At 70.4% G+C, this 676,190-nt stretch carries 573 protein-coding genes, 1 tRNA gene, 1 other RNA gene and 2 pseudogenes (1 of these 577 running past the window's edge); 268 read left to right on the top strand and 309 right to left on the bottom strand.

Annotation, left to right across the window (positions count from 1 at the left end; all coding sequences use genetic code 11):
* From IPJ78_03410 to IPJ78_03420, 3 genes are all read left to right on the top strand, one after another.
* Nucleotides 1-298, top strand: the end of a protein-coding gene (locus tag IPJ78_03410) for a HAMP domain-containing histidine kinase (GenBank protein MBK7905590.1). 824 nt of this gene lie to the left of the window's left edge; only the last 298 of its 1,122 coding nucleotides appear in the window; its start codon lies beyond the left edge, outside the window; it ends in the stop codon at nt 296-298.
* A 160-nt stretch (nt 299-458) separates the two neighbouring features.
* On the top strand, nt 459-1,175 hold the full coding sequence (locus IPJ78_03415; protein ID MBK7905591.1) for a sugar transferase: 717 nt from the start codon (nt 459-461) through the stop codon (nt 1,173-1,175).
* 92 nt (nt 1,176-1,267) lie between these two features.
* Complete coding sequence (locus IPJ78_03420; protein MBK7905592.1) at nt 1,268-2,452, top strand: DegT/DnrJ/EryC1/StrS family aminotransferase; 1,185 nt, start codon at nt 1,268-1,270, stop codon at nt 2,450-2,452.
* Between the two features lie 18 nt (nt 2,453-2,470).
* On the opposite strand, the gene IPJ78_03425 is transcribed toward IPJ78_03420, so the two are convergent.
* The gene (locus tag IPJ78_03425) at nt 2,471-3,085 is read right to left on the bottom strand and encodes a hypothetical protein (GenBank protein MBK7905593.1); all 615 of its coding nucleotides are present in this window, start codon (nt 3,083-3,085) and stop codon (nt 2,471-2,473) included.
* A 73-nt stretch (nt 3,086-3,158) separates the two neighbouring features.
* Between IPJ78_03425 and IPJ78_03430 the strand changes: the two genes are divergently transcribed.
* The 15 genes from IPJ78_03430 to IPJ78_03500 all read left to right on the top strand — a co-directional run bounded on the left by IPJ78_03430 (nt 3,159) and on the right by IPJ78_03500 (nt 18,607).
* Entirely contained in the window at nt 3,159-3,695 is a 537-nt protein-coding gene (locus IPJ78_03430) for a hypothetical protein (GenBank protein MBK7905594.1), read from the top strand.
* Between the two features lie 388 nt (nt 3,696-4,083).
* Entirely contained in the window at nt 4,084-5,649 is a 1,566-nt protein-coding gene (locus IPJ78_03435) for an amino acid adenylation domain-containing protein (GenBank protein MBK7905595.1), read from the top strand.
* Nucleotides 5,650-6,795, top strand: a complete 1,146-nt coding sequence (locus tag IPJ78_03440) for an acyl-CoA dehydrogenase family protein (protein ID MBK7905596.1) — start codon at nt 5,650-5,652, stop codon at nt 6,793-6,795.
* 3 nt (nt 6,796-6,798) lie between these two features.
* Nucleotides 6,799-9,603: a hypothetical protein gene (locus IPJ78_03445; protein ID MBK7905597.1), complete on the top strand. Its 2,805-nt coding sequence runs from the start codon at nt 6,799-6,801 to the stop codon at nt 9,601-9,603.
* Between the two features lie 31 nt (nt 9,604-9,634).
* Complete coding sequence (locus IPJ78_03450; GenBank protein MBK7905598.1) at nt 9,635-9,811, top strand: acyl carrier protein; 177 nt, start codon at nt 9,635-9,637, stop codon at nt 9,809-9,811.
* A gap of 31 nt (nt 9,812-9,842) precedes the next feature.
* The gene (locus tag IPJ78_03455; GenBank protein ID MBK7905599.1) at nt 9,843-10,448 is read left to right on the top strand and encodes a hypothetical protein; all 606 of its coding nucleotides are present in this window, start codon (nt 9,843-9,845) and stop codon (nt 10,446-10,448) included.
* Nucleotides 10,421-10,861 (top strand): GNAT family N-acetyltransferase, encoded by a 441-nt coding sequence (locus IPJ78_03460; protein MBK7905600.1) that lies wholly within the window; start codon nt 10,421-10,423, stop codon nt 10,859-10,861. The genes IPJ78_03455 and IPJ78_03460 overlap by 28 nt, the downstream gene beginning before the upstream one ends.
* A 337-nt stretch (nt 10,862-11,198) precedes the next feature.
* Nucleotides 11,199-11,453, top strand: a complete 255-nt coding sequence (locus IPJ78_03465; GenBank protein ID MBK7905601.1) for a hypothetical protein — start codon at nt 11,199-11,201, stop codon at nt 11,451-11,453.
* Nucleotides 11,454-11,621: 168 nt separating this feature from the next.
* On the top strand, nt 11,622-12,251 hold the full coding sequence (locus IPJ78_03470; protein ID MBK7905602.1) for an O-antigen ligase family protein: 630 nt from the start codon (nt 11,622-11,624) through the stop codon (nt 12,249-12,251).
* Nucleotides 12,252-12,276: 25 nt separating this feature from the next.
* Nucleotides 12,277-13,422, top strand: a complete 1,146-nt coding sequence (locus IPJ78_03475) for a glycosyltransferase family 4 protein (GenBank protein MBK7905603.1) — start codon at nt 12,277-12,279, stop codon at nt 13,420-13,422.
* Nucleotides 13,423-13,473: 51 nt separating this feature from the next.
* A complete protein-coding gene (locus IPJ78_03480) occupies nt 13,474-14,856 on the top strand; it encodes an MBOAT family protein (GenBank protein ID MBK7905604.1) in 1,383 nt (460 codons plus the stop codon).
* 55 nt (nt 14,857-14,911) lie between these two features.
* Nucleotides 14,912-15,646 (top strand): hypothetical protein, encoded by a 735-nt coding sequence (locus tag IPJ78_03485; protein ID MBK7905605.1) that lies wholly within the window; start codon nt 14,912-14,914, stop codon nt 15,644-15,646.
* Nucleotides 15,647-16,779: 1,133 nt separating this feature from the next.
* Nucleotides 16,780-17,310 carry a hypothetical protein gene (locus tag IPJ78_03490; protein MBK7905606.1) on the top strand — a complete coding sequence of 177 codons (531 nt, stop codon included), beginning with the start codon at nt 16,780-16,782 and terminating at the stop codon, nt 17,308-17,310.
* Between the two features lie 548 nt (nt 17,311-17,858).
* Nucleotides 17,859-18,326, top strand: coding sequence for a hypothetical protein (locus IPJ78_03495; GenBank protein ID MBK7905607.1), 468 nt, complete (start codon nt 17,859-17,861; stop codon nt 18,324-18,326).
* Nucleotides 18,323-18,607, top strand: a complete 285-nt coding sequence (locus IPJ78_03500; protein ID MBK7905608.1) for a hypothetical protein — start codon at nt 18,323-18,325, stop codon at nt 18,605-18,607. The genes IPJ78_03495 and IPJ78_03500 overlap by 4 nt, the downstream gene beginning before the upstream one ends.
* A gap of 251 nt (nt 18,608-18,858) precedes the next feature.
* Here the strand turns inward: IPJ78_03500 and IPJ78_03505 are convergent, their stop codons facing one another.
* From IPJ78_03505 to IPJ78_03565, 13 genes are all read right to left on the bottom strand, one after another.
* A complete protein-coding gene (locus IPJ78_03505; GenBank protein MBK7905609.1) occupies nt 18,859-19,314 on the bottom strand; it encodes a glycosyltransferase in 456 nt (151 codons plus the stop codon).
* 324 nt (nt 19,315-19,638) lie between these two features.
* Nucleotides 19,639-19,857 (bottom strand): hypothetical protein, encoded by a 219-nt coding sequence (locus tag IPJ78_03510; GenBank protein MBK7905610.1) that lies wholly within the window; start codon nt 19,855-19,857, stop codon nt 19,639-19,641.
* Nucleotides 19,854-20,651 carry a polysaccharide deacetylase family protein gene (locus IPJ78_03515; GenBank protein ID MBK7905611.1) on the bottom strand — a complete coding sequence of 266 codons (798 nt, stop codon included), beginning with the start codon at nt 20,649-20,651 and terminating at the stop codon, nt 19,854-19,856. Before IPJ78_03515 ends, IPJ78_03510 begins: the two co-directional genes overlap by 4 nt.
* Nucleotides 20,648-21,856, bottom strand: coding sequence for a glycosyltransferase (locus tag IPJ78_03520; GenBank protein ID MBK7905612.1), 1,209 nt, complete (start codon nt 21,854-21,856; stop codon nt 20,648-20,650). The genes IPJ78_03515 and IPJ78_03520 overlap by 4 nt, the downstream gene beginning before the upstream one ends.
* Nucleotides 21,853-22,110 carry a hypothetical protein gene (locus IPJ78_03525; protein ID MBK7905613.1) on the bottom strand — a complete coding sequence of 86 codons (258 nt, stop codon included), beginning with the start codon at nt 22,108-22,110 and terminating at the stop codon, nt 21,853-21,855. The genes IPJ78_03520 and IPJ78_03525 overlap by 4 nt, the downstream gene beginning before the upstream one ends.
* Nucleotides 22,107-22,610: a hypothetical protein gene (locus IPJ78_03530; protein MBK7905614.1), complete on the bottom strand. Its 504-nt coding sequence runs from the start codon at nt 22,608-22,610 to the stop codon at nt 22,107-22,109. The genes IPJ78_03525 and IPJ78_03530 overlap by 4 nt, the downstream gene beginning before the upstream one ends.
* Nucleotides 22,564-23,373 (bottom strand): hypothetical protein, encoded by an 810-nt coding sequence (locus IPJ78_03535; protein MBK7905615.1) that lies wholly within the window; start codon nt 23,371-23,373, stop codon nt 22,564-22,566. Before IPJ78_03535 ends, IPJ78_03530 begins: the two co-directional genes overlap by 47 nt.
* Nucleotides 23,374-23,595: 222 nt before the next feature.
* On the bottom strand, nt 23,596-24,765 hold the full coding sequence (locus IPJ78_03540; protein ID MBK7905616.1) for an SGNH/GDSL hydrolase family protein: 1,170 nt from the start codon (nt 24,763-24,765) through the stop codon (nt 23,596-23,598).
* Nucleotides 24,762-26,678 (bottom strand): asparagine synthase (glutamine-hydrolyzing), encoded by a 1,917-nt coding sequence (gene asnB, locus IPJ78_03545; GenBank protein ID MBK7905617.1) that lies wholly within the window; start codon nt 26,676-26,678, stop codon nt 24,762-24,764. The genes IPJ78_03540 and asnB (IPJ78_03545) overlap by 4 nt, the downstream gene beginning before the upstream one ends.
* A 2-nt stretch (nt 26,679-26,680) precedes the next feature.
* On the bottom strand, nt 26,681-28,225 hold the full coding sequence (locus IPJ78_03550) for an oligosaccharide flippase family protein (GenBank protein ID MBK7905618.1): 1,545 nt from the start codon (nt 28,223-28,225) through the stop codon (nt 26,681-26,683).
* A gap of 30 nt (nt 28,226-28,255) precedes the next feature.
* Nucleotides 28,256-28,417, bottom strand: coding sequence for a hypothetical protein (locus tag IPJ78_03555; GenBank protein MBK7905619.1), 162 nt, complete (start codon nt 28,415-28,417; stop codon nt 28,256-28,258).
* A gap of 48 nt (nt 28,418-28,465) precedes the next feature.
* On the bottom strand, nt 28,466-28,846 hold the full coding sequence (locus IPJ78_03560) for a hypothetical protein (GenBank protein MBK7905620.1): 381 nt from the start codon (nt 28,844-28,846) through the stop codon (nt 28,466-28,468).
* On the bottom strand, nt 28,843-30,693 hold the full coding sequence (locus tag IPJ78_03565) for a carbamoyltransferase (protein MBK7905621.1): 1,851 nt from the start codon (nt 30,691-30,693) through the stop codon (nt 28,843-28,845). Before IPJ78_03565 ends, IPJ78_03560 begins: the two co-directional genes overlap by 4 nt.
* 1,015 nt (nt 30,694-31,708) lie before the next feature.
* Between IPJ78_03565 and IPJ78_03570 the strand changes: the two genes are divergently transcribed.
* Complete coding sequence (locus IPJ78_03570; GenBank protein MBK7905622.1) at nt 31,709-32,959, top strand: VanZ family protein; 1,251 nt, start codon at nt 31,709-31,711, stop codon at nt 32,957-32,959.
* Between the two features lie 62 nt (nt 32,960-33,021).
* Nucleotides 33,022-33,189: a Trm112 family protein gene (locus IPJ78_03575; GenBank protein MBK7905623.1), complete on the top strand. Its 168-nt coding sequence runs from the start codon at nt 33,022-33,024 to the stop codon at nt 33,187-33,189.
* 68 nt (nt 33,190-33,257) lie between these two features.
* On the opposite strand, the gene IPJ78_03580 is transcribed toward IPJ78_03575, so the two are convergent.
* The 5 genes from IPJ78_03580 to IPJ78_03600 form a co-directional block, all read right to left on the bottom strand.
* Nucleotides 33,258-33,962, bottom strand: coding sequence for a class I SAM-dependent methyltransferase (locus IPJ78_03580; GenBank protein MBK7905624.1), 705 nt, complete (start codon nt 33,960-33,962; stop codon nt 33,258-33,260).
* A 79-nt stretch (nt 33,963-34,041) separates the two neighbouring features.
* Complete coding sequence (locus tag IPJ78_03585) at nt 34,042-34,917, bottom strand: DUF3473 domain-containing protein (protein ID MBK7905625.1); 876 nt, start codon at nt 34,915-34,917, stop codon at nt 34,042-34,044.
* Nucleotides 34,917-35,900, bottom strand: coding sequence for a carboxypeptidase regulatory-like domain-containing protein (locus IPJ78_03590; protein ID MBK7905626.1), 984 nt, complete (start codon nt 35,898-35,900; stop codon nt 34,917-34,919). Before IPJ78_03590 ends, IPJ78_03585 begins: the two co-directional genes overlap by 1 nt.
* Nucleotides 35,897-38,809 (bottom strand): TonB-dependent receptor, encoded by a 2,913-nt coding sequence (locus IPJ78_03595; protein MBK7905627.1) that lies wholly within the window; start codon nt 38,807-38,809, stop codon nt 35,897-35,899. Before IPJ78_03595 ends, IPJ78_03590 begins: the two co-directional genes overlap by 4 nt.
* A 113-nt stretch (nt 38,810-38,922) precedes the next feature.
* A complete protein-coding gene (locus IPJ78_03600) occupies nt 38,923-40,512 on the bottom strand; it encodes a PQQ-dependent sugar dehydrogenase (GenBank protein ID MBK7905628.1) in 1,590 nt (529 codons plus the stop codon).
* 287 nt (nt 40,513-40,799) lie between these two features.
* On the opposite strand from IPJ78_03600, the gene IPJ78_03605 reads away from it, so the two are divergent.
* The 4 genes from IPJ78_03605 (at nt 40,800) to IPJ78_03620 (ending at nt 46,651) form a co-directional block, all read left to right on the top strand.
* Nucleotides 40,800-43,595 carry an Ig-like domain-containing protein gene (locus IPJ78_03605; protein ID MBK7905629.1) on the top strand — a complete coding sequence of 932 codons (2,796 nt, stop codon included), beginning with the start codon at nt 40,800-40,802 and terminating at the stop codon, nt 43,593-43,595.
* Between the two features lie 80 nt (nt 43,596-43,675).
* Entirely contained in the window at nt 43,676-44,827 is a 1,152-nt protein-coding gene (locus tag IPJ78_03610) for a hypothetical protein (GenBank protein ID MBK7905630.1), read from the top strand.
* Complete coding sequence (locus tag IPJ78_03615; protein MBK7905631.1) at nt 44,824-45,690, top strand: alpha/beta hydrolase; 867 nt, start codon at nt 44,824-44,826, stop codon at nt 45,688-45,690. The genes IPJ78_03610 and IPJ78_03615 overlap by 4 nt, the downstream gene beginning before the upstream one ends.
* Nucleotides 45,683-46,651, top strand: a complete 969-nt coding sequence (locus IPJ78_03620) for an alpha/beta fold hydrolase (protein ID MBK7905632.1) — start codon at nt 45,683-45,685, stop codon at nt 46,649-46,651. Before IPJ78_03615 ends, IPJ78_03620 begins: the two co-directional genes overlap by 8 nt.
* A 12-nt stretch (nt 46,652-46,663) precedes the next feature.
* On the opposite strand, the gene IPJ78_03625 is transcribed toward IPJ78_03620, so the two are convergent.
* The 3 genes from IPJ78_03625 to nadE form a co-directional block, all read right to left on the bottom strand.
* Nucleotides 46,664-46,858: an acyl carrier protein gene (locus tag IPJ78_03625; GenBank protein MBK7905633.1), complete on the bottom strand. Its 195-nt coding sequence runs from the start codon at nt 46,856-46,858 to the stop codon at nt 46,664-46,666.
* 90 nt (nt 46,859-46,948) lie between these two features.
* A complete protein-coding gene (gene asnB, locus IPJ78_03630) occupies nt 46,949-48,901 on the bottom strand; it encodes an asparagine synthase (glutamine-hydrolyzing) (protein MBK7905634.1) in 1,953 nt (650 codons plus the stop codon).
* A gap of 8 nt (nt 48,902-48,909) precedes the next feature.
* Complete coding sequence (gene nadE, locus IPJ78_03635) at nt 48,910-49,914, bottom strand: NAD(+) synthase (GenBank protein ID MBK7905635.1); 1,005 nt, start codon at nt 49,912-49,914, stop codon at nt 48,910-48,912.
* A gap of 169 nt (nt 49,915-50,083) precedes the next feature.
* Here nadE and IPJ78_03640 point away from each other — a divergent pair, with 169 nt between their 5' ends.
* The 10 genes from IPJ78_03640 (at nt 50,084) to IPJ78_03685 (ending at nt 59,576) form a co-directional block, all read left to right on the top strand.
* A complete protein-coding gene (locus IPJ78_03640; protein ID MBK7905636.1) occupies nt 50,084-50,905 on the top strand; it encodes an SGNH/GDSL hydrolase family protein in 822 nt (273 codons plus the stop codon).
* A 28-nt stretch (nt 50,906-50,933) separates the two neighbouring features.
* Nucleotides 50,934-52,424, top strand: a complete 1,491-nt coding sequence (locus IPJ78_03645) for an AMP-binding protein (protein ID MBK7905637.1) — start codon at nt 50,934-50,936, stop codon at nt 52,422-52,424.
* 274 nt (nt 52,425-52,698) lie between these two features.
* The gene (locus tag IPJ78_03650; GenBank protein ID MBK7905638.1) at nt 52,699-52,902 is read left to right on the top strand and encodes a lasso RiPP family leader peptide-containing protein; all 204 of its coding nucleotides are present in this window, start codon (nt 52,699-52,701) and stop codon (nt 52,900-52,902) included.
* 125 nt (nt 52,903-53,027) lie between these two features.
* Complete coding sequence (locus tag IPJ78_03655) at nt 53,028-53,330, top strand: PqqD family protein (GenBank protein MBK7905639.1); 303 nt, start codon at nt 53,028-53,030, stop codon at nt 53,328-53,330.
* A complete protein-coding gene (locus tag IPJ78_03660; protein ID MBK7905640.1) occupies nt 53,311-53,751 on the top strand; it encodes a lasso peptide biosynthesis B2 protein in 441 nt (146 codons plus the stop codon). The genes IPJ78_03655 and IPJ78_03660 overlap by 20 nt, the downstream gene beginning before the upstream one ends.
* Nucleotides 53,748-55,664: a hypothetical protein gene (locus tag IPJ78_03665; protein ID MBK7905641.1), complete on the top strand. Its 1,917-nt coding sequence runs from the start codon at nt 53,748-53,750 to the stop codon at nt 55,662-55,664. Before IPJ78_03660 ends, IPJ78_03665 begins: the two co-directional genes overlap by 4 nt.
* On the top strand, nt 55,661-56,596 hold the full coding sequence (locus IPJ78_03670; GenBank protein ID MBK7905642.1) for a hypothetical protein: 936 nt from the start codon (nt 55,661-55,663) through the stop codon (nt 56,594-56,596). Before IPJ78_03665 ends, IPJ78_03670 begins: the two co-directional genes overlap by 4 nt.
* A complete protein-coding gene (locus tag IPJ78_03675; GenBank protein MBK7905643.1) occupies nt 56,593-57,591 on the top strand; it encodes an ABC transporter ATP-binding protein in 999 nt (332 codons plus the stop codon). The genes IPJ78_03670 and IPJ78_03675 overlap by 4 nt, the downstream gene beginning before the upstream one ends.
* Entirely contained in the window at nt 57,591-58,391 is an 801-nt protein-coding gene (locus tag IPJ78_03680; GenBank protein MBK7905644.1) for an ABC transporter permease, read from the top strand. Before IPJ78_03675 ends, IPJ78_03680 begins: the two co-directional genes overlap by 1 nt.
* Nucleotides 58,392-58,394: 3 nt before the next feature.
* A complete protein-coding gene (locus IPJ78_03685) occupies nt 58,395-59,576 on the top strand; it encodes a nucleotidyltransferase family protein (GenBank protein ID MBK7905645.1) in 1,182 nt (393 codons plus the stop codon).
* Between the two features lie 43 nt (nt 59,577-59,619).
* Here IPJ78_03685 and IPJ78_03690 read toward each other — a convergent pair whose 3' ends face one another.
* Nucleotides 59,620-60,039 (bottom strand): DUF423 domain-containing protein, encoded by a 420-nt coding sequence (locus IPJ78_03690; GenBank protein ID MBK7905646.1) that lies wholly within the window; start codon nt 60,037-60,039, stop codon nt 59,620-59,622.
* Between the two features lie 151 nt (nt 60,040-60,190).
* Between IPJ78_03690 and IPJ78_03695 the strand changes: the two genes are divergently transcribed.
* From IPJ78_03695 to IPJ78_03715, 5 genes are read left to right on the top strand one after another with little or no spacing between them, the layout of a single operon-like run.
* Nucleotides 60,191-60,934 (top strand): hypothetical protein, encoded by a 744-nt coding sequence (locus IPJ78_03695; GenBank protein MBK7905647.1) that lies wholly within the window; start codon nt 60,191-60,193, stop codon nt 60,932-60,934.
* Nucleotides 60,864-62,429, top strand: coding sequence for a hypothetical protein (locus IPJ78_03700; protein ID MBK7905648.1), 1,566 nt, complete (start codon nt 60,864-60,866; stop codon nt 62,427-62,429). Before IPJ78_03695 ends, IPJ78_03700 begins: the two co-directional genes overlap by 71 nt.
* Nucleotides 62,422-62,658 carry a hypothetical protein gene (locus IPJ78_03705; protein MBK7905649.1) on the top strand — a complete coding sequence of 79 codons (237 nt, stop codon included), beginning with the start codon at nt 62,422-62,424 and terminating at the stop codon, nt 62,656-62,658. Before IPJ78_03700 ends, IPJ78_03705 begins: the two co-directional genes overlap by 8 nt.
* The gene (locus IPJ78_03710) at nt 62,655-66,449 is read left to right on the top strand and encodes a PHP domain-containing protein (GenBank protein ID MBK7905650.1); all 3,795 of its coding nucleotides are present in this window, start codon (nt 62,655-62,657) and stop codon (nt 66,447-66,449) included. The genes IPJ78_03705 and IPJ78_03710 overlap by 4 nt, the downstream gene beginning before the upstream one ends.
* 8 nt (nt 66,450-66,457) lie before the next feature.
* On the top strand, nt 66,458-67,081 hold the full coding sequence (locus IPJ78_03715; protein MBK7905651.1) for an SDR family oxidoreductase: 624 nt from the start codon (nt 66,458-66,460) through the stop codon (nt 67,079-67,081).
* Nucleotides 67,082-67,094: 13 nt separating this feature from the next.
* Here the strand turns inward: IPJ78_03715 and IPJ78_03720 are convergent, their stop codons facing one another.
* A complete protein-coding gene (locus IPJ78_03720; GenBank protein MBK7905652.1) occupies nt 67,095-67,961 on the bottom strand; it encodes a hydroxymethylglutaryl-CoA lyase in 867 nt (288 codons plus the stop codon).
* Nucleotides 67,962-68,045: 84 nt separating this feature from the next.
* On the opposite strand from IPJ78_03720, the gene IPJ78_03725 reads away from it, so the two are divergent.
* From IPJ78_03725 to IPJ78_03745, 5 genes are all read left to right on the top strand, one after another.
* Complete coding sequence (locus IPJ78_03725; GenBank protein ID MBK7905653.1) at nt 68,046-68,654, top strand: DUF3365 domain-containing protein; 609 nt, start codon at nt 68,046-68,048, stop codon at nt 68,652-68,654.
* Entirely contained in the window at nt 68,651-69,571 is a 921-nt protein-coding gene (locus IPJ78_03730) for a tRNA glutamyl-Q(34) synthetase GluQRS (protein ID MBK7905654.1), read from the top strand. Before IPJ78_03725 ends, IPJ78_03730 begins: the two co-directional genes overlap by 4 nt.
* Before the next feature lie 67 nt (nt 69,572-69,638).
* Nucleotides 69,639-70,826 (top strand): divalent metal cation transporter, encoded by a 1,188-nt coding sequence (locus IPJ78_03735; protein MBK7905655.1) that lies wholly within the window; start codon nt 69,639-69,641, stop codon nt 70,824-70,826.
* A gap of 100 nt (nt 70,827-70,926) precedes the next feature.
* On the top strand, nt 70,927-72,057 hold the full coding sequence (locus tag IPJ78_03740) for an FAD-binding oxidoreductase (GenBank protein ID MBK7905656.1): 1,131 nt from the start codon (nt 70,927-70,929) through the stop codon (nt 72,055-72,057).
* Between the two features lie 3 nt (nt 72,058-72,060).
* The gene (locus tag IPJ78_03745) at nt 72,061-72,645 is read left to right on the top strand and encodes a nucleoside deaminase (protein ID MBK7905657.1); all 585 of its coding nucleotides are present in this window, start codon (nt 72,061-72,063) and stop codon (nt 72,643-72,645) included.
* A 24-nt stretch (nt 72,646-72,669) separates the two neighbouring features.
* Here IPJ78_03745 and IPJ78_03750 read toward each other — a convergent pair whose 3' ends face one another.
* Entirely contained in the window at nt 72,670-74,244 is a 1,575-nt protein-coding gene (locus IPJ78_03750) for a mechanosensitive ion channel family protein (protein ID MBK7905658.1), read from the bottom strand.
* Nucleotides 74,245-74,335: 91 nt separating this feature from the next.
* On the opposite strand from IPJ78_03750, the gene IPJ78_03755 reads away from it, so the two are divergent.
* From IPJ78_03755 to IPJ78_03765, 3 genes are read left to right on the top strand one after another with little or no spacing between them, the layout of a single operon-like run.
* Nucleotides 74,336-76,111, top strand: coding sequence for an acyl-CoA dehydrogenase family protein (locus IPJ78_03755; protein MBK7905659.1), 1,776 nt, complete (start codon nt 74,336-74,338; stop codon nt 76,109-76,111).
* Nucleotides 76,112-76,170: 59 nt separating this feature from the next.
* Entirely contained in the window at nt 76,171-77,211 is a 1,041-nt protein-coding gene (locus IPJ78_03760; GenBank protein ID MBK7905660.1) for an acyltransferase, read from the top strand.
* Nucleotides 77,212-77,215: 4 nt separating this feature from the next.
* Complete coding sequence (locus tag IPJ78_03765) at nt 77,216-79,150, top strand: ABC-F family ATP-binding cassette domain-containing protein (protein MBK7905661.1); 1,935 nt, start codon at nt 77,216-77,218, stop codon at nt 79,148-79,150.
* Between the two features lie 51 nt (nt 79,151-79,201).
* On the opposite strand, the gene IPJ78_03770 is transcribed toward IPJ78_03765, so the two are convergent.
* From IPJ78_03770 to IPJ78_03800, 7 genes are all read right to left on the bottom strand, one after another.
* The gene (locus IPJ78_03770) at nt 79,202-79,672 is read right to left on the bottom strand and encodes a hypothetical protein (GenBank protein ID MBK7905662.1); all 471 of its coding nucleotides are present in this window, start codon (nt 79,670-79,672) and stop codon (nt 79,202-79,204) included.
* Nucleotides 79,673-79,741: 69 nt separating this feature from the next.
* On the bottom strand, nt 79,742-80,512 hold the full coding sequence (locus IPJ78_03775; GenBank protein ID MBK7905663.1) for a class I SAM-dependent methyltransferase: 771 nt from the start codon (nt 80,510-80,512) through the stop codon (nt 79,742-79,744).
* Nucleotides 80,509-81,381 (bottom strand): PD40 domain-containing protein, encoded by an 873-nt coding sequence (locus tag IPJ78_03780; GenBank protein ID MBK7905664.1) that lies wholly within the window; start codon nt 81,379-81,381, stop codon nt 80,509-80,511. The genes IPJ78_03775 and IPJ78_03780 overlap by 4 nt, the downstream gene beginning before the upstream one ends.
* Nucleotides 81,378-82,697, bottom strand: a complete 1,320-nt coding sequence (gene fahA / locus IPJ78_03785; GenBank protein MBK7905665.1) for a fumarylacetoacetase — start codon at nt 82,695-82,697, stop codon at nt 81,378-81,380. The genes IPJ78_03780 and fahA overlap by 4 nt, the downstream gene beginning before the upstream one ends.
* Nucleotides 82,694-83,632, bottom strand: a complete 939-nt coding sequence (locus IPJ78_03790) for a hypothetical protein (GenBank protein ID MBK7905666.1) — start codon at nt 83,630-83,632, stop codon at nt 82,694-82,696. Before IPJ78_03790 ends, fahA begins: the two co-directional genes overlap by 4 nt.
* Nucleotides 83,629-84,600: a hypothetical protein gene (locus IPJ78_03795; GenBank protein MBK7905667.1), complete on the bottom strand. Its 972-nt coding sequence runs from the start codon at nt 84,598-84,600 to the stop codon at nt 83,629-83,631. Before IPJ78_03795 ends, IPJ78_03790 begins: the two co-directional genes overlap by 4 nt.
* 34 nt (nt 84,601-84,634) lie before the next feature.
* Nucleotides 84,635-85,849: a 4-hydroxy-3-methylbut-2-enyl diphosphate reductase gene (locus tag IPJ78_03800; GenBank protein ID MBK7905668.1), complete on the bottom strand. Its 1,215-nt coding sequence runs from the start codon at nt 85,847-85,849 to the stop codon at nt 84,635-84,637.
* 143 nt (nt 85,850-85,992) lie between these two features.
* On the opposite strand from IPJ78_03800, the gene sthA reads away from it, so the two are divergent.
* Nucleotides 85,993-87,468: a Si-specific NAD(P)(+) transhydrogenase gene (sthA, locus tag IPJ78_03805; protein MBK7905669.1), complete on the top strand. Its 1,476-nt coding sequence runs from the start codon at nt 85,993-85,995 to the stop codon at nt 87,466-87,468.
* On the opposite strand, the gene IPJ78_03810 is transcribed toward sthA, so the two are convergent.
* A complete protein-coding gene (locus IPJ78_03810) occupies nt 87,437-87,898 on the bottom strand; it encodes an acyl-CoA thioesterase (protein ID MBK7905670.1) in 462 nt (153 codons plus the stop codon). The genes sthA and IPJ78_03810 overlap by 32 nt on opposite strands.
* 98 nt (nt 87,899-87,996) lie before the next feature.
* Between IPJ78_03810 and IPJ78_03815 the strand changes: the two genes are divergently transcribed.
* Nucleotides 87,997-88,917, top strand: a complete 921-nt coding sequence (locus tag IPJ78_03815; GenBank protein MBK7905671.1) for a universal stress protein — start codon at nt 87,997-87,999, stop codon at nt 88,915-88,917.
* 45 nt (nt 88,918-88,962) lie between these two features.
* Here the strand turns inward: IPJ78_03815 and yjjX are convergent, their stop codons facing one another.
* Nucleotides 88,963-89,502, bottom strand: coding sequence for an inosine/xanthosine triphosphatase (gene yjjX, locus IPJ78_03820; GenBank protein ID MBK7905672.1), 540 nt, complete (start codon nt 89,500-89,502; stop codon nt 88,963-88,965).
* Between the two features lie 50 nt (nt 89,503-89,552).
* Between yjjX and IPJ78_03825 the strand changes: the two genes are divergently transcribed.
* Entirely contained in the window at nt 89,553-90,179 is a 627-nt protein-coding gene (locus IPJ78_03825) for a CGNR zinc finger domain-containing protein (protein MBK7905673.1), read from the top strand.
* On the opposite strand, the gene IPJ78_03830 is transcribed toward IPJ78_03825, so the two are convergent.
* The 7 genes from IPJ78_03830 to IPJ78_03860 form a co-directional block, all read right to left on the bottom strand.
* Nucleotides 90,148-90,762 (bottom strand): sigma-70 family RNA polymerase sigma factor, encoded by a 615-nt coding sequence (locus IPJ78_03830; GenBank protein ID MBK7905674.1) that lies wholly within the window; start codon nt 90,760-90,762, stop codon nt 90,148-90,150. The two genes, IPJ78_03825 and IPJ78_03830, sit on opposite strands and share 32 nt — an antisense overlap.
* 16 nt (nt 90,763-90,778) lie before the next feature.
* On the bottom strand, nt 90,779-91,375 hold the full coding sequence (locus tag IPJ78_03835; GenBank protein ID MBK7905675.1) for a TetR/AcrR family transcriptional regulator: 597 nt from the start codon (nt 91,373-91,375) through the stop codon (nt 90,779-90,781).
* Between the two features lie 162 nt (nt 91,376-91,537).
* Entirely contained in the window at nt 91,538-94,033 is a 2,496-nt protein-coding gene (locus tag IPJ78_03840) for a DEAD/DEAH box helicase (GenBank protein MBK7905676.1), read from the bottom strand.
* 234 nt (nt 94,034-94,267) lie between these two features.
* Nucleotides 94,268-94,906, bottom strand: coding sequence for a hypothetical protein (locus IPJ78_03845; GenBank protein MBK7905677.1), 639 nt, complete (start codon nt 94,904-94,906; stop codon nt 94,268-94,270).
* A 48-nt stretch (nt 94,907-94,954) separates the two neighbouring features.
* Nucleotides 94,955-96,034: an ATP-dependent 6-phosphofructokinase gene (locus tag IPJ78_03850; protein MBK7905678.1), complete on the bottom strand. Its 1,080-nt coding sequence runs from the start codon at nt 96,032-96,034 to the stop codon at nt 94,955-94,957.
* A gap of 60 nt (nt 96,035-96,094) precedes the next feature.
* Complete coding sequence (locus tag IPJ78_03855) at nt 96,095-96,265, bottom strand: Rdx family protein (protein MBK7905679.1); 171 nt, start codon at nt 96,263-96,265, stop codon at nt 96,095-96,097.
* Nucleotides 96,266-96,412: 147 nt separating this feature from the next.
* Nucleotides 96,413-96,658 (bottom strand): hypothetical protein, encoded by a 246-nt coding sequence (locus tag IPJ78_03860; GenBank protein ID MBK7905680.1) that lies wholly within the window; start codon nt 96,656-96,658, stop codon nt 96,413-96,415.
* A gap of 96 nt (nt 96,659-96,754) precedes the next feature.
* Here IPJ78_03860 and IPJ78_03865 point away from each other — a divergent pair, with 96 nt between their 5' ends.
* Nucleotides 96,755-97,180 carry a GspH/FimT family pseudopilin gene (locus IPJ78_03865; GenBank protein MBK7905681.1) on the top strand — a complete coding sequence of 142 codons (426 nt, stop codon included), beginning with the start codon at nt 96,755-96,757 and terminating at the stop codon, nt 97,178-97,180.
* 2 nt (nt 97,181-97,182) lie between these two features.
* Here the strand turns inward: IPJ78_03865 and IPJ78_03870 are convergent, their stop codons facing one another.
* From IPJ78_03870 to IPJ78_03880, 3 genes are all read right to left on the bottom strand, one after another.
* Nucleotides 97,183-98,310 (bottom strand): DEAD/DEAH box helicase, encoded by a 1,128-nt coding sequence (locus IPJ78_03870; GenBank protein ID MBK7905682.1) that lies wholly within the window; start codon nt 98,308-98,310, stop codon nt 97,183-97,185.
* Between the two features lie 164 nt (nt 98,311-98,474).
* Nucleotides 98,475-99,437, bottom strand: coding sequence for an alpha/beta fold hydrolase (locus IPJ78_03875; protein ID MBK7905683.1), 963 nt, complete (start codon nt 99,435-99,437; stop codon nt 98,475-98,477).
* Entirely contained in the window at nt 99,368-100,213 is an 846-nt protein-coding gene (locus IPJ78_03880; GenBank protein ID MBK7905684.1) for a hypothetical protein, read from the bottom strand. Before IPJ78_03880 ends, IPJ78_03875 begins: the two co-directional genes overlap by 70 nt.
* A gap of 414 nt (nt 100,214-100,627) precedes the next feature.
* Here IPJ78_03880 and IPJ78_03885 point away from each other — a divergent pair, with 414 nt between their 5' ends.
* Nucleotides 100,628-101,446: an alpha/beta fold hydrolase gene (locus IPJ78_03885; GenBank protein MBK7905685.1), complete on the top strand. Its 819-nt coding sequence runs from the start codon at nt 100,628-100,630 to the stop codon at nt 101,444-101,446.
* 11 nt (nt 101,447-101,457) lie between these two features.
* Here the strand turns inward: IPJ78_03885 and IPJ78_03890 are convergent, their stop codons facing one another.
* A complete protein-coding gene (locus IPJ78_03890; GenBank protein ID MBK7905686.1) occupies nt 101,458-103,470 on the bottom strand; it encodes a protein kinase in 2,013 nt (670 codons plus the stop codon).
* Nucleotides 103,463-105,370 (bottom strand): serine/threonine protein kinase, encoded by a 1,908-nt coding sequence (locus IPJ78_03895; protein MBK7905687.1) that lies wholly within the window; start codon nt 105,368-105,370, stop codon nt 103,463-103,465. The genes IPJ78_03890 and IPJ78_03895 overlap by 8 nt, the downstream gene beginning before the upstream one ends.
* A gap of 251 nt (nt 105,371-105,621) precedes the next feature.
* On the opposite strand from IPJ78_03895, the pseudogene lon reads away from it, so the two are divergent.
* Together lon and IPJ78_03905 are read left to right on the top strand one after the other, a co-directional pair.
* A pseudogene (lon, locus tag IPJ78_03900) lies at nt 105,622-108,184 on the top strand (endopeptidase La).
* Nucleotides 108,185-108,247: 63 nt separating this feature from the next.
* Nucleotides 108,248-109,039, top strand: coding sequence for a carboxypeptidase regulatory-like domain-containing protein (locus IPJ78_03905; GenBank protein MBK7905688.1), 792 nt, complete (start codon nt 108,248-108,250; stop codon nt 109,037-109,039).
* A gap of 111 nt (nt 109,040-109,150) precedes the next feature.
* Here IPJ78_03905 and IPJ78_03910 read toward each other — a convergent pair whose 3' ends face one another.
* The 4 genes from IPJ78_03910 to IPJ78_03925 form a co-directional block, all read right to left on the bottom strand.
* On the bottom strand, nt 109,151-111,136 hold the full coding sequence (locus tag IPJ78_03910; GenBank protein MBK7905689.1) for an Ig-like domain-containing protein: 1,986 nt from the start codon (nt 111,134-111,136) through the stop codon (nt 109,151-109,153).
* Between the two features lie 203 nt (nt 111,137-111,339).
* A complete protein-coding gene (locus IPJ78_03915) occupies nt 111,340-114,153 on the bottom strand; it encodes a protein kinase (GenBank protein MBK7905690.1) in 2,814 nt (937 codons plus the stop codon).
* 59 nt (nt 114,154-114,212) lie between these two features.
* Nucleotides 114,213-116,399 carry an Ig-like domain-containing protein gene (locus tag IPJ78_03920; protein ID MBK7905691.1) on the bottom strand — a complete coding sequence of 729 codons (2,187 nt, stop codon included), beginning with the start codon at nt 116,397-116,399 and terminating at the stop codon, nt 114,213-114,215.
* Nucleotides 116,400-116,882: 483 nt separating this feature from the next.
* A complete protein-coding gene (locus IPJ78_03925; protein ID MBK7905692.1) occupies nt 116,883-118,898 on the bottom strand; it encodes a PBP1A family penicillin-binding protein in 2,016 nt (671 codons plus the stop codon).
* A 92-nt stretch (nt 118,899-118,990) separates the two neighbouring features.
* Between IPJ78_03925 and IPJ78_03930 the strand changes: the two genes are divergently transcribed.
* Both IPJ78_03930 and IPJ78_03935 read left to right on the top strand, forming a co-directional pair.
* Nucleotides 118,991-120,847, top strand: a complete 1,857-nt coding sequence (locus IPJ78_03930; GenBank protein ID MBK7905693.1) for an NAD+ synthase — start codon at nt 118,991-118,993, stop codon at nt 120,845-120,847.
* Between the two features lie 143 nt (nt 120,848-120,990).
* Nucleotides 120,991-121,968 (top strand): bifunctional helix-turn-helix domain-containing protein/methylated-DNA--[protein]-cysteine S-methyltransferase, encoded by a 978-nt coding sequence (locus IPJ78_03935; GenBank protein MBK7905694.1) that lies wholly within the window; start codon nt 120,991-120,993, stop codon nt 121,966-121,968.
* Here IPJ78_03935 and IPJ78_03940 read toward each other — a convergent pair.
* The 4 genes from IPJ78_03940 to IPJ78_03955 all read right to left on the bottom strand — a co-directional run bounded on the left by IPJ78_03940 (nt 121,883) and on the right by IPJ78_03955 (nt 124,125).
* Complete coding sequence (locus IPJ78_03940) at nt 121,883-122,287, bottom strand: HNH endonuclease (protein ID MBK7905695.1); 405 nt, start codon at nt 122,285-122,287, stop codon at nt 121,883-121,885. The genes IPJ78_03935 and IPJ78_03940 overlap by 86 nt on opposite strands.
* Before the next feature lie 281 nt (nt 122,288-122,568).
* Nucleotides 122,569-122,940 carry a hypothetical protein gene (locus IPJ78_03945; protein MBK7905696.1) on the bottom strand — a complete coding sequence of 124 codons (372 nt, stop codon included), beginning with the start codon at nt 122,938-122,940 and terminating at the stop codon, nt 122,569-122,571.
* On the bottom strand, nt 122,937-123,440 hold the full coding sequence (locus IPJ78_03950; protein ID MBK7905697.1) for a hypothetical protein: 504 nt from the start codon (nt 123,438-123,440) through the stop codon (nt 122,937-122,939). Before IPJ78_03950 ends, IPJ78_03945 begins: the two co-directional genes overlap by 4 nt.
* Nucleotides 123,441-123,444: 4 nt before the next feature.
* Nucleotides 123,445-124,125: a hypothetical protein gene (locus IPJ78_03955; GenBank protein ID MBK7905698.1), complete on the bottom strand. Its 681-nt coding sequence runs from the start codon at nt 124,123-124,125 to the stop codon at nt 123,445-123,447.
* Nucleotides 124,126-124,294: 169 nt separating this feature from the next.
* Here IPJ78_03955 and IPJ78_03960 point away from each other — a divergent pair, with 169 nt between their 5' ends.
* The 4 genes from IPJ78_03960 (at nt 124,295) to IPJ78_03975 (ending at nt 130,108) form a co-directional block, all read left to right on the top strand.
* Nucleotides 124,295-126,403: a dehydrogenase E1 component subunit alpha/beta gene (locus IPJ78_03960; GenBank protein ID MBK7905699.1), complete on the top strand. Its 2,109-nt coding sequence runs from the start codon at nt 124,295-124,297 to the stop codon at nt 126,401-126,403.
* Between the two features lie 23 nt (nt 126,404-126,426).
* Nucleotides 126,427-127,134 (top strand): hypothetical protein, encoded by a 708-nt coding sequence (locus IPJ78_03965; protein ID MBK7905700.1) that lies wholly within the window; start codon nt 126,427-126,429, stop codon nt 127,132-127,134.
* Between the two features lie 115 nt (nt 127,135-127,249).
* Nucleotides 127,250-128,566: a PQQ-binding-like beta-propeller repeat protein gene (locus IPJ78_03970; protein ID MBK7905701.1), complete on the top strand. Its 1,317-nt coding sequence runs from the start codon at nt 127,250-127,252 to the stop codon at nt 128,564-128,566.
* Between the two features lie 132 nt (nt 128,567-128,698).
* Complete coding sequence (locus IPJ78_03975) at nt 128,699-130,108, top strand: tyrosine phenol-lyase (GenBank protein MBK7905702.1); 1,410 nt, start codon at nt 128,699-128,701, stop codon at nt 130,106-130,108.
* Here IPJ78_03975 and IPJ78_03980 read toward each other — a convergent pair whose 3' ends face one another.
* Both IPJ78_03980 and IPJ78_03985 read right to left on the bottom strand, forming a co-directional pair.
* Nucleotides 130,109-131,698, bottom strand: coding sequence for an amidohydrolase (locus IPJ78_03980; GenBank protein ID MBK7905703.1), 1,590 nt, complete (start codon nt 131,696-131,698; stop codon nt 130,109-130,111).
* A 37-nt stretch (nt 131,699-131,735) separates the two neighbouring features.
* A complete protein-coding gene (locus IPJ78_03985) occupies nt 131,736-131,915 on the bottom strand; it encodes a hypothetical protein (GenBank protein MBK7905704.1) in 180 nt (59 codons plus the stop codon).
* A gap of 240 nt (nt 131,916-132,155) precedes the next feature.
* Between IPJ78_03985 and IPJ78_03990 the strand changes: the two genes are divergently transcribed.
* The 3 genes from IPJ78_03990 (at nt 132,156) to IPJ78_04000 (ending at nt 135,198) form a co-directional block, all read left to right on the top strand.
* The gene (locus tag IPJ78_03990; GenBank protein MBK7905705.1) at nt 132,156-133,640 is read left to right on the top strand and encodes an alpha/beta fold hydrolase; all 1,485 of its coding nucleotides are present in this window, start codon (nt 132,156-132,158) and stop codon (nt 133,638-133,640) included.
* A gap of 119 nt (nt 133,641-133,759) precedes the next feature.
* Complete coding sequence (locus IPJ78_03995) at nt 133,760-134,221, top strand: hypothetical protein (GenBank protein ID MBK7905706.1); 462 nt, start codon at nt 133,760-133,762, stop codon at nt 134,219-134,221.
* A 137-nt stretch (nt 134,222-134,358) separates the two neighbouring features.
* Nucleotides 134,359-135,198, top strand: a complete 840-nt coding sequence (locus tag IPJ78_04000; protein MBK7905707.1) for a zinc metalloprotease HtpX — start codon at nt 134,359-134,361, stop codon at nt 135,196-135,198.
* 51 nt (nt 135,199-135,249) lie between these two features.
* On the opposite strand, the gene IPJ78_04005 is transcribed toward IPJ78_04000, so the two are convergent.
* Nucleotides 135,250-135,603 carry a (2Fe-2S) ferredoxin domain-containing protein gene (locus IPJ78_04005; GenBank protein ID MBK7905708.1) on the bottom strand — a complete coding sequence of 118 codons (354 nt, stop codon included), beginning with the start codon at nt 135,601-135,603 and terminating at the stop codon, nt 135,250-135,252.
* A complete protein-coding gene (locus tag IPJ78_04010) occupies nt 135,603-135,932 on the bottom strand; it encodes a (2Fe-2S) ferredoxin domain-containing protein (protein MBK7905709.1) in 330 nt (109 codons plus the stop codon). Before IPJ78_04010 ends, IPJ78_04005 begins: the two co-directional genes overlap by 1 nt.
* A 171-nt stretch (nt 135,933-136,103) precedes the next feature.
* Between IPJ78_04010 and IPJ78_04015 the strand changes: the two genes are divergently transcribed.
* Genes IPJ78_04015 through IPJ78_04025 form a run of 3 tightly spaced genes read left to right on the top strand, consistent with a single transcriptional unit; the run spans nt 136,104 to nt 138,676 of the window.
* On the top strand, nt 136,104-137,357 hold the full coding sequence (locus IPJ78_04015; protein MBK7905710.1) for an amidohydrolase family protein: 1,254 nt from the start codon (nt 136,104-136,106) through the stop codon (nt 137,355-137,357).
* Between the two features lie 9 nt (nt 137,358-137,366).
* The gene (locus tag IPJ78_04020) at nt 137,367-138,254 is read left to right on the top strand and encodes a sulfurtransferase (GenBank protein MBK7905711.1); all 888 of its coding nucleotides are present in this window, start codon (nt 137,367-137,369) and stop codon (nt 138,252-138,254) included.
* The gene (locus IPJ78_04025; protein MBK7905712.1) at nt 138,251-138,676 is read left to right on the top strand and encodes an OsmC family protein; all 426 of its coding nucleotides are present in this window, start codon (nt 138,251-138,253) and stop codon (nt 138,674-138,676) included. The genes IPJ78_04020 and IPJ78_04025 overlap by 4 nt, the downstream gene beginning before the upstream one ends.
* Nucleotides 138,677-138,820: 144 nt before the next feature.
* Here the strand turns inward: IPJ78_04025 and IPJ78_04030 are convergent, their stop codons facing one another.
* Nucleotides 138,821-139,633 carry a carboxypeptidase-like regulatory domain-containing protein gene (locus IPJ78_04030; GenBank protein ID MBK7905713.1) on the bottom strand — a complete coding sequence of 271 codons (813 nt, stop codon included), beginning with the start codon at nt 139,631-139,633 and terminating at the stop codon, nt 138,821-138,823.
* Between the two features lie 251 nt (nt 139,634-139,884).
* On the opposite strand from IPJ78_04030, the gene IPJ78_04035 reads away from it, so the two are divergent.
* The gene (locus IPJ78_04035) at nt 139,885-142,935 is read left to right on the top strand and encodes a SusC/RagA family TonB-linked outer membrane protein (protein MBK7905714.1); all 3,051 of its coding nucleotides are present in this window, start codon (nt 139,885-139,887) and stop codon (nt 142,933-142,935) included.
* A gap of 15 nt (nt 142,936-142,950) precedes the next feature.
* On the top strand, nt 142,951-144,357 hold the full coding sequence (locus IPJ78_04040) for a RagB/SusD family nutrient uptake outer membrane protein (GenBank protein ID MBK7905715.1): 1,407 nt from the start codon (nt 142,951-142,953) through the stop codon (nt 144,355-144,357).
* A gap of 107 nt (nt 144,358-144,464) precedes the next feature.
* On the opposite strand, the gene IPJ78_04045 is transcribed toward IPJ78_04040, so the two are convergent.
* From IPJ78_04045 to IPJ78_04055, 3 genes are read right to left on the bottom strand one after another with little or no spacing between them, the layout of a single operon-like run.
* Nucleotides 144,465-144,932: a MogA/MoaB family molybdenum cofactor biosynthesis protein gene (locus IPJ78_04045; GenBank protein MBK7905716.1), complete on the bottom strand. Its 468-nt coding sequence runs from the start codon at nt 144,930-144,932 to the stop codon at nt 144,465-144,467.
* 53 nt (nt 144,933-144,985) lie between these two features.
* Complete coding sequence (locus IPJ78_04050; protein ID MBK7905717.1) at nt 144,986-145,258, bottom strand: zf-HC2 domain-containing protein; 273 nt, start codon at nt 145,256-145,258, stop codon at nt 144,986-144,988.
* Nucleotides 145,255-145,854, bottom strand: a complete 600-nt coding sequence (locus tag IPJ78_04055; GenBank protein ID MBK7905718.1) for a sigma-70 family RNA polymerase sigma factor — start codon at nt 145,852-145,854, stop codon at nt 145,255-145,257. The genes IPJ78_04050 and IPJ78_04055 overlap by 4 nt, the downstream gene beginning before the upstream one ends.
* 119 nt (nt 145,855-145,973) lie before the next feature.
* Between IPJ78_04055 and pdxH the strand changes: the two genes are divergently transcribed.
* The gene (pdxH, locus tag IPJ78_04060; GenBank protein ID MBK7905719.1) at nt 145,974-146,612 is read left to right on the top strand and encodes a pyridoxamine 5'-phosphate oxidase; all 639 of its coding nucleotides are present in this window, start codon (nt 145,974-145,976) and stop codon (nt 146,610-146,612) included.
* Between the two features lie 74 nt (nt 146,613-146,686).
* On the opposite strand, the gene IPJ78_04065 is transcribed toward pdxH, so the two are convergent.
* From IPJ78_04065 to fadI, 6 genes are read right to left on the bottom strand one after another with little or no spacing between them, the layout of a single operon-like run.
* Nucleotides 146,687-147,601 carry a tetratricopeptide repeat protein gene (locus IPJ78_04065; GenBank protein ID MBK7905720.1) on the bottom strand — a complete coding sequence of 305 codons (915 nt, stop codon included), beginning with the start codon at nt 147,599-147,601 and terminating at the stop codon, nt 146,687-146,689.
* Complete coding sequence (rsgA, locus tag IPJ78_04070; protein MBK7905721.1) at nt 147,598-148,542, bottom strand: ribosome small subunit-dependent GTPase A; 945 nt, start codon at nt 148,540-148,542, stop codon at nt 147,598-147,600. Before rsgA ends, IPJ78_04065 begins: the two co-directional genes overlap by 4 nt.
* Nucleotides 148,539-148,889, bottom strand: a complete 351-nt coding sequence (locus IPJ78_04075; protein ID MBK7905722.1) for a hypothetical protein — start codon at nt 148,887-148,889, stop codon at nt 148,539-148,541. The genes rsgA and IPJ78_04075 overlap by 4 nt, the downstream gene beginning before the upstream one ends.
* A 25-nt stretch (nt 148,890-148,914) precedes the next feature.
* The gene (locus IPJ78_04080; protein MBK7905723.1) at nt 148,915-150,561 is read right to left on the bottom strand and encodes a hypothetical protein; all 1,647 of its coding nucleotides are present in this window, start codon (nt 150,559-150,561) and stop codon (nt 148,915-148,917) included.
* Between the two features lie 35 nt (nt 150,562-150,596).
* Nucleotides 150,597-152,759, bottom strand: coding sequence for a fatty acid oxidation complex subunit alpha FadJ (fadJ, locus tag IPJ78_04085; GenBank protein MBK7905724.1), 2,163 nt, complete (start codon nt 152,757-152,759; stop codon nt 150,597-150,599).
* Nucleotides 152,756-154,051 carry an acetyl-CoA C-acyltransferase FadI gene (gene fadI, locus IPJ78_04090; GenBank protein ID MBK7905725.1) on the bottom strand — a complete coding sequence of 432 codons (1,296 nt, stop codon included), beginning with the start codon at nt 154,049-154,051 and terminating at the stop codon, nt 152,756-152,758. The genes fadJ and fadI overlap by 4 nt, the downstream gene beginning before the upstream one ends.
* A gap of 97 nt (nt 154,052-154,148) precedes the next feature.
* Here fadI and IPJ78_04095 point away from each other — a divergent pair, with 97 nt between their 5' ends.
* The 4 genes from IPJ78_04095 to IPJ78_04110 all read left to right on the top strand — a co-directional run bounded on the left by IPJ78_04095 (nt 154,149) and on the right by IPJ78_04110 (nt 158,222).
* Nucleotides 154,149-155,672 (top strand): glycerol-3-phosphate dehydrogenase/oxidase, encoded by a 1,524-nt coding sequence (locus IPJ78_04095; protein ID MBK7905726.1) that lies wholly within the window; start codon nt 154,149-154,151, stop codon nt 155,670-155,672.
* An 86-nt stretch (nt 155,673-155,758) separates the two neighbouring features.
* Entirely contained in the window at nt 155,759-157,012 is a 1,254-nt protein-coding gene (locus IPJ78_04100) for an exo-alpha-sialidase (GenBank protein MBK7905727.1), read from the top strand.
* Nucleotides 157,009-157,584 carry a TlpA family protein disulfide reductase gene (locus IPJ78_04105; GenBank protein MBK7905728.1) on the top strand — a complete coding sequence of 192 codons (576 nt, stop codon included), beginning with the start codon at nt 157,009-157,011 and terminating at the stop codon, nt 157,582-157,584. Before IPJ78_04100 ends, IPJ78_04105 begins: the two co-directional genes overlap by 4 nt.
* On the top strand, nt 157,581-158,222 hold the full coding sequence (locus IPJ78_04110) for a DUF2238 domain-containing protein (GenBank protein MBK7905729.1): 642 nt from the start codon (nt 157,581-157,583) through the stop codon (nt 158,220-158,222). Before IPJ78_04105 ends, IPJ78_04110 begins: the two co-directional genes overlap by 4 nt.
* 12 nt (nt 158,223-158,234) lie before the next feature.
* Here IPJ78_04110 and IPJ78_04115 read toward each other — a convergent pair whose 3' ends face one another.
* On the bottom strand, nt 158,235-158,717 hold the full coding sequence (locus IPJ78_04115; protein ID MBK7905730.1) for a GreA/GreB family elongation factor: 483 nt from the start codon (nt 158,715-158,717) through the stop codon (nt 158,235-158,237).
* A gap of 209 nt (nt 158,718-158,926) precedes the next feature.
* Between IPJ78_04115 and IPJ78_04120 the strand changes: the two genes are divergently transcribed.
* From IPJ78_04120 to IPJ78_04160, 9 genes are all read left to right on the top strand, one after another.
* On the top strand, nt 158,927-159,457 hold the full coding sequence (locus tag IPJ78_04120; protein MBK7905731.1) for a DUF3299 domain-containing protein: 531 nt from the start codon (nt 158,927-158,929) through the stop codon (nt 159,455-159,457).
* A complete protein-coding gene (locus IPJ78_04125; protein ID MBK7905732.1) occupies nt 159,454-160,188 on the top strand; it encodes an ATP-binding cassette domain-containing protein in 735 nt (244 codons plus the stop codon). Before IPJ78_04120 ends, IPJ78_04125 begins: the two co-directional genes overlap by 4 nt.
* Entirely contained in the window at nt 160,185-161,435 is a 1,251-nt protein-coding gene (locus IPJ78_04130; GenBank protein ID MBK7905733.1) for an ABC transporter permease, read from the top strand. Before IPJ78_04125 ends, IPJ78_04130 begins: the two co-directional genes overlap by 4 nt.
* A 37-nt stretch (nt 161,436-161,472) precedes the next feature.
* The gene (locus tag IPJ78_04135) at nt 161,473-163,122 is read left to right on the top strand and encodes a M20/M25/M40 family metallo-hydrolase (protein ID MBK7905734.1); all 1,650 of its coding nucleotides are present in this window, start codon (nt 161,473-161,475) and stop codon (nt 163,120-163,122) included.
* A 104-nt stretch (nt 163,123-163,226) separates the two neighbouring features.
* A complete protein-coding gene (locus IPJ78_04140; protein ID MBK7905735.1) occupies nt 163,227-167,345 on the top strand; it encodes a PAS domain S-box protein in 4,119 nt (1,372 codons plus the stop codon).
* An 89-nt stretch (nt 167,346-167,434) separates the two neighbouring features.
* The gene (locus IPJ78_04145; protein ID MBK7905736.1) at nt 167,435-173,662 is read left to right on the top strand and encodes an Ig-like domain-containing protein; all 6,228 of its coding nucleotides are present in this window, start codon (nt 167,435-167,437) and stop codon (nt 173,660-173,662) included.
* On the top strand, nt 173,662-174,045 hold the full coding sequence (locus IPJ78_04150) for a hypothetical protein (GenBank protein MBK7905737.1): 384 nt from the start codon (nt 173,662-173,664) through the stop codon (nt 174,043-174,045). The genes IPJ78_04145 and IPJ78_04150 overlap by 1 nt, the downstream gene beginning before the upstream one ends.
* Nucleotides 174,046-174,135: 90 nt before the next feature.
* Entirely contained in the window at nt 174,136-174,705 is a 570-nt protein-coding gene (locus IPJ78_04155) for a VTT domain-containing protein (GenBank protein MBK7905738.1), read from the top strand.
* 10 nt (nt 174,706-174,715) lie between these two features.
* Nucleotides 174,716-175,273 carry a methyltransferase domain-containing protein gene (locus IPJ78_04160; protein MBK7905739.1) on the top strand — a complete coding sequence of 186 codons (558 nt, stop codon included), beginning with the start codon at nt 174,716-174,718 and terminating at the stop codon, nt 175,271-175,273.
* Between the two features lie 46 nt (nt 175,274-175,319).
* Here IPJ78_04160 and IPJ78_04165 read toward each other — a convergent pair whose 3' ends face one another.
* The 3 genes from IPJ78_04165 to IPJ78_04175 form a co-directional block, all read right to left on the bottom strand.
* Nucleotides 175,320-176,726 carry a hypothetical protein gene (locus IPJ78_04165; GenBank protein MBK7905740.1) on the bottom strand — a complete coding sequence of 469 codons (1,407 nt, stop codon included), beginning with the start codon at nt 176,724-176,726 and terminating at the stop codon, nt 175,320-175,322.
* 215 nt (nt 176,727-176,941) lie between these two features.
* Nucleotides 176,942-178,183, bottom strand: coding sequence for a deoxyhypusine synthase (locus IPJ78_04170; protein ID MBK7905741.1), 1,242 nt, complete (start codon nt 178,181-178,183; stop codon nt 176,942-176,944).
* A 1-nt stretch (nt 178,184) separates the two neighbouring features.
* Nucleotides 178,185-178,904 (bottom strand): TIGR00730 family Rossman fold protein, encoded by a 720-nt coding sequence (locus IPJ78_04175; protein MBK7905742.1) that lies wholly within the window; start codon nt 178,902-178,904, stop codon nt 178,185-178,187.
* Between the two features lie 234 nt (nt 178,905-179,138).
* Here IPJ78_04175 and IPJ78_04180 point away from each other — a divergent pair, with 234 nt between their 5' ends.
* Nucleotides 179,139-180,539: an alkaline phosphatase family protein gene (locus IPJ78_04180; protein ID MBK7905743.1), complete on the top strand. Its 1,401-nt coding sequence runs from the start codon at nt 179,139-179,141 to the stop codon at nt 180,537-180,539.
* Here IPJ78_04180 and IPJ78_04185 read toward each other — a convergent pair.
* Genes IPJ78_04185 through IPJ78_04220 form a run of 8 tightly spaced genes read right to left on the bottom strand, consistent with a single transcriptional unit; the run spans nt 180,512 to nt 188,763 of the window.
* Nucleotides 180,512-181,837, bottom strand: a complete 1,326-nt coding sequence (locus IPJ78_04185; protein MBK7905744.1) for a 1-acyl-sn-glycerol-3-phosphate acyltransferase — start codon at nt 181,835-181,837, stop codon at nt 180,512-180,514. The two genes, IPJ78_04180 and IPJ78_04185, sit on opposite strands and share 28 nt — an antisense overlap.
* Nucleotides 181,838-181,858: 21 nt before the next feature.
* A complete protein-coding gene (locus tag IPJ78_04190; protein MBK7905745.1) occupies nt 181,859-183,010 on the bottom strand; it encodes an ABC transporter permease in 1,152 nt (383 codons plus the stop codon).
* Complete coding sequence (locus IPJ78_04195) at nt 183,010-184,131, bottom strand: ABC transporter permease (GenBank protein ID MBK7905746.1); 1,122 nt, start codon at nt 184,129-184,131, stop codon at nt 183,010-183,012. The genes IPJ78_04190 and IPJ78_04195 overlap by 1 nt, the downstream gene beginning before the upstream one ends.
* Before the next feature lies 1 nt (nt 184,132).
* Nucleotides 184,133-184,873, bottom strand: a complete 741-nt coding sequence (locus IPJ78_04200; protein MBK7905747.1) for an ABC transporter ATP-binding protein — start codon at nt 184,871-184,873, stop codon at nt 184,133-184,135.
* The gene (locus IPJ78_04205) at nt 184,870-185,790 is read right to left on the bottom strand and encodes an ABC transporter ATP-binding protein (GenBank protein ID MBK7905748.1); all 921 of its coding nucleotides are present in this window, start codon (nt 185,788-185,790) and stop codon (nt 184,870-184,872) included. Before IPJ78_04205 ends, IPJ78_04200 begins: the two co-directional genes overlap by 4 nt.
* Nucleotides 185,791-185,813: 23 nt before the next feature.
* Complete coding sequence (locus IPJ78_04210) at nt 185,814-186,728, bottom strand: efflux RND transporter periplasmic adaptor subunit (GenBank protein ID MBK7905749.1); 915 nt, start codon at nt 186,726-186,728, stop codon at nt 185,814-185,816.
* Nucleotides 186,728-188,020 (bottom strand): TolC family protein, encoded by a 1,293-nt coding sequence (locus tag IPJ78_04215; GenBank protein ID MBK7905750.1) that lies wholly within the window; start codon nt 188,018-188,020, stop codon nt 186,728-186,730. Before IPJ78_04215 ends, IPJ78_04210 begins: the two co-directional genes overlap by 1 nt.
* A complete protein-coding gene (locus IPJ78_04220) occupies nt 188,017-188,763 on the bottom strand; it encodes a TetR/AcrR family transcriptional regulator (protein MBK7905751.1) in 747 nt (248 codons plus the stop codon). Before IPJ78_04220 ends, IPJ78_04215 begins: the two co-directional genes overlap by 4 nt.
* Before the next feature lie 97 nt (nt 188,764-188,860).
* Between IPJ78_04220 and IPJ78_04225 the strand changes: the two genes are divergently transcribed.
* Together IPJ78_04225 and queG are read left to right on the top strand one after the other, a co-directional pair.
* Nucleotides 188,861-189,103, top strand: a complete 243-nt coding sequence (locus IPJ78_04225) for a hypothetical protein (protein MBK7905752.1) — start codon at nt 188,861-188,863, stop codon at nt 189,101-189,103.
* Nucleotides 189,100-190,101, top strand: a complete 1,002-nt coding sequence (gene queG / locus IPJ78_04230; GenBank protein ID MBK7905753.1) for a tRNA epoxyqueuosine(34) reductase QueG — start codon at nt 189,100-189,102, stop codon at nt 190,099-190,101. Before IPJ78_04225 ends, queG begins: the two co-directional genes overlap by 4 nt.
* Here queG and IPJ78_04235 read toward each other — a convergent pair.
* Together IPJ78_04235 and IPJ78_04240 are read right to left on the bottom strand one after the other, a co-directional pair.
* Nucleotides 190,029-190,739: an aquaporin family protein gene (locus tag IPJ78_04235; protein MBK7905754.1), complete on the bottom strand. Its 711-nt coding sequence runs from the start codon at nt 190,737-190,739 to the stop codon at nt 190,029-190,031. The two genes, queG and IPJ78_04235, sit on opposite strands and share 73 nt — an antisense overlap.
* Entirely contained in the window at nt 190,736-191,503 is a 768-nt protein-coding gene (locus tag IPJ78_04240; protein MBK7905755.1) for a metallophosphoesterase family protein, read from the bottom strand. The genes IPJ78_04235 and IPJ78_04240 overlap by 4 nt, the downstream gene beginning before the upstream one ends.
* A 78-nt stretch (nt 191,504-191,581) precedes the next feature.
* On the opposite strand from IPJ78_04240, the gene IPJ78_04245 reads away from it, so the two are divergent.
* A complete protein-coding gene (locus IPJ78_04245; GenBank protein MBK7905756.1) occupies nt 191,582-193,162 on the top strand; it encodes an alpha-amylase family protein in 1,581 nt (526 codons plus the stop codon).
* Nucleotides 193,163-193,210: 48 nt separating this feature from the next.
* On the opposite strand, the gene IPJ78_04250 is transcribed toward IPJ78_04245, so the two are convergent.
* Nucleotides 193,211-194,155, bottom strand: coding sequence for a VOC family protein (locus tag IPJ78_04250; protein MBK7905757.1), 945 nt, complete (start codon nt 194,153-194,155; stop codon nt 193,211-193,213).
* 80 nt (nt 194,156-194,235) lie between these two features.
* A complete protein-coding gene (locus IPJ78_04255) occupies nt 194,236-194,784 on the bottom strand; it encodes a hypothetical protein (GenBank protein MBK7905758.1) in 549 nt (182 codons plus the stop codon).
* 73 nt (nt 194,785-194,857) lie between these two features.
* On the opposite strand from IPJ78_04255, the gene IPJ78_04260 reads away from it, so the two are divergent.
* Together IPJ78_04260 and IPJ78_04265 are read left to right on the top strand one after the other, a co-directional pair.
* Nucleotides 194,858-196,456 (top strand): GMC family oxidoreductase, encoded by a 1,599-nt coding sequence (locus IPJ78_04260; GenBank protein MBK7905759.1) that lies wholly within the window; start codon nt 194,858-194,860, stop codon nt 196,454-196,456.
* A gap of 23 nt (nt 196,457-196,479) precedes the next feature.
* A complete protein-coding gene (locus IPJ78_04265) occupies nt 196,480-198,447 on the top strand; it encodes a multicopper oxidase domain-containing protein (GenBank protein ID MBK7905760.1) in 1,968 nt (655 codons plus the stop codon).
* A gap of 435 nt (nt 198,448-198,882) precedes the next feature.
* Here the strand turns inward: IPJ78_04265 and IPJ78_04270 are convergent, their stop codons facing one another.
* Genes IPJ78_04270 through IPJ78_04280 form a run of 3 tightly spaced genes read right to left on the bottom strand, consistent with a single transcriptional unit; the run spans nt 198,883 to nt 203,949 of the window.
* A complete protein-coding gene (locus IPJ78_04270) occupies nt 198,883-200,616 on the bottom strand; it encodes an STAS domain-containing protein (GenBank protein MBK7905761.1) in 1,734 nt (577 codons plus the stop codon).
* 19 nt (nt 200,617-200,635) lie between these two features.
* Nucleotides 200,636-201,700 carry an LLM class flavin-dependent oxidoreductase gene (locus IPJ78_04275; protein ID MBK7905762.1) on the bottom strand — a complete coding sequence of 355 codons (1,065 nt, stop codon included), beginning with the start codon at nt 201,698-201,700 and terminating at the stop codon, nt 200,636-200,638.
* An 8-nt stretch (nt 201,701-201,708) separates the two neighbouring features.
* Complete coding sequence (locus IPJ78_04280) at nt 201,709-203,949, bottom strand: copper-translocating P-type ATPase (protein MBK7905763.1); 2,241 nt, start codon at nt 203,947-203,949, stop codon at nt 201,709-201,711.
* Between the two features lie 130 nt (nt 203,950-204,079).
* On the opposite strand from IPJ78_04280, the gene IPJ78_04285 reads away from it, so the two are divergent.
* Together IPJ78_04285 and IPJ78_04290 are read left to right on the top strand one after the other, a co-directional pair.
* Complete coding sequence (locus IPJ78_04285; protein ID MBK7905764.1) at nt 204,080-205,006, top strand: alpha/beta fold hydrolase; 927 nt, start codon at nt 204,080-204,082, stop codon at nt 205,004-205,006.
* On the top strand, nt 205,003-205,797 hold the full coding sequence (locus IPJ78_04290) for a matrixin family metalloprotease (protein MBK7905765.1): 795 nt from the start codon (nt 205,003-205,005) through the stop codon (nt 205,795-205,797). The genes IPJ78_04285 and IPJ78_04290 overlap by 4 nt, the downstream gene beginning before the upstream one ends.
* A 1-nt stretch (nt 205,798) precedes the next feature.
* On the opposite strand, the gene IPJ78_04295 is transcribed toward IPJ78_04290, so the two are convergent.
* Genes IPJ78_04295 through IPJ78_04305 form a run of 3 tightly spaced genes read right to left on the bottom strand, consistent with a single transcriptional unit; the run spans nt 205,799 to nt 208,249 of the window.
* Complete coding sequence (locus tag IPJ78_04295) at nt 205,799-206,917, bottom strand: PDZ domain-containing protein (protein MBK7905766.1); 1,119 nt, start codon at nt 206,915-206,917, stop codon at nt 205,799-205,801.
* Entirely contained in the window at nt 206,917-207,693 is a 777-nt protein-coding gene (locus IPJ78_04300; protein MBK7905767.1) for a hypothetical protein, read from the bottom strand. The genes IPJ78_04295 and IPJ78_04300 overlap by 1 nt, the downstream gene beginning before the upstream one ends.
* A complete protein-coding gene (locus tag IPJ78_04305) occupies nt 207,674-208,249 on the bottom strand; it encodes a sigma-70 family RNA polymerase sigma factor (GenBank protein MBK7905768.1) in 576 nt (191 codons plus the stop codon). Before IPJ78_04305 ends, IPJ78_04300 begins: the two co-directional genes overlap by 20 nt.
* A gap of 362 nt (nt 208,250-208,611) precedes the next feature.
* On the opposite strand from IPJ78_04305, the gene IPJ78_04310 reads away from it, so the two are divergent.
* Nucleotides 208,612-209,793, top strand: a complete 1,182-nt coding sequence (locus tag IPJ78_04310; GenBank protein MBK7905769.1) for a serine hydrolase — start codon at nt 208,612-208,614, stop codon at nt 209,791-209,793.
* Nucleotides 209,790-210,131 (top strand): metal-sulfur cluster assembly factor, encoded by a 342-nt coding sequence (locus IPJ78_04315; GenBank protein MBK7905770.1) that lies wholly within the window; start codon nt 209,790-209,792, stop codon nt 210,129-210,131. Before IPJ78_04310 ends, IPJ78_04315 begins: the two co-directional genes overlap by 4 nt.
* Nucleotides 210,132-210,216: 85 nt before the next feature.
* On the opposite strand, the gene IPJ78_04320 is transcribed toward IPJ78_04315, so the two are convergent.
* Entirely contained in the window at nt 210,217-211,398 is a 1,182-nt protein-coding gene (locus IPJ78_04320; GenBank protein MBK7905771.1) for a ribonuclease D, read from the bottom strand.
* 97 nt (nt 211,399-211,495) lie between these two features.
* On the opposite strand from IPJ78_04320, the gene IPJ78_04325 reads away from it, so the two are divergent.
* From IPJ78_04325 to IPJ78_04340, 4 genes are all read left to right on the top strand, one after another.
* Nucleotides 211,496-211,717: a hypothetical protein gene (locus tag IPJ78_04325; protein ID MBK7905772.1), complete on the top strand. Its 222-nt coding sequence runs from the start codon at nt 211,496-211,498 to the stop codon at nt 211,715-211,717.
* Nucleotides 211,714-212,721, top strand: coding sequence for an AI-2E family transporter (locus IPJ78_04330; GenBank protein ID MBK7905773.1), 1,008 nt, complete (start codon nt 211,714-211,716; stop codon nt 212,719-212,721). The genes IPJ78_04325 and IPJ78_04330 overlap by 4 nt, the downstream gene beginning before the upstream one ends.
* Nucleotides 212,722-212,725: 4 nt before the next feature.
* Complete coding sequence (locus tag IPJ78_04335) at nt 212,726-213,529, top strand: alpha/beta fold hydrolase (protein MBK7905774.1); 804 nt, start codon at nt 212,726-212,728, stop codon at nt 213,527-213,529.
* Nucleotides 213,530-213,612: 83 nt separating this feature from the next.
* Nucleotides 213,613-214,179, top strand: a complete 567-nt coding sequence (locus IPJ78_04340) for an isoprenylcysteine carboxylmethyltransferase family protein (GenBank protein ID MBK7905775.1) — start codon at nt 213,613-213,615, stop codon at nt 214,177-214,179.
* Between the two features lie 102 nt (nt 214,180-214,281).
* Here IPJ78_04340 and IPJ78_04345 read toward each other — a convergent pair whose 3' ends face one another.
* The gene (locus tag IPJ78_04345) at nt 214,282-214,545 is read right to left on the bottom strand and encodes a ferredoxin family protein (GenBank protein ID MBK7905776.1); all 264 of its coding nucleotides are present in this window, start codon (nt 214,543-214,545) and stop codon (nt 214,282-214,284) included.
* Nucleotides 214,546-214,670: 125 nt separating this feature from the next.
* Between IPJ78_04345 and IPJ78_04350 the strand changes: the two genes are divergently transcribed.
* Nucleotides 214,671-215,147, top strand: a complete 477-nt coding sequence (locus IPJ78_04350; GenBank protein MBK7905777.1) for a (2Fe-2S)-binding protein — start codon at nt 214,671-214,673, stop codon at nt 215,145-215,147.
* A complete protein-coding gene (locus IPJ78_04355) occupies nt 215,144-217,423 on the top strand; it encodes a xanthine dehydrogenase family protein molybdopterin-binding subunit (GenBank protein MBK7905778.1) in 2,280 nt (759 codons plus the stop codon). Before IPJ78_04350 ends, IPJ78_04355 begins: the two co-directional genes overlap by 4 nt.
* Before the next feature lie 39 nt (nt 217,424-217,462).
* On the opposite strand, the gene IPJ78_04360 is transcribed toward IPJ78_04355, so the two are convergent.
* Both IPJ78_04360 and IPJ78_04365 read right to left on the bottom strand, forming a co-directional pair.
* Complete coding sequence (locus IPJ78_04360; GenBank protein ID MBK7905779.1) at nt 217,463-217,771, bottom strand: YhbY family RNA-binding protein; 309 nt, start codon at nt 217,769-217,771, stop codon at nt 217,463-217,465.
* Nucleotides 217,768-218,316 carry a M23 family metallopeptidase gene (locus IPJ78_04365; GenBank protein ID MBK7905780.1) on the bottom strand — a complete coding sequence of 183 codons (549 nt, stop codon included), beginning with the start codon at nt 218,314-218,316 and terminating at the stop codon, nt 217,768-217,770. Before IPJ78_04365 ends, IPJ78_04360 begins: the two co-directional genes overlap by 4 nt.
* Nucleotides 218,317-218,452: 136 nt before the next feature.
* Between IPJ78_04365 and IPJ78_04370 the strand changes: the two genes are divergently transcribed.
* The gene (locus IPJ78_04370; protein ID MBK7905781.1) at nt 218,453-219,073 is read left to right on the top strand and encodes a thioredoxin family protein; all 621 of its coding nucleotides are present in this window, start codon (nt 218,453-218,455) and stop codon (nt 219,071-219,073) included.
* On the opposite strand, the gene IPJ78_04375 is transcribed toward IPJ78_04370, so the two are convergent.
* Nucleotides 219,022-219,930 (bottom strand): hypothetical protein, encoded by a 909-nt coding sequence (locus IPJ78_04375; protein MBK7905782.1) that lies wholly within the window; start codon nt 219,928-219,930, stop codon nt 219,022-219,024. The genes IPJ78_04370 and IPJ78_04375 overlap by 52 nt on opposite strands.
* Before the next feature lie 166 nt (nt 219,931-220,096).
* Between IPJ78_04375 and IPJ78_04380 the strand changes: the two genes are divergently transcribed.
* Nucleotides 220,097-220,984, top strand: a complete 888-nt coding sequence (locus IPJ78_04380) for a ChaN family lipoprotein (GenBank protein MBK7905783.1) — start codon at nt 220,097-220,099, stop codon at nt 220,982-220,984.
* A 16-nt stretch (nt 220,985-221,000) separates the two neighbouring features.
* Here the strand turns inward: IPJ78_04380 and IPJ78_04385 are convergent, their stop codons facing one another.
* Complete coding sequence (locus IPJ78_04385) at nt 221,001-222,071, bottom strand: hypothetical protein (protein MBK7905784.1); 1,071 nt, start codon at nt 222,069-222,071, stop codon at nt 221,001-221,003.
* A 12-nt stretch (nt 222,072-222,083) separates the two neighbouring features.
* Here IPJ78_04385 and IPJ78_04390 point away from each other — a divergent pair, with 12 nt between their 5' ends.
* From IPJ78_04390 to IPJ78_04400, 3 genes are all read left to right on the top strand, one after another.
* Nucleotides 222,084-223,055, top strand: a complete 972-nt coding sequence (locus IPJ78_04390; GenBank protein MBK7905785.1) for an FAD binding domain-containing protein — start codon at nt 222,084-222,086, stop codon at nt 223,053-223,055.
* 137 nt (nt 223,056-223,192) lie between these two features.
* On the top strand, nt 223,193-224,365 hold the full coding sequence (locus tag IPJ78_04395; protein ID MBK7905786.1) for a hypothetical protein: 1,173 nt from the start codon (nt 223,193-223,195) through the stop codon (nt 224,363-224,365).
* Between the two features lie 194 nt (nt 224,366-224,559).
* The gene (locus IPJ78_04400; protein MBK7905787.1) at nt 224,560-225,639 is read left to right on the top strand and encodes a lyase; all 1,080 of its coding nucleotides are present in this window, start codon (nt 224,560-224,562) and stop codon (nt 225,637-225,639) included.
* A 132-nt stretch (nt 225,640-225,771) separates the two neighbouring features.
* Here the strand turns inward: IPJ78_04400 and IPJ78_04405 are convergent, their stop codons facing one another.
* Complete coding sequence (locus IPJ78_04405) at nt 225,772-226,329, bottom strand: hypothetical protein (protein MBK7905788.1); 558 nt, start codon at nt 226,327-226,329, stop codon at nt 225,772-225,774.
* 80 nt (nt 226,330-226,409) lie between these two features.
* On the opposite strand from IPJ78_04405, the gene IPJ78_04410 reads away from it, so the two are divergent.
* The 9 genes from IPJ78_04410 (at nt 226,410) to IPJ78_04450 (ending at nt 236,542) form a co-directional block, all read left to right on the top strand.
* Nucleotides 226,410-227,615: a diguanylate cyclase gene (locus tag IPJ78_04410; GenBank protein MBK7905789.1), complete on the top strand. Its 1,206-nt coding sequence runs from the start codon at nt 226,410-226,412 to the stop codon at nt 227,613-227,615.
* A 219-nt stretch (nt 227,616-227,834) separates the two neighbouring features.
* Nucleotides 227,835-229,268, top strand: a complete 1,434-nt coding sequence (gene sufB / locus IPJ78_04415) for a Fe-S cluster assembly protein SufB (protein ID MBK7905790.1) — start codon at nt 227,835-227,837, stop codon at nt 229,266-229,268.
* A gap of 126 nt (nt 229,269-229,394) precedes the next feature.
* Nucleotides 229,395-230,147 (top strand): Fe-S cluster assembly ATPase SufC, encoded by a 753-nt coding sequence (gene sufC / locus IPJ78_04420; protein ID MBK7905791.1) that lies wholly within the window; start codon nt 229,395-229,397, stop codon nt 230,145-230,147.
* Nucleotides 230,148-230,149: 2 nt separating this feature from the next.
* Entirely contained in the window at nt 230,150-231,463 is a 1,314-nt protein-coding gene (gene sufD / locus IPJ78_04425) for a Fe-S cluster assembly protein SufD (GenBank protein ID MBK7905792.1), read from the top strand.
* A gap of 9 nt (nt 231,464-231,472) precedes the next feature.
* On the top strand, nt 231,473-231,952 hold the full coding sequence (locus IPJ78_04430; protein MBK7905793.1) for an SUF system NifU family Fe-S cluster assembly protein: 480 nt from the start codon (nt 231,473-231,475) through the stop codon (nt 231,950-231,952).
* Nucleotides 231,949-232,302, top strand: a complete 354-nt coding sequence (locus IPJ78_04435; GenBank protein MBK7905794.1) for a Rieske 2Fe-2S domain-containing protein — start codon at nt 231,949-231,951, stop codon at nt 232,300-232,302. Before IPJ78_04430 ends, IPJ78_04435 begins: the two co-directional genes overlap by 4 nt.
* 34 nt (nt 232,303-232,336) lie before the next feature.
* The gene (locus IPJ78_04440) at nt 232,337-233,632 is read left to right on the top strand and encodes a cysteine desulfurase (protein ID MBK7905795.1); all 1,296 of its coding nucleotides are present in this window, start codon (nt 232,337-232,339) and stop codon (nt 233,630-233,632) included.
* A 49-nt stretch (nt 233,633-233,681) separates the two neighbouring features.
* A complete protein-coding gene (locus IPJ78_04445) occupies nt 233,682-235,562 on the top strand; it encodes a gamma-glutamyltransferase (protein MBK7905796.1) in 1,881 nt (626 codons plus the stop codon).
* Entirely contained in the window at nt 235,559-236,542 is a 984-nt protein-coding gene (locus IPJ78_04450) for a glycosyltransferase family 2 protein (GenBank protein ID MBK7905797.1), read from the top strand. The genes IPJ78_04445 and IPJ78_04450 overlap by 4 nt, the downstream gene beginning before the upstream one ends.
* An 18-nt stretch (nt 236,543-236,560) precedes the next feature.
* Here IPJ78_04450 and IPJ78_04455 read toward each other — a convergent pair whose 3' ends face one another.
* From IPJ78_04455 to IPJ78_04470, 4 genes and pseudogenes are all read right to left on the bottom strand, one after another.
* Complete coding sequence (locus IPJ78_04455) at nt 236,561-236,977, bottom strand: hypothetical protein (GenBank protein ID MBK7905798.1); 417 nt, start codon at nt 236,975-236,977, stop codon at nt 236,561-236,563.
* Nucleotides 236,978-236,987: 10 nt separating this feature from the next.
* On the bottom strand, nt 236,988-237,434 hold the full coding sequence (locus IPJ78_04460; protein ID MBK7905799.1) for a hypothetical protein: 447 nt from the start codon (nt 237,432-237,434) through the stop codon (nt 236,988-236,990).
* A gap of 201 nt (nt 237,435-237,635) precedes the next feature.
* Nucleotides 237,636-237,954 (bottom strand): annotated as a pseudogene (locus tag IPJ78_04465) (BrnT family toxin).
* Nucleotides 237,955-238,130: 176 nt separating this feature from the next.
* Nucleotides 238,131-238,589, bottom strand: coding sequence for a nuclear transport factor 2 family protein (locus IPJ78_04470; GenBank protein ID MBK7905800.1), 459 nt, complete (start codon nt 238,587-238,589; stop codon nt 238,131-238,133).
* 105 nt (nt 238,590-238,694) lie between these two features.
* Between IPJ78_04470 and IPJ78_04475 the strand changes: the two genes are divergently transcribed.
* Complete coding sequence (locus IPJ78_04475) at nt 238,695-239,525, top strand: xylose isomerase (protein ID MBK7905801.1); 831 nt, start codon at nt 238,695-238,697, stop codon at nt 239,523-239,525.
* Here IPJ78_04475 and IPJ78_04480 read toward each other — a convergent pair.
* Nucleotides 239,476-240,369, bottom strand: a complete 894-nt coding sequence (locus IPJ78_04480) for an AraC family transcriptional regulator (GenBank protein ID MBK7905802.1) — start codon at nt 240,367-240,369, stop codon at nt 239,476-239,478. The two genes, IPJ78_04475 and IPJ78_04480, sit on opposite strands and share 50 nt — an antisense overlap.
* Before the next feature lie 90 nt (nt 240,370-240,459).
* Between IPJ78_04480 and IPJ78_04485 the strand changes: the two genes are divergently transcribed.
* The 3 genes from IPJ78_04485 to IPJ78_04495 all read left to right on the top strand — a co-directional run bounded on the left by IPJ78_04485 (nt 240,460) and on the right by IPJ78_04495 (nt 245,098).
* Entirely contained in the window at nt 240,460-242,361 is a 1,902-nt protein-coding gene (locus tag IPJ78_04485; protein ID MBK7905803.1) for a glycoside hydrolase family 127 protein, read from the top strand.
* Entirely contained in the window at nt 242,358-243,956 is a 1,599-nt protein-coding gene (locus IPJ78_04490; GenBank protein MBK7905804.1) for an alpha-glucosidase C-terminal domain-containing protein, read from the top strand. The genes IPJ78_04485 and IPJ78_04490 overlap by 4 nt, the downstream gene beginning before the upstream one ends.
* Before the next feature lie 83 nt (nt 243,957-244,039).
* On the top strand, nt 244,040-245,098 hold the full coding sequence (locus tag IPJ78_04495; GenBank protein ID MBK7905805.1) for a cytochrome P450: 1,059 nt from the start codon (nt 244,040-244,042) through the stop codon (nt 245,096-245,098).
* Nucleotides 245,099-245,407: 309 nt separating this feature from the next.
* On the opposite strand, the gene IPJ78_04500 is transcribed toward IPJ78_04495, so the two are convergent.
* The 3 genes from IPJ78_04500 to IPJ78_04510 all read right to left on the bottom strand — a co-directional run bounded on the left by IPJ78_04500 (nt 245,408) and on the right by IPJ78_04510 (nt 251,301).
* Complete coding sequence (locus IPJ78_04500; GenBank protein ID MBK7905806.1) at nt 245,408-245,977, bottom strand: hypothetical protein; 570 nt, start codon at nt 245,975-245,977, stop codon at nt 245,408-245,410.
* Nucleotides 245,978-246,800: 823 nt separating this feature from the next.
* Nucleotides 246,801-250,397: a hypothetical protein gene (locus IPJ78_04505; protein MBK7905807.1), complete on the bottom strand. Its 3,597-nt coding sequence runs from the start codon at nt 250,395-250,397 to the stop codon at nt 246,801-246,803.
* A 1-nt stretch (nt 250,398) separates the two neighbouring features.
* On the bottom strand, nt 250,399-251,301 hold the full coding sequence (locus IPJ78_04510; GenBank protein ID MBK7905808.1) for an ABC transporter ATP-binding protein: 903 nt from the start codon (nt 251,299-251,301) through the stop codon (nt 250,399-250,401).
* Nucleotides 251,302-251,424: 123 nt separating this feature from the next.
* On the opposite strand from IPJ78_04510, the gene IPJ78_04515 reads away from it, so the two are divergent.
* Nucleotides 251,425-252,330, top strand: a complete 906-nt coding sequence (locus tag IPJ78_04515) for a LysR family transcriptional regulator (protein MBK7905809.1) — start codon at nt 251,425-251,427, stop codon at nt 252,328-252,330.
* Nucleotides 252,331-252,402: 72 nt separating this feature from the next.
* Here IPJ78_04515 and IPJ78_04520 read toward each other — a convergent pair whose 3' ends face one another.
* Complete coding sequence (locus IPJ78_04520) at nt 252,403-252,567, bottom strand: hypothetical protein (protein MBK7905810.1); 165 nt, start codon at nt 252,565-252,567, stop codon at nt 252,403-252,405.
* A gap of 146 nt (nt 252,568-252,713) precedes the next feature.
* Nucleotides 252,714-253,643 carry a flippase-like domain-containing protein gene (locus IPJ78_04525; protein MBK7905811.1) on the bottom strand — a complete coding sequence of 310 codons (930 nt, stop codon included), beginning with the start codon at nt 253,641-253,643 and terminating at the stop codon, nt 252,714-252,716.
* 231 nt (nt 253,644-253,874) lie between these two features.
* Here IPJ78_04525 and IPJ78_04530 point away from each other — a divergent pair, with 231 nt between their 5' ends.
* Nucleotides 253,875-254,918, top strand: coding sequence for an NAD-dependent epimerase/dehydratase family protein (locus tag IPJ78_04530; protein MBK7905812.1), 1,044 nt, complete (start codon nt 253,875-253,877; stop codon nt 254,916-254,918).
* A 25-nt stretch (nt 254,919-254,943) separates the two neighbouring features.
* Here IPJ78_04530 and IPJ78_04535 read toward each other — a convergent pair whose 3' ends face one another.
* The 7 genes from IPJ78_04535 to IPJ78_04565 all read right to left on the bottom strand — a co-directional run bounded on the left by IPJ78_04535 (nt 254,944) and on the right by IPJ78_04565 (nt 262,255).
* Nucleotides 254,944-255,150, bottom strand: a complete 207-nt coding sequence (locus IPJ78_04535; protein MBK7905813.1) for a DUF2283 domain-containing protein — start codon at nt 255,148-255,150, stop codon at nt 254,944-254,946.
* Nucleotides 255,151-255,522: 372 nt separating this feature from the next.
* On the bottom strand, nt 255,523-257,478 hold the full coding sequence (locus IPJ78_04540) for a hypothetical protein (GenBank protein MBK7905814.1): 1,956 nt from the start codon (nt 257,476-257,478) through the stop codon (nt 255,523-255,525).
* A complete protein-coding gene (locus IPJ78_04545) occupies nt 257,478-258,338 on the bottom strand; it encodes a class I SAM-dependent methyltransferase (GenBank protein MBK7905815.1) in 861 nt (286 codons plus the stop codon). The genes IPJ78_04540 and IPJ78_04545 overlap by 1 nt, the downstream gene beginning before the upstream one ends.
* Nucleotides 258,335-259,456 (bottom strand): glycosyltransferase, encoded by a 1,122-nt coding sequence (locus IPJ78_04550; protein MBK7905816.1) that lies wholly within the window; start codon nt 259,454-259,456, stop codon nt 258,335-258,337. The genes IPJ78_04545 and IPJ78_04550 overlap by 4 nt, the downstream gene beginning before the upstream one ends.
* The gene (locus IPJ78_04555; GenBank protein MBK7905817.1) at nt 259,450-260,529 is read right to left on the bottom strand and encodes an ABC transporter ATP-binding protein; all 1,080 of its coding nucleotides are present in this window, start codon (nt 260,527-260,529) and stop codon (nt 259,450-259,452) included. The genes IPJ78_04550 and IPJ78_04555 overlap by 7 nt, the downstream gene beginning before the upstream one ends.
* On the bottom strand, nt 260,526-261,323 hold the full coding sequence (locus tag IPJ78_04560; protein MBK7905818.1) for an ABC transporter permease: 798 nt from the start codon (nt 261,321-261,323) through the stop codon (nt 260,526-260,528). The genes IPJ78_04555 and IPJ78_04560 overlap by 4 nt, the downstream gene beginning before the upstream one ends.
* Nucleotides 261,320-262,255, bottom strand: a complete 936-nt coding sequence (locus IPJ78_04565; GenBank protein ID MBK7905819.1) for an extracellular solute-binding protein — start codon at nt 262,253-262,255, stop codon at nt 261,320-261,322. The genes IPJ78_04560 and IPJ78_04565 overlap by 4 nt, the downstream gene beginning before the upstream one ends.
* Nucleotides 262,256-262,333: 78 nt before the next feature.
* On the opposite strand from IPJ78_04565, the gene IPJ78_04570 reads away from it, so the two are divergent.
* From IPJ78_04570 to IPJ78_04590, 5 genes are read left to right on the top strand one after another with little or no spacing between them, the layout of a single operon-like run.
* Nucleotides 262,334-263,299, top strand: a complete 966-nt coding sequence (locus tag IPJ78_04570) for an ATP-binding cassette domain-containing protein (GenBank protein ID MBK7905820.1) — start codon at nt 262,334-262,336, stop codon at nt 263,297-263,299.
* Nucleotides 263,292-264,590 carry an ABC transporter permease gene (locus IPJ78_04575; protein ID MBK7905821.1) on the top strand — a complete coding sequence of 433 codons (1,299 nt, stop codon included), beginning with the start codon at nt 263,292-263,294 and terminating at the stop codon, nt 264,588-264,590. Before IPJ78_04570 ends, IPJ78_04575 begins: the two co-directional genes overlap by 8 nt.
* A gap of 58 nt (nt 264,591-264,648) precedes the next feature.
* Nucleotides 264,649-265,218: a sigma-70 family RNA polymerase sigma factor gene (locus tag IPJ78_04580; protein ID MBK7905822.1), complete on the top strand. Its 570-nt coding sequence runs from the start codon at nt 264,649-264,651 to the stop codon at nt 265,216-265,218.
* Complete coding sequence (locus tag IPJ78_04585; protein MBK7905823.1) at nt 265,215-265,853, top strand: hypothetical protein; 639 nt, start codon at nt 265,215-265,217, stop codon at nt 265,851-265,853. The genes IPJ78_04580 and IPJ78_04585 overlap by 4 nt, the downstream gene beginning before the upstream one ends.
* Complete coding sequence (locus IPJ78_04590; GenBank protein MBK7905824.1) at nt 265,850-266,740, top strand: hypothetical protein; 891 nt, start codon at nt 265,850-265,852, stop codon at nt 266,738-266,740. Before IPJ78_04585 ends, IPJ78_04590 begins: the two co-directional genes overlap by 4 nt.
* A gap of 38 nt (nt 266,741-266,778) precedes the next feature.
* Here IPJ78_04590 and IPJ78_04595 read toward each other — a convergent pair whose 3' ends face one another.
* The 10 genes from IPJ78_04595 to IPJ78_04640 form a co-directional block, all read right to left on the bottom strand.
* Entirely contained in the window at nt 266,779-267,213 is a 435-nt protein-coding gene (locus tag IPJ78_04595; GenBank protein MBK7905825.1) for a BrxA/BrxB family bacilliredoxin, read from the bottom strand.
* Between the two features lie 95 nt (nt 267,214-267,308).
* Nucleotides 267,309-267,668, bottom strand: a complete 360-nt coding sequence (locus IPJ78_04600; protein MBK7905826.1) for a co-chaperone GroES — start codon at nt 267,666-267,668, stop codon at nt 267,309-267,311.
* Nucleotides 267,669-267,689: 21 nt separating this feature from the next.
* Nucleotides 267,690-269,093 (bottom strand): aminopeptidase P family protein, encoded by a 1,404-nt coding sequence (locus IPJ78_04605; protein MBK7905827.1) that lies wholly within the window; start codon nt 269,091-269,093, stop codon nt 267,690-267,692.
* Nucleotides 269,090-269,623: a hypothetical protein gene (locus IPJ78_04610; GenBank protein MBK7905828.1), complete on the bottom strand. Its 534-nt coding sequence runs from the start codon at nt 269,621-269,623 to the stop codon at nt 269,090-269,092. The genes IPJ78_04605 and IPJ78_04610 overlap by 4 nt, the downstream gene beginning before the upstream one ends.
* 12 nt (nt 269,624-269,635) lie before the next feature.
* Nucleotides 269,636-270,157: a RidA family protein gene (locus tag IPJ78_04615; GenBank protein ID MBK7905829.1), complete on the bottom strand. Its 522-nt coding sequence runs from the start codon at nt 270,155-270,157 to the stop codon at nt 269,636-269,638.
* The gene (lepB, locus tag IPJ78_04620; GenBank protein MBK7905830.1) at nt 270,154-270,945 is read right to left on the bottom strand and encodes a signal peptidase I; all 792 of its coding nucleotides are present in this window, start codon (nt 270,943-270,945) and stop codon (nt 270,154-270,156) included. The genes IPJ78_04615 and lepB overlap by 4 nt, the downstream gene beginning before the upstream one ends.
* Before the next feature lie 143 nt (nt 270,946-271,088).
* Entirely contained in the window at nt 271,089-271,421 is a 333-nt protein-coding gene (locus IPJ78_04625) for a hypothetical protein (GenBank protein ID MBK7905831.1), read from the bottom strand.
* Nucleotides 271,422-271,693: 272 nt separating this feature from the next.
* Nucleotides 271,694-272,608: a deoxyribonuclease IV gene (locus tag IPJ78_04630; protein ID MBK7905832.1), complete on the bottom strand. Its 915-nt coding sequence runs from the start codon at nt 272,606-272,608 to the stop codon at nt 271,694-271,696.
* On the bottom strand, nt 272,605-273,285 hold the full coding sequence (locus tag IPJ78_04635) for a response regulator (GenBank protein ID MBK7905833.1): 681 nt from the start codon (nt 273,283-273,285) through the stop codon (nt 272,605-272,607). The genes IPJ78_04630 and IPJ78_04635 overlap by 4 nt, the downstream gene beginning before the upstream one ends.
* Nucleotides 273,286-273,295: 10 nt before the next feature.
* Complete coding sequence (locus IPJ78_04640; GenBank protein MBK7905834.1) at nt 273,296-274,090, bottom strand: exo-alpha-sialidase; 795 nt, start codon at nt 274,088-274,090, stop codon at nt 273,296-273,298.
* 60 nt (nt 274,091-274,150) lie between these two features.
* Between IPJ78_04640 and pruA the strand changes: the two genes are divergently transcribed.
* Together pruA and IPJ78_04650 are read left to right on the top strand one after the other, a co-directional pair.
* Nucleotides 274,151-275,785 (top strand): L-glutamate gamma-semialdehyde dehydrogenase, encoded by a 1,635-nt coding sequence (gene pruA, locus IPJ78_04645; GenBank protein ID MBK7905835.1) that lies wholly within the window; start codon nt 274,151-274,153, stop codon nt 275,783-275,785.
* 95 nt (nt 275,786-275,880) lie between these two features.
* The gene (locus IPJ78_04650; protein ID MBK7905836.1) at nt 275,881-276,783 is read left to right on the top strand and encodes a PhzF family phenazine biosynthesis protein; all 903 of its coding nucleotides are present in this window, start codon (nt 275,881-275,883) and stop codon (nt 276,781-276,783) included.
* A 7-nt stretch (nt 276,784-276,790) separates the two neighbouring features.
* Here the strand turns inward: IPJ78_04650 and IPJ78_04655 are convergent, their stop codons facing one another.
* From IPJ78_04655 to IPJ78_04665, 3 genes are all read right to left on the bottom strand, one after another.
* Entirely contained in the window at nt 276,791-278,170 is a 1,380-nt protein-coding gene (locus tag IPJ78_04655) for a diguanylate cyclase (protein MBK7905837.1), read from the bottom strand.
* Between the two features lie 45 nt (nt 278,171-278,215).
* A complete protein-coding gene (locus tag IPJ78_04660; protein ID MBK7905838.1) occupies nt 278,216-280,588 on the bottom strand; it encodes a hypothetical protein in 2,373 nt (790 codons plus the stop codon).
* Between the two features lie 78 nt (nt 280,589-280,666).
* Nucleotides 280,667-281,926 carry a hypothetical protein gene (locus IPJ78_04665; GenBank protein ID MBK7905839.1) on the bottom strand — a complete coding sequence of 420 codons (1,260 nt, stop codon included), beginning with the start codon at nt 281,924-281,926 and terminating at the stop codon, nt 280,667-280,669.
* Between the two features lie 79 nt (nt 281,927-282,005).
* Between IPJ78_04665 and IPJ78_04670 the strand changes: the two genes are divergently transcribed.
* Both IPJ78_04670 and IPJ78_04675 read left to right on the top strand, forming a co-directional pair.
* On the top strand, nt 282,006-283,466 hold the full coding sequence (locus IPJ78_04670; GenBank protein ID MBK7905840.1) for an amino acid decarboxylase: 1,461 nt from the start codon (nt 282,006-282,008) through the stop codon (nt 283,464-283,466).
* Nucleotides 283,467-283,606: 140 nt separating this feature from the next.
* Nucleotides 283,607-284,146 carry a hypothetical protein gene (locus IPJ78_04675; protein ID MBK7905841.1) on the top strand — a complete coding sequence of 180 codons (540 nt, stop codon included), beginning with the start codon at nt 283,607-283,609 and terminating at the stop codon, nt 284,144-284,146.
* Between the two features lie 167 nt (nt 284,147-284,313).
* Here the strand turns inward: IPJ78_04675 and IPJ78_04680 are convergent, their stop codons facing one another.
* From IPJ78_04680 to IPJ78_04690, 3 genes are read right to left on the bottom strand one after another with little or no spacing between them, the layout of a single operon-like run.
* The gene (locus IPJ78_04680; GenBank protein ID MBK7905842.1) at nt 284,314-287,466 is read right to left on the bottom strand and encodes an efflux RND transporter permease subunit; all 3,153 of its coding nucleotides are present in this window, start codon (nt 287,464-287,466) and stop codon (nt 284,314-284,316) included.
* 40 nt (nt 287,467-287,506) lie between these two features.
* Nucleotides 287,507-288,619, bottom strand: coding sequence for an efflux RND transporter periplasmic adaptor subunit (locus IPJ78_04685; protein MBK7905843.1), 1,113 nt, complete (start codon nt 288,617-288,619; stop codon nt 287,507-287,509).
* Nucleotides 288,620-288,657: 38 nt separating this feature from the next.
* A complete protein-coding gene (locus IPJ78_04690; protein ID MBK7905844.1) occupies nt 288,658-290,643 on the bottom strand; it encodes a TolC family protein in 1,986 nt (661 codons plus the stop codon).
* 250 nt (nt 290,644-290,893) lie between these two features.
* Here IPJ78_04690 and msrB point away from each other — a divergent pair, with 250 nt between their 5' ends.
* The 6 genes from msrB to IPJ78_04720 all read left to right on the top strand — a co-directional run bounded on the left by msrB (nt 290,894) and on the right by IPJ78_04720 (nt 298,588).
* Nucleotides 290,894-291,367 carry a peptide-methionine (R)-S-oxide reductase MsrB gene (msrB, locus tag IPJ78_04695; GenBank protein ID MBK7905845.1) on the top strand — a complete coding sequence of 158 codons (474 nt, stop codon included), beginning with the start codon at nt 290,894-290,896 and terminating at the stop codon, nt 291,365-291,367.
* On the top strand, nt 291,364-291,903 hold the full coding sequence (gene msrA, locus IPJ78_04700) for a peptide-methionine (S)-S-oxide reductase MsrA (protein ID MBK7905846.1): 540 nt from the start codon (nt 291,364-291,366) through the stop codon (nt 291,901-291,903). The genes msrB and msrA overlap by 4 nt, the downstream gene beginning before the upstream one ends.
* A gap of 71 nt (nt 291,904-291,974) precedes the next feature.
* Entirely contained in the window at nt 291,975-292,763 is a 789-nt protein-coding gene (locus IPJ78_04705; protein ID MBK7905847.1) for a carboxypeptidase regulatory-like domain-containing protein, read from the top strand.
* A 25-nt stretch (nt 292,764-292,788) separates the two neighbouring features.
* A complete protein-coding gene (locus tag IPJ78_04710; protein ID MBK7905848.1) occupies nt 292,789-294,372 on the top strand; it encodes a M28 family peptidase in 1,584 nt (527 codons plus the stop codon).
* Between the two features lie 4 nt (nt 294,373-294,376).
* Complete coding sequence (locus IPJ78_04715) at nt 294,377-295,447, top strand: hypothetical protein (protein MBK7905849.1); 1,071 nt, start codon at nt 294,377-294,379, stop codon at nt 295,445-295,447.
* A 9-nt stretch (nt 295,448-295,456) separates the two neighbouring features.
* The gene (locus IPJ78_04720) at nt 295,457-298,588 is read left to right on the top strand and encodes a fused MFS/spermidine synthase (GenBank protein MBK7905850.1); all 3,132 of its coding nucleotides are present in this window, start codon (nt 295,457-295,459) and stop codon (nt 298,586-298,588) included.
* On the opposite strand, the gene IPJ78_04725 is transcribed toward IPJ78_04720, so the two are convergent.
* The 4 genes from IPJ78_04725 to IPJ78_04740 are packed head-to-tail and all read right to left on the bottom strand — an operon-like array spanning nt 298,585 to nt 314,886.
* Nucleotides 298,585-301,362 (bottom strand): Ig-like domain-containing protein, encoded by a 2,778-nt coding sequence (locus IPJ78_04725; protein MBK7905851.1) that lies wholly within the window; start codon nt 301,360-301,362, stop codon nt 298,585-298,587. The two genes, IPJ78_04720 and IPJ78_04725, sit on opposite strands and share 4 nt — an antisense overlap.
* Nucleotides 301,362-303,035, bottom strand: a complete 1,674-nt coding sequence (locus IPJ78_04730; GenBank protein MBK7905852.1) for a hypothetical protein — start codon at nt 303,033-303,035, stop codon at nt 301,362-301,364. Before IPJ78_04730 ends, IPJ78_04725 begins: the two co-directional genes overlap by 1 nt.
* The gene (locus tag IPJ78_04735; protein ID MBK7905853.1) at nt 303,032-305,008 is read right to left on the bottom strand and encodes a hypothetical protein; all 1,977 of its coding nucleotides are present in this window, start codon (nt 305,006-305,008) and stop codon (nt 303,032-303,034) included. Before IPJ78_04735 ends, IPJ78_04730 begins: the two co-directional genes overlap by 4 nt.
* Nucleotides 305,005-314,886 (bottom strand): hypothetical protein, encoded by a 9,882-nt coding sequence (locus IPJ78_04740; GenBank protein MBK7905854.1) that lies wholly within the window; start codon nt 314,884-314,886, stop codon nt 305,005-305,007. Before IPJ78_04740 ends, IPJ78_04735 begins: the two co-directional genes overlap by 4 nt.
* 137 nt (nt 314,887-315,023) lie before the next feature.
* On the opposite strand from IPJ78_04740, the gene IPJ78_04745 reads away from it, so the two are divergent.
* The 3 genes from IPJ78_04745 to IPJ78_04755 all read left to right on the top strand — a co-directional run bounded on the left by IPJ78_04745 (nt 315,024) and on the right by IPJ78_04755 (nt 323,641).
* Complete coding sequence (locus tag IPJ78_04745) at nt 315,024-318,728, top strand: AAA family ATPase (protein ID MBK7905855.1); 3,705 nt, start codon at nt 315,024-315,026, stop codon at nt 318,726-318,728.
* A 125-nt stretch (nt 318,729-318,853) separates the two neighbouring features.
* The gene (locus IPJ78_04750; protein MBK7905856.1) at nt 318,854-321,307 is read left to right on the top strand and encodes a S9 family peptidase; all 2,454 of its coding nucleotides are present in this window, start codon (nt 318,854-318,856) and stop codon (nt 321,305-321,307) included.
* Between the two features lie 18 nt (nt 321,308-321,325).
* On the top strand, nt 321,326-323,641 hold the full coding sequence (locus tag IPJ78_04755) for a TonB-dependent receptor (protein ID MBK7905857.1): 2,316 nt from the start codon (nt 321,326-321,328) through the stop codon (nt 323,639-323,641).
* 444 nt (nt 323,642-324,085) lie between these two features.
* Here the strand turns inward: IPJ78_04755 and IPJ78_04760 are convergent, their stop codons facing one another.
* The 4 genes from IPJ78_04760 to IPJ78_04775 form a co-directional block, all read right to left on the bottom strand.
* Nucleotides 324,086-325,675, bottom strand: a complete 1,590-nt coding sequence (locus IPJ78_04760) for a D-aminoacylase (GenBank protein ID MBK7905858.1) — start codon at nt 325,673-325,675, stop codon at nt 324,086-324,088.
* A 1-nt stretch (nt 325,676) separates the two neighbouring features.
* Nucleotides 325,677-326,603: a hypothetical protein gene (locus IPJ78_04765; protein ID MBK7905859.1), complete on the bottom strand. Its 927-nt coding sequence runs from the start codon at nt 326,601-326,603 to the stop codon at nt 325,677-325,679.
* Nucleotides 326,604-326,630: 27 nt separating this feature from the next.
* Complete coding sequence (locus IPJ78_04770; protein MBK7905860.1) at nt 326,631-327,896, bottom strand: serine hydrolase; 1,266 nt, start codon at nt 327,894-327,896, stop codon at nt 326,631-326,633.
* 73 nt (nt 327,897-327,969) lie between these two features.
* Nucleotides 327,970-328,491 (bottom strand): PepSY domain-containing protein, encoded by a 522-nt coding sequence (locus IPJ78_04775; protein MBK7905861.1) that lies wholly within the window; start codon nt 328,489-328,491, stop codon nt 327,970-327,972.
* Between the two features lie 123 nt (nt 328,492-328,614).
* Between IPJ78_04775 and IPJ78_04780 the strand changes: the two genes are divergently transcribed.
* Genes IPJ78_04780 through IPJ78_04790 form a run of 3 tightly spaced genes read left to right on the top strand, consistent with a single transcriptional unit; the run spans nt 328,615 to nt 331,025 of the window.
* Nucleotides 328,615-330,273: a peptidase dimerization domain-containing protein gene (locus tag IPJ78_04780; GenBank protein ID MBK7905862.1), complete on the top strand. Its 1,659-nt coding sequence runs from the start codon at nt 328,615-328,617 to the stop codon at nt 330,271-330,273.
* A 1-nt stretch (nt 330,274) separates the two neighbouring features.
* Nucleotides 330,275-330,538 (top strand): metal-binding protein, encoded by a 264-nt coding sequence (locus IPJ78_04785; GenBank protein ID MBK7905863.1) that lies wholly within the window; start codon nt 330,275-330,277, stop codon nt 330,536-330,538.
* A gap of 31 nt (nt 330,539-330,569) precedes the next feature.
* Nucleotides 330,570-331,025, top strand: a complete 456-nt coding sequence (locus tag IPJ78_04790; GenBank protein MBK7905864.1) for an MOSC domain-containing protein — start codon at nt 330,570-330,572, stop codon at nt 331,023-331,025.
* 10 nt (nt 331,026-331,035) lie between these two features.
* Here IPJ78_04790 and IPJ78_04795 read toward each other — a convergent pair whose 3' ends face one another.
* A complete protein-coding gene (locus IPJ78_04795; GenBank protein MBK7905865.1) occupies nt 331,036-332,094 on the bottom strand; it encodes a hypothetical protein in 1,059 nt (352 codons plus the stop codon).
* Between the two features lie 157 nt (nt 332,095-332,251).
* On the opposite strand from IPJ78_04795, the gene IPJ78_04800 reads away from it, so the two are divergent.
* Genes IPJ78_04800 through IPJ78_04815 form a run of 4 tightly spaced genes read left to right on the top strand, consistent with a single transcriptional unit; the run spans nt 332,252 to nt 334,308 of the window.
* Nucleotides 332,252-332,647 (top strand): cytochrome c, encoded by a 396-nt coding sequence (locus IPJ78_04800; protein MBK7905866.1) that lies wholly within the window; start codon nt 332,252-332,254, stop codon nt 332,645-332,647.
* Nucleotides 332,648-332,657: 10 nt separating this feature from the next.
* Nucleotides 332,658-333,077 (top strand): hypothetical protein, encoded by a 420-nt coding sequence (locus tag IPJ78_04805; protein ID MBK7905867.1) that lies wholly within the window; start codon nt 332,658-332,660, stop codon nt 333,075-333,077.
* A 24-nt stretch (nt 333,078-333,101) separates the two neighbouring features.
* Nucleotides 333,102-333,884: a tetratricopeptide repeat protein gene (locus IPJ78_04810; GenBank protein ID MBK7905868.1), complete on the top strand. Its 783-nt coding sequence runs from the start codon at nt 333,102-333,104 to the stop codon at nt 333,882-333,884.
* 55 nt (nt 333,885-333,939) lie between these two features.
* Nucleotides 333,940-334,308 carry a hypothetical protein gene (locus tag IPJ78_04815; protein MBK7905869.1) on the top strand — a complete coding sequence of 123 codons (369 nt, stop codon included), beginning with the start codon at nt 333,940-333,942 and terminating at the stop codon, nt 334,306-334,308.
* Nucleotides 334,309-334,334: 26 nt separating this feature from the next.
* Here the strand turns inward: IPJ78_04815 and IPJ78_04820 are convergent, their stop codons facing one another.
* Nucleotides 334,335-335,186 carry a serine/threonine-protein phosphatase gene (locus IPJ78_04820; protein MBK7905870.1) on the bottom strand — a complete coding sequence of 284 codons (852 nt, stop codon included), beginning with the start codon at nt 335,184-335,186 and terminating at the stop codon, nt 334,335-334,337.
* Between the two features lie 119 nt (nt 335,187-335,305).
* Here IPJ78_04820 and IPJ78_04825 point away from each other — a divergent pair, with 119 nt between their 5' ends.
* From IPJ78_04825 to IPJ78_04835, 3 genes are all read left to right on the top strand, one after another.
* A complete protein-coding gene (locus IPJ78_04825; GenBank protein MBK7905871.1) occupies nt 335,306-335,482 on the top strand; it encodes a hypothetical protein in 177 nt (58 codons plus the stop codon).
* Between the two features lie 35 nt (nt 335,483-335,517).
* Nucleotides 335,518-336,771 carry a sigma-70 family RNA polymerase sigma factor gene (locus IPJ78_04830; GenBank protein MBK7905872.1) on the top strand — a complete coding sequence of 418 codons (1,254 nt, stop codon included), beginning with the start codon at nt 335,518-335,520 and terminating at the stop codon, nt 336,769-336,771.
* Between the two features lie 63 nt (nt 336,772-336,834).
* The gene (locus IPJ78_04835) at nt 336,835-337,188 is read left to right on the top strand and encodes a transcription initiation protein (GenBank protein ID MBK7905873.1); all 354 of its coding nucleotides are present in this window, start codon (nt 336,835-336,837) and stop codon (nt 337,186-337,188) included.
* 1 nt (nt 337,189) lies between these two features.
* On the opposite strand, the gene IPJ78_04840 is transcribed toward IPJ78_04835, so the two are convergent.
* Both IPJ78_04840 and IPJ78_04845 read right to left on the bottom strand, forming a co-directional pair.
* Nucleotides 337,190-338,470, bottom strand: coding sequence for an alkaline phosphatase family protein (locus tag IPJ78_04840; GenBank protein MBK7905874.1), 1,281 nt, complete (start codon nt 338,468-338,470; stop codon nt 337,190-337,192).
* Nucleotides 338,467-340,167 (bottom strand): AMP-binding protein, encoded by a 1,701-nt coding sequence (locus IPJ78_04845; GenBank protein ID MBK7905875.1) that lies wholly within the window; start codon nt 340,165-340,167, stop codon nt 338,467-338,469. The genes IPJ78_04840 and IPJ78_04845 overlap by 4 nt, the downstream gene beginning before the upstream one ends.
* A gap of 26 nt (nt 340,168-340,193) precedes the next feature.
* Here IPJ78_04845 and IPJ78_04850 point away from each other — a divergent pair, with 26 nt between their 5' ends.
* Nucleotides 340,194-341,474 carry a M20/M25/M40 family metallo-hydrolase gene (locus IPJ78_04850; protein MBK7905876.1) on the top strand — a complete coding sequence of 427 codons (1,281 nt, stop codon included), beginning with the start codon at nt 340,194-340,196 and terminating at the stop codon, nt 341,472-341,474.
* An 11-nt stretch (nt 341,475-341,485) separates the two neighbouring features.
* Complete coding sequence (locus tag IPJ78_04855; protein ID MBK7905877.1) at nt 341,486-341,980, top strand: DUF411 domain-containing protein; 495 nt, start codon at nt 341,486-341,488, stop codon at nt 341,978-341,980.
* A gap of 95 nt (nt 341,981-342,075) precedes the next feature.
* Here the strand turns inward: IPJ78_04855 and IPJ78_04860 are convergent, their stop codons facing one another.
* From IPJ78_04860 to IPJ78_04875, 4 genes are read right to left on the bottom strand one after another with little or no spacing between them, the layout of a single operon-like run.
* Complete coding sequence (locus tag IPJ78_04860) at nt 342,076-343,260, bottom strand: HEAT repeat domain-containing protein (GenBank protein MBK7905878.1); 1,185 nt, start codon at nt 343,258-343,260, stop codon at nt 342,076-342,078.
* Nucleotides 343,257-345,080: a HEAT repeat domain-containing protein gene (locus IPJ78_04865; GenBank protein MBK7905879.1), complete on the bottom strand. Its 1,824-nt coding sequence runs from the start codon at nt 345,078-345,080 to the stop codon at nt 343,257-343,259. The genes IPJ78_04860 and IPJ78_04865 overlap by 4 nt, the downstream gene beginning before the upstream one ends.
* A gap of 7 nt (nt 345,081-345,087) precedes the next feature.
* Nucleotides 345,088-345,780, bottom strand: a complete 693-nt coding sequence (locus tag IPJ78_04870; GenBank protein MBK7905880.1) for a hypothetical protein — start codon at nt 345,778-345,780, stop codon at nt 345,088-345,090.
* Nucleotides 345,781-345,800: 20 nt separating this feature from the next.
* Nucleotides 345,801-346,373, bottom strand: a complete 573-nt coding sequence (locus IPJ78_04875; GenBank protein MBK7905881.1) for a sigma-70 family RNA polymerase sigma factor — start codon at nt 346,371-346,373, stop codon at nt 345,801-345,803.
* 91 nt (nt 346,374-346,464) lie between these two features.
* On the opposite strand from IPJ78_04875, the gene IPJ78_04880 reads away from it, so the two are divergent.
* Nucleotides 346,465-346,989 (top strand): hypothetical protein, encoded by a 525-nt coding sequence (locus tag IPJ78_04880; protein MBK7905882.1) that lies wholly within the window; start codon nt 346,465-346,467, stop codon nt 346,987-346,989.
* Nucleotides 346,990-347,048: 59 nt separating this feature from the next.
* Here IPJ78_04880 and IPJ78_04885 read toward each other — a convergent pair whose 3' ends face one another.
* From IPJ78_04885 to IPJ78_04930, 10 genes are all read right to left on the bottom strand, one after another.
* The gene (locus tag IPJ78_04885; protein ID MBK7905883.1) at nt 347,049-348,752 is read right to left on the bottom strand and encodes a DEAD/DEAH box helicase; all 1,704 of its coding nucleotides are present in this window, start codon (nt 348,750-348,752) and stop codon (nt 347,049-347,051) included.
* 58 nt (nt 348,753-348,810) lie between these two features.
* Complete coding sequence (locus IPJ78_04890) at nt 348,811-349,686, bottom strand: hypothetical protein (protein MBK7905884.1); 876 nt, start codon at nt 349,684-349,686, stop codon at nt 348,811-348,813.
* Nucleotides 349,683-350,216 (bottom strand): DUF4287 domain-containing protein, encoded by a 534-nt coding sequence (locus IPJ78_04895; protein MBK7905885.1) that lies wholly within the window; start codon nt 350,214-350,216, stop codon nt 349,683-349,685. Before IPJ78_04895 ends, IPJ78_04890 begins: the two co-directional genes overlap by 4 nt.
* Before the next feature lie 39 nt (nt 350,217-350,255).
* Nucleotides 350,256-350,621 (bottom strand): hypothetical protein, encoded by a 366-nt coding sequence (locus IPJ78_04900; protein MBK7905886.1) that lies wholly within the window; start codon nt 350,619-350,621, stop codon nt 350,256-350,258.
* A gap of 82 nt (nt 350,622-350,703) precedes the next feature.
* Nucleotides 350,704-351,702 carry a serine/threonine protein kinase gene (locus IPJ78_04905; GenBank protein ID MBK7905887.1) on the bottom strand — a complete coding sequence of 333 codons (999 nt, stop codon included), beginning with the start codon at nt 351,700-351,702 and terminating at the stop codon, nt 350,704-350,706.
* Complete coding sequence (locus IPJ78_04910) at nt 351,699-352,403, bottom strand: sigma-70 family RNA polymerase sigma factor (protein MBK7905888.1); 705 nt, start codon at nt 352,401-352,403, stop codon at nt 351,699-351,701. Before IPJ78_04910 ends, IPJ78_04905 begins: the two co-directional genes overlap by 4 nt.
* A complete protein-coding gene (locus IPJ78_04915; GenBank protein MBK7905889.1) occupies nt 352,400-353,455 on the bottom strand; it encodes a fatty acid desaturase in 1,056 nt (351 codons plus the stop codon). The genes IPJ78_04910 and IPJ78_04915 overlap by 4 nt, the downstream gene beginning before the upstream one ends.
* 68 nt (nt 353,456-353,523) lie before the next feature.
* Nucleotides 353,524-353,982, bottom strand: coding sequence for an FKBP-type peptidyl-prolyl cis-trans isomerase (locus IPJ78_04920; GenBank protein MBK7905890.1), 459 nt, complete (start codon nt 353,980-353,982; stop codon nt 353,524-353,526).
* Between the two features lie 90 nt (nt 353,983-354,072).
* Entirely contained in the window at nt 354,073-356,253 is a 2,181-nt protein-coding gene (locus tag IPJ78_04925; protein MBK7905891.1) for a right-handed parallel beta-helix repeat-containing protein, read from the bottom strand.
* A complete protein-coding gene (locus tag IPJ78_04930) occupies nt 356,250-357,518 on the bottom strand; it encodes a threonine/serine exporter family protein (protein ID MBK7905892.1) in 1,269 nt (422 codons plus the stop codon). Before IPJ78_04930 ends, IPJ78_04925 begins: the two co-directional genes overlap by 4 nt.
* A 62-nt stretch (nt 357,519-357,580) precedes the next feature.
* Here IPJ78_04930 and IPJ78_04935 point away from each other — a divergent pair, with 62 nt between their 5' ends.
* Nucleotides 357,581-358,414: a hypothetical protein gene (locus IPJ78_04935; protein ID MBK7905893.1), complete on the top strand. Its 834-nt coding sequence runs from the start codon at nt 357,581-357,583 to the stop codon at nt 358,412-358,414.
* Between the two features lie 9 nt (nt 358,415-358,423).
* On the opposite strand, the gene IPJ78_04940 is transcribed toward IPJ78_04935, so the two are convergent.
* From IPJ78_04940 to IPJ78_04970, 7 genes are all read right to left on the bottom strand, one after another.
* A complete protein-coding gene (locus tag IPJ78_04940) occupies nt 358,424-358,894 on the bottom strand; it encodes an OsmC family protein (GenBank protein ID MBK7905894.1) in 471 nt (156 codons plus the stop codon).
* Nucleotides 358,895-359,019: 125 nt separating this feature from the next.
* The gene (locus IPJ78_04945; protein ID MBK7905895.1) at nt 359,020-359,229 is read right to left on the bottom strand and encodes a DUF2892 domain-containing protein; all 210 of its coding nucleotides are present in this window, start codon (nt 359,227-359,229) and stop codon (nt 359,020-359,022) included.
* A gap of 12 nt (nt 359,230-359,241) precedes the next feature.
* On the bottom strand, nt 359,242-359,526 hold the full coding sequence (locus tag IPJ78_04950; GenBank protein ID MBK7905896.1) for a hypothetical protein: 285 nt from the start codon (nt 359,524-359,526) through the stop codon (nt 359,242-359,244).
* Between the two features lie 8 nt (nt 359,527-359,534).
* A complete protein-coding gene (locus IPJ78_04955) occupies nt 359,535-362,720 on the bottom strand; it encodes an efflux RND transporter permease subunit (protein ID MBK7905897.1) in 3,186 nt (1,061 codons plus the stop codon).
* Entirely contained in the window at nt 362,720-363,778 is a 1,059-nt protein-coding gene (locus IPJ78_04960; protein ID MBK7905898.1) for an efflux RND transporter periplasmic adaptor subunit, read from the bottom strand. Before IPJ78_04960 ends, IPJ78_04955 begins: the two co-directional genes overlap by 1 nt.
* Nucleotides 363,779-363,788: 10 nt before the next feature.
* Complete coding sequence (locus IPJ78_04965) at nt 363,789-365,180, bottom strand: TolC family protein (protein ID MBK7905899.1); 1,392 nt, start codon at nt 365,178-365,180, stop codon at nt 363,789-363,791.
* A gap of 236 nt (nt 365,181-365,416) precedes the next feature.
* On the bottom strand, nt 365,417-366,004 hold the full coding sequence (locus IPJ78_04970; GenBank protein ID MBK7905900.1) for a TlpA family protein disulfide reductase: 588 nt from the start codon (nt 366,002-366,004) through the stop codon (nt 365,417-365,419).
* 106 nt (nt 366,005-366,110) lie between these two features.
* Here IPJ78_04970 and IPJ78_04975 point away from each other — a divergent pair, with 106 nt between their 5' ends.
* Nucleotides 366,111-366,743: a hypothetical protein gene (locus tag IPJ78_04975; protein ID MBK7905901.1), complete on the top strand. Its 633-nt coding sequence runs from the start codon at nt 366,111-366,113 to the stop codon at nt 366,741-366,743.
* A gap of 34 nt (nt 366,744-366,777) precedes the next feature.
* Here the strand turns inward: IPJ78_04975 and IPJ78_04980 are convergent, their stop codons facing one another.
* From IPJ78_04980 to IPJ78_04995, 4 genes are read right to left on the bottom strand one after another with little or no spacing between them, the layout of a single operon-like run.
* A complete protein-coding gene (locus IPJ78_04980) occupies nt 366,778-367,281 on the bottom strand; it encodes a glutathione peroxidase (protein MBK7905902.1) in 504 nt (167 codons plus the stop codon).
* Complete coding sequence (locus IPJ78_04985; protein ID MBK7905903.1) at nt 367,278-368,066, bottom strand: SGNH/GDSL hydrolase family protein; 789 nt, start codon at nt 368,064-368,066, stop codon at nt 367,278-367,280. Before IPJ78_04985 ends, IPJ78_04980 begins: the two co-directional genes overlap by 4 nt.
* A gap of 13 nt (nt 368,067-368,079) precedes the next feature.
* Nucleotides 368,080-368,304, bottom strand: a complete 225-nt coding sequence (locus IPJ78_04990; GenBank protein ID MBK7905904.1) for a hypothetical protein — start codon at nt 368,302-368,304, stop codon at nt 368,080-368,082.
* A gap of 37 nt (nt 368,305-368,341) precedes the next feature.
* On the bottom strand, nt 368,342-369,532 hold the full coding sequence (locus IPJ78_04995) for an ATP-binding protein (protein ID MBK7905905.1): 1,191 nt from the start codon (nt 369,530-369,532) through the stop codon (nt 368,342-368,344).
* Nucleotides 369,533-369,792: 260 nt separating this feature from the next.
* Here IPJ78_04995 and IPJ78_05000 point away from each other — a divergent pair, with 260 nt between their 5' ends.
* Nucleotides 369,793-370,371 carry a hypothetical protein gene (locus IPJ78_05000; GenBank protein MBK7905906.1) on the top strand — a complete coding sequence of 193 codons (579 nt, stop codon included), beginning with the start codon at nt 369,793-369,795 and terminating at the stop codon, nt 370,369-370,371.
* A gap of 38 nt (nt 370,372-370,409) precedes the next feature.
* On the opposite strand, the gene IPJ78_05005 is transcribed toward IPJ78_05000, so the two are convergent.
* Nucleotides 370,410-371,408: a multicopper oxidase domain-containing protein gene (locus tag IPJ78_05005; protein ID MBK7905907.1), complete on the bottom strand. Its 999-nt coding sequence runs from the start codon at nt 371,406-371,408 to the stop codon at nt 370,410-370,412.
* Nucleotides 371,409-371,412: 4 nt separating this feature from the next.
* Nucleotides 371,413-373,332: a right-handed parallel beta-helix repeat-containing protein gene (locus IPJ78_05010; GenBank protein ID MBK7905908.1), complete on the bottom strand. Its 1,920-nt coding sequence runs from the start codon at nt 373,330-373,332 to the stop codon at nt 371,413-371,415.
* A gap of 143 nt (nt 373,333-373,475) precedes the next feature.
* Here IPJ78_05010 and IPJ78_05015 point away from each other — a divergent pair, with 143 nt between their 5' ends.
* From IPJ78_05015 to IPJ78_05030, 4 genes are all read left to right on the top strand, one after another.
* Nucleotides 373,476-373,943 (top strand): hypothetical protein, encoded by a 468-nt coding sequence (locus tag IPJ78_05015; protein ID MBK7905909.1) that lies wholly within the window; start codon nt 373,476-373,478, stop codon nt 373,941-373,943.
* Between the two features lie 95 nt (nt 373,944-374,038).
* Nucleotides 374,039-376,405, top strand: a complete 2,367-nt coding sequence (locus IPJ78_05020) for a DPP IV N-terminal domain-containing protein (GenBank protein MBK7905910.1) — start codon at nt 374,039-374,041, stop codon at nt 376,403-376,405.
* 13 nt (nt 376,406-376,418) lie between these two features.
* The gene (locus IPJ78_05025) at nt 376,419-377,207 is read left to right on the top strand and encodes a DUF2490 domain-containing protein (protein ID MBK7905911.1); all 789 of its coding nucleotides are present in this window, start codon (nt 376,419-376,421) and stop codon (nt 377,205-377,207) included.
* Nucleotides 377,204-378,013, top strand: a complete 810-nt coding sequence (locus tag IPJ78_05030; GenBank protein ID MBK7905912.1) for a class I SAM-dependent methyltransferase — start codon at nt 377,204-377,206, stop codon at nt 378,011-378,013. The genes IPJ78_05025 and IPJ78_05030 overlap by 4 nt, the downstream gene beginning before the upstream one ends.
* A gap of 43 nt (nt 378,014-378,056) precedes the next feature.
* Here the strand turns inward: IPJ78_05030 and IPJ78_05035 are convergent, their stop codons facing one another.
* On the bottom strand, nt 378,057-378,875 hold the full coding sequence (locus IPJ78_05035) for an MBL fold metallo-hydrolase (GenBank protein ID MBK7905913.1): 819 nt from the start codon (nt 378,873-378,875) through the stop codon (nt 378,057-378,059).
* A gap of 89 nt (nt 378,876-378,964) precedes the next feature.
* The gene (locus tag IPJ78_05040) at nt 378,965-381,151 is read right to left on the bottom strand and encodes a S9 family peptidase (GenBank protein ID MBK7905914.1); all 2,187 of its coding nucleotides are present in this window, start codon (nt 381,149-381,151) and stop codon (nt 378,965-378,967) included.
* A 132-nt stretch (nt 381,152-381,283) separates the two neighbouring features.
* On the opposite strand from IPJ78_05040, the gene IPJ78_05045 reads away from it, so the two are divergent.
* Both IPJ78_05045 and IPJ78_05050 read left to right on the top strand, forming a co-directional pair.
* Nucleotides 381,284-381,871 (top strand): hypothetical protein, encoded by a 588-nt coding sequence (locus tag IPJ78_05045; GenBank protein MBK7905915.1) that lies wholly within the window; start codon nt 381,284-381,286, stop codon nt 381,869-381,871.
* A 49-nt stretch (nt 381,872-381,920) separates the two neighbouring features.
* A complete protein-coding gene (locus IPJ78_05050) occupies nt 381,921-385,097 on the top strand; it encodes a protein kinase (GenBank protein MBK7905916.1) in 3,177 nt (1,058 codons plus the stop codon).
* Nucleotides 385,098-385,191: 94 nt separating this feature from the next.
* On the opposite strand, the gene IPJ78_05055 is transcribed toward IPJ78_05050, so the two are convergent.
* Nucleotides 385,192-386,586 (bottom strand): carboxypeptidase regulatory-like domain-containing protein, encoded by a 1,395-nt coding sequence (locus IPJ78_05055; protein ID MBK7905917.1) that lies wholly within the window; start codon nt 386,584-386,586, stop codon nt 385,192-385,194.
* 124 nt (nt 386,587-386,710) lie between these two features.
* Between IPJ78_05055 and IPJ78_05060 the strand changes: the two genes are divergently transcribed.
* Nucleotides 386,711-387,553 (top strand): hypothetical protein, encoded by an 843-nt coding sequence (locus IPJ78_05060; protein ID MBK7905918.1) that lies wholly within the window; start codon nt 386,711-386,713, stop codon nt 387,551-387,553.
* Between the two features lie 62 nt (nt 387,554-387,615).
* Here IPJ78_05060 and ettA read toward each other — a convergent pair whose 3' ends face one another.
* Entirely contained in the window at nt 387,616-389,289 is a 1,674-nt protein-coding gene (ettA, locus tag IPJ78_05065) for an energy-dependent translational throttle protein EttA (GenBank protein MBK7905919.1), read from the bottom strand.
* Between the two features lie 536 nt (nt 389,290-389,825).
* On the opposite strand from ettA, the gene IPJ78_05070 reads away from it, so the two are divergent.
* From IPJ78_05070 to IPJ78_05080, 3 genes are read left to right on the top strand one after another with little or no spacing between them, the layout of a single operon-like run.
* Entirely contained in the window at nt 389,826-390,542 is a 717-nt protein-coding gene (locus IPJ78_05070; GenBank protein MBK7905920.1) for a sulfite exporter TauE/SafE family protein, read from the top strand.
* A complete protein-coding gene (locus tag IPJ78_05075) occupies nt 390,539-391,045 on the top strand; it encodes a TlpA family protein disulfide reductase (protein MBK7905921.1) in 507 nt (168 codons plus the stop codon). The genes IPJ78_05070 and IPJ78_05075 overlap by 4 nt, the downstream gene beginning before the upstream one ends.
* Nucleotides 391,042-391,962: an alpha/beta hydrolase gene (locus tag IPJ78_05080; GenBank protein ID MBK7905922.1), complete on the top strand. Its 921-nt coding sequence runs from the start codon at nt 391,042-391,044 to the stop codon at nt 391,960-391,962. The genes IPJ78_05075 and IPJ78_05080 overlap by 4 nt, the downstream gene beginning before the upstream one ends.
* Before the next feature lie 21 nt (nt 391,963-391,983).
* Here IPJ78_05080 and IPJ78_05085 read toward each other — a convergent pair whose 3' ends face one another.
* From IPJ78_05085 to IPJ78_05095, 3 genes are all read right to left on the bottom strand, one after another.
* Entirely contained in the window at nt 391,984-392,805 is an 822-nt protein-coding gene (locus IPJ78_05085) for an alpha/beta hydrolase (protein ID MBK7905923.1), read from the bottom strand.
* Nucleotides 392,806-392,891: 86 nt separating this feature from the next.
* Complete coding sequence (locus IPJ78_05090; GenBank protein MBK7905924.1) at nt 392,892-393,428, bottom strand: 2'-5' RNA ligase family protein; 537 nt, start codon at nt 393,426-393,428, stop codon at nt 392,892-392,894.
* A complete protein-coding gene (locus IPJ78_05095) occupies nt 393,419-394,267 on the bottom strand; it encodes a phosphatase PAP2 family protein (GenBank protein ID MBK7905925.1) in 849 nt (282 codons plus the stop codon). Before IPJ78_05095 ends, IPJ78_05090 begins: the two co-directional genes overlap by 10 nt.
* 89 nt (nt 394,268-394,356) lie before the next feature.
* Between IPJ78_05095 and IPJ78_05100 the strand changes: the two genes are divergently transcribed.
* From IPJ78_05100 to IPJ78_05115, 4 genes are read left to right on the top strand one after another with little or no spacing between them, the layout of a single operon-like run.
* Nucleotides 394,357-395,130, top strand: a complete 774-nt coding sequence (locus IPJ78_05100; protein MBK7905926.1) for a hypothetical protein — start codon at nt 394,357-394,359, stop codon at nt 395,128-395,130.
* 23 nt (nt 395,131-395,153) lie between these two features.
* The gene (gene menC / locus IPJ78_05105) at nt 395,154-396,278 is read left to right on the top strand and encodes an o-succinylbenzoate synthase (GenBank protein ID MBK7905927.1); all 1,125 of its coding nucleotides are present in this window, start codon (nt 395,154-395,156) and stop codon (nt 396,276-396,278) included.
* Nucleotides 396,275-397,468, top strand: a complete 1,194-nt coding sequence (locus IPJ78_05110; protein ID MBK7905928.1) for an amidohydrolase — start codon at nt 396,275-396,277, stop codon at nt 397,466-397,468. The genes menC and IPJ78_05110 overlap by 4 nt, the downstream gene beginning before the upstream one ends.
* Nucleotides 397,469-397,516: 48 nt before the next feature.
* A complete protein-coding gene (locus IPJ78_05115; GenBank protein MBK7905929.1) occupies nt 397,517-398,539 on the top strand; it encodes a threonylcarbamoyl-AMP synthase in 1,023 nt (340 codons plus the stop codon).
* 18 nt (nt 398,540-398,557) lie between these two features.
* Here IPJ78_05115 and queD read toward each other — a convergent pair whose 3' ends face one another.
* The 4 genes from queD to IPJ78_05135 form a co-directional block, all read right to left on the bottom strand.
* Nucleotides 398,558-398,920 (bottom strand): 6-carboxytetrahydropterin synthase QueD, encoded by a 363-nt coding sequence (gene queD, locus IPJ78_05120; GenBank protein ID MBK7905930.1) that lies wholly within the window; start codon nt 398,918-398,920, stop codon nt 398,558-398,560.
* Nucleotides 398,921-399,030: 110 nt separating this feature from the next.
* Nucleotides 399,031-399,804 (bottom strand): DUF4397 domain-containing protein, encoded by a 774-nt coding sequence (locus IPJ78_05125; protein ID MBK7905931.1) that lies wholly within the window; start codon nt 399,802-399,804, stop codon nt 399,031-399,033.
* A gap of 8 nt (nt 399,805-399,812) precedes the next feature.
* Nucleotides 399,813-401,399 carry a SusD/RagB family nutrient-binding outer membrane lipoprotein gene (locus IPJ78_05130; protein ID MBK7905932.1) on the bottom strand — a complete coding sequence of 529 codons (1,587 nt, stop codon included), beginning with the start codon at nt 401,397-401,399 and terminating at the stop codon, nt 399,813-399,815.
* Between the two features lie 2 nt (nt 401,400-401,401).
* Nucleotides 401,402-404,476: a SusC/RagA family TonB-linked outer membrane protein gene (locus tag IPJ78_05135; protein MBK7905933.1), complete on the bottom strand. Its 3,075-nt coding sequence runs from the start codon at nt 404,474-404,476 to the stop codon at nt 401,402-401,404.
* A 232-nt stretch (nt 404,477-404,708) separates the two neighbouring features.
* Between IPJ78_05135 and IPJ78_05140 the strand changes: the two genes are divergently transcribed.
* Entirely contained in the window at nt 404,709-405,617 is a 909-nt protein-coding gene (locus tag IPJ78_05140) for an enoyl-[acyl-carrier-protein] reductase (protein ID MBK7905934.1), read from the top strand.
* Nucleotides 405,618-405,691: 74 nt separating this feature from the next.
* Here the strand turns inward: IPJ78_05140 and IPJ78_05145 are convergent, their stop codons facing one another.
* Both IPJ78_05145 and IPJ78_05150 read right to left on the bottom strand, forming a co-directional pair.
* A complete protein-coding gene (locus tag IPJ78_05145) occupies nt 405,692-406,150 on the bottom strand; it encodes a GNAT family N-acetyltransferase (GenBank protein ID MBK7905935.1) in 459 nt (152 codons plus the stop codon).
* 102 nt (nt 406,151-406,252) lie between these two features.
* Nucleotides 406,253-409,474: a glycosyl hydrolase gene (locus tag IPJ78_05150; protein MBK7905936.1), complete on the bottom strand. Its 3,222-nt coding sequence runs from the start codon at nt 409,472-409,474 to the stop codon at nt 406,253-406,255.
* A 155-nt stretch (nt 409,475-409,629) separates the two neighbouring features.
* On the opposite strand from IPJ78_05150, the gene IPJ78_05155 reads away from it, so the two are divergent.
* From IPJ78_05155 to IPJ78_05170, 4 genes are read left to right on the top strand one after another with little or no spacing between them, the layout of a single operon-like run.
* Nucleotides 409,630-410,598, top strand: coding sequence for an SMP-30/gluconolactonase/LRE family protein (locus IPJ78_05155; GenBank protein MBK7905937.1), 969 nt, complete (start codon nt 409,630-409,632; stop codon nt 410,596-410,598).
* On the top strand, nt 410,598-411,014 hold the full coding sequence (locus IPJ78_05160) for a Fis family transcriptional regulator (GenBank protein MBK7905938.1): 417 nt from the start codon (nt 410,598-410,600) through the stop codon (nt 411,012-411,014). The genes IPJ78_05155 and IPJ78_05160 overlap by 1 nt, the downstream gene beginning before the upstream one ends.
* Before the next feature lie 2 nt (nt 411,015-411,016).
* Nucleotides 411,017-411,886 carry a ribonucleotide-diphosphate reductase subunit beta gene (locus IPJ78_05165; GenBank protein ID MBK7905939.1) on the top strand — a complete coding sequence of 290 codons (870 nt, stop codon included), beginning with the start codon at nt 411,017-411,019 and terminating at the stop codon, nt 411,884-411,886.
* A 3-nt stretch (nt 411,887-411,889) separates the two neighbouring features.
* Nucleotides 411,890-412,591 (top strand): site-2 protease family protein, encoded by a 702-nt coding sequence (locus IPJ78_05170; protein ID MBK7905940.1) that lies wholly within the window; start codon nt 411,890-411,892, stop codon nt 412,589-412,591.
* Between the two features lie 47 nt (nt 412,592-412,638).
* Here the strand turns inward: IPJ78_05170 and IPJ78_05175 are convergent, their stop codons facing one another.
* From IPJ78_05175 to IPJ78_05210, 8 genes are all read right to left on the bottom strand, one after another.
* Complete coding sequence (locus IPJ78_05175; protein ID MBK7905941.1) at nt 412,639-413,805, bottom strand: zf-HC2 domain-containing protein; 1,167 nt, start codon at nt 413,803-413,805, stop codon at nt 412,639-412,641.
* Nucleotides 413,792-414,307, bottom strand: a complete 516-nt coding sequence (locus tag IPJ78_05180) for a sigma-70 family RNA polymerase sigma factor (protein ID MBK7905942.1) — start codon at nt 414,305-414,307, stop codon at nt 413,792-413,794. Before IPJ78_05180 ends, IPJ78_05175 begins: the two co-directional genes overlap by 14 nt.
* A gap of 4 nt (nt 414,308-414,311) precedes the next feature.
* On the bottom strand, nt 414,312-416,624 hold the full coding sequence (locus IPJ78_05185; protein ID MBK7905943.1) for a VWA domain-containing protein: 2,313 nt from the start codon (nt 416,622-416,624) through the stop codon (nt 414,312-414,314).
* A 133-nt stretch (nt 416,625-416,757) separates the two neighbouring features.
* On the bottom strand, nt 416,758-416,961 hold the full coding sequence (locus IPJ78_05190; protein ID MBK7905944.1) for a hypothetical protein: 204 nt from the start codon (nt 416,959-416,961) through the stop codon (nt 416,758-416,760).
* Nucleotides 416,962-417,134: 173 nt separating this feature from the next.
* Nucleotides 417,135-417,860: a hypothetical protein gene (locus IPJ78_05195; protein ID MBK7905945.1), complete on the bottom strand. Its 726-nt coding sequence runs from the start codon at nt 417,858-417,860 to the stop codon at nt 417,135-417,137.
* Nucleotides 417,861-418,010: 150 nt separating this feature from the next.
* Nucleotides 418,011-418,892 (bottom strand): sensor domain-containing diguanylate cyclase, encoded by an 882-nt coding sequence (locus IPJ78_05200; GenBank protein MBK7905946.1) that lies wholly within the window; start codon nt 418,890-418,892, stop codon nt 418,011-418,013.
* Entirely contained in the window at nt 418,889-420,136 is a 1,248-nt protein-coding gene (locus tag IPJ78_05205) for an HD domain-containing protein (protein MBK7905947.1), read from the bottom strand. Before IPJ78_05205 ends, IPJ78_05200 begins: the two co-directional genes overlap by 4 nt.
* Nucleotides 420,133-422,232: a hypothetical protein gene (locus IPJ78_05210; GenBank protein MBK7905948.1), complete on the bottom strand. Its 2,100-nt coding sequence runs from the start codon at nt 422,230-422,232 to the stop codon at nt 420,133-420,135. The genes IPJ78_05205 and IPJ78_05210 overlap by 4 nt, the downstream gene beginning before the upstream one ends.
* A 90-nt stretch (nt 422,233-422,322) precedes the next feature.
* On the opposite strand from IPJ78_05210, the gene IPJ78_05215 reads away from it, so the two are divergent.
* On the top strand, nt 422,323-424,362 hold the full coding sequence (locus tag IPJ78_05215) for a GMC family oxidoreductase (GenBank protein MBK7905949.1): 2,040 nt from the start codon (nt 422,323-422,325) through the stop codon (nt 424,360-424,362).
* 165 nt (nt 424,363-424,527) lie between these two features.
* Nucleotides 424,528-426,471: a transketolase gene (gene tkt, locus IPJ78_05220; protein MBK7905950.1), complete on the top strand. Its 1,944-nt coding sequence runs from the start codon at nt 424,528-424,530 to the stop codon at nt 426,469-426,471.
* Nucleotides 426,472-426,481: 10 nt separating this feature from the next.
* Here the strand turns inward: tkt and IPJ78_05225 are convergent, their stop codons facing one another.
* The 4 genes from IPJ78_05225 to IPJ78_05240 form a co-directional block, all read right to left on the bottom strand.
* Nucleotides 426,482-427,198, bottom strand: coding sequence for a nucleotidyl transferase AbiEii/AbiGii toxin family protein (locus IPJ78_05225; GenBank protein MBK7905951.1), 717 nt, complete (start codon nt 427,196-427,198; stop codon nt 426,482-426,484).
* The gene (locus IPJ78_05230; GenBank protein MBK7905952.1) at nt 427,198-427,551 is read right to left on the bottom strand and encodes a hypothetical protein; all 354 of its coding nucleotides are present in this window, start codon (nt 427,549-427,551) and stop codon (nt 427,198-427,200) included. The genes IPJ78_05225 and IPJ78_05230 overlap by 1 nt, the downstream gene beginning before the upstream one ends.
* 269 nt (nt 427,552-427,820) lie before the next feature.
* Nucleotides 427,821-428,168: a hypothetical protein gene (locus tag IPJ78_05235; GenBank protein MBK7905953.1), complete on the bottom strand. Its 348-nt coding sequence runs from the start codon at nt 428,166-428,168 to the stop codon at nt 427,821-427,823.
* Entirely contained in the window at nt 428,165-428,842 is a 678-nt protein-coding gene (locus tag IPJ78_05240) for a sigma-70 family RNA polymerase sigma factor (GenBank protein MBK7905954.1), read from the bottom strand. Before IPJ78_05240 ends, IPJ78_05235 begins: the two co-directional genes overlap by 4 nt.
* 697 nt (nt 428,843-429,539) lie before the next feature.
* On the opposite strand from IPJ78_05240, the gene IPJ78_05245 reads away from it, so the two are divergent.
* On the top strand, nt 429,540-430,241 hold the full coding sequence (locus IPJ78_05245; protein ID MBK7905955.1) for a hypothetical protein: 702 nt from the start codon (nt 429,540-429,542) through the stop codon (nt 430,239-430,241).
* Between the two features lie 169 nt (nt 430,242-430,410).
* Here the strand turns inward: IPJ78_05245 and IPJ78_05250 are convergent, their stop codons facing one another.
* A complete protein-coding gene (locus IPJ78_05250) occupies nt 430,411-431,742 on the bottom strand; it encodes a hypothetical protein (protein MBK7905956.1) in 1,332 nt (443 codons plus the stop codon).
* Between IPJ78_05250 and IPJ78_05255 the strand changes: the two genes are divergently transcribed.
* Nucleotides 431,716-432,858 (top strand): putative sulfate exporter family transporter, encoded by a 1,143-nt coding sequence (locus tag IPJ78_05255; protein MBK7905957.1) that lies wholly within the window; start codon nt 431,716-431,718, stop codon nt 432,856-432,858. The genes IPJ78_05250 and IPJ78_05255 overlap by 27 nt on opposite strands.
* Nucleotides 432,859-432,889: 31 nt before the next feature.
* Here IPJ78_05255 and IPJ78_05260 read toward each other — a convergent pair whose 3' ends face one another.
* The gene (locus tag IPJ78_05260; GenBank protein ID MBK7905958.1) at nt 432,890-434,224 is read right to left on the bottom strand and encodes a hypothetical protein; all 1,335 of its coding nucleotides are present in this window, start codon (nt 434,222-434,224) and stop codon (nt 432,890-432,892) included.
* Between the two features lie 116 nt (nt 434,225-434,340).
* Nucleotides 434,341-434,712: an XRE family transcriptional regulator gene (locus IPJ78_05265; protein ID MBK7905959.1), complete on the bottom strand. Its 372-nt coding sequence runs from the start codon at nt 434,710-434,712 to the stop codon at nt 434,341-434,343.
* Nucleotides 434,713-434,992: 280 nt separating this feature from the next.
* Between IPJ78_05265 and IPJ78_05270 the strand changes: the two genes are divergently transcribed.
* From IPJ78_05270 to IPJ78_05290, 5 genes are all read left to right on the top strand, one after another.
* Nucleotides 434,993-436,618, top strand: a complete 1,626-nt coding sequence (locus IPJ78_05270; GenBank protein ID MBK7905960.1) for a TldD/PmbA family protein — start codon at nt 434,993-434,995, stop codon at nt 436,616-436,618.
* A gap of 71 nt (nt 436,619-436,689) precedes the next feature.
* Nucleotides 436,690-438,060 (top strand): TldD/PmbA family protein, encoded by a 1,371-nt coding sequence (locus IPJ78_05275; protein MBK7905961.1) that lies wholly within the window; start codon nt 436,690-436,692, stop codon nt 438,058-438,060.
* A 3-nt stretch (nt 438,061-438,063) separates the two neighbouring features.
* On the top strand, nt 438,064-439,092 hold the full coding sequence (locus IPJ78_05280) for a putative zinc-binding metallopeptidase (GenBank protein MBK7905962.1): 1,029 nt from the start codon (nt 438,064-438,066) through the stop codon (nt 439,090-439,092).
* Nucleotides 439,093-439,099: 7 nt separating this feature from the next.
* Nucleotides 439,100-440,110: a D-alanine--D-alanine ligase gene (locus IPJ78_05285; protein MBK7905963.1), complete on the top strand. Its 1,011-nt coding sequence runs from the start codon at nt 439,100-439,102 to the stop codon at nt 440,108-440,110.
* 53 nt (nt 440,111-440,163) lie between these two features.
* The gene (locus IPJ78_05290) at nt 440,164-441,450 is read left to right on the top strand and encodes a hypothetical protein (protein MBK7905964.1); all 1,287 of its coding nucleotides are present in this window, start codon (nt 440,164-440,166) and stop codon (nt 441,448-441,450) included.
* 12 nt (nt 441,451-441,462) lie between these two features.
* Here IPJ78_05290 and IPJ78_05295 read toward each other — a convergent pair whose 3' ends face one another.
* Entirely contained in the window at nt 441,463-441,849 is a 387-nt protein-coding gene (locus tag IPJ78_05295; protein ID MBK7905965.1) for a VOC family protein, read from the bottom strand.
* Nucleotides 441,850-441,891: 42 nt separating this feature from the next.
* Here IPJ78_05295 and IPJ78_05300 point away from each other — a divergent pair, with 42 nt between their 5' ends.
* Nucleotides 441,892-442,359, top strand: coding sequence for a vitamin K epoxide reductase family protein (locus IPJ78_05300; GenBank protein MBK7905966.1), 468 nt, complete (start codon nt 441,892-441,894; stop codon nt 442,357-442,359).
* Nucleotides 442,360-442,663: 304 nt separating this feature from the next.
* Nucleotides 442,664-443,839 (top strand): CoA-acylating methylmalonate-semialdehyde dehydrogenase, encoded by a 1,176-nt coding sequence (gene mmsA / locus IPJ78_05305; GenBank protein ID MBK7905967.1) that lies wholly within the window; start codon nt 442,664-442,666, stop codon nt 443,837-443,839.
* A gap of 152 nt (nt 443,840-443,991) precedes the next feature.
* On the opposite strand, the gene IPJ78_05310 is transcribed toward mmsA, so the two are convergent.
* The 3 genes from IPJ78_05310 to IPJ78_05320 form a co-directional block, all read right to left on the bottom strand.
* Nucleotides 443,992-445,230: a P1 family peptidase gene (locus IPJ78_05310; GenBank protein MBK7905968.1), complete on the bottom strand. Its 1,239-nt coding sequence runs from the start codon at nt 445,228-445,230 to the stop codon at nt 443,992-443,994.
* Nucleotides 445,230-446,579, bottom strand: a complete 1,350-nt coding sequence (locus IPJ78_05315) for an aspartate aminotransferase family protein (GenBank protein ID MBK7905969.1) — start codon at nt 446,577-446,579, stop codon at nt 445,230-445,232. The genes IPJ78_05310 and IPJ78_05315 overlap by 1 nt, the downstream gene beginning before the upstream one ends.
* Before the next feature lie 124 nt (nt 446,580-446,703).
* Nucleotides 446,704-446,776 (bottom strand) — tRNA-Phe (locus tag IPJ78_05320).
* Nucleotides 446,777-446,932: 156 nt separating this feature from the next.
* Between IPJ78_05320 and IPJ78_05325 the strand changes: the two genes are divergently transcribed.
* From IPJ78_05325 to IPJ78_05335, 3 genes are read left to right on the top strand one after another with little or no spacing between them, the layout of a single operon-like run.
* On the top strand, nt 446,933-448,288 hold the full coding sequence (locus IPJ78_05325; GenBank protein ID MBK7905970.1) for an insulinase family protein: 1,356 nt from the start codon (nt 446,933-446,935) through the stop codon (nt 448,286-448,288).
* Nucleotides 448,285-449,772, top strand: coding sequence for an insulinase family protein (locus IPJ78_05330; GenBank protein ID MBK7905971.1), 1,488 nt, complete (start codon nt 448,285-448,287; stop codon nt 449,770-449,772). Before IPJ78_05325 ends, IPJ78_05330 begins: the two co-directional genes overlap by 4 nt.
* Nucleotides 449,769-450,644, top strand: coding sequence for an ACT domain-containing protein (locus IPJ78_05335; protein ID MBK7905972.1), 876 nt, complete (start codon nt 449,769-449,771; stop codon nt 450,642-450,644). The genes IPJ78_05330 and IPJ78_05335 overlap by 4 nt, the downstream gene beginning before the upstream one ends.
* A gap of 30 nt (nt 450,645-450,674) precedes the next feature.
* On the opposite strand, the gene queF is transcribed toward IPJ78_05335, so the two are convergent.
* The 16 genes from queF to IPJ78_05415 form a co-directional block, all read right to left on the bottom strand.
* Complete coding sequence (gene queF / locus IPJ78_05340; GenBank protein ID MBK7905973.1) at nt 450,675-451,070, bottom strand: NADPH-dependent 7-cyano-7-deazaguanine reductase QueF; 396 nt, start codon at nt 451,068-451,070, stop codon at nt 450,675-450,677.
* A 43-nt stretch (nt 451,071-451,113) separates the two neighbouring features.
* Nucleotides 451,114-451,998: a rhomboid family intramembrane serine protease gene (locus IPJ78_05345; protein MBK7905974.1), complete on the bottom strand. Its 885-nt coding sequence runs from the start codon at nt 451,996-451,998 to the stop codon at nt 451,114-451,116.
* 51 nt (nt 451,999-452,049) lie between these two features.
* Nucleotides 452,050-452,715, bottom strand: a complete 666-nt coding sequence (locus IPJ78_05350; GenBank protein MBK7905975.1) for a hypothetical protein — start codon at nt 452,713-452,715, stop codon at nt 452,050-452,052.
* A gap of 13 nt (nt 452,716-452,728) precedes the next feature.
* Nucleotides 452,729-453,664 carry a D-alanine--D-alanine ligase gene (locus IPJ78_05355; GenBank protein ID MBK7905976.1) on the bottom strand — a complete coding sequence of 312 codons (936 nt, stop codon included), beginning with the start codon at nt 453,662-453,664 and terminating at the stop codon, nt 452,729-452,731.
* Nucleotide 453,665: 1 nt separating this feature from the next.
* Complete coding sequence (locus IPJ78_05360; protein ID MBK7905977.1) at nt 453,666-455,063, bottom strand: cystathionine beta-synthase; 1,398 nt, start codon at nt 455,061-455,063, stop codon at nt 453,666-453,668.
* Nucleotides 455,064-455,094: 31 nt separating this feature from the next.
* Nucleotides 455,095-457,704: a DNA mismatch repair protein MutS gene (gene mutS, locus IPJ78_05365; protein MBK7905978.1), complete on the bottom strand. Its 2,610-nt coding sequence runs from the start codon at nt 457,702-457,704 to the stop codon at nt 455,095-455,097.
* A 23-nt stretch (nt 457,705-457,727) separates the two neighbouring features.
* A complete protein-coding gene (locus IPJ78_05370) occupies nt 457,728-458,678 on the bottom strand; it encodes an SPOR domain-containing protein (GenBank protein ID MBK7905979.1) in 951 nt (316 codons plus the stop codon).
* Nucleotides 458,679-458,689: 11 nt separating this feature from the next.
* Complete coding sequence (gene holA / locus IPJ78_05375; protein MBK7905980.1) at nt 458,690-459,748, bottom strand: DNA polymerase III subunit delta; 1,059 nt, start codon at nt 459,746-459,748, stop codon at nt 458,690-458,692.
* Nucleotides 459,749-460,124: 376 nt separating this feature from the next.
* Nucleotides 460,125-460,676: a sigma-70 family RNA polymerase sigma factor gene (locus tag IPJ78_05380; protein ID MBK7905981.1), complete on the bottom strand. Its 552-nt coding sequence runs from the start codon at nt 460,674-460,676 to the stop codon at nt 460,125-460,127.
* A gap of 257 nt (nt 460,677-460,933) precedes the next feature.
* Complete coding sequence (locus IPJ78_05385; GenBank protein ID MBK7905982.1) at nt 460,934-461,488, bottom strand: NUDIX hydrolase; 555 nt, start codon at nt 461,486-461,488, stop codon at nt 460,934-460,936.
* The gene (locus IPJ78_05390) at nt 461,485-462,858 is read right to left on the bottom strand and encodes an insulinase family protein (GenBank protein ID MBK7905983.1); all 1,374 of its coding nucleotides are present in this window, start codon (nt 462,856-462,858) and stop codon (nt 461,485-461,487) included. The genes IPJ78_05385 and IPJ78_05390 overlap by 4 nt, the downstream gene beginning before the upstream one ends.
* A complete protein-coding gene (locus IPJ78_05395; GenBank protein MBK7905984.1) occupies nt 462,855-464,147 on the bottom strand; it encodes an insulinase family protein in 1,293 nt (430 codons plus the stop codon). Before IPJ78_05395 ends, IPJ78_05390 begins: the two co-directional genes overlap by 4 nt.
* Nucleotides 464,141-464,749 (bottom strand): YdcF family protein, encoded by a 609-nt coding sequence (locus tag IPJ78_05400; GenBank protein ID MBK7905985.1) that lies wholly within the window; start codon nt 464,747-464,749, stop codon nt 464,141-464,143. The genes IPJ78_05395 and IPJ78_05400 overlap by 7 nt, the downstream gene beginning before the upstream one ends.
* A gap of 38 nt (nt 464,750-464,787) precedes the next feature.
* The gene (locus IPJ78_05405) at nt 464,788-465,348 is read right to left on the bottom strand and encodes a helix-turn-helix transcriptional regulator (GenBank protein MBK7905986.1); all 561 of its coding nucleotides are present in this window, start codon (nt 465,346-465,348) and stop codon (nt 464,788-464,790) included.
* Complete coding sequence (locus IPJ78_05410) at nt 465,335-466,729, bottom strand: MBL fold metallo-hydrolase (protein ID MBK7905987.1); 1,395 nt, start codon at nt 466,727-466,729, stop codon at nt 465,335-465,337. Before IPJ78_05410 ends, IPJ78_05405 begins: the two co-directional genes overlap by 14 nt.
* 23 nt (nt 466,730-466,752) lie before the next feature.
* Complete coding sequence (locus tag IPJ78_05415) at nt 466,753-466,929, bottom strand: hypothetical protein (GenBank protein MBK7905988.1); 177 nt, start codon at nt 466,927-466,929, stop codon at nt 466,753-466,755.
* A 27-nt stretch (nt 466,930-466,956) separates the two neighbouring features.
* Between IPJ78_05415 and upp the strand changes: the two genes are divergently transcribed.
* Nucleotides 466,957-467,604: a uracil phosphoribosyltransferase gene (upp, locus tag IPJ78_05420; protein ID MBK7905989.1), complete on the top strand. Its 648-nt coding sequence runs from the start codon at nt 466,957-466,959 to the stop codon at nt 467,602-467,604.
* 187 nt (nt 467,605-467,791) lie between these two features.
* Nucleotides 467,792-468,730 (top strand): hypothetical protein, encoded by a 939-nt coding sequence (locus IPJ78_05425; GenBank protein MBK7905990.1) that lies wholly within the window; start codon nt 467,792-467,794, stop codon nt 468,728-468,730.
* Between the two features lie 117 nt (nt 468,731-468,847).
* Here the strand turns inward: IPJ78_05425 and mnmE are convergent, their stop codons facing one another.
* From mnmE to rpmH, 5 genes are read right to left on the bottom strand one after another with little or no spacing between them, the layout of a single operon-like run.
* On the bottom strand, nt 468,848-470,239 hold the full coding sequence (mnmE, locus tag IPJ78_05430) for a tRNA uridine-5-carboxymethylaminomethyl(34) synthesis GTPase MnmE (protein MBK7905991.1): 1,392 nt from the start codon (nt 470,237-470,239) through the stop codon (nt 468,848-468,850).
* Nucleotides 470,214-471,929 carry a membrane protein insertase YidC gene (gene yidC / locus IPJ78_05435; protein ID MBK7905992.1) on the bottom strand — a complete coding sequence of 572 codons (1,716 nt, stop codon included), beginning with the start codon at nt 471,927-471,929 and terminating at the stop codon, nt 470,214-470,216. Before yidC ends, mnmE begins: the two co-directional genes overlap by 26 nt.
* Entirely contained in the window at nt 471,922-472,161 is a 240-nt protein-coding gene (gene yidD, locus IPJ78_05440) for a membrane protein insertion efficiency factor YidD (GenBank protein ID MBK7905993.1), read from the bottom strand. The genes yidC and yidD overlap by 8 nt, the downstream gene beginning before the upstream one ends.
* Nucleotides 472,158-472,538, bottom strand: a complete 381-nt coding sequence (rnpA, locus tag IPJ78_05445; protein MBK7905994.1) for a ribonuclease P protein component — start codon at nt 472,536-472,538, stop codon at nt 472,158-472,160. Before rnpA ends, yidD begins: the two co-directional genes overlap by 4 nt.
* On the bottom strand, nt 472,528-472,692 hold the full coding sequence (gene rpmH, locus IPJ78_05450) for a 50S ribosomal protein L34 (protein ID MBK7905995.1): 165 nt from the start codon (nt 472,690-472,692) through the stop codon (nt 472,528-472,530). Before rpmH ends, rnpA begins: the two co-directional genes overlap by 11 nt.
* A gap of 184 nt (nt 472,693-472,876) precedes the next feature.
* Between rpmH and dnaA the strand changes: the two genes are divergently transcribed.
* Together dnaA and dnaN are read left to right on the top strand one after the other, a co-directional pair.
* On the top strand, nt 472,877-474,274 hold the full coding sequence (gene dnaA, locus IPJ78_05455) for a chromosomal replication initiator protein DnaA (protein MBK7905996.1): 1,398 nt from the start codon (nt 472,877-472,879) through the stop codon (nt 474,272-474,274).
* A gap of 235 nt (nt 474,275-474,509) precedes the next feature.
* A complete protein-coding gene (gene dnaN, locus IPJ78_05460; protein MBK7905997.1) occupies nt 474,510-475,616 on the top strand; it encodes a DNA polymerase III subunit beta in 1,107 nt (368 codons plus the stop codon).
* Between the two features lie 19 nt (nt 475,617-475,635).
* Here dnaN and IPJ78_05465 read toward each other — a convergent pair whose 3' ends face one another.
* Complete coding sequence (locus IPJ78_05465; protein MBK7905998.1) at nt 475,636-476,490, bottom strand: hypothetical protein; 855 nt, start codon at nt 476,488-476,490, stop codon at nt 475,636-475,638.
* A gap of 83 nt (nt 476,491-476,573) precedes the next feature.
* Nucleotides 476,574-476,944: RNase P RNA component class A (rnpB, locus tag IPJ78_05470), an RNA gene on the bottom strand.
* Between the two features lie 156 nt (nt 476,945-477,100).
* Here rnpB and IPJ78_05475 point away from each other — a divergent pair.
* A complete protein-coding gene (locus IPJ78_05475) occupies nt 477,101-478,009 on the top strand; it encodes a helix-turn-helix domain-containing protein (protein ID MBK7905999.1) in 909 nt (302 codons plus the stop codon).
* Between the two features lie 53 nt (nt 478,010-478,062).
* Here the strand turns inward: IPJ78_05475 and pyrE are convergent, their stop codons facing one another.
* Nucleotides 478,063-478,614: an orotate phosphoribosyltransferase gene (pyrE, locus tag IPJ78_05480; protein ID MBK7906000.1), complete on the bottom strand. Its 552-nt coding sequence runs from the start codon at nt 478,612-478,614 to the stop codon at nt 478,063-478,065.
* On the opposite strand from pyrE, the gene IPJ78_05485 reads away from it, so the two are divergent.
* On the top strand, nt 478,601-479,581 hold the full coding sequence (locus IPJ78_05485) for a HAMP domain-containing histidine kinase (GenBank protein ID MBK7906001.1): 981 nt from the start codon (nt 478,601-478,603) through the stop codon (nt 479,579-479,581). The genes pyrE and IPJ78_05485 overlap by 14 nt on opposite strands.
* On the opposite strand, the gene IPJ78_05490 is transcribed toward IPJ78_05485, so the two are convergent.
* Nucleotides 479,578-480,495 carry a serine/threonine protein kinase gene (locus tag IPJ78_05490; GenBank protein ID MBK7906002.1) on the bottom strand — a complete coding sequence of 306 codons (918 nt, stop codon included), beginning with the start codon at nt 480,493-480,495 and terminating at the stop codon, nt 479,578-479,580. The genes IPJ78_05485 and IPJ78_05490 overlap by 4 nt on opposite strands.
* A 118-nt stretch (nt 480,496-480,613) precedes the next feature.
* On the opposite strand from IPJ78_05490, the gene IPJ78_05495 reads away from it, so the two are divergent.
* From IPJ78_05495 to IPJ78_05520, 6 genes are all read left to right on the top strand, one after another.
* Nucleotides 480,614-482,005, top strand: a complete 1,392-nt coding sequence (locus IPJ78_05495; protein ID MBK7906003.1) for a GWxTD domain-containing protein — start codon at nt 480,614-480,616, stop codon at nt 482,003-482,005.
* Nucleotides 482,002-482,601: a hypothetical protein gene (locus IPJ78_05500; GenBank protein ID MBK7906004.1), complete on the top strand. Its 600-nt coding sequence runs from the start codon at nt 482,002-482,004 to the stop codon at nt 482,599-482,601. The genes IPJ78_05495 and IPJ78_05500 overlap by 4 nt, the downstream gene beginning before the upstream one ends.
* Before the next feature lie 9 nt (nt 482,602-482,610).
* A complete protein-coding gene (gene polA / locus IPJ78_05505; protein MBK7906005.1) occupies nt 482,611-485,601 on the top strand; it encodes a DNA polymerase I in 2,991 nt (996 codons plus the stop codon).
* Between the two features lie 263 nt (nt 485,602-485,864).
* The gene (locus IPJ78_05510; protein MBK7906006.1) at nt 485,865-486,245 is read left to right on the top strand and encodes a prepilin-type N-terminal cleavage/methylation domain-containing protein; all 381 of its coding nucleotides are present in this window, start codon (nt 485,865-485,867) and stop codon (nt 486,243-486,245) included.
* Nucleotides 486,246-486,343: 98 nt separating this feature from the next.
* A complete protein-coding gene (locus IPJ78_05515; protein ID MBK7906007.1) occupies nt 486,344-486,574 on the top strand; it encodes a hypothetical protein in 231 nt (76 codons plus the stop codon).
* Nucleotides 486,575-486,711: 137 nt separating this feature from the next.
* On the top strand, nt 486,712-487,317 hold the full coding sequence (locus IPJ78_05520) for a hypothetical protein (protein ID MBK7906008.1): 606 nt from the start codon (nt 486,712-486,714) through the stop codon (nt 487,315-487,317).
* Here the strand turns inward: IPJ78_05520 and IPJ78_05525 are convergent.
* The 12 genes from IPJ78_05525 to mnmG form a co-directional block, all read right to left on the bottom strand.
* Nucleotides 487,314-488,219 (bottom strand): ABC transporter permease, encoded by a 906-nt coding sequence (locus IPJ78_05525; GenBank protein MBK7906009.1) that lies wholly within the window; start codon nt 488,217-488,219, stop codon nt 487,314-487,316. The two genes, IPJ78_05520 and IPJ78_05525, sit on opposite strands and share 4 nt — an antisense overlap.
* Nucleotides 488,219-489,178: an ABC transporter permease gene (locus IPJ78_05530; GenBank protein MBK7906010.1), complete on the bottom strand. Its 960-nt coding sequence runs from the start codon at nt 489,176-489,178 to the stop codon at nt 488,219-488,221. Before IPJ78_05530 ends, IPJ78_05525 begins: the two co-directional genes overlap by 1 nt.
* Nucleotides 489,175-490,551, bottom strand: coding sequence for an ATP-binding cassette domain-containing protein (locus IPJ78_05535; protein MBK7906011.1), 1,377 nt, complete (start codon nt 490,549-490,551; stop codon nt 489,175-489,177). The genes IPJ78_05530 and IPJ78_05535 overlap by 4 nt, the downstream gene beginning before the upstream one ends.
* A gap of 80 nt (nt 490,552-490,631) precedes the next feature.
* Nucleotides 490,632-491,387 (bottom strand): Nif3-like dinuclear metal center hexameric protein, encoded by a 756-nt coding sequence (locus IPJ78_05540; GenBank protein MBK7906012.1) that lies wholly within the window; start codon nt 491,385-491,387, stop codon nt 490,632-490,634.
* 20 nt (nt 491,388-491,407) lie between these two features.
* A complete protein-coding gene (locus IPJ78_05545; GenBank protein MBK7906013.1) occupies nt 491,408-492,409 on the bottom strand; it encodes a BMP family protein in 1,002 nt (333 codons plus the stop codon).
* 118 nt (nt 492,410-492,527) lie between these two features.
* The gene (locus IPJ78_05550; protein MBK7906014.1) at nt 492,528-492,974 is read right to left on the bottom strand and encodes a polymer-forming cytoskeletal protein; all 447 of its coding nucleotides are present in this window, start codon (nt 492,972-492,974) and stop codon (nt 492,528-492,530) included.
* A 28-nt stretch (nt 492,975-493,002) separates the two neighbouring features.
* A complete protein-coding gene (locus tag IPJ78_05555) occupies nt 493,003-493,473 on the bottom strand; it encodes a hypothetical protein (GenBank protein ID MBK7906015.1) in 471 nt (156 codons plus the stop codon).
* 23 nt (nt 493,474-493,496) lie between these two features.
* On the bottom strand, nt 493,497-494,333 hold the full coding sequence (locus IPJ78_05560) for a ParB/RepB/Spo0J family partition protein (protein ID MBK7906016.1): 837 nt from the start codon (nt 494,331-494,333) through the stop codon (nt 493,497-493,499).
* Nucleotides 494,334-494,568: 235 nt separating this feature from the next.
* On the bottom strand, nt 494,569-495,384 hold the full coding sequence (locus tag IPJ78_05565; protein ID MBK7906017.1) for a ParA family protein: 816 nt from the start codon (nt 495,382-495,384) through the stop codon (nt 494,569-494,571).
* A gap of 153 nt (nt 495,385-495,537) precedes the next feature.
* Nucleotides 495,538-496,233, bottom strand: a complete 696-nt coding sequence (locus IPJ78_05570) for an SIMPL domain-containing protein (GenBank protein ID MBK7906018.1) — start codon at nt 496,231-496,233, stop codon at nt 495,538-495,540.
* A 217-nt stretch (nt 496,234-496,450) separates the two neighbouring features.
* Nucleotides 496,451-498,220, bottom strand: a complete 1,770-nt coding sequence (locus IPJ78_05575) for a hypothetical protein (GenBank protein ID MBK7906019.1) — start codon at nt 498,218-498,220, stop codon at nt 496,451-496,453.
* A 180-nt stretch (nt 498,221-498,400) separates the two neighbouring features.
* Entirely contained in the window at nt 498,401-500,308 is a 1,908-nt protein-coding gene (gene mnmG, locus IPJ78_05580; GenBank protein MBK7906020.1) for a tRNA uridine-5-carboxymethylaminomethyl(34) synthesis enzyme MnmG, read from the bottom strand.
* A 48-nt stretch (nt 500,309-500,356) separates the two neighbouring features.
* On the opposite strand from mnmG, the gene IPJ78_05585 reads away from it, so the two are divergent.
* Entirely contained in the window at nt 500,357-500,647 is a 291-nt protein-coding gene (locus tag IPJ78_05585) for a hypothetical protein (GenBank protein ID MBK7906021.1), read from the top strand.
* Nucleotides 500,648-500,725: 78 nt separating this feature from the next.
* Here IPJ78_05585 and IPJ78_05590 read toward each other — a convergent pair whose 3' ends face one another.
* The 3 genes from IPJ78_05590 to IPJ78_05600 all read right to left on the bottom strand — a co-directional run bounded on the left by IPJ78_05590 (nt 500,726) and on the right by IPJ78_05600 (nt 503,768).
* Entirely contained in the window at nt 500,726-501,658 is a 933-nt protein-coding gene (locus tag IPJ78_05590; protein ID MBK7906022.1) for a dienelactone hydrolase family protein, read from the bottom strand.
* A 103-nt stretch (nt 501,659-501,761) separates the two neighbouring features.
* Entirely contained in the window at nt 501,762-502,967 is a 1,206-nt protein-coding gene (locus IPJ78_05595; GenBank protein ID MBK7906023.1) for an acyl-CoA desaturase, read from the bottom strand.
* Nucleotides 502,968-503,000: 33 nt separating this feature from the next.
* On the bottom strand, nt 503,001-503,768 hold the full coding sequence (locus IPJ78_05600; GenBank protein ID MBK7906024.1) for an alpha/beta hydrolase: 768 nt from the start codon (nt 503,766-503,768) through the stop codon (nt 503,001-503,003).
* A 300-nt stretch (nt 503,769-504,068) separates the two neighbouring features.
* Between IPJ78_05600 and IPJ78_05605 the strand changes: the two genes are divergently transcribed.
* The 4 genes from IPJ78_05605 to IPJ78_05620 all read left to right on the top strand — a co-directional run bounded on the left by IPJ78_05605 (nt 504,069) and on the right by IPJ78_05620 (nt 506,895).
* Nucleotides 504,069-504,428: an arsenate reductase gene (locus tag IPJ78_05605; GenBank protein ID MBK7906025.1), complete on the top strand. Its 360-nt coding sequence runs from the start codon at nt 504,069-504,071 to the stop codon at nt 504,426-504,428.
* Complete coding sequence (locus tag IPJ78_05610) at nt 504,401-505,417, top strand: TerC family protein (protein ID MBK7906026.1); 1,017 nt, start codon at nt 504,401-504,403, stop codon at nt 505,415-505,417. Before IPJ78_05605 ends, IPJ78_05610 begins: the two co-directional genes overlap by 28 nt.
* A complete protein-coding gene (locus IPJ78_05615; GenBank protein ID MBK7906027.1) occupies nt 505,414-506,310 on the top strand; it encodes an endonuclease/exonuclease/phosphatase family protein in 897 nt (298 codons plus the stop codon). Before IPJ78_05610 ends, IPJ78_05615 begins: the two co-directional genes overlap by 4 nt.
* Nucleotides 506,311-506,598: 288 nt before the next feature.
* The gene (locus tag IPJ78_05620; protein ID MBK7906028.1) at nt 506,599-506,895 is read left to right on the top strand and encodes a hypothetical protein; all 297 of its coding nucleotides are present in this window, start codon (nt 506,599-506,601) and stop codon (nt 506,893-506,895) included.
* On the opposite strand, the gene IPJ78_05625 is transcribed toward IPJ78_05620, so the two are convergent.
* The 3 genes from IPJ78_05625 to IPJ78_05635 are packed head-to-tail and all read right to left on the bottom strand — an operon-like array spanning nt 506,849 to nt 509,528.
* On the bottom strand, nt 506,849-507,508 hold the full coding sequence (locus IPJ78_05625; protein ID MBK7906029.1) for a DNA-3-methyladenine glycosylase I: 660 nt from the start codon (nt 507,506-507,508) through the stop codon (nt 506,849-506,851). The two genes, IPJ78_05620 and IPJ78_05625, sit on opposite strands and share 47 nt — an antisense overlap.
* The gene (locus IPJ78_05630) at nt 507,508-508,026 is read right to left on the bottom strand and encodes a hypothetical protein (protein ID MBK7906030.1); all 519 of its coding nucleotides are present in this window, start codon (nt 508,024-508,026) and stop codon (nt 507,508-507,510) included. Before IPJ78_05630 ends, IPJ78_05625 begins: the two co-directional genes overlap by 1 nt.
* A gap of 29 nt (nt 508,027-508,055) precedes the next feature.
* Nucleotides 508,056-509,528, bottom strand: coding sequence for an SLC13/DASS family transporter (locus IPJ78_05635; GenBank protein ID MBK7906031.1), 1,473 nt, complete (start codon nt 509,526-509,528; stop codon nt 508,056-508,058).
* Between the two features lie 108 nt (nt 509,529-509,636).
* Here IPJ78_05635 and IPJ78_05640 point away from each other — a divergent pair, with 108 nt between their 5' ends.
* Complete coding sequence (locus IPJ78_05640; protein MBK7906032.1) at nt 509,637-511,802, top strand: hypothetical protein; 2,166 nt, start codon at nt 509,637-509,639, stop codon at nt 511,800-511,802.
* Entirely contained in the window at nt 511,799-512,431 is a 633-nt protein-coding gene (locus IPJ78_05645; protein ID MBK7906033.1) for a hypothetical protein, read from the top strand. Before IPJ78_05640 ends, IPJ78_05645 begins: the two co-directional genes overlap by 4 nt.
* On the opposite strand, the gene murB is transcribed toward IPJ78_05645, so the two are convergent.
* The gene (gene murB / locus IPJ78_05650; GenBank protein ID MBK7906034.1) at nt 512,356-513,360 is read right to left on the bottom strand and encodes a UDP-N-acetylmuramate dehydrogenase; all 1,005 of its coding nucleotides are present in this window, start codon (nt 513,358-513,360) and stop codon (nt 512,356-512,358) included. The genes IPJ78_05645 and murB overlap by 76 nt on opposite strands.
* A 3-nt stretch (nt 513,361-513,363) precedes the next feature.
* On the opposite strand from murB, the gene IPJ78_05655 reads away from it, so the two are divergent.
* Nucleotides 513,364-514,788 (top strand): insulinase family protein, encoded by a 1,425-nt coding sequence (locus tag IPJ78_05655; GenBank protein ID MBK7906035.1) that lies wholly within the window; start codon nt 513,364-513,366, stop codon nt 514,786-514,788.
* Nucleotides 514,785-516,173, top strand: a complete 1,389-nt coding sequence (locus IPJ78_05660) for an insulinase family protein (GenBank protein ID MBK7906036.1) — start codon at nt 514,785-514,787, stop codon at nt 516,171-516,173. The genes IPJ78_05655 and IPJ78_05660 overlap by 4 nt, the downstream gene beginning before the upstream one ends.
* Before the next feature lie 33 nt (nt 516,174-516,206).
* Here IPJ78_05660 and hisE read toward each other — a convergent pair whose 3' ends face one another.
* From hisE to IPJ78_05705, 9 genes are read right to left on the bottom strand one after another with little or no spacing between them, the layout of a single operon-like run.
* Complete coding sequence (gene hisE / locus IPJ78_05665; protein MBK7906037.1) at nt 516,207-516,794, bottom strand: phosphoribosyl-ATP diphosphatase; 588 nt, start codon at nt 516,792-516,794, stop codon at nt 516,207-516,209.
* Nucleotides 516,787-517,548 (bottom strand): histidinol phosphate phosphatase, encoded by a 762-nt coding sequence (locus tag IPJ78_05670; protein ID MBK7906038.1) that lies wholly within the window; start codon nt 517,546-517,548, stop codon nt 516,787-516,789. Before IPJ78_05670 ends, hisE begins: the two co-directional genes overlap by 8 nt.
* On the bottom strand, nt 517,545-518,312 hold the full coding sequence (hisF, locus tag IPJ78_05675; GenBank protein MBK7906039.1) for an imidazole glycerol phosphate synthase subunit HisF: 768 nt from the start codon (nt 518,310-518,312) through the stop codon (nt 517,545-517,547). The genes IPJ78_05670 and hisF overlap by 4 nt, the downstream gene beginning before the upstream one ends.
* Complete coding sequence (locus tag IPJ78_05680; GenBank protein MBK7906040.1) at nt 518,309-518,860, bottom strand: imidazoleglycerol-phosphate dehydratase; 552 nt, start codon at nt 518,858-518,860, stop codon at nt 518,309-518,311. Before IPJ78_05680 ends, hisF begins: the two co-directional genes overlap by 4 nt.
* Complete coding sequence (locus IPJ78_05685) at nt 518,857-519,570, bottom strand: 1-(5-phosphoribosyl)-5-[(5-phosphoribosylamino)methylideneamino] imidazole-4-carboxamide isomerase (protein ID MBK7906041.1); 714 nt, start codon at nt 519,568-519,570, stop codon at nt 518,857-518,859. Before IPJ78_05685 ends, IPJ78_05680 begins: the two co-directional genes overlap by 4 nt.
* Complete coding sequence (hisH, locus tag IPJ78_05690) at nt 519,570-520,163, bottom strand: imidazole glycerol phosphate synthase subunit HisH (protein ID MBK7906042.1); 594 nt, start codon at nt 520,161-520,163, stop codon at nt 519,570-519,572. Before hisH ends, IPJ78_05685 begins: the two co-directional genes overlap by 1 nt.
* Nucleotides 520,160-521,212, bottom strand: coding sequence for a histidinol-phosphate aminotransferase family protein (locus IPJ78_05695; protein MBK7906043.1), 1,053 nt, complete (start codon nt 521,210-521,212; stop codon nt 520,160-520,162). Before IPJ78_05695 ends, hisH begins: the two co-directional genes overlap by 4 nt.
* Nucleotides 521,209-522,516: a histidinol dehydrogenase gene (gene hisD, locus IPJ78_05700; GenBank protein ID MBK7906044.1), complete on the bottom strand. Its 1,308-nt coding sequence runs from the start codon at nt 522,514-522,516 to the stop codon at nt 521,209-521,211. The genes IPJ78_05695 and hisD overlap by 4 nt, the downstream gene beginning before the upstream one ends.
* Nucleotides 522,513-523,385 (bottom strand): ATP phosphoribosyltransferase, encoded by an 873-nt coding sequence (locus IPJ78_05705; GenBank protein ID MBK7906045.1) that lies wholly within the window; start codon nt 523,383-523,385, stop codon nt 522,513-522,515. The genes hisD and IPJ78_05705 overlap by 4 nt, the downstream gene beginning before the upstream one ends.
* A 356-nt stretch (nt 523,386-523,741) precedes the next feature.
* Between IPJ78_05705 and IPJ78_05710 the strand changes: the two genes are divergently transcribed.
* From IPJ78_05710 to IPJ78_05725, 4 genes are all read left to right on the top strand, one after another.
* Nucleotides 523,742-524,248 carry a hypothetical protein gene (locus IPJ78_05710; GenBank protein ID MBK7906046.1) on the top strand — a complete coding sequence of 169 codons (507 nt, stop codon included), beginning with the start codon at nt 523,742-523,744 and terminating at the stop codon, nt 524,246-524,248.
* Between the two features lie 249 nt (nt 524,249-524,497).
* Nucleotides 524,498-526,102: a hypothetical protein gene (locus IPJ78_05715; protein MBK7906047.1), complete on the top strand. Its 1,605-nt coding sequence runs from the start codon at nt 524,498-524,500 to the stop codon at nt 526,100-526,102.
* Nucleotides 526,103-526,143: 41 nt separating this feature from the next.
* Entirely contained in the window at nt 526,144-526,548 is a 405-nt protein-coding gene (locus IPJ78_05720; GenBank protein MBK7906048.1) for a hypothetical protein, read from the top strand.
* Between the two features lie 40 nt (nt 526,549-526,588).
* Nucleotides 526,589-527,185 (top strand): bifunctional (p)ppGpp synthetase/guanosine-3',5'-bis(diphosphate) 3'-pyrophosphohydrolase, encoded by a 597-nt coding sequence (locus IPJ78_05725; GenBank protein MBK7906049.1) that lies wholly within the window; start codon nt 526,589-526,591, stop codon nt 527,183-527,185.
* Nucleotides 527,186-527,200: 15 nt separating this feature from the next.
* Here the strand turns inward: IPJ78_05725 and ispG are convergent, their stop codons facing one another.
* Nucleotides 527,201-528,571, bottom strand: a complete 1,371-nt coding sequence (gene ispG, locus IPJ78_05730) for a flavodoxin-dependent (E)-4-hydroxy-3-methylbut-2-enyl-diphosphate synthase (protein ID MBK7906050.1) — start codon at nt 528,569-528,571, stop codon at nt 527,201-527,203.
* Between the two features lie 89 nt (nt 528,572-528,660).
* Between ispG and IPJ78_05735 the strand changes: the two genes are divergently transcribed.
* Nucleotides 528,661-529,020 carry a hypothetical protein gene (locus IPJ78_05735; protein MBK7906051.1) on the top strand — a complete coding sequence of 120 codons (360 nt, stop codon included), beginning with the start codon at nt 528,661-528,663 and terminating at the stop codon, nt 529,018-529,020.
* Nucleotides 529,021-529,252: 232 nt separating this feature from the next.
* Entirely contained in the window at nt 529,253-529,462 is a 210-nt protein-coding gene (locus tag IPJ78_05740) for a cold-shock protein (GenBank protein MBK7906052.1), read from the top strand.
* Nucleotides 529,463-530,180: 718 nt separating this feature from the next.
* On the opposite strand, the gene argH is transcribed toward IPJ78_05740, so the two are convergent.
* Both argH and argR read right to left on the bottom strand, forming a co-directional pair.
* Nucleotides 530,181-531,578 carry an argininosuccinate lyase gene (gene argH / locus IPJ78_05745; protein ID MBK7906053.1) on the bottom strand — a complete coding sequence of 466 codons (1,398 nt, stop codon included), beginning with the start codon at nt 531,576-531,578 and terminating at the stop codon, nt 530,181-530,183.
* Nucleotides 531,579-531,674: 96 nt separating this feature from the next.
* Complete coding sequence (gene argR / locus IPJ78_05750) at nt 531,675-532,145, bottom strand: arginine repressor (protein MBK7906054.1); 471 nt, start codon at nt 532,143-532,145, stop codon at nt 531,675-531,677.
* Between the two features lie 92 nt (nt 532,146-532,237).
* On the opposite strand from argR, the gene IPJ78_05755 reads away from it, so the two are divergent.
* The 3 genes from IPJ78_05755 to IPJ78_05765 are packed head-to-tail and all read left to right on the top strand — an operon-like array spanning nt 532,238 to nt 535,250.
* Nucleotides 532,238-533,203 carry an N-acetyl-gamma-glutamyl-phosphate reductase gene (locus IPJ78_05755; protein ID MBK7906055.1) on the top strand — a complete coding sequence of 322 codons (966 nt, stop codon included), beginning with the start codon at nt 532,238-532,240 and terminating at the stop codon, nt 533,201-533,203.
* Nucleotides 533,200-534,072 carry an acetylglutamate kinase gene (gene argB, locus IPJ78_05760; GenBank protein MBK7906056.1) on the top strand — a complete coding sequence of 291 codons (873 nt, stop codon included), beginning with the start codon at nt 533,200-533,202 and terminating at the stop codon, nt 534,070-534,072. The genes IPJ78_05755 and argB overlap by 4 nt, the downstream gene beginning before the upstream one ends.
* The gene (locus IPJ78_05765) at nt 534,069-535,250 is read left to right on the top strand and encodes an acetylornithine transaminase (GenBank protein ID MBK7906057.1); all 1,182 of its coding nucleotides are present in this window, start codon (nt 534,069-534,071) and stop codon (nt 535,248-535,250) included. The genes argB and IPJ78_05765 overlap by 4 nt, the downstream gene beginning before the upstream one ends.
* Nucleotides 535,251-535,331: 81 nt before the next feature.
* On the opposite strand, the gene IPJ78_05770 is transcribed toward IPJ78_05765, so the two are convergent.
* Nucleotides 535,332-538,487 (bottom strand): glycosyl hydrolase, encoded by a 3,156-nt coding sequence (locus IPJ78_05770; protein ID MBK7906058.1) that lies wholly within the window; start codon nt 538,485-538,487, stop codon nt 535,332-535,334.
* Nucleotides 538,488-538,649: 162 nt separating this feature from the next.
* Between IPJ78_05770 and IPJ78_05775 the strand changes: the two genes are divergently transcribed.
* The 5 genes from IPJ78_05775 (at nt 538,650) to IPJ78_05795 (ending at nt 545,494) form a co-directional block, all read left to right on the top strand.
* The gene (locus tag IPJ78_05775) at nt 538,650-540,251 is read left to right on the top strand and encodes an alkaline phosphatase family protein (GenBank protein MBK7906059.1); all 1,602 of its coding nucleotides are present in this window, start codon (nt 538,650-538,652) and stop codon (nt 540,249-540,251) included.
* 31 nt (nt 540,252-540,282) lie between these two features.
* Complete coding sequence (locus IPJ78_05780) at nt 540,283-541,176, top strand: aldo/keto reductase (GenBank protein MBK7906060.1); 894 nt, start codon at nt 540,283-540,285, stop codon at nt 541,174-541,176.
* Between the two features lie 41 nt (nt 541,177-541,217).
* Nucleotides 541,218-543,350, top strand: a complete 2,133-nt coding sequence (locus tag IPJ78_05785; GenBank protein ID MBK7906061.1) for a M20/M25/M40 family metallo-hydrolase — start codon at nt 541,218-541,220, stop codon at nt 543,348-543,350.
* Between the two features lie 124 nt (nt 543,351-543,474).
* Nucleotides 543,475-544,623, top strand: coding sequence for a molybdopterin-synthase adenylyltransferase MoeB (gene moeB / locus IPJ78_05790; GenBank protein MBK7906062.1), 1,149 nt, complete (start codon nt 543,475-543,477; stop codon nt 544,621-544,623).
* A 1-nt stretch (nt 544,624) separates the two neighbouring features.
* On the top strand, nt 544,625-545,494 hold the full coding sequence (locus IPJ78_05795) for an alpha/beta fold hydrolase (protein ID MBK7906063.1): 870 nt from the start codon (nt 544,625-544,627) through the stop codon (nt 545,492-545,494).
* On the opposite strand, the gene IPJ78_05800 is transcribed toward IPJ78_05795, so the two are convergent.
* Nucleotides 545,478-546,335: an MBL fold metallo-hydrolase gene (locus IPJ78_05800; GenBank protein MBK7906064.1), complete on the bottom strand. Its 858-nt coding sequence runs from the start codon at nt 546,333-546,335 to the stop codon at nt 545,478-545,480. The genes IPJ78_05795 and IPJ78_05800 overlap by 17 nt on opposite strands.
* Nucleotides 546,336-546,529: 194 nt before the next feature.
* Here IPJ78_05800 and IPJ78_05805 point away from each other — a divergent pair, with 194 nt between their 5' ends.
* The 3 genes from IPJ78_05805 (at nt 546,530) to IPJ78_05815 (ending at nt 548,032) form a co-directional block, all read left to right on the top strand.
* The gene (locus IPJ78_05805; GenBank protein ID MBK7906065.1) at nt 546,530-546,808 is read left to right on the top strand and encodes an oxidative damage protection protein; all 279 of its coding nucleotides are present in this window, start codon (nt 546,530-546,532) and stop codon (nt 546,806-546,808) included.
* 63 nt (nt 546,809-546,871) lie between these two features.
* Entirely contained in the window at nt 546,872-547,558 is a 687-nt protein-coding gene (locus IPJ78_05810; GenBank protein ID MBK7906066.1) for a hypothetical protein, read from the top strand.
* Between the two features lie 96 nt (nt 547,559-547,654).
* Entirely contained in the window at nt 547,655-548,032 is a 378-nt protein-coding gene (locus tag IPJ78_05815; GenBank protein ID MBK7906067.1) for a hypothetical protein, read from the top strand.
* 15 nt (nt 548,033-548,047) lie between these two features.
* Here IPJ78_05815 and IPJ78_05820 read toward each other — a convergent pair whose 3' ends face one another.
* The 19 genes from IPJ78_05820 to IPJ78_05910 form a co-directional block, all read right to left on the bottom strand.
* Complete coding sequence (locus IPJ78_05820; GenBank protein MBK7906068.1) at nt 548,048-549,970, bottom strand: serine hydrolase; 1,923 nt, start codon at nt 549,968-549,970, stop codon at nt 548,048-548,050.
* A 170-nt stretch (nt 549,971-550,140) separates the two neighbouring features.
* On the bottom strand, nt 550,141-550,347 hold the full coding sequence (locus IPJ78_05825; GenBank protein MBK7906069.1) for a cold-shock protein: 207 nt from the start codon (nt 550,345-550,347) through the stop codon (nt 550,141-550,143).
* Nucleotides 550,348-550,384: 37 nt separating this feature from the next.
* Nucleotides 550,385-550,594 (bottom strand): hypothetical protein, encoded by a 210-nt coding sequence (locus IPJ78_05830; GenBank protein ID MBK7906070.1) that lies wholly within the window; start codon nt 550,592-550,594, stop codon nt 550,385-550,387.
* 223 nt (nt 550,595-550,817) lie between these two features.
* The gene (locus tag IPJ78_05835; protein ID MBK7906071.1) at nt 550,818-551,312 is read right to left on the bottom strand and encodes a nuclear transport factor 2 family protein; all 495 of its coding nucleotides are present in this window, start codon (nt 551,310-551,312) and stop codon (nt 550,818-550,820) included.
* A gap of 28 nt (nt 551,313-551,340) precedes the next feature.
* On the bottom strand, nt 551,341-552,864 hold the full coding sequence (locus IPJ78_05840) for a fumarate hydratase (GenBank protein ID MBK7906072.1): 1,524 nt from the start codon (nt 552,862-552,864) through the stop codon (nt 551,341-551,343).
* 81 nt (nt 552,865-552,945) lie between these two features.
* A complete protein-coding gene (locus IPJ78_05845) occupies nt 552,946-553,920 on the bottom strand; it encodes an HD domain-containing protein (protein MBK7906073.1) in 975 nt (324 codons plus the stop codon).
* Nucleotides 553,921-553,928: 8 nt separating this feature from the next.
* Nucleotides 553,929-554,744, bottom strand: coding sequence for a hypothetical protein (locus IPJ78_05850; protein ID MBK7906074.1), 816 nt, complete (start codon nt 554,742-554,744; stop codon nt 553,929-553,931).
* 6 nt (nt 554,745-554,750) lie between these two features.
* Entirely contained in the window at nt 554,751-554,972 is a 222-nt protein-coding gene (locus tag IPJ78_05855) for a hypothetical protein (GenBank protein MBK7906075.1), read from the bottom strand.
* Nucleotides 554,972-556,003, bottom strand: coding sequence for an SPFH/Band 7/PHB domain protein (locus IPJ78_05860; GenBank protein ID MBK7906076.1), 1,032 nt, complete (start codon nt 556,001-556,003; stop codon nt 554,972-554,974). Before IPJ78_05860 ends, IPJ78_05855 begins: the two co-directional genes overlap by 1 nt.
* Before the next feature lie 95 nt (nt 556,004-556,098).
* Nucleotides 556,099-557,166, bottom strand: coding sequence for a PD40 domain-containing protein (locus IPJ78_05865; GenBank protein MBK7906077.1), 1,068 nt, complete (start codon nt 557,164-557,166; stop codon nt 556,099-556,101).
* Nucleotides 557,167-557,201: 35 nt separating this feature from the next.
* Entirely contained in the window at nt 557,202-558,794 is a 1,593-nt protein-coding gene (locus tag IPJ78_05870; protein MBK7906078.1) for a S41 family peptidase, read from the bottom strand.
* A 96-nt stretch (nt 558,795-558,890) separates the two neighbouring features.
* Nucleotides 558,891-559,727: a replication initiator protein A gene (locus IPJ78_05875; protein MBK7906079.1), complete on the bottom strand. Its 837-nt coding sequence runs from the start codon at nt 559,725-559,727 to the stop codon at nt 558,891-558,893.
* A gap of 119 nt (nt 559,728-559,846) precedes the next feature.
* The gene (locus tag IPJ78_05880) at nt 559,847-560,395 is read right to left on the bottom strand and encodes a MerR family transcriptional regulator (GenBank protein MBK7906080.1); all 549 of its coding nucleotides are present in this window, start codon (nt 560,393-560,395) and stop codon (nt 559,847-559,849) included.
* A gap of 150 nt (nt 560,396-560,545) precedes the next feature.
* On the bottom strand, nt 560,546-561,319 hold the full coding sequence (locus tag IPJ78_05885; protein MBK7906081.1) for a hypothetical protein: 774 nt from the start codon (nt 561,317-561,319) through the stop codon (nt 560,546-560,548).
* 69 nt (nt 561,320-561,388) lie between these two features.
* Nucleotides 561,389-564,580: an efflux RND transporter permease subunit gene (locus tag IPJ78_05890; protein ID MBK7906082.1), complete on the bottom strand. Its 3,192-nt coding sequence runs from the start codon at nt 564,578-564,580 to the stop codon at nt 561,389-561,391.
* Between the two features lie 24 nt (nt 564,581-564,604).
* Nucleotides 564,605-565,828 carry an efflux RND transporter periplasmic adaptor subunit gene (locus IPJ78_05895; GenBank protein ID MBK7906083.1) on the bottom strand — a complete coding sequence of 408 codons (1,224 nt, stop codon included), beginning with the start codon at nt 565,826-565,828 and terminating at the stop codon, nt 564,605-564,607.
* Entirely contained in the window at nt 565,825-567,240 is a 1,416-nt protein-coding gene (locus IPJ78_05900) for a TolC family protein (GenBank protein MBK7906084.1), read from the bottom strand. Before IPJ78_05900 ends, IPJ78_05895 begins: the two co-directional genes overlap by 4 nt.
* 120 nt (nt 567,241-567,360) lie before the next feature.
* Nucleotides 567,361-568,491, bottom strand: a complete 1,131-nt coding sequence (locus IPJ78_05905) for a response regulator (GenBank protein MBK7906085.1) — start codon at nt 568,489-568,491, stop codon at nt 567,361-567,363.
* A 235-nt stretch (nt 568,492-568,726) separates the two neighbouring features.
* Nucleotides 568,727-569,491 carry a zinc ribbon domain-containing protein gene (locus tag IPJ78_05910; GenBank protein ID MBK7906086.1) on the bottom strand — a complete coding sequence of 255 codons (765 nt, stop codon included), beginning with the start codon at nt 569,489-569,491 and terminating at the stop codon, nt 568,727-568,729.
* A 63-nt stretch (nt 569,492-569,554) separates the two neighbouring features.
* On the opposite strand from IPJ78_05910, the gene glnA reads away from it, so the two are divergent.
* The 5 genes from glnA to IPJ78_05935 all read left to right on the top strand — a co-directional run bounded on the left by glnA (nt 569,555) and on the right by IPJ78_05935 (nt 576,162).
* Nucleotides 569,555-570,916: a type I glutamate--ammonia ligase gene (gene glnA, locus IPJ78_05915; GenBank protein ID MBK7906087.1), complete on the top strand. Its 1,362-nt coding sequence runs from the start codon at nt 569,555-569,557 to the stop codon at nt 570,914-570,916.
* Between the two features lie 180 nt (nt 570,917-571,096).
* Nucleotides 571,097-573,664: a cation-translocating P-type ATPase gene (locus IPJ78_05920; GenBank protein ID MBK7906088.1), complete on the top strand. Its 2,568-nt coding sequence runs from the start codon at nt 571,097-571,099 to the stop codon at nt 573,662-573,664.
* A gap of 98 nt (nt 573,665-573,762) precedes the next feature.
* Nucleotides 573,763-574,677, top strand: coding sequence for a universal stress protein (locus IPJ78_05925; protein ID MBK7906089.1), 915 nt, complete (start codon nt 573,763-573,765; stop codon nt 574,675-574,677).
* The gene (locus tag IPJ78_05930; GenBank protein ID MBK7906090.1) at nt 574,674-575,225 is read left to right on the top strand and encodes an FKBP-type peptidyl-prolyl cis-trans isomerase; all 552 of its coding nucleotides are present in this window, start codon (nt 574,674-574,676) and stop codon (nt 575,223-575,225) included. The genes IPJ78_05925 and IPJ78_05930 overlap by 4 nt, the downstream gene beginning before the upstream one ends.
* Before the next feature lie 25 nt (nt 575,226-575,250).
* A complete protein-coding gene (locus tag IPJ78_05935) occupies nt 575,251-576,162 on the top strand; it encodes a hypothetical protein (GenBank protein MBK7906091.1) in 912 nt (303 codons plus the stop codon).
* A gap of 83 nt (nt 576,163-576,245) precedes the next feature.
* Here the strand turns inward: IPJ78_05935 and IPJ78_05940 are convergent, their stop codons facing one another.
* Entirely contained in the window at nt 576,246-576,638 is a 393-nt protein-coding gene (locus IPJ78_05940; GenBank protein MBK7906092.1) for a hypothetical protein, read from the bottom strand.
* Between the two features lie 82 nt (nt 576,639-576,720).
* Nucleotides 576,721-580,113: a hypothetical protein gene (locus tag IPJ78_05945; GenBank protein MBK7906093.1), complete on the bottom strand. Its 3,393-nt coding sequence runs from the start codon at nt 580,111-580,113 to the stop codon at nt 576,721-576,723.
* A gap of 111 nt (nt 580,114-580,224) precedes the next feature.
* Here IPJ78_05945 and IPJ78_05950 point away from each other — a divergent pair, with 111 nt between their 5' ends.
* The 4 genes from IPJ78_05950 (at nt 580,225) to IPJ78_05965 (ending at nt 588,047) form a co-directional block, all read left to right on the top strand.
* Nucleotides 580,225-582,552: a penicillin acylase family protein gene (locus IPJ78_05950; protein ID MBK7906094.1), complete on the top strand. Its 2,328-nt coding sequence runs from the start codon at nt 580,225-580,227 to the stop codon at nt 582,550-582,552.
* Nucleotides 582,553-582,616: 64 nt separating this feature from the next.
* Complete coding sequence (locus IPJ78_05955; GenBank protein MBK7906095.1) at nt 582,617-583,300, top strand: hypothetical protein; 684 nt, start codon at nt 582,617-582,619, stop codon at nt 583,298-583,300.
* A gap of 117 nt (nt 583,301-583,417) precedes the next feature.
* On the top strand, nt 583,418-587,011 hold the full coding sequence (nifJ, locus tag IPJ78_05960; GenBank protein MBK7906096.1) for a pyruvate:ferredoxin (flavodoxin) oxidoreductase: 3,594 nt from the start codon (nt 583,418-583,420) through the stop codon (nt 587,009-587,011).
* Nucleotides 587,004-588,047: a dihydroorotate dehydrogenase-like protein gene (locus IPJ78_05965; protein MBK7906097.1), complete on the top strand. Its 1,044-nt coding sequence runs from the start codon at nt 587,004-587,006 to the stop codon at nt 588,045-588,047. Before nifJ ends, IPJ78_05965 begins: the two co-directional genes overlap by 8 nt.
* A gap of 3 nt (nt 588,048-588,050) precedes the next feature.
* On the opposite strand, the gene IPJ78_05970 is transcribed toward IPJ78_05965, so the two are convergent.
* From IPJ78_05970 to IPJ78_05985, 4 genes are all read right to left on the bottom strand, one after another.
* Complete coding sequence (locus IPJ78_05970) at nt 588,051-589,097, bottom strand: hypothetical protein (GenBank protein ID MBK7906098.1); 1,047 nt, start codon at nt 589,095-589,097, stop codon at nt 588,051-588,053.
* Between the two features lie 86 nt (nt 589,098-589,183).
* Nucleotides 589,184-589,726: a Uma2 family endonuclease gene (locus IPJ78_05975; protein MBK7906099.1), complete on the bottom strand. Its 543-nt coding sequence runs from the start codon at nt 589,724-589,726 to the stop codon at nt 589,184-589,186.
* Between the two features lie 78 nt (nt 589,727-589,804).
* A complete protein-coding gene (locus tag IPJ78_05980) occupies nt 589,805-590,347 on the bottom strand; it encodes a Uma2 family endonuclease (GenBank protein ID MBK7906100.1) in 543 nt (180 codons plus the stop codon).
* Nucleotides 590,347-591,915, bottom strand: coding sequence for a multicopper oxidase domain-containing protein (locus IPJ78_05985; protein MBK7906101.1), 1,569 nt, complete (start codon nt 591,913-591,915; stop codon nt 590,347-590,349). The genes IPJ78_05980 and IPJ78_05985 overlap by 1 nt, the downstream gene beginning before the upstream one ends.
* Nucleotides 591,916-592,040: 125 nt before the next feature.
* On the opposite strand from IPJ78_05985, the gene IPJ78_05990 reads away from it, so the two are divergent.
* Nucleotides 592,041-593,354 carry a M20/M25/M40 family metallo-hydrolase gene (locus IPJ78_05990; protein ID MBK7906102.1) on the top strand — a complete coding sequence of 438 codons (1,314 nt, stop codon included), beginning with the start codon at nt 592,041-592,043 and terminating at the stop codon, nt 593,352-593,354.
* Nucleotides 593,355-593,397: 43 nt separating this feature from the next.
* Here IPJ78_05990 and IPJ78_05995 read toward each other — a convergent pair whose 3' ends face one another.
* The 11 genes from IPJ78_05995 to IPJ78_06045 form a co-directional block, all read right to left on the bottom strand.
* Nucleotides 593,398-593,937, bottom strand: coding sequence for a Uma2 family endonuclease (locus IPJ78_05995; GenBank protein MBK7906103.1), 540 nt, complete (start codon nt 593,935-593,937; stop codon nt 593,398-593,400).
* A gap of 96 nt (nt 593,938-594,033) precedes the next feature.
* Entirely contained in the window at nt 594,034-596,727 is a 2,694-nt protein-coding gene (locus tag IPJ78_06000) for a Uma2 family endonuclease (protein ID MBK7906104.1), read from the bottom strand.
* A 251-nt stretch (nt 596,728-596,978) separates the two neighbouring features.
* Nucleotides 596,979-597,209, bottom strand: coding sequence for an AbrB/MazE/SpoVT family DNA-binding domain-containing protein (locus tag IPJ78_06005; GenBank protein ID MBK7906105.1), 231 nt, complete (start codon nt 597,207-597,209; stop codon nt 596,979-596,981).
* Nucleotides 597,210-597,284: 75 nt separating this feature from the next.
* Nucleotides 597,285-598,037: a hypothetical protein gene (locus tag IPJ78_06010; protein MBK7906106.1), complete on the bottom strand. Its 753-nt coding sequence runs from the start codon at nt 598,035-598,037 to the stop codon at nt 597,285-597,287.
* Nucleotides 598,030-598,776 carry a hypothetical protein gene (locus IPJ78_06015; GenBank protein ID MBK7906107.1) on the bottom strand — a complete coding sequence of 249 codons (747 nt, stop codon included), beginning with the start codon at nt 598,774-598,776 and terminating at the stop codon, nt 598,030-598,032. The genes IPJ78_06010 and IPJ78_06015 overlap by 8 nt, the downstream gene beginning before the upstream one ends.
* A 77-nt stretch (nt 598,777-598,853) precedes the next feature.
* Nucleotides 598,854-602,315, bottom strand: a complete 3,462-nt coding sequence (locus tag IPJ78_06020; GenBank protein ID MBK7906108.1) for a PD40 domain-containing protein — start codon at nt 602,313-602,315, stop codon at nt 598,854-598,856.
* A gap of 130 nt (nt 602,316-602,445) precedes the next feature.
* A complete protein-coding gene (locus IPJ78_06025; protein ID MBK7906109.1) occupies nt 602,446-603,042 on the bottom strand; it encodes a mobile mystery protein B in 597 nt (198 codons plus the stop codon).
* A gap of 16 nt (nt 603,043-603,058) precedes the next feature.
* Complete coding sequence (locus IPJ78_06030; protein ID MBK7906110.1) at nt 603,059-603,496, bottom strand: mobile mystery protein A; 438 nt, start codon at nt 603,494-603,496, stop codon at nt 603,059-603,061.
* A gap of 317 nt (nt 603,497-603,813) precedes the next feature.
* Nucleotides 603,814-604,056, bottom strand: coding sequence for a hypothetical protein (locus IPJ78_06035; GenBank protein ID MBK7906111.1), 243 nt, complete (start codon nt 604,054-604,056; stop codon nt 603,814-603,816).
* Between the two features lie 40 nt (nt 604,057-604,096).
* Nucleotides 604,097-604,330 carry a DUF2188 domain-containing protein gene (locus IPJ78_06040; protein ID MBK7906112.1) on the bottom strand — a complete coding sequence of 78 codons (234 nt, stop codon included), beginning with the start codon at nt 604,328-604,330 and terminating at the stop codon, nt 604,097-604,099.
* A gap of 33 nt (nt 604,331-604,363) precedes the next feature.
* A complete protein-coding gene (locus tag IPJ78_06045) occupies nt 604,364-605,077 on the bottom strand; it encodes a hypothetical protein (protein ID MBK7906113.1) in 714 nt (237 codons plus the stop codon).
* Between the two features lie 848 nt (nt 605,078-605,925).
* On the opposite strand from IPJ78_06045, the gene IPJ78_06050 reads away from it, so the two are divergent.
* From IPJ78_06050 to IPJ78_06060, 3 genes are read left to right on the top strand one after another with little or no spacing between them, the layout of a single operon-like run.
* The gene (locus IPJ78_06050; GenBank protein MBK7906114.1) at nt 605,926-606,630 is read left to right on the top strand and encodes an RNA polymerase sigma factor; all 705 of its coding nucleotides are present in this window, start codon (nt 605,926-605,928) and stop codon (nt 606,628-606,630) included.
* On the top strand, nt 606,623-607,102 hold the full coding sequence (locus tag IPJ78_06055; protein ID MBK7906115.1) for a hypothetical protein: 480 nt from the start codon (nt 606,623-606,625) through the stop codon (nt 607,100-607,102). The genes IPJ78_06050 and IPJ78_06055 overlap by 8 nt, the downstream gene beginning before the upstream one ends.
* Nucleotides 607,103-607,115: 13 nt before the next feature.
* Complete coding sequence (locus tag IPJ78_06060) at nt 607,116-607,709, top strand: hypothetical protein (protein ID MBK7906116.1); 594 nt, start codon at nt 607,116-607,118, stop codon at nt 607,707-607,709.
* Nucleotides 607,710-607,895: 186 nt separating this feature from the next.
* Here the strand turns inward: IPJ78_06060 and IPJ78_06065 are convergent, their stop codons facing one another.
* Nucleotides 607,896-608,588 carry a hypothetical protein gene (locus tag IPJ78_06065; protein ID MBK7906117.1) on the bottom strand — a complete coding sequence of 231 codons (693 nt, stop codon included), beginning with the start codon at nt 608,586-608,588 and terminating at the stop codon, nt 607,896-607,898.
* 241 nt (nt 608,589-608,829) lie between these two features.
* Here IPJ78_06065 and dcm (IPJ78_06070) point away from each other — a divergent pair, with 241 nt between their 5' ends.
* From dcm (IPJ78_06070) to IPJ78_06080, 3 genes are all read left to right on the top strand, one after another.
* Complete coding sequence (gene dcm / locus IPJ78_06070) at nt 608,830-610,215, top strand: DNA (cytosine-5-)-methyltransferase (protein MBK7906118.1); 1,386 nt, start codon at nt 608,830-608,832, stop codon at nt 610,213-610,215.
* A gap of 320 nt (nt 610,216-610,535) precedes the next feature.
* Nucleotides 610,536-611,840, top strand: a complete 1,305-nt coding sequence (gene dcm, locus IPJ78_06075; GenBank protein MBK7906119.1) for a DNA (cytosine-5-)-methyltransferase — start codon at nt 610,536-610,538, stop codon at nt 611,838-611,840.
* Between the two features lie 65 nt (nt 611,841-611,905).
* Nucleotides 611,906-612,349 carry a very short patch repair endonuclease gene (locus IPJ78_06080; GenBank protein ID MBK7906120.1) on the top strand — a complete coding sequence of 148 codons (444 nt, stop codon included), beginning with the start codon at nt 611,906-611,908 and terminating at the stop codon, nt 612,347-612,349.
* Here the strand turns inward: IPJ78_06080 and IPJ78_06085 are convergent.
* From IPJ78_06085 to IPJ78_06105, 5 genes are all read right to left on the bottom strand, one after another.
* On the bottom strand, nt 612,258-613,649 hold the full coding sequence (locus tag IPJ78_06085) for a hypothetical protein (GenBank protein MBK7906121.1): 1,392 nt from the start codon (nt 613,647-613,649) through the stop codon (nt 612,258-612,260). The two genes, IPJ78_06080 and IPJ78_06085, sit on opposite strands and share 92 nt — an antisense overlap.
* Before the next feature lie 50 nt (nt 613,650-613,699).
* Nucleotides 613,700-614,506, bottom strand: coding sequence for a DUF3883 domain-containing protein (locus IPJ78_06090; protein ID MBK7906122.1), 807 nt, complete (start codon nt 614,504-614,506; stop codon nt 613,700-613,702).
* A 214-nt stretch (nt 614,507-614,720) separates the two neighbouring features.
* Nucleotides 614,721-615,401 carry a hypothetical protein gene (locus IPJ78_06095; GenBank protein ID MBK7906123.1) on the bottom strand — a complete coding sequence of 227 codons (681 nt, stop codon included), beginning with the start codon at nt 615,399-615,401 and terminating at the stop codon, nt 614,721-614,723.
* Nucleotides 615,398-616,087: a hypothetical protein gene (locus IPJ78_06100; protein MBK7906124.1), complete on the bottom strand. Its 690-nt coding sequence runs from the start codon at nt 616,085-616,087 to the stop codon at nt 615,398-615,400. Before IPJ78_06100 ends, IPJ78_06095 begins: the two co-directional genes overlap by 4 nt.
* Nucleotides 616,088-616,370: 283 nt before the next feature.
* Complete coding sequence (locus tag IPJ78_06105; protein ID MBK7906125.1) at nt 616,371-617,390, bottom strand: ADP-ribosylglycohydrolase family protein; 1,020 nt, start codon at nt 617,388-617,390, stop codon at nt 616,371-616,373.
* Between the two features lie 177 nt (nt 617,391-617,567).
* On the opposite strand from IPJ78_06105, the gene IPJ78_06110 reads away from it, so the two are divergent.
* The 3 genes from IPJ78_06110 to IPJ78_06120 are packed head-to-tail and all read left to right on the top strand — an operon-like array spanning nt 617,568 to nt 622,329.
* Nucleotides 617,568-620,219 (top strand): carbohydrate binding family 9 domain-containing protein, encoded by a 2,652-nt coding sequence (locus IPJ78_06110; protein MBK7906126.1) that lies wholly within the window; start codon nt 617,568-617,570, stop codon nt 620,217-620,219.
* A 56-nt stretch (nt 620,220-620,275) separates the two neighbouring features.
* On the top strand, nt 620,276-620,995 hold the full coding sequence (locus IPJ78_06115; protein ID MBK7906127.1) for a MerR family transcriptional regulator: 720 nt from the start codon (nt 620,276-620,278) through the stop codon (nt 620,993-620,995).
* Complete coding sequence (locus IPJ78_06120; GenBank protein ID MBK7906128.1) at nt 620,995-622,329, top strand: VWA domain-containing protein; 1,335 nt, start codon at nt 620,995-620,997, stop codon at nt 622,327-622,329. Before IPJ78_06115 ends, IPJ78_06120 begins: the two co-directional genes overlap by 1 nt.
* Before the next feature lie 24 nt (nt 622,330-622,353).
* Here the strand turns inward: IPJ78_06120 and IPJ78_06125 are convergent, their stop codons facing one another.
* Together IPJ78_06125 and IPJ78_06130 are read right to left on the bottom strand one after the other, a co-directional pair.
* Nucleotides 622,354-622,740: a PIN domain-containing protein gene (locus tag IPJ78_06125; GenBank protein ID MBK7906129.1), complete on the bottom strand. Its 387-nt coding sequence runs from the start codon at nt 622,738-622,740 to the stop codon at nt 622,354-622,356.
* A complete protein-coding gene (locus tag IPJ78_06130) occupies nt 622,737-623,030 on the bottom strand; it encodes a type II toxin-antitoxin system Phd/YefM family antitoxin (GenBank protein MBK7906130.1) in 294 nt (97 codons plus the stop codon). Before IPJ78_06130 ends, IPJ78_06125 begins: the two co-directional genes overlap by 4 nt.
* 223 nt (nt 623,031-623,253) lie before the next feature.
* On the opposite strand from IPJ78_06130, the gene IPJ78_06135 reads away from it, so the two are divergent.
* From IPJ78_06135 to IPJ78_06155, 5 genes are read left to right on the top strand one after another with little or no spacing between them, the layout of a single operon-like run.
* A complete protein-coding gene (locus IPJ78_06135) occupies nt 623,254-623,478 on the top strand; it encodes an AbrB/MazE/SpoVT family DNA-binding domain-containing protein (protein MBK7906131.1) in 225 nt (74 codons plus the stop codon).
* Complete coding sequence (locus IPJ78_06140) at nt 623,456-623,809, top strand: type II toxin-antitoxin system PemK/MazF family toxin (protein MBK7906132.1); 354 nt, start codon at nt 623,456-623,458, stop codon at nt 623,807-623,809. Before IPJ78_06135 ends, IPJ78_06140 begins: the two co-directional genes overlap by 23 nt.
* On the top strand, nt 623,809-625,161 hold the full coding sequence (locus tag IPJ78_06145) for an amino acid permease (protein MBK7906133.1): 1,353 nt from the start codon (nt 623,809-623,811) through the stop codon (nt 625,159-625,161). The genes IPJ78_06140 and IPJ78_06145 overlap by 1 nt, the downstream gene beginning before the upstream one ends.
* Before the next feature lie 10 nt (nt 625,162-625,171).
* Nucleotides 625,172-625,381 (top strand): hypothetical protein, encoded by a 210-nt coding sequence (locus IPJ78_06150; GenBank protein ID MBK7906134.1) that lies wholly within the window; start codon nt 625,172-625,174, stop codon nt 625,379-625,381.
* Entirely contained in the window at nt 625,381-625,953 is a 573-nt protein-coding gene (locus IPJ78_06155) for a nucleotidyl transferase AbiEii/AbiGii toxin family protein (protein ID MBK7906135.1), read from the top strand. The genes IPJ78_06150 and IPJ78_06155 overlap by 1 nt, the downstream gene beginning before the upstream one ends.
* A 4-nt stretch (nt 625,954-625,957) precedes the next feature.
* On the opposite strand, the gene IPJ78_06160 is transcribed toward IPJ78_06155, so the two are convergent.
* Nucleotides 625,958-628,252, bottom strand: a complete 2,295-nt coding sequence (locus tag IPJ78_06160; GenBank protein MBK7906136.1) for an RNA-binding transcriptional accessory protein — start codon at nt 628,250-628,252, stop codon at nt 625,958-625,960.
* 91 nt (nt 628,253-628,343) lie between these two features.
* Between IPJ78_06160 and IPJ78_06165 the strand changes: the two genes are divergently transcribed.
* The 7 genes from IPJ78_06165 (at nt 628,344) to IPJ78_06195 (ending at nt 637,517) form a co-directional block, all read left to right on the top strand.
* Nucleotides 628,344-629,438, top strand: coding sequence for a WYL domain-containing protein (locus IPJ78_06165; GenBank protein MBK7906137.1), 1,095 nt, complete (start codon nt 628,344-628,346; stop codon nt 629,436-629,438).
* Nucleotides 629,435-630,442 carry a WYL domain-containing protein gene (locus tag IPJ78_06170; protein ID MBK7906138.1) on the top strand — a complete coding sequence of 336 codons (1,008 nt, stop codon included), beginning with the start codon at nt 629,435-629,437 and terminating at the stop codon, nt 630,440-630,442. The genes IPJ78_06165 and IPJ78_06170 overlap by 4 nt, the downstream gene beginning before the upstream one ends.
* 109 nt (nt 630,443-630,551) lie before the next feature.
* Nucleotides 630,552-631,151, top strand: coding sequence for a nucleotidyltransferase domain-containing protein (locus IPJ78_06175; GenBank protein ID MBK7906139.1), 600 nt, complete (start codon nt 630,552-630,554; stop codon nt 631,149-631,151).
* Nucleotides 631,152-631,280: 129 nt separating this feature from the next.
* Nucleotides 631,281-631,718, top strand: coding sequence for a hypothetical protein (locus IPJ78_06180; GenBank protein MBK7906140.1), 438 nt, complete (start codon nt 631,281-631,283; stop codon nt 631,716-631,718).
* A gap of 80 nt (nt 631,719-631,798) precedes the next feature.
* Nucleotides 631,799-634,396, top strand: a complete 2,598-nt coding sequence (locus IPJ78_06185; GenBank protein MBK7906141.1) for a DPP IV N-terminal domain-containing protein — start codon at nt 631,799-631,801, stop codon at nt 634,394-634,396.
* Between the two features lie 149 nt (nt 634,397-634,545).
* Nucleotides 634,546-634,881, top strand: a complete 336-nt coding sequence (locus tag IPJ78_06190) for a PadR family transcriptional regulator (GenBank protein MBK7906142.1) — start codon at nt 634,546-634,548, stop codon at nt 634,879-634,881.
* Between the two features lie 2 nt (nt 634,882-634,883).
* Nucleotides 634,884-637,517: an ABC transporter permease gene (locus IPJ78_06195; protein MBK7906143.1), complete on the top strand. Its 2,634-nt coding sequence runs from the start codon at nt 634,884-634,886 to the stop codon at nt 637,515-637,517.
* Between the two features lie 24 nt (nt 637,518-637,541).
* On the opposite strand, the gene IPJ78_06200 is transcribed toward IPJ78_06195, so the two are convergent.
* Complete coding sequence (locus IPJ78_06200) at nt 637,542-638,669, bottom strand: cysteine synthase family protein (GenBank protein ID MBK7906144.1); 1,128 nt, start codon at nt 638,667-638,669, stop codon at nt 637,542-637,544.
* Between the two features lie 113 nt (nt 638,670-638,782).
* The gene (locus IPJ78_06205; GenBank protein ID MBK7906145.1) at nt 638,783-639,556 is read right to left on the bottom strand and encodes an endonuclease/exonuclease/phosphatase family protein; all 774 of its coding nucleotides are present in this window, start codon (nt 639,554-639,556) and stop codon (nt 638,783-638,785) included.
* A 48-nt stretch (nt 639,557-639,604) separates the two neighbouring features.
* Here IPJ78_06205 and IPJ78_06210 point away from each other — a divergent pair, with 48 nt between their 5' ends.
* From IPJ78_06210 to IPJ78_06250, 9 genes are all read left to right on the top strand, one after another.
* A complete protein-coding gene (locus IPJ78_06210) occupies nt 639,605-641,056 on the top strand; it encodes an aminotransferase class V-fold PLP-dependent enzyme (protein ID MBK7906146.1) in 1,452 nt (483 codons plus the stop codon).
* A 2-nt stretch (nt 641,057-641,058) separates the two neighbouring features.
* Nucleotides 641,059-642,345: an MFS transporter gene (locus IPJ78_06215; GenBank protein ID MBK7906147.1), complete on the top strand. Its 1,287-nt coding sequence runs from the start codon at nt 641,059-641,061 to the stop codon at nt 642,343-642,345.
* Between the two features lie 53 nt (nt 642,346-642,398).
* Nucleotides 642,399-643,820 (top strand): MATE family efflux transporter, encoded by a 1,422-nt coding sequence (locus IPJ78_06220; protein ID MBK7906148.1) that lies wholly within the window; start codon nt 642,399-642,401, stop codon nt 643,818-643,820.
* A 33-nt stretch (nt 643,821-643,853) separates the two neighbouring features.
* Complete coding sequence (locus tag IPJ78_06225; GenBank protein MBK7906149.1) at nt 643,854-646,010, top strand: molybdopterin-dependent oxidoreductase; 2,157 nt, start codon at nt 643,854-643,856, stop codon at nt 646,008-646,010.
* 32 nt (nt 646,011-646,042) lie between these two features.
* Nucleotides 646,043-649,204: a PD-(D/E)XK nuclease family protein gene (locus IPJ78_06230; GenBank protein ID MBK7906150.1), complete on the top strand. Its 3,162-nt coding sequence runs from the start codon at nt 646,043-646,045 to the stop codon at nt 649,202-649,204.
* On the top strand, nt 649,201-652,203 hold the full coding sequence (locus IPJ78_06235) for a UvrD-helicase domain-containing protein (protein MBK7906151.1): 3,003 nt from the start codon (nt 649,201-649,203) through the stop codon (nt 652,201-652,203). The genes IPJ78_06230 and IPJ78_06235 overlap by 4 nt, the downstream gene beginning before the upstream one ends.
* Nucleotides 652,204-652,220: 17 nt before the next feature.
* Entirely contained in the window at nt 652,221-653,201 is a 981-nt protein-coding gene (locus IPJ78_06240; GenBank protein MBK7906152.1) for a family 43 glycosylhydrolase, read from the top strand.
* A gap of 131 nt (nt 653,202-653,332) precedes the next feature.
* Entirely contained in the window at nt 653,333-653,776 is a 444-nt protein-coding gene (locus IPJ78_06245) for a hypothetical protein (protein MBK7906153.1), read from the top strand.
* A gap of 2 nt (nt 653,777-653,778) precedes the next feature.
* Nucleotides 653,779-654,945 carry a hypothetical protein gene (locus IPJ78_06250; protein MBK7906154.1) on the top strand — a complete coding sequence of 389 codons (1,167 nt, stop codon included), beginning with the start codon at nt 653,779-653,781 and terminating at the stop codon, nt 654,943-654,945.
* Here the strand turns inward: IPJ78_06250 and IPJ78_06255 are convergent.
* On the bottom strand, nt 654,881-656,620 hold the full coding sequence (locus tag IPJ78_06255; protein MBK7906155.1) for an amidohydrolase: 1,740 nt from the start codon (nt 656,618-656,620) through the stop codon (nt 654,881-654,883). The two genes, IPJ78_06250 and IPJ78_06255, sit on opposite strands and share 65 nt — an antisense overlap.
* Nucleotides 656,621-657,781: an aminotransferase class V-fold PLP-dependent enzyme gene (locus IPJ78_06260; GenBank protein ID MBK7906156.1), complete on the bottom strand. Its 1,161-nt coding sequence runs from the start codon at nt 657,779-657,781 to the stop codon at nt 656,621-656,623. It abuts the gene before it with no gap.
* Nucleotides 657,782-657,960: 179 nt separating this feature from the next.
* On the opposite strand from IPJ78_06260, the gene IPJ78_06265 reads away from it, so the two are divergent.
* Complete coding sequence (locus IPJ78_06265) at nt 657,961-659,247, top strand: hypothetical protein (protein MBK7906157.1); 1,287 nt, start codon at nt 657,961-657,963, stop codon at nt 659,245-659,247.
* Here IPJ78_06265 and IPJ78_06270 read toward each other — a convergent pair.
* On the bottom strand, nt 659,219-660,673 hold the full coding sequence (locus IPJ78_06270) for a carboxypeptidase regulatory-like domain-containing protein (protein ID MBK7906158.1): 1,455 nt from the start codon (nt 660,671-660,673) through the stop codon (nt 659,219-659,221). The two genes, IPJ78_06265 and IPJ78_06270, sit on opposite strands and share 29 nt — an antisense overlap.
* A 107-nt stretch (nt 660,674-660,780) precedes the next feature.
* Between IPJ78_06270 and IPJ78_06275 the strand changes: the two genes are divergently transcribed.
* The 4 genes from IPJ78_06275 to IPJ78_06290 form a co-directional block, all read left to right on the top strand.
* Nucleotides 660,781-661,380 carry a YdeI/OmpD-associated family protein gene (locus IPJ78_06275; protein ID MBK7906159.1) on the top strand — a complete coding sequence of 200 codons (600 nt, stop codon included), beginning with the start codon at nt 660,781-660,783 and terminating at the stop codon, nt 661,378-661,380.
* Nucleotides 661,377-662,504, top strand: coding sequence for an alkaline phosphatase family protein (locus IPJ78_06280; GenBank protein ID MBK7906160.1), 1,128 nt, complete (start codon nt 661,377-661,379; stop codon nt 662,502-662,504). Before IPJ78_06275 ends, IPJ78_06280 begins: the two co-directional genes overlap by 4 nt.
* A gap of 166 nt (nt 662,505-662,670) precedes the next feature.
* The gene (locus IPJ78_06285) at nt 662,671-673,980 is read left to right on the top strand and encodes an Ig-like domain-containing protein (GenBank protein MBK7906161.1); all 11,310 of its coding nucleotides are present in this window, start codon (nt 662,671-662,673) and stop codon (nt 673,978-673,980) included.
* A 95-nt stretch (nt 673,981-674,075) separates the two neighbouring features.
* Nucleotides 674,076-676,190, top strand: a 2,115-nt coding sequence (locus IPJ78_06290) for an Ig-like domain-containing protein (protein ID MBK7906162.1), incomplete at its 3' end; no start/stop codon positions are given.

Consider the following 676,190-nt stretch of genomic DNA (forward strand, 5'->3'; position numbering starts at 1 on the left):
CAGCGGCAGCGTGGAGGTCTCGACGCGGCCCACCAGTCTGACGCGGCTTGAGTTCTCCGTCAGGGACACGGGCCGCGGGATCCCCGAGGAGGCCCAGTCAGCCCTTTTCCAGCCCTTCCGGCGGAGTCAGGTGCGAGCCGGTCGCTCGGGGTTCTTCTTCTCCGGGACCGGGCTCGGGCTGGCGATGTGCCGGAAGCTGCTCGGGGTCATGGACTCCGAGCTCAAGTTCGAGACGAAGGCGGGTGACGGGACCCGATTCTATTTCGAGTTGGACCTCCCCCCGGTCACGAGGCTGTAATGCGCGGCGCCTACCTGTTGCGCACAGGCAACAACGCGACGGTCTGTCGCGTGCCATCCGCACGTGTAACGATTGCCAAGTCGATGCCATGAAAGAGCTTACGCGCACAGGCCAGCATTGGCGCCGACGGCACGCGTCCTGCGAAACCGTAGGAGTGACTATGACCACCTACGGCTTGCACACTGTCATTCCGCGGCTGAAGCGGGCTCCCGCCCGTGAGATCCCGGCCGACCATCCGCATCGGCAGGAAGGGGCGCGTCGCGCCCTCAATGTCGTCGTCGCGGCCGTCGGCCTCGTCGTCGCCGCGCCGGTGTTGGCGCTGATCGCGGTCGCGGTCAAGTTGACGTCGCCGGGACCGATCTTCTATCGCCAGACGCGGGTCGGGCTCTGCGTTCGCTCCACCCAGGGCGGGAACTTCCGCCGCAAGGTCGACCTCGGCGGGCGTCCGTTCACGATCTACAAGTTCCGTACGATGAAGGTGGCGAAGCCGGGCGAGGAGGCGCAGGTCTGGGCCTCGCAGAAGGACCCGCGCATCACCTCGATCGGCAACTTCCTCCGCAAGACGCGCCTCGACGAACTGCCGCAGCTCTTCAACGTGCTCACCGGCGACATGAACATCGTCGGCCCGCGTCCGGAGCAGCCGAAGATCTTCTCCGAGCTCCGCGAGCAGATCCCCAGCTACGCCGTCCGTCAGCAGGTCCGCCCCGGCATCACCGGCCAGGCGCAGATCACGCTGCACTACGACACGTGCATCGACGACGTGCGCAAGAAGGTGGCGGCCGACCTCGAGTACATCGAGAGCCAGTCGCTCGCGTCGGACCTCAAGATCATGCTCCTCACCGCGCCGGTCGTCATTTTCCGGAAGGGTGGCTGGTAGTAAGTTGACGGCGTGATCGCCCTCCACGTGTCGCATCCCGAACGCCTGCACGCCGGATTCCTCGGCGAGCGGGCGTTCCTGTTTCCGGCGCCGTGATTCTGCTTCCCCCGGCGCGCCAGCTGCCGGTCTACTCGCCACTGCCGGCGAGCGCGGTCGTCGCGGCCGTCGCGCCCGGCGATCCGCGCCCAGGCCTCGCCTACGACCTGCGGGACGCCTACGACGCCGACGAGGCCCTGCTGACCGCCAGCGGGACGGTCGCCCTCACGTTGGCGATGCTCGCAGCGGCCGCGCGACGCCCCGGCGCCCCGATCGCCATCCCGGGGTACGCGTGCTACGACATCGTGACCGCTGCCGTCGGTGCAGGGGCGCCGGTCGTGGTCTACGATGTCGATCCGGCGACCCTCACGCCCGACGAGACCTCGCTCGCGCGCGCCCTCGCGCACGGTGCGGCCGCGCTGGTGGTGGTGCACCTGTTCGGCTTGCCGGTGCCGATGGGGGCGATGCGGGAAGCGGCGGACCGCGCGGGGGCGCTCCTCATCGAGGATGCCGCCCAGGCGACCGGCGGCCGCTGGGCCGAGCGACCCCTGGGCGCTCACGGGGATCTCGGGGTCCTCAGCTTCGGGCGCGGGAAGGGAGAGACCGGAGGCGGTGGCGGTGCGCTCCTGCTGCGGCGCGGGACACCGCTGCCAGACGTCGTGCGAGCGCGGGTGAGCACCAGCGAAGGCGGTGGGCTCGGCTTCGTGGCCAGGCTCGCGGCCCAGTGGGCCCTCGGACGGCCGTCGCTCTACGCCGTTCCGGCGTCGATCCCGATGCTGCGGCTCGGTGAGACGATCTACAAGGACCCGCCGGCGCTCCGTGGCATGTCGGCTTTCTCCGCCCGCGTGCTCATGCGCACGCGACCGCTCGCCGCAGCCGAGGCGACGACGCGCCGCTCGCACGCCGCGGAACTCTTCGAGGTGCTTGGCGGACGGGCGAGGGACGTCGCGGTGCTGCCGATGGACGGTGGCATTCCCGGATGGCTGCGCTTCCCGCTCAGGCTGGCCGTCCCGGATGCGCTCGCCGAGCGCGGTCGCTTGCTCGGCTGGGCGACCGCCTACCCGCGGCCGCTCCTCGCGTTGCCGGCCCTCGCGCCGCTCGTCGTCCATCGACACGAGACGCCCGGCGCGGACCTGCTCGCGCGGACGCTTTCGACGCTTCCGACGCACAGCCTGCTCACCGCCGGCACGCGGGCACAGCTCGCCGTGTGGCTCCGCGACGCACTCACGACCCCCACCTGACGCATGTCCGATCCGGCCTCAACATCGCCGTCGCGCGCGCGAGCGTTCGCCATCGCGACCACCGCCCTCGTGCTCTTCGCCATCGCGATCGGGCTCGTTCTCACGGAGGTCGTGCTCCGCATCGCAGGCCCCCGCGAGACGCACTACTTCGTCCTTCGGCCCAACCTGCGGGTCGAGTTCGACCCGGATCCCCGCCTGACGCCGGGCATCGAGGGCCGCGCACGATTCTCGGTGAACTCGCTGGGTCTGCGCGGCGACGAGCTGCCGCCCGGCGACTCGGTGCGGCGCTTCTTGGTCGTCGGCGGCAGCACCACGGAGAACGTCTATCTCGACGACACCGAAACCTGGACACATGTCCTCCAGTCGGCGCTCGTGCGGGCAGGTGGTGCTCCGGTCTGGGTCGGCGCGGCAGGCAAAGGGGGAATGAACGCGCGCGACCATGTCGTCCAGATCGCGCAGCTCCTCGAGAGCATCCCGCGGCCGGATCGGCTCGTCGTGCTGGTCGGCGTGAATGACCTCACGGTCGCGCTGGCGCAGGGCGACACGTTCCGTCCGCCTCCGCCCCTCTCGGACGCGGAGGCACGCAAGGCGCAGGAACGACGAGCGTTCGCGGTGGTTCCCGGGGCGCTGCACGAGAATCTCAGCGCTGCGGCGGCGTCGGCGTGGTACAAGCGGACGGCCCTCTGGCAGGCGGGCGTCCGGGTCCGTGCCGGATTGGGCGCGCGCAGCGGGCGGCGCGACCTCCAGCAGGACACCCGGGCCCAGGCCGTCCAGCGTTGGCGCGAGGCGCGCGCGCGCGCCGAAGCGGCGCGACGACCTGCCCTCTCTCGATGGTGCCCTCGCGGAGTACCGGCGGAATCTCGAGACCATCGCTTCGCTGGCGGCCGCGAAGGGCGTCCCCGTCTCGTTCCTCACGCAACCCTCGCTCTGGCGCGCGGACCTCGATTCGACCGAAGCACGGCTGCTCTGGTTCGGCGGCCTGGGGGATTTCCAGAGCCGGCAGGTGGACGAGTACTACTCCCCGGCGGCGCTCGCGAAGGCCATGGCAGCGTTCAACGCGGAGTTGCTCTCCGTCTGCGCTGCGCATGCGCTCAGCTGTCTCGACCTCGCCGAGCGGATCCCACGGACCACGGCCTACTTCTTCGACGACGTGCACTTCACCGAACGCGGGGCGGCGGCTGTCGGCGAGGAGGTGGGCGCGTGGATGCCGCCGTCCGCAGCACCCCTCCCGCGCGGACGCTGATCCGGCTGCCGTCGAAGCTGACCGCGCACGAGAGGTGGTCAGGGGATGCCGTGTTCGCCCGATGATCCAGGCGATGTTGCGAAGCACTAACCCTTTTCCTGGAGAGGAGTTAGGTGCGGGCTTCTGCATGCGACATCCGACTGTGGTGTTCACGCGACATGGGCCGGCGGCGCACGCGCCGATCGGACACCAACCGACGTCGCTTCGGGACGGATCGCCGGGGTGGAAGCGGAACGATTGTTGCTTCCTCACGGAGTGATCTGTGAACGGGAGCCGGCACTCCGCTGGGTGTCAGGCCGGGAAGCCATCCGCGTAACCGAGCCCGTAGCTGAATAGTCTTACTTCGCACGAACCACCGGCGGCCTCGGCCGCGCCATTCGACCCACCAATGCACTCACATCCGTCACTCCACGCGCTGCTCGACACCGTCGCGGCCCGGAGGGGGACTGCCCCTGCCATCGAGGACCCGCCGACCGGGAGCCTCACCTACGCCGAACTCGCCCAGCTGTCGGACCGCGTCCGCGACCGGCTCGTCGCCCTCGGGGTCCGTCGCGGCGATCGCGTCGGGTTCTACCTGCACAAGTCGATCGACGCCGTCACGGGCTTCTTCGGCGCGATGAAGGCCGGTGCGGCGTACGTCCCGGTCGATCCGGGCGCGCCGGCGTGGCGATGCGCCTACATCCTCAACGACTGCTCGGTGAAGGCCGCGATCATCGAGCAGGAGTACGTGGCCGGCTTCACTGAGCAGGTGAAGGCGCTCGGCGGGACCGTCCCGCCGCTGATCGTGCTCGACGGCGCCGGTGGCGGCGGCCCGCTGCGGGCCGCCCTCGACCGGCTCGACGGGGAGCGACCGGCGCCGGCGACGGCCAGCGTCGCCTGTGGCGCGGACGACCTCGCGTACATCCTCTACACGTCGGGCTCGACGGGCAAGCCGAAGGGCGTGATGCTCACGCATGGCAATGCCCTCGCGTACGTCGACTGGTGCAGCACCGTGTTCGCCGTCTCGGAGACCGACCGGTTCAGTTCGCACGCACCGCTTCACTTCGACCTCTCGATCCTCGACCTCTACCTGTGCTTCAAGCACGGCGCGACGCTCGTGCTCATCGGATCGGAGGTGGGACGCGAGCCGCAGGGCCTGGCGCATCTCATCGCCGAGCGACGGATCAGCGTCTGGTACTCGGCGCCGTCGATCCTGTCGGCGCTCGCGCAGTTCGGCAAGCTCGACCGCCTCGACTTCAGCGCGCTGCGGATCGTCTTCTTCGCCGGCGAGGTCTTCCCGGTGAAGTTCCTGCGGCTCCTGAAGACCTTCTGGACGCGCCCGACGTACTACAACCTGTACGGGCCAACGGAGACGAACGTCTGCACCTGGCACGAGATCCCGCCGGTCGTGCCGGACGACCGGACCGAGCCGTATCCGATCGGGAAGGTCTGTGCGAACCTCGAGGGCAAGGTCGTGGACGAGGAGGGGCGCGACCTGCCGCCCCGCGCCGAGGGCGAGCTCTGCATCACCGGCACGAACGTCATGCAGGGATACTGGAACCTCTCGGACCAGACGCTGAAGGCCTTCCTCGTGGACGAGGCTGGACGGCGCTGGTACCGCACGGGCGACATCGTGGTCCTCGACGAGCGCGACGACTACGTTTACGTCGGGCGCCGCGACCGCATGGTGAAGCGTCGTGGGCATCGCGTGGAGCTCAACGAGATCGAGTCGGGGCTCTATCGCCACGCGGACATCAAGGAAGCGGCCGTCGTGGCGCTCAAGTCGGAGGACGGGGTGCGGATCCGCGCCTTCGTCGCGCCGAAGGACGGCGCGACGCTGGGGATCATCGGGCTGAAGCGGTTCAGCGCCGAGCACCTGCCGTCCTCGATGGTGCCCGACGATTTCGTGCTGTTGCCCGCGCTCCCCAAGACCTCGACCGACAAGGTCGACTACCAGCGACTCAAGGATCTGTAAGTGGACTTCACGCTGTCTCCCGAACAGAAGGCGCTGCGCGAGTCGATCCGCGCCTTCGCGAAGGCCGAGCTCAACGACGATCTCATCGCGCGCGACCGCGACCAGGTCTTCCGGCGCGACCTCTGGAAGAAGTGCGGCGACATGATGCTGCAGGGACTCCCCGTCCCCGAGGCGTACGGCGGCGCGGCGGCGGACGGCCTCACGACGGCGATCGCGCTCGAGGCCCTCGGCTACGGGTGCGAGGACTCCGGCCTCGTGTTCGCCATCTGCGCGCACCTGCTCTCCTGCGTCGTGCCCTTCTGGAAGCACGGGAGCGAGGAGCAGAAGCGGAAGTACCTGCCCGGCCTCTGCGACGGGACCCTGGTGGGCGTGCACGCGATGACCGAGCCCGACTCCGGCTCCGACGCGTACAACATGCGCACCACCGCGACGCCCGACGGCGACGGCTGGCGGATCAACGGGACCAAGACCTTCATCTCGAACGGCCCCGAGGCGGATGTCATCGTCGTCTTCGCGGTGACCGACAAGGCGAAGGGATTCCATGGCGGGATCACGACCTTCGTCCTCGAGAAGTCGACGCCGGGATTCAGCTCGCGCAAGATCGAGAAGATGGGCATCCGGACGGCGCCGTTCGGCGAGCTCTTCTTCGACAACGTCTACGTGGGCCCGGACGCGATCCTCGGCCAGCTCGGCGGTGGCGGGCAGTCGTTCATCCACACGATGGACTGGGAGCGCGTCTGCCTCTTCGCCGGCCATGTCGGCACGATGGAGCGGCTCGTCGAGACGGCCGTGAGCTACGCGCGCACCCGCCAGCAGTTCGGCCAGCCGATCGGCAAGTTCCAGGCGATCCAGCACAAGGTCGCCGACATGAAGATGCGGCTCGAGGCGTCGCGCCTGCTGGTGTACCGGGCCGCCTCGATGCTCGACAAGTCGAAGATGGTCGGGCTCGATGCGGCGATGGCGAAGGTCTTCGTGAGCGAGTCGCTGGTCCAGGTGGCGATGGACACGATGCAGATCCACGGCGGCTACGGCTACTGCACGGAGTACCAGGTCGAACGGCAGGTGCGCGACGCGCTCGGCAGCACGCTCTACTCCGGGACGTCGGAGATGCAGCGGCAGACGATCGCGCGCTGGATGGGGCTCTGAGCCTTGGCTGAGACGACGGCCGCCCCCCCGGCGGCGCAGGACCCGCAGCATCGATTCACCGTCGGCGCCCTGCTCGCGCTCGCTGTGGGCGGCACGCTCGTCGCGGCCGCGTCACTGGCGGACCTTCGCCCGGGGGCCGCGAACGCCTCCTTCGGGCTCGGGCAATCCGTGGAGTTCGTGCTCGGCCTCGCGATCGTGATGCTCGGGCTCGACCTTCGGCGAGGCGAGGGCGCGGCTTGGCGCGCGTCCCTCGGGGCGCTCGCGACGACGGACGGCGCGAAGCTGGTCGCCGTCGGCGCGCAGCTGGCGCTCATCGCGTTCATCGCGGGATGGTACCAGATCGAGAGTCCGGCGTTCGCGACGTCGGTGGTGCCGTTCATGGCGCTCACGTTCGTGATCCACCATCTCGTGCCCAAGGCGCGCCGCCTCACGCTCTTCGTCGCGATCTCGCTCGTGAGCTACGTGCTCGTGCTCGGCGCCGCGAATGCGGCCTGGATCACGGTGATCGTGCTCGCGTTCCTGGGGATCTGCCACCTCCCGGTATCGCTCAACGCGCGGCTCGCGCTCCTGCTGGCCGCGGCGTTCGCGCTGGCGTTCCTCCGCGTGTCGCCCGCGATGACGCCGTTCTCCGGCGCGATCTGGCCGATCCTCGGCTCGATCCTGATGTTCCGCCTGATCATGTACTGGTACGACCTGAAGCACGCGCGCAAGCCGATCCCGGCGACCTGGTCGCTCGCGTACTTCTTCATGGTCCCGAACGTCGCCTTCCCGCTCTTCCCGGTCGTCGACTTCTCGACGATGCAGCGCACGCATTACGACCAGGAGCCCTTCCGCATCTACCAGCGCGGGCTCGAATGGGTGATGCGCGGCCTCGTGCACCTCCTGCTCTACCGGCTCGTCTACCAGTACCTGATGATCGCGCCGGAGGAGGTCGCCGACGGCACGAAGCTCGTGCGGTACATGCTGGCGACCTTCCTGATGTACCTCCGGGTGTCCGGCACCTTCCACGTGATCGTCGGTGCCCTGCACCTGTACGGGTTCCGCCTGCCCGAGACGCACCGCCTGTTCTACCTCTCGACGAGCATCTCGGACTTCTGGCGGCGGATCAACATCTATTGGAAGGACTTCATGCAGAAGGTGGTCTTCCTCCCCGTGTACTTCCCGTTGCGGAAGCGGGGGGAGACCCTGGCGCTCGTGGTCGGTACCATCGTCGTGTTCTTCATCACGTGGGCGACGCACGCCTACCAGTGGTTCTGGCTCCGCGGCGAGGGGCTCTGGTCGGCGACCGATGCGCTCTTCTGGGCGATCCTCGGCGTGCTGCTGATCGGCAACTCGCTCTGGGAGGCGAAGCGCGGGCGCAAGCGCGTGCTGCCGGGCGCCAAGCGCAGCCTGCGCGACGCCCTGATCAACGGGGCGAGCGCCGCCGGCGTCTTCGCGCTCATCTGCACGCTCTGGACGATGTGGGGCAGCCCCACCTTCGGTGACTGGATCGACCTGATGCGGGTGCCGAGCTTCACGCTGCGCGATGGCCTGGCGGTGGCGGCCGTGCTCGGCACGGTGTTCGCCGTCGCCGTCATCGCGGACCTGACCGGACGGTCGGGCGGCGACCAGGAGACGAGCGCAAAGGCCCCGGCCCCGGCGTTCGCACCGCATGCCATGAAGACCATCGCCGCGCTCGGCGTGCTCGCGTTGACGGCCTCGCCATACGCGACCCGGCCGTTCGGCACGCGCGCGCAGGAGATCGCGCGGGAGATGCGGTTCCCGGAGTTGAACAAGCGCGACGCCAAGGCCCTGCAGCGCGGCTACTACGAAGGACTGCAGGGGGTGACCGACCAGAACCCGGAACTGCGCGAACTGATGGCCGATCGCCCGACCGACGGGCAGGACATCTGGCAGTCCGGCGTGCTCGTCGAGCGTCCCGACTTCCTCGGTCGCGAGATGCAGCCGATGTGGGGGACGTATCAGGGAGGCCAGTCGTTCCGGACCAACGAGTTCGGGATGCGTGACCGCGCCTATGCCCGCGTGAAGCCATCGAAGACCTTCCGGATCGCCCTGCTCGGGCAGTCGTACGTGGCCGGGGACGGCGTGAGCGACGGCGAGACCTTCGAGCAGCTCGTGGAGGACAGCCTTAACGCGTTGCAGCGCCCGGGCGCGCCGAAGGCCGAGTTCCTCAACTTCGGCGTCGGGTCGTTCAGCGCCGCGCAACAGCTGCTGCTGCTCGACGACCGCGTCCTCTCGTTCTCCCCGGACGTCGTGATCCGCGTGGCGCACCCGGGCGATGCCGAACGGCTCTCGATCCATACCGTCACGCAGGTGCGTCGCGGGGTGCAGCCGCCCTGGCCGGCGTTCGCGGCGATGCTGGCCGGCGCGCAGGTCACGAGCGACCTGCGTGAGACCGAGGCCCTGAGCCGGATGGTCGCGATCCAGGACAGCCTGCTCGGGCTCGTGGAGGCCGAGTTCGTGCGCGAGGTGCGGGCGGCGGGCGCGATCCCGGTCTGGATCTATCTCGACCTGCCCGAGCGCCAGCCCGACGCGGCGCACGTCGCCGCGATGGCGACGCGCGCCCGGAACGCCGGCTTCCGCGTCCTCGACTGGTCCGACGTGTACGATGGACGCGACATGGCGACCCTCCGCTCGTCGAAGTGGGACTTCCACCCGAACAAGGCCGGTCATCGACTGATCGGCGACCGTTTCCACCGCGACCTCGTCGCGGACACCGCCCTCGGCCTGCCGCGCGCCTTCCTGGAAACCACCGCGATGACCCTGAACGCCGACGCCGTCCGTGAGCACGTCGGACCTACATCCTGAAGGAGTTCCTCCCGGGCGTCGCCGCCTCGGATTGACCGACGACACGCCGCTCATCAGCGGCGGCATCCTCGACTCGCTCGCGACGGTGAAGCTCGTGGCCGTGCTCGAGGAGCACTACGGCATCGAGATCCACGCGCACGAGGCGAGCGTCACGCACCTGAACACGGTGCAGGACATCGCGGCGCTGATCCTCGAGAAGAAGTCCTGAGGCGGATGACGGCGCCCGGCCGAGTGCGCCCGTGACGCCGGCACTGACGGTCGCGCCCTTCGCGGGCGAGGCGGCCGAATGGGACGCGTTCGTCCGATCGCAGGCCGGGTGGACGCATTTCCACCTCTATGGGTGGCGTCGGGTGATCGAGACGGTCTTCGGGCACGAGTGCGTGTTCCTGGCGGCGCGCGACGCCGGTGGGCGGCTCGCCGGCGTCCTCCCGCTCGTGCGGGTGCGGTCGGCACTCTTCGGCCACTTCCTCGTGTCGATGCCATTCGTGAGCTACGGCGGACCGCTCGGCGATGCGTCGGCCGAGCGCGCGCTGATGGACGACGCGGAGTCCCGCGCCAGCGGGACGCAGGTCAAGCTCCTGCAGATCCGGGCACGCCGCGCCTTGGAGACGGCGCTCCCGGTGGGCCACCAGAAGCTCACCGTCGTGGTCGACATCCCCGAGGGCGGCCCAGAGGCGCTCTTCAAGCAGCTCGGCAACAAGATGCGCACGAAGATCCGCAAGCCGCAGAAGGAGGGCGTCGAGGTGCGCTGGGGCCGGGATCAACTTGAGCCGTTCCATCGGATCCTCGCGCGGAACATGCGGGACCTCGCACGCCGGTGCAATCACAGCGGTTCTACGAGGTGATCGCCGACACCTTCCCGGAGAGCACCTGGTTCGCCTGCGGCTACCTCAACGGCGAGCCGGTCTCCGGTGGTTGCGGCTTCATCTGGGACCGGGAGATGGAGATCACCTGGTCGAGTTCGCTCCGTCTCGCGAGCGGGATCCGGCCGGGCTACTTCCTGCACTGGTGCTTCCTCGAGCGCGCGGCGCAGGAGGGGTGCACGATCGCCAACTTCGGCCGCGCACGCCGAACAGCGGCACGCACGAGTACAAGCAGCAGTGGGGCGGCCGTGATGAGCCGCTCTGGTGGTACTATCGCTCGGCGGACGGGAAGGTATCGACGCCCAATCCGGACGACGGGGCGTATTCGATGGGGCCGAGGCTCTGGAAGAAGCTGCCGGTGCCGGTGGCGACGTGGCTGGGGCCGAAGATCGTGAAGTCGATTCCGTGACGGTAGGTCGATTGCCTTCGCGCCCCGCGCTCGCCGGCGGAGTGGTCCCCCCGGCCTCGGGGGCCACGGGGACCTCCGCGAGGACGCGGGAGGAGCGAACCGGCGGACCATGGAAGCTGTTGCTTGCCGTCTGGACGCTCGCGCTTTTCGACCCTCAATGGTGGCTCGCGAGTTTCGGGCTCCAGCCAGTGCTGCGCGTTACGACCTTGTTGTTCGGCGCACTGATCCTCGTCATCATGCTCGGTGTCCCCTCGAAGCCGGCGTGGTCTCGACGCTGGCAATGGTATCCGCCGTTCCTCTGTTTCGTGCTCTCAATCCTTCCGATGATCCCGTTCGCCGTCAACTCGGGATACGTCCGGACGGGGGCGAAGACGATGTTCTTCTGGTGGATCTTCATCACCGCGACGATCGCGATCGTGCCGTCCGTCCGTCGGGCGGAGACGCTCCTGAAGATGTACGGGATCCAGTTCCTCTGGTTCATGTTCTGGGGCCGTTGGGTAGGGGTGGTCCCGTGGCATCACTCACTGGAGAATCACGACGCATTCCAGGTGCCTTCTTGGTCGGCGGGTTCACGATGACGTTCTTCCTGGGCTTGGGCGCGCCGAAGGGGACCGGTTCGGAAGTTGATGTTCCTGACGTCGTTCCTGTTGCGTCATCGGCGTCGTCGCGAGCTATGCCCGAGGGCGCGTTCCTCGCGACAGTCGTGGGTGTTCTTCGTCATGTGGGCTCGCTCTCCGCGAAAAGGCATGACGTTGCTTGCGAGCATCGGTGTGGCCGTCGTCGTATTCGCCGCGGCCTCGTTGATCTTCCCCGCCGGCTTCTTCTACAACGAGATCATGTCCGCGTTCGTCGAAGGCACGAGTTCCGGCACGGGCGACGATCGGTGGCGGCTCTGGACAGCGGCGATGGAGGTGTTCCGTCGGAATCCGATCGTCGGTGCGGGGATGGGAAACGTCGGCGTACGCTTCCGGCATCTATCAGCCGGGCGAGCTCGGTGGTATGTATGCGGTCAATCCCATGTTTCTTTACGGAAGGCGCTGCACAACATCTTCTTGACCATCCTCAGTGAGCAGGGTGTTGTCGGGTTCGGCATCTTCGTTTGGCTTGTCGTGGATTTCTTCAGGCGGAACGCCTGGTTGCGACGAGCCGAAGCATCGGCGATCTGGGCGGCTCGCGGAGGATCGCTGGCGCTGCGGCCCACTGCGCTCGGCCTTGAAGTGGGGATGGTCGCCCTGTTGCTCACGGGCATGCTGTATCCGATGCTCAATATTCATTGGTTCTTCTCAATGCTGGCACTGAACCTGCTACTGTATCAGTTCACGCGACCCGCGGCGGGAGCGCGCATGACTCGCTCGCGATTCGACTCCCGTTCCTGACACCTTCAGCACCCCGATGGCAGCGATGAACATCTTCGCCGATCTGCGAAGGCGACGCGGAGAGTCCTCGCGCATTCTCTGCGCGACACTGAGCATCGTCAAGCAGTTCCGCCGACACGGCGACGTGCTATCGATCGGGGACGGCGATCTTCGTGGAATCCCGCGAGGACTCGCCGCAGCTGCGACATTCTCCCCTTCGAAGCCACGATGGGTGGCGAGATACCACCTGGGCGCGGTACCGTTCGCCTTGCGAAGCCGTGCAGCTAGCGCAGCCCTCGCCGCGCGCGGCGCGGACGCCGAACTCGTGCTGCAGTTCGGTGCAACGTTCTCGGCTCCGTCCGACAGGCCGTACTTCCTGTACTGTGACTCGAACATCCGCGTCGCGGAGCGGGGGCGAAGCACTGGTGTCTCGTGGGCTGCTGCTCTTTCGCCGGCCGAGGTCGAGGCGGTCTCCGTCCGCGAGGCGTCGGTATACCGGGGCGCGCGCGCGATCTTCACGATCAGTGAGCATCTGCGACAGTCCTTCATTGGCGACTTCGCGATCCCAGCGGACAGGGTCCATGCGGTACTCGCAAGGCCGAATTTCGACCAGACACACATTCAGCCGCGGACGACCGCACCATCAAGTCCGCCGACGATCCTGTTCGTCGGAGCGCATTTCGAGCGAAAGGGTGGCGATCTGCTTCTTCGCGCGTTCGCGCGCGTCCGGGAACGGATTCGCGACGCCCGACTGATCCTCATCGGCCCGCGGGACACCTCGCACGGCGGACCCGGCGTCACGAACCTCGGCTTTCTCCGGAAGGACGTTGCGAGCGAGCACGCGGCGATTCTCAAGGCATATCAGGAAGCCCACGTCTTCTGTCTCCCGACCCGGTTCGAGCCCTTCGGAATCGCGTATGTCGAGGCTGCCTTCATGGTCTTCCGTGTATCGGCCCGAACGCGTGGGCGATCCCTGGAACTGATCCTGCACGGTCAACGGGCTATCGGCGACTCAGAGGACGAGGACAGGTTGACCACCCGCATGTTGCGCCTACTTCCAGGATCCGGAGCTCGCGGCGCGGATGGGCCTGCCGGTCGCGCGCACGCGGCCGCGACGTTCAGTTGGGAGCGCACGGTGGATCGGATGCGCGCCGTCGGCCTCGCAGCGCTGACGTACGTCCCCTCAGGCTGATTCGCCCTCCTTTTCGACTCGCCGATCTACATCGTCTTCCTCGTTGTGGTCGTGGCGCTCTACTGGCGCCTCGCCCACCGAGGCCGGAACGTCCTCCTCCTCGGTGCGAGCTATCTGTTCTACGGCTGGTGGGACTGGCGCTTCCTTGGCCTGATCCTCGTCTCCACCGTTGTTGACTACGTCTGCGCACTCGCGATCGCCGGATCGGACGTCCCGCGCCGCCGCAAGTCGCTGCTCGCGTTCTCCCTCACCTTGAACCTCCTGTTCCTCGGGTTCTTCAAGTATTTCAATTTCTTCATCGACACACTGCACCCTGCGCTCGCGGCGCTCGGCCTGGACGTGCCGGAGGTCGCGCTTCGCATCCTGCTCCCACCCGGCATCTCCTTCTACACGTTCCAGGCCGTCGCGTACATCGTGGACGTGTACTTCGGGCGCATCCAGCCAGCACGGTCGATGGTGGACTATGCGCTGTTCATCTCGCTCTTCCCGCACCTCATCGCCGGACCGATCCAGCGTCCGTCCCACCTTCTCCCTCAGGTTCAGCTACCTCGCCGTTTCGATCCGGCGACGGTGTTCCGACGGACTGATGCTCATCGTCTCGGGCTGTTCCGGAAGTGCGTGGTCGCGAATAACTGCGCCCTGGTCGCCAATGCCGCGTTCAACGGCACGCTTGGTCCCCCGGGACTGGCGACGGTAGCCCTCGGAACGTACGCCTTCGCCTGGCAGATCTACGGGGATTTCAGCGGATACAGCGACATCGCCAGAGGGTCGGCGGAGCTGATGGGATTCCACGTCATGGTGAACTTCCAGCCACCGTACTTCTCGCGGAGTCTTCAGGATTTCTGGCGGCGCTGGCACATCAGCCTGAGCACGTGGCTGCGAGACTACGTCTATATCCCTTTGGGCGGGAACAGGCACGGGGAGGTCGCCACCAATCGCAACCTCGTTGCGACCATGCTGATCGGCGGGCTCTGGCACGGCGCCAACTGGACCTTCGTGCTGTGGGGCGCGATCCACGGATTCGGACTCGCCATCGAGCGCCAGGGCAGGAGGTTGCTCGGGCTCGATCGCGAGGAACCGGAGCGGACGATGAGCCACGGCGCACGCGCATGGGCGCAGCGGATCGCCATCTTCCACGTGGTCTGCATCGCGTGGATATTCTTCCGCGCACAGCACGTCTCCGATGCCTTCGCGATGATCGCGAGCATCCGGTCGCTCGATTGGCGCCCGGTCTACCTCACTGCGGCGACCTTCCTGGCGATCTTCATCGTCCCAATGGTCATGATCGACCTGCACATGGCGTCCCGGCGTGACGAGTACTTGCTCGCATCGGCGAGCCATCGCACGCGGATCGTCGCCGCGCTCGGGCTGCTCGGACTCATGATCCTCTTCTCGGCGAGTGATGCCAGTGCCTTCATCTACTTCCAGTTCTAGCGGTCGGTCGCCGGCGGCGAGCCCCAGGCGTGCGATCTTTCGCCTGCTCTGCGGCATGACGCTGTTGCTCGGCGCCGTGGAGCTGTTGAACCGCGCGATCGTCCTGCGCGTGAGTCGCATCGAGCGCCGTATCGACCGCGAGTATCAGGCCGCCCGGCGTCGGTCGGACCCGGCGCGCGTCGGGCTGCCGGTCGTGGGCAACTCGCTGCTTCTCGACGGAGTGGACGAGCCCTCGCTCAGCGCGATGATGCCGTCACCGTGGGAGCTCCGCCGCATCGTCATCGAGCAGACGCTGTTCCTGGACTGGAGCTATGGGCTCGAGCAGCTGCACGCCCGCGGCGGAAGCGCCAGCATCGAGGCCGTGATGCTCGACACGCGGCAGCTCGGGAGTGACGCGTTCCGCGGAGACTACACCGCGTTCCGGCTCATTGGACCCGCGCAGGTCATCCCGTTCGCGAGGGAGGCCGGGGCTGCATCCGACCGAGATGTCGCGCCTGGCCCTGTCCAGCATCAGCTCGTATTACGGCTTCCGCATCGAGTCGGAAGGTGCTTCTCGGCGCGCTCGTTCCGGGATGGCGTCGCCAGGCGCGACATTCATCCCGAATCCTGCGCCGTCGCCGTGGATGGCGGACTCCGGTGCTCATCGAGGGCCGGATCACATCCCGACTCGCGCGCTTGCGGGCCGAGAGCGGCCGTCGAGGCGCTCGCCCAATCGTTGTGTTGCCTCCGTCGATCGGAGACGGGACGTTCGAGCGAGCGGTCGCGCGCGCGGCGAGCAGGGCTGGCGTGACCGTACTCATCGCGTTCCAGCCCGGGTCCTACGCTCCCGCGCTGTTCAAGGATGGATTCCACCTGAATGCGGATGGTAGAGTGCGGTTCACGAGGGAGCTTGGCGAAGCGCTGACCGGCCTCCTCGCGGATCCAGGCGCCCCTCCGACGGTCCCGAACTAGCACCGTCGAGCTCCATTCGGGGTGCATTCGGGCGCACGCATCGCGAGTGTGACATCCGTCCCGCGTCGGTCGTTATTCTCCATGGCGGCCTCCTGTCCCCGCAGGTCCAGACTGCGGCGCGGGGTGTATCATCGCTGACCGCTGAGATGTCCCGGTTCCCGTCGTCGGCGCAAAGCACGGCGCGTCAATCGGCATGAGCATTCTACGTCAAGATCACGAGTCCCCGACTCCTGTTTCCAGGGTGCAAGATGAGTCAGAAGCGCCGCAGAAAGTCGTCGACACCGCGCGAACCCGTGCCTTCGATGACTGGAATGATCACATCGGCCGATGCGATCAGCCGACGGGAGTTCGTGAAGAAGGGAGGAGCGCTCCTGGTCGTGGGTGGAGTCGGCGTGTCCGCTTGCGGGAATCCGACGACTACGGAGGAGGAGGGGCCGAAAGGACCCCTGAACGTGGTCGTGTCGGGTATTACCGGCTCGCCCGCGAACGGCGGAAGCGCCATCGCACACCGCACGGATGCTGCCGGGACGCCGCGTGTGATCGCCATTGGCACGAACGGATTCGGGACCGACCCATTGGTCCCGCACGGCGTACACCATCGCGTATACCGCTCCGCCGGGTTCAACGTCACCGGCACGAATCCGGTCACCGGCGTCTCCGGTCGCGGCGGGCGTCGGAGCCTGCGCCTTCACCCGTCACCGATGGCGGCGGCGACGGGCACGGGTCGCGTGTCGTCGTCAACGGCCTTACGGGAGCGACGGCAGGGGCTCCGCGTCGGCACGTCTCACCAATGGCACCGGCGCACTATACCGTGACGCTGTCGGTTCCGGCAACCAGGGCGTGAGCCGGGGCGACATGGCCGACCTTCCACCGGGTCGTACAACGTGACCTACTCTCCGCCCGCGGGATTCCGCCGCGTGAACTCCGAGACGGCTCCGGTCGTCGTGTCCGTCACATCCGGCGCAACGACGAATGCGATCTTCGCCGCGGAAGCGATTCCCGCCGGAGGAAGCGCTTTGTTCTTTCTCGAACTGGGCCTCGGCCGCACTCGGCTCGGCGAACGCCTCGCGAAGCGACGGCGGGAAGTGGAATCTCCTCGGCGGCTTCGGTCAGGAGGTCTTGAGTGCCGCGGGTCTTGATTTCCCATCCGCGAAGGTCTGCAAGTTCGTCGCAAACCGGTCGAACAACGGCTTCGCGCTCAATCGACACACCGGACTTCCCATCCCAGCAGTCGGATCGACCAGCTACTATCGCTGGTATGTCCGAATGACGTTCCCGGACCCCCTGGTCGGCAATGGCGATCATCCCTGGCAGGACGGCAACGCCGTCGGCGATTGCCACTATATCGTCGGCGTGCACTATGGGTCGGATGTCGGTCCGGCGCGCAACGGTCAGTGGCAGCTCGGCGTGACCATCCTCATCAATAACAACGGTGCGTTCAACAACGGCCCCTGGCTGGCCAAGCACCAGACCTACCGGATCGAGACCGCGTTGGCGCGCTGACGGCGACGACGTACGGTTTCAGATTCGCGTCTACGACACGGCGAACGCGTTGTTGTTCACCGAGGCGGATTTCCCGGCTGACTTTGGCGGTGGCGCGCTCGGCTCCCGCGGTCCTGGACTTTCCGGAACGTGAATAATCTCGACGGGTTCAACTGCGGGACCAATGACTTCAGAGACCGCCGGCAACGACTGGTGGACGACGAGCTTCTACTATAGCTACCAGGAGTTGCTTCGCGATTCCGCGATGATCAGGGTTGGATCGGGGCGAAGCCGATCCCGGGCGAAAGTCTGACGTGACCGGGGAACGTGACCGCGGTGCCGCAATGGATCGCATGCACGCGTGTAGAGTCGGCCCTCGGTCGCGGAGTCTGGCATGAGGAAGTGGCTCGCTCCCGTCGGGGTCGTGCTTCTCGGTACCTGTGCTGGCCTCGTTGTCACGGAGCTGACGCTCAGAGCGTTCAGGCTCTATCCAGCCGAGGGTTGCCAACCGTTACCGTGGCGGAGTACGAACGTGTGCCGGGCTTGTTCAGCCCGGCCGAGAGGTACTGTTGCAGCGCGTCGGCAAGCCGGCGTTCCACGTCCGTATCAACTCTCTCGGGTATCGCGGCCCTGAGATCCCGCGAGAGAAGCCGCCCGGGGAGTACCGCGTCGTCATGATCGGCGACTCCTTCACCTTCGGGGACTACGTCGACGACCACGAGACGCTGCCGGCGAAGCTAGAGGAGGCCCTCCGCGCGGACTGCGCAGCCGTTCGCGCGATCAACGCAGGCGTGATGAACACGACGATCGACTCGCACGCGCAGATGGCGGAGCGCGCGCTGGCACTGGAGCCGGATCTCGTGGTGTTGACGTTCTACGAGAACGACGTCGATGACCTGAGGAATCCGATGTGGCGGCGCAGTTCGCGCGCAATCGCGAGGCGAAGTCGCGATTTCCGATGTCGGTGCTCTACCCCGTGCTCCGGAACACCGCTGTCTGGAATCTGGCGCTTGCCGTCCGCGCGCGAAGGAACATGAGCCGCGCATTCGGACAGGACGCATCGGGTCCGGACGACGCGCGCCGGCTTCTCGCGCAGCGCGATACGCTACGCGCGGCCTACGCCGACAGCCTCAAGCATCTGGCAGAGCGCCTGCGGGCGCGTCGCGTCCCCTTCGTGTTCGCGGCCTTCCCCGCCGTCAGCGAAATGGACGGAACCAACGAGGATCCCAACAGGCAGGTCATGCTGGGGAGGCATCCTCTCTGGGCATCGCGACCGTCGACCTCCGACCAGCGCTCGAAGCGACGGGACTCGGGGTGACCGGGATCTACCTTCTTCCGCTGGATGCGCACCCCCCAAGACCGATCGGACGCGACGGCGGCACGAGCGCTCTCGCCGGTGGGATCCGAGGACTCCCCAGCGGTCCGTGCCCGTCCTCGTTCGCGACGAATCAGCCGCGACAGGCCGCGCCGCGATAAGAGGGCCTCGTACGCGTCGGTCATCGCGCGAATGGTGAACTCGCGCTCGGCACAGCAAGGCCGCCGAGCCGGGCCGTGTCCGAAAGGTCCTCGTCACTCAGCGGTCGCCTCAGGGCCCCTGCGAGTTCCTCCACGCTTCCGGGAGTCACGAGCAAGGCATCGACCTCGTGAGAGGCGTCTCGAGATTCCCGACGATGCCGATGCGACGATGGCTCGCCTCGCGAACATCGCCTCGAGCACCGCAGTGGCATGCCTTCCCAGAGCGACGGCATGGCGGAAGACATCCGCGGCAGCCCGCAGATTCGCGCCGTCCAGGCGGTGACCGAGCAGATGCACGCGATCGGAGAGCCCCAGCTTCTCCGCCTGCGCCGTGAGGCTGCTCCGCTCCACGCCCTCCCCGGCGATCAGCAACCGCCACGGCGGCACCGATCGTTCGCCTTCTAGTCGCGCGAGCGCGTCGATGAGCACCGCGTGTCCCTTCCGGACGACGAGGCTGCCGATCGCGAGGATGATCAGCTCCTCGGCGGGATCCCCATCTCCGCCGCGCATCCGAGCCGCATCCCCTGTCCCGAGGGGATGCCGTTGGGAACGACCACCACCGCTCCGCAGGCGGTCGAGCCGCTCCTCTGGATGGGCGCCCGTGTGCTTCGAGACGGCCACCACCGCGTCACTGTTCCGGAACGCCCAGCGAAGCGCCACCGCTTGTGCCAGCGCGCCGTCATGTGCTGGTCCGCATGCAGCGTGATTACGTGAGGGCAACCCAGCCCTCGGGCGACGAGGTCCCGTAGTACGCCATCACGAACTCATGGCTGTGAATGGCATTGACTCCCCGTGCGCGAAGCGCCGCCGACAAGTTCCGGACCAACGCGCGATTCAGCATTCCTCGGCCCAGTATCTCACCGGATCGAACCCGGCGGACTCGAGCGCGCCCCCAGACCAGCCAGCCGGGCCGTGCGGGATCACCGGGTGCACCGCATGACCGCGCGAGCGCAGTTCTTCAGCGAGCTGAAGCACCACCATCTCCGCACCGCCGAGCCCGACCGATTCGATCATCATCGCGATCGAGAGCCGGGGAAAGTCAGATCTCGTCATGACCGGTCCACCAGATTGAGGAATCGACGGCGAACCCGCTCGTAGCGGCTGGCGCCCATGAAGCTCCGCAGGTTCCGCAGTACCGACTCGCGTGCGCGATTCGAGACTCCCAGCAACGGGTCGGCGTTGATGAACCGCTTCGCGTCCGCGACGCTGATGTTCCCTCGCACTGTGCACCGTCGCACGAACAGGCGCGGATCGGCGTCGTCCGCGTTCAGTCCCCAACGCGTGCCGACCGCCGTCGTGTACCCGCAGTCCCAGATCAGCGACCGTAGTCGCCGCTGAGGCGCGTCCCCGCCCGGGAAGGCGATCTCGTGCGTCTCCTTCCCGAGCTCGCGGTCGAGCCGCGCCTTCGATTCCGTCAACTCCTGCCGCAGGGCTTGCTCGCCAAGTTCGGACAAGAAGGGATGCGAGCGCGTGTGCGACTGGATCGACATGCCAGCATCGCGCGCCGCTCGCAGATCGTCCCAGCTCATGAACCCCGGACGACCGATCCACTCGGTGCACACGTATATCGTCGCCGACATGTCGCGAGCGCGCAGCGCCGGCACGGCCTGCTCATACTGCCCGCGGTTGGCGTCGTCGAACGTGATCGCGACGCGTCGCGTTCCGGGTCGCACTCGCGCCTCGGCGAGCGAGCAGCCACGGTAGCCCTGCTCGAGGATCGTGTCGAGCATCCGCTCGAACATCGCCGTCGGGGTCGAGAAGCGCGTCGGTCCTCCCCCCGCCGCTCGCGTCCGCGGCTCGACGTCGTGATAGCACAGCACGACGTACTGGTCGGCGCGGGACGTCATGCGACACCCCCGGATCCCGCGTGCGCCAGCTCGGACCAGCGGGCGACCAGTCGTTCGCCGAGCACCGTCGCTCCATGCCGAGCGTCCACTGCACGCCGCAGGGCGGCTCGGGCGCTCGCGTCGGGCGGTGCGGCGAGTCGGCGAACACACGCGTCCGCGAACGACGTGGGCTCGTCCGCGCGATCGAGCGCCGGGAGATCGTGCCCTTCGGCGCCGATGGTGGTCGCGACGACCGGGCAGCCGAGCGCGAGACTTTCCGGGATCTTGATCCGCACCCCGCCGCCCTGCAGCAGCGGTGCGAGCGTCACCCAGCTCGTCGCGAAGAGTTCGCGGGCGTCACCTCCATCCGGGAGGATATCGATCGCCGGGTGTCCGACGAGCCACGGCTGCTCCGCCGCACCGCGCGCGAGCACGACAAGCCGCGCGTCCGGTCTCCCAGCGAGCACGAGCGGCAGGCACTCCTGCACGAACCAGCGCAGTCCCACGAGGTTCGGCGCCCAGTCCAGTCCTCCCGCGAAGCCGATTGTTGGAGTCGAGGCGCGCGGATGCGACGAGAGCGCATCATAACGGTCGAGGAGCAAGGAGCACGGGAACAGCTCGGCCCGCGCCGCTCCTGCGTGCCGATGGATCCAGTCCAGATCGCCCTGCGAGATGCATAGCGTGAGATCGCACGCCTCCGCCGCCCTCGCCTCCGCTCGCGCCATGAAGCCCACGAGTACGCGGGCCAACGGTCCCTTCATCGCGAGCCTCCGCTCGAGCAGCAACGCCTCGTGATTGTGCGACCGATAGACCAGAGGGGCACGGAATGCGCGCGCGAGGGCGATCCCGATGTCAACGAGCGGAAGATGCTCCACATGCACGACGGTCGGGCGGAAGCCGCGAGCACGAGTCGTCTGCTCCACGAGTGCGGCGACTCGTGCGTTGTCGAACCGCAGCCGCATGGGTGTCGACCCCGTGGCCAGTGCCTTGGCGATGGACACCCATTTCGGCACGCCTTCGAGCCCGAGCTGGGTTCCCTCCAGACCCGCCGGTGCGTCCGAGCGGTAGCCGGTCGGCGGACGCCGCAGGAAGATCGGCAGGACGTCCGCCCCGCCGACGCGCGCGAGGCCATGCAGGAGATCGGCGGTGATCACACTGGCGCCGTTCTCGCGGCACCAGGGTTCGACCGGCGCCACGAAGAGGACGCGGGGACGATTGGGACTCATGGGAGAGCGTCGGACTTGAGGAAGTGCTTCCGCGCGAGCGCGAGGTCGAGCGCGAAGGTCAGCGTGTCGTAGTGATCGTGCGTTCCCGAGAAGTGCTCGCTGGCGAGCGCGTCGAGCGCTCGCGACTCGAACAGGCCCGAGTGACGGAGGTCGGCCGCGCCGAGGGAATCCATCGTGTAGTCGCGCAGCCGCTCGCGAAGCCACCGACGGGACTCGCGGAAGTCATGCAGCGCCGGCAGGCCGCTCCAGCTCAACGGGCGGCGCAGGACTCCCGCATCCAGGCCCTTCGCCCGGGCCGCCATCCCCGCGAACGTCGCCACACCCATCCCGAGCCCGACGACGGAGACGCCCCCGCGAGGCCGCCATCCCAGTTGATGGGCACCGATGCGGCCACTCCGCCGCGCGAGGAGATGAGCGAGCGTTGGAACGAGTGAATCTCGGGCTCACCGACGAAACGGTGCTTCAGGTCGCGCAGGCGCAGCCTGAACTTCGAGCGCGCCGGCGTGGCGTGAGTCTCCTCCGGCCGATGCGCCAACGTCTCGATGAGCGCGCGATCGGCATACGGACTCTGCTGCAGCGCGAAGTGGCTTCCGACCCCGAAGTTCGGCAGGAGCGTGAATGGCACCTCCTGCTGGAGGATGAACTCGATCGATTCGCGCGGTCCGCGCGCGAGCGCCGCGAGCAGCCAGTGATCGCGCGGCGGACCGTCACCTCGCAGCGCAGGCGCGAGCAGGTCGAGACGTGCACCACGCACCGAGACGCCCTCGGTCCCTCCGCGGCCGACCTGATTCGAGGTTGCCCGAGAGCCGGGAGGCGAATCCACCGCCGATCGTGCGGTAGAGGTACACCTCCGGCGCCTGGTTGAGCGACTCGAGGCCGCCCGAGAGGCGGCTGGCCGACTCGACGTGGGCCGGCAGATCCCGTTCGAACGGCTCGCCGAAGGTGACGTCCACGTGGCGCACCCCGTACGCCGCGCTCAGGCGTGCGGCGATTCGCGCGTCGAGCGACGGCCGCGTGCCCGTCATCGTTGCCGTGGGGATAAGGCGACCATGCGCAGCGAGCTCGGCGAAGACGGCGCGCGTGTCGAGTCCGGCGGTGAGGGAGAGGAAGCTTCTGGAGACGTCGATCCGCGAGAGTGCCGCGACGAAGGCGTCCCGCTGCGCCTCGATGAAGTCGGCCCACGACCAGGGCGCGCTGCTCGGCATGCTCCAGATGCGGCGCTCCACACAGGTACCCGCGGCGCCGAGCTCGAGCCGGGAACCGCCCGGCAGGAGCCGCACGTCCTTGAACAGCGTCCGGTGCCCGACAGGATGACCGAAAGTCGCATGTTCGACGACGCCGAGCGGATCGAAGTCGAGTCGCACCCCAGGAACCTTCACGAGGGCGTGGATCGACGACGCCACGACCGTGCGGCCACGCGAAGTGTGGCAATACACTGGCGGAAGCCCGACGATGCTCGTCGTGACCGCGAGCGCACGCGACGCGGCGTCGTGTCGCACGCTGACGGCATTCGCCATCGGCTGATCGGGATTCGCATCATCGAACGCCGCCGAGTCACCGAGAAAGAGCCGCGGTGCGGCATCGCCGGACAAAGGCCTCGGCGGGTGCCGCGTCGGGATCACGGGGCACCCATGCCATGGCCAGCGTTCCTCCGCGCCAGTGCCGCCAGCGTTCACTCGTGACCGCGGGAAACGGCGGTTCCCCCGGCTGCACCTGCCACGCGATGAAGTCGCGAACGTTCATGGACGGCCCAGCGCCTTGGTTGCGGCCGGTACGACCAGCGATGACAGCACGCGATGGCCCTCGGGACTCAGGTGTTGGTCAACGGTCCCGAAGAGCTTCGGCCCGACCGGACGCGCAGACCGGAATGCGGCCAACGCGTCGAGCACGTGCAGCGATTCCGCGGCGAAGGTGGTGGCGAGCTCGCGGGTCGGCTGGTCGAGGTCGACGAGCGACGAGTCAATGCCGAATCCTTCGAGGTACCGCTGGAAATCCTCCTCGTAGACCTGGATCCGCTCGGGGATGATGACGAACAGCGTCGGAGTGCCCAGCGCTCGCGCGGTATCGGCGAGAGCCCGCGAGACCTCAGCGGTGGTCCGCCAGCGGACCGAGGTCGCCTCCGATCGGCGGAACTCGAGCGGCAGGTAGTCGGCCGTCACACCAAGCCGCATCCGGAGTCCGGCGAACTGGTTCTTGAGGAGGATGAACAGGTGCGAGCGCTTCTCGAGGCCGTCATTGACGGGGGCGAGGAGCGCATCAATGACCTCGCGGGCTGCGAGCGAGCGCGGGAAGCGCAACGCGTGGGTGGCGACGGGCGTCCGAGGCGGGAAGTACTCGCGGCGCTGACTGATCGCGTCGTTTCCGGCGAAGATCGTCACGATCACGAGATCGACGCTATCGCGCCCGAGGAGCTGGCGCGCGCGGATCAGGTAGTTGTTCGGGCTCCAATCGGAGACTCCCGCATTCCGCACGACCACGTCGCGCCCGAGCGCCTCCGAGAGTCCCCGCTCGATGAGATGCGCGTACGACTGCTCATACTCCACCTGGATCGCCTCGGCGAACGAATCCCCGATCAGCAGCACCCGGACCGGCGCGTCCCGCCGCCCCGCCTCGCCGACGCGGAAGCCCTCGGCGTCGGTGTAGACATGCACCGTCCGCTCGCCCGTGTTGACCGTCGTCGAGACGTTCGGCCGCAGCCGGTGGCCGATTGTGTCCGCCGGCATCCAGAGGTCCTCCCGCAGGATGATCAGCTGCTGCGGCTTCACCAGCCGCACCGCCAGCTCGCCGACGCCGAGGGCGAAGACCCCGGAGACCGCCAGCACGAACAGGGGCGCGAGCAAGCGCACGAGCAAGCGCGGCTTGGGTGAGGGCTCGGCGGCGGACGATGGTGTCGCGTCGGGTCCGGTCATGCGCGTGTGGGGAAGTAGGTCTCCGAGGACGGCGGCGCCGTCTCCACCCAGCCTCTATGCCAGGTGCTGAAGCAGAGCAGCGCCCAGAGGACGCCCTCGTGATTCTGGCGATGCTCGGCGTGCTCACGCCGGAGGCGGTCCACCGCGTCCGGATCGAAGAACCCCAGGCGCCGCAGGCGATCCGGCGCGAGCTCGTCCGCGAGCACGTCCTTGAGTTCATGCCGCAACCACTGCGCCGTCGGCCCCACGAAGCCGCGCTTGGGCGCCGAGAAGTGCTCGGCCGGCAGTCGCGGCGCCAGGGCCTTTCGCAACAGCTGCTTCGGACGCATCAGGCCAACGCGGACGTGGTCGGGGAGCGTGAAGAGGTCCTCGACGAGTTCATGGTCGACGAACGGCACGCGCAACTCGAGCGAATGCGCCATCGACAGGCGGTCCGCCAGGTGCAGCAGGTCGTCCGGCAGATAGGTCTTGTAGTCGAGATAGAGCGCCGGGCGGATGAGACCGTCGGTCGGGGCGCTCGCGCCGTGTCGCTCGAAGGTCGCCGCCGTGAAGCTCGCGCCCATCTGATCCGCGATCCCGCGCGTGAAGAGCGCCGTCGCCCCGAGCTTGTCCTGCAGGCTCAGGTAGCGCGAGGCCAGCGACCCGCCTGACGACCGCAGGAAGCGCTTGATGCGCGCCGTCCCGAGGGCGCCGTCCCGTGGCTCCGGCATCCGGTCGCCGAGCGCGCTGGCGCCGCGACGCAGGGCGCCGGGCAGCTTCTGCCACATCCCCGCCGCGGCGAGCGCGAAGTGCCGACGGTAGCCGGCGAAGAGTTCGTCCCCGCCGGTGCCGACGAGGGCGACCTTGTAGTCCTTCGCCACGCGTTGACAGAGGAGCCAGGTCGGGACCGCCGACTCGTCCGCGTGCGGCTCATCGAGCGAATGGACGATCGGCTCCAGGATGTTCCGGATGTCGGGATCGACGTCGACGACGGTGAGCCTGAGGCCGTAGCGGTCCGTGAGGAGCTTCGCGAGACCGGACTCGTCGGCACGTTCGGCCCCGGTGCCCGTGTAGCGCACCGTGTAGGCGTGCGCCTTCTCCCCGGCGAGCGCCATGCTCGTGACCACGGCGGACGAATCGAGGCCGCCGCTCAGGAAGGCCGCGACGGGCACGTCGGCCTCGAGATGCGCCTTCACCGATTCATCGAACTTGACCCGCACCCGCTCCTCGGCCTGCGCGCGCGACCGCGCGTGCGTGGTCGGGACATCCCAGTACTTCCGGATGACCGGGTCATGCCCGGGCCGCCACGTGAGGCTGTGGCCCGGCTCGAGCTTGCGCACCGCCTTGAACGGCGTCCGCGGCGCGGGCACGTAGCCGACGCGGAAGAGCCCTTCGAGCGCCTCCCAGTCGAGCGGACCGCTGGCGAGACCGACGGCATGCAGCGCCTTGAGCTCGGACGCGAATGCGATCCCCCACGGGGCCTCGTGGAGGTACATCGGCTTGATGCCGAACCGGTCGCGGGCGATCAGGAGCGTGCCGCGCTTGGCGTCCCAGATGGCGAAGCCGAACATCCCGCGGAGCTTCTCGACGCAGCGCTCGCCCATCTCCTCGTAGAGATGGACGATCGTCTCCGTGTCGCTGTGCGTCCGCATCACATGCCCGCGCGCGATGAGACCGTCCCGCAACTCGCGGTAGTTGTAGATCTCGCCATTGAAGACGATGGCGACCGAGCCGTCCTCGTTGAACACCGGCTGGTGCCCACCCGAGAGGTCGATGATGCTCAGCCGGCGCATGCCGAGTCCGACGGGACCGTCGACGTGCACGCCCTCGTCGTCCGGCCCGCGGTGGCGGATCGCATCGCACATCCGGCGCACGGTGGCCGGATCTGCGGGACGCTGGCGGTCCCGGAACGCGAACCCGACGATGCCGCACATGGTCAGCCCCCTCGCACGGCGCGGAGCATGCCCCGGGGGTCCCGAACGGCCGCGAGGAGGAACTGCCGCTGCTCACGGTCGACGGCACCGGTGACCAGGAGCAGCGCCGTGAACGCGACGAATCCGCCGGCGTTGATCGCCAGGCTCAGCGGGACCGACGCGTCGAGCGGCAGGACGGCCCGTGTGCCGGCCCAGGCGACCACGCCGATCGCCAGGGGCAGGAGACCGACCTCGATCCGCAGCGGGTACTCGCGCATGGAGAACCATCGCATGATGAAGAACTCCGTGCCGAATCCCCCGAGCGTCGCCGCGGCGGCTCCCATGGCACCGAACCGGGGGATCAGGATCCAGTTGAGGAGTAGCACCGCGGCCGCGGCTACGGCGGTGCTTCGCGCGACCAGGCCCGGCTTCTCACGGATGATGACGCCGATCTGGGCCGTCTGCCGGTACCCGAAGAAGACCATGGCGAGGGCGAGCAGCGGGACGGGAGCGTACGCCCCATGGAATGCCTCGCCGGTGGCGAGGCGGATCGCGTCCCACGCGAAGAGCGCCATGCCGAACGCGATGCAGATGAGCAAGAGGTTGTAGTGCCGCTGGATGGCGGACAGGATCGGGATCGCCCCGACTCCCTCCCGCTTCTCGATCTCGAGCGCCTTCGGGAGCCAGATGCTCGAGAAGGGGCCGGTGATGAAGAACGGGATGACGATCGCGACCTTGTAGCTCAGGGAGTAGAGGCCGACCGTCTCGAGCGTGCTGTACGCATTGAGGAAGAAGCGGTCGGAGAAATGGAGGACGAAGCTCCCGAGCTCCCAGATGGCGAACGGCGCGCCGAAGGCCACGAGCGCGCGCGCCATCGCCGGCTGGAAGTGCAGCCCGGTGATGCGCAGGAGCCGACTGACTAGGTAGCCGCCCACCGCTCCACCCGAGATGATGGTCGACAACAACACGCCGAGGACCCCCATGCGGAGCCAGACGACGAAGACGAGGTTGAGCACGATGGCGAGCAGGAGGCGGATCGCACCCCAGAGCACGACCTGTTGCGACTCCTGCCGCGCGCGCATCACCGTCATCGGGACATCGATCGCCACCCCGAGGATGAGACTCACCATCGACAACCGGATGAACAGCGCCGGTTCCCCCGGCTTGAGCAGCAGCGAGGTGATCGGCTCCGCGAGGAAGAGCACCGGCACGGCGACCACCGCGAACAGCACGAACAGCAGCACGGCCGCCGTGCTCACCAGCGCATGCCGCTCCGCCTCCGTCTCGTACTTGTAGTAGTGCCGCGTCACCGCCGTGCTCACCCCGAGCCCCACGAGGAAGGTGAGCACGTCCGTCGTGTACGCCAGCATCTCCATCACGCCGTAGTCCCGGGGCGTGAGGACGCGCGTGTAGACGGGCAACATGATGAACCCGGCCACGCGCGAGAGCACGGTGCCGATCAGGTACACCGCGCCGTGCTTGAACGTGCTGCGGACGTACCCGCCCGCGGGCTGCCCCTCGGACGCGGGAACGGCCGCGGCGCCCGCAGGCGCCGCGGCGTCCGTCACGGACGGCCCCGCTGGTCCATCCCGCTCATCCTAGAAGATCGTGTAGATGAACGGCGCGAGCGCCGAGCCCTGCGCGAACACGAGGAGCGCGCCCACCATGACCATCACGATGATGATCGGGGCCAACCACCACTTCTTGCGCGCGCTCAGGAAATCCCAGAACTCGCTGACGATGCCCTTCGGCTTGGCCATATGACGATGCCGCCCAGGCGGCGGGTGCGGGTGTGAGGAGGACGCGGCTCAGAACTGCCGCGAGAGATCGCTGCGCCGCTCGCCTTCCGGGCGCGTGTGCCAGTACGTCGTCGCCTTCGGGTCGTTCCGCAACGGGCGCTTGCCGAGGAGCGTCATCAGCACGCTCACCGGCGTGATCACCACGTAGAACACGACGCCCATGAAGATCGGCGTCGTGACCTTGGAGATGAGATGGGCCAGGCCCATCCACGCCCGCTCCACCGGCCCCAGCGCCGTCGGCGCGACGAGCCCCGCGACGGCGAACGCGCCGCCGAGCGACGCGAACACCGTCATCATCGTCGGGTGCTGCCGCCACCAGGTGATCGCCGCGAAGACGAAGAACGCCCCGCCGACCGTGAAGGCGAACTTGCGGCCCTGGGCCGCGGTCAATCCAGCGCGAATTCGGTCCGCCAATCCTTGGTCTCCTTCCACTCGGGCTGCTCTTCCTTCGTCAGGAGGAACGAGCCGAGAACGAGGTTGTCGATGCTCGTCCGCATGAAGCACTGATAGGCGTCATGCGGCGACATCACGATGGGTTCGCCACGCACGTTGAACGAGGTGTTCACGAGCACTGCACAGCCGGTCTCCTTCTCGAATTCCGTGAGCACGGCGTGATAGTCCGGATTCACGTCCTTCGTCACCGTCTGCACGCGCGCCGAGTAGTCGATGTGCGTGATCGCGGGGATGTCCGACTTGGGGACGTTCAGCAGGTCGATGCCCCAGAGCTTCGACTGCTCCGCCGTCAGCGGGATGCGCCGCTTCTGCGCGACGGGCGCCACGAGCAGCATGTACGGCGAGTCGGTGTCGAGCTCGAAGTACTCGCTCACCTTCTCGCGCAGCACGCTCGGCGCGAACGGACGGAAGCTCTCGCGGAACTTGATCTTCACGTTCATGTCGTGCTGCATCTTCGGGCTGCGCGGGTCGCCGAGGATCGAGCGGCAGCCGAGCGAGCGCGGACCGAACTCCATGCGACCGTTGAGCCAGCCGAAGATCCGGCCGCTCGCGAGGAGCTTCGCCACCGTCGGCGCCTTCTCCTCCTTGGTCATCTTCTTGTACGGCGCCTTGATGCTCTTGAGGTACTCCTCGATCTCGGCGTCGCTGTACTCGGGGCCGAGGTACGACCCGTTCATCGAGTCCTTGCCCGGCACCACGGTGCGCGGCGCCTTGCACTCGCGGTGCCAGATCAGCTGCGCGACGCCGAGCGCGCCGCCGGCGTCGCCGGAGGCGGGCTGGATCCAGATCCGCTTGAACGGCCCGTCGCGCAGCAGCTTGCCGTTGCCGACGCAGTTGAGCGCCACGCCGCCGGCCATGCACAGGTTCTCGAGGCCGGTGTCCCGGTGCGCCGCGCGCGCCATGTGCATCATGATCTTCTCGCACGCGTCCTGCACCGAGCGCGCCAGATCCATCTCACGCTGCGTGAGCTGGGTCTCCGGCTTGCGCGGCGGCCCGCCGAAGAGCTCGTTGAACGCCTCGCTGGTCATCGTGAGACCGGCGAGATAGTTGAAGTACTTCTGGTCGAGCGTGAAGGACCCGTCGTCCTTCAGGTTCACGAGATGCTTGAAGATGAGGTCGACGTACTTGGGCTGGCCGTAGGGCGCGAGACCCATGACCTTGTACTCGCCCGAGTTGACCTTGAAGCCGGTGTAGTACGTGAAGGCGGAGTAGAGCAGGCCGAGGGAATCGGGCCAGCGCAGTTCCTTCACGATCTGCAGGTCGTTCCCCTTGCCGATGCCGATCGACGCGGTGGCCCATTCGCCTACACCGTCCATCGTCAGGACCGCCGCCTCCTCGAACGGGGACGGGAAGAACGCGCTCGCCGCATGCGACTCATGGTGCTCGGCGTACATGAGGTCGCCCTCATACCCGCCCAGCGCATCGCGCAGCGTCTTGTCCTGGTAGATCTTCTCCTTGATCCAGAGCGGTCCGGCCTTGAGGAACGACCCGAACCCCTTCGGCGCGGTGCCGAGGTAGGTCTCGAGGATCCGCTCGAACTTGAGCAGCGGCTTGTCGTAGAACCCGACGTACGCGAGGTCCTGCAAGCCGATCCCGCCCTGCTTCAGGCAGAAATCCACGGCGTTCTTCGGGAAGTCGGAATCGCCCTTCTTGCGCGTGAAGCGGTCCTCACTGGCCGCGGCGACGATCTCGCCGTTGCGGAGGAGCGCAGCTGCGCTGTCGTGATAGAACGCCGAGATCCCGAGGATCCAGGTGGTCTTACGGTCGGTCACATCGCCTCGCATAGAAGGTCACGTGCTGGCCCGGTCCACATGGGGGCCGACCCTGCTTTCGCAAGAGTCGGACACTCCCGTTGCTTTCGCCATTCGGTGGCGCAACTCATTGCAGCACAATATCGTATGCCACTGCGCCATTTCCAAGAAGCTCCGGGATGCTGACTTGGTGTTGCGCTGACGCATCAGACTGCGGAGGAATGGCGGTCAGCATGTCTCCCTGCGAGACGACCACGCGACTCGACGGCAACGTCGCCGGAGGTCACGGCTGGGGCCGGAGAGTGGGATAGTGGATGCCGGAGCGGCAGGAAATCACTGCCAGCACGGCATTCAGAGTGTTCTGCCCTCCGCGTTCGTTGTGACAGTAGAGGGATCAGGCAACAGGTCACGCGCGAACCCACCGCCGGTCGCACCGAGCCCGCCGCAACGGACCCGTGGCGCGCCGCCGACCGACGTGAACGCGCCGCCACGCTACGTGGCATCGCAGCGAGACGCCGTGGCATCGCAGCGAGACGCCGTGGCATCGCAGCGAGACGCCGTGGCATCGCGGCGAGACGCCGTGGCATCGCGGCGAGACGCCGTGGCATCGCGGCGAGACGACGTGGCATCGCAGCGAGACGACGTGGCATCGCAGCGAGACGACGTGGCATCGCAGCGAGACGACGTGGCATCGCAGCGAGACGACGTGGCAGCGCAGCGAGACGACGTGGCATCGCGGCGAGACGACGTGGCATCGCGGCGAGACGACGTGGCAGGGGGCATCGCGGCGAGACGACGTGGCATCGCGGCGAGACGACGTGGCATCGCGGCGAGACGACGTGGCATCGCGGCGAGACGACGTGGCATCGCGGCGAGACGACGTGGCATCGCAGCGAGACGACGTGTGTGGATGGCGAGGCGACTCGGTGGCGCCGGTCCTCGCGACGCCCTATCCTGAGGCACGCCAACGAAGCGCGCGGGCGGCGAATGCCGTGCCCTCCGCCGGATCGCAGCCGTCATGACGGCCATCACACCTCTCCCATACGTCTTGCGCGATAGCCCTGCCCGCGGACCGGTCGCTCGCCACCTCGGATTCGCGGCGGCGCTGTTGCTGATCGGCGCGGCCACACTCGTGCCGCAACCCGGCGCCCCTCGGGCAGACGTCGCGGTATTCTGCCTCCGCTGCGGGTCGCTCGGCGGGCCTGATCTCGCGCTGAACGTCGTCCTGTTCGTTCCGCTCGGCATCGCGCTGGCCGCATTCGGGGTCCGCCCGGTACGGGCGCTCGCGATCGGCGCCGGTATCAGCCTTGCGATAGAACTCGCACAGTCGCTCATCCCCGGCCGATTCCCGACGCTGCGGGACGTGCTCTGCAACGGCACCGGTGCCTGGCTCGGCGTGCTCGTCGCCGAGCGCATCGCCGCCTGGATCGCGCCGTCACGCGCGACACGCGTTCGACTCGCTGTGGCGACCGGCTTGGCGATCCTGCTCATCCGTCTGACCGGTGCGGCGTTCGAGTTCGCCCCGTCCGTCCCTCCCTACTTCGGCCACTGGTCCCCGGATCAGGAGCATCTCGAGCACTGGACCGGGCGCGTGACGGAGGCGCGTCTCGACGGCCTTCCCGTCCCGGACTGGCAGCTCGCGGACCCTGCGGCACTCGAGGCGGCGTTCGCCGACGGGTTCACGCTCGAGATCACCGGGGTCGGCGGCGCGCGGACGCGTGAGCTCGGAGGGATCGTGACCATATCCGACGGCCGGAAGGACGAACTCCTCTTGGTGGGCCCCGTCGGCGACGATCTCGTCGTGCGGACGCGTCGCCGGGCCGCGGACCTGCGCTTCGGTGGCCCAGAGCTCCGATTCGCCGGCCTGATGCGGGGCGCGACCGCCGGCGCCCCGTTCACGCTGCGCGTCGTGACGAGCCCGACCCGTACCTGCGCGACCCTGAACGGGGAGGAGCAATGCCTCGACCGCGCCGCGTTCGGCAGTGCCTGGATCCTGCTCTTCACCGACCGCGACGTCACGCCGACGGCCCGAATCCTGCTAGATACGGTGACGATCGTCCTGCTCGTGTTCCCGGTCGGCCTGCTGCTCGGCGGTGTGCCCCGGTCCCAGGCGATCACCGCGGTCCTGGCGTTGCTTGGCGGCATGCTTGGGGCCGCTTGGACCGGGGGGCTCGCGCTCCCCACCGCGGTCGAAGGGTCGGGCGCCGCCGCTGGGTTGGTGGCGGGCGTCCTGCTCAGTCGTCTCGTCAACAGGTCGGTCAGCCGAGCGGTGCCGCCCTCTGGCGCCGCCGGCCACTAGCTTTCACTCGTGCACGGGCCAGCGGCCCGCGTAGCCTCTCACACGTCCGAGGATTCCCACTGATGGCCCTGTCCGCGAAGCTCCTCTCCAAGCTCGTCTGCCCCAAGTGCAAGGGCGACCTCGACTACCGCCAGGCGGAGTCGGTCCTCGTCTGCGGCAAGTGCAAGCTCAAGTTCGAGGTGAAGGACGACATCCCCGTGATGCTGCTCGCGGAAGCCAAGCCGCTCTGAGCCGCCCGGATGACGAAGGGGGCGCGTCGCTTTCGCGACGCGCCCCCTTCGTCATCCCTGGACCCCGCTCAGGCGAGGTCGTACGAGGCGATCCACTTGTTCGCCTTGTAGCGCATCGGCAGGACACCGATGACGGCATAGGCGACGGTGCGGGCGAGCTTCGCGCCGGCGTCCTTGTCCTCCCAGGCGCGGTGCACGAAGTCGAACTTCCCGACCTTGAAGCCGATCTGCTCGAAGATCCGGTGCGTCTTGCCCGGCCAGATCGCGCGCTGGTTCTTCGTCGTGGAGCTGATGCCGAAGATCGGATTGATGATGTTGAACGCGATCCAGCTGAGCGGGTTGCCGGCGTTCGCCTCGAGGGCGACGACCGACTTCCGGGTGATGCGCTTGAGCTCGAGCGGGAGCTTGTCGAGCACCGGGAAGTGGTGCAGCAGGAGCGAGGTCCACGCGACGTCGAACGAGCGCTCGCGGAAGGGCAGGTTCTCGGCGTCGGCCACGACGACGTCGACCTCGAGACCCTTCTCGCGGAAGCGGTCGCGGGCCGCGACGACGCCGAACCAGGTGAGATCGCACGACGTCACGGTGAAGCCGCGCTCGGCCAGCTTGATCGAGTGCGCACCGGTCCCGCAGCCGAGGTCGAGGAGTTCGCCCGAGGCCTTCTTGGGGAAGACGATGTCGTAGATCTCCTCGTAGCCGTGCGTGATGTGCACGTTGCGGTTGTTCTTCTCGAAGAGGTCCTCGTAGAACTTCTTCTCTGCGACCTGGTCTTGCATCAGTGATTCCCTTGGATTCGTGTCAAAGTGCGACGGATGCGGAACCTGTATTGCGGGTTCCGTGCCAGACGGTGCCGCGTCAGGCCGCGAGGGGGGTCGGGCCGTCAGTCCCTTGGGAGAGGACGCTCGCGATGGACGTAAAGTCATACGCGGCAAGGAGCCGGTCCATCCGTCCCCAGACGCCCCCCTGCCCCGCGTAGTGGCGGATGCGCGTCAGCAACGGGACATCGAACCGCGGCTGGCCCGGGTCCCACTCCCAAGGATGGATGTAGAACGTGGCGGGCTGGCCTCGCTCCTCGGTCTCGCGGACCGCCATGTGCACCAGGGTCGGCGGGAGGATCCGGAAGTACGCCCCCCCAGCGGCGGGGAGGGTCCGTCCCGCGAGCCGAAGGGTCGCCGGCGGGAACTCGGCCAGTCGGCCGGCGGGACGTGCGATCCAGTGCGGATCGCGGGCGCCGCCCTCGTAGCCGTACCCGGCCCGCTTCACGGGGAAGAGGCTCGAGTCGTAGCGGTACCCCTCCTCGAGCAGGATGTCGAGCGCCCACTCCGTCCCGCGGACGATGGAGAAGCTCGGCGCGCGGAATCCGACCACCGCCGCGCCGGTCTGGTCCTCGATGAGGCGTTTCGTCCGTCGCACCGACTCGCGGAAGGCCTCGGGCGTCTGGTGGGTGATCCGGACATGGTCCCAGGTGTGGGACGCGACCTCATGCCCCGCCGCGACGATCGCCTTCATGAGGGCGGGCTCGCGCTCGGCGAGCCAGCCGACCGTGAAGAAGGTCCCGATGGCGTTGTGGCGCGCGAGCAACTCCAGGAGCCGCAGTGTGGCATCGGCGGCACGACGAGGATAGGACTCCCATCGGTCGCGTGGCGCGTAGGGCTCGAGCGCGACGACCTGGAAGTACTCCTCGACGTCGACGGTGAAGAAGTGGCGCACCGGCCGGGTGCGGTCCCGCACTAGCGGCGATTCAGGTCGAGTGGTCCCCGCGGCTTCAGACGCCACGTCCCGAGCCCCGTCGGTACGAGCACTCCCAGGACATCGAACCGATTCGGCGCGACATACTCGCCCGGCGGGAACGGCGCACGGAACCCGACGTCCGCCGCGCGGTCGAGGATCACGGTGACGGGACCGGTGCCGTCGTTCATCGTCATCGTCAGGTCGCCCCCGACGGTGGCGGTGTCGGTGACCTGCGCGTTCTGCAGCCTGACGAGTTGCGCGTCGCGCGTCGCGCCGTCACCGGTCGATGCCTGCAGGGTCGAGATCGTCGCCGCCGTCGGAATGAACGTCGGGTTCACGACGAACACCGAGACATCATCGAGGACGAGCTGGCCCGCGCGCGTCGCGACGCGTGCACGCAGGCGCACGCTATCGCCCGGGACGAAGGCCACCGTCGAGGGTCGCACGCGTGTGGCGCGGATCGCGCCGGTCACGTCCACGAGGTGGAGTGTCGTGTCGCTGAACGTGGTCCGCGCGTTGAGGGCCACACCGGTCACGAAGACCCGCGCGGCCCCGGGCGTCATAGCGCGCACCTGCGCGATGGTACGGATCGGGAAGCTGAGTGACCCGACCCACTCGACCGAGTCGCCCGGGGTCACCGTGATCGTACCGGTGGTCGGCACGACGATCGCGGAGTCGCCCCCGGTGGCGGAATCGATGACGACCTCGTACGACCCGACGGGAACACCCGCCACGCGGAAGGTGCCGGCGGCGTCGGTCGTCACGCGCAGCACGGTGTCGCGCGCGATGGGGGACAGGAGTCGGACGCGCGCGCCGGCGAACGGCACGTCGGTCGCGTCCGCGCTGCGGGAGCCGTTCGCATCGAAGTACACGGACCCACGGACGATGCCGGTGGCCGTGACACCGCTGACGCGATCGGCGCCGGCGTTGTCGCACGCGGCGGCGCCCAGCGCGACGAGCGCGACGAGAGTGAGACGCTTCATCGTCCGATCCTCAGGCCGACGCGCCAGAGCACGCCGGGTGAACGGTCGGCGACGAGCTCGCCGAACCGCGGATTCACCGACAGGGGCATCGTCGTGACACCGGTGAGCGCATTGGTCGTCACGGCGCCGGTCCGATCGATGTGATAGACCGCGGCGTCCGGCCGACCGGTCGCGACGCTCACGACGTCCATGGCGTCGAGCACGAGATGGATGCCGGCGCCTTGCGCGCCGGTGAGGCGGAAGGTCGCCCGCAGGTCGAGCCGCTGCTGCATCTCACCACGACACGAGTTGCGTCCGGCGAACGCGCCCGCCTGACGGCGGAGGCAGTCATTGGCGTCCAGCAACGCCGTCATCCCCGGGAGTGCCGCGTCGATGAATGCCGGGTCGTTGTTGGGATCACCGTCGCCATTCGCGTCCACCCCGGGTGCGAAGGATGGCGTGAACGGTGTGCCCGACCGGACGCGATAGAGCGCACCGAGCCGGAATGCGCCGCTGAGGGAGGGCGCCCATTCGAGCGCGACCAGGCCGCGATGCGGTACGCTCCGATCGGAACGACCCTCGGACCAGTCATCGCCGCCGAAACCCGGTGCGAAGGGGGCGATCCGTGCGAGTCCCTCCGTCGCGAGGTTGTCCTCGGTCGCGGCGTGGGTGTAGTTGATCGCGACGCTGAGGCCCTGATCCACCACGCGGTCGATGCCGACGGATGCGGCGGCGTAGTCGGAGAAGCCGGTGACATCGAGCGCATGCACCGCATCGAAGCCGGCGAAGCGACGGTTCGAGAACGGTTCCGCCACGAGCAGGGCCCCATGCTGCTGGAGGCGACCGTAGAGCGGGCGACCATACTGGTCGACGCCGGTCGAGGCCGCCGGGAGGTTGAGGTCGACGCGGCGGGTCATGAAGTCCGTGTGCCGGTAGACCCCACTGACGTACGCCGTCCAGCCACCGATGCCCCGCTGCAAGGAGAGCGCGAGTCGCTGCGTCCGCGGGGCCTCGAACTGCGGGCCGAGGAGGCTGACGGTCTGCCCCAGGTCCGTCGTGATGGAGGGCGCGGTCGGCCAGCTTCCGAGCGCCCCGGTCGCCCCGCGGACGGCGGCCCCTCGACCGAGCGAGAGCGCCTCAGCGAGGTCGCGCCGGTCCGGCACGTCGTTGAAGATACCGAGCCCACCCTGCATCACCCACTCGCGATCGGTGCCGAAAACCCACCGGAATCCGACGCGCGGCGCGACGCGTGACCGGGTCGATTCGAGCCCGCTGCCGTCGAGCCCGGACGCTGACGTCCACGCCGCGTTGCCGTTGAACCGGCCGCCAGGCAGGCGATACCCATCCATCCGGAAGCCCGCCGTCAGCGTGAGCGCGTCGTTGACCGCCCACGCGTCCTGCACGAAGAGGGCCGATTCGGTCAGCCGGAACGCGCTCGCATCGGCATCAGGCTCGACCTGGCGGAAACTCCCGGTGAGTGAGGCGAAGTCGATCGCATCGCCGAACGCGTAGCTCCCGGACGCCTGCCGTGTCAGTCGCGACTCGAAACGGTGGGACGCCACGGTGTACCCGACCTTGAGCCGATGGGCGCGAAGGTCCCAGTGCAGCATGCCGGTGACCCGCGGCGAGGTGCGGGAATCGGAGTAGGGTTCCTCCTCGGCGGCCCCCATGATCACGCCACGCGTCGAGACCGCCGTGGTCGGCAGGCGGCCACCGGCGGACGCACTCGCGTCGCCCACATCGCCCGAGAGCCGGAGTTCGAACGCGATCGCGCGCGTGACGCGCGAGATCAGGTCGAGCGAGATGTTCGCGGCGGTCGCATCCATCGTGGAGCCGAGTCCGGCCGCAGCGCCGCGGAACGTCGCGGGATCACTGAGCGCGGTCCGGCTGCCCGACGCGCGGAACGTCAGCGCGAATCGGTCCCCTTGGAGCCAGTCGAAGCGCGCGAAGCCGCTCCAGCGCTCCTCGAGTCGTTCCGACTCGTCGAGATACGGCGACAGGTCGGTCCCGTGCGTGTTCAACGCGATGTCCGCCAGTTGCAACCCGAGTGCGTCCGTGGCCGGATACCATGCCGGCGTCAGCACGGCGCTACGCTGGTAGTCCGCCCCCGCGATGGCATGCGCGGTGTCGCGCTGCACGGTGCCGCCCACGGCGAGCGCGGCGCCGATGCCGGAGGTGCCACCCTCGGCGACCGAACGCCAGGCCGTCGACTGTCCGCCGCGCGACGATGTCCCGACGAGCCCTGTCCCGGTACCACTCATCTCGACATCGAAGCCGACACCGCCGGCACTGGCCTGGGACAGCCCGCGCGATGGGATCGCCAACCCCACCGTCTCGCTCCCGGTCGTCGCCGGGTTTCCGACGCCGCCGATCCGCGAGCCGTCGACCACGACCTCGGCGTAGCGCCAGGGAAGGCCTTCGATGCCGTCCGCATCCGCGAAGGGCGAGAGCGCGGCGGCATCGATGATGGTCCGGCGCGATCCCGCGATGTCGCCGTACCCTCGCTCGACCAGCCACGCCAGCGGCGTTGCCGTCGCCGCACGCGCCCGGACGGTGTCGCGCGTGACGACGGGCGGCGCGGCCGGACGGAGCGTGATCGCCATGACATCCGCCGATCCCGATGCGACGTGCACGCCGATGTGGACCACCGGACGATAGCCGATCGCCTCGGCCGAGACGTCATAGAGTGCGACGCCCAGGAGCCCGAAGCGGAACCGGCCATCCCGCAGGGTCACGGTCGTCCGCTCGGCGCCGCTCGACTGGTCCACCAGACGGACCTCGGCATCGGCGATCGGCCTGCCGGACGGATCGGTCACCTGACCGGAGAGCGCGCCGAACGTGATGCTCTGGGCGGCCAGCGGCGCGACGGCGGTACAGGCGAGAAGCAGCCCGGCGAACGTCGCCGAGCGGAATGTGCGATGGAGTGGCACTCGGGGCACCGAGGGTCCGAGGTGGAGTCGCGATGGGTTCGGCATCTGCCCGAAGGACCGATGCCGCATAAGTATAGACGGCCGAGCCGACGCAACGGCACGGCCGCCGGGCGCTACCGGAGGGACTTCAGGTACGTGAGCAGGTCGGCGAGTTCCTGGTCCGTGTAGGCGGGCAATGCCGGCATGGTCGTTCCCGGCACCGCGGCGGCCGGATTCGCGATGTACTTCGCGAGGGCGTCGTCCGTCCACGCGCCTGGCGCTCGCTGGAGTGCGGCGGAGTAAGGATAGCCCGGCGAGGAGCCGATGTCGCGGCCCACGATCCGGTGGAGATTCGGACCGATGCCGTTCGCACCGCCAGCGGTCAACGTATGGCACCCCATGCACGTCGTCGCGAGCAACTGCCCGCGCTCCACGGGAGGGAGCGCCGCGGCGGCGGCCGAGCCGGTCGTCACGTTGGTCAGGTAGATGAGAAAGTCGTCGTCGGTCTTCACGACGATCTCCCCCCGGTTCGTCTCGATCAGGTCGCGTGCCCGGTGGTCGAGGCGCATCGGCTCGGCATAGATCGCCCGTCCGTCCTCGAGTCGGACGCGATACAGGTGCTCCATCGCCATCGACGCGACGATGACATCGCCCTGCCAATAGGGAAACCCGCCCTTCTGGAGCACCAACACCTGCGAGATGCCGACCGAGGGCATCCAGACGTACGACGGCCTGGCGAACCCTTCGTGCCGGCCTTGAGCGGGGTTCGACGCCCAGATCATCGCATCGTAGGTCGTCCCGTACGAGACCGACGGGTACCCGTAGTTCTGGCCCTCGGCGAGGAGGTTGAGCTCGTCTCCCCCGCGCGCCGCGTGCTCGGTCTCCCAGACCGTGCCCCCCTCGCTCACGAAGAGCCCTTGCGGGTTCCGATGCCCGACGGTGAACGGCCGGGACGCTCCGGTGTTCAGGTCGATCGCGATGACCTTCCCGTACGAGTTCTCCGGCGACCAGTACTCGGCCGCGGGGACCATCTCGTTCTCTCCGCGGAAGCCGCCGATGCTGACGAGCAGTTCCGTGGGACCGTGAAGCGAGACGCGACCGCCGGCCCCGAGCGTGGGATGGGGACTGCCGCCGCCGGGAAGCTGGGTCAACGGCATGCACGGCTTCGAATCGAAGAGCGTCCGCCAGTCGCCGCCGCCCGCGCCCTCGATCGCACCGGCGGCGCCCTGGAGCGCCGCGACCGTCGTCTCCAGTAGCGCGACCCGGAGCGTGTAACAGTTGCTCTCCGGGAACCAGAACGTGAACGACGCGAAGAGACGGACCGCGTCACCGCGCTCCTCGATGTAGATGTCCTTCACGCCGAACTGCTCGGGATGGATCAGACCGGCATTGTCGGGGTCCTCGAGCAGTGCCGCGACATTCACCGGCACCACGACCGGGGACGGGTGCAACACCCGGTCCTTGTCCACGAACCAAGCAGCTCCCTTCCGGTTCACGAGCAGGACGCCGTCCCGCAGCGCGGCGATGCCTCCGTCCCGTCCTTCGGCAGGGACGCTGACCTTCTGGACCGAGACGTTGTAGAGGTTGGTCGAGAGGATCCCGCCCGATTGCATGGAACTGAGCTTCCCGCGGATCTGCACGCGGTACTTGTGGACCATCACCCCGAGCACGAACGCACCGCCAGCCGAGCCGATCAGCAGGAGGCCGAACAGGATCGCGCGCAATCGAGACCGAACCGGCGCCGATCGAGGAATTTCCGTCATGTCTAGCGAAGGGCAGAGGGTGAGGCGGGCCCACGATCCGGGCAGGGCGGCACTCGGACCTGCGTGCGCACGTGCTGGGAAGGATGGAGCGCTTCAGGGATGACGCAAGTCTCCATCATGGCGAGAATCGTTCCATCCCTCTCGGCGGCTCCCCCGGATGGTGACCGGGATCACGCCGGAAGTTGCGTCAGACGGGCACGTTCGTTGCAACGAGGCAACAGGAGACGGACATATTGTACGCACCCCTCATGATGACCCCCGACTTGCGCCGCCCCATCCGCCTTGCCCTCCTCCTGCTCGCTCCGGCCATCGCCGCGACGGCGTGCGCCGATGGAGCGACAGAACCCCAGCAGGTCGCGTCGGTGGTCGTCTCGCCTGCGACCGCGACCTTGGCGAGTCGCGCACCCTTGCCGCTGACGGCGACGGCACGGACAGCACAGGGGCGGTCGATCTCCGGGACCTCGATCACCTGGGCGTCCTCCGATACCGGACTCGCACGGGTCAGCGGCACTGGCCTGGTCACGGCGGGCGTCGTTGTCGTGGGTACGCCACAGCCAGTGACGATCAGCGCGGTCGCCGACGGCATGACCGGGACGGCCGTGCTCGCCATCGCGCCCGTTCCGGTCGCGACGGTGACGCCGTCGCCGTCCGCCGTCTCGAGCCAGGTCGGGTCGACCCAGCCCTTCGCGGCCGACCTTCGGGATGATCATGCACTGGCCCTCGCCGGGCGCCGGATCGTCTGGAGTTCCTCCGACACCTCCATCGCGACCGTCGATTCGACCGGACTCGCGACGCTCCGGCCGTATGCTGGCGGGGCGACGCGCGTGGTCACGCTGACCGCCGCGAGCGAAGGGCGAGTCGGGACGGCCACGTTGACGGCGCTCCCCGAGCCCGTCGCGTCGATCGACCTCTCACCGGATTCCGTCGCGGTGGAGGACACGCGGCAACTCGTCGCGTCGGTGCTGAGCGCCGCCGGCATCTCGCTGACCGGGCGCGTCCTGACGTGGACATCGAGCGACACGACGGTCGCGACGGTGACACCGGCAGGGCTCGTCATCCCTCGTCCCCGATGGGACAACGTCGTTCGCGCGGTCACGATCACGGCGACGTCCGAGGGCGTCACCGATGCCGTTCCGGTCGCCATCATGCCCGCCCATGTCGCGACGATCAGCTTCTCCCCGACGGGAGGCCCGGTCCCGAGCGGCTCGGTGCTGACGATCTCCTCGGCTCCGCTGAGCCTCTCCGGCGTGCCGTTGACCGGACGACCGGTCGCGTGGGCCACCTCCGATCCCGCCGTCGCGACGGTCGACTCCGTTGGCAACGTGACGTTCACGACGAACACCACCGGCACCGCGCTCCCGGTCTCGATCACCGGCACGGCAGAGGGGCTCACGGGGAGTGCGGCATTCTCGGTGCTTCCGTCCCCAGCCACCTCGCTCAGGGTGCTTCCGGACAGCCTCACGCTCGCCCCGAATCTCTCGGCGAGCGTGACCGCCCGATTCACCAACGGGGCGGGGACGACGTTGTCCGGGCGCGCCGTGGCGTGGACCCCGGGTGACACCTCCATCATCACCGTCACGTCGGGCGGCGTGGTGACGGGGCGACCGTACGCCGGCACGGACCAGCGCAGCACCTACCTGGTGGCCAGCGGCGAAGGACTCTCGGACACCATCCCCGTCGTCGTCAATGCGTCGCAGGTGACGACGGTGCGGATGACACCCTCGACGTTGCTCGGCCCGGTCGGATTGACCGACCCGGTCTCCACGACGCTCCTCGACGCAGCGGGAATCCCGCTCCCGGGCCGCTCGGTCAGCTGGACGAGCTCCGATCCGTCCATCGCCACCGTCTCGAACGCCGGTCAGGTGACGGTGGTCGGCGTGGGGACCGCGACGATCACGGCCACGTCGGAGGGGGTCATCGGAACGACGGTCGTCACCGGCCTGCCGGCACCGCTGCTCCCCGCGTCATTCGTCGGTGGCGGCTATCACACCTGCGGCCTCACCGCGACCGGCGCCGCATACTGCTGGGGCATCAACACCTACGGCCAGCTCGGCAATGGCGTCATCACTCCGGTGAACGGAGCGGTCGCGGTCACCGGCGGGCACACCTTCCAGTCGCTCTCCGCCGGTGGACAACACACCTGCGGCCTGACGGTCGGTGGCGACCTCTACTGCTGGGGGTGGAACGCGAGTGGCCAGCTCGGCGACGGCACGGAGGGCTATCGGGCGACACCGACGCTCGTCGTGGGTGGGAACGCTTTCGCGCAGGTGGCCGCGGCATGGAACCACTCCTGCGCGTTGACGACGGCGGGAGAGGCGTATTGCTGGGGACAGAACAACATCGGCCAGGTCGGCGACAGCAGCACGACTCAGCGGAATGAGCCCACACGCGTGGTCGGTGGGCACACGTTCACCTTCGTGATCGCCCGATACGGGCACTCCTGCGGCCTGACGCCGAGCGGCGCCGCGTACTGCTGGGGACGTAACCAGTGGGGTGCGATCGGTGATGGGACGCAGACCTTCCGCACGGCTCCCGTTCCGATGCGCGGGGGACTGACGTTCACGTCGATGTCACTCGGCTGGGACCACAGCTGCGGGATTCGCGCTGACGGAACGGCGCACTGCCTGGGACGCAACCAGTACGGCCAGCTCGCTGACGGCACGGATCGCCAACATCTCGACTTCATCGAGCTTGGGGGCGGGCACACGTGGAACCGGATCTGGTCCGGCTTCTATCACCTTTGCGGCGTCACGCAGGGCGGCGTGGGATACTGTTGGGCGCGAAACCGCCTCGGGGAGATCGGCGACGGTACGTCGATCGACCGGCGTGTCCCGATCGACATCAGCGCCGGACGCAGCATCGCCGCCTTCGCGCTCGGATACTCGCACACATGCGCGCTGCTCACGTCGGGCGCCGTGCATTGCTGGGGCGTGGTCACCAACGGCTTGCTCGGGGACGCCGGACCGCCGGTGGATCAACGGGACCCTCGCCTGCGCGATGATGCGATGGCCCCCCGCCCCCGGCTCCGTGTGACCGGATCGTAGCGGGACGCCCCCCCGACCGTTGCGTCCTCCGATTTGCATAGATTGTCGTTCCGGCATCCGACGCGCCCTCCTTCCGCACGATGAATCCCACTGCCACCAGCGCAGGTGAAGTCCCTGACGCCGCGGGCGTCCCGCCGCGTCCCGCGCTGGGTCCGGCGAAGCTGGCCCTGTTCGCTCTGATACCGGTGACGGTGCTCGCGCTCGTCGCCGAGGTCCTCGCCGCCGTGACGATCGAGCGCACCACACGGATCGAGCTCGGCGAGGCGACCGGCGATCGCAGCTACCTGATGCGGATGGGAAACTGGCCATGGAGTCGCTCCGCGAGGACGCCGCTCAACTCGCTCGGATTCCCCGGCCCCGAGTTCCCTGACTCCGCGACCCCCAAGCGTTGCGTGCATGTGGTGTTCATCGGCGACTCGTTCGTCTTCGGCGACGGAGTGGACGGGGACAGCAGCTTCGTGTCGCTCGTCGGCCGGTCGCTCGCGACGACGGACGGAGAGCGATGCGTCCGCGTCTTCAACCTGGGTGAACGGGGCTCGACCATCCCGCGCCAGGCGCGACGGCTTCGCGAGGTCCGCTCGCTGCTCAAACCGGACCTCGTGATCCTCGCCCAGTACCAGAACGACCTCGCGGACCTCGATGCGCCGGAGCCCCGCGACCTGCGTCGGTCCGTGCCCGACCCCTCCGCCGCCGCGCCCCGCGCGCCGACATCCGAAGCCGCAGCCGCGACAGGCGCTGCCGACCGGTTCTCGTTCCTGAGCCCCAGGATCGTGCGCCTCCTGTCGTACCACGCCTTCGCGGCGCTCATCACGAGCGGAATCCATCGGGACGAACTGCGTCATTGGTCGGTCATCGCCGATACTGCGCGGCGCGCCGACGCGCGTCGGCTCATGGCAGCCTACACGACCTCGTTCGACTCGCTAGCGACCGGACTCGCGGCGGATTCCATCGCCTTCGGGACCATCATCCTCCCGAGCAAGTTCGACGTGATGGCGGGCCGATATCCCGAGGAGGATTTCTTCCTCCGGCTCGCGGCCACGCACGGGCTGCCGACCTTGCGCATCTTCCCGCTCCTCGATGCACGACGCTCTCCCTACGCCTTCCTGATGTACGACGGGCACCTCAACGAGCACGGCAACCGACTCGTGGCGACGGCGGTCGGCGATTGGATCGCGTCGCTGGATGCGGCACCGTTCCCCCGGCTTCGCGCGGCCAGCGGTAGCGCCCCGTGAGCGAGCGACCGTTCTTCTTCGCCCGCGCGTCAACGCGCCTGTTCGGTGTCCTGCACGAGCCGAGCGCGCCCAGCGCGCGGACCGGTTTCGTCCTCAGCCACCCGTTCGCCGAGGAGAAGCTCTGGAGTCATCGCGTGCTGGTGAGCTTCGCACGCGCACTCGCCGTGCGGGGACACCCCGTGCTCCGCTTCGACTACATGGGCGCCGGCGACAGCGACGGCACGACGGACCAGACCTCGCTCGAGACGCACCTGGCGGACCTCGAGACGGCGATCGCGATGCTCGTGCAGCGGATGCCGACCGTCGAGCGGGTAGGACTCGTCGGCCTCCGTCTCGGCGCGTCGATCGCGGCGCGCATCGCCGAGTCCGCCGGGGAACCCGTTGCGGAGGGCACCGCCCTCGCGCGCGTGCGCGGGGCTCCACTGGTCCTCTGGGATCCCGTGCTCGACGGCGCGGCCTACCTCCAGGAGGTCCTGCGCACGAACCTGAGTGCCCAGCTCGCCACGCACGGCAAGGTCGTGGAGACGCGTGAGGCGATGGTGCAGCGTATCCGCGACGGAGGCACGGTGAACGTCGACGGCTACGAGATCGGGCCTGCGCTCTTCGAATCCGTCTCGGACCCCGGGCTGGTCGGGACAGCCGCGAAGCGGCACGATGGCCCGACGCTCGTGGTGCCGGTCCTCCCGCCCGGGAAGCCGCGCAAGCCGCAGCCCGCGCTCGAGGCGCTGGCCGCCGCGTATGGCAGGGGCACACTCCTCCCTGTCGAGGAGCACCAGTTCTGGCGCGAGATCAAGCAGTTCTACGGTGCCGCGCCGCGACTGCAGGGTGCCACGCTCGACTGGCTCGGAGGACTCGATGGCTGAGCCACTGGCGGTGACCTTCCGCAATGCCGAAGGACGTCAGCTCTTCGGCACGCTCCATCTCCCCGATGCGCGTCGCGCCGACGCGCCCGCCGTGGTGCTGTTCTCCCCAGGCGCGAAGATGCGGATCGGCCCGGGGCGGCTCTACGTGCCGCTGACCGAGATGCTCAATGCGATGGGATACCTCGTGCTGCGCTTCGACTTCTTCGGCCTCGGCGACAGCGAAGGCGAGCTCGAGGAGTCGCTGCTGGTGGATGTGTACAGCAACATCCAGGTGGGACGCTACGTCACCGACGGGCAGATCGCGCTCGAGTGGCTCCGGCGCGAGCACGGGGCGACGCGCTTCATCGTCGGTGGCCTCTGCGGCGGGGCGCTCACCGGCCTGCTCGTCGCCGAACGGGAGCCGAGCATCGAGGCCCTGCTCTCCATCGGCATGACGGTGACGCTCGATAGCGACAGCGCCATGCCGTCGAAGTACCTCACGCAGTTCGAGCTGGCGCACCTCCGGCAGGGCTATCTCGCGAAGCTGCTGGACCCGCGTGCGTGGCTGCGCCTGCTCACGTTCCGCAGCGACTTCGGCGTCATCGTGCGGTCGATGCTCGCGGGACTCCTCAAGAAGCGACGCCCCGGCCCACCCGGCGCCGCATCGGACAGCGGCGCCGGGCTCGTGCCCGCGCTCCCCGCCGAGCAGCTCGCCAACGTCAACCCGCTGTTCCCGACGGCCTTCTTCGCCTTCCTCGGCCGCGGCGGGAGGGCGCTCATGGTCTTCAGCGAGAAGGACCGGATGCTCGGGGATTGGCGCGAGAAGTTCGTCGACCTCTATCCCGAGCAGATGCGGCGCTTCGCGCCGCAGGTCACGGAGCACGTCGTGCCCGGGGCGAATCACGTCCTGAGCGAGCGCGCCTGGCAGCAGGAGATGCACACCGCCGCCCGGACCTGGCTCGGGGCGCTCCCGCGCCCCTGAGCCCGCGCGCGGCTACTTGAGCCGCGCGTGCACGAACGCCCCGATCGCCTCGAGGCTCCCGAGGTTCGCCTCGGTGATCTCGTCGTCGGCGGGCGTCACGCCGAAGGTGTCGGTGAGGAACTGCATCACCTCGAGCACCCCCATCGAGTCGAGGACGCCCTTCTTCATCAGGCTGTCCGCGTCGGCGATGACGACGCCGGGACGCATGTAGAGGAACTCCTGCTCGATGAACCCGCGCACCTGCGCGCGGATCTGCTCTTGGGTCCAAGCGGTCACGTGGATCTCCGTCCAGGTTGGTCAGCGATGAGCGGGGGTCGGCTCGTGCATCACCACATCGGCCCCCGACGCGGGGAGCGCGCGCGGCGTGGTCCCCCGCAGGAACTGCTCGTGCCACAGCTGCGTCGAGAGCACGGCGACGATCGCCTGGTTCTCGCGGAAGCCGGTGGCCTGTCCCCGCCGCGCGCGCCGGGCGAGCCCGTCGACCGCGGCCGGTTCGAAGTACCCGTACTCGCGCACCCGCTCGGCGCTGAGCACGTCCTCCACCCACGCGGGCGCCCCGGGCCCGAAGAATGACGGGGCGTCGGGCGCACGGTAGGGCTGCTTGCCGCGCGTCCGGATGGACGGCGGCACGATCTCCTTCGCCCAGCGGCGCAGGATCTCCTTCTCCTTCAGGCCGAGCAGCTTGGAGCTCGTCGGCAGGCGCGCCGCGAACTCGTAGAGTCGATGGTCGAGGAACGGATAGCGCCCCTCGATCGCGTGGGCCATCCCCATCCGGTCACCCTGCGAGCTGAGCAGGTATGGCGACAGCAGCGTCTTCATCTCGAGGTAGGCGGCGCGATTGAGCGGCGACCAGGTGCCGAAGGCCGCCGGCAGTCCGTCGCGCAGCTCGACGAGCGGGTCGCGCGTGGCGCCCGCGCGCATCGACGCGCCGTAGAAATCCTTGATGCGCGACGTGAGCTGGAACCGCGGCAGGTGCGAGAAGAGCGGATCGTCGGGCGACCCGGCGTCGGTGAAGAACTTCTTCCAGAACTCGCCGCCGCTCGCGCCCGGCAGGTACTTGTAGATCCGGTCGAACAGCGCCGCGCGCGCCGTGCTCTCGGGATGCCGGCCGGCGAAGAGCCGCACCGACACCTCCTTGAAGAGGTCGTAGCCGAGGAAGAGCTCATCGGCGCCCTCCCCGGTGAGCACGACCTTGATCCCGCGCTCGCGCGTGAGCTTCGCGAGGTGGTACATCGGCACCGGCGCCGTGCGGACCAGCGGCGTCTCGGTGTGCCGGATGACGTCGGGGAAGGCGGCGGCGATCACGCCCTGCGAGATGTGCGTGACAGAGTGCTGGCTCCCGATCTCGCCGGCGAGCTGGTTCTGCCACTCGCTCTCGTCGAACCGCGGGTCCTCGAAGGCGACCGAGAAGGTCCGGAGCGCGAAGGGGGAGGCCTTCGCCGCGAGCGAGCAGGTGATGCTCGAATCGAGCCCGCCGCTGAGATAGCCACCCACCGGCACGTCCGCCCGGAGCCGCAGCGCGACACCCGTGCGCATCAGCTCGTCGAGCTCGTGGATCGCCCGCACCGACTCGTCGCGCGCCTCGGGGTAGTCGAGCGTGTACCACGGCTTCACCGTGAGCCGACCGTCCTTCCAGATGGCGTAGTGCCCCGGCGGCAGCTGCTGCACGCCCTTGAAGGGCGTCCGCGGCGGCAGGGTCGCCCAGTAGGTGAAGACCTCGTCGAGGCCTTCGGGATCGGCCTCGGGCGCGACCTCGCCGCTCGCGAAGAGCGCCTTCACCTCCGACCCGAAGATGAGGTCGCCATCACGGACGGCCCAGAACAACGGCCGCACGCCGAATCGATCGCGCGCGAGGATCACCTCGCCGGTCTTGCGGTCGTACAGCGCGAACGCGAACTGCCCGTTGAGGCGATCGAACATCCGCGGGCCCCACTCCTCCCACGCATGGACGAGCACCTCGGTGTCGCTCACGGTCCGGAAGCGATGGCCGAGGCCCTGGAGCTCGGTCGTGAGCTCCTTGTAGTTGTACGACTCGCCGTTGTAGGTGACGACGACGCGCCCCTCCTCGCTCTCGAGCGGCTGCGCGCCACCGGCGAGGTCGACGATGCTGAGGCGCACGTGCGCGAACCCGACCATCGGGCCGGTGAGGAAGCCGTAGCCGTCAGGGCCGCGATGATGGATCGCGGCCGCCATCCGGCCGAGCGTCTCGAGGTCGACACCGCGCGGCCGTGACCGCGCGATGCCCGCGATCCCGCACACTAGGTATGCGCTCCGTGATTCCAGCCCAGGTCGACCGACTCGACCAACTGCGGACCGAGGTGCAGGTACTTCGTCGTCAGACGCTTCTGCTCGACGTCACGCATGGCCCCCTTCACCTGCTCGGGGGTGAGCCCGATCTCGGCCGCTACCGCTTCGGGCGCGATCCCGTGCACGTACGCGTAGACCACCTTGTCGAGCGTCTTGGTGGGGAGGAGATAGTAGAACTCCTCCTGCGACTGCGGGAGCGAGAAGGTGTCGGTGGTGGGCGGGCGCGACGTGATCGACTTGGGGACGCCGAGGTAGTCGGCGATCTGGTAGACCTGGGTCTTGTAGAGATGCGCGATGGGCTTCATGTCGGCGAGCCCGTCGCCCCCCTTCACGAAGAACCCCTGGTCGTACTCGAGGCGGTTCGGCGTGCCCACCACCGCGTAATGCAGGCGGTCGGCGTGGAAGTACTCGAACATCGTGCGCGCGCGCTGCTTGAAGTTCGACGCGGCGACGATCTCGCGATACTCGGCCGCGGGCAGGCGCACGCGGCGCTGCTCACCGCCCGGCGGCTGCACGACGATGTAGGTCACGTTGATCGCGCCACTCTCGAGCCGGTCGCTCGGGAGGGAGAGCTTGCAACCCCAGTCATCACGGAACTCGGGGATCACGCGCCGGATGGCATCATTGCGGCGACGATAGGCGGCCACGCCCTCGAGCATCGGGGCGATGTCCTCGGTGGTGTGGTCGATGCCGAGCTGCTGGGCGAGCTCGGTCGCGAGCCGCAACGAGTTCGGATCGCTCTCATGCTCGGGCATGAAGATGCCGAAGACCTTCTTGGGGCCGACGGCGCGAACGGCCAGGGCGGCGCAGACCGAGCTGTCGACGCCGCTGCTCATCCCGACGACATAGCCCTTCCGCTTGAAGGACTCGGCGAGGTGTTGCCGCATGGAGGCCACGATGGCCTCGACGGCCTTCTCGACGTCGAGCTGGAGGGCGTTCGCGATGGTTCCGGACATGGAGGCGTTCTGAGGGGGTGAAGGCGGCGCAAGCTGGCTAGCCAGCATAACATAAGCAAGGCGCGTGCCGCGTCCGTTGCCCGGACTCGACGACTCGGGCAATTTCAGGACGGCGCGCGCCTTGCCAGAGAAGGACAGGCGACACCATCCGGACGCAACGAGGACCACCATGAACCGACTGACGATCCGGCCGACCGCCGCCCTGCTCCTGGCGCTGGTCGGCTGCGGAGGCGAGATGCGCAAGGCGAACACCGGGACCCCCCTCCCCGCCCTCGAGGAGGTCACTGCGGCAGAATGGCAGCGACTGGCCGAGCGGACTCTGTTCTTCGGGCACCAGTCGGTCGGTGCCAACGTGATGGAGGGGGTGGCCGAGGTGCTCCGCGCGCACCCGGAGATCCCGCTGCGCGTGATCGAGACAGCCGATCCGGCACGGATCACGGCTCCGGGGCTCTACCACGGCGCGGTGGGCCAGAACGGCGCACCTGACTCCAAACTCGCAGACTTCGGGCGCATCGCCGCCGCGGTGGGGGACTCGGGGACCGCGATGGTCAAGTTCTGCTACGTCGACGTGGATGCGTCCACGGACGCCGAGGCCCTGTTCGCTCGCTACCGCGCGACCGTGGATTCGCTCCGCGCCAGACAGCCGGGCCTGACGCTTGTGCATCTCACGTTGCCGTTGCAGGTCGATCCCGGCACGCTGTTCCACTGGCGGACCAAGCTGCGCGGAAAGCAGACCCCGTTCCGCACCCTGAACGCCATCCGTGCGCGGTACAACCAGCGGATGCGGGAGACCTACGGCGGGCGCGAGCCGCTCTTCGACCTCGCGCACTTCCAGTCGCTCTTCCCGGACGGCACCGTGGGCGTCGTCCGACAGGGCGGACAGGACGTCGAGTATCTGGCCCCGGAGCTGACTTCGGACGGCGGGCACCTGAACGCGCTCGGACGCCAGCGGATCGCGCAGGCTTTCCTTGTCGCACTCGCGAAGCTCTGACCAACGATCTCCTTCGGCGCCATCAGGCATGAACGTCGCGCGACTGCTCTGGGACACCGCGGATGCGGCTGGTGGTCGGCACGCCATCCGCGATGCTGATCGCGTGCTTGATTACGCAGCTCTCGTCGGGCGCGCGGCAGCGATCCGCGACGCGCTCGGCTCGAGCGGGACGCGCAAGGGAGACCGCGTCGCGATTCTCCTCCCGCACGGCGCCGACAGCGCGGCCGCCTTCTACGGCGCGACCGCCGCAGGCGCCGTCACGACGGTGATCAATTGGCTCTATCGACCGCGGCAGGTCGAGGCCGTGCTCGAGCACGCCGCGGTCAGCGTGCTCGTCACCACGCGCGAGTGGGCGGCGCTGCAGACCCGTCCCCTCGAGGGCGCGACCCGGCTGCTCTTCGTCGAGGACATCCCGGCGGTAGGCTCGGGGGGCCCCACCGACGCCGACGGGGCGTCACCCGCGCAGATCACGTACACCTCCGGGTCGTCCGGCGGTCCGAAGGGTGTCGTGATGAGCCACGACAACCTCATTGCCGGGATCCGCACCGTGGTCCGGTACCTCGGCATCACCGCCGAGGACCGCATCGCGAGTGTGCTGCCGTTCAGCTTCGTCTATGGGTTCAATCAGCTCAACTGCGCGATCGCGACCGCGGCCCGGCTCGACATCATGACGGCGACCATGGGCGGTGAGCTCGTGAAGTCGCTCGAGGCCGCCGGGACGACCGTGCTCGCGGGCGTACCCCCGATCTGGATGCAACTGCTCAAGACGCCGGCGTTCCAGACGCCGATCCCGTCCCTGCGCATCGCGACCTGCGCCGGCGGTCGGCTGAGTCCGGAGGCCGTGCGCGCGGTCCGCGTCGCGCAACCGCAGGCGCAGCTGTTCCTCATGTATGGGCTCACGGAGGTCTTCCGGAGCACCTTCCTCCCGCCGGACGAGGTCGACGCGCATCCGGATTCGATGGGACGCGCCGTACCGGGGTCCCGCGTGTACGTCGTGCGGGAGGACGACACCATCGCGGCCGACGGCGAGGTGGGGGAGCTGGTGCATGCCGGACCCACCGTGGCCGTCGGCTACTGGAACGATCCCGAGACCAGCGCCAAGGTCTTCCGCCGCAACCCGACGGCCGAGGTGGCCGACCCGTCGCTCGCACGCGCGGTCTACTCGGGCGACCTCGTACGGCGCGATCCGGAGGGGCGGCTCTATTACGTGGGGCGCCGTGATCGCATGATCAAGACTCTGGGTTTCCGCGTGAGCCCGGACGAGATCGCTGACGTGCTGTACGCCTCGAAGCAGGTGACCGAGGCGGTGGTGACGTCCGAGCCGGATGAGGTACGGGTGGAGCGCATCGTGGCGCACGTGGTGCTGGCGCCTGACGGAACGCTCGATCAGCTCCGTCGTTGGTGCGGGGTGGAGCTCCCGCGCCACATGCAGCCGGCGCGCTGGGATGTCCGGGACGCACTGCCGAGGAATGCGGCCGGAAAGTTCGACCTCGTGACGCTCGGCGGGGCGACGAAGTAGGCGTGGCGAGGGTCCCGCACCCAGGCGTGTGCGCGTCGTGGCGGGCGCGTTACACTGGAGAATCAGGCGTCTGCTCGCTGGGCACCGATTCGCGCAGAGTGTTCCACTCAAGCCTTTGGAAAGAAAGGAGTTACCGTATCTGACGTCGCTCGGACGATCCTCCTGCTCGACGGCATTTTTCTTGCGTGGTATAGCATTGTCGTTACATTTTCGTGGACCGCGCCGCGGTTCGGTCCATTGTTGGCACGGCAAGCCCACCCCACACCTCCGCTCCATGTATCAGAAGCCGACCCTCGAGAAGTTCGGTTCGTTCCGCGAACTCACGCAGTGGGGTTTCGCGAGCGCGTCAGACGGTGGATCGATCTTCGGGATCAGCAGCTCCGGCTGCTCTACCCGCATCCGTCGCCGCACGGTGAACATTGGGTGCCCCACCACGCAGGGCGACCCGTCGACCGGACCGGTCCGCACGACCTCCTGAGCCGCCTAGCCCGGTCGCACCTCGGTGCGGTCGGCTGGTCGGTCGAAGGATCGCAGCACCGAGATGCCCGCGTTGCGCAATGTGCGACGCGGGCATTTCATATCCTTCACCAACTCGCTCACCCCGTGAACCTCCCCTCGCCCAGCCCCACCGTCGTATTCCAGTCGCTCGAGGACGGTGCCATGCTCTTCTACCCCGAGTCCGAGACGTACTTCGGCCTCAACGCGGTGGGGGCCTTGGTCTGGTGCGCGCTGCCGCCTGCACACGGGACACTGGATGCACTCTGCGCGACGCTGGGCGAACGCTTCCCCGACGTCCCGCGGGACACGATCCGCACGGACGTGATCGAACTGCTCGATGCCCTCCTGCGCGAGGGGCTCGTGCAGCCGACGCCGACGGGCGACGGCGATGCTGCGCCGACTCCGTAACCTCGCGAGCCTCGGCCCACGCGGGTGGCGTGACCTGTGGCGCGCGCAGGCAGCGCTGCTGCGCGCCCAGCGTCGGTTGGATAACGAACCGATCGGCGCGCTCGCCATCCGAGAGCCGTTCGCGGCCGAGGCGGTGAGCGGTGACCCCGGCCGCGCGTATCTGCTGGCGATGGCGGTGCATCGCGCCGCGAGATTCGGCCTCATCCGACCCTTCTGCCTCGTACGCGCCATGGCACTCCGCGACCTGTTCGTGCAGGACGGGCTGCGGGGCGCGAGCATCCGCATCGGCGTGCGACGTGCCGACGGCGTATTCCAGGCCCACGCGTGGGTGCGATGGGGCGAGCGCATCGTCGGCGACGATCCCGACTATGTCGCGTCGTTCACCGAGGTCGATGACCTCGGCGTGATGCAGCGTCGATGAGCGCCATCGCGGCGATCGCGGCACCCGACGCCGCAGGGTCAGGCGCACCGGGCCGGCTCGCGCGGGCGATGCTGCGCGTGATGGTCCCGGGCGGCGTCACGACCAGCACCCCTGCCGAGACGGCATCGGCCGGGGTCGCCCTCGCCGCCGGCGCGACGAGCTGGGAGCGGGAACTCCGCGAGGGCGCGGGCGAGTGCGCCGCGCGCGGCCCACTGCTCGTGGCCGCCGACGCGACGCTCTATCATCGCGACGACCTCCGGCGGGCGCTCGCGTTGCGTGCCGACGACGCGCCCAACGACGCGGCGCTCATCCTCGCGGCCTACGCGGCCTGGGGTCGGGACGCGTTCGCGCGACTCGAGGGGGATTTCGCCGTGGTGGTGTGGGACGGCGCGAACGGCCGGTTGCATGCCGCGCGGGCATTCGCGGGCCACCGCACGCTCTTCCACGCCCGCGTCGGCGACGGCGTCCGCATCGCGACGCGGGTGACGGGCCTGCTCGAGGATCCGCAGGTGCCGCGCACGCTCGACCTCGCGGCGATCGCGACCGTCGCCGCGGGGATGTGGGGCCATGCGCCGGTCACCGCCTACCAGCAGGTCGAGGAGCTGGCGCCGGGACACCTGCTCACGTGGGAGCGCGGACGCGGGGTCCGCGTCGACCCGTTCTGGCATCCCCCGGAGGACATCCTCCTTGATCGGGCCCCGCTCGATCGCGGCGCCGAGGAGTTGCGCGCCCTGCTCGTGGCCGCCGTGCGCGAGCGCGTGGCGGGCACGGGGCCGACCGCGCTCTCCCTGAGCGGCGGGTGGGACTCCACCTCGGTCGGGGCGGCCGCGACGGTAGCACTCGGCACCGAGGTGTCCTCTCGACTCCGGCCGGTGAGCATCAGCTATCCCGAGGGCGACCCTGGGCGCGAGGACGAACTCATCCGCCAGACCGTCGACGCGTGGGGACTCCGGACCCGGTGGGTGCCGGTCGACGGCATCGCCCTGCTGCCGGATCCGACGCGCGATGCAGCGGCGCGCGACCTGCCCTTCGCGCACGCGTTCGAGCACTGGAACCGCGCGCTCTCCCGCCAGGCCCGCGCCGACGGGGCGCGCGTGATGTTCGATGGCGTGGGCGGCGACCAGCTCTTCCAGGTCTCGGACATCCTGCTCTCCGACCTGTTCGGCCGCGGTCGCTGGCTCGAGCTCGCGCGCCAATGGCGCCTCCGCGGCGGTCACGGCCTGGCGAACGCCTGGCGTTGGGCGGTGCGCCCCGCGCTCCCCCCGGCGATCCCGCGCTTCCTCGCGCGCCTGCGCGGCTTGCCGGCCCCGCCCCCGCATCTCCACCGCCAGGCCTCGTGGTGGATCACCGAGGCGATCCTCGAAGCGGGCGGCGCGCGCGCGCGCGAGGCTCGTGCACTTCCGATGCTCCCACGCACGAGTCGCGTCCTCGCCGAGACGCACGCGTATCTGCGCTTCCCGTTCTTCGGCCGAGTGGTGGGCGTGCTGCGCGCCTTCGCCCTCGAGGAAGGCGTGGAGCTCCGCTCACCGCTGCTCGACGACCGGGTGGTGCGCTTCGCCGTGCGGCGGCCGTGGAGCGAGCGCAGTGACGGGCTCGAGACGAAGATCCTGCTGCGGCGCGCGATGCGTGGCCTCATCCCGGAACCGGTGCTCGCCCCACGCCCCCATCGGACCGGCGTCACGTCAGCATATTTCCTCCGCCAGCTGCGCGGTCCTGCGCGGCCACATATCGAGGACGCCCTGCGCGACCCCATGCTCGCTTCCCTCGGCCTGATCGACGCCGCGCGCCTGCGCTCGGCGTGGGCGCATGTGCTCGACCACGATGACGACGACCTCGGCGCGCGCATCTTCTTCACCGTGCAGGCGGAGTGGTGGACACGCGCGCATGCCTCGGCGCCGGGGACGCCCGCGTGACGGCACTGCGGTTCTATTCCGTCTACGGCGAGCGCCTCGCGTCCGACCTGCCGTTGCCGGAGCTCGACGAGATCCCGGCGGGCCCGGCGCGCTGGACGGCATCGGTCGCCACGACGCTCCCGCCCATGGAGGGGGCCGTCGAACTCGGCGCGGAGTGCATCTACGGCGATGTTCATGCGCGGCTCATTCGGCATGCGCACGGGCACCGCATCGTCGTCGAGGACACCGGGACCTTCGACCTCTCCGAGGATCGGACGCGCATCACGATCGTCCCGCTCACCGGCGCGTGGGATGATTTCGTACGGGCGCACCTCATGGGTCGGGTGCTCGCGACGGCCCTCCACCTCGACGGACTCCTCCCGTTGCACGGCAGCGCCGTCGCGACCGCTGAGGGAGTGATCGGGTTCCTCGCGCCGAAGGGATACGGCAAGTCCTCGCTGGCGCTCGCGCTCACGACCGCCGGCGCCTGGCTCGTCAGTGACGACACCCTGGCGATCGACGTCGAGTCGGGACGGGCATGGCCGGGCGTGCACGGCCTGCGCGTGCGCGAGGATGCGCGCGAGGTCGTCGGCGTCCCGGAGGGCCCGTTCCGCACGCGCGAAGGCAAGCACCTCATCACCGAGTTCGGGCAGGAGCGCGTCTTCGCGCGCCCGATTGCGCTCGCCGCGCTCTATCTCCTCGTGCCGATCGACCCCGACGGCGAAGGCGTCGACCGCGCCCCCATGCCGCAGCTCCAGGGGGCGATCAGTCTCGTCGCGCACGTGAAGATCGGCGGCATGCTCGGCTCGGCGGCGGCGCCGGCCCTGCTCGCGAGAGCGGCGCGCCTCTCGGCCACGGTGCCGCTCTACCAACTGGCGATGCCGCGTGATCTCGATGCGCTGCCCGCGATGGCACGCACGATCCTCGAGTGGCATGGGATGCCGACGCCATGATGGTCGTCGCGGAGGGGCTCACCAAGCGCTTCGCGCGCCAGCGGTCGTGGCGCGAGGTCGCGCGCGCACCGCTCGCGGCGCCACGGCAGACGGTCGTCGATGGCGTCTCCTTCACGGTCGCCGAGGGGGAGATCTTCGGCCTGCTCGGCCAGAACGGCGCCGGGAAGACGACGATCTTCAAGATGCTCTCCACCTTGCTCCTCGCCGACGAGGGACGCGCCCTGGTGGGGGGGCTGGACGTCGCGGCATCGCCATTCGCGGTGCGGCAGCTCGTCGCCCCGGTGATCGCGAACGAGCGCACACTGTACTGGCGGCTCTCGGCGACGGAGAACCTGCGCCTCTACGCCACGCTGCAACGCCTCGACGGCGCGGCCGCGCGCGCCGAGGTGCAACGCGTTCTCGCGATCACGGGCCTGACCGATACCGGCGAGAAGATGGTCGGGTCGTTCTCGACCGGCATGCGGCAGCGGCTGCTCATCGCGCGCGCGCTGCTGGCGCGTCCGCGGGTGCTGCTGCTCGACGAGCCGACGCGGAGCCTCGATCCGATCTCGGCGCGGGACTTCCGTCGTTTCCTCCGCGAAACGGTCGTAGACGCCGAGGGATGCACCGTGCTCCTTGCGACGCACGACGCCGACGAGGTGTGGGACCTGTGCGACCGCGTGGGGGTGCTCGAGCGCGGACGCCTCCTCGCGGTGGAGGGGACCGCCCGGTTGCGACATCGGGCGGGTGGCGACCGGCATCGACTCTGGCTCCGCGCCGATGCCGCCGCAGGGGCCGCCGCCGCGCTCGGCGTGCCGCTCGAGGATGCCGGGGCGAGCGTCGAGGACGGCTGGCACGAGTTCGAGTGCATGCTGCCCGGGGGCGCCGACGGCGCGGCCGCGGCCCTCGCGCGTTTGAGTGCCGCCGGGCTCGCGGTCGCCCGCTTCGAGCGCACCGAACCCTCGCTCGCCGACCTGATCGAGCGCGTGCTCGCCGACCGCGAGGGCCCCGCCTGATGCGCGCGATCCTCGCCCTGCTCCGCGCCGCCTGGCTCTCGGCGACCAGCTACCGTGTGGCGACCGCCCTCTCGACGGTGAGCCTGCTCGCGTCGGTCGTGCCGGTGTGGTTCATCGCGCGCGCGGTGGAACCGATGGCACGCGAGTCGATCCGGCTCGAGAGCGGCGACTACTTCGGCTTCATCGTGCTCGGCATCGCGTCGACGTACATCATCCTCGCGGCGAGCGCGGCGTTGCCCGGGGCCCTCGCCGGGAGCATCGGGAGCGGAACGTTCGAGGCATTGCTCGTCACGCGGACGCCACTGCCCGTGCTGCTCGTCGGGATGTCGGCATACCCGGTGCTCCAGAGTCTCGTCAATGCGACGATCGTCGTGCTCGGGGCGGTCGTCCTCGGGGTGCGCCTCGATCCGCTCATGCTCCCCGCCGTGGCGGGGATCCTGCTGTTGCTCATCGCCGCGCACGCCGCGCTCGGGCTCGTGTCATCGGCGCTCGTGCTCGTCTTCCGGACGTCCGGGCCGCTCGTGACCGCCGTCGTCGGCGGCTCGAGCCTGCTCGGGGGCGTCTACTACTCGACGACCGCGATCCCCGGCTGGCTGCAGGCGCTCTCGGGGCTGTTCCCGCTCACGTACGGCCTCCGCGCCACGCGCCGCCTGCTGCTCGCCGATGCGCCGCTCGCGGCGGTCGCCGGCGATGTCGCGGTGCTCGCCGCGATCGCGGGCGGGGGCCTCGTCGTCGGCACCATCGCGTTCAGCGCGGCACTCCGGCACGCGCGGCGCGCCGGCACGCTCGCCCAGTTCTGACCGATGCCGCTCTCGCGCTCCCCCGAAGCCCAGCTGGTGTTCCGCAGCGCCGACGTGCGGTGCGGGAGCGCGGAGCTCGCGCCCCTCGCCGCCGTGATCGAGGATTGGGGGCGCGCGGTGCACCTCGCCGACGGCGAGCTCGCCACGCCGACGCTCTGGCGCGCGCTCCGCGAGGTGCGCGACCTCCCTGCACCCGTCGCGGAGGCGCTCCGCCGCGCCGCGATGTTCGGCGACTTCCGGATGCAGCAACTCGCCGGTCGGCTCCAGCAGACCATCGCGGCCTTCGCGGCCGCGCAGGTCCCCGTCGTCCTGCTCAAGGGGGCGGCCCTCGGCGCGATCGCGGATCCCTCGTTCCGTCTGCGTCCGATGACCGACCTCGACCTGCTCGTCGTGCCGGACGACGTCCCCCGCGCGCGCGCCGCGCTCGTCGCCGCCGGATGGCAGGAGACCGAGGACCCGACACTGCACGCGCTGCTCGACGAAGGGCACCATCACCTGCCACCGTACTTCGACCCGCAGTTGCCGGGGATGCGCGTCGAGTTGCACGTCGCGCTCTTCCCCGCCGACCACTCGTTCGCGTTCGACGAGACGCACCTGCGGCGCGAGGCGCGCCCGGCGGCGGCCCCGTTCGCCGGCGCGCTCGTCCCGAGTCCCGAGCACCTCGTGCTGCACGCGTGCATCCACTTCGCGTGGCAGCATGCGATGGAGTTCGGCGCGTGGCGCACGTTCCGGCTCGTGGGCGTGGCCAGCACCGCACCGGGCTTCTCGTGGGAGCGGCTGACCACGATCGCGCGTGAGGCACGCGCGGCGACGAGCTGCTACTGGACGCTCCGGCTCGGGCAGCGGATGGGGGCGCTCGAGGTGCCGCCCGCGGTGCTCGCCGCGCTCGCCCCCCCCACACCGGAGTTCGTGCGCGCGGCCCTCGAACGGCATTTCATCGCTGCGCTCGTGCCGGGTGAGGCGCCGCCGAGCCCGTCGATCGGGATGTCCCGGTTGCTCTGGCGGGCGGCGTTGCGGCCACGCTGGAGCGGGCACCGCGTCGCGAGTCGCCTCGATTCGGACCTGAAGTGGGCCGAGGAACTCCGGGGCACGGCACCGGAACCGGTGAGCGTACGGGTGCGCCATCACACCGCTCGCCTGCAGCACTGGTGGGACTTCGTCGCGGTGACGCTGCTCGGGCGTTAGGTCGGCCGGCGGCCCGCGCGGGGACGCCCGGGGACGCGAGCGCTCAGCGCGTGCGTGATGCGGCGAGCGCGAGGCTCGCCCACCCCGTGAGGAAGGCGACACCGCCCAGCGGCGTGATCGCACCGAGCACGCGAATGCCGGTGAAGGCCATCGCGTAGAGCGAGCCGGAGAAGAGCACCGTCCCGGCGATGAAGGCCCAGCCGGCGATGGTCGCGGCACGGGCAGCGCGCGGATCCGGCTGCTGCGGGTCGGCGACCCGATCGAGGAGCCAGGCGACCGCGAGCAGTGCGAGCGCGTGATACATCTGATAGCGGGCGCCGGTCTCGAAGACCTCGAGGAGGCGCGGCTCGATGCGTGCGCGGAGCGCGTGCGCCCCGAAGGCGCCGGCGGCGACGGCGAGACCGGCGGAGAGGGCGCCGATCCGGAAGAACTGCCGGGCTGCGGTGGGGGCGGTCGGGGGCATCGGCGGTGAGAAGAAGTCGGTCTTCGCGGGGCTGACGCGGGCCATCCCCATGCACCGCATGAAGATAGCCGTGTGAGCCGTTCACTCTTGCGATTTTCGGTGTTTATTCGGTAATTACAGCCCGTTCTGTTCGGTCCCCATTGGTATTGAAATGTCCCTCGCTGCCCTCCGCCAGCAACTCGCCGCCGTCGTCGCCGGGACGCCGAGCAGCACACCAGGCCTCCCCACCGGGGTGGCCACGCTCGATGCGATCCTGCCGGGCGGTGGGGTGCCGCGCGGTCGATTGACGGAACTGCTGGCGCCGGCGGGACTGGGGAAGACAACGCTCGCGCGGTCGCTGGTGGCGGCGACGATCCGCGGCGGTGGCGGCGTGGCCTGGATCGACGCGACCCGCACGCTCGATCCGCGTGACTGGGCCACCGAGTCGGCGGCGTACGACGCGCTCTGGGTGGTGCGGCCGGGGGACGCGGCGCGCGGCCCCTGGTGCGCCGACCTGTTGCTGCGGTCGGCGGCCTTCGCGCTCGTGGTGCTCGATGGCGCGCCGGTGCTGCCGCGGGCGGTGGCGGTGCGGCTCTCGCAACTCGCACGCGAATCCGATGCGGCGTTGCTGCTGCTCGGCGAAGGGACGAAGGCATCGGAGGTCGGCGGAGCGCTTCGGCTCCGTCTCGCGGGGTCGCGGTCACCGGGAGCCGCGACGCCACGGGTCACGGCCACGCTCGAGAAGGGCGGGCCTTATCAGCACATCCAACTGGAGGTGGGCCGTGGGCACGGCATCGCGCGTCGCCTGTGTACGCATCCCGAGATTCCCGATCGGCGCGGTGTGGGTGGATCGCGCCCCCGGGTCGGCACACGCGGGCGGCGCGCCGCGCAGCCCGAGTATCCTCGGCAACGCTGATCTGCACTGGGATGCCGAGCCGCTCGCGCTCATCGAGGGCACGCTCGTGCGCGCCGCGAGCGCGGCGGCGACGCACCTCGGCGTGCGCACGGGGATGACGCTCGCCCAGGCGCGGGCGAAGTGCGGCGCGCTCGTGCCCCTGCCGTGGGAGGCGCGCCTCATCGCGCGCGAGACGGCGCGGGTGAGCGCAGCCTTCCTCGCGGCGAGCCCGCAGGTGGCGCCGGAGCGCGGCGCGCCGGGCATCTGGTGGGTGGGGGCGGATGGGTTCGATGGCATCGGCGGTGAACGGATGCTGGCCGAATCGCTGCTGGCGATGGCGCGGGTCTGGCATCCGCGCGCGCGGGTGGCGGTGGCCGACGCGTGCATCACCGCGCATGCGGCGACGTGGAGCGCACGCGCCGCCGCATCGCCGCTGCACATCGCGCCGGGAGGCGATGGGGACTTCCTCGCGCGCGTGCCGATCGCGCTCGTCCCCATGGACGCCGAATTGCGCGAGACGCTCACGGCGCTCGGGCTGCGCACGGCAGGGGCATTCGCCCGGCTCGATCCGCTGGAGGTGGAGCGACGCTGGGGGAGCGACGGACTCGCGGCCTGGCGGCTCGCGCGCGGCGATGATGCGCGACGGGCGACGCTCGCACGGGCGGACGACCCGCGGGCCGTCACGCATGACCTCGCGACGAGTGCGTCCTCCATGGAGCCGGTGCTCTTCCTCGTGCGCGCGGCGCTCGACCGGCTGGTGCGGACGCTCGCGGCGGAGGGGCGCGCGGTGAGTGCCGTGGCGATCACGCTCACGCTCGAGGCGCCGGAGGAGGCTTCACTGGTCGGCACGGGCGCGCTGCCGACGACGATGGCGCCGGGCCGTCGCGTGACGCGCGAGGCGCGCCCTGCGCGGCCGATCGCGCGCGCGGCGCCGCTCTTCGAGCGGTGCCGCGCACTGCTCGACACCTGGGTGCTCGACGCGCCGGTGCGTGCAGTGGAGGTGCGCATCGCCGACTCGGCGCCGTCGATGGCCGAGCAGGGTGACCTGCTGGCGCCGGCCTGGCGCGACCCGGCGGCGGCAGAGGCCGCGCTCGCGCGACTGCGCGCGACGCTCGGCGCGGGATCGGTGGTGCGGCCGGTGCGGCGCGACTCGCATGCGCCCGAGCGGGCCGGGGCGTGGGAGGAGGTGGAGCAGGCGGAACTGCAGGTGCCGACGCTCGATGCGGTGGCGACGGGGATGGCCCCGGCCGCGACGGTCCCGGCGGCACGACTGCTCGAGTCACCGGAGCCGGTCACGATCACGACGGACAGGCGCGGCACGCCGCTCGTGATGTTCTGGCGTGGGCGGCGCCTCGCGCTCGAGCGCGCGCACGGCCCGGAGCGGCTCTCGGGCGAGTGGTGGCAGGCGGTGCCGTTCGCGCGCGACTACTGGCGATGCGAGAGCGATGAGTTGGGGCAGGACCTGCTGCTCTACCGTGACAGCGGGGGCTGGCGACTCCAGGGGTGGTATGACTGACCAGACGACGGATGGCGAGATGGCCGATGGCCAGCAAGGGCCGATGCGGGACGGGCGGGACGACCCACCGCGTGCGCGCCTGGCGGGGGCGGTGCCGCTGTACGGGGTGCGGCGCGGGTGGCATCCAGCGCCAGGGCTGGGCCGACGACCGCGCGCCGTCCCCGGGCCGCACGACACCCGCATGCCCGCCGGCGCGGACCACACCGACGCGTCGCGCGCGACGGCGTGAGCGGCTACGCCGAACTCCACTGCCATTCCACCTTCTCGCTCCTCGATGGCGCGTCGGATCCCGAGCGCCTCGTGGAACGGGCGGTGGCACTCGGGCTGCAGGCGCTCGCGCTCACCGACCATGACGACGTGGGCGGCGCGGTACGCTTCTCCACCGCGGCACGCACCGCCGGCCTCGCGGCGATCCAGGGGGCCGAGCTCACGGTCGATGTGCCGCTGCCGCCGGCCCTCGAGCGGACGGCGGGACGCGCCGCGCCGAGCCTCCTCCCCGCCCTGCCCGGCCTCGCGCTCGGCGAGGACGGCGTGCCGCGCCTGCGCACGCACGTGGTCGTGCTCGCCGAGTCGCGCACGGGATGGGGCAACCTCTGCACGCTGATCACCCGGGCGCGGCTCGACCATCCGCGCGGCGAGCCGCGCGTGACGCTCGACCAGCTCGTCGCGCATACCGAGGGATTGTTCGCGCTCACCGCCTGCCCGCGCGGCTGGGTGCCGCAACTGCTCGCGCTCGGCGAGGGGACGGCACGGACCGCCCCGCTCCTCGCGCATGCCGAGGCGGAACGGCTCGCGCGCGAGGCCCTCGGCACGCTCAGCGAGGCGTTCCAGCGGCGCCTCGCGGTGGAATGCTGGGACCACGCGTTGCCCGAGGAGCGCGCGCTCGTGGAGCGACTGCTGCCGCTCGCGAAGGCGCAGGACCTCCCCTGGGTCGTGACGAATGACGTGCACTACGCGCGCGCGAGCGGCCGCATCGCGCACGACGTGCTCGCGGCGCTGCGGCATGGCGCGACCCTCGACGAGATGGGGACGCGGCTCCGCCCCAACGGCGAATGGCATCTCAAGGGGCACGCGCAGCTGGCCGCCCGCTGGCGCGGCCGCGAGGAAGGGCTCGCGAACACGCTGGCGGTCGCCGAACGGTGCGCCTTCCGGCTCGAGACGCTCAAGCCGAGGCTCCCGCACTTCCCGCTGCCGGGCGGCGTGAGCGAGGACGAGTACCTCGAACGCCTGGTGGAGGCCGGCGCGCAGGAGCGCTGGGGATGGAAGCGCACGGCGCGGCACGACAAGCAGATCCAGCACGAGCTCACGCTCATCGCGAAGCTCGGGCTCTCGGGCTACTTCCTGATCGTGTGGGACATCGTGCGCTTCGCGCGGCGCGAGGGGATCCTCTGCCAGGGGCGCGGCTCGGCGGCGAACAGCGCGGTCTGCTACTGCCTCGGCATCACGTCGGTGGACCCGATCAAGCTCGAGCTGCTGTTCGAGCGCTTCCTGAGCGAGGAACGCGCCGAGGCGCCGGACATCGACATCGACTTCGCGCACCGCGAGCGGGAACGGGTGCTGCAGTACGTGTACGCGCGCTACGGCCGCGAGCATGCGGCGATGGTGTGCGAGCACATCACCTGGCGCGGGCGGAGCGCGGTGCGCGATGCGGCGCGCGTGCTCGGGTTCTCGCCGGACCAGGCGGGGGCGCTCGCGAGCTTCAGCGATCGCTACAGTGCGCGGAACACGGCAGCGGCGCTACGCGTCGGGACGCCGGGACAGGCGCTCGACGACGAGACGGCCGCCGCCGCACAGGAGTCGGATCCGTTCGCGCCGGAACGTGGCGATGCGATGGGCCCGGCGAACTACTCCAAGCGCGCGCTGCGCGATGCCCCGCAGGCGATCGAGGTGAAGGCGCAGAAGGCCGGCGCGCGCGCGGTGGCGGAGATGGGCAATGCCCGCGACGTGCAGACGCGCCGCAACGTGCTCCCGATGCGACCAGCGACACTGGTCGACGCGGTCGCGAGCGACCTGATCGTCGGCACGCACGCGAGCACGCTGATCAAGGAGGCGCGTGCCGAGCAGCGGACGGTCAAGGTCGTCGCGCGAGGGGAGAGCGGTTCAGCAGGAGGGTCCGCAGGAGGGGAGGGTCAGGGCTCCGTTCCCGCGATGCGGCCGCAGGGCCGCGCAACGGTCCGAGAGCATCGCGGGGGCGGAGTCCTGACCCGACCCGACGCGCACGAGAACGAACAGGCGGAACCCGACACCCTGCTCAAGCGCGCCAATCTCGATCCGCACGACCCGCGCGTGCAACGCCTCGCCGACATCGTCGAGCAGCTCGACTCGGCGCCGCGCCATCGCGGCATCCACGTCGGCGGCTTCGTGCTCACCGAGGAGCCCCTCCGCACGGTCGTCCCCATCGAGCCCGCGAGCATGGAGGACCGCACCGTCATCCAGTGGGAGAAGGACGACCTCGACCCCGTCGGGCTCGTGAAGATCGACCTCCTCGGGCTCGGCATGCTCACCGTGGTGCAGGACTGCCTCGCCTACGTGCGCCGCACGCGGGGGGTCGCGATCGACCTCGGCCAGCTCGACTGCGCCGACCAGGCCGTGTACGACGACCTCTGCCGCGCCGACACCGTGGGCGTCTTCCAGGTGGAGAGCCGCGCGCAGATGAACACACTGCCGCGCCTCAAGCCGCGCTGCTTCTACGACCTCGTCGTGGAGGTCGCGCTGATCCGCCCGGGGCCGATCCAGGGCGACATGGTGCACCCGTACCTCCGGCGGCGCGCCGGGGTCGAAGCGGTGACGTATCCGCATCCGTCGCTCGAGCCGATCCTCAAGCGCACGCTCGGCGTGCCGCTCTTCCAGGAGCAGGGGATGCAGGTGGCGATCGCCGCGGCAGGGTTCACGCCGGGCGAATCGGACCTGCTGCGCAAGGCGATGGGCCACAAGCGCAGCGCCGAGCGGATGGCGGACATCTGCCAGAAGATGCTGCGCGGGATGGAGGCGAACGGGATCGCACCCGACCTCGCGAAGCGGATCTACGACCAGATCAACGCCTTCGCCGACTACGGATTCCCCGAGAGCCATGCGGCGAGCTTCGCGCTCATCGTGTACGCGAGCGCCTACCTGCGGCACTACTACGCGCCCGAGTTCCTCTGCGCGATGCTCAACGCGCAGCCGATGGGCTTCTACTCGGCCGGGACGCTGATCGAGGATGCGAAGCGGCACGGCGTGAAGGTGGTGCCGGTGGACGTCACGCGGAGCGCGTGGGACCACACGCTCGAGCCGGGGGCGGGGCGGGGGGCACCGCCGATGGTGCGACTCGGGATCCGGTCGGTGCTCGGCCTGGGGGCGCATGCGCAGCGGAGGATCGAGGCGGCGCTCCCCCCGGGTCCCTTCACGAGCATCGCCGACTTCGTGGAGCGCACGAAGCTCGACCGCCGGAACCTGCGCGCCCTCGCCGAGGCCGGCGCGTTCGACGCCTTCGTGGCGGACGAGCCGGCCGCACGGCGACGGCGCGTGGCGCTCTGGCGCGTGCTCGACGCGGAGAAGGCACCGGCAGGACCGCTCGCGCTCTTCCCCGAGTCGCGCGTGCCGCCGCATCTCCCCGCCTTCGCCGCCCCCGAGCTCACCGAGGCCGACTACCGCCTCACCGGACTCTCGCTCAACGGCCATCCCATGCGGCATCTCCGCGCCCTGCTCGCGCCCAACGGCGTGCGGTCGTCACGCGAGATCCTCACGTTGCCGGACGGCACCGCCGTCGCGCATGCGGGACTCGTCATCTGCCGCCAGCGGCCCGGCACCGCAAAGGGATTCGTCTTCCTCACGCTCGAGGACGAGACCGGCACCATCAACGTCGTCATCACGCCACAGCGCTTCGAGCGGCAGGCGATGCTGATCTCGCGGACCCCTCTGCTCCTCGTGCGCGGCGTGCTGCAGGTGGAGAGCGGGGTCTACAACATCCGCGCGAAGTCGTTCGCACCGCTCCGGGCGGGCGCCGGAGAGGATGCGGTGAGGAGTCATGACTACCGATAGATTCCGTCATGCTCATCGCCCTCTTCGGTGCCACCGGTCGCGTCGGCGGCCGCTTCCTCGAGTACGCCCTCGCCGACGGCCACACCGTGCGTGCCCTCGTCCGTGATGCCGGAAAGCTCGAGCCGCGCCCCGGCCTCGAGGTCGTGCAGGGCGACGTCCTCGACGCGCCGACGGTCGACGCCGTGATCGCCGGCACCGATGCCGTCGTCTCCGGACTCGGCGGTGCGGGCATCGCTGACCCGGGCGAGGCGCAATCGCAAGGCATGCGCAACATCGTCGCCGGCATGGCGCGGCATGGGGTGCGCCGGGTCCTCGGCGTCGCGGGTGGCGGCATCCTCGACTCGGTCGAGGGCGGCCTGCGACACGACCAACCGTCCTTCCCCGCCGTCTTCAAGCTGGTGAGCGAGCGCCACAAGCAGGCCTGGCACGCGATGCGCGACAGCGGACTCGACTGGACGATGGTCGCCACCGGCGACATCGTGCCCGGCGAGCGCACCGGCGTCTATCGGACGCTCGAGGACTTCCTCCCCGAGGGCGGGCGCCGCATCTCGGTGGAGGACGTCGCCGACTTCCTCATCCGCTCGCTCCGCGAGGGCACGCACCTGCGGAAGCGCGTCGGCGCGGGCTACTGACGGCGGGCGGGATTCAGTCGGCCAGCCGCTCGCGGATCCAGCGACCCGCCTCGCGCACCGCGGCGAGGTCGATCCCCGTCGTGAAGCCTCGCGCCGCGAGCCGTTCAAGCACGAGCTCGGTCGCGACGTTCCCGGTCGCGCCCGGGGCGAACGGGCAACCCCCGAGCCCGGCCGCACTCGCATCGAAGGAGCGCAGGCCGAGGTCGAGACACGCATCGATGTTCGCGAGCGCGCGCCCGTAGGTGTCGTGGAAGTGCCCGTTCAGCCGCGCGACATCGGTCACCGCGAGGACCGCCTCCATCACACGGCGCGTCGCGTCCGGCGTCCCGATGCCGATCGTGTCGGCGATGCTCAGTTCGTCGCACCCCATCGCCAGGAGTTCCCCTGCGACGCGCGCCACGACGGCGGGTGCGATCTCCCCCTCGTACGGGCAGCCGAGCGCACACGAGACCGTGCCGCGTACCGCGATCCCGCGCGCGCGCGCGGCGGCGACCACCGGCCGGAACCGCTCGAGCGACTCCGCGATCGAGCAATTGATGTTGCGCTGCGAGAACGTCTCGCTCGCGGAGCCGAAGACGCAGATCGCATCCGCGCGCGCGGCGACGGCTGCCTCGAAGCCACGCAGATTCGGCGTGAGGACGCTGTACCGCACGCCGGGCACGCGGTGGATCGCGGCCATCACCTCGGCGGCATCCGCCATCTGCGGCACCGCCTTGGGTGACACGAACGACGTCACTTCGATCGCGCGGAACCCGGCCGCACTGAGGCGGTCGACGAGCCCGACCTTCACGGCCGCCGCGAGGATTCGCGGCTCGTTCTGCAGGCCGTCGCGCGGCGAGACTTCGACGAGGGTGACAAAGGGCGCGGCGGACTCGGACATGGCAACAATCTGCGGCGCGCGCGCCGCATTGTCAGTCCGGCGCAGGATCGGACAGATTGCGATATCACCTCACCGGGAGCCCGAATGCGCGTCCGCCGGCCATCTCTGATCGCCCTCCTGCTCGCCAACGGGGTCATGACGGGCACGGCCTGCGCGCGCACGGCGGTTCCGCCGGTGCCGGACGCCGCGACGATCGCGCGTGCGCAGGCCGCCGCCGACTCGCTCGGCCCGGACCTCATGGGGATGCTCCTCGGCGAGCTCGCGCGCGGAGGCCCGGAGTCCGCTGTGGCGGTCTGCGCCGATTCGGCGCAGGTACGCACCGCACGACACTCGCGCGACGGACTCGTGGTGCGCCGTGTCGGCACGCGCGTGCGCAATCCGTCCAACGCCCCCGACTCGGTCGAGCGGCGACTCCTCGCCCACTTCCAGACCGAGCAGGACGCCGGTCGCCCCATGCAGCAGGTCGCGGAGGTGACGCGCACCGCCGACGGCGCGGGATGGGAACTTCGGCTGGTGCGTCCCGTCGTCCTCCTCGACCGATGCACGACCTGTCACGGGAGCGCGGAAGAGATCCCTCCGGCCGCGCGGGCGCTCATCACCGCGAGGTACCCGGAGGACGAGGCCGTGGGATACCGCGCGGGCGACCTGCGCGGCGCGGTGAGCGTGCGTGTCGCGATGCCCGCGATGAGATGAGCGATGGCGTTCGCAGACCCGCGCTCGACCTCGCACCCGGCTTCACCACGCGATTCGCGCCGGCACCGACGGGCTATCTGCACCTCGGGCACGCGGTGAATGCGGTCTGGGTGTGGGGCATCGCACGCGCGTTCGGAGGGCGCGTGCTGCTGCGCATCGAGGACCACGACCGCGGTCGGTGTCACGCGAGATACGAACACGCACTGCTCGATGATCTCGATTGGCTCGGCCTCGAACCCGACGGCTTCGGCACGGACGCCTTCCGCACGGGTCCGCTCGCGCAGCGACAGAGCGACGGCCCCGAACGATACGCCGTGCACCTCTCGGCGCTCGAGGCGCGCGGGCTCGCCTACGCCTGTCGCTGCTCCAGGTCGGAGATCGCGCGGGCGACCGCCGAGAGCGGCGACACGCGCTACCCTGGCACCTGCCGCGCTGCGGCCGTCGCCCGGGACTCGACGCCGGCACGCCGGGTCGTGATGCGCGGGGGGGAGAGCGAGCGCTTCGACGATCTCCGACTCGGGCCGCAGTCCCAGGACCCCGACCTCCAATGCGGCGACGTCCTGGTGCGCGACCGCGCCGGCAACTGGACGTACCAGTTCGCGGTGGTCGTGGATGACCTGGACCAGGGCGTCGACGTCATCATCCGTGGCGAGGATCTCCTCGACTCGACGGGGCGGCAACTCCGGCTGGCGCGCCTGCTCGGACGCCGGGAGGCACCGCGTGTGCTGCATCACCCGCTCCTGCGTCACCCGGATGGACGCAAGTTGAGCAAGAGCGCGCGCGACACCGGATTGCGTGAGCTGCGCGCCGCCGGACGCACGCGCGCCGACATCCTCGGGCTCGCGGCGCACGTGAGCGGCCTCGCATCCCTGCCGACGCCGCTCGGCCCAGAGTCGCTCGCGGACCTGTTCCGTTGAGGCGGACGGTCCGATATTCCGCTCCGCCGCGCTCGCGCGGCTTCTCACTCACTCCTCAGGGAACCCGATGCGTGCCGGACTCAAGAGCGCACTGATCGGCGCCTCCTTCCTGATGGCCACCTCGGCCATCGGGCCGGGCTTCCTCACGCAGACCGCGGTCTTCACCGAGCAGCTCGGGCCGAGCTTCGGCTTCGCGATCCTTTTGAGCATCGTGATCGACCTGGTGGCGCAGCTCAACATCTGGCGCGTGATCACGGTGACCGGGCAGCGCGCGGGCGCCATCGCGGATGCGGTCGCGCCTGGGCTGGGCACGGTGCTCGCGCTCCTCGTCGCTCTCGGCGGACTCGCCTTCAACGTCGGCAACGTCGCCGGCGCCGGCCTCGGACTCAACGTGCTCGCCGGCGTGCCGGTCTGGCTCGGTGCGGTGCTGAGCGCGGCGCTCGCGATCACGCTCTTCCTCGTGAAGGAGGCCGGCCGCGCGATGGATCGTTTCACCGTCGCGCTCGGCTTCGTCCTCGTCGCGCTGACGGCGTACGTCGCGGTCGCCAGTGCGCCGCCCGTCGGCGAAGCGCTCCTGCGGAGCGTGGCGCCGGTGTCGCTCGACATCGTCTCCATCGTCACGATCGTCGGCGGCACCGTCGGCGGCTACATCACCTTCGCCGGTGCCCATCGCCTCGTCGATGCCGAGGTGCGCGGCGCGGAGCAGGTGCCGGCGGTCACTCGGAGCGCCGTGACGGCGATCGGCATAGCGTCCGTGATGCGGATCGTGCTGTTCCTCGCCGCGCTCGGGGTGGTGAGTCAGGGGCTGCGACTCGACCCGGCGAATCCGTCCGCCTCGGTGTTCCGCCACGCGACGGGGGAAATCGGCTATCGGCTCGCGGGACTCGTGATGTGGGCGGCGGCCATCACGTCGGTCGTCGGCGCGGCGTACACCTCGGTGAGCTTCCTCCGCGGACTCCACGCGGCGCTCGAGCGGCACTGGCCCCGCGTCGTCATCGGCTTCATCGCCGTCTCCACGCTCGTCTTCGTACTCGTCGGACAGCCGGTGAAGGTGCTGGTCCTCGTCGGCGCGCTCAACGGGCTCATCCTGCCGGTCGGACTGCTGACGATGATCATCGCGGCGCACCGGCGGGCGATCGTCGGGGCGTATCGCCACCCACCGCTGCTCTCCGTGTTGGGCGTCATCGTCGCGCTCGTGATGGCGGGTGCGGGCGCGTGGTGGATCCGGACCGCGTTGCCGAAGCTCCTCGGCTGACGCAGCGGTCCGACCGATCCTCGCGGCCGCACGGCGTGGGGACCAATTGGTGTGGGGGCGCGCCATGCCGCATCTTGGGAGGCCGCCCTCCCCTGCCAAGATGCCCCAGTCCCTCCCTGACCGTCCCCGATGGGACGACCACGACGACCTCCCCTTGCCGACGCTCCCGGGCGACGCTGAGGCGGAGCTGTGCGTCGTGGGCCTGGGGGGCACCGGCCTCTCCTGTCTCACGGAGGCGCTCTCCCTCGGCGCGACCTCGGTGATCGGCATCGACGCGGTCGGCGTCGCAGCGGGCGCCGCCGGACGGAACGGTGGACTCCTCCTATCCGGGACGTCGGAGTATCACCATGACCTCGTGCGGCAGATCGGACGGGAGCGCGCGGTCGCGATCACGCGGCTCACCAATGACGAGATCCAGCGGATCGCGGCCGAGGTCCCTGACGACGTTCGCTTCACGGGCTCGCTCCGCATCGCCGCGAGCGACGACGAGCTCGCCGATTGCGAGGCACAGCGCGACCGGATGCTCGTCGACGGATTCCCGTGCGACCGCTACGTCGGCCCCGAGGGACGCGGGCTCCTGATCCCGACCGATGCGGTGATGCACCCGATGCGCCGCTGTCGGCGCATCGCGGCGCGCGCGCTCGAACGGGGGGCGCGGCTCTTCGGCGGCACGCGCGCCTTCGAGCTCGACGCCGGGGTCGTGCGGACCGATCACGGCACCATCCGCGCGCGGCACGTCATCGTCTGCGTCGACGGACGGCTCGAGTCGCTCGTCCCGGCGCTGCAGGGGACGGTGCGCACGGCGCGGTTGCAGATGCTCGCCACCGCCCCCGCACGCGAGGTCGCGTTCCCGCGCCCGGTCTCGACGCGTCACGGATACGACTACTGGCAGCAGCTCCCCGATGGCTGTGTCCTCCTCGGTGGGGGACGCGATGTCGCCGCGGAGGAGGAGTGGACCACGGACTCGACCCCGAGCCCGACGATCCAGAACTACCTGACGACGCTGGTGCACGAACGACTGGGTGTGCACGCCGCGATCACCCATCGCTGGGGCGCGGCCGTCTCGTACTCGGATTCGATCATGCCGCTCTTCCGCGACCTCGGCGAGGGCGTCCGGGTCGTCGGGGCGTTCAACGGCACCGGCAATGTCGTCGGCGCGCTCCTCGGGCGTGCCGCCGCCCAGTGCGCGCGCCGCGGCCACTCCGCGATCGCCGACCCCTTCACCGACTGACCGATGCGCTGGGAACGCCCACCCCTGCACGAACTCGCCGTCACGCTCCCGTCGTGGGTGCACTCGAGCGTGAGCTACGGCCGCGAGTGCCGCAGCGACGAGGAACGCATGCGGCTCACCATCCGTCTCGCGCGCGAGAACATCGCGCATGGCACCGGCGGTCCCTTCGGCGCGGCGGTCTTCGAGCGGGAGTCGGGACGGCTGGTGGCGGTCGGCGTGAACGGGGTGGTCCGGCTCAACAACGCCACCGCGCACGCCGAGATGCTCGCGCTCCAGCTCGCGCAACGACGCATCGTCTCGTACTCGCTCGGGCGAGACGGGCAGGGCGCGCACGAACTCTTCACCTCCTGCGCGCCCTGTTCGATGTGCCTGGGCGCGGTGCTCTGGAGCGGCGTGTCGCGCGTGGTCTGCGGGGCCGAGCGCGCCGATGCCGAGCGGATCGCGCTCGAGGATGCCCCGGCCTTCGACGAGAGCTACGCGCACCTCCGCGCGCGCGGCGTCGAGATCGTGACCGGCCTGCTCCGCGACGAGGCGCGCGCGGTGCTGGAGGAGTACCGGGCGAAGGCCGGCCCCGTCCCGCACGGCTGACGCGCGGGCCGTCAGCGGGGGCCTTCAGCCGGGCCGCTGCAGCACCACCTGCGTGGGGTAGGCGAAGCGGGCGCCCGCCTGCTCGATGATCCGCATGATCCCGAGGTAGTGCGCCTCGCGGACCGCGCGGAACTCGTCGACATCGGCGGTCTGCACCCAGCAGAAGACCTCGAGGTCGATCGACGACGGCGAGAAGCGGTGGAACCGCACGACGACGCGTCCCGGCCAGGTCAGCGGATGCGCCCGAAGCATCGCCTCGATCCCATCGCGGACCTGCGCGACCTGCGTCGCGGTCGTCGCGTACTCGAGCCCGATCTCGGTCCGCATCCGAATACGGTCGCGCGGGCCGAAATTCTCGCTTCGCATGTCCGCCAGTCGCCCGTTGGGGATGCTCACCACGGTGCGTTCGAGCGTGCGGATCCGCGTCGAGCGCAGGCCGATCGCCTCCACTTCGCCTTCCACGCCATCGATGATCACCCAGTCACCCACGCGGAACGGCTGGTCGATCCCGATGGAGACCGACCCGAAGAAGTGCTCGAGCGTCTTCTGCGCGCCTAGCGCCACGGCAATGCCGCCGATCCCGAGCCCCGCGAGGATCGTCGCGATCGGGTACCCGAAGCTGGCGATGACCGTCAGCAGTCCAGCCACCAGCACGAGGAGCCGCGCGATCCGTCCGCCGAGTGGGATCAACGAGCGCAACGCCGGGTGCGAGGTCCCCCACTCCGTGGAGGGCAGGGCCAGCTGCAGCACGCCGATCACCCGGAGGAGGATCCAGAAGACGGCGACCACCGCGGTGGCGCGCTGCAGGTCACGGATGAGCGTCTCCGCGCCCACCGGCAACGCGATCCAGTACAGCAGCAGCGCCGACGTCGCGACGCCGATCAGCAGCACGATGGGGCCGTGCACCGAGGCGACGAGCACATCATCGAGCTCGGTCTCGGTCCGGCTCACGAGGCGCTTGAGCAGCGCCTGGATCGGCCCTGCGAGCAGGGACCCCACGAGCGCCGCGAGCGGGAGCAGCGTGAGGAGCGCGAGCCATTGCCACCACTGGAGGTCGAACGGACCGGTGCGGCGTAGCGCGGCCGGGAGGTGTTCGCGGATCCAGGCATCGGGAAGCGCGCCGAACAGCGCGTCGACCTGGCCCACCGTCGCCGCCGAGAAGACCCAGCGCGCCCCCCCATCCAGCGTGCGGCGCGTGAGCGCCACCGGGACCGCGCGTCCATCCGGCCCCGCGACCTCGCCGATCACCTCGCGGTCGCGTGCGAGCCCGTCGGCGGTGTCCCCCATCGCCACGGGCGAGACCTGGTCGGCATCGAGCCGGAGTCGCACGTCGAGCACGACCGCGAGCCGACGCGCCAACTCCGGGCCGCGCGCTCGCAGGGCATCATCCGCGAGATCGAGGCGCGCGGCGGCCCGGGCGAGATCGTTCGTCCGGACGGCCGCGAGGAGGTCCTGTACCGCGACGCGCGGCGAGGCCGAGTCCACCGTCACCGCGGCCCCGGCGACCTGCAGGGGAGTGCTGGAGGGACCGAAGAGCCCCTGCGCGGCCGCCGGCCGTGCGACGAGGGCGAGGAGGAGCGGAAGGACGCGGGCGCGCATCATCCCCCAACCTCGACGGTCACCCCGAGCGTCGCAAGCGGGTGCCCGCGGGGGGCCTTAACTTGCAGGTGTCCTCCACCCGAACGGACCCATGGCCGCCTCCGCGAACACGCCGCATCTCGCCGACCCCGACAAGAACCCGTCCTTCACGCGCGGCGTCTTCCAGGGCGAGATCCGCGAGGACCTCGTCTTCCCGTTCCCCGAGCCGAGCAGCGAGGACCGCGAGGCCCTGACGCAGATCCTCGACGCTTTCCGCAGCTGGGCGAAGGACACCCTCGACCCGCATCAGCTCGACCACGACGGCCGGTTCCCCGACGCCGTGCGGCAGGGGATGGCGGAGCTCGGGCTGATGGGCCTCAACATCCCCGAGGCGTACGGCGGCTTCGGCGCGTCGACGCTCGTCTTCTCGCGCGTCTTCGGCGAGATCGGCGCGCACGACGCGGCCCTCGCCGTGTACTTCGGCGCGCACCAGAGCATCGGCATCAAGGGCATCATCCTGTTCGGCACCGAGGCCCAGAAGCAGCAGTGGCTCCCGCGCTGCGCCAGCGGCGAGCTCATCGGGGCCTTCTGCCTCACCGAGGCCGGCTCCGGCTCCGACGCGCAGGCGATGCGCACCACGGCCGTCCCCTCGGCCGACGGGCGGACCTACACGCTCAACGGCACGAAGATCTGGATCTCCAATGCGGGCTATGCAGGCGTGTTCACCGTCTTCGCGAAGGTCCCGGTCACCGTCGACGGCAAGGAGAAGCAGCGAGTCACGGCCTTCATCGTCGACGCGCACGCTCCCGGCATCTCCCTGGGCAAGATCGAGGAGAAGATGGGGATCAAGGCGAGCGACACCCGCACGGTGACGTTCGAGAACGTGCAGGTGCCGGCCGAGAACCTGCTCGGCGAGATCGGTGGCGGTTTCAAGATCGCGCTCGAGATTCTCAACTCGGGGCGCCTCGGCCTCTCGGCCGGATCGTCTCGGGGCACGCGCGAGATGATGAAGCTCGCGATCGACTACGCCAAGCAGCGCGAGCAGTTCGGCAAGCCGATCGGGCAGTTCGAGATGATCCAGAAGAAGATCGCGCTCGCGGCCGCCGACTGTTATGCCGCCGACGCGGGGTGGATGCTCTGCGCCGGGATGGTCGATCGCGGTGGCGTCGACTTCTCGCTCGAGACCGCGGCCTGCAAGATCTACGCGTCGGAGCTCGCCTTCCGCACCGCGAGCGAGGCGATGCAGATCGCCGGCGGCCTCGGCTACTCCAAGGAGTACCCGTACGAGCGCGCGCTGCGCGATTCGCGCATCAACATGATCTTCGAGGGCACCAACGAGATCCTCCGGGCCCTCATCGCGCTCATGGGACTCCAGCAGCCGGGCGAGGAGCTCAAGGCGGTCGGCAAGGCCTTCAAGGACCCGCTCCACTCCATCGGCGCGATCTCGAGCTATCTCACCGGCCGCGTGAAGCGCACGCTCGTGAAGCCCGAGTTCTCGAAGGTGCACGCCCTCCTCGCCGACGAGGCGGACGCGGTGGCCGAGAACATCCACGGGCTCGCGCTCGCGGTGGAGAAGGCGCTCATCGAGCACGGCAAGGCCATCATCGAGCGGCAGATGCTGCAGGAGCGGATGGCGAACGCGGCGATCGACATCTACCTCGCCACGGCGGTGCTCTCGCGGTGCACGGCCGCGATCGCCAAGCACGGCGAGCAGGGGGCCGCGGCCGACCTCGACGCCGCCCGGCTCTTCATCCCGATGGCGATGCGTCGGACGCGGCGCGCCATCCGCGCGCTCGAGCGCAACGCCGACGAGGTCATGCGCGCGCTCGCGCAGCGCGCGCTCGAGACCGGCGACCTCACCGTGCCCACGCCCACCGACGTCGCGTGACGGGGGTCGGCGACCGAGCGGGGGCGCCTCCGGTCGGCCGCATCCCGTCGCTCGACGGCATGCGTGCCGTCTCGATCGTGCTGGTCTTGTTCAGCCATCTCCTCGGGACCCGCGGCTTCCCCGTCACCGCGACGCCGCTGCTCGACCTCGGCGACCTCGGCGTGCGCATCTTCTTCGTGCTCTCGGGCTTCCTCATCACGGGCCTTCTGCTCAAGGAGTGGGACAGGACCGCCAAGATCGACCTGCGCGCCTTCTACATCCGTCGCACGCTCCGGATATTCCCGGCGTTCTACGTCTATCTCGCGGTCCTCGCGCTCGCCGGCCCGATCAGCCTGCGTGACGGCGACCTCCTCCGCGCGGCGACCTACACGATCAACTACTCCACCACGCACGACTGGCTCGTCGGGCACGCCTGGTCGCTCGCGGTCGAGGAGCAGTTCTACCTCACCTGGCCGCTCCTGCTGCTCTGGCTCACACCGGTGCGCGCGCCGCGCGCCGCGGTCGCAGCGATCGTGCTCGCGCCCGTCATGCGTGTGCTGCTCATGGCGCTGCCCGATGGCACCATCGGCCTGCAGGCGTATGTCGGCGCGTCGTTCGAGACGATGGTCGACGCGATCGCGACCGGGGCGCTTCTGGCGCTCGTGCGCGACCGGCTCTGGACCTGGGCGCCGTACCGGCGCCTCGTCGGCTCGGGATGGGCACTACTGCTACCGGTGGTCGGACTCGCCGCCGGGAGCCTCCGGTGGTGGGGCCCCTGGGTCTCCCCGCGCGTCGAGTGGGTGCTCAGTGGCCTCTTTGCCGCCGTCGGGCTCACCCTGTTGAATCTCTGCATCGCGATGATTGTCGACCGCGTCGTCCGCCTGCACGACGGACCGCTCGGCCGTCTGCTCAATCAGCGACACGTCGCGTTCCTCGGAACGTTGAGCTACTCCGTGTACATTTGGCAGCAGCTCTTCCTCGACCGGCACACCGACGCGTGGTACGCGCGGTTCCCGCAGAACATCCTGTTCGTCCTCGCGGCAGCGCTGCTGTCGTATCACCTCGTCGAGCAGCCGGTCCTCCGGTGGCGCGACCGTCTCATGCGTCCCGCGCGAACCTGACCCCGTGACCCTGCTCTCCTGCTCCAACGTCGGCATCTCGTTCGGTGCGACGGAACTCCTCAAGAACATCACCTTCACCGTCGCCGAGGGCGAGCGGTGGGGCATCATCGGCCGAAATGGCGCCGGCAAGACCTCGATCTTCAAGGTCATCACCGGCGACCTGCCGCCGACGGTCGGGAGCGTGGCGCGCCGCCCCGGGCTGCGGCACGCGCTCCTCGACCAGCACCGCGCCTTCGAGGGCGCGACGACCGTCTGGCAGGCCGCGGCGGCCGCCTGGCGCGAGGTCATCGCGCTCGAGCAGCGCATCGCCGAGCAGGCCATCGAGCTCGGCGAGCTCGGCGAGAAGGTCACCGACGAGTTCCTCGAGCGCTTCGGGCACGACCAGGAGCGCTTCGCGGACCTCGGCGGCTATGTCTACCACGCGCGTGTCGACGCCGTGCTCCAAGGTCTCGGCTTCGATGCCGAGGAGTCGAAGTCGCGGCTCGTCTCGTCGCTCTCCGGCGGCGAGCGCGGACGTGTGGGTCTCGCCGCGCAGCTCATCGCTCCCGCCGACCTGCTCCTGCTTGACGAGCCGACGAACCATCTCGACCTCGACACGACCACCTGGCTCCAGGAGTGGCTCGCCGAGGCGAACGAGACGGTCATCGTCGTCTCGCATGATCGTGCCTTCCTCGACGCCATCTGCTCGCACATCCTGCACGTGGAGGCGCGCACGAGCGAGTGGTACAAGGGCAACTACAGCCAATTCGTCCCGCAGCGCGCCGAGCGCCGCCTCACCCGCGAGCGCGAGCTCGAGCGGCAGCGCGCGTACGTCAAGAAGGAGGAGGAGTACATCCGGCGGAACCTCGCGGGTGTCAACTCCTTCCAGGCCAAGGGCAAGCGCAAGCGCCTCGAGCGGCTGCCGCGCCTCGCGCCGCCGCCCGGCGACCCCGCCGCGATGAACCTCCGCTTCGAGCCCGCAGAGCGCGGAGGGGACCAGGTCGTCTCGGTGAAGGACCTTCGCGTCGAAGTCCCCGGTCGCGTCCTCGTCAATGACTTCACCGGCGTCATCCGCCGGAACGACTTCATCGCCCTCGTCGGCCCCAACGGCGCCGGCAAGTCCTCCTTCATCTCCACGCTGCTCGGCGATCGTGCGCCGGCGGCCGGGGAGACGAGGATCGGGGGCTCGATCACGCCCGCCTGGTTCCGTCAGGACCTCGCCGACCTCCCGCTCCGGAAGTCGCTGATGGACGCGATCCTCGACCAGCGACCACTCTGGAGCCGCGGATCGGTGCAGAACCACCTCGGCGCCTTCGGCTTCAGCGGGGACGAGGTCTTCCGAGAGATCAGCTCGCTGAGCGGCGGCGAGCGCGCGCGCATGGCCCTCGCGCTCATCACGCTCTCGCACGCGAACCTCCTCGTCCTCGACGAGCCCACGAATCACCTCGACGTCGAGAATATCGAGGCGCTCGAGGATGCCCTCGACGAGTACGAGGGCACCGTCCTCCTCGTGAGCCACGACCGCGCCTTCCTCCGCGAGGTCGCCACGCGCGTGTGGGCGTTCGACGGCACCCGCCTCGTCGATTTCGACGGCCCGTTCGTCGAGTGGGAGGAGGACCGGGCGCATCGCGCGGCGAGGGCGACCCGCGCCGACGCAGAAGCCGCCGAGGTGAAGCGCCAACAGGAGAAGGAGCGCGCGAAGAAGAACGCCGCATCACAGGAGGGGGATCACGCCGCGCGTCGCGCCCGCAAGCGCGCGGCGGACGATGCCGAAGCGGCGGTGCAGCGTCACGAGGCGCGCATCGCCGAGGTGGAGGCGCAACTTGGCGACGCGGACCTCTACGACGGCTCGCCCGAGGGTGCGAAGAAGGCCGCGCAGCTGGACAAGGAGCTGGCGCGCCTGCGTAAGGCACTCGACCAGGCGATGGCGGCATGGGCCGAGGCAACGGAACAGTCCTGAGGGGGGGCGCCGCCCGCGCTGACGCGGCGGTGCGCGGGTCCGGCCGCTGGTTCAGGCCGCGGCTTCGGGCCGCAGCTTCCCGTACGCGCCGAGCGCCTGCTTGAGTGCCAGCCGCGCCGACATCTCCAACTCGTACTCGACGCTGATCTCGTTGAACTGGGCCGCGCCGTGCTTCTTGAGTCGCGTCGCGATCGCGTCGCTCTGCGCGTGCCGACGGCAGTACTCGCGCGCCGCCATCCAGAGCCCGTTCGCCGCCTTCCAGAGCTCCTCGCTCTCCTTGCCGCGCCCCTCCTTCGCCGCCTCCTCGTAGCGGGTCGTCGCCTTCGCGAGCAGCGTGTCGCAGAGGTCCACGACCTCGGCCACTCCTTCGAGCTCCATGTCGTCGAGCTGGTGCCCCAGCACCTTCGTCAACCGCTGGTGCTGGTTGCAACTCTCGTCGGCCGCCCGATAGAGCGCGTCGGCGGCATCACGGAGCGGGTGCGACGACGGCTTGGACGGACGGGGCTGGGGCTTGGTCGGCATCTGCGATGGTCTGGGTGGAGGAGTGCGTGAACTCTGCCTCGGCGCAGGGCGACCGCGCAACGGGTCCGCCTAGCGGATCTCGCCCACCCGGAGGAACAGCGGCCAGGTGACCTGGCGTCGCGGCGTCTCCCCCCACGCGGACGCGAGTTCGCGCTCGAACGCGAGGATCGGTTCTTCCCCCCGCGCCGCGATCAGCCGCTGCGTGCCCGACCATGACCGCAGGAATCCGCGATACTGCGCCAGCGTCCAGTCCTCGTGCATCTCGAACGGCGGTGCCACCAGTTCGTCGATCGGCAGTGCGATGGTACGATACTCGTCGTGGATGAGCGCGTGCTCCGCCGGCCAGTAGTGCCCGAGGGTGACGTCGTGATGGTGCCGCACCAGCAGGTCGATGGCCGGCGTGACCTGGCTATGCGTGTAGGCGAACGCCGCGAGCACGCCCCCCGGCTGCAGTATGCGCCGCACCTCCCGGCAGAACGCCTCCGCGTCGAACCAGTGGAGCGCCTGGCCCACCGTGACCAACTGCGCCGAATGGTCGGCGATGCCGCTGTCGTACGCCGCGATCCGATAGGTGATGCGCGCATGCGCCTCGGCGTTCGCGATCTGCTCCGCGCTCGCGTCCGTGGCGACCACCTGCGCGAACCGGGTCACGAGTCCGGTCGCGACCTGGCCGTTCCCCGTCCCGGCATCCCAGGCGAGCGCGGTGCCGGGCGCCACGACCGCGAGCCAATGGAAGAGCGCGAGCGGATACCGAGGCCGATAGGCCGCGTACGTCCCCGCGTGCGCGGAGAAGTGGTCCTGGAACGCGCGCGTCGAGCGCGGCGTGGGCGGTCGGGTCACCTCGGGTCCTCCGCCACGAAGGCGATGCGGTCACCCCGTGGACTGAGCGCGAGCCGCGTGATCCCGCGGACGCCGAGCTCGGCGAAGTCCGCGAGCACGTCCCATCGATCGTCCACGCGCACCAGCAACTGCGTGCCCCGCGACACGAGGAGCCGGCCGTTCGGGGTCCACAGGTGATAGTCCGAGCGTGCCGGCGCGGGCGCGATGCGCCGGATCGCCTGCGTGCGCACGTCGACCTCGCTGATCCAGCTGGTGTCGCGACCGACCTGAAGGAACGTGAACGCATCGCGCCCGGGGACGCGCACCAGCGCCCGCCCGATGTCGCGGGCGAGCGTGTCGGCTCGCTCCGTGCGCGCATCCACGAGCACGAGCGCGTTCGGCGACCCCAGCACGAACGTTCCCAGGGTCACATCGCCCACCCACACGTGGTAGCCCACCGGGCGTAGCGCGCGCAGCACGAGTTCCGCCCCCGTGCCGTCCGACCGGAACCGCCACAACCGCTGCGTCGAGTCGGCCTCCACGCGGATCACCGAGAAGCCGTCGTCGCGCGGCAGGAGCGTGGCCGAGTACTCGCTCTCGGCCGTCCGGGTCACGCGCGTCGCGGGGCCGCCTTCGATGGACACGCGCCAGATGTCGGCCTGCCCGTCAGCGTGTGTGCTCGTGAACAGGATCGCCGTCCCGTCACGCGTGAATGCCGGCTGGTTGTCGTATCCCGGGCGTTGCGTGACGTTCACCGGACGCCCGATCGAGAGGCGCCCGGCGACATCGCTGAACGGAGCCACGAGGATGTCGGTGCCGCCCTGTCCGAGCGCACCCTGCGGCAGGACCGCGGCGCCGAGCACCGCGGAGAGGATGATGTGACGGATCATTCTGCCCCCTGGAGTGTCCCCGTGCACGCGCCGAACCCGATCCGCGCCGCGCCCGGCGCCTCGCACCAGCCGCGCAACGTGACTTCGTCGCCATCGGCAAGGAAGGCGCGCGTCTCGCCGGTGGAGAGCGTGACGGGCTCGCTGCCGCGCCACGCGAGCTCGAGCAGGCAACCGCGCCCGCTCCTCTCGGGCCCTGAGACGGTCCCGCTCGCGAGGAGATCGCCCGCCCGGAGGTTGCAGCCGTTGCTCGCGTGATGCGTGAGCATCTGCGCCAGCGTCCAGTACATCCGCGTGAACGAGCCCTGGCTCAGCCGCTCCGCCGGGCGCCCCTGCTCGCGCATCACGGCCGTGCGCAACCACACCTCGAGCGTGATCGCGAACCCGCCGCGCGCGCGATCGCCCTCGGCGAGCAGGTAGGGCAAGAGCGCAGGGTCGCCGGCGCCCCGCGGACGAGCCGGCACGCGGAACGGCGCGAGCGCGTCGAGCGAGACCACCCAGGGCGAGACCGTCGTGGCGAAATTCTTCGCGAGGAAGGGCCCGAGCGGCTGGTACTCCCACGTCTGCAGGTCGCGCGCCGACCAGTCGTTCACGAGCACCAGTCCCGCGAGGTGCGTCTCCGCATCGGCCAGCGCGATGCTCGTGCCCATGGCGTTCCCCCCGGCGATGAACGCGCCCACCTCGAGCTCGTAGTCCATGCGCGCGCTCGGCGCGAAGGACGGCGGCCCCTCGGGCTTCGCCGAGACCTGCCCGTGCGGTCTCACCACCGCGGTCCCGCTCGGCACCAGCGACGAGGCGCGTCCATGGTAGCCGATCGGCAGGTGCTTGTAGTTCGGCAGCAGCGGTTGGTCCGGCCGGAACATCGAGCCGACGTTCGTCGCGTGATCGATGCTCGCGTAGAAGTCGGTATAGTCGCCGACCTCGGCCGGCAGCCGCATCGTGACCTCGCGCGCCGGGAGGATCAGGGTGCCGTCCGCCTCCGCGCGCGCACCCTCGGGCGTATCCGCCCGCAGCATCGCGCTGACGCGCGCCCGGAGCGCCGAGAGCGCCGGGCGGCCTAGGGCGAAGAGCGCGTTCAGGGTCTCGGCCCCCGCCGCTTCGACGAGTCGTGCGTCGAGCCCGTCGAGGTGGCCCTGGTCGCGCGCCGCCCGAAGGTCAAGCACGTCGTCGCCGATCGCCACGCCGACCCGCGGCGCGAGCCCCGAGGTGAAGGCTCCCAGCGGGAGGTTCTGCAGAGGGAAGTCGGTGCCGTCCGCGTGCGCGGAGGCCACCCAGGATCGAAGCGTCGGGTCGAGTGTCGGGTCGGTCGGCATGCTCAGCGCAGTCGGAGCGAGGTGAGATCCTGCACCGGCTCCTCGAACGAGCAGGAGCCGAAGGAGCCCGCAAGACGGGCACGGGTCCGGGCGATCGCGTCGCCCGAGAGGAGATGCGTCCGCCAGCCGATCGACTCGGGGCGCACGACGATCGCCGACGCATCGCGCTCTTCGAGCAGCGGCGCGACCTGATCCGGCGCGAGACCCGATTCGAGGAAAGCCGCCGTGAGGAAGATGTTCAGGAAGCCGTACATCGTGCCCCGAGGCGCATCCGTCGCATACGTAAGCGCGTACTCGCCGCGCAGCGGGTGATGCAAGCCTGCGGTCGCCTTGAAGGGGACGCCGCCCCGCACGCACGAGACGAGGAATCGCAGCACCTCGGGCGGCGAGGGGAACGCATCTGCCGTCACACCGCCCGTGCGGACCTTCGCGCGGAGTCCGTGAGCGCCCAGCGCCTCGACGAGGGGTGCGGGATCCTCTCGGACCGGGATCTCGACGTACGTCGCGTAGGCACCGAGGACCGCGGCGATGGCGGTCATCGCAGCGACGGCGTCCGCACGCGTCTCGACGGTGTCGACCACCAGACGTCGCCGCTCCCGCGCGTTGAAGGCGGCGAGCGACGGCGCGTCATCCACCCCCGCGAGGACGCTCAGTCGCCAGGGAGCCCGGTCGGCCGGCGCGAGCGTTGGGGGGAGCGCGTCGACAGCCGCGGCGCACTCCTCCAGCCGCGCGAAGGGGACGACGAAGCGCCCGAGCAGCGCCCGGTCAGTCCCGCGCACGTACGTCGCATGGCGTGCCACCGCCTCGGGCATCGGCAACGCGGCGGGGGGGAACAGTCCGGCGTAGTCGACCAGGCCGTCGAGGAGTGCGCTGAGTGCGGTGCCGCGCCCCGACGGATGAGCGTCGCCATCACGCGGGTGATCGGCCGACGGTCCGCTCACGCGGGAGCCCCCGCGCGGAGCACCATCGTCCAGTGCCGCGGCTCCCCCGGCACGAGCCACGCGACGGACTGCCACTCCCCGAGGGCGTCCGCGTAGCGGTCCGGTGCACCGAGCGACGGCATGACCGCGAGCGACGGCGCGGCGCCGCGCGAGAAGGGGCCGCGACGTACACCCGTGCGCAGGCCGCCCCGGTCCAGCATCACGCCCACATGGGGCACGCCCTCGCCGTCCATCGCGATGGAGAGCGCCGCCTCGCCTTGCCGCACCTGCAGCGCCGAGCGGGACCCGGCGAGGTCGAGCCACCCGGTGACCATCGCGGCGCGGGGGAGCTGCCAGGGGTTCGCGAGGTCGTACACGCGCCCGCGGAGTGGCAAGCGCGGCCACTGTGGTGCGGCCGGCACCGGTGGATCGGCCTCCACCCCCGCGACCGTCTGCACGCGGAACCGCGTCGCCTCCGGCATCCTGAGCCGAGTCTGCGCATCGAGCGGGAGCAGCAGGCACGCGCTCCAGAGGAACGGCAACCGCTGGGTCCCCGTCGCGACCGCCTCGTAGCGCGCCTCGATGGCGCCGTCGGGCCGGACGAGGAGCGTGCGCGTGAGCGTCCACGGCAGGCGTTCTCCGCGCCAGGTGCAGCGGAGCGAGTGCCCATCGGTGCTCGTGCGCAGGTCGAGTTCGGGCACCTGGAGCCGTGCCTCGCCGCCCGCGGGAATCGGTCGGCCGCCGATACCCTTCACCCATTCGGGGACGGTGCCGGCACCGGCCGCGGGAGCGCACTCATCCCAGCCCGCACCGGCGAGGACCCCCAGCGCGCCCGACGGCGCAGCGCCGCCCTGCACCAACCACTCGCGCCCGCGCAAGCGCAACGAGCGGATCCGCCCCCCCATCGCCGGGACGACCTCCACGCGCGCATCGCCGCCCTCCAGGGCGATGAAGCCCGGCTCGGTGGCCGCGACGCGCGGCGCCGTCACGCGCGTGCTCCGCCCCGCACGTGCGGCCGAGCGCTCACGTGATCGACGCCAAGTCCACGCCGCGAGTCGCTAGCACGCGCGCGACGGTCTCGCCGATCTTGTTGTTCGGCGTGCTGGCGCCGGCCGTGAGGCCGACCCGCACCGGCCCTTCGGCCGCGAGCCAGTGTGCCGTCACGACTTCCTTTCCTGTCGTGAGGTCGCGGTGCCGCACCGTCCCGGCCGCGGGGTCGAGCCCGGCCGCGTCCTCGAGATGGAAGGTCGTCACGCGCTCGGCGCACAGCGCCGCGAGCGAGATCGTGTTGCTCGAGTTGTATCCCCCGACCACGAGCATCACGTCGAGCGGCTCGACGAGCAGCGCATTCACCGCGTCCTGGCGGTCCTGCGTCGCGCTGCAGATCGTGTCAAACGTGCGGAAGTGCTCGGCGCGATGCGCCTCGCCGTGCGCGCGGGCCATCGCCTGCCCCACCGCCTCGCCGATCGCGAGCGACTCGCGCGCGAGCATCGTCGTCTGGTTCGCGACGCCGATCCGCTGCAGGTGGAGATCCGGATCGAACTGCGGGCTCGCCGCGTGCGCGTACTTCGAGAGGAACACCTCACGGCCGCCCGCGAAGGTGCCCGCGATGTACGCCATCACGTCCTCCGCCTGCGCCATGTCGCGCACCACGAGGTACGTCCCGTTGGGGAATTTCTCCACCTGCGACGCCGTCGCCCGCGTCTCCTCGTGGTAGTACTTCCCGTGGATCAGCGAGGTGAAGCCGTCACGCGCGTAGACCTCGACCCGCTTCCAGACGTTGAGCACCGAGCCGCAGGTCGTGTCGACCATCACGCAGCCGCGCTCGCGCAGCGTCTGGAAATCGTGGATCGTCACGCCGAAGGCCGGCAGGATGACGACATCCTCCGGCTTCACGCCCGAGTAGTCGAACCCCTTGTCGCTGGGAGCGAGAAAGACGATCCCCATCTCCTTCAGCTTCGCGTTCACGTGCGGGTTGTGGATGATCTCGCCCGCGAGGTAGATGCGCCGGTCGGGGAACTTGGCGCGCGTCTGGTACGCGTATTCCACCGCGCGCTCCACGCCGTAGCAGAAGCCGAACTCCTTTGCGAGGCGGATCGTCACCGGACCGGCAACGAGGGTGTGGTCGCGTGCGCGGAGGAGATCAACCAACTGGCCGTCGTAGTCGGCGGTCAGGGTGTCCTGAACCTCGGTCTTGAGACCGAAGCCCTTGCGGAAGTAGGTGGACTCGGAGGACATCTTCGAAAGATAAGGTCGGAGCGGGGGGACCGCATGATGAACGACTGCCCGCTTCGCTCGGGTCCCGACCGACGGCCCCGACCGCGATCCCCGCAGGCGGCCCTGCCTCGCGCTCCGGCACCGTACGGGATAAGTTCGGCCCGATGAGCGAGCACTTCGATCTCTGCGTGATCGGGAGCGGACCGGCCGGCGAGAAGGGCGCCGCCCAGGCCGCCTACTTCGGCAAGAAGGTCTGCCTCGTCGAGCGCACCCCGCGGCCCGGCGGGGCGGCGGTGAACACCGGCACCATCCCCTCCAAGACGCTCCGCGAGACCGCGCTCTACTTCAGCGGCCTCCGCCAGCGCGGCATGTACGGCATCGAGTACCGCGTGAAGGCCGACCTCACCATCGGCGACTTCATGTACCGTGAGCGTGCGGTCGTCGACTCGGCCTGGCAGCACATCGAGCAGAACCTGGCGCGGCACGGCATCACTCGCGTCCAAGGCCGGGCCCGGTTCACCGATGCGGGCACGCTCGAGGTCACGCGCTTCAAGGAGGCTGTGCGCGTCGTCACCGCGGATGTCTTCCTCGTCGCGACCGGCGCGCAGCCCCAGCATCCGCCCGAGATCCCCTTCGATGGCCGAATCGTCGTCGACAGCGATGATGTCCTCTCGCTCATGGCCATCCCCCGCCGCCTCGTCGTCATCGGCGGCGGCGTGATCGGATGCGAGTACGCCGGCACCTTCGCCGCCCTCGGCGCCCGCGTGACGCTCGTCAACGCGAAGGAACGCCTGCTGATGCAGCTCGACGCCGACCTCTCCGACGCACTCCGTCAGGAGATGACGCGTCGCCTCGGCGTCCAGGTCATGCTCGACACGGGGGTCAGCGGCGTCCACGTCGAGAACGACGTCGCCACCGTCTCCCTCTCCGACGGCCGCACCGTCGACGCCGACTGTGTCCTCTACTGTGCCGGCCGCGAAGGCAACGTCGCCGGGCTCGGTCTCGAGGCCGCTGGCGTCCGCACCAACCCACGTGGCTTCGTGCAGGTCGATGCGCACTTCCGGACGCAGAACCCGCGCATCTTCGCCGCCGGCGATGTCATCGGCTTCCCCGCGCTCGCGTCGACCGCCATGGAGCAGGCGCGCGTGGCGATGTGCCACGCCTTCGACCTCAAGTACAAGACCGCGGTCTCCAACGTCCTGCCCTACGGGGTCTGGAGCGTGCCCGAGGTCGCCACCGTCGGGCTCGGTGAGGACGATGCGCGAGGCCAGGGGATCAACGTCGAGATCGGGAAGGCCTGGTTCCGCGACAATCCCCGCGGGCAGATCATCGGGGACACGGAGGGCTTCGTGAAGCTCGTGTTCCGCGTCAGTGACCAGCGGATCATCGGGGCCAGCGTCGTCGGCGAGGGGGCCTGCGAGCTCATCCACATCCCCGCGGCGGTCATCCAGCTCCAGGGGTCAATCGACTACTTCATCCAGTGCGTCTTCAACTACCCGACGCTCTCGGATGCCTTCAAGTACGCCGCGTACGATGGGCTGCAGCGCCTGCAGAAGCGCGTGAGCGCGGCGATGACCGCGCGGAGCCACACCCCGGCGGACGCGGGGCCTACGCTGCCGGCGGCACCCGGAACGGTCTGAGCGCGTCCTTCACGAACTCCGGCAGCGGCCGCTTGGTGATCGTCGCCTTGTCCACGCAGACCACCGTCAGCGTCGCCGACGCGCGATGCGCGAGGTCGCGCGCGCGATAGGCCTCGAAGCGCATCGTGAGCGATGACTCCCCGATGCGCGACACCCCGACGCGGATCTCGAGCAGTTCGTCCATCTCCGCTGGCGAGTGGAACTCCACCGCGAACGCCTTGCGCGGTAGCTGGACCTGCTTCTGCACGCGCATGACCTCGTACGGCAGTCCCGCCTGCCGGAACATCTCGTGCTCCGCCGACTCGAAGAAGCGCACGTAGGTGCCATAGTAGATGATGCCGAGGGGATCGCAGTCGCTCCAGCGCACGCGCTCCTGCACGGCGAAGGGGAAAGCGGGCGGGTTCAGTGTCACGAGTGGGTCACCTGACATCCGTTGAGGGGAACGCCGACGCGCGGACGCGTACCCAATGGTAACTTCGGCATGGGTGGTCGCGCCCGACACCCATCAGCCTCAACGCGGAGCCCCCCATGCTGCGCACCATCCTCGTCCCGCTCGACGGATCGGCCCTCGCCGAACGCGCACTCCCGATCGCCTGCGACATCGCCCGCCGCGCCGGTGGCGCCGTGCAGGTCGTCCGCGCCCATGTGCCCATCGCCGTGGTCGGCGCGACGGCCGAGGGCGCGATCTTCTCGCAGGACATGCTCGCCGCCGACGATGCGTTGCGGCAGCGGGCGCAGAAGTATGCCGACGAGGTCGCGACGAAGTACGCCGCCGAGTGGGGGCTCCGCGTGACGCCCGTGTGCGAGGACGGCAGTCCGGCGGGGCTCATCACCGACATCGCCGATCGCTCCGATGCCGACCTGATCGTGATGACCACGCACGGGGCCGGCGGCTTCACGCCCGACTGGCTCGGCTCGGTCGCCGATTCGGTCATCCGGCACTCGCATCGGCCCGTGCTCGCGCTGCCCGAGAACGATGCACGCCTGGGCGAACCCTTCACGCTCCGCCGCATCCTCGTCACGCTCGACGGCAGCGACCGCGCCAGCGCGATACTTCCGATCGCCCGCGACCTCGCGATCGCCTTCGGCGCGGCCGTCGACCTCATCCGTGTCGTCGCCCCGTACGTTCCCGGCGATGTCGTCGCGACGCTGGCCGCCGACCGTCCGGACCCGTTCGGCATCGACGCCGAGACGGTGCACGCCAAGAAGTCGCTCAGCGACGCCGGGGCCGAACTCGAGAAGGCCGGCCTGAAGGTCACGCACACCGTGCGCGTCGACCTCTCGCCAACGCGCTGCCTGCTGGAGCACGTCAAGGAGACCACGCCGGATTGCCTCGCGATCGCCACCCAGGGACGCGGAGTGTCGCGGATCTTCCTCGGCTCGGTCGCCGACAAGCTCATCCGGTCGGCCGGTCGGCCGGTCCTCGTGTTGCGGCCGCACAAGGGCTAGTCGGCCTCGCATACCGGGACATCACGCCGGAGTGCCACGCACGGATCAGCGCGCGTAGAGCTCCGGCGTGACGAACGGTGCGAGCGCATAGGTGACGAGCACCTCGTAGGCGCCCTGCCGGTCGATGCGGCCCGCGGTGAGGATCCCCACCGCCCCCTTGCCGTGCTTCGTCCCGACCTCGGCGACCAGCGCGTCCATCGCGTGACCGAGTTCGGCACCGCCGCGGATCATCCGTGCGACGGCGTCGGGGAGTGGCATCGCCAGCGATCCACCGATGCCCTCGCGCCCGTCACGATGCACCACCACGCACCAGGCGCACGAGCGCATCCCCTCGGGGGAATCGACCACGCCACCCTCGAGCCCCAGTCCGAGGTCGGCATCGAGCGCTTCGCGCGCCGCGCGTGCCCGGTTGCGCGCGCCGGTGATCGTCTCCTCGTCGCCAAAGGGCTGGTCGGGGACGCCGCTCGGCACGGTGACCGATTCGACGATCGCACCCGGCGCCGCCCAGGCGAGCACCGCGCGCGCGGCGGCGAGCTTGACGGGATTGGCGGAGCCGACGGCGACGGAGAGGAGGGTCGTATGCATGAGCCGGGAATCTAGGCGCGGCACGCCCGGGGGCGCGCTATCTTCGCCGCATGGCCTCGCGCCCTCCCTCCTCGCCGGGCACCGAGTTCGTCTTCGTCGGCGACCGGCTCTGGATCGACTTCGTCAACACCGACGACGCTCGGCTCGGCGTCCGCACCGACACCATCGCGAGCTTCGAGCGCTTCGTCGACTGGCTCGAGGCGGCGCGTGTCCTCGACGCCGAACGGGGCGAAACCCTCCGGCGCCGGGCCGCGCAGCAGCCGTCCGGTGCCGCCGCCGCCCTCGTCGAGGCACGGCGCGTGCGCGCCGCGCTCCGCTCGCTCGCCGAGCGCGGACGCACCGACCAGGGCGAGCGTGCCCGCGAGGTCGTCCTCGCCGAGATCAATCGCGTGCTCGGCCGTTCCGTGGGCACGCGCCGCGTGGAGGCCCTCCCCGACGGCGGCTACGCGCGCAGCTTCGTCCCGGTGGGCGACCTCTTCGGCGGTCTGGTGATCCCCGTGATCGAATCGGCGGTCGACTCACTCGTCCGCGGCGAACTGCTCCGCGTGCACAAGTGCGCCGACCGCCGCTGTCCCCGCCATTTCGTCGATCTCACGAAGTCCCGCACCCGCAAGTGGTGCGACATGCGCACCTGCGGCAATCGCGCTAAGGCGCAGCGCTGGCGGCGACGGGCTTGATGTAGCCCATCGTCTCCGCGTAGTCGCGCAGCTGCGCCTGCAGCAGCCGTCGCCCGCGGAAGAGCCGCGACTTGATCGTCCCCTCCGGGACACCGAGCGCCGTCGCGATCTCGGCGTACTTGAGCCCGTGCAGGTCGCTCATCACGACCGCGTCGCGATACTCGTCCGGCAGCGCGAGGATCGCCGTGACGATCTCCTCATCGAGGAACGAGTCGTAGTACTTCCCTTCGGGATCGGTCTCGCCGACCGCCTCGAAGATCTCGCGCCCCTCCTCGTCCTCGAGCGGCTGCACCTCGCGCGCGTCGATGCGCCGCTTGCGGCTCACGAAGGCGTGGTAGAGGATCGTGAAGAGCCAGGCGCGGATGTTCGTGCCGAGGTTGTACTGCTCCCATCGCTGGAAGGCGCGGAGCATCGTATCCGAGACGAGGTCCTCGGCGTCGTCGCGCGCGCGGGTGAGCTTGAGCGCGAAGGAGTAGAGCGCGTCGAGGTGGCGCACCGCCTCCTCGTCGAAACGGGCCCGTCGGTCGGCGCGCTCGCGCTCGCCTGCTCCGATCAGTCCGACACTGGCTGCCATCGTGGCCATGAGAGGGGCTCCCGGATCAGTAGGCGACGGGGCGACGCACATGCCCCGCCACGAAGCGCTTGAGGTCGGTGGCGACGCCGTGCATCACGCTCACGTCGCGCTTCATGCGGGCCATCGTCGTCGCGCCTTCGAGGGTCGCGACGATGAACCGCGACAGCCGCGTGGGATCGGCATCCTCCTCGAGGCGATCCTGCGCCTGCGTGAGCAGCGACGCGATCTCGCTCGTCCAGTTGCGGAAGACGCGCGCGATGCGGATGCGGAACCCCTCGTCCTTCTCCGCCATCTCCGTCGCCAGCGCGCCGAACGGCGAGCCGCCCTTCATCCCGCGCTCCGCCTGGATCGCGACGACCGAGTCGATGAAGACGTGCAGTCGCTCGATCGGATCCAACGTCGGCTCGCGCAGGATGGCGAGCCCGCGCTCGCCGAGCACGTCGAACTGGCGCGCGAGCACCTCGTGCCCGAGCTCTTCCTTCGACTTGAAGTAGTGGTAGAAGTGGCTCTTGCCACTCAAGCCGGCCCGCTCGATGACGTCGTCCACGGAGGTCTGGACGAAGCCCTTCTCGCCGATGAGATCGGCGGCGGCGTCGAGGATCTGGATGCGTCGAGTATTCACGGGGCGAAACATAGGACCGAAAGTCCTAATCGCCAAACTTTTCACTCGTCTTATTTCAAGTTGTTGCTATTAAACAGCTTACAATCTAGACAAGGTTTGACTGAAACACCCAATGGCCGGGGGGTTTGCACCCCGGTCCGAAATCGAGGTCGACGGCGACGCTCAGCGACGCTTGCCGCGCTTCGGTGCCCAAGGCGGTCGACCGCCTGCTCCCCCACGGTCGTCGCGTCCGCCACGCCCCCCGTCACGGCCACCGCGAATGCCGCGGTGCCCATGATCGGTGTCCCGCCCGCCGTGACGCGAGGAACGCGGCGTCTCATCCGCCGTCCACGGTCGCGACAGCTGCTCCTGCACCTCATGCAGGGAGTCCGCGCGCACGGTCCCGCGCGCACCCCGCGTCACGACGAACCGCAGCGGCCGATCGAGCACGGGCAGCTCCTCGGCGACCAGGTTCCGCGCGAGCTTCTCCGGCATCTGCAGCCGCGCCACACCGCGCGACGTGCCATCGGGGAGCTCCTCCACCTCGTAGTGGAGGCTCACGGTGCGATCGCGGATCTCCACCGCCCCCGGCAATGCCATCCAGCGCGCGCGCTCGGCCGCCGGCACGAAGGCGTCCGCAACGAAGCGGAGCGACGCCGTGCGGAAGCCGTGGAGGTCGTGCACCTCGGCGAGCTGCGCCTCGTACCAGGCCGTGAGTTCGGCGAGCCCCAGCTTCGGCGTGCGCCCACCGGACCGCCGCCAGACCTCCCGCACCTCGTCGATCGCCGGCCGGTTGCGCGGCACCGCTGGATGGCGCGCTTCGCTCCGCGCGAGCGCATCCGCGAGCGCGTGACGGGCCTCCGCGGCGTACTCCGGCGGGAACTCCGACAACGGCTCACGTTCATGCTCGAGTTCGAACCCGAAGTACGTCACCTTCGACTCGAGCGCGAAGGGGCGCTCCTTCCGCCCCGGATCGTACACCAGGCGCGGGACATGCCGCGTCGCATAGCGCCGCACCAGGTCCCCGGGGAGCTGCGTCCCCTCGATCGCCGCGCGCGGGATCCCGAACTTGTCGGCGAAGTAGCGCAGCGTCCCGGCGATCGCGCCCCAACTCCCGCAGACGCTCGTCTTGCTCACGCGCGCCTCGTCACCCGTCACCGTGCGCTCGTCGATCACCAGCTGGAAGGGCATGATGCGCGCCACGAGATCGATGAACCGCCGCTCCACCGCCGACGTCGTGCGCGGCATGCGCGTCGGCAGCGGCAACCCCACCGACCGGTAGATGCTCGCCATCGCGAGGGCGGCGTCCTCCACCGACTTCACCAGCACGCCGCGGCCCTCGGCCCACCGCTCGATGCTCTCGTCGAACATCTGCCGCGGCAGCCCGTACACCTCGCCAAGGTAGCCGCACTTCTCGAACGCCTCGGCGTACACGTTGTATGTCGAGAGATGGTCGCTCCCCGGTACGATGAGCCCGGTCAGCTCGCGGTCCTCGCGCGTCATGCGGTGCAGTGATTCCACGCTCGCCATCACCGCGACGTACGGCAACAACTCGTCGTCGCAATGCACGAGCAGCTCGGCCCACTGCCGGTCCACCGGCATCGCCTCGACCTTGGTGCCGTAGGGCGTCAGCTTGCCCGCGTCGATGATCCCGCGCGCCTCGAGGAACGCGAGCGCGTTGCGGTACGAGTGCTTGTCGAGCGGCACCGGCAGGTCGAGCTCGTCGGCGCGCACGCCGAGCGCGGCGCAGGTGAGCGCCACGCGCTCGGAATCCCCGGCCAGCTGGAACTCGGGCGCGGTCGGCTCGAGCTGGTCGAAGCGGATGTCTCGGTCGCTGAGGATGAACACCCGCCCGCCCGCCACGCGCCCATGCACGCGCCCCGCCATCTGCAGGATCTCGTTCGCGCCGAGGTGCAGCCGCGTGAGGACGTTGCGCCCCTGCTCGACGACGTTCGTGAAGCGCGTGTCGTCGATCACGACCGTGTCGAGCCCGCGCACGTTGAGGGCGCTCTGGCCCGCCGCCGTCATCGCCAGGAGGAACGGCTTCTCCACCTCACCCTCGAGGAAGGGCCGGATCACGCGGATGGGCTCGCCACCGTGATAGAACGCGACCTGCATGCGCGGGTACCGCGCGCCGACGTCGGCCGCGACCTCCTCCACGCCGGCGCGCGTCGGCAGGAAGACGCCGATGCCGCGCCGCTCCTTGATCGCCTTCTGGAGGAAGCGGTCGTCGAGGAAGTAGACCGGCTTCTTCCGCTCCACCTCGACCTTGGCGGCCTTCGCGGGGTCGAACGCCGTCGACTCGATCACATCGGCCGCGGCGAGATAGCGCCGGTAGAACGACGGATCGACCGTCGCCGAGAGCCAGATGAAGCGGCAGCCGGTCCGCTTCCCGAGCGCGAGACAGAGCTCGAGCTCGGCGCTCGTCTGGTGGATCTCGTCCACCACGAGCGTGTCGTGCGGCCGGATGTCCCCGTCCTGGAACCAGCGCCGCGCGATGCCGGTGGTGACGATCACCACGTTCCAGCTCGGCGTCTCCGGCGTCGCCTCGCGTTCGCGGTTCACCACGCCCACGCGGAGCGTGTCGGTCGCGAGCAGCGCCTTCGCGATTGGCTTCACGGCGAGCGTCTTGCCCGTGCCGGTCCCGGCGACGATGCCGAAGCCCTGGCGCGGCCGCACATCGGACGCGGCCAGCCGTTCGGCGAGGGCGGTCAGCTCGGGACCGCGCGTCCGCCACAGCAGCGTCTCGAGGTCGAGGCCGAAGCCGAGCTCGATCGTCTCGCACGCCGCACGGGTGGGGGCGATGACGATGATCCGTCCCCGCTCGCCCCCGGTGCGGACGAACGCCTCGCGATCCGGCGGCAGGTACGGATCGCGGACCGCGCGGAGACCGTCCTCAGGTGCGTGGACGATCTACTCCGGCTTGCGCTTGCTTTCGGGAGGGGACTTGGGCTCCGCGGTCTTCGTGCCCGCCGAACCACCGGTCCCTGCCGTGGAGTTCCCTGCGCCGGTCCTTGGGACCGCCGTGGTGCCGCGCGGTGCCGATGTCGTCGTGCCCCCGGCGCCGCCGCTGCGCCCCATGAGCGATGCCCGCTCGTTCGCCTCGCGGCGGTTCCGCTCGTCCCGCTCGCGCATCTCCTGGATCAGGCGCGCGCGTTCCGCCTGCTGCCGCTGGCGCTCGAGCGCCTGCTCCGCGGGCGACCCGTTCCGACGCTCGTCCGCCTGCTGTTCGCGCGACGACTTGGTCGTTCGCGCATCCTGTCCCACCTGCGGATCGAATCGCTCGGCGTCGGCATCACGCTGCGTCGGACCGTAGAGCAAGACGCCGTTCGCCGGCTTCTGGCGCAACGCGGTCGAACAATCGGTCGGTGCGGGCTGCTGCGCGGCCGGCACGCCCGCCATCCAGATGCGGCACTTCCCGGCCGGAGGAAGCATCGTCAGCGGCACCGTGTCCCGCGACGTCCGAGACTGCGCCACGCCTATCGCCGGGAAGGCGAGTAGCGCGGCCAGGGCCGGCCGAAGCAGTGAGGGTCGCACCGGGAGCATCAGCATGAGGACGAGGAAAGGTACCCCTTCGACACTGGGACGTTCAGTCCGGGGTCAGTCCCCGAAGCTGATCCCCACCGCCCGGGCGGTCCGCACCACGTCGTGGGTCGGGTCGACCCGCTTGGTGTCCCTCAGGGCTTCCTTGATGGGCACCGTCACGATGTTCGGGGTCTGGAGCGCGACCATGTGCCCCCACTTTCCCGCCGCCACCGCCTCCGTCGCCGCCCCACCGAAGCGGGTCGCGAGCAGCCGGTCATAGCCGGTCGGCATGCCGCCGCGTTGCAGGTGCCCGAGGACCATCGACCGGCACTCCTTGCCGGTCTTCTCCTGGATGATGTGCGCCAGCCGTTGGGCGATCCCACCCACGCGACGGGCCTGGCCCGGCATCGACTCACCGATGATCGAGGCCTCGCCGCTCTCGTCGTGCGCGCCCTCGGCCACGACGACGATCGCGAACTTCCGGCCTCGCTTGTCGCGCTCCATGATCGCTTCACAGACCTTCTCGACCTTCCACGGGATCTCGGGGATCAGCACGACATCCGCCGTCCCCGACACCCCCGAGTGAAGCGCGATGAAGCCCGCGTCACGCCCCATGACCTCGAGCACCATCACGCGGTCATGGCTCTCGGCCGTGGTGTGCAACTTGTCGATCGCCTCGATCGCCGTCGACACCGCGGTGTCGAATCCGAAGGTCGTGACCGTCCCGGACACGTCATTGTCGATCGTCTTCGGGACGCAGACGATGCGCATCCCCTTGTCGACGAGCTTCTGCGCGATGCTGAGCGACCCGTCCCCGCCGATCGAGATGATCGCCTGGATGCCGAGGTTGCGCGCGTTGTCGATGAGCTCGTCCGAGCGGTCGAAGTTCTTGTAGGTGCCGTCGGCCTGGAGGCGCGGGAACTCGAACGGATTGCCGCGGTTGGTGGTCCGCAGGATGGTGCCACCGAGGTGCGCGATGCCGCGCACCGACTCCGCGGTGAGCGGCACCACCTCGTCCTCGCCGAGCAGGCCGGCATAGCCCCGCTTGATGCCGAGGACGGTCCAGCCCTTCGCGATGGCGGAGAGCGTGGCGGCGCGGATGACCGCATTGAGGCCGGGGGCATCGCCGCCGCCGGTGGAGATCGCGAGACGCATGATGAGAGCAGAGGGGAGGGGGAATGACCGGACGGGAGATCCCGCGCTCCCGTCCGGGTCCTACAGCTTCGACCGGATCAGGCCGAGGATCTCACCGGGCTGTGCATGCCGCCCGAGTTGCTTCTTGGAGAAGAGGAGCGTGTCGTCGAGGGTCACCTCGAAGACCCCGCCGCCGGAGGGGATCAACCCCACCTCGGCCTCGGGGAACTCCTCCCGGAGCGCGGCCGCCAGACCGGCGGCCCGTGGCTCGTAGTTTCAGACCGTGCAGAATTCGATGGTCAGGCGCATGGTTCACGACGGAAGAACGGGAGTTCACGGCCCAATGCCGTGACTTCGCATGAAAACTACCATCCCGACCCGTGAGCGTCACCTCCCGGATCAGGGATAGGCGACACCGGCCAGATTGGCGAGCTTGCGCAGCGTGCTGTCCTGCCGCGCCACCACGCCGCGGAGGGAATCGGTGGCGAACTGCAGCTCCGTCGTCCGGTTCGCCAGGTCCTCCAATGTCGCCTGCAGGTCCAATGTCTCCTGCATCTGGTCGAGCTGCTCCTTGGGGTCGGTGTAGCAAGCGCCGGTGAGCGTGGCGACGACGACGAGCGTGAGCGCGACAGGGCGCAGGGGCATGGCGGCCATGGAACGGTCCCGGGGGCAAGAAGGGGATGACGGTCGATCGGCCGAATCTACGCATCCTCTCTGCGCCCCGTTCGGAGGAGTATCGGCATGCGTCGCGGTCTTACACTGGTCGAGGTGATCCTCGTCTGCACGTTCCTCGGGCTCGTCGCGGGGATCGCCCTCCCCCGCGTCGGCTCGGCGCTCGACGCGGTGCGCCTCGAGCAGGCCGCGCACGAGATCGCGGGCGCACTCACCCTGGCGCGCGCCGCGGCCATCCGGCGCGCCGCCTTCGCGGAACTGGTCATCGATGAGGTGAGGGGGACCGTGCGCGTGGAGAGCGGCGGTGACACCCTCCTCGCGCGCGCGATCCGCGCCGACCACCGGGTCAGCCTCCGCGCCTCGCGCGACACCATCACCTATGCCCCGACCGGGCTCGGCTACGGCGTCGCCAACAGCACCATCATCGTGGGGATCGGCCAGCGCGCGGAGACCGTGACCGTCAGCCGCCTGGGACGCATGCGCCGATCGTGGTGACCTCAGGTCCCGAAGTCGTATCCCGCCACCGAGATCCGCGGGATCTCCTGGCCGATGACTCGCTCCACGGTGCGCACCATCCCGATCTCGTCGGCGCACATGAAGGTGAAGGCGTCCCCTTCCTTCGCCGCGCGGCCGGTGCGCCCGATCCGGTGCACGTAGTCCTCCGCCTGCTGCGGCACGTCGTAGTTCACCACGTGCGAGATGCCGGAGATGTCGAGGCCGCGCTGCGCGATGTCGGTCGCGACGAGGATCTTCACGCGCCCCTCTTTGAACTTCGCCAGGGCCTGCTCGCGCTGCGCCTGAGTCTTGTCGGCGTGCAGCGCCTCGGCGGTGAAACCGTCCCCTTCGAGGTCGCGCACCACGCGATCCGCGCCATGCTTCGTTCGCGTGAACACGAGGATGGAATCGGTCGCGCCCATCTCCTTCAGGAGGTGACGGAGCAGCTCGGTCTTCTTGTGCTTGGGCACGGGATACACGAAGTGGCGCACCGTCGTCGCGGCCTGCGAGCGGCGCCCCACCTGCACCACCGTCGGGCGACGCAGGTACTTCCGCGCGAGCGCCTCGACCTCCGGCGGCATCGTGGCCGAGAAGAGCAGCGTCTGCCGGTACGGATGGATCTGCGCGACGATCCGGTTGATCTGCGGCGCGAAGCCCATGTCGAGCATCCGGTCGGCCTCGTCGAGCACGAGCACCTCGAGCTCATCGAAGACGACGTTCTGCTTCTCGAGATGGTCGATGAGGCGTCCCGGCGTCGCGACCACGACGTCGACGCCACCATGGAGCGCCTTCACCTGCGGTTCGTAGCCCACGCCGCCGTAGACCGAGATCACCTCGAGCCCGGTGCCCGTCCCGTACTTCCGGAAACTCTCCTCGACCTGCTGGCAGAGCTCGCGCGTCGGGGTGAGGATGAGCGCGCGAGTCCGCTTGGGCCCGTCCATCAACCGCTCGATGATGGGGATCGTGAACGCGGCAGTCTTCCCGGTGCCCGTCTGCGCGAGACCCATGAGGTCCTTGCCGCGGAGCGCGAGCGGCACCGCCTGCGCCTGGATCGGCGTCGGGCGGGTGTAGCCGGCGCCGCGGAGCGAGTCGAGCATCCGCTCGCTCAGGCCGAGATCGGCGAACGTGATCTCCGAAGTGCTCGCCTCCGCCTCGGCGAGCGTGAGCCCGGTCGGTTCGACGGTCGAGGGGTCGGGCAGCAGCGAGGGCGCGGCGGGGGCCGGCGTGGACTTCTTCGCGGCGCTCCCCTTCGGCCGCGGCGCTTTCGTCGTCTTGGTCATCGACCGCAATCTACTCAGGGCGCGCGGACCGCGCCGAGGAGGATCGCATTCACGCGCGCCGGGACCTCCTCCATCACCACGTGCCCGCCATCGTGGATCCAGGTCAGCCCCCCATCTCGCAACGCGGCGGTGAGCCCCTCCGCATGCACCGGACGCACCGTCCGGTCACGCGTCCCGAAGACCACCTGCGTCGGCACGCGGAGTGCGCCCACCGCCTCGAGCGACCAGGGCGCCCAGTCGAACTCCTTCAGCATCTGCAGCTGCGCGCGCACCACCTGCGGGAACTGTGTCGGTGCCCAGTATTCGTCCACGTCGCGCTCGGAGAACCAGCCGAGCTTGCCGTAGACGCGGCGTTGCACGAAGTCGACGACGCGCCGCGGCACGAGCTGCGACGGCACCGTGCCCGGGAGCAGCGGGATGATCGGCGCGAGGGCCTGCCACGGCGGGATGAGGCCGAATCCCACCGGGCCGAACAGCACGAGCGAGCGCACGCGCTCCGGGGCCTCGAGCGCGAGGCGCACCGCGACCTTGCCGGCCATCGACTGCGCGGCGATCACCGCGCGCGGCATCGCCAGTGCGTCCAGCGCCGCTGTGAGATGCTGCGTGAAACGGTCGAGCGTGTATGCCCCCGGCGTCTCGGGCGCATCGGAGAGTCCATGCCCGGGCAGGTCGATCGCGACCGCCCGATGCCCGGCATCACCGAGCGCGCGCAGGTTGTGCCGCCAGAGATAGCTCGACACGCCCCAACCGTGCAGCAGCACGATCGGCGCACCATCGGCCGCGCCGGCCTCGAGCACGCGGAGGCGCAGCCCGGTCCCGACGACCAGCGTCCGCGCGGTGATCCCGTCGACGCCCGCCGGGAACCACTCTGCGGGCGGGAGTCGGTCGAGGATGGTCGCGCCTCGTGCTAGATGAGGTCGATCGGCCGGCCGCCCAGCCGCGCGATGAGACCGATGCGGAACGTCACGTCGGCCCACCGCTCCTCCCCCCCGTGCGGCTGCTCGAGCGGGAACATCGGCCAGACGTACGGATTCGCGCTCTTCGGCATCGCCATCCCCTTGTGCGGATGCCAGACGCCCGTGCGGTCGGTGTCGTCGACGAACCGCTCGAACATCTTCGACCAGTTGTCGTTGCGACGGAGGAACCCGAGGCGCGCCATCAACTCGAGCCACGCGAGGGCGGCGGGCACGTCGTCCTCGACCGCGTTCCGGTGGGGGAGCAGGTCGCCGAGCACGAGATGCGGCATCGGCAGCATCTGGGTGCCGACCTGCTGGATCGACTCCTGCCGGGGCAGGGGTCGCGTGAGATACTCGTAGAGGAGCTCCATGGCGTCGTAGTGCTCGCTCTGGAAGAGCGGCATGTGCGCGAGGAGATGCAGCATGTGGATCGTCGGCGGGAACGCGTCGGGATGCAGCACCTGCTTGTTGCCGACGCGAATCCACGGCTTCTCGGCGAGGGGCGATCGAAGGAAGTCCGCGAGCCGGTCCACGGTGCGGCGCGCGAGGCCGCGCAAGCGCGGGTCGCCCTCGAAGCCCGCGCCCGCGAGGGCGGCGCCTGCCGCCTCTCGCAAGAGTTGGCGCTGCAGGAGGAGAGACTCCTCCTCGACCTTCGCCTTGGAGGGCGCGAGTTCGAAGAGCATCGAACGATCGGCAGCATCCTCGGCGAGCAAGCGGAAGAGGACGCGACGGGTGTGCAGGAGCGGCGGCGCATCCTTGTCCCATCCGTACTCGGTCAGTCGCCGAAAGGCTGGCACCGTGCCGATCCCCTCGAAGTGCTCGGCGCGTTGCGAGGGTAGTGACAGGATGGACCCGTTCCACACGCCGTCGACCGCGGCCTGCAGAGCGAGTTCTATCGCGGGCCGGTACGTGTATGGCAGATTGCCTACCTTCGGCGAAACGTGCGCACTGAGTCTCGCGACATCGATGATGGCGCGATACTGGATAGGTGCTGACGCGTTATCGAGCAGCCATTCAAGCGGAAACCCCACAGCCGGAAGAGGCGGCGGCGGAGGCGCGAAGATCGAAACGGGGATGACGGCGGGTGTGGTCAACGTGTAAGTCCGGCTCAAGGCGTTGCCAATCAACGGGATGAAGCCCTTCTGGCCTGTGTGCGACCAACCAAGCGCTAAGGATACCATTTTCACTCCAAAGCGCCAGATTGACCTCGCATGAGAGGCGAGTTCGTGGATATCGGCGGGCAGCGCATGTACTACTTCGCCGCCGGCACCCGCGGGGAGGGTGTACCCGTCATCCTCCTTCACGGGTTCCCCACCGCCTCCCGCCTCTGGCAGGGCGTCGTCCGGGATTTCCCTGCAGGCCATCGCCTCGTCGTGTGCGACCTCCCGGGGTTCGGTCGATCGGATCCCAGCCCGGGCGCCGCCGACTGCGCCGTCCACGCCGCGGCGGTCCTCCGACTGATGGACGACCTGCGGATCGCGCGCGCCTGTATCGTGGGGCACGGCCTCGGCGGAGGCGTCGCGCAGATCATCGCCACCCAAGCCCGCGATCGCGTGTCGCACCTCGCGCTCCTCGACACCGCCGCGTTCGGGGTGGCCCCCCGCCGGATGGCAAGACTCGCGCGCGCCCTGCTGCCACTCGCGGGGATGCTGCCGCCCGGATTGCTCGCTGGACTCGTCCAAGGATCGGTGCGCGCGGGCTTCATCGATCCGGACCGTAGTCGCCTCACGCTCGACACCTGCCTTCACCCCTTCACGACCCCGATCGGCCGCGACCACCTCGTCCAGCATCTGCGCGCGCTCGGACGGTGCGGGACGGCGGACCTCGCCGCGCCGCTCGCCGTGTCGGGCATCCCGACCGCGATCCTCTGGGGCGCGGACGACCCGTTCTATCCCGTCTCGCTCGCCCATCGAATGCACGCCGCCGTCCCGGGATCGACTCTAGAGATCGTGGAGGACGCGCGCCACTTCCTCCCCGAAGACGCCCCTGAGCGCGTTCTCGCCGCGCTGACCGCCCTGCTGCGGCGCTAGCCGCGGGCGCCTCAGTCGGCGCGTTGCGACTCGTCCACGGCCTCGGCCACCCGCTGCACGTCTCGCGCGAGGGCGCGCATCTCCTGCGTCACCGGGCCCTGGTCGGCGAGTCGCGCCTCGAGCCCGGAACTCCGCAGGCGCGTGAGATCGAGCTTCATCGTCTCAAGCACGAGTAGCGCGTGCTCCAGTTGCTGCGAGAGCGTCGTGCGCCGCTCGGCCAAGTCCGTGAGCGTCGTCAGCTGCCGCTGCAGCAACTCAAGGCGACGCGCGCGTTCCGGGGCCTCCTCCGGCAGTGCCTCCGCCTCGGCAATCCGGAGTTGCAGTCGCACGAGGGCGTCGGGCGAGGCATCGGTGTCGAGCGCATGGAGCGCCGCCGCGATCGTGCGCACCCGCTCGACGAGTGACTCGACCGTCGGCTGGATCTCGGGGAGCAGCGCACGCTCCGACTCAGGCAACCGCGCGAGCAGGGAGCGGATCTGCCCGCGAGCACCGTATGCGTCCTTCACCTTCGAGCCGTGCCGTCCGTCGAGGACCTCACGCGGCACGCTGTCGAGCACCGCCTCCGTCGCCGTGGCCGCCGCCGGCGCCGGGATGCTCGGCTCGAGGCGGCGCAACGGTTGCTCGTCCCCGCGCACCGCGGCGCGATCCGGTCGCCGGAACACGTCACGCACCGGGATGCCGTCGGCCCAGAGGTTCGAGAGGCTGCGGATCACGCCGAACGCCATGCCGATCGCCGGGAACAGCACCCAGGGGAATCCCGGCGTGAATACGGCATTGATCGTCGCGAGCATTGCCAGCGTCACTCCCGTCCCGGCGAGCCGACGACGCACGCTCGCGACGCGCTCTTCCGGCGAACGGCGCTGGAGTTCGTACTGTTGCAGCTCGAGCGCCGCCATCCGCATCGACGACCGCGGGGCATCCCGCCCGCGCACCTCCTCGCGCCAGCGCCGCTGCTCCTCGCGCCACTGCCGCAGGACCTCCTTGCCCTGCTCGCGCGTGTTCGCGTCGAACATCCAGTCGCGAGGCAGCGGCGGGAATGGCGGGGCCGGGAGCGGCGTGTGCTGCCGCAGGCGTTCGATCGCCGTCCCTGGTTCCTCCTCCAGGCGCCCCTGCACCGTCCCCACGGTCGCCGGGTGGCTCAGCCGCGGCGTCGAGCGGCGTGGCGCCGGCGCCGCTGCCGCATCCTCGGCGAGCGCGTCGGCGAAGGCCTGCGCGTCGCGCCACCGTTCGTCGCGCCCTTTGGCGAGCGCGCGGTCGATCGCCTGCACGAGGTTCTCCGGCAGGTCGGCGCGCACCTGTGAGAGCGGCCGCGGCCGCTCGCTGAGATGCTTCATGAGCATCGCCGGCGTGTTCGTCGCCTGGAACGGCAGCTCCCCCGCCAGCATCTGGTAGCCAACGACGCCGAGCGCGTAGAGGTCGGCGCGCCCATCGACCTCGCGCTCGCCCATCGCCTGCTCGGGACTCATGTACGCGGGGGTCCCGACCGCGATGCCAGTGACCGTGAGCCGCTGATCGCCCTCCGCCGCTCGCGCGATCCCGAAGTCGGTGACCAGCGCGCGTCCCGACGGCGCCTCGATGAGGATGTTGTCGGGCTTCACATCGCGGTGGACCACGCCCTGCTGATGCGCGTAGTGCAGCGCGCCGGCCACCTCGCGCAGCACGCGACGCACGAAGTCGAGCGGAGGGCGCGGCTCCCGGTGCAGACGTGCCGCCAGCGACTCGCCCTCGACCAACCCCATCGCGAAGTACACCAGCCCCTCCGCCTCGTCGACGGAGTAGATGGGGACGATGTGCGGGTGGGAGAGGCGCGCCGACATCTCCGCCTCGCGCAGGAAGCGGGTGCGGACCTCGGGACGGAACGCGAGCTCGGGCGGGAGGACCTTGAGCGCGACCTTCCGCTTCAGCCGCTCATCGAGGGCCCGATAGACAACGGCCATCCCGCCGCGTCCGATCTGCTCCTCGATCTCGTAGAGGCCGGCGACGGCGGTGGCGCAACGCTCGCGGAGGAGCGTGTCCTCAGCCACGGGGCTGGGAACGGCCGAGTCCGGCCATCGCGTCGCCGGCGTAGACCTGCGCATCGACCTCGCGCGCGAGCGCCATCGCCTGCTCGGCGACCGACGTGACGTGCTGCCACGTCTGGTTCCCGGTCTTGAGGCGCAGGATGTCGAGCTTCATATTCTGCAGCGCGATGGCGCAACTCTCGAGCCGCGCCGCCATCTCGACACGCTTCTTGCCGGCGTCGGCCGCCGCGCGGCGCATGCGCTTGAGCGTGGCGAGCCGCCGCACGCGCGACTCGCTCGCCGCGCGATCCAGGGGATTCGCCTGCGCCTCGAGGACGCCGATCTCCTTCTCGATGGCCTCGACGCCGGTCGTCCCCACTTCGCGATCGAGCGCCGTGAGTCCCGTCGCGAGCGCGATCACCTTGTCGGCGAGGCTGCGGGCGCTGGGGACCACCTCGGGAAGGCGTGCCTGATCGGCCTTGGGGACGTCGAGCATCATGCGCACGATCTCGTCGCGGTCGAGCATCGCCTGGCGCGCGGCGGAGGCGTAGGGTCCGTTGCCGAGCGCCGCCAGCCCCGCGGCGGACGCCGGCGCGCCCGCGGGGAATCCGCCGACCGGCGAGATGCCCTGGCTCAGGCGCCGCTTCCGGTCGCGTTCGCGGACCTCGGCGCGCTTCTGTGGATTGAAGATCGCCTTCGCATCGTCGATGGTCTCCGCCGCGACGTCGACGATCATCTTGTCCCGGGGCTGCTGGAAGACATCGCGCCAGTCGTAGCCGTCGCTCCAGAGCTTGGCGTACTTGTACGCGATGCTGATGCCCCAGAAGGCCGAAACGAACATCAGGTTCGGCCCGCCGATGAGATCGACGACGAAGAAGGTGCCGGTGACGAAGAGGAATGGCGCGATGCGGCGGCGGAAATCGACCACCTCCGGCGCGCTCCATCGCTGGATCTCGTCGGCGGTCGGCTCACCCTCGGCCGACGCCACGGTCATCGGCTGCCAGCTGGGGGCGGCCTGCGGATATGCGGTGCCGGCGCGCGCCGGGAGCTCAGGCACGCGCCCGGTCTCGAGCGCCTCGACGAAGGCCCTCGCATTGGGGAAGCGGTCGGCGGGGTTCTTCTCCAGGCAGAGCATGACCGCGCGCGCGAGGTCGGGCGGGACGTTGGCCCGCTGACCGATGGGCGTGGGCCGCTCGCTCAGGTGCTTCACCAGCAGCGCGGGCGTGCTCGTGGCGTTGAACGGCAGGTCCCCGCAGAGCATCTGGTAGGCCACGATGCCCAACGAGTAGAGGTCGGTGCGGCCGTCGATGTCGCGGTCGCCCGCCGACTGCTCCGGACTCATGAACGCCGGGGTCCCGATGGCGATCCCGGTGCCGGTGAGTTTCTGCTCCGCCCCCTCGCTCACGGCGCGCGCGATGCCGAAGTCGGTGACCATCGTGCGGCCGGTCTGGCCGTCGATGAGGATGTTGTCCGGCTTGATGTCGCGGTGGACGGTGTTCTGCGAGTGGGCATAGGCGAGGGCGTCGCCGACCTCACGCAGGATCCGGCGCGCCTCGTCGGGCGCGATCGGCCCCTGGCGCTGGATGCGCGTGCCCAGGTTCTCGCCTTCGACGAGCGCCATCACGAAGTAGACGAGCCCCTCGCGCTCGTCGACCGAGTAGATCGGGACGATGTGCGGGTGCGAGAGCTGCGCGGCCATCTCCGCCTCGCGCAGGAAGCGCTGGCGGATCTCCGAACGGAAGGCGAGCTCGGGGGGAAGGAGCTTGATGGCGACCGGCCGCTTGAGTCGCTTGTCGCGGCCCTTGTACACGATCCCCATCCCGCCGCGGCCGATCTCCTTCTCGACCTCGTACTGGGATTCGAGCACGCGCACGACGTGCGAGCGCAGCTCGGCGTCGGACTGGCTGATCTGGGGTTCGCTCACGGCGGGGGCTGGAAGTCGGAGGCGGAGATGGACAAGGATACCACTTGGCACACGACCACACCACGCGCGGACCCCTCGTTCGGTCACGCCGCGCGCGTCGTCCGCCTTCCGGTCGCCGCCATGGCAGGTCCTACGTCAGGAAGGCGGTGGAAAGTTGCATTCCCCGCCAACATGTCGTAAGTCAGGGCGGAACGACCCTTGCTCCTTGGGGGGACCATGACCTCCCTGACGACCCGATCGGATCCCACACGATGAGCGCGCGCCAGACCCTCCCGGTCCTCCCCCTCCGTGGGACCGTCATCTTCCCTGGCCTGACCGCTCCCATCGCGGCCGGGCGACCCGGCACCCTGCGCGCCATCGAGTCGGCGCTCAAGGGCGACCGCCTCGTGTTCGCCGTGGCGCAGAAGGACAACGCCGAGGAGCCGAGCCCGGACATCCTGTACTCGATGGGCGTGATCGCGCGCATCGGCCAGGTGCAGCGCGGTCTCGGTGGTGTCCAGCTCCTGCTCCATGGCGAGCAGCGCGCCACGTCGCTCCAATACACCACGACCGAGGGCTATCTCTCCGCCGTCGTGATGCCGGTGGAGGAGATGTCGCCGCCCGACGACCGTGACGCGGCCTTCTCGGCGCTCCACAAGGAGATCCGCGAGCGCGCCGCCGAGCTCGGCGAGCGCCGCGGCCTGCCCGAGGAGGTCGTCCACCAGGTGCTCGACTCGGTCACCGAGCCGGGCAAGTTCTCCGACCTCGTCGCCGGGTACATCGAGCTCTCCGTGCCGGAGAAGCAGGGGCTCCTCGAGACCCTCTCGGTGGAGGAGCGCCTGCGGAAGGTGCTCGTGCACGTGCAGCGCCAGATCTCGCTCCTCGAGGCGCAGGAGGAGATCAAGTCGCAGGTCCAGGAGGAGCTCGGCGAGCGCCAGCGCGAGATGTTCCTGCGCGAGCAGATGAAGGCGATCCAGAAGGAGCTCGGCGACGACGACCAGACGAAGGAGATCGAGGAGCTCCGCGAGAAGCTCATCAAGCTCACGCTCCCGAAGGAGGCACGCACCGAGGTCGAGCGCGAGCTCGGCCGGCTGGAACGCGCCGGGCGCGAGTCGATGGAAGCGCAGGTGATCCGCACCTATCTCGAGTGGATCGCCGAACTCCCGTGGGACAAGCGCTCCGACGACCAGCTCGAGCTCAAGCACGCCGTCACGGTGCTCGACGAGGACCACTACGGCCTCAAGGACGTGAAGGACCGCGTCGTCGAGTTCCTCGCGGTACGGCAGCTCCGTGCGCAGCAGCTCGCCGAGGAGATGGACCGCACCGGCGAGTTCCCCATCGCCAAGCTCCAGACGCCGAAGGAGGACGCGACCGCGACGGCTGCGCCCAAGAAGTCGAACGGCGAGGACAAGGACCGGCAGATCACCGACAAGCGCGAGGCGAAGGCCCGCGCGATGGCGAAGGGACCGATCCTGCTCTTCTCGGGCCCGCCGGGCGTCGGCAAGACTTCGATCGCCAAGTCGATCGCCCGTTCCCTCGGGCGCGAGTATGTGCGGGTGGCCCTCGGGGGCGCGCGCGACGAGGCCGACATCCGCGGCCACCGTCGCACGTACGTCGGGGCGATGCCCGGCCGCATCATCCAGGGGATGAAGCAGGCCGGTACGAAGAACCCCGTCTTCCTCCTCGACGAGGTCGACAAGCTCGGCGTCGTCCTTCCAGGGCGACCCGTCCAGCGCGTTGCTCGAGGTGCTCGACCCCGCGCAGAACGATTCCTTCACCGACCACTACCTCGGCGTGCCGTTCGACCTGAGCGAGGTGCTCTTCATCGCGACGGCGAACTTCATCCAGAACATCCCCGGTCCGCTCCTCGACCGCATGGAGATCGTGGAGTTCGGCGGCTACACCGAGAGAGAGAAGGCCGAGATCGCGAAGAAGTACCTCATCCCGCGCCAGCTCGAGGAGAACGGGCTCGCGGACAAGCCCGTCACGTTCGATGACGCGGCGATCGCTTCGCTGGTGAGCCAGTACACGCGCGAGAGCGGCGTGCGGCAGCTCGAGCGCGAGGTCGGGAAGGTGGCGCGCAAGATCGCGCGCCGGATCGCGACGAACACCGGGGAGGATCCCACCGCTGACGGCGTGATCACCGCCGAGGAGGTGCGCGAACTGCTCGGCCGGCCGCGCGTGCATCCGGAGAAGGCCAACGTCGCGCACGAGGTCGGCACCGCGACGGGCATGTACTACACGCCCATGGGCGGCGACATCATGTTCGTCGAGGCGTCGGTGCGGCCGCTGACGACCCCGGCGCCAGGCGACGGCAACGGGGGAGGCGCGCCGGTCGCGCTCATCCTCACCGGCCAGCTCGGGGACGTGATGAAGGAATCGGCGCGCGCCGCCTTCACGTACGTGACCAAGAATGCCGAGAAGCTGGGGATCCCGCGGAGCCGTCTCGGGACCGTGGAGACGCACATCCACGTACCGGCCGGCGCCATCCCGAAGGACGGACCGTCGGCGGGTGTCGCGATCTCGACGGCGCTCGCCAGTGAGATGAGCGGACGTCCGGTGCGGAAGGACCTCGCGATGACGGGGGAGATCTCCCTGCGCGGCCGCGTCCTTCCCATCGGCGGGGTGAAGGAGAAGGTGTTGGGGGCACTTCGGGCCGGGATCACCGACGTCATCCTTCCGAAGGACAACGAGGCCGACGTGGAGGACGTGCCGGACGAGGCCCGTGCCAAGCTGCGCTTCCACTTCGTGGGGTCGCTCGAGGAGGTGCTGGCGCTGGCCCTCCTGCCCGAACCCGAGAAGGGCGCCGGGGAACCCTTGGCGGTCGTCGCGTAGTATCATCATCGGGGTCGGCGGACGTGATTGGCCGGCCCCGATGACCTTTCACCCCTCCCTCCCGTGACCCGTCGGACCCTCTCGCTCCGCATCTTCGCTGCGGCCGCCCTCGCGCCCGCGCTCGCCGCCCAGGGCGATCGCGTGACCGTGCAGGTGACCGACGTGCGCGGCAACGCCATCCCCTTCGCCTACGTCCAGATCAACAATGGCGCGAGCCGCGTCGCGGACGACTCCGGACGGGTCGCATTCAACCTCAAGCCGGCGGACTCGCTCAACGTCACGGCGCGGCGGATCGGCTTCCAGCCGTTCGTCGGCTGGGCGAAGCGACCGGAGGGAAAGGAATACTTCCTCGCCGACCTCGTGCCCATGCCGAGGGCGCTCGACCCGGTGACGATCAGCGGGCGACGGGACACGCCGCTCGCCCGCACAGGCTTCTATGACCGCGTGGAGCGGATCCAGAAGGGCGCCTACGCGGCGCGGATGATCACACCGGAGGAACTCGAGTTCCGCAACCCGTTGCGCCTCTCGCAGGTGCTCGCGGGGGACAGCTACGTGAAGGTGACCCCGAACAATGGCAAGCAGGTGCTGATGGGGCGCGGGATCATGTGCGCGATGACCGTGCTCGTGGATGGCCAGCGCCTGATGGGCACCTACGAAGAGGCGGTCGGCAATCCGAACCCGCCGCCGATGAGTTCGCTCGCGGCGATCGACGACGTCATCAGTGCGCAGTCGATCGCGGCGATCGAGATCTACGGGAGCATCGCGGCGGTCCCGGTGGAGTTGCAACGCGTCGCGGGGTCACGCATCGCACAGGGGTGCGGGTTGATCGCGATCTGGACGGGCAGCCGTCGCTGAACGGCGCCCCGACCGCGCGGCGGCGCGGTCACGAATGCATGCACGAAGGGCCCCGGGCATCCGCCCGGGGCCCTTCGTGCATGGCAGAACTCGTCGGCGACCTACCCTCGATCAGGGCGCGGTGCCGGTCGCCGAAAAGAGAGAGGTGGCGAACGACCCCTCGTTCAAGCCAGCGCGCAGCTGGTTGGCGCCGAGGACGAGCGTCCACGGAGTCGAGGTGCGGCCGGTCGCATCGGTCGTGGTCTGCGCGATCCGGGTGGCGATCCCGCTGCTGATGCGATGCCACGTGACCGCCGCGCCCGCGACCGGATTGCCCCAGCGGTCATGGACGATGACCGTCGGATCGACCGGCGCGACCTGCCCCGCGACGCCGGTCTGTTCGTTCCCGGCGCTCGGCACGATCGCGTACGAGAGCCCCGCCGTCACCGTGAACGGCGAGCTCGCGAACGCCGACGTGAGCGGGAGGAAGTCCGCGGTCGCGAGGAGCGTGAAGTCGCCGACCTGCGTGCTCGGCAGCGCAGGGAAACTCGACACACCCTGCACCGCCTTCACGCGCACCTGCGTCACACCACCGAGGAAGGAACCTTCGCTGGGTCGAACGCTGACCTCGGCATTCGAGGCGAAGACACGTTCGCCGTTCTTGTCCACGACGGTCACGGCGGCCGGGAAGCCGATGCCCGCACGGACGGTCGAAGGCGGCTGCAGCGAGAACATCAGCCCGGCGGGCGGATTCGCGACGGCGTCGAAGGTGAACGAGGCGGGCGAGAAGACGACACCTTCGAGCGCGTCGCCGCCGAGCGTCGGGGTCGCGACGACCTGATTCGCTCCCACCGCGCCGAGCGTCCAGCAGATGCCCGCGCCACCATTGGGACCGGTGGTGGTCGGTGCGGTCGTGCCGAACGCGCCGCAGCTTCCGGTGTTCGCGGCGACACTGCCGCCGCCCTGGGTGACGTTCCAGTTCACCGGGACGCCGATGAACGGCGTGCCCTGACGGGTGCGCACGGTGATGCTCGGCCGGCACTCATCGCGGAGCGGCGAACCCTGCGCGCCTTCGATGGGCGAGGCGCAGGCCCCCATGAGGTTGAGCGTCTCGCTCAACAGCGCAGACTGGCCGAGGCCCATGCGGGTGAACTCGGTCACGGTGCCGCCGACGCCACCGCCGAACTCAAGCACTGGATCGACCGGCGCGAAGGGGCTGAACTCGGTGACGGTGCCACCGACGCCGCCGCCGAACTCCTGCTGGAAGGCATGCGCCTTCGACGGCATGAGCAGGTCGACGACGCGTCCCCAACCCGAGGGCGCGGGCGCCTCGCCGGTCTGGACCGGGCAGCTGATGAAGTTCGCCGGCGCGGGCGGGGTGATCTCGAAGCCCGCCGTCGCCTGATGTCCCAGCCGGAGCCGGGCCCGGACCTCGGGCGGGATGACACCGCTGGCGCAGACCGCGACGACGACCGGCTGCGCAAGCGGCGCGTCGGTCTCCGACGTCTTCGTGATGCGGATGTAGCCAGGGTACTGGTCGAGCTTGGTCGACAGCGGACCTTCGCCCGCCGGAAAGGTATTCGGGATCACCTCGATCGAGACGAGCGTCGGCTCGCTGACCGGGTTCGCCGGGAACGCGATGCCGGCCGTCCCTTCGACGTTCGTGATGACCTGGGGCTGGTCGGACGGAAGGATGAAGAAGCTGTTCGGCTCGACGACATCAACGTCGATGCCCGCGTAGCAGAGGACGGCGTTGGTGAATGCCTTGAGCTGCGCCTCGGTGCCGGCGAGCCGGCCCTGATTCCACTTCTTCAGGGTGAACGCGACGATCTCGGCGGCCTCCTCCTGCGCCTCCTCGATGTCGTTCTTCCGCACTTCCTTGTCGAGCTCCTTCAGCTTGCCCTTGACCGAGTTGATGTTCGGTGAGGAGCGAGCGGTGAAGATCACGGCCGCGAGCTGGTTGAGCTGCGCCAGCGTCGTGCAGGTGCCGGGGACGACCGAGGCGGACTGCTTGGTCACCCGAAGGGCCGCGTCGCCGGTGGCCGTCGGCGCCTCGCCGCAGGACGCCAGCACGAGCGCGAAAGTGAAGACAGCGAGGTAGCGGGCGAACCTGAGCATGCGGGACTCCGAGTGGGGTGGCGCACCGTCAGCTTGCGCCGTCCTGAACGGAACGGCGGGAGGCCGGGGTGGGACTGCGTCAGAAAGTGACAGCGCAAGACGGATGCCGCAAGCGAGCCTGCTGAACGGCGGCTGCGGACGCGGTATTTCGGGCTGTATTCGGATTTCAGGCGGGGTCGGGCCGCCTCAGTGTTGCGACCGTCCTACGGTCCAGCACCGACCAGCGAGCGCCAGCGCGGGTCGGACTCCAGAGGCCGGAACCACCAGGTGGGCTTGGTCCGCATGTCCTCCTTCCGAGACGCCGGGCTCACGGCGATGTAGTCGCCGAGGCGTCGATACACATCGTCACGGTCGTCGAGGATGACCGATGCGAAGGCCGAGAACATCTTTAGCTCGCCGGTGGGATCGATGATCGCGTCGCCCTCGGCACGCTCGAGTACCCGGCGCGCGCTGTCAGCGAGCCCCGCCGCCGCCGCCGGCATCCGGCTCGCGCGCGCCAGGACCGCGGCGGCGAAGATCTGCCCTACGCGTCGACCGATGACCGAGTCGCGTGGCGGATACGCCGCCTGCAAGGAATCGGCGAGCCGCCACGCCCGGGCGATATCGTAGACGGGGAGGTCCGGGATGGACTGCAGGTAGAGGCGGCACCGCACCGCGCGCACGTTCCCCGGATAGCGCCGCTCGAGGTCCGCGCAGGCGTCGTCGGCCTGCTTGAAGCTCCCGTTGTCGTAGGCGGCATTCACGAGCCGCCCGCGCGTGAGGATCCCATTCGCCTGGAACTCGTCGGCGGCGAGCGACATCTGCGCCGCAGTCGTGACCTCGCTGAGCGGCGACGCGGGGTCGGAGTAGTAGGCGGCCGACAGGGAGGCCCACGCACCAGCCTGGGCCCGGTTGATCGTCGTCGATTTCCGGAGATCGTCGATTGCCTTCTGCAGTTCGGCCGGCTTGTCCTGCTCCTCCGGAACACCCTGAAGGAACGAGAACACGCGCGTCGTGCCGCGCGCCTCGAGCGCGTCGGCGTCCTCGGCGTTGAGCGCGAGCGCGCGATCAGCATGCGTGATGCTCAGCGCGACCCACGGCTTGATGAGGAGGGTATTTCGCCCGAAGGTGCGTGACCGGGCGTAGGCGAGCGACGCCCGACGAACGATGGGCTCCCCCCAGCGCGGATCCTCCTTCTCCGCCGCGGCGAAGGCGGAATCGGCGCGATCGAAGAACGTGACGGCGGCCTCCGCGTCCCCGGCACCGAGGGCCGCGGCCGCGCGACGCTGCAGGGCGAGTCCGTCCTGCACGGCGAGCCAGGCGACGTTGCTGGAGGTCGCGGCCTGCTGCGCGTTGACCTGGATCTCCGCACCAAGGGCCTCGCGGATGAGGTCACCAACGCGGTGCGCGATGGAGTCCTGGACCTGCAACAGGCTGTCACGGGCGACCGGGATCGACCCGTCTCCGACCGAGCGCCCGTTCCGATTCTCGAGTCGGTAGCTGATGAGGACGTTCTTCCCCTCCGGGCGCAGCGAACCGCGCACGAGGAAGCCGACCCGTAGCGCGTCGACGATGCTGTCCGTGCTCGTCATGTTGCGCACGGATTCGGCGCCGTCCTTCGAGATCGTGGTGAGCTGACTCACGCGCGAGAGCGAACGGATCAGGCCTTCGGTGATGCCGTTCGCAGCCGGCCGCAGCGACGAGTCGGCGCTCGCGTCGTCGAAATAGAGGACCGCCACGCGTCGCAGGCTGCGGTCGACCTCGCCCGCCGCCTTGGGCTGCTGCATCGCGAAGTAGGTCGCAGCGCTCCCCAGCGCGACGACGAGCCCCGCGACAAGGAGCGTCGCCGGCCGCTTCCACCACGGCGGGAGCTCGACCAGCTCGCCCATCTCGTCGATCTTGAACACCGGCTGACCCGCGAGCGTGGGGCGCGGCATCATCTGCGAGCCGCGCACCGGGGTCATCATCGACGGGCGCGACATCATTTGCGAACTGCGCCCGGCGGAGGTCGGGCGCATGGCGCGACGCCCGCCGGAGGAGCGCCCGGTGTCGCCGAGCATCTCGGCGAAGGCCTGCGCCGTCTTCGGCCGGTCCACCGGCGCCTTGGCCAGCGCGTGGAAGATCGCCTCCTCCACCTCCATCGGCACCGTGTTCCGCACCACGCGCACGCTCGGCACCTGTTCCATCAGGTGCTTCGCCATGATGGCCATGGCGTTGGCGCCGGTGAACGGCGGCTCGCCGGCGAGCATCTCGTAGAGCATGCAGCCGAGCGAGTAGATGTCGGCGGTCGGCCCGACCTGGTCCCCCGTCGACTGCTCGGGCGCCATGTACACCGGCGTGCCCACGGCCATGCCGGTCTGGGTCAGCTTCTGCCCGGAGGCGTCGTTCGCCGCGCGCGCGATCCCGAAGTCGGCGACGAGCGAGTGCTCGCCCGAGAGGAGGATGTTCTCGGGCTTGATGTCGCGGTGGACGATTCCCTGCTCGTGCGCATAGTGGAGCGCACTGCAGACCTCGAGGGTGATGCGGAGCGCGTCCTCGACGGGGAGCATCCCTTCGCGGTCGAGCCGGTCGCGGAGCGCCTCGCCCCGCACGAAGGGCATCACGTAGTAGAGCAGCCCGTCGGCGTCGCCGGAGTCGTAGAGTCCGAGGATGTGCGGATGCTGCAGCTTGGCGGCGAGGCGGATCTCGCGCTCGAAGCGGTCGGCGCCGATCGACGCCGAGAGCTCGGGATGCAGCACCTTGATCGCGACCTCGCGATCGTGCTTGATGTCCCGCGCGAGGTAGACGGTCGCCATGCCGCCCTTGCCGAGCTCGCGCTCGATGGCGTAGCGGTCGCCGATGGCGGCGCGGAGGCGCAGGAATACCTCGGACGCGTCCTCGATCTGGTCGATCGGCGTGCCCTTGAACTCCTCGGTGAAATTGCGGCCGCACCGCGCGCAGAACGCGGCATCGTCCTCACGAGGTGCCCCACAATTCGGGCAGAAGCTGGGCAGTGCCGGATCCCCCAATGCGCGGTGGCGGACGCCGAAGGCGCCCATCGCGACAAAGTTGAGGGACGGCGGGGTCCGCGGCAACCCGCGGACCCCGTGCGCTCACATCATCTCAGGACTCGGCGGAGTCGGCCCGAGGGGTCGATCGCGTACTTGGGCTGGATCGGCTCGGCGAGCTGGATCTCCGCCTGGGCGATCGGGACGTCCCCCTCCATCCGCAGCATCGCCATGAGCGTCGGGGGGGGCACCGTGTAGGTGTCGGCCGCGAGCACGTTGACCGAATAGCCGAGGTCGGCGATCCCCTGGATGGTGATGCGGGAGAGCGGGTTGGACGCACCTGCATAGCCGGTCATCAGCTCGGTGCGGAAGGTGCTCTCCTTCCAATGCGAGTTGATGGTCCCCTGGCCACAGCTGGTCCCGGGGGCGAGGTCGAGGCAGTTCTCGGCCGGCACGGCGCCGGCACAGACCGACCCGCCACCGACGTCGACACAGGCTTGCGCGGCCAGTGCACCCGTCACGCGGACGGTCGCGAGGCCCGAGTCCGCCAGAAGGCCACGAGCACGCCAGTTGGTGCCGATGCCGACGATGTGCAGCATCTCGTGCGTGATGACGTCATTGAGTCGACCGGCGTTCGCGAGATTGATGAGGTCGTCCCGGTCGAACTTCATGATGCCGAGCGCCGCCATGCTCGTGGTGTTGCGGACAAGGCAGGGACCGGCCGAGCCGAGGACACGCCCGACACCGTCGATGGAGTCCACCGCGGCAAAGATCACGACATCATCGACCGTCTCGTTGATGGAACCCGTCACGCCGGAGACGCCGCAGTCGGCGACATTGAACGGTTGCGTGGCGCTGGTGAGCGACCGCACCACGATGTCGGGGATGTCGCCGGTGACCATCGCCATGATGCGGGCCTGCGCGTCGGCGAAGGCCTGCGCGACCGCGCCGGTTGGCGGCGTGCCGGAGAAGCGCACATCGACCGTGTAGGCGGTCTGGATGAAGGCGGGGAACTGCGCCGAGACGGCGTTGTGCGATGCCGTGAGCGCTTGGGTCCCGCCACGGCGGCCGAGCGTCCACGTGGGCGCATCGACGAAGCCGCTGGCGTCGGTGTTCACGGTCGGCGCGCCGCCGAGCGTGCCGCCGCCCGACGTGACCGTCCACGTCACCGGCAGACCGGCGAGCGGATTGGCGAACGCGTCGGTCACGCGCGCCCGTAATGTCGTGGTGACCGCCGCGCCGGCCAGCGCTGTCTGGTTCGAGCCGGCGACGACGAGCATCGCCGCGGCCGGTCCGGCCAGGCCGGTCACCGACCAGGTGCGAGCGGTCACGTGCGCGGCCCCCGGGATGGAGACCGAGACGGTGTTGGTCCCGACGGTCGTCCCGATGCGCCAGGTGCCGACGGTCGTGGTCCCCGCCGCCGAGACCGTTGGCGCGCTCGTGAGCGACCCATTGCCGGCCGTGAGCGTCACGGCCAACGGGATGCCCTGCAAGGCGTTCCCGCTCGAGTCGCGCACCGCGAAGCTTGGGGCCGGCGCGATGTCCGCGTTGACCGTCGCCGTCGCGGCGGGAGAACTCTCAACGGAGATCGTCGCGGGCGCGCGCTGGACCGACGCGGTGAATCGCGCGGTGAGACCACCCAGCGAGGCGACGACGGCCTGCTCGCCGGCGGCGATCGTGCCGAGCGTCCAGGCCGGCGCGGTCGCGATCCCGTTCGCGTCGGTCGCACTCGAGGTCGCACCGCCTGCCAGCGAGCCGCCCCCAGCATCGACCGCCCAGTTCACGGTCGCGCCCACGACGTTGTTGTTGAACTGATCCCGGACGCGCACGCGGAGCGGCGCGAAGGTCACGCTGTTCTGCGATCCGAACTGGTCGTCGCCGTCGAGCACCGCGAGCTGCGTCGCCGCGCCGGCGGCGGCCGGAAGGGTGAAGACCAGGGGCGTGAGTCCCGCGGCGGTGACCGTCACCGTCTGGTCGCCGGCCGTGTTGCCAAGCGTCCACTGCCCGATCGAGGTCGGCCCCGCAAGCGTCACGCTCGGCGCCCCGGTGAGTGAACCGCCGCCTCCCGTCACGGCGACGCTCACGGAGATGCCGGCGAGGGCTCGACCGTTGGAGGAGCGCACCTCGAAGGTCGGCGCGCTGGCGACGACCGATCCGACGACCGCGCTCGCGAGCGGGTTCGCGGTCACGGCGACGACACTGGCCGGGGTCGGCGCCTCGGTTCCTCCGCCGCCGCACGCGGCGGAGAGGGCGAAGAGGAGGAGCGCAGGAACGCGGAGCGAGGAGAGAGGCGTCACGGTGGGTGTGGCGTCGTGGGTCAGGGCTTCTTCTTGCCGATCGGCGTCACCTTGCCCGTCGAATCGACGGTGAAGGAGGGCCCGAAGGCCGAGTCGTAAAGAGGCGGTGTCGTCGGGACAGTGGCCGGGACCTTGGCTGGAGACTTGGCCGGCGCCGGCGCGGGTACCGGGGAAGACGAGTCGAGGGGGGTGGTGGGTACGACGGACCCGGGGTCGACGGGCGCGGGTGACGCGGCCGTCGCGTCGGCCGCACCTCCCTTCCCCGACGAGCCACGACCGCATCCGACGGCCAGTACGAGCACCATCGCGACCCCTCCGAACCCTCGCATCGGCACCTCGACCAGTTGCGCGTTCCAGCGATCCTCGGGGCCTGGACGGCCCGAGCTTCACCGCTCAAGTACCCCTCAAAGCTACGTTCGGTGGGCCCCGGGGCTACAGGACCTGCGTCACACCTGTCGTGTGCTGGTCACACCCTCGGCCAGATCAGAAGCCGACGATGGGCCCCGCGCGGAAGAGTCGGCGCGCATCGATCCGCAGCGCGGCCGGCTCGGTCCCGGCGACGAAGTACTCGAGGTAGCGGCGCTCCAGCGGCGTCTCCGGCTCCGCGAGCAGGCCCGTCTGCCGGTCGAGTTCGGCCGTGACGACACGACTCGGCGCCACCCAGGCGTCGGTGGTGAGACCGCTCCAGCGGGCGAGCATCTGTCCGAAGATCGGCGCGGCGAGCGTCCCCCCTGCGGCGCCGGGCGTGATCGGCCGCGGCCGGTCGAAGCCGAGCCAGACGCCGGCGACGATGTTCGACGTCATCCCCACGAACCAGACATCGGTGTTGTCGTCGGTGGTGCCGGTCTTGCCGGCCACCGCGACGCTCGCGGGGAGATAGCGGCGCACCGCCGTCGCGGTCCCGCTCTCCACTGCCTCGCGCATCATCTCGCGCACCACGAAGGCGACGCTCGAGTCCATCGCCGGCGCGCGGAAGCGGACCGCCTCGCCATGCACCGTGCGACCGGCCGGGTCCTCGACGCGCACGATGAAGCGCGGGTCGACGCCGACGCCGAGATTCGCGATCGCCGTGAAGGCGCTGACGAGTTCGATAGGCCGCACCACCGAGGCTCCGATCGCGCTCGACGGATAGGGCGCGATCGGGGCCGAGAGCCCCATGCGCTGCGCGAGCGCGATCACCGAGTCGGCCCCGAGCTGCTCCCAGAGCCGCACGGCGACGGGATTCCGCGAGCGGGCGAGCGCCTGCCGCAGTGTCAGCGGGCCGAGGAACTCGCCGTCGGCGTTCTTGGGGCGATACACCTGGCCGTCGTACGCGACCTCGAGCGGGTCGTCGGCGACGATCGCGTTGGGCGGCATCGAGTCGAGCACGGCGCGGGCATAGACGATCGGCTTGAAGGTCGATCCCGGCTGCCGCACGCCGTTGGTGGCCCGATTGAACTGCGACTCCTGGTAGTTGCGCCCTCCGACGAGCGCGCGCACGTCGCCCGACTGCGGGTCGATCGCCACCAGCGCGCCCTGCAGGTAGTCGGTGCTTCCGCGCGGCTTGTTGGCGAAGGTGCGATGGCGGTAGCCAGCGCGGGCCTCGACCGCCGCGGTCCCCTCGATGAGCGCGATCGTCGCCTGCCGCTGCAGTGCCGGGTCGAGCGTTGTCGTGATGACGTAGCCACCGTCGGTCACCGGGATCCCGGCGCGATCGAGACGCGCCTTCACGGCATCGACATAGTATGGCGCCGAGACAGACATGCCGAGATTCGGCGCGGTGCGCAGCGGTTCGGCCTTGGCCGCCGCGGCCTGCTCGGCGGTGATGAACCCCTGCTCCTCCATCAAGCCGAGGATCGCGTCGCGGCGGTTCCGGTTGCGGTCCGGGAACCGCACCGGGTCGTAGATCGCCGGACCCTTGGGCAGCGCGGCGAGCGAGGCGGCCTCGGCGATGCTCAACCGCGCCGCGGACTTGCCGAAGTAGTGCCGTGCCGCCGCCTCGACGCCGTAGAAGCCGCGGCCGAAGCTGATCTGGTTGAGATAGGCCTCGAGGATCTGCGCCTTGGTGTAGTGCTTCTCCATCTCGCGCGCCGCGGCCTGCTCCCGGACCTTGCGGCCGATCGAGCGGTCGGTGCGGTCGATGATCTCGGGATGCATGTTCCCGACGAGCTGCTGCGTGATGGTGCTCGCGCCGCGGCTGCCGCCCAGCAGGTTGTCCTTGATCGCCGCGGCGATGCCGAGCATGTCGACGCCGTCGTGCTGGTAGAAGCGGCGATCCTCGACGGCGATGAAGGCCTGCGGCACGTAACGCGGGAGCGTGCTGATGAGCACGCTCGTGCGCCACTCCCTGCCGATCTCGCCGATGAGCGAGCCGTCGCGCGCGAGTACGAGCGAACTCTGCGAGGGCCTGACGATGCGCCAAGGTTCCTCGGCGGGCGCGGGCGTCGGCTGCTGGGCCGCGAGAGGCACCACGCGGGGTACCGCGAGGGCGACGAGGAGGAGCAGCGCAGGGGGCTTCATCGGTGCTGAATTCTACACGGCGCGCGCTCGGGCGGATGCCGCGCGGACCGGGGACCGTACCCCTTTGGCCCTCGATGCCGCACCTTTCGGGCATGCTGACGCTCGCCATCCCGCAGTTCCGCCCGCGCAAGGGTGACCTGGAGGGGAATCTCGATCGCGTGGGGTCGCTGCTGGCGCAGGCCGCGGCGCTGTCCCCGCGCCCGCAGGTCGTGGTCTTCGCCGAGACGATCCTCTCCGGCTACTTCCTCGAGGGCGGCGTGCGCGATGTCGCGCTCACGCTCGACGGACTCCTCGCGGCGGTGGGCGCCCGTTTCGACTCGATGGTGCCGGCGGGCTCGCGGCTCGACGTCATCCTCGGTTTCTACGAGCAGCACGAGGGGCAGCTGCACAACAGCGCCGCATGCATCGCGCTGGGGGATGGTCCGGCTCGGCTGGTGCACGTGCACCGGAAGAACTTCCTTCCCACCTACTCGCTGTTCGACGAGGAGCGCTTCGTGGAGCGCGGCTACGGGATCCGCGCATTCGAGACGTCCTGGGGACGGGCGGCGATGCTCGTGTGCGAGGACGCGTGGCACTCGCTCTCCGGCACCATCGCCGCACTCGACGGGGCGCAGGTGGTGTTCGTGCTGGCCGCGGCCCCCGCGCGCGGCGCCGCCCCGCGCGGCGACGCGGTGCCGGGGCCCGGCAGCGTCGCGCGATGGGAGCGGCTGATCCGCGACATCGCCGAGGAGCACGGGGTGTACTGCGTGCTGGCGAACCTCGTCGGCAGCGAGGGCGGGAAGATGTTCCAGGGCGGCTCCCTCGTCGCCGGACCGCGCGGCGAGGTCCGCGTGCGCGCGCCGGTCTTCGACGAGGCGCTGGTCACCGCCTCCGTGGAACTGACCGATCTGGCGCGCGCGCGAGCGGACATGCCGTTGCTGTCGGATCTCAAGGCGGCGTTGCCGTTCCTGCGGACGGAGCTGGACCGCGCGATGCGGGGGACGGCCACCGCGATCACCGCAGAGGGCGCGGAGGTCAGCGAGAGTTCGGACCGGAGCGAGGTCGTGCCGGCGCCGGCACGTCGGGCACCAGTGCAGGACGCGGCCGCACACGCGCCGTTGCCCGTGGTCGCCGGCGGTGAGTCGGCCCGCGGCATGCCTCCATCACTCGAGATCGACGCGGCGCTCGTGGAGCGGTGGCTCGTCGCGTTCCTGCGCGATGAGTTCACGCGCCGTGGGTTCGGCACGGCGATCGTAGGGCTCTCCGGCGGCGTCGACTCCGCCGTCGTCGCCGCGCTCGCAGCGCGGGCGCTGGGACCGACGAACGTCATCGCGGTGCGGATGCCGTACCGGACGTCGAGCCCCGACTCGCTCGCGCATGCCCAGCTGGTGATCGACCAGCTGGGCCTCGCGTCGCGCACGCTCGAGATCACCGGCGCCGTGGACGGCTACCTCGCGCACGAACCCGACGCCGATGCGGCACGGCGCGGCAACGTGATGGCGCGGACGCGCATGATCACGCTGTTCGACCTCTCGGCGAAGCATCGCGCCCTGCCGCTCGGGACCGGCAACAAGAGCGAGCGGCTCCTCGGCTACTTCACCTGGCACGCCGACGACTCGCCGCCGGTGAACCCGATCGGCGACCTGTTCAAGACGCAGGTGTGGGCCCTCGCGCGCCACCTGGGCGTGCCACGCGAGATCATCGAGAAGCCGGCGAGCGCCGACCTCGTGCAGGGACAGACCGACGAAGGCGACTTCGGGGTGCGCTACGCGGTCGCGGACGAGATCCTCAACTGGATCCTGCATGGTTGGAACGCGAGCGAGCTCACCGCCCGCGGCATGGAGGCGGAGGCGATCCGGCTCGTGACGCGGCGGCTCGACTCGACGCACTGGAAGCGGAAGCTGCCGACGGTCGCGATGCTCTCGGGAGCAGCGATCGGGGAGTCGTACCTGCGGCCGGTGGACTACTGAGATGAAGGCGGAAGGGTGAAGGGGGCCTGCCGTGCGGCCGGCCCTGTACGGAATGGGCGCTCCCCGAGCGGTGGCGCAACTTTCGGATTGAGACGGTTCGAGCGGGTTCGTAGATACCGGGTGACCATTCAGCAGGAGCATCGATGTCCCCGGAACAGCTGAGCACCGACTACGCCCGAATCGAGAAGGCGATCCGCTTCCTCGATCGTGAGCATCCCGCCGCGCCGAGCCTCGTGGCCGTGGCCGAGCATGTGGGGTTGAGCGAGGCGCACTTCCAGCGGCTCTTCACGCGCTGGGCGGGGATCAGTCCCAAGCGCTTCCTGCAGCATCGTACCGCGGAGGTGGTGAAGCGGCTGCTGCGGGAGCGGCGACCTTTGCTCGACGTGACGTTCGAAGCCGGGCTCTCGGGACCGGGGCGGCTTCACGATCTCGTCGTGAATGCCGAGGCGGTGACGCCCGGCGAGTATCAGCGCGCGGGGGCAGGGCTCGTGATCCGCTACGGCTTCCATCCGACGCCGTTCGGCGACTGCCTCGTCGCGGTGACGTCGCGGGGTATCTGCCACCTCGCGTTCACACAGCCGGTGACCCGTGCCGAGGCGCTCGCGCGGTTGCGGCACGAGTGGGGCGGGGCGGAGATGGTGGCGGACCAGGCGGGGACGCGCGCCGCGGCCGCGAAGGCCTTCCCGCCGCCGGGGACCGCGCCGACGCCAGGGCTCGCGCTGCACGTGAAGGGCACCAACTTCCAGCTCAAGGTGTGGCGCGCCCTGCTGGAGATCCCGCCCGGGAGCGTCACGACCTACGGCGATCTCGCGACGGCGATCGGCGACCGGAAGGCCTCACGCGCGGTGGGCACCGCGGTGGGGAGCAACCCGGTGAGCTATCTCATCCCCTGCCACCGGGTGATCCGGTCCACCGGGGAACTGGGCGGCTATGCGTGGGGCCCGGACCGGAAGCGCACGATGCTGGCGTTGGAGGCGACGCGGATGGAGGCGGACCCGCCACCTCCATCCTCCGTCCTTCCGCCTTCGCCGGCCGCTACGCGGCCTGCGCGAACGCCAGCGACACCGCCCGTCGCGCGCCGCGCTTCAACTGCCGGTGCACGGCGCGCGCGAAGCGCATGAAGTTCTGGCCGGCGCTCGGATAGCGCGCGAAGAACTCCGTGGGAAGAAGTGCGCCCTTCATCTGGTTGCAGGGCTGGCAGGCGGAGACGAGGTTGCCCGGCAGGTGACTCCCGCCGCGCGAGACCGGGATCACGTGATCCAGGGTGGCGTTCTCGAGTCCGAGAGTGGCGCCGCAATAGACACATCGCCGTCCACAATCCCGAAAGGTCGCGCGCTTGACCTGACGCTTGTGCTGCTGGTGCTCCAGGCGGCGAGCGTGACGCGATAGCCCCCGAGGGGCACGAGCGAGCGCGACATGGTGGACGACCCGACGTGACATCGAACCTCGCCGGAAAAGACGACACCCCGCTGCGGGGCAGTGTGCCCGAGCGGGGTGTGGTCGATGAGGAGGAGGCGCCAGACCGCGGTCGCCGGGAGCGACCGAGGGAATCCGGGCTCGAATGCCTGTCCGAACGTGTCGGTCACGGGCCTCCCGAGTGAAGGGGGCGCGTGCGGGTGACCCCGAGACGCGCCGATCCTTTCCGAAAAGACGCCGCAATAGGTGCAACGTCACGTGAATCCGCGCAAGGGAAGTCCGAAAAGTCGCATCTTTGTGATGCGTCAGCCGCGACGGCCCGTCCACACGACGACGAGGCCGCAGGCATAGGGTGGCGCGTTGCGCAGCAACTCCGCCGGGACGCTGGCCATGGTGGCGTAGATCTCCACCGCCACGAGCCCGAGCGAGTTCACCATCTCGTCGATCGAGGTGCGCATGTTGAGGAACTCCTTCTCCGCGGCCTGCCTGAGGGCTGACGGTGGCAACCCCAGCCTCCCCTCCGGACCAGACCTCATCCTTCGGATGATGTCCTGGATCTCGTCCTCCCCCTCGCGGGTGTTGATCTCCTCGACCATGCCATGCACGCGCTGCCCGTCGACCAACACCCCCATCGGGCACGTGCCGCCACGGCCCGACAGGACAGGCTTGCCGCTCATCGGTCGGACGCGGACGATGGTCTCGCCTTCGAGGAGCACCGAGGTCCGGTGCGGGTTCCGCAGGTCGATCGCCTCGGGTGTCCAGAAGCGCGCGACGACCGCACTTTTGCGACACGTTCCATGCGATCGTAGAAGCCGGTCCGCGCGAGCGGGGTGTCCCGCTCGTAGATGGACACGCGCTCGAGGTTTTGCGGTAGCGGGATGAGCCGCACGACGAAGTCCCCCGCGGCGTCCGGCCGCACCCAGCCCTCCCAGGCCTGGAACCCGATCCGGCGCACGAGGAGCTTCAGGGAATCGGCGCGGGGCACGCTGAGGAGCACGACGCCGGAGTCGTTCGCGACGCGTGGGGTGCTCCCGCTCGACTGCACCGTCGCGTACGGGATCGACCGACCCACGGAGTCGCAGATCATGGCCCGCGGGGCCGGGGCTTGCTGCGCCTCAAGAACGCAACTCAGCGTCACGAGGGCCAACGCGATGACTACCCCGGCGAGGTGCCGCATTGGATCATCTCCGCTGGGGGAAAGGCGCCAGACGCCGCGTCACATCGAGGTTGGTGATATGCAAGTTCACGCCGCGCCCGATCCGAAAGCCGAACTGGCCGTCCACCTCCATCGTGGACCGGGCGAAGGCCGCGAGGCGCTCGCCGTTCACGACGAAACGAACGGAGTCAGGCTCCGCTCGCACGGCGATGACGTTCGTGACGGTGTTGCCCGAGGGCTTCGGCTTCACCGCCGCATGCATCGTCCATGGCATGAGCAACCGGGTCTCGGCACCGGACCGCTGCATCACCGCGGCACTTCCATCGGCTCGCACGAGGAAGGCGAACCAGTGCTGCGCCGCGCCGTCGAGTGCACGTCCGCCGACGAAGACCCCGTATTCGTTCCCCGACGCGTCGGGGAAGAGGATCAGTTCGCCCTGCACGGCGAAGCGTCCCTCGGCTCGCTCGCGCGGATCGAACAGCGTCGCGCCAGGCCCCATGGTGATGTGCCAGCCGGGTGCCATGTGGGCGAAGTCGAAGGTCGTGTCGGTCGGGGCGAAGCGGCCGCCGTTCACCAGCCGCGCCGGCGCGTCCAGCGACCACTGCCAGCCCGGCGGAGGCGCAGCGACGGTCGGTGCCTGCTGGGCGAGCGCGGCATCCGACGGGAGGGCGAGGACGGCGAGGACGATCAGGTGCTTCGGGTGCATGCGGTCTCCTGAAGAGGTCTGTGTCCCGGCCGGTTGCCGACGAACGTTGCACCGGGTCCATCGGGATCGGAAGCAAGTGGGCCCCCATTCCCCTTCTGCCCTTCCTGCTACCTTTCTTTGCAATGCCCCCCGGTGACCCGGGGCGACTCGAATCCCAGCCCCTCCGACCATGGCCACCTCCGCCAAGGCCCGCCGCGCGACCCACGGCCTCTCCAAGGCCCAGCTCGTCGCTGCCTATCGCACGATGCTTCTGTCGCGCCGGATCGACGACAAGGAGATCCAGCTCAAGCGGCAGAACAAGATCTTCTTCCAGATCTCCGGCGCCGGCCACGAGGCGGTGCTGACCGCCGCCGGCCTGGTCTTCAAGCCGTCGTACGACTGGTTCTACATGTACTACCGCGATCGCGCCCTGTGCCTGCAGCTCGGCATGACGCCCGCCGAGATGCTCTACTCAGCCGTCGGCGCCGCGATCGATCCGAACTCGGGCGGCCGCCAGATGCCGTCGCACTGGGGCCACAAGAAGCTCAATATCGTCTCGAGCTCGTCACCCACCGGCACGCAGTTCCTCCAGTCGGTCGGCTCGGCCGAAGCGGTCGTCCGCGCCAAGGCCCTCGGCATCACCGAGGGGTTCAATGCGGACGAGGTGGTCTTCGTCTCCACCGGCGACGGCACCACGTCGCAGGGCGAGTTCTGGGAGTCGATGAACACCGCCTGCAACCTCAAGCTCCCGGTCGTCTACCTCGTCGAGGATAACGGCTACGCGATCTCGGTTCCGGTCGAGGTGAACACCGCCGGTGGCTCGATCTCCAAGCTGCTCACCGGCTTCCCCGACCTCTACATCCAGCAGGTGGACGGGTGCGACCTGCTCGCCTCGTACGAGGCGATGCAGAAGGCCGTCTCCTACGCGCGCGAGCGGAAGGGCCCGGCCCTCGTGCACGCGAAGGTCATCCGCCCCTACTCGCACTCGCTCTCCGACGACGAAGTGATGTACCGCCCCGACGAGGAGCGGAACGCCGAGGCGGCGCGCGACCCGATCACGGTCTACCCGAAGTGGCTCGTGGACGAGGGCTACGCGAGCGAGGCGGAGATCAAGGCGATCCAGGAGTCGGTGGACGCGGAGGTGCTCGCCGCGACCGACGACGCGCTCGCGCAGCCGCAGCCTGCGCCCGAGACGGCGGCGTGGGCGCTCTTCTCGCCGTACGTCGACCCGACGAGCGAGCAGTTCGACACCGAGGACGACCCGCACTTCTCGGGCGAGCCGACGACGATGGTCGACCTGCTGAACGCCTGCATGCGCGACGAGATGCGGCGTGACCCGCGCATCGTGATGTTCGGCGAGGACGTCGCCGATGTCTCGCGCGAGGAGCACCTCGGCAAGGTCAAGGGCAAGGGCGGCGTCTTCAAGGTGACGTGGGGGTTGCAGAAGGAGTTCGGGGGGACGCGGGTGTACAACACGCCGCTCGCCGAGGCGAACATCATCGGCCGCGCGATCGGGCTCGCGGTGCGCGGCTTCAAGCCGGTGGTCGAGGTGCAGTTCTTCGACTACATCTGGACGGCGTACATGCAGCTGCGCGACGAGCTCGCGACGATGCGGTGGCGCTCGTCGAACGCCTTCGCGGCCCCGGTGGTCGTGCGCACGACCTACGGCGGCTACATCCGCGGGGCGATCTACCACTCGCAGACCGGCGCCTCGCTCTTCACGCACTGCCCCGGGCTCCGCGTGGTCTGCCCGAGCAACGCGCTCGACGCCAACGGCCTGCTGCGCACGGCGATCCGTTCGGAGGATCCGGTGATCTTCCTCGAACACAAGCACCTCTACCGGCAGACGTACAACAAGGGTGCGTATCCGGGCCCGAACTTCATGATCCCGTTCGGCAAGGCCCGCGTCGTGAAGGAAGGGACCGATGTGACCGTGGTCACCTACGGCGCAACGGTCCAGCGCGCGCTGGTCGCGGCGAAGCAGGTCGAGGACGAGCAGGGGCTCTCGGTCGAGGTGATCGACCTGCGCACCCTGTCGCCGTGGGACCAGGAAACGGTGTACGCGTCGGCCAAGAAGACCGGACGCGTGATCGTGGGGTATGAGGATTCGATCTCGTGGGGGTACGGGGCGGAGATCGCGGCGCGGATCGCCGACGACTGCTTCGCCTGGCTCGATGCCCCGGTGAAGCGCGTCGCGTCGATGGACACATGGGTGGGCTACGCGCCGAGCCTCGAGGACGAGATCCTGCCGCAGGTGGCCGATTTCGCCAAGGCGTACACGGAGCTCGCGAGGTTCTAGGGCCCTTACACGGAGTGACGAGCATGGCGCATCACCGGCGCAGCCGGATCCTGATCCCCGCGGCGCTCTCAGGCGCCATGCTCATCACGTCGGCCTGCGGCGAACTGGCACAGGAACCGCAGTTCCGATCGGCATCCGCGCCGCTCGCGCTGGCGCTCGCGTTGCCCACCACGGGCACCGCGTCCTCGGCCTGGGGCGCCGACCTCGACGCCGTCCGCGTGATCGTGTCGCGCCGGAACGAGTCAACGGCACTCGACACCACGATCGCGTGGTCGGCGGATGCCGACGGACTGCGTCTCGCCTTCGACATCCCGCTCGAACAGCGCGTGGAGACGCTCTTCGTCTCGGTCGACCTGCTCGCGGGGCAGGCCATTCACTTCTATGCGAACAACACCGTGGTGCTGCGTGCCGAGGTGGTGCCGAACATCCCGCCGCTCCCGCTGACGTACATCGGGCCGGGATCGGACGCGGTGTCGTTCTCGGTCACGCCCAGGAGTGCGTTCGTGCTCCCGCGCGGGACGCTCACCTTCGTCGCCAGTGCGTTCAACGGGCAGGGGCTCCCGGTAGCGGCGCCCGTGGCGTGGAGCGTGAGCGATGCGCGGATCGGCAGCATCAGCGCGTCGGGCGTGCTCACGGCGACGGCGCGCACCGGTTCGGTGTGGGTGCGAGCCGCGATCCCGACCGGGCTCGCGGACAGCGTGCAGGTGCTGGTCGCGACCCAGGCGCCGTAGGCGGGCCGGCGCGCGCGCCGTCCGACGGCAGGCGCGGTGAACCCTTCGTCCACCGGAGATGTCGAATGAGGGTGTCCGCACGAGCGCGGACACCCTCACGCCTTCCGGGTCGACGATGTCCTTCCGCCTTCCGCCGTTCGTGGCACGCGCGATCCTGGCGACGGTACCGTTCCCGACCGTGCTCGCCGGCCAAGCGGCGATGTTCCGTGGCGGTCCGTCGCACGCCGGCGTGTACGCCTCTCCCACGCCAACGCTCGCGACCGTCGCCTGGAAGTTCAGGACCGAGGGCCGCGTCATCTCCTCGCCCGCCGTGAGCGGCGGACTGGTCTACGTCGGCAGCACCGACCGGCACCTCTACGCCGTGGACCGCACGACCGGGGCGCAGCGATGGCGCTTCGCAACCGAAGGCGCAATCGCCTCATCGCCGGCCGTCGCGGACGGCCTCGTGTTCATCAGCAGCGCCGACGGCAACATCTACGCGGTTGACGCCGAGTCCGGCGCGGAGCGCTGGCGGTTCCGCACCCGCGGCGAGCGCCGCTTCACCGCGCCCGGGATCCATGGCGCCGTCCCGCGCACGGAACGGATGCCCGACCCGTTCGATGTCTTCCTCTCGTCACCGACCGTCGTGGGCGGCACGGTCTACATCGGGAGCGGCGACCAGCATGTCTACGCCCTCGACGCGCGCACGGGCGCCAAGCGCTGGGAGTTCGCGACCGGCGATGTAGTGCACGCGGCGCCGGCGGTGGTGGAGGGCGTGGTCTACATCGGCAGCTGGGACCGGAACCTCTACGCGCTCGATGCGGCGACCGGCCGCGAGCGCTGGCGCTACACGACCGGCAACGACACCACGATCTACAACCAGATCGGTCTCGCGAGCTCTCCCGCCGTGACGGACGGCCTGGTGCTCGTCGGAGGCCGCGATGGGCGCTTCCACGCCGTCGATGCCGCGACGGGCGCTCCCCGCTGGACACACGACAACCACGGCGGCTGGACGATCGGCTCGCCGGCCGGCCGGGACGGTGTGGTCTACTTCGCCACCTCCGATGGCCGCCGTTTCAAGGCGCTCGACGTCGCCAGCGGCGCGGTCCGTTTCGACCTCGAGAACAAGGCGATCTCCTTCTCGTCGCCCGCCATTGCCGGCGACGCGGTCTTCTACGGGACCTCCGACGGCTGGGTGCACGCGGTCGATCTCCGCACCGGCGCCTTCCGCGCGCACTTCCAGACCGACGGCTCCAAGACCAATGGCCCGCGCTGGACCGACTCGACCGGCGTGCTGCGCACCAACGGCATGTATCCCGACCGGACCCTCGACGGCATGATGATCGGGATGCGCACGATGATGACCGTCGGGTCGGTGCTCTCGTCCGGCGCGATCGTCGACGGCGTGCTCTATGTCGGGAGCACGGACGGCCAGCTCTACGCCATCAGGTAGCTCGTGATCCGGTAGCGGGGGCGGCGTCCGGAGAATCCCCTACACGAAATCGGGGACTCCTCCGCTCACCATGGCGCGGCGGTCGGCGAATCATCCATGGGCCTGACCCACCCCTCCGCCACGCCCCCGACGATGACCGACACCCCCCGCACCTTCGGCCAGCAGCTCGGCCGCCGCTCCTGGGCCGAGCCCTGGAAGATCAAGATGGTCGAGCCGCTCACGATGACCGAGCAGCCCGACCGGGTCCGCGCCCTCGCCGAAGCGGGGCACAACACGTTCCTTCTCCGCTCGCGCGACGTCTACATCGACCTGCTGACCGACAGCGGCACGAGCGCGATGAGCGACCGCCAATGGGCGGGCATGATGATGGGCGACGAGGCCTACGCCGGATCGGAGAACTTCTATCATCTCGAAGCGGCGATCCAGCGCTTCTACGGCTACAAGCACATCGTCCCCACGCACCAGGGGCGCGGCGCGGAGAACCTCATCTCGCGCAGTGCGATCACCCCCGGGCAGTTCGTGCCGGGGAACATGTACTTCACCACCACGCGCCTCCATCAGGAGATGGCCGGCGGCACCTTCGTCGACGTCATCGTCGACGAGGCCCACGACCCGCAGCATCGCGGCGACTTCAAGGGGAACGTCGATCTCGCCAAGCTCGATGCGCTCGTGGCGCGCGAGGGGGCCGCGCGGATCGCCTACATCTCGCTCGGCGCCACCGTGAACATGGCCGGCGGCCAGCCGGTGTCGATGGCGAACGTGAAGGCGCTCCGCGCCTGGTGCGACCGGCACGCCGTGAAGCTCTTCCTCGACGCGACGCGCGCGGTGGAGAACGCCTACTTCATCCAGGAACGCGAGGCGGGGTACGCCACGAAGCGGATCGCCGAGATCCTGCTCGAGTTCTGCTCCTACACCGACGGCGCGTGGATGAGCGCCAAGAAGGACTCGCTGGTGAACATCGGCGGGTGGGTGGCGGTGAACGACTTCCCGCTCTTCGAGGAGATGCGGAACCTCGTCGTGGTGTTCGAGGGACTGCACACCTACGGTGGGCTCGCCGGCCGCGACATGGAGGCGATGGCGATCGGCATCGCCGAGTCGGTCGAGGATGCGCACATCCGCTCGCGCATCGGGCAGGTGCGATACCTGGGGATGCTGCTCGAGGAGTGGGGCATCCCGATGATGGAGCCGGTGGGGGGCCATGCGATCTTCCTCGACGCCAAGCGCTTCTATCCGCACCTGGCGCAGGACCAGTTCCCGGCGCAGACGCTCGCGGCGGAACTCTATCTCGACTCGGGGATCCGCGCGATGGAACGCGGCATCGTGAGCGCGGGCCGCGACCCCAAGAGCGGCGACCACCACCGGCCGAAGCTCGAACTCACGCGACTCACGATCCCGCGACGCGTGTACACGCAGGCGCACATGGACGTGATCGCCGAGTCGGTGAAGGCGGTGTACGAGGGACGCGACAAGGTCCGCGGGCTTCGGATGACATACGAACCCCGGTACCTTCGGTTCTTCCAGGCGCGGTTCGAGGCGCTCTGATCAGCGCTCGAAGACGACCTTCCCGCCGACCATCGTGAGCAGCACCTTCGCCTCGCGGATCTCGGGCGCCGGGATCCGCGTGAGGTCGCGGTCGAGCATCACGAGGTCGGCGAGCATCCCCGCCCTGAGCACGCCGCGCTGCCCCTCGTCGAACCCGGCGTAGGCCGCGGTCGCCGTGTAGGCGCGCAACGCCTGCTCGACCGTGATCCGCTCGCCGGGCACCCAACCGTCGGGGTCGTGCGCACCGTCGAGCGTGCGACGCGTGACCGCGGCGTAGATCCCCTCCAGCGGCGTCGGCGGTGCGACGAACCAGTCCGACCCGAACGCGACCTTCGCGCCGGCGTCCAACAGCGACCGGAAGGCGTAGGTCCCCTTCGCGCGTTCCGAGCCGATCACGCGGTCGGCCCAGCGGCCGTCGTCGATCGCGTGATACGGCTGCATCGACGCGATCACGCCGAGCGGAGCGAAGCGCGCGATGTCGGCGGGGGCGATGTGCTGCGCGTGCTCGATGCGGAAGCGGCGGTCCCGCGCGCCGTTCTCCTCGGCGACGCGCCGGAAGATGTCGAGCTGCTCGCGGATGGCGCGGTCGCCGATCGCGTGCACGAACACCTGCAGTCCCGCCGCGTCGGCCCCCTTGATGGCGGCGTAGCGGTCCTCGTTGCTGGTGACGTAGAAGCCGCGATCGTTCGGCGCGTCGGTGAAGGGCTCGAGCATCGCCGCGGTGTGCGAGCCGAGCGAGCCGTCGACGAATCCCTTGAGCGCGCCGTAGTGGAACCAGCCGTCCCCGGTTCCACCATGGCGCTTCACGTACTCCGCGAGGCGTGCCCAGGTGGCGAGCGGGACCGCGGCGTAGATGCGCGTCCGGAGCAGCCCCGCGGCGTGCGCCCGCTCGAAGGTCGCGAGGTCGTCCCAGCTGCCCATGTTGTGCACCGCGGTCACGCCCTGTGCGGCGACGTACGACATGGCCGCCTCGAGCGCGCGGTCGTTCAGCTCCGCGCTCGGCGGCGGGATCACGCGTTCGACGAGGGAGGTCGCGTTGTCCTTGAACACGCCGGCTGGTTCACCCACGGCATCGCGCACGATCTCGCCGCCCGCGACATCGGCCGTGGCACGCGTCACGCCGGCGAGTCGCAACGCGAGCGAGTTCGCGACCGACATGTGCCCGTCGAGCCGCGTGACGAACACCGGATGCTCGGGGGTGATGGAATCGAGCCAGGCGCGCGTGGGGAGCTCGCCCCCCCAGTTCATGTGATCCCAGTCGCCGCCGAGGATCCAGGTGCCCTTCGGGACCGTCGCGGCGAAGGCCTTGATGCGCGCCACGAACTCCGCCGGCGTGCGGGCGTCGCGCAACTGCACCGAGGCGAGCCGGAACCCGCCGTCGATGAAGTGCACGTGCGTGTCGGTGAAGCCGGGGACGACCATCGCGCCATGCGCGTCGATCACGCGCGCGCCGGCAGCGAGCTTCATGATCTCGGCGCTCGAGCCGACGGCCTTGATGCGGTCCCCTTCGACGGCGACGGCGTCCGCCCACGGACGACGCGCGTCCCCGGTCCAGACCCTCGCGTTCACGATCACGACGTTGACGGCCATGGCGGCGACGGCGAGGGTCTTGAGCAGCATCGGCCGCTCAGCGCTTCTCGACGGCGTCCCGCACGTCGAGCAGGATCTCGAAGTAGAGCTGCTCGCGACGATAGGCGAAGTCGAGCGAGGCCATCTGCGCCTCGTCGCCGGATTCCTTCGCGCGCTTGAAGGCGTCGGTGTACATCTCCTCGAGGTTGGCAAGGATGCGGTCGCGCGAACGGGACATCTTGATCTTCTCCAGGGCGGCGAGGGTTAGGCGAGGCGGCTCGAAGGGCGCCGGCTCGGGCGACTTCGGGGCTTCGAGGATGAATTTCGTGGCAGCGCCGAGGAGGTCACGGCGGGCGTCGAATGGGTTGGTCACACGCGAACGCTAGCGGCGCCGCGGGCGGGCAGCAACGGCGCCGCTGGCCCGCGGCGGTGCCGCTCGGTATCCTCTTCGGCGGCACTCCTTCCTCAGCTCCCGACAATGGCGACCTCGGCCGGATGGCGACCGCGCGACCTCCAGGTCCTTCGCCTCCTCGGTGAAGGACTGAGCGACCGCGAGATCGCGTCGCGCCTGCGACTCAAGCCTGAGACCGTCCGCTGGTACAACAAGCGGATCTACGAGAGGCTCGGCGTCTCGTCGCGCATCCAGGCGGTGCGTGCCGCCATCGCGGCCGGACTCCTCGCGACCGAGGTCGCACCGCTCGCGGCGGCACCCGTCGCGCGAACTCCGGTGCGCTACGTCCGCCGCGACGGCGTCGCACTGGCGTACACCGTCATCGGTGACGGCCCGGTCAACCTCGTCTTCATCCCGAGCTTCACCTCGCATATCGAGGCGATGCTCTCGCTCCCCGAGTCGCTCGCCTTCTTCGAGCGACTGGGCCGCTTCGCGCGCGTCTTCCTCCCGGACCTGCGCGGCACGGGTCTCTCCGATCGTGTCGATTCGCCGCCGGCGCTGCACGAGACGGTCGAGGACCTTCGCGCCATGCTCGCGGCCGAGGGAGCGGAGAAGACCTTCATGCTCGGATCCTCTGCCGGCGGCGCGGTCTCGATCCTGCTCGCATCCTCGCATCCGGAGCTCGTCGAAGGTCTGATCCTGTTCGGAGCCATCGCGACGACGGTCCGCGATGGGGAAGAGCCGACGTGGGCGCGGACACGCGAGGCCTTCGAGGCGCGGAAGGAGCGTCTCGTCGCCGGCTGGGGCGGGACCGTCGCTGTCGAGATGTACGCACCCTCGCGCGAGGCCGACCCGGAGTTCCGCGACTGGTGGGGTCGCTATCTGCGCAGCGCCTCGAGCCCGGGAGACGTGCGTCGGCTGCTCAGCGCACTCGGCGAACTCGACGTCCGCCCCCTCCTGCCCCATGTCGGCGTCCGCACGCTGGTGATCCATCGCACCGAGGATGCCGTCGTACCGGTCGAGGCGGGCCGGTATCTCGCAGCAGAGATCCCGAATGCGCAGTGGCTGGAGCTCCCCGGAGCCGACCACCTCATCTGGGTCGATCACGAAACGATCGCCGAGGCGGTGCGCGACTTCATCGAGCGACCGGTGCGACCGACGGTCCCGGACGCGTGGGTCGCGGTCCTCCTCCATGGCGGCGGCCGCCGGCTCGACGCCGAGACGCGTCGCGTGCTCGACGGCGCGAGCGCGCAGCGCGTTCACGCCCTCCCCGAAGGGTGGCTCGCGGTGTTCGACTCCCCCGCGCGCGCCCTCCGCGCCGCGCGCGAGCTCCGCGCGCTGGGTCGGGGCCGCGTGGGTACGCTGGCGCTTCATGTGGGCGCCTGCGACCGACGCACCGACCTGCCGCTGCCCGCCTCGCTCGACGCATTGCTCGCCCTGGCGCACGGCGCACGCGTCGCCGACGTCCGCGTCTCGGCGACATTGCGCGACCTCATGCCCGATCCCGAGCAGCAGTTCGTGCCGGTCGAGGCGGACGCGGATACACCGCGCCACTGGCGACTGCGCGACTGAGCGTCGGACCGCGCACCACCCGTCCGCACCCCTCACGCGGGTGGTGCGGGCCACCGTCGACCCATGCGACCCTGAGGCCAAGCGCTGATGCGCCGCGGCACTCACCCTCAGGAGGCTCCATGCGCCGGACCACGACCCTGCTCGCCCTTCCCTTCCTGCTCGCCGCCACCGGCTGCGAGCTCTTCTCCAGCGACGAGGATACCTCCGTGCGAATCACCATCGAACAGTCTCTGACGGGCGAGACCACGTCCGAAGGCACCTTCACGCTCACGGGTGCGGTCGGCGACGCCGGCACGACGAATGAGACGCTCACGTTCGGAGGACCGCTCGACCAGCCCGTCGTCCCAGTGACGTTCGCACGCACGCTGACCGGCGCGCACGGTACGATCACGGTGACCGGCGACGCCACAATTACCTTCAGCAGCCCCACTGCCGGCACGCTGGCCGGGACGTGGACGGTGCAGTCAGGCACCGGACGCTACGCCAACATGACCGGCAATGGCCGCCTCTCTGGCGCAGCGAACTTCGGTGCACTGCCACCGACGGCCACGCTGGAGTACTCAGGCGAGGTGAGGCGCTAGCAAGCCGTTGCAGGACAAGGGGTTGGCTGCCGGTCCCGATCGACGGGGAACTGGCATCCGGGTTGCTTCATTCGGCTCCCAGATGCCGCGAGACCGCCACCGTGGCGGGCGTAGCCAACCCCTTGTCGGAGCGCGTGATGAGCAACGTGAAGGTCTTCGTCCTGATGGCGGGTCTCACCGCCCTCTTCGGAGCGCTCGGCGCCTCGTTCGGCGGCATGACCGGGCTCGTCATCGCGCTCGTACTGGGCGGCGGGATGAACCTGTTCATGTACTGGAACTCGGCCTCGATGGTCCTGCGCTCCTACGGCGCACAGGTCGTGGAACGGGCGCAGGCGCCCGAGCTGTACGAGATGGTGGACCGGCTGCGGCAGCGAGCCGGCCTGCCGATGCCGACCGTCGCCATCGCACCGCACGACCAGCCGAACGCGTTCGCGACCGGCCGCGACCCGGAGCACGCGGTGGTGTGCGTGACGCGCGGTCTCATGCGCGTCGTCGATCGCGTTGAACTCGAGGGCGTGATCGCGCACGAGCTCGCGCACATCAAGAACCGCGACATGCTGCTGCAGACGATCACCGCGACGATGGCGGGGGCGATCTCGAGCCTCGCGAGCATCGCGCAGTGGGGCATGATCCTCGGCGGGGGCCGGTCGTCCGACGAAGAGGGCGGGAACCCGCTCGCCGCGCTCGCGATGATCATCGTCGCGCCGATCGCGGCGATGCTGATCCAGTTCGCGATCAGCCGCCAGCGCGAGTTCAAGGCGGACGCGGTGGGGGCGGAGATCGCCGGCCGGCCGCAGGGACTCGCCGGCGCGCTGCAGAAGCTCGACGCGTATGCGAAGCGGATCCCGATGGACGTCGCACCGGCGATGGCGCCGCTCGCGATGGTGAACCCGCTGGCGGGCGCGGGGGGGTTCTCGAGTCTCTTCTCCACGCACCCCTCCACCGAGGAGCGCGTGGCGCGACTGATGGCGCGATGAACGTGGAAGGATGGAGGAGGCGAGGCCGTACGGCCTCGCCCCTTTCTTCCTTCAGCCTTCATCCTTCGCAAGCCGATGGAAGACGGCATCACGAACCTCCTGGCCGCCCTTCAGGTGCTCCACCACGATCCGCTCGAGCAGCTCCGGCGTGACGTGCGCGTACCAGGTGCCCTCGGGATAGACCACGACGATCGGTCCGCCGGCGCAGACCCCGAGGCAGGGCACCTCGGAGCGCTTCACGCGCTGCGGGCCGAAGAGCAGGTCCTCGCGCTGCAGCAGGCTCGCCAGTTGCGAATAGATCGCGCGGCCCTTGCGGTCGGTGGTGCAGTAGCCTCCGGTGCAGACGATCACATGGCGGGTGTACGGCTCCATGACGGCGGGAAGCAGCTCGGGGTGCGCGACCATCACGCGTCCGGCTTCGGGACCTTGTTCTCCCCCGGCGGCGCGACGTAGCGAAGCGACTCGACGGGCGCGCCCCCGAGGAGGTGCTCGTCGAGGATCCGCTGCGCAGCGTCCACATCGACGCCGTGGTACCACACATCCTCGGGGTAGACGACGACCATGGGCCCGTGACCGCACTGGCCCATGCAGCCCGAGTGGTTCACGCGTACCCGCTGGGCGACGCCGGCCACGCGGAGCCCCTCCTTCAGGAGCGCGAAGGTCGCCGCGGAATCCTGCGACGTGCAGGTCTTGCCGCCGGTGCAGACGAAGACGTGCTTCTCGAACTGGCCCATCGTGGATCCTTGCGCGTTGGGGGGATCGGTCGCGGCGCGATGCGCGAGCGACGCTGGTACATTCTACTCGGTCGCTCCCCGCGTCGGGCCAAGAGTCATAGTCGTGACCAGCGTCCGGCCTCGTGGGTCGCCGACCACCCGACGATACCGCCCCCCTCGCCGCCCTCCTCGATGCGCGCATCGCTCCGCTCCCCCGCCCTGCTCGTCGCGGCCAGTCTCCTTGCGTCACCGCTCGCGGCGCAGGCCGCCGCCGCACCCGCCCCCACGCTCGCGCTGACACATGCGAACGTCGTCGACGGCCGCACCGCGACCGTCGTCCGCGACGCGACGATCCTCATCGGCAACGGTCGCATCCGGAGCATCCGCGCCGGCGCCCAGGCCCCGGCCGACGCGATGGTGATCGACCTGCAGGGACGCTGGGTCGCGCCCGGGCTCATCGATGCGCATACGCACATCGCGACGCTCGCCAACGCGCGCCGCGCCCTCCACTCGGGCGTCACCACGGTGCGCTCGGCGAGTGTCCCGGCGTTCCAGGACGTCGCGATGCGCGACCAGGCACGCGCGGGCCAGATCGCCGCGCCGGACGTACTCGCCACTGGCGTCTTCGTCTCCCCGAACCTCGGGGAGACGGTGCTGGCGGACCCGCGACTTGGTGCGCTCGCCGGTGGCGTGAACACCCCCGAGCAGTTGCGCGCCCTGGTGCGCGTGAACCTCGACCGAGGCGTCGACTGGATCAAGACGCGCGGCACCGAGCGTGCGGGCCTGCCGGACACCGATCCGCGCAAGCAGGTCTACGACGAGGCGCAGCTGCGGGCGATCGTGGAAGAGGCCGCCACGCGCAACGTGCCGGTGATGGCGCACGCGCACGGCGACGAAGGCGCGTACGCGGCGGTCGCCGCCGGAGTGCGTAGCATCGAGCATGGCACGTATCTCTCCGACTCCACCCTGCGCCTGATGAAGGCGCAGGGGACCTGGTTCGTCCCAACGCTTTCGACGGTGGTGGACCTGACGCAGCCCGGCGGCGACTATGACGACCCGGTGCTCGTGCTCCGCGGCCAGCACATGGCGCCGCGCCTTGAGGAGACCATCCGTCGGGCGCATGCTCTGGGGATCCGCCTCGCGACCGGCGCCGACACCGACTACGGCCCGGAGAGCCTCACGCGCATCGCGCACGAAGTGATGCGATTCCATGGCCTCGGACTCACGCCGGTGGAGGCGCTCGCCGCCGCGACGAGCGGAGCGGCCGAGCTCCTCGGCATCGCTGACCGCACGGGCCGCGTGGCCGAGGGGTTGGAGGCGGACCTGATCGTGCTGGAGGCGAACCCGCTCGAGGACCCGGCGCGCCTCCAGGATGTGCTGATCGTGATCACCAACGGGCGGGTCGCGCTGAACCGGCTCCCCTTCGGCCGCAGTGCCATCCGCTAACTTCCGGGCATGACACCTGAGACCGAGGCCGCGATCGCGGCGAAGGGGTACGCCCACCCCGAGAAGCTCGTGAGCACCGACTGGCTCGCGGCGCACCTGGGCGATCCGTCGCTCCGGATCCTCGAGAGCGACGAGGACGTGCTGCTCTACGAGATGGGCCACATCCCCGGTGCGCAGAAGATCGACTGGCACGCCGACCTGAACGACCCGGTGGAGCGCGACTACATCGCGCCCGACGGCTTCACCGCGCTGCTGCGCGCGAAGGGGATCGACACGACCACGCCGGTGATCCTCTACGGGGACAAGAACAACTGGTGGGCGGCGTACGCGCTCTGGGTGTTCGAACTCTTCGGGTTCCGGAACGCGCGGCTCCTCGACGGCGGACGCGCGAAGTGGGAGGCGGAGGGTCGCGCGATGGTGACCGACGTGCCGCGCTTCCCCGCGACGACCTACGTGGCACCGCCGCGCGACGATTCGCGGATCCGCGCCTTCCTGCCCGAGGTGCTCAAGCACCAACTGGCCAACGGCGCGATGATCGACGTGCGCTCCACTCCCGAGTACACGGGCGAGCGGACCCACATGCCCGACTATCCGCAGGAGGGGACGCTCCGCGGCGGGCACATCCCGGGCGCGCGCAACGTGCCGTGGGCGCGCGCGGCCGATCCGGATGGGGCGTTCAAGGCCGCCGCCGAGCTTCGCGCGATCTACGAGGGCGAAGCGGGACTGTCGCCGACCCAGGAGATCGTGACGTACTGCCGGATCGGCGAGCGCTCGTCGCACACCTGGTTCGTGCTGCAGTACCTCTTGGGCTATCCGACGGTCCGCAACTACGACGGCAGCTGGACCGAGTGGGGGAATGCCGTCCGCACACCGATCAAGAAGGGGAACGCACCGTGAGCGAGGACGCACCGAAGAAGGTCAACAACGTCGTCGTGCGCTGGGACGGCGATCACCGGTTCGACGCTAGCCGGCTGGGGAGCGAGCGCGCGATCCGCATCGACGCGGACGCGCTCACCGGACCGGGCCCGGTCGATACGCTGCTCAGCGCGCTGGCGTCGTGCACGGGCGTGGACATCGTGGACATCCTCGAGAAGCGCCGCACGCCGGTGCAGGGGATGACGGTCGAGGTGCGCGGCGAGCGCGCGAACGCCGTGCCGGCGCGACTCGTGCGGATCCACCTGCAGTACCGCATCCGGGGCGCAGGCATCGAACGCGTGCACGCGGAGCGGGCGATCGAGCTCGCGGTGACGAAGTACTGTAGCGTGCGCGACAGCCTCGACCCGGCGTTGCCGGTGGAGTGGAGCCTCGAGCTGGCCTGAGGAGCGAGGGGCGCGGCGAAGGAACGGGCAGCGAGCGTGGCGGGCAGAGGGACGAAGACGCGGGCGGCACCCATTCCGGGAGCCGCCCGCGCATTGCATCTGCCGCCCCTGTTCTTATTTCCGCCTTATTCCCTCCTCCTCCTGCTACGGCCCATCCTTGGTCCAGATCAACACCATTCCGCAGCGGCGATCGAGTCCGTTGAACTGCGCGGGGACCGTGGCAGGGCCGCTGTAGACCTCGATTCCCGCGATCTCGCGCGGGTTGGGGAGGAGCTCGAGCGGGAAGCGCGGGGGCATGGGGACGTTGTCGACCACGATCTGGACCGCACAGGCACCGGCGCCATCCCCGTAGATCGATCCACCTTCGCGCTTGCTGATGGCGACGAGGTCCGGGTTGCCCGAGGCGTTGGGCGTGGGCGCGAGCGAGATGCTCGGCGCGAGACGCAGGTAGTCCGCCGAGACTGGGAGATTGCGCTTGGTGATCTGCTCTTCCGTGAGGAAGAAGCCCCACCCCTGCTCACGACGCTTCTCGAACTCGATCATGCGCAGCGACCGACGCTCCTCGGTGACGACGACGCGGTCCATCGTCTGGATGGCCGGCTCCATCGTGAAGGAGAGCCGGAGCGTATCGCGCACGCCCACCTGGATGATCGAGGAGATGGGCCGGAAGCCGATGCGACGGACGATGAGGAGGTACTGGCCCGCGGGCACGTCGTTGAAGCGGAAACGGCCCTGCGAATTTGTCTGGAGTTTGATCTCCGTCCTGAGGACGCTGACCTCGGCGAACGAGACGGGCCGTAGCGAGGTGTCCGAGACGACCCCGTCGATCACTCCGGTGGTGCGCGGCGGGGGCGCGGGGGCAGCCGCCCGATTCGGGTTCGCCCATTGGGCGTCGACCCGACCGGCGAGGAGGAATGCGGCGGCGAGGAGAATCGCGGACTTCATGCGGCGCGTCATTCGCGGATGGTACACCGGTCGTGCCTCAGGGTTCAACGCTGGCAGGGTCGAACGCGACATTCCGCTCCTGACCAATCGGTCAGGTCAATCATATATCCGATACTTGCGGACTTCGCCGAAATGGTGCCTTTTCCGTTCGGCACATTACCGGCCGGGCGAGCGCCCTGCCGATGTCACGGATCGACGACAGTGACATGCGTAGTGTGACGCAAGGTACAACGCGGTACACCCTTACCAATCTTGGAGGTCACGTGGGAACGAGGAAACTCGTCGCGGCGATCCTCGCACTTGCCCTGGCGTTCGGTGGATCGAACGTGCAGGCGCAGGGGACGCGAGAGGTCACCGGCAAGGTCACGCAGGTCGGCGGCGCACCACTCGCTGAGGCCAGCGTCACGGTATTGGGGCAGCCCATCGGGGCGCGCTCCAACGAGAGCGGTGAGTACCGCCTTCGCGTTCCGGCGGGCGAAGTCACGCTCCTGGTGCGCGCGATCGGCTTCAAGCGCATGTCGGTGAAGGTCGCGGCGAACGCGACCACGCAGGATTTCGCACTTGAGAAGGACGTCCTGCAGCTCGAGGGCGTGACGGTGACGGGTCAGGCGACGACGGTGGATCGCCGCAACGCGACGACCCCGGTCGCCGCGGTGAACGCCGAGGAGCTCAACCGCGTCCCGGCGCGCTCGATCGAGAATCAGCTCTCGGGCAAGATCCTCGGCGCGCGCATCTTCGAGAACAACGGCGCGCCGGGCGGTGGTGCCCAGGTGCAGATCCGTGGCGCGACGTCGATCCTCGGGCAGGGCGACCCGCTCTACGTCATCGACGGCGTCATCGTCTCGAACGCGTCGATCCCGAACGCGGCGAACTCGATCTCGCGCGCCGGCGGCGGCGTCGGCGGTGGCCAGGACAACGCGGTCAACCGTCTCGCCGACATCAACCCGTCGGACATCGAGTCGGTCGAAGTGCTCAAGTCGGCGGCGGCCTCGGCCATCTACGGCTCGCGCGCGACGAACGGCGTCGTGGTGATCACGACCAAGCGCGGCCGCTCCGGCGCGCCGAGCTGGAACCTGACGCAGCGCGTCGGGACCGCGGCGCTCTATCGCAAGATCGGATTCCGGCACTGGGACGACATCAACGCGCTCGTCCCGGGCGGCACCGACTTCACCTGGATCGGCAACGCGGCCGCGCTCGATGAGGCGCAGGCGGCGTGCAACCCGAACTGCTCCAACTACGACTACGAGCAGCAGCTCTTCGGCCGCACCGACCCGACGTTCGAGACGATCCTCTCGACGCGCGGTGGCGCGGGCAACACGAAGTACTTCGCGTCGGTGAGCGACAAGCAGGAGGCCGGCATCATGCTCCGCACAGGCGCGCGCCGCACCTCGGGCCGCATGAACATCGACCAGACGATCGGCACGAAGGTGACGATCTCCGCCGGCCTCGGCGTGACGCGCAACTTCAATCAGCGCGGCATCACGAACAACAACAATGCCGGCATCTCGCCGACCTATGATCTGGGGTACATCCCCCACGTCATGGATTTCCGCCGCCAGGCTGACGGCTCGTGGCCGGTGAACCCGTTCTACGCCGGCGGCACGTCGGTGTCGAACCCGTTCGCGAACGCCGAGTACATCAAGAACAACGAAGAGGTGTGGCGCCAGACGGGCAACGTCCGCTTCGCGTACCAGGCCTTCTCGAACGCGCAGCACAATGTCAACGTCTCGTACCAGGCCGGCCTCGACCGCTTCCACCAGGACGGCATCGGCTTCTCGCCACCGTTCCTCCAGTTCGAGCCGAACGACAACTTCGCCGGCACGAGCTCGGTCTCGACGTCGCAGGTGATGCAGATGAACCAGAGCGTCAACGTCGTCCACACCTGGACGCCGACGCTTCCCTGGATCAACAGCCTGACGACCTCCTTCGGCGGGACGGCGGAAGAGCAGCGCCTGAAGACCTACCGGACGCGCGGCCGCGGCCTTCTCCCGACGGTCGGCCTCTCGGCCGGTGCCGCCGAGACAGTGGTCGAGGACGGTCGCCAGGAGTTCCGGGACCAGTCGCTGTACCTGAACGAGCAGGCGCTCCTCCTCAACGAGGCGCTCTCGGTCGCGATCGGCTTCCGCATGGACCGCTCGTCGGCGAACGGCGACCAGGAGAAGTATTACCTGTTCCCGAAGTACTCGGCGGCGTATCGCTTCGAGAAGCCCTGGTGGGCCTCGCAGTACACCGATGAGATCAAGCTCCGCGCCTCGTGGGGCCAGTCGGGCAACCGGCCGCGCTATGCGGACCGCGACGTGCTCTTCGCGAATGCCGGCATCATCGACGGCCGCTCGGGCCTCGTCTCGGCCGGCACGCTCGGCAACCCGGCGATCACGCCGGAGACGATGAGCGAGACGGACATCGGCATCGATGCCTCGTTCCTCAACCAGCGCATCAACTTCGAGCTCACGAACTACAGCCGCGTCATCACGGACCTCCTCCTCACCTTCCCGCTGCCGCCGTCGTCGGGCCTGGCGCAGCAGATCGTGAACGGCGGCCAGATGTCGGTGAAGGGCTGGGAGTTCGGCATCACCGGCATCCCGGTGCAGCGCGGCCAGTTCACCTGGACGTCGCGCATCAACTACACGGCGAACGAGCAGACCGTGGACAACCTGCTCGTGAACGGCGCGGTCGTGCCGGACTTCGCGGTGCCGGGTTCCTTCGGCGCCACGTACGGCCGCAACCGCATCGCCTCGGGTCTTCGTTCGACGCTGGTGTGGGCGAACGCCCCGCTGCGCCCGAACGGCACGGGCGGCTTCTCGGTGGCCGACACGATCGTCGGCGATGCGAATCCGTACCACCAGACGCAGTTCACCAACGACTTCACGTACGGCCGCTGGACCATGTCGACGCTGTTCGACTGGCGCAACGGCGGTCTCGTGTCGAACATGACGAACAACCTCTGGGACGAGGGCGGCAACTCGCGCGACTTCGACGAGCCGTTCCGCGGCACGACCAAGGGCCTGTATCGGTACAATGACACGTTCGCGACCGGCGACAGTCGCGTCTACATCCAGCCCGGGACGTTCCTGAAGCTCCGCGAGATCACGGTCTCGTACCAGGCGCCGAACACGTTCGTGAACACCTGGCTGAAGGGCGCCAAGGACCTGCGCGTCTCGCTCAGCGGCCGCAACCTCTGGGTCAAGACCGATTACTGGTCGTACGATCCGGAGTTCAACAACTTCGGCAACACGAACTTCAACCGTTTCATCGACCTCGCGCCGTTCCCGACGAGCCGCCAGTTCTTCTTCAGCGTCGACATCGGGTACTGACCAATGAGGAACTCCATGAAGAAGGGACTCATCCTCGGACTGACCGGCGTGGCGTTCGTCGCCGCGGCCTGCAGCGCCGATCCACTCTCGATCCCCAACCCGAACTCGCCGACGGTGGCGGGAGCGTCGGCCGACCCGGGCGCGCTGCAGTTGCAGGCGACGGGCATCACGCGCCAGCTCCGCGGCGGATTGGGGGCGTACATCACCGCCACCGCCCGGTTCGGTCGCGAGGGCTACATCTACACCCCGAACGAGGGGCGCAACACCTCGCACTACCTGATCGGACTCTCTGGACAGAATCGCCTCGACCCGACCGGCTTCGCGGTGGGCGTGTGGGGCGGCAACTACGGGAACCTGCGCGACATCTTCAACTTCAAGAACGTCGTGAACGGGAGCACGACCCTGTCGGCCACGCAGCAGAGCGCGGCCCTCGGGTTCGCGCGGACCATCGAGGCGCTCGAGCTGTTGTACGTGATCGCGGGGCGTGACTCGCTCGGCGCCGTGGTGCAGATCAACCAGAACGCGTCGGATCTCGCGCCGTTCGTCTCGCGCGACTCCGTCTACCGCTACATCCTCGGCACGCTCGACGGCGCCGATACGGATCTCGGCGCAGGCGGTGCGGCGTTCCCGTTCGTGCTCCACTCGGGCTTCGCTGGATTCAACACGCCGACGACGTTCCGGCAGTTCAACCGTGCCATCCGCGCGCGCGCGTCGGTCTACTTCGCCACGCGTGGCGGTGGCAACGCGCTCTACACTCAGGCGCTGACGGCGCTCGCTGCGTCGTTCCTGAACGGCGCGGCAGCCAACGCGGCGGCGATGGACGCGGGCATCTACCACGTCTACTCCACCGCGACGGGTGACGCGACGAACGGCGTCGGCCAGAATGCCGACTACCTGACGCATCCGTCGTTCGCCACGGACATCGCGGTGGGAGACCTCCGCGCGTCGAAGTGGACGGTGCTCGCAACGGCGCGCAATGCGCCGCAGAGCCTTGGCATCGCGACCAATCTCGCGATGAACCGGTACGCGGCCAACAACACCCGTGTCCCGGTCATCCGCAACGAGGAGCTCATCCTCCTGCGCGCCGAGGCGCGGTGGTTCACGAACGACAAGGCGAACGCGATCGCCGACCTCAACACCGTCCGGTCGGTCTCGGGCGGACTCGGCGCGAGCACCGTCACGGTCGGCTCGACCGATGCGCAGTTCATCGATGCGCTGCTGTACGAGCGCCGGTTCTCCCTGCTCTCCGAGGGGCACCGCTGGGTCGATCACCGTCGGTTCGATCGTCTGGGCGACCTGCCCCGCGACATCACGACGGGCAACAACGCGCACTTCGTAGCGCGCGTGATGCCGATCCCGCAAGGCGAGTGCCTCGTCCGCGCCCGCGCGAACGATCCGGCGCTCGCCGGGCCGGGGTGCTAGCGCAAGATGTAGGCTGAAGGACGAAGGGATGGTGAAGCGGGCCCGGCGATCTCTCGCCGGGCCCGCTTTGCGTTCTACCTTCTTCCTTCGGCCTTCTGCCCTCTGCCTTAGCGCCTCAGTTCGCGCAACGCGTGCGCGCCTTCCGCCATGATGATCCGCTCCATCGCCAGCTGGCAGGCGGCCTTCGACCCGGGGAGTGAGACGAGCAGCTTTCCGCGCGCACTCCCGGCCGTCGCGCGACTCAGGATCGCGGCGGTCCCGACCTGCTCCTTGAAGCTCAGCATCCGGAACAGTTCGCCGAAGCCGGGCATCTCCTTGTCGAACAAAGGGCGCACGACCTCGATGGTGCGGTCGCGTGAGCCGAGACCGGTGCCACCGGTCACGATGATCAGGTCAAGCTCGTCGCGGCCGAGCCAGTCGACGAGGCGCGTCAGCACCTGCGCCTCGTCGTTCGGCAGCAGGTCGGACGCCTGGACCGTGTGACCCGCCGTTGAGAGCGCCTCGCGCAGGTACCGCCCCGACTCGTCCGTCTCGAGGGTGCGGGAGTCGCTCACGGTGAGCACGGCGGCGCGCAGCGCAGTGAACCTCCTGGCGTCCGCGCGGTGTGCCTTCGTCCCGTCAGGGACGGTCACGCCCCGAGCCCCTCGGTGCGCAGCGTGGCGAGGACGCGCTCGCGAACGACCTTCGGGCACTTCGCCTCGTCGCGCGCCCGGTGCACGACCTCGAGGAATCGCCGCTCGAAGTCGGCGGTCTCGAAGCAGTGCTTGCAGCCGGCGACATGCGCCTTGAGGCGCGCCTCGAGCGTGTCGTCCACCTCCCCGTCGAGGAAGTCGAAGAGCTTCTCCAGCGCCGCGTCGCAGTCGAGGGGCGCGTGATCGTGGTGATGCTGGTCGTGCGTCATGCAGGACTCCGGGAAGCGCGATCGGTGATGAGGCCGGCATCGCGGGCGTGCTGGGCGAGACTCTGCTGCAGGAGCTTCCGGCCGCGGAACAGGCGTGACCGGACCGTGCCGACCGGCACGCCGAGTACCTCGGCGGCGGCCTCGTACGGCTGGTCCTCGAGATCGACGAGCACGACGACGCTCTTGAACGCCTCGGGGAGCGCATCGAGCGCGGCGGTGATCGCCGGCCCGAGGTCGGCGCGATCGAGGATCGGGTCGAGCCCGCCGCGCACCCACGCCTCCTGCGCCTGACTCGCTTCGGCGGCGGCGGTGGCATCGTCGTCGAGCGTCACCTCACGCTGCGCGCGCTCCCGTGACCGCAGGAAGACGTTGCGCGCGATGGTGAAGAGCCAGCGCCGAATGTCGGTCCCGGGCTCGAACGTGTGCCAGGAGCGGAAGGCGCGCAGATACGTATCCTGCACGACGTCCTCGGCATCGCTCACGTCGCGCGTCAGCGATCGGGCGAACCGGTAGACGTCGTCCATGGCGCCAAGGGCGGCGTTGGAGAACTCGGGAGGGGCGGCCGGGCGTGCGCCGGACTCTGGGGTGTCGGTCATCATGGGAACGTCTCACAAATCCCGGCCGGATGCAAAGGTTCCGGGGTCAGGGAGCCCCTCGCAGGGCATCGGGGCCGCGCGGACTTGCCGTGGCGCCCCGCTCGGACGGAGCTTTCGGCATGAGCATCGCCCATCTCCGAGAGGAGTACCGCCGCGAGCAACTGGACGAGCGTGATGTCGCCGCCGATCCGCTCGCGCAGTTCCACCACTGGTTCGAGCAGGCGCGCGCCGCCGAGGTGCACGAGCCCAACGCGATGGCGCTCGCGAGCGCCGACGCGCAAGGGCGACCGAGCGTGCGCACCGTGCTCCTCAAGGAGGCCGACGCGCGCGGCTTCGTCTTCTTCACCGACTATCGGAGCCGGAAGGGGCAGGAGCTCGACCGGGACGGCGCGCGCGCGGCGATCTGCTTCTGGTGGGGTCCGCTCGAACGGCAGGTCCGGATCGAGGGCCGCGTGGAGCGGATCGCCGCCGCGGAGTCGGAAGCGTACTTCCGGCAGCGGCCGCGTGGGAGCCGACTGGGGGCGTGGGCCTCCGCGCAGAGTTCGGTGATCGTGAGTCGCGAGGGCCTTGAGGCGCGGCACGCGGAGCTGGACCGCCAGTACCCGGGCGAGGACGTCCCCCTTCCGCCCCATTGGGGCGGCTACCGCGTGGTGCCGGATGCGTTCGAGTTCTGGCAGGGTCGGCCGAGTCGACTGCACGACCGGTTGCGGTATGTGCCGCAACGTGGGGGATGGAGGCTGGAGCGGCTCAGCCCTTGAACGGCCGATGAAGGGTGAAGGATGAAAGAGGGGCGGCCGTGCGGCCGCCCCTTCTGCCTCCTGCCTTCTGCCAGCTATCGCAGCGCCGCCAGGGCGTCCTTCGCCACCTTGAGCTGCGGGTCGAGCACGATGGCGCGCTCATACTGGGCCTTCGCGTCGGGCCTCTTCGACTGCTTCTCGAGGATCATGCCGAGCCGGTAGTGCACGGCGGCGCGGCTCGGACGCGAGTTCTCGGGCGTCCAATCGGGCTCCGCGGCGAGGGCGCGCAGGACCTGCTCGCCGCGGGGCAGTTGCTGTCCGGTGGACGCGGCCAGGCGGCCGAGCTGGAATCGCAACGCGATATCGGCTGGCCGGGCCTTGAGCGCATCCTCGAGCGTGGCGAATGCGGCGGGGATGCGTCCCCACTGCTGCTGGCGCTGGGCGAGCGCGATCACGGCCCTCACGCTGTCCGGGGCGGCGGCGATGGCGGCACGGAGGGAACGCTCGACGCCGGCGGTGTCCTTCTGGAAGGCGGCGATGTTGGCCGCCGCGAGGTGGCCGCGGTACGGACTGCGACTCGCGATCTCGCGCTGCTGCTCGCGCGCCTTCGCCGGGCTGCCGCCCATGAAGCCCGGGGCCTGGAGGTAGAAGCCGACGAGCCCGTCGCGCGCATCGAGCAGTGCGGGATCGAGTTCGACCGCGCGCTCGAACTCGGCCTTGATCCGGCGCGCCATGAACGGCTGGCGCACGGTGCTGGCGTCAGAGACCTGCGACCCGATGGCGTTGCCCAGCCAGAGATGATAGAGGCCGTTGCGACCGTCCTGCTCGATGGCGCGTTCGAACTGCGACTCGGCCTGCGCGGGCTTGTTCTCCCGCATCAGCCGCATCCCTGCATCGAACGCGGCCTTCCCCGCCTGCGCTTCAAGCGGGAAGACGAGGGTCGCCACCAAGAGTGCGGCGCGCAGGACCCACCGACGCGCCGCGTCCATCATCGAGTCCGCCGCCGTCACCACTGATGGTCCTCCGAATCCGTGAGTTCGTCCCTCAGCTTCGCGTAGCTCTCGAAGCGGGTGGCCCTGATCGTTCCCGCCTGCACCGCCGCGATCACCGCGCAGCCGGGTTCGCTGTCGTGCTGGCAATCCTGGAACCGGCATTCGCCGAGGAACGGCTTGAATTCGGGGAAGCACTGGTCGAGCGACTCCGAGGGCAGGCCCCACATCCCCACCTCGCGCAGTCCCGGCGTGTCGACGAGATATCCGCCGTCACCATCGGGGAGCGGGATGAGCTTGGCGCCGACCGTGGTGTGCCGCCCCTTGTTGACCGACTCCGAGATCTCCTGCGTCCGAAGGCCGAGCTCAGGGTGCAACGCATTGAGGAGCGACGACTTCCCGACACCGCTCGGCCCCGTGAAGGCAGTGATGCGGCCGTGGAGCTCCTGCCGCATCTCTTCGAGGCCATCCCCGCGCTTGACGCTGGTCCGATGCACCGGATACCCCGCCGCGACATACGGTTCCACCAGCGCCTCCACGACGGCGGGATCGCCGAGTTCGACCTTGTTCACGACGAGATGCGCGTGGAGGTCGTTGGCCTCGCAGATGACGAGGAAGCGGTCGATCATCCGCACGTGCGGCTCGGGCTTCGCGACGGAGAAGACGACGAGCACCTGGTCGATGTTGGCCGCGAGCACGCGCTCGCCATGGCGGCCGCCGGGTTCGCGGCGCGCGAGGACGCCGCCCCGCGGCCCGATCGCGGTGATGCGCCAGCCGCTGTCGCGTTCGTCGGCCTCGATGGTGACATGGTCGCCGACGGCGAGCTTGAGATGCCCCTTCATCTCCTGCTTGAGCCGCCCGGCGAGGGAGGCATCGGTCTCGGTGCCATCGTCGCGACGGATGCGCCAGATACCGCCGGTCCCCTCGGTCACGATCCCATTCGTCACCGGCGCCTCGCTCACGCGGAGGCCTCGCGCGCGCGGATCAACGCATCGAGCACCCGCTGCACCTCCTCGACCGGCATCGCCCCGAGGGCGGCCTTGGCCGCGGCGGAATCGGCCCCGTGCGCGAGGAAGTCCGACTCGAGGTGCCCTTCGACCCCCTGCTCACCGAAGCGCTTCCACTGCACAAAGAGGAAGAAGGCACCATACGCGCCCACGTCGGCATCGACCCGATCGGAGAGGATCTCGACGCTGTAGCTCCAGCCGTCGCGCCCCTCGAAGGCGGCGGGACGCGCGTGGACCGCCGCGTACCCGCCGATGGTGCGCTCGTCGCCCTTGGAGTGGTCCGCAGGAAGGAAGCGGCTCATCGGCGAGACCGGCGGCGGCGCGGAATCAGCGCGCCCTCGCGAGCGGATCGAGCGCGCGCCGCACGGGATGCGCGCCCCCGACGGTGAGGCGGTCGTCGAGGAAGTTCCAGGTGGTGAGTCCGTCGTCACTCTGCGGTTCGAGCATCATGGCCGCGACGAGCGCCATCGCCTGCTTGCCGCTGACCACCCAGCTCCCGCGCGGGACGGTGACACGCTGCTCGGTCCAGCGCCCCTCGATCCGGACCTCGCTGTGACCCTGGAAGGGCCGTGCGCCCTTCACGATCGAATCGATGGTGAACGCCTCGGCGCGCCCGGTCCAGGGGCGGGTGAGTCGTCCGGCCTCGATGCCGTGCGCGAGGAGACGTTCGACGATCGGCGTCATCGACGAATCGAGGATCCATGCCTCGGGGAGCGCGCGAGTGAGCGTCGCCTCGAACCGGTCGTAGACCGGCATCGGCACCGGGGCGAAGACGCGGCCGCGCTTGAAGCCGCGGCGCACCCCGGCCTCGTGGCGCACCGTGTCGCCCATGGGGATCAGGGGCTCGACGAGCACCGGCGCGGTGAAGGGGCGGGTGGTCATCTGCGCACGGAGCGGGACCGGCGCGGCGACGCCGCGCGCGAGCGCCTGCGAGCCGATGCGCGTGCGTGCCGTGAGCGTCCGCCCCTGCTCGCCGACGAGGCTCAGCAGCTCGCCGACGAAGGCATACGTCGCCTTCACGCGGCGCTCGAACGGGTCGTGCGAGTACGCCTCGCTCAGCACGCTCACGCGATTGCGCAGGCCGTAGTAGTTGGTGCCGAAGCGCGGCTTGTGCTCATAGGTGAGCCAGCCACCCTTGGCGAGCGATGCCGGGTCCTCGCGGCCGTTACTGGGGCCGGAGAAGTTGCCGTAGTCGAATGTCTCGAAGCCGCGGCGGGTCCGCACGCGCTCGCGCAGCGCGGGCAACAACGTGTCGCGCGTCCAGGGGCCGGCGGGTGCGAGCGCGCCGTCCATCGCGGCCGGGTGCAACGACGGCGAGTAGGTGAGGGCATAGCCGTGGTACGATCCGTCGGTCGTGTGCAGGTCGACGAAGACGTCCGGATCCCACATGGCGAACATCGCGAGCGAGGCACGCGACTCGGGGGCCTCGTTCTTGATGTAGTCGCGATTCAGGTCCATCTGGGCACCGTTGGGCCGCTGGCCCACGGTGGGCGGGCCATCCTGCTCGCCGCGCTGCCGCTCCTGCGGACCCCATGCATCGTTGCCGTCGGCGTTGTAGATCGGCACGGCGATGAGGATGATGGAGTCGAGCGCGTTCGGACGCGGGTCGAGCATCAGGTCCCGGAGCAGGGCCTGCAGCGCCTCCTTCCCCTCGACCTCCCCGCCGTGGATGTTGCCCTGCACGTACACGATCGGCTTGCCGCTCGCGCGGGACTCGAGCGGCGTGCGCACCAGCGGGCGCGAGACCACGACATAGGGAAGCTTCTTCCCCTGCACCGTCGCGCCGATGTCGCCGCGGACCCAGGCGGTCGGCGCCTTGGCCTGGAGCGCATCAAGGAAGCCGACGACGTCCGCGTAGCTCGATGTGGCCGTGTAGTTCGATGCCTCGGCGCGCGTCTGCTGCGCCGTGATGGAGGCCGAAGGATGAAGGAAGAAGGTGAACGACGTCACCGCCATCATCCAGCGCCGGACCATCATTCCCCCGTCCACCTTCAGCCTTGATCGCGTGCTCATACCGGCTTCCCCGTCTTCGGATAGAATGTCCTGCCTTCCGTGGCCATCCGTTTCAGGATCGCCGCTGGTGTGAACCGTCCCGCGTGCTGCACGTCGAGCGACTCGAGCTGCTGCACGATCTCGGCGATGCCCACCGCGTCCGCGTGGCGGAACGGTCCGCCGCGGAAGGGGGGAAAGCCGATGCCGAACACGGCGCCGATGTCGCCGTCGCGCGCCGACTTCACGATGCCCTCCTCCAGGCACCGCGCCGCTTCGTTCACCATCGCGAGCGAGAGGCGACGCTGGATCTCCTCGCGCGGCACCTCGCGGCGCCGTGACCCGCCCGCATAGAGCTGATACACGCTCTCGTCGACGCCGGTGCGCTTCCCGTTCTCGTCGTACGCATAGAAGCCCTGCTTCCCCTTCCGCCCGAGACGGCCGGCGCCGAGGACCTTCACCAGCGCCTCGCTCGGCTGCATCCGGCCCCCGAACGCGTCGGCCATGATAGCGCCGGACTTGCCGGCGATGTCGAGCCCGACCTCGTCGATGAGATTGATCGGCCCGACGGGGAACCCGAACTTCGTCATCGCCGCATCGATGGCGTCGATCGCCGCGCCCTCGTCGAGGAGCTTCCCCGCCTCGTTCACGTACGGCGCGAGGATCCGGTTCACGAAGAAGCTCGGCGCATCGTTCACGATGATGACCGTCTTGCCGATGCGACGCCCGTACTCGACCACCGTGGCGGTGACCTCGGGTGCCGTCCGCGCGGTCACGATGACCTCGAGCAACGGCATCTTGTGCACGGGGGAGAAGAAGTGCATCCCGATCACGCGCTCGGGGCGCTTGCTCCCGTCGGCCACCTTGGTGATCGGGATGGTGCTCGTGTTGGTCGCGAAGATCGCGGTGGGCGCGAGGACCGCCTCGGTCTCCTTAAGGACCGCGTGCTTGACCTTGAGGTCCTCGAACACCGCCTCGATCACGAGCGGGACCCGACCGAAGCCCGTGTACTCGACGGTCCCGGAGACGAGCCCCACCTGGTCCTCATACTGCTGGCGCGTGATGCGGCGCTTGGTGAGCCCGTCCTTGATCACATCGCGCACCGCGGCCACGCCCTTCGCCACCCGGTTCGCGTCGGTGTCCTTGAAGCGGACCGGCACGCCCTGCATCACGCTCACCGCGGCGATGCCGGCGCCCATGAATCCCGTCCCGAGCACGGCGATGCGGTCCACGGGCATCGGCTTCACGTCAGCGGGGACGCCGCTGTCCTTCTTGAGGGCGGTCGTCGCGTAGAAGAGGAACATCAACTCGCGGCAGACGGGCGTCATCGCCATCTCGCCGAAGAGCCGGGCCTCCTCGGCGTAGCCGTGGGCCTCGGAGGAGGCCGAGTAGCCGGCGCTCACCGCCTCGATGGCGGCCATGAGGGCCGGGTAGTGCCCGCCCGACTTCTTGAGCGTCTGCTCCTTCGCCTGACGGAAGACGACGGCGCGGCCGATCATGTTGTCGTCGAGGAGAATCTCCTTCGCCCCATGCTGCCGGCTCTCGCGCTGGCGCGGGATGGTGCCGGCGGCGAGCTCCTTCGCGCGCTGGATCGCGATGGCGCGGAGGATGCTCGGATGCACCATCTCGTCCACCAGCCCGATCTGGAGCGCCTTCTTCGCGCGCACGTTCTTGCCGGTGAGGATCATGTCGAGCGCGGCCTGGAGACCCACGCGCTTGGGCAGGCGCTGCGTGCCGCCCGCGCCGGGGATGAGTCCGATCTTCACCTCCGGGAGCGCGAAGACGGTCTTGGGCGAGTCGGCGGCGATGCGATAGGCGCAGGCGAGCGCGAACTCGAGTCCGCCGCCCAGGCAGGCACCGTCGACGGCGACGACGACCGGGACGCGCCCCTTCTCGATGCGGTGGAACATCGCGTGCCCGAAGGCGCTCGCCTTGGCCGCGTCCGCCGCGACCTTGAACTCGAGGAACTGGTCGATGTCGGCGCCGGCGACGAAGTTGCCCTTCTTGCCGGAGATGAGTACCGCACCGACGATGCTGGTGTCCTTCTCGATCCGGTCGATGTGCGCCGTGAACTCGTCGATGACGGCCGGCGAGAACTTGTTGACCGACTCGCCGGGCAGGTCGAAGGTGAGGACGGCGATGCCGTCGACGACCTCGAGGGTGACGGCCTGTGAGGTGCTCATGCGCGCTCCACCACCATCGCGAAGCCGAGTCCACCGGCCGCGCAGACGGTCATGAGGCCGAACTGCCCGCCGCGGCGGGCGAGCTCGTTCACCAGCGTGGTCGTGATGCGCGCGCCGGTGGCGCCGAACGGATGGCCGATGGAGACCGAGCCGCCCATCACATTGAGCTTGCTGCGGTCCACGGTGCCCACCGGCGACGAGAATCCGGCGCGTTCGGCCCAGTGCTGGCTCTCGAAGCCACGGAGGTTGCTCAGCACCTGTGCCGCGAAGGCCTCGTGCATCTCGACGAGATCCATGTCCTTGAGGGTGAGGCCGGCGCGCTTGAGCGCCATCGGCGCCGCGAGGACCGGCGCCTGGAGGAGCTGCTCGCCCGGGTCGAGCGCGGCATAGGCATAGCCGCGGATGTACGCCTTGGGCTGGTAGCCGGCGGCCTTCGCGACATCCTCGCGCATGAGGAGCACCGCGGCGCCACCGTCCGTGAGCGGCGACGCATTGCCCGCGGTGACGCTGCCATAGCGTCGATCGAACACCGGCTTCAGCCCGGCGAGCGCCTCGGCGGTCGTGTCGGACCGGATGCCGTTGTCGCTCGTCATCGCCGTCTCGAACCGGGGCGGCACCATCACGGGCACGATCTCGGCGGTGAGGCGACCGTCGGCGGTGCCCTTGGCCGCGTTCAGGTGCGAGGCGAGCGCGAGCGCATCCTGCTCCTCGCGTGTCACGCCGTTGAGCTTCGCCATCTTCTCGGCCGACTGGCCCATCGTCTCGCCGGTGGTCGGTTCGGCGATGGCCGGCGTGATCGGGATGAAGTCCTTCGCGCGGATCTTGGCGAAGGCCTGGACGCGCTGGGTGAGCGTCTTGGCCTTGCTCGCGGCGACGAGGGCGTCGGAGAACCCGCGCGAATGGAGGATCGGCACGTTCGAGAGCGACTCGGCCCCGCCGGCGATGGCGACCGTGGCGTGCCCGAGCGCGATCTGGTCGGCGGCGTTGGTGATCGCCTGGTTCGCCGAGGCGCAGGCGCGCGAGACGCTGTACGCATCCAGCGCCTTCGGCAGCAACGGCATGAGGGCGATCTCGCGCGCGATGTTGGGCGCGAGGACCGACGGCAGGACGGTGCCGAAGGTGAGGAGGTCGACCGACTTGGGGTCGAGATCGGTCCGGTGCACCAGTTCGCTGACGGCGATCTTGCCGAGCTCGATCGCGCTGAGCGACTTCAACAGGGTGCCGGACTTGGCGAAGGGTGTGCGGACGCCCGCGATGATGGCGACGCGCCGACCCGGTTCGTAGATGGGCATGGGGGAAATCTAGGCGGAAGGCCGAAGGAGGAAGGGGGAACGCCGAGTCCGCCCGCGGCCGCTCGCGGCGGCGGCGTCCCGGCGGTAAGCTCCCCGCATGAGTTCCCCGGCGATGCCCCGGCGCGGTCAGCGGCTCTCCGAGTTGGGAGACCGCCGCTTCGACCTGCTGGTGATCGGCGGCGGGATCACCGGCGCGGGGATCGCGCGCGATGCAGCGCGCCGGGGGCTGGCGGTGGCGCTGGTCGAGCGGGAGGACTTCGCGTCGGGCACGTCCAGTCGGTCATCGCGACTCATCCACGGCGGGGTGCGCTACCTCGAGCACGGCTATCTCCACCTCGTGTTCGAGGCGAGCCGCGAGCGGCGCCGGCTCCTCGAGCTCGCGCCGCACCTCGTGCGCCCGCTCCAGTTCACCTGGCCCGTGTACCAGGGCGCGCGGGTCCCTCGCTGGCAGCTCGCGGCCGCGCTGACGCTCTACGACGCCCTCGCGCTCTTCCGGAACGTCGGGCGCCACCAGCGACTCGGGCGAGACGGCGTGCTCGAGGCGGAGCCGGCACTCGCCACCGAGGGCCTCAAGGGAGGCGCCGCCTACTGGGACGCCTCGACGGACGACGCGCGGCTCACGCTCGCCAACGTCCTCGACGCGGCGCACGCCAGCGCGACCGTGCTGAACCACGCGGTCGTCGAAGCGCTCACCTTCCCGTCCGCGCATGGGCCGGCGGACGGCGCGATCGTGCAGGACCTGATCGGCGGGACCTCGGTGCGCGTGCAGGCGCGGGTGGTGCTGAACGCGACGGGCCCGTGGACCGACGAGGTCGCCGCGATGGAGGAGACGACCCGTGGTCCGGCCGTGCGCGGCACGAAGGGCGTGCATATCGCGGTTCCGACGGCGCGGGTGGGGAACCGGGCCGCGGTGACGATGCTCTCCCCGGACGACGGGCGCGTGATGTTCACGCTCCCGTCGGGGACGCACACGATCATCGGCACGACCGACACGCCGACCCAGGAGCACCCACACCAGGTGCGCGCGACCCGCGCCGACGTGCGCTACCTGCTCAACGCCTGCAACCGGTTCTTCCCGGCGGCCGAACTCACCGAGGATGACGTGATCGCGGCGTGGGCGGGGATCCGGCCGCTCGTCGCCACCGCGAAGGACGGACCGCCCGCGTCGGCGAGTCGCGAACATGCGATCCGCACCTCGCCGCGCGGGGTGATCCAGGTGACCGGCGGGAAGCTCACGACGTATCGCGAGATGGCGGAGCAGTGCGTGGACGTGGTGATGCGGCACCTGGGCACCCGTGCGCGGAAGTGCGACACGATGCGGACGCCGCTGCCCGGCGAGCGCGCCGCGGCGACACTCGAGGACGTGCGCCTCGACGCGGCGCTGCCCTGGCGGGAGAGCGACGTGGTGCACGCCGTGCGGCACGAGTGCGCCGAGCGCATCGCCGACGTACTGGTGCGACGCACCACGCTGGCCTTTGAACGACGGGATCATGGTCGCGCTCTCGCCCCGCGAGTGGCCGCCCTCATGGGGTCGGCGCTCCGATGGACCGACGCCGGGGTCCGGCTGGCGCTCGAGGACTACGAGCGCGACGTGCAGCGGATCTTCGCGATCGAGCCCTGACGACGCACCGATCCGGCCCACTCTCGCGTTGACCCGCCCTCCGTGCGGGGGCACCTTACGTGCGTCCCCCCCCACCCCGACCGTCCATGCCGACCTTCCCGATCCGCCGCACGCTCGCGGCGACCCTGTTCACCCTCGCGGCCTGCGCGGGCGAGGCTGGCCCGGTGCCGCTCGTCGTCGAGTCGCTCCCGTCGCCCACGCAGGGCGACGCCGCCGAGCCCTTCGTGTCGCGCGCCGCGGACGGGACGCTCTATATGAGCTGGCTCGAGCGCCAAGCCGACTCGAGCGTGGCGTTGCGGCTCGCGCGGCGCGATGCGGCCGGCGCCTGGGGCGACCCGACGACGGTCGTGCAGCGCCGCGACCTCTTCGTGAATTGGGCGGACTTCCCGTCGGTGGTGCCGCTCGCCGACGGCCGTCTGCTCGCGCACTGGCTGCAGCGAAGCGGCGACGGGAAGTTCGCGTACGACGTGCGCGTCGCCGAATCGCGCGACGCGGGCGCGACCTGGACGGAGAGCGTCGTGCCGCACGCGCAGGGGGTGCCCGCCGAGCACGGCTTCGTTTCGATCCTCCCCGCGGCGGACGGCGGGGCGGCGATCATCATGCTCGACGGCACCGCTGGCGCGCTCGCCGCCGAGGCGGCGAAGCAGGGCGGCGGTCATGATGCGCACGGCGGCGGGATGCAGCTCGGGTACGCTGCGTGGAAGGACGGGGCGGTCATCGAGCAACGGATCCTCGACACGCGCACCTGCGATTGCTGCCAGACGACCGCGGCGATGACGTCGCGCGGCCCGGTGGTGGTGTACCGGGACCGGAGCGATGACGAGATGCGCGACATGGCGGTGACGCGCCTCGTCGATGGCGCGTGGACCGCGCCGGCGACGCTGCACGCCGATGGCTGGAAGATCGACTACTGCCCGGTGAACGGCCCCGCCGCCGGCGCCATCGGCGACACGGTCGCGGTGGCCTGGTTCACCGGTGCGCAGGACACGTCGCGCGTTCGCGTGGCCTTCTCGACCGATGCGGGCGCCACCTTCAGCGCGCCCGTGCGCGCCGACGATGGCCTCCCCGCGGGGCGCGTGGACCTCGAGATGCTGAGCGGCGACGCGGCGCTCGTGAGCTGGATCGAACGGCAGGCTGGCGACACCGCGCAGGTGCGGATGCGCGTCGTGCGCCGCGACGGCACGGTGGAGCCGGCCGTCATCGTCAGCCCGTCGAGCGGAGCGCGGTCGAGCGGCTTCCCGCGCATGGCCCGCGATGCCGAGGGCGTGACGATCGCCTTCACGCTCCCGGGCAAGCCCAACCAGGTGAAGGTGGCCCGCGTGCGGACGGGGACGCGATGAGCGCGCGGCGACTCCTCCCGGCGCTCTTGGCCGGTGCGGTCGCGGTCGCCTCGTGCAGCAGGTCGGGAGAGGCGGCGCGCGCACCCGTGGCCGTCGGCGCGCCCGCACCTGCATACGCGGCGCAACGACAGGATGGCACCTCGGTCTCGCTCGCGGACCACGCCGGCGACGTGGTGCTGGTGAACATCTGGGCGACCTGGTGCAAACCGTGCCGCGCGGAGATCCCCGCCCTCGACACGCTGCATCGCCGCTATCAGGCGCAGGGCCTGCGGATCGCCGGCGTGAGCATCGACGTGGACGACGACCGCGCGAAGGTCGCCGAGTTCGCCGCCTCGCTGGGCGCCTCGTATGCGATCTGGTATGACCCCGACGACAAGGTGAGCACCACCTTCCTCGCGCTCGGCGTGCCGGCGAGCTATCTGATCGGCCGCGACGGGACGTTGCGTTGGCGGCACGTGGGGCCGGTGACGGCGGACGACGGCCCCCTGAACGCGGCGCTCAAGGTCGCGCTCGCCGAGGCCGTCCCCGGCGCCGAGCCGCCGCCCGCACCGGGTCCCCCCCCGACCCCATGACCCGCGAGATGCGGTATCCCGCGCTGCTGCTGGCGATCCTCCTCGCCTGGACGGCCGCGCTCGGGATCGCCCCGCATTTCCGGCAGGACTGGCTCCTCGAGAACCTGCTCGTGCTCTTCTCGATCCCCGTGCTGGTGCTCACCTACCGGCGGCTGCGGTTCTCGAACGCGGCCTACACCTGTCTCTTCGCGTTCTTCATGTTGCACGAGGTGGGGGCGCATTACACCTACTCGCTCGTCCCCTACGACGCGTGGGGCAGCGCGCTCCTCGGCGTCTCGGTGGACGGCCTGCTCGGGTTCGAGCGCAACATGTTCGACCGCGCCGTGCACCTGCTGTACGGCGTGCTGGTGACGCCGGCGGCCGTGGAATTGTTCGCCGCGAAGGCGCCACCCGTCGGCATCTGGCGATTCCTGATGCCGCTCTTCTTCATGAACGCGCACGCGGTGATCTACGAGACCATCGAGTGGCTCGCGGCGGAGGCGTTCGGCGGGGAGCTGGGCGCGGCGTACCTGGGGACGCAGGGCGACGTCTTCGACGCGCAGAAGGACATGGCGCTGGCCTTCGCGGGCACGCTCGTGTCGCTGACGGTCGTGCTCTGGTGGCGCGCCCGACGCGGCACCCGCGGCAGCACCGGCTGAGGCGCGCCGCCGCTACGGCGCCACGTCGTCGTGGATCGTAACGAGCTTGGTGACCTTGAGCTTCCGGATGCCCGCCGGGAGCTTCAGCACGGCGATCTCGCCGACCTTCTTGCCGAGCAGGGCGCGCCCGATGGGCGAGGACATGGTGACCTGCCCGTCGTCGAAGTCCTCGGCGTCGCCGAAGATGAGGTGGTAGTCCTCCTTCACCTTCGTCCCCTGGTCCTCGACGGTGATCTTGGAGCCCATCCCGACGGCGTCGGTGGCGATCTGCGACTCGTCGATGGACGACAGCTTGGAGAGCCGCTGCGTGAGGTGCCCGAGGCGCGCCTGCACGAACTGCTGCCGTTCGAGGGCGGCCTTGTACTCCGAGTTCTCGCGAAGGTCGCCGAGCTCGACGGCCTTCCGGATCTCGTTGGGGAGCGTGACGTTGAGCTCGAACCGGAGCTTCTCCGCCTCGTCGGTCAACTTCTGCTTGAGGGCCTCGATCATGCTCATGCGGATCCCGTCTCTCGGGCGTAGAAAAATCCGACGCCCGGCCAGGGATGGCCGGGCGCCGGGGGCGTCCTGCGTCTGGGTCAAAGCTACGTCCGGGTCGTGCGGCCTTCAAGCAGGATCGACGGCCCCCAACGGTCGGGCGCTTCGCACAGTAATTTGACCGGGCGGCGGTCCTCCGTCGCCCGCTCCTCATTCGGGGTACCAACGGCATGACCAACGATCGTTCCACTCCAGCGTGCGTGACGCGCGCGCGCCGCATCGGCATCGTCACGTGCCTTGCCGCGTTGGCCTCGCTCGCGCCGATCGGCGCTCCGCTGGCCGCGCAGACGCGTCCCTCCGCCGTACCACCCTCGGCCACACCGGCCGGTGCCTTCACCAGCATCGACTGGCGCCTCCTCGCCGGCCTCGACTACGAGACAGGGAAGGCGTCGGACACGCTCAAGAAGCTCGATGGCCAGCATGTCCGCGTCCCCGGCTTCATCGTGCCGCTCGACGACGCCGATCAGGAGGGGGCCGAGTTCCTGCTCGTCCCGTACTATGGCGCGTGCGTGCACACGCCGCCGCCGCCGCCGAACCAGATGGCGTTCGTGCAAATGGCGGGACGCAAGTCGGTGAAGCTCGGACTCTTTGACGCCGTCTGGCTCGAGGGGACGCTCCGCATCACGAATTATGACTCGCCCTATGGTCAGGTCGGCTACCAGATCGAGGCGACGAGCATGAAGCCGTACACGGGTCGGTGAGTGGTCCGGCCGCCTCCGGCCCGGCCGTCGCGCTCCACGACGTCCGCTTCGCCTATCGTGGCGGCCGCGACGTGATCGACATCCCCGCGCTCGAAGTGGGGCGCGGCGAGCGGCTCTTCCTCCATGGTCCCAGCGGCAGCGGCAAGACGACGCTGCTCGGCCTCCTCGCCGGGGTGCTCGCGCCGCGGAGCGGCACCATCACCGTGCTCGGCACGGCGGTGAGCACCCTCTCGAGTGGCGCGCGCGACCGCTTCCGCGCCGAGCACCTCGGGTACGTGTTCCAGATGTTCAACCTCATCCCGTACCTCTCCGTGCGGGACAACATCACGCTGCCGTGCAAGCTGTCGGCGGCGCGGCGCGCACGGTTGCGCGGAACGGCCCCGGAGACGGAGGCGAACACCCTCGCAGCGCGCCTCGAGATCGCCGGACTGCTCGACGAGCCGGTGACGGCGCTCAGCGTCGGACAGCAGCAGCGCGTCGCGGTGGCGCGCGCGCTCATCGGCGCGCCCGAGGTCGTCGTCTGCGACGAACCGACGAGCGCGCTCGATGCGGACCGTCGCGATCGCTTCCTTGAGTTGCTCTTCGCACGCTGCGAGGAGGCGGGGAGCGCGTTGGTGTTCGTGAGCCACGATCTCGGCCTCGCCTCCCGCTTCGCGCGGACCGTCGAGTTGCGCGACGTCAACCGTGCCGCCGCGCCCGTCGTGAGCGGCGACCCCGAGGCCGCGCGATGAGCGTGCTCCTCGCGCTGGCCTGGCGCTCGCTGCGCAACCGGCGGCTGATCTCCACGCTCACCATCGCGAGCATCGCGCTCTCGGTCGCGCTGCTCGTCGGCATCGAGCATGTGCGCCTCGGTGTGCGCGAGAGCTTCCAGGGGACCATCCGCGGCACCGACCTGATCGTCGGCGCGCGCGGCGGCACCACGCAGGTGCTGCTCTCCACGGTCTTCGGCATGGCGACGCCGAGCGGCACCATCTCGTGGGCGACGTACGAGCGGTGGGCGGCGCATCCGGCGGTGAAGTGGACCATCCCCTTCGCCCTGGGCGACGCGCACAAGGGTCACCGGGTGATCGGCACGACGGCGGCGTTCTTCGAGCAGTATCGGTTCCGTGACCAACACGTGACCTTCGCCTCGGGCCACGCCCCGGCGACCGCGCACGAGATCGCGGTCGGGAGCGAGGTCGCGGAGCGGCTCGGCTACGCGGTCGGGGATTCGGTGGTGCTCGCGCACGGCGTGGCGGCGGTCTCGTTCGCCGAGCACACGGCGCACCCCTTCATCGTCAGCGGCGTGATCGCGCGGACGTTCACGCCGATCGACCGGGCGCTCTACACCACGCTCGACGGGCTCACCGAGATGCACGAGACGGAAGAGGCCGCGGGCGGCCTGATGATGGGGCCGCCGCCGGCCCCGGTCGCGCCCGGCGCCAAGCCGCCCATCACGTCGTTCCTCGTCGGGACGAAGAACCGGGTGGAGACCATCCAGCTGCAGTTCGAGATGAACCAGGACCGCACCGAGCCGCTCACGGCGATCATTCCCGGCGTGGCCCTCGCGCAGCTCTGGCAGACGATCGGCAGCGCCGAGGTGGGGCTGCGCGTGGTGGCGCTGTTCACGGTGCTGGTGGGGCTCATCGGGATGTGCGTCGCGCTCTATGCCTCGCTGGAGTCGCGACGGCGCGAGATGGCGATCCTGCGCGCGGTGGGCGCCGGTCCACGGGCGATCGTCTCCCTGCTGGTCTTCGAGTCGGCCCTCCTCGCGACGACGGGCGCGGCGACCGGGGTCCTACTCGTGTACAGCGTGATCGCAGCGGCGCGCTCGGCGGTCGAGGCGCGGTTCGGGCTCGCCCTCACGCTACACGCGCTCGGCGCGGTCGAGTGGAGCTACCTCGGCCTCGTCGTGGTCGCGGGGACGCTTGTCGGGGTTCTCCCGGCATGGCGCGCGTACCGGTCCTCATTGGCTGACGGGCTCTCGCCGAAGCTGTAAGTTCTCCGGACCACAATTCCCTTCTGAGGAGTCGCTCGTGTCCGTTCGCTCGCTGCTCGCCATCGTCCTGCTCGCCGGCACGGCCGCCGGTCCGCTCGTCGCACAGCCGGCTCGTCAGGCCGCGCCGATCAATCGCGATCGCTCTGCCGACCCGATCCCGAGCGCCGAGTGGCCCGCGTACATCCGGCGCGACGCCGCGACCAACGCCGGCGTGCTGCGAATCGTCGAGGAAGGGATGCGGCGCTCGCAGTCGCAGACGCTCGCGCAGGTGCTGCTCGACCGGCACGGCCAGCGTCTCACGGGGTCGCCGCAGTCCGATGCGGCGCAGGATTGGCTCGTGGCGACGTACGAGTCGTGGGGCGTGAACGCGCGGCGCGAACAGTACGGCACGTGGCTCGGCTGGGACCGCGGCGTCACGCACGTCGACCTGGTGAGCCCGCGGGTCCGTTCGCTCGAGGCGACGGCGATGGCGTGGAGCCCCGCGACGCCGGCGCCGGTGGAGGCCGAGGTGATCACCTATCCGTCGGGGATCTCGACCCCGGAGGCCTTCGATGCCTGGGTGCCGAATGTCCGCGGGAAGGTCTTCCTGATGAACGTCCCGCGTCTCTCGTGCCGCTCGCCGCAGCAGTGGCAGGAGTTCGGCACGAGCGAGGAGATCGCGCGCGTGAACGAGGCGCAGCAGCAGATCCAGCTCGAGTGGAACCAGCTCAACGTCGCGATGAGCGGGGGCAAGTCCGTCTGGCAGAAGCTCAAGGAGGCCGGCGCGGTCGCCGTGTTCACCTTCCAGTGGTCGAACTACCCGGGCATCAACAAGGTCTTCGGTTCGCCCAACCAGACGCTCCCGACGTTCGCGATCGGTTGCGAGGACTACGGGCTGCTGTTCCGGCTCGCGCGCAACGGGCAGGGCCCGAAGGTCCGCGCCTTCACCGACAGCCGGCTCCTTGGCGAGCGCCCGGTGCACAACGTGATCGCGGAGATGAAGGGGACGGAGAAGCCGAACGAGTACATCATCCTCTCGGCGCACTTCGATTCGTGGTCGGCGAGCTCTGGCGCGACCGACAACGGCACCGGCACCATCACGATGATGGAGGCGATGCGCATCCTGCGCGCGGTGTATCCCAACCCGAAGCGCACGATCATCGTCGGGCACTGGAACGGCGAGGAGCAGGGACTGAACGGCTCGCGCGCCTACAGCGAGGACCACCCCGAGGTGGTGAACGGTCTCCACGCGCTGTTCAACCAGGACAACGGCACCGGCCGCATCGTGAACCTCTCCGCCGGCCCGATCGCCGGCGCGGGTGACCGCCTCGCGGGGTACCTCCGCGAGATCCCGAACGAGTTCACGCGCTACATCCGCTTCCAGCCCGTGAGCGGCCAGGCGACCGGCGGCAGCGACAACGCGAGCTTCGCCTGCTACAAGGCGCCGGCCTATGGCACGGGCGCGCTCGGCTGGGACTACTCGTTCACCACCTGGCACACCGACCGCGACAGCTTCGACAAGGTCGTCGAGTCCGACCTGCGCCACAACGCGACGCTCCTCGCGATGCTGGTGTACCTCGCGAGCGAGGACCCGACGTTCCAGCCGCATCAGGTGATCGACCCGCTGCCCGCCGCCCCGAACGGACAGCCGGGCGTGTGGCGCGAGTGCGTGAAGGCACAGCGGCAGGTGCCGGCGGCAGTACGGTAGTCCGGAGAATGCCGCACACCGTCAGTCCGCCACTTCGATCGCGAATGACTCCGCCGCAGGTGTCCCGACCCCTGAGGTTGGCGGTCCTCGCGAGCGCACTCGTGATGTCCGCGCCCGCGGTCGCGGCGCAACAGGACATGTCGACGTTCGACTCGTGGCGGGTCACGCGTTTCGGAGACGAGACGCTGCCGTCGGGGATCATCACGTCGATCACCGCCGCGGCGTCCGGTCGCATCTGGGTCTCGACGTCGCGCGGGATCGCCTGGTTCGACGGGTGGCGCTTCGTGCAGGGGCGGACCACGCCGAACACACTCAACCGCGCGGCCAATGCGATCCTTCCGATGACCGGGGATTCGGTCGTCGTGCTGATGAATCGCATCATGTACGTGGGGGACACGGCCGGATTCGTCCAGCGGCCGGTCATCGTGAACGGCACGGAAGAACAGGTCTTGAGCGCCGTGCACACCCGGGACGGGTTGCTCCTCGTCGTGCCCTACGCCGCGACATCCGACTCCGTGCACCTGATGCGATGGACCCCGAGCGGCGCGGTGCATGTGGACGCACCGGCTCCCCTCGGGAGCCGGACCGTCGTCTCCCTGCATCCCGCGCCGGATGGCGGCGCGTGGCTCAACACGGGGTTCGCACTCTTCAGGTTGCGTGACGGCCGCTGGGAGTCGCACCTCGACGGCCGCGGACGCGTGCTGCGCGTCGAGCACCTGATCGAGACCACCGCAGGTGAGGTGGTGGCCAACATCCTCGGGGCCGAGGGTGGGAACGGGGTGTGGCGATGGACCGGTCGCGGACGACCGCGCCGGGAGACGGGCGAGGGGGAAGACGCCCTGCTCGATCTGACGCTGGATGCGCAGGGACACCCGCTGGCGGTGCACGGTGGCGGCTACATCCGGCGGCGCGTGACGAGCTGGACGCCCTACGCGCGTCGACCCGCGGATGTGGACGATGCGCGCACCGTGCACGAGGACGACGTTGGCGATGTGTGGATCGGGACGGGCGAGGGACTGCTGCTCCTGCGCGCCCTCGCACCGCTCTGGAGCGGGCAACCTCAGGGCTTCCCGAGCCGCCGCGACCGCGTCAACGCCCTCGCGCGCGCGCGCGATGGTGCCCTGTGGGCCGGCACGGGCGACGGAATCGACATCTTCGAGCCCACTGGCGCGATTCGCCATATCGGCGAGGCCGCAGGCGTTCCGCTGGGGGCCGTCACGACGCTGGCGCGGGACTCGTCCGGGAACATGTGGGTCGGCAGCGGAGCCAGCATCGAGGGTGCCTTGCGCTGGAACGGCCGCACCTGGCAGCACTTCACCGCGCGAGATGGCCTGCGGGCGCCGCGCGTGCACCGGATCGTCGTGAGCCGCAGTGGCACCGTCTGGTTCTTGGGGATCGGCCTACCGGACGGCGCGCCGGATGACGGACCGGGTGCGTTCAAGTTCCAGGACGGTCGCTTCACCGCTTTCGGAGTCGACTCGGGGCTTCCCTCGGGCCGGGTGTACGACTTCGCCGAGGCGAGCGATGCAACCCGTTGGTTCGGCACGATCCGCGGGCTCAGTCGCCTGCGTGCGGGCACCTGGACGCACTGGAGCACGCGGCGCGGCCGGACCGCGACGCGCGCGTTCCGGGACACGCCGTTCAGGGTGTTCTCGCTGGACGTCGATACCGCCGGGGTGCCGTGGTTCGGCGATTCGCAGGGCGATTTCCCGTACGGGCTTGGCACGGTCGAGGCCGACACGCTTCGCTTCATCGGCATCAACGACGGGCTGGTGAGCAACGCCGTGCAGAGCGTGCGCGCGGGCGACGACGGCACGGTATGGATCGGCACCACGAACGGCCTGTCGGCGATGAACGCTGGTGTCCTGTACCGTTTCGGAACGGACGGAGGGCTCGGCTTCCCGCACATCTGGCCCATCCTACCCGAGTCGCGTGTCGTGACGGTCGGCACGCTCGGGGGCGGCATTCGCCGCCTCGCGCTCGATGCCACTGACGTTCCCGCCCCTCGGGTGGTGATTCAGCCGCCCACCATCGGGACGAGTGCGGCCAACGTGGCATGGACCCCCCTCGCGTGGCGTGGGACGATCCCCTCCGAGCGCATCGAGACGCGCCACCGCATCGATGGCAAGGCGTGGAGCGGCTGGTCCGCCATCCATTCGGCCGTGTTGTCGCTCCCCGGTGGCCGACACACGCTCGAGGTGCAGGCGAAGGGGCTCTTCGCGCGCACGGACGGCCCCATCACCGCAGTCGAGTTCGACGTCCCCGGTCCGATCGTGACGCGCCCCGCGTTCCTCATCCCGGTCGGGGCGCTGCTGCTCCTCCTCATCGCCCTCTCGGTCGCCAGCGCACGGCGCCAGCGCCGCGACGCGGCGGTGCTGCGCGAGAGCGAGGGGCGCTTCCGCGCGCTCGCCGGTGCCACGACAGAAGGCATCGCGATCTCGGTGGGCGACCGCATCGTGGAGGCCAACGAGCAGCTCCACCGCATGCTGGGCCTGCCCGACGGCTCGCTGCGCGGGCGGGCGGTGCCGACGGTGCTCGGCCCCGCCGCGGCCCCGGCCGCGGACGATGCCGCGCGCGCGACGACGCTCCAGCGGGCCGATGGCGAGCGATTCCCGGCGGAGGTGCGCGAGCGCGTCGCGCCGTATCTCGGCGCCGAGGCGCGCATCGCCGCCGTGCAGGACCTGTCGGAACGCGTCGCGGCGCGGCGCGCCCTGCGCGAGTCCGAGGAACGCTTCGAGACGATCTTCCGCAAGAGCCCCACCGCGATCGTCCTGACCACGTGGCCCGAGGGCCGTTTCGTCGACGTGAGCGAGGGGTTCGAACTCGCATCCGGCTACTCGCGCGACGAGCTCGTGGGACGGTCGGCGACGGAACTGGACCTCTATCACCACACGGACGATCGGGACCGTCTCCGGGCGGCGCTCGAGCGCGACGCGAAGGCGGGCGGCGCCGAGGTGCTCATGCATCGGCGCGACGGGACGCTGCGGAGCCTCCTCGGCACGTTCGTGCGCCTCGAACTCGACGGCCGCCCGCACGTCCTCGGTGCGCTGACCGACATCACCGACCGGCGCACCCTCGAGGCACAGCTGCTGCAGTCGCAGAAGATGGAGGCCGTCGGGCGGCTCGCCGGCGGCGTCGCGCACGATTTCAACAACCTGCTGACGGTCATCCTCGGGCACGCCGACCTGCTGCGCAGCGCGGTCCACGAACCCACGGCGCTCGCCGACATCGGCGACATCCACGCGGCCGCGCAGCGGGCGGCCGACCTCACGCGCCAGCTGCTCACCTTCGCACGGAAGCAGCGCATCTCGCCGCGCATCGTCGAGCTCGGCGGGCTCGTGCAACGGACGCAGCGCATGCTCGCGCGGCTCCTCGGCGAGCGGATCGCCATCGAGGCGCGCATCGAGGCCGACCTGCCTCAGGTGATGGTGGACGCCGGGCAGATCGAGCAGGTGATCGTGAACCTCGCGGTGAACGCGCGCGACGCGATGCCGCAGGGCGGCCGCCTGACGATCGAGGCCACGACGGTGGAGCTCGACGAGGCCTACGCGCGTGACCATGCGCACATCACCGCCGGCCAGTACGCGCTGATCGCGATGAGCGACACCGGGATGGGCATCCCCGACGACGTGTTGCCGCGCATCTTCGAGCCGTTCTTCACGACCAAGGAGGTCGGCGAAGGAACGGGGCTCGGACTCTCCATCTGCTACGGCATCGTGCGCGAGGCGGGCGGCCACATCGCGGTATACAGCGAGGTCAACAAGGGGACGACGGTGCGGATCTATCTCCCGGCGCGCCCGCAGCTCGAGGAGGATGTCGCCGAGTCCGCCCCGCCCGCCATCGTCGGCGGAACGGAGGTCGTCCTCGTCGTCGAGGACGAGGCGTTGGTCCGCGCCCTCGTCGAGCGGACGCTCCGCTCGCTCGGGTACACCGTGGTGAGCGCGGGCAGTCTCGCCGACGCGCTCGCCGCGGTGGACCGGATGCCGATCCCGCCGCGCGTCCTCGTCACCGACGTGGTGCTCCCCGGGGCCGGCGGACCGGAGATCGCGCGGGCCCTCCGCGCGCGGCTCCCCGAGATCGCGGTGCTCTACATCTCCGGCTACACCGAGCGCGGCTCCTCGTCGACGACCGCCCTCGATGCGCCCCTGCTCTCCAAGCCCTTCACGGCGGCGGAGCTGGCGGCGGCGATCCGGCGACAACTGGACGACACAGCCTCCCCCTGACCGTCCAGCGGGTCGGTGCCCCACGGCGTGGCATCCCTGTGACCTGGGTCGTTGGTCGCCGGAGCTCCCACGGCGTAGGTTAGGGGGAGATGCCACCGTTTCGTCGGCTCCGCGCTCGCCCCCGCACGATCCTCGCCGCCCTCGGGCTCGCGGGATTGTCGTTGCTCTCCTGTGGCCGTGAGCTCACGGGCCCGGAGCGGGGACTGCGCGTCGCGAGCGGGCTCTCGTTCATCGGGCAGTATCCGGGGCCGCTCGCCTCGGTGGCCGAGGGAGCGGGGTCGGTCGTGCCCTTCGAGCGCGTGCGGATCGTGTTCCGGCGCAGCGACGGCAGCGCCGCGCTCGATACCGTCGTGAACTTCCCCTCGAATGCGGACTCGATCGCCCTCGACCTGCGCCTCGAGCTCGCGAGCGACGCGCCGCCACAGGGCGAGGCGCTCGCGCTCTCCCTCGCGTACATGAACTCGGCGGGGGACACCGTCTTCCGCGGCGGACCGATCCCGGTGGTGGCCCAAGTGCGCGCGCCGGGGGCGCCGCCGCCGGCCCCGGCGCCGGTCCCGCTCACCTACACCGGACCGGGCGCCAACGCGACGGCGGTCGTGATCGCCCCCGAGACGCTCACCGTCACGGCGGGTGACCCCTTCAGTTTCAGCGCGGTCGCGCGCGACGGCCAAGGCAACGCCGTCACCGGCACCCCGATCGTCTACACGACGCTCGATCCGGCGCGGGCGACGCTGACGTCGCAGAGCGCGGGCAGCGGCACGGCCACCGCCCTGCGCGGCATCGCGCGCATCGAGGCACAGCTGCCCACGGGCGCGGCGAGCGACACGGCCTACCTCGTCGTGCTGCCGCGCCCCGGCGCGCTCGCCGTCGTCAGCGGCGGTGCACAGTCGGGGCTCGCCGGCACCGCGCTCGGCCAGCCCGTCACCGTGCGTCTCACCGCGACCGACGGTCAGCCGCTCGCCGATCGCGCCGTCTCCCTCGCGGTGACGAGCGGCGGCGGCAGCGTGACAGCGCTCGACACACTCACCGACGCGACCGGACTCTTCCGCTTCTCCTGGACGCTGGGCACGGCCGGCGCGCAGAGCATCAGCGTGAGCAGCGCGGGGGTCACCACCATCACCGTCGGGGCGACCGCCGCGCCGAACGGCGCGGTGCGGATGGTGATCACCCAGGAGGTCGGCGCGACCTATCAGGCGGGCGACAGCATCCCGGCGCTCATCGCCGAGGCGCAGCTGGTCGATGGATCGCGCGACACGACCTTCGCCGACTCGGTGTTCCTCGGCTTCGCGATCAACCCGACCGGGGCGGCGCTCGTCGGCGTCACCCGGGTGCGCGCCGTGGCCGGTGTCGCGCGGTTCGAGGATTTCCGCCTCCAGCGCGCCGGCACCGGCTACCAGCTCCTCGTGGGGCGACCGGGTCTCATCGCCGACACCTCGACGGCAATCGCGATCACCGCCCGGCCCGCGAGCAGTCTGGACCTCGCGTCGGGCGGCGGTCAGACCGCCGCGCCGGGGTCCCCGCTGCCGTCACCGATCATCGTGCGCGTGACCGACCCGTACGCCAACCCGATCGCGGGGGTGATCGTCAGCTTCGCGACCACGAACGGAACGCTCGGCGCCGCGGCAGACACGACCGACGCCACTGGCGCGGCGAGCACCACGTGGACGCTCGGCGCCGTCGTCGGCACGCAGTCGATGACCGTGACGGCGAGCGGGCTCGCGGGCTCTCCGCTCACCGTGAACGCGAGCGGCAGCGCCGGCATCGCGACGACCACCCTCGCGCCGCAGCTCGACACCCTCACCGCGATCGGGGCGTCACGCCTGCTCGTGCCCACGTCGCGCGATGGCGCGAACAACGTCACGCCCGGCTCCTACACCTGGCTCTCGCGCGATCCCGCGTTCGTGAGCGTGAATGACAGTGGCCGCGTCGTCGCCGTCGCCAACGGCGCCGCCTGGGTCGTGGCCACCGAGGCGGGCGGCACGCGCGACTCGGCCCGCGTGGTGGTCGACCAGCGGCTCGCGACCATCCGCGTCTCGCCCGATCCCCGCACGATCTACCTCGGTGCCTCGTTCCAGTTCTCCGCGGTCGCGGTCGACGGGCTCGGTGTGGCGCTCACGAACCAGCCGACCTTCACCTGGACGACGGCGTCGGGATCGATCGCGTCGATCAGTGCGACCGGCAACGCGACCGGCGTCGGGCTCGGCGGGACGCAAGTGCGCGCGACCGCCGGAGCCGTCACCGGCGTGGCGAGCCTCACGGTGCTCACGCCGATCACGCGCATCGCCGTCGTGCGCGACTCGACCGGCTTCGCGGTGAGCGACACCTTCTCGCTGGCGGCGTTGGCGCGGACGCGAAGCTACCGCGCGGTCGCCTACGACACGCTCGACGTCGTGATGCCGGGCGTCACGTTCGCCTGGGCATCGTCGAACCCGTCGGTCGCGAGCCTCGACTCGGTGGGCACGGCGACGGCGCGTGCGCTCGCGGTGGCCAACGGCTTCACGGCGGTCCGCGCCACCGCGCAGGGCGTCGTGGGCACCGCGGCCCTGACCGTCGCGCAGGTGATGACCGCGGTCGAGCTCTCGCCGGCGAGCGTGAGCGTCGCACCGCAGGGCTCGGTGGTGCTCACGGCGCGCCGGCGTGACGCGAACGGGTTTTTCATCCCCGGCGGCACCTTCACGTACGCGTCGGCGGACGGCGCGATCGCGACGATCTCCGCGACGGGCGTGGTGACCGGTGTGGCGGTGGGCGGGGCGACCGTGACCGCGACGAGCGATGCCGTGACGTCGTCACCGACGACGGTGACGGTGACCAACAGCGTGCCGGCGATCATCTCGTTCGGACGCGACACGCTCGCGATCGGGCGCTCGGCGGTGAATGCGTCGATCCCGGTCTATCTCAGCCGCCCGAACGGCGCGCCGGTGACGGTGACCCTCGCCGTCGCCGACACCTTCGCCTTCTTCTCGACCGCGTCCGTCACGATCCCGGCCGGGCAGACCGCCGCGGCGGCGAACCTCAACGGGCGCAACGCGGGCACGACGCAGGTGTTCGCGACCGATGGCAGCGCGACAGGCTACGCCGGCGACACGGCGGTGCTCGCGGTGCAGGCGTCGGTCCGCTTCACGAACGCGAACTACTCACTGCTCGTGAACGACGAGCTCTCGACGCAGGTGCTGCTCACCGATCCCTCGCCGGCGGGCGGGACGTTCATCACATACACCTTCGGTACGCCAGGTCGCGCGACGGTGTCGCCGGACCCGGCGTTCATCCCGGCGGGCCAGCTCGCGGCGAACGTGGTGCTGCGGGCGACAGCGGCGGGCGGGACGACGGTGACCCCGGCGGCCACGGGGGTGACCGGGACCGCCTCGTCGATCAGCACGCTCGCGGCGGTGCTCACCCTCTCGCGCCCGTACACGAGCGTCGGCGTCGGGCAGTTCCGCAACGACTGGTACGTGTACACGCCGCAGAACGTGAACACGCCCGTCGCGGTCACGCTCACGAGTTCCGATTCCGCCGCGCTCCGCCTCGACCAGCCGGTTGTGACGATCCCCGCCGGCAGCAACTACGTGTACTTCACGACGCGCGGCGAGGCGCCGGGCGCGTCGACCATCACCGCGACGGCGCCCGGCTGGACCGTCGCGAGCCTGCCGATGACGGTGACGTCGCCGCAGCTCGGGTTGGCGGGCGGCGGGACGCTCAACACGACGAATCCCGAGGTCGGCCTGACGGTGTACGCCGAGGATTCGACGAACACCGCGCACTGGCGCTCCAACGCGCTCGCGATCACGGTGTCGTCGAGCGACACGACCGTGATGCGCGTCAACACGCCGAACGTCGTGATCGGTGCGGGGCAGTACTTCACGAGCACGCTGCGCGTGATCCCCGGCGGCACGCCGGGCACCGCGTGGATCCGCGTGACGGCGAGCGGTCATCGACCGGACTCGGTGCTGTACACGACGATCGGGCCGCGGCTCCGGAACCAGCTCGCGACCGCGCGCGTGGGCGCGGGGCAGAACCGGCCCGACCACTACGTCTACACGCCGAACAACGTGACGTCACCGCTGGTCGTGCGCCTCGCCTCGAGCAATCCGGCGGTCGCGACCGTCCCCGACTCCGTGGTCATCCCGACCAACACGAACTACGCCTACTACACGCTGCGCGGCATCACGCCCGGTACGGTGCAGATCGTCTCGACCGCGGTCGGCTACCAGCCGGACACGGTCGGGTTCCTGATCACGTCACCCAAGCTTTATGCCACGGGAGGCGGGACGCACAACAACTATGCGCCACCGGTCGGTTTCACCGTGTACTCGGCGGACACGTTGAACCAGGCGCACTACGCCACGGACACCATCCGGATGGCGTTCAGCTCGTCCGACACGACCGTGATCCGCGTGACGGAGGCGGACACCATCCTACCGGGCGAGTACTACACGTCGAACGGTCGCGTGAGCTTCGTCGGCGTCGGATCGGCGTGGGTGCGGGCGACCGCCCCCGGCATGCGCGCGGACTCGATCCTCTACACCGTGGTCCAGCCGCGCATCCTGTTCAGCTTCGAGACGTATCGAATCGGACGTCGCCAGTACCGACTGCCGACCGACTTCTACGTCTATACGCCGAATAACCCAGCCACCCCGCTCAACGCGACGATCACGCAGTCGAACGCGACGGCGGACTCGCTCACCGGCACGGCGCTCACCATCCCGACCAACCTGAACTACGCCTACTTCGGCTTGGCCGCGCGACAGACGGGGATCGACACGCTCGTCGTGACGGCGCCGGGCTACCTCCCCGACACGGCGTACGTGATCATCACCAGCCCCCGTCTCGTCGGCGGCGGGCTCTCGGCGAACGTGACGACGACCACACCGCCGCAGGCGACGACGATCTACGTCGCGGACTCGGTCGGCGGCTACCACTATTCGCTCGACACGCTCCTCTTCAGCGCGAGCTCCAGCAACGATGCCGTGGTGCAACCCGACAGCGTCGGATTCCGGCTTCCGCGCGGTGCGTACTACGTGCAGCCGCGCGTCCGCTTCGTCGGCCCGGGCACGGGGAGCATCACCTGGAGCGACTCGCTGGGGACCGGCTATGGCAGCGTCACGTCGAACACGGTCACCGTCACCGGCCCCTCGCTCAGCTTCGTGAACTCGTATCCGGTGCTCGGCATGCGGCAGTACCGGCTCGGCACCGGCGCCTACGTCTCCATCCCCAACGCGATCGGCGCGCCCCTCGTCGTGCGCCTCGTCTCGACCGATCCGGCCGTGGCGACGGTGCCCGACAGCGTGATCATCCCGCCGGGCCAGAACTACGCCTATGTCGACGTGCGCGCTCAGAGCAGCATCGGCACGGTCCAGTTGCAGGCGACGGCCCTCGGGTACGCCAGCGCGTCGACCACGCAGCAGGTCACCGCGCCGCGCTTCCTGATCTCGACCACGACGACGCTGCGCACGACGCAGCCCGCACCGAACCTCTCCGTCCAGGCCGCGGACGCGAACGGATCGGCGCACTACGTCTGGGAGCCGGTCACCGTCACGCTCACCTCGTCGTCGCCGACCACGGCGTCCATCGATAGCGCGTCGGTGGTGATCGCGGCGGGCAACTACATCAACAGCACGGCGCGCGTGCAGCCGTTGACACCCGGCACGACGCAACTCACGGCCAGTGACGCGCGGATCGAGAGCTACCGCTACAACGAGGCGAACGTCACGGTCTCCGTCGCGATCCCGACGCTCGGATGGAGCGCGGGCGCGTCCCCGCTCCGGGTGGGTCTCGGACAGTGGAAGGAGCCGTATCCCTCGACGCCGGACTACATCGCCGGTCCGCTGACGGTGACCATGAGCCATGCGACGGCGACGAGCACCACGGCGCCCAGCGCGATCATCCCGAACGGTGGCTACTACGTCTACACGCGCGTGACCGGCGCCGCGCCCGGCGCCGACACGATCACCTTCTCGGCGCCGGGGTACAACAACGTCCGCGGCGCGATCGACGTCGCACCCGGCCGGATCGACGCGCTCGGGAGCTGGCCGACGACGCTGGCGAGCGATTCGATCCAGGTGACGCTCTATGCGCGTGATCCCGATGGCAACGTGACGAACGTGGCCGCACCGACCAGCTTCGCCATCGCCGTCGCCGGGAGCGCGCTCGAAGCCCGGAACGGGGGCGTGGCGATCACCTCCGTGACGATCCCCACCGACGCCCAGTCGACGACCTTCTGGTTGCGGCGGCTCGCGAACGGCACGGCGGTCGTCACCATCACCAATGCGCACTACGTCACGCAGGTCGCCCCGACGGTGACCGTCACGGGAGCCCCATGATGACCCTGCTGCACCCATCTGCCGGGCGCGCGCTCCGTCTGCTCCTGGCCGCACTGCTGACGCCGCTCGCCTCGGTGGCGGCCCAGACACCGGCCCCGTTGCCCCCCGCGAGCCCGCCGCCGCCGGCCCCGGTCGTGCAGCCCGCCCCAGCGGCGGCTCCGATCCAGCGCGCGGCGCCGCCGCCGGCCCCGGTCGCACGGTCGAGCGAGGCGGCCCCTGCCACGCCGGCCAGCACGGCCGCCGCCCCCGCCGGCGCGACGATGCGCTGCAAGGACGGCCTCTGGCTCACGGGCGCCGCGGCCCCGAATCGGTGCGATCGGAACGGCGGCGTGGCGGTCATCCTCCCCGTCCGCACGCCCCCGCCTCCGCCTCGGGCGCCCTGACCCCCCGACAGGACTCGCGCGCGACCGCCGTCCAGTGACACGTTCCCCGAGTGCCGTGCGTATGGCCGACACTCCCCTGACCGGACCCTCGTGCGCTTCCGCCGTTTTCTGACCTGGTGCTGGGCCGCGCTCGTCCTTGGCGTCGGCCTCACCTACCTTCTCCATCCCGAGCTCTTCACGGCCGAGCAGTTCCAAGCCCTGCTCACCCGCTGGGGGCCGTGGGCGTTCCCGGGGTTCGTCGTCGCCTCCGTCCTCCGGGGCCCGCTGCTCATCCCCAGCACGCCGGTGGTCATCGCCGGAGGAGCCTTCTTCCCCGAAGCGCTCCCGGCAGTCCTCGTCGTCTCCATGCTCGGGATCGTCCTCTCCGCCACCCTGCTCTATCGCTTCCCCGGGTTCGCGGGATACGATACACTGCTGGCGGAGCGCTACCCGGAGAAGCTGGACCACCTCCGGACGCGCCTCGTCGGCCCGGGCGCCACCTGGTTCGTGGCGCTCTGGGCCTTCACTCCGGTGGTGCCGACCGACCTCATCTGCTACGCGGCCGGCCTCGTCCGGATGCCGTACCGGCGGATGATCGCGGGGATCATCATCGGGGAGCTTCCCTTGGTCACCGGGTACATCCTCCTGGGGACGAAGTTGCTGGACTTCCTCCCCATCTGAGGGGACGCGTTTGATCGAGCACATCAGGCACATCAAGACGTCGGGGACGATCGTGGGCAGCTCGCCGTTCCTGGTGAGCCGCATGCTCCGCGCGATCGATTTCGCGCGCGCGCGGACGATCGTCCAGCTCGGGGTCGGGACGGGGTGCATCACGCGCGGCCTGCTCCGCCGCATGCGGCCCGACGCGCGGCTCATCTCGCTCGAGCTCAACCAGGTGTTCGTCGAGGAGAACCGCGAGATCGACGATCCGCGGCTCACGCTTCTCCAGCGTTGCGCGAGCACCCTTCCCCGGCTCGCGGTGGAACTCGAGCTCGGGCCCATCGACTACATCGTCTCCAGCCTGCCGCTGGCGATCATGAACTCGGTGGTGGTCGAGCGGATCCTCCGCGACTCGGACCGTCTCCTCGCGCCGGACGGGATGTTCCTGCAGTACCAGTACTCGCTGTCGCAGCGCCGGGCGCTCGAGCGGCGGTTCGGGGATGTGCGCGTGGGGTTCACACTCGCCAACATCCCGCCGGCGTTCGTGTACGAGTGCTCGCCGCAGCTGGCGCAGGCAGCGGCGCTCTAGCCCGCCCGGCAGCCGTGAGGCGCGGGCGGGGCCTAGTGCCTTACCCTCACGGCGCCGGCGTGCGGATCGCGCGCACGTTCGCGACCCACTCCACCGCCAGGCCCCGGGCGCGCAACCGCGCGACGAGCGCGTCCTGGTCCGCCTTCACCTGCGGCGTGCCGAGGATCGCGAAGTAGAGCCAGCGATGCGTCGGCGAGTAGACGGCGAGCGCGCCGCTGAGATCCGGGAGCTCGAGCCGTTCGAGCCAGAGCGAGTCGCTCCCGACGCGCACCCAGCGGCTCGCCTCCACAGTCGACGCGCGCGCCGCGCGCGTGGCACCGAGCATCGCGCGGAGCATCGGGACCGCGCCCGGCGCCACGTGAAGGGGGAGGCGCTGCTCCGCGAACCAGCCGGCGCCGCCATTGCTCGTGCTCGGCATCGTCACGATCCCCGCACCGACCTTGGTACCCGTCGTGCGCTCGAGCCAGGCCGCCGTCTTCGCGGCCGCGCCCTTCGATTGTCCCGTCTCGATGAGCACCCAGCTGCCACCGACGCGCAGCGCCGCACTCGTGCCGATGAACGGCGGGAAGGCGACGAAGGCGCTGTCCGCGACCTGGGTGGCGTCGAGGGACGCGTCCCACATCGGACCGCGCTGGGTCGCCAGATACTGCGCGACGATCGAATCGGCGATGGCGAACGAGTCCGGCGGCGCGGGCGCATTGAGCACCGCAGAGATCGCCGTCATCCGCTTGTACGGGCGCCCGACGCGCCGGATGTCGCGCTGCATCGGGTACATCACGCCCGGCGGGAGACGCCGCCATCCGGAGAACCACACCTCCACCTCCTGCACACCGTAGGGCGCGAGGCCGAAGTCGGCATCCTCGTCGGCGGAGAAGCGGACCATCGCCAGCAGCCCATCGCGCTCGCGGATCGCCCAGGTCGCCGGGAACCCGTCGACGGTCGCGCTCATGCGCCGGTGCAGGGCGCCATCGATCGTCGTGTCCGCGACGCGGCGGAGGTCGCGGGCCTCCCGGGCGAGGAGCAGCGTGCGCTCGGGCGCGAAGGCGAAGAGCTCACGGCGCTCCTGCACGTACGCGCTGTTGAGCGCCATCGCCTGCGTCGCCCCGCCGGGACCGGCGAGGGTGCGGCCGGCGACGGTGTCGCGGACGATGTCGACCGCGGCCCCGGACGGGATGAACGCCCGTGAATTGCGCCATGAGGCCGTGGCGTAGTCGCGCAGGTCCTGGTGTCGCTCGTACGACGGTCCGTCCGCGAACGGGTGCGTGCCGAAGTGGAACCGTTGCCACTGCGTCATCACGTCGAGGCGCGCGGTGCGGATGGCGCGGAGCGCGGAATCGCCGCCCTGACGCGTGATCGCCTCGTCGAGGATCGCGACGGCCGCGACGCGCGCGGGCGGGGTGGCCTGCGCCGCGAGCGCGGCGGGCAGGAGGAGCAGGGCGGCGAGGAGGCGCATGGGTCCCGTGGAGGTGGTCGGGTGAGATGTCGACAATCGCCGTACGGGGGGCGAATACGAAGGGTGTCGGGGCGAGCCGTTCGCTCCGAGTGCCGAGCCGCGTGGCGACCCGGTCCTCGAACGGCACACGGCGCTCCTGTCGACTTCGCCGCACGGAGTGCAAGAGGGCAGGCCGAATGGCCTGCCCCCGTCACCCTCCAGCCTTCGGCCGCGCTTCAGCGATTCGCCTTCGCGAACTCGTCCCTGAGCGTCTGCATCATCTCCCCGCGCTTGTCGTAGAGCCGCTTCAGCTTGCGTGGCTTCCGCTTGGCCAGCGCGTAGCTCGTGAGGATCGGCAGCGCGATGGTCGAGTCGAGGTAGCAGACCACCGCATCCGGCAGCTTGTCCGGGTCGATCTTCCCCCAGCTCACCGCCTCGGCCGGCGTCGCGCCGCTCAACCCGCCCGTGTCCGGGCGCGCGTCGGTGATCTGCAGGAAGTAGTCGTGCCCCTTCTCGTCGATCCCGAGCACCTCCTGGATCTGCGGCTCGGTCTGGAGCATGAAGTTCTTCGGCGAGCCGCCACCGGCGATGAGCACCGCACTCTCGCCGCCGCTCCGCTTGGCGTGCAGCACGATGCTCGCCGTCTCGTTCACGTCCTGGTTGGGGTCGATCACGCACGTCCCGCCCTCGAGCTGGAGGGCGGCGATGTTCATGCCGATGCTCGAGTCGCCCGGCGAACTGGTGTAGATCGGCACGCCGCAGCGGTAGGCCGCGGCGAGGAGCGACTTCTGCGGGATGCCGAGCGCCTTCTCGCGCTCGACGAGGTACTTGCCGCAGAGGTGGTGGAACTCGGCGCTCGACATGGTGCGCTGGAACTCGGGCGCGCGGATGATCTTGCGGAAGAACGCATCCGTGGACAGCAGCACGTCATAGTCGAAGAAGACGTCGTAGATGCGGACGACGCCTTCCTCGCGCAGCTGGGTGTCGCTCGCCTGCGGGTTGCCGCGGTGCATCGACAGGCCGAGCCCGAAGTGCGTGTCGTGGTAGAGGTTGGCGCCGGTGGAGATGATCCAGTCGACGAAGCCGGCCTCCATGAGCGGGATGATGGTGCTCATCCCGAGGCCCGCCGGCGTCAGCGCGCCGGTGAGCGTCATGCCGACGGTCACGTTCTTCTCGAGCATGAGCTGCGTGAAGAGCTGGCACCCCTCGCGGAGGCGCCCCGAGTTGTAGCTCTGGAACGCGCCCTCGACGAGCTGCACGACCGTCTCGGTGCCGTCGAGCTTGCGCGGGTCGATCTTCTTGCCGCGCAGCAGCGGGCTCACCGCCTTGGTGCCGACCTTCGTGCTCTTCGCCTCGCGCTGCTCCGCGGCGCGCTTCTGCTCCGCCTTGTTGCCCGCGGCGCTGGCGCGTGTCGCCTTGCCGTCGCCGTGACGGGATGCCTTGAAGCCCCCGCGCGCGCGCTCCTCCTTCTTCGCCATGCTATCGGTTCTCCGCCCGCTTCCGGGCCGTCTTGAGCTGCAACTCGTAGGCCTGCTCCACCACCCGCGCCGCCTCGGCGGGATCGTCGGTCACCACCATCAGGTCCATGTCCCCGGGCGAGATCTTCCGCTCGGCGAGCACCCGGCTGTTGAGCCAGCGCACCAGCCCGGCCCAGTAGTGCGTCCCGAAGAGCACCACCGGGAACTGCGAGATCTTCCCCGTCTGGATCAGCGTGAGCGCCTCGAAGAGCTCGTCGAAGGTCCCGAAGCCGCCGGGGAAGATGATGAACGCGCTCGAGTACTTGATGAACATCGTCTTGCGGACCGCGAAATAGCGGAAGGCGACGTTCGTGTCGACGTAGGGATTCGTCCCCTGCTCGAACGGCAGCTCGATGTTGCAGCCGATGCTCGGCGCGCCCGCGAGGCGCGCGCCCTTGTTGGCCGCTTCCATGATCCCCGGGCCGGCGCCGGTGATGATCGAGAAGCCCTTCTCGCCGAGGAGCTTGCCGACCTCGACCGCGGCGAGGTACTGCGGGTCATCGGGATGCGTGCGCGCCGAGCCGAAGATGGAGACGCCCTTCTCGACCTTGGCGAGCTTGTCGAAGCCCTCGATGAACTCGCCCATGATGCGCATGACGCGCCAGGGGTCGGTGCTCCGGAAGTCGGCCTTGGGGCCGCCCGACTGCAGGAGCCGGGCGTCCTCGGTGAGCGCCCACGCCATGTCGCCGATGGCGTCGTCGGTGGCGGCACGCGGGACGATGCTCTCGTCGACGGTGGGGAAGACGCCGGAGGCGCGCCGCCCCTCGTCGATGCGCGCCTTCAGCGCGGCGACCGATTCGTTGCCGGCATCGGTGATGCGCGCGGGATCGACGCGGTTGCCCCCGGCGGAGCGGGGAGCGCGCGGGCTCGGCTTGGTGCGTTTGGGTGCCATGAGGGATGAAGTTTACCTTGCGGCGTGACCGCCGTCATCCTCGTCGCCGACGGAGTCCGCCCCGACACCCTCGCGGCGGCGATCGACGCGGGACAGCTCCCCGCCCTCGCAGCGCTCCGGCGCGATGGGGCGTCGCACGTGGTCACCTCCGTCTTCCCCTCGGTGACCGGACCGGCGTACGTGCCGTTCCTCATGGGACTGCATCCGGGCGAGGCGGGGATCCCCGGCATCCGCTGGTGGGACCGTGCGGGCACGCGCGCCTATGCGCATGGCAACGCGCGGAGCTACGTCGGGTTCGAGGCACTGCGGCAGGACGGCGACCTCACCATCGCACATCCGACCCTCTTCGAGCTCGCCGAACGGCCGCTCGCGGCGCTCACGCCCATCGGGCGCGGCCTGCGCGACGACGCACGACTCGGCGCGGGGATCGCGTCGTGGCCGCGAATGGCGTGGACGCACTTCCGCGGGGATACGCGTGGCTGGCTGCGCCTCGAGGCGGCGCTCGCCGACCGCGTCGCGGCGCGTGCCGCGACCGGTGCGCATGACCTCGTGCTCTTCGCGCACCAGTGCATCGACAAGTTCTCGCACCTCCGCGGGCACGACGCGCCGGAGGTGCTCGCCGCGATGCGCGGCGTCGACGATATGGTCGCCCGCCTTCGCGACGACGCGGCGCGCGCCGGACGTCCGCTCGACCTCCTCGTCGTGAGCGACCACGGGCACTCGCCGGTCCATGCGCACCTCGACCTCGCCGACCTCGTGCGCGCGCGCGGGCACGGCGTGCTCGCGCACCCGTGGACCTTCGCCGGTGGCGACGACGTCGCGGTGATGGTGAGCGGCAATGCGATGGCGCACCTCTACCTCGAGCTCGGCCGCCGCGAACGCCCCTGGTGGCCCGTCCTCGGTCGGCAGTGGGGATCGCTCGTGGCCGAGCTCGGGGCACACCCTGCGGTCGACCTGCTCCTCCTGCCCCACGGGCCCGACTCCTGCGAGGTGCGGTCGGCGACGCGCGGTGCGGCGTTCGTGCGGCGCACCCGGCGCGGCGGCCTGCGCTACGAGCCGACCGACGGCGATCCGCTCGAACTGGCGTCGGCGCTCGACGCCTCCGGCACGCTCGGCGGCGAGGCGGGGCTCGATGCCGACGCGGCGTACGACGCGTCGCGCGGGACGACCTATCCGGATGCTCTCACGCAGGTGCTCGCGCTGGCCGGATCGCAGCGCGCGGGAGAGATCATCGTCTCGGCGGCGCCGGGCTGGGACCTGCGATCCCGGTGGGAGCCGATCCCGCACCGCTCGACCCACGGTTCGCTGCGCCGCGAGCACCTCCTCGTCCCGCTACTGACCACGCTCGTGCCGGATCGCGTGCCGCGGCGGACAGCCGACGTCTTCCGGCTCGCCCGTCAGGCCATGGCAATGACGCGCGCGTAGAGCCGCTCGAGGCGATCCGCGAGCGCGCGCTGCTGCTCGCGCAGCACGTCGAGACGCGGCCGTTCGCGGCGACGCAGGAAGAAGCGCCGCGCGGCCTCGAAGGCCTGTTGCCGGCGCTCCCCCACCGCGAGCGCCGCGAACGCCCAGAAGGGCTGCGCGACGAGCGCGAACAGCGCCCACCCGAGCCCGAGCAGCGGCCAGACGGCGAAGGCGACGGCGAGGAACCAGAGGCCGAACACGACCGCGCCCACGAGCACGCGATACGTGACGAGCGTGTCCGGGCCCTCGGAGGCGGACATCTTCCCGGCGATGGCGGCCGTCACGGCGCGCGGGGGCCAGAAGACGACCGCGCCGACGAGCGACACGGGCAGCACGACCGCGAGCGGCACGCGCGCGACGGTCCACTCGACCGCCTCGCCGATGCGCACGTCGTCCTTGAGCTCGGCGGGGCTCAGCCCGAGCTGCCGCAGCTCGCGCAGATGCGCCTGCAGCTCGCCGGCCACCGCGCGCCAGTCGGCATCGCCGCCGCCGCGGAGCGCGAGAAGCGCCTCGCTCGTCATCCGCAGCCGCTCGACATGCGTCGCCGGATCGTGCGCGATCCCGCGCCGCTCCGCCGCCCACACCTGCTCGGCGCCGCGCACGAGCGGCTCATCCTCCCAGGCCTCGAGGTTGACCGTCACCGAACGCATCGCGGTCTCGATCCGCCGGGTGAGCTCTCGCACCGCCTCGCGGTCCTCGACGCCGGCCACGAGGAGGTCATCCCACCGGAAGGGATCGGTGATGATGATGTGGGCCTCGCTGCGGAACGCGTCGCGGTCGCGGAAGACGAGCCCCATCGCGATGATCGGGAAGTCGTGCCCGATGATCTGTCCCGCGCCGATCGCGATGCGCGCCGCCCCCGTCTTGAGCGGCGCGAGCTTGGACGACGAGTGGCTGATGCCCTCGGGGAAGATCCCGACGGCGTCGCCGGCGGCGAGCACCTTGTGCACGTCGCGGAACGAATCGAGGTTCTGCGCGAGCTTGGTCGGGTCGTCCTGCTGCCGGTACACCGGCACGGATCCCACTCCCTTCACGAGCCATCCGATGAGCGGATCGCGGAAGAGCGGTTCCTTCGCCATGAACCGCACCGTGCGGTCAGCGGCGACGACGACGAGCGCCGGATCGACGAGCGAGTTGTTGTGGTTGGCCACGAGGAGGACCGCGCTCTCGCTCGGCACACGTGCCCCCGCCACCGTGACCCGATAGTAGGCCCGGATGGCGAGGTTGGAGATGACGTTCATGGCCCAGGGGAACCGCATGGGCCGGAATGTACGGACTCGTCAGGCCGCGCGCTTGTGGTACTGCTGCACCGCGACCGTGAGCACGAGCGCTCCCGCGCCGGCGAGGAACACGAGGTCCCGCCAGACGTCCAGGAGCCCCGATCCCTTCAGCATCACCGCCCGCACCACCGTGATGAAATGCATCATGGGATTGGCCCGCGCGATCCACTGCGCCCAGTCCGGCATCGAGGCGACCGACGTGAAGAGGCCGCTCATGAGCAGGTAGACCATGAGCACGGAGAAGTTGACGAACATCGCCTGCTGCTGCGTCTCGGTGACCGTCGAGACCCAGAGGCCGATCCCGAGTGCGGCGACGAGGTAGAGCCCCGCCCCGGCGTAGATGAGCAGGTACGACCCGCGCATCGGCACGTCGAACACGACCCGCGCGACGGTGAGGCCGATGGTGAGCAGGAGGAGGCCGAGCACCCAGAGCGGGATCAGCTTCGCGGTGATGAACGCGGTGCGCGTGATCGGCGTGACGTTGAGCTGGTCGAGCGTCCCGATCTCCTTCTCGCGCACGATGTTCATCGCGGTGAGCAGCGTCCCCACGATGGTGAGCAGCTGCACGAGGATCCCCGGCACCATGAAGTGGCGGTAGTCGAGTTCGGCGTTGTACCAGCCGCGCCGCCGCACCTCCACCTGCGGGCGCCCGCGGACCGCGGGCCGCTCGTGCCGCGCGAGCGCCACCGCCGTCGCGGGCACGAGGCGCGCCCCGAGCTCGGCCCCATAGGCCCCGAGGATGTCGCGGGCGTACGCCTGCGTCAGTCCCGCGGTCTGCCCGTCCTCGGCGTTGAGGATGAACTGCACCGACGCTTGGCGGGTGCGCACGAGGTCGCGGTCGAAGCCCTCGGGGATGACCAGCACGAGCTCGACCTCGCGACGGATGAGGGCTTCGTCGCCGAGGGCGGTGCTTCCCGATGCCTGCTCCGCGACGAATCGGCCCGAGGCGGTGAGGCGGTCGATGACCCCGCGCGAGGCGCTCGAGTGGTCCTGGTCGACGATGTGCATCCGCGCACGCTTGAGCTCGAACGTCGCCGCATTCGACAGGATGATGAGCTGCACGATCGGCATCATGAAGAGCATCCGGACCAGCGCGGGGTCGCGGAAGATCTGCGTGAACTCCTTGCGGAGCAGGAAGCGGAGCATGCGCATCAGGCGAGCCTCGCCTTGAACGACCGGGTGGCGGCGACGAGCAGCACGAGCAGCATCGCGGTGAGGATCGCGAGCTCGTGCCAGACGTGGACCACGCCGGCGCCCTTGAGCATCACGCCCCGCACGACGACGATGAACCAGCGCGCCGGGATCACGTTGGAGACCACCTGCAGGGGCAGCGGCAGGCTCGCGATCGGGAAGATCAGCCCGCTGAGCAGCGTGCTCGGCAACATGGTGCCGAGGAGCGCCCCCATCATCGCCGTGAGCTGCGAACTCGTCCGTGCCGCCACGAAGACCCCGATCGCGAGGCAGACGAGCGCATACAGGGTGCTCGCCGCGAGCAGCAGCACGAGGCTGCCGCGGAAGGGGACGTCGAAGATCAGCCAGGCCGCGAGCAGCGCGGTCACCACGTTCGCGAACGCGAGCAGCAGGTAGGGCGCGACCTTCCCGACGATGATCTGCCAGGGCCGGAGCGGCGAGACGAGGAGGATCTCCATCGTCCCCCGCTCCTTCTCGCGCGAGAGCGAGATCGCGGTCATCATCGCCGAGACGAGCGTGAGGATGAGCGCGATCAGCCCCGGCACGAAGAGGTTCACGCTCTCGAGGGTGGGGTTGAAGCGCATCCGGACCTGCTGGTCGATGCGCACCGGCCGCGCCGTACCGGGAAGCGTGGCCTGCCAGCCCGCGAGCACGGCGGTCGCGTACGTGCCCATGGTCGCACCGGAGTTGGGGTTCGACGCGTCGACGATCAGCTGCAGCCGGGCCGGCGTCCCGTCGGCGAGATGGTCGGCGAGGCCCGGCTCGATCACCAGCGCGACGTCGATGGCGCCGCGACGGAAGAGCGCGTCGATCGCCGCGGTGCTCGGCGGGACGGGAACCAGCGTGAATCGGTCGCTGCCCTCGAACCGCGCGCGCAGCGCGTGCGTCGCCGCGTCGGCGACGGGGGCGACCATCGCCAGCCGGATCTCGCGGATGTCGGTGCGGATCGCGAAGCCGAACAGCACCACCTGCGAGAGCGGAAGCAGCAGCAGGATCGTCAACGTCTGCCGGTCGCGCAGGATGTGCCGCAGCTCCTTCACCACGAACGCGCGGAGCGTCCGCATCCGGTCGACGGCCTTCATCTCATGCCCCCGTGGCGGCCGCGGGCCGCGCCAGGCGAACGAAGACCTCGTCGAGGCTCGGCGCGCCGAACTGCGCCTTGAGCTCCCCCGGCGTCCCCATCGCCGCGATGCGCCCGTCCACCATCACCGACAGCCGGTCGCAGTACTCGGCCTCGTCCATGTAGTGCGTCGTCACGAAGACCGTCGTCCCCTCGGCGGCGGCACGGTAGATCATCTCCCAGAACTGCCGGCGCGTGACCGGGTCCACACCGCCCGTGGGCTCGTCGAGGAACACCACCGACGGCCGATGCAGCAACGCCACCGAGAAGGCGAGTTTCTGCTTCCAGCCGAGCGGGAGTCGCCCCACGCGCTCGCGCGCGGCCGCTCCGAGCCCGAGCACGCCCACCATCTCCGCGCCGCGCGCCGCGATCTCCGCGTCGGTGAGCCCGTAGATGCCGCCGTAGAGCGTGATGTTCTCCATCACGGTCAGGTCGTCGTAGAGCGAGAAGCGCTGGCTCATGTAGCCGATGTTCCGGCGCACGTCGTCCGATTGCGTGAGGATGTCGAAGCCTGCGACCCTGGCCAGGCCCGAGGTGGGCGCGAGCAGCCCGATGAGCATCTTGATCGCGGTCGTCTTCCCCGCCCCGTTGGCGCCGAGGAAGCCGAAGACCTCGCCCTGCCGCACGTCGACGCTGATCGCATCGACCGCGGTGAAGCTACCGAACCGCCGCGTGAGGTCGCGCGCTTCGATGGCGAGCGTCATGCGGCGGCCTCGCCCATCAGGGCCATGAACGCATCCTCGATCCCGGGCGCGATGGGGGCCGCCCAGGTCTCGGAGATCCCGCGCGTCGCCGTCCACGCGAGGAGCTCGTCGACGACCTGCTGCGGCGGGATCCCCGTCCGCGCGTCGCTGTAGTGCAGCACATCGCCGAACGGCTGGACCGACGCCTGATGCGGGAAGGCGCGCAGTGCCTCGATGAGCGCATGCCGCGGCGTCCCGTGCACGGCGAAGAGATCGCGCGGGAAGCGCGCGCCGATCGCGTCGGGCACGTCGATCGCCAGGATGCGTCCCTTCTGCACGAGCGCGACGCGGTCGCAGCGGCTCGCCTCGTCCATGTACGGCGTGGAGACCACGATCGTCAGCCCGGATGCCTGCAGGGCGTCGAGGAGGTCCCAGAACTCGCGGCGCGACACGGCGTCGACGCCGGTCGTCGGTTCGTCGAGCAGGAGCAGTTCCGGGCGGTGCACGAGCGCGCACGACAGGGCGAGCTTCTGCTTCATCCCGCCCGAGAGCGCACCGGCGCGCCGCTCCTTGAACGGCTCGATCTGCCGGTAGATGGGGGCGATGATGTCGTACCCGGCCTCAAGCGTCGTCCCGAAGACCGACGCGAAGAAGCGGAGGTTCTCCTCCACGCTCAGGTCGGGGTAGAGCGAGAAGCGCCCCGGCATGTAACCCACCCGCGAGCGGATCTCCCAGAGGTCGCGCACCACGTCTCGCCCCAGTACCGTCGCCGTCCCGGCGTCCGGCACGAGCAGGGTCGTGAGGATGCGGAAGAGCGTCGTCTTGCCGCCGCCGTCGGGACCGACGAGGCCGAACAGCTCGCCCGGGCGCACCTCGAACGAGACGTCCGCGAGCGCGGTGGTCGCGCCGAACGTCTTGCCGAGCCCGCGCACGATCACGGGCGAGGTCGCGTCGGGGGTGGTCACGGGACCTGCGAGGCGGTGAACGAGAGGTCGGCCGGCATGCCGATCTTCAGCACGCCGTTCGGATTGGGTACGCGCACCTTGATCGCGTACACGAGGTCGCTGCGCTCATCACGCGTCTGCACCGGCGTCGGCGTGAACTCGCTCTGGCTCGCGATCCAGCTGACCGTGCCTTGCAGCGTGGTGAGGCCGTCACCCTGCGTGATCCGCACATCGACCACCTGCCCGAGACGCACGCCCCCGAGCTGGTCGCCGGAGACATACGCGCGGAGTTCGAGCGTGTCGAGCGCCGCGACCTTGTACAGCGGCTGCCCCGGACCCACGACCTCACCCACGCGCGCATACACCGCGAGCACGGTCCCCGCGACCGGGTTCATGACGGTCGTGCGCGAGACGCGATCGCGCGCCTGCGCCACGCGCGCCTCGACCGCGGCCGTCTCGAGCGTGATGCTGCGGCGCTGCGCCCGCGCGGCCTCCAGCTGCGCGAGCACCGTCCGGTGCTCCCGCTCGGCCTGATCGACCTGCTGCGCCGTCGCCGCCTGCTGCGCGCTCAGGCGCATGACGCGGTCGTACGCGCGCGAAGCGATCTCGCGCTGCACCTCGAGCACCCCCAGTTGCTCGTCGAGCTCGGCGAGCCGCGCCGAGACCGCCGCGCGCTGGGCGCTCATCTGGCGCTGGTCGAGGGAGAGTGTCGTGGAGTCGAGCACTGCCGCGAGCGCGCCCGCGGCGATCTGCTGCCCCTCGACCACGAGGAAGCGCTCGATGGGTCCGCTCGTCTGGGCCGCGACGACCGTCTCGATCGCCTCGAAGTTGCCGTAGGCGTCGGCGCCGTCGTCGCGGCCACAGGCGACCGCCACGGCGGGAATCAGCAGGGCCGCGGCAGCGCGGCGCAGGGAACGATGGGCGGTCGACATCAGCGGACCTCGAGTCCGACGGTGGTGAGGAAGCGGGCGCGGGCCTGGGCGAGCTCCACGCGATGGGTCGCGCGCGCGAGGCGCGCGGTGTTCAGGTCGGTCTCGCGGTCGACGAACTCGCCGACCGTCACCACGCCCTCGCCGTAGCGGAGGCGGGTCTCCTGCAGCACACGTTCGCGCAGCGTGACGATCGCGTCGTCGGAGGCGACCGTGCGCTCGAGCCGGTCGATCGTCGCGAGGTCGGCTCGCACCGCGCGCTGGATCCGCTCGGCGAAGGCGCGCTCCTCCGTCACCAGCACTTGGCGCTGGATCGCGATCGCCTCGCGCTCGCGATCGATCGTGCCCCAGTCGAACGGCGTCCACTCGAGTTGCACGCCGGCGAGCCAATACGTGTCGAACTCGCGCGCGAGCATGTTCAGCCCGGGGCGGCCGTAGCCGGTGCGGCCGAAGGCCGAGAGCTTCGGCTTGTCGAGCGCGCGCACCGTGGCCTCACGGGCCGTCACCGCGTCGCGCCCGGCCGCGAACTGCGCGAACTCGGGGCGCGCTCGCAGCGAGTCGAGGGCCATCCGGGCGGCCCGCACCGGTCCCTCGATCGCCGGCGCCTCGAGGGACGCCTGCTCGGTCACGGAGGCCCCGGTGAGGTCGGCCAGCACCGCGAGCGCGACCGCGCGACCGCTCGCGGCCTCCTCCAGCGACTGCCGCCGCCGCAGCAGTTCCGCCTCGAGCATCGCCGCCTCGCTCGGGAGCGAGGCGCCCGCCGCGACCCGCTCGCGCGCGAGGCGCAGCTGAGTCTCCAGGTCGGTGATCGCGTCGGCGAGCACACCGCGTTGCGCGTCGAGGAGCAACGCCGAGAAGAAGGCGTCATTCACCGCCTGACGCTGCGCGAAGAGTGCCGCCTCGACGCGCGCTTCCGACTCCGCGAGCTGCGTGCGCTCGACCGCCGTGCGCGGCGCGCGCGACGGGTCGAGTAGGCGGAAGCGGAGGCCGGCGTTGGCGTCGTAGGTGTCCTTGTACGGCAGCACCGCGCCGGGAAAGGAGACGCTCGTCACGTCCGACTGATGCTGCGCCTGCGCCGCGACACCGAAGGTCGGGAACCGCTCGGCGCGGAGGTTGGCGAGGCGGAGCGACGACTGCTCGCGGAGCAGCGCCGCCTGTGCACTGCGCGGATCGCGTGCGAGGGCGGCGCGATGCAGGTCCGAGAGGCGGAGCGTGTCGACGGCCTGCGCGGCGGCGCGCGACGAGGCGAGCGCGAGCACCGCCATCGCGATGGCGCGCTGGAGCGGGCGATTCATGGACGGAGGGCGTTGAGGATGAAGCGGGGCAACTCGACGCGCCGGGCGTCGAGGAAGCGATCCCATGAATCGGTGTGGAAGCCGAGGAGCGCCGAGAGCATCGGACGGGCGGCGAAGGGGAAGACGCACATCGACGCGAGGTTCACGAGGAACTGGTCCGGTGCGATCGCCCGGATCTCGCCGGCCGCGGCGCGGCGGTCGAGTTCCTCCTGCAGCTTGGCGAGCATCAGCGCCGGTGTCCCGTCCGACGCGCCGGCGCGTTGCAGCTGCTCCCCGGCGAACGCGGTGATGCGCTCCGGGTGGAAGTTCAGCTCCGCGAGCACGTAGCCGGGCAGGAACGGATGCGCGCGCAGCGTGTCGATGTAGTGATGGACGACCTGCTCCACCCGCTGTTCGAGCGGCAGGTCGGAACCGAGGATGCGCACGATGCCGGGAAAGAGCTTCCCTGCCGCCTCACGGAAGACCGCGTAGCCGAGCTGGTCCTTGGTGCGGAAGTAGTAGTGCAGGAGCGCCTGGTTCACCCCGGCCTCCTCGGCGATCTCCTGCATGCGGGCACCCGCCGAGCCGCTCCGGATGAACACACGCCGAGCCGCCTCGAGGATCCGGCGCTCGGTGTCGCCGTCGTGCGAGACCGCGGTGCGCGGGCCACGATGCGCCGCCGCGGCCGCCGCGGCCGCCGCGGCACCGGCCCTCCCGCCGCGCGCGCCCTGCTCGCCCTTCCCGCTGCCCCGTCTGGTCGCCATGCGTTGATTGCTTGATTTAACTGTTCAGTTAACACCGAAGATAATCCGCCTCGGATGAGGCGCGCAAGGCCCCTCCCGTCGCCGCCTATATTCCGGCGTGCTCGCCCTCGTCCTGCGCCTCCTTCCCCGGGCCCTCCTCAGCCCGACCACCGCCCGCGCGCTGCTCGTCGTCGCCTGGCGGTTCCGGCGGAATCGGTGGTACGCGCGGTTCCCCTTCCTTCCGGTGCCGGCACGCGACTACGTCCGCTGGCGCATGTACACGGCGTACGGCGCACACGATGCCGTGCCCCCGGTGGAGGACGTGATCCGCTACGCGCGCTGGGCGGCGCGAATCGGGTGACGACGCCGGACGCCTTCGACGCGGCCCCGGTCGCGCCGGCGTCGTTCGAATCGCGGCTCAAGGCTCAGGCGCTCGGCCTCGGATTCGATCTAGCCGGCATCGCGACCCTCGGACCCGTCGCGTCCGCACCCTCCTTCGAGACGTGGCTCGCCGCGGGCCATCACGGCGAGATGGATTATCTCCGCCGCGGCGCCGACCTCCGCGCCGACACGCGGCGCCCGGAGCCCGGCATGCGCTCGGCCCTCGTCGTCGCGCTCGACTATGGCGGCAAGCAGCCGAACGGCCCCGTCGCGCGCTACGCCCGCGGCGACGACTACCATCGCGTGATGTGGGACAAGCTCGAGGCGGTGCTCGCCTGGGTCCGTGTCGAGCGCGGTGAGGTCGGCGGACGCGCGTACGTCGACACCGGCCCGATCCTCGAGCGCGACCTCGCGCGCCGCGCGGGGCTCGGCTGGTTCGGCAAGAACACGATGCTCATCCACCCCCGGATGGGGTCGTTCTTCTTCATCGGCGCGCTCTTTCTCGAGCTCGACCTCGCGCCCGACGCGCCCTTCACCGAGGAGCACTGCGGCACCTGCACGCGATGCCTCGACGCTTGCCCCACGCAGGCCTTCGTCGCGCCCGGCGTGATGGATGCGCGACGATGCCTGTCGTACCTCACCATCGAGAGCCGCACGGCGATCCCCGCGGAGTTCTCGAGCGCAATCGGCGAGCACCTATATGGGTGCGATGTGTGCCAGGACGTCTGCCCGTGGAACGTGCGCTTCGCCAAGCCGGAACCGAGCGACGCGGCGCTCGCGGCGCGCGCCTGGCTCGAGACCACCGATCCCGTCGCACTCGCACGCGAGCTGCTCGCGATGGACGAGGCGACCTACCGGGAGCGGTTCCGCGGCTCGGCGATGAAGCGTGCCAAGCTCACGGGGCTTCAGCGCAATGCGTCGGCGGTGCTGGCGTCCGTTGCGGCGTCCGCACCCGCGTCACCGCGCACGAGCGCATAAGCGCGCATGCCCGCGGCCATGCCGAGGATCGGCGCGACCCAGTAGAGCCAGTGCGCGGTCCACGCGCCGCCGGCGACCGCGGGGCCGAGCGTGCGGGCCGGGTTGAAGCTGCCCCCGGTCAACGGCCCGGTGACCAGCGCGCCGGCGAAGACCGTCGCACCGAGCACGAACGGCACGACCGATGTCGGCACGCGCGCGTGCGTCGTGACCCCGAGGATCACGAAGCCGAGCAAGGCGGTGTATCCCGCCTCGATCGCGAACGCGCGGGCGAGGCTCACGCTCGGCACGGTCGCGCCCATCCCGCCGACATCACCGAGGAGCCATCGCAACGTGAACGCCGCGGCGATCGCGCCGAGGCACTGGGCCATCACGTAGGGCAGCACATCGCGCGCCGGGAACCGTCCCATGCTCCAGAGCCCGACGCTCACGGCAGGATTCACATGCGCGCCGCTCACGGGTCCGAAGGTCGCGACGATGAGGGTCACCGCGAGGCCGAAGGCGAGTGCGACACCGGCATGCCCGAAGGCACCGGTGCTCGCGCTCACCATCGCCGCGCCGGGGCCGAGCGCGACGAGCACGAAGGTGCCGAGCAGCTCGGCGAGATAGCGGCGCGGATCCGCGGGGGGGCCGCCACTCATGCGGTCGCGACCGGCGTGGGCTTGCCCCCGGTCCGCAGGAACTCCGCGAACTCCTCCGGCAATCCCGCGGCGATCACGCCGCGCGCCGCCGACTCGACATCGTACGGCACGCGCACGAACTCCACCTGGGTCTCCTCCGTGCCGACATCGAGGAGCACGTAGCCGGCGCGCCAGTCCCCGTCCTTCGGACGCCCCACGCTCCCCGTGTTGATGAACCGGATCCCGTCGACGACGCGCGTCCACGGCTTGTGCGTGTGCCCGAACGCGAGCACGTCGCCTGCCTTCAGTCGGGCCGCCTCGGCCTGCTTGAGGAGGAAGGCGTCGGGCCGGTCCTCCGTGACGTACACCAGGTTGTTCACCGGCGTGGCGTGCACCAAGGTCACGGTAGGGCCGGCAACGTGTCCACCGCGCGGGCTGAGGTCCAGGCGATACGGCAGCGCCGCGAGCATCCGCTTGGAGGGTTCCGTCGTGTGGGCGCACGTCCAGGCGAAGGAGATGTGCGCGAGCTCCTCCTGCCTCGGGCTCTCGGAGCGGCAGCCGCAGTGCTTGTAGGCGAAGGCGACGGTCGAGTCGTAGTTCCCCGAGACTCCGGTGACGCCGCGTTCGGACAGTCGCGCGATCACTTCGTTCGGCCAGGGCGAGTAGCCGACGAGGTCACCGAGATGATGCGTGGCGGCAACTTCCGGCCGGGTCGCGATGTCGGCGAACACGGCGTCGAGGGCCGGCAGGTTGCCGTGGATGTCGGAGATGAGGGCGTAGCGCATGGGTGACCGGGTAATATTCCCGGAGTGGCCAGTCGAGCCAGTCCCCGGCATGTATCGATTCCGTTTCCGCGCCTCCCGATGACCTCGCGCCCCGTTCGCCGCGCCGCCCTGTTCGGCGCGCTCCTGCTCTCCGCCTGCACGTCGGACCCCTCGACCGGCGGCGGCACCAACGTCGTCCCCACGCGCCCGAGCCTGGACCCGACGTATCGGGCCAGCGGTCGCACCGCCGCCGGCGACGTCTTCGTCCATCTCTTCGAGTGGACCTGGCCCGACATCGCCGCCGAGTGCGAGACGGTCCTCGGCCCCGCGGGCTACAAGGCCGTGCAGGTCTCGCCGCCGCAGGAGCACAGCCTCGTCCCGTCGCGCGACTGGAGCCAGCGCTACCAGCCGGTGAGCTACTCGCTCGCCCGCAGCCGCTCCGGGACGCAGGCGCAGTTCGTGGACATGGTCACACGGTGCGCGAACGTCGGCGTCGGCATCTACGTCGATGCGGTGATCAACCACATGACCAACTTCCCGAGCCCTGGCGTGGGGAGCAACGGCACCGCGTACACCAAGTACAGCTACCCGGGCCTCTGGACCGCTGCCGATTTCCATGCGCCCTGCGCGGTGAACAACTTCTCGAGCGCGGCGAACGTGCAGGACTGCGAGCTGTTCACGCTCCCCGACCTCGACACCGGCTCACCGGCGGTGCGGCAGAAGCTCGCCGACTATCTCATCGCGCTCGCGCGGCTCGGGGTCGCCGGCTTCCGCGTCGATGCGGCGAAGCACATCCAGCAGGTCGAGCTCGACGACATCTTCGACCGCGTCAACACGACGCTCACCGCCGAGTCGCGGCCGCTGCCGTACGTCTTCCTCGAGGTGAGTGGCGGGAGCGGCGAGGCGGTGGGCGAGGCCGACTACTACGGCATCGGCTACGGCACCGGCGGCGCGACCGACATCACCGAGTTCACCGTCACCGGACTCGCCGACAAGTTCCGCAAGGTCGGCGGCCAGAAGCTCGCCGAGCTCGACCCGAACGGTCCCGCAGGCGCGCAGTTCTCCGAGGGCGCGTGGGGCCTCATGCCGTCGGACAAGGCGGTGATCTTCCTCCAGAACCACGACACGCAGCACAACTGCGGCATCAGCCCCGACGACGGCGACATCTACCGCCTCGCGCACGTCTTCATGCTCGCGCAGCCGTATGGCTATCCCTCGGTGATGTCGAGCTACTCGTTCACCTGTCCCTCGGGCAACTCCACCGGCCCGCGTTCGGATCCGGACGGCTGGACGCTCCCGGTGAGCTGCATCGCGGACTGGGCCACGGCGGTGGACGGCGACTGGATCTGCGAGCATCGCGACCCGTCCATCCGGAACATGGTGGGCTTCCGGCGCGTCGTCGCCGGCACGCCGTCGACCGGCTGGTGGGACAACGACGCCAACGCGATCGCCTTCTCGCGCGGGGACAAGGGATTCGTCGCGATCAACCGCGAGACGACGAGCGTGACGCAGACCGTGACGACGCCGCTCGCGCCGGGGAGCTATTGCGATCGGATCACCGGCGGGAAGGTCGGGGGCGCATGCGTCGGCACGACGCTGACGGTCGCGGGCGACGGCACCATCACGTTCACGCTGGCCTCCAACCGGGCGCTGGCGATCGACACGAGCACGCGGCTCTGAGCAGCGGGCGGCGGCGCCCACCCCGCGCCGCCCGCTACGCCGTGCGCTTCAGGCCCCGAGCGCGTGCAGGCGCACCTGCGTGCCCCACGGATCGCGCGCGACCGCGTCGTCCTCGTCGCGCATGAGCGCGAACCCGCCGCGCGCGATGTTCACCGCGGCCGAGTCGACGTCGGCGAGCGTCGGCAGCTCGATCGTCCACTCCACCAACCGCGCGTCGTCCTCGGCGGCCGACGGCGCGTCCGCGCCGGCCCAGACGTTCGTGCCGAGATGATGATGGTAGCCCCCGGCGGCAAGGAAGAGTGCCCCGGGGTAGCTCCAGACGATCCGGTCGAAGCCCACCGCGTCCGAGTAGAAGGCCGAGGCGCGCGCGATGTCGCCGACGTGCAGGTGGACATGCCCCATCGCCGTGCCGTTCGGCATGCCGACCCACTGCAATGGCCCGGCGACCGCGACGAGCCCGGCGATATCCACCGGATCGGTCGCCATCATGAGCTCGCGACCGACGCGCTGCCAGGTGTCGCGCGGCCGGTCCGCGTACACCTCGATCCCGAGCCCGTCAGGATCGTTCAGATAGAACGCCTCGCTCACGAGATGATCGCCCGCGCCGGCGCGCGCGCCGATCTCGCTCAGGTGGCGCACGAAGCGCGCGAGCGAGGGACGATCCGGCAGCAGGATCGCGAAGTGGAAGAGTCCGAGGCGCCCGCGGCCGCCGAGTGACTTCGCCCCCTTCCGTTCACGCAGCTCGATCAGGACTCGGTCACTCGCGTGCGCGGCGAGCTTGGCGGTCCCCTCGGCGTGGCTCAGGACGCGGAATCCGAGCACGTGCTCGTAGAAGCGCATCGAGCGCGTGAGGTCCGCGACCTGGAGCACCACGCGGCCGAGCCGCGTCGCCTCTGGCAGGCGATGGCCCTCGGGGGCCTCGCCGTAACTGCCGGGCGACGCCGGCTGAGCGCCCGCGTCCCCTCCGAAGATGTCCTGCGCCCCAACGCTCATGTGAAGCCTCCTCGCGCATCATCATCCGACCCGGGCACGGTGTCAACCGCGCCGACGGACCCACGCGAGGCCGTCGCGCGTCACCGCAGCCCGAGCGCCCGCAGCAACCGGTCCCCCGGCGCGTGCGCGATCACGCGCTGCCCGCGCAACGACTGGACCCAGCGCCCGAACCCGTACCGCACATAGCGCGGCAGGACATCGTCGTGGCGCGTCCGGAACGTCAGGAAGATCACCCGATGCTCGAACGGGTTCAGCGCCGCCGCCAGGTCCCAGAGCGGCGGAACGAGGATCGTCACCCGTCGCCCCACCCGCCGCAGCTCCGCGAACATCGCCGCCGGATCGTCCACATGTTCGAGCGTGTGACTGCAGAGCACCTGCGCGAACGCGCCGTTGCGGTGCGGGAGGACGTAGGGGTCGGTGACGAGCTCGAAGTTCGGGATCTCCCCGTACCGCACGATGTCGGCGTTGATCCCGCCGCCGTCGGTCTCGCCGCAGCAGATGTTGTAGTCCCAGCGCCGCTCGCGGAGCGTCCGGTCCTTGATCACCCGATACGAGAGGAAGTTGGCGCTCCAGAGCAGGGTGCTCAGGAGGATGAGCGCGGCGAGCGCGGAGAGGGCGGCGATGAGCATCCGCAACGGTCCCACTCCCGTGTCACCGTCGTGATGTCTTCAGGTAACGAACCGGTCCGTGTAGCTTGCGCCCATGTCCGCCCCCGCCTTCGACCACGACTGGCTCATCATCGGCTCCGGCTTCGGCGGCAGCGTCTCGGCGCTCCGCCTGAGCGAGAAGGGCTACCGGGTCGCCGTCGTCGAGGCCGGACGCCGCCGGGCCGACGACGAGTACGCCGAGTCCACCTGGGACCTCCGGAACTTCCTCTGGGCCCCGATGCTCGGCCTCCGCGGGATCCTCGAGCTCTCGCCCTTCAAGGACATCTTCATCGCCTCGGGGGCCGGCGTCGGCGGCGGCAGCACGGTCTACGCCAACACGCTCTACCGGGCCAAGCCGGCCTTCTTCACCAATCCGCAGTGGGCCGGCCTGCGCGACTGGGCGCGCGAGCTCGCGCCGCACTACGACACCGCCGAGCGCATGCTCGGTGCGGCCACGGTCCCCTATCCGAGCGCGGGCCAGTCCCTGCTGCAGGAGGTGGCGGCGGAGTTCGGCGTGGCGAGCACCTTCACGCGCACACCGGTCGGGATCTTCTTCGGCGATCCCAATCGCGAGGTCCCCGACCCGTACTTCGGCGGTGACGGGCCGCCCCGCACGGGCTGCACGCGGTGCGGCGCCTGCATGGTGGGCTGCCGCGTCGGCGCGAAGAACACGCTGCTCAAGAACTACCTCTGGTTCGCCGAGCGGAAGGGCGCGGTCGTGATCCCCGATCGCCGCGTGACCCGGATCGTCCCGCTCGGCGCGGGCGATGGACGCGACGGCTATCGCGTCACCACCGAGCGGCCGGGCGCATGGTTCGCGAAGGACCGCCGCACCGTCACGGCGCGCGGCGTCATCGTCTCGGCGGGCGCCCTCGGCACCAACCGGCTCCTGCTCGAGCAGAAGGCGCGCGGCGCGCTCCCGCGCCTGAGCGACCGCCTGGGCGAGCTCGTCCGCACCAACAGCGAGTCGATCCTCGCGATCTCCATGCCCGACGACCGCGGCAACCCGTGGTTCGACGTGGCGATCAGCGCGAGCATCCACCCGAGCGATGACACGCACATCGAGTTCTGCACCTACGGCCGCAAGGGCGACTTCATGTCGCTGCTCCTCGCGCCGCTCACCGGCAACGGTACGCGCCTCACGCGCCCGGTGATGCTGCTGCGCGCGATCCTGCGCCATCCACTGCGCGCCCTGCGCGGACTCTGGCCCGTGGGCTGGAGCCGTCGCTCCCTCATCCTCCTCGTCATGCAGACGAGCGACAACGCGATCGCCTTCCGTCCCGTGCGCCGCTGGCTGGGGGGGATCGGCCTGCGCACCGAGCAGGATCGCGCGAAGCCCAACCCGACGTTCATCCCGGTCGCCAACGCGGTGGCCGAGTGGCTCGAGCGGCGCACGGGCGGCACGGCGCATTCCAGTGTCTTCGAGGCGACGATGAACATCCCGACCACGGCCCACATCCTCGGCGGCGCGCCCATCGGCGCCGACGCGTCGACGGGCGTGGTGGACGCGAAGCTCCGCGCCTTCGGCTACGAGAACCTGATGATCGTGGACGGCTCGACGATGCCGGCGAACCCGGGCGTGAACCCGTCGCTCAGCATCACCGCGCTGGCCGAGTACGCGATGGCGCAGGTGCCGGCGCGAGGTGCCGCGTGATGGTGCGACGTGGGAGCTCGCGCATGCGGTCGCGCGCGCTCCTGCTCGCCGGTGCGCTCCCCGTCGCCGTCGCGTTGCTCGCGGCCCGCGCCCCGCACGCCGATGCGCCGGAGCCCGCGGCGCTCGCGGATGCCGTCGCGAACGACCATCGTACCCTCGCCGGTGCGTTGCGCGACGGCGAGTACGCGCTCGATCTCGAGATGCGGCGCACCAGCTGGCGACCCAACGCGCCTGACGGGCTGTCAGTGGACGTGCCCGCGTTCGCCGAGGCGGGGGCACCCGCGATGCTGCCGGGACCGCTCGTCCGCGTGCCCGCCGGCACGCGGATGCGGATCACCGTGCGGAACGCGCTCGCGCAGCCGGCCACCGTGCACGGCCTGCACGACCACCGCGGTCCGCGCGATTCCGTCGTGATCGCGCCCGGCGAGACGCGCACGGTGCGCTTCGATGCGACCGTGGCGGGCACCTTCGCCTACTTCGCGCGGACGAACGCGGCGCCGACGCTCTTCAGCCGGCGCGACGACTCCCAACTGATGGGCGCCTTCATCGTCGACCGGGCCGGCGCCGACCCGGTACGCGCCAATGCGCGCGAACGCATCCTCGTGATGACCGCGTGGGACGACTCGCTGCGCAATCCGGCGTCACCGTACGGACCGCGGCAGGTGTACGCCATCAACGGTCGTTCCTGGCCGTTCACCGAGCGGCTCACGTACGACGAGGGGGACAGCGTGCGCTGGCGCGTGCTGAACCTGAGTCAGCACTCGCATCCGATGCACCTGCACGGGACCTACTTCCGCGTGCTGGCCCGCGGCACGCCGTTCGCCGACACCGCGGTCGACGGCGCCGCGCGGCTCGCGGTCACGGAGTCCCTCGGCGCGGGCGCCACGATGTCCATCGCGTGGGCCGCAGAGCGGCCGGGCAACTGGCTCTTCCACTGCCACCTCATCAACCACATCGACGAGGCGCTGCGGCTGGGCGATGCCGTGGTCGATCCTGCGCACGCGGACCACGCGCGCGTCACGGACATGATGGCCGGACTCGTCTCCGCCATCACGGTGCGTCCCGCGTCCTCGCGCCCGCCCCGCCGGCCGACGATCCGCCGGCGCCTCCGCCTCGTGGTCACCGAACGGCCCGCCGCCGACGGGCGTGCGCCGTCGCGCGCGTACGTGCTGCAGCGCGACGCGCACGAGCCCGCCGCCGACTCCATCGAGCTCCCCGGGTCCACCCTCGACCTCCGCCAGGGCGAACCCACGGCGATCACGGTCGTGAACCGGGGCCGTGCGCCCACCGCCGTGCACTGGCACGGCATGGAACTCGAGAGCCTCTTCGATGGCGTCGCCGGTTGGAGCGGCAGCGGCACGACGGTCGCGCCGATCATCGCGCCGGGCGACTCGTTCGTCGTGCAGATGACACCGCCCCGCGCCGGCACCTTCATCTATCACACGCACGCCGGCGAGCGCGCGCAGCTCACCGCCGGGCTCTACGGCGCGCTCATCGTCCACCCGCGCGACGTACGGGCCGCATCGGACGAGCGGGTGATCGTCCTCGCGGACTCGACCGTGGATCCACGGCCCGGCGTCGTGCCGCCGTCGATGATCAACGGGCGCTCCGATCCGCTGCCGATCGAACTGGAAGCGGGCCGCGCGCATCGACTGCGGTTCATCGCCATCAGTGCAGTCACGCTCAGGAGCGTCCGGCTCCTCGCGGGCGATCGGACCGTGACGTGGACCCCCGTCGCCAAGGACGGCGCGGAGTTCGCGATCGCGGACCGTGTGCCCGCACCCGCGGACGTGAACCTCGCCGCGGGCGAGACCTTCGACGTGCTCTACACCCCGACGGCGGGCGACGCGCTGGTGCTCGAGGTGTCGGTCCGGGGGACGCCGGTCGTGACGCGCGTCCCGGTGCGCGTGCGCGCCGCGGCCGGCGTGGGCCGCCCCGACGACGAAGTGGTCGTGATCACCACCACACCGTTCGCGCCCTCGATCCCGTAGAGCCCCGATTCGGCGGGACGCAGGTACTTGAGCGTCGCGATCTGGTCGGGGTCGATCCCCACGAGCGTGCCGCCGGGTCCCGGCTGGAAGGGATTGCCGTTGAGCACGTAGAGCGGGCGCGTCGCCTCCTCGTTGTCGCTCGCGGCGCCGCGCACACGGACCGCGATCCACCCTTCGGACGTGCGCGTGACGATGAGGCCGGCCGCGCGCCGCTGGAGCGCGACCTCCGGCGGCACGCTCGCATCGCGCGCCGTGGCGTTCACGGGCGCCGGTCCGCCGGCGGCACCGCCGGTCGAGGCGCTCCCGCCGCAGCCGAGAAGGAGCAGAGGCACGAGCGACGGCACGAGCAACGGCACGAGCAACGGCACGAGGGAGCGAACGAAACCGGACGGTCGGACTCGCATCGGATCCTCCTGGGCCGCGGACGCCCGGCGGTCAGCGAGCGCGGCGATCGTGGGGCGGGACGACTCGGGTGGCGGGGTCTATCGTAGCCCCGGGACCAGTGTCGCGAAAGCCGCGCAGGCGCGTGAGCGCCTCGTCGAGCGTGTCGCTGATCGCGTCGGCCTCGAGGTGGTCGCCCACGCGCGAGCGCTCGATCACGCGACGCACCGGGTCGCGCACCTCGGTGAGCAGCACGCGGGTCCCCTCCTTCCGGCTCCGCTTCACGACGTCGAGCAATGCGCTGAGCCCGGTGGAGTCGATCACCGGCACGTCGCGCAGCCGCAGGACGAGCACCTTGGGACGGACGCCGACCTGCGCGAGCGTGTCCTTGAATCGGTCCGCCGCGCCGAAGAAGAAGGGACCGTTGATCGAGTAGACCTGCACCTCGTTTCCCAGCGTGCGGACCCGCGCATCCGCCGCGCCGCGCTCGCCATCGGTCACCTCGCCCTCGTCGAGCGCCTCGCGCCGGATCTCCGTGATCTCCGAGACCTCCGACATCCGCCGCATGAACAGGAAGGCCGCGAGCACCATCCCCACGCCGATCGCGACCGTGAGGTCCACGAGCACGGTGAGCAGGAAGGTCGTCACCAGCACGAGCACGTCGCTGCGCGGCCCGCGGAACTCGCCGACGAAGACGCGCCACTCGCTCATGTTGTACGCGACCACCACGAGGATCGCCGCGAGCGCCGCCATGGGGATCAGCGCCGCCCAACGCCCGAAGAAGAGCGTGATGAGCAGCAGCGTCACCGCGTGCATCATCCCCGCGACCGGGGTCCGCGCGCCGCTCTTCACGTTGGTCGCCGTGCGCGCGAGCGCGCCGGTCGCCGGGATGCCGCCCACCATCGCGCTCGCGATGTTCGCCACGCCCTGGCCGATCAGTTCCACGTTCGACCGGTGCCGCGCGCCGATCATCCCGTCGGAGACCACCGCGGAGAGCAACGACTCGATCCCGCCGAGCATCGCGATGGTGAATGCCGGCCCGACGAGCCCGCGCACCTGTGCCCAGCTCAGGTCGGGGAGCGTCGGCACCGGGATCGAGGCGCTGATCACGCCGAAGCGGCTGCCGATCGTCTCCACCTCGAGCCCGCCGAGCTGCACCACGAGCGTCGTGACGATGAGCGCCACGAACGGGCTCGGCACCTTCGTCGTCACGCGCGGCCAGAGGAGCACGATCGCGAGCCCGAGCAGCGCGACGAGCGCCGCGACCGGGTCGGCCGTGCCGATCGCCTCGCCGTACGCTCCCCACTTCTCGACGAACTCGGCCGGCACCGTGCCCATCGTGAGGCCGAGGAAGTCCTTGACCTGCGACGAGAAGATGATGAGCGCGATCCCGCTCGTGAACCCGATGATCACCGGGTGCGGGATGAACTTGATGGCGGCGCCGAACTTGAGGAGCCCCATCGCCACGAGGATCACGCCGGCCATGAGCGTCGCGACGATCAGTCCGTCGACGCCGTACTGCTGGACGATCCCGTAGACGATCACCACGAACGCGCCGGTGGGGCCGCCGATCTGCACGCGCGAACCGCCGAGCGCGCTGATCAGGAAGCCGGCGACGATCGCCGTCCAGAGTCCGCGGTCGGGCGTCACGCCGCTCGCGATCGCGAAGGCGATCGAGAGCGGCAGGGCCACGATGCCGACGATGACGCCGGCGGTCAGGTCGGCGCGGAAGTCCGCGCGCGTGTACCCCTTGAGCGTCGTGACCAGCTTCGGGACGAAGGTGCTCATGGGGTCACGCGGCGGCGTATCACGCGCCCGCTGCGGTGGCGCCGGGCGTCGCGGCGCCGAGCGCCTTCTTCACCGCCGGCGCGACCTTGGTGCCGTACAACTCGATCGCTCGCAGCATCTGCGCATGCGGCATGGTGCCCACGCTGAACTGGATGAGGAACCGCGTCATCCCGAACAGCTCGTGCTCCCAGAGGATCTTGTCGATCACGCGCTCGGGGTCGCCCACCAGGAGCGCGCCCTGCTTCGAGATCTCGGCGTCGAACTGTCGCCGGGTCGGCGGCGGCCAGCCACGCTCGCGCCCGATCTTCCCCATCTGGTGCATGTAGGGACCGAACGCCGACTCCTCCGCCTCCGCGTTGCTGTCGGCGAGGAAGCCGTGCGAGTTGATGCTCACCTGGAGCGTCGCGAGGTCGCGGCCCGCCTTCTCCCACGCCTCGCGGTAGAGCTCCACGAAGGGCACGAAGCGCTCCGGTCCGCCCCCGATGATCGCCAGCGCCATCGGGAGGCCGAGCATCGCCGCACGGATCACCGACTGCGGCGTCCCGCCCACCGCCACCCAGACCGGGATCGGCGACTGCACCGGACGCGGATAGACCGGCTGATCCTTCAGCGCCGCGCGATGCTTCCCGTCCCACGTGACGCGCTCCTCGGCGCGCAGCTGCAGCAGCAGCTCCAGCTTCTCCGAGAAGAGCGTGTCGTAGTCGTTGAGGTCGTAGCCGAAGAGCGGGAACGACTCGATGAACGAGCCGCGGCCCGCCATGATCTCGGCGCGTCCGTGGCTCAGCAGGTCGACCGTGGAGAACTCCTGGAAGACCCGGACCGGGTCGTCGGAGCTGAGCACGCTCACCGCGCTCGTGAGCCGGATGCGCTTGGTGCGCACGGCGGCCGCCGCGAGCACCACCGCCGGTGTGGAGACGACGTAGTCGGGGCGATGGTGCTCCCCGATGCCGAAGACGTCGAGCCCGACCTCGTCGGCCAGCGCCACCTCTTCCATGAGGTTCGCGAGCCGCTGTTCGGGGGAGATGAGCACGCCGGTCTTCGCGTCCGGCGTCGCTTCGACGAAGGTGTAGATGCCGAGTTCCATAGGTCCGCTCAAGCTAGCCGCGCTCGGCGCAGCCGCAAAGAATTCCCCACCACGCTCACCGAGCTGAACGCCATCGCGGCGCTGGCGAGCACCGGACTCAGGAGCAATCCGAAGGTGGGATAGAGGATTCCCGCCGCCACCGGGATGCCGATGACGTTGTAGACGAAGGCCCAGAAGAGGTTCTCCTTCATGGTCCGCATGGTGCGGCGCGAGAGGAGGATCGCCTGCGCCGCCGTGCGGAGGTCGCCGCGCATCAGCACGATGTCGCCCGCCTCCACCGCGATGTCGGTCCCGGTGCCCATCGCCATGCCCACATCGGCCTGCACCAGCGCCGGCGCATCGTTAATGCCGTCGCCCACCATCGCGACGACCTTTCCCTCGCCCTGCAGGCGCTTGATCTCGGCGACCTTCCCGTCGGGGAGGACGCCGGCGACGACTCGCACCACGCCCGCCTCCCGCGCGATCGCCTGCGCGGTGCGCGCGTGATCGCCGGTGAGCAGCACGACCTCGAGCCCCATCGCATGCAGGCGCGCGATCGCCTCGCGGGAGGTCGCCTTGATCGGGTCGGCCACGGCGATGAGTCCCGCGAGCGCGCCGTCCGCGGCGACGTACATCGCCGTACGGCCGGCATCCGCGAGGCGCGCGGCATCGGCGGCGAGCGGCGTGAGGTCGATCGCGTAGTCCTCCATGAGTGCCGCGTTTCCCACAGCGAGAGCCACGCCGTCGACGACGCCGGTCGCGCCCTGTCCCGTCACCGAGGAGAAGGCTTCCACGTCGCCGAGGACCAGCGACCGCGCGACCGCGTGCCGGACGATCGCGTCGGCGAGCGGGTGCTCCGAGCGCCGCTCGAGCGAGGCGACGAGTGCGAGGAGGCGTGATTCGTCGCGCGCGGCACCCGGCGCCACCAGCAGGTCAGTGACCGTCGGCTTCCCCTCGGTGACCGTGCCGGTCTTGTCGAGCACCACCGTAGTGATGTCGCCGGCGCGCTGCAGCGCCTCGCCGCCCTTGATGAGCACGCCGAGCTCGGCCCCCTTGCCCGTCGCGACCATCACTGCCGTCGGCACTGCGAGCCCCATGGCGCAGGGACAGGCGATGATGAGTACCGAGACCGCGGCCGCGAAGCCGCGTACCACCGGCGCGGTCTCCGCGAGGAAGTACCACGCGACGAAGGTGAGCACCGCGAGCCCCATCACCGTCGGCACGAAGACCGCCGAGATCCGGTCGGCGAGGTGCTGGATCGGCGCGCGTGTTCCCTGCGCATCGCGCATGAGCGTGACGATGCGCGCGAGCACCGAGTCGGAGCCGAGCGTCGTCGCCGCGAGCTGGAAGGCGCCGGTGCCGTTCATCGTGCCGCCGATCACGCGGTCGCCGGCGGCCTTCGCCACCGGCAGTGACTCGCCCGTGAGCATCGACTCGTCGATCGCGCTCGCGCCCTGCAGCACGGTGCCGTCCACCGGCACGCGCTCGCCCGGGCGCACGACGATGATCTCCCCCGGCATGACGTGCGCGATGTCGACGTCGCGCTCCACGCCGGCGCGCAACACCCGCGCGGTGCGCGGCTGCAGCTGCACGAGCGCGCGCAACGCCACCGCGGTGTTCCGCTTGGCCCGCGCCTCGAACGCGTTCCCCGTGAGGATGAAGGCGATGATGAGGATCACCGCCTCGTAGTAGACGTCGGCGGGCACGCCGCGGGACGTGAAGAAACCCGGCGCGACGGTGGCGATCACCGAGTAGAGCCAGGCCGCGCCCGTCCCCACCGCGATGAGCGTGTTCATGTCGGTCCCGCCGTGGCGGATGCCCGCCCACGCGCGCCGATAGAAGTGCGCACCCGCCGTGAGCATCACGCCGGTCGTGACGACGAGCAGCGCCCACGGCGCCCAGGCGTAGTGATGCATCCAGGGCATCGCCGCCATCGCCGCCGCCCCGATCAGGCCGCTCGTGATGGCCTTCGTGCGGAGTTCGCCGAACTCGCGCGCCGTCGCGACGTCGCGCGCCTCCTGCTCCTCGAAGGCGCTCTGCTCGACGGCCGGGATCTCCGCGCCGTACCCCGCCCCACGGATCGCCTCCACCAGCCGTTCGGCCGAGACCACCGCGGGATCGAACGAGATGGTGGCGTTCGCCATCATGAGGTTCACCGTCGCGTCGCTCACGCCGGACTGCTTCTGCAGCGTGCGCTGCACCCGCGCCTGGCAGGCGGCGCAGGTCATCCCGGTGACGGGGATGCGGGTGGTCTCGACGACGGGGCTCATGACGGTCCGGGGGTGGGATCGAGGGTTCGATCCTGTCGGAGGTTATATACCCCCTCCCCCTATGTCAACTCGACAGCTCGGCAGCGCGATTATCGTGCATCCGTATGGGCACCCAGCCGCTTTCCCGCACGTGACCGCGCCCGGCGCGAAGGAGCGCTACCTGGCCTGGCGGCGCGGGCGCCCGCGCACGCCGCCGCTCGAGCGGCGCACGGTCCGCGCGCGGGGACTCGACTTCGCCGTCTGGATGAGCCCGCCGGTGGAGGACGCCACGCCGCTCCTCGCCATCAACGGCGGCATGATCTACGGGCACGACCTCCTCTGGCCCACCCTCTCGCCGCTCGCCGCGGGCCGGCAACTCATCCTCTACGACCAGCGCGGACGCGGACAGACCCCGGCGCCACCGGGCGCGCGCGCGGCGCGCATCGAGCACGACGTCCTCGATGTCGTCGCCCTGCGCGACGCCCTCGGCATCGCGCGATGGGACCTCGCCGGTCACTCGTGGGGGGGCGGCATCGCGCTGCTCGCGGCCGCCGAGGACGTCGCGGGCGTGCGGCGCGTCCTCACCTTCGACGCCGTGGGCGCGACCTCCGGCTGGCTCGACCGCCTGCACGCGAGCGCCCTCGCGCACCTCGAGCATCGCGGCGCGACCGAGGCGCACACGCTCCTCGCGCTGCTCGATCCGCTGCTCCTGCACGAACCCGATCCCGAGCGACACGCCGAGTACAGCCGCACCATGTACGCCGCCTGGTTCCACGACCAGGGGATGCGCTCCTTCTCGCCGCCCGTGACGCACAGTCCCACCGGCGCGGCGGTGGCGGCCCGCCTGCGCCGCGAGGGGTTCGACTGGCGCGCGCGCTACGCCGCGGTGCGCGCGCCGGTGCTCCTCGTGCACGGCGTGGAGGATGCGTTGCCCATCGCCGAGGCGCGCGCGAGCGCGGCGCTCATCCCGCGCGCGCGCGTGGTCGCTATCCCCGAGGCGGGGCACATGCCGTTCTTCGAGAATCCCGAGCCGACCTTCGCCGCGGCGCTCGACTTCCTCGACGGGACCGAGACGTGAAGCGCCCCCTGCTGCTCGTGCTCGTGGGCGCGGTGCTCATCGGCCTGCGGGTCCGCACGGCGTCCGAGGCCCGGCGCGACGTCGAGCGGCAGCAGGCCGCCGCCGTGCGGGATGCGGCCGCCGACTCCGCCTTCGCCGACTCGGTGCTGCGCGCCGCCGAGGACATCGGCGCCGAGGTCGAGGTCGTCGGCTCCGCGCTCCCGGCCCCGGTGCGCGACGCGAACGAGATCCGCCTCGCGCTCGAGGCCTACGCCGCGGGCACCTACATCGGCGAGATGTTCGCCGAGCGTGACTCGATGAACTACCGCTGGCCCGAGCGCGTGAACGCGCCGCTCTACGTCTGGGTGCAGACCGCCACGCTCGAGCCCGAGGGCTCGGACTGGCCGCGCATCGTGCACGAGAGCTTCCACCCGTGGATCGAGACGGGCATCCCGGTGTCGTTCCTCCCCACGGAGGACTCGGCGCGCGCCGACGTGCGCGTCACCTGGGTGGAGCGCTACGAGAGTCGCACGACCGGGCGCACGCGGTGGGTGCGCGACCAGCACGGCTGGATCACCGCGGCCTCGATCGAGCTCGCGCGCACGCAGCCCGACGGGCGCCCGCTCGACGATGCGATCGTCGGCGCGATCGCGCGACACGAGGTGGGGCACCTGCTCGGCCTCACCCACACCGCCGACGAGACGAACATCATGTCGGCGCGGGTGCGGGTCCGGGAATTGAGCGAGGCGGACCGCGCCACGGTCCGCCTCGTCTACAAGCTGCCGCCGGGGAGCGTGCGCGCCGCCCAGTAGATCAGCGCCGGCCCCACTTGAAGCTGATCGTCTTCTTCTCCTTCATCCGGACGACGCTCAACGTCGCCTCGCGTTCGTCCATCGCGCCGAGCATCTGCACGAGCATCATCGGCGTGGCGACGGGAGCACGACCGACGGCCGTGACGACATCGCCGCTCTTGAGGCCGGAGAGCGAGGCCGGCGTGCCGCTGGCGACGGCGCTGACGATCACACCCTGGCGCACGCCGAGCACCTCGCCCCAATCGGCATCGAGCATCTTGAACTCGGCGCCGCCGAAGTACCCCACCGCCGTGAGGTTCTGCGCGCCGGGGCGGAAGATCTCGATGCGCACGTTGCCGACGTCCTCGCGCGGGTCGATCTCGTCACCGCGCAGGATGAGGCGCCGCGGTCCGGTGCCCGGCTCGTCGACGACGATCCGCCCCGGTCCGGCGATGCGCATCGGCACGAGGGCGCGCTCGAACTCGCCACACGAATCGCCGAACCCTTCGGGTCGGCGGGCGATCACCAGCGCGTACTCCTTCACTTGCCCGTTGCGATCGACCCGCACCGTCATGGAGCGCCCCGGCAGGAGCTGCGCCGACACGTCCGGCGTGCGCTCCGTCGCGTCGAGGCCGGCGAGCGCGAGGATCCGGTCGTTGCGCTGGATCCCGGCGCGTTCCGCCGGCGATCCGGGCTCCACGCTCGTCACCGTGGTGCCGAGGGACTTCGGCTCGTCGTTCTCGACCTTCCACATGTTCGTGAGGTTGAGCCCGAGATATCCGGGTGGCCGCGGGGCACCCTCCTCGATGCAGCGCGCCTGCACGGCGCTCATGATGGCGAAGCCGTCGCGGGCGTGGAGCGCGAGCTGCTCGTCGAGCCGACGGCGCCCGGCGACATCGTTCTCGGGAAGGGCGCGCAGCTCGCGGAGCAGCTGCGCCTCGCGCTCGCTCCAGGCGGTGACGGTGCGCTTCACCGACTCGACGTCGGCCACGAGGAGGCGCTCGACGAGCGAATCCGAGCGCAGCATGCGCCGTTCGGTCATACGGACGGTCTGCGTCTGCGCCTCGAGGGCCGCGCCGGAGACGAGCACGGCGCCGAGCGCGACGAGGGTGCACGTGGTGTGGCGCATGGTGGCGCGCATCAGTAACGCTCCAGCCGGCGCGTGTCGGGGGCGGACGCACCGATCTGGCGGAGCGTCGCCTCACGGGCGCCGAGCGTCGTGAGATAGTACTGGTTGAGCATCGGGTCCTGCGGCGAGCGATAGAGCGCCGAGCGCGCGGCGGCGGCGATCTCGTCGAGCGCGACGAGGCGCGCCTGGTACGAGTCCTCGTTCATGCCGATGAAGCGCGAGGTGGTGTCCTGCGACGCGAGGAACGACGCCGCCCGCTCGTACTGCTGCTGTGCGGTGGTGAGGACCATGAGCGCCTCGTCGGCGCTGCGGAAGCTCGGCGCGGCGGCCGCCGTGGCGATGGGACCGCCGGCGACGGGCCCGAGCGGGGACGGAACGCCGGCGGTCATCCGCCCGACGGCGGCGCCACCGACCACGAGCGCCAGGCCCGCGGCGGCTCGCATCGCCCACACCTGCAGCGCCGGCCGGCGTTCGGCGAGCGGCATCACCGGCGCACCCGCGAACGACGGCGTGCGCGCGGGGACACCCGCCACCGCGCCCGGCATGCCCGACCGTTCGAGCCGCGCCCGGTCGACGATGATCCCCTCGGCGCGGAGCTGCGGCGCCAGCGCCGACCAGGCGGTGAGCGGTTCGGTCGGGATGGGCGCCATCGCCGCCATCCGCGCGAGGCGGCGATAGGCGGCCACTTCGGCGCGGCAATCCCAGCAGCCCGCGAGGTGCGTGGCCTCGTCCGCGGTGGGCGTGTCGTCCGCGATCGCGGCGAGTCGGTCAGTCGAGAGATGTGACATCAGCCTGGTCCTTCGCCGGCGAGGAGACATCCACGAGATGCGCGAGCAGCCGGCGAAGCTTCGCGCGTGCCTTGAACAGTTGGGACTTCGAGCCCCCCGCGGTGATCCCCAGCTCCTGGGCGATCTCCTCGTGGGTATAGCCTTCCACGTCATGCAGCACGAACACCGTCCGGGCCCCCGGCGAGAGCCGCTGGACCGCCTCGTCGATGCTCTCGGCGAGGAAGCTGCGGTCCATGTCGTCCTCGATCGCGACGGTGTCGTCCTCCATCACCGTCTCGATCTTCGCGAGCCGCCGCACCGAGCGCAGCGCATTGAGCGTGCGATTCACCGCGATCCGGTGCGCCCACGTCGAGAACTGCGAATCCCCCCGCCAGCTCGGCAGCGCGCGGAAGATCTGGATCCAGACCTCCTGCGCGATGTCCGCCGCCTGATCGGGATCCCCGACCAACCGGCGCACGACCGCATCGATGCGAGGCGCATGCGCGACCCAAAGGGCGCGCAGCGCCGCCTCATCGCCATTGATGGCGCGGCGGATGGTGAGGGGGTCGGTGGCCATACCTGACGGTTGATGAGTCACGTGCGCCCACCGGAGGGTTGCCCGGAGGAGCGAAGAGCGAGGGGAAGGAGCGAGGATCGAGGGAGAGGGCGAGGAGGTCCGAGGGGGAGGGAGAGGGAGAAGGAACGCCGAGACTGTGATAGTACCCGGTTACCCCCCGCATCCCCCGGTCGTCGCGCGTAAAGGTTGCACTTCCCCGCATCCCGCCTCAATTCCGTACTCCGTACCGCCCGTACGATCCGCATCGCGCTTCCCCCCGCATCCCGCCTCGCCCTCCCGCAGTGTTCATCCCTCTCGTATCCCTCGCCGCCGTCCTGACGTTCGGGAAGGGCCTCCCCTCCGGAGCCCCCCGCACCGTCGGCATGTCCGCGGATCGCCTCACCACCGTTGACCGGGTCGTCCGCCGCGGCATCACCGCCGGCGCCTACCCCGGGGCATCCGTCGTGGTCGGGCGAAAGGGCTACGCCGTCTGGCAGAAGGGCTACGGCCGGCTCGGTTGGACCACCACCAGCCCCGCCGTCGTCCCGGAAGAGAGCATCTACGACCTCGCCTCCCTCACGAAGGTCATCGCCACCACCACCGCCGCGATGATCCTCTACGACGAGGGCAAGCTCGACCTCAAGGCCCCCGTCCAGCGCTACCTGCCCGAGTTCACCGGGGACATGAAGGACCAGGTGACCATCGAGCACCTCCTCACGCACCGCTCCGGCCTCGCGCCCGGGCGGCAGCTGTGGAAGACCGCCCGCACCCCCGCCGAGGCCAAGCAACAGGTCCTCGAGTCGCGCCTCCAGCAGCGCCCCGGAGCCCTCTACAACTATTCCGACCTCGGTCCTGACATCCTCGGCTGGGTCATCGAACGCATCAGCGGCCAGTCCCTCGACCAGTTCACCGAGTCGCGCATCTTCGCGCCGCTCGGGATGGACGACACCGGCTGGCGTCCGGCGCGCGCGCTCGTCCCGCGCATCGCCCCCACCGAGGTCACGCCCCCGCGCGGCTATCCCGTGCGCGGCGAGGTCGCCGACGAGTCGGCCTTCGCGCTCGGCGGCATCGCCGGACACGCCGGCCTCTTCGGCACCGCGACCGACCTGAGCGTCTTCGCGCAGATGATGATCAACGGCGGCGAGTACGAGGGCACCCGGATCGTGAAGGAGGAGACGGTGCGCCTCTTCACCACCGAGGTGCAGGACCATCGGGCCCTCGGCTGGGAGGTCGCCGCCGGGGAGCGTGGGGCCGGCGAGTACCTGAGCCACAATGCCTTCGGGCACACCGGCTACACCGGCACCTCGATCTGGATCGACCCCGACCGCGACCTCTTCGTGATCCTCCTGACCAACCGCGTGCACGCGGCGCGTGCGCGACGGCCGGGGATCATCATCGCCGACGTGCGGCATGACCTCGCCGACGCCGCGGCACTGGCCGTCACCGACGAACCGCTCCTGCGCCAGGTCGCGTGGCCGCGTACCTTCCGGGTGGATCAGGCCGCGGACTGGACGCGCGGCCGCCCTCTCCCCAAGCGTCCCACGACGAAGGCGAAGCGGAAGTGACCGACACAGCAGAACCGACGGGTGCGCTTGGCGCGCCGGGCGCCGTCTCCGAGGACCAGGTCAAGCTCGCGCTGCGCCGCGTGAAGGACCCCGAGCTCAACCTCAACATCCTCGACCTCGGCCTCATCTACGCCATCAAGGTCGAGGGGAACGACGTGAGCATCGACATGTCACTCACCTCGCCCGGCTGTCCGTCCGGCCCCGAGATCATGACCGAGGCCGAGGCGCAGCTGAAGGCGATGCCGGGCGTCGGCAACGTGGCGATGAACCTCGTCTGGTCGCCGCCCTGGACGCCGGACCGGATCGAGCCGCGGGTGAGGGCGTATCTAGGATTCTAGGCTAGGCTGAAGGATGAAGGATGAAAGCAAGAACGGCGATGCGGGATTTCCCCGCATCGCCGTTCGCACTTTCAACCTTCCACCTTCAACCTTCTTCCTCCCTGTACGGCGACTCCTTCTTCCGCCAGGGCCCCAGCGCCTTCACGAAGCCCGCACCGAGTTCCGCGATCTGCCATTTCCGGAACTCCGGGATCGCCTCCAGTGCCGCGACCTCGCTCGGCAGCAATCGCGCGACCTGCTCCATCCGGTCACGCGAACAGAGCACCCCGGGATCGAGGTCGAGCCGCGTCGCGGCCTCGTCGCGCACGGACTTGAGCGCGCCGACCTTGTGGTCGAACTCCGGATCGCGGTCCCAGCGCGCCGACTTGGGGAAGCGCGGCAGGTCCGCCTCGGCGACCTCCTGGCCGCGCGCGATCGCGGCGAGGATCTCGTCCGCGGCGCGCTCGAGGATCCCGCGCGGCATCCCCTTCAGCTTGCCGAGCGCGTCCTTCGTGGTCGGGAGCGCGCGGACCGCGTCGAACAGCACCTCGTTGCTCACCACGCGGAAGGTCGCGCGGTCGAGCTTGAGCGCCGTCGCATCGCGCCAGATCACGAGCTCCTTGAAGATCGCGAGCTCGCGGCGCGTGAGGTCGCGCGCGCCCTTCACCTTCAGGAACGCGTTCGACGGGTCGTCCGCGGCCCACCCGATCTGCTCGAGCCGGAGGAATTCCTCCTGCGCCCACGCGAGTCGGCCCTTCGCCTGCAGCTCGCCGTGCAGGATGTCGCGCAGGCCGAGGAGGTGCATCGTGTCCTGCGCCGCGTAGTCGAGCATGTCCGCGGTGAGCGGCCGCATCGACCAGTCGGCGCGCTGGTGCTTCTTGTCGAGCTTGAGCCCGAACGACCGCTCGAGCAGCGCCGCGAGCCCGAAGGCCTTGATGCCGAGCAGCTGCGCCGCGATGCGCGTGTCGAACACGTTGCGCACCTGCCAGCCGTAATCCTGCCGGAGCAGGCGCAGGTCGTAGTCGGCGTCGTGGAAGACGATCTCGACCTTCGGGTCCTCGACCATCTCGCCGAGCAGCGCGGGCGCTGTGATCGGCAGCGGATCGATGATCGCATGCTGGTCGCGGGTGCTCAACTGGACCAGGTAGACTCGGTCGATGAAGCGGTGGAAGCTCGCCCCTTCGGTATCGAGCGCGAGGATCGCGGACTTCCGAACGGACGCGAGCCAGCGCTCGACGGCGGCATCCGTGTCGAGGTAGGTCGCGGTGGGCGTGGCGGCGCGCGTCACGAGGTGGCGGGATTCGTCTGCATTCGTGCGGCGCAATCTAGCCCGTTGTCGCGCGTCGCGGGCCTTGCCTCGCTCGGCGCGGGTCGGCTGATTCCTCATGAGCCCCCACCCCACGCCCGTGTCCAGCGCCAACCCCGCCCCGATCCAGCCCGTCTCGCAGTCCGACCTGGTCCGCGCCGCCCTCGTGGTGGTCGCCACCCTCGTCGGTCTCCAGCTCCTCTGGGCCGCGCGCTTCCTCGTCCTCACGACCTTCCTCGGCGTCCTCTTCGGCCTCGCCGCCGGGCAGGCGGTCGACTGGATCCCGCCCGCATCCGCGTGAAGCGCGGCGTCGCGGCCTCCGGGGTCGTCTTCGGCACCGTTCTCCTCCTGCTCCTCATCGCCGCCTGGACGGGCCCGACCCTCGCGACGCAGTCGCGCGAGCTGAAGACCAAGCTTCCGGAGGCCGTCGCCACACTCGAGCGGTGGATGGCCGCGCGCCAGCCGGCGCTCCTCGATCTCGTCGCCCCGCCCGACACCGGAGTGGCGGCCGCGGTCGACGCTGCCGAGGCCGCGAGCTCCGCCGCCGCGCCAGAGGGCGGCCGACTCATCGGCGCGATGGCCGACCACGCCCCCGCCGTCTCCAAGCTCGCCTTCGGCGTGCTGCAGTCCACCATCGCCGTCCTCGGCGCCTCGGTCCTCGTCGTCTTCCTCGCCGTCTACATCGCCGCCGACCCCGATACCTACCGGCAGGGCCTGCTGCTGATGATCCCGCATGAGCGGCGCGACCGCTTCGGCGAGCTCCTCACCGCGCTCGGCGGCGCGCTCCGCACCTGGTTCGCCACGCAGCTCATCGCGATGGGCGTCATCGGCGTCGTCACGACCATCATCCTCGCCGTCATCGGCGTCCCGGCCGCGCTCCCGCTCGGCGTGCTCGCCGGACTCTTCGAGTTCATCCCCAACGTCGGCCCCACGCTCAGCGCGATCCCCGCGATCCTCATGGGCCTCACCGACTCGCCCCGCATGGCGCTCGTCGTCGTGGGCGTCTACTGGCTCATCCAGTTCCTCGAGAACAACCTCCTCATCCCGTACCTGATGAAGGAGCAGCTCGACCTGCCGCCGGCCCTCACGCTCGTGACGCAGGTGGTGATGGCCTACGTCTTCGGCTTCCTCGGCCTCTTCGTCGCCATCCCGCTCCTCGCGACGGTCTTCGTCGGCGTGCGGATGTTCTGGGTGGAGGACGACCTCCCGCCGCTCCCGACCGTCGAATGGCCCGCCGCGCGACGGACGCAGATGCTCGCCATGATGTCGGCGCTGCCCGACCTCGAGGAGCCCGACCAGAAGTGACCGCATGATCGTCCGGACCGCGTTCGGCCCCGTCGGCCACGACGAGGCGGGGGCCGGCGAGCCGGTGCTCTGGTTGCACGGCTATCCGCTCGATCGCGCGCTCTGGGCGCCGCAGCTTGCCGACCCCGCGCCCGGGTTCCGGTACCTCGCGCCCGACCATCCCGGATTCGGCGAGAGCGCGCGCATCGCGTCCACCACGCTCGACGCGTGGGCCGATTGGGCGGTCGCGTTCCTCGATGCCCTCGGGGTCGGCCGCGCAGTGGTCGGCGGCCTCTCCATGGGCGGGTATCTCGCGCTGGCGATCTGGCGCCGGCACCCTGATCGCGTCCGCGCGCTCCTCCTCGCCGACACGCGCGCCGGGGCCGACAGCGCCGAGGTGCGCGCCAAGCGCGACGAGATGAAGATGGTCCTGCTCTCGCAGGGCGTCGGCGCGGTCGCCGATCGCCTCATCACCGGCATGGTCGGCAAGACCACGCGCGCGCAGCGCCCCGAACTCGTCGACCAACTCGACGCGATGATGCGCCGCAGCAGCGTGGACGCCGTGAGCGACGCGCGCGAGGTCCTCCTCGGCCGCCCGGACGCCACGCCGACCCTGGGGACCATCAGCGTGCCGACGCTCATCGTCTGCGGGGACGAGGATGTGCTCACGCCGGTCGCCGAGTCGCGGGCGCTCCAGGCCGCGATCCCGGGGAGTCGGCTCGAGGTCATCGCCGGTGCCGGCCACGTGAGCAACTTCGAGGCGCCAGCGGTGTTCAACCGCTTGCTCAAAGCCTACTTGACGGCCACCATTCGGACTGGCCCAACCTGACCCCGGATCCCCTCCTGAAGAACAACGCCTCCTCCCCCGCCCCGAGCGCCGCCGAGCAGACCCCGGCCGCGCGCGTCGGCGCCGTGCTCTTCCGCAATCGCGGCTGGCTCCCGGTCCCGTTCCTGCTCATCCCGCTGCTCGCACCGGGCGCGATGTCGATGCAGATGACGGTCTCGGGCGCGATCCTCATGGTGCTCGGCGAGGCCTGGCGCATGTGGGGCGTCGCGACCGCCGGCACCGTGACCCGCCGCCGCTCGCGCGACGTGCAGAAGCTCGTGAACCACGGCCCCTTCGCCTGGAGCCGGAACCCGCTCTACGTCGGCAACTTCCTCATCTGGATGGGCGTGATCACCATCTCGGGCGTGCTCTGGTTCCTGCCGGTCGCGATCCTGCTCTTCGCGGTGGAGTACTTCTACATCGTGCGCTACGAGGAGGGCGTCCTCGAGAGCATCTTCGGGAAGGAGTACCTCGAGTACAAGCAGCGCACGCCGCGCTGGATCCCCACCCCGCCGTCCGGCGGGAGCGCCGGCGAGTTCTATTGGGCGGAGGCGTGGCGCTCGGAGATCTCGACCTTCGGGCAGTACGCGATCATCCTGGGGCTCTTCTGGGCGAAGATGCGGTACTTCCCCGGCGGAGTGATGCATCTCTGAGAGCAGGATGAAGGCTGAAGGATGAAGGGAGAAAGCAAAGGGCGCCGGACTCATCGTCTGGCGCCCTCTCTTTCATCCTTCATCCTTCCACCTTCATCCGCACTAGCGCGTCGGCCGCCCCGGCTTCGGATCCTTCTTGAACGCGTCGCGGTTGATCTGCACGTACTGCTTCATGTTCGCCGGCACGTCCTCCTCCGGGAAGATCGCCGTCACCGGGCACTCCGGCTCGCAGGCGCCGCAGTCGATGCACTCATCCGGCTGGATGTAGAGCATCTCGGGACCCTCGTAGATGCAGTCCACCGGGCAGACGTCCACGCAGGACTTGTCCTTGGTGTTGATGCAGGCTTCGGTGATCACGTACGGCATGGCATCCTCGGTGGAGTTGCGGTCGCGGGTCGCTACGCAGGCAAGATAACAGCCGAAGGACGTCCCGACACCCCGGTACGTCACCACCCGCCATGACGCTGGACAGTCCTTGCATCCTCCCATAAATCCCTGACGTGCACCTCACCGTCAACGGCCAGCCCGTCACCGCGGACCCGCCGGGTTCCGCGACCCTGCTCGACCTCCTCCGCGACACGCTCGCGCTCACCGGCACCAAGCGCGCCTGCGATCGCGGGGAATGCGGAGCGTGCACGGTGCTCGTGGACGGACGCCCCGTGTACGCCTGCCTCTCCCTCGCCCACGGGTGCGACGGGCAGGAGGTGCGCACCATCGAGGGGCTCGGCGCGCCCGACGCGCCGCATGCGCTGCAGGAGGCCTTCGTCGCCGAGGACGCGGCGCAGTGCGGCTTCTGCACGCCGGGCCAGCTCATGGCCGCCGCCGCGCTGCTCTCAACCAATCCCGATCCCACCGACGACGAGGTCGTCGCGGCGATGAGCGGGAACCTCTGCCGCTGCGGCACCTATCCGAAGATCGTGCGGGCGGTCCGGCGCGCCGCGGCCACCCTCCGCGGACCCGCCGCATGACCGAGCCCAAGCGCCGCTTCATCAAGACCACGGTCGAGGTCGAAGGCCGCACCGAGGAGCGCGTGGTGGAGGTCCCGGCCTTCGAACCCGAGCCGTGGGGACCGGATGCCCCGCTCACGCACGTCGGTGCGCGTGCCCGACGCGCCGATGGCATGCGCAAGGCGACCGGGAATCCCGGCTACACCACCGACCTGCGCCGGCCGCATCAGGCGTACGCCGCGATCGTCCGCGCCACCACGCCGCGCGGCAAGGTGACGGAGATCGACGTGAGCGCCGCCCGCGCGCACCCCGGCGTGCTCGACGTGATCGTCCACGCCGACGTGCCGCCGCGCACGCGCCTCTTCTTCCCCGACATCACGTATGTCGGACAGCCGATCGCCGCGGTCTGTGCCGAGTCGCAGGAGGCCGCGGACGCCGCCGCACGACTGGTGCGCGCCACCGTCGAGACCGCCGCGTTCGCCGTCACCGTCGAGCAGGCGCTCGCCGCCGGCCCCGTGCGTCCGCGCATCGAGAGCAACCTCGCCGGCGGCAAGCCCGAGATCTCCGAACGCGGCGATGTCACGGCGGCGCTCGCCGCGGCCGAGGTCGTGATCACGCGCGAGATCACCACGCCCTGCGCGCTGCACAGCGCGATGGAACCGCACGCCGCGGTCGCCGAGTGGGAGGGCGGGAAGCTCACCATCTGGGAGAGCACGCAGGGCATCTTCCGGGTGCGCGACAACGTCGCCAAGGCGCTCGGTGTGCCGCTCACCGACGTGCGCGTGATCTGCGAGGCGATGGGTGGCGGCTTCGGCGCCAAGAACTTCGCTGGCGCGCACACCTACATCGCGGCCGTGCTCGCGAGACGCCTCGGTCGCCCCGTCATGTGCGCGGTGGACCGCGAGGGCGAGCAGATCGACACCGGCAACCGCCCGAGCTCCTGGCAGAAGGTCACGCTGGGCGCCACGAAGGACGGCCGCCTCGTCGCCATCGACCTCGAGGCGCGCGTCCCGCTCGGCGTGGGCGGGATGGAGGGCGGCCCGAGCGGGATCTTCCGCGAACTCTACGCCTGCCCCAACGTGCGCACGCATGAGACGTTCACGTACGTGAACACCGCGGCGATGGCGGCCTTCCGCGCGCCGGGTCATGCGGAAGGCTCGGTCGCGCTCGAGCTCGCGATGAACGCGCTCGCGAAAGAGCTCGCGCTCGACCCGCTCCTGCTCCGTACGCGCAACCTGGCGACACGCGACCAGCGGAAGGATCGCCCCTACACCGGCAACCGGCTCGCCGAGTGCTACGCCGAAGGGGCGCGCCGCTTCGGGTGGGACGGGCGCGCCGCCCTCAAGCCGCGGGCGAAGCATCTCAAGCGCGGCTTCGGCGTCGCGGCGCAGGTGTGGGCCACCGGCGGGGGCCCGCCCTGCTACTGCACCGTGCGCTTCAACAACGACGGCACCGCCGACGTGATGGCGGGCTCGCAGGACCTCGGCACCGGCACGCGCACGATCCTCGCGCAGGTCGCCGCCGAGGCGCTCGGCCATCGGCTCGACGGGGTGCGCGCCGTCCTCGGCGACACCGAGAGCGCGCCGTACGCCGGCAACTCGTGGGGCTCGATGACGGTCGCCTCGCTGGCGCCGGCGGCACGCATGGCCGCCGAGGACGCGCGCCGCTCGCTGCTCGAGGCCGCCGCCGGGCTCCTCGGCGTCTCCCCCGCCGACCTCGAGACGAAGGACGGCCGCGTGATGGTGCGCGACACCGACCGCTCCATGAGCTTCGCGGAAGTGACGGGCAAGCTCGGCAACGTGATGATCCAGGGGCACGGCTCGCGCGGGCCCAACCCGCAGGACATGGCGATCGTCACCACCGGCGCGCAGTTCGCCGAGGTGGAGGTCGATGTCGAGACCGGCGTGGTGAAGGTCCTGCGCATCGTCGCCGTGCACGACGCGGGACGCATCGTGAATCCCACGCTCGCCGAGTCGCAGCTCGAGGGCGGGATCATCCAGGGGCTCGGCTTCGCGCTCTTCGAGGAGCGGCGGCTCGACGCGCGGTGGGGTCTCCCGCTCAACGTCGGCCTGCACGACTACAAGATCCCGACCCTCGCCGACATCCCGGCGATCGACGGGCACTTCCTCGACGGCGCCGATCCGCAGGCGAACCACGCGGGCGTCCGCGGCATCGCCGAGCCGGCGATCATCCCCACCGCGCCGGCGATCGCGGGCGCCGTCGCCGACGCGCTCGGCGTCGAAGTGCACGATCTCCCGCTCACGCCGTGGCGGGTACTCGGCGCGATCGTGCGCTGAGCGACAGCACGCGCGCCGCAGGTCGCGGCGCGCAACGGATCACTCGCGCCAGGGCGGGACGCCGGCCTTCCGCTTGAGTTGCGGGTTCATGCGATAGAAGGTCGCCGTCTTGCCGATGGTCTGGATCACCTCGGCCTTCACGCGCCCCGCGAGCTGGCGCGCCGCGTCCTTCGCCGACATGTCGGCGGTCTTGTTGAGCTGCACCTTCACGAGCTCGCGCGTGCGGAGCGCGTCGTCGAGCGCCTCCGTCACCGTGTTGGAGAGCCCCTCCGTCCCCACATGCACCGTGGGGCGCAGGCGATTGCACTCCGACCGCAGCGCGGCGCGTTCCTTCCCGGTCATCGTCATCGTTCTCGTCCCGTGCGTCGGAGGTAGGGGATGGGGTTGATCGGCTCGCCGCTCCAGTAGCGGCCGCCCGCGCCCATCCGCATGAGCTGGAAGTGCAGGTGCGGCGCGTTCGCGGGGGCGTTCCCCGTCGTGCCCACCGTCCCGAGGAGTTGGCCGCGGTGCACGCGCTGCCCTTCGGCGAGTCCGTACTTCCACTCGTCGAGGTGCGCGTAATAGTACACGAATCGCCGCGCCGGGTCGCTCAGGTAGATCACCTTGCCACCGAGCTCGTTGCGCGTGATCCGCAGGATGATCCCGTCATCGGCCGCGACGACGCGCGTCCCCTTGCGCGCCATGATGTCGAGCGCGAGATGCGCGCGCCCGCCGCTGCGTGGCGCACTGTAGGTGTCGCGGAGCGCGCCGCGCTTCACGCCATGCACCGGCACCATCAGGTCGCGCGAGCGGAGGTACTCGGCGTCCGTCAGCGGGCGCGGCCGTGCGTCGGCGCGCGCGCCGCTGCAGGCGGCCAACAGGGTGCACAAGCCGAGGATGAGGACTGAGCGCATCTCATCGGCTAAACGAGCGCCGCGCACGGCCCGTCACGACGTGTGCGCGCGACCCGCACGGGCGCGCCCCGCGGAACTCCGGCCGAGGGCCCCGGATAGGTCGGGTGTCACCCCACTCCGATTCAAGGTTCGCCCGATGCCCGCCTCATTCCGCCTGAGCGATGCTCCATCCATGGACGACACGCTCCTCGACACCTATCAGAACGGCTGGACGTTCGACGAGATGGTGGCCGCGGCCACGCAGAACGTCGACAACTATCGCATCACCCGCTCGCGCGCCGTCGCGGCCCCGGAGTACGCCACGCGCGTCGAGGCCACCGGCCGTGACTGGCACCTGCTGAGCGTCACCGAGGACTGGTGCGGTGACAGCCTCAACACGCTGCCCTGGGTCGATGCGCTCGCCGAGAGCTCGCCGCGGCTCTCCCACCGCCTCATCCGGCGCGACGAGCACCTGCCGCTCATGGATGCGCACCTCACGAATGGGCGCACCCGTTCCATCCCCATCGTGATCCTGCTCGACGACCAGTTCGTGGAGCGCGCCTGGTGGGGACCGCGTCCCGCCGAGATGCAGGCCTGGTTCGAAAGCGCCGAGGCGCAGGCGTTGTCGAAGGACGAGCGCTACAAGGTGCTGCGCACGCGCTATGCGCGGGACCGCGGCAAGGCGATCATGAACGAGCTCGTCGCGATGATCGAGACCGCCGCGAGTCAGACGGTCGTCGCGGACTCCGCCACGGTGCACGCCGCGCCCCAGGCGTAGACCCGGTCGCGCGCGCGGCCGGTCACCTCGCGCGCGACGCCGGCGGCCACGAGCCGGTCGAGCGCGTCGGCCGCCGCAGGGCGCGAGCAGTCGAGCGACTCGGCGAGCGCCGGCATCGTCGTCACGAATCGCACCCGCAACACGTCGAGCGCGCGTCGCGCGGTGATGGCGGCGCGCCCCAGCCCGTCCAGTCGCACCGTCTCGTCGGCCAGCCCGCCGATCAGCGACTCGATGCGCTGCCGCACCCCCCGCGCGCGCCTCGCCACCGCCGCGAGCCCGAGGCGCTCCCACGGCGCTGCATCGCCCGCGCGCCAGGACGCGAGCGCGACCTGCCGCTCGTCGGCCGGGACGTCGGCGAAGGGGAGCAGTCGCACGTGGTCAGCGCGACCGCCGGCGCAGAGCGCCAGCGCGGCGACCGCTTCGCCCAGCGCGGGATCGGGACTCCACGCCGCGGCATCGAGCGCACGCGCGAGCACGGGGCGTTCTGTCCCGACCTCACGCCAGATCGCTTCCAGCCGGGGCCGTTCGGTGTAGGTTGAAAGGGCGGGTGCGACGATCGCGAAGCGCTGCGACGCGAGTGGGGCACCACTTCGGACCCGGCGCTCCTCGGAGCGGATGAGATCGCGCCAATGCAGGACGGCTGCCGGAAGGTCGGCATCGTGCAGCGGATCCCCATCCGCCGCGGCGAGGGCGTGAAGCGGGACCGGACTCGCCCCATCGGAGGCGAGTCGGCCGAGTTGGGCGATCGCCCCGAGCCGGAGGGCTTGGGCGACGGCCGGCGGGGCATAGCCGGCAATGGCGTCGAGGCGGCCGAGCTCGTCCGCGGCCTCTTCGATTAGCCTCGTTGAACTTGCCATGACCAATGTTAGTGCTACAAAACTGTTTTAGATAGTGCAAATGCCGCGGTCCAGTGAGCGAAAGTCACTTTTCATACAATATTTAATGCGCTCAAAGCTGTTTTTCGTCATCTTCGTGGCCGCCTTCAACGGCGCGTCGGCTCAGACCGCCCCGGCGGCTCAGCCTGTGCCAGCCTCCCAAGCGACCGCGGGCTATGCCGCCCACCGCGTCTACGACACCAAGAAGAAGCGGTTCATCGACTTCGAGTCGATGGCCGCCTCCCTCGCCCGCGCCGACATCGTCTTCCTCGGCGAACAGCACGACGACCCGCGCACCCATCAGCTCCAGGCGGCGGCGCTCGACGCGATCGCGCGACGCCGCACCGGCCCGATCGTGCTCGCCCTCGAGATGTTCGAGCGCGACGCGCAGCCGAGCCTCGACGCGTACCTCGCGGGGACCCGCTCCGAGGCCGACTTCCTCGCCGCGGCGCGTCCCTGGCCGAACTACCAGGCCGACTACCGTCCGCTCGTCGAGTACGCCCGCGCCAAGGGCTGGCCGGTCGTCGGTGGCAACGTGCCGCGTCGCCTCGCCTCGGTCGTCGCGCGCCGCGGCCTCGCGGCGCTCGATTCGCTCCCGGCGACCGACCGCGCGTTCATTGCGAAGGACCTCAAGTGCCCTCGCGACGCCTATTGGGACCGCTTCAAGGCCACGATGGGCGACATGAGCGGCCACGGGATGCAGCTCTCGCCCGAGCAGGCGGACCAGATGGTGTGGCGCACCTACGAGGCGCAGTGCGTGAAGGACGAGACGATGGGCGAGGCCGTCGCGGCCGCTCATCTCGAGCGGCGCGCACTCGTCATCCACGCCAACGGATCCTTCCACTCGGACTACCGCTTCGGCACGGCCGAGCGGGCCAAGTGGCGCGCGCCGTCGGCGCGGATCGCGGTGGTGAGCTTCGTGCCGGTCCCCGACCTCGATACGGTCGATGCCCGCGCGCAGCGGAAGCTCGGCGACTACGTCGTCTTCACGCTCGCCACGCCGAAGCCGGCGCCGGCCGCGGCCTCGACGCCCTGAGGCGCCGCCCGGCGCCTCAGAGGTCTTCCCACACGAACCCGACGGCGAGGCGCACGAGCCGCTTCTTCTGCGCGTCGTAGCGCAGGAGCGTCGTCCCGCCGGCGCGGTGCGCGCGTCCCACCGCGGCCACGTCATCGAGCCCGTCGCCGTCGAGGTCCGCGGCGTGCAGCAGGTCGTGGACCTTGAAGCGCAGGTCCTCCACCGCGAGCGGCGTCGCCCGGCCGAGCGAGTCCACGAGCACCACGCGCTGCCGCGTCCACTCCGCGCCACCCGCACGGAGGCTCACCGCGAGCATCGCACGCCCCGCGCCGAAGCAGCCGCTCACGCGCGACGACGACGCCGTCACCCGCTTGGCGAGCCGCTCGTAGATCGGCGGGCCGAGCGCCCGGAGCGAGGCCTCGAGCGAGTCGCGCACGAACTTGAGGCGATCGGCGAACGCGCCCGCGATCGGGGCGCGCACGCAGGGCGCGACGCCCGCGTCGGTCATCGCGAGTGCGGGCGTCGGCGCCGGTGCCGGTGCCCCCGCCGGCGCTGACACCGCCGCACCGGTCGCGCCGAGCCGGAACGCCGAGGCCGCCACGGTCGCCTTCGCCTGGGCCGCGCTGTCCATCGTTGCGCTCCCCGCGAGCACGAGCACGATCCGTCCATTCCAGGTATCGACGCCGCTCGCGCGCACGCGCTCGGTCCCCCACGGCGCGCGGAGCGTGAACTCGGTGCCGACCTTGATCGGGGTCGCCGCCGCCACCGCCTCGCGATACGCGGCCGCGACGGCGCTGTCCTTCCGGACCTCGAGGTCCACGCGCCCGATGTCGAGCAGCATCCGCTTGCCGCGGCTCGCCGCGACGAACCAACTTTCGCCCGTCGGCGCGAAGACGAGGTAGGGGCGCACGCTGTCGGGGCGCACCGTGGCACCGCCCTGCGTCGGCGCCGTCGCGCTCGGGCCCGCTCCGGTGGCCGGCGCCGACGCCTGGGCGTTCGCGATCGTCGCCGTCGCGGTGAGCGCAGGCGCGAGCGCGACGATCGAAGCGATGGCGCCGAGCCCGAGTGTCCGCAGCACCCTGCCGTGTTCCCTGATCTGGTCTCTCATGACGCGCGAAATATGACGAGCTTCGCGTACCTCCGCGCCGCCACCCTCCCCGACGCCCTCGCCGCGCTCGGGGATCCGGGCACGCGCGCGATCGGCGGCGGGACCGACCTGCTCCCCTGCATCGACGAAGGGGTCGTGCGGCTCACGCGCGTGGTGGACGTCCGCGACCTCCCCGGCGCCGGCGACATCACCCTGCGCACCGACGGGTCAGCGCGGGTCGGGGCGGGGGTACGCCTCGCCGACCTCGCCGCGCACGCCGGAGTGCGCGCGCACTTCCCGCTCCTCGCCGATGCGGCGGCGGCGGTGGGGTCGCCCGCGCTCCGCAACATGGGCACGCTCGGCGGCAACCTCGGGCAGCGGATGCGCTGCTGGTACTTCCGGCGCGGCGTCGCCTGTTTCAAGAACGGCGGCGACCGCTGCGCCGCGTACGCCGGCGAGCATGAGTACCACGGCATCATCCCCGGCGGGAGCTGCCACGCGGTGCATCCGTCCGACCCGGCGGTCGCCCTCGAGGTGCTCGACGCGCAAGTGGAGATCGCCGGCCCCGGCGGGGCGACGCGGCGCTGCACCATCGCCGAGCTGTACGCCGGCGCGATGGATGACCCGCACGGCGAGATGACGCTCGGGGCGGGCGAACTCATCACCGCGGTCGAGCTGCCGGCCGCCGCGGCCGATGGCGTGCAGCACTGGGAGAAGATCATCCAGCGCGGCGCGTGGGACTTTTCGCTCATCGCCTGCGCAGCGGCGCGGCGCACCGACGGCTCGGTGCGCATGGCCCTCGGCGGCGTGGGGCTGGGACCCTGGCGCATCGCGCACTCGGTGGAGGAGGATGTCGCCTCGGGCGGTCTCGACGAGGACAGCATCGATGCGCTCGCCGAGCGCGCGATGTACGACACCGTGCCGCTCGCGCGGAACGGCTACAAGGTCTGGATGGCGCAGGCTGCGCTGCGGCGCGCGATGCGCGCGATCGGGGCGGCGAGCTAGCGCTCAAACCCTTCCGTGGGACGAACGGTCGAATCGGGATGACCAGATCGGCAGGGGCGCGAAACCGGGGGAACGGGACGCGCCGTAAGGCCTGCATCGACCGACCCTTCACCCGAGTCCTCCGGATGTCGCCCTTCATGTCGCTCCGTCATTCGCTCGTCGCCGCCGCCACGCTCGCGGCCGCGCTGCCCCTTGTCGCCATCGCGCAGCCGCGCGACGCGGACACGCGCTACGTGATCTCCATCGGCCATCATCCGCGCGTCGACGGCATCCGGATCAACTTCCGCGACCGCGAGTTCGACCTCGTGCGCGGCGCCAACATCACCCTCTGGACGCCGTATCGCGATGCGGAGCTCGGCGAGGTGCGCGGGCTCGCCCTCGGGCTCCCCGCGACCGGTGCGGGCGGGCTCACGGGCTTCGGCATCGCACCGGTCGGCCTCGCCATCGAGCATGACGCGCACGGCATCATGCTCGGCGGACTCGGCATCGGCGCGGGCGGCGAGCTGCGCGGCATCAGCATCGGCGGCATCGGCGCCGGAGCGGGCGGCGGCGTGCGCGGCCTCGCCATCGGCGGCATCGGCGTGGGATCGGGCGGCGACGTGCGCGGCATCGCGCTCGGCGGCATCGGCGCCGGGGTCGGCGGCAACGTGCGCGGGCTCGCGGCCGGCGGCATCGGCGTGGGGGCGGGCGGCAACATCCGCGGCATCGTGATCGGCGGCATCGGCGCGGCGGCGGGCGGCGACCTGCGCGGCGCGGCGATCGGCGGCATCGGCGTGGGGGCGGGCGGCGATGCGCGCGGCCTGCTCATCGGCGGCATCGGTGCCGGCGTGGGCGGCGACGTGCGCGGCATCGCGATCGGCGGCGTGGGCGTCGGCGCGGGCGGTGATGCGCGCGGCATCCTGATCGGCGGCGTGGGCGTCGGCGCGGGCGGCAGCGTGAACGGCATCGCGATCGGCGGCGTGGGCGTCGGGGCGGGTGACCGGATCCACGGCGCGGCGATCGGACTCGTGGGCGTGGGGTCGCCGCGCATCGAGGGCCTCGCGATCGGCGGCTACGTGCGCGCGGAGGAGGTGCGCGGGCTGATCATCGCGCCGGCGCTCTTCCGGTCGTTCGAGAGCGCGGACGTGCGCGGCGTGATGCTGTCGGGCGTGACGATCACGAACGGGCACCACAAGGGGCTCGCGATCGCGGTGGTGAACTACGCCGAGTCGCTCGACGGCGTGCAGCTCGGCGTGCTGAACATCGTGCGCGAGAACCCGGCGGGGCGGCGGTGGTTGCCGATCGTCAACTGGGGCAATGGGGGGCGGTGAGTTCCTTGATGAAGGCGGAAGGATGAAGGGGGGCCGGCCGTGCGGCCGGCCCTTCCTGCTTCCGGCGTCCGGCCATCCCGCGGCTGGCGTTTCCGGCGACGCGAGCGCAACGTGCGGAGGGGCTCCTGCGTTGCTGCGGGAGTCGGGGCGCGCCTCGGGTGACGCCCGTCATCATCCGATCCGGAGGTAAGGGCATGCGCGCTTCTTCGTTCACCTCGTTCACTTCGTTCGCTTTGTCGCGGAAGGTGCGGTCGCACGTGCGGTCGCTCTCGGTCGTCGCCGCGCTGCTGGTCCCCGCGATCACCCCGGCCCCGCTCGCGGCACAGGGGGCGCCGGTGCCGAACGCCGAGTGGGAGGTGCCGTGGGGAGCGGGGGGTCGCCCGCGCGATCCGTTCGTCGCGCCCGACGGGCAGGTCTGGTTCGTGGGGCAGGTGGAGAACTACATCGCGCGCCTCGATCCGCGCACCGGGGAGTTCAAGCGCTTCGAGATCGACGCGGGGACCAATCCGCACAACCTGATCATCGACCCGAGCGGGAACGTCTGGTACTCGGGGAACCGGAACGGGATGATCGGGAAGCTCGACCCGCGCACCGGCGAGATCACCCGCTTCCCGATGCCCGACCCGCGGGTGCGCGACCCGCACACGATGGTGTTCGACGCGAAGGGGGACATCTGGTGGACGGCGCAGCAGTCCGGCGCGGTGGGCCACCTGGAGACGCGCACCGGGAAGTACCGCATCGTCTTCACGGGCGAGGGGACCAAGCCGTACGGGATCGTGCTCAACTCCAAGGGCGTGCCGTGGTTCAATCTGTTCGGCACGAACAAGATCGCGCACATCGATCCGGCGACGATGGCCGTCACGACGATCACGCTCCCCGACGAGCGCGCGCGCGGCCGGCGCATCGCGGTCACGAGCGACGACGTGATCTGGTACACCGACTACACGCGCGGCTATCTCGGGCGCGTCGATCCGCGCACGAACGCGGTGACGGAGATCCCGATGCCGGCCGGCGCGGGCTCGCTGCCGTACGGGATGGCGTCGGATGACAAGGACCGCATCTGGGTGACCGAGGGCGTGCCGAACAAGGGCGCGCGGCTCCTCGGCTACGATCCTGCGACGCGGACCTGGTTCGCGAGCACGCCGGTGGGACGGCCGGAGAACAACGTCATCCGGCACATGTACTTCGACAAGAAGACGGGACTGCTCTGGTTCGGGACCGATCAGGGGACGATCGGGCGGGCGGAGGTGTCGAAGGTGAGGACGGCGATGTGAGATGGGATGAAGGCTGAAGGAGGAAGGGGGGCAGGCCGTGCGGCCTGCCCTTCGCGCATTCCAGAGCCTGTGTGATGGAAAGGCGAGGCCGAACGGCCTCGCCCCCTTCATCCTTCAGCCTTCATCTGAGTCTCACGGCCACAGCCACCCGAACATCCCGCCGGCGATCAGTGCATAGAGCAGCGAATCGAAGCACTGGATCGCGAAGCTCTTCCACGGCCGCGCGAACCAGACCGACTCGGCCATGTAGCCGAGGGCGTTGGCCATGAAGGTGGCGGTTCCGGTCACGCGGAAGACGGCGCGGTAGTCGCTCCCGGCGGGCAGGGTGTGCCAGGCGAGGTAGGCGACGAAGACCGAGACGACGATGGAGGAGAGGAGCGAGAGCCCCATGTTGCGCGCCATGTTCGGCATGCCGCGTGGGGCGATGGTGATGTAGGCGATGGGGCCGGCCTCGACCTTCGCGCGCCCTTCGGGGGTCTTGAGAATCTCCCCTTCGCCGAACCAGGGGATGACGTATCGCCCCGGGGGGACCCCCGCGGAGCGGATCGCGGCCATGACCGCATCCTCGGTGGGGAGCGCGCCGAACTCCGTCTTGTGGTTGGGCAGGACGGTCCAGACGAGCGCCGACATCACGAAGATGGCGAAGCCGCTGGCGAGGATCGGGACCCACAGGTCGGTCAGGAACTGCATGGAGCCTCCGGGGGGAAGGGGTCGTGCATCCCCCGAACGTCTGGCTCTTGGGCCGTCGCCGCAATACCATAGGGGTTCCCATGCGGTTCACCGTCCCCGACCCGTCCGAAGCGCTGCTGCGCGAGATCCGCGTCTCGCAGGCGGTGGCGCGCGTGCGCCAGTTGCCGACGGTCTTCGCGGCGAACCCGTTGCTGGCGACGTTCATCGCCGTGATCTACTGGGAGGAGGTGTTCCGCACGGTGCTCGTGGCGTTCGTCGCGCTGCAGTTCATGCTGTGGACGCCGGCGATCCTCAGCTGGCGACGCCTGCGGCACAAGGCGCGGCCGACGCGGGTGAGCATCGGGAACGAGTGGCGCGCGACCGTCTTCTCGGGCGCGGCGGGGGTGCTCTGGGCGGTCGCGGCGTTCGTGCTCTTCCCCGCCGGCGGGAGCGAGGAGCGTGCCACGCTCGTGATGATCATGTCCGGCCTCTGCGCCGGCTCCGTCTCGTTCTTCTCGTCGTCGCCCTACGCATCGATGGCGTTCTGGCTCCCGTTCATGCTCACGCTGCTGGGGCAGGCGCTGACGTTCATGGGGGCGTCACCGGTGCTCCCGGCGGCGATCGCGGTCTTCACCGCCTGCGCCTTCTGGTTCACCCGGACGAGCTGGGACCAGTTCGTCGAGAACGTGCGCGTGCTCGTGGAGCGCGACCGGCTGCTGCAGGAGGCGAAGGCGAGCGGGGTCCAGCTCGAGCTCATGCTCTCCCGGATGAGCGACCTGGCGATGGTGGACGAGCTGACCGGACTGAAGAACCGCCGCTCGTTCTTCGAGGACATCGAGCCGGTGATCGCCGGCAGCCGACGCCGCGGGAAGCCGGTGGCGATCGCGCTGCTGGATCTCGATCACTTCAAGGACGTGAACGACACGCATGGGCACGCGATCGGCGACGACGTGCTGCGGGCGGTGGCCAAGCGGATCGAGGAGACGCTGCGCCAGGAGCAGATCGTGGGGCGCATCGGCGGCGAGGAGTTCGTGGTGCTGCTCCCCGACACGAGTCCGCAGCAGGCGCTGGTGGCGATCGAGCGCGTGCGGAAGGCGGTGGGCGAGACCTCCATCCCGGTGAGCAACGATCTGGAAGTCTGGATGACCGTGAGCGGCGGGATCGCGCCGCTGGCGGACGGAATGACGGTCCCGGCGGCCGTGCAGCACGCCGACAAGGCGATGTACCGGGCCAAGGCCCTCGGACGGAACCGCGTCGAGGTCTACGGTGCCGTGGAGGAGCCGCTGCTTGGTGCTCCCGCGCGGTGAAATGACATAAGTCGTTGAATGTCATGCGGATAGACTCCACATGACATCGTTTGTTCCGCGAAGGATCGCCGCTGGTCCCCGTGATCCTGCCCGCCGTGCCGCGCCCAGGGATCGCCGCGGCTTCGCACCTTTTCCAACCCTGCTGCGTTCTTTGAACTCGGCGTCAAATCCGACTAGATTGCTAGTCTATCTCGCCCGACCCCTGAACCCGCTGCACCCATGAGCTCCTCGATCGAATCGCTGGTCAACAAGGAGTACGCGTACGGCTTCGTCACCGACGTCGAGTCGGACACGATCCCGCGCGGACTCACCGAAGAGACCGTCCGACTCATCTCGGCCAAGAAGAACGAGCCCGAGTGGCTCCTCGAGTGGCGCCTCAAGGCGTACCGCCGCTGGCTCACGATGACCGAGCCGCACTGGCCCAACGTCACCTACGAGCCCATCGACTACCAGGCGCAGACGTACTACTCCGCGCCGAAGTCGGTGAAGCCGCTCCAGTCCCTCGATGAGGTCGACCCGGAGCTCCTCAAGACCTACGAGAAGCTCGGCATCTCCCTCACCGAGCAGAAGCGCCTCTCCGGCGTCGCCGTGGACGCGATCTTCGACTCGGTCTCGGTCGGCACCACCATGAAGTCCGAACTCGCCGCGGTCGGCGTCGTCTTCTGCTCCTTCGGCGAGGCGGTGCACAACCACCCCGAGCTCGTGCAGAAGTACCTCGGCTCCGTCGTCCCCTATTCGGACAACTTCTTCGCCGCGCTCAACTCGGCCGTCTTCTCCGACGGCTCCTTCGTCTACATCCCGAAGGGCGTGAAGTGCCCGCTCGAGCTCTCGACGTACTTCCGCATCAACGCGGCCGACACCGGCCAGTTCGAGCGGACGCTGATCGTCGCCGACGAGGGCGCGTCGGTGAGCTACCTCGAGGGCTGCACCGCCCCCAAGCGCGCGACCAACCAGCTCCATGCCGCGGTCGTCGAGATCGTCGCGCTCGACCGCGCGTCCGTGAAGTACTCGACCGTGCAGAACTGGTACGCCGGCGACAAGGACGGCGTGGGCGGCATCTACAACTTCGTCACCAAGCGCGGCAAGGCGCTCACCGACGCCAAGATCTCGTGGACGCAGGTCGAGACCGGCTCGGCGATCACCTGGAAGTACCCCTCGGTGATCCTGCAGGGCGACAACGCCGTCGGCGAGTTCTACTCGGTGGCCGTGGTGAACAACAAGCAGCAGGCCGACACCGGCACCAAGATGATCCACATCGGCCGCAACACGCGTTCGACGATCATCTCCAAGGGCATCAGCGCGGGCCAGGGGCAGAACTCCTACCGCGGCCAGGTGAAGGTGCTCCCCAAGGCCGAGGGCGCGCGCAACTACACGCAGTGCGACTCGATGCTCATCGGCAACGCCTGCGGCGCGCACACCTTCCCGTACATCGAGGTCGCGAACAGCACCGCGACGCTCGAGCACGAGGCCTCGACCTCGAAGATCGGCGAGGACCAGATCTTCTATTGCAAGGCGCGCGGGCTCAACGCCGAGCACGCCATCTCGCTCATCGTGGCGGGGTTCTGCAAGGAAGTGTTCAAGGAGCTGCCGATGGAGTTCGCATTGGAAGCGCAACAGCTCCTGGGGATCTCGCTCGAAGGCAGCGTCGGGTGACGCTGGGATAAAGGCTGAAGGATGAAGGATGAAAGTGAACGACATCCTTCTCCCCGCCGCATCGCGCACCACCCCCGCATCGACGTTGCATTCAACTTTCATCATTCAGCCTTCATCCGCAGTCATATGCTCACGATCACCGACCTCCACGCCTCCGCCGGCTCCAAGGAGATCCTCAAGGGGATCTCCCTCCAGATCAACGCCGGAGAGGTGCACGCCATCATGGGCCCCAACGGCTCCGGCAAGTCCACGCTCGCGCAGGTCATCGCCGGCCACCCCGGCTATGAGGTGACCAGCGGCACGATCGAGTACGAGGGCCAGGACCTCCTCGACATGGACGCGGAGATCCGCGCGCAGGCCGGCGTCTTCCTCGCCTTCCAGTATCCGGTCGAGATCCCCGGCGTCACCAACGCCTACTTCCTCCGCGCCGCCTACAACGAGCTCCGCAAGGCGCGCGGCGAGGAGGAGGTCGATCCCATCGAGTTCCTCGACATCATGGAGGAGAAGCTCAAGGTCGTGGAGATGGACGCCACGATGATGCAGCGCTCCGTGAACGCCGGCTTCTCCGGCGGCGAGAAGAAGCGCAACGAGATCCTGCAGATGGCGGTCCTCGCCCCCAAGCTCGCGGTCCTCGACGAGACCGACTCCGGCCTCGACATCGACGCGCTCCGCATCGTCGCCGAGGGCGTGAACAAGCTCAAGAAGCCGACCACCGCCACCATCGTGGTCACGCACTACCAGCGCCTCCTCAACTACATCGTGCCCGACCACGTGCACGTGCTCGCCGGCGGCCGCATCATCAAGTCCGGCGGCAAGGAGCTCGCGCTCGAGCTCGAGGCCAAGGGCTACGACTGGCTCCTCGAGCCGGCGGGCGTCTGACCGTGACCGTCCCGACGTACGCCGACCAGTTCGCCGCCGCCGCGACGAACGGCGGGGGCGAGGGGCCGTCGTGGCTCCCCGCGCTGCGCCAGAAGGCCTTCGAGCGCTTCGCCGCGCTCGGCTTCCCCACCACGCGGGACGAGGACTGGCACTTCACCTCGGTCACGCCGATCGCCGAGCGCACCTTCAAGGCGATCAAGCCCGCGCCGACCACGCTCTCCCTCTCGGACCTCGAGCCCTGGCTCGTGGACGCCGAGTGGCATCGCCTCGTCTTCGTGAACGGCCGCCTCGAGCCGCAGCTCTCCAACTTCTCGGGCCTCCCCGCCGAGGTGCAGGTGAGCCCGCTCTCCGAGGCGCTGCGCGAGGAGCCGGCCTGGGTCGAGTCGCATCTCGGCTCGCTCGCCGGCTTCGACCGCGCGGCCTTCACGGCCCTCAACACCGCGTTCATGCAGGACGGTGTCGTCGTCCGCGTGCCCAAGGGTGAGGTCGTCGAGGTCCCGCTCCACATCCTGCACATCACCGACGCGCAGGCGGAGGGGGGGGCGATCCATCCGCGCCTCCTCGTCGTCGCCGAGCCGCTCGCGCAGCTCACGGTCATCGAGAGCTACGCCGCGATCGGCACGCCGGCCTACCTCGTCAACGCGGTCGCCGAGGTCTCGGTGGGCAACGGGGCGCGCGTGGACCACTACAAGATCCAGCGCGAGAGCATCGACGCCTTCCACGTGGGCACGGTGCAGGTGACGCAGGGCCGCGATTCGATCTACCACTCGTTCTCGTTCGCGGCGGGCGCGGCCCTCTCGCGCACGAACATCTACACCAAGCTCGCCGGCACCGGCGGCGAGGCGCGCCTCAACGGGCTCTACGTCCTCGACGGTCCGCAGCACGCCGACCACCAGACCTTCGTCGAGCACCTCGCCGAGGCCTGCGCGTCGCGCGAGCTCTACAAGGGCATCCTCGACGGCGAGTCGCACGGCGTCTTCAACGGCAAGGTCTACGTCGACCCCATCGCGCAGAAGACCGACGGCAAGCAGACCAACAAGGCGCTCCTGCTCTCCGAGAAGGCGCGCGTGGACACCAAGCCGCAGCTCGAGATCTTCGCCGACGACGTGAAGTGCACGCACGGCGCGACGATCGGGCGGCTGGACGAGCTCGCGCTCTTCTACCTGAAGAGCCGCGCGATCGGCGCCGAGAGCGCCCGCGCGCTCCTCACCTACGCCTTCGCGGCGGAGGTGCTGGAGACGATCGAGATCGACGCGCTCCGCGTCGCGCTCGAGCGCGATCTCTTCGAGCGCTTCACGCAGCTCAGGCTGGAGTAGATTCCCCTCGTGGCCGACGACGCTGCCCTCGACGCCCTGTACCAGGAGATCATCCTGGACCACTACCGGCGCCCGCGGAACTTCCGCGAGCTGCCGAACGCGTCGTGCACCGCCGACGGCAAGAACCCCAACTGCGGCGACGCGCTCACCGTCTGGCTCAAGTTCGACGGCGACACGGTGACCGACGTGACCTTCCAGGGCGTCGGCTGCGCCATCTCCAAGGCGTCGGCATCGCTCATGACGCAGGCGATCAAGGGGCGCACGCGGGCGCAGGCGGCCGAGGTCTTCGACACGGTGCACCGCCTCGTGACCGGCAACGAGAACGACCCGACGGTCATCAAGGAACTCGGCCAGCTCCGCGCGCTCGGCGGGGTCTCCAAGTTCCCCATGCGCGTGAAGTGCGCGTCGCTCGCCTGGCACGCGCTCAAGTCGGCGATGGACGGGCACGAGCCGCTCGTCGCCGTGCACACCGGCGACCCCACGACGTGACCGCGCCCGGGACGCCCGCCGCCGGCGAGGCCTTCGTCCCGGTCACCGGCGCCACGGCGGCCGACGTCGCCGAGGGGCAGGTGGTGCAGGCGAAGCACGCCAACGGCACCGCGCTCTGCGTCGGGCGGCACCAGGGCGCCCTCTTCGCGGTGAAGGACAGCTGCCCGCACGCCGAGTTCCCGCTCAGCGAAGGCTCGCTCTACGCCAACGGCGAACTCGAGTGCTGCTGGCACGGCGCGCGCTTCGACTGCCGGAGCGGCAAGGTGCTCCGCGGGCCGGCGGAGGAGGACCTCGTGCGGTTCGAGGTCGAGGAGCGCGACGGCGGCATCTGGGTGCGGCGCGCGCGATGACCAGCGTCGGCCGGCCTCCCCACAGGAGCGTACGATGAGCACGCACGGACTCGCCCACGGATCGCCGGTCGTCGGCCCGCTCGCCCCGCGCGCGGACTTCCCGCTGCTCGCCGCGCAGCCGGGGCTCGTGTATCTCGACTCGGCCGCCACGTCGCAGAAGCCGCGCGCGGTGCTCGACGCGATCACCGCGTACTACACCACGTCGAACGCGAACCCCCACCGCGGCGCCTACGCGCTCGCGGCGACGGCGACGCAGGCGTATCACGACGCCCGCGCGCGGATCGCGCGCTTCCTCGGCGTCGCCGATGCCGACACGCTGCTCTTCACGCGCGGCACCACCGAGTCGATGAACCTCGTCGCGACGGCGTGGGGCCGCGCGAACGTGAAGGCCGGCGACAACCTGGTCGTCACGCGGATGGAGCACCACGCGAACTTCGTCCCCTGGCAGCAGCTCGCGAGCGCGGTGGGCGCCGAGTTCCGGGTCTGCGAACTCGACGCCGCCGGCGGCGTGGACCTCACGATGCTCGCGCGGCTGGTCGATGCGCGGACCAAGGTCGTCGCCTTCGGGCAGGTGTCGAACGCGCTCGGCACGATCAATCCGGTGGCGGAGATCGTGCGCATCGCGCGGGAACGGAGCGCGGGTGGTGCGCCGCTCGCGAAGGGCGCGCCCTCGGGTGCGCTCCTGGTGTGCGACGGCGCGCAGGCGGTGCCGCATCTCCGCGTGCAGGTCGATGCGCTCGGCGTGGACGCCTACGCGTTCAGCGGGCACAAGATGGGCGGCCCCATGGGGAGCGGCGGGCTGGTGATGCGTCGCGCAGTGCTCGAGGCGATGCCGCCCTATCACTTCGGCGGCGACATGATCGAGTGGGTGCACGACGATCACACCACCTGGAACGTGGTGCCGCACAAGTTCGAGGCGGGGACGCCGAACGTCGAGGCCGCCGTGGGACTCGCGGCGGCGTGCGACTACCTCGAGGCGCTCGGCATGGACGCGGTGCGGTCGCATGAGGTCGCGCTCACGGCGCTCGCGATGGCCGCGCTCGCCGCGATCCCCGGGGTGACGGTGCATGGGACGCCGACGGCCGAGGGACGGAGCGGGGTCGTGAGCTTCAGCGTGGCGGATGCGCACCCGCACGACATCTCGACGACGCTCGACGTCGAGGGGGTCTGCGTCCGCGCCGGGCACCATTGCGCCCAACCGCTGATGCGGGCGCTCGGGGTGCACTCGACGGTGCGGGCGAGCTTCTGGGTGTATTCGACGGCCGACGATGTGGCGCGGCTCGTGAGCGCGGTGCGGTTGGCACAGGCGCGGTTCGCGGTGGCCGGATAGGGCGTCGCGGATGCATCTTCCCGGTGCCCCCTCACCCTCCGGGAACCAGATGCGTCCGCTCTTCCGTCGCGCGCTGTCGCTGGGTTGGTCCATCGCCGTCCTCGCGCTGCCCCTGGCCGCCCAGGTCCGCACCGAGAAGCCCCCGCTCCACGGCAAGCACTGGGTCGCCGTCACCGGCAAGCCCCTCGGCGCCACCGCCGGCGCGATGATCTTCCAGCGCGGCGGCAACGCCGTCGATGCCGCCGTCGGCATGCTCGCCGCGGTCTGCACCATGTGGGACACGCTCTCCTGCGGCGGCGAGACGCAGGCGCTCATCTATCACCCCGGCCTCAAGAAGGTCATCGGCATCAACGCCCTCGGCGTCGCGCCCACGGGGGCGACGGCGGAGTTCTATCGCAGCCGCGGGATGAACAACCCGCCCGAGTTCGGGCCGCTCGCGGCGGTGACGCCCGGGACGCCGGGCGGGATGCTGGTGATGCTCGCCGAGTACGGGACGCTCTCGCTGGAGCAGGTGCTCGCGCCGGCGCTGCAGATGGCGGAGGAGGGGTATCCCATCGAGGCGCAGCTCGCGAACACCATCAACGCGAACGCGGCGAAGCTCAAGGAATGGAAGTACTCGCCCGCCGTCTTCCTCCCGCACCGCGGCGAGGCGCGCGAGGCGCCGGTGGCGGGCGAGATCTTCGTGCAACGCGATCTCGCGGCCACCTTCCGCAAGCTGATCGAGGCCGAGCGCACCGCGCTCCGGGCGAAGAAGTCACGGAAGGACGCGATCATGGCCGCCTACGACCGCTTCTACAAGGGCGACATCGCGCAGGAGATCGTGCGGGCGGTGCGCGAGGAGGGCGGGCTCTTCACCATGGAGGACCTCGCCAACTACCGCGTGCACATCGAGGAGCCGGTCTCCACGACCTATCGCGGCACGACCGTCTACAAGCTCCCCTTCTGGCAGCAGGGGCCGGTGATGCTGCAGGCACTCAACATCCTCGAGCATGCCGACCTCAAGGGGATGGGCTACAACAGCGCGCAGTACATCCACACGATCTACCAGGCGATGAACCTCGCCTACGCCGACCGCGACTTCTACTACGGCGACCCGTACTTCGCCCCCGAGGAGCCAACGGCGGGACTGCTCAGCAAGTCGTACGCGAAGCTGCGCTGGGAGGAGATGAGCCAGGACCGCAACAACGCGGCGGTGCGGCCGGGCGATCCGTATCCGTTCCAGAACGGCACCAACCCGTTCACGCAGCTGCTCGCGCAGTGGTCCACCAACGGCCCGCGCACCGACACCACCCGCCGCGCGCGGGTGCCGGAGCCGCCGGATGACGCGGCCTTCTACGAGGCCTTCACGCGCGGCACCACGAGCATCCAGGCCGCCGACAAGAACGGCTGGATGGTGTCGATCACGCCGAGCGGCGGGTGGGTGCCGGCGGTGATCGCCGGGAACACCGGCATCGGACTCTCGCAGCGCGCGCAGTCGTTCGTCACGCTCGCCGAGGACGGCCCGTTCAACGTGATCGAACCGGGGAAGCGTCCGCGCGTGACGCTCACGCCCACGCTCGCGCTCCGCGACGGCGAGCCGTGGATGGCCTTCTCGGTTCAGGGCGGCGACACGCAGGACCAGGACCTGCTGCAGTTCTTCCTCGCGATGGTCGAGTTCAACCAGACCATCCAGCAGGCGGCGGAGCACCCCGGGTTCCACTCGTACCAGATGCGCTCGAGCTTCGGCGCGCACGAGGCGCGGCCGGGGCGCATCCAGCTGAACGAGCGGATCCCCGACTGGGTGCGCGCCGACCTCGGCCGCCGCGGGTACGCGATGGAGTTCGCGCGCAACACCTCGGGGCCGATCACCGCGATCATGTGGGACCGCCGCAATCGCTCCTTCTGGGGTGCGGCGAGCAACTTCGGCGAGGACTACGGGATCGCGTGGTGAGCCACCTCACGCCCACCGGCACCGCCGGCCGCACGCTCGTCATCCAGATCCCCTGCCACAACGAGGAGGAGGTGCTGCCGCGCGTGCTCGCCGACCTCCCCACGAGCATCCCGGGGGTCGCGCGGATCATCACGCTCGTCATCGACGACGGGAGCACCGACCGCACGGTGGAGATCGCGCGCGCGCATGGCGCGGAGGTGGTGCGACTCCCGGTGAACCGCGGCCTCGCGCGCGCCTTCCTCACCGGACTCGACCGCGCCGTGCAGCTCGGTGCCGACGTGGTGGTGAACACCGACGGCGACCATCAGTATCGCGGCGAGGACATCGCGAAGCTCGTCGCGCCGGTGCTCGACGGCCGTGCCGACCTGGTGGTGGGGACGCGTCCTGTGGCCGAGATCGCGAGCTTCTCGCCGGTGAAGAAGCTGCTGCAGAAGCTCGGCAGCTGGGCGACGCGTGTGGCGAGCGGGACGACGGTGGAGGATGCGCCGAGCGGCTTCCGCGCGATGAACCGCGAGGCGGCGATGCGGCTGCACGTGTTCAACCGCTACACCTACACGGTGGAGACGATCATCCAGGCGGGGCGGAAGGGGATGCGCGTGCTCTCGGTGCCGGTGGGCGTGAACGCGGTCACGCGGCCGTCGCGGCTGGTGAAGGGCTCGGGGTCGTACGTGATGCGGCAGCTGAACGTGATGGTGCGCGTCTTCATGACGTACAAGCCGTTCCGCTTCTTCGCCGTCCCCGGCGTGGTGAGCGGCGCGCTCGGCGCGACGCTGCTGGCGCGGTTCCTCTGGTTCTACGTGACCGACGGCGGGCGCGGGCACGTGCAGTCGGTGATCATCGGCGCGCTGCTCGCCGGGGCGGGGCTGTTCCTCGTGGTGATCGGGCTGCTGGCGGACCTGATCGCGGTGAACCGGCAACTGCTCGAGGACGTCGAGTGGCGGGTGCGGCGGATGGAGGATCGGGGGCGGGGGAACGGCTAAGCCCCGACGCGTCGAGGCTCAGCCTTCCGCGTGCCAGTCGAGGGCGCGGCGCGTCGCGCCGATCGCGATCACGCCGAGGAGCGCGACCGCGGCGAGATCGAAGAAGGCGCCGAGCAGCACCGGCATCTCCGCACGGACGATGCCGCTCGCGGCGATGTCGAGACCGTACGCGACGAGGAGCACCCAGGCGATGATCGCGACCACGAGGAACGTGCCCCGGTACCGGAGCAACGGCAGCTCGGGGGCGTAGCGACCGAGCAACCAGCGGGTCGATTGGACGCAGATGAGGAGCGCCATCGGGATGCCGCGGCGGAATCCAGAGGTGTCAGGGCCCCAGTCGGGTCGGGCGAGGAGGTAGTACGCAAGCGAGAGGAACCAGGCGTAGCCCAGCGTGAGGCCGATGATGCCGAGGAGGGCGCGGAGGAGTTGGCGCACCGGCGTGGCGCTACTTCTTGGCCGACTTGAAGACGAGCACGCCCTTCCCTTCGCGCGGCAGCGGGACCTTCGCGTGCGCGACGGTCGCGGCGATGAGGGCCTTCACGTCGGAATGGGCGAGGCGACTGGCCGATTCGAGGTCGATGTATCGCGTCGCCCGACCCGATCCGCGGAGCAGTCCCTTCGGGTCGGGCAGGAGCGGACCATTGTTGAAGTAGAGCGCGACACCGGTGGTGGATGCGCGGATGGAGAGGAGGCCGTCGATCCCCCGCTCCGCCGGCGCGTAGGCGATGACGACGGCCTTGCCGTAGTCGTAGGCGAGTTCGTTCGCGGTGGGGAAGCGCTTGCGCAGGGCGGTGCGGACGGCGCGGAGCAGCGTGCGCTGCTTGGGGGGGAGCGCGGCGAGGCACTTCGCGAGCTGCGCGGCGGGCGTCGGTGTGCCGTCGTTTCGTCTCATCGATCTGCCGCGGACCGGGAGCGTGCTGCACGCCGTGACGGCCGAACTCGCCGCGACGGCGCGATCGGAAGCAGCGATCGGAGCGCAGCGTTCACGGCGCGAGCGGTCGGGAAGGCCTCGGCGACGTCCGGCTCGAGCACGACGACATTGGAGCCGTGCGCGTACCGCTTCGCGTACTTGCCGCGCTCGCCGTCGCTGAAGTCATACTCTGCATGCATGGTGCTGCTTTCTCGCACCCGGCAAGGGGGCTTCTTCATAGGAGCGCCGTTCACGTCGGCTGGCAGGGCGAGCGCTGATGAGCCGGATCTCCGACTCCTTACGCTCGGCGTGGATCACGACGAGCACCCGTTGTCTCGCAGAGCGGCCTATCAAGAGGATAGCGCAGTTCTTCGTCCGAATGATACGGATCAGGGATGGTGACCGAAAGCGGGTCCGCGAACGCGGTGCTCGCCTCCTCGAACGCGACCCCGTGCTTTCGGAGGTTCGCGGCGGCCTTCTGCGGATCCCACACGAAGCGCAGTGCCATCTGCCGAGGCTAGGGCGACACCGCCTCTCTTGTGCCATCGGTGCGTTGTGCCGCCCATCCTTCCCTTGCCTTGCGCGCGCACCGATCTCGGCCGCCATTTCGTGTCACGCAGGGTGGATGCGACTGCGGACTTCACCTGCGTCAGGCCGATCCTGCGCTGCGGCATGGCGTCAGAACCGCGGGTGGGGATTCCGCGACTGCGCCGGCGGCCCGGCGACGACGTCCCAGTGCTCCACGATCCGCCCATCGCGCAGGCGGAACAGGTCGGCGATCGCGTACGGCGGCGCACCGGCGGCGGGGGTGAACCGCGCGTGGAGGAATACCAGGTCACCTTCGGCGACCGTGCGGAGCACCTCCCACCGAGCGTCCGGCAGTTCCTTGATGAGCGCATCGAGGAAGGCGGCCGTGGCCTCGCGCGTACCGGCATCCACATCCGGCTTGTGCTCGACGAAGTCGGCGGCCATGTAGCGCGCGAAGGCGCTGCTCGGCTGCTTGTCGGCGAGGGCCTCCCTATAGAAGGCCAGGACGACGGCGCGGTTCGCCTCGAGGTCCGGTCCCGGCGGCGCGGGGGCGGGAGCGGTGCAGCCGGCGAGGAGGGAGAGAGCGATCCCGACGAAGGCCTTGGTCATCGGGTGAATATGCGATCCGAGCCGTAGGGCGGTGAGGTCCCATCCCTCTCGCACCACCGCATGCTAGTTTCGTGGTCGCGCGGTCCCTCGCCTGCACCCCTCCCCATGCCGACGCTCCGCACCTTCGCGAATCTCTGGACCCTGTGGGACCATCCGGGCGCCGGCCCGGACGAGTGGACCGTATCCGAGAAGGTCGCGGCGGTGGCCGCGGCCGGGTTCGACGGCGTCATGGGCGACCCCGGCACCGGCCTCGGTGCGCTGGCGCGCGCGCACGGCCTCGCCTTCATCGCGTTCCTGCGCCTCGACGTGACCGACGACGTCACGAACGCGCTCGCGCGATGCGCCGCGGAGCAGGCGATCGGCGTGCAGGTGCATCTCGGGTGGCACGACACGGCGCCGGATGCGGCGCTCGCGGCGGCGCAGCGACTCCTCACGGCGGCGCGTGACCTCGCGCTCGACGTCGTGATCGAGACGCATCGCGACACCTGCACCGAGACGCCCGAGAAGACGGACGCGCTCTGCGCGCGGTACGAGGCGGCCACCGGCTCGCCGCTCCCGCTGCTGTTCGACTTCTCGCATCACGCCGTCGTGAAGCACCTGCAGCCGCCGTTCGCGCCGCGCCTGCTCGCGGACGCCGAGCGGGTGCGGCGAGCGCGCTGGTTCCACCTGCGTCCGTTCAACGGCCATCACGCGCAGATCCCGGTGCGACACGCCGACGGATCGCCGGCCCCGGAGATGGCCGACTGGCTGGCGTTCGTCGACGCGCTCTTCGCGCTGCTGCACACGGCACCGCAGGCGGAGTGCTGGGTGTGCCCCGAGATCGGCCCGGTGCGCGGCGGCTACGGCCTCGCCGCCTTCCCGCCGAGCTGGACGCAGGCGGTGGAGCTCAGGCGCGCACTCGTCTCGCGCTGGGACGCGCGCGCGCTTCGCCCCTGAAGCGGGCGCGGAAGGCGCTCGGCGTCATCTTCTTGAGCGCGCGGAAGCGGCGATTGAAGTTGGCGAGGGTGCCGAAGCCGCAGGCGTAGGCGATCTCGGCCACGCGCTCGTCGGTCTCGCTCAAGCGGCGGCAGGCGCGCGCGATGCGCCGCGCGGTGATGTGCTGCACGAGCGTGCCGCCCGTGTGCGCGCGGAAGAAGCGCGAGAACGCCGCGGCGCTGAGATGCACGGTGCGGGCGACGTCGCCGAGCGTGAGCGTGTCGTCCGCGAGGTGATCCTCGATGTACGCGAGCGCGCGCGCGAGCCGCGGCTGGACGCCCTGCCAATCCACCGGCACGTAGCCCTCGCTCGCGAGCGGCGTCGCCGCGCGATCGGCGCCGAGGCGCTGCAGGATGCCGGCGAGCGCGCTCCACGCGGTGAGCCCGCGCTGCGCGGGCAGCCGCACCAACGCCTCTGCGACGGCCGCGCTGGCGCGGGACGAGAAGGCGAGACCGCGATGCGCCCGCTGGAGGAGCGCCCGCACGCCCGCGAACTCCGGGGCGGCGAGGTCGAAGAGCTCGACCGGCAGGTGCACGACGATCGCGCGGTGCGAGCGTGCGCCGGCGGCGCGTCCCTCCGACGACCAGGTGTGCGGCAGATGGCCGCCGAGGAGCACGAGGTCGCCGGGCCCGAAGGGCGCGATGTGATCGCCGACGAAGCGCGTGCCCGCACCGGACTCGATCCAGGTGAGCTCGAGCTCCGGATGGTGATGCCACCAGAAGCGGAACGCCGCGGCCGTGTAGCGGAAGGCCGCGAACGACTGACCCTCGGGACGGGCACGACGGGGTTCGGCGACGGCGCGCATGGGGCGGGCTGTGGGAAGTGGTCAAATTAGTATCAGCTCGCGTCCGGCGCGTAGGAGCGCCCCGCGCGCGCGGGCGGTAGCCTGCATGGCATGTCCGCGCCGATCCCCGAGCAGTTCCGGTCGCTGCCGCTCGGCGCGGTGCTCCCCGCCGGCTGGCTGCGCACGCAGCTCGAGGAGAATCTCGCGGGCTTCACGGGCCACCTCGACGCGCTCGTCCCGGCGCTCGTCGTGCAGGACGACCTCTACGGTCGTGACCGGCTCACCCCCGCCGTGCGCGAGAAGGATGTCGGCGCCCAGGGCGTGCCGCCGCAGGATCGCGCGCAGTTCCTCTGGTGGAACAGCGAGACGCAGGGCAACTGGTGGGACGGCCTGCTCCGCACCGCCGTCCTGCTGCAGGACGCGGCGGCCCTCGCGCGCGCCGCGCGGCAGGTGGACGCGCTCCTCGCCACGCAGGATGCCAGCGGGTACCTCGGCATCTACGCACCCGCGCTCCGCTACCAGGTGATCGGCGAGCACGGCGAGCTGTGGGCCAAGACCACCGCCCTGCGCTACCTGTTGGGCTGGTACGAGCACACACGGCAGCCGCACGTGCTCGACGCGGTGCGGCGGTCGGTCGAGGACGTGATGACGCACTACCCGATCGGGGCGTCGCAGCCGTTCCGCACCGATCGCCCCGACACCTGCGGCCTCACGCACGGTCTCGCGTTCACCGACGTGCTGGAGCACCTGCATCGCCTCACCGGCGATCGCCGCTACGCCGACTACATCGCGTTCCTGTACGCCGACTTCAGCGCGCAGCCGCTCGCCGAGGACGCGCAGCCGGCGTCGCTGCTCGATCCCGCCCAGCCGTTGCGGGGGCACGGCGTGCACACGTACGAGCACCTGCGCTGCGTGGCCGCCGCGTACCACGCCACGGGAGCGCCGCGGCTCGGCGACGCCCTCGCAGCCTTCGAGCGCAAGGTGCGCGAGGTGGTCCTGCCGTCGGGCGGCCCGGTGGGCGACGAGTACATCGACGGACGAGGCAAGCACGGAGGGCCGCGCGGCTACGAGTACTGCTCGTTGCAGGAACTGCTGCACAGCCAGGTGAGCCTGCTGTGCAAGCGGGGCGATGCCGCGCTCGGCGACGCGATCGAGCGACTCTTCCTCAATGCCGCGCAGGGGGCGCGCCACCCCGACGGGCGCGGCATCGCCTATCTCGCGAGCGACAACGCCTTCGCCATGACGGGCGCGCTGGACGGGAATCCCCAAACGCCCACACAGACGCGGTACAAGTACTCGCCGGTGCATCAGGATGCCGCCGTCTGCTGCGTGCCCAACGCGGGTCGCATCGCGCCGACGTACGTGCAGCACATGTGGCTGCGGGACGGGGATGCCCTCGTCGCCGCGCTGCTCGGCCCCTGCACGCTGCGCACGCCGGTCGCCGGGCGGACGATCGAGATCGTGCAGGACACGACCTATCCGTCTGAGGATACCGTGCACTTCACCGTCATCGGCGCGCGGGACGGTCTTGCCCTGCGCGTGCGGCGTCCGGCATGGGCGACGCAGGTGCACGCCGACCTCCCCTTCGTCGAACGCGACGGCTTCCTCCGCTTCACGATCCCGCGTGGTGACGCCCCCGTCGCGTTCGGCGTGACGTTCGGATCGCGGCTCGTGCAGCATCGCGACGGGCGCGGCGACGCGTACTTCACCGACGGGCCCTGCGTCCTCGCGCGGGCCCTCCCGGCGTACGCCACCATCACGAAGCGCTACGACGTGCCCGAGTTCGCCGACCGGACGTTCACGACGCCGGACCCGGTGGCGTATCGCACTCCCGGTGCGGTGCAGGCGACGCGCGAGCGCGATGCCGTGCGTCGCTGGCGCGTCGCGTTGCACGATCCGCGCACATCGCAGCCCATGGACACCCTGCTCGAACCGATGGCCCACACGATCCTGCGGCAAGTCACGTTCGCGCCCGCCGACCGCCCCTCGTCCCCTGACCCGACCGATCGATGACGCTCATCCTGCGCACGCTCCGCGCCACCCTCACGCTCTCGCTCTGCCTCGGCGCCGCCCGCGCGCCGCTCGCCGCGCAGGCATCGGCTCAGGCCTCCGCGCCCGTCCGTGACGAGGTCTTCTACCAGATCTTCGTCCGCAGCTTCCGGGACAGCAACGGGGACCAGCAGGGCGACCTGCCGGGCATCACGTCGCAGCTCGACCATCTGGAGCGGCTCGGCGTGACGACGCTGCTGCTCACCCCCATCGGCCCGTCGCCGTTCTACCACAACTATTTCCTCGACGACTTCGCCGGGATCGATCCGGCGTTCGGCACGGAGCAGGACCTGCGAACGCTCGCCGGCGCGCTGCACCGTCGCGGGATGCGCATCTACCTCGACATGGAGCTGCAGTACGTGAGTGGGCGCCATCCCTGGTTCACCGACTCGTACCGCCGGCCGGGTTCGCGCTACGCGCCGTACCTGCTGTACGAGGACTCCGCCAACACCCGGTACCAGACGGGCTACTGGGACAAGGAGGAGGTGGGCACCTTCGACGGGCGCCGGGTGCGCATCGCGACGGTGAACATGCTCCATCCCGACATGCAGCGGATCCACGCCGAGGTGTTCACGCACTTCCTGCGGCCGAGCGCGCCGGGGCGTGACGACGGCGTGGATGGCTTCCGGCTCGATCACATGCAGGACCGCCTCGACGAGAAGCCGGCGCTGAGCGACCTCTTCGCGCGCTTCTGGACGCCGCTCTTCCGTGAACTGCGGCGCGTGGATCCGAAGGTCGGGCTGCTCGCCGAGCAGGCGGACTGGGGCTATGGCGAGGCGTGGCTCGAGCGGGGGGACGCGGATCTCGTCTTCGCCTTCCCGCTGCGCGGCGCGATCCTGTCATTCGACAAGGCGAAGCTGCGCACCGCCGTCGAGGAGACGCGCCGGCGCACGCCCGCCGGCAAGCGGCAGATCGTCTTCCTCGAGAACCACGATGTCGAACGGTTCGCCACCGCCGTCGGCGGCGACCTGCGCAAGGCGAAGCTCGGTGCCGCGCTCAATCTCACGCTGCAGGGCGTTCCGCTCCTGTACTACGGGCAGGAGCTGGGGATGACCGGGAAGCAGATCCGGGACCCGTCGTCGTCGGACGGCGGTGACATCCCGCTGCGCGAGGCGTATCCCTGGACGTCGCGCGTGGGTCCGGGCATGGCCGTGTGGTACCGCAACAGCGGTCCGTGGTGGGATCAGAGTCCGCTCAACACCGGGCGCGGCGTGTCGCTCGAGAGCCAGCGCGGCCAGCCCGACTCGCTGCTCGCGACGTATCAGCGGCTCCTCGCGTTGCGGCGCGCGCACCCGGCGCTCGTCTCCGGCGACCAGGAGATCGTCGAGACCGATCACGCGAGCGTGTTCGCCTTCCGCCGCAGCGCGGGCGCCGATCGACTGGTGGTGGTGGTGAACCTCGGCGACGCCGCCGCCGAGGTGCGGGTGACCGCCGCCGGGGCGCGCGGCGTGCTGCGCGACGTGTTCGACCGCACCGCGGTGTCGCTCGACGATCGCGGTGTGGCGACGCTGTCGCTCGCCCCCTACGGCGTGCGGATCCTCGCGGTGGGGACCCGCTAGTGTCGTTCCCCGCCGATCCCTAGCGCGCCGCGCGCACCGCGCACGGCGTCCTCCGGTGCCCGGTCCAGGGGGAAGCGTTGCCGATGCTGTTGCGGCACGAGGACGTGCGCGAGGCCGCACGCGACTGGGAGCGGTTCAGCTCCGACGCCCCGTTCCGCGTGCCGATCCCGAGCGAGGAGGCGATGCGCACCATGCGTCAGCTCCCGATCGAGACCGACCCGCCGACGCATGGCGAGTACCGCGAGATCATCGCGCCCTTCTTCAAGGCCGCGAAGGACGACGCGACGATCGCGTGGATGAACGCCCTCGTCGGCGGCATGGTGGCCGCGGCGATCGCGCGGGAGTCGATCGAGATCGTGCGCGAGTTCGCGCTCCCCATCCAATCGCGCGCGCTGACGCACCTGCTGCGCATGCCCGAGGCCGAGGCGGAGACGTGGATCGGCTGGGGGATCCACGTGTTCCACGACGGGAGCGACGCGTCGGCGAAGGGGTCCACTCTCGAGCGCTATCTCGAGGCGCAGCTCGACCGGGCGGCGGCCGCGCCGGGCGACGATTTCTTCAGTGCGCTCGTGCAGGCGCGCTTCCGCGGCCGGCCCCTCACGCGCGAGGAGATGCTCGGGTTCGCGAACCTGACGTTCGCCGGCGGACGCGACACGGTGATCCACACCATCTCGTCGGTGATCGCGCATCTCGCGCATGACCCTGCGACGCTCGACGCGTTGCGGCGCGACCCGAGGCTCGTGCCGCTCGCGGCCGAGGAGTTCTTTCGCATCGTGTCGCCTCTGACGGCGCTCGCGCGGGTGTGCCCGGTGGACACGACGGTGCTGGGCGAGTCGGTGCCGGCGGGCGGGCGCATCGGCCTCAACTGGGCGTCGGCGAACCGCGACGAGACCGTGTTCGAGGATCCGGACAGCGTGCGCCTGGACCGCCGTCCGAATCCGCATGTCGCGTTCGGCACGGGGACGCACTTCTGCCTTGGCGCGCCGCATGCGCGGCTGCTGCTGCGCACGCTGCTGGAGCAGTGCGCGGCGCAGGTGCGGGGGGTGGCGATCCTCGAGGCGGAGGAGAAGGTGGAGCGGACGGCGGTGTATGCGCGCCGGGTGGGGTTCGAAGTGCTGCAGGTGCGGGTGGTGGGGCGGTAGGGAGGTGACGCTACGGCCACGGGAACGCGTGGCGAGGTCGGCTGGAGTTCAGCGAGCGTCAGTGGACCGACCGACGGTCGGGTGAGCCGAAGCTCCTTCAGTCGTGCGGCGGTCGCCTTCATTAGACTGCGGTGGTCAGCAGCGCCGTACCGAAAGGTACGGGAAGGCGCGGCCGCCCACCTGCTCCCTTTGACTGCCGACGGTCTCCAACTGCTGACAGGCCGAGTGCGCGCGCACTCCGCTACGTCGCCGACACGGGTCGGATCGCTCCCGGGCGCGTTCAGCGCGCTGCGAGATGGAACCCGCGAGCTACGAGACGAGTCCAGCGAGCGGCGAGATGGGTGTAGCGCGCTGCGAGACGAGTTCAGCACGCAACGAGGCGCGCTTTGCGAGCAACGGGGCGAGTTTAGCGAGCGACGTGACGAGTCCAGCGACCAACGGGACGCGTTTAGCAAGCAACGGGACGAGTCCAGCACGCAACGGGACGAGTCCAGCAAGCAACGGGACGAGTCCAGCAAGCAACGGGACGCGTTTAGCAAACAACGAGACGAGTCCAGCAAGCAACGAGACGAGTTTTGCAAGCAACGAGACGAGTCCAGCAAGCAACGGGACGAGTCCAGCAAGCAACGGGACGCGTTTAGCAAACAACGAGACGAGTCCAGCAAGCAACGAGACGACTCCAGCAAGCAACGAGACGACTCCAGCAAGCAACGAGACGACTCCAGCAAGCAACGGGACGAGTTCAGCAAGCAACGGGACGCGTTTAGCAAACAACGAGACGAGTCCAGCAAGCAACGAGACGACTCCAGCAAGCAACGAGACGACTCCAGCAAGCAACGAGACGAGTCCAGCAAGCAACGAGATGAGTTCAGCAATCAACGAGCCGAGTTCAACGAGCTCCGGGGCGGTTCCAGCAGGCTCCCAGATGAGTTCATCGAGCTCCGAGACGATCTGAGAGGGCTCCGAGGCGACCGCTGTAGGCTCAGCGTGAACTTCGGCAGCCCCCACGGCGAGTGACGACTAGGTCTTCCCAGATCGGCTTAGCGTTTGGTTGTGCCGTGGCCGTTCAAAAAGATGCGGGACGGCGGCCACGCCGACCCGAGCCGTTCATCAAGGCGTGGCCGCCGCCCAGCGTCCTCAGCCGGCCATCGGTCACCAACCGTCTTTAGGCGACAATCAACAGCTTCGCACCGCGACGAAAGGACTGCATCACCAAATGACTGCGGCTACCCCCACTACGCCGCCGAAGCGCCGCGTTTCCTCGACGGCCCAAGCGAGGCAGATGCACCGGCGCTCGCGCGATGCGACACGCGATGAAACGGTGAAACGCCCGTTCTGTCAATCGCAGAACGTGACTCGGTCTGACCTGCATCGCAACGCGCCTAACCCCTCGTTCAACCACGTCCGCCCCAATACCGCCCTCGGACCGCGCTCTCGCGAACCAGTCGCCTCCACATCCTCCGTCCACAAGCGCAAGGAGCGGCACACGGATCACCCGAGTCATGCAGACCTGCGTAGCGCACCTCGAGGCAGCGACGCGACGCCCCGGGCTCAGCCGTGGCGAGGAACCCGAACATGCGGTCGTCTGACTGCGACGACGGCCTGCGACACGGCTGCCGCTGGCCGTCGTCCCTGCTATGCTCCTCGGTCTCGCCACTTCTGCCGCGCCATCTCCGGCGGCCCACTCGCGCTATGCGCCTCGTCACCGGTGACCGGTCTCGTGTGCCTGCCGAAGCACGACCCGCCGCACGTTGTTCGATCGCTCACGGTCGATACGGCGGATCCACGGATCGATCTCGACCGACCTCGCCATCCCAGACAGCGCCATGGAGAGACTCGCGCCGCGGCGGGTCGCCACCACGCTGCCCCGATGCAGGACCGAGTCTGCGCCATCGCGCACCGCTACGTCGAACCGCTGTCCTTCGGCGGGCTCGTCACGCTCGCCGCCATCCGTGAGCCGCACCCGCACGGCATGGAACTCCGCGCGAAGCAGATATCCGTCGGGACGTGGCTCCACCCATGCCGAGTCCACCCGCAGGTCGTATAGCACCCGTTCGGTGAACCACTCGTCCACCAGCGAGCGATCGCCCTCCGTGACCGCCTCTGACCGCAGCAGCGCGTGCAACTGCGGTGCCGTAGCTGCGCCTTGTGGTCCTCCCTCCGTAGCCAAGAGTGTGCGAAGCGCACGCTCGACGGCGGAGTCGCCCAGCGCACCGCGCAGCGCGTGCATAGCCACAGCACCCTTGCCGTAGTAGAGATAGTCCTGGTCAGACGATTCGACGAGCGCCGGCTCCGGTTCGGCGTCCCACACGCGACCGGAGAGGTAGCGGTCGTGGTCGTACGCGATGAGCTGCGGGAGTGCGGCGGCACCTCGTGTGTGCTCGACCGCCAACTGCTCCGAGTACTTGGCGAGCGTCTCCACGATCGTCGTGGCGCCCCGTACCTCGAGCGGGCTCACGGCGTAGCCCCACCATTGATGTGCCACCTCGTGAGCGACGCGCCGAGTGAGGAGGTCCACGTCGTCGACGCGGGCGTCGGTGAGCACGCCTCGGCCCTCGTTGAACATGATCATGCCGCTCAGGGCGAATCCGGCGAAGGGCCAGCGACCGGGGACCTCGATGAGTCGTAGGTTCTTGTGCGGGTACCGTCCGAAGCGGGCGCTGAAGATGCGCAGCGACGCAGTGGCCGCGTCCACGAAGCGTTCGGCATTGCGCCCGTGGTCCGGGTGGTGCCAGAACTCCACGAGCACGCCGTCCGCGCTGTCGCGCCGTACGGCATACTCTGCCGATGCGAACCCGAAGCGGGCCGGCATGCGGTCGTCCACTCGGTACTCGAAGTAGCTGCGGTCCGCTGCTTTCCACGACCGGACAAGCGCACCGGGACCGAGCGCGGTCTGCCCGGACGTGGTGGACAGCGTGGCCCGCAAGGTGAGCCACGCATCCGGCTGCGCCTCGGCACGAGCGACGCGCGTGAGAGAGTCGATGGCCACGTGGGGCGACAGACCCGCCGACGCGGGTGGGAGGCCGCGCCGGGCGCGCTCGCGCGACTCGCCCAATTCGTAAGAAGCGCGATAGCCGAACGACGGCATCGCCACGAGCATCGTGACGTAACTGCCGTTGGATGACACATCAGGGTTGTAGCCGTCGGCGCGAATACCGTCCGACGCGATGCTGAACGAGTACTCGATGGTCGTGCTGTCTCCCGGCTGCAGCGGCGACACGAACGCGAACGCCCGCACGCCGAAGCGCGGATCGTGATGCACCTGCGTTCCTTCGCGTACGGCGACGCGCACGTCGCGCGCTTCGCGTCGGATGGTGAGCCATACCGTGTCGATGGCCGATGACGTGCGGTTGCGCACCGAGAGCGCGCCGCGGATGTCAGCTCGCCGAGCCCTCGGGGTGAAGTCGACCGCGATATCCACGTGGGAGACCGAAGGCTGAGGCGTGCCGGACAACCGACGGTACGCACGCTCGTAGTCCACGCGCCACGCGACATGCGCGTCGCTGCTTTCCCAGACTTGCCGCACGTTGGTCTGATAGAAGACCGCGCCGCCTGTGGCCGCGGCGAGCCCGCCAGCCACGACCGTCATGCGCCGGACCGGCGCACCGCTGCGAAGAAGCGCGTCCATACGGCTACGTCCCGCCGGGCGCCGGCCTCGAGGCCATACCGCCCAGGCCATCGCGGTGAGCAGCAGCGCCACGGTCGTCCAGTACAGCATGAACACGGCGAAGCTCGTAGCCGCCGCCCCGTAGCCGTCGAACTCCGAGAACGACATCTCGGGTGCCGACGCGTAGCGCAGCAACGGGTGCTCCAATCCGACGAGCGGACCCGCCGACGCCAGTGCGATGAGCAGCACGGACAGCAGCATGCCGACCCACCGGTTCCCCGAGAGCACCTGCACGGCCACGACCAGAAGCGCCGTGAGTGCCAATGGGTACCCGACGAACCAGAACTGCGACACATACACCCAGGGATCGATCGGCAGGCCGTCGCCAACTAGCTGTACCGCCGCCGCCACGAGGAGCCCCAGAGCGAGGAGGGCCGTGGGCACGAGCACGAGTGCGAGCAACTTCGAGAGAACGAATGCGCCGTTCGAGGCAGGCGTGGCGTCCACGAGGCCATCCATGCGGACGGCTCGTTCCCGCCACACGAGCTCCGCGCCGAAGTACACCAGCGCGAGCAGCGCGAACAGCCGGAGTGGGATCGCGCCGACCATCTCTCCACTGCTGGCCAATGTCCGTGTGCCATACTCGGCGTTCAAGAGGCGCGTGTACGTCTCCACCGCCGTGATGAACACGAATAGCAACAGCAGTGCCTGGACGACGCGCGCCCCGAACAGCTGCTTGAGTTCCAGCCGGACGCTCGATCCAACGGCTCCAAGCAGGTGCGCGTGCGATGCGCCCGTGGGCATGACCGGTGAATACGGGATGGTCGGCGCAGCAGCGGCTGCCACCGGTGCGTCTGGTCGAGGGCGCTTGCGGCGCGAGCCCGCCCCGAGCACGAGGTGGCGCGTGGCCATCACGATAGTGAGCGCGGCGACCACCAGTACGATCAGTCGATTGTACAGATAGTGCCCGCTCAGGGACACAAGTCTCAGGTTGCGATCGTCGAGCGTCCAGTAGCGGGACTGCTCGAACACCGCTGACAGTCCGAACGGATCCATCAGCGCGGCGCGTCCGAGCCCTTGCGCGCTGACGGGGGCGCTGTTGGCCATGAGCGGCGAGTCGCCAAGCATCGCCGCGGTCATGTAGAGCGCGAAGATCGCCACGCCGCCGACGTACGTGGCGAGCGAGCTGCGCGTTCGCCACCCCACCGCACACAACAGCGCCGACACGAGCAGCAGGTTGGGCAGGATGAGTGTGAACAGCGCCTGTGCGTACGGAGCGACGCGGATCGCTCCGAGGGTGTCCGGCTCGAGCGGCAGCATGAGCGGTGCGAGGAACAGCACGCTGATGGCGAGCGACATGGCCAGCAGGCCGGCCAGCACGACGCCGAGATAGCGCGTGGCCACGTAGACCGCCCGGGACATCGGTCGCGAGAAGATCAGCTCGCGCATGTTGTACTCGTCGTCGCGCAGGACGCCGCTCGCCGCGAGGAGCGTCTGCGAGAAGAGCAGCCACAGCGATAACAACCCACTGGCGCGCATCACGGCGTATGGTGAGTTCACGTGCGCCGATTCGGCTCCGTAGCCCGTTTGCACCAGCATGAGTGCCATACCGCACACCGCCAGCGTGACCAGGGCGAACGGGACGCGCCGCGCGTGGTAGCGCAGCTCGAAGTTCAAGAGTTGCGTGAACATGTCAGGACGTCGCACCTGCGGCGGGACGCTCGGCGCTGGCCGACGTGAGCGCGCGGAAATACACATCTTCGAGCGTTGGTGACGTTGGCGTGAAGTCCGCCTCGGGCATCGAGTCGGACAGCACCCGGATGCGCGAACGACCTGCGTGCAGTTGCGACGAGAGCACGCGATGTCGGCGCGACTGATCGGCGAGCGCGTGGCGATCGATGGTGCGGGTCCACAGCTGTCCCTCGAGCCCGGCAGCGAGGTCGTCTGGCACTCCCTGGCACACCACGCGACCGTCGGCCATGATGGCCATGCGCGTGCAGATCTGACGCACGTCTTCCACGATGTGCGTGGAGAGGATCACGACCATCTCGTCACCGAGTTCGCTGAGCAAGTTGTAAAAGCGGCCGCGCTCGGCCGGATCGAGTCCCGCCGTCGGCTCATCGACGATGACCAGTTTCGGAGCCCCCAGCAGCGCCTGGGCGATGCCGAAGCGTTGCCGCATCCCGCCAGAGAATCCGCTGACCGCCCGCTTGCGATGATCCCAGAGATTGACCTGCACGAGCAGCGCGTCCACCTGCTCTCGCCTGTCGTGCCGGTCGGTCAGTCCCTTGAGCAGGGCCAGGTGGTCGAGCAGTTCGCGCGCGGACAGCCCGGGGTAGACGCCGAAGTCCTGCGGGAGGTAGCCCAATCGCCGGCGATGAGCAGCGACGTCATCGAAGATGGAAAGCCCGTCGAAGCGTACAGTGCCGACATCGGGACTCTGCAGCGTCGCGAGCGTGCGCATGAGAGTGGACTTGCCCGCGCCGTTCGGGCCCAGCAGACCGAACAGGCCGTTGCCGATAGTCAAGGTGACGCCCTGCAGGGCGCGCACGCCGTTGTCGTACTGAATTGAGACTGCTTCGATCTCGAGTTTCATGGCGAGGTCACTGTGCGATGGGACTGGACGAGGTGGCGGGACGATCGGTTCGGTGGCTCGTACGCCGATGGGCACATGTAGTTTCAGGTGACGATTGCTAATGTTTGCATTAAGCTGTACTTAATGCTCACATCATCTGACTTTCGATTCTTCCTCGTTCTGGCACGGTCCGAGTCGCTCGCGGCGGCCGCGCGCGAGCTCGACGTGACACCATCTGCGGTGACGCAGCGACTACAAGAGCTGGAGCATCGCGTGGGCGTGCGGTTGGTCGTGCGGAGTGGTCGCCGACTGCTGCTCACTGACGAAGGCGAGCTGCTGGCAGACCGCGGCCGAGGCATCACCGACGAGATCGCGGAGTTGAGCGAGACGCTGGTGGCCAGGCGCGGCGAGGTCGCCGGTCACCTGCGCGTCATCGCGCCGCTCGGCTTCGGACGTCGCTACGTGGCACCGGTGGCCGCGGCATTCTTGGCGGAGCATCCGGCCGTGACACTCGATCTGACGCTGTCCGATCGCCTCGGCTGGTTTGCCGACACGTCCTGGGATGTGGCCGTGCACATCGGCGAGACCCGGCCCGCCGGATTGGCCGCTCAGACGCTCGCACCGAACCGTCGTCTGCTGTGCGCGTCACCGGCATTCGTCGAGCGTTACGGATCTCCGGCGTCCCCGACGGCGCTCCGCGAGTTCCGCTGCATCGCACTGCGCGAGAACGACGAAGACGTGACGATGTGGCGGTTCACCAATGCCGCGGGCGAGACGTCGCATGTGCGCATCGATCCCGAGCTCGCGAGCAACGACGGCGACGTCGTGCGCGAATGGGCCATCGGGGGACACGGCGTGGTAGTTCGCTCGGAGTGGAGCGTCGCCGACGACGTGCGGGCAGGTAGACTCGTGCCTCTGCTGGAGGACTACGCACTCCCCTCGGCGGATGTGCTGGCGCTCATGGGACCGCGCAAAGGACGCTCGGCGCGGACATCGAAGCTGGTCGCGGTGTTACGCGACGCGCTCACGCCCACGCCCTGGCGTGCGTAGGCGGCCAGGCGAACGGTGAAGGAATCGTGTCCACACATAGGGGGATCTGCCGAAGAACACCAACTGCCTCGCTCACGGCGCCCCGAGTCCGCGCAGCCGGCGCGCGGTGGCGGTGTCGCCTGGTGCCAGTCGCGGCGCGTTCGACAGACTCGACCGCGCCGCCACGGTGTCGCTGGTGACGAGCAGCGCCGCACGGAGCTCGCGATGCGCGCGAGCCTGCTGGGGATACGAGCGCACGTTCAGAGAACTGGCCCCGGTTCTTCGGACAGCACGCTATGCACTTCGGTCCGGCCGGGACGTGATATATCGGTCGGTATATTCGGGGCCGCTGTGTTAGGTAGACCGATATAGCGCGGCGGAGTGCACCCGGCGGCACCCGCCGGTCACGACCGCCGCACGACCTGCCCGATCACCCATCCCCCCGTGATCGCCGCGTCCACCGCCAGCTGCACCAGCCGGCTCAGCGCCACGAACAGCAGCGCCTGCGGCGCCGTCAGGACCGGTGCCAGCAACACCAGCAGCAGCCCGTCCCGCACGCCGAGCCCGAGTGGCATCACGACCGCGAGGTAGCCGCCCGCCCACGCGAGCGCGACGGCGCCGGCGACCAGCGGAAGCGCCTCGAGTCCGACCGGGGCCACGGCACGCACCACCGCGACGTGCGCGAACGCGAAGAGCGCCCACCCCAGCAGGCTCGTGCCGATCGCCGGCGACAGGGACATCGGCTCGCGTACCGGACGCACGCCGCCGAAGCGCTCGAGCAAAGCGGCGCCCCGCGCCTGGCGCGCGAGCAGGCCGGCGGCGATCCAGGCGACGATGATGCCGACGATGAGCCCGAGCGCCGGCCGGGCGTGAGCGGCGCCGGCGAGGCGGAGGCCGACGAACGCCACCACCCCGCCCGACCCGAGCGCGACCAGCGTCTCCCAGAGCACCGCGCCGGCGCCAGCACCGACCCGCACGCCGGCGCGACGCGCGAGCCCCACGCGCACCGCGTTCGCCCACACCTTCCCGGGCACGTAGCGCGCGAGCAGCGACGGCGCGAACGAATCGATCGCCTCGCGCCAACTGAGCCGGTGCCCGATCGCCGCGAGGACCTGTCGCCAGATCACCATCGCACTCGTCGCGTGCAACAGCAGGAGACAGGCCGCGACCGCGAGCCATCCCCACGCGACGGGCGGCGCGGGGCCGTCGCCCATCACCGTGCGCCAACGCACCGCGAACCACCGCGCCGCGTACGCGAGCAGCGCGACGGCGAGCAGCGTGGGGAGCGCCGCGAGGAGGCGGCGATTCGAAGGGGCGGGGGTGGGATCGGGCATGCGAGGGCTGACCCAGCAGGGACCGCCGGCCGGCACCTTTGGCAACCGTTCGCACGCCCCCGCTCGCCGCCTGCATGCCGCCGCCACACCGCTGCCACGCTCATGCCACTCGGCTGCCACGCCGTGACGGCGCGATTTCGCCGCCGGGGGGTCGGTCGTCCTTGGTCAGGCAGGGCGCGCCCCGGTGCGGCCCCGCCCGACGTCAGGTCCCCTACCCCGGCTCCCGCCTCCATGCCCGCTCCCGTCTCGCTCGTCACCGGCGCCGCCGGCTTCATCGGCTCGCACGTCGCGGAACACCTGCTCGCGAAGGGCCACACGGTCGTCGCGATGGACGACCTCTCGGGCGGCTACGTGGAGAACGTCCCCAAGGGCTGCGAGTTCGTCGAAGGCACCACCAACGACGCCGACCTCGTGAACCGGCTCTTCAAGCAGCACCGGTTCGACTACGTCTATCATCTCGCCGCCTACGCGGCCGAGGGCTTGAGCCCGTTCATCCGGTCCTTCAACTACACCAACAACCTCCTCGGCTCCGTCACCCTCGTGAACGCGGCGGTGAACGCGGGGACGGTGAAGTGCTTCGTCTTCACGTCGTCGCTCGCCGTGTACGGATCGGGCCAGGTGCCGATGCGCGAGGAGATGGTCCCGATGCCGGAGGACCCGTACGGCATCGCGAAGTTCGCGGTGGAGCTGGACCTCGCACAGGCCTACGCGATGTGGAAGCTTCCGTACGTGATCTTCCGCCCGCACAACGTCTACGGCGAGCGGCAGAACATCGCCGACCGCTATCGCAACGTGATCGGCATCTTCATGAACCAGGCGATGCGCGGCGAGTCGATGAGCGTCTTCGGCGACGGCCTGCAGACGCGCGCCTTCAGCTACATCTCGGACGTGGCGCCCATCATCGCGGCGGCGCCGGAGCGGCCGGCGGCGTACCAGCAGGTCATCAACGTCGGCGCGGACCAGCCCTACACCATCCTGCAGATGGCGCAGACGGTCGCGAAGGCGATGGGGGTGGATCCGAACGTGAAGCACCTCGAGGCGCGGCACGAGGTGAAGCACGCCTGGACGTCGCACGACGTGTGCGAGAAGCTCTTCGGCGACCTGCGCACGAACGTCTCGCTCGAGGAAGGCATCGGGCGGATGGCGCGGTGGGCGAAGGAGGTCGGGAAGCGGGACCCGAGCCGGTTCGAGAAGATCGAGATCGAGCGCGGGCTCTACAGCTTCTGGCAGGCGGAGGCGGCGGCGGCGAAGCAGGCGGGGCGGATGGTCGGGTAGGCTCACCGCCAGCCGGCAGCCGCGGTCAGGCCGCGCTCGCCCCGATCTCCTCGAGACTCACCTGCGGCATTTGCGCCGCCGACGAGGCATGCTCGATCGTCATGCTGACGAGGTTGCCGTCCTTGTCGAGGTCGACGTAGACGTGCTCGGAGATCTCGCGGGTCTCCTCCACCAGCGCTTCGGAGAACTCGAGCAACGCCGTGTCGGTGTCCTTGAAGTATTTGACCTTCATGGGCGGAACCTGCGGTCGAAGAAGGCGTTGTGGACCGTAGCGCGATCGGCAAGGAGCACCACCCTCAGGTGCAGTCGCTCCTCCGGAATGTATACCCAGCGTCGTATCCGGCCATCCCCCTGCACCAGCTCGGCCAAAGGCGCCATGATGGCGCGAACGATCCATTCGTCCCGGATCCGCTGGCGGTCGGGGCGAGCGCGGGTGTGACGGAAATACTCCGTGGATTCGAAGATGCGAGGGCTCCGCGGGTCGACATGCGGTCGTCGAGTCGCCGGCATGCGGCCGGGTGCTGGAGCACCACGATGCTCGTGGCATCATCACCACCGATACCCACGGCACCGCGTCTGACATCGAAATCGCGCGCCCTCGGGCTCAGCGCAGCGCGAACAACTCCACCCCCGGCCCCACCGTCGTGTTCGGCCCCAGGCACCGATCCCGGAACCGGGCGAACCGGTCGAGCATGAACGCGCGTGGATCCGCGCCGCGGTTCACGTAGTACTCCACCGACCCCGCGCCGACGAGCAGGTGCGTGATCCCGGTCCCCTTGAGGCAGGTCTCCGCCGCGGGCGACTGCGCGACGTAAGTCCAGTTGGAGAGCATCACGTCCACGAGCACGTCGCGCTCGAAGGCGAGGCCGCGCGCCTCCCAGAGGAAGAGCACCTTCGATCCCGCGGGGACGAGCCGCTGCACGTTGGCGACGGTGGGCGCCAGCTCGCGTGAGGTGCCGTCAGGATGGCGGCGCCAGACCTCCTGCGCGCTCGCGGCGCCGACGGCGTGGCGCACCAGCACATAGTCGCCGCGCGTGAAGCGCTGGCGCAGCGCGCCGGAGAGCGGGAGGAGCGCACTCACGAGCGCGACCGCCCAGAGCGCGCGACGCATCCCGCCGCTCATGCGCGCGCCAAGGCGCGCGTTGGCCGACTCGAGCGCGGCGGCGACGGCCACCGCGAGCGCGGGGATGGCGGGCATGAGGTAGCGCATGTTGATCTGTCCGAACGGGACGATCACGAGCGCGGCGTACGTGAGCGCGACGGCGCCTGCACCGGCGGCGCGCTTGTGCGACCTGAGTGCGAGCAACACGAGCGGCAGCGCGAGCAGCAGCGGCGAGAGCGCGTAGAACGCCCCTTCGCCCTCGATGGTGAGCTTGCCGGGATCGAAGAACGCGTCGAGCAGGTCGAAGCTCGCGCGCGCCTCGGGAAGGGCGGAGAGGATGGACGCATCGACGGTCGGCGGACGCACCTGCGTTCCGTAGAGCTGCGCGATCCAGGGCTCGAACCAGCCGGGTGCGCCCTTGGGATACAGCGGGGCGCCGACGAGGAGCTGGTTCTTGAGGTACCAGGGCGCGCTCGCGAGCGCGGCGAGCGTGGCCGCGATCACCGCGGGCCGCACGCCGCGCGCGGCGATCCAGCCGAGCGGGACGAGCGCGAGCGCATACGCGCCGGCCTGCGGCTTGATCCCCATCGCGACGGCGACGAGCAGTGCGGCGACGAGCACGAGACGATGATCGGCCTCGTCCGTGGCGGTGAGCAGCGCGAGGTGCGCGGCGACCAGCGCGAGCACGAGCGTCACGTCCACGCGCGCGGTGATCGCGACGAGCATGAAGGCGGGCGAGCCGAGCACCATCGCCGCGGAGAGCCAGCCACCGGCGCGCGAGACGCCGGCGCGCTCGGCGAGTTGCCCGGTGCTCATGAGCGTGAGCACGAGCGCCGCCACCTGCATCACGGCAGGGCCGGAGCGCAGTCCGGCGGCCAACAGCGGGAGCGTGGCGAAGTGCGAGGCGCCGACGAGCGCGACATGGAACGAGTCGGCCGGCGTGGCGAGGCGACCCTGCCCGAGGAGTCCGAGCGGGATGCGCAGGTGGTACATCAACGAGTCCCACTCGGTGGGCGGCGCGATGGCGCCGGCGAGGAGCAGGACGACGAGGATGGCGAGCACCGCGCGCAGCAGCGGCGCGAGTCGCGCGACGAGCGCGTCACCGCCGGCGGTCGCGGTCATCTCACGCGCGGGCATCAATCGCGCGCCGAGCTCGCGCGCGGCAGCGATCCATTCACGGAACGACGCGGCGGCGAGCAGCGCGGTGATCGCGAGCACGCTCACCGGCTGGAGCGCGCCGGCGAGCCCGGCGCCGAGCAGCAGCAGGGCGAGGACGCCGGCGCCGAGCGTCGCGTCCACCGGCCAGCGCCAGGCGGCCGCCGCCGGACCGCGCGCGCCGAGGAGTGCCCGCACCCGTGCGCCGATGGCGACATGCGTGAGGAGCAGCAGCAGCGCGCCGCAGAGCGTGGCGAGGTGACTCAGCAGGAGCGGGAGGCCGGTCCGGATGTCGCTGTACATCAGGGTCTCACCGCGTCGAGGACGAAGCCGTTGCCGAGCTCGCTGCCCGTGAACCAGTGCTGCACGCCGAAGGCCGCGCGCATCGCGAGCCGGCCGGGGAGTGCGGTCATCAACGGATAGAGCCGCGTCTCGACCGTGCGCTTCACGCCGCTCTCGCCGCTGCGGGCATCACGCGCGGCGGCATCGTCACCGCCGGCCGGTGCGACGCCACCGCGCCTGGCCAGCGCGCGCGCATGCGCCCACGCGTTCAATGGCTCGATGACGTTGCTCAGCGGGAACCCGTAGTTGTCGCAACGCTCGACGCGCAGCCCCGCACGCTCGGCGAGCGCGACGAAGTCCTTGCGATCGTAGCGGCGCACATGGCCCGCCCAGGTGTCGGTCGCGGTCCAGCGATGCGCGTGCGCCGGCACCGAGAGCAGCGCGCGCCCGCCGGGCCGGAGGCACCTGAGCCACGACGCGAGCGCGCCGGTGTCGTCCTCGATGTGCTCGAGCACCTCGAACGAGAGCAGGTAGTCGAAGCGCCCGGCCCACTCGTCGCGCACGGCCTCGTGCACGGCGACCTGCGGGAAATCGGCGACCATCCGCTGCGCGAGCGCGCGCGCGGCGGGGGCGGTCTCGACCGCCGTGGGTTCGAAGCCGAGCGCCGCGAGGTCGGCGAGGAGACTGCCGGCACCGCACCCGATCTCGAGCACGCGACCGCGCGGGAGGGTGCGCATCCTTCGCAATACGGTGTCGCGTCGCAGGAGGAATCGCGGCGCGGGGACCCAGCCGAGCGCGACGGCGGCGCGGCCGAAGTCGCGGTCCTCGGTGATCGCGGGATCGCGCGGGGCGCGGAGCGGCGCAGGAGCCGGTGCGGTCACGCGAGACCGTCCACCACGCGCAGGAACGCTTCGCCCACCTCGCGCGCGCCGATCACGGGCATCGGCGGCGCGTCGGGCCACGCGCCGCGCGCCACGATCCCCGCGACGCACTCGGCGAGCGCCGCATCATCGCCGGGCGCGACGCGCAGCACCCACGGATGCCCGGGCGCGAAGGTCGCGAGCGCGGGGGTGTCGCCGGAGATGAGCGGCGTCTGCGTGGCGGCGATCTCGTACGCCTTGTTGGGGATCACGGTGGTCGCCTTCCCCGAGGTGCCGAAGATGCCGAGCCCCACATCGCAGGCGTGGATGCGGCCGGGGATCCCGGCCGCGTCGATCCAGCCGAGCTGCGTCACGGAGCGCGCGCCGAGCTCGGCGATGAGCGCGGTGATGCGTGGCTGTTCCTGTCCGGTGCCGGCGAGTTCCCACCGCACCGCGACGCCCGCCTCCTCGAGCCGCTTGGCGGCGCGCACGATGGTCTCGAGTCCATGGAGCGGAATGTACTGTCCATAGAAGAAGACCCGGAGCGGCGCGTGCACGGTGGGCCGGCCGGCGCGCGGCGGGAAGCGCGCGGGATCGGTGCCGAGCGGGACGTCGCCCACGGTCTGCGGCACGACACCCATGATCGCCTCGAACCGCCGCGCATGCGCCGGCGTGTCGATGAACGCGCGATCGGCGGCGCGCACGGCGACCCATTCGCAGGCGTAGAGGATCCACGCGAGCGGGTTCCAGCGCGAGAGCATCCGGCGGTCGTTCACCGCGGTGTCGTAGGGCGAGATGAAGACCTGCCACACCACCGGCGTGCCGCGGAAGCTCGTGAACGGCAGCAGCACCAGGAGATCGAAGAGCCCGAGATACGGCACGAGCACCATCGCGTGCGGCGGCGCGGCGAGATAGTCGCGCACGAGCCGCGGCATGACCGCGAGCCAGCGCCACGCGGCGCGCAACTGCTCGCCGCGGGTGAGCGTCCCCTTGTCGCGCACGCCGGCCCAGATGTCGGCGTGCACCTCGTGCAGCTCCACCCCGACCGCGCGGATGCCGGCGAGCAGCTGCCGCACGTTGGGCTTGGAGACGTCGTACGTCCCCCAGACGAGCAGCGGGCCGCGCGTCGGCGCTAGCACAGGTGGACCGCCATCGCCTTGAAGCTCGCGACCACGGCGAGACCGGGTTCGATGCGGAGCTCCTTCGCCGAGCGCGTGGTGAGCGCGGCGACGAGCGGCGTGCCCCGCACCTCGATCGTCACGCGCGTGAGCGCGCCGAGCGTCGCGACCTCCACCACGCGTCCGGCGAACCGATTACGCGCCGAGTCGTGCGTCTGGTCGCGCGCGATGGTGATCTCCTCGGCGCGGATCACGGCATGACCGGCCCCCGGCGCGAAGTCGCCGACGGCGTACAGCGTGAGTCCCTCCGACTCGAAGGCGAAGGCGCGATGCCCGTGCGCGTACTCGCTCGGCGCGCCGTCGATCCAGTCGGGCGCGGCCTCGCCGAGGTCGCGCGCCGTGCCGGCGAGGACGTTCTCGGCGCCGAGGAACTCGGCGACGTAGGGCGAGGCGGGGCGCCGGAAGACCTCGGCGGGCGGCCCCGACTGGAGCACGCGCCCCGCGTCGAGGAGGATCGCCTGGTCGCCGAGCATGCCGGCCTCGGCGAAGTCGTGCGTCACCTGCAGCGTGGTGAGCCCCCATGCGCGATGGAGTGCGCGCACCTCGCGGCGGATGAGCGCGCGACGGCGCGGGTCGAGCGCGCTGAAGGGCTCGTCGAGGAGGAGCAGCCGCGGGCGTCGTGCGAGGGCGCGGGCGAGCGCGACCATCTGGCGTTCGCCGCCGGAGAGGCCGCGCACCTCGCGCGCGAGGAGCGGCGTGACGCCCATGCGCTCGGTGGCCTCGTCGAAGGCGGCGGCGTCGCTGGAGCCGTAGGCGACGTTCTCGCGCACGGAGAGGTGCGGGAAGAGGAACGCATGCTGGTAGACGAGGCCGATGCCGCGCTCCTCGGGCGGGACGGCGCGCGCGTCGGCACCGCCGAGATGGACCGTGCCCGCGGTCGGCGCGAGGAGGCCCGCGATGACCTCGAGGAGCGTGGTCTTCCCCGAGCCGGCAGGACCGATCACGACGCCGAAGGCGCCGGCGTCGAGCGCGAAGGTGACGTCGCGCAGCGCGAAGCGGCCCTTCTTCGCGGAGAGTCCGTCGAGGCGGATCATCGCTCGCTCGCGCCGTCGGTGCGCAGCGCGCGGAGGAGCGTGAGCGGCACGAGCGCGAGGAGGGCGAGCGCGGCGGCGACGGGAAGCGCCTCGCGGAGGCCGTAGCTCGTGAAGCGGTCGTAGCTCAGCACGCTCACGACCTTGGGGTTGTACGTGAGGATGACGATCGCGCCGAACTCGCTCACCGCGCGCGCCCACATCACCACCGCGGCGGCAAGGAGGCCGCGGCCGGCGAGGGGGAGCGTGACGCGGCGGAAGGCGCGCCAGGGCGAGTCGCCGAGCGTGCGCGCGACGCCCTCGTAGCGGGGATCGACCTTGGCGAAGGCCTCGCGCGCGCCGCTCACGAAGAGCGGCGCCGAGACGAAGAGCATCGCGGCGATGATGCCGAGCGGCGTGCCGACGATGCGGAGGCCGAGCTCGAGCGCCGCGCCGCCGACGGCGCTCTCGCGGCCGAGGAGGAGCAGCAGCGCGATGCCGGCGACGGGATGCGGGATGAGCAGCGGCAGGTCAAGCAGCGCGGAGAGGATGGCGCGTCCGGGGAACTCGCGGCGCGCGAGCATGTAGGCGAGTGGCGTGGCGCAGGCGGCGCCGATGAGCATCGCCGTGGTGGCGCAGAGTGCCGTGAGGAGGAGCGAGTCGCGCAGCTCGGCGTCGCTGCCGAGCCGCCGCAGGCCTTCGGCGCCGCCGACGCCGACGAGCTCGACGATGGGGGCTGCGAGGAAGAGCAGCAGCGCCGAGCCGGCGAGCGCGGCGAGGACGCTGAGCAGGCGCGGGAGCGCGCGGGACCGGCTCACGGCAGCGGCATCCATGGCGCGACGAGCCCCTGCGGATTCGGCACATCGAGCGCGTCGAGTCCGGCGGCGCGGAGGATCGCGCGGCCGTCAGGGGAGAGGAGGAAGCGGGCGAAGCGCTCGGCGAGCGCCGGGTGCGGTGCTGCCTTGGGGATGGCGAAGGCGTACACTATGGGCCGGCCGACGAACGTGACCGAGTCGCCGGCGGTCGCGCCGCGGATCGTGACCTGCGCGGTGGCGTAGGTGGCGGCCGAGTCAGGGGAGGCGAGATCGATCGCGGCCGGAAGGGTCACGAAGCGCAGCCCGGTGGCGCGGGCGAGCGACTCGTAGGACCAGATGTAGTCGAGCTCGCCGGCCTGCAGGAGCCCGACGAGATCGGCCTCCTTGGGGCGGACGTTGCGCGCGGCGTGCGCGGCGGCGAGTCGGGCAGCGAGGCCCGGTTCGCGGTGGTGCCGTTCGGCGAGCTGCCAGACGAGGAGCGTCCGATAGCCGTTGGGGTCCAGGTTGGGGTCGGAGCGGCCCGTCTCGACGCCCGGGCGCAGGAGGATCCGCGACCAGTTCTCGCCGGTGATCTCGTCGGCGAAGCGCGACCGGTCGGTGTAGGCGAGCACCATGCGGTTGCGCGCGAACTCGACCCACGCGTTCACGTGGTCCGGCACGAGGTAGGTCGGGAAGACCTCGGCGTCGGCGAGGGCGATGAGGTCGGGGATCTTGCCGAGTTCGGTGAGCTTGCGCGCGGTCTCGAGGGACCCGGCGGATTCCTGTTCGACGACCACGCCCTCGCGGGCGGCGAAGGTGTCGAGCACGGCGCGGAGCGGGCGGGCGAGGCTGCCGGCGTTGTAGACGACGAGGCCCTCGCCGGCGGGGCGATCGGCGCCACGACACCCGGCGAGGAGGGTGGCGGCCACGAGGAGGAGGAACCCATTCAGGCGCATCGCCGTAGTGTCGCGAGCGCGGCTCACCCGCACCAGCCCCCGCGCGTATATTCCCTCGACCCTTCCCCTCGGGAACAGATGACAGAACTCGCCCTCGACATCCGGGGCGTCTCCAAGCGGTATGCGGCGCATGTCGCCGTCGCGGACCTCAGCCTCGCGGTCCCGCGCGGCGCGGTCTACGGTCTGCTCGGCCCCAACGGCGCCGGCAAGACGACCACGATCCGGATGATCCTCAACATCATCGCGCCCGACAGCGGCGCGATCACCGTCCTCGGCCGGCCCAACACCGACCAGTCCATCCTCGACCGCCTCGGGTACCTCCCCGAGGAGCGCGGCCTCTACAAGAAGATGGTCGTGCGCGACGTGCTGAAGTTCCTCGCCGAGCTGAAGGGCGTGGAGCGGAAGACGGCGGACGCCCGCATCGACGAGTGGCTCGACCGGCTCTCGCTCCGCACGGCGGAGAAGGACTGGGGGAAGCAGAAGGTGGAGGAGCTCTCGCGCGGCATGCAGCAGAAGGTGCAGTTCATCGGCACGCTGCTGCACGACCCGGAGCTGGTGATCCTCGACGAGCCGTTCAGCGGGCTCGACCCGATCAACGCGCAGGCGTTGAAGGACACGGTAGTGGAGCTCAAGCGCCGCGGGAAGACGGTGATCTTCTCCACGCACCTGATGGACAACGCCGAGCGGCTGTGCGACTCGGTGTGCATCATCGCCGGGGGCCGGAAGGTGCTCGACGGGACGGTGGCGGCGGTGAAGGCCGAGAACGCGGGGCGCACGGTGGCGCTCGCGGTGGAGGGCGGGGCCGACGCGTCGGTGATGGCGGTGCTCGGCGACCGCGCGCTGGTGGAGCGGGTGGACGACAACAATCGCTACTTCGAGGTGGAGCTCGCGGTGGGCGCCGACTCGCAGGTGCTGCTCCGCCGGGTGCTCGACGCCGGCGCGCGCATCTCGCGGTTCGAGCGCGTGCAGCCGTCGCTCCACCAGATCTTCCTGCAACGCGTCGGCGCCACGGGCGTCGAGGAGGGGATGAGCGGCCATGGGTAAGCTCTGGGCGGTCATCAAGCGCGAGTACCTCGAGCGCGTGCGCAACAAGTGGTTCATCATCGTCACGGTCTTCGGGCCGGTCTTCTTCGCGATGATCATGGTGCTGCCGGCGTACCTCTCGGTGCGGGGCATCCGCGACGCGAAGGTGGGCGGGATCCGGATCGTGGACGCCTCGGGCGTCGGGCTCGGGGCGCGCGTGGCCGAGCGGCTCGCGACGCCGGCGCTGCAGGGCGCGCCCGCGCCGGCGGCGGTGCCGGTGGACCTGGTCGACTCCACGTCGCTCGCCGCCGCGGAGTCGGTGCTGGTGGCGGACGTGGTGGCGAAGAAGCTCACCGGGTTCCTCGTGATCGAGCCGTCCACGATCAATGACGGTCGCGCGCGCTACGCGGGGCGGAACGCGTCGTCGATCGGCGAGAACGAGCAGGTGGAGGGCGCGCTGCGCGGCGCGCTCATGGGCTATCGCATGGAGACCGCGGGGCTCGACGCGAGCATGGCGCGCGAACTGGCGCGGCTCCGCGTGAACGTCTCCACCGAGCGGATCACCGACGAGGGCCGCGGCGGTTCCGGCGTGGCGGCGGCGATCTTCGGCTTCGCGATCGCGTTCCTGCTCTACATGACGATCATCCTCTACGGCCAGGCGATCCTGCGCGGCGTGCTGGAGGAGAAGACGACGCGCGTGGCCGAGGTGATCATCTCGAGCGTGAAGCCGGACACGCTGCTCGCCGGGAAGGTGATCGGCGTGGGTGCGGTGGGGCTCACGCAGTACGCCGTCTGGATCGGCAGCGGGTTCCTGCTCTGGGGCCAGCGCGCCCGGTTGCTCGGCGCGATGGGCGTGGACGGGATGCCGACGAGCATGCCGTTCCCGTCGATCGCCCCGGCGACGCTCGCGGCGCTCATCCTGTTCTTCCTGCTCGGCTACACGTTCTACGCGTCGATGTTCGCCGCGGTGGGCTCGATGGTGGGGAGCCAGGAGGAGGCGAACCAGGCCGCGCAGCCGGTGATGATGCTGCTCGTGTTCTCGATCATCTTCGTGCAGCCGGTGATGCTCAACCCGACCGGCCAGCTGGCGCAGGTCATGAGCTGGCTGCCGTTCTCGGCGCCGATCATCATGCCGTTGCGGATGACGGCGACACCGGTCGCGCCGCTGGAGATCGCGGCGGTGCTGCTAGGCCTGCTCGTCGCGTGCGTGGTGGTGATCTGGATCTCGGCCCGCATCTACCGGGTGGGGATGCTGATGTACGGCAAGCGTCCGTCGCTGCGCGAACTCGCGCGCTGGGTCCGGCAGAGCTGAACCGGCCGACGGACCGGCTGTAAACGCGCCCGGGGCGGGTGGCATCACAGGAGTGTCCGTGCCTCCCGCCCCTGCCCCGGAGCCGCGCGCCCTCGAGACCCCCGAGGCGCTCGAAGACGTCCGCGCCGCCCAGCGCGGCGACGCGGACGCGTTCGGGCGTCTCTATCGCCGCCATGTGGGGCGGGTGCACGCGCTGGCGCTCCGGCTCACCGCCGACCGCGGGCGCGCCGAGGAGCTGGTGCAGGATGCGTTCGTGCGGGCGTGGGAGAAGCTGGGGAGCTTCCGCGGCGAGAGCGCGTTCGGGACCTGGCTGCACCGGCTGACGGTGAACGTGTTCCTGGTGCAGGTGCGCAGCCACCAGCGGCGCGGGGCGCACGAGGAACTGCCGGGGGAGCTGCCCGAGCCGGCGCTCGACGTGGAGGGCGAGGGACTCGGGCGTGAGGGGCGGATGGACCTCGAGGCGGCGATCGCGCGGCTCAGTCCGGGCGCGCGGACGGCGTTCGTGCTGCACGAGCTCGAGGGCTACTCGCACGAGGAGATCGCGGCGATGTCGGGAGTGGCCGCGGCGACGATCCGCGCGCAGCTGTTCCGGGCGCGGAAACGACTGCTGGAGGTGCTGGAACGATGACGGACCGTGACGAGACGCCTGACCGCGCCGCCGACGGCGCGCACGAACTGGACGCTGCGGAGGCGGCGCGCCTGCGCGCGGCGCTCCAGCGGCTTCCTGCGGCCGTGGAGCCCGAACGCGACCTCTGGCCCTCCATCCGTGCGCGGATCGATCAGGGGCGGGTGCAGGCGCTGCCACGTGGCGGCGGAGCGGCCTCGCGCCCCGCAGGCGAGCGCTGGCCGTGGTACGCGCGGCCACAGCGCCTCGCGGCGGCGGCGGCGCTGCTCGTAGCAGCCACGGCGACCGCGACCTGGTGGACGATGCGCACCACGCCGACCAGCGATCTCGCGGATGTCACGGCACCGGCCGCTGCGGTCGATCCCGCCGCCGCGCTGGCCTCGTTCGCCTCGTATGAGCGCTCGGCGGCCGAGCTGACCGCCACGCTCGAGCGGCGCCGCGGCGCGCTCGATCCCAACACGCTGGCCGTGCTCGAGCGTACGCTCCGCACCATCGACGGCGCGATCGCCGAGGCGCGCGAGGCGCTCGCGACCGATCCGGGGAACGCGGCGGTGCAAGGGTTCGTCGCGACGGCGTACCGACAGAAGATCGACTTCCTGCGCCGGGCGAACGATGTCGCGGCGGAGCTCGGGTCATGAGACGCGTCGTCCTGCTCCTGGGACTCCTGCTCCTCGCGACGCCCGGCACGGCGCAGCAGGTCCCGATCGCGCGCGGCTGGCCGCTCGACCGCGACGGCCTCGTGAAGCTGTTCAATCCCAACGGGCGCATCCGCGTGATCGGCTGGGACCGCGACAGCATCGCCGTCACCGGCACGACGACGCGCGGCACGACGGTGTTCGGCGGCGGCTCGCGTCGCGCGGTGAAGTTCGGCACCGAGGGGCACGACATGACGGCGTGGGCCGACCTCACCGTGCGCGTGCCGGCCGGTGCGGTCGTCTGGGTGCGCGGCGCGGCGACCGACATCTCGGTGGAAGGGCTCACCGGCGGCGTGGACGTGGGCTGCGTGAGCGGCCTCGTCCGCATCACCGGCGACCCGCGCGACCTCACCGCCGAGGCGATGGACGGGAGTCTCGAGATCCTCGGCTCGCCGGGAACGTTGCGCGCGAAGACGGCGAGCGGGTCGCTGCTGTGGATGGGTCACGCGGAGGACGCGACGCTCGGGAGCGTGAGCGGGAGCATCCGCGCGGGGCGCGGGCCCTTCGGTCAGGTGCGGATCGAGACCATCTCCGGCGATGTCTCCGTCGACGCGGCGCTGCTCCCGACGGCCGACTTGGTGGTCGAGTCGCACAGCGGGTCGGTGACGCTGCGCCTGCCGTCCGCGGTCCCCGCGCGCCTCACCGTCGATGCCGCGCGGCTCACCGGCGTACCCGGCGCAGCCACCGGTCCCGCACCGCCGGGAAAGCGCGCCCCGCCGCGGACGGTGGCGTTGCACGGCGCATCGGCGACGGGGGCGGCCGCGTCGATCACGGTGCGGTCGTTCAAGGGCGAACTGACGCTCCTGCCCGCGACCGCGCCGCCCCGGTAGCGCGCGCCTGCGCGCGCGGACGATAGCGCACGCGGACGCTAGCTCGCGCTGCTGGCCGCCGCGCAGTGCGTGTCGAACGCCTTCGTGAGGTCGGCGGCGATGGACTCCACCGAGCGCCCCTCGATCTGCCACCGCTCCACCATGTGCACGAGCTTGCCGTCGCGCAGCAGCCCGATGCTCGGCGAGCTCGGCGCGTAGCCGGTGAAGTAGCCGCGCGCCTGGCGCGTGGCATCGGCGTCGTTGCCGGCGAAGACCGTGTAGAGATGCTCGGGCTTCACGCCATGCTGGAGCGCGACGGCGATGGCGGGGCGCAGGTTGCGCGCGGCGCAGCCGCAGACCGAGTTGACGACCACGAGCCGGGTGCCGGGCGCATCCTTGAGCGCCTCGTCCACGGCGGCGGCGGAGCGGAGCTCGCTGATGCCGAGGCGGGTGAGCTCCTCGCGCATGGGGGTCACGAATCTCTCGTCGTACATCATGGGGCGATGAAGGCTGAAGGATGAAGGGAGAAGGTGGTGGTTCGGGATGCGGGATGCGGGGGAACCTCCCCCCTTCATCCTTCAGCCTTCATCTACTCGCGCGACAGCGCGAGTACTGCGGCCTGCGGCACCACCAGGTATCGCTCGTTCTCGAACGTGATCTCCACCGCCGCCTTCCGGAAGAAGATCGCGTAGTCGCCGACCTGTGCCTGCATCGGCACGTGCTTGGCGCCCGACGTCGCGCCGATGCGCCAGGGCTCGTCCAGATGGTCGCTCACCTCGGGCAACGGCTGCCCCGGGCCGGTCGCGACGATCGTGCCGCCCTGCACCTGCTGGTTCTCGATCGCCGTCGCCGGGAGGTAGAGCCCGACCTTCGTGCGCTCCTCGCCCTCCTCGAGCTTGATGAGCACGCGGTCACCGACGACCAGGAGTTCCTTCTTGCCTTTGCGCATACGGGAACAAGTCTATCAGGTTCACTTCACGAGGAACAAGCGGTCCTGCCGCTTGATCGCCCAGCGCGCGACACCGTTCGGACCGATCACCGCGTCCTCCTCCTGCGCCATCCGCACGCGCTGGCCGCCCCACTCGGGGACCGGCGAGGTGGCCTGCAGCTCGATCGAGTACCACATGTTCGCGATCACCGTCGCGTCGCCGCGGCCGGGGACGCCGTCCTGGTAGTCCCAGAGACCGACGAGCGGGCCGGCGCCGTGGCCGTGCTTGCCGATCGGGTGCGAGTAGATCGTGCCGTCGATCCCCATCGCGCCCATCCGCTGCCGCGAGCGCGCGAGCACGGTGTTGCCGGTGCGGCCGGCGCGGAGCTCCTCCATCACGATGTCCTGCAGCTGGTTCGACCGCTTGAGCGCGGCGGTGAGTCCCGCCGGCGCCTCGGTCTCGCCCGGCAGGAGCACGTACGCCATGTGCTGCGTGTCGGTGTTGAGTCCGAGCGCGGTGATGCCGAGGTCCGAGTGCAGCACGTCGCCGCGCTGGATGATCGGGTCGTCGCCGAGCTGTGCGTCGGTCGCGCCCTTGCGCTGCACCTCGATGCTCGGCTGGAACCAGGTGCCGAGCCCGAGGTCGTTCACCTGCTGCCGCCACCACCAGACGAGGTCGCTCGTGCGCGTGACGCCGGGCTTCACCACCTCGGCGGAGAACATCCGCTCGGAGAGCTCCCACACGAGCGCCTGCAGCTTGGCGTAGAACTGCGCCTCCTCGGGGAGCCGCGTGGCGATCATCTCGAGGGCGAGCGCCTCGGCGGGCCGGAAGCGCGAGGCGAGCGCGGGGCCGAGCGCCTCGGTCATCCCGTCGCGCTCGCCGGCGGTGAGGCCGTCGGTGAAGGCGAAGGTGCGCGAGACGTCGATGGCGATGACCTTCGGCGCGCGCTCCTCGAGGACGGTCTTGAGCACCGACCACTGCTGGTCGCCCCAGAGCTCGGCCTGGCGGCCGCTGAGGTCGCCGGCGACGGCGGTCATGGCGCGACGCGCCTCGTAGAGCCCGCCCTGCGAGGTGCCGCCGAGGGCGATGCGTTCGACGCAGGAGCCGTCGCCCGGATCGGTGCGGCCGCTCGCGGCGCACTTGTCGAAGAAGACGTAGATGGTGCGGCGGCGCGCGGCGAAGGTCGTCGGCGAGACGAGCGAGGAGAAGACGGGGTCCTCGTTGTACTCGCGCATGGGGACGACCCAGGCATCGACACCGTGCTTGCGCATGAGCGCGGGGAGCACGGTGCGGAGGCGCACCGCGAGCCAGCCCTGCTGGATGTCGGCCTGTTCGCGCAGTGTGCCGAAGGGACGGCGCGGCGCGGCCTGCGCCTCGAGGTTCCCGGCGGCTGGGAGCGCGAGGAGGACGGCGAGGGCCGCGCGAGCGATCGAGTGACGGATCATGGGATCTCCGGTGGGACGACGGCGGTGGTCGTGCGCCGCTCCTTCTTCCGCGGCATGAGGACGAGGCGGACCATCGTGGAGACGAAGGCGAGCAGGAGCGCGAAGAGCGTGATGCCGGCGATGCGCACGACGGCGAGCTTGAAGGCCGAGCCTTGCCAGTCCTCGAGCGTCGCGGTGAGGCTCCCGATGCGCTCGAGGCCCGCGACGGTGAGCGCGAGGCTCACGCCGATCTCGGTGGCGGCCTCGAGCACGGCGAAGAGCGGCGCGCGCCAGAGCCAGGCGCGGACGGGATAGTTGCCGAGGTGGAGCGTGGCGAGGAGGAAGAGGATCGCGACGCCGCCGAGGAAGGTGCCGGCGATCCAGGTCCAGCTGTTGCTCCACCCGAACTGCAGGATGGCCGCGCGATAGAGGCGGAGGCTGGCGCCGGTGAGCAGCGCCATGGCGAGCACGTTGAGCGAGAACTTCCGGACGACCGTCGGCTCCTCGAGGTCGAGCTGCGTCAGCACCATCGTGGGGCGGAGGAGCGGCATCGTCGCGTCAGCTCAGGCGGTGGCGATGCATTCGATCTCGACGCGCGCGCCGAGCGCGAGGCCGTTGGCGCCGAGGGCGCTGCGCGCCGGCAGGCGTCCCGGCGTGAAGTAGGTGCGGTATACCGCGTTCATGCGGTCCCACTCCTTCATGTCGGCCATCATCACGGTGCACTTGATGACCTTGTCCATCGACGAGCCCACGGCGAGGAGCGTGGTGCGGATGTTCTCGAGCGTCGCGCGCGTCTCGGCCTCGATGCCGCCGGGCACGAGGGTGCTCGCGTTGGCCGAGGCATCGGCGGTGCCGATCTGTCCCGAGAGGTAGATGAGGTTCCCCACGCGCACGGCGGGGGAGAAGGGACGCGTGGGCGTGCCGAAGGGCGTGAGGTAGCGCGCCGTGTCGCCGACGCTCACGGCGGCGTCGCTGCCGTCGGAGACGCGATCGAGGCGCCGCTCGAGCCGTCGTTCGCGCGCGGCGCGGCAGCCGGTCGCGAGGAGCGCGACGGCGAGGAGGAGCAGGGCGGGACGCGGGCTCATCGGATCACCGTGCCGAGGCGGGACCAGCGGATGTCGGTGATCGCCGGGAGGGGGCGATCGGAGTCGTCCGCGTTGTAGGAGTAGTACACGAAGAGTGGCCGGCCGCGGATGTTCTTGCGCGGCACGAAACCGTAGAAGCGGCTGTCGATCGAGTTGTAGCGATTATCACCCATGAACCAGAAGTGCGCCTCGGGGATGATGAACGGCCCCCAGTCGTCGATGGTCGGCTCGGCGGGCGGCGCGCCGAAGCGCGTCGTCTTGATCTCGACCTCGTGCTGCCAGCGCAGGATGGGATCGGGATTGTCGCCCATGAGCTCGCCGGGGCGGCCCGAGGCGTAGCCCTGGCGCTGCGGCTCGCCGTTGATGTGCACCACGCCGCTGCGCGAGTGGATGGTGTCGCCCGGCATGCCGATGAGGCGCTTCACGACGGTCGGCGTGGGATCGTCGGGGTTGAACGCCTGGTAGGGCGAGACGAAGACGACGATGTCGCCGCGGCGCGGCTCGGCGTAGCCGGGGAGGTTCACCTTCGTGAACGGGATGTTGGGCCCGAAGCGGAGCTTGTTCACGAAGAGCCAATCGCCGACGAGCATCGTCGGGATCATCGAACCCGAGGGGATGCGATACGCCTCGACGAGGAAGGTGCGGAGGAGGAGGAAGATCGCGATGGTGCCGGCGAGCGACTTGAAGACCTCCCACGCCTTGGCCGGGGAGGAACCGCCCTTGCGGCCGCGCGCGGCGGCGACGGAGTTGGCGGGCTTGTCGGAGGTCTTGGACTTCTTCGCGGCCACGGCGGACGGGGCAAGGGGAACGGAGGGCACGAGGCCCGCGCCGCACGGCGGCGCACGAGGGGAATCTGCCGTGATTACCCCGCAAAGACGAGAGGGGCGCGCCTCGCGGCGCGCCCCCCCGTCCCAGCCGATCGATCAGTGCCTTACTTGAGGCACTTCGAGACGAGCTTGGTCATGTCGAACATCGACACCTGCGCCTTGCCACCGAAGACGAGCTTGAGCTTGTCGTCGGCGTTGATCATGCGGCGGTTCTTCTTGTCCTGGAGGCCGTTCTTCTTGATGTAGGCCCAGAGCTTCTTGGTGAGCTCGGTGCGCGGGAGCGGCGCGGCGCCGACGACGGCGGCGAGCTTCTCGTTCGGCGTCACCGGCTTCATGAACGCGGCGTTCGGCTTGCGCTTCGCGGCCTTCTTCTTCGGCGCGGCCTTCTTCGTCGCCTTCTTCGCGGCCTTCTTGGCGGTCTTCTTCTTCGCAGCCATTTCGAACATCTCCTCGAGAGGAAGTGAGGATCGCGCGGTGCTACGCCCGGTCGAGTCGTGCGCGATCTGTACTCGAAAGTAAGGCGGTTCCCCTCTGGCGCAATAGGCAATCCCCTCTGAGAACCGGGGAATCCCCCTCTGGGAACGGGGTGATCTCCCTCTGGGGCGGGCCCGCGGGGGCCCTCGCGCGGGGGTCTCCCCCCTCGGGGAATGGGCGATTCTCCCTCGGAGAACCCCCTTTCATCCTTCACCCTTCAGCCTTCATCCCCTCGTCAGCCGCGCAGGAATCCCTCGAGCAGTTCGATCATCCGCGCGTCGGCCGGATCGGCCGAGACGTCGTCCTCGACGACCGATTCCCGCTCTGACGGCGTCTCGAGGATGAGCGGGATCCCCTCGGAGATGGGCGCGCGCACGAGCCAGCGGAACGGCTCGGCGCCGATCATCCCCGCCCCGAGGAGCGCGTGGCGATCCTTGTTGCTCGCGAACGGATGCTGGCTGTCGTTCAGGTGGAAGAAGGCCGGCGGCTCGCCGATGGTGCGCACGAACGCCTCGAGGGTGCGCGCCTGCGCCTCGGGCGAGGAATGGATGTCGTGCCCTGCGGCGAAGAGGTGACAGGTGTCGAGCCCGTACCCGGTGCGATGGCGCAACGCCGGCGGCACCTGCGCGAGCATCGTCGCGATCTCCTCGGCGGTGCGTCCCATGGTGCGCCCTGCGCCGGCGGTGTTCTCGATGAGGACGCGCGAGCCGCTCCCCTCGGGGACGCTCGCGAGCGCGTGCGCGATGGCCTGCCCCACGCGCACCGCCGCATCGACCGGGTCGCTCTCCCCCGCCGAGCCGGGATGGAAGCAGCAGCCCCACGCGCCGAGCGCGCTCGTGCGCTCGTACTCCTTGGCGAGTCCGGCGCGCGCCTTGGCGGCCTTGGCCTCCTCGGGGGAGGCGGTGTTGAGCACATACGCCGCGTGCACGAGCACGTGCCGGCGCGCGATCCCCGCGGCGTCGAGCGCGGCGTGGACCTTCGCCGCCCTGTCCGGCTTGATCGTGACCTTCTCGTTGTAGTACGTCGGCGGCGCGGTGAAGACCTGGAGCGCGCGCGCGCCGGCGTTCGCCGCGCGCTGCACCGCGATGGGGAGTCCGCCGTCGTCGGCGGGATGCACGCCGAGGATGCGCGTCGCGGAGGGAGCGGTCATGCGGTCCCCTTGGGCTTGCCGAGGTCGACCATGCGCTGGCCGAGCGCGTACTCGACCGATTGCGGGTCGGTGAGGGCGTTGAGGCGCTTCACCACGTCGGCGATGCGGCGCGCCTGCTGGTCGATCACGCGCAGCGTCGCGGCCGACTCGTCGGCGGGGAGGATGCCGCCCGAGAGCAGCGCGCTGTTGGTGAGGAGCGCCGCGAGCGGATTGTTGATCTCGTGCTGCAGCGCGAGGGAGACCTCGCCGACGCCGGCGAGATAGCGCGCCTTGCGGAGTTCCGCCTCGGCGGCGCGGCGCGCGGTCCCGTTCTCCATCCGGCGCGCCGCGATGCGGAGGCGCGCGGCGATGTCCTCGGGGGTCACCGGCTTGGAGAGATAGTCGTCGGCGCCCGCGTCGAGCACCGCCTCGAGCGAGTTCATGCCACTGCGCGCGGTGATGACGAGCAGGTAGGTGTAGGCGCCGTCGGGGTGCGCGCGCACGCGGCGGCAGACCTCGAGCCCGTCGGCGCCGGGCATCTGCCAGTCGAGGACGACCATCTCGGCCGGTTCACGCGCGAAGGCCGACCAGACGGCGTCGCCATCGGCGAACATCTCGACCGTGTGCCCGTGCACCTCGAGCACCGCGGCGGTCAGCTCGCGCATCAGTTCGTCGTCGTCGGCCAGGAGCACGCGCATCAGGCTTGCCTCACCAGGTCAGGGTCCCTTCGCGCTGCACGGTACGCGGCCACCGGCCCCCGCGCTGTGACGTGGTCCACACGATGATCACGCGTCCGCCGCGCACCGCGACCTGCGGGCCCGTGGATTCGCCGTTGTCCTCGGAGACGGGCGGCCGCGACTCGAAGATGTGGCCCTGCGTCCGCGAGAGCGCCATCCCGATGCGGGGGAGGCGGCTGTTGGGGTCCTCGTACACCACGACGACGGTGTCGCCCCGCGAGGCGACCGCGGCGCGCGACGGACGGTCGCCGTAGACGATGGGGACCGGCTCATGCCAGCGCGCGCCGCGCTCCATGGAGTGCGTGAAGAAGAGCCCGGCCCCCTCGCGCGCGACGAGGAAGTACGCGAGATGCACCCACCCATTGAGTGCGTCCGCGGCGAGGAACGGCACCGGCCGGTCGCAGCCGGCGGTGCCGACGTCGGTGGAATCCGCGGTGACGGCCGGCTCCCAGACGTGGCCACCATCATCGGAACGCGCGATGCGCAGCCGCACGCTCGAGTCGGGGCGGATGGCGAGCCAGCTCGCATAGGCCGCACCGTCGCTCGCCTGCACCGCGCGCCGCGTCGCGCGGCAGGCAGCAGGCTCGTCCGGCCACGAGGGCGGCGTCCAGGCGGGGACGAGGCGCGCCTGCCCCGCCGAGTCGAGCGCGAGGCGCAGCGAGTCGGCGAGCCCGCCGTCGCCGATCGCGGCCGTCTCGCCCCATGCGACCGGCTGCGGGACGCACGCCGTGCCGGCGAGCAGGAGGAGCAGCAGGGAGAGGCGCACGGCTGAAGTATCACCCGGCATGAGTGTAGATTCCAAGCTCGACCCTCCACCCCGACGACCATGCCCGCCTTCTCGCCGAACGGCGTCCGCCAGCTCCCGCCGCACGCCAACGAGCCGATCAAGAGCTACGCCCCCGGTTCCCCCGAGCGCACCTCGTTGCAGGCGCGACTCAAGGCGATGGAGTCGGAGTGCCCGGAGATCCCGGTGGTCGTCGCGGGGAAGGAGATCCGCACCGGCGACCTCGGCAAGTCCGTCTCGCCGCACAAGCACGGGCACGTGACCGCGACCTACCACAAGGCGACGGCGCAGAACGTCCGCGACGCGATCACGAGCTCGGCCGCGGCGTGGAAGGAATGGAGCGAGTGGAGCTGGGAGGAACGCGCCGCCGTCTTCCTCAAGGCCGCCGACCTCCTCGCCGGCCCGTGGCGTGACACGCTCAACGCCGCGACGATGCTCGGGCAGTCGAAGACCGTGTTCCAGAGCGAGATCGACGCCGCGTGCGAGATGGTGGACTTCTTCCGCTTCAACGCCGCCTTCGCGCGCGACATCTACACCGAGCAGCCGGTGTCGGCGCCGGGGATGTGGAACCAGCTCGAGTACCGCGCGCTCGAAGGGTTCGTGTACGCCGTGTCGCCGTTCAACTTCACCGCGATCGGCGGCAACCTCGCCGGCTCGCCGGCGCTGATGGGCAACACCGTGCTCTGGAAGCCCGCTGCGACGGCGATGCTCTCCGGGTGGTACACGTACAAGCTCCTCGAGGAAGCCGGGCTGCCCCCGGGCGTGATCAACTTCCTCCCCGGCGACCCGGCGATGATCTCCGAGATCGCGCTCACGGACCCGGCGCTCGCCGGCGTGCACTTCACCGGCTCCACCGGCGTGTTCAACAACATGTGGGGCACGATCGGGAAGAACATGGGGCGCTATCGCTCCTATCCGCGGATCGTGGGCGAGACGGGCGGCAAGGACTTCATGATCGCGCATCCCTCGGCCGACGTCGCCGCCTTCGCGGTGGGCGTGGTGCGTGGCGCCTTCGAGTACCAGGGCCAGAAGTGCTCGGCCTGCTCGCGCATCTACGTGCCGAAGTCGATCTGGCCCGAGGTGAAGGAGCGGATGACCGCGATGATCCAGGACATCCGGATGGGCGACGTGAACGACTTCCGGAACTTCATGGGCGCGGTCATCGACCAGAAGGCGTTCGACCGGATCAGCGGCTACCTCGCCGACGCGAAGGCCAACGCGACCGTGGTCGCCGGCGGCGGCGTGAAGGGCGACGTGGGCTACTTCGTCGAGCCGACGCTCATCGAGACGAAGGACCCGTCGTACCGCCTGATGTGCGAGGAGATCTTCGGCCCCGTGGTGACGGCGTACGTGTACGACGACGACAAGTGGAGCGAGACGCTGGAACTCGTCGACCGGACGTCGCCGTACGCGCTCACCGGCGCGGTGTTCGCGCAGGACCGGAACGCGGTGCGCGAGGCGCACGCGAAGCTCCGGCATGCGGCGGGCAACTTCTACGTGAACGACAAGTGCACCGGCGCGGTGGTGGGGCAGCAGCCGTTCGGCGGCGCGCGCGCCTCGGGCACGAACGACAAGGCGGGGTCGAAGCTGAACCTGCTGCGCTGGGTGAGCGCGCGGACGATCAAGGAGACCTTCGTGCCACCGACGGATTATCGCTATCCGTTCATGGCCGAGTAGCGCATGGATGAATGCTGAAGGATGAAGGCTGAAAGTGAACGACAGCCCCGCATCCCCATCTTTCATCCTTCCTCATTCAGCCTGCATCCCACGCCATGCGATTCTTGACTCTCGATGTGTTCTCTCCCGTGGCGTTCGGCGGCAACCAGCTCGCCGTCTTCCCCGACGCGCGCGGGATCCCCGAGGGGCTGCTGCTGAAGCTCTGCCAGGAGTTCAACTTCTCCGAGGTGACCTTCTGCTATCCGCCCGAGGATCCCTCGCACACGCGGAAGGTCAGGATCTTCACGCCGGACAAGGAGATGCCGTTCGCCGGGCATCCGACGATCGGCACCGCGGCGGCGCTCGCGCTCTGCGAGGGGGCGCTCCCCGACGGGCATGGCCGCTTCACCTTCGAGATGGGCGTGGGCGTGGTGCCGGTGGATGTGCGCGTGGAGTCGCCGACCCGCGCCTGGGCGGAACTCTCGGTGGCGAAGCTCCCCGAGGTGGGCCCGCACGCGCCGACGATCAACACGCTCGCCGACATCCTCTCGCTCGAGCCCACCGACCTGATGGGCGGGGCGATGTCGCCGCAGGCGGTCTCGTGCGGCTACCCGTTCCTCATCGTGCCGCTCAAGTCGCTCAAGGCGCTCAAGGTGGCGCGCGTTCGCATGGACCCGTGGGAGCGCACGCTGCAGCGCTTCTGGGCCCCGGAGATCCTCGTCGTCGCGCGCGACCCCGAGCAGGGCGAGCATCACTGGCGCGCGCGGATGTTCGCGCCGGGCATCCGCGTCCCCGAGGATCCCGCCACCGGCTCGGCGATCGCCGCCTTCGGTGGATGGCTCGCGATGAAGGATCCCAAGGCCGATGGCGCGTTCGCCTGGTCGGTGGACCAGGGGATCGAGATGGGACGGCCGAGCCGGCTCGACGTGAGCGCGGACAAGGCGGGCGGTCAGGTGACGGCGGTGCGCGTCGCCGGACGCGCGGTGCTGGTCAGCGAAGGGACGCTACGGCTGCCCTGAGCGCGGTCTACTCGACCGCGCGGATCATCGACGGCGTGGAGTGGCGCGCGCGCCCATGCGCGGCGCCGTCGAACGCGCGCATCCCGGCGTGCCACACGACCGCGCGGTCACGGCCGTTGCGCTTGGCGACGTAGAGCGCCTCGTCGGCGCGGGCGAGCAGCGTCTTCGCCACCTCGTCGTCCCGCGCCGGCGCCGCCGCCACGCCCACGCTGGTGGTGATCCGCCGCTCCGGCGGGAGCGAGCGGAACTGGTGCTGGCGGAAGGCCTGCATCACGCGCTCGGCGAGGATGAGCGCCCCCTCGTCGTTCGAGTCGGGTGCGAGGATGGTGAACTCCTCGCCGCCGATGCGCGCCACCACGTCCACGTCGCGCGCCGTCTCCCGCAGCAGCGCACCCACCTCGCGGATCACCTCGTCGCCCGTGAGGTGCCCGTACTCGTCGTTGATGTGCTTGAAGTGGTCGACGTCGATCGCGAGCACCGCGATGTTCTTCTTGGCGCGCACCGCGCGCGAGACCTCGCGCTCGGCGAGCTGGTTGAGCCCGCGCCGGTTGAAGCAGCCCGAGAGCGGATCGGTGAGCACGATCGTCTCGAGGTGCGAGCGCATCTTGTTGTACGCGCGCCCGATCACCGTGACCGGGTCGGGCATCTGGTCGGCGCCTTCGTCATAGCGCGCCGAGAAGTCGCCGTCCTGCGCCTTGGTGAAGACCTGCACCAGGCTGCGCATCCGCTGCGCCACGTGTCCCTGCAGCCCGACGTAGACGAGCACGCCGATGGCGTAGAGCGCGAGGGTCCAGAGCTCCTCGGGCGGAGAGGTCGCGGCGCCGGCGTCCGCCGCGAGCGCGATGAGCCCCGTGTAGCCGATCCCGACGAAGAGCAGGTTCGCGACCGTCACCGTCCAGCCGAAGAAGAGCTGCGTGAGCTGGACGGTGAAGATCGAGACGATGAGCGCGCGGTCGTAGTGCTCGGGCGGCGTCATGAGCGCCACCGCCGTGAAGAGCGAGACCATGTCGCTCGCGATCGCCGCGACCGCCAGCCCGCGCGATGCCCGACCGGCGCGCCGCAGGTGCCAGACGAGCACGCGGTGCAGCAGCAGGTAGGCGACGATGAGCGCCAGCACCCAGAGCAGGGCCGGGCGCAACCCGATCCGCTCGACGAACACCGAGTCCGACGAGATCACGCCGAACCACTTCAGCGTGATGGTCGAGAAGCCGACGAGCGAGATGAAGACCGCGCGATAGCGCCCCTGCCAGAGCAGGATCTCGGCGTTCGCCTGTTCCTCGGCCTGATGCGCGGCGACGGGGTCTTGCAGGGCGAGCTCGGACGGTGGACGGGAGGTGGACGACGAGGGGGGCGCCTCTAATGAGACACCCCCCTGACAGATTGGCAAGAGCCTCTGTCCGCCCCCTGTGCGGTGTCGCGGAACTGGACGAAGCTAGAACCGCGCCTCGAGCGAGACGTCGAACCGCGTCTGCAATCGCGGATAGAGGCCGCGCGCCAGGTCCATGCGGATCATCCCATCGAGGAAGCTCGCCCCCACCCCCACGCCGCTCATCGGTCGCCCGGTCTGGCTCCAAGCGTCGCGCGAGCCGGCCCAACCGAGGTCGCCGAAGAGCACCGGACGCACGGCGGCGTTGTTGGTGCCGAGTTCGACGCGCGTGAGCCAGAAGGCGGTGCCGTAGCCCGTCCCCGCCGTCTGGCCGCGCACGCTCTGGAGCCCGCCGAGGAAGAAGTGGCGCTGCGCCGGCGCGTCGCCGACGATGTGGCCGGCCGCCCCCGTCACCGACGCGGCGAGCGGACCGAGCCCGCGCGAGACGGTGGTCTCGAGGAAGAGGCGTCCGTACTCGGTCGCGCCGTTCGCCGCCCAGGGATCGACGGCCGCGCCCTCGAGCCGCAGGTCGGCACTCAGGCGCCAGCCCTGTGGATCGAGCCCGCGGCTGCCGCGCCAGGTGAGGCCCGCTCCGAAGAGCGACCCGCGGTCAGCGGCGACGTTGCCGAGGAAGCGGTCGTCATGGGCGCCGCCGGTGAGCGAGAAGCGCGTCGCCACCGGCGCCTCCCACTGCTCCTCGGCAAAGACGCGCCAGACGAACCCGTTCCCGTTGGTCCGCTTTCCCGCGAGCTCCCCGCCCCAGGTGCGGTGGTAGAACCCCTCGTCGCGCCCGTAGACGAACGAGTTGAACGACGCCCCGAAGGAGAGCGGCGATCCGAAGTCGCCGCTCGAGACGAGACGACGATAGGCGGTCGCGCGGAGCTCGCGACGCCCGTTGCTGCGCGAGACCGAGAGCTCGCCATTGAGCTGCTTGTCGGCGATCGAGCCGCGGCCGGTGAGCGCCACGACGTATCCCCTGCCCAGTTGCGACGTCACGACGGCCCCGGTGCCGAGCCCTTCGACGCGATTGTAGCGCGTCTCGTTCAGGCCCCAGGCGATGGTCGGCGCACGCGGCGCCCAGGCCGGCTGCAACCCGAAGTCGAGCGCCTGCATCAGCTCGGCGCGATCGGCGGCACCGAAGAGCTCCTCGCCCTCGTCGTAGATCGACGGCGGCAGCTCGGACGACGACGCGAGGCGCTTGGGGTCGCAGGGGACCTCGATCGCGAGCGGCAGGGTCCCGTTGTAGCGCTGATGGTACTCGACGAAGCTCCCGCTCGTGTCGCACTGCCGCTTGCGCTCGGCGCGTTGCGCCGAGTCGCGCGAGGCGTAGAAGTGCTTCATCGCCTCGCTCCGCGCGGTGGAATCGACACCGGCGGTCTTGAGACTGTCCTCGAACTCGCTCCCGCGCTTCCACGCCGGGGGCGGGATCGCGACGAGCGAGTCGATCGCGTTCACGCTCTCGTAGCGGTAGCGCTCCTCGATCTTGAACGGCACGCGCATGAAGCTCACGCGCGCGTACCCCTCGGCGCCCTGCGTGCGGGGGAGCCAGAAGCGCTGGTTGAGCAGGCCGTACTCGATGGTGACCGCGGTGATCTCGGCCTTCATCGGCGAGAGGAATCCCCGCACGGCCCAGGGCACGTCGTCGCGCGCCGTGGAGTCCTCCTCCTCGACCGTCTCCCAGATGTCCATCGGCGCGGAGAAGCGCATGACCGCGCGCACCAGGTGCGCGTCGTCCGTCTCGAACCAGAACGACCCGACGACGAGGTTCCACCGCGCCTCGCGCGGCGTGACGAGGATCTCGCGCAGGGTGATCCGCTTCCCGTCGGGGAGCGTCATGACCACCGAGTCACCCGAGGAGAAGTGGAAGTACGCTTCGGACCCTTCGGCGACGGGATGGATGAGCATCGAGCGTCCCTCGTCCTCTGAGTCGGTGGTGCCGATCATCTCGAAGAGCCAGAGCTCGTCCTTCCCCGGGTAGTAAGGGATCGCCATCATGTCCGACGCCTCGTCCATCATGTCCTGCTCCATCTCCGCCTCGGCTTCCTTGAAGCCGGCGACGATGGGCACCGCGGAACGGGCGCCGAGGACCTCGACGCGGGCGCCCGTGGCGCGATGCCAGCGGACGTGGGAGGCGTTCTCGGAGCGGAAGATCAGGCGGTCGCGCGCCGTCTCGCGGAGGGCCATGCCGGCGGAGACGCGCTGGTAGCTCTTCACGTCGTACGAGAGGAGCGTCGAGTCCTGCTCGAGGCGGGCGGCGCGGGCGCGCAGGAGCAGTTCGCGCGCGGCGGCGTCCTTGAAGGCGGTGCGCCGGTGCTCATCGGTGACCTCGATCCGCATGCGCGGCGGCCGGACACCGACCGAGGCGGACCCGCCTGACCGGTTCACGTCGACGTTCACCTGCACCTGCAGCGCGACGGCCAGCATTCCCAGCACGATCATCGACCACTCCAGCGAGGACGGGACAACGAGCCGGCCCCCGACGCGGGACGCCGGGGCCGTTCAGGTGTGCTGCAGGTTCTACGGTTGGGGAGGGGGTGGGGTTTCCTTCGCGTCCTTCGCGGCGGCCGCGCGTGCCTCCTCCTCGCGGGCGGTCCGGATGGCCTCGGCCCGCGTCCGCCGCGCGAACCGCTCCCCGCTCCAGCGCGCGTCCGCGTTGCGGTCCGCGTCCTCGCGCACCGCCATGGGGATCATGAGCGCCGCCACCAGCGCCGGCGCGAGCAGCAACGCCGCGCCGCCCGGGAAGCGCGGCCGTCCGGTCCCGCCCACCACGCCGACTCGGGCCGCGAGCCGCTCGGCGTTCCGCTGTACCCAGACCGTCGCGACGATGACGGCGATGCCGAGCGCGGCGAGCACGATCGGGAAGGCCGGCGAGTCCCGGAAGACCGAGGCCGCGAGCCAGAAGACGTACCCCGTGAACCAGAGCATCCCGAGCACCACATGGACGAACCGGCGCATGAGGAGCGCGTACGCGAAGGCGACCACGGCGCCCGCCGGCAGGAGGTGCTTGTAGAACTCCTCCGAGCCGACCACCTGCAATGTCGCGGTGAGTGCGGCGACGACCGACACGAAATGCAGCCAGAAGGCGATGTCGAGGTCGTCCGACTGGCGCCGCTCCGCGGTGTACGCGGCGGCGGCGGTGAAGCTCGCGCCGATGGCCCACACCCATCCCTGCGTGCCGTAGCCCATGGGGCTCGCGCCGAGCGCATCCACGAGATGGAAGAGGAGACGCAGGGAGAGCGCGGCCACCGGCAGCACGAGCGGGGCGAAGCGCGTGCGCCGCAGCGCGAGGAGCGCCGCGGCGATGGTCACGAGCTCGACGAGGAGCTCCTCGCCGCGACAGGCGAGGAGGTCGAAGTCGCTCGTGTGGCAGCCGTCGAACGGCACCCGCGCGAAGAGCCCGAGCAGCTCGTTGAGGGCGATCGTGGCGACGGGGACGGTCCCGACCGCGAGGAGCATCGCGAGCCCAGACGCCGTCGTGAAGCCCTCGCGGGCGAGGCGCTGCGAGACGACGACGAGGATGACGCCATAGAGCACCGCGGTCGCGAGCGCCCCGCCGGGACCGAGCCACTCCCACCGGTCGGCGAGGAACCAGCCCATCGCGGCGACGACGGTGATGGCGCCGAGCACGTAGCCGATCGTCGCGGCGTCGATCGCGCGCGGCGGGCGTGGCGCGCGTTCGCCATGCGCGGGGGCGATCGCCCGGATCGCCTGGGCCTGCTGCTCGGTGATGATCCCGAGCGCGACGGCCGCCTCGAGTCGTCGGTCGTTCCGTTCCATGCGCCTCCGTACGGTGGTCCCGTGCCGCGCGTGTCGCGCCCCCATTGCCCCGCGCGCCCGGGGATCATCCATTTCCCGCATGTCGACGACCGCCCCCCACGAGCCCGGCGACCTCTCGCCCGAGGAGTTCGAACGCCACGCGACCCAGCTCGCCCGCTGGATCGCCGAGTACCTGCGCTCCCCTGAACGGTATCCCGTGCTCTCGCGGCTGGCACCGGGGGAGTTCCGCAAGGGAATCCCCGCCACGGCCCCCGCGCAGGGCGAGTCGCTCGACACCATCCTCGCGGATCTCGACCGGATCGTGATGCCGGGCGTCACGCACTGGAACCATCCCGCCTTCTTCGCCTACTTCGCGAACACCGCATCGGTCCCCGGGATCCTGGGCGAGCTCGTCATCGCGGCGCTCAACCAGGTGGGCATCCTCTGGCGCACCTCGCCGGCGCTGGCCGAGCTGGAGCAGGTCACCACCGACTGGCTGCGCGATGCGATGGGACTCCCCGGCGACTGGTTCGGGATGCTGACCGATACCGCCTCGGTCTCCACGTTGCAGGCGCTCGCGGCGGCGCGGGAGCGTGACCCGGCGCTCGAGATCCGCCACAAGGGGATGGCCGGCCGCCCCGAGCTGCCGCGGCTCCGCATCTATTGCTCGGAGCATGCGCACTCGAGCGTGGACAAGGCGGCGATCACGCTCGGATTCGGCGCGGAGAACGTGGTGCGGCTCCCGAGCGACGGCGCGTACCGGATGCGCGTGGACGCACTCGAGGCGGCGATCGCCGCGGACCGTGCGGCCGGGTATCGACCGCTCGCCGTGGTCGCGACGATCGGCACGACGTCCACGACGAGCGTCGACCCGGTGGAGGCGATCGCGACCGTCTGCGCGCGCGAGGGGATGTGGCTCCATGTCGATGCGGCGTACGCCGGCGTGCTCGCGATGGTCCCCGAGTACCGGCACCACTTCGGAGGACTCGACCGCGCGGACTCGCTGGTGGTGAACGCGCACAAGTGGCTCTTCACGCCGATGGATTGCTCGGTGCTCTGGACGCGGCATCCGGCGTTGCTCAAGCGGACCTTCAGTCTTACGCCGGCGTACCTGGAGACCGCGGAGCAGGAAGTGGCGCTCTCGCAGTCCGACTACTCCTTCCAGCTGGGGCGACGCTTCCGGGCGCTCAAGCTCTGGTTCGTGATCCGCGCGTTCGGGACGGACGGGCTCCAGGAGCGGCTGCGCTTCCATTGTGGTCTGGCCCGAACGCTGGCCGGCTGGATCGAGGGGGAGGCGGGGTGGGAGGTCGTGGCCCCGGTCCCGATGTCGGTCGTCTGCTTCCGGCACCGGCCGGCGGGGACGACCGACGAGGTGGCGCTGGAGCGGCACAACGCGTCGATCCTCGAGCGGGTCAACGCGAGCGGCACCGTCTTCCTCTCCCATACGAAGCTGGGGGGGCGGTACGTGCTCCGGATGGCGATCGGCAACATCCGTACGCGGGAGGCGCACGTGGCCGAGGCGTGGCGACTGCTTCGGGAGGCTGCCGGTGTCACCGCGTGACGGGCCCGGGCGGGCATTCTGGCCGTCGTCGGCTCGCCCCTTAACGTTCAATCGAGTCCGGCATCCAACCGGGTGAACCGCGGCGGCTCCCACCCTGCCACGCGACAACCGGCGTCACACGCCACAGAGGAGTCCACACGATGCTTCGGAAGTTCATCGCCCCCGCCTTGGTCGCCACCCTCGTCCTCGCTGCCTGCGATCAGGCGAGCACGGAGCCCGCGGCCACCCAGACCGATGAGGATTACGCGCTCGTGATGTTCGGCGAGGCCGGGTCCTCGCTCGAAGGCACGATGGGCAGCCAGCCGGCGACGCGGCCGTTCGATGGCCGCACGTTCCGGCGTCCCTTCCCCGACTCGATCGCGCTGAGCCAGACGCAGATCGACTCGATCGCCGCGTTGCGCGCGGCGTTCCGTGCGGCGCATGCCGCGCAGATCGATTCGCTGAAGGCGATCTTCGAGCAGGCGCGTGCGGCGAAGGAGGCCGGCGCGACGCGTGAGGAGATCCGGGCGATCCTCGCGACGGGCCGTCCGCTCGCGATCGCGCTCCGCGTGGACGTGGTCGACCTGCACTACGCCGTCTGGCAGGTCTACACGCCGGCCCAGAAGGCCTGGATCGTCTCGCACCGTCCGCGTCGCCCCCCTACGCCGATGGCGGGGCCGAACACGCCGGCGGGACCGTGATCCTGCGGGCCTCGGGGACTGAACGGATCACCCAGAAGCCACAGCGCTGACGGCGGTTCACGAGAGGCGGATGACAGAAGGGCGGAGAGCGCCAAGCGCCCTCCGCCCTTCTCTGTGTCCGCTGTGCCCTCTGTGGTGAAGCTGGTCCGCAGGAGCAGCGCCCCGGACTACTCGCGCGTGGGCACCGCGTACTCGCCGGTCTTGGGCCGCTCCGGGAAGCTGAAGAACCCGCTGACCCAGATCCGCATCTCGTCCATGATCTCGTAGACGGTCGGGATGACGAGGAGCGTGAGGAAGGTCGAGGTGATGGTGCCGCCGATGATCGCGCGGCCGAGCGGGGCTCGGAAGTCGGCACCCTCGCCGATACCGAGGGCGACGGGGATCATGCCGGCGATGAGCGCGAGCGTCGTCATCATGATCGGCCGCAGGCGCACGCGGCCGGCCTCGATGATCGCCGTCCGGCGGTCCATCCCCTGCTCCTGCCCCCACTTGGCGAAGTCGATGAGCAGGATCGCGTTCTTCGCGACGATGCCCATGAGCAGGATCACGCCGATCATCGACATGATGTTGAGCGTGTCGTTCGTGATCAGCAGCGCGAGCACCACGCCGATGAGCGAGAGCGGCAGCGAGATGAGGATCGCGATGGGTTCGAGGAACGAGCCGAACTGCATCACGAGGATGAGGTACATGAGGAGGAGCGCGATGCCGAGCGCGGCGAGGATGTCGCCGAAGACCTGCGCCTGGTCGCGCGCCTCGCCGCCGAACGACGAGCGCACCCCGGCCGGGAGGTTCAGCTTCTGCACCTCGGCGGTGAGCGCACTGGTGACCTCGCCGAGCGAGCGGCCCTCGACGTTGGCCTGCACGACGATGACGTTGTCGCGGTCCAGGTGCGAGATCTTCGCCGGGCCGATGCCCTGCGTGACCGTCGCGAGTTGCCCGAGGGGCAGCATCGTCATCCGCCCGCCGGGCTGACCGACGGCGATGGGGAGGCGCTCGATGTCGCCGACACGCGTGCGCGCGGACGGGGCGAGGCGGACGCGGACCTTCCGGTTCTCGCCCGACGGATCGATCCAGTCGCCCGCGTCGACGCCGGCGAAGGCGGGGCGCAGCGACTGCGCGATCTGCCCCACCGAGACGCCGAGCGACCCGGCGAGCGCACGGTTGAGCGCGATCTCGAGCTCCGGCTTCTGCCCCTTGGTGGAAAGCGAGACATCCACCGCGCCGGGGATCGCGCGGAGGCGCGCCATCACGGTGTCGGCGACGGCCTGCAGCTGCCGCGCGTCGTTGCCGCGCAGCTCGAGCTGGATCTGCTTGATGGCGCCGCCGAAGCCGTTGGTGAAGACGGCGACGGTCGCCCCGCCGATCTGCTTGACCTCCTGCCGGATGGTCCCGCCGAAGACCTCCTGCGAGATGCTCCGCGTCGCCTTGGGCGTCATGCGCACGTAGACCGTCGCGACGTCCACGGCGCCGAGCGCCTCGGACGGGTCCATGCCGCCGCCGGCGCCGATGGTCGTGAAGGTGTAGCGGACCTCGGGATGCGCCCGCGCGATCCGCGCCGCCTCCTCCGCCTTGAGCCGCGTGTAGTCGAGGTTCGAACCCGGCGGGGTCTCCACCTGGATCGTGAACTCGGAGTTGTCGGTGATCGGCACGAAGCCGAAGCCGCCGTAGTTCGCCTGCAGCCAGATCGCGCCGACCATGCTGAACGTCGCGAGCAGGACGACCGCGAGGCGGTTGTCGAGCGCCCAGCCGATGACCTTGGTGTAGCGCAGCGCCATCCGGTCGAACCAGGCGTTGAACGTCACGAGCTTGCGCGAGATCCAGCTGCGATGCTCGTGCGACTCGAGTTCCGGGTCCGGCCAGTACGCCGAGAGCATCGGGTCGAGCGAGAACGAGACGAAGAGCGAGACGAGCACCGCGCAGGCGATCGTGAGCGCGAAGGGCTTGAACCACTGCCCCGAGAGCCCGTACATGAATCCGATCGGCACGAAGACCGCGACGATCGAGAAGGTCGTCGCCGCGACGGCGAGCCCGATCTCGTCGGTGCCCTCGTGCGCGGCCTTGAAGTGGTCCTTCCCCATCTCGACGTGTCGCACGATGTTCTCGCGGACCACGATGGCGTCGTCGATCAGGATACCGATCGCGAGCGAGAGGCCGAGCAGCGACATCGTGTTGAGCGTGAAGCCGAAGCCCCACACCGCGACGAAGGCGGCGAGCACCGAGATGGGGAGCGCGAGGCCGGTGATGACGGTGGAGCGCCACGAGTTGAGGAACAGGAACACCACGAGCACGGTGAGGAGCGCGCCCTCGATGAGCGTGCTCTGCACGTTCGCCACCGACGCGGTCACGCGCTCGCCGCGGTCCTGGATCACGTCGATGGTCGTGCCGGCGGGCAGCGTGGGCCGGAGCTCCTCGACGCCCTCGAGCACGCGCGTGCTCACCTCGGTCGTCGAGTAGCCCTTCGCCTTCTTGATCATGATGCCGACGGCGTCCTTGCCGTTGTAGATCGCCGCCGTACGCATCTCGGCGGTGCCGTCGCGCGCGTCGGCGACCTCGCCGAGACGGATGGCGCGACCGCCGCGCTGCGCGACGACGAGACGCAGGAAGTCCTCCGGCGTCTCGAGCTTGCCCTTGAGCCGGATGGCGCGCTCGTCGATCGCGCCGTTGAGGCGCCCGACCGGGACGGCGAGGTTCTGCGACTGCAGCGCGCCCACCACCTCGGCGACGGTGATGCCGGCGGCCTCCATGGCGGCGGGACGGATCTCGACGGTGAGCTCACGTTCCACGCCGCCCACGACCACCGCCTCGGCCACGCCGGGGATGCCGCGCAGCACGCGCGTGAGTCCCGGGTCGGCGATGCGCGTGAGCGCGGCCGCGTCGAGGGTGCTCGAGTTGAGCGAGAGCTGCACGATCGGCTGGTCGGCCGGATCGAAGCGCGTGAGGATCGGCTCCTTCATCTCGACCGGGAGGTCGGAGCGGATGGAGGAGATCTTGTCACGGATGTCCTGCGACGCCTGCTGCAGGTCCTTCTCGAAGACGAAGAAGACGGTCACGTTGGCGAAGCCGTCCTGCGCGGCGCCCGAGATGCGGTCCACGCCGGAGATGCCGCTGACGGCCTCCTCGACGCGGTCCAGCACCTCGCGCTCCACGACGTCCGGCGACGCGCCCGGGTACGGGATCGCGACGTTGATGATCGGCTGCTGCACGTCGGGGAACTCGTCGGTCTCCAGCTGGAAGAGCGCGAAGAGCCCGAACACGACCAGCGCCACCATCGAGACGATGGTGATCAGCGGGCGCTTGATGGCGAAATCGGAGATGAACATGGGTCGGATGGCTTGAGGCGGAGGGCCGCAGCGGGGATCGCTACTGCCGCGGCTTCGAATCGGTCGGCGTCGTGATCTTGAGCGGCGTCCCCGGCGAGATGCCGAGGGCCGGGCCCACGAGCAGCGTGTCACCGGCGGTCACGCCGGCCGTGATCTCCACCCGTTCCTGTGCCTCGTCCTTCGCCCCGAGGGTGACCTCGATCTTCTCGGTACGACCGTTCTTGAGGCGGAGCACCGACGGCGTGAGGCCGCGGAGGTCCACCGCCAGCTCCGGCACGGTGAGCGCCTCGCGCGAGTCGCTCGCGACCCGCCCTTCGGCGAACAGCCCGGCCACCAGTTGGTTCCCGTTGTTCGGGATCCGCACGAAGAGCCGCACCTGACGCGTCTGCGGATCGGCGCTCGGGTTGATGCTCGAGATGCGGCCCTCGAACGTGCGGCCCGGATAGCCGGTCACCGAGAAGCGGACCGGCGCGCCGACGCGCACCTGCGAGAGCTGCTCGGCCGGCACCGCCGCCTCGAGCCGCATGGTCGCGGGGTCCACCACGTTCATGAGCGGCGAGCCCGGGGCGACCACGTCGCCCGGGTTCACGAAGCGCTCGCTCACCACGCCGGCGTACGGCGCGAGGACGTTGGTCGCGTCGAGGGACTTCTGCGCCGAGGAGAGGCGCGCCTTGGCGTCGTCGAGCATCGTGCGCGCCGCGAGGTCGCCCCGCCGCGCGTTCTCGAGGTCGCGGTCGCTGATCGCGCCCGCCTTGAGGAGCGCCTCCGCCCGCGCCAGCTCGCGCTGGGCGATGTCGGCCGCGGTCTGCGCCGCCGTGAGGCCGGAGCGCGCGGAGAGGTACGCATCGTTGATCGCCCGATCGTCGATCTTGGCGAGCGACGTCCCCGCCGCGACGCGCGTGCCGGGATCGGTGAAGACCTGGATGATCGAGCCCGGCAGCTCGGCGCGGATCTGCGCCGTGCGCTCGGCGACGAGCGAGCCGGAGAGGATGGGGCCGCTCGAGAGGACCGTCCTCGCGGCGATGGTCATCGCCTCGGGACCGACCTGGACCGTCACCTCGGACGGCGTCTCGGAAGCGCCGGCGTCCTTCTTGCCGCAGGCCGCGAGCGTGAGCGTGGCGAGGACGGCGAGGCCGAGGGCGCGACGGGACATCAGGGACTTCCTCAGGTTGTTGTGTGCGATGGGCATGGTCAGCGTCCCCCGGTGGTGAGGGGGAGGTCCTTCAGGAGCGCGAGCCGGAGCCGCGCGATCTCGAGGTCGCGCGCCGCGTTCACGCGCTGGAGCCGCGCCTGCTCGAGCTGGACGCGGACCTCGGTGAGTTCGAGCTGCGTGGAGATCCCTTCCTGGAAGCGCACCTCGGCGATGCGGTACGCCTGCGCCGCCTGGGCGTCGGTGCCGACCGACGCGAGGTACGACGCCTGCGCCTGCTCGAGCGCGGTAATCGCGAGCAGCGCGTCGAGCGACGCGCCCTCGCGGGTCTGCTGCAACCGCTGCTGCGCCTCGGTGAGGTTCGCCTCGGCCACCTGCCGCTCACCGCGGAGACGGCCGCCGGTGAGGACCGGGAAGGAGACGCCGAGGGTGACGTTCCAATTGGGGAAGTAGAGGTCGATCGCCGAGGGGAGGAACGTGCCCTCGGGCGGATAGGCGAAGCGCTGGTAGGTGCTCGAGAGCTGCACCGACGGGAGTCGCGAGAGACGCGCGGCGCGCAGCGCGTGCTCCGACGCGGTCACCTGCGCTTCGGCCTGCCGCACCGTCGCGCGCGAGGAGACGCTCGTGTCGGGCGTGAGCGACCGGTCGTCGGCCAGGCGGATGGGGCCGCTCGCCGTCTCGACCGTGCTGGCGTCGTCGCGGATGGGCGTGGTGAGCGTCACCTCGCCGCCGAGCGGGAGGTCGAGGAGCTGCTTCAGGCGGAGATACGCGGTGGTGCGCGCGCCGCGGGCCTGGATCACGAGCGGCTTCTGGTTGTCGCGGGCAACTCGGGCGCGGAGCAGGTCGAACTCCGAGGCCGAGCCGACCTCGCGCCCGAGCTGCGTCTGCGTGAGGGTGCGCTCGGTGAGCACGAGCGAGCTCTCGGCGATGGCGAGGAACTTGTCGGAGGCGACGGCATCGAAGTAGGCCTGCGCGGCATCGAGCGCGGCCTGCGCGCGCGCCGACGTGAGCCCGATCTCGGCGGCCGTGCGTCCGGCGGCGGCCCCCGCGCGCGCCGCGGGGACGCGGCCGGAGGTATAGAGGTTCTGTGTGGCGGCGAGCGTGAACGTGAAGGTGTTGGGCGCGGCGAAGATCTGCGAGATCGCGCCGAAGCCGCCGGCCCCGCCGCTCGTGGTGTCGTTGGGGTCGGCGAAGCGCTCGGTGATCGCCTGGAACTGGTTCTGGATCGCGCGCTGGTAGCCAGCGGTGCCGTTCACCTGCGGGAGGCGCTGCGCGTTGGCCTGCGCCTGCTGGCCGCGGGCACGGGTGACACCGGCGCCGGCGATCGCGACGCCCTCGCTCTTGCGCTCGGCGAGGCGGAGCGCGTCGGCGAGGGAGAGCGCGGCGCCTGCCGCGGGCGCGGCCTGCTGTGCCTGTGCCGAGAGCGGCAGCAGGAGCAGGAGGAGCGACGCCAGCGTGGCGCCGAGGGAGCGGAGGAAGAGTCGCACGTAGTTGGCGGGTATCTGTTCAGCGGGGAGGAGCATCTCGACGGGCATCATCTCGCGCCCCATGGCATCGGCGAAGAGGGACCCCTGGAGCATGGCCGCCGCGGCCTTCGCGTCCGCGGCTGAGGGGATGAAGCGGTGCTGCGCGAGCCGTTCGACGTACGAGCAGAGGTCGCGGTGGGTCTGCGCCGGCTGTTCGAGCGTGGCCCCAGCGCACTCGGGGCGTTCGTGCATCTCGGCGAGCGCGGTGCGGATCATGCCGCTGTTGGCGAGCATGAAGTCGTGATGCGAGCGCGCCCAGGCGGTGAGTTCGGCCTCGGGATCGACCGGGACATCGGGGAGCGGGGTCCGCGCGTGAGCCTGCGCGTGACACTGGACCGCCTCGGCGATGAGGGCGGCCTTGGAGCCGAAGGTGCGGAAGAGCGTCACTTCGTTGACACCCGCCTCATCGGCGATGCGTCGGGTGGTCGCGCCGCGGAATCCGACGTCGGAGTAGACGCGGACGGCGGCATCGATGATCTGCTGTCGGATTGGTTCGGTCATTTCGGGTTCGTGAAATCTTTCACAACGCAAGCGACTACTTGCTTACAACGCAAGCAACCGCTTGCAGGTTTCACGAGACCGTTGCAGTCAGTTGTATGACAGTATGTTCCTATATTTTCGGGATGTATTCGGTCTTGTCAAGGATTTTCCGATATCTGGCAGTGGTTGTACAGGTATTGGAAGCGCGGAACCATCGGCCGCGCGCCATGATTCTGATGTCCGACGTGCCACCCGTACCCCTTCAGGACCCATGACCAAGCAGAAGCCGACCGATCCCGCGCTCGCCGAGAAGCTCTCGCCGATGCAGTACCAGGTGACGCAGTGCAGCGCGACCGAGCCGCCGTTCCGGAACGAGTTCTGGGATCACCATGAGCCCGGGCTCTACGTGGACGTCGTCTCCGGCGAGCCGCTCTTCTCGTCGCTCGACAAGTTCGATTCGGGGACGGGGTGGCCGTCGTTCACCAAGCCGGTACTGCAGGAGCACGTCACGGAGCACCGCGACGTCTCGCACTTCATGGTCCGGACGGAGGTCCGGTCGAAGGAGGGTGACTCGCATCTCGGGCACCTGTTCGACGACGGCCCCGGCCCGCTGGGGCTCCGCTACTGCATCAACTCGGCGTCGCTGCGGTTCATCCCCGTGGCGCGGCTCGCGGCGGAGGGGTACGAGAAGTTCGTGCCGCTCTTCGAGGAACAGGCGCGCCGCAAGGCGGGGGAGTCGGCGTGAGCGGTGCTCTGGAACTCGCGACGCTCGGCGGCGGCTGCTTCTGGTGTCTCGAGGCGGTCTACCTGGAGCTGCGCGGCGTGCGGTCGGTGAAGAGCGGCTACGCCGGCGGCCATGTGCCGAACCCGACGTACGAGCAGGTGTGCGGCAAGCGGACGGGACACGCCGAGGTCATCCAGGTGGCGTACGATCCGACGGAGATCACCTATCGCGAGCTGCTCGAGGTGTTCTTCACCATCCACGACCCGACGACCATCGACCGTCAGGGGAACGACGTGGGGCCGCAGTACCGCTCGGCGATCTTCACGCACTCGCCGGAGCAGGAGACCGAGGCGCGGGCCGCACGGGCGTCAGCGCAGGCGCACTGGGACGATCCGATCGTGACGGAGGTGGAGCCGCTGGAGACGTTCTGGCCGGCGGAGACGTACCACGACAACTACTTCGCACGGAACCCGGGGAACCCGTACTGCGCGGTGGTGGTGGCGCCGAAGGTGTCGAAGGCGCGGAAGTTGTTCCTCGACAAGCTCGCGCGGCGCTGAGGGTCGGCACCGGGGATCGGGACGTCGGCGGCGAGGGACGCGACGCTCCGCGTGGTGTAGAATTCGCCACCATGGTCCCGTCCGCCGCCCGTCCGCCCCGCCTGACGCCGTTCGTCGCCGCATTGTTGCTGCTCCTGCCGTCCGTCCTGCGGGCGCAGCCCGGCACGCTCCGCGGCCTCGTCACCGACACGACCGGGCGCCCGCTCGAGAACGTCGAGGTCCTCTCGATCAACGCGAAGCGCAGCGTCCGTACCGGGAAGGACGGCCGCTTCCTCCTCACGCGGCTCCCGTTCGGTCAGCAGTTGATCATGGCACGCACGGTGGGGTACCAGCCGGCGGATCGCGCCGTGAACATGCTCGACACGGCGCAGGCCGAGATCTCGTTCCGGCTCCGGCGCGTGGTCCAGGCACTCGACACCGTGCGCATCGTCTCGCACGACGGCTGCGTCGCCTACGACTTCGCGGGGTTCGATTGCCGGCGGCGCGCGGGGATCGGCCAGTTCCGTGGCCCGGAGGAGCTGGCCGCGCTCCGTTCCTATTACTGGGCGGACATGTTCGAGGGCCTGCCCGGCCTGCGCCGCGAGGCCGTCCGTGATTCGCTCATCGGCCAGGATTGGCATGTCGCATCCGTCACGGGCTGGCGCTGCCTCTCCGAAGGATGGAACGGTCGCCACCGCACGGCCGACCTCGAGAACATCCGCCCCGACCAGATCGTCGCGATCGAGCACTACGAGACCTACGACAAGGTCCCCGCCGCGTACAAGCGCCTCGCGTGGCCCAACGGCCAGGACAAGCCGTGCGCGCTGGTGATGTACTGGACGCGCGGCTTCCTCGAGAACGAAGCGAAGCGGCGCCGCTGACGCGCCCCCTCCCCTGCCCCGCCCCATGACCACTCCGCGTTCGACCGCCCATTCCCTCGGCCGCGCGCTCGGTGCGGCCCTGCTGCTCCTCCCCGTCGCGCTGCGCGCGCAGGCCCCCGAGCGCGTCGATGCGGCGATCAACGCGCGCATCCGCGAGGAGGGCACGAGGCGCTCGCAGGTCCTGGCGACCGCGCGGCGACTCTCCGAGGGCTTCGGTCCGCGCCTCTCCGGTGCGCCCGGCTACACCGCCGCGGCGGAATGGGCGGTGAACGAGCTCCGACGCTTCGGCGCGACGCGCGCGGCGCTCGAACCGTGGGGCACGCGCGGCCCCGCGTGGGAGATGACGCGGCACTCGGCGGAGATGACGGCGCCCTTCTACCTGCGCCTCAACGCGCTCCCCAAGGCGTGGAGCCTCCCGATCGCGGGGACGCTCCGCGGGGCGCCGCTGCTCGTGCCGTCGGTGGCGAACGCGCTCGACCGCGAGCGGTGGACGGGGAAGCTGCGCGGCCGGATCGTGATGCTCGGGCGCGTGAACGAGACGGTGGATGCGGCGGCCCGCACCGTCCCGCCACTCACGCGCTGGACCGCGGCGGAACTCGACTCGATGTCACGCATCACCGAGCCGGGCTCGCCGCGGTCGTACTGGGAGGACTTCGATGAATGGGACGAGTACCTTCGCGAGCGGCAGGCGCAACTCGAGTGGATGCATCGCGAAGGGGTGGCCGCCGTGGTGGAGGCGAGCAGCCACGAGCTCACGATCCTCGCGACCAAGTACGTGAGCGGCGCCTCCGCGCGCGACGCCAATCTGCCGGCGTTCATCGTGGCGCGCGAGCAGTATCGGCGGCTGCAGTATTTGGTGGAGCAGGGCGCGCCGGTCACGCTCGAGCTCTCGCTCGCGACCCGCGTGAACACGGCCGACACGATCGGCGTGAACGTCATCGCCGAGATCGCGGGGAGCGACCCGCGCCTGAAAGACGAGGTGGTGATGCTGGGCGGCCACTTCGACAGCTGGCACGCCGCGGGCGGCGCGACCGACAACGCGGCCGGATCGGCAGTGGCGATGGAGGCGCTGCGGATCCTCATCGCGATCGGCGCGACGCCGCGGCGCACGATCCGCCTCGGGCTCTGGGACGGCGAGGAGCAGGAGGACTATCTCGGGGCGGCGGGCTACGTGCGGGCGCACTTCGGCGACCATGCGACGATGCGGCTCAAGCCGGAGCATGCGCGCATCTCCGCCTACTTCAACGTGGACCACGGCACGGGGCGCATCCGCGGCTTCTACCTGCAGGACAACGCCGCGGCGCGCCCGATCCTCGCGGCCTACATGGCGCCGTGGGCGGACCTCGGGCTGAGCATGCTCAACATCCGGAACCGCGGGACGACCGACCATATTGCGTTCACCGGCGTGGGGATCCCGGGGTTCAACGCGATCCAGGACGAGATGGACTACGAGTCGCGGACGCATCACACCGGGCTCGATGGCGCGGGGTTCCTCGTGGAGGAGGACCTGCAAGCGTCGTCGATGATCCTGGCGTCGATGGTCTATCATGTGGCGAACCGCGACGCGCTGATGCCGCGCACGCCGCTGCCGGCGCCGCGCCGGAAGTGAGCGCATGAGACGAGGCGTCGCGGTCGCGCTGGCGCTCTGCGCCTTCGCGTCGCGCGCTGGCGCGCAGGCCGCCCCGCGGAACCTGCTGGTGCGGGTGCAAACGGCGATCGAAGGCGCGCCGCTCGGCTACAGCGTGGTGGCGTTGCCCGCACTCGGGATCGAGCGCTTCACCGGGGCGAATGGCGCGGTCGCGGTCGCGGTGCCGACCGCGGGTCCGCAGCGGCTCGTGGTGAAGCGCTTGGGCTTCACGCCGAAGGACACGGTGATCATGGTCGGCGACGCGCCGTCACAGGTGGTGACGGTCCGGCTCGCGCGCGTCTCGTTCCGGCTCGATCCGGTGCGGGTGGTCGGGTGGCCGCCCTGCCGCCGCCCGGGACTGCGCGACGCGACGCGCGAGGTGCGCGGGATCGTCGACCAGCTACGGCAGAACGCCGAGCGGTATCGACTGCTCACGCGCACGTATCCGTTCCTCTACTTCATGGAGCGCGAGTTCGGGCGTCGCGAGATGGACGGGTCGTATGTCGCCGAGTCGCGAAACGTGGTCCCGGTGAGCGCGACGCCGGAGTGGACGTACCGTCCGGGCACGCTCGTGGCGCGCGAGCCCGGAACGAGCGAGTGGATCATGCGGATCCCGTCGATCGGCGACCTGGCCGAGCAGTCCTTCGTGGACAACCACTGCTTCCATGTGGCGGGGCTCGAGGAGAAGGCGGGGGCGCAGCTGCTGCGGATCGACATCGTCGCCGCGACGCGCCTGCGTGGCGTGGATGTGAACGTGGCGGTCTGGCTCGACCCCACCGACTTCCAGCTGCGGCACGCGACGTACACGCTCACCAAGGCGCCGCCACAGGTGCGCGGCCTGCTCTACTCGTCCAGCACGGCGCGGTATCGCGAGCTGCTGCCGTTCGTGCCGGTGCTGGAGGTGCTGGTGGCGGAGAACACCGTGCAGCAGGGCCGTGCGCGCACGGAGACCCGCGTCCTGATCGAGCGGCAGACGCTCCAGTCGGTGCAGTACACCGGCGCGCGGCCCGACTCGCTCGTGCGCGACTCGCTCCCGGCCGGTGCCGCCGCCCGGTAGATTCGGCGGGTGACCTTCCTCCTCACGCTGATCTTCGTCCTGTCGGGTGCGGCAGGACTCATGTACGAGTCGATCTGGAGCCGGTACCTCGGGCTCCTCGTCGGGCACAGCGCCTACGCCCAGGTGATCGTGCTCGTGATCTTCCTCGGCGGCATGTCCATCGGCGCGACGGTCGCCGCGCGGCGGTCGGAGCGGGTGCAGGAGCCGCTCCTCTGGTACGCCGGCGTCGAGCTCGCGGTCGGGCTCATCGGGCTCGTCTTCCACGACCTCTTCGGCGCGGTGAGCGCGCTGGCGTACGACGTGATCTTCCCGGCACTGGCCGGCGGCACGCTGCTCGTGGTGGTGAAGTGGACCATCGCGGCGCTGCTCATCCTGCCGCAGTCGGTGCTGCTCGGCGCGACCTTCCCGCTCATGAGCGCGGGCCTGCTGCGCCGCGTGGCGCGAGGGCGACCGGACGCGAACGCCGCGAGCGGGCGCGTGATCGGGGTGCTCTACTTCGCCAACTCGATCGGCGCGGCGGTGGGCGTGCTGGTGGCGGGGTTCTGGCTGATCGAGGCGTTGGGGCTCCCGGGCACGCTGCTGACGGCGGCGGTGATCAACGTCCTGGTCGCGGTGACGACCTATGTGGTGCTGCGCGGCGCGGAGGGCGAGGAGGACGACGAGATCGAAGCGCTGATGGAGTCGATGCTGCTCGGCGGAGGCGACTCCGGCGCGATGGACGAGACGCCGCCTCCCGCCGCGCTGGCGACGACGGAGCCGACCGACGGAGCGCTGCGCGACGACCGCGCACGCGTCTGGCAGCTGCTCCTCTGGGTGAGCTTCGGCACTGCCGTCGCGTCGTTCATCTACGAGATCGCGTGGATCCGGATGCTCTCGCTCGTGCTCGGGAGCGCGACGCATGCGTTCGAGCTGATGCTCTCGGCGTTCATCCTCGGCCTCGCGCTCGGCGCCTTCTGGATCCGCGGCCGGGCCGACCGCGTGCAGGACCCGATCCGCCTCCTCGGCATGGTGCAGCTCGCGATGGGCGCGCTCGCGATCGCGACGCTCGTCGTGTACGGCAGCGCGTTCGACTGGATGGCGGGGCTCACGCAGGCGGTGGACGAGAACGACCAGGGCTATCGGCTCTACAACCTGGCGCGCTACGGCATCGCGCTCGCGGTGATGCTGCCGCCGACCTTCTGCGCCGGCATCACGCTCCCGCTCATCACGCGGACGCTCCTCGGCGCGGGTCATGGCGAGCGCGCGATCGGCGCGGTGTACGCCTGGAACACGTTGGGGTCCATCCTTGGCGTCGCGCTCGCGTCGCTCTGGCTCATGCCGCTGCTCGGGCTCCGGGTGCTGCTCATCACGGGCGGCGCGGTGGACCTCGCGCTGGGGGCGTGGCTGCTCTGGCATCGCGTGCGTCGCGACCCGCTCGCCCGGCCGACGGCGTGGGCGGGGACCGGCGCGGCGCTGGCGGTGGTGATCGGCGCGCTCGCGGGGCGGCCGTTCGACGAGGGGATCCTCTCGAGCGGCGTGTTCCGCTACGGCACCGTGCCGGAGCGGGGCACGCGGACCATCCTCTTCTATGAGGACGGCCGCACGGCGAGCGTGAGCGTGCGGATGGGGAGCGACAGCGGCTACTCGCTCGCGACGAACGGCAAGCCGGACGCGTCGATCTCGGCCTACTGGTTCGCCGAGCCACCGACGGCCGATTCGCTGCGCCTGCCGCTGGGCGGCGACGAGTCGACGCAGATCCTCCTGCCGCTGGTGACGCTGGCCTATGCGCCGCAGGCGCGGCAGGCGGCGGTGATCGGGTTCGGGTCGGGGCTCTCGTCGCACATCCTGCTCGGCAGCGAGACGCTCGACGACCTGGTGACGATCGACATCGAGCCGCAGATGATCGAGGCGTCGAAGCTCTTCAAGCCGGTGAACCTCCGGGCGTACGACGACCCGCGATCGCACTTCGTGCACGACGACGCCAAGAGCTTCTTCGCGGCGAGCGACCGGAAGTTCGACCTGATCCTCTCGGAGCCGTCGAACCCGTGGGTGAGCGGCGTCTCGGGGCTCTTCACCGACGAGTTCTATGGTCGCGTGAGCGGGTATCTCACGCCGGACGGCGTGTTCGGGCAGTGGTTGCACCTGTACGAGATCGACGACCACCTCGTGCTCACCGTGCTCGCTGCGCTGCACCGGAACTTCAAGTCGTACGCGGTGCACCTGACCAACGACGTCGACATCCTCGTGGTGGCCTCCAACGCCGACCGGCTCCCGACGCCGGACTGGTCGGTGGCGACCTTCCCCGACATCGCGCTCGACCTCGCCCGGTTCGATCCGCTCACGCCCACCTCGCTCGACGCGACGTTGCTCCTCACGCGCGACGAGCTGCGCCCCCTGCTCGACTCGTTCCCCGGCGCGAACAGCGACTTCTACCCGGTGCTCGACCTCGGCGCGGAGCGCACGCGCTTCCTCAAGGAATCGGCGTTCGGGTTCCTCGGGCTCTCGAACGCGCGGTTCGACGTGGCGGCGGCGCTCGGCGGCCGTCGGGTGGCGCTCGCGCCGGCGACGCGCCCGTCGGTGCTGATCCCGCGCATCGAGGCGCAGGCGCTCAGCGCACGCGTACGGGGACCCGAGCGGCTCTACGCGACCGACTCGCTGATCGAGAACCGCGGCTTCCAACGCGCGCGCACGCATGAGGCGCAACTGGAGATGTGGATCGCGTCCGGCCGCGCGCCGACGGACTGGTATCTCTGGTTCACCGACATGATGACGGCCGAGGCGGACCGGCATGCGGGGACGATGGGGAGCGTGGACTCGGCCTGGTACGCGCGGGTGGAGCGCTACATGGTGGAGCAGCGCGGTCCGCGCGCGGGACTCTCGGCGCTGCGGTTCCAGCGCTCGGCGGCATCGTACGACTGGCCGATGGCGGCGCGGGAGCTCGACCTGCAGATCGCCGAGCGCGCGGCGGGGCGGCAGTGGCTGAACGTCGAGACGTTCTACGACATGGCGATCGTGACGGCGCTGCGCACGGGGCGCGTGGCGGTGGCGCGGTCACTGCTCGCGCGGATGCCCTCGGCGACGGACCGCTCGGCGGACGACCTGCGCGTGCAGTTGCTGGATGGGCACGTGAAGGCAGCCGAGCGGGCGTCGGTCCGACGCTAAGGGTCGACGATGCGGACGGGGACGCGTCGATCGATCGTCGTGCCGTCGCCCAGCCGGCCGTCGGTGTTCTGCCCCCAGCAGTAGAGCCCGGCCTCGTTGATCGCGAGACAGCCGTGCGCCCCGCCACTCGTGACGCGGTCGTGGTAGCCGGTGGCGAACGTCACGTTGACCGGCGTGCTGCGCGACGTGGTCGTGCCATCACCCAACTGTCCCTCGGTGTTGCGGCCCCAGCAGTACAGCTCGTTGGCGGAGATCACGCAGACGTGCTCGGCGCCGGCGCCTACCTGCGCCTTGCCGAAGGGGGTGAGCGGACTGCCACCGGCGAGTGGTTGCGGGAGGGGAGCGACGTCCGACGTCTTCAGGCAGGCGTACACGACCCCGAGGTTGCACACGTCGCGCACGACGGAAGCCGGCAGTCCCAGCTGGCCGGACGCGTCGCTTCCCCAGCAGGAGAGGCGCCCGGCCGTGGCGACGCTGAAGTACGGCGCGCCGCACACGAAGTCATCGCCCCCGGCGTGGAACGCATTCGCGGGTGCGGGACTCTGCGCGGAGTACTGGGGCATGTAGTTCGAACCGCTGGACCCGAAGCCGAACTCGCCGAAATCGTTGCGGCCCCAGCAGACGCGCGCGCCGGAGTAGACGGCGCAGGTGTTATCGCCGAACGCCGAGATATCGGAGATGTAGCCGAAAGGCGAGAGCAGCGTGTTGCGCAGTGGCGTCGGCGAGCTGGCGACCATCCCCGGATACTGTCCCAGCTGGCCGGCCCCGTTCCGGCCCCAGCAATGGACCTGCGGCAGGGGCGAGCCGTTGCTGAACTGGAAGTTGGCGCTGCACGCGTGCGCACGTCCGGCGCTGATGCGCGAGATCGGGATGCCGATCGAGACCGCCTGCGAGGAGCATGGTGCTGCGCCGCAGGTCTCGCTGCTGGCGCCACCCAGCTGTCCGAACTCGTTGTCACCCCAGCAGTAGCCTGAGCTCGCGCCGGCGGCGCAGGTGAAGCCGTCTCCCGCATCGAGCGACTGGAATCCCAGCGAATCGAACGGCACGCGGGTGGGCACGGACACGCTCGCGACCGAGAGCGGGAGGCCGAGCTGTCCCTTCGAATTGCTACCCCAACAGTAGACCTCGGTCCCGCCGCCGCCGTAGTCGGAGTACGAGATCCCGCAGGTGTGGTCGGCGCCGGCGGTGAGATCGAGCCAAGCGCGCGGCGCGACCTGACTGTAGACCAGCGTGTCCGCGAAGGCGCCCGAGCGTACCTCGAGTCGGATCTTCCGCCGCCCGGAGGTGCCGTAGTACGGCGGCGCGAAGCCGATCGAATCACCGCTCGGGACCAGCGGGACGAACTGGAAGTCGGTGCCGTTGCCGAGCTGCGTCCACTGGAACGTCACGTTCGTGACCGGATTGCCGAGCGCGTCGACCGCGCGCGCGTGGAGCACGAGCGTATCGCGGTACGGCGCGAACATCATCGCCGTGTCGGGCGAGGCGATCACCGCGGCGATCGGCCCGCTCGGCAGCGGCATGGCGACGAGCACCAAGACGGTGTCCTCGACCGTGTCGAAGGGTCGGTCGACGATCGCGCGGACCGTGGTCGTGCCGTTGGCGACGGGCGACGCGAGGCCGGTGGGCGAGACCGTCACGATCGTCGTGTCGTCGCTGACCCATCGGTACGGCGCGCCGGGGATGGGATACCCGTTCTGGTCACGCACGGTGGCGGTGAGCTGGACCGTGGAGTCCTGATGCGCGATCGATGCCGCTCCGGGCGCGGCCTCGACGGACGCGGGGAGCTGCGTGACCGTGACCTCCGCCGAGTCGATGACGCCGAAGACGCTCGCACGCACGTACGCGACGCCGACGGCGCGCGCGATGACGAGCCCGGTCGAATCGAGCGAGACGATGCTCGTGTCCGCGATCGACCAGGTGATGGGCAGGCCGGGCACGGCCGAGGCCATCGAGTCACGGCCGACCGCCGTGAACTGCATCGAGTCGCCGATGGCGTAGAACGCCGCGGCGGGCGGCGAGATGCTGATGCTCGTGATCGAGGCCCCGATGGTGATCGTCCGCGTGAGCGAGTCGGCGCGACCCCAGGCGTCGGTGACGCGGTGCGTGACGGTGTGGTTCCCGGGCGTTCCGAACGTGAAGGTGGGCGAGAGTCCGCTCGCCGTGCGTCCGTCGCCCAGTCGCCAGTCGCGCGCGGCGATCGAATCACCATCGGTGTCGGAGGCGAGCGAGGTGAATGTGACCGTGACGCCGACCAACGGCGTCGCGGGCGCCCAGTCGAAGGCGGGCAAGGGTGCGTGATTGGGGACGTCGCTCAGCAGGAGGTCGTACGGCAGGGAATCGCCCGGCGCGCCGCAGCAGAGTCGCACCGACGCGAGCAGCCGCCCCGAGGGCGGCATCCGCAGGTTGCCGTCGATCTCGCGCACGATCGGCGCGCCGGTGGAATCATCGAAGAGCCGCAGCTCGACGCTGTCGGCACTCGGTGCGTCGAGCCAGGCTCGATAGAGCGAGTCCGGCGCGCCGACGAGGCGGTAGAAGTCGCGATCCTCGATGCTGTCCGCGACGCGCCGACACGAGAGACCGCGCAACGTGCCGGGCTGGACCTGCAATGCCGCGCCGGGCGTGTCATTGTCCTCCAGCACGTCATCGGGCGCGCACTTGAGCGCCGCCTGATCCTCGATGGGCAGAGCGACGGGCAACTCGAGACAGGCGGTGACGCCGGCGAGCACCAGCGCAGCGACGAAGAGGAGGCGTGGACGAGGGACGTGGCGCCGCATCAGAAGCTCCGCATGATGCCGAGGGAGACCAGCGCTTCGCGGTAGGTCACGCTGCCGGAGAATCTTGCGATCCTGGCGCGCGCGACGGCGCTGCCGATCGCGCCGAGCTTGAGTCGCAGGTCACCCGCCACCTGGAGCTGGTCGCCGATGAGCGACTGTCCGCCGCTCACCGCGAGCGAGCCGCTGGCCCGCCCTTCGCGCGGCCGCCAACCGAGCGTCGCGCTGGCGGTGGTCAGACGCTCGAGTCGTGCGGTGTCGCTCGCGGTCACGAGCGCGGGCGAGACGGCGAGGGTGAGACCGTCCCGCACGAGCCACTCCCATTGCACCGCGGCATTGAACGAGCGCGCCCCGTAGGGCGCGAGGATACCGGCTTCGGTCTCATTCTCCTGCCACGACGCGCTCACGCCGACCGCGTGCGCGCTGCCGAGCGCTAGGCGCGGCGAGATGCTCATCGCGCGCGCGACGTTGACGAGGCCGAAGGTGTCGACGACGGCACGACGTTCGAGCTTGTTGAGCATCGCACTGAGGTTCACCGACCAGGGTCCGTCCGCGAAATTCAGCGCCGCGGTGCCGGTGCCGCGCCAGGTCTCGCCGGCGCCCGTCGCGAGCACGCCATCGGTGCGCACACCGCCGCCGACGAGCCCGTTCACGCGTCCGCGCGCGAGCGAGAAGCTCGTCGAGCCTTCCAGCTGCTGCCAGTCGGAAGGGAGGGTCGGCACGCCGAGCGAGACGTATCCCGGACCGATGCGCTCGGCCCGCAGTCGCACGGCGCCCCACGGCGCCGGTGCGGCGACCTCGGTATGCCAGGCGACATCACCGCGCGTTCCCGACCGCACGGTGAAGAGCTTGTCGAGGAGCGCGGCAATGCCGCCGAACTCCTCCTTGAAGCTGAAGGGCAGCGAGTCGTTGCGGGTATCGTAGTTGTGGAGCGAGGCACGCGCGCCGGCTTCGAGGCGCCAACCCGGGCGGAACTCGGTGAAGAGGTCGATGCCGCCGATGACGTTCGCCTGCGGTGCGGGCGCGACCGTGTCGCCCAGCGCCGGTTCGCGATCGGAGGCCCAGAGACCGGTGAAGGTGATCGAGTTCCGTGCCGAGCCGATGGTGAGCGCACCGGCACCGATCGCCCGATGCAGCGGCTTCACGCGCGGCGCGGCGAGGCGCGCGTCGACGGTGCCGAAGCCGAGCGGATCGACGAACGCGACGTCGTCGGCGCGTCCGCCATGGAGCCGCAGCGTGACGAGCCCCCGCTGGAGGCGCACCCCGGCGCCGCGGATGACGGTCCCTTCGAGCATGGTGGCGCCGAGGGAGGGTGCATGGTCGCCGACCCACGCTTCGCCCGTGGTCCAGCGCGGATTGAGCGCATACCGATTGAGCGAGCGCGCGGCGAACTGCGTCTCGGAGTCCCAGGTGAGGTTGGCGCCGATCTGGATGCCCCACAGATCGAACACGGGCGAGAGCGACATGCGGCCCACGGCGCCGGGCCGGCGCGCTTCGCGGCCGCTCACCGTGTAGCCCTCGGCGCTCACGTCGGCGGTGCCGCTCACGCGTTGCGCGTGCAACGTGCGCGGCAACGCGCTCGACAGCGTGCCCGCCAGTGCGCCCGTCAATGCGAGCGTCATGGCGATCGTCCTGGCGCGCGTGACGGCGTTGGAGGTGCGATGCGTGCGTGTCATCGTGGCGCGGCCTCCGCTGCGATGGAGCGCAGTCCGTCGCGCGCACCCGAGCCCACCGCGCGCACGCGGTACCAGGCGCCGGCCTTGCCTGTGCTGTCCACGAACGCGTTGGTCGTCGCCGCGCCGACCTCGGTGTACTCGCCGTTGCGCGCGGTGGCGCGTTCCACGCGATACCGCACGGCGCCGCTGAGCGCGTCCCAGCGGACTGCGACGCCGGTGCCGCGCAGGGTCGCGATCACATTCGCCGGCGCCGCGAGCATCGGGCCGGCGTCGACCGCCAGCGTGGCCGAGCGCGCGGGACTCGCGTTCCCCGCGCTGTCGCGCGCGACGATCGTGTACTGCCGCGCGCCAGGGCCGACGGTGAAGTCGTCGTACGACGCGCGCTCACTCGCCGCGAAGGTGACGAGGAGGGAGTCCGCCGTGCCGGTCCGGCGACGCAACTCGTAGCGAGCAACGTCGGCGCTCGCGCTGGCGCCCCAGGTGATCAGCGCGCGGCCGGCCAGGCGTTCGGCGCGCAGCGACGCGGGCGCGGCGGGCGGCACGCGGTCGGGGATCGCGACCTCGACGTCGAGCGGCGCGCTCGCGTTGCCGGTGGAGTCGAGCGCGACGAGATGATAGCGCAGGATTCGCACGCCGCGGAGTCCGCCGCCATCGGTGCCACGGTCGACGAGCACGGTGTCGAGCGCGAGCGGACGCGTGATCCGCGACCAGCCTTCGCCGGCGGCCTTGTCGCCGCGTTGACGGGTGACGATGTACTCGCGCAGGTCGGCCGCACGCGCCTTGGACCAGCGGAGTCGCACCGCGCTGTCGGCGAGGACCGTGGCGGTGAGCGTGCCCGGAAGCACGGGCCCGGTGCGGTCCGGCACCGTGATCGGCGCGGCGTTGCCGCGCACGCTCTCGTTGCCGGCGCTGTCGACGACACTGAGACGATACACCCACTGCCCCTTCTCGAGCGTCGAGGTGTCCTGCCAGACGAGCTGCTCGACCGGGAGCGGACGGCCGGTGACGCGCGCGCCGGAGTTCTTCTCGTCGCGGGCGCGATAGACGTGATAGCCCGCGGCGTCGGGCTCGGGCGCAGCCGACCAGCGCAGGTGCACGCGGTCGAGCGTGTCGAGCGAGGCGCGCGGATCGAGCACCGGGCGCGGCGGCGAACGGTCGAACGCCTCGTAGCGCACCACCGGCGAGAGCGGGCCCGGCACTCCGCCCACGCCGAGCGCGCGCACCGCCACCTGCCAGACGATACCCTCGTGCGCCAGCGGGAACGACGTGGCGATGGTGTCGGTCTCCTCGCTCTGCGCCACCGGCCGCACCGACAGCCGTCGCCAAGTGGTATCGGTACTGCTCCGCCCCTCGACCAGCCAGGCGATGGCGTCACTGGCGACGATGCGGAACGTCACGTTCACCGACGTCGGGACATGCGACACCTTGGCGATCGTCGGCGCGCGCAGGCGCTCCGGTTCCGACGGCGCCGGCACGTCGAACACCGCGCTCTCGCCGCCGACGACGCGCACGCGATGGCGCGCCGGTCCGGCGCCCACCCGCGGATCGCGGAGCGACCGGCCGAGCGCGGTCGCGAGGTCGCCATCGAAGAGCGAGGCGAGGCCCGCCGCGCCTGCGTCGGTGCGCAACCGCAGCCAGAGCAGCGCCTCGGTCTCCGCATTGAAGCGTCGCATCAGATCCGGCAGCTTGTCGCCGAGTCGTGTGACCAGTTCCTCACGAGTGCTCGCCGCGCGCACGGTGTCGCCGATCGCGCGCCACTCGGCACCGACCTGACGTTCGAGCAGCAGCGCGCGCCCGGCCGGGATCGGCGCCAGGAAGTAGACGGCGAGCGTGTCGCCGCGGCGCACGGCGTGTACCGACGGCCTTTCCTGTGCCCCGAGCGCGGTCGGCGAAGCCGCGCTCGCGGCCGCGCACGCCAACACGCCGGCGAGCGCCGATGCCGCACCGACGATGCGTCGCATGCGCGCGCTCATCTGACCTCCGGCGGCGTCACAGCGCGCGGGATGGTGGGCGAGTTCCGCACGCCGTTCGGCACCGCATTCGGCACCGTGGGCGCTCTGGTCGGCGCGGTCGGCGGCCGCACCGCCGGCGCGAGGATGGGCGAGAACGAAGGCCCGGGCGGCGTGTAGCCGGGAACGTTCGGTGCCGCCGCGGCGCCGGCGGCGATCCCGCTCAAGTCGGGCGGAGGCCGCACCGGGATCGAACGGATCGGCCCGCGGCCGCCCGCGTACGAGACGGCGCGAATATGCAGCCACGTCGTGTCACCGGGCGAGAGGTCGGCAGCGGGGATCCTCACCGTGTCCGAGCCCCACGGGGTCGGCGTGAAGGCGCCGAACACGGCCTCCGCATTCGGCGAACGCGAGATCACCCACTCAAACATTCGCAGGCCCGACGGCGCGTGCTCGACGGCCGTGAGCTGCACGAGCGCGCTCTGGTCGGGGCCGAACGCGTACGCGCGCAGCGTCGGCGGGACGGGCCCGCGCGCGTCCACGCGCAGCGCGTTCGGCAGCGTGTACTCGGGTGAGAGCAACCCGGACACGCCCCGCACGCGCACGCGGATCCAGTGGTCGACGTCCTGCGCGAGCGCGAGGCCGCGGAGCATCAGCACGGCGGTGTTCCCGCCCGTCCGCACATAGGGTGCGGCGCTGAAGGCGCGCACCTGCTCGCCAGTGCGCGTGGTGCCGATCGCCACTTCGATGGCGGCGAAGTAGCCGAAGCCGATCCCGTCGACGGTGATGTCCAGCGCGGTCGGGTCCGCCGTGAAATGGACGCGCACGTCGGCCGCGGCCGCCATCACATTCTCGAAGCGCGTCACGTTCTCGTTGCCGATCCGTCCGGCCGGCATTGCCAGCGGCAAGGGCTCAAGGAGGATGTAGTCGAGGCTCGCCGTCGGGCGCTGCGGGATCTGGTCCGGCGCCTGCGTGAGCGAGGGGGTCGATGCGAGGTTCTGGATGGGGTTCTGCGGCAGCGGCACGTCGAGCGTGGCGCGGCGATCGACCGAGGCGCCTGCGACGGAGTGCGCGCGCACCGCCACGCCATAGGAGCGCGCGGTCTCCTCGGCCGTCTCGCGTGCCGTGAGCGTGTTCACGCCCGCCGCGCGCCCGATGTACTGCGGGATCCGCGTCGCGTCGCGGCTCATCACCGCGTTGCTCCCGCCGAGTCCGTTGGGGTGCGTCGCGTCCCAGCGCAGCTCGCTGCGGGTCACGCCGTCGTGCGCCTGGCTCGTGACGCGGAGCGCCGAGAGCGCAGGCGGCTCGAGGTCGAGCATCAACTCGTCGCGCCGTACGAGCCACGCGGCCGGCGCGCCCGGACGCGCGCGCGCCTCGTCGTACAGCGCGGCCACGTGTCCCGTCATCTCGAGACGGGCCGCGTACAGCTCGGCCACCGCGTCGGTGAGCACCCGGCGGTAGCGGACCATGGTGTCGCGCTGCGCGATCATCACGGGCGCGAGGGCGCGCGCCTCGAGGGGTGCACCGGTCCGCACGGCGTTCAGTCCACGCTGCGGCAACGTGCGCCAGAGTTCTTCCCACGTGCTCGCGACGACGTCGAGGAAGCGATCGTCGCGCCCAGGGATCGTGTCGAGACGAATGAGCGCCTGGCGGAACGTGTTGTGGTCCTCCAGTGCCGTCTCACCCTGCATCTCCGGACTGAGCGCGGCGAGCGCGTACACAGTCAGACGGCGCCGCAGCGCGGCCCCGATCAGGGAGCTGTAGCTCATGCGACCGGCCGCGAGCTCCTGTCGCCAGCCCTCGCGGAGCTTGTCGCGCGCACCGATAGATCGCGTCGACATCCCGAGCGAGCGGTTGTTCGCCCAGAAACTCGCGCGGTCACCGACGGCGAGGCGCTCCGCCTGCCATTGCTCGAGCAGCTCGGCGGCGGCGGCGTAGAGGAGCGTCGTCGTTCGCAGTCCCCCGCCCTCGAGGGCCGCGTCGATGGAGTCGAGCGCGGCCTCCGCCTGCGCGAGCATCGCGGCGACATCGTCGAGTGAGAGTGCGGCGAGACGGCCGGCTGTCGCCGCGGATACGGTCGCGTCGTAGGCCGCCGCATCGAGCGTCAGTCGCAACGGGAGTCCCGGCGTGCGCGTGGCCGTGACCGGCGAACCGCCCACGACCTCGCCGATCACCACCTCGGAGGCGTCGTCGAGCACGATGGACAAGCGTTCGAGCACGGTCGCAGCCGCCGACCCGCTCAGATCCGCCACACCCTCGAAGGTGTCGCGACTGAGGTTCACGTCCGAGGCACGCGGCCGCCGCGGATCACCGATCACCGAATCGTGCACCCAGCGCCGGTACTCGCTCGGCGAGTTCGCGTTCCCGATTCGGGCATCGAGCGCGGCCGGCAGTGCGACCCGCTCCTCTGACGCGAGCACGTCGCGGAAGATGTCGTCGCGCTGGTCTTCCGAGAGATTGAGCAGCGCGAACGCCGCCGCGTTCAACGTCGCATCGTCGAGCAGGAAGGCCTCGAGTGCGAGTTCCTCGCGCAACGCGCTCGCGGCCGCGTCGGTCGCGCGCTTGAGGCGCCGCGACCCGCCGCGCATCTCCGCGATCTGCTTGTCGAGATTCTTGTCACGCCCGAAGCCGGCGTCGAAGTCACCATGGTCGAAGCTCGCATGCACGGCGGCGCGCTCCGTGATGCCCGCCACGCGCACCTTGCCCACGCCGCTGAAGCCGAGGTAGATGCCGTGGTCGAGGACGAGCGCACCCTTGAGCCGGGCGCTCGCCTCGACCGAGAGGATCTCCACGCTCGCCCGCACCTCGCCGTAGATGCCGAACTTGGGGCGCGAGGCGTCGAGGAACACACCGACCATCACCGAGGAGTTGATCTCGACCGGTCCGTACTCGAAGCCCGATCCGATGCCCACTTCGGCGAAGAAGCCGTCCTGCGACGCCATCAGATCACCGTAGGCGTTGAACGCCACCACGTCGAGCGCGGCGTGCGCGTCGATCGCCCAGGTGAAGCGCCCGTTCCTGCGGCTCAGCAGGAAGTCGAGGCTCGCGTTGCCATCGACGCCGGGGAAGTCCACGGTCGCCTCGCCGCGGCCGAGCACCGTCCAGCCGTCACCGTAGCGGACCTCCAGCATCACGCCCGCCGCGAGGTTGTCGTCCATCCCCAACAGCACGCCGCGCGCGTCGATGCGCGTGTACGCGGACGTCACCTGCAGGAACGCCTTGCCCTGGATCGCGTACGCGCCGCCCGCGCCGATCAGACCGGCGTCGGCGTAGAGGAAGGTCGCGAACCCGAGCGTGCGTCCCGGCCCCGGAAGTTCCGGCGGCTCGCCGACGAGGCGCAGGCCGATGCCCTCGACCACGTCGAGCACGAACTGGATGTCCTCGCCGGTGGGGTTGATGTAGAGGCCACCCCCGATGCCGGCGAGGCTGATGAGCGGCGGCAGCAGCGGGATGTTCGCCGCGGCCGCGACGAAGAGCCCCGCGCCGAGATCTCCGTCGCGATTGGAGAAGAAGCCCGCCGCGCCGAAGCCGGTGCTGCCGATGATCGTCGCCGATCCCCCGGCGCTGAGGCGCATGCCGTCGTTGCCGTTGACGTAGCGCATCGACAACTGCACGTCCGCCGAGCCGGCGAGCGACAGCGCGGCCCGGATCACGCCGATCGACTTGTCGCCGTTGGCGAGCCGGTAGATGAGCACTTCCTCGACGCTGCCCTCGAAGAACTCGAACCCGAGCGTCATGCCCGCATTGCGGATGCGGACGAACTCCGCCGCCTGCACCGTGGTGGTCTGCGAGTTCGCGCTCCCCGCTGCGCCCGCCGACGTGAGCGTGAGCGCAGTGTTGGTGCCGCTCTCGAACGCGCCGATCCGGAAGGTCGCGATGCCCTCGAGCAGCGAGAGCTCGTGCGGGCCGGCGCCGAGCCCGCCCGGCGTGACGCCGTCGAGTCCGATGCGCAGTCCCTCGAGCGCGAGCGTGCCGCTCACGCCAGGCACGTCGAGGGACGCCTGACCGGCGAACTCGAAGCCGAACGAGTTGCCGGCCGAGACACCGCCGAACCCGGTGAGCGCGTACCGGAACAGCCCGAGGTCGAGCGTCGGCAGGTCGCCCGCGAACGTGGCATTCCATTCGACCCCGTCGCCATCGATCCGCAGCCCGGGCGCCGTGGTCGGATGCGCCGGATCGCCGAAGACGATCGCGCGGTCGGTGTCGTTCATCAGGTAGAGCGCGGCTGCCGCGGTGATGCTCGCGTTCGCCGGTGCGCGCAGGTCGAGCGAGATCCCCAGCCCGAGCAGGTCGAAGGTCGCGACGTCGCCGAACTCGATCTCGGTGCTCGCGTTGTCGCCGATCCGCAGCCCGGTGCCGAAGGCCAGCGCGGGGAGCTCGAGCGTCGCGTTCCAGCCGGCGCCCTGTGGTCGCACGTCGATCGTGAACGCCGTCGCGCCCGCATTGAACGGGGCGGGCAACGTGAGCGACCCACCGATGTCGGCGCGCATGCGGCCGGCCTGCGCGCCGAATGCGAGCGACCCGAGCGAGAGCTTGCCCCCGAGCAGCGACGCCGGCCGCGCGAACGTCACCGAGCCGCCCTCGAGCGCGCCGGTCGAGCGGAACACGAGCCCGCTCACCGTGAGACCGGCCTCGCCCGCGAGCGTCATCCCGCCGTCCACCGTCACCGCGAGCGCACCCGATGCGTACGTCGCGACGACGCGCGAGGTGCGCAGCGTCACCAGGTCGTCGAAGAGTCCGATCGTCTGCGGCAGCGCGTTGCTCGCCGTCGCGCTGATGCCGTCGGTCGCGATGCGCAGCTGCTCGAGATCGATCGCGACGGCGTCACCGCTGAGCGCGGGGAAGCGCACCGCGCCCTTCACCACGAGCGCGAAGCTGCCCGCGGTCGCTCGCACCGTGAGGCCCTCGAGCAGATCGGGTGTGAGCACCGCACTGCCGAGCGTCATCTCGGGCAGCGCCTGCGCGGTGCCGGTCACGAGCCACGCGCCGCTGCCCACGTTCCAGGTCGCGGAGACGGGGATCGTCGTGGGCGTCGCGCCCGCACCGCCGAGCAGCGCGACCGCCTCGAGCCGCGCACAGAGCGTGCGCGCCGTGAGGTCGGCCTCGATGCCGAGCAGCTTCACCGTGAGCGCGCCGCTCGCATACGCCTGCGTCGCGATCGGTGCGCCGCCCGCCGCGCAGGTGCCGTTGCGGACCGTCCCGCTCAACCCGGACGCGGTGAGCGAGAGGTCGACGGCCGGCAGCGTGATCTCCGGCAGACCCGGCAGTTGGGGCGCGGACACGCTGGCACGCAGCCCGAACGCGCCGTTCACACGACCGAACGAGAGCCCGCGCAGCTGGAACGGCAACCGCGCTCCCGGGATCGCGACCGCGGCGGGCAAGGTCGCCGCCAGCGACCCGCCGCTCACCTGGCCCGCCTGATCGATCGTGAGCGAACCCTGCATCGCGACCGAGAGGCCGCCGAGCGCGGGCACGATCACGTCGATCGTGGCATTGCCGGTGTTGATGCTGAGCGCACCGTTCGCACCGGCCGACGTCGCGACGATCTGCTGTCCGTTCGCACGGAGCCGCACGTACGCGATGTCGAAGCTCGGCAGTGCGAGCGAGTCGGGCACCACCGCGACGGCACCGACGATGTTCACGCCGGTGGAGTCGATCCATGCGCGGCGCGCGGCGTTGGGCGCGGTCCCGTCGAACAGGTCCACGCGACCGCGGAGCACGCCGCCGGCGTCGGCATCGAACCGGAAATCGGCGCCCAGCCGCGCATCGAGTCCGGGCGCGTTGAGCGCCGGCATCGCGACCGCGGACTGACCGGCGACCGCGGCCGAGAGCCCGGTCGCGTCGAGCAGCGGATCGACCAGCGGGAGCGTCACGAGTCCGCTCGTTGCCACGCGCCAACCGGCGTTGTCGAGCGCGAGCGGCAACGTGCCGGTCACGCGCGCGCTGCCGCCGGTGACCGCGAGCGTCGCACCGCCGAGTCGCAGTTGGTCGAACAGGATCCGCGCCGGCGTGCCGACCACGGTGCCTTCGCCGCTGAACGTCGCACCATCGGCGTCGAAGACCGCCCGCGGCACGGTCACCGCGACGACGCCATTCCCGCTGGCGAGCCGCCAGGTGAAGGGCGTCGTGATCTCGAACCGCCCCGCCGAGAGCCGGCCGCGACCGAGGTCGTAGCTCGCGTCCGCACTCGCCGCAGGCGAGCCCGCCCCCGCGCTCGCGAGCCGCGCCTCGGCGCGGCCGGTCCAGCGCACGGTGTCGGGCGTCACGTCCACACGGCCGGCACCGAGCGTGAGTTGCAGCGCACCCGCCGCGGCCGTCGCACCGAGCGTGACGGTCTCGCCACCGGTGAGCAGTCCCGTCGCCGGCGCGAGCGCGAGCGGCGCGACCAGCGGCCACTCGGCCGCGCTCGCGCTGACCGGCGCGTTGCGCACGACCGCCGCCGTCACGCGCGCGCCGAACGCCGACGCGCCGCCATTGCATGCGGGCACCAGCGGCGCGACGGCCGTGAGGCTGAGCTCCGCGCCACCCTGCCGGTGCGTCACGGCGCGCGCGAGCGGACGCGCTTCGGCGGTGCCGCAGACGGTCGAGTCGGCGCGCCAGGTGATCCGTGCGCCGAACCACTCGGTAGCGAGTGCGGCGGTGCGTGCGAAGCGCAGTTGCAGGTCGCCGCTCACGCTCGCCGGCCGCGCGGTCGCGATCGCACTCCAGCTGGTCCGGAACGCCGGCAGGTCCCAGCTCGTCGCGCGCGCGCTCACGCCCTCGGTGAGCGTCGAGACCGCCGAGTCGGCACCGGTGCGCGTGGCGGCGAAGGCGACCTCGCGTTCGTCCAGCAGTGCGCTCGCGATCGGCACGCGCATCGCGCTCCCGTCGCGCAGCGGCAGCATCAGCTGGCCCGCACCGACGAATCGGAAGGCAAAGCCGTTCGCCGCGCTCCATACGAGCCGCGAGACCTGCAGCGAGTCGAGCCGCACCACGCCGGGCGCCGCGGCCGCTCCGGAGGGGACGGGGTCGGCGGCGAGCACCGTCGCCGCGCCTTCGCCCCCCGTCGGCATGCGCAACCGCAGACGATGCGCCAGGCCGAGTGCGCGCAGCTCGCCCGTGACGATCAGGTCGCGAGTCGACGGTCCGCCGGAGAGCGGGATGCGCACGGAGCCGGAGACGCGCGTGGCCTGCAGTGTGACCGCGCCACCCGCGACGAGTGCCTGCGGCGGAGCGGCGGCATCCGCCACGTCGAACGCCCCCGAGGCGATGCTCGACTCGTTCACCGCGAACGCGACCGACCCGCCCATCGGCCGGCCGTGGACGATCGGCGTGGCATGCAGCGTGCCCGCCGGCGCGAGCGGGTCACCGCGCACGACGAGCGAGTCGACCTCCGCCGGCAATGCGGCGAGCGGCACACGGCGGGCCGTGTCGCGGGCGACGAACGCGACGCGCAACGTGCCGGCCGAGAGCCGCTGACTGCGCGTGTCGTAGCGCACGCTGTCGGCGCGCGCTGTTCCCGTGACGCCACCGGCGAGCGTGAACGGCAGCGTGGCCGCGATCGGCGTGAAGGCGAGCGTCCGCTCGTCCACTCGACGCACCGTCACCAGCGCGCGGCCCGCGCCGTCGCGCAGTGCGACCGCGCCTCCGGGCACACGAATGGTGAACGGGATCTCGGGCGCGAGCGGAGCGCGCGCGGTGTCGGGGGCCGTGGCCGCCGTGAGCGTGCGCTCGATCGTCGAGACGCTGCCGGTCAATGCGATCGTGTCGGCCGCCATGACGCCGGTGACGGCGCCGCTCACGGCAACGATCGCCACCGTGCTGCCGTTCGGCTTGCGCACGACGCACTGACCGTCGACCCGCGCCGTGTCGAAAGGCCAGTCGAGACGCGTGGTGGTGAGCAGGCCTCGCGGCGCGGGGACCGTCACGCCTTGCACACAGGCGGAGGTACTGGCCACGGCACCGACGCCACCGAGGGTCGCGCGCCATGGCGCGCCGTCACCCCAGGCCAGCGTGGTCGCGGGCCAGCGCACCAGCGTCGGTCGCACGCGCGCACTGCCCGAGACGAGGGCCGCCATGCCCAGCACCGTCCCATCGCGCTCGATCGCCGGGAGTTCGAGCCCTGACGCGGTGATCATCACCGAATCGAGCGCCATCACCCGCAGGGCGACGCTGGGCAGCTCGACGTCGGCGCGCGCGGGCGCGCGGACGCTCCATCCCTCATTCGCGCGCCATCCGACCTGCGCGCGCGCGACCGTCCGCAGTCGCACGCGCAACGCGCCGAAGCGGAGCGACGGATCGCGACCCGTGAGCGCGGTGGTGAACGCGCTGAGGCCTTCGGCCCGCGTGAAACGGCCGGTCAGTTGCAGTTCCGCCAGGCCGCTCGTGAACGGCATCGTCTCGCGGAGGCCGAGCTGCAGATCCGCCTGGGTGATCGCGGTACCGCTCACGCGAAAGCGTCCGCGCGCGGACGTGAGCGCCACGGGAGCGCGCGAGGCGGGCGCGGAGCTGCAGAGCAGGTCGACCGTGGCGGTGGCCGAGTCGAGCGTGACCATCGGCGCGCACGGTGCCGGCTCGCCGAAGAGCTCCACCGCGCGCTCGTACTGCACGGTGGCACCGACCCGTGCGAGCGTCACCTTGCGGACGAGGACGGCGGCGGTGTCGTTGCCGATGCGCGCCAGCGCGGCGCCTGCCGGCGCGGTGGCGCCGAGCAACGGACCGTTGCGCGCCGTCGTGCCGGTCGCGGGGATGTCGATCCCGCCCACACGGATCACGCCGGCGAACTGCAGGCTCCCGTCCGGCGCGCGCCGCAGCCGACGGATGCGCGCGTCGCCCGCGACGGGAAGATCGACGGTCGCATCGAGCTCACCGCCGATCACGCGGGGGCTCGCGCCCGTGCGCGCGATCACGAGGTCCCGCGCCATCGCGGTGATCTCGCGAGGGGCGCCCGCGCCGATGGTGAGGCGGAGCGGGACCGGACCGCTCACGACCAACCGGTCCACGTCACCCCCGATCACGCGCACCCCGCGGAGCGACGCGATCTCCGCGATGCCGGCGACGACCTCGACGGCCCCGAGCGACGCCGCCGCCGCGGGATCGCGCGACACGAAGCGCTGGATCCGGCTCCGCCCGCCGTTCACGCCGTATGGCTTCCCATCCGCGTCGTACGCCGTCACCTGCCAGGCGTAGGTCATCCCGTCGCGCAGCGGGAGCGCCGAGAGCGGATAGACGTACTGGGCGCGCCCTTCGACCTCGGCCTCGTGCCACGCGAGTCCTCCGAGCGCCTCCGCCGGCAGGCGGCCGGCGGGAAGCTCCGCGATCCTGAGGCGATAGCGGAGCCGACTCGTCGCGTCGACCTGCGTCGCCGGTGTCCAGACGAAGGTCGGCATCGCGGTGGTGATCGTCGCGACATCCGATGGCAGGAGCAGCACCGGCGGCTGTGGGGCTTCGACGACCGTCGTGGCGCAGCGTTCGGCGGTGACCGCAGCGCCGTCGACGAAGACGGTGGCGCAGAAGCGATAGCGGTCGGGCGGGAGCGCGCCACCGCGTGTGGCGAGGAGCTCCCACGTCCGCGGCAGCACCAGCGTCGGGTCATCGACGAGTGCGCGCGTGGTGTTGGAGAAGATGTGCGTCCCGGGCCCGGTCGCCGCGCGGGGCACGCTGGAGGCGCTCGCGCTCAACCCGCCACTCGCGCTCAGCCGGGACCGCACCTCGAAGTTCGCGAGGCCGGTACCGGTGTAGGTGACGACCATCGTGAGATAGCCGGCCTGGGTCGCGAGCAGGTCGACGCGCGACGGCAGGGTCGGCGCGAGGACGAGCGAGAGGTCCCACGTTCCGGCCTGGGCCGGCGCGAGGGACGACGTGGCGGACAGGAGGCCCACGGCGGCAGCCCCGAGCCTGGCGATCCGTGACAGCACCCTCATCGGGCCCGCTTCAGGAAGACCTCCGACTCGCGTCGCGGAGCAGGTATCTGCATCATATTGAAGCGCCAAGATGGGCGGCGGTCGACACGGCGCCGTCACGACCCGCGTCAACCCGTTGCCCTACAAGCAGTTGACACATGGTCACCGCGACCCTCTTCGACGACCCGCGCATCCTCGTGAATGGCAAACGAGCCTCCCTCCGCCGGAAGGAGTTGGCGCTCGTCGCCTACCTCGCGCTTGACGGTTCGGGCTCCGTCTCGCGGGAGGCGCTCGCCACGCTCTTCTGGGGTGAGAAGGACGAGAGCGCCGCCCGGCATTCCCTGCGGCAAGCCCTGCTCGTCCTTCGTCGCGAGCTCGGGGACCACCTCGTCGAGTCGCCGACCGGCCTCCGCCTCGTCCCCGCCGCGGACTGCGATCTGCTGGACCTCGAGCGCGATGGGCTCCTGCGCGAGGGCGATCAGGCGCCCCTGCCGGATCGCCTCCTTCCGGGTTTCGACGACCTCGGGAGCGAACCCTTCTCCCAGTGGTTGGCCAGCCGGCGCGCAGCCTATCGCGCGCGCTTTCGCGGCGCTCTCTCCGCGCGGCGCGATGCGGCGATCGCCACGGCCCAGTGGCGCGACGCCGAACGGTGTGCGCGTGGCCTCGAGGCCGACCTCCCGCTGGACGCCGACAGCGTGTTGCAGCTGGTGCGCACGTTGCGCCGCGCCGGCGCGGAGGCCGATGCGGCCGCGGTCCTCGCCGCGGCGCTCCCGCGGTTCGAGTCCAACGGCCTCGATGCGAGCGCACTGCATGCGCTCGCGCGCGCGCGGCACACCCCGAGCACGCGCACGCCCGCGACCAAGGCCCGGGCGGACCTCGTGGGCCGCGACCGTGAACTCGCGGCACTGCGCGGCTGGTGGGACGAGGCGGTCGAGGGTGGCGCCGACACCGTCGGCGTGGGCGTCGTGCTCACCGGCATCGACGGCATCGGTCGAACGCGGCTCGTGGAGGATCTTGCGCGAGCGATCCCGGCGGCGGCGCGGCGTCTCGTCTGGATCCGCGCGAGCGAGGGCGGCGAGGCGATCGTCCAGCGCGTCACGCGGGCCTTGCTCGAGGCGCGCGGCGCCGCGGCGGCCGATCCCGCGGTGATCACCCGGACGCGCGACGCGATCGAGGATGGTCGTGCGGCCGCACCCGCGGACCTCGCCGCGGTGATCGCGGCGATCGCCGCCGAACGGCCGCTCCTGCTCGTGCTCGACGATGCGGACCTCTGGACCGCCGACGCCGAGCCGCTGCGGAACGCGCTCCTCGCGCCTCCCGGCCGGACGATGGTCATCGTGAGCAGTTGGCGCGCGCTCGCCGTGCCGCGCGGGGTCCATCGCCTCGCGCTCGCCGGGCTCGGGCGCGAGGCGATCGCGACGTTGCTTTCTTCGGTGCTGCCGCTGGAGCCGGAAGCGACGGCGGCGCTCGCGTCCCATTTCGCGGCCGCGACCGACGGGCATCCGGCGTGGATCCTCGCGCTCGTCGACCGCTATCGCACCGACGGTGTGCTCGTGCCCTCCGCGAACGGGGCCTGGGCTTTGCACTCCCTCCCGGACTCCGCCCCCGTTCCCGCCGACCTGCGCGACGCGATCAGCGAGCGCCTCGACGCGCTCCCACCCGACCAGCGCGCGGTGCTCGACCGGATCTCCGGGGCCCCGGAGGGCGTCGCGGGGGCGACCGTCGCCGCGCTCGGCCACGCCACCGGGCTCGGGCACGCCGCGCTGGTCGCGGCACTCGACGCGCTCGTCCGTGACGGGCTCCTCCGCGCTGCGACCGCGCCGGATGCGGCGTACACGATCGCGCACGTCGTGATCCAGCGCGTGGCGCGCGAGTCGTTGCACCCGGCCCGGCTCTGGTCGGAGGCGGAGTCGCGCCGCGGACGCGGATGGACCCGCTGGGCCCTTGCGGCGACCGCGCTCCTGTTCGTCGTGGGAGCGTGGCGGGGTCCGTGGCGCGCCCCCTCGCCCGTGGACGCGTCGCCGCCGCTGATCGCGCTCGAACCGCTCGCGATCGCCTCGACCCCCGATTCGAGCATGCGACCGATCGACGAGATGCTCGCGACCAACCTGGCGCGCATCGAAGGGATTGCGATCCTTCCGCCCGCGCCGCCGGGCCTGGCCCTCGACTCCACGCGGACCGCGCTGCGCGCCGGTGCGGCGTTGGTGATCTCCGGCTCGGTCTCGCGTCGCGGCGGGAGCGTGCGACTCGACCTGCGGTTGACGGAGCGCCGCGATGGCCGGATCCGTCATGGCATCGTCGTCGAGGCGGGCGACCTCTTCGCGGCGGTCGACCAGGCGACGGCGGAACTCGCCGAGGCGCTCGGGCGTCGCATGCCCTCGGCGCCACTCGCGCACGTGTCGACGGCCTCGCTCGCGGCGTTCGAATCGTACGAGCGGGGCGAGCGGTCGCGCGCGATGGGCGATCGGGTGCGCGCGATCGAGTGGCTCGTGGACGCCATCCGGGCCGACCCCTCGTTCGCGCTCGCGCGGCTGCGGCTCGCGCAGGCGATCGGCGAGTGGGACAAGGCGACGGCGACGGCACAGCTCGACACGGCGCTGCGGGCGGCGGACCGCCTGCCCGAGCGGGAGCGGCTGCTCGTGCGCGCCGAACGCGCGTTGCTCGAGGAGGATCCGGTGCGCGAGGTGCTCGCGGACTCGCTCGTGCGCCTCTGGCCGCTCGATCCCAACGGACATCTGCTCCTCGGCCAAGCGCTCGTCTGGCGCGGCGACTTCGCGATGGCGGCGCGCGCCTTCGAGCGCGCGATCATGCTCGACGCGCCGGGGCTCGAGCGCAGTGAGGTGTCGTGCCTCGCCTGCGATGCGTACGAGGGGCTGATCAACGCGCACCTGCTGGCCGATTCGCTCGCGGCGGCGACCCGCGTCGCGCGCGAGTGGCAGACGCGGCAGCCCGACGCGGGCCGCGCGGCCGCGGCGCGCTCGACCGTGGCACAGCACGCGAACGACCTCGTCGAGGCCGCGGCGGCCGCCCGTCGGGCCGTGGTGCTCAATCCGGCCGACCCGTACCAGCACGTGTACGAGGCCGTCTGGGCGATCCGCTCGGGGGAGGAGCAGCGGGCCGTGGCGCTGCTGGCCGAGGAACTCCGCCACCCCGATCCTGCGCGACGGCGGCACGCGGCCTGGTTCGCGGCGATCGCCGAGCGCAACGCGGGACGACCAGACCTCGCCGAACGCCGCCTTCGCGCACTCCTCGACTCGATCCCGGCGCACGAGCGCGCTGCCTGGTCGGTGCATCGGATGCAGCAGGCCCAAGCCCTCCTCGAAGCGGGGCGCCCCGTCGCGGCCGCGGCGCTCTTCGATTCCCTCGCGCAACAGAACGGGCCGGTGCACTCCCCCCACGCGGTGGCGCGATGGCGGGCGTGGATGGGCACGCTCGCGGCGGATGCGCTCGCGGCCTCGGGGGACACGCTCGCGCTCGCACGACGGGCACAGGAGATCGAGGCGTGGGGCGTGCAGAGCGCGTACGGCCGCGATCGCTTGCTGCACCATCACGTGCGCGGGCTGCTGCTGCGTGCGCGTGGCGATCTCGAGGGCGCGCGCCGCGCCTTCGAGGCCGCACGCTGGAGTCCCACCGGGTCGTATGCGCGCACGCAGCTCGCGCTCGCCGACGTGCTCCTCCTCCTCGAACGTCCGCGCGACGCGCTCGGCGTGCTGCATCAGGCTTCGCACGGGTCGCTCGAGAGCGTCCACCTGTACGGCACGCGCCGCGACCTGCACGAGCGCTTCGCGCGGGCCTTCAGCGCAGCGGGGTTCCCCGACTCGGCCGCGATCCATGTCCGGTGGGTGGAGCGCGCGAGCCGGTGAACCGGCCCCGCGCGCCGCAGCGGCTCGCGGCGTAGTTTCGGGACGGACCGCGTCCGGGCGGCCAACGCTCGACGGACGACACTCGTAGCCCAGCGGTCGTACTTACCTCCAGCGGAGTCCTTGCGATGTCCCTGTCGTCCTGCACCGGTGCGCGCCTGCGCCGCGTCGCGCGTGCCGCGCTCCTCCTCATGCTCGTCGGCGGGCTCGCCGGCGCACAGGATGCGTACCGCCAGCCCCCCGCCGCGATCCAGCGCATCCTCGACGCCCCGGCGACGCCGACGTCGATCGTCACGCCGGACCGCCAATGGATCCTCCTCCTCGAGCGGCCGGGCCTGCCGCCCATCAGCGAGATCGCCGCGCCCGAGTACCGCGTGGCGGGCATCCGCCTGGATCCCCGCACGAGCGGACCGTCGCGGCAGAATCCGGCGCGGGGGATGTCGATCATGCCGATCGGCGGCGGCGCGGCGACGCCCATCGCGATGACGCTGCCGGCTGGCGCGGGCGTGGGCGCGCCGAGCTGGTCGCCGAGCGGGAAGAGGTTCGCGTTCGTGGTGAGCACCGACGATGCGCTCACGCTCTGGGTGGGAGATGTCGCCGCGAAGAGCGCGCGGCAGCTCTCCGCACGCCGGTTGAACGCGGTGCTCGGCGCACCATGCGATTGGACGGGCGACGAGGCCCTCGTCTGCACCTTCGTGCCGCAGGATCGCGGCGCCGAACCGGTCGCGGCGCCGACGCCGGTGGGGCCGATCGTTCAGCAGACGCTGACGGGAAGCGCCGATCGCGCCGCGACCTATCAGGACCTGCTCAAGAGCCCGCACGACGAGGCGATCTTCGCGCACTACGCGACGAGCCAGCTGGCGCGCGTGACGCTCGACGGCGCGGTGACGCCGATCGGCGCGGCGGGGATCATCTCCGGCGCCACGGTGAGCCCCGACGGCCAGTGGCTCCTCGTGACGACGCTCTCGCGACCCTTCTCGTACTCGGTGCCGCTCAACTTCTTCCCGACGCGCATCGAGGTCTGGGCGATGGACGGGCGCGTCGCGCGCACGCTCGCGACCCGGCCGCTCATCGAACGCGTCGCGTGGGGCGGCGACGGGGCGCAGGTGGGCCCGCGCAATCCGTCGTGGCGCGCCGACGCGGCGGCGACGCTGGCGTGGACCGAGGCGCTCGATGGTGGCGATCCGACCAAGCAGGCCGCGAAGCGCGATCGCGTGCTGAGCCTCGCCGCGCCGTTCGCCGGTGAGCCCGCGACGGTGCTCGAGACCGAGTGGCGCGCCCGCGGGATCACCTGGGCGCGCGCCGACCTCGCGCTGGCGACCGAGTCGCACAGCCGCCAGCGGAAGACGCGCACCTGGGCGATCGACCCGAGCGGCAAGACCGCGCCGCGCCTGCTCTGGGAGCGTTCCACCGAGGACCGCTACGGCGATCCGGGCCAGTTCGTCACGCGCCGCGACGCGCGCGGCCAGCAGGTGCTGCATGTCACGGCCGACGGCAAGTCCGCCTTCCTCCGCGGCAGCGGCGCGAGCCCCGAGGGCGACCGGCCGTTCGTCGACCGGTATGAGCTTGCCACGGGCAAGACGGCGCGGCTCTTCCAGTCCACCGCGCCCTACTACGAGACCGTGACCGACCTGCTCGATGACAACGGCACGCGGCTCCTCACGCGACGGGAGTCCGTCTCCGAGCCGCCCAATCTCTGGCAGCGCGACCTCGTGCGCCGCATCGCGCCGCGACAGATCACCGAGTTCAAGGATCCGGCGCCGGAGTTCGCGGGCGTGCGCAGCGAGCGCGTGAGCTACACGCGCCGCGACGGCGTGAAGCTCCATGCGACCGTGTACCTCCCGCCCGGCTACGACAAGCAGCGCGACGGAGCGCTGCCGTTCTTGCTCTGGGCGTACCCGCTCGAGTTCGGTTCGGCGGACGCGGCGTCGCAGGTCACCGGCTCGCCCTACCGCTTCACGCGGCCCGGCGGCTCGTCGCACCTCTTCGCGTTGCTGCAGGGGTACGGCGTGATGGATGACCCGACGATGCCGATCATCGGGTTCGACGGGAAGGAGCCGAACGACACCTACGTGGAGCAACTCACCGCGAGCGCCGAGGCGGCGATCGACCAGATCGTCGGTATGGGGGTCGCCGACCGCGATCGGATCGCCGTGGGTGGCCATTCGTACGGCGCGTTCATGACCGCGAACCTGCTCGCGCACACCCGGCTGTTCCGCGCCGGCATCGCGCGTTCGGGAGCGTACAACCGGACGCTGACGCCGTTCGGATTCCAGGGCGAGGAACGGAGCTACTGGCAGGCACAGGACCTCTACGAGCGGATGTCGCCGTTCACGTATGCCGACAAGATCAAGACGCCGATCCTACTGGTGCACGGCATGGCGGACAACAACACCGGCACCTTCCCCATCCAGTCCGAGCGGATGTATGCCGCCCTCAAGGGGAACGGCGCGACGGTCCGCTACGTGCAGCTGCCGTCGGAGTCGCATGGCTACCAGGCGCGCGAGAGCGTGGGGCACACCCTCTTCGAGATGATGGCCTGGCTGGACCAGTTCGTGAAGCCGCCGAAACCGCGGATGTAGTTCGGGCGTTCACCGAGGATGCGACCAGTACTCCGCACCATCCTCGGCCTGCTCCTCCTCTCGTTCGGGACCATCAGGCCGGCCGTCGCCCAGGAGGCGGCGGCCGGTCTCATCTCCGGGACCGTCCTCGCCGCGGGGACCGACGCGCCGCTCGACGGGGCGCAGGTCCTCCTCGTGGGCACCGAACGCCGCGCGACCACCGATGCGCGCGGGCGATTCGTCATCACCGGCGTCGCGCCCGGCGTCTGGCGCGTGCAGGTGCGCGCGATCGGCTACGCACCGCTCATCGTCCCGGACCTCGTGGTCGGTTCGGCGAAGCCGGCGACCGTCGTCGTGCGACTCGCGCCCATCGCGACCGACCTCGGCGCGGTCGCCGTCACCGCCTCCTACTTCCTCCCCTCGCTCAGCGCCACGACCAGCACGCAGTCGTTCACGAGCGAGGCGATCCGCCGCGCCCCCGGCGTGCAGGAGGATGTCGTGCGGGCCGTCGCCCTCTTCCCCGGCGTGGGCGTGACGCAGCCGGGACGCAACGACCTCGTGGTCCGCGGCGGCGCGCCGTTCGAGAACCTCTTCCTCGTCGACGGGATCGAGGTGCCGAACATCAACCACTTCGGTTCGCAGGGCTCGACCGGCGGACCGCTCTCGCTGATCAACGTCGATGCCGTCGAGGGCGCGAGCTTCTCCACCGGCGGCTTCGCGCCCAAGTACGGCGACCGCACCGCGTCGGTCACGAGCATCACGCTCCGCGAGGGCAATCGCGAGCGGCTCGCCGGCGAGTTCACGCTCTCGGCCACCGGCGGGTTCGCCGTGGCCGAAGGACCGCTCGGCGAGAACGGCTCCTTCTACTTCAGTGCGCGACGGTCGTACCTCGACCTGCTCTTCAAGGCAGCGGGATTCGGGTTCGTCCCCGCGTACGTCGATGGCCAGCTGAAGGTCGTCGAGCGCCTGGGGGACCGGAGCACGCTCTCGTTCCTCGTCATCGGGGCCGACGGCACGGTCACCTTCTTCAACGACGAACCCGACCAGCGCTACGACAACTCGCGCGTCGTCGCGCCGTCGCAACGGCAGTACTTCTCGGGGCTCACCTGGCGCCGGCTCCTCGAGCGCGGCGTGCTCGACGTGACGCTCGGCCGCACGTGGACGCGCTTCACGACCATCCAGAACGACTCGCTCGACCCGCCGAACACGATCTTCCGCGCCTTCTCCACCGAGGGCGAGACCTCGCTGCGCGCCGACCTCTCCATCCAGGCGACGCCGCGGGTCGAGCTGTCCGGCGGCGCGCAGATGAAGTACGCGAGCACGCTCGACTACGACGTCCTGCTCCCGGGCGCGGCGCGACTCGACGCGGTCGGCCTCCCCAGGCCGCTCACGGTCGACACGTCGTTCACGGCGGACCGTCAGGCGCTCTACGGCCAGGTCGCGTGGCAGGCGACGGCGAAGCTGCGCACCACCACCGGCCTGCGCCTGGATCGCTACGGCTTCCTCGACGGGGCGCTGCGCGCGAGTCCCCGTCTGGGTGCCCGGTATGCGCTGACCGAACGCACGACGCTCACCGCGAGCCTTGGCAGCTACTGGCAGGCGCCGAGCTACATCTGGCTCATCGGCGACCCGTCGAACCGCACCCTGCCCCCCTTCCGTGCCGATCAGGGTGTGCTCGGCGTGGAGCACCTCCCGCGCCCCGACGTGAAGGTGCAGTTCGAGGCGTACGCCAAGCGCTACACCGGGTATCCCCGCCGCGTCTTCCGTCCGCAGGCGGTGCTCGCGCCCGCGGGCTTCGATGATGTGACGAGCGACATCCCGTTCGGCCTCGAACCGCTCGTCGCCGAGGCGACGGGGCGCTCGATGGGGGTGGAGGCGCTGGTGCAGAAGCAGCTCAGCGACATCCTGCTCTTCGGGCTCGCGAGCGTGAGCGTGAGTCGGACGACGTTCGACGGGGCCGACGGCGTGCGCCGCCCGGGCAGCTTCGACACGCGCTTCATCGGCAACGCCGTGCTCGGCTGGCGCCCGAATGCCAAGTGGGAGGTGAGCGGCAAGGTGCGCGTGGCGACGGGCCTGCCGCTCACGCCGATCATCACGACCGGTCCGCAGGCGGGGCGGCGGGATTTCACGCGGTGGAACGAAGGCGGGCGACTGCCACTCTTCCACGCGCTCGACCTGCGCGTGGACCGTCGGTGGTCGCTGCGGCGGCTGCAGTTGGTGGGCTATCTCGATGTGCAGAACGTGTACGGCCGAGAGAACATCACCAACGAGGAGTGGGATCCGCGGACGGCGGCGGTGGTGCGCAATGCGTCGCTCGGGTTGCTGCCGAGCATCGGGTTCAGCGTGGAGTGGTGAGCCGCGCGAACGCCTTACTTCAAAGCGCTGACGCGGACGTCAGCGTTCTCCCCATTGCGGCGATTCCGGGCGAGGTGAATACTCGTCCCGTGCGCATGAGGCGGTTGGAGCTCATGGGTGCACCCTTCTGACAGGACGCTGCCGGAAGGGATGTGTGGAGGCCGTTCGATCCTCCATGCCGATCACGGGGTCGCTGGCCGTGACCGACGCCAAGCGAAAGCGAGGCACCCGATGAGGGTCCGTCCATCATCGGGAAGGAGCAGGGACCTGGCCACTCCGGTGGCGACGAACCAGGCGCCCTTCCGCCGCCAGCGGGTTCGCGAGCCCTCGGGAGCGCTTAGGCGATCTCGAGGGTTTCGCACATCGAACGGCGAAGAAGGCTCAAGGAGGAGGGAGGCGCGGCCGTACGGCCGCGCCCCTTTCATCCTTCAGCCTTCATCCCGTTCAGTGCGGCCGCCGGATGGTCCTTCCTGGCCGCGCCGCCGTCATCGCACCACCATCCACCACCGGCACCCCGTTCACGATCACGTACGGGACCCCCGTCGCGTACTGATGCGGCTCGGTGAAGGTCGCGGGGCTGCCGACGGTGTTCGGGTCGAACAGGGTCACGTCGGCGAAGCAGCCCGCCGCGAGGCAGCCGCGCTGGCCCTGCAGGTTCAGGCGCTTGGCCGGCATGCCGGTCATCTTGTGGATCGCCTGCTCGAGCGTGAGCACATGCTGCACGCGCACGTACTCGCCGAGCACGCGCGGGAAGGTGCCGTAGCTCCGCGGATGCGGGACGCCCTGCCCTGGACGCGTGAGGGAACCGTCACTCGCGATCATCGTCTGCGGGTGCGCCATGATGCGGCGCACGTCACCCTCGTCGATGATGTGATAGACCATCCCCGCGCTGCCGTTGAGCTCGCCCTCGAGCACGAGCTTCGCTGCGGCCTCGAGCGAAGGCCCCACCCCGCGGCGCTCGGTCCAGTCGTACAGCGTCTTCCCCTCGAGCGTGCGATCCCACGCGACCGAACCGAACTGCACGCGTCGCGTGTCGCCACCGCCGCGATCGGTGCGGAGCAACTCGACGACGCCGCGCTCGATGGAGTCGCGGAGCACCGGATCAGCGAGGCGCTGCTTGAGCGCCGGCGTGCCGCCCGAGAGCGCCCAGGGTGGGATGAGCACCCCAAGCCCGGTCTGGCTCGCCGTGTACGGATACTGGTCGATCATGACATCGAGTCCCTGCACGCGCGCCGAATCGACCATGGCGAGCGTGACGACGCTCTTGCCCCACATCGGCTGACCGACGGCCTTGTGATGCGTGAGCACGACCGGGATGCGCGCATCGCGCGCGATCGTGATCGCCTCGCGCACGCCATCGATGAGGCCGAGCCCTTCCTCGCGGAGGTGCGACGTATAGATGCCGCCGGAGTCGGCGGCCGCTCGCGACAGCGCGACGACCTCGTCCGTCTTGGAGTAGTAGCCGGGCACGTAGCGCAGGCCGGTGCTCATGCCGAACGCCCCGTCACCCATGCCCTGCCGCACGAGCGCGATCATGCGCGCGAGCTCGGCCGGCGTGGGGGCGCGGTCCTCCGTGCCCATCACCTCGCGCCGGATGGCGTTGTGCCCGACGAGATAGGCGACGTTCATGCCGAGCCCGGCGGCCTGCGCGCGCACGAGATACGGCGCGAGCGGCAGTGGACCGCCGCCGTCCGGACCGCCGAGCGAGAGGGTGATGCCCTGCGTGACCGCGCTCTTGGCATCGGGCATGTTGAGCAGCGGCTCGATGTGCGCGTGCAGGTCGATGAACCCCGGCGCGACGACGAGACCCCGCGCGTCGATCGTGCGGGCGGCGCGCGCGGCATCGAGCGGCGTGCGCGAGACGAGGACGATGCGATCGTCCTTGATGGCGACGTCGGCGGCATAGCGGGCCGCGCCGGTGCCGTCGACAACGGTGCCGTTGCGGATCAGCAGCGTCCACTCGGGCTGCTGCGCGGTCAGGGCGAGCGGCGCGAGGCAGGCGACGAGCGCGGCGATCAGGGACCTGGGATGCATCTCATTCCTCCGTGATGATGCGAGCGCCGCACTGGGGACAGAGGCCGATCTCGGCGAGGTTCTTCTGCAGGCGCATGTTGGCGAAGGTCCCGAAGTAGGGCTGGTCACAGGCGGAGCAGACGAGGCCGTGCGTGGCGGCCACCTCGCGGCCGCGCCGCGTCGCGTTGCGAATCGTGAGGCCCAGCGCTCCCCAACTGCCGAAGAAGAGCGCGATCGCCGCGACCTCCGGCGGCTCGGCGCCGAAGACCCGCACATAGGGGAAGGCCAGCACCCCCATGAGCACACCGCACCCGATGAGCAGCCGCGTGAGCATCTTCCGGCCGTCCGGCGCCTGCTCGGTCTGCAACCGCTCGATGCGCGCCGCGAGTTCGGCGCGGCTCACAATGACCGGCGCGACCGCGTGCTCCCGCGCGAGATGGGCCCGCTCGGCGCGGCGCGCGCGCAGGCCCATCCACAGGAGCACGCCACCGAGGAACGCGCCCATCGCGGTGAAGCCGAGGGCGTCACCGCGCCACTCGCCCGTGACGATGGTCGTCGCCCCGATGAGCGCCGCGCCGCCGAGCGTCACGCCGCCCATGATGAGTGCCGGCGTGGCGGGCAGCATGTTCCCGGTGCGGCGGCCGAAGATCGTGATGATCGCGGGCCATGCACCGACGAACGCCGCGCGCGCGGGCGTGATGTCGCTCTCGCCCATCAGGCGCATCAGGGAGTACATCGTGACCGATCCGATCACCCAGCTCTTGGCAGCGCGCCAGAGGACGCGCGACCAGGGCTCAGGAGCGGTGAGCTGCGCTTCGAGCGTCGGGGACGGTGGCGCGGGCGTCGGACCGCCGGAGGGCGTGAGCGCCGCGCGCTCGGCCCCGGCGGCCGCCAGCGCGGCCTGGAGTTCCGACGCGCGTTCATCCGCCGCCCGCGTTCGCTCGCTCACCCTTGTCCCTTCATCCTTCAGCCTTCGTCATCGAATCGCCCCCAGCACCTTGCCGAGGAACTCGTCGATCGCGCCGTTCTCGATCCACCGCACGACGATGACGAGGTCCTGTTCCGGCGCGACGAAGACGAGATTCGTCCCGTTCCCCACATGCCCGAACGCGCTCGCCGGCGCACTCGGCATCCACTTCTTGTCGGTATTGAGGAACCAGTTCATGTAGCCGTACGTCGGCTGCGGTACCGTGGGCGTGAGGGAGAGCTTCACCCATTCCTCGGAGAGGATCCGCTGGTCCCCCCACACGCCGCGCCGCTGCGTGAGGAGGCCGAAGCGCGCCATGTCCCAGGCGTTGATGAAGAGCCCGCCGCCCCAGTGCCCGCCGCCGCTCACCACCTGCACCGGACGGCCGTCGAGCGTGATCCACGCGTTGTCGTAGCCGTACCAGCGCCAGGTCCGCGACGCGCCGATGGGGCCCATCAGGTGTTCCTGGATGACCTCGGGGAGCGGCCGACGCCAGAGGTTCGTCGCGGCGAGCGCGAGCACGTTCACGCGCACGTCGTTGTACTCGTAGGTCGTGCCCGGCGCCTTCCGCGCGCGCGTCGTCCACGTCGAAGCATCCTGCGCCGGCCGGTCCGCCCACTCCGGCTTCCCCCACAGCGTCCCTTCCCAGTCACTCGTCTGGCGCAGCAGGTCGTCCCACGTGATGGTCCGATTGTGCGGCGTGTCCCAGGGATCGAGGAACATCGGGTGCCCGAAGGTCGCGCCGGGCTCGCTCGGAGCACTCGTGCGGAGCGCGTAGGTCGGCGCCTGCGACTTCCAGACGGTGTCGCGCACGCTCCGGATGAGTCCACGGTCGAAGGCGAGGCCGAGCGTCGCCGAGACGAAGGACTTGGTGACCGAGTGCGTCATGTCCACGCGGTCGGGCTCGCCCCAGCTGGCGACCACGTAGCCGCCGCGGACGATCACGCCGGTGGGTTCGCCGCGCGGCTTGAACGGACCGATGCCCTGCCCGAATGGCTCGCGCCCGAAGGTGCGATAGTGATTCGCCTCCATGTCGCGCGGCGCCTTGGCCTCGCTGCGGATGGCGAAGGCGATGGCGTCGGCGAGCTTGGCGGAGTCGACGCCGGCCTGCGCGGCGGAACGATGCTCCCAGGTCGCGCCGGGGACGTACGGGACCGGCGTCGCGCGCGGCCGCTGCTGGGCGGATGCGGGATGCGCGAGGACGGCGAGCAGGATCGCGGCGAGGTGGCGGGTCACGTCAGCGCTCGGGGAACGGCGTGGTGAGTGGTGAGTCATGAGTCGTGAGTGAGGCGATGCGGTGGGGATGCGGGATGCGGGATGCGGGAACGCATCACTCACGGCTCATCACTCACGGCTTCTGCTGCAGTCTGGCCCGCTTGCGTTTCGTCAGCCAAGGCAAGACCCAGAGATACAGCCCGGTCAGCCAGAGCGCGAACAGCACGATGCCGCTCGGCAGGAAGATCCACAGCTTCGCCGCATCCCCGAAGAAGCTCCCGTCATGGAACTGCTCGATCAGGTCCGAACGCCGGTAGGCCACCTGCAGCAGCGCGCCGTCGGCGAGGGCGAGCTGTGCCTCCCAGCGGGAGTTCGTGATCACCTTCATGATCCCCTTCGACGGCCGGACGTCGACGCGCTCGATGTCCTCCCAGCCCTGCACCCCCGCCTCGGGCATCGCCTTGGCGGCGGCGAGGATCACGTCCCAGCCGACCGCGGGCGTGGAGACCGGCGTGCGTTCCTCGTGCGGCTGTACCCAGGGGAACTGCTTCTTGACCTGCAGCAGCAGGCCGGAGACGACCACGCAGAGGAGCGGGAGGCCGATGGCGATGGCGCCCCAGCGGTGGAGGCGGCGCGAGAGGAAGGAGAAGCTCATGTCCGAAGGTACGGGAGGGTCTGGTCGGGCGTTGCGCCCACGTCGGGAATCTGCTCCATTCCTCTCAACCTCGGAACGCCCACGCGCGTATCCGCGGTGCACCCCACCAGAGGAGCACTGTCGATGTCCCCTGTCGCCCGTCATGTGCGCACCGCCCTGCTCGCGGCCGCCGTGTCCTTCGCCGTCCCCGCCACGCTGCCGTCCGCGCTGGCCGCGCAGCAGCTCCCCGACTCCGCCAGACTCGAGGCGCTCAAGGCCGAGGCCCTCCAGAAGGTCGAGGGTCGCGCCAAGCAGGTGCAGGAGATCGTCGACATGCTCTTCTCGTTCTCCGAGCTCGGCATGCAGGAGTTCGAGACGCAGAAGTACCTCACCGGGATCCTCGAGCAGGCCGGCTTCAAGGTCGAGCGCGGGTATGCCGGGATGCCGTCCGCCTGGGTCGCCCGCTGGGTGAGCCCCGCCGGCGCGCGGCCCGTCGTCACGCTCGGCTCCGACGTTGACGGCATCCCGCAAGCGAACAACAAGCCCGCCTTCGCCTTCCATGAGGCGCAGGTCGAGGGCGCGCCCGGGCACGGCGAGGGCCACAACTCCGGCCAGGCGGTGAACATCGTCGGCGCGCTCGTGGCCAAGGAGATCATGACGCGCGAGCGGATCCCGGGCACGCTGGTGCTCTGGCCGGGCATCGCCGAGGAGCAGATGGCGGGCAAGGCGTTCCTCGTGCGCGCCGGGCTCTTCAAGGACGCGGACGTCGCGCTCTTCACGCACGTCGGCAACGACCTCGGCGTGCAGTGGGGCCAGAGCGGCTCGACGGCGCTGATCTCGGCGATCTTCAAGTTCCAGGGCACGAGCGCGCATGCCGCCGGCGCCCCGTGGCGCGGCCGTTCGGCGCTCGACGCCGCGATGCTGATGGGCCAGGGTTGGGAGTACCAGCGCGAGCACCTCGAGATCAACCAGCGCTCGCACTACGTCATCCGCGACGGTGGCGACCAACCGAACGTCGTGCCGAGCACGGCGAGCATCTGGTTCTACTTCCGCGAGCGCGACTACGCGCGCACGATGGCGCTGTTCGAGCAGGGCAAGCGGATCGCGCGTGGCGCGGCGATGATGGCGAACGTCGAGCTCGACACCGTGATGATGGTCGGCTCGGGGTGGAGCGCGCACTTCAACAGGACCATCGCCGAGGTGACGCACGCGAACATCGAGCGCGTCGGCATGCCACAGTGGGACGAGAACGACCAGGCGATGGCCCGCGCGGTGCAGAAGGAGATGGGCGTGCCGGAGCGCGGGCTCCAGCAGCGCGGCGTGTTCAACATCGGCCTGCCGACGCCCGAGAGCCAGCGGACGGGCGGCGGCTCGGACGACATCGGCGACGTCTCCTGGAACGTGCCGACGGTGACGCTGCGCTATCCGTCGAACATCCCGGGGCCGCCGGGGCACAACTGGGCGAACGCGATCGTCATGGCGACGCCGATCGCCCACAAGGGTGCGGTGGCCGGGGCGAAGGTGCAGGCGCTGACGATCCTGGACATCGTGTCGCGCCCGCAGGTGGTGGCCGATGCGTGGAAGTACTTCCGCGAGGTGCAGACGAAGGACGTGCAGTACACGCCGTTCATCGCGCCGACGGACCAGCCGCCGATCTGGCTGAACCAGGAGATCATGGCGCGCTTCAAGCCGCAGCTGCAGCAGTTCTACTACGACCCGAAGAAGTACAAGAGCTATCTCGAGCAGCTCGGGATCGCGTATCCCACGACGCGCGACATGGTGAAGCCGCGCATGGAGAATTGACCTGACGCTGTATCGGTTGGTCGCTGCCGACGGCAGCCTGGTATCGAGCGAGACCCCCGGCACCCTCGGGGGTCATCGCAAGAACCGCACGTACGGCCGCCTCGACTGCAAGGCGGCGCGGCGCGCGCTGGGCACGGGCACGTCCTATGCCCAGCAGCGCGTCTTCTTCAAGGACGAGGCGACCGCGCGCGCGGCGGGCTACCGTCCCTGCAAGACCTGCATGCCCGACGAGTACGCGGCATGGAAGGCGGGGCGCCTCAAGTGAGCGCGCTCCGTCGCGACGCGGGCCGCGCACGATGAGCGGACGCGTCGAGGCGCTCTGGACCAAGCGCGCGCACCGCGGCGTGATGGACCCCCATCGCGAGGTGGTGTGCGTCGCCGGGAAGGGGATCGAGGGGAGCACCGGCCGCTCGCGCACGCGGCAGGTGACGATCATCGCGCAGGAACAGTGGGCGGCGATGATGCGCGAGCTGGGCGGCGCGACCCCGGCGGCGCTCGATCCCGCCGCGCGCCGCGCGAACATCATGGTCAGCGGGATCGACCTCGCGAGGTCGCGCGGCAAGGTGCTGCGGTTGGGAGGCGTGCGCGTGCGGATCCTCGGGGAGACGCGGCCCTGCGAGCGGATGGATGAGGCGCTGCCGGGATTGCGTGCGGCGATGGATCCCGAGTGGCGCGGCGGGGCGTTCGGGGAGGTGCTGGATGACGGGCTGCTGGCGGTGGGAGACACCGCCGCGTGGGAGCGGAGCGAATAGGCGCAGGCGCTTAGAAGACCGCGACCACAGGGCAGTTCACCACCGCGCCGACCGCCGTCAGCCCTCCGAGGGCCTGATGCGCGACGCCAGCCCCCATCGGCTGGAGCAGGCCATCACGGACCCGCGCCTCGACCTCGGCGAAGCTCAGGAGGCGCTCGCGCGCCTCGTCTCGCACAGCGCGCGGAGACCAGACGGCGAGGTGGAGGTCCCAGACCGGTGTGTACGCCCGCGCTCCCGGCATCTCTTCGAGGATGTTCTGCGGATCTCCCTCGCCGCGGAGCGCGGAGCGGAGTCCATGTTGCTGCGTCGGCACTTCCGAACGGAGCGGACCGTTGATGATCGCCACGATGCCCAGCCGCACGCTGGCGAAGCGGGGATCCGCGGCGGCGGCGGAGAGCCCGGCGAGCGATGGCGCGTAGGTCGCTCCTTCCATCGCGGCGACCATCGGGTCACTCGCCTCCGTCGAGACGTACCATGCGGTGCGCCCACGCGCGTACCCGCGACTCACGCGGAACACGGCGAAGAGGAGTCCGCGATCGATCTGCACCGCGCGATCCACCACCTCGGTCCGTGTTGCGACGTGCGGTGCGTTCAGCACGATGCCGTTCGGGAACTCCACGAACGGCGAATAGCCCTCGCCGGCGCGGGAACCCGGAGTGGCGACCCGCGGCGGGAACGCCGAGTCAGGATTCGCGAGCACGCTGCGCGACGGCGAGAAGTCCACGCCGGCATCGACGACGAGCCGCGTCCCGTCCCACGTGCCACGTTGTACGAACGTCGTGCCGCGCAGGCGCGCGAGCTCTGGCGCCCAGTTCACCTTCCGTCGTTCCGCGTCCGCGGAGTCGCTCGACTCGGTCACGACGAACCAAGCGACTTCACCGGCCGCCCGTCCGATCGTCAGGGGTAGCACCGCGAGCCCGCGCGCGGTGTCGATAGCCTGCGCAGCACCCAACGTGGGGCGCAACATGCGCGACGGGTCGCCGGAGCGCGCAGCGCAACCGACGGTGACCGTGCTGGACCCGAGCAGGATCAGGGCCGAGAGCACCCGGACGGAAGGAATGAGAGGCATGGTCGTGCAACCCACTCCAGCAAACTTCGGTTCCCGCCAGGTCCTCGCACGGTGGCAGCGTCACGAAGGATCGAGGACGCCGGCGGCAGAGTTCCCTGACTGCGGACGCGGCCGATTCGCGCGAGTCTTCCTCAACGCCTCCACCGGACACCAGACCATGCGCCTCATGCTCATCCTGATCGCCCTCTTCGTAATTGTCACACCCGCCGACAGCCAAGCCCAGCTCCGCGGCGATCCCGTGGCCGGCAAGGTCGTCTATGAGGCGATCTGCGCGACCTGCCACACGCTCATGCCACCGCCCAAGCTTGCTCCGCCCATGGCGATGGTCTCGCGCCACTACCGAGAGGCGTTCGCCAACGACGCCGAGGGCGTGGACGCCCTGTTCCGCTTCATCAGCGTACCGGACACCCTCCGCATGACGATGCCCAAGCATGTCATCGCGCGCTTCGGCGTGATGCCGAAGTTCGCCCTCAGCGAGAAGCAGGTCCGCGACGTGTCGCGCTACGTGTGGAGCCTCAGCGCCCCGGAGGCGACCGCACCGTCCGGACGCTAGCTTCCCCCGCATGTCCGTTCCCGAAGGGATCCCGCGCATCCCGCGGCCTCCGTCCGCCGCACACCGGATCGGTCTGCGCCTCAGCGCAGTGGTCTTCGCCGTGGCCGGGCTTAACGCGCTCGTGCAGGTGCCGAACGACTTCCCGGGCACCAGCGACGAACCGACGATCCTGTGGGCATTCCAGGCGGTGATCGCGCTGTGCGGACTGGGCGCGGCGTACGGGGCCTGGCGCTATCGCGCGTGGAGCTGGGTTGCCGCCCTCGGGTACGCGGTGATCACCAGCTGGATGATCCTCGGGCTCGGACCCATCCTCGACCTCGATGCGGAGGCGCGCGAACAACTGCCGTTGGGCGCCGGGCTCGTCTTCGTCGTCACGGGACTGCTCGCGTGGTATCTCCGGCGGGCGACCGCGCCCTCCGGGGAACGCTGAATCCCGCTCCCTCCTTCATCAGGCATGCGCTCCCTCCGTCCGCTTTCCTTGTGGCGCGCGCTCGTCACCGCGCTCACCGTGGTGCTCCTCGCGTCGCCGCTGCGCGCGCAGCCCGCTCTCCTCGACTCCCTCCGCCCGCGCGTCGAGTCCGCCGTCACGCGGGGCGACTGGCCGGCCCTCGATCCCATCATCGCGCGCCTCCGCGCCGCCACGCGCGGTCCCGCGGCGCGTGACCCGTGGACGCACTACGACCTCGGCTATGTCCTCCATCGCCGGGCGAGCGCCCTGCTCCTGAGTGATCAGGTCCCCATGGCCAAGCCTATGCTCGAGGAGGCCGAGAAGGCGCTCGCCAAGGCACAGGAACTCGGGGCCGGCGGTCAGGCGCTGGGCCTCCGCGGCGGGGTCACCGGACAGCTCGCCGGCACTGGCGGGATGATGGCCGGGATGCGGATGGGCCCGCGTGCCTTCAAGCAGCTCGACGAGGCGCTCGCCCTCGCCCCCAACGACCCGCGCGTCGCCCTCATGAACGGGATGACGCGCCTCAATGCCCCGCGCGCCTTCGGCGGCGGCCCGGCCAAGGGGGAGCCCGAACTGCGCCGCGCCGTGGCCCTCTTCGCCCGCGACGCGGCGACGGGGCCGGCCCCGGTGTGGGGCCGCGTCGATGCGCACATCTGGCTCGCCATCGCCCTGACCCAGCTCGACCGGAAGGCCGAGGCGCGAACCGAGTTGCAGAAGGCGCTCGCGCTCGCCCCGGGACACGCGTGGATCACGAGGGAACTGCTGCCCAAGCTGGACGCCGGCCGCTGACACCGGGGCTGCGGATCCCCCGTAGGTACTTCATCACCCACCCGGGAGCAGGCGCATGTGGCAGATCCTGAAGACGCTCATGATCGAAGGCATCCTGCTCAAGGTGCTCGCGCGCGCCTTCGGCTGGCTCGGGTGGCTCCTGCCGGCGGGGTTCCTTCTCAAGTTCGTCGGCCTGCCGCTGCTCGCGGTGCTCGGCGTGCTCGCACTCCCCGTGCTCATCCTGCTGCTGGTGATCGGGCTGCCGATCTTCGTCGTCCTGCTCGTCGGCGGCGCGCTGCTCTCGCTCGTGGGCGTGCTGCTCACGCTGGGACTCGCGGTCGCGAAGATCGTGATCCCCATCGCGCTCGCGGTGATGCTCGTGCGGTGGCTGCTGCGCGACCGTTCCGCACCCGCCGCCGCGACGGACGCCTCAGCGTCCGCCTGAGTCGGCCGCACGGACGACGAGCGGGCTCACGGCCGCGGCGTCACCGTGCGGCCGATGATGACGGTGACGTTGTCGCTGCCACCGTTGGCCAGCGCCTCGGCGACGAGCGTCTCGCACGCCTGCCGCGAGGAGGTCATCGTGGCGAGCACCTCCTTGATCCGCTCGTCGGTGACGTGCTTGATGAGCCCGTCGGTGCAGAGCAGATGCACCATGCCCCACTCCGACTTGAGTCGCGTCACCACGGGCACCGCCTCGTCGGCGCCGATCGCGCTGGAGAGCACATCGTTGAATCGTGACCGCTCGGCCACGGCCCGGGTGAGCACCCCCTGGTCGACCAGATCCTGCGCGATGGTCTGGTCGCGGGAGACCTGCGTGAGCGCACCGCCGCGATACAGGTAATAGCGGGAGTCCCCGACCTGCAGCAGGTAGTAGTACGGCCAGACGCCCATGTACATCGTGAGCGTCGTCGCCATCGAGCGGCCCGGCGCGATGTCCATCGCACGCGCCTTCACCGCCTCGTGCGAGCGGTGCGCGGCGGCCTGCAGCGTCTCGATGAACTCGGTCCCCGCCGCATCGCCTTCCATGAAGCACTTGGAGCTGGAGGCGATGTACTCGGTGGCGGTCTCGAGGGCGGTCGCGCTCGCCTCCTGCCCGCCGACGCCCCCGCCTACGCCGTCGGCGACCATCGCAAGGAACGCGACGCGGTCGTCGGCCATCGGCACGCGCGCCGGGTCGGTGAGGGACGTCTGCAGGACGTGCAGCCGTCGGTGCACCGACGCGATCAGGAAATGGTCCTGATTGTCCTTCCGGACCTTGCCCTGGTCCGTCAGGCCGTAGACGTCGATCTCCTCGTCGCGCGGCTTGCGATCGGTGCTCATGACGCCTGCGCCTCCGTCCGGGGAACGGGTGTCCTCCCAAGGAACGCCCGGGGGCGCGGATGCGCAATGGCCCGCCGCGGGATAGGATTCAGGTGACCGCTCGCCCTGGAGGGCACCTGATGTCAGGCCTGGACGACAAGTCCATCCAGAACCTCGTGAAGAAGATGCAGAAGCAGGCCAAGCCGCGGAATCTCGAGGCCAAGACCTACGACCCGACCGCTCCGCAGCGCGTGAGTGACGCGCAGGACCAGGAGCGCGAGAAGATGTTCAAGGAGATGAAGAAGCGCGAGTTCTAGTCGACCGCCTCTTCCGCGAGGAAGCAGGCCGACTCATCGCGCTCCTCACCCGCCTGCTCGGGCCGGCGCATCTCGCGCTGGCCGAGGACGTGGTGCAGGAGGCGTTCATCAGCGCGGTCCGCCACTGGCCAACGCGCGGCGTGCCGGCCGATCCCTCGGCGTGGCTGTTGCAGGTCGCGCGACGCAAGGCGCTCGATGCGTTGCGCCGCGACCAGAGGCTCGCCGACCTCGCCCCGCGCATCGGCGCCGAGCTCGACGCGGCCGTCGACCTCGCGTCCGCCTCCGATGGTGACCACGCGCCCGACGATCCGTTCCGCGACGATCAGCTCCGGCTGATCCTCCTCTGCTGCCATCCCGCCGTCTCGCCGGGATCGCGCGTGGCGCTCGCCCTCAAGCTCATCGGCGGGTTCGGCGTGGGCGAGATCGCGCGCGGCTTCCTCACCGACGAGCGCGCGGTCGCGCAGCGCCTCGTGCGCGCCAAGCGCGCGCTGCGCGAGGCGCAGGCGACCTTCGAGATGCCCGAAGGCGAGGCCCTCCTCGAGCGGCTCGACGCGGTGCAGACCGTGCTCTATCTCATGTTCAACGAGGGCCACACCGCGCACGCGGGCGACGCGCTCCTGCGGCGCGACCTCAGTGACGAGGCGCTCCGTCTCGCCGAGCGATTGCTGGGTGACCCGCGCACCGCCTCGCCCGCGGTCCACGCATTGGCCGCGCTCTTCTGCTTCCACTCGGCGCGCTTCGACGCGCGGCTCGACGCCGACGGCGCACCGGTGCGCCTCGACGACCAGGACCGCACGCGCTGGGATGCGGCGCGGATCGCGCGCGGCTTCGCGCATCTCGAGGCGGCCGCGGACGGGGACCGCATCACGCCGTATCACGTGGAAGCGGAGATCGCATCGCTCCACGCGATGGCCCCGTCGAGCGACGCGACCGATTGGCCGCGGATCGTCGCCGCCTACGACCGGCTCCTCGCGCTCTCCCCCTCGCCGGTGATCGCGCTCAATCGGATCGTCGCGGTGCAGCGGGCTGCGGGCGCGGCCGCGGCATGGACGGCGCTGCGCGCGCTCTCGCGGGATCGCGCGCTCGAAGCGTATCCGCTCACCCACGCGGTGCGGGGGACACTCCTCGCCGCACTCGACCGCCCGGACGAGGCGCGGACCGCCTGGGCGACGGCCCGGGAACTGACCGCCTCACGCCCCATGCAACGCCATGCGGAACAACGACTTGCCGAACTGGACGCGCTCCTGCTGGCGCGCGATGTCGATTCCGGCGATCCTCATCCGTCATAGGGCATCGCGGGCCGGATCCGCCGACCGCGACCCATCCACCGGAGACCACCGATGCCGAAGTACATGCTCATCCTGCACGACGACATGACCGCGCTCTCGACCATCTCGCCCGCCGAGATGCAGCGCGTCGTCGCGAAGTACATGGCGTGGAGCGACAAGATCGCCCGCTCAGGCCACCTGCGCGGCGGCGAGAAGCTCTGCGAGGAGGGGGGCAAGCACCTGAGCGCGAAGGGAGGCACGCTCGTCGTGAAGGACGGGCCGTTCGCCGAGGCGAAGGAGGTCGTGGGCGGCTACTTCGTGATCGAAGCGAAGGACTACACCGAGGCCACGACGATCGCCGGCGACTGTCCGCATCTCGCCCTCGGGGGCCGCATCGAGCTGCGCGAGATCGATCCGATGCCCGAACCGACGCCCTGACTCAGCGCAGGATGGCGCGCACGGAGTCGAGCGCCCCATCCGATGGCGCGGCCCGCAGGCCGAGCAGGTGCGCCATCAACGGATAGACGTGCACGTTGCGGAAGCCTGGCACGCGTCGATCGACCGCGATGCCAGGTCCCGCCGCGAGGAAGACCGCGCCCATCGAGGGCAGCTCGGGGTCGTACCCGTGCTGCCCTCCGTCGTAGGAGGCGCGCCCGCGGCGCGTGACGCTCGCCCGGTCCGTGATGGTCCATCCCTCGTCGGCGATCGCGACGATCGGCGTGATGCGCGGATGGTCATTGAAGTGCAGGCGCGCCGGCACTTCGCCCTTCCGATATACCTGCAGGTGCGGATGCTTGTCCTTCAGCGCGCGATACACGCGCTCGGCGTCGCCGTCCACCGGGACGAGCGAGGCGACGGGCGTCCAGTCGATGACGTCGACCGACGCGCGCGGCAGGTAGTCGTCGATGAGGATCAACCGCTCGCCACTGCTCGCCGTCATGCCGTGATCGGCCACCACGATGATGTTCACGACGTCGCGCAGGCCCAAGCGGTCGATCCCGTCCATGATCGCGCCGACGGCGGAGTCGGCGTTGGCGATCGCCGTGTTCGTCGTGTCCGCGAAGGGGCCCTCGGCGTGGCCGGCGTCGTCGGTGTCGGAGAAGTAGAGGGTGATGAGCGCGGGAGCGGAGTCGGCGGGCATCGCGAGCCACTCGATCACCTGCCGCACTCGTGCGGCGCGTGGCCGCGTGTGCTCGTAGCGTTGCCACCAGGTGGGGCGCACGCCCCCGATCTCCGCTTCGGAGCCGGGCCAGAAGTAGGTGGCGGCGCGGCGACCCTGCCGCTCCGCCGTGACCCAGATCGGCTCTCCGCCCCACCAGCGCGGCTCCCAGACCGCAAGCGTGTCGCTGGTGCGGAAGGTGCCGAGTGCCGGGTCCTTCATGACGTTCGCAACGATGCCGTGGTGCTCCGGCGTGAGGCCGGTGACGATCGTGTAGTGGTTGGGGAAGGTCTTGGAGGGGAAGGCGGGGATGAGGCGATCCGCGCGCACCCCGCGCGCCGCGAGGCGCCGGAGGTTCACCGCCTGCGGTCGGTCGACGTAGTCGGCGCGGAAGCCGTCGATCCCGATGAGCACGACACGCTGGCGCGTCGCGCGCGCCGGGGACGACGAAGGCTCGGCCTCGGGCGAGGGCGCGCGCGGACCAGAGGCCGTGCAGGCCGCGAACGTGACGAGCCCCGCCACACCGAGGATCGCCGCGCGAAGCGGCCGGTGGCGCGTCATGTCGCCCGGGCCTCGTCCTCGGTGAGGAAGCGCCGGAGCACCTTCCCGATCATCGACTTCGGGAGCTCGGCCTTGAACGCGACACGCGCCGGGACCTTGAACGGCGCGAGATGCTCCTTGCACCACGCGCGGAGTTCCTCGGTGCTCACGGCCACGCCGAGCTTGAGCACGACGAACGCGACCGCGACCTCGCCGCGCGCCGCATCGGCGAAGCCGCGCACGCCCACCTCCTGGACCGCGGGATGCTTCGCCAGCACCTCCTCGATCTCGCGCGGCCAGACCTGCATCCCGTTCATCTTGATCAGGTCCTTCTTGCGGTCCACCACGTACACGAACCCCTCGGCGTCGACGTAGCCGAGGTCCGCAGTGTGGAGCCAGGCGACCCCCGCGGCATCGGTCGCGCGCATCGGGTCGGTGCCTTCGGGAGCGTTGAAGTAGCCGCGCATGATCTGCGGTCCCGTGAGGAGGATCTCGCCGATCTCGCCGGTCGGCATCTCCTTCGTGGGATCGTCGGCATCGACGATCCGCACCCGACAGTCGGGGAGCGGGACGCCGACCGAGCCGACCTTCGTGTGTCCCTTGAGCGGCCAGAGCGTCGCCGCGAGCAGCGACTCCGTCAGGGCATACCCTTCGATCACGCTCGCACCGGTGATCTCGGTGAAGCGGCGATGCGTCTCGGCATGGAGCGGTGCCGCGCCGGAAACGCAGGCCTTCATCGACCGGAAGTCGACCTTCCCCGCGGCGACGCGCTTGTGACCGATGAGCGCGTTGTAGAGCGTGGGTACGCCGCAGAACACCGCCGGCCGCGTCCGCTCGACCGTCTTCACCAGATCGTCGAGGTCGCGCGGGTTGGGGACGAGCGCGATGGGGTTCCGCCCGATGATGCAGACCGACTGTACGCCGCAGGCGCCGTAGGAATGGAACATCGGCAGGGGCATGCAGTAGACCCCGACCCATTCGGGGAGGACATCGTGGAGCCAGGCGCGGACCTGCATGCCGGTGCGCACGAGGCCGCCGTGATGCACGCGCACCGCCTTCGGCGTGCCCGTCGTCCCGCCGCTCATGAGGAAGAGGGCATCATCGTCCGGGCCGGGGCGCTTCACGGTCGGACGGCGCCCGGCGTGCGCCTTGAGGAGCGCCGGCAAGTTCGGGTCGCCGTCCCGCGCGGTGGCACGGTGCCCACCCTTCTTCTCGAGCAGGAGCGTGAAGAGCGCGCGCGTCACGGGCGGCAGGTACTCCTTGATGCTTGTGAGCACGACGTGCTTCACGGCGGTCCGCCGTTGCGCCTGCTTCACCCGTTCATAGAAGGTCGTGAGCGTGACCACGACCTTCGCGCCCGTCGTCTTGAGCGGCCCCTCGAGCTCCTCGGCCGTGTAGATCGGATTGAGGGGCACGAGCACGGCGCCGAGCTTCCACGTCGCGAGTTCGACGAGGAAGAACTGCGGGCAGTTCGGGAGCACCACCGCCACCCGGTCCCCGGCCTGCACGCCGAGCGCCGCCAGTGCGCTCGCGCACGCGTCGCTTCGCGTCGCCAGCTCGCCCCACGACATCGTGCTCCCCTTGAAGAGGAGCGCGGGAGCGCCGGGGCGCTGGGCCACCGCGTCGTCGAGGAACTCCAGGAGCGTGCGCTCCGGGTAGGGCTCGAGGGTCGCGGGGACGCCGGGGTCGTACTGGGTGATCCAGGGATGGGCGTTCATCGGCGGTCCGGGGTAGATTCTCGAATATGCACCTCCATCGACTCCGCCACAGCCCATCGGTCGCCCTGCTGGCCGCCCTTGCGTCCGCGCCGTTGGCCGCTCCGCTCGGCGCCCAGGCGCGCCCGATCCCCGTGAACGACCCTGCCGTGCAGCGCGCGATGGCCGCGATGCAGCCGCTGCAGGCCTGGACCCTCGAGCAGCAGGTGTCCATCTGCGAGATCCCGGCACCGCCGTTCAAGGAACAGGCGCGCGCCGAGGAGTTCCGCCGGCGGCTCGTCAGCTTCGGATACGCGAACACGCGGATCGACGCCGAGGGGAACGTGATCGCGGAGATCGGGCGGGGCACCGGCGCGACGGTGATGCTCGCCGGTCACCTCGACACCGTCTTTCCCGAGGGGACGGCCGTGAAGACGACGCGCGAGGGTGACCGGATCGCCGGCCCCGGCATCGGTGACGATTGCCGCGGCCTCGCGGTGGTGCTCACGCTCGCGAAGGTGCTCAAGGAACAGCGCGTGGAGCCGATGGGGCGCGTCTATCTCGTCGGCAACGTCGGTGAGGAGGGACCGGGGAACCTCCGCGGCATCCGGCACCTCCTCACGAAGGAGTTCCCGGGGAAGATCGACTACTTCATCTCAGTCGACGGCGCCGGCGCCGGTGCGATCACGTCGCGCGCGGTGGGGTCGCACCGATACACCGTCTCGTTCGAAGGGCCGGGAGGTCACAGCTACGGCGCGTTCGGGATGACGAACCCGATGCACGCGATGGGGCGCGCGATCGCGAACATCGCCGAGATCCCCGTGCCGATGCGTCCGCGGACGACCTTCAACGTGGGCGTGGTGCGCGGCGGCACGAGCGTGAACACGATCACGCCGCTCGCGCAGATGGAGGTGGACATGCGCTCGGAATCGGCCGAGGAGCTGCGGAAGGTCGACGCGGCGATCCGCGCGGCCATCGACAAGGGCGTGGCGGACGAACGGGCGCGCTGGCCGGCCTCGCGCGCGCCGATCACCGTGAAGTACGACACGATCGGCATCCGCCCGACGGGCGGGCAGTCGGACGATGCTCCGATCGTGCAGACGGCGTGGAAGGCCGTGGAGGCGCTCGGCTGGCTCCCCGCGACGCTCGCGTCGAGCACCGATGCCAACCTGCCGATTGCAATGGGGATCCCGGCGATCACGATCGGCGGCGGCGGGCGCAGCATGGGCGCGCACGGCACCGAGGAGGCCTACACGGAGACGCCCGACTCGTACAAGGGACCGCAACTCGCACTGCTCATCGTCGCCGCGCTCGCGGGCGTGGCGCGCTAAGGAGGACCACCATGGATCGTCGTGATTTCCTCACCGCGCTCGGCGTCGGTGCGCTGGGCGCATCGCTCCCGCGCCTCGCGGACGCTCAGCAGGGCACACCGGGCAAGGCGCCGGCCCGCCCCGCGGCGCTTCCCGCCATGACCGTCTACAAGAGCGCGTCGTGCGGCTGCTGCCACCTCTGGGTGGAGCATGCGCGCGCCAACGGCTTCACGGTGCGCACCATCGACACCGAGGACTTGGCGAAGGTGAAGGCCGAACTCGGCGTGCCGGGTGCGCTCCAGAGCTGCCACACCGTCGTCGTCGCGAACTATCTCGTCGAAGGGCATGTGCCCGCTGACGATGTGAAGCGGATGCTCAAGGAGAAGCCCGCGATCCGCGGCATCGCGGTGCCCGGCATGCCGGTCGGTTCGCCCGGGATGGAGCAGGGCCCCGTGTCAGGCTATCAGCGATACGAGGTGGTGGCGTTCACGACGACGGGACAGCGGAGCACGTTCGCGCGGCACTGAATGGAGGAAGAAGGTTGAAGGGTGAAGGGTGAATGCCGTCACGGTATCCCGGCATCGCGGTCCTTCATCCTTCACCCTTCATCCTTCCGCCTGCCTCACGGCCGCGGCATCGCCAGCGTCGTCAGCAGTTCCCGCGTCTCCGCTGAGTCGAATCGCTCGAGCGCGGTGATCGCCTTCCGACGGAGCGTCGGCGACTCGGTGCCCTGCGCGATCGCCGCGAGCTTGTCGCGCGAGGCCCGTGATCCTTCCTGTGCGAGCGCCGAGATGAGCGCGTCGCGGGTGGACGAATCCCCGGCCGCGTCGAAGGCGCCGGCCAGATCCACGCCGCTCGCACCCGCGCGTTCGGCCATGAGGACGGCGCGACGCCGGGTCGCACTCGACAGCGTCTCGTCGCGCGCGACCGAGAGGAGCCACGTGGCGTTCACTCGCCCGCCGATCGCCGCCACTGCCGCGAGGAGCGCGTCACGAGAGCGCTCCTGCGCGAACCCTTTGAACGCCTCGCGCAGCAGCGCGGCATCCTCACCGGTCGCTTGCGCATCGCCAAGCCCGCCCGCGGCGATCGCCCGCAGGTCCTCGTCTCGCTTCGCATCCGTGAGGATGCCGCGGAGCTGACGCCGCGCCCGTGGATCCTCACTGCGCGAAAGGACCCGAACCGCCTCAGCAGCGACCCATCCGTCGGTGCGGGAGTCGCTGATCGCGATGAGCACCGGGATCGCCGAAGCACCGTCGAGGCGCAGCAGCGCGCCCAGCGCCGCGCGCCGCACCTCTCGGGACCGCTCATCGTCGCGTGCGATCGCCGCGAGCCCGTCGACCGCGGCGGCGTCACTCGCGAGCGCGGTCACGCCGATCGCCTCGCGCGCGGGACGTCCGTTGGTCGATCGCCCGATGCCGAGCAACAGCGCCGTCGCCTCGCGGACATCCACTGCGCCAAGGTCGGTCGCGGTCGAGTCGTGTGCACGGGGTCCCACGTAGCGTTCGATGCGCAGGACCTCGCGCCCGACCACCTGCAGCACGACGCGGACCGGTCCCGTCTCGCACGCCCTCCCTGCCCGCTCGGGTCCGGCCCCCTCCGACTCGCGAACATACCACGCATCCTGCCCGACCCGAAACCAGCCGCGCCCGTCGCCGCAGGCATCGGGTCGCGACGGGAAGTCGAACTCCACGCGCCCGTCACGCACCGCCGCCACGCGACGCTCGAGCGTCCCTCCCTGCGCGCGCACCGCCTGGACGATGAGCAGTCCGAGTCCGGCCGCGCCGAGGACGACCGTCCGCGCGTTCACTTGTCGATCAGCTCGAGGAGGAGCTGCGTCGTGCGCGGGTCCTTCTTGTTGTTGAGGGCGCCGATCGCCGCGCGGCGGAGCTGCGGGTCGGTGCCCGTGCGCACGATCTCGATGAGCTTGTCCGTGGCCTCGGGCTCCTCGCGCCGGCCGAGGAGGGAGACGATCTCGCTCCTCATGCTACGGCTGGACGCGCCGTCGTAGAGACGGCCCAACTGCGCGATGGGGAGGTCGCGGCCGAGGCGCGAGAGGATGCTCGCGCGCACCTCGGCTGGCTCCTCCTCGCGCTGGACCATCTGCGTGAGCCAGTTCGTAGTGGCCTCATCCCCCGACCGGGCGAGCACGGCCGCGGCGGCCGACTTGAGGCGGCTGGTCTCGAGCTTGGGGTAGACGCCACGCAGCCAGGCCGCGTCCTCTGGCGAGATACGGCGGTCATCCTCATCCCATCGCGCGATGCCGAAGCCTTCGCCACTCACCGTGTAGGCCATGGGGCGCTGCCCGGCGCGCACACCTGCCGCACGCGCGTCGGCGAGCGCCGCCGCGCGCTCCTCGGCGACGACGGCCTCGGCCTCGTAGCGCGCCTCGGCCGATGCCATGGCGCGCGGCGTGGGCGCCGGCCGCGGAGCGGGCGCGGGGCGCGCGGCAGGCGCGACCGGGGCGGGCGGCGCGGCCGGGGCCACCGGAACGGTGGTCAGCGCGTTGAGACTCTGCCCGAACTGCTCGGCACGCAACACCTCCGCGCAGTCACCGGCGCAGGAGTAGCTGAACCCGAGGCCGGTGGAGACACCAGCGCGGCGGTCGAAGCTCCCGATCGCCTCCACGCGGAGGCGTTCCGGTGCGGTCGTGCGCTCGACGAGCGCCCGGATGGCCGACTTCGCCTTCGGGTTCGTCATGCTCCCGAGGGTACGGACAGCGCTTCGCTGCACGTTCGCGTCGGTCTCGTTGCGCACGATGCCGTCGAGCGTCGCGACCACGTCGTCGGAGTTCGCCTCCGCGAGATACCCGATGGCGTCGATGCGCACCGAGGCCGCCGGATCGTTCCTGGCGACATCGAGGAGCTTGGCACGCGCCGCCGCGTCGTCCTTCCGCCCGAGGATGTGCACCGCACTCGAGCGGAGCGACACCGAGCAGTCGTCACGCCGGTCGAGGACGCGGGAGAGGATCGGCGTCGCGGCCGCCGGATCGTTGCGCATTAGTTGGCTCAGGGCCGAGGCGCGCACCGAGAGTTCCTCGCTATCGCAGCTTCCGGCAGTGCTGGCGGTGGCCTGTGACTGCACCCGGCCGCGTGCCGAGGCATCGCCTCGGGCGGCGAGCGCCCCCGCGACGCGCGTCGCGAGCTGCTCCGCCTCTTCGGCGTTCCCCGCGCGCGGGAAGCGGGACTTCCGTGCGTCGAGCGCCGTGAGTGCCTCACGGAGTTCCGTGACCCCGCCGATGCGATAGAGCGCGAAGGCCTGCCAGTAGAGCGCGTCGGCGGCGTACGCCGACGCCGGCTGCCGCGCGGCGACCTGCCCGAAGAGGGTCGCCGAGCGACGCCACTCGCCGCGATTGAGCTGCGTACGCGCCGCGCGATAGACGGAGTCGGCGGGGTCCTGCGGGAAGTCCGCGGCGAAGCGCGGGAGTCGGGCCTCGTCGGCTGACTGTGCCCAGGTGCTCGCGACGAGCGCGCGCGGGGTCGGCGCGGTGCGGGCCCCGGACGGAACAGGCGGCACGGGCGACGGCGCGGGGGCCGCGGGCGCGACCGGTGGCGCGGGCGTCCACCCCGACTGCTGCGCAGCGAGCGCGACGGGGAGGGCGGCGATCAGGAGAAGGGATCGGATGGTCATGGGTTCCTCAGTATCCGGAGGCGATGTAGGTCGCGGCGACGGTCCGCAGGCGCGGCACGACGTCGCGTTCGGACATCGCCTCGGCGATGAAGGTCAGTTCGTCGGCGCGGGGCGCCGGGCGAAGGCTCGCGACCTGCGCGAGGACGAGTTCGAGGTCCTCGAGCAGCGCGCGCAGCTTGGGATCGGTGGCGGCGGGGGAGTCGAGCAGGAGTCGCGTGGTGCTGAGCAGTTGCTGCGCGTCGGCGACGAAGCGCGCGTCGCCGCCGAGCCCGGCCGATCGCGTGCGGGGCAGCGAGTCGAGGAGCGCGACCGTGCGGGCAACGTACTCGTAGGTGGCGCGCTGCAAGGGCTCGGCGACGTTCCCGGCCGTCGGCGTCAGCGCGGGCGACAGGTCGCCGACCATCGGTGGCGCGATCACGATCGGGGTGGCGGTGAACCGTCCGATCCCCACGCCGATGAGCAGCGTGGCCGCGAGGCCCGCGGCCGGCGCCAGCCAGCCGCGGCGGTGCCGGCGGCTGGGCGTGGCGTCGAGCACGAGCACCTCCGCGCCGACCGGCGCGAGCGCGCGCGGGGCGTCGAAATGCTCGGCCTCGATGCGCGGCCAGAGCGCGTCGAGATCCGCGGCCGGGGGGACGCGATAGCTCTCGCGCGCCGTCCGCATCAGGTCATCCAGGTGGTCGTCCATCGGATCGTGCGTCATCGGTCCGCCGTCATCTGAAGTCATGTTCTGAAGTCCTGCAGCGATTCGCGCAGTCGCGCCCTCGCCTCGAACAGGCGTGCCTTGCTGGTCCCTTCGGCCACGCCGAGCATCGTACCGATCTCGGCGTGGGTGTAGCCCTCGAGGTCGTGCAATAGCACCGTCATCCGCAGGCCGTCGGGCAGCGCGTCGATCGCCGCGTGCAGTCGAGCCGTGAGATCCGGATCCGCTTCGCGCGCCGGCGCGGCGTGCGCATCCGCATCCTCCAGCACCTCCTCCCGCTCACGGATCCGTTTCACCTTCCGCATGGAGTTGAGCGCGGTGGTGACGGCGATCCGGTGCAACCACGTCGTGAAGGCCGACTCGCCGCGGAAGGTCGCGAGCTGCGCGAAGGCCCGGACGAAGACGTCCTGCACCAGGTCGCACGCCAGCTCCTCGTCGCCGCAGATGCGATAGGCGAGCCGATGCACGCGCCTGGCGTGCCGGTCGTAGAGCATCCGCGCGGCGATCCGATCGCCCGCGAGGATGCGGACGATGAGGCCCGGATCGTCCGATCCCGGGTCCGGTGCGTGGAGGGCGATGGCTGAGGTCGTCATCGGTGACGCGGGGTTGGACACAGGGGGTCCGAAAAGCGTTGGGGGGGCCGCTCGTCCATAGGATACGTCCTCATCTCCGGAGCAACCGCCCATGGTCCCCCGCCCCGCCCGCCCGTCCCGGCGCCGCCCCCCCGTCCTCGTCGCGACGCTCGTCGGCGCCCTCCTCCTCGCCTGCGGCGAGAAGGCCCCGCAGAGCGAGGTCCCGGCGACCCCGGCCGACGCGCACATCTTCGCGCACGAGCCGAGCGGCGTGGGGCTCGAGCTGCCGGCGCTCTGGGCGGGGCGCTATCGCACGACCGATTCGATCACCGCGCCGGTCCAGGGCCTCGAGCGGGAGCTTCGCATGCGGCTCATCCGGGGCGATTCGTCACTGGTCGCCGAGCCGCTGCTCGTCGTCCGCGTCTTCTCGAATGCCGGCTGGGATGCCGTCCCGCCGGACTCGGCGGGCGCCTGGTGGGGGACCGTGGTCGCGAAGGACGCGGCGCGGACGGTGGCAGTGCGGCCAGCGCCGGGGAACCCGCTCGCCGCCGATCAGCCGGACGCGGCGACCTTCGACTCGCTCATGATCTCGCTGCTCGGGCGGCAGATGAAGGCGTCGCTGCGGGCGCCTCGATGATGAAGGAGGAAGGGTGAAGGAGGAAGGAGTCGCACCCTTCACCCTTCGCCCTTGAGCCTTCAGCCTGCCCTGTCCCGCCGCACCTGCAGCTTCTTCCCCTTGATCGTCGTCGCGTTCAGTCCGGCGACGATCGTGTCGGCCATGTTCGCCGGCACCTCGACGATCGAGTGGCGGTCCCAGATGGTGATCGCGCCGATCGCGCTCGAATCGAGCCCGAGTTCGTTCGTGATGGCGCCGACGAGGTCGCCCGGCCGGATCTTGAGCTTCCGGCCCGCACCGACGTAGAGCTTCGCGACCTCCCACCCTGGCGTCGGACGCTTCGCCTTCGGGCCCTCCTTCGCCACCTTCTCGAGCTTCCGCTCCTTCCGCACCGCCTCGCGCTCGCGCGCCGGGTGCTTCTCCTTGTGGGTCGCGGCCGTCGGGATCTCCGGTTCGTTCTTGTCCGGTTCGCCCGCAGTCTGCTTGATCGCCGCCGCCGCGATGTCCATCAGCTCGAACTCCTCGGCGAGCGCGGCCACCACCGGCCGCCACTGCTCGAGTCCGCCGCCGAGGATCACCTCGCGCAGCGCGGCCTGCGTGAGCTCCATCCGCCGCGACTTGAGGTCGGCGACCGTCGGGAGCTGCGCGACCTCGATCGGCACCTTCGTGACGCGCTCGATGTTCTTGAGCATCCAGTGCTCGCGCGGCTCGGCGAGCGTGATCGCGATCCCCGCGCGCCCGGCACGCCCCGTACGGCCGATGCGATGGACATAGCTCTCCGTCGCCGACGGCACGTCGTAGTTGAAGACGTGCGAGACATGGGAGACGTCGAGCCCGCGCGCCGCGACGTCGGTCGCGATGAGCAGCTCGCTCGTGTGTGCGCGGAACTTCTTCATCACGCGATCACGCTGCTCCTGCGAGAGCCCGCCATGCAGCGCCTCGGCGTGGTAGCCGCGCCCGTTGAGCGTCTCGGTGAGTTCGTCCACCTCGGTGCGCGTGCGGCAGAAGACGATCGCACTCGACGGCTGCTCCACGTCGAGGATCCGCGCCAGCGCGGCCTGCTTGTGTGCGCGCGAGACGACGTACGCGATCTGCCGCACCTTCGCGACGTTCCCCGCCTTCACCGCGGCGGTGTCGATCCTGATCACCTGCGGATCGCGCAGGTGCTTCTTGGCGATCTCGGCGATGCGCGGGGCGAGGGTCGCCGAGAAGAGCGCGACCTGCTTCTCCGCCGGCGTCGCGGCGAGGATCGCCTCGAGGTCCTCGGCGAATCCCATGTCGAGCATCTCGTCGGCCTCGTCGAGCACGACCATCTTGACGTGCGCGAGGTGCACCGTCTTGCGGCGGATGTGATCGAGGGCCCGGCCCGGCGTGGCGATGACGACGTCCGCGCCGCGCTTGAGCGAGCGGATCTGCGTCTCCATCGACGCGCCGCCGTAGATGGGCACCGCCACCGCGCCGAGTCCCTTGCCGTAGCGATGGATCGCCTCGGCGACCTGCATGGCGAGTTCGCGCGTGGGCACGAGCACGAGCGCCGCGGTGCGTTCGCGCGGCGGCGCATCGGGGGAGAGCTTGTGGAGGAGCGGGAGCGCGAAGGCGGCCGTCTTGCCCGTCCCCGTCGCAGCCTGGGCGAGCACGTCGCGCCCGGCGAGCATCGGCGGGATCGCCGCGCTCTGGATGGGCGTCGGCTCCTCGTAGCCCAGCGCGGTGAGCGCGGTGAGCACGCGCGGGTCGAGGTCGAGCGACGTGAAACCGGCCATGGGTCCTTCGGGGCGAGAGGGCATCGGTAAAGATAACCTCGACGGCCCGGTCCCTCGCATGCTCCCGCCCGCCGCGCCCTGCTCAGGCCAGCGGCAGGTCCCGTTCGGCACCGGAGATCTCGTCATGCAGCGCCCGGACCGCGTCGGCCTGCGGATCGACGGGCCCCTCGCCGAATTCCGCGACGAAGCGGCAGCTCGCGTGCCCCTTCGAGGCCCGTTCGTACATGGCCACCCACCCTTCGCGCTGCGGCATCCGCTCGGGCTTGATCGGCCAAGCCGCGTTCGCCGGTCCCAGGTGCGTGCTGATGCCCACACGCCAAGGCTTGGGACTCACACGCGCGCGGAAGCAGCGCTGCCGCGTGCACATCATGTCGTAGATGGGATCCACGCCGAGCGCGTCGAAGCACTGTGCGACCTGGGGATCGTCGCTGGCATACGTGCGGTGCACCGCGAGGAGCCGGAACCCCGCCGGCGTCCGGTAGAGCCGCCACCGGGCGCGCGGTTGGCTCGCCGCCCAGGAGCGGATGCGCTCCTCGGCGGCGACCCACGGATCCTGTGCCAACTTCGGTGCGACGAATCGCAGCAGGCCGCCGAAGGTGTTGCGCATCGTGGCCGCGAACCCCTCGGTGCGCACGTCGACGTCGGCGAAGAGCACGTTCGGCGTGTTGAGGCAGCGCGCGCCGTAGCTGTTGCGCGTGATGATCGTCTCGCCGTGCCGCTCGAGGATCTCCTCGCGGATGGGCACGCCGTCAGCGCCATTGTAGGCGCGCTTGTACTCGAAGCGGGCCGTCGTCCCGCTCGCCTTGAACGCGGCGAACGCCTCGCGGGCGCGGTCATCGGCGTGCGCCTGCGCGGCGGCCTGGCTCTCGTCCGACCAGCCGAAGCGACGGATGGTGACCTGCTTCCCGTCGCGTCTCTCGTGGACGCGGCCCTCGGCCCAGAAAGCTGGGACGATCAACCTGCGGCCCCGTAGGCCTGCCGGAGCCAGGCGATGAGTTCGTCGTCAGCCCCCGTGGCATCCTCCAGCCGCACGCGATGGGTGCACATGCTGTTCCAACTGCCGGCCGACTCGAGCCGTCCCGAGGCGGCGACACCCTTCAGCACGAGCCCGACGTCCATCCGCGTCGCGGTGGAGGGCTGGATGAGACCGAACTGCTTCGCCCGACGCAGGCTGACGTACGCCTTCTTCGGGGCGAACTCGACATCGGGGCCGAAGCCGCCGATCGCCTTCGCCAGCGCGTCGTACCACGGCTTGAGGGTGGCCTTCGCCCCCGCGTACTGCTCCGCGACCAGGTCGCCGACGTCGGCGTTGATCGCCCCCGTGTCGAGGTACATGTGCGCGACGAGATTCGCGTACCCGTGCCCCAGCCCATGCTCGGTCTTGAGGTACGCCACGATCTTCCCGTGCTTCGTCTCCGCGCTCGTCTGCGCGAGCTTCTTCCACGCGTCGAGATCCTTCCCCGTCTTGGCCTTGAGGTTCGCGATCATCGACTGGGTCTCCGCATTCGGGTCGGCCACCGGAGCCTCCTACGCCTTCGCCGGCGCGCGCACGCCATACCGCTGCGTCGCGAAGCCGACGATGAGGCCCACCAGCGATCCCGGGATGAGGATCTCCCAGAAGTAGACGGCGCCCGTGCTCGGATCCTTCGCCATGGCGAACGGCAGGGCGAAGAGCGCGCCCATCGCCAACCCGAAGAGCACGCCGGCCGTGAGGTTGCTCACCTTGCGCGAGAACCAGCCGATCAACAGCCCGGCCACGAGTCCCTTGCTCATCGAGCCGAGCACGATCCCCACGATCTGCGTTGCCACCTCCGGCGCCGAGACGAGAGCCGTGAGTCCGTCGAGCGCACCGAGCACCGTGCCGAGCAGCAATCCCAGCAACACCTTGTTCATCTCGCCTCCAGAGAGTACGGCGACGCGACATGCGCCCCGTTCCGTCCCTTCTGCCGTTCGGTGCGCCATCCTTTGGATCCCGTCAGATCCCCCTCCAGAAGAGGATCACCGTCCGTACCGCCGCATACGTCAGGAGCAGGAGGATCGCGACCTGATGCCGACGCGCGAACCGCCAGGCGACCTCGAGCGGCCCCTCATGGTGTGCCGAAACGGGCTCCCCGTCCAGCCATCGGCGCAGATCGTCGGCGAAGGCGAGCACGTCGGGATACCGGCGGACCGCCTCCGGGTCCGTCGCGCGCGTCACGACCGCCTTGAGGGCCCGCGGCACCGGGTCGTCGTGCACCGCGAGCGCCTCGCGGAGCATCACACCGAGCGAATAGACGTCCGCGCGCGCATCCACCGCCGCTCCGGCCGCCTGTTCCGGCGCCATGTAGCCAGGGGTGCCCACGGCCGTGCCGGCGGCGGTGAGGTCACGAGGCGCATCCATCACTGACTCGACGTTCACGATGCACGGGCTCGAAGCCGAGTGGATCGGCGACTCCTCGCCGAGCAGCTTCGCCACGCCCCAGTCGAGGACGAGCACCTCGCCGAACCGCCCGATCATGACGTTCCCGGGCTTGAGGTCGCGATGCACGATGCCCTGTCCATGCGCGAACGCCACCGCTTCGGCAACGCGGCGCAGCGTGCGGAGCAGTTCGCTCCTCGAGATCCCCGACCGCGCGTGGTGGTCGAGGCGGGCCCCGTCGATGAGGCGCATCACGTAGTACGCGCGACCATCCTCGAGCAGGCCCGCGTCATGGATGGCGACGATGCCCGGGTGCTCGAGGCGTGCGAGGATTCGCGACTCGCGGAGGAGACGTTCAGCATTCACGCCCGCCGAGGATTCTCGCGCGAGGAGCTTGATCGCGACCTCGCGGCCGAGCCGCTCGTCCACCGCCCGATGGACCTCACCCATCCCGCCGCGGCCAATCAACCCGGAGAGCACGTAGCGGTCGGCGATACGCGCGGGGACCGCGAGTTGCTCGCGAATACGCGCAAGAGCGCCGTCGGCGATAGGTGGCGAGGCGACCCTGTCGCTCACGGAGCCTCGCCCGTGAGCGCGCGCACCTCGTCGCGATACTCGGCCTCTCCCCCCGTCAACAGTCGCAGCGTCGCCAGCACGTGCTCGCGCATCCGGCGCCGTGCCCAGGCGAGATGGTTCGTCACCTGAGTGACGGGTTCGCCGTGCTCGACGGCGAGTGACGCGTACGTAGGGCGCTCAGCGTCCGGGAGGTCAGTCAGGTCGTAGCGCGCATAGAGCCGCCAGGCGACGTCCTTGTCCTCTGCGAGACATTCCTCGCGTAGCCGCTCGACCGCGATCGCGAGGACGCTCCGCGCCCACTCGCGCTCGAAGTGGCGTTCGATCTCGTCCGGCGCCCCGAGCAGGGGCTCGACCTCATCGAGGGAGAGGTGTTCGACGGCGCCGCCGCGCTTGAGTCGGCGCGCATCCCGGCGCGCCGAGCGCACGAACTCGTCGAGACACCCACGCAGGAAGGGCCGGAATCGACCGCGCGCCGGATCGTAGCGGCGGAACCATCCCTTCTCGACGGCCGACGCGAGGAAGTCATGGGTGAGATCCTCCGCATCCTCGGGCTCGAGATGCCAGCGCAACCCGAGCAGCGCAGCCACGGGCGCGCGATAGACGCGGCAGATGAGGTCGAGCGCGCGTCCCCGGTCGGCTTCCTCATCCGAGGCCAGCGCCGCGACAAGAGTGTCGCGCGTCTCCGGAAGTCGCGCGCTCACCCCGCCTGAGGTGCCGCGTGCCCCTGCATCCGCCGCAGATCCCGGAACCCGATCATCCGCTTGTTCGCTTCGTCCCACAGCGTGAGCCGGAGCGAGCGCCACGCGGTCCAGAAGGTCAGGACCGGCGCCTCGGTGAAGATCGGATTCTCCTCGTGCGCGCGCTTGAGCCGATAGTTCGGGATCTTGGGGCCGAGGTGATGCACATGGTGCAGGCCGATGTGCCCCGTGAACCAGTTCATCCAGCCGGGGAGGCGCAGGTGCGACGAACCGGTGATCGCCGCGGTCGCATAGTCCCAGTGCTGCCCGCGCTCCCAGTACGCCTCTTCGAACTGGTGCTGCACGTAGAAGAGCCAGATGCCGAACGCGCCAGCGAGGTACATCGCGGGATAATAGATGAGGAAGACCGACTTCCACCCGGCGACGAGCACGAAGAGCCAGGTGAGGCCCACGAGCGCGAAGTTGGTCATCCAGATGTTCCACTGCTGCTTGGCACCGGTGGCGGGGCCGTTGAGCTTGAAGCGCTGCAGGAGCATCAGGTGCAGTGGCCCGATGCCGAAGAGCACGAACGGATGACGGTACATGCGGTACTTGAGCTGCCCGAAGCGGGAGAGCTTGCCGTACTCCTCGACCGTCAGCGTCGTGATGTCCCCGAAGCCGCGATGATCGAGGTCACCCGCCGAGGCGTGGTGGATCGCGTGCTCGCGACGCCACTGCGCGAAGGGCGTGAAGGTGAGCACGCCGGTGACGAACCCGACGGTGTCGTTCGCCTTGTTCCACGGCAGGAAGCTGCCGTGGGCGCAGTCATGCATGATGATGAACGTGCGCGTCAGCATTCCCGTGATCGGGAGGATCATGAGCACGGCCGCCCAGGGCGCGCGGCCCATGAGCCAGTGCGCGACCCAGAGCGCGGCGCAGAGGAGGCCGAGCGTCACCACCACCTGGCGCATGGAGCGGATCGCGTCCGGACCGGAGTAGCGGCCGATGATCTTGCGCCACTCGCTCGCCTCGAAGCGCCGGATGGGTCCGGGATTCGTACCCTGTGCCTTCGCCATCGCATGCGCTCCCGTTTGGGGTCTGTATACGCTGTACGCTCGACCGGGCCGAACCGCTGGCCGGACGGTCAGTTGATGCTGTTCAGCGTTATGTTGAAGACGAGGATGGAGTTCCCCGGGATACCACCGGTGCCGGAACTGCCATAGCCCAGATGCGGCGGGATGATCACCTGCCGAACGCCACCGACGCGCATGCCGCGCACGCCCTCGTCGTAGCCGGGGATGACCGCGCCCGTCCCGGTGTTGAAGGTGAACGTGCCGCTGTCGAACTCGAGCCCCGAGCGCAGGTAGCCCACGTACGCGTTGGTCAGGGAGACGACCCCGGTGGCAGGCACGGTCGCGCCGCTCCCCACGGTGATGTCCCGGTAGTAGAGCCCGGTGGACGTCTTGGTGGAGTTCGCGAGGTCTACGCCGAGCGACGCCGCGAAGTTCGCGGTCTCGATGTCCGGGGCCATGGGTCCCGATTCGGTGCAGGCGACAAATGCGAGGGCGGCAACGAGCGGCAGTACGAGAAGGAGTCGGCGCATGCGGAGGTTCGGATTGGAGAGGTGAGACCTGGGGAATGATACCCGACCCACGGTGCCCCGGACGAGCCCGACGCCGGGGATCCCGTGCCCTCAATGCGGTCCGGCGGACCCCGTCGAACGGTTGGTCCCGCGCACCACATCCACCCGCAGCTCGGTCCATCCCGTCAGCTGGTAGTACTGGACCACGACGTCATGCTTCCCCGGGGTGAGTCCCGCGTACATCACCTCGGAGCCGCCGGGCTCACGGCGCTCGGCGACGGTCGCACCGTCCACGATCACGCGCGCCGCATCATCGCTGATGACGCGCAGGAGATGCGCTCCGGCCGGCACGTCGATCGTCGCGCGTGCTTCGAGCGCCCAACGCTCCTGCGGCAGCCCGAACCGCGGCCGGAACCATTGATGGTCGAGCCGCGCGTCCCGCCGCTCGAGGAGCGGCGTGCCGGCGAGGATCGCCTCGAGATTCCCGCCGCGGCGCGGCGGATCCTGCAGCGTGTCGGTCCACGCGAAGTAGCGCACGCGCCAGTCGGTCCGTGGCGCGCGCCGTTCGAACGCGAATCGCACCGGCACGCCGGCCGCGGACCGCACGCCACGGGGCGACCGCGTGGCCGCGCCCACGTACTCGAGCGTCACCACCCAGTCGTGCTCGCGGTCCTCCTGCGGACGCACCACGAGCGTGTCGCCGATGCGTCCGGCACGCGCCGAGACACCGCGGACGCCCTCCATCGCGACCACACGCCAGCGACCGGCGGGTCCGAGCGTGCGCAGCGGCACCGCATCGCGCATGGTGTCGGCAGGCCAGAGCTTGGGCGAGCGCCAGTCGAACGGGCCCCACTCGTCGACGACGATGGCCGAGCGGTCGCGGCGGGGCCACGGGGCGGCGGGGATGGCCGACGGTCCGCGCCCGATCACCTGATCCACCAGACCGGCGAGTTCGCCGAAGGTCGCCGACTCGAGTCGAGATGCCACGGCGCACCGCGGCGTGCTGGCGACGACGGTATTCGCCGTCGAGTCCAGTGGCGCCGTCTGGCTCACGCGCCACGGCGTGACATTGCCGGCGAGGATGTTCCGCGAGATCACGTAGTCGCGACTGCGCGTGTCGCGCTTCCGAGGATAGACCCAGTCCGACGGTTCGACCGGATTGGCCCAGAGATAGATCGCGGTCGTGTCGCCGTCGAAGACGTTGCGTTGGATCGCGTTCTCCTGGCCGTGCTCGATCGCGACCCCCACTCGGTTGCGTGCGAAGCAGTTCCCGACGATCAGGCTGCCGAAGCTGTAGCCGCCCCAGAGACCGTGATCGTTCCCCTCCACCACATTGGAGAAGAACATGTTGCGGCTGAACGTCGCTTCGATGCCGTTCGTGGGGGCGAACGAGAAGTCATTGCCGAAGAAGGAGTTGTCGTTCGCCCCACCCTCGCCGGTGTCCATCGTCGACTGTCCGGCCCACAGGAAGAGCCCGTCGCCGGAGTGCGTGACCGAGTTCCAGGCGACCAGGTTCCCCGAACTCTGCTCGTACATCAGGAGACCGGCTGAGTCCTGTCCTCGCCGGAACCAGCCGTGCGAGTAGCCGCGCACGTTGTAGTCGAGGCGGTTGCGCGCGATCACATCGTGGCTCGAGCGGTACATGCCGATCCCGAGTCCGGAGTTGAACGCGAAGATGTTCTCCTCGACCAACACGGAATCCGTCCGCGTCATCAGCAGCGCGTTCATCCCCTGCTCCGCCCTGTTCCCGCGGATCGTCCCGCCGATCACGTCCTCGAGGTAGATCGCCGCGCCGAATCGCATCCACTCGCGCTTCTCGTTCTGGTGGAAGGAGAGCCAGTCGACGAGGCTCTCGTGCCCGACCTGCGAGAAGAGGCGCGGCTTCCAGTTGTGCGAGAGGTCGTTGTCGCGGAGCGTGAGGTGCCGCGTGCCGCGCACGAGCACGGCGATGCGATAGCCGCGGATCGTCGCGCCGCGGAGCTCGACGCCCTCGCCACCGTCGATGCGCACCGCCACACCGGCGGCCTGATCGGGGTCGGCGTCCACCGCGGTCCCTTCGAGCCGCACCCCGCGCATGTCGACCACCACGCCGCTGCCGCGCACGACGACGAGCGCCGAATCGAGCGAGGCCGGTGCCGGGAGCCGATACAGGCCCGGGCGGATGCGCACCGACTCGGTGATCACCATGCCGGGGGTGAGGGGGAGCGTGCGCGGCGCGCCCTGCGCCCCGGCGAGGCTCGCCGAGGCACCGAGGATCACCGCCACCAACGTTGCCGGACGCAGGCGGATCACAGATACCTCCTGGGCGGCACGAGCAGCGCCCCGAACAAGAGTCCCGCCGTCAGCGCGAGGAGCGCGGCGAGCACCGCGACGAGCGTGTCGAACCCCACGGTGTAGTCCTTCTCCATCACGAAGCCGAGCGCTCGGAACCCCACGCTGCCCGGCACGAGCAGCATGATCCCCGGCAGGCGCACCAGCGCGCCGGGACGCCCCGCGAAGCGGCCGTAGAGGTTCGCGAGCGCGGCGAGGGTGAGCGAGGCGAAGAAGACGCCGCCCGCGAAGGTCCCGTCCCCGAACGTGAGGACGTTCCCTGCGAGGCGCGTCAGCACGTAGCCGAGGATCGCGGACCCCATCACGAGCGGGACGTCGCGTCGCGAAGCCTGGAAGAGGATCGCGAAGCTCCCCGCGGCCGCGACCGCCGCGACCACTTCGACGAGCATCGGCATCTCGATCGGCGCCGGCGCACCCGACGTCCACCCGAGCGCGGCGAGCACCTGCGTCGCCGCCACCGAGCCGAACGTCATCTTGAGCAGCACCGTGAGCGCGCCAGCGAAGCGCGCCGTCCCCGTGACGAGCTGCTGCGTCGCGAGCTCGGTCACCGCGGTCGTGAGCGAGAGCCCGGGCATGAGCACGATCAGCGCCGAGACGATCACGGTCTGCAGGGAGATCGGCGCGACGAAGTGGGCGAAGGCCGTCGCCAGCGTTGTCGCGACGATCGCCGCGACCGCTTCGCTCGCCGCGGCCAGATGCGGACGCGTCGCACTCAGCACCGCCAACCACCCGATGATCACCCCGAGCACGAGCGCGACGCCGATGTCGAGCCATCCCGTGCCGAGCAAGCCGGCGACCGCACCCGACGCGAGGCCGAACGCACCGATCACCTGCAGGCGCTCGCCGGGACGGTCGGCGCGGTCGAGTGCGCGCATCGTCTCCCACGCCTGCTCCACCGTCCGCCGGCCGCCGATCACCTCCTCGGCGATCCGGTCGAGCTGGACGAGCGCGCGCAGGTCGACCTGCCCGGGATCGAGCCGCAGCACCCGCGTCTGCTGCGTCCCATGGAGCACGTCAGCGTCGGCGAGCGAAAGGAGCAGCCCGGTCGGCGTGCTCCAGACCTCCGCGCTCACGTGCATCGCCTGCGCGGTGGCGCGCACCGCGCCCTCGAGTCGCTGGGAACTCACCCCGGCGATGTGGAGTCTTCGCGCGAGCTCGGTGAGGAACCGCAGACGCGCGTCGAGGTCGCCCACCTCGGCCATCGGCGCGGGGACGAGTTCGCTCATCGGGGCCGGACGGCGTTCGGACGCATGGTGCGGAGGGGTCGGGGACTCCCCAATATTATCGCATGATCTCCTACGATCCGAAGAACTGGATCCGCGTGCTCTTCGACTTCCCGCGCAGTCCGGTCTTCCGGACGCTCTTCTTCGACGTCCTCGGCGCCGGCGCCTGGGCCGCGCTCGTCACGTGGATCGAGCTCGAGGTCGTGGGGATCTCGGTCCCGCTCGGCCCTTCCTTCCTCAGCATCCTCGGCATCATCCTCGGACTCCTGCTCGTCTTCCGGACGAACACGGCGTACGATCGCTGGTGGGAGGGACGGCGGCAGTGGGGACACCTTGTGAACGTCTCCCGCGGCCTCTCGCAGCAGCTGGGGGCATCCCTCGCGGAGGAGGCACACTCGGCGCGGCGGGCGCGCTACGCGCAGCTGCTCGGCGAGTTCCCGGTGGCGCTCGCCGCGCACCTGCGGCGACGCGGCGGGACCGAGGACTCGCATCGCCCCAACGAGCTGATCCGTGCGCTGCACGCCGAGGTGCAGGCCGATCTCGCCGGGGGCCGCCTCGCGGCGCAGCATCGCATCGCCCTCGCCCCCCTGCTCCAGGCGTTCGACGACGTGACCGGCGCGTGCGAGCGGATCCGTAACACGCCGATCCCGTTCAGCTACTCGTCGTACATCAAGCAGTTCGTCGTGCTCTACGCGCTCGTCATGCCGTTCGGGCTCGTGCGCGAGTTCGGCTACGGCACCATCGTCGCGAGCATGTTCACCTTCTTCGCGACGATGGGGCTCGAGCTGCTCGCCACGGAGATCGAGGAGCCGTTCGGGACTGACATCAATGACTTGCCGCTGGACCAGATCGGCAGCGTCATCGCGCGCGACACGCGCGCGATCCTCGACGCCGGCTGACCCGCCGCGCTAGACCACGCGCATCGTCGGCTGGATCGTGACGTCGGCGCGCAGCGAGTTGGCGACGTAGCACTCGTCATGCGCCTTGTGGTGCATGGCCATGAACTCCTCCTCGCTCGGCGCCCGCTCCTTGAACGTCACGAGCGGACGGAGCGTGAAGGCGGTCATCGCGTCCTTGCCGCGTTCGTTCTTCGCCATGAGCCCTTCTGGCGAGTCCTCGTAGGACTCGACGGTGAAGCCGGCGGAGGAGCAGTACGAGAGGAGAAAGAGCATGTGGCACGACGCCAGCGCGGCGACGAGCGCCTCCTCGGGGTCGACGGCCGCCGTGACGTGCCAAGGTGCGCGCACCGCGTGCGGTGAGGCGGACGCGGGGATCGAGACGCCCTCATCGAACGTCCAGCGATGTCCGCGCGAGTACTTCTGCCGGAGGAACTCGTCGCTGCCGCGCTGCCAGCTGACCTGCGCGTGATAGGTGGCCATGGGAGGAGGCGGTTGGGGGAGGTTGCATGAGAACTACTGTGGGGGGCAGTCGCGGGAAAGGACCGGGCGGGGAAGGCGCAGGGGCCGACTGCGTCTCGGCCCCTTCGATCTTCATCCTCCCACCTTCATCGCGACCGTGTCGCCGAGCACCCGAACCACCCGAAGCGCCCGAGCACGCGCTCCAGCGGGCACCAGGCGGTCAGGCTCGACTGGAACAGGTTGAAGCCCACGAACCCGGTGAAGAGATACCAGCGGGGATCCACGAACCATCCCAGCGCCACGGACCCCATCACGAACACGCCGGCGATGCGGCGGATCAGCTTGTCGTCACACATCGGATCGTCCTCCTAGAAGAATCGTTCGATCGGGAGCACCGCCAGGTGCAACCGTTCGCCGGGCGGCAGCGCCTCCGCCTCCTGCTCCATGGCGGCGGCGAGCGCCTCCGCGTTCCCCGCAGGGACCACGCTCATGACCATCGTCGTCTCACCCGGCCACGCCCGATTGCCCTCGTGTCGACCGGTCGTGCCGGCTCCCTTGCCGCCCGTGTAGCTCGTCCAGGCGTGGACGTCATGCCGCTCGAGGATCTCCTCCACGCGGCGCGGCGACGGGCCGCTGTACATCAGCATGAACATCTTCATCTTCAGGATTCCCCGGCTGGCTGCTGACGGCGGCGCAGCTCCCAGTACAGCAGCGGCACCACCACCATCGTGAGCAGGGTCGCGACCACCGCGCCGCTCATCAGCGCGACCGCGAGGCCCTGGAAGATCGGGTCGAGCACCATCACGAGGCCGCCGACCACCACCGCGGCCGCCGTGAGCGCGATCGGACGGAACCGCACCGCCCCGGCCTCCATCACCGCGTCTCGCAGCGTGCGGCCGCGCGCCTCGGCCAGCTGGATGAAGTCCACCAGCAGGATCGAGTTGCGCACGATGATCCCGGCGAGCGCGATCATGCCGATCATCGACGTCGCGGTGAAGAAGGCTCCGCTCATCGCATGCCCGGGCAGGATGCCCACCAGCGTCAGCGGGATCGGCGCCATGATCACGAGCGGGATCGTGAAGCTCTGGAACCACCCCACCACGAGCACGTAGATGAGCAGCAGCACTATCGCGAAGGCGATACCCAGATCGCGGAAGACCTCGATCGTCACCTGCCACTCGCCGTCCCACTTGATCGCCACCTCGTCCAGCGTCTCGGGCGGGGTCGAGTTGTAGATCGCGATCGGCCGGTCGTGCACGCGGATCGTATCGATCGCCGCGTTCATCGCGAGGATCGCGTAGACGGGGGCCTCCACCTCGTCGGCCACGTCGCCCGTCACATAGATCGCCGGGCGCTGGTCCTTCCGCATCCGCACGCTCTCGCGCACCCCGTCCACCACGGTCACGAAGCGGCCCAGCGGCTGCGGGCCCTGCATCGTCGCGACGGGGACGCGCAGCAGCGCCTCCACCGACGTGCGCGACGCGGCGGGGAGGCGTGGCACGATCGACTGTGCCTCGCGCGGCGTGTTCGAGGCGATCATCCCCGCCGGCGCACCCGAGAGCGCGAGGTACAGCGTCCGCGTCACCTGCTCGACGTTCGCGCCAGCCGCGGCCGCGCGTGCCCGGTCCACACGGAAGGTGCGCCGCGTCTGCGCATCCTCGATCGTCCAGTCGACATCCACCACGCCCGGAGTCGCCAGGAACACCGCACGCACGCGTTGTGCTGCGGCCAGCCTCGTCGAGTCGTCCCCCGCGTACACCTCGGCCACGAGCGTCGAGAGCACCGGCGGGCCCGGCGGGATCTCCGCGACCTTCGCCGAGGCGCCAAAGCGCGCCGCGATCTCCACCACTCCGGGGCGCACCGCCACCGCGATGTCGTGCGACTGCCGGTCGCGGTCGTGTTTCGCCGCGAGGTTGACCTGCACATCGGCGACGTTCGCGCCGCTGCGCATGAAGTAGTGACGCACGAGACCGTTGAAGTTGAACGGGGCCGACGTGCCGGCGTACACCTCGGTGCTCACCACCTCGGGCACCGTGCGCAGGTACCGCGCGACCTCCTCGGCGGCCGCGCTCGTCGTCTCGAGCGTCGTCCCCTCCGGCAGGTCGAGCACCACCTGGAACTCCGACTTGTTGTCGAAGGGCAGCATCTTCACCTGCACCGCACCGACGCCCACGAGCGACACCGAGACCAGGAGCAACCCGACGATGCCGGCATAGAACCAGGTGCGGCGCCCGGGCGCATCCATCAGACCGCTCATGAGGCGCGCATAGAAGCGGCCGAACCGCGAGTCCTCCTCGGACTCGTGCGCGTGATGGTGCGCCTCGCCCGCCTCGGGCTGCGCCTTCACATGCCCCTTCAGGAGGCGATACGCGAGGTACGGCGTGACGATGAACGCCACGGCGAGCGACGCGAGCATCGCGACCGAGGCGCCGATCGGGATCGGTCGCATGTAGGGGCCCATCATGCCGCTCACGAAGGCCATCGGCAGGATCGCCGCGATCACCGTGAAGGTCGCGAGGATGGTCGGGTTGCCCACCTCGTCCACCGCCTCGACGCTCGCGACCTCGGGACTGCGGTCGCCCATCTTGAGGTGCCGGTAGATGTTCTCCACCACCACGATCGCATCGTCCACCAGGATGCCGATGGAGAAGATCAGGGCGAAGAGGGTGATGCGGTTGAGCGTGTAACCGAGGGCGTAGTACACGAAGAGCGTGAGGGCGAGCGTCACCGGCACGGCGACGAGCACCACCAGCGCCTCGCGCCAGCCGAGGAAGATCCAGATGAGCAGCGTGACCGAGAGCGTCGCGATGATCAGGTGGAGGATCAACTCGCTCGCCTTCTCGCCGGCCGTCTCGCCGTAGTCGCGTGTCACCTCGACCTTGATGTCGGCGGGGACGAGGCGCGACTTCGCCTCCTCCACGGCCTCGAGCACGGCGTGGCTCACGGCGGTCGCGTTCGCGCCCTGGCGCTTGGCGATCGCGAGGGTCACCGCATTGGCACCGCTCGTCGTGGAGTCCTGGTGCGACACATAGGTCGTCGGGTCGCCGAAGCCCTCGCGCACCGTCGCCACGTCGCGCACCGACACGGCCGCGCCGCTCCGCGTGCTCACGATCACCGCGCCCACCTCGGTCGGATCGCGCAGCGCGGTACCCACATCCACCCGGACGACATCGCCTCCCGTGGAGACCTCGCCGGCCTGCAGCCGTGCATTCGCGCCGGACAGCGCCATCGCCACCTCGGCCGGCGTCACGCCGCGCGCCGTGAGCCGGGCCGGGTCGAGGAGCACCTCCACCTGCCGCGCCTGCCCACCCACGATGAACGTCTCCGCCACCTCGGGCACGGTGCGCACCTCCTCCTCGAGATGCAGCGCGACCTGCCGCAGCGTGTTCGCATCGCTCACCTCGCTGTGCAGGGTGAGGGCGAGGATCGGCACGTCGTCGATCGAGTGCGGCTTGATCATCGGCGGAAGCGCGCCCGGCGGCGCCTGATCCATCGCCGCAGCGAGCTTGGCGTGCACCTTGGTGATGCTGCGCTCCTGGTCCTCGCCGACATCGAACCGCACCGTGATCATCGCGAAGCCGTCGCCGGCCATCGTGTAGACGTGGTCGACGCCCGGGATCTCCTGCATCCGCTTCTCGAGCGGGCGCGCGATGCGCTGTTCCACCTCGGCGGGGCCGGCCCCCGGGAGCACCGCGATCACGTCGATCATCGGCACCGAGATCTGCGGTTCCTCCTCACGAGGGGTCGCCATTATCCCGATCAGGCCCACCGCGAGCGACGCGATCGTCACGAGCGGCGTGAGCTTGCTGCGCAGGAAGGCCTGCGCGATCCGTCCGCTGATGCCCATCAGTTGCTCCCGTCCGTGCCGCGGCGCAACACCTGCTCGCCAGCGCGAAGGCCGCTGGTCACCTCGACCAGGTCACCCGAGCGCGCGCCGAGACGCACCCAGCGGCGAACATCGCCCGTGCCGGTGCGCACCGTGACGCCGGTGAGGTCCCCGGTGTACGTGACGGCGTCGGCGGGGATGGCGATGGCGCGATGCGTGCCCCCACTCAGTTGAAGGGCCGCCGCGCTGCCCGCCAGGAACTCGCCCGCGGCATTCTCGACGATCGCGTTCACGGCGTAGAGGTTCCCCATCGACGGCACGAGGCCCTCGATCCGTGCCATGGCCGGCTGGCCTTCGATCATCGCCTCGACCCGCTGGCCTGCCCGGAGTGCACGCGCCGCTTCCGGCGTGATGTGGACCGTGAGGCGAAGCCGCGCGTCATCCTGCACCGTGACGATCGGAGCGCCCGGCGCGGCGAACGCGCCGGGGTCGACGAAACGATGCGTCACGCGGCCGGCGAACGGCGCACGGATCTCGCTGTACGACCCGATCGCGCTCACTTCGGCGCCGGCAGCTCGCGCCGCCCGCAGCCCGGCGTCGGCCTGCGCGAACTGCGCCTCGGCCTGCTCCAGCGTCGCCTTGGGCGCTGCGTCATCCGCGAAGAGCGCGCGCATGCGTGCGACGTTCGCCGCGGCCTGCGCCTGCCCGGCCTCGGCGGCCGCGACGGATGCGGCCACCTGCTCGGCCTTCGCCGTCACGTCCCGTGCGTCCAGCCGCGCGAGGAGCTGTCCCGCGCGCACCTGGTCACCCTCGTGCACGAGCACCTCGGTCACCGTGGCCATCAGCTTGGTCGAGAGCATCGCCTCACGCATCGGCGCAGCGACGCCATCGGCGGGGAGAACCGTCGGTAGCAGCGTGTCGACGGCGGTCGCGAGCACCGCCTCGGTGGTCGGGACGTACGCAGCCGTCGTGGCCGGCGCGTCCACTTCGCGGGCCTCGCTCACCGCGCACGCACCGGCGCCCGCGAGGGTGAGCAGGGCCAGCATCGAGTAGGTCGTCGTCTTGGTCAGCGTGGGCATGGTCGGGGTCTCAGCGCGAGGCGCGGTCGGAGGTCGGGGTCGCGCTGTCGAGCGCGGTCAGGAAGGACGGATCGCTCCCGAGCGCCTGATGGCGTTCGGCAGCGGCGATGAGGAGGCGGTAGCGCGCGAACGAGAGGCCTAGGTCGGCCTGCGTGCGCATCGCCTGCGCCTCGAGGAGGTCGGAGATGGTCGCGAGCCCACCGTCGTACTTGCGCGACACGATCCGCAGCGCCTCGGCGGACTGTTCCGCTGCCTGCTCGGCGATGTCGAGCTGCGCCAAGGCGACGCCGAGCGACTCGCGGGTGCGCTCGCGTTCGAGCGCCGCGTTGGCCGTGGCCGCATCGCGCTGTGCCAAAGCGCCACGCGCGCGCGCCGCGGTCAGGCGCGACTCGGCGATCTCGCTCGCACCGGCGAATGGCGACCAGCTCGCCATCACGCCCGCGGTCCAGCTGCGTTCGTTGGCGAAGAAGCCCGTGCGGTCGTTCCAGTCGTAGCGGGCGAAGCCGTTCACGCGCGGGAGGTAGAGCGACTTGCCGCGCAGCGCGTCGGCGCGCGCGGCGGAGAGCGCCAGCGTCGCGGCGCGTACGTCGGCGCGCTGGGCAGGACCGTCGTCCGACGCGTCGATCTCGAGCGTATCGGAGGAGACGAGCGCACGGATCGCGTCCGCAGTGGGCATCGACGACGGCAGGAGGTAGGTGGCCGTCGGTTCGCCGAGCAGCAGCGCGAGCGCACGTCGCGCGTGCGAGGCATCGCTCACGGCGGTCAGGCGCTGTGCGGTGACCTCGCCGGCGCGGACCTCGGCGAGGAGCGCGTCGGACCGCGTGACGAGCCCGGTGTCGGCGAGCGCCTTGGCGCGGGCGACGTGCGCCTGCGCGGCGCGCTCGGCCGCTTCGAGGGTCGCGCGCTTCTCGGTCGCGAGGGTGGCGCCAAAGTAGGCGCGGACGACATCGACGCGTGTGCCGGTGCGGGTCCAGTCGGCGGCCGCGGCTTGCGCCATTGCGGCCGCGCCGGCGGATGATCGCCCGACCCAGGCGTCCGCGTTGAAGAGCGGCTGCTCCAGGACGAGCCCCGCGGAGCGATTGCCTATCGCCGCAGGGAAGTTGAGCGTCGCCGGGTTGAAGTCGGCCGCCCCGATCTCTCGCTGGCGGAGCTTGGTGCCGAACGCGGCGATCGGATCGGTCGTGCGAACGTATCCGGCCTCGACGCGCAGCGCCGGGAGGATTCCGCGATACGGCTGGAGCGCCTGTGCGGCCTGCGCGTCCGCGGTCGCCCCAGCGATGCGATTGGCGTAGGCTCGTCCGTCGGCGCGCGCGAGGGCGTCGCGCAGCGAGAGCGGCGACTGCGCCGCGAGCGGCGGGACGAGCACGAGGAGTGTGGCGAGGAGGAAGAGAGCGTTTCTCATTGGTGCCTGTATGTAGTTATATAACGATTCAGGAATATTACTGACCGACCTTCCCCCTCGCAAGGGCATCGTGGAGCTCGCTGGCGGAGTGGCGGCATCTGGCACCCCGGACCGGGGGGGGAGCGGTCAGAATCGGCGGCTGGGGCACTCGCTCCGAGTCCACGCTCGACCCCAGCACGCGTCCCCTACGCGCGAGGAGCGGGTCAGGTCCCGCTCAGATCGAGCTTAGGACGCGCTCAGGGCTCGCTGAGCGCCCGCCGCACCGCCGGCTCGAGCGAGATCGCGCCGATCGGCCCCACGACCCGCTGGCGGACGACACCGTCCCGCCCGATGAGGAAGCTCGTCGGGTAGCCGCGCACCCCACCGAATCGGAGCTCCGCCTCGCGCCCCACATGGGCCACGGGATACGTGACCCCCCGCTCGCGCACGTAGTCCGCGACCTTGCTGGTCGGCGCCTGGTCCACCGCGAGCCCCACAATCACGAAGCCGGCATCGCGATGCCGCTGGTACATCGCCTCGAGCACCGGCATCTCCACACGGCATGGGCCGCACCAGGTCGCCCAGAAGTTCACGAGCACGACCTTCCCGCGGAGCGAGTCGGCATCGAGGCGCGCGCCGGTCAGGCTCTCATATGAATAGCGCGGCATCGTCGACCCGCCGCTGCGCACGCCGACGAGTGCGCCGAGATGCGGCAGGAGCGTGGGGGCGGCGTAGAGCAGCGCCGCGATCCAGATGAGATCGCTCCAGTGCCAGCCACGCCGCTTGAGGCGTTCCCATCGCGAGGGACGGGCGACGGGTGGTTCGGGAACTTCGGTCGCGCTCATGCGGAACAAGCTACACGGCCTGTCCACACCGGAACGCGGGCGTTATCGTCTCCCCCATCCGGTGCGGCCACCGCGCCTCCCTCACCCCATGCTTCGCGAGACCACGATGCGCCCTCTCCTCGTCTCCGCCCTCGCCCTCGTCGCCGCGGCCTGTGCCGGCGCGGGTGCCGCTGCCGATCCGGGCAGCCCTTCGTCCCCGTCATCCGGCGGCGAGAGGCCGGTCGCCTCGCCGCCGCCCGCCGTCGCGACCGCCACCACGCCCACGGTGAACACCAATCGCGTCGTCACCACCAGCGGTCAGACGATGCAGATGAACGCGATGAACATCGACCTCGACGTCAAGCTCTTCGTGACCGGCACGGTCGACGAGGCGTGGGCCGTGCTTCCGGGCGTGTACGCCGAGCTCGGAATCCCGCTCTCGGTGAACGACAACGTGCGCAAGACGCTCGGCAACACCGGCTGGCGCGTGCGCCGTTCGATCGGTCGCGTGCCGGCGCAACGCTATCTCGACTGCGGGTCGAGCGGCACGCTCGAGAACGCGGAGACCTACCAGCTCAACCTGTCGATCATCACCACGGTGGTCCCGAATCAGAACGGCGGCAGCGTCGTCAGTACCGCCCTCAGCGGCACGGGCAAGAACCCCGTCACGTCGAGCGCCGCGGAGGTGCGGTGCGCCTCGAAGGGCGACCTCGAGCTGCGCATCCGGGACATGGTGCAGAAGGCGATGTACGCGAAGTAGAGGGCAGAAGGCCGGTGCGGACGGTTGAGGGCCCTCAGCCGTCCGCTGGTGGCACCAGCGCCTTCGCCACTTCCGGCTCGATCGCCGAGGGTTCATCGGTCGGCGCGTAGCGCTTGAGCACCGTGCCGTCCCGCCCGACGAGGAACTTCGTGAAGTTCCACTTGATCGCCTCCGTCCCGAGGAAGCCCGGGCGTTCCCCCTTCAGGTGCTTCCACAACGGATGCGCGTCGGGGCCGTTCACGTCGACCTTCGCGAACAGCGGGAAGGTCACGCCGTAGGTCATCGAGCAGAACGTCTCGATCGCGCGTTCATCCCCCGGTTCCTGCCCCGCGAACTGGTTGCACGGGAAGCCGAGCACCGAGAATCCCTGCGACGCGAGGCGCTCGTGCATCGCCTCGAGACCCGCGTACTGCGGCGTGAGTCCGCACTGGCTCGCGACGTTCACGATGAGCAGCACCTGCCCACGGTAGGGCGCGAGGGTGGTGGGTTCGCCGTGCAGCGTCGTGACGGGGATCTCGTAGATGCTCTCGGTGCTCATGAGTCGACCGGCGTGAGGGTCGGGCGCTTGGCGGTGATGCCATCCCCGGAGGAGCGGCCGAGCGCGTGCCGCACGGCCCATGGCATGAAGTGCTCGGCGAACCAGCGCAGTTCCCCGGCCTTCCGTGCGAGCGCATGGGGGCGCGGCCGGTGCGGCAGCGGCACTGACCAACTGTCGTCGACGCCGGGGAGGTCGAGCGCGTGGGCCAGCGCCGCCGCGATCCGTCGATGCCCCTCGGTGTTGGCATGCAGCCGATCGCCGCTCCAGAAGCGCGGATCGGTCACCCACGGATACGCCGCGAGGTCGGCGACGATCGTCCCCGTCTCACGCGAGACGGCGCGGACCGCCTCGTTGAACGCCATCAGCTTTGGCGCTGCCGCCTTCGCGAGCGGCATCACCTCGCTCAGGTCCGGCATCGTGATCGTGAGCACCGTCGCCCCCTGGTCACGCAGGGCGCGTTGCATGAACCGGATGTCCTCGATCACCGGTTCGAGTGCGAAGCCGCGGCGGATCACGTCGTTCGTGCCGCAGAAGACCGACGCCAGATCGGGACGCATCGCGAGCGCCGGCCCGAGTTGTTCCTCCCGGATCTGCCGCGTGCGGCGCCCGCGGATCGCGAGGTTGGCGTAGAGGAGCGGCTCGGCCCCCGGCGTCGTGAGCGCTCGCGCCTGCGCGACGTGCGCGGCGAGCCGATCGGCCCAGCCGCGGAAGCGCCGGCGGTCGATCGGGTCACAGAGACCTTCGGTGGAGCTGTCGCCGAGGGCGACGTAGCGGACGAACGGCAGCGGAGCTCCGATCCTAGGGGTTCTTCGTCATGGAGTCGAGCTGCGCCCGCCGGGCCGCCGCCGAATCCTGCGCCGCGAGCGCTCCGCGGACCCCACCCGCACCGGGGAGCGCCGACGCCCCGACGGTCGAATCGACCGCGCGCTGCTCTTCAGCCGTGCGCGGGGGACGGGGCGCCTCCTCCTTGGAACAGGCACCGGCGAGCAGGACGATGGGGACGAACAGGAGGGCGCGACGCATGCGAGACTCCGGGTGGGTGGGCAACGAAGGATAACGCTCAGGCGCGCCAGTCGTCCCCGGGCATGCTCCGCCGCATGAACGCGTCGAACAGCGGCACAGAGAACGCGGTGTCCCCATGCAGCGGACTCCAGATCATCCCCTTCGTGATGAGCGACGCCCGGATGGGGCCGAGCGAGGACGACTGCTTGCCGAGCACCTCGGCGATGTCCCCCGTGCGATGCGGCCCAGGTCCCAGCTCCGCCATCGCGCGCAGGTAGCGCTTCTCGGCCGCCGTGAGCCGATCGAAGCGCACGCGGAAGAAGCTCTCGTCGAGCGCCGCGATCGCGGTCACCGAGGCGCGCGCGACGTCCTGCACCGTGATCGGCGAGCGCTCTGCCGCGTCCCACGCGTGCTTCCCCCACTCTTGCAGGAAGTACGCGTAGCCCTTCGTGTGGAAGATGATCCGCGCGACCGCGTCGGGGGTGATCGCCGCGCCCTCGTGCTCGATCGGCTTGGTGATCGCATCGCGCGCGGCGTCGGGCGGGAGTGGCCCGATGGTCGGGAAGTCGAAGAGCCGCTCCGCATAGGACTTCGCGTTCCCCATCTGGCCGGGCAGCTGCGGGAGCCCCGCCCCGACGAGGATCACCGGCTGCTGCTGCTGGGCCATGCGGTGCAGCGCGGTGATGAGCGCGGCGAGCTGCTCCTCCGCCACGTACTGGAGTTCGTCGACGAAGATCGCGAGGGCCGTGTCCGCGGCGGCCGCCGCCGCGGCCGCGGTCTCGAGCAAGGCCTGCAGATCGTGTTCGAGGTCGCCGTTGTCGGCGAGCCCGGCCTCCGGTTCCTGATCGAAGCCGACCTCGATGTCCTCGTACTTCACCTTGAGCGACTTGGCGAAGCCGGCGAGCGCCCGCAGGCCGCGCTTCGCGAGATCGGCCGCGCGCGATTGGCGCGAGAGCCGGAGGAGCGCGAGGCGCAGTTGCGGCGCGAGGATGGCCGGCAGGGACCGGTGCTCCGGCGCCTCGATGCGGATCACCTCGATTCCCGTCGCGGCGGCCTCCTCGCACATGCGATCCAGCAGCACGGTCTTTCCCACACCGCGAAGCCCGACCATGAGGACGCTCTTCGTCGCCCGACGGATCCGCGTGCGGGCGATCGCGACCCGGACCGTCTCGATCAGCTCGTCGCGGCCGGCGAGCTCGGGGGGCGGGGCACCGGCGCCTGGTGCGAAGGGATTGCGGACGGGGTCCATATCCTTGATATACCGATATTTGTGTCTTTATGCAAATCACATAATTAATCGAATATCGATATCTCTTTCACTGGCAACAGTTTGTGACAGCTGCATCCACCGGTGATTTCGCCGAAGAGCGGTCCTTTGAGCCGCCATTGAGGGCTCCAGGAGGGCCGAAGCGGCGCCGGATTACCCCGGTAACCCACGCGGCGGGTATAGTCTTCGGCGGTCCATCCCATGGAGAGTCGATGCCGCGCCTGACCCACGTTCTCGCTCGGATGACACGCCCCCTGCTCCTGCTGCTCTCCCTGTCGCTCGCGGCCTGTGGACCGGCCTTCATCTCCCCGGTCCTGCGCCCCGAGGAGCTCGCATTCGACCGCGCGTTGCTCGGGGAGTGGATCGAAGCTGAACCCGAGGACGCCGCGCACCCGCAGCGGGCGACGGTCGCCGCGGACTCGAGCGATGGCTATCGCATCACGTATCAGGACGAGGACGGACACCTGAATCACTTCGTCGGGCAGCTCGGTCGGTTCGCCGGACTTCGCGTGCTCGAACTCGGACCGGCCCCCGCGGACTCGGACGGCGAAGGCGAGTACTCGCGTGCGTTGCAGCTGCCGCTGCGGACGCTGCTGGTGGTCTCCGTCCTCGATGCTTCGCAGGTGCGCTTCGCGTTGCTCGAACCCGAGGTCCTGGAGCGCGCGCTGCAGGCGGAACCGCATCCGACGCCATGGGTGAGGACGGACGATGATCGGGTGGTGCTGACCGCCGACGCGGCGGCACTCCGCGAGTTCCTCCACGGCCATCTCGCGCGGCCCGGGACGGTGGGAGAGTCGGTGCGGTTCGTGCGGCGGCGCTAGGGTCCGCGGTTCTTGCGCCTCCGCGCGCCCGCCCCGCCTCACACGATCGCGATCCAGCCCATCGCGCCCTGCTCGGCCATCCGGCTCTGGTGCGGATGGAACATCACGCGCCCCGGCTCGGGGAACCGCATCTCCAGCACGGCGCGCTCGCCCACGGTGAGCGCCACCACGTCGGTGTGCTCGTCCGCGACGAGGCGTGTCCCGGACCGGAACACGTCGAAGGTGTTCGCATGCAGATGGAAGGTCGCGACGGGCTCATCGACGACGAGATTCGCGACGTAGAGGCGCACGAGTTCGCCGCGGCGCACCTTGAGCGGATGCCGCGCGAAGAAGCCGGCGACACCGTTCCATCCGAAGAGGTCGCTGCGGCCGTCGCCATCGACGTCATAGCCGCCGAGCACGAGCACCCGCTCCGCGGCCGGCGCGCGCCCTCCGGGTGGATCGACGAGCATCAGCCCGTGCAGTCCTCGCCCCAGGTGCTGCGCCCCGGGCACCAGATCGCAGTGATACGGATAGACGCCGAACGGTCGGGGCGCGATCTCGTAGGTGCGCTCGCCGCCGGGCGGGATCGGCTCCCACCCGTCCTGCACCGGGGCGTGCGCGCCGTGCGTGTGCAGGTTGTGCGGATGCGCCGTGAGGTTCCGCACGGTGAGGGTGAGCGTTTCGCCCTCGGTCACGCGAAGGATGGGGCCGGGGATGGTACCGTCGAAGGTCCAGCCGTCCATCACCACGCCCTGCGCGACCTCCACCGGGCGCTGCGTGATGGTGATCGTGCGCGAGACCGCGCCGCGCGTCATCGGCGGCGGGATGGTCAGGGCGTCGAGGGCCGCGGGACCGAGCGCGGTCGGCGGTTCGGCACCGTGACCGTACGGCGAGTGCACCTCGCCTTGCGGGCCCTCGAGACGTGCGCCGGCGAGACCACCGCGCGCGGCACGCACCGAGTCGCGCGCCTCGCGCACGCCGCGCACGACGGCGCCGGCGGTCACCGCGACGGTGGCACCAGCCAATCCCCAGAGCAGCTCCCGGCGCGTGGGCACGGTCTCACATCGCGCTGAAGCTCACGGCCGTCACCACCGCGAGCCCGACCCAGAGCAGCATCCCGGCGACCGAGACGAGGCGCCAGACGCGCACCCGGCCACGGATCGCCTCGCCGTGACGCGCCTCGCGCCACCAGAGCCACACCCGCACGGCGATCAGCAGCAGCAACATCTCCATGAAGAGCGCTGGCGTCAGCGGGAGCCAGGCCTGCAGCTGCGCCACGGCACGACCGAACCGGGGCGTGCCCTCGGGCGGCGTGGTCCGCGCGTGCGCGGCCTGCAGCACCGACTCGGTCTCCGGCGGGAGCGCGGCGTACGCGAGCTCGGGGCGTACGCGCGCGAACTCCTCGTACGCCGGCACGACGGGCGCCGTGCGCGCATCCCGCATGGGCGGCTGCGGCGGTGGCACCGGCTGCGCCTTGTAGTCGGGCCAGCTCGCGTTCCGGATGCGCCACATGCGGAACGCGAGGGCGAGGACCGGCACCAGATCGTTCTGCATGCCGGAGGGCGCACCGTACTCGGCCGGGGGAAGATGACCGGGCCCGTTCGCCGGGATCACGTACGTGACGAGCCGCCCGGGGTCACCACAGGCGAGCCAGCGCGGCGCGACGGTCGCCGCCTCCGTGCTCTGCGACGCGATGCAGTTGCGCGCGCTCGTCGGCCCGCCCACCGAGATGTCGGCGCGGCCCGAATGGAGGAACAGGTTCCCCGCGACGACGTTGTCCGTCGCCGGCCACCAGTTCACGTCGATGAACGGCGCGATCATCACGCCCGAGCCGGTGTGATCGAGGATGACGTTGTCCTCGACGATGTTCTCCCGTCCGCCGCCGATCACCACGCCCATCCCCTGCGCGAGCGGTCCGAGACCCTTCCCTGGCGCGGTGTGGCTGTTGTTGTCGTGGATGAGGTTGGCGCGGATGACCGTCCCGTGCTGCGGCGGATAGAGCTCGGTGTCGAGCGAGTTGGGGACGAGTCCGCCGCGATTGTACCGCCAGATGCTGCTCAGGATGTAGAGCTCGCCGCTCGAGTTGGTGCCCGAGTAGCCGAGCGTGTTGTGCTCGGCGATGACGCGCCGGATGACGGCATTGCACGGGTCGCACTGGCCGATGTAGAAGCCCGCGTCGGGGGAGCCGCTCGCGTAGCTGTCCTCGAGCAGGCCGTCCTTGGAGTCGAAGGCGTAGATGCCGTAGTCGCCATTGTTGTGCGCGGTGAGGTAGCGGCCGCGGTAGCCGGTGACGCCGTTCCAGAAGACGCCGTTGAAGGTGTGATTGCGCGCGGTGAGGTTCTCGATCGCGACGGCGTCGGCGAGGACGTTGAAGCCGTTGGGGCGGATGAACTCGCCATCGACGATGACCGCGTTGCGGTCCACGCCGCGGATCACGAGCGACGGCGTGGTGACCGTCACCTCCTCGGTGTACGTCCCGCTGTCCACGAGCACGAGATCGCCGGGCGCCGCGGCATCGACGGCGGCCTGGATCGTCGGATACTGCGCGGGCACGGCGCGGGTGACGCCGCTCGCCGTGGCGACCGCAGGCGTCCGACCCTTGGCGCCACCGCTGTAGGCGGCATCGCCGACGACGATGGCACCCGCCATCCCGCGCCCGTCCTTGGTCCCATGGTACGAGCAGTAGAACTCGTAGACGCCGCGCTCGGCGAGCGTGAACTGCGCCTGGGCGCCCGGTGCGACCGCGCTCGTGTCGAACCCGGCCGGCCATCGGGTCGGATCGACCGGCACGATGTTGTGCGGGTTGCGGCCGATGTTGGCCACGGTGACGCCGGCGCCGGCGGGGATCCGCACGACGGGCGCGACGAAGGCGTTGTCATGCATCTTCACCTGCGTCGCGCCCTGGGCGGCGGGATCGCAGGCCGCGGCCGCGAGGACCGCGCAGGGCACGAAGGCTCGGAACGCTCGGGCGAGGCGCATGCGGCGAATCTCGCCGCGACGCGCCACCCTGTCCACCGCTCGCGTGCGGGCACGGCGGGACGTACCGTTGGTCCCGGCGCAAACCCTCGCGCGCTCCGTGGTGACCAATCGAGCGTCCCTCTCCTTACTCCCGACCACGACCCATGACCCGACTCCGCCTCTTCGCCACCGCTGCCCTCGTCGCCCTCTCCCCCTTCGCCGTCCAGTCCCAGTCCTCCCCGTTGATCGGCGATTGGTCGGTCGAGGTCACCGCCGGCATGCGCATCGAGGACGGGGAACCCACCGCGATCCGCGCCAAGGCGAAGCTCTCGATCGTCGAGGCCGGCGACTCCCTCGTCGCGACGCTCACCATGGAGCCGAATCCCGAGATCGGCACGCGCCCGCCCGCCCGCTTCGCCACCGCGAAGGTGATGGGCAACGCCGTCACGTTCGTCCAGCGCGGCCAGGCGCGCATGAACCTGAACGGCGAGGAGTCGACGGTCACGAGCATCTCCACCTGGTCGCTCAAGGCCGAAGGGGACGCGATCAGCGGGACCGTGGCGCGCGCCATCGAGGGGATGGAGATGCCGGCGATGCCCGCGCAGCCGGTGAGCGGCACGCGCATCAAGTAGCGCGACCGCAGCGCGCGCACCCGGGCCAGGCCGACCGGGTGCGCGCGCGCGAGGGACCGCGTAGACTCTTCCGGGTCCCTGTCCCCCGAGTGCTCATGCGCCCCCTGCTCCGCCCGCTCGCCCGCTCGTTCGTCCTCATCGCGACTCCCGTCGCGCTCGCCGCCCAGGTCGCTACCGCCGCCCCGGGTCGGCCCTACCAGTTCACGATCGAGGATTACGCCCGCGCCGAACGCTTCCTCGGCGCGACTTCCGCTCCGCTGGTGAGCGGGCAGGCGGGTCGCCCGAACTGGATCGGCACCGCCGGGCGCTTCTGGTACCGCACCGCGAACGTCGGCGGGACCGCCTCGTTCTGGCTCGTCGATCCGGCGCGGAAGTCGCGCGTCCCGGCCTTCGACCATCCGAAGCTCGCCACGGCGCTCGCCACCGCGACCGGTTCGCGCGTGGACGGGGATCGCCTGCCCTTCGCCGCGTTCACGTTCGCGGACGACCTCAAGTCGATCACCGCGACGGTGCGCGGCGCCCGCTGGCGCTGCGACCTCGCGGCCTACACCTGCGCCGACGCCGGTCGTTCGGCCGCCCCGGTGCCGAACTCGAGCACCTCGCCCGACGGGACGTGGATCGTCCAGCGGCGCGCGAACAACCTCTACGCACGGCGGGCCGATGGTTCGGGCGCCGAGGTCGTGCTCACCACCGACGGCATCCCCGACTTCGGCTACGCGACCAACAACGCCGGATGGACGCACGGCGAGAACCCGATCCTCACCTGGTCACCGGACGGGAAGCGGCTCGCGACCTTCCAGCATGACGGCCGCGGCGTGCGCGAGATGACGCTCGTGGGCACCAACGTCGGCGCGCCGAAGGTGGAGACCTGGAAGTATCCGTTCCCCGGCGACTCGGTGATCTTCCGCATCTCGCGCGTGGTGATCGATCTCCCGGGCACGGCCGGCGCGGCGCCGCGCCTGACGCGCCTGCAGATGGGGCCCGACCAGCACCGGTCGACGGTCAGCGACCACATCGCCTGTGGCGCGGCGATCTGCGACCTGCAGTGGTACGACGACGGCTCGCACGTCGCGTTCATCTCCAGCTCTCGCGACCACAAGCAGGCTTGGCTCCGCATCGCGAGCGCCGCGACGGGCGAGGTCCGCACCGTGCTGCACGAGACGAGCCCCACGCAGCTCGGCGACGCCTCGCACCCCGAGGACCTCTGGCGGATCCTGCCGGCGACCAACGAGTTCATCTGGTGGTCCGACCGCGACGACTGGACGCACCTCTATCTGTACGATCTCACGACCGGCCAGCTCAAGAACCGCATCACCACTGGCGTGGGCAACGTCTCCGAGATCGTGCGCATCGACGAGAAGACGCGACAGATCTGGTTCATGGCCAACGGACGTGAGCCCGGTCGCGATCCGTACTTCCAGCACTTCTATCGCATCGGCTTCGACGGGAAGGGACTGGCCCTCCTCACGCCCGAGGCGGCGAACCACACGGTGACGCTCTCGCCCGACGGACGCTTCTTCACCGACGTCTACTCCACGCCCGACACGCCGCCGGTCGCCGTCGTGCGCGACGGGAGCGGCCGCGTCGTGCAGCCGCTCGAGCGGGCGGACATCAGGGCGCTCGTCGCGAGCGGATGGCGCGCGCCCATCCCGGTGACGGTCAAGGCGCGCGACGGCCGGACCGACATCCACGGCCTGATGTACGTGCCGACGCAGCTCGACACGACCCGGAAGTACCCGATCATCAACCACATCTATCCGGGCCCGCAGTCGGGCAGCGTGGGGCCGCGCAGCTTCGTGCCGGCGCGCGGTGACAATCAGGCGCTCGCCGAGCTCGGATTCATCGTCGTCGAGCTCGACGGCATGGGCACGCCCGGCCGCTCGAAGACCTTCCGCGACTTCTACTACGGGCGGATGAACGACAATACCATCCCCGACCAGGTCGCGGGGATGAAGGAACTCGCCTCGCGGCACCGCTACATCGACATCGACAACGTCGGCATCTGGGGCCACTCCGGCGGCGGATTCGCGACCGCGTCCGCGATGTTCTCGGCGCCCGACTTCTTCGACGTGGGGATCGCCGAGAGCGGCAACCACGACAATCGCAACTACGAGGACGACTGGGGCGAGCGCTATCAGGGCCTGCTCGTCCGCGAGGGGAACGGCGACAACTACGCCGACGAGGCGAACCAGACGCACGCGGCGAAGCTGAAGGGGAAGCTCTTCCTGATCCACGGCATGATGGACGACAACGTCCCGCCGACCAACACGACGCTCGTCGCCGATGCGCTCATGAAGGCCGGGAAGGACTTCGACATGCTGATGCTGCCGCAGGCGCGGCATGGGTTCGGGGCCGACTCGCCATACATCATGCGGCGGCGGTGGGACTACTTCGTGGTGAACCTGCAGGGGAACGTGCCGCCGAAGGAGTACCGGATCGGGCAGCCGCGGGTGGTGCCATGATGGAGGCTGAAGGATGAAGGTTGCAGGAGGACGGGCCGCCATTCGCCTCCTCGCGCGTGCACTCCCCATCATCGTGTCGGTGGCGATCGCCAGCACGGGCGCCGCCCCGGGACTCACCGCACAGCAGGTCTCGTGGCCCACCACGCACCAGCAGGCGCTGTGGGTCACCACGAGCGTCGAACACGAGCTCTCGGCGCGCACGGCACTCTGGTTCGACGGGAGCTGGCGGCGGATGGGCATCGGCGAGGAACCGCAGCAACTCCTGCTCCGCCCGGGGATCGTCCGCACGCTCGCGCCCGGAGTTCGCGTGGGGGCGGGCTATACCTACGTGGCGACCGCGCCGTACGGCGAGTTGCCCGCCGCGACCCCCACGCGAGAGCATCGGCTCTGGCAGGATCTCCGGCTCGCGGCCAGCTACGGGCCGGTGAACGTCACGCAGCGCTTCCGGTGGGAGCAACGCTGGCTCGCGCCGCTCGTGCAGGGCACACTGGGTGACTTCGCGTACCAGCAGCGCGCGCGCTACATGATCCGCGCGCAGGCCCCGCTCGGCGCTCGGCGCATCGGCACGCGCGCGGTGACCTGGTACGCACAGGAGGAACTGCTGCTGCCGGTCGGGCACGACGGGGCGGCGGGACGGTTCGCACAGAATCGGTTCCTCGTCGGCGTCGGACTCCCCGTGGCCGCGCGGCAACGGGTGGATGTGGGGTACCAGAACCTGTGGAACGCCCTCCCTTCGCGCAGCGCCAACGAAGTGAATCACGTGGTGACGCTGAGCATGGTGATCACCTCGGGGCGCCGGTGAGGCCAGCGGTCCCGCGACCGGTCGTCGACCCTTCGTTGCTCAACGGGCCCGGCTCGCTCACGCAGTGGGCCAACCTCGGGTTCTGGCGCGACGCCGGTTCGTATCCCGAGGCCGCCGCCGAGCTCGCGCGGCGCGTCGGGAAGGCGGCGAAGCTCGATCCCGAGGACGTCGTGCTGGATCTCGCGTGTGGCTACGGCGATTCCCTCGCGCTCTGGGTGCGGGAGTTCGGCGTGCAGCGCGTGGTGGGGATCGAGACCGACCCGGCGGTGGTCGTCGACGCGACCGCGCGCGTGCGCGGCTGGCACCTGAGTGATCGGATCACGCTGCGATGCGAGGCGGCCGAGTATGTCGCGGTCCCCGTGGCGTGTCCGAAAGTCACCGCCGTGGTCTGCGTGGACGCCGCCTACCACTTCGTCACGCGCGCGACCTGGCTGAAGGGGCTCGCCAAGGACCTCCCGAAGGGCACGAAGCTCGCGCTCGCCGATCTCCTCGTCTCGCCGCGCGGGGAGCGCAGCCATCGGATCCGGACGATGGCTGCGGGCGCGGGGATCCCGAAGGAGAATCTCTGGACCGCGTTCGACGTGGAACCCGTGCTCTCCGACGCGGGCTTCCGCGTGGAGCGCATGGTGCGATGCGGTCCCGAGGTCCTCGGAGGATTCGCGGCGCACGCGCTGGCGCGGGCCGCCTCGTGGGCGCGCCACCCGGCGCGCGGTGGCTGGCGGGCGCTCGCCACGGCCTCCGCGATCGCCATCGGCCGCCGCCGCGAGCGCCTCGACTACGCGATCATCTCCGCGGTGCGCGTCTGAGCACGAAGCGGACGCTGCGCGCGGACCGTCGCGGGATCGCCCGTCAGTAGATCCCGAGGTCGCGCGCCGAGAGCGCGGACGCGGTGTAGCCCGCGCGTCGCAGCTCCGCGAGCAATCCGGCGTCGTCGGTGCCCCAGAAGAGCTGATGGTACAGCACGAGCTGCCGCGGCCGCGCGCGTGTGGCGAGGAGCGCGAGTTCGTCGGTGCTGGTGTGCGCCCGCGCGTGGTAGCGCTGCCACGCCTCGGGGCGGGTCTTGAAGCGCTCGGCCGAGTAGACCTCGTGCAGGAGCAGGTCGCAGCCGTCGCATGCCGCGACCACCGCGTCGCTCGCGCGCGTGTCCCCGCTGATGACGATCGAGCGGTCGGCGGTATCGAAGCGATAGCCGAAGCTCTGCTCCCAGTCCCCGTGCGGCACGGCGAAGGCAGTCACCTTCACGTTGCCGTCGTCGAGCACGATGCCGGGGGCGATCTCGTGCACGTTCACGCGCCAGCCGGTCTCGTTCGCCGGCTCGAGCCCGTCGATGCGGTTGCGGATGTCGGCATGGTAGGCGGCGAGGAGATGCTCCACCATCGCCTTCGTGCCGGGTGGACCGTACACCTCGAGCGGCACGGTGCGCTCGAGGGTCCACGCGCTGAGGATCACGTCGGGGAGCCCGATGGTGTGATCCGAGTGCAGGTGCGTGAGGAAGAGGACCGAGAGGTTCTTCGGGTCGAGCGCGCCGACGCCGGCGCGTTGCGCGGCCGCGGCGCGCCGGACGACGCCCGGTCCCGCATCGACGAGATACGCGCGTCCGTTGCGCACCACGCTGATCGCCGGTCCGCTGCGATCGGGATCGGCGTTGGGCGTGCCGGTGCCGAGCATGACGACCGAGGTCTGCGCTCCCGCCGGCTGGAACGCCATCACGAGCGCGAGCAGCACGGCGCCGCGGCCGCCCTTCCACATGCACCGCATCACATCACCGGCTTGAGCTTCTGCTCGAGATAGCCGGCGATCGCCGCGTTCACGCGCTTCTGGTTCAGGTGGCGCATGAAGTGGTGCGTATCGTCGACGATCGTGATCTCCTCGAGCTCGACGCCCTTGGCGCGGAGGCGCTGCACGAGGTCGACCGTCTGGCTGAAGCGCACGTTGCGGTCGTCGTCGGCGTGGATCATGAGCACCGGCGAGCGCCAGGTGAGGACGCTGCTCACCGGCGACGACTCCCAGGCCGTGCGCGCCAGCGCCTCGACCTCGCTGGTGGGCCGTTCGAAGCGAAAGGTCCCGCCCCCGAAGCGCGACCCGCCATCGCTGGTCATGTCGTGCACGCCATGGATGTCCACGCCGGCCGCGAAGAGATCGGAGTCGCGGCCGAGCGCGAGGGCGGTGAGATAGCCACCGTAGCTGCCGCCGTAGATGCCGATCCGCGCCCCGTCGACCTCGGGCCGCGCGCGGAGCCACTCGCCCGCCGCCTTCACGTCGAGATACTCGCTCGCGCCCGCGATGCCGGCGCGCGGCGGCCGCTGGAAGTCGTGTCCGTAGCCGATCCCCAGCCGGTAGTTGATCGACAACACGACGAACCCGCGCGAGGCGAGATACTGGTTCATCGCATACGCGTTCCAGTAGTAGTCACCATAGTGCCAGCCGAGCAGCATCTGCCGCGGCGGGCCGCCATGGACGTACACGATCGCCGGCTTCTTCCCCGCACCACCGCCGCGCGGCGTGAAGAGCTGCGCGTGCACCGTCATGCCGTCGGCCGCGGTGTACACGACCTGCGTCGGCGTGACGAGTTGCGCGGCGGGGAAGTCGGCCGGGACGCGGTCGGCGCCCATCCAGCGCCGCGCGGTGTTGGCCGCCGCGCGCGCCGTGCCGGCCGCCTCGAGCACGAACGGCACCGGCGGCTGCTGGGCCGTCGCGCCGATCGCCGCGATGCGGCCGCTGCCCATGCTCACCGGCGTCCACTCGAGCCCGGTGCCAGGCGTGAGCACCTCCGGCGCCGCGCGATCGACGGGGACGCGCACCAGATGGCGCCGATCGATGTCGCCCGGCGTCGCGCCGAGATTGCCCGCGTACAGCAGGTGCGTGCCGTCGTTCGAGAGCGTGACATACTCGGCCATGTGATCCCCCGGCGTAAGGAGGATCGGCGCATCGCTCCCGCGCGCGCGCATCGACCACAGGTGCGACCAGCCGTCCTGCATGCTCATGAAGACGAGGCGGTCGCCCGCGGCCCACTGGAGGTTCACGCCGCCATGCGTGCTGGGGATCGAGCCGCGCAGCGTGTGGTCGCTCGCCCAGCGCTGGGTCGCCTCGCCGGTCGCGACGTCGGCGATCCAGATGCTCCAGGGCGCGGGCTGGATCTCGAGCGAGTTGACGACCGCACCGCCAGCACCCGGCCGGCGCGCGAAGGCGATCGAACGGCCATCCGCCGACCACCGCGGCGAGAAGTCGCGATTCGTCGTCGGGGCGAGGTACTGGAGGGGTGTCTGCTCGTTCGTGTAGATGGCGATGAACGCGTGATCACCACGACCGGAGACGAAGGCGAGCTTGGAGCCATCGGGCGAGAAGGTGGCCTCGCTCGCCGACCCGCGCTGGTCGAAGAGCTTCTTCGCCGGGGCGCTACCGTCGATCGGCGCCTGCCACAGCTGGCGCGCGCGCTCGAAGACGATGACGTCGCTGCGGGGACCGATGACCGGGTTCACGCCCTCGCCGAGCGAGACGGGTGTGCCACCGGCGAAGGGGACCGTCCAGATCTCGACCCTCACCGGCGTCACGGCGCCGGTGGGATTCACCGGCAACGCGTCGTCCCAGTTGGAGCCGAAGTCGCCGCCGCGCATGTAGACGACGTGCCGCCCGTCCGGGGAGATCTGCACCGCATTCAGTTCCTGCGCGTCATCGCTCTCGTAGCTGGTGAGTCGACGCGCCGCGAACGCGGGCCCTTCCGCGACCCACACGTTGCGGAGGCCGCGCTCGTTGAGCGTCCATGCGAGCCGCTCGCCGGTCGCGGCCGCGGTGAGGTTGGTCGGGTACGGCGCGCTCATCACCTGGTCGAGCGTGAACTCGGCGCGGGCGGGCGGTGACGCGCGCTGGGCGCGCAGCGCCGTCGGGAGCAGGAGGAGCGCGACGGCGACGAGGCGGGTCGAGGGGACGATGGACAGGTGATGCATGTGCACTCCGGGATGGATTCTCACGCAGGCAATCGTAGCTTCCACGAGCCGGGGGCGCGAGGCATCGTGCTCGCTTCGCCCCGTCCCGGAGCGTGCCCCTTCGTACCCGGAATCGCCATGTCCATTCGCACGGTGTCCGCCCTCCTGTTCCTCGCCGTCGCGCCGGCCGCGCTCGTGCCTGGCGCGCTCGCCGCGCAGGCGCACCAGCACACGCCCGGCATGTCGCACGACTCGGCGATGGCCGCCCCGCGACCCAAGCCCACGCGCGCCGGACAGGAGGCGTTCGCGACCATCGCCGAGATCGTGCGCATCCTCGAGGCCGACCCGCGCATCGACTGGTCGAAGGTCGATCTCGAGGCGCTGCGCCAGCATCTCATGGACATGGACGACGTGACCATGCGCGCCGCCGTCCGCGTGACGCCCGTCGATGGCGGCGTGATCTTCGAGGTGAGCGGCTCCGGTCGGGCGCGCGATGCGATTCGCCGCATGGCGATGGCGCACGGCGCGACGATCGTGCCGGCCGATGGCTTCACCTGGGTGGCCGCCGAGACGCCGGACGGCGCGCGGGTGACCGTGCGGTCGCTCCGGCCCGCCGATGCCCGTGCCGTCGCGCGGCTGCGCGCGCTCGGCTTCCACGGCCTCCTCTCGCTCGGCGACCACCACACGGCGCACCACATCGGGATAGCCGACGGCAGCATGCGGGGCGCGCACCAGCACTAGTCGCGTTCAACTGGCCGCGGGTCCGCACGCGGGGCATATTTCCGCCCTCATGGACGACCTCCGCGCCCAGCTCGAGCGGGCCCTCGCCGGCAGCTACACCTTCGAACGCGAACTCGGCGGCGGCGGCATGTCGCGGACCTATCTCGTCCGCGAGAAGGCGCTCGACCGCCGCGTCGTCGTGAAGGTCCTCGCGCCCGAACTCCTCGCCGGCATCTCGGTGGAGCGCTTCCGCCGCGAGGTGCTGCTCGCCGCGCAGCTCCAGCATCCGCACGTGGTGCCGGTGCTCACCGCCGGCGACACGAACGGGCTCCCCTGGTTCACCATGCCGTACGTGGACGGCGATTCGCTCCGCCAGCGCCTCGCCGACGGACCGATGGGGATCGGCGAGATCGTCGGGATCCTGCGCGACGTCGCGCGCGCGCTCGCCTATGCGCACGGCCATGGCGTGGTGCACCGCGACATCAAGCCGGACAACGTCCTGCTCTCCGCGGGGAGCGCGACGGTGACCGACTTCGGCATCGCGAAGGCCATCAATGCTGCCCGCAACACCGAGGGTGGCGGCTTCCGCACCGAGCTCACCATCGCCGGCACGTCGATCGGCACGCCGATGTACATGGCGCCCGAGCAGGCGGCGGGCGACCCCGCGACCGACCATCGCGCGGACCTCTATGCGTTCGGCGCGATGGCGTACGAGATGCTCGCGGGACATCCCCCGTTCCACGGGCTCACGCCGTCCAAGTTGCTCGCCGCGCACATGGGCGAGCGCCCCAAGGACGTCCGAGGCCTGCGCAGCGACTGCCCGGAGGCGCTCGCCGCGCTGGTGATGCAGTGCCTCGAGAAGGAACCGTCGGCGCGTCCCGAGGGCGCGACGACGATCGCGCGCGTGCTCGAGACGATCACCTCGAGCGGCGCGGCGATCGCGGCCCCGGCGATCCTCGCGGGCGGACGGATCCGCTTCGCGCGCGCGCTCTCCCTCTGGGGGGCCGCGACGGCCCTCGTCGCGCTCACCGCCTGGGCGGCGACCGCGGTGATCGGACTGCCGCAGTGGGTCTTCCCCGGCGCGGTGGGACTGATGCTCGCCGGGTTGCCGGTGATCCTCGCGACCTGGTACGCGCAGCGCGCCGTGCATCGCGCCTACACGGCGACGCCCACCAAGACCCCCGGCGGCACGCGCGCGGCCACGCAGCCGCAGGGCACGATGGCGACCATCGCGATCAAGGCGAGCCCGCACCTCTCGTGGCGTCGCGCCTGGCTCGGGGGCGGCGTCGCGGTGGGCAGCTTCGCCGCGCTGGTGATCGCGTTCATGGTGATGCGCGCGATGGGCATCGGCGCGTTCGGGTCGCTGCGCGGCAAGGGCACCTTCGGCGCCAACGAGACGATCGTCGTCGCCGACTTCGGCAGCCCGGCGGGCGATTCGACGCTCGGCGGCACGGTCGCCGAGGCGCTGCGGACCGACCTGGGCCAGTCGCGCGCGCTGCGGGTGCTCACGCGCGCCACGATGCGCGAAGTGCTCCGGCTCATGCAACGGCCGTCGGAGAGCACGGTGCCGTTCGATCTCGCGCGCGAAATCGCGACGCGCGAGGGCGCGAAGGCGGTGCTCGACGGGAGCATCGAACGGCTGGGGCAGAGCTACGTGATCTCGGCGCGCCTGGTCGGCGCGCTCGACGGCGCCGAACTCGCGACCTTCCGCGAGACGGCCAAGGGCGAGGACGAACTGCTCGAGGCGCTCGGCGAGCTCTCGCGCGCCGTGCGTGACAAGGCCGGCGAGTCGCTCCGCGCGATCCAGGCGAGCAAGGACCTGGAGCGTGTGACGACGCCGTCGCTCATGGCATTGCGCAAGTACGTCGAGGGGAGCGTCCTCGCCGACGAGCGCGGCGAAGGGGACCGCGGGATCGCGCTCCTGCAGGAGGCCGTGGAGCTCGACACGAGCTTCGCGATGGCGTGGCGCAAGATCGCCGTGCTCCTCGGCAACGAGGGGCGCGAGCGGCCGCGTGCGCTACGCGCGATCGAGGCCGCGTACCGGCACCGCGACCGGCTCTCCGAGCTGGAGCGGCTGTCCACCGAAGCCTACTACTTCACGCGCGGGCCTCGCCCCGACCAGGCGAAGGCGCTCGCGGCGTACGAGCAGGTCATGGCGCTCGACTCGATCTCGACCTCGGCGATCAATAATTCGGGTGTGATCTACACCGACCAGCGCGAGTACGCCAAGGCCGCCGAGATGTACGAGCGCGTGACCAGGCTGCCGCGGACCTTCGGCGGGGCGTTCACCAACCTCCAGCGCGTGCGCGCCTTCATGGGCGATACCGCGGGCGTGCGGGCGGCGGGCGAGGCGATGCGGAAGCGCTTCCCCGAGAGCGCGGACCTATGGGAGACCGACGCCTACACGCTCTGGGCGCGTCGCGATCTCGAGGGACTGGATACGCTCACGCGCAACGTGCTGGGCCGCGCGCGGACATTGCGCCAGACGGTGCGCGCCGCGGGTGGACGCGCGGATCTCCTCATGCTCCAAGGCCGCCCGATGGAGGCGCTCGCGCTGGCCACGCGACGCGAAGAGGCCGAGGAGCGGGCCACCCCGACGGCCGCGAATCGATTCTATTTCGCCCTCGACTCGGCATGGGCGCTGGTGCCGCTCGACCGTCCCGCCGACGCCGACGCGGCACTCGCGCGCGGGATGCAGCGCGTCCCGATCGCGAGCATCGATCCCGCCGAGCGCCCCTGGACCGAGCTCGCGCGGATCGCCGTCGAGGTCCGCGACCCCGCGCTCGCCCAGCAGGCCCTCGACGGCTATGTGCGCGACCAGGCCGCGATGACCCCCGATCCCGAGGGCCGCACCGCGTTCTTCAAGGCCATGATGGCCTTCGCCGGCGGCCGGAACGACGAGGCCATCGCGCAGATGCAGATCGCCGACGGCCGACGCATGACGAGCCGGCGCTACCCGATGGTCTTCATCGGGCGCGCGCATGATCTCGCGGGCCGTCCCGACTCGGCGATCGTCTGGCTCGAGCGCTACGTCTCGACACCGGACGCGGACCTGCAGTTCTCCGCGCTCTACGACGCCGGTTCCTACAAGCGCCTGGGCGAGCTCTACGAGGCCAAGGGTGACACCGCCAAGGCGATCGCGAACTACGAGAAGTTCATCGACCTGTGGAAGAACGCCGAACCCGCGCTGCAACCGAAGGTGCGCGAAGTTCGCGCGAGGCTGGAGCGACTGCGGCCGGCGCGGTGAGGCGCGGATGAAGGCGGAAGGATGAAGGGGGCGCGGCCGGTCGGCCGCGCCTTCTTCATTCTACCATCTGCCATTTCCCATCTGCCTTCGAGCGTCAGCTCCAGATGATGATCGAGCCGCAATCGTTCGTGTTCAGGAACTGCGGCGGCTGGAGCGCCGGGCGCGAGTAGATCTCCATCCGCTTGGCGCCGATCAGCATCGTCCGCAACTCCCAGGCGCTCCAGCTGTAGATGTGCGCGCCATTGAGGAAGACATTGGGCTGGCAGGGGTTCATGCGGCTGTTGTACATGATGGGCAGCGCATCGTACCCGTCCTCGATCACGCGCAGCCCGGGCACGCGGAGCCAGCCGGCGAGCCCGCCGCCGAGGAGTGTGCCGATGTCCTTCTCCTTGAACAGTCGTCCGTTGTACGCGAGGACGCGGGTGTCGATCTCGCGGTCGAGTCCGGCCGCGCGCTGCCCGGTCACTGCGACCGTCGGCAGCACCACGATGTTGCGCCCCATCTCGACCGCGACGGTGTTCTCGGCGTCGGTCGCGAGGGCCACGATGCGTTCGACCGGCTCCGATCCCGGGCGCCGCACCAGCAGCGGCTGCGAGCCGGCGGGGATGCCGACGAGGCGCACCGTGCCGTCGGCGCCGGTGCGGCCGTTCACGCTCGTGCCGCGGATGCCGACCGTCGCCCCCTCGATGGGACGACCGTTCGACGACTGCACGGTGACGCGAAGCCGCGCCACGCCGGGCGGGCGGCGCCACGGGACGGTATCGGACGTCGAGAGCGGAGGCGGCACGCGCGCCGCGGTATCGGTCCGGGCGATCAGCAGGTCGCGACGCCCGATGTCGAGGTGGTCGAGCGCGAGCGTGAGGTCGCCGGTCATCCGGTCCTCCACGGTCGCCGTCAGCGTGAGCGCGATGTCGTTCGGGACGCCACACAGGACGAAGCGGCCGGTGGCGTCAGCCGTGTCCACCTCGAAGCGCCGCGTCTCCTGCCCGCTGCCGTTCATGAGCCGCCATTCGAACCAGTTCGCGCGCACGACCGCGCCGGCGAGCGCCTCCGCGCGTTCGGCATCGCGCACGACCCCGAAGACGACCGACGAGGCGCGCTCGAGGTCGCGTCCGCAGAGCGCGTTGCTCAGCGTGTTGGCGGTCGGCATGCCGAGCGCGACGGTGGTCGTGAGCTCGTTCGCGACGTCGAGGCGCTTGACCGGGGCCGTCGCCTCGAGCGAGTCGAGCGACGGATGGAAGAACCCGATCACATAGCTTCCCGCGGGAACGTCCCGCATCACGAACCGGCCGAGCCGGTCGGTGACCGCGGTGTGCGGCGCCCCCTGGAGCACGACGGTCGCCCCCTGGAGTGGGCCTCGGGCGATGAGCGAGTCGGTGACGATGCCCCGAATCGTGCCCTGCGCCGCCACCGGTCGCGCCAGCGGGAAGGTGCCGACGACCGCAGCGGCGGCAAGAAGGAGCCGCGGGGCAGGGCGAAGCTGACGCATGAGGGTTCGAGCCTCTGATGGGAGTGGCGCAACAGTGTAGGTACGCACGGGCCCCGGAAAGGGTCCACCGCTGGCGTCCCGCGACAGGACCCTCTAGCCTAGGAGATCGTCCTGAACCCCACGCATGTCCCAAGAATCCGTCATCTACGCGATCAACCTGATCATCGGCGCGATCCTCGCGGTGTTGCTCACGCAGCATTGGCGGCGCGACGGCCGGGAATGGAACCTCGGCGCCTGGATGGTCGCCGCGTGGGTGATGACCGCGGCCGACCTGCTGTTCGCACTGCGTCCCGAACTGCCCTACTGGATCGGCCGCACGGCGCCGACCCTGCTCGTGACCGTGGGTCAGGTGGTGCTGCTACTGTGGGCCATGCGGACGGCGGGTCGCGCGACGGTCGCGGCGCTCGGGGCGACCATCGTGACCATCCACGCGATCGCCCTCGTCGCATTCCTCCTGATCGACGGCATCGCCGGCTGGCGATCAGTGACCAACGGCCTGCTCTGGGGCACGCTCTCGGTCGCCGCCTTCGCCTTCCTGCGCCGCGCGCCGGGCGCATCCCGCAGCGCCCTCGCGATCCCCGCGGCGATCTTCCTCGCGCACGGCCTGTTCCACGCGTTCCGGCTCAGCTTCGCTGCGGTGGTGGCCTCCGGCGCCTATCCGAGCGCGAGCGAATGGGTGCAGGTGATCGGTGACGTCGAGGTGAGCTTCTTCATGGTGGCCCTCTTCGTCTCGCTCCTCGTGGCGCATCTCCACCTGCGCAACGAGGCCCTCCGCGCCGCCCTGCACGACGTCCAGCTGCTCTCGGAGCTGCTCCCCATCTGCGCCTGGTGCCGCAAGGTGCGCGCCGACGACGGCTACTGGCAGCAGCTGGAGCACTACTTCACGGCGCGCCGGCAGGTGCAGTTCACGCACGGCATCTGCGACAGCTGCAACGCCGAGCACTTCGGGCACGCGCCCGGGGCGTGAACGAGACGCGGACGGGGCGAGGCCAGTGGCCCCGCCCCGTCCGCCTTCTGCCCTCGTCCGCGTCAGCGGACCAGCGGCTTGAACTTGATCCGGTGCGGCTGGTCGGCATCCGCGCCCTTCCGGCGGCGCAGGTCCTCGATGTACTGGCCGTAGTTCCCCTCGAACCACACCACCTCGGAGTCCCCCTCGAACGCGAGGATGTGCGTCGCGAGGCGGTCGAGGAACCAGCGGTCGTGCGAGATGACCACCGCGCACCCGCTGTAGTCCACGAGCGCTTCCTCGAGCGCGCGCAGCGTGTCGACGTCGAGGTCGTTCGTCGGCTCGTCGAGGAGCAGCAGGTTGCCGCCGCTCAGCACGGTCTTCGCGAGGTGCAGCCGGTTCCGCTCACCGCCCGACATCACGCCGACCTTCTTCTGCTGGTCGGTGCCCTTGAAGTTGAAGGTCGAGAGGTAGGCGCGCGTGTTCATCTCCTTCTTGCCGACCATGATCTGCTCGTTCCCGCCGCTGATCTCCTCCCACGCGGTCTTGTTGGGATCGAGCGTGCGCGACTGGTCCACGTAGGCCAGCTGCACCGTCTCGCCGACCTTGAGCTCGCCGCTGTCGGGCTTCTCCTGCCCGGTGATCATGCGGAAGAGCGTGGACTTGCCCGCGCCGTTGGGCCCGATCACGCCGACGATGCCGCCGCGCGGCAACGAGAAGTCGAGCTTGTCGATGAGCAGCCGGTCCCCGAAGCCCTTGGTGAGCTTCTTGGCGATCACGACGTCATTGCCGAGGCGCGGCGCCGGCGGGATGATGATCTCGTTCGCGACGATCTTCTCCGCCTGCTCCTCGCCGACCATCTGTTCGTAGTTCTGCAGGCGGGCCTTGCTCTTGGCCTGCCGCGCGCGCGGCGCCATGCGCACCCACTCGAGCTCGCGGGCCAGCGAGCGCTGGCGCGCCGAGGCGACCTTCTCCTCCTGCTGGAGCCGCGTCTTCTTCTGGTCGAGCCAGCCGGAGTAGTTGCCCTCGTACGGTACGCCGCGCCCGCGGTCGAGCTCGAGGATCCACTTGGCGACGTTGTCGAGGAAGTAGCGGTCGTGCGTGATCGCCACCACGGTCCCGGGGAAGCTCTCGAGGAAGTGCTCGAGCCACGCCACCGACTCGGCGTCGAGGTGGTTCGTCGGTTCGTCGAGGAGGAGCATGTCCGGCTCCTCGAGCAGCACGCGGCAGAGCGCCACGCGGCGACGCTCGCCGCCGGAGAGGTTCTTCACGCTCGCATCGGCCGGCGGGAGGCGGAGCGCATCCATCGCGACCTCGATCTTGTTGTCGAGGTTCCAGAGGTCGTGCGCGTCGATCTGCTCCTGCACGCGCCCCTGCTCGTCGATGAGCTTCGTCATCTCCTCATCGCTCATCGGCTCGGCGAACTTGTGCGAGATCTCCTCGAACCGCGTCAGCAGCTTGCGCTGCGCCGCGACCGCGAGCTCCACGTTGCCACGCACGTCGAGCGACTCGTCGAGCTGCGGCTCCTGCGGCAGGTAGCCGATGCGCGTCCCCTTGTGGGCCCACGCCTCGCCCTGGAAGTCCTGGTCCACGCCCGCCATGATCTTCAGCAGCGACGACTTGCCGGCGCCGTTGGGGCCGAGGACGCCGATCTTGGCACCGGGATAGAACGACAGCCAGATGTCGTCGAGGATGATGCGCGAAGGGGGGATGACCTTCTTGAGCCCCTTCATGACGTAGATGAACTGTGGTGCCATGGACTGCCGCGGGGAGATGGGAGATGGAGGACGGCGGACGCACGGCAACGCGGAGGGGCGCCAGGGCCCCCCGCTCACCGTTCACGTCTTCTGACTCAAGGTCGGGAATCTAGCGTCCCGAGGGGGTCGGAGCAGGCGCCGGAGCGGCTCTCGACCGGGGGCGCGTCAGCCGCGCGGCTCGCCGCCGAAGATCACCGCCACCACGCCCAGCCCCACCACGAGCGGGACCCAGGCATGCACGAAGGCGCTGGAGAGCGCCGGATAGATCGAACGCATGCGGTCGAACACGGAACTGCTCCCGGGAAGGTCTGGAGGAAGGACGAGCGGAGGGCGCTCGGTGTTTCACCGAGCATATGCCAAGGCGTACCCCGCAGGCGGTGACCACGGTCACCGTCCCACCTGGTCCAGTATCGACACCGCCGCCGGTTACGGGAGCGCTTCGGGCGATCCGGGCGTTCATCAAGGGACCGCGCGACTGTCGTTGCGGCTCGTGCCGGGCAAGCTTTCAGCCTTCTTCCTTCCGCCTTCTTCTCACATTGGACCTGACCCAGATCTCGGCCCAGCTGAGCAGCAGCCCGCTCACCGCCATCCCGCTGGTCTTCCTCGCCGGCGTGCTGACGTCGCTGACGCCCTGCATCTATCCGATGATCCCCATCACCGCGGCGATCGTCGGCGGCCAGACGGTGGGCGGCGACGCCCCGCCGCGCTGGCGCACCCTCGCCCTCACCCTCGCGTACGTGCTCGGGCTCGCGACGGTCTACTCGGTGCTCGGGCTCATCGCCGGACTCACGGGGACGATGTTCGGCACCATCAGCACCAACCCGTGGCTCTACTTCGCCATGGCGAACCTGCTGGTCCTCTCCGCGCTCATGATGCTCGACGTCATCCCGGTGCGACTCCCCTCGGCGATCACGCAACGCGCCGCCACCGCGGGGACCGGGGGCCGCGCCGCGGGTGCCTTCGTGATGGGCTCCATGTCGGGCCTCGTCGCCGCCCCCTGTGGCGCGCCGGTCATGCTGGCCGTCCTCTCCTGGGTGACCACCACGGGGAGCGCGGCGCTCGGTTTCGTGTATCTCTTCGTGTTCTCCGTCGGGATGTGCGCGCTCCTCGTGGCCGTCGGGCTCACGAGCGGCTTCGTCTCCCGGCTCCCGCGGGCCGGCGCCTGGATGGTCTGGGTCAAGCGCCTCTTCGCATTCATCATGCTCGGCGTCGCCGAGTACTATCTCGTCGAGATGGGGAAGCTGCTCATATGAAGACGTTCGTCCGCTCGGCCCTCACGGCCCTCGCCGCCGTCGCGCTCCTCGCCGCACCCCGCGCGGCATTCGCCCAGCTCGGGATCGACGTCGGCGCCAAGGCGCCCGACGTGGCGCTCGAGACGCTCGACGGCGCGCCGGCACGACTCGCGTCCGCCTTCGCCGGCAAGCCCGCGGTGATCGAGTTCTGGGCCACCTGGTGCGCGAACTGCCGCCAGCTCGAACCGCAGATCAGCGCGCTGCAGCAGAAGTACGCCGGCAAGGTCGCCTTCGTCGGCGTCGCGGTGAGCGTGAACCAGTCCCCCGAGCGCGTGCGGCGGTACGTGGCCGAGCACCTCAAGGGCTTCACCCACTTCTACGACCGCAAGGGCGACGCCGTGGGCGACTACGACGTGCCGGCCACGAGCTACGTGGTCGTGCTCGACCGGAACGGGACGGTGGTCTACACCGGCGTGGGCGGGGACCAGCAGCTCGAGCCGGCGATCCAGAAGGCGCTCAAGTGAGCCAGGTGAACGCGCGCATCCCGGCGCCCGCGCCGCGCGCGAAGGTCTGGATGCTCGTCGTGCCGCTGGTGATCGCGATCGGCGCGTACGTCGCGGCGATGGTCTACATGAAGGTGAACGAGACGGCGTTCGTGTATCACCCCACCGAGTATGGCGGCCGCGGCATGGTGGAGCCCGCCGCCGACCTTCGCGTGGAGGCGACGCGCGTGCGAGGCGCGGACTCGCTCGACCTCGTCACCTGGCTCATCCCGCCCAAGGACAGCCTGACGCCGAGCAGCCTCTGGATCCTCGTCTGCCACGGCAACGCGGGGAACATCTCACTCCCGCTGCGCCAGCAGTGGTCGCGCGCCCTGCTCGCCGAGGGCGTCGGGATCGTCTCGTTCGACTACCGCGGCTACGGCGCGAGTGATGATGGTCCGCTCGACGAGGAAGCGCTCTACCGCGACGCGCGGGCGGTCTACGACTGGATGACCGGCGCGCGCGGCATCGACCCGCAGCACATCGTCATCTACGGGCACTCGCTCGGCTCCGGCGTCGCCTCGCATCTCGCGGCGCGCGTCGAGGCGGCGGGGCTGATCCTCGAGGGCGGCTACACCTCGGTGCCCGACGTCGGCCAGGAACGTTTTCCGTGGTTGCCCGTGCGCCTGTTGGCCGCGGAGCGGTTCGCGACCATCGAACGGCTCGACTCGATCGCGATGCCGAAGCTCATCATGCACGCCAACGACGACCAGGTGATCGCGTTCGCCTTCAGCCAGCGGCTCTTCGAGGCCGCACCGCCGCCGAAGGAGTTCGTCGCGCTCACCGGTGGGCACGACCGCGCGTTCGCGGCGGACTCGGCGACCTACTTCGGGGCGATCGGGAAGTGGCTGCGCGGGATCGCGGCGGTGGACGTGGAGTCGCCCGGCCCGCCGAACTGAGCGCGGGCGATCGGCGTTCGCTCAGCGCGCGAGCAGCGACCGGATCGCCGAGACGATCGCCGGGAACGCCGCCGTGGCCGGCGACATCAGCTCGTGATGTCCGAGTCCGTCGAGCACGACCAACTCGAACGCGCTCCCCGCGGCCCGCGCCGCGGCCTCGTGCTTGGCGAGCGCGGCCGCCGGCATCACGAGGTCGCGTGACCCGGTGATCTGCACGTGCGGCACGGGGAACGGCATCAACGCCACCGGGGAGGCCGCGGCATAACGCTCCGGGACCGCCTCGGGTGTGCCACCGAGCAGCGGATCGACCACATCGCCGCAGGTGTTCGACGAATAGGTGCGGAAGTCGGCGAGGTCCGCGATGCCCGCCAGCGCGACCGCGCCCTTGAGGGCGATCGGGTCCGGGCGCGCGATGGGGCTCGACGCCGGCACGCGCGAGGCGCCCGCGAGCCACATCGCGAGCTGGCCTCCCGCCGAGTGGCCGATCGCGACCACGCGGGCAAGATCGAGCGGATGGGTCGTCGCGAGTGCGCGCACCGCGTCCGCGGCGCGTCCGACGTCGATGAAGGTGTTGGGCCAGCCGCCCCCCGCATCTCCCATCCGGCGATACTCGATGTTCCAAGTCGCGAAGCCCGCGTCGCGCAGCGCGTCGGCGAGCGCGGTGCTGTTCTGCACGCCGTAGCGCGAGAGCCAGCAGCCGCCGTGCACGACGATCACGACGGGGAACGGGCCCGCGCCCTCCGGGAGGCGGAGATCGCCGAAGTGCAGCGCCTCGGGTCCGTAGGGAATGCGCGCCGTCGCCGGCTTCGCGGGCAGGGCGTCTATGTCGCTCGAACGGAGCATGCGGGTCTGGGCCTCGGACGTGGACGCCGACAGGAGGAGCGCGGCGAGCGCGATGCGCAGCTTCAGGAGCACTTTCATGCGCACCTTCATGCGGGACGCTCGCCGAGTTTCGCCTTGAAGAGGAGCTTCGGCTTCTGCGGGTCCTTCGTGTGATAGACGCACAGCGTGTGCACGCGGAACGGCTCGGGCTCACGGATGCGCAGCATCGCCTTCACCTTCTCCGGCGTGAGCGTCGGCCAGAGGCTCAGCGTGCAGTGCGGCGTGAAGGGGTACTTCGCGGGGAGGAAGCGGAGTCCGGAGTTGCGCAACTTCTCGTGCAGCTCGCGCAGCGGGCCGTGCGGGTCGAGGCGCAACGAGACGATCTCGCGCATGACGAAGCGCTCCGGCGGGCCGAAGGCGAGCGTGAACGGCTGCGTCCCCGCGGCGACGGGGAGGATCCGCGCCTTCAGCTCCACGAGCGACGTGTCCGGCGACACCGGCCCGGAGCCCGACGAGCCGATGATGGTCACGTGCGGCGGCAGGAAGTTCGCCATCTTGGGATCGAAGGCGAGCTGGTGCGCGTGCACGCGGGCGGCGAGCTCCCCTTCGAGCTCGGTCGTGATGAAGACGCCGTCTACCGCCACGCGAGCGTCGCTCCCACGAGGGTGCGGCCCTGCGGCCCCTGCACCACGAGCGGCGACATCCCGCCGAGCACCGTGGCGTCGATCCGGTTGTCGGGGCGCGTGCGGTGCCAGCGCGCGACCGCCCATCCGCTCGCCATCCCGATGGCGGCGCCCATGGTCACGTCGCTCAGCCAGTGGGCATCGCTGTGCATCCGCGCGTAGGCGGTCACGCCCGCCAGCGCGAAGGTCGTCGTGCCGACGAGTCGCGCGCGCGCGGGCGCGCGGTGCAGCACCTCGCTCGTCACCGCCGCCGCGAAGGCGAACGCCGCCGTCGAGTGGCCGGACGGGAACGACTCGTGGTCGTTGTCCCAGCCACGCCCGAACTCCACGTTCCATGGATCGAGCGAATCGACCCGCGGGCGGGCGCGCCCGAAGCCGGCCTTGAGCGCCTTGGTGATGAGCCCCGAGACGGTGATCGCCTCGACGGCGCGGAACCCCACCACCGTCGCCGTGGGACGGCCCGCGGCGCGTCCGCCGGCCCACAGCCCCGCGCCCGTGAGGAGGGAGACGCTGCCGCCCCAGGCGTTCCCCACGTCGGCGAGCGTGCCAAGAGTCCCGTTCGCCTGGGCGCCGGCCGACCGGACCCGTGCGCGCACCGAGAGATCGCTCCGCTGCGCGAGGACGGCGAGTCCGGCGCCGACCCCGAGCACCAGCAGGTCCCCGCGCGTCACGAGCGGCGCGGGGCGGACCGCAACGTCCTGCGCACCGCCCTTCGCGACCTCCTGCGCCCCCGCACTCGCGCGCGGCAGCGCGAGCGCGACCAGCAACGGGAGTACCGGGAGGGAGCGAAAGCGGAACATGGACCATAGTTTAGCAGAAGTCGAAGGCGTCTGGAGCACCGTGCGGCCCGGCCCCTTCACCCTTCCTCCTTCAGCCTTCATCGTTCGTCGTGCTCATCCGCGACTTCGAATCCCACGCCGACCGCGCCCAGTGCGTCGCGCTCCAGGAACTCACCTGGGGGAAGGACTTCACCGAGAAGATCCCGGCGGCGATGCTCCTCGTCGCGCAGAAGACCGGCGGCGTCTGCGCCGGCGCCTTCGACGACGACGGTCGCATGCTCGGCTACGTCTTCGGCGTCACCGGCGTGAAGGACGGCAAGCTCATGCACTGGTCCGACATGCTCGCCGTGCGCCCCGAGGCGCAGGGGCGCGACATCGGCGTGCGGCTCAAGACCTGGCAGCGCGACAAGTGCCGCGCGCTGGGGATCGAGACCATCTACTGGACGTACGACCCGCTCGTCGCGCGCAACGGCCACCTGAACCTCAACAAGATGGGCGGCCGCGTGGACGAGTACGTCGAGGCGATGTACGGCGACGCCACCAACTCGCCGCTTCAGGGCGACATGCCGACCGACCGGTTCGTGATCGCTTGGCCGGTCGATCCGGCGCGCGGCGCGGCGGGGCTCGACGCGCTCCCTGCCGACCTCCCGCTCGCGGTCGGTCACGATGCGGCCGAAGGAACGCTTGTCGGCGCGCCGAACGTGGGCGTGCGCGTCCCGCGCGACATCACGGCGCTCGCCGCCGCCGACCTGGCCGCGGCGCGCCGTTGGCGCTTCGCCACGCGCCGCGCCTTCACGCACTACCTCCCGCGCGGGTACCACGTGCGCGGGTTCGTCGCCGATCCCGACGGCGGCACCTACCTGCTCACGCGCCGCGACGCCTGATCGCGCCTCCCATCCCCACGCGCATGTTCACGATCGACCGCATCGTCCTCCGCGAGATCCGCCTCACGCTCCGCGAACCGTTCCGCATCTCCTCCGGCGTGATGCAGGAGCGGCGCATCCTGCTCTGCGAGCTCCATGACCGCGATGGGGCGCAGACCTGGAGCGAGTGCGTCGTCGACGACGAACCGAACTACTCGCCCGAGACGCTCGACACCGCTTGGCCGACGATCGTGCGCGTGCTCGCGCCGCGTCTCCTCGGGCGCACGGTCGATGCGCCGAGTGACGTCCACGACCTGCTCGACAAGGATGTCCGCGGCCACAACATGGCGAAGGCCGCCCTCGAGATGGGCTGCTGGGGGCTCGCCGCGACGCAGGCCGGGCTCCCGCTCTCCCGGATGATCGGCGGGACGCGCGAGTCGATCGCCACCGGCATCTCCCTCGGCATCCAGCGCGACGTGCACGCGCTCATCGCCAAGGCCGAGGAGTCCATCGCCGCCGGGTACCAGAAGGTGAAGATCAAGATCGCGCCCGGCCATGACGTCGACTGGGTGCGCGCCGTGCGCACCGCCGTCGGCGAGGAGGCGCACCTCATGGCCGACGCCAACAACGCCTACACCCTCGCCGACGCCGACCGCCTCGCGCAGCTCGACGACCTCGGCCTCATGATGATCGAGCAGCCGCTCGCGTGGGACGACCTCGTGCGCCATGCGGCGCTGCAGAAGCGGCTCCGCACCCCGCTCTGCCTCGACGAGTCGATCACCTCGCTCGACCGGGCGCAGGACATGGTGACGCTGAACGCGGGGCGCATCATCAACATCAAGCCCGGCCGCGTCGGCGGCTTCGCCCAGTCGATCGCCATCCACGACTACTGCGAGAGCATGGGGATCCCCGTCTGGTGCGGCGGGATGCTCGAGAGCGGCATCGGGCGCGCCTACAACGTCGCGCTCGCCTCGCTCCCGAACTTCACGCTCCCCGGCGACCTCTCGCCGAGCGCGCGCTACTGGGCCAAGGACGTCGTCGCGCCCGAGTGGACGATGGACGCGCACGGGATGGTGAAGGTCCCGCTCGACCAGCCGGGGATCGGCATCGAGGTCGATCGCGCGCACATCGACCGCATCACCGTGCGCACCGAGGAGCTGCGGGCGTGAGCGCGGCCCACGCCGAGCGTGCGGCCGCCGCGGCGGCGCTCTTCACCGACGCGGAACGCGAGCGGCTCATCACGCTCCGCCGCACGCTGCACGCGCATCCCGAGCTCTCGTGGGCCGAACGCGGGACCCAGGCGACGCTCAAGCAGGCGCTCCTCGACGCGGGCATCACCGATGTGCGCGAGATCGCCGACACCGGCCTCGTCGCGCGCATCCCCGGCACGCGCGCCGGCGCGCCGGCCGTCGCGCTCCGCGGCGACATCGATGCGCTGCCCATCACGGAGGAGACCGCGGTCCCGTTCGCGTCGCGGAATCCCGGCGTGATGCACGCCTGCGGTCACGACATGCATGCGACGTGGACCGTCGCGGCGGGGATGCTTCTCCGGAAGCGACCGGCCGAGGGCGAGGTGCGGCTGATCCTCCAGCCGGCGGAGGAGGTGGGCGAGGGGGCCGCGAAGGTGCTCGCGAGCGGCGCCCTCGTCGGCGTCAGCGCGATCTACGGCGGGCATGTCGACTGGCGCTTCCCGGTCGGCCAGGTGGTGGCGACCGCGGGCGCGCTCGCGGCGAGCAGCGACACCTTCGAGGTGACGTTCCATGGGCGCGGCGGCCACGGGGCGCGGCCGCAGGATACCATCGACCCAGTGGTCGGGCTCGGCGCGTTCATCATGGAAGTGCAGACACTCGTCTCGCGGCGCCTCGACCCCGGCCTTCCGGGCGTACTGTCCATCGCCGTGGTGGAGGCCGGGAGCGCATCGAACGTGATCCCCGAGCGGGCGCGCTGCGCCGGCACGATCCGCGCGACGACGCCGGAGGCGCGCGCCTTGCTCTGCGAGGGCGTGCGGCAGGTGGCCGAGGCCGTCGCGGCGCTGCATCGCCTGCGGGCGGAGGTGGTGCTGAGCGAGGGAACGCCGCCGCTGGTGAACAGCGCGACCGCGGCAGCGTTCGCGCAGTCAGGCGCGGCGGAGGTGGTGGGCGACGAGGGCCTGACCCGGCTCCCCGTGCCGAACATGGGCGCCGAGGACTTCGCGTTCTACCTCGAGCGGCTCGATGGCTGCTTCATGCGCATCGGCACGCTTGGCGACGGGATGAGTGCGGCGGGGGTGCATACCCCGCGGTTCGACCCGGACGAGCGCGCGCTGTTCGTCGGCGGGGCGGTGCTGGCGGCGATCGCGCGGGTGGCGAGCGCCGGGTGAGCCTCCGCCCCAGCGCAGCATTGCGGCGCAGGCGCCATCTTTATCCGCATGCCCGCCCCGCTCCCCCCGATCCTCCGCGCCGAGGACCCCTTCGGCGCTGACGCCGACGCCATCGCGCGCGCCGCGGCGGTGATCAGGAGCGGCGGGCTCGTCGCCTTCCCCACCGAGACCGTCTACGGCCTCGGGGCCAATGCGCTCGACGCGGCCGCGGTGCGGCGGATCTTCGAGGCCAAGGGGCGCCCCTCCTACAATCCGCTCATCGCGCATGTCGCGGATATCGAGGGCGCGCGCGCGCTCGTGACCGACTGGCCGGCGCTCGCGCAGGAGCTCGCGGAACGCTTCTGGCCCGGGCCGCTCACGATCGCGCTCCCCAAGCGGTCGCACGTGCCGGACGAGGTCACCGCCGGCCGCGGAACCGTCGCGGTGCGGGTGCCGGCGCATCCGGTCGCGCGCGCGCTCATCGCCGCCGCCGGTGTGCCGCTCGCGGCGCCGAGTGCGAACCGCTTCACCGAACTCTCTCCCGTGACCGCGGCGCAGGTCGCGCGCGGACTCGGCGACCGGGTGGACCTCATCCTCGATGGCGGGCGGACCGACGTGGGGATCGAGAGCACGGTGGTCGATCTCTCCTGCGACCCGCCGATGCTGTTGCGCCCGGGGACGATCACGCGCTCGGCGATCGAGGCGATCATCGGACCGCTGGAGACGCCGTCAGCGCCGGACCGCGAGGATGCGCCGCGCGCCGCGCCGGGGATGATCGCGCGGCACTATGCGCCTCGGGCGCAGCTGCGCCTGGTGACGAGCGACGGGATCGGAGCGGCGATCGCCGAGGCGGCGGGCCGCGGCGAGACGGTGGCCGTGGTGACCTGGAGTCCGCGCGGCTTCTCGGCGGGCTCGGCCGTCCGGCGGCATCATCACCTGCCGGACGACGCGGCCGGCTTCGCGTCGGAGCTGTACGCGACGCTGCACGCGGTGGATGAGGCCGGGTGCGCGGAAGTCCTGGTGGAGCGGCCGCCGGAGGATGCGGCGTGGGACGGGGTGCGGGATCGGCTCACGCGGGCGTCGCACGAGTAGCACGCCCGGCCCGCGAGATCAGCCCGTCGGCCCCTCGTAGACGCACCCCGACGTGCACGTCTCCCGTACGACGATCTTCGAGAGCAGCGGCAGTGCCGGCACCAGCCGCTCCCAGATCCACGCCGCGAGCACCTCGCTCGTCGGGTTCTCCAGCCCCTCGATCTCGTTGAGATAGTAGTGGTCGAGCCGCGCCTTGATCGGCGCGAAGGCCGCCTTGAGCTCGGCGAAGTCCATCACCCACCCACTCGTGGCGCCGATGGGGCCGCGCACGTGCACCGCGACCCGGAACGAGTGTCCGTGCAATCGCGCGCACTGGTGCCCTTCGGGGACGTTGGGCAGGCGGTGGGCCGCCTCGAACGTGAACTCCTTGAAGATCTCCATCGGTGCATCCTCCTGCGCCGCATCATAGGCGCGCCGGGGGCCGGGTGGAAGCGGTGGAACGCGACGAGGCCCCGGCATGTCGCCGGGGCCTCGTCGTCCTGCAGGAGCGGTCAGCGATTGGTCGTGTTGTCGAGGAACGGCCGGTTGGTCGCCGTGGTGGAGACCACGGTGATGTCGCCGCGGAGCGAGATGGTGTAGACGCGCCCGGCGACGAACGAGACGTTGGTGCGCGTCACGGCGTCGGTCGCCGCGCCCGCATAGCGGAGCGCGAGGTTGTACGCGCCCGGGACGACGGCCTCGAAGGCGCCGGCGGACTTGTACGCGATCACCGCGCCCACCGTGTCGACGATCGTCGCCGGTGCCACGGCCCGCGCGATGAGCTGCAGCGGGTTGGCGTTGGAGCTGCCGTGCACGAAGCGCACGTAGGCGTTGGCGAAGTCGATGTCCGCGGGGAAGTTGTCCTCCACCACGAAGCCGTCACTGGTCTTGGCCACGGTGTTGTAGAACCCGCTCATGTAGAACGAGTACGCCTTGCCGTCCTCGAGCGTGGCGTTCTGCGTCGCGATGATGAGATCCTTGTCCACCGCGGCCGAGATCCGGCCGGTGAGGTCGTACGCCCCTGGCGTGAGCGAGAGGTAGAGCCCGCCGGAGCCCAGCGCGCCGTACGCGACGCCGGTCGTCGACTCGACACCGGTCGTCGAGCTGATCGCCGTCATCTTGGTGTTGTTCGCGTAGAAGTTCACCTGCGGCGCGCCGACGCCGAAGTTGTAGAACTTCACGCGCGCGCCGGATTCCGGCCCGGCGATCTCCTGGACCGCGTTCTTGTCGCAGGCCCCGAGCGCGACGAGCGCGCCCAGAGCGGCGAGGGTTCTGAATCGGTTCATGGCTCGGGTCACGGTTGGATGATCCAGAGGGGCTTGGTGTGGTAGTCGAGCGCGAGACCGCCGATGGCGTCGAGCCCCGCGCGGTTCCACACGTACTCCGAGTTGAAGCGCGGACGGATGCGCTGGACGAGCTGTCCGCCGTTGTCCGGGTACAGGTTCGTCGGCGGCGTGAAGCCGGGGAAGACCTGCACCCCGCTCGCCGGGTCGATGTCCGTGTAGTGGAAGCGGCGCATGTCCATCCACATCTCGTTGTGGCCCCAGCCCCACTGCGCGATCCACTTCTGCGACATGATCTGCGTCATGGTCAGGAGGTTCGGATCGGTCGGCACGGCGGCGACCGCCGCCAGGAACGCCGTCTTCTCCGCCCCGCTGATCTGCGTCGGCGACTGCCCGTTGTCGACGTTGCGGGCGTTCACGAAGTCGATGTGCGCCCCGACGCCGTTGCGGAACGCGGTGAGCGCGACCGGACGGTTGCCGCTGCGATACGCCGCCTCTGCCTTCACGAACTGGAGCTGCGCGTAGGTCATGATCGGCATGCGCACCTTGTCGTCGAACAGGTAGCGCCCCGGCACGCCGGTGCCGCCGGCGCCGGCGAAGCCGTAGAAGTTGTTCGGCTGCTGTGCCGTGGTGAGCGCGCCGAAGCCGACGACGTCGATGTCGAGGCCGCGGTACACCCCGTCCGGCGACGGCGAGAGCATGCGGCTCATGCGCGGATCGACCACGCCGCCGAACGCCGTGCCGTTCATGAGGTTGACGGCGAACTCCGTCTGGCGATACGCGTTGAAGTTGCCGCGCGTGCGCCCGAGGAAGTTGATGTCGTCGTTCTGCACGCCGGTGTACTGGAGCAGCGCGTCATCGGCGTTGCTCGCGAAGGCGCTGTCCACCTCGGCCATGACCGTCGCCGGGTCGTAGGTGGCCTTGTTGGAGAAGTGGTTCAGGCTGATCGCCTTGAGGCCGTGGGCGAACTTCAGCCACTTCAGGCGGTCGCCGCCGTAGATGCGGTCGGTGCGGGCCATGTACGCCTGGTTGACCGCGCCGTCGCTACGGCGCAGCAGCACGATCGCCGAGTCGAGGAGGCGGTTCACCTCCTGGTAGGCGAACTCCTGGTCGTCGTAGTTGAATGAGAACTTCGACGCGTCGATCGCCTCGCGGATGATGATCTCGCCGTGCAGGTCGGTGAGCACCTGCCAGCCCCAGGCCTTGAGCACGAGGCCGACGCCGAGGAGGTCCCAGCGCTCCTCGGCCTCCGAGATGTTGATCATGTCCACGAGGTTCTGCCCGAACGACCAGTACACGTCACGCCACTGCTGCGCGCCGTTGTCGCTCGAGGGATCGTAGCCCATGCGGTCCCAGGTGGTGAGCACCGTACTGGTGAGCATCCACTGCTGCGTGTAGCGGCCCATGAAGCGCCCCTCGAACGCGGGGGACGTGGCCAGCCAATGCAGCATCGGCGAGAGGTACATGTTCGCCGAGACCGTCTCCGGGCCGTTGGGGTTGGTGTTGACGTCGAGGAACTCGTCGCAGCTGGTCGCCACGAGGAGCCCGCCGGCCAGCAGGCCGGTGCGGAGCGCGCGGGTGATGGAGTGTCTCGTCATGGTCAGAAGCCCACCTTGAGGCCGAAGCTGAAGCCGCGCGGCATCGGGAAGTTGCCGTAGTCGATGCCCTGACCGCCGGACCCGCCGACCGCCGCCGAGTTGCCGTTCACGATCGGGTCGAGCCCCGAGTAGTTCGTGAGGATGAGCAGGTCGGTGCCGGTCATGAAGACGCTCGCCTGCCGCGCCATCAGCCAGCGACCCGGCAGCTCGTAGCGCACGGTGATGTCGCGCAGGCGCAGCCAGTTGATGTCCTTCTCGATGAACAGCTCCTCGGAGATCGAGGTGTAGAACGCCGGCTGGACCGCCGGGATGACGACGATGTTGTTCGGCGTCGGGTTCGCGGTGTTCTCGCGCCCGTCACGCAGCACGCCGCGGATGACGCGGGGCGTCTCGCGGTCGAGGGTGCGCTTGCTCAGGCCGCGCGTCGTGAGGTAGTGCTCGGTCGCGTTGAGGACGTCGCCGCCCTTGCGGATGTCGAGCAGCATGCTGACCGACCAGCGCCCGTAGTTGAAGGCGTTGGTGAGACCGAGCGTGAAGTCCGGGGTACGATCGTAGCCGGCATCGATGAACGACGTGGACCGCAGCGGGAGGCCGGTCGTCGGGTCGATCAGGATGTCGCCGTTGAAGTTCCGGAGGTAGAACAGCCCGGTGAGCGACCGCGTCGAGAGGCCAGGCTGAGTGCCGTTGCGGACGTTGCCGTAGAGCCAGGTGTCGGAGACGTAAGACTCCGGCAGCGCGTTCGGCAGCGACTTGGTCCACCCGAACGAGTGGTCGAAGTTCGCGATCACGTCCCATGACCACTTGTCGGTCACGACCGGCGTGCCGCGCACCGTGATCTCGGTGCCGTAGTTCGACGTCTCGGCGCCGTTCAGGTTGAACAGGATGTATCCGGTCGCGTACGACCCGCGGATGTCGTTGACGATCTGGTCCTTGGTGCGCTTGCGGTACCAGGTCGCCTCGAGGCCGAGTCGGTCGGCGAGGAAGGAGAGGTCGAAGCCGCCCTCATACGACCGCGCGAACTCGGGCTTGAGCGCGAGGTTCGGGCCGGTGAAGCCGTAGCCGTACCCGCCGCCCACCGTGAGCTTGGACTCGAGCGCCGGACGGAAGGCGTAGGGCCGCGCGTCCTTGCCGACCGCGGCGTAGGCGAAGCGCACCTTGCCGGTGACCCACTTCTGGACCGAGGGGAAGGCGTCCGAGAAGACGAAGCTCGTCGAGATCGAGGGATAGAAGAACGAGTTGCGGTCGGTCGGGATCGTCGAGGTCCAGTCATTGCGCCCCGTGACCGTCACGTACAGGTAGTCCTTGTAGTCGAACGTCGCCGAGCCGAAGAAGCTCACCAGGCGGCGCTGACTCAGCACCGTGCGGTTGAGGCGCGACGCGATCGCCGTGTTGTTGATCGAGACGAAGTTCGGGTCGAGGAAGTCCTGGCCCTTGAGCCCGCTCGTGTTCGAGCGGAAGTCCGAGATCTGGTTGCCGACGAGACCGGCCACCGAGATGTCGCCCCAGATCGTGCGCCGCTCGACGTTGAGCACCGTCTGCGCATTGATGTTGCGGACGACGTCGATCGCCTCGTCGAGGATGCCGTTGAAGTTGGCGCCGAAGGCGCTCTCCGGGTGGCGGACGATGCGCATCTCGTTCGTGTAGCCGTCGATGCCGATGTTGCTCTTGATCGAGCCCCAGGTGAACGGCGTGACCACGACGCCGAAGTTGCCGATGAAGCGGCTGTTCTTCGAGCTGTTGAGGTTCTTCTCGACGTTGAAGTACGGGTTGTCGGTCTCACCGGATGCCGACTGCAGCGTGATGCGGCGGCGCGTGCCGGCCGCCGTCCGCCAGTCGGAGGCGTTGTCCGTCTGCGGCCAGACGAGGAGGCCGAGGAGCGGGCCGTCCGCGCCCTTCCAGGGCTGCGTGTTCGACGCGAACGAGTAGGCCATCGAGACGTCGGTGCGGAGCCAGCGCGTCACCTGCGCCTGCGAGGCGCCAGTGAGGTTGATGCGCCCGTACGTCGTGTTCGGGATCACGCCCTCCTGCCGGTCGTTCGCCACCGCCAACCGGTAGTTGATCCGGTTGTCCTGCGCGGCGCCGCTGAACGACAGGTTGTGCTTCGACGTCAGGGCCGTCTGGAAGAAGTTGTCGATGTTGTCGTAGAACTGGGTCCCGGCCGCGTACGGCGCGCCGAAGTACTGGAAGGAGCCGAGCGCGCCGCCGGTGAGCGACGTGGGGCCGTAGGTGCGCTGCACCTCGGGCTGCGAGCGCGTCTGGTCGACGCGGAAGCTGTTCGAGTACTCGAAGCCGCCCATGCCCGCGCGGCCGCGCTTGGTCGTGATGACGATCGCGCCGTTGGCCGCGTCGATGCCGTAGAGCGCCGAGGCTTCCGGGCCCTTGAGGACGACGAGCGTCTCGATGTCGTCGGGATTGATGTCGGCGGCGCGGTTGGTGAAGTCCATGCCGCGGTTGTTGAACGCCGAGACCGAGCCCGGGGCGTCGGACGCCAGCTGCTGCGTGTTGAAGGTCTTGTTGTCGATCGGCAGGCCGTCGACGATCATGAGCGGCTGGTTGCTCGACGAGATCGAGCTGACGCCGCGGATGGTGATCGAGGACGAGGCGCCCGGGACGCCAGAGGTCGAGGTGACCTCGACGCCGGCGACGCGGCCCTGCAGCGAGTTGAGGAAGTTCTCGCGCTGCGTCTGCGAGATCTCCGGCCCGGTCACCGTCTGCTGCGACGCGCCGATGCTCCGCTTGTTGGTCGTCTGGCCAAGGGCCGTGACGACCATCGCGTCGAGCTGGCTCGCCACGCGCTTGAGCGCGACGTTGATCACGAGGTCGGTGGCGACGGTCCGCTCGATCGGCGCATGGCCGATGAAGCGGTACTGGAGGACCTGCCCGACCCGCGCGCGGATCGCGTAGTTGCCCTCCCCGTTCGTCAGGACTCCGGTCGTCGTGCCGCGGATGACGACCTGCACGCCGGACATGCCGGCGCCCGCCTCGTTCGTCACCTTGCCGGTGATCGGTTGCTCCTGGGCGCGGACGGGCGCGACCAGGAGGGCTATTCCTGCCAACGCCAGGAATACTCTCTTCATCATGTGGTGGTCTACCGGGTTACGGTGAACGACAAGGACGGCTGCCTTGACCGGATCGCGGGACGCGGACCGGACCGCAATCATATGGTGTAGAGGTTGTCAGCGTCAAACTTCATTTCCGAGCGCAGGTGTCCCGTTTAGCGGACACCTGGCCTTCGCGCGCGCGCGTTCATCATGCGGCGCGGCATCCGCCAACCTTGCTTCTCGCCCCCCGACAGGGCATATCACCGACATGCTCCCCATCGATCTCCGCGGCAAGCGCGCGCTCGTCGCCGGCGTGGCCGACGACAACGGTTTCGGCTGGTCCATCGCCAAGCATCTCATCGAGGCCGGCGCGACCGTCTGCGTCGCCACCTGGCCCCCCGCCCTCAACATCTTCCTGAACCTCCTCGAGCGCGGGAAGATCGACGACTCGCGCAAGCTCTCCGACGGCTCGCTCCTGAACTTCGAGCGCATCTATCCGCTCGACGCCGTCTTCGACCGCCTCGAGGACGCGCCCGCGGAGATCCGCGACAACAAGCGCTACAAGGAACTCGGCGACTTCACCATCGCCGGGCTCGCCGCGCGCATGCGCGCCGACTTCGGGGAGGGATCGCTCGACATCCTCGTGCACTCGCTCGCCAACGGCCCCGAGGTGAAGAAGCCGCTCCTCGAGGTCTCGCGCGGCGGCTACCTCGCGGCGGTGAGCGCGAGCGCCTATTCGCTCATCTCGCTCGTGCAGCATCTCGGGCCGCTCTTCCGCCCGAACGCGTCGGTGGCCTCGCTCACCTACATGGCGAGCGAGCGCGCCATCCCGGGCTACGGCGGCGGCATGAGTTCGGCCAAGGCCGCGCTCGAGAGCGACACGCGCGTCCTCGCGTACGAGGCGGGCCGCAAGTGGGGCGCGCGCGTGAACACGATCAGCGCCGGCCCGTACGCGAGCCGCGCCGCCAGCGCGATCGGCATCATCGGCAGCATGGTGCGCTACTGCGAGAAGAACAGCGCGCTGCCGCAGGAGCTGGAGGCCGCGGAGGTCGGCGCGACGACGGCCTTCCTCTGCTCACCGCTCGCGTCGGGGATCACCGGGGCGACGGTGTACGTGGACAAGGGCTACCACGCGATGGGGATGGCGGTGGATGGGGCTACGGTGCCGGCGTTCTGATGGCGATGAAGGGTGAAGGAGGGCCGGCCGTGCGGCCGGCCCTTCTCCACTTCATGCCCTAGTGGCGGGTGATGTCATCCGACGTCCCGCACATACATCGCCACCGCATTCTCCCCGTACTCCCGCACCCCCACCCGCTCGTACCCCAGCCGCTCATGGAACCGCACCGACCCGGGATTGGGCGGCGCGAGATTCACCTCGAGCGCCACCCGCGGCCACCGCGTCGCCGCGAACGCGTGCATCTCGGCGTAGAGCGCCGCCCCCACTCCCTGCCCCCGCACCCGCTCCGCCACCACCACGCGATCGAGGTAGAGGAACTCCCCGTATCGCGCCCCGAACCACCGGTAGTTCTCGCTCCAGTAGTCCCCCCCGGACGGAAGGCAGATCACGAACCCCGTGACCCCCTCCGCATCCCGTAGCACGCGGACGTACGCCGCGAGCCCCACGATCCGCTCCAACTCCCGCATCTCCAGCCGATTCACATTCGGCACCGCGGCATTGTTGAGCGCGAGGACCCCCTCCGCATCCCGCATCAGAGCGCTACAGGAAACGGCCGGATGCGGAAGGTCTCCGCATCCGGCCTCAGTCCCGTACCCCGTACCGCCTGTACATCGCGCATCGGGGTTCCCCCCGTATCAGAAGTTCAGCAGGTCATCCATGGTGACCACCGGCCGCGCCGGCGCTTCTTCCGCCTTCGGCACGACGGGCGGCTGCCCCGCCCGCTTCGCCTCGGCATTGAACTTCGCCAGATCCTCCGTCAGCACCTTCTGCAGCTTGGTCAGCTCCGCATCCAGCGCCGCCGAGAGCTCGGTGAACACCGCCTGCGCCTGATCCGTCGGCCGGTACGGCCCCGACCCCGCAACGCCGGCCAGCGCCGCGATCCGGTTGTTCAGCCTCACCGGATAGTTGAGCGGGTCCTGCCCCGACTGGTTCTTCACCTGATAGATCTCCCGCTCCACGCGCGCCATCGCCGAGTCGATCGCCGCCGCCGAGCGCCGCAGCCGCGGCGCCGCCGCCACCCGCTCCTGCAGCTGCAGCCGCACGTTGCGGATCGTCTTCACCGCATCATTCGCCGCCGTCGTGCGGTCACGCACCTGGATCAGGAAGTCGAACTGCGCCTGCAGATCCGCCGCCGTCGCCGTCGTGCGCGGGTCATTCACCAGCTTGAACGTCGCCACCTGCGGCGCCGCATCACCGACCGTCATCCGCACCGAGTACTCCCCGGCGGGCGCCATCGGGCCGCGCACGCTGCCGGCCCACATGATCATCCCGCGGAACGAGCTCGCGTCGGGATAGCGCATGTCCCACGTGAACTGGTTGAGCCCCGCCGCGTTGGCCGGCCGCTGCGCCGCGCCCCCACCGAACCGTCCGCCGCCCGGCGCGTTCGCCGCCGCCGCCCGCTCCGCCGCGAGCTGCGCCGAGTCCGCCGACTCGTACGTCTTGATCACCGAGCCGTTCGGCGCGAGGAACTCGAGCTTCACCTTCTGGTTCGCGCTCGCGAGGTGGTAGTAGACCACCGCGCCGCTCGTCGGGTTCTGCCCCGGATTCGACGCGCCTGCGCCGGCGCCGCCGCGTCCGCCCCCGAACCCGCCACCCCACTCGATGCGGTACGCATCGCGCGGCTGGAACAGGTGCGCCGGCTTCGCGAGCGACTCGGCCGTCATCTGCCGCAACGCCGAGAGGTCGTCCATGATCCAGAACGACCGACCGTGCGTGCCGGCGATGAGGTCGCCTTCCTTGATGGCGAGGTCGTGCACCGGCACCGGCGGCAGGTTGCGCTGCAGCGGCTGCCAGTTGGCGCCGTCGTCGAAGCTCACGTACACGCCGCGCTCGGTGCCGGCGTAGAGCATCCCGCGGCGCACCGGATCCTCGCGGATCACGCGCGTGAACTGGTCCGCCGGGATCCCGTTCACGATCTTCGTCCAGGTCGCGCCGTAGTCCGTCGTCTTGTAGAGCAGCGGCTGGAAGTCGTCGAGCTGGAACCGATTGGCCGCGACGTACGCCGTGCCGTTCGCGTAGTGCGACGCCTCGATGATCGAGATGCGCGTGAAGTCGCCGATCCCCGGCGGCGTCACGTTCTTCCAGGTCTTGCCGCCATCGCGCGTGACCTGCACATAGCCGTCATCGCTGCCCACCCAGAGCACGTCCGCCGACTGGAACGACTCGGCGAGCGTGAACACCACGCCGTACGTCTCCACGCCCGTCTGGTCGCGCGTGATCGGGCCGCCCGAGGGGCCGAGCGTGCGCGGGTCGTTGCGCGCGAGCGGCGGCGAGATGGGCAGGAAGCTCTGGCCCTCGTTCGTCGAGCGGAAGAGCGTCGAGCCGCCGGCGTAGAGGACCTTGGGATCGTGCATCGAGATCACGATCGGGAAGGTCCACTGGAACTTCACCTTGATGTCCTCCGACGACCATCCCATCGGGTTGTCGGGCCAGGCATTGATGTTGCGCTCGAGGCCCGTGCGCATGTCCTTGCGCGTGAGGTAGCCCGAGTAGCTGCCGGCGTAGATGACGTCGGGGTCGCGCGGGTCGGCCGTGACGTAGCCCGACTCGCCGCCGCCGGCGTCGTCCCAGTCGCCGATCGAGATCGTCCCCTGCTGACGGCTCGGACCGCAGAGCGTCGAGTTGTCCTGCTGCGCGCCGCAGACCTTGTACGGGAAGTGGTTCGTCGTGGAGACGTGGTAGAACTGCGCGGTCGCGAAGTCCTGCTCGCTCCAGGTCACGCCGCCGTTGGTCGAGACGTTCGCGCCGCCGTCGTTCGCCTGCACCATGCGGAGCGGATCGTTCGGCGCGACCCACAGGTCGTGGTTGTCGCCGTGCGGGACGTTGATGTTCTGCCGCCAGGTCTTGCCGCCGTCGGTCGAGCGGAAGAACGAGACGTTCAGCCCGTACACGATGTTCGTGTCCTTCGGGTCGGCGACGAGCCGCGAGTAGTACCAGGCGCGCTGCCGCATGTTGCGGTCGCCGTTGAGGAACTGCCAGGTGTTGCCGCCATCATCGGAACGGTATGTGCCGCCCGAGTCCGCCTCGATCTGCGCCCACACGCGGCGCGGATTCGCCGGCGAGACCGCGAGCCCGATCTTCCCCAGCACGCCCTTCGGCAGGCCGGGGTTCGCCGTGAGCTCGCGCCAGGTCGCGCCACCGTCGGTGGACTTCATGATGCCGCCGCCCGGGCCGCCCGAGTTGAGCATCCACGGCCGCCGGTACGCATGCCAGAAGGTCGCGTACAGCGTGTTGGGATCGGTGGGGTCCATGATCAGGTCCCATACGCCGGTCGAATCGTTGCGGAAGAGGATCTTGTTCCAGCTCTTGCCGCCATCGACCGTCTTGAAGACGCCGCGCTCCGGGTTGTTGCCGAAGGCGTGGCCGAGCGCGCCGACGTAGACGATGTCGGGGTTGGTCGGGTGCACGCGGACGCGCGAGATGTGCCGCGTCTCCTTGAGCCCCATGAGGGTCCAGGTGCGCCCGGCATCGGTCGTCTTCCAGAGCCCGTCTCCATGCGAGGTGTTGCCGCGGATGTCGGTCTCGCCGCCGCCCACATACACGATGTCCGGGTTCGACTCGGCCACGCCGATCGCGCCGATCGTCCCGCCGAAATAGCGGTCGGTGACCGGCTGCCAGTTCACGCCGCCGTCGGTCGTCTTCCAGACGCCGCCGCCGGTGGTGCCCATCCAGTACTCGAGGGGGCGGCTGGTCGACCCGGCCACGGCGACGGAGCGTCCGCCGCGCGCGGGGCCGACCTCGCGCCAGCGGAGGCCGTTGAAGGCGGTCGGCTGCACCGTCTGCGCCTGGAGCGCGGCGGGCAGCAGGATCGTCGCGGCGATGAGCGCGGCACGACGGAAGGACGAGCGGACGGACACCGGACTACCTCCGAACGGGGGTGGGGGAGCCGCGCCTGGACGGCTGGACGCGCGCTCTGAAGATGCAGGTGCTTGCGACGGGATGAAAGCTGAAGGATGAAGGTGGGAGGATCAGGCGCTACATTCTCCCCCGACCCGATCACTGAGGATTCCGCATGCCTGCTCCCTTCCGCTCCGCTACGCGCGGTGCCGTCGCCGCGTTCGCCCTCACGCTCCTCGTCGGCCTCGGTGCCTGCGCCAAGGCCGAGGAGGCCCCGCCGGCCGAAGCGCCGGCGGTGCGCGACCCCAACACGCCGCTCCACGTGGCGAGCACCGGGCTCTCCACCCCCGAGTCGGTGCTCTGGGATGCCACGCGCAACGTCTGGTACGTCTCCAACATCAACGGCAACCCGCCGCAGAAGGACGACAACGGCTTCATCATCCGGCTCGGCGCCAACGGCGAGACGATGGATACCGTGCCGTTCATCAACGGCGCCGACGATGACATCACGCTGCACGCCCCCAAGGGCATGGCACTCCAGGGCGACACCCTCTGGGTCGCCGACATCGACGCGGTGCGCGCCTTCGACGTGACCACCGGCAAGCAGGTCGCGAGCGTCGATCTCTCGTCCATGCGCGCCACCTTCCTGAACGACGTCGCCCTCGGCAACGACGGCGGCATCTACATCACCGACTCGGGCATCGCCTTCGGTGCCGACGGGTCGGTGACGCACCCCGGGAAGAGCCGCGTCTTCGTCATCCGCAACCTCGCCGCGAGCGAGGCGGTGGTGCTGCCCAAGGCGACCGGCGCCAACGGCATCGCGTGGAACGCGTCGCGCAACTCGTGGATGATCGTCGGCTTCGCGACGCCGGACGTCTACGAGTGGGTGGTGGGCGCGAAGGAGGCGACGGTGCTCGGCCAAGGCGTGGGCGGCGCCGACGGCCTCATCGTCCTCGAAGGCAACCGCGCGATCTACTCCAGCTGGGCCGACTCCTCGCTCAACGTCTTCGAAGGCGGCGCGAGCAAGACCCTCCGCAAGGGGCTCGACTCGCCGGCCGACATCGGATACGACCCGGCGCGGAAGCTCATCGCCGTCCCGCTCTTCACGACGAACCGCGTCGAGTTCTGGCCCCTCGAGGGCTGATGCACCGCCCCTTCTCGCCGGAGTGGGCGGCCGCGTTCCGCGACGCGATCGAGGCGGACGCGGCCTACCGCGAGACGGCGACCAAGTGGACCTGGCCGGTCGCCCTCGTCCTCGACGCGGCGCCCGAACTGGGATACGCCGAGCCGGTCGCGGTGGAGCTCGCGCTCGACCACGGCCGGTGCCACGGCGCCGAGATCCGGCCGCTCGAGGCGGTCACCGCGCCGTTCGTGCTGCGCGCACCCTACGCCACCTGGAAGCAGGTGATGCTCGGTGCGCTCGACCCGCTCGCCGGCGTGACCCGCGGGCGGATCGCCGTGAAGGGATCGCTCACCACGCTCATGCTCCACGCGCGCTCGGCCGCCGCGCTCTGCGCCTGCGCGCGCGCGGTCCCCACGCGCTTCCCCGACGAGGCCTGACCATGACGCTCACCGCGACGCAGCGCGACGGGCCGTACCTCGCGCTCTATCACAAGGCGAAGCAGCTGCACTGGGATCCGGCCGCGGTGGACCTCTCGCAGGACAAGGCCCAGTGGGCGCGCATCAAGCGCGAGCACGAGGGCGAGCGGTACCCGGAGCAGATCCTCCGTCTCACCTCGCTGTTCTACGAGGGGGAGGAATCGGTCACGCGCACGCTCGCGCCCTTCTGCTCCGCCGTGTCGCGCGCCGGGCTCGGCGTGGACAAGGAGATGTTCCTCACCACGCAGCTGTACGAGGAGGCGAAGCACTTCGAGTTCTTCGCGCGCTACTTCCGCGAGGTGTTCCGGGAGGACGGGGCGATCACGCGCGGCTTCATCACGCCGGCGCCGCAGGCGGTGCTGCTCGACGACCTCGAGGAGGTCACCGAGCGCCTCCGCCGCGAGGAGGACCCGACCGCGCTCGTCGCGACCTTCGCCGAGGCGGTGACGCACTACATGGGCGTGGTGGAGGCGATGCTCGCGCGCACCGGGTACGTCGGCGCGCACGACGCGCTCGCGACCCGCGGCTGGCTCCCGGGGCTGCAGGAGGGCTTTCGGCTCATCAAGCGCGACGAGGGACGGCACGTCGCGTTCGGCATGCGCGTGATCGCCGAGCTCACCACCGATCGTCCCGAGCTGCGCGCGACCGTCGCCGCGACCTTCGAGCGCCACCTCCCCAACGTGCTCGCGACGGTGGGCGAGTTCGACTACCCGCAGCCGCTCGTCGACATCGACAAGCTCGGCCAGTACGCGCTGGCGCAGTACCAGCGCTTCGCCGCGGCGGCGGGGCTGGAGGGAGAGACGCTGGATCCCGCCGAGTTCGAGGCGGAGTGACCGATGGATGACGTCTCGCTCGCGCTGACGTTCTTCGTCGTCTTCCTCTTCTCGACGACGCTGCACGAGGCCGCGCACGCGTGGGCCGCGCTCAAGGGCGGCGACCGCACCGCGTACGATGGTGGACAGGTCTCGCTCGATCCCACGCCGCACATCAAGCGCGAGCCGATCGGGATGCTCGTGCTGCCGCTCGCGACCGCGCTCATGACCGGCTGGCCGATGGGCTATGCGAGCGCGCCGTACAACGTGAACTGGGCGCGCACGCATCCGCGGCGCGCGGCGTGGATGGCGCTCGCCGGTCCCGGCGCGAACCTCTTCCTCGCCGTCGTCGCGGGGCTGTCGCTGCGGGTGGGGCAGATGGCCGGCGTCTTCTACGCGCCGGAATCGGTGCACTTCGGCGACCTCGCCGGCAGCGATGCGGGCGGCATCTGGCCCGCGGTCGGGCGGCTCCTCAGCGTGCTCTTCTCGGAGAACATCCTGCTGATGGCCTTCAACCTGCTGCCCTTCCCGCCGCTCGACGGCTCGGCGGCGATCACGCTCTTGATGGACAAGCCGACGACGCGGAAGTACCAGGACTTCATCTGGAGCACGCCGGCGATCGGCTTCCTCGGGATCTTCGTCGCGTGGAAGCTGTTCGACTTCGTGCTGCACCCCGTGTTCCTGGCGGCGGTGAATCTCGTGTACGACGGCGCGTCGTACAGCTGAACGCCTGGCCGGCGGCGCGCGCGGACCACGCGCGCGCCGCGTGACCGTCAGGGCGTGCAGCGCTCGAGGCGCGCCGTGATCGGCGCGCTCGCCCCGGCGGTGGTGCGCGCGAGGCCGCGGAGCAGGTCGTCGGATCGCACCACTTCGGCCTGCACGCCGTTCGGCGTGAGCGCGAGCCAGAGCGTGTCGCCGTTCGTGCGCACGATGCGCGGATCGGTCTGCACCGGATCCATCGCGAGCGTGGACGTCACGCGCCAGCAGCCGACGAGGCGCGCGGCGGGGGCCGACTCGCCGAGCAGTGCCGCGGCTTCCGGCGCACGCGCGGGCGCCGCGTCGCGCAGCAGCGGTCGCGCGGTGCCTCCGGCCACGCGGACGTCGTCGAGGCGCGTCGCACCGGTCGCGACGCCGCCGGCCACGCCACGTGTGCGCGCGCTGATCTCGTTCGCCGCGTTCGCGCTGGCCGTGGCGGCGAGCGATGCTGGCGCGGGCGCAGGAGCCGGAACGGTCGCCGGCGGACCGGCGGGCGACGCCACGGCCTGTGCCGAGGACTGTGCGGCGACCTTCGCAGTGGCCGACGCGGCGACCGGCGCGACATCCGCCGATGCTTCCGTGCGATCGGGTTCCGACGCGCGCTTCTCGAGCGCGAGCCGATCCATCGTGCGTGTATCTGCCTCGCGCCGCTCCGACTCCTGACGCGCTGGCACCGCCGATGCCGCCGCGGTCGCCGGGGCGGCGGGCGGCGCGGGTTCGTTCCGCAGTGCTTCGGTCGGCGCGGCGTCGGGAGCCGACGCTGCGACGGACGTCGCCACGGCCTCCTGCTGCGTGCCGCTCTCCATCACGACCGCATCAGCTTCACTGCCCGCCTCGTCCCGCACTACGTATCCGATCCCCGCTACGAGCACCACACCCGCCGCCACGCGCAACCATCCCGGCACGCCGCGGCGCGCCGAGGTGCGCGGCGCGGCCTGCGTCGCCGGCACGCGCGCGTCGCGCATTGCCGGCGCCGCACTCCCGCCGCGCGGGATCACGTCCCCCGCCACGACGTCGAGCTTCCCGAGGATCCGCGAACTCGCCGCGATCAGCCCACGCGCCTCCGCGGCCGCCGCCGACCACTCGGCGTCCTCCGCCACCAACCGCTCGACCCGCGCGGCCTCCTCCGCCTCCAGCTCGCCATCGAGCCAGGCGTGAAGGAGCCCTTCGTCAGGACGCGACATGCGAACCTCCCCGGCGCTCGTCCACGAGCGCCTCATATGACTCGGCGAGCCGCTTCCGCGCCCGCGATAGTGTCGTGCCCACCGAACTCTTCTCGATCTGCAGGATCTCGGCGATCTCGCCGTAGTCGAGTCCCTCTTCCTTGAGCAGCAGCGCCTGCCGGTCGCGCTCGCCGAGCTGCTCGAGCGCCTTCCGCGCCATCGACGCATCCTGCGCCCGTTCGAGCGTGAGGTCCACGCTCTCCACCTGCGCCTCGCGCGACTCGGCGGCCAGCAGTTCGAGATGCCGCCGGTTGCGCGCATCGCGCCGCGCCCCGTCGCGCACCAGGTTGTGCGCCACCGCGAACACCCAGCTCCGCTCGTTCACGATCGTGTCCTGCCGCAGGGCCCGGACGAACGTCTCCTGCGCCACCTCCTCCGCCCAGTCGCGATCGCCCAACCGTCGGGTCAGATAGCGCACGAGCGTGGCGTGATACTCGCGGAAGAGACGTTCGGCCTGGTCCACGGCGTCACCAATCGCGGGTGATGGCGGTGAGTTGCCGCTCGTCGAGCTGCTCCAGTCCATCGGCGGCGAGGCGGATGGTCACCGCGCGTCCATGCACCTCCACTCGCTCGCCGAGGACGAAGAGCTCGCGCAGCTCGGCGATCCGCTCCATCGCCGCGAAGTAGGCCGGCGAGAAGGGCTTGATGGTGAAGGTGCGGCCATCGGCCGCCTTCGGGCGATCGTCCATCCACACGCCGTCCGTGAGCGCGAAGGTGCGCGACGTGGTGCGGCGACGTCCGCTCGCGTCCACCTCGCCGCTCATCGCGATCGACCGCGCATCGCGCATCTCCGCCGCCGCCTTCGCCAGTTCGAACTCGTTGCGAGTGCTGGCCCGCGCATCCGCGCTCGGCGCCGGGCTGCTCGTCACGCCGCTCGCGACACCACCGGCCACGCCGCGCGCCGCATCGTCGCGCCGCATCGGCCGCACCGAGGGCACCACCGACGGCGAGACCGACGCCGGGGCATTGGCGCCCACCACCCGCTGCGCCTGCATCCCGGGCTCGAGCACGAGGTACGACGTGAGCTCCGTGGGGATGCCCCACCGCTCGCCGAGCTGCCGCATCTCGCCATCGAGTTCGCTCGACGCGCCGTTGCGGCGGCGTTCGGCGCTCAGCCAGCCCACGCGCTGCGTCGCCCAAAGCCGGCCGACGAACGCATCGGCGGTGCGACGCGCCGGGAAGTTCGCGCGCGCCTCCCAGGTCACCGGGCCGTCCGGCGTGTCGCCGATGATGGTGATGCGCGCCGCGCCATCGCGACCGTACGCGACCGGGATCGCGCTCTGCCGATAGCGCGCGAGCACCGTCAGCTCCTGGCCGGCGAAGAGGTCAAGGCGACCGGCGGGCTGCAGCGCGCGCAGCTGCACGCCCGAGGCGCGGACCCGGAGGTTCGTCGCCACCGGCCGCGTCAGGCGCTGCGCCACCACTCCCACCACGCGCTCCACATCCTCCTCCGGGCGCACGAAGTGCGCGGTCCCCGCGCCGTCGAGCGCGACCTGTTCGAGCAGCGCCGCATTGAGGTCGGCCCCGAGGCCGAAGGTGAACACGCGCCGCGCGCCGCGCAACTCGCCGGCCCGCGCCGCGATCCGCTCGCCGCGCCGTTCGCCCACCGTGGGCGCGCCATCGGTCATGAAGAGCACCAACGCGAGGCGTCCGGCGCTCTCCTCGCGGTCGAGCGCCTCCTCGAGCGCGCCCATGATGTTCGTGCCGCCCGTCGCGCGCAGATCCTCCAGCCACGACTCGGCGCGGGCGCGCTCGTTCGCGGTCGCGACGGTCCAGCCGTCACGGTACTCGTCCACGTCGTTCGAGAAGGCGATCAACCGGAAGCGGTCCTCGCGGCCGAGCGTGTTGAGGAGCTGCTTCCCCGCCGCCTTGGCCTGCGCGAGCTTGGTGCCGCTCATCGAGCCCGAGACGTCGATGACGAAGGTGATGTCGCGCGCCGCGCTGCGGCGCACGATGGCCGGCGGCGCGAGCGTGATGAGTGCATAGCCGTCCTCGCCCTGCGGCGCGTGGGTGAGCACCGAGATCGCCGCGCGGTCGCTGTCGCGCACCGGCAGGAGCAGCGTGATGGTCCCCGACGCGTCGTCGACGCGCGCGACGCGCCGCTCGAGCTCGCGCGCGCTCTCCATCCGGTGCGTGGGCGACCAGGCGGCGCCGAAGCCCTCGCCGGCGGGCCAGCGGAAGTGGAGCGTGGTGCCGCTCGCCGTGCCCTGGCCGCGCGGCGCGGGGACGTCGATGCGCAGTGCATCGCCCTCGCGTTCGGCGACGGCGCGGAAGCGCACCTTCACCGTCCGCGTCTCGCCCGGCTGGATGGGGAAGATCCGTGTGCGCAGCACGCCCATCCCCATCCATTCGACGAGGGCGGGATCGCGCTGCTTGCGGACGATCTCCTCATAGATGCGGCGCGCCTCGCCGGCGCCGAGGGCTTCGCCGGTGACCATCTCGCCGTCGATCTCGAGCGCGAGGTCCTCGAAGGCCGCGCCGCGCGGGAGCGGGAGCACGTAGTCGGCCTCGCCGATGGCGCGGCCGCGGTTGTTCCACTGTTCGGTGACCTCGTAGCGGAGGACGCGGCCCTCGAGCGTGACGCGGACGTCGCGCGCGGTGCGTTCGACGCCGCCCACGCGGCAGGGCGCCGGCTGCTCGCACGGCGCGGCGACGCAGACGCGCGGGCGCCCGCATTCGGGGTCGATGATGCGCACATCCTGGGCGGCGGCGGTGCCGGCGCCGAGCAGGAAGGCGAGGAGGGCACGCGGGGCGAAGGTCTGCATGATGGTGCGGTACACGGGGTCTCCCGGTCGGGTTCACGGAGGAGACGCCGGTGGCGCAAGAACTTGCACATCATGAGTCAAGCTGTTGTGGCACAGGCACTTCGGCGGGACTTGAGCCTCTTGCTCGGTCGTTGGACCAATGAGCCGGTCAGCTCCAGTTGGCGTCGTGTCTCACGAGAGCGAACGCGGGACCCATGAGGACGGTCATCATGTACCACATCCAGAGTCCGCTCGAACGCCCTTCTGAGATCGCCACGATCGTCGCGCCCGGCGCCGCGACCAGCGCCATCACGGCGAATCCGACGAGCAGCCCGATGAGTCGGCTACTCCGGGATGCACGCCGACTCGTCACATAGATCCAGCCGGCTCCGCCCCCGGTAACGATCGCGAGGAGCGAGGCGGCAATGGTGAATCGATGAACCGCTGGGTGGTCCCAGCCAGCGAACGCCATGAGCAGGGCGAGCGCGAGACTGGCCGCGATTCCCGTGCGAACTGCTGCCCGCGGAGACCGCTCATCTTCGGTGATCACCGTCGACGCTCGTCAGGTCGCTCTGTTTCGCCGGAAACACCTGACCCACCTTCGCGGCGGCGAAGCCACGCGGATATCACAGTGACTGCCTTCGCCACGGCACGTGATTCCCCCTTTCTCCGCATCGCGTCGTAGACGCGAGCCGGCCTCGTCCGTGCTTGCTCGGCGACTGCGGTGAGCTCGTCATCCGCCCCCTCCCGAAGCAGGTCCCTCGACCACGCGACGAATGGGTGCTCCGGTGCGACTCGCTCGATGACGGTCAGCTGTTCCCGGACACACCGACGTTCCATGCGCGAAAGCAGATTCCGGCCGCGCGAGTGCACACGCACCCCCGACGCCCACAGGCGCGCATGCGCTATCTCGTGCGCCACCATCGAGGCGATCGCGGCGGCGTCATATCGCGAACCCAGATCAACGCGGAGGAAGATGGTCCGGGACGAGGCTTCGAACAGGGCCGGTGAGTATGGCAGGATGCCGAGCGCGACCTGATTGACATGTATTTGCAACCAGCGCGAGTGCACCGGACTGTGCGTCGAGAGCAGCGCGACCGCCTCGCGGGTCCTCTCCAATGTCAACTCGACTCCCGGGGAGGCATCGCTGGCGTCGAACAACAGGATGCCGACAACACTATCCCTTCCGAGTGGACGATTCCGTCGCACCACGAGCTCCGAGACGGCGAGCGCCGCGGCGGAGCGAACATGCGAGCGGAGTCGGTCAAGCATCAGTGAGCGACTTCGCGTCGGCCATCAGAGCAGCGCCCGTCCGACCACGGCGATCTCCATACAGTGAGGCACGAAGGGGCGGCCGCACGGCCGCCCCTCCTTCATCCTTCAGCCTTCATCCCGCAGACTTCAGCCCTCATCCCAGCCCGCTCACGTCGGCTCCTCCCCCGGCACCACCCCCGGGATCCTCGTCGGCGTCCGCACGATCACCCGCACCGCCAGCAGGTTCTGGTCCGCCCGGTGCATCGTGCTCATCAGGTTCTCGCTCGGCTCCCGCGACGCCCACCCCAAGGAGAAGGGCACCGGCGCCGTCCGCAGTGCCGCCGCCTGCATGCGCTGCGCCACCATCATCGTCTGCGCCTCGCTCGCCCCGCGCAGCAGGATCACGAACTCGTCGCCGCCCACGCGGATCACCGGTTCCTCGGCGCGCACCTGCCGCATCAGGAACCGGCTCATCCGGATGAGCGTGTTGTCGCCCATCGCGTGGCCGTGCGTGTCGTTGTAGTGCTTGAAGTGGTCGATGTCGATGAAGAGGCAGCCCCAGTTCCCGTCCGACGGGCTCATCTCCTCGTCCATCTCGGCCAGGTAGCGCCGGTTGTAGCAGCCGGTGAGCGGGTCGCGCATCGACTGCTGGCGCAGCTCCTCCTCCATCTTCTTCCGGCCGGTGATGTCCACGAGCATCCCGTGGAAGAGCATCTCGCCCGACTCGGGATCCTTCACCGCGTACGAGGTGTCGAGCACCGTGAGCAACGCGCCGTCGGGGCGCACGATCTGCAGCTCGAAGTCGCGCGACCAGCCCTGCCGCTCGATGAGCTCCAGCTGCGCCATGCGGCGCGCCGGGTCGAGCACCAGCTCGTTGGCGCCGTAGTTCTGCAGGTCGTCCAGCGACCGCACCCCGATGAGCGCGAAGAACGCCGGGTTGCCGTCGAGGATCTCGCCGCGGTTGTTCGTGATGTAGATCGCCTCGCGCAGGTTGATCACGAACGAGCGCAGGCTCTCCACATCGGTGAGGGAACGGAAGCGGTCGCTCATGCGGTGCCTCCCGGCGCCGGCGTGTCTCCCGCGGCGGCCGGCGCGGCCGGGGCCGCCGCATCCGCCCCGATCGGGAGTGGCGTCTTGTCATCCACCACCGCGAGCCGCGGCTCCCAGCTCCGCATCATCGCGATGAAGGCGTTCGCGGCATCGGTGTCGAAATCCGGCCCCGCCCCGTCGCCGATCATCTTCAGCACCCGCTCCGACTCCCACGCGGCACGATAGGGGCGATTCGTCCGCATCGCGTCGTACACGTCGCAGACGTGCACCAGCTTGCTCGCCGCATGCACGCCGCGCTCGAAGTGCCGCTTGGGATAGCCCTGCCCGTTGATCATGATGTGGTGCTCGTAGGCGACCGCGGCCGCGAGATCGAGGTCCCGGTCACTCTCGTAGATGATCTTCGCGCCGTCGACCGGGTGCTTCCGCATGATGGTCCATTCCTCGTCGGTGAGCTTCCCCGGTTTCGTCAGCACCTCCTTGGGGATACGCACCTTGCCGAGGTCATGCAAGAGGCCGGCCACCCCGAACGCCCGGACCTCCTTCGGCCCCATCCCCATCCACTCGGCGAGCGCCATGGTGAGCACGCTCACATTCAGACTGTGCGTCGTGGTGTATTGGTCGAACTCCTTGAGCTGCAGCAGCGGGATCACGATGCGCTGGTCGCCGTGCATCGCGACCGCGAGCGACCGCACCACGCTCTCGGCCTCGATCAGGGGCAGCGCGCCGGTCACCTGCACCTCGTCGTGCATCCAGCGCACCGCGTCGGCCTCGTCGCTGAGCGAGAAGCGCATCGTCGCGGTCTTCACCGGACCCGCCTCCACTGGCCGGACGGTGTCGTCAGTGCCGCGCACGCCGATCGCCCCGAACTTGATCGTCGAACGACGGTCGGGACTGCGCGTCGCGCTGTCCACCGCCTGCAGCGTGAGCCGCGCGAGCACCTCCTCGAGGAACAGCTCGAACTCCTCGCGCGTGATCCCGCGCTCGGGCTCGATGCGCTGCACGCCGGCGTTCGCCAACCGCCCGCCCCATCCCCAGTCGCCCAGCTCGCGGAGCGCCTGCTCGCCGTAGATCACGTCCTCGCCCAGGAAGCTGAACTTGGGGCGCGGGTCGGTCTCGAGCAGCCGCTGCAGCGCATGGAAGGCGCTGTCGATCGTCCGCTCCCGCGCCGGATGACCGTCGGAATACAACGACATCGTCGCCAGCGTCTGCGCGAACGCCGTGAGGAACCGCACCGCCTCGTTCATGCGGCGCTCCCGCGCGGCGAGACCGCGTCGCGGATCTCCTCGTCGGGGCTCGCCGCCGCGAGCGCCAGCGCCTCGCGCGCCGACGCATGGTCGCGCCAGTGCGTCGCCAATCCTTCCAGCGCCGCGAGCATCTCCGGCGACTTCGAGACCAGCGCCGCGCGCTTGAGCAGCTTCCCCACCTTCACCACGCGCGCCGCGAGCCAGGCCGCGGTGTCGCTCGCGCGATGGCTCGCGAGCGCGCGGATGCCGAGGGCGCGGAGGTCGGGGTTCACGGTCGCATCGTCGGCGCGCACGCGGAGCATCGCCGCCGCATCGGTGGGGCAGTCCTTCATCGCGGCGCCGAGCGCGAGGCGCAGCGCCCCTTCGTCGGCGTCGGCCATCGCGCGGAGGATCGCCTCGTCGCGCGTCCACGGACTGCGCAGCAGTTGCCGCAACGCCTCGCGACGCACGAGCGCGTCGGCATGCGACAGGAACTGCGTGGCGTCGTACCCGCTCTCCCACTCCGGGTGCTTGGCGAGCATCGCGATGAGCGGACGCACCGACCCCCAGCGCATCGACGGCAGCCGGTCGAGGATGAGCGGTCCCACCGGCGCCCCGGCCGCCTCGAGCACCGAGAGCAGCCGCTCCACCGCGCGATCGTCCGGCGCCGTCTCCAGCGCGTCGAAGAGCGGCTCCGCCGCCGCCGCGCCCATCCGCTTCGCCATGCGCTGCAGCACCGGCACCGGCAGCGGATCGACCGAGAGCTGCACGCGCAGCCGCGCCGGCGTCGCGATGTGCCGCCAGAGCACGTCGCGCATCCACACCGCCGGGGCGTTGTCCACGAGGTTGAGCAGCGGCGCGAGGTCGTCGCGCCCCACCATGATCTCGACCGACCGCCACACCTGGTCGCCGAGCGTCTCGATCTCGAGCCCCATCGCGAGCAGCCGCTCCGGCTCGATCCCGATGTTCTGCTCGGAGTTCAGGAAGAGCGGCGCGCGCTTGGAGAACTTCTCCAGCGTGAGGCGGTAGCCGTCGGGGTTCGGGTCCTCGAGCGCCCACCCGGTGAGCAGCTGCTGCACCTGCTCGCGCAACGCGCCGTCGGCGGCACCGCGCATCTCCACGGCCCCGCTGTCGGCGTGGTTCGCCATCTTCGTCAGCATGCGCACCATGGAATGCGAGATCGACTGGTTCGAGGTCTCCGCCGCCGCCTTCACGAGGTCCACCACCGCCTCGAGCGCCATCCCCTGCGCCGCATCCGAGACGAACTTCCGCCGCTGCCGCACGTCGCCGCCCATCTCCAGCAGCCGCTTGAGCGTCTCCGGCGAGAGCGTCGCCACCAGCGCGCTCACGCGCTTGGTCAGCGCCGCGGCGTCGCGCCCGCCCTTCGCCTTCAACTCCTCGGCGATCTGCAGCAGGTATCCCACGACCACCTGGTCGTACGCGGTGTCGCGCTTCACCTCCTCGATCGCCTTCGCCACCACCTCGGGGTTCACCGACTCCGGGTCGTCCTCGTTCACCACGATCCCCGACTGCTTCACCAGCGCCGCGCGCGCGAGGCCGATCCAGAGCTGCGCCGAGCGGCTCCCCGCCCCCGCCGCACGGATCTGGTCGTCGATGTCCGCGCCCTCGCCGGGCGTCGGATCCTCCACGAGCAGCTGCAGCTGCTGGAAGGTCATCGGATAGAGGCGGATGTGCGCCCACTGCGCGAGGATCTCTGGCCCTTCCATGCCGAGCGGCCGCGGCATGCGCCCCGCATCGACCGCGACCTTCGCCATCATGTCCACCAGCTCGTCCTCGGCCACGCCCTGCGTGAACTTCACCGCGCCGAGATGATGGCGATGCAACCGCAGCGCGAGCTCGCGCAGTACCGGGTTCTTGTCGTCGGTCGCGACGCCTTCGATGATGAGCTGGTGCCGCGCGACGCCGAGCGAGAGCGCCGTGCGCTCCTTGAGCAGTCCGTCGAGCCGTCGCTGCAACTCGGTCGAGGTGTTCTCGAGCAGCGGATGGCCGGGCGGATAGATCGCGTGCTTGTGCAACCCGATCGAGAACTCGATCAGGAACTCGGACAGCTCTCGGGAGAGTGAAGCGGCCTCCCCGGCCGCGACCGCGCGCGTCATCGTCGCCAATATGTCGGGTGGGACCACCATCGTGCCATCAGGACGCCCCTTGTGATGGACGCCCCGGGACGCCGGAAGTATCTCTCCGGCGTGCCCCAGACCGCCCCTCCGCTCCCGCTCGCCCTCCGCACCACGCTCGGCCTCCTCGCCCGCGCGGTCGTCCCGCACGCCTTCGACGACCCGGCGCGCGGGGCGCGGCTCGTCCAGCGCCTCGAGACCGAACTCGGCACTCTCCACCCCCGCAAGCAGCGCGACCTCCACAACGGGCTCGCCCTCATCGGCTCCTGGGTGGGCGCCCTCCTCGCCTGGCACGCGCCCAAGCCGCTCCGCCTCCACTCCCCCGAGGCGCAGGCGCGCATCCTCGACCGCTGGCTGCACTCGCGCCTCCCCCTCCTGCGCGCGGTCGCCAACGCCCTCCGGCGGATCATCCTCTTCGCCGAGTACACCACCGCCGAGGCGCAGCGCGAGGTGCGGTACCTCGGCCCGTATCACGCGCGCGGCCCCATGGTGCCGTGGGAGGGCGCGCTCCCCGGCACCCCCTCCGACGACGAACCCGTCGCCCGCGCGCCCCTCCCCTCGGGCGCGCACCTCCCGGCGCCCGCGGCGCAGGCGTTCGCCACGCCCGAACGCCTGAGCGTCGGGGCGATCGTGATCGGCTCGGGAGCCGGCGGCGCCGTCGCCGCCGCGCGGCTCGCCGAGGCGGGGCACGAGGTGCTGGTCGTCGAGGCAGGAGCCCTGCTGCAGGGCGACCAGCTCGCCGAGCAGGAGTACGAGATGTTCACCCGCCTCTACGCCGAGCGCGGCCAGCGGGCCACCGACGATGCGGCGCTGAGCATGCTGCAGGGCACGAGCGTGGGCGGCGGCACCACCGTGAACTGGATGATCATGCTCCGCACCCCCGACTGGGTGCTCGACGAATGGGCCGCGTATCACGGGACCGAAGGGATGCGCCCCGCCGACCTCGCGCCGGTCTTCACGCGCATCGAAGCGGAGCTCCACGCGCGCACCGTCCCCGACGACGCGCACTCCCCCAACAACCGGATCATCCTCGACGGCGCGCGCACGCTCGGCTGGTCCGCCTTCGCCGGGCGCATCAACGCCAAGGGGTGCGTCCGCACCGGCTTCTGCGGCTACGGCTGCCGCTACGGCGCCAAGCAGGGCGGCCTGCAGACCTACCTCCCGCGCGCCGTCGCGGCGGGAGCGCGGATCCTGCCGCACGCCACCGCGCTCCGCATCGACGTCGTCGAGCGCGGCGGGTCGTTCCCGCGCAAGCGCGTGACGCTGCGGCACGCGCCGCCGGGTGAGGCGCCGCGCGAGCTCGTCGCCGAGGCGCCCATCGTCGTCGTCGCCGGCGGTGCGGTCGAGACGCCGGCGCTCCTCCAGCGGTCGCGCCTGGGCGGCGGCGGCACCGGGCGGTTCCTGCGCGTCCATCCCACGAGCGCGGTCTTCGGGCGCTACGACCGCGAGATCCAGGGCGCGAGCGGCATCCCCCTCACCGCGGTCTGCGACGAGTTCCTCCGCGGCGACGGTGGCTATGGGAGCTGGATCGAGTGTCCGCCGCTCCATCCCGGGCTCGCCGCTGCCTCGCTGCAAGGCTTCGGCGCGGCCCATCGTGGCGTCATGACGCAGTTCCCCGCCCTCGGCTCGCTCATCGTGCTCGTGCGGGATGGCGCCGAGCGCGGCCACTCCGACGGCGAGGTCCGTGCGCGCCCCGACGGGAGCACGAGCATCCGCTACCGGCTCAACCCCCGCGACGCGCGGCAGCTCGAGGCGGGGATGGTCGCGGCCGCGCGGCTCCACTTCGCCGCCGGCGCCCGCGAGGTCGTCTCGGCGCACGCGACGCCGGTGGTGCTGCGATCGCCGGACCGGCTCGACCTGCTCCGCGGCCGCCCGCTCGGCCCCAACCAGGTGACGCTCTCCACCGCCCACGTGAACGGCACCTGCCGGCTCGGCGCCGACCGCACGACCGCCGGCACCGATCCGCAGGGCGAGGTCTACGGCGCGCCGGGCGTCTTCGTCGCCGACGGCTCGCTCCTCCCCACCGCGCTCGGCGTGAATCCGCAGGAGACGATCATGGCGCTCGCCACGATCGTGAGCGAGCGCATCGCATCGCGCCGCCGGCCCGGCTAAGTTTCCGGTCGGACGCTGCCCCCCGAAACCCACACTTCCGCGCGTCCCCCGAGCCCGCGACGCCCCGCGGGCGACACCCTGCCGGAGCCTCACCACGTGACCGCAGTCGCCCCAGTCTCGCCCGAGCTGCAGAAGCTCGCAGTCGATACTGTCCGCACGCTTTCGATGGATGCCGTGCAAGCCGCCGAGTCGGGTCATCCCGGCACGCCGATGGCCCTCGCCCCGCTCGCGTACGCGCTCTACACGCGCCACGTGAAGCACAATCCGGCCGATCCGCACTGGCCCGACCGCGATCGCGTGATCCTCTCCGCCGGCCATGCGTCGATGTTGCTCTACTCGACGCTCTACCTGAGCGGCTACGGCCTCACGCTCGACGACCTGAAGGCGTTCCGGCAGTGGGGATCGAAGACGCCGGGTCACCCCGAGTACGGCCACACCGCCGGCGTGGAGACGACCACCGGTCCGCTCGGCCAGGGCATCGGCAACGCGGTCGGCATGGCGGTCGCCGAGGCGCACCTCGCGTCGGTGTTCGATCGCGAGGGGCACACGCCGATCGACCACTACACCTGGTTCATCGCCGGCGACGGCTGCCTCATGGAAGGCATCTCGCACGAGGCCGCGTCGTTCGCTGGGCACCAGAAGCTGGGCAAGCTCATCGGCTTCTGGGACGACAACAACATCACCATCGACGGCCGCGTCTCGATCAGCTCGAGCGACGACGTCGCCAAGCGCTTCGCCGCGTACGGCTGGCAGGTGCTGCACCTCACCGACGTGAACGACCAGACCGCGATCGACCGCGTGATCGCCGAGGCCAAGGCCGACACCACGCGCCCGACGCTGGTCTGCACCAAGACGATCATCGGCTACGGCTCGCCCAACCGCGCCGACACCGCGAAGGCGCATGGCGAGGCGCTCGGCAAGGACGAGATCCTGCTCACCAAGCAGGCGTACGGCTGGCCGAGCACCGAGCCGTTCTTCGTGCCGGAGGCGGCGCTCGCGCACTGGCGCTCGTGCAAGGAGCGCGGCGTGAACCTGCAGGCGGCGTGGATGGCGAAGTTCGCCGAGTACACGAAGGCGTTCCCGAGCGAGGCGATGGAGCTCGGCCGCCGCTGGCATGGCGACCTGCCGGCCGGGTGGGAGAAGGCGCTCCCCGTGTTCGACGAGAAGACCGGCAACGTCGCGAGCCGTGCGGCGAGCGGGACCGTGATCAACGCGCTCGCGCCGGCGATCCCCGAGCTCATCGGCGGCTCGGCGGACCTCACCGGCTCCAACCTCACCGACGTGAAGGGCGCGCAGCTCTTCTCGGCCGAGCAGCGCGGCGGGCGGAACTTCCGCTTCGGCATCCGCGAGCACGGGATGGGCTCGATCATGAACGGGATGGCGTTGCACGGCGGGATCATCCCGTACGGCGGCACCTTCCTGGTGTTCGCGGACTACATGCGTCCGGCGATCCGCCTCGCGGCGCTGATGAAGCAGCAGGCGATCTACGTCTTCACGCACGACTCGATCGGACTCGGCGAGGACGGCCCGACGCACCAGCCGGTGGAGCATCTCGCGTCGTTGCGCTGCATCCCGGGGCTGCTCGTGCTGCGGCCGGCGGACGCGGCCGAGACAGCGGAAGCGTGGCGGATGGCGCTGCGGTACCGGACGGGCCCGAGCGCGATCGTGCTGACGCGCCAGAAGCTGCCGTTGATCGACCGGACGACGCACGCCGCGGTGAGCGGGGCGCACAAGGGCGCGTACGTGCTGAAGGATGCGCCGGCGGGCGTGGCGCCCGCGGCGGTGATCCTCGCGAGCGGATCAGAGGTGGAGATCGCGCTCAAGGCGCAGGCGGAGCTCGCGGCGGCGGGGACCGCGACCCGCGTGGTGTCGATGCTGTCGATGGAGGTGTTCGGCGCGCAGGACGCGGCGTATCAGGCGTCGGTGCTGCCGGCCGGGGTGAAGCGCGTGGCGATCGAGGCGGCGCACCCGATGAGCTGGCACCGGTGGGTCGGGACCGATGGGGTGATCGTGGGGATCGAGACGTTCGGGGCGAGTGCGCCGTTCCAGAAGTTGTATGAGGAGTATGGGATCACGGCGGGGGCGGTTGTGAGGGCCGTGCAGGGCTGAGCCGAGTCGCTCAGTCCGCGAGCAGTCCGAGTCGCTCGAGCACGGCGATGGCTTCGTCCGCGAGGTCTTCCGCCGTGTCCGGCGGCCGGGGACGGCGCTCGGCGAAGTGACTCAGCATCGACATCGCCAACGACGGACGTTCGCGCAACCACCTGGCGCGTGAGCGCACCTCGCTCCTCACATGCGCCGGCCACGCCGCAGCATCAGCCGGGATGTCCGATCCCACGAGTAGCACCGCGAGGTCCGCAAGGTCCTTGCTGTCCTCGGGTCGCTGTTGACCGCGGTCGTGATACGCTGCGCACTTCATGAGGAACAGGCCAGTGGATCCGAGGTGCCGCACGCCGGGATGACCTTGCATCGGGATGGCGGTCTCGATCGCCATCAGGTCGACCTGCGCTCCCGACGCGCCGGGAAAGTCGCCGGCGAATGAGAGGTCGAAGATGGAGCCATCCGGGCCGATCCAGCGGCCTTTGTGGCGCGACGTGAGATCGTGCGTGAATCCCGCAGCTGCCACCGCAGCCTCGACGGCGTGGGACTCCAGATAGCTCACCGCGATCCCGACGGCATCGACATCATCCGTCATTCGGGGCGCGTAGAACCGCTCGTCCACGTCGACGAGGAGCGGAAGCACCGTCCCCCCGATGAACACCAGCTTCGCTCGCACGTCCGCGAGGTGATCCGCCACGGCGGCGATCCGCCGGGCGGAGAGCGTGCGCTCCTCGCCCATCAGGTCAGGAGCCTGTTGAACTCCAGGCGCAGCAGTTCCCGCGCCACCTCGCGATCCCGCGCGTCCCCGAGCCGGAGCGCGTCGACAAGGGCCAGCTGGCGGTACAGGGGTGGATCCCGGAACGGGAGATCGGGCGCCGCGGGCACGAGGGGCTCGACGCCGATGCCGCGTGCATCATCGAGCTTCGAGGGCCAGACGAGCTCGAGGCCGGACGAAGCCGTACTTCGCGACTCGGCGAGGGCCCGCAGACCCGTGACCACACCGCGCGCCGCCGGCACGGTCTCCGGGACGAAGGCGTATGGAACCCCGTACGAGAGGAAATCGAGAGCCGGCCCGTCCGCCACCAGCGCCATCGCGCGGCGGGACTCGTGAGCCAGCCGACCCTGGACGAGACGCCTGACGCTCTCGTGGGCGGTACTCCTGCTGATTCCCAGCCGCTCTGCCATCGCGCCGTAGGAGTCAGCGGGATGCAGGCGGAGATACAGAAGACTGGCGATGTCGGAGGCTCTGAGCATGATCGTTCGGTGTTCGCGAACGTCGAACGATGTGTTCTTATTCCATTTATGTCAATGGGTTATGTGATGATTTCGGCGTTCGCGAACACCGAACGCTTGCGCGAGCCTCACTCGGGGGGTTCCGCTGGCGCCGAGTCCGACTGCGCCGGCCGATTCGGGAACCCCGTGCGCCGGACGAACTCCGCCCACGCCGCCTCGAGCTCGCCTGGGGGTCGCGGGTGCCGCTCGAGGTAGCTGGGGACGCTCCAGGTGATCAGCAGGGGCTCCGCGAAAAGGAAGAACTCCCTGTCCTCGCTCAGCCGTCGCCGCACCTTCTCGGCCTGCTCGGCATCGAGGTGGCCGTTGAGATAGCTGACGATGAGCTCGATGTCCGCTTCCTCACGAGCGATGCGGGCCCGACGGGCCCGACGGGCCGAACGGGCCGCACGGGCTTTCGCGCGCCTTTCGTCGGTCACAGTGTGGCGCCTCCTTCGCGCGCGGGCGGGCAGGCCGCCTTCCGATCCGCGACGCGGATGCCTGCCCGGCGGAGCGCCGCCCGGATCTCCCCCGTCGCCAATCGATAGTGTGTACGAATGGTACCGAGGCTGAGGCCGAGCTGCTCGGCCGTCTCCTCGTAACTGAATCCGTCCTCGCGGATGAGCTGGAAGACCTCACGACGCCGCGCCGGCATCGTCGCGAGCGTCAGGTCGAGGATGTCCGCCGCGGTGTCGGCGCGGGTGGGCAGCTCGACCTCACGCTCGACCATCCGGTCGAGCTGCTCCTCGGCCTCGTCGAGTGAGACCAGCAGGCGCTGTGCCTTGAACATGTCGATGGCGGTCTTGTGGACCGCCCCGAAGAAGTAGCGGTCGGACCGCTGTTCGGGGGTCAACTGCGACCACCGATACCAGATCTCCGCGCACGTCTGCGCCGCGGCATCGCGGGCATCCTCGCGAGAGAGGAGGCGCTCCGCATGCGCGACGAGCTTCCCGTGCAGCCGCACGTACTTCGCGCTGAACTCCTCCGCATCATCGGCGTCGGCGAGCGCGACCGACGCCCCGACGCTCGCACGCGCGACGCGCGCGGTACCCGCGACACGCGTGGGACGCGTGGCGCGCGCGGTGACTCTGGACCTGCCAGCTGCCGGTCGCATGCGGGTCGGGGTTGAGGGCCAAGCCTGCGGAACGGATGACGCGAGTGCCTCTACCTATACATCTCCCGAGATGGGCGATTCATATGAATGCCACGATGGCCGGTCGTCGTGCCATTCGGGCATTCATACAAAACGCCGTCCTGGAGAGATGAACGAGTAGAGGCCGTCGAATGGCGGAACGGCGATTCGAAGGGCGAGCAAGATGGGACCGAAGCATGGCGCGAGTCAAACAGGTGACGAGTCGGCGTGGACGGACGGGAAGACGACCTGGACGGCGATCAAGACGACGTGGCACCGCGGCGAGACGACGTGGCACCGCAGACAGACGACGTGGCACCGCAGACAGACGACGTGGCACCGCAGACAGACGACGTGGCACCGCAGACAGACGACGTGGCACCGCAGACAGACGACGTGGCACCGCAGACAGACGACGTGGCACCGCAGACAGATGACGTGGCACCGCAGACAGATGACGTGGCACCGCGGACAGACGACGTGGCACCGCGGACAGATGACGTGGCACCGCGGACAGATGACGTGGCACGGCAGCGAGACGACGTGGAAGTACAGCAAGACGACATGGAATCACCGGAACGCGATGTGGCACCAGATGCCGGCGCCCGTGACGGACGCACATGGGCGGGATCCCCGGGGCGAATGCGTCCACCCTCACTCATTTCCACAGGAGAAACAGATGGTCTCGAAGCAGAAGCAGAACCTGGAGACGTTCGTCCGCGTGGACGTGTTCCTCGAGCAGCACCCGGTGGCGGGGCCGCTCACCTACACCGGTCCGCGCGAGACGCTGCGGGACGTGGTGCGGCAGCTCCGCGAGTTCTCCGGCGCGCAGTTCGCCGGTCGCGCGCTCAGTCAGGCGGAGACGAGCCTGCAGCGCGATCTCATCGAGGGGATCGTGCAGGAGCACATGCGGCCGCTCGTCGCGATCGCGCGCACGCAGATCGAGCCGGATTCGCGTGTGCGACTGCCGGCGGCGATCCGCCTGCCGAAGCCGGGCGCGCGCGCAACGCGCATCCTGACGGCGAGCGACGGCATGATCGAGGCGGCGCGGCCCTACGAGGCGCAGTTCATCGCGAACGGGCTCCCCGCCGACTTCCTCGCGCGGTTCACCGCCGCGCGTGACGAGCTGGAGAAGGCCCTGGGCGGCCGCGCCGCGCACCTCGGGACGCAGGTCGGCGCCACGAGGGGCATCGCGGTGCAGCTGCGGCGTGGCCGGCGCGCGATCGAGCGGCTCGACTCGATCGTGCGCGCCTCGTTCTACCGCGACGAGGTGACGATGACCCGCTGGCGCACGGCCAAGCGCGTGCAGTTGCTCCCCAGTGGCGTGGGCGCGGGTGACGAGGACGAGACGCCCGCCGAGCCGGCGGAACGGGCGGCGTAGGTCGAAGGACGGGAGGACGAGGACGACGGCCAGCGGGGGACGCCCCGCTGGCCGTTGTCGTTCCCGGTACGCGGCCCTACCGCATCGGCGCGCGGCGTGCGCGCGGGGCCCGGCTCCGGCGGCGCGGGATCGGCGAGACGCCGGTCCGGAGATCCGCCCTCCCCGCTTCTCACCCGAACGGATCATCCGGCAGCACCACCGCCCGCCGCCGCCCCGCGATCGCCCCGTCGAGATGTAGCATCGCGAGCCCCACCCCCGCCGCGCCTTGCATCAATCCCGTCTGCGCCACCACCGCCTGCGGCGACGTGCGGTTCTCCGCCTGCACCCACTTCAGCGCGTCCCCCTCCGGCGTGGCGCGCGTGAGCGTGTCCTGCGCCACGAGTTCGGCGAACGCCAGCGCCTCCGCGCGCGCCGCGGTCCCCTGCACGAGCCCGTGCCGCGCGACGAAGTACTCGCTCACCCCGCAGTTGCCGCAGCACATCGAGACGTTGTTCCAGAACCCCGGCGAACGCTCGGGCACCCGCTGGTCGATCGTCGCCGTCGCGAGTTGTTCCGCGTACCGCGCGTACGTCGCGTCGTCGGTGAGGCGCGCCAGCGTGTGGAAGAGCCGCGCGGTGCCCGCCGGCCCGTGGCACCAGCTCAGATAGAAGAGCTGCTCGTTCCCCGGCGTCGAGTGATGCACCATCCGGCCGTCATGCGCGGTCGTCGTCGCGATATCCTGCAGGTAGCGCGCGCCGCCGATCGCGGCGCCGAGGAAGACCGGCTCGCGCGTCGCCTCGTGCAGCCGCGCGAGGAAGTAGGCGACGCCCGCGGTGCCGTGCGAGAAGTTCGGGTACTCGCGCGGCATCGTCGCGTTGATCCGCCAGCGGAACCGGCCGTCGGCGAGCGTCTGCGCGTTCGCCACCAGGTCGTGTCCCGCCTCGCGCGCGAGTCGCAGATCACGCGCATCACCGAAGAGGCGATGTGCCCAGAGCAGGTAGAGTCCCGTTCCTGCACTCCCGGAGATGATGTCGGTGGAGTCGCCCCCGCGCGCGGCGTCGCGCACCAGCTCGAGCGCCCGAAGCGCCCCTTGCCGGTGCGCCTCGTCGCGCGTGGCGCGCCACGCGAGTCCCAGCGCGAACCCCACGCCCGCGAGGCCGGTGTACAGCCCGGCGTTCGCGCGGTCCATCGTCCCGAGCGCTCGCACGAGATGGTCGGCGCTCCCCTGCACGAACTCCAGCGCGCGCGGCTCGCCCGTCGCGGCATGCAGCTCCACCCAGAACGGCAGCACGCCCGTCGTCCCGTTGTAGAGATCGTAGCCGACCTCGGCGGGCCGGTCGGGATCGGCCGACCAGAGGATCTCGCTGCCGCGGCGCTGCGCCGAGCGCTCGAGCCACCGCGAGGCGCGGAGCGCGGCCTCGAGATAGGGGCGCTCGCGACCCAGCGCGCGCAGGAGGTCGGGCGCGAATGCGAGCGCCGCGGCGCCCGCGAGTCCATGGCGAATCACCTGGCGACGATCCATGCGGTCCACCTCCGTCCCCCGAATCTGGCCCGCGCCCCCGCGCTTGGGAATCCGGCCGGGACCCGGTATCCTGCCTCCGTGCGCCGCCTCCTCCCGGGCCTTGGCCTCACGCTCCTCATCGGCGCGCTCGCGTTCGGCACCGCCGCGCTCGAGACGCGGCTCCTCGGCCAGCCGGTCATCGAAGGCCTCGTCGTCGCGATCCTGCTCGGGATGCTCGTGCGATCGGCGACGACGCTCCCGCCTTCGCTCGACGCCGGGATCGACGTCGCCGGCAAGCAGCTCCTCGAGCTCGCGATCGTACTGCTCGGCGCGTCGGTGGACCTGCCGCTGCTGCTGCGGGCCGGCCCCGCGCTCGCGATCGGGATCGTGCTGCTCGTGGTCGCCGGCCTCGCCGCCGGATACGGCATCGGCCGCGCCTTCGGCCTGCCCTCCCGCCTCGCGATCCTCGTCGCCGCCGGCAACGCGATCTGCGGCAACTCCGCCATCGCCGCCATCGCGCCGGTGATCGGCGCCGAGCGGGAGCATGTGGCGAGCGCGATCGCGTTCACCGCGATCCTCGGCGTGGCCGTCGTCCTCGGCCTCCCGCACCTGATGGGCCCGCTCGGCTTCAGCGAGTACCAGTACGGCGTCCTCGCCGGCCTCTCGGTCTATGCCGTGCCGCAGGTGCTCGCCGCCGCCTTCCCCGTCGGCGCGCTCGCGGGACAGGTGGGCACGCTCGTGAAGCTCGTGCGCGTGTTGATGCTCGGGCCGGTGGTGCTCTTCTTCACGCTCACGCATCGCGCGCCGGCGCCGCACGCCGATGCGGCCGTGATGGGCGCACGCGAGGGCCGCCGCGCCTTCCCGCTCGCGCGCGCCCTGCCCTGGTTCATCATCGGCTTCCTGGTGATGGCCGCGCTCCGCTCCGGCGGGGTGATCCCCGTGAACGCCGCGAGCCAGCTCAAGACCCTCTCGAGCTGGCTCACGTTGTTGGCGATGGCGGCCCTGGGGCTGGGCGTCGATCTCCGTGCCCTGCGGAAGGTCGGGATGTCGGTGGTGCTCACGGTGACGGTGTCGCTCGTGGTGCTCCTCGCGATGAGCATCGCCCTGATCCGGCTCTTGGCGATCGACGCCACGTAGTCCTTCCTCCTTCCACCTTCCCCCTTCTTCCCTAGAAGGAGACGCTGAACCCGCGCCCGCCGCCCAGGTTGCCGAACCGCGGATTCACCACGCTGTTGAAGATCGACCCGAACTGGTACCGCACGCCGAAGAACGCGAAGTACCGGTAGTTGGTCTGCAGGGCGCGGAGCCGGGTGAGCACTTCCTGCTGGGAGGCGCCGTCGCGGGGGAGGTAGAGCTGGTCGCGCACGCGCGAGAGCGAGCCGTCGACGTTGAAGGAGAAACCGCGGCCGAGTCGCACGTTCACGCCGCCGCTGATTCCCGCGTTGTAGTACTTGAGTCCGTCGAGGAACTGCGACCCGTAGAGCGTCACGTTCGCTTCGCCCCAGGGCTGCCGCGCGGCGTAGGTCATGTCGAGCGTGTGCTGCGGGCGCGTCTCCTGGATCCTGCCGAAGACCGTCGTGTCCTTGTACGAGAAGCTGCTCGCGCCGACGGTGTAGAGCACTGCGAACTTGCGCCGCGCGAAGTCCTTGTAGGGATAGAAGTCCCACTCGACCGCCGCCGCGCCGATCGTCGCGAGGTCGATGTTGCCGAAGTCCGACTGCTCGCTCGCGATGCGGCCGCCCACCGACCAATGGTCGTTGATGCTCTTCACCACCATGCCGCTCACGCTCGCGCTCCGGCGCAGGGCGACGATGGTGGTGTCGGTCACCGAGTCGAGCGCGAAGGTGAACTTCGACTCGTCATAGGAGTTGTTGGCGCTCAGCCGGATCTTCCACTGCTCGGTGGTGCGATTCGCGTTGAGGTCGATCCACCCGTTCCGGAAGGCCTGCTGCGACTCGCCGTTGAGGAAGCCGTTGGCCGAGATGCTGTAGGTCCAGAAGTTCCAGCGGTCGCGCGCCGGCGGCGGGGCGGCGCCGTCGCTGCCCGTGGGGGCCGTGTATGCGACCGTGAGGCGGGGCCCGAGCGGACCGCGCGCCGCGTAGGGGAGGAGCAGCTGGCTGATCACGCGCATCAGCTGCCGGCGGATGATGTCGTTGGCGTCGTTCGGGTTGGTCGTGAACTCGAGCGTGTCGGTCTTGCCCTGGTAGGTCCGCTGGCCGATGGCGACCACGGCGTACTGTCGTCCGCCGGAGCCGGTCGATTGCGACGTGACGAGGATGTGGAAGTCGGCATCGAGCCGGTCGCGCATCCAGTTGACCCACTTCATCTCGCTGACGAGGAACTCGTCGTCGCAGCCGCGCTCGTCGCAGTCGAGGAAGGCGCGGAGGGCGCCCTGCTGGGAGGTGTCCGCGGCGGGCGCGGGCGGCGTCTCCTGCGTTCGGGCCGGGGCGGCCGCCATCAATAGAAGGGCGAGGGCTCCGAGGATCGGGGTCCGCAGGGACATCTGGCGCTCACGGCGAAGGTGGGGAGACGGCCTGAGCCGCCCGACGGTCGAGGGGAGCGACCGGTTTCAGCCACTTTGGACACCGCGGGGTGGGGAATCGTTGCGCGGGGGGGGCGTCAGCGCCCGCGGCGGATCGGGATGGACGACACGCGGATGCTGCCGGTGCGGGGCGACCGCATCGGGGGCCCGATCATGATCTCGACGTCCCGGCCGAGGCGAGTCAGGAACTCCATGATCCGGTGAGTGGAGAAGCCCTTGAAGTCCCCACGCAGGAGCCGCGACACCTTCGGCTGGTCGATGCCCATCAGCGCGGCAGCCTTCGCCTGCGTGAGCCTTCTCGCCTTGATGGTGCGCCCGATCTCGATCACCAGATTCGATTTCGCGAAGAGTTCCTCGGCATCGGGGAGGTCGAGATCGGCGAAGACGTTCCCGCTCCCGACGAAGACCTCCACCTCTTCTGCTTCCCGCGACCGCTTCCGCTGGGTCATTCGCGCTCCTGTGTCGGACCTCGGCTCGACTCCATCCAGCGGACGGGCGTCAGTGCCGGTGCCGGCGGAGAGGCGGCGACCGCTGCGACGTAGGAAAGGTATGCTCTTTTAGGCATGTCCGGTCAAGTGAGGGCCGCGACCGAACCTGTCCCACCCCCGCCGGCGCCCCAGCACCCCTCCCACGCCACGCGTACCACCCACACGCATCACGCGTTTGCCAAGCCCTCGCCCGAGGGCCACATTCTCCCCGCTCCGCGCCGTTCCCTCTCGCATCGCCCCGATGACCACCCGCCGCGACTTCCTCGCCACCACCGGCCTCGCCGCGAGCGCCCTCACGCTCGCCGCGCGACGCGCCGATGCCGCCGGCACGCGTTCGCCCATCCTCACCGCGAACACCGAGCCCGATCCGCAGGTGAAGGTCCTCCTCCTCGAGGCCCTCACCGCCGCCAAGCTCGCCGGCGCCTCCTGGGCCGATGCCCGCATCCAGCGCCAGCGCCGCCAGAACATCGGCACGCGCGAGCAGCAGGTCACCAACGTCTCCGACACCGACACCATCGGCTGCGGCGTCCGCGTGATCGTGGACGGCACCTGGGGCTTCTCGGCCACCCGGTCGCTCACCAAGGAGGGCGTCGCGCGCGCCGCGCAGCGCGCGGTCTCGCTCGCCAAGGCCAATCGCGTCGCGCGCGAGCGCCTCGTGCGCCTCGCGCCCACCGAGGTGCATCCCAACGCGACCTGGAAATCGGGCTACACGATCGATCCCTGGTCCATCCCGGTCGAGGAGAAGGTCGCGCTGCTCTTCGCGGCGAACGCCGAGGCGATGAAGGTCAAGAACATCCGCTTCGTGAACTCGAACCTCTCGTTCGTGAAGGAGGAGCGCTCCTACGCCAACAGCGAAGGGTCGATGATCACGCAGGACGTCGTCCGCTCCTGGGTGACGATGAGCTGCACCGCGGTCAGCGACGACCGCACCGAGACCGCCACGCGCGGTCCCGAGGTGGTGCAGCCCATGGGCCGTGGCTGGGAGTACGTGCTCGAGAACGACATCGTGAAGAACGCGACGGTGTGGGCCGAGCAGGCGCGCGAGAAGCTCACGGCGCGCCCGGTGGACGTGGGGCGCTGGGACCTCATCCTGCACCCCTCGCAGCTCTTCCTCACCATCCACGAGTCGATCGCGCACCCCACCGAGCTCGACCGCGCGATGGGGTACGAGGCCAACTACGCGGGCACGTCGTTCATCGCCCCGCCCGACAACGTGCTCGGCAAGCTGCGCCTCGGCCCCGACATGCTCACCATCCGCGGCAACCGGTCGGAGAAGGACGGCCTCGCCACCATCGGGTACGACGACGACGGCGTGAAGCCCGACGAGTTCGACATCATCCGCAACGGGATCTTCTGGGACTACCAGACCACGCGCGAGCAGGCCGAGTGGCTGCGCCCCTGGTACGAGAAGAACGGCATGCCGGTCCGCTCGCACGGCTGCGCCTACGCGCAGAGCTGGAGCGACGTCGCCTTCCAGCGGATGCCGAACGTCTCGATCGTCCCCGACCAGCAGGTCGACCGCTCGCTCGACGACATGGTCGCCGCGACGGACAAGGGGATCGTGATGATCGGCCGTTCGTCGTACTCGATCGACCAGCAGCGCTACAACGCGCAGTTCGGCGCGCAGGTCTGTTACGAGGTGAAGGGCGGGAAGATCGTCGGCCAGCTCCGCGACGTCGCCTACGTCATGCGGACCCCCGACTTCTGGAACTCGGTCGACCTGCTCGGCGGCAAGTCGAGCTACGAGCTCGGCGGCACCTTCAATGACGGCAAGGGCCAGCCCGGGCAATCGAACGCGGTGAGCCATGGCTGTCCGCCGGTGCGCTTCAAGAACATCAACGTGATCAACACGGGGCGTCAGCTGTGAGCACCCTCCGACACCACCCCGACGCGCCCAAGCGCCTGATCGCCCACGACGTCGCCTCGCGCCATGGCGTGATCGACGAGGCGCTCGTCCTCTCGCGCGCCGAGTGCGAGGACATCGTCCAGCGCGCGCTCACGCTCTCCAAGGCCGATGCCTGCCGCATCAACATCGGCGCGAGCTACCAGACCAACCTGCGGTTCGCCGACAACCAGATGTCCACCTCGGGCATCTCCGACGACGCGTCGATCACCATCAGCTCGGTCTTCGGCAAGAAGCGCGCGAGCGTCACCACCAACGACACCTCGCCCGACGGGCTCGCGCGCGCGGTCGCGCAGTCGGAGGCGCTCGCCAAGCTCTCGCCCGACGACCCGGAACTCATGCCGGAGCTCGGTGCGCAGACGTACGCGAGCATCCCCGCCTGGTTCGACTCGACCGCGAACCTGAGCGCCGAGGACCGGGCGAAGGCCGCGCTCACCGCGCTCGAGCCGGCCCGGAAGGCGAAGGACCTCACGGTCGCCGGCTTCATCGATTGCTCGGCGAACGCCACGGCGATCGGCACGAGCGCGGGGTTGTTCGCCTATCACCGGAGCACCGGCGCCAACTACACGCTCACCGTCCGCACCAACGACGGCACCGGCTCCGGCTGGGTGGGCGGTGACGAGAACGACTTCTCCAGGATCGACTTCGCCGGCATCGCCACCCGCGCCATCGACAAGGCGCGCGCGTCGCGCAACCCGCAGGCGATCGAACCGGGCCGCTACACGGTGATCTTCGAGCCGCAGGCGGTGAGCGACCTCATCGGCTCGGTGCGCGGCGCGATGAACGCGCGCTCGGCGGAGGAGGGACGGTCGCCGTTCAGCGTGCGCGGGCCCAATGGCAACGGCACCAAGCTCGGCGAACGGATCATGGACACGCGGGTCACGCTCGTCACCGATCCGGCCGACCCGCAGATCCTCGGCTCGCCCTTCGACGGCGAGGGGATGCCGACGGGCCGGCAGGTGTGGGTGGAGAACGGCGTGCTCAAGCAGCTCGCCTACTCGCGCTTCTGGGCCGCGCGGAAGGGCGTGCAGCCCAACAGCGGCGGGGGCGGCGGCTTCGGCGGTGGGGGCGGCGGCGGGCTCAAGATGCTCGGCGGCGATTCCACGCTCGACGCGATGATCCAGGGCACCGAGCGCGCAGTGCTCGTCACGCGCCTCTGGTACCTGCGCGTGGTGGACGGCCGCACGCTCGTGTACACCGGCCTCACGCGCGACGGCACCTTCCTCGTCGAGAACGGCAAGGTCGCGCGGAGCATCAAGAACTTCCGCTTCAACGACTCGCCGCTCTTCCTGCTGAACAACCTCGAAGCGGTGGGCCCGTCGGTGCGTGTCGCCGAGGGCGGGAGCGTGGTGCCGGCGCTCAAGGCGCGCGACTTCAGCTTCACCTCGCTCTCCGACGCCGTCTGATCGATGCCGAACTCCCGGTACCCCTGGGCCCGCTGGACCGACGAGCGCCTGCTGTTGCTGCGCTTCAAGGACCTCGGGCTCAAGCTGGAGGGGACCTGGGTGCAGGACTGCATCGACGAGCTGCATGGCGAACTGGAGGACCGCGGGCTGCGGCTCAAGCCGCATGTCTGGGTGAGCGACGAGTGGTTCTCGCCGGGCGGGGTGTCGGGGTTCGCGGTGCCCTTCTACCTGCTGCATCCGCGCCTGATGAAGCTCGAGCGCTCGCAGCTCATCGAGATCGAGGGCGGGCAGCACCACGAGTGCATGAAGATCATGCGCCACGAGTGCGGCCACGCCATCCAGCACGGCTACCAGTTGCATCGACGGCGCGAGTGGCAGCGGCTCTTCGGCAAGTCGAGCGTGCGCTACCCCGAGGCGTACCGTCCCAACCCGGCGAGCAAGCGCTACGTGCAGCACCTGCGCCGCTGGTACGCGCAGAGCCATCCCGACGAGGACTTCGCCGAGACCTTCGCCGTCTGGCTCCGGCCGCGCAGCGACTGGCGCCGGCGGTACGCGGGGTGGCCCGCGTTGCAGAAGCTCGAGTACGTTGATGCCCTGATGCAGGAACTGGAAGGCGTCGTCCCCTCGCACCGCAACCGCGAGGTGGTCGACCCGCTCCGCTCGCTCAAGCGCACCCTGTTCGAGCACTACACGTACCGCAAGGCGATCTACTCGGTGGAATACCCGAAGACCTACGACGACGACCTGCAGCGGCTCTTCTCCGACGACCCGCGGCACCGCATCCGCCCCACCGCCGCGGCCTTCCTCCGCCAGCACCGCGCCGACATCCGCCGCATCGTCTCGCGCTGGACGGGCGAGTACCAGTTCTCGCTCGACCAGGTGCTCGAGGACATGATCGGCCGCTGCAAGGAGCTGCGGCTCCGCGTCCCCGGCAACGAGCGCCAGCTCCTGACCGACTTCCTCGTGCTGCTCACCGCGCGCACGATGGGCTTCCTCGTCGGACAGGGCCGTCGCGACTGGATCGCCGTATGAGGGCGGCATGAAGCGGCTCACGATCCTCGTCCTCACGCACCCCGACCTCGTGCCCCCCGAGGTCGAGGGCGTGCTCTCGGCGCGCGAGGCGTTCGACATCAAGACCGAGTTCGACGTCATCTCCACGCTGCGCGAGACGGGGCACGACGTCCACGTCCTCGGCGTGCAGTGGGAGCTGCGCCCCATCCGCGAGGCGGTGGACGCGCTCAAGCCGGACATCGTCTTCAACCTGCTCGAGGAGTTCCACGGCGAGACGATGTACGACCAGAACGTCGTGAGCTACCTCGAGCTCATGAAGGTGAAGTACACCGGCTGCAACCCGCGCGGCCTCATGCTCTCGCGCGGCAAGGCCCTCTCCAAGAAGCTCCTCGCGTACCACCGCATCCGCGTCCCCGACTTCGCCGTCTTCCCCATGGGGCGCAAGGTGAAGCGGCCGCGCCACCTCGCCTTCCCGCTCATCGTCAAGTCCCTCATCGAGCACTCGTCGCTCGGCATCTCGCAGGCCTCGGTCGTGGACAGCGACGAGAAGCTCGCCGAGCGGGTGCGGTTCATCCATGAGCGCATCGGGACCGATGCCATCGCCGAGCAGTTCATCGGCGGGCGCGAGATCTACGTGAGCGTCCTCGGCAACGACCGGCTCGCGGCCTTCACGCCATGGGAGCTGGTGGTGGAGAAGCAGGACCCCGACGCGCCGCTCATCGCCACGGCGAAGATGAAGCACGACCCGGAGTACCAGGCGAAGAAGGGGATCGCGATCCGGGCCGCGCAGCAGATCCATCCCGACGCCGAGGCGCGGCTGCTGCACGACAGCAAGCGCATCTATCGGATCCTCGAGCTCACCGGGTACGCCCGGATCGACTTCCGGCTCGACGAGGAAGGGCGGACCTGGTTCCTCGAGGCGAATCCCAACCCCGACATCGCGCGCGAGGAGGAGTTCGCGCAGGCGGCGGCGCACGACGGGATCCCGTACCCGAAGCTGCTCGAGCGGATCGTGCGGATGGGGTTGCGGCAGGAGTAGGCTTGGGGGCAACGGGATGCCCCCGCCGCGCGTAATTCCGGTCTATGCCTTCCATGCTCCGCCGCCTTCTGTGCGTCCTGATGGCCGCGACCGCCGCCACGCGCCTCCCCGCGCAGGACAGCGCCGCGGTCGAGACGCGCCAGCCGGATACGCGCCTGCGCGTCTTCCTCGACTGCCCGTCCGGCGGCTGCGATCGCAACTACATGATCACCGAGCTGCCGTTCGCGCTCTGGACGCAGGACCGGCTCGACGCGGACGTGCACCTGCTCATCACGCGCATGGGCACGGCCTCGGGCGGCGGGCAGTACACCTACACCTTCATCGGCCTCAAGCAGTTCGCCACGCGGATCGATACGCTCGTCGGCTTCGTGCCGCCCAACGTCACCGACGAGCTGCGCCGTCGTGAGGTCGCCCGCGTGTCGAAGATCGGCCTCGTGCCCTTCGCGATGCGCCTGCCCGGCGCCGAGCGCTTCTCGGTCGCGTACGTCGCACCGGCGAACGCCCCGGCGGCCCCGGCGATGCGCGCGATGCAGGACCCGTGGGACTTCTGGGTCATGCGCCTCCGCGGCAATGGCGCCGGCGGCGCCGAGAGCCGGTCGAGCAGCTACGAGTTCAGCTCCGGCATCAGTGCCTCGCGCGTCACGGAGGACTGGAAGGTCTCGTTCAACGCCAACCAGCAGTACCGTGCCAACCGGTTCACGCTCTCGGACGGCAGCGAGCGGCGCTTCTTCCTCCGCAGCGCCGACGCGAGCGCGCGCATCGTGAAGAGCGTGGACGACCATTGGTCCATCGGCGCGCGGGCGGGCACCGCCTTCTCGGAGTTCTCCAACACGCAGGCGAGCGCCTCGGCGGACGTGTCGGCCGAGTACAACTGGTATCCTTGGGCGCAGGCGACGAGCCGCCAGCTCATCGCGCTCGTCGCGCTCGGCAGCCGGTTCAACGACTACTACGAGACGACGATCTACGGCCTCACCACCGAGCATCGGCCCGTCGCGCGGGCGGTGATCGCGGGCGAGTCGCGCCAGGTGTGGGGCACCGTCGATGCGCAGGCGCGCTACACGCGTTTCCTGCACGACGACCGGACCTACAGCATGAGCTTCACGGGGCGGACGAACTTCCGGTTGACCCGCGGCCTGTCGCTGGAGCTGCGCGGCGACGCGGCCAAGGTGAACGACCAGCTCTATCTCCCCCGCGGCGACGCGACCGATGACGAGGTCCTCACGCGGCAGCGCGCGCTCGCGACGGCGTACCGGCTGAGCGGGTCGATCGGGATCAACTTCACGTTCGGGTCGATCTACAACACGATCGTCAATCCGCGGCTCGACGACCTGGGGCAGTAGGAACGCCGTCGCTCAACCGACCTTCATCGCGAAGGTGATGGAGTTGCCGCCCGGTTCGCGCACGCCGATCTCGTCCATGCCGTAGAAGGTCGTCCGCCGCTCGAAGACGCGGGGCGCCCCGGCGATCTCCCGGATGACCGCATCGAGGTCGTCCACCTCGAGGAAGAGGAAGGTGCCGCCCGTCGGCAGGTCGGTGAGTGCCGCGATGTCGGCGGCGACGCTCGCGCGCGTCTGGTACATGACCTCGAGCCCGTCCTTCACGAGGATCACGAATCCCAGCACGTCACCGTGCGGGACCTCGGCGACGTTCACCCAGCCGAGTCGTTCCCAGAAGGGGAGGCAGGGTTCGATCGCGTCGACCAGCAGCACCGGGGAGAGCTTCTTGAGGGCATGGGACACGGGTCGACCTTCCGGCTGAGGGAGGCGTTAAGTTATCACGCGATGCCAGACGCCACCGCCCCACGCCACGGCCTCCTCGGCCTCTCCTACCGGCAGATCATCGCGCTCATCGCGCTGGTCAACGCCTTCGTCGCGACCTACCTGCACCTCTGGAAGCTCGGCCTCGCCGGTGAACTCTCGTGCGGCGCGAGCGGCGGGTGTCACATCGTCCAGTTCTCGGCGTACAGCTGGTTCCTCGGCGTCGACGTCGCGCTGATCGGCGCGATCGGGTACACCCTCATCCTCGTCACGGCGCTCGTCGGGTCGTTCGCCTCGCGCGAGGATGCCCGCGGGCCGGCGCTCGTGCTCGCGGCGCTGGTGTACCCGGCCTTCCTCTTCACGCTGCGACTCAAGTACTTCGAGTTCCTCGTGCTGCGGACCTTCTGCCCCTGGTGCGCGATCTCCGCCGTCTCCATCACCGTGCTCAGCGTGATCGTCGCGCTCGAGTTGCGGCGCACCGCGCGGCGATGAGCGGCCGCACCCTCACGCATTTCGCGGGCGGCGCGCGGCTCGCGGCCCACACCGCGCGCACCGCCCCGCCCGCCCGTGGGGGGCGGGGGGCGGGCGCGCGCCCGGCCCGCCGCCGCGCCCGCCCCGCGCCGGGGGGCGGCGGCGGCGGGCGGGGGGGCCGGGGGCCGGGGGGGGGGGGGGCGCGGCGCGCCCGCCCCCGCCCCGCCCGCCCCCCGCGCCCCCGGCCGGCCGCGCCCGCGCCCCGCGCCCCGCGCGGGCGGGGGGGGGGGGGGTCGACGACGCCCGCAGCGAGGTCCGACGCGGCATCGACGTGGTCGAGTTCGCCTGCGGCATCCCGCATCTCATGAAGGGCGAGTTCTCCGACGGCGTCTCGCGCGGCATCGACATGCACTCCATGCGCCAGCCCCTCGGCGTCGTCGCCGGGATCACGCCGTTCAACTTCCCGGCGATGGTGCCGCTCTGGATGCTCGGTCCCGCCCTCGCGACGGGGAACGCCGTGGTGCTGAAGCCGAGCGAACGCGATCCGGGCACACCGCTCCGCCTCGCAGAGCTGTGGGTCGAGGCCGGTGGTCCGCCCGGGACGTTCAATGTCCTCAACGGCGACAAGGAGGCGGTCGATGCGCTCCTCGTCGATCCGGTCGTGCAGGCGGTGAGCTTCGTCGGTTCAACGCCGGTCGCGCAGCATGTGCACACGACCTCCGCTGCGCACGGCAAGCGCGTGCAGGCGATGGGCGGCGCCAAGAACCACTGCGTGGTCCTCCCCGACGCCGACCTCGCACAGGTCGCGAACGCGCTCATGGGCGCGGCCTACGGGTCCGCGGGCGAGCGGTGCATGGCCGTCTCCGTCGCCGTCGTCGTGGGTGAGGCGAGCGCCGACGCACTGGTCGCCGCGCTCGCTCCGCGCGTCGCGGCCCTCGAGGTCGGCCCGCCGACGGTCGGCCGCCCGGACATGGGACCGCTCGTCACCGGCACGCATCGCGCGCGCGTCGCCGAGTACATCGGGATCGGTGAATCGGAAGGGGCCACGGTGGTGGTGGATGGCCGCACGCATCCGCGCGCGTCAGGACCGGGCTTCTTCCTTGGCGGCACGCTCCTCGACCGCGTGACGCCCGCGATGCGCGTCTACCAGGAGGAGATCTTCGGTCCGGTGCTCTGCGTCGTGCGCGTCGCGAGCGCCGACGAGGCGCTCGCCCTCTGCGATGCGCACCGCTTCGGCAACGGCGTCGCGATCTTCACGCGCTCGGGTGGCGCGGCGCAGGACTTCGCCCATCGCGTGCGCTGCGGGATGGTGGGGATCAACGTCGCGATCCCCGTGCCGCTGGCCTTCCATTCGTTCGGCGGCTGGAAGGACTCGGCGTTCGCCGATCACAACCAGTATGGCATGGAAGGCGTGCGGTTCTATACGCGGGTGAAGACGGTGACGACGCGGTGGCCGGCGGGAGATGGACGAGTCGAGTTCTCCATGCCGGTGCTGCGGTGAGAAGGAGCGAGGAGCGAGGGGAAGGAGCGAGGAACAAGGGAGAGTGAGAGGAGCGAGCGAGAGCGGCGAGAGGGAATGCACACTCATCTCTCACGCTCGCCCCTCTGCGTTCCTCTCAGCCCTCGCTCTTTCCCCTCGCTCCCCGCTCCTTCTCACCGCCGATAGCGGCGCAGCACCTCGACCACTCTCGCTCCCGGCAGCCCATACACCCGGGTGTGATTCACGCCTTCCATCGTCTCTGCCGCGAGCAGCGCGTTGATGATCGCTTCCTCGGTGGCCTGCACCGTCGCGGTGAAGAGCGGGGAGATGCTGGCGTTGGAGAGCATGGTGAGCCGCGTGCTGTCGGTGGCCATCGCCGTGTTGGGATTGGCCGTCGAGAAGGCGATGAAGATGTCGCCCGACCCGTTCGACGCGAATCCGCCCACGCGGCCGATGCCGAGCGAGACGCGCGTGGCGATGCGCTTGAGCTGGTGCGGGAGGAGCGGCGCGTCGGTCGCGACCACGGCGATGATCGAGCCGAGCTCGGTCGGTTCCACGGAGTCGTCGCGCGGGGATCCCGCCGAACCCGGCGGACAGCGGCGGCGCCCACGCGCTTCGTCGTCCGCCGTGCGCGGGAGATCGCCGGCGGTGCATGACGCCAGGTCGGTGATCTCCTGGCCCACCGGCACACCGGCGATCATGAGGTTCCGCTGGTTGCCGAAGTTGCACTGGACGAGCACGCCGACAGTGTAGCCGCCCTGCTCGGGCGGCAGCTTCCGCGACGCGGTGCCGATGCCGCCCTTGAAGCCGAGGCAGATCATGCCGGTCCCGCCGCCGACCGCGCCCTCGAGCACCGCCCCGCCGCGCGCGGTGGTGATCGCCTCGCGCACATGCTCGGGCTTCACGTGGAAGCCGTTGATGTCGTTGAGCGAGCCGTCATAGGTCTCGGCCGCGACGGGGAGGCCCCACGGCTGCAGGCCCGGCGTGCCCACCTGCCACTGCAGGATCCCGTCGCGCACCACGCCGACGCTGCTGGTGTTGGTGATGCCGATCGGTCCTTCGAGGATACCACCCTCCTGGAGCCAGGTGGTGCCGGTCATCTCGCCGTTGCCGTTGAGCGTGAACCAAGCCCCGAAGACGGGATCGTTGGACGCCCGCCCGCGCGGATGCACGATGGTGACCCCGGTGCGCACCGGCCCGACACCGACGACGAGCGGTCCCGCCGCCCCGCGGATGATCGTCGAGTGCCCGACCTCGACCCCCGCGACGTCGGTGATCGCGTCGAGCACCCCCGCATTCCCCCCGATGAGCGGCGTGATCCCGAGATCACGCGCCCGCGGCTTCGCCGCCTGAGCCTGCACGGCGGTCGCCACGAGCACCAGCGCGATGGCGGCCCTCCACAGCCCGCGCATCACGCGACCGCCAGGATCGCCTTCCGCACCCGTTCCACCAACTCCCCGATCTGCGACTCCGAGATGATCAGCGGCGGCGACAGCGCGATGATGTCCCCGGTGGTCCGGATCAGCAGATCCTGCTCGAAGAACGCATTCACGAACACGTCGAACGCCCGCATCGCCGGCGCCCCGGCACGCGGCTCGAGCTCGATCCCGCCCACCAGCCCGAGATTCCGCACGTCGATCACCGGCCCCACCCCGCGCAGCGTGTGCAACGCCTCCTCCCACACCCCGGCGACCGCGGCCGCGCGCGTGAGCAGCCCTTCCTTCGCATACAGGTCCAACGTCGCCAGCCCCGCTGCCGCCGCGAGCGGGTGCCCGCTGTACGTGTACCCGTGGAAGAACTCGATCCCCTTGGGCGTCGCGTTCACCACGGTGTCGTAGATCGTCCCCGACACCGCCGTCGCGCCCATCGGCACCGCCGCGTTGGTGAGTCCCTTCGCGACCGTCAGCATGTCCGGCGTCACGCCGAAGAACTGCGCGGCGAAGGGCGCGCCGAGCCGTCCGAACCCCGTGATCACCTCATCGAAGATCAGCAGGATCCCGTGCGCATCGCAGATCGCGCGCAGCTTCTGCAGGTACCCCACCGGCGGGATCAGCACACCCGTCGAGCCCGCCACCGGTTCCACGATCACCGCCGCGATCGACCCGGCGCCGTGCTTCGCGATCACGCCCTCCAGCGCCTCGGCGAGGTTCGCCCCGTGCGCCGGCATGCCGCGCGAGTAGGCGTTCTTCGCGAGGTCATGCGTGTGCGGGATGTGATCGACGCCGGGCAGGAGCTGCGCGCTGAAGGCCGCCTTGTTGGGTGCGATCCCGCCGACCGAGATCCCGCCGAATCCCACGCCGTGGTAGCCGCGTTCGCGCCCGATGAACCGCGTCCGCCCCGGCTCCCCGCGCGCGATGTGGTAGGCGAGCGCGATCTTGAGCGCGCTGTCCACCGCTTCCGACCCCGAGTTCGAGAAGAACACATGGTCGATGCCCGCGGGCAGGATCCCCTTGAGCGCATTGGCGAGCTGGAAGCTCGCGGGATGCCCCATCTGGAAGGCCGGGGCGAAGTCGAGGGTCGCCGCCGCCTTCGCGATCGCCTCGACGATGGGCGCGCGACAGTGCCCCGCGTTCACGCACCAGAGTCCGGCGGTGCCGTCGAGGATCCGGCGGCCGTCATCGGACGTGTAGTGCATGTCCTTGGCGCCCACGAGCATGCGGGGGCGCGCCTTGAACGCCTTGTTGGCGGTGAACGGCATCCACAGCGCGTCGAGCGCCGGGTCATGGGCCGCGATGGGCGCGGAGGCGGGGAGGGTCGTCATGCGGGGAAGATGGCCCGGCCTCGGACCCACCGGAAGCCGAACGGCGTTCCCGGCCGCGCGGGCCGCAACGACGAAGCGCCCGGTCCTGGGACCGGGCGCTCGGTTCGACGATGTGCATCGCGAGTGGCCAGGGGCGGAATCGAACCGCCGACACGCGGATTTTCAGTCCGCTGCTCTACCATCTGAGCTACCTGGCCAGAGTCTGGAAACCTAAGGGTGGCACTGCCATCCGCCAACCCCTTGGTGCCGGACGACTTGCCTCCTTCCACACTCGCCGGCCGGGCTCCTCGCCGTGCCGCCCCCCTGAGCGATTCCACACGAGCTATCTTCGACCAGACCTCAGCCCAACCCACATGCTGCGAACACTGCTCGCCGCCTGCCTCCTTGCCGCCCCTATCGTGGGCACCGCGCAGGGCGCCCCCCTGCGCGTCCCCGCCACCGTCGACACGCTCCCCAACGGCCTCACGCTCATCGTCCACGAGGACCCCAGTGTCCCCGTCGTGACGACCAACGTCTGGTTCCACGTCGGGTCCGGGGACGAGAAGGTCGGGCGCACCGGCTTCGCGCACCTCTTCGAGCACCTGATGTTCATGGGATCGAAGAACGCGCCGTATCCGCAGTTCGATCGCCTCCTCGAGGCCGCCGGGGCCAACAACAACGGCTCCACCAACGGCGACCGCACCAACTACTACGAGTCCGGCCCCACGAGCGCGCTCCCGCTCATGCTCTGGCTCGAGGCCGACCGCCTCGGCTGGCTCCTGGAGACCATGGATGGTCCCAAGGTCGACCTCCAGCGTGACGTCGTGAAGAACGAGCGGCGGCAGAGCTACGAGAACCAGCCGTATGGGCTCGCGTTCGAGAACCTCATGCCCGCGCTCTATCCGGCGGGCCATCCCTACTCATGGAGCACCATCGGCTCCATGACCGACCTGTCCGCCGCGTCGCTCGAGGATGTGAAGGACTTCTTCCGCACCTACTACGCGCCCAACAACGCGACGATCGTCGTCGCCGGTGCCGTGAAGGCCGATTCGGTGCGGCAGCTCGTGCGCGCGATGTTCAGCGAGATCCCGCGCGGCCCGGCCATCACGCGGCCCGCACCGGCGCCGTTCGCCGTGCGCGACACCGTCATCGTCCTCGAGGACCGGGTCCAGCTCCCGCGCGTCTATCTGGCGTGGCACGGCGTGAAGGAGTTCTCCGCGGACGACGCCGCCCTCGACATCGCGGCCTATGTGCTCAGCGGAGCCCGCAATTCCCGGCTCACGCAGGCCCTCGTGTACGACCGGGAGCTCGCCACGAACGTCAACGCCTTCAACTCATCCAAGCGGCTCGACGGCGACGTGCAGGTCGTGGCCACCGCGCGTCCCGGCGTCGGACTCGACACGCTCCAGCGGGTGATCGACAGCGAGCTCCGGCTGCTCGCCACCCGCGGGCCGAACGCCCGCGAGCTCGAGCAGGCCCGCAACGCCATCGAGGCCCAGTTCCTCCAGCGTCTCGAGTTCTCGTCCGCCAAGGCCGACCAGCTCAACGCCTACTTCTACGCCCACGGCACCCCGGACTGGTTCCAGCAGGACCTCGAACGCTACCGTCGCGTCACCGCTGCCGACGTGCAGCGCGTCGTCCGGAAGTATCTCCTCGGCGAGCGCGTCACCTTGAGCGTCGTGCCGCAGGGCAAGACCGGACTCGCCGCCACGCGGAGGATCGTCCAGTGATCCACCGCTCCCTCGCCTCCGCCCGCCTCATGCGTTCCCGTGCGTCGTTCGCCACCGTCACCGCGGTCCTCACGCTCCTGCCGCACGCGGCGTCGGCGCAGCAAGCGGCCTTCGACCGCACCCGTCCGCCCGCCCTCGGCGCCACGCCCGTGCTCACGGTCCCGACCGTCACCGAACGCCGGCTCCCCAACGGCCCCGCACTGAAGGTCGTGGAACACCGCGAGCTGCCGCTCGTGCAGGTCACGCTCACGGTCGCCGGCGGTGCCCGACTCGACCGCGACATGCCAGGCCTCGCGAGCTTCGCCGCGAATCTCCTCGACGAGGGCGCCGGTCGGCGTGACGCGAATGCGCTCCAGTCCGAACTCGCGTTCCTCGGGGCCTCGCTCTCCACGAGCGCCAACTGGGACGTGACCACCATCTCGCTCAAGGTCGCCAAGCGGAACCTCGATGCCGCGCTCGACCTCATGGCCGATGTGGTCCTCCGGCCCGCCTTCTCCGCCGCCGAGGTGCGCCGCCAGCGCGACCTCCGTCTCGCCTCGCTCATGCAGGCCAAGGACCAGCCGGGCACGCTCGCCGGCCTCGCCTTCAACCAGGCGCTCCACCCGGACGGTCATCCGTATCGCGCCGCACTCGGGGGCGACTCCATGTCCACTGCGCGTCTCGACTCCGCCACGGTCCGAGCGTTCTACGAGGGCAGCATCCGCCCCAATCGCGCCACCTTCTACGTGGTCGGGGACATCAGCGCCGACGAGGCCGAAGCGGCGCTCGGCAAGCGCTTCGCCGCGTGGCGCACCAGCGGCCCCGAGCGCCGGCCCGCCCCGGTGCTCGCGGCGGCCGCCAAGCCGCAGGGCCTCCAGCTCATCCTCGTCGACAAGCCCGGTGCCGCCCAGTCCATCATCACCGTCGGGACCACCGGCGTCGAGCGCACCAGCGCCGACCTCGCGGCCATCGAGGTCATGAACACGATCCTCGGCGGGTCGTTCTCCTCGCGCCTCAACTCCAACCTGCGCGAGACGAAGGGCTACACGTACGGGATCAGCTCGGGATTCGCGTATCGCCCGCTCGCCGGACCGTTCACCGTGAGTTCGGCCGTCCGCACCAACGTCACCGACAGCGCCCTCGTCGAGATCTTCAAGGAGCTCACGGCCATCCGCGATGTGCCGGTGAGCGCGGATGAGCTCGCGCGCGCCAAGGCCTACCTCGCGCTCGCCATCCCCGGCGACCTCGAGAGCACGTCGCAGATCGCCAGCGAACTCGCGTACCTCGCCAACTGGAACCTGCCCGTGAGCTGGCTGCAGGAGTACGTCACGCGGATCGAGCAGGTCACCGCCGCCGACGTGCAGCGCGTCGCACGGCAGTTCCTCCCGGCCCAGCAGGGCTACATCGTCGTCGTCGGTGATCTCGCCAAGGTCCGCGCGGGCATCGAGGCGCTGCGCCTCGGCCCCGTCACGGTGCGCGAGGTCGGCGCCATCGCCCGCGAATGACCGCACCGCGCGCCTTCCGCGTCGCGCTCCAGGGTGAGCTGGGCTCGTTCAGCGACGAGGCCATCCAGCAGCTCTGGGGCGAGGAGGCGGAACGCCTGCCGTATCGCGATTTCGCGGATGTCACCGCGGCCGTCGCGGCGGGCATCGCCGACCGCGGCGTGCTGCCGATCGAGAACACCATCGTCGGCTCGATCGCCGGCAGCCACGATGCGTTGAGCGACCTCGCGGGCTTCCATGCGGTCGCCGAGACGGTGGTCGCGGTGCATCACTGCATCCTCGCCGCGCCGGGCACGCCGTTCGACGGCATCACCTCGGTGCTCAGCCACCCGGTCGCGCTCGCGCAATGCGGGCTCTTCTTCGCGGAGCAGCCGCAGATCCAGGTGCACGCGGTCTACGACACCGCGGGCGCGGCGATGGACGTGTCGCGCATCGCCGATCCCACGGTCGCGGCGGTCGCGAGCCGCCGCGCCGCCGCCCACTACGGCCTCGAGGTCGTGCGCGCCGACATCGAGGATCGCCCCGACAACCAGACGCGCTTCATCGCCATCGCGCGAGAGGCGGTGCCCATCGAGCGCGGCACACCCGCGCGCACGATGATGAGCTTGCGGACCGCCGACACCCCGGGCGCACTTCTGCGCGCCCTCACGCCGCTCGCCGAGCACGGCGCCAACATCCGGCGTCTCGAGTCGCGCCCCACCGGTGAACCGTGGACGTACCGGTTCTACATCGAGTTCGACCACGAGGCCGGCGATCCCGCCGCCGACGCGGTCGTGCGCGACATCATCGCCAACAGTCGCGACGCGCGCTTCCTCGGCACCTATCCGCGCTGGAACCCCGGCCGTCGTGGCAGCGTGGGCTGGAAGCGCACGTAGCGCCCGGCGCGTATCGGCCGGGCCCTCGCGTCACGCCGGGCGGCGATACTCCGCGCTGATCACCGACTTGAGCCCGCCGCGCACGTTGAAGTCACCGACCACCTTGAGCGACTTCGGCCGCACCTTGGTGGCCAGGTCGTCGAGGATCCGGTTCACCACGCGCTCGTAGAAGATCCCGTCATTGCGGAAGCTCCAGAGATAGAGCTTCAGGCTCTTGAGCTCGATGCACTCGGCGCCCGGCACGTATGTGATGTTGATCGTCGCGAAATCCGGCGCGCCGCCCTTGAGCAGCGCGAGCTCCGCCGCGTCGGTCTCGATGCCGCCGAGCGGGCAGAGCGACGTGAACTCCGGCGTCGTCATGAAGATCTCGTAGTCCCGGTCGGGATACGGATTGGGGAACGTCTCGAGCAGTTCGGGCTGCGGCATGAGCGGATGGGAAGGTGAGGGCCGCGATGGCGGCGCCGGGCGCTCAGCGATCGCGGAGGCGCCGGGAATGATCATCGAGGACGCGGCGTTCCTCGTCGGTGAGCCGGTCGATCCCCTGCGCGGAGATCTTGTCGAGGATCGCGTCGATCGTCGGCGCGGGCGACGGAGGCTCCACCTTGGCGCGGCGGCGCGGGGCGGCACGACGCGCGGCCGCCGCATTCGTGCGGGAGACGACGTCGTCGATCGACTCGCGCTCGCGGGACCGGGAGCGCGGCATCGACTTCGGCACCGCGCGTGGCGGTTGGTCCTCGGGCGGTTCGTCGGGCAGCGCGGAGACGCCCTCGCGGAAGCGCTCCACCGAGAGCACCGGGGTCGCGCGCACGAACACCCAGGCCGTCGCCACGCCGCCCAGGTGCGCGAGGAACGCGAGGCCACCACCATCGCCCGACCGCAGGCCCACGAGCAGGATCATCGCGCCGACGATCGCCGTGAGCCAGCGTCCCGACACCTCGAATCCGCCCGCGGTGCCATGCTTGTCCGAACCCCAGCGGAGCGCGTATCCCGCCAGCGAAGCGAAGGCCGCGCCCGACGCGCCCAGCAGCAATGCGTCGCTCCCCGAGAGGAGTTGGAGCATCCAGCCGCCGAGCCCTGCGAGCGCGAGGAACACCGCGAAACGCCGCGCACCCCACCACGCCTCCAGCCGCGAGCCGAACAACGCGATCGCATACGCATTGAGCAACAGCAACGACAGGTCTCGGTGCACCAGCGGGAACGTCAGTGTCGTCCACCACCGCCCCGACTCCAGGTCGGCGCGACGGAAGCCGAGCACCGCCTGCACGTCGGCCGGCAGCACGACCGTCCACTGCAGGAACTCCACCGTGAGGAGCAACGCCACCGTCCATGCGACCACGCGGGGCAGTCGCGGCATCCGCGAGCGCCCCGGGTCCGGCATGGTCGGCAGCGACGCCCCGGCCATCGCCTATCGCAGCCCCGTCGGCGGCGGCAGGCGGAGGCCCAGCCGGGTGTCGGCGTGCGCGGCGACCGCCTGTTCCAGCACGCTCGCCCACCGCCGGTCGAGGACGTTGTACGCGTCCGGCGACTGGTACGGATGGATCACCACCTGGGTCTCCGCGCTCACGGCGTGCACCTCCTGCACGAGCCGCAGCAGCTGCGAGTCCGGCGTGTCCTCCTTGGCGACCAGCACCAGGGCATGCGCGCACTTGGCGGCCGCCGCCACGCCGATCGTCTGGATCGCGCGGTCGAACGAGGCCTCCCCGCCGCCGAACTCCACCGTCACCTGCACCATCGCGAGGAACGGGAGCAGTTCGTCCAGCGCCTCCGGCCGCTGCCCGTCGGTATCGAGCATCACCGGCAGCTTCGGCTTGGAGGCCGTGAAGGCGGAGAGCAGGAAGGGCACGCTCCCCAAGGGATCGCGTCCGCCGATCACGATCGAGTGGAACACCGACCGCGACTGCTGGCGGTCCAGTTCGCGGGTGAGCGCCGAGGCGATGTACATCGTCGCCGTCTCCGCTTCGCCGGCGAAGCGCACGAACAGCTGGCGCCGTCCGGCCCACGGCCCGAGGGACTGCACGCCCGCCGGCACGCCCGCGAGCGCTGCGGCCACCACCGTTGCCACGTCGTTCATCCGTTCTCTCCGTTCAGTCGTCGAGTGCCGCGCGCGCGATGCGCTCGCACAACTCGGGGAAACCCACGCCATCGGCCTGCGCCGCCTGCGGCACCAGGCTCGTTCCGGTCATGCCCGGGAGCGTGTTCGCTTCCAGGCAGTAGAGCCCACCATCCGGATGCAGGCGGAAGTCGATCCGCGCGCATCCGCCCAGCTTGAGCGCCTCGTACGCCACGCGGGCGAGGCGCTTCGTCTCGTCGCGCACCGGGTCCGGGAGCGGCGCGGGGAAGAGTTCCTCCGCCATCCCGGCCGTGTACTTGCACTCGTAGTCGTAAATCTCGTGCTTGGGGATGATTTCGCCAACCGGCATCACCCAGTCGCCGAGGATCCCCACCGTCAGTTCCCGCCCCGGAACATAGGTCTCCAGCATCACCTCGTCATCGTGCGCGAACGCCTGCGCGATCGCCGCCCCGAGCTGCTGGGTCGCTTTCACGATGCTGAGCCCCACCGTCGACCCCTGCTTCGACGGCTTCACCACGATCGGGAGTCCGAGCGCTGTCACCGCGCGCTCGGCATACGCCGGTGTCTCCCAGTCCCGCGGATCCCCCGCGCGCACCATCCACCAGTCCGCCGTCGGCACCCCCGCCGCGCGGAAGACGATCTTCGACAGGTCCTTGTCCATCGCGAGCGCGCTCGCCAGGTGTCCACTGCCGGTGTACGTGACCCCCGCGAGGTCGAACATCGCCTGGATCGTCCCGTCCTCGCCCGCGCCGCCATGCAGGGCCATCCAGACCACGTCCGCCGCCCGGGCCGCCGGCAGCACCGCGAAGGCATCACCCGACGGGTCGGCCTCCGTCACCTCGTGCCCCCGCGCGCGCAACGCGGCCGCCACGCGGCCGCCACTCGACAGTGACACCTCGCGCTCGGACGAGTCGCCGCCCTTCAGCAGCAGGATCCGCAACGCCGACATCTCAGCGCGCCATCAGGAACTGGAGGAGATCCGACCGCGTCAGGATCCCCTGCACCGTCCCATGCTCGCGCACGAGCACCGCCGGGTTGTTGCGACCGAGCATCTTCACGGCCGCGTCCACCGGCATCGCCACGTCCACCACCGGGAACGGATGGTCCATCACGTCCGCCACCGAGCGCTCGAGCACCTTCGTGTCCTCCAGCCCGCGCACGCTCAGCACGCTCTCGCTCACCGAGCCCACGCACGCCGCCCCATCCATCACCGGCAGCTGCGACACGTTGTGCAGGCTCATCAACCCGAGCGCCTGGCGCACCGACGCGCCGGGGATCGTGCTCACCAGCGCGGGGATCTCACCGCCCTTCGCCGCGAGCAGCTGCCCGAGCGTCATCTTCTCGGCGTCGAGCATCTGGTTCTCGCGCATCCATTCGTCGTTGAACACCTTCGAGAGATACCGCTCGCCGGTGTCGCACAGCACCGTGACCACGCAGGCCTCGGGATCATTGATCCGCCGCGCCACGCTCAGCGCCGCGTGCGCGATCATCCCCGCCGAGCCGCCGACGAAGAGCCCCTCCTCGCGCGTGAGCCGGCGCGCCATCGCGAAGGCATCGCGGTCGCTCACGCTCTGGTACTCGTCGATCACGCTCATGTCCATCGTGCCGGGCACCTTGTCCTGCCCCACGCCCTCCACCTTGTAGGGCGCGCCCTGCGGCTTGTTCGCCCCGTTCGAGCGCCACACCTCGGCGAGGATCGATCCCACCGGGTCCGCGCCCACGATCTGCACCTTCGGGTTCTTCTCCTTGAGGTACTTCCCCGTGCCGCTGATGGTGCCGCCCGTCCCGGCGCCCGCCACGAAGTGCGTGATCCGGCCGCCGGTCTGCTCCCAGAGCTCCGGGCCGGTGGTCTCGTAGTGCGCCTTCGGGTTGGTCATGTTGTAGAACTGGTTCGCGAGCACCGCGTTCGGCGTCTCGCTCGCGATCCGCTTCGCCATCGACGTGTAGCTGTCCGGGTGCTCGGCCGGCACCGCCGTCGGCGTGATGATCACCTCGGCGCCGAACGCCTTGAGGAGCCGCACCTTCTCCTGGCTCATCTTGTCCGGCATCGTGAAGATGCACTTGTAGCCCTTGAGCGCCGCCGCGAGCGCGAGGCCCACACCGGTGTTGCCGCTCGTCGCCTCCACCACCGTCCCGCCCGGCTTGAGCTGGCCTGTGCGCTCGAACTCCTCGATCATCGGCAACCCGATGCGGTCCTTCACGCTCCCGCCGGGATTGAAGAACTCCGCCTTGCCGTAGACCGGCGTCCGGATCCCCTGCGTCACCCGCGAGAGACGGATGAGGGGCGTCCACGCGATCGTCTCGAGGACGTTCGCGTAGGGCTGGCGGTGGCGCGTGTGGTCGGTCATGGCCGTGAGGGGGAAGATGGGAGGAGGGAACTCAGGAGCGGCCGCGCGCCTCGGCGGCGAGATCCGCGAGGAGCGAGAGGGCTTGCAGCGGGGTGAGCGCGTTGGGGTCCACGCCCTTGAGACGCTCGACGAGCGGGTCGGTGACGGCGAAGAGGCCGAGCTGGTCGGTCGGCGCACTCGGCGTCGCGCGGCGGGCCGTCCCGCCCACCCCGCCGAGCGCGGGGACGAGCTGCTCCCCCTCGAGCACGCGCAGCAACGCGCGCGCGCGCGCGATCACCGGGGCCGGGAGCCCCGCCAGGCGGCCGACCTCGATCCCGTAGGACCGGTCCGCGCCCCCCGGCTTGAGCCGATGCAGGAAGAGGATCCGCTCCCCGGCCTCCTGCACCGCGACATTATAGTTCCGAACTGATACGAATTCGTCCGCGAGCTGCGTGAGCTCGTGGTAGTGCGTCGCGAAGATCGTCTTGCACCCCACGCGCTCGTGCAGGTGCTCGCTCACCGCCCACGCGATGGAGAGCCCGTCCCAGGTGGCCGTGCCGCGGCCGATCTCGTCCAACAGGACGAGGCTCTGCGCCGTCGCCGTGTGCAGGATCGCGCTCGTCTCGCTCATCTCCACCATGAACGTCGACTGTCCGCGCACGAGGTTGTCGCTCGCCCCCACGCGCGTGAAGACGCGGTCGGCCACGCCCACCCGCGCCGACGCGGCCGGCACGTAGCTCCCCATCTGCGCCATCAGGACGAGCAGGCCGATCTGCCGCAGGATCGTGCTCTTGCCGGCCATGTTCGGGCCCGTGAGGATGATCATGCGCGCGTCGGGCGTGAGCGTGACGTCGTTCGGGATGAACTGGTCGCGCGGCATCATCCGCTCCACCACCGGATGCCGCCCGCGCACGATCTCCAGCGCCGGCCCGTCATCGACCACCGGCCGCACGTACCCTTCGCGCGCCGCCACCTCGGCCAGTGCGGCCAGCACGTCGAGCTCGGCGCACCGGCGCGCGATCGCCTGGAGCCGCGTCACCTGCGCCCCCAATCGCGCGCGCAGCGCCTCGAAGAGCTCGCGCTCGAGCGTCTCCATCCGCTCCGTCGCGTGCAGGACCTTCTCCTCGAACTCCTTCAGCGCCGGGGTGATGTAGCGCTCCGCGCCCGTCAGCGTCTGGCGACGCTGGTAGTCCGCCGGCACGAGGTCCTTGTTCGCGTTCGTGATCTCGATGTAATACCCGAAGACGCGATTGTACCCGACCTTGAGCGACGTGATGCCCGTGCGCGCGCGCTCCTCCGCCTGCAGCGCGGCGATCGCATCCTTCCCTCCCGTCGCGACGGCGCGCAGGTCGTCGAGGGTCGCATCCACTCCGGGCGCGATCGTCTCGCCGTCGCCGAACGCGAGCGGGGGACGCGCCACGAGCGTGCGCGCGATCTCCGCGGCCAGTTCCGGCGCGTCATCCCACGAGGCGGCGAGTGCCGCGAGTGTGCCGCCCACGCCGGTGCGCCGCAGTGCGGCGATGACCTCGGGGAGCCGCGCGAGTGAGTCGCCGAGCGCCCGGACATCGCGCGGCGTCGCGCGGCCGGCCGCCGTGCGTCCCGCGAGACGCTCGACGTCCCGCACGCCGTCGAGCGCCTCGCGCAGCGCGGCCCGTGCCAACGCGTCGGTGAACAACGAGGTCACCGCGTCGAGTCGTGCCGTGATCGCCCCCACCTCGGTCAACGGGGCGAGGATCCACTGCCGCAGCGCCCGCGCCCCCATCGGCGTCTGCGTCCGGTCGAGGACGCCGAGCAACGTGCCGCTCGTGTCGCCGGTGGCGCGCAGCGATTCGGTGAGTTCGAGGTTGCGGCGCGTCATCTCGTCGAGCGGCATCGTGCCGCCCGGTCGCTCCACGATCGGCCGCGCGAGGTGGGGCAGTCCGCCCGGCTGCAATTCGCGCAGGTAGCGCAGCAACGCGCCGGCGGCACCCACCGCGACGGCATCGGCCGCGCCGATCCCGAACCCCTCGAGCGATTGGACCGCGTACTGCGTGGCGAGCGCGTCCTCGGCGAGGGCCGGCTCGAACTCCCACGCCTCGCGCACCGTGAGCAGGGCACCGCTCGATGCCGCCAACGTCTCCGCGAGCGCCGCGGCGCCCGTCGTGCGGCCATCCGTCGCTCCTGCGACGATCACCTCGCGCGGGGCGAGCCGCGCGAGCGACGCGTCGGCATCGCCCGCGAGACAGCGGACCAGGCGCAGTTCGCCCGTCGAGAGATCCGCCGCCGCGATCCCCACCTCGCCACCCAACGCGTGGAGCGCGCAGAGATAGTTGTTGCGCCCGACATCCAGGAGGTCGTCGCTGAACGCCGCGCCCGGCGTCACCGTCTCGATCACGGCACGCTTCACGATCCCCTTCGCGAACCGCGGATCCTCGATCTGCTCGCAGATCGCCACCCGGTGTCCCTGCTGCACCAGGCGACGCAGGTACTCCGAGGCCGCCTTCACCGGCACGCCGGCGAGCGGCACTTCCGTCGCGCCGCCGTTGTTCCGCGAGGTCAACGTGAGGTCCAGCGCGCGCGACGCCACCTCGGCGTCCTCGTAGAACATCTCGTAGAAGTCGCCCATCCGGAAGAACAGGATCGCGTTGGGATGCCGCGCCTTGATCTCCCGGTACTGCGCCATCAACGGCGTCGCGCTGCCGCTGCTCACCCGCGCGGCGCCTCGACCAGGAACCCGTCGCTCTTCTCGCGCGTCTTGTAGCGCTCGAGGGCCGCGGCCGCCGCCGCACGGGTCGGGAACATCCCGAATCTCACGCGGAACGGCGCGGCGGTGCCGTCCACGCGCGCATCGTAGCCCCGCTCGCGCAGCTTCCGCACGAGGGCGTCCGCCTCCGCGCGTGTGCGGAGCGCCGCCGTCTGCACGGACCACATCGGCGCCGCGCTCGGGCGCGGCAGCGGCGGCTTCGCGGCGATCGGTGCGCTGTCGCGGGCTGGCGCGTTCGCCGGTGGCGGATTCGCCGGCGCAGGCGCGGTGGTGGGCGCGGGCGTGGGCGCGACGGAGGTCGGGGCCGGCGCCGCGGTCGGATCCGGACAGCCGCGCAGCAGGTACTCGTACTGGTTCTCGAGCTCGAGCGCGCCGGCGCGCACCAGCGGCCGACCGCCGCGCAGCACGGTGCAACCGGCGTCGCGGTCCCCGCGCTCCATCAACAGGCGTCCCTGCCAGAGGCCCGCCTCGCCCCGCGCGGGTGAGTCCGGTGCCTCGCGCGTCAGTCGCTCCAGGTAGCGGATCGCCGCCTCCCGGTCGCCGCGCGCCGACTCGCCCTGCGCGAGCCGCAGCATCGCGTCCCCCGCGCGCGGTGACCGGTCGTGCTCGAGCATCACGCGCAGATAGTCGCGTTGCGCCGATTCCCACGACTCGGCGAGCGTCGCGCGCCAGAACAGCGCATCGGCTTCGGCGCTCGACCCCGGCTCGGCCGCGTTCACGAGCGAGTCCATCAGCGCACGCCCGTCGGCCCCCTGGCCGTCGGTCACGAGTCGCTGCGCCCGGCGATACGCCGCCTGCAACGAGTCGGCGCGCGTCGGCGCGGCCGCCTGTCCCTGCGCCACGCGGGCGACGATGAGCAGCGCGAGCAGCGCGCGCGCGACGGTCGAGAGCATCGGTCGCTTCCTCAGGCAGCCCGCCGGCGTGCGGCCGGCGGCGTGATCGCGAGCAGGAGCGAGGTCACGATCTGCGCCTCGCTCGAGACCTTCGTGTCCTTGAGCGCGGTATCCGCCGCCAGCAAGTGCGGCAACGCGTGCTCGATGTCCGCCGCATTCCACTTGGGAACGGCACGAGCCCAGCATTTCACCGCATCGCCCCAAGCGCGGCCGGTGTAGATGCCGCCGCCTTCCTTCAGCAACGTGAAGAACTCGCTCTCGAGTCGCCCTGCCGCGAGGCCGCGCGCGCGCGCCGCCACGCCCCAACCGATCGCGAGGGTCTGCGCCGTGAGCGCGAGCACGACCTGCACCCCGTTCAGCTTGGGCGTCATGAACACCTCGTCCACGATCGCGATCGCGCGCGTCGTCTCGCGCATCGCGGCGAGATCGAGCAGGTCGGCGAGCGTGTGCCCCGGCCGCACGCCCGTGACGGCTTGCACCGCGTCGGGACCGATGGGCTTGCCATCCGTGTATGCGGCCAGCTTCTGCAGTTCGCCGCTCAGCAGCGCGAGGTCGTTCCCGGTGTAGCTCGCGAGCAGGGTCGCCGCCTCGGGCAGGATCGTCGTCCCGCAGGCCTTCGGCGCCTCGAGCGCGAGCCACTGCTGCAGCTCTTCGTCGGTGAGGGCGCGGAACTCGAGCGCGCTCGACGACTTGAGGAGGTCCGCCGGCGGCTTCGCACCGCCGGGCACCACCAGCACCAGGCAGGTGTCGCTCGCCGGCTTCTCCACGTGGCGCGTCAGCCGCTCGAGCGCCGGCTTCTTCAGCGCCTCCGGGTCGCGCAGGATCACCACGCGCCGGTCGGCGAGCATCGGCAGTGCCTCGAGGGCACCCGACAGGCGCGCCACATCGCACTCCGCGCCGCGCAGCTGTTCGAGGTTGAAGTCCCGCGTGGAGGGATCGGTCGCCGCGGCGATCAACGCCCGGACCTTCTCCTCCTTCAGGAAGTCATCCGTGCCGTGGAACAGGTAGACCGGGTCCAGGCGGCCGCTCTCGAGCGCCGACTTGAACGCCTTCATCGTCACGGGTGCCATACGGCCGGAATATAGCGGCCGAGGCACGCGGCCGAGGCTCCGCGGCCAATCGCGCATCCAGTGTGGCGCGGAAGCCGGGCGAGGCACGCATCGGTCGCCGGTGCCGCGCGAGCAACAACCCGGCGCGGACGAGGCGATCGTACTCGCCACACCCGGCACAGGTATCGGCGTGCGCGCGCATCGCGGTGGTGCGCGCAGGGCACGCCGCGCCGTCGAGCCAGGCGAGATGCTGGGAGCGGAACTCGGAGCAGCGCATCGGTGGGGGACCGTGCTGGGGTGGGGCCGGGAATGCGAAACGCCCCCCCGATACCCCGGGGGGACGTTCCACGTTCCGGCCTGCGTGCCGTCGGAGGTCCCACCCCCCTGCCGGCGACCCTTACCGCAGGGCCGGCTCGATGATCTCGGCGAACGAGCTGCGGGCGCGGTTCAGGCGCGACTTCACGGTCCCGAGGTTGCAGTGCGTGATCTCGGCGATCTCCTCGTAGGAGCGCCCCTCGAGTTCGCGCAGCACGAACACCTCGCGATGGTGCTGCGGCAGCTGCGCGACCGTCTGCTCCACCAGCGTGCGCACATGGCGCTTGCGGAAGAGGTCGTCCGGACGCGACTGCGTGTCCTCGAACTCCAGCGGGCGCTCCTCGTCCTCCCAGCCCGAGGTCATCGTCTGGAAGAGCACGATCGGATTCCGCGAGCGGTTGCGCAGCTCGTTCTTCGCGAGGTTCGACGCGATCGTGTAGATCCAGGTCGAGAACTTCTTTGACCGGTCGAAGCGCGCCAGGTGACGATGCACGCGGATGAAGACCTCCTGCACGAGGTCCTCGGCGCGCTCGCGGTCACCGACGGTCCGGTAGATGAAGTTGAGCAGCCGACCCTGGTAGCGATCGACGAGCGCGTCGAATGCGCGCGTCTGACCGATCAAGTATTCGGACACCAAAACGCCATCATCAAGCGTCTTGAGATCGTTGAGCGTCCGGAATTGGATGCGCTTTGCGTTCGACTTCACTGCGGCGGTCCCCATGTGCTCCTCCAACGGCTGTGGAGTACGGTGGCCATTCCCCGATGACTACTGAAGCAGGGGACATGCCACCCCATGAGGCTCTGTAAGTCGTTGATAATCAACGACTTCATCAGCACATAATCTGACACTGTGTCCCGTTATTCGGAGAATGGCGTCCGAAAATGGGGACGCTACCGGCCGGCGCGGAACCCTGCAGCGAACAGGAGACCGATCATCGTCTTCGCATCGGTGATCTCTCCCACCTCGATCCGCCGCAGCGCCTCGCTCAATGGCACCGTGACCACTTCGATGAACTCGTCCGCCTCGTGCGCCGTCTCCCCCCGGGTCAATCCACTCGCCAGGAAGATGTGGATCTTCTCGTTCGTGAAGCCGGGCGTCGTCCAGAACGTCGTCAGCGGCTCCATCGACGTCGCCGTGCAGCCGGTCTCCTCCAGCAGCTCGCGATGCGCACAGGTGAGCGGCGCCTCGTTCGCCTCGAGCCGGCCGGCCGGGATCTCGAAGAGCTTCCCGCCGGTAGCATACCGGTACTGATGGATGAGCAGCACCTGCGGGTCGTCGCCGCGCGGGTCACTCAGGAACGGCACCACCGCCGACGCCCCCGGATGATGGATGAGCACCTGCTCGCCCGTCGAGCCGTCCGGATACCGCACGCGGTCCAGCTGACCGTCGAGGAACTTGTGCTGGAACAGGGGCCGTCCATCCACGCGACCGATCGTCTCACTCATGGCGCCTCCGCCGGGTCATCCTCGCTCGCATGGCGCTCCACCGGGGCGATCCCGAGCGCCGCGAGCGGTCCCTCGATCACCGCTGCATCCCCGACCGCGAGCACGAGGGCACGCGCCGGATCGAGATGGGCACGCGCGGCCGCGAGCACGTCATCGGGCGTGACGGCGCGGATCCGCGCGCGATACGTCGAGAACCACTCCGCCGGCAACCCGAACATCGTCGCGCCGGCCAGCGCCCCCGCCACCGCGGCGGTCGTCTCATACCGGATCGGGAAGACCCCGGCCAGGTACTCCGTCGCGAGCGACACCTCGCTCGCGGTCGGCGCCGCCGTGCGCATCGCGTCGATCTCGCGCAGGATCTCCACCACGGCGCGATCCGTCACCTCGCTCTTCACCGCGGTGCTCACCACGAACGGCCCCGCGCCGCGCCGCCAGTCGTAGCCGGACGACGCCCCGTACGTGAACGCGTGCCGCTCGCGGAGATTCAGGTTGATGCGCGACGAGAAGAGCCCGCCGAGGATCCCGTTCATCACCACGATCGGCAGGTAGTCCGGGTGCGCGCGCGGCACACCGATATGTCCCACGCGCAGTTCCGACTGCGGTGCCTCCGCCTTCTCCACGACCACGAGCCGACGTCCCTCGCGCGCCGCGCGTGGCGCCGGCATCGGCGCGGGCGCACGGCCTCCCGTCCACCCGCCGAACGCCTGCTCGGCGAGGCGCTGGGCGGCCTCGGGCGTGATGTCTCCCACGACCACCACCGTCGTCGTGCGCGGCCCGTAGTGCGCGGCATGGAACGCCCGCACCGCCACGGCGTCGAGGCCGGCCACGCTGTGCGCCGTGCCCGCGAGATCGCGCGCATAGCGGCACTCGCGCGCGTGGAGGAAGCCGCTGAAGCGTTCGTCCGCCAACCCGCGCGGCTCGGCCAGCTGCTGCGCGAGTTCGGCGAGGCGCTCGTCACGCCGCCGCGCGACATCAGCCTCGGGGAAGGTCGGCTGCGTCAGCACCGCGGCGAAGAGCGCGAAGGCCGCCTCGAGCCGCGACCGCGTCACGGTGAGGCGGGCAAGACTCGAATCCCAGTCCGCTGATCCGTCGAATGCGGTCCCGAGCGACTCGAACCGCGCCGTGAGCGTCGCGCCGTCGAGCGCGCCGGCGCCCTCGGCGAGCGTGCGTGCCGTGAGCGTCGCGATCCCCTCCCGCCCCGTCGCCTCGGTCGCCGCACCGGCATCGACGAGCGCGAGCACGGTCACCAGCGGCAACCGCGGCATGGGCGCGACGACGAGGCGGAGCCCGTTCGCGAGCGCGTGCCGGTGCACGGCCGGGAACTCGTACGGACGCGCGGTCCCCGGTGACGGACGGGCCGGCGCGCTCATGCCGCCACCCCGGCCACCGCGCGCGGGACGTACAGGAGCGAGGCCCGGTTCGTCGGCTGCAATCGCGCGCGCGCGAAGTCCACCATCGCGTCCACCCCCACCGCCGCATGACGCGCCGGTTCGTCGTTGACGAGCGCCGCGTCCCCTCTATAAGTAGCGAACTGAGACAATTTATCCGCTCGCGACCCGACCGACTGGATCCCCGACACCCACGCCGTTTCGTACAGCGCCAGCGCGCGCGCCCGCTCCCCCGCCGTCACGCCATCGCGGAGCAGCCGATCGATCTCCGCGACGACCGCCGCCTCGAGCGTCGCCGCCGCGACACCCGGTCTCGCGGTCACATCGCACACGAGCAGGTCGCTTCCCTTGGCGAGATCGAACGTGAACGCCGTGGCCTCCGATGCGAGTTGCTGCTCCCGCACCAGGGCGCGGGAGAGCCGGCTTCCCTCGCCGGTACCGAGCACCGCGCCCAGCAGGCTCGCGGCATACCACGCGTCGTCGCCGGCCGGCGGGATCCGGAAGGCGAGGAAGAGGCGGGGCGCCACCACCGCATCCTCCACCACCTCGCGCTTCCACTCGCCGAACGTCGGCGGGAGCGTCATGTCCGGCAACGGCGGCCGACCGGCGCCGCGCGGGATCGCACCGAACTGCCGCTCCACCATGGCGCGAGCCGTCGCCTCGTCGAAGTCGCCGCAGACGGTGAGTACCGCGTTGTCCGGCGTGTAGTACGTGCGGAAGAACTCCGCCACGTCGTCGAGGCTCGCCGCCGTGAGATGCTCCATCGACCCGATCAGCGAATGGTGGAACGGATGCGCGGGCGGGAAGCAGAGCGCGGGCAGTCGCTCCCACCAGGTGCCGTACGGCTGGTTGTCGACCGACCAGCGCCGCTCGTTCTTCACCACGTCGCGCTGCGTGTCGAGCTTCTCCTGCGTCATCGCGGGTAGCAGGCGGGCCATCCGGTCGGCCTCGAGCCAGAGCGCGAGCTCCAGCTGGTGCGACGGCAGCGTCTCGTAGTAGTTCGTGCGGTCGAGCCACGTCGACCCGTTGAGCGTCCCGCCCGCCCGTTGCACGAGTTCGAAATGCTCGTTCGCCGCGACCTGCGCGCTCCCTTGGAACAGCATGTGCTCGAACAGGTGCGCGAAGCCCGTGCGCCCCTCGCGTTCGTTCGCCGAGCCCACATGGTACCAGAGGTTCACCGCGACGACCGGCGTCGCATGGTCGCGCGACAGGATCATGCGCAGGCCGTTGGGAAGTGTCGTGGTCTCGACCGGGATCCGCATCATCACCATTCCATGAGGAGCGCGAGCGGTGCCTTCACCGTCTCTGCGAGGAAGTATCCGGGTTGCCGACGGAGCTGCGACAGGACCCCTTCCGCCGGGCGCGCCGGCGAGGTCCGCACCGACAGTCCGTGGTGCCGCGCGGACGTCCACGCGCGGAACAGGTGGAACCCGTCCGAGACCACCACGGCGCGGTCCATCTCCCGCGAGTGCAGGAGCAGCGCGACCGCCCGCATGGACTGATGTGTCGTGCGCCCTTCGTTCTCGAGCAGGATCGCCGAGTCCGGCACGCCCTGGCGCATGACGTACGTGCGACTGACCGCCGCTTCACTCGCGGTATCGCCCTCGGCGATCCCGCCCGTGAGCACCAGGCGCGGGGCGATGCCGCGCGCGAAGAGACCCACCGCGTGGTCCAAGCGCGCCCGCAACACCGGCGACGGGCGCCCCCGGTACTGCGCGGCCCCGAGGACGACGATCGCGTCCGTCGGGCGGGCCCGGTCGCGCGACGCGAACCAGAGCACCAACCCGGCCGAGGCCATCCAGCACACCGCGAGCGCCGCGAGCGTGACCAGGACGACGCGGCGGGCCCGGGAACGGGAGGGGGGTGCGAGCATCGGCGGAAGCTACCGAGCCGCCAGCGGCGGCGGTACGGTCAGTGACCGAGCGCGAGCAGCGCGAGGGCGAACGCGTCCAGCTCCGCATCGAGTTCCGCTGGCAACGCGGTCCGTTCGTGAGTCGTCGCCGAGACCACACCATCGAGATGGCGCAGGAGCAACCGCCCCAGCAGCGCGGCGGGCACCCGCGGGACGAGATGCACGCCGGTCAAGACCGCGCTTGCGAGCAGCGTCGCCGCACCCTCGCGCGCGGCACCGACGGCACGGAGCATCTGCAGGTCGACCTCCGTCTCGAGGGCGAGCGCACCGAGCAGCGCGAGCTCACCACGCGCCACCTCGTCCCGCACGAGCAGGCGCCACGCGTCCAGCGCGTCGGGCGCGGTCGCCGCCTGCCGCAGGCGCGCCACGCTTTCCGATCCGAGCATCCGCACCACCGCCCCGAGGAGCAGAGGCTTCCCCGCGAAGTGATAGAGCAGCAGCGACTTGCTCACGCCCGCCGTGCGCGCGATCGCCTGCAGGCTCAGCGCCCCGACGCCCTCCGTCACCCCGAGCGTGACCGCGGCGCGCGTGATCCGCTCGCTCGCGTCAGCGCGTGACAACGTCGCCCGCCTCGGGGGCCGATGCCCGGATCCCGTGCGTCGCCAGCTCTTCCACGAACGCGTCCTGCGCCTCGCGTTCGCCGTGCACCAGCAGCACGTCCCGCAGCCGCGGCGAGCTTGCGCGCACCGCATCGAGCCAGCGGCGGAGCTCCGTCCGGTCGGCATGCGCGCTGTAGCCGGAGAGCACCTCCACCTGCGCGCGCAGGGGGAGCTCGTCACCGAGCACCTTGATCGTCGGCTGACGCTCCATGATGCGGCGCCCCAGCGTGTGCTCGGCCTGGTAGCCGACGATCAGGATCGTCGTGCGCGGATCGCCGGCGCTGTGGGCCAGGTGATGGAGGATCCGACCCGACTCCACCATGCCGGACGCCGCGATCACGATCATGGGGCCGTGCCCGCGCATCGTCGCCTTCGAGTCCTCGACGTCCGGCGTGAACCGCAACTGGTCGAAGTCGAAGAGCGCCGTCAGGTCCGCCCCGTGGGCGCGCACCATCGGCTCGCTCTGGTCGAAGTCGCGCGTGTTGTCGCGGAACACCTCCGTTGCCTCGTGCGCCAGCGGACTGTCGATCACCACCGGCACGCGCGGGATGCGTCCCTCGTGCGTCAGTTGGTGCAGGTCGTACAGCAGCTCCTGCGTGCGCCCGACCGCGAAGGCCGGGATCAGCACACGCCCGCCGCGGGCCACCGTTTCCCGGATCACGCGCGCGAGTTCATCCCGCGCCCCGGCGACGCTCGTGTGATCGCGGTTCCCGTACGTCGACTCCATGAGCAGCGTGTCGACGTCCGTGACCGGCTCCGGGTCGCGGATGATCGGCAGTCCCGACCGTCCGATGTCGCCGCTGAAGCCGAGGCGGCGGCACGTACCGCCCTCCTCCCACTCGAGCGTGATCGACGCCGAGCCGAGGATGTGCCCCGCGTCGCTGAAGGTCGCGTGCACGCCCGGCACCACCTCGAAGCGCTCCCGGTAGCGGTGCGGCCGCATCTGCGTCAGCGTCGCCGAGACATCGCGCAGCACGTACAGCGGGTCGGCGGCCGTCTTGCGGTGGCGACGCAGGAAGTCCGCATCCTTCTCCTGGATGTGCGCCGAGTCGGCGAGCATCACCTCGCAGAGGTCCCGCGTGGCACCCGTCGCATGGATCTCGCCGCGGAATCCGGCCTTCACGAGGAAGGGAAGGCGACCGGCGTGGTCGATGTGCGCGTGCGACAGCACCACGGCATCGATCCGATCGACCGCATGCGGCACGCGCCGATTCTTCTCCGCCACCTCGGCGCGCCGCCCCTGGAACAGGCCGCAGTCGAGGAGGATCGTGCGCCCCAGCACGTGCACCAGATGGGCCGAGCCGGTCACCTCGCGCGCCGCACCGACGAACTGGAGTCGCATCGATCGTCTCCCGGTCGGGGGGCTCAGCGCTCCGACTCGGCGTCGCGCGCGAATACCACCGTGAGGCGCGCCCCGTCCTGTGTCATCATCTGCGGGGTCCAGCCGCCGCGGCTGCGCTCGTTGAGCAGGTCGGTCAACGCATCCTCGTCCTCGCGCTGGTGGCGAGCGAGCCGCAGGATCACCGCCTGATATTCTTTCATGTCCGAAATGATAGTAGCTTGTCGCGCATGCTGACCACCCCTGCGCTTCCGGGCCTCACCGTCGTCTCGCACCCGCTCGTGCAGCACAAGCTCGCGATCCTGCGCGACCAGGCGACACCGAAGAAGATCTTCAAGGAGCTCGTCGACGAGATCGCGATGCTCATGGCCTACGAGGCCACCGCTGACCTCGCGCTCGAACCGGTCGAGGTCGACACGCCGCTCGAGACCACGACCGGTCGCCGCGTCGCGGGCAAGAAACTCACGCTCGTCCCCATCCTCCGCGCCGGCCTCGGCATGGTCGACGGCATCCTCAAGCTCGTGCCGTCCGCGCGTGTAGGCCACATCGGCCTCTATCGCGACCACGACACGCTCAAGCCGGTCGACTACTACTTCAAGATCCCCGGCGACGGCGCCGAGCGCGACTTCTTCCTGCTCGACCCCATGCTCGCCACCGGCGGAAGCGCCGCGAGCGCGGTGACCTCGCTCAAGCGCGCCGGTGCTGTCCGGATCAAGTTCCTCTGCTTGGTCGCCGCGCCGGAGGGCGTGCGGAAGCTCCAGGCCGCGCATCCCGACGTTCCCATTTTCGCTGCCGCGCTCGACCGCGAATTGAACGAGAACGGCTATATCCTTCCCGGACTCGGCGACGCCGGCGACCGTCTGTTCGGCACGCGGTGACCAGGACTCACCCCTGCGGGGCGGTCCAGCAAGTGCATATGGCAATGTGTGGCAGGTCACATCGCGGCCGCGTAGACCCGATTTGCTTGGAATCGCGTCCTCTTGTCTGGAATCACGACCGTCTGTATCGTTCGCCCGTCGACATCCGCTCCCGCTCGTTGATCGCACGCCGCCTCGCCCCCACCGAATGCTGATCAACCTGCTGCCCGACTTCTTCAGCGCTCTCGAGAGCGCCGATCCGGTCGCAGCATATCACCGATACTTCGAGACGCATCGCGCCCTCCTCGGCGCGTACTGGCACAACTACGTCATCGAACCCACCGGTCCGCACTTCCATGAGGTCGTCCGCGAGGCGGTCCGCGCCGATCGCGCCGACCTCCGCGCGATGCTCGAGCGCACCGACATCGTCTCCCTCGCGAAGCAGGCCGAGGCCGCCTGCACGGAACTCTTCGAGATCGACTCCACGATCGACGTCGTCCTCATGGTCGGCGTTGGCGCGGCCAACGCCGGCGAACTCGTCATCAACGGTCGCGGCGTCGCATTCGTCTGCCTTGAGCATTTCACCAGCATCGCCAACCCCGGCACGCGCGGGCTCGGACTCGATCCCGAGCTCGTCCCCATGTGGCTCGCCCACGAGATCGCGCACTGCGTGCGCTACACCTCGCCGGCCAGCCGCGCAGAGATGCGGCGCCTCGTCGCCGGCGCGAACGGGTTCTACTCCTATTGGGAGACCGGACGGCATGCCTCGCTCCGCGAGCATCTCGTCAACGAAGGGCTCGCCGTGCAGGCCTCCAAGCTCCTCAGCCCCGGACATGCGCCGTGGGAGTACTACGGCTTCCTCCGCCGCCAGTACGCGCGCATCCGGGAACTCGAGTCGGTCCTCTCGCGCGTCGTCACCGATGACCTCGACCGCGCCGGCCTCGGCCTGCGCCTGCGGTGGCTCTCCGGCGGCATGAGCGACGAGGCCCGCACGGTCCAACGCCACATCCTGCCCGAACGATCGGGCTATTGGCTCGGCGCACGCATGGTCGAGGACGCGATCGCCGAGAAGGGGATCGCGTGGGCCCTCCGGGCCGATGCACGGGAACTCATGCACCTCGCCGACGCGGCCGCCCGCACAGCATAAGTACGACGGCGTTCCGCTCGGTGGACACGCGCGACCGGCTCCGGGGCCGGCCGCGCGTTGTCAATTCGGGGAGATGGCTGAAGGAAGAACGCAGGAGGCGGCGGCCACGCCTTCGCCCTACTTCCCCACGCAGAACGACCGGAACACCCGTCCGATGATCTCGTCCGTATCGATGCCGCCGAGCAGTTCGTCTAGCGCGTGCACCGCGGCGCGAACGTGCGTGGCGACGACCGGTGCCGGCAGCTCAGCCGCAGTCCAGGCCGCCACGAACGCCTCGATCTCGTCGCGCGCGACCGTGAGGGCGTGCACGTGGCGTGCGCGCGTGATCGTCGGCTGTTCCTCCGCCGGATCCCCGACGAGCCCGCTCGCGATCTGCCGGATCGCCGCGCGCAGTGCCTCGAGGCCCGCGCCGGTGTGCGCACTCACGTCCAAGGCCGCCACACCATCGAGCGACGGCAGCCGCGTTCCCTCGGCGGTCGTCGCATCCCGCTTCGTCCGCACGGCGATGCAGGGCGCGGTCGCATGCGCGGCGACCTCGACGCAGGACGCCGCGAGCCCGTCTGCGGTCTCGGCGCAGACGAGCACCACGTGTGCCGACCGCAGGCGCTGGAGACTGACCTCGACGCCGAGCTGCTCGAGCGTATCGGGCGAGGCGCGCAGTCCCGCGGTATCGACGAACCGCATCGGCAGCGGGTCGTCATCGACGAGCACCTCGATCGCATCACGTGTCGTGCCGGGCAGCGGGCTCACGATCGCGCGCGGTGCCCCGGCCAAGGCGTTGAAGAGCGAGGACTTCCCGGCGTTCGGCGGTCCGGCGAGCACGACGACCACGCCGTCGCGTCCCAGTTCTGCCTGCGGACGCGTCGCGAGCAGCGCATCCAGCTCCGCCCGCACCCGTTCGGCTGCTGCTGTCACCCGCGCGCGCGGCTGCGGTCCGTCGTCCTCCTCAGGGAAGTCGATGTCGTAGGCGAGGAGTGCCTCCGTCTCGAGGAGCCCCTCGCGCAACGCGTCGAGTCGGCGCGTGAGGACCCCATCCAGTTGTCGCATCGCCGCTCGGTGCATCGCCGACGAGCGGGCATCGATGAGGTCCGCGATCGCCTCGGCCTCGAGCAATCCGAGCTTGCCGTGGCGCAGCGCCCGCTCCGTGAACTCGCCCGCGAGTGCGGGGCGCGCTCCGCAGTCGACGAGCCTGGCGAGCAGGGTCGCGCCGACGTACGCGCCACCATGCACGGAGAACTCGACGACATCCTCGCCGGTGAAGGAGTGCGGCGCCGAGAAGCGCGTCACGAGCGCCTCGTCGATCGCGGCGGCGGGCGCGTCCGGCTGATGCACGCGCACCCGTCGCACCGCGCGCGCCGGCTGGTCGATCGGCATCCCGACGCGCACGGCGATGGCCGCAGCGTCGGGCCCGCTCAGCCGGACGACGGCGAGCGCGCCGCGCCCCGCCGCCGTCGCGACCGCGGCGATCGTGTCGCCGCGGAGGTCAGCGCCGCTTGCGCGCGCCCCCATCAGCGACGACCGTCGCGGCCGTCGTCGCCGCCTTCCCGCGCTCGTTCGCGATCAACCACTGCTGCGGCATCGCGGCGAAGTTCTGCACGAACCAGTACAGGTTGAGGCCGGCCGCGAAGTTGATGCCGAAGATCGTCATCATCAGGGGCATCATCCACGCCATCATCTTCGCCTGCGGGTTCGGCGGCACGTTGCGCATGCCGAGCCAGGAGAGCAGGAACATCGATCCGCCCGTGAGGAGCGGTGCGATGTAGTACGGGTCGGCCACCGAGATGTCGGGGAACCAGAGGAACGGCACGCCGCGGAACTCGATGGTGTTCTGGAACACGAAGAAGAGCGCGAAGAGCACCGGCATCGGGATCAGCATCGGGAGGCAGCCAGCGAGCGGCGCGAAGGGGCTGATGCCGGCCTCGGCATACACCTTCATGACCTCCTCGCGCTGCTTGACCGGGTCGCCCTTGTGCTTGTTCTGCGCGGTCTGCACCAGCGGCGCGATGCGCTGCATCGTCATCTGCGAGCGCATCATGCGGCTGTTGAGCGGCCACATGAGGAGGCGGATGGAGACGCCGAAGATCACGAGGATCCAGCCGTACTGGAGCGCCGTGGTACGCTTGAGCCAGAGGAGGATGCGCATGACGATCGTCGCGAACGGCTGCACGACGCCGCTGATCCAGCCGCCGTAGGGATTGACGTGCTCGAACTCGCGTCCCATCGCGACGAGGCGTTCCCACTCCTGCGGGCCCGCGAAGAGCTGGAGCTGGACGCCCGAGGTGCCGAGCGGCGCGATCGCCGTCGCCTGCGCACGGACGGCGATCTTGTTGACGCGCATCGCGCCGGTGACCTGCAACTCCGCGAGCGGTGACGCCGCCGAGTCCTTCGCGAGCAACCCCACGAGGAAGTACTTGCTCTTCGCGACCGTCCACGTGAACGGCCCTTGCCGGAGCAGCCGTTCGCCAGGATCCGGCTTGCTGAAGTCGATCCGCTCCGCCCCGCCCACGGGCGTGCGCATGGCGTACGCGAGGTGCCGGCGGTCGTCGGTCGAGTCGCGCTCCTGTGTATCGAAGCCGCCCGGGAGGTCGATCAGCAGGAAGGCCGGCGCCGGGACACCGTTCACCTGGATGTCGACGTCGGCGAGATAGTTGGAGTCCGCGAGCGTGTAGGCGATGCGCGCGATGCCCGATCCGATCGGCGTCGTGAAGGTGACGCGCGCCTTGCCGTCGAGCGTATCCTCCCGTGCGGTGAAGTCCGCGCGGTCGAGCGCGATCGTGTCGCCGCCCGCGATCAGCCGATAGCGCACAAGCGGCTGCAATCGGTCCGCGAGTCGGACCTGGCCACTGTCCCCGCCCAGGTGCGGATAACGTGGGAGCTCGGCATCGAGGAACGCAGCGCCGCGTGTGCTGAACGCATAGCGTGCGAGCGCGTTCTCCAACCGCACCGTGCGCGCGATGACCGGCGCGGGAGCCGGCGTGGTGCCGGCGACCACCGCAGCGGCCGTGGCTGCGCCGATCGCGGGCACTCCCGCCGCGCCACCTGCGGTGGGTGCCGTCGCCGTGGCACCGGACTCCGCCGAGACGGTCGAGGTGTCGGTGACGACCGGCACCGCGACGGGGCGCGGGCCGGGGAACAGACGCGGCGTCACGACGATGACGCCCATCGTGAGCAGCAACGCGAGGAAGAAGCGCCTATCCATCTTGAGGTGGTGCAGAGGGGGGATCGGGCACCGGGTCGAAACCCCCGGCGCGGAAGGGATGGCAGCGCGCGATGCGCTTCACCGCGAGCCACCCGCCACGCAGCGCTCCATGCTTCTCGAGCGCCTCGATGGCGTAGTGCGAACAGGTCGGATGATACCGGCACGCCGCCGGCAGCAGCGGCGAGAGGAGCACCTGATATGCCCGTACGAACAGGATCAGGATCTGCTTCATCGCGCCACCCCACCCAGCTTCTCGGCGGCTCGTTGGAGATCGCCTGCCAGCGTCGCGAGATCCGCGCCGTAGGCTTCCGGCATGACCCGCACCACGACATCGAGCGAGGCGAGCGCCCCTGGAGCCGAGAGTGCTGGCAGGAGGGAACAGCGCACCAGCTCGCGCAGGCGGCGCTTCACGCGATTGCGCGCGACCGCCGTCTGCTTGTGGCGCGGCACGATGATCCCCACCCGCGGAAGATGCGAAAGGGAAGCGATGTACCGAACCTCCAACCGCGGAGTTCGGAATCGCTTCCCTTCACGACGCACCGCGTCGAGATCCGCCGTCCGCGTCAGCCGCCGGGCTGGCGGGAAGCGGAACGCGGACTCAGGCGCCAGCGTACTTGGACGGCAACTTCACGGTGAGCCGCTTGCGCCCCTTCTTGCGGCGGCGGCTGAGGACTTCGCGTCCCCACTTGGTCTCCATGCGCGCGCGGAACCCATGCGTCTTGATGCGACGCTTGTTGCGCGGGCGGTACGTCGGCTTCCCCATTGGCACTCCAAAAGGCTTGGTAAATCACTTGCGGACAAGAACGCTAAACGTATTCGGGGGAGCGGCTTAGGTCAACCCAACGGGTGCGGGATGTGCGCTGGTTCGCATACACGAACGTTGACTTGTCCACACAGGAGCGGTAGCTTCGCCACCCCTTCAGATATCCACACGCGCTCGGCCCCGCATGTCGCTCACCGCCTCCGAAGTCTGGTCCCGCCTGCTCGATCGGGCGCGAACCCAGCTCTCGGATCACATAGTTGATACCTGGCTCTCGCCGCTCACCGCGGCGGAGTATTCGGGTGAATCCCTGACGCTCACCGCACCCGACCAGTTCTCGGTCGAGTGGAATGAGCGTCGCCACTCGGCTATCCTCGAGTCGCTCGCACCGGTCGCCGTCGGGCACCCGGTGAAGATCGAGCTCCGCGTGCACGCTGACCGTCTTCAGCGCTCGCAGATGGACCTTTTTGTGCCAGTAAAGGGACAGGAGAGGAGCGTCATAGAGCCAGAGCGTCCTCGTGAAAACGTGACCCTCAGCGCCCTCAATGACCGCTACACCTTCGATACCTTCGTCGTCGGCAAGTCCAACGACCTCGCCGCTGCGGCGGCGGCGGCGGTCTCGCAAGCGCCCGGCAAGACCTACAACCCCCTCTTCTTCTACGGCCCCACCGGGCTCGGCAAGACCCATCTGATGCAGGCGATCGCGCACGACATCATCAAGCGCGCCCCGCAGACCCGCGTCACCTACATCACCACCGAGCAGTTCACCAACGACGTCATCACGTCCATCGGCAAGGGCGCCATGCACGACTTCCGGCGCCGCTATCGGGAGACCGATCTCTTCCTCGTCGACGACGTCCATTTCATCGGGGGCAAGAACTCCACGCAGGAGGAGTTCTTCCACACGTTCAATGCCCTCTACGAGGCCGGTCGCCAGATCGTCCTCACCTCCGACCGACCACCCTCCGAGATCCCCAAGCTCGAGGCGCGTCTCGCCTCCCGGTTCGCCTGGGGCATGGTCGCCGACGTCGGGCAACCGGATCTCGAGCACCGTATCGCCATCCTGCGCCGCAAGGCCGCGATGGACCACCTCGAACATACCATCCCCGATGACGTGCTCCACTTCATCGCGGATCACGTGCAATCCAACGTCCGCGAGCTCGAAGGCTCCATCATCAAGCTCCTCGCCTTCGCGTCGCTCAAGCACCGGGTCATCACGGTCGAGCTCGCGCGCGAGGCGTTGCGCGACAAGCTGCGGCAGAATGATGCCGCACAGGTCCGCCCGGAGCGCCAGGATCGGATGGGCCACATCCAGCAACGGGTCGCGGGCGAATGGGGCGTCACGGTCGAAGGACTGCAGTCCAAGACCCGGACCAAGAACCTCACCGTCCCGCGACAGGTCGCCATGTATCTCGCGCGCGAGGTGCTCGGCCTCCAGCTCGTCGAGATCGGACAGGCATTCGGCGGGCGAGATCACTCCACCGTCATCCATTCGCTCGAGCGGGTGGTCGACATGATGAAGGACAGCAGCGAGTTCCGGGGGCGTGTGGAGAAGGTGCGGGAAACCGTCCGGCATTCCACCTGATACACACGTTCACCACACGTTCGGGGGCGCCGGCGGGGTTCTCCACGGCGCTCCACGACCTCTCCCATGAGGTCGCACATGATCGGCACGAGGGACTAGCTTGCGGCGCAACGTCTTCCGGCGTTCGTCCACAGTCCACATCTTTCTACTACTGCTGCTACTAGAGTAATTCAGTAACTAGCAACAGCAGGCTCCGTCCGCGTTCCACACGTCCCGTCACTCGGTCAGGAACCGAATGCGCTTCACCATCACACGCGAGAAGCTCCAGGAAGGACTCGCCGCCGTCACCCCTGCCGTCCCGGGGAAGACGACGTTGCCCGTCCTGGCCAATCTCCTCGTCCAGACCACCGACAAGGGCATCCGCATCTCGGGGACCGATCTCGATATCGCGGTGAGCACCGAGGTGACCGCTGACGTCGAGGCGGTCGGGGCCATCACGATCCCGGCACGCAAGCTCAGCGAGATCGCCCGCGAGCTGCCGCCGGCACCTGTGCGCATCTCGGCCACCGGGGACCAGCGGATCACCCTCGAGTGCGGCCGATCGAAGTTCAAGCTGCTCGGCCTGCCCAAGTCGGAGTTCCCGAGCTTCCCCGCGGTCCAGTTCGAGAAGGCCGTCCGGATCCCGTCCGGTGACCTGCAGCGCCTCATCCAGCACACGGCCTTCGCCGCGAGCACGGAGGAGAGCCGCCCGATCCTCAACGGCGTCCTTTGGGAGCTCCGCGCCGATCACATGCGCATGGTCGCGACCAATGGACATCGCCTGGCCAAGATGGAGGTCGGTGTCTCCGGTGGGCAGAAGTCGGATCTCATCATCCCGCCCAAGGCGCTCGACCAGATCCGCCGCCTCTTCGCGGCCGAGGAGGAGCTGGAGGTCGCGCAGGGCGAGAACCACCTCGGGTTCCGCTCGCCCTTCACGTCGGTCTTCACCCGCCTGATCGAAGGGCCGTATCCCGGCTACGAACAGGTGATCCCGAAGGACAACGACAAGTACGCGATCCTCGACAAGGCCGCGTTCATGAGCGCCCTCAAGCGCATGAGCGTCGTCGCGTCGGATCAGACGCACCGGATCCGGCTGTCGTTCAACGCGGGCATGGTGAAGTTCTCCGTCAGCACGCCCGACCTGGGCGAGGCGCAGGACGAACTGCCCATCCGCTACGAGGGGGACCAGCTCGACATCGGCTTCAACGCGGCGTACCTGCTCGAGATCCTGCGCCAGATGCCGACGGAGGAGGTGCGCATGACGTTCCGTGCCCCGGAACGTGCGTCGACCATCGAGCCCGAGGGCTGGACAGATCCGGCGAAGTACCTCTGTCTTCTCATGCCGCTGCGTCTGGTCGACTGAGTCGCGTGGTGGGGCCCGATCAGGGCGCCGAGATCGCGATGCGCGTGTGCTGTGTCAGCTCCTGGGAGCGGCGGCGCCCGCGCATCGTCATTCGGAGGGTGCTCTCTCCCGTGCCCTCGACGACCGTGCCGCCGGCGAGTGGTACGAACAGCGTGGCCACTCCCTCGCCGTCTGCCGCGATATCGATCGGTTCACCGAACTGGCGGCCGGCGCCGCGCAGTGTCAGGCGCGAGTGCCGCTCGATCCGGATGACCAGTTCACCCGCCAGACGCGTCGCCCCCATCACACGATAGACGCGCGTGGAGACGGCAACCAGCGGCACCGAGTCCCGGCAGATCGTGTAGCTCGCGGAATCTCGCCAGGTGGTGGTGGGCTCGAGGCGCGTCGGGAGGGTCAGGAACACCTCGCGCAACGCATGCGTGGCGGCGGCTTCCGTGCCGCAACCGGCCGGATCAGGCCGGATCAGCCGCGGGGCAACGGTCTCAGTCCCGTCGAGCGCGGCGAATGGCAGGGGCAGGGAGAGCCCTTGGGGGATCGTGAGCTCCGCGGTGTCGATGCCGACACGAAAGTCCGTCAGCAGCCCGGAGAGGCGCACCGTGCCGCCCCCCACGACGCGCGACCACTCCGCAGTGACCACGGTTCGGATCGAGTCCCGTCGCTCGACGGTGTCGACGCGCGATCGCAGCTCGGTCTCCAGGCGGATGGTCCGCGTCACCGGAGCCCCGCTCGGCTGGAGGATCCACGGCGGTGACGACGGGTCAAGCGCTGCGGGGGCCGGCGGCTCGATCGCCGGTCGGGGCGTCACGGCCGGCGCGGGCGCCGCGCAGGCGGTCGCACTGACCAGGCACAGGATCCAGCGGGTCGATCGCCGCATACGTCGCCTCGGGGGGATGTGCGAGGACGGACGGAGCCACGGACCAGCTCCCGTGTCACCGTCCGTCCCGCGCGTACTGCCCAGCATCGGTCCCGCCTGTAAGCCGGGTTCTGTCGACACCTTGCGGCGTCGGACGATCATTTCTCTCGGCGTACGGTCGCCCGCACGCTCTAGCAGCCAACCCGCGGCGTCTTGATCACAGAGGACTGCTGCTCGCCGCCTATTTGGCCTTGCTCCCGCTGGGGTTTGCCGTGCCGCCCCTGTTGCCAGTGGCGCGGTGGGCTCTTACCCCACCGTTTCACCCTTACCTCCGCTCGCGCGAAGGCGGTCTATTCTCTGTGGCACTGTCCGTCACGCCTTGCGGCGTGCCCAGGCGTTACCTGGCAGCGTGTCCAAGGAGCCCGGACTTTCCTCGGCGCAGGCGGACCTGCGACGCGATCGCCCGGCGGAACCGAGTTCTCCGGAATATAGTGCGCCGGCCGGCGTCATCGGGCGCCGGCGGTGGGTGACGCGCGGACGGTGAGGGGAAGAAATGGATGACGGCGCCGTGACCGGCCCCACGCATCGTGGTCCGCGTTCGCCACCCCCACCATCAACGGAGCTCCCACCGATGCCCCTCGTGCAACGCGCGCTCACCGCTCCTGTCCTCACCGTCCTCGAGCCCGACGAACGCCCACGCGTCGATGCGGCCGGCGCCGGACTTTATCGCGCGGTACACAAGGAGAGCATCGCCGACGCCCTCGCGGACCTCAAGACTCGGCGGGTGAGCGCGGTGCTCGTCTCGGTGATGCGCTGTGGCCGGGACGCCGATCGACGGATGGCGACGATGGTGCGGGAGTTCCCCTCGGTCCCGACCGTCGCGCTCCTCGGGACGGCCCCGACCTCCGCCGAAGCGCTGCTCCAGTTGGGGAACGCCGGGATCACGCGCCTCGTGGATGTACGGCAGCCGCAAGGCTGGACGCGGTTGCGTCAGTTGCTGGCGGTGCAGGCGGTGCACGAGGTCGATCGACTCGCGCTCGAGGCGATCCGTCGCGAACTCGGCGCGCTGTCTCCCGACGGTCAGCGGTTCTTCGAGGCCCTCTTCGTCGTGAGCGAGCGCGTCACCACGGTGCGCGCGCTCGCGATCCGCATGGACCTGCTCCCCAGCACGCTCATGAGTCGCTTCTTCCGGGCGCGGCTGCCGGCGCCCAAGCGCTACCTCGCCTACGCGCGCCTGCTGCGCGCCGCGCGTCTCTTCGAGGATGCCGGCCACTCCATCGCGAGCGTCTCCAACGCGCTCGACTATTCCTCCCCGCAGAGCTTCGGTCGGCACGTACGCACTCTCCTCGGCATGACGGCGGGCGAGTTTCGCGCGCGCTTCACGGGCGAGACGCTCCTCGAACGACTACTCGCGGATCTGGTCCGCCCGCACCGCGAGGCGTTGCGGGCACTCCAGCCGCTCGCCCTGCGGCCCGGGATGCGGCGCCTGGCGCCGTCGTTGCGCGATCGGCGGCCGGCGTTCCATCAGCGGCACGACTGAGGGAACGCCGGAGCATCTCCCATGAACGGACCGCGACCCGCGGCCCTGCGTGCTCACATCCGTGCGACGATCTCCGCGGCGCGCGCGAGCGTCTCGACCTCGACGCCGACGGCTTCGATGGTCTCACGGCCGCCCTCTTCGCGGTCGACCACGGCGAGGACCCCCACGACGACGCCACCGGCCGCCCGGACCGCGTCGACGGCCTTGAGCGCGGAGCCGCCGGTCGTGATGACGTCCTCGATCACGACGACGCGGTCACCGGCGGTGTACGGGCCCTCGATGAGCTTGCCCGTGCCGTGCGTTTTCGCTTCCTTCCGCACCGTGAAGGCGCGGGTCGGCATGCCGGCGAGCTGGCTCGCGTACGCGATGGCGTAGCTCACGGGGTCGGCGCCGAGCGTCAGCCCACCGACCGCATCAGGGTGCCAGCCGCGTTCGCCGATGGCGTGGAGGCCGAGCGGACCGATGAGCGCGAGCCCTTCGGGATGCATCGTGGTGAGGCGGCAGTCGATGTAGAGATCGGACTGCTTGCCCGAGGCGAGGGTGAAGGAGCCACGGCGCGCGCTGCGCTGGGCGAGGAGATCGAGGAGACGGGTGCGCGGATCCATGCCGGGCACTCTATGCGGCACCGGGAAGCGGGTCAATGAGGTGGCGATGCTGGTCGGGGTGATCGGGGTGGCGATCGCGGCAGGGTTGGTGGCGTTCCTGCTCTATGAGCGGGGGCAGCGCCGCCGCCTGAAGGAGCGGAGTGCCGAGCTCGAGCATCTGTCGTTCGAGCTCGCACGGGCCAACCGTGCCAAGTCGGAGTTCCTCGCCAACGTCTCGCACGAACTGCGGACCCCGCTCGCGGCCATCGTGGGGTTCGTCGACCTCCTGCGGGATGGATCTTATGGCGAGTTGGGCCCGCGGATGATCGGGCCCGTGGAGCGGATCCAGGCGTCAGCCGAACACTTGCAGGCGCTCGTGGATCAGGTGCTCGACCTCGCGAAGCTCTCGGCTGGACGACTCGACGTGCACCGGGAGCCGCTCTCGTTGCGGGCCTTCGTGATCGATGTGGCGAGTGAGGTCGAGCCGCTGGTCATTGAGAAGGGGCTGGCCCTCGCGATCCAGGTGCCGGCGACGCTGCCGCGGGTGAGCACCGACCCGACCCACCTGCGGCAGATCCTCGTGAACCTGCTGGGGAATGCGGTGAAATACACGCCGGCGGGAAGCATCACGGTGCGGGCGACCTACGTCCCGGACGGGGCGGTGCATGAGGCGACGGCGACGGCGGCCAAGCGGCCGCTCCTGGCGGCGGGTGGCAACTGGATCGCCCTCCAGGTGGTCGATACCGGGATCGGCATCGCACCGAAGGATCAGGAGCGGATCTTCGAGGAGTTCGAGCAGGTCCAGGCCGGTTCGCGTGGCGACTCGGAACGCCGGGGAACGGGGCTTGGGCTCTCGATCACCCGGCGACTCGCGCGCTTGCTCGATGGCGACATCACGCTGGAGAGCGTGGTCGGGGCAGGTGCGACCTTCACCTGCTGGCTCCCTGCCGACCCGGCGCCGCGGGGCGCCGGGGACGGGACGGTCTAGCGACCGAAGAGGCCCTTCATCTTCGAGAAGAGCCCGGGCCCCTCGTTCGAAGCGATCTTCGTTGGGAACGGGTCCTGGAGCGCGACACGGAGCGCGTCCGCGAATGCGATCACCGACTCGTAGCGGTCCTTCGGCGCCTTGGCGAGGCCCTTCATGACGACCTCCTCCACCGGGGTGGAGTAGGCGATGTCCGGCTTGGCCTTGTTGAGCGCGACCGGCGGCTGCGAGAGGAGTTGCGTGAACATCTCGCGCGGGCTCTTCGCCGTGTAGGGCAGCGTGCCCGTGAGGAACTGGTAGGCCATCGTCGCCAGCGAGTACTGGTCCGCCGCGGGCGAGACCACCTCGCCTGACAGCGCTTCGGGGGCGACGTACATCAGCGTGCCGACGAAGAATCCGGCGCGGGTGAGCCGCTGGTCGGGCGTGACATCGGTGGAGGTCGCGATCCCGAAGTCGAGCAGCTTCACCGTGCGCGTGTCGTGATCGTACATCACGTTATCCGGCTTCAGGTCGCGATGCACGATGCCGGCCGTGTGCGCGGCAAAGACGGCTCCCGCGATCTGGCTGATGACGGCCGCCACCTCATCCGGCGGGAACGGCGCGTTGCGCTTCGCGTAGCTCTCCATCAACTCGCCGGCGGCCCACTCGATCACGAGGTAGGGGAGCCCGGCATCCTCGCCCGTCTCGATCGTGCGGATCACGTTCGGACCGGTCACGCGCGTGCCGAAGCTGGCCTCGCGAGTGAACCGGGCGACCGCGGTACGATCGGAGCGGAGTTTCTCCTTGAGGACCTTGAGCGCGACCGTCCCGTGCGTCGGGTGCTGGGCGCGATAGACGGTGGCCGTCCCTCCCTCACCGACGCGGTCGAGGAGGGTGAATCCGGCGATGGTGGTTCCGACGAGTGGGTCACGAGTCACGCGGCGAAGCTATCGGAACGCGCTCGTCCCGGCAAGCGAGCCCACCGATGACCGGATGCCGGTTCGCGGGGTAGATTTGACACCGCGCCACGCCACGGCGCGCCCCACCCACGCGCCCATGCCCTCGCTCCGCCTCGCTCGCGTCCTGTTCGCCGCCCTCCTCGTCGTGTCCTGCGGCGGCGGGGGGCGCACGCCTCCGCCCGGCGGAGCACCTGGTGCCCGCCCCGGTCCGTCCGCGGAGGGCGCGGCCCCGCGCGCCCAACAGGGGATCAGTTTCGACGCCACCCCGCTCTTCCGGCAGATGGGGATGCTGGCCCGGGGGCTTCCCTTCCCCTTGGTCGGGCGCGCCGCCTTCGCTGCCACGCCGTCCCCCGATTCCACGCATGTCGTCGTCGCCGTGGCGTTCGCCAACGCCACCCTGGCCTTCGCGCGCGAAGCCGACAACCGGTTCCGGGCCAACTACACGGTCGCCATGACGCTCTCGCGCGACGCGGTCGCGGTCGCCAGCTCGCAGGCTTCGGAGCAGCTCCTCGTGGGCACGTATCGCGAGACGACACGCACCGACGAGAGCGTCATCCACCAGGAGATCCTCGACGTCGCGCCCGGACGCTACACGCTGACGGTCGCGGTGCGTGACGAAGGGAGCCAGCGCACGGCCCAGGAACAGATCGCGATCCTGGTCCCGCGCCTCGGGGAGGGCACGCTCTCCTCGCCGATGCCGATCGCCGAGGTGACGCCGCGGTCGTCGCGGGATTCGGTGCCGCTGGTGCTGCTCAACCCGGCGGCGATTGCCGTCGCGGGACGCGACAGCGTGCTCCCGGTCTATCTCGAGGGGTACGGGGACACCACCGCGGCCGTTCGCCTCCTCATCCGTAGCGAGCGTGGACGCGTGTTGTGGAACGACACCGTGCGCGTCAGCGCCCGCGGCGCGATGCGCGCAGGGGTCGTCGAGGTTCCGGTCTCGCGCATCGGCATCGGCGTGGCGCAGCTCACGTTCGTGCGTGACGGCGGCACCGATTCCTCCTCCACCTACGTCTTCGTCGGGTTCGGCGGTGACCTGCCGGTCGCGACGTATGACGAGATGGTGAACTACCTGCGCTGGTTCGCGCAGCCGTATCGGCTCCAGAAGTTGCGGGATGCCAGCGAGGAGACGCGCCCGGCGGCGTGGGCCGAGTTCGCGCGCGAGACGGACGACCGGCCCGAGACGCCGATGCATGAGGGCCTTCGCGATTATTTCGCGCGCCTCATTCGGGCCAACGGCCGCTTCCGCGAGGAGGCGACGCCCGGCTGGATGTCCGACCGGGGGCGCGTCTACGTCTCGCTGGGGGAACCGGATCAGATCATCGAGCCGCAGGTCGCCGACTTCTCGCGCGGGCGCCAGCAGCTCTGGGACTACCGCTCGCAGAATATGCAACTCGTGTTCTACGATCAGACCGGCACCGGGCGCTGGCGCCTCACGCAGGCGAGCGAGGTGCGCTTCGAGTCCGAGTTCCGGCGGCGCCTGAAGTGAGCGACGCGCGCGCCTTCTCGTGGCGCGCCGAACTCGGGCGGAAGGGCGTCCATCTCGCGTCGGCCGCCTTCCCGCTCGCGTGGGCGTTCGCGGTGGTGGATCGACGGGGGATCATCCTCGTCCTCGCGCTGGGGCTCGGCATCGCCGTCGCGCTCGAGGTCCTGCGTCGTCGCGCGGGCGCGATCGGCCGCTGGTTCGACGCGTGGTTCGGCTGGATGCTCCGTGCGCACGAGCGCACCGCGCTCACCGGAGCGACCTGGTTCCTCGGCGCGATGCTGCTCTGCGCCGTGGTACTCCCGGAGCGGGCGGCGATCTCCGCGCTCTGGGCCGGAGTCTTCGGTGATGCCGCGGCGGCCCTCGTCGGGCGCGCGGTCGCCGCACGCGCCGCAGCCAAGGGAAAGACACCGGTGGGTTCGCTCGCCTGCTGCTTCGCCAGCGCGGTCGGTCCAGTCTGGCTCGTGGCCGCTTCACCCATCCAGGCGCTCGGCATCGGCGTGGCGGCGATGCTCGCTGAACGGCCCGCCCTCGCCCTCGACGACAACGCGCGCGTCGCCGTCGCCGCGGGGCTCGCGGCGTGGGGACTCGGCGTCGCGTAGTTTTGGGGCATGTCGATCCCCGGACGCCCGCGGCTCTACCTCATTGACGGTTACGCGCTGATCTTCCGTTCCTTCCACGCCCTGGGTGGTGGGACGCCGCTGCGCAACGCGCGCGGCGAGAACACCGGGATGGCGAAGGGTGTCAGCGACTTCCTCAAGCGCCTCATCGAGAAGCACAAGCCCGACTATCTCGCTTGGATCAACGACGCCGGCTCGTCGGGTCGCGAGGAGATGCTCGAGGCATACAAGGCCAACCGTGTCGCACTCCCGCCGGAGGAGCAGGAGGACTTCGACACCGGGCTCGAGCGCGTCCGCCAGCTGCTCGCCGCGTACCGGATCCCGACGCTCGCGCTCGACGGTTTCGAGGCGGATGACGTGATCGCGACGCTCGCGCGCCAGGGGGCCGCGCGGGACCTCGAGGTGTGCGTCGTCTCGGGCGACAAGGACCTCCTCCAGCTCGTTGCCCCCAAGGTGTGGGTCCTCAATCCCTGGCACGGGCCGCCGGGGCGGACCACGGAGAAATGGTACGGGCTGGAGAATGCGCACGAGCGCCTCGGGGTCCCCCCCGAGCGCGTCGTCGACTACCTCGCACTCGTCGGGGACACCGCGGACAACGTCCCCGGGGTGAAGGGCATCGGCGACAAGGGCGCGCTCGCGCTGATCGAGAAGTACGGGACCGTCGAGGCGATGATCGCGCATCTCGACGAGATCGAGCCGACCCGCACGCGCAACGCGCTCGCACAGAACGTCGAGAACGCGAAGCTCAGCAAGCGGCTCGTCACGCTACAGTACGACCTCGCCGTCACGCTCGACCCGGAGGCGCTCATGCTCCGTGAGCCCGACTGGGCCGCGCTACGCGACCTCTTCGTCGAACTCGAGTTCAACTCCGCCGCGCGCACGGCGGCGGTCAATGCCGATGGTGGGAAGGGGGGCGCCCCGCAGGCGGCGGCATCCGACGGGACGGCGGCCGAGGGCGGGACGGACGTTGAGGCACACATGGTGAGCGCGCGTCAGGCGCGCGCCGCGGCCGCGAGCGTCCCGGACACGCCGGCCACCGTGCCGCTCGACTACCGAATCGCCGACACGCCCGCACTCGTCGCCGAGGTCATCGCCGAGGCGCGGGCCGCGGGCATGATCGCCGTCGACACCGAGACCATTCTCGATGCCGACGCGCCGCCGATCATCACGCCCATGCGCGCGAACCTGGTCGCGATCTCCATCGGGACCGCCCCCGGCAAGGCATGGTACCTCCCCTTCGCGCACCGCCTGCCGCGCGAGGCGCAGGGCGGACTCGCCCTCGGGGATGCGCCGGTGAAGCCCAAGAAGGGCCCGAGCGCCGACAGTTCCATCGCGGCCCGGATGCTCGCCGAGGGCGAGCACCCGGTGGTCAACCTCCCCCCGCTCCTCTCCGATGCGATGGCGCCGCTCCGCGGCCTCCTTGAGGACCCGGCGGTGCGGAAGACGGCGCACAACGCCAAGTACGACCTCCTCGTGTTGCGTCGTGCGGGAATCGGGCTCCGCGGCCTCGACTTCGATTCGATGCTCGCGAGTTACGTCATCGATCCCGGACGCCGATCGCACGCGATCGACGCGCTCGCCGTCGACTTCCTCGGTCTCGCCATGACGGGGTACGACGAGCTCTGTGGCAAGGGGAAGAACGAGATTCCGTACGACGAGGTCCCGATCGCCGCCGCACGCGACTACTCCTGCGCCGACAGCGACCTCGCCTTGCGCCTGCGCGCGCTCCTTGAGCCCAAGCTCGCCGAGCACGAGGTGGGGCCGTTGCTCCGCGACGTCGAGTTGCCACTCATCGACGTCCTCGCCGAGATGGAGTGGACCGGCGTCACCATCGACGTGCCCTGGTTCCATTCGCTCAAGGCCCGCTTCGAGGCCGCACGCAAGGAGCTGGAGACGCAGATCCACGCCGAGGCCGGCGAGATGTTCAACATCGCGAGCAACCAGCAGCTCCGCACGATCCTGTTCGAGAAGCTCGCGCTCCCGGTGAAGAAGAAGACGGCCACCGGCGCGAGCACCGATGCCAGCGTGCTGCAGGAACTGGCCGACGAGGGCCATACCCTGCCCGGCCTGTTGATGGAGTACCGGGAGCTCGCCAAGCTCGAGAACACGTACCTCGACACCCTCCCCACGCTCGTCAACCCGCGGACCGGACGGCTCCACACCTCGTACGCGCAGACGGTGGCGGCGACGGGTCGACTCTCGTCGCACGACCCGAACCTCCAGAACATCCCCATCCGTCGCGAGCTCGGGAAGGACATCCGGCGGGGCTTCATCCCGCGGCCGGGGTGGCGCTTCATGGCCGCGGACTACTCGCAGATCGAGTTGCGGCTCCTCGCCCACCTCTCCCACGACCCGGCCTTCGTCGAGGCCTTCCGTGCCGGGGGCGACATCCATCGGCAGACCGCGAGCGTGATCTTCGGCGTGCCGCTCGAGCTCGTCTCGAGCGAGATGCGGGCTCGCGCGAAGACGATCAACTTCGCGACGATCTACGGTCAGGGGGCGCATGCCCTTTCGCGGCAGTTGAAGATCGAGCACGCCGAGGCCAAGGCGTTCATCGAGACCTACTTCACTCGCTTCGCCGGTGTACGGCGCTACCTCGACGCGGCGGTCGAGCAGGCGCGTACGCGAGGCTACGTGGAGACCATCTTCCGCCGCCGGCGCTACATCCCGGAGATCCACGACCGCAACTTCAACACGCGCGCGTTCGGCGAGCGGCTCTCGCAGAACTCGCCCATCCAGGGATCGGCGGCCGACCTCGTCAAGGTGGCAATGATCCGCATCGATGCGGCCCTGCGGGCCGCGGCACTGGAGGCGAAGATGCTCCTCCAGGTCCATGACGAACTCGTCTTCGAGTTCCCGTCGGACGAGGAGGCCGCATTGCGTTCGCTCGTGGAGCGGGAGATGACCACCGCGGTGGCGCTCGACGTGCCTCTGGTCGTTGACATCGGGACTGGGGCGAACTGGCTCGACGCCAAGGCCTGAATCGGGCGTCGACGGTCCGGGGCCCTTGCAGTATGCGATGGTCGCGGAGGCTTGCCCGGGACCGGCGGGGACCGGCGGCCGGGTGCTTGCGGTTCAACACGATGCGACGCAATGTCTTACATGATCACGGTGTTCGGGGCCTCGCCCTTGCCTAGTCTAGGACCGAGGGACCGCCTATCCTCGAGACGCCGTCACCTTCCGGCGTGATGCGCGTCACTGTTCAGTACCCGGTTCGCTCCCCCCACCTGGTGTCGTGGAGTCTGATGTCGTCTCGTCGCGGTTTCACTCTCATCGAACTGCTCATCGTCGTTGTGATCATCGGCATCATCGCCGCGATCGCGGTGCCGAAGTTCAATTCGACCAAGGGCAAGGCGCACGCCGCCGCCCTCAAGGGTGACCTGCACAATCTCGCGACCGCGCAGGAATCGTACTTCTACGCGTGGCAGACCTACTCGACCGACACCTCGGCGCTCAACTGGAAGGGTTCGCGCGGCTCGCAACTCACGATCGTGAACGCGACGCGCGGTGGCTGGTCCGCGATGGCCACGCACCCGCTCTCCTATCCGCTCACCTGTGCCATGTACCAAGGGTCGGTCGCTCCGCTCGCGCCGGCGACGGTCGAGGGTGTCATCACCTGTCAGTGATCGACCCGGGCGGCCCCCCCGTCCCGCCCGTTCCTCCACCGCGTGATCGGGCGGCTTTGCAGCTCGAGTGGGAGGAGTTCGCGCATCGTCGCGAGGGCATGATCCACGCGATGACAGGCGGCCTCTGGCTGCATCGCCACGTCTGGTTCGGCCGCCGCCTGGCGCACCTCGTCTCCACCGACAAGGCGCGCCTGCTCGCGTGGGGCGCCCGCGTCGGAATGCCCGCCGAGCGCCTGCAGTACCATCCGCTGAAGGATCCGCGCGATGGCGTGCGGCGCGAGGCCTGGCACTGGGACCTCGGCGGACCCTATCTGCCGGACGCGCGATGAGGCGCCCGCGGTCATGGTGTCTGGCGCTGTGCGTGCTGGGGGCCTGTGGGCGCAGTGACTCGGTCGAGCGCCCGCCGGTGGCTGCGGCCTCGACGTCCGCCGCTCCCCTGACGACTCCGCGCACGAGCGGAGACGTGGTGGACGCCGTTCCCGCGTTCCTCGCGTCATCGTGCGTCTCGGGTGATCCCGTCGAAGGACTCGTCTGGTCGTTGGACTCCGTGGCAGTCCCGTCGGTGCCGGCGACGGCGCTCGAGACGCTGTCGCCCCGGGATTCCGCGCTGCTCGCCGCGCGCATCGCGCGCATGGTCGACGTGCTGCCGGCCGACACGTCGTCCGCCGAGTTCACGGGACTCCCCGTCACGGTGCAGTCCGCCTGGCGCCTGGTGCCCGCGGACGGCGACACGACCATCGTCGCGCTCGCGGTGCGGCGCATTCCGATCGAATCGGCACCACGCGAAGAGCGCGTCACGATCGTCGCGGCACCCGGGGCCCGGGCGGGTGTCCGTGCTCCCCTCGTGGAAGGCTGGGTGTCGCGCGAGATCGGGCGAGAGGAAGAACTGGTCGCGCGCGAGTTCGGGGGCGCTTTCGTGTCGTCGGACGGGATCGCGATCGCGTTCATCGAGGACACGGACGCTGGTGTACGTCTCGCGGTCGTCTCGCGTCGGAGCGGACAGTGGATCTCGCAATGGGCCGGCGCGCGCGCCACCTGTAACGCGCCTGACGTTCCCCGGGACCGTCCCTAGGACCGCCCGAGCTCGGCCGGAGCTGCGGTGCGGCCGCGCTGCAATGCGAGCAACAGTAGCGTCAGCACGTACGGAAAGGCGGTGAACAGCTGGTAGGGCAGCGCGAGGCCCGCCGCCTGGAAGAGGTACTGCAAGGCGAAGGCGCCGCCGAACAGCAGCGAGGCGCCCGCCGTACCCCAGACGGACCAACGGCCGAGCACCACGATCGCGATGGCGATGAATCCGCGTCCCGCGCTCATGCCCTCGCTGAACGTGCCGACCTGCGCGAGGACGAGTGTCGCACCGCAGAGCCCGCCCATGGCTCCGGTGAACGCGAGCGCCGCGAGGCGAACGCGTGCCGGAGCGATTCCGGCCGCCGCCGCCGCCTCAGCGTGCTCCCCCGTCGCGCGAAGCGCGAGCCCCGCGTGCGTTCTGCGGATCCACCAGGCGAGCGCCGGCACGAGCAGGTACAGCCCGTAGGTCGGCAATGGCTGGTGGAACAGCGTCGGGCCGATTACCGGGATCTGCGACAGTCCTGGCAAGGCGATCGGCGCAACGGTCGGCGTGCCGAGCGCCGCACCGCCCGTGCCGAAGAGGCCGCGGTAGAGCGCCCCGGTCAGGCCCAGCCCGAGCATCGTCACGGCGGTGCCGGCGATGATCTGATCCGTCCGGAGGCGCACGACGAAGAAGGCGAAGACCGCGGTCAACAGCATCCCTGCGCCGATCCCGCCGGCGAATCCCGCCACCGGACCGGCGAGGCCGCTGGCGACGAGCGCACCCAGACACCCCGCGATGATCGCCCCCTCGAGCCCAAGGAAGATGACCCCGGCGCGCTCGGCCACCTGCTCACCCAGCGCGGCGAACGCCAGCGGCGTCGCCGTGCGGATCGTCGCTTGGAGGAACGGCACGAGGATCGCTTCCATCACGCTTCCTCAGCGCGCGCGATTGCCGCACGGGCACGGGACTCCGCCCCGAGCTGCGTCGCCGCCAGGACGACCAGCACGGTGAGCGCCACGAACACCTGCACCACCACGCTCGGCACGCCGGCATCACGTTGCATCGCGGCCGCGCCGGCCTCGAGTGCGCCGAAGAGGATGGCGCTCGCGATCACCCAGCGCGGATCGAGTCGCGCGAGGAGCGCCACCGCGATCGCCGTGTAGCCGTATCCGGGGGAGAGCCCCTCGTACAGGGCGAAGGTGACGCCACCGACCTCCGAGGCTCCGGCGAGGCCGGCCAGCGCACCACTCAGCAGGAACATGCCGAAGGTCGTGCGTGCCACATCGATGCCGCCGGCGCTCGCCGCCGCGCGCGCCCCCGCCCCCACCAGTCGCACGCGGAGTCCGGACGCGGAGAATGCGAGCCACGCCCACGCGCCGATCGCGAGTACGATGCCGAGGGCGAATCCCAGATGGAGACGCTGTCCCGGGATCAGGAAGGGCCAATGCGCCTGCGACGCGAAGGTGGGCGACTGTGGATACACGTGCGTCGGTTCCTGCAACGGTCCGCGTACCATCCACCCCACGAGCGCGAGCGCGATGAAGTTCAGCATGATCGTGCTGATCACCTCCAGCACGCCGAACCGTCGTCGCAGCACGGCCGCGATACCGGCCCAGCTCGCGCCTGCCGCCGCACCCGCGACGGCCATCGCCGCGACGAGCACGGGACGCGGCAGTGCGTCCAGGCCGAGCGCGACCGCACTCGCCGCGATCGCGCCGACGATGAGTTGGCCCTCGGCCCCGATGTTCAGCACGCCGGCCCGGAAGGCCAGGGTGACCGCGAGTCCCAGCAGCAGCAGTGGGGTCGCGCGTACCAGCGTTGCCGAGAGGATGGCGTACGACGACCCGAAGGCGCCGTCGAGCAGGGCGAGGAGCGCGTCCGTCATGCCGCTCCCGTCATCGCGCGCGTGAACGGTGTGCGGTCATCCGGATCGTCAGGCCACGGGATCTCGCGCACCGTGCCTTGGTAGCACACCACGACACGGGAGGCGACCGCGAGCACCTCGTCGAGGTCGGAGGAGTGGAGCACGACGGCCGGATGCGCGTCGCCGTCCGGTGCGGCGATCTCATCCAGCACTCGGGCGGCGGCCCTCAGGTCGAGCCCACGCGTCGGGTTCTCGGCGATGAGTGCGAGCGCCGCCTGTGCGCGCTCGCGGCCGATCACGAACTTCTGCTGGTTCCCGCCGGAGAGCGAGCCGGCCGGTGCGCTCGGTCCCGCCGCGCGGACGTCGAATCGGGTGAGGATCCCGCGGGTGCGCGTCGTCGCGTCGCGGTGATCGATCCGCCCACGCAGGCGGCCCGCGTCGGCCAGCAAAATGTTCTCCGTGAGCGACAGCGCCGGGATGATCGCATCCTCGAGACGGTCCTCCGGGATGAATCCCACCTGCGCGGGGCGCGTCACCCGCCCGACGGTCGGGGTGAGTCGGCCGGCCATCACGCGGAGGAGTTCCCGCTGACCCGCGCCTTCCACGCCGAGCACGCCCAGGACCTCTCCGCCGGCCACGGAGAGCGAGACGTCGCTGAGGCGGCGGATGCCGCGGGTATCGTCGTACGACACACCCTCGAGCGCCAGGACGGGTGGACCGACGAGCGGTCCGCGCGCGGCGGGCGCGCGAACCGAGGCGGCCGCGGCATCGCCGGTGAGCGCACTGATCACGTCAGCCTCCGACAGCGCGGCGCGCGACCCGGCGAGCGTGGTCCTTCCGCGTCGGAGGACCGTGATGTCGTCCGCGATCGCGAAGGCATCGCGCAGCTTGTGCGTGATGAGCACCACCGTACCACCGTCGTCGGCGAAGCGGCGGAGCCAGCGCAACAGCTCGGCGGCCTCGGCTGGAGCGAGCACCGCCGTCGGTTCATCGAGGATCAGGATGCGCGCATCGTGTGCGAGTGCCTTGACGATCTCGAGCCGTTGCTGTGCGCCCACCGGGAGCTCTGCGACCTGCGCGGCGGGATCGAGCGCGAGGCCCGAGGCGGTCCCGATCCCGCGGATGCGCGCGTCGACCTGTGCGCGCACCAGACGTCCGCGTCCCCCGAGCGCGACGTTCTCCGTCACGGACATCGCGGGTACCAGCATGAAGTGCTGATGGACCATGCCGAGCCCTCGGGCGATCGCGTCGCGACTCGAGGCGAGTCGCACCGGTTCGCCATGGATGCGGAACTCCCCGGCGTCCGGCGACAGCAGGCCGAAGGCGATCCGCATGAGCGTCGTCTTGCCAGCACCGTTCTCGCCCAGGAGCGCATGGACGGTGCCGCTACGCACCCGACACGAGGCACCGTCGAGAGCCACCGTTCGGCCGAACGTGCGGTGCACGTCCGTGAGTGTGAGGGCGTCCGCCGCGGTCACAACCCGGTCGGTGCGTCCACGAAGCTCCACGGCAGACCGTACTGCTCGGCGAGATGCGAGGTCAGGGCGCGGACGCCGAGGGTCTCGGTCGCATAGTGTCCGGCGTACAGGATCACCAGGCCACGTTCGGGCGCGTCAACGGCGGTCCAGTGTGGTCCTTCGCCGACGATGAGTGTGTCGATCCCCGCAGCGTATGCCTCTCGCAAGGTCTCCACCTGCGCGCCCGCCCCGGAGCAGATGGCCCATCGGCGCGTATGATGTCCGTCGGGGATCGCGGAGGCGACAGCGTGGTGCCCGTGCGGGGTAGCCCAGTCGCCCACGCGTGCGAAGAGGTCGCGCGTGTCGAGGTCCGCCTCGCCGCGCACGCCGCAGTCGATGTTCTGGTACCGGGCGAACCCGGCCGTGATTTCGAGACCGAGGGTGCCAGCGAGGAGTCGGGAGTTGCCGAAGGTTCCGTGAGCGTCGAGCGGGAGGTGTGCCGCGTAGAGGGCCAGATCCGCATCGAGCAGGGCACGCACGCGGGTCAGGTGCGGACCGGTGAGGGGCTGCAGCCCATTCCAGAACAGGCCGTGATGGACCAGCAGGAGGTTTGCGCCGGCCGCGGCGGCGGCCACGATCGTGCGGTGCGAAGCGTCGACCGCGGCTGCGAGTCGCGTGACAGGGCCGCGATGGTCGACCTGCAGCCCGTTCAAGGCCGACGGATAGTCGCCGATCCGACCCACGTCGAGCAGTTCGTCGAGATGGGCGCGGATGGTCTCGATCGCCACGCCGGTCACGGCGTTGGCACCGGCGGAAGGACCATCTCATGGCGAGCGAAGCGTCCGCGCACCGAGTCGATTCCGGCGAGGACCCCGGCCGGCACGGCCGTGATGGCCGGGTTGGCGACCCAGCGCACCGCGTCGCTCGAGGTATCGAACCGGACGACGCGCGGGACAAACGTGCTGTCCTTCACCTCGCGCGCCAGCAGCAGGAAGGCATGCGGGATGTCGATGACCACGGAGCCGAGGGTGACGGATGGCGCGATGGCGTTCTGGTCGGCATTCGAACCGATGATCCAGGTGCCGCGCGATTCGCGGACCGCCTGGAAGACGCCGAGTCCCGCGGCGTCCGCATTCTGGAACAGGACGTCCGCGCGTCGGGCGATGTGGGCGAGCGCCTGCTCCTTTCCGGCGCCGGCGTCATCCCAGTTCCCCAGGTACGCACTGAGCACGGTGACGTCCGGTCGCACACTGCGGGCGCCGTCCGCGAAGGCGCGGAAGCTCGCCTCGACCGGTGGCAGCTCTGTCCCGCCGATGGTCGCGAGGACCCCGGTCTTCGTGACCGAGGCCGCTGCGATGCCGGCGAGGTAGGAGGGCTCGTCGAACGCGAAGGAGAGCGCGGCGATGTTCGCGCCCACTCCGGTTCCGCCGGTGGTGACATAGATGGAGTTCGGATACTCCTTTCCGACGCGCTGTGCGGCGTCCTGGAACTCGAATCCATGTCCGATGACGAGCCGGTATCCCTTCGCCCCGTACTGCCGGAAGTTCTCCTCGAACTCGGCCGGGGTGCGCGTCTGGATATGACTGATCTCCGCGCCCAGCGAGTCGCGGATGCGCTCAAGACCCCGATACGCCGCGCCGTTCCATGCCTGATCGGAGATCGGGCCAGGCGTCAGTAGCGCCACCTTGAACTCGGCCGTCGCGGGAGGAACTTCCTTGTTTGCACCGCAGGCAAGGAGACCGGCGAGGGCGATGTGGACAAACGAGCCACTTCGCAGGTATTTCCGGGTGCGCATATTTCGTAAATTCTTGTTTAGCAATGTTTTAAATAGACACAAGAAACAAATGAATAACACCAACAAATCCTGTGGAAATACCTGATTCTCAGTCCTTCTGTGGCTCTGTAGTGCCGCTTTACTGCTGCGCCTTCCGGCCGGCCTTCGCGTCCTTCGACTCCCGCGAATCATCGCCTCGGCTCACGAGCACGAGCTCCGTCATCTTCACCGAGCCGTTGATGCGTGCGCCCTCCATGACCACGATCGAGCGAGTGCTGATGTCGCCGTTGACGACCGCCGAGCTTTGGAGCTCCAGGCGGTCCGATGCCGCCACTGCCCCGTCGACCAGCCCGCCGACGACCACTTCGTTCGCAGTCACATCGCCGTGGATCGCCCCCTGCTTCGCGAGCATCACCTGTCTCGCGCGGCGCACGCTCCCGTCGATCCGGCCTTCCACCTTGAGGACGCCGGTGCATTCGATGTCTCCCGTGACGACCGTGCCGGCCGAGATGATCGAGAGGGTGTTCTCGCCGGCGGCGCCCTTTCCTCCGCGCCCACTGCTGTCGTCCTTACCGAAGATCGCCACGGATCGCTCCTGTTCGTATGGGATCGTGCTAGCGCACGATGGGGTTCGCGGACTTCTCCGCCGTATCGCGTGACGTGGACGGCACTCGCGCGGCTTGTGCCGGTTTCGTCCGGCTCGGCGCACGTGAGGTGTCGGTTGCGGGCGTGGCTCGGGTCGCCCCGAGCATGCGTTGCACCTGGTCGTACGCCAGTTGCAGCTCGGTGAGTCGCGCGCTCAGCGTATCGATCTGGGTCGCCTCTCGTGTGAGGACGCCGATCCGGTCCTGCAGCATCGGCACTCGCATCGCCTGCGACCACGTCCAGCCGATCGTCACCACCGCCACGACATACAGCATGAGCATGGGGCGGGAGAGCGCAATTGCGAGTCCCCGCACCTGCCATGGCCGCAGGACGTAATGCCGGTGCGCGAGTCCGCTTTCCCGGTGCATGTGTACGTACAATGCGCCCGACGCCGGGTCGAGAATGCTGCCGTGCGCATCCTTCGCGCCGGTCGCCTTCACGGGACGCGGGGTCAGGTTCCGGCTCATCCGAGACGACCGGCGCCGAGCAGTAGTTCGAGGAGCCGGTCGAAGTCGTCCGCGCTATAGAACGGGATCCGGACCTCGCCGCGTTCCTTCGCCGTCTGGGTGATCTTCACGTCCGTGCCCAGGTGCTTGCGCAACTGGTCCTCGAGATGCCGCACCTCCGCCGATCGCGCGTCGGGCGTCGCGGTCGGCGCGGTCGAGGAGGTACCTTCCCGCGTGGGCGTCCGGGCGGTCTCACGGACCCGCCGCTCGACTTCACGTACCGATAGGCCCTGCGCGACGACTTCGCGAGCGAGTTCCGCGATGCGCGCATCATCGCCGACGCCGAGCAAGGCACGCGCGTGCCCGACGGTGAGCTGCCCGTCCCACACCAGGCGCCGCACCGTCGCTGGCAGTGCGAGCAGGCGGAGCGTGTTGGCGACCGTCGAGCGATCCTTGCCGACGATGTCCGCGACCTCCTGCTGCGTGAGCGAGAAATCACGGATGAGCTGCTCGTAGCCCTCGGCCTCTTCGATCGGGTTGAGGTCCGACCGCTGGAGGTTCTCGACCATCGCGAGCGAGAGTAGCAGCCGATCATCGACATCCTTCACGATCGCCGGGATCTCGGTCCATCCGATGCGCTGGGCCGCGCGGAAGCGCCGCTCACCGGCGATGAGCTCGAATCCGCCGCCGCGTGGGGCGGGACGGACGGTCACGGGCTGCAGGAGACCGCTCACGCGAAGCGACGCCTCAAGGTCGCTCAGCTCTTCCGGCTTGAACTCCTTGCGCGGCTGCAGGGGATTCGGGCGGATCTGCGCGAGCGGGATGTTGCGCAGCGGAGAGACCGGTTCGGTCACCGGACGAGCGGTCGATCCCGAAGGGGCGGCGTCTCGTGTGGAGTCGCGCGACCCCTCCCGTCCGGAAGCGTCGGGCCCGGCCTCATGCCTTGTGGGTGTGCGCGCCAGAAGGGCTTCGAGCCCCCTGCCGAGCCTTCGATTCTTGTCGACGCTCATGATCGGTTTCGTGGGATCAAGAAGTAATGTAAGCTCTGATATGACAACAGGTTAACTGTATATTGCGTACGAGATTCCGTCAGATTGACCCAACGTGGTCCGTGCCATTCACTGACGCGTCTCTCGTGCTCGATCCCATCTCGATGAGTTCGCGCGCAACGCCCATGTAGGCTTGAGCCCCGACCGAAGCGACGTCGTAAAGGATGATCGGCTTCCCGAAGGACGGTGCTTCGGCGAGGCGAATATTGCGAGGGACCACCGATTGGAAGACCTTCGCGCCGAAGTATTCGCGCGCGTCCGTCGCTACCTGTCGCGACAAATTGAGACGGGCGTCGTACATGGTTAGGACGACGCCGTCGATGCCGAGTGACGGATTGACGCCTTGTTGGACCAAGTGCACCGTGTTCAGGAGCTGGCTCAGTCCCTCGAGGGCGTAGTACTCGCACTGCAGGGGAATGAGCAAGGCGTCAGCCGCCGCGAGCATGTTCAGGGTGATCAGCCCCAGCGAGGGGGGGCAGTCGATCAGGATGTAATCGTACTGGTCGCGGACCCGCTCCAGCCCTCGTCGCATCGCGAGCTCGCGCTCATCTTCCGACACGAGTTCGATCTCGGCACCCGCCAGGTCCGGCGTCGCCGGCAGCACATCGAGGTGCTTGAACTGGACGCCGCGGACGATCGCTCCTTCGATCCGGGATGCGTCGAGGAGAACATCGTAGACCGTCTCTCCGATCTCGTCGCGCACGAGGCCTATTCCGCTGGAGGCGTTTCCCTGCGGATCGCCATCGACGAGTAGCGTGCGTTGCTCAGCGGCCGCGAGTGAGGCGGCGAGGTTCACGGCGGTCGTCGTCTTGCCGACGCCACCCTTCTGATTGGCGATTGCGATGATGCGGGCCACGAATGTCCTGGAACGAAAGAAGAAGGGGTGAACCGGCGAATATACCGGCTCACCCCGGGACCTACCAGACCGAATGTTTCACGTGAAACAACAGTCTCCCCACAACTGGTTTCGTTTCACGTGAAAAACTCCTCCGTCAGCACGCGCTGGAGCTCAGCGCCCAACGAAGCTGAACCGGACTTCGATGGAGACGATCACCTTGAGCACGCCGCTTTCGATCGGCGTCTGCACGTCCGCCGCTTCGGACGCGCGCATCACCATCGAGGTCATCACCATCGGTCCTGGAGGGCTTCCGGTGCTCGGGCTCGCGATGATCTCGATGACCCCTCCCACCCGCCCACCGGCGGCATCGGCGATGGCGTCCGCATCCGCTCGAGCCCGGGCCACTGCCTTCCGCATCGCCTCCCGCGTGGCGGACTCGGTGCTGGAGGCGAAGAACCGAAGCCCCCCCACGTTGGTCGCGCCTCTCGAAAGCCCAGCATCGATCACGGTCCCGATCAACGAGATCTGGCGCACCTCGACCTGAATGCTGTTGTGGGCCTGATAGCCCACGACCGTCGGACGACCGCCCTGGGTCGGGTACTCGTATTCCGGGTTGATGCTCACGCCTTGGGTCTTGAGTTGGGCCGATGCGATTCCGACGCGGCGTAGCGTATCGAGCACTGCCGCTTGGATGCGCGCGTTCTCCGTGCCGGCGGACGCAGCCGTGCGGCCCCGCGTCTCCACTGCGAAGGTGATCACCGCCCGATCAGGCGCGATTTCGACCTCTTCCGTCGCGGTGGTGACGATCCGCGCCTCGGACGCGGAGCTGACCTGCGCGGGCAGCACTCGAGTGCCGAGCAGCAGCAAGCCGAGTACGAGCGAGATTCGACGGGGCACGACCGATAGCGCGGAGACCGGCCGCACGGAGGAAGGCGCAGGACGGGGACTCGACATCCATGACTCCTTTTAGTAACTATGTGGTACTTATTAGACTAACACCCGGACGGGGTGATGGGCACCCGCATCCAGACGACCGTGCCCTTCTATATGTACACCGCGGGATGCACACCGCAGGACCGAGGCGTCACGGACGAAGGCGACGCCAGACGAATGGCGCCTCCACCCCTGCCCCTCGTCGAGTCAACAGATACAGGGGCCGCTCCGGATACTGCGCCGCGATCTCCGCCTCGCGTCCGGGCAACCAGCGGGCATAGACGTTGCCGTCCTGAGCGAGTCGGAACGGTGCCAAGTGCGAGAACCCGCTCTGATCCTCCCGGATCCGGGCCTCGCAGATCGGCGCGTACGCGAGCCCCGGGAGCAGGCGCTCGGTGAAGTCAGGGGAGCGGTCGCTCTTCACCAGCCGCGCCGAGTCCGCCTGGAGCGGCGCCAGCCGAGCCAGCGCCTCCGTTCCGCGGACGCCCTCCCGCTCGAGCGCGCCGAGCGCCAGTTCGAGACGGCACGCGTCGGCATTGCGGTAGAGCACCTCGGTGTCGCTGCGCGAGAGGCCGAGCGTCCACATCCGGATCACGAGTTGCGCGCCCCAACTCTCCTTCACGAGGACGAGCGCCCCCGTGACGCCGGCCGCTCGCGACGCTGTCGCGATGTCGACCCGCATGCTCGTCATCCCGTTCCGGTACTGCGGCACGCGGACCATCGCGAGCGAGAGCGCAGCATACGCTGCGCCGGACACGAGCGTCGCCCGCATGGCGAGATGCAGCCCGCGAGCCGAGGGGAACCGCTCGCGAAGGACGAGCGGAAATCGCGCGCACCAGAGCACGAGGACGGGGAGCAACGGCACCATGAATCGGGGACCGAGGTAGAACCCGTCATGCCAGTAGGCCCAATACCCGGCGATGACCAGTGCCGCGGTCGCGAAGAGGTATCGGTCCATCGCGGAGAGCGCGCGTCGCCACCAGAGCGCGCCTGCGGCCAGCAGCAGTGCCGGGAACGGCGTCTCGAACAGATAGACCGAGAGTCTCGTGAAGTAGAGGCTGATGAGTTCGAGACCGCGCAGCGGCGTGTGGATCGGACCCCATGGTGAACGGTGGAAGCCAATCCCGTGCCCGGCGCCCCACAGCAGGTCATAGCCGAAGAGGAAGGGCTTCCCGGTCGTCCGTGCGTTGACCCAGAGGAGGAACGCCATCGGCATCGCCACACCGAGCCCCGAGAGCAACAGCGCGACGATCGGGCGTCCGCCACGCCGCGCCCTCCAGAGCAGCCAGACGGCCGCCGGCAGGGCGAACGCTGCGGCGTCGACCGGCCGGATCGTCGCGGCGATGCCCAGCCCGAGACCGGTGATGAGTCCCCAGACCGGTGACGCATCCTCGCGCGCCGTCGAGCCCGCCAGCCCTGCCATCGCGACGAGCAGCCAGAGCAGCGTGGTCGCGTGGTTCATGTGCGACCCGAACATGAAGGCGCCGAACGGCGCGACGGTGAAGAGCAGCAGCGCGAACCGGTGCCATCCCCGTGGCGCGCTCGGTTCGAGCACCCGTAGCAGTCGCGCGAACAACAGCACGGAGAACGCGCCGGCTAGGGGACCCACGAGCCACTCCGCGCCGACAGCGGATCCGAGTGCGAGCATCGCCGGCCCACCGGCTGGGAACTGGCTGTAGGTCCGGTCCCCCAGATCGACCAAATGCAGGATCGAGAAGAACTCACGCAGGGCGGGCGTGGGGACCGACAGATGCCCCTCGGCGTACCATCGGGCCTGGAGGACCTGCACGATCTCGTCGATGAGCAGCGGCTTTCCGGTGAAGACCTGCCGCGCGATGATCGTATAGAGCGCGAGGGCACCCGCGGCGACCCCCGCGATGAAGCCCCGGCCCGCCGACCCCACACTCGACCGCTTCGGCACGCGGTCCAGCAACAGCCGCGCGCCTGCGCGTCACGAACGCCACGAGCCCGCCGATCCCCGCGCAGAGCGCGAGGCCGTACGTCCAGTCGAGCAGTCGCGCCGCGTACTCGCCGTCCACCTCCCCTCCCGGCAGCCAGTTGGCGAGTGGGAGGAGCGACAGGGCGAGCACGGCGATCGCGATCAGCCGCGTTGCCATCGATCCACTTCGAGCACGAGGTTCTGCAGATCCGCGGGACTGATGCCCGGGATGCTCGCCGCCTGGGCGAGCGTGCCCGGGCGCCGCTGCGCCAGCTTCTGGCGGGCCTCGACGCTCACGGTCCGCATGGCCGAGTACGGTGCCTCCGCCGGCAACGCGAAGCCGCCGAGCTGCTTCAAGCGCGCGGCGGCGACGCGCTCGCGCGCGAGATAGCCTGCGTACTTGAGCTCGAGGTCGGCGGTGATGACGGCCTCCGGCTGCAGCGCGAGTCCGACACCGGCGGCCACGAATAAGTCACGAAGTGCCACTTTTTGTCGCTTCGCGACCTCGAGGATCGGGACACCATGCTGCAGGCCGCGCTCCCCGGCCCGGTCGAGGACGGCCGCCGCCGCGCTCGGGGAGATCGTCACCGATCGGGCGAGCCGCTCGGCCTCGGACTCGTCGTCGAGTCGCCGATCCGCCAGGGCACGTTCGGCCTCGGACAGCAGGCCCAGGGCGCTGGCGGTGCCATACAGCCGGCCGAGGGCATTGTCCTGCCGCACCGTGAGGCGGAACTCGGATCGCGAGGTGAAGAGCCGGTAGGGTTCATCGACGCCGCGCGTGATGAGGTCGTCGACGAGCACCCCGAGATACGACGTCTCGCGTCCGAGGACGAGCGGGTCCGCGTCCAGCGCGTGCGCCGCCGCGTTCAGGCCGGCGACCACTCCCTGCGCCCCGGCCTCCTCGTAGCCTGTGGTCCCGTTGATCTGACCGGCGAGGAAGAGGCCGGGAAGCACGCGCGTCGCGAGCGTCGACACGAGCTGGGTCGGCGGGACGTAATCGTATTCGATCGCGTAGCCGGGGCGGGTCATCACCGCCCGCTCGAGCCCCGGGATCGTGTGCAACATCGCGCGCTGCGTCTCCTCTGGGAGCGAGGTCGAGAGGCCGTTCACGTAGAACTCGGGGGTGTCGAGTCCCTCGGGCTCCAGGTAGAGCATGTGGCGCTCGGCTTCGGCGAAGCGGACGACCTTGTCCTCGATGCTCGGGCAATATCGCGGACCTCGGGCGCCGATCGCACCACCGTACATCGCCGACTCGTGGAGCCGTTCCTGCACGAGTGTCCTGAGCGCCTCCCCCGTGTAGGTGATCCAGCACGGCAGCTGCTCGGGATGACGCGTGCTCATCCCCTGTCGGCGGGGCACGGGCCAGAAGGCCGACCAGGAGAAGTCGAAATCCTCGATCTCGCTGTCCTGGCGCTGGAGCTGATCGAGGTCGACCGAACGGCCATCGATCCGTGGCGGGGTGCCGGTCTTGAAGCGAGCCGTGGTCAGCCCGAGGTCCGCGAACTGCTCGGCCAGGGTCGTCGTGGCGGCCTCTCCGGCGCGCCCGCCACCGATGCTGTGGGTCGTGCCGATGTGGATGCGACCGCGGAGGAAGGTCCCCGTGCAGATCACCACGGCACGCGCCTCGAGTCGCAGCCCCTCGCTCGACTCCACGCCCTCGATCCTGCCGCTCGCGCCGAGGAGCAGGCGGGCCGCGGTACCCTGCACCAGAGTCAGCCCGGGTCGCGCCTCGACCAGGTCACGCACCGCGCGTCGGTAGAGCCCGCGATCGGCCTGCGCGCGCGGCGCCCAGACGGCCGGGCCCTTGCCGCGGTTGAGCATGCGGAACTGCAATGTCGCGAGATCGGTCGCCCGCGCCATGATGCCGCCGAGCGCGTCGATCTCGCGAATGACCGTCCCCTTGGCGACACCACCCATGGCGGGATTGCAGGAGAGTTGGCCGAGTGTCTCGAGCGACGTGGTGAGCAGGGCGACGCGCGCGCCGCGGCGCGCGGCGGCCACGGCGGCCTCGGTGCCCGCGTGCCCACCGCCGATCACGACGACGTCGAACCCCTGCGCCGAATGCCGCACGCCGATAATCTACTTGCAGCGCCACGCCCACTCGACCGGACCCTTCCGATGCCCCTTCCGCTCATCCACAACGCGCCGACCCTGATCATCCGGCGTCCCGCCTTCGAATCCGCCCAGCTCACGCGCGAGATGTTCGACACCTGGCTCAACCTGACCCCCGACGAGTTCCGGGTGGAGCAGTCGGTGATCTGCATCGGGCCGGTCTGGGACGAGGCGGCTCTGGGGGCGCTCGTGAATGCCCTCGAGGACAAGGGGCTGGTGTACTTCGACGACTTCCTCGAGATGAGCGGGAATCTCCCCGAGTGGCTTGGCGTGTGGGTCGGGGAGCCGCGGTCGTAGCGGCGTCCGGGGATCGAAACGGAAAGCGGGGGGCGGCCATCGGCCGCCCCCCGCTTCTGCCTTCTACGCTCTGCTCTTCTATCGCAGGTACTTCCTGAACCACGCCACCGTCTCCGGCCACGCCTGCCGAGCGGCCGCGAGGTTCGCGGTGTCCGCCTGCTGTCGCAGGAAGCCGTGACCGGCACCGGTGTAGACGCGGCTGACGAAGGTGCCGCCGATGGCCTTCATCACGGAATCGGCACGGGGAATCGTGGCGTTCACGCGCTGGTCGTTGCCGCCGTACAAGCCGAGGACTGGAATCCGGACCGTCGCGATCGCCGAGTCGGCCGGCGAGGCGCCGTAGTACACCACGGCGGCCGCGAGGCCGGGCGCATTGAACACCGCGTGATTGAATGATGCCGACCCGCCCCAGCAGTAGCCGACGATGCCATAGGTCTTCTTCGCCGACGGGAGCGCCATCCCGTAGCGCGCCACCGCGGCGACCATCGCGTTCATCTTGTCCGGCGAGACGTTCCGGATGAGCGCCGTCGCCTGCGCCGTGGCGATGGTGTCGGTCGTGGCTCCCCCCCGTTCGATCGACAGCAGGTCGGGCGCGATCGCGATGAAGCCATCGGCCGCGAGCTGATCGGCGACGCTCCGGACCCAGGTCGACAGACCGAAGATCTCATGCACCACCACCACCACCGGCGCATTGTCGCGCCGCTCGGGGTAGACCACCCATGCGGCGATCGAGTCCTTCGCCCCACCGGCGGTTGGGATCATGGCCCACTCGCCGTGACGTGTGGAGGCGGCAAGTCGGGCCGCCGCATCGGCCGCACCTGGCGCGATCCCGGGGGCTTGCTGCATAGCCTCCCCCAGCACGGCGGGTCCATGCGTGGCCCCGCCCGACATCTCGTGGTCCGCGTGCTCATCCGCTGCGGCGGCGAGATTGGCCTGTTCGGGCGTCAGGCGCTGCGCGGTGCAGGCGCCGAGTGCAAGGAGCGTGACGGGAAGGAGGAGCGACGGCTTCATGCGGGGGAGTCTCCGAGGGTGAGGGCGGGAACGCGAATGGGGATGGCTTCTCGCCACCCCCATAACGTGCCATCGTGTCCCGCCGTTCGTGAGGGCATGAACCCTAGGCGAGGGCCGGGCGCAGTTCGGGGAAAACCTCGATGCTGAACCGCTCGGCGATCACTTGGCGGGCCCGCGCGACGATCTCGTCGGTCGAGGGGCTGTCCGCGTACATCTGAAGCGCCCGCGCCCGGAGCTCGGCGGCGGTCGGCAGATGCGGGAGGTGCGGCAGGTGCTGCTCCAGTTCGTGCCACGCCTCCTCTGCGCGCGTCTGGCCTGCTGCGAGCTTCGCCCGAAGCTCGATCACCTTGGGGTGCGCATCGAAGCTCTCCCGTGCCTGAGCGACCTGCGCCGCCACCGTCCCGGGTGGGAAGCGTTCGGCGAGCTGCCGCGCGACGCGCTCGAGGACCGCGGCGCCAAGGCGGCGTTCGTTGCGGACGACCTCGACCGGCGGTTCACCGAGATCCCAAACGAGCCCAGCCCAACTCATCACCTTGAGCGCGTAGTAGGTCGGGTCGAACTCGTACCAGCGGAACCCCTGACGCGTGGAGCGCTGGTACGCGTGATGGTTGTTGTGCCACCCCTCACCAAGCGTGATGATCGCGAGCCACCAGTTGTTGCGTGAGGTGTCGCCCGTGACGTAGCGCTGCTTGCCGTGCACGTGCGCGAGGGAGTTGATGAAGAACGTGCCATGGTAGAGCACCGCGGTGCTCAGGAAGAAGCCGATGAACAGGCCGGCCCACCCATCGATGAGGAAGCAGGCGATGGCCAGCGTGATCCCCGGGATCAGCTGGTGCTTGTCGAGGAACATCAGCTCCGGATACTTGGTGAGATCGGGGACCTCATGGAGCCGCGTCTCGTCGTGCTTCTTGTCGAAGATCCAGCCGACGTGCGAGTAGAAGAAGCCGCGGTGGAGCGGCGAGTGCACGTCGTCCTCCTGGTCCGAATGCCGGTGGTGGTGGCGATGCAACGCCGCCCACCAGAGGACCGACTTCTGCGTGGAGCTCATCGCGAGAAAGGCGAAGACGAACTGCATGACGCGCGACGTCTTGAACGACCGGTGCGAGAAGTACCGGTGGTATCCGGCGGTGATCCCGAACATGCGGGCGACGTAGAGCGCGACGGCGAGGAACACCGAGGTCGTCGTCACCCCCGTCCAGATGGCCGCGAGCGGCGCGAGGTGGACGAAAATGAACGCCGCGGTGTTCGGATAGATGATGTCGTCGTGGTACTCGGAAACAGCAGCGCTCACGGTGTCGTCCTTACGGATTGTTGAGAATGCTTATCAACACAATCTAACGCATCAGGTTGCGGTCTCATACCAATGCATCACGCGGCCTTCCATGTGATACACCGGCGCCCACGGAGGCCCGGCGACCCACCCGACGTGTCCCCCCGATGCGGTAAAATCGATGCGCAACATCGGGTTCCGTGATGCCGTCTCCCGCACTCGATCGAGGACGACCGGGGGGAGGAATGGGTCATCGACGGCCGAGTACAGTAGTGTCGGCACCGCGACGTCCGGCAGGAATCCGATCGAACTCGAGCGTAGATAGTAGTCGTCCGCACCGCGGAACCCGTGCACGGGACCGGTGAAGACTTCGTCGAACTCCCAGAAGGACCGCGCGGTCAGGAGCCGCACGCGGTCCACGGGCAGGTCCCGATGCCGCTCCAAGGCGGCGAGCGCCTTGGCGCGCAGGGACCGGATGAAGTGCCTGACATAGATGCGGGACAGGCCTTGCTCGAGGTAGCGGCTTCCGGCCGCGAGGTCGAACGGCGTCGAGACCGCGGCGGCGCGCACGATCTCGCGCGGCGCACGGGTTCCCAGCTCGCCGAGCCACTTCAGGAGGACGTTCGCGCCGAGCGAGACTCCGAAGAGATGGATGGGGCGGCCCGGCCGTTCCGCGGCGATCCGCCGGATGACGAACTCGGCATCCGTGGTCTCACCCGAGTGGTAGAGCCGAGGCGAGTCCGGGATGCGACCGTCGCAGGTCCTGAAGATGAGCATCGCCGCACCCCAACCACGCGCACGCGCCAGATGCATGAGACCCTGGGCGTACTTGGAGCGCACGGTTCCCTCGAGTCCGTGGAGCAGGACGATGATCGGCGCGTCCGGCGTCGCGGGATCGAGGCGCGCGACCGAGACGCGATCGCCATCCGGGGTCGGCCACGACTCGATCCGGTCGTGCGCCTCCGGCAGACGCCGGGCGAGCTTTCCCCAGATGGTCGGCAGGTGGGGCCCCGGCAGCCACCAGGCGGGCCGGAACGGCGGGTGATTCGACAGGGACGACTCGGTAGATTGTGTGATGGATGCCCGGGGCCATCGTGCCCTGCCCCGGGAACGAACCGTGCAATATCGGGGGACGACCGGGTGGAAGTGCAGGTGTTCGGGACCCAGAAGAGCCAGGACACCCGACGAAGCCTTCGCTTCTGGAGCGAGCGTCGGGTGCGGGTGCACTTCGTGGATCTCAAGGAACGCGCGGCGAGCAAGGGTGAGCTGCAACGCTTCGTGCAGAAGTTCGGACTGACGCCACTCATCGACAAGACCTCGCGGCGGTACCAGGACCTGGGGCTCGGCGCCTCTCGACTCTCCGATGATCGTTGGCTCACGCTCCTCACCGAGGAACCGCTCCTGCTCACCACGCCCCTGACCCGATTCGGCAGCAAGCTCACGCTCGGCGTGAACGAGGCCGAGTGGACCGCGTGGATCGACGCGGAGCGCACCAAGTGATCTGGGCCTGGAGCGGGTTCCTCGCGTTCATCGCCGTCGTGCTCGCGCTCGACCTCGGTGTGTTCAATCGGAAGTCCCACGCGCCGACCCTTCGCGAGGCGATGATCTTCACCACGGGGACCGTGGTGATGGCCGGGCTGTTCGCCGTGCTCGTGTACTATGCGTACGAGGCGCATTGGCTCGGCCTCGGCCAGGCGATCGATGCGGTGGACGGGCAGGTCAACGGTGGGCGCCTGGCTTCGGTGAAGTTCCTCACCGGCTACGTCGTCGAGCTCAGCCTTTCGATGGACAACGTCTTCGTCATCGCGCTGATCTTCGAGCACCTGAAGGTCCCGCTCATGTACCAGCATCGGGTGCTCTTCTGGGGAATCCTCGGGGCGCTGGCGATGCGGGGCACGATGATCGGGGTCGGTGCGCAGCTCGTGGCGCGCTACCACTGGATCCTCCTCTTCTTCGGCGCCTTCCTCGTCTTCACCGGCGTGCGCATGCTCTTCCAGAGCACGCAGGAGCACGAGGAGGAGGTCGAGAGCTGGGTCACGCGATGGCTCCGGCGCCATTTCCCGGTGACCGACCGCTTCCACGAGCAGCACTTCGTCGTCGAGTTGAACGGGAAGAGGTTCCTCACGCCGCTTGCGGTCGCTCTCGTGCTGGTGGAGACGACGGATCTCATCTTCGCGGTGGACTCGATCCCCGCGATCTTCGCGATCACGGCGGACCCCTTCCTCGTGTTCACGTCGAATGTCTTCGCCATCCTGTGCCTGCGCTCGCTCTACTTCGGCCTGGCCGGCCTGATCCAGAAGTTCAAGTACCTGAAGGTCTCACTGGCCCTGGTGCTCGCCATCGTCGGCGTGAAGATGCTGACGGCCGAGTGGATCAAGCACTGGTTGGGTGATGCTTCCAACTTCTGGCTCCTCGGCGTGATCTTCACCGTGCTCATCGGCGGCGGGGTCGCGAGCTGGATCGCCGATCGCCGGCCGGGAGCGGCGTGAAGCGCGCGCGCCCCGACGTGCGGACGCGCGCCGCTCGCCTGGGCCTCGTGCTGGTGGCGGTGTTGCTCGGCGCGTCCCCGGCGGCGGGTGCCGCGCAGGCGCCGGTGCGGGTGATGAGCTTCAACATCCGCTACGGCACGGCGAACGACGGGGTGCATGCCTGGCCGAATCGTCGGGCCGCCGTGCTCGCGACGATCGAGGATCACGCGCCCCACCTGCTGGGCGTGCAGGAGGCGCTACGCTTCCAGCTCGACGAACTGGGGCGCGGATTGGGGCGCTACCGGGAGGTCGGCGTCGGTCGTGACGACGGCCGTCGGTCCGGCGAATACACTGCGATCCTGGTGGACACTTCGCGGTTCACGATCATCGATGAAGGGACGTTCTGGCTGTCCGATACCCCGGGAGTGCCGGGCTCGATGCATTGGGGGAACCGGATCACCCGGATCACGACTTGGGTGCGGGTGGTGGACCGAGCGACGGGGGACTCGGTGCGGGTCTACAACGCGCACTGGGACCACGAGTCGCAGCCGTCGCGTGAACGAAGCGCGAAGCTCCTCCTCGAGCGCCTGCAGGCGTCGCCGTCCACGACCGACGCCGTCCTCGTCCTGGGGGATTTCAACTCAGGGCCCTCGAACCCGGCCTTCGTGACACTCACGACGGATCCGGGCGTCCAACTGCGGGATGTGCACCGCGAGCTGGCGACGTACGAGCAGTGGGGCGGGACCTTCAACGGCTTCAGAGGCGACCGGTCGGGAGAGAAGATCGACGCGATCCTGGCGACCCCTGCGTGGCGCGTGGTGGACGCGGGAATCGACCGACGCCGCTGGGGATCGCTGTGGGCTTCGGATCATTTCGCCGTCTGGGGCGTGCTTCGCCTGCGAGGTGGACTTTAGGACATGGATATCAACTGACTCGTAAGTACATCTTGCATAACCATTTATCAATTTCTAGAATATGAAATGCCAGCACAGAACAGAACGGGACCCTTCGACATTGCGCTCGCCCTCCGACTGACCGAACCCGCGGGGACTCTGGAAGGCCTCGCCACCGAACTCGGGGTCGTTCCAAGTCAGGTACACGCTGCGATCGGTCGTCTCAGCGTCGCGGGACTACTCCGCCCCGGCGCAAGGGGAACCAATGCCCGCGCGCTCCTGGAGTTCCTCACCCACGGCGTCCGCTTCGTGTTCCCCGCCCCTAAGGGTGTCCTCGTACGCGGCATCCCGACCGCGTACTCGGCCCCCCCGCTCTCGAGCGAGATCGACCCGGTCGACGTCGTCGTCTGGCCGGCTCCACTGCACCCCGCCGCCGTCCAGGGATTCAGTCTCGCGCCGCTCTACCGCGCGGCCCACGGACTCGTCGATCGCTCACCCGCGACCTACCGTCTGCTCGCGATCGCCGACGCACTCCGGCTCGAAGATCCCGGCGTCCGCGCTATCGCGCACGCCCGGCTGGCGCAGTTGCTCGGGGTACGCGGGTAGCCGCACGAAGGGAGTCGACCGCCGCGCGCCGCGCGCAGCCGTCGAGATGGTCGTTCACGAGCCCCATCGCCTGGAACAGCGCGTACATCGTAGTCGGTCCCACGAATCGCCACCCCCGCACCTTCAAGGCCTTCGACATCGCGGCGGACGACTCCGTCGCCGCGGGGATCCGCGCGCGCACGACCCGCGCGGTCCGCTCCGATGCCGGCGGTTCGAAACTCCAGATGAATCCCGCGAGCGAGCCGAACTCCGCACACAGCGCCTCGTACCGGCGTGCGTTCTCGATGACCGCGGTGATCTTGCCGCGATGCCGCACGATGCCCGCATCGTCGAGCAGGCGCGTGACATCCCGTGCGCCGAAGCGCGCGACCTTCGCGGGGTCGAATCCCGCGAACGCCGCTCGGAAGTGCTCGCGCTTCCGAAGGATGGTGAGCCAGCTGAGTCCCGCCTGGAACCCCTCGAGCGACATCTTCTCGAAGAGTCGGACCTCGTCAGTGACCGGCGAGCCCCACTCGGTATCGTGGTAGCGAACGTACAGCGGATCGGTGCCGCACCACCAGCAGCGCACCACGCCGTCCGCATGACGCACGAGTCCGTCGGCGAGCTGCGCCATCAGGTGAAGCCGCGCTGTGAGACGAACTCCGCCACCGCCGCCGGCTCCTCGATGACCTCCAGCCAGCCGGGTCGCAGGGCCAGTCGTACCACCATCGCCGCGCCGTCGGTCGTGATCGCCATGGCATCGGTGAACTGGCACGAGGCGACCGCACCGTCCGGGATCGGAAAGCCGGGGATCGCACTGAACTGGATCGTATGGTCGGGTCCGAGGTCCGGTCGCGGCTCCAGCCAGGTCTCGCCCCGGAAGAGCGCGACGTCGTTCGCATCCGAAGTGAACGAGGAATCGCGCGCGGGCACATCGGCCGCGTCGGGGAGGAAGTCGGCGACGAGGCAGGAGACCTCGAACCCGGGCTCGATCACAGCGGCGTCCACATGGGCTCGCACCGTGCCCCCGTCGCGGAGCCGGACGTGGAACTCGCCCTCCGCGAGCATCCACCCGGCCCACCCGCGTCGGAGTCGGCGGAGCGCCTCGAGCGAATCGGTGTCGGCGATGAAGGAGTAGTCGCGGAGTGGCACGGCGGAACGATATCCCGTCGGGCGCGCGACTAGAAGACGGCGAGGACGACGCCCACGACGACCAGGATGCCGACGACGTCGAGCGCGAGCCCGGCACGCGCCATGTCCCGCACCGAGAGTTCGCCGCTCCCGAAGACGATGGCGTTGGGCGGCGTCGCCATGGGCAGGGCGTAGCCGACCGACGCCGACAGTCCGACGACGAGCATCACCATCAGCGGCGGTTGGCCGAGTGCCTGCGCCAGCGAGACGGCGATCGGCATCCCCATCGATGCCGTGGCCGCGTTGGAGGCGAGTTCCGAGACGATCACCGTCGCGGTCGCCACGCCGATGAGCACGAGCGGGAGCGGCAGTCCTTGCAGGCCGGACATCCAGACCCCGATGCGCGCGGCCAGGCCGCTCGACTCCATGCCCGCCGCGAGCGAGAGGCCACCGCCGAACAGGAGCAGCACGTCCCATGGGATCTCGCGCGCTTCCTTCCATGTGAGGAGCGGACGTTCGCCGCGGTCCCGCGTCCGTCCGGGGATCAGGAAGAGCGTGATGCCGCCGATGACCGCGATGCCGGCATCCGTGAGGCTCGGCATGAGCGCGGTGAGCCCGACGATGTGCAGCGATCCGATCTCCTTCGGCTCGCGGAAGAACCAGGCCAGCGCCATCGCGGCGAAGACGAACATGACGCGACGCTCACCGCCCTCGAGCCGACCAAGGTCGGTCCGCCGCTTCGCGAGCATCGCGAGGCCGTCCGCGCCGAGCTCGACGCGCTCACGGTGGAAGACGAAGACGAGCAGGATCCAGCAGGCGGGGAGAAGGATCATGGTGATCGGCAGCCCGTAGCGCAGGAACGTGAAGAAGTCGAGGTTGATCCCCGCGAGGTCCTTCGCTGCGCCAGCGAGGATGAGGTTCGGGGGCGTCCCGAGCAACGTCCCCATGCCGCCGATGCTCGCGGCGAAGGCGACGCCGAGGAGCAGCGCGACGCGCTGGCTGCGCGCGGCCTCCCCATCGCCGAAGAGCGCGCCGATCGCCATCGCGATGGGATACATCATGGCCGCCGTCGCGGTGTTGGAGATCCACATCGACACGAACGCGGTCGCGAGCATCACGCCCAGCACGAGTCGCCTCGAGCTCGTCCCGACGCGCCCGATGACGCCGAGGGCGATGCGATGATGGGCATGCCAGTGCTCGAGCGCGGCCGCGAGCAGGAAGCCGCCGAGGTACAGGAACACCACCTCGTTGGCGAAGCTCGACGCCGCCTCCTTGGTGGTCGCCACGCCAAGCGCCGGGAAGAGCGCGATCGGCAACAGCGCCGTAACGGCGAGCGGGAGGCACTCGGAGATCCACCACGTCGCCATCCAGACGCCGACGCCGAGGACCGAGGCCGCGGGTCCCGAGAGCCCGCCGGGCTCAAGGGCGCGTACCACGAGTCCGAGGAGCGGTCCCGCGAGGAGCGCGACCAGGCTGGCCGGCGAGAAGGCGCGGACGGCAGGAGCGGGCGAGGGGATTTCCATCGGGCCAAAGGTCGTCCAGCCGATGCCTTTCGAGCAAGCGGCGGTGTAGAATCTCTCGCGCAGGGCGGCGCGTACCTCCTCCAGCGCTCAATCCCACCATATTCGGACGTGTTCGCGCTCCCCCTCCTCCTTCTCGCGTTCGCGTTGCCCGCGGATACCGTCCCGCGGACGGACTCGCTGACGTACGCCTCTCCTGCGCTTCGCACCCTCGTCGCGGCGGCGGCGGAGATCAATCGGCGCGTTCCCGATTCCCTCGGGGGCTATCGGGCGCACCTCGAGAGCGAGATCTCGATCGGCAACCGGCGCGCCGAGCGGATGGAGATGGCCGTCTCGCTGGAGCAGGTGGCGAGCATCCTCACCTGGGATCGCACCGGGGCGTATCAGCAGGAGGTGAATGGCTACCGGACGCAGGCGATTGGGACGACCTTCTCGAGTCTGGGGCTCTTCCGGAGCGGATGGGCGATCCCCTCATTGTACGGGAACCGGATCGCACTGCTCTTCGGGCGCGACACGAGCGAATCGGCACGACGCCGGGATCGCCGGCGCGGTGGCGACCCGCTCTACGCCATCCATCCGCTCGCGACCGATCGCGAGCGATACTATCGCTTCTCCGGTGGCGATACCGTGGTCATCATGCGGGCCAACGGGCGCGAGATCCCGATCGTCCGCGTGGTGGTCGCCCTCCGCCCGGACGTGCCGGCCAAGAGCGTGGTGTTCCTCGGAGAGATCGATCTCGATGCCTCGCGCAATCACATCGTGCGGCTGCGCGGGTACTTCGCCGTGGTCGGCGGCCCCAAGCCCAAGTTCGACCTGCTGCGAGAGGCGGGACTCCAGGGTGTGGCCTACGTGGAGGCGGAGAACGCCGAGGTCGAGGGGCAGTTCTGGTTGCCGCTGCGTCAGCGATTCGAAGCCCATGCGACCTCGAACACCGTCGGGGATGGGCGCGCGGTCTTCCGCATCCTCACGCGCTTCGTCGATCGCGAACTCACGCCGGTGCCCGCGGACGTGATGGTCGGCTCGGCGGAGGACACGCTCCGCATCCAGCCGTTCCGCCTCGCCGTCGCGGCGAACGACACGCTGCGCGCGTTCAGCCAGTGGACGACGGAGCTCGGCGAGATGACCGCGGAGGTGAGCGCGGAGGACTTCAACGACGTCGCGCCGGATCGCTGGCGTGCCACCGGACCGCCGCGCTTCTCGATCGAGACCGAGCGCCTCGGCGACGTGATCCGCGCGGATCGCGTCCAGGGGATCTTCACGGGCATCGGTGCCGTGATGCGGTTCCGCGATGCGGCGCCGGGCCTCACGTTGCGCGGCGCCGCGGGATGGGCCTGGAGCGAAGGCACGGCCCGCGGACGCGTGGTGGTGGAGCACCGCAAGGACCGATCACTCGTTGCGCTTCGCCTGCAGCGCTCGCTCGATCTCACGAACGACTTCCGGAATCCGTTCGATTCGGGCTCGACGCTCGGGGCGATCCTCGGGCGCGACAACTATGATTACGTCGATCGATGGACCGCCGGCGCGCAGTGGCTGCGGTTCCTCGGCAGTCAGAGCCGGAGCCAGTTGCGTCTGGAACTCGGCGTGGCGGAGGATCGGGATGCCGTGATGCAGGTCGTGCGTAGCCCGCTCGGCGTGGGGGAGGACTTCCGCCCGAACCGGGCGATTGTCCCCGGTCGCTACACGCGCAGTGCGCTGACCTGGGACTATCGTCCCGACGTCGCGCTCGAGTTCCTGCGGGCGGGCAACGGGATGCGCTTCCATTTTGAGCGCGGCGACGGTCCCCTCGCCTATCAGCGCGCCGAGTTGCGTCTCACGACGCGCGCGAATCGCGGTCCGTTCTCGCTCGGCGCGCGACTCGATCTCGGCGTGACCGATCCGCACGCGCCACCACAGCAGCTCTTCGAGATCGGTCGCAATCAGAACCTCCCGGGCTACGACTACAAGCAGTTCGCCGGCGACCAAGCCGCCGTGGCACGCCTCGGTGCGCTCTGGCGCCTGCCGCTCTTCGGCGCACCGATCCAGGTGACGCAACGCCTCTGGCTCCCGCCCGCGGCTCCGGCGATCGGCCTCGGGGTGCAGTCGGGATGGGCGCGGGCGTCGACGCCCGACGCCCTCGCCACCGTCACCGCCCTCGGATCCACGCCGACCGGTCATCCACGCACGACCGTGAGCGCGGCACTCCGGTTCTTCGGGGGGTCGCTGGGCCTCGTGCTCGCGCAGCCGGTCGACCGTCCTGGGCCGTTGCGCTTCTTCGTCGAGTTCGGTCAACGCTGGTGATCGCGCGCGGACGACTCGGCGTCGTGTGCCTGGCGGCGTTCGTGGTGGCCGCGCCGGTCGTGGCGGCGTGGTCCGTCCAGCGCGGCGTCGTCGAGGCCCATGCGGCCGACGCCCCCTTCACCATGCTCCTCGCCGACTCGAGCACAGGGGACTCGGCGGCCATCGCGACCCTGCCGGACGCGGTCGCACCGCTGTTCGCGCTCCATCGCTCGCTCGGCACCGGCGCGGCGGTCGCGCTCCCGTTCTACGAATGCCTTCAACTCCCCGGCCGGCGCGACGACGAGGTGCGTCGTCGACTCCAGGTGCGCTTCGCCGACTCCTCCGCCACGATGCTGTTCGCGATCGCCGACCGCACGCGCGGCACCCTCAAGCGCGTGGAGTACGTCCATCGCACGCCCCGCGCGGGGCAGCGCGGCTTCATCTGGGACGGTGTGCGAGACCGTACCACGTCGATCTGGTGGTTCGAAGGTCCGAGAGGGCTGTCCCGCCGCGACGAGCGCGGTGACGTGCCGCGCGGGGGGGCTATTCCCCGCGCGGTTCGCGGACTGGGACGTCAGCTCTTCGTCGCGCCCTGCGTCGACGCCGGCGAGAACTCGCCGATGAACCCGATCTCGGGCTCGAGGGACTGACCGAACCGCTCGAGGACGGCATGCTGGGCGTGCGCGATCAGCGCGCGCACGTCCGCCGCCGTCGCGCCACCCAGGTTGACCATGATGTTGGCGTGGATGTGGGAGATCTGCGCGCCGCCGATCCGGAATCCCTTGAGCCCGCACTGATCCACGAGTCGTCCCGCGCCAACGCCCTCGATCTTCTTGAACACCGAGCCCGCGCTCGGGTGCACCTCGAGCCAAGGATGCCGCGAGCCGCGCCAGGAGAGGTTCTCCTGCATCACGCGGTGCAGGATGGCCGGGTCACCGGCCTCGAGCGCGAAGGTGACCGCGAGGGCGGTCTCGGTCCCGTCGTGCAGCCGCGACTGATCGTACCCGAAGCCCATCGCCTCCCGGTCGACGGTCGTGCGGGTCCCGTCCGCGCCAAGGAGCTCCACCGACTCGACCACCTCGGCGATGTACATCGTGCGGGCGCGGTCCGGCGCCGGGGAGAGGAAGTGCAAATTCTGCCAGACCGCGCCGCCGACGGTGCTCGGGATGCCGACGTAGTGCTCGAGCCCCGACCATCCCGCGGCGACCGTTCGCTTGATGAGGTCGGCGACCACCACGCCGCTCTCGACGTGGAAGCGGCCGCCGCCCAGGTCGGTGATCCGGCGCGCCACGTTCCGGATGACCAGTCCGCGGAACCCGAGGTCGCCGACGAGGATGTTGGCTCCGAGTCCGAGGACGAAGGCGGGGATCCCGTCGGCTCGCGCCGTGGCGAGCGCGGTAGCGAGTTCGTCGGCCGAGGTGGCATCGTACAGCACGTCGGCGGGACCGCCGATGCGGAACGTGGTGTACGGAGCGAGCGGTTCGTTGAGTCGGAGCCGCTCAGCTCCCAAGACCGGTGTCAGTGCCGCAGCGACCTGCTGCGGGGATCGACGCGGGCCACTCGAACGCGACGGATGCATAGGATGCGCGAAATCAACCAGTGGCGGCGGGGGATTGCCAGCCGCTCCGGACAACTCCTGCGGTTCGGGCTGCTCGCCCTGCTCATCGGGGCGGCCCCGGCGCACGCGCAGCGCGCCGAGCGCGCGGCCACCATCCAGCAGCGCGTGCTGGCGAACGGGCTCGAGGTGATCGTCGTCCCCGGCGGCGGCGTCCCGATCGCGACGGTCGAGCTGGTGGTGAAGAACGGCGCCTTCACCCAGACGCCGGAGTACGCCGGACTGGCGCACCTGTTCGAGCACATGTTCTTCAAGGCGAACGATGCGTATCCGGAGGAGGACGCGTTCATGGATCGCGCGGCGCGTCTCGGGGCGGCCTTCAACGCGACGACGCGCGAGGAGCTCGTCAACTACTACGTGACCGTCGTGGCCGATTCGGTGGCGGGGGGAATGGAGTTCCTCAACGCGGCCCTGCGTGGCGCGCAGTTCCGCGCCGAGGAGCTCGCGCGCGAGAAGGTCGTGGTGCTCGGGGAGTACGACCGGGCGGAGTCGTCGCCGTGGTTCCGGCTCGACGAGCGGATCGGGCACCAGCTCTGGGGCGACTTCTGGAGCCGCAAGAACACCATCGGCGACCGTCGCGTGATCAATGACGTGACCCCGGAGCAGATGCGCACGATCCGCGACCTCTATTACGTGCCGAGCAACTCGGCGCTGGTGGTCGCGGGCGATGTGGATGCCGCGGGGATCTTCGCGCTCGCCGAGCGGATCTTCGGGAGCTGGCCCCGGGGGGACGACCCGTTCCGGCGCGCCCCCATCCCGGAGGTGAAGCCGCTCGCCGGCAGTCTCGGGGTGATCGTCGAGGAGCCGGTGAACGCCGTCACCGTGCAGATCCAGTGGCATGGACCGAGCGCGAGCCGTGACGAGGCCGCCACGTTCGCGGCGGACGTCTACTCCGACATCCTCAACGGCCCCGCATCACGATTCCAGCGACGTCTGGTCGACAGCGGACTGTGGCAGGGCGTGGTGGTCAACTACTACACGCTCAACCACGTGGGGCCCATCACGGTGAGTGGCCAGACGACACCGGAGAAGCTGCGCGAGGCGCTGAAGGCCCTCGATGCGGAGCTCGCGGCCACGCTCGAGCCGGGGTATTTCACCGTCGAGGAGCTGGAGGCCGTGAAGGCCAATCGCGCGGTCACGACCGCCTTCGGTGCCGAACGCGGGTCGGAGAACGCGCACACGATCGGGTTCTGGTGGAGCGTGGTCGGACTCGACTACCACCTGCGCTACATCGATGAGATGGCGAAGCAGACGCCGGCCCAGCTGCAGGCCTATGCGCGACGCTACATCGTCGGGAAGCCGCGGATCGTCGGCGTGATGCTTCCGGAGGGCGCGAAGGCGCGCCTCAATCTCACCGAAGCCGAGCTCGCCGGACGGAGCGTGGCCCCATGACGCGCGCGACACTGCTGCTCCTCGCCCTGGCCTGTCCGGCGCTCGCGGCGCAGGTGCCGAGCAAGACCGGCGGTGGGGTCCCGCCCTCCGGGGTCGAGAAGTCCGTCCCGGTGGTCGCGCCCGCCGCGCCCCTCACGCCGGTCGTGCACGATTCGCTGACGACGAGGTTCACCGTGGACGGCATCACGGTGATCCATCGGCGCACCAACACCAGCCTGTTCGTCGCCAACCTGTACCTGCTCGGCGGGGTGCACCTCGCGACCCCGCAGACGGCGGGACTCGAGCCGATGCTGCTCGAGCTCACCGAGCGCGGCACGCGCAAGTATCCCGGCGAGGCGCTCCGACGCGCGATGGCGCGGACCGGCAGCGCGATCGGGGTGGCGGCCGCGGACGACTATACCGTCTTCGGACTCCGAACCACGACCGACCGCGTCGACTCCACCTGGAGCATCTACGCCGACCGGCTCCTCGCGCCGAGCCTCATGCCTGCGGACTTCGAGTTCGTGAAGCAGAACCGCATCGCCGCGCTCGCGCAGCGGGCGGACGATGCCGATGCGCAGCTGGAGTACCTCTCCGACAGCGTGGCGTTCGCCGGCCATGCGTACGCGCTCTCGTCGGTCGGGACGGATCGTTCGGTCTCGAGCCTGACGCTCGACCAGCTCCGCGAGTTCCACCGGACGCAGATGGTGAAGTCGCGGATGCTGCTGGTCATCGTCGGGGACCTGCCGCGCGCGCGGATCGAACGGCTCGTCGGCTCGACACTCGGGACGCTTCCCGAGGGGACGTATCGTTGGCAGGTCCCCGACGCACTCGGTCCGCGCAGCGGCACCAACGTGCACATCGTGTCGCGGCGGCTGCCGACGAACTACATCCTCGGGCAGTGGAGCGGGCCGCCGGCCGGCGACGCGGACGTGCCGGCGCTCCGCGTGGCGAACGCGGTGCTACAGGGGATGCTCTTCCAAGAGGTGCGCTCGCGGCTGAACCTCACGTACGCGGTCGAGGCGCGGTTCCGCGATCGCGGCGTCACCGCCGGTGGACTCTACGTCACGACGACGCGCCCTGACGAGACGCTCCGCGTCATGAAGGCGCAGTTGCGCTTCCTTCAGGAGGAGACGTTGCGCACCGAGGCCCTCGGGCCGCTCGTGCAGCAGTTCATCACCGAGTACTTCCTCGACAACGAGACGTCCGGCGCGCAGGCGGACTTCCTCGCGCGCGCGGAGCTCTATCGAGGCGACTTCCGCGCGGGTGACCGCTTCGTGGCCGAGCTGCGGGCCGTGACCGGCGAGGACATCCGGCGCGTCGTCAACAAGTACATCAACAACCTCCGCTTCACCTATCTCGGCAACCCGTCCCAGGTGAACCGCTTCGCCCTCATGGGCTTCTGACCGCCTCGGCACGCGCGCGCATCCCAGGCGGAGTCAGCGCGCGCGACCCTCGAGCACGGTTCGAACGTCGTCGAGCGACCCGCCCACCGCGCGCAACGCGACGAGTGCGTGATAGATCAGGTCTGCGGTCTCCTCGGTCGCTCGAGCCGCATCACCGTCGGCGCATGCCGTGACGAGTTCGCTCGCCTCCTCGCCGATCTTCTTGAGCCGCAGGTTCCGGTCGCCGAGGAGCTTCCGGGTGTAGCCGCCGTCCCCCGCCCCGGCGCGCGCGGCGATCGTTGCGTCGAGCGTCCCCAGGGCATCGTTCTCGCCCGGACCGAAGCAGCTCGTCGCGCCCGTGTGACAGGCCGGTCCCGCCGGGCGCACTCGCGCAAGCACGGCATCGCCATCGCAGTCGACCACGAGCGAGACGACGCGCTGCACGCTCCCGCTGGTGCCGCCCTTGTGCCAAAGACCGCGCGTGCGCGAGCGGTAGTGCATCTCACCCGTCGCGACGGTCCGCTCGATCGCCTCGCGATCGGCGTGCGCGACCATCAGCACCGTGCCGGTGCGGTGGTCCTGCGTGACGATCGTGACGAGTCCGCCGCCCTTGGTGAAATCGAGCACGTCGAGGTCAATCATCGAAGAAGTCCCTGGCCGTGGCCGCGAGGGCCCGATTGGTCGCGATCGCATGCCCGCCGAAGGCCGTGACGGTGCCGGCCAGATCCGTGAAGACGCCGCCCGCTTCCTCGATGATGGGCAGGAAACAGGCCGCGTCCCACGGATTGATGATCGGGTCCACCATGACCTCGGCGCGACCGGTCGCGACGAGGAGATAGCCGAAGCAGTCCCCCCAGCCGCGGGCGACGCCGGCCTCGGCCGCGAGGGCGTGCCACCCATGGGCGAGCGCCGATGTGCCGAAGGTGCGGTCGTCGGTGACGAGCACCGTCGCACCGGCCAGCGTACCGACCTCGCTCACCGAGGCGCGCCGGCCATTCCACCAACAGCCCTCGCGCGGTGCCGCCGCGATGAGCTCGCCCACCGCCGGGAAGTAGGCGGCGCCGGCGAGCACCTCCGTCCCGTGCGTGACGGCGACGAGCGTCCCCCACAGCGGGACGCCACGCACGAAGCTCTTCGTGCCGTCGATCGGATCGATGAGCCACCGCCGTCCGCTCGCGCCCTCTTGCGCGCCGAACTCCTCGCCGAGGATGCCATCGTGGGGAAAGCGCTGGGCGAGCCAGTCGCGCGCCGCGCGCTCCGCCTCGCGATCTGCGACGGTCACGGGCGAGCCGTCGCCCTTCGCCTCGACGGTCAGGGCTGTGCGGTAGTGGCGCAACGCCACGTCACCGGCGGTGCGTGCCACCACTTGGACCGCCTCGAGCAGGGACTCGGTCATGCCGCCACCTCCCGGATGGGCAACGCGGCCGCGCGCATCGCCGATTTGAGTGCACCGACCGTCGATCGCCCGTCGTGCAGGATACCCGCCACGAGCACGGCGTCCGCGCCGCCCTGCGTGATCGCGTCACAGAGATGTCCCGCGTACCCCGCCCCGCCGGAGGCGATCACCGGGACGTTGACGGCATCCGCCACCGCGCGCGTGAGCGCGAGGTCGTAGCCGTCGCGCCGGCCGTCGCGATCGATGCTCGTGAGCAGGATCTCGCCCGCGCCCCGTGCGACGCACTCGCGCGCCCACGCGATGGCGTCCAATCCGGTGCGCGTGCGCCCACCAGCCGTGTGCACCACATACCTGGTGCCGTCCCACGCCGCATCGATGCTCGCCACGATGCACTGCGCACCGAAGCGCGCGGCCCCTTCGGTGAGGATATCCGGCGTGCGGACGGCGGCGCTGTTCACGCTCACCTTGTCGGCACCGGCACGCAGCGCGGCCGCGATGTCCTCGACGGTGCGGATGCCGCCGCCGATGGTGAGCGGGATGAAGAGTCGCTCTGCCGTGCGGCGCGCCAGGTCGAGCAGCGTCGCGCGCCCTTCGTGCGTCGCCGAGATGTCGAGAAAGGTGATCTCGTCGGCGCCGTCGGCCTCATAGCGCATCGCCAGCTCCACCGGGTCGCCGACGTCGCGGAGCCCGGTGAAGTTCACCCCTTTCACCACGCGCCCCTCCTGCACATCCAGGCAGACGATGAGTCGTCGCGTGAGCGTCATGTCGCGTCCATCTCGATGGCACCCTTGGTGCTGAAGACCGCTCCCGAATCGACCGCGGCTTGGCGCAGCGCGAATCCGAGCGCCTTGAAGGCGGCCTCGACGATGTGGTGCCGGTCGGTGCCGCGCAGCACCAGCAGGTGGAGCGTGAACTTCCCCGAATCGCAGAAGGAACGCATCCAGTGATCGTAGAGGGACGAAGGGATCGGTCCCTCATAGTAGGGGCGTCCGCCCACATCGAGCACGGCCTGCACCACGGCCTCGTCCATGGGCACCAGTCGCTCCCCGTAGCGCGCCGCCGTCGCCGGCAGCGCCGCCGCGATCGCCGGCCCCACCGTGAGCGCGACGTCCTCGATGATGTGATGCCGCAGGTCCCCCTCGGCGCGGATGACCAGGTCGATCCCCGAGTATTTCGCGAGCACCGTCATCATGTGGTCGAGGAAGGGCACCGTCGTGCGGACGTCCGCCGTCCCGCGGCCGAGCGTCGCCTCGACGCGGACCGTCGTCTCGCCCGTGCGTCGTTCGCGCACCGCCGTTCGCGCGCCGGTCATGCGCCGAACTCCTCGGCCACCACACGCGCGTCGAGCGCGTCGGTGTAGAGGCTCATGCCGAGCACCACGGCGGAGACACCGCGGTCCTCGAGGTTGCGCAGGTGCTGCATGGTGCCGACGCCGCCCGAGGCGATGACCGGCCACGGCGACGACTGCACCGCATCCTCGATGAGCGGGAGATCCGTGCCCTCCATCCGCCCCTCCTTGTGCACGGCGGTTACGAGCAAGCCCGCGAGGGGCGCCGCCGCGAGCTCGGCGATGACATCGGCGAGCGAGAGTGCCGTGCGCGCCGTCCACCCCTTCGCGACGACCGCCCGATCACGCACGTCCGCCGCGAGGATGAGCCGGCCGGGCGCGTGCGCTGCCTGCTCCAGCAGCCAGGAGGGATCCTCGATCCCGCGCGTGCCGATGATCACCTGATCGGCGCCGTCGTCGAGCAGGGCGAGCAGGGTCTCCTCGTCGCGCACGCCACCCCCGACCTGCGTGGGCAGCGTCACCTGCCGCAGGATGTCCCGCACGAGGTCGCGATTGTCACCGCGTCCCGTGGCCGCATCGAGATCGACGACGTGCAGGCGGGAGAAGCCGGCGGCGGCCCACCGGCGGGCGACGGCGACCGGATCGTCGAGGCGGATCGACTCGTCCTGATAGTCCCCGCCCACCAGCTGCACGCAGTGCCGGTCACGGAGGTCGATGGCTGGGATGGCGAGCATCAGAGGTGCTGGAGGAAGTGGTCGAGGAGGTTCACACCGGGACGACTGCTCTTTTCAGGATGGAACTGGACGCCGAGGCACTGTCCGATGCGCACTGCGGCCGGGAAGCGGTCGCGTTCGTGCGTAGACCAGGCCGTGACCGCCCCGACGTCGAATGGCCGGCAGGCGAAGCTGTTCGCGTAGTATGCGGTCGTGAGACCGCTCGCCGCGAACATCGGGTCGGTCGCCCCTTCGACCGCATTCCATCCGATCTGCGGGAGGCGCGCCGCGGCGAGACGCGTCACGGGGCCGGGAATGACCCCGAGGCCGTGGCCCGGCCCCTCCTCGCTCGTGTCGAACAACAACTGCATGCCGAGGCAGATGCCGATCGTCGGCAATCCGCCGAGGACGGCATCGCGCATCGGCACTCGCGCGGCCGCCAGTCGCGCGGCCGCCGGCGCGAAGGCGCCGACGCCGGGCAGCACCAGCACGTCGGTCTCGAGGGCCGCGAGCGGGTCCGTCTCCACGCGCACCTCACGCCCGTTGCCGGCCAGCGCCTTGCCGAGCGAATGCAGGTTGCCGGCGCCGTAGTCGAACAGCGTGATCCGCCTCATGGCCAGAGCGCCTCGATGACGGGCACGAGCCGCTCGAGCTCGCGCCACGGGGCGACGCCGATGCGGAGCGCGTCACCGATCCCCGGGAGCCCGCGGAAGGCGCGCACGCCGATTCCGTGCGCCGCGAAGCGAGCGGCGAACGCGTCCGCATCGCCGTCCACCTGCCAGAAGACGAAGTTCCCCTCAGAGGGCCACGGACGAACGCCACGCCGTCCTTGCACGAGCGCATCGAGGCGCGTCCGCGTCGCGACGGCGTCATCGGCCGTCCGCCGCATCCACGACGCGTCCTCGCGCACGGCGATGGTCGCCGCGTGCTCGGCGACGGTGTTCACCTTGTAGGGGCCCCGGGACCGCACGACCGCATCGACGAGCTGGCGCGACCCGACACCGTACCCGACACGCAGCCCTGCCAGGCCCCACGCCTTGGAGAACGTCCGCAGCACGAGGACGCGCTCGAGTGCGGGGACCTCGTGTCGCCATTCGGGTGCGGAGGAGAACTCGGCATACGCCTCGTCGACGACCACGATCCCCGGCGCGTGCGCGATGCATCGCCGGACCTCGGAGGCGGGCGTCACCGTCCCGGTCGGGTTGTTCGGCGTGCACAAATAGATGATCCGCGCCCCCGTCGCGAGGAGCGCATCGACGTCGGCGGCGCCGTCGGGACGGAGTGGCACACCGACCGGTTCGAGTCCGTTGAGCCGCGCGAAGCGCGGGACCATCGAGAAGCTCGGGTCGGGATGCGCCACGCGTTCCCCTGGCGAGGCGACCGCACGAAAGCACGCGTCGATGAGGTCGTCGCTGCCGCAACCGGCGACGATCTCGTCGTCGCGGACACCGAGTCGCGCGGTGAGCGCACGGGTGAGCTCGCCGCCGCTCACTCCGGGATATGACGCAAGGGCCGTCTCGGGGAGCGTGCGCAGCGCGGCGGCGGCCTTCGGCGGCGCACCCCAGAGGTTCACGTTGTCGCGCAGGTCGAGGGTCAGTCCGGCGACCGGTGCGGGGGCATATGCGGGGATCGCGTCGAGCCCCGCACGGAAGATGGTCGTCATGCGCGCCTCCACTGCCGGGCCGCCGCCGCGTGCGCCGGCAGGCCTTCCGCGTCGGCGAAGCGCCCCACGTCGTCCGCGAGTCCTGCCGCGACCGTCGGCGAGATGCGCTGATAGGTGGTCCATCGCACGAAATCGAGCGTCGAGAGGCCTGAGTACGCGCGCGCCGCACCGCCAGTCGGCAGGACGTGGTTCGCGCCGCTGAGGTAATCGCCGAACGCGACGCTCGCGCTCCCGCCGACGAAGATCGTGCCCGCGTTCCGCAGCCGATCGAGCGTTGCCTGCTCACGCTCGGTCCGCACCGTGAGCAAGAGATGCTCCGGGGCCCACGTGTTGGAGAACGCCACGGCCGCGTCGAGCGTGGGCGCGAGCACCAGCGCCCCGCGCGCGGCGAAGGCCTCGCGGATGATAGCGGCGCGCGGCTCCGCGTCGACGAGCGCCGTGAGCGTCGCCCGTACCTGCCCGAGCAGCGGTGCATCGTCCGTGACCAGCACCACCGCCGCGACCGGATCGTGCTCCGCCTGCGCGAGCATCTCGCGCGCGATGACCGCCGGGGCGGCCGAGGCGTCGGCCAGCACGAGCAATTCGCTGGGACCGGCAGGCGAATCGATCGCCACCGTCGTCGCGACCTGCGCCTTGGCTTCGGCGACATAGGCGTTCCCGGGCCCGACGATGCGATCCACCGCCGGCACGCTCGCGGTGCCGTGCGCCATCGCGGCGATGGCGCCCGCGCCGCCGAGCGCGAAGACGCGATCCACATCGGCGAGCGCGGCGGCGGCAAGGACGACCGCGCTGGGACGGCCCGTCGGGCCCGGCGGTGAGCAGAGACACACTTCGCCCACGCCAGCGACGCGGGCGGGGACCGCGCCCATCAACACCGAGCTCGGATACGCCGCCCGGCCGCCCGGCGCGTACACCCCCACCCGCGCCAACGGGTCCGGGCGACGGCCGATGATCGCGCCATCGGCGGTGGTCACCTCACACGCCACGGGGCGGAACGCGGTGTGGACGTCGCGGATGTTCGTCACCGCGCGCTCCATCACGCGACGCAGCTCCGGGTCGAGTGCGTCGAGCGCGGCGCGCCAGAGGGCACGCGGCACCTCGAGTGCGTCCAGCGTCACGCCATCGAATCGCGCGGCCTGGTCGCGTAGCGCGGCATCCCCGGTGAGGCGGACCTCCTCGATCGTCCGCGCGACCGACGCGCGGACCGCGGGATCGCTCGCCGTGGCACGGTCGAACAGCGCGCGTCGCGACGTCTCGTCGATCGCGGCGAGAGGGCCATCGAAGGCGAATCGGAGCGCACTCATGCGAGGAGCCGCTCGATTCGCGTCACGAGGATGCCCTCGCCGCCGACCGTCTTGAGCGCGTTGAGCGTGCGATAGATGCCCTCGGCCGGACAGACGGCGTGCACCGCCACCTTCGAGCCGCCGTTCATGACGTCGATCACCGTCGGCCCGGAGATGCCGGGGAGGATGCGGCGGACCTCGTCGAGCCGATCGCGTGGCACGTTCGCCATCACGTAACGCTGCCCTCGCGCGGCGAGCACCGAGCGGAGCGCCGCCACGAGTTCCTCGAGCGTCCGCCGCCGTTCGCCGCCAGGCGCGTGACCGCTCGCGGTGCCCGCGATGATCAGATGGGCGGTCGAGTCGAGTACCGTGGCCACCTCACGAAGGCCGTTCACGCGCAGCGTCGACCCGGTGGAGGTGAGATCGAGGATCACGTCGGCGATCCCGAGGTGCGGCGCGACCTCGACCGCGCCGGAGACCGGCACGATCTCGATCACGCGGTCGCGCGCGGCGAACCAGCGGGCCGTGATCCGCGGGAAGACGGTCGCGACCCGCGCGCCCGAGGGAATGTCGTCGATGGTGCGCATGCCGCTCTCCTCGGTCGCCGCCACGACGAGTCGGCAGCGTCCGAAGCCGAGATCCAGCAGGGACTCCAGGGATCGCGAGGACTCCTGGACCAGGTCCCAGCCGGTGATGCCCGCGTCCGCCGACCCGTCGGCGACGAGTTCCGGGATATCCTGCGCGCGCACGAAGATCGCCTCGAACTCCCCGCCGAGCGACGCGACGAGGGCGCGCTCGGAGGAGGCGCGGACCTCCAATCCGGCATCGGCGAGCAGTGATCGGGTGTCTTCGTTGAGGCGGCCCTTGTTGGGAATGGCGAGACGGAGCATGGAAGGTCTGGGGCAGGATGATCGATGGGGGAGCAGGACCGGAAAACAAAAGACCCGTCCGCGAAGCGGACGGGTCAGGAGCCTGCAGGACAGCGGGAAGGGCCGGTTAGGCCAGGGACTCCGCGCGCGCCATGCACCCCCGACCCGTCGGGCCGTGGTGATGCTGGGCATGGTGGTGGCGCTGGGCGGACATCATGGCCTAAGCCTAAACGGGGGGACCGCGCTTGGGGAACCCCTCCGGTGAGGCCCGCGTTGGAATTGCATTCCTGCGGACTTGTGAATAGTTTCACAAGCTGTGGGGGAACCCGCAGCACAAACACACATCCTCATCTGGTTCGGCCTGGAGGCCATTCGCAATGCAGTTCAAGGGTCTGGCGCTCGTCGCGAGCGCGTTCGTCTTCGCCGCCTGCGGCGGTGGCAGTGATTCCGCGCCGGCCGCCGAGGCCACTCCGGCTCCGGCTCCGGCCGCCGAGGCCACGCCGGCCCCGGCCGCTGGCGGCGCCGTCGCGCTCGCGCCGATCACCGGCACGACGCATGAAGTGAAGATGATCGGTGACGACAAGGGCTACCGCTTCGAGCCGGCGAACCTCACCATCAAGGCCGGCGATGCCGTGAAGTTCGTGTTCGTCTCCGGCGGCCCGCACAACGTCGCGTTCGATGGCTCGACGCTCGCGGCCCCGGTGAAGGCGCAGCTTGATGCCAACTTCGGCGCTCAGCGCATGGCCGAGCTCAGCTCGAACATGTACATGGCCGCTGGCGAGGGGGTCACGGTGTCGTTCGGGGGCATCCCGGCCGGCGCGTACAACTTCAACTGCACGCCGCATCTCGCGATGGGCATGAAGGGCGTCATCACCGTCCAGTGAACCCGAGCGCGGTTCACCGCGCGATGGTTCGATCGTTCGGGCGGGCGGCGAGGATCTCCTCGCCGCCCGCTTCGCATTCCGTGCACGAGCAGGTGATACTTCAGGCGCCATGAGTGCCCCCTGCCGTCCGCCCGTGACGATGTCCCCGCCGACCGCACGGGCCGTGCGTGGTGGAGCGCACGAGCCACGCTCGCACGACGCCGCACGGGCCGCTTCGCGCTGCAATGGAGCCTGGGCGTCGGGGCGGCCGTGATCATCGCCGGCATCACTCCGTTCGTCGCTGGCGATGCCGCCACCGGCGATCGGGTCATGCTGGAGACGATGGCGGCGGACACCCTGCGCAGCGCGGACCGACTGCGGGCCGCCGAAGGCATGGTGACCGCGGCGGAGTCGCTGCTCGTCGATGCACGTGCGACCCCGCGACGCACCGCGGAGATCCCCGCCCCGGCCGGCGCTCCCGCTGCGAGCGCCGTTCCTCAGACGATCGTCGATCTCACGCGCCGCATCGACGCCGCCCGACGGGCGCGGACCGCGCAGGCGTTCCTCGAGGTCGCCGCCCATCCCGCGGTGAGCGGCGGGCCACGCATGCAGGCGATGACGGATTCCATCCGGGCACTCGACGCGGTACCGGATGATGGGCAGCGCGCCCAGCGTCTCGCGCGCTTCGGCGTCTCGATCACGGCGATGGCCAGCTATCGCCGTGATGTGCTGCTCGGCGAGGCCGGTCTACCGGTGGCGCGCGAGCGGAACGATGGCGCGTCGCTCCCCGATTCCGCAGGTGGCGCGTCGGTGGTGCGCGCGTCCTCCGGCACCCGCGACACGCTTTCGCTCGTCGCAGCACTCGCGACCGCCCGCGACTCGCTCGCGACGCGCCAACGCGTGCATGACTCGCTGACGGCGGCGATTCGGACCCGTGACAGCCGGCCCTTGGCCACTCGCCCCGTCCTCGCGCGCCTCGCACCGGCGCTCGCGCTGCTCGTCCTGCTCGTCGCCGGGCTCCTCCTGCGTTTCGTCACGGCCCTTCGCGCGGAGCTGGACGCGCCGACACTCGCTGACGCCGTCGAGGCGGAACGCCTCACAGGTGCCCGCGTGCTCGCGACGGTGAAGGACGCATTGCTCGATGGGCCCGCGCGCTTCAAGCCGAGTGGCGTCGATCCGTTCCGCATGCTCTATCTCGGGCTCACGGCGACCGGGACGCGCGCGCGCGCAGCCGTCATCACCGGCCCGGACCTCGACATCTCGGCAGCGACCGGCGCGCGCCTGGCGATCGCGGCGGCGGCGGACCACCGGAACACGCTCATCATCGACCTCGATCCGCGGTCGATCGCGCTGTCGCGCACGTTCCATGAGCGGGCGGAGCCAGGCGTGCGCGATGTGCTCGCGCGCGCGTTCACGTGGCGGGAGGTCGCGCGTCCCGTCGGATCGAGTGATGGGCTCACGATCACGCTCCTGCCCGCCGGAACGGAACGTGATGACGACGCCACGGGAGAGGCGCGCGTGGCCGTACTCGCCGAGTTCGAGCGGCTCCAGTCGGCGCACGAACTGACGCTCGCGGTCGCACCGCTCGACGGATTCGACCTGGCGATGTCGCTGCTGCCCGGGAGTCCGGTGCTGCTCACGGCCGTCGCGGGCGAGACGTCGATTGATGCCCTGGTCACGGCAGTGGCGGCCCAGCGAGGTGCGGGGCGGCGCGTCGCAGGGCTGGTGATCTGGGACGCGCCTCGCCCGCAGCTTCCGACTCGTGCCGAGCTCGCCGCGGAGCTTTCGAAGCGGAAGGGCCGTACTCCTGGAGGCTCGTTCGAAGCCGTACGAGCAGTTGTTTCAGGTAATCAAAAGGACAGTAAGAGGCCATGAACATGCCTCTAAGCGGTCAATGGGCCGACGCACTGCTTCAAGTGGAACAGCTCCATCTCCTCAAGCTACTCGCCTGGGCCGCCGTCTCCGTGCTCAGCGGTACGCTGTTGCTGACCCTGCTCCGTATCCGCCGGACGGAATCGGCCCTGCTGACCCACTTCGCCATCCAGTCCCTCGCATGGGGGATCGTGGATCTCGCGATCGCGCTCTGGGCGCGCCAGGGCCTCGCCCTGCGGGATCTCTCCGGGGCAGTCTCCCTCGACCGGTTCGTCTGGCTCAACATCGGGCTCGACGTAGGTTACGTCGGCGTTGGTGCGACGCTCGCCGTTCTCGGCTGGCGCATCGGGCCGCGCCGCGGACTCGTCGGGGCGGGACTCGGTGTGGTGGTGCAAGGGCTCGCACTCACCGTCCTCGACCTGCAACTCGCGGCGGGCATCGTGCGCTGATGCGCGCGGCTTCGCGCGCGGCTAAGTTCCGCACACTCGAATGACCGGCTACTCCGACCGCATCAACCACGCCTTCGCCTTCGCGGCGAAGCATCACGACCGCCAGGTCCGGAAGGGCACGCGCCTGCCCTATCTGACCCATCCGGCGAACGTCGCGATCATCCTCACACGCTACGGGCGCGAGGAGGAGACGGTCATCGCCGGGATCCTCCACGACGTGATCGAGGACTGCGTGCGCGAGGGATGGACGCGCGAGATGCTCACCGATCGGATCGCGGCGAAGTTCGGCGATGCGGTCCTGGAGACGGTGCTCAGCGTCACCAAGCGCCGCGTGGATGAGGACGGGGTCGAGTTCTCGCGCGAGGAGATCCGCACCGACTACCTGGTCCGGCTCGCGACCGCGTCGGATGCCGCGCGGTGGGTGTGCGCTGCCGACAAGGTCCACAACGCCGGCGCCACGCTCGCCGACCTGCGTCGGACCATCGAGACCGATACCGTGTGGGGGCGCTTCGGCGGCGGGCGCGAAGGGACGCTGCAGTGGTACCGCGACGTGAGCGCGCGACTGCACGCCGTCGGTTTCACCGCTTCCATTGTCGCGGAGCTCGACGACCTGATCGCGCAGCTCGCCTCGCTCTGAGGCGCGGCGCGCGCCTCAGGTGCTCGCGACCACCGGATAGGTCCGCGCGACGTAGTCGTTCAGGATCTCGAGGAATTCCGCGACGATCTGATCCCCCTTGAGGGTGACCTTCAACTGGCCGTCGACGTACACCGGCGCCTTCGGTTCCTCGAACGTCCCGGGAAGCGAGATGCCGAGATTGGCGTGCTTCGACTCGCCGGGCCCGTTCACCACGCAGCCCATCACCGCGACCTTCATCTCCTCGACGCCCGGGTGCGAGCCGCGCCACACCGGCATCTGCTCGCGCAGGTAGTTCTGGATGTCCTCGGCCATCTTCTGGAAGTAGGTCGAGGTCGTGCGGCCGCAGCCCGGGCAGGATGTCACTTGCGGCGTGAACGAGCGGAGCTCGAGCGACTGCAGGATCTGCTGCGCCACCACGACCTCCTCCGTCCGGTCCCCACCAGGGCGCGGCGTGAGGGAGACGCGGATCGTGTCCCCGATCCCCTCGCTGAGCAGGATCGAGAGCGCGGCCGTCGTGGCGACGACCCCCTTCGTGCCGAGGCCGGCCTCGGTGAGCCCGAGATGCAACGGATAGTCGCAGCGCGCGGCCAGGCGACGATAGACCGTCACGAGGTCCTGGACCTGCGAGATCTTGGCCGAGATGAGGATCTGGTCGTGACGAAGTCCCACCTCCTCAGCGAGCGCTGCGGAACGTAGCGCCGACTCCAGCATCGCCTCGAAATAGACCTCCTTCGCCTCGAGCGGCTCCGCGCGCCCGGCGTTGGCATCCATCATCTGCGTCAGGAGGTCCTGATCGAGCGAGCCCCAGTTCACGCCGATCCGCACTGGCTTCTGATGCTCGACCGCGACTTCGACGATCGTCCTGAAATTGTCGTCGCGGTGCTTGGTGCCGACGTTGCCCGGGTTGATGCGATACTTCGCGAGCACCGCCGCCGTGCGCGGGAACTTCCGCAGCAGCAGATGGCCGTTGTAGTGGAAGTCTCCGACGATCGGCACCGTCACGCCAAGGTCGGCGAGGCGCTGCCCGATCTCGGGCACGGCCGCCGCGGCCTCGTCGTTGTTCACCGTGATGCGGACGATCTGCGAGCCGGCCTTCGCGAGGGCCGCCACCTGCGCGGCGGTCGACGCGGGATCGGCCGTGTCGGTGTTGGTCATGGACTGCACGACCACCGGATGGGCGGAGCCGACGAGGACGCCGCCGATATCGGCGGTCACAGAGGGGCGGCGAGGCTTGAAGGGAGGCACGGTCACGCGGGAGCAGTGGGAGATGGGGCGGCGGGGTGGCGGGCCGACCTGCCCTCGCCCCCACCAGAAGAACAACTTACTATCCTCGACGCGTTTCCTCCTTCCCCTTCGGAGTCCCGATGGCCGAGCCCGGTCCTGCATCCGCTCCTGTGTCGCCCGCACCGGCGGAGGCTCCGCCCGCGAAGCCCGGTCTCTTCCGCCGACACTGGGGCAAGCTCACGGTCCTCGGACTGATCGGCGTCCCACTGCTCGGCGTCACCCTCTGGTCGCTCCTTGCACTCGGGTACTCGTACTCGACGGGGACGCGCACCGGCTACGTGCAGAAGCTCTCGCTCAAGGGATGGATCTGTAAGACGTGGGAGGGTGAGTTGGCGATGGCGACGGCGCCGGGCGTCTCGCCACAGATCTTCACCTTCACCATCCGGAACGACTCACTGGCCGAGGCGCTCGCGTCGGACATGGGGAAAGGGCGGGTGGCCGTGGAGTACAGCGAGCATCGGGGCGTCCCGACGAGCTGTTTCGGCGACACGCCGTACTTCGTGACCGCGTATCGTCGCGTGGTCGACGATGGGCAGACGCCGCTGCCCTGATCCTCCGGGTGCCGCGAGGGAGGGCCCGGCCGGGCCGGACGACCGGCGGGGGAAAGATGTCACTTGCAAAACCCCCTATTGCGGGGTGGCGGCGGACTCCGTACCTTCATTTCGTCCCTTGGACTCTCTGGGGGTCGGTCCAGCACGGGGGGCCTTTTTTGTCCCGTGATCTCGATTGTGCAGGGTCGGCGCGTTCCGCTCCCGGCGACAATCACCAAATCAGGAGTAGGGAATGCGTACGACCGGCAAGGTGAAGTGGTTCAACGATGCGAAGGGCTTCGGGTTCATCACCCCGGACAACGGCACCAAGGATTGCTTCGTGCACTACAGCGCGATCCAGGGTTCCGGCTTCAAGTCGCTCGCAGAGGGTGACGCCGTCGAGTTCGACATCGTGCAGGGTGCCAAGGGCCCCGCTGCCGAGAACGTCTCGAAGGTTTCGTAAGCCACGCCGGCACGATCGAAAGGCGCCCGGAGCTTCGGCTCCGGGCGCCTTTTGTGTTCCCGTAGGGCGAGGCCGCAACTGTCAAGGCGTTTCGCTCCCCGGACGAGGCGCGGGCAATGCCCCCACGCGCACCTGTCCCCGTCCACGCGGCCGCCCGCGCTTCGGGCGAACGACGGTCTCCACGGCAGTCTCGAGCTGCGCGTCTATCTCCCGCTCAATGCGCTCGAGGTCAACGTGAATCCGGATGAAGGGACCAGCGGTGCCTTCCCCCCTGGCAAGGCGCTGCGCGAGCGAATAGGCCTCCCAAAACGGCAGTCCCAAGCGCTGCGCGAGCTCGGCGCACAGTAGCAGACGCGGGAGTAGCGTGACAGGAATCCGACGCTCAAGGCCCTGGCGGCCTCTAGGAAGCTCCGAGGCCCGAATCCGCGTGATCATATTCTGAAACGCGTTCCGCTCGAGGCCAAGGATCGCCGCGGCAGTGGCAGTCGTCACCGCTCTCAATTAAATATCCTCGCACTGGAGAATATTTAAGGTATTGAGCTAACGCCATATCCGACAGTGCAGTATGTACATCATGTCGACCGATGCATCACTACGCACTCGCGTTTCACCCAGGAAAAACGCACCTCGATCATGGACCGGCCTGCAGAATCGCAAATATATTAATCTCAACATGAAGTTTAATATATAAGTCGTTCTTTGACAGCAGTTTACCGATCTACGCCAGTGATAAACCCACTGCGCGCTGAGCCGCTTCGAGTTGCTCGCGAACAGCCTGCAATCCGGTCCCTCCTGGCAGCTCTCGGTGCGAAAGCGAAGTCTCTGGTCGCAGCTCCTGAAGGACATCCTCAGTGAATGCCGAGTTGGCAGTCGCGAAGCTGCTGAAGGGCAACGCGGACATCTCGATACCCTTCTCCTCTGCCTCGCGCACCAGTCGACCGACGGCGCCGTGCGCGTCACGGAATGTCACCCGCTTTCGGACCAGGTAGTCGGCAAGGTCAGTCGCCATCATCGAACTGGTGACGGCCGCGCGCATCCTCGCCCGATCGAAGGTGAGCGTCGCGATCGAGCCGGCTACCGCGGGGAGGAGCAGCGAGATCCCGTCGACCGCATCGAACAGGGACCGCTTGTCCTCCTGCAGGTCCTTGTTGTAGCCGCTCGGAAGTCCCTTGAGGGTCGCGAGCAGTGCGGTGAGGTCGCCCAGCATCCGCGCGCCGGACCCACGGGCGAGCTCGAGCGCATCCGGATTCCGCTTCTGCGGCATCATGGAAGAGCCCGTCGAGAAGGCGTCGCCGAAACGAACGAACCCGAACTCGCTCGACCCAAACAGGATGAGGTCCTCACCGATTCGCGAGAGGTGCGTGCCGAGGACCGTGATCGCGTAGAGCATGTCCGCGATGAAGTCCCGGTCACCCACGGCATCAATCGAGTTGCGCGAGAGGGACACGAACCCTAGCGCGGCGCGGATCTCGTCACGGGGGACGGGGAAGGCGGACCCGGCGATGGCCCCGCTGCCGAGTGGCAGGACATTGGCCGCCGCGCGCGCCGCCCGGAGGCGCGCTAGATCACGTTCGAGCGGCCAGAAGTGCGAGAGGAGCCAGTGGGCGACCGACACGGGCTGCGCGCGCTGCAAGTGCGTGTAGGCCGGCATGATCGCCTCGACCTGTGACGCGGCCTGCGTGAGGATCGCCTCCTGCAGGTCACGCACGAGGAGGGCGACGCGATCGCAGGCATCGCGGGTCCACAGCCGGGTCCCGGTGGCCACCTGGTCATTGCGGCTGCGACCGGTGTGCAGGCGACCAGCGGGCTCGCCGGCCTCGAGGTGCAGGAGTCGATCGACGAACGTATGCACGTCCTCGTCCGACGCGATGGGGGCCTCGCCGCCGCGGATGCGCTCCGCCACGCGATCGAGACCGTCCCGGATGGCCGTCGCATCGGTCGCCGTGAGCACCCCGGCGGTGACGAGCCCCTGCGCCCACGCCTTGGACAGTGCGATGTCGAATGGCCAAAGCCGCAGATCCGTTGTGATGGAGCGATTGACGGCCTCGAGCTCAGGGGCGGGCCCGCCGGCGAACCGGCCGCCCCAGAGCTTGTGTTCTGTTCCACTCACGTTCAGTCCCTCGAAAGAGTCGGCTGGCAGGCCGGACGTCGGATCACGTCGCGGCTGCGGTTGAATGCAAGTCGCATAAGTATGCGAATGATGGTCGTGCGATCAGCTGCCGCGCCGGCCCAAGCCCGCGAGACGGCGCGCCACACGCTCCCGTGCCTGCTCGCTGCGGCAGATCATCAGGATCGTGTCGTCCCCGGCGATCGTACCGAGGAGGTCGGTGTTGGGCTCGCGGTCCAGGGCGTGCGCGACGGTCTGCGCGCCCCCGCTGACGGTCTTGAGCACGATGAGGTGGCCGACCCCGTCGAGACGCACGAACAGCTGCGGCAGGATCGCGGCCAGCGGCGCGCGCGCGCCCTCCTCCCCGCCACCCTCGCCGCTGACCACGTAACGCAGGCCGTGCCCGGTCGGCACGCGCGCGATGCGCAGGTCACGCAGGTCGCGCGAGAGCGTGGACTGCGTCACGTCCCACCCCTTCTTGAGGAGCAGCTGCCGCAGCTCCTCCTGGCTCCCGATCTCACGGGTGCCGATCAGTTCGAGGATGGCATGCTGGCGGTCGCGTTTACTGGCCGTCACGAGAGTTCTCCGGTTGCCGCAGTCTACCACGCACCGGCGCGCGAGGTAAGGAAACAGTTGACAGCGATCGACGGCATTAGTATGCATTAAAGGTGCATAAGATTCCAGTCGGCGTGCTCGGCGCCTCCGGATACGCGGGGCGCGAGCTCTGTGGTCTCATCCAGCGCCACCCCGCGCTCACGCTCGCGTATGCGACCGCCAACTCGCAGCGCGGCGAGACCGCGCAGCTGCCGCTTGGCGGGTCCGTCACCTTCCAAGCCACCGACGAGGTCCGCCTCGCGGACGCCCGACTGCTCTTCTCTGCGCTCCCCCACGGCGCCAGCGCCGAGTGGGTCGCGCGCGCGCGCGCGGCGGGCGTGAAGGTCGTCGACCTCTCCGCTGACCTCCGCATCGGCAACGGCGCGAGCGCAGGAATCCCGTATGGACTCACGGAGTTGCGCCGCGACCAGGTGCGCGACGCCGAATGCGTCGCCAACCCGGGCTGCTATCCGACGTCGGCGCTCCTGGCGCTCCTGCCGCTGCTGGAGCAGGGATTGGTCGCGCCAGGCGCGACGATCGACATCGCCGCGGCGAGCGGCGTGAGCGGCGCCGGCCTCTCGCCGCGTCTCGACCTGCTGTTCGGTGAGGTGACCGAGAACTACCGGGCCTACGGCGTCGGCAACACGCACCGGCACCTGAACGAGATGCGCGCGCTCGCCGGGGAGCTCGGCGCCGACGTCGATCTGCTCTTCACACCGCATCTGCTGCCGATCGCGCGCGGCATCCTGTCGACGATCACCGTCCCGCTGAAGGCGCCACTGACCGACCTGCTGGCGCCGTGGCGCACCCGATACGCTGGCGAGCGGTTCATCGAGGTCATCGAGGACCTTCCCGAGCTCCGCCACGTCACGCATCGCAACGTCGTGCGCTTGACCGCCCGCCCCGTCGCGGGCGTGCGAACGCCGACCATCCAGGTGTTCAGTGCGATCGACAACCTGATGAAGGGCGCGGCGGGTCAGGCGCTGCAGAACGCGAACCTGATGCTCGGTCTCGACGAGGCGACGGGATTGCCGTCATGACCGGACAACGCCGACGCTCCGACGCGCACTCCCCGATCCTGCATCCGCGGGCCGATCGCTCGCCCCACGTGGCGACGCATGTCGGTGCGGGCGTGGTCATCCGCGTCGTGAAGATCGGAGGCCGAGCCCAGGGGGATCCGGTCCTTCCGGAGCGACTGCGCGACGCCGCCGGGGCGCGGGGCACGCGACTCGTCATCGTGCACGGCGGTGGCGATGAGGTGACCGCGCTGCAACGCCGCATGGGGGTGGAACCGCAGTTCGTGCATGGTCGGCGCGTCACGAGCGCGGCCGACCTCGATGCGGTCCGGATGATCCTCTCGGGGACGGTCAACAAGCGCCTCGTCGCGCAGCTCGCCACGACCGGACTCCGGAGCGTCGGGGTGAGCGGCGAGGATGGGGGCATGCTGACCGCGCGGGTCACCGACGCCACCTTCGGTCGCGTCGGCGGCGATGTGTTCGCCGACGCGACGCTCGTGGCGGATCTCCTGAACGGCGGCTGGGTGCCGGTGATCTCGCCGCTGGCGCGAGACCGGGAGTCGGCCGAGGGTGACGGACTCAACGTGAACGGCGACGATGCCGCCGCAGCGATCGCCGCCAGCCTCGGTGCCGACGAGCTGTTGTTCCTCGCCGATGTTCCGGGCGTCCTCGAGGACGGTGCGCTCCTCCGAACCCTCGACGCCGACGCGATCGACCGCCTCGTCGCGCGCGGCGTCGTGCAGGGCGGGATGCGCGCCAAGCTCGACGCCGCGACGACCGCGCTCCGCAACGGCGTCCGGCGGGTCCGCATCGCGAACATCGATGGTGTCACGGACTCCACCGTCGGGACCGCCGTGACGCTCCACCACACCACCAGCAAGGACCACGCATGACCGCCGCCGCCGACCCGATGACCGACGCCCTGCTGGGGCTCTACCGTCGCGCGCCGATGGAACTCGTGCGCGCCGATGGCGTGCGGCTCCACGACGCCGAGGGCCGGTCGTGGCTCGATTTCGCCGCGGGCATCGCTGTCAACGCACTCGGATACAACGATGCGGGCGTGAAGCAGGCGATGCACGAGGCGATCGAGACGGGACTCGTCCACACCTCGAACCTCTTCCGCACGAGCCCCGGCGAGCGCTTGGCGGAGAAGCTCGTCGCCGCCTCGTTCGCCGACCGGGTCTTCTTCTGCAACTCGGGCGCCGAGGCGAACGAGGGCGCGTTCAAGATGGCGCGGAAGTGGGGCAAGCTCGAAGGCGGGGTCGCGAAGCACGAGATCGTCTCCTTGCGGGGGGCTTTCCACGGGCGCCTCTTCGGGACCGTGGCGGCGACCGATCGGCCGCAGTATCGGAACCCATTCCGTCCGTTGGCCGGCGGCATCCACATCCATGAGCGCAACCTCACCGAGCTCTCCGCGGTCATCAGCGACGAGACGACCTGTGCTGTGATCCTCGAGCCGATCCAGGGCGAGGGCGGCGTGCGCGTGCTCGACACCGGCTTCGTGCGCGAGCTGCGCGCGCTCACGCGCGAGCGGAACGTCCTGCTCATCCTCGACGAGATCCAGTGCGGCTATGGACGTACCGGGACGTTCTTCGCGTATGAGCAGTTCGGCATCACGCCGGACCTGCTGACGCTCGCCAAGCCGATGGCGGCCGGACTGCCGATGGGCGCGGTGCTCGCCACACAGGCCGTCGGTGATGCGATGCAGCCCGGCGACCACGGCACGACGTTCGGCGGCGGACCGTTCGTGGCACACGTCGCGAACCACGTCTTCGACCGGCTCCACGATCCCAAGCTCCTCGCGCACGTCGTGAAGGAAGGGAAGTGGCTCGGCGACCAGCTGGCTCAGCTCCAGAAGCGGTCGACCAAGGTGCGCGCGGTGCGTGGACGCGGCTTCATGTGGGGACTCGACGTCACCGATCCCGCGAAGGACGTGGTGGGGCGGGCGTTGGAGCAGGGCCTCATCGTGGTCTCCGCGGGGGACCACACCGTGCGTCTTCTCCCACCGCTCGTGATGACGCGCGCCGATCTGAAGCTCGGCATCGAAATGCTCGAGGCCGCGCTAGGCTGATGCGATGGTGCTGGATGACGAAGCGCCCCGGCGGCCGATGGCCGCCGGGGCGCTTCGCGATCGGTGCGGACCGCGTACGTCCTACATCACCACGCGAGGCTTCGGCTTGGGGGTGATCAGCCCGGGGACCTTCGCCCGCTCGAGCAGCTGGTTGAATCGTTCCACATCGGTGGTCTCGAGCACCTCGACCTCGGCGCGCAGCGCACCCCACATCCGCTCGAGTTCGGCGAGCCGCTCGCGGATCTGTGCCGTCAGTCCCGGATTCCCCTCGACCTGGCCGAGCAGGAAGCCGAACTGGCCGTTGATCCCGTTGGCGTAGTTGATGATGTCCTGCCCATTGCCGGCCTTGGTGGTCATCCGCGGATCGAGCGACTCGGCCTTGGTCGTCAGCTTCCTCCCTTCAGCGGCGATGGAGTCCGCCAAGGGATCGGTGGCGGTGCGCGTCACGATGCCTGCGACCTGCGCGCGGACATCGCGCACCCGCAGCACGGCGTCGTGGATCTCCCCGATCCGCGCGACGAGCAGGTTGGCGATGGAATCGCGCTCCGCGATGACGGCAGCGGGGATGGGCTCGAGGCGCGGATCGTTCACCACGTCGAACGGCTGCGTCTGCGCGAACGCGCCCACGGTGAGGCGCACCTGATAGCGGCCGGGCAGCACCTTCGCCCCGCCGCCTGACGGCGCACCGAAGAGCTGCACGCCCTGCAACGTGGTCGGCGCCTCACGCCGCAGGTCCCACGTGAACGTGTTCAGGCCGCCGCGCGCGGCGAGACGCGCGGGACCGCTGCCCGACCGATTGGAATAGGTCCGCAGAACTACGCCTCGCATGTCGAGGAACTCGAGCGACACCTTGGTGGACGAATCCGGGGCCGCGGCGAGACGGAAGTGCACGGTCCCCCCGGTGGGGGGATTGCGACCCACGCGCGTGCCTCCGCCCCCACCACCGAAGCCTCCTCCGCCGGCGAGGAGGATCGCCCGGCGCGGGGCATACAGGTGTGCGGTCGCCCGGGCGACCTCGGCGCTGTGCTGCCGCAGCGGCGAGAGGTCGTCGAGGATCCAGAAGGCGCGCCCTTCGGTGGACGCGATCAGGTCGCCGTGCCGGACCTCGAGATCAGTCACCGGCGTCACAGGCATGCCGGTGAAGCGCTGCCACGTGGCGCCGTTGTCGACCGAGAAGTACGTGCCGTTCTCGGTGCCCGCGTAGAGGAGGCCGCGGCGTTCCGGGTCCTCCCGGACGACGCGGACCGGTTCACCGGCCTTCAGTCCGGCCACAAGCCTGGTCCAGGTGCGCCCGTAATCGGTGGATCGGAACAGGTACGGCTCCGGATCGCCGACGCGATCCTTCCGGAACGCCACCCACACCGTCGCCGGATCGAACGGTGACACTTCGATCTCGTTCACCAGACCGTCGCCTGCGACGGGTGGTGTGACGTTCGTCCAGGTCGCGCCCGCGTCGCGCGTGAGATGGACCAAGCCGTCGTCAGTCCCGACGTAGACGGTCCGCGCGTCGTGCGAGGATTCGTGGATCACGAAGATCGTGCCGTACACCTCGCCGCCGGCGCCCTCGTTCGTGATCGGACCGCCACCCCAACCCTGACGGGCAGGGTCGTCACGCGTGAGGTCGGGGGAGATGGGCTTCCACGTGGTGCCGCGGTCGGAGGAGCGGAAGAGGACGTTGCCGCCGTGATAGATCACGTTGGCATCATGCTCGGAGACCAGGATGGGCGCGGTCCAGTTGAAGCGGTAGCGCGTGCGATCGGTCGGCTCGGTGAGGTTCATCTCCGGCCAGGGCATGATGTCGCGGGTGAGCATCGTGCGCTGGTCGAGCTCGTCGATCAGGCCCTGGTAGCAGCCCCCGTAGACGAAGCGGGGATCCTTGGCGCTCACGCCGATGTTCGCGCTCTCGCACCCGGCGCCGTCCCACCAGTCGCGGATGCCGATGGAGCCCCCGGTCCCGCGGCTGCGGATCACCACCGACGAGTTGTCCTGCTGCCCGCTGTAGAGCTTGTACGGGAAGTCGTCATCGACCGTGACGTGGTAGAACTGCGCGGTCGGCTGGTTGTCCTGCGTACTCCAGCTGCGGCCCCCGTCGAGCGAGATGGAGGCGCCGCCGTCGTTGCCGTTGATCATCCGGCGGGCGTCGGTGGGGTCGATCCACAGCGCGTGATTGTCGCCGTGCATCGCCTGGACCGTCGTGAAGGTCGCGCCGCCGTCGATGGAGCGGACGATCGGGGCGTTCATCACCCACACGACATCGGCGTTGGCCGGGTCGGCGATGACGTTCATGTAGTACCAGGAGCGCGTCTGGATGAGTCGGTCGCTCGAGAGGAGGCGCCAGGTGCGACCCGCATCGTCCGACCGGTAGAGTCCGCCCTTCTCGGCTTCGACGATGGCGAAGACGCGATCCGGCTGGGCCGGTGACACCGCGACGCCGATCTTCCCCATGAGCGCGGGGAGTCCCTGCGTCAGGCGCGTCCAGGTGTCGCCGCCGTCGGTGGACTTCCACAGGCCGCTGCCCGCACCGCCGCTGCGCACGAACCAGGGCGTGCGTTGGTGATCCCAGAAGGCGGCGTAGAGGATGCGCGGGTTGCTCGGATCCATCGAGAGGTCGCTCGCGCCGCTCGTCGCGTTCATGCCCTTCAGCACGAGCGTCCAGGTGCCCCCACCATCGCGTGACCGATAGATGCCGCGCTCCGCGGTGCCCTTCCACCGATTGCCCTGTGCGGCGACGTAGACGACGTTCGGGTCCGTCGGATGCACGCGCACGGCCGAGATCTGCCGTGTGGCGGCCAGCCCGACGTTGGTCCAGGTGCGCCCCTGATCGGTGCTCTTGTAGACCCCGTCGCCGTAGGGGGACGACTGGCCGCGGATCGCGTGCTCGCCGCTGCCGACGTAGAGCACGTTGGGATCGGATGGCGCAACGGCGATCGCGCCGATGGAACTCGAGGTGAACTGGCCGTCGGAGATGTTGCGCCAGTTGATGCCGGCGTCGTCGGTGCGCCAGAGGCCGCCGCCGGTGTAGCCGGCGAAGTAGGTCAGCGGCTGGCCCGCGATGCCGGTCACGGCGACGCTCCGCCCCCCGCGCGACGGGCCGATGTTGCGCCAGCCGAGTCCGGCGACCTCGCGCCAAGCGGAGTCGGGACGCGCCGCGACCGGCGTGGCGGCGGTGGAGCGGGCCTGCGCGGAAACGAGCGCGGGTCCGACGAGCAGGAGCAGGGCAGGGAGAGCGCGGCGCATGCGATGGGGGTTGGGGAGGGAACCCGCACGTTGTCCCGTGCCCGCGAGCGCGTCAAGCCGTCGAAGGGAGGCCCATGCGCGCGGCGAGTCGGCCGTCCCTCTGGTGGGATCACCGAATCATCGGCAACGTTCGACCGTCGCCCACCGTTATCCCGACCAATGATGCCCCGTCCATCGCTCCTCGCGCGTCTGCTGCCGACGCTGGTCCTCCTCGGGGCGTGCAGCGCCGGCGCCCAGTCGCGACCGACCACGTCCCCGTCGTCCGGGAAGCCGAGCCTCGTGGTCTTCATCACCGTCGACCAGCTCGGGAGCGACTATCTCGAGCGCTACGGTGCCAACTTCACGGGCGGGCTCGCACGATTGCGCGATCAGGGCGCGACCTGGATGCGTGGCCGACACGACCATGCGATCGCCGAGACGGCGCCGGGGCATGCCACCACGATGTCTGGCCGCTTCCCAGTGCACACCGGGATCGCGAGCAACTCGCAGGGCGTGAACACCTCGGCATCGCCGCTCATCGCGAGCGACGACGTGGGCGCGTCACCGTTCCGTTTCCTCGGCACGACTCTCTACGACTGGATGGCGGCGGCGGATGCGCGGACTCGCGTCCTCTCGGTCTCGCGCAAGGATCGCGGGGCGATCCTGCCCATCGGGCGCGCGAAGGTCGACGTCTACTGGTATGCGATGCCGGGGCTGTTCACGACGTCGCGCTACTACCGCGACACGTTGCCGAGCTGGGTGCGCGCCTTCAACGCGCGCCGCCTGCCACGCAGTTACGCGGGACGGGCGTGGGAGCCGCTCCTGCCTGCGGACCGCTATGCTGAGCCGGACACGAATCCGCTTGAGGGCAATGGGCGCGACTACGTCTTCCCGCACACCGTCACGACCGACACGGCCGCCGTGGGCGGCGCCATCCGGGACTATCCGTGGATGGACTCGCTGACCATCGCCTTCGCGCTCGAGGGGCAGCGCGCGCTCGGACTCGGCATGGAGGCTGGGCGGACCGACCTGCTCGCCGTCTCGCTGTCGACGACGGATGCGGTGGGGCACCGGTACGGTCCCGATTCGAAGGAGATCCACGATCAGCTGCTCCGGCTCGACCGCTACCTCGGGCACTTCCTCGACGAGCTCGAGGGTCGCGTCGGGCGCGGGCGCATCGTCGTCGCGCTCACCGCCGACCACGGCATCTCGCCCTTTCCCGAGTGGCGTTCCGCGTACTACGCCAACCATGATGCGCAGCGCGTGGACGTGCGGCCGGCGTGGCGCGCCGCGTATGCGGCGATGCGCGCGGCCGGGGTCGACACGGCGGCCGCGCACGATGACGACGGGTTCCGCGTGCGTGACCTTGACGCCTTCCGGCGCCGCAACGTGGATCCGGACGACATCGCGGCCGTCTGGGTGCAGGCGCTCCGGCCGCTCAACGGTGTGTTGCGCGCTGATCTGGTGCGCGATCTGGCCGCGGCGGACACCGCGCGCGACGACATCGCCCGCCGCTGGCTCCACATGCTCCCCGCGGACGGTCCGGTGCGGGCGGTCCTCACGCTCGAGCCGTTCGCGTACTGGCAAACGGTGACCTATGCGACGCATGGACTGCCGCATGACCATGACACCCAGGTCCCGATCATCTTCTGGGGGCCTGGCGTGGCGCGTGGCATCCGCGGGACCGCGGCGCGCGTGGTGGACATGGCGCCCACGCTGGCCGCGCTGCTCGGCGTGACGCCGCTCGAGCCACTCGATGGGCGCGTCCTGCCCCTCCGTCCCTGATCCCCGTTCCGGAGCGTCGATGCCAAGGTCCGTGACTCCGCTGGAACATCGTGCGTTCGGCCGCGGCGGCGCCGTCGGCATCCTCGGTCTTGGCACGCGCCGACTCGCCGAGGCGGGGCAGCAGGGGGCGATCAAGCTCGTGCGCGAGGCGATCGACGGTGGCGTGACGCTGCTCGAGATCGCGCCCGAGTACGGCGACGGCCGCACCGAGCGCTGGATCGGACTCGCCCTCCGCGACGGCTATCGCGAGCGCGTGCAGCTGCTGTGGCAGTGTTGTGCCCATCTGCGCGACTACAAGACCGCGATGCTCCAGTTCGAGGCGACGCTCGGGCACCTCAAGACCGACCATGTGGAGTTCTGGTCCTTCCACGAGGTGATCTACGACAACGACCCGGACTGGATCTACGACCACGGCGGGCTCGATGCGGCGCAGGAGGCGCGGGACCAGCGGCGGGTGCGGTGGATCGGGTTCCATGGCGAGAAGTCGCCGCACATCGCGCTCAAGCTGCTCGCGCGCGGGTTCGCGTGGGACGTGGCGCTGATGCCGCTCAATCCGTTCGATGCGACCTTCCGCTCCTTCGAGAAGCAGGTGCTGCCGGAGATCATCAGGCGCGGCGGCACCGTGATCGGCACCAAGCCGATGGCCGGCGGCGCGATCCCGGCGAACAAGGTGATCAAGCCCGAGGACGCGCTCCGCTACGCGTGGTCGCTTCCGGTGGCGTCGGTGCTGGTCGGCTGCGATTCGAGCGCCGTCCTCAAGCGGACGCTCAAGTCCGCCGCGGGGTTCAAGGCGTTCCACGCCGGTGAGATGGATGCCCTGCGGCAGAAGGCGCGCCCCACCGCGGGCGATGGACGCTACGAACGCTACAAGACGACGCAGGAGTTCGACGGCGCCGCCGGGAAGGCGGCGCACGGGTTCGGATGACGGTCGCCGCACGGCGGACGCATGATGACGCTCTCTCACTCGTGGATCTCGTGACTCGACTCGGCACGGCAGTCCTGACGCTGGCGGTGCTCGCCGCGTCCCTCGAGCTTCCCCTCTCGAGGCCCCTCGGCGCGCAGCAGCTCACCGGGTACACACCGCAGCGCGCGGCGGCCCAGCGCACCGCCGAGCAGGCGGCGATCGCGCGCGCGGACTCGGTACGGATCGGTGCGCTCGCACGCGCACTCGCCGACCGTCCGCACATCGCCGGCACCGCGGCACAGGCCCGGACGCGCGATCTCGTGATCGAGGCACTCGAGGCCGCCGGGATCGCCACCGAGGTGCGCGAGTATCGCGTCTGGTTGCCGCACACGGTGGAGTACGGGGTCTGGCGCGTGAGCCCGGACGCGAAGGAGCTCGACCTGCGCGAGGGGCGCATCGCCGAGGACCCCACGACGCTCGCGCACGACGAGTATCCGACCGTGAACGGCTATAGCGGTACCGGCGACGTGACCGGCGAGGTGGTCTATGTGAACTACGGGCTCGTCGAGGACTATGCACTGCTGGACTCGCTCGGCGTGTCGGTGCGCGGCAAGATCGCGATCGCGCGCTACGGCCGGAGCTTCCGCGGCATCAAGGCGCGCGAAGCCGAGAAGCACGGGGCGCTCGCGCTGCTCATGTACAGCGATCCGGCGGATGACGGGTACGTGCAGGGTGACGTCTATCCCGAGGGCCCCTTCCGCAACGATCGCGGCGTGCAACGCGGCAGCGTGATGAATGGCGCGGGGGACCCGTCGACGCCGGGATACCCGTCGCTCGCGAACGCGCCACGGATCCCCGAGGCGCAGATGCCGGTGCCCCGCATCCCGGTGCTGCCGCTCTCCTACGGCAACGCCGTCGAGCTGCTGAAGGGGGTGCGCGGGGCGCCCATCCCGCGTGGCTGGCAGGGCGGGCTCGCGTTCCGCTACCACGTGGGGCCCGGCCCCGTGCGCGCGCGCGTCAAGGTCTGGAGCGACTCGGCGACCGCGGCGTACAAGCCGATCTGGAACACCTTCGGCGTGATCCGCGGGACCGACTTCCCGGACGAGGTGATCATCATCGGCGGGCATCGTGACGCCTGGAGCCCGGGTGCGGTGGACAACGTCTCGGGCACGGTGAGCGTGGTCGAGGCCGCGCGCGCGATCGCCGAGCAGATGAAGAGCGGATGGCGTCCGCGGCGGACCCTCCTGTTCGCGACGTGGGATGCGGAGGAGTGGGGCCTCGTCGGGTCGACGGAGTACGTCGAGGACGATTCGCTCCGCCTGATGAGGGGCGGCGTCGCGTACCTGAACCAGGACGTGAGCGCGAGCGGTCCGAGCTTCGGCGGCGGCGGCTCTCCCACACTGCGCGAGGTGCTGCGGGACATCGCGCGAGTGGTGCCCGATCCGAGCGGCGCAGGGTCCGTCTATGATGTGTGGCGGACACGCGCCGGCGTGCGCGCGGGTGAGGAGCCGGCGATGGGGGACCCGGGTGGTGGCTCCGACTTCGCCGGGTTCTACAACCATCTCGGCATCCCGCATTCCGACTGGGGCTTCGGCGGTGGGAACGGGATCTATCACTCGAACTACGACTCGTACACGTTCATGGAGCGCTTCGGCGATCCGGGCTATCGCTATCACGCGACCGCCGCGCGCATCGGCACGGCGATGCTCATGCGCCTCGCGAATGCCGACGTGCTCCCGTACGACCACGTGGAGTTCGCCCGCACGATGCGCCGCTACCTCGCGCCGATCGACGGCAACCTCAAGGCGAAGGGGTGGCCCGGCTCGAGCGCATCGCTCGCCGCGGCGATCGACCGCATGGAACGAGCGGCGCAGGCGTTCGCGACGGCGCGCGATGCGGCGCTCGTGGCAGGGCTCCCCGCGGCGCGTCAGCAGGCGACGAACGCCGCGCTGCTCAAGGTCGAGCGCGCACTGATCCGGCCGGAGGGCTTGCGTTCTCGCCCGTGGTATAGGAATCTCATATACGTGGCGGACGTCGATAACGGGTACGGCACCATGGTGTTCCCGTCGGTCAACGAGGCCATCCGGTTCGGCGACGCCGCGCTCTTCGAGCGGGAACTCACCGATCTGGTGCAACGGTTCGATGCCGCCACCGCGGCGCTCGAGCTCGCGCGCACCGAAGTCCAGAAGCGCTAGTTCGACCTCCGTCGCCACGACACATCGGCGGGCGGCGGGCGGGGGTGGTTCCGGGACCACTCCCGCGGTCGAGGGGGCATCGCACGGCGAGAGCCGACGATGCCCCCTCGCGTATATTCCCCCGATGCCGCTCACGAGCGACGAACTCCAGCGCTACGCGCGCCATCTCGTCCTGCCGCACGTCGGCGAATCCGGCCAGGAGCGGCTCCGCGCTTCGTCGGCGCTGATCATCGGGCTCGGGGGACTCGGCTCTCCTGCCGCGCTCTACCTTGCGGCGGCGGGCATCGGACGGCTCGGCGTGCTCGACCACGACACCGTCGCCGTGCACAATCTCCAGCGCCAAGTGCTGCACGACACCGCCGCGATCGGGCGTCCGAAGACCGAGTCAGCGCGCGCGCGCCTCGAGGCCCTCGATCCCTCGGTGCGGCTCGACACCTGGCAGACGGCGCTCACCCGCGACAACGCCCGCGGGATCATCGGCGACTATGACGTGATCCTCGATGGCACCGACACCTTCGCGACGCGGTATCTCGTGAACGATGCCTGCATGCTCGAGCGGAAGCCGTATGTGCATGCGAGCGTCCATCGGTTCGAGGGGCAGCTCGCGGTCTTCGGCGCGCCGGACGGCCCCTGCTACCGTTGCGTGCACCCCGAGCCACCACCGGCCGGGAGCGTGCCGAGTTGTGCGGAGGGCGGGGTGCTCGGCGTCCTGCCCGGGCTGCTCGGGACGATGCAGGCGACCGAGGCGCTCAAGCTGCTGCTCGGCATAGGCACGCCGATGATCGGGCGCCTGCTCGTCGTCGATGCGCTCGCCATGCGCTTCCACGAGGTGGGGATCGATCGCGATCCCGCGTGCGCGTGGTGCGCCACGCGCTCGGCGACCGCGCTGCTCGATGACTATGCGGCCTTCTGCAGGGAGGGTGGCGGCGCGACCGCCCCCCTGTCGGAGGACGCGCCGAGCACGCTGACGCCGCGCGACCTCGCGATGCGGCTCGCGCGCGGGGACCGCATGCGCGTGATCGACGTGCGCGAGGACTGGGAGGTGCGGACGGCCGCGCTCGACGTGGCCGAGCCGATCGTGATGAGCAGCATCCCGGCTCGGATCGCCGACCTGCCACGCGACGCCACCTTCGTGATCCTGTGCCACCACGGGATGCGGAGCGCGATGGTCGCCGACTATCTGCGGTCCGCCGGTTTCCCGCGCGTGATGAACCTCGAGGGTGGCATCGATCGCTGGAGCGTCGAGGTCGATCCGAGCGTGCCGCGGTACTGACATGAACGGCCTCGTCTGGGCGCTCGTGGTCGCGGCCGCGGTGTGGGCCCAGCGCTGGTGGCGCGCGCGTGCGCGCGAACGGAGGTTCGCCTCGCGCTTCACCTTCGGGAACGATGGCATCATCGCCGGCGCGGAGCCGCGGATGTACGCCGCGCCGACGGGTCGCGCGATCCTCTTGATCCACGGCTACAACGACTCGCCGGCCTCGCTGGATCCGCTCGCGCGACGCCTGCACGCCGCCGGCTGGTCCGTGCGACTGCCGCTCCTGCCCGGGCACGGCCGCGCGCTGAGCGCCTTCGATGCCTGGACGGCCGAGCAGGTGCTGGCGCAGGCGCGTGACGAATACGCGACGTTGCGCGCGACGCACCGGACCGTGGTGGTGGGCGGGATCTCGATGGGCGGCGCGACCGCGACCTGGCTCGCCGCGGAGACGGACGCCGACGGGCTCGTGCTGTTCGCGCCGATGCTCTTCGTGCCGCAACAGATGCAGGTGGCGGTGAGCACGGCGCGGCTGTGGGCGCTCGTCACCAAGTACATCGCCGGCGGCGGGCGACGGTCGATCCACGATCCGGCCGCGCAGCAACGGATGATCGCCTATGGATGCTCGACTCGCCGTTCGCTCGAGGCGCTCGAGAAGGTCGCCAAGGGCACGACCGTCCGCCTCGGCTTCGTGCACGAACCCACGCTCGTGATCCAATCCGAGGAGGACAACCGGCTCCCCCACGCGCAGTCGCTGCATGCGATCGCGCGGCTCGGCGCGAAGGACCGCACCGTAGTGTGGACGCGTGGGGCCGGGCACGTGATCACCGTCGACTTCGGCTGGGAGGAGGTCGCGGCGCGGACGATCGCCTGGCTCAACGCGCGCTTCTGATCGCGCGCGTCTCGCCGGGGGAGAGGATCCAGAGCCGGTCATCCGGCAGCGCGGCAGCGGTCCAGCGCTCGCGCGTGCGGCGAGGCGGCTCGTCGACCGGTTCGTCCGTGAGCACGAACGTCCCCCAGTGCATCGCCACCATCGTGGTCGGAACGGCGGGATGCGCGGCGGTGAGTGCCGTGAAGGCCTCGAGCGCCTCGGCCGGATCGAGGTGCACCGGACGCATGAACCATCGCGGTTCGTAGGCGCCGACCGGCATGAGCACCAGATCGAGCGGACCGAGGTGCGCGCCGATCGCCGCGAACTCGGGATGCAGGCCGGTGTCGCCGACGAAATAGACCTGGCGGCCGTGCGCGCGAAGGGCCCATCCGCACCAGAGCGTGGAGTCGCGGTCGAACGGCGTGCGTCCGGAGAAGTGCGCCGCAGGGACGCAGTGCACCGTGGCGTCACCGATGGCAGCATGCTCCCACCAGTCGCGTTCGATGATGCGGCGCACGCCGCGCGCGCGCAGCCGCGTGCCCACGCCGAGCGGCGCGCACCAGACCGCGTCGGGATGCGCTCGCGCGAGGTGGCGGACCGTGCCGTCGTCGAGATGGTCGTAGTGGTCGTGCGACTGGAGCACGACGTCGATCGGAGGCAATGTCTCGAGGGGAATCCCCGGGGGATGTCGCCGACGCGGTCCCCAGAACGTGAGCGGCGAGGCGCGCTCGCCCCAGATCGGGTCGGTGAGGATGTTGAGCGGACCCACCTGCACGAGGAAGGTCGAGTGCCCGACGGCCGTCACGCGCACGGCGCCGTCATCGGCGCGCGGGTGTGCGTGGCCGGAGGGGACGAGTGACATCGGCGCGGAGGGCGGCGGCAGGGGGCCGCGTCGCAGGCGCTCGAGCGCCCATCGTGGCAGTCCGCCGAAGCCGGTGGGCTGCGAGCCGGGCCACGGGTTCCGGAAACCGCCTCCCGGTCGGTGGTGCGCCGGGCGCGCGGCGGTGCTGGCCGTGATAGATTCAGGGCTCACGCGACAGGACGAGGGCGAAGGCGATGGCGGACATCACGTGTCAGAAGTGCGGGCAGACGAAGGCGGGATTCGAGCGAGCGCCCTTCCCCGGCGCGATCGGGGCACGCGTCCTCGAGGGTACCTGCCCGGATTGCTGGCAGCAGTGGCTGAAGCAGCAGACGATGCTGATCAACCACTATGGATTGAACGTAATGGACCCGCAGGCCCGGCAGTTCCTCACGCGGAACATGGAAGCCTTCCTGTTCAAGGCGGGCGCGGTGGACGACGTCGACACGTCCAAGCAGGGGACGATCGCGCATTGAGCGGTCGCCGCGCGGATCGCGCGGCTTGACTTTAGTAGCATTGCGCGACTAATTGCGCGCACGATGCGCGACCGCCCCACCGCTCCCGTCGCGCGCGCCGGTCGTTCACCGGCCAGCGCTTCCCTCGACCTCGTCTGCTGCCGCGCGGACGGCCGTCAACTGGCCGTGCTGGTGCGCGACACGGCGCGCGGGACGCCGCCGACCCTCCCGTGGGCCGCCCTCGAGGCCGCCGCCGTGCTCGACACCGCCGCGGCGCGGTTCGCGCGCGAGCAGCTCGGGCGCGCGCCGAGCTGGATGGAGCAGGTGGCGGCGATCGGTGACGGACGCAAGCATCCCTCGGCCGCGTCGCTCTCGGTGGCCTTCGTCGCGGTCGTCCCGATGGGCACTCCGGCGCCGGAAGGCATGGGCTGGGTCGGCGTCGGCGCCCTCCCCGCCCTCCCGGCGCGGCAGGTCGCGATGGTGTCCACCGCCGTGGCCGCGCTGCGCGACCGGATGGACCTCGCGCCGATCGCGTTCCGCATGCTCCCCGCGGAGTTCACGCTGAGCGAGTTGCAGCTGGTCTACGAGCTCCTCCTCGGTCGCCGTCTGCACAAGGCGAGCTTCCGGCGTGCGCTGCAGGCGGCCTACCTCGTCGAGCCGACCGATGCGTGGCGGTCGGAGGGACGGGGGCGTCCCGCCCAGCTCTTCCGGTATGCGCCGCGGAAGCGGCGCGGCCTCCGCCGCTCGGTGCGCTTCGAGCTCCTCGGCTGATCGGGCGCCGCCAGCGCGACAGGACCGTGACACCATGCCCCCTTGCCGGGTACTGCTAATAGTTGCAATGTGTATCTAACGGCAAAAGGAGGGACGGTGCTGGCCTACCTCGACGCCCTGTTGGATGCGCTCTCCCTCCGCGATGCCGCGGCGGTGGACCGCCTGCTCGCCCATCCGCTCTCGCGGATCCTCCCGGAGGCCGCCCGCGATGAGGCGCGCCTGATCGGCCGCGGCGCCGGCGACGCGCTCGCCGCGCCATTGCGCGTGATGCAGCTGCGGCACCTCACCGCCGAACTGCTCCGCGAGTCGCCGGTCATCGCCGATCGCGCTGAGGATCATGCGGAGGCGCGTGCGACCGAGCGGAATCCCGACCCCGCACCTGCGCCGTCGCGCAGATCGAGGCGCACCGTACCCGCCCGTGCGCCGGCGCGCGCCGGTCGGCTCGTGCAGATGGAACTGCCGCTCTCGGCCTGAGCCGTCGGTCCGTCCCTATCGGGTGTTACCGACGGCCCACCGCCGCCAGCTCTCGTGGTCGAAGTGCCACCACTCGGCATCGTAGACGATGAACCCTTCCGCCTGCATCGCCCGCCGGAGCAGGGCGCGGAACCACCGCTGCTCCGACGTCCCGCCCGGATAGAACGGATACGCGCGCGGCGAGAACTCGTCGTAGCCGCTCACCATCGGTACGTCGCGGCCGGTGCGGAGATCGTAGAGCGACAGGTCGACCGCCGCGCCGCGATTGTGCCGCGATCCGTTCGCCGGATCCGCGACGAAGACCCGCTGCGAATCGGGCGTCGCATCCCAGAACATCCGCGTCACGTACCAGGGGCGGTACGCATCGTGGATGAGGAGACCGTACCCCTGTGAGGCGAGGGTGCGCTGCACGCGCGCGAGCGCTTCGGCGGCGGGCCGCTGCAGGCGCGCCTGCGCGCGCTCGTACATCACGGCGCCCATGAAGTTGTCCGTGGTCGCATAGCGGATGTCGAGCCGCATCCCAGGGTCGAGCGTGACGAGGTCAACGAGCTCGCCCGTCTCGCGTCCCGGCTGCGGCGGCGGTGCCGCGGCCAATGCCTCGCGCCGCAGGATCTCGATGGGGCGCTGCGGCGTGATGCGGAACGTCGAACCGTCCTCCGGTGCGATGGCGCGGCGCCGGAATCGCGTGTCGCCGATGCGGACCGCCGTGACGCGCGACGCGGAGCCATCGCCCCTGTCGCGTTCGAGACGCATCGTCCGGCCCGCATACGGGCCGGAGGTCGGGAAGCGCAGTCGGTCGCCGTCCACCACCTCGAGCGGACGGAACTGGAACCACCCGACGAGCGCGAACAGGCGTCCGTCACGCTCGAGCAGGTAGAGCACGTCGTCGTCCTCGCCGTACTCCCCGATGATCGCGCGCCACGCAGCCGGTGGTGGTGCCGGTCGCCGCTCGGGTGTGCGGACGAAGGTGTCGCCCGCGAACGCGAGACGCGCGCGTCCACCATCCGTCGGCAGCAGACGCACCATCGCCCCGAACGCGAGTCGGCCGTCGGCGATGAGCGAGGTGTCGTCGATCGCACGCAGCAACAGCGGCGTACCGCCATGGAGGTCGTCGAGCCAGAGGTCGCCGAGTCGATCCTCGAGTTCGACGGTCCGCGTGCTGCCGCGATAGGTGCCCTCGAGCGCCCCGCGCCGCGGCGCATCGATGACGTGCGTGGCACGGGGGACTTCGACCGGCTCCCCGGCCCGTGCCGCACGCCACAACCGAAGTGCCTCGGAGGCGATGCGACCAGCGACGGCGTGGGCCCCGTCGAGCGAGAGCGTGACGGCTGCACCAAGTCGCTCATCGGGCAGCGCCTCGAGTTCGGCGCTGAACCCCGCCTGCGAGCCGCCGACGCGGATGCGCCGCGCCCCATCGAGCGAGTCGCGCACGAATCCGCGCGGCCCCATCCCGCCCGTCAGCACCATGCGGAGGAGTCGCGCGAGGTCGACCACTGACGCGGTGAGATCGGCGGTGGGGCCGAGGCCGCGCGCGGTCCCGGGCGCCGGGAAGGTCCGCCCGTCGAGGGTCCACATGGTGCCACGCGCGTGCCGCGCGGCGTTCGGATCGTCGCGCGCGCCGGTCATGCCGCGTGGCGCGAGCACCTCGCGCCGCAGTGCGTCGGTCAAGCGGGGCGAGAGGGCCGTCACACGGAACGGCGTGTCGGCGGTGACGCGTCGCGTGCTGTCCGCCGGATCGATCCGCCCGAATCCCTTCGCCCACACGACCCGCTCGCCATCGACGAGGGCGAGCGCGAGTCCGGGGATCCCGTGCTGCGCCATCTGCGCATCGACGAAGCGCGCGATGGCCGCGACGGCGAGCGTGTCGCGAGCTGGTGGCGGGACGGAGTCCTGCGCCGCTGCGACCAGCAGAGTGAGGGCGAACGTGACGAATGGCACGACGCGGGGCGAGGGATCGAGGACGTGCCCGCGGGCGCGGGCACGGAAACGCGGCTGCAGCCGCTCGTCGTGTTCTACGCCGCGAGCGCGGGTCGCGCAAGCGACGGCCTGAACGCAACGACGCTCCCGGCGCATGCGCCGGGAGCGTCGACTACGGGGGCAGTCGGAGGTCAGACCTTCGTGACGTTCGCTGCCTGCGGTCCCTTCTGGCCGTCGACGATCTCGAACTCGACCTTGTCGCCCTCGGCGAGGGACTTGAATCCCTGGGACTGGATCGCGCTGAAATGCACGAACACGTCGGGGCCACCTTCACGCTGGATGAAGCCGAACCCCTTCGCGTCGTTGAACCACTTCACGGTGCCATTGATGCGGGCCATCGATCTGGTGCTCCTGTTCCGGACGGACGGTAGAGGTTCAGGCGGCCCCGGCGATGTACCGGGCGGTGCGGCCGCAGCCGACGCACTTGAGCGTGACCTGCGACCTCGGCGGCGGTGGGGCGTGTCCCGGTTCCCGCTGGATCGAACCCGAGCAGGAGGGGCAGCTGAGCGGATCGCCGTTGCGATCGCTCACGATGAGGTGGAGGGCCTGCGCGGGATTGTACGTGTTCTGTCTCTGCTTCCGCATGCGGTCTCCGGCTGAGTCTGGTGGCGGCCTGTCATGATGGCCAAGCCGCACGGCAATGGAAGCAAATTAATCGGCAAAGCGCTAACGCACAGTCCTATCATGACTTGCAGGTTGTTTTTGATATACTAAAACAGCGGCATATAGCGTAACTCGTTGAATTTGCAACTAGTTACGACCAACACCAATGTGGATAACTCTGTGGAGGGAATCACTCCCTATTGTGTCAGGAGGGGCGCCGAGTGGGCGCGGGGGCGCAGCCTTGGGTGCGCCGAGTGTCAACAAGACCGAACACTCTCCACTCGCCCGAGTGCCGCGCGAGGAGGAACGCGTCAACGCCGCAGTGCGAGAAGCGGTCGCCGGCGAAGAACCAGTAGTCCACCCAGATGCTGGCCAGGTCGCCATCGACATGGATCACGGGATTGGCGATGCGCTCGTCCAGCAGCAGTCCCGCAGGCGCACGTCCGATGCTCGTCAGCCACCCGTCGATCGTCTCGAAGCGCACGCTGTCGCGGGTGAGCGTCTGCGTCGAGGCGTTCGAGACGAACGCGGCCCGCATCGCCGCGGTATCGCGCGCGCGCATGGCGTCGAAGAGTCGCGTGATCACGCGATAGGCCGCGTCGTGCTCCGCGGACTGTGCGCTCGCCGAGCTGCTCAGCGAGCCGGCGAGAAGGATACCGAGTGCGACGAGACGGATGGACGCGGCGTACGCACGATGCATGGGGTCCTCACGGACTGGAGGGAACGGCTCACCCCGTCAATACGGGCAAGGACCGGATTCGTTCCTGCCACTCCCGCGGTCCGGTCTCGTGCACGTTGCTTCCGGCGGCATCGACGGCGACGGTGACGGGCATCTCCTGCACGTCGAACTCGTAGATCGCCTCCATCCCCAGATCGGCGAAGGCGACCACGCGCGCCGAGCGCACGGCCTTGGACACCAGGTACGCGGCACCGCCGACGGCCATGAGATAGGCCGCCTTGTGCTGGCGGATCGCCTCGAGCCCTGCGGGGCCGCGCTCCGCCTTGCCGATCATCGCGATGAGTCCCGTCCGCGCGAGCATCATCTCGGTGAACTTGTCCATGCGCGTGGCGGTCGTCGGTCCCGCCGGGCCGACCGCCTCATCGCGCACGGGATCGACCGGTCCCACGTAGTAGATCATGCGATTCGTGAAGTCGACCCCGGGCGGGAGTCCCTCCCCCTTCTCGTACAGCTCGGCGATCCGCTTGTGCGCCGCATCGCGGCCCGTGAGGAGCTTGCCGTTGAGCAGCAGGCGGTCGCCGGCCTTCCACGTGGCCACTTCGGCCGCGGTCAGCGTATCGAGGTTCACGCGCTTCGCGTTGACGTCCGGCTTCCACGTGACGTCGGGCCAATCGCTGAGCTTGGGGACGGGGAGCGTCGCGGCGCCGCGGCCGTCGAGCGTGAAGTGCGCGTGGCGCGTCGCGGCGCAGTTGGGGATCATCGCGATGGGCTTCGACGCCGCGTGCGTGGGATAGTCGAAGATCTTCACGTCGAGCACCGTGGAGAGCCCGCCGAGGCCCTGGGCGCCGATGCCGAGCGCGTTGACCTTGTCGTGGAGTTCGATGCGCAGCTCCTCGATCCGGTCCTTCGGCCCGCGCGCCTTGAGCTGGGCCATGTCGATGTGCTCCATGAGCGACTCCTTCGCCATGAGCATCGCCTTCTCGGCCGAGCCGCCGATCCCGATCCCGAGCATGCCGGGCGGGCACCAGCCGGCGCCCATCAGCGGCACGGTCTTGAGCACCCAGTCGACGATCGAGTCGCTCGGGTTGAGCATCGCGAACTTCGTCTTGTTCTCGGAGCCACCACCCTTGGCCGCGAGCTTCACCTCGACGGTGTCGCCGGGCACGATCTCGTAGTGGACGACCGCCGGGGTGTTGTCCCGCGTATTCTTGCGCGTGAAGGCGGGATCGCTGACGATCGACGCCCGCAGCACGTTCTCGGGCAGCAGGTAGGCGCGGCGCACGCCCTCGTTGACCATCTCCTGCACGGACATCGTCGCGTCCCAGCGGACGTCCATCCCGACCTTGAGGAAGACGACCACGATGCCGGTGTCCTGGCAGATCGGGCGATGCCCCTCGGCGCACATACGGGAGTTGGTGAGGATCTGCGCGATCGCGTCCTTGGCCGCGGGGCTCTGCTCCTTCTCGTACGCGTCCGCGAGCGCGTGGATGTAGTCGAGCGGATGGAAGTACGAGATGTGCTGGAGCGCGTCGGCGATGGACTGGATGAAGTCCTGCTGCGTGATCGTGGTCATGGAGGAAAACTACAACCGCCAGGACGGTTCACCACAGGGAAGGTGCGGGGCACCGGGACGCGGCGCCTCCGCTGTCCGCGCCTACTCCCAGGAGTGCGTGCGCTTCCAGATGCGACGCTCGAGCCGCCAGCTCCGCTTGGCGGAGAACTCGAGGTCGTCGGTGGGGAAGAGCTCGCTGTCCAGGACCGCCTCGCCGAAGTCGTTGCCCTTGGCGGAGGTCTGGTCGGCGAAATGGAGGATCTCGGCCTCGAGCGTCATGGGCCGCACGGCGGCACCGTACTCGAGGATCCCATGGTGCGACTGGATGAAGTGATGCAGCTCCAGCCGCTGGGCCTCGCTGAGCGTGCCGGCCGGCAGCGAGCGCAGGCGCTCCTGGAGCATGAGCGACCCGAGGACGATATGCCCCAGGAGGTGTCCGGCCTGGGTGTTCTCGAAGCCGGAGAGGAGGATGGCATAGCTCTCGACCTTCCCGATGTCGTGGAGCAGCGCGCCGGCCGTGACGAGTGCGACGTTGCCGCGCATGGTGCGGACCGACTCACGGGCGATGTTGGCGACCTCGCAGCTGTGGAGCAGCAACCCGCCGATCACCGCATGGTGCCCCCGCGTGGCGCCGGGCGCCTTGGCGAAGCGCTCCCGGAAGACATCGTCACCGAAGAAGAGGTCCACGGCCTTGCGCAGCGGTCCCTTCATCTCCGCGCGCCAGGCGTCGACCCGCGCCCACAGTTCCTCGGCGCTCTCGCGGATGCGCGGCAGGAACTCGTTCGGGTCCCCACCGCTCGCGACGACGCGCGGCGGCGCGGTGAGCTTGAGCTGGCGCGCGCCCTTGTAGAGCTCGACGGTGCCGATCACCTGCACGACCTGTCCGGGGCGCACGCCCTCGATGAGCGGCACGTGCTCCTTCCATACGTTGACGCCGAGGGTGCCGGTGGCGTTGCCGAGCTTGAGCACGACGAAGGGATCGCCGGACTTGGTGACCTTGTCATCGCGCTCGCGCACGAGGAGCTCGTGCTGGACGCGGTCGCCGGGGGCGAGGCGGGGAACGTCGAGAGGCGCCATTGGGGGACCTAGGGATGTGCGCGTGCGGTGCACACGAGCCAGGACTGCGGATGATGACGGAACTCGTCGAGAAGGCCGCGGCCGATCTCGGCGGGCAGGGGCGCGAGCTCGGGGTACGCCGTGACATCGCGTGCGACGACCTCGAGGCGTGCCACATGGTGCGTCGCGGCGAACCGTTCGGTCAAGCGCGCCGTCACGCCGGGCGCGGCGAAATCATGCGTCTCGACCAGGAGATCAGCGTGGGAGAGCGCCGGCGCGCGCGCGGGATCGAGCAGCAGGTCCTCGAATCCTTCACAGTCAACGAGGACGAGGGTCGGTCCGGTGCCCGCGGCAAGCAGCGCGCCGAGTCCGTCGGCGTCGACGCGCACGAGGTGCGAGACGCGGTCGCCGACGCCGTTCATCCGCGCGGTCTCGGCGCAGGCGCGTTGCGCGAGAGGATCCGGATCGACGGCGACGACGGTGGCGAGCGGCAGGGCGCGGGCCAGCCCCGCGATGTAGAAGCCGTCGCCCGAGCCGACGTTCACGACGAGGCGTGGCTCGCGGGCGACCAGGGCGGACACCGCCGCGTGCAACTCCGACTCGTATGCTCCAAGCAGCTTCGCGGCATGGACGATGTCGCCGCGCCGCCGCGGGTACTGGAGGCCGGCGAACGGTCCGCGCTGGACGCGATCATCGAGCTGTCGCGCGAGCGCGCGGCCGGGCGCCTCGAGCCCGCGCGTGCGCAGCAGCGCCTCGGCGAGTCCGCGCGTGCGCCAGGCGAGCAGCGCGCGTCCCGGCGCACCGAGGCCGGACTCGAGGAAACGGCGCAGCGCCTCGCGCGCCATGCTCGCTCAGCTCTCGAAGACGATGTCGCCTTCGCCGTCCATGCCGAGCTCACCCTGATGGGCGCAGACGCCGCAGATGCGCGCGACGACCCAGACGGCGCCGAGCTCGTCGGCGATGGACTTCGGCGCGGGCTTCACGACGAGCTTCTTGAACGAATACTCCTTGCAGCGCGAGCAGACGTGCGCCTTGGCGATCCGTTCGGCGCGTTCGCGCGAGATCGCGGCCACTACTTCCCCGGCAGGCCAGGGAAGCCGCCGAGCGGCGCCGGCTTGTCCTCGTTGCCGGCGATGCCGCCGGAGCCGCGGAGCATCTCCTTGATACCGCCGATCGCGCCGAGCACGCCGGTCGCCTCGCTGGGGAGGAAGATGCTGGTGCCCTTGCCCTGCGCGATCTGCGGCAGCGCCTCGATGTACTTGAGACCGAGCAGGTAGGTGGCGGCCTCGCCGGGCGGGAGTGCGGCGGCGATGCGCTTGACCGCCTCCGCCTCGGCGTCCGCCATCGCGAGGCGCGCCTGGGCGAGACCCTCGGCCCGGAGGATGGCGGCGCCCTTCTCGCCCTCCGCCTTGCGGATCTGCGCCTCCTTCTGGCCCTCGGACTCGAGGATCGCGGCGCGCTTGGACGCCTCGGCGTTGGTGACGGCGGCGCGACGCTCGCGCTCGGCGCGCATCTGCAGCTCCATCGACTGCTGGATGTCGCGCGGCGGCTCGATCGACTGGAGCTCGACGCGGGTGACGTCGACGCCCCAGCCGATGGACGCCTCCTCGATCACCTCGCGCATCTTCTTGTTGATCATGTCGCGCGAGGCGAGCGTCTGGTCGAGCTCGATGTCGCCGACGATGTTGCGGAGCGTGGTGCGGGTGAGCGTCTCGAGCGCGTAGGGGAGGTTCTGCACCGAGTAGGTCGCCTTCTGCGGGTCGGCGACGCGGTAGTACATCACGGCATCGATGTCGATCGTGACGTTGTCCTTGGTGATCACCGGCTGCGACGGGAAGTTGAGCACCTGCTCGCGGAGATCGATGCGCGCCGTGCTGGACGCGACGATCTTCTTCAGGCCGGTGACGTCGCTCTCGAAGAAGCGGACGTCGATCGTCTTCGCGCGCTCGACGAAGGGGATCATGAGGTTGAGGCCGGACCGCGCGACGCGGTTGAACGCGCCGAGGCGTTCGATGACCATCACCTCCGCCTGGCCGATGATCCGGATGCTCTTGGCGAGCACGACGATGATGCCGACGCCGACGATGCCGAAGAAGAACTCCATGGGGCCTCCACAGGGGATGCGTGATACTAGCAGGGGGGTCCGGTGCGCGTCCACCGGACCCCCCTCGTGCGTCGCTCACCTGCCGCGCGGCGAACTCACTCCCACTTGAAGTCGGCGACGAAGACGTTGGTCTCGCCGGTGGACTTGGCGTGCCGGTTGGAGGCCCAGACGAGCTTGTTCTCGGTGGGGTGGAACATCGCGAACCCGTCGAAGACCTCGCTCGTGGTGATGCGCTCGAGCTGGTCGGCGGTGGCCATGTTGGCCTCGGCGTCGACCAGATAGAGGTCGAAGTTGCCGCTCCGCGGCGCGACGAAGTTGGAGGAGAAGATGATCTTCTTCCCGTCCGGGCTCCACGACGGCCCGAAGTTCGCCCCGCTCAGGGCGGTCACCTGGCGCTGGTCGCTCCCGTCGGCGTTCATGACGAAGAGCTCGACCTTGCTCGGGCGGATGAAGCCCTGCGCGAGGAGCTCCTGGTACTGCCGGAGCTCGGTGGAGTCCTTCGGGTGGTGCGCGCGATAGACGATCCGCTTGCCGTCGGGCGACCACCACGGTCCGCCATCGTAGCCGGCGGTGGTGGTGAGGCGGCGCACGTCGGTCCCGTCGACGTTCATGGTGTAGATGTCGAGGTCACCGTCCTTCAGGGAGGTGAAGACGATCTTCGTCCCGTCCGGGGAGAGGACGGCCTCGGCGGTATAGACGTCGTAGCTGGTGAGGCGCGTCTGGCCGGTGCCGTCGCGATTCACCGTGTAGAGGTCGTACTTGTCGAGCGGCCAGACGTAGCCCTTGGACGGATCGGGGCGCGCCGGGCAGGCATCATCGTGCGCGGTGCTCGACGAGAAGAACAGCTTGTCGGAGCCGGGCAGGAACCAGCCGCAGGTGGTCTTGCCGCGGCCGTCCGAGACGCGGGTCAGGTCGCTCCCGTCGGCGCGCATGACGTACTGCTGATCGCAGGTCCGCCCGTCACGCGTGGACTGGAACGTGATCCACTTGCCGTCGTTGCTCCAGTACGCCTCGGCGTTCTCGCCACCGAAGGTGAGCTGCCGGATGTTGCTCAGCCGGGACTCGCCGGCCTCGGCGACGTGCGTGACGGCGGGGGAGGACTCGGACTTGCCGCAGGCGGCCGCACCAAGGAGGGCGGCCGCCGCGAAGAGACGCTTGGACATCGAGTGTGACGATCGGGGGGAGGAGAGACCTGCGATCACTCGGGGCGCGCTGCCGGAGCGGCGGTCGACCCGAGCGCGATGAGCTCGGCCGTGGTGCGTCCGCGGCGGAGGAGTTCGAGTGCCTTCATGAGCTGCACGTCCTCGGGGACGTCGCGGCGCTTGGCCGTGGAGTCGCCGAAGGCACGGCGGGCGATGCGATCGCCGAGGATCCGGTCGATGTAGCGGCGGCCGGCGTCCCACTCGGTGCGGTCGAGCGTCACGCCCTTGGCGGCGAGGCGCTTGTGGAACTCGTCGCGCATCGCCGGCGTCACGCGGAAGTCCGGCTGGACCGCCCCCTTCATGGAGAAGGCGTACTCGTCGAGGACGATGTACACGTCCTGCGAGTGCGGCACGAGCGCGCGGGCGAGCTTCTGCTCGGCGGTCGTGATGGTGTCGTAGGGGACGATGACGTCGGGCGTGATGGCGCCGCCACCGAAGACGGCGCGGCCCGCGTCCGAACGGAAGACGGGGCGCTTGGCGCGATCCGCCGCGCTCTCGAGCGAGTCGGGATGGACCTCGATGAGGTTCCCCGCCGCGTCGAGCACGCGCTCCTTCTGGATGGAGCGGCCGCTCGGCGTGTACCACTTGCCGGTCGTGAGTTTGATCGCGTAGCCGCCGTCGAGGCGGTAGACCGACTGCACGAGTCCCTTGCCGAACGAGGTCGTGCCCACGATGAGCGCGCGATCGTGGTCCTGCAGCGCGCCCGCGACGATCTCGGAGGCCGAGGCCGTGTAGCCGTCGGTGAGGACGACGATCGGGATGCGCGGGGCGATGGGATCCGCCTCGGCGACGTAGCGCTGGTCGGGTTCGCCTCGGCCGCGCACCGTGGCGAGCTCGGCGCCGCGCGGGATGAAGAAGTTGGTGAGGTCGAGCGCCTGGTCGAGGAAGCCGCCCGTGTTGCGGCGGAGGTCGATCACGAGGCCCGTCGCGCCTTCCGACTGCAGGCGACGCAGGTTCTCCGCGAACTCGCGGGTGGTGGTCTCGTTGAACTGCTGCAGCGGGACGTAGGCGACCTTCCCGTCGAGCATGAGCGCGAACGGGATCGCGGGGATGCGGATGGTGCGGCGCGTGAACTCGACCTCGAAGGGCGCCTGGACGCCGGGGCGCGCGAAGCGCGCCTTCACCCGAGTGCCCGGCGGGCCCTTCAGTCCGGCTGAGACCTGGTCGACCTTCCAGCCCTGCGTGCTCGCGGTATCGACCCCGACGATGCGGTCGCCCTCGCGGATGCCCGCTTCCTCGGCCGGCGTGTTGGGATAGACCTTGGAGATGATGATCGTGCCCTGCTGATCCTCGATCAGCATGCCGATGCCGCCGTAGAAGCCCCCGGTGTTCTGGTTGAACATCTCGAGGTCCTTCGGCGTGTAGAGCTCGGAGTACGGATCCTTGAGCTCGGCGACGAGACCGCGGGCGGCGCGCTCGTAGAGCGAGCCCGTGCCGATGGAGTCGACGAACCGGTCGTTGACGAGCGCCATCACCTGGTCGAAGAGGCGCGCACTGTTGGCGGCGGCGCGCTCCTGGACGACGAACGCCCCGCCGGCGAGCGGGAGGGCGATGAGGGCGGCAAGGGCGATCGTGCGGGACCGGGACATGCGGGAGGACCTCGGTAGGGGCTCTGGGGAACGTAAGGTGCTATACCCCTGAGGCCAAGCAGTGGAGCCCGCCGCCGGACCGACGGAACGAGCTGGTCAGCCCTCGTACTCGACGAACCAGGCGCGACCGTCCTGCAGGAACCCGGCCTTCGCGACGATCCCGGCGGCGACGAGCATCTCATGCGCCGGCTGGAGCACGCGCTGGAGGTGCGAGGGGTAGCGCTGGCTGAGGGGCAATAGCTCGGCCAGGCGCTCCAATGCGACACGCCAGGGTCCCGCATCGTTGCCTCGCACGGCGGCGAGGAGCCGGTAGAGGCGGCGCGCGACGGGCGACGAGAGGGCGAAGTAGCGCGGCGCGAGGAGTGACGTCGTGTCACCCGCGCTCATGTTGCCGCGCACTCGCTGGTCGAGGACCACGCGCGCATCACCCGGCTCGTTGGAGGCGAGGGCGGGGAAGAGCGCGAGCTGGTCGCGGTCGGTGAGCCGACGCCGATCGATGGCGACCGCGGAGAGCAGGGTGAAGCGGGCGTGGCCGTACTTGCCGGTGCGGGCGTCGAGCCAGGCGCCCTCACTCTCGAGGACGGTGCGCTCGAGCCGTCCGAGGGCACCGCGCAGCTGCTCGTAGGTGCGCCCGTCCACGCGACGTCCCATCGAGCGCAGGAAGGCGTGGAGCGTGAAGGTGAGCGCCCCGTCGGCAGGGCGGTCGGCCTCGTGGTAGCGCCGGGCCAGCTCGACGTAGACGTCCTGATCGAAGGTGCCAGGGAGCCGTTCGCCGGGGGCCGGGAGCACGCGCCAGCGGCCGCCGTTGTCGGCGGTGAAGGTCACGACCGTGTCCTCCGAACTGTCCGAGAGGCGGAACAGCGGGAGCGCCTCGAGCGAACGGTCGAGCAGGACCGTGCGCGAAGGGGGTCTGCGGCGGGAGGCGGACGCCATTGCAGACAAATGTCGACCCGCACGTGAAACCGGGCAAGTGGCGCGCCCGGCGGAGCGCTCCGCGGGAGCCCCACGTCAGCACTGGATCCGTCGGCGATCCGCCGCGGATCGACCCAGGCTCAGCGAACGTCCTCGCGTCCGATGGCGGCGCGCACGGCTTCGCGGATCGCGATCATCGTCGAGGGTCGCGCGGCGGCCGAGTCATCACGCACGTGCAGCTCGATGCCTTCGGCGACGGTGATCCGGCGCCAGATCGACGGCGCGTCATCGTCGTGACGCACCTGGAGGTCGGCGCCGGCTCCGAGTGCGGGTGCGAGCGATCCCGCGACGCGCTTCTCGAGCTGATCGCCGTGCAACTCGACGAGCTCGGCCTTGATGGTCTCGAGCGTCTGCCCTTCCCGCTGCCGGATCTTGATCGCGAGCAGTTGGAGCAGATGCCGGTAGTGGTACGTCGCGGCCGTGCCCTTTCCCTCGGGATGATCGAGGAGGCCGTTGGCGACATAGAACCGGATCGCGCGGGCACTCGGCGTGGCGCGGGCCGAGGAGTTCGTGGGGCGCATGCCGGCGGCGTCGACCAGCGCGGTCGCATGTGCGGCCAGGCCGCGCGCATTCCAGGGCGCGTGACGCGCGTGAGCGCGCAGCAGGGCGACGGGAGCCGAGTCGGACATGTGTTCGGATACAGTAATGCGGCCGGGCCGGGTCGGATAGGCGACCGGTCAGGCATCGCGACGCGGGTCCGGTGAGGATGCGCGAAGGCCCGACGACGCTGCTGCGTCGTCGGGCCTTCGTGCATGTCCGGGCCCGCGTCGGCGCCGACGCTACTTCTTGCCTGCCGGCTTCTTGGCCGCCTTCTTGGCGGCGGGCTTCTTCACGGCCGGCTTCGCCTTCTTCGCGACCTTCTTCGGCGCGGCCTTCTTCACGGCCTTGGCCGGCTGCTTCGCCGCCTTCTTGGCCGCCGGCTTCGCCGCCTTCTTCACCGGCTTGGCCGCCTTCACGGCCTTCTTCGCCGCCTTGGCTACGGGCTTCGCCGCGGGCTTGGCCGCCGCCTTGGCGGGAGCCTTGGCAGGGGCCTTGGCCGGGGCCTTGGCCGGGGCCTTGGCCGGGGCCTTGGCCGGGGCCTTGGCCGGAGCCTTCACGGCCGGCTTCGCCGCGGCCTTGGGCTCGGGCGTGGCTGCGGCCTTCGGCGCCGGAGCGGGCTTGGCGGCCGCCTTCGGAGCCGGCTTGGCCGGGGCCGCCGCGGCCGGGACCTCACTCTCGCCCGTCTCGAAGATGCTCGGGACGCGCGGCTTCTCCGCCGGCTTCCGCCCGCGACGACGCGGCGCGATGGAGTCCCCGAAGAGATCGCTCTCCTCGTCCTCCTCCTCCGCGCCAGCGACCGGTGCGACGCCGCCCTCCTCGTCGTCCTCGTCGGACTCGTCGGTCGAATCCCAGAGTGAGTCGGAGTTGTCCTTGTTGACGGCCCACCCGCCGTCCTCGTCCTCGTCCTCGTCATAGGAGGCGCTGCTGCCGCCCCCGCCACCGTACCCGGAATCGTCCGAATCGTCGTCGCGATCCGAGAAGAGCCGGTCCATCATCTCCTCGTTGAGCGGCATGCGCTGCCTCCGTAGCGGGAAATACACCGTGCGTTCAGGACGCTGAATACCATGAGCGACCCCATTCCGTCAAGCGGGGTTGCCGGCGCGTTGGTCGGCGAGTGCGGGAACCTCGTGCGCGGAGGTCTCGCCGGTCTCCCCCGCAGGGCGCTTCCGGCCCGTCACCCAGGCCGCCGCGTCGTCGAGCAGCGTATACACCGCCGGCACGACGAACAGGGTGAGCAGGGTCGACGTGATGAGCCCGCCGATGACGGCGTGCGCCATCGGCGAGCGCTGTTCGGCGCCTTCGCCGATCGCCATCGCCAGGGGGATCATGCCGAAGATCATCGCCGCGGTGGTCATGATGATCGGGCGGAGCCGGATGCGCCCCGCCTCGAGGATCGCCGAGAGTCGGTCCTTCCCCTCGCCGCGGGCGTGGTTCACGAAGTCGATGAGCAGGATGCCGTTCTTCGTGACGAGGCCCATCAGCATGATGATGCCGATCATCGACATCACGTTGAGCGTCCCGCCGGTGACGACGAGCGCGAGCGAGACGCCGAGGAGCGAGAGCGGGAGCGAGAGCATGATCGCGAGCGGCTGCAGGAACGAGCCGAACAGCGACGCGAGGATGAGATAGATGAAGACGACCGCGAGGATCATCGCCTCGAGGACGAAGCCCTTGGTCTCGTTGAGGTTCTGCACGTCACCACCGAACTCGGTGCGATAGCCGGCGGGGAGCACGAGCGAGTCGAGCGCGGCGCGGGCGCGGTCGGCGACGACCCCGACCGCGGCGCCGGGGAGCACGCCGGATGAGATGGAGATCTGGCGCTCGAGCATGCGGCGCTCGATCTGCTGCGGTCCCACGCCGGCGCGCACGTCCGCGACCTGCGCGAGCGGGATCGCCGCGAGGAGCCCGGTGCGGACATCGACGGCGGAGCCCGTCACCGGGATGTTGGCGACATCCTCGGCGTTGGTGCGGAGCGACTCCGGGTAGACTACGCGCACATCGTGCGTGTAGCCCTGCTCGTCCTGCCAGAGCGTGGCGCGGGAGCCGGAGAACAGGGGCTGCAGCGTGGCGGCGATGGAGCCGACGCCGAGGCCGGCGGCCCAGGCCTGCTGGCGATCGACCCGCACGTCGAGCTGCGGGATGTCGCCCTGGTCGGACGAGGTCGGCTCGCCGATGCCCTCGACCCCGCGCATCGTCTCGAGGACCTGCGCCGCGATGAGCTTGAGGCGCGCCGGCTCGGGGCCCTGGACCTTCACGTCGATCGGCTGGCGGAAGCCGCCGAAGATGGAGCGCGTCCCGTCGATGCTCGCGCGCGCGCCGCTGACCATGCGCAGCTTGGGGCGCAGGTCGTTCTGGATCTCGGCCATCGAGCGCGTGCGGTCATGCGCGGGCTTGAGCTTCACGAAGAGCTGGCCGCCGGTGCTGTTGCCGCGTCCACCACCGCCGCCGATGGTGAGGTAGGTGAACTCGACCTCGGGGATCCGCTTGACGATGGTGTCGAGCGCCTGGCCCTTGCCGACGATGAAGTCCACCCGCGAGCCCGGCGTGACGCGGTACGAGACGTTGAACTCGCCCGCGTCGTAGTCGGGCATGAAGGTGAAGCCGACGCTCCCGGCGATCATGAACGCGACGACGACCGAGCCGATCGCCCCGCCGAGGACGAGCCACCGATGCTGCACGGCGCGCCGGAGGAGCGGCGGATAGCGGTCGGCGAGGCGCTCGAACCAGCCGTCGAAGGCGAGGGCGATCTTGCGGATCGGGCCGGCCTTGGCCCACGCCGCGGGGCCGTGCTCCTCCGCCTCGGGGTCGTGCCAGATGCTCGAGAGCATCGGGTCGAGCGTGAACGAGACGAAGAGCGAGACCGCGACGGCGAAGGCGACGGTGACGCCGAACTGGTAGAAGATCTTGCCGATCATGCCGCCCATGAACGCGACGGGGATGAACACGGCGATCACGGCGAGCGTCGTCGCGAAGACGGCGAGGCCGATCTCGTCGGTGCCCTCCTTCGCGGCGAGATAGTGGTCCTTCCCCATCGCCACGTGCCGGACGATGTTCTCGCGCACGACGATCGCGTCGTCGATCAGCAGGCCGATCGCGAGCGAGAGCGCGAGCAGCGTCATGGTGTTCAGCGTGAAGCCGAACATCCACATCGCGAAGAAGCTGGAGATGATCGCCACCGGCAGCGTGAGCCCGGTGATGACGGTCGAGCGCCACGACCCGAGGAACAGGTAGATGATCATCACCGTGAGGATCGCGCCGAGGACGAGCGTGAGCTCGACGTCGGCGAGGGCGTCGCGGATCTTGGACGAGTCGTCGCGGATGATCTGGAGCGCGATGTCGGCCGGGAGCTGCTCCTGCAGCTGCTCGATGACGACGCGGACCTGGTCGGCGACCTCGACGGTGTTGGAGCCGGTGATCTTGAGCACCTCGAGCGAGAGCGCGGGCTCGAGTCCCATGAGCGAGGCGCTGCGCTTCTCGGCCGTGCCATCCACCACGTGCCCGACGTCGCGCACGCGGATGGGCGCGCCGTTGCGCACGACCACCGTGACGTCGCCGAAGGCGAGCGGATCGGTCACGCGGCCGGTGATGCGCACGAGGCGCTCGGTGTCGCCGCGCTGGATGCGGCCCGCCGGGACCTCCTGGTTCTCGCGCTGCAGCGCCGCGACGACCTGCGCCGGCGAGATGCCGTAGGCGCGGAGCGCGTCCGGATCGAGCTCCACGCGGATCTCGCGCGCGGTGCCGCCGACCACGTTCACGCCCCCCACGCCCGGGATCGACTCGATGCGCTTCCCGATCACCTCGTCGGCGAGGTCGGTGAGCTCGCGCATCGGCCGCGTCGCCGACTTCATCACGATGCTCATGATCGGCCGGTCATTCGGATCGAACCGGATGATCACCGGCTCCTCGATGTCGCGCGGGAGCTGACGGCGGATGCGCGCGACCTTCCCCTGCACCTCGGGCTGCATCTTCATCACGTCCACGCCGAGGTTGAACTGCAGGCGGACGGACGACGACCCCTCGGTGGAGGTGGAGGTGATCTCCTTCAGGCCCTCGGTGGTGTTGAGCGCTTCCTCGATGGGCTTGGAGACCTCGCGCTCGACGACCTCGGGGCTCGCGCCAGGATACGCCGTCTGCGCGACGATGGTCGGGTAGGTCACGTCGGGGTACTCGTCGACCGCGAGCCGGAAGAACGAGACGGTGCCGAGCACGACCAGCGCCACCATGAGCATGGTGGCGAAGACGGGTCGCTTGATGGAGACGTCGGAGAGGAACATCGGGATGCCCGGACGGGGGGTCGGCTACGGACGGCCGCGCTGCGGCGTCTCGACGCCGATGATCTGGACTTGCATGCCGGCGCCGAGGAGGCCGACGTTGCCGATGACGATCTCGTCGCCGGCCACGAGCCCTTCGGTCACCTGCACGACGCCGCGCGCCTCGTCGACGATGCCGAGCTTCACGTCGGCCCGCGCGAGCGCCCCGCCGGCGACCTTCCAGACGAACGTCTGCCCGCCGGCCGCGGCGGCGGTCTGCCGCACCGCGCCCTGCGGGATGACGAACTGGCCCGCGAGCGACCGCTCGATGATCTGTCCGGTGGCGAAGGTGTTGCCCTTGAGCTGGCCGTTGGCGTTGGGGACCTGGACGAACACCGTGACCGACTGCGACTGCAGGTCGATGGTCGGACTCACGCGCGCGACGCGCCCCTGGATCGCGCGGCCATCCGCGGTGAAGCGCACCTCCATGCCGCGCGCGAGCGCCGACGCACGGCGGGCCGGCACCGCGGCGGTGAGCTCGAGCATGTCGCTCCGCACCACGGTCAGCAGCTGCGCGCCGCGCGTGACGCGTTCGCCGTTCTCCACCGTGCGCCGCTCGACGACGCCGTTCACCGGCGACAGGACGCGCGTGTCGCGCGCGAGCGAGGCCGCGGCGCGCACGCGCGACTCGGCGGCCGCGAAGCGGGCCTTGGCGGTGAGGGACGCCTGCTCGGCGGCGCGCAGGTCGCGCTCCGACACGGCCCCGGCCTGGAAGAGTTCCTTCGTCTGATCGAGGTTCCACTGCGCGGTGCTCGACTCCGTGCGCGCGGCGAGTTCGTCCGCCTCGGCGGAGCGCAGCGCGGCCTCCTGCTCGGACGCCTCGAACTCGGCCAGCACCTGTCCTTCCCGCACGGCGTCGCCCTCGCGCACGTGGAGCGCGACGAGATCACCCTCGATCCGCGCCCGCACGCTGACCGTCTCGATGGGCCGCAGGTTGCCGCTGATCGCGATCCCCGCCTCGATGAGGCCGACCTCGACCTTGTGGACGTCGGCACGCGAGAGGACGACGGAGCCGCCGGCACGATTGCCGCCGCCCGCCGGCCCGCCGCCGGGGGCCTTGCCGCCTGGTGCGCCGCCGGGAGCGCCGCTCGGCGCCTTGCCCGGCGTGGCGGCGTTGGCGGCGGCCTCGTCGCCGCCACAGGCGGCGAGGGCGAGCGCGAGCAGGGCGACGCTCGAGGCGGCGCGAAGGGAATGCATGGGAGGTCTGGTCATCGATTGGGTCCGAGGGCGACGGTGCCGCCGTCGGGGAGCGGGATCGGCCGCGCGCGCACGCGCGCGAGGTCGGCCACCGCGACATAGAGGTCGAAGGTCGCGCGCGCCTCGGTGGAGCGCGCGATGAGCAGGGCGAGCTGTGCGTCGGACACCTCGAGCTGCGTCCCGATGCCACGGCCGTGGCGCATGGTCGCGAGATCGAACGCCTCGGCCGCCTCGCGCACGTTGCCGGCGCGGGCGGTGAAGGTGGCCTGGGCGCGCACGAGCTCGGCGCGCGCACGCTCGACGTCGATCGAGGCCTGTTCGCGCGACTGGCGCACCTGGAGGTCCGCGACGCGGGCCTGCGCCTGCGCGACGTCGATCGCGCCCTTGGCACGCAGCCCGTCGAAGAGCGGCCAGGTGAACTGCACGTTGAAGGTGCGGTCGGGGAACCAGCCGTTGTTCTGGCAGGGACGCGTCGCCGTGCCGGGGTTCGCGCAGAACGCGAGCGAGCTCTCGCCCATCTTCGTGGGGAGCCCGTTGAAGGCGGGGAGCGCGAGGTAGCCGAGCTGGAAGCTCGCGTTGAGCGTGGGGAGCAGGTCCGCGCGCGCCACGCGAATGGCGGCCTCGCGAGCGCTCGCGGTGAGTTCGGCCGCCCGGACGCCGGGGCGCACGCCGGGTGCCTGGTCGTCGGCGAGCGCGGCGGCGGCCATCGCCTGCACCGCCGTCGGGTCGAGCACGGTGGAGAGGGCGATGGGCTGCGCGACCGGGACCTGGAGGAGGCGCTTGAACTCGAGCTCGGCGAGGACGCGCGCGTTCTCGGCCTGGAGCGCCGTCGGTTCGAGGTTGGTGCGCTCGACCCGCGCGCGGAGCACGTCGTAGCGCGAGGCGCGACCGGTGCGTTCGAGCTGCTCGGCCTGCGCGAGGCGCGTGTCCGCGATCTCGAGGTTGCGCCGCTGGATGTCAGCGAGCTGTGCCGCGAGGGCCACGCCGAGGTAGATGCGCTGGGCATCCACCGCGAGGGTGATGCGCGTCTCCTCGCTGGTCGCGCGGGCCGCGCGCTCGGAGCGCGCCGCGGCCTGGTTCGCACCGACGATGCGGCCGCCCTGGAAGAGCGACTGCTGCAGCAGGAGGTTCGTGTTGTAGGTGTAGCTCTGGCCGAAGACGTTGCCGACGATGAGCGCGCGGGCGTTCTCGACCTGCTGCTGGTAGGTGCTGGCGAGGCGGAGCTGCGGCATCCCGGCGGCGCGCGCCGCGGTCACCTGGGCATCGGCGAGGTCGACCTGCGCCAAGGCGATGCGTGCCTCGTCGGAGGTGCGCAGCATGCGCTCCACCGTCTGGGCGAGGGTGAGGCGCAGCGTGTCCGGCGTCTGGGCCGGGAGCGCCGCGGCCGAGAGGCAGAGGAGGGCGAGGACCGAGCGGGTGGAAATCATCAGAGGATTAACGCACGGGCCGGGGCTGACGTTCAGCGGAGAGACACGAGGGGCCCGGCACCTGGAGGCGGTGCCGAGCCCCTGATATCCGCCCATACGACGCGGCGTTCCGTCAGTCGGTCACTCCGGGACGGGCTCGAGGAAGGCGAGCGTCTTCCGGCGGGTGACGGTGCTCTTGAGGGCGGCGAAGATGGCCGGGTCGAGCATCGCGCCCGCGCGCTCCTCGAGGAAGCGGATCGCCTCGGCCGGCGAGAGCGGGTCGCGCCAGGCGCGGTGCGAGGTGAGGGCGTCGAAGGCGTCCGCGGCGTGGAGGATGCGGCCGCCGAGGGAGATCTGCTCGCCCTTGAGCTTGCGCGGGTAGCCGTTCCCGTCCCAGTGCTCGTGATGGTCCTGGATGGCGGGGAGCAGGTGCGCGATGGGCTTGATGGTCGAGAGGATCTCGAGGCCGATCTCGACGTGCGTCTTGACGTGGTCGAACTCCTCGGGCGTGAGCGCGCCCGGCTTGTTGAGCACCGACTCGCGGATGCCGATCTTGCCGACGTCCATGAGGCGCCCCGCGATCCGCATGTTCTCGACCTCGTCATCGGAGAGGTTGAGCGCGGAGGCGATGGAGGCGGCGAGGTCGGCGACGCGATCGGAGTGGCCGCGGAGGAAGGTGTCCTTGGCCTCCTGCGCGGAGACGAGGGCCCGGACGACGTCGACGAGCACCGTGTTGAGCATCGCGCGCTCGCGATTGAGCTCCTCCGTCTGCGCGGCGACCTCCTCGCGGATGAGGCGCTCGACCTTGCGCTGCTCGATCGCGAGGTCGCGCTTGTGCAGCACGCGCTCGACCGCCGCGGCGAGGTCGGTGAGCTCGATGGGCTTCATGAGATAGTCCATCGCGCCGTGCGCGAGCGCCTCGGTGGCGGTCGGCGCATCGTTCACGGCGGTGAGCATCATGACCGCGAGCTCGGAGTCGACGGCCAGTGCCGCCGGGACGAGGGCGAGGCCGGTCATGCCGGGCATGCGCACGTCGGCGAGCATGAGGACGTGCTTCTCGCGCTCGAGCGCGTCGAGGGCCGCCGGCCCCGATTCGCAGGTGGTGACCTCGTAGCCCTTGGATCGCAGGAACTTCGCGATCGCGGAACGGATCAGCTCTTCGTCATCGACGAGCAGGATCCGACGCACCTGGGGCTCCGTGATGGCCCGGATGGCGCGCGAGAGACGGCTGGGTTGTGAGGTGCGGCGTTCGGTCATCGGGAGTCGGGTCATGCCGCGGCTCGTTCGGAGCGGCGGGTGCAAGATGCCGCACGTGGCGGCGCGGCGCCATCCTCGCGCCTGCAGGATGAGAACGGCAAGTGCGGTGCCACGGATTCACGAGGGCCGCAGCGAACGTCCAGAGCCTGCCCCGGGGAGGTGGGGCGAATCGCTGGGGATGATTCCACTTGAACCTACCAATACTTGTGGCGCTTTACTGAACAGTTGGTGTCCCGTAAACTATCCCGAATCAGCCGATAGGAGGCGCGGAAGGGTTCTTCGCCTCCCGCAACGCCGCGGTGATGTCAGGATCATGGTCCGTGTACTCCGCGAGCCGCTTCGCCCGCTCCGTATCCGCGATGTCCAATAGATGCGTCGCATACTTGGCCCGCGCCGGCGCATCCTGTGCCATCCCCGCGCCACGCATCGCGAGGATGAGACCCAGCAGATGATCGGGATTCGCCGCGAGGATGGTATCGGCCTGTGCGCGCGCCATCGCCCCGTCGCCGCTCACGATGCCGAGGAGGCCGAGGTCATAGCGCCGATGCGCGTCGAGCGGGGCGAGCGCGAGCTGCGCCTGGATCGCCATCGGCGAGAAGAACGCGACCGAGTCGCTCTTCCCCTCGGCGACGTACGTCATCACGCGCTGGAAGAGTCGGTCGGCGCGCTCCTCGGGTCCCATCTGCGAGATGTCGGGGGCGCGTCCCGGCGCGACCGCGACCGGACCCGCCGAAGGCGCGGCCCCCGGCGTGCGCCCGAAGTTCTGTCCGACGATGAACGCGAACAGCGAGAGGAGCGCGATGCCGGCCACGGCCCAGGGGAGGATCTGCGCACCGCTCGCGCCGCCCCCTCCAACGGGTCCGGTCGCCGCGCCGCGCGTGGAGCCGTCGGTCGCCTGGCCGCAGCGGTGGCAGAACTTCGCGGCGGCACCGAGGCCCGCGCCGCAGTTGGTGCAGAAGCGCTGGTTGGTCATCGCGGGAAAACTAATCGCCGCGGCCGCACGCGGGCCGCGCACCGCGCGCTCAGGACGACCCGAGCGTAGCGGAGGAGCCGGGGCCTCCCCGATATTGCGAGCACGATGACCGCCCCGCGCCCCATCCCGTCCGACCTGAGCAGCGCGACGCCGAGGGACATCCTCGAGCTCGCGCATGCGCACCAGGTCCGGTTCCTCCGCCTGCAGTTCACCGACATCCTCGGCGTGAACAAGAACGTCGAGGTCCCCGCCTCGCAGTTCCAGAAGGCGCTCGCCGGCGACATCCTCTTCGACGGCTCATCCATCGAAGGGTTCGTGCGCGTGGAGGAGTCGGACATGCTCCTGCAGCCCGACCTCTCGACCTTCCGGATCTTCCCGTGGGGCGACCCGCACTCGAAGGTCGCCCGCGTGATCTGCGACGTGACGACCCCCGAGGGGAAGCCGTTCGCCGGCGATCCGCGGCAGGTGCTCAAGCAGCAGGTGGCACGGGCCGCCGCCCTCGGCTACGTGATGAACGCCGGCATGGAGGCGGAGTTCTTCCTCTTCAAGCAGGGCGCCGACGGCGGCGCGGCGACGCTCACGCACGACGTGGGCGGGTACTTCGACCTCGCCCCGATGGATCGCGGCGAGGAGGCGCGCCGCGCGATCGTCGCCACGCTCGAGCAGATGGGCTTCGAGGTGGAGGCCGCGCACCACGAGGTGGCGCACGGCCAGCACGAGATCGACTTCCGCTACGCCGATGCGCTCACCACCGCGGACAACATCGCGACCTTCCGGTTCGTGGTGAAGCACGTCGCCCAGCAGTTCGGCCTCATGGCGTCGTTCATGCCCAAGCCCATCTTCGGGCAGAACGGCAGCGGCATGCACACGCACCAGTCGCTCTTCCTCAAGGGCGAGAACGCCTTCTTCGATCCCAAGGGCGAGTACCAGCTCTCGACGGTCGCGCATCACTACATCGGCGGGCTCCTCAAGCACGCGCGCGGCATGAGCGCCATCACCAACCCGCTCGTCAACTCGTACAAGCGGCTCGTGCCCGGCTACGAGGCGCCGATCAACGTCGCCTGGTCCATGCGCAACCGCTCGCCGCTCATCCGCGTGCCGGAACGTCGCGGCACGGGCACGCGCGTGGAACTGCGCTCGCCCGACCCGGCCGCCAATCCGTACCTCGCGCTCGCCGTGATGCTCGCCGCGGGACTCGACGGCATCTCGACCGAAGCCACGAGCCGCGAGCCGGTGAACGAGAACATCTGGGAGATGAGCTTCCGCGAGCGGCGCCGCCTGCGCATCGACGACCTCCCGCACGACCTCAACGAGGCGTGCGACGAGCTCGAGAAGGACACCGAGATCACCGACGCGCTCGGTCCGCACGTGACGCAGCACTTCCTCGCCGCCAAGCGCGAGGAGTGGCGCGAGTACATCTCGCAGGTCTCGGCCTGGGAACTGGAACAGTACCTGGCGAAGTACTGACCGATCGGCAGGGCCCCGCGGGCGGGGATTCCCTCACGTCGCACAGGGAACGTCCCCTCCTCCGGCGCGCGGCGCGCGCGCGGACATTGCAGCATGAGCACCGCGTCCGCGCCCTCGTCGGCACCGGGGACGGCGTCGAGCGCATCGACGTCATCGGCGGTCCAGCCGCGCTGGCATGCGATGCCCGCGGACGAGGTGGTCGCCGCGCTCGGGACGCACCCCCGTGACGGACTCGCGGACGCCGAGGCCGCGCGCCGTCTGGCGCGCGATGGCCCGAACCTCCTGCCCGAGGGCGCGCACCGCGGCCCGCTGCTCATCCTCCTCGCGCAGTTCGCCGACTTCACGGTCGCGGTGCTCGCGGCGGCCGCCATCCTCGCGGGCGCGCTCGGCGAACCCGGCGACATGGTCGCGATCCTCGCGATCCTCGCGATCAATGCCGTGCTCGGCTTCGTGCAGGAGTATCGCGCCGAACGCGCCGTCGCGGCGCTGAAGGATCTCGCCGCACCGCGCGCGCGCGTGCGACGCGATGGCGCGACCAGGACGGTCGCCGCCGCGCTGCTCGTGAGCGGCGACCTCGTGCGACTCGAGGCCGGTGACATGGTCGCCGCCGATCTCCGCCTCGTGGAAGCGGCGGACCTGCGCGTCGCCGAAGCGGCGCTGACCGGCGAATCGGAATCCGTGGGGAAACAGGTGGCGCCTGTGCCCGAGTCGGCACGGCTCGGCGACCGGCGCGGGATGGCGTACAAGGGGACGGTGGTCGCGAGCGGGCGCGGACTGGGCGTCGTCACCGCGACGGGCATGCGCACCGAGCTCGGACGCATCGCGACGCTGCTGGCCGAGGTGGAGGTACCACGCACGCCGCTCCAGCAGCGCCTCGCCCGCTTCACGCGGCGGCTCGCGCTCGCGGTGCTCGCGATCTGCGCCGTGCTCTTCACGGCGGGATTGCTGCGCGGCGAGCCCGCGGGGCTGATGCTGCTCACCGCCCTGAGTCTCGCGGTGGCCGCGATCCCCGAAGCGTTGCCTGCGGTGGTGACGGTGGCACTCGCCCTCGGCGCGCGTCGCGCGGCGGTGCGGCACGCGCTCATCCGCCGTCTGCCGGCGGTGGAGACGCTCGGCTCCGTCACCTACATCTGCTCGGACAAGACCGGCACGCTCACCGAGAATCGCATGCGCGTGGTCGCGGTGCGGACCGCGGCCTCGCGCGACGCGGATCTCCCCATCACCGGCGAGCTACCGCGCGACCTCCTGCTCGCGCTGGCGCTGAGCAACGACGCCGACGTCGCCGCGGACGGCACGTGCGCGGGTGATCCGACCGAGGTCGCGCTGCTCGAGGCCGCGCGGTCCGCGGGAGTCGAGAAGTCGTTGGCCTCGCAGGCGCTGCCGCGGGTGGCGGAGTTGCCGTTCACGTCGGCGCGAGGTCGGATGACGACGGTGCACGCGGGGCCCGGTCGCGTGGTGGCCTTCACGAAGGGCGCGCCGGAAGTCGTGATCGACCGGTGCGTGCGCGTCGCGGACGGTCCCGCGCTCGATGGCGTCATCGGGGAGTCGCGCGCGGTGCTGCATGCCGCGGCCGATCGGCTCGCGGCGGAGGGGATGCGCGTGCTCGCGATCGCGATGCGCGAGCTCCCGTCGCTGCCGTCCCCCCTCGTGGCGGCGGAGGTCGAGGCCGAGCTGACCTTCCTCGGACTGGTGGGCTTGCTCGATCCCCCCCGCGCCGACGCGGCGGCCGCGGTCGCCGAGTGCCGGCGCGCGGGGATCAAGGTGGTGATGGTGACCGGCGATCATCCGGCGACGGCGCGCGCGATCGCGGCCCGGCTCGGCATCGTCGATGGCGTCCACGCGCGCGTGACGCCGGAGGAGAAGATCGCGATCGTCGAGGCGCTGCAGGCGCGCGGCGAGTTCGTCGCCATGACGGGCGACGGGGTGAACGACGCGCCGGCACTCAAGCGGGCGAACATCGGCATCGCGATGGGGCGCGCGGGGACCGACGTCGCGCGGGAGGCGTCGGACCTCATCCTGCTCGATGACCACTTCGCGACGATCGTGAGTGCCGTGCGCGAAGGCCGGCGTATCTACGACAACATCCGGAAGTTCGTGCGCTACGCGCTCACCTGCAATTCGGCCGAGATCTGGACCCTCGTCCTCGCGCCGCTGATCGGGTTGCCGATCCCGCTGCTGCCCATCCACCTCCTGTGGATCAACCTCGTCACCGACGGGTTGCCCGGGGTCGCGCTCGGGGTGGAGCCGGGCGAGCGGTCCCTCATGCAGCGTCCGCCGCGCGCACCGGACGAGAGCATCCTCGGGCGCGGGCTCTGGCAGCACGCGGTGTGGGTCGGGCTTCTGATGGGCGGTGCCACGCTCGCGACACAGGCGTGGACCTGGTCGCGCGACGCGCAGGGGGCGTGGCAGACCATGACGTTCACCGTCCTCGCCTTCCTCCAGGTGGGGCACCTGCTCGCGATCCGGTCGGAGCGCGAGGCGTTCCATGTGGGGTTCTGGCGCAACCCCGCGCTGCTCGGCGCGGTGGCGTTGACCGTCGCGCTGCAGCTCGCGGCGCTCTACCTGCCGGTGCTCAACCGCCTGCTCCGGACGCAGCCGCTGACGATGCGTGAGCTGGGCTTCTGCGCACTGGTATCGACGGCGGGGTTCGTCGCGGTGGAACTGGAGAAGGCGGCGATCCGTCGCGGCTGGCTCTGGCGCGAACGCGGCGTCGATGCGCCCGGCGCCGCGGCACCCGAGGTCGGGTAGCGCCTTCAGGGAATCCTGTGCCCGCAGGCCGGGGCTTCGCTCTCGCGCACGCGTGCGCGATGCGGCAGGGTGCAGGAGGTCCTTCATCAGGAGTCGCCATGTACCGCACCATCCTCGTCCCGGTCGACGGGTCGAAACTCGCGGAGCGCGCACTCTCGCTGGCGATCCCGCTCGCCGAGCAGCATCACGCGACGTTGCTGCTGGTGCATGCGCACGCGCCGATGATGCCGCTCACCTTCGGCGGGGGTGCGCCGGTGGGCGACACGGCGCTCGACGAACAGCTCGAGCGCGACAGTCGCACCTACGTCGAACGGCTCGCGCGCCGCACCGCGAAGCTCACCGAGGTCCCCGTGGAAGCCGTGTTCCGCACGGGCAAGGCGGTGCCGACGCTCTGCGCGGTCGCGGCCGAGCGTGGGGCGGGGCTGATCGTGATGAGTACGCACGGTCGCGGCGGCTTCCAGCGACTCTGGCTGGGGAGCGTGGCGGACGCGCTCGTGCGCCACGCCACCGTGCCGGTGCTCCTCGTGCGCGGCGCGCGACCGACGGCGAAGCGGATGGCGGGCTCGCCTCCGTTCGTGCGCTTCCTCGTGCCGGTGGACGGCTCGGCCCGCGCCGAGGCGGCGATCGACGCGGCGAAGACGCTGGCGGGAACGGCGCCCACCCGGCTCGTGCTGGTGCACGTCATCCATCCGATGTCGGCGGTGGCCGGCATGAACCTGAAGCGCGATCCGGTGGCGGAGCTCACGGCCGCATACCTCGAACCGCTCGCGCGGCGAGTGGCGACAGCCTCGCTCGACATCCGGATGGATGCGCGGGTCGATGCGAACGTGGCGCGCGTGCTGCTCGAGGCAGTGGAACAGCACGACGCCGATCTCATCGTGATGTCGGGGCAGGGACTGAGCGGCGTGCAGCGCCTGCTGGTGGGGAGCGTGGCCGACAAGCTCATCCGGACGGCCACGGTGCCGGTGCTGGTGGTGCCACGCGCGGAGGGAGACGCTACGATTCAGGCATGACGATCCCGTTCCGATCCGTGCGCCTCGCCGCGCTGACGACCCTGTTCACCTGGTCCGCGGCGGGATGCGCGGGCGCGACCGCGGCGGGTGGCGCGCCGGCGACCGTCGCGCCGGACGCCGGCCCACCACCGGTCGATGGCGCGCTCGCCGCCCCGCAGGGCGAAGTCGAGCAGACGACCTTCGCCGCCGACCTCAACGTCGTGCTCCTCGCGATGACGCGACTGCCGACCGGCATCTACTACCGCGACATCGAGGAGGGGACCGGCGTCCCCGCCACGGCGGGCCGAGAGGTGCTCGTCTCGTACGTCGCCATGCTCCCGGACGGCACGGAGATCGATCGCACCGCGCCGGGCGCGCGCCCGCTCGCCTTCAAGGTCGGCGAGGGGATCGTCATCCGCGGGTGGGATCTCGGCGTGCGGGGTATGCGAGTGGGCGGGACCCGCCAGCTCGTGGTGCCCTCGCGGTTCGCCTACGGTCCGCGCGGCACCGCGAAGGTCCCGCCGAACTCGGTGATGGTCTTCGTCATGCGCCTCGACGGCGTGCGGTAACCCTCCTCTCCTCACCACGGATCCCATGCGCGCATTCGCTCGCGGTTCGTACCTCCTCGCCTCGCTGTTCGCCCTCGTCCTCGCGGCCGGCCGCGCCGCGCCGCTCGCCGCGCAGGCGCCGACGGTCGCCGCCACCCCGCGTGACACCATCACCGAGGTGCGGCTCAAGGACGGCTCGGTGCTCTACGGCCGGGTGACCGAGGAATCGGCGGACCGCGTGGTGCTCGTCACCTCCGCGGGGGTGCGGCTCGAACTGCAGCGCGCGCAGATCGAATCGATGCGCCTCACGACGGGGCGTGCGGTGGACGGCGCCTTCTGGGTGGAGGATCCGAACGGCACGCGGCTCTTCTTCACCTCCACCGCGAGGCCGCTCCGGAAGGGGGACGGCTACATCTCGAGCTTCCAGCTCTTCCTGCCACTCGTCGCGTACGGCGTGACCGACCGCTTCACCATCGCCGGCGGCACGCCGATCATCCCCGAGGCCTTCGGCCGCGTCTGGTACTTCGCGCCCAAGTACACGGTCGCGCAGCGCGAGCGCTCGGCCTACGCCGTGGGCGCCCTCGGCTTCGTGCTCCCTGAGGATGTCATCGACGACGGTTCCGTCGGCATCCTCTACGGGGCGGGCACCTGGGGGACCAGGGATCGCGCGCTCACGGCGGGCGCGGGTTGGGGCTATCACTGGGCGAGCGGCACGTCCGACGTCGCGAGCCATCCGATCGTGATGCTGGGCGGCGAGACGCGCGTGAGCCGTCGCGTGAAGCTCATCACCGAGAACTGGATCTTCACCGGCGGCGACAACGAAGGCTTCCTCTCCGGCGGCGTGCGCTTCATCGGTGACCGGATCTCCGCCGACCTCGGCATGGGCGGCTTCACCGGGATCGGGAGCGGGTGCTGCTTCCCGCTCGTCAACTTCGTGTACAACTTCGGCCAGCGCTGAGCGGAGGGTAGAAGGCGGAAGGGAGAAGGACGAAGGGCCGCCCACTCGGACGGCCCTTCTTGCTCCTTCCACCTTGACCGCGGCTACTTCTGCCGCGTGCCGCTGAACGTCGCGCCGCCCTGACCGGCGAAATCGACGGCACCCTTGATGTGGTCGGCATCGACGATCACGCCGAGGAAGCTCAGCACCACGGTGCTCTCGCCGCTCGTGGCGAGGTCGAACATCAGTGAATCGCCCTTCACCGTGCCCTTGAGCGCGCGCACGCCCATCATGCGCGACTCGTAGGTGCCGGTGAGGGTGTTGCCCTCCTGCTTCAGCTTGAGCGTCGGCGTGCCGGTGCCGTTCTCGGTCACGACCTCGAGCGCCCAGGTCCCGGTGACATCATGCAGCGCGACCGCCGCGAAGGCGGCCGAAGCGGTGAGGGCGAGGCCGACGACGACGAGCGCCGCGGTACGGAACGAACGAAGGGTGCGCATCAACGATCTCCTTGGAATGGAACGGGGGCGCGCCCAGGTCGGACGCGCCCCCTTTGATACCCTGCAACCTAACGGACCTTCCCTACGGGAGCGTGATCGCCAGGCCCGAGGGCTTGAGCGTCTCGTTCAGGCGCGGGAGCTTGGCGAGCAGGGTCTGCGCTTCCTTGCTGGCGTCATCGAGCGCCTTCATCGCGTCCGCCGCGCCCTTGGTGATCGCCGCGCTCGGCGCCTCCCAGATGCCGAGGAGCAGGCCCTTCACCTGACCGACGCGTCCGAGGGCGTTGCCCGGCTGCGCCGCGCCACCACCACCGAACCCGCCGCCACCACCACCACCACCCGGGCCACCCGGGCCGCCCGGGGCCGGCGCCGCCGGCGCGCCCGGCATGCGGAACTGCACGCCGAACTTCGTGCGCACCGCATTGAACTCGGTGCGGAACGCGTCGAACGCCGTCTTCATCTCCGGCGTGATCGTCGCCGTCGAATCCATCTTCGCCGTCACCTGCGTGAGCTGCGTCGCGAGCGCGGTGAGCCGCGTCGCCACGTCCTGCCCGCGCTGCTGCGCCGCGTGCAGGTCGTTCGCGAGCTTGTCGTACGCCACGCGCGGCGCGCCGGCGAAGCGATCGGCGACCTTCGGATCCATCACGATCGTCATCGGCTTGCTGTCGATGACGGTGCCGTCCGCGACGAGCGAGACGGTGTAGGTCCCCGGCGTCGCCCAAGGGCCGGCGTTGCCGCCGCCACCGAACCCGCCGAAGCCACCGCCACCGCCCGGGCCGCCCGCACCCGGACCACCCGCGGCGCAGGGATTCTGCGGCTTGTAGCCCGCCTCGGGGAGCGCCACCGGCACGCCCGGCACCGCGGGCGTGCGATTGCCACCACCCTGCCCGAACTGCCCGCCGCCACCACCACCACCGCCGCCGAACCCGCCCGGGCCGCCCGCCGGCGCACCGGTGATCGGCGCGACGCGCTGGTCCCAGCACACGGTCTGGATGCCCGCGCGGTTCTTCGTCGCCGGCACGGTGAGCTCACGAACGACCTTCGTCCCGCTCGAGATCCGCACCATCAGCGCCTGCGGCGGGGTCTTCACGTAGAACGAGATCACCGCCTCGGTCGGCGGATTCTCGCCGATGAAGGTCTGGTGGCCCCAGAACTCGTCGTTGCGATCGTCCTTCGCCTTCCACTGCAGCGCGGTCGGCACCGAGAAGAGGCGCGCCGCCGCGACCGACTGCGCGGCCGTGTACTCCTGGATGGGCTCGAGGTGGTCGAGGACCCAGATCGCGCGGCCATGCGACGCCACGAGCATCGCGTTGTCGCGCGGGTGGATCGTGATCTCGTCCACGCGGACGTTCGGGAAGTTCGCGCGCAGGCGCTTCCACGTCGCGCCGCGGTCGAGCGAGAGGAAGATGCCCGACTCGGTGCCCACATACAGCACGTTCGCGTTCCGCGTGTCCTCGGTGAGCGTGTGCACCACCTCGCCGGCGAGGCCGCCGTCGATGCGACGGAAGCTCGTGCCGCCGTCGGTGGTCATCCACACGTACGCGCCGTAGTTGTTCTGCCGGTGGTCATCCACCGCCACGTACGCGACGTTCGCGTCGAAGCGGCTCGGCACGACCTCGGCGATGAACGCGCCGGCGGGGAAGCCGGGGAGGCGGCTCGTCACGTCGGTCCACGTCTTGCCCACGTCCTTCGTCATCTGCACGGCGCCGTCGTCGGTGCCGGCCCAGATCTGCCCCGCCTGCTTGGGCGACTCGGCCAGCGCGACGATCGCCGGCCACACCTGGATGCCGTCGTTGCGCGCGATGCGGATGTCGGTGTTCTTCACGCCGAACATCGTCGAGTCGTTGCGGTTGCCGTTGCGTGTGAGGTCCGGCGAGATCACCGCCCACGAGTCGCCGCGATCGGTCGACCGGAACACCTTGTTGCCGCCGACGAAGAGCACGCCGGCCTCGGTGCCGTGGATCATCGGCGTGTCCCAATGGAAGCGGTACGGGGGGTCGCCCGCCGCCGGGGCCGGCGTCACGTTCGTCGCATTCGGACGGATCGACCGCGACTCGCCGGTGACGACGTTGCGACGGATCGTGTTGCCGTCCTGCGACTCGGTGAACACCCAGCGCGAATCGCGCGGGTCGGGGATGGCGACGAAGCCGTCGCCGCCGAGGATCTGGAACCAGTCGTAGTTGTAGATGCCGGCGCCGTGGCGCGAGGCGCTGGGTCCGCACCAGTTGTAGTTGTCCTGCATGCCGCCGCAGATGTTGTACGGCATCTCCATGTCGTAGCCGACATGGTAGAAGAGCCCCACCGGCAGGTTCGGGATGAAGGTCCAGGTCTTCGACATGTCGTATGACACCGCGAGACCGCCGTCATTGCCGATGAGCACGTGCTCCGAGTTGCCCGGATCGATCCAGATCGCGTGCACGTCGTCATGCGTGACGCGCGCCGCGTCGGTCTCGATCGTCTTGCCGCCGTCGATCGTCATCTGCATCCCCACGCCGCCCATGTACACGCGGTCGGCGTTGTTGGGATCGATGCGCACCTGCGAGAAGTACATCGGGCGCGGGTTGGTCGCGTTGAGCTTGCGCCAGGTCGCGCCGGCGTCATCCGACCGCCAGAGCCCGGTCTTGCCCGAGTCCACCGGCACGATGCTCGGCGCCTCGATGCTCGCGTACAGGATGTTCGGGTCCTGCCGGTAGCTGTCGAGACCGATGCGGCCGAGGTCACCGGCGGGGAGGCCGCCCGCGAGCTTCGTCCACGTCTCGCCGCCGTCCACCGACTTGAAGATCCCGCTGCCGGGCCCGCCGCCGTTCATGCAGCAGTTGGTGCGGCGCCGCTGGTACATCGACGCGTAGAGCACGCGCGGGTCCTTCGACGACATCGCGAGGTCGTTGGCGCCGGTGTTCTCGTCGCCGGCGAGGACCTTCCGCCAGGTGCGGCCGCCGTCGGTCGTCTTGAAGACGCCACGCTCGCCACCGGGGCCCCACAGCGGACCGGTCGCGGCGACGTAGACGATGTCGTTGTTCGCCGGATCGATGACGATCCGGTTGATGTGCTTGGTGTCGCGCAGCCCCATGTGCGTGAAGCTCTTCCCGCCGTCCACGGACTTGTAGACGCCGTCGCCCCAGCCGGTGGACTGGCGGTTGTTCGACTCGCCGCCGCCCACCCACACCAGATCCGGGTTGGTCTGCGACATCGTCACGTCGCCGAGGGACATGAGCCCCTGGTCCTGCAGGAGCGGCGTCCACATCGCGCCGTTCGACGTGGTCTTCCAGAGGCCGCCGTGCGCGGTGGCGACGTAGTAGACCGCGGGGTTCTTCTCGTACACCGCGAGGTCGGCCACGCGGCCGGACATCGTGGCGGGACCGATCGAGCGGAAATGCAACGCATCGAACTCGGTCGCGACGGGGAGCTGGGCGAGGGCCGGTGTCGCCGCGGCCGCGAGGAGCGCGGTGGCGAGGGCCCGATGACGCAGGTGGATCACGGTGGATCTCCACGCACTGAGGGTGGACTGCACGCCGGACCGCCGAGCGGCCGACAGGCGTAGAACGTACGGCGCGGCGGCTTCGCTGGGGAGCCGATAGCTTTCCGCCCCATGCGCATCCTGCTCCGCCTCCTCGGCGTCCTCGCGGCGCTCGCCCTCGTCCTCGTCGCCTCCGCCTGGTTCGGCGGGCGGGCCTACCTCCGCCGCTCGGTCGCCCAGTACGAAGGGTCGGTCGCGGTGCCCGGACCGGGCGCCGAGATCGAGGTCCTCTTCGACGCCCGCGGCGTGCCGCAGGTCTACGCCCGGACCGACGCCGACGCCCGCTTCGCCCTCGGCTGGCTCCACGCCAGCGAGCGGCTCTTCCAGATGGAGCTCACCCGGCGCATGGCGCGCGGCGAGCTCTCGGAGATCTTCGGGGCGATCGCCGTCGAGCTCGACGAGGAGCAGCGCCGCCTCGGCTTCGCCTGGCAGAACGCGCGCGACATCGGGTCGCTCGACCCCGCGGTGCGCGCCACCATGGAGCAGTACCTCGCCGGCGTGAACGCCTGGATCGCGCAGGCCAAGCCGCTGCCGCCGGAGTTCGTCATCCTCGGCTTCAAGCCGCGGCCCTGGACGGTCGAGGACGTGAGCGTGGTGGGCTTCTACCAGAGCTGGTTCTCGCTCACGCTCATGGACAAGGGCAAGGACTATCGCGAGGTGTTCGGTCGGCTCGGCGGCGACGCCAGCCGGCTCGCGAATGCGGTGCATGCCTGGTCACCGGCCACGGTCCCGCTCACGCAGGCCGCCCCGAAGATGACCAAGGCCTCCAACTCCTGGGTCGTCGCGCCACGGCACTCGGCGAGCGGCGCCGCGATCCATGCGTCCGACCCGCACCTCGAACTCTCCAGCGCGCCCGGACTCTGGTACGCCGTCGGCCTGCACTCCGCCGAAGGGCTCGAGATGGTCGGCGTCAGTGCCCCGGGGTTCCCGGCCATCACCATGGGCCACAACGGCACGGTGAGCTGGGCGTTCACCGTCGCGCCGGTAGACCTGGTGGACGACTACAATGAAGTGATCGAGGGGGCCGACACCCCCACCCCCCGCGTGCGGACCGCCGACGGATGGGCGCCCGTGCTCGTGCAGGCGGAGACGATCCTCGTGAAGGGCGAGGCGCCGCGCATCGCGCGGATCCTCCGCGCGCCGCGCGGGCCGGTCATGACCGTGCGCGGCGACACCGCCCTCGTGCTCCACTGGTCCGGCTACGACCTCCCCGCCTGGAGCGTGATGGCCGGCGTGAACGCGCTCGACCGCGTCAAGGACTTCGAGGGATTCCGTCGCGCCGTCACCAACCTCGGCTCGCTCGCGGTCAACTGGACCTACGCCGACAAGCAGGGCAACATCGGCTACCAGCTCGGCGCCCCGATCCCCGTGCGCGACGGCTACGACACCTTCGTGCCGCAGTCGGGGACCGACGCGCGCGCGCAGTGGCGCGGCTACCGCCCGCTCGAGGAGCGCCCCTTCGCGCTCAATCCCGCGCAGGGATGGCTCGCGACCACCAACGACCAGGTGGTCGGTGACGCCTATCCGTATCCGATCCCGGGCTACTACGACCTCACCCGCAAGACGCGCATCGCCGCGATCCTCTCCGCCGCGGTGCGCGGCACCGACACCACGGGGACCGACCCCAACGGGAAGGTCGGCGTCGCCGCGATGACCGCAGCGCAGATGGATCTCGTCTCGGGGAACGCGGTGCGCTGGCGCCTGCTCGCGGCCACCGCGGCGGAGCAGGCGGGGAACGCGGCCGCCGCCAGGTCGCTGCGCGACTGGAACGGTCGCGTCGCGGTGAGCGATACCGCCGCCACGCTCTGGGCCTACTGGTGGCACGCGCTGCCGCGCGAGCTCTTCGAGGACGAACTCGGCGCCGATTGGCGCAAGGCGGCGTCCCTCACGCTCGCCGCGCTCTCCGACAGCGCCGAGGCCTTCGCCGACGATGCGCGCACGCCGGACCGCGAGACGCTCGAGGCGATCGCCGTGCGCGCCATGCGGAAGGCGCTCGCCGAGCGCTGGCAGCGACCCTTCGGCGAGATGCAGACGCTCACCGTGCGCCATCCGCTCGCGAGCGTCGCCGCACTCGACAAGTGGCTCGGCCTCACGCGCGGCCCCATCGCCATCGGCGGGGACGACGCGACGCTCGACGCGGCCTTCGCGCGGTTCGACACCACCACGCGCGCCCTGCACGACGAGGCGGGGCCGAGCATGCGCTTCGTGCTCGACTGGGCCGACGTCGATGGCTTCACGCTCAGCCGCCATCTCGGGCAGTCGGGGAATCCGCTCAGTCCGCACTTCGCCGACTTCCTCGAGCCGCACCTCGCGGGCGAGGCGTGGCCCATGCCGTTCACGCGCGCGAAGGTCGAGGCGCGCGCCGTGACGACGCTCCGGATCATCCCCGCCCGGCAATAGCCCGTAGGGTCGTGCGCATGGGGTGGAGTCGGCGCCGGAACGGCCGATACTCATCGAAGCACCCATGCGCACTCGACTCCTTTCCCGCGCCCCCGGCGCGCTCCTCCTCGGCCTGATCCTCACGGCCTGTGCGAAGGACGCCGCCGCCCCCGCCCCCGTGGCGGGGATCATCGTCGTGCAGGGAGCCGACCAGTCGGCGCAGGTCGGCAAGGTGCTGCCCACCGCTGTGATCCTGCGCGCCATCGACTCCACCGGCAACGGGATCGAAGGGCGCACGCTCACCCTCCAGATCGGCTCGGGCGGCGGCGCGGTCACGCCCACGTCTGCCGAGAGCGATGCGTCGGGCGAGGTCCTCGCGACCTGGACGCTCGGGCCGAGCGCGACGACGCAGTCGTTGATCGCGACCGCGCCGGGGTTGGAACCGGTGATCGTCGCCGCGACGGGCCTCGTGCCCACGCAGGTGGTGATCGCGCAGGGGAACAACCAGACGGCGCGCGCCGGTGTGGCCCTCCCGGTCTCGATCGTCGTGCGCGTCCTCGGCGCCAACAACGTGCCGATGGTCGGCATCCCCGTCGCGGTGCAGGTCACCGCGGGCGGCGGGTCGTTCACGCCGCAGACCGCGTCCACCAACGCCACCGGCGAGGTGACGCTGCGCTGGACCACCGGCGCCGTGGCCGGCGCGAACACCGCGAGCATCCAGGTCTGGACGCTCGACCCGGTCACGATCTCGGCGACGGGCACGCCGTAGCGGTGCTGATGGAAGTGTAGGGGAATCCCCGGACAGGTTCCCCCCGACACCCGACAGCGGAGACAAATCACCAGCCGCAACGTGTGGGGCATTAGCCCTCCACGAGGCACGCCGCTGATGACTGAAGTCGCTCCGCACGCCCGGACCAACGGACGCCACAAGACGCTCGATGCGAACGAGGCGGTCGCCTCGGTGGCGTATCGCCTCAGCGAGGTGATCGCGATCTACCCGATCACTCCCGCCTCGCCGATGGGCGAGCATGCAGACGCGTGGAGTGCGGATGCGAAGCCCAACCTCTGGCACCGCGTCCCCGAGGTGATGGAGATGCAGTCCGAGGGTGGTGCCGCGGGCGCGGTGCACGGCGCGCTCATGACCGGCGCGCTCACGACGACCTTCACGGCGTCGCAGGGGTTGCTGCTCATGCTCCCCAACCTCTACAAGATCGCCGGCGAACTCACGCCCTTCGTGCTCCATGTGGCGGCGCGCACGCTCGCGACGCATGCGCTCTCGATCTTCGGCGACCACAGCGACGTGATGTCCGCGCGCATGACGGGGATGGCGCTGCTCTGCTCGGGGAACGCGCAGGAGGCGCAGGACCTCGCCGCCGTCGCGCACGCGGTGACGCTGCGTTCGCGGATCCCGGTGCTGCACTTCTTCGACGGCTTCCGCACCTCGCACGAGATCACCAAGGTCGCGCGCCTCGACGACGACACGCTGCGCGCCCTGCTCGACGACGAGGCGCTCGCCGCCTTCCGCGCGCGCGGCCTCGACCCCGACCATCCGACGCTGCGCGGCACCGCGCAGAACCCCGATGCCTGGTTCCAGGGGCGCGAGGCCTGCGAGCCGTTCTACGCCGCCTTCCCCGGGCTCCTCGCCGAGACCTTCGCGAGGTTCAAGGCGCTCACCGGCCGCGAGTACCAGCTCTTCGAATTTGTCGGCGCACCGGATGCGGAGCGCGTGATCATCATGATGGGCTCCGGCGCCGAATGCGCGCACGAGACGGTGGAGTGGATGCAGGAACGGGGCGAGAAGGTCGGGGTCCTCAAGGTCCGGCTCTTCCGCCCCTTCTCCGCGGCGCACCTGCTCGCCGCGCTCCCGCCCACGGCGCAGCGCATCGCGGTGCTCGACCGCACCAAGGAACCCGGCGCGACCGGCGAACCGCTCCTCCAGGAGATCGCGCTCGCCCTCGTCGACGCGGTGGCCCGCGGCGACCGCAAGGTGATGCCGCGACTCATCGGCGGTCGCTACGGCCTCTCCAGCAAGGAGTTCACGCCGGCGATGGCCAAGGCCGTCTTCGCCGAGCTCGCGAAGCCCGCCCCCAAGTCGCGCTTCACCATCGGCATCCGCGACGACGTCTCCGGCAGCTCGCTCCCCTGGGACACCGAGCTCGACATCGAGGCCGACGACGTGCGCCGCGCGATCTTCTTCGGACTCGGCTCCGATGGCACCGTCTCGGCCAACAAGGCCACGATCAAGATCATCGGCGAGAAGACCACGCAGTACGCGCAGGGGCACTTCGAGTACGACTCCCGCAAGTCGGGATCGACGACCATCAGCCACCTGCGCTTCGGTCCGCGCCCCATCCGTTCCACCTATCGCATCGCGCGCGCGCAGTTCATCGCCGTGCACGACCCGGAGTTCCTCGAGCGGCGCGACGTCTTCGACGCGGCGATGCCCGGCGCGACGGTGCTCGTGAACACCGCGGTCCCCGCCGAACGCTTCTTCGACTCGCTCCCCGTCGAGGCGCAGCGGCAGCTCATCGACCGGCACTGCAAGGTGTACGTGATCGACGGCTACGGCGTCGCCGAGCGCGCCGGACTCGGCCGCCGCATCAACACGGTGATGCAGGCCTGCTTCTTCTCGCTCTCCAAGGTCCTCCCGTTCGAGGAGGCGATGGCGCACATCAAGGCCAGCGTCGTCACCTCCTATGGAAGGCGCGGCACCGAGGTGGTGAAGCGCAACATCGTCGCGCTCGACACCGCGCTCGCCTCCCTGCGCTCGATCGAGCTCCCGGCGGCGCCGACCACCGCGCGGCATCGCCCGCCCGCGGTGCACGGCAAGGCCCCCGACTTCGTGCAGAACGTCACGCGCCTCCTCCTCGAGGGACGCGGCGACCTCCTCCCGGTGAGCGCCTTCCCGCCCGACGGCACCTGGCCCACCGGCACGAGCCGCTTCGAGAAGCGCGCGATCGCGCAGGAGATCCCCACCTGGAACGAGGATCTCTGCGTCCAGTGCAACTTCTGCTCGATGATCTGCCCGCACACGGCGATCCAGACCAAGGTCTACGCGCCCGAGGCGCTCGCCGGCGCGCCCGAGGGCTTCAAGTCGATCGCGCAGGACATCTATCCGATGGCCGAGGGCACGCGCTTCACCGTGCAGGTCGCCCCGGAGGATTGCACGGGCTGCGGACTCTGCATCGAGGTCTGTCCCGCCAAGGATCGCAAGGCGCCGTCACGCAAGGCGCTCATGGCGACGCCGCTCGACCTGCACCGCGACCGCGAGCGCGAGGCCTTCGCCTTCTACGAGACCATCCCGTCAGCCCCGCTCGGCGGGATCGAGATCGAGAAGCGCTCGGCCGCGCTGCGCTTGCCCCTCATGGAGTTCAGCGGCGCCTGCGCCGGCTGCGGCGAGACGCCGTACCTCCGGCTCCTCACGCAGCTCTACGGCGACCGGCTCGTGATCGCCAACGCGACGGGGTGCTCGTCCATCTATGGCGGCAATCTCCCGACCACGCCCTACACCACCAACGCCGACGGGCGCGGGCCGGCCTGGGCGAACTCGCTGTTCGAGGACAACGCCGAGTTCGGCTTCGGCATGCGGCTCTCGCTCGACACGCTCGCCGGTCGCGCGCGCAGTCTCGTCGAGGCGCTGGCGAGTCGCCTGCCCGAAGTGCTCGTGAGCGGGCTGCTCGCACCGGCCGGTCACGACGACGCGTACGTCGCGGCCCAGCGTGAACGCATCGCCGCGCTCGAGGCGCTGCTCAAGGCCGATGCGAGCGCCGACGCGCGCGCGCTGCTCCCCATCGCGCACCATCTCGTGCCGCGCTCGCTCTGGATCGTGGGCGGCGACGGCTGGGCGTACGATATCGGCTTCGGCGGGCTCGACCACGTCCTCGCTTCGCAGAAGAAGGTGAACGTGCTCGTGCTCGACACCGAGGTCTATTCCAACACCGGTGGGCAGGCGAGCAAGGCCACGCCGCTTGGTGCGGCCGCGAAGTTCGCGACCGCGGGCAAGCCGGGGCGGAAGAAGGACCTCGGCCTCCTCGCGATGAGCTACGGGCATGTGTACGTCGCGCAGATCGCGCTGCAGGCGCGGAGCCAGCAGACCGTCGAGGTGCTCCTCGAGGCCGAGCGGCATCCGGGACCGAGCCTCGTGATCGCGCACAGCCCCTGCATCGCGCACGGCTACGACCTGCTCAAGAGCCCGCAGCAGCAGAAGCGCGCGATCGACAGCGGCATGTGGCCGCTCTACCACTACGACCCGGCGCGGGTGGACCGCGGCGAGTCGCCGCTCGTGCTCGATTCGCCCGAGCCGCGGCTCGACGTGGCGAAGTACATGGAGCAGGAGGCGCGGTTCCGGATGGTCGAGCTGCGCTCGAGCGAACGCTACGCCGAGCTGCTGGATGCCGCGCGCGATGCGGTGAAGCAACGTCGCGCGCTGTACGAACAGATGGCCAAGATCCACCTCCCGCCGGAGCATCACCATGGTTGACCTCCGAACGACCTGGCTCGGACTGCCGCTCGTCAGTCCGATCGTATTGGGCGCGAGCCCGCTCTCGCATGACGTCGAACTCGCGGCGCGGGCGGTCGAGTCCGGGGCCGGGGCGGTGGTGATGTACTCCCTCTTCGAGGAGCAGGTGGTCAACGAGCAGATGGCCGCGCATCACTTCATCGATGCGCGTGCCAACGGCGACGCCGAGGCGAGCGGGTTCCTCCCCGATGTCGACGTCTTCTCCCTCGGCGCGGAACCGTATCTCCGGCAGTTGCAGCGCCTGCGGGCGCGGCTCAAGGTGCCGGTGATCGCCTCGCTCAACGGCACCACGCCCGGCGGCTGGACCGAGTACGCGCGGGCCTGCGAGGCGCGCGGCGCCGATGCGATCGAGCTCAATCTCTACGATGTCGTCACGGCGATGGACGAGGGCGCCAAGCGGGTGGAGGATCGCCAGATCGCCGTGGTGGAGTCGGTCACCCACGCGGTGGACATCCCGGTGACGGTGAAGATCGGCCCGTTCTACACGTCGGTGCCGTCCTTCGCCAAGCGGCTCCAGTCCGTGGGCGCGCACGGCATCACGCTGTTCAATCGCTTCTACCAGCCGGACATCGACCTCGACACCCTCGGCGTCGACCGGCGCCTGCAGCTCTCCGCGCCGCGCGAGTTGCCGCTGAGGCTGCACGCGCTCGCCGTGCTCTCCCCGCACGTGCCCATCTCGCTCGCCTGCACCGGCGGCGCGCACTCGGGACAGGACGTGGCGAAGGCGCTGCTCTGCGGCGCGGACGTGGTGCAGGTGACTTCCGCCCTGCTCGAGCATGGGCCGGAGCACGTCGCGACCATGTTGCACGACCTGCGCGCCTGGCTCGGGCACACCGGGTACGTGTCGAGCGACGAGGCGCGCGGCGTGCTGGCGATGGGGACCGCGCCGGATGCGCACGTGTGGGAACGGCTCAACTACATCCGGCTGCTCGACGGGTGGCGCGCCAAGCACGTGACGCCGAAGCAGACGACGGGCAAGACGGCGTCGGGCCACTAGGGCTCAGCGCACCACCCGCTCGCGGCTGAGCGCGTTGTACGCGACCGCCGCCCCGAGCGGCGAGGTCGCCCACATCGCCGGGCCGCCGAACATGCCGGCGAGCGCGCCACCGTACGTCGCGACGACGTTCGAGCGCAGCCCCTTCGAGCGCCCGAACGCGTGGATCGCGAACGTCGTCCCGAGCGGGGCGCCGACGAACGCGCCGAGCAGCGGCGCTCCCCAGTCGTTCTCGCTCGCCGCCATCATGTCGCCGATCACCAGTCCCGCCACGGCGCCGAGCGCCCAGCCCACCGTCCCCGCCGCCATCTGCCCGGGGAGCGGCGCCGTCGCGCGCGCGCCGCGCGGCGGCGGCGTCGTGCCCCGCGCCTCGTGGCCGAACCGGTACTGGATCTCCGCCGCGAGGAGTCGCGCGCGCTGACCGGTGCCGTTCACGCGGACCGTCGGCGTGACGCCCTGCTCCACCCGAAGCGCGAACCCGAAGCGGCCGCGGTCGAGCCCCGCGCCAAGCGTCAGGTTCGCAGCGACGGGCGCGGACTCGTACTCGCGATCGGTGAAGTCCGGGCAGTCTATGGAATACGTCCCCGTCACGCCGATGCCGCCGGTGACATCCACCCAGCACTCGCTCTGGAAGGCTGCATTCACGCCGCCGGCGATCCAGGCGCGCCGGTCCGAGTAGCGCCGGACGGAGACCCCGAGGTGCGTGCGCGGGACCTGCAGCTTCGACGCCTCCGAGAACTCGCTCGGCGCCGGTCCGCCGTCGGCCAAGATCCCGCCATACCCGAGCTCGGCCCGCCAGGTGAGTCGCTCGGCGAAGGGGCGCTCGTAGGCGACACCGAGCGACCCCGCAGGCGCGGCGGAGCCGAGCGCCGTCGGCCCGGGGACGCTGCTCGCCCCCATGGCATAGTAGGCCGACCACCCGCGAGGGAGCGCGGGCGAGTCCTGCGCCGCCACGGCGACCGGGAGGAGGACGAGGGCCGGGACGACTGCGCCGCGGAGGGCGGCGCGGAGGGTGGTCAGGCTGGTGCGACGGAACGCTGAGGCGCGGTGCATGCGGAGCGGGGAGGTGAAGGTGGGAGCCACACCCTCATGCTACGTGGACCGCCTCGGCGCGCCCATACGTCACCTGTCGTAGGCGCCTACGGCGCGAAGAGCCCCGGGACCGGGATCACCAGCGGCTCGGCGGCGCCGGGCGGGTGCCAGACGAGTTCCTCGGTCCTGACCAGCGGCAGGATCGCATCCGGCGTCCAGACCTCGACGAGCGCGCGGTCGATGTCCACGATCCAGAGGGTCTCGACGCGCTGGCGCTGGTAGAGTCGTCGCTTCTGGAAGCGGTCCTGCTTCGCCGTCGAGGGACTCAGGACCTCGACGACCAGGTCGAGCGTCCTGAGCGACGACCATTCGCTCAGGCCCGCCTCGTCCCGCGCGGTCACGAAGACGTCCGGTTGCACCAGGACGTCCTCTCCCCAGGACACATCCGCCGGGCTGGTGAGGACCTCTCCGAGGCTGAGACGCTCACAGTACGGCGCGAGCGCGACGACGAGTCGTGTGACGACACGCTGGTGTGGCATCGTCGGCGCGGGGGTCACGAGCAGTTCCCCGTGCACGACCTCGTACCGCTGCCCGTCCTCCGGCAACGCACGCACCATGTCCGCAGTGAAGTACTGAGGAGCGAGAGGCATGACCACAGCGTACGCTCGGCGGCGAGGGTTGGCAGGGCCCCCCCCCCCGGGGTCGCGGGCCACACCCGTTCAATGCGCCTACGGCGCGAACAATCCCGCGACCGGGATCACCAGCGGCTCGACGGCGCCGGGCGGGTGCCAGACGAGTTCCTCGGTCTCGATCACGGGAAAGAGCATGTCCGGATGCCACACCTCCACGCATCCACGCTCCTCGTCCAGCAGCCACAGCGTCTCGACCCCGTGCTGGAGATACAGCTTCCGTTTCTGGAACCGGTCGAAGCGCGCACTCGACGGGCTCAACACCTCTGCGATGAGCGTGAGGCTTCGGATCCGGCTCCAGTCGCCGGTCGCCGCTTCCCGCTTCGGGACGACGAAGACATCAGGCTGCACGAGGATATCAGGACCCCACGAGATGTCCGCGGGACTGAGCATCGTCTCGAACGTGCCGAGCGCATCGCAATAGTCCGCGAGCCGCCTCGCGATCCGGAAGGCGATCCGCTGGTGCGCGCCACGTGGGGACGGGCTCACCAGCAGCTCTCCGTGCACGACCTCGTACCGCTGCCCGTCCTCCGGCAACGCCCGCACCATCTCCGCAGTGAAGTACCGGGGAAAGAGAGGCATCACACCACCTTGAAGTTCCGCATCATCCCCATGTCCTCATGCTCGAGGATGTGGCAATGATACAGATACGTCCCCGGATGCGACGTGAACGTCACCTGCACCGACACCGTCTCCCCCGGCAGCACCAGCACCGTGTCCATCCAGCCGCCATCGACCAGGCCTTCGCGCAGCGCGTTCTCCGCCTTCCCGCCCGTCCGCGACAGCACGCGGAACTGCCGCCCATGCATGTGGATCGGATGCGCCATCTGCATCCCCATCGGGCCGCCGGCGTTCTCGTAGCTCCACACCTGCGTCGCGCCCGCCGTGACCGTCTCGTCGGGCGCCGTCTCGTGCATGTCGAACGAGCGCCCGCCCATGAACCACACCATCCGCCGGAAGGTGAGCGGCACCTGACGGCGCGGCGCGTCGGCGACGGGCTTCCATCGGTCGTCGAACGTCGCGAGCCGCACCGGGAGCTTCGCCGCCGACCGCTCGCGACGGGCGACGGTGATGCCGAGCAGCGTGAGCGGTGCACCGAGGGGCACGCCACCGCTCGGGCGCTCCATCGCCATCATCCCCATCCCGCCGCCGCCCATGTCGAGCCCCGCGTCGCCGAGCGGGAAGGCCTCGCTCCGCAGCGCGAGCGTGCTCCCCACTGCGCGCGCGCTCAGGTCGAGCCAGAGCTCCACGCGCTGCCCCGGCGCGAGCGTCACCGCGCGCTGCTCCACCGGCCGCTCGAGCAACCCGCCGTCGGTGCCGAGCACCGTCATCGGCGTCGCGTCGCTCCAGGCGAGCTTGTAGATGCGCGCGTTCGACCCGTTCAGCACGCGCAGGCGATACGCGCGCGTCGCGAGCGACCACTGCGCGTCCGGATTGCCGTTCACGAGCATCACGTCGCCGGTGAACCCCATCTCGCGCTCCATCATGCTCGCCGCGTAGCGGAACTGGTTCTCCGCGTCGAACGACCGGTCCTGCAGCACGCAGAGCAGCTCGCCGTCGCCCGACGGCAGCGCGAGCGCGCGCTCCTCGGGATCGCTCACCACGATGAGCCCCGCGAGCCCCATGTTCACCTGCGGCCCCGTCCGCTCGTGCGGATGCGGATGGTACCAGTACGTCCCGGCCCGGTTCTCCACCGTGAACTCATAGAGGTACTCCGAGCCCGCGGCGATCGCCTTGTGCGGATGCCCGTCCGCCGCCTCCGGCACGTCGAGCCCGTGCCAATGCACGATCGACGGTTCGGCCAGCGCGTTATGGAAGCGGATGCGCACCTTCTGCCCGCGCACGAACCGCAGCGTGGGACCGAGATGCGATCCCTCCACCGCGGTGAGCGCCGTCGCCGGCCCCTTCGTCACGGCACCGGTGAAGCGCCACACGGTCGTCTTCTTCCCCGGTCGCAGCTGCACCTCGGCGGTCGCGGCGGTGAGCGCGATCTCCACGTCCGGTTCGAACTCCGGTGCGAAGTCAGCGCGCGGATCGTCCCCGCGACGCGGCGACGGCCAGCCGAAGGGCGCGAGCGCGGCGGCACGCGTGGACGAGCCGACGAGGCCGGTGAGACCGAGCGCGAGGAGTTGCCGACGCGAGAGTGACATCAAGCGGGATGGTGTGGGACGCTTGCCAGTGGGGACGTGCCGTATCCTCGCATGGTAGGAGCGGCCGCGCGTCGCCGCCATCAGCCGAGTCCTGACAGGGCGCAGGGAATGCCGCAGATTTCGGCATGGACATCTCTCGCCGACTGAAGATCGCGACCCTCGCCGCCGCCGCGCTCCTCGCGCCGACGGCGCATCCGCTCGCCGCCCAGCAGCCGCGATACCCCACCGCCTGGGACGCCGCGCATCTCGAACGCCCCGACGTGAAGGCCGCGCTCGCGCATCTCGAGGCCGGCTTCCCCAAGCAGGTGGACGAGTGGATCCGCATCGCGCAGATGCCCGGCAAGTCCGGCCACGAGCAGCAGCGCGGCGCGTACGTGAAGGCCGAGATGGAGAAGCAGGGCCTCCGCGTGAGCGTCGATTCCATGGGCAACGTCACCGGCATCCGGAAGGGCACCGGCGGTGGCCCCACGATCGTCTTCGCCGCGCACATGGACATCGTCCACTCGCTCGAGACCAACACCACCGTGCGCCGTGCCGGCGACACGCTGCATGCGCCCGGCATCTTCGACAACAGCGCCTCGGTCGCGAACATGCTCGCCACCATCCGCGCCCTCGACGCCGCCAAGGTCGTCACCACCGGCGACCTCGTCTTCGTCGGCACGGTGCAGGAGGAGCTCGGGCTCCGCGGCATGGACTACTGGCTCAAGCACAACCCGCGCCCCGACCTCCTCATCGCCATGGACGGCGGGCTCGGCGCCGTGAGCTACGGCGCGCTCGGCATCTATTGGACGCGCTATCGCTTCAAGGCCGCCGGCGCCCACACGCTCCGCTCGCGCGGCCAGCCCACGCCCGTGCTCGCCCTCGCCGACGCGGTGCAGCGCATCTACGCCCTCCGTCCGCCCCCGCTCCCCAACGGCGCGGTGATCAACGTCGGCCAGGTGCACGGCGGCGAGATCTTCAACGGTATCCCGCAGGACCTCTTCTTCACCGTGGACCTGCGCTCGAGCGACCCCGCGCTGCTCGACTCGCTCGACCGCCGCATCACGGCCATCGCGCAGGAGGCGGCGACGCGCGAGAAGGTCCAGCTCGTCGTGGAGACCGAGCAGAAGAACGGCGCCGGCGGCACCGCGCGCATGCTCGAGCCCGCCCGCCGGCATCCGCTCGTGCAGACCGCGATCGACATCCAGAAGCAGCTCGGCGTCTCGTTCGGGATGCCGGGCGCCGAGGAGGCGATCGCGAGCGGGAGCACCGACGCGAACATCGGCGTGGTGATGGGGATCCCGAGCATCAGCATCGGCCGCTCGGAGGGCGGCAACCAGCACACGCTCACCGAGTGGGCGCATTGGCCGAGCGCGCTGCAGGGGACCAAGCTGACGCTGCTGCTGGCGACGACGTTCGGGGATGGGGTGAAGCCGGTGGGGGCGAGGTTCGTGCCCTGAGGAGACGAAGGAGGAAGGTGGAAGGAGGAAGGCGGGAACCTCTCTAGCGGAACAGATCCTCTATCGGGATCTCCAGCGCCTCATCCACGCCGGCCGGATGCCACCGCAGCGTCCGGCGCTCGATCACCGGCGCCGTCGCGCGCGGGTCCCACACCTCCACCGATCGCGTCTCGGTGTCCACGAGCCAGATCGTCTCGATCCCCTGCGCCTGGTACAGCGACCGCTTCTGGAACCGGTCGAATCGCGCCGTCGCAGGGCTGAGCACCTCGACGACGAGCGACAGCCGTCGGACGCGCGCCCAGTCGCCCGCGTTCGCGTCCTCGGGGGCGATCAGGAAGAGGTCCGGCTGCACGAGAATGTCCGGGCCCCAGGAGAGGTCGGCAGCGACGATGAACATCCGTCCGAGCGCATGTCGCGTGCAGTAGGGCGCGAGCGCATTGTGGAGCGCCATCACGACGACCTGATGCATCCACCGGGGCGCGGGCGTCACCGCGAGCTCCCCATGCACCACCTCGTAGCGATTCCCGTCGGCGGGAAGCGCCCGGACCATGTCGGCCGTCCAGTAGTCGGGGACGAGAGGCATTGCCACAGCGTACGCTCGGCGGAGAGGGGGCGCCGGAGGACCCCGGTGAGGGTCACAGGGGCGCACACACCATATCAACGCCGGAACGCACTTCGCTCAGCCGAACAACTCCGCGATCGTGATCACAACCGGCTCCGCCCCATCCCCCGCATCCCACGTCACGCGTTCCGTCTCCACCACCGGGAAGTGCGCCTCGGGCGTCCACACCTCCACGCGCCGCGCGTCGGGATCCACGAGCCAGAGCGTGCGCACACCCTGCGCCTGATAGAGTCGCCGCTTCTGTTCGCGATCCTGCCGCGCCGTGGAGGGACTCAGCACCTCCGCAACGAGCACCAGCGTGCGCATCTGCGTCCACTCCATCGTGGCGGACTGCGCGGCGGGCACGACGAAGACGTCGGGCTGCACGAGCGTGTCGGGGCCCCACGAGATGTCGGCAGGACTCAGCCAGACCCGGTAGCGTCCGGAGCGCCGGCAGGCCGACGAGAGCGCGAGGTGCAGCGCACCCACGGCCGCCTGATGCACGGCCCGCGGCGCCGGCGTCACGAGCAACTCCCCGTGCACCAGTTCGTACCGCCTGCCGTCGTCCGGCAGCGCACGGACCATATCGGCGGTCCAGGATCGAGAAGCGCTCGGCATGACCACAGCGTACGCTCGGCGGCGAGGGGGGCGCAAGGGGACACCAGGCCACGCTACGCCAGTGCCGCACACACGCGAGCGCGCCGTCGCGAACCACCACGAGCGCACGCTGCATCGCACGGTTGCGTCCGCCTCTTGGGGGGGCGCGGCCGCCGCCCGGCCCGGCGCCGGCGGGGGGCGGGGGGGGGGGGGGGGGGGGGGGGGGGGGGGGGGGGGGGGGGGGTTGAGGGGGAGTCTCAGCTGAACTAACTCCCCCCCGCCCCCCCCGCCCCCCGAACTCCCCCCACTCGAACTCCCGCCCCCGCTCGAACTCGAACTCGGACTCGGCACCGACGACGCCATCCCTCCCACCGCCGCCGCGAACGACGCGCTCGATCCGCCACCCGAGAACCCGCCGCCACCGCCGAACCCCGTCCACCCCGAGCCGCTCGACGACGACCCGCGCGACGCACCCGCGGCGATCATCCCCGCATCCGTCACGTGCTCACCACCGAACGCCTTGAACCACTTGTCCGCCTGGCGCCCGAGCCCGAACGCGATCACGTACGGGAACCACGCATCCTGCAGCGCCGGCTGCGGCTTCTGCAGCTCCCGACGGAAGAACTCCCGCGCCCCGAACAACCGCTTCCGCTGCGCGATCCGCTCCGGCGACTGCCGCGACGCGGCGACGTTCCCGAGCGAGTTCGCGAGCCCGATGCACCAGAGCACCAGGCCGCTCAGCGTCACCGCGCCCTGCGGATCGACCGGCGAGAGCAGCAGCACGAACGCGATCACGCCGAACACCGCCGCGAGCGCCCCCGTGAAGAAGAGCAGCGCGACCCGCAGGCTCCCGAGCGACTTCTGCACGACGAGCGCGAAGATGCCGACGAAGAGATAGCCGGGGACCGACGCGCCGAGCATCGTGAACGCGAGCGGCCCGTCGGACCCTTCGATGCCCACGCCGATCAGCGTGACCACCAACCCCGCGAGCAACAGCAGCAGCGACGGCCGCCGCGACGGCTTGCTCCCGCCCGGCGCCACCGCCCCGACCATCGTCTCCAGCTGCGTGCGGATGGTGCTCGCCGGATCGAACCCGGTCTTCTTGTAGCGCTCCTTCACCTGCGACGTGCTCGTCGTCTTCTCGTGCGGCAGGAAGAGCCCGTCGATGAGCGCGCGCTCGTGCTTGGTCAGTTCGGCGCGCGGCACCTCGAGCGTGAGATGCAGCTCCTGCTGCGTGAAGAACATGACCTTCGTCGTCTCCACCTTGTTGGAGAGCTTCCCCTCCTGCACCAGTCGCGCGAGCACCGCCGCCACCTCGGCCTCCGCGGTGTGGTCATCCCACATCGCGCCCGCCACTTCGGGGAGCATGCCGGTGAGATGCGCACCGAGCCACGCCGCATCGATCGTGTCCGGATCCGGCGTCGGCGCGAAGCGCCCGAGCGCGCGCTCGCGCGCGATGAGCCGGAGCAGGATCGCGACGATCGCGGCCGCGAGGATCCACGCGAGGAGCTGTCGCGTCGCGTCATCGGCGCCGAATCGGACGTTCGCCGGACGCGCCGCGCCGCGATACCGCAGCGGGATGGTGACGAGATACCCGGTCCCCGGCTCGAGCGCGATGTCCTTCCACCGCCCCGTGAACCCGTCGGGCACGACCCACGCCGAGTCGAGCGTCAACGTGAGGTCGAACCGCTCGATCGGCCCTTCGCGATCGACCATCGCGAAGCTGTGGTCGAGCGTGAAGCTGCCGTCCGACGCCGGGAGCAGGATGCGATCATAGACCGCGTCGATCACCCACGTGATCACCGTGTCGTTGAACGGCGGATCGGTGGGCAGCCGCGCGCGCCAGCGGAGCGTGCGGTCGTTGTTGACCCAGGCGTAGTCGTCCACCGCCTCGAGGTCGTCGTTCTCCCGCAGCGCGTGCGGCACCCCCGCCGCGTCCACGCGCGTGAGGCTCCGCAGCGCGAGCGTCTGGTCGAGCCGGATGTTGAACGTCCGCTCGGCGCCGTTCCAGTCGCCCGAGAGGCGGATCGACTGCGATTCGCGGACCGTCAGCGCGCCGGTGGAGTCGAGGTGCGCGGTGACGGAGACGCTGGGCCACGAGAGCGAACGGTCCTGTGCCACCGCGGCGCAGGGGAGCAGCAGCACCAGCGCGAGTGCGCGGAGGTGGGGCGTCATGAGGTGGATCCTCCCGATGGGATCGATGCGGCGATGTCGCGCCACGGTACGCACTGGACTTGGCCTCGACCAGCTGGACCTCGAGACCGGTCACCTCGCGGTGGCGGAAGAGGCGCGTTGCGCTTGAGCGCCTCCGCGGGCGATCACGACCGCACGATGAAGCCGCGTTCACCGATTGTCAATTCGATTGCCAATCCGTGAAAACACCTGCTAAATCTCATTGTGACAACGGATTAGGCAGCGCGACTCGCTCAACTCGTCTCATCGCGCCTCGCCCACGCCACGGCGTCGTCGAGATCGGCGTTGGTGACACCTCGTTCGACGAATCTTGCGCGCACCGCGTCCGCGCGGTGCAGACGTACCGGCGTGAGGATCAGCTGCCCGTTCCGGCTCTCCACGTCGAAGTACTCGGGCGTGCCGAGCTCCTCGGTCACGTCCTTCGGGAGCGTGAGCTGGTTCATCGAGGTGATTCTGACAAGCATACTCGGCGCCGGAGTGAGGATTCCGTACCCTAAGGCGACGGCATGTCGGACGCAATCGCGCACCCTGCGTGCAGGTCAAGGGTCGCCGGAACGGATCATCTCGCTGATCTCCTGCATCGCGCCGACGATCTCGACCCGAGCGACCGCGACTGCGCGGCCATCCCGTTCCGCGAGACGCCTGGCGGCGTGGTCCACGATGATGTCAGCCGGCGCCACGAGCCGTTCGACCGCGCGGTCGGCGATGCGTCGACCGTGCGGAACGCCGACGAGCATGGCGAGATCGCGCTCGAGCTGCTGCAGGACGTCCGGACCCGCGTGGATGAGATCCCGCAAATAGAGCAGGTCCTTGGCGCGCTTGTCGTCGTTCGGTGTCCGGTCCAACGGGATCTGTCGCGCGCTGAAGGTCAGCGCCTTGCCGATCGCCCATGCGCCGAGCGTCGGCACGCGCACCGTCCACTGATCCTCGTCCGACCGGACCACGAGTTCGCACGTGAACGCAGAGAGCACCTCCGCATCATCGATGAGGATCGCACCGAGATAGCCCTGCATGTCCACTTGTCGCGGCGAGTCCGACATCGCCGGGCCCGGTCGCGCCATCAGGAACTCGACGACGGTGGTCTCGGTGTCCGCCGAGACCCAGTCGGCGGGGAAGGTTCCTGGCCGTGCGGGGGGGCCCGCGAGGCCGCGAGCCGTCGTTCGGGCTGGGGTGGTGCGCCATGTGGCCGTGCCATGGCGCCGATGCAGTTCCGGCACCCATCCGCCGATGATGACGATGTCCGGCAGGTACGGTGCGAGCACGCGAAGGATGTCCCGCAGATCCTCAGTCATGGTCGCGATGGCCTGCGTCACTCGAAGCGCTCGCCGCCTCGAACCGCTGCAGGATCGGCCGCCACAGCTGCTCGGCCGTCTCGCGACCGCGGTCCGCGTGATGCCAGAGGTCGAGGATCAACTGGAGGTCGCTCACGACCGGCGGATGCGTGGCGTCCGCGAAGGACTGTCCGTGCCAGACAGAGGTCCGGTACGTCGGCCGCATGATCACGAGTGAGCCGGTCCTGTCCGCGGGCCAACCCTCCCGTTCGGCGAGGTCACGGATCTCGTCGAGGTGATCGCACTCCATATAGAGATGGATGCGCTCGGTCGGCGCATACTGGATGCGCTGCCATGCACCCGCGAGGAGCGTGAGCGCCCATCGACGCTTGCCGGCGATGCGCGCCAGTCGTGCGAGCGTCCGTGCCGTATTCGGCGAGGGGACCGCGAAGTGGAGCGCCGCGTTCCGTGTCCACTTGTACGCGGTGGTCCACTCGTCGAGCAGTGCCTGCGGTCGGACGAGCCACACGACCAGTTGACGGCCGCGCGGGCGGGTCGCGACGATGCCGCTGGCTTCGAGCTGCCGGACGACATCCGAACTGAGCATCGGGGCGACCCCCGCCGTCTCCGCGAGACCGCGGACATTCCAGGCGGTCCCGGGATTCGCGAGCAGCGTGCGGCACACCAGCGAGGCCCTGTCCGCGAATGGGTCGCGGAGCGGCCGTCCCTGGGCGGTCAGCGTCCGTCGGAAGGTGGACATGACGGCAATATGTTTGCTATTCCGCAAACAGTCAACAAATAGCAAACATACGGGTCACCCGGGGCGCTGCCCCCGGCTCACCGCCGGCCCTCCACCGGCTCCTCGCTCCACCACCACTGCCGCGGCAACGCCCGCACCCGCGGCCACACCTCATCCAGCGTGTTCCCCTCGTACAACCGCCCGTTCTTCATCACGTACCGGATGGAGTTCGTGTTGCGGATGTCCGCCAGCGGGTTCCGGTCGAGCACCTGCAGGTCCGCCAGCTTCCCCACCTCGATCGACCCCAGGTCGCGCGCCATGCCGATCGCGTCGGCACCATGCAGCGTCGCCGCGCGCAGCGCCTCGAAGGTCGTCATCCCGCCCGACTGCATCATCCAGAGCTCCCAGTGCACGCCGAGCCCTTGCAGCTCGCCATGCGATCCGAGCCCCACCCGTCCCCCCGCCCGTACGAACTTCGCCAACTGCTCGGCGAGTCCCCGGTAGATGTACTGGTCGGCGCGGTTCCAGCTGAGCGTCCGCCACGAGTCGAGCTCGTCGTGCGGCGTGAAGCGGCGGAGCTTGGGGTCCTTGTCGATGTCGTACTGCGAGAGATAGTAGTCGCGGCCGATCGGACCGCCGTACCCCACCATCAGCGTCGGCGTGTAGGTGATGCCGCTCGCCGTGAGCAGCTCCACCACGTCCTTGTACAGCGGGAAGATCGGCATCGCGTGCTCGAGCCCCGGATACCCGTCCTGCATGAGCGTCAGGTTCATCGTGAGGTTGGAGCCACCCTCGGTGGTGGCCGTGAGCCCCAGCTCCCGCGCCGCCATGATCACCCACTGCCGCACCTTCCGGTCGCCCACGAGGTACTGCTTGATCGTCTTCGTGTTGTAGTGGTCGGAGTACCGCCGGAGGACGTCCCGCGCTTCCTCCAGGCTCTTGATGTTGTCGTTCGAGAAGATGCCCGGGCCGGTGGAGAAGAGGCGCGGACTGATGAGCGCCCCCGTCTCGGCGAGGTCGGTGTAGGTGAGGATGTCCGTCGCCGAGGTCTGCGGGTCGCGCTGCGTGGTCACGCCGTACGCGAGGTTGGCGAGGAGCTGCGACACCTGGTCGCGATGCACGCCCCACCCGAACCAGTTGTGCGCGTGGATGTCCACGTAGCCGGGGATGATCGTCTTCCCGCTCACGTCGATCACGCGCGCGCCCGCCGGGATGCGCACCGCGCCGCGCGCGCCGACGCCGGCGATCCGGTTGTCGGTCACCACCACGTCGCCGTTCTCGATCACCTGCTGGCCCCGCATCGTGACGATGCGCGCGCCGCGGAGCACGACCGTCCCCTTCGGGCGGTCCTTCGCGGCGGTGATCGTCACGTCGAACCGCGCCGCCTGGAACGCCGGCCCCGCGCGCTGCGTGGTGTCACGCGTGCCGCCCGCCGCCGTGACCGAATCCGCGCGCACGGTCGAGTCGCGGATGGCCGACTCGGCCGCCCGCACATCGTACTGGAAGTAGCTGCGGCCGATGGAATAGAAGGCCGTGTTGCCGTCGGCCGACCAGCCGATGAAGTCCCCGCCCACGCGCGTGAGCCGCGCCGTCGGCACCCCTGCGCCCGACACCGCCACCGCCGGCGCCTGGCCCACCACCGGCGGCACCGTGATGAGGAAGACGTTCTCGTTCGCCACCACCAGCGCATGCGTCCCGTCGGGCGAGAGCAGCACCTCGTCCGGCGACGGCGGGGGCGGCGGCGTCGCGCCCGGCGGGAGCGGATTGGCCGGCGGCGGCGGACCCGCGACGCGCACGACCACCTTCCGGTCGGTGCCGTCGAAGCGCATCGACACCAGCCCTTCGTTGTCCGCCCAGACGTAGAGCCGCGCGGGGTCGGGCCCGATGTGCGGCACGTTGCGCCCCTGCTGCGACTGTCCACCACCCGCCCACGCGATGCGCGTCGCCTCGCCCCCCTCGGCGGGGAGCCAGACGTACTCCAGCTCGCCGTTGGCGATGTTGCCGAAGTCCTCGAACTGCCGCATGCGGCTGAAGCGCGAGCCGCGCACCGCCATCAGCCGCATGCCGTCCCGCGTGTACGCGATCTTGTCATAGTAGGCGGCCTGCCGAGTGAGGCGCTCCGGTGGAACCTGGCCATCGACGCGGACGCGGTAGATGTTGCCACCCGCGGTATCGGTCCACGTCACGTACGCGAGGTAGTTGCCGTCGGGCGACCAGACCGGCGCGTGCTCCACCATGCCGCCGGCCGTGAGCCGGCGCGCATTGCGCACCTGGCGCGTGGCCGTGTCCCCCGCCGCCGGCGCCGGGCCCAGCTCGCCGACGTAGAGCATGTCGAGCGCCGTGAAGGCGACGAGCCGCCCATCGGGCGACGGCCGCGCGCCGCGGATCTGCGTGACCACCAGCGTGGTGTCGTTGATGGGATACTCGAACTTGGCGAGCGCCCCCATGCGCTGATCGACCTGCGCGGTGAACGGGATCGCCGTCACCGTCCCCGACGGCACCTCCACGCGCCAGATCTTCCCGCCGTAGCTCGTGATGAGCGCCTTGGAGTCCGGCGTGAACGCCGACGCGGGATAGAGGTCGCGATCGTTGACGCCGCCGCCCTGCGAGTTGTCGCGCTGCACGTCCATGACGAGCCAGCGCTCCTCGCCGGTGGCGAGGTCGCGCAGCTTGAGCGCCTCGCGCGCGTCGTAGCGCGTGGCATAGACGAGCCACTTCCCGTCGGGACTCGCGACCGGCCGGAAGGCGCCGAAGGTCTCATGCGAGCGGACGAGCGTGCGTCCGCTCTCGCGATCGAACTGCCCGATCTGGTACTGCCCGATGCGTCGCGCGTTGCTGCGCGCCGCCTGCTCCTCGGCCTCCTCGCGCGCCGAGGTGGCGGTGTGGAGCTCGACCCCCGAGGCGAGCGTGGTGGGCACGTTGCCGCTCACGTTCACCCAGAGGTAGCGCGGGTCCCCACTCGGCGCGGCGCCGTAGTGCGACGCCGGCGTCCCCGCCGCGCCGGCCGCCCCCTCGGGGCGGAGTCCGGTGAGCTGGACGCCCGATCCGCCGTCCACGTTGTACATCCAGAGCTGCCCCGTGCGCGCGGCGATGACGTACTGGCCGTCGGCGGACCAGATGGGGGAGGAGAAGTTGATGCGCTCGCTCCGCGTGATGATGCGGGGCGCCGAGCCGTCGGCGTTGGCGATCCAGACGTTCTTGGAGCCGTTGCGATCGCTGACGAAGGCGATGCGCTTGCCGTCGGGGGAGAAGCGGGGCTGCTGGTCCCAGCCGGTGCCGCTGGTGATGCGGGTGGCCTGCCCGCCTGCTATCGGGAGCGTGTAGAGGTCGCCGAGGATGTCGAAGACGATGGTCTTCGCGTCGGGGGCGATGTCGAGGGAGATCCAGCTCGCCTCGTCGGTGGTGAAGGAGAGCGGGCGCGGGGTGGGGAGGGGGAGGGCGCGGGTGCGGGCGGCGGCTTTGACGGCGCTGTCGTGTTGGGCGGCGGACTGGGCGGCGAGCGGCGCGGCGATGGAGAGCGCGAGGGCGAGGGGCGCGACGAGCAGGCGCGAGAGCTTCATGCGGGCGGTCTCCGGAGGCGCGGTGGTCTCAGCCGCGGTACGCGGCGTCCTTCGAACGGTTGCCGAAGGTACGGCGAGCGACTCGGAGTGCGCCAGCAGGGTCCGCGATTCGCGCGCGGACCCGAGTCGGTCAGGAGCGGACGAAGTCGAGCAATGGCGCGTACTCGCCACCATCCGCGCGTCTCAACGCCTCGATGTAGCGCTGGCGGTTCGCGACGTGATCGCCGCCGCCGAGCGCACCCCACGTGAACGGTGGTCGCCTCCACCTGCGGAGCAACAGGTCGGCCGCGAACCGACTGTGCCTTCCGTTGCCGTTCGGCCATGGGTGGATGCGCACGAGTTCATGATGGAATCTCGCGGCGACGTCATCGACCGCAGTCCGGTCCTCACCGATCATGGCGTACCGCATCGCGGTGTTCGCGAGGAGGTCCCGCACGAGTCGGGGCACCTCGGCCCAGTGGTAGGGCGAGATGTTCTTGTCCGATCGGCGGAACTCACCGGCCCATGCCCACGTCTGGCCGAACATGCGTCGGTGGAGTTCCACCAGCGTATCGAGCTCGAGCACATCGAGCGGCCGTCCCGCGATCCACGCAGTCGCGATCTCGATGTTCTTCGCTTCCCACTGATTCAGCTCGGCGCGAGTGGTGAGGTGCGTCGGGATGAGTCCCTCGAGCTCGGACTCGGCGAGCGGGGTGTTCCCGTCGCTCGCGTGATCGTCCGCCAGCACGTCGCGTGGCACGGAATCAGTCCCACAGCCTGCGCGCGCGCTCGGTGAGCCAGCGGTCGATGGCTCGTTCTTCGTCGAGAACGGCGTCGACCCCTTCGCCCTGTGCTTCGAGGCGCATGGTGTGGATGAGTCGATCGCGCTCTTCGTGTGCCTTGCGCACCGCCTGCCGACGCATCGTGGACTCGAGCGACCCGCGGGGGACGAACACGATCTTGAGTTCACACTCCAGGGCGTCGGCCGCTTCCCGGAGCTTGGCGACGGAGATCGTTTCCTTCGTCTCGCGCTGCTCCAGGTCGAGGACGGACTGCGGCGAGATCCCGAGCCGGGATCCGAGTTGTGCCATGGTCATGCCGAGCGCTTCGCGGATGGTGCGTATCCAGCCCGCGCCGGGCGCGTCGAGCGCCGTCAGCTCGCTCAGCCGCGCGTCCAGTTGGCGCCGGAGAAGTCCGACCATCTCCGATGACTTTCGGGTTGTCCGATGGCGATTCATTCGATTAAAGACTTATGAAAGTCATTCGGTCATCTGTCTACAATCTGATAATTACGTCCTGTGTGTCAAGTCATAGACTGACTAATCGCCGACAAGTAACGCGAGATCTCTAGAAGCAACGATATAAGATGATGTTTTGCAACCAGTTACACGTGCGGAACGACGATCATGTAAGCATCCAGGCGCGCCCATTCACCCAGACTCCGAACGGGCCCGAACGACAAAGCGGCCAGCGGCACCCACGCCGCTGACCGCCCCGTCATCCGTTCCCTGGATCCCTTCTACCTCCGCCGCCCCATCTCCGGCGGATCACTCATCGCCGCCAGCAGCGCTCCGCACGCCGTGATCACCGGCGGCAACGTCTCCGCCAGCCGCGGCACCACCTCGCTCAGCGCCACCAGGAGCGCATTCGCCGGATGCACCGTCGCCAGCGCACCCACCATCGCGATCGCCGCGCCGATCAGCGCCTGCGCCCCCTTCGGCTTCCCGTCCATCGCGCCCGTCCTGCTCCTCGTCTCCGGCATCCGTCCTCCTATTGAAGTAGTGGGGTGGACCCGCGCGTCGTCACCGCCCGTCCTTGGGCGGACACGGATCCGCACCGTACGAGTTCTTCTCCCCGATCCGCCCATCCATCCGGTGGATCGTGTGCTCCACCCGCCGCGCACGCGCGGCGGCGCGGCCCGCCGCGACTGCGACCACCTTCGTCCGGTGCCGCGACAGCACCTTCCCATCCGACTGGTTCACCCAGCCTCGGCCGGTCGCCGCCGGCGTCGTGTGCACTCCGCCTCCTCTCTGCATTGCACGCTCTCCTGTGTGATCGGTGAGCCGCGACTACGCGGCCTGCGGCAGCGCCGGCGTCTCCGCCACCGGCGTCTCGTCCGACTCGACGCGACTCCCCGCGCCGCCCGGCGTCTTCTGCACCCGCTTCGCACTCCGCCAGGCCGCCAGCACCCCCGGGTCGCGGCGGTACGACGCGCGCACGATCGCATCCAGGCGCTCCACCGCCCGGCGCCCGCGCACCAACTGCACCGGCAGCAGGCTCCGCGCCGCCTTGTGCGCCCCCACCTGCGTCGTGTGCCCACCCGTCAGCCGCTCCAGCTCGTTCCGCGCGTTCGCGAACTGCTCGAGGAAGTCCGCCGGCAGCCCGTTCGCGACGAACAGCACCTCGTGCGGACGCGCGGCCTCCAGCATGCCGTCGCACACCGTCACCGCCTTCGACGGGTTCAGCGGGAGCGCCGGCATGCGCAGCCCCGCCGGCAGCCCCACGTCCGACTGCGCCTCGATCTGCGCGCGCGCGATCGTCACGATCGGGCGGATGTGCTCGTCCACCAGCAGCCGCAGCTGGTCCGCCTGGCGTCGCTTCTCCGCGCGACCCACCTCGCGCCCACGGTACTCCATGCTCGCGAGCGACCGCACCTTCTCGAGCACGTCGTCCAGCATCGCCAACGCGCTCGTGTAACTGAGCGTCCCCTTCGCCGGATGCTCCTCGGCGAACCCGCGCACCCGCTGGTACGACTCCACCACCTGCTGCTGTCGCTTTTCCATCGTGCCCTCCCTCCTCATGGATGTGAATGGACGCACTCGACCCCCCGGGTACCCGCCCATGTGCGTCCGTCAGGGGCGGCGGGACAGTGAAGAGCCTCGCAGGCGTCTGAACTCGTCCGGGAGCGGACTTCGGCCGACTCGCCGCTCCCGGAACGAGCCCCGTCGCGGGCTCGACTCGCCCTGCCGCGTCCGCGGCGCACCACGCCGGACGCTCGACCGTGCCGGGAGCCTCCTGAGCCGACCCCCTCGGTCGCTCGAGCTCCCTCGTCGCCGACTCCGGGCGCCCCGTCGCGCCCTCGTGCCGTCCCGTCGCTCGCTCGAAGCGACTCGTCGCGTCCTCGATCGACCTCGCGGCTCGCTCGACGGGATCCGTCGCTCGCTCGAAGCCACTCGGCGCGCGCTCGTCCTCCCCCGCCGCGTCCGCGTCCCTGCTCGCCGCTCCCGCGATCGGTCCCGTCGCGAACTCGGGCTCCCCCGTCGGTCCCTCGACTCACCTCGTCGGTCGCGGGAGTCGTCCGGCAACGCCCGCGTTCGACCCTGCAGCGCTCTCGTTGAGTCCGGTAGCACGCACGATCGACCTGCCTGCCTTCCGGTGCTCTCCAGCGGCACTACTCTCGCGACTGGCGGCGACCTGCTTCAGATTCGCCGCTGCGGCATTGGCTCCGTCGACGGTGGACTCACGCGCGATCGGCTGATTGATCCTTCTACTAGGATATCTCTCGAGAGGGCCAATTCGGGTGAATGCCAGAATGGCGAATTGTTACCCGCCAAACTGGCATTCACCCGAATTGCCCTTCTCGCGAGATATCTAGGTAGAGGGACACGCTCCGACATCAACCCAGCCCGCCATGCGACTCGCGGAAATCAAACGAATCCTCACACGGCCCATCGGCCCCGGACACGCGGTGGCGACCGTGGGCGCCACGGGGGTCGCGGTACCAGGTGCCATGCCCGGTGCATCGCCGATGGTCTGGGAGGGGGAGTTCCTCCACGAACGGCAGCGGGAGTTCGGCAGCATCTATGAGAGGCTCTACGACCGCCTCGTCCATCACGCGATGCGATTCGTCGGGCGGGTGGAAGCCGAGGACGCGGTGCACGACGCGATGTTCTCGCTCTGGCAGCGGTGGGCGACGCTCCCGCCCGAGCAGCGCACCGACGCGTACATCTTCGCGGCCGTCAAGCTGAGGGCGCGCACGATCCGGAACCAGAACCGCCGCACCGTCGAGCTCGACGAGGCCGACGACGTGCTCGACGATCAGGCCGTCGCCTTGTTCGAGGCCGGCAGGCGCTACGCCGACATCGCCGACGCGCTCGACAGCGTGATCCGCAGCATGTCCGCCCGCCGCCGCGAGGTGATCCTGTTCGTGTACGAGGAACAGTTCACGTATGAAGAGGCCGCCGAGGCGATGGGCATCAGCTTCAACAGCGTCAAGACGCACCTGCGCCTCGCGATCGCGGATCTCCGCGCCGCCTACGACCGCGCCGGGTTCCGCATCGAACACCACGACATTCCCCGACTTTCCGCACCCAAAGGAGACCAGACCGATGCGTGAATCAGCCGACACCACCCGCGACGAGCCGCGCGGGGAGATGGACGACCTGGAGCTGCTGACCCGGATGCTCAACGGCCAGCTCGATGCGGCACGCGTCGCCATCGTGCGCAAGCGTCTCGAGGACGACCCCGCCTTCCGCGACTTCGCGGCCCCGCTCCTCCTCACCTGGAGCGTGCCGCCGCACCGCGAGCGCTTCCCGCTCCCCGAAGGAGCGTGGGAGCACGCCTGGGAGCGCCTGCAGCAGCGCATCCGCATCGAGATCCCCGCCACGCCGCCGGCACCGGCTCCCAAGCGCAGCCGCATCGGACGGCTCTTCGAGATCAGCTTCTGGTCCGTGATGATCTACGTCGTCATCCTGTCGCTCGGCGCGGTCCTGTGGTACGACCTGATCAAGCCCAACTGGTTCCCCGACCCTACGGACGGCTACGTGGCGCCGAGCGGCGTGGTCGCGCCGCCTACTTCACCGCGCTGAGAGGACCACGCGCATGTCACGCCTGACGGTCTTGCCCTCGCCGCTCATCCCGCACCGCGCGCCGCATCGGGTGCCACTCAGCCCAGCATTGCTCGTCGCCGCCGCCAACGCCTTCATCGGCGTGAGCGAGCAGGGCGGGGACAACCGCGGGCAGATGGTGGAGCACTTCCTCCGCAGCGTGTCCCTGCCGCCGGGTCAGCCCTGGTGCGCCGCGTTCGTGTACCACGTGGGCCACTGGGCGCACTACGATCACCTCACGCGGCGGTCGAGCTGGCCGCTGCCGGCCACGGGGAGCTGCGAGGCGCTCGCGCGGGCGGCGCGCGCGAACGGCGTGCTGCGCGACGAGCCGTACGTGGGGGACGTCTTCCTGCTCTACAGCCGGACGCGGCGGCGGTTCATCCACACCGGGATCGTGGTCGGCGTGGAGGACGAGGAGCGGGTGCACGAGCGGGACGTGCACGTGTGCGTGACGGTGGAGGGGAACACCAATGACGATGGGTCGAGCAACGGGCACACGACGTTGCGGAAGGTGCGGACGTTCCGGGAGGTGGAGGGGCACCGGTTCGTGCGGTGGGCGGAGATGGTGAGGAGGGCGGTGGCGGCGTGAGGGGGCCCCCCCCTGGCGCCCCCGGGGCGAGTCAGGATGGCCCCACACACATAGCCCGTTCCAGCCCCCCCAGTCCCGGAGCGACTCACGGCGCACTACGCCTATTTGATGCCCTTCACATCAAGACCGATAAGCCATATTGGAAACCTCAAGAACCGCTTCCTTCGTAGCAGTTCTTCTCTGGTCTCACTGAAGTTCACGATGCCCGAACTGAGGAAGTGTCTGCAGTTGGCCTGTTGGTACGACGTAAACGAAGAGGTCGAGGGCAACCGCGTCGAGTGCCGCCATCGCCTCAAACAGATCGTTGCCCAGATTCGCCCAGTTCGCCCACTGGATTTCGCCGAGAATGATCGGCGAGGTGCGCTCTTCACGAACCGGCACGCCGGGCGGCGTGTGGTAGACCGCATGCTCCGGCGCGAGCTCGTGAATACCGAGGCTCCTCCGCGTTCTTAAGTGCCAACGGACATCGCCATCGTGAAACCGCATCGGACCTTGGCACAGATTGCGATAGCAGGTGGTGTTGTAGTCTTCGTCTATATACGCGAAGTCGAACCCGCCTGTCGCGCCATCTGAAACGAAGTAGCCACCGCGATCCTGACACTCGAAACGCATTCCCATCGTGTCAGCAGATTTCAGCGCGTCTCTAACCGATACATTCAACTTCTTTCCATCGAGGCCACGGCGACTCCCCCCTTTCTCCTTCCGGATTGTAGCGGAAATCCGAACTTCGCGTGAGAACGCAGCGCGAATCACTCTGATCTGTTCTGGGAACGTCTTCGCGACTACCTTTGCGTTATAGTGGAAGTGTTCCGAGTCTGCCCCGATGAAGAACTTCGCCTTTGTCTTCGACTTCCATGCGGCCTGCTCTCCCTTCGTCATTGTCCACTCCCGGAAGTTGAGACGGAAGCTGACTCGTTCAGCGACAATACTCAACATGCAGAGAATCGGCGGTACTGCGACGCCTCGCGCCCCGCTGACCCGAGGGACTTAGACGGACTGAGGAAGCGAGAGCGAGGATGCCTGTAAGTGACCCCCGAACTTCCCGAATCTTCGGTCTTTCATCGGGCGCCTCTGGGCCTTAGATTCACGGGTCGAACTCACGAAAGAGCGGAGTGGCCTGATGCCGGGAAAGCAAAGCAGAACGATACGAGTGGCGGAGCTCTTCGCCGGCGTTGGCGGATTCAGGCGCGGCCTAGAGGCGGCATCGACGAGCTTCGAGACGGTGTTCAGCAGTCAATGGGAGCCGCCCGGTACGACGACGAAACAGTTCGCGTCTCGGTGCTACTCCCGCGAGGATCGTTTCGGGGCCGAGGGTCACGCAAACGACGACATCGCGCGTGTCCTCACCGCGGTCGAGGATGGTGTCCGCAATCTCGGACGGGTCGATCTTCTCGTTGGCGGCTTTCCATGCCAGGACTATTCTGTGGCCAAGCCGCTCAATCAGTCGGCGGGGCTCGAGGGCAAGAAGGGTGTGCTTTGGTGGCAGATCCACCGCATGCTTCGTCTGCTCGCCAGTAGTGGTCAGGCTCCCGAATGGGTGTTCTTGGAGAATGTCGATCGACTGTTGAAGTCGCCTGCGAACCAGCGTGGCCGTGACTTCGCCATCATGCTCGCGAGCCTCAGCGATCTCGGTTACGACATCGAGTGGCGCGTCATCAACGCTGCCGACTATGGATTCCCGCAGCGACGCCGCCGTGTCTTCATTCTCGGTCGTCGTCGCCAGCGGAAAGACGTTGACGGAACGACTCGAGTGTTGCGTGATGGCATTCTGGCGCGAGCGTTCCCGATCGAACGGAGCGACGCTGGCGAACATCTGGAGGGGCCGCACTTCAGATTGATCGGTGACCTCGATGTGATCACGCGTGACTTCGGCCACGGTGTTGTTCGCTCGCAGTTCCTGAATGCGGGATTCGTGAACGGTCGGAAGGTGTGGACCTTTGGAGTTGAGCCTGACTATGAGGGTCCATTCGTTACTCTTGGTGAAATCCTCCTCGCCGACTCCGAAGTGGACGAGTCGCTCATCATCGACCCGGCGAGTGTTCCGAAGTGGGAGTACCTGAAGGGGTCAAAGAATGAACCGCGCACCCACAGGTCGAGCGGTACGAGCTATCACTACACCGAAGGTGCGCTCCCATTCCCCGATCCTCTAGATCGACCGGCGCGCACGATCCTCACATCCGAAGGCGGTACGTCCCCGTCGCGTTCGAAGCATGTAGTGCTGATGGCGGATGGTCGGCGCCGACGACTCGCTCCAGTCGAACTCGAACGACTGAACGGGTTCCCCGACGGCTGGACGGATACGGGCATGAGCGACAACCAACGCGCGTTCTGTATGGGTAATGCGCTGGTCGTCGGACTGGTGGAACGCGTTGCACGCGTGATCGCGAAAGAGGCAGGCCTTCCGCTGGAGCCAGCGAAGCCGGAGCCCGCGAAGGCGAAGCCCGCGAAGGCGAAGCCCGCGAAGGCGAAGTCAGCGAAGGTTAAGTCCGCGAAGTCCAATCGCTAGCGTGCCGCGCAAGGGCGGAAGCTTTGGGCTAGCAGCCCCGCCGTTGCCCGTAGCATGCGCACCAATCGACCTTCAGGTAGCGCGCCCGAGCGGGATCTGACGAGCGCGCTGCGTCACGCTGGAATCTGTGGGTAGCGGCTCAACTGGTACTTCCGGTCGCTCGGCCATCGCGTATCCTGCACGCAGGGCGCGGTCTTCGTCCACTTCTGCTTCTGGCATCGATGACCGAGATCCGGTCTCTCCTTGGGCAGGCCGTCCGCACCACACTCTCCATGCAATGATGACATCGCATCGGAATCAAGGCCAGGATTTGTATCCGCATGAATGAGCTCGCAGTCGCCGATCTGTTCGCCGGTGTCGGCGGCTTCCGAATCGGTCTCGAAGCTGCATCCGAGGGCTTTCTGACCGTATTCAGCAGCCAGTGGGAACAACCCGGTGCACCATCGACGCAGTTCGCCTCGAGATGCTATTCGGATCCGGAGCGCTTCGGTGCCTTCGGCCACACCAACGCGGACATAGTCCGCGCTTTGGACGACGTCCGTGATGGAAAGCTAGAGATTGGACGAATCGACCTGCTCGTTGGTGGATTCCCGCACCAAGACCTCTCGGTCGCGAAGCCGGTGAACCAATCCGCAGGCCTGGCGGGCAAGAAGGGAGTCCTCTGGTGGCAGATCCACCGGATGCTCCGACTCTGGGCGCGCCTCGATTCACCGCCGGAGTGGGTCTTCCTCGAGAACGTCGATCGCCTGCTGAAGTCGCCGGCGAATCAGCGCGGCCGCGACTTCGCGATCATGCTCGCGAGCCTGAGTGACCTCGGGTACGACATCGAGTGGCGCGTAGTTAACGCGGCGGACTATGGCTTTCCGCAGCGTCGTCGTAGCGTGTTCATCCTTGGTCGCCGCCGGAAGCGGAAGGATGTCGACGGAACGACCCGTGTACTTCGGGACGGGATCCTCGCACGCGCTTTCCCGATCGAAGAGCAAGATGCGGGAGAGCACCTCGAGGGCCCACACTTCACGCTGAACGGTGATCTGGAGGTCATCACCCGCGAGTTCGGTCATGGAGTCGTGCGGTCGCAGTTCCTGAACGCAGGGTTCGTGAACGGCAGGAAGGTGTGGACTTTCCGGGTCGGGCCGGAGTACGACGGGCCAAGCATGACCTTGGGTGATATCCTTCTGAACGACTCCGAGGTGGACGAATCGCTCGTCATCGACCCGGCGAGTCTTGCGGAGTGGCATCACCTCAAGGGGGCGAAGCTTGAGTTCCGCACGCATACGGAGAGTGGTAGGAGCTACAATCACTCCGAAGGTGCCCTTCCATTCCCCGACCATCTCGATCGGCCGGCGCGCAAAATCCTTTCCTCCGAGGGCGGTACGTCCCCGTCGCGCTCGAAGCATGTAGTGCAGATGGCGGATGGCCGATTCCGGCGGCTCGCTCCGGTCGAACTCGAACGTCTGAACGGGTTCCCCGACGGCTGGACGGATACGGGCATGAGCGATAACCAACGCGCGTTCTGCATGGGAAATGCGCTGGTCGTCGGACTGGTGGAACGCGTCGCGCGCGTGATCGCGAAAGAGGCAGGCCTTCCTCTGAAGCGGTCCAAACCAGCGAAGTCGAAGCGTTAGCGTACCGAGCAATGGCGGAAGACCGGCGGAATCCGAAGGCCAGCAGCCCCGCCGTTGCTCGCAGCATGCGCGCCAATCGAGCCTCTGGTAGCGAGCCTGAGCGGAATCTGTCGAGAGCGCTATGGCACGCTGGATTCCGCGGGTACCGGCTCAACTGGGCTGATGCACCAGGTCGCCCCGACATCGCGTACCCTGGGCGTCGGATCGCGGTCTTCGTCCACGGATGCTTCTGGCACCGTTGCCCGGCCTGCGCCCTTGCGTTGCCGCGTGCGAACAGGGATTTCTGGAAGCGGAAGTTCGCTGCGAATAGGTCGCGGGACCGAAGAAAGCGGCGCCTCCTCGAGGCCGAGGGATGGCGGGTGTTCGAGATATGGGAGTGCTGGATCAGGGAGAATCCCGGCCGAGTTCCTGGTCAGGTCACACGCGCGCTCCGATCACGCCCTCGATCCCCCGATTCTTCCTCACGATTACCTCGACGAACCCTGGGTTCAGCCAGAACGACTTCTTGACCACAGGACCGACGACGGGTGCGTCGTCCGTGTCCATAGCGTCTCGCCCCTTCGGTCGGACGTGGATGTAATCCGTCTTCGAGTAACCCGGGAGATGCTCCGCCTCACCCGCTCGGATGCGCTCGACGAAGTCCGTCCATTCGCTCTCGATCCCTCGAAGCTCATCAGCCGAGGGCGACCAGAAGAAGGCTCGGCCCCACACGGCCTGCGCGAGCGGCGTGGACCGCTGCGCGCGAATCAGTGGAATGATGAGCAGGCGCTGCAGTCTCACCAGAAGATCCGAGTCTTCCCAGTCCTCGTGAACGAGTTCCTGATACCGGAACGCGGGGAAGGACATCGCTTCGTATGGTCGGCCGGCTGCCGACAGGGGAACGGTCTTCACCTCGATTCCGTGCTGCTCGAACTCCCGGATGCGGGCTCTATCGTCCAGAACGCCGATTGCGCGCCGGACGATCGTCGCGGCGCCGGATTTTGCGCGACTTGTCGTGAGTCCAAGTAAGCGCGCGATGCTCTCGATCGAGTGGCCGTTGAATCGCTCCAGCTGCTGGAGCACGACGCTTTCGAAGTCATCGATCGGCTTGAGGCCGAGTGCCTCGTGTAGCGATATGCTCGCAGTGTCCTGCGGGCGGCGGATGTCGGAGAGGATCCACGTGGTCAGGGCCGGCTTCAAGGCCCAAGCACGTGGCTTCGCGCCAACGCCGGCGTTGAACGGCTGCTTCACTAGCCGTCCACCGCCCGCCCCTTTGGTGGCAGCGCCGAGAACGCGACCGTCTCCCTCGGAGATGAGATGTGCACCTCCCTGCGAGACCTTGTCCTTCACTGCCGTCCAGTCACGCCGCAGTTGCGGCAGAAGCTCCTCCCCCGGAGTCCAGAGAACGCACTCCGTGATCACGAACTCCAGCGCATCAACGTCGTCCTGATGCACATAGAAGACGAAGAGGATCTTCTCGAGCTTCTTCTTGACCGTTGCAGTCGCCCAGGTCTCACCGGGCAGCTGCATGTAGTCGATCATCGTGACGTTCGTGCGCTCCTTCGAGCGGAGTTCCGATCCGCGCTCGCGCATCGGCACCACCTTCAGCTCGATGCCCGCGCCCTCGAAATCCGGACGCTGTGCGTTGTTGCGGACGATTCCGAAGATGCGCTCGACGTACTGGCCCACGCGCCCCTTGTCGTCGGCGCTACCTTCACGGAGGGAACCTGATGCCGGAAGCAACTCGCAGATCTTCCGGCCTTTGAGTCGCGCAGCAAAGGCGGTGATCTCAGCTGCGCTGGCAGTGTGTGGGTCGAATCCGTATTCCACTCAGACCTCGCGTGCCGATCGCGGCAGAAGGTGCGCGCTCGCATGTCGCATCAGGCGACCGACGCTCGGAACTGAACTGCATCGAGCACGCAGGTCTTGCGCAAGGCACCGGGAAGCACGAACAACTTCGGGCCGTCCCTGAACTTGAACACGCGGTAGAGGTTGAAGACAGCCGCCTGCTCCTCGGACACTTCGACTTCGCGCTTGCTGGCGAAGAACGGAGTGAATGCTCCGAATCCGGTCGTCTTCACTTCGATGAGCCGATCGCGGCCGTCGACTTCGAAGGAACGGATGTCGTATCCCAGGCCGTCGCCCTTCGAGCGCGACACGTGTTCGATGCGATCCGCCAGACGACGATGTCCCGCCTCGGATAGGCGCCGGTACTCGACCTCGAGTGCGAACGTCTCACCTGCGGCCCCGAGGGAGGAGTTGCGAGCTTCTCGCTCGAGATAGTTCATGCCGCGTATCGGAGCGCGCGACGTGCGGGCGCGCTCGTAGAGGCCTGGCGCGATGTGCTTGCGAATGGGGGCCGCGACGAGGATGTCGGAAAGAGCCCGCTTAGTTGCAGCAGCATCGAGGGAAGTCTCGACGGAAGCTTCGACGACGAGCTGCGCCGTCTGCGCGATACGCTCGTGTCGAACAAGGTGCGCCTCTACTTCTTCCTTCAGCAGTTCCTGGTAGTTCCCGCGAGGCTTGTAGCCGTCGAGATAGGGGAAGCCGAGTTCGATCAGGATGGCGCTGATGTTCGCGTGCTTGAACTCGATGGCGCCCGGTGACCTTCCGTTGAGCAGGGTCTGCAGGAGCCGGTTGTGCGCCGCCTTACTGTAGGCTTCCCCGCGCAGCTCGTTCTCGAGCATGACGAAGTAGTCGGCCACGGTCGCGGCGACCTCTTCGGCGGACCAGTGCTCAGCCACGATCGGAGTTGGGTTCGAGAAGGGCGGGGCGGATCCATCGAACGATTGGAAGCTACGCCGCGGGTCTGACGGCGACCAGCGGCGGGACTCTCCGCGCCCTCAGCTCGGTGCCCGAGGTGGCAGCGAGTGCCCCGTCAGCCCAACGCTACGATGGGCATCAATAGACCCCCTCCCTGAACCGCAACGGCACCCGATTCTCCACCGCGATCGCATTCGCCTCCTCGATCCCGATCCTCAACTCCGCCGCGTAGTAACTGCTCCCCGGACACTCCCCCTCGACGATCACCACGCCGAGCAGCTCCACCACGTTCGCGTCGATCTCGTCCCGGAACATCCGCAGCGCGGCCTCCTGCCCCGTCGCGTACTGGAAGATGTAGTCCCCCTCGCATCCCCAGTCGGGTGGCTCGGCGAGCCACTGCAGCATGTGCTCGCGCAGCTCGCTGAAGTGCCGGCCGCACCGCGAGAGGCACCAATCCTCGGCGCACTCGTACTGCGCGGCGCGGTCCGTCGCCTCCTCTGCGAAGTCGTTCCACTGCCATTCGATCTGCTCCATCATCGGCGGGTTACGTCGCGCCGCAGAACACAGCGCCGCCGCCGTGCGGATCTCATTCGGACTCAGGTCGTAGCATTCGAATCGCGTATTCGGCTCCTCGCCCGCGCCCAGCCAGATCGCCCCGCTGGGCTGCACGTCGAGCCAGAGCGGCTCCCGCTCGATCTCTCGCCAGACCTCCTCCGTCGGATCGATCTCCCCGGGCGAGAGCGCCGCGAGCCCCTTCGGCAGGCACGCGACGGACGCGAGCAGTTGCAGGAACCGCCGCCGATCGAGTGTGAACGTCATGCGTCGTCCTCCACTTCCTCGTAGTCATCGCCCCGTTTGCTCGCGTCCCACGCCTCCAGCCTCAGCGCGTAGTACACCCCGAGCTCCGTATACACGTCCGACTCCAGCGACGCGAATCCGATATCACCCTCAGCCCCATACACGATGCACGCCTCCACGAACGGCAGCGTAGGCGGCTGCTCCCCGACCATCCGCACGTTGTCGATGAACTCCACCAGCTGCCCGAGCGTGAGCGGCCGCTTCACCCTGGAATGCACCGAGCGGAACTCCGACTCGTACTCGTCCACCAACCGCAGCAGCACCGTCCCGGCGCGCGTCCGCCGCGCGCGGATGCTCATCACGTCGCCCATTGTGGACTTGAGCACGATCCGCGCGATCTCCACCTCGCCGCGCGGGTAGCCGGGCAGGTACTCGCCGCCCATCCACGACGGATGCATGCGCCCGAGGAAGCGGCGCGTCTCGTCGCTCACCTCGTCCGCGACCAGCGCGTCGTCGATCTCGCCGAGGATCGCCGGCGCGTCGCCCGAGATGAAGTCGCGCACCATCTCGCGACGCAACTGTCCCTTGATGTTCTGCGTGATCGCCGCGGCGGGGTCGGCGGCGTCCCAGTAACTCGCGGGACGGAAGTCGAGGTCGATGCCATCGATCGGCTGCGCGCGGAACTGCACCGGGGGCCTGCTGGCCATGCGGATACCCTTTCGAGAGAGGTTCGCGCCCGCTCGCACGTGGTCCCGGACTCGGAGTCCGGCCGACATTGCCACCGTCTCGGCGCAGAGGTGCGCAGGGCGACGGTCTGGCGCGCGGGTCGCAGGGTCGGATCCCTCGCCGCGCTCTTCACGTTGGCCGCCGGGGCGCCGGCGGCCGGTCTTCCGTTGTCTGTTGCTCCCTCAATCTACGCGCGGGGTCTGACACCCGTGGAGAGGGCGCCCCCTGACGTCTGGGACGATACCACGGCGCTCGGCGATCTCCTCAGACTCGCGCAGGTCCGTCCGCGCTGAGCACACGCCGGAGCATCGCGGTCACCTCACGCGGATGCACCCACTCCGGCCGCTCCCTTCCAGCCCGCGTATCGCAGTCCAGCACCATCCCCCGCGCCAGCACCGGCATCGCATCAGCCCCGGACGCCGCCCCGAGCATCCCGCCCACGATGCACGCGTTCGTGTCCGTATCCCCGCCGCCGAGCAGCGTCTCCCGCACCCCCGTCTCCCAGCTCGCCCCGCGGCGCAGTTGCCGGAACGCCTCCGTGAAGCCGTGCTTCACGAACCCGATCAGCTTCTCGTAGTCCGTCACCTCGTCACGCTCCGCCGCCGCGAGCCAGCCGCGCACCTCCTCGCACGCGCCCGTCCGCGCCCACGTCTCCGCGCGCGTCCACGCCCCCGCACGGTCCCCAGGCTCGCGCACCAGGTGCGCGATCGCCAGCGTGTACGCCGCCACCGCATCGCCGCACGCCGGATGCGGATGCGACAACGACGAGTCGTCGCGCGCGTGCGAGACCAGCGTCGCGTCGTCCAGCGACCAGCCCCACACGCCGAGCGGCACGCAACGCATCAGGCTCCCATTCGCCTTGGAGCCCGGGCTCAGCTGCTGCGCCGCGAGCTGCATCCGCCCCGCGAGCCCCGGCTGCACCGCGAAGGGGAGACCGCGCGCCGGACCGAAGCCCGAGGACGTCGCATTCCCGATGTCGAACGGTGACGAGTTCAACCACCGCCCATACCAACTCGCGATCCGCTCCAGCGAGAACTCCCGCGACTCTGCGAGCGCCTGCAGCAGGCAGAGCGTCAGCTCCCCGTCATCGGTGATCTGGCCCGGCGCCACGCGCAGCACGCCGCCGCCCGGATAGCGCATCGCGCGCTCCACCTCGGCGGGACGCGGCGTATGCCCGATGAACTCGAGCACCGCGCCCGCGGCATCACCGGCGAGCGCGCCAAGGAGGGCGCCGAGGGCAGCATCGTGCCGGGCGGGGGAGAGCGAAGCGTCGGACGAGGGCATGGATCAGGGTCGGGGGAGCGTCGCAGGTGCGACGACTCCGGACACCCCCTCGCAACCGGGGTGTGGCAGAGTGTCGCGGTCGCGCGTCCTACTGTGGTGCGGCCGCCGAACGCGGCACCCGTCGCGCGCGTAACCTGAGGCTCGTCCTCCCTCTCGTCCTCGTCAAAGGCCCGTCCGTTGCATCGTCATCTTCCCGGCCTGCGTCGCTCCATCGCGGCCCTGTCGTTCGCCATCGCGTTCCTCGCCTGCCTCGCGCCCGCCGCCGTCGCCCAGCCGTCCAACAAGGCGGCCACCGCCACGCGCACCGGCCGCGCGCCCACCATCGACGGGCGCATGGACGAACCCCTCTGGGCGCAGGCGTCCGTCATCGAGGACTTCGAGCAGCTCCGCCCCACGCCCGGCGCCACGCCGAGCGAACGCACGCGCATCTATATCGTGTACGACGACGACGCCCTCTACATCGGCGCGCAGATGCTCCGCCGCGACCCGTCGAGCGTCCCGCGCATGATGAGCCGCCGCGATGGCTCCGCCAACGCCGAGAAGATCACCGTCGTCTTCGACCCGCAGATGGATCGGCGCACCGGCGTCGGGTTCGGCGTCTCCGCCGCCGGCGTCCGCAACGACTTCCGGCACACGCAGGACGAGGAGATGCGCGGGCGCGAGAGCCAGTTCGATCCGGTCTGGGCCGCGGCCGCGCACGTCGATTCCGCCGGCTGGACCGCCGAGATGCGCATCCCCTTCTCGCAGCTCCGCTTCCCCGAGCGCGACAAGCAGCAGTGGGGCCTCCAGGTCAATCGCTGGATCCCCGATCGCAACGAGGACCTCTTCTGGGTGCTCGTCCCGCCGAGCGAGACGGGGTACATCTCGCGCTTCGGCACGCTGCACGGCATCGAGGGCGTGCAGGCCACGCGACCGGTGGAGTTCCTCCCTTACGTCGCCGGTGATGCGACGCGACGCGCGAGCACCGGCACCGAGAATCCGCTCCTCAAGCCCTACACCTCGCGCCTCGGACTCGACGCCAAGGCGGCAGTAGGGAGCGGGCTCACCCTCGACGTCACGGTCAATCCCGACTTCGGGCAGGTGGAGGCCGATCCCGCCGAGGTGAACCTCAGCGCCTTCGAGACCTTCTTCGATGAACGGCGCCCCTTCTTCACCGAAGGGAGCGAGATGCTGCGCGGCAATGGCGCGCAGTACTTCTATCCGCGCCGCATCGGTGCGCCGCCGCACGTCTCGGTCTCGGGTGATTTCGTCGATACCCCCAACTCGAGCACCATCCTCGGCGCCGCCAAGCTCACCGGCCGGCTCCCGAGCCGCCTCACCGTCGGCGCGCTCACCGCGGTCACCGCCGCCGAACGCGCGCGCGTCTACAGCATCGACTCGTCGAGCACCACGAGCTACGACGTCGAACCGCGCACCGCCTACGGCGTCCTCCGGCTCCAGCAGGAGATCGGCACGCAGGCCTCCACGCTCGGCCTCTCCATGTCCACCGTGCAGCGCGACGTCGGTCGCGATCCGGTGCTCGCCGCGCGGCTCGCGCGCGAAGCCTACTTCGCCGGCGCCGACTGGCGCATCCGCTTCAAGCAGGGCCGCTACGCCATCACCGGCTTCGTCGCCGCCTCGCACGTCGCCGGCGACAGCGCCGCCATCCGCCGCCTGCAGACCTCGAGCACGCGCTTCTTCCAGCGCCCCGACCTCACGCACGTGCGCTACGATCCCACGCGCACCTCGCTCGGCGGCTACTCTGCGCAGCTCCGCGCCGACAAGGACGCGGGCAAGACCTTCCTCTGGGGCATCGAGGTGAAGGCCGAGTCGCCGGGCTTCGAGATCAACGACCTCGGCCGCATGCAGTCCACCGACGACATCGAGTACAACGCCGACCTGCAGATCCGCGAGACGGTGCCGGGGAAGTACCTGCAGAACTGGCGCATGGGCTTCGACACGCGCGGCGCGCGCAACTACGGCGGCGTGCACCAGCTCAACACCTGGGGCCAGAACACCTCGCTCACGCTCAAGAACCTCTGGAACGTGAACCTGCGCTTCAACTGGGACCTCCCCACCACCGACGACGCGCTCACGCGCGGCGGTCCGCTCATGGGGCGCGTCGCCAACTCGCGGCAGGAACTGCGCCTGAGCAACTCGTTCGGCTCGCGGCTCCCCTGGCGCGTGAATGGCGGCGCCGGCCGCGACGCGCTCGGCGGGCATCAGCGCAACGTCGGCGCGCAGCTCACGCTGCGCACCACCGATCGCCTCTCGATGTCGGTGGAGCCGAGCTGGCAGAAGGCGCTCGATCCGCGTCAGTACATCACGAGCGTGAGCGGCGGGACGCGGACCTACGGGGCGCGCTACATCTTCGGCCACATCGACCGCACGACGATCTCGGTGAAGCTCCGCGCGAACCTCACCTTCACGCCCAACCTCACGCTCGAAGGCTACGCCGAGCCGTTCGTGGCGAGCGGACGCTACTCGCGCGTGGGCGAGCTGGTCGAGGCGCGCAGCGCGCAGCTGCGCGAGTACGGGACCGACGGCACCACGCTCACCGTGGACTCGGCGGGCACGCTCACGATCGTGGACGGCGCCGAGAGCTTCACGCTCGGCAACCGCGACTTCCACGTGCTCTCGTTCCGGTCCAACCTGGTGCTCCGCTGGGAGTGGCTGCCGGGGAGCACCCTGTTCGTGGTCTGGCAGCAGAACCGGCGGACGAGCGAGGCCTTCGGCGATCCGGCCCGGTTCGACGAGCTCTGGCGGACCACCCGGTCGGCCGGGGACAACTTCCTGTCGCTCAAGGCGAGCTTCTGGGTGCCCGTGGCCTTCGGGAGACCGGGGGGCTGACGGAAAGCCCCATTCGACATCTTGACATGGCGAGATGTCGAATCTAGTTTCCGGCCATGCCGGAAGAACTCTCCCTCGCCGAACTCGCTGACGCCTCCGGGCTTCACCCGCGGACCATCCGCTCGTGGGTCGCCCAAGGGCTGCTCCCGGGCCCGCTCTCGCGGGGGCCGGCGGCCCGGTACCCGGGCGACCAGCTCGAGCGGATCCTCGCCATCCGGACCATGAAGGAGCTCCACGGCATGTCGCTCGCCGACATCCGCCAGGAGCTCCTCATCGCGCCGGCCGACCGGATCGCGGCCCTGGCGCAGAAGGCACCGGCGGTCGCGCCGGAGCAGTCGGGCGTGATGTCGTCGCCGCCGGCGCCGCCCACGCCGCCGGCGGCTGATCCTGCTGCGGCGCTCGAGTACTTCCTCGCCCTGCGGTCGGGACCGCCGAAGATGACGCAGCGGAGCGAGCCGAGCCGAGCCTACGGGATGGCGCGGATCGGCAGCGCACCGCGCTCGCTCAGCGAGACGTCCGACACGCAGTACGCGCCGGACACGCCCGCGACCGAGCCGCCCAAGCGCGCCGCCGGCTTCGAAGCGCTCGAGCAGCGCCTGCTCCAATCCGCGACGCGCGCCCCCACCGAGCGGCGCCCGCGCGCCGAGGAACGCCTCACGATCGAGATCACCCCCGATGTCGAACTCTCCGTGCGCGGGAAGCTCGACGCCGACCAGCGCGCTCGCCTCGAGCGCTGCGCAGAACTCATGCGCGACATCCTGACAGGGAGGGAATGATGACCACCCACGTTCCGACCACGCTCGCGCTCGACATCGGCCTCGACCGCGCCTTCGCGTGGGAGTCCGGCGGCTCGGTGCGCTATCTCGTCGCCGATCTCGCGGCGAGCGGCACCCTCGAGTCGAAGGCCGAGGCGCCGCCGCTCAACCTCGCGCTCGCCATCGACGTCTCGGGCTCGATGAGCGGCGACAAGATCCTCGCCGCGCGCCGCACGGCGCTCGCCCTCGCGCGCGCCCTCACCGCTCGCGACCGGCTCACCATCGTCGCCTTCAATCACCACGCGCGAACGCTGCTCGACGCCTGTCACATGGACGACATGGGACACGAGGTCGCGTCGCTCGCCATCGAAGGGCTCACCGCCGATGGCAACACCAACCTCTGGGACGGCTGGGTGCTCGCCGGCGAGCGCGTCGCCCTCGCGATGTCGCGCGATGCGCGCGCGACGCATCGCGTGCTCCTCCTCTCCGATGGCCAGGCCAACAACGGTGTCACCGATCCGCAGGAACTCGGGCGGCACGCCGCCGAGGCGCTCGCGCGCGGCATCATCACCTCCGCCGTCGGCATCGGCGACGACTACGACGAGCATGTGCTCGGCAGCATGGCCGAGTCGGGCGGCGGCCGCCTGCACGACGCCGAGCATGCGACCGAGATCGGCGAAGTGGTGCTCGGTGAGCTGCGCGAGGGCCGCGCGGCGCTGCTCGAGCGGACGATGCTCCGCGTGGTGATCCCCGCGAACGTGCGCGCCGAGGTGGTCGGGGCGTGGGCGCACACCGTGCTCCCCGGCGCGATCGACGTCGTGGTGGGCTCGTTCCTCCCGCGCGGCACCAAGCGCGTGGTGCTGCGCCTCCACTGCTCGGCGGGGACCGCGGGCTCCGCGATCGCCTTCTCGGCGACCGCGCGCGGCATGCTGCCGGGTGGCGAAGGGAGCGTCGATGCGGATCCGTCGGAGACCGAGCTCGTCTTCGCGAAGGAGCGCGAGAACTCCGCGCAGCCGCGCGACATCGAACGGAGCCTCTCCGCCTTCCGCGCCTGGCAGGCCGACGCGATGAAGCGCACGGTCGATCTCAACCGCGAGGGCAATCGTCGCGGGGCCAAGCAGTTCCTCTCACGCGAGCTGCGCTGGATGGAGCCCTACGCGCGCGGCCTCCCCGGGACCGAGCCGCTCATCGCCGAGCTGGTGCTGCTGCTGCAGCGGGCGGAGGAGCGGATGGACACGCGACTGCGGAAGGAGCTGTACATCGGCACGATGTCGCGGATGCGCGGGGACTCCGACCTCCGCTCGATGCCGCGCGGGTCGGTGCGGGAGCTGCTGGAGGAGCCGCGGAAGAAGTGAGGCATGGGGACGTCGCCGCGCGGGTCAGAGCGCGGCGGCGTCGAACCCCAGGGCGCGCGCGGCGGTGAGGAATCGCTCGTCGTAGCTGGCGAGTCGGACGTCCCGGCCCTGCTCGCGAAGGAAGAACATCGTCGCGAGATGCATCGCATCGAGCGTGCGCACCGGTGCGGGGAACGGCTCAAGCGCCCGCGCGAGCACCTCGGGCACCAGGTCGATGATCAGTATCCCGTTCAGCAGGATCGACGCGGCGGCGATCTCACTCGAGGGTCGCCGCCGCGCGTGCAAGCGATTCCAGAGCTCGTACTCGAGCAGTCGGCTCGAGCAGAGCGGTGCGTCCCAGAAGGTCGCAGTCGGACGCCGCCGCTCCTGGAAGATGTGAGCGAGCGCGACGGAGGTGTCGAGGTAGATCACCGCTCCTCGCGGTCCCGTGCCTGATCGTCGAGGATCTCCTCGAGGGTGAGCGACGCCTCGCCGTGCGGGGGCGGTCCATCCCACTTCACCGTCGGCGGCGTGATCCAGCCCTCGCGAACCCCCTTGAGGATCACCGGGTCGGTGATCTCCGGCGTCCGACCCTCGCGCGGCGGGACGAGCTCCGCCACCACGCGGTCGCGGTCCGTCACGAGGACGGTCTCGCCACCGGCGGCGAGCTTCACGAACTCGCTGAGCCTGTTCTTGAGGACCTTGATGCCGACGACACGCATGTAGCCAAAGTAGCTACGAGTAGCTACCGAGTCAAACTCCCACACGCGCGTCGGCCGATCACCGGGAGGACGGATCATCGTCCAAGGCTAAGGCTGCCGTGCGATCTGGCATCACCATTCCTCCGCCAGCAGGATCTCAAGACCTTTGCCGCATCGGTGGGTGCTGGAATGGCCGCGATGCGACCAGCATTGCCGTAATGCGTATTACGCATTACCGTCAACCATGCCCACCTCGACCATGACCTCCAAGTACCAGGCGACGGTCCCCCGGCAGGTCCGCGAGGTCCTCGGCGTGGGGGCCGGCGACCGGATCGAGTTCGTCATCGAGCCCGACGGCGTCCGCCTCCGCAAAGCGACCCGGCCCGATCCCGAGACGAGCGCGCTCGACGCGACCCTGGCGCCCGAATGGAACTCCGAGGCCGACGATGACGCGTTCCGCGATCTCTGATGGCGCCTACCAACCGGGCGACGTCGTGATCGTCCCGTTCCCGTTCACCGATCGCGAGGCGAGCAAGCGACGGCCCGCGCTCGTCTGTTCGGCGCGCGACTTCAACGCGCGCTCGGGGCATGTCGTGCTCGCGATGATCACCACGGCCACGACCACCGCCTGGCCGGGCGACGTGCGCATCAAGGACCTCGAGTCCGCCGGACTCCCGCGCGACTCGACCGTGCGATGGAAGCTCTTCACGCTCGACGCCTCGCTCATCGTGCGGCGCGCGGGCGAGCTCGGTCAGGCCGATCGTGCGAGCTGCCGCCTCGGCATGCCGGTCGCGCTCTGATGACCACGCCGAACGCACTGAAACGCACCCTCTCCACCACCGACCTCACCGTCGTCGTCATCGGCAACGTGATCGGCTCGGGCATCTTCATCGTCCCCGCGGTCGTGCTCCGGCAGACGGGGTCGGTCACCGGCGCCATGCTCGTCTGGCTCATCGGCGGTGCCCTCTCGCTCTTCGGCGCCCTCTCCTATGGAGAGCTCGGCGGCATGGACGCGAGCTCCGGCGGGCTCTACGCCTACACCCGCGACGCCTTCGGCCGCTTCGCCGCCTTCCTCTACGGCTGGACGATGTTCTTCGTCGTCTGCGCCGGCACCGTCGCCGCGCTCGCCGTCGCGGCGACCACCTACATCGGCCAGCTCGTCACGCTCGACCCCTGGATGACGCGCGCGATCCCGCTGCTCCTCATCCTCATCATCGGCATCACCAACGTGCGCGGCTCGCGCGAGAGCGCGCAGGTGCTCAACTGGACCACCGGCCTGAAGGTCGTCGCGATCGTCGTGATGAGCCTCCTGCTGATCACCATGGGCGAGGGCACGACCGCCACCGCCGTGAATGAACTCGTCCCGCCCGCCTCGCCCATCAACGCCGCCGCCACGGCGATGATCTCGGTCCTCTGGGCGTACGAGGGATGGCAGTACGTGACCTTCTCCGCCGGCGAGGCGCACGACCCGCAGAAGTCGCTGCCCCGCGCGATCGCCATCGGCACGGCGATCCTCATCGGCATCTATCTCCTCGCGAACCTCGGCTACCTCGCCGCGTTGGGCCCCGACGGCGTCGCCGCCTCGGATGCCGTCGCGAGCGACGCGACCGCCGCCGTGCTCGGCCCCTGGGCGGGGAAGGCGATCGCCTTCGCGATCGTCGTCTCCATGTACAGCGCCGCCCACGCGACGGTGATGACCATCCCGCGCGTCTTCTTCTCGATGGCGCAGGACGGCCTGCTCTTCAAGCGCCTCGGCGCGGTGCACCCCAAGTACGGCACGCCGGCCGCGGCGATCATCGCCGCCTGCGTCTGGGCCGCGATCCTCGCGATGAGCGGCACCTTCGACCAGCTGCTCACCTACGTGATCTTCATCGGCTGGATCTTCTACGCCCTCGGCGCGGTCGCGGTGCTCGTGCTGCGCCGCACCCGCCCCGATGCGCCGCGGCCGTTCAAGGTGCCGGGGTATCCGTTCACGCCGCTCCTCTTCGTGCTCGCGGCGATGGTGATCATCGCGAACCAGATCGTCGGCGATCCGCGGCAGTCGGCGATCGGGCTCGGCGTGGTGCTCGCGGGGGTGCCGGCGTACGTGTGGTGGACGCGGCGCGTCGGAGAACGGGCCGCGAAGCGTGACGCTCCCGCCGGATCGGTGTAGGTTTCCCCGCATGCGCGACACGAGTGCCGAAGCTGCGGCCGTCCAGATTGCCGCATTCCGCCGCCTGAGTCCCTCCGAGCGCGTCGCGATGGCGTTCGAGGCGAGTGAATGGCTCCTGCGGGTCGCGCGCGCGCGCCCCGCGGCGCCCGCCGCGGCACCGGATCCGGAGATCGGATCGACACTCGGTCATACGTCCCCGGCTCCCGACAGCGAGGGGTGATGCAGGGCGGTCCGTTGCTTCGAACGGTCGCGACCGCGCTCGCGGCGGCCGAGGTGCCCTTCATGCTGACGGGCTCCGTCGCGGCGGCGTACCACGGAGCGCCGCGCGCTACGGTCGACATCGACCTCGTCATCGACGCCTCGCCGGAACAACTTCGACGCGTCGTGGCCGCGCTGCTCGATGCCGGGCTGTATGCCTCCGAGTCCGCCGCGCTCGAGACGCAACGGTCCGGCGGGATGTTCAACATCATCGATGCGGCGTCGGGCTGGAAGGTCGACCTGATCCACCGCAAGGATCGCCCGTTCAGTCGCGCGGAGTTCGCGCGACGGGTCGCGACCGTGCTGGATGCCGTGCCGATCGCGGTCGCGACGCTCGAGGATGTGATCATCTCCAAGCTCGAATGGGCCCACCTTGGCGGATCGCGACGCCAACTCGAGGACGTCGCGACGCTCCTCCGGGTTCGCCGTGCCGAACTCGATGGTGCCTACGTCCTGCGTTGGATCGGGGATCTCGGCCTGGCGGCGGAGTGGTCGGCGGTCGCCGAGGAGTTGGGCCGGGACCGCGTCGGCTGACTCCCTACTTGAACCGGATCCCGTTCGGCGCCACCGCACCCTTCGCCGGCACGAAGGCCTTCACGGCAGGCTTGGGCGCTGACCTCACCGGCGCCTCGCCCTTCGCCGGCCGCGAACCGCGCTCCGCCGCGCCCTGCCCGCCATCGCTCTTCATGCTCAGCGCGATCCGGTTCCGCGGCAGGTCGATCGACTGCACCGTGACCTTCACCTTCTGCCCCACCTTCACGACCTCGTTCGCGTCGCGCACGTAGCGGTCGGCGAGCTGGCTCACGTGCACCAGCCCGTCCTGGTGCACGCCGATGTCCACGAACGCGCCGAACGCGACGATGTTCGTCACCACGCCCTCGAGCTTCATCCCCGGCAGCAGGTCGCTCGGCTTCTGGATGTCCTCGCGGAACGCCGGCGGCTCGAACGCCGCGCGCGGGTCGCGGCCCGGCTTCTTCAGCTCGGCCGCGATGTCGCGCAGCGTCGGCATCCCCACCTCGTCGCTCACGTACTGGGCGAGCTCGATCCGGTCCACGAGCGCGTCGTTCCCGAGGAACTCTCCGACGCCCACGCCGAGGTCCTTCGCCATCCGCTCCACGAGTTTGTAGCGCTCGGGGTGCACCGCGCTCGCGTCGAGCGGATGCTGGCCGCCGCGCACGCGGAGGAACCCCGCCGCCTGCTCGAACGCCTTCGCGCCCAGGCGCGGGACCTCCTTCAAGTCGGCGCGTGACCGCAGCCCGCCCTGCTTGTCGCGCATCATCACGATCGACTGCGCGAGCGACGGCCCGATGCCCGCCACGTACGCGAGGAGCGCCGCCGAGGCGGTGTTGATCTCCACGCCCACGCGGTTCACGCAGCTCATGACGATGTCGTCGAGGCGCTGCTTGAGGCGCGACTGGTTCACGTCGTGCTGGTACTGCCCCACGCCGATGCTCTTGGGATCGATCTTCACGAGCTCGGCGAGCGGGTCCTGCAGGCGGCGCGCGATGCTCACCGCGCCGCGCAGCGAGACGTCGAGCTCGGGGAACTCGCTGCGCGCGAGGTCGCTCGCCGAGTAGACCGAGGCGCCGGCCTCGTTCACCACCACCACCTGCGGGCGCGCGCCGTCGATCTCGCGCAGCGCGGCCTTGGTCAGGTTCTCGGTCTCGCGGCTCGCGGTGCCGTTGCCGATCGCGATGAGGTCCGGCGTGAAGCGCTGGATGATCGCGCGGATGGCGCCGCTGAACCGGTCCTCCTGGTGCAGGTAGAGCGTGTCGGTGTGCACGAGCGCACCGGTGGCGCTCACCACGGCGACCTTCACGCCGGTGCGGAAGCCGGGGTCGAGGCCGAGCACGCGCTTCTCGCCCGCGGGCGACGCGAGCAGCAGCTGCTCGAGGTTGCGGCCGAAGATGGTGATCGCCTCGTCGTCGGCGCGGGTCTTGAGCTCGAGCCGCAGCTCGGCCTCGATCGCCAGCGCGAGCAGGCGCTTGTACGCGTCGCCCGCGACGAGCGTGAGCTGTTGCACCGCCTTGCGCTCGCCCACCACCTCGCGCGCGAGCCGCGCGGTGATCTCGTCGAGAGGCGGCTCGATCTTCCACAGCAGCTCGCCCTCGGCCTCGCCGCGGCGGATCGCCAGCATGCGATGGCTCGGGATGCCGCCGAGGGGCTCGGAGTACTCGTAGTAATCCTTGAACTTGGAGTCGTCGCTCCGCTTGTCGGCGATGACCTTGCTCGAGACGATGCCCTTGGCGCGGGTGATCTCGCGCACCCAGCCGCGGACGAGCGCGTCCTCGGACACCTGCTCGGCGAGGATGTCGCGCGCGCCCAGCAGCGCGGCGTCGGCGGAGGGGACCTCGGACTCCTTGCCGTCGACGCCGGGCAACACGAACTCGGCGGCCTTGGCCAGCGCGGCCGCATCGGAGAGCGACCCGTCCCAGAGCCCGTCGGCGAGCGGGCCGAGCCCGCGTTCGCGCGCGATCATCGCGCGGGTGCGGCGCTTGGGCTTGTAGGGGAGGTAGAGATCCTCGAGCGCCTGCTTGGTGTCGGCCTTGAGGATCGCCGCCTTGAGCGCGTCGTCCAGCTTGCCCTGCTCCTCGATGCTCTTGAGGATCGCCGCGCGGCGCTCCTCCATCTCCTTCAGGTACTCGGCGCGCTCGCGCACGTCGCGCAGCTGCACCTCGTCCAGGCCGCCGGTGCGCTCCTTGCGGTAGCGGGCGATGAAGGGAAGGGTGGCGCCCTCGTCGAAGAGGGCGAGGGTGCGCTGGACCTGCTGCGGCGCGAGCGTGAGCTCGGCGGCGACGCGGGCGATGAGGGCGGGAGCGAGCGGTTCGGTCATGGGATGCGGAACGTAGGGGGGGCAGGGGGCGATTTCCACGCCTTGCGCGGCGCCTCTGCCCGATGTCAGTACCCCGCGACATCTTGGTCGCATGCCCACCCAGCCCAAGCTCCAGCGCTGGACCGACCTGCTCGCCGCCCTCCTGCGGCGGCATGGGGCGGTGGACTTCGAGGCGCTCCGCGGCGAGGTGGGGGCGTATGCGGCGCACACCGGCCAGCGGAGCGCGCTCATGCGGATGTTCGAGCGCGACAAGGACGAGTTGCGCGCCCTCGGCGTGCCGATCGAGACCGTCGCCGGCGAGGACAACAACAGCAGCCTGTATCGCCTCGCGTCGCGGCACTTCTATCTCCCTTTCCTCCAGCTCGCGTACGAACGCACGCGCGGGCCGGGGCGCCCGCCGGCGCGGCCGCGCGGGCCCGGGTACCAGTCGCTGCCGGTGCTCGCGTTCGAGCCCGACGAGCTCGACGCGGTCGCGCGCGCCGCACGGCGCGTGACGGCGCTCGGCGATGCGGCGCTCGCGCACGAGGCCACCACCGCGCTCCGCAAGCTCGCGCACGACCTCCCCATGGTGCTCGAGCCCGCCGGCGACGACGATCGCGTGCTCACCGAGCGCGCGCCGGACCATGCGTTGCTCTCGGTCCTCGGCGACGCGCTCGAGCGGCGGAAGTCGGTGCGCTTCACCTACCGGTCGATGCATCGCGACGAGACCGCCGCGCGCGCCGCCGACCCGTGGGGCCTCGCCTTCCTCGGCGGACACTGGTACCTCGTCGCGCGCGACCACGAGGCCGACGCGCTGCGGCAGTTCCGCGTGAGCCGCATCGCCGCACCCGCGGCGAACACGGTGCGGCCGCAGTCGCCGGACTTCGCCATCCCCGACGACTTCGATCTCGCGGCGCACGCCGCATCGCGCCACGCCTGGGAGCTGGGCGACGCCGAGCAGCGCGAGGTGCTCGTGCGCTTCACCGTCCGGAACGGTGTCACCGTCTCCGCCATGCGACTCGGCGACGCGGTGCCGGAGGATGCGACGGTGCGGCGCTTCCGCGTGCGGCGGCCCGACACCTTCGCGCTCTGGGTGCTCGGCTTCGCGGGCGCGGCCGAAGTGGAATCGCCGCCGGAGCTGCGGGAGCAGGTGCGCGCGCTCGCGCGCGCGGCGCTCGGCGCGTATGACGGAGGGCCGCGGCGATGAGTGCGACCGCACAGACCGCGGCGGCGCAGCTGCGCCGGCTCCTCCTCGCGCTCCCCGCGCTCGCGGACGACCGCGCGCATTCGCTCCGAGATGTGGCCGAGCGGGTGGGCACCGATGTGGGCACGCTGCGCGAGGACCTGACGACGCTCGTCACGCGCGTGACCGATGATCCCGGCGGCTTCACCGAGGGCGTGCAGCTCCTCATCGGTGCGGAGCAGGTGCAGCTCGCGACGCCGGCCGGGCACTTCCGCAGGCCCATGGCGCTCTCGCGCGTGGAGTTGCACGCGCTCGAGCTCGGGCTCGCGGCGTTGCATCACGAGTCGCCGCCCGACGAGCGCGCGGTGCTGGCGCGCGCGCGCGAACGCCTGCGGAAGGCGCTCGCCGCACTGCCGCACGAGGCGGTGGCCGAGTCGTGCAGCGACCGCTACGTGGCGCTCGGGGCGGAGTCGGAGGCCGAGCGCGTGACGCGCCGCGAGCTGCAGCGCTGCATCAAGGCGCGCAGCATCGCGACCATCGCGTACCGGAGCGCGGGGGCCGCCGATCCTGGAACGCGGCGCGTGGAGCCGCTCGCCGTGCTCTGGTCGCGCGGCGCGTGGTATCTCGTCGCCTGGTGCGAACGCAGCGAGGCGCTGCGCGTCTTCCGGCTCGACCGCATCGCGTCGGTGACCTGCGGGCCCGACCGCTTCGCGCCGCGCGGACCCTTCGCGCTCGAGTCGGTGCTGCGCGAGGGGCGCGTGCTGGTGGGTGGTGGCGACACGGTGATGCGCGTGCGGTACTCGCCGCGCATCGCGCGCTGGATCGCGGAGCGGGAGCGCGTGACGACCGAGGCGGACGGGTCGGTGGTCGCGGAGTATCCGCTGCTCGACCTGGAGTGGGGGGTGCGGCAGGCGCTGCGGTACGGGCCGGATGCGGAGGTGGTGGGTCCGGAGGAGTTGCGGGAGGCGGTGGTGGCGCGGCTGCGGGAGATCGGTGAAGGCGGGAACCGAGCGGCATCCCGCACCTGACCGCAACGGAACGATCCGGGAGCCGCAGCGCGGCGCGGTATGCTCTCGCATGCCTCGCGCGCGCCTTGGATGGACACCGCCACCCAAAAAGGGTACGTTCATTCCCAATATGGGAACACGACCGGCCATCCGTCGTTCGCGCGTCGGCGCGGCGCTCTTCTCGGACGTCCAGGGCCGGGTGCTCGCCCTTCTGTTCGGGCAGCCGGCCCGGCGCTTCCAGGGCGCCGAACTGCTCCGCCTCGTCGGGAGCGGCACCGGCGCCACGCACCGGGTGCTCCACCAGCTCGTCGATGCGGAACTCGTGACCGTGGTCCCGGTCGGGAACCAGCGGCACTACCAGGCGAATGCGCAGAGCCCCGTCTTCGAGGACCTGTGCCGGCTCGTGCTCAAGACCGTCGCCGTCGCGGAGCCACTGCAGAAGGCGCTCGCTCCGCTCGCGTCCCGGATCGCGGAGGCGTTCGTCTTCGGGTCCGTCGCCGCCGGCGTTGAGCGTGCATCCAGCGACCTCGACCTGTTCATCGTGAGCGATGATGTCGAGTACGCGGAGCTCTTCGACCGGCTCGCGAGCGCGGAGCGCGAGCTGGGCCGTCGCATCGAGCCGACCCTCCTCACCACGCAGGCCTTCGCTCGACGACTGCGCACGACGGACGGGTTCGCCAAGCGCGTCGCCAGCGGGGATCGCATCCCCATCATCGCACGTACGAGCTGAATCGCGTGCCGCAGTGGATCACGGCCCGAATGTGGTGCACATCACACGCTTAACACCCCGCGCACTCCGCACGTCCGACAGGCAACACGGGACGCGATCCAGCGTCCCCAACCTCTCGGAGATCCCCAGATGCGCTCGAACCTGATCCACGCCAGCCTCGCCGCTCTCGTCCTCGTCGCCAGCAGCGCGAGCGCGCAGGCCCCCGCTGCCGCCAAGGCCCCCGCGGCACGCCGCTGCGCCGCGAACACCCCGTGCGACCGCGCCGAGGATCGCCGCGACCGTCGCGAGGACGTGCGCGACCGCACCGAGAACCGTGCGGACCGCCGCGAGGACGTGCGCGATCGTCGCGAGGACGTGCGGGACCGTCGCGAGGACGTCCGCGACGCGCAGCACCAGGGTGGCCCGCGCGACCGCATCGAGGACCGCCGCGACCGTCGCGAGGACGTGCGCGACCGGAAGGAGGATGTGCGGGACCGTCGTGAGGACGTGCGGGACCGCGCCGAGAACAAGCGCGACCGCGCCGAGGATCGCCGCGAGCGCCGCCGCGACGGGGCGCGCCGCCCGTAAGCGGCGCTAACGCTCCGAAGGGGCGGACCGTAGAATCCCGGGTCCGCCCTCTCGTCATCCGTCCTTCGGAGCCGCACGCCATGTCCCAGTTCGTCGTCCGCCGCGCGATCGCCGCCGTCGCCTCGCTCCTGTTCCTCTCGACGGCGGCCCTCGCGCAGCTGCCGCTGGCCGACCGGTCGGCCGCCGCGAGCGCGGCGCGCCCCGTCACCGAGGCGAACTTCCGCCTCGCCGCGCGCTTCGCGCCCTACAAGATGCGCTCGCTCGTCTACTCCACCGGCGTCACGCCGCGGTGGATCAAGGGCACCGAGCGCTTCTGGTACGAATGGGAGACGGCGCAGGGGAAGCGCTTCATGATCGTGGACCCGGTGGCGGGCACCAAGCGCCAGCTTTTCGACAACGACCGCATCGCCGCCGAGCTCACGCGCATCACGAAGGATCCGTGGGACGGGCGGCACCTGCCCATCCGCGCCATCCGGTTCGTGAACGCCACCACGCTCGAGTTCGAGGTGGAGTCGTCGCAGGACACGGTGATCGTCGACGCCGAGGCGGTGCGCGGCGATTCGCAGCAGGTGCGCCGCGCCAACGCGCGTCCGCCGCGGCCGCGGAAGAAGGTCTGGCACTTCCGCTACGACGTCACCACGCAGGTGCTCACCGAGATCCCCGACTGGAAGGCGCCGGACAATCACCCGGGCTGGGCGAGCGTCTCCCCGGACGGCCAGACCATCGTCTACGCGCGGAACCACAACCTCTATAGGATGAGCCGCGCCGAGTACCAGAAGGTGCTCGACGCGCGACGGGCGAAGAGCGGCGCCGCGGCCGACAGCGCCGAGTGGCGCGTGACGGTCGAGGAGGTGCAGCTCACCACCAACGGCGTGGAGCACTACAGCTGGGCGGGCGGCGACTTCGGCATGACCGACATCGAGCGGGAGCGCGCGAAGGACCGCCGCAAGCGGGCGCAGATCTCCTGGGCGCGCGACTCCAAGCGCTTCACCGCCGAGCGCGATGACCGGCGCAAGGTCAGCGACCTCTGGGTGATCGCGTCGGTGGGCAACAAGCGCCCGACGCTCGAGACCTACAAGTACGACATGCCGGGCGACACGAACGTGACCCAGCCCGAGGCGGGCGTGTACGACCTCGCCGCCTCGCGCATGGTGATGATCGACGCGAAGGGCTTCAAGGACCAGCAGATGGGGTTGTTCAGCGCGCGGCAGTTCACCTATCCCGACGAGAACCAGCCGCCGCGCTCGCTCTGGCTCTCCGAGGATCCGAACCAGGTCTGGCTCTGGCGCCGCAGCCGCGACCAGCACAAGGTCGACGTCCTCGTCGCCGACGCGACGACCGGCGCGGTGCGCGTGGTGATCGAGGAGCGGCTCAACACGTACGTCGAGCACCAGCGGCTGGAGCTCCTCAAGGGCGGCGACCTGCTCTGGTGGTCGGAGCGCGACGGCTGGGCGCACATCTATAGGTTCGGGCAGGACGGGAAGCTCAAGGGCCGCCTCACCGAGGGCGCGTTCCATGTCGGGAGCATCGCCGGCATCGACGAAGCGCGCGGCGTCGCGTACCTCACGGCGCATGGGCGGGAGGCGGGCCAGGACCCGTACTACGAGCATGCCTATCGTGCGGGGCTCGACGGCAGCGGCCTCACGCTGCTCAACCCCGGCGACTTCGACCATCGGGTCGCCCTCGGCGAGTCGAACCGTTTCGCGGTGAACACCTTCTCGCGCGTCAACACCGTCCCCGCGTCCACGCTCCATGACGTGACCACGGGCCGGAAGATCCTCGATCTCGAGGAGGCCGACTTCTCGCAGCTGCGCGCCGCGGGCTATCGCTTCCCCGAGACCTTCACCGTGAAGGCCGCCGACGGCGTGACCGACCTCTACGGCGTGATGTACAAGCCGTTCGACTTCGACTCGACGCGCTCGTATCCCATCGTCGAGTACGTCTATCCCGGACCGCAGACCGAGTCGGTGGCGAAGTCGTTCTCGACGAGCGCGCCCGAGGTGGCGCTCGCGCAGTTCGGGATGGTGGTCATCACCATCGGCAATCGCGGCGGGCATCCCGACCGCTCCAAGTGGTACCACAACTACGGCTACGGCGACCTGCGCGACTACGGCCTGATGGACAAGAAGGTCGCCGTGGAGCAGCTCGCCGACCGGCACCGCTTCATCGACATCGATCGCGTGGGCATCTACGGCCACTCGGGCGGCGGCTTCATGTCCACCGCCGCGATGCTCGTCTATCCCGACTTCTTCAAGGTGGCCGTCTCGTCATCGGGGAACCACGACAACGACGTCTACAACCAGAACTGGTCCGAGAAGCATCACGGCGTGAAGGAGACCGTGAAGGGCGACACGATCACGTTCGAGTACACGATCGAGCGCAACTCCGAGCTCGCGCGGAACCTCAAGGGCCACCTGCTCCTCACCACCGGCGACATCGACAACAACGTCCACCCGGCGGGGACCCTCCGCATGGCCGACGCGCTCATCCGCGCCAACAAGCGCTTCGACCTCTTCATCTTCCCCGGCCAGCGGCACGGCTACGGGAACATGAGCGACTACTGGTTCTGGCTGCGCGCCGAGTACTTCGTGAAGCACCTGCTCGGCGACACGCGGTGGTCGGCGAACATCACCGAGCTCGACGTGGAGCGGACGCCGCCGGGCGGCGTCCGCCCCTGAGCGACGCCGATCAGGAGCGGCGGTCGATCGCCGACCGCCGCTCCGTCGCGTGATCGACGGTCCGGAAGGCTCGTTGCCCATGACGGTCACATCTTGACAACCAAGATGAGCGCCCGTACCATGGGTCCGACCACCTTCCGGGCGATGCGATGGCCGAGCTGGGCACCGATGTGATCCAGGGGACCCTGGACGTGATGATCCTCAAGACGCTCAGCCTGCAGCCGATGCACGGCTTCGGCATCGCGCGCCGGATCGAGCAGGTGTCGCGGAACGTCTTCAAGGTGAACCCGGGCTCGCTGCTCACGGCGTTGCAGCGGCTGGAGCGCGACGGGAGCATCGACGCGGAGTGGCGCGTCACGGAGAACGCCCGTCGCGCCAAGTACTACACGATCACGCGGCAGGGCCGCCGCCGGTTGAAGGAGGAGAAGGCCGGCTGGGAGCTGCGCGCCACCGCCGTCGCGCGGCTGTTGAGCGCCGAGAGCTGACGATGTCGCTCTGGCGGCGGGTGCGGCGCGGGCTCGCCGACCTGGCGGACCGCGCGCCGCGCGACCGGGACACGGCGGACGAGGTCGCGCACTTCCGCGACCAGCTCATCGCGGAAGGGGAGGCGCGCGGACTCTCGCGGGAGGAGGCCCGCCGCGCGGCGTCCCTCGAGCTCGGGGGCGAGACGCAGCTCCGCGAGACGGTGCGGAGCCACGGTTGGGAACGGACGGTCGCGTCCGTCCTGGAGGATCTGCGCTACGCCTGGCGGGGCCTGCGGTCCGACCGCCTCTTCAGCGCGGTGGCGATCGGCACGGTCGCGGTCGGCATCGGCGCCGCGACCGCCATCGTGAGCGCCGTGCGGCCGGTGCTCTTCGACGCGCTGCCGTACCAGGAGCCCCTGCGCGTGCGCGCGATCGTCGAGACCGCGGCCGACGGCGGACGCAACCCCGGCACGTTCGGGATGTACCGCGCGCTCGAGGAGCGGACGAGGTCGTTCGCGGACCTGGCCGTCCTCGCCGGCTGGTCGCCCGCGCTCACCGGCGAGGCGGCGCCCGAACGGCTCGTCGGCCAACGCGTGAGCGCGAGCTACTTCCGCGTCCTCGGGGTCACTCCGGCGCTGGGACGGGATCTGCTCGAGTCGGACGACCGGTCGGGCAGCGCTCCGGTGGCGATCATCAGCCACGGGCTCTGGCGGAGGCACTTCGCGTCCGACCCGGCAGTGCTGGGCCGGACGCTCCGGCTCGACGATGTGGACGTGCCGGTGGTCGGCGTGATGCCGCCCGGCTTCGAGAACGCGATGGAGCCGCGCGCGGAGGTCTGGACGACGCTCCGGTACGACCTCGCCGAGGGACGCGCGTGGGGGCACCATCTCCAGACGCTGGGGCGGCTCCGAGGCGGCGTGAGCGCGGAGGCCGCAGAGGCCGAGCTCAACACGGTCGGTGCGAGCGTGATCGCCGACCTAAACCCGCCCACCTACGGGGCGACACCGCGCTGGTCCGCGCCGTCGGTGCACGATGACCTCACGCGAGACGTCCGACCGGCGTTCATCGCCGTGCTCGTCGCCGTCGGCGCCGTGCTGTTGCTCGCTGGCGTGAACGTCACCAACCTGCTGCTGGTGCGCGGATCGCGCCGGCGCGAGGAGTTCGCGCTGCGCGCGGCCCTCGGCGCGTCGCGATCACGGCTCGTCCGGCAGCTCACCACGGAGAGCCTGCTGCTCGCCGTGCTCGGCGGCATGCTCGGCGTGGCGCTCGCGGCGGCGGGCGTGCGCGCCCTCGTCGCGGCCGCGCCGGACGGACTGCCTCGCGTACACGCGATCGCGGTGGACTTGCCCACGCTCGCGGTGGCGACGGTGTTGACCATGGTCACCGGCATCCTGGTGGGTGTGGTGCCGGCGATGCAGCACTCGGCGCAGGACCATCTCGCCATGGACCTCGCCGCCGCGCGCACCACCGGCGGGCGCCGACGGACGCTCCGCAGCGCGCTGGTCGCGTCGCAGGTCGCGCTCGCGCTCATGCTGCTGGTGGGGAGCGGCCTGCTCCTGCGGTCCATGCAACGCCTGTTCGCCGTCTCACCGGGCTTCGATGCGCGCGGCGTGGTGACGCTGCAGCTGCAGCTCTCGCCGCGGCGGTACGGCGACGAGGGCTCGGCGCGTCGCTTCTTCGATGCGGCGCTCGAGGCGGTGCGGAACGTGCCGGGGGTGACGGAAGCGGCGTTCACGAGCCAGCTGCCGATGAGCGGCGACAACGATGCGTACGGCGTGACGCCGGAGTCCCCGCCGGAGCGCGCCGCGCCGGACCGGCGCGACACCTTCAGGTACGCGGTGAGTCCCGGCTATCTCGAACTCATGGGGATCCCATTGCGCGCGGGTCGTCTCCTGGACGGTCAGGATCGCACGGGCGGCCTGCCGGTCGTGGTGGTGAACGAGTCGTTCGCGCGTCGGTTCATGGGGGAGGGGGATCCGATCGGCCGGCGGCTCTGGATCGGCCCGACCGATGGACAGCCCTACACCGTCGTGGGGGTGGTGGGGGACGTGAAGCAGCTCTCGCTCGCCGGTGAGGTGCCCGACGCCGTCTACACGACGGCCGCGCAATGGCGATTCGACGACCTCGCGATGTCGCTGGTGGTGCGCGGGACGCCCGACGCCGAGGTGCTGATCCCGGCGGTGCGCCAGGCGATCTGGTCGGTGGACCGCGACCAGCCGGTGGGGCGCATCGCGACGATGGACGCACTGCTCGCGGCGACGGCCGCCGAGCGGCGCTTCATCCTGTTGCTGTTCGAGGGGTTCGCGGCGGCGGCGCTCGTGCTGACGATGGCGGGCATCTACGGGATGATGGCCGGGCTGGTCGCGGAGCGGACACGCGAGATCGGGCTGCGCCGCGCGGTGGGAGCGACCGGCGCCCATGTGGCAGGGCTGGTGTTCAGGCATGGCGCCCGCGTGACGGGCATCGGGATCGCGGCGGGGATCGCGGCGGCGGTGCTCGGGGGGCGGCTGATGCGCGCGATGCTCTACGGCGTGGCGTTCGTGGATGTGATCACGTATGCCGCAGTGGTGCTGATGATCGCGGTGATGGCGGCGGCGGCGTGTGCGGTGCCGGCGTGGCGGGCGAGCGGGATCGAGCCCGGCAAGGTGTTGCAATAGGGACCTCGGTCAAGGTGGCGCGGGTCAGGAGCGGCGGTCGATCGCCGACCGCCGCTCGATCCGCTGCGCCAGCTGGAACACCCCTGCGGGAATGGAGCCCGGGTCCCGCGGGTCGTAGCAGACGTCGCAGACGCGGTTGAGCGACCGCACGCTCTGGAGCGTGATGTGCGGGGAACGGAAGCCCGGCTTCACCGGCTCGGGGCGCAGCAGGTCGGTGCTCAGGTACTTCTTGTTCGAGTCGCAGAAGATCGTCACCACCACCGCGTCGTGCCCCAGCTCGTCCTGCGCCTCGAGCGCGGCGAGGAAGTTCGCGCCGCTCGAGATGCCGACGCCGAGCCCGAGCTCGCTCGCGAGCTTCTGCGCCATGAGGATCGCGTCGCCGTCGTCGATCGCGATCACCCGGTCGAGCTGCTCGAGGTGCACGATGGGCGGGATGAACTCGTCGCTGATCCCCTGGATGCGATGCTTCCCGACCTTGTGGCCGGTGGTGAGCGTGGGGGAGTTGGCCGGCTCCACCGGATGCACCTTGATCCGCGGCGACCGCTCGCGCAGGTAGCGGCCCACCCCCATGATCGTCCCGCCCGTCCCCACGCCGGCGACGAACGCCTCGGGCTCCACGCGCTCGGACTCGAGCTGCGCCCAGATCTCGCGGCCGGTCGTGAGGTAGTGCGCCTCGGAGTTCTGCTCGTTGGCGAACTGCCGCGGGAGGAAGCTCCCCGGTGTCGCCGCCGCGAGCTCCTCGGCGAGCCGGATCGAGCCCAGGAAGCCGCCCTCCTCCTTGGAGACGAGCCGCACGTCGGCGCCGAACGACCGGATGATCGCGATCCGTTCGGCGCTCATCCAGTCGGGCATGAAGATCGTGACCGGATGCCCGAGCGCGCGCCCGATGGCGCAGAACGAGATCCCCGTGTTGCCGCTCGTCGCCTCGATGATGCGGCCGCCGGGTTCGAGCTCGCCCGTCTCGATCGCGCGGCGGAGGATGTGGTACGCCATCCGGTCCTTGATGCTGCCGGTCATGTTCGAGTGCTCGGCCTTGGCGTAGATGCGACGCAGGTCGCCGTGGCCGTTGGTGCACTCGATGGCGAGGAGCGGCGTGTTGCCGATGAGGACGCGGAGCCCGCGGAGGCGCTCGAGAGGGGTCAGCGGCGGCATGACGACGTCCGGGAAGGGGGTATCGACAATTCCGCGCCGGACGGTGTGCGGCGATAGCAGGGCGTGCCTGACGGGGGTGTGGGGTATTGGCCTACCGCGCCCGATCGCCCCGCTCACGGCCGTAGCACGACCTCCGCCACCACCGGCCGGTGGTCCGACGCCATGCGCTCCGTCACCGGACGCGCGCTGCCCGCACCCCACGCCCGCGCCGGCGCCACGAACACGAAGTCGATCTCCTTCACCGGCTCCGTGGACGAGAAGGTGAAGTGATCGCTCGCCGGCTTCCGCAGCTGCGTCGCCCGCGCCTCGAAGAGCGCGAGTGTCCGCGAGCCGGGCTCATCATTGAAGTCGCCCAATAGCACGTACGGCATCCGCAGCGTGTCGAGCACCGTCGTGAGCGCGGTCGCCTGCCGGAGGCGGAAGCTGTCGTTGCTCACCCAATCGAAGTGCACGTTGATGACCATCACTGCGCGACCATCCGGGAGGCGCAGCTCGGCGGCGAGCGCGACGCGCGGCTCGTTGCCGTCGGGGAGGCGCACCGGCGTGGCACGCGTGATGGGGAAGCGCGAGAGGATCGCGAGCCCATACTCGCCGCCCTGGTACGGCATGAACGCGCCGAACGCATGCTGCATCCCGAGCATCCCGCCGAGCGCGGCGGCCTCGTCCACGCTGCCGCTGCGGCGCACGGTGCGATCGACCTCCTGCAGGCCGACGATGTCGGGCGCGAGGTCGCGCAGCACGCGCGCGGTGCGCGCGAGGTCCACCGAGTCGTCCACGCCGCGGCCATGGCGGATGTTGTAGCTCACGATGCGGAGCGGACGCTCGCAGGACGCGCCGGCGCTGGTCAGGCCGACGACGAGGACGAGGAGGAGCGCGCGGAATCGCATCCGGCGAAGCTAGGGCGCCCGCGCCGGACCCGCTATCGTTCAGGTCCCATGCCCCGCCCCGCCGCCATCGATCTCGCCGACCTGGACCTCCCGCCCGCCGAGATGCAGGCGATGGGCGAGGCCGTGGTGCGGCGCGCCGTGGCGCATCTCGCCGCCCTCGGCGAGATGCCGAGCCGCGGGAACGTCGACGCCGTCGATCTCTGCCGGGCGATGCGCGAGCCGGTGCCCGAACAGGGACGCGCGCTCGAACCCCTGCTCGACCAGCTCTTCGACGAGTGGATCCCGCGCTCGTTCACGACGCCGGGCCCCGGGTACCTCGCGTACATCCCCGGCGGCGGCATCTATCCCGCCGCGCTCGCCGACTTCATCGCCGACACGACCAACCGCTACACCGGCATCTGGCAGGCCGCGCCGGCGCTCGTGCAGCTCGAGGCGAACGTCCTCGAGTGGCTGCGCGAGTGGATGCAGTTCCCGGCGACCACGCGTGGTCTGTTCACCACCGGCGGCTCGATGGCGATGTTCAACGCCATCGCCTGCGCGCGCGAGCGGCACCTCGGCCACGACATCCGCGCCGGCACGCTCTACGTGAGCTCGCAGGCGCATCACTGCATCGTGAAGGCCGCCAAGCTCGCCGGCATCGCGCACGATCGCGTGCGCACCATCGACGTCGATGCCGACTACCGGATGCGCATCGACCTCCTGCAGGCGGCGATCGCCGCGGATCGTGCGGCGGGGCTCACGCCGTTCATGGTGTTCTCCTCCGCCGGCACGACCAACACCGGCGCGGTGGACCCGATCGACGCGGTCGCCGACCTCGCGGCGCGCGAAGGACTCTGGCATCACGTGGACGGCGCGTACGGCGCCTTCTTCCATATGGTACCGGAGCTGCGGCCGCTCCTCGCGGGCCTCCCGCGCGCCGACTCGCTCACGCTCGACCCGCACAAGGGACTCTTCCTTCCGTACGGCACGGGTGCGCTGCTCGTGCGCGACGGCGAGGCGCTCCGCGCGCTGCACTCGTCCACCGCGGGCTATCTCCCGCCCAATCAGGACGAGTTCTACGATCCGGCGCAGTACGGGCCGGAACTCTCGCGCGGCTTCCCCGGCCTCCGCGTCTGGCTCACGCTCAAGCTCTTCGGCGCGGAGAAGTACCGCGCCGCGGTCGCCGAGAAGCGCGCGCTCGCGGTGTGGGCGGCCGGGCAGGTCGCGGCGATCCCGGGGATCGTGATCGACGCCGCGCCCCAGCTCTCGCTCTTCGCCTTCCATATGGAAGGGCCGGGGCTCGAGACGCGCGCCGCGCAGGATGCGGCGACGAAGGCGCTCATGGAGCGCGTCACGCAGCGCGGACGCATCATGATGACCGGCGCGACCGCCGAAGGCCGCTTCGTTGGCCGCATCTGCGTGCTCAGCTTCCGCACGCGGCGCGCGGAGATGGAGCTCGCGGTCCAGCAACTGCGCGAAGAGGCCGCGGCGATCCTCGCCGGCGCGCGCGCCGCGAGCTGAGCATGGCCGAGTTCGACGCCACCACCGTCCGGCACGACCCGTACGCCGCGCTGCGCTATCCCAACTTCGCGCGCTACATCATCGTGCTCTTCTCGCTCACCCTCGGCATCCAGATCCAGGGCACCGTCGTCGGCTGGCAGGTCTATGATCTCACCAGGGACCCGTTCGCGCTGGGGATGATCGGGCTCGCCGAAGCATTGCCGGCGATCGGGCTCGCGCTGTGGGGCGGGCATGTGGCCGACCGCCACGACCGCCGCCGCGTCTCGCTCATCGCGCTCTGGGTGCTCGTCGCGTGCAGCGTTGCGCTCTGGCTCCTCGCCGGCGTGCGTCCGCTCGGCGCCGAGATGCTCACGCCGGCGCGCCTCACGGCGATCTACGGCGTGATCGTGCTGAGCGGCGTGGCGCGCGCCTTCCTCCAGCCGGCGCGTCAGGCGCTCTCGGCGGAGCTCGTGCCGCGCACGCTCTTCGCGAACGCGATAACCTGGCGGAGCGGCAGTTGGCAGCTCGCGTCGGTGATCGGGCCGGCGCTGGGCGGGCTGCTCTTCGCGGCCGGCGGTCTGCGGCTCGCGTACGGCGTCGATGCCGTGCTGGTGCTCGTCGCGACGCTCCTGCTGTTCTCGATGCCGCATCGCACCCCGCTGAGAGAGGCGTCGGGCGAGGGGATGCTGCGCTCGATCACCGGCGGCGTGCGCTTCGTCTTCCGCGAACCGGTGCTCCTCGGCGCGCTCACGCTCGATCTCTTCTCCGTCTTCTTCGGCGGGGCGGTGGCGCTGCTGCCCATCTTCGCCGCCGAGATCCTCAAGGTCGGCCCCACCGGGCTCGGCGTGCTGCGTGCCGCGCCGGCCATCGGCGCGGTGGCGACGAGCATCGTGCTCGCGCGCCGGAAGGACTGGGCGCACACGGGACACGTCCTGCTCTGGAGCGTCTTCGGCTTCGGCGCGTGCATGGTGCTCTTCGGGCTCTCGACGAGCTTCTACCTCTCGGTCGCGCTGCTCATCGCGAGCGGCGTGTTCGACATGGTGAGCGTGGTGATCCGGAGCACGCTGCTGCAGGCCCGCACACCGGAGGCTTTGCTGGGACGGGTGAGCTCGGTCAACCAGATCTTCATCGGCTCGTCCAACGAGATCGGGATGTTCGAGAGCGGCGTCACCGCGCGGTGGTGGGGGACCGCGCCGAGCGTGGTGATCGGCGGCGTGGCGACGCTCGGCGTGGTGGGGGCCATCGCCTGGTTCGTGCCGACCCTGCGCCGGCTGGGACGGCTCCATCCGGAGGAGCGGGCCGGCGTCTGACTGGGGGGTATCGCTAGCGGTACAGGGGTTCCCTGACGCATCCTTCACCGCTTATGGCCACCGCGTCCCCCCCGAAGGGCAAGCCCTTCGACCGTTCGATCGTCGAAGGACCGATCCTCCAGGCCGTCTGGAAGATCGCGTGGCCCACCGTGCTGCAGAACGTCATCGGCGGACTGCAAGGCATCGTCGACCACGCGATGGTCGGGCACTACGTCGGCTTCAACGGCAACGCGGCCGTCGGGGTCGCGTTCCAGATCTTCCTGGTCGTGATCGTGTTCGTCATGTCGATCTACACCGGGATGGGCGTGCTCGTCTCGCGCTACGCCGGCGCCGGTGACGCCGCGTCGGTGAATCGCACGGTGTATCAGGCGTTCCTCGCCTCCATCGCGCTCGCGTTCTTCGTGATGGCGCCGGTGGGGTGGGTGCTCTCGCCCGTCCTCCTCGATCTCGTGAACGCCGCGCCCGCGGTGCAGGCCGAAGCGCTGCCCTACCTCCGCACGATGTTCGTCGGCGGCGTGGGCATGATGATGATGTTCCTGCTGGGCGGCGCGCTCCGCGCGACGGGAGATGCGCGCACCGGCCTGCAGCTCGGCATCGGGATGACGGTGTTGAACGTGATCTTCAACATCATCTTCATCCGCGGCCTCGGCCCCATCCCGCCGATGGGCGTGATGGGCGCCGCGCTGGGCACCGTGCTCGCCGGGCTCATCGTCACGCTCTACGGCTTCACGCGCCTCCTCTCCGGTCACCTCACCATCCATTGGGAGAAGGGGATGGACTGGTCGTGGGACTGGACGATCATCAAGCAGCTCTTCCGGTTCGGGTTGCCCGCCGGGATCCAGGGCATCGCGATGAACGTCGCCGGCGTGCTGCTGCTCCGCTTCCTCGGCTCGCTCGAGAACAGCGCCGAGGCGCAGGCGGCGTACGCGGTGGGATACTCGGAGCTCTTCTCGTTCATCACCTGGTCGAGCGTGGGGTTGATGGGCGCGGCGGCGGCGGTGGCGGGGCAGAACCTCGGCGCTGGGAAGCCCGAGCGCGTGGAGCGCACCGTGCAGCTCGCGTCGCGGCTCGGGCTCGCGATCGCCGTGACGATCGGGCTGTTGTTCCTCACGATCCCCAAGCTGCTCCTCGGCATCTTCGGGATGGATGATCCGGTGGTGCTCGCGCTCGGGACCGAGCTGTTGCGCTGGCTGAGCCTCTCGGGGTTGTTCATCACGACGGCGCTGACGTACACCGGCGGGCTCACCGGCACCGGCGACACGAAGGGGCCGCTCTACATCACGCTGGTGTCGCAGATCGCCGTGCCGCTCGGCTTCCTGTCGATCCTGCAGATGGCGGGCCCGCTGGAGCCGTGGAACATCTGGATGGCGATCCTCGCGGGGCACGCGATGCGGGCGACGCTGACGGTGCGGCGGTTCCGGGGCGGGAAGTGGCGGGACATCCGGATCGAGCCGGCGGCCGCCGCGCTGACGTAGCGCCGCCCCCGGCCTGTCGCCATGCTTCCCCGCATGGCGCCCACCCGTCACCACCGCACCTGCACCCTCTGCGAGGCGATGTGCGGCCTCGTCATCACCACCGATGGCGAGCGCGTCACCGACATCCGCGGTGACGCCGACGATCCGCTGAGCAAGGGGCACATCTGCCCCAAGGCCGTCGCCCTGCAGGACGTGCACACCGATCCCGATCGCCTGCGACACCCCATGCGGCGCATCGGCGAACGCTGGGAGCGCATCGGGTGGGACGAGGCGCTCGCGCTCGCGGTGGACGGCCTCCGGCGTGTGCAGCGCACCCATGGTCGCGACGCGGTCGCCGCCTACGTCGGCAACCCGACCGTGCATTCGCTCGGCGCGATGCTCACCATCCCCGACCTCCTGCGCGCGCTCGGCACGAAGAACCGCTACTCGGCCACCTCCGTGGACCAGCTCCCCGCGCATGTCGCGGCGATGCAGATGTTCGGGCACGCGCTGCTCATCCCCGTCCCCGACCTCGACCGCACCGATCACCTCCTCATGTTCGGCGCGAACCCCGCGGCGTCGAATGGCAGCCTGATGACCGCGCCCGGCGTGATGGAGCGCATCGCGGCGATCCGCGCGCGCGGCGGACGCGTGGTGGTGATCGATCCGCGCCGCAGCGAGACCGCCGCGGCGGCGACCGCGCACCACTTCATCACGCCCGGCACCGACGCGCTGCTCCTCCTCGCGCTGCTGCATGTGGTGTTCGCCGAGGGTGTCGGCGTGCCCGGGCGCCTCGCCGCGATGACCGATGGGCTCGATGCCGTGCGCGCGCTCGCCGAGCGCTTCCCGCCCGAGCGCGTCGCCGGGGCGACGGGCATCGCCGCCGACACCATCCGCACGATCGCGCGCGAGTTCGCCGCGACACCGCGTGCCGTCGCCTACGGTCGCGTCGGCGTCTCGATGCAGGAGTTCGGGGGGCTCGCGACCTGGCTCATCACCGTGCTCAACCTCGCCTGCGGCCGCATCGACGCCGAGGGGGGCGCGATGTTCACCAAGCCGGCGGTGGACCTGATGCATGCCGACCAGCGCTCGTCGCGGCCGCGCTTCGGGCGCTGGAAGAGCCGCGTGCGCGGCCTCCCCGAGTTCGCCGGCGAGCTGCCGGTCGCCGCGCTCGCCGAGGAGATCGAGACCGCGGGGCCGGGGCAGGTGCGCGCGTTGCTCACGCACGCGGGCAATCCGGTCCTCTCCACACCCAACGGCGGGCGGCTCGACCGCGCACTCGCCGGGCTGGAGTTCTTCGTCGCGATCGACTGCTACCTGAACGAGACGACGCGTCACGCGCATCTCATCCTCCCGCCCACCTCGCCGCTCGAGCGCGAGCACTACGACCTCGTCTTCCATACGCTCGCGGTGCGCGACACGGCCAAGTGGTCGCCCGCGGTCTTCCCGCGCCCGCGCGACGCGCGGCACGACTGGGAGATCGCGAACGCGCTCACCGGCGCGCTGCGCGGGACGGCGCGCGCGCGGCTCCGGTCGGCAGCGATCGCGCGGCTCGGGCCATCGTTCCTGGTGGACCACTTCATCCGGCGCGGGCCATACGGATCGGGGTGGAATCCGCTCGGCGGCGGGCTCACCCTCGCGAAGGTGCGCGCACAGGCGAGCGGACTCGATCTCGGCGCGCTCAAGCCGGCGCTCCCGGCGCGGCTGCGTACGGCGGACCGACGCATCCAGGCCGCGCCCGCGATGTATCTCGCCGATGTCGCACGGCTCGAGGCGCGGTGGCTCGCCACGCCCGTCGCCCCGGCGCGCAGTGGACCGCTCGCCCTCATCGGGCGACGCGCGCTCCGCAGCTGCAACTCCTGGATGCACAACTACGACCGGCTCGTCCGCGGCAAGGACCGCTGCACGCTGCTCATGCATCCGGCGGACGCCGAGGCGCGCGGCCTCGCGGCCGGCACGCGCGTGCGCATCAGCTCGCGCGTAGGGGCGGTGGAGGCGGCGGTCGAGCTCACCGACGACATCATGCCCGGCGTGGTGAGCCTGCCGCATGGGTGGGGGCATGGTCGTGCCGGCGCGACGCTCACCGTCGCGGCACAGCATCCCGGGGTGAGCATCAACGACCTCACGGACGACCTGCGGATCGACGAACTCACCGGGAACGCGGCGTTCAGTGGGGAGCCGGTGATGGTGACCCACGCGTCGCGCGCGTGACGGTCAGACCCCCGCGCTAGCTTACCCTCGCGATGGCCACCCTCCACGTCACCCGACTGCTCGATCCGGCGCAGCTGCTCGCGCGCGCGGTCGACGGGCTCTTCCCGCTCGCCCCATCGAGCGCGGAGCAGCCGTGGCCCACGCTCTCGGCGTGGGTGGTGCTCCGGCAGGGCGGCCTGCGCGACGATCTCATCCGGCTGGCCGCGCAGCGGGGCGTGCCCGGCTGGTTCGACGCGCCCATCTGTCTCTTCAATGAGATCGAGTCGCGCTGGGCCGCGGAGCCGGTCGACGCCCCGCTCAACGACGCCGAACGCGAAGCCCTGCTCTCGGTGCTGCTCGCCGAGCATGCGGTCGGACTGCTCGGCGGGACGCAAGGCTACGAGGCGTGGGTCCCCGCGGTCGACCGGTTCATCGGGGAGGTCGTCGCCGAGGGGATCTCCGTCGCCGAGCTCCGGCGGGCGCTCGACGCGACCGCCACCGACGCTCCGTCGCGCGCGCGCGCGGCGGTGCTCGGCACGGTGTTCGCCGAGTGGGAGGCGGCGCTCGCGCGCGAGCGTCGCGTGGACGGTCGCGATGCCAAGGTGCTACTCGCGCGCGTGATCGCCGAGGATCCGGAGGGCTTCGCCATGCGGCTCGGCAAGCGGCGCGAGATCCGTCTCGTCGGACTCGCGGACCTGCGCGGCGGATGGCGGCCGCTGCTGCGGGCGCTCGAAGCGTCGTCGGCGATCGACCGCGTGGAGATCCTCACCTCCGCGCCGCTCGCGGTGGCGTCGGCGCTCGCGACGCCGACGCAGGAGGCGGTGGATGCGGCGCTGCCATTCGCCGACGCGCTCTTCACCGACGCGACCCCGCGCGGCGGCGTGGCCGTGCAGCTGCTCGAGGCACCGGATGCGGCGCGCGAGATCGAGCACATCGCGGTGCGGGTGCGAGCCCTGCTCGATGCCGGCGTGCCCGCGCGCGAGGTCGCCGTGATCGCGCGCGAGGCGCGCCCTGCCGTCGATGCCATCGCCGCGGCGCTCGGACGACTCGGCGTGCCGGTCACCGCGCGGCGTCGCACCGCGCTCGGCCATACCGCGCCGGGCCGTGCGCTGACGGCGCTCCTGCGCGCCGCGGCGGAGTCGTGGTCGCGGCACAGCATCGCGGAGCTCGCCGAGCATCCGTTGCTCCGCACCGGGCTCGATCCGCTCGTGGTGAATCACGTCGGCTACGCGAGCGCGATGGGGTCGCTCGACGGATGGCGCGACGCGCTCGCGCAGCTGCTCGCCCGCGCCGAGGCACGGGCGCGCGGCGAGGAGGACGGCGAGGAGCGCCGTACCGCGTTGCCGCCGCTGGAGCGCATCCGCAGCACCGTCGAAGCCTGGGCCCGCCTCGCGCCGCGGCTCGCCCCGCTCGCCGAGCGGCGCGACCTCGGGGCCTGGTGCGGCTGGGTCGTGCGCACGCTCGAGGACGGCGAGTGGGGCATCGGGGAGCGACTCGCCGCGCCCTGCGACGACGAGGAGGTCTGGCGCACGGACCTGCGCGCGCGCGACGCGATCGCCGAACTCGCCGCCACCTGGCGGAAGGCCACGCACGACTTCGGCCACCAGTCGGCGGTGCTCGATGCGCGGGCCTTCGCCGATCGCTTCCATCTGATGCTCGCGCAGGACCTCATCACCGCGCCGTCGACCGACTTCGGCGTGATCGTCGCCGAAGCCCTCGCGGCCGGATGGCGTAGCGTCGCGCACGTCTTCGTCGTGGGGCTCTCGTCCGGCGCGTTCCCGCGGCGTCCCTCGCCCGGACCGCTCTTCGATCCTGCCGAACGCCGCGCGCTCGCGGAAGCGGGACTCGCGCTCGACCCCGTCGATGCTTGGCGCGAGCGCGAACGCGCGCTCTTCCGCGTGCTGTGCGCGGGGGCGCGCGAGTCGCTCACGCTCAGTTGGCCCGCCATGGACGCGGAGGGACGCGAGGTCGCGCGCTCGGCGTACGTCGATGAGGCGGTGGCCGTGCTCGCGCGACGCGAGGGGATCCTCGACCGCGAGTCGCCGGACGAGGCGCTCACGGCGCGCGGCCTCCTGGTCGCGATCCCCACGCACGAGCAGCTCGTGCCCGGCTTCCCCGTGGTGCGCGATGCCGCGGCGCTCTCGATCGCGACGGGCGCGGCGGCGCGGGAGGATGCGCGGGATCAGACGCCCTCGCCGTGGAACGGTCGCATCGAGGATCCGGCGCTCGTCGCCGAGCTCGGCGCGCGCTACGGCGAACGCTACCAGTGGTCGGCGACGCAGCTCGAGGAGGCGGCCAAGTGCCGCTGGCACTGGTTCGCGAACCGGCAGTTGCGGCTCGAGGCCCGCGCCGATGCCGACGACCTGATGGAGCCGACCACGCGCGGATCGATCCTGCACGATGCGCTCGACCGGTTCTTCGCCGCGGCGGCTGACGTGTTCGGGTCGCCGGTGCACCTGCGCGCGGGCGATGCCGCGCGCGCCCAGGCGCTGCTGCGCACCGCGCTCGACGAGGCGTGGGCCGCGATGGACGCGACCGGCACCTGGCTCGGCCCGATCGCCACGCGCGCGGCGGCGCTCGCCGAGCTCGCGGACGACCTGCGCGGGTATCTCGAGTTCGAGATCGAGTGGAACGAGAAGTCCTACGCGAAGAGCGCGACGAAACCGCGCGCCAACGTCCGGACCGGCGCGGTCGAGGGCGAGTTCGCCTTCGACGACGTCGCACTGCAGGGCGGCGGGGTCAGCTTCCGCCTGCGCGGCAAGGTGGACCGCGTCGATCGCGGCGTGGACGAGCGGGTCCCCGATGCGGAGCGCTACGTCGCGGCGATCGACTACAAGAGCTCCAGGTACTCCACCCCCGCCGCCGGCAACGCGAAGGGATGGGACGACGGCATCGTGCTGCAGGTGCCGCTCTACGCGGCCGCGCTGCGCGCGTTGCGCCCCGGCGACCAGCTCGCTCGGATGGAGTACCGCATCATCCGCGGGGCGAAGGCGGTCCATCAGTTGGTGCTCGCGCCCATGAAGGGCGACGAGATCCAGGATGCGCCGGACGCCGAGGAGAAGCTCGCGCGCGCGCTCGACGCCGCCGGGGAACGGATCGCGCAGGTGCGACGCGGTGAACTGCCGGCCGCGTACACGCCGAGCGCCGGCTGCTCGAAGTACTGTCCGGCGCGCGACATCTGCCGGGTGCCGGGCGGCCCCAAGGACGTCAAGTGACGCGTCCTCTCACGCGGGCACAGCGCGCCGTCCTCGAGACGCCCGGACACCTGCTCGTCGATGCGGGCGCCGGCTCCGGCAAGACGACGACCGTCGTGCAGGCGCTCTGTCACCAGCTCGGCGTCACCGTGCACGCCGAGGGCGGACCGGTCGCGCCGGTCGCGCATCCGCTCACCTTCGAGCAGCTCGCGGCGATCACCTTCACCAACCAGGCGGCCGCCGATCTCCAGCGGAAGCTGCGCGGTGCGCTGCGCGCGGCGGGCCACGCCGAGCTCGCGTCGGACGTGGATGCGGCGCGCATCGGCACCATCCACGGCTTCTGCGCCGACCTGTTGCGCGACTTCGCGCTCCGCGCGCGCACCCGGCCCGGGCGCACCGTGATCACCGAGGGCGAGGCGGCCGTCCTCCGTGCCGACAGCGTGCGCGCCGTGCTGCACGCGGCGCTCGACAGGGGCGATGTCCCGGGACTCGACGCCCTGCTCGGCGGCCGCCGTCTCAAGCAGATCACCGAATGGCTCGTCGCCGCCTCGGAGGACACCGACCGCCTCGCGCGATGGGCGGCGCACCACCATCTGCTGCGGGCGCATGAGCGCGCCCTCCTCGCGCTCGCCCAGCGCGTCGCCGAGGCGCACACCGCCGAACTCGACGCGCGCGGCGAGCTCGACTTCGACCGGATGATCGTCGCCACGCGCGACCTCCTCCTCGACGACGAGGTGCGGCGCGCGGCGCAGCGGCGCATCCGGCTCCTCGTCGTGGACGAGTTCCAGGACGTGGACCCCGTGCAGCGCGACATCGCCGAACGCCTCGGGGGCCTCGCGGCCGCCGGCGATCCGGATCCCGCCCGCCTCATCCTCGTCGGCGACCCCAAGCAGAGCATCTATCGCTTCCGTCGCGCCGACGTGACCGTGTGGAACGGCGTCGCGAGCCGCTTCCGTGCCGGCGACGGCACGGTGGTGGAGCTCGCCGAGAACTTCCGCAGCAAGGCCGCCATCCTCGGCTTCGTCGACGCGGTCATCGGTCCCGAGCTCGATGCGCCGGTATCGCCCGAGCTCGGGCGGCAGCCGTTCGAAGTGGACTACCGGCCGCTGGACGCGCGCGCGCCGGGGCACGAGGGTGATCATGCGGTCGAGCTGCTCCTCGTGCCCGCGGGGGAGAAGGACAAGGCGCGCAAGGTCGACGAGGTGCGCACGCTCGAGGCCGCGGGGATCGCCGCGCGCGTGCGCGCGCTCCGCGACGCCGGGCGCGCGTGGCGCGAGATCGCGGTGCTCCTCGTCTCGTGGTCGGACGTGGATCGCTACGCGACCGCGCTCCGGTCGGCCGGGGTGCCCGTCTACGTGCGCCGCGGCGAGGGCTTCTGGGAGGCGCGCGAGGTGCTCGACGCCGTGCTCGCGCTCCGCGTGATCCGCGATCCCTCCGATGACGTGGCGATGGTGGGGCTCCTGCGCAGTCCGTTCGTCGGCGTGCGCGACGACACCCTGTTCGCCCTCGCCCGCGCGCGGGACGCCGCCGCGCACGCGCACGCGATCGCGCCGGTGCTCGCCGACGTGCCGCACGAGCGCGAGCTGCTCGCGCGCGCGCAGGCGCTGCTCGCGCGCTTCGCGCCGTTGCGCGACCGCCTGCCGACGCACGAACTGCTGCAGCGGCTGCTCGAGGAGTCCGGGTACGCCGCGGCCGCCGCGCTCATGGCCGACGGTGCGCAGCGCCTCGCCAACCTGCGCAAGCTCGTGCGGCTCGCGACCGCCACCCCGGAGCAGTCCCTCGGCGAGTTCCTCCGCGAGATCGAGGAGGCGCGCGAGCGCGCGGACAAGGAGGCGCCGGAGCGCCTGTACGGCGAGAGCGGCGACGTGGTCACGATCACCTCGGTCCACGGCGCGAAGGGGCTCGAGTGGCCGGTCGTGATCTGGGCCGACCTCGCGCGGCAGCGTCAGGCCAGCACCGACGCCTTCCTCAAGGGGCGTGATCGGTTCGCCATCAAGTCGGACGACGCCTCGGATGAGGAATCGGGGACGAAGGATCCGGAGCACGAGGCGGTGAAGGCGCAGGAGCTCCTCGAGTCGGACGCCGAGGCGCGGCGCCTCTGGTACGTCGCGACGACGCGCGCCAAGGAACTGCTCATCGTGACGGGGATCCCGCTCGGCGAGCTCAAGGGGGAGTCGGTCGCGGTGCGGCTGCGTGGAGCGCTGCCCGCGCTCGGCACCGCGTCGGAGGTGACCTATGCGAGCCGCGCCGGGGTCACCTACCACGCCCGCGTCCAGCTGCTCGGTCCGGCCGCCGACGCGGTGCCGCTCCCGGTGGAGGCGACCCCGCGCCCCGTGCTCTCGCTGCCGCCAGCGCCGCATGCGGTGCCCGCCGGGTCGACGCGGCTCTCGGCCACGCAGCTCATGACGTTCGCGCGCGATCCGCAGCAGTGGCGGCGCACCTACGTGACCCGCTTCGATCCCGCACTGCTCGGGCAGGACGGCTCGCGCAGCGGGCGCGCGGTCGTCGCCGGCCAGGTGGTGCACGACGTGCTCGAACGCATCGGCGATGGCGAACTCGAACTCGACCTGCTCCTCGAGCAGGCGATCGCGCGCTGGGACGAGGACGCGCCCGACGCCGAGAGCGATCTCGGCCGTCAGTACCGCGTGTTCCTGCGCGTGCGCGTGGAGGCGGCCCAGCGCGCGCCGGCCTGGCGCGCCCTCGTCGCGATGCCGAGCGCGCGACGCGAGCTCGCGTTCATGCGCATCCGGCCTGACGGCACCGCGATCAACGGCGCGTTCGACCTCGCGGCCGTCGAGGGCGACACGGTGCGCATCCTCGACCTCAAGAACAGCACCGCCTCCGTCGATGCGCTCGCGGAGCGGTACCGCGTGCAGGCCGCGGTCTACGCCGACGCGGCGCGCGCCATCTCCGGAGCCGCGGCGTGCCACTTCGCGCTGCTCGCGCTCCCGTCGGCGACGAGCGTGCCGGTGGCACCCATCGAGGACCTCGACGGGATCATCGCACGGTTGCGGGGCTGACGCGGTAGATTCGGCGCATGACCGCCAAGCCTGCCGTTGCCGCCCTGCTCCTCGTCGCCTCGCTCGCCGCCGCCGCGGCGCACCAGCCCCGCGCGGGGAATCCCATCCTCCCCGGCTGGTACGCCGACCCCGAGGCCCACGTCTTCGCCGGCGAGTACTGGATCCATCCCACCTACTCGGCGCGCTACGGCCAGCAGGTCTTCATGGATGCCTTCTCGTCCCGTGACCTCATCACCTGGACGAAGCACGAGCGGATCATCGATACCGCCGCCGTGAAGTGGGCGAAGCGCGCGATGTGGGCGCCGTCGATCGTGGAGAAGGACGGCTGGTACTATCTCTTCTTCGGCGCGAACGACATCCAGAGCGACACCCAGCCGGGTGGCATCGGCGTGGCGCGCTCGCGCTCGCCCGGCGGGCCGTTCGTCGACCACCTCGGCAAGCCGCTCATCGACAAGTTCCACAACGGCGCCCAGCCGATCGACCAGATGGTCTTCCGCGACCCGGCGGACGGGCAGTGGTACATCGTGTACGGCGGCTGGCGGCACTGCAACATCGCGCGATTGAATGCCGACTTCACCGCGATCGTCCCCTTCGCCGACGGCACGCTGTACAAGGAGATCACGCCCACCGGGTACGTGGAGGGCGCGTTCATGCTCATCAAGGACGGCAAGTACTACTTCATGTGGTCGGAGGGCGGCTGGACCGGCCCGAACTACGCCGTGGCGTACGCGATCGGCGACTCGCCGCTCGGTCCCTTCGAGCGCATCGGGAAGATCCTCCAGCAGGACTCCACCGTCGCGACCGGGGCGGGGCACCACTCGGTACTGCACTCGCCGTCGGGCAAGTGGTACATCGCCTACCATCGCCGCCCGCTCGGCGAGACTGACCGCGATCATCGCGTGGTGAGCCTCGACGAGCTGCGGTTCGATGCGCGCGGGCGGATCGAACCGGTGCGCATCACGCGCGAAGGGGTGGCGGCGGACCCGATCGCGCGCTGAGGTGCCGCGCGGAGCGCGGCATGTAGGGGTTTCCAGTATTGCGTGATTCCCCCCCCCCCCCCTCTCACTGTGGACCCGCGCTGTGGTGCTCTGGAGGCGCGAACGATCAACTGAACGCTCGGGGAGGGAACATGCACACGTTCGGCAAGTCACTCTCGATCGTCATCGGTCTACTGACGCTGGGCCTTTCGGCGACGGCGTCCGCGGCGGCCGCACAGGCCCCGCCTTGCGCCTTCTGCCAGGACATGGAAGGCGGCGGTGGATGGGGGCACTCGTTCCAGAGTCCTGGAGCGTTGTTCGACAGGACCTATGAGCACGCGGGCTGGGGTCCTGGGATCTGCGGCGACTATCACGGCGGATGCGAGCCGGAAGAGGAGAATGATGTCGATCTGCTCGCGATCGAGCAGATCGTGAATGGGGGTGACTTCGAAGCGATCACCATTCTCCTCAAGGAGCTGCCAGCGCGGGTGCAGTTCGTTCCCCAGCGTGGCGCGATCCAGCTCCGCGGTTGCGGCGGCCGCATCGTCGCGCACATCGTGCTCGACGAGTCCGTGATATCCTCGTTGCTGAGGTGACCATGCATCTCACTCCGCACCGCGCGCTTCACCCTCTGTCTCGTGCCATGGTCGCTTCGTGGTGCGCAATCGCGTCGATTTCCCTTGGATCGGCGAACGCACAGCAGCTGGTGACAGTGCGCGGTGCCGGAGCGACGTGCGTCAGCTGCGAGCTTCGGCTCGTTGATCCGCTGGATCTTCGGGTACCGGACACGGCCGTCGCGCTCGTTTCGCCATTCGCGTTCCAGCAGGACGAACGCGACCGGTACTATTTCAACGACCCCTTCGGCACTCTTGGTGTCCGTGTGTTCGATAGCGCTGGGCGCTACTTGCGCACCCTCGGCAGGCGGGGGCAGGCGCCAGGCGAGTTCCTCTTCATCAACGCGATCCTGCCGTCACGCGGCGACACGCTCCACGCGTTCGGGAACGCCCATTGGACCTTCGCTGCGGACGGTCGCCACCTTCGCACGCAGGCACTTCCCGATCTCATGACGGTCTCTCGAATGATCACGCTACGTGATCGCAAGCGACTCGCGGTTGGGAGCGTCAACTCCGCGGATGCATACGGACAGCCGTTCCATATCCTCGGGGCCGATGGGAGCATCGAACGGTCCTTCGGACTGCCCGCGCGCGCCTCCGTGGTCAGCGCCTGGTCGAGTCAGCGGGCCGTGGCTCCATACGGCCCCGCGGGCTTCATCAGCGCGAAAGTCAATCAGTACGAGCTCGAGATCTGGACGTCGGATGGTCAATTGAATCGCACGCTGAGCAGAGACGCGGAGTGGTTCCAACCGTGGACCAGTTGGAACAGCCGCTCGGATCAACGACCACCACCTCCACGGCTGATGTCGATCGCAGTGGACGAGTCGGGCCTCGTCTGGACGCTCATCTCCGTGGCGGACGCTGCCTGGGCCCCGGCCGCGGCGACCGGGCGCGAAGGAGGCATGCCGAGCACCGGAGAGTTGGGTCGTCGATTCGACTCGATCATCGAGGTTCTGGATCCGGTGGCGGGCAAGATCGTCTGGTCCGGGCGATTCAGTCAGATGCTGATAGCGCTGGTGAAGCCCGGTGTCGCGATCGAGAACGTCGAGACGGAGGAAGGAGAGGTCGTCGTGCGGGTGTGGAAGGTCACCCCGCCGGCTCGAGCTCCGGATGCACCGTCCGCCCGCCGACCACCGTCCGCACGACCTTGATGTCCTTGATCGTGTCGGGCGGCACGTCGTGCGGGTCCTTCTCGAGGATCACGAAGTCCGCGAGCTTCCCCGCAGTGATCGTCCCCTTGGTCCGCTCCTCGTATGAGGCATAGGCGCCGTTCCGCGTCGTGATCAGCAACGCCTCGTCGAGCGTCACCTTCTGGTTGGGGCCCCACTCCTTCCCGCGATAGTCCTTCCGCGTCACCATCGACTGCAGCGCCATCAGCGGCTCGAACGGCCCCGGCCCGTAGTCGCTCGCGCCCACCACGCGGATCCCCGCGTCGAGGAACGACCGGTGCGCGAACATCATCCGCATCTTCTCGTCGCCGTACTGCTCCCACTTCTCGCCATGGTAGTAGGCGTAGGTCCAGAACGGCGTCGGGATGATCCCGCCCTTCGCGATCCGTGAGAGGATGGACGGCGTGACCAGCGAGCAGTGCTCGATCCGGTGCCGGCGGTCCGACCGGGGCCACTGCGCCGCGGCCCGCTCGTAGGCGTTCAGGACCATCTCGATCGCCGTGTCGCCGTTCGCGTGGATCCCCACCTGCCAGTTGTTGCGCTGCGCGTCGTCCACCGCGTCGTGGATCTCCTGCTGCGTCATCGTCTGGATGCCGTGGTCGGTCGTGCCCACGTACGGCGTGCTCATGAGCATCGTCCGCTCGGAGGCCGAGCCGTCGGCCGCGTACTTCACCCCGCCGATGCGGATCACGTCGTCGCCGAAGCCGGTGTGGATGCCCGCATCCCGGAGCTGCGTGTACGCGCCGCGGATCATCAGGTACGCGCGATGGCGCAGCGACCCCTCGGCGCGCGCATCCTCGTACGCCTTGATCGAGGCGCTGTTGGAACCCGCCGAGTGCACCGTGGTGAGTCCGGCGGCGGTCATGAGCTTGGAGATGTGCGCCATCCCCTGCCGCGCGCGGTCCCGCTGCTGCTCCGGCGTGAACCGCTCCCGCGTGCCGACGCGGGTGAAGACGTTGCGCGCCAGCTCCGCCACGCGGCCGTTGTGCGCGCCGCTCGCGTCGCGGAAGAAGCGGCCGTGGTCCGGGTCCGGCGTCTCCCGCGTGACGCCCGCGAGCTCGAACGCCTTCGCGTTGTAGAAGCTCGTATGCCCGCCGCGGTGGTTCACCGCGATGGGGTGTCGCGTGGAGACCGCATCGAGGTGCGCCATGGTGAGCGGCACGTCGAGCTTGGTGTCGTCGAACATCGCGCCGACCACCCAGGTCCCCTCTGGTGTCGTCGCCGCGCGCGCACGGAGGTTCGCCTGCAGCTCCGCGAGGGTGCGCACGTTCGCGTTCGCCTCGAACAGCTCCGACACGCCGCTCGGGTGGCTGTGGCAGTCGATGAACCCCGGCACGACGCACATCCGCGCGCCGTCGATCACGCGCGTGCGGGAGGTCGCGAGATTCCGGATGTCGGCATTCGAGCCCACCGCGAGGAAGCGGCCCTCCTTCACCGCGAACGCCTCGGCGCGCGGCAGCGCCGCGTCCTGCGTCAGCACGCGCGCGTTCACGACGATGAGGTCCGCCTCGATCCCGCCGCCGCGCACCGGCTGTGGCGGCCCGGGGTCGGCACGCCACGGGGCCGGGAGCGCCGGCAACCGCGAGGCGCCGAGGGCGCCGGCGAGCACCGCGCTCAATCCGAAGAACTCCTTTCGCGAGATCGGTCCCTTGGACATCTATCGGCGCTCCGCGGCGAGGGTACGTACGGCTTCGATGAAGAGGTCGATCTCGTCGAGCTTGGTGAAGACGTTCGGCGTCACGCGGATGCACTCGAACTCGTTCGCGACGAACCGCGGGCGCACATGGATGCGCCACCGCCGCTGCAGGTCTTCCGTGAGCCGCTGCGCGCCGACGCCCTCGAGTGACATCGCGCCGAGCGCGCAGGCCTGCGCCGGGTCGAAGCTCGTGAGGAGCTTCACGCCCGGCACCGACTCCACGGCCCGCATCCAGCGCTCGCGCAGGTAGCGCAAGCGCTCGGCTTTCCGCTCGGCGCCGATCTCCTCATGGAACGCGAGTGCATCGGAGAGCGCGGTGCGGAGCGAGATCGGATACGTCCCGATCGACTCGAACTTCCGGATGTCCTTGTCCTGCCCCGGGTCGGCGGCCATGAGCGGCCAGATCCGCTCGATCAGTGGCTGGCGCACGTAGAGCAACCCGTTCCCCACCGGCGCGCAGAGCCACTTGTGCAGCGACGAACCGTAGACGTCGCACCCGAGGTCGGCGATGGTGAAGGGGAAGTGCGCGAAGGTGTGCCCGCCGTCCACGATGGTGACGATCCCGCGGCGGCGCGCCTCGTCGCAGATGCGCTTCACCGGGAAGATCTGCCCCGTCGTGTACGTCATGTGGCAGATGTGGATCACCTTCGTCCGCGCCGTGACCGCCGAGAAGACGCGATCGTACAGCGTGTCCATCGACGGCGGCGGGGTGGGGAAGCTCACGAGCTTGAGCACCACGCCGTCGCGCCGCTCGCGCTGCCGCCAGGCGGTGATCATCCGCGGATAGTCCTGCGTGGTGCTCACGATCTCGTCGCCGCGCTGCAGGGGGAGCCCGAGCTGCGCGATCTGCAGCGACTCGCTGGTGTTGCGCGTGAGCGCGAGCTCGTCGGTGCTGCAGCCGAGGACCGCGGCGAGGCGACGGCGCACGAGCTCCACCTCGGGGTAGAGCATCTCGTCCACGTAGTAGGACGGGCTCATGTTCGTGAGCGTCCAGTAGCGCTGCATCGCGTCGGAGACGACGCGCGGCGCGGGGCTGACGCTCCCCGAGTTGAGGTTCACGTGGTTGGCGTCGAGCGAGAAGGCGGCCCGGACGCGGAGCCAGTAGCTCTCGTCCTCGGCCACGGCGCGCGCGGAGCGGCCGAGGACGGCGAGATTGGCCTCGCGGAGCAGCGCGGTCGCGCCGGCGTCGAGGACGACGGGGGTGCCGCTCAGGGCGGCGACGAAGGATCGGCGGTCCATGGGGCAGAACGTACCACCGACCGGACTCGCGCGCCTCCCGGGGGCGACCCTACCTTCCCCGCATGCGCCCCAGACTGCTCCTCCCCGTCCTGCTCCTCCTCGGCGTCGTCATCTACTTCGCCAAGCGCCCGGTGGACCTCGATGCGGCCGCGCGCCGCTTCGTCATCCTCGGCATCGCCCTCGGCAAGCACGACCCCGCCTACGTGGACGCGTACTACGGGCCCGACACGCTCAAGGCGATCGGCGAGCGCATCGGCGATTCGCTCGACGTTCCGGCGATCCGCGTCGTGGCCGAGTCGCTCCTCGCCTTCATCGGGGATTCCACCGGGGTCAAGCGCGACAGCCTCACGCGCCTCCGCCATGCGAACCTCCGCGGCCAGGTCACCGCGATGATCGCGCGCGCCCGCTTCCTCGAAGGGGACACGCTTGCCTTCGACGACGAGGCGCGCGCCCTCTTCGGGGCCGTTCCACCCACGTATCCCGATACCTACTTCGATTCGCTCCTCGCCGAACTCGATGCGCTGCTTCCCGGTCGCGAACCGCTCGCCGCGCGGCTGCAGCGCTTCCGCGCGCGCGTCACCATCCCGCCCGCGAGGGTCGACACCGTCTTCAAGCGCGCCATCGCCGAGTGCCGCGCGCGGACGCAGCGGCACCTCCTGCTCCCGCCCAACGAGCGCTTCGACCTCGAGTACGTGCAGGGCACCAGCTGGAACGCCTACAACTGGTACAAGGGGCGCTACCACTCGCTCATCCAGGTCAACACCGATCTCCCGATCGCGATCGACCGCGCGCTCGACCTCGCCTGTCACGAGGGCTATCCCGGGCATCACGTCTACAACGCGCTCATCGAGGAGACGCTCGTGGACGGGAAGGGGTGGGTGGAGTTCTCGCTCTATCCGCTCTACTCGCCGCAGTCGCTCATCGCCGAAGGGAGCGCCAACCTCGGTATCGACATGGCCTTCCCGGCGGCGGAGCGCCTCGCGTTCGAGCGCGACTCGCTCTTTCCGCTCGCGGGACTCGACCCGTCGCTCGCCGAGACGAACGCGCGCGTGAGCCGCATCAACGAGCGCCTCAACTACGCCCGGAACGAGGTCGCGAGGCGCTACCTCGGCGGCCAGCTCGACCGCGCCGGCGCCGAGGCGGCGATGGCCCGCTATTGGCTGAGCACGCCGGACGCCGCGGCCAAGACGGTGCGGTTCATCGACACCTACCGCAGCTACGTGATCAACTACAACTACGGCCGCGATCGCGTGCAGCAGTGGGTCGAGGCCAGGGCCGGCGCCGAACCCGACGCGCGGTGGAAGGCCTACGAGGCGCTGCTCAGGGCGCCGGCGAGCGCGATACGGTGACGATCGTCCCGGCGGCGGGGAGCGTGAAGGGGATCGTGCGCTCCTGACCGCGTGCCTCCCAGCGCAGCGTGAGGTCGCGCCGCGCCGGGAGGTCGCACACCAGGAACCCGCCGCGCTCGTCGGTGAACGCCTCGCGCAGATGCTCGCGCTTGGTGAAGAGCGTGCGGTCCACCACCACCGGCTCATCCCACGTGACGCGCACGAGGATCCCGCTCACCGACTCCGAATCGACCTGGGCGAGCACGCCGCGGGCCGCGCCGGTGTTCTGCCGCCCGAGGCGCTCCGCGCAGGCGCGGCCGAACTCGCTCGTGGCGAGCGCGCCCTCCACGGGGTCGGCGCGCATGAGGGGCGCCTGCTCATGCAGCACGGCGAGCACCCGCCCGCCGCTCACGCGATGCCCCACGATGTCGATGAGCGTCATGGAGGTGCGCACCAGCGTCGTCGCACCGTCGCTCGTGCGGTAGCCGAGCAGCGGGAAGCGGTGGTACCAGCGCGTGACGAGCCAGTCGCCGTTGGTGAGCGGGAGGAACTCGAGCACACCACCCGCGGCGGCCAACCGCTCCTCGTCGCGCAATCCCTGGTATGTGAACTCCACGCGCTGGAGCGCGAGGGTGCGCGCCTCGAGCACGTACGCCCCTTCGAGGTCGACCAGGCCGCGCCGCTCGCGCGCCGGCCGGAACGCGAGACGCACGACGCTGTCGCCCTGCGGTTGCGCGGTGAAGCAGTGCGTGGACGTGAACCACTCCGAGGCGAGCAACGCCGGTTCCGGCGCGCGGAAGACGCGTTCCCCACCGATGGTCGCGAAGAACCCGCCCGCCTCGAGCTCCTCCGAGGTGGTTGCACGGAACAGGGACGGCAAGGCGCCCGTCCCGCGGCGCATCACCGAGCGGAGCGTGTCCTCGCCGGTCTTGGCCACCCGGTGCTCGAAGGTCGCGAAGCGCGTGCTCACGTCGTTGCGCGCGATCATCGACTGCGCCGCGAGCAGCACCTTCCGCACCTCGCCGAGCGCGGTCGCGAGCCCCGCGCGCTCCTCGGCGTTGCCACGCCCGCAGGTCGTCGCGCCACGGCGCAGCGCCGGGATGCGGATGGGCGTCGCGCCGAGCACCGCCACGAGGTCCGCGACCTCATCGCCGGCGAGCCGTCGCGTCGCGGCGACCGTCGGCGCGAAACCCGTGCGGTGCAGGGTGAGCGTGAGCGTGCGCGCCGAATCGACGAAGAGTGCGAACCGCCCCTCGACGCCGCTCACGCCCTGCGCGACCTCGCGGCCCGCCGAGTCCGAGACGACGACGAGGACCCCGGCGACCGGCGTCGCGCCGTCGGGGAGGACCACGGTGCCCATGAACTGCTGCGCGTGAAGCGCCGGCGCGGTCGCGAGGGCGACGAGCGTCGCCAGCAGCAGGCGGGAACGCGAGGGGCGATGGGGCATGGCGGAACCGTATGGGGGCACCACACCGATACGCAAGCGCGACGGCGACGCGTTGACACCCGTGCCCGGGACTCGTAGCTCTCCCCCGACCCACATCGGAGCACCGCATGGCGAGCCGGGACGAGCGCATCGACGCCTACATCGCGAAGGCCCAGCCCTTCGCCGTGCCGATCCTGGGGCATCTGCGGGCGATCGTGCACGCCGCTTGCCCCGAGGTGGAGGAGACCATCAAGTGGAGCTTCCCGAACTTCATGTATCGCGGGAGCATCCTCTGCAGCATGGCGGCCTTCAAGGCGCACTGCGCCTTCGGGTTCTGGCGCGGACGGCAGCTCGCCGGCGTCACGGACCAGCACGGCGCGGTGATGGGCGACTTCGGCCGCATCGGGTCGCTCAAGGACCTGCCGTCGAAGACCCGTCTCATGGCACTCGTGAAGGCCGCGATGCGGCTCAACGAGGCGGGGGTGAAGCGGGTCGCCAAGAAGAAGGCCGCCCCCCGCAAGCCGCTCCCCGTCCCGAAGGACCTCGCGGCCGCCCTCGGTCGCGACGCGAAGGCCAGGCAGACGTTCGAGGCCTTCTCCCCCAGCCACCGGCGCGACTACATCGAGTGGATCACCGAGGCGAAGACCGATGCGACGCGTGCACGGCGCCTCGCGACGACGCTCGAGTGGCTCGCCGAGGGAAAATCCCGCAACTGGAAGTACGAATGATCCGTCGTCCGCGCGGCATCGCCGCCGCACTTGTCGTGTCGGCGCTCGTCTCCCTCGCGATCCCCGGTTCGTCGGCCGCCGCCCAGCGCCGGACGGAGAACGTCGTGCTCATCGTCACCGACGGGCTGCGATGGCAGGATCTGTATCGCGGACCAGAGCGGCGCTTGATGAGTCGCGCGCTCGGCGGCGTCGGCGACACGACCGAGCTCATCCGTGAGTTCTGGCGCGACGACCCGAAGGAGCGGCGCGCTCGGTTGTTCCCGTTCCTCTGGGGCGAGGTCGCCGCGAAGGGCGCGCTCTTCGGGAACCAGGACGTGGGCAGCGTGGCCCGCATCACCAACACCTACAAGTTCTCGTATCCGGGATACTCGGAGCTCCTCACCGGCTTCTTCGATCCGCGGATCGACAGCAACGGCTATCCCGCCAATCCCAACGTCACCGTCCTCGAGTGGCTCGCCAGGCAGCCGCGCTTCCGCGGGAAGGTCGGGGCGATCGCCACCTGGGATGTCATCAGCAACGTGATCAATGAGGCGCGCGCCGGGATCGACGTGCTCGATGGATGGGAGGAGCCCTTCCCGGGAGCGCAGGGTCGCGACCCGCGGCGCGCGATGGTCAACGAGCTCTATCGCACGAGCCTGCGCTACTGGGACGAGGTCGCGTTCGACGCGCCGATGCAGCTCGCGACCAAGGAGTACATCCGGCTCAAGCAGCCGCGGGTGCTGTTCGTGGGCTACGGCGAGACGGACGAATGGGCGCATGCGCGGCGCTACGACCTCACGCTCCGTTCGGCGCACGCGGTGGACGCCTTCATCGCCGACCTCTGGCGGTACATGCAGGGGATGCGGCAGTACCGCGGCAAGACGACGTTCATCATCACGACCGACCACGGGCGCGGGAGCGGTGGGGATGACTGGACGTCGCACGGGGAGCGGGTCGACGGCGCCGAGGACATCTGGGTGGCGGTGCTTGGCCCTGACACCCCGCATCTTGGCGAGATCCGCGGCGGAAAGGCCATCAAACAGGGACAGGTAGCCGCCACCATAGCGGCACTTCTCGGGTTGGAGGCCGATTTCGTCCGATTCTCTCCCGGGTCGGCTCCCTCCATTAGAGAGGTCGTCCGCTAGCCGCCGCGATCGGCGAGCACGCCATTTGCGTTACCAATCCACTGGGCACTCTTCCTTGGAGTGCAGGCTCGGCTAGTTTCTTCTGCCTAGTGGCTTTGGAGTCCTGATTGCTCGGTCGGCATCTGCCGGTCCTGGGTGGCCCCGCGATGGTTCGGAGGCCAGCCGGGTGACCGGCGTCTCCCTGAAGGCGCGGCGTCGCGTCGCGAGTCTCGCGGTCCTATTGGCCGCGAGCTCTCTCACGACCTGCCGACTCGACGACCTCCTCACACCCGGGGAGATCGGCGCGCTCGCGGCCACCCCCACCGAACTCGCCGACTCCGCCCTCGCCGGCAGCACCGCGCTCCGGCAGTACGATGTCGCGCTCCGCGTCGATGGCACCGGCGAACGACTCCGCTTCGCCGTCGCCGCCGAACTCGGCAGCAGCTGGATCGTGCTCGGCCCCGCCACCGGGACCGCCCCGGGCACCTACAGCCTCTCGGTCGATCCCACCGGGCTCGCCGTCGGCGAGTACGTCGATACCATCCGCTTCACCGCCGAAGGGCCCGACGCCAAGCAGTTGCGCGTCCCCGTGCGCTTCAAGCTGCTCCCCTGCACCGTCACCGATCTCGGCGCGCTGCCGGCCTCGGTGAACGGCACGCTCTCGACCGCCGACTGCGCGTCGCCGCGCTTCACCGATCGCTTCGCGCGCCGCTATCGCATCACCGCGCTGGCCAACGACTCCATCACCGTCCAGCTCGGATCGACCGCCTTCGGGCCCTCGGTCGCCATCGAACGCGTCGGGACGCCCGCGCCCCTCGCGACGAGCACCACCTGTTCCGTCGCGACGGCCGCCGCCTGCGTGCGCTACCTGCATCTCGCGACCGCCGGCGACTACATCATCGAGGCCACCACCAACGGCGCGCGCGCGACCGGCGCCTTCACGCTCTCCGCGTCGCGCCCGCGACCGCCGACGGCCCCCGCGTCACTCGCGCAGCTCACCACGGCTCCACCGGTGACGCCGGTCGCCCTCGCCGGCACGCTCTCGGCCACGCAACTCACGTTGCAGGCCGCCGTCAGCGATCCCGATGGCGACTCGCTCCGGCTCGAGGTCGAGCTCCGTCCCATCGGCAATGCGCTCACCGGCACGGCGACGCATACGAGCGCGCTCGGCATCGGGACGCTCGCGGTCACCGCGACCAGCCTCGCGGATGGCACGGCGTATCGCTGGCGCACGCGCGCCGTCGACGTCACCGGGCGCGCGAGCGCCTGGACCGAGTTCGGCGGCAACGCGGTCGATGCCCCGGACTTCACCGTCGCCGTGCCCGAAGCACCGGGCGTGCCCACCGGGCTCGCCCAGCGCAAGGATGACGGCGTCACCGACATCGCGCTCGGCGGCACCACCGACGAATCGGTCGTGCGTCTTGGCGCGACCGTCACCGACAACGATCCCACCGACCAGATCCGCCTCGAGGTCGAGGTGCGTCCGCTCGGCCAGGCCCTCACGAACACGGCGACCGCCTCGAGCATCCCCGTCACCTCGGGGACCTTCGCCGTCGTCGCCGTCTCGGGTCTCGTCGATGACGTCGGCTATCGCTGGCAGGTGCGCGCCGTCGACCAGACCGGACGGGCGAGCGCGTGGGTCCGTTTCAGTCCCTCCGGCGAGACCTTCCGCGTCGCGCTGCCGCCCACGCAGCTCGCCTTCGTGGTGGGACCGAGTACGGCGGCGGCCGGCGCGGCGATCGGACCCGCCGTGCAGGTGGCCGCCCGTGATGCCGGCGGCGCGACGCTCACGAGCTACACCGGACCGATCACCATCGCCCTCGGCGACAATCCGGAATCGGCCGCACTCACCGGCACGCTCACCACGAGCGCGGTGGCGGGCGTCGCGACCTTCGCCGACCTGCGCCTCGATCGCGCGGGCACGGGCTACACCTTCATCGCCTCGGCGAACGCCGGCGCGCTCACGACCGAATCGGATCCGTTCTCGATCGGCGCCGGCAGTGCGCAGACGCTGGCCTTCACCGTCGGCCCGAGCGCGGCGGTGGCGGGCGCGTCGCTCTCGCCCGCGATCGTCGTGTCGGCGCGCGATGCCTTCGGCAACGTGGCCACCGGCTTCAACGGGAGCGTGTCGCTCGCCCTCGGCGCGAACGGCGCCGGTGCGACGCTGCTCGGGACGACCACGGTCGTCGCGGTCAACGGGATCGCGACCTTCGGCACGGTCCGGGTGGAGCGCGCGGCGGCCGGGCTGACGCTCGTCGCGAGCGCGGGCGGGTTCACCGACGCGACGAGCGCCGCCTTCACCGTCAGCGCGGCGAGCGCGACCACGTTGCGGTTCACGTCAGCGCCGTCCACCACCGCTTCCGCGGGCGTGCCGTTCGCGACGCAGCCGGTGGTGGTGCTCGACGACCAGTTCGGCAATCGCGTCGCGACCGCCGGGGTCGTCGTGACGGCGGCGGTCGCCTCTGGCACGGGCGCGACGCTCGCGAATGCCCAGGCCACGACCGATGCGACCGGCACGGCGACGTTCAGCGGTCTGACGATCACCGGCCCGAGTGGCGCGTACACGCTCGCATTCGCGGCATCGGGCCTCACGGGCGTCTCGTCGGGGTCGATCACGCTGGCGGCGGGCGGCCCGGCGCGGCTCGCGCTCGCGACCGCTCCGTCGCCGACGGTCACCAACGGTGCCGCGTTCCCCGTGGCGCCGGTCGTGCGCCTCGAGGATGCGGCGGGGAACGTGGTCGCACAGGCCGGCGTCGCGGTCGCCGTCGCACTCGCCTCCGGCGCCCCGGCGCTGAGCGGCACCCCGACGGTGCTCACCGACGCGAACGGACAGGCGTCGTTCACCGACCTCGTGCTCACCGGCGCGACCGGTGCGCGCACCCTCGCGTTCAGTGCCGCCGGCCTCGCCGGCGTGACGAGCGGCGCGATCAGCGTCATCGCGGGGTCGGCGACCGAGATGCTGGCGGTCGCGGGTGATGGGCAGTCGGCCACGGCAGGCAGCGCGGTCGCCATCGCCCCGTCGGTGCGTGTGCGTGACGAGAGCCAGAACCCCGTCGCCGGCGTGGACGTGACCTTCGCCGTCACGTCGGGCGGCGGCAGCATCGTGCCCGCAGCGACCGTGACGACCGACGCGAACGGTCTCGCCACGCTGACGTCGTGGACGCTCGGCGCGTCCGTCGGCACCAACACGCTCGAGGCGAGCGTCGCGGGCCTCACCGGCAGTCCGGTGCTCTTCACCGCGACGGGCACGGCCGGCGGCGCGACGCAGCTCGCGATCTCCGGCGGCGACAACCTCACCGGTCCGGTGGGCACCACGCTCGGCACCGCGCACGAGGTGCGCGTGACCGACGCGAACGGCAATCCGGTCGCCGGCGTGAGCATCACCTGGGCGGCGGTCGGCGGCGGCTCCGTCGCGCCGCTCGCCTCGGTCACCGACGCCGATGGCCGCGCGACCGCGGTGCGAACGCTCGGCGGGACGGCCGGTGCGCAGACGACCACCGCCTCGACGACGATCGGCGGTGGCCCGATGAGCGTCACCTTCACGGTGACCGCGACCGTCGGCGGCGCGACGCAGATGGCGCTCGCCGGTGGTGACCTCCAGGTCGACAGCGTCGGCTCCACCCTCGCGACGCCGCTCGCCGTGGTCGTCCGCGATGCGCTCAACAATCCGGTCCCCGGTGTCCTGATCTCGTGGGCGGTGGTCGATGGCGGCGGCAGTGTCGCGCCCGCCACCTCGACCACCGATGCCGCCGGCATCGCGACCGCGTCGTGGACGCTCGGCACCACGACGAGCGCGACCGACAGCACGCAGCTCGCGCGCGCGTCGGGCGTGGGCTCCCCGGTGAACTTCGTCGCGACCTCACGTCCTGGCGGCGTGAGCGTCGCGCAGACGACGGTCGCGGTGTCGCCCGCCTCGGTCGCCGCCTCGCGCGGCACGCCGGCGACGGTCACCGTCACCGCGCGCGACCGCTTCGGCAACATGGTCCCCGGCCGCACCGTCTCGCTCAGCGCGAACGGCGTGGGCAACACCATCGCGCAGCCCGCGGCGGTCACGGGGGCCAACGGCATCACCACCGGCGCGATCGGCGCGACCGCCAGTGGGGTGCGCACCATCGTCGCGAGCGTCGACGGGCTCACCGTCACGCAGCAGCCCACGCTGCTCGTCACCGCGGCCCCCGCGTCGGCGGTGGTCTTCACGAGCGTGCCGGCGACCGCGGTCTCCGGCGCCTCGCTCACGCCGGCCCCCGAGGTCGGCGTCGTCGACTCGCTCGGCAACCGCAACTTCACCTTCGTCGGGGCCATCACGCTCGGCCTCGCGGTGAATCCGGTGAGCGGCACGCTGAGCGGGACGCTCACGCGCAACGCCATCGCGGGCATCGCCACCTTCCCGGGCCTCGCGCTCGATCGCGCGGGCGCCGGCTACGTCCTCGTCGCGACCTCCGCCGGTCTCAACGGCGCGACGAGCGGCGCCATCGACGTCACCGCCGGCGGCGTCTCCGCCGCGCGGTCGCTGCTCACCGTCTCGACCGGCACGCTCGTGGCGGGGCTCGACACCGCGACCATCACCGTGACCGCGCGCGATGCGGCCGACAATCCCGTCGCCGGCGCCACCGTCACGCTCGCCGCGACCGGCGCCGCCAGCGCGCTCGAGCAGCCGCTCGCCGTCACCGACGCCAACGGCGTCGCGACGGGGCGCGTGAGTGCGACGCTGAGCGGGGCGCACACGATCTCCGCGACCATCGGCGCCGTCGCGGTCACGCAGACGCAGGTGGTGACCGTCGCGCCTGCGGCCGCCTCGGGCACCCTCTCCACGCTGACCGCGCTCCCGACGACGATCTCCGCGGGCGGCCAGACGAGCACGGTGACCGTCACCGCGCGCGACGCCTTCGGGAATGTCATCCCGGGCGCCACCGTCGTGCTCGCGGCGACCGGGGCGGGCAACACGATCGTCCAGCCCGGCGCGACCGACGCGAATGGCCAGGCGACCGGCACGCTCGCCTCGACCGCGGCCGGCACCAAGACCGTCACCGCGACCGTGAACGGCACGCCGCTGATCGCGAGCGTCGATGTCGTCATCGGCGCGGGCGCGGTCTCGAGCGCGGCCTCCACCATCGCCATCGCCCCCGACACGATCATCGCCGGCGGCGCCGCCAGCACGGTGACCGTCACCGCGCGCGACGCGAACGGCAATCCGATCGCCGGCGCCACGGTCGTGCTCGCATCGACGGGGACCGGCAACACCATCACGCAGCCCGTCGGCGTCACCGACGCGAACGGCGTCGCGACCGGCACGATCGCCGCGACCGCGAGCGGCAGCCGTTCCATCTCCGCCACCATCGGCGGCACCGCCGTCACCGCCACGGCCACGCTCGTGGTGCGGCCGGGGGCCGTCTCGCCCTCGCTCTCCACGCTCTCGCTCGACGCGACGAGCACCGCCGCCGGCGCCGCCGCGATCGCGATCACCGCGACCGCGCGCGATGCGAACGGCAACGTGATCCCCGGGCTCGCCGTCACCTTCGCGGCGACCGGCACCGGCAACACGCTCACGCAACCCGCCGCGCTCACCGACGTGAATGGTCGCGCCAGCGGTGCGATCGCCTCGACCGACGCGGGCGTGAAGACCGTCTCCGCGACGATCGACGGCGTGCCCGTCACGCAGACCGCGGACCTCACGGTGTCGGCGGGCGCGGTCTCGGCCGCGCAGTCGTCGCTCGTCGCCGCGCCCGACACGCTCAGCGCCGACGGCGGGGCGAGCACCATCACCGTCACCGCGCGCGACGCGAGCGGCAATCCGATTGCCGGCCTCGCCGTGGTGCTCGACGCGACGGGGACCGGCAACACGCTCACGCAACCCGTCGCGGTCACCGATGCCAACGGCGTGGCGACGGGCACGCTCGCGTCCACGGCGGCCGGCGCGAAGGTGATCACCGCGACCGTCGACGGCACCGCGATCGACCAGGCCGATACCGTCACCGTCACGGCGGGCGCGGTCGCGGCCGGCACGAGCACGGTCGTCGCGCTCCCCGACACGCTCAGCGCGGACGGCGGCGCGAGCACCATCACCGTCACCGCACGCGATGCGAACGGCAACCCGGTCGCCGGCCGCACGGTCGTGCTCGCCGCGACCGGCACCGGCAACACGCTCACGCAGCCCGTCGCGGTCACGGACGCGAACGGCGTCGCGACCGGTGCGCTCGCCGCGACCGGCGCCGGCGCGAAGGTCGTGACCGCGACGATCGACGGCACGCCCGTCACCGCGAGCGACACCGTCGTCGTGACGCCGGGCGCGTTCTCGGCGACGCTCTCGACCATCGCGACCTCCACGCCGACCATCTCGGCGGCCGTGGGGTCGGCGACCATCACCGTCACCGCGCATGATGCGAACGGCAACGCCATCCCCGGCCTCGCCGTGGTGCTCGCCGCGACCGGCACCGGCAACTCGCTCACGCAACCCGCCGCCGTCACCGACGCGAACGGCGTCGCCACCGGCAGCCTGAGCTCCACCGTCAGCGAGGCCAAGACCGTCTCGGCCACCGTGGGCGCCGTCGCGCTCGTCGCGACCACGACCGTCACCGTCGTCCCCGACGCCGTCTCGGCCGCGCAGTCGACCGTGAGCGTCGCGCCCGGCACCATCAGCGCCGACGGTGAGACCGCGACCGTCACCGTCACCGCGCGCGATGCGAGCGGCAACCCCGTCGCGGGCGTCTCCGTCGCGATCAGCGCGACCGGCAGCGGCAACACGATCGTCCAGCCCGTGGGCACGACCGGTGCGACCGGTGTCGCGACCGGCACCATCAGTGCGACCGCGACCGGCGCGCGCACCGTCTCGGCCACCGTCAACGGCGTCACCGTCACGCAGACCGCGGCCCTCACCGTGGCGCCCGGCGCCGTCTCGGCGAGCGTCAGCACCGTGAGCGCCGATCCGGCCTCGATCACCGCCGGCGGTGCGCCGAGCACGGTGACGGTGACCGCGCGCGATGCGAACGGCAACGTGATCCCGAGCCTCGCCGTCACCTTCACCGCGACGGGCAGCGGGAACACCCTCACGCAGCCCGCGGCGACCACCGATGCGTCGGGCATCGCGACCGGGTCGTTCACGTCGACCGCCGCGGGCGCGAAGGTCGTCGTCGCCACCGTCGGCGGTGTGGAGCTCACGCTGCGCGACACCGTGACCGTCACCGCCGCGGCGCTCTCGACGACCACGTCGACCATCGTCGCGACGCCCTCGGCCCTCACCGCCGGGACGGGCGACGCGAGCATCGCGGTCACGGTGCGCGATGCCTTCAATAACCCCGTGGCGGGCGTCACCGTGGTGCTCGCCGCGACCGGGACGGGCAACACGCTCACGCAGCCCGCGGCCGTCACCGACGCCGACGGGCTCGCGACCGGCAGCTTCGCCTCGACCGGCGCGGGACTCAAGGAACTCAGCGCCACGCTCGACGGCCAGGCGCTCGTCGCGCGCGACACCATCATCGTCGACGCGGCCGGCGTCTCGACCTCGCTGTCGTCGATCGTCGCCACGCCGGATTCGATCAGTGCCGACGGCGCCGCGAGCACCATCACCGTCACCGCGCGCGATGCCTTCGGCAATGTCGTCGCGGGCGCCAGCGTCGTGCTCGCCGCGACCGGCACGGGCAACACGCTCACGCAACCCGCGGCCGTCACCGACGCGAACGGCGTCGCGACCGGGTCGCTCACCTCGACCGCGGTCGGCAGCAAGGTCGTCACGGCGACCGTCGCCGGCGCGGCGCTGGTGCCGACCGACACCGTAATCGTCGTGCCCGGCGCGATCTCGGCCGCGACCTCGACCGTCGCCGCCGCGCCCGCGACGATAGCCGCCGACGGCGGCGCGAGCACCGTGACCGTCACGGCGCGCGACGCGAACGGCAACCTGATCCCGGGCGCGACCGTCGTGCTCGCCGCGACCGGTACAGGCAACACCCTCACGCAGCCCGCTACCGTCACCGACGCGAACGGCGTCACGACCGGATCGTTGAGCTCGACGTCGGCCGGCGCGAAGGTCGTCAGCGCCACCATCGGCGGCGTGGGCGTCACGCAGACCGATACCGTGACCGTGACCGCGGGCAACGTCTCGGCCGCGCTCTCGACCGTCGCCGGAGCGCAATCGACGAGCATCGCCGGTGCGGCCGCCACGACCGTGACCGTGACAGCGCGCGACGCGAGCGGCAATCCCGTCGCGGGCGTCGTCGTGACCCTCGCGGCGACCGGCGCCGGCAACACGCTCACGCAGCCGGTCGGCCTCACCGACGCCAACGGTGTCGCGACCGGCGCGATCACCTCGACCGCGACCGGTGACAAGGTCGTCACCGCGACGATCGATGGCGTGGTCGCGACGCAGACCTTCACCTTCGCCGTCACGCCGGACGCCGTCGCCGCCGCGACCTCGAGCGTCGCGGCCGCGCCGACGAGCATCACCGCGGGCGGCGCCGGCAGCACCATCACCGTCACCGCGCGCGACGAGTTCGGCAACGTCGTTCCCGGCGCGACCGTCGTCCTCGCGGCGACCGGCACCGGGAACACCGTCACCGATCCGGCGGCCGTCACCGACGCGAACGGTCAGGCGACGGGCACCGTCGCCTCGACCGTGGCCGGCACCAAGACCGTCTCGGCGACCATCGATGGGGTCGCGGTCACCGCGACCGTCGATCTCACCGTCACCGCGGGGGCGGTCGACGCCGCGCTCTCCACCGTCGCGGCGGCGCCCGGCACGCTCAGCGCCGATGGCGGCGCGAGCACGATCACCATCACCGCCCGCGACGCGAACGGCAATCCGATCGCGGGCCAGGCGGTGACGCTCGCGGCCACCGGCAGCGGCAACACGCTCACGCAGCCGGTCGGCGTGACGGATGCGAACGGCCAGATCACCGGCGCCATCAGTTCGACCGGCGCCGGCACCAAGACCATCACCGCGACCATCGGCGCGACCGTCGTCACGCAGACGGCAGAAGTCGTGGTCGCCGCGGGTGCAGTGACGGCCGCGCAGTCGACGGTCAGCGCCGCGCCCACGAGCATCGTCGCCGGCGGGGCCGCGAGCACCATCACCGTCACCGCGCGCGATCAGCACGGCAATGCGGTGAGCGGGGCGAGCGTCACCCTCGCCGCGACGGGCACGAACACGCTCACGCAGCCCTCCGATACCACTGATGCGTCCGGTGAGATCACCGGCACGCTCGCGTCGACGCAGGCTGGTAACAAGGTCGTCACCGCCACGATCGGCGCGGTGACCGTCACCCAGACCGCCACGGTCACCGTGACGGCCGCCGCCGTCGACGCCGCGCAGTCCACCGTCGCCGTCTCCGACGCGACGATCGCCGCCGGCACCGGCACCTCGACGGTCACCGTCACCGCGCGCGACCAGTACGGCAACGCCGTGCCTGGTGCGACGGTCCTCATCGCGGCGACCGGGTCGAACAACACGATCACGCAGCCGAGCGGCGTGACCGACGCCAGCGGTGTCGCGACCGGCGGCTTCGCGTCGACCACGAGCGAGGCCAAGACCATCTCCGCCACCGCGGCCGGCGTCGCGATCACGCAGACGCAGGTGGTGACCGTCGTGCCTGACGTCGCGTCGGGCGCGCAGTCGAGCGTCGCCGTCTCCGCCGCGAGCTTCGTCGCCGGGGATGCCGGCATCACCGTGACCGTGACCGCGCGCGATGGCAGCGGCAATCCGGTGAGCGGGGTCAGCGTCGTGGTCTCCGCGACGGGCACCGGCAACACCATCACCGGCCCGGCCACCACCACCGACGCGAACGGCGTCGCCACCGCGACGCTCACCTCGACCGGCGCCGGCGCGAAGACCGTCTCGGCGACGGTGAACGGCGTCGCGGTCACGCAGACCCAGGCCGTGACCGTTGCGCCGGCCGCGGTCGATGGCGCGACTTCAATAGTCGTCGCGGCACCCAACTCGCTCAGCGCCGACGGCGGTGCGAGCACCGTCACGGTCACCGCGCGCGATGCGTTCGGCAACGCCGTGAGCGGCGAGACCGTCACGCTCGCCGCGTCCGGCGCGGGCAACACCCTCACGCAGCCGGTCGGGACCACCGACGCGAACGGCGAGGCCACCGGGTCCCTGAGTTCCACCGCGAGCGGCGAGAAGGTCGTCTCGGCGACCATCGGCGCCGTCGCGGTCACGCAGACCGACACCGTCACCGTCGCACCGGGCACCGTCTCGGCCGCGACCTCGACCGTCGCCGCTCTGCCGACCACGCTCACCGCCGGGTCGGGCTCGAGCACCATCACCATCACGGCGCGCGACGCCAACGGCAACGTGCTCCCCGGCGCGACGGTGACGCTCGCCGTCAGCGGCGGTGGGGCGACCCTGACGCAGCCGGCGGCCGTCACCGACGGCAACGGCGTCACGACCGGTTCGCTCGCTGCGACCACGTCCGGCGCGAAGGTGGTGACGGCGACCGTCAACGGCGTCGAGATCACGCAGACCGCGACGGTCACCGTCGGCGCGGGCGCGGTCTCGGCTGCCAACACCACCGTCAGCGCCGACGTCACCACGCTCACGGCGGGCGCGGGATCGAGCACGATCACCGTGACAGCGCGCGACGCGAACAACAACGTGATCGCCGGCCTCGCCGTCGTGCTCGCCGCGACCGGTGACGGGAACACCGTCACGCAGCCCGTCGCCGTCACCGACGCCAACGGGGTCGCGACCGGGTCGGTCAGCTCGACGGGGGCGGGGAGCAAGACCGTCTCCGCGACCGTGGACGGCACGCCGATCACGCAGACCGTCGGACTCACCGTCACCGCGGCCGCGCTGTCGGACACGGCATCGCGCGTCGTCGCGTCGGTGGCCGACTTCGTCGCGGGCGGCGGCGCGAGCGTGACCTTCACCGCGCGCGACGCCTTCGGGAATCCGCTCGAAGGTCTCCCCGTGACGTTCGCGGTCTCGGGGACCGGCAACACGCTCACACAGCCGGCCGCCGCCACCGACGCCGCCGGGCAGACGACCGGCAGCTTCACGTCCACGGACGCGGGACAGAAGATCATCACCGCGACGATCGACGGCACCGTCATCGTGCATGCCGACACGGTCGTCGTGACCGCCGGGGCGATCGACGCGGCGACCTCGACCGTCACCGCCTCGCCCACGTCGATCAGCGCCGATGGCGGCGCGAGCACGATCACCGTCACCGCGCGCGATGCGAACGGCAACCCCGTCGCCGGTGCGCCGGTCGCCGGCGACTCCGGCATGCACGAGCATGCGGTGCGCGAGGTGAGGCGACGGCAGGTCGCCTACCGGGACAAGATCTCCGTGACCAGGCACGCGGTCACACAGGGTCACCGTCACGGGGCGCGCTCTCCCACCAACTGCCCTCACCGTCTCCACCGACACGGGGGAGGCCGACGGGGAGTCAGCACGGTCACCGTCACCGCGCTCGACCAGCCGGAGGTGGGTGGGGCGGGGCGGCGGCGTGGCGCGGGCCCGGCTCGCCACCAAGCGCCACACGCCGGCGGGGGGACCTGACCGCTCGCCGACCTGGGAGCGCGGATGGTGGCGCGAGCACGATCACCGTCACCGCCCGTGATGCGAGCGGCAACCCCGTCGCCGGGGCGACCGTCGTGATCGCCGCGGGCGGCGCCGGCAACACCGTCACGCAGCCGGCCGCCGTCACTGACGCCAATGGCGAGGCGACGGGCAGCGTCGCGTCGACCGTCGTCGGTGACAAGGAGATCTCGGCCACCATCGACGGCACGCCGGTCACCGACACCGCGACGGTCACCGTCACGGTCGGCGCGCTCTCCACCGCGGCGTCCACGCTCACGCTCTCTGCCGACGCGCTCAGTGCCGACGGCGGCACCAGCTCGGTCACCGTCACCGCGCTCGATCAGAACGGCAACCCGATCAGCGGCCTGACGGTCGTGCTCGCCGCCACCGGCACCGGCAATACCATCATCCAGCCGCCGACCGTGACCGACGTGAACGGCCAGGCCGCTGGTCTCTTCTCGTCCACGGGCGCCGGCGCGCACGTCATCAGCGCCACCATCGATGCCACGCCGATCACGGCGATCGACACGGTGGTGGTGACGCCGGGTGCGGTCTCCGACGCGGCCTCCACGGTCGCGATCTCGCCGTCGTCGATCACTTCCGGCGGCTCGACGACCGTGACCGTCACGGCCCTCGACGCGAACGGCAATCCGGTCGCGGGCCAGACGGTCACGATCGCCGCCACGGGCGCCGACGCGGTCGTCACGCAGCCCCTCGCCGTCACCGACGCCGCCGGCGTTGCCACCGGCTCGGTGAGCGCCACCGTCGTCGGCAGCAAGACGATCTCGGCGACCATCGGCGCGACGGCGGTCACGCAGACGCAGGACCTCACGGTCACCGCGGCCGCCGTCTCCGCGGCGACCTCCACCGTGTCGGCGTCCCCCACCGCGATCAGCGCCGACGGCGGCACGAGCACGATCACCGTCACCGCGCGCGATGCGAGCAACAACCCCGTGGTCGGCGCGACGGTGGTCATCGCCGCGACCGGAGTCGACAACACGATCACGCAGCCGCTCGCGGTCACCGACGCCAACGGCGAGGCGACCGGCACCGTCGCGTCGACCGCCGTCGGCGACAAGGCGATCTCGGCGACCATCGATGGCACGCCCGTCACCGACACCGCGACGGTGACGGTCATCGCCGGCGCGCTCTCCACCACCGTGTCAACGCTCACGGTCTCCGACGACACCCTCAGTGCCGACGGCGGCGCGAGCACCATCACCATCACCGCGCTCGATGACTACGGCAATCCGATCAGTGGTCGGAGCGTCGTGCTCGCCGCGACCGGCACGGGGGTCTCGCTGACCCAGCCGGCAGGCGTCACCGATGCGGCAGGTCAGGTGACCGGCACGTTCGCCTCGACCGCCGCCGGATCGCACACCGTGAGCGCGACGATCGACGGCGATGCGATCACCGCGACCGCCGACATCGTCATCGTGCCGGGCGCGGTCTCCGCGGCGCAGACGCTCGTCGACGCCTCGCCCACGTCGATCACGAGCGACGCGGAGGTGAGCACCATCACCGTGACCGCGCGTGACGCGAACGACAACCCGATCCCCGGCGCGACCGTCGTGCTCGCGGCGACCGGCGCCGGCAATGCGATCACGCAGCCCGCGGGCACCACCAACGCGAGCGGCGTCGCGGCCGGCTCGCTCGCGTCGACGGCCGTCGGTGCCAAGGTCGTCTCGGCGACCGTCAACGGCGTCGCGATCACCGCGGAGCCGACCGTCACGGTGACCGTCGGGGTGGTCAGCGCGGGCGTCTCGACGCTCGTCGCCGACTCGGCCACGCTCGCGGCCGGCGGCGGGAGCACGATCATCACGGTGACCGCGCGCGATGCCGGCGGCAATCCGATCGAGGGTGCGACGGTGGTGCTCGCGGCGACGGGGACGGGCAATACCCTCACGCAGCCGGCGATCACCACCGGCGCTGATGGGACCGCGACCGGAACCCTCAGCTCCACCGACCCGGGCGCGAAGGTCATCACCGCGACCATCGACGGCACGCCGGTCACGCAGGATGCGACGGTCACCGTCGTGATCGGCCCGCCGTCGCTCGCGACGAGCCAGGTGACCGTCTCCGCCGCCACCATGACCACCGACGAGTCGGTCACCGTCACCGTGCAGCTGCGCGATATCGCCGGCAACGCGCTCTCGACCTCGGGCGGCACCGTGGCGCTCGCCACCACC

The organism is Gemmatimonadota bacterium (assembly GCA_016714015.1).
In the GTDB taxonomy this organism is placed as follows: domain Bacteria; phylum Gemmatimonadota; class Gemmatimonadetes; order Gemmatimonadales; family Gemmatimonadaceae; genus Pseudogemmatithrix.

Bases quoted from the DNA above. Each gene is read 5' to 3' on its own strand.
- IPJ78_03415 (MBK7905591.1), top strand. From the start codon at position 459: ATGACCACCTACGGCTTGCACACTGTCATTCCGCGGCTGAAGCGGGCT.
- IPJ78_03435 (MBK7905595.1), top strand. From the start codon at position 4,084: ATGCACTCACATCCGTCACTCCACGCGCTGCTCGACACCGTCGCGGCC.
- IPJ78_03465 (MBK7905601.1), top strand. From the start codon at position 11,199: ATGATCCCGTTCGCCGTCAACTCGGGATACGTCCGGACGGGGGCGAAG.
- IPJ78_03470 (MBK7905602.1), top strand. From the start codon at position 11,622: ATGACGTTGCTTGCGAGCATCGGTGTGGCCGTCGTCGTATTCGCCGCG.
- IPJ78_03475 (MBK7905603.1), top strand. From the start codon at position 12,277: ATGAACATCTTCGCCGATCTGCGAAGGCGACGCGGAGAGTCCTCGCGC.
- IPJ78_03485 (MBK7905605.1), top strand. From the start codon at position 14,912: ATGACGCTGTTGCTCGGCGCCGTGGAGCTGTTGAACCGCGCGATCGTC.
- IPJ78_03490 (MBK7905606.1), top strand. From the start codon at position 16,780: ATGCGATCTTCGCCGCGGAAGCGATTCCCGCCGGAGGAAGCGCTTTGT.
- IPJ78_03500 (MBK7905608.1), top strand. From the start codon at position 18,323: ATGAGCCGCGCATTCGGACAGGACGCATCGGGTCCGGACGACGCGCGC.
- IPJ78_03505 (MBK7905609.1), bottom strand. From the start codon at position 19,314: ATGCGCGGCGGAGATGGGGATCCCGCCGAGGAGCTGATCATCCTCGCG.
- IPJ78_03510 (MBK7905610.1), bottom strand. From the start codon at position 19,857: ATGACGAGATCTGACTTTCCCCGGCTCTCGATCGCGATGATGATCGAA.
- IPJ78_03515 (MBK7905611.1), bottom strand. From the start codon at position 20,651: ATGACGTCCCGCGCCGACCAGTACGTCGTGCTGTGCTATCACGACGTC.
- IPJ78_03520 (MBK7905612.1), bottom strand. From the start codon at position 21,856: ATGAGTCCCAATCGTCCCCGCGTCCTCTTCGTGGCGCCGGTCGAACCC.
- IPJ78_03535 (MBK7905615.1), bottom strand. From the start codon at position 23,373: ATGGCGAATGCCGTCAGCGTGCGACACGACGCCGCGTCGCGTGCGCTC.
- IPJ78_03540 (MBK7905616.1), bottom strand. From the start codon at position 24,765: ATGACCGGACCCGACGCGACACCATCGTCCGCCGCCGAGCCCTCACCC.
- asnB (MBK7905617.1), bottom strand. From the start codon at position 26,678: ATGTGCGGCATCGTCGGGTTCGCGTTCCGGGACCGCCAGCGTCCCGCA.
- IPJ78_03555 (MBK7905619.1), bottom strand. From the start codon at position 28,417: ATGGCCAAGCCGAAGGGCATCGTCAGCGAGTTCTGGGATTTCCTGAGC.
- IPJ78_03565 (MBK7905621.1), bottom strand. From the start codon at position 30,693: ATGCGAGGCGATGTGACCGACCGTAAGACCACCTGGATCCTCGGGATC.
- IPJ78_03575 (MBK7905623.1), top strand. From the start codon at position 33,022: ATGGCCCTGTCCGCGAAGCTCCTCTCCAAGCTCGTCTGCCCCAAGTGC.
- IPJ78_03580 (MBK7905624.1), bottom strand. From the start codon at position 33,962: ATGCAAGACCAGGTCGCAGAGAAGAAGTTCTACGAGGACCTCTTCGAG.
- IPJ78_03590 (MBK7905626.1), bottom strand. From the start codon at position 35,900: ATGAAGCGTCTCACTCTCGTCGCGCTCGTCGCGCTGGGCGCCGCCGCG.
- IPJ78_03605 (MBK7905629.1), top strand. From the start codon at position 40,800: ATGATGACCCCCGACTTGCGCCGCCCCATCCGCCTTGCCCTCCTCCTG.
- IPJ78_03610 (MBK7905630.1), top strand. From the start codon at position 43,676: ATGAATCCCACTGCCACCAGCGCAGGTGAAGTCCCTGACGCCGCGGGC.
- IPJ78_03620 (MBK7905632.1), top strand. From the start codon at position 45,683: ATGGCTGAGCCACTGGCGGTGACCTTCCGCAATGCCGAAGGACGTCAG.
- IPJ78_03625 (MBK7905633.1), bottom strand. From the start codon at position 46,858: ATGCGTCCCGGCGTCGTCATCGCCGACGCGGACAGCCTGATGAAGAAG.
- nadE (MBK7905635.1), bottom strand. From the start codon at position 49,914: ATGTCCGGAACCATCGCGAACGCCCTCCAGCTCGACGTCGAGAAGGCC.
- IPJ78_03640 (MBK7905636.1), top strand. From the start codon at position 50,084: ATGAACCGACTGACGATCCGGCCGACCGCCGCCCTGCTCCTGGCGCTG.
- IPJ78_03645 (MBK7905637.1), top strand. From the start codon at position 50,934: ATGAACGTCGCGCGACTGCTCTGGGACACCGCGGATGCGGCTGGTGGT.
- IPJ78_03650 (MBK7905638.1), top strand. From the start codon at position 52,699: ATGTATCAGAAGCCGACCCTCGAGAAGTTCGGTTCGTTCCGCGAACTC.
- IPJ78_03660 (MBK7905640.1), top strand. From the start codon at position 53,311: ATGCTGCGCCGACTCCGTAACCTCGCGAGCCTCGGCCCACGCGGGTGG.
- IPJ78_03665 (MBK7905641.1), top strand. From the start codon at position 53,748: ATGAGCGCCATCGCGGCGATCGCGGCACCCGACGCCGCAGGGTCAGGC.
- IPJ78_03675 (MBK7905643.1), top strand. From the start codon at position 56,593: ATGATGGTCGTCGCGGAGGGGCTCACCAAGCGCTTCGCGCGCCAGCGG.
- IPJ78_03680 (MBK7905644.1), top strand. From the start codon at position 57,591: ATGCGCGCGATCCTCGCCCTGCTCCGCGCCGCCTGGCTCTCGGCGACC.
- IPJ78_03685 (MBK7905645.1), top strand. From the start codon at position 58,395: ATGCCGCTCTCGCGCTCCCCCGAAGCCCAGCTGGTGTTCCGCAGCGCC.
- IPJ78_03690 (MBK7905646.1), bottom strand. From the start codon at position 60,039: ATGCCCCCGACCGCCCCCACCGCAGCCCGGCAGTTCTTCCGGATCGGC.
- IPJ78_03695 (MBK7905647.1), top strand. From the start codon at position 60,191: ATGTCCCTCGCTGCCCTCCGCCAGCAACTCGCCGCCGTCGTCGCCGGG.
- IPJ78_03705 (MBK7905649.1), top strand. From the start codon at position 62,422: ATGACTGACCAGACGACGGATGGCGAGATGGCCGATGGCCAGCAAGGG.
- IPJ78_03715 (MBK7905651.1), top strand. From the start codon at position 66,458: ATGCTCATCGCCCTCTTCGGTGCCACCGGTCGCGTCGGCGGCCGCTTC.
- IPJ78_03720 (MBK7905652.1), bottom strand. From the start codon at position 67,961: ATGTCCGAGTCCGCCGCGCCCTTTGTCACCCTCGTCGAAGTCTCGCCG.
- IPJ78_03725 (MBK7905653.1), top strand. From the start codon at position 68,046: ATGCGCGTCCGCCGGCCATCTCTGATCGCCCTCCTGCTCGCCAACGGG.
- IPJ78_03730 (MBK7905654.1), top strand. From the start codon at position 68,651: ATGAGCGATGGCGTTCGCAGACCCGCGCTCGACCTCGCACCCGGCTTC.
- IPJ78_03735 (MBK7905655.1), top strand. From the start codon at position 69,639: ATGCGTGCCGGACTCAAGAGCGCACTGATCGGCGCCTCCTTCCTGATG.
- IPJ78_03740 (MBK7905656.1), top strand. From the start codon at position 70,927: ATGCCCCAGTCCCTCCCTGACCGTCCCCGATGGGACGACCACGACGAC.
- IPJ78_03745 (MBK7905657.1), top strand. From the start codon at position 72,061: ATGCGCTGGGAACGCCCACCCCTGCACGAACTCGCCGTCACGCTCCCG.
- IPJ78_03750 (MBK7905658.1), bottom strand. From the start codon at position 74,244: ATGCGCGCCCGCGTCCTTCCGCTCCTCCTCGCCCTCGTCGCACGGCCG.
- IPJ78_03755 (MBK7905659.1), top strand. From the start codon at position 74,336: ATGGCCGCCTCCGCGAACACGCCGCATCTCGCCGACCCCGACAAGAAC.
- IPJ78_03760 (MBK7905660.1), top strand. From the start codon at position 76,171: ATGCGTGCCGTCTCGATCGTGCTGGTCTTGTTCAGCCATCTCCTCGGG.
- IPJ78_03770 (MBK7905662.1), bottom strand. From the start codon at position 79,672: ATGCCGACCAAGCCCCAGCCCCGTCCGTCCAAGCCGTCGTCGCACCCG.
- IPJ78_03780 (MBK7905664.1), bottom strand. From the start codon at position 81,381: ATGATCCGTCACATCATCCTCTCCGCGGTGCTCGGCGCCGCGGTCCTG.
- IPJ78_03800 (MBK7905668.1), bottom strand. From the start codon at position 85,849: ATGTCCTCCGAGTCCACCTACTTCCGCAAGGGCTTCGGTCTCAAGACC.
- sthA (MBK7905669.1), top strand. From the start codon at position 85,993: ATGAGCGAGCACTTCGATCTCTGCGTGATCGGGAGCGGACCGGCCGGC.
- IPJ78_03810 (MBK7905670.1), bottom strand. From the start codon at position 87,898: ATGTCAGGTGACCCACTCGTGACACTGAACCCGCCCGCTTTCCCCTTC.
- IPJ78_03815 (MBK7905671.1), top strand. From the start codon at position 87,997: ATGCTGCGCACCATCCTCGTCCCGCTCGACGGATCGGCCCTCGCCGAA.
- yjjX (MBK7905672.1), bottom strand. From the start codon at position 89,502: ATGCATACGACCCTCCTCTCCGTCGCCGTCGGCTCCGCCAATCCCGTC.
- IPJ78_03825 (MBK7905673.1), top strand. From the start codon at position 89,553: ATGGCCTCGCGCCCTCCCTCCTCGCCGGGCACCGAGTTCGTCTTCGTC.
- IPJ78_03830 (MBK7905674.1), bottom strand. From the start codon at position 90,762: ATGGCCACGATGGCAGCCAGTGTCGGACTGATCGGAGCAGGCGAGCGC.
- IPJ78_03845 (MBK7905677.1), bottom strand. From the start codon at position 94,906: ATGCTGATGCTCCCGGTGCGACCCTCACTGCTTCGGCCGGCCCTGGCC.
- IPJ78_03850 (MBK7905678.1), bottom strand. From the start codon at position 96,034: ATGCGTCTCGCGATCTCCACCGGCGGCGGCGATGCCCCCGGCCTCAAT.
- IPJ78_03860 (MBK7905680.1), bottom strand. From the start codon at position 96,658: ATGCCCCTGCGCCCTGTCGCGCTCACGCTCGTCGTCGTCGCCACGCTC.
- IPJ78_03865 (MBK7905681.1), top strand. From the start codon at position 96,755: ATGCGTCGCGGTCTTACACTGGTCGAGGTGATCCTCGTCTGCACGTTC.
- IPJ78_03885 (MBK7905685.1), top strand. From the start codon at position 100,628: ATGAGAGGCGAGTTCGTGGATATCGGCGGGCAGCGCATGTACTACTTC.
- IPJ78_03910 (MBK7905689.1), bottom strand. From the start codon at position 111,136: ATGCTCAGGTTCGCCCGCTACCTCGCTGTCTTCACTTTCGCGCTCGTG.
- IPJ78_03915 (MBK7905690.1), bottom strand. From the start codon at position 114,153: ATGGGCGCCTTCGGCGTCCGCCACCGCGCATTGGGGGATCCGGCACTG.
- IPJ78_03925 (MBK7905692.1), bottom strand. From the start codon at position 118,898: ATGAAGCCCCCTGCGCTGCTCCTCCTCGTCGCCCTCGCGGTACCCCGC.
- IPJ78_03930 (MBK7905693.1), top strand. From the start codon at position 118,991: ATGCTGACGCTCGCCATCCCGCAGTTCCGCCCGCGCAAGGGTGACCTG.
- IPJ78_03935 (MBK7905694.1), top strand. From the start codon at position 120,991: ATGTCCCCGGAACAGCTGAGCACCGACTACGCCCGAATCGAGAAGGCG.
- IPJ78_03940 (MBK7905695.1), bottom strand. From the start codon at position 122,287: ATGTCACGTCGGGTCGTCCACCATGTCGCGCTCGCTCGTGCCCCTCGG.
- IPJ78_03945 (MBK7905696.1), bottom strand. From the start codon at position 122,940: ATGAGCGGCAAGCCTGTCCTGTCGGGCCGTGGCGGCACGTGCCCGATG.
- IPJ78_03950 (MBK7905697.1), bottom strand. From the start codon at position 123,440: ATGCGGCACCTCGCCGGGGTAGTCATCGCGTTGGCCCTCGTGACGCTG.
- IPJ78_03955 (MBK7905698.1), bottom strand. From the start codon at position 124,125: ATGCACCCGAAGCACCTGATCGTCCTCGCCGTCCTCGCCCTCCCGTCG.
- IPJ78_03960 (MBK7905699.1), top strand. From the start codon at position 124,295: ATGGCCACCTCCGCCAAGGCCCGCCGCGCGACCCACGGCCTCTCCAAG.
- IPJ78_03965 (MBK7905700.1), top strand. From the start codon at position 126,427: ATGGCGCATCACCGGCGCAGCCGGATCCTGATCCCCGCGGCGCTCTCA.
- IPJ78_03970 (MBK7905701.1), top strand. From the start codon at position 127,250: ATGTCCTTCCGCCTTCCGCCGTTCGTGGCACGCGCGATCCTGGCGACG.
- IPJ78_03975 (MBK7905702.1), top strand. From the start codon at position 128,699: ATGACCGACACCCCCCGCACCTTCGGCCAGCAGCTCGGCCGCCGCTCC.
- IPJ78_03980 (MBK7905703.1), bottom strand. From the start codon at position 131,698: ATGGCCGTCAACGTCGTGATCGTGAACGCGAGGGTCTGGACCGGGGAC.
- IPJ78_03985 (MBK7905704.1), bottom strand. From the start codon at position 131,915: ATGTCCCGTTCGCGCGACCGCATCCTTGCCAACCTCGAGGAGATGTAC.
- IPJ78_03990 (MBK7905705.1), top strand. From the start codon at position 132,156: ATGGCGACCTCGGCCGGATGGCGACCGCGCGACCTCCAGGTCCTTCGC.
- IPJ78_03995 (MBK7905706.1), top strand. From the start codon at position 133,760: ATGCGCCGGACCACGACCCTGCTCGCCCTTCCCTTCCTGCTCGCCGCC.
- IPJ78_04000 (MBK7905707.1), top strand. From the start codon at position 134,359: ATGAGCAACGTGAAGGTCTTCGTCCTGATGGCGGGTCTCACCGCCCTC.
- IPJ78_04005 (MBK7905708.1), bottom strand. From the start codon at position 135,603: ATGGTCGCGCACCCCGAGCTGCTTCCCGCCGTCATGGAGCCGTACACC.
- IPJ78_04010 (MBK7905709.1), bottom strand. From the start codon at position 135,932: ATGGGCCAGTTCGAGAAGCACGTCTTCGTCTGCACCGGCGGCAAGACC.
- IPJ78_04015 (MBK7905710.1), top strand. From the start codon at position 136,104: ATGCGCGCATCGCTCCGCTCCCCCGCCCTGCTCGTCGCGGCCAGTCTC.
- IPJ78_04020 (MBK7905711.1), top strand. From the start codon at position 137,367: ATGACACCTGAGACCGAGGCCGCGATCGCGGCGAAGGGGTACGCCCAC.
- IPJ78_04030 (MBK7905713.1), bottom strand. From the start codon at position 139,633: ATGACGCGCCGCATGAAGTCCGCGATTCTCCTCGCCGCCGCATTCCTC.
- IPJ78_04040 (MBK7905715.1), top strand. From the start codon at position 142,951: ATGAAGAAGGGACTCATCCTCGGACTGACCGGCGTGGCGTTCGTCGCC.
- IPJ78_04050 (MBK7905717.1), bottom strand. From the start codon at position 145,258: ATGACGCACGACCAGCATCACCACGATCACGCGCCCCTCGACTGCGAC.
- IPJ78_04055 (MBK7905718.1), bottom strand. From the start codon at position 145,854: ATGACCGACACCCCAGAGTCCGGCGCACGCCCGGCCGCCCCTCCCGAG.
- pdxH (MBK7905719.1), top strand. From the start codon at position 145,974: ATGAGCATCGCCCATCTCCGAGAGGAGTACCGCCGCGAGCAACTGGAC.
- IPJ78_04075 (MBK7905722.1), bottom strand. From the start codon at position 148,889: ATGAGCCGCTTCCTTCCTGCGGACCACTCCAAGGGCGACGAGCGCACC.
- IPJ78_04080 (MBK7905723.1), bottom strand. From the start codon at position 150,561: ATGGTCCGGCGCTGGATGATGGCGGTGACGTCGTTCACCTTCTTCCTT.
- fadJ (MBK7905724.1), bottom strand. From the start codon at position 152,759: ATGAGCACCTCACAGGCCGTCACCCTCGAGGTCGTCGACGGCATCGCC.
- fadI (MBK7905725.1), bottom strand. From the start codon at position 154,051: ATGCCCATCTACGAACCGGGTCGGCGCGTCGCCATCATCGCGGGCGTC.
- IPJ78_04095 (MBK7905726.1), top strand. From the start codon at position 154,149: ATGAGTTCCCCGGCGATGCCCCGGCGCGGTCAGCGGCTCTCCGAGTTG.
- IPJ78_04100 (MBK7905727.1), top strand. From the start codon at position 155,759: ATGCCGACCTTCCCGATCCGCCGCACGCTCGCGGCGACCCTGTTCACC.
- IPJ78_04105 (MBK7905728.1), top strand. From the start codon at position 157,009: ATGAGCGCGCGGCGACTCCTCCCGGCGCTCTTGGCCGGTGCGGTCGCG.
- IPJ78_04110 (MBK7905729.1), top strand. From the start codon at position 157,581: ATGACCCGCGAGATGCGGTATCCCGCGCTGCTGCTGGCGATCCTCCTC.
- IPJ78_04115 (MBK7905730.1), bottom strand. From the start codon at position 158,717: ATGAGCATGATCGAGGCCCTCAAGCAGAAGTTGACCGACGAGGCGGAG.
- IPJ78_04120 (MBK7905731.1), top strand. From the start codon at position 158,927: ATGACCAACGATCGTTCCACTCCAGCGTGCGTGACGCGCGCGCGCCGC.
- IPJ78_04130 (MBK7905733.1), top strand. From the start codon at position 160,185: ATGAGCGTGCTCCTCGCGCTGGCCTGGCGCTCGCTGCGCAACCGGCGG.
- IPJ78_04140 (MBK7905735.1), top strand. From the start codon at position 163,227: ATGTCCGCGCCCGCGGTCGCGGCGCAACAGGACATGTCGACGTTCGAC.
- IPJ78_04145 (MBK7905736.1), top strand. From the start codon at position 167,435: ATGCCACCGTTTCGTCGGCTCCGCGCTCGCCCCCGCACGATCCTCGCC.
- IPJ78_04150 (MBK7905737.1), top strand. From the start codon at position 173,662: ATGACCCTGCTGCACCCATCTGCCGGGCGCGCGCTCCGTCTGCTCCTG.
- IPJ78_04165 (MBK7905740.1), bottom strand. From the start codon at position 176,726: ATGCGCCTCCTCGCCGCCCTGCTCCTCCTGCCCGCCGCGCTCGCGGCG.
- IPJ78_04170 (MBK7905741.1), bottom strand. From the start codon at position 178,183: ATGGCGAAGAAGGAGGAGCGCGCGCGCGGGGGCTTCAAGGCATCCCGT.
- IPJ78_04175 (MBK7905742.1), bottom strand. From the start codon at position 178,904: ATGGCGTGGGCGCTCACCGAGGACGCCCGGCTCCTGCAGTCGGGCGGC.
- IPJ78_04185 (MBK7905744.1), bottom strand. From the start codon at position 181,837: ATGCGGTTCCCCTGGGCCATGAACGTCATCTCCAACCTCGCCATCCGG.
- IPJ78_04190 (MBK7905745.1), bottom strand. From the start codon at position 183,010: ATGCGCATGCTCCGCTTCCTGCTCCGCAAGGAGTTCACGCAGATCTTC.
- IPJ78_04195 (MBK7905746.1), bottom strand. From the start codon at position 184,131: ATGAAGGCCGTCGACCGGATGCGGACGCTCCGCGCGTTCGTGGTGAAG.
- IPJ78_04200 (MBK7905747.1), bottom strand. From the start codon at position 184,873: ATGACGCTCGCCATCGAAGCGCGCGACCTCACGCGGCGGTTCGGTAGC.
- IPJ78_04210 (MBK7905749.1), bottom strand. From the start codon at position 186,728: ATGTCGACCGCCCATCGTTCCCTGCGCCGCGCTGCCGCGGCCCTGCTG.
- IPJ78_04215 (MBK7905750.1), bottom strand. From the start codon at position 188,020: ATGAATCGCCCGCTCCAGCGCGCCATCGCGATGGCGGTGCTCGCGCTC.
- IPJ78_04220 (MBK7905751.1), bottom strand. From the start codon at position 188,763: ATGGCGACCAGACGGGGCAGCGGGAAGGGCGAGCAGGGCGCGCGCGGC.
- IPJ78_04235 (MBK7905754.1), bottom strand. From the start codon at position 190,739: ATGAGTGGCGGCCCCCCCGCGGATCCGCGCCGCTATCTCGCCGAGCTG.
- IPJ78_04240 (MBK7905755.1), bottom strand. From the start codon at position 191,503: ATGCGCTACGCCCTCATCTCCGACATCCACGGCAACCTGCCGGCCCTC.
- IPJ78_04245 (MBK7905756.1), top strand. From the start codon at position 191,582: ATGACCTCGCGCCCCGTTCGCCGCGCCGCCCTGTTCGGCGCGCTCCTG.
- IPJ78_04250 (MBK7905757.1), bottom strand. From the start codon at position 194,155: ATGAGCGTTGGGGCGCAGGACATCTTCGGAGGGGACGCGGGCGCTCAG.
- IPJ78_04255 (MBK7905758.1), bottom strand. From the start codon at position 194,784: ATGCTCATCGCCGCCCTCTCCGCGCTCGCCGCGCTCATCCTCCTGAGC.
- IPJ78_04260 (MBK7905759.1), top strand. From the start codon at position 194,858: ATGTCCGCCCCCGCCTTCGACCACGACTGGCTCATCATCGGCTCCGGC.
- IPJ78_04265 (MBK7905760.1), top strand. From the start codon at position 196,480: ATGCGGTCGCGCGCGCTCCTGCTCGCCGGTGCGCTCCCCGTCGCCGTC.
- IPJ78_04270 (MBK7905761.1), bottom strand. From the start codon at position 200,616: ATGAGCACCTTCGTCCCGAAGCTGGTCACGACGCTCAAGGGGTACACG.
- IPJ78_04275 (MBK7905762.1), bottom strand. From the start codon at position 201,700: ATGGAACTCGGCATCTACACCTTCGTCGAAGCGACGCCGGACGCGAAG.
- IPJ78_04280 (MBK7905763.1), bottom strand. From the start codon at position 203,949: ATGAGCCCCGTCGTCGAGACCACCCGCATCCCCGTCACCGGGATGACC.
- IPJ78_04295 (MBK7905766.1), bottom strand. From the start codon at position 206,917: ATGCGCGCCACCATGCGCCACACCACGTGCACCCTCGTCGCGCTCGGC.
- IPJ78_04300 (MBK7905767.1), bottom strand. From the start codon at position 207,693: ATGTCACATCTCTCGACTGACCGACTCGCCGCGATCGCGGACGACACG.
- IPJ78_04305 (MBK7905768.1), bottom strand. From the start codon at position 208,249: ATGGCCACCGACCCCCTCACCATCCGCCGCGCCATCAATGGCGATGAG.
- IPJ78_04310 (MBK7905769.1), top strand. From the start codon at position 208,612: ATGTCCGCGGATCGCCTCACCACCGTTGACCGGGTCGTCCGCCGCGGC.
- IPJ78_04325 (MBK7905772.1), top strand. From the start codon at position 211,496: ATGAGCCCCCACCCCACGCCCGTGTCCAGCGCCAACCCCGCCCCGATC.
- IPJ78_04335 (MBK7905774.1), top strand. From the start codon at position 212,726: ATGATCGTCCGGACCGCGTTCGGCCCCGTCGGCCACGACGAGGCGGGG.
- IPJ78_04345 (MBK7905776.1), bottom strand. From the start codon at position 214,545: ATGCCGTACGTGATCACCGAAGCCTGCATCAACACCAAGGACAAGTCC.
- IPJ78_04355 (MBK7905778.1), top strand. From the start codon at position 215,144: ATGACCGAGCCCAAGCGCCGCTTCATCAAGACCACGGTCGAGGTCGAA.
- IPJ78_04360 (MBK7905779.1), bottom strand. From the start codon at position 217,771: ATGACGATGACCGGGAAGGAACGCGCCGCGCTGCGGTCGGAGTGCAAT.
- IPJ78_04365 (MBK7905780.1), bottom strand. From the start codon at position 218,316: ATGCGCTCAGTCCTCATCCTCGGCTTGTGCACCCTGTTGGCCGCCTGC.
- IPJ78_04370 (MBK7905781.1), top strand. From the start codon at position 218,453: ATGCCCGCCTCATTCCGCCTGAGCGATGCTCCATCCATGGACGACACG.
- IPJ78_04375 (MBK7905782.1), bottom strand. From the start codon at position 219,930: ATGGCAAGTTCAACGAGGCTAATCGAAGAGGCCGCGGACGAGCTCGGC.
- IPJ78_04385 (MBK7905784.1), bottom strand. From the start codon at position 222,071: ATGAGAGACCAGATCAGGGAACACGGCAGGGTGCTGCGGACACTCGGG.
- IPJ78_04390 (MBK7905785.1), top strand. From the start codon at position 222,084: ATGACGAGCTTCGCGTACCTCCGCGCCGCCACCCTCCCCGACGCCCTC.
- IPJ78_04395 (MBK7905786.1), top strand. From the start codon at position 223,193: ATGTCGCTCCGTCATTCGCTCGTCGCCGCCGCCACGCTCGCGGCCGCG.
- IPJ78_04400 (MBK7905787.1), top strand. From the start codon at position 224,560: ATGCGCGCTTCTTCGTTCACCTCGTTCACTTCGTTCGCTTTGTCGCGG.
- IPJ78_04405 (MBK7905788.1), bottom strand. From the start codon at position 226,329: ATGCAGTTCCTGACCGACCTGTGGGTCCCGATCCTCGCCAGCGGCTTC.
- IPJ78_04410 (MBK7905789.1), top strand. From the start codon at position 226,410: ATGCGGTTCACCGTCCCCGACCCGTCCGAAGCGCTGCTGCGCGAGATC.
- sufB (MBK7905790.1), top strand. From the start codon at position 227,835: ATGAGCTCCTCGATCGAATCGCTGGTCAACAAGGAGTACGCGTACGGC.
- sufC (MBK7905791.1), top strand. From the start codon at position 229,395: ATGCTCACGATCACCGACCTCCACGCCTCCGCCGGCTCCAAGGAGATC.
- IPJ78_04440 (MBK7905795.1), top strand. From the start codon at position 232,337: ATGAGCACGCACGGACTCGCCCACGGATCGCCGGTCGTCGGCCCGCTC.
- IPJ78_04445 (MBK7905796.1), top strand. From the start codon at position 233,682: ATGCGTCCGCTCTTCCGTCGCGCGCTGTCGCTGGGTTGGTCCATCGCC.
- IPJ78_04460 (MBK7905799.1), bottom strand. From the start codon at position 237,434: ATGAGACGAAACGACGGCACACCGACGCCCGCCGCGCAGCTCGCGAAG.
- IPJ78_04470 (MBK7905800.1), bottom strand. From the start codon at position 238,589: ATGACCAAGGCCTTCGTCGGGATCGCTCTCTCCCTCCTCGCCGGCTGC.
- IPJ78_04475 (MBK7905801.1), top strand. From the start codon at position 238,695: ATGCCGACGCTCCGCACCTTCGCGAATCTCTGGACCCTGTGGGACCAT.
- IPJ78_04480 (MBK7905802.1), bottom strand. From the start codon at position 240,369: ATGCGCGCCGTCGCCGAACCCCGTCGTGCCCGTCCCGAGGGTCAGTCG.
- IPJ78_04485 (MBK7905803.1), top strand. From the start codon at position 240,460: ATGTCCGCGCCGATCCCCGAGCAGTTCCGGTCGCTGCCGCTCGGCGCG.
- IPJ78_04490 (MBK7905804.1), top strand. From the start codon at position 242,358: ATGACGCTCATCCTGCGCACGCTCCGCGCCACCCTCACGCTCTCGCTC.
- IPJ78_04495 (MBK7905805.1), top strand. From the start codon at position 244,040: ATGCTGTTGCGGCACGAGGACGTGCGCGAGGCCGCACGCGACTGGGAG.
- IPJ78_04505 (MBK7905807.1), bottom strand. From the start codon at position 250,397: ATGTTCACGCAACTCTTGAACTTCGAGCTGCGCTACCACGCGCGGCGC.
- IPJ78_04510 (MBK7905808.1), bottom strand. From the start codon at position 251,301: ATGAAACTCGAGATCGAAGCAGTCTCAATTCAGTACGACAACGGCGTG.
- IPJ78_04515 (MBK7905809.1), top strand. From the start codon at position 251,425: ATGCTCACATCATCTGACTTTCGATTCTTCCTCGTTCTGGCACGGTCC.
- IPJ78_04525 (MBK7905811.1), bottom strand. From the start codon at position 253,643: ATGCCCGATCCCACCCCCGCCCCTTCGAATCGCCGCCTCCTCGCGGCG.
- IPJ78_04530 (MBK7905812.1), top strand. From the start codon at position 253,875: ATGCCCGCTCCCGTCTCGCTCGTCACCGGCGCCGCCGGCTTCATCGGC.
- IPJ78_04535 (MBK7905813.1), bottom strand. From the start codon at position 255,150: ATGAAGGTCAAATACTTCAAGGACACCGACACGGCGTTGCTCGAGTTC.
- IPJ78_04540 (MBK7905814.1), bottom strand. From the start codon at position 257,478: ATGTACAGCGACATCCGGACCGGCCTCCCGCTCCTGCTGAGTCACCTC.
- IPJ78_04555 (MBK7905817.1), bottom strand. From the start codon at position 260,529: ATGATCCGCCTCGACGGACTCTCCGCGAAGAAGGGCCGCTTCGCGCTG.
- IPJ78_04565 (MBK7905819.1), bottom strand. From the start codon at position 262,255: ATGCGCCTGAATGGGTTCCTCCTCCTCGTGGCCGCCACCCTCCTCGCC.
- IPJ78_04570 (MBK7905820.1), top strand. From the start codon at position 262,334: ATGACAGAACTCGCCCTCGACATCCGGGGCGTCTCCAAGCGGTATGCG.
- IPJ78_04575 (MBK7905821.1), top strand. From the start codon at position 263,292: ATGGGTAAGCTCTGGGCGGTCATCAAGCGCGAGTACCTCGAGCGCGTG.
- IPJ78_04585 (MBK7905823.1), top strand. From the start codon at position 265,215: ATGACGGACCGTGACGAGACGCCTGACCGCGCCGCCGACGGCGCGCAC.
- IPJ78_04590 (MBK7905824.1), top strand. From the start codon at position 265,850: ATGAGACGCGTCGTCCTGCTCCTGGGACTCCTGCTCCTCGCGACGCCC.
- IPJ78_04595 (MBK7905825.1), bottom strand. From the start codon at position 267,213: ATGTACGACGAGAGATTCGTGACCCCCATGCGCGAGGAGCTCACCCGC.
- IPJ78_04600 (MBK7905826.1), bottom strand. From the start codon at position 267,668: ATGCGCAAAGGCAAGAAGGAACTCCTGGTCGTCGGTGACCGCGTGCTC.
- IPJ78_04605 (MBK7905827.1), bottom strand. From the start codon at position 269,093: ATGATCCGTCACTCGATCGCTCGCGCGGCCCTCGCCGTCCTCCTCGCG.
- IPJ78_04610 (MBK7905828.1), bottom strand. From the start codon at position 269,623: ATGCCGCTCCTCCGCCCCACGATGGTGCTGACGCAGCTCGACCTCGAG.
- IPJ78_04615 (MBK7905829.1), bottom strand. From the start codon at position 270,157: ATGAGCCCGCGTCCCGCCCTGCTCCTCCTCGCCGTCGCGCTCCTCGCG.
- IPJ78_04625 (MBK7905831.1), bottom strand. From the start codon at position 271,421: ATGGCTGCGAAGAAGAAGACCGCCAAGAAGGCCGCGAAGAAGGCGACG.
- IPJ78_04630 (MBK7905832.1), bottom strand. From the start codon at position 272,608: ATGACCGCTCCCTCCGCGACGCGCATCCTCGGCGTGCATCCCGCCGAC.
- IPJ78_04635 (MBK7905833.1), bottom strand. From the start codon at position 273,285: ATGCGCGTGCTCCTGGCCGACGACGACGAACTGATGCGCGAGCTGACC.
- pruA (MBK7905835.1), top strand. From the start codon at position 274,151: ATGCCCGCCTTCTCGCCGAACGGCGTCCGCCAGCTCCCGCCGCACGCC.
- IPJ78_04650 (MBK7905836.1), top strand. From the start codon at position 275,881: ATGCGATTCTTGACTCTCGATGTGTTCTCTCCCGTGGCGTTCGGCGGC.
- IPJ78_04660 (MBK7905838.1), bottom strand. From the start codon at position 280,588: ATGATCGTGCTGGGAATGCTGGCCGTCGCGCTGCAGGTGCAGGTGAAC.
- IPJ78_04665 (MBK7905839.1), bottom strand. From the start codon at position 281,926: ATGGAACGGAACGACCGACGACTCGAGGCGGCCGTCGCGCTCGGGATC.
- IPJ78_04670 (MBK7905840.1), top strand. From the start codon at position 282,006: ATGTCGACGACCGCCCCCCACGAGCCCGGCGACCTCTCGCCCGAGGAG.
- IPJ78_04675 (MBK7905841.1), top strand. From the start codon at position 283,607: ATGCTTCGGAAGTTCATCGCCCCCGCCTTGGTCGCCACCCTCGTCCTC.
- IPJ78_04680 (MBK7905842.1), bottom strand. From the start codon at position 287,466: ATGTTCATCTCCGATTTCGCCATCAAGCGCCCGCTGATCACCATCGTC.
- IPJ78_04685 (MBK7905843.1), bottom strand. From the start codon at position 288,619: ATGTCCCGTCGCGCCCTCGGCCTCGCCGTCCTCGCCACGCTCACGCTC.
- IPJ78_04690 (MBK7905844.1), bottom strand. From the start codon at position 290,643: ATGACCGAACCAATCCGACAGCAGATCATCGATGCCGCCGTCCGCGTC.
- msrB (MBK7905845.1), top strand. From the start codon at position 290,894: ATGACCAAGCAGAAGCCGACCGATCCCGCGCTCGCCGAGAAGCTCTCG.
- IPJ78_04705 (MBK7905847.1), top strand. From the start codon at position 291,975: ATGGTCCCGTCCGCCGCCCGTCCGCCCCGCCTGACGCCGTTCGTCGCC.
- IPJ78_04710 (MBK7905848.1), top strand. From the start codon at position 292,789: ATGACCACTCCGCGTTCGACCGCCCATTCCCTCGGCCGCGCGCTCGGT.
- IPJ78_04715 (MBK7905849.1), top strand. From the start codon at position 294,377: ATGAGACGAGGCGTCGCGGTCGCGCTGGCGCTCTGCGCCTTCGCGTCG.
- IPJ78_04725 (MBK7905851.1), bottom strand. From the start codon at position 301,362: ATGCGGCGCCACGTCCCTCGTCCACGCCTCCTCTTCGTCGCTGCGCTG.
- IPJ78_04730 (MBK7905852.1), bottom strand. From the start codon at position 303,035: ATGACACGCACGCATCGCACCTCCAACGCCGTCACGCGCGCCAGGACG.
- IPJ78_04735 (MBK7905853.1), bottom strand. From the start codon at position 305,008: ATGAGCGCGCGCATGCGACGCATCGTCGGTGCGGCATCGGCGCTCGCC.
- IPJ78_04740 (MBK7905854.1), bottom strand. From the start codon at position 314,886: ATGAGGGTGCTGTCACGGATCGCCAGGCTCGGGGCTGCCGCCGTGGGC.
- IPJ78_04745 (MBK7905855.1), top strand. From the start codon at position 315,024: ATGGTCACCGCGACCCTCTTCGACGACCCGCGCATCCTCGTGAATGGC.
- IPJ78_04750 (MBK7905856.1), top strand. From the start codon at position 318,854: ATGTCCCTGTCGTCCTGCACCGGTGCGCGCCTGCGCCGCGTCGCGCGT.
- IPJ78_04755 (MBK7905857.1), top strand. From the start codon at position 321,326: ATGCGACCAGTACTCCGCACCATCCTCGGCCTGCTCCTCCTCTCGTTC.
- IPJ78_04760 (MBK7905858.1), bottom strand. From the start codon at position 325,675: ATGCATCCCAGGTCCCTGATCGCCGCGCTCGTCGCCTGCCTCGCGCCG.
- IPJ78_04770 (MBK7905860.1), bottom strand. From the start codon at position 327,896: ATGACTCACCACTCACCACGCCGTTCCCCGAGCGCTGACGTGACCCGC.
- IPJ78_04775 (MBK7905861.1), bottom strand. From the start codon at position 328,491: ATGAGCTTCTCCTTCCTCTCGCGCCGCCTCCACCGCTGGGGCGCCATC.
- IPJ78_04780 (MBK7905862.1), top strand. From the start codon at position 328,615: ATGTCCCCTGTCGCCCGTCATGTGCGCACCGCCCTGCTCGCGGCCGCC.
- IPJ78_04790 (MBK7905864.1), top strand. From the start codon at position 330,570: ATGAGCGGACGCGTCGAGGCGCTCTGGACCAAGCGCGCGCACCGCGGC.
- IPJ78_04795 (MBK7905865.1), bottom strand. From the start codon at position 332,094: ATGCCTCTCATTCCTTCCGTCCGGGTGCTCTCGGCCCTGATCCTGCTC.
- IPJ78_04800 (MBK7905866.1), top strand. From the start codon at position 332,252: ATGCGCCTCATGCTCATCCTGATCGCCCTCTTCGTAATTGTCACACCC.
- IPJ78_04805 (MBK7905867.1), top strand. From the start codon at position 332,658: ATGTCCGTTCCCGAAGGGATCCCGCGCATCCCGCGGCCTCCGTCCGCC.
- IPJ78_04810 (MBK7905868.1), top strand. From the start codon at position 333,102: ATGCGCTCCCTCCGTCCGCTTTCCTTGTGGCGCGCGCTCGTCACCGCG.
- IPJ78_04815 (MBK7905869.1), top strand. From the start codon at position 333,940: ATGTGGCAGATCCTGAAGACGCTCATGATCGAAGGCATCCTGCTCAAG.
- IPJ78_04820 (MBK7905870.1), bottom strand. From the start codon at position 335,186: ATGAGCACCGATCGCAAGCCGCGCGACGAGGAGATCGACGTCTACGGC.
- IPJ78_04825 (MBK7905871.1), top strand. From the start codon at position 335,306: ATGTCAGGCCTGGACGACAAGTCCATCCAGAACCTCGTGAAGAAGATG.
- IPJ78_04835 (MBK7905873.1), top strand. From the start codon at position 336,835: ATGCTCATCCTGCACGACGACATGACCGCGCTCTCGACCATCTCGCCC.
- IPJ78_04840 (MBK7905874.1), bottom strand. From the start codon at position 338,470: ATGACGCGCCACCGGCCGCTTCGCGCGGCGATCCTCGGTGTGGCGGGG.
- IPJ78_04845 (MBK7905875.1), bottom strand. From the start codon at position 340,167: ATGAACGCCCATCCCTGGATCACCCAGTACGACCCCGGCGTCCCCGCG.
- IPJ78_04850 (MBK7905876.1), top strand. From the start codon at position 340,194: ATGCACCTCCATCGACTCCGCCACAGCCCATCGGTCGCCCTGCTGGCC.
- IPJ78_04855 (MBK7905877.1), top strand. From the start codon at position 341,486: ATGGATCGTCGTGATTTCCTCACCGCGCTCGGCGTCGGTGCGCTGGGC.
- IPJ78_04865 (MBK7905879.1), bottom strand. From the start codon at position 345,080: ATGACCATCCGATCCCTTCTCCTGATCGCCGCCCTCCCCGTCGCGCTC.
- IPJ78_04870 (MBK7905880.1), bottom strand. From the start codon at position 345,780: ATGACGCACGATCCGATGGACGACCACCTGGATGACCTGATGCGGACG.
- IPJ78_04875 (MBK7905881.1), bottom strand. From the start codon at position 346,373: ATGACGACCTCAGCCATCGCCCTCCACGCACCGGACCCGGGATCGGAC.
- IPJ78_04880 (MBK7905882.1), top strand. From the start codon at position 346,465: ATGGTCCCCCGCCCCGCCCGCCCGTCCCGGCGCCGCCCCCCCGTCCTC.
- IPJ78_04885 (MBK7905883.1), bottom strand. From the start codon at position 348,752: ATGCCCTCTCGCCCCGAAGGACCCATGGCCGGTTTCACGTCGCTCGAC.
- IPJ78_04895 (MBK7905885.1), bottom strand. From the start codon at position 350,216: ATGATCGCGAACCTCAAGGCCAAGACGGGGAAGGATCTCGACGCGTGG.
- IPJ78_04900 (MBK7905886.1), bottom strand. From the start codon at position 350,621: ATGAACAAGGTGTTGCTGGGATTGCTGCTCGGCACGGTGCTCGGTGCG.
- IPJ78_04915 (MBK7905889.1), bottom strand. From the start codon at position 353,455: ATGGCGAAGGCACAGGGTACGAATCCCGGACCCATCCGGCGCTTCGAG.
- IPJ78_04920 (MBK7905890.1), bottom strand. From the start codon at position 353,982: ATGCGCCGACTCCTTCTCGTACTGCCGCTCGTTGCCGCCCTCGCATTT.
- IPJ78_04930 (MBK7905892.1), bottom strand. From the start codon at position 357,518: ATGAGCGAACTCGTCCCCGCGCCGATGGCCGAGGTGGGCGACCTCGAC.
- IPJ78_04935 (MBK7905893.1), top strand. From the start codon at position 357,581: ATGATCTCCTACGATCCGAAGAACTGGATCCGCGTGCTCTTCGACTTC.
- IPJ78_04940 (MBK7905894.1), bottom strand. From the start codon at position 358,894: ATGGCCACCTATCACGCGCAGGTCAGCTGGCAGCGCGGCAGCGACGAG.
- IPJ78_04945 (MBK7905895.1), bottom strand. From the start codon at position 359,229: ATGTGTGACGACAAGCTGATCCGCCGCATCGCCGGCGTGTTCGTGATG.
- IPJ78_04950 (MBK7905896.1), bottom strand. From the start codon at position 359,526: ATGTTCATGCTGATGTACAGCGGCCCGTCGCCGCGCCGCGTGGAGGAG.
- IPJ78_04955 (MBK7905897.1), bottom strand. From the start codon at position 362,720: ATGGGCATCAGCGGACGGATCGCGCAGGCCTTCCTGCGCAGCAAGCTC.
- IPJ78_04960 (MBK7905898.1), bottom strand. From the start codon at position 363,778: ATGCCCACGCTGACCAAGACGACGACCTACTCGATGCTGGCCCTGCTC.
- IPJ78_04965 (MBK7905899.1), bottom strand. From the start codon at position 365,180: ATGAGAAACGCTCTCTTCCTCCTCGCCACACTCCTCGTGCTCGTCCCG.
- IPJ78_04970 (MBK7905900.1), bottom strand. From the start codon at position 366,004: ATGAGCGCGACCGAAGTTCCCGAACCACCCGTCGCCCGTCCCTCGCGA.
- IPJ78_04975 (MBK7905901.1), top strand. From the start codon at position 366,111: ATGCGCCCTCTCCTCGTCTCCGCCCTCGCCCTCGTCGCCGCGGCCTGT.
- IPJ78_04980 (MBK7905902.1), bottom strand. From the start codon at position 367,281: ATGAGCACCGAGAGCATCTACGAGATCCCCGTCACGACGCTGCACGGC.
- IPJ78_04990 (MBK7905904.1), bottom strand. From the start codon at position 368,304: ATGCGTCGCGCCCTCCTGTTCGTCCCCATCGTCCTGCTCGCCGGTGCC.
- IPJ78_04995 (MBK7905905.1), bottom strand. From the start codon at position 369,532: ATGGACCCCGTCCGCAATCCCTTCGCACCAGGCGCCGGTGCCCCGCCC.
- IPJ78_05000 (MBK7905906.1), top strand. From the start codon at position 369,793: ATGACACGCCCCCTGCTCCTGCTGCTCTCCCTGTCGCTCGCGGCCTGT.
- IPJ78_05010 (MBK7905908.1), bottom strand. From the start codon at position 373,332: ATGCGCCTCGCCCGAGCGTTCCGAGCCTTCGTGCCCTGCGCGGTCCTC.
- IPJ78_05015 (MBK7905909.1), top strand. From the start codon at position 373,476: ATGACCCGACTCCGCCTCTTCGCCACCGCTGCCCTCGTCGCCCTCTCC.
- IPJ78_05020 (MBK7905910.1), top strand. From the start codon at position 374,039: ATGCGCCCCCTGCTCCGCCCGCTCGCCCGCTCGTTCGTCCTCATCGCG.
- IPJ78_05025 (MBK7905911.1), top strand. From the start codon at position 376,419: ATGAAGGTTGCAGGAGGACGGGCCGCCATTCGCCTCCTCGCGCGTGCA.
- IPJ78_05035 (MBK7905913.1), bottom strand. From the start codon at position 378,875: ATGCTCGGCACCGGCACGCCCAACGCCGATCCCGATCGCAGCGGACCG.
- IPJ78_05040 (MBK7905914.1), bottom strand. From the start codon at position 381,151: ATGCATCACCTGTCCATCGTCCCCTCGACCCGCCTCGTCGCCGTCGCG.
- IPJ78_05050 (MBK7905916.1), top strand. From the start codon at position 381,921: ATGGACGACCTCCGCGCCCAGCTCGAGCGGGCCCTCGCCGGCAGCTAC.
- IPJ78_05055 (MBK7905917.1), bottom strand. From the start codon at position 386,586: ATGCGTCAGCTTCGCCCTGCCCCGCGGCTCCTTCTTGCCGCCGCTGCG.
- IPJ78_05060 (MBK7905918.1), top strand. From the start codon at position 386,711: ATGTCCCAAGAATCCGTCATCTACGCGATCAACCTGATCATCGGCGCG.
- ettA (MBK7905919.1), bottom strand. From the start codon at position 389,289: ATGGCACCACAGTTCATCTACGTCATGAAGGGGCTCAAGAAGGTCATC.
- IPJ78_05075 (MBK7905921.1), top strand. From the start codon at position 390,539: ATGAAGACGTTCGTCCGCTCGGCCCTCACGGCCCTCGCCGCCGTCGCG.
- IPJ78_05085 (MBK7905923.1), bottom strand. From the start codon at position 392,805: ATGCTCCGTTCGAGCGACATAGACGCCCTGCCCGCGAAGCCGGCGACG.
- IPJ78_05095 (MBK7905925.1), bottom strand. From the start codon at position 394,267: ATGTTCCGCTTTCGCTCCCTCCCGGTACTCCCGTTGCTGGTCGCGCTC.
- menC (MBK7905927.1), top strand. From the start codon at position 395,154: ATGTTCACGATCGACCGCATCGTCCTCCGCGAGATCCGCCTCACGCTC.
- IPJ78_05115 (MBK7905929.1), top strand. From the start codon at position 397,517: ATGCCCGCCCCGCTCCCCCCGATCCTCCGCGCCGAGGACCCCTTCGGC.
- queD (MBK7905930.1), bottom strand. From the start codon at position 398,920: ATGGAGATCTTCAAGGAGTTCACGTTCGAGGCGGCCCACCGCCTGCCC.
- IPJ78_05125 (MBK7905931.1), bottom strand. From the start codon at position 399,804: ATGAACCGATTCAGAACCCTCGCCGCTCTGGGCGCGCTCGTCGCGCTC.
- IPJ78_05130 (MBK7905932.1), bottom strand. From the start codon at position 401,399: ATGACGAGACACTCCATCACCCGCGCGCTCCGCACCGGCCTGCTGGCC.
- IPJ78_05135 (MBK7905933.1), bottom strand. From the start codon at position 404,476: ATGAAGAGAGTATTCCTGGCGTTGGCAGGAATAGCCCTCCTGGTCGCG.
- IPJ78_05140 (MBK7905934.1), top strand. From the start codon at position 404,709: ATGCTCCCCATCGATCTCCGCGGCAAGCGCGCGCTCGTCGCCGGCGTG.
- IPJ78_05145 (MBK7905935.1), bottom strand. From the start codon at position 406,150: ATGCGGGATGCGGAGGGGGTCCTCGCGCTCAACAATGCCGCGGTGCCG.
- IPJ78_05155 (MBK7905937.1), top strand. From the start codon at position 409,630: ATGCCTGCTCCCTTCCGCTCCGCTACGCGCGGTGCCGTCGCCGCGTTC.
- IPJ78_05160 (MBK7905938.1), top strand. From the start codon at position 410,598: ATGCACCGCCCCTTCTCGCCGGAGTGGGCGGCCGCGTTCCGCGACGCG.
- IPJ78_05165 (MBK7905939.1), top strand. From the start codon at position 411,017: ATGACGCTCACCGCGACGCAGCGCGACGGGCCGTACCTCGCGCTCTAT.
- IPJ78_05170 (MBK7905940.1), top strand. From the start codon at position 411,890: ATGGATGACGTCTCGCTCGCGCTGACGTTCTTCGTCGTCTTCCTCTTC.
- IPJ78_05175 (MBK7905941.1), bottom strand. From the start codon at position 413,805: ATGTCGCGTCCTGACGAAGGGCTCCTTCACGCCTGGCTCGATGGCGAG.
- IPJ78_05195 (MBK7905945.1), bottom strand. From the start codon at position 417,860: ATGCTTGACCGACTCCGCTCGCATGTTCGCTCCGCCGCGGCGCTCGCC.
- IPJ78_05200 (MBK7905946.1), bottom strand. From the start codon at position 418,892: ATGAGCGACCGCTTCCGTTCCCTCACCGATGTGGAGAGCCTGCGCTCG.
- IPJ78_05205 (MBK7905947.1), bottom strand. From the start codon at position 420,136: ATGAACGAGGCGGTGCGGTTCCTCACGGCGTTCGCGCAGACGCTGGCG.
- IPJ78_05210 (MBK7905948.1), bottom strand. From the start codon at position 422,232: ATGACGCGCGCGGTCGCGGCCGGGGAGGCCGCTTCACTCTCCCGAGAG.
- tkt (MBK7905950.1), top strand. From the start codon at position 424,528: ATGGATGCCGTGCAAGCCGCCGAGTCGGGTCATCCCGGCACGCCGATG.
- IPJ78_05225 (MBK7905951.1), bottom strand. From the start codon at position 427,198: ATGGGCGAGGAGCGCACGCTCTCCGCCCGGCGGATCGCCGCCGTGGCG.
- IPJ78_05230 (MBK7905952.1), bottom strand. From the start codon at position 427,551: ATGGCGCTGGTGGCGGACGGGCCGGCTCTCGATTTCCTCTCGTACGGG.
- IPJ78_05240 (MBK7905954.1), bottom strand. From the start codon at position 428,842: ATGCGACCGGCAGCTGGCAGGTCCAGAGTCACCGCGCGCGCCACGCGT.
- IPJ78_05245 (MBK7905955.1), top strand. From the start codon at position 429,540: ATGGTCTCGAAGCAGAAGCAGAACCTGGAGACGTTCGTCCGCGTGGAC.
- IPJ78_05255 (MBK7905957.1), top strand. From the start codon at position 431,716: ATGGCGAATCACCTGGCGACGATCCATGCGGTCCACCTCCGTCCCCCG.
- IPJ78_05250 (MBK7905956.1), bottom strand. From the start codon at position 431,742: ATGGATCGTCGCCAGGTGATTCGCCATGGACTCGCGGGCGCCGCGGCG.
- IPJ78_05260 (MBK7905958.1), bottom strand. From the start codon at position 434,224: ATGTCCCTGCGGACCCCGATCCTCGGAGCCCTCGCCCTTCTATTGATG.
- IPJ78_05265 (MBK7905959.1), bottom strand. From the start codon at position 434,712: ATGACCCAGCGGAAGCGGTCGCGGGAAGCAGAAGAGGTGGAGGTCTTC.
- IPJ78_05270 (MBK7905960.1), top strand. From the start codon at position 434,993: ATGACCACCCGCCGCGACTTCCTCGCCACCACCGGCCTCGCCGCGAGC.
- IPJ78_05280 (MBK7905962.1), top strand. From the start codon at position 438,064: ATGCCGAACTCCCGGTACCCCTGGGCCCGCTGGACCGACGAGCGCCTG.
- IPJ78_05285 (MBK7905963.1), top strand. From the start codon at position 439,100: ATGAAGCGGCTCACGATCCTCGTCCTCACGCACCCCGACCTCGTGCCC.
- IPJ78_05290 (MBK7905964.1), top strand. From the start codon at position 440,164: ATGCTCCGCCGCCTTCTGTGCGTCCTGATGGCCGCGACCGCCGCCACG.
- IPJ78_05300 (MBK7905966.1), top strand. From the start codon at position 441,892: ATGCCAGACGCCACCGCCCCACGCCACGGCCTCCTCGGCCTCTCCTAC.
- IPJ78_05310 (MBK7905968.1), bottom strand. From the start codon at position 445,230: ATGCGCGGGCTGTGGAGGGCCGCCATCGCGCTGGTGCTCGTGGCGACC.
- IPJ78_05315 (MBK7905969.1), bottom strand. From the start codon at position 446,579: ATGACGACCCTCCCCGCCTCCGCGCCCATCGCGGCCCATGACCCGGCG.
- IPJ78_05325 (MBK7905970.1), top strand. From the start codon at position 446,933: ATGCTGCGAACACTGCTCGCCGCCTGCCTCCTTGCCGCCCCTATCGTG.
- IPJ78_05335 (MBK7905972.1), top strand. From the start codon at position 449,769: ATGACCGCACCGCGCGCCTTCCGCGTCGCGCTCCAGGGTGAGCTGGGC.
- queF (MBK7905973.1), bottom strand. From the start codon at position 451,070: ATGCCGCAGCCCGAACTGCTCGAGACGTTCCCCAATCCGTATCCCGAC.
- IPJ78_05345 (MBK7905974.1), bottom strand. From the start codon at position 451,998: ATGCCGCGACTGCCCCGCGTGGTCGCATGGACGGTGGCGTTGCTCCTC.
- IPJ78_05350 (MBK7905975.1), bottom strand. From the start codon at position 452,715: ATGAACGACGTGGCAACGGTGGTGGCCGCAGCGCTCGCGGGCGTGCCG.
- IPJ78_05355 (MBK7905976.1), bottom strand. From the start codon at position 453,664: ATGTCGGCGTTGCGGATCCTGCTGCTGAAGGGCGGCGACTCGTCCGAG.
- IPJ78_05360 (MBK7905977.1), bottom strand. From the start codon at position 455,063: ATGACCGACCACACGCGCCACCGCCAGCCCTACGCGAACGTCCTCGAG.
- mutS (MBK7905978.1), bottom strand. From the start codon at position 457,704: ATGGCGCAGTACCGGGAGATCAAGGCGCGGCATCCCAACGCGATCCTG.
- IPJ78_05370 (MBK7905979.1), bottom strand. From the start codon at position 458,678: ATGCTCTCGACCGTCGCGCGCGCGCTGCTCGCGCTGCTCATCGTCGCC.
- holA (MBK7905980.1), bottom strand. From the start codon at position 459,748: ATGGCACCCGTGACGATGAAGGCGTTCAAGTCGGCGCTCGAGAGCGGC.
- IPJ78_05385 (MBK7905982.1), bottom strand. From the start codon at position 461,488: ATGAGTGAGACGATCGGTCGCGTGGATGGACGGCCCCTGTTCCAGCAC.
- IPJ78_05390 (MBK7905983.1), bottom strand. From the start codon at position 462,858: ATGAGCGCGCCGGCCCGTCCGTCACCGGGGACCGCGCGTCCGTACGAG.
- IPJ78_05395 (MBK7905984.1), bottom strand. From the start codon at position 464,147: ATGGTGATGATGCGGATCCCGGTCGAGACCACGACACTTCCCAACGGC.
- IPJ78_05400 (MBK7905985.1), bottom strand. From the start codon at position 464,749: ATGCTCGCACCCCCCTCCCGTTCCCGGGCCCGCCGCGTCGTCCTGGTC.
- IPJ78_05410 (MBK7905987.1), bottom strand. From the start codon at position 466,729: ATGCGACTCCAGTTCGTCGGTGCGGCGCGCGAGGTGACCGGCTCGGCC.
- IPJ78_05415 (MBK7905988.1), bottom strand. From the start codon at position 466,929: ATGAAAGAATATCAGGCGGTGATCCTGCGGCTCGCTCGCCACCAGCGC.
- upp (MBK7905989.1), top strand. From the start codon at position 466,957: ATGCTGACCACCCCTGCGCTTCCGGGCCTCACCGTCGTCTCGCACCCG.
- IPJ78_05425 (MBK7905990.1), top strand. From the start codon at position 467,792: ATGCTGATCAACCTGCTGCCCGACTTCTTCAGCGCTCTCGAGAGCGCC.
- mnmE (MBK7905991.1), bottom strand. From the start codon at position 470,239: ATGGGGGCGCGCGCAAGCGGCGCTGACCTCCGCGGCGACACGATCGCC.
- yidC (MBK7905992.1), bottom strand. From the start codon at position 471,929: ATGGATAGGCGCTTCTTCCTCGCGTTGCTGCTCACGATGGGCGTCATC.
- yidD (MBK7905993.1), bottom strand. From the start codon at position 472,161: ATGAAGCAGATCCTGATCCTGTTCGTACGGGCATATCAGGTGCTCCTC.
- rpmH (MBK7905995.1), bottom strand. From the start codon at position 472,692: ATGGGGAAGCCGACGTACCGCCCGCGCAACAAGCGTCGCATCAAGACG.
- dnaA (MBK7905996.1), top strand. From the start codon at position 472,877: ATGTCGCTCACCGCCTCCGAAGTCTGGTCCCGCCTGCTCGATCGGGCG.
- dnaN (MBK7905997.1), top strand. From the start codon at position 474,510: ATGCGCTTCACCATCACACGCGAGAAGCTCCAGGAAGGACTCGCCGCC.
- IPJ78_05465 (MBK7905998.1), bottom strand. From the start codon at position 476,490: ATGCGGCGATCGACCCGCTGGATCCTGTGCCTGGTCAGTGCGACCGCC.
- IPJ78_05475 (MBK7905999.1), top strand. From the start codon at position 477,101: ATGCCCCTCGTGCAACGCGCGCTCACCGCTCCTGTCCTCACCGTCCTC.
- pyrE (MBK7906000.1), bottom strand. From the start codon at position 478,614: ATGGATCCGCGCACCCGTCTCCTCGATCTCCTCGCCCAGCGCAGCGCG.
- IPJ78_05495 (MBK7906003.1), top strand. From the start codon at position 480,614: ATGCCCTCGCTCCGCCTCGCTCGCGTCCTGTTCGCCGCCCTCCTCGTC.
- polA (MBK7906005.1), top strand. From the start codon at position 482,611: ATGTCGATCCCCGGACGCCCGCGGCTCTACCTCATTGACGGTTACGCG.
- IPJ78_05510 (MBK7906006.1), top strand. From the start codon at position 485,865: ATGTCGTCTCGTCGCGGTTTCACTCTCATCGAACTGCTCATCGTCGTT.
- IPJ78_05515 (MBK7906007.1), top strand. From the start codon at position 486,344: ATGATCCACGCGATGACAGGCGGCCTCTGGCTGCATCGCCACGTCTGG.
- IPJ78_05525 (MBK7906009.1), bottom strand. From the start codon at position 488,219: ATGGAAGCGATCCTCGTGCCGTTCCTCCAAGCGACGATCCGCACGGCG.
- IPJ78_05530 (MBK7906010.1), bottom strand. From the start codon at position 489,178: ATGACGGACGCGCTCCTCGCCCTGCTCGACGGCGCCTTCGGGTCGTCG.
- IPJ78_05545 (MBK7906013.1), bottom strand. From the start codon at position 492,409: ATGCGCACCCGGAAATACCTGCGAAGTGGCTCGTTTGTCCACATCGCC.
- IPJ78_05585 (MBK7906021.1), top strand. From the start codon at position 500,357: ATGCCCCTTCCGCTCATCCACAACGCGCCGACCCTGATCATCCGGCGT.
- IPJ78_05590 (MBK7906022.1), bottom strand. From the start codon at position 501,658: ATGAAGCCGTCGCTCCTCCTTCCCGTCACGCTCCTTGCACTCGGCGCC.
- IPJ78_05625 (MBK7906029.1), bottom strand. From the start codon at position 507,508: ATGGCGCAGCTCGCCGACGGACTCGTGCGTCATGCGGACGGCGTGGTG.
- IPJ78_05635 (MBK7906031.1), bottom strand. From the start codon at position 509,528: ATGGAAATCCCCTCGCCCGCTCCTGCCGTCCGCGCCTTCTCGCCGGCC.
- murB (MBK7906034.1), bottom strand. From the start codon at position 513,360: ATGCATCCGTCGCGTTCGAGTGGCCCGCGTCGATCCCCGCAGCAGGTC.
- IPJ78_05655 (MBK7906035.1), top strand. From the start codon at position 513,364: ATGCGCGAAATCAACCAGTGGCGGCGGGGGATTGCCAGCCGCTCCGGA.
- IPJ78_05660 (MBK7906036.1), top strand. From the start codon at position 514,785: ATGACGCGCGCGACACTGCTGCTCCTCGCCCTGGCCTGTCCGGCGCTC.
- hisE (MBK7906037.1), bottom strand. From the start codon at position 516,794: ATGATTGACCTCGACGTGCTCGATTTCACCAAGGGCGGCGGACTCGTC.
- IPJ78_05670 (MBK7906038.1), bottom strand. From the start codon at position 517,548: ATGACCGAGTCCCTGCTCGAGGCGGTCCAAGTGGTGGCACGCACCGCC.
- hisF (MBK7906039.1), bottom strand. From the start codon at position 518,312: ATGACGCTCACGCGACGACTCATCGTCTGCCTGGATGTGCAGGAGGGG.
- IPJ78_05680 (MBK7906040.1), bottom strand. From the start codon at position 518,860: ATGACCGGCGCGCGAACGGCGGTGCGCGAACGACGCACGGGCGAGACG.
- IPJ78_05685 (MBK7906041.1), bottom strand. From the start codon at position 519,570: ATGCTCGCCATCCCAGCCATCGACCTCCGTGACCGGCACTGCGTGCAG.
- hisH (MBK7906042.1), bottom strand. From the start codon at position 520,163: ATGAGGCGGATCACGCTGTTCGACTACGGCGCCGGCAACCTGCATTCG.
- IPJ78_05695 (MBK7906043.1), bottom strand. From the start codon at position 521,212: ATGACGACCATCTTCCGTGCGGGGCTCGACGCGATCCCCGCATATGCC.
- hisD (MBK7906044.1), bottom strand. From the start codon at position 522,516: ATGAGTGCGCTCCGATTCGCCTTCGATGGCCCTCTCGCCGCGATCGAC.
- IPJ78_05705 (MBK7906045.1), bottom strand. From the start codon at position 523,385: ATGCTCCGTCTCGCCATTCCCAACAAGGGCCGCCTCAACGAAGACACC.
- IPJ78_05710 (MBK7906046.1), top strand. From the start codon at position 523,742: ATGCAGTTCAAGGGTCTGGCGCTCGTCGCGAGCGCGTTCGTCTTCGCC.
- IPJ78_05725 (MBK7906049.1), top strand. From the start codon at position 526,589: ATGACCGGCTACTCCGACCGCATCAACCACGCCTTCGCCTTCGCGGCG.
- ispG (MBK7906050.1), bottom strand. From the start codon at position 528,571: ATGCAGGACCGGGCTCGGCCATCGGGACTCCGAAGGGGAAGGAGGAAA.
- IPJ78_05740 (MBK7906052.1), top strand. From the start codon at position 529,253: ATGCGTACGACCGGCAAGGTGAAGTGGTTCAACGATGCGAAGGGCTTC.
- argB (MBK7906056.1), top strand. From the start codon at position 533,200: ATGACCGGACAACGCCGACGCTCCGACGCGCACTCCCCGATCCTGCAT.
- IPJ78_05765 (MBK7906057.1), top strand. From the start codon at position 534,069: ATGACCGCCGCCGCCGACCCGATGACCGACGCCCTGCTGGGGCTCTAC.
- IPJ78_05770 (MBK7906058.1), bottom strand. From the start codon at position 538,487: ATGCGCCGCGCTCTCCCTGCCCTGCTCCTGCTCGTCGGACCCGCGCTC.
- IPJ78_05775 (MBK7906059.1), top strand. From the start codon at position 538,650: ATGCCCCGTCCATCGCTCCTCGCGCGTCTGCTGCCGACGCTGGTCCTC.
- moeB (MBK7906062.1), top strand. From the start codon at position 543,475: ATGCCGCTCACGAGCGACGAACTCCAGCGCTACGCGCGCCATCTCGTC.
- IPJ78_05795 (MBK7906063.1), top strand. From the start codon at position 544,625: ATGAACGGCCTCGTCTGGGCGCTCGTGGTCGCGGCCGCGGTGTGGGCC.
- IPJ78_05800 (MBK7906064.1), bottom strand. From the start codon at position 546,335: ATGTCACTCGTCCCCTCCGGCCACGCACACCCGCGCGCCGATGACGGC.
- IPJ78_05805 (MBK7906065.1), top strand. From the start codon at position 546,530: ATGGCGGACATCACGTGTCAGAAGTGCGGGCAGACGAAGGCGGGATTC.
- IPJ78_05810 (MBK7906066.1), top strand. From the start codon at position 546,872: ATGCGCGACCGCCCCACCGCTCCCGTCGCGCGCGCCGGTCGTTCACCG.
- IPJ78_05825 (MBK7906069.1), bottom strand. From the start codon at position 550,347: ATGGCCCGCATCAATGGCACCGTGAAGTGGTTCAACGACGCGAAGGGG.
- IPJ78_05830 (MBK7906070.1), bottom strand. From the start codon at position 550,594: ATGCGGAAGCAGAGACAGAACACGTACAATCCCGCGCAGGCCCTCCAC.
- IPJ78_05835 (MBK7906071.1), bottom strand. From the start codon at position 551,312: ATGCATCGTGCGTACGCCGCGTCCATCCGTCTCGTCGCACTCGGTATC.
- IPJ78_05840 (MBK7906072.1), bottom strand. From the start codon at position 552,864: ATGACCACGATCACGCAGCAGGACTTCATCCAGTCCATCGCCGACGCG.
- IPJ78_05845 (MBK7906073.1), bottom strand. From the start codon at position 553,920: ATGGCGCCTCTCGACGTTCCCCGCCTCGCCCCCGGCGACCGCGTCCAG.
- IPJ78_05850 (MBK7906074.1), bottom strand. From the start codon at position 554,744: ATGGCGCGCGAGGCGCTGCGCCGTTTCCTCGAGTCCGGCCTCGGTGCG.
- IPJ78_05860 (MBK7906076.1), bottom strand. From the start codon at position 556,003: ATGGAGTTCTTCTTCGGCATCGTCGGCGTCGGCATCATCGTCGTGCTC.
- IPJ78_05865 (MBK7906077.1), bottom strand. From the start codon at position 557,166: ATGTCCAAGCGTCTCTTCGCGGCGGCCGCCCTCCTTGGTGCGGCCGCC.
- IPJ78_05870 (MBK7906078.1), bottom strand. From the start codon at position 558,794: ATGTCCCGGTCCCGCACGATCGCCCTTGCCGCCCTCATCGCCCTCCCG.
- IPJ78_05875 (MBK7906079.1), bottom strand. From the start codon at position 559,727: ATGGCGTCCGCCTCCCGCCGCAGACCCCCTTCGCGCACGGTCCTGCTC.
- IPJ78_05880 (MBK7906080.1), bottom strand. From the start codon at position 560,395: ATGTCCGACTCGGCTCCCGTCGCCCTGCTGCGCGCTCACGCGCGTCAC.
- IPJ78_05885 (MBK7906081.1), bottom strand. From the start codon at position 561,319: ATGCCGCTCAACGAGGAGATGATGGACCGGCTCTTCTCGGATCGCGAC.
- IPJ78_05890 (MBK7906082.1), bottom strand. From the start codon at position 564,580: ATGTTCCTCTCCGACGTCTCCATCAAGCGACCCGTCTTCGCCACCATG.
- IPJ78_05895 (MBK7906083.1), bottom strand. From the start codon at position 565,828: ATGACCAGACCTCCCATGCATTCCCTTCGCGCCGCCTCGAGCGTCGCC.
- IPJ78_05900 (MBK7906084.1), bottom strand. From the start codon at position 567,240: ATGATTTCCACCCGCTCGGTCCTCGCCCTCCTCTGCCTCTCGGCCGCG.
- IPJ78_05905 (MBK7906085.1), bottom strand. From the start codon at position 568,491: ATGACCCGACTCCCGATGACCGAACGCCGCACCTCACAACCCAGCCGT.
- glnA (MBK7906087.1), top strand. From the start codon at position 569,555: ATGACCGCCCCGCGCCCCATCCCGTCCGACCTGAGCAGCGCGACGCCG.
- IPJ78_05920 (MBK7906088.1), top strand. From the start codon at position 571,097: ATGCCCGCGGACGAGGTGGTCGCCGCGCTCGGGACGCACCCCCGTGAC.
- IPJ78_05925 (MBK7906089.1), top strand. From the start codon at position 573,763: ATGTACCGCACCATCCTCGTCCCGGTCGACGGGTCGAAACTCGCGGAG.
- IPJ78_05930 (MBK7906090.1), top strand. From the start codon at position 574,674: ATGACGATCCCGTTCCGATCCGTGCGCCTCGCCGCGCTGACGACCCTG.
- IPJ78_05935 (MBK7906091.1), top strand. From the start codon at position 575,251: ATGCGCGCATTCGCTCGCGGTTCGTACCTCCTCGCCTCGCTGTTCGCC.
- IPJ78_05940 (MBK7906092.1), bottom strand. From the start codon at position 576,638: ATGCGCACCCTTCGTTCGTTCCGTACCGCGGCGCTCGTCGTCGTCGGC.
- IPJ78_05950 (MBK7906094.1), top strand. From the start codon at position 580,225: ATGCGCATCCTGCTCCGCCTCCTCGGCGTCCTCGCGGCGCTCGCCCTC.
- IPJ78_05955 (MBK7906095.1), top strand. From the start codon at position 582,617: ATGCGCACTCGACTCCTTTCCCGCGCCCCCGGCGCGCTCCTCCTCGGC.
- nifJ (MBK7906096.1), top strand. From the start codon at position 583,418: ATGACTGAAGTCGCTCCGCACGCCCGGACCAACGGACGCCACAAGACG.
- IPJ78_05965 (MBK7906097.1), top strand. From the start codon at position 587,004: ATGGTTGACCTCCGAACGACCTGGCTCGGACTGCCGCTCGTCAGTCCG.
- IPJ78_05970 (MBK7906098.1), bottom strand. From the start codon at position 589,097: ATGCACCGCGCCTCAGCGTTCCGTCGCACCAGCCTGACCACCCTCCGC.
- IPJ78_05975 (MBK7906099.1), bottom strand. From the start codon at position 589,726: ATGCCTCTCGCTCCTCAGTACTTCACTGCGGACATGGTGCGTGCGTTG.
- IPJ78_05980 (MBK7906100.1), bottom strand. From the start codon at position 590,347: ATGCCTCTCTTTCCCCGGTACTTCACTGCGGAGATGGTGCGGGCGTTG.
- IPJ78_05985 (MBK7906101.1), bottom strand. From the start codon at position 591,915: ATGTCACTCTCGCGTCGGCAACTCCTCGCGCTCGGTCTCACCGGCCTC.
- IPJ78_05990 (MBK7906102.1), top strand. From the start codon at position 592,041: ATGGACATCTCTCGCCGACTGAAGATCGCGACCCTCGCCGCCGCCGCG.
- IPJ78_05995 (MBK7906103.1), bottom strand. From the start codon at position 593,937: ATGCCTCTCGTCCCCGACTACTGGACGGCCGACATGGTCCGGGCGCTT.
- IPJ78_06000 (MBK7906104.1), bottom strand. From the start codon at position 596,727: ATGACGCCCCACCTCCGCGCACTCGCGCTGGTGCTGCTGCTCCCCTGC.
- IPJ78_06005 (MBK7906105.1), bottom strand. From the start codon at position 597,209: ATGCTTGTCAGAATCACCTCGATGAACCAGCTCACGCTCCCGAAGGAC.
- IPJ78_06010 (MBK7906106.1), bottom strand. From the start codon at position 598,037: ATGACTGAGGATCTGCGGGACATCCTTCGCGTGCTCGCACCGTACCTG.
- IPJ78_06015 (MBK7906107.1), bottom strand. From the start codon at position 598,776: ATGTCCACCTTCCGACGGACGCTGACCGCCCAGGGACGGCCGCTCCGC.
- IPJ78_06020 (MBK7906108.1), bottom strand. From the start codon at position 602,315: ATGAAGCTCTCGCGCCTGCTCGTCGCGCCCCTCGCCCTCGCGCTCTCC.
- IPJ78_06030 (MBK7906110.1), bottom strand. From the start codon at position 603,496: ATGGTCGGACTTCTCCGGCGCCAACTGGACGCGCGGCTGAGCGAGCTG.
- IPJ78_06035 (MBK7906111.1), bottom strand. From the start codon at position 604,056: ATGCCGGAGACGAGGAGCAGGACGGGCGCGATGGACGGGAAGCCGAAG.
- IPJ78_06040 (MBK7906112.1), bottom strand. From the start codon at position 604,330: ATGCAGAGAGGAGGCGGAGTGCACACGACGCCGGCGGCGACCGGCCGA.
- IPJ78_06045 (MBK7906113.1), bottom strand. From the start codon at position 605,077: ATGGAAAAGCGACAGCAGCAGGTGGTGGAGTCGTACCAGCGGGTGCGC.
- IPJ78_06050 (MBK7906114.1), top strand. From the start codon at position 605,926: ATGCGACTCGCGGAAATCAAACGAATCCTCACACGGCCCATCGGCCCC.
- IPJ78_06055 (MBK7906115.1), top strand. From the start codon at position 606,623: ATGCGTGAATCAGCCGACACCACCCGCGACGAGCCGCGCGGGGAGATG.
- IPJ78_06060 (MBK7906116.1), top strand. From the start codon at position 607,116: ATGTCACGCCTGACGGTCTTGCCCTCGCCGCTCATCCCGCACCGCGCG.
- IPJ78_06065 (MBK7906117.1), bottom strand. From the start codon at position 608,588: ATGACGAAGGGAGAGCAGGCCGCATGGAAGTCGAAGACAAAGGCGAAG.
- dcm (MBK7906118.1), top strand. From the start codon at position 608,830: ATGCCGGGAAAGCAAAGCAGAACGATACGAGTGGCGGAGCTCTTCGCC.
- dcm (MBK7906119.1), top strand. From the start codon at position 610,536: ATGAATGAGCTCGCAGTCGCCGATCTGTTCGCCGGTGTCGGCGGCTTC.
- IPJ78_06080 (MBK7906120.1), top strand. From the start codon at position 611,906: ATGCGCGCCAATCGAGCCTCTGGTAGCGAGCCTGAGCGGAATCTGTCG.
- IPJ78_06090 (MBK7906122.1), bottom strand. From the start codon at position 614,506: ATGCTCGAGAACGAGCTGCGCGGGGAAGCCTACAGTAAGGCGGCGCAC.
- IPJ78_06095 (MBK7906123.1), bottom strand. From the start codon at position 615,401: ATGACGTTCACACTCGATCGGCGGCGGTTCCTGCAACTGCTCGCGTCC.
- IPJ78_06100 (MBK7906124.1), bottom strand. From the start codon at position 616,087: ATGGCCAGCAGGCCCCCGGTGCAGTTCCGCGCGCAGCCGATCGATGGC.
- IPJ78_06105 (MBK7906125.1), bottom strand. From the start codon at position 617,390: ATGCCCTCGTCCGACGCTTCGCTCTCCCCCGCCCGGCACGATGCTGCC.
- IPJ78_06115 (MBK7906127.1), top strand. From the start codon at position 620,276: ATGCCGGAAGAACTCTCCCTCGCCGAACTCGCTGACGCCTCCGGGCTT.
- IPJ78_06120 (MBK7906128.1), top strand. From the start codon at position 620,995: ATGACCACCCACGTTCCGACCACGCTCGCGCTCGACATCGGCCTCGAC.
- IPJ78_06130 (MBK7906130.1), bottom strand. From the start codon at position 623,030: ATGCGTGTCGTCGGCATCAAGGTCCTCAAGAACAGGCTCAGCGAGTTC.
- IPJ78_06135 (MBK7906131.1), top strand. From the start codon at position 623,254: ATGCCCACCTCGACCATGACCTCCAAGTACCAGGCGACGGTCCCCCGG.
- IPJ78_06140 (MBK7906132.1), top strand. From the start codon at position 623,456: ATGACGCGTTCCGCGATCTCTGATGGCGCCTACCAACCGGGCGACGTC.
- IPJ78_06145 (MBK7906133.1), top strand. From the start codon at position 623,809: ATGACCACGCCGAACGCACTGAAACGCACCCTCTCCACCACCGACCTC.
- IPJ78_06150 (MBK7906134.1), top strand. From the start codon at position 625,172: ATGCGCGACACGAGTGCCGAAGCTGCGGCCGTCCAGATTGCCGCATTC.
- IPJ78_06155 (MBK7906135.1), top strand. From the start codon at position 625,381: ATGCAGGGCGGTCCGTTGCTTCGAACGGTCGCGACCGCGCTCGCGGCG.
- IPJ78_06160 (MBK7906136.1), bottom strand. From the start codon at position 628,252: ATGACCGAACCGCTCGCTCCCGCCCTCATCGCCCGCGTCGCCGCCGAG.
- IPJ78_06165 (MBK7906137.1), top strand. From the start codon at position 628,344: ATGCCCACCCAGCCCAAGCTCCAGCGCTGGACCGACCTGCTCGCCGCC.
- IPJ78_06170 (MBK7906138.1), top strand. From the start codon at position 629,435: ATGAGTGCGACCGCACAGACCGCGGCGGCGCAGCTGCGCCGGCTCCTC.
- IPJ78_06175 (MBK7906139.1), top strand. From the start codon at position 630,552: ATGGGAACACGACCGGCCATCCGTCGTTCGCGCGTCGGCGCGGCGCTC.
- IPJ78_06180 (MBK7906140.1), top strand. From the start codon at position 631,281: ATGCGCTCGAACCTGATCCACGCCAGCCTCGCCGCTCTCGTCCTCGTC.
- IPJ78_06185 (MBK7906141.1), top strand. From the start codon at position 631,799: ATGTCCCAGTTCGTCGTCCGCCGCGCGATCGCCGCCGTCGCCTCGCTC.
- IPJ78_06190 (MBK7906142.1), top strand. From the start codon at position 634,546: ATGGCCGAGCTGGGCACCGATGTGATCCAGGGGACCCTGGACGTGATG.
- IPJ78_06195 (MBK7906143.1), top strand. From the start codon at position 634,884: ATGTCGCTCTGGCGGCGGGTGCGGCGCGGGCTCGCCGACCTGGCGGAC.
- IPJ78_06200 (MBK7906144.1), bottom strand. From the start codon at position 638,669: ATGCCGCCGCTGACCCCTCTCGAGCGCCTCCGCGGGCTCCGCGTCCTC.
- IPJ78_06205 (MBK7906145.1), bottom strand. From the start codon at position 639,556: ATGCGATTCCGCGCGCTCCTCCTCGTCCTCGTCGTCGGCCTGACCAGC.
- IPJ78_06210 (MBK7906146.1), top strand. From the start codon at position 639,605: ATGCCCCGCCCCGCCGCCATCGATCTCGCCGACCTGGACCTCCCGCCC.
- IPJ78_06215 (MBK7906147.1), top strand. From the start codon at position 641,059: ATGGCCGAGTTCGACGCCACCACCGTCCGGCACGACCCGTACGCCGCG.
- IPJ78_06220 (MBK7906148.1), top strand. From the start codon at position 642,399: ATGGCCACCGCGTCCCCCCCGAAGGGCAAGCCCTTCGACCGTTCGATC.
- IPJ78_06225 (MBK7906149.1), top strand. From the start codon at position 643,854: ATGGCGCCCACCCGTCACCACCGCACCTGCACCCTCTGCGAGGCGATG.
- IPJ78_06230 (MBK7906150.1), top strand. From the start codon at position 646,043: ATGGCCACCCTCCACGTCACCCGACTGCTCGATCCGGCGCAGCTGCTC.
- IPJ78_06240 (MBK7906152.1), top strand. From the start codon at position 652,221: ATGACCGCCAAGCCTGCCGTTGCCGCCCTGCTCCTCGTCGCCTCGCTC.
- IPJ78_06245 (MBK7906153.1), top strand. From the start codon at position 653,333: ATGCACACGTTCGGCAAGTCACTCTCGATCGTCATCGGTCTACTGACG.
- IPJ78_06250 (MBK7906154.1), top strand. From the start codon at position 653,779: ATGCATCTCACTCCGCACCGCGCGCTTCACCCTCTGTCTCGTGCCATG.
- IPJ78_06255 (MBK7906155.1), bottom strand. From the start codon at position 656,620: ATGTCCAAGGGACCGATCTCGCGAAAGGAGTTCTTCGGATTGAGCGCG.
- IPJ78_06265 (MBK7906157.1), top strand. From the start codon at position 657,961: ATGCGCCCCAGACTGCTCCTCCCCGTCCTGCTCCTCCTCGGCGTCGTC.
- IPJ78_06270 (MBK7906158.1), bottom strand. From the start codon at position 660,673: ATGCCCCATCGCCCCTCGCGTTCCCGCCTGCTGCTGGCGACGCTCGTC.
- IPJ78_06275 (MBK7906159.1), top strand. From the start codon at position 660,781: ATGGCGAGCCGGGACGAGCGCATCGACGCCTACATCGCGAAGGCCCAG.
- IPJ78_06280 (MBK7906160.1), top strand. From the start codon at position 661,377: ATGATCCGTCGTCCGCGCGGCATCGCCGCCGCACTTGTCGTGTCGGCG.